Genomic DNA, 909,038 nt, shown 5'->3' with positions numbered 1-909,038 from the left:
TTGCGATGACGATGATTGCGATTTTGTCGGGGCAGGTTGGCAAGAGTGTGCTGATTGACCATTTCGGTTGGTTTGGTGCTACGCGCAAGAAGGTCAACGGCGAGCGTTGGCTGGCATTGGGGTTGATTGTGGCTGCTTTGGTTTTGATTGCGCGGGGGTGATGTGATGAGTCTGGTTATTTTGTTGGCGGTGGTGGTGTTGGCCGGTGCGGTGTTGAGTGTTCAGGCGGCGATCAATGGGCGGTTGGGGGAGACCGTTGGGGTGTTGCGCAGTAGTTTGTTGACGTTTGTGGTGGGGGCAATTTCTACGGGGTTGTTGATTTTGTTTTTTGAGCCTGCGCAGGCGGTGAGTTTGCTGGAGGTGCCTAAGTGGCAGTTGAGTGGGGCGCTGTTTGGGGTGGTTTATATGATGGTGATGGTGGGGGCGGTGCCTCGGGTGGGGACTGCTGTGGCGACGGTGGCGGTGATTGTCGGGCAGTTGGGGATGGGGATGTTGATTGATAATTTTGGGTGGTTGGGGAATCCCGCTATTGAGTTGTCTTCTAGTCGGGTTTTGGCGATGGGATGTTTGGGGTTGGCGTTAGTGTTCATGTATCGCAGCAGCGTGCGTCAGGTTGATTGAGTACATATCCGTTCCTGCGGGGGCGCCCGCTGGCGGTTTCGCCCTTACGGCGAGTCCCTTTTGGCAAACGCCCCAAAAGGAACCAAAAGGTCTGGGCCCCGGCGTTCGGCCCCTCGCTGGGGCTCGGGGTTCCTTCGTTACGGGATTCATCCGGGGGCATCGCCTCCGGTTTGCTTCGCTGCACCTCCTCTCGATGTATGCGGCTTCGCCGCACGGCGCTACGCGCCTACCCCCGGATAAATCCCTTCACTCAGCCTTCCGATGGGGCCGGCACGGCAAAAGCGTTTCTCGAGCTAACGCTCATCGTGGTGAGTGGTGAGTGGTGAGTGGTGGGGGAGTGAGGGGTCTGGTTGTTGGGTTGTTGGGTGCTTTTCACCTTCTACACTGGTAGCACGGCTTGTTCTTTCAGCCTCAGACAACCATCACCAAAGGAGTCTGTTCCATGGCAGATAGAAAATGCGATTGTCCGGGATGTCGTTGCACGATCAAGGAGGGTGAGCATTCTTATGTGGCGCACGGTAAGCATTATTGCTGTGAGGCCTGTGCGCACCACCATAAAAGTGGCGAGGAGTGTTCCGGCAAGGGTTGCCAGTGCGCGCACCCGAAATAACGGGCTGCATGAAAAAGTGGAGCCTAGTCGGGCTCCACTTCCAGTTTCAGGCTGTCGTCGTCCAGGCGTTCGGTGTGGCGGACGATGCCTTGCAGGCGTCGGCCTTCGACTCGGACGTCGACGGTTGTGGCCTGTTCGAGGTCTGCCGGTTGCGGGGCCGGGACGCGCAGGGCGAAGCAGTAGGGGTCGTTTTCGACGGGTTCCAGGCCAACCGGGCAGTCGACGCTTCTGGTGACTCGGCCGGATGCGGTGTCCAGGCTGTAGTCCAGGTGCGCCGGGCTGCTGATGGTCGTCATGTGTGTTCCCCCGAAATAGTCCCCACCTGCGCGCAAGCTTAGCTTGCCGGTCGCCACGTGACGTTTTCCACGCCGAATTTTTCCGCCGCAGGCTTGCTGGTCTTTTGTACCTTTTCCCGGCCGAAGCGCGGGATGCGACCCACCCCGGCGTCGCAACTTGCCCAGTGCCACGCCTCGGTGTTGTCCATTTTGTCCGAGCGGATAATGAACGACTTCGGCGCGCCGTGAAGGGTGTATTCGATGACAAACAGTTTCGCGTTGTTCATAAAGCCCGTCTTCCTCCCTGTGGTAATAGAAGGATCGCTGCGCAGCGGGAAAATTCACTCGGATTGTCCGACGGTATCTATCAATGGCGAGCGAGGGGGCGGACTGGTTACCATGACGCCTTCGCCCACCCCGATGAATGTTCGCCATGGCCCTCGCCGCGCCCCCCGATCTGAGTGATACCGATGTGCCGGTGCAGCCGCTGGCGCGCACGTATCCGCGCGGGTTGTTCATCGAGCCGCATGAGCATGTCTGGGGGCAGTTGCTGTATGCGATGAGCGGTGTGATGTGGGTCGAGACCCCGCACGAGGCGCTGGTGGTGCCGCCGCAGCGGGCGGTGTGGTTGCCGCCGGGGGTGCCTCACGGGATTCGGGTGGTGTCGGACTTGCAGATGCGCAATATCTACCTGCGTCCGGCGCTGGCGGCGACGCTGGATGAAACCGTACAGGTGATCGAGGTCGGTGGCCTGCTGCGCGAGTTGATCGTCGGGCTGGTGGAGCAGGGCGATAACGGCGACGCCGAGTATTACGAGGCGCTGGTCGGGCTGGCGCTGCTGGAGCTGAAACGCGCAAGGCGTTCACAGTTGAAGATTCCGCTGCCGGACGATGCCGACCGGCGGCTGATGAGTCTGTGTCAGGCGGTGATGGCCGCGCCGTCGCTGGAGATTCCTTTCGAGCAACACGCCGACAACGCCGGGGCTAGCGTGCGAACGTTGGCGCGGTTGTTCAAGGAAGGGCTGGGCATGGGGTTTGCCGAGTGGCGGCGTCAGGTGCAGTTGGCGACGGCGGTGGCGGAGTTGATTCAGGGCGTGCCGGTCAGCGCGATTGCCCGTGAGCTGGGTTATTCGCCGAGCAGTTTCAGCGACATGTTCCGTCGTGAGCTGGGTGTGGCGCCTTCGCAGTTCGGTGTCGGGCAGCTTCCAGGCTGATATGGCCGAAATTCAGAAGTCCTTGGCCGGTGCCGGTCGCAGCCTTTCCCTAGACTTTGCCCATTCCCTTTATGTGGCGGAGTGATCCCATGAACTACCTGATTTCCCTGGGCATCGGTCTCGGCGTCGGCCTGTTGTATGGCGCGCTGGATTTCCGTTCCCCGGCACCACCGGCCATCGCGTTGGTCGGCCTGTTGGGCATGCTGGCGGGCGAGCAGTTGTGGCCGATGGGCCGGCAATTGGTCAGTGGCTGGCTGTCCTGAATTTCCCTTTTTCATTCGGTGGATGAACTCATGAAAGCACTGCAATTCGATAAAACCGGCGACTTGTCTTCCCTGCGCTTCGTCGAGGTGCCGACGCCGGTGCCGGGGGCCGACGAGGTATTGGTGCAGATCAAGGCGGCGGGCCTGAACCCCAGTGACGTGAAGAATGTACTCGGGCGTTTCCCTTACACCACGCTGCCGCGTATTCCCGGTCGGGACTTTGCCGGTGTGGTGGTCGAGGGGCCGCAGACGCTGATTGGTCAGGAAGTCTGGGGCACCGGGCGTGAGCTGGGCTTTTTCTCCGACGGTTCCCACGCGCAGTTCGTCAAACTGCCGGCCAATGGCGTGGCGCACAAGCCTTCGCACTTGAGTTTCACCCAGGCCGCGAGCCTCGGTGTGCCTTACACCACGGCGTGGGATGCGCTGGAGCGCAGTCTGGTCAGCGCTGAAACCCGTTTGCTGGTGATCGGCGGCGGGGCGGTGGCGACGGCGGCTCTGGCGTTGGCCAAGGTGCGTGGCGCGCAGTTGCTGGCGGCAGCGCGGCGGCCGGAGCAGGTCAAGGATTTGCAGGATCAAGGTTATCCGACGATTCAACTGGATAAACCCGAGGAGCTCGGCGCTCAGGTCAATGCGGTGTATCGCGGCGGTGCCGACGTGATCTTCGACACCACCGGTTTCTGGCTGCCGGCCTCGGTGGCGGCATTGGCGACATTCGGGCGGATCGCGATCATCGCCGCGCCGGTGGACGGGCATGTGCAACTGCCGGCGCTGGCCCTGTATCGCAAGGGTGGATCCGTGGTCGGCATCAACTCCCTGCTGTACGGCGTTGAGGCTTGTGCGGCGATGCTCGAACAGTTCGGCCGGTTCTTCGACGAAGACTTGCTGCCATTGCCGCAAGGGTTGGTGGAAGCACCGCTGGCCGAAGGGCTGGCGCGTTATGCCGATGTGAATCAGGGCAGTGGCGACAAAGTGATTCTTATCCCCTGACGGTCTCTGTTGAGGGCATCACAAAACCGTGGGAGCGGGTTCGCTCCCACGGTTTTGTGAGTCTCAGGATTGCGGGACGCCGTTCTCCCACGCCGACCAGTTTTTCAGGATGTCCTGCAGCAGCGGATTACCTGTGCGGTAGAGGTTTTCCAGCGCCGGCACAAAACCACCCTGATCGGCGTACTTGAGCAGGTTGTCCACGTCGCTGCCGCCCGGCACCGGGCGGTCGAAGTCGGAGCCGGCGCGCACCACGGCCAGGCGCTGCACGTCCACCAGGCCCTCGCGGCTGGCGCGCAGCAAGGCTTCGTAGGTGGAGTTGTCTTCCTGTTGGGTGGTGCAGTATTCGCCCTTGTTGTCGGTCAACAATTTGGTCCAGACCTCGGCGCGTTCGCTCAGGCGTGTGCCGGAAAACCAGGTGTTGCCTGCCAGTGTGTCGCACCGGGTGACCATTGGTGGTTGATTGGCCGGTGCTGCCGGGTATTTCAGGCGCCACGCGGCCGACTCCTTGCTCTCGCTCAGTTCGACCTTGTGGCTCAGGGCGAAGGCTTTGGCCTGCAGTTTCGGATTGAGTTCGAAGACTTCGGTCTTGTAGTCCAGCGGCGGTTTTTCGTTCGGGCCTTTCGTGTTGATGCCGAGGTAACCGGTCGGCCAACTCGATGGTGCATCACGCGAATCCAGTTCCCACTGGGTGCCGAACTCGACCAGATAATGCGCCCAGGCCGCGGTGCCGATGGTCCCGTGCTTGGGGCTGATGCCGGCAATCCCGGCGATCAGGAAGTAGCTTTTGCGCAGGTCGAACTTCGGCGACAACGCCAGAGCCAGGGTCGAGGCGGCGGCGTTGGTCTGGCCCATGCCGGTGGTCATCAGGCACACCTGTTGCGTGTTGCAGCGGATGGTCGGGTATTCGGCCGACAGGCCCGGCACGCGGATTTCCTGCTTGAGCTCGAGGCGATCGATCCAGTGCTGCGCCTCCGGGGCGAACATGGTGATCAGCACGACTTTCGGTTGAATCGGCGCCTCGGCCGCCCAAGCGGTGGAAGAGAGCAGGGCGGCGGTGGCCAGTGATACTCGCGTCATTGCTTTCATGATTGCTCCTGGATTCAGAACTGATAACCGATGCCGGCGTAATAACCCCAGCCATTGGATCGCGCACGGAAGTTGCCGTCGCCAAAATTCAGCTCGCTGCCGTCCTCCCAGTTGCCGCCGTTGTGGAAATAACGGCCGACCAGGGTGAAGCGCAGGTGCGTGAACGAGTACAGCAATACGTTGGTTGCCACCGTGGCATTGGCGGTGCGCGCCGGGTTGTCCTTGTGGATGTCCGAGCCGAAATCGAAGTTGGTGAAGCCGATATAAGTGAGCGAGGCACCGTTGCTGAATTTGTCGATCGGCACGATGTACTTGAGCTGCGCGCGGTAGCCGTCCCACGAATATTCGTTGCTGGCGCCGTAGTTTTCCCACTGGTAACGCCCGTAAAGGTTGGCCGACAGGTTGACCCGCGAGTGGGTGTCTATGTCGGTACCCAAACCGCTGTACAGCGTATTGGCGCGGTTTTCCTTGCGGCTGCCGTGGTCGTAGATCCAGTCGAACGCCACGTACCATTCCTTGAACGGCCCGATGGCCAGGCTGCGTCCGGCGAGATAGTCGATGGAGATGCGCGGTTCGTGCTCCATGAACACCGGCGAGCCGTGATCCCACACGCCTTTGTCATGGCTGTTGCCGATGTTGAAAATCTTCGGAATGTCGACGTAGCCGTACAGCTCGAACGGGCCCTTGCGCCCGAAGTATTCGTATTCCAGGTAAATATCGTCAGCCGGTTGCGGGCCGAAGCTGATGTCCTTGCTGCCGATCAGCATCAGGTCCTGGTTGTACCAGTCCGACAGGTACGCGCCTTTTTTCGGTGGGCTGGCTTCGGGGCTGAGGGCTTCGCCCTGAGCGGATTCTTCGGGCAGGGCAGGTTGCGCCAGCGCTGAGTGACTGAGAACTCCGGTAACGCCGGCCAGTAGCAGGGAAACAGCAAAAGTGTGTGCGCCCCACGGGCGTCGGCGGGAAAAAGCGTGCATTCAAAGTCCTTTTTGCGGATCAAGGCCAGTAGCGGCGGGCCTGTACGGGGTTGTTACGAAAGTGGCGGTATTGACGCTTCGCAAACGTTTGCACAAGCCGTACCAATTATCGAAATGGCGAATGAAAACTGTTGAAATGGCCTGATTGTGCGGACGACGTATCACACGGATTCGGCTTCTCTCCCGCAACGCCTTGGCGAGCTAGTTCCGGGCATTCAATGTGTGTAGAAATTTATACACATCGCCTGAAACCCGCGATTCAGAAACGTCTGCCACCCACGAAAAAAACCATTTGCGCCTGCTCAATTCGAGGGCATTGATTAACGCGTGGCGGATCTGAAGCGCTTGTCTGATGGCCGTTATGTGCTTGATAAGTGTGTCGAATCTGCATACCTTCGCACGCCCCGAAGGAAGTAATTGACCACTTACAGGAGTTGCCCGTGCAAGCAGGGTTTAGTGTTGGCCTCGTATCACGTATTTCCCCACTTTCTCTTGCTGTTCACCTGAGCGTCGTCGGACTTCTGTTCGGCGGGATCAACGCACCGGCGTATGCCAGTTGTTCCACCGTCGGCTCGACCGTGACGTGCTCCGGTGTGCCGACTGTGCCACTGCTTCTCAACACCTACGCCAGTGCTGCCAACAATCTGACGGTGAATGTCGATGCTGGCGCAGCGATGAATGCCGTTCCGGGAGGCTCCGCGATAGCCCTGACGGGAAGCAACGTCACGCTGAACAATTCTGGCACCATCGACCCGGCCTACACCGGCCCCATGTCGCAACTGAGCGGTGCTCTGTTGCTGGGTGCGAGTGGCGCGCCAGGCGTTATTAACGTGCTCAACAATGCCGGCGGTATCCTCCGTGGCACCGGCATGGTGCAGGGGGCGAACCTTACTGATCTCGGTGGCCTGGCGATCAATGTTGTCAACCCGGCAGGTGGGACCACCCGCATCGTCAACAATGGCACGATTACCTCAACCGGAATCCAGCCCGGCATTCCTCTGGCCGATACTCCCGTGGTTGCGGTACAGGGTGGTTCCCAGGTGAACATGGTCAACGGCGCCACAGGCCAGATCACTGGGCGGGTGGCATTCGAGTCGTCGGCGGGGGGCAACGCATTCACCAACGCCGGCAGCATCAATGGCAGTGTTTCGCTGGGTGCGAACAGTCACAACACCTTCACTGCCGTGACCGGCTCCAGCGTTGGAGTCGGTGATGGCGTGCAGAGTGGTGCCGGGCTCGGCGGCCTGGCAGGCGTCAACCTGACCTTTGCCCCCACCGGGCAGATCGACGGCGGCGCAGGTGGCACCAACAACCTGATTCTGCAGAACACGGCCGGAGTCGGCGGCGGCACCAGCGGTGTCGGCACGGCATCGAGCGCCACCTACGTCAACTTCGACAACCTGACCGTCAACAGCGGCAACTGGACCTTGGAGGGGGCATTGGTCAGCGGCAGCACTACCCTCAATGGCGGAGTTGCCCGGTTCAATGACAACGCCACGTTCGGCAACGGTGTCCTGACTTCCAACGGCGGTACTATCGAGGCCGGCAATGCCGGGTTGACACTGACCAACGAGATCAGCCTCGGGGCCGACGGCCTGACCGTGCAGGGCAGCAACGACATAACCTTGAACGGGATGATATCCGGCAGCGGTGGTCTGACCAAGAACGGCGTTGGCAATCTGACGCTTGGGGCTCTCTACAGCATCTTCAAAGGTGCGTTGAACGTCGTTTCCGGCAACGTCTACGCTAATAGCGGCGCGACCATTGGAAGACCCACCGTCAACCTCAGTGCCGGCACCAATCTCTATGTTGACGGCTCCCTCTCTGTCAGCGGGCTGAATGGCGGCGGCAACGTGTACTTGTCGGGCTACAGCAGCGTTTACGTGGGCGCGAACGACGTCAGCAGTACCTTCGACGGCGACATCCATGCCGTTGGCTTGGTCAAGAGTGGCACCGGTACCCTGACCCTCACCGGTAACAACGACTTTCATCACGGTCCAAGCATTGTCAATGGCGGTACCTTGAACGTCGGCGGATTGCTGAACAGTTCGGTTGACGTGGAAAGCGGCGCCACCCTGACCGGCAGCGGTTCGATTCCGGAAGTGGTGCACATCTACGACGGTGGCCACCTGGCATTGTCGTCAGGCACCACGATGTCTGTAGCCCGACTGATCCTCGATTCCGACAGTAATGTCGATGTGCGCCTCGCTACACCGTCGACCACGCCGGTGTTGAACATCGGCGGCAACCTGACCCTTGACGGTAACCTCAATGTCAGAGATGCCGGTGGTTTCGGCGTCGGTGTCTATCGCTTGTTCAACTACTCCGGCACGCTGACCGACAATGGCCTGACCGTGACCGACGTACCCCTGGGTTACCGCCTCGGGGACATGGTGGTGCAGGCGCTGAGTAACCAGATCAATCTGGTGGTCGCGGCACCGACCAGCAACCTGCGCTTCTGGGACGGCAGCCAGACCATCGCCAATGGAGCGGTGGACGGTGGCAGTGGCACGTGGAGCGCCGGCGGCACCAACTGGACCAGTTCCAGCGGCACACTGAATCAGTCCTGGGGCGACGACTTCGGCATCTTTCAGGGCGCGGCCGGCACGGTGTCCGTCAATGGCACTCAACAATTCGCCGGTCTGCAGTTTGTCACCGATGGCTACAACGTGGTGAACGGCACAGCCGGGCAACTGACCGCTGTCAACGGTTTCAGTGGCACTACGGTGATGCGGGTCGACCCGGGGGTGACTGCAACGATTGGCGTGAACATCAACGGCAGTGGCATTCTCAATAAAGTCGACAGCGGTACGCTGGTACTCAACGGCGACAACAGTTATTCCGGTGGAACTCGACTGGATGGCGGCACGCTGGTGGTTGGCAGCAACACGGCGCTGGGCAGCGGCGCACTGGTCGCCAATGCGGACACGCAACTGGAGAGCAACAGGGCCGTGGCGCTGGGCAACGCGATCACTCTCAACAGCAACCTCACAGTGGGCGGCAGTCATGACCTTGCGCTCAACGGCGTTATCAGTGGCACAGGCGGGCTGACCAAGAATGGCGCCTCCGTCCTGACGCTCGCCGGCAATAACAACTTCCTTGGGCCGGTGACGTTGAATGCTGGTGGCCTGCTTCTGGCCTCGAACACGGCGCTGGGTTCCGGCGCCCTGAAAGTGGCGAATGACGCCACGCTGGAAACGACGGGTGGCTTGAATATCAGCAATACGCTGTACCTCACAGGCGACCTGCACCTGCTTGGCAATAACGATCTGACGTTGAGCGGTATGGTCCTTGGCGAGGGGGGCCTGATCAAGGACGGTACAGGCAACCTGACGTTGATCGGCAGTAACAGCTCCTTCCGTGGAACGGTGTTGAATGGCGGGACACTGACTCTGCAAGACTATCGCTCTACGGGCCCAGGGCCTATCGTTGTCAACGGCGCATCGGTTCTCACCGCTATTGATCGGGTCGAGCTTTCCAGCAGGCTGGTGCTCAACGCTGACCTGACGCTCCCCGGCGACGTACCGACATTCCTGCGCGACGTCAGCGGCAGCGGTCGGCTGATCAAAAACGGTTCGTCCCGCCTGAGCATCGATGAGGCCAGAAACTGGACCGGTGGCCTCACGTTGAATGGCGGCTCGCTGAGCGTATCTTCGGGTGCTTTGGGCACTGGCAAGCTGATCGTAGGCGGTGATTCGAGTTTTGAATCGGGTGATCCGATGACTTTTGACAACGACATCGACCTTAATGCCAGCCTGACGGTGAATCCCAGTCACTATCTGACCTACGGTACGATCTTCAACGGAGTGATTGCCGGCACCGGCACGTTGACCAATCTGAGCAAAATTGATCTGAAACTGACGGGCGCCAACACGTTCAGTGGCTTGCTGGATTTCCGGGCCGGCAGCCTGACAACCGTCGGCGACTCGGCACTGGGCAACGGCGCCAGTCTCAACCTTGAGGCGCCTGCGACGCTCAATCTGGGTGGCTCGGCGAATCTGGCCAGACTGACCGGCTCCGGCACTGCATTGATCGGCGCTGGCCACACCTTGAGCATCGGCAGCAACGACGCCAGCAGCGCCTTCAACGGTCGACTCGGCGGAGCCGGTGCGCTGGCCAAACGCGGTACCGGGACTTTCTTGTTGACCGGCGATCAGCCGTTCAACGGCGCGGTCTCGGTGGATCAAGGCATGCTGCAGGTTGGCAGTCGCGCGGCGCGGGGCTCCCTTGGCGGGCAAGTGAGCGTGGCCAATGGCGCCATTTTGAGCGGTAACGGCAGCGTCGGTTCGGTGGTCAACCACGGTGTGCTGGCTTCGGGTGCCGAGGCCGGCACCCTGAGCGTGGCCGGCAACCTGACCAACGCCGCCGATGGCGTGTTGGCCCTGACCGTCAGTTCTCCGACCGCTACACCTCTGGCCGTTGGTGGTACAGCGTCGCTGGGTGGAAGCCTGCAAGTGAACAGCCTGGCGCCGTTCACCGGCAACACGGTGTATTCGCTGATCACTGCCGGCGGTGGAGTGACTGGCACCTTCAGCGCGGCCGATCTGCCGCAGTACACGTTCCTCAATACAGCGCTGGTGTATGACGCCAACGCGGTGAATCTGGTGGTCAGCCGCAACGACACCTCGTTCGCTGACGCTGCGACCACCGGCAACCAGCGCAACACCGCCTCGGCGTTGACGCGCAATGGTCCGGCGGGCGCGGCGTTGCAGAACGAGATCGCCAACCTCAACGTGGCCGGTGCACGGCAGGCCTTCGACAATCTGTCCGGGGAGATTCATGCCAGCACTGCCAGTGCGGTTCTCGAGGATTCACGTTTCCTGCGTGAAGCGGTCAATGACCGTATGCGCCAGCCGACCTGCAGCGCTGCGGATGATCCACGCCGCACTCTAGCCCCGAGCGATACCCAGTTGAGCAGCAACGGTTGCCACGGTGAAATGGTCGGCTGGGCCCGTGCCATTGGCGCATGGGGCGATATGGGCGGCGACAGCAACACGGCCAGTGTCGATCGTAGCCTCAGCGGTTTCATGCTCGGCACCGACAAGCAATTGGACGAGCAATGGCGCGCCGGGATGGCGGCCGGCTACACCCGCAGCAATCTCAATGCCCATGATCGCAACTCCGATGCCAAGGTCGACAGCTACCATCTGGCGACTTACCTGAATTCGCAGTTCGATGCCCTGGCAGTGCGACTCGGCGCCGCCTACAGCTGGCACCGCCTCGACACCAAACGTGAAGTCAACGTCGGCAGCTACAACGACCGCTTGAAGGCTCGCTACGATGCCCGCAGTGCCCAGGTGTTCGGTGAAGTGGGTTACGCCATCAATGCGGCAGGCGTGGCTATCGAACCGTTTGCCGGTCTGGCCTACGTCAACTACGACAGCGACACCGCCAAGGAAAAAGGTGGGGTGGGGCGCCTGAAGGGCGATGCCGATCAGGACATCACCTACTCGACCCTCGGTGTGCGCATCGGCAAGTTGGTGACCCTGGCCAACGGCAGCCAACTGACCCCGCGTGCGGCGATCGGCTGGCGGCATGCCTACGGCGACACCAAGCCTGACGCCGACCTGACCTTCATCGATGGCGGTGCGTCGTTCAGCACTCAGGGCGTGCCGATTGCCAAGGACAGCGCGCTGCTAGAAGCCGGCGTGGACTTCCAGGTCACCCCGACCGGCAAGCTCGGCATCGGCTATTCGGGCCAGATGTCCAGCGACAGCAACGACAGCGCGATGACCATCAGCTTCAGTCAAAGCTTCTGATCGTGGTCGAAGTACTCTGACCGCCCGAAAGGGCGGTTTTTTTTGGCCTGCAAAAAACCTCAAACCCTTGCTCAGAACCGCTCGGAGTATTGCTTGAGCGGCTTATCGCACAAAAGTATTAACACTATTTAATCAATGCCCCATCGCAGGGCATCAACTAGCGTGTGTCTGGAATAGACGGTTTATCTGATGACCGTCATACGCTTGATACGCGTGTGGGATCTTGCCGCAGTTGCACGCCTTCAAGGACGAAATTGGCCACGAAAGGAGTTGCCCGTGGAAGCAAGGTTTGGTGTCGCCCTCGTTTCGCGTTTTTCCCCACTTTCCCTTGCTGTGCATCTGAGTGTCGCCGGGCTACTGTTCGGTGGGGTCAGTGAGCAGGCGTTCGCCACCTGTTCGGCGGCAGGCTCCACGATTACCTGTTCGGGCGTGCCGACGTTGCCGCTGTTTCTCAATGACTACAGCAGTGCCACCAGCGGACTGACGGTCAACGTCACCAACGGCGCGCAGATGAATGCGACGCTGGGCGGCAAGGTGATCAACTTGACCGGGGCCAACATCAACCTGAACAACTCCGGCACCCTCGACCCGGCCTTGCTGGGCCTGGTCTCGATCCTCAGTGGCGGTGCATTCATCGGCACCGGCGCGACCAGCACGGTGAGCATCGTCAACAACACCACCGGGCTCATTCGCGGTACTGGCATGTTGCTTGGCCTCAACCTGACCAGCATTGACGGGCTGGGGATTGCCGTGAACAACTCGGTGTCGGGTACTACGACCATCACCAACGACGGCACGATTACCTCGACCGGGCTGTCGGTCGGCGGGATCACCCTGGCCGATACCCCGGTGGTCGGGGTGTATGGCGGTTCGCAAGTCAACATGACCAACAGCGCCAGCGGTACGATCAACGGCCGGGTCGCGTTCGAGACGTCGGTGGCGGGCAACACCTTCACCAACGCCGGTAACATCACTGGCGGCGTGTCGATGGGGGCCGGAAGCACCAACACCTTCTACGCGATCACAGGTTCGAGCGTTAACCAAGGTGACGGCGTGCAAACCACCGTCGGCCTCGGTGGCCTGATCGGCATCAACCTGACCTTCGCGCCCACAGGGACGATCGATGGTGGTGCGGCCGGTACCAACACGCTGATCCTGCAAAACCCGATCGGCCTCGGCGGCGGCACCACCGGGACCGGCACCGCGTCCAGCGCGGTCTACGTCAACTTCAACAACCTGACCCTCAACAGCGGCACCTGGACTGTGCAGGGGCCGTTGGTGAGCGGTGCGACCACGCTCAATGGCGGTGTTGCGCAGTTCAACGACAACGCAGCGTTCGGCAGCGGTGTGCTGACGTCCAACGGCGGGATTCTCCAGGCCAGCAACGCCGGATTGGTGCTGGCCAACCAGGTCAACCTGGGCGCTGGCGGCTTGACCCTGCAGGGCATCAACGGCATGACCCTCAACGGGGTGATTTCCGGCACTGGCGGCCTGACCAAGATCGGCAGCGGCCAGATCAACCTCAGCGGTATCAACACCTACACCGGCAATACCGTGCTCAATGGCGGCGTGGTACTGGTGGGTAACAATCAGGCGTTCAGTACAGGCAGCATCACCGTTGGCGGTTCTTCGAGCATCTCGGCGACGGCGCCGATTTCGCTGGCTAACGCGATCACGCTCAACAGCACCCTGACCGCGACCGGCACCGGCGCGCTGACCCTGGGCGGAGTAATCAGCGGCGCCGCCAACCTGACCAAAACCGGCAGCGGCAGCCTGACCCTCAACGGCATCAACACCTACACCGGGATCACCAGCCTCAGCGCCGGCACCTTGCGCGTCGGCAACAACAACGCGTTGGGCACCGGTGTACTCAACACCAGCAACGGCACCAGCCTCGACAGCACCGGCAACGTGACCCTGGCCAACAACGTCGGCATCACCGGTGCGTTGAACGTGCTCGGCAGCAATGCCCTGACCCTGGCCGGCATCGTTTCCGGCACCGGCGCAATCACCAAGAGCGGCAGCGCCAACCTGACCCTGACCGGCAACAACACCAACAGCGGCACCACCGCGCTCAACGGCGGGACCTTGTTCGTCGGCAGCAACACCGCCCTCGGCACGGGCGCGCTGAATGCGGCGAACGGCACAACGCTGGATGCGACCACGGCGGTGACACTGGCAAACGCCGTCGCGCTAGCGGGGGGACTGACCATCGGCGGCACTCAGGCGTTGGGCTTGAGCGGTGTCATCAGTGGCGCCGGCAACCTGATCAAGGGTGGCACCGCGAACCTGACCCTCAGCGGCAACAACACCTTCTCCGGCGGCACGGCGCTGAACAACGGGACGCTGATCGTCGGCTCCAACACCGCGCTCGGCACCGGCGCACTGACCACGGCGGCGGGCACTACCCTCGACGCCAGCACCACCGTGGCACTGAGCAACGCCGTCGCCCTCGGCGGCAACCTGAACATCGCCGGCAACGCCAACCTGACCCTCGGCGGTGTGGTCAGCGGCAGCGGCGCGCTGACCAAGAACGGCGCGGCCAACTTGATTCTCAACGGCGCCAACACCTTCAGTGGTGGCACCACGCTGAACGCCGGCACCCTGACCGTCGGCAACGCCGCCGCACTGGGCAGCGGCGCCCTGACCGTCGCGAATGCCGCGACGCTCGACAGCAACACTTCGGTCATCCTCAACAACAACGTCGCCCTCAACGGCAACCTGGCCATCGGCGGCAGCAACGGCATGATCCTGGGTGGCGTGCTCAGCGGCGCCAGTCAGTTGATCAAGAACGGTACGGCCAACCTGACCCTCAACGGCGCCAACACCTTCACCGGTGGCACCGCGCTCAACGCCGGCAGCCTGACCGTCGGCAACGGCGCGGCACTCGGCACCGGCACGCTGACCGTGGGCGGTGCGGGCGGCTCACTCAACAGCAGCGCCAACGTGACGCTGAACAATGCGATTGCGCTGAACTCCAACCTCACCGCCGGTGGCGCCAATCCGCTGACCCTCGGCGGCGTGATCAGTGGTGGCAGCAACCTGATCAAGACTGGCTCCTCGACCCTGACCCTGACCGGCAACAACACCTACACCGGTTCTACGTCGCTGAACGCCGGGACCCTGATCGTCGGCTCCAATACCGCCCTCGGCACCGGCGTACTCAACGCCGGCAACAACACCACGCTGGACGCCAGCACCGCGACCAGCCTGGCCAACAACGTCAACCTCGGTGGCAACGTGACCATCGGCGGCAGCAATGCGCTGACGCTCGCAGGTGTGGTCTCCGGTGTCGGTGGTCTGACCAAAAGCGGCCCCGCCGATTTGATCCTCAACGGCGCCAACACCTACTTTGGCAACACCGCACTCAACGTCGGCAAGCTGATTGTCGGCAGCAATACCGCGATCGGCAGCGGCGCATTGAACGCAGCGGCCGGCACCACGCTGGATACCAACACTGCCGTCACGCTGGGCAACCAGGTCAACCTCGCCGGGGCCATGAATGTCGGTGGCAGCGCAGACCTGACCCTCACCGGCACCGTCGCCGGTGCCGGCAGCCTGGTGAAAAACGGCGCGGCCAATCTGAACCTCAATGGCACCAACACCTATGTCGGCGGCACCACCCTGAACGCCGGTACGGTGACCGTCGGCAACAGCTCGGCACTCGGCACGGGTGCCTTGACCGTCGGCGGTGCGGCAACGCTCGACAGCAGTTCACCGCTGGCCAGTCTGGCCAACGCGGTCGTCCTCAATGCGGCACTGAGCGTCGGTGGTACTCAGGATCTGACCCTCGGCGGCGTGATCAGTGGCGCCGGTCAGTTGATCAAGAACGGCGCGGCCAACCTGACCGTCAACGGCACCAACACCTTCAGCGGCGGCAGCACCCTCAATGCCGGTACGCTGACACTGGGCTCGGCCGCTGCGTTGGGCAGTGGCGGCTTGACCGTCGGCGGCGCTTCGACGCTGGATACCAGCACCGGCATGAGTGTCGGCAACAACATCACCCTCAACGCCGGTCTGACTCTGGCCGGCAGCAATACCCTGAACCTCAGCGGCGTAATCGATGGTGCCGGCAGCCTGACCAAGGACGGCTTCGGCGACCTGACGCTCAGCGGCAACAACACCTTCACCGGTGCGCTGAACATCGCCGCCGGCAGCCTCACCACCGTGAGCAGCGGCGCGCTCGGCAACACTTCCGGCGCCAACATCAGCGCCGGTGCCAGTCTGTATCTCAACAGCAGCGCCAGCCTCAACGGGCTGAGCGGCAGCGGCAGTGTGCAGATCGCCGGCGGCAACACCCTGACCGTGGGCGGCGTGAACAACACCAGCACCTTCGACGGCGACCTCGGCGGCAGCGGCGCTCTGACCAAAGTCGGTACCGGGACGCTGAACCTCACCGGCAGCAGCGGCATTACCGGCAACACCAACGTCAACGCCGGTACGCTGAATCTCACCGGCGCGCTGTCCAGCACCCAACTCAACATCAACAACGGTGCGACCCTCACGGGTACCGGTTCGGCGCTTGGCTTCATCACCATCAACAGCGGCGGTCATCTGGCGTTGTCCTCGGGCAATACCTTGTCCACCTCGTCGCTGATCCTCACGGCCAACAGCAATGTTGACGCGAGCCTCGCCACGCCATCGACCAGCTCGCTGATGAACATCGGCGGCAACCTGACCCTCGACGGCAATCTCAACGTCACCGACGCCGGCGGTTTCGGCGTTGGTGTCTACCGCTTGTTCAACTACATCGGTGCGCTGACCGACAACGGCCTGACCGTGGCGGGTGTTCCGGTGGGTTATGCCCTCGGCGACATCCTCGTGCAGACCCTGGGTAACCAGGTCAACCTGATCGTGTCGGCACCGAATACCAACCTGCGTTTCTGGGACGGTAGCCAGACCATCCCGAACGGTAATGTGGATGGCGGCACGGGCACATGGACTGCCGGCGGCACCAACTGGACCAATTCCAACGGCACGCTGAACCAGACCTGGGCCGGCGACTTCGCGGTGTTCCAGGGCACGGCGGGCACGGTGTCGGTCAACGGCACGCAACTGTTCACCGGGATGCAATTCCTCACCGATGGCTACAACGTGGTCAACGGCGCGTCGGGTCTGCTGACCGCCGTCAACGGCAGCGGTGGCACTACGGCGATGCGGGTCGATCCGGGCGTGACCGCCACGGTCGGCGTGAACATCGACGGCAGCGGCATCCTCAACAAACTCGACGCCGGCACCCTGGTGCTCAACGGCGCCAACAGCTACACCGGCGGCACGCAACTGGACGGCGGCACATTGGTCGTCGGCAGCAACACCGCCCTGGGCACTGGCGCGCTGATCGCCAATGCTGGGACGCAACTCGACAGCAACACCGCCGTGACCCTGGCCAACGCCGCCACGCTCAACGGCAACCTGACGCTGCTCGGCAGCAATGCCCTGACCCTCAACGGTGTCATTTCCGGCACCGGCGGCTTGATCAAGAACGGTTCGGCCAGTCTGACCCTCGGCGGCAACAACGCCTTCCTCGGACCGGTGGCACTGAACGCGGGCGGTCTGATTCTGGCGTCGAACAGCGCGCTGGGCTCGGCTACCCTGAATGCGGCGAACGGCACCACCCTGGATGCCAGCGGCGCCATCACGGCGGGTAACGCGATCAACCTGGCGGGCAACCTCGGCATCGTCGGCAGCAACGATCTGACACTCAGCGGCGCCATCAACGGCGCCGGCAGCCTGACCAAGAACGGTGCGACGAACCTGATCCTCAGCGGTGCCAACAACTTCCTCGGCGGCATCACCCTCAATGCCGGCACCCTGACCGCCGGCAGCAACGGCGCTCTGGGTCTGGGCAACCTGACCGTGGCCGGTGCCTCGGCGCTGGACAGCAACACCTCGGTGTCGCTGGGCAACAACGTGGTGCTCAACGCCAACCTGACCAACACCGGCAACAGCGATGTTGCCCTCAGCGGCGTGGTCAGCGGCAGCGGCGGACTGATCAAGGACGGCGCGTCCAACCTGACCCTCAATGGCATCAACACCTACAGCGGCGGCACCACGCTGAACACCGGCACCGTGACCCTTGGCACCTCGTCGGGTCTGGGCTCCGGCGCGGTGACTGTGGCGGGCGCGTCGACCCTCGACACCAGTGCGCCACTGGTGCTGGCCAACAACGTCAACGTCAATGCCAACCTGAGCGTGGCCGGCAACAACAACCTGACCCTGGGTGGCGTGATTGCCGGGGCGGGCACCCTGACCAAGAACGGTCTGGCCGACCTGACGCTGTCCGGCAACAACACCTTCAGTGGCACCTTCGACGTGCAATCCGGCAGCCTGACCACGCTGGGCAACTCGGCACTGGGCAACAACGCCGGGGTCAATCTCGGCGCTGCGGCGACCCTCAACCTTGGCGGCTCCGGCAGCCTCGCCAGCCTGACCGGCAGCGGTACCGCACTGATCGGCGGCGGCAACACGCTGAGCATCGGCGCCAATAACAGCAGCAGTATTTTCAGCGGTGTACTCACCGGAACGGGCGAATTGAACAAGCTCGGCACCGGTACGCTGAACCTGACCGGCATCAACAGCCTGACCGGTAACACCACGGTCAACGCCGGCACCTTGAACGTAAACGGCTCGCTGGACAGCGCCAGTGTGCTGGTCAACAGTGGCGGCACCCTGGGTGGCAGCGGTTCGCTCGGCGGGGCGGTGACGGTCGCGGACGGCGGTCATCTGGCCGGCGCCACCGGCAGCACGCTGTCGGTGAATTCGCTGGTGTTCAACGCCAACTCAAACTTCGACGTCGGCCTCGGTGCACCGGTTTCCGGTGGCGGCAACGCGCTGGTCAACGTCGGCGGCAACCTGACCCTCGACGGCACCCTCAACGTCAGCGACATCGGCGGCTTCGGCAGCGGCGTTTACCGGTTGATCAACTACACCGGCGGCCTGACCGACAACGGCATGCTGATCGGCACCGTGCCGGGCAGCGTCACCCCGGGCGACCTGACCCTGCAAACCGCGCTGGCCAACCAGATCAACCTGTTGGTCACCGCACCGGGCGTCACCGTGCAGTTCTGGGACGGCAACCAACTCGTCGCCAACGGTTCGGTCGATGGCGGCAGCGGCACCTGGGGCACCGGCACCACCAACTGGACCGACGTCAACGGCACCACCAATCAGGCCTGGACCAACAACTTCGCGGTGTTCCAGGGCGCGGCCGGCACCGTGACCGTCAACGGCGCGCAAACCATCACCGGCATGCAGTTTGTCAGCGATGGCTACAGCCTGCAGAACGGCACGGCCGGGTCGTTGAACCTGGTCAACGGTTCGCTGGGCAATGCGACTGTGCGCGTCGACCCGAACGTCACCGCGACCGTGGGCGTCGCGCTCAATGGCGCCGGCACACTGGGCAAATACGACACCGGCACCCTGGTGCTCAACGCGGCCAACGGCTACACCGGCGGCACCGCGCTCAACGGCGGCAAGATTGTGGTCGGCAACAACGCAGCCCTCGGCACCGGCGTGTTGACCGCCGCCAACGGCACGGCGCTGGACAGCAACACGGCGGTCAGCCTGGGCAACGCGGTGGTGCTCAACGGCGGACTCACCGTCGCCGGCTCCAACGCATTGGCTCTCGGCGGCGTGGTCAGCGGCAGCGGCAGTCTGATCAAGACCGGCGCATCGAGCCTGACCCTCAACGGCAGCAACACTTACACCGGCGGTACTCAACTGTCTGGCGGTTCGCTGATCCTGGGCAACAACAGCGCGATCAGCAGCGGCGCCCTCAGCGTGCTGGGCAACGGCACCCTCGACAGTACCTCTGCGCTGCAACTGGCCAACGCCATCAACCTGGGTGCGCAACTGACCCTGGCCGGCAACCAGAACACTACGTTGATCGGCGCGATCACCGGCAACGGCAGTCTGGTGAAAAACGGCAGTGGCAACCTCCTGCTCAGCGGGGCCAACACTTACAGCGGTGGCACGACGCTGAACGGCGGCACGACCCGTGGCGACACCAGCAGCCTGCAAGGCGCTATCACCAACAACGCCACGCTGACCTTCGAGCAGAACAGCGACGGCAGTTACACCGGCAATCTGACGGGCGCCGGTACGCTGAACAAAACCGGCACTGGCGCCTTGCTGCTGACTGGCAACAACACCTTCACCGGCAACACCGCGGTGCAGGCCGGCACACTCAACGTCAACGGCGTCCTCAACAGCGCCAACGTCAACGTCGCCAGCGGTGCAAAGATCGGTGGCAGCGGCCAATTCGGCGGGGCTGTACAACTGGCCAGCGGCGCGACGCTGCTGGGTGGTGGCAGCACGACGCCGTTATCCGTCGGTTCGCTGGCGTTGTCTTCGGGGACGAATCTGGACTTCACCCTCGGCTCGGCCGCGAGCTCCACAACCGTGGTCCATGTCGCCGGCAACCTGACCCTCGACGGCACGCTGAACATCAGCAACGCCGGCGGCTTCGGCACCGGGGTCTATCAACTGTTTACCTATGGCGGCAGCTTGACCAACAATGGTCTGGTCTTCGGCAGCCTGCCGGTCCCGGTGGCCAACCTGACCCTGCAAACCGCACTGGCCAATCAGATCAACCTGTTGGTGCAGAATGCGCCGGGTGAGGTGCAGTTCTGGAACGGTGGCAAAACCAATCCGGACGGCACTATCGGTGGTGGCAGCGGTGTGTGGGGGCCAGGCACCAACTGGACCGACGCGACCGGCACCCAGGCGCAAGGCTCCAGTGGACAGTTCGCGGTGTTCGGCGGCCAGGGTGGTACGGTCACCATTCAAGGCAATCAGAACTTCACCGGGCTGCAGTTCCTCGTCAACGGCTACAGCCTGGTGCCGGATGCCGGCGACACGCTGACTCCGGTCAACGGACCTGGCGGCACGCCGGCACCTATCCGCGTGAACGCCGGCGCCAGCGCGCAAATCGATGTGCCGCTGATTGGCACCGGCGGCATCGAGAAACTCGACGCCGGCACGCTGATCCTCACCGCTGCCAACACTTACAGCGGTGGCACCACCGTTAGCGGCGGTACGCTGATCGGCAACACCACCAGCCTGCAAGGCAACATCATCGACAACGCATCGCTGGTGTTCCAGCAAGTCGCCGATGGCAAGTTCAACGGTCGCCTCAGCGGTACCGGCGCGCTGGCCAAACGCGGTGCCGGGACCTTGCTGTTGACCGGCGATCAGCCGTTCAGTGGCACTGTGTCGGTGGATCAAGGCGTGCTGCAAGTCGGCAGCCGTGCGGCGCGGGCGTCACTGGGCGGTCAAGTGACCGTGGCCAATGGTGCAGGTTTGAGCGGTAACGGCAGCGTCGGCTCGGTGGTCAACCACGGTGTGGTGGCTTCGGGTGCCGAGGCCGGCACACTGAGCGTGGCAGGCAACCTGACCAACGCTGCCGACGGTGTACTGGCCCTGACAGTCAGCTCGCCAACGGCTACGCCTCTGGTGGTCGGTGGCACGGCCACTCTGGGCGGTGGCCTGCAAGTGAACAGTCTGGCGCCATTCACCGGCAACACCGTGTATTCGCTGATCACTGCCGGTGGTGGTGTGACCGGTACGTTCAGCGCAGCCGATCTGCCGCAATACGCGTTCCTCGACTCGACACTGGTGTACAGCCCTGATGCGGTGAATCTGGTGGTCAGTCGCAACGGCAACTCGTTCGCCGACATCGCCGCCACCGGCAACCAGAGCAACACCGCCTCGGCGTTGACGCGCAATGGCCCGGCGGGTGCTGCGTTGCAGAATGAAATCATCAACCTCAGCGTGGCCGGTGCACGGCAGGCCTTCGACAACCTGTCCGGGGAGATTCATGCCAGCACCGCCAGCGCGGTTCTCGAGGATTCGCGTTTCGTGCGGGAAGCGGTCAATGACCGCATGCGTCAGCCGACTTGCAGCGCGTCGGATGATCCACGCCGGACCCTGGCACCGAGCGACACCCAACTGAGCAGCAACGGTTGCCACGGTGAAATGGTCGGCTGGGCCCGCGCCATCGGTGCCTGGGGTGACATGGGCGGCGACAGCAACACGGCGAAAGTCGATCGCAGCCTCGGCGGTTTCATGCTCGGCACCGACAAGGCGCTCGACGATCAATGGCGCGCCGGGATGGCGGCGGGTTACACCCGCAGTAACCTCAACGCTCATGATCGCAACTCCGATGCCAAGGTCGACAGCTACCATCTGGCGGGTTACCTGAGTTCGCAGTTCGATGCACTGGCCGTTCGCCTCGGCGCGGCTTACAGCTGGCACAGCATCGAAACCAAACGTGACGTCAGCGTCGGCAGCTACAACGACCGCTTGAAGGCTGACTACGATGCCCGCAGTGCTCAGGTGTTCGGTGAAGTGGGTTATGCCATCAATGCGGCAGGCGTGGCCATCGAACCGTTCGCCGGCCTGGCCTACGTCAACTACGACAGCGATACCGCCAAGGAAAAAGGCGGAGTGGGGCGCCTGAAGGGCGATGCCGATCAGGACATCACCTACTCGACCCTCGGTGTGCGCATCGGCAAGTTGGTGACCCTGGCCAATGGCAGCCAGCTTACGCCACGTGCGGCGATCGGCTGGCGGCATGCCTACGGCGACACCAAGCCTGACGCCGACCTGACCTTCATCGATGGCGGTGCATCGTTCAGCACCCAGGGCGTGCCGATTGCCAAGGACAGTGCGCTGCTCGAAGCCGGCGTGGACTTCCAGGTCACCCCGACCGGCAAGCTCGGCATCGGCTATTCGGGACAAGTGTCCAGCGACAACAACGACAGCGCGATGACCATCAGCTTCAGCCAAAGCTTCTGATCATGGTCGAAGCACTTTAGCCGCCCGAAAGGGCGGTTTTTTTTGTCCGTCGAACCCTCTGCTAAAATTCGCCCCAGTCCCTTCCCGGAGATTGCCCCGATGAGCGAACCCATCCGTCTGACCCAGTACAGCCACGGCGCCGGTTGTGGCTGCAAGATTTCGCCAAAGGTGCTGGAAGTGATCCTCGCCGGCAGCGGGGCGCAGAACCTTGATCCGAAACTGTGGGTCGGTAACGCCTCGCGCGATGACGCGGCGGTCTACGAGATCGATGCCGAGCGCGGCGTGGTGTCGACCACCGACTTCTTTATGCCCATCGTCGATGACCCGTTCGATTTCGGGCGCATCGCGGCGACCAATGCCATCAGCGATATATACGCCATGGGCGGCGATCCGTTGATGGCCATCGCCATTCTCGGCTGGCCGGTAAACGTGCTGGCGCCGGAAGTGGCGCGCGAAGTGATTCGTGGCGGTCGCGCGGTGTGCGATGCGGCGGGAATTCCCTTGGCGGGCGGGCACTCGATCGATGCGCCGGAGCCGATCTTCGGTCTGGCCGTCACCGGGCTGGTGGAAAAACGCTTCATGAAGCGCAACGACACCGCCACCGCAGGATGCCTGCTGTACCTGACCAAACCGCTGGGCATCGGCATCCTGACCACCGCCGAAAAGAAGGGCAAGTTGCGCCACGCGGACATCGGTCTGGCCCGGGACTGGATGTGTACGCTGAACAAACCCGGCAGTCGCTTCGGCAAACTGGCCGGCGTCACCGCCATGACCGACGTCACCGGTTTCGGCCTGCTCGGGCATCTGGTGGAAATGGCCGACGGCAGCCACCTCACCGCACGCATCGTTTATGACCACGTGCCGAGGCTGGACAGCGTCGAGTATTACCTTGAACAGGGCTGCGTTCCGGGTGGCACCTTGCGCAATTTCGACAGCTATTCGGATCGTCTCGGGCGGTTGCAGGAGCTGCACAAACGGCTGCTGTGCGACCCGCAGACCAGCGGCGGATTGCTGGTGGCGGTCACCCCGCAAGGCAATGCCGAATTTCTCGCTGTGGCTGCGGAGCTGGGTCTGAGCCTGGAGCCGATCGGCGAATTGGTCGAACGACAGGCCAGCGCCGTCGAGGTGACTTGATGGACCCCGACTACGGCGATTACCGGGACATATTCCTCAACGACCGACCGCTGATGGATGTTCGCGCGCCGGTCGAGTTTCACAAAGGTGCGTTCCCCAGCGTGGTCAATCTGCCGCTCATGAATGATCTGGAGCGGCAAAAGGTCGGCACTTGTTACAAGCAACATGGCCAACAGGCTGCAATCGAACTGGGCCACCGTTTGGTGTCCGGCGCGGTGAAGGCCGAACGCATCCGGGCCTGGGCCGAGTTCGCCCGGGCGCATCCCGATGGATATATCTATTGTTTTCGCGGTGGCTTGCGCTCGCAGATCACCCGGCAATGGCTCAAGAGCGAGGCCGGGATCGACTGTCCGCGCATCGCTGGCGGCTACAAGGCGCTGCGCAACTTCCTGATCGACACTCTCGAGCAGGCGGTGGCCGAGTGTGATTTCGTGTTGCTGGGTGGCATGACCGGCACCGGCAAGACCGAACTGCTGGTGCAGTTACGCAACGGCCTGGACCTGGAGGGCCATGCCAATCATCGCGGCTCCAGTTTCGGCAAGCGCGCCACGGGGCAACCGTCGAACATCGATTTCGAAAACCGCCTGGCCATCGACCTCCTCAAGAAACGCGATGCCGGTCTCGGTCAGTTCGTGCTTGAAGACGAAAGCCGGGCGGTTGGCAGCTGTGCCTTGCCGCTGCCGTTGTATCAGGGCATGCAGCACTACCCGATGGTCTGGCTGGAGGACAGTTTTGAAGATCGGGTACAGCGCATCTTGCGCGATTACGTGGTGGACCTGTCGGCCGAATTTTCGACGGTGCATGGCGAACAGGGTTTCGCGCTGTTCTCTGAACGCTTGCTCGAGAGCCTGAACAACGTACAGAAACGTCTGGGCGGCGAACGCCACCGCCGGATGCTGTTGTTGATGGAAGACGCGCTGGCAGAGCAGGGGCGCAGCGGCGCGGTGGATTTGCACCGGGGCTGGATCGAAGGCTTGCTGCGCGAATATTACGACCCGATGTATGTGTTTCAGCGCGAGAGGAAGGGCGCGCGGATCGAGTTCGCGGGGGAGCAGAAAGCAGTGCTTGAATATCTGCACGACCGCGTGAGTCAGAAGGTTTGATGCTGTATTCAGCGACCTCTTCGCGGGCAAGCCCGCTCCCACACTGGAAATTCGCCGTACCCATCATTTGAGTTCGGCAGAGGATCAAATGTGGGAGCGGGCTTGTCCGCGAAAGGGGTAGAACAGGCAGCACAAAACTCAAGTCGGGCAAGTGACCTTGCCGTTATCCAGCCCCTGCTTGTAGCTGTGGCTCTGCAGGCTGGCCTTGCCGTTGTGCCAGGTCAGGGTCAGCACGTACAGCGAGTCGTAGTCGCCGGATGCCCAGTCCTCGGTGATGGACTGTTTTTCGCCAACAGCTTTGCCGGCGACCTTGTTGATCAGCTCCGGCAGGTAGCCGTGGGACCACGCGGTGTAGATGGTCGCGTTGTGATATTTGTCGGCGGTCAGCTCCCGGGCCAGGTCGCTGGTGTCGTTGGCCGAGAATTCGATGTTCACCGGCAGGCCGAGCTTGATCGCGGCGGGGCTGATGGTCATCAGCGGGCGGATGTAGCTGTAGGAGTTGTCCAGCTCGCCTTCCTCGACATTGCGCGTCGGATTCGCGGCGAACACGTAGTCGGCCTTGCCGAATTTCTCCGGCAGCAGTGTCGACAGCTCAATGGCGCGGTTCAGGCCCTGGCAATTGAGCTGGCCGAGCCCGCCGGCAGGTTTTTCCCCGTGACGCAGGAAGATCAGGGTCTGGGTGCCGTCCACCGGTTGTGCGCGGCTTTCGCTGGATTCGAGCGACAGGAACAGCGCGCTCACCGCCAACAGAGAGGGCAGGGCCACGTAAGCGCGATGTTTGAAGCGTTTGGCGACTTTCATCAAGTTCGTCATGAGATCAGAATTCTTCAGCGTGTTCGGTTAAGGCTGACAAACCTCTACACCGCGGGCTGTCGGGGCCGGGTGTTTTTCCCTGTCTTGATTGGCTTTCTTGGAGCCCCCACAGGCCTTTTGGTTCGATCCGCTCGCCGGGGCGCACTCTAATGGCATCGCCCAAAGGCTTGAGGGAAGGTTAGCGACAGGATGTTGCGGAATTAAGTAAGCACCGCGTCCACGGCAAAAAGAACCCGAGCCAGAGCGGAAAACGTGGATTATGCTCAGGCCTTTCATTTTGTGACTGGATGCTACACATGACCGATCTGTCCGCGTTCCCGATCACCCAGAAATGGCCGGCGCAGTACCCTGACTGGATTCAGCTCTATTCCCTGCCGACCCCCAACGGCGTCAAGGTCTCGATCATGCTCGAAGAGATCGGTCTGCCTTACGAGCCGCACCGCGTAGGCTTCGACACCAATGACCAGATGTCACCGGCGTTCCTGTCGCTGAACCCAAACAACAAGATCCCGGCGATCCTCGACCCGCACGGCCCTGAAGACAAACCGCTGCCGTTGTTCGAGTCCGGCGCGATCCTGATCTATCTCGCCGACAAGAGCGGCCAGTTGCTGGCCCAGGAAGGCGCACTGCGCTACGAAACCATCCAGTGGCTGATGTTCCAGATGGGCGGCATCGGCCCGATGTTCGGTCAGCTCGGGTTCTTCAACAAATTCGCCGGCAAGGACTACGAAGACAAACGTCCCCGTGACCGCTACGTCGACGAAAGCAAACGCCTGCTCAGCGTCCTGAACACTCGACTGGAAGGGCGGGACTGGATCATGGGCGAGCGCTACACCATTGCCGACATCGCTACTTTTCCGTGGGTGCGCAACCTGATCGGTTTCTACGAGGCCGGTGATCTGGTCGGCATCAAAGACTTCCCGAACGTCACCCGGGTGCTGGAGCGTTTCCTGGCGCGGCCGGCTGTTGTACGCGGCCTGACCATTCCTTCCTGACGCCACACATAACCCTGCGGGAGCGAGCTCGCTCCCGCAGGAATAGTGATGACGCCCGCAGATTATTGCGTCCTTGGTAATGCACTGTTGATTGATCCAGGTTTGTACCCCGTCCCCCGCAAGGCATAAGCTTCGCCCCCTACGACTTTCGTCTCATCTGCCCGTTTTCAGGAAAGGCCCCATGTCCAGTCAGTTCCCCGAAGCACGTCCACGCCGTCTGCGCCGCAATGCGAGCCTGCGCAGCCTGTTCCAGGAAACCGAGTTTTCGCTCAACGATCTGGTGCTGCCGATCTTCGTCGAGGAAGAAATCGACGACTTCGTACCGATCAAGAGCATGCCCGGCGTGATGCGCATCCCCGAGCGCAAACTGGCCAGCGAGATCGAGCGTTACGCCCGGGCCGGGATCAAGTCGGTGATGACATTTGGCGTGTCTCATCATCTCGACGCCAACGGCAGCGACACCTGGCGCGAAAACGGTCTGGTGTCGCGCATGTCGCGGATCGCCAAGGACGCCGTGCCGGAAATGATCGTGATGTCTGACACCTGCTTCTGCGAGTACACCGACCACGGCCATTGCGGCGTGATGCACAACCATGAAGTCGACAACGACCAGACCCTGATCATCCTCGGCAAACAAGCCGTGGCGGCAGCCCGTGCCGGTGCCGATGTGATCGCACCGTCGGCGGCGATGGACGGCCAGGTGCGGGCGATTCGTCGTGCACTGGACGATGCCGGTTTCACGCAGATTCCGATCATGGCCTACTCGACCAAATTCGCCTCGGCGCTCTACGGCCCGTTCCGCGAGGCCGGTGGCAGCGCGTTGAAGGGCGATCGCAAAAGCTATCAGATGAACCCGATGAACCGCCGCGAAGCCCTGCGCGAATCGTTGCTCGACGAGCAGGAAGGCGCCGATGCGCTGATGGTCAAACCGGCGGGCGCGTATCTGGACATCATCCGCGACATCCGCGAAGCCTCGAACCTGCCGCTGTCGGCGTATCAGGTCAGTGGCGAGTACGCGATGATCAAGTTCGGCGCCCAGGCCGGGGCCATCGACGAAGATCGCGTGGTGCGCGAAAGCCTCGGCGCGATCAAGCGCGCGGGTGCGGATCTGATCTTCACCTACTTTGCGATGGACCTGGCATTGGCTGGCATTTGAAGACGTTGCCCGGCCATCGGCAGTGATGGCCGGGCACTGCTTGTACTTTCAACTGATTTTCTTGCTATAGAAAACCCGGTCGACATAGCCATCCGCTTTCTTGTAGTAACGCTTCAGGGTGCCTGCGAGCTCAAACCCGCGAGCGCTGACGATATCGATGCCCTGGCGTTGTGTCGCCAAATGGAAGTAATACAACAGCTCGATACCGATGGCACTGGCGCGTTCTTCGAGTCGTTTCACCAATTCAATACCTTCTTCCAAATGATCAGGCAGTAGCCCGAACCGGATCTCTGCAACATGGCGCTCGATCCAACGGGGCCGACGTTCGATCTCGCCCAGACCGATGATCGCCGACTCATTCAAAATGCACAGGGACACGGCATCCAGCTGTTTTTCCTTTTCTAACAGCGACTCAATCCAGAGAACTTCCTTTTCATGGTTGATCGACCGGACATCCTCGGGCCTTTCCACCCGTTCCGGGTCCTGTTGGACAAGTGTGTTGAAGTAATGCAGCAGATCGTCTGCGTCCGAAGTTCGAGGCTGTCTAAATTGCATGACGGTATTCTTCTTGGTAATAGGCCGAGCAGCAGTTGCAATGGGGATTTCTGGGGATATCATCAACTTGAAATTTGCCGCTCAGCAACAGTGACGAGAATGTCAGTCTGCGATTGATGTACATGTTTGTTTTGTGTCCGAGAAACCATTTGAATACTTCAGCTGCACCCAGGGTTCCGGCGATGGAAGTTGATAAAACATTGACCGGTACGGCGCCAGTATGTTCTTTTCGAGAGTGGTCGGTTGGAAATAAACAAGTGAAGCAGGAACTTTCAAGTTCCGGGATCATAGAGAACACATAACCGTAGGAGAACTGGGCAGAGGCGTGAATCATCGGTTTTTTTGTGCGCAGGCAATATTCATTGATGGTGTTTCTGCCATCGGGTGAGTCGCCACCTTCCACAATGACTTCATATTGATCGAGCAGTCGGTCGACATTGTGTCGTGTTATTTTTTCTTCAAATAACTGGATGTCAATATCCGGGTTGAGGTCGACCAGCGTTTTTTGTGCGGCGACCCCCTTGGCGCTGCCGATGTCCGAAGTGCGATACAGCAACTGACGATTCAAGTTGGATAATTCGACCGTATCGAACTCTACAATCCCGATTTTTCCGATTCCACCGGCAACCAATGCCATCAGCAGTGTTGACTTGACGCCACCGGCGCCGATTACAGCAACAGAACCTTGCGAGACCCTCTGCTGACCGGCCTTCCCCCATTCCGGCATATTTTCCTGTCGATTGTATCGATCATCCTTGAAATCAAATTGCATGGGCATCGGCCTCGAAATGGTTTAGGCAAGAAAGTGAAACAGCCCCCCACGGATTCTGTTTCGAATCCGTGGGGCTGGCGTTCAAGCCAGGAAGATTGCTTGTCGTTCAGCCATCAACCATCGCATGCCCGAAAACTTCTTGCAGTGCAGGCGCCACCACTGACTTCTTCAAGTTCTTCCTGAAAGAGTTCCAGAACGGGATAGTCCTGAAGGGCGGCCTCAAGAGACTCGGCTTCTATTTCCGACTTTCCTATAAGACCTTCTGGTAAACCACGCAGAAAAATTTTCATTGATATCCTATCTAATGAGTTGTTTGAGTTTGTGTTAGTTGAAGATGCCTTTCGATAGCCGCGGTGTCGGGCTGTCTAAGGGGCGTTGACTATAAAAATTGAATTCCTGTAGTGTCAATGCGGGCTTTAGATTGTATTGGTGTGGCGGAAAAGACTTTGGTTATATAGGGGGTGTGGTGGGTGAGTATTGAAAAATTAGATAGGGTGAGGCCTTCTCTTTTTCGCAAGGAAGCGATAGCGTTCGCCTCCGAAAGATTTTATGGGAATTACCTCGATATAAAAATCGATAAGTCTCTCGACGGCCTGGCATTATGTTTGGGTGTATTTATATTCGTCCTGCTTGGAGTGGGAGCAAGTTATATGCATGGACGCAAAGTTGAACCGGTTGCCATGACACAGCGGCTCGGCGATGTTGCTCACCTGTACCCGGCAAAATGACGACACAAGGAAACACCCCGTTGCGCCGGGGTAACAGAAAATTGCCGGTTTTACTGCAGACAGAAGCCAGTGAATGTGGCCTGGCGTGTCTCGCCATGATTGCCCGCTATTGGGGGCGTGCAACTGACCTGATGCTGCTTCGTCAGCGTTTCAGCGTTTCTCTCAAGGGTTCTACCCTCAAAAGCCTGATATCAATGGCGCAACGGCTCGGGTTCCAGTCCCGTCCATTGCGTGTGGAGTTGCCGCAACTTTCGAGTCTGAAGTTGCCGTGTATTTTGCACTGGGACATGAACCATTTCGTAGTGCTTGAAAAAGTGACACGCAACGGATTGCTGATCCACGACCCGGCGAACGGTAAAAGGAATATTTCCTGGTCTCGGGCATCCAGTCATTTCACGGGCGTGGTACTGGAGTTGACTCCCGGGGAACTGTTTGAACGCGTGCCGTCTCAACAACGGATTTCCTGGCAATCCATGCTTGGCAAGGTCGATGGGCTCTACCCCGGACTGGCAAGGTTGCTGTTGATGGGAGGGCTGCTGCAAACCCTTGCATTGGCGCTGCCGTTCTATTTGCAATGGGTCGTGGACGACGTGCTGACCACGGGTGATCACCGGCTGATGACTGTTCTGGGCAGCGGATTCTTGTTGCTGGTACTGCTTCAAACTGGATTGGGGTGGTTGCGATCGTGGATGGCCGCATCGTTGTCCGCCTACTTGGGGTATCAATGGTTGGGCAATGCCTTTGCCCACTTGCTGCGCTTACCGGTTCCCTGGTTCGAGAAGCGGCATCTGGGTGATATCTCTTCGCGATTTCAGGCTATACAGATCATTCAGAAAACACTGACCACGCAACTGATTGAAGGAATCATCGACGGTTTGTTGGTGTTTTCCACGCTGGTCGTCATGTTTTTCTACAGCGCCACGCTGGCATTTGTCAGTCTGTCGGCCGTGGTGCTTTATGCAATGTTGCGTTGGGGTGTTTTTCAAAAGCAGCGTGAAGCCACAGCGATGCATATCGCCTGCGCGGCCAAACAAGGCACGCTGTTTATCGAATCTGCGCGGGGTATTCAAAGCATCAGGCTATTTGGTCGCGAGCAGGAGCGACGGTGCGCCTGGAGTAATGCCCTGGCGGATCAGCTCAATGCCGAGTTACGGATCGCTCGCATAACAATATCGTTCCAGTCAGCCAGCACTCTTATTTTTAATGGGGAACGGATTGTCGTTGTCTGGTTGGCAGCAATGGCCGTGATGGATAACCATTTTTCTGTCGGTATGCTGTTTGCGTTTCTGAGTTACAAGGATCAATTCAGCCAGCGTATTGCGGGGTTGCTGGACAAGTCGTTCGAGTTGCGGATGTTGCGCCTGCACAGTGAACGCGTCGCGGATATCTTGCTAACGACCCCGGAGAAGGACGGGAACGAAGCTGAAATCGACCTTCGGGAGATAGAAGCGGATATTGAGTTACGCAATGTCTCCTTTCGATACGCGGAAGATGAACCCAATGTCATCGACAATTTGAGTTTGCGGATCCCGGCAGGGGAATGCCTTGCGATTGCGGGGGTGTCGGGTTGTGGCAAGACGACTTTGCTCAAGTTGATACTCGGGCTGTTGACACCGACCGAGGGGGAAATTTTTCTGGGCGGGGTAGAGCTGACGCGTCTGGGGTTGAGGAACTATCGCCAGATGACCGGAACGGTGATGCAGGACGATCAACTGTTCACCGGAACGCTTTCGGACAATATCTGCTTTTTCGACGCTCAGCCGGACCCAAGGCGAGTCATCAGGAGCTCGGAACAAGCGGCGGTGCATGATGAAATCATGGCGCTGCCGATGAAATACAACACGCTTGTCGGTGATCTGGGTTCAGGACTGTCAGGCGGCCAGAGACAACGCATACTGCTGGCTCGCGCATTGTACCGATCGCCCCGGTTGCTGGTGCTGGACGAAGCCACCAGTCACCTGGATGTGTGGAACGAGCAACGGGTCAATGCCGCCATCACACAGGAAGCAATGACCCGCATACTGGTTGCCCATCGCCCACAAACCATTGCAATGGCGCAGCGAGTAGTGACGCTTGATCAAGGGCGAATCATCGCGGATCTCATGCAAAGGGTCGATGATTGCTCTGGTCGATAGCGCTCACTGAATGGGCTGCTGCAAATAACATCTGATCCCGTGGGCGCGGAAATACCGTTCGATCACCTTCGGGTCCGCGCTGTTGTCGGCAATCGCCACATAGGTGTCCGGGCGCAGCAGATAAAAGCCGTTGCGCCCCAGTCCCGCCGATTCAAACGCCGGGCGCCAGTCGAACACGTGCAGCGGCAAGTGATGTTCATTGCACCAGGCGATCATCTCGTCGCTGGTGTCGCCATACACATGCACCTGCCAGCATGGATTGCGCAGCGGTTCGTAATTGTCACCCTCGCCATCGTGAGCCCACGGCAAACGGTCGCCGCCGTGGACGTGCCCGGCCACGCCTTCACTCAACGGCATGCCTCGATAGTTGACGGTGATTTGCGACACGGTGCGAAACAGGAATTCGCGGCTGGTCTCAAAAGACGCCATTTTCGGAATCAGGAACGGCGCCAGTCGCGTGCGCAACAGATCGGCCATGCGACCTTCGGCAGTCACAAAACTGAAGACTTTGTCAGTGGTCGACACCAGCCGCCGGGCGAAGGCAATGCGTTCGGTTTCGTAGCTGTCGAGCAGCTTCGCCGTGGCGCCGCCGCCGAGCACCGCCGCGAGTTTCCACGCCAGGTTGATCGCATCGCCGATGCCGGTGTTCATGCCCTGACCGCCGGCGGGGCTGTGCACATGCGCCGCGTCGCCGAGCAGAAAGACCCGGCCCTTGCGAAAGTGATCCGCCACGCGATGGTGCACGCGGTAGGTCGAGAACCAGTTGACGTCCTCGATGTGCACGTTCAAGTGCTCGATGGCGCGGCTGCTGACATCGGAGAATTCCAGGGTTTCGGCGCGATCCGCACGCTCGTCGCGCACCGTGCCGATCAGCCGTGCGCGGCCTTCGCCGGCCAGCGGGAACACCGCGAGAAAATCCGCCTCATCCAGGTCCAGATGCAACTCGCCGTTGAGCGCCGGGCCGCTGGCCTGCACGTCAGCGACGTAGAAAATCTGCTGATAAGTGCCACCGGGAAAACCGGTGTCGAGGGCTTTGCGCACGACCGAGCGGGCGCCGTCACAACCGGCCAGGTAACAGGCCTGGCAGATTTCCTGCTCGCCATCCGGCAGGCGTAAATGGGCGGTTAGGCCATCGCTGTTTTCCGTAAAACTCTCCAGCGTTGTGTTGCGCTCGACAGTCACGTCGTAGTCTTCGAGACGGTCGATCAACAGCCGCTCGTGTTCGTCCTGCGGGAACATTTCCAGAAAGGCATAGGGCGTCAGGCCTTCGCCGATGCGATTGAGCGGCATCTGCGCCACGGGCTTGCCCTTGACCCAGAAGTTCGCCGCCGCGACCCGATGGCCCTTGCGCACCACCGCGTCGGCCAGGTCCAGTTGCCGGTACAACTCAAGGGTGCGCGCCTGCACGGCCAACGCCCGCGACGTGGTGCCCGGCGCGGAGGCCTTGTCGATGATGCGCACGCGCACGCCCAGTTTGCTCAGCCACAGGGCCAGTACCAGTCCGGTGGGGCCTGCGCCGATGATCAGAACGTCACTGCGGTTCATGGTCTGTCCTCCTCGCGTGCCCTTTGCCACTGAGTGTGCAGCAGCAAGTATGGATCAGCAGGCGAGGGCGGCCAGTCGGCCTGCCAAACGGGACGATGGAACAGCGTCGCCGGCTCGCAGTCCTATCCTGCACCCTGCGATTGAGCGTAGGGTTAACCCGGCTCAACGGACTGGATGGAGCGTTATGCACACCCCTCGATTATTCGTCAGCCTCGCCGCGCTGCTGGTGCTGGCCGGTTGCGCCGGTCAGCGCAGTCAGGAACCGGCTCCGCGTTCGCCGGCCGAGGTCAAGGCGCAAATTGTGCGCCTGCTGCCGGCGAAAACCACTGACCGCCAGGGCTGGGCCACGGACATCTACACTGCGTTCGCCGCGCAGGGCATCAGCCCGACCACGCAGAATCTGTGTTCGGTGTTGGCCGTCGCCGAGCAGGAGTCCAACTTTCAGGTCGACCCGCCGGTACCGGGCCTGGGCAAGATCGCTCGCGACGAGATCGACCGCCGCGCCGCCAAGGTCCACATCCCGAGCCTGTTGGTCAGCGGCGCGTTGCAGGTGCGCTCGCCCAACGGCAAGACCTACAGCGAACGCCTGAGCGCGGCCCGCACCGAGAAAGATCTGAGCGGCATTTTTGATGATTTCATCGGCATGGTGCCGATGGGGCGCACTTTGTTTGGTGGCTTCAATCCGGTGCACACTGCGGGGCCGATGCAGGTCAGCATCGAATTCGCCGAACAGCATGCCAAGGGTTATCCGTACCCGGTGAGCGGCACGATTCGCCATGAAGTGTTCACCCGTCGTGGCGGCATGTATTTCGGCATCGCTCATTTGCTGGGGTATCCGGTGAGTTATCGCGAGCCGCTGTACCGCTTTGCCGATTTCAATGCCGGGTGGTACGCCAGTCGCAACGCGGCGTTCCAGAATGCAGTCAGTCGTGCCTCGGGCGTTCCGCTGGCGCTGGATGGCGACCTGATTCGCTACGACTCGATCATGCCGGGTACGACCGAACTGGCGGTGCGCAGGCTCGGCAAGTCACTGGGCATGCGCAATCCACAGATCCGCGATCAACTGGAGAAGGGCAATACGCTGGGATTCGAGGAGACCAAACTGTATCAACGGGTCTTCGAACTGGCGGACAAGGCTGAAGGTAAATCATTGCCCCGGGCGGTGCTGCCGGGGATCGTCCTGCAAAGCCCGAAGATCACCCGCAAACTGACCACCGCGTGGTTCGCCAAACGGGTCGATGAGCGCTATCGGCGCTGCATGGCCAAGGACTGACGAGGAAAAAAAGATGTAAAAAAACCCGGCTGACGGGAGCCGGGTTTTTTCTGGATTACTGCGGTAGAGCCCTTCATTCAGGCAACGCGGCGTTCGATCAGACGATCCGAGCCACCTTCGGCAACGCGGCGTTCCAGCAGACGATCCGAACCACCTTCGGCAACACGGCGTTCCAGCAGGCGATCCGAACCACCTTCAGCGACGCGGCGTTCTTGCAGACGATCCGAACCACCTTCGGCAACACGGCGTTCCAGCAGGCGATCCGAACCACCTTCAGCGACGCGGCGTTCTTGCAGACGATCCGAACCACCTTCGGCAACACGGCGTTCCAGCAGACGATCCGAACCACCTTCAGCGACGCGCTGTTCGATCAGGCGATCCGAACCGCCTTCGGCGATCATGGTGTGGGCCGGTTTGGCGGCAAATGCGTTGAAGGCCAGAACCGAAAGGGCAATGCTGAGGATGACTTGGCGTTTCATGATGGTGTGCTCCGGGGTGTTATTGGTTGGTATGGAGCAGATGTTACGCCCGGGATTTTTTATGAGAACTTCATTGACGTGATTGTGAACATCGACGCCGGTGATGGTTCTTCAGAGCACTTTTACCGCGCGGCCAATCGCCTGAATCGGCCCGGTGGGTTTGCCGATCGGCGAACCATTCGCACCTTCCAGCGTCAGCTCGAACAACTGGTTCGGTTGCAGCGGCGGCAACTTGTCCAGCGGGATCGACAGCGCTTGCCCCGGCTTCACCAGCCCCAGCGACACCGGCCCTTGCCAGCCGTCGGCCTTGGTCCAGAACTCCAGCGCCTTGTCCGCCGGCACCTCGACCACGCCCAGCGGTATCAACTGAATCTCCCGTGGACTGCTGGCCTGGATCACCCAGCCCGGCGCCTTGTCCTGCGGGGCGACCAGTACCACCAGATAACTCGGTTTCGGCGTGGTCTGCGTCAACAGGATCGAACCCAGCAACAAAGTCGCCGCCAGCCCGGCAGCGCTCAACCCGCGCCACAGGGACAGTCGGTTCCACCAGGTTATCTCAGGCGTATCCGGCGCCCTGTGCGCAAGTTGCACGACACTGCGTTCGATGCGTTGCCACAGTTGCGCCGAGGGCTGATGCGATGGGGCGAGGTCGGTCAACTCCAGCAAGCGCCGCTCCCAGGCATCCACCGCCGTTTGCAGCTCGGGATCGTCTGGCAAGCGACGTTGGACCTTGGTACGTTCTTCGGCCGAGAGCGTGCCGAGCACGTATTCGCCGGCCAGTTCATCGCGTTCCTGCGCCGATTCGGTGGTCATCCCATGCACTCCCGCAACGCATTGAGGCTGCGTTTGATCCAGGCTTTGACGGTGCCCAGCGGCGTGTCGAGGCGTTGGGCGATCTGCGCGTGGCTGTAACCGTCGACATAGGCGTGAAGGATGCAGCGGCGGCGTTGCGGTTCCAGTTGATGCAGGCAGCGGTGGATACGCGTCGATTGCGCCAGCGCGTCGAACCCGTCATCACTCGCCAGTGATTCGTTGCTGTCATTCAGCGGGGTTTCCCGGCCGTGATCGCGCAACAGATTCAGCGCCAGATGCCGGGTCACGCTGTACATCCAGCCCCGGGCCGAACCGCGCGCCGGATCAAACCCCGACGCGCCGGCCCAGATCTTGATGAACGCATCATGGACGATGTCCTCCGCCAGCGCCGTATCACGCACCAGACGCCGGGCTACACCGAGCAACCGCGGACCTTCCTGCACATACAATTCGCGCAGGGCCTCGCGCTCGCCGCGAGAACAGGCGGCGAGGCGGGCTTCGTAATCGAATGCGGTAGCGGGCAAGGGCATGTCCTGCAATCTAGCAAGCATCGGGCAAACGTCCAGTCAGGGTCAGTTCGCCGCCCAGAAAATGTAGTCGGCCTGGTACTTCACCACTTCCTGTTTACCCTTGTTCGCCGCCGTGCATTCGCTGCCCGGTGCCACGCCGCCCTTGAGGGCGACGCGCTGGATGTAGCTCACGCCGCTCATCGCGCCTTTGCCCTCGGCGGGGTTGGCCTTGACCAGTTGATAGGGCAGGTTGCCCGGGTTCGATGGCGCGACGGCCAGTTGCGTGCCAGTGACTTTTGAACCGTCCTGCGCCTGCCAGGTGGCGGGCGGGCCGAAGTAGGTGCCGACCTGCTTGCCGCTGCGATCATTGAGCACCGCTTTCGGGCCGACGAACACCCATTCGGTCTGGCCGGCGACATTAGCCTTGTCCCGGCACTCGTAGGTGATCTCGCCCACCCCGGTGGTTTCCAGGGCGATCTTGTGGCCGTCCGGCACCTTGATGCTGTCGGGCAATGTGCTCTGGGCGTAGGCTGCCGGCAGGGCAGCGAGGAAACCGGCAAGGCAAATCAATTGTCTGGTGTTCATGGATCGCTCTCCGAAATGAGTTTTTCACCTGACAGCCACAAGGCTGTTACAGGTACTACCCTCATCGAAGGTTTCTGGATGCAGTCGAACAGAAATAAATAACTTGGGGTGCGATTTAAAAAAGGAGGGGGGTATGTATCAGCTCTACGGACATCGCAATTCAGGGGCGGCGGCCATCGAAGCGGCGCTCGAGCTGTGCCAGATCGCTTATCGCTTCATCGACATCGAAGCCAGCGCCGAAGCGGCTCAGGAATTGGCCAGGCTCAATCCGCTCAAGCAGATTCCGACCCTGCAACTTCCCGATGGCAGCGCGCTTACTGAGAGCGCGGCGATCCTGATTCATCTCGGGTTGAGTTTTCCAAAGTCCGGTTTGCTGCCGGCCAACGCCGTCGACCGTGATCAGGCGATTCGTGGCCTGGTGTACATCGTCAGTAATTGCTACGGAGCCATCGGTGTCATCGACTACCCCGAACGCTGGCTGGTGATGCCGGATGAAGCGTCGCGGCAGAACCTGATGGCCGGCGCTCGGGAGCGATTGCACTGGATGTGGGACGTGTTCGCCGACCAGTTTTCCGCCGAGCTGTACCTGGACGATGAAACACCGGGGGCGCTGGATGTATTGGCGGCGGTGGTGACGCGCTGGGCCGGCACCCGCGAACACCTGCGTCAGGCTCGGCCCGGGTTCTATGCGTGGCTGCAACGCATCGACCGGCACCCGGTGCTGGCGCCGGTCTTGGCGCGGCATTGGCCTGCTTGAGGCTTCGGCTGATTACTCGCCGCGAATGTACTGCTCCAGCTGTTTGATCAGTTCGGCCTGTTCGGCAATCGCTTCCTTGACCAGGTCGCCGATCGACAGCAGGCCCAGCAACTTGCCGTTCTCGACCACCGGCAAGTGGCGCAGGCGTTTGTCGGACATGATGCTCAGGCAGGTGTCGACGGTCTGGTGGGTGTCCACCGTGATCACGTTCGCGACCATGATGTCGCGTACAGGCGTGCCCACTGATGAGCGCCCATGGAGCACCAGTTTGCGCGCGTAATCGCGCTCACTGATGATGCCCACCACTTTTTCATCCTCCACCACGAGCAAGGCGCCGACGTTTTTCTCGGCCATCTTCATCAGCGCTTCGAGCACCATGTGATCGGGTTTGATCTGGTGCACTTCCTGATTTTTCTGATCTTTGAGCTTGAGCAGTTGGGCGACGGTTTTCATGGTGGTTACTCAGGTGTTGTCGTTGTTCTCCAAGCATCGTAGACGCAGGCGCGCAGAGCAAGGCCGCAAAACGGCAGATAACACGCAAAAAACGTCATTTGGCGGTTTTTTTCCTGACGAGGCCTTTGTCACCCGTTGCTGCAATGCCGCGTAGAATGCCCAACTGAATCAATTCTTGAGGTCGCAGTGGTGGATTTACAGCAGGGCTTCGTCCTGACCCGGCATTGGCGCGATACCCCGGCCGGCACCGAAGTCGAGTTCTGGCTGGCGACCGACGCCGGGCCGCGCCGTGTGCGTCTGCCGCATCAGCCGTCGGTGGCGTTCATCCCGGCGGCGCAGCGCGAGCAGGCCGAGCGTGTGCTGGCGGGCGAAAAGAACGTCGAACTGCGCCCGTTGGCCCTGCAGGATTTCGAACATCGCCCGGTGCTTGGGCTGTATTGCCAGCAACACGGCCAGTTGATGCGCCTGGAAACCGCGCTCAACCGTCACAGTGTCGATGTCTACGAAGCCGATGTGCGACCGCCCGAGCGTTACCTGATGGAGCGTTTCATCACCGCGCCGGTGTGGTTCAGCGGCACGCCCGATGCCGACGGTGTGCTGCTCGACGCCCACCTCAAGCCTTCGCCGGACTATCGTCCGAAACTGCGACTGGTCTCGCTGGACATCGAAACCACCGAGCAGGGCGAGTTGTATTCCATCGCGCTGGAGGGTTGCGGTGAGCGGCAGGTGTACATGCTTGGCGCGCCGAACGGAGATGACAGCATTGTCGATTTCGACCTTGAGTACTGCGAATCGCGCACCCTGATCCTGAAGAAACTCAACGACTGGTTCGCCCGCCACGACCCCGACGCGATCATTGGCTGGAACCTTGTGCAATTCGACCTGCGCATCCTCCACGAACACGCCCGACGCCTCGGCGTGCCGCTCAAACTCGGACGTGGCGGCGAGGAAATGCAGTGGCGCGAACACGGTAGCCGCACTCATTACTTCGCGGCAGCGGCGGGGCGGTTGATCATCGATGGCATCGAATCCCTGCGTTCGGCGACCTGGAGCTTCCCCTCGTTCAGCCTAGAGAACGTCGCCCAGACCCTGCTCGGCGAGGGCAAATCCATCGACAACCCGTACCAGCGCATGGACGAGATCAACCGCATGTTCGCCGAGGACAAACCGGCGCTGGCCAAGTACAACCTCAAGGACTGCGAACTGGTCACGCGGATCTTCGCCAAGACCGAACTGCTGACGTTTTTGCTGGAGCGCGCCAGCGTTACTGGTTTGCCGGCAGATCGCAGCGGTGGTTCGGTGGCGGCGTTCACCCATTTGTACATGCCGTTGATGCACCGTCAGGGTTTTGTGGCGCCGAACCTTGGCACCAATCCTCCACAGGCCAGCCCCGGCGGGTTTGTCATGGACTCGCAACCGGGGCTGTACGAATCGGTGCTGGTGCTCGACTACAAGAGCCTTTATCCGTCGATCATCCGCACGTTCCTGATTGACCCGGTGGGGTTGATCGAAGGCTTGCAGCATCCTGACGACAGCGATTCGGTGCCGGGTTTTCGCGGCGCTCGCTTCTCTCGCATCCGGCATTGCCTGCCGTCCATCGTCGCCCGGGTCGCTGAAGGCCGCGAGACCGCCAAGCGCGAACACAACGCGCCGCTGTCCCAGGCGTTGAAGATCATCATGAACGCCTTTTACGGCGTACTGGGTTCCAGCGGTTGCCGGTTTTTCGATACGCGGCTGGCCTCGTCGATCACTCTGCGCGGCCACGAAATCATGCTGCGCACCCGGCAGTTGATCGAGGCTCAGGGGCATGCGGTGATTTATGGCGATACCGATTCGACTTTCGTCTGGCTGCGTCGCCCCCACGGTCAGGAAGAGGCGGCGACCATCGGCCGCGCGCTGGTGCGACACGTCAACGACTGGTGGCGTGAGCATGTGCGTGAGCAATACGGGCTGGAAAGCGCCCTCGAATTGCAGTTCGAAACCCACTACAAACGCTTTTTGATGCCGACCATTCGTGGCGCGGAGGAGGGCAGCAAAAAGCGCTATGCCGGCCTGGTAACCCGCGCCGACGGCAGCGAAGAAATGGTCTACAAAGGCCTGGAAACCGTGCGCACCGACTGGTCGCTGCTGGCCCGGCAATTCCAGCAGGAACTGTACGAGCGGATCTTCCAGCGCAAGCCGTATCAGGATTACGTGCGTGAATACGTGCGCAAGACCCTGGCCGGTGAGTTCGACGAACGACTGGTCTACCGCAAGCGCTTGCGCCGCACCCTCGACGATTACGAACGCAACGTGCCGCCCCACGTGCGCGCCGCACGGCTGGCGGACGATTACAACGCGCAGCACGGTCGCCCGCGCCAATACCAGAACGGTGGCTGGATCAGCTACGTCATCACCCTGGCTGGCCCCGAGCCGCTGGAAGTGCGCCACGCGGCCATCGACTACGACCACTACATCACCCGCCAGCTGCAACCGGTGGCGGATGCGATCCTGCCGTTTGTCGACGACGATTTCTCAACCCTGATCGGGGGGCAACTGGGCCTCTTTTGAGTCCAGCAATTGCAGGGTCCATTCGTCCTGAATACCGTGGAAGTAACGCTCCAGCGCTTGATGCCAGGGGCTGCCTTCGTCGGCAAATTGGGCGAACAGGGTCATCGATGAGTGGAATTTCAGGTCGTCCGGGTGGCCGAAAATCTCGGCAATCGAACGCTGCTGCACGTTCAGCACCAGTTGCGCAGACGTGCGCAGCCGGGCGCCGAGCAGCTCATGGGCCAGATAGGCCCGGGCCTCTCCGGCCGAGGCGATAGCGAAGCGCCGGGACATCTCGCTGCCCCCGAGCCCGGCGAACTGCGGAAACACAAACCACATCCAGTGGCTGCGCTTGCGGCCCTCGTCGAGTTCGCGTTGCACCCGTTCAAACACCGGGTCTTGGGCGAGCACGAAGCGTTGCAGGTTGAATGGATCGTCCTGATCAGTGCTTCTCATGGCGAAGCCCTCTGTCAGTCGGCGGTGGCTCAGACCATGGCCAGCCGCTGCTTGCGTTGTGGCGCGTGAAACACCTGGTCCAGCGCCGCCAGATCCCCGGCATCGAGTTGCAACTGCGCCGCTTGTGCATTGAGCTGCACGTGTTCCGGGCGCACGGCTTTGGGAATCGCAATCACCCCATCCTGACGCAGAATCCACGCCAGCGAAACCTGTGCCGGGGTCACGCCGTGACGAGCGGCAATCTGTTTCAGCACCGGCTCGGCCAGCATCGCGCCGCCCTGGCCGATCGGGCAGTACGCCATCAGCGGCATGCGCTGCTGTTGGCACCACGGCAGCAGGTCGAATTCGATGCCGCGCTCTTCCAGGTTGTACAGCACCTGATTGGTCGCGCAGGCCGAATTCGACAGTTCTTCAAGATCGCCGACGTCGAAGTTCGACACGCCCCAGCGACCGATCTTGCCGTCCTCGCGCAAACGCTCGAAGGCCTCGACGGTTTCTTCCAGCGGATACTGGCCGCGCCAATGCAGCAGATAGAGATCGATGTAATCGGTGTCGAGCCGGCGCAGACTGCGTTCGCAAGCCTGGGGGATGCCTTTACGGCTGGCGTTGTGCGGGTAGACCTTGCTGACCAGGAACACCTGATCGCGCAGGCCGGCGATGGCTTCACCGACCACGGTTTCGGCACCGCCCTCGGCGTACATTTCGGCGGTGTCGATCAGGGTCATGCCCAGCTCAATACCACTGCGCAGGGCCGCCACTTCACGCTTGTGCGCCGAGCGGTCTTCACCCATGCGCCAGGTGCCTTGGCCAATCACCGGAACCTGCACGCCAGCCAATTCGAGGGTACGCATTCAAACCTCCTTTCTGAAACGGTCGATACCTTTAAGTGGGCAGCAGGATAGCCCATGGGTTCCAAATGCAGTTGAGGCGTTTATTGCGAAGTTCTGATGTTCCGATGCATTGAGAGGGCGTTTCGGTAGTGCGCAAGAAGTTGCGCAGTTGTTCGTAATAAAACCAGGTTAAAAACCGCTACAGGCCTTGTCGATCAAGGCCTCCAGCCAAGTGCGCAAGAAGTTGCACAACACTGCGCAACTTCTTGCGCACTTTTCGACGGGTTCAGTGGGAATTTTCGCCGTATCTGCGAAGAAAATTCACCAAGCACCCGGTTTATAGGGGTTTGAAAAAGTTGGCATGCTAATTGATGGCTATTGGCCGCCTCGTGGGTGATATCACCTATCGGCGCATCCAACATCACAAGGGACAAGGGAATGTTCTCACCGGCCAACCAGGCTCATTTCAACCTGACCATCGATGGCGCGGACAGCGATTTCCAGGTGCTGTCGTTCACCGGTCGGGAGGCCCTCAACACGCCCTTCGAATTCGAGTTGGAACTGGTCAGCGAAAAGGCCTCGATCAACCTCGAAAGCTTGCTGCACAAACTGGCGTTTCTTCAGCTGTCGCCCAGCGGAAGCGGCATTCACGGGCTGATCTACAGCATCGCTCAGGGCGAGGCGGGCAAGCGCCTGACCCGCTACAAGATCTCCCTGCGTCCGCAGCTTTCGTACCTCGCGCACCGCTTCAACCAGCGCATCTTCCAGCAGATGACCGTGCAGCAGATCATCAGTCAGGTGCTGGAAGAGCACGGCATTCTTGCCAGCGATTACCACTTCCAGCTCAGCGCGATTTACCCGGAGCGGATCTACTGCACGCAGTACGACGAGAGTGACCTGCATTTCGTCCAGCGCCTGTGTGAGGAGGAGGGGATTCACTACCACTTCCAGCACACCGCCAGCGGCCACAAACTCACCTTCGGCGATGACCAGACGGTGTTCCCGAAACTGGCGCCGGTGGCCTATCAGCAGGACTCCGGGCTGGTGGCGGACAAACCGGTGGTCAAGCGTTTCGGCCTGCGTCTGGCCACCCGCACCAGCCGCACCACGCGGCGCGATTACGACTTCGTCAAACCGAAGATCGAGCTGGAAAGCGATGCCAAGAGCAGCGCCCAGCCGGACCTGGAAGACTACGATTACCCGGGGCGTTTCGTGGACCGCGAGCGCGGCAAGCACCTGGCCAACCGCAACCTCGAACGCCACCGCAGCGACTATCGCCTGGCCGAAGGCAACAGCGACCAGCCGATCCTCGTCACCGGGCATTTTCTGGCCCTGACCGACCACGCCAATCCGACGTGGAACGACCTCTGGTTGCTCACGGAAATCTTCCACGAAGGCAAGCAGCCGCAAGTGCTGGAAGAGTCGGTGACCAGCGACACCACCGACAACAAAGACGATTTCCACCAGGGCTACCGCAACCGCTTCAGCGCCATCCCGTGGGACGTGCCGTACCGTCCGCCGCTGGATCACCCGAAACCCAAGGTTCTCGGTTCGCAAAGCGCGGTGGTCACCGGCCCCGAAGGTGAAGAAATCTTCTGCGACCAGTACGGCCGGGTGAAGGTGCAGTTCTTCTGGGACCGCGAAGGCCAGCACGACGACAAGACCACCTGCTGGATGCGCGTGGCCTCGAGTTGGGCCGCTGAAACCTTTGGTTCGATCAACATTCCGCGGGTCGGCATGGAAGTGTTGATCACCTTCCTCGAAGGCGATCCCGACCAGCCGCTAATCACCGGTTGCCTGTACCACGGCGCCAACCTGCCGCCGTACAAACTGCCGGATTTCAAGACCCTCGCCACGGTCAAGAGCAAGGAATACAAGGGCAGCCGCGCCAACGAACTGCGCATCGACGACACCACCAGCGAGATCAGCATCGCGCTGCGCAGTGATCACGGGGCGAGTGCGATCAACCTCGGTTACCTGACTCATCCACGTCCTTCAGGTGGGCAGCCACGCGGCGAAGGTTTTGAACTGCGCACCGACCGCCACGGCGCCGTGCGTGCCGGTGCCGGCCTGCTGATTACCACCGAGCCGCGCCCGAACGAATCGAAACACCACAAAGACCTGCCGGAAACCGCCGAACGCCTGGCCACCGCCAGCGATCAACAGGATGGTTTCGCCACGCAGGCCAAAGAGCTTCAGGCTCAGGAAGCGGGCGACCAGGACGACGTGGCCAAGGCCTTGCACGCCCAGCACCAAGGAGTACTCGGCAGCGGTCCGGCGAACCTCACCGCCAACGAATTCCCCGAGTTCACCGAGCCGCATCTGGTACTCGCCAGCCCGGCCGGCATCGCCCTGACCACACCGCGCTCCAGCCACATCGCCACCGGCGAACACCTGGCGCTGAGCAGCACCGGGCACACCAGTTTTTCCATTGGCAAACGCCTGCTGGCCAGTGCCAGTCGCGGCATGCGCCTGTTCGTGCAGAGCATGGGCTGGCGGCTGGTGGCGGCCTCTGGCGACATTGACGTCAAGGCGCTGAAGGACAGCATCAACCTGCTGGCCAAACTCAACATCACCGCCAACGCTGACCGCATCACCATCACCGCCAAGACCGAACTGGTGATCCAGGGCGGCGGCAGCGCCACCACCTACAACGCCGGCGGCATCACCCACGCCACCAGCGGTCCGTACACCGCGCATGCGGCGAACTTCGCCTACACCGGCGCCAAAAGTCTGGCCGGCGTGTTCCCGGAACCGCCGAAACCGGGCAAGGGCAACCTCGAATTGTTCAACCAGTACGCCGGGCGCCAGGGCATCAAGGAGGGTGATTACGAAGTCATCGATGCGCTGGGCAAAAGCATCAAGGGCAAGCTCGACGCCAAGGGTTTCGCCAGCGTTGCCGGTGCGGCCCCGGGCCCGGCACGCGTGCTGTTCGGCAAGGATCCGGCGGACACCTGGAGCGATGGCAGCTACATCGGCAAGCCGGAATGGCCGTTGAACCCGCCGGGGGCCGAAGACATTCCGAGCCAGGTGCAGGCCATGGTCGCGCAGGCGTTGCCGAGCAAGAACTGGGACATGTTGGAGAAGGGCAAGGAATTGGCGCAGACAGGGATGGGTGCAATACAAACCGCGCAAGGTGCGATGCAAACGGCGCAGCAGGTGAAAGGCGCCGTGCAGGGCGGGGTGATGGGGCTGCCGAAACTGGCGAGTGCGGCGATGCCGAGTGCGTCGGGGATTCTCGGGGCGGCGAGCAAGAGCGGCAAGTTGCCAACGCTGCCGGCTCCAGCTCTGCCAAAAACTTCTATTAAAACCCCGGGCCTGCTGGCGGGTGAGATGTTGTCATGACAAATGAAACTGCTGTTGCAAAAAACCGAGAACCTCAGGTTGCCATCGTTCCACTCAATACCATCGACATCAAGGATGTCGGGCGAGGGGCGGCGAAGTTTGATGCTTGGCTCCAGTCTCTCAGCGGGGGAGTGGTCACGCTTGAGCGGGTGAAGAACGTTGCGGGCGCGCTACCGGTGGTGGGCAATATCATGGCGCTGGTCGATGCGCTCGGCGACATCGTTACCCTTACCAAAAGCAAGAAACGTGAGTTGCTGGATTGGGTCAGTCTTGGCATCAACCTGATAGGTGTATTGCCTGCACCCCCTACCATGGCATCTGCGCGGATGACGTTGCGTCCGACGTTAGCTTTGGTTCGTCAGGAACTACGCAATAGCGCAAAAATGTTGCTGGGCGACTCGCTGATCGAAGTGCTGATCGGGCATTTGAATGCGACCATCGTCGGCACAATCGACGACTTCGTGAAGCAGGCCCAACCCAAGCTTGCGTCAATTCTCGATGATGCCGGTAAGCTGGGACATGGCGCTGTCAACGAGATTGCCAAAGGGCTGGAAACTGTGGTCAATGGCAAGCTTGACTCCAAGGGCGATATGAAGGCAGCAAGCGCCAAAATGAGCTCAGCCGGCAGTCAATTTCTACACGACCCCAAAGCGTCTATCAGCAATTTTCTTGGCGCAACCTACAGTGCCTATAAAGCTGTTGGAAAGGGCGTAGCTAACAGCGCAGCGAAGAATCTGCTGCCAGACGATGCCAAGGCATTGGTATTAAGCAATACCGCAATGCTGCGTACCTTAGGCGTCGAATTACAAACCCAAATGAAGAAGCTCGGCGATCCTGGCGTCCAGCACTCTATTGGTTGGCTGTTGCAAATGCTTGCCGGCTCCGTGCTGACCTGGCGCAAGCGTCAGGCGCATGGACAAGGCGCTAGCGTCAAGCCGGGTACCACCTCCAAGGCTCAGCGCACGGCGGGTGAAGGCCGACTGGAAGCAACAAGTCAACAAGCGCCGGCGACCAGTAACTGTAATAGCTGTAAAAACGCGGTAATGCCCGCTACCCAACACAGCATCAGCTTTGCTTTGGGTTCAGAGTCACTCAGCCATACTGACTTCAGCTTGTCTGGTTCATTCCCAATAGAGTGGACGCGAACCTACAGTTCACGACTAGCCGAGTACGACCAAAGTGAACTCGGTGCTCGTTGGATTACAGCGCTGACCACGCGTTTTGATTGCCTTGGCGATGGCGTGATTTTTCACGACGCTGACGGTCGCAGCCATGATTATCCGCTTCCGAAAATCGGGCTCGCTCACTACGACGCGATTGAAAACATCACGCTGGTAAGGGCCAGCGACGATCAGTTAGTACTATGCCGTGGGTTCGAGCGCAAGGAAACCTATCTGCGCCGGGGCCAACGTTACGTTCTGACTGGCGTTGAACTGCGCAATGGTGCCGGGATGATGCTGCATTACGAGCATCGTCACGGGGAGGTGTCAGTACTTTCCGACCTGATTACTTACCAGGATGACATTGCAGAGGTTCAGTCCCACCTGGGAACGTTGATTGATGGGCAGGGCCGTTTGACCGGACTCTGGGAAATTCGAGACGGCGCGCCTCAACGTCAACTGTGCGCTTATCAATATGGCGACACTGGTGATCTTCTGCTGGCTCAAGATGAGAACGGGGCAAGCCGGGTTTATGAGTATCAGCATCACTTGATTATTCGTTACACGGATCGCACTGGCCGTGGCATGAATCTGCAATGGCAAGGACAGGATGCAAAGGCTCGCGCTGTGCGCGAGTGGGCGGATGACGGTAGCTTCGATACCCGCCTGGAATGGGACGAAAACATCCGACTGACCTATGTCACCGATGCCCACGGAAACGAAACCTGGCACTACTACGACATCCTTGGCTACACGTATCGCATTCGCCATCCAGATGAGCGTTCGGAATGGTTCTTCCGCGATGAGGCCAAGAACCTGATCCGTCACGTTCACGCCAGTGGCAGCGAAGAGCGCTATAGCTACGATGAGCGTGGCAATGTGCTCGAACATATCCGGGCTGATGGCAGCGTAATGCATTACGCCTATGACGATCTGGATCAACTGATCAAAGTCAGTGATGCAGAGGGTGGTCAATGGCAGCGCGCATATGATGATCGTGGCAACCTGATCGAAGCCATCGATCCGCTGGAAAACAAAACCGAATATGCCTACAACTCTGCGGGTTTGGTAACGGGGGTCAAGGACGCCCTCGGCAACGAGCAAAAGCTCGATTACAACGATGCCGGCCAACTGGTGGAGTTTGTCGACTGCTCAGGGAAAGCCAGTTGCTGGGAGTACAACGAACGTGGGCAGATGACTTGTTACACGGACGCGGCAGGTAACAGTACCGAGCATGTATACGAGGCAGGGCACTTGGTGCTCACCAAGCATCCCGACAAAACCGAAGAGCGTTTTCAACATGATGCAGAAGGCCGGCTATTGGCTTATACGGATGGATTGGGTCATTGCACGAGCTGGCGTTACACCGCAGCCGGATTGATTGGCGAGCGGGTCGATGCGTGCGAACAGACGTTACGTTATCACTGGGATCGTTGTGGACGATTACTGGTGCTGGAAAATGAAAACGAAAGACGTGCTCAGTTCCAATATGACTCGCTGGGGCGTCTGTTGCAGGAGACCTGTTTCGATGGGCAAATCACCCGTTATGGCTATGACGCTGTTACCGGGCGATTAGCCAACACCATCACCGGCAGCAGACGCATTGCCTGGAACTTCGATGCCATGGGCCGGTTGGTCGAACGCTCTGCATCGTTAGGCGATCAAACACAGCGTGAAAATTTCTCTTATGACGGCAATGGCAATCTTACTGAAGCTTCCAACGCAGATAGCCGCTTGCAGTGGTTCCATGATTCTGCAGGAAATGTGCTGCGCGAGCACCAGCACTATCTGGGGCTGGAGAAGTCGACCATTGCGGTATGGCGACACGAGTACGATGCACTGAATCAGCGAATCGCCACTATTCGTCCGGACGGGCATCGGGTCAGCTGGTTGACCTATGGGACTGGGCACTTGCTTGGGCTTCGCCTGGACGAACACGAACTGCTCGGACTTGAGCGTGATGATCTTCACCGGGAAATCGCACGCCATCAAGGCAACCATTTACTGCAAACGCAGCAGTGGGATCCCGTTGGGCGACTGCAGCAGCAGATGTTGGGTCGCAGCGATGATAAATCCATTCTGCTAAAACGCGATTATCAATACGACGCGGCTGGTCAGTTGACTGACATTAATGATAGCCGTCGCGGGCCGCTCGCTTTTCGTTACGACCCGGTGGGCCGCCTGCTAAGTGCTGCCAGTCGGCTCGGCACAGAAATGTTTGCATTCGATCCGGCCGGCAATTTGCTGGACAAGGCCAATGAGGAGGATCGTCGTCCTCTGTCTGTAGACGCTCCTCGCAGTAAGCGGCTCGACAATCTTTTGAGAGAGTATGCTGGCACTCACTATGAGTACGACGAGCGCGGCAATCGGACGGTTCGCTGGCACGACGGACGCTACAGTCGAATGCGGTGGGATCTGTTTGACCGTCTAGCGCATTTCGAAGACGGACGTTTGTCCGTTGACTACGCCTACGACGCACTGGGACGGCGTTTGTACAAAAACTCTGTCGCCTATTGTAAACAACGGCCTGAGGCGGGCTCCGAGTGGAACCGAAACGAGTATGCACGCAAGCAGCGTGAGCTCGGCTGTGGCTTTACGCTGTATGGCTGGGACGGTGACAACCTTGCGTGGGAAAGCAGTCGTGGTCAGGTCGACGGAGGTCTCGGTCGTACGGTTCATTACATCTATGAACCTGACACTTTTGTTCCCGTTGCTCAGGCGCAACGACATCAGTTCATCAATCTTTTGACTCAGGTCGAGCACGCGGGCGATTTCAATCTCGAAGATGATCCTTTGTGGAATTACAGCCCGTCTACGCAACCTCTGGATGTGTTGGCCTGGTATCAGTGTGATCATCTGGGAACACCTCAGGAACTGACGGATCAGCATGGAGATATCGCCTGGAGTGCCCAGTACAAGGCATGGGGTGAAGCTCAAGAAACTCACTCTCGGTTTGCGCAGCAGGTCGGTCTGACCAATCCCATTCGCTTCCAGGGCCAGTATCATGATCACGAGACCGGGCTGCATTACAATCGTTATCGGTACTACGACCCGCAGATTGGGCGCTTTATCGGCAAGGACCCGATCAGTTTTGCGGGTGGATTGAATCTTTATGAATATGCACCAAACCCTGTTAGCTGGGTTGATCCGCTGGGATTGGCACGGGACACTGCCAAAAAGGCTGCAGATGCTGCCCTGAAAAAGGGTAAGACCACAGGCGCCGCTTCGGAACTACGTACCGGTGGCAAAGTGTTTGTAGGGGTGAGTGGATCGAGATATCCGGTCCATCCCAAGGTCAGGAAAGCCCTAAAGGCTGTGCCGAAGGATCAACGTGAGCCCTGGCATGGCAAATGTGCAGAAATCGAGTGCTTGAGCCGATCCTATGACGCAGGACTGGATCCCGCGGGCGGTACAAGCGAAGCCGTCAATATTGGTACCTCGGGCAAGGGACATGGAACCGCTAAAAAGGCGTGTCGTTCCTGTAGCTCCGTACTCACAACTCTTGGAGTCCATCATGATTAGTCATGAGCAGATTGTTCATTTTTCAGAACAGTTGAGTAAAGGTAAGACTGAAGCCGATGCGGCTCGGAACATAATGAAGTTTATGTGCGCGGGCGTCGGTATGGTGCTTCAGGACGAAGAAGTGTCCCCTATTGTCGAAAGCGCGTTCGCAGTTGCGCACAGATACTGGTTTGAGGGGGGCAAAAATGAAAAGGAGCTGAATGCCGCCAGAGTCAAATGCTGGGATTTTCTGGAAGCGAAAGGACGCGATGTCGACATTGAAGATAACGAGGATGCAGCCGTAAGAGCCTTATTTTGCGTCATGTATCCCGACAGAGTTTCCGATGAAGATTTCGTGCAGGAGTCTTTTCAGTGGTTTTTCGAGATGATCAACAGGATTGGCGATTTCAGTCCGGCGTTTGAACAGCTAGCCAAAAAAGTAGCCCTTGATGGAGAGCGGCGCCCAAAGGGGCCAAAGTACTGAAATGGCCAATCGGCCGTCTTCAAAAAGATGCGCTTGGGAAGTGACTTTGTCCCGGCCATGGAAAACCTGATATTCGGGCGCAAAGTCGGTGAGTGATACCAGTGATTCGTGTCCCCATGACTTGCTGATTGTAAAGAGTTCGGCTGTCTGTTGGTGCTGGTACGATTTTGATTCAGACGGAGAAACTTCGTCATCGGCACCAGGCTGAGTTACTGGTCGAAGGAGTGACAACATGAAAGACGCCATCCGCTTGGGCGACTCCACCACTCACGGTGGCAAGGTCCTCGAAGCATTCTCCCGGACCGACCTCAACGGCAAGCCGATTGCCGGAGTCGGTCACAAGGTCAGTTGCCCATTGTGCAAAGGGGTTTTCCCGATTGTCGAGGGCAGCAGCACCTACACCGTCGATGGCGTGCCCATCGCGCTGGACGGTATGAAAACCGCCTGTGGCGCAGCGCTGATTGCCAGTGGCCCGAAAGGCGCCGTAATCAGCTGAGTCTCTGAATCTCGGCTACTCCTGTCTGCTTTGGTCGATATCTAGAGTTCAAAAAGCAAAAGATCGCAGCCTGCGAAAGCTCTACATCAGGATTAATTTTCCCCTGTAGGCGCTACCGCAGCCTGCGATCTTTTGCTTTTACTTCGCCGAAAACTTCAACACCACGCTCTGAGTGTAGGTCTGTCCCGGATCCAGCCGGGTGCTCGGAAAGTTCGGCTGGTTCGGTGAGTCCGGATAGTGCTGAGTCTCCAGGGTGAACGCGCCCCAGTGCGGATAGACCTTGCCGCCCTTGCCCTTGACCGTACCGTCGAGGAAGTTGCTGGTGTAGAACTGCACGCCCGGTTCGTTGGTGAACAGTTGCAAGTGGCGACCGGATTGCGGGTCGCTGACTTCGGCGGCGAGTTTGCTGACGTCCCCCTTGGTGTCCAGCGCCCAGTTGAAATCGAAACCGCCGTGTTTCGGTTCGGCGAATTTCAGTTGCGGGTGATCGGCCTTGATGTGCTGGCCGATGGCGGTCGGTTTGGTGAAGTCCATCGGCGTGCCGGCCACAGGGGTCAGTTCGCCGGTCGGGATCAGTTTGGCGGTGACCGGGGTGTAATGGCTGGCGTGCAGTGTGGCGACTTGCTTGAGGATGTCGCCATTGCCGGCGCCGGCGAGGTTGAAGTAACTGTGGTTGGTCAGGTTGAGCACCGTCGGTTTGTCGGTGCTGGCCTTGTAGTCGATGCGCAACTCGTTGTTGTCGGTGAGACGGTAGGTCACTTCAGTGGTGAGGTTGCCGGGGAAACCCATTTCGCCATCCGCCGACAGATACGTCAGGGTCACGCCGACCGAATCCTGGTCCTTGGTTTCCTTCGCCTTCCAGACCTTCTTGTCGAAGCCTTGAGTGCCGCCGTGCAAGGCATTGGTCTTGTCGTTCTGCGGCACTTGATAGCGTTTGCCATCGAGTTCGAATGCGCCGTCGGCCAGGCGATTGCCGAAGCGGCCGATGGTCGCACCGAAGTACGCGGTGCCTTTCTGGTAACCCTGCACATCGTCGAAGCCGAGGACGATGTCGTCGAGCTTGCCGTGTTTGTCCGGCACCTGCAGCGCCTGCAAGGTCGCGCCGTAGGTGATGACCGTGGCTTGCATGCCGTGGCTGTTGCGCAGGATGTATTGCTCGACGGGCGTGCCGTCATTGGTTTTGCCGAAGGCTTTGTGTTCGCTGGACAGGCCGGCAGCCTGGGCGGTGAGGGTGGCGATCATCAGGGACAGTCCGAGGCCGCAGAGTGAGTGTCGGGATTGAAGCATGGTTGACCTTCCATTTTGTTGTTGTTTTGAAAATCGTTAAATAGTCATGCTAATTATCGTGTGAATGAAAATTTATAGCGGATTAAACGTTTATTGCAAAAATAAAGTCGGACTAAATTGAAGAGGCATCCAGCGCCGAAGGTCGGGAAATCGCTGCGGCACTGCACTTTTGCGAAATCCCCGGCTCTATCCATGGCCAGGTTGCGGTGACTCCCGCCGCACAGGAATGTGTCCTTCAAAGAATTCATGCCGAGAGTTTTTCGCCCAATCGCTGCATTCATTCATCGCCCGTGCCTGTTGCTGGCCTGCCTGTCGACGCTGTTGCTCGGCGGTTGCAGCCATCAGGACGGCAACCATTTCATCAACCAGATGCGCGAGGGCAGGCCTCAGGAATTTCTCCAGACCAGCGTCGATCGCATGGCCACGCTGGCGATGCGCGACAACCTCGACAGCCTCTATCGCTTGATGGGCAAGTTGTACCTGCGCAACCCGGACGAGTTGCGCAAGTCCGGCTTCCTCGACATCCGCACGGCGGTCAAGCAGGTGCGGTTAGCCATCGAACAGCAGCAACCATTGCCGACGCTGGGGGGCAAAAAAGACCTGGCGGCACTGAGCTATGCGATGAGTCCGGAGTTTCTCGGTGACCGGGTTGGTGCGTTTATCTATGCGATCGGCAGCATGCTGGTCACCGCCCACGGCAACCGCACCGAGTTCTACATGACCGATGCGATCAACCCGACCTTCGTCAACAACGCCGCGCGCAACATCGAAAAAGCCACGTGGATCCTCGCCCAGCGGCAGAACAAGGAAGGCCAGCCACTGCTGTTCTCCAACGAGATTTCCGAGGAGGGCAGCAACCTGAGTTTCGCCACGGAGTTCGGCAAAGTCGTGGCGCGCCTGGATCTGCTGACTCAGATGCTCGACGAGCGTTACCGGCGCATCGGCTTGAACTACGCCCAGAGCCTGCTGTTTTTGAATTTTTTGCCCGTGCAGTAAGCCAGGTCGGGTAGAGTGGCGGACGATGAGATTTGTATACAATCTATCGTTCGATTTGACTCAAAGGGAGCTGCACCTGTCATGACCGACCCCGCAAGCGCCGAATACACCAGCCTGGAACGTGCCGCCCGCACGGACAAACTGCCTTACGCCGCGCTTCTGGCGTTCGCGATGACCGGCTTCATCGCCATCCTCACCGAAACCCTGCCGGCCGGTCTGTTACCGCAGATCGGCGCCGGCCTGAACGTCAGCGAAGTGCTGGCCGGGCAACTGGTGACGCTGTATGCGCTGGGCTCGATTGTCGCGGCGATTCCGCTGACGGTTGCCACCCGGGGCTGGGGGCGCAAGCGGGTGCTGCTGATGACGGTGTGCGGATTTTTGCTGTTCAACACCATCACCACGTTTTCCAGCCATTACGGCTTGACCCTGGCGTCGCGGTTTCTCGCCGGGATGGCGGCAGGGCTTTCCTGGGGGATCATGGCCGGTTACGCGCGCGGGATCGTGCCGGTGCATCAGCAGGGCCGGGCGCTGGCGATTGCCATGCTCGGCACACCGGTGGCGTTGTCGCTGGGCACGCCGGCCGGCACCTGGCTGGGCAATGTGATCGGTTGGCGGGCTTCGTTCGGGATCATGTCCGGGCTGGCTTTGGTGTTGGCGGCGTGGATCGTCATCGCGGTGCCGGATCGTCCGGGCCAGGCCCGCGCCGAGCGTTTGCCGCTGATGCAAACGCTGCGCTTGCCCGGCGTACGCCCTGTGTTGTTCGTGGTGCTGACCTGGATGCTCGGTCATAACATTCTCTACACCTACATCGCCCCGTTCCTGATGCAGGTCGGTCTTGGCGAGCGGGTCGATCTGGTGCTGCTGGTCTTCGGTCTGTGTTCGTTGCTGGGGATCTGGATCATCGGCCTGCTGGTGGATCGCTGGTTGCGCGGGTTGGCCCTTATCAGCCTCGCAGTGTTTGCCGTGACCGCGTTGGTGCTGGCATTGGTTGCGCCGTCGCCCTGGTTGATTTATGCGTGCATGGCGGTGTGGGGGCTGTCGTTCGGCGGCTCGGCGACATTGTTGCTGACGGCGGCAGCGGACTCGGCCGGGGAGCATGTCGATGTGGTGCAGGCGATGCTCACCACCTCGTGGAACGTGGCGATTGCCGGCGGCGGATTGTTTGGCGGCTTGTTGCTGGATAGGGCAGGGGCGATGTCGTTTCCGTGGGCGTTGCTGATCCTGTCGCTGATCGCGTTGGCCACGGTCTGGAACAACAGCACCCACAGTTTCAAACCGGGTCGGCGCCAGCACTGACGCTCAAGAAATTGCATAACGATAGATCCGATCGATATAGGTCGTTATAAGAAAACTGGTTATGCTGCGGGCCGGATTTTCCTGTGGTTCGTCTGGACGTCTTAATGGAATTGGCAAATTTCGGCCTGGTGATTGCCGGGCTGGTCGTGGGGTTCATCGTTGGCATGACCGGTGTCGGCGGCGGTTCGTTGATGACGCCGATCTTGCTGTGGTTCGGCATCAATCCGGCCACGGCGGTGGGTACGGATCTGCTGTACGCCGCCATCACCAAATCCAGTGGCGTGCTGGTGCACAGGAAAAACAAGAACATCGACTGGGCCATCACCGGCTGGCTTACCCTGGGCAGTGTCCCGGCGGTGGCGATGACCTTGTGGTTCCTCAGCACCCTGCACACCGCGCCGGACGCGATGAACGCAATCATCAAGCAGGCGCTGGGCTTCGTGCTGTTCGCCACGGCGCTGGCGATTCTGTTCAAGAAACGCCTGCTGGAATTCGCCCACAAACGCGCTGGCGGCAATTACAACCCCAGCGGTGCGCGCCTCAACGTCATGACCGTGATCACCGGTCTGATCCTCGGCACCATGGTCGCCCTGACCTCCATCGGCGCCGGCGCCCTCGGCACTGTCGCGTTGTTCATCCTCTATCCGCTGCTGCCGACCCGCCGCCTGGTCGGCACCGAAATCGCCCACGCCGTACCGCTGACCCTGGTCGCCGGCCTTGGCCACGCGAGCATGGGAAACATGGATTGGGGCGTGCTGGGCTTTCTGCTGATCGGCTCGTTGCCGGGTATCTGGCTCGGCAGCCACCTGACCGGGCGTGTCTCCGATGAACTGCTGCGCCCGTGCCTGGCGACGATGCTGGTGCTGATCGGTTACAAACTGGCGTTCTGATCGAGCGCCAGTTTCATCACCGTCACCGGCAATCCGTCGTACTCCGTTTCTTCCATCACCTCCCAACCCAACCGCGCATACAGCGACTGCGCCGCATCGGTGTACAGGTACAACTGTGGCAGGCCCAGAGCGGCGGCTTCCTCGACGATACGGTTGACCAACTGCGAAGCGATGCCGCGCCCACGCTGTTCGGCCTTCACGTAGACCCCGGCCAGCCACGGCGTCAGTTGCGGGCGCGTGTCCATGTCGCTGTCGATCAGCAGCGCACCGCCGAGCAGTTTTCCGTCTTCGATCGCCACCACCACGCTGGGGATCGCGCCTTTACCGCAGGCGGCACGCATACGTTCGGTGCGGCTGGCGAGGGTATCTTTGGGGCTGTACTGGCCCCATTCCTTGAAGTTGAGTTCGGCCAGTTCTTCAATCAGTTCGGGGTGATCGCACAGGTAGGCGATGTGCATGGGGCTTGAACTCCGTTTCATCAGCAGGACAACCACCCTAATGCGGCCATGAAAGGTAATCAAATGCGCGACATGATCGAGCGCATCCGGTTGCGCAAAATCGTTGCTGACCTACGCTTTGAACAAGGCGAAACATATTTGCCGGGTAACCCCGGAACAATCGCCACGATGCGCAATCATTAGAGCGTGGATATCAAAAGGAGATGCGCATGCTCATCAGGTCACTGACCCTGACACTCTTGCTGGCGATTGCCGGCCCCCTGTTCGCCGGCGACAACGATTCCCCGCTGGACGTCGACAAAGGCAACTACCGCCCCTTGATCGTCATCGCCAGCAGTACAGTCGACCCTGTCTGGGTAGGCCTGAAAAAGTCGCTGGAAGACCCGGCCAACAAACAAGGCATCGCCGACCGCAAGCTCAAGGTCTACACCATCCTGAACATGTTCGGCCAACTCGACGGCAAGGACCTCGGCCAGCAGGACACCATGGGGCTGCTGCGTTCGTTGAAGCTGGGTGCCGGGGCTTATCCGAAAATTTTCCTGGTGGGCAAGGACGGCGAGACCAAGCTTGCCGTTTCGGGTGACGAGGCCAAGACGGTTGATCTGAAGAAAGTCTTCGACACTATCGATGCGCTGCCAGCCGCCGAGAAAGAACTCGCAGCGCCGCCTCCACCACCGGTGGCCGCTGAAGCAGCCCCGGCCAAAGGGACGAAGGGCGGTAAACCGGCGAAACCCGCGAAGCCGGCCAAACCTGCGGAAATGCCGGATGATTGAGAGCGTGATTGTGGGATGACCTGAAATAGAAATGGCGAACGGCATTAAGCGTTCGCCTTTTTTATTGGCCAGCTTTTTTGATTTGTGGATGACCGTAGGAAACGCAAAGAACGCTCCAGCGTTCGCCAGTCAACTTCACTGATGCGATGTTGATTTTGTGCTTGGCTGGCTTCGAATCCCTAGTGAGCATTGTGCTCGTGAACTTCACCATTATTGAGCAGGTAAACCAGCGTATCTTGGGTTTCACTCAGCATTGCGGGTGCCTGGGTTGTCAGCACAAGCTGGCAGTTGGGAAAGGTTTTGCTCAATTGACTGATCAGGCTGAGTTGCGAATTGGGGTGAAGATGAAGCTCTATCTCATCGATCAGAACGATGCCATTACCGTGGAGCGGATTGTCCAGTGACGGGTTCATCATGGCCAGTCGGCGGGCGATGTCTCCGACCAGTGCGAGCATCGATTTTTCGCCTTGCGACAATTGGGCGACATTGAAAGTGACGCCGTCCTTGTCGATCGCCATGTGCAGACGAGGTCGTCGCTGTATTCGCAGGTTGGTGAAGCCTGGCATGAAGGCCGCGATGGCGGAGCGGACGGCCGTCAGTTGGGAGTCGCGGGATGAAGCTTTGAGATTGGACAGCGTCTTCCAGGCTTCGCTCTCAGCACCAAGCTTCTGAGCTATTTCGTTCAATGCGGAATCGGAAATGCCGGACTCGTTTTCGCTGTCTTCACGCTCTCGAAACCATTCAAAGAAGCGGCGAAAGTCGGTGCTGTGTTTCAGTGAGTCGTCGTAGCCCGCCAATTGATCGAAGGTTTGTCCGCTTTTGATTTTCAGAGGGATTTCGAGAACCGAGCGCTCCACCGGATAGTAGGCGATCAGGGGAAGTGAGGCGCTGTCATCGGCTGTCAGCAGGGTGCGATAGTGATAGGCGAGCAGGTTTACGTCTTCCAAAGAACTGTGTAGCGCCGTTTTCCCTTCCTGTTTGCTGTGTGACATGCCCCATACGAACACATCGTCTTCTTCATCGGGATCAGACTCGGGATTGACTCGCGGATGTGCAGGTTCTGCTACCGCGATCGAGACGATGGCAGCCGGGGTCCCGTTGCGAATGTCTTCCTCTGCGATATGGCTGCCATTGCCTTTTCGGGTGCGAATTCTTGCTATCAGCCAGCTCAGGCAGGTGGTGAGCGCTTTCAGCAGGGTGGTTTTACCGGCGCCGTTGATTCCCACAAAAACTGTGACGTTGGAATGGGATCCGGAGAGAGGAGCCAAATGAACGGTGATGTCATTGAACCGACCTACATTCGTGAGTTTGAGGCTGTCGATCTTCACTAATCCCCCCTCTGTGTTCCAGTCGGTCAGATGTTTGGCGAACGTCATTTCATCCGCGATAACCGGGTAATGCGGTGCAGTTTAGATGCATCTCTTTCAGCCGGTCACCTTTGAAAATCATTGCTGAATGTGCCCGGAAATCTACGCGGCAACACCCTTCAAATCCGTCGGACGTTTCCTTCAAAGCGCGGCGGCGTTGGTGAACTGGTGGCTTGAGTCGTACGCCGATAACCTCATCGGGCCGCTGCAAAATCAGCGGTCGGATGTGGAAGTCCGGTTTCAGACTCATTCACCAAGCCTCGTAAAGCGCATGGAGACATCTTTTATGTCAACATCGCGGCCTTATGGTGGCTGTACGCGGGAGCGCTTTCGAGTGCGCCGGGTTCGGGTGATTGGCTCGGTCTTCCACACCTGCGTACAGCTGCCACCCTCATGTGGAAGTGAGATGGGTAGCGTTTTTTACAATCCCATTGGAGTTACACCCATGAAGAAAACGGATTTCGAATCACCTGACATTTCCACTGAATCGACCAAACCTCGCTACATCCCCATCACCGGCATCGACTGCCAGATTCCCTGTCTCCTGATCGACCGCGAAGCCCCGGTAGACGTACTCCACGGCACCGCCGCCTACCGCTTGCGCAGCGTGACGCAGTTGCTGGAAACCCTTTCGCTCGGCTACGGCGTCAGCCACGACGCATTACTGCTGCGGGACTTCGCCCGAGTGCTGGCAATCCCTCTGCGCGACAGCTGCGATCTGATGGATGTACTGGGCTGGAAGCTACAGGCTTAGTTTCAAACCCCCAAACAAAAACGGGCGACCTTCTCAGGTCGCCCGTTTTTTATGGCGTGATTACCGGGTCAACTCACCCAGAATCCTGTGCGCAATCTTCACCCGCTCAGCATTCGGGTAATTACGGTTCGCCAGAATCACGATCCCGACTTTCTTCGACGGCACGAACGCAACATACGCGCCGAAGCCACCCGTAGCGCCGGTCTTGTTCAGCAGCACGTTCGCCGGTTCCGGCTGTGGCGGGTTGAGCCATTTGACCTTGTGCGCTTCCATGGCCATCGGCGTCGAGTTGCCGTCCAGCAGGCGTTCGAGGCTGATCGGGTAGGCGTAGCGTTCCCAGCCCAGGCCCTGGGTCATGTCGCCGACGGTGTAGTAGCCGGTGTGGGTGAGGGCGATGGCTTTTTGCAGTGGGGTTTCGAGTTTGGCGGTGTCGAGGTTGGCTTCGACGAATTGCAGAAGATCCGCGGCGCTGGCTTTCACGCCGTAGGCTTCGGAATCGAGGGCACCGGGGCTGACGCGAACGGGTTTGTTGTTCTTGTCATAGCCTTGGGCGTAGAGCTTCTCTTCAGACGCGGGCACCGACAGGAAGGTGTGCTTGAGCCCGAGTTTCGGCAGCAGGGTTTCGGTCATGACCTGATTGAATGGCTGGCCGAGGCTTTTCGCGGCCAGATAACCGAACAGGCCGATGCTCGGGTTGGAGTACAGGCGATGGCTGCCGGCCGGATACGTCGGTTTCCACTGTTGGTAATAGCCGAGCATTTTGTCGGAAGAGTCCGCAGCATCCGGGAATTGCAGCGGCAGGCCGCCGGCGCTGTAGGTGCCCAGTTGCAGCAGGCTGATGTGGTCAAACGCGCTACCTTTCAGCTCGGGCCAGTGCTGGCTGGCCTTGTCGGAAAACGCCAGTTTGCCGCTGGCCTGAGCGTAGGCGGCGAGGGTTGCGGTGAAGGTTTTGCTCACAGAGCCGATTTCGAACAGGGTGTTTTCACTCACCGCTTGCCCGGTGTTCTTGTCGGCGACACCGTAGTTAAAGTAATGCGCCTTGCCATCGACGGTTACGGCCACGGCCAGGCCCGCGATGTCCTGTTGCTGCATGACCGGGGTCACGGTGGCCTTGACCAGCGCCTGCAACTGATCGTCGGTTTGCGGGGCGGCCAGGCAGGTGGCGGCGCTGAAGAAAAGTCCGAAAGCGCTGAAGGACTTGAGTTTGTTCAGGTGGATTGAAGGCATGATTGATCCACTCTCCATGAGTGTTAATGGTGTTATCTCGCTACACTGCGAGCGTTTTTTCATTGGGCTGCTGATCGGCGCCGCCAAATCTAGGCAGTCGGGCGTCATTCGACAAACGATGAAAACTCGGACGAGCCATTAGAAAAATTTGGGATCTGGCATGATTCGACCTCAATTGCCCTTGAATGCATTGCGCGCTTTTGAAGCTTCTGCGCGTCATTTGAGCTTCACTCGCGCTGCCGTGGAATTGTGCGTGACCCAGGCGGCCGTCAGCCATCAGGTCAAAAGCCTGGAGGCGCAACTCGGCGTGATCCTGTTCAAACGCCTGCCCCGTGGGCTGATGCTGACCGGCGAGGGCGAAATTTTACTGCCGGTGCTGACCACGTCGTTCGATCATATCGCGCAGATGCTCGAGCGTCTGGCGGGCGGGCAATATCGGGAAATGCTCACGGTCGGCGCAGTGGGGACTTTCGCTGTGGGTTGGTTGTTGCCGAGGCTGGCGGACTTTCAGGCGAAACATCCGCTCATAGATTTGCGGCTGTCGACCAACAACAATCGGGTGGACGTCGCTGCTGAAGGGCTGGATTACGCGATCCGGTTTGGCGCCGGGGCGTGGCACGGTATCGAGGCGACCCGTTTGCTGGAGGCGCCGTTGTCGGTGCTGTGCGTGCCGGAAATCGCCCGGCAGTTGCACACGCCGGGGGATCTTTTGCAGCAGCGCTTGCTGCGTTCCTATCGCACCGATGAGTGGCCGGAATGGTTCCACGCGGCCGGTCTGGCGACCCATGCCGCGCCGCCCCAGAGCATCGTGTTCGACTCGTCGCTGGCGATGATGGAAGCGGCGTTGCAGGGCGGCGGGGTGGCACTGGCGCCGCCGTTGATGTTTGCCCGGCAACTGGCGGCGGACCTGATCTGCCAACCCTTTGCCATCGAAATCACCACCGGCAGCTATTGGCTGACGCGGTTGCAGTCACGGCCGGAGACGTCGGCGATGGCGGCGTTCAAGCACTGGTTGCTGGAAATTTCCGGCCAGTGAGAATACTTGTGGGAGCGAGCTTGCTCGCGAAGACGGCCTCAAATTCGAAAAATTTATCGACTGACACTCCGCCATCGCGAGCAAGCTCGCTCCCACAGGGAATTGCGTTGAATCCGGGTCAGCGCGCCAGGCAGGGACGCTTGTTATCAAACGTCCAGCCCGGAATCAGAAACTGCATCGCCACGCTGTCGTCCCGCGCGCCCAGTCCCATGCCTTTATAGAGCTCGTGGGCTTTGGCCACCTGATCCATGTCCAGTTCCACGCCCAGCCCCGGTTTCTTCGGCACCTGCACGCAGCCCTCGACGATTTGCAGCGGCGCCTTGCTCAGGCGCTGGCCGTCCTGCCAGATCCAGTGGGTGTCGATGGCGGTGATGTCGCCCGGCGCGGCGGCCGCTACGTGGGTGAACATCGCCAGGGAAATGTCGAAGTGGTTGTTGGAGTGCGAGCCCCAGGTCAGGCCCCATTCGTGACACATCTGCGCCACGCGCACCGAACCCTGCATGGTCCAGAAATGCGGGTCGGCCAGCGGGATGTCCACCGACTGCAACTGAATCGCGTGACCCATTTCGCGCCAGTCGGTGGCGATCATGTTGGTGGCGGTTTTCAGGCCGGTGGCGCGGCGGAATTCGGCCATCACTTCACGGCCCGAATAGCCGTTTTCCGCGCCGCACGGGTCTTCGGCGTAGGCCAGCACATGATGCTGGTCGCGGCACAAACGGATCGCTTCTTTCAATGACCACGCGCCGTTCGGATCAAGAGTGATGCGGGCGTCGGGGAAGCGCTCGGCCAGGGCGGTCACCGCTTCGATTTCCGCATCGCCGCTGAGCACGCCGCCCTTGAGCTTGAAGTCCTTGAAACCGTAACGCGCATGGGCAGCCTCGGCCAGACGCACTACGGCGTCGGCGGTCATGGCTTTCTCGTGACGCACGCGGAACCAGTCGTTGTCGGCGTCCGGTTCGCTGCGGTAGGCGAGGTCGGTATCCCGGCGATCGCCCACGTAGAACAGATAACCGAGCATCTTCACTTCATCACGCTGCTGGCCTTCACCAAGCAATGCGGCCACCGGCACGTCGAGGTGCTGGCCGAGCAGGTCGAGCAGCGCCGCTTCCAGCCCGGTTACCGCGTGTATGGTGATGCGCAGGTCGAACGTTTGCAGGCCACGGCCGCCGGCGTCGCGGTTGGCGAAGGTCTGGCGCACCTGGTTGAGGATCTTCTGATAAGTGCCGATCGGGCTGCCGACCACGAGGCTGCGGGCGTCTTCGAGGGTCTGGCGAATGCGTTCGCCGCCGGGCACTTCACCGACGCCGGTGTGGCCGGCGTTGTCCTTGAGGATGACGATGTTGCGGGTGAAAAAAGGTCCGTGGGCGCCGCTCAGGTTGAGCAGCATGCCGTCGTGGCCGGCCACCGGGATGACTTGCATCTCGGTGATGATCGGGGCTTTGGCGATGTCGTGTGCGGTCATTTGGCGTTGTCCTTTCAAGCGTGTTTCGGCGCGGCATCGGCCACGGCGACGTCAGGTGCGGATTTGGGTGTCATGCGGGCGGCGAACACGATGATCGCGGCGATGATCGAGGTCGCGGCCAGACCATAGAGGCCGCCCTGGATCGAACCGGTGTGTTGTTCCAGCAGGCCGAAAGTGGTGGGGGCGACGAAGCCGCCGAGGTTGCCCACCGAGTTGATCAGCGCGATCACGGCAGCGGCGATCCGCGCATCGAGATAGGCCTGCGGGATCGGCCAGAACAGCGACGACGCAGATTTGAAACCCAGCGCGGCAAAGCAGATCGCGACGAAGGCGAAAATCGGCCCGCCGGTGGTGGACATGAACATACCCGCTGCGGCGATCAACAGTGCCGTGGCCACCCAGGCCTGCTGATGCTTCCACTTCGCCGAGAATGAGGCGAACGCATACATGCCGATGATCGACAGCAACCACGGAATCGAGTTGAACAGCCCGACCTGGAAGTCGCTCATCTCGCCCATTTTCTTGATGATGCTCGGCAGCCAGAACGTCGCGGCGTAGATGGTCAATTGAATGAAGAAGTAAATCAGGCAGAACAGAATGATCTGGCGATCCTTGAGAAGTTTGCTCAGCGAGGGTTTGATCGGAGTCGCGGCTTCGCGGGCCTTCTGTTCATCGTCGATGGCTTTGACCAGTGCGTCTTGCTCGGCACGGGTCAGCCACTTGGCGTCGTGGGGTTTGGCGTCGAGCCAGAACCACACGAACACGCACAGGCCGACCGAGAACATCCCCTCAATGAAGTACATCCACTGCCAGCCGTGCAGGCCGAGCCCTTCGATCTGCAACAGCAGGCCGGACAACGGGCCGGAAATCAGCGAGGCCACCGCCGAGCCACTCAGGAAAATCGCAATCGCCTTGCCGCGCTCGGCCCCCGGCAACCAGCGAGTGAAGTAGTAGATCACCCCGGGAAAGAAACCGGCCTCGGCCACGCCAAGCAGAAATCGCAGGATGTAGAAGTGGGTTTCGTTCTGGATGAACGCCATGCCGGCGGCCACCAGGCCCCAGGTGAACATGATGCGGGTCAGCCAGATTCGCGCACCGACCTTTTGCAGCAGCATGTTGGAGGGGACTTCGAACAGCGCGTAACCGATGAAGAACAGACCGGCACCGAACCCATAGGCAGCGGCGCCGATGCCGAGGTCATGTTCCATGTGGGTGCGGACGAAGCCGATGTTCACCCGGTCAATGTAATTGACGATGAACATGATGACGAACAGCGGCAGGACGTGGCGTTTGACTTTGGCAATGGCGGAGGACAGCACGGAATCGGCGCCCTCGTTCATCCCGGCAATGGATGATTTCACTTGGTTTTCTCCCACTCGTTATTTTTATGCGGGGTGTGGCTGGGTGTTGCGTTGTTGATAGACATCATACAACCAGATTTTTTTGTCCTACAAGCGGGAGCGTCCAATCATATTTATCTACGGGGAAGGGTTTTTATGCTTTTTAAGATTTTAAGTGCCGTATTTGTTGGGCTTTGAAGATTTTTTGTGTGCGGTAGCGCAGAGCGCCAAGCCAGCGAGCGTGGAGTGCTGGCGTGACGATGTTGAAGGTTTTTGAGCAAAAAATCGTTTGTTGTCATACAAGTTGATTGCCTTGAATCATAGGAGCTCATACAACTCATCCCCCGCAATGCTACGATCGGTGTGCCCCGATCGCCGGAACCCAACCATGCAAGAAGACCTCGACGCTCCCGCCCGTAAACGCGCGCACAACCTGGCCCATGATCTGGTGGAAAAACTCACCCAGAGCATCCTGCTCGGCCAGATGTTGCCCGGTGACAAGTTGCCTTCGGAGAACTCGATCGTTCAGGAGCACGGCGTCAGCCGCACCGTGGTGCGCGAGGCGATTTCCAAGTTGCAGGCGTCGGGGCTGGTGGAGACGCGACACGGCATCGGCACGTTCGTGATCGAGCGCGCACCGGAGCAGGGGCTGCGACTGAATGTCGACACCGCGCTGGGGGTGCGCAGCATTCTCGAATTGCGCATGGGGCTGGAGACGCAAGCGGTAGCGCTGGCCGCGCAGCGCCGAACCGAACAGCAACTAGTGCAGATGCGTCAGGCGCTTGATGACTATCAGCGTCTATTGGCCAACAACGACAGTTGCGTCGAGGCCGACCGGCGCTTTCACCTTTTGATTGCCGAGGCTACCGGCAATGTCTGCTTCACCGAAATCATGCAGCACCTGGGCAGCGCGATGATTCCGCGCACGCGGGTCAATGCGACCGAACGCGGGGCGGTGGATTTGAGCAAGCTTGGGCAACTGGCGAATCTTGAGCATGAGGCGATCCTCAACGCGATCAAGCGTCAGGACCCGGACGCGGCACGTGCGGCAATGTGGCTGCACCTGACCAACAGTCGTGACCGGTTTTCAGCCACGAGCTGAATGCCGCTGGTCCGTTAGATAGCACGCGTCTAGACAGCGCCGATATCGCGCATCAACAAGCCGAAGCGCAAATCCACCGCATCCGGAATCGGCAGGTACACCGTGTGCCCATCCCCCGGCGCTACGTCGATGGCTTCGCCCTTGAGGTTCTGCAGTTCATGCAGATCAAAGTGGAAGTTGCCCTTGGGCGTCATCAGCTCCAGATGATCGCCCAGCGCAAAGCGGTTCTTCACCTTTACCTCGGCGAGTCGATCCCGGCGCTCGCCGGTCAGTTCGCCAACAAACTGCTGACGCTCCGACACTGAACTGCCGTTCTGGTAGTTCTGGTATTCGTCATGCACGTGACGGCGCAGGAAGCCTTCGGTGTAGCCGCGCTGGGCGAGGGATTCCAGATCGGTCATCAGGCTGCGGTCGAATTCGCGGCCGGCCACCGCATCGTCGATGGCCCGGCGATAGACTTGGGTGGTGCGTGCGCAATAGAAGTGCGATTTGGTCCGGCCTTCGATCTTCAGCGAGTGCACGCCCATGCGGGTCAGGCGTTCGACGTGCTGCACGGCGCGCAGGTCCTTGGCGTTCATGATGTAGGTGCCGTGTTCGTCTTCGAATGCCGGCATCAGTTCGCCGGGGCGATTGGCTTCCTGCAACAGAAACACCTGATCGGTGGGAGCGCCGAGGCCGAGGGTCGGTTGCGGTTCGAAGGTCTGCACGATCTCGCCGAGCTGGTTTTCGGTGGCTTCCTGCGCCGAATATTTCCAGCGGCAGGCGTTGGTGCAGGTGCCCTGATTGGCGTCGCGTTTGTTCATGTAGCCCGAGAGCAGGCAGCGGCCGGAGTAGGCCATGCACAGTGCGCCGTGGACGAACACTTCCAGTTCCATGCCCGGTACTTGCTCGCGGATTTCGCCGATCTCTTCCAGCGACAGCTCCCGGGACAGGATGATCCGGCTCAGCCCCTGTTGCTGCCAGAATTCGACACTCGCCCAGTTCACCGTGTTGGCTTGCACTGAAAGATGAATCGGCATCTGTGGGAAGTGTCGGCGCACCAGCATGATCAGGCCAGGGTCGGACATGATCAGCGCGTCCGGTGCCATGTCGATCACTGGCGCCAGATCCTTGAGGAAGGTCTTGAGCTTGGCGTTGTGTGGCGCGATGTTGACCACCACGTAGAAACGCTTGCCCTGGGCCTGGGCTTCACGAATGCCGAGGGCGAGGTTGGCGTGGTCGAACTCGTTGTTGCGCACCCGCAGGCTGTAGCGCGGCTGGCCGGCGTAGACCGCATCGGCGCCGTAGGCGAAGGCGTAGCGCATGTTTTTCAGGGTGCCGGCGGGGGCGAGCAGTTCCGGGGTGAAGGAGGGCGTCATGGCGGTGTCGGTCGCAAAAGCGCGGGAGGGTAAACGAGGCGCGGCGAGGGTTTATTGATCTGGATCTATGCTCCATGAACAAAGATGGCACTCGCGCGGGCGTGGGCTGACTAAGTTGGGCGGGTGCGCGTGGCGCCTGACTGACATGGACCGGACATGAACCAAAAGAGTCTGCAATTCAAATCCCTCACCGTGCTGCTGTTTCTGGTGACGGTGGCCTTCATCTGGATCCTGCTGCCGTTTTACGGTGCGGTGTTCTGGGCGGTGATCCTCGGTATTCTGTTCGCGCCGATGCAGCGTCGGTTGCAGCAGAAATTCGGCTGGCAACGCAACCTGACTTCACTGTGCACCTTGAGTGTCTGTCTGGTGATCGCGATCCTGCCGGTGATCGTCATCAGCGTGTTGCTGGTGCAGGAAGGGGCGGTGCTCTACGACAACATCGAAAGCGGCAAGCTCGATATCGGCGCGTATCTGGCGCAGTTCAAGCACAGTCTGCCGCCGTACTTTCAGCATTTGCTCGATCGGTTTGGTGTAGGTGAACTCAGTGCCTTGCGCGAGAAGATCGTCAAGGCTGCGATGCAGGGCAGTCAGGTGTTGGCGACCCAGGCGTTCAGTTTCGGCCAGGGCACGTTCGATTTCGTGGTGAGTTTTTTCATCATGCTGTACTTGCTGTTTTTCTTTCTGCGCGATGGCGCCGAACTGGCGCGCAAGGTGCGTACGGCGGTGCCGCTGGAAGAACATCACAAGCGTCGGCTGCAACTGAAGTTCAATCGGGTGGTGCGCGCCACGGTTAAAGGCAATCTGGTGGTGGCAATCACTCAGGGCGCATTGGGCGGGGCGATTTTCTGGTTTCTCGACATTCCCAGCGCGTTGCTCTGGGCGGTGTTGATGGCGTTTCTGTCGCTGTTGCCAGCGGTGGGTGCGGGCATTGTCTGGGCGCCGGTGGCTGTTTATTTCCTGCTCAGCGGGATGATCTGGCAGGGTGTGGTGCTGGCGCTGTTCGGGATATTCGTGATCGGTCTGGTGGACAACGTGTTGCGTCCGGTGCTGGTCGGCAAGGACACCCGCATGCCGGATTACATGATCCTGATCTCGACGCTGGGCGGGATGGCGGTGTTCGGCCTCAATGGTTTCGTGATCGGGCCGCTGATCGCCGCATTGTTCATGTCGAGCTGGGCGCTGTTCATCGAAACCCGACCGAAGGTGCAGTTGCCTTAAGCCTTGAACGGGCCGTCGATCAGCCGTTGCGACAACGCCTGGGCGGCTGGCAGTGAAGTGAGTGGGCCGCTGACTGGCTCGCCGTCGCGCACCAGATACCAACAGGCGAGCAGTCCCATTTCTCTGAGCGATGCGGGAACCGCGCTGCCGATAACGGACATGATTTGAACCTGAGCCATGAGAAGTACCTCCATCAATCTATGGAGCTACCTTAAGGACTCGTCCGTTTCAGGGACAATCAACGCTTTCGATAGTGGACATTGATGCCAGCGAGGGCTGGCTCAATCCACCACTTGATCGAGCATGTGCACGATTTCGTGCTCGTTGAGCAAACCCTTGCGCACCAGGTTTTCCGCCAGCAGCGACACAAACTTCGCCGTGCGATGGCCTTCCAGGTGCTTGAGCTCGGTCAGTGCGTTGTACACCTTGCTCGAAGTGCATAAACCGACGATACGGTGCGGATTCTGTGTAGGCATTCAAGTCGTCCTTGTTGTTATCAACCTGTTGTATGCGGACGGAATCAGATTGCGGTTCCGTCATGACAAATAGATGACCGTTTTGTGTTTTGCCCCCGACGGTCAAGTCCATCATGCCGACTTTAACGGTTCAAACTGTCCCCACAGCGACCTTGGCGAGATTTTTTCAGACCTTGGCCGACGGACGGTTGGCTTTCCCGAGGTCAATAAAAAACCCCGCTAAAAAGCGGGGCTCTGTGTTTCGGTTACCAGCGCGGGCCGCCGTAGTAATGCGGACGACCGTAATAGCCGTGCGGAGGGCCGTAATACACCGGCGCCGGTTGCACATAGACCGGTTGCTGTACGTAAACCGGGGCCGGCTGGTAGTAGACCGGCGGTGGCGGTTGTTGCACGTACACCGGTGCCGGTTGAGCGTAAACAGGCTGTTGAACATACACCGGACGATCCTGGTTGATGAGCGCCGAGCCGATGATGGCCGAGCCGACGATCGCACCAAATACCGCCGGGCCTTGCCAGCCACCGCCATGGGCTTCTGCCTGACCTGTGATAGCGCATGCACCGATCAACAAGGCCACGATGGGGAGTTTACGAATCATGATAAATCCTCGGTTCTTCGACCCGGCGTCCAGGCCTGCAACAGGCACAAGATGGCGCGGGGATACTTCTAAGACAGCAACATTTGGAAAAACAGCACGGCGGCTGGGTAAATTTTGTGTAAGGTCTGTACCGGCTTGCTTACCGGGTTTCAGGCAACGGCTGTGATGCCCGGAACAGACCGCCTTATGATCGTTCAGAACCCGATGGTCTGGCTAATCCCGTCCATCCGAAAGTGCATTAGAAGGAGACTCCCATGCAGATGAACCCCAACAAAGACACCCAACTGTGCATGTCCCTGTCTGGGCGTCCCGGGAATTTCGGTCTGCGTTTTCATAACCATCTGTATGAGCAACTGGGCCTGAATTTCTACTACAAGGCGTTCAGCAGCCAGGACTTGCCGGGAGCCGTCGGCGGGATTCGGGCGCTGGGCATTCGTGGTTGCGGCGTATCGATGCCGTTCAAGGAAGCGAGCATTGCGCTGGTCGATGAGCTGGATGCGTCGGCGGCAGCGATCCAGTCGATCAACACCATCGTCAACACCAACGGCCATCTCAAGGCCTACAACACCGATTACATCGCTATCGCCCAGTTGCTGGAAACTCATGCGGTACCAAAGGCATCGACCTTCGCCCTGCGCGGCAGCGGCGGCATGGCCAAAGCGGTGGCCAGTGCCTTGCGCGACGGCGGCTACAAAAACGGTTTGATCGTGGCCCGCAACGAGCGCGCCGGGCGGGCACTGGCGGACTCCCTGAACTATCGCTGGCAGGCGGAATTGGGCGATGAACGCCCGCAGATGTTGATCAACGTCACCCCTGTGGGGATGGACGGCGGCCCGGAAGCGGGTCAGCTTTCTTTTGACGTGGATGTGATCAAGTCTGCCGAGACTGTGTTCGATGTGGTGGCGATCCCCTCGGAAACGCAGCTGATCGTGCGTGGCCGCGCCGAAGGCAAAAAAGTGATCACCGGGCTGGAAGTGATCGCGATCCAGGCGCTGGAGCAGTTCGTGCTCTACACCGGCGTGCGGCCGACGGTCGAGCAATTCGATGCAGCGGTGGCGTTTGCACGCAGTTGATGGAGCCTGAATAACGGTAAGTCCGCCCGGATTTGCCGTTGCCTATACTGTCGGACCAGCAAGCACAGACTTACCCATCACAAGAACCGAGGTCTGCATGCACCCGCCCATTCTCAACCTGAATGACGTCGAACTCGAACCACTCCCCGAATCCTTGGCTCCCGAAGGCGAAACCGCCGGGCGTTATCAGCAGAAGTTCGCCCGGGTCGGCCAGCAATTGGGCGCGCAGAAGCTCGGTTATCGTCTGTATGCGCTGCCACCGGGTATGCGTGGCAGCCCGTTTCACAGCCATAGGGTCAATGAGGAAATGTTTTACGTGGTGGCCGGGGAAGGGGAGGTGCGCCTCGGTGCCGAGCGTTTTCCGATCCGTGCCGGCGATGTGATCGCCTGTCCGCCGGGAGGTCCGGAAGCGGCGCATCAGATCATCAATACCAGCGCGCAAGAGCTGCGCTATCTGGCGGTCAGCACCCAGCAGCACCCGGAAATCTGCGAGTACCCGGACTCGAACAAATACGCGGTGATGGATAATTTCAGCGTCGATGCCGAAGGCAAGGCCTCGGGCTTCGTGGCGGTGGCGCGGCAGGCGGACGGGGTGGATTACTGGGACGGCGAGTGACGCCGCCCCATTGCACTTATTCGAGTCGAGCCAGACGCTCTTCCAGCGCTGCAATCCGTGCTTCCAGTTCTTCGATGCGTTCGACTGATACACCGCTGGCTGCGCCGCGGTCACTCGGGTTCTGCCGTGCCGACAGAATCGCTTCGATGTCCGCCGGATCACCCAGCGCATGGGTGTAGCGATCTTCGCGCTGACCAGCCTGACGTGGAATCAGCACCGCCAGATCCCGAGCGATCAGGCGTTCCAGCTGATGTACCACTTGTTCGGCGTCTTCGAATTCATGCATGCGACCGCTGCGAGTCAGCAGTTCGTTGACGGTCTGCGGGCCGCGCAGGAACATCAGCCCGGTCAGAATCAATTGCGCCGGCACCAGTTCCAGCGCCTTGTCGACCTTGTGCTCCCAGCGGTCGGCGCGGCTGCCCATCACCAGTTTGGCGAAACCGCGACCTTCGAGGGCGCGCAGGCTCTGGCCGACCTGGCCCTGGGTCAGGTTCATCACCGGTTCGCGACTGGTTTTCTGATTACAGGCCAGCACCAGCGCGTTGAGGGTCAGCGGATAGGTTTCCGGGCTGGTGGCCTGTTTCTCGATCAGCGAACCCAGAATGCGGATTTCCGTGGCGTTGAGCCTTGGTTCGTTGGCGTTGGTTTCAAGTTCTGTGGTCATCGCGCGTTCCCTCTGCAGTCGAAGGCGCCTAGCCTAATCCTTGCTGGATAAAAGACAAGCCGCGCGGCGCGCGAGCATGGCTATAATCGCCCCACGATTCACCCAGCCACCACGTGAGACTGCCATGACCATTTCCCTGTACGCTGCATCCGTCCCGGTTTTCCAGCAAATGCTCAACGCCCTGAGCGATGTGCTGAAAAAGGCTGAAACCCACGCCACCGAGAAAAACATCGACCCGAATGCCTTCCTGCAAGCGCGTCTGTACCCGGACATGTTCCCGCTGGTGCGTCAGGTGCAGATCGCCGTGGACTTCGCCAAAGGCGTTTCCTCGCGTCTGGCCGAAGTCGAGATCCCGAAGTACGACGACACCGAAACCACTTTCGCCGATCTGCAAGCGCTGATCGCCAAGGTTCTGGCCTTCATCGGCGAGATCAAGCCTGAGCAAATCAACGGCAAGGAAGGCATCGAAATCGTGACCCGTCCAGGCACGCCAAAAGAGAAGCGCTTCTCCGGCCAGGCTTACCTGCTGAGCTACGGCCTGCCGCAGTTCTTCTTCCACGTCACCACCACTTACGCACTGCTGCGTCACAACGGTGTGGAAGTGGGCAAGCGCGATTACATGGGCGCGTTCTAAACCGCCCGGCTTAACCGCCGACGCAACAAAAAGCCCGCCAAGGTTTGCGCCTTGGCGGGCTTTTTTTGTTGCGCTCGATTTTTACACCGAACGCTGGGTTTTCTGCTCTTCGCCCAGGCAAGCGGCGGCGGTGAACAGTACGTCGGTGGAGGAGTTCAGCGCCGTCTCGGCCGAATCCTGCAACACGCCGATGATGAAACCAACTGCGACCACTTGCATGGCAATCTCGCTCGGAATGCCGAACAGGCTGCACGCCAGCGGGATCAGCAACAGCGAACCGCCGGCCACGCCCGAAGCACCGCAGGCGCAGATCGCCGCGACGACGCTGAGCAGGATGGCGGTCGGGATGTCCACGGCGATGCCTAGCGTGTGCACGGCCGCGAGGGTCAGCACGGTGATGGTGATCGATGCGCCGGCCATGTTGATGGTGGCGCCGAGCGGAATCGACACCGAGTAGGTGTCTTCATGCAGGCCCAGTCGCTTGCTCAGTTCCAGATTGACCGGAATGTTCGCTGCCGAGCTGCGGGTGAAGAACGCGGTGATGCCGCTTTCACGCAGGCATTTCAGCGTCAGTGGATACGGGTTGCGACGCAGCTTCCAGAACACGATCAGCGGGTTCATGACCAGTGCCACGAACAGCATGCAACCCAGCAACACCGCCAGCAGGTGCGCGTAGCCGACCAGTGCACCAAAGCCCGAAGTGGCCAGGGTCGACGCCACCAGGCCGAAAATCCCCAGCGGCGCAAAGCGGATCACCACGCGCACGATCAGGGTCACGCCGTTGGACAGGTCGCTGACCACCTCGCGGGTGGTGTCGCCGGCGTGCCGAATCGCCACGCCCATGCCGATGGCCCAGGCCAGAATGCCGATGAAGTTGGCGTTCATCAGCGCGGTGATCGGGTTTTCCACCACGCTCAGCAGCAGGCTTTGAAGCACTTCACCGATGCCGCCCGGTGCGCTCACGGCGATGTTGTCGGTGGACAGCACCAGATGCGACGGGAACATCGTGCTGGCGATCACTGCAACCACGGCAGCGGCGAAAGTGCCCAGCAGATACAGGAACAGGATCGGCCGGATGTGGGTTTCCTGACCGTGCTTGTGATTGGCGATCGACGCCATGACCAGCACGAACACCAGGATCGGCGCCACGGCTTTCAGTGCCGAGACGAATACCTTGCCGATGAATGCGGTACCTTTGGCCGCTTCCGGCGCAAACAGCGCCAAGGAAATGCCGGCAATCAGGCCGATCAGGATCTGCGTGACCAGGCTGAGGCTTTTAAGGCGTTGCAATAGAGAAGGGGATGAAGCGGTCATAACGGCATCTCTGGTTTTTTATAGGGTGCAAGGTTGCGTGATCCGGGCGATGAATCGGGGGCAGGCCACAGACACGAACCGAAAGGAATGACGCGACAGCCACGCCGTTAAACGGGCGGCTGAACAGGGTGTACGTTTTGCAGGGCGCGGACTTTATCACAGGGTCGTCCGGATCCTTCAGACCTGTGACGATCTGCCACCGGATTGATCGGCAACTTCGACAGGTTTGTGCAAGTCACTCTGGAAACACTCTGTTAAGATTGCGCATCCTTATTTTCAAGTTCTGCCGGCGGGCCTTCGGGTCAACGCTGGTGTCGTCGTTTTGCTGGAGTTCCTCATGCTGTTGCCTATCCTTCTGTTGTCTGCTGCCGGGTTCACGGTGCTGACCACGGAGTTCGTCATCGTCGGCCTGTTGCCGGCGATTGCCCGAGACCTGGCCGTCACCATCCCGCAAGCCGGATTGCTGGTGACTCTATTCGCTTTCACCGTGGCCATGTTCGGCCCATTCTTGACGGCATATTTCGCCCGTTTCGAACGACGCAAACTGTTCATTACCATCCTGATCATGTTCGGACTGGCCAACACCGTAGCGGCGTTTGCGCCGAACATCTGGGTCATGGCCATTGCCCGGTTGATCCCGGCGCTGGGGCTGCCGGTGTTCTGGGCGCTGGCCAGTGAAACCGCCGTGGATATCGTCGGCCCGGACTTCGCCGGTCGCGCCATCGCCAAGATCGGCTTCGGCATCGTCTGCGCCACGGTGTTCGGCATTCCGGTCGGCACGCTGATTTCCGACGCGTTCGGCTGGCGCAGTGCGTTCGGCATTCTGGCGGTGATCGCGTTCGCCAAAGCGTTGCTGCTTTTTGTCTATCTGCCGAAAACCAGCCTGCACCAGCATCAGGTCAGTTTCGCTTCGCAGTTCAAGATCCTGCGCAGTCCGCTGATGCTCGGCCATGTGCTGCTGTCGATCCTGGTGTTCAGCGGCATGTTCACCGCCTACACCTATCTGGCGGACATCCTTGAACGTCTGGCGGGCTTCAATGGCACCGTGGTCGGCTGGTGCCTGATGGGCTTTGGCGCAGTCGGTCTGATCGGCAACTCGCTGGGCGGTCGTGCGGTGGATCGCCATCCGCTGATGGCCTCGGTGATGTTCTGCGCGTTCATGATCCCGGGGATGGTGGCGCTGGTGCCGAACATCAATTCGTCGTTGGGTCTGGCGGCGGCAATGGGTATCTGGGGCGTGACACAGGCGGCGCTGTTCCTGGTCAGCCACGTGCGCTTGATGAAAGCGGCGCCTGAAGCGCCGGCCTTCGCCGCGTCGCTGAACATTGCCGGGGCCAACCTCGGGATTGGTCTGGGCGCAATCATTGGCGGTCGGGTGATCGACAGCGCTGGTCTGGGCTTCGTGGGTTTCGCCGCAGCCGGCTTCATTCTGCTGTCGATTTTCCTCGCCATGGTGCTGATGGTGCTCAAACCGCGCGAAGTCTGCGCGCCGGTTTAAAAGGCTGTAAACAGCTCGCGTCGGGCACCTTCGGTAATCGCTTTGATGCCGGGGTGCTTGACCTTGCGTTCCACTGAGATCGCGTAGAACGACTCACTCACCGCATCGGTCTGGCCGATCAATTCGACGCCGTACTGGCGCTTCACCTCATCGGCAATCACGCTCGGGCCGATGAAAATCCCGCTGCCGGACTGGCCGAACGCCTGCATCAAGGCGCTGTCATCGAACTCCCCGACTATCCTTGGCTGAATCTGCTGCTCGGCGAACCAGCGCTGCAAACGGCTGCGCACTACGGTTTCTGCGCCGGGAATCAACAACGGTGCACCGTGCAGGCTGCGCGGGAAATCCTGTCCGTACTGCGCTGCCAGCTCGGCGGTGGCGAAGAAACTGATCCCGCATTCCCCGAGTTTCTGGCTGTAGCCCTTGATGTCCAGGTGCGAGGGCATCGGGCTGTCGGAGATCACCAGGTCCAGGCGCTGGATCGCCAGATCCGCCAGCAACCGCTCGAGTTTGTCTTCGCGGCAGGTGATGCGCAGCGGTTCGCTCAATTCCATGGTCGGTGCGATCAGGCGATAAACGATGGATTTGGGTACGACGTCCGCCACGCCGACGCGGAACAGGATCTGCTGTTCGTTGGGTTGGGCGCGCAGCATCAGTTCCAGTTCGCCGCCGAGTTGGAACATCTGCTCGGCGTAGGGCAGGGCCTGGCGCCCGGCCTCGGTGAGTTCCAGTTGCCGGCCGACCCGTTGAAACAATTCGATGCCGTAAGTCTGTTCGAGCAAGGAAATCTGGCCGCTGATGGTTTGTGGCGTGAGGTTAAGTTGCTCGCACGCGCGCACGATGCTGCCGGTCTTGGCCACCACCCAGAAGTAATGCAGTTGTCGGTAATTGAGCATGGGGTTCGGTCCGTCAAATACAGTTCGTATAAATCGAAGTATAGCCGCTAAAAATACGAATTTTCCTGAAGTGTCTGTCTCCCTAGAATGCCCAGCCATCGACGGGTGGTCTACAACCCTGTCTGTTCATTCGAAGGAGGCCTCATGAAATATACGATTCCGGCACTGATGTTTACGTCTTTACTGCTTATGGCAGGTTGCGACCAGGCCGAAAAGAGCGCGCAACAGTTGATGGGCAAGGCCGCCGAGAGCGCCAAGCAAGCCATCGACGACACCCATAAAGCCGCTGAACAAGCGCTCAGCGACGCCACCGGCGGCCTGATCGAGAAAAAAGAAGCCCCGGAAAAAGAGGCGGAAAAATCCGAATCTTCCTCCAAGACCATCTAAATCGTCTTACAAGAGTCAGGACTGACCCATGGAATATCTGTTAGAACTCGCTTCCAGCCCGACCGCCTGGATTGCCTTGGCCACACTGGTGGTGATGGAAATCGTGCTGGGCATCGATAACCTGATCTTCATCTCGATCCTGACCAACAAACTGCCCGAGCAGTACCGGCAGAAGGCCCGTCGTGTCGGTATTGGCATGGCGCTGATCATGCGTCTGGCCCTGTTGAGCACCATCGCGTTCATCGTTCAGTTGACCGCGCCGGTCATCGAGATCCTCGGCCAGGCGTTCTCCTGGAAGGACATGATCCTGATCGCTGGTGGCTTGTTCCTGGTGTGGAAGGCAACGACCGAGATCCATCACAGCATGGACCCGGCGCCGGAAGATCCGAAGTCCGCGACGTCGACGGTAACCCTGGGTTTTGCCGCCGCCATCGGGCAGATCCTGGTGCTGGACATGGTGTTCTCGATCGACAGCATCATTACCGCGGTCGGCATGACCGAACACTTGCCGATCATGGTGATCGCGGTGGTGGTTTCGGTGCTGGTGATGCTGTTTGCAGCTGATCCGCTGGCCAAGTTCATCAACGACAACCCGACGGTTGTAATGCTGGCCCTGGGCTTCCTGATCATGATCGGCATGACGCTTATCGCTGAAGGCTTCGGCGCCCACGTACCGAAAGGTTATGTGTATGCCGCCATGGCGTTCTCCGCTTCGATTGAAGTGCTGAACATGATGTCGCGCCGCGCCAGGCAGAAGAAACTGACTGCCGAAGCGTAATCGCTGGAAAACCAAAGGCCGCCTGAACTCGCGAGAGTCCAGGCGGCCTTTTTGTTAGTGTCGGTTACAGGAAGTCAGTGCGCGGTGGCGTGACGAGCGTCGTGTTTCTCGATCTTTCTGGTCGGTGCGGGTTGTGCGGGGTGGTGATGGCGCCGGGAAATCCGCAGCACGCCCCACAGCATGGCGGCGGCTACGGCCAGCCAGCCGGCAATCAACATTACGATGGTCATGGTCAGGCTCATCGGTGCCTCCTCTTTGCCCTGCGTCGGGCGCTCGCTTTTTTGCGCTTATCTGAGTGACAGTCTAGTCGCTGGCGTGTTTCAGGCTATTGACCAAAGGTCGGTGGTGACCAATCACTTCGCTCTATGCAGCCGATGGATCTGCCCCTTTGGGCTATACCGCAGCGTTGCGCCGTCCTATGATCCTCGACCAAGCCGGAACACGATGACCGGTAACTGATCAAGAGAGTGACGATGGTGCAGCTATTTTCCCGGATTCGCATGGCGTTGCTGGTGGCCGGTTGCGTGACAGCATTGGTGGGGTGTGCGGGCAGCGTGGCGCCTGAGGTCCAGCGCCTGCCGGAGCGGGTCGAGCTCAGCGGCACTTTCTATCGCGGTGAGGCCAATCAGAGCGGGCCACAAGTGCTTGCCAGTCTGCTGTCGCAACAGGGCATCGTGATTACGCCGGGTCTGCTGGAAAAACCGCTGCACTTGCCGGGCGCGGAAGACAAATTGCAACAGAACATGCAGAACCTGGCCCGTGAATACGGCATGGTCGTATACCCGGTCGATGCCCGTTTGCCGGCGTTGCTGACCCAAGTCGCGGCGGGTTACCCGGTGATGGTGCGTTTCAGCGAAGGATCTGCATTCTGGGCCGAGCCGCGTTACGCGATCCTCTCCGGCTACGACCGGAAAAAGCAGAAGGTGCTGCTGCGTGCCGGGATGAACCGCCGCGAGCTGATGAGTTTCAGTTCTTTTGAGTCGGCACTCGAGAAGTCAGGTGGCTGGGCAATATTGATTCAGAAGCCTTCGCAGATCCCGGCAGCGGTCGATCGCCAGCGTTGGCTGAAAGCGGCTGATGAACTGGCGCAGGCAGGTCAGGAGCGAGAAGCGGCGCAGGCCCGCAAGGCACTGGAGGCGAAGTGAGGTTCCGTCCGTCTCCTGACGGGCACCCTGACGCGGTGCCAGACTCTTAAAGGTAACGCCCGATTTTTCGGGTGATGACCCGAATGAGAGGTGCGTATGAGTACCGATTCCAGCTTCGATGACCATAAACCGGACAGCGTGCCGACCACCCCGGAACCGGACGTTGATCCGGTGTTGGACCCGGACAGCCCGTTGCGTGATCCGCTTGCTCGCCCTGCCGTCGTGACGCCGGAGCATCGGCGTGATCCAAGTGCCGGTGATGGCATTCCCGATGATGACCAGATGCCGTTGCCTAACGACTGAACCGGCAGACGAAAAAAAGCCCCGAATGTTCGGGGCTTTTTCTTGTGTCGCGGATTACTTGGACGCTTCGACGACGCCACTGTGGCGGCCCTTGAGGTTCTTCTCAGCCTTGTATTGCTGAGCCACCGCTGGAACGTTGGTGCTCCTGCCGGTTTCCACCCAGCTGCGGATGCGGCTCGCATCGGCAAAGTGGGTGTACTTGCCGAAGGCGTCAAGAATCACCAGAGCGACCGGACGGTTGCTCATCTTCGTCACAAGCACCAAGCAGTGGCCGGCCGGATTGGTGAAGCCGGTTTTGGTGATCTTGATATCCCAATCGGCTTTGTTGACGAGATGGTCGGTATTGCGAAAACCCAGGGTGTAATTGGGTTTGCGGAACGAAACGGTTTTTTCCTTGGTGGTGGTGAGCTCGCTGAGGATTGGATGTTTCTGCGCGGCCATCAGCAACTTGCTCAGGTCGCGCGCAGTGGAAACGTTGCGTTCCGACAGGCCGGTCGGCTCGACAAAGTGGGTGCTGGTCATGCCTAGCGCCTTGGCCTTGGCGTTCATCGCCGCGATGAATGCCACATAGCCGCCCGGGTAGTGGTGCGCCAGGCTGGCTGCGGCGCGGTTTTCCGAGGACATCAGGGCAATCAGCAGCATCTCTCGGCGCGGCAATTCGCTACGCAGTTTGACCCGGGAAAACACGCCTTTCATTTCCGGGGTGTGGCTGATGTCGACGTCAATCCATTCGTCCATGTTCTGGTGCGCTTCAACCACGACCAAACCGGTCATCAACTTGCTGACGGAGGCGATCGGCACGATCACGTCCGGATTGCTGGAGTAGATGACTTTATTGGTCTGCAGATCCATCAGCAGGGCGCTGCCAGAGGCGATTTTCAGTTGCGAGGCGTCTCGGGGGGCAGCGGTGGTTTCGGCGGCGTTGACCGTTGGCGTGAGGAGTGTGCCTGAAAATGCAAAAACCAGGCTCAGGATGGACAGACGAATATTCACGCGGGCGAACTCATGAAGGTTGGAAATGCCGTTATTTGTAACGGACTGTGTCGTAAAACGACGCATTCTAGGAGTATGGCTGAAGATCTGTCGATGGTTGTTTGTGGGGCATGAAAAAGTCGTGAAAAGCCCTGTGAAAATAGGGGTTTCCGGCGAACGGTAAAGGTTTTTTCGAGGATATGAAAAACCCCGCACGAGGCGGGGTTTCGGGAGCGCGGGAAAAGCGCCTCAGGCGTGCAAGGTTTCTGCCGCGTACAGCGTGTTTTCCAGCAGGCAGGCACGGGTCATCGGGCCGACACCGCCCGGTACTGGAGTGATCCAGCCGGCGCGGGGCAGGGCGGTTTCGTACACGACGTCACCGACCAGTTTGCCGTCGTCCTGACGGTTGATGCCGACGTCGATCACGATCGCGCCTTCCTTGATCCACTCGCCCTTGACCAAGCCTGGCTTGCCGGCGGCAACCACGACCAGATCGGCGCGGCCGACGTGGCCGGCCAGGTCCTTGGTGAAACGGTGGGTCACGGTCACGGTGCAGCCGGCCAGCAACAGCTCCATGGCCATCGGGCGACCGACGATGTTGGAAGCGCCGACAACCACGGCGTCCATCCCGTACAGATCGACGCCGGTGCTTTCCAGCAAGGTCATGATGCCTTTCGGGGTGCAGGGGCGCAGCAGCGGAATACGCTGGGCCAGACGGCCGACGTTATAAGGATGGAAACCGTCGACGTCCTTGTCCGGGCGGATGCGCTCCAGCAGTTTGGAGGCGTCCAGGTGCTCGGGCAGCGGAAGCTGAAGCAGAATGCCGTCGATTGCCGGGTCGTCGTTCAGTCGATCGATCAGATCGGTCAGAGCTTCTTGAGTGGTTTCGGAAGGCAGGTCGTAGGCTTGAGAGAGGAAGCCGACCTCTTCACAGTCTTTACGCTTGTGCGAGACATAAACCTGAGAGGCAGGATCGCTGCCGACCAGGATCACCGCGAGGCCGGGAGTGCGCAAGCCTTGCTCGCGACGTTCGGCTACCCGTTGGGCGATCTGCTGGCGCAGGCTGGCGGCGATTGATTTGCCGTCGATTAGTTGTGCAGTCATTGCGCGTGATTAACCATCGAGAGGGGAAAAAAAGAGAACGCATTCTCGCATGTCAGACGGTGAGGGCAAAGGCGCTTGGTCAGCAAATTCCCCTAAGCCCTTTAATTAAATGAATTTTTTTTAAAAAGGATTTGACGACCTGCAGGTCGCTCTATACTATTCGTCGCACTTGTCGGGCACAGCCTAGCACTGGTTAAGAAGGTTGAGCGGAATCAAGGTTCTGCGAGACTGGAAAGCACTTAGTTTGTAGTCCTCCAAGGGTACAGCTAACAAGGCGCCCGTAGCTCAGCTGGATAGAGCATCCGCCTTCTAAGCGGATGGTCGCAGGTTCGAGTCCTGCCGGGTGCGCCATTAGGCAGCTTTGGCACAAGTAACGCGATATGGTGGGCGTAGCTCAGTTGGTAGAGCACGGGATTGTGACTCCCGTTGTCGTGGGTTCGATCCCCATCGTCCACCCCATATTTCGAAAGGCGCCAGATGTAACAATCTGGCGCCTTTGCTTTAAAAAGCTTCATCCGCGGATGTGGTGGAATTGGTAGACACACTGGATTTAGGTTCCAGCGCCGCGAGGCGTAAGAGTTCGAGTCTCTTCATCCGCACCAATCAAAGCTTCATTCATGCCGTTGGTAGGGTGAAGTTCTACAAAGAAGTTGTTTGGCTTCTTTGGTACGCAATATGGTGGGCGTAGCTCAGTTGGTAGAGCACGGGATTGTGACTCCCGTTGTCGTGGGTTCGATCCCCATCGTCCACCCCATATTCCGAAAGGCGCCAGACTTAACAGTCTGGCGCCTTTTTTGTTTTACGGTTTCGGGTTTTCGGCGACTGCCGGTTTCGGGTCGCAGGGCAGGGCGCTTCGTCGTATTAATGTTGCTCGATGATGCTGCGCTGCCCGCCGGCCTTGCTTGCGGGGTTGGCTGTCAGGGAGATGATTCAATCGCCTCTATATATAGAAGAGGTTGGCGCAGAGCCCTGGCTTGATTGGCTGTATTTGCTAACAGGGCGAGGCGCAACCGTTTGTCCCCGCCTTCAAATTGCCTGCTGTTTTTTTACCCGTTTTCAGTAGGGTGACTTCTTGAGTTTGACCCACTAGAATGCATGCCCTTGATTCTTGGGTCGGAAACGGCCGGCTAACGTCTGTGCAACGAGGAATATCCATGCAAGTTTCTGTTGAAAATACTACTGCTCTTGAGCGCCGCATGAGCATCACCGTGCCGGCTGAGCGCATCGAGACTCAGGTCAACAAGCGTCTGCAGCAGACTGCCCAAAAGGCCAAGATTGCTGGCTTCCGTCCAGGCAAAGTGCCAATGAGCGAAATCAAGCGCCGTTTCGGTGCTGATGCGCGCCAGGAAGCGATCGGCGACGTGATCCAGTCCTCCTTCTACGAAGCTGTGGTTGAGCAGAAGCTGAACCCGGCCGGTTCGCCATCGATCGAGCCTAAGTCGCTCGAAGCTGGCAAGGACCTGGAATACGTAGCCGTATTCGAAGTGTTCCCTGAGTTCACCGTTGCCGGCTTCGAAGGCATCACCGTCGAGCGCCTGAGCGCTGACGTGGCTGACGCCGATCTGGACAAGATGCTGGACATCCTGCGTAAGCAGAACACCCGTTTCGAAGTGGCCGATCGCGCTGCCCAGAACGAAGACCAGCTGAACATCGATTTCGTTGGCAAGGTTGACGGCGAAGTGTTCGCTGGCGGTTCCGCCAAGGGTACTCAGCTGGTGCTGGGCTCCGGCCGCATGATCCCTGGCTTCGAAGAAGGCCTGGTTGGCGCCAAAGCCGGTGAAGAGCGCGTTCTGAACCTGACCTTCCCAGAGGACTATCAGAACCTGGACCTGGCTGGCAAAACCGCTGAGTTCACCGTGACTGTCAACACCGTTTCCGAGCCAAAACTGCCAGAGCTGAACGAAGAGTTCTTCGCCCAGTTCGGTATCAAGGAAAGCGGCATCGACGGCTTCCGCACCGAAGTTCGCAAGAACATGGAGCGTGAACTGCGTCAGGCGATCAAATCCAAGGTCAAGAATCAGGTAATGGACGGTCTGCTGGCCACCAACCCGATCGAAGTGCCAAAGGCTCTGCTGTCCAACGAAGTTGACCGTCTGCGCGTGCAGGCTGTTCAGCAGTTCGGTGGCAACATCAAGCCAGATCAACTGCCGGCCGAGCTGTTCGAAGAGCAAGCCAAGCGCCGCGTTGTGCTGGGTCTGATCGTGGCTGAAGTGGTCAAGCAATTCGACCTGAAGCCAGACGAAGCCCGCGTTCGCGAAATGATTCAGGAAATGGCTTCGGCCTACCAAGAGCCTGAGCAGGTTGTGTCCTGGTACTACAAGAACGAGCAGCAACTGAACGAAGTCCGTTCGGTTGTGCTGGAAGAACAAGTTGTGGATACTGTTCTGCAGAAAGCCAGTGTGACCGACAAATCGGTCTCCTACGAAGAAGCGGTCAAGCCGGTAGAAGCTCCAAAAGCCGACTGATTGTTTTTGCGTTAGAAGCACACACCATAAGCCAGCTTTCGAGCTGGCTTATGCGTATTCAAGACATAACTATTTGGGAGTGACTGCAGAGCATGTTCCGAAATTCGTATATTCAGCAGAACTCTGATATCCAGGCCGCAGGCGGTCTGGTCCCGATGGTTGTCGAGCAGTCCGCTCGTGGCGAGCGCGCCTATGACATTTATTCGCGTCTTCTGAAGGAGCGAGTGATCTTTCTGGTGGGTCCGGTAGAGGACTACATGGCCAACCTGATCTGTGCGCAATTGCTGTTCCTTGAAGCGGAAAACCCGGACAAGGACATCCATCTTTATATCAACTCCCCGGGCGGTTCGGTGACAGCGGGCATGTCGATCTACGACACCATGCAGTTCATCAAGCCAAACGTGTCGACCACCTGCATCGGCCAGGCTTGCAGCATGGGCGCATTCCTGCTGACCGCAGGTGCTCCAGGCAAGCGTTTCTGCCTGCCGAACTCGCGTGTGATGATTCACCAGCCACTGGGCGGTTTCCAGGGCCAGGCGTCGGATATCGAAATCCACGCCAAGGAAATCCTCTTCATCCGCGAGCGCCTCAACACGCTGATGGCCAAGCACAGCGGTCGCACTCTGGAAGAAATCGAGCGCGATACCAACCGCGACAACTTCATGAGTGCAGAAGCTGCGAAGGAATACGGCTTGATCGACGAAGTGATCAACCAGCGTCCAGCTTAAAATAAGCAGCTCGAAATAGGCCTGGTCGGCTGGTCCGATCAGCGGCGGGCTTGAAAAAGCCCGCAATAGCCTTCATCTTGTGTTGCAAGCCTATCGGATTTGGATCGAACGAATGACTGACACCCGCAACGGCGAGGACAACGGCAAGCTGCTCTATTGCTCCTTCTGTGGCAAAAGCCAGCATGAAGTGCGCAAATTGATTGCCGGCCCCTCGGTCTTTATCTGCGACGAGTGCGTCGACCTGTGCAATGACATCATCCGTGAGGAGGTGCAGGAAGCACAGGCCGAAAGCAGCGCGCATAAATTGCCTTCGCCTAAAGAAATCAGCGGCATCCTTGACCAGTACGTCATTGGTCAGGAGCGTGCAAAGAAGGTTCTGGCGGTAGCGGTGTACAACCACTACAAGCGTCTGAACCAGCGTGACAAAAAGGCTGACGACGTCGAACTCGGCAAGAGCAACATCCTGCTGATCGGCCCGACAGGCTCCGGTAAAACCCTGCTGGCCGAAACTTTGGCCCGCTTGCTGAACGTTCCGTTCACCATTGCCGACGCAACCACCCTCACCGAGGCGGGTTACGTGGGTGAAGACGTCGAGAACATCATTCAGAAGCTGCTGCAGAAGTGCGATTACGACGTGGAAAAGGCCCAGATGGGCATTGTCTACATCGATGAAATCGACAAGATTTCGCGCAAGTCCGACAACCCGTCGATCACCCGGGACGTTTCCGGTGAAGGCGTGCAGCAGGCCTTGCTGAAGTTGATCGAAGGCACGGTCGCTTCCGTTCCACCGCAAGGTGGCCGCAAGCATCCGCAGCAGGAATTCCTGCAGGTCGACACCCGTAACATCCTGTTCATCTGCGGTGGTGCGTTCTCCGGTCTGGAGAAAGTGATTCAAAACCGTTCCACCAAAGGTGGCATCGGTTTCAACGCAGAAGTACGCAGCAAGGAAGAAGGCAAGAAAGTCGGTGAATCCCTGCGTGAAGTCGAGCCTGACGATCTGGTCAAGTTCGGTCTGATCCCGGAATTCGTCGGTCGTCTGCCGGTCCTTGCGACGCTGGACGAGCTGGATGAGGCTGCATTGATGCAGATTCTCACCGAGCCGAAAAATGCCCTGACCAAACAGTACGCCAAGCTGTTCGAGATGGAAGGCGTGGATCTGGAATTCCGTTCCGATGCGCTGAAATCGGTCGCCAAACGTGCACTGGAACGTAAAACCGGTGCCCGTGGCCTGCGTTCGATTCTCGAAGGTGTGCTGCTCGACACGATGTACGAAATCCCCTCGCAGTCCGAGGTGAGCAAAGTCGTGATCGATGAAAGCGTGATCGAAGGCAAGTCCAAGCCACTGTATATCTACGAAAACAGTGAGCCGGCTGCCAAGGCAGCGCCGGACGCCTAAGCGTCCAGTCTGCTGGAATAAAGAAGGGGCCTTCGGGCCTCTTTTTTTTTAAGAAATTTTAACCTCCTCATAGCGCTTGTTTTTTTTGGAACCAGCCCCCATCTTGGTTTCAAGCTTAATTCCATCTGATTACGGCCATATGGCCGCCGTAGAGGCGAAATCATGAAGACCACCATCGAATTGCCTCTCCTGCCATTGCGTGATGTCGTTGTGTATCCGCACATGGTTATCCCGCTGTTCGTGGGGCGCGAGAAATCCATCGAAGCCCTCGAGGCCGCGATGACGGGCGACAAGCAGATCCTGCTGCTGGCCCAGAGAAACCCGGCTGACGACGATCCCGGAGAAGACGCTCTGTATCGTGTGGGCACCATTGCCACTGTTCTGCAATTGCTCAAGCTGCCTGACGGCACCGTCAAGGTTCTGGTCGAGGGCGAGCAGCGTGGTGCTGTCGAGCGTTTCAGCGAAGTCGACGGCCATTGCCGCGCCGAAGTGTCGCTGATCGATGAAGTCGACGCCGCCGAGCGCGAGTCCGAAGTCTTCGTGCGCACGCTGTTGTCGCAGTTCGAACAATATGTTCAGTTGGGCAAGAAAGTCCCGGCTGAAGTCCTGTCGTCGCTCAACAGCATCGATGAGCCGGGCCGTCTGGTAGACACCATGGCCGCGCACATGGCGCTGAAAATCGAGCAGAAGCAGGAAATCCTCGAAATCATTGACCTGCCGGCCCGCGTCGAGCACGTACTGGCTTTGCTGGACGCTGAAATCGATCTGCTGCAAGTCGAAAAGCGCATCCGCGGTCGCGTCAAGAAGCAAATGGAGCGCAGTCAGCGCGAGTACTACCTGAATGAGCAGATGAAGGCCATTCAGAAAGAGCTCGGCGACAGCGACGAAGGCCACAACGAAATCGAAGACCTGAAAAAGCGTATCGATGCCGCCGGCCTGCCGAAAGATGCGCTGGCCAAGGCCACTGCCGAGCTGAACAAGCTCAAGCAGATGTCGCCGATGTCGGCCGAAGCCACTGTCGTGCGTTCCTACATCGACTGGCTGGTGCAGGTGCCGTGGAAGGCTCAGAGCAAAGTGCGTCTGGATCTGGCCCGTGCCGAAGATATTCTCGATGCCGATCACTACGGCCTCGAAGAGGTCAAGGAACGCATCCTTGAATACCTCGCCGTGCAGAAGCGCGTGAAGAAGATTCGCGGCCCGGTGTTGTGCCTGGTCGGTCCTCCGGGCGTGGGTAAAACCTCGCTGGCGGAGTCGATTGCCCATGCCACCAACCGTAAATTCGTGCGCATGGCCCTCGGTGGCGTGCGTGACGAAGCGGAAATCCGTGGTCACCGCCGGACTTACATCGGTTCGATGCCAGGAAGATTGATTCAAAAGATGACAAAGGTGGGTGTCCGCAACCCGCTGTTCCTGCTCGATGAAATCGACAAAATGGGCAGCGATATGCGTGGCGATCCGGCGTCGGCGTTGCTGGAAGTGCTCGATCCGGAGCAGAACCACAACTTCAACGATCACTATCTGGAAGTCGATTACGACCTGTCGGATGTGATGTTCCTGTGCACCTCGAACTCGATGAACATTCCTCCGGCGCTGCTGGACCGGATGGAAGTGATCCGTCTGCCGGGCTACACCGAAGACGAAAAGATCAACATCGCCGTCAAGTACCTGTCGCCAAAGCAGATTGCCGCCAACGGCCTGAAGAAAGGCGAACTGGAATTCGACGAAGAAGCGATCCGCGACATCATCCGTTACTACACCCGTGAAGCCGGTGTGCGTGGCCTCGAGCGGCAGATTGCCAAGGTCTGCCGCAAGGCAGTGAAAGAGCATGCACTGGAAAAACGCTTCTCGGTGAAAGTGACAGCTGATCTGCTGGAACACTTCCTCGGTGTCCGCAAATTCCGCTACGGTCTGGCCGAGCAACAGGATCAGATCGGTCAGGTGACCGGCCTGGCCTGGACTCAGGTCGGCGGTGAATTGCTCACCATCGAAGCGGCTGTAGTGCCGGGTAAAGGGCAACTGATCAAGACCGGTTCGCTGGGTGACGTAATGGTCGAATCGATCACTGCGGCCCTGACCGTGGTGCGCAGCCGTGCCAAGAGCCTGGGCATTCCCCTGGACTTCCACGAGAAGCGCGACACCCACATCCACATGCCGGAAGGTGCTACGCCGAAAGACGGCCCGAGCGCCGGTGTAGGCATGTGTACTGCGCTGGTGTCCGCTTTGACGGGGATTCCTGTGCGTGCCGATGTCGCCATGACCGGCGAGATCACCCTGCGTGGTCAAGTCCTCGCCATTGGCGGTCTGAAGGAAAAACTGCTGGCCGCTCACCGTGGCGGAATCAAGACAGTGATTATTCCGGAAGAGAACGTGCGCGATCTGAAGGAGATTCCTGACAATATCAAGCAGGATCTGCAGATCAAACCGGTTAAATGGATTGACGAGGTCCTGCAAATTGCGCTGCAATACGCGCCGGAGCCCTTGCCGGATGTGGCTCCGGAGATAGTTGCCAAGGACGAAAAACGTGAGTCTGACTCTAAGGAAAGAATTAGCACGCATTAATACGCTTTTGCCTGGGGGGCTTCCTTGACAGCTTTTTAGAGCCCTTGTTATAAAGCGGCTCTTAAGTGTCTGTAGGCCATTCAGCACTCGTTTTTGCTTTCACCAAAAAACTTAGAATCATACTCAAATAGATATAAGGGGACTTAGAGTGAACAAGTCGGAACTGATTGATGCTATCGCTGCATCCGCTGATATCCCGAAAGCTGCTGCTGGCCGTGCGCTGGACGCTGTAATCGAATCCGTCACTGGCGCTCTCAAGGCTGGCGACTCCGTTGTTCTGGTTGGTTTCGGTACTTTCTCCGTAACTGATCGTCCAGCTCGCGTTGGTCGTAACCCACAGACCGGCAAGACTCTGGAAATCGCTGCTGCCAAAAAGCCAGGTTTCAAAGCCGGTAAAGCCCTGAAAGAAGCCGTCAACTAAGTTTGATTCAGGTTTTTACCCATCCGGGTCGGGGTCATGCCTGACTTGGCAGCGGAGCGGTAGAGCAGGCGGTTTGGAATAATTGCCTGCTACGCCGGGATCGAGGGTTCGAGCCCTGTCCGCTCCGCCAGTTACGAGAAGGCGCATCCTCGGATGCGCCTTTCTTCTATCCGGATTCTACCCACGCTCCACGGTTGCCTAATTTTTGAAGTTCAACCGTTTCTGGGGGACGCATGCTGCAGAATATCAGGGACAATTCACAAGGCTGGATTGCCAAGACCATTATCGGAGTCATCGTTGCACTGATGGCTCTGACCGGTTTCGACGCCATTTTCAAGGCCACGACTCACACCAACGAGGCGGCCAAGGTCAACGGTGAAGAAATCAGCCAGAACGAGCTGAGCCAGGCCGTTGATATGCAACGCCGTCAGCTGATGCAACAGCTGGGCAAGGACTTCGATGCTTCGTTGCTCGATGAAAAAATGCTCCGTGATTCGGCCCTCAAGGGTCTGATCGATCGCAAGCTGCTGCTGCAAGGCGCAGAAAAGTCGAAGTTCGCTTTCTCCGAAGCGGCGCTGGATCAAGTGATCCTGCAAACGCCTGAATTCCAGGTTGATGGCAAGTTCAGTTCCGACCGTTTCGACCAGGTGATCCGTCAACTGGGCTACAGCCGTATGCAATTCCGCCAGATGCTGGCTCAGGAAATGTTGATCGGCCAACTGCGCGCCGGTGTGGCGGGCAGCGGTTTCGTGACTGACGCTCAAGTGCTGGCTTTCGCCCGTCTGGAAAAACAGACCCGTGATTTCGCCTCGCTGAGCATCAAGGCTGACCCGGCCGCCGTGAAGCTGACCGACGATGAGGTCAAGGCTTATTACGACGAACACGCCAAGGAATTCATGACCCCGGATCAAGTGGTCATCGATTACCTCGAGCTGAAGAAGGCTTCCTTCTTCGACCAGGTTGCCGTAAAGGATGAAGACCTGCAGGCGGCGTATCAGAAAGAGATCGCCAACCTGTCGGAACAGCGTCGTGCGGCGCATATCCTGATCGAAGTCAACGACAAGACTACCGAGGCTCAGGCCAAGGCGAAGATCGAAGACGTTCAGGCCCGTCTGGCCAAGGGCGAGAAGTTCGAAGCGCTGGCCAAGGAGTTCTCGCAGGATCCGGGTTCGGCCAACAATGGCGGCGACCTGGGTTATGCCGGTCCTGGCGTTTACGATCCAGCCTTCGAGAAAGCCCTGTATTCCTTGAGCAAGGATCAAGTGTCCGAGCCGGTTCGCACCGACTTCGGTTTCCACCTGATCAAGCTGCTGGGCGTCGAAGCGCCGGAAGTGCCGACCTTCGCCAGCCTGAAAGACAAGCTGACCCGTGAGCTGAAAACCCAGCAGGTCGAGCAGCGTTTCGTCGAGGCGACCAAGCAACTGGAAGACTCTTCGTTCGAATCGTCTGACCTGGCTCAGCCGGCGCAGGATCTGAAACTGACCGTGCACACCTCCAAGCCGTTTGGCCGTGAAGGTGGCGAAGGTGTTGCAGCCAACCGCGCCGTGGTGACTGCCGCGTTCAGTACCGAAGTGCTGGAAGAGGGTGCCAACAGCACCGCCATCGAGCTGGATCCGGAAACCGTGATCGTGCTGCGTGCCAAGGAGCACCTCAAGCCTGCGCAACTGCCGCTGGAAGCCGTGGCGACTGCCATCCGCACCCAGTTGGCCAAAGAGCACGCCAGCGCGGCTGCCAAAACCAAGGCCGAGCAACTGATCGCTAGCCTGCGTGATGGCAAGACGCCGCTGGACAAGGCCATCGACGGTCAGAGCTGGAAAGCCACCCAGGCGGCCACCCGCGCCCAGGAAGGTGTTGATCCAGCCGTGCTGCAAGCCCTGTTCCGCATGCCGAAACCGGCAGGCAAGGACAAGCCGACGTTCAGCAGTGTGACACTGCCTGACGGCAGCCTGACCATCGTGCGCCTGAACGCTGTGAACGAAGCCGCCGCGCCGACCGATGAAGAGAAAGCGCAATACCGTCGCTTCCTCGCCTCGCGTGAAGGCCAGCAAGACTTCGCGGCGTACCGCAAGCAACTGGAAAGCGAAGCGGACATCAAGCGTTTCTGATGCCTGACTGAGCGACAAAAAATGAGCCCCGGATGAACATTCGGGGCTTTTTTTTGCCTATCAATCACTGGGTGACAGGATTTTCATGGACCAATGGCCGGTTTGCCTTTTTCCCTGCACCCATGACCGGTAGAGTTGTAACTGTTTTAAGACAGTAATCCGTACGCCGCGGGGCAGCGATATGTTGCACAATACGCCCCGGACCGTTTTCCCCCTCAGGATGTTTAATGTTGAATTCTATTCCCGTGCGTTTCATCGGATTGGCGTTGTTGCTGACCGCCGCTGCCGGCTGCTCCAAGGACAAGCCTATCTACGAGCATGAGAACTTCGACGACTCCGGCACCTTTTCGCGCAATTACCCGGTCACCGACACCGCCAGTTGCGAAGCGGCTCGCCGGGCGTTGCTCAGCCAAGGCTACATCATCACTAGCAGCGACCCGAAACTGGTCAGCGGACACAAGAGTTTCCAGCAGACTGGTGAAACACACCTGGAGATCAGCTTCAACGTCGTGTGTGCCGATGATGGCAGCGCTGGCCACCACGCCACGGTATTCGCCAACGCCTTGCAGGACCGCTACGCGCTGAAGAAGACCAACAACTCGGCCAGCCTTGGGGTTGGCGTGTTGGGCTCGGTGTCGATGCCGATCGGCTCCTCTGACGACTCGATGGTCAAGGTGGCCAGCGAAACCGTGTCCTCGCAGAAATTCTACGAGCGCTTCTTCACCCTGGTGGAGCTGTTCCTGCCGGCGGATGCGAAGAAGGCTGCGCACATCACCGAGAAGCCGAAAGCCGATCTGGGCGTGCCGGAACCCAAGGCTGCACCGGCCGCACTGGCTCCGACGCCTGCGGCCGAGACGACTCCGGCTCCAGCCCCGACCGCCGCACCTGCCGCTACCCCAGCTCCCGCCGAGCCAGCCCCTGCTGAGCAGGCCCCGGTCAGTTCAGAGCCGGTCGTTCCGCCAGCCGAGGCGGCGCCGATCACCCCGGCACCGGGTTCGGAGCTGGTTCCAGCAGCAGCGCCGGCAACGGAGGTCATTACACCACCGGTCAATCCGACGGATCTGCCGCCGCCATCCGAGCCGATTCCGGCAATGCCAACCGGGCATTGATAAGCTGTGGGAGCGACGCAACGTCGCTCCCACTTCGATTCCTGTGTGATCTGAAATGTCGGTTCACACATTCTGAAAATATCCCCGCGATAAATCCCTGACCGCCTGCTACGTTTATTTCATGAAGGCCGCGTTTCATTTTTCCTTCATACGGGCACTTTATGCTCGAGGCACTGGTCATTTGCTCCAGGCCATTTCAGCAAATAGGTAGGGGGATTGCACGATGGATGACTATCAAGAAGAACTGCTCGAATTCCAGGCCTACGAACTGGACTCACCGGAGCCTGCGGAAGACGCCACCGAGCTCTGACGCTTTAGCCGGTCTTGCGGTGACTGCGGCGGAATTCGCCCGGTGTCTGGCCGTTCCAGCGCTTGAAGGCGCGCTGGAAAGCTTCGGCCGAGGCAAAGCCCAGCAAGTAGGCGATTTCACCGAACGCCAGTTCAGTGTCGCGGATGTAGGTCATTGCCAGATCACGGCGAGTGTCGTTGAGGATCGCGCGAAACTGCGTGCCTTCTTCGGCCAGTTTTCGCCGTAACGTCCAGGTCGGCAGCTTCAGGCGTGCCGCCACTTCTTCCAGGTCGGGTTCGCGACCACCATTGAGCAATGGCCCGAGCAATTGGGTGATGCGTTCACGCAGGCTGCGGGTTCGCGTCAATTGCTCCAGTTCCCGTTCACACAGTTGCAGCAGATGCTTCCAGGTACTGGGGCAGTGCTCTGGGTTGCGTGCGGAGAGGCTGGAGAGGCTCAGGCGCAGTTGATTGTGTTCGGCCCCAAACTGGATCGGGCAGTCGCCCAGAATGGCATAGGCGTCGCGATAATCCGGGGTGTCGAATTCGATTTCGATCCGTTCGGCACGCAGGGGCTCGGGGCTGACGCTGGACAATTGATGCAGCCAGCCGGCGATGATCGAGTCCACCACAAAGCGGTTGTAGGCGTTGTATGGGCTGATCGAGTAGAAGCGCAGCCACGCGCCGCTGGCATCTTCGTGAAAACTCGACTGGCCACGATAATTGGAGCCATACAACGGTTCGAAGCGCGTCAGGCAGCGGGCGGCTTCGCGCACGGTCGGGGCCTGCGCTGCCGTGACGCCCGCCAGTCCCGCCTGACTCAAACGACTGAGCTGACCCATGCGCAAGCCAAGGGCCGGATCGCCGGTCAATTGGATCGCGCCATGACCCAGGCGCATATAGCGCGGGATCGACAGGCGTGCCCCGGCCTCGGCCAATCGTGCCGCGTCGAGGCCGTATTGCTCGAGCAGCGGCAGCGGATCGGCGTCATGGCTGCGCACGGCATCGGCCAGGCTATGAACGAAGCCTACTGACAGATCCCCGAGGCGCATCGGCAGCGGCTTCATGGTTTACAACCAGAGGTTCAGCAAGCGCGCGCCACGGGCTTCACCGTCGGCGAACTGCTGGCCGTTGCTGCTGAGGAAGCTCTGCCCGGAGCTCGGCTTGTCCCAGAACTGCCCGCGCAGGAACACGCTCATACCGGCAATCGCCCGGCTGCCCGGCGGTTGTGCCGTCAGGGTCAAGCGGTGCCAGGCCTGGCCTTCACTGACCTCTCCCGGTTTGAGGCTGACCGAGTCTGGCACGTTCAAACCTCTGTAGCCCTGCCAAGGCAGATCCCACACCCCATGACCGATGACGAACGCGGGCACCGCGATCAGTTGCGCGCCTTGCTCATCGAGCCTGCGATAGTTGTCCGGATACCAGCTGTCGTTACCGATCAGCACGCCGAGACGTCCGGCCGGGGTATCGATCACATTGATCCGAGAGATATCGCTGGATGGCGTCGTGTCATCCTGATCGAAGATCGGGCGCATCTGCCGCTGTGGCTGACCGAGCGGGGCGCCGTCGCGACCGAACACCACGCTGGTGTTGTACAGCGCGCCACTGCCGGCCTTGAGTCTGCCGTCGATGATGTTCGGTTCCGGCAACACGATCGAGCCGGCGACCAGGGTGATATGGAATTCCTTGGCCAGACCGCCGAACAGCAGCTGATAGTCCTTGGCCATGTCTCTGGATTTCATCCGCAAGTGGGCGTCATCCAGACGGCTGCTGCCCTTGGCGGTGAGCCAGGCGCGGGCGAACTGCAACGGGTTGCTGGCGGCCAGCCAGTTCATTGCTTCGGCGAGGGTGGGGGCCTGGTACAACTCGTCTTTCTCGCCACTGATCATCAGCCAGGTGCCGACATGCTCGGGCAGCACCACGATGGTTTTTTCATTGAGCAAACCCTGGTCCTGTGCCTGCTGCAAATAAGCGGCGAGTTTGCGGTGCAGGCGTTCGGAGCTTTGATAGTCGGTCGGGAACAGTTCCGGCTGAATCCCCAGCAGGTTGCCACGATCGGCGCGAGTGCCCTGATCGACCGCCAGTTTGATCCGCAGGTCCGACAGGTAATGACCGGCCGGGCGGTCAGCCGCCCACATGGCGTAGAAGGTGAGCGCGGCGACGAGCGCCATGGAAAAGGTCAGGTACAGAAGTTTGCGCATGAAATCCAACAACAGCCGGGTACAGGGTGTGCGCCTAGGGTAGGGCCCATGCCTGCGCTTGCCAAGGGGCGCTGCGCATTTGGATCAATAACTTGTCAGTTACGGTCATTGAGTGACAGCGATGCGACTCTTAGTCTGTCGAACATGACTGACGGGGGACGCAGAGCTCCCGCATTTTCCGTGATTGCTCGCTGTGGAGTTACCGATGACCGCCACTTACCCGCACCTGCTGGCCCCGCTGGACCTGGGATTCACCACGCTGCGCAACCGCACCCTGATGGGTTCGATGCACACCGGTCTTGAAGAGAAGCCAGGTGGCTTCGAGCGGATGGCGGCGTACTTCGCCGAACGCGCCCGTGGCGGCGTTGGCCTGATGGTGACCGGCGGTATCGGTCCGAACGACGAGGGCGGCGTGTACTCCGGCGCGGCCAAGCTGACCACCGAAGAAGAAGCGCTCAAGCACCGCATCGTTACCCGCGCCGTGCATGATGCGGGCGGCAAGATCTGCATGCAGATTCTTCACGCCGGGCGTTATGCCTACAGCCCGAAACAGGTCGCCCCGAGCGCCATTCAAGCGCCGATCAACCCGTTCAAGCCCAAAGAGCTGGACGAGGAAGGCATCGAGAAACAGATCAGCGATTTCGTCACCTGCTCGGTACTGGCCCAGATCGCCGAGTACGACGGCGTGGAAATCATGGGTTCCGAAGGTTACTTCATCAACCAGTTCCTCGCGGCCCACACCAACCACCGCACCGACCGTTGGGGCGGCAGCTACGAAAACCGCATGCGCCTGCCGGTGGAAATCGTTCGCCGGGTGCGTGAAGCGGTCGGCCCGAACTTCATCATCATCTTCCGTCTGTCGATGCTCGATCTGGTGGAAGGCGGCAGCACCTGGGGAGAAATCGTCACCCTGGCCAAAGCCATCGAGCAGGCCGGTGCGACCATCATCAACACCGGCATCGGCTGGCACGAAGCGCGGATTCCGACCATCGCCACCAAAGTGCCGCGTGCGGCATTCAGCAAGGTCACGGCCAAGCTGCGTGGTTCGGTGAACATCCCGCTGATTACCACCAACCGTATCAACACCCCGGAAGTTGCCGAGCAGATTCTCGCCGAAGGCGATGCGGACATGGTTTCGATGGCGCGGCCGTTCCTCGCCGACCCGGACTTCGTCAACAAGGCCGCTGAAGGCCGCGCCGACGAAATCAACACCTGCATCGGTTGCAACCAGGCCTGTCTCGATCACACCTTCGGCGGCAAGCTCACCAGTTGCCTGGTCAACCCGCGTGCCTGCCACGAGACCGAACTCAACTACCTGCCGGTCAAGCAGATCAAGAAGATCGCCGTGGTCGGTGCCGGTCCTGCCGGTCTGTCCGCCGCCACTGTGGCCGCCGAGCGCGGGCATCAGGTGACGCTGTTCGATTCGGCCAGTGAAATCGGCGGTCAGTTCAACGTTGCCAAGCGTGTGCCGGGCAAGGAAGAGTTCTACGAAACCCTGCGCTACTTCAAACGCAAACTGCAGACCACCAACGTCGAGGTGTGCCTGAATACCCGTGTCGATGTGGCAAAACTGGTGGAAGGTGGTTACGACGAAGTCATCCTGGCGACCGGTATTGCACCGCGTCTGCCGGCGATTCCGGGCGTCGAGAATGCCAAAGTGCTGAGCTATCTGGATGTGCTGCTCGAGCGCAAACCGGTCGGCAAGCGGGTAGCGGTGATTGGCGCCGGTGGTATCGGTTTTGACGTGTCGGAATTCCTCGTCCATGAAGGCGTGGCCACCAGTCAGGATCGCGCTGCATTCTGGAAAGAGTGGGGCATCGACACGAATCTGGAAGCCCGTGGTGGCGTGGCCGGGATCAAGGCTGCACCGCATGCACCGGCCCGTGACGTGTTCCTGCTGCAACGCAAGAAATCCAAGGTCGGCGACGGTCTGGGCAAGACCACCGGCTGGATTCACCGTACCGGTCTGAAGAACAAGCAGGTGCAGATGCTCAACAGCGTCGAATACCTGAAGATCGACGACGAAGGCCTGCACATCCGCATCGGCGAAACCGGCGAGCCGCAAGTGCTGCCGGTGGACAACATTGTTATCTGCGCCGGTCAGGATCCGTTGCGTGAGCTGCAAGAAGGTCTGGTGGCAGCCGGGCAGAACGTGCACCTGATCGGCGGCGCCGATGTGGCGGCCGAGCTGGATGCCAAGCGTGCGATCAATCAGGGCTCGCGTCTGGCCGCCGAGCTGTAACGCTGCAACCAGGTCCAGCGTGCCAGCGACCATCGCGAGCAAGCTCGCTCCCACAGGTTTTGCGTCGTTCACAGATGTTGTGAGCTGCACAAAGCCATGTGGGAGCGAGCTTGCTCGCGATGTCGTCTTTAGAGCAACTACAATGCTGGCTTTATTTAGATTGATAATTCGCCAATGCTTCTTCCCCCCGCTGACTGGCTACCTCAAGCCCCCCTCGAATCCCTTCATCTGGACTGGCTCACCGCCGCCGGCATTGATGTCGCCATCCTGCGTCTGGACCGGATCGACCCGCTGATCAGCGGCAACAAGTGGTTCAAGCTCGTCAAACACCTCAAGGCCGCCGACCGTGCGGGCGCCGAAGGCATCATCAGCCTGGGCGGCGCGCACTCCAATCATCTGCATGCACTGGCCGCTGCGGGTAAACGCCTGGGATTCACAACGGTCGGCCTGCTGCGCGGGCATCCGCAGGACACGCCGACGATCAGGGATCTGCAGGGCTTCGGCATGCAATTGCACTGGCTCGGCTATGGCGGTTATCGGGCGCGGCATGAGCCGGGGTTCTGGCAGCCGTGGCGGGCGCAATACCCGACGCTGCATCCGGTGCCCGAAGGTGGCGGCGGGTTGCCGGGCGCGCAGGGTTGCACGTCATTGCAGGAGCAGGTCAGTGAGCAACTGGGCAAGCTACGTTGGGACGACTATCACGGTTGGTGGCTGGCGTGCGGCACTGGCACCACGCTCGCGGGTTTGGTGCTGGCGGAAGCCGGTCAACGCCCGGTGTATGGCGCCATGGCCGTGCCCGACGATCACGGTGTCGCGGCCAACGTCGAGGCGATTGTCGGTGATATCGCAGGCTATGAGCTGATCGATGCCAGCCGTGGGGGCTTCGCCAAAGTCGATGCGCCGTTGCTTGAGTTCATCGCGCAGACCGAGCAGGCCAGCGACGTCCCCCTCGAACCGCTGTACACCGGCAAGGCTTTACTGGCACTCAAACAGCAAGTCGAGGCGGGCCGCTTTGCCCGTGGAACGCGCCTGATCTTCATCCACACCGGCGGCTTGCAGGGCCGGCGTGGATTCGACGGCTAAACCTGGTTGCGCTTGGGCATCATCCGCAGCAGTGTGTTATCGCCCACTACGTAGTGGTGATACAGCCCTGCCAGCGCGTGCAGGCCGATCAGCCAGTAGCCGATATTGCCAATCAACACGTGCCAGTGTTCAACCTGTTTGGCGAACGCTTTGTCCTCTTGCACCAGCAACGGCAGGTCGAAACCGTAGAACATCACTTGATGACCCTCGGCGCTGGTGATCAGCCAGCCGAGAATCGGCATGCTGATCATGAACAGGTACAACGCCCAGTGCATCAGCCGGGCCAGTGCGGTTTGCCATTGCGGTGAAGCCGGGAAGATTTTCGGCGCCGGGCCGATGCTGCGCGCGAGCAGGCGAAACCACACCAGCACGAACACGGTCAGGCCGAGCATGTAATGCACTTCACGGATCAGCGAGCGGCCGCCACTGCCCTTGGGAAAGATGCCTCGCAATTCCATGCTGGCATACACCAGCACCAACAACACCAGCATCAACCAGTGCAACAGGACTGACACGGTGCTGTAGCGTGATTCGGAACTTGTCCACGGCATACGGTGTTTCCTCACGGATCAGGGTCGAAACGTGCCGTTCTTGAGCGACGGCATGCTTTAACTGTAATCCGCTTTGGCCGATTTGCGCGTGTCTAAAAACTCTTTCATTGCGCGAAATCAGGGGTTTGCCCATAAAAAAAACGCCAGTGTCGCGCAGACACTGGCGTTTTTATTTGCCGCAGGCAGCGTTATCAGCTGCTTTGCGGCATTTCACCGTTGGCCAGACGCTTGTTGATGTCGGCGATCACTTCCGGCAGATCGGTGATGGTGTCGATCATGTAATGCGGCCGCGAACCTTCGAACAGCGCGTGAATGCGCTTGCGTTCGCTGGCCAGGGCGTCGCTGCCCAGTGCGCGATAGCCTTCGTAATCCAGACCCAGCGCGTTGCCGGAGCAGATCAGCGCCACGGTCCACATCCCCGCGCGACGACCTTCGAGAATCCCCGGCACGGTGTCGTCGATCTTCACGCAGGCGGCGACATCGTCGATGCCCAGCGCAATCACGTTGGCCAGGGCCTGGGCCGGCCATGGGCGGCCGTTCGGTACTTCATCGGTGGCGACCACGTGGTCGGCGACGTAGCCGTTGGTGGCGGCCAGCTCCACCACCTTGTCCATTACCTGCTTCGGATAACCGGAGCAGGAGCCGATCTTGATCCCTTGCTGACGCAGGTTGGCAATGGTCTCCAGTGCGCCGGGAATCAGCGCCGAGTGCTCGGCGATTTTCTCGATCTGTAGCGGCATGAAGCGGTTGTAGATCGCGGTCACGTCATCATCGGTCGGGGTGCGGCCGAACGCCTTGCGATAGCGCTCGGCTACCTGCGGCTGGTCGCACAGGGTACGGATGTGATCCCACTTGCCCATGCCCATCGGGCCGCGAGCTTCGTCGATGGAGACCTGGACATCGAATTCGGCGAAGGCTTCAACGAAGATCTGGGTCGGCGCGAAAGAACCGAAATCGACCACGGTACCGGCCCAGTCGAGGATGGCGGCTTGCAGTTTGCTTGGGTTGTTGTAGTTCATGGCAATCAAATTCCTGAGTGGGCAATGCAATTCAAATGGGGGAGCGGGCCGGATGAATCAGATGTCGAGCACTTCCATCTCGCGCAGCACTTCACCCACCGCCGCGACGGCTTCGCGCATCTGCGCCGGGGTGACGTGGCCGATGCAGCCGACGCGGAAGGTTTCGACTTGGGTCAGCTTGCCGGGGTAGAGGATGTAACCCTTGGCCTTGACCCGTTCGTAGAAGTCCTTGAACTGGTAGCGCGGATCTTCCGGTGCGTGGAAAGTCGCGATGATCGGCGCCTGGATCGCGGCGGGCAGGAAACTGCGCAAGCCGAGTTTGCCCATCTCTTCCATCAGCGCCTGGCAGTTGGCGGCGTAACGCGCATGCCGTGCCGGCAGGCCACCTTCTTCGTTGTACTGCAGCAGCGCTTCGTGCAGCGCCGCGACTACGTGGGTCGGCGGGGTGAAACGCCATTGGCCGGTCTTCTTCATGTAGCTGTGCTGGTCGAACAGGTCCATCGCCAGCGAGTGCGAGTTGCCGGCGGCAGCCGCCAGAGATTCCTTGCGGGCAAACACGAAGCCCATGCCCGGCACGCCTTCGAGGCATTTGCCGGAGGCGGCGATCAGCGCATCGAACGGGACTTGCTGTGCATCCACCGGCAGCGCGCCGAAGGAGCTCATGGCATCGATGATCAGGCGTTTGCCGTGCTGTTCGACGACCTGGGCGATCTCCGGCAGCGGATTGAGGATGCCGGTGCTGGTTTCGCAGTGGATCAGCGCGACGTGAGTAATGCCGCTGTCGGCGCGCAGCAGGCGGTCGACGTCGGCGGCAGTGGTCGGTTCGTCTTCAGCGGTTTCAAAGGTGCTGAACGAGCGGCCGAGCACTTCGCAGATTTTCGCCAGACGCTTGCCGTAAGCGCCGTTGATCAGCACCAGCACCTTGCCGTCGCGGGGGACGAGCGTGCCTATGGCGGCTTCGACGGCGAAGGTGCCGCTGCCCTGCAAAGGCACGCAATGGTGGCTGTCGGCACCGTTGAGGATGGCCAGCAGTTGTTCGCACAGGCTGGCGGTCAATTGGTTGAAGCGGTCATCCCATGAACCCCAGTCGACCATCATCGCCTGGCGGGTGCGGGCCGAGGTGGTCAACGGGCCGGGAGTGAGCAGGATGGGTGCGGCAGTACTCATTCGTGTGTCCTCGCGATAGCGCTGTGGGATGAAGCTACGGGGCATACGTTGCAATTCGGCGGATCATCAATCAAATTGTTTGTTGTTATGCCAGCCATCAGTGAGGGTTATTCATGAACCTGTTCCAGCTCCGCGCCTTCGACGCCGTGGCCCGGGAAGGCAGCTTCACCCGTGCCGCCGCACGCCTGTTCATCAGCCAGCCGGCGGTCACCGGGCACATCAAGGCGCTGGAGGAGCATTACCAGATCACCCTGTTGCGACGGACGGCGCGCCGGGTCGAGCTGACCGAAGAGGGCACGAAACTGGCGGCGATTACCCGGGCGATGTTCGGCATGGCCGAAGAGGCGCAAGCGCTGCTGGAAGCCAATCGGCAGTTACTCACCGGACGACTTGAGGTGGCGGCGGACGGTCCGCATATGGTCATGCCGATGCTCGCCAGCCTGCGGGCGCGCTATCCGGGAATCACCGTGAATTTGCGGTTGGGCAATGCCCAGGAAACCCTGGCGGCGCTGTTGTCCGAACATGCGGACGTGGCGGTGCTGACCGAGGTCGAGCCGCGCAAGGGCCTGCACCTGCAAGCGCTGAGCGAATCGCGGATCTGCGCACTGGTGCCGGCCGGGCATCCGTGGGCGACCCGCAGTGGCGAGGTCAGGCTCCAGGAGCTGGATCAGGTGATCATGGTGTTGCGCGAGCCGAGTTCGATTACCCGGCGCACCTTCGATCAGGCCTGTGTGCAGGCGTCGGTCAGTCCACGGGTGTTGCTGGAACTGGACAGTCGTGAGGCGGTAACGGAAGCGGTGGCGGCTGAACTGGGGGTTGGCGTGGTGTCATCGGTGGAAGTCAGCCATGACCCGCGAGTGGTGGCGATTCCCATCGCGGGAGAAGGGCTGGTGAATCGGCACATGATCGGCTGTGTCGAGCGGCGGCGGGAGTTGCGCTTGATTCAGGCGTTTTTTGGTTTGGCGCCAGTCTGATAAACCGCGGTGCCTCAATCGCTGGCAAGTCGAATCGTCGCACCGCAGCTCCCACAGAATTTGGAGTAGCCCCCAATTTTGTGTACGACACCATACTTGTGGGAGCTGGCTTGCCAGCGATGAGGCCATCACTGTTTACACAAGACTCTCGCGCACCATCTCGAGAAACGTCGCCACCACCCGCCGCGAACTCTGCTCTCGCAGGCACACCAGCGTTTCGGTCAAGCGCCGGGTGCAATCGGTGATCGGCAGTGCGCAGACCCTTGAGTCAGCACCAAACTCCGCCGCCGACACCACGCCCACGCCAATCCCCACGACCACCGCCTCTCGCGCGGCTTCCCGGCCTTCGACCTGAATCGCCGGGCGGATGCGGAAACCGGCGCGGGCCATTTCTTCCTCCAGGGTCTGGCGGGTCACCGAGCCGTGTTCGCGCAGCACCAGCGGCGTGTCGTCGAGATCTTCCAGGCAGATCGACTCGCGCTCGGCCCACGGATGATGGCGCGAGACGAACGCCACCATCGGATCGTTGCGCAGCGGCACGCACAACAAGCGCTCATCGCTGACATCACGCCCGAGCAACGCCAGATCAGCCTGATAGTTGAACAGGCGAAACAGCGATTCATCGGTGTTGCCGGTTTCGATCTTCACGCTGATCCCCGGGTAGCGCTCGCAGAACCGGGCGATCTGCGGCAGCACATGCACCGGCGCATCCACCGCCAGAATCAGGCTGCCGGTCTGCAAGGCCTGGGACTCCTGCAACAGCTCCTGGGCTTCGGCCTCGACCACGAACAGACGCTGGGTGATTGTCAGGAGGCGTTCGCCGAGATCCGTCAGGCGCACGGAGCGTTTGTTGCGATGGAACAGCAACACGCCGAAGCGTTCTTCCAGCTTGCGCACCTGGTCGGAAATTGCCGGTTGCGTCAGATAAAGCCGCTCGGCGGCTCTGGTGAAGCTTCCGTGTACGGCTACGGCGTGAAAGGCTTTGAGCTGTGCGTGTGAAACCGACATCGCTGATTCCTCAATTTCCGGCGGGGTTCAGTAACAAGCTGAGCTTATGTGTGAAATACGATAAATCGATTTTATTTATTAAACAGTAATTGCTTTGATCGGCTCACGCCAACGCTGACTGCCCGCTCGGGCAGCCACGCTGGCCATGAGCCTGTGCGTGCAACAGCAGGACTCATCTGACCGATATCACCGTAGGGACGGGGTGATATCGCAGTGCTCAACAATAAAAAACACAGGCGTTTACTCATCGATTCTGCCGGCACACTCACACCCTGAGGTCAGAACCACAATGAACAAGCACATCGGCACACTTGCGCGTTGGCGCATGCAGATTTTCGCTGTCACCTGGCTCGCTTACGCCGCGTTCTATTTCACCCGCAAAGCTTTTTCGGTGGCCAAACTGGGCATCGCCGAAGACCCCACCTTCATGCTCGACAAAATGGCCATGGCCAACCTCGACGCGATTTACCTGGCGGCCTACGCCATTGGCCAGTTCACCTGGGGCATGCTTGCCGACCGCTTCGGCCCACGGGTCGTGGTGCTTGGCGGCTTGCTGATTTCCGCCGCCGCGGCGCTGGTGATGGGCAGTTTTGCGACCTTGCCGATCTTCGCCACCTGCATGTTGATTCAGGGGCTGGCGCAGTCCACCGGATGGTCGGGGCTGTGCAAGAACCTCGGCAGTTTCTTCCCCGCCGAACAGCGCGGGCGCGTGCTCGGGTTATGGAGTTCCTGTTACGCCTTTGGCGGGTTGGTGGCGTCACCGTTCGCCGGTTGGTGGGCGTACACGCTGGTCGGCACCTGGCACGCGGCGTTCATTTCCAGTGCAGCGGTGGTCGCGGCGGTGGCGGTGTTGTTCTTCATCTTTCAGCGCAACAAACCGGAAGATGTCGGCCTGCCGGCGGTGGAACCTGAGCCGGTCATCAGCGCCGAAGAAGCCGAAGCCAACAGCAAGCTCAGCGTCTGGGAACCGCTCAAGGAAATCCTCCGTAACCGCACAGTGCTGGTACTCGGGCTGGCGTACTTTCTGCTGAAACCGGCGCGCTACGCGATTCTGTTGTGGGGGCCGGTGATCGTCTTTGAACAGATGCCCACTGTGGGCAAGGTCGGCGCGGCGATCATTCCGACCTCGTTTGAACTGGCAGGTCTTTTAGGCCCGATCATGATCGGCATGGCTTCGGACAAACTGTTCGGCGCCCGTCGCATGCCGGCCTGTGTCCTGAGCCTGCTGGCGCTGACCGTGACCCTGGCGCTGTTCATGGGCGCCTTGCACACCGGCAGCGTGATGCTGGTGGTGGCGCTGCTGTTCGTGATGGGCCTGACCTTGTACGGGCCGGACTCGATGATCAGCGGTGCGGCCGCCATCGATTTCGGCAAGGCCAAGGCTGGCGCCACCGCCGCCGGATTCGTCAACGGCTGCGGCTCGGTCGGCGCGGTGCTCGGTGGTTTGCTGCCGGGCTACTTCGACTCGGTGACGGTGTTCATCGTCTTCGCCGGTTGCGCGCTGTTCTCGGCGCTGGTGCTGATTCCGCACTGGAACAGCCGCCCGGTCGGCTTCATGGAACCGCGTGCCTATGTGCCCAACCGGGCCCTGACGATCAAACCTCTGCGTAACTAAAAGAAACCTGCCTCGCGGCCTGCTGCGGCATTCGCGGCAGGCTGTGCCGTGGCCGACTGACTGGAGAATTTTCATGAGACCGTTTTGGCTGGAGCAGGCTTTGCAACTCGATTCGTCGGAACTGTGCCCGCCGCTGCAAGGCGACGTGCGCACCGATGTGTGCATTGTCGGTGGCGGTTACACCGGTTTGTGGACAGCGATCATGCTCAAGCAGCAGAACCCCGAACTCGATGTGTTGCTGATCGAGGCCGACATCTGCGGTGCCGGCGCCAGTGGGCGCAATGGCGGTTGTGCGCTGTCGTGGTCGGCGAAGTATTTCACCCTCGAGCGGCTGTTCGGCGTTGAAGAAGCGGTGCGGCTGGTCAAGGAATCCGAACGCAGCATCCACGCCATCGGCGAGTTCTGCGAGCAGTACGGCGTCGACGCCGATTACCGGCTCGACGGCACGCTTTACACCGCCACCAACCGTGCGCAATACGGCTCGACCGATGCGGTGATTGCCGCGCTTGAGCGCAACGGCATCAACTCGTTCACCCAACGTCCGGTCGCCGATGTTCAGCGCATGGCCGGTTCCGACAAGCATCTGGAAGGCTGGTTTTCGCCGGCGGCCGCCAGTGTGCAGCCGGGCAAACTGGTGCGCGGGCTGCGGCGAGTCGCATTGCAACTGGGCGTAAAAATTCACGAGAACACAGCGATGACCGGATTGGAGGAAGGGCGTCCGGCGCGTCTCCAGACGGCGAGCGGCACTGTGGTTGCCGACCGCGTGGTGCTGGCGATGAATGCCTGGATGGCCCGTGCTTTTCCGCAGTTTGAGCGCAGCGTGGCGATTGTCTCCAGCGACATGCTGATCACCGAGCCGCGTCCGGAACTGTTGCAGGAAATCGGCCTGACCAGCGGCGTGACCGTGCTCGATTCGCGGATTTTCGTGCACTACTACCACAACACCCCGGACGGCCGGATCATGCTCGGCAAGGGTGGTAATACCTTCGCTTACGGCGGGCGGATGCTGCCGGTGTTCGATCAGCCATCGCCTTACGCCGGGTTGCTCAAGCGCAGCCTCGACGACTTTTTTCCGGCCTTCGCCGATGTGAAAGTCGATGCAACCTGGAATGGCCCGTCGGATCGTTCAGTCACCGGCCTGCCGTTTTTCGGCCAGATGAGTGCCAGCGGCAATGTGTTTTACGGCTTCGGTTATTCCGGCAGCGGCGTCGGGCCGTGCCACATGGGTGGGCAGATTCTCGCCTCGCTGGTGCAAGGCCTCGACAACCCGTGGACTCGCTCGCCGCTGGTCAACGGGCCGCTGGGTTACTTTCCGCCGGAACCGATCCGCTATCTCGGTTCGCTGATGGTGCGCAACGCCATTCGCCGCAAGGAGCGCGCCGAAGATCACGGGCGGCGACCTCGGCACCTCGACGTGCGTCTGGCGAAATTCGCTGCTGCCGCCGGCAAGGCCGACAAGGGTTGAGCGTCAGGACGAAGGCGGGGTGCGGTTGAGCAGCCAGTCGAGTAACAGGCCGTCATCGTGCGGTTTCGGTTTTTTGCGCGCCGGGCGAGGCTGGCTGGCGTCCAGGCACAGAATCGGTCGATCCGGGTCGCTGTCGAGAAAACTCACCCACACCTCGCTGCCGGCGCGCGGCAACGCTTCCCTGGCGATCCGGCCGCCCGCACCGACCATGGCAATCGCCAGCCATAACCCTTCACTGTCGGCGTTCTGTTCCAGCGCCGGCCATAACCGGACGGCGATGCGGCCCAAATCGTCCAGTTGCGGCGGTTGCCCGGGCGGGCCCAGCACTTGCGCCGGGTGATAGCCCGGAATGCTCGGGCGTGGTTGTCGCAGCGGTGGGCGAAACTCGGTCGACCAGGGCTGCGCAGTGAAGTCATTGTGGTAACGGCGGGGCGTGGACATCGGGTCGAGAATCGACGGCTGCTGTCCCTGATGGCGCAATTCGGTGATCAGCCACTGCTCGTTGAAAGCGCTCACCGGATGATCCGTGACCTGCAACAGATGACCACTGAGCAATTGCATGCAATCGCTGCGACCCTGAATGCAACGGTACTGACAGCGCTGGCGTTCCAGCTGTCGACGGCTGCGTTGATCGGCGTGGCGTTGCCCGGATGGCGGGAATCCTCGCAGAGGTATGACGCCTGTCACCGCGTGATTGGCCGCTTCATCGTCGAAGCTCGATTGCCCGCGCTCACGGATGGTGGGTGCCAGCTGCGCCGTGACGGCGTCGTGACGCAGGAACAGCGTGCTGACGGCGGGGGATCTTGCCTCGCTCTCTGGGCTGAAGGGCACGGGTATCGGAGGCTGGGGCAGGTTCAGGCTGTCATCGGCGAACACCACGACATGGCCATCCGGGCGGTGCTCGAAGTGATAGTGGATGCCTTCCTCCTCACACAGTCGGTGCAACAGTGCCAGGTCCGACTCGTCGTACTGGATGCAGAACGGGCGTGGCGGATAGTGCCCCACCGTCAGGTCGAGCCGGAAACCGTTCGCGGGCAGGCGATGTTCGGTGAGCAGTTGCTCGATAATCTCCGGCACGCTCAATCGGGTAAATACCCGACGCCTGGGTTGTTGCTCCAGCCTCTGCAAGTGCGGCACCAGCACAACGCTGTAACCGATTCGATGGGCGCCGCGATGTTCGCAACTAGCGCTGTGAAGGGTGCCGTGAAGGCCATGATCGTCACTCAACTGCAAGAAGGCAGACCGATGCAGCAGAGTGGCGGGGGGCAGGGCCGGAGCCAGGCCAACGACTTCTATCTCGAAACGATAGGGCCGGTTCAGTGCTTCATGGCCGCTGAAACGCAGTACCGGCAGGCACAGGCCTCCCTCGATGAGGGTCAGCGTGAAGGGACTTTCCTTGTCATTGAGCATTCGGACGGGCTCTGTCGGGTCATACGGGCCACAGAGGGTACGAAACCGCAGTGCGAAATGGTCATGACAAACCGGTTTTTCAGAGTCGCCCTACAAGGTGTGTAGAAGATGTCGACACGCGACGGAATTTTTGGTCGATTGCCGACTTTAGGCCGTATAAACTTGGCGCCACGCGTCGGCCAATAGATGTCTCGGCGCCACAGATCAAGAGAGTGAGTAATGGGCGCACAGTGGAAGGTTAAACACAAAGAAGCGGCAGCCAACGCCAAGGGCAAGATCTTCGGCAAACTGGTGAAGGAAATCACCATTGCTGCCCGCAACGGTGCCGATACCGCCACCAACGCACATCTGCGTCTGGTGGTCGAACAGGCCAAGAAAGCTTCGATGCCCAAGGAAACCCTGGATCGCGCCATCAAGAAAGGTGCGGGCCTGCTGGGTGAGACCGTTCAGTACCATCGCGTGACTTACGAAGGTTTCGCTCCGCACCAGGTTCCGTTGATCGTCGAGTGCGTCACCGACAACATCAACCGCACCGTGGCGGAAATCCGCGTGGCGTTCCGCAAGGGCCAGTTGGGCGCTTCCGGTTCTGTAGCGTGGGACTTCAACCACGTCGGCATGATCGAAGCCTCGCCGGACACTCCGGACGCCGATCCGGAAATGGCCGCGATCGAAGCCGGTGCCCAGGATTTCGAGCCGGGCGAAGAGGGCGCGACCCTGTTCCTGACCGACCCGACCGACCTGGACTCGGTGCAGAAAGCCCTTCCGGAGCAAGGCTTCACCGTGCTGTCGGCCAAGCTGGGTTACCAGCCGAAGAACCCGGTCAGCGGCCTGAGCGACGAGCAGATGGCTGAAGTCGAAGCGTTCCTCGAAGGCCTCGACAACCACGACGACGTGCAGGACATGTTTGTCGGTCTGGCGGGCTGATCCGCAGCGTCAATGATGCCGCCATCGCGAGTTCGCTCGCGATGGCGGTGTAGCGGCTACAACGCTTCCAGCTGCTGTACAACCTCGCTGAACCCCGGCCGCGCCAGTACATCCGGCTGACAGCAGCGCTGCTCCAGCGCCTCCAGCAGCTCACGCCGATCCGCACTCAGACCGGATTCGATGCGCTCCAGCAATTCCCCCAGCAAAATGCCGAACGCCCGCACTTCGATGCGTTGCAGCGCTCGGGTTTCCGGGTTGTCCGTGGTGGCATGGAACGACGCCGCGCCAAAGTCCCCCAACAGGCAGTCGCCCTGATCGTTCAACAAGATGTTGTGCCCGTAGAGGTCGCCATGGGTGATGCCTTGTTCATGTAAATGCTCGGCGACCGATGCAATCCCCTTGGCGATGCGCAACGCGACGTCGGCACTGAAACGGCAATCCTCGGTATAGATATCCCGCGAGCAGGACGCCAGGCTCGGCAACGCGGCAAGGTTGCGGTAGCTCGGATCGATCAATTGCATCACCAAACCTTGCTGGCCATCGGGGTGATTGCCGATGCGGCCCTCGACCCGGATCAGGTTCGGGTGCAGCCCGGCGGTGATGCAGGCATTCATCTCGTGCAACGGCGAGCCGTCGCTGGTCATTTCGCCCTTGTAGAGCTTCACCGCCACCGAGCGCTCCGGTAGGCCGTCCGGCTGCCACACCGCCCGGGAAATCACCCCGGACGCACCTTCGCCCAGCCGTTGCTCCAGACGCAGGCTCGACCAGTCGATCAGCGGCGTGGCTTCCAGTGCGGCGGCGTCGGCTTCGGTTTCCAGCGGATTCCCGGCGTAGGCCAGCCACGTCAGGCTCGGCAGGGTCAGCAGCCACTGCGGTAATTCCGTCAGCTGGTTGGCGGCGATGCGGATCAGCTCCAGTCGATGGCACTGGCTCAACGATGGCGGCAGCGCGCGCAGACGATTGCCGGCGAGCATGAGCTTTTGCAGGCGCGGGCGTTCGCCCAGTTCAACAGGCAGAGCTTCAATAAGGTTGTCGGTCAGAATCAGCCAGCGCAAACGCGGAGGCAGAGCGGTGCCGGAGACCTGGACAATCCGGTTGGCCTTGAAGCCGATCATTGTCAGTGCCTGGCACTGGCCCATGCATTCAGGCAGTTCGGTGAACTGGTTATCGGAGCAGAACAGCACGCGCAGATGGCGCAGGCGATGCAAGTCGTCCGGCAGGCTGCTCAGCGCGTTGCCGCTGAGATTGAGCACCTCCAGCGTGTCGGCCAGGTCGAAGATCTCGGGTGGGAACTCGGTCAAGCCTTCGACCAGGTCCAGCCGGGTGATGCCCGACAGTTCGCCGGCGCGCAATTGAGCAAGGGTGTGCATGTAAAAAGGTCGCTATCGAGAGGGCGCCGTGACGCCGGGAATGGGCGGCATGATAACGGCAAATCAGGCTGGTTCACGCACTTCCGGTAATTGCCCCAGCCGGCTGCGGGTGCGGGCCAGGTCAATCGCGTTGCCGGCCAGGCTTTCGTGCAGAGGCAGTCGTCCGAGCAGCGTCAGGTGTTTGTCCTGATCGTAGAGCACGTCGATCAGGTTGATGAAGCGCTGCTGGACGGCAATCGAGCATTCGTCCAGTTCCGGCAGTTCATCGATGATCCACTGGTCGAAGCGCCGGCACAGTTCCAGATAATCCATCACGGCCGTGGGTTGCTCGCACAGATCGTTGAAGGTAAAGGCAACGCGGCGGCCTGTGCACAGACGCGCCTGTAAAACCCGATTGCCGACCGTTAACGGCTGCGGCGCGGTATCCCGTGGCGGCAAGTCCAGCGCCAGACGTTGTGCCGGCGTGGCCGGCCAAACGTAATGGCCCTGGGTGAACAGCTGATGCGCGTGGTTGCGCGCCTGGCTGCGGTAGTCGTGGGGGCCGCCGACTTCCATGACCTGCATGCGGGCATTGATCAGGTCGATCACCGGTTTGAACCGAGCGTGATACAGCGGGTTGGGTAACAGTCCTTCCGGCGGATAGTTGGAGGTCACCAACAGCAGGATCCCGCGCTGGAACAGGGCTTTGTACAAGCGGGTGATGAGCATCGCGTCACCGATGTCATGCACATGGAACTCGTCGAAGCACAGCACGCGGCAGTCCTGCAGCAACTCGTCGAGGGTGGTGCCGAGGGCGTCGTCCTGCTCGCGATGGCGGAACATGCCCTGGTGCAGGCGGGCGAAAAACTCATGAAAGTGCAGGCGTTGTTTCTGCTGGATCGGCAACGCCTGGAAAAAACCGTCGAGCAACCAGCTCTTGCCGCGCCCGACGGCACCGAACAAGTAAAGACTGGGTGGGGTTTGCGCCGAAGGGCCGAACAACAGGCCGGCTTGCTGCGCCATGCAGTCGATCACCCGCTGCTGGCTGTGGCTGAGGGTATAGCCCTGGCCATGGGCCTTGTGCCGGAAATAATCGCGAATCGATTGGGCGCTGGCGCAATGGCCAGCACTGGCGAGGTTTCGTTTGCCGAACAAGCGGCGTAATCCTGAAAGGCGTTGTGACAGACGCGAACGTTCGGGCGGTCGGGCGGGCACGGTGTGGTCACTCCGTCATCGTCGGGCCGGCTCCCCCCGAGCGCGGCGGCGTAGTGTAACCAGACGGATAGTTTTCCTTCCACTGCGCTTTATCGGCCGGCGACTTTTTTGGACAGTATTCTGCGGCGCGTACAGGTTTTTTCAGCGTCCTGGCGTGCCGGATCGCCAATCTTTCGAAACAAATCACGCCCGATCAGTGGATCCAATCGACTGGCGCAATCGGCGTCCGTTGCTAACCTGAAACACTGTAACGACACAGGTGCTGTCGCCAACAAGGAACGGGCAGTGAATGCAGGGATGGTCTGGGCATTGCTGGGCGGGCTCGCAACAACGGTGCAGGCCGCCGATTTGCAGGTTGAGGTGCGCGTCGATGTGCAGCGCGGTTGCCAGTTGATCGGCCAGCAGCGCGAAGCCGGTATCGAGCAACTGGGTGTGCTCGACTTCGGCAGCACGGCGCGCCTTGACGATCCGGCAGGGCCGCTCGGGGCGGCGCTGATCAATTCGCGATTGCCGCGCCTGGAATGCAACCCGGACACGCCGTATCAACTGCGCGTCGATGGCGGCCTGCACGGCGGGACGGGCGAAGTGCGCTACATGGCAGGCGAGGCGGGTGGCAAAGCCATTCCTTACCGCTTGTATCAGGACGCCGCGCGGCGAGTGCCGCTGGTGGTGGACGTGCCGGTCAGCGGGCGAGTGCCGGACAGCGGTTCGGTTGAGTTGCCGCTTTACGGGCGGATCGAGCGGATGGCCGAAGTTCCGCGTGTCAGCCGGTATTCGGATCTGGTCAAGGTAACGGTCACCTGGTGATCGAACGGGATGCAACAGGAAATCGACGTTCAATGACGAACGCAGAGGTCGAGTGATGCTGAAGGATCAGAGGGAGTAGGGACGCAATGACAGGCAAGCACTGGCTGGTAGTCGCCACAGGCGCATTGCTGTTGCTCACGGAGGACGCGCAAGCGGCCATCAACGGGCAGATTCATGCGCGGCTGATTCTGATCGCCGGTTGCGAGGTGACCAATACATCCAGCCCCGCCAACCCGGTGGGCGATTTCGGCAAACTCGATTTCGGCCAGCAGGGCCCGACCTGGAATGCTCCCATCAAGGCCAGCCTGGCCAACGACAGCAGCGGCAGGCTCAACGTGGCCTGCAATCCCTCGGTGACCGGTTTCACCGTGACCATCGACGGTGGCGCCCATGGCGACGGCAGCACCCGCCGCTTGAGCAACGGTCGCCAGACCATCCCCTATCAACTGTTTCTCGATGCCTCGGGCAGCCAGAGCTATAGCATCGGCCAACAACACAATTTCGCTGTCACCAGCGGCGCGCAGATACCCATCCCGGTATTTGGCTCGGTGGTGGCGAACACCCGTGCGGTTCCGGCTGGTGTCTATACCGACACCCTGACGGTGACGCTCGATTGGTAAACCGTAGAGGAAGGACACCATGCGTACGATTGCATCAAGGATAGGTTTGTCGTTGTTCGGCCTGACGCTGGCCACAAGCGTCAACGCCGCGACCACGGTCACCGGCCAGATCACCTCCAGCCTGATCCTGACCAGCAGTTGCCAGGTCAATGGTTCCGGCGGTTCCACAGGCCTGAACTTCGGTGCCTTGAGCTTCGGCACGGCCAACAGTCTGTTCACTACGGCCGCCGGGCAAGTGCTGGGCGGTGGTGGCGGGGCATTGTCGATTCTCTGCTCCAGCGGCACCACGCCGACGGTCAAGGTGCGCGCCGGGGCCAATGACGGCAAGTCCCCGGGTGGCACCCGCGCCCTGTACGACGGTGTCGCCAACTACGTGCCTTACGACCTGTACACCGATGCCGGGCACTCGCAATTGCTGGCCATCGACGGCGTGATCAACCTCGCCGCCAGCACCGGTGTGGCGCAGACCGTGAACATCTACGGTCAGGCGGTGGGCAAGGCCGGGCTGCCGGCGGGCACTTACACCGACACCATTTCCGTTGAACTGACGTTCTAGTGCCATGGGCCGGCATGGCTGTGCGGCGCTGCTGGTGCTATGCGCGGGGGCGGTGCCGTTGCCGCTGGCGGCGGTGACCAGCCAGAGCTTTCAGGTCAGCGCGACGATCACACCGGGATGCCTGGTGGTAGGGGGCGTGTCGAACTATGGCGGGCTGAATTTCGGCACGCGTTCGGCGCTGGCCACCGGCACGGTACAGGTGGCACTGACCGGTGGTGTGCAACTGCAATGCACGCCGGGGGTGACGCTGAACATGACGGTCGATGGCGGCCAGTACAACAGCGGCGGACGACGAATGCAGATCAGTGGCGGCAGCGCGAAAGTGGCGTATGCGCTGTTTCGCGACGCGGCTTACAGCCAGAGTCTGGGCATTGGGCAGAGCGTGGCGGTGGCCTATAGCGATGCGAACAACATCAGCCTGCCGATCTACGGTCAGGTGCAATTGCCGGGCAATCAGCCTGGGGGGACATACAGCGACGTGCTGCAAGTGCAGCTGTCGTGGTGATGAAAGGCACAAGGAGCGGGTTTATGGGGTTTATCACGTCACGGCCATGGCACGTGCGTTGCGCGATGTTGATGTGGTTTTTGTTTGCAACGATCAAGGTGCAGGCGGCCAGTTCGGTGCTGATCTGGCCGATCGATCCGGTGCTCGAAGCCGACCAGCAGGCCAGCGCGTTGTGGCTGGAAAATCGTGGCAGCGAAACGGCCAACCTGCAGATCCGTGTGTTCGGCTGGAGCCAGAACGGTTTTCAGGAGCAGTACCAGAACCAGCGCGACGTGATCGGCAGTCCGCCGGTGGCGAAGATCGAGCCCGGTCAGAAACAACTGGTTCGTCTGACACGAACCAAAGAAGTCCCACCCGGCCAGGAACTGGCCTACCGGATCATCATCGACGAAATACCCTCGGCCCAACCTCCCGCCGCCGACGCCGGGAAAACCGCCGCCGCGATCCGTTTCCAGATGCGCTATTCGGTGCCGCTGTTTGCCTACGGTGCGGGGTTGTGGAGCAAGGAAGACACGACCCGTCAGCGTGACCCCAAAGGTATCGGCCTGCCGCAATTGAGCTGGCGCACGGTGGCGGTGGATGGCCGGCCTTATGTGGAAGTACGCAATCAGGGCGCGGTGCATGCACGCCTGACCGATGTTGCGCTCAAGCAAGGCGGGCAGAGCAAACCGCTGGCGGAAGGCTTGTTGGGTTATGTCTTGCCCGGCGCGGTGATGCGCTGGCCGGCACCGGGACCTGTGGCAGGGGAACTGGCCGGACGGATCAATGGCGCATCACAGGTGCAGAGCATCGCTCCAGCGAAGTAGGGATTGCGGCCTGCGGGCCGGGTAGTGCGGGGCCGTCAGGCAAGCGATTAGTCTGCGGGCAACAGCGGTTTCAGGAGGAACCAGTCCATTGACGGACGAAACACGCTAATGAGTCCGGGATGGGCTCGCCGTATTCGGCGTCCGTTGTGGCTTGTCACCGGCGCGTGTTGCCTGATGTTCATTCATCCATCCGGGGCCGGCGAACTGCCGCCGCCTCCCAGCGGCATGGAGGCCGTCAGCGATGCTCAGTTGTTTCTGGAACTGGTGGTCAACCAGATGAATACCGGTCGGGTGGTGGCGGTGGAGCAGCGCGGCGGGCGGTTGTTCCTGCCGGCCAGTGTGTTGCGCGACACCGGCATGAGTCTGCCCGAGAGTGCGGGCGCCGAAGTCGATCTCGACGGTTTGCCGGGGCTGCACAGCGACTACGACAGTGTCAGTCAGCGGCTGATGCTCGACGTACCGCCGGACTGGCTACCGGAACAATTTATCGGCAACCGTCAGGTCTATCCGCGAACCCCGGCGCTGAGCAGTTTCGGCGCACTGTTCAACTATGACCTGTACCTCAACGACACCGATGACGCCGGGACTTATCTGGCGGCATGGAACGAGGTGCGGGTGTTCGACAGTTGGGGCACGCTGTCCAATACCGGGCAGTACCGGCGCACCTTGTCGGGGGATTCGGTCAGTACGCTGAACAACGGTTATCTGCGCTACGACACCACCTGGCGCTTCTCCGATGATGAACGGATGCTGACCTACGAGGCGGGGGACGTGGTCAGCGGAGCCCTGCCGTGGAGCAGTTCGGTGCGTCTGGGTGGTGTGCAGTTCTCCCGGGATTTTGCGGTGCGCCCGGACCTGGTGACTTATCCGTTGCCGCAGTTCGCCGGGGAAGCAGCGGTGCCGTCCTCGGTGGACCTGTTCATCAACGGCTACAAGTCCAGCAGCACCGATTTGCAGCCTGGGCCGTACACGCTGACCAATATCCCGTTTATCAACGGCGCAGGTGAAGCCGTGGTGGTGACCACCGATGCGCTGGGTCGGCAGGTATCGACCACCGTGCCGTTCTATGTCACCAGCAGCCTGTTGCAAAAGGGCTTGAGCGATTTCTCGGTCAGCGCCGGTACGTTGCGCCGCGATTACGGACTGAAGGATTTCAGCTACGGACCGGGCGTGACGTCCGGCAGTCTGCGTTATGGCGTCAGCGACAGCTTCACGCTGGAAAGCCACGTTGAAGCGGCCGACTCACTGACCCTCGGCGGGCTCGGCGGCAATCTGCGGCTGGGCAATTTCGGGGTGCTCAACAGTGCGATCAGCCAGAGCCATTTCGACGGTGACGGTGGTCAGCAACTCAGTCTCGGTTATCAGTACAGCGCCCAGCGCTTCAGTTTTTCCTGGCAACGGTTGCAGCGTCGCGACCAGTACGCCGACCTCACGGTGGTCGACAGTCCTTACACCAGCCTCAGCAAACGCAGCGAACAGGCGACCCTGAGCCTCAACCTTGAGCGGTGGGGCAGTCTGGGTGTCGGTTATTTCGATATCCGAGCAGCGGACGAAACCCGCACGCGGTTGCTCAACCTGAGCTGGAGCAAGCCGTTATGGCACAACAGCAGTTTCTACCTGTCGGCCAACCGCGAAATCGGCGATGCCAACTGGGCGGTGCAGGCGCAACTGGTAATTCCGTTCGACCTGCGCGGCAGCCTGGCCCTCAGCAGCGAGCGCAGCAAGACCGGGCAGACTCAACAACGCGTCAACTACAGCCGCGCCGTACCGTCCGAGGGCGGGGTGGGCTTCAACCTCGGTTATGCCAACGGCGACGGGCCTGATTACCGTCAGGCTGACGTGACCTGGCGTCTGCAATCGGTGCAGTTGCAGGCTGGGGTCTACGGCACTTCGGATGCCGAAACCCGTTGGGCCGATGCCAGCGGTTCACTGGTGTGGATGGATCATCAAGTGTTCGCGGCCAACCGCATCGACGATGCATTTGTGGTGGTCAGCACCGATGGTTACGCGGATGTTCCGGTGCGTTACGAGAACCAGCAGGTCGGCCAGACCGACCGTAACGGCCATTTACTGGTGCCATGGAGCAGCGCTTATTACCGCGGCAAATACGAAATCGATCCGTTGAACCTGCCGGCCAACGTGCGCAGTCCGAATGTCGAACAGCGGATTGCCGTGCGCCGTGGCAGCGGCTATCTGCTGGAGTTTCCGCTGAGCCGGGTGATTGCCGCGAGCATCGTGCTGGTGGATGCGCAGCAACAGGAATTGCCGCTGGGCAGTGGCGTACTGCATGAGGAGAGTGGCGCGCGCACGGTGGTGGGCTGGGACGGGCTGGTCTATCTGGAAAACCTGCAGGCACAGAATTCGCTGAGGGTGACCCTGGCGGATGGCAAGACCTGCCGGGCGCAGTTCAATGTGGATCTGCAACAGGATCAGATCCCGCTGATCGGGCCGTTGGTGTGCCAATGACGTGGGCACGACTTTGCCTGTGGCTGGCGCTGATGACGCCGGGGGCAGCGCAAGCGCTGTGTTCCGTGGTCACCACCACGCCGGCGGCGTTCGGCACGATCAGTTCCATTGCGGTTCGCACCACGTCGCAACCCAGTTCCACATTGAACGGCGGTTTGAGCTGTACGGGTTCGCTGTTGTCACTGCTGACCAATAACGATCATTTCTGGGCCACCGTGACGTCGACCCAAAGTGGTTTGCTCGGGCCTACCGGCGATGTCGTCAGTTACACGATCTACGCCAACAACAGCACCAGTTATCCGCTGACGCGCGGCACCGCCTATGACTTCGCCCGTAACGGCATCATCGATGCGCTGGGATTGTTGGGCGGTACGGTGCCGAAAACCGTGCCGCTGTACTTCGGTACCACGATCGGCAGCAATGTGGCGGCCGGTGTCTACACCGAAACCCTGAGCATTTTCTGGAACTGGAACTACTGCTCGGGGATTGGCATTGGTGCAGTCTGTCTGGGACGCGATATCGGTAGCGGCACCACGACGCTGACGGTGAACCTGACCGTGGCCAACGATTGCACCATCACCGCGCCCAACATCGCCTTCGGCAGCGCCCCGGTGATCAGCGCGTTTACTCCGGTAACCGGGCAGACCATCAACCTGGCCTGCACCAAGGGCAGCGCTTACACCGTGGGTTTGAACGACGGACAGAACGCGGTCAGCGTCGGCGGTCGACGACGAATGATTTCCGGCAGCAATTACCTGGCCTACGACATCTTCAAAAGCGCCGGCACCACCCGCTGGGGTAGTGTCGGCGCGGCGCGACGGGCCAGTAGCGACGCCGAGGTCAATCCCGGCAATGGTCTGGGCACCGGTAGCCAGATCTTCAACTACAACGCGAAGATCTACACCGACCAGACTACCCCGCCCGCGGGCACCTATCTGGACAATGTGGTGCTGGATGTCGGCTTCTGAGCCGATCAGAAGCGCACGGTCTGCTTGAGCAACTGCCCCGCCGGGGTGTCGGTCGGGCTGACCATCGCGTAGTTGTAACCCTCGCCGGACCAGTATTCCGCCCGCAGATCCCCGTCGAGACGGCTACCGCGTGGCAAAAAGGTGTTTTTCGGCCCCGGTGGGCGCACGTAGAAACTCACTTTGTGCCCGGTGCGATCCTCATACATTACCATCGCCGCCGGGCCTTCTTCGGTGCTCAGCAGGCGACCGCTGACTGGCCGAAAACCGGCCGCCGTCAGGTCCGGCAGACGATTGGCCTGAGTGAAATAGCGGTCGAGCCAGCGCTGCATGTCACCTTCATCGCCGACCTTGTAGTCCGCCGGCAGGATCCCTTGCTGGGCGATCAAACGGTACGCCTGCAAGGCGTCGGTCATGGGTGCAGCCGTGCGTATAAAGGTCATTTCCCGGGCTTGCCAGCCACTGACACCGCCGATGCTGACCGCTATCAGCAACACAGCTGCGCTGGCCCATTGGCGACGTGATCGATGCTTGAGCCGCTGACGGATCAGTGCCGGATCAAGGTCCGGGTTGGCCGGTTGTTGCAGAGTACCTCCGAGAGCGGCGCGCAGGTGCTGGGCGTCCTGCTGCCAGGCGCGGATCAACGCGGCGTCGTCGGGGTGGCTGGCCAGCCAGTTTTCCAGCACACGCCGGTCGGCGTCGCTGAGCTGGTGGTCGATGTACGCGTGCAAGTCACGCTCGCTGGGGGGCAGGCTGATCATTTGAGTATCCGCAAGGAAGGGCTGCTGATTTCGCCGTCGCTGAGCTGGCGCAAAGCCTGGCGGGCGCGGGACAGGCGCGACATCACGGTGCCGGTGGGGACGTCGAGAATCTCGGCGACCTCCTTATAGGTCAAGCCTTCCACCGACACCATCAGCAGCAGGGCGCGTTGTTCGGTGGGCAGACGATCGAAGGCTTGCAGAGTCGATTGGGCAATCACGGTGCGCTCTACCGAGGGTTCGGCGTCATCGCGGCCGGTGAAGAATTCGAGCATCCGCGCGTAGCGCCGAGAGCGTCGGTGTGCATCGAGGAACTGGCGATACAGGATCGAAAACAGCCACGCGCGCAGATCGCCCTCGGCGCGTTTGTCGCCCCAACCGGACAGGGCTCGCTCCAGGCTGGCCTGAACCAGGTCGTCAGCGCTGCTGCTATTGCGCGTCAACGACACGGCAAAGCGCCGCAATCTGGGAATGATTTCTCTCAGTTGTTCGTCGAATTCGCTCATGAAGTTCTGCTAGTCACTACGCTGTGGACTAGGAAGACGCCCGGCATTCGAGGTTATTCCACGCTCGGAGAAATAAATACCGGGACGTGGAATAAATCCTGATGGCGTGCGTCTTGCTGATTCTTCCTACTTGTGGCCGATGGCCCTGGAGTCTTTCATGGTTGATCGCAGCTCACCGCCCGGCGGGCCACAACGCCCGCCTTTGAGTGCCGCGAGCCTGGTGTTGCGTCTCGGCGGTATCGCCGTGGTGGTCGCAGCAGTGGCCGGGGCGTTTGCCTACGTTCATGGCTCGTTTGACCCACAACGCCTGACGCCCAAGGCGCTGGTCGATGTGCTGGAGAAGAACAACGGCGTGCATCCGGGGTTTCGTCGCAATCACGCCAAGGGCGTGTGTGTGATCGGGCATTTCGAGAGCAACGGTGAAGCGCGGTCGTATTCTGTCGCGCAGGTGTTCAACGAGCCGCGCACACCAGTGGTCGGACGATTTGCGTTGCCGGCGGGCAGTCCTTATGCACCGGACAGCGCCGTACCGATTCGCAGCCTGGCGCTGCGTTTCACTCAGGCCAACGGCCAGCAGTGGCGCACCGGGATGAACAGCATGCCGGTGTTCCCGGTCGGTACGCCCGAGGCGTTTTATCAGTTGCAGCAGGCGCAATCGCCGGATCCGGCGACGGGCAAGCCGGATCCGACCAAGGTCCCGGCGTTCTTTGCCTCGCACCCGGAAGCCGTACCGTTCCTGACCTGGATAAAGAGCGCCAAACCTTCGGCCAGCTATGTCACGGAAACCTACAACAGCGTCAACGCGTTCTATCTGGTCGATGCCAGCGGCAAGAAGCAGGCCGTGCGCTGGAGCATGACGCCATTGGCGCAGGATCCCGCTGGGGCCACGGTCCCGGAAGGCAGTGATTTTCTGGAAAAGGATCTTGTGCAACACCTGGCCGAAGGACCGCTGCGCTTTCAATTGAACATCACCTTGGCCAATGCCGACGATCCGGTGAACGACGCGAGCAAGGCCTGGCCTGCGGGTCGCAAAGTACTGAACGCCGGCACCTTGGTGCTGGAAAAGACGCAGCCGCAACTCAGTGGCGAATGCCGCGACATCAATTACGACCCACTGGTCCTGCCCGCCGGGATTGAAGGTTCCGACGACCCTCTGCTCGCCGCTCGTTCAGCCGGTTACGCCGATTCCTACCTGCGTCGCACCAGCGAAGTCAGCCAATTGCCCACTGGCAAACAGGAGGCACGCCCATGAGAACGCCACCTACGCATTTCAATCCGCTGGCGCGATTGCTGCACTGGTTGATGGCGCTGATGATCATCGCGATGCTGTTTATCGGGGCCGGCATGGTGACCTCGGTGTCGGCGCGCCATGAATGGCTCATCAACCTGCACAAACCGCTGGGTATCGCGATCCTGTTGCTGGTGATCGTGCGCATTTTGGTACGACTGGGTACGCGTCAGCCGCCGCTACCGGAGGATCTGCCGGGCTGGCAGGTAATGGCAGCCAAGGCGTCGCACCTGTTGCTGTACGCATTGATGCTGGTGTTGCCGCTGCTGGGGTGGGCGATGATCAGTGCGGCGGGGGATCCGGTGATGCTTGGCCACTCGCTGCAATTGCCGTCGATCGTGCCGGCGGATGCACAGGTGTTCGCGCTGTTGCGCAAGGCACATGGTTATCTGGCGTATCTGTTGTTTCTGACGGTGTTGCTGCACCTGGCGGCGGCGCTGTTCCATGGTTGGGTGCGCCGCGACGAGGTGCTAGACAGCATGTTGCGGGGACGCAATCGCAACTGACTGCAGACGTTAATCCGACGTGGCGAGGGAGCAGGTCTGCTCGCCACGTTTTTGCGGTGCCTGGGTTCGCCACCAGTACAACAATGCGACCATGTTGATCCCGGCACCCAGCCCGCAGACTCCCGCCCATCCTGCCCAGGCGTACATCGCGGTCGACGCGATGGAGCCCACGGCGCTACCTATCGAGTAAAACAGCATGTAGCCGGCGGTCAGTCGGCTCTGTGCCTGCGGGCGGACGCTGTAGATCATGCTCTGGCTCGTGACGTGCACGGCCTGCAAGCCCAGGTCCAGGGTGATTACGCCGAGCAGCAGCGCCCACAACGAAGATTGGGTGAAGGCAATCGGCAGCCATGAGCCGAGCATCAGCAGTAAGGACAGGCCGCTGACCCATTGCCCGAATCCTCTATCCGCCAAGTGACCGGCTCTGGCGGCTGCGAGTGCGCCAGCCGCGCCGGCCAGTCCGAACAATCCGATTTCACTGTGGGAAAGCGACAGTGGCGGGGCGGCGAGTGGTAGCACCATCGGCGTCCACAGGACCATGGCACTGGCGAAGGTCAGGAGGGCCAGAATCGCCCGTTGTCGCAGCACTGGCTCTTCTTGGAATAACCGGAACACCGAGGCGATCAGCGCTGTATAGGATGTTGCCTGTTGTGGGTTTTCATCCTTGGGCAGTACGCGGAACAATAGTAAAGCCATGACCAGTGTCAGCCCTGCAGAAAGCAGATAAATCGCCCGCCAACTGGCCAGGTCTGCCATCCCGCCGGCCACGGTGCGCGCGAGCAAAATGCCGACCACGATGCCGCTGGTGATCACGCCGACGACGCGTCCGCGTTGCGCCGGGATGGCCAGGGTGGCGGCGTAGGCCACTAGCACCTGTGTGACGACGGCGAGCAAACCGGTCAGGGTCATGCCGATCAGCAGCCCGGCGCTGTTGGTTGCCAGTGCGATCATCAGCAATGCTGCTGCGGACAATAGCGTCTGGGTGACAATCAAGCGCCGACGGTTGAGCAGATCGCCCAGTGGCACGAGCAATACGAGCCCGACGCCATAGCCCACCTGGGTCAGCGTGATGACGATGCCGATGCTCGCGGGCGACAGGTTGAAGGCTTCCGCCATGGCATCCAGCAATGGCTGGGCGTAATAAACGTTGCCGACTGCCAGACCGCAGGCAATGGCGAACAGCAACACCACGCCGCTACCGAGTGTTTGAGATTTCATGTCCCGATTCCATTTCAGGTTTTAAATTAAAACTGGATTGACGGTAAGTAATCCGGTTTTGTTTTGCAACCTGATTGGGTGAAAGTGCAGCGCAAAAAAAAAGATCGCAGACAGGCTGCGATCTTTCATGTGGCGAAAAACAGGGGGATCAACGCAGGGTGTCGACCATGTCGGCGATGGTAGCCAGCACGTCTTTGCCCAGTTGTTTCGAGCGTTGGCCCGACCAGCCGGTGAGCGGGTTCGGCGCATCGTCGTGATCCTTGAACGGCATTTCCAGGGTCAACGACAGGCAGTCGAATTTCTGACCGACGCTGTTGCAGGCCAGGGTCATGTTGGCCTGACCCGGTTCGTCGCGGGTGTAGCCGTACTTGGTCTGGAAATCTTTGGTGGTGTGTTTCAAGTGGCTGCGGAAGTGTTCTTCAAGTTTCTCGATCCGCGGGGTATAGCCCGGATTGCCTTCGCCGCCGGCAGTGAACACATGGGGAATTTCTTCGTCGCCGTGTACGTCGAGGAACAGATCGACGCCGTACTTTTCCATCTGCTGCTGTACGAAAAGGACTTCAGGGCTGACTTCCTGACTGGCGTTCTGCCAGGCGCGGTTCAGGTCCTGGCCCATGGCGTTGGTGCGCAGATGGCCGTGGAAGGCGCCGTCCGGGTTCATGTTCGGCACCAGGTACAGATCGGCGCTGGCCAGCAGTTTGTTCAACACTGGGTCGTTGTGATGCTCCAGACGCTCGATCACGCCTTCCATGAACCACTCGGCCATGTGCTCGCCCGGGTGTTGCTGGGCGATGATCCAGATCTTGCGTTGGCCTTCAGCGCCAGTGCCTTTGCGCAGCAGCTGGATGTCGCGGCCTTCGACGCTCTTGCCGGTGGCCAGCAGTTCGGTGCCGGCCTTGGTCAGCGCTTGCTCGATCAGCCAGTCATGACGGCCACGGCTGTAGGGTTCGAAGTAGGCGAACCAGGCGTGGGTCTGCTCGGCTTCAAGACAGAAGCGCAGACTGTCGCCTTCGAATTGGGTTGGAATGCGGAACCAGTTGACGTGGTCGTAGGAAGCGACGGCCTGATAGCCGGTCCAGGCTTTGTTGTAGGAGGACTGGCTGGCGTTGACCAGGCGGAACCAGTGCTCCTGATGAACATGCAGGCCGCTGGCCTTGAAGTGGAACCACTGGAAGTGGGCGCTGCGGGTATCTGGCCGAATCGCCAGAACCGGGCTGAGCGGGTTGCTGATGTCGATGACTTGGATGTTGCCGCTGTCGAAGTTGGCGCTGATGTCGAACGAAGATTTGGCCACGGTCATAATCGGTTCCTGAATATGATTTTTATGGCGGCTACTTTACACGCAAGACAGAGGGGAAACCGAGGGAAATTGCGGGGTGCAGCGGGGGGCGTCCTCCATGACGCGGATGCAGCTTAGTAGCTGTGCGATTGATTCTCAAGTGCTAATTGGCATTACTTTTCCCCAATGCGGCTGGGGTTCGCTTGCCAAGCGATATTCTTTTGATATTATCCGCGCCATCGAATTTGCAGCACCTAAAGACTTCATTAGCCTGAAGCCACAAGCCAGAAAACTGGCAAAAAAAAGACCCGGCAAAAAGCCGGGTCAAAAACCGTGATTAGCCTGATGAGGAGATAGTCCAGAAGACCGACCTAAGGTCTCTGGTCCATCGACTGATCTCGCGACCAGCTGCTTGCAATAATAATCATTATCATTTGCAAGTCAAACGTTTTTATCTGCGCGATTGGAAAATTCTTTCCCGTCCGACTTCAGCGAACACCGCCATCAAGCGAGTGATCGACCATCGCTCGTGCCATGTCCACCATGTGCACGACCGAAAACGCCAAATCCCGACTGACGCCCTGCAAGCCGTCTGCTGCCTTGAACGCCGTGGCTGCTGCACATCGCAGCAGGTCGGAGGCGTGGACCAGGGATTCTTCGCCACTCAGGTTATTGTTCACGCCGAAAAAGCGTTCCTCCACTTCCGGTTCTGACACAGCTGGTTTCAAGTAATAATCCAATGCCCGTTGCGCAGCGGCGCACCCTTGGGGAGAGGTGAAGGTGGTATCCATTTGCAGGTCGGGCAGGTCTTTGCTGGTGATATTCATGGTGAAAGGTCACTCCTTGGTCGATTCAAATCCGTGAACCTAGGATAGTACTCGGAGTATTTGTGACCAGAATTTAAATACTACAATATGTGTTTTGATGGCCCGGGACGGGCACGTATGGTGCCGCACATGGATAAATGGATTGAGTTGGTCAAGGCCAAAATGAGTGAACTCAACGTCACTCAAGTCGAGCTCGGCGAGCGCGTCGGCATGTCTCAGGGCGGTATCGGCCATTGGCTGAACAAGCGTCGTGAGCCCGGTATCACGCAGATGAACCGCGTGCTGAAAGCGCTGGGCATGGAGTTTCTCGAAGTCGCGGTAGTGATCCGCGAACCGCAAGTCGACAAGGACGACGAAATGCCTCTGGCGCAGAAGTACAACCCTTACTTCCGCTATCCGGTCAGCGACTGGAATGTGCCGATCGAGGCCCGTGAAAGCCAACCGGCGTATTCGAGCGGCAAGGACAAGCGACGTTTCGAACTGACGGATTACCATGCCCGAGGCCAGGCATTCTGGCTCACGGTGGTAGGCAACTCGATGACCGCGCCCACCGGGCAGAGCATTGGCGAGGGCATGCTGATCCTGGTGGATCCGGCGGTAGAGGCGGAGCCCGGCAAACTGGTGATCGCCCAGTGGCAGGACAGTGACGAGGCGATTTTTCGCAAGTTGATCGAAGAGGGCGGCCAGCGTTACCTGATGCCGCTCAATCCGACCTGGCCGAAAGCCTTGTTTACCGACGAGTGCCGAATTATCGGTGTCGTGGTTCAGGCATCGGCCAAGTACTAGTCAGATCGATCCTCGCCAGGCGTAGGATCGATCCACCTCTCAAGCCTCTTCCAGCTCGACCAGCGCGCTGCCTTCGCTGACCATTTCGCCTTCCTGGCAATACAGCGCCTTGATCACACCGGCATGGGGTGCGCGGATGCTGTGCTCCATCTTCATCGCTTCCAGCACCACCAGTTGCGCACCAGCTTCAACAGCTTGCCCGACCTCCACCAGCACCCGCACGATGCTGCCGTTCATCGGCGCCGTCAGACCGCCCTGATGACTGTGGCTGGCTTCGACAGCGCTGATCGGGTCGTACGTTTCAATGCGTCGCAGCTCGCCGTCCCATTGCAGATACAGAACCTCTCCACGACGAATTGTCCGCAGCTGTCGGCGCAAACCATCACGCTCGATCACCAGTTGCTCGCCGATCAGTTTTGCATTGCCGCCAGCACCGAGCGTGAGCGCCCGATCCTGCCCCTCGCAACTCAAATGCAAAGTGATTTCGCGTGGCAGGCCAGCACGCAAACCGCTGTGAAGCGCCCAAGGCGAAGCCGGGTCATCCGCCCGAGTCGCCCCAGGCAAACTTTGCGCAAAAGCCTGCGCCGCCGCATCCCAGAACTCACCGCTCAGCGCAGCAGGCGCAGGCAGCAACTGCTCCTGATAGCGCGGAATGAACCCGGTATCCAGCTCCGCCGCCGCGAACGCCGGATGACCAATGATCCGCCGCAGGAAGTTGATGTTGGTCTTCAACCCGCCAATCGCGAACTCATCAAGCATGCTCAGCAGCCGCAATCGCGCTTGTTCACGATCCTCGCCCCATGCGATCAGCTTGCCGAGCATCGGGTCATAGAACGGCGAAATCTCATCGCCTTCCTCAACGCCACTGTCCACACGGCGCCCCGACCCTTCGGCGGATTCGCGATACAGATCCAGACGTCCGGTCGCCGGCAGGAAATCATTCGACGGATCTTCCGCATACAACCGAACCTCAATCGCATGCCCGTTCAGCGGCACCTGATCCTGAGTGATCGGCAGCGCTTCGCCACGGGCGACGCGAATCTGCCAGGCCACCAGGTCGAGCCCGGTGATGGCTTCAGTGACCGGGTGCTCGACTTGCAGCCGCGTGTTCATCTCCATGAAGAAAAACTCGCCGCGAGCGTCCAGCAGAAACTCCACCGTGCCGGCGCCTACGTAACCGATGGCCTGCGCCGAACGCACCGCCGCTTCGCCCATCGCCCGACGCAGCTCCGGACTGAGACCCGGTGCCGGTGCTTCTTCGACGACTTTCTGGTGCCGGCGCTGGATCGAGCAGTCGCGCTCGTTCAGATACAAGCAGTTGCCATGCTGGTCAGCAAACACCTGAATTTCCACATGACGTGGCTTGATCAGGTATTTCTCCACCAGCATCCGCGAATCGCCGAACGACGACAGCGCTTCACGCTGAGCCGAAGCTAGTGCCTCAGCCAGTTGGCTGACGTCTTCAACGACCTTCATGCCTTTACCGCCACCGCCGGCAGTAGCCTTGAGCAGCACCGGATAGCCGATGCGCTCGCAAGCATCACGGAAGGTCTCCAGATCCTGTGCTTCGCCGTGATAGCCTGGCACCAGCGGCACGCCGGCGGTTTCCATCAAGGCTTTGGCGGCGGACTTGCTGCCCATCGCATCGATTGCCGAAGCAGGCGGGCCGAGGAAGATTAGGCCGGCTGCTTCGATGGCGCGGGCAAACCCGGCGTTTTCCGAAAGAAAGCCATACCCCGGATGAATCGCCTGAGCGCCGCTGGCCTTGGCCGCTGCGATCAGTTTGTCGATTTGCAGGTAACTGTCGGCCGCTTTGCTGCCGCCCAGGTCGACACGGATATCCGCTTCACGGCTGTGCCGCGCTTCACGGTCGGTGGCGCTGTGCACGGCCACGGTGGTCAGGCCCAGCGCCTTGGCGGTGCGCATCACCCGGCAAGCGATTTCGCCACGGTTGGCCACCAGCAGGGTGGTGAGAACAGGTGCGCTCATCAACGCGGCTCCTTGGTGGTGGTTGCGGCTTGCCAGCTCGGCGGACGCTTCTGCAGAAAGGCCCGCAAGCCTTCCTGACCTTCCGGGCTGACGCGGATGCGGGCGATGGCGTTTTCGGTGTAGCGGCGCAGGGCCGGCGTCAGCGCGCCATTGCCGACTTCACGCAGCAGATCCTTGCTGGCGCGCATGGCGGCGGGGCTGTTGAGCAGCAGGTTGTCGATCCATTGCTCGACTTTCTCTTCGAGCTCGGTCGCCGGATAGCTCTCGGACAACAAACCGATTTCCCGCGCCCGCTGCCCACCAAAACGCTCGGCCGTCAGCGCATAACGCCGCGCCGCACGCTCGCCGATGGCTTGCACCACGAACGGGCTGATCACCGCCGGCGCCAGACCGATTCGCACTTCCGACAGACAAAATTGCGCGTCATCGGCGCCAATCGCCATGTCGCAGCAACTGATCAGACCCAGTGCGCCGCCGAACGCCGCGCCCTGCACCACGGCCACGGTCGGGATCTTCAGCTTGGCGAGGTTGTACATCAACTCCGCCAGTTCTCGGGCGTCGTCGAGGTTAGTGTGGTAATCGAGTTCGGCCGATTGCTGCATCCAGGCCAGATCCGCGCCGGCGCTGAAGTGTTTGCCGCGTCCGCGCACCAGCAGAAAACGCAGGCTGGCGTCGCTGGCGACCTTGTCCAGCGCCAGGATCAGTTCGCGGATCATCTCGGCGTTGAACGCGTTGTTCTTTTCTTCGCGGCTGAGCCACAGGGTCGCGAAACCCCGTGGATCGCTTTGCAATTCGAGGGTGTTGAAGTCGCTCATGAGGTTCTCCCGATCACATCCGGAACACGCCGAAGCGGCTCGGTTCGATAGGCGCGTTCAACGACGCGGACAAGGCCAAGGCCAGTACATCGCGGGTCTGCGCCGGGTCGATGACGCCGTCGTCCCACAGCCGTGCGCTGGAGTAGTAGGGGTGACCCTGCTCTTCGTACTGGTCGAGAATCGGTTGCTTGATCTCGCTTTCCTGCTCGGCGCTGAACGCCTGGCCACTGCGTTCGGCCTGCTCGCGCTTGACCTGAACCAGCACGCCGGCCGCCTGTTCGGCGCCCATCACGCCGATCCGCGCGTTCGGCCACATCCACAGGAAACGTGGATCGTAGGCCCGCCCGCACATGCCGTAGTTACCGGCGCCGAAGCTGCCGCCGATGATCACGGTGAATTTCGGCACTTTGGCGCACGCCACGGCGGTCACCAGTTTCGCGCCGTGCTTGGCGATGCCGCCGGCCTCATATTTCTGGCCGACCATGAAGCCGGTGATGTTCTGCAGGAACAACAGCGGAATGCCGCGCTGGCAGGCCAGTTCGATGAAGTGCGCGCCTTTTTGCGCGGCTTCGGCGAACAGGATGCCATTGTTGGCGAGGATCGCGATCGGGTAGCCGTGCAGATGGGCGAAACCGCACACCAGCGTGGTGCCGAACAAGGCTTTGAATTCATCGAACACCGAACCGTCGACCAGTCGCGCAATCACTTCGCGCACATCGAACGGTTGCTTGGCGTCCGCCGACACCACGCCGTACAACTCGTCGCTGGCGTACAGCGGTGCAATCGGCGTGCGCTGCTGCACGTCGCCGAGCTTGCGCCAGTTGAGATTGGCGACGCTGCGGCGGGCGAGGGCGAGGGCGTGCTCGTCGCTTTCGGCGTAATGGTCGGCGACCCCGGAAATCTTGCAATGCACATCGGCCCCGCCGAGGTCTTCGGCGCTGACCACTTCACCGGTCGCGGCTTTCACCAAGGGCGGGCCGGCGAGGAAAATCGTCGCCTGATTGCGCACCATGATCGCTTCGTCAGCCATCGCCGGCACGTAGGCGCCGCCGGCGGTGCACGAGCCCATGACCACGGCAATCTGCGGAATGCCCAGGGCGCTCATGTTGGCCTGGTTGAAGAAGATCCGGCCGAAGTGCTCGCGATCCGGGAACACTTCGTCCTGACGCGGCAGGTTGGCGCCACCCGAGTCCACCAGATAAATGCACGGCAAGCGGTTTTGCTGGGCGATGGTCTGGGCGCGCAGGTGTTTCTTCACGGTCAGCGGGTAATACGAGCCACCTTTCACGGTCGCGTCGTTGGCGACGATCATGCACTCGACGCCTTCCACGCGGCCGATCCCGGCAATCACGCCTGCGGCGGGCACGTCTTCGCCATAAACGGAGTGGGCGGCCAGTTGACTGATTTCCAGAAACGGCGAACCCGGATCGAGCAAGCGGTTGATGCGCTCACGGGGCAGCAGTTTGCCGCGCGAGGTGTGCCGTTCCTGAGCTTTCGCGCCGCCGCCCTGAGCCACTTGTGCGAGCAGGGTGTGCAGGGCGTCGACTTGTTCGAGCATCGCCGCGCTGTTGGCGGCGAACTCCGCTGAACGAGGGTTGAGCTGGGTATGCAGGATAGCCATGGACAGCTCCGTTTAGCGGGTTTCGTTGAACAGTTCGCGACCGATCAGCATGCGACGGATCTCACTGGTACCGGCGCCGATTTCGTACAGCTTGGCGTCACGCAGCAGACGACCGGCCGGGAATTCATTGATGTAGCCGTTGCCGCCGAGAATCTGGATCGCATCGAGGGCCATTTGCGTGGCGCGTTCGGCGGTGTAGAGGATCACGCCGGCGGCGTCCTTGCGCGTGGTCTCGTTGCGCTCGCAGGCCTGGGCCACGGCGTAGAGGTAGGCGCGGCTGGCGTTGAGCTGGGTGTACATGTCGGCGACTTTGCCCTGGATCAGCTGGAATTCGCCGATGCTCTGGCCAAACTGTTTGCGGTCGTGGATGTATGGCACGATCAAATCCATGCACGACTGCATGATCCCGGTCGGGCCACCGGACAGCACGACGCGCTCGTAATCGAGGCCACTCATCAGCACTTTCACGCCGCCGTTGAGCACGCCGAGGATGTTCTCTTCCGGCACTTCGACGTCATCGAAGAACAGTTCGCAAGTGTTGGAACCGCGCATGCCGAGCTTGTCGAACTTGTTGCTGCGGCTGAAGCCTTTCCAGTCGCGCTCGACGATGAACGCGGTGATGCCGTGGGGGCCTTTTTCCAGGTCGGTCTTGGCGTAGATCACGTAAGTGTTGGCGTCGGGGCCGTTGGTGATCCAGGTCTTGCTGCCGTTGAGCACGAAACGGTCGCCGCGTTTATCGGCGCGCAGTTTCATCGAGACCACGTCGGAACCGGCGTTCGGCTCACTCATCGCGAGGGCGCCGACGTGTTCGCCGCTGATCAGCTTCGGCAGGTATTTGGTTTTCTGTTCGTGATTGCCGTTGCGGTTGATTTGGTTCACGCAGAGGTTGGAGTGGGCGCCGTAGGACAACGCCACGGAAGCGGAGCCACGGCTGATTTCTTCCATCGCCACCACATGCGCCAGGTAACCCAGGCCAGCACCGCCGTACTCTTCCGGCACGGTGATGCCGAGCAGGCCCATATCGCCGAACTTGCGCCACAGATCGGCGGGGAACAGGTTGTCGCTGTCGATCTGCGCGGCGCGCGGGGCGATCTCCTTGGCGACAAAGGACTGAACCTGATCGCGCAACATGTCGATGGTTTCACCGAGGGCAAAGTTCAGGGATGGGTAGCTCATGGGTCACCTTTTGGCTTTTTTGTAGGGTGGGGAGAAGGGCGTTTCAGTTCTCACCTTTACGTTAACGTAAGCCTGTGACGAATGGCTGTCAATCACCCTTTACGTTAACGTCAACTTGAGCGAGAGTAGGGCCAGTTCTGAACGGTCGGAGCTGTCATCGCTCCGGTCCAACACCCACTAATAAAGACAATAGGGGTCGTCATGGATCAACCCAGTGCAAGCCCGCAGCGCAGCTACACCCGTGGTTCCCAGAGCAAAGCCTTGCTGGCGATGACCATCGGGCAGAAGTTCGAGGAGACCGTCGCGCAGTACCCGGACGGCGAGGCGCTGGTGGTGCGCCATCAGCAGCTGCGTTACACCTGGCGGCAACTGGCCGACGCGGTGGACGTGCATGCCAGAGCTCTGCTGGCGTTGGGTTTGCAGGCCGGCGACCGGCTCGGCATCTGGGCACCGAACTGCGCGCAGTGGTGCATCACGCAGTTCGCCACCGCGAAGATCGGCGTGATCCTGGTCAACATCAACCCGGCCTACCGCAGCTCGGAACTGGAATACGTGCTCAAGCAATCCGGTTGCCAATGGCTGGTCTGCGCAGGGGCGTTCAAGAGCTCCAACTACCACGGCATGTTGCAAGGCTTGCTGCCGGAACTGGCCGAGCAATCCATCGGCGAACTGCGCAGCGAGCGCCTGCCGGAGCTGCGTGGGTTGATCAGCCTAGATTCGAAGCCGCCTTCGGGTTTTCTGCCGTGGTCGCAACTGGCAGATCTGGCCGCCAGTGTCTCTCCAGAACAATTGCGTGAACGCAGCGACAGCCTGCACTTCGATCAGCCCGTCAACATCCAGTACACCTCCGGCACCACCGGTTTCCCCAAGGGCGCGACCCTCAGTCACTACAACATCCTCAACAACGGTTACATGGTCGGCGAAAGCCTTGGCCTGACGGCTGTTGATCGCCTGGTGATCCCGGTTCCGCTGTATCACTGCTTCGGCATGGTCATGGGCAACCTCGGCTGTATCACCCACGGCAGCACGATGATTTATCCCAACGATGCCTTCGATCCGCTGCTGACCCTGAGCACCGTCGCCGATGAAAAGGCCACCGCGCTGTACGGCGTACCGACCATGTTCATCGCCATGCTCGATCAGCCACAACGCGCCGAATTCGACCTGTCGACCCTGCGCACCGGGATCATGGCTGGCGCGACTTGCCCAATCGAAGTGATGCGCCGGGTCATCAGCGAAATGCACATGAGCGAAGTACAGATCGCCTACGGCATGACCGAAACCAGTCCCGTGTCCCTGCAGACCGGGCCATCGGACGAACTGGAACTGCGCGTGACCACTGTCGGCCGCACCCAGCCACAACTCGAAAGCAAAATCATCGACGAGGCCGGCAACCCGGTACCACGCGGCACCATCGGTGAACTCTGTACTCGTGGTTACAGCGTGATGCTCGGCTACTGGAACAACCAAAATGCCACCGCCGAAGCCATCGACGCGGCGGGCTGGATGCACACCGGCGACCTGGCAAGCATGAACGACGAGGGTTACGTGTGCATCGCCGGCCGTAACAAGGACATGATCATCCGTGGCGGCGAGAACATTTACCCGCGTGAACTGGAAGAGTTCTTCTTCACTCACCCGGCGGTGGCGGACGTACAGGTGATCGGCATTCCCTGCTCGCGTTACGGCGAGGAAATCGTCGCCTGGATCAAATTCCATCCCGGCCACAGCGCCACCGAACAAGAGCTGCAAGCGTGGTGCAAGGAACGCATCGCCCACTTCAAGACGCCGCGTCATTTCAAATTCGTCGAGGAGTTTCCGATGACGGTAACGGGCAAGATCCAGAAATTCCGGATGCGCGAGATCAGTATCGAGGAGTTGCGCAGTAACGAGGGCTGAAAAGCGGATCTGTGGGGGCGTTGCTCCCACAGTTTCAACTTTCTATATCCATCAGAGCCTTCGAAGCCAGGGCGCGGACCCTGGCTTCGAAAGCGGCGCTTATTGCTTTACCTCTACATTTTCCAACGCCTGATTCACCGCCAACTCGCCCAACATCACCACTTGAGCAATGCCCAGCAGGGTCTTGCGGTTCGGCCCTTCCAGCAGGCCGGCAAAGTCACCGAGCATGACCGTGGCTGACGCGAGGGACTCGCAGGCGTTGGCCAGCAAGGCCTCCGTGTCGGTTTGCGGGTTGACCATGAACATGTCGTTTGGGGTGTAGGGCGTGGCCATGATCTTGGCTGCGGGGGTCAAGTAATAGTCGAGGGCGCGTTCGGCCGCGTCGTGGAGTTTTCTTGAATCGGGAAATTCGTACGGGGACACCGGATCTTCTAACGGTGGAATGACGGTCTGGGACATCAGCTGGAACTCCGGAAAGAGTCGCTTAAGGATTGTTATAGATGGCGGCCAAGCGGTGAGGGGACAAGCCCCTCACCGAGGCGGCAACTACCGCGAGACGTGGTGGTTATCCAGCACACGATTGACCAGCAGCTCACTCAGCATGATGACCTGCTGCAGTATCTGCATCGCTTTGCGCTGTGACGGATCGACGGTGTCGCCAATATCCCGGGCCATGTCACTGGCCGACGACAGCGTTTCGCACGCTTCGACCAGCAGCGTTTCGTCATCCACCGTTGGATTGACCAGATAGATCTTGCCGGGCTTGCGCGAGGGCTTGGACGTCTTCTGCGCCCCAGGATCGAGGTAATGATTGATCGCCCGCTCGGTTGCCGTTTTTATGTTTTCGGCTTCGAGTGCGGCGTCGTAGGGGATTGAATCGGTTTCTGGCGGGTTGGGTGTGGCTTTGAACATACGTGTAACTCCTATCGCAGATCTCAAGGAGCCATCACCCACGCTACCAAACGATGGGTGGTGGCCATACGCGGGTTGGTAGACCGGCTGCAATAGGAACCCGGCGCTCACGAATGAGCCCCACGCATGACCACCATAAAACAGAGCCCAAAAAAGGGACTGCATACGGTGTTGCCATACAGCTATTACAGACGGGCTACCAAACCCGATCACTGTTTTTCAGTGACAGGGAAACGATATAGCCCACCCCATAGCCGCGTAAGCCGGCGGATTCTGGCGTACGCGTAGGCAACGACGCAAGGTGTTGTAGCCCTTATGGCGTAACGGTTCGTGTACTTTAAACGCGCATGCGGCGTCGTGTTTATACATAGCGAAAGCCGTGAACCCTCCGTGTTTTTGTTGGGATTACTTGTATGTGGGGGGCTGGATGTTGAGGCACGGGATCAATTGCCTCACTGATATCTTGCCGAGTGAGCGCTTGTCGGAAAATCGAGATGGGGGAGGAGATCAGTCGCGGACAATTTCAGAACGCCAGACAGCACAAAGGGGAGCCGAAGCTCCCCTTTAATTTTGTCGTCGCGTGCTCTTTTTTATTATTGAGGGTCGGTCTGTTGTTGTTTTTGGCAACCGTGGCCCTTTACCGCTGTTTTTGGCGACCCCCATCCGGAGTCAAGAGCAAACGTATTTTTTTGAGCGCTGATCTGCTTTCTCGTCTAGCGATCCAACCGATTCGGGAGCTACCTGAAGGTAGTTTTATTGTTCTCTGCCCGGTTGCGGGTCATTCCGAGGAATACCCTGAAAAGCACACCTTCTCCAAAAAAATCTGTTAGCTGCGTCTCTGCCGTGTTGTTTTTGTTATGTCAGAGTCGGTACGTCTTATTTTTATTGGTTTGCTGCTTTTTATTCTTGTTATGCCATAGAGATAGCAGAAGCCGTGCCAACTTTTCAAAACCCTTGTAAATCAAGGGTTTGAGATTTTTGAAGGATTTTTCCTTCAGGCAAAACCAGACAATTTGTTTCCGTGTTACTCGTCTATGCCCACGTTTCGGACACAGCGGTAACACCTTCGCCCTCACTGTGCGCTACGGGCCTTGGCCACGCGCGAACCGGTTGGGCGACCCAGCACGGCACTGATCTGCTGGCCGGCGGCAATCAAGGCGTCGAGGTCGATGCCGGTCTCGATGCCCAGACCGTTGAGCAGGTACACCACGTCTTCGGTGGCGACGTTACCGCTGGCGCCCTTGGCGTACGGGCAGCCGCCGAGGCCGGCGATCGAGCTGTCGAACACCGCGATGCCTTCCAGCAGGCTGGCGTAGATGTTGGCCATGGCCTGGCCGTAGGTGTCGTGGAAGTGGCCGGCGAGTTTGTCTCGCGGCACCTGCTTCGAAACCACTTCGAACAGCCGGCGGGTGGCGCCAGCGGTGCCGGTGCCGATGGTGTCGCCCAGCGACACTTCGTAGCAGCCCATCGCGTATAGCTCGCGGGCGACCATGGCCACTTGTTCCGGCGCGACCTCGCCTTCATAAGGGCAGCCCAACACGCAGGACACGTAACCGCGCACGGTAACGCCGTGCTGTTTCGCCGATTCCATGATCGGCGCGAACCGCGCGAGGCTTTCGCTGATCGAGCAATTGATGTTGCGCTGCGAGAACGCTTCCGACGCAGCCGCAAACACCGCGACTTCCTTGACCCCGGCCGCCAGCGCATCTTCAAAACCGCGCAGGTTCGGCGCCAGTGCGCCGTAGGTCACGCCGGGCTTGCGCTGGATCTGCGCAAACACGTCGGCGGAACCGGCCATCTGCGGCACCCACTTGGGCGAAACGAAACTGCCGACTTCTATATAGCCGAGGCCGGCGGCGCTCAGCGCGTCGACCAGTTGCACCTTGTCGGCGACGCTGATGGGCTGGGCTTCGTTCTGCAGGCCGTCACGCGGGCCGACTTCGATCAGGCGTACTTGGGAGGGGAGGGACATGGCGTTGACCTGTTGTAATTGTCGGGAGGCTACTGCGCGACTTGCTGACTCTTGAGCGTCTGCTCCAGCGCCTGCACGCAGCGTTCTTCGGCGGTGTCGAGTTCCAGCTTCATCTGTTCGATGTCCAGCAGTTGCTGTTCGAGCTGTTCCCGGCGTTCGCTGATTTTCGCCAGCATGCTGTTGAGTTGTTTGGTGTTACCGCTGGAGGGGTCGTAGAGCTCGATCAGCTCGCGGCATTCGGCCAGGGAAAAACCGATGCGCTTGCCCCGCAGGATCAGCTTCAGGCTGACCTTGTCGCGCGGCGAATAGATGCGTTCCTGGCCTCGGCGCTCGGGGCTGAGCAGGCCTTGTTCTTCATAGAATCGGATCGCCCGGGTGGTGATGTCCAGCTCGCGGGCGAGGTCGGAAATGCTGTAGGTCTGGCTGCTCATGAAAGCGCTCGAAATAAGGTCTTGGCGCTAAGCTAATGGCAGGTTGACGTTTACGTCAAGTGGCGGGCGCCTGCAGCTTGTCGAGCTTCTTCTCGTGCGCTGTCACTTGTTGGCACAGCTCGATCATCTGCTCGCGCATCCAGCGGTTGGCCGGGTCCTGGTCGGTGCTTTCGTGCCAGTACAAATGGGTTTCCACCGGCGGTACATCGTTGACCGGCAGATTGAACGCATGCAGGTCATGGCGACGGGCGAAACGCTCCGGCACGGTCATCACCATGTCGGTCTGCTGCAACACCTGGGACGCCATCAGATAGTGCTGCGAGCGCAGGGCGATCTTGCGCTGGATGCCCATTTTGCCCAGCGCCAGATCGACATGGCCCAGGCCACTGCGCCGGCTGGAAATATGAATGTGGGTCAGCGACAGGTAATCGTCGAGGGTGAACTTTTCCTTGGTCGCCAGCGGGTGGCCCTTGCGCATCGCGCAGACGTAACGGTCTTCCATCAGCTTGACGTGGCGCACCTGCGGGTCGGTGTTGAGCGGCGCATCCACGGCAAAGTCGAGACGTCCGGCGGCCAGTTCCTTGGTGGTCTCCCGGCGTTTGGACAGGAAGCTCTCGATGATCACCGTCGGCGCCAAGCGACGCAGGCGCTGGAACAGCGGCGGCAGAATCACCGCTTCGGTTAAGTCGGTCATGCTGATGCGGTAGGTCTTGACCGCTTGCGAAGGGTTGAAAATGCGGCTTTCCTGAACCGACACCCGCAGCAGCGACAGCGCGTTGCGTACCGGGCCGATGATGTTCTGCGCCATGGGCGTCGGCACCATGCCCTGAGCCGTGCGTACGAAGAGCGGGTCGTTGAAGGTCTCGCGCAACCGCGCCAATGCGTTGGACACCGCTGGCTGGGTGATGCCGACAATCTGCCCGGCGCGGGTCAGGTTGGCTTCGGTGTAGATCGCGTCGAAGACGATGAAAAGGTTGAGGTCGACCTTGCTCAGATTCATTACGCGGCTCTCTTGTTATAGATGCTTGTTGTAGATGGATGGCGCGGGTCAGTGCGGCCAGGAAAATCAATCAATCATATATCGGTGATGAATGTTTATACACGCCGAGAATAGGCTAGGTAAATTATCAGCGCTGTTCTAGCATCGATTGCATGACTTAAACAACCTCTGCCAAAGAAGGTAATTGCTCATGGATTTCGCTTATTCGCCCAAGGTTCAGGAACTGCGTGAGCGCGTGACCGCGTTCATGGACACTTACGTTTACCCGGCCGAAGCCGTGTTCGAACGGCAGGTTGCCGAGGGCGACCGCTGGCAGCCGACCGCAATCATGGAAGAGCTCAAGGCCAAGGCAAAAGCCGAAGGTCTGTGGAATTTGTTTCTGCCTGAGTCAGAGCTCGGCGCCGGCCTGACCAATCTCGAATACGCGCCTTTGGCAGAAATCATGGGCCGCTCGCTGCTCGGTCCCGAGCCGTTCAATTGCTCGGCACCGGACACCGGCAACATGGAAGTGCTGGTGCGTTACGCCAACGAAGAACAGAAACAGCGCTGGCTCGAACCGCTGCTGCGCGGCGAGATCCGCTCGGCGTTCGCCATGACCGAACCGGACGTTGCGTCCTCCGACGCCACCAACATGGCCGCCCGTGCTGTGCGTGATGGTGACGAGTGGGTGATCAACGGCAAGAAGTGGTGGACCTCGGGCGCCTGCGATCCACGCTGCAAGATCCTGATCTTCATGGGTCTGAGCAACCCTGACGCCCCGCGCCACGCCCAGCACTCGATGATCCTGGTGCCGGTCGACACCCCTGGCGTAAAAATCGTCCGCCCGCTGCCGGTGTTCGGTTACGACGACGCACCGCACGGTCACGCCGAAGTGCTGTTCGATAACGTACGGGTGCCGTACGAAAACGTCCTGCTCGGTGAAGGACGCGGCTTCGAAATTGCTCAAGGTCGCCTTGGCCCGGGCCGGATTCACCACTGTATGCGTTCGGTCGGCATGGCCGAGCGCGCACTGGAACTGATGTGCAAACGTTCGGTGAGCCGTGCCGCATTCGGCAAGCCGCTGGCACGTCTGGGCGGTAACGTCGACAAGATCGCCGACTCGCGGATGGAAATCGACATGGCGCGCCTGCTGACCCTGAAAGCGGCGTACATGATGGACACCGTGGGTAACAAGGTCGCCAAGAGCGAGATCGCGCAGATCAAGGTCGTTGCACCGAACGTCGCGTTGCGGGTGATCGACCGGGCGATCCAGATCCATGGCGGGGCAGGGGTCTCGAACGATTTCCCGCTGGCCTACATGTACGCCATGCAGCGCACCCTGCGCCTGGCCGACGGCCCGGACGAAGTGCACCGCGCGGCGATCGGCAAGTTCGAGATCGGCAAATACGTGCCGAAGGAAATGCTGCGCAGCGGTCATTAAGACCGCGTCGCCAGCATCGTCGGAGCGCCGCCCGGGGCAAGCCCGCTCCCACAGGGATCTCCGGTGAACGCATTGTCGTGAACACCAGAAAAACCTGTGGGAGCGGGCTTGCCCGTGATGGCGTCACTGCCTGCAACGCATCAACACCAGGTTCAGTAAACCCAAACCTCAACCCGCCGATTCTTGATCCTGCCTTCATCCCCGCTGTTGGTCGCCACCGGCATCAGCGCGCCAAACCCGCGCACCTCGCGCAACACGACGCCGTTTTTCACCAGTTCCCGCCGTACCGCCATCGCCCGCAGCTTCGACAGCAAATCCGCCCGGGCCGGGTCGTCCTTGGCATCGCCGAATCCCACCAGTGTTACCGCGCGGTCGGTCTTGTCGTGGTGCTTTATATAGTCGAACACCCGGGCCAGATCCTGGCGGGCCTTGTTGTCGAGGCTGGCGCTGCCTTCTTCGAAACGGAAGTTCACGGTCAGACGCTGGGCATGGCGGCTGAGGGATTGATAACCCTCGGGCATCAGCGCATTCGGCGTGACCGAGATGGCGTGCACGGTCTGAGCGATAAAACCGTTGGCCGCGACAAGCGCCTGGCCCTGGCGGCTTTGCGCAAAGTCCACCAGCGCTTGCGCCCACGGATTCTGATTGTCGGGCGGTAAATAGAAAAACAAGCGCCGAGACAGTGGATAGTCTTCCGTGGCAATCAGACTGGCCAGCGGTAACATCGCCAGGGATTGTCCGTCGACAATCGCCACGGCTTTGGCCTGACGCACATAGGGCAGGCCGATAAAGCCGATGCCTTGTGGGTCGGCGCTCACGGCGTCGGACAATTGCTCGCTCGACTCGAAACGTTTCGCCGAATTATTCAGGGTTTTCCCACGACGGCTGAGGACAAGTTCCTTGAACGTGTCGTAGGTGCCGGACTGATCATCCCGCGCATAAAGATGAATCGTCCCACCCTTGCCGCCGAGCTCTTCCCACGTCTTGGCCTCGCCGCTGAAGATCCGCGCCAGCTGATCGGTGTTCAACTGATTCAGCGGATTGGCGGGGTGAAGAATGATCGCCAGGCCATCGATGGCGATGACTTGTTCGGCACCGGGGCTTTTCAGGTCGCCGAGCGATTGCAGGCTGGCGAGTTCGCTGTCCTTGATCGGGCGGGAAGAAGCGGCCAGATCGGCGCTGTTGCTTTTGAGTGCTGTGAAACCGGTGCTGGAACCGTGGGCGGCGATTTCCACCACGACCCGGTTGCCCTGGGCGGTCAGGCCGACGATTCGTTGTTCGTTGGCGGTGTCCGGGGTTTCGCTGTGGACTTTCAACAGTCCCTGTTCTTTGAGCAGGCCTTCCACCAGCGCCGGGCCGAGAGCCGCGCCAATGGTGTTGGAACCCTGGATACGCAAGACCGGGCCGTTCTCGGGAATGGGCAATGCAGCGGCCGAAACCTGCAGCCAGGCACTCAGGAGAAAGACGAAAAGAACGCGCAGGGTCATGCCGGCACCGAATGCAGCCAAGGGGATTGCCGGGGAGATTAAGTCAGTGAGGTTGCTGAAAGATGACAGGACAGAAGATCACAACCGCTGGCTGTGATCTTCTGCTTCAAGCGGGTCAGCTCAATTCAAGCCAGATCGGCGCATGGTCCGAAGGCTTTTCCATCCCGCGCAGTTCATAGTCCACGCCGGCCGCTTTCACCCGTGGCAGCAAGCCATGGGACGCCAGGATCACGTCGATCCGCAGACCACGCTTCGGCTCGTCTTCAAACCCGCGGCTGCGGTAGTCGAACCAGCTGAACGTGTCGGCGACGTCCGGGTTCAGGTGACGGAAACTGTCGGTCAGGCCCCAGTTTTTCAGGCGGGCCATCCACTCGCGTTCTTCCGGCAGGAAGCTGCATTTGCCGGTTTTCAGCCAGCGCTTCATGTTGTCCGGGCCGATGCCGATGTCGCAGTCTTCCGGGGAAATGTTCACGTCGCCCATCACCACCAGCGGCTGTTCATTGTTGAACTGGCTTTCCAGCAGTGCTTGCAGATCGCTGTAGAAACGCTGCTTGGCCGGGAATTTGGTCGGATGGTCGCGGCTTTCACCCTGTGGGAAATAGCCGTTCATGATTGTCACCGGCACGCCGTTGGCGTCGGCGAAAGTGCCCCAGATAAAGCGTCGCTGAGCGTCTTCTTCATCGGTGGCGAAGCCTTTGTGCACGGCAATCGGCTCCTGGCGCGAGAGCAGGGCGACGCCGTAATGGCCTTTCTGGCCATGGAAATACACGTGATAACCCAGGGCCCGCACTTCTTCCAGCGGGAACTGGTCGTCGTGGACCTTGGTTTCCTGCAGGCCGATTACGTCCGGCTGATGCTTTTCGATCAGCGCCGCCAGCTGATGCGGGCGGGCCCGCAGTCCGTTGATGTTGAAGGAAACGATCTTCATGGTCGGCAGTCCTGGCAAAAGGGCGATGCTAGCTGACATGTAGGATCTGGGCCAGCGTGAGGTAAGCAGATTGATTCAGGTCTGTCAGATGTGCGCTGCCTTTAATGGCCCCATCGCTGGCAAGCCAGGCTCCCACAGGTTTCCCGTTCGTCCACAAAATTCGGTTACGCAAAAAATACCTGTGGGAGCTTGGCTTGCCAGCGATGAGGCCCGACCAGTCGATGAAGATCTCTGGTTGGTCTATACCTGTGGGGAACTGTGCCATCACCAAAAGGTTCGTACCAACAAGAGCGCCGCCATCCGAGCGCGCCCCGGGGAGAATCACCGTCATGCCTGAAACCTCGACCGCCATCGCCGACATCCACATGCTCGACCGCGGCTATTCCCGTGAAGCACGATCCCTTCTTTATCAGGCCTATCGTCACGAGCCGACTTTCGCTTATCTGTTCGAGGCCGAGCGTCCGGGTTATGAACAACGGGTTCGCGCCACGGTGCGGGAACTGGTCAAACAGCATTTTCTCCAGGATCTGCCGGCCATCGGCCTGTTGGTCAACGACCGCTTGATCGGCATCGCCCTGATCGCGCCGCCGCAACGGCGTCTGGGTGTCACCGAGAGTTGGGCCTGGCGTTTGCGCATGGTGTTGAGCACCGGTTTTCGCTGCACCCGGCGCTATCTGGAATATCACGCCGCCGTTGAGGCCTGCGTGCCGACCGATTCGGTGCACATGCTGCCGCTGCTGGGTGTGCATCCACAATTTCAGGGCAAACACTTCGGCGAACAATTGTTGCAAGCGGTGCACAACTGGTGCGCGGTGGACGAAAGCTCCCAAGGCGTAATCCTCGACACCGGCAACCCGCGTTACCTGGAGTTTTACAAGCGTCAGGGCTATGAGGAAATCGGCGAAGTCGCTGTCGGACCGGTGCGCGAGCACGTGTTTTTCCATGCCAACCCGCAGGTGTTACAAACTGCAACGGGATAACCATCGAACTTTTTGGGAAATTTCCTGTTCTATCACGCTCCCAAGCCCGTGATAGCATCCGCGCCTATGAAGTTTCCAGGAAGATTTACCAGTGGCGTGCTCATGCTGTTAACCAGCTGCGCGGCGCTGGCGCAAAGTGAATTGGATGTGCGGATTAAACCGTCCAACGATGAACTCAAGGCCAATATAGAAGGCTATATCGGCAGCCTCGGCGATCGTGACGAAGAAGCCTTGCAGCGCTTCAGTCGCGGCGCCGAAGAGCAGGCGCGCAAGGCCGCCCAGGCTTTGGGCTACTACCAGCCGCACATCGAGAGTGACGTGAAGGGCGGCGAAAAACCGCGCCTGGTGCTGAACATCGATCCCGGCGAGCCGATTCGCCTGCGCAATGTCACCGTGCGTGTCGACGGCCCGGCCGCCTCCCTCAAAGCCTTTCGTGTACCGAAAAGCGACGTGCTCAAGCCCGGCGCGGTACTCAACCATGGTCGTTACGAAGACGCCAAGCGTTTGATCCAGAATCAGGCATCGCGCTATGGCTTCTTCAGTGGCCGTTTCACCAGCCAGAAATTGATGGTCGATCCCCGCGCCGGTGTCGCCGATGTTGAATTGATCTACGAAAGCGGCCCGCGTTATGCGCTGGGCAACGTCAGTTTCGCAGGCGACACGCCGTTCGACGAAGACCTGCTGCAACGCATGGTGCCGTTCAAGGCCGGCGACCCGTACGACTCGGAACTGATCGCCGAGCTCAATCGTGACCTGCAATCGAGCGGTTATTTTGAAGGCGTGCGGGTCGACGCCGCGCCGACCGCCGCGAAAAACGACGTGATCCCGGTGGACGTCAAACTCGAAACCCGCAAACCGCGCACCATGGGCCTCGGTCTCGGTTATTCCACCGACGTAGGCCCGCGCATCAAGGCCAATTGGACCCGCCATTGGGTCAACCCGCAAGGCGACAGTTACGGTTGGGAAGCCGAACTCTCGGCGCCACGGCAGAACGTCGGCCTGTTCTACGACATTCCGCTGGATCCGCCGCTGACCGACAAACTGCGCTGGGCCGGCGGTTATCAATACGAGGACATCGACGGTTCCGACACCTTGAGCAAGCTGCTGACTTTCGGCCCGGAATGGCACAGCAAGTTGCCGAGTGGCTGGCAGCGCGTGATCTCGCTGAAGTGGCAGCGCGAGGAATACCAACTGGGCGATGACTCCGGTCTGAGCACCTTGCTGATGCCCGGCATCAGTTATTCCTACCTCAAGAGCGACAACCGCATCGACCCGCACAATGGTTATCGCCTGACATTTGAGTCCAAGGTGGCCAAGGAAGGTCTGGCTTCGGACACCAACCTTTTATATGGCACCGCCCTGATCAAAGGCTTGACCACGGTGTTCGACAATCACCGTTTCCTCGGTCGGGTGCAGGTCGGCGGCAGCGCCACCAACGGTTACAAATCCATACCGCCGTCGCTGCGCTTCTTCGCCGGTGGCGATCAGAGCGTGCGTGGCTACGACTATCAGAGCCTGTCCCCGGAAAACGCCGAGGGCGACCGCATCGGCGGGCGCTACATGATTGCCGGCAGCGTCGAATATCAATACTCGATCGCCGAGAAGTGGCGGATCGCGACCTTCGTCGACCAGGGCAACTCCTTCAACAAACTCGAACTGCCGAACCTCAAGACCGGGGTCGGTATCGGTGTGCGCTGGGTCTCGCCGGTGGGGCCGATCCGCCTCGACCTGGCCCATGCGTTGGACGACGATGGCGGCATCCGGCTGCACTTTTCCATGGGGCCTGAGCTGTGAAGCGTGGTTTGAAAATGTCGGCACTGGCGCTGTTGTCGCTGGTGCTGCTGATCGTATTGAGCATTACCGTTGTGCTCGGAACGCAGGCCGGCAGCCGTTGGGTGCTGGGGCTGGTTCCAGGTTTGAGCGTCGACAACTTCCAGGGTCGTCTCGGCGGGCAGTGGAGTGCCGATCACCTGTTGTGGCAGCAGGACAGCAGTCGCGTCGAGCTGAGCAAGCCGATCTTCGAATGGTCACCGCTGTGCCTGACGCGCATGACGCTGTGCATCGAGCAGTTCAAGGCCGATACGGTCAGCCTGCAATTCCCGCCCGGCGAGGAAACCAGCGACAGCGGCCCGATCAAGTTGCCAGATCTGCAATTGCCGGTGGCCATCGAGTTGGGTGACGTGCAGGTCGGCAGCCTGTTGTTCAACGGCAGCGAAGAGTTGAAAGGCCTGCAACTGGCGGCGCACTGGACCGCCAAGGGCATGCAGATCGACAGTGTAAAACTGCAACGCGACGACCTGAGCCTGAATCTGTCCGGCCTGCTGCAACCGACCGGCAATTGGCCGCTGAACATCGCCGGCGATCTGACCCTGCCGTCTCCGGGCACCGGCCCATGGACACTGGCACTCAAAGTCGATGGCGATCTGCTCAAGACCCTCAACCTGCACGCCGACAGCCGTGGCTACCTCGACGGCCAGTTGAGCGGCGAGTTGCAACCGCTGGCGGAAAACCTGCCGGCCAAGGTGCGCATCACTTCGGAGGCGTTCAAGCCGAGCGCGGATCTGCCGGACACCCTGCAACTCAATCAACTGGTATTGACCGGCGAAGGCGACCTGAAAAACGGTTACCAATTGCTCGGCAATGCGACGCTGCCAGCGGATAAAGGCCCGGTGGCGTTGTTGCTCAAAGGCAAGGTCGACGCCAAGGGTGCGCAAATCGCCGGCCTCGACCTGACCGCCAATGACAAACAAAGCCTCCAGCTCACCGGCAATGTCGACTGGAGCAAAGGCCTCAGCGCCCAGGCCAACATCAACTGGCAGGATTTTCCGTGGCATCGGCTCTATTCCGAGATCGACGAGCCACAAGTTGCCTTGCGCACGTTCAACGGCGAAGTCTCCTACACCGACGGCCAATACCTCGGCAATTTCGCCGCTGCACTGGATGGTCCGGCCGGGGCGTTTAGCCTGAGCAGTCCATTCAGTGGCAACCTCAAGCAGATCTTCCTGCCGCAATTCAAACTCGAAGCGGGGCAGGGCAAGGCCGAAGGGCATGTGAATGTGCAGTTCGCCGACGGTGTTGCGTGGGATACGGCGCTGGAGCTGTCCGCGCTCAACCCGGCGTACTGGATGGCGGAATTGCCGGGCACATTGGCCGGACCATTGAAAAGCACAGGCGAAATGAAGAACGAGCGCCTGAGCCTCAACGCCGACCTCGACCTCAAAGGCAAACTGCGCGGGCAACCGGCGGTGCTCCAGGCCAAGGCTGACGGCGCCGGCGAACAGTGGAATCTCAATGCCCTGCAAATCCGTCTCGGCGACAACAGCATCAACGGCAAGGGCAGCCTGCAACAGAAACTCACCGGGCAGATCGATATCAAGCTGCCGCGTCTGGCCCAGCTCTGGCCGCAGCTACGCGGGCAGATCAACGGTCGGGTCGATGTCGCCGGTACGTTGAAAGCGCCGCAAGGCAAGCTCGACCTGCAAGGCTCGCAACTGGTGTTCCAGGACAATCGCCTGCAAAGCCTTAACCTCGACGCCACCCTCGACGGCGCGCAACGGGCGAAAATCGACCTGAAGGGCAGCGGCATTCAGGCCGGCGACACGTCACTGGGCACCCTGACCGCCAGCGCTCAGGGCGACATCAAAAGCCAGAAACTCAATCTCGACCTGCTCGGACCGAAGCTGAAACTGGCGCTGGGCCTGGACGGCACTCTGGACAAAGGCAACTGGCGCGGGCGTCTGGCCAGCGGCGACATTCAGGCCGGCGGTCAGGACTGGAAGCTGCAAAACCCGGCCAAACTCGAACGTCTGGCCGACGGCAAGATCAACTTCGGCGCCCATTGCTGGATGTCCGGCAATGCCAGCCTGTGCGGCGAAGACCAGCGCTTGATGCCGGAGCCGAAGCTGCGCTACCACCTCAAGCAATTCCCGATCGAAAGCCTGGCGCAATGGCTGCCCAAGGATTTCGCCTGGCAAGGCAAGCTCAATGCCGACCTGCAACTGGACCTGCCGGCCAGCGGCCCGAACGGCCAGATCAGCGTCGACGCGAGCGGCGGGACCTTGCGCATGAAGGAGAAGGATCAGTGGCTGGACTTCCCGTACCAGACCCTCAAGCTCACCAGCAAACTCACGCCCAAGCGCATCGACACAGACCTCAATTTCGTCGGCGGCAAGCTCGGTGAACTGATGGTGCAGGCCCAGCTCAATCCGCTGCCGAAGAGCAAACCGCTGAATGGCTCGTTTCGCCTCAGCGGGCTGGACCTGTCGGTGGCGCGGCCGTTTGTGCCGATGGTCGAGAAACTCACCGGACGCCTGAACGGCAGCGGCACGATTTCCGGCGGTCTGCTCGCGCCGCTGGTCAACGGCACTGTGCAACTCAGTGACGGCGAAGTGTCTGGCCCGGAACTGCCGCTGGAGTTGCAGGCGCTGCAACTGCAAGCGGTGATCGCCGGGGAAACCGTGCAACTGAACGGCGGCTGGAAAAGCGGCAAGGCCGGGCAGGGCAGCCTCAGCGGTAATGTCGCCTGGGGCCAGGCGCTGGCTGTGGATCTGGCGCTCAAGGGCACGCAATTGCCGGTGACCGTCGAACCCTATGCCAAGCTTGAAGTGGCACCGGACCTGAAGATTTCCATGGCCGGCGATGAACTGGCGATTGCCGGCAAGGTGCTGGTGCCCAGAGGCGAAATCACCGTGCGCGAATTGCCGCCATCGACGGTGAAAGTCTCCGATGACACGATCATCGTCGGTGCGCAGACCGAAGAGGGCAAACCGCCGATGGCCATGAAGATGGACATTGACGTGGTGGTCGGTGAGGACAAGCTGAGCTTTGCCGGATTCGGCCTGACCGCCAATCTGCAAGGTCACGTGCACATCGGCGACAACCTGGACACCCGTGGCGAGCTGTGGCTCAACGACGGCAAATACCGCGCCTACGGCCAGCGCCTGACAGTGCGCCGCGCGCGTCTGCTGTTTGCCGGGCCGATCGATCAGCCGTATCTGGACATCGAGGCGATCCGCCAGACTGACGACGTGATCGCCGGTATTCGCCTGAGTGGCAGCGCCGAGCAGCCGACCACGCAGATCTTCTCCGAGCCGGCGATGAGCCAGGAGCAGGCGTTGTCTTATCTGGTGTTGGGGCGTCCGCTGAGCACCACCGGCGAGGACAACAACATGCTTGCGCAAGCGGCGCTCGGTCTGGGCCTGATGGGCAGTTCCGGGGTCACCAGCGGTCTGGCCAAGGACCTGGGGATTCAGGATTTCCAGCTCGACACCCAGGGCAGCGGCAACACCACCAGCGTGGTGGCCAGCGGCAATATCTCCGAGAAACTCAGCCTGCGTTACGGCGTCGGGGTGTTCGAACCGGCCAACACCATCGCCTTGCGCTACAAGCTGAGCAAGAAGGTCTACCTCGAAGCCGCCAGCGGCGTGGCCAGTTCGCTGGACATCTTCTACAAGCGGGATTTCTAGACCGCGTTCCTACAGAGCCGGATCGTGTCACCACGATCCGGCTCTTTTTTTGATGTATTAGACTGACCTCAGCTTGATGGCTGCAAAGTGCGGCTGCCCGAAACGCCCCGGGGGCGCCTATGGTCCGTTTGAGTATGGTCTTGCTCGGTCACGACTTTGTCCGCAAGCGCTGGTCCGCACTGGCGCTGACCGGCGTTGTCTGGGGCGCGGCTGGCGTGGCCATCTTCATCGATGCGTTGGACGGCGTTCTGTATTTCCCGCTGCATGTGTTCGGCTATCTGTTGTTGCTCGAAGCCTTGATCATTTTGCTGGTGCCGGCCCCGCAAGCCGGCACCGCGGCGGCTTTGCGCAGGGCGCGGGGGCTGGCTTTTTTGCTGCTGGGGCTGCTGATCGTCGACCGCCAACATGCCGCCGGGGTGATTCTCGCGGTGCTGTTTGGCGTGGCTTTTCTGCTCGACGGCGGGTTTCGCCTGGCGGCTGCGGTGGTGGTGCGCTTTGTCGGCTGGCAGGTGTCATTGCTGGTGGCACTGTTCGAAATGGGTTTTGCCGTGTTCATCCTCGAACCGTTTCCGACGTTTTATGGCGGGACGGTGCCGTTCTGCATTGGCATGAGCATCTTTCTTTCGGGCTGTGCCTTGTTGCAGCAGGCGTTTCGGTTCAAGAACGGGCACTCGCCGGTGATGCCTTCTCCGGTCGATGCGCCTGCATACAAGGGTGCGTTGGTGATCCACGTCTGGACGCCCAGCGGCACCGTTGACGACACCCTTGTGCGCAACCGGCTGCTCAACCGTTATATCGCCGCAGTCGACATCAACGGTGTCATCTCCGCCGGCCACGCGGCACTGGAATGTGGGCCGGATCTCTACATCAGCCATTACCCGCTGGACGACATCGATCGCTCGGCCGGGGATTTCGTGCGGTTGCTGCGGGCCACGCCGAACAACGATGTCCCAGGCAGGTTTCTGCAGGACTATGCGAGCGAGGTTGCCGACTGGTGCCCGTCGTCGGTTCAGGTCAGTTTTGTGCATTACGACGCGGCACGGCTTCAGGCGTTCTGGGCGGATTATCGGCAGAACACCACCTACAACCTTACCAGTCGCAATTGTTCGAGTGCCGTTGCGCATAGCCTGGAAGCGGCGCTGGAAGGCGCGATGAACCGGGGTCATTCGAGCATGCTGGATTTTGCCCGGATCATCATCAGCCCGGAATTCTGGGTCGCGGCCCAGGTGCGCAAGCGCGCCGAGGCCATGGCCTGGACGCCGGGGTTGCTGCTCGATTACGTGTGGGCACTGCATGCTGCCATCGAGCCGACGCCGCCGGGCTGGCACAGTATCTATGCGGTAGCCAAACGCGCCTGCGGGTATGCGGCAACTGCTTTGCGTGGACGGGAAGTCCATCCCCTTCACCCGCCATCGATGAATCATCCCTCCGACAAATCCTGACTGGTTCTACACCGAGTCGCTGCCATCGCTGGCAAGCCAGCTCCCACAGGTTCTCCGGCATACATCAATTTTGTGTACGACAAGTACCGGGTGGGAGCTGGCTTGCCAGCGATGGCGTCTGTATGGGCACCACAAAACCCAATCCACTGGTCAACTAATTACAAAGCAACCTAACTATTACGTTGACATTCGCTGCCTAGGCAGTAACATCTCGACATACATTCACTGCCTAGGCAGTTATTAGGTGAGCACATGAAGCATTTCACCCCCGGCGAATTCAAGCATTGCCATCTCGGCCTGTTGCTCGGCCGAGCCGCGTTGCTCAAGGACAAGATCATCGACACCCACATGGAGCCCCACGGCATCACTGCCGCGCAGTTCAAGGTGTTGATCATCATGGCCCAGTACGGCGTCGATACCCCGGCGGAACTGTGCCGGCACCTGTCGCTGGACAGCGGTTCGATGACCCGCATGCTCGACCGTCTGGAGCAGAAAGGTTTTCTGATTCGTCAGCGCAGCGAAGGCGATCGCCGTCAGGTGCAACTGAAGCTCACTGAACAAGGCCAGCAACTGGCCGATCGCCTGCCGCACATCGGTGCCGACGCCATGAACGAACTGGCCGGCGCCGTCACCCCGGACGAGTTGAAAACCCTGGAATACATCCTCAAGAAAATTTTGCTGGCAGCCGGTGACCCGATCACTATCCAGCGGTTAGGTGAACACAATGAGCGGTAAAACCTTGCGCAGCAGCCTGACACTGGTGCTGTCGGCGATGATCCTCGCCGGTTGCGCCAACTACAGTGGCCTCGATACCCAAGGCGCCAGCCTCGACGCGAAAACCCTGAAGACCGGGCAATCGCTCAATGGCGTTACCCTGTCCCAGGCCGCCTGGCCGAAGAGTGACTGGTGGACCAGCCTCGGCGATCCGCAGCTCGACGGTCTGATCCGCGAAGCCCTGCACGACAGCCCGGACATGCAGATCGCCGACGCCCGCGCCCATCAGGCGAGCGCCGCTGCGTATGCCGCCGATGCCGAGCGCTACCCGACCCTCGACGCCAGCGCCGGCATTACGCGCTCGCGTCTGGCCAAGGATCAGGACCCGCGAGGGCAGGGCGATGCCTACGCCACTACGCGCAACATCAGCGCCGGCTTCAATTACAACTTCGATCTCTGGGGCGGTCAGCGTGACGCCTGGGAAGCCGCACTCGGCCAGGCCCGCGCGGCTGAAGTCGACCGTCAGGCCGCGCAATTGACCCTCGCCGCCGACGTGGCCCGGGCCTACAGCGATCTGGGTCAGGCGCACATCGTCTATGACCTGGCCAGCGAAGACCTCAAACGTACTAAACAAATGCTTGATCTGAGCCAGCGTCGCCTGAGTTCCGGGATCGACAGCCAGTATCAGTTCCAGCAGACCCAAAGTCTGGAGGCCAGCTCTGAAGCCAGCCTGATCGACGCCGAAAAGCGCCTGAACAGCGCGAAAATTGCTCTGGCTGTATTGCTCGGCAAAGGTCCGGATCGCGGCAATGAAATCGCCCGGCCGAAAGTCCTGCAAGCCAGCGCCGTAGCGTTGCCATCCGTGCTGCCGGCGGAACTGCTGGGCCGTCGCCCGGATCTGGTCGCCGCACGCTGGCGTGTCGAGGCCGCGAGCAAGGACATCGACTCGGCCAAGACCCGCTTCTATCCCAACCTGAACCTTACGGCGTCCGCCGGTGCCGAATCGTTATTGGGTGACGCGATGTTCGGGTCCGCCAGTCGTTTCTTCAACATCGCCCCGACCATTTCGCTGCCGATCTTCGACGGTGGCCGCCTGCGCGCCAACCTCGATGCCCGCGACGCCGATTACGACCTTGCGGTGGCGCAGTACAACAAAAGCCTGGTGAAAGCCTTGGGCGATGTCAGCGACACAATCAACCAGTTGCGTGACATCGGCCGGCAGATCGGCGCCCAGCAGCACGCGACCGACATTGCCCAGGATTCTTACAACACTGTGGTCCAGCGTTACGGTTCCGGAATCGGCAACTACCTGGACGTGCTCAGCATCGAGCAGCAATTGCTGCAGGCCCAGCGTCAGCTGGCCAACCTGAATGCCGAGCAGATCGACCTGTCGATTCAACTGATGCAAGCGCTGGGTGGTGGCTTTCAGGGGCAGACCCTGACCGCCGCCAACGCCAGCCCAGCCAACACGCACAACTAATTCAAGGTATTTGTCATGGCCACTGCCGAAAACACTCAAGCTCAAGACAACACGCCAGACACCGGCAACCCCCGCAAACGCAAAGTGATGCTGGTGGTGCTGGCTGTCGTGGTCATCCTCGCCGGTGCCGGTGTCTGGGCGTATCACGAATTCGTCGGGCGCTGGAACGAAAGCACCGATGACGCCTACGTCAACGGCAACGTCGTTGAAATCACCCCGCTGGTGACCGGCACCGTGGTCAGCATTGGTGCTGACGATGGCGATCTGGTTCACGAAGGTCAGGTGCTGGTCAACTTCGACCCGAACGACGCCGAAGTCGGTCTGCAAAGTGCCCAGGCCAAACTGGCGCGTACCGTGCGTCAGGTTCGCGGTCTGTACAGCAACGTTGACGGCATGAAAGCCCAGGTCAACGCGCAACAGGCTGCGGTGCAGAAAGCCCAGGACAACTTCAATCGCCGGAAAAACCTCGCCGCCGGCGGCGCGATTTCCCAGGAAGAACTGTCCCACGCTCGCGACGACCTGACCTCGGCGCAAAATGCCCTGGCCAACGCCCAGCAACAACTGAAAACCACCAGCGCGCTGGTCGATGACACCGTAGTCTCGTCGCACCCGGACGTGATGTCGGCCGCTGCCGATCTGCGCCAGGCCTACCTGACCAACGCTCGTAGCACCCTGATTGCCCCGGTCACCGGTTACGTTGCCAAGCGCACCGTGCAACTCGGCCAGCGTGTGCAGCCGGGTACCGCGCTGATGGCGGTGATTCCGCTGGATCAACTGTGGATCGATGCCAACTTCAAGGAAACCCAGCTGCGTGACATGCGTATCGGCCAACCGGTGGACATCGAATCCGACATCTACGGCAGCGACGTGAAATTCAGCGGCACCGTCGACAGCCTCGGTGCCGGCACCGGCAGCGCGTTTGCCCTGTTGCCGGCGCAGAACGCCACCGGTAACTGGATCAAGATCGTGCAGCGCGTACCGGTGCGGATTCACATCAACGCTGAAGAGCTGGCCAAGCATCCGCTGCGCGTCGGTCTGTCGACCAATGTCGAGGTCAATCTGCACGACCAGAGCGGCCCCGTCCTGGCCCAACAGCCGCCGCAACAGGCCTCGTTCAGCACCAGCGTCTACGACCGCCAACTCGGCGAAGCCGACGCGATGATCGCCCAGTTGATTCACGACAACAGCGCTGCGGTCAGCAAGACCGCGCAACGCTGATTCGCCAATCCCTTCGCCGCGCTCCTTGACGGGCGCGGCGCCAGTCGAGTTCCAAAGGATTCGCGATGAGCAATAACGCCTCTTTTTCGCCGCCCAGCCTGTTGCTCAGCACCATCGGCCTGTCGCTGGCGACCTTCATGCAAGTGCTCGACACCACCATCGCCAACGTGGCGCTGCCGACCATCTCCGGCAACCTCGGCGTGAGTTCGGAGCAGGGCACCTGGGTCATCACCTCGTTCGCCGTGAGCAACGCCATCGCGCTGCCGCTCACCGGCTGGCTGAGCCGGCGTTTCGGCGAGGTGAAGCTGTTCCTCTGGGCCACCATCCTGTTCGTGCTGGCCTCGTTCCTCTGCGGTATTTCCACGTCGATGCCCGAACTGATCGGCTTCCGTGTCCTGCAGGGCTTGGTGGCCGGACCGTTGTACCCGATGACCCAGACGCTGCTGATCGCGGTCTATCCGCCGGCGAGGCGAGGCATGGCCCTGGCGTTACTGGCGATGGTCACGGTGGTGGCACCGATTGCCGGGCCGATTCTCGGCGGCTGGATCACCGACAGTTATAGCTGGCCGTGGATCTTCTTCATCAACGTGCCGATTGGCGTGTTCGCGGTGATGGTGGTGCGTTCGCAACTGGCGAAACGGCCGGTGGTCACCAGCCGTCAACCGATGGACTACGTCGGGCTGATCACGCTGATCATCGGTGTGGGTGCCTTGCAGGTGATCCTCGACAAGGGCAATGACCTGGACTGGTTCGAATCAAACTTCATCATCATCGGCGCGGCCATTTCGGTGATTGCGCTGGCGGTGTTCGTGATCTGGGAGATGACCGACCAGCATCCGGTGGTCAATCTGCGCTTGTTTGCGTACCGCAACTTCCGCATTGGCACGCTGGTGCTGGTGCTGGGTTACGCCGGTTTCTTCGGCATCAACCTGATCCTGCCGCAATGGTTGCAGACCCAGATGGGCTACACCGCGACCTGGGCTGGGTTGGCGGTCGCGCCAATCGGGATTTTGCCGGTGGTGTTGTCACCGTTTGTCGGCAAGTACGCGCACAAGTTCGACCTGCGCCTGCTGGCCGGGCTGGCGTTCCTGGCGATCGGCCTGAGCTGCTTCATGCGTGCCGGGTTCACCAACGAAGTGGACTTCCAGCACATCGCTCTGGTGCAGCTGTTCATGGGCATTGGCGTGGCGTTGTTCTTCATGCCGACCCTGAGCATCCTGATGTCGGACCTGCCGCCGAGCCAGATTGCTGACGGCGCCGGTCTGGCGACGTTCCTGCGGACATTGGGCGGCAGCTTTGCGGCGTCGCTGACCACGTGGATCTGGATTCGCCGGGCGGATCAGCATCATGCCTACATGAGTGAAAGCATCAGCACTTATGAGCCGGCGACCCGGGAAGCGCTGAACAATCTGGGTGGGGCGGGTAATCCGGCGTATGCGCAGCTTGATCATGTGCTGACGAGTCAGGCGTACATGCTCTCCACCGTGGATTACTTCACGCTGCTGGGGTGGGGGTTTATGGGGTTGATATTGATTGTTTGGCTGGCTAAGCCGCCGTTTGCTGCTAAAGCAGGGCCGGCCGCGTCCGGGCACTAAGATCAAAAGCCCCTCACCCTAACCCTCCCGAAACGTCGGACCGCCCGTAGGGAGAGGGGACTGACCGAGGTGGATGTGCGAGATACATCGACCTGAAAGTCTTCAGTCGAACTCAGGTTTTGAAAAGCACAAAGCTCTGCTCCCTTTCCCCCTCGCCCCCTTGGGGGAGAGGGTTGGGCGGGCGGCGTTCCGATGAGGGGGAGCGATCTTCAGCCGTGCGGCAATCCCAGCGGCGGCGCGAAGTCAAACGGCGCCAACCCAAACCCGTTCTCATCCACCTGCAACGCCCAACCCTGACGATCCCAATCCCCCAGCACAATCCGTTTTGCCGCCTGATCGCCGATCTGCAACTTGTGGATCGCCGGACGATGGGTGTGCCCGTGAATCAGGGTTTTCACCCCGTATTCCTGCATGATCCGCGGAATTTCCTCCGGCGTGACATCGACGATGTCGTTGGCCTTCATCCGCGTTTGCGCCCGGCTCTCACTGCGCAGCTTGCGCGCCAGTTTGTGCCGGTTGCGCAAGGGCAGGTTGCGCAGAATGAACAGGCTCAGCGGGTTGCGAAGGTAACGGCGCAGCTTCATGTAGGCTTCGTCGCGGGTGCACAGGCTGTCGCCATGCATCAGCAAGACCGGTTCGCCGTAGAACTGCACGACACTCGGGTCCTTCAACAGCGTACAGCCGGCCTCTTTGCAGAAGGCCTTGCCGAGCAGAAAGTCGCGATTGCCGTGCATCAGAAAAATGGCCGTGCCGCTGTCGCTGAGTTCGCGCAGGGCCTGGCAAATGGAACGCTGGAAGGGTGTCATGGCATCGTCGCCAATCCACGCCTCGAAAAAGTCGCCCAGAATGTACAACGCACTCGCCGAGCGGGCGCGTCCGGCGAGCAAATCCAGAAACGCCCGGGTAATGTCCGGGCGCTCCTCTTCCAGATGCAAGTCTGAAATCAGCAATATCACGCTTCGATGATCTCGGCTTTCTCGATGATCACGTCGTCGCTTGGTACGTCCTGGTGGCCAGCCTTGGAGCCGGTCGAGACTTTCTTGATGCTGTCGACAACGTCAGTACCGGCGGTCACTTTACCGAATACCGCGTAGCCCCAGCCTTGAACATTCTTGCCGCTGTGGTTCAGGAAGCTGTTGTCGGCCACGTTGATGAAGAACTGCGCGGAAGCCGAATGCGGCTCCATGGTGCGCGCCATGGCGATGGTGTACTTGTCGTTGGAAAGACCGTTGTCGGCTTCGTTCTGGATGCTTGGACGCTTGTCTTTCTTTTCTTTCATGCCTGGCTCGAAACCGCCGCCCTGGATCATGAAGTTACCGATGACACGGTGGAAAACGGTGTTTTCGTAGTGACCGGCTTTGACGTACTCGATGAAGTTGGCCACGGTGATCGGGGCTTTTTCAGCGTTCAGTTCGATGACGATGTCACCGTGGTTGGTGGTCAGTTTGACTTGAGTCATGGTCAGTACTCTTTATAAGGAATTCGTGGTCTTGGAGCCTCAGGCCCCGCAACCGGTTCAGCCTGCTTCGGCCAAGGTGCGCAGTTTAGCGTGACAGGCGCGAATTTCGAGGCTGTTTTTCAAATCCCTGCGATTAAATGCGCTCCTTTATAAGGCCTGCTCTGTCAGCCCCTTGACAGCATCGGCTATGATAGCGGCTTTGTTTTGTCTGGCCCCTCTTTGCGGCCGCGCACATGTAAGTCAAGGATCCTAATGAGCAAGCCCACTGTCGACCCTACCTCGAATGCCAAGTCCGGCCCTGCCGTGCCGGTCAACTTCCTGCGGCCGATCATCCAGGCAGACCTGGACTCGGGCAAGCACACGCAGATCGTCACCCGTTTCCCGCCTGAGCCCAACGGCTACCTGCACATCGGCCACGCCAAGTCGATCTGCGTGAACTTCGGCCTGGCCCAGGAGTTCGGCGGCGTCACGCACCTGCGTTTCGACGACACCAACCCGGCCAAGGAAGACCAGGAATACATCGACGCGATCGAAAGCGACGTCAAATGGCTGGGCTTCGAATGGTCCGGCGAAGTGCGCTACGCCTCGCAATACTTCGACCAGTTGCACGACTGGGCCGTCGAACTGATCAAGGCCGGCAAGGCCTACGTCGACGACCTGACGCCCGAGCAAGCCAAGGAATACCGCGGCAGCCTGACCGAGCCGGGCAAGAACAGCCCGTTCCGCGACCGTTCGGTGGAAGAGAACCTGGACTGGTTCGCCCGCATGCGCGCCGGTGAGTTCCCGGACGGTGCCCGCGTGCTGCGCGCCAAGATCGACATGGCCTCGCCGAACATGAACCTGCGCGACCCGATCATGTACCGCATCCGCCACGCTCATCACCATCAGACCGGTGACAAGTGGTGCATCTACCCGAACTACGACTTCACCCACGGTCAGTCGGATGCCATCGAAGGCATCACCCACTCGATCTGCACCCTGGAGTTCGAAAGCCACCGTCCGCTGTACGAGTGGTTCCTCGACGCACTGCCAGTGCCGGCGCACCCGCGTCAGTACGAGTTCAGCCGTCTGAACCTCAACTACACCATCACCAGCAAGCGCAAGCTCAAGCAACTGGTCGATGAAAAGCACGTCAATGGCTGGGACGATCCGCGCATGTCCACGCTGTCGGGCTTCCGCCGCCGTGGCTACACCCCGGCGTCGATCCGCAGCTTCTGCGACATGATCGGCACCAACCGTTCCGACGGTGTGGTCGACTTCGGCATGCTCGAATTCAGCATCCGTCAGGACCTGGACGCGAACGCCCCGCGCGCCATGTGCGTGCTGCGTCCGTTGAAAGTCGTGATCACCAACTATCCGGAAGACCAGGTCGACAACCTCGAACTGCCACGTCATCCGCAGAAAGAAGAACTCGGCGTGCGCAAGCTGCCGTTCGCCCGTGAAATCTACATCGACCGCGATGACTTCATGGAAGAGCCGCCAAAAGGCTACAAGCGCCTGGAGCCGAACGGCGAAGTACGTCTGCGCGGCAGCTACGTGATCCGTGCCGACGAAGCGATCAAGGACGCCGACGGCAACATCGTCGAACTGCGTTGCTCGTACGATCCGGACACCCTGGGCAAGAACCCTGAAGGCCGCAAGGTCAAAGGCGTGATCCACTGGGTGCCGGCCGCTGCCAGCATCGAGTGCGAAGTGCGTCTGTACGATCGCCTGTTCCGTTCTCCGAACCCGGAGAAGGCCGAGGACAGCGCGAGTTTCCTGGACAACATCAACCCTGACTCACTGCAAGTGCTGACCGGTTGTCGTGCCGAGCCTTCGCTGGGCAACGCACAGCCGGAAGACCGTTTCCAGTTCGAGCGCGAAGGCTACTTCGTCGCGGATATCAAGGACTCGAAACCAGGTCAGCCGGTATTCAACCGTACCGTGACCCTGCGTGATTCGTGGGGCCAGTGATCAAGTCTTAAGGAACCATCGTGCTTTCGATCTACAACACGCTCACCAAGAGCAAAGAAGTCTTCAAGCCGCTGGATGGCAACAAGGTGCGCATGTACGTCTGCGGGATGACCGTGTACGACTACTGCCACCTGGGCCATGGCCGCAGCATGGTCGCGTTCGACCTGGTGACCCGCTGGTTGCGGTTCAGCGGTTATGACCTGACCTACGTGCGCAACATCACCGACATCGACGACAAGATCATCAACCGGGCCAACGAGAACGGCGAGTCGTTCGAAGCGTTGACCGAGCGCATGATCGCCGCGATGCACGAAGACGAAGCGCGCCTGAACATCAAGAAGCCGGACATGGAGCCGCGCGCCACGGATCATATTCCGGGCATGCACGCGATGATCCAGACCCTGATCGACAAGGGTTACGCTTACGCCCCGGGCAATGGCGACGTGTACTACCGCGTCGGCAAGTTCATGGGCTACGGCAAACTCTCGCGCAAGAAGATCGAAGACCTGCGCATCGGTGCGCGGATCGAGGTCGACGAAGCCAAGGAAGATCCGCTGGACTTCGTGCTGTGGAAAGGCGTCAAGCCGGGCGAGCCGAGCTGGGAATCGCCGTGGGGCGCCGGGCGTCCGGGCTGGCACATCGAGTGCTCGGTGATGTCGACCTGCTGCCTGGGTGAGACTTTCGACATTCATGGCGGCGGCAGCGATCTGGAGTTCCCGCACCACGAAAACGAAATCGCCCAGAGCGAAGCGGCCACTGGCAAGACCTACGCCAACGCGTGGATGCATTGCGGCATGATCCGTATCAATGGCGAGAAGATGTCCAAGTCCTTGAACAACTTCTTCACCATTCGCGACGTGCTCGACAAGTACCACCCGGAAGTCGTGCGTTACCTGTTGGTGTCGAGCCATTATCGCAGCGCGATCAACTACTCGGAAGACAACCTCAAGGACGCCAAAGGTGCACTGGAGCGTTTCTACCACGCGTTGAAAGGCCTGCCGAACGTGGCGCCGGCTGGCGGCGAAGCGTTCGTCGAACGTTTCACCAACGTGATGAACGACGACTTCGGCACGCCGGAAGCCTGCGCGGTGCTGTTCGAGATGGTGCGTGAGATCAACCGTCTGCGCGAGAGCGATCTCGATGCAGCGGCCGGTCTGGCGGCGCGCCTGAAAGAACTGGCCAGCGTGCTGGGTGTGTTGCAGCTCGAAGCCGATGACTTCCTGCAGGCCGGCGCCGAAGGGCGTGTCGATGCGGCTGAAGTCGACGCGCTGATCGCTGCACGTCTGGCGGCTCGGGCTGGTAAAGACTGGGCCGAGTCCGACCGCATCCGCGACCAGCTCACCGCCATGGGCGTGGTGCTGGAAGACGGCAAGGGTGGCACGACCTGGCGTCTGGCGGACTGATTGCTGTGTTTGCTACAAACAAAACCCGCCTTGTGCGGGTTTTTGTTTTTCTGCTGTTCAGGCGGTGGTTGCTTTTGCTCTGCGCGTAGGTCTTGATGTCTGACGCGGCCAACATGGGCTGCAGCCCTTGCAGCGGGATGCTGTTCGGCGACGTTTATGGAATGGAGACATCATGGCAAACCACTATCGCGAACTCCTGACAACCCCCGGCGCAACAGGGTTGGTGCTCGCGAGCTCCATCGCGCGATTGCCGCAGGCGATGATCGGCATTGGCATCATTACCATGCTGGTGGAGCAAACCGGTGTCTACTGGCTGGCCGGTGCAGTCGCCGGTACGTTTACCCTCGCCAACGCACTGATCGGCCCGTACATCTCGAAACTTGTCGATCAGCGCGGCCAAAGCCGTGTGCTGCCTGTCGTGACGACGTTCAGCATTGGCATGTTGCTGGCGCTGATCCTCGCCGTCTACATGAGGGCGCCGGCGGCACTGCTGTTTGTTCTGGCTGCATTGGCGGGCACCATGCCGAGCATGCCATCGATGATCAGGGCACGCTGGACGCAATTGTTCCGGGGCAAGCCGCAGCTGCACACGGCGTTCTCTCTGGATACGGTGTTGACCGAACTCGCTTATATCATCGGCCCACCCTTGGCGATCGGATTGAGCGTGAGCTTTTTTGCCGAAGCCGGGCCGCTGGTCGCGGTCGGGCTGCTGGCTGTCGGGGTGACGGCGTTTCTCCTGCAGCGTCAGACCGAACCCAAGGTTGTTGTGGGCCATACGCGGCATACGGGTTCAACCCTGCTGATTCCCGGCGTTCCCACCATCGTGCTGGCGCTGTTGGCAATGGGCGCAATCGGAGGCTCGATCGATGTCGCCGTTGTCGCCTTCGCCAATGCGCAAGGCTGGCCTGCCTCTGCGACCTTCATCCTCGCCGCCTATGCGTTCGGTTCGCTGGTGGCGGGCCTGACGTTCGGTGCCTTGAGGGTTTCCCTGCCGATAGAAAAGCAGTTCTTTATCGGGATATTGGTCACGGCCATCACAGGCATATTGCCTCTGTTCTCGCCTGACGTTTATGTCCTCTCGGCGATGCTGTTTATCGCCGGCATATCGTTTGCGCCAACGATGGTCGTGGTCATGAAACTGGGGACGATCATCATCCCGCCGTCGAGGATCACCGAAGGGCTGACATGGATGACCACTGGCATCAGCATCGGCGTCGCTCTGGGTGGCTTGCTCTCAGGTCTGATCATTGATGCCTACGGCGCTCGGGCCGGTTTCGGTGTCGCCATTTTCGCCGGGCTGGCGATGCTGATCGTGGTGCTGCTCGGGCTGCGTACACTGGGCACCGTATCCGCCCCGAGTGCTGAACCGACCTGCCGGTAACGTGCATTGAAAGAAGGCACAAAAAACAAAACCCGCACCAGGCGGGTTTTGTTTTTTGTGGCGGGCCTTAGCTCAACAGCCCGGTGCTGACCGCGACGATCAGGAAAATCCCGAGTACTGCGCGGTAAATCACGAATGGCCAGGTGGAGAATTTCTCCAGAAAGCGCATCAGGCCCCAGATCGCGAAGAACGCCGAGATACTGGCCACCACCAGACCGAAAATCAGATGCGCCCAGGCTTGCGCCGGCAGTTGCGCATGGAACAGCACCCACAACTCCTTCAAACCCGCCAGCGCGATGGCCGGTAAACCGAGCAGGAAGGAGAAGCGCGCGGCTTCTTCACGTTTGAAATTGAGGAACAGCGCCGCCGTCAGCGTCGACCCGGAGCGCGAAACCCCGGGAATCAGCGCACCGATCTGAGCAATACCCACGATCAGCGCATCGCGCAAACGCATTTCGCCAACGGTGCGGCGGTGGCGGCACGTGAGCTCGGCGATGGCCAGCAACACCGCCATCACCACGCAGGAAATCCCGATCACCATCAAACCGCGCAATGGCGAGTTGCAGGCATTGAGCGTCGAGGACAAGGCCAGCCCCGCGATACCGATAGGAATGGTCGCCAGTACGATGGCCACCGCCAGAATGAACCATTGATTATTGAAATCGCGCTGGCGCACAGCGTCAACGCTGCCGGTGACAACCTGCCTCACGTCTCGCCAGAAGTAACTGATGACCGCCGCCAGTGCGGCCATCTGCATGGCGGCGGAAAACGCCGAGCCGGGATCGGGCCAGCCGAGCAGGGCGGGGACGATGCGCATGTGGGCGGTGGAGGACACGGGCAGCAACTCGGTGATGCCTTGAATGATGCCGAGGATGCCGATTTGCAGGTAATCGAGAGAGGCAAAGCCGATATCAAGGCCGGTGGTGCAGATGTTGGTCAAAGAGCTTGTCCTGTGAGGGGCAGGAGGAGGGAGGTGTCTGGATCAAAGGGATGCAGCGAAAAGCTGAAACATTTCGTCACAGTCTAGTCGGTGTGGTCAATGGGTGGGCTGGATGGTTTTTGATGGCCGCACCGGCGTCATCGCGGGCAGGCTCACTCCCACGGGGGATTCGTGTCGCAGACAAAACCGCAGATGACGAAAATTTAATGTGGGAGCGACGATTTGACGTGCCTTCGGCCCCTGGTCACTCAGCCTGGCGCAAGCGCTTGTAGAGCGTATTGCGACTGACGCCCAACCGCCGCGCCAGATGGGAGATATTGCCGCCGGCCGCCTGCAACTCCCGATTCAACGCCTCGCTGTCATTCAGGTCGATCCCCAAGGGTTCTGGCGTATCCAGTGGCTCCATCTCCAGGTCGACAAAAAAATCATCCGGTAAATGCTCAGGCCTTACCGGTTGCTCTTCGGCCATGGCCAACGCGACCTGCATCACGCTGCTGACCTGACGCAAATTCCCCGGCCACGGGTGCCGGTCGAACAACTCCAGCACCTCGCGGCTCAATCCCGCCCATTGCGTCGGTTCGCGATGTTGTTCCCACAAGCGCTTGAACAACGCTTGTTTGTCAGTGCGCTCGCGCAGCGGCGGCAATTCCAGGGTCAAGCCGCCGATGCGGTAGTACAAATCTTCGCGAAACCGTCCCAGCTGCACTTGCTCGCGCAATGAACGGTTGGTGGCGGAGATGATTCGCAGATCCACCGGGAACAATTCACTGCTGCCCACCGGTTGCACGCAACGCTCCTGCAACACCCGCAACAGACGGGCCTGAGTCGGTAGCGGCATGTCGCCGATTTCGTCGAGGAACAACGTGCCTTTGTCGGCCTTGCGGATCAGGCCGATGCTGCCTTTCTGGTTGGCGCCGGTGAACGCGCCTTTTTCGTAGCCGAACAGCTCGGATTCCACCAGTTCGGCGGGGATCGCGGCGCAGTTCACGGCGATGAACGCCTGTTTGCTGCGAGAGCTGGCCCGATGCAGGGCTTTGACGAACACTTCCTTTCCGACCCCGGTTTCACCGTGAATCAACAGAGGAATGTCTTTTTCCAGCAGCCGCTCGGCCTGACGTACAGCTTTTTCCACGCGGCTGTCGCCGAAGTGCAGGGTGCTCAGGCTGATGGCCGTGGGGGCGGCGACCGTCGTTTCGGTGGCTTTGGCTTCAGCGAACACCCGCGCCTGAATGGGCGCCTGTTTAGGCCGTTTCAACAGACACTGGAATCGGTTGCGCCCCGACGTCTGCAAGGAAAACGGCAAGCCGTCAGGCTGATTGAGCAGTTCCAGCAATGAAACTTTGAACAGACTCTCGACGCTCACCCGCGACAGGCGTACGCCCAGCAGATTGTCGGCCCGGCGGTTGGCCGACAACACCTGACCGCTTTCATCGAAAATCAGCAACCCTGCCCATTGGCTGTCGAGGTTGTTCAACCCGGTGTTGAAGGTCAGTTGAAAGTGCTGGCCATGGAACAGGTTGAGGATCAGCCGGTTCTCCACGGTCTGGCTCATCATCTTGACCATGCCGAGGGTGTGCGAGGGCGGCAGGTAGCTGTCGCTGGACACATCTAGCACCGCGATGACCTTGCGTTCGGCGTTGAAAATCGGCGCGGCGGAACCGGTCATGAAGCGGTTGGCCTTGAGGAAGTGCTCGTCGTGCTCGATGTGCACCGCCTGCTCGCAGGCCAGCGCCGTGCCGATTGCATTGGTGCCGCTTGAGCGCTCCATCCAGCTTGCGCCGGCCTGAAAGCCGCGCGCCAGATTCGGCTCGATAAAGCGCTGGGTGCCCCAGGACGTCAGGACCTGGCCCTGATTGTCCGCCAGCATGATCAGGCAGTTGGAATTGCTCAGGATGTTCTCGTAGTACGGCAGCACTTCCTGGTGGGTGGTCTGCACCAGCGAATGGTGACTGTCGAGCAGTTGGGCGATGCCGGCGGAGGGCAACTGATCGAACGCCGGGACACTTTGATGCTTGAGACCGAAGGCGCGGCAACGGGACCAGGAGTCCTGAACAATGGCCTCGTGGGAAAGCGGCGGGACAGGTGCGGCCATGACAGTCAGCCTCTGAAAGCAGCGTTTTTATTATTGTTATGAGGCCCCTCGGGACCTGAAAAGCATCGATAGAGTGTTGTTCACTATTGTTCATTGTCAATCGTTGAACTGTTCAAATGTGTTCAGCAATGAAGGTGGTTTGCCCGCGTTTTCGGCGATTTTCGCGGCGAATCAACGGCTTGGGATTTCTGGCACGAATGTCGCTCTACTGCACACGTCGCTTGACTCCAATAATAAAAAGGCCGAGCCATGTCACTCACCCTGGAGCACGTCAGCCGCACCGTCGAGGGCCAGACCTGGATCGACGATGCGAGCCTGAAATTCGAAGCCGGATCCTTCAACGTCCTGCTCGGGCGCACGCTGTCCGGCAAGACCAGCCTCATGCGCTTGATGGCCGGTCTGGACAAGCCCGACAACGGTCGGATCCTGATGAACGGCGTCGACGTCACCCAGCGTCCGGTGCGCCTGCGCAACGTTTCGATGGTGTATCAGCAGTTCATCAATTACCCGACCATGACGGTGTTCGAGAATATCGCCTCGCCGCTGCGCCAGGCCGGGATCTCCAATGAGCAGATCCAGAGCAAGGTGCAGGACACCGCGAAGATGCTGCGCATCGAGAAGTTCCTGAAGCGCTATCCGCTGGAACTCTCCGGTGGCCAGCAACAGCGCACAGCCATGGCCCGGGCGCTGGTCAAGGATGCCGAGCTGATCCTGTTCGATGAACCGCTGGTCAACCTCGACTACAAACTGCGCGAAGAACTGCGCCAGGAAATGCGTGAGCTGTTCAAGGCGCGCCACACCATCGCCATCTACGCCACCACCGAGCCCAACGAAGCGCTGGCACTGGGCGGCACCACCACCATTCTTCACGAAGGCCGGGTGATCCAGAGCGGCCCGTCGACCGAGGTCTATCACCAGCCACAAACGGTGCTGGCGGCCGAACTGTTCTCCGAGCCGCCGATCAACCTGATGCCGGGACGCATCGCCGGTAACGAAGTGAGTTTCGCCAACTTCGTGCACTTCCCGTTGAACGTCGATCTGCGGCCGGTGGGCGAGGGCGAATTCCGTTTCGGCGTGCGTCCGAGTCATATCTCGCTGGTGCCGAGCAACGACGACGACCTCGAATTGGCGGTAACCGTCGAGGTGGCGGAAATCAGCGGTTCGGAAACCTTCCTGCATGTGCGCAACGAGCATTTCCTGCTGGTGTTGCACTTGCCCGGCGTTCACGAATACGACGTCGATGCGCCGATTCGCATCTATATCCCGACCCATAAACTGTTTGTGTTCGATGCGCTGGGCCGTCTGGTGCAGGCACCGGGCCGGCGTGTCGCGAGGGTTGCCTGATGGCCGAAATCCGTTTGCAACACCTCGCCCACAGCTACACCAGCACCCCGAGCGGGCCCGAGGACTACGCGATCCGCGAGATGGATCACATCTGGGAGCAGGGCGGCGCCTATGCCTTGCTCGGGCCGTCGGGTTGCGGCAAGTCGACCTTGCTCAACATCATTTCCGGCCTGCTCAGCCCGTCTCAGGGCCATGTGCTGTTCGATGGCAAAGCGGTCAACGACCTGACGCCGGAGAAACGCAACATCGCGCAGGTTTTCCAGTTTCCGGTGGTCTACGACACCATGACCGTGTTCGACAACCTGGCCTTCCCGCTGCGCAATCAGGGCATGGCCGAGGCGAAAGTGCACAGCAAGGTGCAGGAAATCGCCGAAGTCCTCGACTTGCAAAACTTGTTGAGCAAGAAGGCGCGCAACCTCACCGCCGACGAAAAACAGAAAGTCTCCATGGGCCGTGGTCTGGTGCGTGACGACGTCTCGGCGATTCTGTTCGATGAGCCATTGACGGTGATCGACCCGCACCTGAAATGGAAACTGCGGCGCAAGCTCAAGCAGATCCACGAGCAGTTCAACATCACCATGGTCTACGTCACCCACGATCAACTGGAGGCCTCGACCTTCGCCGACAAGATTGCGGTGATGTACGGCGGCCAGATCGTTCAGTTCGGTACGCCCCGGGAATTGTTCGAGCGACCGAGCCACACCTTTGTCGGCTACTTCATCGGCAGCCCCGGGATGAACCTGATCGAGGTGCAGCCGCAACCGGGCGGCGTCGGTTTCAACTCGACCCATCTGCCGCTGTCCGACGCGCTGCAACGGCATATCGAACATGGCCAGTGGAAAAACCTGAAGGTCGGCATCCGCCCCGAGTTCATTCATGTGTGGGACGAGCCGTTTGATGACGCGATGCAGGCGCGGGTCGTACACGTCGAAGACCTCGGCACCTACAAAACCATGACCCTGGATCTGGACGGCGCACCGCTGAAAGTGCGCCTGGCCGAGGACAAACCGGTGCCGCAGGGCACGGCGTACATCAGTTTCCCGGCGCAGTGGCTGATGGTCTATGCCGATGAGTTCCTGCTCGAAGCCAGCGAAGAGGTACAGCCATGAACAAGGTGCAGAACAACAAGGCCTGGTGGCTGGTGCTGCCGGTGTTCCTGCTGGTGGCATTCAGTGCGGTGATCCCGATGATGACCGTGGTCAATTATTCGGTGCAGGACATTTTCGACCAGTCCAGCCGCTACTTCGTCGGTGCCGACTGGTACAAGCAGGTGCTGCTTGATCCACGGCTGCACGACTCGTTGCTGCGTCAGTTCATCTACTCGGCGTGCGTGCTGCTGATCGAAATCCCCCTCGGGATCGCCATCGCCCTGACCATGCCGACCAAGGGCCGCTGGTCGTCGGTGGTGCTGATCGTGCTGGCGATTCCGTTGCTGATTCCATGGAACGTGGTCGGCACCATCTGGCAGATCTTCGGTCGTGCCGACATCGGCCTGTTGGGTTCGAGCCTCAACGCCATGGGCATCAGCTACAACTACGCGGCCAATACCATGGATGCGTGGGTCACGGTGCTGGTGATGGACGTCTGGCACTGGACCTCGCTGGTGGCGCTGCTGTGTTTCTCTGGGCTGCGGGCGATTCCCGATGTGTATTACCAGGCGGCGCGGATCGACCGGGCTTCGGCCTGGGCGGTGTTCCGGCACATCCAGTTGCCCAAGCTGAAAAGCGTGCTGCTGATCGCGGTGATGCTGCGTTTCATGGACAGCTTCATGATCTACACCGAGCCGTTCGTGCTCACCGGCGGCGGGCCGGGCAATGCCACGACCTTCTTGAGTCAGACCCTGACCCAGATGGCCGTAGGCCAATTCGACCTCGGGCCAGCGGCAGCCTTTTCGCTGGTGTACTTCCTGATCATCCTGCTGGTGTCCTGGCTGTTCTATACCGCCATGACCCACAGCGACGCCAACCGCTGAGGCCCGGCCATGAGCAAAAGAAAACTGATACCCCTGCTGCTCTACATCCTGTTCCTGCTGGTGCCGATCTACTGGCTGCTGAACATGTCGTTCAAGAGCAACACCGAAATCCTCGGCGGCCTGACGCTGTTTCCCCAGGATTTCACCTTCCACAACTACAAGGTGATCTTCACCGATCCGAGCTGGTACACCGGTTACCTCAACTCGCTGTACTACGTGAGCCTGAACACGGTGATTTCCCTGAGCGTGGCATTACCGGCAGCCTATGCGTTTTCCCGTTATCGCTTTCTCGGCGACAAGCACCTGTTCTTCTGGCTGCTGACCAACCGCATGGCGCCGCCGGCGGTGTTCCTGCTGCCGTTCTTCCAGCTGTATTCGTCGATTGGTCTGTTCGATACCCACATCGCGGTGGCGCTGGCGCACTGCCTGTTCAACGTGCCGCTGGCGGTGTGGATTCTCGAAGGGTTCATGTCCGGCGTGCCCAAGGAAATCGACGAAACCGCCTACATCGACGGCTATAGCTTTCCCAAGTTCTTCGTGAAGATCTTCATTCCGCTGATTGGCTCCGGGATCGGGGTGACGGCGTTTTTCTGCTTCATGTTTTCCTGGGTCGAACTGCTGCTGGCGCGCACGCTGACCTCGGTTAATGCCAAGCCGATCGCAGCGGTGATGACGCGCACGGTGTCGGCGTCCGGCATCGACTGGGGCGTGCTGGCGGCGGCGGGGGTGTTGACCATCCTGCCGGGCATGCTGGTGATCTGGTTTGTTCGCAACCACGTGGCCAAGGGCTTTGCCCTGGGCCGGGTCTGAGGAACTGATGATGGAATGGATGAGCTGGACCGTCCCGACGGCGGCGTTTTTCATCGTGATTGGCTTGATCCTGGTGGGCATGACCACTTGGGAACTGCGCTCGCCGAGCATCTTGCGGCGAGGGCTTCTACCGATTGCCACCACCCGTGGTGATCGTTTGTTCATCGGTCTTCTCGGCAGCGCCTACCTGCATTTGCTGGTAATCGGCGTGACCGACTGGAGCATCTGGGTGGCGTCCGCGTTGTCCCTGGTGTGGCTGTTGGCTGTGATGCGTTGGGGCTAGTCGAATCGCTCGGCAATCGTGCTCCAGAACTTAAACAGGAGGTCTCTATGTTCGACAAAAACAATAAGCTGCGACATAGCATTTCATTGGCGGCCATGCTGGCACTCAGCGGTTTGAGCGCAACCGCCTGGGCCGATGCGTACGAAGACGCGGCAAAAAAATGGATCGGCAGCGAGTTCAAGCCGTCGACCCTGACAGCCGAGCAGCAGCTCGAAGAGCTGAAATGGTTCATAAAGGCCGCCGAGCCGTTTCGCGGGATGGAAATCAAGGTCGTTTCGGAAACCCTGACCACCCACGAATATGAATCGAAGGTGCTGGCCAAGGCCTTCACCGAAATCACCGGGATCAAGCTGACCCACGACCTGCTGCAGGAAGGCGACGTCGTGGAAAAAATGCAGACGGTGATGCAGTCGGACAAGAACATCTACGACGGCTGGGTCAACGATTCGGACCTGATCGGCACGCACTTTCGCTACGGCAAGACCGAGTCGATCACCGACCTGATGGCCAACGAAGGCAAGAACTTCACCTCGCCGACCCTCGATATCAAGGACTTCATCGGCATTTCGTTCACCACCGCGCCGGACGGCAAGATCTATCAATTGCCTGACCAGCAGTTCGCCAACCTGTACTGGTTCCGCGCCGACTGGTTCGAACGGGCCGACCTGAAGGCCAAGTTCAAGGAAAAGTACGGCTATGAGCTGGGCGTGCCGGTGAACTGGTCCGCCTATGAAGACATCGCCAAATTCTTCAGCGAAGACGTCAAGGAAATCGACGGCAAACGCATCTACGGGCACATGGACTACGGCAAGAAAGACCCGTCGCTGGGCTGGCGCTTCACCGATGCCTGGTTCTCCATGGCCGGTGGCGGCGACAAGGGCCTGCCCAACGGCTTGCCGGTGGACGAGTGGGGCATCCGCGTCGAGGACTGCCATCCGGTGGGTTCCAGCGTGACTCGCGGCGGTGACACCAACGGTCCGGCGGCGGTATTCGCCACGACCAAGTACGTGGATTGGCTCAAGGCCTACGCGCCACCGGAAGCGGCAGGCATGACCTTCTCCGAGTCCGGCCCCGTGCCGTCCCAGGGCAACATCGCCCAGCAGATTTTCTGGTACACCGCGTTCACCGCCGACATGACCAAACCGGGCCTGCCGGTGGTCAATGCCGACGGCACGCCGAAATGGCGGATGGCACCGTCGCCGCGCGGACCGTACTGGGAAGAGGGCATGAAGCTGGGTTATCAGGACGTGGGTTCCTGGACCTTCATGAAGTCCACGCCTGAGAAACAGAAACTCGCGGCCTGGCTGTACGCGCAGTTCGTGACCTCGAAAACCGTGTCGCTTAAGAAAACCATCGTCGGCCTGACGCCCATCCGCGAGTCGGACATCAACTCGCAAGCCATGACTGACCTGGCACCGAAACTCGGTGGTCTGGTCGAGTTCTACCGCAGCCCGGCCCGCGTGCAATGGACGCCGACCGGCACCAACGTGCCGGACTACCCACGTCTGGCACAACTGTGGTGGAGCCACATCGCTGAAGCCGCCAGCGGCGACAAGACTCCGCAACAGGCGCTCGACGGCCTGGCCAAGGATCAGGACGCGATCATGACCCGTCTGGAACGCTCCAAGGCCCAAGCGGTGTGTGCTCCGAAAATGAACCCGGAGCGCGACGCGCAATACTGGTTCGATCAGCCGGGTGCACCAAAACCGAAACTGGCCAACGAGAAACCGAAGGGCGAAACCGTGAGCTACAACGAACTGCTCAAGTCGTGGGAGGCGGCACGCAAGTAAGCGCTTTTGGGGAACAGAACGGCACCTTCGGGTGCCGTTTTTTTCAGCCTTCGATTTCACGTTTCACCGCCCGGCGTACGGCTTTGAGGATGGCGCCTTCAAAGGCGTTGTGCCCGGCGTGCAGCAAACGGCAGTGAAGGTTCATCCGCTCTCTGAGCCAGCGCACGCTGGCCATGCCGAAGGTATCGCGGATGCCCTGGATCAGCAGGGTGTTGTCGTCGAGGATCAGGTCTTGGTTTTTTGGCTGGAAGAAATAGCCTTGCAGGTGGTAATGCAGCTCCAGGCGGATGGCGAGCACTGCTTCCTGATCGACGAAACTCTCCAGCGTGCCGGGGCAAACCGTCTGCCCCGTGCGGCGCAAAACCCCATTCAACCATTCAATGGCGGCGACACGCTGTTGCAATGGGCAGCCTTCACGGAGTATCCGGTAGATGTCCCTGGCGCGATGGCCTGACGTCGCTTGAGGCGATTGTGCCAACCCGTCATGGAGTGCCTGATCGTATGACCGGACATTGGCTGCGAAAGGTACGAACACCGAGACCAGTGTGGTTTTCAGCAGGTGCTGCGGATAGCGCTGCTGGTACTGGATCGCCAGCCAACTGCCCCATGAAACGCCCAGCACACTGATTTTTTCGAAGCCGAAGTGCTGGCGCAGGGCGTCGATGTCTTCGACACACAGGCCGGTGGTGTTGTCGCGCCGTTCGCCGTAGGGCGTCGAGCGCCCGCAACCGCGCTGGTCAAACAGGATGATGTCGAAGCGGCGCAGGTCGAAGAACTCCAGATGATGACGACTGCAGCGCCCGCCGGGGCCGCCATGCAGGAAAAACACCGGTTCGCTTCCCGCAATGCCATGGCGTTCCCAGTAGAGTTGATGGCCATCACCGGTCGGGTAATAGCCTCTGCCTTGCAGGGAAAAGGTCATGTTGAGTTGGCCGTCAGGCGATATCGGGTTTATGGATCGGGTTTGTGTTCATGCATCCAATGGCGCTCATGGTGTGTGCTTCCTGGTTGTCTGTTGAGTGAACGGTTTCAAGCGAGAGCCGAATCTAGAAGCACAGCGACGATGAGGTCAAAGATGACCAGAGGTTTCCAATCGCGGTTTTTGGGAGCGCCGAAGTACCTACTGACAAATTGTGAGTAGACACGCCACGATCGACGTAAAGGCTTGTTTTAGAGGGGGTGGACGGGGTGGTTGAAGGCGAGCGAAGCGACGATGCATTAGCCCTCAACAACGTTTTGTTTCATGCCTTTGTCAGACGTTTCATCGCTAGGTCGACGCAAATTCGCACTGAAAGGTTTGCGAAGACTTATGGCGGATGTGTGCGGTGATTTTTCCGATGGAGATTGAGAAAACACCGCACAAATCTGTTTGAGGGTCTTAATGCTTTTCTGCGAACACTGGGAACACCAGACTGAAAACCGTCATCGCCCCCGGACGGCTCTGCACCTGCGCGGTGCCCGAATGCAGGCTCATGATCGAACGCACGATGGCCAGCCCCAGACCGGTGCTGCCCTGCGAGCGGGTGCGGCTGCTGTCGACCCGGTAAAAACGGTCGAACAGATGCGGCAGATGCTGCGCTTCGATACCCGCGCCAGGATTACTCACCCGCAACGCCGCTTGTGTCGGCGCCTGTTCGATGAACAGCGAAACGGTTTTGCCGGGCGGGCAGTGGCGCAGGGCATTGGACAGCAAGTTCGATATCGCTCGCTGAATCATCAGTCGGTCGCCAGAGACCTGCGCGCTGCCGACCACCTTCAGATGGATCTGCTTGTCCTGCGCCGACAGGGAAAACAGCTCGGCTACCCGGAACGCCTCTTCTTCCAGTGCAATCGGCTCGAACGAGGCGTGCGCCATCGGCTGGCTGGCCTGGGCCAGAAACAACATGTCCGAGACAATTCGCGCGACGCGCTCCAGCTCTTCGGTGCAGGACACCAGCACGTCGGTGTATTCCTCGACCGAGCGTTCCCGCGACAGCGTGACCTGAGCCTTGCCCATCAGGTTGTTGATCGGTGTACGCAGCTCATGGGCCAGATCATCCGAGAACTGCGACAACTGCTGCACACCGCTGTCCAGGCGATCGAGCATGACGTTGATGCCTTGCGCCAGCTCGCTGAGTTCCTGAGGCATGTTCACCACCGACAACCGGTGATCGAGATCCTGCGTCGTCACTCGCGCCGCCACTTTGCGAAACTCGCGCAGCGGCGCGAGTCCGCGCTGCACCGCGCCCCATGCGGTCAGGCCGATGAACACCAGCAGCAGCGGCAAGGCAATCAGCGTCGAGCGCAAGTAGGCGCTGAGCAACGCCTGATCATGGGCATTGTCCATCGACAGCAGCACCGGTACGTTGCTGCCGTCCTTCAGACGAATCAGCTTTGATGCAGTAAGAAATTTCGCACCTTCCGCATCGGTGCTGTCGGTGAAGGTCAACTGATCAGTCGTCTCTCGCACCACCTTCAACTCGATCCGTGGATCCGCCAATCCCGAGCCGGACTTGAGCAGGGGGGAGCGCAGTTTGCTGCGGTCATAAATCGTCAGCGTCAGGTTGTCATGCCCCATGACCTGATCGAGCAGAATGTGCGGTTTGCCACTGACCTCATTGGCATCGACGTACAGCGAGAGGCTGTGTTCCACCTGCGCCATCTTCTTTTCCAGGCTGTCCCGGGACAATGCATTGAGCTCATGAGTCAAGGCGAAATACGCGAGGATCGCCAGGAACACCACCAGCAACGCGCCAAGGATGCTGACGGTCAGACCCAGTCGCAGCGACAGGCTGGCCGGCTTCATTCCCGCGCCTCCAGCACATAGCCGACACCGCGCAGGGTGTGGATCAGTTTGCTGTCGAACGGGTCGTCGATCTTCGCCCGCAAGCGGCGGATCGAAACTTCTACCACGTTGGTGTCACAGTCAAAATTCATGTCCCACACCAGCGAGATGATCTGAGTGCGGGTCAGCACTTCGCCGGACTGGCGCATCAGCAGATGCAACAGGGCGAACTCCTTGGTGGTCAGGTCGATGCGCTGCGTGCCGCGAAATGCCCGGTGGCGGCCCGGATCGAGTTCCAGATCGGCGACCTTGAGCACCTGCGGCACCGGGATGTTTTCGCTACGGCGCATTAGGGTGCGCACCCGGGCCAGCAGTTCCGGAAACTCGAACGGCTTGACCAGATAGTCGTCGGCGCCCAGATCCAGACCCCGGATCTTGTCCGCCAGTCGACCGCGTGCGGTGAGCATCATCACTCGGGTCGAGTGGGTGCGGCGCAACTGCTCCAGCACGCCCCAACCGTCGAGTTCCGGCAGATTCACATCCAGAATGATCAGGTCATACACCTGTTGTTGCGCCAAGTGCAAACCATCCGCGCCATTAACGGCGTGGTCAACGATATAACCACTTTCGGTCAGACCCTGGTGCAAGTATTCGGCAGCTTTAAGCTCGTCCTCGACGACAAGGATTCGCATGATTTTTCACCACTTATATTTAATGGGCTTTTAATTAAGGTGGCCGGGAAAGTTATTGTTTTTGTAGGGGCTTCCGGACGGTTTCAATAACTGAATGGCGTGCACGGTAAAGGCTGTAGTGGCTACAGAGTCAACGCCTGAGGCCTTTAAGTCGGCCATCCGCGACAGCCTGTCGCAGCAGAAAAGCGAATTTTCCATGACTCCGGTTTCGGCAAGAGCTATTCGGCGGATAACTAACGTGCATTTGTTTCCATGTATTGCAGCAAAGCCATTCGAACTTCGAATCCTAGAGCAAAACAACTTCTATAAACCGTGGATAACGGATTTGTAATTTTCCAGTCACCTTGTCGATAAGTTCAAAACCCTACCGTGGCGCAATCAAAGAATCTTCATTGAAGGAAGCCTTCCATTGCCCGGTTTAATAGAACGGACGGCGCGAACGCGCCTGAAAAAAACCGCCAGCGGCCTCTTGTTGTTGGCCTGTACAAGCCTTGCCAGTGCTTCGACCCTGACCCTGGATCAGGCCCTGCAAACCGCCTTTGCCGGCAACCCGGATCTGGCCGCAGCGCAGTGGGAAATCGGCATTGCCGAAGGTGACCGCAAACAGGCTGGTCTGATCCCCAACCCCGAGGTTTCCTGGGAGGCCGAAGACACCCGGCGCCAGTCGCGCACCACCACGGTGATGCTCAGCCAGCCGATCGAACTGGGCGGCAAGCGTGGCGCCCGGATCGACGTCGCCAGCCGTGCCCAGGACGCTGCCGGCATCGAACTGGAGCGCAAGCGCAACGCATTGCGCGCCGATGTGATTCAAGCGTTCAACGGCGCGCAAACGGCGCAGCAACGGTTGCAACTGGCCCGGCAGTCGCTGCAACTCGCCGAACACGGTTTGCGTGTTGCCCAAGGGCGGATTGAGGCGGGGAAGTCGTCGCCGGTGGAAGGTACTCGTGCGCAAGTACAGCTCTCGGAAGTGCGCCTGGAACTTAGCCGCGCTGAGCGCGATCAGGCCAATGCGTACCAGCAACTGGCGCAGGTCATGGGTGCACCGTTGCCGACTTCGACCTCAGTGCAAAGCGCTGCTCAGACCCTGGCGAATGTCCCGCCGCCGACCCGTTTGCTTGAGCGCCTGAACGAAACAGCGGAGCTGCGTCTGGCCAAGTTGCAGATCGACCAGCGCGAGGCGTCGCTGGGGCTGGAAAAGTCCCAGCGGATTCCCGATCTCACCGTCAGCATCGGAAGTCAGTACAGCGAAACCGAGCGCGAACGGGTCAACGTGGTCGGGCTGTCGATGCCGATCCCGCTGTTCAACCGTAATCAGGGCAATGTGCTGGCGGCGGCGCGGCGTACCGATCAGGCGCGGGATCTGCGCAACGCTACCGAGTTGCGCTTACGCACAGAAATCCAGACCACGCTTGCGCAATGGCAGACCGCCAACGGCGAAATCAAAGCGTTCAACCAGACCATCCTGCCCGCCGCGAAAAGTGCGGTGGACAGCGCCACTCGCGGTTTCGAAATGGGCAAGTTCGGCTTCCTCGACGTGCTCGACGCCCAGCGCACGCTGATCAGCGCCCGTACTCAATACATCCAGGCGGTGAGCGAGTCGACCGACGCTCGAGTCCGCATCGAACGCATTTTCGGCGACCTCAGCGTCAGCCCTTGAATTTCAACTTTTTGATCACTGCGCGAAGGCTCGGCGCAGAGGAGTTTCCATGGACAAAAAACTGATTGTGGTCGCTGCGGCGACCTTGGCGTTGGGCATTGGTATTGGCTCGATGTGGACGGCCAACTCAGGCATCGACGCGCATGCCGATGAGGCCGCCGAACATGCGGATCACGCCGAAGAGGGCGCTGCCGCTGAAGGTGAACATGGCGAAGAAGGGCACATCGAACTGACGGCCGAACAGATCGCGGCGGCGGGCATTCAACTGACAGAGGCGAAGGCGCAGCGCATCAGTCTCGGCTTGCCGTTCCCCGGCGAAGTGCGCTTCGACGAGGACCGCACCGCGCATGTGGTGCCGCGCGTACCGGGCGTGGTCGAGTCGGTGTCGGTCAATCTCGGGCAGTCGGTGAAGAAGGGCCAGTTGCTGGCCGTGATCGCCAGCCAGCAGATTTCCGATCAGCGCAGCGAACAGGCGGCCGCGCAACGCCGTCTGACCTTGGCGCGCACGACGTTTGAGCGTGAGAAGAAACTGTGGCAGGACAAAATTTCCGCCGAGCAGGATTTCCTCCAGGCGCGTCAGGCTCTGGAAGAAGCCGAAATCGCCCTGAACAACGCCCGGCAAAAAATCAGCGTGCTCAGCGGCAGCGTGGTCGCCACCGGCGGTAATCGCTATGAACTGCGGGCACCGTTCGACGGTGTGGTAGTGGAAAAACACCTGACGCCGGGCGAGGTGGTCGATGAAACCACGGCGGCGTTCACGCTCTCGGATTTATCCCGGGTGTGGGTCACCTTCGGCGTGTCACCGAAGGATCTGAACAAGGTGCAAGTGGGCAAACCCGTCACGGTCAGCGCAGCGGAATTGAACGCCGAAGTCACCGGCACCGTGGCCTACGTCGGCAGCCTGCTCGGCGAACAGACCCGTACCGCGACCGTTCGCGTCACCCTGGAAAACCCGCAAGGTTCGTGGCGTCCCGGCCTGTTTGTCACCGCGCTGGTCGCGACCGACAGCCGCCAGGCCAAAGTCGCCGTACCGGAAACCGCGATCCAGACCGTCGAGGACAAACCCACGGTGTTCATCCGCACGGACGACGGCTTCAAGGCGCAAGCGGTGGAGCTGGGCAGTCGCGCGGCGGGTCAGGTGGAAGTCACCGCCGGACTGGAACCGGGCGTGCAAGTCGCCAGCGCCGGCAGCTTCGTCCTCAAATCGGAGCTGGGCAAAGCCTCGGCCGAGCACAGTCATTAATCGCGGAAGACTCCCATGTTCGAACGCCTGATCCAGTTTGCCATCGAGCAGCGCATCATCGTGCTGCTCGCCGTTCTGCTCATGGCCGGCCTCGGTATCGCCAGTTATCAGAAACTGCCGATCGACGCTGTGCCCGATATCACCAACGTCCAGGTGCAGATCAACACCGGCGCGGCCGGGTTCTCTCCGCTGGAAACCGAGCAACGCATCACCTTCCCGATTGAAACCGCGATGGCCGGCCTGCCGGCGTTGGAGCAGACCCGCTCGCTGTCGCGTTCGGGGTTGTCCCAGGTCACGGTGATCTTCAAGGACGGCACCGATCTGTTCTTTGCCCGGCAATTGGTCAACGAGCGCCTACAGTCCGCCAAGGAGCAATTGCCCGAGGGCGTGGAGGCGGTGATGGGACCGATTTCCACCGGGCTTGGCGAGATTTTTCTGTGGACGGTCGAAACGAAAGACGGCGCGCTGAAAGAAGACGGCACGCCCTACACGCCGACCGATCTGCGGGTGATTCAGGACTGGATCATCAAGCCGCAATTGCGCAACGTCCCCGGCGTCGCCGAGATCAATACCATCGGCGGCTTTGCCAAGGAGTACCAGATTGCCCCCGATCCGAAAAAACTCGCGGCCTACAAACTGACCCTCACCGATCTGGTGACGGCGCTGGAGCGCAACAACGCCAACGTCGGCGCCGGCTACATCGAACGCAGTGGCGAGCAATTGCTTATACGCGCACCGGGCCAGGTAGCGAGCACCGAGGACATCGCCAACATCGTCATGGCCAACGTCGACGGCACGCCGATCCGGATCAAGAACGTCGCCACCGTGGACATTGGCCGCGAGCTACGCAGCGGCGCCGCCACGGAAAATGGCCGCGAAGTGGTGCTCGGCACCGTGTTCATGTTGATCGGCGAAAACAGCCGCACGGTCTCTCAGGCAGTCGCCGCCAAGCTCGATCAGATCAACAAATCCTTGCCCGACGGCGTGCTCGCGGTGCCGGTGTACGACCGCACGCATCTGGTCGACAAGGCCATCGCCACGGTGAAGAAGAACCTCGTCGAAGGCGCGATTCTGGTGATCGCGATCCTGTTTCTGTTCCTCGGCAACATCCGCGCTGCGCTGATCACGGCGATGGTGATTCCGCTGTCGATGCTGTTCACCTTCACCGGCATGTTCAGCAACAAGGTCAGTGCCAACCTGATGAGCCTCGGCGCGCTGGACTTCGGCATCATCGTCGACGGCGCGGTGGTGATCGTCGAAAACACCCTGCGACGGCTGGCCCATGCGCAGCAGCATCACGGGCGTCTGCTGACGCGATCCGAGCGTTTCCATGAAGTGTTTGCAGCGGCGAAAGAGGCGCGGCGACCGCTGATTTTCGGCCAGTTGATCATCATGGTCGTGTACCTGCCGATCTTCGCCCTGAGCGGCGTCGAAGGGAAAATGTTCCACCCGATGGCGTTCACAGTGGTCATCGCGTTGCTCGGCGCAATGCTTTTGTCCGTCACTTTTGTGCCGGCCGCGATTGCGCTGTTCGTGACCGGCAAGGTCAAGGAAGAAGAGGGCGTGGTGATGCGCGGTGCACGTCGCGTTTATGCACCGGCGCTGGCCTGGGTCATGTCCCATCGCACTGTGGCGGTCGGCGCGGCGTTGGGGGTGATCGTGCTCAGTGGGGTGGTCACCAGTCGCATGGGCAGCGAGTTTGTGCCGAGCCTCAGTGAAGGCGATTTTGCCTTGCAGGCGTTGCGCGTGCCGGGCACAAGTCTGACGCAATCGGTGGACATGCAGCAGCGGTTGGAAACGTTGATCCTCAATAAAGTGCCAGAGGTTGAACGCGTGTTCGCCCGCACCGGCACTGCCGAAATCGCCTCCGACCCGATGCCGCCGAACATTTCCGACAGTTACGTGATGCTCAAACCGAAAGACCAATGGCCGGATCCGGGCAAGTCTCGCGAAACCCTGATGGCTGAACTGCAACAAGCCGCCGCGACGCTGCCGGGCAGCAACTATGAACTGTCGCAGCCGATCCAGTTGCGCTTCAACGAGCTGATCTCTGGTGTGCGCAGCGACGTGGCGGTCAAGGTGTTTGGCGATGACATGGACGTGCTTAACGCCACGGCGGCGAAGATTGCCGCTGCCATGCAGAAGGTCAACGGCGCGTCCGAGGTCAAGGTCGAGCAAACCACCGGTCTGCCGGTGCTGACCATCAACATCGACCGCGACAAGGCAGCGCGTTACGGGCTTAACGTGGGCGATGTGCAGGACACCATTGCGGTAGCCGTCGGCGGGCAGAAGGCCGGGACGTTGTATGAAGGCGACCGTCGATTCGACATGGTGGTGCGTTTGTCCGACGCCATGCGCAAGGACGTCGACGGTTTGTCGGCGTTGCTGATTCCGGTGCCGGCGGCTGGCGGTGAGGCGGCCAGTCAGATCGGCTTCATTGCGCTGAAGGATGTTGCCAGCCTCGATCTGGTGTTGGGGCCGAATCAGGTCAGTCGCGAGAACGGCAAACGCCTGGTGATCGTCAGCGCCAACGTGCGTGGGCGGGATATCGGCTCTTTTGTCGCCGAGGCGGGCGAGGTGATCGAGCGCGACGTGCAGGTGCCGGCGGGATACTGGAGCACCTGGGGCGGCCAGTTCGAGCAACTGCAATCGGCGGCCAAACGCTTGCAGGTCGTGGTGCCAGTGGCGTTGCTGCTGGTGTTCGGGTTGCTGTTCATGATGTTCAACAACCTCAAGGACGGCTTGCTGGTGTTTACAGGGATTCCGTTTGCGCTGACCGGCGGGGTCATGGCGTTGTGGCTGCGGGACATCCCGTTATCGATCTCGGCGGGTGTCGGTTTTATCGCGTTGTCCGGCGTGGCGGTGCTCAACGGGCTGGTGATGATCGCCTTTATCCGCAACTTGCGGGAGGAGGGGCGCTCGCTTTCCGAAGCGATTCACGAAGGCGCGCTGACGCGATTGCGCCCGGTGCTGATGACGGCGCTGGTGGCGTCCCTGGGCTTCATTCCGATGGCCCTGGCGACCGGCACCGGGGCAGAGGTGCAGCGACCGCTGGCGACGGTAGTGATTGGAGGGATTCTGTCCTCGACCATCCTCACGCTGCTGATACTGCCGGCGCTGTACCAGCTCGCGCATCGAAGGGATGAGGAATCGCTCCCTACTGCTTAGTCACTTCCTTGTTTGACAACAGGCCCGCATTTGCGGGCCTTTCTACATAACGGATATGTAATTTCGGCGCCACCGTCACGAAAGGTTCGGATTGTTACCTTGATCCCGTCAGTTACTTAAATGAGGAATCAAAGATGAAAGTTGCACAGATTGGTGCGTTTGCCGTGGCTCTGATGATGTCTTCGCTGGTGTTGGCCGAAGGTGGCGGTGACCGCACTTTCGACCGGATGATGACCGCCAACGACCGCTCCGTGGAGCTGTTTGTGGCCAAGGAGAAGGCCCGTGATCCTGTCGTCGTGAATGACAAAAAGGATGAAAAGACCCAAGACTTGTAAGCGTGCTGCCAGTGAATGAGCCCGTCATCGCGCATCGATGGTGGGCTTTTTTATGAGTCGTGTTTTGAGGGAAATGAATATGAAATTTCTAAAGCTGTTGGCGTTCACCGGTGTCATGGCAATGTCTTTGAATGCGTTGGCCGAAGGCGGTGGTGACAGAACGTTCGACCGGGCGCTCAGCGCCAATGCCCAAGCCATGGAACAGTACGCGGCCGCCCAGGGTAAAGCGGCGCCGGTGGTCAAGGAATACGAGTACGGAATGAAGCTGGATGTGAAGAAAGTGGTCAGCGTTGTCCGGCCGAAGAATGAATGCGCGGTGGTGCCGGCCGCGATGACTTATGAGGACTCCAAAGGGCAACTCAATACCGTCACCTACAGCGTAATGGGCAACTGTCGTCAGCAGGGTGGCTAACGTTCATTCCCACTGAAGCGCCCGGTTCATGTTCAGTGAGTCGGGCTTTTTTTCACGCATAAAAAAGGCGCCCCGAAGGACGCCAAAGGATTCACCTCTTACCAAAGGAGCAAGGAGCTTCTAAAGGTGAATGTGTATTGCTCGTGAAACTCAGAGAATCGCCAGCGGGTATTCGACAATCACCCGTACTTCATCCAGATCGGACTCGAATGCCGTGGCACGGGTGGTGGCCTGGCGCAGACGCAGCGACAGGTCTTTCATCGAGCCGCTTTGCACCACGTATTTGACTTCAATATCACGCTCCCAGCGCTTCTGATCGGTCAGCGGATTGCCGTCGGCATCGCGGCGCATGTACACGGCGTTGGCGTTGGAGTAGTCGGCGTCGGTGCCGCGCGCATAACGGGTCATGAACGACAGGCCCGGCACGCCGTAAGTGGTCATGTCGAGGTCGTAGCGGACCATCCATGAACGCTCTTTCGGCGAGTTGAAGTCGCTGTACTGAATGGAGTTGTCGAGGAAGATCGAGTCGGACTGGCGCAGGTAATCGAAGTCGTCGTTGCCGTTGTTGCGCTGGTGGGAAAGGGCGACGGAATGCGCGCCGAGTTTCACCCCGACGCGGCCGCTCCAGATGTTGTTGTCGAACTGGCCGAGCAGTTGTTTGCCTTCGTCGACGGCCTTGTAATAGTTCAGGCCACCGAACAGCGACAGGTCATCGGACAAGGGATAGGTCCAGGCGGTGCCGGCGTAGTACTGGTTCCAGGCATCTTTCAGGCGACTGGAATACAGGCTGAAACTGAGGTTTTTGTTCAGCGCATAATCGCCGCCGCCATAGGCGATCCACGGCGAGTTCACCGGGCCGGCATAGAAGGTCGCGAAGTTCTCGCGCATGTCGCTGGATACCGGTTGGCTCATCGCATGCAGCCGGCCGCCCTGAATCGACAGACCTTCGATGCTGGTATTGGTCGCCGTCACACCGCGAAAGCTTTCCGGCAGCAGTCGCGAATCACCTGCTGCAACTACTGGGTTGGCCGGGAATACATCGCCGATTTTCACCACCGTATCGAAGGCCCGTACTTTGGCGGCGCCTCCGACCTTGGTGTATTCGTCCCGTGCTTTGCCTTCGCTGTCGACCGGCAACACATCGAACGAACTGCGACCACCATTGCGCCCGTCACCGGTGTCGAGTTTCAGACCGATCATGGCAAACGCATCGACCCCGACCCCAACGGTGCCTTGGGTGAAGCCGGATTCGAACTTGCTGATGACCGCATGGGCCCAGGCTTCGGAATAACCGTTGCCCGTCGGGCTGGACTGGCCGTTGCGGTGATCACGATTGAAATAGAAGTTACGGTTGAGGACTGTCAGGCTGCTGCCTTCGATAAACCCTTCGGGTTTTTCTTCTGCAAACACCATGGACGGCCCGGAGCCGACGACCACTGCTAAAGCGGCCATCGATATTTTTGTGTTGTTAACCATCAATCACTCCTGAGTTCGGCAGAACGAGAACGAGCTTCGGCGTGGGTTTTATTGTTCGAACGGGCAAGGGCCCGCCGGGAGGATCGCCGGGTGACATCGTTGCAGGCTGCGGATAACGCGGAGGTGATTGGGGGATTACAATTTTGTCAGGTGGGTTAGGTTGGAGTTCGATTTTTCAGCTTGGGGCAGATTTCTGTTTCCCCACTTGTGATCGGTATCTGCTTTGGCAAATTCAGCGTGTGGGTTTTCAGAGTGATTTTGCCTTCGCGTGCGGCTGCCAAGTCTCTGAGGCCATCCATCAGTTCCGAAAAAATTTCGCGTTTCATTATTCGTCCTCGTCTCGATTGAACCCTTGAGCAGGCAAGCAACATAGTGGTATTGCCCCTCGGCTGGCTGTAGGACGAAACGGATATGCTGGCGAGAGCTTTCGATAAAGAAGAGAAGAAGCTTCGCAATTGACGTGACGGTTCAATCCGCAGCACTATCCAGCCATGACTGCCCAACATCGAATGACCATGATGTGCTCCTCTATGACCGCTTCCGGCGGGCCATAAGGTCATGCATGTCTGGTAAATGACGTGTTACCCAAAGCCCCGCCAGAAATGGACGGGGCTTTTTCATTGCCCGTCCGCACATGGCTCAAGGAGAGAGAAATGTTCGAAATGAAAAGAGCCACCCCGGACGATGCCGGGATAGCGTTCGAGATTCGGCGACTGGCGATCCGGTATCAATGCATTGGTGCTTACAGCGAGCAGCAAATGCTCGACTGGACAAAAGGCTCAGCGGCAGACGGTTATTACACGCTCATGCAAAAGCATTTCTATCTGGGTTACGTTGAGGGTGAGCCCGTGGCAACCGGCATGCTCGATCTGGAGCACCGCGAAATCGGCGCAATATTCATTCATCCGGATTTCACGCAGCGCGGGCTGGGCAAGCGAGTACTGCACTTTCTTGAAGCGCTGGCGCGGAGTCTGGGACTGGCAGAGGTTTGTCTGGATGCGACTTTGAATGCCGCTGTTTTTTATCGGCGCTGCGGTTACGTCGGGGAGGGGAGTGCGGTTTATCAATCGCCTTCAGGTCTGCAACTGGCCTGCGTGCCAATGGTGAAGAAACTGTGATGGCACAAACGCAAAAACGGCACCCGAAGGTGCCGTTTTTTATTGCGCTAGCAAAACTTCAACGCGACTGTCGCGAGGGCTAGATCAAAATGGCCAATGAAGTGTATTTGGCAACGATGGGATCTGCAGTGAGAAGCTTCATGGGTTCCGTCATGGCGGTTGCCACAATAAGGCGGTCGAACGGGTCACGGTGGTGAGATTCCAGATCCTTCACCGCAATCGCGTGTTCTGATGAAACAGGCAACTCAATGAACCCGCTTTCGACGCAATATCGCCGAATCTCATCCAGATCAACGCTCAGTTTTCCCAGGCCGACCTTGATCGCCATTTCCCAGAACGTCGCGGCGCTGACGTAGATTTCAGCTGCATTATTGATGAGTTGTCTGGCTTTACCGGATAGCTTCTGATCATCGGCGAGTACCCAGAGCAACACATGGGTATCGAGTAACACCCTCATGCTTTCTGGCCTTCAAAGGCATCCAGCAGATCGCCCGGCAGGGCGGCATCGAAGTCGTCGGTCACGACAAGTTTGCCCTTCATCGCGCCAATTCGCTGTCCGCGTGGCCGTTCCACTGGAACCAGACGGGCAAGTGGCCGGCCATGCTTGGCAATAGTGATGACTTGCCCGGCGGCTGCGTCATCGACCAGTTTGGATAAATTGTTTTTGGCTTCGGCCAGCGGAACAATGATCATGGTTCGTCCCTCGTATTCTGGACAAATATAGCCAGAACTCCGTGGGGCTGCAAAGTTGAACGAAGCCTCAGTGCAGATGAATGACGCAAGGGGAGGTTTTTCGTTGTAGCGCTCAGGCGGGACTTCGTTCTGGCATCCACCCGCAAAAGCGCCATAACCATCGACCAACTCGTAAAAGGTCTCGCGTTTCATTATCTGTTTTGCCTCGATTGATGTTTTCCGCAGGCACTCAGGATAGAGGCACACCCTCAATTCTGGCTGTAGGACGGACCTGACAGTATTGCGCGAGTTTTCGGGAAATTCAGCAAGAGAACAAAGCAGCGGTAACAAATCCCACAAAAACAAAAACGGCACCCGAAGGTGCCGTTTCTGTTTGTAGCCAGCTATCGCTGAGCAATCAGCCCGCCAGACCCGCCTGCTGAACCAGGGTCAGCAACGGTTGTGGGTAGACGCCGAGGAAGAACGCCACCAGGGCGATCGCCAGCAGCATCACGCCGCCTGCTTTCTGTTCCCAATGCAACTGGGCATCGTGGCGACGCAGGTTCGGTTCGATCAGGTACAGGGTGACCATCACGCGCAGGTAGTAGAACACGCCGATGGCGCTGCCCAGAACCAGGGAGCCGACCAGCCACCATTGGTGCGACTCGACACCGGTGGCGATGATGTAGAACTTGCCGATGAAGCCTGCGGTCAGCGGGATACCGGCCAGGGACAGCATCATCACGGTCAGTACGGCGGTCAGGTACGGACGGCGCCAGAACAGGCCGCGGTACTCGTACAGCGCGTCTGCGTCGCGACCGTTGTACGGCGAGGACATCAGGGTGATTACGCCGAACGCGCCGAGGCTGGTGATCACGTAGGTGACCAGGTACACGCCGATGGCTTCCACCGCCAGACCCTTGCTCGCCACCAGCGCGATCAGCAGGTAACCGAAGTGCGCGATGGACGAGTAACCGAGCAGACGCTTGAGGTTGCTCTGGGTCAGGGCCAGCAGGTTACCGAACAGGATCGAGGCGATGGCGATGATGGTCAGCACGTTGCTCAGAACGCCACTGCTTGCGGCAGGGGAGATCTGGAACAGACGCACCATGACCGCGAACACAGCCACTTTCGAAGCGGTGGCGAGGAACGCGGCCACCGGTGCCGGAGCACCTTCGTACACGTCCGGCGTCCACAGGTGGAACGGTACCAGCGACAGTTTGAACGCCAGACCGATCAGCATCATGCCCAGGCCCAGTTGCGCCAGCGAGCTCGGCAGGCCGGTTGCGGCCAGTGCCTGACCGATACCAACGAAGCTCAGGGAACCCGAGTCTGCGTACAGCAGCGCCATACCAAACAGCAGGAACGCGGAACCGGCGGCCGACAGCACCATGTACTTGATGCCGGCTTCCAGCGAACGCTTGTTGAAGAAGGCGTAGGCCACCAGACCGTAGACCGGCACCGACAGCAGTTCCAGACCGATGAACAAGCCGGCCAGGTGCTGCGCGCTGACCAGAACCAGGCCACCGGCGGCGGCCATCAGGATCAGCAGGTACAGTTCTTCACGGTTGCCCGGGTAACCCGAACCGCCGTCGCCGAGGTAGGCATGGGCGAGGGTGACACAAGCGAGGGTGGCGACCAGGATCAGCGCCATGTACAGGCAGGCAAAGGTGTCGATCTGCAGCAATGGGGTCACGGCCAGAGGCGCGACTTTCAGGGCTGGCAGGATCGACAGCAACGCCAGGTTCAGACCTGCCACCGAAATCAGGAAGGTCTGTGAGTGGTTGCGGCGCCAGGCGATTGCCAGCATCACCACGATAATGGTGAGGCTGGTGATCAACAGTGGCGCAAGCGCAATAAAGTGTTGAATCGTGAATTCCATAGCGCTCTTACCGGGCCGAAGCGAGTTGAGTGAAGGCGGTGCCGAGCCACTGCTGCACGCCATGCATCGTGGCGGCAGAAGTGTCGAGGAACGGTTGCGGGTAGACGCCGAGGTAAATCAGCAATGCCGCAAGGCCCAGCACCATGATCAGTTCGCGACCGTCCATGCCGTGCAGGATCGAGTCCGATTTGGCCGGACCGAAGTAAGCGCGGTGGATCATGATCAGCGAGTAGACCGAACCGAACACCAGACCGGACGTGGCAATCGCGGTGATCCATGGAGCACTGGCGAAAGTGCCGATCAGGATCAGGAACTCGCCGACGAAGTTACCGGTGCCCGGCAGACCCAGGGAGGCGGCTGCGAAGAACAGGCTGATCGCCGGCAGGTAAGCGATACGCGACCACAGACCGCCCATCTCACGCATGTCACGAGTGTGCAGACGCTCGTACAGCTGACCGCTGAGGATAAACAGTGCCGCGGCCGACAGACCGTGCGCCAGCATCTGGATCACTGCACCTTGCAGCGCCAGTTGGCTGCCGGAGTAGATGCCGATCAGTACGAAGCCCATGTGGGAAACGGACGAGAAGGCGATCAGACGCTTGATGTCGGTTTGGGCGAACGCCAGGAACGCACCGTAGAAGATCCCGACCAGGCCCAGGGCCATGGCGAACGGCGCGAACTCGGCCGAGGCGTTCGGGAACAGCGGCAGGGCGAAACGCAGCAGACCGTAGGCCGCGGTTTTCAGCAAGATACCGGCGAGGTCGACGGAACCTGCGGTCGGTGCCTGGGCGTGAGCGTCAGGCAGCCAGGAGTGGAACGGAACCACGGGCAGCTTGACCGCGAAGGCGATGAAGAAGCCGAGCATCAGGATGTACTCGGTGGTCATCGACATCTTGGTCTTCAACAGATCGGCGTAGTTGAAGGTGATCACGCCGGTGCTGTTGTAGTTGACCAGTACCAGACCCAGGATCGCCACCAGCATGATCAGGCCGGAAGCCTGAGTGAAGATGAAGAACTTGGTCGCGGCGTAGATCCGGGTTTTCTTGCCGTCCGAAGAACTGTGACCCCAGAGCGCGATGAGGAAGTACATCGGCACCAGCATCATTTCCCAGAAGAAGAAGAACATGAACAGGTCGAGGGCGAGGAACACGCCGACAACGCCGCCCAGGATCCACATCAGGTTCAGGTGGAAGAAGCCAACGTGACGCTGAATCTCTTTCCACGAGCAGAGTACCGACAGGATACCCAGCAGACCGGTCAGCAGGATCATCAACAGCGACAGGCCGTCGAGGGCCAGGTGCACGTTGATGCCGAAGCGCTGGATCCAGACGTGCTTGAACTCAAGCGCCCAGGTCGGATCGGCGCCAGGCGCCGGAGCAAATGAATAGTCACCGTGGGCCCACAGCCAGAGGCCGAGGGCGAGTTCCAGGGTCATGGTCAACAGCGCAATCCAGCGGGGGAGGGTAGCGCCGAAGCGCTCACCCATCCAGCACAGCAGGCCGCCGATGAAGGGGATCAGGATTAGCCAAGGCAGAATCATGACGGGCTCGTTTCCTTTCGCAAATTCGCAAGGTTCATATCAGACCGCTACCAGCACGACAGCGCCGATTACCAACACGGCACCAGCAGCCATCGAAGCAGCGTACCAACGCAGTTGACCGGTTTCGGTACGGCTCAGGGCGGTGTGACCACCCTTGGCCATACGCGGGATCAGACCGATGGTCTGGTCGAGCGGGTCTTTGCGCAGCATGTGGCTGATCGCAAGGTACGGCTTCACGAACAGTTTGTCGTAGATCCAGTCGAAGCCCCAGGCAGCGAACCACCAGGCCGAAAGGAAACGGCCGATGCCGCTGTTGGCGATCGCAGTCACGAAGCGACGCTTGCCGAGGAACAGCAGGGCCGCCAGCAGGATACCGGCCAGAGCGATGGCGCCCGACGCGATTTCCAGACTGTGCTTGGCTTCGCCACCGGCGTGGCCAACGCTTTCCGGCAGTACGCCGTGCAGCGGTGGAACGATCATGGCGCCGACGAAGGTCGACAGCACGATCAGCACCGACAGTGGCAGCCAGTGAGCGATGCCGTGACCGGCGTGAGCTTCGGTCTTGGCTTCACCGTGGAACGTGATGAAGATCAGGCGGAAGGTGTAAAGCGAAGTCATGAACGCACCGACCAGACCTGCGTACAGCAGACCGTGGTTGCCGCTGGCGAACGCTTCCCAGAGGATTTCGTCCTTGGAGTAGAAGCCTGCGGTCACCAGTGGCAGAGCAGCAAGGGCGGCACCACCGACGATGAAGCTGGCGTAGGCCAGTGGCAGCTTTTTCCACAGACCGCCCATCTTGAAGATGTTCTGCTCGTGGTGGCAGGCAACGATCACCGCACCGGAAGCAAGGAACAGCAGGGCCTTGAAGAAGGCGTGGGTCATCAGGTGGAAAATCGCGCCATCCCAGGCGCCAACGCCCAGCGCCAGGAACATGTAGCCGATCTGGCTCATGGTCGAGTAGGCGAGGATACGTTTGATGTCGGTTTGCACCAGCGCGGCGAAACCGGCCAGTACCAGGGTCACACCACCGACGATGCCGACCAGGTGCAGGATTTCCGGCGCCAGGGTGAACAGGCCGTGGGTACGGGCAATCAGGTAGACACCGGCGGTTACCATGGTTGCGGCGTGGATCAGTGCCGAAACCGGGGTAGGGCCGGCCATTGCGTCCGCCAGCCAGGTTTGCAGCGGCAGTTGTGCCGATTTACCGACCGCGCCACCCAGCAGCATCAGGGTGGCCAGGGTGATCCAGAAGTCGCCGACCTGGAATTTCTGCGGTGCCAGCACCAGCAGTTCCTGGATGTTCAACGTGCCCACTTGCTGGAACAGGATGAACAGGCCGATGGCCATGAACACGTCGCCGATCCGGGTCACGATGAAAGCCTTAAGTGCGGCGTTACCGTTGTTGCGGTTGCTGTAGTAGAAACCGATCAACAGGTACGAGCACAGGCCCACGCCTTCCCAGCCGAAGTACAGGAACAACAGGTTATCGCCGAGCACCAGGAACAGCATGCTGGCGATAAACAGGTTGGTGTACGAGAAGAAGCGCGAGTAACCCGCTTCGCCGCGCATGTACCAGGACGCGAACAGGTGGATCAGGAAGCCCACGCCCACCACCACGCCGAGCATGGTGATCGACAGGCCGTCGACGTAGAGGGCGAAGTTCGGCTTGAAGCCTTCCACCGCCATCCACTGCCAAAGCACCAGGGTGTAGTGACCGCCTTCGGGAGGCGCGACGTTGAATTGCCAGATGACGTAGGCAGCGACAATCGCCGACAAGCCAATGGAACCCACGCCGATCAGCGCCGAGAGGTTTTCCGACCAGCGTCCACGGGAGAACGACAGCAGCAGGAAACCGATCAGAGGGAATACGAAAGTCAGAAAGATCAGGTTCATCCGCGCATCTCACTGGCAGCGTCGATATCGAGCGTGTGGAAGCGGCGATACAGTTGCAGCAGGATCGCCAGGCCAATACTGGCTTCGGCGGCTGCAAGGCTGATCACCAGGATGAACATGATCTGTCCATCCGGTTGCGCCCAGCGGGCGCCCGCAACGATGAAGGCCAGTGCAGAGGCGTTCATCATCACTTCCAGACTCATCAACACGAACAAAATGTTGCGGCGGACCATCAGGCCGACCAGACCAAGGCAGAACAGGATGCCGGCAACGGCCAATCCATGTTCGAGAGGGATAGCAGGCATGTCTTACTCCTTCGCCTCGTTACGGCCCAAATGGAACGCCGTGACGGCTGCAGCGAGCAGCAGCATCGAGGCGAGTTCGACCACCAGCAGATACGGACCGAACAGGCTGATGCCCACGGCTTTTGCATCTACGGTGGTGTGGCCGATGGCCTGACCGCTCTGGTGAGCGAACAGCACATACAGCAGTTCGGCCAGCAGCAGGGCGCCGAGAATCACCGGCCCCGCCCAGATACCGGGCTTGAGCCAGACGCGTTCCTGCTGAACCGAGGCCGGGCCCAGGTTCAGCATCATCACTACGAACACGAACAGCACCATGATGGCGCCAGCATAGGCGATCACTTCCAGCACGCCGGCGAACGGAGCGCCGAGTGCGAAGAAGGTCATGGCCACGGCGATCAGCGAAATGATCAGGTAGAGCAGGGCATGCACAGGATTGGTGTTGGTGACCACACGCAGTGTGGACACAACAGCGATACCCGATGCGAAATAGAAAGCGAATTCCATCGTTCTTCCTTAAGGCAGCAAGCTCTTCACGTTGATCGGCTCGGCTTCGTTTTGTGCGGCGCCTTTCGGCTTACCGGCAACGGCCATACCTGCAACACGATAGAAGTTGTAATCAGGGTTTTTGCCGGGGCCGGAGATCAAAAGATCTTCTTTCTCGTACACCAGGTCCTGACGTTTGAACTCGGCCATCTCGAAATCCGGCGTCAGCTGGATCGCGGTGGTCGGGCAGGCTTCCTCGCAGAGACCGCAGAAAATGCAGCGCGAGAAGTTGATACGGAAGAAGTCCGGGTACCAGCGACCGTCTTCGGTTTCAGCTTTCTGCAGCGAGATGCAACCGACCGGGCACGCCACGGCGCACAGGTTGCAGGCTACGCAGCGTTCTTCGCCATCGGGGTCGCGGGTCAGGACGATACGGCCACGGTAGCGTGGCGGCAGGTAGACCGGCTCTTCCGGGTATTGCAGGGTGTCACGCTTGCGAAAGCCATGGCCGAAGACCATGACCAGGCTGCGCAACTGGGTACCGGTACCCTTAACGATGTCGCCAATATATTTGAACATGGGTCAAATCCTCACTGAACCGCAACTGCAGGCGTGTTCCACAACACGATTGCAGCGGTCACCAGCAAATTGATCAGGGTCAGTGGCAGGCAGAATTTCCAGCTGAAATCCATCACCTGGTCATAACGCGGACGCGGAATGGAAGCGCGCAGCAGGATGAACAGCATGATGAAGAACGCGGTCTTCAGTGCGAACCAGACGAAGGACAGTTGCGGCAGGATGCCGAACGGACCGTGCCAGCCACCGAAGAACAGGGTGACCAACAGCGCCGAGATCAGGATGATGCCGATGTATTCACCGACGAAGAACATGCCCCATTTCATACCGGCGTATTCAATGTGGTAACCGTCGGCCAGTTCCTGTTCCGCTTCCGGCTGGTCGAACGGGTGACGGTGAGTCACGGCCACGCCAGCGATGAAGAAGGTACAGAAGCCGAAGAACTGCGGAATGATGAACCACAGGTTCTGCGCCTGGTACTCGACGATGTCGCGCATGTTGAACGAGCCAACCTGCACCACGATGCCCATCAGGGCCAGGCCCATGAACACTTCGTAGGACACGGTCTGCGCCGAGGCACGCAAGCTGCCGAGGAGGGCGAACTTGTTGTTACTCGACCAGCCGGCGAACAGCACTGCGTAGACCGAGAGACCAGCCATGGCGAAGAAGAACAGCAGGCCGATGTTCAGATCCGCCACGCCCCAGGTCGGGGTGATCGGAATGATCGCGAACGCGATCAGCAGGGCGGACATGGCCACCACCGGTGCCAGGGTGAAGATCACCTTGTCGGCAAACGGCGGGGTCCAGTCTTCCTTGAAGAACATCTTCAGCATGTCGGCAGCGATCTGGAACATGCCGAACGGGCCAACGCGGTTCGGACCGTAGCGGTCCTGCCACCAGCCCAGCAGGCGACGTTCGACAAAGCTGAGCAGCGCACCCGCGACCACCACGGCCAGCAGGATGACCACAGCCTTGACGACCGAGAGGATCACATCGATCACTTCAGGGGTGAACCAGGTCATTGCGCTGCCTCCTGCAGACCATCAACGGTTTGGCCGAAAATCGCCGGCGGAATGCCTGCCAGACCGGCCGGCAGTGCAACCAGGCCAGCGCCCAGCTCTTCATTGATGCGCAGCGGCAGACGCAGGGTCTGGCCGGCAACATTGAGGCTCAGCAGAGCACCGTCGTTGACGCCCAGGCGATCCGCTTCGGATTTCGCCAGGCCAACGTAGGCGGCCGGAATGCGTTCCTGAACCGGAGCGGCTTTCGACGAGTTCTCGTCGCTGCCGAACAGGTGGTAGAACGGCACGGCTTGCCAGGTGCCCTGGGCCGGGTTGAACGCGCGCGGAACACTGGCGAACCAGTTCAGCGAGTCACCGGTGCTTTCGATCAGGCGGGTGCCCGGATCGCCAGCGCGCAGGTGACCACCGACTTCGTCCTGGAACTTGTTCCAGGCTTGCGGCGAGTTCCAGCCCGGCGACCAGGCGAAAGGAACCTGCTGACGTGGTTCGACGGAGCCCGAGTAACCTTCCATCGAGAAGGCGAACGCGGTGTCCTTGTCTTGCGGGGTGCGTGGTTCGTGAACGCTGATGTCGGCGCGCATCGCGGTGCGACCGGAGTAACGCAGCGGCTCACGGGCCAGTTTCAGACCCTTGATGCGGAACGAGGCGGACGGTGCAGCGTCGACGATACGCGCCAGTTGCCCGGTGCTCGAAGCAACGGCAGCGGTGACGTGGTCGAGTTGCGTCCAGTCGATCGGCTGGTTCAGCAGGGTGGCGCGCAGGGCGTGCAGCCAGCGCCAGCCTTCGTGGACCAGAATGCTCGAGTCCATGTATTGCGGGTCGAAAACCTGGAAGAAGCGCTGGGCGCGGCCTTCCTGGCTGACCAGCGTACCGTCGCCTTCAGCGAAGCTGGCGGCTGGCAGAACCAGATGCGCGCGGTCACTGGTAGCGGTCTTCTGATGGTCGGCAACGATCACTACTTTCGCAGCGTTCAGTGCAGCATCGACCTTGGCTTTGGCGGTGCGGGTGTACAGATCGTTTTCCAGCACGACGATGGCGTCGGCCTTGCCGTCAATGACCGCTTGCAGTGCGGCATCAACCGATTCGCCACCAAGCATGGCCAGGCCGAGGCTGTTGGCTTCCGGCACGATCAGGCTGATCGAACCGTTCTTCTCGCGCAGCTTCAGGGCTTTGGCGATGTTCGCAGCGGCTTCGATCAGGGCTTTGGAACCCAGCGAAGTACCGGCGATGATCAGCGGACGCTTGGCTTTGAGCAGGGCGTCGGCGATGCGCTTGGCCAGTGCCAGGGCTTCGGCGTCCAGACCTTCGACGGCCGGTGCGCTGGCGTCCAGGGCGTGAGCCACGGCGAAACCGATGCGGGCCAGATCGTCCGGAGCTGCGTGTACGCACTCTTCGGCGATGTCGTCGAGCTTGGTTTCAGCCAGGCTGGCGATGAACAGCGGGTTCAGCTCGTGCTGACCGATGTTCTTCACGGCGGCGTCGAGCCAAGGCTGAACGCGCATGGCTTCAGCCATGTCTTCGGCCTTGCCTTTTACCGACTGACGCAGGGCCAGGGCCATGCGGGCGGCGGTCTGGGTCAGGTCTTCACCGAGGACGAACACGGCGTCGTGGTCTTCGATGTCGCGCATGTTCGGCACTGGCAGCGGGCTGTCTTTCAGCACTTGCAGGACCAGACGGATGCGTTCGAGCTCGGAGGCTTCGATACCGGAGTAGAAGTGCTCGGCGCCGACCAGTTCACGCAACGCGTAGTTGCTTTCGAGGCTGGCACGCGGCGAACCGATACCGACGATGTTGCGACCGCGCAGCAGGTCGGCGGCTTTGTCCAGCGCAGCATCCAGGCCAAGCTTGGTGCCGTCGGCCAGCAGCGGCTGACGTGGACGGTCGGTGCGGTTGACGTAGCCATAACCGAAACGGCCACGGTCGCACAGGAAGTACTGGTTCACCGAACCGTTGTAACGGTTTTCGATGCGACGCAGTTCGCCGTAACGCTCGCCCGGCGAGATGTTGCAACCGCTGGAGCAGCCATGGCAGATGCTCGGCGAGAACTGCATGTCCCATTTACGGTTGTAGCGCTCGGAGTGAGTCTTGTCGGTGAACACACCGGTCGGGCAGACCTCGGTGAGGTTGCCGGAGAACTCGCTTTCGAGGGTGCCGTCTTCAACGCGACCGAAGTACACGTTGTCGTGGGCGCCGAATACACCGAGGTCGGTGCCGCCGGCGTAGTCCTTGTAGAAACGCACGCAGCGGTAGCAGGCGATGCAGCGGTTCATCTCGTGGGAAATGAACGGGCCCAGTTGCTGGTTCTGATGGGTGCGCTTGGTGAAGCGATAACGGCGCTCGTTGTGGCCGGTCATCACGGTCATGTCTTGCAGGTGGCAGTGACCGCCTTCCTCGCACACAGGGCAGTCGTGCGGGTGGTTGGTCATCAGCCATTCGACAACACTGGCGCGGAACGCCTTGGATTCATCATCGTCGATGGAGATCCAGGTGTTGTCGGTGGCCGGAGTCATGCAGGACATGACGATGCGACCACGGGTGTCGTTCTCGTCGGTGTACTGCTTGACCGCGCACTGGCGGCAAGCCCCGACGCTACCAAGCGCGGGGTGCCAGCAGAAATAAGGGATGTCGAGGCCCAGCGACAGACATGCCTGTAACAGGTTGTCTGCCCCGTCGACTTCGAGCGCTTTGCCGTCTACGTGGATAGTGGCCATGGTTCAAAGGTCTTCGTTGGCCCGGTGTCAGCGGGCGTGGCTAATGGAATCTTGTTATCCGTCCGAATCCAGTCAGCCCCGAAAGGCGTCATCGGACGAAAGGCGAAGGGCACGGACCCTTCGCCTTTTTAAGCGTTTACGCGCCGACTACGATCGGCTTTGCCAGAGGCGGGACGGCGGCGCTTGCGGGCGCGATACCGGCTTCGAACTCTGGACGGAAGTATTTGATGGCACTGCCCAACGGCTCCACGGCACCCGGTGCGTGAGCACAGAAGGTCTTGCCCGGGCCGAGGAAGTTGACCAGACCCAGCAGGGTCTCGATGTCGCCTGGCTGGCCGCGTCCTTGTTCGATGGCCATCAGCAGCTTGACGCTCCATGGCAGGCCATCACGGCAAGGGGTGCAGAAACCGCAGGATTCACGCGCGAAGAACTGCTCCATGTTGCGCAGCAGGGACACCATGTTGACGCTGTCGTCCACCGCCATGGCCAGGCCGGTACCCATACGGGTGCCCACTTTGGCGATGCCGCCGGCGTACATTTGTGCGTCGAGGTGTTCAGGCAACAGGAAACCGGTACCGGCGCCGCCTGGCTGCCAGGCTTTCAGCTTGAAGCCGTCGCGCATGCCGCCGGCATAGTCTTCGAACAGCTCGCGACCGGTCACGCCGAATGGCAGTTCCCACAGGCCAGGGTTCTTGACCTTGCCGGAGAAGCCCATGAGCTTGGTGCCCATGTCTTCGCTGCCGTCGCGGGCCAACGATTTGTACCAGTCCACGCCGTCGGCAATGATCGCCGGCACGTTGCACAGGGTTTCAACGTTGTTCACGCAAGTCGGCTTGCCCCACACGCCAACGGCGGCAGGGAAGGGCGGCTTGGAGCGCGGGTTGGCGCGGCGGCCTTCGAGGGAGTTGATCAGTGCGGTTTCTTCACCGCAGATGTAACGCCCGGCGCCGGTGTGGACGAACAGCTCGAAATCGAAGCCGCTGCCCAGGATGTTCTTGCCCAGCAGGCCCGCTGCCTTGGCTTCTTCCACGGCACGGTTCAGGTGCTTGGCGGCGGTGGTGTACTCGCCACGCAGGAAGATGTAGCCACGGTAGGTTTTCAGCGCGCGGGCGCTGATCAGCATGCCTTCGATCAGCAGATGGGGCAGTTGCTCCATCAGCATGCGGTCTTTCCAGGTGTTCGGCTCCATTTCATCCGCGTTGCACAGCAGGTAGCGGATGTTGATGGATTCATCCTTTGGCATCAGGCCCCACTTCACGCCAGTGGGGAAGCCTGCACCGCCGCGACCTTTGAGGCCCGCGTCTTTCACGGTCTGGACGATGGCGTCCTGATCCATGTCGGCGAAGGCTTTGCGCGCAGCGGCGTAACCGTTCTTGGCCTGGTACTCGTCGAGCCACACGGCTTCGCCGTCGTCACGCAGGCGCCAGGTCAGCGGGTGAGTCTCGGCCGAACGCTGGATGCGGTTGGCAGGACCGAAAGAGGTCAGGGTCATACGTAGCCCTCGAGCAGTTTGGCGACGCCGGCAGGCTGGACATCGCCAAAGGTGTCGTCATCGATCATCAGCGCCGGTGCCTTGTCGCAGTTGCCGAGGCAGCAGACCGGCAGCAGGGTGAAGCGACCGTCGGCGGTGGTCTGGCCCAGGCCGATACCCAGGTTGTTCTGGATTTCGCTGACGACCGACTCGTGGCCACCGATGTAGCAGACCATGCTGTCGCAGACGCGAATGATGTGACGGCCGACCGGCTGACGGAAGATCTGGCTGTAGAACGTGGCTACGCCTTCAACGTCGCTGGCCGGGATGCCGAGGATCTCGCCGATGGCGTACAGAGCGCCGTCCGGCACCCAGCCGCGTTCTTTCTGAACGATCTTCAGGGCTTCGATCGACGCCGCGCGCGGGTCTTCGTAGTGATGCAGCTCGTGCTCGATGGCCGAGCGCTCGGTTTCACTCAAGGTGAAACGGTCTGTCTGGATAAGCGTGCTGTTCATGCTTAGCGGTCCACGTCGGCCATAACGAAATCGATACTACCCAGGTACGCAATCATGTCCGCGACCATGCTGCCTTTGATCACCGAAGGGATCTGTTGCAGATGCGGGAAGCTTGGAGTGCGGATCCGGGTACGGTAGCTCATGGTGCCGCCGTCGCTCGTCAGGTAATAACTGTTGATGCCCTTGGTCGCTTCGATCATCTGGAAGGATTCGTTGGCCGGCATGACCGGGCCCCACGAAACTTGCAGGAAGTGCGTGATCAAGGTTTCGATGTGTTGCAGCGTGCGCTCTTTCGGCGGCGGCGTGGTCAGCGGGTGATCCGCTTTGTACGGGCCTTCCGGCATGTTGCGCATGCACTGGTCGATGATCTTGATGCTCTGGCGCATCTCTTCGACGCGAACCATGCAGCGGTCGTAGGCATCGCCGTTGGCGGCCAGCGGCACTTCGAACTCGAAGTTCTCGTAGCCGGAGTACGGACGCGCTTTACGCAGGTCGAAGTCGCAACCGGTGGAGCGCAGGCCGGCACCGGTGACGCCCCATTCCAGGGCCTCTTTGGTGTTGTACTGCGCAACGCCGATGGTACGACCCTTGAGAATGCTGTTCTGCAGGGCAGCCTTGGTGTATTCGTCGAGGCGCTTTGGCAGCCATTCAACGAAGTCTTTCACCAGTTTTTCCCAGCCGCGTGGCAGGTCGTGGGCGACACCACCGATGCGGTACCAGGCCGGGTGCAGACGGAAACCGGTGATGGCTTCGATCACCGTGTACGCCTTCTGGCGGTCGGTGAAGGTGAAGAACACCGGAGTCATGGCACCGACGTCCTGGATGTAAGTACCCAGGAACAGCAGGTGGCTGGTGATCCGGAAGAACTCGGCCATCATGATGCGGATGACGTCGACCTTCTCGGGCACCTTGATGCCGGCCAGCTTCTCGACCGAGAGCACGTACGGCAGGTTGTTCATCACGCCGCCGAGGTAGTCGATGCGGTCGGTGTACGGAATGAAGCTGTGCCAGGACTGACGCTCGGCCATCTTCTCGGCGCCACGGTGGTGGTAACCGATGTCCGGAACGCAGTCGACGATCTCTTCACCGTCCAGTTGCAGGATGATGCGGAAGGCACCGTGAGCCGAAGGGTGGTTCGGACCCAGGTTGAGGAACATGTAGTCCTCGTTCGGGCCGGAACGCTTCATGCCCCAGTCTTCAGGACGGAAACGCGCGGCTTCTTCCTCAAGCTGCTGCTTGGCCAGGTTCAGGCTGTACGGATCGAATTCGGTGGCGCGCGCCGGGAAGTCCTTGCGCAGCGGGTGACCTTCCCAGGTCGGCGGCATCATGATGCGCGACAGGTGAGGGTGACCTTTGAAGTCGATACCGAACATGTCCCAGACTTCACGCTCGTACCAGTTGGCGTTCGGCCAGATGCTGGTGACGGTCGGCAAGCTGAGGTCGCTCTCGGACAAGGCAACCTTGATCATCACGTCACTATTACGTTCCAGCGACATGAGGTGATAGAACACGGTGAACTCGGCGTCGCTCGGCAGGCCTTGACGCTTGGTGCGCAGACGCTCGTCCACGCCGTGCAGGTCATAGAGCATGACGTACGGCTTGGGCAGGTTGCGCAGGAAGGTCAGGACTTCGACGAGTTTGGCACGCGCCACCCACAGCACCGGCATGCCGGTGCGGGTCGGCTGGGCGGTGAACGCCTCGGGGCCAAAACGATTGTTCAGTTCGACGACCACATCCTGGTCGTCTGCCTTATAAGGCGGGATGTACAGAGCACTGCCTGTAGTCATGGTTATTTTTTCGCTTTCGGTCAACGTAAAGAATGAAGCCAGCTTCTCGTTTCTTTGAAACAGACTGGATCAGACTTCGTCAGGGCTGCGCAGGTTGGTGACTGCGATTCGCTGTTCGCGGCGCTGTTCCTTCTGCGAAGGCATGTCGGCGCGATAAACGCCTTGATCGCCAACGACCCAGGAAAGTGGGCGACGCTCCTGGCCAATAGATTCCTGCAACAGCATCAAGCCTTGCAGAAATGCTTCCGGACGGGGCGGGCAGCCAGGTACGTAGACGTCAACGGGCAGGAACTTGTCCACCCCTTGCACCACGGAGTAGATGTCGTACATGCCACCGGAGTTGGCGCACGAACCCATCGAGATCACCCATTTGGGCTCGAGCATCTGCTCGTACAGACGCTGAATGATCGGCGCCATCTTGATGAAGCACGTACCGGCGATAACCATGAAGTCGGCCTGACGCGGTGATGCCCGGATGACTTCGGCGCCGAAGCGCGCGATGTCGTGGGGCGCCGTGAAGGCCGTGGTCATTTCCACGTAGCAGCACGAAAGACCGAAGTTGTACGGCCACAGGGAGTTCTTACGTCCCCAGTTGACCGCGCCACTCAGCACGTCTTCCAGCTTGCCCATGAAAATGTTTTTGTGGACTTGATCTTCTAACGGATCGGAAACGGTTTCCCGTTCGCCAATCGGATACTGCTCGTTAGGAGCATCGGGGTCGATTCTGGTGAGATTGTATTGCATTGCCAAAGCCTCATTGTTTCAGCTTCGCCTGCCGCTTGCGACGAGCTTCCGGAGCCCAGTCAAGGGCGCCCACTCGGAACAGGTAGACAAGACCTGCCAACAGAATTGCTATGAAAACGAGAGCTTCGACGAATCCGGTCCAGCCGCTTTCGCGGACGGACACAGACCATGCAAAGAGAAAGAGGGCTTCGATATCGAAGATCACGAACAGCATCGCGACCAGATAGAATTTGGCTGAGAGCCGCAAGCGGGCGCCACCGGTAGGTAGCATGCCGGACTCGAACGGTTCGTTTTTGCTGCGGCCCCAGGCTTTTGACCCGAGGAGGCTGGAGACGCCGAGCATGAAGGCACACAGGCCGACTACACCCAGAAGGAAAATGGCAAAGCCCCAGTTGTGGGCCATGAGTCCTGTCGCTTCGGGCATGCTGGTAATCCTTAACAGAGAGCAAAGGTCTCTGAGCTTGATAAAGAAATAAGGCAGTGACGATATGTCGCAGCAATCAATCGCGCTGATTTTATGGCTAAACACCCTGCAAGTAAAATTCCTATAGCGAAATTATTTATTGGAATAAGGACATAGCGCACCTTTATGACCCCGCAGCCCATGCGTTGCGGGCATTAGCCGGGATTTCACGAATTATGTTTTGTAGGAAATGTAACGAACATAGTTGCCGCTAAATGATAATTAATATCGTTTGGAGTGGTTTTGTAACTGTTTAGCGATTGGGCAGTTGGGAAGTTGTCTTATATCCGCGTTACTGCAAGTAGCGGCGGCGCACGTTTTAACCGATTTTTGTGACGCGGATAGCGCTCTGGATCAATGTTTTGTCTCGCAGGTTGTGCCGTCCTCGAGGTGCTCCGAAAGCCGCAGGCAAAAAAAACGCCCCGAACCAGTCGGGGCGTCAGTCTTTCGGCAATGCGGTTAGCTTTCTACACGGTCCGCAAAGGCCGTTCGCTCAGGCGAAGTCGATCAGTGGAACTGTTCTTCTTCGGTCGAACCGGTCAGCGCGGTCACCGAGGACGAGCCGCCCTGGATCACGGTGGTCATGTCGTCGAAGTAGCCAGTGCCCACTTCCTGCTGGTGAGCCACGAAGGTGTAACCCTTGGCGGCGTCAGCGAATTCCTGCTCTTGCAGCTTCACGTAGGCAGTCATGTCGTTGCGGGCGTAGTCGTGCGCCAGGTTGAACATGCTGTGCCACATGTTGTGAATGCCGGCCAGGGTGATGAACTGGTGCTTGTAACCCATGGCGGACAGTTCACGCTGGAACTTGGCGATGGTCGCGTCGTCCAGGTTTTTCTTCCAGTTGAAGGAAGGCGAGCAGTTGTACGACAGCAGTTGGTCCGGGTATTCCTTCTTGATCGCTTCAGCAAAGCGACGGGCTTCGTCCAGATCCGGCTTGGCGGTTTCGCACCAGATCAGGTCGGCGTACGGTGCGTAGGCCAGGCCGCGGGCGATTGCCTGGTCCAGACCTGCACGCACCTTGTAGAAGCCTTCCTGAGTGCGGGTGCCGGTTACGAACGGCTGGTCGTACGGGTCGCAGTCGGAGGTCAGCAGGTCGGCAGCGTTGGCGTCGGTACGGGCCAGGATAATGGTTGGTACGCCGGCAACGTCGGCAGCCAGACGAGCAGCGGTCAGCTTCTGCACGGCTTCCTGGGTTGGAACCAGAACCTTGCCGCCCATGTGGCCGCATTTCTTCACGGAAGCCAACTGGTCTTCGAAGTGAACGCCGGCGGCGCCTGCTTCGATCATGCTCTTCATCAGTTCGTAGGCGTTCAGTACGCCGCCGAAGCCGGCTTCGGCGTCAGCCACGATTGGCGCGAAGTAGTCGATGTAGCCTTCGTCGCCCGGGTTCTTGCCGGCTTTCCACTGGATCTGGTCGGCGCGACGGAACGAGTTGTTGATGCGCTTGACCACGGTCGGAACCGAATCCACCGGGTACAGCGACTGGTCCGGGTACATCGATTCGGCGGAGTTGTTGTCCGCAGCGACTTGCCAGCCCGACAGGTAGATCGCCTGGATGCCGGCTTTAACCTGCTGAACAGCCTGGCCGCCGGTCAGGGCGCCCATGCAGTTGACGAAATCTTTCTCTGGGCGGAAGGACGGCTTGGCACCCTGGGTGACCAGGTTCCACAGTTTTTCGGCGCCCATTTTTGCAAAGGTGTGCTCTGGTTGAACCGAGCCACGCAGACGGACGACGTCAGCAGCGGAGTAATTGCGAGTCACGCCTTTCCAGCGCGGGTTTTCAGCCCAGTCTTTTTCAAGGGCTGCAATTTGCTGTTCGCGTGTCTGTGCCATGGAGATAAACCTCGTCGCGTCTTTATGAAAAGTTGTTCTGCGGTGGAAAATTCCTTGCGCTCGCTGACCAGAAGCTTAGGTGGTCAGGTCGGGTTCGGCGGGGCAGGCGACGGGATGAACGATGGGCTCGAGGGGAAGTGAGCAGGTAAAGGCGAACTGGCGGGCGCATTCGGGCGTCGTGGGCCTTTATACGAACTACAGTGCAAAGCCGGGTTACCTAATTACGCTTCCGTCCCTCGGGACAACTTCGTTCCAGTCGGCAACCTCGTCAAACACACCTTGTGGGCGGTACAGACACGAAACGGCTCGCGGGGATGGGTGCGAGCATCGCTTCGAAGGCCCTTGCCAAGGCCTCTGATTAGCGGGAGCGAGGCCATCATGCCTTCGCTTTTTTGGCTCGTCAAACGTTTTGTAGTGCTTTTTTTCAAGCACTACATCTTTCGTCTAATACGACTAATCAGTCAGTTTTTGGTGCTTTAGTCCAGCGTGTCGACTTTCACTCGCAACGTCATGTCGTCCCGGCCTTGAGTCGAGTAGCTGCGGGTCAGGCCCTGTTTGTCGGCTTGAGTTTCGCGGTTCACGCCGGCGAGGGTGATCCATTCGCCCAGGCGTCCGGTGACGGTTGTGTCGGTGCTCTGCACGTTCACTACATCGGGACGTTCCTGGCTCATGCGGTCACGGTTGGTACTGATAGCCAGGTGAACGGTGTCGCCGGTGACGCTGGCGGTGACGTAGAAGCCTCGAGTGACGTTGCGATACTGGGTCTGGCTGCTGTAATCGCCGTAGGAATTGGTCTGGCTGCTGGTGATCGGCACGCTCTGGCCGACCTGGATCAGCGCGGGCGCGCCTTCACTGGCCTGGATCTGCTGGATGCCGCCGTCGCGGCTGGAGGTGCTGTAGTTGATGATCCTGGTTTGCAGGTCTCCGGTGTTCTGTTGGTTGTTTTCGTTGGTGTCGACGGTGATCAGCAGGCGTTTGGGCGCAGTGTCCAGTTGGGTCAGCAGGGCCTTCAGTTCTTGGATCTTGTCCGGTTCGGCCTTGACGATCAGTTGGTTGCCATAGGCGCTGACCTGGCCGTCCTTGCCGATGAAGTCCTGGGCGACCGGCAGCATGTCAGCGCTAGTGTGGTACTTGAGGGGCACGATTTCTGTGGCTGCCATCACCGAAAAACTGCAGCCGAGCAGCAGGGTGGTGAGCAGGGTGCGTAGGGACATGTCCGTTATCTCCGCTTTCGAAAGGCTTGATATTGCCAGTTTGTCGGCCCGGGGTGGGGCAAGTTGAATCGTAGACAGCAAAACGCCCCGGCATCATGAGATGGCGGGGCGTTTTGTGGTGTAAATCAAGCTTTGCGGCGGGCCGCAGGCTTCAGGCCGAATGGCGAACCATGTCGACATGCGGAATCCCTGCTTCCAGGAATTCCTCGCTGACCAGGCTGAAGCCCAGGCGCTCATAGAACGCCGTGGCTTGCACCTGCGCGCTGAGCATTTGTTGCTTCAGTCCGCGAGCTTCAGCTTCGGCGATAACCGCTTGCATCAGCGCGTCGCCGACCTTCAGCCCGCGCCAGTCCTTGAGCACCGAAACCCGGCCGACGTGCCCGTCGGGCAGCAGGCGGGCGGTGCCGATCGGAAAGTCGCCTTCGAAGGCCAGGAAATGCACCGCTGTAGCGTCATCGGCGTCCCACTCAAGCTCTGGCGGGACCGATTGTTCGGCAATGAACACCGTTTCGCGAATGCGGCGGATCTCGGCGTTGTCCTTTTGCCAGTCTGCAACACGTACGCGAATCTTATTCATCGTCGGCGAACCCCAGGCTCCCTTGCTTGACCAGTTCGCACAGCAGGCCGCGACCATCTTCGTCGTTCAGCCAGTCACCGAGGTTGTCGGTGTGCAGGGCGTCGGCGGAGCAGATCAGCTTCAGCAGTTCGCGCAGCTTGCCCGGCAGATAGCGGCTCTGGCCGCTGGCGAACAGCAGCAGATCGTCATCGACGTCCGACCACGCCAGGCGCGCGCTCGGGTTGCGAATCAGGATGGCGCCATCTTCGAGTGCGCCGAGGAGGTCTCCTTCCTCGACTTCTTCCGGTCCGACCACCAGCTCGGGGTAGCGTGGCTCGGTCATGTACTGGCCGAACCAGGTCAGCAGCAGGCGTTCGTCGCTCATGTGCTCGGCGAGCAGCGCTTTCAGACGGCCGAGTGCATCGTGCTGGATCTGGTGTGGGTCATCGCTGACCGGTTTCGCATCGGCGTCGGTGTAGCGTTCTTCGTCAGTCAGGAACTGGCTGAGGAAGTCGGTGAAGTGGGTCAGCACTTCAGCGGCGCTCGGTGCGCGGAAACCGACCGAGTAGGTCATGCAGTCGTCCACGGCAACGCCGCAGTGAGCCAGGCGCGGCGGCAGGTAGAGCATGTCGCCCGGTTCCAGGACCCACTCTTCGGTCTCGTGGAATTCGGCGAGGATGCGCAGGTCTGCGTGTTGCAGCAGTGGGCTTTCGGAGTCGCACATCTGGCCGATTTTCCAGTTGCGCTTGCCGTGGCCTTGCAGCAGGAACACGTCATAGTTGTCGAAGTGCGGACCGACGCTGCCACCCGGGGCGGCGAAGCTGATCATCACGTCGTCGACACGCCAGCTCGGCAGGAAACGGAAGTTTTCCAGCAGATCGCTGACTTCCGGCACGAACTGATCGACAGCCTGTACCAGCAGGGTCCACTCGCGTTCCGGCAGTTTGCTGAATTCGTCTTCGGCGAACGGGCCGCGACGCAGTTCCCATGGGCGCTCGCCGTGTTCGATCACCAGGCGCGATTCGACTTCTTCTTCCAGGGCCAGGCCGGCGAGTTCGTCGGCGTCGATCGGGCTTTCGAAATCAGGAATCGCCTGACGGATCAGCAGTGGCTTTTTCTGCCAGTAGTCGCGCATGAACTCGCGCGCCGTAAGACCACCCAGAAGTTGAAGAGGAATATCGGGATTCATATGTAACCTATTGAAAAAAAGCATTTTTCAGACGGGAATAAAAACGCCCGGCGCGGCCGGGCGTCTCAAACGGGTCAAGCAGTCGATCAGATGCGCTTGGCTTGCGCTACAGCGTTGCCGATGTAGTTGGCCGGAGTCAGTTGCTTGAGCTCGGCTTTCGCAGCGGCCGGCATGTCCAGGCCATCGATGAAAGTCTGCAGCGCTTCAGGGCTGATGCCCTTGCCACGCGTCAGTTCTTTCAGCTTCTCGTACGGGTTTTCGATGTTGTAGCGGCGCATCACGGTCTGGATCGGCTCGGCCAGAACTTCCCAGCAAGCGTCCAGATCGGCGGCGATCTTCTGCTCGTTGAGCTCCAGCTTGCTGATGCCTTTGAGGCTCGCTTCGTACGCGATCACGCTGTGGGCGAAGCCGACACCGAGGTTACGCAGAACGGTGGAGTCGGTCAGGTCGCGCTGCCAGCGGGAAATCGGCAGTTTGCTCGCCAGGTGCTGGAACAGCGCGTTGGCGATGCCCAGGTTGCCTTCGGAGTTTTCAAAGTCGATCGGGTTGACCTTGTGCGGCATGGTCGACGAACCGATTTCGCCAGCGATGGTGCGCTGCTTGAAGTAACCCAGGGAGATGTAGCCCCAGATGTCACGGTCGAAGTCGATCAGGATGGTGTTGAAGCGCGCAATGGCGTCGAACAGCTCGGCGATGTAGTCGTGCGGCTCGATCTGCGTGGTGTACGGGTTGAAGCCCAGACCCAGTTCGTCTTCGATGAAGGCACGGGCGTTGGCTTCCCAGTCGATCTGCGGGTAGGCCGACAGGTGAGCGTTGTAATTGCCGACAGCGCCGTTGATCTTGCCCAGCAGCGGAACGGCAGCGACCTGAGCGATCTGACGCTCGAGGCGGTAAACCACGTTCGCCAGCTCTTTGCCCAGCGTGGTCGGCGATGCTGGCTGACCGTGAGTGCGCGACAGCATCGGCACGTCGGCGAAACGGATGGCCAGTTCGCGGATAGCTTCGGCAGTCTGGCGCATCAGCGGCAGCATCACGTCATCACGGCCTTCTCGCAGCATCAGGGCGTGGGACAGGTTGTTGATGTCCTCGCTGGTGCAGGCAAAGTGGATGAATTCGCTGACAGCGGCCAGTTCAGGCAGCTTGGCGGCTTGCTCTTTGAGCAGGTATTCGATCGCTTTTACGTCGTGGTTGGTGGTGCGCTCGATCTCTTTCACGCGCTCGGCGTGCTCCAGCGAGAAGTTCTCGGCCAGTTCGTTCAGAACAGCGTTGGCTTCGGCGGAGAAGGCTGGCACTTCCGGGATACCGGCGTGAGCGGCCAGGCGCTGGAGCCAGCGCACTTCAACCAGAACGCGGGCACGGATCAGGCCGTACTCGCTGAAAATTGGGCGCAGGGCCTGGGTTTTGCCGGCGTAGCGGCCGTCAACAGGGGAAACCGCAGTGAGCGAAGAGAGCTGCATGGGGTGTTCTCGGACAGTCGGGCAACGAAATGGGGCGCGTATCATACATGAAAAAATCCGCCGGTCCGTCGCCAACTGACCGGCGTATTACGCGTTACTGACTCAAAACGGTATAGCGGGCGCGGTTCAGCTGCTGCGCATCAGCGGGTAAAGCTCTTTTAGCAACTTGCGACGACTGATCACCAACTGCCAGCGATGACCGCCCAGCTGACGCCACAGGCGTGCCGAGCGAATGCCGGCGAGCAGCAGGGCGCGGATCTTCGAGGCGTTGCTCGGCTGCTGCAGGTTGCGCATGTCGCCGTGCACCTGGATGCGTTGGCGCAAGGTGCTCAGGGTGTCCTGGTACAACGCGCCGCACGCGGCGATCACGTTTTCGTGAGCCGGGCCGAAATGCTCGACCTGCGACTGAATCTGCGGCAAACGCTTGCCGATCACGTCGAGCATGTCGTTGCGCTTGGCCAACTGCCGCTCAAGGCCAAGCATCGACAAAGCGTAGCGCAACGGCTCGCGCTGCAAGGTGCTCGGATCGCGTTCGAGGGCTCCGATCAATGCGCGATAACCGTCGCGCAGGTTGATGTCGTCACCGCCGTACACGTCCAGCGTGTCTTTCGGATCGCGGACCAGAAGGCTGCCGAGCATGCAGCTCAGACCGGCCTCGTTGGTCTGACCGGTCTTGGCGATTCGGTCAACCAGCACGGCGGCGAGAAACACGCCGCCCAGAGCCGTCAATTGCTCCTGAGTCGGGCTCATGCCTGGCCGCTCCACGGCTCGGCAACTTCAATCACGCCGCCGCCGAGGCAGATTTCTCCGTCATAGAACACCACCGACTGGCCTGGCGTGACCGCACGTTGTGGCTCGTCGAACACGGCGCGATAACCGGTCTCGGTTCTTTCCAGCGTGCAGGCCTGGTCGCTCTGGCGATAACGGACCTTGGCGGTCAAGCGCAGCGGCTGGCTCAGATCGATCGGGTTGACCCAATAGATTTCCGAAGCGAGCAGGGCGCTGGAAAACAACCATGGATGGTTGTTGCCCTGGCCGACGATCAGTTCGTTGGTGTCCAGATCCTTGCGCAGCACGTACCACGGTTCGTCGCCGGCGTCTTTCAGGCCGCCGATGCCCAGGCCCTGGCGCTGACCGATGGTGTGGTACATCAAGCCGTGGTGACGGCCGATGACTTCGCCTTCGGTGGTCTTGATTTCGCCCGGTTGCGCCGGCAGGTATTGCTTGAGGAAATCGCTGAAACGGCGCTCGCCGATGAAGCAGATTCCGGTGGAATCTTTCTTCTTGGCGGTCGCCAGTTCGTATTTCTCGGCGATTGCACGGACTTCCGGTTTTTCCAGCTCGCCGACCGGGAACAGGGTCTTGGCGATCTGTTCGCCGCCGACGGCGTGCAGGAAGTAGCTCTGGTCCTTGTTCGGGTCCAGGCCCTTGAGCAGTTCGGTACGACCATCGATGTCGCGGCGGCGCACGTAGTGACCGGTGGCGATCAGGTCGGCACCGAGCATCATGGCGTAGTCGAGGAACGCCTTGAACTTGATCTCGCGGTTGCACAGGATGTCCGGATTCGGCGTGCGGCCGGCCTTGTATTCGGCCAGGAAATGCTCGAACACGTTGTCCCAGTACTCGGCGGCGAAGTTGGCGGTGTGCAGCTTGATACCGATCTTGTCGCACACAGCCTGGGCATCCGCCAGGTCGTCCATGGCGGTGCAGTATTCCGTTCCGTCGTCTTCTTCCCAGTTCTTCATGAACAGGCCTTCCACCTCATAACCCTGCTCGATCAGCAGGAGAGCGGAAACGGAAGAGTCCACGCCGCCGGACATGCCGACAATGACGCGCTTCTTGGATGTGTCAGAAGGGGCTGGATCACGCATAGGGATTCAATGAGTGTCTTGAAAAAGGACGCGATTCTATCAGGCTCACGGCCTCAAGGCTAAAGGGAAGGGCGGATCAGTTCGAGGCCGAAGCGATTGCCCGCCAGATAATCATCGATGCAACGGATGATCAGCTCGCTGCGCCAGTGATCGCGCTGGGCCAATAATTCGTCGCGGGTCAGCCACTTGGCGCCGACGATACCGTCGTCCAACTGATAATCCGGGTGGTGTTTCACGGCTTTGGCGCTGAAGCACACGCGCTGGTAAGTCACGCCGTTGCTGGGGGCGGTGTACAGATAAATGCCGACTACGGCGGTGGGTTCGGCATCCCAGCCGGTTTCTTCGAGGGTTTCGCGTACGGCGGCTTCGATCAGGGTTTCGTCCGGATCCAGATGGCCGGCGGGCTGATTGAGCACGTTACGGCCAGCCTTGTGTTCCTCGACCATCAGGAAGCGGCCGTTGTCCTCGACGATGGTGGCGACGGTGATGTGGGGGAGCCACTCCATAAGTCTTCCTCAATTTCCAAAGCTTGAAACACTATCCCTGTGGGAGCTGGCTTGCCAGCGATAGCGGTGGGTCAATCACCATCAATGGTGGATGAGCAATGGTCATCGCTGGCAAGCCAGCTCCCACAGGGTTCTGAGTTGTTTGGCAAATGGGCCAGAAACACAAACCCCGGCACTGGGCCGGGGTTTGTTTACAGCGCTACAACCTTATACCAGCGCAGCAATCGCCGCGTTGAGGGTTGCGCTTGGGCGCATGGCCTTGCTGATCAGCTCGGCATCGGCGTGGTAGTAACCGCCGATGTCCACTGGCTTGCCTTGAACGGCGTTGAGCTCGGCGACGATGGTCGCTTCGTTCTCGGTCAGGGTCTTGGCCAGGGTCGCGAACTGCGCTTGCAGTGCAGCGTCTTCAGTCTGGGCGGCCAGGGCTTGTGCCCAGTACATTGCCAGGTAGAAGTGGCTGCCGCGGTTGTCGATGTTGCCGACTTTGCGCGATGGCGACTTGTTGTTGTCGAGGAACTGGCCAGTAGCCTGGTCCAGAGTCTTGGACAGAACCAGCGCTTTCGGGTTGTTGTAGTTCACACCCAGGTGCTCGAGAGAAGCGGCCAGGGCCAGGAATTCACCCAGCGAATCCCAGCGCAGGAAGTTCTCTTCGACCAGTTGCTGCACGTGCTTCGGAGCCGAACCACCAGCGCCGGTTTCGAACAGGCCACCGCCGTTCATCAGCGGCACGATCGACAGCATCTTGGCGCTGGTGCCCAGTTCCATGATCGGGAACAGGTCGGTCAGGTAGTCGCGCAGTACGTTGCCGGTCACCGAAATGGTGTCCTTGCCGTCGCGGGTGCGTTGCAGGGTGAACTTCATAGCGTCGACCGGCGCCATGATCTGGATGTCCAGACCGGCGGTGTCGTGATCCTTCAGGTAAGCCTGAACCTTCTCGATCACCACGCCGTCGTGGGCGCGCATCGGGTCCAGCCAGAAGATGGCCGGGGTGCTGCTTGCGCGAGCACGGTTGACCGCCAGTTTGACCCAGTCCTGGATCGGCGCGTCTTTGGTCTGGCACATGCGGAAGATGTCGCCGGCTTCAACAGCCTGTTCCATCAGCAGGGTGCCTTTGCTGTCGGTCACGCGCACCACGCCGTCGGCCTTGATCTGGAAGGTCTTGTCGTGGGAACCGTACTCTTCGGCTTTTTTAGCCATCAGGCCAACGTTTGGCACGCTGCCCATGGTGGTCGGATCGAAAGCGCCATTGGCTTTGCAATCTTCGATCACGGCCTGGTAGATGGTGGCGTAGCAGCGATCCGGGATCACAGCCTTGGTGTCGTGCAACTGGCCGTCGGTGCCCCACATCTTGCCGGAGTCACGGATCATGGCCGGCATCGAGGCGTCGACGATAACGTCGCTCGGCACGTGCAGGTTGGTGATGCCTTTGTCGGAGTTGACCATCGCCAGCGACGGACGAACGGCGTAGACCGCTTGAATGTCAGCTTCGATCTGAGCTTGTTGCTCGGCCGGCAGGGCTTTGATGCGGGCGTACAGGTCGCCGATGCCGTTGTTCAGGTTGAAGCCGATCTCGGCCAGCACGTCGGCGTGCTTGGTCAGGGCGTCTTTATAGAACTCGGCAACGATCTGGCCGAACATGATCGGGTCGGAGACCTTCATCATGGTGGCTTTCAGGTGAACCGACAGCAGCACGCCTTGTTGCTTGGCGCTGTCGATTTCAGCGGCGATGAACGCACGCAGGGCCTTTTTGCTCATCACGGAGCAGTCGAGGATCTCGCCCGCCTGAACGGTGGTTTTTTCTTTCAGGACGGTCGCGGTGCCGTCTTTGGCGATCAGCTCGATCTTCACGGCGTCAGCGGCGTCGATCAGGGCAGCTTTTTCGCTGCCGTAGAAATCGCCGGTGCTCATGTGAGCGACGTGGGACTTGGAGTCATTGGCCCAGGCGCCCATTTTGTGCGGGTGCTTGCGCGCGTAGTTCTTGACCGACAGCGGAGCGCGACGGTCGGAGTTGCCTTCACGCAGAACCGGGTTCACGGCGCTGCCCTTGACCTTGTCGTAGCGCGCCTTGGTGTCTTTGTCGGCGTCGCTGGTCACGGTTTCCGGGTAGTCCGGCAGGTTGTAGCCTTGGGCTTGCAGCTCTTTGATCGCGGCTTGCAGTTGCGGAGCCGAGGCGCTGATGTTCGGCAGCTTGATGATGTTGGCTTCAGGCGTAACGGCCAGGTCGCCCAGTTCGGCGAGGTGGTCGGCTACGGCTTTGTCGCCCAGTTGCTCGGGGAAGCTGGCCAGAATACGTGCTGCAAGAGAGATATCGCGGGTTTCCACGGCGATATCGGCCGAGGCGGTGTAAGCCTCGATGATCGGCAGCAGGGAATAGGTGGCGAGGGCTGGAGCTTCGTCGGTGAAGGTATAGATGATCTTCGAGCGGGTGGGCATATTCGGATTAACTCTCTCTTCTTTGCTAAAGCGTGCGCAGAAACTCGAGGGGCGCCGGGTAAGCGCGTTCGTTCAAAGTCATCCATGAACCGAATGTCGAGATTCTTCGCGGTGATGTTGGGTGCATCAGTAGAGCGTCAAGCAGTCGGACTGCGGTAACAGTTCAACCAATCAGGCGGAAAGTCTCGTGCTAGAGAGGCCAGCCGTCGTGACCCTTTGGTCAGCGGGCGGCATTATACATAGGTAGCTGGCAATCTGCCGATGGTTCATATGCAACGATTCTCGTCCATTGGTCTAAAGGTCGCAGGGCGGGGTGGGGCGTAGAGTCGCCGTGAATGCTTGAGATTGGCGCTTTTCCCTTTGCTTTCAGGCTTGTACGAAACGAGATGTGGTCGCGCCCGGAACAGAGGGTTTGCGTGTTGATTTAACTGGGTTACGCTCGAACCAAGCCAGATGTTCAATCCAAACAATGGAGTTCAGCATGGGTTACAAGAAGATTCAGGTTCCAGCCGTCGGCGACAAAATCACCGTCAACGCAGACCATTCTCTCAATGTCCCTGATAACCCGATCATTCCCTTCATTGAAGGTGACGGCATTGGCGTCGACGTCAGCCCTGTGATGATCAAAGTGGTTGATGCTGCCGTGGCCAAGGCCTACGGGGGCAAGCGCAAGATTTCCTGGATGGAGGTTTATGCTGGCGAAAAAGCAACTCAAGTCTATGACCAGGACACCTGGCTGCCCCAGGAAACCCTGGACGCCGTCAAGGATTACGTCGTTTCCATCAAGGGCCCACTGACCACTCCGGTCGGTGGCGGCATCCGCTCCCTCAACGTTGCCCTGCGCCAACAGCTCGATCTCTATGTCTGCCTGCGCCCGGTTGTGTGGTTCGAAGGCGTGCCGAGCCCGGTGAAAAAGCCTGGCGACGTCGACATGGTGATCTTCCGCGAGAACTCCGAAGACATCTATGCCGGTATCGAATGGAAGGCCGGCTCTCCTGAAGCCACCAAGGTCATCAAGTTCCTGAAGGAAGAAATGGGCGTCACCAAGATCCGTTTCGATCAGGATTGCGGTATCGGCATCAAGCCTGTTTCGAAAGAAGGCACCAAGCGTCTGGTGCGCAAGGCCCTGCAATACGTCGTGGACAACGACCGCAAGTCGCTGACCATCGTGCACAAGGGCAATATCATGAAATTCACCGAAGGTGCCTTCAAGGACTGGGGCTACGAGGTGGCGAAGGAAGAATTCGGCGCCGAGCTGCTCGATGGCGGCCCGTGGATGAAATTCAAGAACCCGAAAACCGGCCGTGAAGTCATCGTCAAGGACGCCATCGCCGACGCCATGCTCCAGCAAATCCTGCTGCGTCCGGCCGAATACGATGTGATCGCCACCCTTAACCTCAACGGCGACTACCTGTCCGACGCCCTGGCGGCGGAAGTGGGCGGTATCGGTATCGCGCCGGGTGCCAACCTGTCCGACACCGTGGCCATGTTCGAGGCGACCCACGGTACTGCGCCCAAGTATGCTGGCAAGGACCAGGTCAACCCGGGTTCGGTGATTCTGTCAGCCGAGATGATGCTGCGCCACTTGGGCTGGACCGAGGCGGCTGACCTGATCATCAAGGGCACCAATGGCGCGATCAAGGCCAAGACCGTGACCTACGACTTCGAACGTCTGATGGAAGGCGCCACGCTGGTGTCTTCTTCGGGCTTCGGTGAGGCGATCATCAAGCACATGTAAGAAAGACAGCTGCAACGAAACCGCCCGGCTCGAGTGATCGAGTCGGGCGGTTTGTTTCTGGCAGGTGTTCTGGTCGCTTCAGCTGGTCACTGATTGATGCTGAGCGGCGGTCGACGCGGCATCTTTTGCGGCTTCGACATTCTGAATTTTTGTGGCGTGCAGGCCTTTGGGCCCTTGCACAATGTCGAATTTAACGACTTGCCCGGCTTTGAGGGTTTTGTATCCGTCCATTTCAATGGCGGAATAGTGGGCAAAGAAATCGATCTCCTTGCCGTCCTCGTCCTTCCCCTCGAAGGATTCGGTATTGATGAAACCGAACCCCTTGGCATTGTTGAACCATTTCACCTTGCCGACAGCCATGCTCAAATCCCTCTGCAACAGTCTCCATCGCTGGAGTATCATCCAATTCATCCGCAGTCGAATCCGTTAAAAAGATTGACTCCGCGGATCTTTTTTACCCACTGTGGGTTCTATTGGTTGTAACACCGTTTTCCCGATAGTCAAGGTGACCGGGCAGTCGGAGTTGAAAACGTGTCAAACCGCCCCCACCACTGTATTTGCACAACTGACGAACCTTTCTTTCCATGCATGCAATCAGCCAGATTCGACTAACATTCAATCAGGATCGCCCGCTTCTCCAAAAGGATCTTCCACAGGAGCACGACGACGATTCGGCAGGCGTTGCTGTTCAGGAAGCAAAGCCCGCGTTACAGGCGCCGCCGATGTACAAGGTGGTTTTGTTTAATGATGACTACACACCGATGGATTTCGTCGTCGAAGTGCTCGAGGTGTTTTTTAACCTGAATCGCGAGCTGGCGACCAAGGTCATGCTGGCCGTCCATACAGAAGGACGGGCAGTATGTGGAGTGTTTACCCGCGACATCGCCGAGACAAAGGCCATGCAGGTCAACCAGTACGCCAGGGAAAGCCAGCATCCGCTACTCTGTGAAATCGAGAAGGACGGTTAATCGCCGACCACTTGGGTATGAGGTGAAGCTATGTTAAACCGCGAGCTCGAAGTCACCCTCAATCTTGCCTTCAAGGAGGCACGTTCGAAGCGTCATGAGTTCATGACCGTCGAACACCTGCTGCTGGCCCTATTGGACAATGAGGCTGCCGCCACCGTATTGCGTGCCTGCGGCGCAAACCTCGACAAACTCAAGCACGACCTGCAGGAGTTCATCGACTCCACCACGCCGCTGATCCCCGTCCATGACGAAGATCGCGAAACCCAGCCAACCCTGGGCTTCCAGCGTGTATTGCAACGTGCTGTCTTTCATGTGCAGAGCTCGGGCAAACGCGAAGTAACCGGCGCCAACGTGCTGGTTGCAATCTTCAGTGAGCAAGAGAGTCAGGCGGTGTTCCTGCTGAAACAGCAGAGCGTTGCACGCATTGATGTCGTCAACTATATCGCCCACGGCATTTCCAAAGTGCCGGGGCATGGCGATCACTCTGAAGGTGAACAAGATATGCAGGACGACGAGGGCGGTGAGTCTTCTTCTTCAGGCAATCCGCTGGATGCTTATGCCAGCAACCTCAACGAACTCGCACGCCAGGGCCGGATCGATCCGCTGGTCGGGCGTGAAACGGAAGTCGAGCGTGTCGCGCAGATCCTCGCGCGTCGTCGCAAGAACAATCCGCTGCTGGTGGGCGAGGCGGGCGTGGGTAAAACCGCGATTGCCGAAGGCCTGGCCAAACGCATTGTCGACAACCAGGTGCCGGATCTGCTGGCCAACAGCGTCGTTTATTCCCTGGATCTGGGCGCCTTGCTCGCAGGCACCAAGTATCGCGGTGATTTCGAGAAACGCTTCAAGGCGTTGCTCAACGAACTGAAAAAACGTCCGCAGGCGATCCTGTTCATCGACGAGATCCACACCATCATCGGTGCGGGTGCCGCGTCGGGTGGCGTCATGGATGCCTCGAACCTGCTCAAGCCGCTGTTGTCGTCTGGCGACATTCGCTGCATCGGTTCGACCACGTTCCAGGAATTCCGTGGCATCTTCGAAAAAGACCGTGCCTTGGCGCGCCGCTTCCAGAAGGTCGATGTGGTCGAGCCGTCGGTGGAAGACACCATCGGTATCTTGCGCGGCCTGAAAGGGCGTTTCGAGCAGCACCACAACATCGAATACAGCGATGAGTCGCTGCGCGCGGCTGCGGAACTGGCTTCGCGCTACATCAATGACCGGCATATGCCGGACAAGGCTATCGATGTGATTGACGAGGCGGGCGCCTATCAGCGTCTGCAGCCGGTCGAGAAGCGTGTGAAGCGCATCGAAGTGCCGCAGGTCGAAGACATTGTGGCGAAGATCGCGCGTATTCCGCCGAAGCACGTCACCAGTTCCGACAAAGAACTGCTGCGTAACCTCGAGCGTGACCTGAAGTTGACGGTGTTTGGTCAGGACGCGGCGATCGATTCGCTGTCGACTGCGATCAAGCTGTCCCGTGCTGGTCTCAAGTCGCCGGACAAGCCAGTCGGTTCGTTCCTGTTCGCAGGGCCTACCGGTGTTGGTAAAACCGAAGCGGCGCGGCAGTTGGCCAAGGCGCTCGGAATCGAGCTGGTTCGTTTCGACATGTCCGAGTACATGGAGCGTCACACCGTATCGCGTCTGATCGGTGCACCTCCGGGTTATGTCGGGTTCGACCAGGGCGGTCTGTTGACCGAAGCAATCACCAAGCAACCGCATTGCGTACTGCTGCTCGATGAAATCGAGAAGGCGCATCCGGAAGTCTTCAATCTGCTGCTGCAGGTGATGGACCACGGCACGCTGACCGACAACAACGGGCGCAAGGCGGATTTCCGCAACGTGATCGTGATCATGACCACCAACGCCGGTGCTGAAACGGCGGCGCGTGCTTCGATCGGTTTCACCCATCAGGATCATTCGTCCGATGCGATGGAAGTGATCAAGAAGAGCTTCACGCCGGAATTCCGCAACCGTCTGGACACCATCATTCAATTTGGTCGCCTCAGTCATGAGGTCATCAAAAGTGTGGTGGACAAGTTCCTCACCGAACTTCAGGCGCAGCTGGAAGACAAGCGTGTGCTTCTGGAAGTCACCGACGCGGCGCGCAGTTGGCTGGCGGCCGGTGGTTACGATTCGGCCATGGGCGCTCGTCCGATGGCGCGTCTGATCCAGGACAAGATCAAGCGTCCGCTGGCGGAGGAGATTCTGTTTGGCGAGCTGGCCGAGCATGGCGGTGTGGTTCACATCGACATCAAGGATGGTGAGCTGACGTTTGACTTCGAGACCACTGCAGAAATGGCCTGACAGCTGGCTTTGCTGTAATGCGAAAAGGCGCCTTCGGGCGCCTTTTTGTTGTCTGGTTGTATGGTTGTTTGGTGTGAATATCCGTTGCTTCGGTAACGGCGTCTTAGGGTTCCGCCCTTACGGCGGGTCACTTTTGGCAAACGCCCCAAAAGTAACCAAAAGGTCTATGCCCTGACGTACGGCCCTCGCTGTGGCTCGGGTTCCTTCGCTCCGGGATCGATCCGGGCGCATCGCCTACGGTTTGCTTCGCTGCACCTCCTCTCGATGTGTTTGGCTTCGCCAAACGGTCGCTGCGCTCCCACCCCGGATCAATCCCTCCACTCAGCCTGCCGACGGGCCTTGCGATCAAAAGCGGTACTTGAGCTAACGCTCGTCGTGTTGAGTGGGGGGGGGGGAGCGGGGCGTGTTCGGCTTTGGTTTTGTGGTGGATTTACCCCTCACCCCAGCCCTCTCCCCAAGGAGAGGGAGCCGATTTGTGGTCCTTTCAAAACCTGAGTTCAACGCGGTATCGCACGTCGGCGAATCTCTCCCCAGCACCCCGATCAATCCCATCTCCCCGAGGAGATGGAGCTCATTGGTGTGCTTTCAAAAACTGAGTTCAGCGCGGTATCGCACGTCGGCGCACCTCTGCCAAACCACGCGGTCAGTTCCCTCTCCCTCCGGGAGAGGGGTAGGGTGAGGGGCTCTTGATCTAGCCTTTGCTCTGGCTCTGGCTCTGGCTCTGGCTCTGGCTTTTGCTCTCCAGCCCCTTCGGCAGGCCGAGCGGAGGTGTCCATCAGGGGGGGAGGCGCGCAGCGCCGTGCGGCGAAGCCGCATACATCGAGAGGAGGTGCAGCGAAGCAAACCGTAGGCGATGCCCCCTGATGGACACCGTAGCGAGGGAACGCTGAGCCTAGGCGAAGTGCCGTACGCCGGGGCTCAGCCTTTTTGGTTACTTTTTCGGCGTTTGGAAAAAGTGACCCGCCGTAAGGGCGGAACCCTAAGACGCCGTTACCGCAGCAACGGATATACACTCAAAACCAACAAACCCATCAAATCCCAGACAAACAAAAACGCCCGGCATTAAGCCGGGCGTCTTGTATTGACTTGATTAGCGAGCGCGGTAAGTAATACGCCCTTTGCTCAAGTCATAGGGCGTCAGCTCGACGCGCACTTTGTCACCGGTAAGAATACGAATGTAGTTCTTGCGCATCTTGCCGGAGATATGCGCGGTTACGACGTGCCCATTTTCCAACTCCACACGAAACATGGTGTTGGGCAGGGTGTCGACGACAGTGCCTTCCATTTCGAAGCTGTCTTCTTTCGACATGCAGTAAAGCCCTCGGTGTCCAATGAATGGCCCGGTGCAACTGCGCCAGGCAAAAGCGGCGTGCATTGTGCCCGAAAAATGGGGTTTACGCCAAGGGGTTTAGGGCTTGCATTCAGTTCAGGATGACCCAGCGCTGATTAATCAGTAGTTCGATCGGTCGATATTGGGTCTTGTAGTTCATCTTTTTGCAGTTTTTGATCCAGTAACCCAGGTATACCGCCTCGAGCCCCAGCCGCTGGGCCTCGCCGATCTGCCAAAGGATGGCGTAGCGCCCCAGGCTGCGGCGCTCTTCCTCGGGTTCGTAAAAGGTGTAGACCGCCGACAGACCGTTGGGCAGCAGATCGGTGACGGCGACCGCCAGCAACCGTCCGTCGAGCCGGAACTCGTAGAAACGTGAGAAGGGCAGGTCGCGAACCAGAAAAGTCGAGAATTGATCACGGCTCGGCGGGTACATATCGCCGTCGGCATGACGCTGTTCGATGTAGCGCTGATAAAGATCGAAATATTCTTCGCTGAAACCAGGCTTGACCGGGCGCACCTGCAGGTCGGCGTTGCGTTTGAAAATGCGCTTCTGCTGGCGATTGGGGTTGAACTGCGCCACCGGAATGCGCGCAGGCACGCAGGCATTGCAGTTCTGGCAATGCGGGCGGTACAGGTGATCGCCGCTGCGACGAAAGCCCATTTCCGACAGGTCTGCGTAGACATGCACATCCATGGGCTGGCTCGGATCGAGAAACAGGGTCGTAGCCTGTTCCTCGGGCAGATAACTGCAAGAGTGAGGCTGAGTGGCATAAAACTTCAACCGCGCCAACTCGGTCATGATCAACCCTCGGGGGTAAGCTGGTGAATTAAGTGTAAGCCACGCGCGCAAAAGTCGCTCAGCAAACCCAGGTGGCAAGGTTGGGTTGGTCGAGGTGCCGGGCCAGATACTCGGCAAATGCGGGGCGTGAGATCGCCCGGGCACCGAGGCTGTGCAGATGATCGGTAGGCATCTGGCAGTCGATCAGCACGAAGCCCGAGTCTCTGAGGTGTCGCACCAGCGTAGCGAAGCCGTACTTGGAGGCATTGTCGGCGCGACTGAACATCGATTCGCCAAAAAACAGTTGCCCCATCGCCAGGCCGTAGAGCCCGCCGACCAGTTCGCCCTGGTCCCAGACTTCCACCGAATGGGCGAAGCCGCGCTGGTGCAGTTCGACATAGGCATCCTGCATGGCCTGGGTGATCCAGGTGCCATCGGCGTAATCCCGTGGCGCGGCGCAGGCGCGGATGACGGCTGCGAAATCCTGATCGAAGGTCACTTGGTAGCGTTGCTGGCGCAGCAGTTTGCCCAGACTGCGTGAGACATGCAGCTCGTCGGGAAACAACACGGTGCGCGGGTCTGGCGACCACCAGAGGATCGGCTGGCCTTCGGAGAACCACGGAAAGCAGCCGTGGCGATAGGCCTGGATCAAGCGATCGGCAGACAGGTCGCCGCCGGCCGCCAGCAATCCGTTGGGATCGCGCATGGCCTTTTCCAGTGGCGGGAAAGTCAGTGAATTGCGTTGTAACCAAGTCAGCATGGCGTCCAGGCTTGCAGAAGGGGAGGGCAGTGGGCCGAAGGGCCCGTTGCAAAGTGTGCCGTTAAATAGCGCGAATGTCCTCCCGAACCTGCGCGATGATTGCAAGGCTGCAACTTGGTCGGGTAGGCGCGGTCGTAGACGGGCATCGAGTGCGAACTTGCAGAGTGTTCGGGAGTGCGTCGAATGGGGGCATTTGGCCGTCATGAGCGATCAGATGGGGATGCTTCGCTACGTTCATCAAATACACCTCATAAGCCTTTGTCACAAAAGACAATGCATGCTCAAATTGCGTCGCAGGTTTTGTCTGCTTGGCTATGCTGGAACCTGGGGTTTGAAGCATGGCATCGAACGCGCAAACCCGTACAATGCCGGGCTGTTACAGAATATTCGCAGCACGCCGTGTTTATAAAAGGCGGGGTGCAGTGTTAAAAGTAGTCTCAGTTGCGCCCGTCAATTTTTTTACCTGCCTGGATTGGGCAGTTTTTTATCGTCATTCAATAGATGGACGCGCCTCTGGCGCAGGAAAAGAAGCGTTTTGAAGAAATCCACCGCAGCACCAAAAACAGTCGTCCCGCTCTGGCGCCAGCAATTGCACTACCGACTCAAGGAAGGTGCATTGATCGCCATCGGTGCCTTGTGCCTGTTCCTGATGATGGCCTTGCTGACTTATGGCAAGGACGATCCGGGTTGGAGCCACAACAGCAAGATCGACGATGTGCAGAATTTCGGCGGTCCGGCGGGCTCCTACAGCGCCGACATCCTGTTCATGGTGCTGGGTTACTTCGCGTACATCTTCCCATTGTTGCTGGCGATCAAGGCCTATCAGATCTTTCGTCAGCGCCACGAGCCGTGGCAGTGGAGCGGCTGGCTGTTCTCCTGGCGCCTGATCGGCCTGGTGTTTCTGGTGTTGTCCGGCGCTGCGCTGGCGCACATTCATTTCCACGCCGCCACCGCGTTGCCGGCCGGTGCCGGTGGCGCGCTGGGTGAAAGCCTCGGTGACCTGGCTCGCAACGCCCTGAACATTCAGGGCAGCACCTTGCTGTTCATCGCACTGTTCCTGTTCGGCCTGACCGTATTCACCGACCTGTCGTGGTTCAAGGTGATGGACGTTACCGGCAAGATCACCCTTGACCTGTTCGAACTGTTCCAGGGTGCGGTCAACCGCTGGTGGTCGGCGCGTACCGAGCGCAAGCAACTGGTCGCGCAATTGCGTGAAGTCGATGACCGGGTGCATGACGTGGTCGCCCCGACCGTCACCGACAAGCGCGAGCAGGCCAAGGTCAAGGAGCGTCTGATCGAACGTGAGCAGGCCCTGAGCAAGCACATGTCCGAGCGCGAGAAACAGGTTCCGCCGGTCATCGCTCCGGCTCCGGTCAAGGCGCCCGAGCCAAGCAAGCGCGTGCAGAAAGAGAAGCAGGCGCCGTTGTTCGTCGACAGCGCCGTGGAAGGCACCTTGCCGCCGATCTCGATTCTCGATCCAGCGGAAAAGAAACAACTCAACTACTCGCCCGAATCCCTGGCGGCGGTCGGCCACTTGCTGGAGATCAAGCTCAAGGAATTCGGCGTCGAAGTCACTGTGGATTCGATCCATCCCGGCCCGGTCATTACCCGTTACGAAATCCAGCCAGCCGCTGGCGTCAAGGTCAGCCGTATCGCCAACCTGGCGAAAGACCTTGCACGTTCGCTGGCCGTAACCAGCGTGCGGGTGGTCGAGGTGATTCCGGGCAAGACCACGGTCGGTATCGAGATTCCCAACGAAGACCGGCAGATCGTGCGCTTCTCCGAAGTGTTGTCGACGCCTGAATACGACAACTTCAAGTCGCCGGTCACCCTGGCCCTGGGCCACGACATCGGCGGCAAGCCGGTCATCACTGACCTGGCGAAGATGCCGCACTTGCTGGTGGCCGGTACCACCGGTTCCGGTAAGTCGGTGGGCGTGAACGCGATGATCCTGTCGATCCTGTTCAAATCCGGCCCGGAAGACGCCAAGCTGATCATGATCGACCCGAAGATGTTGGAACTGTCGATCTACGAAGGCATTCCGCACTTGCTGTGCCCGGTCGTGACCGACATGAAGGACGCCGCCAACGCCCTGCGCTGGAGCGTTGCCGAGATGGAACGCCGCTACAAGCTGATGGCGAAGATGGGCGTGCGTAACCTGTCCGGCTTCAACGCCAAGGTCAAGGAAGCCCAGGATGCCGGTGAGCCGTTGAGCGATCCGCTGTACAAGCGCGAAAGCATCCACGACGAAGCGCCGCTGCTGCAGAAGCTGCCGACCATCGTCGTGGTCGTGGACGAATTCGCCGACATGATGATGATCGTCGGCAAGAAAGTTGAAGAGCTGATTGCCCGTATCGCCCAGAAAGCGCGGGCGGCCGGTATCCACCTGATCCTCGCGACCCAGCGTCCGTCGGTGGACGTGATCACCGGTCTGATCAAGGCCAACATCCCGACGCGGATGGCATTCCAGGTATCGAGCAAGATCGACTCCCGGACCATCATCGACCAGGGTGGCGCCGAACAACTGCTCGGCCACGGTGACATGCTCTACATGCCGCCGGGCACCAGCCTGCCGATCCGGGTTCACGGCGCCTTCGTGTCCGACGATGAAGTGCATCGGGTGGTGGAAGCCTGGAAGCTGCGCGGCGCGCCGGAATACAACGACGACATCCTCAACGGTGTCGAAGAGGCGGGCAGTGGTTTCGAAGGCAGCAGCGGCGGTGGTGACGGCGATGATCCGGAAGCCGACGCGCTGTACGACGAAGCCGTGCAGTTCGTACTGGAAAGCCGTCGCGCCTCCATCTCCGCTGTACAGCGCAAGCTGAAGATCGGTTACAACCGTGCCGCGCGCATGATCGAAGCCATGGAAATGGCTGGCGTCGTGACGTCCATGAACACCAACGGTTCTCGCGAAGTCCTGGCCCCTGGCCCGGTGCGCGACTGATTCGATACCCTGATTCACATGCAAAGGACGGTGCATGAAGCGCCGTCCACTTTCCCACGAGTATTCAAGAGGACTCCCATGCGTCTTATCCGCATGCTGCTGCCAGTACTGGCTCTGACCACCCTCACGGCTCACGCCGATGACAAGGATGTGGCACGCCTGACCCAATTGCTGGAAACATCCAAGACCCTGACCGCGAACTTCTCCCAACTCACTCTCGACGGCAGCGGCACCCAGTTGCAGGAAACCACCGGCGACATGACCCTGCAGCGTCCGGGCCTGTTCTACTGGCACACCAATGCGCCCGCCGAGCAGACCATGGTCTCCGACGGCAAGAAAGTCACCCTGTGGGACCCGGACCTTGAGCAAGCCACCATCAAGAAACTCGATGAGCGCCTGACCCAGACCCCGGCCCTGTTGCTGTCCGGTGACGTGTCGAAGATCAGCCAGAGTTTCGATATCAGCGCCAAGGAAGCCGGTGGCGTGATCGACTTCACGCTGAAGCCGAAAACCAAGGACACCCTGTTCGACAGCCTGCGTCTGTCGTTCCGCAACGGTCTGGTCAATGACATGCAACTGATCGACAGCGTCGGCCAGCGCACCAACATCCTGTTCACCGGGGTGAAGGCCAACGAAGCAGTCCCGGCCTCCAAGTTCAAGTTCGACATCCCCAAGGGTGCCGATGTGATCCAGGAATAAACACAGAGGTTTCAACGGTACGTGATGGATCTGTTTCGCAGTGCACCGATTGCCCAGCCACTGGCCGCCCGCTTGCGGGCGACCAATCTGGATGAGTACGTCGGTCAGGAACACGTGCTCGCTCGTGGCAAGCCTTTGCGCGAAGCGCTGGAGCAGGGTGCCCTGCATTCGATGATTTTCTGGGGCCCGCCGGGCGTGGGCAAGACCACCCTGGCGCGGTTGCTGGCGGAAGTCTCGGATGCGCATTTCGAAACGGTCTCGGCCGTATTGGCCGGGGTAAAAGAAATCCGTCAGGCGGTGGAAATCGCCAAACAGCAGGCCGGCCAGTACGGCAAGCGTACGATCCTGTTTGTCGACGAAGTTCACCGCTTCAACAAGTCCCAGCAGGACGCCTTTCTGCCTTACGTCGAAGACGGCACGCTGATCTTCATCGGGGCGACCACCGAAAACCCTTCCTTCGAATTGAATAACGCGTTGCTGTCGCGGGCACGAGTCTACGTACTCAAGAGCCTCGATGAGGCGGCGTTGCGCAAACTGGTGCACCGCGCACTGACCGAAGGGCGTGGCCTGGGCAAGCGCCATCTGACCCTCAGCGATGAAGGCTTCCAGATGCTGCTGTCCGCTGCCGACGGCGATGGCCGACGCTTGCTCAATCTGCTGGAAAACGCCTCGGACCTCGCCGAAGACAACAGCGAGATGGGCACCGAGCTGCTGCAAAGCCTGCTCGGCGACACTCGTCGGCGTTTCGACAAGGGCGGCGAAGCGTTCTACGACCAGATTTCCGCGCTGCACAAATCGGTACGCGGCTCGAACCCGGACGGCGCGCTGTACTGGTTTGCGCGGATGATCGATGGCGGCTGCGATCCGCTGTATCTGGCCCGCCGCGTGGTGCGCATGGCCAGTGAAGACATCGGCAATGCCGACCCGCGCGCCCTGAGTTTGTGCCTGGCAGCATGGGAAGTGCAGGAGCGTCTCGGCAGCCCCGAGGGCGAACTCGCCGTGGCCCAGGCCATCACGTATCTAGCTTGCGCGCCGAAAAGTAACGCGGTGTACATGGGCTTCAAGACCGCGCTGCGGGCCGCTGCCGAACATGGCTCGCTGGAAGTGCCGCTGCACCTGCGCAACGCACCGACCAAATTGATGAAACAATTGGGTTATGGCGACGAATACCGCTATGCCCACGATGAACCGGACGCCTACGCGGCCGGCGAAGACTACTTTCCGGAAGAGCTCGACCCTATTCCGTTCTACCAACCGGTGCCCCGTGGCCTGGAACTGAAGATTGGCGAGAAGCTCAACCACCTCGCCCAACTCGATCGTTTAAGCCCCCGGCAGCGGAGAAAATAGTGATTCGAACGATTCTTGCGGTGTCCGTGGCGGGCATCGCTGGTACATTACTGCGTTTCGCGGCTGGCAATTGGGTCAGCGCCAATTGGCCCCGGCATTTTTATGCGGCAACGCTGGCGGTCAATCTGGTCGGCTGCCTAATCATCGGCCTGCTATACGGACTGTTTTTGACCCGGCCGGAAGTGCCGATCGAAATCCGCGCCGGTCTGATCGTCGGCTTTGTCGGCGGTCTGACGACTTTTTCATCCTTTTCACTGGATACGCTGCGTTTGCTGGAAAGCGGACAGGCCCTGATAGCCTTCGGTTATCTGGGCATCAGCGTGTTCGGCGGCCTGCTCGCGACCTGGGCTGGCCTGACTTTGACCAAACTTTGATAACGAGAAACCGACATGCTCGATTCCAAACTGTTACGTAGCAACCTCCAGGACGTAGCGGACCGCCTGGCTTCCCGTGGCTTTGCCCTGGATGTCGCGCGCATCGAAGCGCTGGAAGAACAGCGCAAGACCGTCCAGACCCGCACCGAAGCACTGCAGGCTGAACGTAACGCGCGTTCCAAATCCATCGGTCAGGCCAAGCAGCGCGGCGAAGACATCGCGCCGTTGATGGCGGACGTCGAGCGCATGGCGGGCGAACTGAGTGCCGGTAAAGTCGAGCTGGACGCGATCCAGACCGAACTGGATTCGATCCTGCTGGGCATCCCGAACCTGCCGCACGAGTCGGTACCGGTTGGCGAAGATGAAGACGGCAACGTCGAAGTCCGCCGCTGGGGCACTCCGACTGCTTTCGACTTCCCGGTTCAGGACCACGTGGCCCTGGGCGAGAAATTCGGCTGGCTCGACTTCGAAACCGCCGCCAAGCTGTCCGGCGCACGTTTCGCGCTGCTGCGTGGCCCGATTGCCCGTCTGCACCGTGCACTGGCGCAGTTCATGATCAACCTGCACGTCACCGAGCACGGCTATGAAGAGGCCTACACGCCTTATCTGGTTCAGGCCCCGGCGCTGCAAGGCACTGGTCAACTGCCGAAGTTCGAAGAAGACCTGTTCAAGATCGCCCGCGAAGGCGAAGCCGATCTGTACCTGATCCCGACCGCCGAAGTGTCGCTGACCAACATCGTGGCCGGTGAAATCGTCGATTCGAAGCAGCTGCCGATCAAGTTCGTTGCCCACACTCCGTGCTTCCGCAGCGAAGCCGGCGCGTCGGGTCGTGACACCCGCGGCATGATCCGCCAGCACCAGTTCGACAAGGTCGAGATGGTACAGATCGTCGAGCCGTCGACGTCGATGGACGCGCTGGAAAGCCTGACTGCCAACGCCGAGAAAGTCCTGCAACTGCTAGGTCTGCCTTACCGTACCCTGGCGCTGTGCACCGGCGACATGGGCTTCAGCGCGGTCAAGACTTATGACTTGGAAGTGTGGATCCCGAGCCAGGACAAATACCGTGAAATCTCGTCGTGCTCCAACTGCGGCGATTTCCAGGCCCGCCGCATGCAGGCGCGTTTCCGCAACCCGGAAACCGGCAAGCCTGAGCTGGTGCACACCCTGAACGGTTCCGGCCTGGCGGTCGGTCGTACGCTGGTTGCGGTGCTGGAAAACTACCAGCAGGCCGACGGCTCGATCCGTGTGCCAGACGTGCTGAAGCCGTACATGGGTGGCCTTGAGGTCATCGGCTAAATGAAATATCTGCCGCTGTTTCACAACCTGCGCGGCAGTCGTGTGTTGGTCGTCGGTGGGGGGGAGATTGCCTTGCGCAAATCCCGCCTGCTGGCCGATGCCGGTGCGCTGCTGCGGGTGGTCGCACCTGAAATCGAAGCGCAACTGCGCGAACTGGTTGCCGCCAGCGGTGGCGAATGCCTGTTGCGGGGCTACGCCGAAACGGATCTGGACGGTTGCGGGCTGATCATTGCCGCCACCGACGATGAAGCCTTGAACGCGCAAGTTTCCGCCGATGCTCATCGGCGCTGCGTGCCGGTCAACGTGGTGGATGCGCCGGCGCTGTGCAGCGTGATCTTCCCGGCGATTGTCGATCGTTCACCGCTGATCATTGCGGTCTCCAGTGGCGGCGATGCGCCGGTGCTGGCCCGGCTGATCCGCGCCAAGATCGAAACCTGGATTCCCTCGACCTACGGCCATCTGGCCGGTCTGGCCGCGCGGTTTCGCGATCAGGTCAAAGGCTTGTTTCCCGATGTGCAGCAGCGTCGCGGTTTTTGGGAAGACGTGTTCCAGGGGCCGATTGCCGACCGCCAGCTGGCCGGGCAGGGCGCCGAGGCCGAGCGTCTGTTGCAGGCGAAAATCGACGGCGAAGCGAGTGTTACCACTGGCGAGGTCTATCTGGTCGGCGCAGGGCCGGGTGATCCGGATCTGCTGACCTTCCGCGCCTTGCGCCTGATGCAGCAAGCCGATGTGGTGCTGTATGACCGTTTGGTCGCTCCGGCGATTCTTGAGCTCTGCCGTCGCGATGCCGAACGGATTTACGTCGGCAAGCGTCGCGCCGATCACGCCGTGCCGCAGGATCAGATCAACCAGCAACTGGTGGATCTGGCCAAGGCCGGCAAGCGAGTGGTGCGGTTGAAGGGCGGTGATCCGTTCATCTTCGGCCGTGGCGGCGAAGAGATCGAGGAACTGGCGGCCCATGGCATCCCGTTCCAGGTGGTGCCGGGCATCACGGCGGCCAGCGGTTGCGCGGCGTATGCCGGGATTCCGCTGACCCATCGCGATTACGCGCAGTCGGTGCGTTTCGTCACCGGTCACTTGAAGGACGGTTCCACCGATTTGCCGTGGGCCGACCTCGTCGCGCCGGCGCAGACGTTGGTGTTCTACATGGGCCTGGTGGGGTTGCCGATCATCTGCGAGCAGTTGATCAAGTATGGTCGTGCGGCCGATACCCCGGCAGCGTTGATCCAGCAGGGCACCACAGTCAATCAGCGAGTCTTTACCGGCACGCTGGCCGATCTGCCGCGTCTGGTGGCGGAGCATGAAGTACATGCGCCGACATTGGTAATCGTCGGTGAAGTGGTGCAACTGCGCGAGAAACTGGCGTGGTTCGAAGGCGCTCAGGCGCAGGTCTGAAAGCCGAGTAGCCCGCATCGCTGGCAAGCCAGCTCCCACAAGGAATTGCGTGATGCTGAAATTTCAGCTTTAACACAAAACCTGTGGGAGCTGCGGTGCGACGACTCGACTTGCCAGCGATTGGGCCCTCAAGAACTGCATGAATATCAGGCCTTGCGCCAAACCCCTTTCCCGCCCAACCGGTCCCGGTCATGGGCGATATTGAAATCCTGCTCCGGCCCCTTCGGCACAATCCCGGTCGGGTTGATGGTCTTGTGGCTGCCGTAGTAGTGATTCTTGATGTGCTGGAAATCCACGGTCTCGGCAACGCCCGGCCACTGGTACATCTCCCGCAGCCAGTTCGACAGATTCGGATAATCGCTGATCCGCCGCAGATTACATTTGAAGTGCCCGTGGTACACCGCGTCGAAACGAATCAGCGTGGTGAACAGGCGCACGTCCGCCTCGGTCAGGTATTCGCCCGTCAGATAACGGTTGGCGCCGAGCACCTGTTCCAGATGATCGAGTTCGGCAAACACATCGTCGAATGCTTCTTCATAGGCCTTTTGCGAAGTGGCAAACCCGGCGCGATAAACGCCGTTGTTCACGGCGGGGTAGATCCGCTCGTTCAGCGCATCGATCTCGCCGCGCAACGGCGCCGGATAGAAGTCCAGATCGTTGCCGGTCAAGTCATCGAAGGCGTTGTTGAACATGCGGATGATCTCCGCCGATTCATTGCTGACGATACGCTTGAGTTTCTTGTCCCACAGCACTGGCACGGTGACGCGCCCGGTGTAGTCGGCGGTGTCAGCGGTGTAGCGCTGGTGCATGAAGTCGAAGTGGTCGAGTTTGTCGCCGGTCGAGCCGAGGTTCTGGTCGAAGGTCCAGCCGTTTTCCAGCATCAGCCAACTGACGACCGAAACATCAATCAGACTTTCCAGGCCCTTGAGCTTGCGCAGAATCAGTGTGCGATGCGCCCACGGACAGGCGAGGGAGACGTAAAGGTGATAACGCCCGGCTTCGGCGGCAAAACCGCCTTCACCGCTCGGGCCAGGCTCGCCATTGCGAGTGACCCAGTTACGGCGCTGCGCCTGTTCGCGCTGGAACGCGCCGTCCTTGCTGCTTTCGTACCACTTGTCCTGCCAGCGGCCGTCGACGAGTAAACCCATGATCAAGACTCCAGAAACCAATAATCGTTGGAGTCGAGTCTATTCCGATGAGTTCGAACAAAAAGCGCAAAGATCGGGCGTGAATGATCGGTTAAATCGATTTGTTCCTTGTGGCCCAGTATTGCTCTGCGGTTTCGAAGGCTTGTTCCCGGCTTTGGCCAAGACCACGCAGCGCCAACGCCATGGTCGAAATCAGCGCCATTTGCGGGTAGCTATCGACCACATCGCCGCGCCATACGGCCTTCAGATGCTCGACATCCAGCGACGCCGGTTTGACGTGGCGTTGTGCCGACAACTGCGGCCATTCCTCGTCCCAGCTCTCGCCGCCGGTGGTGCCGTACAGGTGGCTGTCGGCATCCGGGTTGATCTCGATTTCGCCGCCATCGCCCTTGACCACGATCGCCGTGTCGCCGAGCAAGCCGCTGGCATCGCGGTGCACGGCTTGGTAGCCGGGGTGGAAAATACTCTGCAAGCCGCAACGCGCGCCCAGCGGATTGAGGATCCGCGCCAGCGAGTGAATCGGCGAGCGCAGACCGAGGGTGTTGCGCAGGTCGATCATTCGTTGCAGCTGCGGCGCCCAGTCCACCAGCGGCATGAACGCCAGGCCGCCATTGTCGAGTGCCGCACCGGCCTGTTGCCAGTTGCGGCAAAGTGGGATGTTCAGCTCGCCAAGCAGTTGTTCGGTATACAAACGCCCGGCGGTGTGCGCGCCACCGCCGTGCATGAAGATGCGCACGCCGTTCTGCGCCAGGCACTTGGCCGCCAGCAAATACCACGGTAGATGACGTTTCTTGCCGGCATAGGTCGGCCAGTCCAGATCGACCTTCAGTGCTGGCGCCTGCAAACGTTCACGCAGGGCTTCGGTGAAGCCAGCCATTTCCTCGGCGCTTTCTTCCTTGTGCCGCAGCAACATCAGGAAGGCACCAAGCTGGGTTTCCTCGACCGCCTCGTCGAAGATCATGCCCATGGCTTCCCGGGCTTCCTCGCGGGTCAGGTCGCGGGCGCCGCGCTTGCCCTTGCCGAGGATGCGCACGAACTGGGCGAACGGGTGTTCGGCCGGCGTTTCGAGGGTCAGCGCTGGATAGTCGGTCATAGGCAATTCGTCGGTTTGGGCAGGCCCGCCAGTTTCGCGGCGAGTTTGGCAGGGGTGCCTTTGAACAGTCGGTTCAGGTGCAGGCTGTTGCCTTTCTCTGCGCCGAGCTTGAGTGCGGTGTATTTGATCAGCGGCCGGGTGGCCGGGGACAGCTGGAATTCGGCGTAGAAGCTGCGCAGCAGTTCGAGGACTTCCCAGTGCTCGGCGCTCAACTCGATGTCTTCGGCGGCGGCGAGGGCGCTGGCGACTTCGGCCGACCAGTCGTTGAGGTCGACCAGGAAGCCGTCCTTGTCCAGTTCGATGGCGCGGGCGCCGACGGTCAGCGCATTCATAGCCAGCTATTGACCTTGTCGTGGTGGATCGACAGCTCGACGAAGGCCGGGTAATCGATGGCTTCGGCCCAGTCCGGAACCTGCACGGCGCGGGCTTGCGCGTCTTCGACCAGCACGAACAATTTCACCTTGCGGGATTCCAGCGCACTGAACGGCGCAGTGCCGGGTTGCAGCGCATAAACAGCATCGCCAGACAGCAGCAGCGCGTCGGCAGAACCGAGCAGGCGCAGGCAACTGGTCAGGCGTTCGTCGCCGAACGGAGAGTGGGACAACACATGCAAAGTCGACATCAGAGGGTGATCACCTGGTCGTAACGGTCAATGAGGGCGGTGATTTGCTCGGCGGCCAGAGGCAACGCCTCGTCCAGCGAGCGATCGCCGAGGCCGCGAGCACTGGCGCTGTCGGCGCAGTAGAACAGCGCTTCGACGCCAAACATCGGCAGCGCTTGCAGGTTGGCGCTCAGGTCTTTCTGTTGCAGGGCCTTGGCGTTCTGCCCCGCGGCCAGTTGCAGCACGCCGTCGTCGAGAAACAGCAGACCGATCGGCAGATCGAAGGCGCCGCCAGCCAGCACAATGTCCAGCGCTTCGCGGGCGCCGGGGCCGGACCACGGCGATTGACGGCTGATAATCAGAAGGGACTTGGCCATGTCATGCGCCTCCGAAGCAGATCAGGCGGTCGGCGTCCTGAACCGCATCATGCAACTGGCCGAGGCCGGACAATTCCCACGGTGCGCTGACCGCCACCGCATCACGCTGATAACGCCCGGCTTCCTCGGCATTCAACACGCCACGTCGCAGAGCGGCGGCGATGCACACCACGCCGTCGAGGTTGTGTTCGGCGATGAAGCTGCGCCACTGCTTGGGCAGGTCCAGTTCGTCCTGCGGAGTGACCACGGCGTCGGACGCGTTGTAGACACCGTCCTGATAGAAAAACAGCCGGACAATTTCATGCCCGCCCGCCAGGGCTGCCTGCGCGAACAGCAAGGCACGGCGCGAGGAGGGCGCATGGGCGGCGGAAAACAACGCAATGGCGAACTTCATGACGGACTCGATCAGCAAAACTGCGGCCATGATAAAGCTTTCTCGGCGGGGCGGCGAAGTGGATGTTGCCGCAGAGTTCAGCGCGGCATGTAACCCAACTGCCAGCGCCGAGGGATTTTCAGCGAGACCAGGCCGATTAACGCAGCCAGCAAACCGCTGGCGTACAGCGCTTTGAGCCCCAGGTGATGCTCCAGCACGGCACCGAGGATGGCGCCGATGAACATGCCGCTCCACGGCACCAGTTGCACGCGCCAACCATTGCGACGCTCGCCCATTATCCAGCGCCCCAGACCGCGACCGAACCGCGAGAGTGCACCGGTGACATAGGTCAGCCCGACCGCCAGACCGTTCACTTCTTCCACTGCGGCATTGAGCATGCCCATGGCGATAATCGCCGCCAGCAGTGCCGGCAGTTGCACGTCTGACGGCCAGGCGGCGGCTCCGCAGAGCAGCGTCGCGATGCACAGCAGCAACGGCAGCGCGCGGCGCCCGCCGAGGCGCCCGATCACCACGCCGAGGGCGTTGCCCAGGATGAACGTGGCGACCAGGATCACCAGCCGCAGCGTCAGACTCACATCGCCATCACTGATCGCCACCGCCAACCGTGTGGTATTCCCGCTCATGAATGAAACGAAGTCGCCACTGGCCATGAAACCAATGGCATCGGTCATCCCCGCCAGGACCGAGAGCGCGGCCACCATTGCCAGCCCTACGCGTCCGCGCCATTTCTGCGTATGCAGGTGGCCGGGGCTGGCGCGGTGAGTCGAGGCGGTTGGCAGCATTGGCGCGGATGTCCTTGCGTAGAGGTCAGGGTTCTATGCCATAAAGGTCGCAATATTCCAGCCAGTCCATCCCGGCCATCTCCGCCACCTCTCGATGCACTTCCAGGCGTTGCGCCTGATAGTCCTCGGGCGTTGTGGCGGTCAGTTGCAGCGTCAGCTCCCAGGCGAACAAGCCCTGGCTTTCGGCCTCGGCTTCGAACGCTTCGTGCAGACGTTCTTCGCGGTACTGTGCCGGGGTTTCGCCCTTGGCCTGGGCCAGCAATGGGTTGAGATGATCGAGGGCTTCGCGCACTTCAGGGTGTGCATCGAGAAACAGTTTCAGGGCATGTTCATGTCGCTGGTCGGTAGGCGCCATGGGGTTTCCTTGTGGGGCTAATGACCTTTAATGTGCCGCAGCGGCCGGCGGGTGTCGCGCTTTAAATGCAGTAAAGCAGAACGATTTTGCGCGTTGCGGTGATACAGTCCGTTTTTTTCCGAATGAGCGAATGCAATGCGAATGCTGATGGTGGCACTGGCGGCAACCCTGCTGGCCGGTTGCGCGGGTTCGGTGATGGAAGACGCCCGCACGCAAACCCCTTACAAGATCCTCAACTCGGACAAACCCGAGAAAGTCGTGGCCCAGTGCGTGCAATTCGCCTGGCAGGATGAGGCCGTGTTCGGTGTGGATGCAGCGGCGTATCTGCAACCGGGCAAGAAGGGCGGCTCGACGGTTTACACCCGTTCGGCGGAGTCGTTTGTCGACGTGACCACTGATGCGTCCGGCACGGTGCTGAGCTACTACGCGCAGAAGGATGACTTTGTCGCCAAACGCCGATTGGCGGCGTTGGCGACCTGCCTGTAAATCTGGCGTTCCGCGGGGCTCAGACGTCCAGACGTTTCTGGAAAAACATTCGTTTGTGCCCCGGCGGGTAATCCACCAGCTCGCCAAACTGGCTATACCCCAGCTTCTTGTAGAACTCCGGCGCCTGAAAATCGAAGGTGTCGAGCCAGGCCCCGATGCAACCCTTCTCACGCGCGAGGTCTTCGGCCATGCGCATCAGTTTCGACCCGATCCCCTGATGGCGACCTTGTTCCGGCACCGACAGCAGATCGACGAACAGCCACTGGCAGACCAACCGGCCATAGAGCCCACCCAGAATGGTGCCGTGTTCATCGCGTACCAGCAGCGTGAGCGGCTCCGATACGGCAATCCCGGCCTGAGCAACGTTATAGGCGTGCAGCGGCGCCAGAATGGCCAGGCGCTCTTCTTCCGTGGATTCCTGCGACAGCTCGATCCGTAAACTCATGTGCAACATCCTTATGGCAGTGAACCGGCAGCCTATCGCGCCTCGGTCAATTGATCCATCCCGGCATCGAACAGTTGGAACCGTCGCTCCCGCGCCGGGGTCTAGCCCTTTGAGGCGTTCATTCAGAATGCGTTTGTCGAGGAGAGTCCATGAACATTTTCGAAGCCCTTCGCGAGAGTCACGATCGCCAGCGCGGCTATGCCAAGACCTTGATCAAGACCAGCGGCGACACCCCGGAACGCGTCGAAGCCTACAAGCAACTGAAAGCCGAACTGCAGGCCCACGAAACAGCCGAAGAGCGCCACTTCTACATCCCGTTGATGGAGTTCGACAACGGTGTCGATCTCAGTCGCCACGCCATCGCCGAGCATCATGAAATGGACGAAATGATGGAGGAACTCGACGAGACTGAAATGTCCAGTCCGGCCTGGCTGGCCACAGCTAAAAAGCTTTCGGATAAGGTCCATCACCACTTGAAGGAAGAGGAGCAGAAGTTCTTCCAGATGGCCGGCAAGCTGCTCGACGATAAGCAGAAAGAACAGCTCGCCGGGCAGTACGAAAAGGAGTTCAAGGCGCAGCTTCCCTGAGCCGGTGAATGCAGGTTTTTGTAATAACGCCGTGTAAGCTTTTTGCCATGCGTCGGGTGAGCGTCGTCGCAATATACTGTATTTATATCCAGTGTTTTCGGTGTTTCAGGAAAACTGCACGGCAGGCTGCGACAAAACCGCCGATGGACAAAAAATCCCCCTCCGTTAGCTTGAAGGCCTCTCCTCGGAAAGGAGAGTTCTTAAATCAACGGAGTGAAAAACATGAATCAACCACAAGCTCAAAACCAACTGCGACACGGTCGCGTCATTTCCCCTGCAAGCCGCGGTGCGGTGGCCATCGAACAAGGATTGCTCGGTGGCTGGCAGGTCAACGAGATGGAAGGTGGCAAGAACTTCCCGGCACTGGTGGCCGGCCCGTTCCCGGCACCTTTCGAGTCGGATAACCCGAGTGTCGTGCCCCCGGCCGACGGTCACATTCTCAGCGGTGGCAAGGACGATGCCCGCGATTGCGTGAACTTCACCGAAGAGGAAATGAGCAAGAAACTCGGTCGCCCATTCACTTGGCCACTGCTCAACGTAACACCTGGCCAGACCCTTGAAGTCAAATGGGAATACACCGCGCCGCACACCACTCGCGGTTACCGATGGCTGATCACCAAGGATGGCTGGGACCCGAAACAACGCATCACCCGTGCACAACTGGAAACAAAACCGTTCGCCGAGGACTTCTATCCGCAAGTGCCGTACTACAGTCATGCGGCGGAGCTGAAGGCCAAGGTCAATCACGCGGTGAAACTTCCGGCCAACAAGCAGGGTCATCACGTTGTTGTCTTGATGTGGATCGTCGCCAACACCGGCAACGCCTTCTATCAGGCCTTCGATGTGGACTTCAAATAAGTCCGTATCACCCATCTACACGTTCTGAAGGATTAGAACATGTCAAATATCGACTTCACCTTATTGCAAAACCAGGCGAGCGACGCGGCCTCGCTGATGCCGAGCATCGCCGGCAAGAAGATCCTCATGGGCTTCTGGCACAACTGGCCAGCCGGCCCGAGCGATGGATATCAGCGCGGCCAGTTCGCCAATATCGCCCTGGAAAACGTGCCCAAGGACTACAACGTGGTTGCGGTCGCGTTCATGAAGGGCAGCGGGATTCCGACCTTCAAGCCGTTCAACGTCTCCGACGCCGAGTTCCGCCGTCAGGTTGGCGTACTCAACAGTCAGGGTCGGGCCGTGCTGATTTCCCTCGGCGGCGCCGATGCGCACATCGAGTTGCGTGCCGGGCAGGAGCAACCGCTGGCCAACGAAATCATCCGTCTGGTGGAAACCTACGGCTTCGATGGGCTGGACATCGATCTTGAACAAAGCGCGATTGATTTCGCTGCCAACAAGACCGTCCTGCCGGCCGCGCTGAAACTGGTCAAGGATCACTACGCAGGCCAGGGCAAGCACTTCATCATCAGCATGGCGCCGGAGTTTCCGTACCTGACCACCACCGGTAAATACGTCGGTTACTTGCAGGCGCTGGAAGGCTACTACGACTTCATCGCGCCGCAGTTCTACAACCAGGGCGGCGATGGTGTCTGGGTCCCGGAGGCCAACAATGGTAACGGGGCGTGGATCGCGCAGAACAACGATGCGCTGAAAGAGGACTTCCTCTATTACCTGACTGAAAGCCTGGTGACCGGCACTCGCGGGTTTACCAAAATCCCAGCGGACAAGTTCGTCATCGGCCTGCCAGCCAACGTCGACGCCGCTGCCACCGGGTACGTGATCGACAAGAACGTGGTCGGCAATGCGATGAAACGCCTGGCGGTCAAAGGGCACCCGATCAAGGGCCTGATGACCTGGTCGGTGAACTGGGACAATGGCACCAGCAAGGATCGCGTGCCGTACAACTGGGAGTTCAGTCGGCGTTATGGTCCGTTGATCAACGGCGCAGGAGCCGCCTCGCCGGAACCTGATATCGCAATTACAGGCATGGCCCGTCAGCAGTAAACGAATGAAAAAGCCCGGTAGCGCTGCCGGGCTTTTTTTCGCCTAACATGGGGCCTCCCGATGACAACAATGGATGAAGCGTCATGCCCAACACCGCCGAGCGGATCAATATCGTCGACACTCAGGTGTTGTCCCACGACTGGTATCTGCTGAAGAAAATCACCTTCGACTACCTGCGCAACAACGGCGAATGGCAACGCCAGACCCGCGAGGTCTACGACCGTGGCAATGGTGCGGCAATTCTGTTGTTCAACCGCGAAAAACGCACAGTGGTACTGACTCGCCAGTTCCGTCTGCCGGTGTTCGTCAACGGTCACGACGGTTTGCTGATCGAGGTCGCTGCCGGGTTGCTGGAAGGCGCAGCACCGGAGCAGCGCATTCGCGATGAGGCCGAAGAGGAAACCGGTTACCGCGTGCATGACGTGAAGAAGGTATTCGAGGCTTACATGAGCCCGGGTTCAGTGACCGAGAAGCTGCACTTCTTCGTCGCCGAGTACGACGCGAAGTCGAAGGTCAGTGACGGTGGTGGCCTGGAAGAGGAAACCGAAGAACTTGAAGTGCTGGAGTGGCGTTTCGACGATGCACTGGCAGCGTTCCATCGAGGCGAAATCTGCGATGCCAAGACCATCATGCTGTTGCAGTACGCGGCGATGAATAACTTCTTCGACGCTTAAAACAGATCACCGGTTTTACCGATGTCTGACCACTGGCCACCTTCCAGTGTCAGCAACCGCTCTTTGGCTTCAAGGCCCCCGGCAAACCCGGTCAGTTTTCCCGAGGCGCCGATCACCCGGTGACAGGGTGCGATGATCGAAATCGGGTTTCTCCCGTTTGCCGCGCCAACGGCACGCACCGCGCTGGGGTGGCCGATCTGGTGGGCAATCTGGCTGTAGGTGCGGGTTTCGCCAAACGGGATGGTCAGCAATGCGGCCCAGACCTTTTTCTGGAACTCGGTGCCGGCAAAGTCCAGTTCCAGATCGAACGCATTTCGCGTTCCGGCAAAATATTCTTCCAGTTGCCGGGCGGTTTTCATCAATACCGGATTGTCCGGGGCTTCGCTCATCGGCCCGAGGCGAACCCGGTTCGGTTTGTCGTTTTCCCAGAGGATGGCGGCCAGTCGTGAGCCGTTCGCGACCAGCTTCAACTCGCCAACGGGCGAGGGCAGGGTGATGAACGTGTAGGCCATGGGGAAAACTCCGGATCGGGTCGGCAACAGCGCCCAGCATACTGCCGGATCGGGGAGGCGCAAACCGCAATCGCGACCATACTGGCTGATGCTCTTGAAGCGCTTTCCTACCTTATAAAAAGAAGAGACCGACTCATGAAGTACGAACCTTTTGCCAAATCGCTGATTGCGACCTCACTGGCGCTCAGCTGCCTCATGGCCCACGCCGCCTCGGTGGCACCGGTCGCCGCCGAAAACGGCATGGTGGTCACCGCCCAGCATCTGGCGACCCATGTGGGTGTCGATGTGCTGAAAAGTGGAGGCAATGCGGTGGATGCGGCGGTCGCCGTAGGCTACGCACTGGCGGTGGTTTACCCGGCAGCGGGCAACCTCGGTGGTGGTGGCTTCATGACCATTCAACTGGCGGACGGACGCAAGACCTTCCTCGACTTCCGGGAGAAAGCTCCGCTGGCCGCAACGGCCGACATGTACCTCGACAAGCAGGGCAACGTCATTCCGGACCTGAGTACCCGTGGTCACCTCGCGGTTGGCGTTCCCGGCACCGTGTCCGGCATGGAGCTGGCGCTGACCAAGTACGGCACTAAGCCGCGCAAGGACATGATCGCCCCGGCGATCAAACTGGCGGAAGAAGGTTTTGAGCTGGAGCAGGGTGACGTCGATCTGCTGGATTACGCCACCGACGTGTTCAAGAAGGACATCAAGGATTCCGGCTCGATCTTCCTGAGCAACGGCGAGCCGATGCAGGTCGGGCAGAAACTGGTGCAGAAGGACCTCGGTAAAACCCTGCGCACCATTTCCGAAAAAGGCGCGGACGGTTTCTATAAAGGCTGGGTCGCCGACGCGATCGTCACGTCCAGCCAGGCCAACAAGGGCATCATCACCCAGGCCGACCTCGACAAATACAAGACCCGCGAACTGGCTCCGGTGGAGTGCGACTATCGCGGTTATCACGTCGTGTCGGCGCCGCCGCCAAGCTCCGGCGGGGTGGTGATCTGCCAGATCATGAACATTCTCGAAGGCTACCCGATGAAGGATCTGGGCTTCCATTCGGCCCAGGGCATGCACTATCAGATCGAGGCGATGCGTCACGCCTATGTGGATCGCAACAGCTATCTGGGCGACCCGGATTTCGTAAAGAATCCGATCGAACACCTGCTGGACAAGAACTATGCGACCAAGCTGCGTGACGCGATCCAGCCGCAAAAGGCTGGTGTGTCTGCGGAGCTCAAACCCGGCGTTGCGCCCCACGAAGGCAGCAACACCACGCACTATTCGATCGTCGACAAATGGGGCAACGCGGTGTCTGTCACCTACACCCTCAACGACTGGTTCGGCGCAGGCGTGATGGCGAGCAAGACCGGGGTAATCCTCAACGATGAAATGGACGACTTCACCTCGAAAGTCGGCGTGCCGAACATGTATGGCCTGGTGCAGGGCGAAGCCAATGCCATCGCGCCCGGCAAGGCGCCCTTGTCGTCGATGAGCCCGACCATCGTCACCAAGGACGGCAAGGTGGTGATGGTGGTGGGCACGCCGGGTGGCAGCCGCATCATCACGGCAACCTTGCTGACCATGCTCAATGTCATTGACTACGGCATGGGCCTGCAGGAAGCGGTCGATGCGCCGCGTTTCCACCAGCAGTGGATGCCGGAACAGACCAACCTCGAGGACTACGCCGCCAGCCCCGACACGAAGAAGATTCTCGAGAGCTGGGGCCATAAGTTTGCCGGCCCGCAGGATGCCAACCACATCGCCGCGATTCTGGTCGGCGCACCGTCGCTGGGCGGTAAACCGGTCGGCAAGAACCGCTTCTACGGCGCCAACGATCCACGGCGCAACACCGGGTTGTCATTGGGTTACTGAGAAGGGTAAAAAGGGGGCGGGCACACGTCCGCCCCTGTCTCAAGGACCGATCAAGGAAGGCTCACCATGACCACCGCATTGCTGATCATCGATGTCCAGCGCGCCCTGTGCACAGGCGAATATGAGTGCCACGACATCAAACGGGTGATCGACTCCATCAACGGCCTCAGCGCCCGTGCTCGCCAATCCGGCATTCCAGTGGTGCTGATCCAGCACAACGAAAAAGACAGCCCGCTCGCCCACGGCGCCGAGGGCTGGCAACTGGCTGACGGACTGGCCACCGCGCCCGGCGATCTGCGCGTCGACAAGACCGCCAACGACTCGTTCTATCAGACCAACCTGCAGAAACTGATCCCCCGAGAAGATTTCGATCGCCTGGTGATCTGCGGCCTGCAAACCGATTACTGCGTCAACGCTACCGTGCGCCAGGCCCATCAACTGGGCTACGACGTGGAGCTGGCGGCCGACGCGCATTCCACCGTCGACAACGGCAACATGAGCGCCGAAGACATCATCGCCGAGCACAACAAGGACTGGGCGCACCTGACCGGTTCCGTGGCGCGGATCGATGTGAAGCCGGCGGCGGACATCGCGTTCTGATGCTCGTTTGCCGAAGCCTTCGGTTGTCTGCCAGCAACCGGTAAAAAATCCAGAGCATCGATAGCCTGGGCCCGGCATACTGCCGCCGCCTCAGGAATGGAATCTGTCGATGCTCGCATTCAATCTCCGTCACGCCTTGTTGCTGACATCCCTCGTTTTTGCTGCCAACACCCACGCCGCCAGTTTCGACTGCGCCGGCGCTTCCAGCCCGGTTGAAAAAGCCATTTGTGCGGATCCGTATGTCTCGAGTCTTGATGAGAAACTTGGGGTGCTTTGGCGGACAACGTTGGCGCAGGTGGCTGACCCGCAAGCGCTCAAGGCCGATCAAAGAGCATGGTTGAAGAACCGCAGCCTTTGTGGCGGTGAACCGGCGTGCTTGAGTCGTGAATATCTGATGCGCCTGACTGAGCTGAAATATGCGACCAGAACGTTCTCATGGGATGCCACATGGCAGTTGATTCCTCACGGGGTGAACTCGGGATCTGAAGTGATCATCAAGCGTCAGGACGCCACACACATCCGCTTTGGGGTTTCAGCGCAGGAGGGTGCCAACTCTGGTGATCTGGAAGGTATTGCTGTGTTGAACGGTGGTGAAGCCCGTTTCGAAGAGGGTAGTTGCACGCTTGTTTTTCGAGCGATCAATGGTGTTCTGGATGTCACACAGAATGGCGATGACGCTGATTGCGGTGCCGGTATGGGTGTCTTTTACTCAGGTCGTTATGTGGTGTCTGATAAACCACTTTCGATGAATTACAACTTGCTCAGCCTTGGAGTTGCTCGTACGCAGCAAGAGGACCAGGCGTTGCATAAACTGCTCAAGGGTGATTATCAGAAGCTGGTGGACCGTACGAGTACCATGACCGTCGGCGATCCGGCGGTTGATGTGCCTGATGCAGAGGTCGTCGAGATGTGGGTGCGCGGACTGGGCAATATGAACGCGGCCATTCTGATGCGTGCGGCCAGTAACCGTTTCTGGGTGCTGATGTTGGTGCCTGAGAAGGAGGGGCATACGCGAGCCCGTTATTACACCAATGTACCGGAATGGAAAAAGCGTCTGCCTGCTCAGTTCCAAGCATGGTACGAGCGGATGGAAGGTGACCGCGCACTACCTCTGGACATCATGCCCTGACCCTCCCGCTCAAGTCGCAAACATCAACCTGCGAACATCACTCACCGGCTCGGACACCACCCCACCCAATACCAGCCGCGTAATGGTATCCGCCGCCGTTTCATAATCCTCATCCTGCGGCACTTCCCGCCCGGTGATGCGCCCCATCTGCCAGCCAATGTTGGTGTAGGTGCGCGTCGCCGACCAGATGAACAGCATCAAATGCTCGGGGTCTACCGGCGCCAGCAAGCCGCGCTCGATCCAACTGCGCAAACACTCGACATTGCGCCGGGCTTCCGCGTGCAGTAGGTCGCGGCATTCATCCGGCAACTGGCGACCGCCCAGCAGCAGTTCACCACTGAACACCTTGGCAATCGCCGGATGCTCGCGGGCGATGCGGATGCGTGCCGCGACGTAGGCGCGCAGGCCGATCAGCGGGTCGTCACTTTCGCGCAGTACCGCCGAGGCTTCCAGCAGCGGCTCGACGAAGCCGAGCAGCACTTTGCCGTAGAGGTTTTCCTTGCTCTGGAAGTAGTAGTAAAGATTGGCCTTGGGCACCCCGGCGCGGGACGCGATGTCGCGGGTCTGGGTCGCGTCGAAACCGTTGGCGGCAAACTCTTCGCTGGCGGCTTTGAGGATCTGTTGCTGGTTGCGTTCGCGGATGCTGCTCATGGACGGCATGGAAGGTCTGGCCATTTCGGGTTCGCAATATACAAAACTATACAGCGGTTAGGCCAGCGAACTCGACGGACAGCGCTATGCTGGTGCAACCAATGGAATCGATCGGGGAGGGGATATGAGCCTTCAGGCACTGCGCGCCCACGCGGAACATCTGGATGCGGTGGCCAAACTGTTCGACGGCTATCGCGGTTTCTATGGCCAGCCGTCGAACCTGGCACAATCGCGAGCCTTTATCGCCGAGCGCATGGCCGGCAACGAATCGGCGATTTTTCTGGTGGAGGATGAACGCGGCGAAGCGCTGGGGTTCGTGCAACTGTACCCGACATTTTCTTCGATAGACGCCCACCGCACCTGGCTGCTCAGCGACCTGTTCACCACGCCGGCCGCCCGAGGTCGTGGAGTCGGGCGATTGCTGATGAACACCGCACGCGACTTCGCCTTGGAAACCGGCGCCAAGGGGCTGGTGTTGGAAACCGCCACTGACAACTTCACGGCCCAAGGTTTGTACGAGTCCCTCGGTTGGGTACGTGACACCGGGTATTACACGTATGTGCTGGACCTGCGGCAGGGCTGAACCGGTACTATTTTCAGGTTTTCCCGAATCAGGTCTTTTCCCGAGCGCGGGCGATCACTAGAATCCGCCCCGGCACTCCGCAATGGAGGCTATTTGATATCATTTTAGGGACGACATAATGCATCTCGGGAAAATCCTTGCGCTGGGTCTGGTGCTTACGCTGGGCGGTTGTGCCAGTTTCACCCAGGACGAAGTGGCGCCAGTCACACTGCCGTCGATGGCCAGTTATGCCAACAAGCCTAACGTTTTTGTGCACTTCGACTTCTATCAGGGCGAGCCGAAAAGCGCTTCCGCCGTGGAAATGCCGCAAGCGCGGGATATGCTCAAACCGCAATTGCAAACAGTCCTGAAGGATTCCGGCCTGTTTGGTCGAGTGACTTTTGACGAGTTCGAGAAACAACCTGGCGACTACAGCCTGCGCCTGAAAATGTACAACCATCCGCCCAATGGCGGTGAGATGGTGCTGGCATTCATCAGCGGTCTGAGCATGACGATTATTCCGGCCTACGCCACCGACCAATACACCATGAGCCTGGAAACGCTCGATCAGCAAGGTCAGCCGCTGTCCACCGCAAGCAACCATGACGCGGTTGGCACTTGGATGGGCATCTGGTTCCTCCCTCTGGCGTTCAACACGCCGAAAGCAGCAGTGACCGATACCTTCACTCGTCAGGTCAACGCGTTGCTCAAAGAATGGGCCGACAGCAACCGTCCGAAATATTCGGGTATCTGACCCGTCCACACGAATGGGCAGTGAAAAAAAGAGCCGCAATCGCGGCTCTTTTTTTGCCCTTACTTCAGGGCCTGGATGAACTGCGGATCGCTGTAGAGATCCTTCAGCAAGTCCTTCAGCATCGGGTTGTAGGCATTGGCAGCTTTGGGAATCGCGATTGCGCCGAAGAAGCTGCTGCTCCACGCGTGGCTGACATCCTTGGTGGCGTCGTACACTACGTCGTTGCCGTTGCGCAGGGTGAAGCGCGCAGCAATAGTGCCATCACCGGAACCCATGCCGGCGTTCAACTGGTTTTTCAGCACCAGCACTTGCAACTGGCGCGACGCGCTCGGGTCGAGCAGGCCAGCCTTGCGCAGTTCCTCGGTGATGGCGTCCTGGATATGCGCCGGAATGCTGCCAGTCGGCGAACTGATCGGGTTGGCCCGTACCGTCAGCGAGCCTTCTCCCGGCGCCGCTGTCACTTGCGGGTTGCTGATCGCGTGCAGCGACGGTGTCTGCTTGAGCTTCTGGACGTTGTCGTAACTTGGCTCGTAGCGGGTCATGGTCACGCCACAACCTTGAAGCAACAGGGCCAGCAGCGGGACGAGCAGCAGAGATTTTTTCACGGCATTTCCTTGCGTGCAGAAAAGAGGGGCGAATTATGGGCAGAGTGCCATCATCGGACAAGCCTATTGCCTCGACTCATTGTGACTGCCGTAACAAATCCTCGATCTGCGTCAGTTCCCAAGTGCTCAGCAGGCTGACCGGATCGGTGCCGAAGCGTTGCCGGGTATCGAGCTCCCAGACGCGGCCATTGCGACAACGGCATAGCTCGCAGTGGTGCAGATGCCGGCCATCAAAGTCGAGCAGCAAATGCCAGCCCTCAATATCGACCTCGACCTGTCCGGCGCGAGAGCCCAGTATCTGCAACCGGCGCACGCTCAGCGCCGCGTCGCGCAGGCGCTGACATACTTCGCGGGTGGTCAATTCGGTCGACATGGGGACTCTCGATCAATCAAGACAGCGTGCAAGCATAGAGTGCTGACCCGCAGCTGTCAGCGATCACTGGCCCGCGTCCGGGCATTTGCGTAACATCCGCAACCCACTTTTTCCCGCGAATATCAGCTGCCGCGCCCGTTGGCCGCTCTGTCAGGTAAGCCATGAAACCGATTCGTCTGCGCGCCGATGTCCTGGCCGGACTCACCACTTCGTTTGCCCTGTTGCCCGAATGCATTGCGTTTGCGCTGGTGGCTCACCTCAATCCGCTGATGGGCCTGTATGGCGCCTTCATCATTTGCACGCTGACCGCGCTGTTCGGTGGCCGGCCGGGCATGGTCTCCGGGGCGGCCGGTTCGATGGCGGTGGTGATCGTCGCGCTGGTGGTGCAGCACGGTGTGCAGTATTTGCTGGCGACCGTGTTGCTCGGCGGTTTGATCATGATGGCGTTCGGGCTGTTGCGGCTGGGCAAACTGGTGCGCATGGTGCCGCACCCGGTGATGCTCGGGTTCGTCAACGGTCTGGCGATCATCATTGCGCTGGCGCAACTGGAGCATTTCAAAAGCGGCGAGCAGTGGCTCAGTGGCACGCCGTTGTACCTGATGACCGGGCTGGTGCTGCTGACCATGGCCATCGTCTACCTCCTGCCGCGCCTGACCCGTTCCGTGCCACCGGCACTGGTGGCGATCCTCGGCGTCGGCCTGCTGGTCTACCTGTTTGGGCTGCCGACCCGGACCCTCGGCGACATGGCGCACATTGCCGGCGGCTTGCCGACGTTCGCGCTGCCGGACATCCCGTGGACGCTGGACACCCTACGCATCATCGCGCCCTACGCGATTTTGATGGCTATGGTCGGACTGCTGGAAACCCTGCTGACCCTCAACCTCACCGATGAAATCACCGAAACCCGTGGCTACCCGGATCGCGAGTGCGTGGCGCTGGGCGCGGCGAACATGGTGTCCGGTGCGTTCGGCGGTATGGGTGGTTGCGCGATGATCGGCCAGACCGTGATCAACCTGAGTTCCGGTGGGCGCGGGCGCTTGTCCGGCGTGGTAGCGGGTGTGTTGATTCTGTTGTTCATTCTGTTTCTGTCGCCGCTGATCGAGCGGATTCCGCTAGCGGCGCTGGTGGGTGTGATGTTCGTGGTGTCGCAGCAGACGTTTGCCTGGGCTTCGTTGCGGGTGCTGAACAAAGTGCCGCTCAACGATGTGCTGGTGATCATCGCGGTAACCACGATCACGGTGTTCACCGATCTGGCCACGGCAGTGCTGTGCGGGATCATCATCGCGGCGCTGAATTTTGCCTGGCAGCAAGCGCGCGAGCTGTACGCCGATGAACATCTGGAAGCCGACGGCAGCAAACTCTATCGCCTGCATGGCACGCTGTTTTTTGCCTCGACCACGCCGTTCCTCAATCAGTTCGACCCGGCCAGCGACCCACAGCGCGTGACGCTGGATTGCCGGCACCTGAGCTTTGTCGACTACTCGGCCATCGCCGCGCTGAAAACCTTGCGCGAGCGTTACGCCAAGGCGGGCAAGCAGTTGCAGGTGTTTCACCTGTCCGAACGCTGCAAGAAATTGCTGAAACGCGCCGGAGTCGATCACGACTGACGCGTCCGACGCAGTACAAAATTCAATGTGGGAGCGAGCTTGCTCGCGATAGCGGTGTATCAATCGACAAAGATGCTGACTGATACACCGCCATCGCGAGCAAGCTCGCTCCCACAGTTTTTTGCATTACGCTGGATTTTCGATCGCCGGGAAATCGATGTCGGTCAGCGCCACGTTGTTGAGGTAGTTGGTCAGGGTCTGCGCGGCGACGATGGCGATCACTTCGATGATCTTCTTGTCGTCAATGCCGGCAGCGCGGGCGGTGTTGATCTGTTCATCGCTCAGGTGACCACGGGTTTCCGTCAGTTGATGGGCGAGGGCGGCGAAGGCATTCAACCGGCCGTGGCGCGCTTCGATGATTTCTTCTGCTGCAAGCCCGGCCTTGCTGGCGAACAAGGTGTGCGCCGCCAGGCAGTAATCGCAACCGTTGACCTGCGACGTGGCGAGGTACACCGCTTCTTTCTCCTTGGCGCTCAGGGACGTCTTGCCCAGCGTGGCCGAGATTTGCACGTAGGCATCCAGCGCGACAGGCGCAGTGGCCAGGGTCTTGAACAGGTTGGGCAAGAAACCGATTTTTTTCTGCACGCCTTCAAGCGTCGGGCGAGTGGCGTCGGTGGCGGTTTCGAGGCTGACAGGAACGATGCGGCTCATGGTGATTCTCCGAAAGTCCGGTGCGAAGTGCGCCGGGGATGAAGGCCATGTTATTGAGCGCGACTGGTGCTTTGGGTGCAAATCGTCGAGGATATGCGACAGATCGTCCAAACCTGTCGTCGGGGATTCTTCCATGGATCGCTTGTCTACGTTGCTCAGTCACTTCGGCGTCAATGCCGGCACCTTCCACAGCGGCACCTTCTGCGGCATCAGTGCCTACGGCGGCGATCAGGTGTGCGGGCATGTGCATTTGCTGCAGGCCGGGCAAGTGCTGCTCAAACCGGGGAATGAACCGGAGCTCAGCCTCAATGAACCGACACTGATTTTCTTCCCCCGGCCGTTTGCCCACCGATTGTTCGCTGACGAGGCAATGAACACGCAACTGGTGTGCGCCTCGCTGACCTTCGACGGCGGCGCGGGCAATGCGCTGGCGGCGGCGCTGCCGGATTATCTGGTGCTGAAACTCGCCGACCTTCCCGAGATGGCCAGCACTCTTGACTGGTTGTTCAAAGAAGCGTTCGACGGCCATTGCGGGCGCGAAGCGGTGATGGATCGGTTGTTCGAGCTGCTGGTGATTCTGCTGCTGCGGCATCTCATCAGCAGTCGCGACCAGCAGCCAGGCATGATGGCGGGGCTGGCCGATCCGAAGATTTCCCGTGCGTTGAGCCTGATGCACGACCAACCGGCCAAGGCTTGGAGTGTCGCCGAACTGGCGAGCGCCGCCAACCTGTCCCGCGCCGGTTTTGCCGAACACTTTCGGCGAGTGGTGGGGCAGACGCCGGTGGATTATCTGGTGAACTGGCGGATCAGCCTCGCGCAGAAACGCCTGCGCGAAGGCCGACCGATCGCGCTGATCGCCGAAGAGGTCGGCTATGAAAGCCCTTCTGCGCTGGCCCGGGCGTTTCGGCGCAAGACCGGGCTCAGCCCACGGGAGTGGAAGGCTGGAGTGAGCTGAAGATTATTTGGCGAATTTCTTCGCCCCGGCCACGCACAGGATCACGCCCAGCGTAACCGCCAGCATGCCGGCGCTGACCTGCTCATGCAGCAGCGTCGCCGCCAGCGCCAAACCGAAGAACGGCTGCAACAACTGCAACTGTCCGACCGCCGCAATCCCGCCCTGAGCCAGCCCGCGATACCAGAACACAAAACCGATCAGCATGCTGAACAGCGAAACGTAAGCCAGACACATCCACGCCGACACGCTGATGCCGCTGAACGAGGCGGGCGCCCGCCACACACTCAGCACGGCCATCACCGGCAACGCCAGCACCAGCGCCCAGCAGATCACCTGCCAGCCACCAAGGGTGCGCGACAGTTTTGCGCCTTCGGCATAACCGAGACCGCAGGCGAGAATCGCCGCGAGCATCAACAGATCGCCGGTGGGCGAGGCGGTCAGTCCTTGTGAAACCGCAAAACCGACCACCAGCGAACTGCCCAGCACCGAAAAGATCCAGAACACCGGGCGCGGGCGCTCACCGCCGCGCAACACGCCGAAAATCGCTGTCGCCAGCGGCAGCAATCCTACAAACACAATGGAATGCGCCGACGTCACGTATTGCAGCGCAAGGGCGGTCAATAACGGGAAACCCACGACCACGCCCAACGCCACGATCAACAACGAGAACCACTGATCCCGCGTCGGCCGTCGTTCGCGAAACAGCCATAACAGGCACAGCGCCAAGACTCCGGCGATGGTGGCGCGGATGACGGTGAGGAACACCGGGTCGAATTCCAGCACCGCCAACCGCGTGGCCGGCAGCGAACCGCTGAAAATCACGACGCCGATGAAACCGTTGATCCAGCCACTGGTTTTTTCCAGGGTTGGCGCGGGCAGATTCGTGGTTCGTTCCATGTCGGGTCACGCTCAAGAGTGGGGTTGCTTGCGGTTCATCCTAGGGTTGAGAATCAGCACAATCAAAGAATTGTCATGGATACATCCCGACATGCCGCGCTCCCGTTACAAGACGCTCGTTGATACCTACGCCGCCGACATTCGCGCCGGCCGTTTGCTACCCGGTACGCGTTTGCCGACCCATCGACAACTGGCCGCCAGCGAAGGGCTGGCGCTGGTCACGGCGTCGCGGGTGTACGCGGAGCTTGAGGCGATGGGCCTGGTCAGCGGCGAAGCAGGGCGGGGCACGTTCGTGCGTGAGACGTCATTGCCGCCGGGGCACAGCATCGATCAGAAAGACGTGGCGGTCGGCATGGTCGACCTCAATTTCAACTACCCATCGTTGCCCGGTCAGGCCGAGTTACTGCGAACGGCACTGCGGCAATTGGCGCTGTCCGGTGACCTCGAAGCGCTGCTGCGCTATCAACCCCACGCGGGTCGGGTACACGAGCGCGCCTCGGTCGCCCGGCATTTACAAACCCGTGGCCTGAAGGTCGATGCCGAGCAAGTACTGATCGTCAACGGCGCGCAACAGGGGCTGGCCGTCGCGCTGATGGCGTTGTTCAAACCCGGTGACGTCATTGCCGCCGATGCGTTGACCTATTCCGGCTTCAAGGTGCTGGCCGAAGCGTTGCACCTGGAAGTGGTGGCGATTCCGGTAACCGATCACGGGCCGGATTTGCCGGCGCTGGAAAGACTCTGTCGCAGCCGCTCGGTACGTGCCGTGTACAGCATGCCGACCCTGCACAATCCGCTTGGCTGGGTCATGCCTCTTGATCAGCGCGAACAGCTGGTGGCGATTGCCCGACGTCATGATCTGACGATCATCGAAGACGCGGCCTACGCGTTTTTGGTCGATAACCCGCCGCCACCGTTGGCCGATCTGGCAGCGGAGCGGACGATTTACGTTTCGGGGCTCTCGAAAAACATCGCCACCGGCCTGCGCGTCGGCTTCATCGCCGCGCCGCTGCAAACCGTCCCGGCCCTTGAGCGAATCATCCGCGCCACCACCTGGAACACCCCGGGCGTCATGACTGCCATTGCCTGCGGCTGGCTCGACGACGGCACTGTCACCTTGCTCGAAGCGCAAAAACGCCACGACGCTCGTGCACGTCAGGTGCTGGCGGGCGAGATACTCAAAGACATCGTGCACATTGGCCATCCGTCCTCGTATTTCCTCTGGCTGCCATTGCCGGAGGACGCCCGCGCCGATCAGGTCGTGGTCGAATTGATGCAGCAGCAAATTGCAGTATCGATCGCCGAACCGTTCGTGGTTTCGGCGCACGTCCCCCATGCGATCCGGATTGCGCTGGGCTCGGTGGACATGGATGTGCTGCGTCAGGCGCTGATAAAAGTCCGGCAGGTTGTGGGCGCCTATCGTTAGCCGAAGCCCTTTCGGATCGCCACAAAATGCTAACCTTGCGCCGCCCGATTTACGCCAGTCCGGAACCTGCAATGAAAAAACGCGCCTTACTGACCTTCGCCCTGATCCTCAACGCAGGCCTGCTCAGCACGCCCTCCCTGGCGGCGGGCGACGCCGAGGCCGGCGGCAAAATCTTCCCGCGCCTGTGCGGCGGCTGCCACCAGGTCGGCGAATCCGCCCGCCCCGGATTCGGCCCGGAACTCAACGGCATCATCGGCCGCCCGGCCGGGACCTCGGCGAACTACGTGTACTCGGACGCGATGAAAAACTCCGGCGTGACCTGGAACCGTGAAACGCTGACGGCGTATCTGAAAGACCCGAAGGGCGTGGTCCCGGGGACGCGGATGATCTTCTGGGGGCTGAGTGATGAGGAGAAGATCGATAATTTGTTGGCGTATCTTCAGACTTTCCCCAATCAGTGAATATCCTCGGCGGGAGCTGATCCAGGCCGTTCCCGCTTTCAATTCTCCCGTTCGGCCTGCCCCGCGAACCAGCCCATCACCACCCCACACGCCGGATGCGAAGCCGCTGACGGCTGCAAGCACAATGAGTAAATTCCCCCGGTTTTCAGCGGTTCCCCGAATGGCACCACCAGCACGCCACGCTCGATGGATTCTGCCGCCAGCGTCATGTCCGTCACAGCCACTCCCAATCCCCGTGCCGCCGCATCCAGTGCCAGTTCATCGAGGTTGAACGGGATGTGCCGGTAATCTTCCAGCGGTTTGCCGTCGTTCGCGGCCAGCCATTCGATCCATGCCTGGCGATCTACCGAGCGATGCAGGAGCGGGAAGCGCAGCAACGCTTCCATTGAACGCATTGCTCCGGCCAGATTCGGGGCGCACACCGGCACCAGGGTTTCCTGAAACAGCGTCAGGCAATCCGGATCGCTTGATGCTGTCGGCAAGTAAAGGATGTAGGCATCGCTGTCGCCGGTCGGTTCGACGACTTCGGTGGCGACGGTTTCGATGGCCAGCGAAACCTCAGGATGGCGCAGATAAAAGTCGCTGAGTCTGGGCAGCAACCAGCGCACCGCCAGCGACACGTGCATGCGAATGCGGAACGGACGTTTCTGCGGCGTGAGGCGTACTTCGAGGGTTTTCAGTTGCTCGAAAATGCTCCGTGCACTGGCCAACACCTGCTCGCCTTCCGGCGTCAGGTGCAGGTTGCGGCTGGTGCGCACGAACAGCGCCACGTTGAAGTGACTTTCCAGTTGCTGGATCTGCCGGCTCACGGCGCTTTGTGTCAGGCACAACGTTTGCGCAGCCAGGGTGAAGCTGCCGCATCGGGCGACTTCGACCAGCGCCTGCATGGCTTGCAAGGACGGAACGTGGCGAACTTTATCCATGCGTTTTCAGAATGGCTCGATGATTTTATAGCGTTGGTTTGGTGTTCGAAGACCTTATAGATTCTAGCTCTGGCGGCGATCTTCACCACATGGACATGCGATTCACGCATGACCAACAGAAGAAGGCAAGCCGCCGAACGACAGTCGAACGAGGTGACGCATGGACAATATCTGTGGCTGGATCGCGCAAGCCGGAAACTCCCCGGCACGCGGTCGCCTGAGCGGGGCGCAAAAAGCCGACTGGCTGGTGATCGGGGCCGGCATCACCGGGCTCAGCGCCGCGCATAACCTCGCGCAATTGCATCCCCAGGCGCGGATTGTGGTGGTGGATCGGCAATCGGCGGCGCAGGGCGCGTCGGCGCGCAACTCGGGATTCGTCGTCGCCCATGAGCACCCGGCCGACAGCGAACTGATCGGCGCCGCAGGTTTTGCCGGGTTTGAAGTCGACACGGCGATTTCCCGCGCCGCCAGCGAAGAAGTCCGACAGCGGATTGCCCGACACGCCATCGACTGCGATTTTCGCGACAGTGGGTATTTCTTTGCCGTGAACGATCCGGCCAAGCTCAATCAGGTCGATGCAAAACTGGCCACGCTGCGCGCCCTAGGTGCCCGCGCCGAGTTTCTGCAAGGCGAAGCGCTGAGCCAGAAGCTCGGCACTCGCCACTACCAAGCTGCGATCTGGTGCGGCAACGGCAATGCGCTGCTGCAACCGGCCAAATACGTGAAGGGCTTGCTCAATGCGCTTCCGGACAACGTCACGGTGTTCGAGAACACCGACATTTCGGGTCTTGAGCGTGTTGGCCTGGGACGTTTACGCGCTCAAAGCGCCGAAGGCAGTATCGAGGCCAAGCAAGTGCTGGTGTGCCTCAACGCGTTTATTCCCCGCGTCGGCATCAACGACAGCGCCACGTTCCCGATGGAGTTGAGCGCCAGTCTCACGCGTCCGCTCACGGATCAGGAATTCGCGGCCATCGGTTCGGTCGAGCCGTGGGGTGTGCTGTCGACCCGGCCGCTGGGCGCGACCGTGCGGTTGACCCCGGATCGCCGGGTGATGATCCGCAACACCGCCGAATACCGCACGCGAGACCTGTCCAGCAGCGAGCTGGTCTTGCGTCGGCAACACCATGTGCGCGGTCTGCAACGGCGTTTTCCGTTCCTCGGCGAGCAAGACATTCGCTACACCTGGACCGGTCACCTGAGTGCGACCCGCAGCGGCCAGGCGTATTTCGACCGTGTTGAGGAGGGCGTTTTCGCCGTGGCCGGTTGCAACGGCTCGGGCGTGGCGCGCGGAACCCTGTGGGGTCGGCTGTTGGCGGAACTGGCGTCAGGCGTCGACTCGCCATTACTGCAATCGGTGATGCAACGGGCCGAACCCGGCTGGCTGCCGCCGCGACCTTTCTTCGATATCGGTGCCATGCTTCGCATGCGCGTGGAGGCGGTCAGGGCCAGAACAGAAATCTGAAATTCCGCACATCCCACAAGAACAAAAGCCACTCAATTCAGGTGACAGAACATGCGCGTCAATACACTTTCCCTGGCAGTCTTGCTCGCAACGGCATCGGCGGGCGCTCTTGCCGACGAAACGGTCAACATTTCCAACTGGAACGGCTACATCGCCGACGACACCCTGGCCAACTTCACCAAAGACACCGGTATCAAGGCCACTTACGACATCCATGACAGCAACGAAGTGCTCGAGTCGAAGTTGATGACCGGCAATACCGGTTACGACGTGGTCAGCCCGTCGAACCACTTTCTGTCGCGGCTGATCAAGGCCGGCGCGATCCAGAAACTCGACAAGTCGCAATTGCCGAACTGGAAGAACCTCGATCCGCTGTTAATGAAGAAACTTGAAGTCAACGACCCGGGCAATCAATACGGCTATCCGTACATGTGGGGCACTGCCGGCATCGGTTACAACGTCGAGAAGATCAAGGCGATCTTCGGCAACACGGACGTTACTCGCTCGTGGAAGATGTTCTTCGAAGAGGACAATATCAAGAAGTTGAGCCAGTGCGGCGTGGCAATCATCGACAACCCGACCCAGGTGTTGCCGATCACCCTCAACTATCTGGGCTTGCCGCCACACAGCCATGAACCGGCGGATTACAAAAAAGCCGAAGCGGCCTTGTTCAAGATTCGCCCTTACGTGCAGTACTTCCATGCATCGAAGTACATCAGCGATCTGGCCAACGGCAACGTCTGCGCGGTCATCGGTTTCAACGGCGACGTGGTGCAGGCAGCCGCCAGTGCCAAGGAAGCGAAAAACGGTATCGACATCGCCTACTCGATCCCGGACGAAGGCACGACGTTGTGGTTCGACATGGTGGTCATGCCCAAGAGCGCGCCCCACGAGAAGAACGGCTACACCTACATGAACTACCTGCTTGAACCCAAGGTGATCGCCAACATCAGCAACAGCATTCACTACGCTAACCCCAACGCGGCTGCGAATGAGTTCCTGACACCGGCCGTGAAACAGGATTTGGCGATCTACCCGCCGAAAGAGGTGATGGACAAGTTGTTCACCGTGGAAGAGTTGCCGGCGGCGATTGCCCGGTTGACGACGCGGTTGTGGACCAAGTTGAAAACCAATACATGATTCAAGTGGCGGTGGTGTCGGGTTGATGGGCGAGTTGGCAGGCCACTTGATTGCGGCCTGCCGCTTTCGCCTTGTACAACTGCTGGTCGGCACGTTTGACCAGCGCTGTCGGGGTGTTGTCCGCCGGGTCGGCCTGGCCGACACCAATGCTCACGGTAACCGGGCCAACCAGTGGGAACAGTGCTTCGGCAATAGTGCGCCGGATCTTCTCGGCGACCACTTCCGGGGTGTCCGGTTTGGCGATTTCCGGCAACAGCACGGCAAATTCTTCACCGCCATAGCGCGCGACGAAATCGGTGGCTCGGGTGCTGATCTGTATAAGCTGCGCCAGTTGCCGCAGTACGTCGTCCCCCACCGCGTGGCCATGAGTGTCATTGACTCGTTTGAAGTGATCGACGTCGATCAGCAATAACGCGAACGGCCGTCCGGTGCGGCGAAACAACAGGCTGTACTCGGTGAGCTTTTCGTCAAACCGGCGACGGTTGTAGGCGCCGGTCAAACCATCGTGTGTTGCCAGACTCAGCAGTTCCTCATTGGCCTGGGTGAGGGCGGCGGTACGTTGTGCGACCGTGGCCTCCAGCGAGGCGTTGGCTTCCTGCAACTCACGCTCCTTGGCCAGCAGCGATTGGGTCATCCTGTCGATGGACTGGCCGAGCTGGGCGATTTCCCGCACCGGGTGCTGCAACTGAAAACGCGTCCCCGGTTGGTTGTTCTGCACTTGCTGGGCCGAGCGTGCCAGTTGCTCGATCGGGCGACTCAGATACAGCGCCAGGTAGTAGGCGACCAACGCAAACACCACCGCCGCCATCACCCCCAGCAGCAACAATTTATAGAGCAGCAGGCGCGCCGGTTGCAGCGCGGTGTCCAGCGGCTGGCGCACGGCAATCGACCATGACAGCGCAGTGCTCAAGGGCGTCGGCACCGTCACCGCGCTGGTCAGATAACCGTTGCCGACGGTCCACCCCGGCGAGTCGGGATCGTTCGCCTCCAGTTGCTGGCCAACCAGTGCTTCCGGGTACAGCACCTTGCCGTCGTGATCGATGATCAACGCCTCGATGTCCGGCGCGACGCCTTTGTGCGAGAGCGCCGCCGATTCGACAATCCGCGTCACCCAACTCCAATGCGCGTGGGCACCGAGAACGCCGATCACCTGTCCGTCGGCATTGTGGATGGGGGCCGCGAAATCAATGAATCGCAGCGGTTCGCCATTGGCCGGTGCCGGCAGCATTTTGGCCAGCAACACGGCTTCGTGCGGGTCACCGGTGTACTCACCGCGTAGACCCGCCTGGAACCACGGGCGCTGTTGCACCGACTGGCCTACCAGTAAACCGTTGACGGCCTGATGCACCTGACCGTTGGCATCGGTGATGCCCATCCACGCATATTCGGCGCGAGCCTGGGTGCGCAGTTGCATGGATTTGAGGATCGCCGGGTTATCCAGATCACCACGTTCCAGGTGCGGCGCGCGGCTGAGCAGATAGACCTCCAGCTGTCGCTCGCGCAATTGCTCACCCAGCAATGCCGCCGCCGACCGCGCGGTGCTCAGCAGCGCATTGCCGCTGGCCTGTTTCATTTGTTCGGTGGCGATGTGGCCGACATAGAAGCCAACGCTCAACAGCGTCAGCAGGGACAAACCGGCAAACCAGAGAGTCAGGTGGCTACGCAGGCTGGCTTTGAGCATGGGCGATGTCTGTTTTTATTGAAGTGGCGCCATGGTATGCGACATCGCGGACGGGCCACCAGTCGGGCGCTTCATGAAACATTTCCTGATTGATACCAATGAGCCATTAGCTCCAGTAAAGTGTGCGCCGCCCGAGAGATGGATCCCGGGCTTTTACCCATGGAGTCTTGAAGTGAAATACCTCAGCAAAGTAGTCGCCGCCGCACTGTTCGGTGTGGTTCTGGCAGGTTGCACCGGCACCCCGATGAACACCAAACAATACGACAGCAGCCAATACACCGTGATTGGCCACAGCGAAGCAACCGCCACCGGCCTGCTGCTGTTCGGCGTAATCCCGATCCAGCAGAACAGCCGCTTTGTCCGCGCCCAGACTGCCGCGATCAAAGCCAAGGGCGGCGACGCCATGATCAACACTCAAGTCCAGGAAAACTGGTTCTGGGCGTGGGTCCTGACCGGCTACACCACCAAGATCTCCGGTGACGTGGTCAAGCTGAAAACCGCTCAGTAAGCGACGGTTGGATGTGAAAAAGCCCGGCTGATCAGGCCGGGCTTTTCTTTTTCTAGCGGTAAAGCCGTTGAATCAAGCGACGCGGCGCTCTATCAGGCGGTCCGAACCGCCCTCGGCCACACGACGTTCTTGCAGACGGTCCGAGCCACCTTCAGCTACGCGACGTTCTTGCAGACGGTCCGAGCCACCTTCAGCTACGCGACGTTCCAGCAGACGATCCGAGCCACCTTCAGCTACGCGACGTTCTTGCAGACGATCCGAGCCACCTTCAGCTACGCGACGTTCCAGCAGTCGATCCGAGCCACCTTCAGCTACGCGACGTTCCAGCAGACGATCCGAGCCACCTTCGGCAACACGGCGTTCTTGCAGACGATCCGAACCACCTTCAGCAACACGGTGTTCGATCAAACGATCCGAACCGCCTTCGGCGATCATGGTATGAGCGGGTTTGGCTGCAAAAGCGTTGACTGCGAGAACCGAGAAAGCGATGCCGAGAAGGATTTGGCGTTTCATGATCGTGTGCTCCGGGGTGTTGTTTGTTGGGTATGGAGCCGATCTTACGCCCGGGATTTTTTATGAGAACTTCATTGACGTGATGGTGACTATCGACGCCAGCGATGGATGCCGGAGCCCCGATTCACGGGGCCGTCGCTCGAACGCATAGCTCCCCGGTTGCGCGGGTCAGGGCCAGCTCGTGCAGCGCATCATGAGTCAAACCGTTACGCGCCTTGGCCATCCACGTCGGGCAGTCCGGATCGTGGCGATAGGGCGTGAAGTCGGCGTATTGCTGCAACAGGCGGGTTTGCAGCTCATCCAGGCGCGGCCGAATCTGTTTGCCCAGATCCGGGCGGGGCGTGTCGGGCGCGGCGCCCGCCGCTTGCCACTTCGCGAGCAAACCGTATTGCACCAGTTTGTTGGCTTCCATTTGTGCGGCGATCAACTGCGCCACGTCTTCTGGATCAAGCTTGCGCTCGGTGGCCAGCGTTCGGGCATTAGCGATGACCTGGGCTTCGCGGGGACTGTCCTGGATCGGCTTGCCGCTGTCCCATTTACTCAGGGCGACGAGGTCGCCGATGTTCAGGCGTTCGTTCAAGGTTGCGAGCAATGACTGCAGAGTTTCTGGAGCAGTTGAGGGCTCGGCTGCGCCAGTGATGCCGGAACACAGAGACAAAAGAACGACTGCAGATAAACGCAAGGCGCGAGGCATGGAGCATGATCTCAATGGTTATGAACAAGCCTGCGGTTTATCACGGTTATGCAGAAGAGGGCACCTGCAACGTGCATTCAACTTCACTCGCTGGCGACCGATACAGGCTTATCCCTATTTACGACTCGGTGGTGATCTCCGAGAAACACAGGAGGTTCGATGCACCGCAATCTGATGTCACTGATGATTTTCTTTGTGTGTTCCACCGCTGTTGCTGAGACGGTGCCACCCGGTACTGACTCATTCAATCAGTACCTGACTGCATCCTGGGACTGGCAGACGCTGTCGAAGGAGCTTCTGTCGATGGCGACCGAAGACAACCCGGACAAGGCAAAAGCGAAAGCTGTGGGTGAAAACATTCTTGAGAACAAAAACAAGGCTGAACGCTATCTGGCTCAGTCCATCGAGGAAGGCAACGCCGCCGCTGTATTTTACAAAGCCCGGATGACGGAGTTCGGCGACCCGATGAATCCCGATCTGCAAAAAAAACGTGAGAAGGCCTGCGAGCTCTATGGGGATTCCGCCAGAAAAGGTCTGTTGGTCGGCGCCATCGTTTACGCAAAGTGCAGTGACACGATTCCCAAGACGCCTCGTTACGACGAGAGCCGGATACTTTTGCGTAATGTGTTGAATACCGAGGACGCCTATCTGGGGTATTACCCATTTGCCGTTAGCCATGCGTACTGTTATGAACGAACGGTTGAACCGCCCAAGGCTGATGAGGATCCATTCGCAAGGATAAGGTTGCTGGCGCAACCGACATTGCTTGAAGCTGAGCAGGCACGTGCGGAAGGCTTCTATTATTTGGCCGCCGATTATTCGTCCCCTGTGAGCGTTCAATCGCAACAGGATCTGAAGCATGCACTTGAGGCCGGGTGCCAGACAGACGGTCTACGGCTGAAGCAAAAGAGTCAAAACCCGAAGCAGCAATAGCGGGCGTGAGGAAAAACAGTCAGCGATGAGGATGAATCTGTTGAGCCTCAAGGGGCAGAGATGAAAACTTCTGCAATACACGAGAAGTTCATTGCTCATCGCTCGGAACTCACCGAAGCTATCCTCAATCAGTCCCCGGCAGTCGAGATGGACCTCCCTTCAATGCAAAGCCCAGCTCAAATCCCTCTCTGGAAGACCTACCTGCTGTTCCTCGCCCCCATGGTGCTGTCGAATTTCCTGCAGTCCATGTCCGGCACGGTCAACAGCATCTACATCGGCCAGATGCTCGGCACTCAGGCGCTGGCGGCGGTGTCGGGGATGTTTCCGATCATCTTTTTCTTCATTGCGCTGGTCATCGGTCTGGGTGCCGGGGCAGGGGTGTTGATCGGGCAGGCGTGGGGCGCACGTGAGTCGCACATGGTGAAGGCGATTGCCGGGGCGACGCTGTTGTTGGGGGTGTTGATCGGGTTGGTCGCGGCGGTGCTGGGCAGTGTGTTTGCGCGTCAGGCGTTGCAGGGGTTGGGGACGCCGGCGGATGTGCTGGACGACGCGGTGGCCTATGCCCGCGTGATGATGTGGACGTTGCCGTTTGTGCTGGTGTACGTGCTGTTCACGCAGTTGTTGCGCGGGGTGAGCGACACGCTGTCGCCGATGCTGGCGCTGCTGCTGTCGACCGTTGTCGGTCTGGCGCTGACCCCGGCGTTCATTCGCGGGTGGTTGGGCTTGCCGCAACTGGGGATTCAGAGTGCGGCGTTCGCCGGGCTGGCCGGTACGCTGGCGGCGATGGCATGGCTGGCGTGGAGTCTGAACCGCAAGGGCCATCCGCTGGCGCCGGACCGGGAATTCTTCGGGGCGTTGCGGCTGGACGGCGAGATTCTCGGCAAGGTATTGCGCATCGGCCTGCCGACCGGGGTGCAGATGATTGTGTTGTCGCTGTCGGAGCTGGTGATTCTGACGTTGGTCAACCAGCACGGCTCGCAGGCGACGGCGGCCTATGGCGCGGTGACGCAGATCGTCAACTACGTGCAGTTTCCGGCGCTGTCGATTGCGATCACCGCGTCGATCCTCGGCGCCCAGGCGATTGGTGCCGGACGGTTGGAGCGACTGGGACTGATCCTGCGCACCGGATTGTGGATCAACGTGTGCCTGACCGGTGGCCTGATCGTGCTCGGTTACCTGTTGTCGCACTGGCTGCTGGGGCTGTTCCTGACCGAGGACTCGACCCGGGTGATGGCCGAGCACTTGTTGCACATCATGCTGTGGAGCCTGTTGATCTTCGGCTTTCAGGCGATCATCGGCGGGATCATGCGCGCCAGCGGCACGGTGCTGGTACCCGTCGCGATCGCGATCATTTGCGTGGTCGGCGTGCAGTTGCCGGCGGCGTACTGGCTGGACGGGCAGTTTGGTTTGCAGGGTGTGTGGATGGCGTTTCCGGTGGCGTATCTGGGGATGCTGGTGTTGCAGACGCTGTACTACAAACTGGTCTGGCAGCATCAGAAGATCGAGCGGCTGGTTTGACGGATCGCAAGTGATCGAGCGGCCCGATCTGCAAAGGGCTGTCCTGTGAGGGACAGCCTTTTTTTGTGGGCGACGGGAGGGGTGTCAGTACGGATTACCGACCCGAATCAATGGCCGACGATGCTGCCACGGCAAGGCCTGTTCGAGTTGCCCGGCCAGACGCAACAACAGGTCATCGGCGCCGAAGCGTGCGGCAAATTGCAGTCCTATCGGCAGGCCGCTGCCGGACATGCCCAACGGCAGTGAAATCGCCGGGGTTCCCGCGACATTGAACACCGGCGTGAAGGGCGAGTGCTCGAAGACCCGTGCCGTCCATTGCCGACCGTTCATGGTTTCGGCGTTGTGGTTATAGGTGCCGAGGGTCTGGGGAAGACGTGGCAGGGTCGGGGTCAGCAGCACGTCAATCTCCTCGAACCACGCGGCCACCTGACGGGCGATGCTGTTGCGCACCTCCAGCGCGGCGGCGAAGTCTGTGCCGCGTGATTGCTGGCCGAAGGCGTAGCAGGCGAGGGTGGCCGGCTCCAGGGTGCTGCGATCGACAGGGCGCCGGGTCGCAGCGGCGAGATGGTCGATCCAGCGCACCAGACTGGCACACCAGATGTGCGCGTTGGCCTCGACGAAGGCGTCCCACGACAGATCGAGCGGTGCGCGGACGGTTTCCACCTGATCGCCGAGAGATTCGAGTTCACGGGCAACACGAGCGGTGGCATCGGCGATATCGGGATCGATACTGGCCCCGTTCCAGGGCGTGTCGAGCAAGCCGATGCGCAATCGCCCGGGATCGCGGCCGACCTGAGCCAGAAAACCTTCGGCCGGTGCCGCCGTGTAATAAGGATCTCCCGGCGCACAGCCTTGCACCACATCCATCAGCGCCGCGCTGTCGCGCACCGTCCGCGACAGGCCCAACTGAACGCCGAACCCGGCAAATACCTCGTCCATCATTGGCCCATGAGAGCTGCGGCCGCGCGTCGGTTTGAGGCCCACCAGACCATTGAAGGCTGCCGGAACGCGGATCGATCCTGCCGCGTCGGTGGCATGGGCGATTGGCACGATACCCGCCGCGACTGCCGCACCGGCGCCACCGCTTGAGCCACCAGAAGAAAGCTGCGGGTTCCACGGATTGCGGGTCGGGCCTTGCAGGAGGGAGTCGGTTTCGGTGCTGAACGCCATTTCCGGGGTGGTGGTGCGGCCCAGGGTGATCAGCCCGGCAGTGTTGAAGCGTTGCATCAGACTGGAATCGTTTTCCGCGACCAGACCTTGTGCGAGTCGGCTGCCCAGTTCATTGCGTCGTCCGGTCGCAGTGATCGCCAGATCCTTGATCAGAAACGGCACTCCTGCCAACGGGCCGCTGCCAGTGGTCGCGGTCGGCGTCCAGTGTTCGATGATCGCGTTGATCGATGGGTTGATCTGCTGTATCGCTTCGGTGGCCAGTGAGGCCAGTTCTCTTGCGTGGACTGCGCCGGATGCAACCAACTGTGCGAGACCAATGCCATCGTGTTCGGCGTATTCGTTGAGTTTCATGGGTATCACTCCGAGAGGGAGCGTCGATATTAGGTCGCAGGGTCTCAGCTGATTAGCCCATAATCGCGGCATGAAATGTGCCATGAGTGGCACAGTCCATTCTTCTCAGGCAGGTCCGAAATGATCCGCGATTTGAACGACACGATGGTGTTTGTCTGCGTGGTGCGCCTCGGCAGTTTCACCGCCGCTGCCCACGCCTTGCAGATTCCCAAAACCACCGTCAGCCGCCGAGTGCGCGAGCTGGAGCAGGCCATCGGTGTGCAACTGCTGCGCCGCACCACCCGCCAGTTGAGCCTGACCGAGGCAGGGGCGGTGTATTACGAGCAGTGCAAATCCATCGCCGACACCCTCAAACACGCCGAACGGGCCGTGCATCAATTGCGTGACGGGCCGCGTGGCTGGTTGCGGGTAACGGTGCCGTTTTCATTCGGGGTGCATTGGTTTGCACCGTTGCTGGCGGGCTTTCGTCAGGCGTACCCGGAAATTCGTCTGGAAATTCTGGCCTCCCATGTACCGATGGATCTGGTGGGCGAGGAGATCGACGTGGCGCTGCGGCTGGGAGCATTGCCGGACTCGAGTCTGATCGCCCGGCGGCTGGCCAGTTTTCCTACGGGCATTTACGCAGCTCCGCAATACCTCGCGCATCACGGTACGCCGCAAACTCCGGAAGAATTGCTTCACCATCAAACGTTGACGCTGCATCAAGCCCGGCGCGATGTCGGTTATGTCTGGCCGCTACGCCGGGAAGGGGCGCGGCTGAGAGACTATCGTGTCGAACCCAGCATCCTCGCCAACGACCCGGCGCTGTTGCACGACGCGTTGCTGGCAGGCGAAGGGCTGAGCCTGGCGATGGACCAGAGCATGAAAACCGATGTGCAGGCGGGACGCCTGATCCGGGTTCTGCCAGAGTGGATCGGTCCGCCACAGGATCTCAACGCGGTCACGGCTCGCGAGCACCTGCCATCGCCCAAGGTGACGGCGTTGATTGGTTACCTGAAGGCGCACATGCCGGACGGAGTGGCGTAAGCGCCCGATGTTTGCTTAAGTCAGTCGAGACCCACCGAGGCACCGGAGCATCCCATGTCGATTCGATTGTTGTTGGCTGCTGTGTGTTGCCTGATCGTCATGCCGGCGGCGCAGGCGGTGGAGTACACCCGAGTCAACACCACCGCAAGCCAGATCAGTTTCACCTACAACCAGATGGGTTCGAGGATGTACGGCACGTTCGGCAAGTTCGATGCGACGCTGGATTTCGACACTGCAAATTTGAGCAACGCCCGCACCACGTTGCACATCGACCTCACCAGCATCGACGCCGGCAGCGAAGACGCCAACAGCGAGCTGGTGAAACCGGCGTGGTTCGATACGCAAAAGTTTCCGACGGCAGTGTTCGAATCAACCCGTTTCAGTCGGGTCGATGAAAACCATTACCTGATCGCCGGCCGACTCACGCTCAAAGGTGTCACCCGTGAAGTGCAGGTGCCGGTGCAACTGAAACCGGACAGCAACATTGGCATCTTCGACGGTGAGCTCGTGCTCAAGCGCGACGCATTCGGCCTCGGTGCCGGTGAGTGGGCCGACACCGTGGTTTCGAACGACATCGCGATCAAGTTCAAGGTGGTTGCACCGGCGCAGTGACCGGCCTCAATACGCCCGCCAATGCCCCGGCACCCAGCGCCATTGGTTGCCGGCCCAACGATAATGGCCGGCAACCCAGTGATAGCCCGGCGCAGGCATCACCGGGACCACTTCGACGATCGGTGGTGGCCGATGCGGGCGCACCGGTTCTACGACGCAGCCCGACAGGGTGATTGCCACGAGTGAGGCAGCGAGCAAGGTTTTTATGGTTTTCGACATGACGATGTTCCTGGTGGACGACGTGGGCGGGCAGGCGAGCAATCAACGCACCCAATGACCTTCAATCCAGTACCAGTTCGGCCCGCGGGCCTGCCAGTGGCCCGGTTTCCAGCGAGCGCCGTGACGCACCGGTTGCCAATGGCCGGGCACCCAGGCGTAACCTCGACCTTCCCAGCGCCAGTGGCCCTGATCCCAGGCATAACCGGGCCGTGGACCTGGCATCGGTTCCATGCGCATGGGCGGCGGGGCTTCACGGATGATGATTTCTGGCTGGGCAAAGACAGGTGTGCTGGCCATCGCGGCCAGCGTCAGCGGCACCAGCAGCAGGGCTTTTCGCCATTTGAACAGGGAACGCAGAACGTTCATGACAACTCCTCAGGGCCTGCGTCGGGAAATGAACGCAGCTGAAGAATTGGACGCCAGATCGGCGAAAGATCCGTTCTCGGGCAGATGAAATTTTTGTCAGGCTTGCACAGGGTATGATGTCGCGGTTCGCCGGTCGCTCAACCCGCCCGGCAGCTTGTGTTTTACCGCCGGAGTTCACCCGCCATGCCCCGCATCACCCACTACAAATCCCCGTGCCCCGAAGACGTCAACAGCCAAATTCTGCAAATGGTGGTCGACTACCTGACCGACATCAGCGCGATCGGTCTCGGCCCGAGTAACCTGCTGTACAACGTCTATCAGTACGCGGTTGGCTACGAGGTGCATTTGTATCTGGAGGCATTGAACGGCGAGAAGGGCACCGAGGTGGAACTGCTGGTGGCTACCGAGGACGAAGACCCGGAGCAGGTGATCGGCTTCCTGTTGTACTTGCCGGTGCAGGGCGATTGGGAGGCGTGCAACGTGGCCTATCTGGCGGTGCAGCAGCCGTACCGCCGTCAGGGTGTGGCCCGCGCGTTGATCGCCGACATGGTGACGCGCTACCCCCATGCCGAGTTGACGTGCAGCGTGGGTAAAGTCCCGTATTTCGAGGCGCTGGGCTTTGAAGTGCTGGGCCAGTTGGAGACTCAGGTGCTGATGAGTACCCGGCATTACCGCAGCAACGGCTTGCGCGGTTTTATCGACACCACGCCGATCTACCGTTCGCTCGAAGTGCAGCAGATCCACACCTACCTGCTGCAAAAACACGGCAAGCGGGCGATGGTCGATGCCGAAAAACAGCGCGACCGGCATCTGGATCAAGTCACGCGTCACACCGAAGAGTTTGTCCGCCAGCGTCTGACCGTTCACTGATCCTGCGTCTGGCGAATGGCAAAAAGCCCTTGTTGCAACGACGGCAACAAGGGCTTTTTTGTGCCTGGGATTTCAGGACAGCTTCACGTTCATGGTGATTCGCGCCGTGAACACTTTTTTGCCCTCGGCGTCGTGGATGTCCACCGGCACGATCTTGTCGCCTTCGGTCTGCCAGTCCAGCCCTTCGCCATTGGCCACGGCGGTCACATCGGATTTGGCCTTGGCCAGATACTCGACGGTCATGCCTTTTGGAATCCAGCGAGCGCCGGCGGGAATCGAAACGTCGGTCATCATCCCGGCCGCCAGTTCGGCGGCGTTGCACATGGCGATGGCGTGTACGGTGCCGAGGTGGTTGGTGATCTCGCGGCGAAACGGCACCTGCACCGTCGCCGAACCTGCTCGCAGCTCGGTGACCAGCGGATTGATAGTGCTGAAATACGGCGCGACCTGACAGGCCATCTGGCTGAACGCTTGTGGGCCTGCGCTGGTGAACATGCTGAGAAACTGACTCATGGTGAAGCCTCGCGATTAGGGGATTTACAGAATTATGTTCCGATAGAGAATATTGTTCTGTAACGGAACGGTATTCTGTCCGTGGGAAATCTGTCAACCTAGGCGCGTTTCGATTACCGGCACGGCCGTGCCTTTCAACCGGATTTACAAGGCCTTCAACCCCATGGACACCACAGATCTACTCGAGCGCAGCTACCCCGGCCGCCGGGCCGAACTCAAGCGCGACATCTTTCGCAAGGCCTTGCGCCTGTTCAACGAGCAGGGGATCGAGGCCACCACCATCGAAATGATCCGCGCCGAGTGCGACACCAGCGTCGGCGCGATCTATCACCATTTCGGCAACAAGGAAGGGCTGGTGGCCGCGTTGTTTTTCACCGCTCTGGAGGATCAGGCGCGCTTGCGTGATGCCTATCTGGCCGACGCGACGAGCACCGAGGAAGGTGTGCAGGCGTTGGTCTTCAGCTATGTGGATTGGGTCGAGAACCAGCCGGAATGGGCGCGGTTCCAGTATCACGCGCGTTATGCCGTGACCCGGGGCCCGCACAAGGACGAACTGGCCGCCCGCAACAAGACGCGCAATCTGAGTCTGCGCACCTGGTTGAGTGAGCCCGGGCGCGCCGCCGAACTCAATGAGTGTCCCGCTGAACTGCTGCCGTCGCTGATCGTCGGACAGGCGGACAGCTATTGTCGGGCGTGGTTGTCCGGGCGGGTGAAGGGCAGTCCGAAGGCTTATCGTGAGTTGCTGGCTCAGGCCACGTGGCGTTCGATTCGCTGCGAACCTGAAGACTGATTTTCAGAGACAAAAAAAGAGCCTCAAGACTCTTTGATAGGGAGGAGTAGAGCCCGTGAGGCTCAAGATGCGCGTGAAACAAAGTGCAGGCTTGATTGGGGTTCAGGGCACCTGCACCTACGCAGCGGTTGGGCGAACCAAGCGACTGCGTACCTCCATCCTAGGAAGGTACGGCGGCGGTCTCAAGTACCGTCAGTCACTTGCTTTTGCGGCGCTGGCGGCGGCTCTTCCGACCATCGCGGCAATCGTTGCAAACAGCTCATTACGGGCCTGCGCGGCGCTGATTTCTTCGGTCGCCGCCGCTTGAGACAAGGCCTCGGCGGCGCCGAGCATGGCGCGTAATCCTGCCTGGGTAATGTTGCCCCCGTCAGCGAAAGGCGACAGCACGTTGCGGCACTTCTCCAGAAAAATCGCCTCGTACTCGCGCTTGATCTTCTCCAGTTCCGGCGTGCTGGCCAGTGCGGCAATCACCCCCGGAATCTCGTTGCCTTGAGTCAACACGCAGTCGACATAAGCCGTGGCGATCACCGAGGCGGTGCCGTTCAACGTCGCCTCGCAATTGCCTAGCGCAACATCCATCAGCGCGGTCTGGCGCCTGTCGAAATCCTGATACAGCGCAGCCAGTAAACCGGCGCGGGTGGTGAAGTGGTCGTAGACCACCGGTTTGGTCACGCCAGCTTTTTCCGCCAGATAACCCAGGGTCAGGGCATCGGTGCCTTCTTCGCGAATCAATTGCCAGGCCATGTCGAGCAATTGGCGCTGGCGGTCTTCCCGGGACAGGCGTCGACGAGGTTGTGCGGGTTCGGGGATTTCAGTGGTTGACATTGCTTATATACCAAACGTAACTTACTGAAGGTAACTTACCAAGTGTAACTTATCGGAAGGATAAGCCCTTGGTCAGTAATCACCAACCGGAGATTTCCCCATGCACGCATTGATTGTTGTGGCTCATGACGACCCCCGTTCGCTGACCCATGCGCTGGCGCAGCAGATTGCCAAAGGTCTGTCGCAGCGCGATCCGTCCAACACGTTCGACATCGCTGATCTGCATGCCGAAGAATTCGATCCGTGCTTTGGCGTGGCCGACTGGGCGGTGCATCACCGTGAATCCGCACCGCCTGCGGACGTCTTGACCGAGCAGGCACGCATCGACCGCGCCGATGCGCTGGTGCTGGTGTATCCGGTGTTCTGGTGGTCGATGCCGGCGCTGCTCAAGGGCTGGATCGACCGGGTGTTCAGCAATGGCTGGGCGTTTGATTTCGACGGCGATTCGACCCTGAAGAAGCTCGGACGACTGCGTGTGCAACTGGTCGCACTCGGCGGGGCGGATGCACGGACCTACGAACGCCACGGCTACGGCGCGGCGATGAAGGCGCAGATCGATCACGGTATTTTCGATTATTGCGGGGCGACGGTGGCGGGCTCGGCGTTGTTGCTGGAGTCCGAGTTGCGCGACCCTGCGGTGCAGTTGCAGGCAGCACACGAACTCGGACTTGGGTTGTTCCGCTAAAGGTCTTTGGGAACAGTTTCAGCGAGCGCCGGGCCAGCCTGCTTTATCCAGAGCGGCGAGCAAGGTCGCGGCATCCAGCCCCGGCACCGAATGCCCGTTGCCTTCGGTGCTGTCGCTGGCAAGCAAGGCGTTGATGATTGCTTCTTCAACCGCTTCGGTCGCCGCCAGAAACAGCTCGCTGATGTGGTCGTTGTTGACCATCCGCAAGCCGTCACAGGTCGACGCGCCTTTGCCTTCATAGGCGGCGGGCGGGATGTGGCCGTTGCCGGTGGCGAAGGCGATGAAAATGTCGCCGCTGTGATCTTCGTTACCGCCGCCAGTACGCGCCAGACCGAGGCTCGCCCGTTGCGCCAGCCGCGTGCATTGATGCGGCAATAACGGCGCATCGGTGGCCAGGCACACCACGATCGAACCCATGCCCGGATGCGGCAACGAAGCCCGCAGGAACGGTGAGTCCACCTGTTCCATGTAGCGCCCCACCGGGTAGCCGTCGACCCGCAGTTCGCTGCGAATCCCGTGGTTGGCCTGAACGATGGCGCCCACCGTCCAGCCGCCCTGAGCCTTACTCAATCGGCGCGATGCGCTGCCGATCCCACCCTTGAATTCATGGCAGATCATGCCGCTGCCACCGCCCACTGCACCTTCCTGCACTGGCCCATCGACTGCATTGCCCATGGCCTCGGCCACGTGTTCGGGCTTCACGTGAAAGCCGTTGATGTCGTTGAGCAAACCATCGAAGGTTTCCAGCACCACCGGCATGTTCCAGTAGAGGCGACCATCGTCCGGTTGCTGCGCGCGATCCAGCTCGATCAAGGCATCGCGGACCACGCCTAGGCTGTGGGTGTTGGTGAAGGCGATCGGGCTGGTCAGCAGGCCGGCCTCGCGTATCCATTCCAGTCCGGTGGCATCACCGTTGCCGTTGAGTACGTGAACGCCGGCAAAGCATGGTTGCGCGTTGGTCGAACCTGCGCGAGGTTCGATCAGGGTGACGCCGGTGCAGATGTCGCGTCCGGCGGCGCTTTGACCACGCACATTGCTGTGGCCGACCCGTACGCCGGGCACGTCGGTGATGGCATTGAGCGGGCCGGGCTGCAGTTGGCCGATGCGGATGTCGAGGTCGCGGGCTCTTGGTTTCATGGTGTTTTGTTCTCTGTTCATTTTTGATTATTGGCCGTTCTTGACCTTGCTCCAGACCCGCGTGCGCACCCGTTCGGTGGCTTTGGGCAGGGGCTCGAGGGTGAACAACGTGGCCATCGCCGTTGCAGACGGATACACCGCCGGGTTGTCACGGGTGGCTTCGGCGACCAGCGCGGTGGCAGCACGGTTGCCGTTGGGGTAGGACAGGTGATCGCTGACCGGCGCAATCACATCGGGCCGCAGCAGGTAGTCGATGAACGCCAGGCCCTGGGTCGGATGCGGCGCGTCCTTGAGCAGTACCAGCGTGTCAAACCACACCGGCGCGCCTTCCTTCGGCAGGCTGTACTGGATCTTCACGCCGTTGCCGGCCTGCTCGGCGTTGGTCTTGGCTTCGAGCATCGCGCCCGACCAGCCGACCGCCACGCAGATGTTGCCGTTGGACAGATCACTGATGAATTTCGAGGAGTTGAAGTAGGCAATGTGCGGGCGCAGTTTCAGCAGCAGCGCTTCGGCTTTCTGATAGTCCTCGGCGTTGGTGCTGTTCGGCGGCAGGCCGAGATAGTGCAACGCGACCGGGAGCATTTCCGATGGCGAATCGAGCATCGCCACGCCGCATTCGCCGAGCTTGGCCAGGTTCTCTTCCTTGAACACAAGGTCCCAGGAATCCACCGGCGCCTTGTCGCCCAGTACGGCGCGCACCTTGTCGACGTTGTAGCCAATGCCGTTGGTGCCCCACAGATACGGCACGGCGTACTGGTTACCGGGATCATTGTTGGCCAGTTTGCTCAGCAGGTCGTTGTCGAGATTCTTCCAGCCCGGCAACTGATTACGGGGCAACGGGGCGAGGGCGCCGGCCTTGATCAGGGTCGGCAGGCTGAAGTTGCTCGCCACCACCACGTCGTAGCCGCTGTGGCTGGTCATCAGCTTGCCTTCCAGCACCTCGGCGCTGTCGAAGGTGTCGTAGACCGGTTCGATGCCGCTGTCGCGCTTGAAATCATGCAGGGTGTTCGGGCCGATGTAGTCGTACCAGTTGTAGACATGCACGCTCGGCGCATCGGCTGCTTGAGCGGTCAGTGCGACGGACACGACGCCCGCCAGGCCCAGGTTGATATACCCACGGTGACAACGCATGATGCGGCACTCCTGGCCTGCGGCAGGCCGGTGATGAACAGGAGTGGTCAGCCTATCGGGCGGGCCGCGCCAGACCCATTCCCATCATGGGTTACTCAAAAGGGGTAGAGCGTGGACGCGTTGCTGCAGGAGTTACCGGTGCATCAGAGCCTGTCGCGGGTGTTCGCCGGCATCGGCCAGGACGGTTTCTGGCGGGCGCTGGTCGATACCTTGCGGTTGCTGGTGCCGCTGGACAATGCGCTGGTGGCGGTGATGCAGACGGGGCGCCCGCCGCAATTGCTGATCGACGTCGACAGCCAGGGCCGCGCCGACGAACAGGAAGAACTGGCCGGTTACTGTGCCGGCATGTACCTGCTCGATCCGTTCTATCAGGCCGCCGTCGCCGGGGTCGCCGACGGTTTGCACAGCCTGGCGTCCGTGGCGCCGGACCAGTTTCTGCACAGCGAGTACTACCTGAGCTACTTCCGCTCGGTGGTCGGCGCGGATGAACTGCAATTCATGGTCAACCTCGACGACGGCGTGCTCGGCTTGTCGATGGGCCGGGCGACGGCGTTCGGCTTGCAGGAGCAGGGGCGTTTGCTCTGTGTGCGGGACTGGGTGTTGTCAGCGATGCGCCGACATGTGCAGTTGATGCCGCCGCAAGGGGCGGCCGTCGAGGCGCCGGTCGGCGATCTGGCGGCGCTGCTGGACCGTTTCGACGCGCGGCTGACCGCGCGCGAAATCGATACGGCGCGCCTGATTCTTCAGGGCTTCTCGAGCAAAGCCATCGCCCAGCACATGAACATTTCGCCGGAGACCGTGAAGGTGCATCGGCGCAACCTCTATCACAAGCTCAACGTCACCGGGCATGGCGAGTTGTTTGCGCTGGTATTGCGCCCGCGTTGAGCGGATCAGCCGACCTGCTTGAACAGCAGCGCCTTCAGACCGCTTTCCGGGTCGACATCCGGAAACTCCGGCGGGTTTTCCAGCCGCTGTTCGAAGCGCAGGCTCGGCGCCTCTTGGGTCACGCCATCAATCAGGAAGTCCGAACCGAACGCCGGATCGTTCATGCAGGCAAGCACCGTGCCCTGTGCTGTCAGCAGTTCCGGCAGGCGGCGCAATACGCGCTGGTAATCCTTGGTCAGCAGGAAACTGCCTTTCTGGAACGACGGCGGGTCGATGATCACCAGGTCATACGGGCCGCTGTTGATGACCTTGCCCCAGGACTTGAACAGGTCATGGCCGAGGAAACTCACCTTGCTCAGGTCATGCCCGTTAAGACGGTGGTTGTCGCGGCCCCGGCTCAGCGCAGCGCGGGACATGTCGAGGTTGACCACATGGCTGGCACCGCCCTCGATGGCTGCCACCGAAAAGCCGCAGGTGTAGGCGAACAGGTTCAGCACCCGTTTACCGGCGGACTGCTCGCGCACCCAGTTGCGCCCGTAACGCATATCGAGGAACAGCCCGGCGTTCTGCTTGCGGCCCAGGTCCACGCGGTATTTCAGGCCGCCCTCGACGATGGTCATCTCGTCGATCTCTTCGCCCAGCAGCCATTCGGCGGTGCTTTGCGGCAGGTAACGGTGCTGGATCAGCAGGGTGTGAGCGCCGGACTGCTGCCATGGCGCTGAACCGGTGATCTCCAGCAACAGGCGCTTGAGGTCTTCCAGTTGCGAAGCCTCGGGTTCCTTGAACAGCGACACCAGCACCACGCCTTGCAGCCAGTCCACGGTGAGCTGCTCCAGCCCCGGCCAGCAACGCCCACGGCCATGGAACAGGCGCCGGGTTTCGGCCGGCGCCGAAGTCAGCGCGGTGAGCAGGTGGGCGTGGAGAACGGCGAGGGCTTCAGGGTTCATCAATCGGGATCGGCCAGCAAAAGGGCGCGTATTTTAACCGCAATTGCGCGCTTGCGACTGTCTGTCTACCGGCTGTTATCGAAAAGACCTGTATCAAAAATGAATTTCTATAGAAGGCGCTGCTCATACCAGATAAGTAGCGGATTCAATCCGCTGAAAATGTTCATGTTGTTCAGGGAGTGTCAGTTCATGTGCCCAATTCCGACGGCGAGCGCGCACCTTTCTGGCGGGTTGATTCTGGTGGTTGAGGACGATCCGTTGATTCTGGAGTTTCTGTGCGAAATTCTTCAGGAGGAAGGTTTCAAGGTCGAGCCGCAGACCAGTGCCGATGCGGCGTCGCGATACCTGGAAGAACACGCGCCGGAAGTCGCGCTGCTGCTCACCGACATCACCATGCCCGGTACCCTCAACGGCGCGGACCTGGCCAATCTGGTCGGCGAGCGCTGGCCAGAAAAACCGGTGATGGTCATGTCCGGTTATGAAACGCCGGAGACCTCCGGCGTCCGCCATCCAGTGGCGTTCATCAAGAAACCCTGGGCCATCGGCCAGTTGCTTGATTGCGTGGACGGCGCCTTCAAATCCAAGGCATCGCGCCTGCACTGAAGCCTTCGGCAAATGCTACATTGCCGGGCACATTTGCCCGGCTCTGCCTAAGGATGCGAACCTCTTGTCTGCTTACGATGCTGTTTTCAATCGCGCGTTCGGCGCGTTCCTGTTCGACATGGACGGTACCGTCCTTAACTCCATCGCCGCCGCCGAGCGGATCTGGGCTGCCTGGGCCGAGCGTCATGGCGTGGATGTCGAAACGTTCCTGCCGACCATCCACGGCGTGCGCGCCATCGATACCATCACTCGCCTAAACCTGCCGGGCGTGGACGCCGAGGCGCAAGCGGCGTTCATCACCGAGGCGGAAATCGAAGACGTCGAAGGCATCGTCGAGATCCCGGGTGCAGCCGCGTTTCTCAAGTCGTTGCCGGCAGATCGCTGGGCCATGGTGACCTCGGCGCCACGGGATCTGGCGCTGCGGCGGATGGCGGCGGCGGGGATTCCGGAGCCTGCGGTGATGATCACTGCTGAAGACGTGACGGCGGGTAAACCTGATCCGGCCGGCTATCGACTGGCCGCTAAACGTCTGGGACTGGAACCGGCCGATTGCCTGATTTTCGAAGACGCGACTGTCGGTATTCAGGCGGCGGAAGCGGCCGGTGCGCCGTTGATGATCATCACCGCGACTCACCAGCATCCGATTGAAACCCCACACGCGACGATTGCCAGTTACTTCGATATAGCGCTGAGCATCGACAGCGACGGCCAATTGCGCCTGCAACCACTCTGACTGGCATACAAAATTGTGGGAGCGAGCTTGCTCGCGAAGGCGATTTGCCAGTTTACGCATGTGGTGGCCGGCATGACGCTTTCGCGAGCAAGCTCGCTCCCACAGGGGATTTCCATTGATCTCAGATCAATATATTCCCGGCAGGAGGCGCCAGCTGCGCGCGCAATAGGCATCGTAATCGGCGCCAAACTGGGCGCGCAGCAAGGCTTCTTCTGAATGGATGCGGGCGATCAGCGGGATCAGCGTCAGCGCCGCCAGCAGGATCCCGACGACCGAACGAAACGCCAGTGCCCAGCCCAGCGCATTGACCACCAGCCCCAGATAACTGGGATTGCGCAGGTGCGTGTAGATGCCCTCGGTCACCAAACGATGTCCCGGCTGAATCGCCACCAACCCGCTGAAACGGTGGCCCAGAACGAACACCGGCCACAGGCGCAACGCACCGCCGGCGATGAACAACAACGCCCCCAGCCAGCGCGTGCCTTCACGGCCCACGGTCCAGAAACCGATGCGGTCGCAATAAGCCGGCAGAAAAGCACTGACCAACCCGATCACGCCGAACGCCGGAATGACCCAGCGATTGGCCCGATCCTCGCGCTCGCCGGAACTCAGGTTTACTTCGCTGAACAACGACGCCACCACCATCGCCAGCGTCGCCAGCGCGACCACTACCAGCGCGCCGTGGGAAAAGAACACCGCCACGCCACCGATGCCCCACATCGCCAGCCCCAGATAGGCGAGGGTGGCGAGTACCGCGACGACGGTCATTTGCGCTGACATTTTCATAGGCACCTCACGGCTGTTCCGTTCAGTGTAGATCGCGGCACGATCCCCGGCGTTGACCGTTAAGGGGGCAGGGTGGACTAAGCTGAAGACTGGGACGTTTCGACTTCAACCGTCCATGTTCCGGCGAACCGGTCGCCCGGACGTGGCGTCATCAGGAGTCCGCCATGCTGCACATCCGCACGCCGTTGATCCTCCATCCGACCCTGTCGACCACCTCCCGGCGTATCTGGCTGAAACTGGAAAACCTGCAACCCTGTGGCTCGTTCAAACTGCGCGGCATGGGCCTGTTGTGCAGTCAGGCAGCAGCGCAGGGCAAACGCAAAGTCGTCTGCCCGTCCGGTGGCAATGCCGGTCTCGCGACGGCGGTGGCGGCGACCAGCCTGGGCCTGCAAGCCTGCATCGTGGTGCCGCACACCACCCCCGAAGCCACCCGCGCGCGCATTCGCCGCACCGGGGCCGAAGTCATCATTTATGGCAAAGTCTGGGACGAAGCCAATCAGCGAGCGCGAGAACTGGCCAGCGCGGCGGACACCGAATACGTACCGGCCTTCGACCATCCGGTATTGTGGCAAGGACACAGCACGATGATCGATGAAATCCTCGAAGACTGCCCGCAGGTCGACACCGTGGTCACCTCGGTCGGTGGCGGGGGACTTCTCGCAGGAATTCTCACAGGACTGCTGCGCCATGACCGGCGCGACTGCCGGATCATCACCTGCGAAACCCAGGGCGCCGCCTCGTTTGCCGCCGCCGTACAGGCCGGCCACCCGGTGCGCCTGAGCAAGATCGACACCGTCGCCACCTCCCTTGGCGCTGCGCAAGTGGCGGAGTGGCCGGTGCAGCACGTCGGCGAGTTCGATCACGAATGTCTGGTGCTGTCCGATGACGACGCGATCATGGGCGTGGTGCGTTACGCCAGTGATTTGCGGCAACTGGTGGAGCCGGCGTGCGGGGTGTCGCTGGCGGTGGCTTATCTGGATCATCCAGCGCTGGCGGGGGCTCGGGATGTGGTGATTGTTGTTTGTGGAGGGGTGAGTATCAGTGCGCAGTTGGTGGCGGGGTGGGCGCGGTTGGGTGTTTGAACCGCGTCTTTAGTCACGCGCCCGAGATGTCCGAGCCCGTCAGCACCGTCCTGAATGTCTCCACCAACGGCCGCAAATTGACCCGGTGCCAAGCCGCCCACAACGGCGTGGTAAACGCCAGCCACGGCACCTCCCGCAACACCACACCCGGCGGGGCGTTGTGGCTCAAGCCTTTCTGGATCATTGCAATCCCCAGCCCCGAAGCCACCAGCCCCAGCGCGGTGAACGGCTCGGTCGCCTGCATCCGTACATCCGGGGTGAAGCCGGCGCGCAGGCAGGCACTCACAAAATCGTCGCCCGCGTCCTGACGGGGTTGCACGCCGATCCATTCCTGAGTGGCCAGATCATCCGGGCTCAGCGAAGCCTGTCCGGCCAGAGGATGTTGCTCCGGCAGCGCCAGCAGCATCGGGTCGTCCAGCACCTGAAAGCCCAGCAAGTCAGGATCGTCGGTCGTCGGCGGTTCGCTGACCAGCGCGATATCGAGACTACGCTGACGCAGGCCCTCAAGTTGTTCAGCGGAGCTGAGGTTATACAGCGCGACATGCACGTTCGGCCGATCCACCCGCAGCACGCGCAAGGCATTGGGCAATACGCCCGCGTGCATGGCGTTTTCGATGTAACCGATGCACAAACCGCCTTCTTCGCCACGGCCCAGGCGTTTGCCGAGGGATTCCAGACGATTGGCGTGGGTCAGCAGGGCGCGGGTTTCGGCAAGGAAGGTCTGACCGTCGCGAGTCAGGCGGATGCGCTGCTGGCTGCGTTCGAAAAGGGTCAAGCCCAGGCGCTCTTCGAGTTGGGCGATCTGCCGACTAAGGGGCGACTGGGAAATGTGCAGGCGCTCGGCGGCGCGGCCGACGTGCTCTTCCTCGGCGACGGCGACGAAGTAGCGCAATTGGCGGAAATCGATCATGTAAGACCTATAGGGACTCAAGTGCTGCATATTATGTCTTGGACGGTCTGAGTGTCGCAATCTAGGATCTGCTCAACGGTCAACCAAGACCCCGACACTACGAGGAAATCCCCATGAGCTTGAAAGATAAACTGCCCGGCCAGCTGGGCTTCGGCACCGCGCCCCTGGGCAACATGTTCCGCGCCATCCCCGAGGAAGAAGCCCAGGCCACCGTGCATGCGGCGTGGGATGCCGGTGTGCGTTACTTCGATACCGCACCGTTCTACGGCTCGGGCCTGTCGGAAATCCGCCTCGGCGAGGCACTGTCCCGCTACAAGCGCGACGACTATGTGCTCAGCACCAAGGTCGGCCGGGTCATTCTCGATGAAGTCGAAGACGCCGCCGCCCGGGATCTGGGCGAAAAGAGCGGGGTGTTCGAACACGGCCGCCCGAACAAGATCGTCAACGACTACAGCGCCGACGCCACGTTACGCTCGATTGAGGACAGCCTCGAACGCCTGAAAACCGATCGCCTCGACATCGTCTGGGTGCACGACATCGCTCAGGATTTCTACGGCGACCAATGGCTGGAGTATTTCAATCAGGCCCGCACCGGCGCCTTCAAAGTTCTGACCCGCCTGCGCGAAGAAGGCGTGATCAAGGGTTGGGGCCTGGGCGTGAACAAAGTCGAGCCGTGCGAGTTGACGCTCGACCTGACCGAAGCGCAGCCTGACGGCTTCCTGTTGGCCGGCCGCTACACCTTGCTCGATCACGACCGCGCCTTGCAGCGTTTGATGGATTCGGCGCGGGCGCAGAACGTTGAAATCGTTGTTGGCGGCCCATATAGCTCCGGAATCCTGGCCGGTGGCGCGCACTTCGAATACCAGAAGGCGAGCCCGCAAATCATTGCCAAGGTCGAGCAGATCAAACGCATCGCCGCCGCTCACGGCGTCGATGTCAAAGCAGCTGCACTACAATTCTCGCTGGCCAATCCGGCAGTGGCGGCAGTGATTCCCGGCGCGAGCAAACCGGGGCGCATCGCCGAAGACATGGCGGCGCTGTCGGCGGTCATTCCGGCCGGTTTCTGGCAGGCCATGCGTGAAGCGAAACTGGTGTCCGAACGTGCACCATTACCCATCGACGAGGTGAAAGCATGAAGATCGATCTGAGCGGGAAACTGGCGATTGTCAGCGGCAGCACAGCGGGTATCGGCCTGGGCATCAGCCAGTCGCTGGCCGAGGCGGGCGCCACGGTGGTGGTGATCGGTCGTGATGCGGCCAAGGTCGAACAGGCACTGGCGAGCATTCGGCAAGCCGTGCCGGACGCGCAATTGCGTGGTCTGACGGCGGATCTGGGCACGGCCGAAGGCGCGCAGAAACTGTTCGCCGCCGAACCGAAAGCCGACATCCTGGTGAACAACCTCGGGATCTACAACGCCGTGGACTTCTTCGACGCGCCCGACGATGAGTGGACGCGCTTCTATGAAATCAACGTGATCTCCGGTGTGCGCCTGTCCCGGCATTACGTGCCGGCGATGGTCGAGCAGGGTTGGGGCCGGGTGATCTTCCTGTCTTCGGAATCCGGCGTGGCCACCCCGGCCGACATGATCAACTACGGCGTGACCAAAAGCGCCAACCTCGCAGTGTCCCATGGCCTGGCCAAACGGCTGGCCGGCACTGGTGTCACGGTCAATGCAATCCTGCCGGGGCCGACCTTCACCGACGGCGTCGAGGAAATGCTCAAGGACGCCGCCGCCGAGTCCGGCCGCAGCCTGCGGGACGAGGCCGACGCTTTTGTGCGCCGGGCCCGTCCGACCTCGATCATCCAGCGCGTGGCCAATGTCGAAGAGGTCGCGCACCTGGTGACCTACATCGCTTCACCGCTGTCCTCCGCCACCACCGGCGCCGCCTTGCGCGTCGACGGCGGCGTGGTCGACAGCCTGGCAATCTGAACCTGAATTCTTTGAGAGAGACGTTTATTTATGGCAACAGCATCAGCATCCATCGACATCCCGGCCTCGGCCGATCAGGTCTGGCAATTGATCGGCGGCTTCAACACGCTGCCGGACTGGCTGCCGTTCATTCCCAAGAGTGAACTGAGCGATGGCGGACGTGTACGTACTCTGCAAACTGCCGACGGCGCAGTGGTGATCGAGCGTCTGGAGACGTTCGATAACGCGGGCAAGACCTACAGCTACTCGATCGAGCAGGCACCTTTTCCGGCCACGGATTATCTGGCGACGATTCGCGTCGACACTCAGGGGCAAGGCGCACGGGTGACATGGTCGGGGCGCTTCACGGCCAAGGGCGTGAGCGATGAGGAAGTGGTGGCGTTGTTCAGCGGCATCTATCAGGGTGGCCTGGAAGCGCTGCGCGCCAACTACCCGGCCTGAGTTTCATGATCGTTCCCACGCAACGTGGGAACGACCACTACCAAATAGTCAGGACTGTGAAATCAAACTCTGCCGGCAATCGAGCACCAGTTTTGCGCCACCCAATTCACTGCTGCCCACTTCAAGACTGTACCCATGCAGGCTGACAATTGCCGCGACGATCGACAGCCCCAGTCCGAAGCCGTTCTGCGGTTGTCCGCCCTCGGCGCGATAGAAACGCTGGAACACCGCTTCCCGTTCCGATTCGGGAATGCCGGGGCCGGAATCATGCACTTCAATTCGGGTATGCCCCGCATCATTCACCCCACGCAAAATCACCGTGCCTCCCGGCGGGGTGAACTTGATCGAGTTGCTCAACAGGTTGGCCAAGGCTTCAAACAACAACGCCCGGTCGCCATTCAGCATCGGCAGGGTTTCAGGCATGTTCAGCTCGAAACGCAGTTCGTCTTCCTCAGCCAGCGGCAGATAGAACTCGTGCAGTTCCTGCAGCAACAACACCGGATCGAGCTCGACGAAACCCGAACGCCGCTGGCGATCCTCCAGCTCTGAAATCCTCAGCAAACCCCGAAACCGCGCCATCAGCGTATCGGCCTCGGCCAGCACCAGATCCAGTTGTGCGGCTTCCTGCGAGCCTTCGCCGGCCTGTTGCTGCATGCGATACAACTGCGCTCGCAGGCGGGTCAGCGGGGTGCGCAAGTCATGGGCGATGTTGTCGCACACGCCTTTGACTTCGTTCATCAGACGCTCGATGCGATCGAGCATGGCATTGACGATGGCCGCGAGCATGTCCAGTTCATCGCGGCGATTGGACAGTGGCAAACGGTGGGTCAGGTCACCCGCGACTATCGATTGCGCACTGGCCTGAATCGCCCGGATCCGCCGCAGCGGCCGACGGCGCAGCAAATGCCAGCCGATGATCCCCGGCACAATCGTCAGTGAAACTCCCCAGAGCAACGCACGAAGAATGATCCTTGTCACGGCGAACAGCGAACCGTTGTCGCGCACCAATACCAGCCAGCGACCATCACGGGTCGGCGTCGCGACCGCATCGCAACTGTCATTGGGCAGGGTCGGGTCGTCGGATTCGGAGCAGTCGGGAAGCTCGTGGATCTTGCCGTCCAGCGGCAGGGACGCGGGGATCTTCTGCAAGGCGCCGCCGAGGTAGGTGTGGTCAGCGTCAAACAGGCCGTAGGCATCGATTCCGCGGATATCGAAGGTCATGCTGGCAGAGAGTGCGTCTTCCAATTGGTCGCCGCGAAAGTGCGAAAACAGGTGCTGACGCTGCATCAGCGAATGCTTGGCCAGGTTGTCGAGGTAGCCGGATACCTCGAAATACATGACCCCCATGAGGATCGCGCTCCAGGCCACGAACAACGAACTGTAAAGCGCCAGCAGCCGGCTGCTGGAGGAACGCCAACCGTCAGACGGGTTCGGCAATGACATAACCCGAGCCTCGCACCGTACGGATCAACGGGACATTGCCCGGCGGGTCGATCTTCTTGCGCAGGCGACCGATGTGGACGTCGATCAGGTTGGTGCCCGGGTCGAAGTGATAGCCCCAGACTTCCTCGAAAATCATCATCCGCGACAGGATCTGGCCGCTGTTGCGCATCAGGAATTCCAGCAACTTGTATTCGGTGGGCAACAGCGTCAGCACCTGCTCGGCGCGGCTGGCTTCATGGCTGATCAGGTCCAGCTCAAGGTCCGCCACGCGCAGGGTAGTCGGCTGGGTGCCGCCATTGTGCTGACGGCGCAGCAACACTTCGACCCGGGCGGCCATTTCATCGGTGGCGAACGGCTTGGTCAGGTAATCGTCACCGCCGGCGCGCAGGCCACGCACGCGCTCATCGACGTCGGACAACGCGCTGATCATCAGGATCGGCGTAGACACGCCCATAGTGCGCAAAGTGGTGACGATGGCCAGGCCATCGAGTTCGGGCAGCATGCGATCGAGGGTAATCAGGTCGTAATTGCCGCTGACGGCGCGGTCCAGGCCTTCGCGGCCATTGTCGACCCAATCCACGTCGAGGCCGTGGCTGCTCAGTTCGGCGACGATTTCCCGGGCGGTCACGGCGTCGTCTTCGATGGTCAAGATGCGAGTCATGGGAGGCCTGCTGATCGGTTCAAACGGAATGGCAGCATTTTGCCAAGATTTTGCAATAACGCTTTAAATTAACTTTCATGTTGTAGTTGATACAAACGCAAATGACCCACCGTGGTTGCCGATTTATTTCCCGAAAAATTGATATCATATGGCCATATTTTCGAGGGAGAGATTCCGTGGGCAAGTTGATTCGCGGTGGCTGGATGCCGATGGCCGGGATGCTTCTGGCGTTGCTAAGTGCTTCGGCATTGGCCGCCAACACCCCGTGTTCCGGGAAGAAGGGCGGCATTGATCGCTGCGATGGCGATTTGTTTCTGTGCAATGACGGCTCCATCAGCGGCTCGAAAAAGAGCTGTGCCGCCATGTTCGGCATCCGTGAACAGGCGCAGCCCCAGCAGTTTCTGCAAAGCAATGACGGCTGCGATTGTGGCACCGGTTCGTTCTGCACCGGACCGCGCGGCGGCGTGTATTGCCTGACACCCAGTGGCAAAAAGAGCTACAGACGAAAATGAGCGGTTTGTGCCAATGCATAAAGCACGCTGTTATTGAACCCATGTTGCAAATTGCATGGTCTTAGGAAGTTCAGTCTTTTTAAGTTATTGAATTTTATAGATTTATTTAATGTTGGCGACTGGCACGGTCACTGCAATTCATCTGCTGACGAGTTGTAACACCATTTTTCATGCCGGGAGCAGAACAACAATGAATAGATCCTCTGATGGGTTTTATCCTGCCTTTGAAGGAGAGTCGAGCAACGTCTCAGGGGTGTCCTGGGGCGCGATCTTCGCTGGGGCCGCGGCTGCCGCGGCACTGTCGTTGATTTTGGTGCTGCTCGGTTTCGGTCTGGGCTTTTCCGCTGTATCACCGTGGTCCGGGGAGGGCATCAGCGCCAAGGGACTGGGCATTTCGACAATCGTATGGTTGGCCGCCACGCAAATCATCGCTTCGGGACTCGGTGGCTACATCGCCGGTCGCCTGCGGGTGAAGTGGGCGAACATGCACGGTGACGAGGTGTATTTCCGCGACACCGCCCATGGCTTCCTTGCCTGGTGCGTAGCCACGCTGGTCACCGCGACGCTGGTGGTCGGTTCGGTCAGCAGCATCGTCAGTGGCGGTGTGCAGGCCGGTGCAAGTGTTGCCGGTGGCGCAGCCAGCGCCATGACTCAGGCAGCGGGTACAGCGGCAGCCAACACCGACAGTAATCAGTACGGTTACTTCGTCGACAGCCTGTTCCGCGACGATCGTCCTGCTGCCGTCAGTGATGACGCCGCCCATGGCGCCGTGACCCGGATCTTCGCCCAGAGCCTGGCCAACGGTCAGCTCAGCCCCGAGGATCGCACCTACCTTGCACAACTGGTGGCGCAACGTACCAACCTGACCCAGGCCGATGCCGAACGTCGCGTCGATGAAATCTACGCTCGTACGCAAAAGGCGATTGCCGACGCCAAGGTCAAAGCTCAGCAAGCCGCTGACACTGCCGCCAAAGTCGCTGCATTGACCTCGCTGTGGATGTTCATCGCACTGCTGGCCGGTGCGTTCTTCGCCAGTCTGTCGGCCACCTTCGGCGGTCGCCGTCGGGATGCGGTCGAGTACGTCGAAGTCGAAACCTACACCACGACCACACTGCCTCCGGTCCGTTAACAAGGAGTATCACCATGCGCTCACTACTGCTGTTTTTCCTCGGCGTGCCAATCCCGATCATCATTCTGATCGCCCTGTTCGTGCACTGATCCTTCTGGGGCTTGTGCCTCGGCCGCTTCCACCTTCGGGTGGAAGCGGCTTTTTGCTTTCTGAAAGACCAGCAGCGAGAATCGTCACCGCAAGCGGATCGGCCGCTTGCATTTCTGTTTAAGGATGAAGACGTTGGACAAGAAGGAAATCAAACGGCAGCTGGATGAGATGCTCGACGCCGGGCGCTCGAAAACCGAAACCTTCAAGGCGTTTTCGGGTGGGGCGGTCAAGGATCGGGCGTTGGCTTACTGGATTGGTTCGCACATTGACCCGGCACTGCGTCGCCAGCATGCACGCAAGGTCACGATCCTGATTGTGCTGTTTTGTATTCAGGCGCTGATCGGCGCGGTCATCGGATTTGCACTCGGTTGGAACTCCAGCATCGGGTTGGCCCTGGCACTCACGCTGATCGGTGGCGCTATCCCGCTGCTGTTTGCCTGGGGTTTCTACAAGTACTCCGCACAGACTTACACCGTCTTCGTGATCCTCACGCTCAGCCAGTTTTCACGCCTGTTCAAGGACTACGCCGAAGATCCGGTGGCCACGCTGGTCAGCGTAGGCCTCACCCTGGCCCTGGTGTTTTATGTCGCGTGGCTGAAAACCAAGCTGTTCCCTGACCTCGGTTTCATCGGTTCGAAGAAGATCAAAGGGCAGTTCGTCTTCTCCAACTGACCGGCGCAGAACCGTACAGTCATTTCCATGGCCTGGATCAATATTCGTCGGCGCGATATCCCCTACCTTGAAATTTCCAGGCCCTTGCCGCTGGATCGACTACATTGCTTGCGCGCACGTTGCTGCGCGAGCGGAACCAACCTGCCGGCGCGATAGAGAGAGATAACCCCCACGTGCCGGCAAGGTGTAGTGCAGCAAGGAGCTGTTTCAACCTCACCTGAACTTTTCACGGATGATCATCGCAATGCACTGCCTAGAAAGAACCTTCGATATCCAGCCCTTGGCGCAGGCGGATATGACTGTCCACATCAACGGCCAACCGGTCACCGCCGCCATCGGCGAAACCGTGCTCAGCGTCATTCAGTCCCTCGGTGTGCGCCAGATCGCACGCAACGATCACAACCAGATCAGCGGTGCCTATTGCGGCATGGGCGTGTGCCAGTGCTGCCTGGTGAAAATCAACGGCCGGCATAAGCGCCGCGCCTGCCAGACCGTGGTGCGTGACGGCATGCACATCGACACCCAGGCCAACCGCATTCACGGTCAGGAGGCGCCATGAGCCAGCATCCGTTAATCGTCGGCGGCGGTCCGGCGGGGATGGCTGCGGCCATCGAACTGGCGCGCCATGGTGTGCGCAGCACATTGCTTGAAGAAGCATCGCGCCTTGGCGGTGTGGTCTATCGAGGGCCGCTGCGTGACGGCGTGCAGCTGGATTATCTTGGGCCACGTTACTCCGAAGCACTGAGCAAATTACACGGCGACTTTCAGGAGCAGGCCGGGCTGATCGACGTGCGCCTCAACCACCGGGTGGTCGGCGCCGAAGGCACCCGCTCGCTGGTGGTGCTCGATGGCGATGAGCGGCTGCACGAAATCAGCTATCCGCAACTGCTGCTGGCCGCCGGTTGCCATGAACGCAGCGTGCCGTTCCCCGGGTGGACGCTGCCCGGCGTGATCATGCTCGGCGGCCTGCAATTGCAGATCAAGAGCGGCGTGGTCAAGCCGCAAGGCCCGGTGGTGATCGCCGGCACCGGCCCGCTGTTGCCGTTGGTGGCGACCCAGTTGCACGCCTCGGGCGTGAGCGTTGCCGGTGTCTACGAGGCCTGCGCGTTCGGCAAGATTGCCAAGGAAAGTCTGGCGCTGCTGAACAAGCCGCAATTGTTCCTCGATGGCTTGAGCATGCTCGCCTACCTGAAACTGCACGGCATCCCGATGAACTACGGCTGGGGCGTGGTCGAGGCGCACGGCGAGGGCGAATTGAAAAGCGTCAGCGTGGCACCGTACTCGGCGACGTGGGAGCCGGACATGAGCCGCGTCGAACGCTTCGAAGCGAAGACGCTGGCGGTCGGCTACGGCTTCATTCCGCGTACCCAGTTGAGTCAGCAAATGGGCCTGGATCACGGCTTCAGCGACGACGGTTACCTGCGCGCCAACGCCAACATCTGGCAGCAAAGCAGCGAACCGCATGTGCATCTGGCCGGTGACATGGGCGGGATTCGCGGCGGTGAAGCGGCGATGCTGGCCGGCAAGATCGCCGCCACCTCGATCCTGCTTCAGCGCGGTGTGCTTGAAGAGGAACTGGCGCGGGTCCGCCGCGACCGTTACCTGGGCAAACTCAAAGCCATCGTGCGTTTCCGTGCAGCGGTGGATCGCTACACCGAACGTGGTGTCGGGCAAATCGCATTGCCGGCGGCGGACACGGTGATCTGCCGCTGCGAACACGCGACCCGCGCCGACATCGACCGTGCACTTGAGCAAGGCGTGCAGGACATCGCCAGCCTGAAGATGCGTACCCGCGTGAGCATGGGCGACTGTCAGGGGCGGATGTGCGTCGGCTATTGCAGCGACCGCTTGCGTCAGGCCACCGGGCGCAAGGATGTCGGCTGGTTGCGGCCGCGCTTCCCGGTCGATCCGATTCCCTTTTCCGCGTTCCAGTCCCTCGGCACGGAGGCCGTTTCCCATGAGTAAGTTCTACGACGTGGTCATCGCCGGCGGCGGTGTGATCGGCGCGTCCATCGCCTATCAGTTATCCAAGCGCAAAAACCTCAAGGTCGCGATGATCGATGCCAAGCGCCCGGGCAATGCGACCCGTGCTTCGGCCGGTGGCTTGTGGGCGATTGGCGAGTCGGTGGGGCTGGGTTGCGGGGTGATTTTCTTCCGCATGATGTCGGCCAATCGCAAGCGCCAAACCCAGGGCGCGGCGGTGGCGGTGGACTCCAGCACGCCGCACATTCTGCCGCCGTCGTTCTTCGACTTTGCCTTGCAGTCCAACGCGCTGTACCCGTCGCTGCACCGTGAGTTGAAGGACAACCACGGGATGGATTTCAAGTTCGAAAAGACCGGACTCAAATTCGTCATTTATGACGATGAAGACCGGTTGTACGCCGAGCACATCGTCGGCTGCATCCCGCACCTGGCCGATCAGGTGCGCTGGCTCGATCAAGCCGCGCTGCGTGATTCCGAACCGAGCGTCAGCCATGAAGCACGCGGGGCGCTGGAGTTTCTCTGCGACCACCAGGTCAGCCCGTTCCGCCTCGCCGACGCCTACGCCGAAGGCGCCCGGCAGAATGGCGTGGACATGTACGTCAACACCAACATCACCGGCGTTTTGCATCACGGCACGCGAGTAACCGGCGTGCAGACCACCGAGGCGGGGGTGTTTCACTGCAAGACCCTGATTAACGCAGCGGGGGCGTGGGCAGCAGATTTGAGCGAATGGGCCACGGGCATCCGGATTCCGGTGAAACCGGTGAAAGGCCAGATCCTGCTCACCGAACGCTTGCCGAAAATCCTCAACGGCTGCCTGACCACCAGCGATTGCTACATGGCGCAGAAAGACAACGGCGAGATACTGATCGGCAGCACCACCGAGGACAAGGGCTTCGACGTCACCACCACCTGGCCGGAAATCGCCGGGCTGGTGCAGGGCGCGGTGCGCTGCCTGCCGGAGCTGGCGGACATCAATCTCAAGCGCACCTGGGCCGGGCTGCGGCCGGGCTCGCCGGATGAGTTGCCGATTCTCGGGCCGATGGCCGGGGTGGACGGTTACCTGAATGCCTGCGGGCACTTCCGCACCGGGGTGCTGACGTCGGCGATTACCGGGGTGCTGCTGGATAAGCTGGTCAACGATGAGCCGCTGCCGCTGGACATCACGCCGTTTCTGGCGGACCGGTTTGCAGTGGCGGTTGTAGAGGAAGAACGGGCGCTGGAGATGGCCTGATCAGAACCTTCCCGCGCATTGCGCGGGAAGGATTGATGGCGGGGCTCAGGACTTGCCCGATTGTTCTTCCAGTTGATCCGACTCGAACAACCGGGCCAGTTCCGCCCGCGCTTCCTGTGCGGTCTGCAGCACTTTGGCCGCGTCGTCGTACACCGCATGTTGAGCTTCGAGCACCTGTTCGTCGTGGTGCTTGAAGCGCTTGATCCGCGCATCGGCCTGGGCCTGGGTCAAACCGAGGCCGACCAGCGTACGACGGCTCATTTCCAGACTGGAGTAATACGTCTCCCGAATCGGATCGGCACCGACATCCACCAGACGATGCACGTGCTGCCGGTTACGCGCCCGGGCAATGATCTTCATGTGCGGGTAGAGCTTGCGCACGATTTCGGCGGTCTTGATGTTGGTCTCCGGATCGTCCGTGGCGATCACAAAATATTCCGCTTCCCCGACCTTGGCAGCGCTGAGGATTTCCGGACGCATCGGGTCGCCGTAGAACACCGGCACGCCGCCGAAACTGCGCGACAGTTCGATGGTTTCCACCGAGGTGTCCAGCGCCACGAACTTGATGTTCTGCGCCCGCAGGATCCGCGCCACGATCTGGCCCATCCGGCCCATGCCGGCGATCACCACCCGTGGGGTGTCGGTGTCGATCTGGCGGAATTTCTCCGGCACTTCCACCGGTTGCACTTTCGGGCTGACCAGCCGTGCGCAGATCAACAGCAGCAACGGCGTGACGGCCATCGAGAGAGTGATGGTCAGCACCAGCAAATCGTACAGGCGCGGTTCGAACAGGCCCTGATCGCGACCAATCTTGAACACCACGAACGCAAATTCACCGCCCGCCGCCAGCACGATGCCGAGGCGAATCGCACTGACCTTGTTCAACCCGCCAGCCAGTCGCCCGACCACAAACAACAGCGGCAACTTCAAACCAATCAACAACAGCGTCAGCCCCAGCACCGTGATCGGTGCGCTGAGCAGCAGGCTGAGGTTGGCGCCCATGCCGACGCTGATGAAAAACAGCCCCAGCAGCAGGCCCTTGAATGGTTCGATCTGCGCTTCCAGTTCATGGCGATATTCCGAATCCGCCAGCAGCAACCCGGCGAGGAATGCGCCCAGCGCCATGGACACGCCGACCATATCCATCATCCACGCCGTGCCAATCACCACCAGCAGAGCGGTGGCGGTGGAGACTTCCGGCAGACCGGTTTTCGCGACGATGCGGAACACCGGGCGCAACAGATAACGCCCGCCAATCACCACCACGGCGATGCTGCCCAAGACCTGCAAACTGTGGCGCACATCGTCGGCGGTGCTGGTGTGGTGATCGACACCCGCGAGCATCGGCACCAGAGCGATCAGCGGGATCGCGGCGATGTCCTGGAACAGCAGAATCGCAAACGCTAGCCGACCGTGGGGGCTGGTCAGTTCCTTGCGTTCAGCCAGGCTTTGCAAGCCGAATGCGGTGGACGACAGCGCCAGACCGAGGCCGAGCACAATCGCGCTGTTGAGCGGTTGGCCGAACACCGACAACGCCAGTACGCCAATCACCGAACCGGTCAAAAGCACCTGCGCCAGACCGACGCCGAACACCGATTTGCGCATCACCCACAAGCGTCGTGGTGACAGCTCCAGACCGATGATGAACAGCAGCAACACCACGCCCAGTTCCGAGATATGGCTGACGCTTTGCGGATTGCCGATCAGGCCCAACACCGACGGGCCGATGATGACCCCGGCAAACAGATAACCGAGCACCGCGCCCAGTTGCAGGCGCTTGGCCAGGGGAACGGTGAGCACCGCCGCGAACAGAAACACGACAGCGGCTTGCAACAGATTGCCTTCATGGGGCATGAGCGGGACTCCAGTAACGCAGTACGGCGGGGGGCGACAAGGATAAAGGCTGAAACGATGGCAGATCTACCGCAGAGCCTGCTTGAGCAGATGTGCTTCTGTAATATTTTGCATCAATTGGTTACATTCATAGCCTCAGCGAATCAATTCCTTCCGAGTCTCCCATGGCCATCAACTTCGACCTCAATGACCTGCAAGCCTTTCGCGCCGTGGTCGAGCAGGGCAGTTTCCGCAAGGCCGCGGACACCGTGCGCATCTCACAACCGGCCCTGAGCCGTCGTATCGAAAAGCTTGAAGATGCCCTCGGCGTGAAGCTGTTCGAGCGCACCACGCGCAAGGTCAGCCTGACTCAGGCCGGACGCGGCTTCATGCCCAGTGTCGAGCGTTTGCTGGATGACCTGGACGTAGCGTTGCTCGGCATCAGCGAAGTCGCCTCGAATCGGCAGGGCCATGTCACCGTCGCCTGCGTGCCGTCGGCGGCGTACTACTTCATGCCGCGAGTGGTTGCTCGCTATCACCAGCAGTTCCCGCGAATCAAAGTCAAAGTCCTCGACTCCAGCGCCCACGATGTGCTGACGGCGGTGGTCAATGGCGAGGCGGATTTCGGCCTGAGCTTCATGGGTACTCAGGAGGCGGGCGTGGATTTCGAGCCGCTGGTGCAAGAGAGCTACGTGGTCGCCTGTCGTCGCGATCACCCCTTGGCCGGGCGCAGCAGCGTCAGTTGGGACGAGTTTTACCAGCAGGATTACATCTCGCTGGACAAGACCTCCGGCAATCGTTTTTTGCTCGATCAGGCGCTGGCGAAAGTGGTGCCGCAACGGCCGAGCATCTGCGAAACCCTGCACGTGACGACGATGATCGGTCTGGTGGAAGCGGGATTGGGGGTGGCGGCGGTGCCGTTGATGGCGATGCCGGCGGCGGATCATCCGATCCTGACGCGGGTGCCGCTGACCGATCCGCAAGTGATGCGCAGTGTTGGCATCATCAAGCGCCGGGGTCGTACCCTGACCCCGGCGGCATTGGAACTGGAGCGGCTGGTGGTGGAAATGAAGGTCCAGCCGCCGAAGGTCAGTGCTTGACCGAATCCAGTCCCGTGGCCTGTACGTCGGCCTGGGCGGCAGGCGCGGCGAGGTAGGCGAGCAACGCCTTGGCCTCCTGCGGATGCTGCGCACCGACCGGAATCCCCGCTGCAAAACGTGTTACCGACTGCACCGATTCCGGAATCTTCCCGACAAAACTCACCCCCGGCACCGGCAGCAACTCGCTGACCTGCTGGAAACCCAGCTGATAGTCGCCGGTCGCGACCACCGAGCCCACCGGGATTTTCGGGATCATCTTCGCCTTCGGTTTCAGCTGATCTTCAACGCCGAGCTTCTTGAACAATTGCTGCTCGATGTACACGCCGCTCGCGCTGTCGGAGTAGGCCACCGATTGCGCGTCGAGCAGGGTTTTCTTCAGGGCGTCGACGTTGCTGATGTCCGGTTTCGGCGCGCCTTTGCGCACCACCAGGCCGATCCGCGAATCCGCCAATTCCACACGCGAGGCCGGGTCGACCTTGCCTTGCTTGATCAGATCGTCGAGGGCGTAGCCGACCATGATTACTACATCGGCCTGTTCACCCCGGGCGAGACGATTGGGGATCGCCTCCGGCGCCTTGCCCATCGATGGGCCGAGAATGGTGTCGAGGGTGTTGCCGGTGTTCGCGGCGAACTTCGGCCCGAGAACTTTATAGGCCGCAGTGAAGCCGCCGGAGGTCATTACCCGCAGTTCTTCGGCTTGAGCAAATGCGCTGAAGGCGAGGAGGGCGAGGGCGGTCAGATTGAAGAGCTTTTTCATGTTGGCTGACTCCTCAAGCGACGGCCGGTTGCAGACGACCACCCGCGCGGCGATACAGATACAGCGTCGCGCACAACGCACACAGCGCACCGACACTCATCCAGTAACCCGGCGCGGCTTTGTCGCCGGTGTACTGAATCAGGAAGGTCGACATTGCCGGGGTGAAGCCGCCGAACACTGCCGTCGCCAGGCTATAGGCGAGCGAGAAACCCGCCACCCGCACTTCCACCGGCATGATCTCGGTCAGCGCCGGAATCATCGCGCCGTTGTACATGCCGTAGATGAACGACAGCCAAAGCAGCGACATCAACATGTGGCTGAAGCTCGGCGCCTGCACCAGATACGACAGCGCCGGGTAGGTGGTGGCCAGGGCCAGCAGCGACATGGTGATCAGCAGTGGACGACGACCGATTCGGTCCGACAGCGCGCCACCAATCGGCAGCCAGAAGAAATTCGAAACACCCACCAGCAACGTCACCAGCAACGCATCCGACGTGCTCAGGTGCAGCACGGTTTTGCCGAAGGTCGGCGCGTACACAGTGATCAGGTAGAACGCGGTGGTGGTCAACGCGACCATCAGCATCCCGCCGAGCACCACGACCCAATTCTGGCCGAGGGTGCGGAACACTTCTTTCATGCTCGGGCGATGTTTGCGGGCGGCGAACTCTTCGGTTTCCGCCAGGTTGCGACGCAGCAGGAAGATGAACGGCACGATCATGCAGCCAACGAAAAACGGAATCCGCCAGCCCCAATCGGCGATCACGTCCGGCGCCATCCACTGGTTCAAGGCAAAGCCCAGCGCGGCGGCAACGATGATCGCGACTTGCTGACTGGCCGACTGCCAGGCCGTGAAGAAACCTTTACGGCCCGGTGTGGCGATCTCCGAGAGATACACTGAAACACCGCCCAGTTCGGCACCGGCCGAGAAGCCTTGCAGCAACCGCCCGACCAGCACCAGCGCCGGGGCGAACAGGCCAATGGTTTCGTATCCGGGCACGAGCACAATCAATATCGTGCCGCTGGCCATGATCGACAGGGTGACGATCAAACCTTTGCGCCGACCGACGTCATCGATGTACGCGCCGAGCACGATAGCCCCCAGCGGACGCATCAAAAAGCCTGCGCCGAACACTGCGAACGTCATCATCAGGGAAGCGAACTCACTGCTCGCCGGAAAGAACACTGCCGCGATCTGCGTGGCGTAGAAGCCGAACAGGAAGAAGTCGAACTGTTCGAGGAAATTGCCCGAGGTGACCCGGAAAATGGCGCCGGCCCGCGAGCCGCCGTGTGGGATTGAGGCTGTCATCGAAAAATACTCCACCGCTTTTATGACGTGCGCGACGGGGAGGCGGCGCACGGTTCTTATTGGGGCGGATAGTGGCGCAGGGGGATCGATCTGTTAATTGCATAGTTGGCATGGATTGATGTTCAAGACGGATCAATGGCTCCTCTGGCAGTTACTTCGTCGGCGCTGCCAGCACGGTTCTGGCGGCCATCGAGTCTTGCGGTGGTGCGGCGATGTTCACGAAAGTCCCGTCCCAGTCAGGGTCTATCCTGCGAATGCGTTCACGCAGATCCGGATGACCCGAGAGCAGATGAGAGCTGGAAGTGCCAGGGCCGAAAAACAGGTGGCTGAACTCGGCGGCGCGGGCGGCCTTGAGGGTCGAGCCCATTTTGTACCCGCCGATTTTCTTCAGTGCCCCGGCGATAGTGTGGGGGTCACGGGTGTATTGCACGGCCGTTGCGTCGGCCAGGAATTCGCGTTGCCGGCTGACCGCTGCCTTGATCAGGTTGCCGAAGAACGTCCCGGAGAATCCGACAATGCACAGTGCAGTGCCGAACATGCTGACCAGGATGGCCGGTTGCTTACGATTGGCAGATGAGTGTGGTGTGTCTTCAAGACCGCGCAAGAGATGGTTTCCCGCCAACCCGATCACCGTGATCCCGTGGACGATCGCGACCAGTTGGGTGTTCAGGCGCATGTCGCCGTTATAGATGTGGCTGAATTCGTGGGCGATCACGCCTTGCAGTTCATCGCGTGACAACAGGCTTATCGCACCTTGAGTGACGCCAATGACTGCATCCTGAGGAGTGAGTCCGGCAGAAAATGCATTAATGCCCAGATCTGGCAGCAGGTACACCGAAGGGGCTGCAGTGCCAGACGCCAAGGCCATTTCCTCAACCACGTTGACCAGGCGACGCTCTTCCAGAGTCCGCGCGTCATGGTTGATCAGACGACCACCCAAACGGCGCGCGACCACCTTGCCACCCTTAGCCAGTTCGACGTATTTGACCAGCCCGCCCAGTAACACGACAGCCGTTACCAGCGTCGCGACGGTCGCGAAAAACGGCCAGTTCAACGCCATGTTCTCGAGCGTTTTGCCGTATGAGATCGGCAGAATCAGGAGCATGCAGGACACAAGAATCAGGCTCAGTACGGCAAGGAACATCAACATCACGAGCTGCACTGAGCGACGCTTGGCCTGGCGCTGTTGTGCAAAGAAATTCATCTAACCATCCATGGACGTGGAGTCTGAATCAATCCAACGTTGCCGCGATCTGATCTGGCACCGGTTTACCCGCTGGGGCAGCCGTTGTAAAACTCCCGTCCCACTGCGGATCGATCCGACGAATCCGCACGCTCAGATCAGGGTGTGTTGCAAACATCCGGCTGAGTGAACCGGACACCCCGGTGCTGAAATACAGATGGTTGAACTCGGCCGCTCGGGGGGCGCCGATGGCGGAGCCTTGCGCATGGGCGCCGATTTTTTTCAGAGCCCCGACAATGCTTTGCGGATTGCGCGTGTATTGCACCGCGCTGGCATCGGCCAGGAACTCGCGCTGGCGACTGACCGCGGCCTTGATCAAATTGCCATACAGATTCCCGATAAATCCGGCCACGCTCAGTGCGACGCCGACCGCCAACACCACTAGCATCAGCCGCACGTCGCGTTTGTCGCGCTTGAGCAGGCTGGCCAGTATGTAAGTGCCAGCCAGCCCCAGCACCAGCAGGCCGTGCACCACCGCCACCAGCTGCGTATTGAGGCGCATGTCACCGTTGAAAATGTGGCTGAACTCGTGGGCGATCACCCCTTGCAGTTCTTCCCGGGTCAGCAGCTTCACCGCGCCACGGGTCACTCCGATCGCTGCATCCTCCGGAGTAAGCCCGGCCGCGAAAGCGTTGATGCTTTCATCCGGCAACAGATACACCGCTGGCACGCGGGTGCCGGAAGCAATCGCCATTTCTTCGACCACATTCATCAACCGCTGCTCGCCCAGGGTGCGCGCATTGCAATTGAGCAGGCGGCCACCCAGTTTCTCCGCAACGACTTTGCCGCCAGCCCGCAGTTGCCGATATTTCAGCAGGCCGCCGATTACCACGATGCTGCTGATGAACGATGCGATGACGGCCATCGCCAGAAATGCATCTGCCAGCGTGCCGGTGCCACTCAAGTAATCTTCAAAACCACTGAAAACGAAGGGCAGGGCGGTCAGGAAGACCAGCGAGACAATCGACAGAATCATCATGTAAACCAGTCGTCTGGTCTGGTTGCGAGCCTGGGTTTGTCGTTCAAAGAAATTCATCGGGCCATCCATGGGAAGCAAAAGTCAGAAAGTAACGTTGGGCGCGGTCTTGATTGCCAGCGTATCCGCAAACTTCAACGGTACGGCGTCGTCGCGATGGCCAAAACTGGCTGCCAGCAGCACCGCTGGAAAACTCTGCTTGAGGGTGTTGTAGGCCATGACTGCGTCGTTGAAAGCCTGGCGCGCGAAGCTCACCTTGTTTTCGGTGCTGCTCAGCTCTTCGCTCAGTTGCTGCATGTTCTGCGAGGCCTTGAGTTCCGGGTAGGCTTCCAGCGTCAGGTTCAATCGACCCACGGCGCCGCTGAGTGCGCTGTCCGCCAGCCCCAATTGCGCAATGTTCTGGGCATTGCCCGGTTTTGCTTGCGCAGCTTCAAGCCCTGCTACGGCGGCATTGCGCGCAGCGATCACGGCTTCCAGGGTTTCGCGCTCGTGGGCCAGATAGCCCTTGGCGATGCTGACCAGATTGGGGATCAGGTCATAGCGGCGCTTGAGCTGCACTTCGACCTGGGCAAACGCGTTCTTGATCTCGTTGCGCCGGGCAACGAGTTTGTTGAAAAGACTGACAGCGTAAAGGCCCAGAACCGCAAGCAGCACCAGATTGACGATGAGGTAGATTTTCACGGTGATGTCCTTGTTCACTCTGCGGGGGCGCGCGGGATCTTATCGCAAATGGATGCCGTTGACTGTATTCGCTCCGTGGCGTGCGAGCCCGAGATGGCGTTCCGGGGCACGGCTACAATCTCAAGTCCGGCATCATCAAAAAACAAGGAATGATTCCAGAACCCCGCAGTCGGAGTTCAGGTATCACTTATCTGAAGGAGGTTCACCGATGAACAACAAGACCCTGATCGCCAGCCTGGCCCTCGTCGCCGGCATCGCCGGGATCAACCCACTCGTTCAAGCGGCGCAACCCTCGACCGACACCGTCGAACGCTCGCCCACCGACGGCCGTGAACTGAAGGTCAACGACCGTGCTCCGGACATTTACCAGCGCAGCGAAAAAGCCATCAACAACTGGAAACAGAAAGGCCTCAAGCAGCCCGAGCCGCAGGCGCAGTGGGTGCAGATGAACGACAAGTACGTGATGGTGATGATTACCAACGGGACTATTGTGGATATCAAGCCGGTGGAGCGTTAACGCTCACGCTCAAAATCCCGGTGCATGCGCCCGCACCGGGCTTTCGCCCCCCAACCGATACTGATTATTCCCGCTGCGCTTGGCCTCATACATCGCCAGATCGGCAATGTGCAGCAGCCGGTCCATGCTCGGTGCATGGTCGGGGAACACGGCGACGCCGAGGCTGGTGCCGATGTGGCGTTGTTCGTTGCCGATGGTGATGGGCGGGGACAGTTCGATGAAGATTTTCTGGCAGATGCTGCGCGCTTCGTCCTGAAGGTTCAGGCCGGGTGCGAGCCCTTGCAGGATGACCACGAATTCGTCGCCGCCGATACGCGCGACTGTGTCGCTGACCCGCAAGATGCGTTTCAGACGCGTGGCGGTGGTGATCAGAACGCGGTCGCCGGCGGCGTGGCCGTAGCGGTCGTTGATGGCTTTGAAACCGTTGAGGTCGACGAACACCAGCGCCACCCGAGTCGTGGTGGCGCGCGCATGTTCCAGCGCTTCCGACAGGCGTTCTTCCAATACCAGCCGATTGGGCAGACTGGTCAGCGGATCGAAGTGGGCCAGGTGCTGGAGATAGCTGGCCGAGGCTTTTTCTTCGGTGATGTCGCGCACCACGCCCATCATCTTGATCATCGCGTCGTGGTCGTTCTTCACCACGTTGCCGGTTTCCCTTAGCCAGCGAATCGTGCCGTCGGGCCAGACCACGCGGTATTCCTCATCGTGGTTTTCACCGGTTTCCAGGCAGCGCAATTCCCCGGCACGCACCTTAGCGCGGTCGTCCGGATGTACGCAGGAGCAGAACAAGGCGTAGGAAGGCGTCACTTCGCCGATTTTGAACCCGAACATGCCGAAAATCGCGTCCGACCAATAGAGCCGGTCAGTGTCGACTTCCCAGTCCCATGTACCAATCCGGGCGAAATACTGACTGCGCTTAAAGCGTTCGGCGTCGCCATCCTGATGAATGTTCTGACCTTCGGCGGCGCGGGTGAGCAGTTCGCGATACTCGGCAAGCTGCCGACGAAGGCCACGCTCGCGGCGGATCAGCACGGCGATCACGACCATCAACACAACGACAATGGCGAGGCTGATCCAGAGTTGAGTCATTCAAGCGGTGCTGGCATGGCGTATTGATCAGGATTGGTAGCGGGTGGCCATCATCCATCACGGCCAACGTGGGGTCAAACGGTTGCCAATGGCCGGCATTTCTGGGAAAACGGCGGCCAGCGGAACAATAGAGTGAATGTTATGAATGATGAACTGCAGATAATCGATCTTCAGACCGGCGACGGAAAAGCCGCCGTCAAAGGCGCATTGATCACCACCCAATACACCGGTTGGCTGGAAGACGGCACCGAGTTCGACTCTTCCTGGAGCCGGGGCAAGCCGTTCCAGTGCGTGATCGGCACGGGCCGCGTGATCAAGGGCTGGGACCAAGGGATTATGGGCATGCAGGTCGGCGGTAAACGCAAATTGCGGGTGCCGGCGCATCTGGGGTATGGCGAGCGGACGATGGGCAAGATTCCGCCGAATTCGAATCTGGTGTTTGAGATTGAGTTGCTGGAGGTTTTGACGCGGGAGGATTGAATCTCGCGGGACGAGTGCGTTGTGATGAGGGGCGTTCCTGATCACAACGTCCGGCATGCAAGGACTCGATGAGTCAGGTAAATGCCTCAATATCGTCAAGCGTGTCTGCGATCACGCCTTCCAGCGAGGGAAATCTTGTCTTTACTTCTTCCAGCGCTGAGAGGGCAGCATCTTTGTCCAGCTCGCCGTGCCTGCGAGCGATGTGGCCTAGAGCGGTAATGGCGGAGGTGACAATTGACTCATTGCTGCTGGCGAAATACTTCAGGCAGGTTTGCTGAGCCCAGATTCTGTCTGATTCGTTCAAACCAATAGAAATCAATCCAGCGACAACATTCCTTTCCATGCCGCTTTCAAGAAGCCTCACTGCTTCATCGTGGTTCACTGTTGGCTCTTGATAGGAAAGACTCAACTATTCCCGAACTCCGATAAAAAGATCTAGCTCAGTTGGTAGGTGTTCATTAAGGACTGAAGCGATTTGCCGGACCTGACCTTCATTCAATAACCATTCTCCGGTCTCACTTTCTTCTAGGCTTTCCCAACCCAGCAATGCTAGAACCGCAGCTTCAGCTCCAGGCCTCACTGTCAGTTCAAACTTCAAAGAATCGTCCTCTTCATCACCTTTCAAAAAGCCACTTATCCATAAAAACATTAAAAGCCTCCTGTATTACTTCGGGGTAGATCTCTCGGGATCTGCGGGATCTATCTGTTCACCGGTTTCGTGGTTGAACTCGCCAAGGTGTTTGCCTTGTTTGTTGTAAAGCTCAATAGCGCCAGTCTTGCTATCCCATTCATATATTCGCCCCTTCCGGTCCTTCCAGCGGCTTCGCTTGCCTCCTCCACCCTGAACGCTGCTTTTTGATTTGACTGGTTGGGCATCCGGGAATGCGGGCAGTGTCCGTGGGGGCCTGTGGTATTTGATATCGCCGCCCAGTGCTGGCCTGGAAAGCACAACATACAGAGGCTGCACCCCGGAGTCAGCCGGAAACACAAGGATGAAATCCTCGTACTCTGGCGGATAAAGCGGGCTGACGATGATTTTGTCTGCTTGTTCTGTCGGCGGATAAATCCAGATAGTCGGTGTTTGCGGGGCACTTTCCAGCGGCGGGATACCCGAAGTGCTGGATGGGTCGACAGCTGGCGTCCAGGTCAATGTGATGCCATTGCCAAAGTCAGCCACCTGTCGAGAGCCTTGAGCAACGAATTGCACGACCGGAATCATTTCCCAGTCAGGGCGCTTCTGAGTGTTGTACCCGTACCCTTTGAGACTGCCATCGGCCTGTTGCTCTACATGCAGCCGGATACGTGTTCGGCCCTCCTTCAGTGATCTGAGCTGTTCTTCGGTATAGAGCGAACTGTCCCCCAGATTCGATGGCCACAGAAGTGCAACCATTCCCGCCAATGCACCTCCTGCAACGCCGCCCGTGACTACGCCAACACTGGAAGTGGCGCTTGCGCCGGCGCCAGTAAAAGCAGGACTGCCCAACACAAGAGTGCCCAGTGCGGACGGCAAATTGACACCGCTGATTTTTTTGAGGGGAATGTTTCCCGACGCATCTTTTTCGCGCCCCCCAAGCAGTGAGAACGCTCCAAAGTCGGCAAGCCTTTCGACAGGAATAAACCCTGCCGGGCTTTCATGGTTGATGACGCCATCGGGGAGGTTGCAGCTTTTGGCGAATACACAACCTACGGCGCTGAGTTGACTCTGTCGTGGCGTCTGCCGAACAAAACGATCTTCATAGGCTTGTTGTCTGGCCAGCATATCGTCGTATTTCTTTTGTCTGGCATCCTGCGCTGCGAGTTCGGTAGCAGTCATGAAGCGGGTAGTGATGTGTTGCCCGTCACCTGACGGCGGATTTTGAATCCGGGGGAGGAGTGTTTTTCGAGGCATGAGCGTTCTTGTTTCATCTTTTCAAAGCGTGGAGGACGCTATCTGAATGAGAGTTTGAAAGATGTAGGACGCTTCTGAAGCTCAGATGGTTGTTACAAAAAAGCACTCTCGATAATGCCCATGGGACATCAGCCCTGTGATTGTAAAAACCAAACCCGCTGATTCCTTTTAAGGAGCCAGCGGGTTTTTTCTTGCCTTTTACCTGAGGCGTTACGCAGCCATCGCCATCTCATCCAGCGTTGCGGCAACCGCGCTGGTCAGGCTCGGAAATCTACGTTTTACGCTGTTAAGTACCGGCATGACGCGGTTCCGGTCCAGTTTGCCGTGATCGCGGGCGAGCTGGACGAGGGCTTCGAGGGCGGCGGTGACGATGGATTTTCTTTCGCTTTCGAGCAGGAGCAGACAGGCCCTTTCGGCCCATTGGCTGTCTTTCTCGTTGAGGCCGATGGAGATCAGGGCGGCGACGACGTGTGCATCGGATTTGCTTTCCATGGGGTGTTCCTCAGGTCGTGGCATCGAGAGTGTCCAGCGCCCGGTTCACGGCGAGTTCGCCACACATCACCACTTGGGCGATGCCCAGCACGGTACTGCGGTAGGGCGGATCCAGCAGCGCGGCGAAGTCGCTGAGCATCACGCTGGCCGAAGTCATCGATTCGCAGGCGTGGGCCAGCAGGGCATGTTGATCCAGGTCGGGGGCGACGAGGAACATGCGGCCGGGGCAGTGTTGTTTCGGGGCGGTGGGTTTCAGGTAGTGGTCGAGGGCGCGCTCGGCGGCTTCGTGGAGTTTTTTTGAATCGGTGGAAGAGTAGGGCGAAGTCGGGTCGGACTCGTTGTGTGCGTCTTTTTCGGGTGGATCGGGTACGTGTTTGAACATTTGCCTAGAACCTTTAATTGAGGCTTACACCGTCATTGCGACTAAACAATTAGGTGGCAGCTATGCGCAGGTTAGTCGACCGGTGGTTCTAAGCATTCCCGGCGCGCCCGAAGACGCCCTACGCACAGCTACCATTGAGCACAGGCACAGACACCTGACTAAATGGACTGCATGCAACTTAAAACCGTCCGAGCGACTAAACCCGTTCACTGACCATTCAGTGATGCGAATCAAGTTACGGGCAGGCCCCAAACTGCACAAGCCGGCGGATTCTGGCGTAGTTGTAGGCAAAGGCGCAAGGCAATGTAGCCTCTCGGATGGGGGCAAAATGATGCGTCATTTTTCAGTCCGCCATCGCGAGCAAGCTCGCTCCCACAGGGTTCTGTGTCGGCTTATCAGGTGTGCCGGCTCGCGCATTTCTGCTTTGTGATACCGAATATTTAATAAGCCACTTCTAGCTTGATTTATATCGGTTTCGATATAGCCTGCATGGCACATCCAGCACAAGGAAACAGGCTCAACCATGAAGGATCATCAAAACCCACCCCAGCGTTTCTCAAGCGTCTGGGATGCACTGGAAGACACGCCGCAGGAAGCCGCGAACATGCGCCTGCGGGCCAAACTGATGCGCACGCTTTGCGAAACAATTCGTGCCTGGGAGCTTCCACAGAAAGAGGCGGCCAAGCGCCTCGGCATCACTCAGCCGCGCCTCAACGACGTACTCAACGGCAAAATCGACAAGTTCTCTCTGGACGCGCTGGTCAATCTGTCGGCCGCCGCAAAACTGGACGTAGACCTCTGCTTCTCGTCGTCCCCGCCACTGCAATGGGCCTGACAGACGAGGGTTCCCAACGGCCCTGCCTCTGAAAAGCCTTCCAGAGGCGGCGCCGTTTGACGCGCCGCCTCATTCTTCCACATCAAAATCTCAAGCCGCGACGGACGGTTGAAAACTAGCCTTGCCCCTTTCGATTCGAACGGCGACTATGCTCACCATATAGGGGTAGGGGGTATAGGTATGTCGCACACGCACGAACACAAAGGCGAGTTGCTCAACCGGGTCCGGCGCATTGCCGGGCAGGTTCAGGCGGTTGAACGGGCGCTGGAGTCCGAGGCCGATTGTGCCAAGACGTTGCATCTGATGGCGGCGATTCGCGGCGCGGTCAACGGTTTGATGGAGCAGTTCATCGAGGCCCACGCCCGCGAGCATGTTGCCCATCCCGACCTCAGCGATGAAGCCCGCGCCCAAGGCGTGGAAGAATTGCTGCAAGCCATTCGCCGTTATTCCAAGTGAGCACCGACACCATGAATCTGACGACGCGCTCTGACGACTTTTCCCACGATCACCAGTTCCTCGGTGCGTCCCATGACGACAACGCGCGCCGCACCTTGTGGGTCGTGGCGCTGACGTTCGTGATGATGATCGGCGAAATTGCTGCCGGTTACCTCACCGGTTCCATGGCGCTGCTGGCCGACGGATTCCACATGGCGACCCACGCCGGCGCCTTGGGTATCGCGGCGGCGGCCTATGGTTTTGCCCGGCGCAACGCCAACAACCGTCGTTACAGTTTCGGTACCGGCAAGGTCGGCGATCTGGCGGGGTTTGCCTCGGCCATGGTGCTGGGGCTGGTGTCGCTGGGCATTGCCGGGGAATCCGTTTTCCGCCTGTTCGAGCCCACCAGCGTAGCGTTCGGCGAGGCCACCTTGATCGCTGTGGTCGGCCTGGGCGTCAACCTGCTCAGCGCTTTTTTGCTGGCTGGTCATCACGGTCATCATGACCACGGCCATAGCCACGATCATGGTCATCACCACCATCACGACAACAACCTGCGCTCAGCCTACGTGCACGTACTGGCCGATGCGTTGACCTCGGTGCTGGCGATTGCCGCGCTGCTTGCCGGTCGCTATCTGGGCTGGGTGTGGATGGATCCGGTGATGGGCATCGTCGGTTCCATCGTCATCGCCAAATGGGCCTGGAACCTGATGCGTGACAGCGCCGCCGTGCTGCTCGACACCACCGATGAACCGGTGGCCGAGGAGATCCGCGAACTGCTGGAAACCTCCGACGATGTGCGCATCAGCGACCTGCACGTCTGGCAGGTCGGCCCGCAGGCGCGGGCGGCGATTGTCAGCGTAGTCGCGGCGGCTGGCGTGACTGCCGAAGCAATTCGCGAGCGGCTGGCGCCGGTACATGAGCTATCGCACCTGACGATCGAATTGCGCAGCGCTTAAGTCGTTGCCTCGCAGAGCATTGGAATCCGCCCATTGAGGGAAGGGCGGTAATGCCAGGCGAACCGCTTCAGGTCGATGTCATGGACGAGGATTTCACCGACAGTGGCGCAGGCAATGGTCATCGCCATCCTTTGTCCTGGGCATTGGTGACGACCGCTGCCGAACGTGAAGCTGCGGCGGTTCGGGCGATTCGGCAGAAAGTGATCCGGGTTTTCATTCAGCGCCGGGTCGCGGTTGGCCGAGGCCAGCAGCACCAGAATCACGTCACCTGCTTCAAGTCGGACACCGTCGATTTCGCAGGTGTTCGCGACAAATCGTCGGGTGTTCTGTACCGACGGGTCGAAGCGCTGGACTTCGGCCAGTAGCGAATCGACTGACGCGTCGTGTAATTCAGGCTGACGCTGCAACGCCACTAGCGCATTGCCGATCAGCCCGGCGGTAGCCTCGAACGTCTGCGAACAGAGGCCGATCAGGTTGGCGATCAGTGCGTCTTCCTCGCCTGAAAAGCGCTGTTGGATGTCGGCGAGAAACGGGTTCGGATCTGCCAGTAATTCAATGAAGTAACCGTGCAATTGCTCCGCCGCTCGATGCGCTGCCGCCAGTTGCAGGTCATTGCTCAGCGGTGAAAGGCACGCTGCAAAATCGGCGGTCAGCTCACTGATCGTCCGCGCTTGTGCCGGGGTGAATCCGAGCAAAGCCGCGACCACGCACACCGGGCCGCGAAACATGGCCTTATATAAGCCGTCGGCATCGTTGGTGATCAACCGCGCGGCGACCAGCGCTTTGACGTCCTCCAAATCAATCAGCCCCAGCGGCGGCTCAATGGCCGAACGCGGACAACGCTGACCTTCACCATCATTCATGCGCATCAGTTGGCCGAACACCTTGCCCGCCATGCCATCGGCGATGGCTGTGGGCACTGGCTCATGCACCGGACGCACCCGGCAGTCCGGATGCGTCAACACCGCGCAAACCGCCCGGGCACTGCTGGCGACCCACAGTTTCAGTCCGTGATGAAAGGTCAGCCCGCCCGCTGCGCGCAATTCGGCGTAGTAAGGATAGGGATCGGCGTAAGTCGCAGCGATGAGCGGGTCCATGGATCGCAACCTTGTGCTGGGGAAAGTATTGCTACTATCTCCAGTCCTTGAAGGCGATGATTCGTCCGGGAGCGAAGTATGCACGCAGAACATCAAGACATCGGCGTCTCGCAGGTGGCCGCCGCCATCGCGGAACCGGCGCGAACCAAAATGCTGTGCTCGCTGATGGACGGCCACGCCCGCACAGCCACGGAGCTGGCGACCCTCGCCGACGTCAGCGCCTCGACCGCCAGTGCGCACCTGGCCAAACTCAAGGACCTGTCGCTGGTGCGCCTGCATGTGCAGGGCCGCCACCGTTATTACAGCCTCGCCGACAAACGTGTGGCCCATGCTCTCGAAGCGCTGATGGTCATCGGCCAGAACCCCGCACCGACCTTCAAACCGCAGACGCCGGATCGCCTGCAATTTGCCCGCACCTGCTACGACCACATGGCCGGGACGCTGGCGGTGTTGCTGCATGACCGGTTGCTGGAGGGCGGTTGGCTGGTGGAAACCGATGAGCAGGCGTACCGCTTGAGCGAGAGCGGAGAGGCGCTTTTCGAAGGGTTGGGCATTGAGGTCAGGGATCTGTCGAGCTTGCGCCGACGCTTTGCCTGCCCGTGCCTGGACTGGAGCATGCGCCGGCCGCATCTGGGTGGATCGCTCGGTGCGGCGTTGTTGCAGACCGCGTTGAAGCGCAAATGGGTGACGCAGGATCTGGACAGCCGTGCGCTGGCGTTGACGGCAGTGGGGCGCAAGGAAATGACTGCACGATTCGGAGTGCAATGGCCGCAAGCGATGCAGCCTGACCCGATGCGTAAATCCTCGACCATTGCGGCTGACAGCCGAGTGCAATAAACCTGACTGACGAAGGGTCGTTTTACGGCTTGTGGCTCGTGGACGGACTCTATACTGTATATGCGAACAGTATAAGGTCCATCCCATGCAACTCATCGACAAGCTCAGCATCCTCGCCGACGCCGCCAAGTACGACGCCTCCTGCGCCAGCAGTGGCGCGCCCAAGCGCAGCTCCGAGGGCAAGAGTGGGTTGGGTTCCACCGATGGCATGGGCATCTGCCACAGCTACACGCCGGACGGGCGTTGCGTGTCGCTGCTCAAGGTTCTGCTGACCAATTTTTGTCTCTACGACTGCCAGTACTGCGTCAACCGCCGCTCCAGCGATGTGCCCCGTGCGCGTTTCACGCCCGAGGAAGTGGTGACGCTGACCCTGGATTTCTACCGGCGCAATTGCGTCAGCGGGTTGTTCCTCAGCTCGGGGATCATCCGTTCGGCGGACTACACCATGGAGCAACTGGTGCGTGTTGCGAAGCTATTGCGTGAGGAACATGAATTCCGGGGCTATATCCACCTCAAGACCATTCCCGAAGCCGATCCGGCGCTGATCGAAGAAGCCGGGCGTTATGCCGACCGCTTGAGCGTCAACATCGAATTGCCTACCGATGCCAGTTTGCAGACGCTCGCGCCGGAGAAGCAGATCGGCTCGATCAAACAGGCCATGAACACCATCTACACCGGAGTGCAGACCGTGCTTAACGAACCCCGCGCCCCAAAGTTCGCCCCGGCCGGGCAGAGCACGCAGATGATCGTCGGCGCCGATGACACCGACGACAGCACCATCCTCCACAGTGCCCAGGCGTTGTATGGCAACTTCCGATTGCGCCGGGTGTATTACTCGGCGTTCAGCCCGATTCCCGACAGTCCGAAAAGCGTGCCGCTTGCCGCACCGCCGCTGATGCGTGAGCACCGCTTGTATCAAGCCGACTTTCTACTGCGCAGCTATGGCTACAGCGCCGGTGAGTTGCTTCAAGGGCCGGGCAATCTGGCGCTGGACATCGACCCGAAACTGGCCTGGGCGCTGCAGAATCGCGAGGTGTTTCCGCTGGACCTCAATCGCGCCGAGCCGGCGCTCATCTCACGCATTCCCGGCATCGGCCTGCGCACCACCGAACGTCTGGTGGAGCTGCGGCGGCAGCGGCGCATCCGTTACGAAGACGTAGCCCGCATGCGCTGCGTACTGGCCAAGGCCAAGCCGTTCATCATCACCAGCGATTACCACCCGCAGCAGGCAGAAGTCACCAGCCAGATGCTCTATCAGCAGTTGCGCGACCGGCCGGTGCCACAGCAGATGGGGTTGTGGGGATGATCAATCTCGATTGCGACGACCTGTTGGACACCTGGCGCCAACAGGCTCGCTGGCTGCTCAGCCATGAAATCGATCCGAGTCTTGTGAGCTGGGCATCGGAAGGCGTGAGTGATCTGTTTGCCAGTGACGTGGCAGTGCCGGAAGGACAGGGACCGTTTCAGGCGCGGATACCGCGTGCGTTGCTCGACACGCTGGAGCAAGCGTCACGCTACCGTGGCGATCAGCGTTGGAGTCTGCTGTATGAAGTGCTGTGGCGGGTCAGCCATGGCGATCGCACGGCAATGATGGCCGGCGACAAATTGGGCAGCGAGTTGCAGCGGCGGATCAAGCAGGTGCAGCGCGAAGCCCATCATCTGCATGCGTTCGTGCGTTTCATCGAGCGCCCGTCAGAGCTGCCGGGCCCGCAATACGTGGCGTGGCACGAACCGGCCCATGACATCCTGCACAGCGCCAGCGAACACTTCATCGGGCGCATGGGGCGACATCGTTGGCTGATCGCTACACCGCGCGACGGGGTTTATTACGATGGCGAGCAGTTGATTCATCATCGCCAGTGCCCGGTGGAATGGCAGCAACTGGCGCAGAACGTTGACGATCCCCACGGTGGTTTATGGCTGACCTATTACAGCCACATCTTCAACCCGGCGCGGTTGAACGAGAAAGTCATGCAGGGGCATTTGCCCGCGCGGTTCTGGAAAAATCTACCAGAGGGGGAATTGATCCCCGGATTGATTACCCAGGCGCGCATGGGCAAGCAGCAGAACGGGCAGGCCGGCGGTATCGCCGGGCGCGGCGGCAAGCGTATTGCGTTGAAACAGGTGGAGCATCCGCCGTCCGTTCAGCGAGTCGCCGAAGCCATCAACAAACCAAAACCGGCAAAGGTCACGCCCGAGACTTTCGCCGCCAGCCAGGAACCTTTCGGACTCGACAGCCAACCTTTGGCGGCATTGGCGAGCAGGGCATAGCTGCCGTGCACCAGAATCACCAGCATTGCGTAAGAGGCAACCAGTTTGAAGAACTGCGGGTGGAACGCCTGTGCGGTGTCGATGAACTGCGGAAACACGGCCAGAAAGAAGAAGATGGCTTTGGGATTGAAGAACTGCAGGGACGCGGCTTCCAGAAAACGGTAACTCGGGCGAGAGGGGCGGACGTCTTGCAGGGTCCGGAAACGATCTGAACGCCAGCTCTTGAAACCCAGGTACAACAGATAGGCGGCGCCAGCGTATTTGAGCACGGTAAACGCAGTCGCCGAGGCGCTGAGGATCAGACCGACACTGGTAGCGCTGAGGGCGGCAACCACGAAGGCTCCCGAGGCAATTCCCAAAATCCCCGGCACTGCGCCGGCCCAGCCCAGGCGCGCGGCGTTGGACAGGGTCAGCACCACACCCGGGCCGGGGCTCAAAATAGTCAGGGTGGCGAAGAGTACAAAGAGTCCGTAACTGTGCATATCTGGCTCCGTCGGGGCGCGGGATTGGGCGTGCGGGCAGATTGGCGTGGCGACGAATGTGTGACAAACGCTTTAAATGCAGCGCATACGTGACTAAATTAGACCCATGAACAAATCACTCCCGCCGCTCAATGCGGTTCGTGCTTTTGCGGTCGCCGCCCGTCATCAGAGTTTCACGCTGGCGGCCGAAGAGCTGCACGTGAGTCACAGCGCCGTCAGCCGGCACATCAAATTGCTGGAAGAACACCTGGGTGTGTTGCTGTTCGAAAGGCGCATCCGGCAATCGTTGCTGACACCTGCCGGCCAACGTTTTTATCAGCAGGTCAGCGCCGGTCTGGCGCAGATCGCCGACGCTGCTGCCGAGTTGCGACAGCAGGCAGCACGGCCGACCGTGATCATCAACACCCGACCCTCCTTTGCTCAGTTGTGGCTGACGCCCCGGTTGGATGCCTTCATGGCCGAATATCCGGACATCGACCCACAAGTGATTACCCAGACCCGATCGCCGGATCCGGCGCAGGACAGTTTCGACATCGTCATTCGCCGTGGCCGCGACGATTGGGCATCGACCATCGAATCGCAACCGTTGTTCGAAGATGAATTGCTGATGGTGGCGGCGCCTGCGTTGATCGAGCGGCTACCACTGGCGGACCTTGCCGATCTGGGCCGACATACTTTGCTGACCGTCAAGGCCCGGCGTGAGGACTGGCACCACTGGGCTCTGCGCTTCGGCCAGAATCAGAGTGCCACCCAGGATATTCGCCAGTTCGATTACATGCATCGCGTGCTGGAGGCCGCCGTGGCGGGTGAGGGCATTGCCCTGTGCCCGACCACGTTGCTGGGCACGCATCTGTCGAGCGGTCGTTTGGTCTGCCCGCTGTCCGACTTGCGCATGCCGTTGCCACGTTATTACTACGGCATTGCACCGCAGGCATCAGCTTCGGCTCAGGTGTTTTTGACGTGGCTGCAAAAGCAGACCCCATGAAAAAGCCCCCATCGATCACTCGATGGGGGCTTTTGTGCATCTGGCCGTCAGATCAAACCTTGACGATCCAGCCTGCTGGCGCTTCGACGTCGCCGGTCTGCACGCCAGTCAGCTCTTTGTAGAGCTTCTGGGTGACAGGGCCGACTTCGGTTTCACTGTGGAACACGTGCAGGTGGTCGTTGTAGCTGATGCCGCCGATCGGTGTGATCACCGCAGCGGTGCCGCAGGCGCCGGCTTCCTTGAAGTCTGACAGTTTGTCGATCAGCACGTCGCCTTCGACCACTTCCAGGCCCAGGCGGGACTTGGCCAGTTCGATCAGCGACAGACGGGTGATGCCCGGCAGTACCGACGGCGAGTTCGGGGTCACGAACTTGTTGTCGTGAGTGATCCCGAAGAAGTTGGCCGAACCGACTTCCTCGATCTTGGTGTGGGTTATCGGGTCCAGGTAGATCGCGTCGGCGAAGTTGGCTTTCTTCGCTTTCGAGCCAGGCATCAGACTCGCGGCGTAGTTGCCACCGACCTTGGCAGCGCCGGTGCCTTGTGGGGCGGCGCGGTCGTAGCTGGAGATCTGGAAGTTGTGCGGGGTCAGGCCGCCCTTGAAGTAGGCGCCGACCGGAATGCAGAAGATCGAGAAAATGAACTCGGGTGCGGAACGCACGCCGATGTTGTCACCCACGCCGATCACGAACGGACGCAGGTACAGCGAGCCACCGGTGCCGTAAGGCGGGATGAAGCGTTCGTTGGCACGAACTACTGCTTTACAGGCTTCGATGAATTGTTCGGTGTCGACTTGCGGCATCAGCAGACGCGCGCAACTGCGTTGCATGCGAAGGGCGTTCTGGTCCGGACGGAACAGGTTGATCGAACCGTCCTTGCAACGATAGGCCTTCATGCCTTCGAAGCACTGCTGGCCATAGTGAAGGGCAGTAGAGCCTTCGCTGATGTGCAGCACGTTATCTTCGGTCAGGGTGCCTTTGTCCCACTCGCCGTTGCGAAAGTACGACAGATAGCGTTTATCGGTCTTGATGTAATCAAAACCCAGCTTGTCCCAATTGATGCTTTCGTTACCCATGACACCCTCTATCACTTAACAACCGTCGAAACGGTTCAAGGCTTCTGACGTTTTTTTGGATGGGCACAACAATACTTCATTCTTGAGCGGTTTCGCAGCCCGAAATCTCTGCCTTTGATCGTTCCCACGCTCTGCGTGGAAATGCAGTCCGGGACGCTCTGCGTCCCGACAGCCGAACGCGGAGCGTCCGTAGAGGTATTCCCACGCAGAGCGTGGGAACGATCTGCGACCGATTTTTACAGGTGCAACGCATGCCCGAGAGCACGCAAGGCCGCTTCCTGCACCGCTTCACCCAGGGTCGGGTGCGCGTGGATGGTGCCGCCGATGTCTTCCAGCCGCGCGCCCATTTCCAGGCTTTGCGCGAATGCCGTCGACAACTCCGACACGCCCACCCCCACCGCCTGCCAACCGACAATCACATGATTGTCCCGACGGGCGATCACCCGCACGAAACCGGTTTTCGATTCCAGGGTCATCGCTCGACCATTGGCCGCGAACGGGAAGTTCGACACGATGCAGTCCAGTCCGGCTGCCTTGGCTTCATCCGGCGTCTTGCCGACGACCACCAGTTCCGGGTCGGTGAAGCACACGGCGGCGATGGCGGTCGGGTTGAATTCTCGGGTCTTGCCGCTGATCAGCTCGGCAACCATCTCGCCCTGGGCCATCGCGCGGTGAGCAAGCATCGGTTCGCCGCTCAGGTCGCCGATAGCGTAGACGTTGCGCATGCTGGTCTGGCAGCGGCTGTCGATCTTGATCGCCGAACCGTTCATGTCCAGATTCAGCGCTTCGAGGTTCCAGCCCTGGGTATTGGGTTTGCGACCGACGGCCACCAATACCTGATCGGTTTCCAGGTTGAGGGTGTCGCCGTTCGGATCGCGCACCTGCAACGTCCCGTCGAAGCCCAGCACGCTGTGTTTCAGGTACAACTTCACGCCCAGTTGCTTCAGCGCGTCGTGCACCGGTTGGGTCAGTTCGGCGTCGTAGGCCGGCAGAATGCGATCCTGCGCCTCGACCACGCTGACCTCGGCACCGAGCTTGCGGTAGGCAATGCCCAACTCCAGACCGATGTAACCACCGCCGACCACGATCAGGCGTTTCGGAACCGATTTCGGCGCCAACGCTTCGGTCGATGAAATGATCGGCCCGCCAATCGGCAGGATCGGCAGGTTGACGCTTTTCGAGCCGGTGGCCAGCACCAGGTGTTCGCACTGGATGCGGGTGTCGCCGACGTCCACGGTCTTGCCGTCGATGACCTTGGCCCAGCCGTTGATGACCTGAACCTTGTGCTTCTTCAGCAGCGCGGCGACGCCGGTGGTCAGGCGATCGACGATGCCGTCCTTCCACTCGACGCTTTTAGTGATGTCGAGGGTCGGCGCGGAGACGCTGATGCCCAGTGCCGAATGCTGATTGTGATGTTGAGTCTGATGAAACTGTTCGGCCACATGAATCAGCGCTTTCGATGGAATGCAGCCGATGTTCAGGCAGGTGCCGCCCAGCGATTCGCCCTCGACCAGAATGGTTGAAATGCCCAGTTGCCCGGCGCGAATGGCTGTGACGTAACCGCCAGGGCCGCCGCCGATGATCAGTAGCGTGGTGTTCAGAGTTTGCATGCCATCACTCCACAAACAGGGTCGCGGGTTGTTCGAGCAGGCCACGAATGGCCTGGATGAAGAGCGCCGCGTCCATGCCGTCGACCACGCGGTGATCGAAGGAGCTGGAGAGGTTCATCATCTTGCGGATCACCACCTGGCCTTTGACGACCATCGGGCGTTCGACGATTTTGTTCACACCGACGATCGCCACTTCCGGCAGATTCAGCACGGGGGTACTGACGATGCCGCCGAGGGCGCCGAGGCTGGTCAGGGTGATGGTCGAGCCGGACAGTTCATCGCGGCTGGCCTTGCCATTGCGGGCGGCGTTGGCCAGGCGGGAGATTTCTGCGGCGCTGTCCCACAGGCTACGTGCCTCGGCGTGACGCACCACCGGCACCATCAGGCCGACATCACTTTGAGTGGCGACGCCGACATGCACAGCGCCGAGACGGGTGATGACCTGGGCTTCGTCGTCGTAACGGGCGTTCATCTGCGGGAAGTCGCGCAGGGCGACGACCAGTGCACGTACCAGGAACGGCAGCAAGGTCAGCTTGCCACGGCTGGCGCCGTGTTTTTCGTTCAGGTGTGCACGCAGTTCTTCAATCGCGGTGACGTCGATTTCTTCGACATAACTGAAGTGCGCGGCACGCTGAGTGGCGTCCTGCATGCGCTGGGCAATCTTGCGGCGCATGCCGATCACTTGAATCTGTTCTTCATCATTACGTTGGGCGTAGGCGGCAGATGCCGGTGCCGAAGCGTTCGACTGACCTTGTGCCAGATAGGCGTCGAGGTCTTCGTGCAACACACGACCGGCCGGGCCGGAACCGCGCACCAGACGCAGTTGAATGCCCAGATCCAGCGCATGTTTGCGCACGGCCGGCGAGGCCAGCGGACGCTCATCGGCTTCGCGGGCAACCATCGGGCCTTGGCAAACGGCAGCCGCCGGACGCGGCGCGGCAACAGCAGGTTTGCTTTCAGCGACGGCTTCGACTTTGGGTGCAACAGGTTCTTTCGCAGGAGCAGGAGCCGGTTTATCGGACTCCTTCAGATTGCCCGCGCCTTCCACTTCGATGCTGATCAGAATACTGCCGACCGCCATCACTTCACCCGGCTGACCGCCCAGTGCAATCACTTTGCCGTGGACCGGCGAAGGAATATCCACCATCGCCTTGTCGGTCATCACATCCGCCAGCACCTGGTCTTCAACGACCAGATCGCCAACCTTGACGTGCCACTGCGACAGTTCTACTTCTGCGATGCCTTCGCCGATGTCCGGCATCTTGATAACGTGCGTGCCCATTCAGACCTCCATGACCCGTTTCAGCGCCGCGCCCACTCGGGACGGCCCAGGGAAATACGCCCACTCTTGCGCGTGCGGGTAAGGGGTGTCCCAACCAGTGACGCGTTCGATCGGCGCTTCCAGGTGGTGGAAGCAATGCTCTTGTACCAGCGACACCAGTTCGGCGCCGAAACCGCAGGTGCGGGTGGCTTCGTGAACCACGACGCAGCGGCCGGTTTTCTTCACGGATTTGACGATGGTTTCCAGGTCCAGCGGCCACAGGCTGCGCAGGTCGATGACTTCAGCGTCAACGCCGCTTTCTTCAGCAGCAACTTGCGACACGTAAACGGTGGTGCCATAGGTCAGCACGGTTACGTCCTTGCCCGGACGAGTGATGGCGGCAACGTCCAGCGGCACGGTGTAGTAACCGTCCGGTACTTGCGCGGCCGGGTGTTTCGACCACGGGGTTACCGGGCGATCGTGGTGGCCGTCGAACGGGCCGTTGTACAGGCGTTTTGGCTCGAGGAAGATCACCGGGTCATCGTTTTCGATGGAGGCGATCAGCAGGCCTTTGGCGTCATACGGGTTGGAAGGCATGACGGTGCGCAGGCCGCAGACCTGAGTGAACATCGCCTCGATGCTCTGGCTGTGGGTCTGACCGCCGTAGATGCCACCGCCGCAAGGCATGCGCAGGGTCATCGGGGCGGTGAACTCACCGGCCGAGCGATAACGCAGGCGGGCGGCTTCGGAAATGATCTGGTCAGAGGCTGGATACACGTAGTCGGCGAACTGGATTTCAGCAACCGGACGCAAGCCATAAGCGCCCATGCCCACGGCGACACCGACGATGCCGCTCTCGGAGATCGGCGCGTCGAACACCCGCGAGGTGCCGTACTTGGTCTGCAGGCCTTCGGTGCAACGGAACACGCCGCCGAAGTAGCCGACGTCCTGGCCGAACACCACGACGTTGTCGTCACGCTCAAGCATCACATCCATGGCCGAGCGCAGGGCCTGGATCATGGTCATGGTGGTCGTGGTCATGGCGGTTTCCAACTGAATATTGTTGTTGTGATCGTTCATGTCAGATCCCCAACTGCTGACGCTGGCGCTTCAAGTGCTCCGGCATCTCTTTGTAGACGTCTTCGAACATGGTCGCGGCGCTCGGAATCTGGCCGCCGGCGAGGGTGCCGTACTGTTCGGCCTGTTTCTGTGCGGCGATCACTTCGGCTTCAAGCTCGGCGCTGACGGCGGCGTGCTCTTCTTCAGACCAGTGGCCGACCTTGATCAGGTGCTGTTTCAGGCGGGCAATCGGGTCGCCCAGCGGGAAGTGGCTCCAGTCGTCGGCAGGGCGGTATTTGGACGGATCGTCGGAGGTCGAGTGCGGGCCCGCGCGATAGGTGACCCATTCGATCATGGTCGGGCCGAGGTTGCGGCGAGCGCGTTCTGCAGCCCAGGCGGAGGCGGCGTAGACCGCGTAGAAATCGTTGCCGTCAACCCGCAGCGAGGCGATGCCGCAACCGACGCCGCGTCCGGCGAAGGTGGTGGCTTCACCGCCGGCAATGGCCTGGAAGGTCGAGATCGCCCACTGGTTGTTGACCACATTGAGAATCACTGGCGCACGGTAAACGTGAGCGAAGGTGAGGGCAGTGTGGAAGTCCGATTCGGCGGTGGCGCCGTCACCGATCCAGGCCGAGGCGATTTTGGTGTCGCCCTTGATCGCCGAGGCCATGCCCCAGCCCACGCCTTGAATGAACTGGGTGGCGAGGTTGCCGGAAATGGTGAAGAAACCGGCGTCCTTGACCGAGTACATGATCGGCAGCTGACGCCCCTTGAGCGGATCGCGCTCGTTGGACAGCAACTGGCAGATCAGGTCGACCAGCGGTACGTCGCGGGCCATCAGGATGCTTTGCTGGCGGTAGGTCGGGAAGCACATGTCGTCGATGTTCAAGGCCAGGGCCTGGGCGCTGCCGATGGCTTCTTCGCCAAGGCTTTGCATGTAGAACGACATTTTTTTCTGACGCTGGGCGACCACCATGCGGTTGTCGTAGATCCGGGTCTTGAGCATGGCACGCATGCCTTTGCGCAGGATCTCGACCGGCACGTTTTCGGCCCATGGGCCGAGGGCGTTGCCCTGATCGTCGAGCACGCGGATCAGGCCACGGGCCAGATCGGCAGTGTCGGCGGGTTCAACGTCGATGGAAGGTTTGCGCACCGTGCCGGCATCGGTCAGATGCAGGTAGGAGAAATCGGTTTTGCAGCCTGGGCGGCCCGAGGGTTCAGGGACGTGCAGACGCAGCGGTTCATACGCTTGGGTCATGGCTTCTACGCTCGATCTTGTGAATTTCTTGTAGTGAGCTGGCAGTCATTCTTCGATAAAAGAAATCTTGTCCTACAACAATCATAGGCCCGGGCAAGAAGAATATTTCTCTCTGTTTCGTTGCGCTGGAGATCATTTGCAGATAGAAATTCTGCATAAACATAAAAAGCAGGTGGTTTTGTCTCATGCGCAAACTGGACCGTACCGACATCGGCATTCTCAACAGCCTTCAAGAGAACGCACGCATCACCAACGCCGACCTGGCCCGTTCGGTCAATCTCTCGCCGACGCCTTGCTTCAACCGGGTCAAGGCGATGGAAGAACTGGGGTTGATCCGCGAACAAGTGACCCTGCTGGATGCCGATCTGCTGGGGCTGCATGTGAACGTGTTCATTCACGTCAGCCTTGAGAAGCAGGTAGAAGAGGCCTTGCAGCATTTCGAAGAAGCGATTTCCGACCGCCCGGAAGTCATGGAGTGCTACCTGATGGCCGGCGACCCGGACTATCTGATCCGGGTGCTGGTGCCGACCATTCAGTCGCTTGAGCGCTTCATGATGGATTTTCTGACCAAGGTGCCGGGGGTGGCCAACATTCGGTCAAGCTTTGCGCTCAAGCAGGTGCGTTATAAAACGGCGTTGCCGTTGCCGGCGAACGGTTTGACGCTGGGGAACTGAGTGTTTCGTGCTGGCTTAAATGTACTCATATCGATAGCCCAGTTCTTCTGTGGAGAGTGCCTGTTCAACCCCAAAGGTCTGCGCCCAGGGAGCGGGTTCGTTCTCAGGGTGAAAGACCAGCGTCGAGGCAGCCAATTCACCCACGTATCGACCCTCGGCTGAGAAAAATGCAACGTTTGGATGCTGGAGCCTCCAGCGTTCCCATAGCAAATCCAGATAGCAATGATGCAGGAAGAATATCGGATCGTTCGGTGAAGAGGATTCCCCCATGTTGCCTCCTACCCATGAATGTACCGGGTTGTGCAACTGATTCTCTGAGAAGCTGCCCCAACCTTCAGGTTCCATCCAGTTGGAGCCGCGGTTGAGGGCAGAAATGACCGCTTCAGGCGACGGCAAGGCTCCATTGGCACCGAGATTGCGACGCAAGCCGGCCCCGCCGATTCCTTCGTCCCATACGGAAACAATGAATTGCGACTGGTTGTTGGAAAAGGGCCCGGTTGTTACGAGCTGGTTCTGGGTGTTGTCACCATTACCGCCCATGAAGTGCGAGGTGAACGGGTTGTCGGCTCCGCCGAGTTGCCAGTTCCAATAGGGCAGTGTGATGCGAGGGTCGTCGACAGCGGCCTGCAGCGCCAGTTCGAACTGGCGGATCAGTACTCGGTGCCACGGATAAAACAGGGGGCTCTGATGCGGGTTGGGCACGAGCGGATTGCCACGCCCCATCGAATTCTTGTGTATCTGGACAAAGTCATCGTAGCGGCTTTGTTGCCCGGGGCGCAGCACGCTGTTGACGTTGTTTTTGAGTCTCAGCACCGCCTCGACAAAAGCGGATTTCTGTTGCGGCGACATATCTCGGTGGTTACGGCGAATATCCATATTGCGCACACTCCATTGATTGATTGCCCAATGAAGTCTGCCCGTTTGCTGGAAATACGCCAGTTCACCACCGTCGACGCGTTACGTGGGAAAAGCTCCCGTGATCACGACTTGCGAAGCTATTTCTCATAGCGAGTTAATCGGAATCTTCAGGTAGGTCACACCATTGGCTTCCGCCGGTGGCAGATTCCCCGCCCGCACATTCACCTGAATCGCTGGCAGCAGCAGCGTCGGCATTCCAAGTCCTGCATCACGCCGGGTACGCATCTCGACAAATGCGGCTTCGTCGACGCCGTCATGCACATGGATATTGTTTTTACGCTGTTCGCCAACGGTGGTCTGGCACTGTGAGGCGCGACCTGCGGGTGGGTAGTCGTGGCAGACGTAGAGCTTCACGCTGGCGGGGAAGGCCAGCAATTTGTGGATCGAATTGAACAGTTGATGCGCGTTGCCACCGGGGAAGTCGCAACGGGCGGTGCCGACGTCGGGCATGAACAGCGTATCTCCGACCAGGATCTGCTCGCCGTCGATCAGGTAGGCCATGTCCGCCGGGGTGTGGCCGGGGACGTGCAGGGCGGTGGCCTTGAGGTTGCCGATCCGGAACGACTCGTTTGGCGCGAACAGGTGATCGAACTGCGAGCCGTCGACGCGAAATTCCGGCTCGAGGTTGAACAGCGCCTTGAACACGTTCTGCACTTTGCTGATTGATTCGCCAATGGCGATTTTTCCGCCCAGTTCGCGGCGCAGATAGGGCGCGGCAGACAGGTGATCGGCGTGGGCATGGGTTTCCAGCAGCCATTGCACTTGCAGATTGTGGGCGTGTACGAAGGCAATGATCTTGTCGGCCTGAGCCGTGCAGGTGCGACCGGCAGCGCCGTCGTAATCAAGCACCGGATCGACGATTGCGCACTGCCCGCCATCGGCCTCGTAGACCACATAACTGTAGGTCGAAGAGGCGGGGTCGAGGAAAGCTTCAATCAGCGCGGGCATGGACGCGGTCCTGTGCAGGAAGGTGAAAAGTCAGGTTGCAACACTTTATGTAAACACATAATGTCCGCAGCTTAAGTGACGTTGAAGGCATCCTGCAAATGCAATCCAGTCTGACCGAATGTGAAGTCGCCCAGCTGAGGGCCTCGGCCTCCAAGGCCTGCTCGCTGCTAAAGGCGTTGGCCAACGAGGATCGGCTGTTGATCCTCTGCCAGTTGACCCAGGGCGAACGCAACGTCGGCGAGCTGGAGAAAATGACCGGCGTGCGCCAGCCGACCCTGTCCCAGCAATTGGGCATCCTGCGCGATGAAGGGCTGGTCGCGACCCGTCGTGAAGGCAAGTACATTTTCTACGGCCTCGCCAGTCATGAAGTCATCCAGGTGATGAAAACCCTGTCCGGACTCTACTGCGGAGCCGTGCTCAAAAGCTGGGCGCAATAGACCCGGCTATCCTTGCGTGCAGCAATAAGGAACAAGCAATGAACGATCAACACTGGGGCCCATCCATCAGTGCGGACATCGTGGTCATCGGCGGCGGCACCGCCGGTATCGGCTTTGTCGCGAGCCTGCTCAAGCGCGATCCCGGCCTGAAAATCACGGTGATCGAGCCGAGCACTCTGCATTACTACCAGCCGGCGTGGACCCTGGTCGGCGGTGGCGCCTACGACGCCAAAGACACCGCCCGACCGATGAACAAGGTCATGCCGCGTCAGGCCACCTGGATTCAGGCGGCTGTGACCGGCATTGACCCTGACCAGCGCCGTCTCACCCTCAACGATCAACGCACCGTCACCTATCAGAACCTGATCGTCTGCCCCGGCCTGCGCCTGGCGTGGGAGAAGATCGAAGGCCTGCAGGAAAGCCTCGGTCAGCACGGTGTCACCTCCAACTACAGCTATCAGCACGCGCAATACACCTGGGATCAGGTGCAGAAACTGCGCGGCGGCAAGGCGTTGTTCACCCAGCCACCGATCCCGATCAAGTGTGCCGGCGCGCCGCAGAAGGCGCTGTACCTGTCCTGCGATCACTGGCTCAAGCGCGCTGTTCTGAAAAACATCGAAGTGGAATTCAACCTTGCCGGCGCGGCGTTGTTCGGCGTGGCGACCTTCGTGCCGCCGCTGATGAAATACATCGAAAAATACAACGCACGGCTGGCGTTCAATTCCAATCTGGTGAAGGTCGACGGCCCGGAGAAAACCGCCTGGTTCGAGGTCAAGGACGCGGACGGCAACGTTACCCGGCAGGCGAAAACCTTCGATCTGCTACACGTGGTACCGCCGCAGGTTTCGCCGGACTTCATCGCGCAGAGTCCGTTGGCTGACGTCGCCGGCTGGTGCGAGGTCAACCCGCAGACGCTGCAACATCCGCGTTATCCCGAAGTGTTCGCCCTGGGCGACATCTGCGGCACCTCCAATGCGAAAACCGCAGCGGCAGTGCGCAAGCAGGTCGTGGTGGTGGCGGAAAACCTGCTGGCATTGCGCAAGGAACTGGCGCTGCCATTGAAGTACGACGGCTACGGTTCCTGCCCGCTGACGGTGGAGAAGGGCAAAGTGATCCTCGCCGAATTCGGCTATGGCGGTAAGTTGCTGCCGACCTTCCCCCTCGACCCGACCGTGCCGCGCCGTTCCGCATGGTGGCTGAAGGCGACGCTGCTGCCGTGGTTCTACTGGAACGGCATGCTCAAGGGCCGCGAATGGCTCACGAGCCTGTCCAAAGTCGACTGAGAACACTCTATGTTGCTGGCAAGTCTGTTTGGCGTGGTGATGGGGTTGATCCTCGGTCTGACCGGGGCCGGTGGCGGGATTCTCGCGGTGCCGGCGCTGGTGCTCGGGCTGGGCTGGACGATGACGCAAGCGGCGCCGGTGGCGTTGTTCGCCGTCGGCAGCGCGGCGGCGGTCGGTGCCATCGATGGTTTGCGTCATGGTTTGGTGCGATATCGTGCGGCGTTGTTGATCGCGGCGCTCGGCGCGGTGTTTTCGCCGGTGGGCATCTACTTCGCCCATCAGTTGCCGGAAAAGATCCTGATGATCCTGTTCAGCCTGCTGATGGTAATGGTGGCGTGGCGCATGCTGCGCCGTGAACGCCAGGAAACGGGCCCCAGCGATCATGGCCACGCCAGTTGGGGGCAGAAGAACTGCATGCTCAATGAACAGACCGGACGTTTCGACTGGACTGCCAAATGCACCGCGACCCTCGCGGCACTGGGCGCGGTCACCGGCGTGGTGTCCGGGTTGCTGGGGGTTGGCGGCGGGTTCCTGATCGTGCCGGCGTTCAAGCAACTGACCGATGTGCAGATGCGCGGCATTGTCGCCACGTCCTTGATGGTCATCAGCCTGATTTCCGCCATTGGTGTGATCGGCGCGTTTCATGCCGGGGTGCGGATCGATCATCTGGGGGCGGCGTTCATCGTGGCCAGCATCGTCGGCATGGTCATTGGTCGCAAACTCTGCGCGCGCGTGCCGGCGAGGACATTGCAGGTAGGGTTTGCCAGCGTGTGTCTGGTGGTCGCGGCTTACATGCTGCTGCGGGCCTGAGTCGTTGCAGTGAAAAAATCGCAGCTTTTGGCTGCGATTTTTTTGTCACTGGTCGTACGCCGCCTCGGTGTTGTCGATCAGCGGGTTTTTCTCGGTCAGGACGATCTGGGCAATCTGATCCTTGCGCATGAATGTCACCTTCGGATGGGATTGCGCATAACGGATAAAGCGCTCCATCGCCTCGACCATCGCCGGCGTGCCGCCGATGCGGTCATGCAGACTCACCGACATCATCCGCCGCTTGCTCGCGCCTTCGGCGTAGAGGCGATCGAATTCCAGTACCAGTTGCTGATAGAACTGCTCGGCGGAGAAGTGCCGGCCCTCGACCAGCACGATGTCGTTGTTGCGCAGGGTGTAGGGCACTACGGCGAATTTGCGTCCACGAACCATGGTCACGAAGGGCTCGTCACGGCTGACATCGTCGATGTGATAGGTGAAATTCAGATCCTGCAGCACCTTCAACGTATTGGGACTGCGCCGCAGCCAGTTGGCGTTGTAGCCGACCGAGCGCTGGCCGGTGATTTTCTCCACCGCTGCGACGCCGTCACCGATGAACTGTTTTTCCTGGGCGTAGTTCATGTTGTACGAATCGGCCCAGCGCATGCCGTGGGCCGCCAGTTCATGGCCGCGCTCGGCGATGGCTTTGGCCAGTTCCGGGTGCTTGAGCGCCGCTTCGCCGACCACGTGGGAGGTGACCTTGATGCCGGTTCGATCCCACAGATCGAGCATCCGCCACAGACCTTCCTTGTAGCCGTAATCGAACCAGGTCTGCGCCGGCAGATCCGGATAACCTTTTGGCAACGGCGTACCGGAGAACGGACTTTCAGCGCCCTCGGGCTGGCCGCCGGTTTCGAATTGCATCGACACCGAGATCACCAGTTGCGAGCCATCCGGCCATGGCCGTTCCTGGGCGAAGGCGAGGGCGGGCAGCAACAGGGCGGCTGCCAGCAGGTCTTTCAGCAGACGCGGGGAGCGTTGCCAGCGGGGCGTGGTCATAACGGGCACCTTGCAGGTTGAGAAGTGCGGCAAGGTTGGCATTCGCTGCGCTTGGGAAAAATCCGTTGCGGGCGAGATGACTTTTAAACAATTTTTACGAATCCACCACTGACTTGTGGGAGCAAGCGCCCGCAGGCATATGGGTTTGGCCGCAGTTTTGCGGCACACTCAAGCCATCACCGTACAAGGCCAATAAATGAACCAATACGCCCCGCGCGACTGGCAGCCTCACGAGAAGCCCAGTCTGCCCGGTTCCCCCTCGACGCCGCTGCACTCCAATCCCAAGCGCCTGGCCTATGCGCTGGTGGGGTTGCTGGTGGCGTTGACCGGCGGGTTGGGCAATTCGCTGGTGGTCGCCAACCTGCCTTACCTGCAAGGCGCGATCGGCGCGACCACCGCCGAAATGGCCTGGCTGCCGGCAGCGTATGTGATGACCAACGTATCGATGAACCTGTTGCTGGTGAAATTTCGCCAGCAGTTCGGGTTGCGGGCGTTCACCGAGGTATTCCTGGTTTTGTATGCGCTGGTGACGTTCGGCCACTTGTTCGTTAACGACCTGAACTCGGCGATTGCAGTGCGTGCCGCTCACGGCATGGTTGGCGCGGCGTTGAGTTCGCTGGGCCTGTATTACATGGTGCAGGCGTTCCCGGCCAAATGGCGGATGAAGGCTTTGGTGCTGGGGCTTGGCACGTCGCAACTGGCGTTGCCGCTGGCGCGATTGTTTTCCGAAGACTTGCTTCAAATCGCCGAATGGCGCGGCCTGTACCTGTTCGAATTGGGCATGGCGCTGCTGTCGCTGGGCTGCGTACTGATGCTCAAGTTGCCGCCGGGTGACCGCTTCAAGACTTTCGAGCCCCTCGATTTCCTCACCTTTGCGATCCTGGCCAGCGGCGTGGCTTTGCTGTGCGCGGTGTTGTCCCTGGGGCGGATCGACTGGTGGCTGGAAGCCGACTGGATTGGCATCGCCCTGGCCGCATCGATTGCCTTGATCCTCGCGGGACTGGCCATCGAACACAACCGCAGCAACCCGATGTTGATGACCCGCTGGCTCGGCAGCGGGGTGATGATCCGTCTGGCGCTGGCGGTGATCCTGATTCGCATGGTGACGTCGGAGCAGTCCACCGGCGCTGTCGGTTTCATGCAAAACCTGAACATGAGCAGCCAGCAATTGCACAGCCTCTACGTGGTGATGCTGATCGGCAGTGTCGCCGGGCTGCTCACCAGCGCGTTGACCATCGACCCGAAACACCTGCTGATGCCGCTGATCGTTTCGCTGGCGTTGATGGCCACCGGTTCGATCATCGACAGCACGTCGAACAACCTGACCCGCCCCGAAAACCTGTATTTCAGCCAGTTCCTGCTGGCGTTCGGGAGCACCTTTTTCCTCGGCCCGACCATGGTCCTCGGCACCCGCAACGTGCTGACCAACCCACGCAATCTGGTGAGCTTTTCCGTGTTGTTCGGGATCTGCAACAACCTCGGCGGCCTGATCGGCGCGGCGTTGCTGGGGACGTTCCAGATCGTGCGCGAGAAATTTCATTCCAGCCACATCGTTGAGCAACTGGTGCTGTCCGATCCGTTGGTGGCCGCCCGGGTGCAGAGCGGCGGGTCGGCGGTCGGCTCGTTGCTGGCCGACCCTAGCCTGCGCAACCTGCAAGGCATTCGCAGTCTGGCCAACGCCGCCACCCGCGAAGCCAACGTATTGGCCTATAACGATGTGTTCATGCTGATTGCGGTGATCGCGATCCTGACCATGATCTGGATTTCCCTCCGTGCGCTGTGGCTGATCAGCACCACCAAAGCCGTCGCCCCGACACCTTCCGTACCTTCCAGCGGTGCCACTTCTTCATGACCGAACCGACCACCACGACCACCAATGCCATCGCCGCCACTCCCGAGGGTGAGGCGCCGCCGTCATCCCCGAACACTGAACCGCGCTCGTTGCGGGTGCGGATCATCTCGTCGCTGGGCTTTGCCGCGATTGCCATCGTCGGCGTGCTGATTGTGCTCTACGCGTGGCAGTTGCCGCCGTTCAGCAGCGCGGTCGAGACCACTGAGAACGCCCTGGTGCGCGGGCAGGTGACGATCATTGGCCCGCAGCTCAGTGGTTATGTGTTTGAAGTGCCGGTGCAGGACTTCCAGTTTGTGAAGGAGGGCGATTTGCTGGTGCGCCTCGATGACCGGATTTATCAGCAGCGTCTCGATCAGTCGCTGGCGCAACTGGCGGTGCAGAAAGCTTCGCTGGCCAACGTCGTGCAGCAACGCAACAGCGCCGAGGCGACGATCAAGCTGCGGCAGGCGGTAGTAGCGGACAGCGAAGCGCAGTTACGCAAAAGCGAGGCTGACCTGCGACGCAACACGGCGTTGGTCAATGACGGTTCTGTCTCTAAGCGCGAGATGGACGTGGCGCTGGCGGCCAACGCCCAGAGCATCGCATCGGTGGCCCAGGCCAAGGCCAACCTGGAAATCGCCCGCCAGGATCTGCAAACGGTGATCGTCAATCGCGGTTCGCTGGAAGCGGCGGTAGCGAGCGCCGAGGCGGCGGTGCAACTGGCGCGGATCGATCTGTCCAACACCCGGATCATCGCCCCGCGCGACGGCCAACTCGGGCAGATCGGCGTGCGCCTGGGCGCCTACGTCAATTCCGGGGCGCAGTTGATGGCGCTGGTGCCGGACCAGAAGTGGGTGATCGCCAACATGAAAGAAACCCAGATGGACAACGTGCGGGTCGGGCAACCGGTGCGCTTCACCGTCGATGGCCTGAATCACCGCAAGTTCACTGGCCATGTGCAGCACATCTCGCCAGGCACCGGATCGGAATTCGCCTTATTGCAGGCCGACAACGCCACTGGCAACTTCGTCAAAATTGCCCAGCGGGTACCGGTGCGCATCACCATCGATCCGGACCAACAGGAAATCGAGCGCTTGCGGCCGGGGATGTCGGTGGTGGTCAGCATCGATACGGCGAAGGGTGATACCCAGAAGCACTGACGTCAGGCGGCAATCATCGGGGGCAGGGTGCCGAGCACGGAAACGGCCGCCACGGCGCCGATCCCCAGCAGCCATTCGAGCATCACGCTGCGCTTGAGGGTGTCGATCCGCTGTTCGCAATCGCTGATCCGCAAGCGGTTGAACAGCGCCAGTGCCAGCATGCCGAACACCAGCAGTGCCTTGATCAACAGGATCAGGGCAAACCCCGAAAACAGCGGCGTCGGCCACCATTGGCCAGTGAGCACGCGCACGTTAATCAGGCCCGTGATCAACAGCCCTGCGACCAACACATAGCCCAGCCCGCTGAACCTTTGCAGGACGTCACGCACCGCTTCACCGGACTGGCGCAGGATCATCACCAGCATCAGCAACCCACCGAGCCAAGCGCCGACGCAGGTCAGATGAACGACCTGATTGAGGATCAGCATCTGGCCGCTGAAGCCGTCGAGCATTGCCCCGTGACCGACCGGGGCGAGGGTCATCAGCAATAACGCGCTCAGGCCCAGCCGCAATGGCCGGTTCGATCGCCACGGGGTAAACAGCAACGCCAGCAACAGGGCATTGATCAGCAGATGCCAGCGCCAGACCTGACCGAAAAACGTATGGCCCAGCACCAGCTCGACGGTGGCCGGATCGAACGCCGCAGCGGCCGAGCCGGCCATGCTCGCGGTGATCAGCAACGCCCAGACAACGCCGCTGACCAGCGCAATCGCCACCAGCCAACGGGCCAGCCGCGCCAGGTGCCGATCCAGCGCCGGCGCTTCACCCTTGAGCAGCAGCGGCCGGAACAGCCAGGCCCCGAACAGCATCAACACCACGATGAAATGCAGGAACCGGCACAACACCAGCGCTTCACTCATGAATTACTGGCCAACCTTGAACTGATAGGCGCCTTCGCTCTTGTGCGTGTCGACCGACACCGCATGCCATTCAACCTTGTACTCGCCAGCGGTCAACGGTGCTTCGGGGGTAACGATCAGGGTTTTCTTGTCGCCTTCGGTGGTCAGCGGCTTGACCTTCACCGGTGCGCCGTCGTGGGTCACGATGACTTTGGTGAAGCTGGCTTCGACGCCTTCGGAAAATACCAGGCGCAGATCCGCCGGCGCCGCGACGGTGCTGTCGGCGGCCGGGGTCTGGCTTTTCAGATGCGCGTGGGCAAACGCCTGGGAAGTAACGACCAGCGAGGCAAGCAGCGCGCCGGCGGTGAACAGGTTTTTCAGCTTCATGGGCAATCCCTTTTCAGTGAGTGACGGCGGACAGTATAGGGTGTGCCGTGCACGTTGCCTTGAGGTGAGACAAGGAGGCGGGTGGCGATCCTAAACCAGAAAAATGTCCGGGTGTGTGAAGAATCGTTCTCGGCTGTCGCCCCTTACACAGAGCGGATGCTAGTCTTCAACAACGTTGTCTTCAGGGAGCCCTCATGGGCAATCACAAGATCGAAATCCGCCGCAGCAATGTCGAAAAAATCCTGCTGGCGGCGGAAAAGGTGTTCGCCGAAAAAGGCTTCGGTGGCACCGCCATGGCCGACATCGCCGCCGAAGTGCAATTGCCGCGTTCCAACCTGCATTACTACTTCTCGACCAAGAGCGAGCTGTACAGCGCGGTGCTGTTCGACCTGCTGGAAGTGTGGAAGCAGGACGCGTTGTGCTTCGAGATGTTCGATGATCCGCGCGTGGTGCTCAGCAGCTATATCCGCGCCAAGATGAATCATTCGCGCAGCCGGCCTTACGGTTCGAAAGTCTGGGCCAACGAAATCATTCACGGTGCGCCGACCTTGGGCGAGGCGCTGGATGTCAGCCTGTATGACTGGGCGAAGATGAAAGAGGCGAAGATCCGGCAGTGGGTGGAGGACAAGCGGATTTTGCCGGTGGAGCCTTCGAGTTTGTTGTACATGATCTGGGCGTCGACTCAGCACTATGCCGACTTTGATCATCAGGTGAATATTTTGAATGAGCATCAGCCGCTGTCGGACATGCAGTTCGAGCGGGCGGTGCAGACGGTGACTAGCGTGATTTTGCGGGGGATTGGGTTGGAGCCTTGAAAGTCAAAAGCAGGCCCTCACCCCAGCCCTCTCCCGGGGGGAGAGGGAGCCGACCGAGGTGTCATTCGCTATACGTCGACCTGAGCTATCGAGTCGATTATGGATTCAAAGCGTAGGCCTAGCTGTTTCGGTTATGGATTCAAAGCGTAGTTCCATCCTTTTCGGTTATGGATTCAACGCAAAACCTTCACGTCGGTGCAGTTCGTCAATATCCCCCAATCAGTCCCCTCTCCCTCGGGGAGAGGGTTAGGCGGGCGGCGTTCCGATGAGGGGACTTCTGGATCAGCAGGCAATCTAGACAGCAACGTGATACGGATTCCTCGGATCATGATTCCAGTCCAGAAACGGCTTCCCTGTCTCCATCGGCACCATCTCGATGCAGTCAGCCACCGGACAAGTGATCTGGCACAGATTGCACCCCACACACTCATCATCGATCACTTCATAGATGTGCGTGCCATCGGCCTGTTTCAGGCTGCTGATCGCCTGGTGTGACGTGTCCTCGCAGGCAATGTGGCAACGCCCGCAACCGATACACGCCTCCTGGTCGATCTTCGCGATCACCTGATAGTTGATGTCCAGGTACTTCCAGTCGGTCGTATTGCCCACCGCACGCCCGGAAAACTCGGCGATGCTGGCGTAACCCTGACTGTCCATCCACCGCGACAAGCCGTCCTTCATTTCCTCGACAATCCGGAACCCATGCAGCATCGCCGCCGTGCACACCTGCACCGCGCCGCTGCCCAGTGCGATGAACTCCGCTGCATCGCGCCAACTGCCGATGCCGCCGATGCCGCAGATCGGCAGGCCCTGGGTCTGCGGGTCGCGGGCGATTTCCGCGACCATGTTCAGCGCGATCGGTTTGACCGCCGAGCCGCAATAACCGCCGTGAGTGCTTTTGCTGCCGACGGTGGGCAGGGCGACCATGTGTTCAAGGTCAACGCTGGTGATCGAATTGATGGTGTTGATCAGCGACACTGCATCGGCGCCGCCCCGGTGCGCGGCGCGGGCGGCGACACGGATGTCGGTGATGTTCGGTGTGAGTTTGACGATCACCGGCAGCGAGCAATAGGTCTTGCACCAGCGCGTGACCTGCTCGACGTACTCCGGCACCTGACCGACCGCCGCGCCCATGCCGCGTTCAGGCATGCCGTGGGGGCAACCGAAGTTCAGCTCGATGCCGTCGGCGCCGGTGGCTTCCACCAGCGGCAGGATGTGTTTCCACGACTCTTCGACGCACGGCACCATCAGCGACACGATCAGCGCGCGGTCCGGCCAGTCCTTTTTCACCTGAGTGATTTCCTGCAGGTTGATCTCCAGCGAGCGGTCGGTGATCAGTTCGATGTTGTTGATGCCCAGCACTTCGCGGTTGGCGCCGTAGTGCGCCGAATAACGCGACGACACGTTGACCGCCGCCGGGTCTTCACCCAGGGTCTTCCAGACCACGCCGCCCCAACCGGCCTCGAAGGCGCGCACCACGTTATAGGCTTTGTCGGTCGGCGGCGCGGAGGCCAGCCAGAACGGGTTGGGGGCTTTGATACCGGCGAAGACAATCGAGAGATCGGCCATTTACGCAGCCTCCACGTTGAGCATCAGTTGAGCGTTGATCGCCTCGGCGGCGCGCTTGCCGTGTTGCACCGCTTGCACGGTCAGGTCCTGATCGAGGCTGGTGCAGTCGCCGCCGGCATACACGCCGGGGATGCTGGTGCGCAGGTTTTCATCGACTTGGATGCGTTCACCCTGACGCTTCAGCTCGCGGGCCAGCGGGTCGGCGAGGGCACGGCCGTCGAAGGCCTGCCCAATGGCTTTGAAGATCGCATCGGCAGCGAGCTCGAACGTCTCGCCCGTGGTTTGCAGGCGACCCTCCACCAGATGCGTACGGGCGAAGCGCATACCGCGCACTTTGCCTTGAGCATCGAGCAGCACTTCGTCCGGTTGCGCCCAGGTCAGCAGTCGCACTTGGTTGGCCTTGGCGATGTCCTGTTCATGGCCGGTGGCGCCCATGTCTGCCGCGCCACGGCGATAGACCAGATTGACGTCGCGCGCACCGAGGCGGGCCATTTGCACGGCCATGTCGATGGCGGTGTTGCCGGCACCGAGGACGATGCAGTGTTCGGCCAGCGGCAGTTGCGACAGGTCATCGGCCTGGCGCAGTTCGCGGATGTAGTCGGTGGCGGCGAGCAGGCCGGGCGCGTCTTCGTGGGCCAGGCCGAGTTGCTTGCTGGCGTTGAGGCCGAGGCCGAGGAACACCGCGTCGAACTGCTGATGCAGTTCGCTCAGGGTCAGATTCTCGCCGAGTTTCTGCCCGTGGCGGATTTCGATGCCGCCGATTTGCAGGAGGAAATCCAGTTCTTTCTGGGCGTAGTCGTCGACCAGTTTGTACTTGGCAATCCCGTATTCGTTGAGCCCGCCAGCCTTTTCCCGCGCTTCGAAAATCACCACGTCATGCCCGTGCATGGCGCTGCGATGGGCGCAGGACAAACCTGCCGGGCCGGCGCCGACCACGGCGATGCGTTTGCCCGTAGCAGCGGCGCGTTGGAACGGGTGCTCGCTGAAGTGCGCGTTGTCCACGGCGTAGCGTTGCAGCAGGCCGATCAGCACCGGCGCGCACTCGTGGGCGTTGTTGCGCACGCAGGCTTGCTGGCAGAGGATTTCGGTCGGACAGACCCGCGCGCAACTGCCGCCGAGGATGTTCGCCGAGAGGATTTTCTGCGCCGCACCGGGCACGTTGTCCTGATGGATATTGCGGATGAACGACGGGATGTCGATCTCGCTGGGGCACGCATTCACGCACGGCGCGTCGTAGCAATACAGGCAACGCGAAGCTTCCAGATGCGCCTGACGGTCATTGAGTGGTGGCGCCAGATCGGTGAAATGGCCGGCGAGGGCGGCCGCACTTTCGTGCGGGTGCGGGAGATGGTTCAGGGTCTCGATCACGGTTTTTTGCCTCACGGTTATTTGAGGTTTTCTGCCTCTGTCGGGCAGTGGTTTTGTGTTGCCTGAACTGGCCTCATCGCGGGCAAGCCCGCTCCCACAGGAGTTTATGAACGCCCTGGATTCCTGTGGGAACTGGCTTGCCAGCGATGAGGCCGAAGGCCGCTTTCAGCGTTTCACAGCAGTAGGCTTCTGGTGCTCAGCCCGCTTGTTCAGCAAATCAAACACCGCCGGATACGCCGGCCGTTCGATATACCGGCCCGCCCCGCGCTCGGCGCGCAGGTCGCCGTCGGCCCAGACCACCCGGCCCTGACTGACGGTATGGCTTGGCACGCCGGTCACGGTCTTGCCTTCGAAGATGTTGAAGTCCACCTGCTGATGGTGGGTCTTGGCGGAGATGGTGCGGGTGCCTTGCGGGTCCCACAGCACCAGGTCGGCATCGGCGCCGACGCGGATCGCGCCTTTGCGCGGGTAGAGGTTGAAGATTTTCGCGGTGTTGGTGGAGGTGAGGGCGACGAAGTCCTGCATCGACAACCGCCCCGAGTTAACACCTTCGTCCCACAACACCGCCATGCGGTCTTCGATGCCGGCGGTGCCGTTGGGGATCTTGCTGAAATCGTCACGGCCGGCGGCTTTCTGCTCGGCGCAGAAGCAGCAATGGTCGGTGGCGGTGGTGTGCAGATTACCGCTCTGCAAACCATGCCACAGCGCTTCCTGATGCCCGCGCGGACGGAACGGCGGGCTCATGACGTAACCGGCAGCGGTCTGCCAGTCCGGGTGCTGGTAGACGCTGTCGTCCAGCAGCAGATGCCCGGCCAACACCTCGCCGTAGACCGGTTGGCCCTTGCTGCGGGCGTAGGTGATTTCGTCGAGGGCCTCCTTGGTCGAGACATGCACCAGGTACAGCGGCGTGCCGATGGTTTCGGCAATGCGGATCGCCCGACTGGCCGCTTCCCCTTCCACCTGCGATGGCCGCGACAGCGGATGCGCTTCCGGCCCGGTGATGCCCTGGGCCATCAATTTGCGTTGCAGGTGATAGACCAGCTCGCCGTTCTCCGCGTGCACGGTCGGCACCGCACCGAGCTCCAGGCAACGCTCGAAGCTCGCCACCAGCGTATCGTCGGCGGCCATGATCGCGTTTTTGTAGGCCATGAAATGCTTGAAGCTGTTGATCCCGTGATGGCTGACCAGCTCGGCCATTTCCTCGCGGACCTGCTCGCTCCACCAGGTGATTGCGACGTGGAAGCCGTAGTCGGACGCCGATTTTTCCGCCCAGCCACGCCACTGGTGAAAGGCTTCCATCAGCGACTGCTGCGGATTGGGAATCACGAAATCGATGATCGAGGTGGTGCCACCGGCCAGGCCAGCAGCGGTGCCGCTGTAGAAGTCTTCGCTGGCCACGGTGCCCATGAACGGGAGTTGCATGTGGGTGTGCGGATCGATGCCGCCGGGCATCAGGTATTGACCGCTGCCGTCGAGCACTTCGGCGCCCGCGGGAACATCCAGGTTTTCACCAATGGATTTGATCACGCCGTTAGCGCAATAGACATCGGCGCGGTAACTTTCATCATGGGTAACAACGGTGGCGCCACGGATCAACAGAGACATTCCGAGTTCCTCGCAGGCATGACCGACTTGTGCCGGTTCTAGTGTTTTATTGTTTGCAGCGCCAAGTGCGTAATCTTGTCAGCGCTGTCAGGAATAGACGCTAGTCGCAGTTTTACAATTGAGCAAGATTATTTTTTATAAGCTTATGACTGTTTTAACGAGTTGATAAATAACGATAAAAATACAAAATCACCAAAATGGTGAGGCGCTTCACCATTTTGACGCACTTGACAGGTTGGAAATATGAGCAAGATTTCCTATGTGAAATCAGCCGCTTGAAGTTGAGCTGCGGTTGATCGCCCACGACGGAAAAAAGTGCAGTGCACCAGATTGAGTCCTGACAGTTCGGACAACTTGCCTGGCATTTAGCCTGAGTGTTCAGTCAAGTTCTCGCGGCCTCGTAAGGTGAATAATTAAAGCTGATTAACATCAGTAAGTTACAAGAAATAGAAAGCACGGCCCTAGCGCCAAGCGGTTCCCCCGGCACGTTTATTGATGCCGCCGCTGACACCATGGCCGGTACACGAAAGTTGTCAGTTCCTCCGGCCATCGTCCGGCTCGCACCTGTGTGTGCAGCCGCCTGATGAGCAAAAAAATAATCAGAAGAACAGTGGAGCGGCCATGCAACAGAACAGATCGCAAGTGATCGAGCGCGACGGCTTGTTCGAACTCGAAGCCGGCAGCGACGTCCTCGACAGTCCCCGTTACAACCACGACATGGCACCGACCAAGGTGCGTGAACGGACCTGGAACAAATGGCACATCACCGCATTGTGGATCGGCATGTCGATCTGTGTGCCGACCTACACCCTGGGCGGTGTGCTCACTGCGTATTTCGGCCTGACCGTCGGTGAAGCGTTGCTGGCGATTCTGTTTGCCAACGTCATCGTCCTGATTCCCCTGACGCTCAACGCATTTCCCGGCACCAAGTACGGGATTCCGTTTCCAGTGCTGCTGCGTTCATCGTTCGGGATTCTCGGCTCCAACGTGCCGTGTCTGATCCGGGCGCTGGTGGCGTGCGGCTGGTTCGGCATCCAGACGATGTTCGGCGGGTTGGCGATTCACCTGTTTCTCGGCTCGATTTTCGAGGGCTGGAAATCCCTCGGCGGGACAGGGGAGGTGATCGGTTTCATGATCTTCTGGGCACTGAATCTATGGGTGGTGATCCGTGGTGCCGAGTCGATCAAGTGGCTGGAAACCCTGTCGGCACCGCTGCTGGTGGCGGTCGGGATCGGGCTGCTGGTGTGGGCCATGCCCAATGTGTCGATGACCGAACTGCTGGCGATTCCGCCGAAGCGTCCCGAAGGTGCGAGCGTGGTCAGTTACTTCGCCGCCGGGCTGACGGCGATGGTCGGTTTCTGGGCCACGTTGTCGCTGAACATTCCTGACTTCAGCCGTTATGCCCGCAGCCAGAAGGATCAGATCCTCGGGCAGATTTTCGGCCTGCCGCTGACCATGTTCCTGTTCGCCGCACTGGGCGTGGTGATGACCGCCGCGTCGGTGAAACTGGTGGGTGTCAGCGTCTCCGATCCGGTGACTCTGATCGGCCATATCCAGAGCCCGGTGTGGGTCGCGGTGGCCATGGCGCTGATCATCATCGCCACGCTGTCGACCAACACCGCCGCCAATATCGTTTCGCCGACCAACGACTTCCAGAACATTGCCCCCAAGGTGATCAACCGCACCAAAGCGGTGATCCTCACCGGGTTTGTCGGCCTGGCGCTGATGGGTCATGAACTGCTGAAGAAGCTCGGATTGATCGTCTCCGATGTCAGCCTGGAAACCGTGTATTCCAACTGGCTACTGGGCTATTCCAGCCTGCTCGGGCCGATTGCCGGGATCATGGTGGTGGACTATTTCCTGATCAAGAAACAGCAACTGGATCTGGCCGGCCTGTACCGCGACGACATCTACCCCGCGTGGAACTGGGCCGGGTTCATCGCGTTCGGCGTGCCGGTGGTGCTGACCCTGCTGTCGCTGGGCAGCAGCGCATTCAGCTGGTTTTACAGCTACGGCTGGTTCACCGGCTCGGCGCTGGGCGGCTTGATCTATTACGGGTTGTGCGCGATGCGCGCGCAACCTTCTGCCGTGAAATCACCGGTGTAGAGGAGGGCCTCATCGCGAGCAAGCTCGCTCCCACAGGTTTTCCGGTGGGCACAGCATTTGTGTACGACTGCATTCCCTGTGGGAGCTGGCTTGCCAGCGATGGCGGCCGGACAGTCACCGCAGCAATATCCATAAGAAAACTGCCTGAGGAGATCCCCATGAACGCAGCCGTAGACGTTCTGCAATCGACCCATCAGCACATCAACCGCGACCGCTTGTGGGCGTCGCTCATGGAACTTGCCAAACTCGGCGCCACGGTCAAGGGCGGGGTCTGTCGCCTGGCCCTGACCGACCTCGACCGCCAGGCCCGCGACCTGTTCGTGCAATGGTGCAAGGACGCCGGTTGCAGCGTCACGGTCGATGAAGTCGGCAACATCTTCGCCCGTCGTCCCGGCCGTAACCCGAACCTGCCACCGGTGATGACCGGCAGCCACATCGACACCCAGCCCACCGGCGGCAAGTTCGACGGTTGCTTCGGCGTGCTGGCCGGGGTCGAAGTGTTGCGCACCCTCAATGACCTGGGCGTGGAAACCGAGGCGCCGCTGGAAGTGGTGGTCTGGACCAACGAAGAGGGCTCGCGCTTCGCCCCGTGCATGATGGGCTCTGGCGTGTTCGCGGAAAAGTTCACCCTCAAAGAAACCCTGGCCAAGGTCGATGCCGACGGCGTAACCGTCGGCGAAGCACTGAACGCCATCGGCTATGCCGGGCCGCGCAAGGTCAGCGGGCACAAGGTCGGCGCCTATTTCGAAGCGCACATCGAACAAGGGCCGATCCTTGAAGACGAACAGAAAACCATCGGCGTGGTACTCGGCGCTCTGGGGCAGAAGTGGTTCGACCTGAAACTGCGCGGCGTCGAAGCCCACGCCGGCCCGACCCCGATGCACCTGCGCAAGGACGCTCTGGTCGGCGCCTCGGTAATCGTTGGTGCAGTCAATCGCGCGGCGCTCGGCCATCAACCTCACGCCTGCGGCACGGTCGGTTGCCTGCAAGCCTATCCGGGTTCGCGCAACGTCATTCCAGGCGAAGTGCGCATGACCCTCGACTTCCGGCATCTGGAACCGGCACGTCTCGACTCGATGATCAGCGAGGTGAAACAAGTCATCGAAGCAACGTGCGAAGAACACGGTCTGACCTATGAACTGACCCCGACCGCCGACTTCCCGCCGCTGTACTTCGAAAAAGGCTGCGTCGAAGCCGTGCGTGGCGCGGCCAAAGGTCTGGGGCTGTCGCACATGGACATCGTCAGCGGCGCCGGTCACGACGCGATTTTCCTCGCCGAACTCGGCCCGGCCGGGATGATCTTCGTGCCGTGCGAAGGCGGCATCAGCCACAACGAAATCGAAAACGCCGCGCCGGAGGATCTGGCGGCCGGTTGTGCCGTGTTGCTGCGGGCGATGCTGGCGGCTTCGGCGGCGGTGGCCGGGGGACAACGCGCTGCCTGACGTTCATTAATCGTTCATGAAAATGTGCGACGTTGCCGCCCCTGAAAAGGAAGCCAGGGACGCGCAATGTCGCCCATCAAAGTCATCACCTCAGGCTCGGCGTATCTGGACATCGACGCCTACGCCTGCTGCATCGCCTATGCAGAATTGCTCAACCGGCAAGGCATTCCCGCCCGCGCTGTCAGTAACGCAAACCCCAATGCCAGCGTTTCAAACACCGTCCTCGGCTGGGGCGCGGTGCTGCACGATTACCGCCCGACGCCCAACGATGAGTTCGTGCTGGTCGACGTCTCCGATTACCACCATTTCGACCCCATGGTCGCGCTCGATCGGGTGGTGGAAGTCATCGACCATCATCCGGGCTTCGAAGATCATTGGGCGCAGAGGCTCGGAGCTGCCGCCGACATCCGCCCGATCGGCGCGGCGGCGACTCAGATTTTTCAGCGCTGGAAAGCGACGGGACGGCTGTCGGAGATAAGCTCACAAAGTGCCGCGCTGCTGGCTACGGCGATTCTGGACAACACCCTGAATTTCACCGGGCAGATGACCACGACGGCGGACATCGATGCCTACGTGGAACTCGCGCCACACGGAAAACTCACGGCGGACTGGCCCGAGCAGTATTTCCTCGAATGTCAGGCCGCCATCGAATCCGACATGTCTGCTGCGTTGGCCGCCGATCTCAAGCGCATGAAACCCGAGAGCCGGTTGCCCGAGGTTTTTGCGCAGATGACCGTGTGGGATGCCGATGCGCTGATCGAGAAGTATCGCAGCGAGATTTGCCGCTGGATGGACGGGCAGGGTGATGACTGGTTGCTGAACGTCATCTGCATCAGCCAGCGCAAAAGTTGTTTGCTGGCCGAACCCGTGGTCAGCCAGCAGAAGTTGAGTCGTTTGCTGCCGATGGAATGGCAGGCTGGATTGGCGGTTCTAAAGCCCTCGATCTTGCGCAAGGAGCTACTGAGCCTGGGGCTGAACGCAAACTCAGGCGGGTGAAGTGATTACCCGGGATTGTCGGTTTTACTCGTCGCACTCTTACGCCGTTCAACGCCATTCGGGTTGCCAACGTCCAGCAATCGTCTTTCCACCAGCACATTCTCAAGCGCCTGGCGTTCGGCCGGCGCCATCTGGTGCTCGCGCTTTTTCAGCTCCAGCAGAATGGGGCTGGACCAGGTGCGATAGGTCTGTTCGATGAGGCGGTTGGATGTCATCAGTCTCTCCTTGATCAAGAGCCCGGTGTAGCTGGCAGGGGCTCAATCCGATGAGGTACTAACGTTAGTCGAGAAAGCTGGAAGGCGCGAATGCCGCCGGTAGGAGCTGACGAGACGAATCGTCGCACCGCCGCTCCCACCGGGTGATGCATCAGTCGTCGACCTTCATCATCGCCTGCACACCTTCCCAGGCCTCGGCCCGCATCCGCTCGATATCCAGCCCCGGAATCACGCCGTTGTCGACCACGATCCGCCCACCCACCAGGCTGTATTTCACGGCAATCGGCTCACCCGCGACGACCGGTGCGACGGCGCTGTCGTGGAAGCCGTAGAACCGTGGATGGTCGAGGCTGTAGATCACCAGATCCGCGGCCTGGCCGATTTCCAGTGTGCCGACTGCGCCAAGCCCGAGCACTTGCGCGCCGCCGGCCGTGCCCCAGTGGATGACGTCTTCGGCGGTGGTGGCTGAGGCGCCTTGTTCGGCGCGGTGGATCAGCCACGCGGTGTTGACTTCGCCGACCATGCTCCCGGATTCGTTCGAAGCCACGCCGTCGACGCCGAGGGAGATCGGCACGCCGGCCTCGTACATTTGCGGAATCGGCGCGACGCCGCTGCCCAGCCGGGCGTTGCTGACCGGGCAGTGGGAGACGCCGGTGCCGGTCTGGGCGAGCATGCGGATTTCTCCCGGTTGCAGGTGCACGGCGTGGGCGAACCACACATCCGGGCCAAGCCATTCGTGTTCGGCGACGAACTCCACCGGCAGGCAGTTGTACTTGTCGCGGCAGAAGTTCACGTAGTTCTGGGTTTCAGAGAGGTGCGTGTGCAGGCGCAACCCCATGCCTCGGGCGGTGTGCGCCAGTTCGCGCAGCAGCGTTGGCGGCAGCGAGAAGGTCGGTGTGGTCGGCGCCACGACCACCCGGCGCAGAGCGTCCGGGGTGTCCTGGTGGTAGCGCGATTTCAGCCGTTCGATATCGCCGACCATTTGCTCCAGGGATTCCGGTTGCAGCGCGGTTTTCGAGAAGCCCGGGTGCGCGCTCGCCGACTCCAGCGCACCGCCACGGCACAGCACGAAACGCAGGCCGAACTCTTCGGCGAGGTCGAACAGCAAGTCGCCGGTCTCGGTGCTGCCGTGGGCGTGGTAGAGGTAGTGGTGATCGGCGCAGGTGGTGACGCCAGACAGCAACAACTCGACCATTCCCAGCCGTGCGGCGATCCGCGCCAGTTGCGGGGTAAAGCGGTTCAGGCGCGGATAGGGCACGCTCGCCAGCCAGCCTTGCAAATCCTGATTCAAGCCTTCGGGCACCGCTTTGAGCAGGTTCTGGAACAGGTGATGGTGGGTATTGATCCAGCCCGGATAGACCACTGAATTACGCGCGTCGATCACCCGATCACCGGGTTGCGGCTCAAGGTTGGCGGCCATTTCCGCGATCCGGCCGTTGACCACGCGGATGTCCACCGCACCGGCTCGGGCACGGGGGCCGCGCAGGCCAGTCATCACCGCGACCGGGTGCTTGATCAGGATGTTTTGAAGTTGAGTCATGGGCAGCTCCAGTCAGAGGATGTGCGAGGCGGATTTGCCGGGTGTGGTTTCTGGCACGCTGACGCCGTTGAGCGCCGCGTTGAGCAGCACCGACACCAGGCAGGCGATGACCACGCTGCTGTGCAGGAACGGCTGTGACCACTCGGGCAGTTGTTTGAACAGGGTCGGGGCAAGCACCGGCACCAGGGCGGCGGCGATGGTGAAACCGACGATCAGCACGTTGTAGCGATTGCGCTCGTAGTCGACTTTGGCCAGGGTCTGGATCCCGGCCGCCGCAACCACGCCGAACATGGCGATGCCGGCACCGCCCAGCGCGGCGGTCGGCATCGAGGCGATGATTGCCCCGGCCTTCGGCACCAGCGCGATCGAGCACATCAGCAAACCGCTGATCGCCACCACCCAGCGGCTGCGCACGCCGGTCAGGATCACCAGCCCGACGTTCTCCATGAAAGCAATGAACGGGAACGCGGCGAACATCCCGGCGATGGTGCTGGCCAGGCCATTGGCGCGCAGGCCGTTGATCACCTGTTTGTCATCCACCGGTTTGTCGACAATGTCTCCAATGGCCACAAACAGCCCCATGGACTCGACCATCTGCACGATCATCACCACCACCATGGTGGCGATGGGGATCAGGCTGAAGGTCGGCAAACCGAAATAAAACGGGTAGGGCACGGTCAGCCACGGCGCGTCCTCGACGCTGTGAAAGTTACCCATGCCCAGACCGTAAGCCAGACCGGCGCCCACCAACATGCCGACCAGCACCGCCATGTTGCGCAGCAACGGGCTGCCATAGCGGTTGACCAGCAGGATGGTGAGTAGCACCACCACGGCCACGGCGAGAAACGCCGGGGCGCCGAAATTGCTCGCGTTGCGCCCGCCACCGACCCATTCATAGGCAATCGGGAACAGCTGCAGACCGATCACCGTGACGATGCAACCGGTGACTACCGGCGGGAAAAACCGTCGCAAGCGGCCCACGAACGGCGCCATCAGCAGGGTGAAAATCCCCGCGCCGATCACCGCCCCGCAGACCCCGGCGAATCCCACCTCCGGGTTGCTGCCGATGGCGATCACCGGGCCGACGCTGCTGAACGCCACGCCTTGCAGAATCGGCAGGCGCACGCCGAACTTCCAGAAACCGACGGTCTGCAACAGGGTGGCGATGCCGGAGCAGAACAGCGTGGTGCTGATCAGCACCACCGTGTCGGCGTGGGACATCTTCAAGGCACTGGCGACAATCAACGGCACGGCGATGGCGCCGATATACGAGACGGCCATGTGTTGCAGGCCGAGGGTGAGCATCTGTCGCACTGGCAGAACGCGGTCGACGGGGTGGACGGTGGAGGAGGAACTGGCTGACGACATGGGGAATCACCTCTAGCTGTTGTTATTCGGTACAGAGGGGTATTCGTCTGATGCCTGCAAATCCGGGAACACCGAGGATCCCTGTGGGAGCTGGCTGTCAGTTGATGAATAAGGTGACTGATCAACTGCCATCGCTGGCAAGCCAGCTCCCACAAGTTCTGCGTTGTTCCATTCGCCATGGCATCGGTCATTCGTGTTGCGAAGCCGCCATCCACCGGCTCCGATGCCGGGTTTCAGCCGGCCAGGCAGGCGGCAAAGCCCTGGTTCAGCGCCGCCCGATCCAGGTCGCGGCCGATGAACACGATCTTGCTCGAGCGCGGTTCAGAGCCCCACGCAGTCGAGGCGCGGAACTCCACCAGGCTGTGCACGCCTTGCAGCACGTAGCGCTGATCTTCGTTGGCCACCGCCAGCACGCCTTTCATGCGGTACAGGTTGTCGGCCTGAGCACTGCGCAACTCGCTTATCCAGCGGTGGAACGCCATCAGGTCGACGGCGCCGTCCACGGCGATGCCCACCGAGGACACGCTTGGGTCGTGCTCGTGATCGGGCTCTTCAGCGTGATGGTCATGGTCGTGGTGATCGTGATCGTGCTGATCCGCGCCGATCTCCATCAGCTTCTGGGTGCATTCGAAGGCACCGATGCCGAGGATCTTCGACAGGTCGATTTGCGCATGGGTGGAGGTCACCAAGTCTGCCGTGGCATTCAATCCACGGATCTTGCCGCGCAGGGTTTCCACTTCTTCAGCGCTGACCAGATCGACCTTGTTGATGACGATGCGATCGGCGCAGACGATCTGATCCACCGCCTGATTGTCGACGCCGTCCAGTTGCAGGTCTTCCAGGTGCTGGGCGATGTGCTTGGCATCGACCATGGTCACGATGGCGTCGAGTTCGACTTCCTCGGCAATCGGGTCGTTGATGAAAAAGCTCTGGGCCACCGGGTACGGGTCGGCCAGGCCACTGGTCTCGATCAGGATGTGGTCGAGCCGCACCGGGCGCGCCACCAGCTCGCGGACGATGCGCACCAGATCCTCGCGGACTTCGGCGGTGCAGCAGACGCAGCCGTTGACCATCTCGTAGATCTCTTCGGTCTCGGAACTGAGCACCAGATCGCCGTCGATGCCGACCTCGCCGAACTCGTTTTCGATCACCGCAATCTTGCGGCCGTGGTTCTCCTTGAGGATGTAATTGAGCAGGGTGGTTTTGCCGGCACCGAGGAACCCGGTGAGGATGGTGACCGGGATTTTGGTGTTCGGGGTCGGGGCGTTGAATGGCGTGTTCATCTGAAGCTCCTTAACTGTGTTTTTGTCGGAGTGCGATCAAATGTGGGAGCGAGCTTGCTCGCGATTGCGGTATGTCATTCAGCAGTGATGGTGACTGGCTTACCGCTTTCGCGAGCAAGCTCGCTCCCACAGGGTTCTGTGGGTTCTCGCCATCGTCGGGCGGTGCCGGCGTCGAGGCCGAACAGGTCGAGGACGCGGCCGAGGCTGTGGTCGACCATTTGCGTCAGGTTGTCGGGGCGGGCGTAGAAGGCCGGCACCGGCGGGGCGATGATCCCGCCCATCTCGGTGACGGCGGTCATGTTGCGCAGGTGGGCAAGGGTCAGCGGCGTTTCGCGGGCCATCAGCACCAGGGTGCGGCGTTCCTTGAGGGTGACGTCGGCGGCGCGGCCGATCAGCCCCGATGACGTGCCGGTGGCGATTTCCGCCAGCGTCCTCATTGAACACGGCGCGACCACCATGCCCAGGCAACGGAACGAACCGCTGGCGATCCCGGCGGCCACGTCGTCGGCGCGGTGGTAGTGGCTGGCGAGGGCGGTGACGTCCGCCAGTTTGTAGTCGGTTTCGTGGGCCATGGTCAGCAGCGCGGCGCGGCTGATGATCAAGTGGCTTTCGATGTTCAGCTCGGCCAGCAGCTCCAGCAGGCGCACGCCGTAGATGAAGCCGGACGCGCCGCTGATGCCGACCACCATCCGCTGGCGGTTCACGATGGCAGACCGTCGAGCAGTTGCCGGGCGCGCTCAAGCACATCCTGATCGAGCTGCGCCTTGATCCCGTCAAACCCCGAGCCGCGCGTGGCATCCAGCCCCATGCGCGAGGTGGTGCCATTGACCGAGGACGACGGGTCCAGCGGGCTGCCGGGCAAGCCGTCGATCGTGAAGATGTCGAGGTGCGGCTGGAAATGTGTGGCCAGCGCCCACAGCACCTGGCTGTCGTCGGTGAGGTCGATATCGCTGTCCACCGCGATCACGGTTTTCAGGTACGGATCCCAGCCGAGCAGGGCCAGCATGATCTGCCGGGCCTCGCCGTCACGGCTCTGGTCCAGCGCCACGTAGCAATGAAAATGCGTGCCGGAGTTCGGGTAATGCACGGCGGTGACGGCGGGGAAGCGCGCCTTGAGCTTTTCGCTCATTTCCGCTTCACGGGGCAGCCGCGCCAGGGTCAGGTGTTCGGCATAGCGCCCGCCCATCACATCCACCAGCCACGCGTCCTTGCGCCGCAACAGGGTGTCGACGCGCAGCACGTTGTTGGTCGAACGGTCCGAGGAGTAACCGCTGAATTCGCCGAACGGACCTTCTTCGGCATACGCCGCCGGGTCTATCGCGCCTTCGAGTACGAACTCCGCGTAAGCCGGCACACCGATGCCGTAGCGCGGGGTCTTGACCAGCTCCAGCGGCGCACCGAACAACCCGCCGGCCACCGCACGCTCATCGCTGCCATAAGGCAGGCGAGCCGCGGCAGCGAGCATGAACAGCGGGTGCGCACCGACCACCATGGCCACGCGCAATTCTTCGCCGCGTTCACGGGCGGTCTGCAACATCCGCCACAGGTGCCCCCGCGAGTGCAGGCTGGTGGCCAAGGCCTGACGGGCGTGGCGCATCGAACGGTGGTAACTCATGTTGGCGATGCCGGTCTGCGGGTCCTCGGCGATGATGATCGCGTTGGTGATGTACGGGCCGCGATCACTGTCGAAATGCTTGAGCATCGGCAGCAGCGCCAGGTCCAGTGCTTCGCCTTCGAAGATCTCGTCGAGCACCGGGCCGGTTTCAACGTAGCGCGGCGGGATCGGTTGATTGGCGCGAGTCTGGAAGGTTTCGTGCAACTGCGCGGCGCTGACGCCGAACAGCCGGGCGATCCGCTGGCGGGAAGCAAACAGATTGGTGGCCACCGGCACACCGAGGTTGCCGACGTGTTCGCAGATCAGCAGCGGGTCGCGGCCTTGGGCGGCGAGGGCATCGACCAGGGCGGTGACGTCCTGATCGGCAGAAAGGGGGTGGGTGATGGTCAGCACATCGTCCGGGTACTGGCGGCGATAGGCGTCGATGAACACGTGAAAATCCTGAGAGTCGCCGAGCGTCGAACGGGTCATGGTTTCACCTCGTAAAAAGCAGGCGCGCAGGGGTGAGGCTGGCGTTCGATCGACAAGCCGTTGGCCTGCCGGTCGAGCGAACGCCGGGTCATCTTCGCGCCTGTAAAGTCGCTGTGTGGCTGGGTTAGAGCTGGTCAGAACCTGTTTAGAGGTAGGTCGTGGTCAGACGAATGTCCGCCTCGGCCAGGTCCTTGGGCGGCGGGGTCGGTTCGATCCCGCACAACCGGGCGATGTTGTTGCCCAGGTAGTCCTCAAGGTGATCCTCGTCGATCCCCAGGCCCTGCGGCGCCGGCGAGCACAACACTTCCAGCTCGCGCAGCCACATGCCCGGTTCGTTCGGCGGCGAGTCGGTGCCGAACACGATCTTGTTGCGCGGCAGCTCCTTGGCGAACTCGACGATCCGCGACTGGAAGCACCAGCCGGATTCGCAGTAGACGTTCGGCGTGTCCATCGCCATCCAGAACGCCTCGAACGAATAGTTGCCACCAGTCTGGATGCCGAAGTGACCGATGATGAAATTGACCATCGGGAACTCGCGGATGATCGGGTAGAACATCGTCGGAATGGTGTACGGGCCGTCGCCGGTGTGGATCAGCACCACGATGTTGTACTTGGCGCAGACTTTCATTGCAGGACGCAGCCAGTCCAGCGCCCGGTCCGGGCGATAGCCGTGCATGTTGGCGTGCAGCTTGAGCATCTTGAAGCCGTATTCCTTGATGTGGAATTCCAGCTCCGCCGCACCGTTTTCCGGTCCCCAGCGCGGGTTGAAGTTGAAGTTGCCGATGAAGCGGTCCGGGTACTTCACGCACAGTTCGGCGACGTAGGACATGTAGTCACGCACGCCCTCGCGGCCCCGGCGGTTGCCGTCGCGATAGCCGGTGTTGCCCGGTGGCGGCTGGATGAAACCCATGTCGATCCGGCGCGGCTTGCCGTTGATCATGTACGGGCCGTCCATGAGCTTGAGCATGCGCTCGCCGGTGAACGGTTCGCCGGTGTGGCGCCAGGCCTCGTCGACCAGGTTGGTGGGGTGCAGATGGGTGTCGATGATCATCGGTTCAGCTCCTGGCCAGTTGAGTGGTGACGGGGCGCTTGAGTTGCGCCTCTGCTTCGGAAACGGAACGCGGCGGCGGGGACGGCTGAAGGCCGATCATCCGTGCGGTGTTGTTGCCCAGGTAGTCTTCGAGGGTGTCCTCGTCGAGGTTCAGACCCTGCGGCGGCTCATGGCAGAGCACTTCGAGCAGGCGCAGCCACATGCCCGGTTCGTTCGGCGGGGTGTCGGTGCCGAACAGGATCTTGTGGGTCGGCAGCACTTTGGCGAACTCGACGATCCGCGATTGCAGGCACCAGCCGGATTCGCAGTAGACGTTGGGCAACTCCATCGCCCACTGCATCGGCTCGAACACGTAGACGCCGCCGGTCTGCACGCCGAAGTGGGCCATGATGAAATCGACGTTGGGGAATTCCTTGATCATCGGCACCCATTCCGACGGGATGCTGTAAGGCCCGTCGCCGGTGTGCAGCTTGACCGGAATGCCCAGCTCGGCGCATTTCTCGAAGCAAGGACGTACCCAGTCCAGCGCACGGTCAGGCCGGTAGGCGTGCATGTTGGCCTGCATCTGCACCATCTTGAAACCGTGCTCTTTCACGTAGCGTTCGATTGCCTCGACGCCGTTCTCCACGCCGCAGCGCGGGTTGTAGACGAAGCAGCCGATGAAACGGTCCGGGTAGGTCTGGACCATTTTCAGGGTGTAGGCCATGTAGGCGTCGATGGACTCGCGGCCCGACAGTTCGCCGTCGGTCCAGGTGTAAATGGTGTTGCCTTGCGGCGGCTGGATGAAGGCTTTGTCGATGCGGCGAGGCTTGCCGTTGACCATGTACGGGCCATCCATCATCTCCAGCAGACGCTCGCCGGTGAACGGGTCACCGTCATGCCTCCAGGCGAGGTCCACCAGATCGGTGGGATAGCAGCTGATATCGATGATCATTGAAGTCGATCTCCTGATAGCGGGGAAGGGAGCCTTGCGGCTCACAGCATCCACGTCCCGGGCAATCGGCCGTTTCTATGCGCAGCACTCGCGCATTCCCTCGCCTGTTCGCATCCGGCCCGGGTGGGTGGTTGCTGGGGGCGAGTATTGGAAGGCGGGGGAGGGTTCGTACAATATTAATTGGGTGGGGTGGTGATACTTCTGGGATATGGGGAGGGAAGATCAAAAGCCTGCCCTCACCCTAACCCTCTCCCGGAGGGAGAGGGGACTGACCGAGGTGTCTTGCGTTGTACATCGACCTGAAAGATCCAGTCGATTATGGATTCACAGCTGAGCGTTCACGTCGGCGTAATTCATCAATATTCCCCGATCGGTCCCCTCTACCTCTGGGAGAGGGCTAGGGTGAGGGCAGCATTCTCAAGTGTACTCAGAGCCAACTGTTTGATGATCTCAACCACCGGTGCCACCCGCTCAGCTTGCCCATGCGGCCACACCGCATAAAGATTGTAATGCGCCGCAATCTGCGCCTCGTTCAACGCCACAAGCCGCCCACTGCGCAACGCATCGGCAGCCAACAATCCCCGCACCAGCCCCGCACCGACACCCGCTTCGGCAGCCGCAATCAAATTCGCCGCGTTATCAAAAACCACACGAGCAGCAGGCTCCACCGCCGGCATCCCCGCCGCATCCAGCCACGGAATCCACGACCGTCGCGTGTACCCCAAAAGCGGCAACTCAAGAATCTGCGCCGGGCTCAGCGGCACCTGCAATCCATGCCGCTCCAGCAACGCCGGAGACGCCACCGCCAGCACTCGGTCCCCGCAAATCTGCGTCATCTCGCAATCGTCCCAATCGCCATAGCCATAACGCAGTGACAGATCCACCCGTTCAAACGTGCTGCGATCACTGCGCGGCATCGACAGGATCGTCACTTCGTAATCCGGCAAACCGTCGAGCAACTGCGGCAGGCGCGGATTAAGCCAGCTCTGCGCCAGTTCACTGTCCACATCCAGGGTCAGTCGCTGGGCCACGCTGCGGTTTTTCACCGAGGACAGGGCGCGGTCAATCTGTGCCAGACCATCCGACAGCACGCTGGCAAACAACTGCCCGGCGTCGGTCAGGTTGCTGCCGCCGCCTTCGCGCACGAACAGCGGCTGGCCGATGAAGTCTTCCAGGGCGCGGATCTGCTGGCTGATCGCGCTGTGGGTCAGGTCGAGTTTGCGGGCGGCGCTGGAGAAACTGCCGCTGCGCGCCGCATGGATGAACGCGCTCATGGACTGCACCGACGGGTATCGCTTGTACATGTTGTTAGTCCTGCTTACACCGGTTGGCAGAAATCGTCGCTGGCCGCGCGTTGCCGGGGGTTCCAATAATCGGTCACCAGGCCCGCACAAAGACGGGCCGCTCTTTTGGAGCCTGACAATGATTGCATTCACGGTTAACGGCGAACGACGCGAGCTGGATGAGGCGTCCCCCTCCATGCCCTTGTTATGGGTGTTGCGTGATCAGTTGAAACTCACCGGCACCAAGTTCGGCTGCGGCATGGGCCTGTGCGGTGCCTGCACCGTGCACCTGAACGGCGTCGCGGTGCGTTCCTGCCAGTTGCCGCTGGCTGCCGTCGCAGGCCACAGCATCACCACCATCGAGGGCCTGTCGCCCAGCGAAAACCATCCACTGCAACTGGCCTGGGTCGCCGAAGATGTGCCGCAATGCGGCTACTGTCAATCCGGGCAGATCATGTCCGCCGCCGCGCTGCTCAACACCGGCGCACCGGTCAACGACGACTCGATCCGCAACGCGATGTCCGGGAATATCTGCCGCTGCGGCACTTACGGGCGCATCAATAAAGCGATCAAACGTGCGGCGAATGCGCCGAAGGAGGCGTGATGAGCCTCATTGACGGCACCCTTCATGAACCCTCGCGCCGGGTGTTTCTCAAGCAGGCGGTGACGGTGGCGTCCGGTCTGGCGATCGCGTTGTATCTGCCTTCCGGTGCGGCGGCGACTGAATCGAAAACCTCGGCCACTGAGTTTGAACCCAACGCCTGGGTGCGTGTGCTGCCCGACGGCACGGTGAAACTGGTGGTGCACAAGCACGATTCCGGCACCGGAACCCAGACGGCGCTGGCCGCGTGTGTCGCCGAAGAACTGGATGTGAACCCGATGACGGTGCAAGTCATCACCCCGGAAGATCCGTTTTTCGAAACCTATATCCATCCCATCTGGAAAGTCTTCTCCACCGGCGGCAGCACCAGCGTGTCGCTGGAATACGATCGCCTGCGCATGGCCGGCGCCACGGCCCGGGCGCTGCTCATCAGTGCGGCGGCGCAGCAGTGGAAAGTCAGCCCCGAGAGTTGTTCCACCGAAGAAGGCCGGGTCGTGCATGCGTCGAGCAAACGAAGCCTCGGCTACGGCGAACTGGCCGGTGCGGCGGCGCATCTGCCGGCACCGGTAAACGTCACGCTGAAGGATCCGTCGCAGTTCAAGTACATCGGCAAGTTGCGCCACAAACGCGATGCGGCGGCCAAGGTTTGCGGGCGCTTCAAGTACAGCATCGACGTGCAATTGCCGGGGATGCTGGTGGCAGTGATTCAGCGCGCGCCGGTGGTGGGCGCGAAGGTTGTCGCCGTGGATTCGGCGGCCGCCTTGCAGGTGCCGGGCGTGCGCAAGGTGATCGCGGTTCCGGGACGTCCGGACGTGCTCGGTGGCAACCTCGAAGGCGTCGCGGTACTCGCTGAAACATTCTGGGCCGCCCAGCAGGGCCGCAAGCTGCTGGAGATCCAGTGGAGCGATTCCCCGCTGAACAGCTTCGACAGCACCGAGCTGGTCAAGGCACAGATCGCAGCGATCAGCGACCCTGCAACGCAAACCGTCAAAGCCATGGCCCAGGGCGATGTCGCCGGACAATGGCCGGGTGCGGCGAAGCTGCTCGAAGCCGATTACACCATGCCCTACAAGGTGCAAAACCCGCTGGAGCCGATTTGCATCACCGCGCAGGTCAAGGACAAGGCGATCACCTATTGGGGCGGCGTGCAGGTGCCGTCGTCGGCACTGGAAGCGGCGCAGACCGTGTGCAGCATCGGCAAGGACAAGGTCACCATCCATGAATTGGTGTCCGGCGGCAGCTTCGGCGCGCGGGAAGCCAAATACTGGCTGTTCGAAGTGGCCTATTTGGCGCAGAAGACCGGCCTGCCGGTGAAGCTGCTCAACAGCCGCGAAGATGAAATGCACGCGCTGTTCAATCACCCGGCGACTTTGCACCGGGCAAAAGGCGCGCTGGATTCCAAGGGCAAACTCACGGCGCTGCAACTGCATGCGGTGTCGCCGGCCTCGCCGGAACAGTGGGAACCGGGCTATTTCGAACGCCCGGATCACATGGACTACAGCACCACCGAATCGATCACCGCGTGGGACTTTGCCTATCGCCCGCCGCATCTGGAGCTGAACTGGGTCAAGCACGAAAGCAACGTCCCGAGTGGCTGGTATCGCTCGGTCAGCTTCATTCCCAACGTGTTTGCCGTGGAAAGCTTCATGGATGAACTGGCCCATGCGGCCGGTGAAGATCCGTTGGCGTTTCGGCTGGCGAATATGCAGGAGCGGCCACGGCATGTCGCGGTGCTGAAGCAGGCGGCCGAACGCGCCGGTTGGGGTCAGCCGCTGCCGCCGGACACGGCGCTGGGGATCGCCACCAATCAGGGTTACACCAGTTTCATCGCCGTGGTGGCGCGGGTCGCGAAGGTCGACGGTAAGGCACGGGTCGAGAAGCTGACCTGCGTGGTCGACTGCGGATTGGCGGTGTCACCGGGCGGGGTCGAAGAGCAGATTTACGGTGGGCTGATGTGGGGCCTCGGTCATGCGCTATTCGATCGCCTCGACATCCAGCAGGGCAGGGTGGTGCAGAGCAATTTCCACGACTATCGCGTCACGCGCATGTCGGACATGCCGCCCGTGGACATCCTTGTACTCGATGGCCAGCCGGACAAACCGGGCGGTGTGGGAGAGCTGGGCAGCCCGTCGGTAGTCCCGGCGATTGCCAATGCGCTGTTCAGCCTGACCGGGGTGCGTCAGCGTTCCACGCCATTGAACCTGGGGTAAACGGCCATGGACCTGCGATTGCTGCGGTACTTCATGGCGCTGGCCGATGAGCTGCATTTCGGCCGCGCCGCTGAACGATTGCACATCTGCCAGCCGCCGCTGAGCCAGCAGATTCGCTTGCTGGAGGAAGAGCTCGGCACGCCGTTGTTCGAGCGCAGCCATCACCGGGTCGAGCTGACGGCGGCGGGGCAGATGCTCAAGGAGCAGGCGCCGCTGGTGTTCGAACAACTCGAACGAGCGCTGGACCTGACCCGCCAGACCGGACGCGGGCAACTGGGCGAGCTGGAAATCGGCATGATCAGTTCGGTGATGGTCGGCGTGCTGCCCAAGGCGCTGCACCTGTTTCGCGAGCGCTACCCGCAGGTCACCTGGCGCTTGCATGAGATGACCCCGGCGGCGCAGGTCAAGGCGTTGAAGGAGAAGCGCATCGACGCCTGCGTGTTTCGCGTCGGTTATGACGACCCGCAATTGCGCAATGAACTGCTGATCCATGAGCCGATCCATGTGGTGATGCCGCAGGATCACCCGCTGGCCCGGCGCGAGGTGCTGGCGCCCGCCGACCTCGCGCAGGAACCGTTTGTGGCGCTGGAATTGAAGCAGTCGCGGTTCGCCAATTTTCTCTATCAGTGCTGCATTCAGGCCGGGTTCACCCCGCAGATCCGCCAACAAGTGATCGAGGTGCAGACTTTGCTCAGCCTGGTTCGCGCCGGGTTTGGCGTGGCGCTGTTACCCGCATCGATCGAGCAGTTGGCTCCCGCAGGGCTGGTGTTCCGGCGCCTGACCCCGGCGTTGCCGCAAGTGCCGCTGTACGCGACGTATCGGGCGGACGATGCCTCGCCGGTGCTCAAGCTGTTTCTCGATACGCTGCGCGAACTGGTAGATATCTGAAATCAACACTCAATCCCACAGGTGGTTGGGGTATGGATGCAAGAGTGATCGGCACGATCATGGATGCCTGCGGTCGTAATCTTCACACGCGCGCACTTGTGGAGAGCCAATGAGCCGGGACGTCCTGACCACCGAAACCAATCGCCGTCAGTTGCAGCAGATCATTGCCGGCCTGTCCGACGGGGTGATTCTGCTGGAACTCGACCAGACGATTCTCTGGGCCAACGAGGCAGCGCTGGCGATGCATGGCGTCAGCAGCATCGGCGAGCTGGGCATCAACGCCGGGGAATACGTCGAGCGGTTCAATCTGCGTTATCGCAACAACCACACGCTGACGCCGGAGCAGTACCCGATCAGCCGCGTGGCGGCTGGCGAGACCTTCAGCGACGTGCTGGTCGAAGTCACCCCGCGCAGCGATGAAGAACGCACGTGGGTTCACAGCGTGCGCAGCATGGTGTTGACCGATCGCGACGGCGACACTGAGTCGCTGGTGCTGATCATGAGCGACGTCACCGATTGGGCCAACGCCGAACAACGCTTCGAAAAAACCTTCAATGCCAACCCGGCGCCGGCAGTGATCTGCCGCCTCAGCGATTTGCGTTACATCAAAGTCAATTCGGGGTTTCTGGAGATGACCGGCTACACCCGCGATCAGGTGATCGGCGCTTCGACCTATGAGCTGGATATTCTCGAACAAGCCGAGCGCAAGGATCTGGCCATTCAGCGTTTGCGGGATGTCGCGACGATCCCGCAGATGCAGGCTGAATTGCGTTTGCCGGACGGTGGCAGCAAACAGGTGATCGTCGCGGGGCAGCCGCTGGTGCTCAACGACGAGGACTGCATGCTGTTTTCGTTCGTCGACATGGAGCCCCGGCACAAGGCCGAAGTCGCCTTGCGCCAGAGTGAGGAGCGGTTTGCCAAAGCCTTTCGCCTGACGCCGGTGCCGATCCTGATTTGCAGCGCCGACGAGCAGCGGCTGATCGACGTCAATCAGGCCTTTCTCGATACCCTGGCTTACGGGAGCGAGGAAGTGCTCGGCAAAACCGTCGCGCAACTGGATTTCATCGATGAGCCCGCCGCTCGTACCCGACTATTGGCGGCGCTGGAGAAAACCGGTCGGGTCGATCGCGTTGATATTCGGATTCGCAAGAAAGACGCCGAACTGCTGGAGTGCGCGGTGTCCGCCGACACCGTCAACATCCAGGACACGGTGTGCTATCTGCTGGTGCTGATGGACATCACTGAGCGCAAGCGCACCGAGCTCGAGCTGGTGGCGGCGATTGAAGAGGTGATGAAGGATGCTTCGTGGTTCAGCCGTACGCTGATCGAAAAACTGGCCAATGTGAAGAAGGTCAACTCGCCGCAACTGCCGAGTGTGTCGTTCACCGATCTCACGGCCCGCGAGCGTGATGTGCTGGCGCTGATCTGCGAGGGGCTGGCGGACAAGGAGATTGCTGCGCGGTTGAAGCTGGCGCCGAATACGGTGCGCAATCATGTAGCGACGGTGTATTCCAAGCTGGATGTGCACAGTCGTAGCGAGGCGATTGTGTGGGCTCGGGAGCGTGGGTTGTTTTCGGGGGGTGGCCGGGGGCAGCGGTAAGGTGCAAATGCACTAGTTCATGGGGTGCAAATTCGGGTGTTTGACGGGGCGGGCTGTTCTTAGTCTGGTGAGGTGCGATACGAGGTTGTTGTTCGTGATCGTGTCCCCTTTTTCGTTGCTTATGGATCACCCCCGATGAAAGTGTTGGTTGTCATTGAACCAGGCCTGTTGCGCCGTTGTTCGGAGCTTGCGCGATGATTTATCTGGCGCAGTTGCGGGCGCAGCTTGAGCGCAGTTTTTCGCCGTTGGCTTGTGAGTGTGTGGTTGATGGGGATCACTCCCTGACGGTAAAACTGTATGAGCCGGTTTCGGGGCGGGTGGATCTGGTCATCAGCGGGTTGAGCCTTGGTGCGTTGCGGAGTCCTGAGGCGGTGGATGCCTTGATTGATGAATTGCGGTATGAGCTGGAGAGTAATTCTTTGCGGTCGCCGGGGTGAACTTGGCGGCCTCTGGGCCGACCATGTTCTGGGGTGGTTTGGGTGAATATCCGTTTTTCGGGTGTTGCGGCTGGCGGTTCCGCTCTTACATCTATGGTTACCCCCTTTTCTGCAATACTGTTTTTTGATGAGTGGTTGGCTTGCTTTCATCTATCCGGCGTCTGAGTGGGGGTGTAGCCCCGCGCCTCGATGAAAATCGATGCCCGACGATCCTTATTAGCGAGACGGCCTTTCAGCCGTGTAAGAGCCCAGGGTTGTCGTCAGGCCGGTTGGCCATTCACGTCATCAGTTATCCAGCATCGCAAAACCAGGTGGGTGGTGCTCGGGTGACAGCAGGGTCAGGCGTTCATCGCGGTTGGCCCTGCATCGAATTCGGTGTGGTGTGCCGCAATTGCCCACGCGATCCTCGCCAGCTTATTGGCCAGCGCGCAGACCACATGGTTTGAATGATGGTTTTCCAGCAGTCTTCGGACCCAGTCCGCCAGCCAACCTTTCTGGCGGTCCAACTGGATCAGATAGACGCGGGCACACTGGACAAGCAGGCGTCGCTGGTTACGATCACCGCGCTTGCTGATGCCCAGCAACACGGTCCTGCCGCCCGTGGAATGTTGCTTGGGCACTAGTCCGATGGACGCTGCATAGCCTCGACCGCATTTGAACTGCCTACCATCGCCCAGCTCGGCAGCCAGGACGGTGGAGGTGATCGGACCGACACACGGCATTGTCATCAAACGAATCGCCAGATCATCTCCAGCGGCTTGGCACTCCACATCCTTGTCCAGCAACTTGATCTCTTCGTCCAAATACTTGAAGTGTTGATATAGCCTCGTCAGAGTGTTTTTGAAGGGCTGAGCGATTGAGCTCGCTTCAAGCAGCGCCGAAAGAGATCGAATCGATTTGAGGCTCGGGGCCAAGCTGATGCCGACCTCCAGAAGAGCGGCGTGAATCCGATTGACGGCCGCAGTGCGGTCCTTGATAAACGCATCACGTATTGAGTTGAGCATGGCCAGTGCTTGCTGGGCTTGGTTTTTAGGCGGTACAAAGCGCATCGTTGGACGAGTTGCGGCCTCGCAAATCGCTTCGGCATCAGCGAAGTCGTTTTTGTTGCTTTTCACGTAAGGGCGCACGAGATGAGGGGCAATAAGTTTGGGTATATGCCCAAGTTTGGCCACCTCCTGCGCCATGAAATGAGCACCACCACAGGCTTCCATCACGACGGTGCAGGGCTTGAGATTCATCAAGTACTGCATGAGCGCTGACCGGGTGAATTTTTGCGGCAAACCTCATGGCCGCGATCATCCTGCGCATGCAGGTGAAAAGTGTGTTTTCCCAGATCGATGGCGGCGATAGATATTTCGTTCATGGCAACGGTCTCCGGTGAGCCCCCTGTGAAAGCTTAGTGGGCGATCACGGGGGGCAGCGGGGGTAGCCATTTCATTAGCGACTCACTTTTGCAGACGCCCAAAAGTAAGCAAAACGCTGGGCCCCGGCGTTCGGCACCTCGCTTTGGCTCGGTGTTCCTTCGCTCCGGGATTGATCCGGGGGCATCGCCTCCGGTTTGCTTCGCTGCACCTCCTCTCGATGTATTTGGCTTCGCCAAACGGTCGCTGCGCTCCCACCCCCAGATCAATCCCTCCACTCAGCCTGCCGACGGGGCCAGCACGTCAAAAGCGGTACTCGAGCTAACGCTCATCGTGTTGAGTGGTGAGGAGCTGGTTGCGGGTTGCGGGTTGCGGGTGGCTTTGGGTTTGGCTTTGTTTTTGTTTTTGTTTTTGTTTTTGAAAGCTTGAGTTCAACTCGGTATTTCAGGTCGATGTAATTCAGATAGTCACTACGATCGGCTCCCTCTCCCTCCGGGAGAGGGCTGGGGTGAGGGCTGGCTCTTGAGGGTGTTCGAAGAGTTGTGGAACACGCGATCCGCTTGCACCCCAAAATCGACAGCCATTTCCCCCCCAATCCCACCATTTCACTGGCACTCACCCCCCACTGGTCTATAAGGAATGAGTGGTTCGGTTTCCATAGCCGGGCATTTTCACGCTCGGCAACGGGAGTTTTCTTCCTTTCATCGCGGGTCATCCTATGAACAATCCTGGGAAACGCGTGTGTTTTTCGTTGTTGTCGGCTTTCGGTCTGGTGCTGCTCAGTGGCTGCGCCAGTCCTCCGCCCCCTCCGCCGGCCGCGCCGCCTCCGCCCCCGGAGCGTACCTGCCAGGTCATTGAAGCGACCGAGGTCGCCGGTGATGCGTATGCCGACGGTCAAGTGACTCGACACATCTCAACGACCCGTTGCGTCACTCAATAGCCCGGGCGCCTGTGAAGGCGCGGGTCGAGTGGATTGTGCTGGTGGCCGATCTGGTCGGCACCGCGGTGTTTGCGGTCGAAGGTGCTATCGCGGCGATGCGCAGTCAACTCGATCTGCTGGGGGTGATGGTGATTGCCTTCATCGTCGCACTCGGCGGCGGGGTGACGCGTGATCTGTTGATCGGCGCTACGCCGCCCAAGGCTGTGGCTGACTGGCGTTATCCGGCGCTGGCGTTTGCCATGGGCGGGGTGGCGTTTGTTTTTCATGAGCAGGTGCTGGGCTGGTCCGGTTCGACCTTGATCGTGCTGGATGCGGCGGGGTTGGCGCTGTTTGCCGTGGCCGGTGCACAGAAGGCGTTGAACTTCGGCATTTCGCCGTTTGTGTCCATGCTGATGGGCACGATTACCGGCGTCGGCGGCGGGGTGCTGCGTGACATTGTGCTGGCGCGGGTTCCGGTGGTGTTACAGGCGGATTTGTATGCAAGTTCGGCGTTTGTCGGCGCGGCGGTGTTGATCATCGGGCGCAGGCTGGGTGTTCCGCCGGTGGCCGCTGCGTTGCTGGCGGGGGCGGCGTGTCTGTTGTTGAGGTTGTTGTCGGTGCATTTGGGCTGGCAACTACCCAAAGTCCTCGATGCCTGATTGAAACACTGATCCTGTGGGAGCGGGCTTGCTCGCGATGGCGGTGGTTCAGTCGATGCAAATGTTGACTGTACTGACGCTATCGCGAGCAGGCCCGCTCCTGCAATGGGCAAGCATTTGCCTTTGAAATCAGGACAGGAAACCGCCGTCCACGTTCAGCGATACGCCGGTGGTGTAGCTCGAGGCATCGCTCGCCAGGTACAGCACCGCGCCGGCCATTTCGCTCGGGTCGGCTACGCGCTTGAGCGGGATCTGCGTCAGGGCCTGTTTCAGGATCGCGTCGTTCTTCACCAGGGCCGAGGCGAATTTGGTGTCGGTCAGGCCCGGCAGCAGGGCGTTGCAACGGATGCCGAACTGTGCGCATTCCTTGGCGAAGACTTTGGTCATGTTGATCACGGCGGCTTTGGTCACCGAGTAGATGCCCTGGAAGATCCCCGGCGAAATGCCGTTGATCGACGCCACGTTGATGATGCTGCCACCACCGTTTTCGCGCATCAGCTTGCCGGCTTCTACCGACATGAAGAAGTAGCCGCGGATGTTCACGTCGACGGTTTTCTGGAAGGCGCCGAGGTCGGTGTCCAGCACGTTGCAGAACTGCGGGTTGGTCGCGGCGTTGTTGACCAGGATGTCGAGGCGCCCGAACTGTTCCTTGATCCCGGCGAAGACCTGGCTGATCTGTTCCATTTCGCCGATGTGGCAGGCCACCGCTGTGGCTTTGCCACCGGCGGCGATGATGGCGTCGGCGACGTGTTGGCAGCCTTCGAGTTTGCGGCTCGAAACGATGACGTGGGCGCCTTGCTGGGCCAGCAGTTTGGCGATGGCTTCACCGATGCCGCGGCTGGCGCCGGAGACGAAAGCGATCTTGCCGTCGAGGTCGAACAACTGAGTCTTGGACATGGGATTCCCTTGTAGTAAGCCTTGTTATAACGCCGTCATCAGAGGCTGGATTTGGCAATGACCTGCAGGCTCATGTGCTCCAGCAGTTTGTTCATGTGAATGAACTGCGCGAAGCGTTTGTCCTGAGTCTGGCCATGGAAGAAGCGGTAGTAGATCTGCTGCACGATGCCGGCCAGGCGGAACAGGCCGTAGGTGTAGTAGAAGTCGAAATTGTCGATCTGGATGCCCGAACGCTCGGCGTAGTAGTCGACGAATTCGCGGCGGGTCAGCATGCCCGGGGCGTGGCTCGGCTGGCGACGCATCAGTTGCACCGGTGCAGGGTCGTCGGCCTGGATCCAGTAGGCGAGGGTGTTGCCCAGGTCCATCAGCGGATCGCCGAGAGTGGTCAGTTCCCAGTCGAGCACGCCGATGATCTGCATCGGGTTGTTCGGGTCGAGGATGACGTTGTCGAAGCGGTAGTCGTTGTGCACGATGCTGGAAGTCGGGTGGTAGGCCGGCATTTTGTCGTTGAGCCAGGCTTTGACCTGTTCCCAATGAGGTGCGTCCGGGGTCAGGGCTTTTTCGTAGCGCTCGCTCCAGCCTTTGATCTGGCGGGCGACGTAGCCTTCAGGCTTGCCAAGATCGCCCAGACCGCAGGCGTTGTAGTCAACCCGATGCAATTCGACGAAACGGTCGATGAAGCTCTTGCACAGGGCTTCGGTTTTCGCCGAATCCAGGCCCAGCTCCGGTGGCAGGTCCGAGCGCAGGATGATGCCGTTGACCCGTTCCATCACGTAGAACTCGGCGCCGATCACCGAATCGTCGGTGCAGTGCACGTAGGCTTTCGGGCAATACGGGAAACCGTCGCGCAACTGGTTGAGGATGCGGAATTCGCGGCCCATGTCGTGGGCGGACTTGGCCTTGTGGCCGAACGGCGGACGGCGCAGGACGAATTCCTGGTCCGGGTATTCCAGCAGGTAGGTCAGGTTCGACGCGCCGCCGGGAAACTGGCTGATCTGCGGTGTGCCGGTCAGGCCCGGAATGTGCGCCTTGAGGTACGGATCGATCAGGCTGGCATCGAGTTCTTCGCCAGAGCGGATACGGGTGGACTGGTCAGTAAGCGCCATGCTTATCCCTTCTGCTTATTTTGGAGGCCAGACATCATTGGCTAATCTAATGGCGCGCTCGGGCGGTCACAAGCGCGGTTCGGTCTTATAGGTTAGCGTGTTGGACGATAATCACCTTTGGGAATGTGCGCGGCGGGCCGCAGGCGACTAAGGTTTAGCGGGTATGCCGTGTCCAGGAAGGAGCTTTGAAATGGGCTGCCCGCAAGTCTGTGCCAGCGCCACCCTGCAATGCAGTTTCGGCGCCGCGCCGGCGGTGCTCAACGTGCTGCCGGTCAACCGCACGCTGACCGGGGGAATGCCGGCGGCGAACATCATGGATCACATTCCGCTGGTCAACGTCACCACGTTCGGCATGTGCATGAGCATGGCCAACCCGATGGTCGCCGCTGCCACGGCTGCCGCGTTGGGTGTGCTGACGCCGATGCCGTGCATTCCCGCCACCGCCTCGCCGTGGATCCCCGGCGGCGCGCCGACCCTGCTGCTGGGCGGGATGCCGGCGATCGATGCCAACAGCACGTTGATGTGCAACTGGGCGGGGGTGATCAAGATTGTGATGCCGGGGCAGATGCAGATGTTGATTCCCTGAGTCAGGCCTGCGCCGGATCCGTCCACTTGCGAAACCACCAGCGCACCCGGGAAATCGGCTTGCCATCGGCATCCAGCGGCCGCCCGTCCTCGGCGAACCCTTGTTCGGGCTCCATCAACTGCCCATTCAGATAGCGCGCATCCACCGCCGGTTTGCCGTTGGGATGAAAGCGCTGATAGCGCCCCTCACGCACGCCGTCGCGATAGAACTCGGCCTCCGCTACTTGGCCGTCGGGAAAGTAATTGAACGCCTCGCCATGCAACAACCCGCGCCGGTAGGTGGCCTTGCGCTGCAAGAAACCTTCGGGCGCATAAAAACTGGCGACGCCTTGCAGCTTGTCGCGCACAAACGGCATCTGCGCCGAGACCTTGCCGTTGGGGTGATAGAGCAGGGACGTGCCCTGCAATTCGCCCCGACTGTAATTCAGATCCGCCTGTGGGCGACCGTCATCCTTGATGTTCAAAGGACCGTCAAGTTGCCCGTCCTGCAAGCGGCCCTTGAGGTGTTTGTCATCCTGCTGCAAATCCAGCGGTGTGATCGCCATGGCGACTCCTTGTCAGTTGACCTGTACCAGACCGCCCTTGATGGTCAGCATGCCGCCACCGTCCACGGTCTGCGAGGCCGCGCCCTTGTTGGTCAGGCTGATGCCGGCATCATTGGTCAGCGTAGTGCCGGCCTTGTTGTCCAGCGAGGTGCCGGCCTGGTTGGTCATGGCGGTGCCGGCTTTCTGGGTGATCGAGGTGCTGGCCGAGGTTGCCAGATCCGCACCGCTCTTGATCGTGAAACTGCCGCCGCTTTGCAGCGTGAGGGTGCCGCTGACCTTGATTGTCAGGTTGCCGTCCACCGTCAGGCTGTAGTCGCCCGTGACCTTGTCGGTGTAGTTGCCGCCGGTGCTGTGATTCTGATCGGCGCCGACTTTTACCGTGCGGCTGTCCTTCACATCGAGGCTGTCGCTGCCGGTCTGGATGGTTACGCTGCGTTTGCCTTTCTCCAGCGTCACGGTTTCGTCGCCGTCCTTGACCGTGCGGGTGCGGGCGTTCTGTACGGTGAGGGTTTCGTCGTGGCCGACGGTGGCGGTGGTGTCGTTGAGCACGTTGAGCTTCAGGTCTTTTTGCGCTTGCAGGAACACCTCTTCGGCATCCTTCTTGTCCTCGAAACGCAGCTCGTTGAAACCGCCGCCCCCCTTGGATGACTGGGTCTTGATCCCGGATTGGGTCTGGTTGGCGGGCAAGGCATAGGGCAGGGCGTTGTCGCCGTTGTAGACGCAACCGGTGACCAGCGGTCGGTCCGGATCGCCGTCGATAAAGGTCACGATGACTTCCTGGCCAATGCGCGGTACGAACTGCATGCCGAAGCCCTTGCCGCTCCAGGGCAACACCACCCGCACCCAGCAGGAACTGGTTTCGTCGTTCTTGCCATCGCGATCCCAGGGGAACTGTAACTTGATCCGGCCATACTCGTCGGTCCAGATTTCCTCGCCGGACTTGCCGACCACGATGGCGGTCTGCGGATGCATGCGCGGTTTGGGTGTGGTGCGTGGCGGGCGGAACGGTGTGGCTTTGGGGATCGCTTCGAAGCGGTTGCGATAGCTTTCGTGACTGGTGTCGTGGGTGACGTGTGTTACGACCCAATCGATGTTCAGGCTCGCGTCTTCGTGGCCGTCGAGGGTGAACCAATGGCCCGGAATCAGCCAGCGACAGTCGCTTTCGCCGACAAAGCGTTTCTCCTCACTGCGCAAACCGTCGACCCGCTGTTTGGTTAATGCATCACCCCGAGCCTTGGCGTTGTAACCACCGGGATGCTCATAGATCGAGCGCGGCCCGGCCACGGCTTCGGCCTGGCCATAGAGTGAAGTGGTCGGCGTGGTGAACTCGTAGTCCGTCGTTCGATACGCGCTCGCGACAGCCTGCAAGCACACTTGGCCTGAGCGGATGCCGTGCAGCTCACGGTCGCCCATTTGCTGGCCCAGATACTTGACCTTCGGCCCGTTGGGGATCTGCACGAACGCATCGTTGCTGTCTCCGAGCACCAGCGTGTGCTTGCCGTCCTCATGCGTGAAGAACCAGAAGATGCCTTCCTCTTCCAACAGCCGCGAGACGAAGGCGAAATCGGTCTCGCCGTACTGCACGCAGTATTCGCGCGGGGAGTAGCTGCCGGTCAGCGAGAGTTTGAAATCGGTGAAACCGTGTGCTTTGAAAATCGTCGTAACGATGTCCGGCGTGGCGAGATTCTGGAATACCCGGTTGTTGCTGGCCAGGGTCAGCCACCAGAGCCATGGTCTTAATACCAGCTGATAGCGCTCGGCGGTGGCGTCGGCTGGAAGCTGGCGAATCTCGGCGACCAGCGCGTCGAAGGGACGGAGTTGGGCGTCGTTGTGCAGGGTGGTGGTGACATGGGTGGCGACGGCGCTGGTCAGCGTGAGGGGCGTGCCGTCATTGAGGCCGTTGAGGGTTTGTGCGCTTAGTGCGTTGAGCGCTTCATCGCCCGACAACGACTCAGGGTAAAGCGCCGCCAGCGAGGGGGCGGTGAGCGAGAGGCTGGTGTTGCTATCGGTGGAGCGAGGCATGGATTGATCTCTAACGGATAGTGCAATTCATGAACGATGGTTCTGGGTGACCGTCAATGTGGCGGATTAACGTCGAATCCGGTCGCGCAGATCGTTTGTTCATCACCTAGGGTAAAAAACTGTGAGGTATCAGTTGGCGATGCGTAAAAATTTCCGCAAATAAGGCACGTACCGGAGTATTTGGTAACGGCAGAAAACAGAGTGGGCAAATCAATAGTGGCGACGACCCGGCCCTGGTTTTTCAGGTCTGACCCATATTCCGCGATACCGGTGGCGAAAGTCGTGAGCCAGATATCGCACGCCATTCGGGCGACCGCAGGTTGATGTTTGTACTGGCGGATTTTTCCACCCAGTTCCTTGTGCAGCAGGGCCCATTCTCCGGAGTGGTAAACCTGCGGTGGCATGACAGAGTCAGTTTTGAAACCCGGATCAATAAAGATGATGTTCAGGTCGACGCGGTTTTTGAGGCAATATTCGAGCAGGGCAGTGGGGCACTGTTGACGCGTTATGGATTCAGCATTGTGATGTCCATTGTCGTAACTGCCCACGCCGATAAACGTGATTTCGTTAGTGTTGGTTTCGGCTGCCGCCACATGCAGGAATTGTTGCAGGCCGCCGAGGACCTCGTTATCGATCAGACTGCTCTGCGCGGGCAGCACCACGACACTGAAAGTCGTTTCCTTCTGTACGTTGCAGTTTGTCAGTGTCACATTCAGCGCCAGGGTCCTGTTTTGATATCTGACTCTGATGCGCTCGTCCGCTGGAATGGCAAATCCGGAATACTGCTTGTTCAGTGCCAGTGCTACCAACTCTCGTATCGTGTTGTCACCGGTGACCTCCAGTGTGATGATTTTATTGTCGTTGACCCTTGCAAAAACTTGCATTTTTCACTCCGGCGACGATAAGAAATTGAATGGCGCGTTGGCAGGTAAGGGGGCCTAAAGGGGACGCCCCCTGGGCCTAAAGGGGACGGATTTATTTGTTTCGCATAAATAAATCTGTCCCCTTAACTACTCTAAATAAATCTGTCCCCTTAACTACTTGTCCCCTTAACTACTTAACTCAGTTTCCTTAACTCTTATTCAAGTGTTTGAAGCTAAAGGGGACGGATTTATTTGTTTCGCATAAATAAATCTGTCCCCTTAACTGTCCCCTTAACTACTTAACTCAGTTCCCTTAACTCTTATTCAAGTGTTTGACGATTCACAGGATTTCGTCATCTTTATGTCTTGAAATATCCTCGAAGCTTTCGTTTTTCACGCCATTGAACAGGTTTTTTACATAGTTTCCGTAACCTGTAATACCTCCAATTAATGGGCGATTTCCCGCCCCGGATCCTTGCTCTCGGGACTCAGGGGGGGGCGGTAATTCCACACTTGTTTTGAACTGCACCTTCATCCAGGCATTGTAGAGTTCTATCCAGCGGGCACACGGGACGCAGGCTTGCTTCAGTCCGCCGAGATTGACCCGTCGAACGGACATCATTCTTCCTGCCAGTTTTTCCTCTGCCACCATGCGTAGAAGTTTTAGCTCCGCGTGAACAGTGAGGGAGTCTTCCAGTACGTTGATGGCTTTGGCATCGCTGCAGCTTTTTATCAGCAGTGAAGCTCCGTACGGAGGGCAGGTGAACTTTGGATTTGGATCCGTGCCGACAAACTTTCTAAGGAAATACGCCAATTGACGCTTCTCCAACGGTTGATCGCTATCCACTGATATGAGGGTCTTGGCGGTAGTCAGTTGCTTTTCGCTCAAAGGTCTGACGTGCACGTGGCTGGGAGCCGAATAATCAATGGCTTTTTGTTCGGGGCCGCTATATTTCAAGTCGTTTCCGACACCCAGTAGATTAACTTTATCTGCATGTGGCATCGTGTACAAATGATGGCAGTATTTCAGGCACAAAATAAAGCTGCCATGATCGGACACGCCGAACGCCTGCAAAAAGCTGGCAACTCGTGCATGTTCTCCGTTATTGCAGGCGATATAAATATTTTCGCCGATCTGCATACATTGAACTTCTTGAACCGTGGTGCCTTTTAAGTTGTTGCCTGTTCCGTAGTCCCAATCTCTTTCGCGAGTCGCTGCTGCGATGATTGCAGAGAAAAGCACTAGGTCTTGCGCGGAGTAATAGGCCATCACAGATCCCGTTGAGTCATTTTATGGTGCTGATAAGGACAAGCACAGAGGGGCAGTCGAGCGAAGGCTTGAAGTGAATATGCTCACTCCAACACCCATTCCGCCAATTTCCCCGTCACCTGCGTCATCAATACATTCTCGACATCCCGCGCGCCGGCAGCGCTGCATTTGGCGAGCACAGCTTTCACAATTCCCGAATCAAACTCGAACTGTTTGCCGGTCGCCGCCTTGTAGCGCCCGCGCAATTTCTCCAGCTTCGCCAGCACAATCCCTTCCAGGGTCGACTCATCCAGCGGCCGGTACGCGACCACCGTCATGCGTGCCAGAAACGCCGGGCGGAACGCTTGCAGGAGGACTTTGTGCAGCGCTTCGTTGAACGCTTCGGAGCCGATGTGTGCCACCGGGGTGTCGAGCAACAGTTCAGCCCCGACGTTACTGGTGGCGAGCATCACGGTGTTTTTGAAATCGACGACCAGCCCCGTCCCGTCCTCCATCAAGCCTTTGTCGAACACGTTGTAGAACGCTTCCAGAACATCCGGGTGTGCCTTCTCGATTTCATCCAGCAACACCACCGAATACGGTTTGCGCCGCACCGCCTCGGTCAGCACGCCACCGCTGCCATAACCGACATAGCCGGGCGGCGCGCCTTTGAGTTGGCTGACGGTGTGGGCTTCCTGGTATTCGGAGAGGTTGATGCTGATCAGGTTGCGTTCGCCGCCGTACAACGCGTCGGCCAACGCATACGCGGTTTCGGTTTTGCCAACACCCGTGGGGCCGACCAGCAGGAACACACCGACCGGTTTCTGCGGATCGGTCAGCCCGGCGCGGTAGGCCTGGAGGCGCTGGGCGATGGTCGCGAGCGCCGTGGTTTGGCCCATCACGCGCAAGCCCATGCGCTGGCCAAGCGTGCGCACTGCGTGGGCTTCGTCGGCGAGCATTTTGCCGACCGGAATGCCCGTCCATCCCGCGATCACGGCAGCGACGGTTTTGCTGTCGACTTGCTCGGGCACCAGCGGATCGTCCTGGCGAATCGCATCAAGCCCGGCCTCCAGGCGCAGCAGTTCGGCGGCCAGATGGTCGATGCGACTGTCGGTGGCTTCGTCGGGTTTTTCACTGTCGGCGCGTTCACTGAGGTCGAGCAGTTCGCGGCGGGTGTCGAGGAGTTCGCGCACGGCGACGCGCTCTTCGCTCCAGCGGGTTTCCAGTTCACGGATCGCCTGGACGTTGGTCTTCGATTCACTTTCCAGCAGGGTGATGCGCTCGCGGTGATCCAGCCCAGTGGCCTGTTCACGACGCAGGCGCTCAACTTCTTCTTTCAGGCTTTGCTGGCGATGGCGCAGGCTCTCCAGCGGTGGCGGCACGTCGTGCTGGCCGAGGGCGACGCGGGCGCACGCGGTGTCGAGGACGCTGATGGCTTTGTCCGGCAACTGGCGGCCGGAGATGTAGCGGTGCGATAGCTTCACCGCTTCGTGGATCGCCGCATCCAGCACTAGCACGCCGTGGTGTTGTTCGAGCTTGGCGGCCACGCCACGGAGCATTTCCACGGCGGTGATTTCGTCCGGCTCCTCCACTTGCACAAGCTGGAAGCGGCGGGCGAGGGCCGGGTCTTTTTCGAAGTATTTCTTGTATTCCATCCAGGTCGTGGCGGCCAACGTGCGTAGCTCACCACGGGCCAGCGCCGGTTTGAGCAAGTTGGCCGCATCGCTGCCACCCTCGGCTCCGCCAGCGCCGATCAAGGTGTGCGCCTCGTCGATGAACAGGATGATCGGCTTATCGGCGCTGCGCACCGCGTCGATCACCCCTTTGAGCCGTTGTTCGAATTCACCTTTGACTCCCGCGCCTGCCTGCAACAGACCGAGGTCGAGCACCCGCAGACTGACTTCCTGCAAGGAGGGCGGCACGTCCCCGGCAGCGATGCGCAGCGCCAGGCCCTCGACCACGGCGGTTTTGCCCACACCGGGTGCGCCGACCAGAATCGGATTGTTTTGCCGGCGCCTCAAAAGAATATCGATGCACTGGCGGATTTCGCCGTCGCGGCCGACGATCGGATCGATGCGTCCGGCGTGGGCGTCGGCGGTCAGGTCCTGGGTGTATTGATCCAGTACCGAGTCCTGTCGCGGCGCAGGATTTCCAGAAGACACTGAGCGCGGGCCGACGTGCTCGCGGGAACTTTCCGTCCACTCCAGCAGGTTCGCGCGCAGGGCTTCTTTCGGAATCCGCAACAATGACGAAGCACTGTTGAGCAACAAGCTGCGGCGTTCGTCGCGATCGATCAATGCCAGCAACAGCAGCCCGGAACGAATACTGTCCACCCCCAGCACACTGGCCTGTACCACGGCGTCTTCCAACAATCCCAGCGTGTGGGAGGACAGCGCCGGTGTGCGGGTGCTCCCCGCCTTGAATAGATCCAGCGCCTTGTTGATTTCAGCCGTCAGTGCATCCCGCTCCAGCCCGAAACGCGGCAGCAGAAACGCAAAATCACCGCCCTCGATGTCGAGCAGTTCCAGCAACAAATGCTCGATCTCGACAAAGTGATGCCCGCGCTGCAAGCACCGTTGCGCGGCGCGTTCGAGGGCGCGGCGGTTGTCCGGGTTGAGGCGTCCGATCAGGCTGGCCAGTTCCATTTCAGGTGATCTCCAGCTGACGAAGACGGGTTTCGATGCGCTGCACGGTGAGGCTGGCCTGCCGTTGCAAACCGCCGTTCCAGCTCAGCAGCGCCGGGGTCTGGCGACCGAGTTTCAGCGGCCCGGCGCCGCGCACCAGCATCACCAGTTTCACGTCCAGGTCCGGGCCGAAATACAGCGCCGCCAGGCTGGCCAGTGCCGGGTGCGCTTCACCGTCCGGCAAAAAACGCCCGGCCTGCGCCGAGGACAATGGCCCGAGCGTCAGGCGAACCCCGGCATGTTCATCCCAGACCCGCGTGCCGGCCACGGCGGTGCGACCCAGTTGCAGATTGCGTCCGCCAGCCTTCATGACGCTGCGGCTGGCGGGCGGAATTTCACGCCACGCGCCTTCGTAGGCGCTCAATTCCACCGGCACGGCAAATTGCTCGCGGACAATGGCTGCGAACCCCGCCAATGACCGACGGCCATCGGCGTACAACGCAGTGCAGGCCAGAACGGCGCAGTCGGGAATCGCCTGGCGTTCCTGCAGGGACTTGGGCAACAACCCGGTCAGCGCCCGCAATTGCGCCTGCACCGGTGAAGCGCCGGGCGTGATAAACCCGAGGGCGATCCGGTGTTTGCGCATCACTTTGTAGAGCAGGCTGAGCAGCCGATGCTGGAACAGGTCGAGAAACTCGGCGGGTGCGTGATCCTTGGCCCGGGCCCGTTGTTGCAGCCATTCCTGATAGGCATAGGGCAGCGGGCCGTCGGGGCCACCGAGGCCGAACATCGGCGTGTTCAGGGTCAGCGGTTCACCCGGTTTTTCCTCAAGACTTTCGATCTGGCTGGCGGCGAACACAGGCGTCAACGGCCCGCGCAACTTCAACGCTTCGGCCTGCGGCGATGTACCTGAGCCGAGGGAATCGGCCTGCGGCTGTTCGCGCTCCAGCAACAGCAACGCTTGCAACCATTCGAACGCCTGTGGGTCGCGGCGCAGCCGCTGGCCCAGTGTCAGAGCGACAGGGGCATGCCGGCTTGGGGTTGCCATGCCTTGATCTCCTTGTCAGCCTGCATGAGCACCGTGCGCACAAAGCGATTGGCCGTGGCGTACACCGAAAAGAACTGCGCGAGCACCGCCGAGAACAACACCGCGCTGCTGCCGACGAAATGCTGCGGATCAAGCTGTAATTGCACTTCAAGTCCGTTGCGCCAACCGCGCCAGGCATCGGCACCGACGTGGCCGATCGCCCGTTCGCAAGCGAGGCTCAGCAAGCCTTCGATCTGGCGCAGGGCGCTGGCTTCATCACGCAGATTATGCAGATGAAGAATTTCCTTCAGTGCATCCAGCGCCTGCGGCCCTTCGACCAGCGACAGATGATTGAGGGTCAGTTGCGACACCAGCCGCCAGCGCGAATCGCCGTCCAGTCGCGGCAGACTCTGCGGGCTCGGCGGATTGCGCAGGCGTGCCCACGCTACCGGGCCCGGCCGTTCAAACCCCAGCGGCGTACCGGCCGGCAGGCTCTGGGCCAGATACCGATTGGTGCACAGCAGTTCGGCGGTGAGGCTGTAGTCGGGCAGGTCGGTTTGTGGTTCAAAACGGGTGTCGACCACGCTGACCAAAAGATCGCTACCGAGCCGGTTCGGCGACTGGCCACTGACCCGCCGCGCATGCCAGTAACGCTGTTGATCGCCGCCGCTGTGCTGGCTGCCGTAATAGGCGGGCAGGCGTTGCACACCGGCGCTGGAACTGGCGCGCATGCCACGAATGCTGTGGATCTCGACGCTGTTTTCCCGATGGCTGTCAGCGATCAACCGGTACTCGCTACGGGTGCCGTCGGGGCGCAACGGCTCGGAGGTTCGCGGGAACAGATTGATCACCGGCGCACAGCCCAGCGCGATGTCGCTGGCCTGCAAGTGCAATCGGCCGACCGGAGCACGGTCGAAAACGATGTAGAGGTATAGCGTCTGGCTGTCGCTGGAAACGCCGGCAAGCGGCAGGTCGAAGAAGTGGAATTTTTCCGGGAAGGCAAAGTATTCCGCCAACAGACGCATGCCCGGGTGCACGCCGTCTTCGTCCGGCAGTAGCACTTCGTCGTCAGCGAATCCAACGATCTGCGGCAGTCCCTTCACCTTCGCCGGAATACTCCCCGGCGAGCCTGCGACTATCTGCACCGCATGGGCACCGAGCAGGTCATAGAGACCGGCATTGATCACCGGAGAGGCTGCCAGGTGAATGCGTAAGCTTTCGATCTCCAGCTCGGACCATTGGCTTTCGCCCAGGCAGCGCAGGCTCAGACGCAAGGCCGAACGGGACTGCGCCACGCCGGTCAGTGCCTGAGCTTCGTCACTGCCGAGCAGCAGCGCTTCAGTCACTTCGATCGGCCACAGCCGCACGGCGGCACTGGTGCGAAAGTGAATGCTTTCGCCCTTGCTGGTGGTGACGAACAGCGGCGTGTCCCGGGGCAGGGGATAGCCGCCGTCAAGTTTGCCTTTGCTCGGGTCCGGCTCGAATTGCACGATGGCACAGGACGGCAACGGGCGTACGGCCAAGGGGTAGAGCTGCTCCAGCAAGGCATCGCTGAACTCGGCGTAGTCGTCATCCAGACGCCGTTGCAGGCGCGCCGCGAGCAGGGCGAAGCCTTCGAGCAATCGCTCGACGTGCGGGTCCGGGCATTCACCGGGAGACAGTTCCAGACGCCGCGCGACCTTCGGATAGCGCTCGGCAAACTGGCTGCCGGCGTGGCGCAACCAGGTCAGCTCACGTTGGTAATAGTCGAGCAGTTGTGGGTCAATCGAGTCGCTCATGGCGTACCTCCAGCCCTTCGTTGCCGGGCTCGATGACAAATGCCACTGGCCAGTGCTGCTGGCCGCTGCGTAGCTCTCCGACCAGACGAATGCTCAGTTGCTGCGGCTGAGCGGGCAAGGGATTGACCTGAACCTCGCCCAGCAGCAGGCGCGGTTCGAAATGGGTGATGGCTTCGCGAATGTCCCGCGCCAGCCGACGACGGTCATCGCTGCGCTGCTGTTGCAGCGCGCTCCAGTCGGCGATGCCGTAGTCGATCACGCTGGGCGGGGAGGTGAGCGTTCGTGGGCCACGGCGGGTGTTGAACAGGCGCGACAGTTCTGTGTGCACCGAGTCGAGCAGCCCGTGAAGATCGAACGCCTGCGCGACGTCGGACTCGCCGGCCGCGAGGCGTTCGAACAATGGCGCAAGGATGCCGGTGCCGGCCATGACCGGGGCGTCCGCTTAACTGACCAGCTTGTTGGCGGCCAGGTCCCAGGTCGAGGCAGCCGTGCCTTCCTTGGTACCGTCGTCCTTCTGTGCTGTCAGCTCCCATTTGATTTTGGTGAAGTTCAGGGACAGGGTTTCCACCGGTTTGCCACCGGTGCCGCCACTGACGCTGACATTGGAGATCACCACGTTAGTCAGGGTATAGATGATGAACGGCAGTAGTTGGCCGCTGCCTTCGGCAGCGTTGCGGCCGATGGTGATCTTGGCTTCCGGAATCGGTTTGCCGGCGCAGCAGTATTCGTTGAGGGACGGTGTGGAGGTGTCGACGAATTTGGTCAGGGTGAACTCGCCGACATGGGGTCTGCCGGAAGTTCGTTCCGAGTTGCTGACGTCGTTGGTCACCTGCATCGCCACGTTGTGGCTGTAGGACATGACTTCGATCTTGTCCGCGTAGCCCTCGAGCAGGCTGTCGCCTTTGATGTCGCCGCCGAGGTCGAGAATGATTGCATCCATCGCTTGAAACTCCTGAAGGTTATCGCGCTAGTCAAACGGGGGAGCGCCCGCAGGTAAATCCTGCGGGCGCAGGCAGGTCAGGCTGCTACCGGAGGCGGCAGTGTGGCGACCAGGCGGATCGATGCCGTCAGTTCTTCCAGCTGGAAGTGCGGCCGCAGGAACACGGTCGCGCGATAGGCACCGGGTTTGCCGGCGACTTCAGTGACGTCCACTCGGGCCTCACGTAACGGGTACTGCGCCTTGATCTCCTGCGGCGCGTTGTCGTTGATCAGCACGTAGTCGGCGATCCAGTTGTTGAGGTAGGTCTGCACGTTGTCGCGGGTCATGAAGCTGCCGACCTTGTCGCGCATGATCACCTTCAGGTAATGGGCGAAACGCGAGGCAGCGAGCACGTACGGCAACATCGCCGAGATTCGTGCGTTGGCGTTCGCCTCGTTGGTGTTGTAGACCTTGGATTTGTTGGTGGTCTGGCCGCCGAAGAACACCGCGATGTCGCTGTTCTTCTTGTGGCACAGGGCGATGAAACCGAGGTCGTTGAGCTCTTTTTCCCGGCGGTCGGTGATCGCTACTTCGGTCGGGCATTTGAGCGACAGGTCGCCGGAGCTGGTGCGGAAGGTGTGCGCCGGCAGGCCTTCGACCGCGCCGCCACCTTCAGCGCCACGGATCGCCGCGCACCAACCGTACTTGGCAAAGGCTTCGGTGATGCGTTGCGACAATGCCCACGCGGCGTTGCCCCACAAGTATTTGCTGTGGTCGGTGCCGTTAGTGTCTTCGACGTAGTTGATACCTTCCACTGGCGAAGTGTCCGGGCCGTAGGGCAGGCGCAGCAGAAAGTGCGGCAGCACCAACGAGACGTAACGCGAGTCTTCGCTCTCACGGAAGGAGCGCCACTTGATCAGTTCCTGGCTCTCGAACACTTTAGACAGATCACGCGGCACGGCCAGTTCGGTGAAACTGTTCATGTCGAACAGGCGCGGGCTGGCGGCGGCGATGAACGGGGCGTGGGCGGCAGCGGCGACGTTCGACAATTTTTCCAGCAGACCGATGTCCTGCGGGTGGCGGCCGAAGGTGTAGTCACCGACCAGCAAGCTGAACGGGTGGCCACCGAAGGTGCCGTATTCCTCTTCGTAGATCTTTTTGAACAGCGCGCTCTGGTCGAATTCGACGGCTTTTTCCAGGTCGTTCTGCAGCTCTTTCTGCGTCACGTTCAGCAGCCGCAGTTTCAACCGGGTGCTGGTTTCGGTGTTCTGCACCAGCAAGTGCAGGCCGCGCCAGGACGCTTCGAGTTTTTGCAGGTCCGGGTGATGCAGCACCTCGTTGAGCTGGGCACTGATCAGTTCATCGATCTTGCTGATGCGGTCGTTGATCATCGCCACGGTGTCCTTGTCGATGGCCATGCCTTCGTCGAGTACCTGGGTGGCGAATTCCGCGAGCATGTCACGGGCGTAGTCCTGCTGGCTGTCGTCATGGGCCATGCGGCCCTCGGCGATGATCCGGTCAAGCAGGGATAAAGTCTCGGCGGCAGCATTTTCGCTGGCTTGATTCTGGGCGGCGGCGGGCATGGCGAATTCTTCCTCGGTCAGGTGGACGATCAGGCTTGCGGTTCGGCCGGGGCCTCGGCATCAGCTGCCGGGGTAGCGGTGTCAGGGCGGGCCGATTTGATCTCTTGGAGGCCTTCGGTGTTGGCGATGACATCGCGCAACAGCTTGTCCAGATCATCGTTGCCATCGAGTTTGGTCAACAGATCGCGCAGGCGCTGACGGGCCTCGAACAGTCGGCGCAGCGGGGTGACTTGCTCCACCACCTTGACCGGGTCGAAATCGTCGATGTGTTTGAAGTTGAGTTCGATGTTCAGCTTGCTGTCGTCGCCGCTGAGGGTGTTGTTGACTTGCAGCGTGGCGCGGGGGGCGATGGAGGCGAGCACTTCGTTGAAGTTGTCGCGGTCGATTTCGGTAAAACGTCGTTCAGTCAGTTTTGCCAATGGTTCGAGCGGCTTTCCCGAGAGGTCGGCCAGGATCCCGACGACCAGCGGCAATTCCTTTTTCTCGATGGCGTTGCCGATTTCGACGTCATAGGTGATTTGCACTCGAGGCGGGCGAACCCGGTCGAGCTTGTGCTGGGTGCTTTCTGCCATGTCGGCGGACTCCGATGCGATGAGCGGGCGCAATGCATCGGGGAGGCCCGTTCATCGCTTTCCCTTGCTGGACCACAGGTTAGAAAGGGAGGCAGATGACCTGTCGTTCCTTTGACAAACCTTCCACATTCGGCTGTAGGAACCGAACTACCCAAGACGCTAGAACAGGTCTATAAAAAAGCAAGCGAAAAACTTTTTTGGACTGACTCGCGAAAAGGAAAATTCATTTTGTCTGCACGACTTTTTCTAACAATCGGCTTTGCGTTGCTCGCGGGCTGTTCGTTCTTCGGGCCGAAAGTCGACCTCGACAGCTTGACCCTCGACGTTGCGCCCAAGGCCAATGACGACACACCGATCGCCGTGGATTTCATCGCGGTGAACGATCCGGATTTGCTCAAGCAGCTGTCGGGCATCAGCGCCCAGCAGTGGTTCGCCGGGCGCGAGCAGTACCAGCGCGACTACCGTCAGCTGATGAGCGTATGGGGACTGGAGCTGGTGCCGGGGCAATTCATCGACCGCCAACCCTTCCCGCTGGGGGGCAAGCGGGCGGCTGGACTTTTAGTCTTCGCCAGCTATAACACACCCGGAGCGCACCGCTTGCGGCTGGATGATCAGAGCGATGCATGGCTCAAGTTCGATAGCCGCGAGATGAGCCTGGTCAGCAAGGAAAACTGAAACACACCGTCCGCCGCCGGTTCGCGGTGCAGTCGAAGGGAGTCGTATGAGTCTGCTACCTGACGCGGTCTGCTGGCATGAAGGCATGCAACTGTTGCCACAGCATTTTCAGTTGCAGGGCCTGCGGGCCGAAGCGCTCGGCGCGCATCTGGCCCAGGCGTGCAATCCGTGGTTCTTTGGTGTCAGCCACATGGAGTTCGACCCTTCGGCGATGAGTGCCGGGGTGGTGCGCGTGATGTCGTTGCAAGGGACGATGCCCGACGGTTTGCCGGTCAATCTGCAGGCGGGTGTCGGGCCTGCACTGGAGCTGGATGTCGGCCCGTCGATCAACGAAACCGACGATGCGACTGTCACCGTGTACCTGGCGATCAGTCCGTTGTGGCGTGCCGGTCAATTGCTGCCGCTCAAAGGGCGATTGCAATCGGTGGTCGGCGAAGCGCTGCCGGACCTCACCAGTGGTGAATTTCCCGAATCGATCACGGTGTGGCGACCCAATCCGCGTCTGTGCACGCAACTGAACAAGGCCGATTCGATCTGCCTGCCACTGCTGAAAATCCGCAAGGAGGGCGGTGGTTTCCTGCCGTTGCCCTACACACCACCGACACCGGTCCTGTTACCGGAGTCGCCACTGGGTCGTCGGATTGCCGGGCTTTGCGCGCGAGCCCGGGAGAAATGCCTGTTCCTCGGCGGGCGCCTGCGTCAGGCACAACAGTCCGGCAATCAGGACGATGCGCTGGAGATCCGCCGCCAGTTGACCGCGTTATGGACGCGGCTGCCGGAAGTCGAAGGTTCTCTGAACAGCCGCATCGCTCCTCCGCAGGGTTTGTACGTGCAGTTGCTCGGTCTGGCCGGCGCGTGGTCGGCGCTGGACCCATTGGCAGGGGTGCCGTCGTTCGCGCCGCTGGACTTTTTCGAGTTGCAGCGTGGTTACGAGCCACTGCTCGATTGGCTGGAAACCACCCTGGAGCTGATTCGCGCCGGTTACCGCAGCATCGCTTTCGAACGCACCGAACACAGTTTTTCCATTCAGTTACCGGACGAGCAGCCCAGTCAGCGGCTGGTCATCGGTCTGCGCATGCCCAACGGTGCCAGCGAGCAGGCGGCCGGCGAGTGGCTGCGCGGCGCGATCATCGCGTCGGCGCCGCACATCGCGTTGCTCAGCCGCCAGCGAATGAGCGGCCTTATGCACCAGGCCATGAGCCGCAACGAACAAGTGGCCTACAGCGTTGGCGACGACACGCGATTGTTTGTGGTGACGGCCGAAGGCAACTGGTTCGACGCTCAATTGCCGCTGATGATCGCCGCGCCGGCCACCCGGTTGACCAGCAGTCCGTGGCAAGTGGTGCTGTTTGTCGCCCAGAACAGTGAAAGTGCCTGATCACACAAGGAACGCCGTATGTCGCAAGGAAGTGCCGCAAACCTTGGGTTGCAGGACGCACCGTTGAGCAGCGCGTTTCGTCAGACGTGGCAGCAATGGCAACTGGACTGGGCTCAATTGCCCAAGGACATCGAGGACGATGCGGCGCTGGTCGAAGCCGTGGTCGAACTCTCCACGCAGGCTTCACAGCGGTTGTGGCGTACGGCGTTTTCCCGGGTCGGTGACTCGGCGACCGAACAGGTCAAGGCGCTGGTGTACGCCTTCGTTGCGCTGGTCGATGAAACCCTGCTGTTCAGTCCATGGCCGGGCCAGAGCGCCTGGCAGGAAAAACCTTTGGAGTCACGTCTGTATTCCAGCCGTCAGGCGGGTGAGCAACTACCGGCGGCGATTCAAACCCTTCTCGATGAGCAGCAATCCACCACCCGTGACCTCGCCAACGTCTACCTGCAATGCCTGATCCTCGGTTTTCATGGACGCCTGCGTGGCGAGCACAGTCAAGCGCAGTTGGAAAAATGGCGGCTGGCCCTGTTCACCTTTGCCTGGCAGGACGAGGCCAGTTACGTCGATGTCAGCGAGCGATTGGTACAGCCGTCGCTGACCGCGCCCCTGCAATTGCCTGTGCGCACGGCGTTGCCGGACGGCTTTCGTCTGGCGTTGGGCATTCTGGCGATGGTGCTGTTGCTGACCGGGGTCGGCCAGTTCTTGTGGAGTGACATTCGTTCAGAACTGGAACCGGTGCTGCAAACCACCGACTCGATGGCGGCACCGGAGCAAGACTCATGAGTACCTTGATGATCGTCGCGTGGGTGGTCGCGGTGCTGTTGCTGCTGGTGATCGTCGGTGTGGCGGTGTGGTGGCTGCGCACTCGAAGCGGCGCGGCGATCCGCAGCTTCTATCTTGCGGTGCGGCACATGGAGCAAGAGCAGGGCACTCACGATCGCTACCAGTTGCCATGGTTGCTGATGCTCGGCGATGAGGTCCAGGGCACGCAACTGGTGACCGAATGGCGCCTGCAACCTACCGACAAACCGGCCTGGTTCGGCCGTTGGTGGTCGGACCCCGAAGGTGCAGTGCTGGTGGTGCCCCAAGGTTTGTTTCTGCCGGAAGACGGCATGCATTTGCAACGTGGCGGCTGGTGGCGACTGCTCGGGTTGATCCTGCGCCTGCGCAGCAAGCGTCCGCTCGACGGGGTGGTCTGGACCGTGCCGGTCAGTCGCCTGGGCAATCTGGAGCAGGCGACGCAGTCGGGGCTTGCGGCGCGCCGACGCTTCATCGATCTGCTGCAACGCTTTGGCCTGAGCGTGCCGGTGTACGTGATCGTCACCGGGCTTGAGGAGCTGCCGGGCTTTCAGGACCTGATCAGTGCGCTGCCGGATGAGGCACGCGAGCGCACCCTGGGCTGGTCATCGCCCTTTGCGCGGGATGCGGTGTGGCAGGGGCAGTGGAGTGATCAGGCACTGGATCGCCTGCACCGTGCCGTCGCCGAAGCGGTGATTGAGCTCGGCACCTTGTCCGGGCATTTGAGTGCTGACCTGTATGCCTTGCCGGAGCGCCTGGAAACGCTGCGGCGGGGTCTGCAAAACGTGCTGGAGCCGGTGTTCCAGGGCAACGCGCAGGGCGAGGCGCCATGTTTTCGCGGTGTGTATTTCAGCGCCAACCAACCGTCCGAGGATGCGCTGGACGGGTTCAGTGCCGATGACAGCGGCTTGCAGCGCAGCGTGTTCATGCGTCAGTTATGGCGTCAGCGCCTGGTTGGCGAGCGCGGTCTGGCGCTGGGTGTGCCGCGTCTGTTGCGCCTGCGTCAGCGTTGGCAACGGCTGACGGCCGGCGTGGCGCTGGTGGTCGGTGTCGTCTGGGCGCTGGCGATGTTCTGGGTGTGGAACCAGTCGGTCAAGGATGCCCATGAACTGGCGCGGCTGATGCAAGGCGCACACAAGAGCTACGTCACGGTCACTGACGAGGCGCACCGCGTCGAGCCGACCCGGCGCAACGTGCAGAGTTTCTGGCGGGTACTGGAAAAAGCGCCGCACTGGCACTACGTGTCGCTGGCGTTTCCATCTTCGTGGATTTCTTCTGTGGACGTGAAGATCGAACGGGCGGTGTTCCAGGCTGCCCAGCGTCATATGGTTCAGCCGCTGCATGCGTTGCTTGTGGCGGAGCTGGCGAAGATCAAGGCGATCCGCACGACAGATCGACGTAACAGCGTCGAAAGCGAAGACCCGTCCCAGTGGCAGAACTACCAGAAAGCCACGGACCTGGTGGACCGGGCGCTGCGCCTCGAGCAACAGAACCAGTTGTTCGCTGAGGTGCAGAACAATCAGCGGGCACCTCTGGACGATCTGGTGCAACTGAGCAACAACGCGCTCTCGCTCAACCTCAACGCGGCGACGGTGCCCCACGCCGCTTACTACAATCGGCTGTTGGCGGCAGGGGACAATGGTGATTTGCAGGCGCTGGATCTGAGCGTCGAGCGGCCGCTGATCGTCAGCAACTTCAACGGGCTCATGGAGCGCTGGCTCGATCAGTATTTCCTGGCCGACAACTTTGTCAGCAAGGCCGGCTACCTCAAACTGCACCTGGAACAGCTTGAGGCCGGGAGCGGCAACAGCCTCAGCGAGCTGGAAGACCTGCGCGCGCTGATCGACGACCTGCAAGCGGCGGTCGCCCTGACCAATTCGACCTGGAGTCGCGGCAAGGGCCAGGAGCTGGTGCCGGGTTACCGCGAATTTCTCGACAAGGTGCGCAAGAGCACGTTGCTCGGGCCGGCGGTCGAGCAACAACTCGATGCCCAGGCGGGCAAGTTGCAGCAGAGTTTCCGCGATCAGTGGATTGCTCAGGTCGGTTCGCGCGGCAACTTGCTGGTGCAGCAGGGCAGCGGGCAACTGGCATTGCAGGATCAGGTGGTGAAACTCAACAACGCGGTGCAGGCGCTGTTCAAGCGTGACTTCGTGTCCATCGCCATGCGCGCCACCGAAGACAACGTCAACATGCAAGGTCAGACCGTGGATGGCGATGACCTCAATACCTCGCTCAACTACTTCAGCAGCTACAAGAGCTATGTCGCCGAAGAGTTGCCGCGCATTCCTCCGGCCTATCGCGAAGCGTTGTTGCAAGCTGCTGAAGGTGCTGCGGCGCAGGCCATGTGGTTGAGCCTGAAAGATCACAATGACCAGACGCATCCCTACGCCGTATTCAACGTGCAGGCCGAGCAGGCCATGGCTTTGCAGAAAGCGTTTGTCGAAGTTCATCGCAGCGATCTGGCGGCGCGTCTGCAAGGTGCGCTGAACCGTCGGGCCATGGCGCAGCTCGTCAACGGTCTGGATGAAATCACCGCACAGCCGTTGTTCGGCGGGCGGACTGAAATCAGTCAGTGGGACGGTTCGAAAAACCTCGGTCTGCAACTGTACGGCGCCAGCGATGTGCAGGATTTGAAGCTGAGCCTCAAGCAGCAATTCAACACAATGCTCGGCATCACCGAGCGGCGCACATCGGCGTTGCAGTGGCTGATGACTCAACAGGGCAATCTGTCGGCGCTGGATTACGAACGGGTGACCCAGTTCAGCGCACTCAACGACGAACTGCTCAAGTACAAGGATTCGAACCCGGCCAGTTCGCCGGCGCAGATCGAGCAACTGGTCAGCCGCGATTTCATCGACATGGACACCGGTTCCTGCGTGCAGGTGTTGCAGACCGCCAATCTGGCGGGCGGGCGCGGCACTCTGGCGATGCGTGCGGTGGAGTTGCAACAGTCGGCCATGCAGCGCTGCCAGTACCTGCAACAGCAGCAGGCCGCTGCGGCGTGGAATGAGCTGGCCAACTATTTCAATCAGTACCTGGCCGATCGCTTCCCGTTTGCCAACGGCGTGCAGGCGCAGGATGCCGACCCTGCACGGGTGCAACATTTTCTGGAAATCATCGACAAACGCCTGCCGGTGGCCCAGGCCGGGCTGGTGCTGAGTCAGACCCCGGAACGTCTGGCGGCGGAGGATTTTCTCAACCGTCTGAAGCAGGCGAGCCTCTGGTTGACCCCGCTGTTCGTGCGCGACAAGAGCGGCATTCTCGGTGTCGAAATGGACGTCCGCTGGCGCACCGACCGCGACGATGAGCGCGGTGCCGATCAGGTGATCGCCGGCGGCTTGTTGGCTGGCAGTCAGCAGATTAGCTATCCCGCCGCCGAGCAGCCGAATCTGCGCTGGATGGTCGGCCAGCCGATCCGCTTGTCCCTGCGCTGGGCGCGCAACGGTCGCGAGCGTCCGGTGAACGATCCGCTGCAACCGAACCTGGTGGTGCGGGACATGGAGGCGGGCTGGGAGTACGGCGGACCGTGGTCGTTGTTGCGGCTGATGCGCGCGCACTTCTCGGTCCAGCGTCAGCCGAGCATGGATTACACAGACTTTCCGCTGACCCTGCGCCTGCCGGTCACCGCGCTCAACGACAGCGTCACCACCGAATTCACCCGGATGTTCGTGCGTCTGTCGCTGATGAGCCAGGGCTCGAAACTGCCGTTGTCGATTCCACCGTTGCCGACCCGGGCGCCGCGTTCACCGTTCCAGGTGACCGGCACCACTGCCGCCATTGAATCCCGCGAGGAGGGCCTGTGAGCCTGCCATCTGCAACCTTGCCCGACCTGATCGATCAGTTGCTCGCACCGATCAGCGCGGACGCGCCGTGTGGTGCGGATCTGCGTTACGAACGCGAGTTCGATCAAATTCGTGATCTGCGCCGTGAAGACGATGCGAGCCTGCCGACCGGGGTCTGGCAATCGACGCTGAAACAGGCGAACTGGCCGCAAGTGGAAAAACTCACCACGACGTTGCTGATCGAGCGCAGCAAGGACCTGATGCTCAGCGCCTGGCTCGGCGAGGCCTGGCTGCATCTTCAAGGACTGGACGGATTGCCCGGCAGTCTGGCGCTGATCGCTGGATTGTGTGAACGTTATCCCGAACAACTGCACCCGCAAGCCGAGGAGGGCGATCAGTCGTGGCGGGTGATTCCGCTGGAGTGGCTGGTGCGTCGGTACAGTGAAGTACTGCTGACCCGGGTGCCGCTGTTCGGCTCGTACAACAGCGATTTCGAGGCATACAACCTGGAAACCTGGCGCCGCTTGCAGGTGCAGCAGGTACAGGTCAACGACAGCAAGAATGCCAAGACTTCGGCGGAAACCGCTCGCAATGAACAAAAGAAACTCAGCGATCAGGTGCGCGCCACGCCACTGGCGTTCTGGCTACGCCAACAGGGCAACCTGCTGCTGAGCCAACAACACCTGCAGCGCCTGAACGCCTGGAGCGATACGTATCTGGGCGATCAAGGGCCGGGGTTGCAGCCCTTGCAGGACATCCTTCAAGCGCTGCTGAAACTGGTTCAGGAGTTCATCGCCATGCACCCACAAAAACCGGCGCCGGTTGCCCCTGTCGAAGTCCCTGTGGTGGAGGCGCAACCGGTCGATGAAGCGCCCGTGGCGGCGCAGGTTTTTCGTGAGCCGGCGAGCCGAGAAGAGGCCTATCGGCAATTGCTGCTGATTGCCGAATACCTGGCCCGCACCGAACCTCACAGCCCCGTGCCATACCTGATCCGGCGCGGGGTGGAGTGGGGCAACAAGCCGTTGAGCGAACTGCTCGGCGAGTTGATCTCGGCCGACGCCGAATCGCGGCGGCTGTGGACGTTGCTCGGCGTGCTTTGAGTGTGAGGCCACTGAGGAAGAATGCATGTTGGTGATACGTGATGCGCAAATGGCGCAGATGCGTCGTCTGCAAGTCGAAGCGGATATCGCCGTTATGGCGAACGAGCTTCGAGAGGCGTTACAGGCCCGTATGGCGGTGCTTCCAGAATTTGATCTGATCGAGTTTGTCAGGACGGGCTGGCCGCAGTCCGAGCGCTACGGCGTTTTGCGGCGAGAGAGTATCTTTCAGTTTCTGTTATTGCGAGTGCTCTTCGATGACGCCTTTTCTTCGATCTCTCGCAGCGCAGAGATCGAGCGGATTCTCCAGCGCCGTGACTGCAGTGGTGAAGAGAAACTTACCGATCTGCAGGCGCATTTCAACGTCATGCAGCACTGACAGATATGCCAACCGTCAAAGGGTTTACGGGAGCACCTTCATCGCTCGGCCAATTGATTCTTGAATGCCCGAACAGCGCGCTGGTGCTCGGCGCAGTCTGGAACGATGTGGGTAACCAGGTAATACCTGATGCACGGGTGACCTTGACACTTGGCGCGCTTATGGCCTCCGCGCAGACGGATCTCAATGGAGAGGTGTACTTCAAACTGAAAGATTTGCCTCAGAACACGGTGCAATTTTCCCTGTCGCTCAGCCACACTGCTACGGGTACGCGAACGGTCTATCCCGAGGCTGGCGGGCTCTTCGATATAAAAATCGGCGAAACCCATCGTCAGGACATGAGTATCGAAACCCCTGAGCTGAGTTGGTCCAACGAGACGGCCACAGGCAGTGTTGGAAAGTGGGAGTTGGCACTCGATCAAGGCATCGTCCCGATGGGCGTGCAGTTACTGCTGACACGAGCAGGGCTGCGGGGACGTGTCCGCATTTCGATCGTCCAGGCGAAAGGAGCGCATGGGCGACAGCGCAATCGCTCAGGCCAGGGAACCGCTGGGTATTTGAGTCGTCTGCGCGCCACGTTATCGGCCAACGGGGTGGTGCAACCCCTGAAATTTCCTTATGAATATGACCATGATCCGGCCAACCCGCTGACCTTCCACGTGATCGGACTGGAGCGGGGTGACGAGACGCTCAAGGCTGAAATGTTGACCGGTGTCGGCTTCACCCTCCCTGACGAAGGGATGGTCGACATGCTGAAAGTCACGGTAGCGCCCAGGCCAGTGGCATCGTTTAGGGTTTACTACGCAAATACTGACGACGATTTCACCCGCGCCGACCCCGAGTTCGCCACGATACTGGCATTGAAGCGCCCAGGCGTGGATTTCAGCTTGCTTGCCAACACGATCAAAATTGCGGTGTTGGACAACGGCATCAGCCGCGACAGCGTCTATCTGCGGGATGCGGTCCTGGATGGCCGATGTTTCAATAATGCGGGGTATCTCAGGGCTTATGACGCGTATCAGGTTGATATGGACGATCCGCATGGCTGTGGGGTGGCAGGGCAAGCCATTTTCGGCAGCAAGGCACTGAAACTGATCGATGTGAGAATGACCAAGGGGCAGTTCGGGGGCGACCCTGCGAGTGTGATCGGTCCTGCGATGGTCTGGCTCAATCAACAACCGGGTATACGAATATTGACGACCAGTGTGGGGTTCAACTGGGCGCATCCGGACATTGTCAAACAACATGATTCGAAGCTGCTGTACTGCACCACCGCCGGCAACAACAAGGCGAGCGTATCAACGAGCGCCAAGCGGCTTGGTTACGCGCCGCCATCGGCGATTTTGATTGCGCGCTGCAAATTGGACCGTGAGTCCCATGAGCGCACGCCTCATTCCTCTACAGGAACAGGTAGCGCAGTGGATTTGATTGTCCCCGGCGACTACACCGTTCTACACGTGCCTCGTCAACTGAAGAACAGTCTCAACGTCATTGCCGAGAATCGCTTCGTTATCAAGGTCAATCAATACGAAGAGGAGAAGAAAGCGGAAAAGGCTTGGGATGAGGCCAAGAGCAAGTGGGTACTTGAACAAATTACAACGAGAGGACTCGTCAATAACGTGCTAACACGCATGGAGTGGGGAAGACAATATGGGGAAGTGGAGCCTGGCAAAAGGCCCTCGGTAGGCACCAAGCCGGATGCGGCCAAGGTACTTTCCACGGATGATGATTTGAATCGGGATGATGGCGTGTCGTTTGGCGTGCCGGTGGTGGCGAATACCGCGGCAAAAATGCTTTTGATCAATCCCGGATTGTCACCTGCCGCTATCAAACGGATGCTGATCGACAGTTCCGATATCGGCGATGGCATGGAGGCACTGTGTAAGGCGCAGGGCGTGATGAATCCACTGCGCGCCTATTTCTTTGCCTTTGACGGTGGGGCCTGACAATAGGCTCTAGTGTACGCGCTGGTTATTCTGTTTCGGCGGCAGTGTGAGCGGTGTCAGCACCGGCTCCCCGGCAAAGAACGCCACCAGGTTTTTCCCCACCAGTTCCACCGTGCCTTGCGTGGCTTCCGGTGACAGCCCTGCGACGTGCGGGGTGAGAATCACGTTGCTCAAGGTTTTCAGCACATCCGGCACCCGGGGTTCGTGGTCGAACACATCGAGTGCGGCGCCGGCGATTCGCCGTTGTTCAAGTGCCGTGATCAGGTCTGCCGTGGCGATTACGCTGGCGCGAGCGATGTTGACGATAAAGCCATTGGGGCCCAGAGCGTCCAGCACGGGGCGGGTCACCAAATGCTGGCTGCCGATGCCGCCGGGCGTTGCGACTATCAGAAAGTCTGAGGCCCGCGCCAGTTCGGTGGGGGTCGAACAGAAAACGTAGGGTACATCGCTGCGCACCTGGCGGTTGTGGTAGCTGATCTCCATGTCGAAGCCCAGGTTCGCCCGTTTGGCGATGGCCATCCCCACCGCACCGAGGCCGAGAATTCCCAGGCGTTTGCCGGCCAGAGAAGGGCGCATGATCTTCGGCCACTCGCCACGGCGTACCGCAGCATCGCAGCGCGGAATGTCGCGCACCAGCGACAACAACAGTGCCATGGCATGGTCGGCCACCGACGAGGCGTTTACGCCAGCGCCATTGGTTACGGTAAGGCCCCTGTTGCTGGCCGCTTGCAGGTCCACTTGTTCGTAGCCGGCGCCGATCACGCAGACGATTTTCAGGGCGGGCAACGCGGCGATTTCTTCAGCGTACAAGCCCAGCGGGCCACGGGTCAGCACCGCGTCGATGCGTGCGCCGTGGGTGGCAATCGCCTGGGCGCGTTCGGCGGGTGTCGGGGCAAGAATCAGGTGAAAGCCCTGTCGTTCAAGAATGGGCAGGTAGTCATTGATGGTTTCAACCAGTACCAGAACGGTGGCGGGCATTGCTCGGCTCCTGTGATCGTCGGCGTGTCGGTCGCGAAAGTCGTGTCAGAGTGCTGATTCCAGAGCGGTTTGGCAATGGCCGGCGTTGCCCCGTACCAGCCAGTGTAGGAGCTGATACGGGGCGCGCGCAGGCGCTTCGTCAGAAGGCGATGTTGGCGGTGCTGAACAACTTCGTGAACGCCGCGCCGACGGTTCGCGAGCCGGTGTATCAACTGGCGTATTGGGCGATGCCGTTACCGAACGACCAGTTTTCTTTCTTCACCTCGACCAGATTGATGAACACATCCTCCAGACGGATCGACAGGTGCGTGTTCAGATTCTGGGCGATGGTCTGGTACAGCGCCTTTTTCTGCTCCAGCGTTCGACCCTCATTGAGGGTGATCTGGATGATCACCAGTTGGTCGCTGCGCTGGATCCCCAGGTACTGCGTATCGAAGATGAAATGATCGCCGTCGTGCTCGGCCAGGATCTGGAAGTTGTCGTGCTCCGGCACATTGATCGTGCTGCGCATGGCGGCGTAGATCTGCTCGCCGACGCGTTTGGCGAAGGTCGGGTCGGGGCGTTTTTTGAGTTCGACACGGACGAGGGGCATGGGAGGGCTCCGTGAGGTAAGGGATTGGAAGCGGCTGTCAGTCGGTTCGCCATTGGGTATAGCCGAAAAATGCCAGTCGGTGAGGTTGTTTAAAAACGTTAGGAAGTGGACGCACCGTCCTGCGGGATTTACGGATGTTGCCTACGAGTGCTGCCGGATTTATCCGCTATACGGCGAGATGTGAAGCACGAAACCATAGAGAGCAGGACAGGACGCGCTCTTCAGGATGGAGCGGCGGTCTGGACGGAAATTGCCATCAGCCAAGGAAGGCCAATGCTTCAGAACAACCGTGAAAACCTGGAACTCGACAGGCTTCATAACGAAACGCGAAAACTTGTGGCTGAAAGGCAGAAGCTTTTGGCGGAAGAAAAGAAGCTGAAGTGGGAGACGTATTTTTATCCAGTCGCGGTAGTGGCCGGCGTGTTAACGGCAAGCGCGGCATTAGCGGGCGTCTTTTTCAAGTTTTGAGCGTTCGTTTTCGCAAACTTCAGACACATGACCCAAAAGGAAATCAACATGAGTACCTATGACGCCAAAGCCAGAATGGAACAACTGGAGCGGGAACACGATGAGTGGGCCGAGAAAATACGTATAAAAAACAAGAAAGAAATGCGCCCGATCTGGGGGTTGCTGGGGCTGGGCATCTTTTGCATGTCCCTTGGCTTCATATTGGCCCGATCGATTTGATCGAATTTTGCCATGGCACATTCGGCGCCGGTACTTGCCATAAAACGACATCTGGCGTATCTGGCGCCGACAGGTTTTTTCCCAAAAACGACAACCGTCCGATCTGCTCCGCACAACCATTCCTCAGCTAAGTCTTTGCTTCCGCTCATTTATCGCGGAGAATCGCGCCCCTGTTTCGGCCGGAGCATGTCTGTCGGTTTTTTCCGACGCGTCCTGACCGAGTGGCAAGTGACCGGAATGCGGAGATCCGACCGGATGAATGATCAGGCCAATAGCGTCGAACAACGCTTTGAAGCGGCAGCACCAGCCGAACTGTCGAGCTGGAATCGCCATGACACTACCTGGATGTTGGGACTGTTTGGGACGGCCATTGGCGCCGGCACCCTGTTTTTGCCGATCAACGCAGGTCTGGGTGGCTTCTGGCCGCTGGTGATCCTCGCGCTGCTGGCCTTCCCCATGACCTTCTTCGCACACCGCGGCCTGACCCGCTTCGTGCTCTCCGGTCGCGAAGGCGCCGACATCACTGAGGTGGTGGAACAACATTTCGGCATCAAGGCCGGTGCGCTGATCACGCTGCTGTACTTCTTCGCGATCTTCCCGATTCTGCTGATCTACAGCGTTGGCTTGACCAACACGGTCGCCAGTTTCCTCGAGCATCAATTGCACATCACGCCGCCACCGCGTGCGCTGCTGTCGTTCGGGCTGATCCTCGGCCTGCTGGCCGTGGTGCGCTGCGGTGAGCAAGTGATCGTCAAGGCGATGAGCCTGATGGTCTATCCATTCATCGTTGCGCTGCTGTTCCTGGGGGTATACCTGATTCCGCACTGGAACGGCGGCATCCTCAGCACCGCCTCGCAGGTGCCGGCGCCGTCAGCGCTGCTGCACACGCTGTGGCTGGCGATTCCGGTGATGGTGTTCTCGTTCAACCACTCACCGATCATCTCGGCGTTTGCCGTGGACCAGAAGCGTCGCTACGGCGTTCACGCCGATGAGCGCAGCTCGCAGATCCTGTGCCGCGCTCACCTGCTGATGGTGGTGATGGTGCTGTTCTTCGTCTTCAGTTGCGTGCTGACGCTGTCGCCAGAGCAACTGGCTGAAGCGAAGGCGCAGAACCTGTCGATCCTGTCGTACCTGGCCAACCACTTCAGCAACCCGACCATCGCTTTCGCGGCGCCGTTGATTGCGTTCGTGGCGATCTCCAAGTCGTTCCTCGGCCACTACATCGGTGCCAGCGAAGGCCTTAAAGGTTTGATCGTCAAGAGCGGCAAACGCCCGGGCGCCAAGGCGCTGGATCGCATTGTTGCGGCGTTCATGCTGGTGGTGTGCTGGATCGTTGCGACCCTGAACCCGAGCATCCTCGGCATGATCGAGACGATCGGTGGCCCGGTCATCGCCGCGATCCTGTTCCTGATGCCGATGTACGCGATTCGCAAGGTGCCGGCGATGGCCCGCTATCGTGGTCAGGCGTCGAACGTGTTTGTCACCGCTGTCGGCCTGGTGGCTATCTCGGCGTTGATCTACTCGCTGACGGCTTGATTCCGGGCCAGCAGCATCAGGCGGGGGCGAGCGATTCGCCCCCGCTTTTGCAAGACCTCCCCAGTGCCTGATCCAAGGCACACATCCCAAGGCAGAAACGGCTACGCTTGAAAGGCACTTTTCCCCGGAGATGCCTCATGCCTCGTGCCCGACCGCAACTGATCAGCGCCAAACTGGAAAAACTCCATCCCACTCAGCTCACGGTCGGTCTCGCCGAAGTCGCCGACAAGCGCCAGGAATGGAAGAAACTCAAACGCAAGGAGCGGGCGGCAGCGCTGGATAATCACTGGTTTCCCAGTGTGCTGGGGCCTGAGGGCGTCTATTACATCGTCGATCACCACCACTTTGGACTTGCGCTGATTCAGGAAGAGGTCAAGAAGGCTTCCTTGCTGGTGCTCAAGGATCTTTCATTTGTTGATCCGGTGACATTCTGGAGCGTGATGAACTTCAACCAGTGGGCGCATCCCTATGATGGACGCGGTGCCCGACGCACGTTCGAAGCCATTCCCAAATCCATCGTCGATCTGCAGGACGATCCTTATCGCAGCCTTGCCGGACGCTTGCGCCGGGCCGGTGGCTACGCCAAGGACGCCACGCCCTACAGCGAATTCCTCTGGGCGGACTTCTTTCGCAGCCGCATCGCCAGCGACCAGATCAACGATCTGAGCCCGAAATTGCAGACCAAAGCCATGAACCTGGCGCGCAGCCAGGAGGCTCGGTATCTGCCGGGGTGGGTGGGTGCGATTGTCAACTGAACCGCTGAGCGCCGCTTCCCGACCTGAAGTGCAAAGCCGAAGTCAGGATCTGCTGGCCGGATTGTCGATTGCCGGCCTGTTACTGCCCGAGGCCGTGGCCTATTCCAGCATTGCCGCGTTACCACCCCAGGCCGGGGTGATCGCGTTGTTCGCCGGACTCCTGTGTTACGCACTGATGGGCACCAGTCGGTTTGCCGTGGTTTCGGCCACTTCATCCTCGGCAGCGGTACTGGCGGCGGCGACGGCTTCGCTGGCTGGCGGCGACCCGGCATTACGCCTGAGCCTGGCGGTCGGTCTGGTGTTGATGACCGGCGTGCTGTTTCTGCTGGCGGGGCTTTTCAAGCTCGGCAGCGTCACTTCATTCATTGCCAAACCGGTGTTGCGCGGGTTTGCCTTGGGACTGGCAGTGACGATCATCCTCAAACAGGTGGCGAGCGTCGTCGATGTCCACCTGACAGAGAGCAACCTGGTTCGCTTCCTGCCGCAGTTGATTGAGCAGTGGCCGAAATGGAACCTGGCGGGTGCCGGGGTCGCGCTGGTGGCATTGCTGGTGCTGATGGCCTGCGCCCGTTTTCGCCGGGTGCCGGGTGGATTGATTGTTGTCGCATTGGGAATCGCCGCCAGCCAATGGCTGAATCTGCCGGACCACGGAGTGAAGCTGATCGGAGTCATCGACTTGGCGCTGGAGATGCCGCAGTTGCCGAATATGCCTTTTGCCGATTGGCTGCGTCTGGGTGAACTGGCGTTTGCCATGGTGATGATTCTGTATGCCGAATCCTATGGCTCGATCAGCTCGTTTGCCCTGAAGCATGGCGACCGGGTGTCTTCGAATCGCGATCTGCTGGCGCTGGGCGCGTCCAATCTGTTGTCGGGGCTGTTTCACGGCATGCCTGCCGGAGCGGGGTATTCCGCGACATCCGCTAACGAAGCGGCGGGGGCTACATCGCGATTGGCCGGTATTGTTGCGGCGGTAGTGGTGCTGCTGATTGTGTTGACTGTGTTGCCATACATCGCCCTGACACCGGAACCGGTACTGGCCGCCATCGTGATTCACGCCTTGGGACGGGCGTTGAGCTTGCAACCACTGGGCCGCTACTTCATCTGGCGCCGCGATCGCTTGTTGGTGATCTGCGCCGTGGCGGCGGTGTTGGTACTGGGTGTGCTCGACGGTTTGTTGCTGGCGGTGGCGATCAGCGTGGTGCTGATGCTCAAGCAGATGTCATCGGCGGATATCCAGGTGCTGGGGCAAATGGGCGGCGGTCACGATTATGTCGACATGCAACGCCATCCGGATGCCCGGGAAGTTCCCGGCGTGTTGATTGTCCGGCCGAGCGAGGCGCTGTTTTTCGCTAACGTGGAGCGCATTCTCGGCGGCGCGCTGCGGCTGGCTCGTCATGCGCCGGCGGTGGTGCACACGATCATCCTGAGTCTGGAAGAGTCGCCGGACCTGGACGGCACCAGCATCGAAGCGCTGGAAGCGTTTTTCCTGCAGGTGCGGGCCGAAGACAAGCTGTTGATTCTGGCGCGCCTCAAACATCAGGCGCAAACGGTGCTGGCGCAATTGCCAGAGCTGGAACGCGAGCAGGTGTTGCTGAGCGGTTTGAGTGTGGACGAGGCGGTACAGCAGGCACTCAAACTGAATGCGTGAGTTTCCGGAGGCATAAAAAAAACGCCGCTCATCTCACGATGGGCGGCGTTTTTCATTGCGTTGCAGCGTTAGGCTTGAACGACCGGAATGTTGGCGTTCGCAGCAGCTTCACGGAACTCGGCAATCTGGTCGAAGGACAGGTAGCGGTAAACGTCGGCCGCCATGCTGTCGATCTTGCCAGCGTATTCCATGTACTCCTCGACGGTCGGCAGGCGACCCAGGATCGAAGCAACGGACGCCAGCTCAGCCGAAGCCAGGTAAACGTTCGCGCCGTCGCCCAGACGGTTCGGGAAGTTACGGGTCGAAGTCGACACCACGGTGCTGTTCGGTTCAACGCGTGCCTGGTTACCCATGCACAGCGAGCAGCCTGGCATTTCCATGCGAGCGCCGGCCTTGCCGTAGATGCCGTAGTAGCCTTCTTCGGTCAGCTGGTGAGCGTCCATTTTGGTCGGCGGCGACAGCCACAGACGGGTTGGCAGCTGACCCTTGACCTGATCCAGCAGTTTACCGGCAGCGCGGAAGTGACCGATGTTGGTCATGCACGAACCGATGAACACTTCGTCGATCTTCTCGCCAGCAACGCTGGACAGCAGACGGGCGTCGTCCGGGTCGTTCGGCGCGCACAGTACAGGCTCGCTGATGTCGGCCAGATCGATTTCGATGATTTCGGCGTATTCGGCGTCGGCATCGGCTTCCATCAGTTCCGGGTTGGCAACCCAGGCTTCCATCGCTTGAGCACGACGTTCCAGAGTACGTGCATCGCCGTAGCCTTCGCCGATCATCCAGCGCAGCAGGGTGATGTTGGAGTTCAGGTACTCGGTGATCGACTCTTTCGACAGTTTGATGGTGCAACCGGCAGCCGAACGTTCGGCCGAAGCGTCGGACAGTTCGAAAGCCTGTTCCAGGGTCAGACCTTCCAGGCCTTCGATTTCCAGGATGCGGCCGGAGAAGGCGTTTTTCTTGCCTTTCTTCTCGACGGTCAGCAGACCGTTCTGGATAGCGAAGTAAGGAATGGCATGAACCAGATCACGCAGGGTGATGCCAGGTTTCATTTTGCCTTTGAAGCGCACCAGGATCGATTCCGGCATGTCCAGCGGCATGACGCCGGTGGCTGCGGCGAACGCGACCAGACCGGAACCGGCCGGGAACGAGATGCCCATCGGGAAACGGGTGTGCGAGTCACCACCAGTACCCACGGTGTCCGGCAGCAGCATGCGGTTCAGCCACGAGTGGATGATGCCGTCGCCCGGACGCAGGGAAACGCCGCCACGGGTCATGATGAAGTCAGGCAGGGTGTGGTGGGTAGTCACGTCGATCGGCTTTGGATAAGCCGCGGTGTGGCAGAAGGACTGCATCACCAGATCAGCGGAGAAGCCCAGGCACGCCAGGTCTTTCAGTTCGTCACGGGTCATCGGACCGGTGGTGTCCTGAGAACCTACGGTGGTCATCTTCGGTTCGCAGTAGGTGCCAGGACGAACGCCTTTGCCTTCTGCCAGACCGCAAGCCTTGCCGACCATTTTCTGCGCCAGGGTGAAACCCTTGGTGCTTTCGGCCGGAGCTTCAGGCTTCTTGAACAGATCGAACGCAGGCAGACCCAGTTCGGCGCGAGCCTTCTCGGTCAGGCCACGGCCGATGATCAGCGGGATACGGCCGCCAGCGCGAACTTCGTCCAGCAGAACCGGGGTCTTCATTTCGAAGGTGGTCAGGACTTCGTCGCTGTTGTGCTTGGTGACTTTGCCAGCATGCGGGTACAGGTCGATCACGTCGCCCATGTTCATGTTGGAAACGTCGAACTCGATTGGCAGTGCGCCGGCATCTTCCATGGTGTTGTAGAAGATCGGAGCGATTTTGCTGCCGAAGCAGAAACCGCCGCCGCGCTTGTTCGGCACGTAAGGGATGTCGTCGCCGAAGAACCACAGGACCGAGTTGGTAGCCGATTTACGCGAGGAACCAGTACCGACCACGTCACCGACGTAGGCGATCGGGAAGCCTTCGCCGCGCATGGCTTCGATCTGCTTCATCGGGCCGGTCTTGCCTTGCTCGTCCGGAACGATGCCGTCACGGGCCATTTTCAGCATGGCCAGGGCGTGCAGCGGGATGTCTGGACGCGACCAGGCGTCTGGAGCAGGGGACAGGTCGTCGGTGTTGGTTTCGCCGGTCACCTTGAAGACGCGCAGGCTGATCTTGTCGGCCAGCACAGGGCGCTTCTTGAACCATTCGCCGTCAGCCCAGGATTGCAGCACGGCCTTGGCGTGAACGTTGCCGTTCTTGGCTTTTTCAGCCACGTCGTGGAAGGCATCGAACATCAGCAGGGTGTGCTTGAGTTCTTCGGCAGCCACTGGCGCCAGCTCGGCGTTGTCCAGCAGGTCGACCAGGGTCACGATGTTGTAGCCGCCCTGCATGGTGCCGAGCAGCTCTACAGCGCGCTTCTTGTCCAGCAGAGGGGAGGAGACTTCGCCCTTGGCCAGAGCAGACAGGAAACCGGCCTTGACGTAGGCCGCTTCGTCCACGCCTGGTGGAATGCGATTGGTGATCAGGTCAACGAGGAAAGCTTCTTCGCCAGCCGGAGGATTCTTCAGCAGCTCGACCAGGCCTGCAGTTTGTTCGGCGTTAAGCGGCTGGGGAACGATACCCAGGGCTGCACGCTCTTCGATATGTTTGCGGTAGGCTTCAAGCACAGTTATTACCCTCATCAGTGGTCCCAAATGGGTGTCCGGGACGCTCATCCCGAAATTGCCGTACTCATGCTCCTCACGACGTTGTGGGTCGTTCGGCCAGAATTACCGGCAATTCCTTACAGAAGCTGCTTTCAAAGTTTTACGCCTGCAGAACGGGGAGCTGATGAGGGTTGGCGTTGGGCTTTTCCCCGCTGGAAAAACCCTTCGCCAACACCGCTCTGAAGGAACGACTGTGCTCGTGACGCTTTGAAAACAGCTTCTAACGGACATTGGCGCCTAAAAAGGCTGGCTGATTCTACGGCAAAAAAAATTTAAAGGTAAGTCGCGCTCTATTGGACTTTGGTTGCGTTGTACGCGGGTGGGGCAAACCTTGATCCAGCACTTGTCCCTGACGTTTGAGGGGTGATGAATGCCGGACAAAGGGCTAACATGCCGACCTGTTCCGCGTTTCAAGTGTTTTGCCCATTCTATGCCCAATCAGACCATCAAGACCCCCTGCGTCGGCCTCTGCTCCACTGTTTACGGTGATCTGGTGTGCCGTGGCTGCAAGCGTTTCCACCACGAAGTGATTCACTGGAACGGTTACAACGAGGAGGAAAAGCGCGCGGTGTGGCTGCGTCTTGAGCAATTGCTGTCACAAGTGATGGCCAGCAAGGTCGAAGTCTTCGATCCGGCGCGCCTGCGCCAGCAGCTTGAGCAGCGCAAGATCCGCTTCGTGCCGCATCAATCGCAATATTGCTGGGCTTATCAACTGATCGCTCGTGGCGCGCGGGTGATCATTAATCTGGAAGCCTACGGGATGGTGTTGCTGCCGGAGTTTCGCGACTGGAACCTGCCGGAACTGCGCGATGCCATTGATCGGGAATTTTTCCTGCTGTCGGAAGCGCACTATCAGCGCTACATCGCACCGGGTTTCCTCAAGGATGCCCTCGGCGACTGATCTATTGCTATCGCTGGCAAGCCAGCTCCCACACTGATGGTGTAATGCCCTCCATGGAGGGCACACCGAAGTCCCTGTGGGAGCTGGCTTGCCAGCGATGACGGCCTTATTGGCGCCACAATGATCAGTGCTTCACCGCCAACTCGACCAAATGGTCTTCAACCTCCTGCGGCTTGAGCACCAGCACATCACTTTCCAGCGCATCCAGCACCACTTCGGCGGTATTGCCGATCAGCGCCCCTGACAAACCGGTACGCGCCACGGTGCCAATCACGGTCACGGCCGCCTGCAGCTTGTGCGCCATGAACGGAATCAGCACATCCGCCGGGCCTTCCTCGACATGCAGATGCTCGTCGTCGACATCGAATTCAGCCTGAAACGCCCGGCATTGCTCGCGATAGCGCGCCTCGATGGTTTCCTTGAGCTGGAAGGTCGGGTCCGCCGCTGAAAGCATCGGTGACGGATGGGCGGTAATCACGTGCAGATGCCCTTTGGCCAGGCTGGCGATGTCGTAGCCGTGGTCGATAATGGTGGTGTGCAGGTGGCGGTGTTCGCCGTCGGCATTACCTACATCGACAGCGGCCAGAATCACTCGGTCTTTCCAGGAAGCGGAGGTTTTCACCAGCAGCACCGGGGTAGGGCAGTGGCGCAGCAGTTTCCAGTCTGCCGGGGTCAGCAGGGCTTTTTTCAGCGAACTGTCGGGGAAATGCTGCTTGACCACCAGACCGCAGCCTTCGGCCTGCTGCACATCGATGATGGTTTCGTGCAGGCTCTCGTTCCACGCCTGTTCGGTGGTGACGCTGTAGCCGTCCGCCAAAAGCGCGGCTTTTAGCACGCTGAGCATGCCGGCGTGATCGTGCTTCTTGTCGCAGACCAACAGGTGCAGATGGGCCTGGGTCACCCCGGCGATCAGCTTGGCGCGCTTGAGCGCCAGGCTTTCCGCGTGTTCGGGTTCGATGACCACCAGAATGCTGCGAATGGCTTGCATGAGTGAGTCTCCAGCAATGAAAAGGCACGGCGTTGCACAACTATAGTTGCTGCTCATCCGTCTGCGACTTGATGCATATCAACGCGAGCGGCTGGTGGTCTGCGGGCAGGCCGGTATAATCGGCGCCCTTCGCTCGAACACCTTTTGACCGTGAGCCCCATGATCCTTCCCGAAATCCACGAATTCCTTGGTTGCCGCACGCCTGACGCCTGGGTCCAGGCCGCGCTGGCCGATCAGGAAACCCTGCTGATCGACCACAAGAACTGCGAGTTCAAGGCCGCCAGCACCGCGTTGAGCCTGATCGCCAAGTACCATTCCCACGTCGATCTGATCAACATGATGTCGCGTCTGGCCCGGGAAGAACTGGTGCACCACGAACAGGTCATGCGCATCATGAAACGGCGCAAGATCGAACTGCGCCAGCTCCACGCCGGCCGTTATGCCTCGAGCCTGCGCAAAGTGGTGCGCAGCCACGAACCGGTAAAACTGGTCGACACCCTGGTGGTCGGCGCCTTCATCGAAGCGCGCAGCTGCGAGCGGTTCGAAGCGCTGGTGCCGCATCTGGACGAAGAACTCGGCAAGTTCTACTTCGGCCTGCTGAAGAGCGAGGCCCGGCATTTCCAGGGTTATCTGAAACTGGCCTACCAGTACGGCGACGCCAAAGACATCGCTCAAGTGATCGAGAGAGTCCGCGCCGCCGAGCAGGACCTGATTGAATCGCCGGACGAGGAATTCCGCTTCCACAGTGGCGTACCCGTCGCGGCATGAATTGTTAAAAACTCTTAAGAGTATGAAACATCAACGAAAACCGGCCCAAGTGGCCGGTTTTTGCTGCCTGCGATAAGCGTCTGGCCCGCGAATGCCGCCATAATGGCGCCCACTTCACTGAGGGTTGGCGACGGTTGTTATGGATAACCTGGGTTTTGGCAGAGTCCTGCTGGTGGAAGACGATGAGCGCCTGGCTGCGCTGATCGCGCACTTTCTCGAACAACACGGCTTTGATGTGCGCACGGTGCATCGCGGCGATCTGGCTGTGGCCGCGTTTCTTGAGTTCAAGCCCAAAGTGGTGGTGCTCGACCTGATGCTGCCGGGGCAAAGCGGCCTGCACGTGTGCCGGGAAATTCGCAGCGTGTCGGACACGCCGATCGTCATCCTGACCGCCAAGGAAGACGACCTCGATCACATTCTGGGTCTGGAGTCCGGGGCCGACGATTACGTGATCAAACCGATCAAACCGCCGGTCTTGCTGGCGCGACTGCGTGCGTTGCAACGCCGCCAGGTGCCGGACAGCGGCGTGGTCAGTTCTCTGGAATTCGGCAACTTGGTCATCGACCGCAGTTGCCGCGAAGTGCGTCTGGCGGGCGAGTTGATCGAGCTGACCACCATGGAATTCGAACTGCTGTGGCTGCTGGCCAGTGCCGCCGGCAATATCCTGTCGCGCGATGACATTCTCAACCGCATGCGCGGCATCGCTTTCGATGGCCTCAATCGCAGCGTCGATGTGTACATCAGCAAGTTGCGCAACAAACTCAAGGACAACCCCCGCGAACCGGTGTGCATCAAGACTGTGTGGGGCAAGGGCTATCTGTTCAATCCGTTCGCGTGGGAGCTGTAGATGCTGCGGTTATTTCTGGGGCTGTTTCTGGTGATGACAGTCGGGCTGGTGGCGGCGCTGCAAACCGTCGAACACACCTTCAACGCGTTGCTCGACAACCAGATGCAGGCCTACAACCGCGAGGCGGTGCGAGGCCAGGCCTGGTCGCTGATCGAGCACATGCGCGACCAGCAAGGTGCGGCGCGCGAGGCGCAACTGGAGGCGTTGCGTCCGCATTACGGGCTGACGTTGAACCTGATCGAGTCCGATCAACTGGCCCTGACGCCCGAGGAAAAGGCCGAACTGGCGCAGAACCTGTTGGTGATTCGCGACAACTACACCCAATTCATCAGCAACATCGACGGCGGTTCGCAGGTGCTCAGCATCAAGTTGCCGCCCGAGCCGAGCCTGATGCCGTTCTACATCGCAGCGGCCTATCTGATGCTGGCGGTGCTGCTCGGTATCGTCCTGTACTTCTGGGTCCGTCCGCACTGGCGCGATCTGGAAAAACTGCGACTGGCCGCCGAGCGATTCGGCGACAACGACCTGTCATCGCGCATCCAGCTCTCCAAACGCTCGAACATTCGCGATCTGGCCGAACACTTCAACCTGATGGCGGCGCGCATCGAAGGCCTGATCGCCAATCAGCGCGAATTGACCAATGCCGTTTCCCACGAACTGCGCACGCCGATTGCCCGGCTGTCGTTCGAGCTCGACCAGCTCAAGCAACAACCGGACGCCAGCCAGAATCGCGAACTGATCGCCGACATGTATGCCGACCTGGGCGAGCTGGAAGAAATGGTCTCCGAGCTGCTGACCTATGCCAGCCTCGAACGCGGCGCGACCGTGATTACCCGCGAGAATATTCAGGCCGCCAACTGGCTCGACAGTGTGGTGGGCAGCGTCGCCCTGGAAGCCGAGGCCGCCGGGGTGCAATTGCTGATCGGCGAATGCCGGGTCGAAGAAGTGCGGATCGAGCCGCGATTCATGGCGCGGGCGGTGATCAATCTGCTGCGCAATGCCATTCGTTATGCCGAGGAGCGGGTTGAGGTGACGCTGGTGCGAGTCGGCGATCAATACGAAGTGCAGGTCAATGACGACGGCCCGGGTGTGCCGCTGGCCGGTCGGGAGAAGATTTTCGAACCGTTCTCGCGCCTGGACGCCAGCCGTGACCGCCGCACCGGTGGCTTCGGCCTCGGGCTGGCATTGGTGCGACGGGTGTCGCAGTCCCATGGCGGCCGGGTCGAGGTTGGCGACTCACCGTGGGGCGGGGCGTCATTTCGCATGACCTGGGCGCATCTGGATTGATTGAATTTCCTCCCCCGAAGGGGGAGGCGTCGGATCAACTCAGCACGTAGTCCACTGGTTTCAGAGCCGGTGGCAAAGGCTCGGTGCCCAGCTCCGACAGAATATCCCGCTCGATACCCCGCACCAGCGCATCGGTCGGCAAATCGTTTTCATCCCGGCCGAACGGGTCTTCCAGTTCATCGGCAATCGCATCCAGACCGAAAAAGGTGTAGCTGACAATCGCCGTGAACAGCGGCGTCAGCCAGCCCAGCGGTTCGGCCATGGCGAACGGCAGCAGGATGCAAAACAGATAGATCGTGCGGTGCAGCAGCAGGGTGTAAGGGAAGGGCAGCGGCGTGTTCTTGATCCGCTCGCATACCGCTTGTGCCTGAGTCAGGCTGGTCAGGTGATTGGCCAGCAGCATGTAGCGCCACTCACTGAGGTCGCCGGCCTCATGCAGATCGGAACATTGCTGGCCGACGGTTTGCAGGATGCGTCCGCTGTAATCCGGCACCTGTGCATCGTGTTGAGGGGTGATCCACTCGGCGCTGGCGGCGGCTTCGTTTTCCCGGCGCAACCGAGCATTCAAGGCATGAGCAAAACCGCAGAGGTTGAGCAACAGCAGACGGCGCTGCGCCGATTCACGGATGACATGAGTTTCGCGGATCACCGAACGCACATGCACGATCACCTCACCCCAGGCCTTGCGCGCCTCGTACCAGCGGTCGTAGCAGGCGTTGTTGCGAAAATTCATGAAGATCGACAGTGACAGACCGAGCAAGGTAAACGGCGTGGCGTTGACCTTGGTGAAGTTGCTCGGGTGCAGGATCTCCACCAGCACGATGATCGACGCCAGCAGCGTGACCATCAGGGTGCGCAGGGCGATGCGCTTGGCAATCGAACCCTTGAGGGTAAACAGGACGGCGAACTGATTGATCTTGGGCCGGATGATCATACTTTTTTTGCCTTGAAAACGTGGCGGTTCAGCCGCCGGTCATGTTCATGAAACGCACCACTTGCACGTCGTCGTTCACTTCAAAATTGTGCCGGTAAGGCTTGAGCTTCATCGCTTCGATGATCGCTTTCTCGAGCCGTTCCGGTTGACCCGGGTGGGCGCGCAGCACCGCTTTCAAATCCACCGAATGTTCGTTCCCCAGACACAGTAGCAAACGCCCCTCGACGGTCAGTCGCACCCGGTTGCAGGTGCCGCAGAAATTGTGGCTGTGGGGCGAAATGAACCCCAGCCGAATGTGCGGCGCCTCCGCCAGCCGCCAGTAGCGCGACGGGCCCTGGGTCGACTCGGCGGAATCGATCAGGGTGTAGCGTTCGGCGATCTTTTCGCGCACCTGGGTGCTGGAAAAGAACGACTCGGCGCGACTGTGTTCGCTGATGATGCCCAGCGGCATTTCCTCGATAAAGGAAATGTCCAGATCGCGCTCGATGGCGAACTGCACCAGATCGTTGATCTCGTGATCGTTGCGGCCCTGCATCACCACGCAGTTGAGTTTAGTGCGGGTAAATCCGGCCTCGCGGGCGGCATCGATGCCGTTGATCACTTGTGCCAGATCACCGGTGCGGGTCATTTGTTTGAAAAGCACGGGGTCAAGGCTGTCGAGGCTGACGTTGAGGCGCTTGACCCCGGCGTCGAACAGCGGGCTGGCGAGCTTGCCGAGTTGCGAGCCGTTGGTGGTCAGGCACAGCTCGCGCAGGCCGGGCAGGGCAGCGATCTGCTTGCACAACCCGACGACGCCGGGACGAATCAGCGGCTCGCCTCCGGTCAGGCGTATCTTGCGGGTGCCCAGTGCGACAAAGCTCTGCGCCAGTTGATAGATCTCCTCCAGCGTCAGCACCCGTTGGCGCGGCAAGAACTGCATGTCTTCAGCCATGCAATACACGCAGCGAAAGTCGCAGCGGTCGGTGACCGACATGCGCAGGTAGTCGACGCGGCGGTTGTAACCATCGATCAAGACGCGCTCTGACATGACAGCCTCGCTTGGGTGAAATCCGCTATTGAAGGGATTGGGTCGGTGCAGATTATGAGCAACTTGTGACAGCGTCCAATCACTCTTAATGACTGGCCGATTGATGCTGTCGATGATGAAATAATTATTTCGGATTTATCGCTTCTTAGTTTTGCAAGTGCCCGAATTCAAAGGGTTTAACGCCGTGATAGATGCTTTCGATAACGCAGTCATTAATAGCGATTAGACAAGTTTTTGCAGCGGTTCATATCCTTGGTCCCGTCAAACGAAACGACCGCTTTTGAACTTGAAAGTCAGTCGTCGCTGTTTAAACCCGATCAGGTTTTTGCCTGTGTGCATCGTCATGGAGAAGTCCCATGTCACAAGTCGACCGTTACAAACCCTACAAGGGCGCCGCTGCGGGCTGGGGCGCTGTGATCAGCCTCACCAAGAACTGGCTGGGCAGTGAAAACGCCCTTAAAAACATCCGCGCCATGCTCAAGACCAACCAGAACGGCGGCTTCGACTGCCCCGGTTGCGCCTGGGGTGAAGCACCTGGCGCGAGCATGCTGAAGTTCTGCGAGAACGGCGCCAAAGCGGTGAACTGGGAGGCCACCGGCCGCCTGGTCGATCCGGCGTTCTTCAACAAGTACACGGTGTCGACGCTGGCCGAGCAAAGCGATTACTGGCTTGAATATCAGGGCCGGATCACCCACCCGATGCGCTACGACGCCCGGGTCGATCGCTATGTCGAGACCACCTGGGACGAGGCGTTCGCGCTGATCGCCAAGCACCTCAAAGGCCTGAAGTCGCCCCACGAGGCCGAGTTCTATACCTCGGGTCGCGCCAGCAACGAAGCGGCGTTTCTCTATCAGTTGTTCGTCCGCGCCTACGGTACCAACAACTTCCCGGACTGCTCGAACATGTGCCACGAAGCCAGTGCGGTGAGCATGGGCGAGACCCTCGGCGTCGGCAAAGGCACGGTGGTCTACGAAGACCTGCACCACGCCGACGCGATTTTCGTCATCGGCCAGAATCCCGGCACCAACCACCCGCGCATGCTCGAACCGCTGCGTGAAGCGGTGAAGCGTGGCGCGCAAGTGGTGTGCATCAACCCGCTCAAGGAGCGTGGGCTGGAGCGTTTCCAGAACCCGCAGAACCCGATCGAGATGCTGAGCAACGGCTGGGAAGCGACCAACACCGCGTACTTCCGTCCAGCCTTGGGCGGCGACATGGCGATGATCCGTGGCATGGTCAAGTTCCTGCTGGAGTGGGAGCGTGAAGCCCAGGCCACCGGCGGCGAACCAGTGTTCGATCACGCGTTCATCGCCGAGCACACGTCGGGTCTCGACAGCTATCTGGCCGAAGTCGATGCCACGAGCTGGGAGCACATCGTCGAGCAGTCCGGCGTGCCGCTGCATGACATCGAACTGGCCGCGCGCATGTATGCCCGCGCCAAGAGTGTGATCATGTGCTGGGCCATGGGCCTGACCCAACACGTGCACTCGGTGCCGACCTTGCAAGAAGTTATCAACCTGCAACTGCTGCGTGGCAATGTCGGCCGTCCGGGCGCCGGGCTGTCGCCGGTGCGTGGCCACAGTAACGTGCAGGGCGACCGCACCATGGGCATCAACGAACTGGCGCCGAAAGCGCTGATGGACGCCCTGGAAAAACGCTTCAACTTCAAGGTGCCACGCCTGCACGGCCACAACACGGTCATGGCGATTGGTGCTATGGAACGTGGCGAAGCCAAGGTGTTTATCGGGCTGGGCGGCAACTTCGCACAAGCCACGCCGGACACTCCGCGCACCCACGAGGCAATGCGCAAACTTGACCTCACCGTGCACATTTCGACCAAGCTCAACCGTAGCCATCTGGTGACCGGGCGTGACGCGCTTATCCTGCCGTGCCTCGGTCGCACCGACATCGACGTGCAGGCCGAAGGTCCGCAAGGCGTGACCGTGGAAGACACCTTCAGCATGGTGCATTTGTCGTTCGGCCAACTGAAACCGAAGTCGGCGCACCTGAAATCCGAGCCGGCGATCATTGCCGGGATCGCCGCCGCCACTCTGGGCAAGCACCCGATCGACTGGGAATGGGCGGTGGGCGACTACGGGCGCATCCGCAACCTGATTGCTGACGTGATTCCGGGCTTCGAGAATTTCAACGAGAAGCTGCTGATCCCCGGTGGTTTCCACCTCGGCAACGACGCCTCCGACCGTGTCTGGAATACCGAATCCGGTAAAGCCCGGTTCACCCCGTGCGTACTGCCGGAACATCTGATCAGCGAAGGCGTGCGCAACCTGCCGGTCAAGCCGCATCTGATCCTGCAAACCATGCGTTCCCACGATCAGTACAACACCACGCTGTACGGCCTCGACGACCGTTATCGCGGGGTTTACGGCATGCGCGACGTGGTGTTCGCCAACGAACAGGACATCCGCCGTCTCGGTTTTGAACCGGGGCAGAAGGTTGATCTGGTAGCGCTGTGGGATGACGAGCGTGAGCGTCGGGTCAGCGGTTTCACCCTGATCGCCTACGACATTCCAGCGGGGCAAGCCGCCGCGTACTACCCGGAAACCAATCCGCTGGTGCCGCTGGAAAGTTACGGTGATCGCACTTACACGCCGACCTCCAAATTCGTGGCGATCCGCCTCGAAACTGCCGAGGCGAGCAACCTGATCCCGTCGTCGGTGGCCTGACCGACGCACGCGATCCAACCCTTTTGCAATTTGACTGGCTGCAGGCGTTCGCGCCTGGCGGTGGCCCGGCCGTGTGCTGCCGCTTTTCAGCCCTGATGAGGACATCATCATGTTCAACCTGGAGGCACTGGACCTGGCGCGAATTCAATTCGCGTTCACGGTTTCGTTCCACATCATTTTCCCGGCGATCACCATTGGTCTTGCGAGTTTCCTGGCGGTGCTCGAAGGCCTGTGGCTGAAAACCCACAACGACACTTACCGCGATCTCTACCATTTCTGGTCGAAGATCTTCGCCGTCAACTTCGGCATGGGCGTGGTCTCGGGTCTGGTCATGGCGTACCAGTTCGGCACCAACTGGAGCGGATTTTCCGACTTCGCCGGCAGCGTCACCGGGCCGTTGCTGACCTATGAAGTGCTGACTGCGTTCTTCCTCGAGGCCGGCTTCCTCGGGGTGATGCTGTTCGGCTGGAACCGCGTGGGCCGTGGCTTGCACTTCTTCGCCACGGTGATGGTCGCCATCGGCACGCTGATCTCGACCTTCTGGATTCTCGCGTCCAACAGCTGGATGCAGACCCCGCAAGGTTTCGAAATCGTCGACGGTCGTGTGATGCCGCTGGACTGGCTGGCGATCGTGTTCAACCCGTCGTTCCCGTTCCGTCTGGCGCACATGGCGATTGCCGCGTTCGTTGCCACGGCGTTTTTCGTCGGCGCTTCGGCGGCCTGGCATTTACTGCGTGGCAATGACAGCAAACCGGTGCGCAAGATGTTTTCCATGGCGCTGTGGATGGCGCTGATCGTGGCGCCGATTCAAGCGGTGGTGGGTGACGCCCATGGCTTGAACACCCTGGAACACCAACCGGCGAAAATCGCTGCCATCGAAGGTCACTGGGAAAACGCCGACAACGGGCCGACCCCGCTGGTGCTGTTCGGCATCCCGGACATGCAGGCGGAGAAGACCAAATACGCGATCGAGATTCCGTACCTCGGCAGCCTGATCCTCACCCACAGCCTCGACAAGCAGATCCCGGCGCTCAAGAGCTTCCCGAAAGAAGACCGGCCGAACTCGACCGTGATTTTCTGGAGCTTCCGCGTCATGGCCGGGCTCGGCATGTTGATGATCCTCGTCGGTGTGCTGGGCCTGGCGTTGCGGCGCAATGGCAAGGTCTACCGTCATCGCGGCTTCCAGCGTCTGGTGCTGCTGATGGGGCCGAGTGGTCTGATCGCGCTGCTGGCGGGTTGGATCACCACCGAGGTCGGGCGTCAGCCGTGGGTGGTTTACGGTCTGATGCGCACTCACGACGCGGCGTCCCATCACTCGGTGGCGCAGATGAGCACCTCGCTGGCGCTGTTCGTCGTCATCTACTGCTCGGTGTTCACCGTGGGCATCGGCTACATGATGAAACTGGTGAGCAAGGGCCCGCAGCCGCACCACGAACACCCGCCTGAAGGCACCCAGATACAGACCCCGCGCCGGCCTCTCTCGGCGGTCACCGACAACCTCGAATCCGCGACCCGGATCCACTGATAAAGGAGCGTTGAGTCATGGGTATTCAAGGTATCGATCTCTCGTTGATCTGGGGTGTGATCATTGCCTTCGGGGTGATGATGTACGTGATCATGGACGGCTTCGATCTGGGCCTCGGGATCCTGTTTCCGCTGATCAGCGATGAGCAGGAACGCGACGTGATGATGAACACCGTCGCACCCGTCTGGGACGGCAACGAAACCTGGCTGGTGCTCGGCGGTGCGGCGTTGTACGGCGCGTTTCCGCTGGCTTACGGGGTGATTCTGGAGGCGCTGTATCTGCCGCTGATCTTCATGCTCGCGGGTTTGATTTTTCGCGGTGTGGCGTTCGAGTTTCGCTTCAAGGCGCCGGCGGAAAAACGCTATCTGTGGGACTGGGCGTTCATCGGTGGTTCGCTGCTGGCGACGTTCTCCCAGGGGGTGGTGATCGGCGCGTATGTGGCCGGGATTCCGGTGGTGGATCGGCAGTTCGCCGGTGGCGGTCTCGACTGGCTGGCACCGTTCCCGCTGGTCTGCGGCATCGGTCTGGTAGTCGCTTATGCCTTGCTCGGCAGCACCTGGCTGCTGGTGAAAACCGAAGGCATGCTCGAGTCGCGAATGCGTCACTACAGCCGTCCATTGGCCTGGCTGTTGCTGGCGATGGTGGTGGTGATCGGCGCGTGGACGCTGCAACTGCACCCGGAACTGGCCACTCGCTGGTTCAACCATGCGCACCTGACCGTGTTCGCCGGGCTGGTGGTGCTGGCGGCATTGTCGCTGTTCGGTCTGTTGCGTTCGCTGCGTCAGCGGCACACCCACTGGCCATTCGTGTTCACCCTGGTGCTGATGTTCCTCGGTTACATCGGGCTGGCGCTGAGCATCTGGCCGAACATCATCCCGCCGTCGGTCAGCCTGTGGGCGGCAGCATCACCGGCCACCAGCCAGTTGTTCGCCCTGATCGGCGCGCTGTTCATTTTGCCGGTGATCCTGATGTACACCTTCTGGAACTACTACGTCTTCCGCGGCAAAGTGAGGATTGGCGATGGCTACCATTGAAATGCGTGAAGTGAAAAGCCGCTGGTACAAACGACTGGGCTGGTTGCTGCTGATCTGGTCCGGCAGTGTAGTCTCGCTGGCGGTGGTGGCGAGTCTGCTGAAACTGGCGATGTATGCGGCGGGGATGAGAACCCACTGACCAAAAAAACCGGAGCCTGGCTCCGGTTTTTTATTGCCCCAATCTGAGTCCACCCATGAGTCCTGTGGGAGCTGGCTTGCCAGCGATGGCGGCGGATCAGTCGATGATGGTTTGACTGTGCTGGCCCCATCGCTGGCAAGTCGAATCGTCGCACCGCAGCTCCCACAGTGTTCAGTGGTGGTTTTAAGACTTACTCGCCACCAAACATCGCAGTCCAGTAAATGCCGGCGCTGCTCTTCGGATCGACGGCATAGGCCGCACCGAGTTCGCGGTACTGCGGGTTCATCAGGTTGGCGCAATGACCGGGGCTGGCGAGCCAGCCGGCAACGACTTTCTGCACGGTATCCTGCCCGGCGGCGATGTTCTCGCCGACCTGCTGACCGCTGTACCCGGCCAGTTCAGCGCGGTCACCGGGGGTACGGCCGTCGCGGTCCTTGTGGTCGAAATAATTGTTGTTGGCCATCTGACGGCTGTGATCCTGCGCCACACCGCCGAGCACTGCGTTCCACGCCAGCGGCGCGGCGGCCGAGAAGGCCTGGCCACCGCACTGGCGTGGCTGGCTGCGGGCGGCGTTGAGTTGTGTCAGCAACTTCTGGCCTTCGGCTTGCCCGTCGCCCAGACGCGCCGACAACAATGGCCGCGCCAACGTGATGCGCCAGTCGCGGTCGGCGCGGCTGACACCGATATCGACGAACTGCGGATCCAGCACCACCTGACAGAAGCTCTCCTGAATCGCCTTCATCGCCGATGCCGCATCCCGAGGGCCGTTGAGGGTGATCGCCTGCACATTGACCATCGGGTAGCTGGCACTGGCCATGGCCTGTTGCAGATCGACGACGCCGCTGGCTGGCAGAATCAGGCGCGGGTCGGCCGACAGCGGCGGCAACTCACTGGACGCCTGCGCGCCGCAACGCTGCGGTTGGCTGCGGTAGCTGTTGATCGACTCGACCAGTTGCGACTCGTCGGTGGCCATGGCCGAGGTGGCCAACGCCAGTCCCGTGGACAACACGGCGAGTCGCAGAACGGATGGCATGAAGCGCATGGAAATCTCCCTTGGGCTGAGTGCGCCCATGATGCGCGAAAGGCCCCGGGGTCGTGCAATGTCTTTTTTCTTCATCCTGTGGTTTTCAGCGCGGAACGTTGCGCCGGATTCTGCCGTCTACACTCTGCGAAGTCCCCGGAAACCGGGCGTCTCAGCCATTTAACACTTTGCCCGCAACGGGCGCTGCCGGAAGAATCGATCATGAAATTGCACGGGCTGATCTGTTGTCTTGTGTTGACCCTGCTGAGCGGCACGGCATTGGCCACCGATCAGGCGCCAATCAAGGAAAAGGCCGAAGCGAAAGCCGAGGTACTGGAAGAGAAGGCTGCCGACAAACCCGACGCGCCGCCGGCGCCAAAGTCCGAAGCCATCACCCCGAAAGAAGTGCAAGCCGTCGACCCGGCCGGCACCGCGCCGCTCGACGACCCGATCACCTGTCTGGCGCGCAGCATCTATTGGGAAGCCAAGGGCAAGGACACGGCGGAAATGGAAGCCGTGGCCAGCGTGGTGATGAACCGCCTCGGCCACGATGGTTTTCCGGGCACCGTGTGCGAGGTGGTCAAGCAGGGCTCGGAAACCAAGAGCTGCCAGTTTTCCTGGTGGTGCGATGGTAAGTCCGATCAGGTCAAGGAAGACGCCGAATATGCGCTGGCCAAGGAGATCGCCGGCAAGGCGCTGAACCGCCAGCTTAACGATCGCACCCATGGCGCGCTGTATTTTCATGACCACAATGTCGACCCGAGCTGGGCCAAGAAGTACACCAAGACTGCCGAGACCGGGAAGTTCCTGTTCTACAAACCCAAGGACGGAGAGGCGCGCTAGGCGCAAACCTCCCGCACACAATTGCGCAACCAGCGATGCGCCGGGTCGGCGTCCATGCGCGGATGCCAGAGCATGGACACGCTGATGTCCGGCATGCGCAAGGGCAGGGCGAAACTGTGCAGGCCCGTTCGCAGTTTGCTGGTGTGACGTTCTGGAACGGTGGCGATCAAGTCTGATTCTCGGACCAGTGTCAGCGCCGCCGAAAACCCGCCGAACGAGGTGACGATATCCCGCGTCAGGCCGAAGGCGAGCAATGCCTCGTCCACCGGACCGCTGCTGCGCCCGCGGCGTGACACCAGAATGTGCTGGCCAGCAGAGAAGCGTTTGGCGCTGACCTTGCCGCTGCTCAACGGATGCCCCTCACGCACCACACCGATCCACTGATCCCGGAACAGGATGCGACTGTGCAGCGTCGGGTCGGTGCTGTCATCGACCACACCGGTTTCCAGATCCACCCGACCTTCGCGCAACAGTGTGCTGTCCTTGTCAGCCTTTTGCACAAAGCGCAAGCGCACATCGGGCGCCTCTTCGGCGATGCGGGCGAGCAGGGCGGCGGCAAAGGTTTCGACAAAACCGTCGGTGTTGCGCAGGGTGAAGGTGCGCCGCAACTGGCCGGGATCGAGCACCTCTGCCGGGCGCAAAACCGCCTCGGCTTCCTGCACCAGATAACTGACCCGGTCGCGCAGCTCCAACGCACGCGGGGTCGGCACCAGTCCGCGACCGGCGCGAACCAGCAGCGGATCCCCGGTGGTTTCCCGCAACCGGGCCAGCGCCCGGCTCATTGCTGAAGGGCTCAGACGCAGGCGTTCGGCGGCGCGAGCGACGCTGCCTTCGCTCAGCAACACGTCGAGGGTGATCAACAGGTTCAGGTCCGGCGCATTCATGACATGGCGTTCCATGCAGGTATCAAGTGCAAAGCATGCGTCTTGCGCCTTGTATTGTCGAGGCTCAGGCTATGCCGCATGACCTTTGCCCTGTGAGCCCCCCCATGCACCGAGAACCCCTGAGCCCTTCAGCCCGCTGGGCGTTGACCAGTCTGGCGCTGTCGATGCTGATGCCGTCGCTGGACACCAGCATCGCCAACGCCGGATTGCCGACCCTGGCGGAGGCGTTCGATGCGACGTTTCAACAGGTGCAGTGGATCGTTCTGGCCTACCTGCTGGCGGTCACCACGTTGATTGTCAGCGTCGGAAGGCTGGGTGACGGCTTCGGTCGGCGGCGCTTGCTGTTGATCGGCATCGGCATATTTACCATCGCTTCGCTGGCTTGCGCGCTCGCGCCGAACCTGGCCTGGCTGATCGTTGCGCGGGCGGTGCAAGGCCTTGGCGCGGCGATCATGTTCGCGTTGACGGTGGCGCTGGTGGCCGATGCGGTGCCCAAATCCCGATCCGGCAGTGCGATGGGGTTGCTGGCCACGATGTCGGCGACCGGCACCACCCTCGGGCCGTCGCTGGGTGGGCTGTTGATGGCGCATGTCGGCTGGCAGTCGATCTTTGTGATCAACGTGCCGTTGGGGTTGCTCAACGCATGGCTGGTGTATCGCTATCTGCCGAAGGATCGAACTGCACGCTCGCCTGTTGCGTTTGATTATCCGGGCACCGCCGTGCTGATGCTGACGCTGGCGGCTTATGCACTGGCGATGACGGTTGAAGGATTCACTCAAACGTTGTTGCTGATCAGCCTGCTGGGCGTGGGGTTGTTCATGCTGGTCGAGAAGAAGAGCAAGGCGCCGCTGATTCACTTGTCACTGTTCGCCGACACACGAATCAGCAGCAGTCTGGCGCTGACGTTGCTGGTGACGACGGTCATGATGACCACGCTGGTGGTCGGGCCGTTTTACTTGAGCCGAGGTCTGGGCCTCACCAGCACTCAAGTTGGACTGGTGTTATCGGTCGGGCCGCTGTTGGCGGCGTTCAGTGGCGTACCGGCCGGGCGTCTGGTGGATCGTTTTGGCGTGCGGAGGATGGTGCCGGGCGCGTTGCTAGGACTCGCCTGCGGTTGCGGACTGTTGGCGCTGTTACCGATGAGTTTCGGGGTGTTTGCTTATGTGCTGCCGATAACGCTGGTGGCCTTGAGTTATGCGCTGTTCCAGGCCGCCAACAATACCGGGTTGATGTCCGGCGTCGCTCAGGATCAGCGCGGGGTGGTCTCGGCCCTGCTCGGGTTGTCGCGAAATCTGGGCCTGATCACCGGGGCGGCGGCGATGGGCGCGGTGTTTGCGTTGGCCACGGACAACCCGACTCAGGCGTCAGCCACGGGCATCGGCGCCGGCTTACACATGACCTTCGGCGTGGCCACGGCGTTGATGCTCGCGGCGCTTGCGCTCGGCGCCTTCACACATTTGCGTCTCGCCTCTCCCGTGCTGGAAAAAACAGCTCAAAGCAGGTGACGCCCTCAACGCTGCTGACGCTGTAGCGGCCCTGATGCAATTGCATGATCGTCGCCACGATCGACAGGCCCAGACCGTTGGATTGGGCCGAGCGCTCGCGGGACGGGTCGACGCGATAGAAACGCTCGAACAGCCGCGACAGATGCTCCGCCGGAATCGTCGCACCCTGATTACGTACCCGCAGATAGCTGCCGTCCGGTTCGGCCATGGCTTCAACCTGCATCGTCGAATCCGCCGCGCCGTACTTGATCGCGTTGGCGCACAGATTGGCCAGCGCCCGACGCAGCAACATCGGTTCGGCCCAGATTACGCCGCTGCCACGGGCCTCGATGGTGACGCCGACATCGGCGGCCAGGCCTTCGAAGTAATCGGCGATGCGCTGCATTTCATCGCAGGCATCCAGCTCCTGACGCTGGTTCAGGGCACTGGCCGGGTCGGTGCGGGCGAGAAACAGCATGTTGTCGAGCATCCGTGTCAGCCGTTCGAGCTCTTCGACGTTGGAGGCGAGCAGCTGTTGATAGGCGTCGACGCTACGATTCTGTTGCAACGCGACCTGGGTTTCGCCGAGCAGGTTGTTGATCGGTGTGCGCAGTTCGTGGGCCATGTCGGTGGAGACCTGGCTCAGTTGCGCTACCCCTCGGTCGAGCCGGTCCAGCATCGCGTTGAAGGCTTCGATCATCGGCTGCAATTCCCGGGGCGTACCGTGGCGGTCGAGGCGTTCACCGAGGTTGGCGATGCCGATCCCGTGGGCATGCCGGGCAATCCGCCGCAGCGGCAGCAGGCCGCGATACACCAGCAGACAGCCCACCAGTGCCAGCACAATCGCTGCCAATGACGCCAAGCCGTAAACGCTGAGTCGGTAGTTGGCGAGCATTGCCGTGCGTTCGCTCATCACCTTGCCGATCAGCACCTGCAGATTGCCCTGGTCGCCGGAGTCGATACTGGCCGCCACCGCCGAGAACGGCACGCCGTTGATGCTCGGCAAATGCTGCACGTCATTGAGGGCCATCACATGGTCGACCGGCACGGCGGGCACACTCGGGAGTGCCAGGTCGCTGGGGTTGACCACGAACAAGGGCGGTTGCCCCGGCGCGCCGATGGTCAACAGCGCTTCGCGGTTGCCCAGCATGTTCTGGAACAGCGCCGGTTTGTTCTTGATCAGCTCCAGGGTGTTGCTGTCGTTGAGGATGGTGCGCAATTGGTCGATGCGGCTGACCAACTGGATGTCGTCGCGGCGGGTCAGTTGCTCTTCCAACTGGTTGTAAAGCGCTGCGCCCAGGCCTGCCAGCGCCGCGAAGGCGAGTACGGCGAAGACCAGCGCCAGGCGTAATGTCAGGGAATACGTGCCGGCGATTTTCATGGCTGAGTATCGAAGCGGTAGCCGATGCCGCGCACGCTGTGGATCAGCTTGAGCGGGAACGGATCGTCGATCTTCGCCCGCAGGCGGCGCACGGCGACATCGACCACATTGGTGTCGCTGTCGAAGTTCATGTCCCACACCCGCGAGGCGATCAGCGAACGCGACAGCACTTGGCCGGTGTGGGTGGCGAACAGTTGCAGCAGGGCGAATTCCTTGTTGGTCAGGGTGATCCGGCTGCCGGCGCGGGTGACCCGGCGCTTGAGTACGTCGATCTGCAAATCGGCCACCTGCAATTGCTCTTCTTCATGGATCGGCCCGCGCCGGGTCAGGGTGCGCAGACGCGCCACCAGTTCGGCGAAGGAAAACGGCTTGATCAGGTAGTCGTCGGCGCCCAGCTCCAGGCCTTTGACCCGGTCGGCGATGTCGTCGCGAGCGGTGAGGAACAGCACCGGCGTGTCAGCTTCCTTGCGCAGCCGGCGCAGGACTTCCCAGCCATCCATTTTCGGCATCATCACATCCAGCACGATCACGTCGAAGTCGTGTTCCAGCGCCAGGTGCAGACCGTCGGCGCCGTCCCGGGCCAGGCTTACGTTGTAACCCAGTTCCTGCAAGCCGTTGAGCAGGTAGTTGCCGGCCTTGGGTTCGTCTTCGACGACAAGGATATTCATGGGCACTGCGCCTCACTGGTCAGTTGGTGCAACCGCTGCCTTGTACTTGGTAGTCCAGCACATGTTCGCGGCCCTGGTGGTCGAGGTAGTTCAGTCGTGCGGGAATGACGCCGCAGGCCTGGGAAATATCGGTGCTAGAGAGGACTTTGTCGACATCCAGGTGTACGTAGAAGCCGTTGGTGTCGTGAATGACCGTGTTGTCCGGCATTTCGGCGGCGAACACGGTGCCAGTGGCGAGGAGGGCGGTGAAGGCAAGGATCAGGGTTTTCATGATGAGTCACTCGGGTCGGTGAAGTGGATCGGCAGTGGTGCCGGAACAACTTCAGGCTACCGAGCGATCCGCTCGGCAAACCGACAACTCAATGACAAAGCTGTAATGAAACCCTGAAAACACAAATCCCCTGTGGGAACAGGGGATGTTTTTTACAGCGGATACTTTCAGCTGCCATGGGTGCTGAGGATGCTGGCGATTTGTTGCGGCTGGCAGTTGAGGTACGGCGAGGACTTCAGCCAGTGCTGGTCCGGGTACCAGGAAAACATGTACTGGCCGTCCTTCAGGCTGTCGATCACGCGTCTGGCAACTTGCGGGCGTACGGCCGGGCAACCCTGGCTGCGGCCGAGTCGGCCCGTACGTTTGCTCCAGAACAGATTCACGTAGTCGGCGGCGTGGATCACGATGGCGCGGTCACGGGCCATGTCGTTGACGCCCGGTTCCAGACCGTCCATGCGCAGTGAATAACCGTGGGTGCCTTCGTAGCTTTCCTGGGTGCGGAACAGGCCCAGGCTGGACTGAAAACTGCCCTCGCGGTTGGAGAACCGAGTGGCGAAGTTGTCTCCGGAGTGTGAACCGTGGGCGACCAGATCGCGCAGGATCAGTTTTTTCTTCGTCAGGTCGAAGATCCACAGGCGCCGTTCGGTAGACGGTTGCGAATAATCGATGATCGCCAAGTGACGGGACTGCTTCGCGCCGTTGTTGATTGCGCATTGCATGGCATTCAGGGCACCTTTCAGCGCCTGGGGATTGAGTTCCGGAGCGGCGTGGGCGAGGCTGTTGTAGAGAACCGGCGGCGAGGTGCCGGCGGCAAAAACCTGGCTGGTCACCAGCCCGATGGCAGTGGCAGTCAGCAGAAGTCGGCGCAAAAACGTCAACATTTAAAGTGAATCCTCACTGGCTACATGTTTGGCACTTTGGCTCCTGACGTCCAGTCGTCCCCGGCAGGCTCGCGAATCGGACCTGACTGTATCACCGCACCTGATGTAAGGTTGACCGTCAATCAAGACGGCCATGGATTGGAGTAAAGCAGTTGTTCAAAAAGTACGCATGCTACTTGAGCATTTGTTTGCTCGCTGCGCCGTTTGTCGTTTGTGCCGATGAGCCTGTATCGGCACTCCCGACGCTGCCGGCAGAAATGCCTGTCGAGCCGCAAAGCCCGCTGCAGGCCGCGTTGATCAGCCTGCCGCAGGCCTGTCCGGCGATTGCCGCCCGTCTCGGCGGCCCGGCGCTCGAACAGTTGCAGGCGTTCTATCAACAGCAGGACTGGTTGCCGGTATGGGCGGCGGCCGGGCAATTGCCGCAATTGCACGCGCAATTGCAGCTGCTGGCCGACGATGGCCTCAATCCGAAACGCTATCCGGTTGCGGAAACAGTTCCGCAGGACGGCGATCTGTGCGCCGACATCGACATAAGTCGCAACTACCTGCAAGCCTTGCAGGACCTGCATTACGGTCGTCTGCTTCAATCGCACTTCGAACCGCTGTGGCACGCCGACGAAGCGCCACGTGACCGTCAGGCCGAATTGCTCGCCATCGCTGTGCCGGGCATGCATGACATGGCGGCGGCCTTCGACTTGGCGCGGCCGAACCTGGCGCAATATCAGAACCTGCGTCACCTCTATGCCGCACAACGCCTGCAAACCTTGCCGCACTGGCAGTCGGTGGGCAACGGGCCGCTGCTGCGCCCGGACATGGAAGACAAACGCGTACCGGAACTGGCCAAGCGGCTTTACAGCGAAGGTTATCTGAGCAGTGTGGTCGGTACGCCGGACAATGCTTATCACGGTGTTTTGGTCGAGGCGGTGAAAAGCTTCCAGGCCAACCATTCGTTGCAGGCCGACGGTGTGGTCGGGCCGGGGACGATTGCCGAGATGAACATCAGCCCGCTGACGCGTCGCGAACAGCTTCGGGTCAACCTTGAGCGTTTCCGCTGGCTGGCCCAGGATATGGAGCCCGATGGCCTGCTGGTCAACGTCGCCGCCGCCGAACTGACTCTGTACCAGGGCGGCCAGCCGGTGTGGCAGACCCGCACCCAGGTCGGTCGCGCCGAGCGCCAGACGCCGTTGCTCAAATCCCGGGTCACGCGCCTGACACTGAACCCGACCTGGACCGTGCCGCCGACCATCTGGAAAGAAGACAAACTGCCGGCAATCCGTAAGGATCAGACCTTCCTCAGCCGCCAGAACCTGCAGGTTCTCGACGCCAACGGTCAGCCGCTGGCCGCTGCCGACATCGACTGGGACAACCCCGGCAACATCCTCCTGCGTCAGGACGCCGGGCCGCGCAATCCGCTGGGGCAAATGGTCATCCGTTTCCCCAACCCGTTTTCGGTGTACCTGCATGACACGCCGAGCAAGGCGCTGTTCGACAAAGGTCCACGGGCGTTCAGTTCCGGTTGTGTGCGGGTCGAGCATCCTATGAAACTGCGCGACTTCTTGCTTAGCCCGGCGGAAAGAGCCCGTACCGACACCTTGCTCGCCACCGGCACCACCCATGAATTCCGCCTGAGCAACCCGGTGCCGATCCTGATGACTTATTGGACGGCACAGGTCGACGGGAAGGGCCGCGTGCTCTACGCGCCGGACATCTACAGCCGTGACAGCGCGCTGCTGGCGGGGCTCGACCGGGCGCATTGATCCTCAGCGGCTGGCGCGTTTCCAGAAGAATCGCTCCAGCCACGCATCCACGCTCAACTTGCCGGCTCCGGCGAATACCAGCGGCACCAACGCAACCAGGTAAATCACCGGCAGCTTGAAGTTGCCGAAGCCCTTGTTGGTGATCGCATACCCCTGCGCCAGTTCACTCAACGACGACCAGTCTGCTGGCCAGTGCACAGCGGCGGTGGCGACAACCGTCACGACGATCAGCGAAATCGCCGAGAAACGCGTGCCGAGCCCGATCAGGATCGCCAGCGCGCAGATCAGCTCGGCCCACATCGACAGTTCCCAGTTCAGCGTCGCCGGCAAGTGATCGAAGGGAAACGGGAAACGCTCCTGAATGTCTTCGAACCAGTTCTGGCCGTTGAATTTCTCCAGGCCCGATTCGAAAAACTCCCAGGCGATGAACAGGCGCAGGGTCAGCGGCGCCAGCCATTGGCCTGCGCGATCAAGATTCAGGTGCAGGCCTTTGACGGCCGTCGAGAGAGCAGTGGTCATGGGATGGCTCCGTTCAATCAAGGGAAAACGGGGCACCGGCGGGCCCCGTGAAAAGGGTTATTCGCCGGCGCCGCACTTGCCTTCGCCGCATTTGCCTTCCGAGGTTTTTTCCGGAGTGTCGGCCTGGGCCTGGGCCTGGGTCTGGCTGTAGCCGTGATCCAGTTGCTTGACGCTGAACACCTCGGAAGCCGAAGCGGCGTTGGACAGGGCCAGGCCACCGGCCAGCAGCAGGCCGAGCGTCAGGGAGGTTTTCGAGAGTTTGGTCATGGTGAATCTCCGATGCGATGTATGAGTTCAAAGGCTTGATCGGTGTTGCCGATCGACAGGTTCATTTGAACGTCGGGCTGTATCGGTGATGTGTCGCGAAGGGGGGGATTTGTGCTCCGGGTGTGTCAGGGGTTGCGTCGTATACAGTGCGATACACGAACAAGGTGTGATTCGGCTGGCGGGCGCAGCGTCTAGCCACCGTGTCCCCGCAATCCCATGGGGCGAGACTTCGAGACCCGGCATGCAAGCGCTGTTGAACGAGATCCTTGACGCTGTACGGCCCCTGATCGGGCAGGGCAAGGTGGCTGACTACATTCCCGCCCTCGGCACCGTGCCGCCCGATCAACTGGGTATCGCGGTGTACGGCAACGACGGCGAGATGTATTGCGCCGGCGATGCCGAGACGCTGTTCTCGGTGCAGAGTATTTCCAAGGTATTCAGCCTGGTGCAGGCCATCGAACATTCCGGCGAGACGATCTGGGAACGCCTGGGCCACGAACCGTCCGGCCAGCCGTTCAACTCGCTGGTGCAGCTGGAGTTCGAACGCGGCCGTCCGCGCAATCCGTTCATCAATGCTGGGGCGCTGGTGATCTGCGACATCAACCAGTCACGCTTCGCGGCGCCGGCATTGTCGATGCGTGATTTCGTGCGACGGCTGTCGGGCAACCCGCAGGTGATGGTCGACGGCAAAGTGGCCGAGTCCGAATACCAGCACCGCGCACGCAACGCGGCGATGGCCTACTTGATGCAATCCTTCGGTAACTTCCACAACGACGTCGAAGCGGTGCTGCGCAGCTATTTCAGCCACTGCGCGTTGCGCATGAGCTGCATCGACCTGGCTCGGGCGTTCTGCTTCCTGGCCAACGACGGTTATTGCAAACACAGCGGCGAACAGATCCTCACCCGCCGCCAGACCCAGCAAGTCAACTCGATCATGGCCACCAGCGGCCTGTACGACGAGGCCGGCAACTTCGCCTATCGCGTCGGCCTGCCGGGCAAGAGCGGCGTCGGTGGCGGCATCGTTGCGGTGGTGCCGGGGCAGTTCACGGTGTGCGTGTGGTCGCCGGAACTCAACGCGGCAGGCAACTCGCTGGCGGGGATGGCGGCGTTGGAAATGCTCAGTTCGCGGATCGGCTGGTCGGTGTTCTGAGACGGTGGTCTCCCGGTATTTCGCACAATTGGAGGTTTGATCCGCCCTGGTTCATTCGTATCGTCCCGCGCTTTTGACGCGTTCGCGTCGGGGGAGCTGGCGATGAATTTCACATGGCGCAAGAAAGCGGTAGCGGTCAGCCGGGAGACGCTGCCGGAACCTGTGGTGACCGTGGTCGATGAAACGCTGATCGCTACGCACAAGGCCGAACTGCGCGACCGCGACTTCTTTCGTGGTCTGGCACAGCACCTGCTGACCTGTGGCAACTCGCTGGCGCCGGTCAGCGAGTCGTTCTCGATGCTCAATCAACGCCTGAAACTTAATCACCAGCGCGCCGAAGCGGTCGCCAGTGCGGCCATCGACAATCAGGCGCAGGTCGGGCATTTACAGGATCAGTCGCGGGTCATGGCGGCCGGCCTCGAAGCGCTGGAAGGCGTGATCACTCATCTGGTTAGCCGTGCCAGCGAGATTGATCGCATTGTCGACCTGATCAGCGACATTGCCCGCAAGACCAACCTGCTGGCGCTCAACGCCGCGATTGAAGCGGCCCGCGCTGGCGACACCGGGCGCGGCTTCGCGGTGGTGGCCGGGGAAGTACGCTTGCTGGCGGAGAAAACCGCTGAAGCCACCCGCGAAATCGTCAAGGAAACCTCGGCGATCCAGGCTGAAATCGGTGAGGCGAAACAAGCAATCTCGCTGCAGAGCCAAGTCTCCGGTGCGTTTGGCTCGATCATCGACCAGACCGCTGACGCCATGGCCGGGATGTACGGCCAGGCGCAACAGATGCAGCGCGAGATCGACCAGTCGCACCTGTTGTCCGACATTGAGCTGGCGAACCTTCAGGAACTGACACTGAAAGTCACGGTGTACGACCGCTTGCTTAACCCCAAACCCCATGCGCCGTTGACCCTCCCGGATGAAACCGAGTGCCTGTTCGGCCAGTGGTACTACGGCGAACAGAATCAGAACCAGCAGCGCGACGCCGATTTTCGACGCATGGAAGTGCCCCATCGTCTGGTGCACAGCAGCGGTCAGGCCGCCCTTGAGGCCCATGCCCGTGGTGAACTGGAAGAGGCGCTGAAACAGGTCGGGCAGATGGAGGAGGCAAATGCTGCCGTGATGCGCACGGTCAAAGGCCTGTTGCACGCGCGGCTGCAAGCGCCAGCCTGAGGCGTGACGCTCGGGGACTTTTGCTATACATTTTTCGCCCGCTCATTTGCATGGTGAATCCGCTTCATGTCTCTCGCGCTCGAACGTCTCGTCGCTGGCACGCCTATCCCTTTCGCTGGTAACCGCGTCACTGTGGTCAGCCCCGAACTGGCCGAGCGTTTCCGACCCGGCGACCACCTTTTGGTGGAGCAAGTGAGTGGCGAGTTGTTGCTTATTCCGGTGGTGGATCAGCAGGCCGCTTCGGTGGCGATCGAGCGTGCGGCAGCGGCTTTCACCGCGTTGTCCGCCGTATCGGATGAGGCCATCAGCCGTTTCTTCGACCTGTTCGCTCAACGCCTGGAAAACCCGGACGCCTGGGCGCTGATCGAAGCCGCCAACCTCGCCGACATCGAACGGGCCAAGGCGCGTGGTCGTTCGACCACCCGTTTGCTCGCCGACGAACGCATGCGCTGTGACATGATCGCCGGCCTGCGTGCCTGGCGTGATGCGCCGGCCACGCGTGGCAAGGTGATCAGCAGCGTCGAGCATGACGGTTGGAAGGTCGAGCAAGTGGTGTCGCCGCTGGGCATCGTTGCGTTCGTGTTTGAAGGCCGGCCGAATGTTTTCGCTGATGCCGCTGGCGTACTGCGCACCGGCAACACCGCCGTGCTGCGCATTGGCAGCGATGCCTTGGGCACCGCGCAAGCCATAGTCACCCACGCCTTGAACCCGGCGCTGGCCGATGCCGGTCTGCCGGCGGGTGCGGTGTCGCTGGTCGAGAGCGTCAACCACGCCGCCGGCTGGGCGATGTTCGCCGACCGGCGTCTGTCGCTGGCCGTGGCCCGAGGTTCGGGTCGTGCGGTCAGCCAGTTGGGCAGCATCGCCCAGCAGGCCGGCACCGCCGTCAGCCTGCACGGCACCGGTGGCGCGTGGCTGATCGCCGATCGCGATGCCGACGCCAAACGCTTTGCTGCTGTGGTACGCAACTCGCTGGATCGCAAGGTCTGCAACACGTTGAACGTCTGCCTGATTCAACGTGACCGCGCTGCTGAACTGGTGCCGTTGTTCCTCGACGCCTTGCAGCAGGCCGGCACCGCGCGCGGTCAGGGCTGCAAATTGCACATTGTCGAAGGCAGCGAAAGCTACCTGCCGAGCGACTGGCAGCACGCGACGGTCGAAGTCTATCGCGCCGAGGGTTACCAGACCGAAGCGCTGGCCGAACCATTGCCGGAAGCGCAACTGGGCCGCGAGTGGGAATGGGAAGAAACCCCGGAAACCAGCCTGATGATCGTCGACGATCTTGATCAGGCCATCGCACTCTTCAACCGCTACAGCCCACAGTTCACCGTGTCGTTGATCAGCGAGGATGCGGCGGTTCAAGAACGTTTCTACAGCGCGGTCAACGCGCCGTTCGTGGGCAACGGGATCACCCGTTGGGTCGATGGCCAGTACGCGCTGAACAAGCCGGAACTGGGGCTTTCGAACTGGGAAAGCGGTCGCCTGTTTGCCCGTAGCGCGATTCTTTCGGGTGACGGTGTGTTCACCGTGCGCAGCCGCATGACGCAAATCGATCTGGGCGTGAAACGCTAAACAGAACAGCGCCGCGCCCATCGCAATGACGGGCGCGGCGTCGCGTTCTCAAGCCGCATCGACGGCCTGACCGTAGACGGCGCACGTCGACGGTTGCTCGGCCAGCGAGACAAAGGTGCGGCGGTCGGCGCTCAAGGCATCGATGGAGCCGGTCTCGATGTCGTACACCCAGCCATGCAGATTCAGCAGGCCTTTCTCCTGGGCCAGACGCACGCTCGGGTGGGTCTGGATGTTCGCCAGTTGGGCGATCACGTTCTCGCGCACCATCGAACTCAGCTTGGCCGCGTCATTGGCGTGTGGCCTCGATTCGTTGACCACTTTCGCCGACTCGGCATGTTGCAGCCAGCCGCTGACGGCGGGCAGGTGATCCATGCATTTGCACTGGGCGATGGCCGTCATGGCACCGCAATCGGAGTGGCCGCAGATCACGATGTCGGTCACGCCGAGCACGGCCACCGCGTATTCCACCGTCGCCGAAACCCCACCCGGATGAGGGCTGTAGGACGGCACGATATTGCCAGCGTTGCGGATCACGAACAGTTCGCCGGGTTCTTGTTGGGTCAGCAGTTCCGGTACGACACGACTGTCGGAGCAAGTGATGAACAAGGTGCCTGGGGTTTGGGTAGTCGCCAGGTGTTTGAACAGTTCAGTGCGTTGCGGAAAGGCTTCGCTCTGGAACTTCAGGAATCCTTCGATCAGGTTTTTCATGGTGTGTCCTCTCAGTTGGAGCAGCCAGTGCCGAACTCGCTGTATTGAAGAATGTGTTTTGTGCCATTGCTGTCGAGGTAGGTCATTTCGACCGGGACCACGCCGCAGACGTCGGCGACCGGGGTGATGCTCACGACCTGCGCGATGTCCAGTTGCATGCCGTAGCGGTAGGCGACAGCTTCTTCACTGGCCTGGGCTTGAGCGCAAAGACCGGCGAGCAGGGCCAGGGACAACAGAATTTTTTGCATGGGGCAGCCTCCAGACGGATGTGGTGACGACTTGGCAATTCAGGTTTGGGCGGGCCCGCACGCAGGGTGCGGGCTCAAGATGGATCAGAACGGACGCAGTGGGAGGAACTTGCCGTCGAGGGTGACCACGGCGCGGGAACCGCCTTCAGGGTCTTCGACTTTCTTGATGTCGAGCTTGAAGTTGATCGCGCTGATGATGCCGTCGCCGAATTGTTCGTGAACCAGTGCCTTCAGGGTGGTGCCGTAGATCTGGATCATCTCGTGGAAGCGGTAGATGGTCGGGTCGGTCGGCACACCGTCGAGGCTGCCGCGCAGCGGGATGATTTGCAGGGCGGCGACGTCTTCGGCGCTCAGCTCAAGCTTGTCGCCGACCACTTCGGCAGCGGCTTTCGGAAGTGGATGCTGGCCGAGGAGGGCGGCGGTAACGTAGGCCAGACTCAGGCCGGTGCCGTCGGCCAGATCCTGCCACGACAGGTTTTTCTGTGCCTTGGCATCCAGGGCACGGGTGGTCAGGGCGATGCGGCTGTCGTTGTAGGCTTGAGATTGCATGGTGTTTCTCCTTTCGGGGTTGGCTTGCTGTGTGGGATTCATCTTCTGCCGATTGATCCATAGCGTCCAAGACCGATATACAATGCAAAGCATAAGCACTGCCTATAGATGGAGAGCCTCATGCTGCTGCGACATTTGCGTTACCTGCTGGCCGTGGCCGATCACGGTGGCTTCACCCGGGCAGCCGAGGCGCTGCACGTGTCGCAGCCGACCCTGTCGCAACAGATCCGCCAATTGGAGGAAAGCCTTGGCGTGGATCTGTTCGACCGCACCTCGCGTTCGGTCAAACCCACCGATGCCGGTCAGGCCTACATCGAATGTGCGCGGCGGGTGCTGGTGGAGCTGGAGGCGGGCAAGCGCGCATTGCATGACGTGAAGGATCTGTCCCGAGGCTCGCTGCGCCTGGCCATGACCCCGACGTTCATGGCGTATCTGGTGGGGCCGTTGGTGCGCGACTACGTGGCGCGGTATCCGGGGATTCACCTGGAGATTTTCGAACTGTCGATGGATGACATCGAGGCCGGGCTGACGGATGACTCGCTGGATATCGCGATTGCCTTCACACCAGTGCGCAACCCGGACATTGAATGCATTCCGGCATTTGTCGAGACGTTGGGGGTGATGGTCGGGCGAGAACATCCCTTGTATGACAGCGCTGCAGTGCTGACGCCGGAAGACATTGCGCAGCTGGATTTCGCCCTGTTGGCGCCGGACTTCATTACGCGGCTGTCGATTGACGAGTACTTCCGTCAGCATGGGATTACGCCCAAGGTGCAGATCGAGGTGAACTCGGTGAGTACGTTGCTCGAAGTGATCCGACATGCGCCGATTGCGACCATGTTGCCGGAGGCGATTGCGACCGAGGACCGGGCGCTGCGCCGGTTGCGGGTCGAGAGTGAGGCGCCGCAGCGGGGGGCGGCGCTGTTGAGGCGCAAGAATAATTATCACAGTGCGGCGGCGGTGGCGTTCATGGAAATGGTGTTGGAAAACCGTTCATGAACATTGCTGGTGATCAATAAAAAGGGCCTGCTCCTTATTGGAAGCAGGCCCTTTTGTTTATTGAAGTCAGAACTCAGTAGAACCGATCAATCACCCGAACTTCGTTCTTGTTCTGCATCGAGTCCCACGCCTGTTTCAGCGTTTGCAGAACATGACCGATGAAGTCCCTGTCGGCCGCTGCTTTCTTGCCGACATAGCCGTGGCCGCGGCGGTACATCTTCAGGCGGGCCAGCAGGTTCTGGTTGTTCTGGTCGAACTCTTCTTCACCAGCATGGGGCGACAGGCAGTCGATATGCACCTGACCCGACTTGCTGATCCACAGAATATGGCTGTCGTGGCTGTCTTTTTGCGCAGCGAACATACGAGCCAGTTCTTCGATAGTAGGTTGATTGTTCAGATTCATGATTTTGCCCCTTGACCAGTCTGGTGATCTTTCAAAGTTGATTCGCTAATACAGGTAGCCCATCGGTTAGTTGATCCCTGGCACCGAAACCAGGACGTCAGCGGTCGCCCGTGTGAAGTACGGGGTCCTGCATCTGTTGCATGTAGTCGTGTTGAATAACTGCTACGCAATAGCGTCACAACGAGGAGAAGCAGCGAAAACCGGGAGGCTCCTTGACGACGTTTTCAGGGTCGACCACAAGCGTCTTGAGAATTTTCGCCAGCGCTTCTCGTCCTTGTACTGGACGTTCAGGCCAGGTCAGCTTCTTCAATCTGCCTTGTGGGCAGCGTGTATCCGGAAAAAACAGCTCGGCGGTCAGACGAGCTTGCTCAAGCGTGTTGCCAGTGCTCCCGATCGGGGAGACGTCTGCATCATGCAAAAGCAAAACGACGCCGTCAACGGTTTTGTAGTGATTATTTTTGGTCACTACATATTGTCGGACAAAGTCATTCTGGAATGAGAAAAGAGCCGTTCAGGCAGCGTGGGGAGGGCTGCGCAGGCAGTAGAACGTGCAGGGATAACCGTCTACGGTTTTCTGCTGGCGAGTGAAGTCGCCGCCGCTCACCTCGGGGATCACCCTGGCCCAGAACCGCTGCGCAGGCAGGTTGGCGTCGACATGGAAAATCTGCCATTGACCGGGCACGTGGCTCAAGAGGGCAGAGGCGACAAACTGCGCGACGCCTTGGCCACGCCAGCGCCGGCTGACAAAGAAATAGCCGATGTTGTAGTTGGCGCCTTCGATGAGGATGTGGTCATCGACTGTCACGAACCCCGCCAACTCGCCGTCGACGTGGATCAGGAACGGCCGGGTTGCCGGTTGGCGCCAGTAATCGTCCTTCAACTGGATCGGGAAGAAACCATGCTCGCCCAGCTTCAACGGCAGCCACTCGCTGAAGTCGTAGGTGTAGAACTGCATCAGGTTTTCAAGGGTATCCAACTCGTCGCGCCGGGCGACGCGCAGTTCGATGACAGACATGCCGCTGCCTCCTGACCATCACTGCAGAAACAGTAGCGCGCAACGGGCTATTTGGCTGCCGGTTTCGTCGTACGTTTGCTGGTGCCGGTGGTTTTGCGCCGAGTGGTCTTGCGCTTGTTCTTCCACGGCGCAGCGGCTTTGCCGGCAGGCGGCGGGCCGCTGATGGTCAGGCTCAGCCCCGCGCAACGGGTCACTTGCTTGCTCATCCACGCGGCCTGCTTGGTGACGAACTCTTCCAGACTCATCTCGCCGCTCTGCACCATATCCAGCGCCTGTTCCCAGATCGCCGTGGTGCCGGGGTCGGCAATCGCTCGCGGCACCGCGTCGATCAGGCTGAACGCGGCGGGCGTGGCGGCGAGGGCCTTGCCGTTCTTCACCAGATAACCACGATCCAGCAGGCCTTGAATGATCGAAGCTCGGGTGGCTTCGGTGCCGATACCAGTGGTGTCCTTGAGTTTCTGCTTGAGCAGCGGGTCTTCCACCAGTTTGGCGACGTTCTTCATCGCTTTGATCAGATCGCCTTCGGTGTAGGGCTTGGGTGGCTGCGTCCACAAATCCTTGAGCTTCACATCCGCCACGGCGCATTCGGCGCCCTGGGTCAGCGTCGGCAAAGTTTGTGGTGCGGGGGCTTCACGGCCCTTGGCCGGGGCCAGCGCTTCGGGCAACGCGCGTTTCCAGCCAGGCTCGATGATCTGCTTGCCGACCGCGCGCAAGGCTTCCCCGGCGCAATCGAAATCGGCCTGGGTGCGGTCGTATTCGTGATTGGGCAGGAATTGCGCCAGATACCGTGCGCGAATCAAGGTGTAGACCGCACGGTGCTTGCCGGTCAGACGCTCCAGATTCTTCGCGGCGGCGGTGGGGATTATGCCGTGGTGGGCGCTGACCTTGGCATCGTTCCAGGCGCGGGAGCGGCGCTGCGGTTCCAGATGTTCGCGCAGCGCTTCCAGGCTCGGATCAGCCTGGCGCAACGCCGCGAGAATCCCCGGCGCCTCGCTGTGCTGGCTCACGGGCAAATAGCCGCAATCGCTGCGCGGGTAGGTGATGACTTTGTAGGTTTCGTAGAGGGCCTGGGCGATGTCGAGGGTTTCCTGGGCGCCGAGGCCGAGCTTCTTCGAGCAGACTTCCTGCAAGGTGCCGAGATCGAAGGGCAGGGGCGCCACTTCACGCATGCGCTCGGTGCGCAGCTTGACCACCCGGGCGCTGGCGGCGCTGCTGATTGCGGCGGCCGCTTGCTGGGCGAGGGCCTGGTTGAGGCAGCGATCCTGATCGTCACAGGCATCGTTCGGCGCCCGCCACTGCGCAGTAAACGTCGTGCCGTTGTGCAGCAATTGCACATCGATGGCCCAATAGGCGACAGGTACGAAATCGGCAATGCTGCGGTCGCGATCCACCACCAGCCGCAGGGTCGGCGTTTGCACCCGGCCCACCGGCAATACGCCTTGATAGCCGGATTGCCGGCCGAGCAGGGTGAACAGGCGACTCATGTTCATCCCGATCAGCCAGTCTGCCCGTGAGCGCCCCAGCGCCGAGTGATAAAGGCTGAAGGTTTCAGCGCCCGGCTTCAGGGCCGCCAAAGCCTTGCGGATCGACGCCTCGTCCAGCGCCGACAGCCACAAGCGGCGGATCGGCCCGCGATAGCGGCAATGCTCCACCAGTTCCCGGGCGATCATTTCGCCTTCGCGATCGGCGTCAGTGGCGATGATCAGTTCGCTGGCCTCGCCGAGCAGGCGCTTGACCGCTTTGTACTGGCTGGCAGTGCGCGGCTTGACGGTCATTTTCCATTTGTCCGGGATGATCGGCAGGTCCGCCAGCACCCAGCGCTTGTAGCGTGCGTCATAGGCGTCCGGCGGGGCGGTTTCCAGCAAGTGGCCGATGCACCAGGTCACCGTGACGTCCGTTCCCAGCCAGCAGCCGTCGCCTCGGCGCTTTGCGCCCAGTACGGCCGCAATATCCTTGGCCTGGGAAGGTTTTTCACAGAGGTACAGCCGCATAACCACCGTCGTCGATCATTGCCCGAAGAGGCGCACAGAATGGCCTGAGTCGGGCGATGGGGCAACTTTTATCTGTATGGATATACAGATAAAAGGATTGCCGGTCATGACAGCGGTCGCCGGGGCAATCGGGGACGTTATCGAGAAATTGATTAGCGCGCCTCTTGGCGGCTGTGGCAGGTTCAATTTGCCTCAACAGGGCGAGTGACAGGACGATCTCGCCAGAAGATCGCCGTTTTTCTGTCTGACACTGACTCTTTCGAAACAAGGACGTACACCATGTCTCAACCTTCCTCCCAGGCCACCAGCGCCTTCACTGCGGTCGACACCTTCAGCCACCTGTATGACCGTGGCACCGGGACCGTCAACGGCAAACCGTCGTTCACCGCCGACCAGGCCGCCGACGAAATCCTGCGCAAGGGTATGTCGTGGCAAGACAAGAATGCCGACGGCAAGATTGATCTGACCTACACGTTCCTGACCGACAAACCGTCGAACTACAACTCCAAACTCGGCAACTTCAGCGAGTTCAGCGATCAGCAGAAAGCCCAGGCCATCCTGTCGCTGCAATCGTGGTCGGACGTGGCCAACGTCACCTTCACCGAGGGCAAGGGCGGCGACGGTCACATGACGTTTGGCAACTACGACGTCAGCACCGGCGGCGCGGCGTTCGCCTACCTGCCACAGGGCAGCAGCTATGACGGCCAGTCGTGGTATCTGATCAACGATAAGTACCAGGTTAACAAGACTCCGGATACCAACAACTACGGGCGTCAGACCCTGACCCACGAAATCGGCCACACCCTCGGCCTGTCGCACCCGGGCGCCTACAACGCCGGCAACGGCAACCCGACCTACGGCGACGCCAAGTACGCCGAAGACACCCGTGGCTACAGCCTGATGAGCTACTGGAGCGAAGCCAACACCGACCAGAACTTCAGCAAGGACGGCAGCGGCGCCTACGCCTCCGCACCGTTGCTGGACGACATCGTCGCCGTGCAGAAACTCTACGGCGCCAACCTGGAAACCCGTGCCGACAACACCGTGTACGGCTTTAACTCCAACGCTGACCGCGACTACTACAGCGCTACTTCGGACACCTCCAAAGTGGTGTTCTCGGTGTGGGACGGCGGCGGCAACGACACCCTGGACTTTTCCGGCTTCAGCCAGAACCAGAAGATCAACCTCAACGAAGGTTCGTTCTCCGACGTCGGCGGCCTGGTGGGTAATGTCTCCATCGCGTATGGCGTGACCGTTGAAAACGCCGTGGGCGGCTCGGGCAATGACCTGTTGATCGGCAACGCAACGGCCAACGATCTGATCGGCGGTGCCGGCAACGACATCCTCTACGGCGGTGGCGGTGGTGATTCGCTGTGGGGCGGTGAAGGCGCAGACACCTTTGTGTTCGGCGCAGCCAGTGACTCGACCATGACTGCGCCGGACTGGATCATGGATTTCACCAGCGGCCTGGACAAGATCGACCTGTCGGGTATCGCCGGTTTTGCCTCGGGCGCGGCCACGCTGAACTTCGTCAGCGGCTTCACCGGGCACGCCGGCGACGCGATCCTCACTTACTTCGCGCAGACCAACCAGACCAGCCTGATGATTGACCTCACAGGCCAGGGCTCGGTGGACTTCGCCGTGGGTGTGGTCGGGCAGGCGGTGGCGACCGATATCGTCGCGTAATGGCGTGAATCGCTGGCCCTCACCCTAACCCTCTCCCAGCGGGAGAGGGGACCGATTGGGGGTTGCTGAAGAAATACATCGACCTGAGCAGGCTGTGCCGAATCCATAATCGACACGGTTTTTCAGGTCGATGTACAGCGAAAGACGATGCGGTTGGCTCCCTCTCCCTTGGGCGGTCCGACGTTTCGGGAGGGCTGGGGTGAGGGGCTTTTTAGCCGTTCGGCTGCGAACCCGGCGTGATCCGGCCGCATGGGTTATACCTGAACCGGTGCCTTCGCCGCAGTCAGGAGAAACCGATGAAAACTTCCGGTCCCAGTCCCGTCATCACCATCGCCGAGCAGCCAGGCTGCCTCCTTGTGAAATTCCACGGCATACAAGTCGCGGCCTCCGCCCGAGCGCTGGTGCTGCTCGAAGCCAACTACCCGCCGGTCTACTACATCCCTCGCGAAGACATCGACGAAAAATACTTCGCCCGCACCGACCACACCAGTTATTGCCCGTACAAGGGCGACGCCAATTATTTCAGTCTGCAAGTGCCCGGGCATGAGGGCGCGAACGCGGTGTGGACGTACGAACATCCGAAAATTTCGGTCAGCCAGATCAAGGATTACGTTGCGTTCTATCCCGATCAGGTGAAGTTTGAATTGCTGGAGGCGGAGGTCTGAGATTCAGTGGGGTGGCGAGGGTGTAAACCCTCGCCACACTGATCAAGGATCAGTTCTTGTCGAGGTCAATATTCTTTGTCTCACGCAGACAAATCATTCCCACCACCAGGCTTACCCCTGTAATCAGTACCGGGTACCACAGCCCGTAGAAAATATCCCCGGTGTACACCACCAGCGCAAACGACACGGTTGGCAGGAACCCGCCGAACCAGCCGTTGCCGATGTGATACGGCAAGGACATCGAGGTGTAGCGGATGCGGGTCGGGAACAGTTCGACCATCAGTGCTGCCAGCGGGCCGTAACACATGGCGGAGATGATGATCAGCGCGACGATCAGCGCGACGATCATTGGTTTGTTGATTTGCTGCATATCAGCCTGTTGCGGATAGCCGGCGAGGGTGATCGCACCGCGCAGTGATGCTTCGTCGAAGCCATCGAGTTTCACATCGCCGACGCTCACCTGCACCGCGCTGCCCGCCGGGGCGGCGACGCTGGAGTAGGGCAGGCCTTGTTTGACCAGGAAGGTCTTGACCTTGTCACACGGGCTGTCGAATTTGGCTTTGCCCACCGGATCGAACTGGAAGGTGCAGGTCGCCGGGTCTGCCACCACGGTGATTGGCGCCTGTTGGCTGGCGTGGTCGATGGCCGGATTGGCGTAGTGGGCCAGGGATTTGAAGATCGGGAAGTACAGCGCAGTAGCGAGCAGCAAGCCAAGCATCAGCACCGGTTTGCGCCCGACCTTGTCCGACAGCCAGCCGAAAATGATGAAGAATGGCGCGCCGATCACCACGCTGATGATCAGCAGACTGTTGGCCACCGCCGGGTCCATTTTCAGGAACTGGGTGAGGAAGAACAGCACGTAGAACTGCGCGGCGTAGAAGGTCACCGCTTGCCCGGCGTTGATGCTGAACAGGGCGATCAGCACGACTTTGAGATTTTCCCATTTACCGAAGGATTCGCGGATCGGCGCCTTGCTGGTTTTGCCTTCCTCTTTCATTTTCAGATAAGCCGGCGACTCGTGCAGGCTCAGGCGAATCCAGGTGGAAATGCCCAGCAGCACGATCGACAGCAGGAATGGAATGCGCCAGCCCCAGACTTCGAACTGATCACCGGTGAAGTAACGGCAACCGAGTACCACCAGCAGCGAAAGCAGCAGACCGAGGGTCGCGGTGGATTGAATCCAGCTGGTATGGAAGCCGCGTTTGCCGATCGGTGCGTGTTCTGCCACGTAAGTCGCGGCGCCGCCATACTCGCCGCCGAGGGCCAGGCCCTGGAGCATGCGCAGCACCACCAGAATGATCGGCGCGGCAATGCCGATGCTGGCGTAGGTCGGCAGCAGGCCCACCGCGAACGTTGCTACGCCCATCAGAATAATGGTCGCAAGAAAGGTGTATTTGCGCCCGATCATGTCCCCCAACCGACCGAACACCAGCGCTCCGAACGGCCGCACGATGAAGCCTGCGGCAAACGCCATCAGCGCGAAGATGAACGCCGTGGTGTCGTTGACCCCGGCGAAGAACTGCTTGCTGATCACCGCCGCCAGGGCGCCGTAGAGAAAGAAGTCATACCACTCGAACACCGTCCCCAGGGACGAGGCGAAGATGACCTTTCGGGTATCGGGGCTGGCGTCCGCGCTGCGCACGGCGTCCAGTGGCTGAACGTGTTCTGACATATCGGTATCCCTCACAGTGATTGTTTTTGTTGTTTCCACTGTCGGCGCCGACCTCGTGGGCTGGCACCGCTATTCCTTTGGTCAAGAGAGTGCGGTCAGTGCTTTTTCTTCGGCGGGAAAGCTCCGGGCGGTTGGGTTGAGGATCAGCTGTGCCGCTTTTTCAGCAATCATCAGCGTAGGCGAACAGGTGTTGCCCGAGGTAATGCGCGGCATGATCGATGCATCGGCAATCCGCAGGCCGGGCACGCCATGCACGCGTAATTGCGCATCGACCACCGCATCTGCGTCGTTGCCCATGCGGCAGGTGCCGACCGGGTGAAAAATAGTCGTACCAATCTTCGCCGCCGCTTCGTGCAGTTGTTCTTCGGTTTGCAGGCTGGCGCCGGGCAGGTACTCCACCGGGTTAAAGGCTTGCAGGGCCGGGGCGCTGACGATGCGTCGGGTCAGGCGGATCGCGTCGGCGGCCACGCGCAGGTCTTCGGGATTGCTCAGATAATTGGGTTGAATCAATGGGGATTCTTGCGGGTCGGCGGAGCGAATTTCGACTCGGCCACGGCTCTGCGGTCGTAAATCACACACCGACGCGGTGAACGCGGGGAAGCTGTGCAACGGCTCGCCAAAGCGCTCCAGCGACAGCGGCTGCACGTGGTATTCGAGATTGGCCGAGGTCTGCTCAGGCCCGGATCGGGCAAACGCGCCCAACTGACTCGGCGCCATCGACAACGGCCCGCTGCGGTCATACAGATAACGCAGGCCCATGCCCATCTTGCCCCACACGCTGCCGGCGATCTGGTTGAGGGTGCGGGCGTTTTCCAGTTTGTAGATCAGCCGCAGTTGCAGGTGGTCCTGCAGGTTGCCGCCGACGCCTGGCAGTTCATGCACGACGCCGATTCCGAGCTTTTCCAGCAGCGGACGCGGGCCGATTCCGGAGCGTTGCAGAATGCTCGGCGAACCCACGGAGCCGGCGCACAACACGATCTCCTTGCGCGCCTTGAAGCGCTTTTCCTGACCCTGCCAACGTGCGCTGACCGCTGCCGCACGTCCATCCTCGAACAGCACGCGATCCACCTCGACGTCGGTCAACACCGTGAGATTGGCCCGATCGCGAATCGGTTTGAGAAACGCCTTCGCCGCATTCCAGCGCACTCCGGCCTTCTGGTTCACCTGAAAGTAACCGCAACCTTCGTTGTCACCCTGGTTGAAGTCATCAATGCTGGCGATGCCACTCTGTTCGGCAGCACTGCGAAACGCATCGAGAATTGGCCACGACAGGCGCTGGCGTTCAACCCGCCATTCACCCTTGTCGCCATGAAAATCCGCCGCGCCGGCGAAGTGGTTTTCGCTCTGTTTGAACAGTGGGAGCACATCATTCCAGGCCCAGCCCGGATTGCCCTTGGCGGCCCAGCCGTCGTAGTCGTTGGCCTGGCCGCGCATGTAGATCATGCCGTTGATCGACGAACAGCCGCCCAGCACCTTGCCGCGCGGATAACTCAGCGCGCGGCCATTGAGGCCCGGCTGTTCTTCGGTCTTGAAGCACCAGTCGGTGCGCGGGTTGCCGATGCAGAACAGGTAACCCACGGGGATGTGAATCCACGGATAGTTGTCGCGCCCGCCGGCTTCCAGCAACAACACGCGCTGCTGCGGATCCGCCGACAGCCGATTGGCCAGCAAACACCCGGCCGGCCCGGCGCCGACCACGATGTAATCGAATTCATCGAGGGAAGTCTGCATTCCCTGACCTCGCTTATTGTTTTTGTTGTCAGTCATCCTAGTTGTTAGCTTTCGTCAAAAGAATGTTAGTTTTTGCGCAGCCGCTGTGCGTTTTCAAACAGCGCTTCCTGACGATAGCCGACAAGGACAAGCCATGTTCGACTGGAACGACCTGCGGTTCTTTCTCGAGTTGCAGCGCAGTGGCCGACTGCTCACCGCCGCCCGCCGCTTGAACACCACTCACGCCACCGTCGCCCGCCATATAGAGGCCATCGAAAAAAGCCTCGGCACCGCGCTGTTCGTCCAGCACGCTCAGGGCTACGAAATGACCCCGGCGGGGGAGGCGCTGCTCAAACACGCTGAGGCCATGGAAAATGTCGCGCTACTGGCCCAGGAGGAAATCACCCAGTCCACGGCGCCATTGGGCAAGATCCGCGTCGGCGTGACGGAAGGGCTGGGCATCATGTTTCTCGCCAGTCGCATGATCGGGCTGTTCGAACGCTATCCGGGACTGGAAGTGGAATTGGTTGCCGTGCCGCGCTTCGTCAGCATCCTCAACCGCGAGGCGGAAATCAGTATTCACCTGGAACGGCCGGCGGCGGACATGCTGGTCACTCGCAAACTCACCGATTACCGGCTCGCGCTCTATGCCAGCCGGGCTTATCTCGACAATGCGCCGCCATTGCGCAGTCGTGAGGATCTCGGGCGGCACGCATGGATCGGCTACGTCGACGATCTGCTGTTCAGTCAGGAACTGATGTTTCTCAACAGCTTCTGCCGCAATCCACGTGTGGTGTTTCACAGCACCAGCGTGATCGCCCAGCAGCAGGCGGCACGTTCCGGACTGGGGATTGCGGTTCTTCCCTGTTATATGGCGGCGTCAGATCCGGATCTGGTGGCGCTGCTTCCGGATGAGAGTATCGAGCGCAGTTACTGGATCAGCACGCGGCGGGAGTTGCACAAGTCGGTGCGGTTGCGGGTGGTTTGGGATTACGTCGTAGGGTTGTGTGAAGGCGAGCGCGAGCTGCTGATGGGGCAGTAACGGTCGGCTGTTTCATGCAACTAATACGTTAGGAAAAAGGTCATTCGATTTGCGGAGGTTGAGTCATCTCGCAGAACCTCGACAACGAAGATGCTTCCCGTGGCTACTCACCTCGATCGCCGCAACAACCTGTCCCTCGACAGCCTGAATTTCTTTCTCGCCGATGTGCGCGACGGGCTCGGTCCCTATCTGGCGATTTACCTGCTGGCGGTTCACCATTGGGAGCCGTCGAGTATCGGTCTGGTCATGACCATCGCCGGGATCGCCGCGCTCATCACGCAGACACCGGCGGGCGCGCTGGTCGACAGCACACGCTTCAAGCGGGCGCTGATAGCGATTGCCGCGCTGGTGGTGACCGGAAGCTGTCTGCTGCTACCGTTTGTGACGTCGTTTACCCTGGTGGCCGTGACGCAAGCCATCAGTGCCGTCGCCGCTTCGATCTTCGCCCCGGCCATTTGCGCAATCACTCTCGGGATCACCGGGCCTCGCGCCTTCACGCGAAGGACCGGGCGCAACGAAACCTTCAACCACGCCGGCAACGCTTGCGCCGCACTGTTGGCCGGTTTGTCTGCGTACCTGTTCGGCCCGGTCGCCGTGTTTTATCTGATGGCCGTCATGGCGCTGGCCAGTGTGATTGCCGTCTCGTTTGTATCGGCCGATGCCATTGATCACGATCTCGCCCGAGGCCTGGAACCCAGCGAAACGGGGCAGGGCAAGCAGCCTTCAGGGCTTTCCGTGTTGCTCAACAACCGACCGCTGCTGATGTTCGCGATTTGCTGTGCGCTGTTTCATCTGGCGAACGCGGCGATGTTGCCGCTGGTGAGTCAGAAACTGGCACAAGCCAATCTGCAGATGGCCACGCCGCTCACGTCCGCCTGCATCGTCGCGGCGCAAATGGTGATGGTGCCGGTTGCTTTTCTGGTGGGGGCGAAAGCCGATCTGTGGGGGCGCAAACCGTTGCTGTTGGCGGGTTTTCTGATCCTGCCATTGCGTGGCGTTTTGTATGTGCTATCCAACGATCCGTGGTGGCTGGTGTCGGTGCAGTTGCTCGATGGCATCGGCGCGGGGATTTTCGGCGCGCTGTTTCCGGTGATGGTGAAAGACCTGACGCAAGGGACCGGGCATTTCAACGTCAGCCTCGGGGCGATTTCGACGGTGTTTGGTCTGGGCGCGGCGTTGAGCAACAGCCTGGCGGGGATTGTCGTTCAGGAGGCCGGTTACAGCGCTGCGTTCCTGACATTGGCGGCGGTGGCGATGGCAGCGCTGGCGCTGCTTTGGGTGGCGGTGCCGGAGACGGTGTCGCGGTCTGGTGCTGAACCTGACGGGTTGCCAGGACCTGTGCCGCCGATCGTTGCGCCCTGACGCATGCCTGCACTGGACGACGCGACCAACCTGGCCTTCAATCTGTGAGTTCATAAAACTCCGTCGCAAACAGGGAGCTTGCAGCATGACCGACGACACCCAAGTAAAAGGCCCGGCGTCCTACTTTCCTTCAATCGAAAAGAAGTACGGCCAGCCCATCGATCACTGGCTGAATCTGCTGGCCACCGTCACCGACAAAAAACACATGGAACTGGTCGCCTGGCTCAAGACCGAACATGGCATGGGCCATGGGCATGCGAACGCACTGGTCGCCCATCATCTGGCAAGCGTTAAAAAGTGAGGGCAGGGCAGCCATGAACTTGAAACACAGGCCAGTGAAGGCCGATGACGTCAAAACCATCTGCGGTTTTCCGCAAGGCGTTCAGGAGTTGTATTTCATGTTCCCGAAGGCGGAATTTCCGTTGACGGAGGCGCAGATGAGCGCCGCGATCAGTCAGCGTTTCGACTCCACGGTGGTCGAGGCCGATGGCAAGATTGTCGGCTTCGCCAACTTCTATCGCGCCGAGCGCCAGGGCATTTGCTGCATCGGCAATGTGATCGTGGCGCCGAGTGCCCGGGGCAAAGGCGTGGCCCGGTTTATTGTCGAGACCATGACTGAGCTGGCCTTCGAACGCTGGGAGGCGAAGGAAGTGCAGTTGTCCTGTTTCAATGAAAACACGGCCGGGTTGCTGCTGTATCCGACGCTCGGATTTGTACCGTTTGATATCGAGGAGCGTGCTTCGCCGGGAGGTGGGCGAACCGCGTTGATTCACATGAGACGTTGCAGAAATAAGGCCTGATAGCCCGATCGGTTTGACCGTCAGGGTTGTGCTTACTACGCTGCTTTTCATGGAAGTGTCATCTCGCACGACAAGGAGTGTCGGTTATGCGCGCAGCCGTTCGTTCGCCTTTTTTCCTGAGCCTGCTCCTGCCCCTGACATTCAGCGCCGTGGCTGCCCAGCCATCGCTCGACCCGCTGGAAACCCTGAACCGCATCAACCGCAACTACAACACCCTCAAGGATGCGTGCCAGGAGCCTGACACCGGCGCCGCTCGCGGGCATTACTACTGCAGCGGGGTGACGTTGCGCATGGTCAACGAAGGGCCGTTCAATCCATGGGATTACAGCCCTTACGCGATCAAGATCGGCGCGACGTCCTACTCATGGATCCGCAAGGATCTGAGCACCCGGATCCTGATTCACCCGGCCGGTTTCATCCTGCGCAATCCCACCGATGCAGCGGCGTTGCAACTGCCGGTCAAGGAGCAAGGCTTCACCTGCATCTACGCGTTCGATGGCGGCACCGGGCCCGAGCGCAAGTGGTATGGCTGTGGCTTCTTCGACAGCCGCGAACCGCCGCGCGCCGCCCAGGCAACCATGAACAACAAGAACGCCGCGCTGGCTTACGGCACCTGCGCGGAGGCCGGGGTGAGCACTGCCGAGCAGTGGACCAACAAGTACACCGGGCTGATGAAAGGACCGATCCAGTACGGCCAGTGCTCCTGGAACGCGGAAAAACCCAGCGACTGGAATGCGATGATCCGCGTCCACGAATCGCGGGTGAACACCACAAACAAAGACCCTTTCGCCTTCAGCGCACAGGTCAACGAATTCATGTTGAAGAATGCCTCGGCCACCAACGACGGCAGCGAAAACATGAAGTACATCGACGCCTTCATCTACAACGTCAACAGCACGCAGAACTTCGCTACCCGTGGAGATCAGGCGCCACCCAAGCCGGAGGACGGCCTGAACAGTGCGCGCAATTTCCAGAAGAAACTTCAGGCCCAGGGTTACAGCGTGCCGATCCTGCGACTGGATTTCACCAAGCCACCGGAGCAGCGCTTCAGTTATGTCGCGGCAGATCAGGCGATTGATCTGACAACTACCGGCAACGGCCAGCCTGCACCGTTGACCTCTCGCTTCATTGCTTCAGCCAATTGGGTCGAGCGCCACGACCCCGGCACCGGCAAGAACGAATGGACACTCAACGTCACGCCTACCGCTCAGGGCAAGGCAATTCAGGCCAGCGATCAAGAGGCACTCTACAAGGAGTTGTTCGCGCTGCGCGGCGCCGACAACCAGTGGCGCGATAACGAAAAATCCCCCGGCAGCATGCGTCAGCAACTCAGTTGTCTGGTGCAGAACTACCCGGGCAAGACCGAGTGGAATCTGGAACCGTTCCGCCCCGTCGTCACCGCTCAGGAAGCGGCCAAGGCCGGTTGCAACCCGCTGCCGGTCAAGGCACCGCAGTACATCGCTTCCGCTGACTGGGTCAAACGCTACGACCCGGGCACCCGTCAGGACGAATGGACCTTGAGCATCGTGCCGACAGCCGCCGGGCGCGCGTTGCCCAACGAGCAGATCGATGCCCTGTACCAACAGTTGTTCGCCCTCAGGGGTGCCGATGGCAACTGGCGCGACAACGAGAAATCCGCCGGTAGCATGCGCCAGCAATTGGGCTGCGTACTGGTCAATTACCGCGCCAAGACGCCATGGAATCTTGAGCCGTTCCGGCCTGCGCTTTCGGACAGCGAGACCCGTGCGGCGGGGTGCAATCCCGTTACGCGCTAAGCCCCGCCGGGTACCGGGCGTCATTGAACAGGGAAGCCGAGAAGAACAATCAGGGAGAAACACGTCATGAAAGAACGCTGGAGCAGGATCGTCCCACTACTTGCGGTTCCGTTGTTTCTGCACGCGACGTCGGCCAATGCCGAGTCCTGCGAAGACACGCTGAAGCGCGTTGAAACCTTGTACAACAACACTACCGCCAGTTGCGGCAAAGACCCGGCGTCGGATTGTTCGGGATTGCTGATTCGCGGCACTCACCGCGCCGATCCGGCAAAAGGGCAGAAGTGGGATGTGTGGAACCCAAGCCCCAAAGCGGTCGAGCTGGGCACGTTTGCTGCGTCCTATATGCGGGCCGATGGCATCAGCTACGAAGACCCCGGCATGAGCACCCAGAACGGCTACATCATCACCCCGGTCGATATGGTGCGTGACCCGGAAAATCCGGTACACGTTTACTGCGCGTTCCCCAACGATGCCTGGACCGATTTTCGCGACGACCGTGGCTGCGGCAACAACAAGAACACCAGTCAGACCGAGGCGGTCTGCCAATCCATGGCCCCGCCGATCACCAACGTCAACGCCTGGGTCGCTCACTTCACCAAGTTCAACAACGACCGCAAGCAAGACCAGTTGCAATGCGGCTTCAACATGCGAAACCCGATGAGCAGCCAGGACCGGGTCAACGCGTTCCAGAACTTCATGGGCGCTCGACGCGTCATCAACACCCGAGAGTTCCAGACTCAGACCGAACTGCGTCTGGGCAATCCGAAGACAGACGAACTGCCGATCCTGGCCTTTTTTTATAGCGACCAGCGAGGCTTGAACGACGCCCTGGCCAACCAGCGGGACTATAAGGCCAAGACCGGCAAGGACCGCAACATCGTCAAGATCGACTTCCCGAAAACGCCGACCAGCAAGGCCACGTTCTCCTGCATCCAGACCGCAGCGCCACCGGCGCAACAGTTTTGCGACAAGTACATCGAATCCAGCACCTGGGCCCAGCGCGACGACCCGAAACTCGGGCCGAAGACCTGGTCGCTGCAAGTCGTGCCGACCGCTTGCGGGCGCGCGATCAAGGATGACCAGACCGATCGGATGTTTGCCGAGTTGTACAACAAACACAAAGACGACGAGCAATGGCGGATGTACAGCGTCAATGGCGGTTCATTGCGCCGGCAGATGGTTTGTCATCTGGCCGCGTCGTTCGATGGCAAACCTGTGAGGAACAAGCCTGAGTGGAACCTTGAGCCGGCGCGGCCTTATGTGGATCAGGCGACGGCGGTGGCTCAGCGGTGTAATCCTTACTGAGGTTATTGAGTGGTGGAATCCGGTCTGCCGATGTCTTGGGTATCGGCAGGCAGGATTGTGAGCCGCCGCTCATAGCGTTCCCTCATTCGGATATCTCAATATTCGACTCGATCTTTTTCCCCATGCTGATGCGCGGTTCGGTCGAATACCCAAGAGTTTCGTAAAAGGTTTTGACGCCTTCATTTGTGCTAAGGATTTGCGGGTTGATTTTCATGCAGCCACGCACGGTCAACGCGGTCTCGGCATGATGCACAAGTCTTGCGCCCAGGCCATTTCTACGATGTGCCGGGTGCACCGCAACCGAGTAGAGCCAGCCACGATGGCCGTCGTATCCCGCGAGAACGGTACCGATAACGTCATTTCCTGCCAACGCTACAAAAAAGAGACCGTCCTCAACAGCCAGTTTCTTGTTGATAGCAAGGCCGGGAGTGTTATGCGCGGTTTCGTAACCGAAAACGGTTTCCCAGAGTTCCACGACACCGTGGCGGTGGTGCTCATCTGAGTATTCGGCAATAGCATCCATGGTGTAGCCCTCGAAATGAAGGGGCTGACGCTAGCGTCTTGAGGTAGGGAATGTCTACTTTCTCTTTTTGCCCGATAGTAGCCACTCATGAACGACCGCTATGAACCCGCAGCGGTCAGCAACATTCAACCGGCAAATGTCTGACCGCCTCACTTAGATATGCAGCCAGGCCAGTGAGCCCAACATGACCCCCAAACCCGCCGCCCCAAACGAGACGCGTCTGAGCCATTCCTTGCGCGTCAGCAGGGTGATGGCCGCCAGTGAAATGGCGATTTGAATCGCGGTCATGGCCTGGGCCCAGCGGTGATGCTGGTGCAGAACCTGCTCTGACTTCTCGTCCCACTCTCGCGCCTGCTGCTCGAGTGTTTCCGCCTTTTTGCGGGCTTCCTCTTTCTGCTCCCCATAGCGCCGCGCCTCGGCAACATAGTGAGCGGAATCCAGCCCCGGAAGATGGCTGGCCAGCTCCGACAGGTTCTGCCGACTGGACTTGGCCTGGTAGTAGTTCCACTCGTTGGCGGCTTCGGTCTTCTGGATGGCGGCGTTGTTTTTGTCCATGGCGGCCTCACTTTCCGTCGAGCCGGCCTGATAACTCATCAGGGCGCCAACCGTCGCCATGATCGCCGTCATGACCGCAACCTTGCTGGCAAAGCGATCGCCTTTTGCGTGGGCATGATGGGTGGTGTGTTCAACGTGTTGCTCGTGAGGACTGGGGACTTCGAACTCTTCAGGCATGGCTTTCGGACTTAGGTTGAGGAAGGGATTTGGGCGGATTATGCAGGGTGGTCGGTTTTTTAAACACAGGTGACTGGTGGTGTTTGGGTGAAAGCGGACGGCCTGATTTACGTATTCCCGTCGGACTGCGAAACAGTCTCTTTTGTCAGAAATTAAACACGAAAAACGTGGCATGTTTATGAGATGTCTCTCGTCACATCCCGATGCCCACAACACCTTGCGTCAACGCCTACAGCTAAGACAGAATCCGCCGGCTTGTGCGTTTGGTGCTCCCTCCGTAACTTGATTCCCGTCACTGCCCATCAGTGATCGGGTCTGCAAGCCCGCCGGAAAAACCAGTCGAACAGCCTGCCAAAAGGACGCACGTTTGTGTCCGCTCAATGGCGGCTTTGTGCGGGAGACCTTCGGGTCTGCCGGGTGCCTGGTTTCCCGGTCTTGCAGACCCGCACTTGGCTGCCACCCATCATCTGCAAGTGATGCTGGTAGCTCCTAATCAAAATCAGGAGTTTCACCATGATCAAACCAACACCGAATCCACCAGAAACCGATCCAGTCTCACCCTACCAATTCCCCGATTCCCGAACCCTGAACGAAGCCGCCGAACGAGCCCTCGATCATTACCTGACGCCGCAACAACGGATCATGGGCAGCCACACCACACACGATCCAATGTTCCTGGCCAACCCCGCCTACAACAGCGAATCCCTGTTGGCCAACGCCAGCGAATCCCTCGGTTCAGCCAGCGAAATGCTCAGCAACTTCGCCGCCATCCTTGAGCCTGCACATCGCAGGACTGCTCTGGGCATCGCCCAAGTGGTCATGGTCGCTGGGCTGGCCGTGAATCAGGCGCTGGATAAGGTAGAGCTGAAAGCGTAGCGGCTGCCCTTAAGTAGAAAGGGAGCAGACTCATTACCTGAATCTGTTCCCTTTTTTTGTTTGATGAGCTCAACCGTTGGCGTCTGCTCTCTTTTCCGCCGTCACGATGCAAGCCTTGTAGAAATTGGAATGGAAATCGCTGATCGCTTTCTGCTGCAAGCTCTCGCTTGAGTACTGCGGAATCTCGTACGCCTCGCGGATCAGCGACTTGAACAACTCACCCACATACTCGCTCTGCTTGCCTGCCGCTTCGGCCAGTTCCCACACCGAAGCCATGGGCACGCCTTGCTGCCTGCTTTTCATGACCTGTTTGGCCGAGTTTTCTATTCGCTGACACTCTTCGAGCTCTTCCTGCGGAACAGGAGAGGCAAGAGCGGAAAGGCTGATGGTGAAGGTTATCGCTGCTGCAAGACATTGTTTGTGCACGAGGTGTCGTCCGTGATTTTGAGGCTGAACCTTAACATTCATGGCGTGGCGCCACCATTGCAGGAAGCCAAGCGCTGGCACAGGGCCACGCCTTGCGTCACCTCGCTTCGACTGTCACCCTCCGGTCCGTTCTCAAAGGATCAGAACAAGGAATCAAGGATTGAGTGGCTACGTTCCCAACCCGCCCAAAAATTTCCGCAACACAGGCACCAAACCCGTCGATATTCACGCCCAGCGTTGGGCTGAGTATGAGAAACACGGGAAAGAGCCTGCATCGGCACGTGAAAAAATTGGCATTGCCCTGCGGATCGGAGTTTTCTTCGATGGTACTGGGAATAATGCCAATAACGCTGCCGCGGGGTTACTTTGCGGTGCCCATCATCCCATTGCTGCTCAAGACATTGATGCCAGTTGCAAGCCGTTCATGAAAGATCCGGACAGCAGCTACGGTAACGACACCAGCAATGTGCAGAAACTGAGTGACTTGTACTACGCACCTCAGAAAGCCGAAGGCGAGGGTTCGCAGAAGCAAGCCTTCCGCATGGTGTATGTCGAGGGGATCGGTACTCGCTCAGGCATGGAGGACAGCACGCTTGGGGCTGGTACTGGTCGAGGTGAGACGGGTGTTGCAGGTCGTGTTCAGCTTTCGTTTTCAGAGATCAAACTGCGTACTGAGGGGATACTGGCTAGCCATCCTGACAGCGAAATTACTTCTCTGACATTCGATACGTTCGGTTTCAGCCGTGGAGCTGCTGCCGCTCGGCATTTTGCCAATGAAATTGCACGTGGAGAACAGGGCCCTCTCGGGGATGTGATGCGCAGTAGTGCGGGGGGGTTTAGTTCTACTTTCAATGATCAATACAAAAGCAGCATCAATATGGGCTTCATTGGTCTGTTCGACACCGTACCCTCGATTGCCGGATGGTCGAATTTGGGCAATATCAAAAGCCCTGTTGCCACTGGCATAAGGTTGTACCTGGATCGTCGCTATTTCACTGATGTCGTCCAGCTGACTGCCCGCGATGAATGCCGGGCGAATTTCGCTTTGAGTCGCGTCAAACCTGATCACCTGGAAATCGTTTTACCGGGAGTTCATTCCGACCTTGGTGGTGGTTACCTCGAAGAAGCACAAGAGAATGTGCTTGTCAGTCCAATGCAAAGCCTGGACGTGTCGCATCATACTGATGTTTTGACAACTTCGATTTACCGTGATGCAGAGATAGTAAAGGATCAGTTGCTCGCCAAAGGCTGGCCTGAGGAAATGCTGGAAATTGTCACACCCCCCGCGCTGCCCTTGCCGAATGCAATAGACGATCGGCTCAGTCCACGCCTAAAGCGCGTGTACGCCGCCGTCCAACTAAAACGTCCAGTGAGTGGCATGCTCTCCCGGGTGTACCTGCGCTTGATGCACCAGTTGGCGAAGGAGAAGGGCGTCCGCTTTAAAGACATCCCGGATACACCTGAGCTGGCTGTTCCTTCAGAGCTTCAAACATCGTGTGATCGGTTCTTGGCAGGCGACTACAGCGTCACTCCGCAAGAAGAAAAGCTGTTGAAACTGAAGTACATTCACACGTCCGCAAACTGGAACCATCCACTTGGGCGCAGAGACGGCAGTGGAATGAGAGCGGTCTACATCAATGCTCCTACCGCAGACTCGATTCGCGTACAACATCCTCACGTACCTGACTGGACGCTCTGGTAATGAAATTACTCGTCACCCTGTTTTGCGCGTTGTTCGTGGCTGGCTGCCAGTCCGCTGTCTCGCTATCAGGCAAAAACGACCCCAAATCCGAATGGTGGGAGTTGGCGTTCATTGAGCCTGATTACATGCAGGTTTGGGTGGAGGACAGCTCTGTGCAGGACGTTAACGGCAAGGTCTACTTCAAGGCCAATGGCGGCTCCGCAGCTGGTGGTGAGCCTGAGGACGGCACCGAGTCGGCCCGCGGCTGGTCAATCGTGGACGGCAGCGGAAAACGAGTGGTGGGTGCCAATCTTCCCGTTCGGATATATGTTCGATGGCAGTCAATCGTTGAAAAGAAAACTTGGCAAGCCTGGGTGGATATTCCGGAACACGCCAGGCAATTGATGGTGGAATCCACCAGCAAACGTTGCCCGCAAACACCTGAACGAGAGGCGCGGTTTATGGCGTCGGTCTACTTGGGGCTGGCGCCTGGTGGGGTGGTGCAGGCGTGGGTTAAAGACTCGTGTCATAAGGCGATCAAAATCGCTCGGGCGCAAGCAGAGATCGAGACGCTAGGCCCGAGTCAGGGTAAGAACCAAGGACGTTACGCTTATCCGGTCAGTGAAAGGTCGCAACGCTACATCGAGAAATTTGGCATTCCGTACGGCAGTTGGTAACTGTCAGCACATGAGGCAATTCGTAAGTGTCCTATGCGTGCTGTTGATTGCTGGTTGTCATTTGACTGATCCATTGTCAGGCAAAAATGATCCCAAGTCCGAATGGTGGGAGCTCGGCTTTACCGAACCTCGCTACATGAAAGTCTGGGTGGAAGACACTTCTGTGGAAGACATCAAAGGAAGAACGTTCCTGCACACAGGCTCGGGATCGGCGTCGGGCGGGCAACCAGAGGATGGCACAGAGTCCGCCAAAGGTTGGCACGGCGTAGGTAGTTCTGCGAAAGCAGTGGTAGGCGCGGATCTTCCCAAACGAATCTTCGTTCGCTGGCAATCTATCGTAGAGCCACAAACCTATCGTGTTTGGGTGGACATACCCGAGGAAGCCAGGCAACTGATGCTGACGTCGGTCAACCAGCGATGCGCGAAAACGCCAGAGCAAACGGCTACCTATATTTCTTCGGTTTATCTGGGGTTGGCGCCGGGCGGAGTTGTGCAAGTGTGGGTTAGAGATGCTTGTCATCACCCGGTCAAGGTGGCAAGGGCGCAAGCTGAGATTGAACCGCTGGGTCCAAGTCAAGGCAAGAATCAAGGGCGTTACGCATATCCGGTTAATGAAAAAGCTAAGCGCTATATTGAGAAGTTTGGTATTCCATATGGCAGTTGGTAATTCTTAAAGGTTTGGAAGGAAAAATAAATCTGTCCGAATATCCAAATCTACTCGCTTTGATGATATCGACCATGACCTCGGATATGAATACCGTGGTTATAACTACGACATGCAGAGCGGAGATGATGTGTTTCTGGTTAGGGTTTACGATGACGAGCCCGGACAGGCCACGGTAGTGCGTCCGACTTCAATGTCTAAAAACGAAAAACTTGGAAAGCTTGTCGAATTCTTACGATCCGAACTGGGAGTGTGCAGGGTCTTGCTTTACAAGGAGGATGTGGGGGGTATGCCGAGATTGATCTTGATGGTTTGACATTCTATCCCGCCTGAAGTCGGCCTCGTAGTAGAACTGTGGAACAGTCGCAAGGAGGGGCGTAAGAATATCTTTTTTTGCGGTCATTCAAATTGGTGAAAACTCTATATAGTCGCACTGCATTGGCCAAGTTATATTTCGCCAGTTAAAAATGTACTCTGATTCATCTAGGCCACTGCAAGGCTGGCCAAGAAATAACGTTCCTTTAGGATTTGTAATCGCTTTTTTTGATATAAAACTCCACCCTGTGAAATTTTTGCCTAAGCTTTTATCTGACTCGAATCTCGATAGGTCAACGATGCCGCAATCTCCTACAGGGTTACTGTCGGCAATCCAAACGCCCGTTTCGGGTAATAGTTTGTAGTTTTGTACAAAGGTATTGGAGCTGGCTCGGCAGGTCCTAGATAATTTACTGTAATTTAACTTTGCAATCTCAATAAAATTTTCCTCGGTTGATTTTGCACAGAATGCCAATACGGCTTTTAGGGATGATATATCATCTTCGTACTCTGTTTTGGCGGTGGCTTTCGATGTTTTGTTTTGTTGTGTGCTTTCTTTGTTTTTTAAGTCTGTAAAAATTTCGTTGTATTGGATGCAGTCTTTTTTTGTTAATTTTATGCCTTGCTTGAATTCGTTGCGGGCATTTTCGATGCTTTTTTCTATGTTTTCTACTTTGAAAGCTGGTAGGACTCGAGTTTGAACGAAGGCGCATTCAATGGTTGATGTTTCAATTGATGTGCAGCGAAAGGTGATGGAGTTGGTCTCTTTTGTGTTGTAGACAATTCCCACTGTAGGAGCGCTTTCGGCAAGCACCGAAAATGAAGCAATGATGAGGTAGGTTGCAAATATTGGTTTGCGCATTCTGACACCAGTTACAGAGGATTTTGTGGGGGAATGGCGCCTATATAAATGATTTGTCTGGTGTTGCGCAGCAGATATTTCAATTAGGCGATTGCTCTGTAATTATAGTCATGCGGCGCTATTCGGCAATAATGGAGAAAGCCGTATTCGCTAATGCTTCCCCATTAATCGTTACATGCACCGCATGCTCCCCCGCATAATGCTTCCTCGTAGTGAAATCCTTAATCACCTGTCGCCGCATCACCACCTCACTCCCAAACCCCGCCAACACCAAAGTCTTCAACTTGAAAACCTTGGCCGAAGTCCCGCCATTCGCCTTCACATAGTCAATCGCATAGTCAATCACCAACCGCTGTTCCACCGGCACCAACGACCGCACCGTAAACGACAAAGAGATCGTCTCCCCAAGCCGCACAACCGCCGGTTCAACCTTCACGTCCAGCAACTCAACCTCAGCCTTGGCCCCAGCACCGATAACAGTCAGCGCCCGCAAATCCCCCTGTTTGATCAAGCTCCGCAACGCATGTTTCGCAATCCAAGCCGTGTGCTTGTTCTCCAGTGACCACCCCTCAACCGTATCCAACACCCACTCCGGATGTTCCTTGGTCACGTCATTCAAATGATTCGCCACGGACTTGCGCACGTACAAACTCTCATCGGCCTTCAACCGATCAAGAATCCCGGAGGCCAAGCGCGGATCAGCCTGCACCGGTTCCAGCCGAAACGACCATGGCAGGCGTGGGCGGCTGCCTTCGCTGGCGAGTCTTCTGACATGGTGGTTTTCGTCTCGTGCCCAATCGTGCATCAGTTCCAGCGAGCGCTCCAGGTCGCTGCGCAGGAAGTGGCGGATGGCGAATTCGGAGGAGCCGAAGGTGGTGAAGTACTTAAGGGCTTCCATGGATGTGTCGAACGCGTGCGCGCCGTAGATGGCGACGTAGTGCGGCAGGCTCATGCTGACGAAGCCGCTGTTCAGGCGCGGGGCGAGTTCGCGCAGGACGGCGAGGGAATCTTCGTAGTCCAGTGGCAGCACGGCGTGCAGGCTTTCGCTGACGCGGGCCATGCGTTGCATCACGGAGAGGTCGGCGAGGCCGTTGTTGGCGTGTTTGAGAAAGGCCTTGGTCTTGAACGCCGGGTACACGGCGCTCATTTCTGTAGCGATGTGTTGCAGGCGTTCGGCGTTGAAGATTTCTTTCAGGGCCGGGGCGGCGGTTTCGGTGGTGCTCATGGTCAGGTCATCGGGGTGCTGATGAGTGCTTGGAGGCCTTCGGCGTACGCGGTGTATTGGGCGATGCGCGGGAAGCGTTGGGCGTCGATCTGGTCGGGGACGACGAGGCCGGTGAAGCTCCAGGCGACGGCGAGGGTGATGCCGTCCTGCTGGAGAGTGCCGCCGGTGGGCAATGGGTGTTTTTGCAATTCGTGTTCGAGAGCGGTGAAGGCGGCGGCGAGTTGGCCTTCGACGCGTTCGACCCACGGCTGGTATTGAATGTCGGCCGGGCGCAGGTTGCGTTCGTAGTAGAGCTGCACGGCTTTTTCGCAGGCGGCGAGGCCGAGGCCGATCAGGCGCAGGGCTTTTACCCGTTGCGACAGGTCGGTGGGCAGCAGGGTTTTGCCGGACAGGGCTTCGAGGTAGTCGAGAATCAGCGTCGAGTCGATCAGCACTTCGCCGTCGTCGAGGACCAGGGTTGGCGCTTTGACCACCGGGTTGATCTGCTGGAATCGCTCGAAGTGGCGGAACACCGACACCGGGTCGTGTTCCAGTTCGATCCCCAGACACTTGGCGGAGATCGCCACGCGGCGCACGTAAGGGGAGTCCAGCATGCCGATCAGTTTCATGACGCGTTCCTTCAAGTCGAACCGGGGGAGGGCATAACGTAGCTGAGGTTGGGAAGATTGTCAGTCCTGAGAGCGAGCTGGTTTTGCCGTTGGCGTTTGTAAAGAAATGCGACAAAGCGCCGCTCATCCGCCGTTTGTCTTCTATATACAGCCGCTCGACTGAATTTCTTGCTATAAACGCACTCCGATGACCGCCGTGAAGCCTGTGTCAGAGCACTTTCCGGGCTTTGTCGGACAAATTCCCTGTATTTACAGTTGCTGAGGCCTCAAACGGGCCTTAGACTGCCGCCCCTTCGTAAATTGAGTGCCGGGTGGCGTTTGCAATAAACGATGCCTTTCCGATGACCGCAGACGGTTCACCGGAACGCTCCCTATTTCGCCTTAATGCACGTTTTTTTATAGAGATATCAATGACAAAGGACAAGTTGCTGGCCATGCCGGCAGATGACTACATGAATGCCGAGCAACACGCTTTCTTCAGCGAGCTGTTGCAGAACATGAAAGTCGAAACCCACGAGCGCATTGAGCAGAACCGTATTGCCATCGAGAGCCTGGATACCCCGGCTGATCCGGCGGACGCCGCCTCGGTGGAAGAAGAGCGCACCTGGCTGGTGAACGCGATCGATCGCGACCAGCGCATGCTGCCTCAACTCGAGCAGGCCCTTGAGCGCATCAAGGAAGACAGCTTTGGCTGGTGCGACGACAGCGGCGAGCCTATCGGCCTGAAACGCCTGCTGATCAGCCCGACCACCAAGTACTGCATCGAAGCTCAAGAGCGTCACGAGCAGATCGACAAGCACCAGCGTCAGGCCTGATTCCTGAGGCGACCCCTTCAGTGTGGGTCGTCGCGAAAAGATCGCAGCCTTCTGCAGCTTTTATTTAAAGCTACAGAAGGCTGCGATCTTTGCTTTTTCTCGTCTGCCGGAAATCCCCGCACCGTTCCATTGACCTGCCACAGACCCACGACTAACGGACCATGGATAATGGCCTTGTAGTGGCGTTTAATGCAGCCACAACAATGAGAACAAACGTGGGGTAACGAAATGACGAGAGATGGATCTCTGGTTGCGGCTCTGCCTGCACCAGTTGTTTTGCCAAAGAATCGCTGGCTGACGCCGACCCTGCAAAGCATCGCCCTGATGCTGTTGCTGGCCGGGATGAGCCTGGGCGAATGGCCGTTGTACGTGGGCATGCCGCTGGCGGTGCTGATTGTCTGGTTGCCGCGCCTGCGCTCCCGGGCGGTCCCCGATGCGCAACCGGTCGATAGCAGCAATGCGATGTCCGAGCTGACTCGCGACCTTTCCTACACCACCAGTCATAACGCTCTGTCAGCCGCAGGGGTGGCGTTTTCCGTCAAGGAATTGGCCGGCAAGCTGCAATCGCAACTCGACGCCGCCGCGCAGATCGTCAACAACGCCGAAGTGATGATCGCCACCGAACAAGCCACTTCCCAACTCAGTCGTGAAGCATTGGGCGCTGCCAGTGAGGCGCACCACAGCAGCGCGGCCGGGCGGACCGAACTGGTCGATTCCATTTCGCGCATGCATCAACTCAGTCAGCGTGCCAATGCCAGCCGTGAGTTGATCGAAGCCTTGAGTCAGCGCAGCGATGATATTCAGCGCGTGACGCTGGTGATTCAGTCCATCGCCAGCCAGACCAATCTTCTGGCGCTGAACGCCGCCATCGAAGCGGCCCGGGCCGGTGAGCACGGTCGCGGTTTTGCGGTGGTGGCGGATGAGGTGCGCGGTTTGGCGGCTCGTACCGCGACGGCCACCGGTGAAGTGGGCGAGATGGTTGCCGACATTCAGCAACGTACGGCGCAGGTGGTGGAGCAGATTCGCCAGCTCTCCGACGATCTGCATACGGGCGTCGAGCAGGTCGAACACACCGGCCAGCACCTGGAAAACATCGCGCGACTGGCCGCCGGGGTTGAAACCCAGGTCGGCGAAATCGCCCGGGGTGCCGAGACCAACCGTGAGCAACTCGACAGTCTGTTCACCGCCATCGAGCAGATGCGTAGCGATTTGGCGATCAGCGATCAGCAGACCCGACGCCTGGCCGAGGCGGCGGTACAGATGGAAGGGCAGGCGGAAACCATCAGCGAGCGACTGGCCGAAGTCGGTCTGGATGACTATCACCAGCGCATTTATGACTTGGCCCGGGAAGGCGCGGGGCAGATCGCCGCGCGATTCGAGGCCGATGTCGAACAGGGGCGAATCAGTCTCGAAGACTTGTTCGACCGCCAGTATCAGCCGATCCCGAACACCCAGCCTGCCAAGTTTCAGACCCGTTTCGACCGCTATACCGATCAGGTGCTGCCGACGATTCAGGAACCCTTGCTGCCGCGGCACGAAGGCCTGGTGTTCGCCATCGCCTGCACGCAGCAAGGTTATGTACCGACCCACAATCAGGTGTTCAGCCAGCCGCTGACCGGCGATGTGCAGGCCGATACCGTGCACAACCGCACCAAACGCAAGTTCGCCGACCGCACCGGCATTCGCTGCGGCAGCCATCAACAACCGGTGCTATTGCAGACCTACACCCGCGATACCGGCGAGCTGATGCACGACTTGTCGGTGCCGATCATGATCAAGGGCAGGCATTGGGGTGGACTGCGACTGGGGTACAAACCGGAAAGTCCGCGCTGAGTATTGTTGCCGGAACTGCAATTAATCTGTGCACGGGCGTTGCTGTTTCCGCTTGATCCAAATCATTAACATGCCTGCATAGTTAGGGTGCTAATGAAATTTGGAGGTCAGCATGCAATGCAGAGTCGATGTCGCGGTGATGATCGGTAGCGGTGTTCCGGCCGGGCTGCGAGCGATGGGGCAAAGCGTCTGCTGGGTGGTGTTGCTCAATGGCGAGCGCCGGGGTACGGCTTTCGCCAGTCGCGGCGAGGCGGAGGAATGCAGGGCTGCGTGGCTTGCGCAATTGAACGCCGAGTCCGGTAACAGCCTGCATTGATCGAGATTACTTGCCGCGGTGCAGGCGAACGTTCAACTCATCGACCATCACCGCTTCTTCGCCATCGGCACGCAGCCACTCCTTGAGCAGTTGAGCCTGCTGCGGGCTCCAGAAATCGGCGTCGATCAGTTTGGTCTCGGCATCCAGTGGGTGGGATTCGATGAAATCGTCAATCGCGTTCTCTTCCGAAGGTAATCCTAACTGATCAAACAAGGTTGTCAGGTTGTAGGCAGGCAGTTCCATGTTGTACTCCTTGAAGGATGGCGGGGGTGATTACCCTCTTTATCTGAGGGGGGCGCTGGCCAGGAGTTCGATCTGTGATTCGAGGGCGCGGGCCAGTGCACAGGCGGCATTGTGATCCTCACGGAAACCTCTGACACGGCCTGTCGACTTTTCCCTGATGTGGAAGAAGGCGTTGCCCGCTGGAATCACCTGAAACAGTGGTTCCTGGCCACAGGGCTCTGCTGCGGAATCCGTCCGCAGGGTCGGAGCATTGAAGACAAAGGGTAGGTTTTGGGCTGCGGCAAAATGCGTCAAAGTGCACATATGAAGTCCTTTTCATGGATTGACCCGCATTTACAGACGGTTGCGGGTAGTCGCGAGCAGCGTCGCTGCTCTAGAATCGCCAACACCTGTTGACGGCATGACGTTATCTAAAGCAATTTTTTGCGTGCGATATGTCGGAAAAGTGCTTTTCTTGGTGAGTTTTTTCCCTAAAGTTCGTAGTCAGTTTTCTCTGGCCGATCGTGAGGCGTTTTCCTTCAACATTTGGAGAACGTCTTTGCAGGTTTCGCGAGTGGCATTCCAGTAGTCTTGTGAACTTCGCGTTGAATGAGCACTTGGCTCGTTCAGGCTTTTATCCGAGTCATTGCGCAACACCATCGGCCTGGCCGTTTTTAATGTCGTGCGCGTTTTTCGCGTGCGGCACTCTTTCAAGTGTGGGGATGTTTCTTTGGCAGTCAGTAACCTCGATATGCATGCTTTGTTCGTGCTGGGTGATTTGCGGGCAAAGCTGGTCAAGCAGTTTCAATCGCGTTTTGTTTACATCACCGAGCAAAACGCCGAAGGCATTTACGTTGCCGAAATCGACACCGAAAGCGCATTGGTGGTCGACGACAAGCCCGGCCTCAAACTCAAGGTCGGCGATCATTTCAGCGCTTCGGTATTGCCCAGCCGTGAAGGCGGCAAGATGGACATCCGTTTTCGCGAGATCAAAATGACCGTGTACGGCCTGGGCGACTATGCCTTCGTCACCACGGCCGACGGCCATGCCATCGTATTCAAGGAAGGCCATAGCGCGGTCACCGTGTTTGCTGCCAATGAGCAGCTGCAGGAAGGCCTGACCAAAACGCTCAAAGCCGTTACTGCCAAGGCCGCCAAGTGGCGCAAGGGCGAACTGGTGACCTTCAAGGCCAGCGAGTGACGGGTGTGAGTCGCGCTGATTTCCATTTGCAGAACCTCGACAGCGCTCGTGTCGAAGCTCGGCGCCTGTTTGATGCCAAGGCTGAGCTGAAGGGCGCCTGGCTCGGTTGGGTTGCCTCGCAGATCTACGCGTTGCAGCCTGCGGAATACGCCAGCATGGTCAGACGCGAGCTTCAACGCTTGAAGGAAATGTCTGAAAAGTAGTCTCGTCCGTGTCATGCCCCTGAAAAAGCAGGAACCTCGTCTACAGTCAGTTGACTGAGTATTCAGAGGCTGGCGGTCTTCTGTCAGGCCTTCCTGCTATTGCTGTGAACAGCACGAGGTGCAAAAGCATGAACGGATTTCGACGGTTGCTGGCCACTTTTATGGCGACGTTCTGCTTGATGGCTGCGGTGCCAGCGGTCAATGCAGCGCAGACCCCGATTCACTTCGCCGACCTGAACTGGGAAAGCGGCAGTCTGATCACCGATGTTCTGCGGATCATTGTCGAGAAGGGCTACGGCCTGCCGACGGACACCCTGCCGGGCACCACCATTACCCTTGAAACAGCGCTGGCCAACAATGACATCCAGGTGATCGGTGAAGAGTGGGCCGGGCGCAGTCCGGTATGGGTCAAGGCCGAGGCTGAAGGTAAAGTCGCCAGCCTGGGCGATACGGTCAAGGGTGCCACCGAAGGCTGGTGGGTGCCGGAATACGTGATCAAGGGCGATACCGCCAAAGGCATCAAGCCGCTGGCGCCGGACTTGCGCAGTGTCAGTGATCTGAAGCAGTACAAGGACGTGTTCAAGGACCCGGAAAACCCCAGCAAGGGGCGGTTCCTCAACAGCCCGATCGGCTGGACCTCGGAAGTGGTGAACAAGCAGAAGCTCACGGCGTATGGGCTGCAGGATGACTTCACCAATTTCCGCAGCGGCTCCGGTGCAGCGCTGGATGCCGAAATCACCTCGTCGATCCGCCGGGGCAAACCGGTGCTGTTCTATTACTGGTCGCCAACGCCGTTGCTCGGCAAGTTCAAACTGGTGCAACTGGAAGAGCCGCCGTTCGACGCCGAGGCCTGGAAGACCCTGACTGACGCTGACAATCCCAATCCGAAACCGACCCGTTCACTGGCCTCGAAACTGTCGATCGGGGTGTCTGCGCCGTTTCAGAAGCAATATCCACAGATCGCGGCGTTCTTCAGCAAGGTCGATTTTCCGATCGAGGATTTGAACAAGGCACTGGCCGAGATGAGCGAGAAACACACCCCGCCACGGGAAGCGGCGGAGGCGTTCATGAAGGCCCATCCGGATGTGTGGCAGGCGTGGTTGCCGAAGGATGTGGCGGAGAAGGTTCAGGCAGGTTTGTAGCGGTGTGGCGAGGGAGTTTGCTCCCTCGCCGCTGTGGTTCAGAAGCGGGTTTGCACGGCCAGTTCAAAGGTGCGCGGTGTGCCCAGGTAGTAAGCCGGCGACACATGGGCGAATTCGGCATACACCTCGTTGGTCAGGTTGCGCACGCGGCCGGTGACGGTGGTGTGCGTATCGATCTTGTAGCTGAGGAAACTCCCGAACAACGTGTACGACGGCACGGTCATGGTGTTGGCATTGTCCGCAAACACCGAGGCCACATAGCGCGCATCAACCCCGCCTTGCCACTGTGGGGAGAAGTCATAGGTCAGCCACAGATTGCCGACCCGATCCGGCACATTGGTCGGCGTGTTGCCCTTGCGTGAAACCACCACGCCGGCAGCGTTCTTCTCGTTGAACTCATCGTACTGCGCATCGACCCAGGCAAAGTTGCCCTCGGCCAGCAGCTTGTCGGTGATCCGCAGTGAGCTGGCAATCTCGATACCTTTGGACGTCTGCTGGCCGACCGGAATGCTGTTGGTCGGGTCCAGGGGGTCGGTGACGGCGAAGTCTTTGCGCTCGATGGTGTAAGCCGCAACGGTCGCCGAACCGCGACCGTTCAGATAGTCGAACTTGCTGCCGATTTCCCATTGTTTGCCCGTTGAAACATCGAAATCCTGGGTGCCATTCGGTTGCTCGGCGGCGGTGCTGTATTGCACGTAGACATTGGCTGACGGAATGAACTGATAGGTCAGGCCGACGCGCCCGGTGACCGGTTCCCAACTGCGCTTGAGATGACGCGGGTTGCTCGCCGTCACTGTGCGATGGTTGGTCACGTCCAGGTCGATGTCGTCGTAGCGCAGGCCGGTGAGCAACGAGAGTTTGTCGGTCAGTGCCAGGCGGTTTTCGGCGAACAACGCCTTGGTGGTGACCTCGTTGGTCTTGTCGCTGACAAACCCCGGCTTCGTGCCCGGGATGTCATAGAAGTGCCCAGGCCGATAGTTGTCCGGGTCCACGGTGCTCGCGCCTTTGACGTTTAGCGGCGAGTTGGTGGTCTGGTTGACCTTGTATTCGAAGCCGCCGGACCAGGTGGTGTCGAGTCCGAACAGAGTGTTGTCGTGGCGCAGCTCGAACTGGTTGCCGTCCTGCTCACCCTGATGTCGAACCTGATAGGCCGTGGAGCGGTTCACGGCGCTGTTGTCGGCGTTGTACTGGTAGGTTTCGAGGTTGCGGTAATCGCGCTGGCTGTCGAGGTGATAGAGCGTGTTGCGCAGGGTGGTGCTGTCGTTGATCCGGTAATCGATGATCGAACGCACCCAGATCGTCCGTTGCTCGTAGCGGCCGTCCTCGACGTTGTAGTTGTTGAAGCGGTTGTGGCGGTCGATCTTCAACTCGCCAGCCTTGGGGTTGAGCACTGGCGTGCCCCAGTACGGGCTGTCTTCGTGTTCGTCCTGATACTCTAGGGCCAGGGTGTGCGACAGGTTCGGTGTCAGGTCGCTGAGCAACGAGAACGCCATGCTCCAGGCATCGCGTTCCTGACGGTCGATGTAGCCGTTGCTGGTGTTGTGGCTGACGTCGAGGCGCGCGTAATGCTGCACGTCGGCGCCGGGTTCGGTCAGCGCGTGATTGAGGCCGAACGCGGTTTCGGTGGTGTCGTAGGTGCCGTAGCTGACCCGGCCTTCGGCGGCCTGCTCGTCGCGCGTCGCCAGTTTGGTCACGTAGTTCAGCGAGCCGCCCACCGAACCGGCGCCGTTGATCAGCGATGACGGGCCTCCGACCAGTTCCACTCGGTCATATATCCAGGAATCCACTGGCCGCGCCAGTCCACCGGAAACGTTGATGCCGTTGAACATCTGCGTGATCTGGCTGCTGGTGAAGCCGCGATAGGACACGAATCCGCCAAAGCCCGGCGGTGCACTGGCGTTCACTCCAGGCAAGGTGTTGGCCGCGTCCTGGAAGTTTTGTGAACCGTGACGTTCGATGTCATTGCGGTTGGCAATGGCCACCGAAGCCGGGGTATCGCGCACGCTGAGACCCAGGCGCGAGGCCATGCCGCTGGACTGGTCGAGGCTCAGGCCCGGTTCGGCGGCGGACTCGCCGTCAATGGTGATCGGCGCCAGATCCACGGTGGATTGCGCCCAGGCGTTGACGGACAGGCAGCCGCACAGGCTCGCCAGCAAGGTAAGTTGTTTCATCGATTGAATCCTGAATGCTTGTCTAGGAGTCAGCGCACAGGCGAACGCCGCGCGTTGGCGCAGTGGGCTGACAAATCAAAAAGGCAAAGACACTCAGGCGAACGGTGGGGCGCGAGGGTTGGCCGAAGGCCAGGTGAAGCGGGCAGGGAGGTCGGCACTGACGATGACCGGCAGCGGCGGACTGTGTTGTTCCGGCAGGATCGCCAGGGTCAGGCTGGAGTTGAACGCCGGGCCCATGCCGCCGGTGGAGCACAGCGGACAGCCAAAGGCTTTGGCCAGGGTCGGCAGTTTTTCTTCGGAAGGATTCGACGCGAGTGGCGCCTGAGTGCTCGGGTCGACGGCGCAGAACTGGCCGCCGATACCGTTGAGCTGCATCCCTACCATTTGTCCGTGACCGATGCTGCAGGCGAACACGTTGAACAGGACGCAGCAATAGAGCATCCAGGCCAGCAGTGAGCGATCGGTACGGGTGAATTTCATGGGGCGGCACTTTACCGCACCGCCGACCGGTCGTGCACATGTAAAAATGCCGACTAGGATGTTTTGTTCAGATCCCTTTCAAGGATTTTCGACCATGACCTTTGTGTTGGCTCAATGGCTGGTGACGATATTTGCAGTGATCAGCCTGATGCATGTGTATTGGGCGATGGGTGGCGAGTGGGCGGCCGTGGCGGTAGTGCCGCAGGTTCCGGTGGATAACGGCGGACTGACGCTCAGGCCGGCGTTCAAGCCGTCAGGCTGGATCACGTTGGCCGTGGCGGTGGCCCTGCTACTGATTGCCGCACTGGTGTGCATGAGGGTGGGCTGGTGGTTTTCGCCAGTGCATCACTGGGCATTGCAATGGGTGATCAGCGCGATTGCGCTGCTGATGTTTGCGAGGGCGATCGGCGACTCGGAGCTGGTGGGGTTTTTCAAGGAAGTGAAGGGGTCGCGGTTTGCCCGGCTCGACACTTGGATTTACTCGCCACTGTGTCTGATATTGGGAGCCGGGCTGTTGGCCGTCGCCTGGGTTTAGCTGCCGCTCTCGGTTCGCCGGCTACTCACCTCGGCCGGCACATCATCCCCGGCCATGCGTTTGCGGAACAGCGCCGCACGGGCCAGCAGCAGGGTGGTCACCGGCACGGTGATCGACAGCAGAATCGGGATCAGCCACGCGTGCAGCACCGGCCCGGACTTGAGTGCGGAAAAGCAGATGATCGACGCCAGTGCCACGCACCACGCACCGAGGGTCGAGGCCAGTGCCGGCGGGTGCATGCGCTGGAAGTAATCCTTCATCCGCAGCAAGCCGGTCGCGCCGATCAAGGCAAATACACCGCTGAGTACCAGCAGGATCGCCACCGGGATTTCCACCCACAGAGACAATTCAGCATTCATTCGATCACCTCGCCACGCAGCAGGAATTTCGCCAGGGCAAACGAGCCGACGAAGCCGAACAACGCGATCAGCAGCGCCGCTTCGAAGTAGGTATCACTGGAATAGCGAATCCCCAGGGTCAGCATCATCAGCATGGCGACGATGTACAGGTAGTCCAGCGCCAGTACCCGGTCCTGTGCCGACGGCCCTTTGAACAGGCGAATCAGCGTCAGCACCATCGCCAGCGAGAACAGGAACAGCGTCAGCAGAATCGCATTCGACAGCAGCGGGCTCATTCGAAAATCTCCATCAACGGCCGCTCGTAAGTGACCTTGAAGTGCTGGATGAATTGCGCCTCGTCATCCAGATCCCAGACGTGCAGCAACAGAATGCTGCGATCCAGCGCCAGTTCCGACCACACCGTACCGGGCACTACCGTGCAGATCATCGACAGCGCCGCCAGGCCGTTGGCATCGCGCAGATCCAGCGGCACCTTGATGAAGCGTGAGCGGGGCGGGCGGCGACCGGCATTCAGTACGCCCCAGGCTACCTGAAGGTTGGAGACGACCACGTCACGCCCGACCAGCAGAAACAATCGCAGGATCGTGCCCGGGCGGCGGATGTGGATTTGTTGAGGTCGCAGTTTGCGCATCATCAGCGGCGCGCAGAAACCCAGCGCTGACCCCAGCAACAGGTTGCCAGGGCTGATCGACAGGTTCAGCACCAGCCACAGCAGCCACAACGCCAGCGACAACCACGGAGCAGGAAACAGACGCTTCATGGTTGCACCTCCAGCAGCGCAGCCTTGGCTTCCGGGCTTGGTACTGCGCGAGTGCCGAGCACCGCCATTACGTATTGCTGCGGGTTGTTCAGGGCGTCTGCGGCGTCCTGGGTGTAACGCAGCAACGGCTCGGCCTTGAAGGTCAGAGCGATACTCAGACCGAGCAGCAGGAAAATCGGCACGCATTCGAGTTTGCGCAGCACCGGCGACGGGCGTTCTTCCGGCGACCAGAAGCGCTGGATGCCCAGTCGCGAGAACGCCATCAGCGAGCCGAGCCCGGTCAGGATCAACAGTGCCAGTAACGCCCAGGCAGCAGTCGAGATCGGTTCGCCAGTGCCGAGCCCCAACGGGTTGAGCAGGGCGCCGATCAGGCTCAGCTTGCCAATGAACCCCGACAGCGGCGGCATGCCGATGATCAAAAGCGCACAGGCAATGAAGCTCAAGCCAAGGAAGGCCATGGTCCACGGAATCACCTGGCCGACGACGGCTTGCTGATCGTCGTCGAGGTTGATGCCTTTGACCGGTTGCTGTGCGGCTTGCGCACGCGGCAGCAACTCGTTTTCGTCTTCCAGCGGCACTTCGATGGCGGTGCGCGAACGTTCGATCAGTTCCGCCAGCAGGAACAGCGCACTCAGTGCGAGGGTCGAGCTGACCAGATAAAACAGCGCCGCACCGATCAGGTTCGGCTGGGCGAAACCCACGGCCGACAGGAGAATCCCCGCCGACACCAGAATGCTCAGGCTGGCCATGCGCTCCAGGCGTTGTGCAGCGATGATCGCCACGCCCGCGCAGAGCATGGTCGCCATACCGCCGTAGATCAGCCAGTCGCCGCCGAAATAGGCCGAGGCGCCGGCCTGCCCGGAGAACAGCAGCGTCCATAGGCGCAGCAAGGTGTAGACGCCGACCTTGGTCATGATCGCGAACATCGCCGCCACCGGCGCGCTGGCCGAGGAATAGGCTGGCACCAGCCAGAAATTCAGCGGCCACATCCCGGCCTTGGCCAGGAATGCCACCGCCAGAATCGCCGCGCCGGCATGCAGCAGGCCACGGTCGGCGTCCGGCACCAGCGGAATCTTCATGGCGAGGTCGGCCATGTTCAGCGTGCCGGTGACGCCGTAGATCAGCGCCGCGCCAATCAGGAACAGCGACGAGGCCAGCAGGTTGATCGAGATGTAATGCAGCCCCGACGACACCCGTGCCCGGCCCGAGCCGTGAAGCAGCAAACCGTAAGACGCGGCGAGCAGCACTTCGAAGAACACAAAGAGGTTGAACAGGTCCGCCGTCAGGAACGCGCCGTACAGGCCCATCAACTGAATCTGGAACAGCGCGTGGAAGCTTGACCCGGCGCCGTCCCAGCGAGCCATGGCGAACAGCAAGGCACTGACGCCGATGATTCCGGTCAGCACCAACATCAACGCCGACAGCCGATCGACCACCAGCACGATGCCGAATGGCACCTGCCAGTTGCCCGGCAGGTAGACGCCGATGGAGCCGGGCACGCCGGTGGTCTGGGTCCATTGCAGCAACAGCACGGAAATACCCAGGCCCAGCAGACTGGAGAACAGGTTGATCTTCGCTTTCAGCGGCCGGTGTTTCTCGCCGAGCATCAGCATGATGGCGGCGGTCAGCAGCGGCAGCAGAATCGGTGCAGCGATCAGATGAGTCATCGCTGTCATTCCTTGGGCTCCCGGCCGTCCACATGGTCGGTGCCGGTCAGGCCCCGTGAAGCCAGCAGCACCACCAGGAACAGCGCGGTCATGGCGAAGCTGATGACGATGGCCGTCAGCACCAGTGCCTGAGGCAGCGGGTCGGTGTAATTGAGCAGGTCCTGCGGCACGCCGTCCTTGATGTTGGGCTCCTTGCCGATGAACAGGCTACCCATACTGAAGATGAACAGGTTGACGCCGTAGGACAGCAGGCACAGGCCCATGACCACCTGGAACGTCCGTGGACGCAGGATCAGCCAGACGCCGGAGGCAGCGAGCACTCCGATGGCGATTGCGATGACTTCTTCCATCAGACGGCTCCCTTGATGGCGGCGGTTTTGTGACCCCGGACCGATTGGTGGGCGAGGGCGGTGAGGATCAACAACGTCGAGCCGACCACCACTGCGTACACGCCGATGTCGAAAAACAGGGCGCTGGCGATATGGATGTCACCCAGCACTGGCACGCTGAAATGCCAGGTGTGCGTGGTGAGGAACGGATAACCCGCCAGCATCGCGCCTAGACCGGTGACCGTGGCGAACAGCAATCCCGTACCCATCCAGCGCAGCGGTCGCAGACTCATTTGCGCCTCGACCCATTGGGTGCCGGCGACCATGTATTGCAGGATGAACGCCACCGACATCACCAGACCGGCGACAAACCCGCCGCCCGGTTGGTTGTGCCCGCGCAGGAACAGGTAGAACGACACCACCAGCGCAATCGGCAGCAACAGGCGCACCAGCACCGCCGGCACCATCATGAAGCCCAGGGCGGTGTCGCTGGCCGAACGCGGGTTGACCAGATCGGTGACCACGTCCGGCGCCAACAGGCGTTGCTGGGCTGGCAGTTGCAGGCTTTCTTTCGGTGGGCGGAAGCGTCGCAGCAGGGCGAACACGGTCAACGCCACGGCCACCAGCACGGTGATTTCGCCGAGGGTGTCGAAACCACGGAAATCCACCAGCATCACGTTGACCACGTTGCTGCCGCCGCCTTCAGGCAGGGCGCGGCTCAGGTAGAACGAGGAAATGTCGTTCGGGGTCTGCCGGGTCAGCATCGCGTAGGACAGCAGCGCCATGCCGCCGCCGACGGCAATCGACAGCAGCAAGTCGCGCAGACGCCGTACACGGGCCTTGCGCAGGCTGCTCGGCAGTGGCGAAACCTCTTCGATCCGTCGTGGCAGCCAGCGCAGGCCCAGCAGGATCAGCACCGTAGTCACCACTTCGACCACCAGTTGCGTCAGGGCCAGGTCAGGTGCCGAGAACCAGACGAAGGTCACGCAGGTCATCAGGCCACAGACGCTGACCATGGTCAGGGCGGCGAGACGGTGGTACTTGGCCTGCCACGCGGCGCCGAGGGCGCAGGCGATTGCCAGCAGCCACAGGGTCACGAACACGATGGAGCCGGGGATTTTCGGCCGGTCGCCCCAGCTCAGGCTGCTGTGCAGCATCGGGATCAGGCCGGCGAGTACCGCCGCCAATACCATCAGGAACAGTTGCGTTTGCAGGCGTTTGGTGCCGATCCGTCGCTCCAGCCGTCGGGCCAGGCGCATCATTGCCACCAGACTGCGTTCGAACAGGCGCTTGCCGTTGAAACGACCCACCAGCGGCGGGAACTTGAAGCGGCCACGCTTGAGCTGATTACGCAGCAGCAGATAGACCACGATGCCGCCGGACATGGCGATCAAACTCATGATCATCGGTGCGTTGAGGCCGTGCCAGATCGCCAGACTGTATTCGGGCAGCACGCCACCCACCACCGGCAAGGCGGCAGCGGCCAGCAACGGGCCTACAACTTGGGCCGGGAAAATCCCCACCAGCAAACACGTGAACACCAGCAGTTCCACCGGTGCACGCATCCAGCGCGGCGGTTCGTGCGGGGTGTGCGGCAGATCGGTGGCAGTAGGGCCGAAGAACACATCAACGGTGAAGCGCAGCGAGTAGGCCACGCTGAACGTGCCGGCGATGGTCGCCACGATGGGTAGTGCGGCTTCCACCCAGGCGGTGGCGTTGATGAACACGGTTTCGGCGAAGAACATTTCTTTCGACAGGAAACCGTTGAGCAGCGGCACGCCGGCCATGGACGCACTGGCGACCATTGCCAGGGTGGCGGTGAACGGAATCAGTTTGAACAGGCCGTTGAGTTTGCGAATGTCGCGGGTGCCACTTTCGTGGTCGATGATCCCGGCGGCCATGAACAGCGAAGCCTTGAAGGTCGCGTGGTTGAGAATGTGAAACACCGCCGCGACCGCTGCCAGCGGACTGTTCAGGCCCAGCAGCAGCGTGATCAGGCCGAGGTGGCTGATGGTCGAATAGGCCAGCAAACCCTTGAGGTCGTTCTGGAACATCGCGCAGTACGCGCCGAGCAACAGCGTGGCGGCGCCGGCGCCGCTGACTATGTAGAACCATTCCTCACTGCCGGACAGCGACGGCCATAACCGCGCGAGCAGGAAGACCCCGGCCTTGACCATGGTCGCCGAGTGCAGATAGGCCGAAACCGGTGTCGGCGCCGCCATGGCGTGGGGCAGCCAGAAGTGGAAGGGGAACTGGGCGCTTTTGCTGAGGGCGCCGATGAGAATGAGGGGAAGCAGAATAGGGTAGAGGGCATGTGCGCGAATCAGATCGCCGGCGGCCAGGACCTTGTCCAGGTCATAGCTGCCGACCACATGGCCGAGGATCATGACCCCCGCCAGCAGGCACAACCCCCCGGCGCCGGTGACCATCAGCGCCATATAGGCGCCGCGCCGTGCGTCGTGGCGGTGGTGCCAGTAGCCGATCAGCAGGAACGAGAAGAGGCTGGTCAGCTCCCAGAAAAACACGATCTGGATCAGGTTGCCCGAAATCACCAACCCGAGCATGGCGCCCATGAACGCCAGAAAGAACGCGAAGAAACGCGGCACCGGGTCATCCGGCGACATGTAATAACGGGCATACAAGGAAACGAGGGTGCCGATGCCCAGTACCAGCATCGAGAACAGCCAGGCGAAGCCGTCCATGCGCAGGACGAAGTTCAGGCCCAGGCTGGGCAGCCACATAAACTCCTCACGGATCACGCCGCCATGGGCGATTTGCGGGAACAGCAAGGCGACCTGGACAGTACCGATCAAAGCGACCAGGCCTGCCAGCAGGGATTCGGCGTTACGTGCGTTGTGCGGCAGCACGGCTGCCAGACAGCTGCCCACAAAAGGCAGAAGCAGTAGAACTATCAGGGACATAGGCTTCTAATCTGCGGAAGTTTGTGAAGCATCATACGTGCCAGCTCCCGGATCGCCAAACGCGAGGATGTCTCTGAATCCTACAAAGTAGCCGGTAATTGTTGGGTTCACATTGTTTCAGGGAGGGGAAATGCGCGAACCCACGCCTAAGCGTGGGTTCGATCAGTGCTCGGTTTCGCGGCTCAGATCTTCTTCGAGGTCCGACGCGGTTTTGCCCTTGGTCTTTAATTCACTGACGATCACTGCCGCCACAATCAGTCCGGCGCCCACCAGTGCAATCGCTGGCAGGCGCTCACCCGCAATGCGACCGACGATACCGGCCCATACCGGCTCACCGGCGTAAATCAAGGTCGCGCGGGTCGGCGAAACACTTTTCTGCGCCCAGTTCATCGCCACCTGAATCGCCGCACTCATTGCACCCAGGCCCAGGGCGGTGCTCAGCAGCAGCCACGAGAAATCCGGAAGCGCTTCACCGGTCGGCACCACCATCAAAAACGCCAGCGCGGAGGTCGTTGCCAGTTGCACCACGGTTACCCGGCGCACATCGACCTGCCCGGCATAGTTACTGATCAGGATGATTTCGGCTGCGATGGCGATGGCGCTGATCAGCGTGGCGATTTCACCGGGACTGAAATTCAACGAAGCGCCGGACGGCCCCGACAGCAACATCAACCCGGTAAACGCCAGCATGATCCCGATGCTCGGCATCAACCCGGGACGACGACCGAGCACCAGCCATTGCAGCAAAGGTACAAACGGCACGTACAACGCGGTGATGAACGCCGACTGACTGCTCGGGATGCTCTGCAATCCGACAGTCTGCAAGCCATAGCCGAGCATGATCGCCACGCCGATAAAGGCGCCGGCCTTGAGTTCGAACAAGGTGAGTTCACGCAGGTGCTTCCACGAAAACATCGCCACGATGCTCGCCGCTGCGGCAAAGCGCAGACCGACGAAAAACATCGGGCCGCTGACGGTCATGGCGTGCTGCACCAGCAGGAAGGTGCCGCCCCAAAGCATGGTGATCAGCACGAGTACGCATTCGGCTTTGCTGAACCGGGAAAACCGCAGGGGAGTTTGGGGGGAGTTGGCTGACGTCATGACCTTGCGCACTTTTGAAGAGGCGACGCACAATGCGCCAAATGTTGCGCAGTATACTGCCCAACCCCAGCCAGTGAGCAATATAGTGCACAAAGATTCTGTACAACGGGCTTCGGTCCTGCAACACGTCAGCCAGAACGTCCGACGCCTGCGCCACGCCGCCGACATGAGCCAGACGGCGCTGGCGGAAAAGTCCGGGGTCAGCCGGCGGATGCTGGTGGCCATCGAGGCCGGAGAGAAGAATGTCAGCCTGACCACCCTCGACCGCGTCGCCGAAGCCCTCGAAGTGGCCTTCAGCGATCTGATCCAGGCCCCGGACAACCGCGATCCGGGCCGTATCAACGAACTGGCCTGGGCCGGCAGCATTCCCGGCAGCAAAGCCGTGTTACTGTCCAAGGCCAACGCCACCCACGCGGTGGAGCAGTGGGAATGGTGCCTGCAACCGTGCGAGGTCTATCCCTCGCAACCGGACGCCGACGGCTGGAGCGAGCAGATTTTCGTGTTTGAAGGCTGCCTGACTCTGATGCTCGGCGATCAACCCCAACACATCGCGGCGGGGGAGTTTTTCATGTTCGCCAGCAACCAGCCGCACACCTATCGCAATGATGGGGAAGTGGCCGCGCGGTTCGTGCGCAACGTGGTGATCTGACTGTTGCAGGGCCGACAGCGGATAAACAGTTTGCTCCGTCCTGCGTGCAGACCGCTTTAGGTTGTTATCTCAACCTATTGATAAGTAACGAAAATAAATTCAGGCACGACTCCTGCTATGGGTTCTGGATCCTCATCCGGAAACCACGGAGTCGCCTCACATGACCGCTTCAAATCAAACCTCTAAACGCCTCCTGAACATCGGGGGTGCCGCCTGATGCCCCGCGAAATCCGTCTCAACGCCTTCGACATGAACTGCGTCGGCCATCAGTCACCGGGCCTGTGGGCGCACCCTCGAGACCGCTCCTGGCAATACAAGGATCTGGAGTACTGGACCGATCTGGCGAAAATCCTTGAGCGCGGCAAGTTCGACGGCTTGTTCATCGCCGACGTGCTGGGGATCTACGACGTGTACAACGGCAACGGCGAAGCAGCGATCCGGCAGGCGGCGCAGGTGCCGGTCAACGATCCGTTGCAGTTGATCCCGCCGATGGCGCTGGTGACCGAGCACCTGGGTTTCGGACTGACTGCTTCGTTGTCCTTCGAACATCCGTATCCATTCGCCCGACGCCTGTCGACCCTCGATCATCTGACCAAGGGCCGTGCCGGCTGGAACATCGTCACCTCCTATCTGGAGAGCGGCGCGAAGAATATCGGTCAGCAAGCCCAGACCGAACACGACGCGCGCTACGACTTCGCCGAGGAATACCTGGAGGTCTGCTACAAACTGTGGGAAGGCAGTTGGGAAGAGGGCGCGATTCTGCGGGATCGCGAGCGGCGGATTTTCAGTGACCCGAGCAAGATCCACGAGATTCGCCACCACGGTAAACACTTCCAGGTGCCGGGAATTCACCTCTGCGAACCGTCGCCGCAGCGCACACCGGTCCTTTATCAGGCCGGCGCGTCCAGCCGGGGCAAGCAGTTTGCCGCCGAGCATGCCGAGTGCGTGTTTGTCGCGGCACCGTCGAAAGTGCTGCTGAAGAAAACCGTGGCGGACATCCGTCGTCGTGCCGCCGAGGCCGGGCGCGATCCTTCGAAGATTTTGATCTTCAATCTGCAAACCGTGATCCTCGGCGAGACCGACGCCAAGGCCAAAGCCAAGTTCGAAGAGTACAAATCCTGGGTCAGCTACGAGGGCGCGATGGCTCTGATTTCGGGTTGGACCGGCATCGATTTCAGCCGCTTCAAACCGGACGAACCACTCAAGCACGTACACACCAACGCCATTCAATCGGCGGTTGAGGCGTTTTCCACGGCGGACCCGAACAAGGTCTGGACCCCCAACGAACTGGCCGACTGGGTCGGCATCGGCGGCTTCGGCCCTTTGTTCGTCGGCAGCCCGGAAACCGTCGCCGACCTGTTGCAGGAATGGGTCGATGAAACCGACGTCGACGGCTTCAACCTGGCCTACGCACTGACCCACGAAACCTTCATCGACGCCGTGGAGTTGCTGGTGCCGGAGTTGCAGAAGCGCGGCGTCTACAAAACCGAATACGCGCCGGGGACGTTGCGCGAGAAGCTGTTTGGCGAAGGGCCGAGGTTGCCGGAGATTCACCCGGGCAGTGGTTATCGAAACCTGGGCGAGCTGTATCGGCAGGAGAAAAAGGTCGCGTCTGTCTAGACTCGCTCGCGGCGTCTGCACGACACTGACTTGAGTAAATCCTCTGCAGCGAGAACGGCATGACTCAAACCGATACGGCCGACATCCTGATTGTCGGCGGCGGCCTTAGTGGCACGATGCTGGCGGTGCAATTGCTGCATTTGCCGGGACGGCGACGGATTCTGGTGATCGAGCCCCGGGCCGAGCTGGGCCGGGGCGAAGCGTACAGCGCGGTTGAACTGGGCCACACGCTTAACGGCAATGCGGCGCGGATGAGCGTCGATCCGGACAATGCCGATGACCTGAACCAATGGTTGACCGATCACATTGCCGGTGGCGGTTGGCCGGAGTCGGATCAGCAGCATGTGCCGGTCAGCGAGCTGTTTCCGCCACGGGGGCTGTTCGGTGTCTATGTGCAGCAGCGTCTGGCTGAAGCGAAGCAGGTGGGCGCGCAATACGGTTCGACGGTCGAGCATGTGCGCGCCGAAGTGGTCGATGTTCAGGCTTTCAGCGATTCCGTGCAGCTCACCTTGAGTGACGGCCAGCAACTGCGGGGCGCTTTTGCAGTGCTGGCGACCGGGATGTTCCCGGCGGCCCGAACCCCGCAAAAAGAATCCAGCGGCCTCAACGCGGCGGCACTCGATCCGTGGGATGTCGCGGCCATGCGTCAGCTCGATCCGCAATCCACGGTGCTGATCATCGGCTCCGGCCTGACCATGGTCGACGCCGTGGTCTCGCTGGAGCAAGCCGGGCATCGCGGGCCAATCGAAGTGTTTTCCCGGCACGGACTGTTGCCCCATGTGCGCCGACAGCCGCCGGCGTGGGTGGATTTCCTCGCCGAGGATCACAGCCTCCGCACACCACTGCAGTTACTGCGCGAATTGCGCCGTCATTGCCGCGACGCCATCGCCCAAGGCATCGACTGGCAGGCACCACTGGATACGGTGCGCGCGCATATCGGTCGGCTATGGAGTCAGGCAAGCGATGTGCAACGCCGGCAATTCGTGCGGCATGTGCGGCCGTGGTGGGAAAGTCATCATCATCGTTCGCCGCCGCTGAGTGCGGAGCTGGTCGAGCGTCTGCATCGCGAAGGGCGCCTGCGTATTCACGCCGCTTCCTATAAAGGTCTGGAGCCGGTGTCGGGTAGTGGTGTCGGCATTCGCGTCCGTCGTCGGGGCGAAAATCAAACACGCGTGGTGCAAGGCGCGGCGCTGATCAATTCCAGCGGTATCGAGTATGACTGGCGCCGAGTTGATCGGCCTTTGCCGCAGCAATTACTGGCCCGTGGGCTGGTGCAACCGGGGCCATTGGCGCTGGGGATTGCAGCGGCGGTAGACGGGGCGGTGCTGGATGCGCAGGGAAAGGTGTCACAACGACTGTTCGCGATGGGCCCGCCACTGAGAGGAATGTGGTGGGAAAGTACGGCGGTGACCGATGTCGCGTCGCAGGCCAAGGCCTTGGCGGCGCGCTTGGTGGCTCAATAGTCGTAACCGTACTCGGAGGCGTTCTGCGCAACGTAGAGCGTCTGCTCCAGGCTGCCCCTGGCTTCGCTGCCAAGGCCGACGGTGTCAACGTTCAATGTGCCGGACTGGCCGACGCTGGTCATGGCAACGATGTGCCCGTTGCCGTGGGCGTTGGCAATCGCGGAGGTGGCGCCGATCAGGGCGACGATGAACCCGAGGGCGATGAAGTCTTTCATGGGTGCACCAGAAAGTGGAAAGAAGATGACCGTCACTTTATGGCCACCGGCACCAGAAGAAAAAACACCTTTTCAGATAGTTGTTATCAAAGCCGTTGATGCGTGATCAGCGCGGCAGGGTATTGCTGAGCCAGCGCTGGCGCATTTTCTCCAGGCGACCGTCGGCGCGCAGCGTATCCAGAGCCTGTTGCCAACGTGCGACTTGCTTCGGATCAGTCTTGCGGGAGAACGCGATGTAGGTGTCCTGCTTCATCAACGGCATCTGGTACTGCAAGCGGCCTGGCTCCATGCCTTGCTCGCGGGCGAGGGAAGCGTTGGACAGGGTGTCGGAGACCACAAAGTCGGTCCGCCCGAGACTGAACAGACGCATCATCTGTTCCGGGGTTTCCACGCCGTAAAGGTTGGTCAGGTCCTGTTCCTGCAAATAGCTGTAGACCAGCCATTTGCGCGGCACGGTGATCCGACCCAGGTGATCCGCTTCACGCAGGCTGCGTACCGGTGGATGGAAATTGTCGTGGGCATACAACGCGGTTTCGACTTCGATCAGCGGCCCGACCCATTGGTAGCGGTCGTCGCGTGCGTCGGTGCGCAGGACGGTGAATACGCCGGTGTCCGGGGTATCGCTGGCCATGCGCAGGGCGCGCAGCAGCGGCACTTGTTGTAAGTGAATGCGATCACCGGTCTGCGTGGCCAAGGCCTGCACCACATCCACGCCGAAGCCCACCAGTTGATCGCCCTGAAGGAAATGCAGCGGAGGATGGTTGTCGGTGAGCAGTTGCAGATCTGCCGCATTGGCCGTCAGGGCCAGAAGAGACAGCAGGCAGGCGGCAAAACGTTTCATGGATCGTCCCTGAAAAAACAATCGCCCAGCTTAGTACGCCCACATGACAGCTGTCGTGGGGAATCAGCGGGGCTTTTGTGTCAGAGAGCAGGGCGGATCGGTAGTGTCGATGAGCCATGAGGGAGCGAGCTCACTCCCTCATGGGCAAACTGCATCGAGGGCGGTCAGGAAACCACGCGATAGCACGGCTCATACGCCGCGCCGCCCGGCAGTTTCATCCGGTGCTGGGCGACGAAGGCTTTGAGCAGCAAATCCAGCGGTTGCATGATCGCCGCGTCGCCACGGATCTGGTACGGGCCGTGTTCTTCGATCAGGCGAATGCCCTTGTCCTTGACGTTGCCGGCAACGATCCCGGAGAACGCACGGCGCAGGTTGGCCGCCAGTTCATGGGGTGGCTGATCTCGGTGCAGCTTGAGGTTGGCCATGTTTTCGTGGGTCGGGTCGAACGGGCGCTGGAAGCCTTCGTCGATCTTCAGCAGCCAGTTGAAGTGGAACGCGTCGTTGCGTTCGCGGCGGAACTGCTTCACGGCCTTGAGGCCGGAAGTCATCTGCCGCGCCACCTCGGCCGGGTCGTCGATGATGATTTCGTAGTGCTGTTTCGCTGCTTCGCCGAGGGTGGCGGTGACGAAAGCGTCGAGTTGCTCCAGGTACGGCGCGGCATGTTTCGGCCCGGTCAGGATCACCGGGAACGGCAGGCCGGCGTTGTCCGGGTGCATCAGGATGCCCAGCAGATACAGGAATTCTTCGGCGGTGCCGGCGCCGCCCGGGAAGATGATGATGCCGTGGCCGACGCGCACGAAGGCTTCCAGGCGCTTTTCGATGTCCGGCAGGATCACCAGCTCATTGACGATCGGGTTCGGCGCTTCGGCGGCGATAATGCCCGGCTCGGTCAGGCCCAGGTAGCGGCCGCCGTGAATACGTTGCTTGGCGTGGGCGATGGTTGCGCCTTTCATCGGGCCTTTCATCACGCCGGGACCGCAACCGGTGCAGATGTCGAGGCTGCGCAGGCCCAGTTCGTGGCCGACTTTCTTGGTGTATTTGTATTCTTCGGTGTTGATCGAGTGGCCGCCCCAGCATACGACGATCTTCGGCTCGACGCCCGGACGCAGGGTGCGCGCGTTGCGCAGCAGGTGGAAGACGTAGTCGCTGATGCCCTGTGAGGTGCTGAGGTCGATGCTCAGGGCGTCGAGCTCGTTTTCGGTATAGACGATGTCGCGCAGGGCGCTGAACAGCATTTCCCGGGTGCTGGCGATCATTTCGCCATCGACGAAGGCGTCGGCCGGGGCGTTCAGCAGTTCCAGGCGCACGCCGCGATCCTGTTGGTGGATGCGGATTTCGAAGTCTTTGTAGGCTTCCAGAATGGTTTTTGCGTTGTCGACATGGGCGCCGGTATTGAGGATTGCCAGGGCGCACTGGCGGAAGAGGGTGTAGGTACCGCCGGTTCCGGCCTGGCTCAGTTGCTGAACTTCACGTTGGGAAAGGGTTTCCAGGCTGCCTTTTGGGCTGACCGAGGCATTGATTACGTGTCGTTGGGTCATGCAGTGATCCTTAAAACGATGTCATTGCCGGCCTGGCCAATGGCATCCGAATAGTGTGTATCCATGAATGAAGATGGCACGATCTGCTTGGTATCGCCATGTCCCCGTTGGACTTTGAAAAGATGAAAAGGAGCTCCAGCATAGCTAAATCCGCCTCAGAGGCGATAATGCGCCGGCCTCTTTTTATTTCAAGCCATGGAAGCCTGTCACGATGTTCGAGATTCAACCGATCGATGCCATCACTTATCGCCAGCAGACCCGGCGCAGCACGCTGATTATCGCGGTGCTGTTCCTGGTGCTGGCGATGGCGTTTTCGACCGTGGCGGTGGCGCTGTTCGGCGAGCCGGGTGGCGATAACCTGCGGTTCAATGTCGGCGGGGTGTTTGCCGCATTTCTGCTGACGGCAGCGTTGTTGCGCGGGCGTTTCTGGAACCAGACCTGGATGGCCCCGGCGGTATACGGCTGTCGGCTCAAGCGCAGCCTGATGAGTGTCACCAACGTCATGCATCAGGTGACAGCAGCGGTCGAGAAGGGTGATCCGACGGCGATGAAAGTACTGCGCTTCTATCACCTTGGCCTGACCCAGATGCATGAACTGGACGGCAACTCCAGCGATCATGCGCAATTGCATCGTGAAGTCGAAGCGCACAAGGTGCGGATGGAGACGCTCGGTCTGGACACCGATCAGACGCGCCTCGATCCGGCCTGGCTGGAAGCCTTGAAGTCGAATTAGAACGGAATGCGGGCGGCGCGACGTAGTTTCCACCGGCGGATCAGACGCCCGTATACCAGCAGGTTGATCACCAGCACCACGCTGCCCAGCGCCAACTGGATCTGCGGGGTCAGCCCCGCCGGGTAGATGATCGGCCAGACGTAATGCTCGATGAAGCCGCCGGCATACTCGGTTTGCCCGGCGGCGTGGCGCATCAGGTTTTCCCAGTAGGTCAGCGGGCAGGTCAGGTGCAACACCTCGACCATCACGCCCCAGGTGGCGGCCGGAAGATGCAGCCACGCCACTCGGTGCCACTTGAGCACCAATAGCCCGCCAAACAGCACGAACAGAATGAACGATAGGTGAAACAGCACCAGCCCGTCGGCGGCAATTCGATACAGCATGTCGTCTCCCTGACGCAAATGTGAATGGCTGCAATGGTACGCCGGTCGGCGACTCGCGGCTGGGAGATTTCTGGCAACTGCGCAAGATTATTCAAGCCATGAAAGCGCCTTTACTGGCAGAGTCCGGGGTCTTGTCTCACGGTTGAAGAGCGTTATGTCTGACTCATTAATGCCGCGCAGTGCCTTTCTTCGCGGAGCTGCGGCGATTATGCCGTTATCCCTGGCGACCGCGCCGTGGGGGCTGCTGGCCGGCTCCATGGCGATCGAAGCCAACCTCACGCCGCTTCAAGGGCAGGGCTTGTCGAGCATCGTGTTCGCTGGCGCTGCGCAACTGGTGGCGATCGGCATGCTCAAGGGTGGTGCCGGGATTTTTTCGATTCTGCTGACCACCCTGCTGCTGACGTCGCAGCATTTGCTCTACGGCATGAGCATGCGCAATGTGATCTCTCCGCTGCCGGGGCGTTGGCGCATTGGCCTGGGCTTTTTGCTCACGGATGAACTGTTTGCCCTGACCAGCCAGCATGACCGTCAGCAGTTCAATCGCTGGTATGCCCTCGGCGTCGGCCTGACGTTCTATATCGCCTGGAACCTCTTCACCCTGGCTGGCATTGTGCTCGGCAGCAGCATTCCGGGGCTTGAACACTTGGGGTTGGATTTCTCGATTGCCGCGACGTTCATCGCCCTGATCACCCCGGTGGTGCGCAATGTGCCGACCGTGGTTTGCGTGGCGGTGTCGCTGTTCTGCTCGGTGCTGTTCAGCTATTGGCAGTGGGGTTCGGCGCTGGTGTTGTCGGGGCTGGCGGGAATGACCGCAGGGTTTATCTGCAACAAGCTGTATCGGGAGCGCACATGATGGTCTGGGCAGTGATTGTCGGCATGGGGATTCTGGTGTTTCTCAACCGCTATGTATTTCTCGAACCGCGTTTGCCGGTGCGCTTGAGCAGCAACGCACGGCAATTTCTCGGTTTCGCCGTTCCGGGCATGTTGACCGCGATTTGCGGTCCCATCGTGTTCATGCCGGATAAACAATTGAATCTGCAGTGGGACAATCCCTATTTGCTGAGTTCGTTAGTGGCGATTGGATTGGTGATCTACACGCGCAATACGTTGCTTAGCATGCTATTGAGCATGGCGTTCTTCTTTTTGTTGCGCTGGTGGATGTAAGTTGCCTGTCTGAATCTGTTCTACGCTGTAAGGATGACTGATGACCTACGACAGCGAGGTGAACATGGCAACCGAGCAGCAACGTCCCGAAGAAGATGAAGAACCGAGCGAAGAAGAGATCGAGCGGGAGAAACACAAGGAGCAGACCTGGAAGCATGACGACAGCCGCGAGTTGTCCGACCGCGACCAGGAATGGCCGCTGAAACCCTGAACGCCACACCGAAAAAGCCCCGCGAATGCGGGGCTTTTTCGTTTCATCAAAGATCGTCCAGCTGTGTGAAATCGGGGTGTGAAGCCCGATAACCCAAGGTCTTGTCGATCCAGGCATTCAGCTCGTTGACCATCACCGGCGGGTGGCAGGGATAATTTTGGAGAGTGGTGCGCAGGATGCGGTCGATCTCGGGTACGTCACGCAGGTTTCGAGTCTTTATGTAGTGGCCGATAAAACAGTCGAGTTGAAAGCGTTCTGTCATGGACAGATAAATACACTCCAGGCCGTTGGCCTGTTTGATTGCAAAATCGTCGCGCAACTTAGTTCTCTGCAAGGCTTGAAAAGTTTGTAGGTATTCCCGGTTTGTTGACTCTTTGGTCAACTGGTATGCCAATTGGAAATGCGGCGCGCATGCTATCCGTAGTGTTACTAAATGTATGTATGACGATTGAAATGTCAGACAGGCGGTTGGTTTTAATCAAACGACTGATTCAATCAATGTTTCGAGATTGAAACACCGACTGTAACGAGCGGTTCTCACTTGCTCGGTGATATCAATTTGATTCACGGCTTCTCAATACTCGATAGACGTGTCACCCCGGAAATTATTTAGGCACCACTTCAATCAATTCCGCACCCTGATTGCGTGAGTTGCCGACAGCTTTGCCGACTTTGTGCCATTCGAACGCCTCGCTGCCCAGCCCTTCGAACAGCATCATTTGCTCGGCGCGCTCCACCGGCGTCGCGGGGTCGAGCCACTCCCTCGCGTTCTCGGCGGACAGCACGATGGGCCGGCGATCATGCAGATCAAGCAAGCCGCCTTCGCTGTCGGCGGTGATGATCACGAAGCCGTCGTCTTCCCGAGGTTCCGATCCGGGTGTCGGAAACTGGCCGATGGCAGCGCAGAAAACCGGTTGATGATCGACCCGATGGATCAGCCAGGGTTGGCGGCTCTTGTCTGGTCCGTCGACCCACTCGAACCAGTTGTCGACCGGCACAATCAGGCGGTGACGCCAGATCGCACGAAAGAACGGGCCGTGGGCGACTTTTTCGACCCGCGCATTGATCGGCGCAGCGCGATCCCTGGCCCAGTGCGGGCGCCAGCCCCAGCGCAGGTTATCGGCGTACAAGCGTTGTTTATGTTGATGAAGAATGGCCAGCGCAGTCGTGGGCGCCGCGTTGTAGTGCGCGAGCGGTGCATCGCCGACGTGGTTGATCAGCGCATCGGGAATGCTCAGCACTGCAACGAAATCGTGGATGCCCCGGTATTGCGAAAGTCTTCCGCACATCGGCCGAACCTCCGGCGAACACTGCCTGAAGGTTCAGCTTAGTTGTGCAGATCAGTCCTTGCTGGCCTGACCGGTGAAGGTGTCGCGCCAGGCCAGCCAACGGCGCTCGAGCGCGGCGAGCAGGCCATCGCTGAGTTTGCCCAGCAGCGCCAACACAATGATCGCCGCCAGCACGATGTCCGGTCGCGAGGTTTCGCGTCCGTCACTTAAAAGGTAACCGAGGCCCTTGGTCGCTGCGATCAGTTCGGCCGCCACCAGAAACATCCACGCCAGGCTCATGCCGCTGCGCAGCCCGGTGAACAGGCCGGGCAGGGCGGCGGGCAGCAGAATCCGGCGCACCAGTTGCAGGCGACTGAAACCATAGATGTGGCCGACTTCCACCAATTTGCGGTCGATGTTGCGGATCGCCGCGACCACGTTGACGTACACCGGGAAGAACGCGCCGATGGCGATCAAGACGATTTTCGAGGTCTCGTCGATGCCCAGCCACAACAGCAACAGCGGGACCCAGGCCAGGCTCGGTATTGAGCGCAGCGCGGCGAAGGTCGGTTCAAGGTAAGCCTCGGCCTCACGGCTGAGGCCGACCCACGCGGCAAACACCAGCGCCAGACTGGCGCCGATGGAAAACCCTATCAGCACGCGGATCAGGCTGGCACCGATGTGTTTCCACAAGGCGCTTTCGGCCAGATCCGTCAGGGTCAGTGCGACTTCGCTCGGCGCAGGCATCTGATAGGACGGCAACCAGCCGACGCGCACGATGATCTCCAGGGTGATCACGATCAACAGCGGCAGGACCAGCCCTTTAAAGCGCCGTCGCCAAAGCGGATTCAGCGGCAGGGTTTGTCGGCGCGGCAGCGGTACGACGAGGCGGGTGGGCAGGTCATTGCTCATGGACGGTTCTCCGCTCACGACAAATCCGCGACGGGCGCGGATTCGTTGTGAGCCTGATCGGTTACTGGGCGGCGGCGACTTGCTGGAAACCGGTGTCGAGCAATTGATCGATCACCTGATCGACATTCACCCCGCGACGCACCAGTTCCTCGGAGACCAGAATCGGCGCGGCGGCTTTTGAGGCGAGCACGTCTTTGGCCGTGAGTTGTGGGCTGCTGAGATCGGTACGGGACAGTTGCAGCTTGGCGACGTCCAGCGGCAGGCCGGATTCGCTGGCGAGCAGTTGGGCCAGTTCGTCCGGGTTTTTCACCGACCACTCGCGGGCTTGTTCGTAGGCCTTGATCACCGTTTCGATGGTTTGCGGGTGTTCCTTGGCGTACTGCTCGGTGACGCTGACCACGCCGTAGCTGTTGAAGTCGCGATTGCGGTACAGCAGGCGCGAACCGGCCTGCACCTGGCTGGCGGCCATGTGCGGATCGAGTCCGGCCCAGGCGTCGACGTCGCCTTTCTCCAAAGCGGTGCGGCCGTCCGGGTGTTGCAGGTGCACCAGTTCCACATCGTCCTTTTTCAGCCCGGCCTGTTGCAGGCTGCGCAGGGTGAACAGGTACGGATCGGTGCCTTTGGTGGCGGCGATTTTCTTGCCCTTGAGGTCGGCGACGGACTGGATCGGCGAGTCCTTGCGAACCACCAGCGCGGTCCATTCAGCACGGCTGTAGACGTACACCGATTTGATCGGGCTGCCATTGGCACGGCTGAGCACGGCGGCGAGGCTGGCTGACGACGCGAAATCCACGCCGCCGCTGTTGAGGTATTCCAGCGAACGGTTGCTGCCCTGGCTCAGCACCCAGCTGACCTTGCTCTGGGGCAGGGCCTTTTCCAGATAACCCAAGTGCTTGAGCGCCAAGCTGACGGGGGAGTAATAGGCATAGTCCAGATGCACTTCGGCGGGCGGCGTTTCCGCCGCGTGGGCGAGCGGTTGCAGGCTCAGGGCCACGGCGCAGGCCGCGAGCAGCGTTTTGACTCGGGAAAACGGTAAGCGGGGTTTCATGGGCACGCTCCGGCAAGGCAACAGATTCTTATGTCGAAAAAGATATTTTTATCGAATGCTTCCTGCATGAATGGAATATTGCAGGCTCTGTGCCATATGCCCTGAGCCCCGCGTTTATGGGGTTTTGATAGGGTTTGTGCGCTTTGAACTGTTGCAGGGAAAACACTGTGCCGCGCCGCTGTTGCCAGGCAAACAGCGCTCATCGACAGTGCTGAGCTTATGCGCTAATCGAATTTCAAATCCGATTTGTAAGAGCGTTATGGTCTATAAAAATCCCCTTTGCAGGACTCGCCATGAAGCTCTCCCGTTTCCTACGTGCCGCGTTGACCAGCGCCGTGATCGCCTCGCCTCTGACTTACGCGGCCGAACCTGTGGTCCTGCACGTCGGTGACCAGAATTACTACAACATCCGCGCCTCGGTAGAAGCGTCCGGCGTCTTGAAGGACGCGCCTTATACCGTCGACTGGAAACACTTCCAGGCCGCCGCACCGCTGGCTGAAGCGTTGCAGACCGGCTCGCTGGACCTGGGCTTTCTCGGCGATTCGGGCTTTCTGTTCCTCGCCGCCAAACAGGCGCCGGTAAAACTGATTGGCGTGTCGCGGCAGAACCCAGACACCATCGCGCTGCTGGTGCCCAAGGACTCGCCGGTGAAAACCATCGAAGACCTGAAAGGCAAGAAAGTCGCTTACTGGCCAGGCGCCTGGAGTCAGCAGTTGACCCTACGGGCGCTGGAGCAGGGCGGGTTGCCGGAGAACTACGTCGACTTCGTCAAACTGATGCCGATCGATGCCGCCGCCGCGTTGCCTCAGGGCAGTATCGATGCCTTCCCAGTATGGGAGCCGTACATTTCCCAGCAGATCGTGTTCTCCGGTGCGCGACCGATTCTGACCGCAAAGAACTTGATGCCGGGTTTGAGTGCCATCGCCGCTTCCGCGCCGTCCATCGACAACAAGCGTGAGGCGATTGCCGATTTTCTCGGGCGCCTGAAACTGGCCCGAGCCTGGGTCGACAGCCACACCGACGAATACGCGGACTTGTGGGCGAAGAAGGCCAATCTCGATCAAGAGGTCTCGCGGCACTGGTTGCGCCAGGCGCACATGACCGTCGGCCCGGTGGATCAACAAGCCGCTGCCGACCTGCAAGGCACCGCGGACTTTCTGTTCAAGGTCAAGGCGCTACCGGCTCCGCTGGCCACCGCCGGGATCATCGACACCTCGTTCCAGCAGGCACTGGCGCGCTGAGCGAGCGCCGGAACCAAACCCCATGTATCTTTATCCAACCTCGGCCCATTTCGGTGGGTCGCAGGGAGGCAGCAGCGGCGAGGGAGTTTTGCCAATCGACAACGTGACCGCAGTGGTCGGGCTCAAGGCAAAACATGAAACTCTGGTTCAAACTTTTCTGCGCAGCAGCCATCGTCCTCGCGCTGGCCGGTTGCATCGCTGCTCCCATTGAAATGACGGCGCAAACGCGATCCCGACTCGATGCGCAGGCGCCGGTCAGGTTTCTGCTGACCTTCGATGACGGCCCCAGCGCTTCGAGTTTCTACAATCCCACCGAAACCGTGCTCGACAGCCTGAAAGACAACCCGCTGCAACCGAATATCAAAGCGGTATTTTTCGTCCAGACCCGTGCGCCGAGGGCCGGCAACAGCGAGGTCGGTCGGCGGATCATGCATCGCGAGCACGATGAAGGGCACATTCTGGGCTTTCATACGGCCACCCATTGGCACACCAACCATCGCTCGCTCGATCCGCAGGAACTCGAAACTTCACTGACCAATGGCACGGCGGACATCGCCGCGATCACCGGTGCGCCACCGATTCTGCTGCGCCCGCCATTCTGGAATTACGACAAGCGTACGTTTGCCGCCTATCAGCAACATGGCCTGCATGTATTGCTTACGGATCTGAGCGCCAACGACGGCAAGATCTGGGGCTTCAATGGCAGCCCCCGGCGTCGCGCCAACATGCTGCGTCAGTTGTCGGAAGTGCGTGAGCGGATTGCTCTCGGCGAACTGCCGACGGTGGATGGGGTGATCCCGGTGGTGGTGACGTTCCATGACCTCAACCGCTACACCGCGCGGCATGCCCGCGAGTATCTGCAGATTCTGCTCGACAGCGCTGCCACCACGGGGGTGCGCCTGGCCGATAAACCGTTCTACGACGATCACGCGATGCTGGAAAAAGCGGCACTGGCGCGAACGGTACAGAAGAGCTCCGACCCGGTGCAGCTGCCGGGGATCTGGAACTGGATATGGGGCCGGGACGCTAACTGATCGGTGTCGCGTGAAAGATGTGAAGCGGTTGGCATTTTCTGCGATTAGGGACTCGCGCAAGGTCGAAAAAGCTCATCTATGCTCAATCGATCGACCGACCCATCGCCCGCGAGACGTCCGCCCATGCTTGCCATTGCCGACATTTGTCGCATCGTCGAATCCGGCTTTTCGCCACTGTTCTGTGACTGCACCGAAACAGGGCAGGGCTTGTTGCAGATCAAGGTTTACGAACCGGGCAGCGGGCGTGTCGATCTGTTGCTCAACGGCGTGTCACCGGAGCATCTGGTCACCATTCGTGACATCTCCAACTTCATCGGTGAGTTGCGCACGGAAATGAGTGCCGGGCGCCGGGCTTTCGCCGGTTAGCTCAGAGGCGGCGCTGAAAGGCGCGGACGATTTTCAGGGTCGCGTCACTGATGCTCAGATTCTGCACCGTATCCAGCGGATGCCAGATGCAATCGATGATTTCGTTCTGTGGCCGTACTTCATCAATATTCAGCACCGACGCCTCGTAGACGTGGTGGCGCGTGCTGCCAGCCTCCAGATCCATCAGATACAACATGCCATCGGTGAGCAGACCGGTTTCTTCCTGAAGTTCACGGCTCGCGGCTTCGGCCCCGGTTTCCCCGGGTTCGACTTTACCCCCTGGCAAGTTCCAGCGGCATCGGGGTTTGCGCACCAGGAGAATGTGTCGATCCTGCTCGCAGATGATGGTTGCACGTACTTTCATTTGTTACCCGATTGCCGTTTGTCATAAATCGGTCATGAAAATGCAATATTCAAACCATGCCTTGATTTAGACGCGCTTGTGATGTCTGAGTGGTCGCCAGGTGCAAAAGTGCCAGACACTTGACGCCCGCGGTCATCATCCCAAATGAAAAGCCCCGGATTGTCCGGGGCTTTTTGTTGTGGGGTTTCAGTGGACTTTCGTTCGGCTGATGGCGCGGGCCTTTACTTCCCTGGCATAGAGTTGCAGACGTTCTTCATCGCTTTGCAGCACCTCGCAGGATCTGAGCACCGTTTGCGCATCCGCTTCGTTACCGGATTTGCGCAACTGCTCGGCAATGCGCTTGAGGTCGACAGCCGACCATCGCAGATCCGATGCAACGCTTTGCAGGTCACGTTGAAGTTCGTGTTCGTATTCATTGAGCCGCATGATCACCTCCGGAACATTCTCGGTAAAAAATAGTAGTCGCATTTTCCGGGAGCAGGGCAAGCGGTTCGGGTCATTGAGCTGAACGGGTGCGAATCAGCTGCCGTTGGTCGGAGCAATTGTCTGCTGCGGAGCTGACAACGCCGGTTTTCGGGGAACCAAGCAATGCGCCATGATGGATGTTCGAACAGTTACAGGGTAAATTCGCGTTTTTTTCAGACGAAGGATTCATTATGCGGATGTTGATCGGGGGCCTGTTGATGGCAGCGTTGGCCGGTTGTTCACTGCCGGCGTCTCTGGTGCCGGGCGAACCGAACTTCAGCAAGATCAGTGGCAAGGCTCCCAAGGACTACGCCGCATGTGTATTGCCGCTGTGGCAGCAGGACATTCCCAAGACCTCGCAGGTCGCGATTTCCAACGGTTACAGGATCAAGGCGCCGAGCATCGTCACTGCCGATGAGATTCTCGATGTCGTGAAATACAAGGATGGCAGCCGCGTGTCTCTGTATCAGGGGCCGCCATGGGCCAAGTCCGGCTCGTTGCGCAAGTCGGTACGCGATTGCCTTTAAAGGCTGTGTGATTGAAATGACAAAAAGCAGAAACCGGGTGATCGGTTTCTGCTTTTTTTTGCCTGTCGGCCGCGATTGCTCAGTCGGTGATGTCGGTGAGCGGGATGCCCGAACCGCCGGTCTTCTTTTCACGACGATCCTGAATCCAGTTTTCCACCTGACTGCTGAACTCTGCCGGCGCCTTGCGGCCGACTTTTCTGGCGATGTCGAGAATGGTCTGCTGGGCGAGGGCTTCTTCCATGCGCTTTTGCGCAACCATCATCGCCCCGTGGATCGAGCACGTCCCGTCGACGGCCCACTCCGGGGGTGTGCCGTCGAACAGCGCGCAGCGCCCACGGATGTCGCGGCATTCGAAAATGTTCTTCGGGCCATCGATGGCGTTGACGATGTCGAGCAGGGTGATCTCATCCGCCGGGCGCGCCAGCGTAAAGCCGCCGCGTACGCCGCCGGTGGCCACCACCAGTTTGCCCTTGGCCAGTTTGGTGAAGATCTTCGCCAGGTAATCCAGCGGCACCCCTTGCAAGTCTGCCAGGTCGCGCACGCTCGCTTCGCGACTGTCACCGCCGCTGCCCACCAGAAACGCCAGGCAATGAATGCCGTACTCGACGCCCGCACTGTAAAGCGACATAGCTATCTCCGACTGTAATTGTCGTAGATGTTAGCAGGGTAATTCGTGACGGACAAATCTGAGGAGCCCCTGAGTCTTCGCCTTAAAGCCCTTTTATTCTCGATGTGTAGCGATTTGTAAGGATTGTCTGTCGTCCGGAGAGGCCGTGTTAGCTATCGAAAATTTCGATTTGAATGATCGTATAATCTGACTTGTTGGATATAACGGCGACCAATAGAGTCGCCGTTATCCGGTGAGCAGCGTTCAGCGCTTTCATAAGCTACAAGCGTGCCGACTCCCGATAAGCATGAATTCTTGAACCTCTTTCTACGACTCGGCTTCGGGCCTGGAGACAACAATGAAACAGCACATTCTGGTCATCGGCGCAGGTTTCGGTGGCATGTGGACGGCACTGAGCGCCACGCGTCTGGTGGACATTCACAACCGGGACAACATCGATGTGACCGTGCTGGCGCCGCAAGCAGAGTTGCGCGTACGTCCGCGTTTCTACGAGCCGAATGCCCACACGCTGGCTGCGCCGCTGGGCGATCTGTTCGACGCGGTGGGTGTCAACTTCATCAAGGGCGCTGCGAACACCATCGACGTGAGCGCTAAAACTGTGGGCTACACCGATGCCAATGGCACCGCTCAGGTGTTCCACTACGACAAACTGGTACTGGCTTCCGGCAGCGGCCTGGCTCTGCCGGACACCCCCGGCGTAGCAGAACACGCCTTTGACGTTGACCAGATCGAAGCCGCGATTCGCCTGGAAAACCACCTGAAATCCCTGGCCGATCAGCCTGCCAGCCCGGCGCGCAATACCGTAGTGGTGGCTGGCGGCGGCTTCACCGGCATCGAAACCGCAACGGAAATGCCGGCACGTCTGCGGGAAGTGCTGGGCGAGCAGGCTGGCGTTCAAGTGATCATCGTCGACCGTGGACAGAAAGTCGGCGCGGCCATGGGCGAAGCCATCAGCGTGTCGATTGCCGAAGCGAGCACAGCGTTGGGTGTCGAATGGCGACTGGGTGTGTCGGTGCTGTCGGTCGATGAAAACGGCGTGACCCTGTCGGACGGCCAGCGCATCGCGGCAAAAACCGTGGTCTGGACCACTGGCGTGCGTGCCAGCTCCCTGACTGAGCAGATTCCTGCCGAGCGTGATCGTCAGGGGCGCCTACATGTCGATGCACACCTGAAAGTCATCGGTCAGGACGATATATTCGCCACCGGTGACGTGGCTTATGCGGCCACCGACGATATCGGTAACTTCGCCTTGATGACCTGCCAGCATGCGATTTCCCTCGGTCGGCATGCCGGCAACAATGTCGCGGCGCAGATTCTCGGTGTCGAGCCGACGCCTTACAGCCAGCCGAAATACGTGACCTGCCTTGATCTCGGCGCCTGGGGCGCGGTGTACACCGAGGGTTGGGATCGTCAGGTGAAACTGGTGAAGGAGGAGGGCAAGTCGCTCAAGACCCAGATCAACACCCAATGGATCTACCCGCCGGTCGCTGACCGCGCCATCGCGCTGGCGGCTGCGGATCCGATGATCCCCGTCGTCGCGTAATCATCGCAGTCTGAAAAATCCCGCTCCCGAGCGGGATTTTTTTTGCCGCCACAAAAGGCTATGACTAAAAGTCATTGCCCCATGATTTTTAATGGTTACGGGTGCCTCGATACCCGGTGTTAAAAAATCGCAAACACAGCTCATCAATAACAACCAGAGAGCGTTTGCAGCCATGTCCCGATTCTCCCTTCGCGTCTCCCCCCGTCCGTTATTGATCTCGTTGGCCATTCGGCCCACGTGAGCTGTTGATCACCCCAAAAAATCCCTCTGCATCGCAAAGAGTAATGACTGATGAAAGAACTCGACCTGTACATCGGTGAAGGTTTCGAAGGCCCGGGCGTGAACGCCGCGCACATCAATATCCTGATCGGCCCGCGCAACGGCCCGGCGGGGCAGGCGTTCGCCAATAGCCTGGCATCGCCGAGCCAGGGCCATTGCCCGTTCATGGTGATCGCCCAGCCGAACATTCCGGTCAAGCCGATGACCTTGTACGTCAACAAGGCTGCCATCAGCAGCGACCTGCACGGCAACGCGACGTGGGGCGCTTCCCAGGCCGGTATTGCCAAGGCTGTACTCGAAGCGCTGCTTGACGGCACGCTGCCGCCGGAAGCCGAAGACGAATGGGCCATCGTCACCGCCAACTGGGTCAACCCGGCCTGCGATGACCTCGATGCGGTCTACCTGAACAACTACAACGCCTGCCGCACCGCGATCCGCGCCGCCCTGACCGGCAAGCCGGAAACCGCGCAGCTCAAAGATGTGGTCAACCACATCAGCAACCCTTTCTACACGCCAAAAGCCTGAGGGCCGCGCCATGCAATACATCCGTTTGGGCAACTCCGGCCTGCAAGTTTCCCGCCTGTGCCTGGGCACCATGAACATGGGCACCCCGGACTGGAAACCGTGGATCTTCAATGAAAAACAAAGCGAGCCGATTGTCGCTCACGCACTGAACAACGGTGTGAATTTCATCGACCTGGCGGACTTCTATTCCGCCGGTGTCGGCGAAGAAGTGGTGGGGCGCATCGTCAGGCGTCTGGCCCGTCGCGAAGACCTGGTGATCACCACCAAGGTCGGCTACGGCACCCGCAACGGCATCAACGCCAGCGGCCATTCGCGCAAGCACATCATGGACAGCATCGATGCCTCGTTGAAGCGTCTGGACATGGATTACGTCGACGTGTTCATGCTGCATTACTTCGATGTGAACACCCCGGTCGAGGAAACCATGGGCGCACTGAACGACATCGTGCGTTCCGGGAAGGCGCGTTACATCGGCGTCTCGACCATGCTCACCGGCCAACTGGCGAAAATCCTCATGGCCTGCGAGCGCAACGGTTGGGTCAAGCCGATCAACATGCAGTTGCAGTTGAACTGCGCCTACCGCGAAGAAGAGCGCGAGATGATTCCGTTCTGTCGCGATCAGGGCATTGGCGTGTCGGTGTTCAGTCCGCTGGCCCGTGGCCTGTTGACTGGCGATGTGCAGTCGACTCGCAACCAGACCGACTTCTTCACCCAACAGATGTACAGCGACGAAGCTTCGTTCGAAATCGCTCATTCGGTGCAGCGCGTGGCCCGTGCCCGTAGCGTGTCGAACGCGCAGATCGCCCAGGCCTGGGTCGCCAATCATCCAGGCGTGGACTGCATGCTGGTCGGCGCTGACACCACCGCGCAGTTCGACAGCGCACTGGCGGCATTGGAAACCAAACTGGATGCCGAAGAACTGCACGAGCTGGAACGCAACTACACCCCGTGCGACGTGATCAACGATTACACCGCCGGCAAACGCATCCTGCGCACGGCGCGTCCGGGGCTGGAGCGCTTCATGTTGCAGGGAGCGGTGGCATGAGCGGGTTGATTCGTCACGGCAACTTCATCGACGGCCAATGGGGTTCGGGCGGCGCCACTTATCCGGTGCGCAACCCGGCCAATGGCGAGGTGATCACCGACGTGCAAAAGGCCGGCGCCGAGGAAACCAACCTCGCCATCGAAGCCGCCAATCGTGCCCTGCCGGCGTGGCGCAAGCTCACCGCCAAGGAGCGCAGTCAGCGCCTGAAACGCTGGAGCGATCTGATGCTCGCCCACCAGCAGGAACTGGCCACCTTGCTCAGCCGCGAACAAGGCAAACCGTTGGCCGAAGCGAAGGGCGAAGTGGTCTACGCCGCCAGTTTTCTCGAGTGGTTCGGTGAAGAAGCCAAGCGTGCCTACGGCGATGTGATCCCGAGCCACAAGGCCGATGCGCGGATCATCGTGACCAAGGAAGCCATCGGCGTGGTCGCGGCGATTACCCCGTGGAACTTCCCGCTGGCGATGGTCACCCGCAAGGTCGGCCCGGCGCTGGCGGCGGGTTGCACGATGATTCTCAAGCCGTCGGAAGAAACCCCGCTGTCGGCATTCGCTTTGGCGGTACTGGCCGAGCAGGCCGGGATTCCGGCCGGTGTGTTCAACATCGTCTCCGGCGATGCGGTGGCCATCGGCGGTGCGCTGCAAGCTTCAAGCGTGGTGCGCAAGCTGTCGTTCACCGGCTCGACCCGTACCGGCAAACTGCTGATGCGCCAGGCCGCCGACACCCTGAAAAAGGTCTCGCTGGAACTGGGTGGCAACGCGCCGTTCATTGTCTTCGACGATGCCGACATCGATGCGGCCGTCAAAGGCGCGATGGCCTCGAAATTCCGCAACACCGGGCAGACCTGCGTGTGCGTCAACCGCTTTTTCATTCAGGACGGCGTCTACGAAGCCTTCACCGGTAAGCTGGCCGAAGCCGTGGCGGCGATGCGCGTGGGCAGTGCGCTGGACGGTGACACCGAGCAAGGTCCGCTGATCAACGCCGCCGCGCTGGCCAAGGTCGAAGCCCACGTCAGCGATGCGCTGGAGAAGGGCGCCACGCTGTTGTGCGGCGGTCGTCGTCATGCCCTCGGCGGCACGTTCTACGAGCCGACCATCCTCACCGAAGCCAACGGCGACATGCTGATTGCCCAGGACGAAACCTTCGGCCCGGTGGCCGCGTGCTTCCGCTTCAAGGACGAAGCCGAAGTGCTGGCGCGCGCCAACGACACACCGTTCGGTCTGTCGGCGTACTTCTACAGCCGCGACATCGGCCGCGTCTGGCGCATGGCCGAAGGGCTGGAAGCCGGGATGGTCGGCATCAACGAAGGGATCATCTCCACGGAGGTGGCGCCGTTCGGTGGCATCAAGGAATCGGGCCTTGGGCGTGAAGGTTCGAAGTACGGTCTGGATGACTATCTGGAGATCAAATACCTGTTGATGGGCGGTCTCTAGACCTCCCCGAACCCTGTGGGAGCGAGCTTGCTCGCGATGGCGTTGGGTCAGTTGATATTTCTGTTAACTGACACTCCGCTTCGCGAGCAAGCTCGCTCCCACAATGAACTGCAAGAGCTTTCCGTTTCTCCGTCAATAACAACAATTGGAGACGAACATGTCCGCTCAATCCGTAAAGATCGATGACCTGCCCATCGGGCGCTTCCACCTCAAGATCGCCGGCCTGACCTTCGGCGCGCACTTCACCGACGGCTACATCCTTGGCCTGATCGGCATCGCATTCACCTTGCTCAGCCCGCAGATGCAGCTCGATGCGTTCTGGCAAGGCCTGATTGGCGCGTCGGCGCTGATCGGCCTTTTTCTCGGCAGTCTGTTTTTCGGCTGGATCTCGGACAAGGTTGGCCGGCAGAAAATCTTCCTGGTCAGTTTCGTGCTGATCACCATTGCCTCGGTGATGCAGTTCTACGTCGAAACCGCCATGAGCCTGTTCCTCTGCCGGGTGCTGATCGGCATCGGTCTGGGCGGCGATTTCAGCGTCGGCCACGCGATGCTTGCCGAGTTCGCACCGAAGAAACATCGCGGCGTGTTGCTGGGTTCGTTCAGCGTGATCTGGACCTTCGGCTACGTTGCGGCGACCTTCGTCGGCACCGCGATGCTCAGCCTCGGTGACGATGCCTGGCGCTGGATGTTGGCGTCGTCAGCGATCCCCGCCGCGTTGATTCTGATCGCCCGAATCGGCACACCGGAATCGCCGCGCTGGCTGGTCAATCAGGGGCGCATCGCCGAGGCGCGGGCGATCGTCAAAAAACACCTGGGCGACAACGTCGAACTGGACGAGACCCAATCCACGGAAACCCGCTCGGGCTACGCGGTGCTGTTCAGCCCCGAGTATCGCAAGCGCACGGCGTTCAACTGCCTGTTCTTCGTTTGCATCGTCATGCCGTACTTCGCCATCTACACCTTCCTGCCGTCGATCCTGCAGAAGATGGGCCTGGCGGAAGGCTTCGGCACTGAACTGATGCTCAACATGCTGCTGATCCTCGGTGCGTTGATTGGCATCTGGTGCACGATCAAATTCACCCGACGCGGGTTCCTGATCAATTCGTTCATCATTCTGGCGGTGGCGTTGTTTCTGTTGGCGGTGTTGCCGGGCAGCGCGGCGTGGCTGATGGTGCTGGTGTTCGGGCTGTTCACGCTGGTGCTGTCGGCAGTGAGCAATCTGGTGGGCGTGTTCCCGGCGGAGAGCTTCCCGACGGAAGTGCGGGCCAGCGGGATTGGCCTGGCGACGGCGGTGAGTCGTCTGGGTTCGGCGGTCAGTACGTTCCTGTTGCCGGTGAGTGTGGCGGGGATTGGGTTGAGTCCGACCATGGGGATTCTTGCGGCGATTTTGGCGGTTGGTGCGTTGCTGTCGTGGGCTTGGGCGCCGGAGACCAAGGCGTTGACGTTGAGTCAGGCGTGTAAGGCGCAGAGTCCGGTGGAGGGGACGGTTGGTTCTGTCGTAAAGGTGGCTTCGTCGGTCTGAAGTCGATGGGGGGCGGGGCGGTATTGATGCGTTGTGCCTCAGAGCCACCCCTCACCCCAGCCCTCTCCCCATAGGGGAGAGGGGGAAAGGGAGCAGATCTTCATGGTTTTCCAGGCCTGAGTTCGGCTCGATGGGTCAGGTCGATGTATTTCTCATAAGCACCTCGGTCAGTTCCCTCTCCCTCCGGGAGAGGGCTAGGGTGAGGGGCTTTTCAGGGGTTAGACACAATGCCGAGCCATTCGGTAAACAGCTTCACTTTCGACAACCCCTGCTTGTCATTCGCCACATCCAGCCAATACCCATAAGGGCCGATCACCTCAATCGGGGTGATCGGCAGCAGGCTGCCGTTGGCCAGTTCCTTTTCGATCATCTGCCGGTCGATCACCGCCAGGCCGCCGCCGGCCAGCGCGGTATGGATCACCTGGTCCAGGGTGCTGAATTCCAGCCCTTGCCCGGCATCGATGTCATCCCGGCCCATGGCCGCCAGCCAGTTCTCCCAGACCTTCAGACGCTTGCCATCGTGCAGGATGTGTAACAGCGGAAACTCCCGCAGATCCGGTGGCTGGTCACCGTTGAACAGCTCCGGGCTGGCCACTGCGATGTGCCGTTCCATCACCAGCAACTGGCTGGCGCAATGAGGCGCCGCCGCGAGGCCGAAGCGGATGTGGCAATCGACTTCCGTGAGGCTGTCGTGGCCGATCTGGTTGGTCACGCTGAGGTTGATGTCCGGGTAGCGCTGACAGAATGCACGCAGGTGTGGCGACAGCCAGCGCGTCGCCCAGGTCGGCGGTGCGAGCACTTTCAAGCGCTGGCGCAGATTCGGCACGCGCACAGCTTGCAAGGCACGTTCGATGTGGTCGAAGGCCTCGGCCAGATGTGGGGAGAGGTTACTGCCGGCTTCGGTCAGCGACAGCCCTTGAGGCGTGCGCACGAACAGCGCCACGCCGAGGTAGTCTTCAAGCTGTTTGATCTGGCGACTGACCGCACCTTGTGTGACGTTCAGCCCGATGGCAGCCTGGCTGAAACTGCGATGACGGGCGACTTCTTCGAACACGCGCAAGGTGTTGAGCGAGGGCAGTTGACGCATGGAGGCGGGACTCCGGATCGGGCGGTTTATTGTTGTTTTGAGAGGGGCCTATCTGACTATCGGTGACGGGTGGATGCAAGTGTTGTTTGAGCAAACGCCATCGCTGGCAAGCCAGCTCCCACCAGTATCAAGGTGACCACAAATATTGCGGCCGCCATCAATCCTGTGTGAGCTGCCTTGCCAGCGATGACTGACTTTCAGGCGCTGAAAGTTCGAACGTCAGAAGTAATACCCGACGTTCACATACAACTGGTTCTCCCACTGATCCAGCCCACCCGCGCCAAGGCTCTGGGTGTAGCTGCTGCCACCGATATACGGATCGTTCTTGCCGAACAGCCATTCCGTGGCCACCCACAACTTGCTGACGGAGAACGAGGTGCCAAGAATCATCCGCTCGGAGGTTTTGAACCCGCTGGCAGACTTGTCGAACGCGCTGTAGTTGGCGTACAGCTTGATCCCGCTGACCTTATCGAACAGGTATTTACCGCCGACGTCGTAACTCAGATCGGCCACGTACAAATTGCCGCGACTGGCCACGTTGTAAGTGCCGTCGTAACCACCGAGCGTCACCAGTTCATCGGGGCCGGCGTTGCGCGGCGACATCTGCTGTCGCGCCGCCTGCAACTGCACACCCCACGGGCCGTTCTTGCCCATGTAGTGCACGGCCACAGCGTTGCGCCGACCGTCATTGTCGGTGTCCTTGTTTTCGAGGGTCGAGGTCAGGCCGGAGATCCCGACTTCTGACTTCCATGCCCCCAGATCCAGCGACCTGGCCACGCGCAGCACCACGGTGTTGCGTTCCTGGTTGTCACTGCCATCGGCCACGTAACTATCGGCCCCGGATACGACGCTGGAGTAGGTCACGCCTTTGCTGGTGCCTTTGCCTTGCCAGGCCGGACGCAGGTAGTAACCGGCCTGAAGGTTCCAGTCGCCGCTTTGCTGGATGTACTTCGCGCCGACCTGTTGCACGTCTTCCAGGCCGATGACGTTGCCCAGGGTTTCGTAGAAGGTGCTGCCGAAGTACGGCTGCAAGCCGAACGGTACGGTGTTCAGGCCCACTTGCACTTGCTGGTCGGGATTGAACTTGTAGCCGACCCACGCGAACTTGGCGAAGCGGATGTCGCCGTAATTCTTGGTGTACTGGTACGGGTAGGAGCGACCGTAGAAGCGGTACTGCGCCTCACCGATCCACGAATCGGAGTTGTACTTGGCGCTGAGGAACACCGTGTCGAGGCCGAACTTCTGAATATCGCGATCCGGGTCCACGTCCCAACGGGCACGAATGGCGCCGCCAAGGTCGAGATTGTCGGTGACTTGTACCGCCATGGCCGGGGCGGCAAAGCTGCAGAACAGAGCGATGGAGGTTGTGCGCAGGCGCATAGAGGCTGGGAAGGGCATGGAGCGGCTCTCGATTGTTTTTATTAGAGATGCCGCGCAGTTTTGCCATCTACGGGGTGTTGAACAAACGATAAAAACGGTGGGGAAACCTGCATCGAATGCATGTTACTCAGAAAATCCTGTAGGACAATTTGCCAATGTCGTGGGATGCTTTGCGCCTTGTCAGTGGTTTTCGAGTGCATTGTATGAAACGCAAAATGCCCGGCCTGAATGCACTCAAAGCATTCGAAGTGGCCGGCAGCACCGGCAGCTTCACCCGCGCCGCCGAGTTGCTCAATGTCACCCAGAGCGCGGTCAGTCGTCAGGTGCGGCAACTGGAAGAACAGCTCGGCGAGAGCCTGCTGGAGCGTCGCCATCATCATCTCGAACTGACCGGCGCCGGCAAGATTCTGCTGCGGGCGCTGCATCAGTCGTTCGACAAGATCGAGCTGACGGTGCGCAGTATCCAGCAGAAAACCCACGCCAACCGCTTGCACATCAATGCGCCGCCCACCTTCACCAGCCGTTGGCTGATGCCACGTCTGGGGCGCCTGCGCGAGCAGCATCCGGAACTGGAACTGAGCATCACCACCCGTTTGCAGGACAGCCTCGCGGAAACCAGCACCCTCGATTGCGCGATCCGTTTTGGCGACGGCGAGTGGGACGGGCTCGACAGTTCGCTGCTGATTCAGGAACGGCACATCGCGGTGTGCGCGCCGACCCTTTATGCGCGGGAGGGCGGAGATCAGAGTATCGATCTCAATCGCCTGACGCTGCTGCATGTGCTGGCCCGCGAGGACCAGCGCTACCTGACCTGGAAACACTGGCTTGACGCGGCGCGGATCAGCGGCGTCGATACTCAGGGCGGTTATGAATTCGATCTGCTGGATCTGGCGATTCAGGCGGCGGTCGATGGTCTGGGGATTACCATTGCCGACTGGCACATGGTCGCCTCGGAGCTGGCCAGCGGGCAGTTGACCCAGGTGCACAACGTCCATGTCGAAGGGCACCAGTCCTACTGGCTGGTGACCCGTCCGGAGCAGACGCAGATGCCGCAATTGCAGGCATTCAGTCAGTGGTTGCAGGAAGAGATCTGGCTGGCGCAGCGCCAACTTGAGCCTTCGAAGGCGATGTTCTGAGTAACGTGCCTTTTTCGAATGTTTGATCGCCGGATAAATCGTTTGTTGAACCCGCTGTCGATGACAAGACTGGCGGCATCGATAAAAACAAACGATGGGCGATGCACATGCGAGTCGAGCGAAATTTTGTTAACGGCCACTTCATCGAGCCGGCCAGCGCGGCGCTGATCGCGGTCTACAACCCGGCCACCGAAGCGTTGATCGGCCAGGTGTCGGCCGCCACTGCCGAAGAAGCCACGGCAGCAGTCGATGCCGCCGCAGCAGCGCAAAAAGTCTGGGGCAAACTCACCAGCATCGAGCGCGCCGAGTACCTGCGAGCGTTCGCGGCGGCACTTGAGGATCGCGCCGAAGCCATCGGCGCCGCACTGGCCGCCGAATCCGGTAAGAGCCATAGCGACGCCAGCAACGAAGCCCGTTATGCCGCGCAGATCACCCGTTACCACGCCGAATGGGCGCGCCGTATCGAAGGCGAGATCATTCCCAGCGACAGCCCCGACGAAAACCTGTTCCTGCACCGCGAGCCGATTGGCGTGGTCGCGTGCCTGATTCCGTTCAACTACCCGGTCTACACCCTGTTACGCAAAATCGCTCCGGCGCTGATTGCCGGCAACACCGTGGTGGTGCGCCCGAGCAATAACACCCCGACCTCTGCGTTCGAAATCGCCAAAGCCGTGGAGCAATCGGGCATGCCGGCCGGTGTGATCAACATCCTGACCATGGATCACGCCACCGCTGCAGCCGTTTGCATGCATAAAGCCGTGGGCCTGATCACGCTGACTGGCAGCGTCAACGCCGGGCGCATTGTCCTCGACTACTGCAAGGCCAACATCGCCAAACCGTCGCTGGAGCTGGGCGGCAAGACCCCGGCAATCATCGAGGCCGACGCCGATCTTGAAGCTGCCGCGACTGCAATCATCGCCTCCAAGACCACCCATTGCGGCCAGTTGTGCACGGCGGTGGAGCGGGTCTATGTGCAGGAAAGTGTTCATGACCGTTTCCTCGCGCTGCTCAAAACCAAGATTGCCGCTGTGAAATTCGGCGACCGCTCCACGGACGCAAGCCTGATGGGCCCGTTGGTCAACGCCAGTTCGCAGAAGAACATTCACGCGATGGTCGAGCGCGCGATCGCCGACGGTGCCGTCCTCGAAAGCGGTGGCGTGCTGCCTGAAGGTCCGGGGCATTTCTACCCGCCAACCCTGCTCAGCGGCTGCCGTCAGGACATGGAAATCGTCCAGGAAGAAATCTTCGGCCCGGTGCTGCCGGTGCTCAAGTACCGCGACATCGACGAAGCTTTGGCCATGGCCAACGACCATCAGTTCGGCCTGTCGTCGGTGCTGTACACCGAGAACTACCGCACCGCGCAGAAAGTCGCCAACGCCATCGAAGCCGGCGAGTTGTACGTCAATCGCACCCCGGCCGATCCGTACCAGGGCTATCACGCCGGCTGGAAGCGCTCGGGCCTGGGCGGCGATGACGGCAAGCACGGCATGCTCGAATTCACCCAGACCCGACTCGTGGTCATGAAGTACTGATCCACCGCATCACGCCTCACGCTACACCTATAAAAACAATTATCAGGGGCGCCCGGAGCACGGGTCGCCCGAGGTCACTTCAATGTCCAAGCATGCATCCTCTGCTGCCGCTGTTCAGGGTTCCAACTCGGCTTCGAAAAGCCAGAGCGACAAGGGAAGTCGCTATTTCCAACTGATGTTGCTGGTGCTCGCCGCCGGTGCAATCTATCCGATTCTGTACCTGCGTCAGGTCTATCAAACGACCATGCTCGAGGTGTTCCAGATCAACCACAGCGAGCTGGGTTATCTGTACTCGATGCTCGGGACGATTTTCCTCCTCAGCTACTTGCCGAGCGGTTGGCTGGCCGACCGTATCGCGCCGCGTTTCCTGATTTTCTTCTCACTGGTGGCAACCGGCGTGCTGGGCCTGTGGTACTCGACCGCGCCGTCGATGACCGGGCTGATGATCATCTTCGGTTGCTGGGGGCTGACCACCGGCCTGACGTTCTGGGCCTCGGTGCTCAAGCGCGTGAAGATGATTGCCCATCACACCGAACAGGGCCGGTTCTTCGGCATCCTCGATGGCGGGCGCGGGCTGGTCGAAGCACTGCTGGCAACTGTTGCGCTGGGGCTGTTCGCCTACGCCACCGAAACCCGTGGCGAGTCCACCGCCGAAGGCTTCAAGCACGTGGTTTACCTCTACGCCTTCACCTGTATCGCCATCGGCTGTGTGCTGGTGCTGATCAAGGACCCGAAGTCGATGGAGGACACGCCACCGGTAGAGAAGGGCAAGTTCAACCTGTTCACTGATCTGGCAACTTTGGTGAAGATCCCTGAACTGTGGCTGGTCACCGCGATCGTGTTCTGCGGTTATCACATCTTCTGGGCCACCTACAGCTTCTCTGACTACCTGCAAGGCAGCGGCCTGACCGCCGTCATGGCCGGCACCATCACCACCATCAAGCTGTGGATGCGCCCCATCGGCGGCATCGGTGGCGGCTGGCTGGGGGACAAGTTTTCGAACATCTCGGTGCTGATCGTTGCGCTGTTGCTGGCGAGTCTGGCGATTGTCGGGCTGATCGTGTTCCCGGCGCTTAACAGCATGGGGCTGCTGATCGCGACAGTGATTTTCATCGGCCTGATGACCTACGCGATTCGCGGTCTGTACTGGGCGATCCTCGACAGCTGCAACATTCCGCTGCGCATCACCGGGCTGGCCATCGGCATCGTCTCGGTGGTCGGTTACATGCCGGATGCGTTCATCCCGTTGATCAACGGCTACCTCACTGAACACTTTCCCGGCGCCCTCGGCTACAAGCTCTATTTCGGCTACATCGCCACGATCGGTCTGATCGGCACTCTGGCTGCCGTGACCCTGCGTGCCCGGATCAACCGCAAATCTTTGAATAAAACAGGTGCTTGAGATGAAAATCGTCGCCCTTGAAACCCATATCGTCGCCGTACCGCCACCGCACATCGGCGGCATGTACTGGCTGTTCGTCAAGCTCAAGACCGACTGCGGCATTGAAGGTGTCGGCGAGATCTACGCCGCGACCTTCGGCCCCAAAGCCATGCTGCCGATCATCGAGGACGTGTTCGAACGCTACCTGCTGAATCAGGACCCGCACCACATCGAACGCTTCTTCCGTCAGGCCTATTCGAGCGGTTTCACCCAGCGTCCCGACCTGACCATGATGGGCGTTGTCAGCGGTCTGGAAATGGCCTGCTGGGACATCATCGGCAAGGCCGCGAACAAACCGGTCTACGAATTGCTCGGTGGCAAGGTCCACGAACGCCTGCGCTCCTACACCTACCTGTACCCGGTCAACAGCCGTGGCGAGTACGACTACGACGACCCGGACCTGGCGGCTGAATGCGCCGTTGAAAACATGAACAAGGGCTTCACCGCCGTGAAGTTCGACCCGTCCGGGCCGTACACCGCGTACTCGGGGCATCAGATCTCGCTGGAAGTGCTGGAACGCTGCGAAACCTTCTGCCGCAAGATCCGCGAAGCGGTGGGCAACAAGTGCGATTTGCTGTTCGGCACCCACGGGCAAATGGTGCCGTCGTCGGCAATTCGCCTGGCCAAGCGCCTGGAGAAATACGACCCGCTGTGGTTCGAAGAACCGGTGCCACCGGGCCAGGAAGAGGCCATGGCGCAAGTCGCGGCCAAGACCAGCATTCCGATTGCCACCGGTGAGCGACTGACCACCAAGTACGAATTCTTCAAGCTATTGCAGGCCGGCGGTGCGTCGATTCTGCAGATGAACGTGGCGCGCTGCGGCGGCCTGCTCGAAGGCAAGAAAATTGCCAGCATGGCCGAAGCCTATTACGCGCAAATCGCCCCGCATCTGTACAACGGGCCGATTGGTGCGGCGGCAAGTTTCCAGCTCGCGGCCTGCACGCCGAACTTCCTGATCCAGGAAAGCATCGAGACCTGGGGCGGCTTCCACGCCGAGGTCCTGAAAAAACCGTTGCAGTGGGAGGACGGCTACATCATCCCGTCCACCGAGCCGGGCCTGGGCGTGGAGCTGAACATGGACGTGGTGCGCAAGCATTCGCCCTACACCGGCGAGCGCCTGCACCTGCAAATGGCCCCGACCCCGGCCGACGTCAAAGACACATCGCCGGCCAAGGGCTGACGGGATTTCCCCGCCCGGCAACGGGCGGGTTCGATAAAAAGACTTACGCGGTAACCGTGCATGACATACGACTACATCATCGCTGGCGCAGGCGCCGCTGGCTGCGTGCTGGCCAACCGGCTTTCGGCCTCGGGCCAACACACGGTGCTGCTGCTGGAGGCGGGCGGCAAGGACAGTTCCCTGTGGTTCAAGATCCCGGTCGGCTTCGCCAAAATGTATTACAACCCGACCTTCAACTGGATGTACTACAGCCAGCCGCAGAAGCAGTTGGGCAATCGCGAAATCTACGCCCCGCGCGGCAAGGTCCAGGGCGGTTCGGGCTCGATCAACGCGATGATCTACGTGCGCGGCCAGGCTCATGACTTCAACGACTGGGCAGCCAACGGCAACGACGGCTGGGGCTTCAAGGATGTGCTGCCGTATTTCCGCAAACTGGAAAACCATCCGCTGGGCGACAGCGAATACCACGGCAGCAGCGGCCCGATCAGCATCACCCCGATGGCCGGCCAGACTCACCCGATCTGCGACGTGTTCCTCAAGGGTTGCGATGAACTCGGTTACCCGCGCAGCGACGATTTCAACGGGCCGAAATTCGAAGGCGCGGGTATCTACGACGTCAACACCCGCAACGGTCAGCGCAGCTCCAGCAGCTTCGCCCATTTGCACCCGGCGCTGAGCCGGCCGAACCTGACCGTCGAGCATTACGCGTTGGTTGATCGGATCCTGTTCGATGAAAGCCAGCAGCGCGCCACCGGCATTTCCATCACCCAGCATGGCGTGGTGCGGACCTTCACGGCGCGCAAGGAAGTGATCTTGTGTGCGGGCGCGGTCGATACGCCGAAGATCCTGCAATTGTCCGGCGTCGCGGATCGCGCCTTGCTGGCCAAGCATCAGATTCCCGTGGTGAAACACCTGCCGGCGGTGGGGCAGAACCTGCAGGATCACCTGTGCGTCAGCTACTACTACAAGGCCAATATTCCGACCCTGAACGATGAGCTCAGCTCGCTGTTCGGCCAGTTCAAACTCGGCGTCAAATACCTGCTGACCCGCAAGGGTGCACTGGCAATGAGCGTCAACCAGGCCGGTGGTTTCTTCCGTGGCAACTCGGAGCAAGGCCATCCGAACCTGCAGCTGTATTTCAACCCGCTGTCGTATCAGATACCGAAAAACAACAAGGCCAGCCTCAAGCCCGAACCGTATTCAGGCTTCCTGCTGTGCTTCAACCCGTGCCGCCCGACCAGTCGCGGGTACATCGAGATTGCTTCGAAAAATCCGCGCGATGCAGCGCTGATCGACCCGAACTACCTGAGCACGCAGAAAGACATCGACGAGGTAATCCAGGGCAGTCGCCTGATGCGCAAGATCATGGGCGCGCCTTCGTTGAAGGGCATCACGGTCGATGAAGTCTTGCCGGGGCCGGCGGTGGAAACCGACGAGCAAATGCTGCAGTACTTCCGTGACAACTGCGGCTCGATCTATCACCTGTGCGGCTCCTGCGCGATGGGTGCGGACGAGCAAAGTTCGGTGGTCGACAAGCGCCTCAAGGTGCATGGCCTCGACGGGTTGCGGATTGTCGATGCGTCGATCTTCCCCAACGTGACATCGGGCAACACCCATGCGGCGGTGCTGATGGTGGCGGAGAAGGGCGCGGATCTGATTCTGCAGGATGCGTAATGCGCGGTGACAGTTGATCGCGGGCGTTTTACCCGCGTGCACTAGGCTTTGAATGCCGGCCCGTTACGGGCCGGCATTGTTGTTTCGGGAGAGTTGGTTTTTTGATTCAAGGAGCTGCCGATCATGGATGATCTGGTGAAAGACGTGATTCCGCTGTTGCAGTACCTGATCCCGGGGTTTGTCTCGACCTGGATTTTCTACACCCTGACCGCGTTCAAGCGGCCGGATACGTTCGGGCAGATTGTGCAGGCGTTGATTTTTACGTTTGTGATTCATGGGATGGTATTGGGGATTGGGGCGGTTTGTCTGTGGGTGGGGGAGTGGGGGTTTTCTGTAGGAAAATGGGATGCGAAAGCGCAAGCGTGCTGGGCTTTTTCTGCTTCGTTGCTGCTGGGGTTGGTCGCTTGTTGTCTGGCCACCAACGGCAAATTGCATAGGTGGTTGCGCAGTAGAAACGTAACGAAACAATCTTCCTATCCCAGTGAATGGTTCTGCGCTTTCGCTCAATATGATCGATTCATCACCCTTCATCTGGATGATGAAAGGCGCGTGCTAGGCTGGCCAGTCGAGTGGCCACCGGAGTCAAACACCGGGCAGTTTTTGATGAAGTTTCCACGCTGGCTCAACGAAGATGGCAAATTGGATCCTATTGGTGCCGAATTTTTGCTGATAGATTCCGCGAAGGTTAAATGGGTTGAGTTCAGCCCCGCATCAGAGGATTCATCATGACTGCCAGAGCACCGCAACCAATGCCGAAACATTTGGAGCGACTATTTGTCGGACCCGACGGGAAGTTGTTGGATCAACCATTGATCAAGGGTCCAAAGGCACCACCACCGCTGAAGCGTTAGCCGATGCAAGGGGCGATTATTCGCCCCGGTTGCCAACGCCTCAGTCGAGGCTCATGCATCAACTCAGAGCGTCTGCACCAACCAATCCCGAAACGCCTTCAGCGACGCCAACGACTCATTGCGCGCCGGATACACCAAGTAATAACTGCGCCGGCTGCTGATCGGCTCCCCCAATTGCAGCAATTCACCATTGTGCAATTCATCCTCCACCAGAATCCTCGGCACCAGCCCGATGCCGATATTGGCGCGTACGGCCTGGATCAAGTGCGAGGTCATTTCAAAACTCGGCCCGATACGCATGCTGCGATGGGGCAGGGCGTGATGGCTGAACCACTCGGACCACGCCTGAGCGTTACTGCTGACTTTGAGCAGCAGCTGCCGGGCGATATCTTCGTCTGCTGCACGACGTTCGGTGTCCGACAGCTGCGCACTGGCGATCACCACCAGTTCTTCGGTGTGCAGGCGGTGAGCGGTCAGCCCCGGCCAGTCACCACCGCCGACGCAAATCGCCGCGTCGATTTCGCTGGTGTCGAAGTCGATGGCTTCGATGCGCGAATGCAGGTGCACGGTCATGCCCGGGTGCGCGGTGTAGAAATCCTTCAGGCGCGGCAGCAGCCATTTTGAGCCGAAGGTCGGCAAGGTCGCCAGGCGCAAACTGTGAATGCCCGAGCCAAACGCCATGGCCTGCAGGGTCGCGCTGCGGATCTGCCCGAGGGCTTCGGACAGTTCGCGCTGATACATGCGCCCGACGTCGGTGAGGATCACCCGGCGGCCTTCCCGGCTGAACAGGCGCATGCCGAGCATCTTTTCCAGAATCTGCACCTGGCGGCTGACCGCGCTTTGGGTCAGCGACAGTTCGTGGGCGGCGCGGGTGTAGCTTTCATGGCGTGCGGCGGCTTCAAACGCCAGCAGCAACGACATCGAGGGGGTGAGGGTTCGCGGATTCATTCGTTTTAGTCATGGATTGCGGGTCGATTTTACGGTTGTCCCGGCATCGCTCTGCAATGAACATAAGGCCTATGAGATGGCGGGAGCGTGACGCAATCATTCGTTGCACACAACTGTTCACCGCCACACGGCCCGTTTTTGACCGAGATTGCCTTCCCGATGATTGCCCAGCTGTCGCCTTCCACCGCGTTGAACACCGATTACCAGCAGTTTCTCAAAGCCCTTGAAACCAGCGGTTTTCGCGGCGAAATCAGTGCCGACTACGCCAGCCGCGTGGTGCTGGCCACCGACAACTCGATCTATCAGCGCTTGCCGCAAGCGGCGGTATTCCCGCGCGATGCCGACGACGTAGCGCTGCTGGCTCGCCTGATCGCCGACCCGGCTTACCAGAAAGTGGTGATCACCCCTCGCGGCGGCGGTACCGGCACCAACGGTCAGTCGTTGACCGACGGCATCGTCGTCGACCTGTCGCGGCACATGAATCGCATCCTCGAAATTAACGTTGAACAGCGTTGGGTGCGGGTGCAGGCCGGTGTGGTGAAGGATCAACTGAACGCCGCCCTGAAATCCGCCGGGCTGTTTTTCGCCCCGGAACTGTCGACCTCGAACCGCGCCACCGTCGGCGGCATGATCAATACCGACGCCAGTGGCCAGGGCAGTTGCACCTACGGCAAGACCCGCGACCACGTGCTGGAACTGCACATGGTCCTGCGTGGTGGCGAGCGCTTGCACGGCCGCCCGCTGGAAGAAAGTGAGCTGGCCGTGGAATGCGCCCGTGAGGGCCGGGCCGGCGAGGTGTATCGCTGTGCACAGCAGATCATCGATGAGCAGGGCGAGTTGATCCGGGAAACCTTCCCCGATCTCAACCGCTGCCTGACCGGCTACGACCTGGCGCACCTGCGCGAAGCCGACAACCGTTTCAACCTCAACAGCGTGCTGTGTGGCGCCGAGGGTTCGCTGGGGTTTGTGGTCGAAGCCAAGCTCAACGTGTTGCCGATCCCCAAGCACACGATGCTGGTGAACATCCGCTATGCCGGCTTCATGGATGCCTTGCGCGATGCCCGGGCGTTGATGGCGCTCAAACCGTTGTCGATCGAAACCGTCGACTCCAAAGTGCTGTTGTTGGCCATGCAGGACATTGTCTGGCACGGCGTCGCCGAGTATTTCCCGGAAAGCGCCGAACGACCGACGCTGGGGATCAACCTGGTGGAGTTCTGTGGCGACGATCCCGAGGAGCTGCAAGGCCGGGTCGAGGCTTTCGTCCAGCACTTGGGCAGCGACGCCACAGTCGAGCGACTGGGCCATACGCTGGCCGTCGGGCATGCGGCAGTGAATCGCGTCTATGGCATGCGCAAGCGCGCAGTGGGCTTGCTCGGCAACGTCGCCGGTGAAGCGCGGCCGCAGCCATTTGTCGAAGACACCGCCGTGCCACCGCAACATCTCGCCGAGTACATCGCCGAACTGCGCGAACTGCTCGACAGCCATAAGCTGCAATACGGCATGTTCGGCCACGTCGATGCCGGTGTTTTGCACGTGCGGCCGATTCTCGACATGAAAGACCCGCAACAAGCCGCACTGGTGCGACCGGTGTCTGACGGTGTGGCCGCGCTGACCCAGCGTTACGGTGGCCTGCTGTGGGGCGAGCATGGCAAGGGACTGCGTTCGGAATACGCGCCGGCCTTTTTCGGTGATTTGTATCCGGCGCTGCAAGCCTTGAAGGCGGCGTTCGATCCGTTTAACCAGTTCAATCCCGGCAAGATCGCCACGTCGAATATTCCCGGCGCCGCACTGCTGAAGATTGACGAAGTGACTCTGCGGGGCGAGCTGGACCGGCAGATCGACGAAAAAGTCTGGCAGGACTACGGCGCGGCCATGCACTGCAACGGCAACGGCGCCTGCTACAACTTCGATCCCGACGATGCGATGTGCCCGTCGTGGAAAGCCACCCGCCAGCGTGCGCAATCGCCCAAGGGCCGCGCCTCGTTGATCCGTGAGTGGCTGCGTTTGCAGGGCGAGGCGGGGGTTGATGTGTTGTCCGATGCCAGTCGTCGTCCGCCGTTTTTCAGCACGTTGCTGCAGCGCTGGCGCAACAGCCGCGCGCAGGAACAGGACTTCTCCCATGAGGTGTACGACGCCATGGCCGGCTGCCTGGCGTGCAAGTCCTGCGCGGGGCAGTGCCCGGTGAAGGTCAACGTGCCGGATTTCCGCTCGCGGTTTCTTGAGCTGTATCACACGCGTTATCTACGCCCCGCGCGGGATTATCTGATTGCCTCGCTGGAATACACGATTCCGTACATGGCGCGGATTCCGTTTCTCTACAACGGTTTGATGGGCGCCTCGTTCAGCCGTCGTTTGATCGAGCGGCTTGGTGGAATGGTCGATGTGCCGTTGCTCAGCCGTTTCGATTTCCACGCGGCCATGCGTCGCTGGCAGGTCCAACCGGGGTCGGTCGAGGTGCTTTCGGCGCTGACTCAGGCACAACGTGAACGCAGTGTGGTACTGGTGCAGGACGCGTTCACCCGGTATTTCGAGGCGCCGTTGCTGGCGGATCTGATCGAACTGATTTCGCGACTGGGGTATCAGGTTTATCTGGCACCGTTCAGCGCCAACGGCAAGCCGCTGCATGTGCAGGGCTTCCTCTCTGCGTTCAATCGCGCGGCGCTGCGCAATGCCGGGCAACTGCGCGCACTGGCCGAGGTCGGAGTGCCGCTGGTGGGGCTCGATCCGGCGATGACCCTGGTGTATCGCCAGGAATACCTCAAAGTGCCGGGGATGGAGGATTGCCCCGAAGTCGCACTGGTGCAGGAGTGGTTGCTCAAGGTCATGCCGCAACGGACAGATTCGCGAGAAGGAGAAAGCTTCCGCCTGCTCGCGCACTGCACCGAGAAAACCAACGCACCCGCCGCGACCCGGCAATGGGAGCAGGTGTTCGAACGTGTCGGCTTGAAACTGACGACCCAGGCCACCGGATGCTGCGGGATGTCCGGCACGTATGGGCACGAAGCGCGCAATCGCGAGACCTCGGGGGCGATTTACGAGCAGTCCTGGGCGAAGCAGATCGAGGCGCCGGCAGATCGGGGTGAAGCGCTGGCGACCGGTTATTCGTGCCGCAGCCAGGTCAAGCGGCAGGCCGACCGAGCCGTGCGTCATCCGTTGCAGGTGCTGCTTGAGCAGCTGCGTACGCCTTGAGAACCGTTAGCAATTGAGGCGTCCTTTCATGTTATAAGATAACGCAAATATTCGGGCCGTACGTGTGCGGCCCGGTCGAACTCTTCACTCGATTGCGAACCTTTCATGTCCCTTGCTGCTCCCCGAAACTTCCCGCCGGCGACTGGCCGGCTGCTGTCCATTGATGCGCTGCGTGGCCTGGTCATTCTGTTCATGCTGCTGGATCACGTGCGCGAAACCTTTCTGCTGCATCGTCAGGTCTCTGATCCGATGGACATCGCCAGCACCGAGCCGGCGCTGTTTTTCAGCCGCACTCTGGCGCATCTGTGCGCGCCGGCGTTCGTGCTGCTGACCGGATTGTCGGCGTGGCTCTTCGGGGAGAAGTACGACGGCAAGGCTGACGTCAGTGCCTTTCTGTTCAAGCGTGGTCTGTTCCTGGTGGTGCTCGAATTCACCCTGGTGAATTTCGCCTGGACGTTCCAGTTGCCGCCAACCGTGATCTACCTGCAGGTGATCTGGGCGATCGGCCTGAGCATGATCGCGCTGTCGCTGCTGGTCTGGTTGCCACGCTGGCTGTTGTTGACGTTGAGCCTGACGATCATCGCCGGGCACAACCTGCTCGACGGATTGCACGTCGGAACCGAGTCGGCACTGCACGTACCCTGGGCGATCCTGCATGACCGCGGCTGGATCGAGGCGGGCGATACCTTGCGCCTGCGCACCTCGTACCCGCTGCTGCCGTGGATCGGTGTGATCGGTCTGGGTTACGCGCTGGGGCCGTGGTTTGCCCGAATGGCCGATGTGGGTGTGCGCCAGCGGCGTTTGCTGATCGGTGGTATCGCCGGGCTGCTGGGTTTCGTGGCGCTGCGGCTGGTTAACAGTTATGGCGAAAAACCATGGGCGGTCGGTGACAGCAGCCTGCAAACCCTGATGAGCTTTTTCAACATCACCAAATACCCGCCGTCGTTGTTGTTCATCACGCTGACGGTGAGTGTCGGGCTGCTGCTGTTGCTGGTGTTCGAGCGTGCACAGGATCGACGGTGGATTCGCTGGCTGACGGTATTCGGTTCGGCGCCGATGTTTTTCTACCTGCTGCACCTGTATGCACTGAAGGTGCTTTATCTGATCGGTGTGGCGTTGGTCGGGCTCAATCAGGGCAGTTATTTCGGTTTCTCGTCGGTAGCGGCAGTGTGGATGGCAGCGATGGTGCTGGCGGTTGTGCTGTTCCCGGCGGTGCGCTGGTTCTCCGCACTGAAGGCCCGGCGACGCGACATCGCCTGGTTGAAGTATCTGTAGCTAGCCCGTTTTGCCGTCGCGAACGTTGCGGGCAAAGTCGATGAACGCCTTGAGCGGCGCCGGTACATGGCGCCGGCTCGGGTAATACAGATGCAGGCCTGGATAGTACGGGCACCAGTCCGCCAACACCTGCACCAGAGACCCGGCCGCGAGGTGCTCGCTGACCATGTCTTCGAAGACATAAGCCAACCCCAGACCTTGCAGCGCCGGGCCGACCATCAGGCTGACATCACCCAGGGTCAGTGGGCCGTTGACTTCGATTTCCTGTTCAATGCCACCGCGTTCGAACTCCCAGCGGTACATCGAGCCGCTCGGGAACCGATGGCGGATGCAGGGAAGGGCATGCAGGTCTTCAGGTTTCTGCGGCGCGGGATGCCGTTGGAAAAACGCCGGCGAGCCGACCACCACTGAACGCAGGTTCGGCCCGATGGGCAGCGACACCATGTCCGCCTCCAGCCGGTTGCCGAAACGCACGCCGGCATCGAATCCGGCAGCGACGATGTCCAGCAGCGCATCGCTTTCGACCACTTCCAGACGAATGTCCGGATAAGCCTGCAGGAACTCGCTGGCAATCGGCAGCAGCACCAGTTCGCACGCCTGGCGCCCGGAGGTAATGCGCAGGTTGCCTGAGGGTTTGTCGCGAAAATGGTTGAGGTCTTCAAGCGCATCTTCGATGTCGCGAAACGCCGGCTTCAATCGAGCGTAAAGCCGTTCGCCGGCCTCGGTCAGGGCCACGCTGCGGGTAGTGCGATTGAACAGACGCACGCCGAGGCGGTTTTCCAGAGCCCGCAACGAGTGACTAAGCGCCGAAGGTGTCAAGCCCAGATCCACCGCAGCACGACTGAAGTTCAGATGCTGAGCGATGCTCAGAAAAATCGACAGATCCGCCGTGGACGGGTTTTTCATTGATGAGCGCCTTTCATAAAGCCATGTAAATTTGTTGGGATTATCACATCAGTAGCACGGCTTTAAAGTCGCATCAACTTATCGAGAAGGCCCGGCACTATCGCCAGGGTCACCGACAGGAGGAGTGGCTATGCGTACCTGGCTGATTACCGGAGCTTCCCGTGGTTTTGGCACTCTCATCGCAGAACACGCCTTGCGTGCCGGCGACGCCGTGATTGCCACCGCTCGCAATCCGCAAGACATCACTGATCGCCTCGGCGAGCACCCGAACCTGCTGGCGGTGCGTCTGGACGTCACCCGCGAAGACGAAGCCCACCAAGCAGTGGCGGAAGGCATCAAGCGTTTCGGCCGTATCGATGTGCTGATCAACAATGCCGGCTTCGGCGTTCTGGGCGCGGTGGAAGAAACCAGCGCCAGTGAAACCGAGCGCCTGTTCGCTACCAATGTCTTCGGCCTGCTCAACGTCACTCGCGCCGTGCTGCCGCACATGCGCGCCCAGCGCAGCGGGCGGGTCATCAACATCTCATCGATTGGCGGTTATCAGGCCTATATGGGCTGGGGTGTCTACGGTTCCACCAAGTTTGCGGTGGAGGGCATCAGCGAAGCGCTGCATCAGGAACTGGCGCCGCTGGGCATCAATGTCACGGTGGTCGAACCGGGCTTCTTTCGCACTGACTTCCTCGACGAACAATCGCTGGTCAAGACTGCGCTGGTACTGCCGGACTACGACGAAACCGTCGGCAAGATGCGCACCTTCGCCGAAGCCGCCAACCATGCGCAGCCGGGGGATCCGGTGAAGTTTGCCGAGGCCATGCTGGCGCTGGTCAATGCGCCGAACCCGCCGCAGCGGCTGGCGCTGGGCAGCGACACCATTGCGCGAATCGAGGCGAAGAACCGGTTGGTGGCGCAGGAACTGGCCGAGTGGAATGCACTGGCGCTGTCCACGGATTTCAAGGATTGAAATGTCGCACGACAATCAACGAGAAACCGGGACATGCCCGGTTTCTTTTTATCAAGAGCTGGAACGTTCAACTCACGCTTGCGCCAGTTGCTCCATGTGTTCGGCGTACACGGCGGCTTCTTCCTGCAAGGCTTTCTGAACGGAAGGGCGGGCATCGATTCGTGCTTTCCACGCCATCAGGTGCGGCAAATGTTCGATCTGCGCGCCGGAGCGGGCGTTCCACCAGGTGGCGAAGACGTAGGCATCGGCCACGGTGAATTGTTCGCCGGTCAGCCAGGTACGGCCGTCGGCCAAGCGTGCATCGAGTTGCGCATAGGCGTTGACGATTTTGTTGCGGGTCCATTCGGCGCCTGCTTCGGTCAGCAGTTTGCGCATCAGCGGGATGTGCTTCTGGGCGATTTCGGTGGCGATGAAGGTCAGCAACTGATCGAGTTTTGCCCGCTCCAGCGTGCCGTGGGTGGGTGTGAGACCAGACTCGGGATGTTGGTCGGCCAGGTAGGAGGTGACGACGATGGTTTCCGACAGCACATCGTTGGAGGCTGTGTCGAGAATCAGTGCAGGTACATACAGCAGCGGGTTAACGGCTGCGAAATCCTCACCGTTGGAGGTGGTCTGACCAAAGACGTCGAAGTGCACCAGTTCCGGGGTTAGGCCCAGTTCGTTGGCGATGATCTGCACGGCTTGAGAGCAGGTTTGGTTGGCGATAAAGAGTTTCATGGCGAAGTACCTACGGGTTCGAAATGGGAGTCCAGAGCTGGATCGGCGATTTCAGTCTGCCCGTCAGTGCCTGGGCGATAAATACTCGGTAAGTTGATGCTCTGTCGCCCGAATGGAGACAATTGATTGTCTCCATTCGGGCGACTAACCGTCGCACCGTTCGCTGTTTATCCGGTTTTGCGCTTCAGCCAGTATTCGCTTCACGGCAAGCCAAACCCAGAGGCAACGGCAATGTTGACGAAGCATGTGATCTGTTCAGGGGAATACCTGCAGAAGTTCAGCGATGTTCCACCCGAGCTGTTGTGGTCGCTCGAACGCATTCGCCAGTCGATGGAGCAAACCCTTCAGGCACGGCCGGATCGAGGTGACATCTGGGTATTTGGTTACGGCTCGCTGATCTGGAATCCGATGCTGGACTTCGCTGAACAGCAACGGGCGACGTTGTTCGGCTGGCATCGCAGTTTTTGCCTGCGAATGATTGCCGGCAGAGCGTCTATCGATACGCCGGGCCGAATGCTGGCGCTGCAACCGGGCGGGGAAACCCAGGGTGTGGCTTTCAAGGTTTCGCAAGAAGTCGCCACGGACGAACTGCTCTGTCTGTGGATCCGCGAGATGCCCACCGGTGCTTATCGACCGCTATGGATCCCCGTGCAGTTGGCCGAGGGAGGTGAAGTGAATGCGCTGGTGTTTGTCGCCGAACCGGATCATCCGTTGTTCGAAACCGATGCGCGGATCGAAACCATCGCCGGTGAGGTGGAGCAGGCGCAAGGGCCGATGGGCAGCAACGCCGACTATGTGCACCGACTGTGCTGTGCCCTGAGTGAAAGTGGAATCGTGGACGAATACATCGGCGCATTGTCGGCCGAACTGATGGATTAACCAGCCCGGTTTTCTCTAGTTGAAGTGTTGCGACGGATCTTCGTTGCAGGAACCCGTGCGCCCCGAGTTTGCCGTGGAATGCCAAGTCTTGAACATCATTAACAGTTGCAGGAGAGATGAAATGATCGCCAATCGTAAACGACTTACCGTCGCGTTAAGTGCGCTCCTGGTCGCCGGCACGGCCGGCATCGTCGTCAAGCAGGGTGATCGTTTCGAACCCCTGTCCAGCGCCCATGCGGCCGAGACTGCCCAGACGCCGAAGGCTGAAGTGGATGTCGCCACGGTCGTCTTTAAATCGATCAGTGAATGGCAAAGTTATTCTGGTCGTCTGGAGGCTGTCGACAAGGTCGATATCCGTCCGTTGGTGCCGGGCACCATTGTCGGTGTGCATTTCAAGGATGGCGCGCTGGTGAAAAAGGGTGACTTGCTGTTCACCCTCGATCAGCGCCCCTATCTGGCTGAAGTCGACCGTGCTGCCGGGCAGTTGGCGGCCGCCGAATCGCGGGCCGGTTACACCGCCACCGATGCCGGTCGGGCGGCGCGTCTGGTGGTTGAGAACGCCATCGCCAAACGCGATTACGACGAGAAACAGAACGCCGCTCGTGAAGCCCTTGCCCAGGTGAAAGTGGCCAAGGCTGCGCTGGATGCCGCCAGGGTCAATCTGTCGTACACCGAAATCAAGGCGCCGGTGGCCGGTCGCGTATCCCGCGCTGAGTTGACGGTCGGCAACGTTGTTTCCACCGGTGCAACGGCACCATTGCTGACGCGCCTGGTGTCGGTCTCGCCGATCTACGCCTCGTTCGATGTCGATGAGCAAACTTATCTGCGCTATCTCAATCAGGCATCCGGCGGCACTGCCCCGGTGTCTCTCGGGCTGGCCGACGAAGAGGGCTACTCGCGCCAAGGCGCGGTGGATTCGATCGATAACCAGCTCGATACCCAGTCCGGAACCATCCGCGTTCGTGCGCGCTTCGACAACGCCAACGGTGCGCTGCTGCCAGGCCTGTACGCACGGCTCAAGGTCGGTGGCGGCAAACCCTTTGAAACGGTACTGGTCGACGACTCCGCCATCGGCACCGATCAGGCCCGCAAGTTTGTGCTGGTGGTTGGCGCCGAGGATCGCGTCGAGTACCGCGAGGTGACGCTGGGCAACCTGCACGAAGGGCTGCGCATCGTGACATCCGGCCTCAAGGCCGGTGACCGGGTGATCGTCAGCGGCGTGCAGCGAGTACGCCCCAACGACACCGTCCACGCCAACACCGTCGATATGGCCAGCGTCAACCGCGCTGCCAGACCTTCGGCCTGATCCGGGAATTGCCATGAATATCTCGAAATTCTTTATCGACCGGCCGATCTTCGCCGGCGTGTTGTCGGTGGTGGTCGTGCTGGCCGGGTTGATCGCCCTGACCAAACTGCCGACCGCCGAATACCCTGAAGTGGTTCCGCCGTCCGTGGTAGTGCGGGCCGAGTACCCTGGCGCCAACCCGAAAGTCATTGCCGAGACGGTCGCGTCGCCGATTGAAGAACAAATCAACGGTGTCGAAGACATGCTCTACATGCAGTCGCTGGCCAACAGCGACGGCAAGATGACCACGACCGTGACCTTCAAACTGGGCACCGATCCGGACAAGGCTCAGCAGTTCGTCCAGAACCGCGTCGCCCAGGCGCTGCCTCGGCTGCCGGAAGATGTGCAGCGGCTGGGTGTGACCACCATCAAATCGTCACCGACGCTGACCATGGGCGTGAGCATTCTGTCGCCCGGCCAGCGTTACGACCTGACTTACCTGCGCAACTACGCGCTGATCAACGTCAAGGATCGCCTCGCGCGGATTCCCGGCGTTGGTGAAGTGGTGATGTGGGGCGCGGGCGATTACTCGATGCGCATCTGGCTCGATCCGCAGAAAGTCGCACGCCTGAACATGACGGCGCTGGACGTGGTGAAAGCCATCCGCGAGCAGAACGTGCAAGTCGCCGCCGGGATCGTCGGCGGGGCGCCGATGCTGACGGACGTGCCGATGCAGTTGAGCGTCAACGCCCAGGGCCGGTTGAAGACCGAGCAGGAATTTCGCGACATCATTCTCAAGTCCAGCGCCGGGGCGGTGACGCATCTGTCGGACGTGGCGCGGGTTGAAATGGCCGCTTCCGAATACACCTTGCGCGCCCTGCTCGACAACAAGCCGGCTGTGCAAATGATCATCTTCCAGCAACCGGGTGCGAACTCGCTGCAGATCTCCGATGACGTGCGCAAGGTCATGGAAGAGATCAAGCAGGACATGCCTGACGGTGTCGATTACGGCATCAAGTACGACCCGACCCAGTTTGTGCGTGACAGCATTCATGCGGTGATCCAGACCCTGCTTGAAGCCATCGCGCTGGTGGTGCTGGTGGTGATCGTGTTCCTGCAAACCTGGCGCGCTTCGCTGATTCCGTTGCTGGCGGTGCCGGTCTCGATCATCGGCACTTTCGCGCTGCTGCTGGGCTTTGGTTACACCATCAATGCCTTGTCGTTGTTCGGCATGGTGCTGGCCATCGGCATCGTCGTGGACGATGCGATCGTGGTGGTGGAGAACGTCGAGCGCAACATTGCCGCCGGTCTGTCACCGCGAGACGCCACCTACAAAGCCATGCAGGAAGTCAGCGGGCCGATCATTGCGATTGCCCTGACGCTGGTGGCGGTGTTCGTCCCGCTGGCGTTCATGTCCGGCCTGACCGGGCAGTTCTATCAGCAGTTCGCGATGACCATTGCGATCTCGACGGTGATCTCGGCATTCAACTCGTTGACCCTGTCGCCAGCGCTGTCGGCCATCCTGCTCAAAGGGCATGACGAACCGAAAGATCGCCTGACGCGGATCATGGATAAATTGTTCGGGCGTTTCTTTGCGGTTTTCAATCGGGTCTTCAATCGCGGCTCGGAAAATTATGGCCACGGTGTTCGCCGGGTGGTCGGTCGCAAGGCCGTGATGCTGGTGATCTACAGCCTCCTGCTGGGCGGTGCGGTGTGGATGGGGCAGATCGTGCCCGGTGGTTTTGTGCCGGCACAGGACAAGGACTACGTGGTCGCCATCGCGCAATTGCCAAGCGGCGCGACGCTCGATCGTACGGAAAAAGTCGTGCGTGAAATGGGCGATATCGCGCTGGCAATTCCCGGGGTCAAGAACCTGCCGCAGTTCCCCGGTTTGTCGGTCAGCCTGGCCAACTCGCCGAGCAGTGCGCTGGTGTTTCCGGTACTTGAACCGTCGAAATATCGTTCCAAAGAGCAATCCGCCTCGGCCATCGTTGCGCAGTTGAATGCCCAGTATGCCGGGATCAAGCAAGCTGCGATTGCGGTATTCCCGCCACCGCCGGTTGCGGGCCTGGGCACCGTCGGCGGCTTCAAGTTGATGATCGAAGACCGTGGCGCTCTGGGCTATGAGGCGCTGAACAAGGCGACTCAAGACTTCATGGCCGCCGCTGCGAAAGCACCTGAACTTGGCCCGGCATTCTCGACCTTCCAGATCAACATGCCGCAACTCAACGTCGAGCTGGATCGGGTCAAAGCCAAGCAACTCGGTGTATCGGTGACGGATGTGTTCGACACCCTGCAGATCTACCTGGGCTCGATGTACGTCAACGACTTCAATGCTTTTGGTCGCGTGTATCAGGTCCGTGCGCAAGCGGATGCGCCGTTCCGTGCCACCGCTGAAAACATCGGCGTGCTGAAAACCCGCAACGACAAGGGCGAGATGGTGCCGCTGTCGTCTCTGATCAAAGTCACCACCACCTACGGCCCGGAAATGGTCGTGCGCTACAACGGCTACACCGCTGCCGACATCAACGGCGGGCCGGCACCGGGCTATTCGTCTGGCCAGGCGCAAGCCGCGGTCGATCGCATTGCCAAAGAAGTGTTCCCGCGTGGCATCAAGTACGAGTGGACCGACCTGACCTATCAGCAGGTGCTGGCCGGCAACTCTGCACTCTGGGTGTTCCCGATCAGTGTGCTGCTGGTGTTCCTGGTGCTGGCGGCGTTGTACGAGAGCCTGACCTTGCCGCTGGCGATCATCCTGATTGTGCCGATGAGCATTCTTTCAGCGCTGGTCGGCGTGTGGCTGACCCATGGCGACAACAACATCTTCACCCAGATCGGTTTGATGGTGCTGGTGGGGCTGTCGGCGAAGAACGCGATCCTGATCGTAGAGTTCGCTCGGGAGCTGGAGATGCAGGGCCGCACCATCGTGCAAGCCGCCATCGAAGCCAGCCGTCTGCGTCTGCGGCCGATCCTGATGACCTCGATCGCTTTCATCATGGGTGTTGTGCCGCTGGTGTTCTCCACCGGTGCCGGTGCCGAGATGCGCCAGGCCATGGGGATCGCGGTGTTCTTCGGCATGCTCGGCGTGACCCTGTTCGGCCTGATGTTGACCCCGGTGTTCTACGTGCTGCTGCGCAAGCTTTCGGGTGTCGAGCATCTGGTGGACAAACACGGCAGGCATCCGCACTTGGGTGCGGACCTGACGGCTCATGACTACAGCGTTTTCTCTAGCACTCAGCCTTCGGTTCGCGCGCCAGAAGCGGCGTTCGAAAAATAAGGAGAACGACATGAAAGTATTCGCCTTGAATCGCCTGCTGGTGAGCAGTGTCTGGCTCGCCACGGTGCTGGCCACCGCCGGTTGCTCGCTGGCGCCGACTTATCTCAAACCCAATGTGTCGATGCCGCCAGCCTACAAGGAAGAGAAAACCCAGGAACCACGCACTGCGCTGTCGGCAGCGGAGGCTGGTTCCTGGAAAACCGCACAGCCTTCGGAGCAGATCGCTCGCGGCGAATGGTGGACCGTGTTTGGCGATCAGCCGTTGAACGACTTGCAACAACAGGCCCGCGATGCCAACCAGAATCTGGTCGCCGCAGCGGCACGCTTGAAGGAGGCGAGGGCGCTGAATCAAGCGGAGCGTTCGCAACTGTTCCCGACCGTGGATGCCGGTTTCGGTCCGACCCGGCAGCGGGTGTCTCCGGCCTCGCAATCTGAATCGGACAGCGGCAAGGGCTCGAGTCAAACGTTGTGGCGGGCACAAACCAGCGCCTCTTATGAGGTCGACATGTTCGGGCGAGTGGCTTCGACGGTCGATGCCGCCGACGCAGAAGCCCAACGTAGCGAAGCGCTCTATCGTTCGGTGCTGTTGGCGTTGCAGGCCGACGTGGCGCAGAACTACTTCACCTTGCGTCAGCTCGATGCCGAAGCCGAGGTTTTCACCTCGACTGTCGAACTGCGCGAACAGGCGCTGAAGCTGGTGCGCCAGCGCTATTCGCTGGGCGACATCAGCGACCTTGATGTGGCCCGTGCCGAGGCGGAACTGGCCACGGCGCGCTCCGATGCGATGACCGTCCAGCGTCTGCGTGCAACCTCGGAGCACAGCCTGGCGGTGCTGCTTGGCAAGAGCCCGGCGGAATTTGCTCTGGCGGCGAATCCGCTGAACCCCGTGACCTTGCACATTCCTGCCGGCCTGCCTTCATCGCTGCTGGAGCGGCGCCCGGACATCGCCGCTGCCGAACGCGAGATGGCAGCGGCCAATGCGCGGATCGGCGTGGCGAAAGCCGCGTTCTTTCCTTCGCTGACACTGACCGGCGCCGCCGGGTTTGAATCGGGTTCGCTGAGCAACCTGTTTCACTGGAGCAGCCGTACGTTCCTGCTCGGCCCCCTGGCCGGGACGGCGCTGAACCTGCCGATCTTCGACGGGGGCCTGCGCAAAGGCAATCTGGCCAAGGCCAACGCCGAGTACGAAGAAGACGTCGCCAACTATCGGCAGCAAGTGCTGGTGGCGTTCCGTGAGGTGGAAGACAACCTGGCGGATCTGCGGGTCCTCGAAGGGCAGACGCAGGTCCAGGCGCAGGCCGTGGACGCATCGGTGCGTGCGGCAAGACTGGCACGGGCGCAGTACAGCGAAGGCGACGTGATTTACCTGTCAGTGATCGATGCCGAACGCAGCGCCCTGCAATCACGTCGGGCGGCTGTGCAATTGCAGGGAGCGCAAGCGGTGGCCACGGTCAATCTGATCCGTGCTTTGGGCGGTGGCTGGGGCAATGCCGGGGAGAAATCGATATGAAAACCGCCGTCGTGAATGTGATCGAAGTGCTCGCGGTGAGCGGCCAGTCCGACGGGCTGCGCCAGCCGATCGATCAGATGCTCAAGACCTTGAGCGCGATACCCGGCTGCCTCGCCTATCACGTGATGCGCAGCGCAAAAAATGAAGATTTGTGGATCATCAGCGGCTATTGGGAATCGACAGCGGCCATGCATTCGCACTTCGCTCATCCGGCATTGAACGATCTGGGGAGGCTGCTCGATTGCCACACGGTCAATCGCGTTGCGGCCGACAGTTTCACCTCCAATGCCCCGTGAGACAGGACCATGGCGATCAACGAAGAAAGCTTTCGCGGCGTCGATTTGAACTTGCTGGTGACGTTTCTGGTGTTGTTCCGTGAACGCAGTGTTTCTAGGGCGGCGGTGTTGCTGAGGGTTGGGCAGCCCGCTGTCAGCGGTTCACTCGCTCGGCTGCGGGCTTGCCTTGGCGATCCGTTGTTTGTGCGAACGGGCAGAGGGGTGCGCCCGACCGCACGGGCCATTGAAGTCGCCGGAGTCTTGATACCTGCAATGCGCGCCGTTGAAAGCCAGATTGCCTGTGGGAGTGAGCTTGCTCGCGAATGCGTCGTGTCAAGCGACAGGGATGTTGGCTGACCTGGCCTCTTCGCGGGCAAGCCCGCTCCCACAAGGTACTTCGCCGTATGCGGGATTTTTGAGCCGCTGTCAGCGCAGGCGGTCGGCAAGGTAGTTGAGCACGGCGCGGGTTTTTGCCGGCATGCGGCTGCCGAGGGGTATCAGGGCATGCACCGGCGGGCCGGGCGAATCCACGCCTGGGAGCACCGGGACCAGCCTGCCGCAGTCGACGTAGGGCTGGGCCACTTTGTCGAAAAGCTGCGAAATACCAAGACCGATCACGGTCGCATCAATCACCGCCTGACCATCCGAAAGGACGATCACCGGGGGTGGTGCCAGTTCGCGCAAATGGCCGTTTTCGGTCAGCGACCACGGCCGCAGTTTGCCGGTGAAACCCCGGAAAATCACCGCGTCGTGCTGCACCAGATCCGCCGGCGTTTCGATGGGCGCGTGACGGGCCAGGTAATCGGGTGACGCGTAAAGACGCAGCGAGGTGTTGCACAACTTGCGCACGGTCATTTCGCTGTCCTGGGGCAGCGCGCCGGCGCGTACGACGATGTCCCAGCCTTCGCCGACCGCATCGGACATGCGGTCGGTCATCGACAGCTCCAGCGTGACCTGCGGGAAGCGATGACGCAGTTCGGAAATGGTCGGCAGAAACAACTGGCGAAAGCCCGAAGGAATGTCCAGTCGCACGCGACCGATCGGCTCCTCTTTGCGCGCCGCCAGCGCCTGGGCGGCGTCGCGCAAGCCATCGAGTGCGGCCTGGGCAGCTATCAGATAGGTCTCGCCGTCTTCGGTCAGTCGGACGGCGCGTGTGGTGCGTTGGAACAGCTTGGTGCCGAGCCGCGATTCGAGGCGCTGCACAGCCTTGCCGACATTGGATTTGCTGGTCGCCAGGTTCTCCGCGGCGCGGGTGAAGCTGCCGGTCTGGGCGACACCGACGAAGGCGGCAATGTCGGGAAATGAAGTATCGGCGCGTTCCATGATTGTCTCCAATTGAGCGACTAATCGTCTCGATTGGCGGAGTTTATCAATGGTTTGGCGTCATCAACAATGCTCCATCGCATAGGGGAGCCTGTGGATTTTTGTATGGGTTTCCAGCTTATTCGCTGTGCAGTGCAGCGGTGTTTTTCTTTCTCAAAGGGTTGAACGATGACATCCATAACTCAACATCGAGTCGCGCGCGACAAGTTGCTGATCCTCGCGGCCATTTGCCTGTCGGCACTGGTCCTTCCGTTAAGTTTTACCGGTGGTGCGGTGGCGACGCCGGCCATTGGCCGTGACCTGGGCGGCAGCCCGGTGGCGCTGACCTGGATCACCAATGCGTTCATGTTGTCTTTCGGCAGTCTGCTGATGGCGGCGGGGGCGTTGGCCGATGTCTATGGGCGCAAGCGCCTGTTCACGGGGGGCATGCTGCTATTTACCGCTGCGTCGATTGCCCAGAGCCTGGCGCCGTCGGTGTTCTGGCTGGATGTGTTGCGGGCGATTCAGGGCGTGGCCGGGGCGGCGGCGCTGGCCAGTGGTTCGGCGGCGCTTGCGCAGGAATTCGAAGGCCACGCGCGCACCCGTGCCTACAGCATGCTGGGCACCACGTTTGGCATCGGCCTGGCGTTCGGGCCGTTGGTGGCCGGGGCGTTGATCGAGGCGTTCAACTGGCGGGCGATCTTTGTCTTTACCGCGCTGATCGGTGTGATCGCAATGGTGTTCGGCCTGCCGCGCATGCGTGAGACCCGCGACCCCGACGCCAGCGGTCTCGACTGGCCGGGCACCGTGACGTTCAGTTCGATGCTGGCGCTGTTCACGTTCGGTGTGATCCAGGCTCCCGAAAGCGGTTGGGGCAGTCCGTTGGTGGTGGGGCTATTGGGTGCTTCGGCGTTGTTGCTGGCGCTGTTCGTCATCATCGAAATGCGCGTCAAACGTCCGATGCTTGATCTGACTTTGTTCCGTTTTCCGCGCTTTATCGGTGTGCAGATGCTGCCGATCGGCACCTGCTATTGCTACATCGTGCTGGTGGTCATGCTGCCGCTGCGGTTTATCGGCGTCGAAGGCTTGAGTGAAATCGATGCCGGCCTGCTGTTGCTGGCGCTGTCGGCGCCGATGCTGGTGGTGCCGATGCTGGCGGCGTCCATGACCCGGTTTGTCTCGGCCGGCATTTTGTCGGGTGTGGGCTTCCTGATTGCCGCCGTGGGGCTGCACTGGCTGAGCCTGTACAACGTCGGCGAGCCTAAATTCGCGTTGGTGGTGCCGATGGTGTTGATCGGGATTGGCGCGGGTCTGCCGTGGGGGTTGATGGACGGGCTGTCGGTCAGCGTGGTGCCGAAAGAACGCGCCGGCATGGCGGCCGGGATCTTCAACACGGTGCGGGTGGCGGGTGAGGGGATTGCACTGGCCAGCGTGGCGGCGATGCTTGCCTCGCTGCTGCATACCGATCTGCAGGCCGTGGCCGGTGGTGCAGACGCCGCGCTGATTGCCGAGACCGCACATCGGGTGACCACGGGTGACATGGCTCACGCGATCAACACTGTTCCAGGTCTGGCCAACGAACGTCTGGTGCAAGGCTACGCTTCGGCGTTCCAGTATCTGCTGCACATCCTGACGCTCATCACCCTGGCGTCGGCGGCCGTGGTGTTGGGGCTGTTGAGCAAGGAACGGACGGTATCGGAACCAAAACAGGCTGCGGCGTAAATGAAAAAGCCCGGAAGCGCAAAACGCTTCCGGGCTTTGTTCATTGGATCAGCGGCGATCCAGCCACACGGTCTGCGCGTTGCAGAACTCGCGTACACCGAAGTGCGACAGTTCGCGACCGAAACCGCTTTTCTTCACGCCACCGAAGGTCACGCGCGGGTCGCTGGCGGAGTAGCCGTTGATGAACACACCACCGGTTTCCAGTTCGCTGGTCAGTTGTTGGGCCAGGGCGACGTTGGCGGTGTAGATCGTAGCGGTCAGACCGAACTCGCTGTCGTTGGCCAGGGCTACCGCGTGGGCGCAGTCGCGAGCGGTGATGATCGACGCCACCGGGCCGAACAGCTCCTGTTTGAACGAGGTCATGCGGTCGGTGACGTCGGCCAGCACGGTCGGCTCGTAGTAGTTGCCCGAACCCTCTACTTTGCCGCCACCGAGCAGCAGGGTGGCGCCTTCTTCCAAAGTGTCGCGCACTTGTTGATCCAGTTCGTCACGCAGATCGAAACGGGCCATCGGGCCGATGTAGTTGTCGGCGGACATCGGATCGCCCATCTTCAACTGGCGGGTGGCTTCGACGAATTTGCGGGTGAACTCTTCGACCACGCCTTCTTCGATGATCAGACGTTTGGCGGCGGCGCAGACCTGGCCCGAGTTCTGGTAACGACCGATCACTGCTGCTTGTACGGCTTGATCGATATCGGCGTCGTTGAGCACGATGAACGGATCGGAACCGCCCAGCTCCAGCACGCATTTCTTCAGCGCAGCACCGGCCTGTGCGCCGATGGCCATGCCGGCGCGGACGCTGCCGGTCAGGGTCACGGCGGCAATGCGCGGGTCGGCGATGGCGGTGGACACGCCTTCCGGGGTGACGTTGATTACTTCAAACACGCCATCGGCGAAACCGGCGCGGGTGAAGGCGTCGCGCAACAGGTAGGCGCTGCCCATCACATTCGGTGCATGCTTGAGTACGTAGGTGTTGCCGGCGATCAGCGCCGGGACGGCGCCGCGCAGCACTTGCCAGATCGGGAAGTTCCACGGCATCACCGCAAGGATTGGCCCCAGCGGGCGGTATTCGATGCGCGCCTTGCCGCCTTCGACCAGGGTCGATTCGGCGTTGAGCATGGCCGGGCCGTGTTCGGCGTACCACTCGCAAAGCTTGGCGCATTTTTCGATTTCGCCACGAGCCTGGGCGATCGGCTTGCCCATTTCCTGGGTGATCATGGTCGCCATGGCTTCGCTGCTGTCACGCAGGGCGCCGGCCAGCGCGGTCAGGGCGCGGGAGCGGTCTTGCAGCGGCTTGCGTTTCCACTTGCCGAAACCGAACGCGGCACGGGTCAGCGCGGCATCGAGGGCCTCAGCGGATTCGAAGGCGTAGTGACCAACCTGCTCGCCAGTGGCGGGGTTGATCGAAATGGCGTGGGTCTGGCTGGAAATCGGGCTCATGGCATCATCCTGCGAGGTCAGTGGATGCGCCCAGAGTAGGGTGGCGTTTGATTTCTGGAAACTGAATAATAAAGAGCGCTTCTTTCACGATTGGAGAATGACTGTGGATCTGGTGCAACTGGAAATCTTCAAGGCCGTTGCCGAGCACGGCAGCATCAGCGCGGCGGCGGCGCAGATCCATCGCGTGCCGTCGAACCTGACGACGCGCATCAAGCAGTTGGAAGAGGATCTGGGCGTCGACTTGTTCATCCGCGAGAAAAGCCGATTGCGTCTGTCGCCGGCCGGTTGGAGTTTTCTGGAGTACGCGCGGCGGATTCTCGACCTGGTGCAGGAAGCCCGCGCCACGGTGGCCGGCGAAGAGCCTCAGGGTGCATTCCCACTGGGGTCGCTGGAAAGTACCGCGGCAGTACGGATTCCCGGATTGCTGGCGACCTACAACCAGCAACACCCCAAGGTTGATCTGGACCTGTCGACCGGTCCCTCCGGGACGATGATCGACGGTGTGCTTTCCGGGCGTCTGGCGGCCGCGTTTGTCGACGGCCCGGTCCTGCATCCGGCGCTGGAAGGCATCCCGGCATTCGAAGAGGAAATGGTCATCATCTCGCCGCTCCATCACGGCCCGATCAAGCGCGCCGGGGATGTGAACGGCGAGAACATCTATGCGTTCCGCTCGAACTGCTCCTATCGCCATCACTTCGAAAAATGGTTCAGCACCGACGCCGCCGTGCCCGGCAAGATCTTCGAAATGGAGTCCTATCACGGCATGCTCGCCTGCGTCAGTGCGGGCGCCGGCCTGGCCCTGATGCCGCGCAGCATGCTGCAAAGCATGCCCGGTTGCGCGACCGTGAGTGTCTGGCCGCTGGCGGCGGATTTTCGCTATCTGACCACGTGGCTGGTGTGGCGGCGGGGCACGGTGTCGCGCAGTCTGAGCATGTTCGTGCGCTTGTTGGAGGAGCGCGGCGTGGTGCGTGCAGATGATCCGGCGGCGTGATCCGAGCGGTCTGATTCGGCCGTTCAATTGACTGAGGGGCTTGGACTTAAGTCGTGCTGGCAAAAGGCAAGGCGAAACGCCATCATTTGTCCCGACTCTTCAATTGCGAGCCAAGGGAATGTTGCACGCCTTCAATCAAGGAAAAAGTCTCCTTTACAGACGTTATCTCGGACATCGTGAGTTAGGCGAAAAACGAGTCTGTGCAGAGGACGAAATCACCGCCCTGATCATGGGGCCTCTGGATTACCTGCCTGCCGAAGCCGCCGGCCTGTTTTGGCGAAGCCTGATCGTACGAGATCGTCACGATGTTCACCCGGTGTTTCCTGCAGGGGCCGTAGAAAGTGCGCGGATGCGTTTCTGGCCGCGCAACGGAATCGAGCCGGATCTGGTGGTCGAGCTGGGTTGGCCAAGCGGTGAGCGGCGCATTTTGTTGATCGAGTTCAAATGGGAAGCACCATTGAGTGGCAAAGATCAATTGCACCGTCAATGGCGGGAGTTCCTGACGCCCGCCGAACAGAGGGTCGCTTATCACGTCTTTATCGCCCCCGAAATCAGTGCAGGGCTCAATGCGCTCAGTGAGCAGGACATCTGGGGCGGTCAATTGATACTCCACTCCTGGCTCAGTGTGCTGCACATTGTGCGGAGCATGGGGGCTTCCGGATTCACGGGCCTGGAGAAGTGGAAATCCCAAATGGCGTGCTTTCTTGGCAAGCTGGGTATTTTCCGGTTTCAAGGATTCGATTCACTTTCAGTCCCCCCGGTCGTGGGCAGCTCAACGGTGTTCTGGAGTCCGTTGAATGGATTCACCGAGCTGCAACCCCCCACCATTCTTTCCCGGGGTAACCCGTCATCCTCTTATTTTTGGAATCCAGCATCATGAGCAATCCTTCCAGCATCGGTAAGGCGATTACCGAGAACATTCGATTCATATCCAGGTTGGGTGCGGAATGTGATCATCTGGCCAAATTGATTCGGGAAGAGGTGAGCAGCGCGCTACTGGTGCCCGACGTTGCCCAGCGCTACCGGGCAGGCGGCGAGTGGATCGAAAAATTCGCCAATGATGAGCACGGCTGGGTCTGCACCGAGATGGGGTTCTCCCTTCCGGTTATTGTTAAACCGAAGCGGTCTGTCGGTGGTTATATCGTGGTGCAAATCAGTCTCACGGGGGCAGGGATTGAGGCGAAAGAGAATCACGAACCGTTGGTCCATATCGGCTGGTGGGGAGCACCGATCGATTTTGAAGAGTTCCTCATGTCGTTCCCGATCGGCCTCGACAGTGGATTCGACCTAACACTTGAAGGCGATCGACAGTTCCACTGGGCTCATTCTCAGTATGACAATGAGTGGACATATAGCCTGTACCTGGCCGATATCAACAGTCCGGCGGATGTTCAGGCATCCATCGTCAAACCTTTGAAGGCGTTGTTACTGGGCCACGAGGCGACGGTGGCTCTCGCCGGCTCGCGCGCAGTGCGGTATGAGAAGGTGCAAGGGGAAGAGGACGAGGGCCAGTACCGGGTCCTGCCTCGTTGAAATGCTGGGGTGCCCGGACTGTCACGGGCATTCTTGTACCGCGCCATCGCCAAGGATCAGGGTATGCATCGCACTCAGTATCTCAACAGCGTCAACGACTTCATCGATTGGTTTGCCAGCAATCTCGGCCATGCGTCCCTTTTTGCTCATTCCTACATCGATCGGCGCAGTAACCCCGCAGCACCCAGAACTCTGGCGTTTACAACACTGTTTGACGCCTGCAAGCAGTACCACTGGAAACACAACGGTGCCTTTGGATCACCAGCCGGTGCATGTCTGCAAACCAACGATGCCGCCTTGAGCGCCCTTCGCCAAGCCTTGCAGAGCGCAATCAACACCGTAAACGACAGCAAAACGCTGACGGCCAGCAGCGCGGTGATGTCATGGGGCGGCGTGCGTGCGGGGAATGTCCGATGGTTGACAGCGAATTCCAAGGGACTTGCTCAGACCATTGCTTCGGTATGCGCCGCGCTGGATAGCGATAATCTGAGCCATCCAGTACTGACGAGTTGTCAGCCATTGCGTTTCAATGCAGGCATGACCAAGGTCTACTCACTGTTGGTCAATGACTTCATTATTTATGACAGTCGCGTCGCGGCCGCGCTGGGATGGATCGTCGTAAAGTATTGTCAGGCCCGAAAGTTGCCGGCAGTGCCGCGGGATCTTGCATTTCCGTGGGCGCCGGCAAAGGAAGCGGCGAACGCGCGCCTTCCGAAAAATCGTGATCCCGGATTGGGGAACTATCATTTTCCGCGCTTGATTTCCGGCGAGCTGCATGCGGTCTGGAATCTGAAGGCTGGTTGGATACTCGCTGAAGTGTTGGCTCGTGCATCGCATAATCCGTTCAGAAATTCCTCGACCGTTCCCGCGCTTCGTCAATTGGAGGCGGCTTTGTTTATGGTGGGCTATGACCTGCCCTTAAACGTAAGTCCGAGCGGTGTGAACTCTGAGCCAGAGTCATATGCCGAAGGTGACTGGACGGAGTGCTACACGGCGGCGAGGGGCAAGTTGTTTCATTACCGGGTCGAGGAGGGTGGAATTCGCCTTCTGGACGGTCGCTTTTACCCGGTGGCTGTCATCAATCGAATGTTGATCATTCTGGTCGAGCTATTCGGTACTGATCCGTTTCCGTTGGCCAACAGTGCGACGAAAGTTCGTGTAACACCGAGCATTCCGGGGATTGGCTACGCCTATTTTCAGGCTACTGATGAGCGGGGAAATCCGCCATCGGCCAGTGCGCTCGCTGCGGTGCTACATGAGCTGGGAGTGTTGAACTACACGCCGGACAACCGAGCCCCATGGGCCCTTGACTTCGGTGATTACGTGCAGCGCGGACGTATAGATCTGGAGGCGCTGCTCAAGCTTGAAAGCGAAAGGCATGATGACGTTGGAGAGCTCATCGCATAGCCAATCGGCACTTCATTCTTTGATCAATGCGCAGCCTCCGGCAACGGCTATCGCTTTGGCATGGGATATCGCAATATACGTTTCTATATAGCGATAAAAACTTCGCAGGACGCCAAGAGGAGTGAGGGATGAATGCCAATTTGAGCGGTAAAGAAGCGGTAGGCGAACGTTTTGTGCTGGAAACCATGCGCCACGCCCAGCAGTTGACCTGGAAGGCCGTGGATGAGATTGCCAAGGTGATCAAACCCGGCATGCGCGAATCGGAAGCCCATGCACGGGGCAAAGAAATTCTCGTCGAACTGGGCATGGATCGGATCTGGCATCCGCTGCTGATCCGCTTCGGTGCCAATACGCTCAAGACTTTCAAGGAGCGTTCCGAAGGCGATCCGGTATTGGGCGAGGAAGACATTTTCTTCATCGACATGGGCGTGGTCTGGGAAGGCCATGAAGGCGATGCCGGGGCGACGTTCATCACTGGCTCCGATCCGCAAATGATCGCCTGTGCGGCGGCCTCCAAGGATCTTTTCGACAAAGTCGAGGCCTTCTGGCGTCAGGGTGTGACCGGTGTCGAACTGTATCGCTACGCCACCGATCAGGCTGAGGCGATGGGCTGGAAGCTGAATCTGGACATCAAGGGCCACCGGGTCAGCGATTTTCCCCACGCGATTTATCGCGGCGGCAATCTCGGTGATTTCGATCAGGCTCCGAATGCCGGTGTGTGGATTCTGGAAATCCAGATCGAACATCCTGAGCTTCCGTACGGCGCCTTCTATGAAGACCTGCTGATCTGATTCACATTGGCGGTGCTAGAGTCAGGAGTCGATGTTCATTCAGGTGCACCGCTGTAGTTGTAACTACATAGCGCTTGCTCCGATGATGCAGGCCGTTTCCTAACTCTAAAGTCAACAAAAGGACATCCATCATGAAAGTCAGTGCCCGCAATGTCTTCAAAGGTCAGGTCAGCCAGGTGCAGGAAGGCTCGGTCAACGCGGAAGTCGTCCTGACCCTGCCGGGCGGCGAGAAGCTGGTTGCCGTCGTGACCCTGGCCAGCCTCAAGAGCCTGGGCATCGCGGTGGGCAAAGAAGCCGTGGCCCTGGTCAAGGCGCCTTGGGTGATGCTGATGACCGAGTCCGACGGCATTCGCCTGTCGGCCCGCAACTGCCTGCAAGGCAAGGTGCTGAGCGTGACCGATGGCGCGGTCAACGCTGAAGTGGTGATCGAGCTGGCCGGCGGTTCGAAGGTCTATTCGATCGTGACCCGTGACGCGGTGAATGAGCTAGGTCTGGCGGCTGGCGTCAGTGCGACGGCGGTGATCAAGGCTTCGCACATCATCCTGGGTGTGCCGGCCTGATCAGTCCGTCAGGACAGTGGCTGTAAAAAAGAAGTGCCGGGCTCAAGCGAGTCCGGCACTTTTTTTGTTTCAATGTTCGGATAAAGCCAGGGACATGGAGAACGGCGAATGACGGCTCAGGAACACCTGCCGGATCAAGAGGCATGGAGCCCTTGGACACCCACTGATTTATTCCAGCGACTCGAACACGTCGAGCGCCCTTGGTGCATCGTCGGCGGATGGGCGCTCGATGTCTGGCAGGGACAGCAAACCCGTGTGCATGAAGACCTTGAATTCACCATCCTGCGTGAGGATTTTTCGGCGTTTCGCGAGGCGCTGGGTCCTCTGGATTTCTATGCGGTCAAGGATGGACGTTTCGAGTTGCTGGCATCAAATCGCGAACCTGATTGCGACATTTTTCAGGTCTGGTGTTTTGACACTGAAGCGCAAGCCTGGCGGGTCGACATGATGATTGAACCGGGTACGCCAGACAGATGGGTTTACAAACGCGATACGTCGATCACTGGCGGGCGCAGTGAAATGGTCTGCACCAGCGATGCGGGCATTCCCTATCTCAGGCCGGCGGCCATTCTGTTGTTCAAGGCCAAACACCTCAGGGCAAAGGACCAAGCCGATTTCAATCTCACCTTGCCCAGGCTTTCGCCCGGGGAGCGCCAATGGTTGATGGAGCATCTGACGTTGGTACACCCGGGGCATGAATGGCTTGCGCAGATCTGTTGCTGGAATCGCAGCTTGCAGCCACTCATGTGCTGAATCCATGACCTGGGCAAGCTGTTACGACAGCATGTTGCCGGTGTAAATCGGTGCATTGTCGAATCGGCCAACGCTTTGCGTGGCATTCAGGTATTGCTGAACCAGACTGTAGGCTCCCAGATCAATCATTTCGACTGCGTTTGCAGTGGTCACCGATTTGGTCATGGGTTGAATCAGCAAACCCTTGACGGTGGGCGGACCGGGGTTGATCAGCGCATCCAGGATTTTCTTGACCATGCTTTTTTGAGCGAAAACGTCAGTGAGGGATTTGCTGGCCAGCGATCCATCGGTTCCCAGTAATCCGATCAGGGCATAAAACACCCAGGCCGTGGACATTTGCCAGCCATAACTCGCTTCGCCAAGTTTGGCGTCCATGCTGCCTTTGCATTCGACAATGATGTATTGCTCGACTTCGCCACTCCACAGGTTGCGTTTGACCCATATCTGATCGATCCCGTTGATTCGGCCGGCAGAAGACTTGCCCAATTTCATCTGATAGTCCTGCCCCAGGACAGTAATGAGCAGTTTGGCGGCAGCATATTCGCCTCGTGTTTCGCTGCCAAAATGCTGGGCGTTGGAGTTTTCCAGGTTCTGCAGATGGTTTTTGAGTCTGTCCCCTGATTTAACGTCGTGTTTGGCGAATTTGTCCGAGACATAACCATAGTTTTGCAACCAGTCACCTACCTTGGCCTGAGCTATAGGATCCGAACCAAGCAAATTCCAGTAGTTCATCGCTGTTGGGTCGGGTGGTTGCTGGCCCAGCGCGAGCCTGCGCGCGATGACTTGCTCAGCGGCGTAGGTGGTGATGGCGTGATTGGTACCAAAAGCGCTAACCGCATCAGGAACGAGAATACTGCCCCCTGTGTACTGCCTGTCGCGCGCTACCGCCTCCTTGATTTGCACGCTGTCCAGGGAGTCGAGTAATACCAATTGATCGGCCCGGTCAACGTTGGCCGATAGCGTCGTCAGTCCGTGGCGGTTTTTGAACTGTTGACGTATATAAGCCCACTCGTCTCCGGCACTGTCCACGTATGACGTACCAATGCTTCCCAAACCGGTAAATGGATACTGGCCGGTGGTGAGAGTGAGTGGTTTCGCATCGAACTTTGCACAGGAAGAGAAATGCAGGATGGTCGCTATCCCACTGGGCCGTTCTTTGGGGGCCAGCTTCAGAATCGACTGGTTCAGCGCTTCTGTCGGATCGGTGTAGCTGTTGAGAGCGACCATGGCATCCATTCCATTCACGTGTAGACAGTTTGTTACTCTAGTCAACGCTGTGTAGAGCGTCCATGCAGCTTCGTCGCCTGGACACTCGGGGCCGCCTATCACACAGTTCAGTGATTGTTCAGCTCAATGGCCGTCGATGCTGCGGGGCAGGTCGAGTGGATTGGCGTCGCGCAACACCTCGGGCAGCAACGCATCGGGAAAGCCCTGATACGCCACCGGCCGCAAAAAGCGCTCGATCGAGGTCATGCCGACCGAGGTGAAGCGGCTATCCGAGGTGGCCGGGAACGGCCCGCCGTGTACGGTGGCGAAAGTCACTTCCTGCGGATGGGCGAAGGCGTTGACCACGATGCGCCCGGTGCGACGTTCGAGGACCGGCAGCAGGCGTCGTGCCAGATCGAGGTCGCGGTCTTCAAGGTGAATGGCCGCGCTGAGTTGACCCTTGAACGAACGGGCGACCGCCAACAACTCTTCTTCATCGTTGACCGTCACCAGCAGCGCGGCCGGGCCAAACACTTCATGGGCCAGCGCTGGTTCGCTGAGCAGGCGTTGCCCATCCACTTCCAGCAGCGCCGAGCGGCCTTCAAATGGGCCATCCGCTGGTGCGCCGACTGCCACCAGATTCGCACCAACGCTTTCCATCGCCACCAGCCCTTTGACGTATGAACCGTGAATCCCCGGGGTCAGCATCGTGCGTGCCGGTGCATCACTGATCCGTTTGATCATGGCGCTGCGCAACGCGTGCAGGCCATCGCCCTTGACCGCGATCAGGATCGACGGACACAGGCAGGCTTGCCCGACGTTGACCAGCATCCGCTCGGCGAAACCGTCACCGATCTCCGCGCCGCGTGCCGCCAGCGCTTCGGGCAGGATGAAGGTCGGGTTGACGCTGGTCATTTCGGTGAACACTGGGATCGGATCGGGGCGCAACTGTGCCCGGCGATAGAGCGCCATGCCACCCAGTTCCGAACCTGTGAAGGTCACGGCTTTGATCAGCGGATGATCGACCAGTGCCTCACCGATGGCATTGCCGCCGCCGCGCAGCATGGAGAAAACCCCTTCGTGCAAACCGTGCGTCTGTACAGCCTTGCGGATGGCGCGGGCCTGGATTTCCGAGGCGCCGGGGTGGGCGTTGTGCGCCTTGAGAATCACCGTAGCACCGGCCGCAAGCGCCGAAGCGGTATCGCCGCCGGCCACTGAATAGGAGATCGGGAAGTTGCTGGCACCGAAGATCGCCACCGGGCCTATCGCAATCTTTTGCAGGCGATGATCCATCCGTGGCCGGGGCTGGCGCTCAGGTTGCGCCGGATCGATGGCCAGTTGCAGGAAACGTCCTTTGCGTACCACATCGGCGAACTGACGGAACTGTGTCGCGGCTTTGGCAGCTTCGCCTTCCAGTTGCGCCTGGGGCAGACCGGTTTCCAGTGCGGCGCGGGCGGCCAGTTCCTCACGAACGGCGTCGAGGTTGTCGGCGATGCTCTCCAGAAACGCCGCGCGTTCGACCAGCGAAGTGTGGCTGTAGCTTTCGAATGCCTCGTCGGCAAGGGTTGCAGCCTGATCGACCTGCGTCGCGCCACCGAAGGCGAACTCTGGCTCGATCAATTGGTTGGTTGCCGGATTCAGCGCTTTCATCGTCCCCTCGGTGGCGAGGACGTCAGAGGCGCCGATCAGCAGGTGGCCGGTCAGACTCATTTCGAATCACCCTGTGTGTTGAGGCTGGCGATCAGTTCGTCGGTGGTCGTGACGACATGGGCGAAGGTCGGGCCGTTCAGCTCATGGGCGGAATGCATCATCTCCGGTTTGAACGCAGCAGTCGCGTCGCGCACCAGCGTGACGTGGTAGCCCAGTTCGCTGGCGTAGCGGGCGGTGGCTTCGATGCAGGTGTTGGCCAGCAAGCCGACGATGATTACGTGGGTGATGCTCTTCTGTTTCAGGCGAAAATCCAGGTCGGTGTTGGCAAAACCGCTGGAGCCCCAATGCTCCTGAACCACGATATCGCCGTCCTTCGGCGCGAAATCCGGGTGCCATTCACCGCCCCATTCGCCACGCGCAAAGTGGTGCATGTGCATGATCTTTTGTTGGGTAGGGCTTGGGTGATCCCAGTTCTCGTAGTCGCCTTTGACCCAGCGGTGATGCGGTACGATGACGACCGGAATCGACAAGGCCCGCACGGCGCGGTCGAGTTTGCGCAGGTTGTCGAGCAGGCCGTTCTGATCGGCGATCGGTTTGATCAGCGGAAAGATTTTGCCGCCGTCGGAGAGAAAATCGTTGTACGGATCGACCAGCAGGTAGGCGGTTCTGTCGAGTGGATAGAGAGGTTTCGACATGGCTGTGTACTCCGGCAATGAGAGTGATCGATGCTCAGGGCTTGTTCCCGCATCGTGTTGATATGATAATCATAGTAACCATGAAAGAGGCAAGCCCTGATGGCTGTAAACGATAGTCTTCCCGATACGCTGTGCCCGATTGCCCGGGCCGAGGCGATCGTCGGCGACCGCTGGACGGTGCTGGTTTTGCGCGAATTGTTCATGGGCAGCCATCGTTACGACGAGATCCAGGCCCAGACCGGCGGTACGCCGCAGATGGTCGCAGCTCGTCTGAAAAGCCTGGAGGCGGACGGTCTGGTCGAGCGTCGCTTGTACAACGAGCGGCCGAAACGCTACGAGTACCACCTCACCGCCAAAGGCGACGCGTTCTATCCGGTGGTGATCGCGTTGCGTGCCTGGGGCGAAACCTGGTGCAAGTCACCGGAGGAAGGGCTGGCGGTGAAGATGACCCACAAGAACTGCAACCACAGCGCCGGCCTCGGACCGCTATGTGATCACTGCAGGGAACCGTTGCGACGCGAGGATCTGATCAGCCAGCCGCAAGAGGCTTATGTCGCCGAGAGGCAAGCGCGGCGTGAGGCGTTCAAGGCGAAATAGGCGGTTCCAGCCAACGTAAAAAGGCCCTCACAGTCGAGGGCCTTCGTGTATCAGCAAAGAACGGATGACTTACAGACTGCCCGCCAGTTTCCCGGTCATCAGCCGCCGACGATAAGCGCTGTCACGACTGGCCAGCCAGAAATACAGCGGCGACGTCACCAGCAACCCCACCAGCCAGGAAAGGTCCGCGCCGTTGATGTGTGCCGACACCGGACCGACGTACAGCGGCGTGTTCATGAACGGAATCTGTACCGCGATGCCGATCGCATACGCCAGCAAGGCTTGCGGGTTGTAGCGGCCGTAGATGCCGCCATCGACCTGGAAGATCGAGGCGATGTCGTACTTGCCTTTGTGAATCGCGTAGAAGTCGATCAGGTTGATCGCGGTCCACGGCACCAGCACGACCAGCAGCACCAGCACCATGTCGACGAAATGGCCGATGAAGTCCGACGACGCGCCCACCGCAGCGAAGCAGCAGGCGAGTAGCACGATCAGCGAAATCACGGCGCGGCTCTTGGCGGTCGGAATCCAGCGGTAGGCGAAAGTCTGCACCAGGGTGATCAGCGACAGTACCGCGCCGTACAGGTTGAGGGCGTTGTGGCTGATCACGCTGAGCAGGAACAGCACCAGCATCAGCGGGCCGATCGAGCCGGTGGCGAGTTTCACCGCGTCCATGGTGTCCATGCCCACCGGGGTTGCCAGCACGGCGACTGCACCGAAAATGAACGACAGGCTGGAGCCCAGCGCGGAACCTAGGTAAGTGGTCCAGAACGTCGCGGCCACCGGCACATTCGCCGGCAGATAGCGTGAGTAGTCCGACACGTACGGCGCAAACGCAATCTGCCACAACGCTGCCAGCGACACCGTCGCGAGCCAGCCCGAGAGGTTGAAACTGCCCCGGGTGAGGAAGTCAGCCGTCTGCACGTGAGTCAGGATGTAGCCGAAGCCGATTACAATGCCGATCCCCAGCACCCAAGTGCCGATGCGGTTGAGCACGTGGATGAAGCGGTAACCGATGATCCCGATGATTCCCGAGCCCAGCGCGCCGATGACGATGCCGACCGGCACCGGAACGCTGTCGACCACGCCATGCAGGGACTTGCCGGCCAGTACGATGTTGGAGGCGAAGAAGCCGATGTACATGACGCCGGCAATCAATACCACCAGCAGCGCCCCGAGGGAGCCGAACTGCGCGCGGCTCTGGATCATCTGCGGGATGCCCATCTGCGGGCCTTGCGCCGAGTGCAGCGCCATCAGCACACCGCCGACCAGATGGCCGACCAGAATGGCGACGATGCCCCACACCAGATTCAGGTGAAACAGTTGCACGCCGAGGGCGCCGGTGACGATGGGCAGCGGTGCGATATTGCCGCCGAACCAGAGGGTGAACAGATCCCTGACCTTTCCGTGGCGATCTTCGGGCGGCACGTAGCCGATCGTGTGTTTTTCAATGAGCGGTGCGGACGTTGTTGCAGAGGTGGCCATGACGAACTCCAAGGCAAGGACGAGTACGTGTACGTACTTCAGTGAGCGCCGGCACGGACGGCGCATTTCTTGTTGGGGTTGATCATGGGCAAGGAAAGGGGAGAGATAAATTAGTAGTTTTGTTGCTTCAGGCGTTAAAAAAACGAGGCTCTCCTGACAGCTTGAAACGCTCTGTTTCGGGCGTTTCAGCACCATGAACGACAACGCAGCTGACCTCCATTGGAGCAGCTGTCTGTCGGTTGTGGCGCATCGAAAATCTGCGCCAGTCGCTAGATCAATGTGGGAGCGGGCTTGCCCGCGAAGAGGCCAACAGCTTCAACATAAGCAGAGGCTGATCTGACGCCGTCGTCGGAGCGCCGTCCGGACCAAGTCCGCTCCCACAGAGTTGGGGGCAGGTATCAAAGGCGAATCGAAGCCCGCATCCGTTGCAGCATCTCATCGCAGGCCTTGAGCTGATCGAGGCTGACGAACTCGTCCGGCTTGTGGCCCTGATCCATGCTGCCGGGGCCGCACACCACCGTGGGAATGCCCACCGCGTCGAACAGTCCGCCTTCAGTGCCGAATGCCACAGTGCCGAAATCATCCGAGCCGCAGAATGTGGCGATCAATTCCGCAGCCTGGCTCCGGGCATCCGTCGCCAGCCCCGGATACGCCGACAGTTCGCTGAACCGGATATCGCTCTGCTCGCTGACGGCCCGCATGCGCGGCAACATTTGCTGTTCGGCGTAGGTCTTGAGCTGCTGCGCGACGACCGCCGGATCCTGCGAGGGCAGGGCGCGGATTTCGAAATCAAAACGGCAATCGGCGGGGACGATGTTCAGCGCCTTGCCGCCACTGATCACGCCGGTTTGCACCGTGGAATACGGCGGGTCGAAACGCGGGTCGACGTGTTCATCCTTGAGCTCCCGACCGATGCGCCCCAGCTCGCCGATCAGCTCGGCTGCACATTCGATGGCGTTGACCCCGAGCGGCGCGTAGGCCGAATGACAGGCGTGACCCTGGACATCGCAGCGCATCGCCAGTTTGCCCTTGTGCCCGAGCACCGGTTTGAGTTCGGTCGGTTCGCCGATGATGCACAGCAGCGGTTTGACCGGACGTTGTTCCAGCACCTTGAGCAGCGAACGTACGCCGAGACAGCCGACCTCTTCGTCGTAGGACAGGGCGATGTGCACTGGCATGCGCAACGGTGCTTTGACCAACGACGGCACCAGCGCGAGTACGCAGGCGATGTAGCCCTTCATGTCCGCCGTGCCACGGCCATACAACTTGCCGTCGTGCTCGCAGAGTTCAAACGGTGGCAGTGTCCATGGCTGACCGTCGGCCGGGACCACATCGGTGTGCCCCGACAGCACGATCCCCGGCTGATCGGCCGGGCCGATCGTAGCGAACAGGTTGGCCTTGCTGCGCTCGTCGTTGTAGATCAGCTCGCACGGCACATCGAAACCTTCGAGGTAGCCGCGCACGAAGTCGATCAGTTGCAGGTTGGACTCGCGGCTGGTGGTGTCGAACCCCACCAGCGTCTTGAGCAACGCGACGCTGTCGGTCATCGATCGTCTCCGGCAACCCCGTAGCCTGGCGCCTTGGCTGGATCGAGCGCGCGGTCGATGTAGTCCTGAAGTTGTGGGCGATAGGCGTCCCAGAGTGTTTGCAATTGGCCGATCGGATCTTTATCGGCCCAGTCCACCCGCAGGTTGACGATGGGCCAGGTCAGTTCGCCGACCACGACCACGGCTGCTGAATGCACCGGGCCCGCTTCACCGCCCAAGGCCTGGGCGGCGTGCAAGGCCTTGATCAGGCGATCGGCCAATTGGCCTTCGCCTTCTTCGAACGCGCTAACCATGGCTTCGATCACCGAGCGCCCGGCGAGCATGTTGCCCGCCGCCACGCATTGCTCGCCCGACACGGCGTTGTGCACGCCCAGGGTTTGCGCGCCGCTGAAATGCGCGGTCTGGCCGAGGTGGTTGATCGCCGTGATCTGCCGGTACTGACTGTAGCCGTTGCGGGTCAGCACCTTGTCCAGCGCCGCCTCGGGCGCCAGGCCTTGCTCCATCAGGGCGAGCACTTCCGGGCCGAGAGACGGCAAGGTGATGTTCTGGCTCGACACCGCGCCGACCCCCGGCAACAACCACGGGCAGCGGGCGCCGACGGCGATGCTGGAGGAACTGATGGCGATGCCGAACTGACCGGTTTCAGGGCAGCGGGCGGCGATGGAAAATGTCATGTGTGGCCTCCTTTCGCTGAAGTTGAATTACTCGGGAATCACCGCAACCACATCAATCTCCATCAGCCACTGCGGCTGACCCAGCGCCGACACCACCAACCCGGTGGAGATCGGGAAAACCCCCTTCAGCCATTTGCCGACTTCCTGATACACCGGCTCGCGGTAGCGCGGGTCGATCAGGTAAGTGGTGGTCTTGACGATATGGCTCAGGTCGCTGCCGGCCTCTTCGAGCAATTGCTTGACGTTGCGCATGGCCTGTTCGGTCTGGGCGCGCGGGTCACCGAGGCCGACCAGTTCGCCATCGAAATTGGTGCCGACCTGACCACGGACATACACGGTGTTGCCGGCGCGCACGGCCTGGCACAGGTCGTTGTCCAGGGTCTGGTTCGGGTAGGTGTCCTTGGTGTTGAACATGCGAATGCGGGTGTGGGTTGGCTGACTCATGGGAGGCTCCTGACGAAATCGGACCCGGCGCGACAGGCGCCGGTATTGAAGAGGGAAATCAAGCGTCGACGGTGTCGACAGCGTTGTTGTGCAGCACGGCTTCGCGTTGCTCGGCATCGCGATAGGCCAGGTATTTGCGCTGGGTAGCGATGTGATCGGCCACGTGCTTGGCGTCGTGCCATACGCCCCAGATGAACGACGACCCACGTCGTGATTGCCACGGCAAGCCGAGGAAATACACGCCTGATTCGCTGGACACACCGCGCTGGTGCTGCGGCTTGCCGTTGTCGTCGAAAGCGGCGACTTTCAGCCAGGAATAGTCCACGGCAAACCCGGTGGCCCAGATGATCGAGGTGATGCCGGCGGCGGCCAGATCGAGATCGGCCAGCGGGTTTTTCACGCATTCAGGGTCCGGATACGTTTCGCGGGCTTTCGGTTCCAGAGGCAGATCGAGGCCGTTGCGTTCGATGTAGGCGTCGGCGGCATCCAGCAGCGCGAGGTAGTTCTCGTCGCCACGCTTGAGGTTGTCGCGCAGGTCCTGCTTGAACGTCACCACGCCGTCGCTGAACGATTCGGTCACGCCGACCAGGGTCATGCCGCGATGGGCCAGGCCACGGAAATCGATGGTGCGCCCACCGTGGGCGCCGCTGACAGCGATGGTCACGTGCTCGCGACCGGGTTTCATCGCGGCCTGATCCCACTCGCCGAGCACGCCGAGCCACCAGCAGAAATCACGGTTGCGGTAAGCGCGAGGAGGGCGGTCATGGGCACCGACCGAGAGGTAAACCTGCTTGCCCGAGCGCTGCAATTCATCAGCGATCTGCACGCCAGACGAACCGGCGCCGACCACCAGCACCGCGCCGGCCGGCAGCTGTTGCGGGTTACGATAGTCGGCCGAGTGAATCTGCAACAGACGCTCATCCTTCGGCGCAATGGCCGGGATCACTGGACGTTGAAACGGGCCGGTGGCGGCGACGACGCGGGCCGCTTCGATCACACCCTCGGAAGTCTCGACGGTGAAGCCCGGGCGACCGACATTGCGTACCACACTCTTCACGTCCACGCCGGTGCGGATCGGTGCGTTGAATTTCTTCGCATAGGCTTCAAAGTAATCGGCGACACGTTCCTTGTGGGCGAACCCATCCGGATCGACGTCGTCGAATTCCATCCCCGGAAAGCGGTCGTGCCACGCCGGACCGTTGGCCACCAGCGAGTCCCAGCGCCCGGTGCGCCAGCGCTCGGCAACGCGGCTGCGCTCCAGCACCAGGTGCGGCACACCGAGTTTGCTCAGGTGTTCGCTCATGGCCACACCCGCTTGACCGGCGCCGACAACAAGCGTGTCTGTTTTTATTATTTCAGTGGTCATCTCTGATCCCTTCTCACGAGGCCGTTGGATTCAGGCCGCTGTCGACCTGTTCTCTGTGCTTGGGATCAGACTAGGGAGGGGGTGGTTATCGGTAAAATATTATTAAGCTGGCATGTGAAGATAAAAACGTGATGCAGAGGGCCAGGAGGCCCGTAAATACGGGGCTTCACCGTGGCACCGGAATCCGGGACGACGAAAAAAAGGGCCGCCGACAGGGTTGTCGGCGGCCCTTTTCAAGGCGTGTTCAGTTCAATGCAAACTCAGCGATCGAGAAACGCCAGCAGGTCTTCATTCAATTGCTGCGCATGGGTGACCGCAAAGCCGTGTGGCGCGCCCGCGTAGACTTTCAGCTCAGCGCCCTTGATTTGCGCCGCCGCCTGTTTGCCGGTGGTTTCGAACGGGACGATCTGATCGCCATCGCCGTGAATCACCAGCGTCGGCACATCGATTTTCGCCATGTCCGGGCGGAAGTCGGTTTCCGAGAATGCGGTGACGCAATCCACGGTGCCTTTCAGCGAGGCGAGCAGGGCGATGTTCAGGGTTTGCGTCAGCACGCCTTCTGAGACTTTCTGACCCTGATTGGTGCCATAGAACGGGGCGTTGAAGTCAGCGATGAACTGCGCACGATCCTTCAACAGGCCTGCCTTGATCCCGTCGAACACCGACGTGTCGACGCCCTCGGCGAAGTCCGGTTTCTTGCCGAACAGCGGCGTCACGGCGCCCAGCAGCACCAGCCCGGCAACGCGCTCGCTACCGTGGCGCGCAATGTAGCGGCTGACATCGCCACCGCCCATGGAGAAACCGACCAGGGTCACGTCACGCAGATCGAGGTGTTCGATCAACTGCGCGATGTCGTCGGCGAAAGTGTCGTAGTCGTAGCCGGTCCACGGCTGCTCGGAACGGCCGAAACCGCGACGGTCGAAGGCGATGGTGCGGTAGCCGCGACTGCTCAGGTATTCCATCTGGTATTCCCACATGTCGGCGTCCAGCGGCCAGCCGTGGCTGAACAGCACGGGTTTGCCGCTGCCCCAGTCCTTGAAATAGATCTCGGTGCCGTCTTGGGTCGTGAACGTGCTCATGGAAACTCCTTGGGTGTGGGCCTGCGTGAATGCCGTGATGGCAATGGTCACTATCGCGGCAAAGCGCATCGGCCACTTGTACGCAGGTGCTAAGTTCATGGCGCACGGCGTTATCGGTTTTGCAGTGCGGGTTGTAAGATGCAACCGCATCCAACCTGCCGATTTGCTGGAGACACCCGAAATGAAGCGCAAAAGCCTCGCCGGCAATGCCTGCCCGATCGCCCGGACACTGGACCTGATCGGCGACTGGTGGTCGCTGCTGATCATCCGCGATGCGCTGGACGGCATTTGTCGTTTCGGCGATTTCGAGAAGAGCCTGGAGATCGCCAAGAACATGTTGAGTGTCCGGCTCAAAGGGCTGGTGGAGCGCGACATCCTGCGCCTGGTGCCGGCGTCCGATGGCAGCGCCTACAAGGAGTACGTGCTGACGGAAAAGGGTTGGGCCTTGCAGACCGTCATCGTCGCGCTGTCGCAGTGGGGCGGGGAGTTCATGTTCGAGCCTGGTGAGTCGGGCTCGGTGATGGTGGATGCGCAAAAGCGAAAGCCGATCAGGAAGCTGGAGCTGCTGTCGGCCGATGGTCGCCATTTGGCGCCGGAAGATATCGCGACGCAAACAGGCATCAGACGTTGAGGCCCTGCAACGTGAAGGACGATGCACAACGTTTGTTTTTTGTGGAAAAAGGATTGTGGCAGTGAATGAAGTGAAATATCCGCGTCTGAAAGTGTTCCTTGCCTTTCTTCTCTGTCCACTGGTTCCAGGGTTTATCGCAAGCATCATCAAGACCCTTGCAACAATCTTCCATCTGGCAATGAACCCACGGCTGATGGGCGAGGTCGTGGGAGGGGAGTTGATGTTGATGCCGTTCCTTGGCCCTGTTCTCGCTGAAGCAGTGTTTCTTGTGCCGTTTTTGTTATTCGCAATGGTGATTGCTCTGATGAAGGTCAAACGGACGAGCCGAGCCTGTTCGGTGATTGCGCTGTCGGGTGCCGTATTGGCCACTTTATGGGTGACACCGTTTGTCCTGGCCGTTTTATCGGATGTAAAGGGAGCGAGCTTTTCCGAGGAGATTTCCGGAATGGTCGTACTGTTCGTCACAGCAATGGCGACATGCTGGCTGACAGCGCGATTCTTTCTGCCTGATCCGGCAGAGCCGTCGTTGGCTTGAAACCCCAAATGAAAACGCCCCGAACATCTCGGGGCGTTTTCATATGCGGGGCAGCAGGTCTATCTGAACGCCGGCACCACATGCTTGATAAACAGCTCCAGCGACTTCTTCTTCTCCGCATGCGGCAAGCTGTTGTCACACCAGAAACTGAACTCGTCCACTCCCAGTTCCTGGTAGTACTTGATTCTCGGAATGATCTCCTCCGGCGTGCCGATCATCGCCGTCTTGTGCAGGCTCTCAAGTTCAAACTCCGGCCGTCCGGCAAATTTCTCTTCGGGGCTCGGGGCCAGGAAGCCGTTTACCGGCACTTCCTTGTTGCCGAACCACGCATCGAAGGTTCGGTAGAAACGTGAAATTGCCTTGGCGCCAACCTTCCAGCCTTCCGGGTCATCCACTGCATGCACGTGGGTATGACGCAGCACCATCAATTGCGGACGCGGCACATCAGGGTTGTTGTCCAGCGCCGTCTGGAATTTGTTTTTCAGGTCGAGGACTTCTTCATCGCCCTTCATCAACGGTGTGACCATCACGTTGCAGCCGTTGGCCACGGCGAAGTTGTGCGAGTCCGGGTCGCGGGCGGCGATCCACATCGGCGGGTTGGGCTTCTGGATCGGTTTCGGCACGCTGGTGGAGGTGGGGAATTTCCAGATCTCGCCGTTGTGGGCGTAGTCGCCTTGCCATAGGGCGCGTACCACCGGGACCATTTCCCGCAACGCCTGACCACCGGATGAGGCGGGTATGCCGCCGGCCATGCGGTCGAATTCAACCTGGTAGGCGCCGCGCGCCAGGCCGACTTCCATCCGGCCGTTGCTGATCACGTCGAGCAGTGCGCATTCACCGGCAACCCGCAGCGGGTGCCAGAACGGCGCGATGATGGTGCCGGCGCCCAGGTGAATGGTGGTGGTTTTGGCAGCGAGGTAGGCCAGCAGCGGCATCGGGCTCGGCGAGATGGTGTATTCCATGGCGTGGTGTTCGCCGATCCACACGGTGCTGAAACCGCCGTCCTCGGCCATCAACGTCAGTTCGGTCAGGTCTTCGAACAGTTGACGGTGGCTGACGCTTTCGTCCCAGCGCTCCATGTGTACGAACAGGGAAAATTTCATGACGCTACCTCGAATCTCTTGTGGTCGGCCGGTCGCTTGCCGGCCTGTTTAAGTGCAATCGTGCAGATCAGGCAAAAGCGGGCAGGGCGCTCATCTTGCCGTGGCAATACACCAGCGGGCCGGTGTCCTGCTGAGGGACGATGAGGTTTTTCACCGCGCCGACCATGATCGCGTGGTCGCCGCCTTCGTATTCGCGCCACAACTCACATTCGATGATAGCTGTCGCGTTGGCCAGGATCGGGTTGCCCAGCTCACTCAGCGTCCACTCGATGCCCTGCGCCTTGTCCTTGCCTTTGCGGGCGAACGCGTAGGCTTCGCTCTGCTGGCCGCCGGACAGGACGTGAATGGCAAAGCGTTTGTTCTTGATCAGGACGGGATAGGAGTCAGAGCTGTAGTTGGGACAGAACAGCACCAGGGCGGGGTCCATCGACAGCGAGCTGAAAGCGCTGGCGGTGAGGCCGACGATCTGGCCGTCGTCATCAAGCGTGGTGATGACGGTGACGCCGGACGGGAACGAGCCCATGACTTGTTTGTAGACGGCAGCATCGATCATTGGTCAATCCTCGAGTGCGGTGAAGCGTTTTTTATGTGTTTATGGGTCTGATGGTATACCGTAATACATCGATTGCAAGTGCTTTTTTGGTGAAACGATAAACGTGGTGCATTCGTCGGAAAGTCAACATTTACGGGCCTTTCGCCTAGCCGTGAAGCCTGACGATCAGGGAGGATGCCGGATCAGATGCCGTCGCAGACAGCGGATCAGTCTTGTGAAAATGTTGGAATACCATAATATGGTCTCCATCTGAGGGGCAGCCAAGAAGCACCCCCGGTTTGGCTTCATACAACGATAAGAACAGACCCAATCGAGTTCATTTTTATGTCCCAGATGTCCCGGCAAGATCCGTTGATCGAGAATCACACGGTCGACTACGTCCCACTCGCGGAACGCCACGGGAAGGCCCGCGACCTGTTCACCCTTTGGTTCAGCACCAACATTGCGCCACTGCCCATCGTCACCGGCGCCATGGTGGTCCAGGTGTTTCATCTCGATCTGTTCTGGGGGCTGTTGGCGATTGCGCTGGGGCACATGATCGGTGGCGTGGTGATCGCCCTCGCATCGGCACAGGGGCCACGCATGGGCATTCCGCAGATGGTGCAGAGTCGTGGTCAGTTCGGGCGTTACGGTGCGCTGCTGATCGTGTTCTTCGCCGCGATCATCTACATCGGCTTCTTCATTTCCAACATCGTGCTGGCCGGCAAATCCATCGTCGGCATTGCGCCGTCGGTTCCCGCACCACTGAGCATCTTGATCGGCGCCCTCAGCGCCACGGCCATCGGCGTGATCGGCTACAACTTCATTCATACCCTCAACCGCATCGGCACCTGGGTGATGGGCAGCGCGCTGCTGGCCGGATTCCTCTACATCTTTGCCCATGAGTTGCCGGCGGACTTCTTTACCCGTGGCAGCTTTAATCTGTCCGGATGGCTGGCGACGGTGTCGCTGGGGATCATCTGGCAGATCAGTTTTTCGCCGTACGTCTCCGACTATTCCCGTTACCTGCCGGCGGACATCGGTATCAGCAAGCCATTTATCGCGACTTACCTGGGCGCTACGCTGGGCACGATTCTGTCGTTCACGTTCGGCGCGGTGGCGGTGCTGGCGACCCCGGAGGGCACCGAGGCGATGGCGGCGGTCAAGCAATCGACCGGGTGGCTGGGGCCGATTCTGATGGTGCTGTTCCTGCTCAACATCATCAGCCACAACGCGCTGAATCTGTATGGCGCGGTGCTGTCGATCATCACCTCGATCCAGACCTTCGCCAGCCAATGGACGCCGAGCATCAAAGTGCGGGTGATGTTGTCGAGCGTGGTGCTGGCGGGCTGCTGCGTGGTGGCGCTGGGAGCGTCGGCGGATTTCATTTCCGAGTTCATCGGGCTGATTCTGGCGCTGCTTCTGGTGCTGGTGCCGTGGGCGTCGATCAACCTGATCGACTTCTACCTGATCAAGCGCGGCAGCTATGACATCGCCTCGATCTTCCGCGCCGATGGCGGGATCTACGGTCGCTTCAATCTGCACGCGATCATTGCCTATTTCATCGGCATCATCGTGCAGCTGCCGTTCGCCAATACGTCGTTGTACGTCGGCCCTTACGCCAACCTGGTGGACGGCGCGGACCTGTCATGGCTGGTCGGCCTGGTCGTGACCTGCCCGTTGTACTACTGCCTGGCGACGCGTGGGCAGACGCAGCAGAGCAGGGCGGCGCAGTTGGGCTTTACCGACTGATCCTTCGCAAGCTGTTCAAACAATGCCCGGCCAATCGCCGGGCATTGTTGTTTCAGTATTCTGACGGTCACGCAAATTGGCCATATCGATCCCCTTTTGGCCAACCGGCCACTGTGCTCCGACTACGCTGTCGGCAAGAATCGAAGCCATAACTAAACGCTGCACCTTCCTTGCCCTTGGCTGATCTGACAGCCGCTGCCGTGTACAGAACATAAAAACCATCGACTCACGCTGCATTCGGGGAAACACAATATGGTCACGATGAAACGCATTCTGGGCGCTACCGTGTGCGGGCTGACGCTGCTGGCCAGCGCCGTGCAAGCCGAACAGCGCGAACTGCGGGTGTACAACTGGGCGGATTACATCCTGCCAGCGGTGCCCAAGGATTTCGCCGCCAAAAGCAACATCAAAGTGACCTGGGACACCTTTGACACCAACGAATCCCTCGAAGCCAAGTTACTGACCGGTAACTCCGGCTATGACTTGGTGGTGCCGTCGAACCAGTTCCTCGATACCCAGATCAAGGCCGGCGTGTTCCAGAAGCTCGACAAGTCCAAGCTGCCGAACTGGAGTCACCAGGATCCGGCGTTGCTCAAGTTGCTCGACTCCAACGATCCCGGCAATCAGTACGGCGTGCCGTACATGGTCGGCACGGTGCTGATCGGTTTCAACCCGGCCAAGGTCAAGGCTGCGCTTGGCGAGAATGCGCCAGTGGACAGTTGGGATCTGGTGTTCAAGCCCGAAAACATGGAAAAACTGAAATCCTGCGGCGTGGCGATGCTTGATTCGCCGTCGGAAATCCTGCCGCTGGCTTTGCATTACCTGGGCCTGGACCCGAACAGCCAGAACCCGGCGGACTATGAGAAAGCCAAGGACCTGATGCTCAAGGTTCGTCCTTACGTCACCTACTTCAACTCGGCCAAGTACATGACTGACATCGCCAACGGCGACATCTGCGTGGCCATCGGTTACTCCGGCAGCTTCTACCAGTTCGGCAACCGTGCCAAAGAGGCGGGCAACGGCGTGGTGGTCGACTGGCGCTTGCCGAAAGAAGGCGCGCCGATCTGGTTCGATACCTTCGCCATTCCGAAGAGCGCGAAGAACGTTGAAGAGGCCCACGAGTTCCTCAACACCTTGCTCGAACCGAAAGTCATTGCGTCGATCAGTGACTTCCTCGGCTACCCGAATGCCAACAAGGATTCACTGCCGCTGATCAACAAGGAAATCACCGGCAACCCGAACCTGACACCGACCAGCGAAGCGCTGAAGACGCTGTACGTTGTGCAGCCACTGCCGCAGAAACTGGAGCGGGTGCGGACACGGGTGTGGACCAGCATCAAGTCGGATAAGTAGCAGGCCACAATTACTGTGGGAGCGAGCTTGCTCGCGATAGCGTTGTGTCATTCAACAGATTAGTTGGTTGACTTGACGCCTTCGTCGGAACGCCGCCCGGAGCAAGCTCGCTCCCACAAATTTTACTTCGCCTGACCTTCCTGCGTTTCGCTCTCAGGCGACTTGTCTTTCGTCAGGACCAGACTGAGCAACACCGACGCCAGAATCAGTCCGCCCACAATCGCCAGCGACCACTCCACCGGCATGTGAAACCATGGCATCGCCGTCATCTTCCCGCCGATGAACACCAGCACCAGCGCCAGACCGTACTTGAGCAGATGAAAGCGGTCGGCCATGTCCGCCAGCAGAAAGTACAACGCCCGCAGCCCCATGATCGCGAAGATGTTCGACGTGAAAATGATGAACGGATCGGTCGTCACCGCGAAGATCGCCGGGATGCTGTCGACCGCGAACATCAAGTCACTGGCCTCGATCAGCACCAGCACCAGAAACATCGGCGTGGCCCAGCGCACGCCGTTCTGCAGCACAAAAAAGCGCTCGCCGTGAAAACCGTTGGTGATGCGCAGATGCCCGCGCACCCAGCGCAGAAGCGGATTGTTATCGAGGTCCGGTTGCTGCTCGGCGAACACCAGCATCTTGATCCCGGTGATGATCAGGAACACGCCGAACACATACAGCAGCCACGTGAACTGCGAGACCAGCCACACCCCGGCAAAGATCATCGCCGCCCGCATCACGATCGCCCCGAGCACACCGTACAGCAGCACCCGGCGCTGCAACTCTGGCGGCACGGCGAAGTAGCTGAAAATCATCACGAAGACGAACATGTTGTCGATCGACAGCGACTGCTCGATCAGGTAACCGGTGAGGAATTCCAGGGTCTTGACCTTGGCGATTTCGGGACCGAATTCGCCGTTGAGATACCACCAGAGCAATCCGGCGAAGGCCATCGCGAGCATGCACCAGGCAATCACCCAGGATGAGGCTTCACGTACTGAGACCCGGTGCGCCTTGCGCCCGCCGAAGACAAACAGGTCAACGGCCAGCATGGCGAGGACAAAAACGATGAAGGCGGCCCACATCCAGGGTTCGCCGATGTTGATGGGGTGCATGTCGTTCTCCCTGTCTTTATGTTTTTCGGGGTAGACGGGGCCATGCTAGTAGGAGAATTCCGACGAAGAAAAATCGTTTATTTCGTGGGTATTGTTCGTTAAAAGCGAAGTGTCGGGCGCCACGGGCAGCGCACGGGTAATGCTTCATTCAACACTTCTTTGCTAACCTCGCTGTCGAGTCAGTCCATCACGCCAGGAGCGACGATCATCGACACGCCAGATCCTCAAGCCGTCTGCAGCCCGATCACCAGCGCTGCGATATTCATCGTGGCGACCCTCAACGCTGAGGCAGAGGCCGCCGAAAAAGTTCGCGGCTGGTGCGCCGATATCGCAGGTTTGACGCGCTCGGTCGGTAAACGGGTCCCCTCGGGCAACCTGTCCTGCGTCTGCGGGTTTTCTTCCAGCGCCTGGGATCGTCTGTTCGGCAGTCCACGACCGGCATCCTTGCATGACTTTCGCGAATTCGGCGTAGAAGGGCGGCGCGCCGTTTCCACGCCGGGCGACCTGCTGTTGCACATTCGCGCCGATCAAATGGATTTGTGTTTTGAATTGGCGACGCAGTTAATGTCGGCGCTGGACGGCGCCGTGACGGTGACCGACGAGGTGCAGGGTTTCCGCTATTTCGACATGCGCAGCATCATCGGGTTTGTCGACGGCACGGAAAATCCGGTCGGGCGCAAAGCCGAGCATTTCACCCTCGTAGGCGATGAAGATCAGACGTTCAGTGGCGGCAGTTATGTGCTGGTGCAAAAGTATCTGCACAACATGAAGGCGTGGAACGAATTGCCGGTCGAGGCGCAGGAACGGGTGATCGGGCGAACCAAACTGTCCGATATCGAACTGGATGACGCGGTCAAGCCAAGCAACTCCCACAGCGCGTTGACGACCATCACCAAGGACGGCGAGGAAGTGAAAATCCTGCGTGACAACATGCCGTTCGGCCGGCCCGGTGCAGGTGAGTTCGGCACTTACTTCATTGGCTACGCGCGTTCGCCGGAGCCGCTGGAGCAGATGCTGGAAAACATGTTCGTCGGCAAGCCGCCCGGCAACTACGACCGGTTGCTGGACTTCAGCACGGCGGTGACTGGCAGTCTGTTCTTCGTGCCTTCGGCGGATTTGCTGGAAGAACTGGCAGAGCGATAAAAAACGGCGGGATCAACTGATCCCGCCGTTTTGCATTTACTTGCCTGCCGCCAGTGCCGGCGTACGCGGCGGCACCAGACGTTTCGAACCAGTCGCTTCAAACGCCGCTGCCAGACGCAGCAACGTCGAGTCGTCATAGGCACGACCAGCAAACGTCAGACCGACCGGCATGCCGATGTCGGCCATCACGCCCATCGGCACGGTGACGGTCGGCACGCCGAGGTGGCGGATCGCGAGGTTGCCGTTGGCGACCCAGATGCCGTTGCTCCAGGCGATGTCCGCCGAGGCCGGGTTGACGTCGGCGTCGGCCGGGCCCACGTCGGCGTTGGTCGGGAACAGCACGGCATCGAGGCCGAGGCGATCCATCCAGTCTTCGAGGTCGAGCTTGCGGGTCTTTTCCAGGCCGCGCAGGCCGTCCGGCAGGGTTGGAATCTGATCCCACGGGGTGATGCCGCGCTCGGCCATTCGCACGTATTCGTCCATCCCGGCGGCGAGGTCGCCTTCACGGTTGGGCAGGGTGCCCGGATCGTGCGGGAAGATTTTCGGCCCGTCGACGTCCGCCAGTTGATTGAGTTTCGGATCACCGTTGGCGCGCAGGAAGTCATCGAACGCCCAGGCCGACAGATCCCACAGTTCATGGTGCATGAACTCTTTGGAGACGATGCCGCGATTGAACACGGTCGGTGCGCCCGGACGATCGCCTTCGCAGTTGGAGACCAGAGGGAAATCCACTTCAATCACTTCGGCACCGGCCGCTTCGAGGGCCTGACGGGCCTGTTTCCACAGATCGATCACCGAGGCGCGGGTGTTGATGCGCTGCCCGGTCGGACCGCCGATCCCCGGCTCGTCGCTGGTGCCGGCCTCAGGGTCGGCGTTGATGTACATGCGCGGCACGCCCAGGCGTTTGCCGGCCAGCGCATCACTTTTCACCGCGAGGTCGAGATAGGAAGCGGGGCGCACCGAAGTCACGCTCGGGATCGGCACCCACGGTTGCAGGCGCCACAGGTCGCCACGGGTGTCGGTGTCTTCGGCGACTACCACGTCGAGGACTTCCAGCAGGTCGGCCATGGTGCGGGCGTAGGGCACCACCACGTCCATGGTCGGCGTCAGCGGCCAGTTGCCGCGTACCGATATCACGCCGCGCGACGGCGTGTAGGCGCACAGGCCGTTGTTGGATGCCGGGCCGCGACCGCTTGACCAGGTTTCTTCAGCCAGACCGAATGCCGAGAAGCTTGCAGCGGTGGCGGTGCCGGCACCGTTCGACGAGCCGGAAGCAAACGGCGCGGTCAGATAAGCGGCGTTGTAAGGACTTTCGGCGCGGCCATAGACCCCGCGCTGCATCCCGCCATTGGCCATCGGCGGCATATTGGTCTTGCCCAGGCAAATCGCGCCGCCCGCACGCAGGCGCTCGATGGTGAACGCGTCGCGCTGGGCCACCAGATCGGCGAACGCCGGGCTGCCGGACGCAGCGGTCAGGCCTTTGACCAGATAGCTGTCCTTGGCGGTGTAGGGGATGCCGTCCAGCGGACCAAGGGTTTCGCCCTTGGCGCGACGGGCATCGGAGGCCTGGGCTTCTTTCACGGCTTCGGGGTTGCGCACGATTACCGCATTCAGCGCGGTGGCGGTGTCCGGGCCGTCAAAGGCATCGATGCGCGCCAGATACGCCTGGACCAGTTCAACCGCCGTGGTCTGGCCGGATTCGAGCGCCGAGCGCAGTTGAGCAATGGAGACTTCAGTGACTTCGATCATGCTGTTACCGCCGACAGGTTCGCTAAAGGGTTGTAGATCATTGTTATCGTCGAAAGATGTCAAAGATTCTTGATGGGCGAAACTCTACCCTGAAGTTTGCCGAATGGCATGCCTTAATTCGATAAATATCGACAAAAAATCATCGAAAAAACTCTCCGGGTGTTTCCCCGAACTGCTGACGAAAGGCTGCGATAAAGGCCGATGTCGAATCATAACCGCAGGCTAGAGCCACTTCCGTGACACGTTCGCCACGTTCCAGCGGTGTCAGCGCACCCAGCAAACGCAAGCGCTGGCGCCAGGCGCGAAAGGTCAGGCCGGTATCGCGCAGGAACAGGCGGCTGAGGGTTTTCTCGGTTACGCCGAACTGTTCGCTCCAGTGGCTGAGTGTGGTCTGCTGTTCCGGATGTTGCTCGAGACTTTGATAAATCTGCCGCAAACGGATGTCCTGGGGCAGTGGCAGCATCAGGTCGATTTGCGGGGCTTCGGCCAATTGATCGAGGATCACCTGCGCCAGGCGTCCGTGAGGACCGCTCTGGTCATACTCGACAGGAATCTGACTAAAGGCCCGAATCAGCTCACGCAGCAGATCACTGACGCCGAGCACATGGCAACGCTCCAGCGCCCAGCTCGCCACGCTGCAATCGATGTACAGACTGCGCATTTCCGTGTGTGGCGAACTGAAAACCCGATGCGGCACACCCGCCGGAATCCACACGGCGCGCTCCGGCGGCGCAACGAAACGACCGGCAGCCGTCTGCACTTCGAGCACGCCCTGAATCGCGTAGGACAACTGCACCCACGGATGGCTGTGGCGGCGGGTCAGGGCGCGATTAGGCAGCGATTCGGTGCGCCCGTATAACGGACGCGGCAGGCTCGGCAGCCCAGGAATGCTGCGTCTGACGCTCTTGTCGTGTCCTTTTGGCGGCATCTTGAGGCTCTTCGGCGTTAGTCGGTAATTTCCAGTCACGTTAGAGTCGCTTCCACGTACTGGCAACCCCCGGATGAGCAAACCATGACGCGCCCAAGATTTTTGCCCGACAACTTCACCCTGACCCTGATCGGCGTGGTGCTGCTTGCCAGCTTCCTGCCCGCCAGCGGTCAGGTCGCGGTCGGCTTCGGCTGGCTGACCAATATCGCGATTGCGCTGCTGTTTTTTCTGCACGGCGCCAAGCTGTCGCGCGAATCGATCATCGCCGGCGCCGGCCACTGGCGCCTGCATTTGTTGGTGTTCAGCCTGACCTTTGTCCTGTTCCCGCTGCTGGGGCTGGCGCTCAAACCGCTGCTATCACCACTGGTGGGCGACAACCTGTACATGGGCATGCTCTACCTCTGTGCATTGCCGGCTACGGTGCAATCGGCGATTGCCTTCACTTCGCTGGCCCGGGGCAATATCCCGGCGGCGATCTGCAGTGCGGCGGCGTCCAGCCTGTTCGGGATCTTCCTTACTCCGTTGCTGGTGACGCTGTTACTGAACGTGCATGGCGACGGCGGTTCGACCGTCGACGCGATCCTGAAAATCAGCGTGCAACTGCTGCTGCCGTTCATCGCCGGTCAAATCGCCCGCCGCTGGATCGGCGCCTGGGTCGGTCGTAACAAGAACTGGCTGAAATTTGTCGATCAGGGTTCGATCCTGCTGGTGGTCTACGGCGCGTTCAGCGAGGCGGTGAACGAAGGCATCTGGCATCAGATTCCGGTGATCGATCTGTTGGGGCTGGTGGTGGCTTGCTGCATCCTGCTGGCGCTGGTGCTGCTGGCGTCGACGGTGTTGGGCAAGCTGTTCGGGTTCAATCTGGAGGACCGCATCACCATTCTGTTCTGCGGCTCGAAAAAGAGCCTGGCTACCGGCGTGCCGATGGCCCAAGTGTTGTTTGCCGGTAGCACCATTGGCGTGTTGATTCTGCCGCTGATGCTGTTCCATCAGATTCAGTTGATGGTGTGTGCGGTGCTGGCGCAGCGTTATGCGAAACGACAGGAGTCGGTGCAGGACCTGATGGCGCAGGTCGATCCTTGATCGATCATCGAGCGGGCCAGCGTGTTTGCAGGTACTCAAACAGATAGTCCGTAAATGCCTTGACCTTGGGTGTCATCGCGGCGCGTTCCTGAACGCACGCGTATATTTCGAGGGGGACAGTGCTCGTCAGTGCTGATCCGTCGCAAGACTCAAACAGTGAGACGAGCTGACCGCTCTCGAGATAGGGCGCTGCAACGAACTCGGCCAGTCGTACGATACCCGCGCCATGAGCCGCCATCTGCGCCAGTGCATCGATATCGTCGCTGATCGCGGTCGCATTGATCGGGGCTTCGAAGCGCTGACCGTCGCGGATGAACCACCAGCGCAGGAAGCGCCCGTCCAGCGGGTAGCGGAAGGCCAGGCAGGCATGCTGCTGAAGATGTTCCGGGGTTTGCGGGTAACCGGCCCTTTGCAGATAACCGGGGCTGGCGCAAATCACAAACGGCACTGTTGCGACCTTGCGCGCGATGATGCCGTCCTCCAACTGCAGCTCGATCCGCAGGCTCAGATCGATACCTTCGTGAAGGTGATTGATCTTGCGGTCGGTGGTCGAGAGCTCAAGCGTCAGTTGCGGGTAGCGCTCGGCGAAACCGGCAATGACAGGCCCCAGTATGTGGCGTCCAAACCCGGCGGTGGAGGCGATACTCAAGTGTCCCTGAAGTTGCGTCTGTGCGTGGCTGATGGCGCTCTGCGCGGACTCGAGGTCGAGCGCGATACGCTTTACTTTCTCGAAATAAATCGACCCGCTCTCGGTCAACGCCATGCTGCGGGTGGTGCGCTGCAGCAGTCGCGTGTCGAGGTGGGTTTCGAGACGGGTCAGGGTCTGGCTGACGGCAGCAGCGCTGACGCCGAGGATTTTTGCGGCGCCGACGATCGAGCCCGCCTCAACCACTTTGATGAAGCAATCGATTGCACCCAACAGGTTCATGCGCGGGCCCCGTTCACTGAGTATTCATAATTTTTTGTTTATAAAGTGCTCACGACGATCCGTCTAGTTCGAGGTTCGCAGGCTTGTTAGGGTGCTCAGCGCCTATCCATTGGAACAACAAGGACTGACATGAACCAGAGGCTATCCCGAAGAACCGCCGTATTCGGCCTGCGAAAACTATCGGCCCGTGCCACTCCGTATGTGTTCGCGCTGTACATGGCGACCATCATGGCGTTCCTGATGTCGCTGGTGATCACCGCAGCAAACTCCGGGATTGAGTCGGAGTACCTTAGCAATGCGCTGCATGCCTACAAGCTGGCAATGCCCGTGGCGTTTCTGTGCATCCTGGTGGTCCGGCCGATCGTGGTGAAGCTGGTGGCGCTGACCGTGCACCCGCACCGTTGACGCGAAAAACAAGCTACAAAGCCCCGGAATATTTCACCGCTGCCGCAGCCCTTGACGGCACATTGAGCACCCGCAACAACGACGACACATGAATCCGCACCGTGAACGGGGAAATATCCAGTTCACGAGCGATTTCCTTGTTGGTCTTGCCTTGGGCGATCAGCCGCAGCACCTCTTGCTGACGCGGGGTGAGGGCGGCGCCGGTTTCCAGTGGCAGCAGGCCGGACGGGGCGAACTTCACCAGCACTTCACCTTCGCGGATCGCCAGGATCGCCTGACCGATCTCGTCGGGGGCGATGTTCTTGCCGATGAACCCATCGATGCCGGCGGCCATGATTTCGCCGATCAGCGCCTCGTCATCGACCATCGACACCACGATCAGGGTGGTTCGCGGCAAGCGCCGCCGTAGCTCCGAGAGCTGACTGACACACGTCAGGCCGGGGAAACGCAGATCCAGGATCAGCGTGTCAGGCTCATTGCCGGATGGCAGCAGAGTGAGCACCGCCTCCAGATCGCCGGCTTCTTCGATCAGTGCTTCCGGCAACAGTCGCCGGACCGTGCGCATCATCGCTTCGCGAAACAGCGGATGATCGTCGGCTATGATGATTCGGCATGTCATCGCACATCCCTTCCTGGGTCGACATTTTTCACGGCATGCACCTTAGCACCGGGCGAAGGCATTGCCTGTTGGTTCGTGTTGTTTATGACGACTGTCGCACAAGGACGTTCCCCCATGAAGTTCGAGAAAAACACTGAACTCGATCAAGCCAATCTGCGCATCATCATCGCCAGCATCGCGTTCGTTTACATAGGCGTGCTCGGTTTCCTGCCGGGCCAGCGCTTCGATACTTACCTGCCCGTGATCACTTATATTTTCCTGTTTCTGCTGGCCTCCATCGGGCTGCGTCAGGCCATCGTGCGCTGGCCCGGGCATTATCCGGCGCGGCGGATCTTCGGCATGATCCACGATTACACCGGCACCAGTTTCGGGCTGGTGGTTGGCGGCGAGGCGGCGCTCCCCATCTATGCCGTCATGGTCTGGGTCAATCTCGGCAACGGCATGCGCTACGGCTCGCGCTACCTGGCGATCGCCACGGTGCTGGCATTGTTGGCGCTGCTGGCGGTCTATCGGCTGACGCCGTACTGGCAGGCGCAACCGTTCATGGTGTTGATGCTGATGATCACCAGTACGGTGATTCCGGTGTACGCGCACCTGTTGCTGGAGCGCACACGCAAAGCATCGGAAGAAGCGGTTGCCGCCAACCTTGAGAAGTCGCGTTTCCTGGCCCAGGCCAGTCATGACCTGCGCCAGCCGATCCACTCCATCGGGCTGTTTACTGCGTGCCTGCGCGAGTCGTGTCTGGGTGAGGAGGAGCGGCGGCTGGTAGATAGCATTGATCGGTCGCTGCTCAACGTGTCGCAGCTGTTTCGTTCGATTCTCGATCTTTACACCCTCGACAACGGGCGGATTCTGCCCCGGATGCAGACATTTGAACTGGGTGAGTGGCTGACAGATCTGATCCGCCAGAACGCGGAAGCCGCACGTTGGGCGGGTGTGGAATTGCGCCTGAGGCCTTGTGAGCACTGGGTGCGCACCGATCCGGCGCTGCTGGCGACCATGGTGCAGAACGTGCTCTCCAATTGCTTCAAATACGGCGCGCACCGGCCTGTGCTGATCGGTGTGCGCAAGCGCGGTGCGGGATTGGCCATCGCGATTTATGATCGGGGCAGTGGTATCGCTGAAGAGCATTTACACAAGGTGTTCGAGGAGTTTTATCGGGTTCACCAGTTGCGCGACAAGGACGTTGAAGGCGTGGGGCTGGGGTTGTCGATTGTCCGGCGTCTGGGGCAGTTGATCGGTGTCGACGTCGCGATCCGTTCAAGGCTGGGGCATGGCACGTCGGTGACCTTGCACGGGTTGCCGCTCGCGCCGCCACAGGTGCCGGTCAATCGTGAAGAGGCCCGGCAGGTTGGTTTGCTGACAGGGTTGAAGGTGTGTCTGGTGGAGGATGATCGCAACGTTCTGCTGGCGACTTCTGCGTTGCTGGAGCGCTGGGGCTGCATCGTGCAGGCCGAGTTGACGGGGCAAGGGCTGGTCACGGATTGCGATGTGATCGTTGCCGACTATGACCTCGGTTCGCACAGCACCGGCATCGAGTGCATCGATGAGGTTCGCCGTCAGCGGAGTTATGCGGTGCCGGCCATGATCATCACCGGGCATGACATCGAAAAAATCCAGGCGGCCCTGCATGACCGCCAGATTGCCATTCTTTCAAAACCGGTACGCCCGGCCGAGCTGCGCACGACCTTGCGTGTGCTGCGCGACCGGCAGACCGAAGCGGTCAGCGCTTACACAGATAGTCCTGCGTGATGGTGGTTTGCAGGCAGTTGTACTGGCCCATGGTGCGGCAGATGTTCTTCTCCGAGCCGGTGACTTCGGCGCTCTTGTAGCCCCAGACCTTGCAACGGCCTTCAGCCGTGGCCAACCCTTGAGCGGTGGAGGTTTGCCCGCTCTCGAACTGGCCCAGTTCATAGGAAACCTGGACAACACCGTCGGACTTGCTGCCGCCGGTGGCTTCCCATTGCTTGGGGGTGGCGCAGCCGGTGAGAACAATGGCTGCGAGGCTGAGGGTGGTGATGAGTGTTTTCATGATCGAACAGAGTCCTTGGTGTTGTTGTTTTTCCAGGCACAACGATCCCGAGCACTGCATAGCGGCAATGTTGGAGAGCGTCGGGGTTGCGAGGGAATATAACGCCAGGGAGCGGGGTGGTCGATTAGCACAAATGTGCTAGTGCGGCGCAACCAGCGGTAGGCTGGTTGCGCCGATAGCGATTATTGAGGGTTGTTGAACTGGTCTGAATAGCTGCCGGTCATGAGAGCGGAAGCGACCTGGTCAGAGCCTACGCCAACGCGAGTAGACGCGAATCGACCGGCTCCCACTTTATCGCCGCCATCGGAGGCCACCAACTCCTAGCACTTAACCAGCGTGCGGACGCAAATCCGAAGTACTGGGTCCCCGTTATTCTTGATCGACCGGAAACCAAAAAGTTATGGGCTTACGGGTTTCGAAAATATGATCCGATAGAGAAAGTTGTTTATTTAGTGAATTTCGAAAATTCCGAACAGGGTGTGGAAGTCTCGATACCACTGAGCAGCATTACAGGAACGCCGTCTATAAAACCAGTGAAATACAATGAAGCTGGTCAACCACTTCCCCAACCCCGCAATTGGGGCGGGGAGGAACAAGCCTTGGTCGTGGACAACGGCTCCGGTATGTGTAAAGCCGGTTTCGAAGGTGACGACGCACCTCGCGCGGTATTTCCAAGTATTGTTGGTCGCCCTAGATAGGAAACGTTCCCTGAGTGTCTAGTCCCGAAATAGAAAAAAAATCAAAGGGGACGAGTTTATATAATCGTCCCCTTTTGATATCAATTGGCAGCGTAAAACTGCCTTCGTCGGTGTGATTTATTCCGTCGGCACAACTTTATCCAACACCAAATCAAAAGGGGACAGATTTATTTAATGTCCCCTTTTTGACGTTAAGCACTTTTCTCTGGCCGTCCTTGTTCTCTGAAAAGAATACGCCTTCCGGTGATTTTCTCGATTTCGTCGACGAACCTCATGTTGCCAGTCAGTTGGCCCCGCTGAAGCGCACCCCTTATGTATTTCAAAAGAAATCAAAAGGGGACTATTTCAAAAGGGGACAGATTTATTTAATCGTTCCCTTTTGATTTTAAGCACTTTTTTCTGGTCGTCCTCGGCCTCTTAATTGAATGCGTTTTCCGGTGATTTTTTCGATTTGGTCGACGAATCTCATGTTGCCAGTCAGTTGGCCACGCTGCAGCGCACCCCTGATGAGTTGCAATTCATTGGTGGATGTAGACATTTCAACAAATGACTTATAGCGTTCGCGCCTGATGGCATCGTTAGGTCCTAGCTCCAGGAAGCAAGGATCTTTGTCCAGCCAGGTGCTTTCTGAAAAGTCATTCAAGCGCAGTGTAAAACTCGACCAGCGGTAGTCTTCTGCACACGCCACTATGTGGGCTCGCACCGGGTTTAACTCGATGTAGCGACTGCAAGCCAATAGATAAGTGTCGGATTGAACGACACTGGATTTGTAGCGGCTTTCCCATAGCGTCCCGGTTCTCGCCTCAACCTTGTTGCGATACCGCGTCATCCGTCCGGCGAGGGCTTTCATGAGCTGTCCAAGGCTGGACGTTGCTTCCCCTGGCGCGAGCAGCAAGTGCACATGATTGGTCATCAGGCAGTAGGCATAAACTTTTATACCTAATGCTTCCTTGAGCTCGCGAAGGTCAGAGAGATAGCGCTCGAAGTCTGCCGGTTCGGCGAACACAACCTGCCTGTTGTGGCCGCGCTGCACGATATGGTGCGGGTAGTGAGGTAGCACAATGCGTCCCGTTCTGGGCATGGATCTTCCTTCGTCCTTGTTTTGACGGGTTAAGTTTAGAGGGTGGCGATGCGGAGGCAGGTTGGATGTGTCAGAGAATGTATCTGTCGAGACTAGGGGAGTGAATTAAATTAACCAGTATCCGCTACCTCTTATAATCGTTCAGAGAGTTGGTTGTTCTGAGTCAGTGTTAAAAACTGCAATTTCTATCAGGTGTATTTTTTGTTTTCTGTGTCGATACTTTGCTTGTGGGGGCGCAGAAAATAAATCTGTCCCCTTTAATTACTGACATGTCTTTAAATGGCATGATCCAGACCTGTTTATCGGTCATCACCAAACGAGGTAAATCCTGACGCATTACGCCGCGATGCCACTCGTCGCCAGCCTCGCACTCATCACCTCGGCACCCGCTCAAACGCTGCATGACCAAAACCATCCGCGCCGAAGACTTGCATATCAGCCTCCACCCGTTGAGCGAATCAGCCTTGTTCAAATGGCTGCTCGCCAGTTTTCTGATGGGCAAACGAATCCAGGCCGACATTGCCGCCCAAGCCTATCGAGTGATCGTTGAACGATACCAGCGCGATACGCCGCGCAAACTCGGCCATTGCACTCACCGCGAACTGGTGCGGATGCTCGGCGAGGCGCATTACGTGCGCTACGACGAAACCACTGCCAGGCGCCTGCTGGCGCTGGCTGTCAGGCTCAACAGCGAATACGCCGGCCAAGTGACGAAAATCATCGAGGCAAGCACTGACCGCCGCGATTTCGAAAGACGTTTGCAAGCCTTCGACGGCATCGGCCCGAAAACCGTGGAAATCTTCATGCGCGAAGCGGGCGAGGTGCTGTTTTGAGTGCGCCGCCGATCTTCATCGGTTGCGCCGGTTGGAGTCTGCCCCGCGAGCACTGGCCGGCCTTCCCGGAGCTGGGCACTCATCTGCAACGGTATGCCACACGACTTAATGGTGTGGAAATCAACAGTTCTTTCTATCGTCCACACAAACGCCAAACCTACGCCCGTTGGGCCGAGTCGGTGCCGGACGGATTTCGCTTTTGCGTGAAAATGCCGAAGTCGATAAGCCATGAGCGGCGCCTGCGGGACTGCGAACGTGAGCTCGATGCATTTCTTGAACAGTGCTCGGGGCTGGGCGATCGCCTGGGTTGCCTGTTGGTGCAGTTGCCGCCGTCGCTGGCGTTCGACGAAGCGGTTGCAGAGGCCTTTTTCATCGCGTTGCGCCAACGTTATTCCGGGACTGTGGTGCTGGAACCTCGCCACGAATCCTGGGCCTGCGCCGAACCGCTGTTTAGGGCGTATCGCATCGCACAAGCGGTGGTCGATCCCTCGCGGATCGGCACCGATGCGGCTCCGCGCGGCTGGCCCAACGTGCGTTATTGGCGGCTGCACGGTTCGCCACGCATTTATTACAGCCCCTATGACTCGGCGTATCTGGAAACGCTCGCTGGCGATTTGCGGGTGGCGGCTGTCGATGGCGTCGACACTTGGTGCATCTTCGACAATACCGCCAGCGGCGTGGCAATCGGCAATGCGATGGAGCTGCGGCGGATACTCGCGGATGGCTGACGCTCGATGTCTGGTCTTCCAACCAGCGAGCGTGTCTGTAAACTGGCCGCCCGAAACGGCGCCCGATGGCGCCGTCCTCACTGCCAGCGAAGGACTTTCCCATGGCCAACCAAGACATCACCTACACCCCGGATGCAGACTCGATCTCTTCGGACGTGACCGAATTCAACGGCATCCTGATGTCGACCCAGATTCCGACCCGTGCCGACGGCAGCCTGGAACTGGGCGATATCACCACGCAAAGCGAATGCACGCTGCAGGCCCTGAAAGTTGCACTGGAAAAGGCCGGCAGTTCGATGGATCGCGTGCTGCACCTGACCATTTATCTGACCGATATGGCTGATCGCGCCGCGTTCAACGAAGTGTACAAACGCTACTTCGCCAAGCCGTGGCCGGTGCGCGCGGCGGTCGGCGTGGCGGCGCTGGCGGTTGAAGGGATGAAGGTGGAAGTGACTGCGATGGCTGCGAAGGCCTGATTCATACCGCAAAAAAGAAGCGCACGCCAAACACGGGTTTCCAAGTTTGGCTGCGCCTTGACTTCAATCATCCAGTTGTCCACTAAAGCGGATCAGTGGCGTTCAGGAAGAGTTTTCCCACTATGAAATGCTCTGTTACCTGATTGTCATATGTGAAAAGGACTTTCCCCTTGAATGTTGCCGAAACAGTTTTTTGCTCATTGTCTCTCTCGAATGTAATTTCCCCACCTGTTGCGTGCAATATTTGGCCGCCAGCTAGGACTGACATTGAGACTCCCCTGCCTGTAGCAACGATTGAGTGTCTTCCATCTGCTGTTGCTTTCGGTATGTTGAATCCAACTTGCACAAGATAGTCGGGGTCGCTGTTTTTGCCGAAAAGACCAAGAGTGTCGGCATTCATTGCCTTATAGGTAAAGCGATCGGCTGTAAACGCTTCCTCTACCGTTGGAATTGGCGGATCAAACTTACCGACGAATACATCATCGGTCCCTGAGTGACCATCGAGGGGTTTCATTGTTTTTTCGCTGATGTTAAGTGCCTCGCAATCTTTTGCGTCCATCATCAAGTACCTTTTCTTCATGAATCGATAAATGGAACAGGCGCTGCAATACACTGAAGTGCCTGACGGAAAGCGTGCTTTATATACTCCGATCCAACAACTGACAGAACTTACAGTTATGCCATCCTCGAAACTGTGCTAGCGACTTCCTGCATCACATCGCCCCATGGGTGCCGGTCAGGCCTTTCACAGGTACAATGCGCGCCTCAACCGTGACAGCCTGACTAAAAAAACATATGTCCTTGCCCAAACATCACCTGGAACTGCTCAGCCCCGCCCGTGACGTGGCCATCGCCCGCGAGGCCATCCTGCATGGCGCCGACGCGGTGTACATCGGCGGCCCGAGCTTCGGTGCGCGCCACAACGCGTGCAATGAGGTGAGCGAAATCGCCGAACTGGTGGAATTTGCCCGTCGCTACCACGCGCGCATCTTCACCACCATCAACACCATCCTGCACGACAACGAACTGGAGCCGGCGCGCAAGCTGATCCATCAGTTGTACGACGCCGGCGTCGATGCGCTGATCGTCCAGGATCTGGGCGTGATGGAGCTGGACATTCCACCCATCGAGCTGCACGCCAGCACCCAGACCGACATCCGCACCCTTGAGCGGGCCAAGTTCCTCGATCAGGCCGGTTTCTCGCAACTGGTTCTGGCCCGTGAACTGAACCTCAAGGAAATCCGCGCGATCGCCGATGAAACCGATGCCGCCATCGAGTTCTTCATTCACGGTGCTCTGTGCGTGGCGTTTTCCGGTCAGTGCAACATTTCCCACGCGCAGACCGGGCGCAGTGCCAACCGAGGCGACTGCTCCCAGGCCTGCCGTCTGCCGTACACCCTGAAAGACGAAAAGGGTGGCGTGATCGCCTACGAAAAACACCTGCTGTCGATGAAGGACAACAACCAGAGCGCCAACATCCGCGCGCTGGTCGAGGCCGGTGTGCGTTCGTTCAAGATCGAAGGTCGCTACAAGGACATGGGCTATGTGAAGAACATTACCGCCTATTATCGGCAGCGCCTCGACGACGTGCTCGAAGACCGCCCGGACCTGGCTCGCGCATCCAGCGGCCGCACCGCGCACTTCTTCATGCCAGACCCGGAAAAGACCTTCCACCGTGGCAGCACCGACTATTTCGTCAGTGATCGCAAGATCGACATCGGCGCGTTCGATTCGCCGACCTTCACCGGTCTGGCGGTGGGCGTGGTCGAGAAAGTCGGCAAGCGTGACATGCAAGTCATCACCCATGAGCCGCTGTCCAACGGCGACGGGCTCAACGTGCTGGTCAAGCGCGAAGTGGTGGGTTTCCGCGCCAACATCGCCGAAGCCAAGGGCGAGTTCGAGGAAGAAGGCGAGAAGCGCTACCGCTACCGCGTCGAGCCGAACGAGATGCCGGAAGGCATGTACAAGCTGCGGCCGAACCATCCGCTGAACCGCAACCTCGACCACAACTGGCAGCAGGCCTTGCAGAAGACCTCCGCCGAGCGTCGTATCGGCGTGAGCTGGCTGGCGAAGTTGCGTGAAGAACGTCTGGAACTGACCGTGACTAGCGAAGAGGGCATCAGTGCCAGCGTCGCGCTGGACGGCCCGTTCGGCGTCGCCAACAAACCGGAGCAGGCGCTGGACACCTTGCACGACCTGCTCGGCCAGCTCGGCACCACCGAGTACCACGCGACCTCGATCAAACTGGATGCGCCGCAAGCGTTCTTCATTCCCAACTCGCAGCTCAAGTCCTTGCGCCGTGAAGTGATTGAAGCGCTGACCGCCGCCCGTGTTGCCGCTCACCCACGGGGCGGGCGCAAGGCCGAGACCACGCCACCGCCGGTGTACCCGGAGGCGCACCTGTCGTTCCTGGCCAACGTCTACAACCAGAAGGCCCGCGACTTCTACCACCGTCACGGCGTGAAGCTGATCGACGCTGCGTACGAGGCCCACGAAGAGGCGGGCGAAGTGCCGGTGATGATCACCAAGCACTGCCTGCGGTTCTCCTTCAACCTGTGCCCGAAACAGGCCAAAGGCGTGACCGGCGTGAAGACCAAAGTCGCGCCGATGCAGCTGATCCACGGCGATGAAGTGCTGACCCTGAAGTTCGACTGCAAGCCGTGCGAGATGCACGTGATCGGCAAGATGAAGGGCCACATCCTGAATCTGCCGCAGCCGGGCAGTGTGGTGGGGCATATCAGCCCTGAGGATCTGATGAAGACGATCCCGCGCGCGCCGCACTGATTTAAAGGCAATAAAAAACCGGTGACGAAAGTCACCGGTTTTTTTTATGCCTGCCAGAAACTCAGCTGGCTTCGTAGCGCGATCCCGTTGGCGGCGCCGCTTCGCCACTCAACGCATCGACCATCGGCGGGTGCTCCTGCGCCGCCTGACGCAGATCCTCGGTCACCCGCAGTTCGGCACCGGTCGGCGAGAAGGTTGCTGCCGCCGCAAACGGTGCCGGATTGGCCGGGACCGGACGTTTGCCGCGACGCCAGAAGAAGAACGTCACCATGCTCAGGTTGACCAGCGCGAAGGCCCAGAACAGGCCGCTTCCGCCGTGAGCGTTCATCGCCGGCGAGATCAGCAGCGGGCTCATCGCCGAGCCCAACGAGTTGATCAGCAACATGCCCTGAATCATCGGCACCAGCGTTTCGACCGGCGCACGGTCGGCAGCGTGGCTGACGGCCACCGGGTACAGCGCGAACACGCCGCCACCCAGCAGGAACAGGGTCGCCGCTAGCAGGGTCGAGGACAGCGGCACCAGCACGATCACCAGCGACAGCACGGTGCACGCGGCGCACAGCACGGTCAGTACTTGCAGGCGATCCTTGCGGTCGGACCAGCGCCCGACCGGGTATTGCAGGAGCATCGCGCCGAGGATCGTCCAGGCCATCATGCTGCCGACTTCGCCGACGTTCAGGCCGATGCGTTGCAGGTACAGCGGCAGCAGGGTGTAGATCGCCGCGATGGTCACGCCGGAGCCGAAGCAGCCGACCAGCCCGGTGGGCGACACGCCGAGCAATGCCCGTGGCTTGAGCGGTTCGACCTGTTCCAGCAACGGCGATACCCGCGGCAGGATCACGATCGGCAGCACCGACAACGTCGCCAGCATGCCGGCGACCATGAACGGCGCGGTGTCGCCCAGACCGGTGATTTTCCCCAGCGTCGCCTGGCCGAGCACGCCGGCGCCATAGAGGACGATCATGTACAGCGCCAGCAGACGGCCGCGAATCTTCGCGTCGCCGGCCAGCAGCAGCCAGCTCTCGATCACCAGAAACACGCCGACCGTGGCCCAGCCGTTGATCAGACGCAGAACGACCCAGCCCCAGGTGTCATAAAACAGCCCTTGCAGCAGGATGGTCGCGGCGATCAGCGAGGCGAAGCTGCTGTAGGCGCGGATGTGGCCGATCCGCAGGATCAGCCGGTCGTTGAAGATCGCGCCCAGCGTCAGGCCGATGAAATAGGCCGAGGACACGATGCCGATCATCGTCGCCGATTCGCCGGCAGCGCCCAGGCGCAGGGTGGTCAAAGAAGACAGAAAACCGTTGCCCAAGGCAACAATGAATAGCCCGAGCAGGGGCGCCAGCGCCATGGCCAGCAAACGCGGTGTCATAAAAACCTCAAGTGATCGAACAGCGGAACGTGCGCCTCTGCGCATGCGAGTGCCAAGCCGAAGTGTGTTGAAGACAAACGACCGCCGAACGGGCAGGACGATTGAGCCTGGCGCGCTCGTGAAAGTGGCCGGCTGTTCAAACCTGAGGGTTGTCATGGCTGCGGGCAGGCGCCGGTCGGGCGACTGCAAGAGGAGACGCGATTTTAAGCCTTGTGTGGCGTTTGCCAAGGTACGTGGCCTGCGACGTTGGGACGCAGGCCTCAGGCACGGTCGTTCAGGTTTGGGCCAGGTGCGTTCATTCCCGAGTATTTTGCCGCCCCGGCGGTTAGCATGGCGCTACAACAATGAAACCGATGGACCACACCTTGATCGAACGACGCCAATTCAGCGGTGGCATGAAGGGCAAGAACCTTCGCTACCTGAACGAGCCTTCCTCCGGGGCAGGGCGCATGACCCGCACGGGTTTTGTGCTGCTGGAGCATTTTTCCCTGCCAGCGTTTACCCAGGCGCTGGACACCATCATTACCTCGAACCTGCTGCGCCCCGGTCTGTTTTCCACGCGAACCTTTGGCTTGAGCGATGGCGAGGTGATCAGCGATCTGGGCCTGGTCATTCGCCCGGATGCGCGACTGGATGCTGGGGCGATACAGGAACTGGACCTGCTGGTGATCTGCGGCGGTTACCGCACGGAATTGAAGGCCAGCGACGAGTTTATCGGTCTGCTGAAAATGGCCGCCGAGGCGGGGGTGTTGCTGGCCGGGTTGTGGAACGGTTCATGGTTTCTGGGGCGGGCCGGGGTGCTGGAAGGGTATCGCTGTGCGATTCACCCGGAGCATCGACCGGCACTGGCAGAAATCTCCAAGGCGACTCAGGTCAGCAGTGAACCCTATGTGATCGACCGCGACCGGTTGACGGCGTCGAGTCCGTCCGGCGCCTTCCACATGGCGCTGGACTGGATCAAGAGCCTGCACGACAAGGCGCTGGTTGAAGGTATCGAAGACATTCTGGCGTTCGAGGAATCGCGCTACCGGCGGATCAAACCGACCGAAAACATCAGCGTCAGTGCACCGTTGCGCGAAGTGGTGAAGCTGATGGATGCCAACCTCGAAGAGCCGCTGGAACTGGAGCAATTGGCGGTGTATGCCGGCCGCTCCCGACGTCAACTGGAGCGACTGTTCAAGGAGCAACTGGGCACCACGCCGCAGCGCTATTACATGGAACTGCGGATCACCGAAGCCCGGCGTCTGCTGCAACACACCGAGCTGTCCCAGGTGGATGTGCTGGTGGCCTGTGGGTTCGTGTCGCCGAGTCATTTCAGCAAGTGCTACAGCGCTTATTTCGGTTATCGACCGTCCAAAGAAAAACGGCTCGTCAAGTAACGAGCCGTTTTTATTCGCCGCCTCAGAGGTGATCGGCGTCGACGATTGCCTTGGCGAAGGTCTGCGGACTTTCCTGCGGCAGGTTGTGGCCGATACCACCGTTGATCAGACGGAATTCGTATTTGCCGGTGAAACGTTTGGCGTAATCCTCGGGCGCCGGGTGCGGTGCGCCGTTGGCGTCGCCCTCCAGGGTGATGGTCGGCACGCTGATCGACGGCGCGGTGGCGAGTTTCTGCTCCAGTGCCTCGTACTGGCTTTCACCCTGCACCAGGCCCAGGCGCCAGCGGTAGTTGAACACGGTGATGGCGACGTGATCGGGGTTTTCCAGGGCCTTGGCGCTGCGGTCGAACGTGGCGTCGTCGAGGGCCCATTTCGGTGACGCGGTTTGCCAGATCAGTTTGGCGAAGTCGTGGGTGTTCTTGGCGTAGCCGGCCGCACCACGGTCGGTGGCGAAGTAGAACTGATACCACCATTGCAGCTCGGCCTTGGGTGGCAGCGGGTTCTTGCCGGCCGCCTGATTGCCGATCAGATAGCCGCTGACCGACACCAGGGCTTTGACTCGTTCAGGCCACAGCGCCGAGACGATGTCCGCCGAACGCGCGCCCCAGTCGTAGCCGCCGAGCACGGCTTGTTTGATTTTCAGTGCATCCATGAAGTCGATCACGTCACTGGCCAGCGCCGCCGGCTGACCGTTGCGCACGGTCTTGTCGGAAAGGAAATGTGTGTCGCCATAACCCCGGGCATACGGCATCAGTACCCGATAACCCTTGGCCGCCAGAATCGGCGCGACATCGTCGTAGCTGTGAATGTCGTACGGCCAGCCGTGCAGCAGAATCACCACCGGGCCATCGGCCGGGCCGGTTTCGGCGTAGGCCACGTCCAGCACACCGGCCTTCACATGCTTCAGCGCGCCGAAGGGCAGGTCGGCGCTCACACTGGCGGCTACAGTCTTGACCGGTTCCGGCGTCGCCGATTGCGCATTGGCGAACGCACCGAATTGCATCAGGGCGGTCGCCAGAATCGACAGACCGAGCAGGCGACGACGGGTGTTGCCGGTAGCAGTGGTATGCAGTGCTTGCTTCATGGGAAGACTCCTTTGCAATCAAGGGGGGCCGGGTTCGAGTTGAACCCTTGTGAACTGGAGTCCATTGAAGCTTGCCGGTGTATCCGTGCTGTTTCGGTTTTGCTCCCGAGTTAAGGGCGTGTGTATCCGCAGGCGTTCCGTACACAGTGCGATACAGACCCGCCACTCATGAAAAAGCCCCGAATGATCGGGGCTTGGTTTTCTTGCGCTGTTCTCAGGTTTCAGGCCTGGGTGACATGTTTGGGCCCGGCCAGGGCCCAGGCGATCAGTCCCAGCAACGGTACAAAAACGATCAGTACGATCCAGACGCCCTTGTTGCTCGATTTCCCTTCGCTCTTGCGCACCCGGTTGATTGCCCACAGTTCAACGAGCACAAGAACAACAGCCAGTACGACCCACGTGGTTTCAATTTGCATGAGCTACCTCCTGATGGTCATTCGGTTAGGCGGCCGGTGAAACTGAGGGTTCATTAAATTTGCACTCCGTCTGCGTTGGACATCCTGCACAAATCTTCTAAACGCGCTGGCGCGAAGCGCGGTAATTTAGCCGTTGCACCCATTTCTCTGGAGCCTTGCGTGGACAAACGCAACTGGATCGACCTGTCCCAGGATGCCGACACCGGGATCGAGTCGATTCGTGCCCATTTCCAGGGCCATGCCTATGACCCGCACTGGCATGACAGCTTTCTGGTGGGCGTCACCGAGCAAGGGGTTCAGCAGTTCGATTGCCGGCGGGTGCGGCATTTCAGTACGCCGGGCAAGATTTTCATGCTGGAGCCAGGAGAGATCCATGACGGGCATGCGCCCACCGAGGAAGGCTTCACTTACGCCATGCTCTATCTCGATCCGCACTGGCTGGAGCGCGAATTGCTTGCGCTGTTCGAACAGGCGCCGGACAACAGTCAGCTCGGGTTCGCCGATACCCTGAGCCAGGATCCGCGCCTGGCCACTTCCATCAATCAGGCTTTTCTAGCCCTGCATCACGGCGACTTGCGCATCGTGCGGCAGAGCGCTATCGATAGCTTGTTGGGCTCACTGACGGCTCACCTCGACTGGCGCAAGCGTCAGGCCTTCGATCCGCGCTTGCCGCGAGTGGCGCAAGTCGCGCGGGACTATCTGCATGCCCATGCCTTCGAAGACATCGGGCTGGATGATCTGGCCCGGGCCTGCGGGGTTGACCGCTTTCGTCTGACCCGGGCCTTCAAGTCGGCCTTCGGTCTGGCGCCCCATGGTTACTTGATCCAGTTGCGACTGGCTCGGGCTCGGCAAATGCTGGCGCGGGGCGAGACGCCCGCCAACGTCGCCAGCACACTCGGGTTTGCCGATCAAAGCCATCTGGGCCGCTGGTTTCGCCGCGCCTATCACCTTACGCCGGCGGACTACCGCAAGCGCTGCTCAAACCTTCCAGACTGAACGTCTCGCAAGCGCGACCATGGTCTTCTGTTCTGATTCGGAGTCCATGCCATGGAATCGTTGTTGCCCTTTCTGCTGTTTGCCTTTGTTGCTTCGATCACCCCGGGGCCGACCAATATTCTGGTGATGAGCCACAGTTCGCGGCGCGGGATGGTGGCTACGCTGCCGATTATCCTGGGTGCCTGTCTGTCCGCGGCGCTGGTGGTGTTGGTGGTCGGGCTCGGCGTGGGTGAAACGCTGCTGCGTTATCCCCGCGTGCAGCAGGCAATGGCCTGGGCCGGGGTGTTGTGGTTGAGCTGGCTGGCGTGGCAGATCTTTCGCAGTACGCCGCCATCGCTGGACCCGGCAGCGGCGGGTGATGACGGCTTCAGCGTGTTCGGCGCCGCTGGCCTGCAACTGATCAACCCCAAGGTCTGGATGATGGCCGTGGCGGTGGTGAGTGTGTTTGGCGGTAACGGCGACGAGCGTGCGCGGATGGTCCTGTTGGCCTTTGTGTTTCTGCTGGTCTGCTTGCCGTGCATGACGGCGTGGGCGTTGCTGGGGGTGGGCAGTGCTCGGTTCTTTGGTTCGCCACGGGCATTCAGGCGCATGAATGCCGGGTTGGCGTTTTTGTTGTTGCTGTCGGCTTGGTTGACGGTGTTGGTTTGATTCAGGCACCCGGTCATATAAATTTGAAATACACCGCGCTGCCCCCCAGAATCGCGCCCCGATCCGGCCACAGGTGCCGGACGCTCAAAGTGAAAAGGGGTTGCCGTTGAACGAACAGACATTGTCCATGCGCCTGGAGCGCGTAGCGGCGCAGGTGCCGGTCGGTGCGCGTCTGGCCGATATCGGTTCGGATCACGGTTACTTGCCGGTGGCGTTGATGCGTCGCGGCGCCATCGAAGCAGCGGTGGCGGGGGAGATGGCGTTGACGCCGTTCCGCTCGGCCGAACGCACCGTGCGTGAAAATGATCTGGGCCAACAGATTACCGTGCGCCTGGCCGATGGCTTGATGGCGATCGAACCGCAAGACGGAATCAGCGCGATCAGCATCTGCGGCATGGGCGGTGAGACCATTCGGGACATTCTCGAGGCTGGCAAGGCACGTTTGAGCGGCCGCGAACGCCTGATCCTCCAACCCAACGGCGGCGAGCAACCGCTGCGTCAATGGCTGATGGACAACGACTACCGGATCCTTTGCGAGGAACTCTTGCGGGAAAACCGCTTCGACTACGAAATCATCGTTGCCGAACGCGACGGGCCCGTGGCCTACACCCCTGAGGAACTGTACTTCGGACCGTTGCAGATGCAGGCGCGCAGCCCGGCGTTTGTCAGCAAGTGGCAGCACCGGTTGCGACACAAGCAGCAGACCTTGAGCCACTTCGGGCGTGCACGGCATGCCGTGTGCGAAGAGAAGGTGCAGGACCTGGCCCGGCAGGTGCGGTGGATTACTGAAGTGCTCGCTTGAACCCGGCTCAGCGCTGATATCATTCAACAACTTTCAAGCAGGGCAAAACACCATGAACCGTCAGAAGAAACTGCAACAACTCTTCAAGGAAAAATCCAAAAAGGCCAACGCCAAACTGGCGCCGAAAAGCAACAAGCCGAAGTACATCAGCAAGGCTGATCGTTTGAAGCTGGAAGCTGAAGCGGGTCAAGTCTCGGTCGTTTCCACTGAGAGCTGATCCCAAAAGGGGACAGATTTATTTTTAGCCCAAAAGGGGACAGATTTATTTTCAGAAAATAAATCTGTCCCCTTTAAAGTACTAAGTATCGACTGGGCACTTCTCCCAGCAAGTGCTTGAACGCCGTTGTGAATGCACTCGAGCTGCTATAGCCCAACGTCATTGCGACCTGTGTGATTGGCTGGCCATTTCCCAACTGTACAACCGCAGAGAGCAGGCAGGCCTGCTGTCGCCATTCGATGTAACTGATGCCGGTGTGCACGCGAAACTGTCGGGTAAAGGTTCGGCGGCTCATGCCTGCACGTTGGGCCATTTCGTCGATACCCACCTCCAGCGAGGGCTGGGCCAGGAACTCGCGGCACACCTTCGCAAGACGCGGTTCTGTCGGCAACGGGGCATTGAGTGACAGCGCAGGCATCCCGGCAATTTCGTGCAGCAGCAACCCCATCAGATGACCGTCGCGTCCCTGGGTGGAGTAGTGCGAGGGCACATCGATAGCCTTCAACAACAACTGCCGCAGCAACGGCGAAACATCCAACACCTGACACTGATCCGCTAGCCCGAGACGCTGCGCCGCGCGTTTGCGGATGTATGTGTTATGGAGCGTGACAGGGCCGCGCATCTGCATGGAGTGAGGCAGTTGCGCCGGGACCCATATGCCGCGTTGAGGCGGGACGACCCAGTTGCCGTGATCGGTAAAGACGGTGATGACGCCACTGGCAGCATACGCAAACTGTCCACGCGGGTGGTCGTGCAACGGGAACAGCGTTCCATCCGCGTAGTCACGTGCGGTCACGACGGCATCGCGGGGTGTGTTCTGGTAGGTCGGTACGGTTTTTTCGTGCATGGCCCGATATTAATGAAAGTTGGCCTGTGACTGAAAGCAGGCCATGCCGATTGCTTGCATATTTCTCCTGCACGAGCATTTCCGTTCGGTGCAGGGGAAAGACTGATCATGCAAAAGAAACATCTAGTACTGGCCGTTTCGGTCACAGCGGTCTGGGGATTGAACTTCCCCGTCACCAAACTCGGGCTGGCCGGCATCGACCCGCTGTTGTTGACGGCGTTACGTTTTGCACTGGCGGCTTTGCCTTGGGTATTTTTCGTCAAACGTCCGCAAGTTGCCTTCGGATGGATCGCGGCCTATGGGCTGATCTTCGGTGTCGCGATGTGGGCGTTGATCAATCAGGGGATCGCGTGGGGCGTACCGCCGGGTAGCGCGTCGTTGCTGATCCAGTTCAGCGCATTCTTCACGCTGGGCTGGGGCGTGCTCTTCTTTGGAGAACGCTTGGGAGGGCCTCAGCTGATTGGCAGTGTGTTGGCTGCTGCAGGACTGGTGGGGATTGTCTTGTGCAGTCCCGGCGATGTATCGAGGGCAGGTTTTGCCCTGGTGATTGGCAGCGCGGTGGCCTGGAGCATTGGCAACGTGGTCATCAAGGTTTCCAGAGTGCATGAAATCTTCGCCTTCGTCGTCTGGGCGAGTTTGTTTCCACCCATCCCGCTCTTGCTGTTGACGTGGCTGCTACACGGCTCCGCTCCTTTCAACGCGGTGCCTTCGCAACTGAATGGCATGACGCTGTTTTCACTCGCGTTCCAGGTGTACGCAGCGACGCACTTCAGTTACTGGGGGTGGAATCTGCTGCTGCGTGAATACCCGGTGTCGCGCGTGGCCCCGCTGTCGCTGTTGATTCCGGTATTTGGCATCGTCAGCTCTATGCTCGTCCTCGGCCAGCACCCAGGCCTCTTTGATTGGGTGTTTATCTTGCTGGTTCTACTGGCGCTGGCCTTGGGTTCGGTGAAATTGCCCTTCATTCAACGAGTCAGAAAGGGGGACAGATTGATTCTCATAAAATAAATCTGTCCCCTTTAACAGAAAATAAATCTGTCCCCTTTAAAGACAGTCCCCTTTAAAGACACTGGCCTGGGGTCAGGGAAAGTAACTTCACTCAACCGGCTTCGGCTCCGGAAACGTCCACATCCCGCTGAGAATCTGCGCTTTCGGCCGGTACAACCGCACGGTGTAGTTCCAGCCCTGCATGATCGGCAAACAGTTCGCTACCGCAGGCTTGCAGCCACCAAACTGGATCACGATCGAGCCGTCGGCAGATTTCTTCGCTGTCAGGTTGTTCAGCGTGTAAGCGTGTTGCGGATTTTTTTCGTAATAGCCTTCGGCGTTGTAAAGGCTGACCGACCAGAACCCGTCGACAGGGACGTCTTTGACGGTCAGGCGGTAAACGGTTTTGCCGTCATTTTTTGTCGGCGTGACGTTCAGGTAGGTCGCATCCTTGTCCGGATTGCCACCCCATGCAGAGGCCGAACCGAGCAGGTGACGGATCGGGTCGACCTCTTTTTTCGTGCCGAAGGCTCTACGGAAATCGGGAATGGTCGAGGACAGTATCAGCAACGCATCGCGGACTTTCTTCTGGCTCGCGGCATCCCAGTGGGGCAGCTCCAGTGTACCGGCGCTCTTCTGGCTGACCGTGATCGCATCCTGCAGGGCATGTACCTGTTTTACGTCATCCGGGCTGTTGGGGTCGACCAGTGTTCGGATGGCAGTGACAACATAGCGGGTGCCAACGTTTTCCCGGGTCAGCGTATGGCTGCCGGCACCATAGAACACGTCGGGGGTGTAATGGTCTTCGTTGATGATCTGCAGGGCCATGAACCGTTTGCCGGGATCGGGCAGGGTGATAGTCACAGGACTCGCGTCGAGGTCAAAAACGCCCGAAGTGTAGAGGGTGTCACGGTTCAAACGAATGACGGTCTGGTGGTCGATCGAGGCTTCTTCTCGGCGATGCAGAAGTTTGCCCAGACCACCCTGTTTGGCCAGCGAACCGATGTACAAGTCTGACTCTGCACGCGGGAAATTATCCACGGTGACCGGAGTTGCGCCGTTTTCAGACGGTGCGTCTTCGGCGAAGGCTGGGTTCAGCAGGGTCAATGCAGCCCAGGAAGCGAGTGTGCAGGTCGCTAGCTTTTTCATACGATTCCTTTCACGTCGGGAAGTCAGCGGAGCAGATTTTTATTCTCTGGGACTATAGACGGCCTTTTTTCAAGCGTTGGGCTGAGCCGGTTTGGCCAACTCAATCCCCGACGCCCCCAGCCGCTTGAGAATCTCGAACAACAAATCACTCTTGGTCTTGCCGACAATCCGCGGGCTGTCGACATAACCCGTCACGGTCAGCGTGATGCCATCGGGCGAAAGCTTGCTGAACCGCACAAACGGCGCCGGTTTGCCGAGGATGGTTTCGTGCTCTTTATAGGTGTCGAGCAACAGGTTTTTGACCTGCTCGGGATCGATGTCCAGCGGGAACATCAGCTCCAGCGTCGCCACGCCCTGGGCGCTGCCACCGAGGGTGACGTTGCGCAGGTTTTGCGAGATCAGTTGCGAGTTTGGGACGATCACGATGGAGCGGTCACTGAGCTGGATTTCGGTGGCACGCACGTTGATCCGGCGGATGTCGCCCTCGACGCCGCTGATGCTGATCAAGTCGCCGACCTTGACCGGGCGTTCGGTGAGCAGGATCAGACCGGAGACGAAGTTCTTCACGATCTCCTGCAAACCGAAACCGATCCCCACCGACAGGGCGCTGACGATCCACGCCAGGTTGGTCCACTTCACGCCCAGTGACGACAGTGTCAGCAACACCACCAGCGCATAGCCGATATTGGAAAACAGCGTGCTGAGCGAAGCGCACATGCCCGGGTCCATGTCGGTCTTGGGCAGGAATTCGTTGTCCAGCCAGCGACGCAGGGCGCGGATCAGGTAAATGCCGATCAGCAGCGCGAGCATGGCGTTGAGCAAATGCCCGGGAACTATGTTCAGTTTGCGCAGGCCGGCGCCGCCGAGAATCGCGCCAATGTTGGTCGCCAGTTGGCCGAGGGTGGTACCGATGCCACCGACGAACAGGGTGATCACCGCCAGCAACAACAACGCGGCCCGGCCCACGCCGGCCAGCAGGGTCGAGGCTTGTTCGAGGCGCCGGTCGCCGACCCCCAGCAGTTGCTTCAACGCCTTGCCGCTGGAGTGGCGGGGCGAGAAGAAGTATTCGCAGCTGTCCTTGAGCAACTGCATCAACAGATAGAAACCGGAAAATACGATAAACGCCCACACCAGTTCATAGGTGATGAACCGCGCCAGCGACACATATCCCGTCAGCAACGCCCCCAGTGAGATGACCATCGCCAGCGTTGCAATGGTGTAGACCACGCCGGCGAACGTGTTGCCGGTGACCTGCGCATCTCCGGCCGCCGCCAACGCTTTGCGCACCTTGCCGACGCGCATCAGCAGCACCGTGACGATGCCCAGCACCACCAGTGCAATCACGCCCCGTCCGGCAATCACGATCTGGCTGCTCATGCCGGACGCGTTGCTGACCTGCACCGCCGTCACCAGCACCAGCAGCGTGACGGAAAGAATCCGGGCGAACGGCTTGAGCGTCAGTGCCACCGGCTCGGCAATCACCGGCAGCCGCCAAGACGGGTGCTCGGTGGACAGCAACGCGCGGCTCAGGCCGGTGATCATCACGCAGGCGTACACCACTTTCTGGAACTCGTCGGAAAACGTCGCCAGCATCGGTGGCAACGGCACATGCCGCGTGCAGGCGTAATACAGCAATTCCAGGGCAATCGCCGTAGTCGCGAGGGTTGCCAGTGCCGAGGCAAACGCCAGCGAACTGCGGCGCAGCCGTCCTTCTGGCATGCGATGAATGCACACCCACGCCAGCCATCGGTCAGCGAGCCGGCGGCCCAGTGTCCAGACGATGAAGGCCAGCAGCACCAGCACACTGGTGTAGAACCGTTGCCCTGGTTGCCAGGCCTCGGCGCCGGTTTCCTTGATCTGCTCGACGAACGAGCGCAGCCGCTGGCGATCGTCAGGAGCGGGATCGACCAGCGGTGCCCAGAATCCGGGGCTCAGAATGCTGTCAGTGCCTAAGGTCAGCTCGCTTTCGAGCAACGTACGGCGAATGCTGGCAATTTGTGTGATCAGGTCGGTGGCGTTCTGTTTGAGTGTCGCCAGGTTCTTCAGGGCGGTATCGACCTTAGTCTTCTGTTCGATCAGTGTCGCCCGTTGTGCCGCGATATCGGCCTGTTCGGCGGCCACTGTTTCCGTCGGCGTCGCGCCTAATACGCCCAGTTGCACGGTCAGTTGTGCCTGTTGCGGCAACAGCGAGGCGGACAACCGATCGATGTCCAGAATGAACAACTGCACCCGATCCTGCGGGCCTTCGAGCTGGTTGTAGTTGTTGGCGGACGAGATCTGCTGCTTGAGGCCATCGAGGCGCTGTTGCAGCGCTTGCAGATCGTTTTGGCTGACCCCCGGAAGCGGGGCGCCGATGTCGATTGCGTTCGATAAATCGGCGGCCGCCACAGTTGCCAGGCCCGGGCCGAGCAGGGTCAGAACGACGAACACCAATGACATCAATGCATTGCGCATGGGACTGGCTGATTCCGGTTGATCACACAATCAATGAGGTTAGGTGATCAGGCCGGAAATCGAGGAAAAGTTTCGGGTTGTCTGGAACCTCGGGCCGTTTTTCTTTGCGTTGCATCGACTCAGATCGAGCGCTGATTGACCCGCTGCATCAGTTCCTCCGCCGACTCCTTGCGCTCCGAGTAGCGATCCACCATATCCGGGCGATCACGCAGCAACAGCGTGAATTTCACCAGTTCCTCCATCACATCCACCACCCGGTCGTACAGCGCCGAAGGCTTCATGCGGTTGCCTTCGTCAAACTCCAGATAGGCCTTGGGCACCGACGACTGATTGGGGATGGTGAACATGCGCATCCAGCGGCCCAGCACGCGCAGTTGATTGACCACGTTGAACGATTGCGAACCGCCGCAGACCTGCATCACCGCGAGGGTTTTGCCCTGGGTCGGACGCACCGCACCGAGCGCCAGCGGCACCCAGTCGATCTGCGCCTTGAACACCGCCGACATCGCGCCGTGGCGTTCGGGTGAACACCAGACCTGGCCTTCGGACCATTGCATCAGCTCCAGCAGTTCCTGGACTTTCGGGTGATCGCCGGGCGCGTCATCCGGCAGCGGCAGGCCCGAGGGATTGAAGATTCGCGTCTCGGCACCGAAGTGCTCCAGCAGTCGCGCGGCTTCTTCCACCAGCAAGCGACTGAAGGAACGCGGGCGGGTCGAGCCGTAGAGCAGCAGAATGCGTGGTTTGTGCACACCGTTGTCGCGGGTGGTTTTCTGAGTCAGCGATAAGTCGAGATTGGGCAGATCGGTCATGACGGCTCCGGTCATAGCAGGCTGATGCGGTCGAGCTCGCGCTTGAGGGCATCGCGATCCAGTTGGGCGAAGGGCAGGGTGAAGAAGGCCCGGCAGCGGGTTTCGATCCGGGCGAGGGTCCCGTGGAAGGCTGCGCTGATGGCGGCTTCATCGCCGCTCACTTCCGACGGATCCTCCAGCCCCCAATGGGCCTTCAAGGCCGGGCCGAAGTAGACGGGGCAGGCTTCGCCGGCTGCCTTGTCGCACACAGTGATGACAATGTCCGGCGGGTTGTCTTCGAAGGCGTCGTTGCCCTTGCTGCTCAACCCGGCGATGGCAATGCCGGCCTCCTGCAACGTGCTCAGGCTGCGCGGCAGCACCTGGCCCTTGGGGAAACTGCCGGCGCTGACCGCCTCGAAACCTTGCGGCGCCAGGTGGTTGAACATTGCTTCGGACAGAATGCTGCGGCAACTGTTGGCGGTGCACATGAATAGAACGCGCATGATCGGTCCTCAGCAGCAGGCAGATGTATTGAGCGGGCGATCGCCCATGGCGGCGAGTCGCGCGCTGTTTTCTTCCAGCCACGTGGTGTTGGCGGCCAAGGTGGCCTGCAACATCTCGCGTACCCATTCCGGCAACTCCGGATTGAGCCGGTAATAAACCCACTGACCCTGACGGCGATCCAGCAGCAAGCCGCAGGTGCGCAATTGCGCGAGATGGCGGGAGATTTTCGGCTGGCTGTCGTCCAGCGCGCAGACCAGTTCGCAGACACACAACTCACCTTCACGGGTGATCAGCAGCGTGGCCCGGGCGCGGGTTTCGTCGGCGAGGCATTTGAAAAAGGTGGCGGGGGTGAGCATGAAATTGCCCTGAACACATATGGAATTTCGAATATACGGATATCCATATGTGTTGAGCAAGTGCTCTGCTTGCTGAATCTTGCATCGGCGATGGAGGGTGATTTGAGTTTGTGAGTCAGCGCTTGCTGAAGGCCAGTCGTGCGGCAAACAACACGAAAATCATCCCCGTGGTGCGATCCATCCAGCGAATCACCTTCTCCCGTCGCAGAAACCCGGACAGCGGCTGCGTCGCTCCGATCAACACCAGTGACCAGATCAGCCCGAGCACGACGTGAATGCTCACCAGCCCGAACGTCCACGGCACCAGTGGTTGGCCTTGCGGAATGAACTGCGGCAGAAACGACACGTAGAAAATCCCGATTTTTGGATTGAGCACATTTCCCAGCATGCCCTTCAAAAACCAGTTTCCCCCCGGCTTGCCATTGGCCTCGGCAGGTGCCAGTGAGCGGCGAGGGCGCAGCAACATGTTCAACCCGAGCCACGCCAGATACGCCGCACCGCAGTACTTCAACAGGTTGTAAGCCAGTTCCGACACCGCAATCAACGCCCCTAGCCCGAACGCCACCGCTGCGCCCCACAGCAGGCAACCTGCGTTGATGCCTAACGCCGCACGCAAGGCCTGTTGCTTGCCTTCGACGGTGGCGGTGCGCAGGACCAGCGCGGTGTCGAGGCCGGGTGTCAGGGTCAGCAACGTGGCGGCGAGTGTGAAAGCGAGAAGGTTGTCGGCGAAGGACATGGCGCGTGAGTTCCCTGCTTTGGATGGGGGAACGGTAGCGGTTTCAGGCGGGGGGATCCAGCAGGGAAATGAGGCGGGGGTCGATTGAGTCGGGTTGTATTTCGAGAATTGCCAGCGTGACCGGCAGCTTGAAACGACGAGGACCGGCGCTACCCGGGTTGACATAAAGACGATCACCGCACCATTCAATGCGGGGTTTGTGGGAGTGGCCGGTGATGATGAGTTTTACGCTGGGGTCGAGGTCGGTGGGAACGTCGGCTATGTCGTGGACGAGCAGGCTTTGCCAGCCGTTGAGGTTTAAGGTGAGGAGATCGGGGAGGTCTCGGGCCCAAGGGCTGTTTAGATCGTTGTTGCCGCGTACCGTATGAAGAGGGGCGATTTCGGCCAGTTGAGTGAGAATGTCCGGGTTGCCGATGTCGCCGGCGTGGATGATCGCGTCGCAGCCTTGAAGCGCCGCGAGAGCCTCAGAGCGGAGGAGGTTGTGGGTGTCGGAAATGAGGCCGATCTTCATGCGGAGCTCCGGGTGGGCGGGGAGTGTATCCATGCTTTTTCGTACGGCCGAGTATTGCTGGTTGGCCTGCTCACCTCTACAGACAACATTCGGCGTTCACACTTTTCACTCATTCTGGACGTTGTGAACCGATCACAAGCCTGAGAGGCTAGCGTCAGGTTTACCATAAGGACATACGGACATGAGCACGCCAAAAATTTTGATCACGGGGGCTTCGGGCCAGATCGGCAGAGCTTTCTGGACAGCACGGGACGATAAATCGGATCTGCGTCTGGCCGATATAGACGTGGCAACACTTCCGGACTCGGCACAACGTTTCTCTCTCGACATCAGGGATCAGGCCAGTTGTCTCGAAGCTTGCGCAGGCATACACACAGTGATCCATCTTGCTGCTGATCCGAACCCGGACGCTGACTTCACGTCCTCCCTGCTGCCTGTGAATATTATCGGCACCTACAACATGCTGTTCGCCGCAAAAGCTCAAGGCTGCAAGCGCTTCATATTTGCGAGCAGTGCCCAGGCGATTGAGGGCTACCCTAAAGATGTCCAGATACATGAATGGATGTCTCCCAAACCAGGCAACCTTTACGGGGTCAGCAAAGCGTTTGGCGAAGCGCTGGCTTCGATGTATGCAAACGATGGTCAAATGACAACAATCGCGGTCCGTATTGCAAACGTCGCCAGATTTCACGCTGGCGAAACCCACAGCCCCCGGGACGTGGCCGCGTTTATCAGCTTCAGGGATGTCGTTGCGTTACTGGAACGATGTGTCGAGGCTGAGCTGAGCGGATTCCATGTTGTCCATGGTGTTTCGGATAACCGCTACAAACGTCTTTCAATTGATCAGACCAGAAAGGCCGTTGGGTACGCGCCGCTTGATGATTCATTCGAGATTCTGGAAGGGCGCACACGATCCGAATGAGTGCAGTGCTTTTGAGTTCGTCTGAGTAAATCAGGAACACATCTGACTGATGCGACAGGAGTAAAAGGGTGGGGGGATTATTTGAAAAATATATCAGTCCCCTTTTTCTTCCGGGACTTAGTGGCCGAGGACTGCTGGAATGAATGGCAACGAGTACGGCTCTCAAGGAAGAAACCCCTCTGACTTGCACTGAAATGAAAGGGACTGATTCTGAGAATTCCCCGCTTTTTCTTACAACAGATCAAGAAGTCGGGAATTGAAGAGACCTGAATGGGGCGGCAGCTTGTATTGCGCCACGCAAAAACAAGATTCCGATCCCATGCAGGCCATCCGATTCTGACACAACGCGCTCACCCAAGCGCTTTCGCCAGAACCAGGTTAAATGCCGCTGGCGTGCGCCAGAGTATGTCGGCCCAAGCACCGCTGCCGGGCGTCAGCAACTGGCGCAGATGCTGTTCATGGAACGCTTCGCCCAGCGAGTCGACGCGAAACGCCGCCACCCACTGCTCGCGCCCCAGTTGGTAGGCTTTGCCGAAATCCTCCCAACTGTCGAAACAGTCCTGCGCCCGTTGCGCATTGAGCAGCAGCACTCGCCAGCCAATGTCGGGCTCGAGCCAACGCATCAGCAGCGCACAACGGACCAGAAACGCCACCCGCACACAGGCAAAGGCCATGGCCGCACGCGGGTCATCGCCAACCTTCAGTGCCTGCAGATCGAGGCCGTACCATCGCTGTTCGAGGGTCGCATTGAAATGCGACCGCACCGCTTCGTCATTGCAATCGCTGCGTATCCCGGCCTGATGCAGCAGCGCTGCCCGCACGATCGTCTGCGCTTGTTCGGTGAAGTGATCGCACGCAGGCGAATAGAAGCCCTCGACTTTCATCGCATCGGCCATGGGCCTGGCCAGCAGCAATGACCAGTGCCTGCGTTGGCTGAACAACCGGGCGCCACGCGGTCTGAATGCTCGCCACAACATCCAGGCTGAAACAACAACTGCGATAAGCAAAAACATGTCGCTCTCCTTACCTTGCCCGGGCTTGCCAGGCCTGGATTTCCTCGGCCATTGGCGAGGTCATTTCCGGCCACGGCACACCTTCGGTGAGGTACAGCGGGGCGTTGGGCTGACGCTCAATGTGTTTGCTGAAAATATGCCGAAGGGCGTACTTGACCGACACCGCCTTCGGGGCAGCCTGCAAGAATTGTTGCGGTTGACGCCCGGCCACCAGCCATTCGACCATGGCGGATGGCGCATAGAGGCGTTCGTACAGTTGCGGATAACGGGCCACCAGGCGAGTCTGGGCGGTCGGGTCGCTGACTTCTTCGATACGCAGCCAGCCGGCTTCGGTACGCACGATGCCGATGGCGATACAGTCGGCGGGCGTCTGCTGGTCGGTGTCCAGGGCATTCAGGCATTGCAGCAGGTCCTGATAATAGCGCTCGACCGGCGGCCGGTTTTGCTTGCCCTTCACTTGCTCGACAGTCAAGGTGCCGTCGGCCTGGACGATCAGGCTGATGGTGATGTGTGGCTGGCCCTGACTGTCACGCAAACTGAACACGCGCATGCGCTGCTGCTCCACCGCTTCGGCATAGCGCTCGCCGTAGCCGCCGGTCAAGGCGCGGCGATCGGCGAACTGGCCCAGGCAGTGGCGCATCACGTAGCTTTCAAAGGCCATTTCCGCGCGCAACAAGGAACTTTCGGGACGCAGTTCCTGCAATACGTGCTCAGCGGTGGTCACCCGTGCAAGCAAGGCCTCGGGCTGGCTCTGACGCCAACCTTGTTCGACCCGCGCCGCCATTTGCGCGTGTTCCTTTTGCCACAGCGCCAGCGCCTGCGGGCAGTTGATACGCTCAAGCTTGCCGGCCAGTGTCGTGCCCTGACGCGAGGTCAGAAACTCCACCAGCAAGGCTTCCTGGGCCAGCAGGGGCGCCTGCTGCGGATCGATCCACACCAGCGGTGCAAGCGAATCCTTGCCGGCGTCGCTCAAATGCCTGACTACCCAGGACGGCGGCTCGGCTCCCAATGCCTCGATAGCCTGCCCCATACTCAGGATTCGCCGCGCTGGCTCGAAATTGCCCACCAGATGACGGTAGAAATGGTTGAGCAACCATTGGCCCACCTCTGGCGCATCACCGCGGGCCTTGCTGCGCTCGGCAATGCCACGCTTGAGTTGATCGGCATTGAGTGCGTTGCGCGGGGCGTAACCGGAGGTTCGCAACTCCGGTGTCACTTCCATATCTGCCACCAGGCTTTGCCGGCCGGTTTTGCCGGCGCCTGCAACTCGGCGATCCACTGGCGGATCATTTCATTGTTTCCCCGATCAACTTCGTTGTTCGGATCACTGCGCAGAATGGAGCGCTGATAATAGGCCACGGCCTCTGCCTTGCGCTCGAGCCTCTTGAGCACATCGCCGGCACAAGCCAGCAGAGAGGGTTCGGCGAGTTCATCAATGACCGGCGCGTAACGTAGCCACAGGCTAGCGGCCGCCTCCGGCAGGCTGTACGACAGATACAGGGCGATTTTCATCCGTGCGAACAGCGGCGAGTACTCCAGCTCCTTGTCGCTGATTTCGCGCTCTTCCTGCCATTTGAGAATGCGCTCCAGCCAGATCAGAATCTCGCGCTCGCGGTCCAGTTGAAACAGGGCGCGGGTGACGTCCTGTATGTAATCTTCCGGGTCGTGGCGGCCGTAGCCATAGTCGGCTGCGTAGTGCCAGAGTTGTTCGGCGGCTTCGGCGATGCCTGGGTTATCGTTCAGCAGAATGCGGTTGTCGAGGATGCCCTGATAATGTTCGGCGAACGGGCTGGCGGCGATGCCACGGCCATGCAACTCAAGGGCCAGACCCATGAGTTTGTCGTTGTAGCAGCGGTAATTGATCGCCAGGTTGTTGCACAACATCGAGTACAGGTGCGCGCAGGCATCGTAGCGGTGCCCGCGGCCGCTGGCGAAGCATTGTTCCATACGGGCCTGGCCGTGTTCGTAAGCAACCTTTTGTACTTCTCGCAGCCGCCACCAGGCCGAGTCTGCCTCCTCGCTAGAAAGCTTCTCGACATGCTCTTGGACCACGCTTTCAAGGGACGTCGCAAAATTGTAGTAGTACATGCCACTGGCCAATAACGGCAACGGCTGGCGCAAGGCATCGGATATGCCGAACACATTGGCATGGGCGCTGAACAGGCTATAGACGCTGCGGTGGTCCTGCAGTTCGCCGGCCGAAACCGCCTCGCGCAGCATCTTCAGTTCGGTGTTGGCGTCGATGCGCCCGGCCTGACGTTCACGCACCGCCATCAGGCGAGTGATCCACGGGTGATTCGGCGCGCGCCGCCGGGCTTCTGCAAGGGCCAGGGTGAAGACGTTGTCGATTTGCTCAAGGTCATCGCGCGCGGCATGCAGTGCGTCGAGCAGCGGGCCCAAGGGTGGCGTCGACTCGTCCCGCCACGGCAGGCCGGACGTGAAGCGCTCCAGCACCCTCTGATCATCACAGGCACGCATCACGCACAACGGCCACCACGCGGACTGGTCCTCGGCATCGAGCAGGCGATCTTGTACCCAGTAGGCGGTGCCCGGCCACATTTCACCGCGCATTTCATAGGTTTCCATGAATGCACGTTGCCCGGCGTCCTCGATCTGGCCGTTTTCAAGCAGCCAGGGCAAATGGAAATCAACGAAGTTGTCACCGCTGCCGGATTCCAGGCTCAGGGTCGCCACTTCACAGATTTTCAAAGCTTCGGCCAGGTTTCCCTGGGCCTTAAGTGAGCGGGCAGCCAGGCGCGCCAGGCGCACTTCCCATTCCCGGCGCTGGGGCAACGACAATTCGGCGATCAACCGCACAACCGGCTGTTCGAACATCGCCAGGCGCAACGGAACGATTTCGATCAGCGCATCGCCCAGCCACAGCCAGTCGTTACCGTCGACATCCTGATCTTCGCCAGCAGTGCGTAACGCGGCAATTGCCGCCAGCGCGGCTTCGCGAGCCTCTTCGTCGCGTTCATGGGCGGCCAGCGCCTGGGCCCGGCGTTGGTGTTGATCGGCATCGTCCCAGGCCCGAAGTGCATGACGGTCGGGGTTGATCAGGGCAAGGGCGTGACGCACTTCGATGGTCTTCAAGGCGACGTCGAGGGTGGTGTGCTGCAGATCTTCGAAAATGCGGTAGCGCCGGTACTGCTCGATGTCGAACGGCAGCGGCTCGTTGGTCAATTGCTGGAGGGTATCGAGCGCCTGCAACAGGCCCGGTTCGTCTTTGAAGTAGTTGTCCAGCCGCAGCTGGTAGATCAGCAGGTTGACCTTGAGTTCGTTGCGCTCATCGTCAGGCGCAGCCTCGATCAGTGCCTGACCGTCGTCGGCCAGTACCGCCCTGGCCGCGTCTGCGTCTCCCGCGTTGACCCACAGCACATGCAGCCGTCCGATCGACTCCAGGGAGGCCGCCTTGAGTGGCTGGCCGCGCAGTTGGCCCAACAGGTAGTCGGCACCGTGTTCCTGATGCTCGACCTCAAGGCGATCCATGAATTGATCCAGCTGGATGCCGGACAGCACGGTGCTGTTTTGCGTCATTGTGAACTCCATTTGCGAATGACTGTGCATCGCCCGATGCGTCCTGCGTCGGTGCCCTCGAGTGGGGCAACAGGTACTCGTGCACGTCTGCCTTTTACAGGTCACGAATGACGAAAGGGATCGGGCAATACAGCGAGGTGCCGCACGCTACCAGTTGGCGTTTGAAAAACCAAGAGCGCGCCGGGAGACAACGCCAATGATTGACGTGCACTCAGCGAATCAGAGGAAATGGAGCATCACAACTCAATCGCCCAGGTCTGACTTACAAGCTCTTTTCCAAAGCTTTGAATTGACTCTTCTTCCATTAATTGAAACCCCGCACGCTGATACAGACGGCGAGCCTCAACCAGATTGCTGGTGGTCCACAGAATCATCTTTTTGTACCCGGCATTCCTGGCAAAACGCAGGCACTCTTCAACAAGTCGGTTGCCGATTCCCAACCCACGCGCACTGGCGTCCACATAAAGCATGCGCAGTTTCGCCGTGGTTTCGTCATGCCGGATAACAAACACCGAACCAACGACTTTGCCGTCCTTTTCCGCGATCCAGCAGCGTTCGCTTGCGGCGTCGAACTCACGCAGGTACTTGGCGACGATCTCGGCGACCAGCGCTTCGAACTCCGAGTTCCAGCCGTATTCGCGGGTGTAGATCACGGTTTGTTGCTGCACCACCAGCCCCATGTCGCCAGGCTGAGGATCGCGCAGCAGATAGGTCGACGGTTTGCCACCCTCCAGCAACGTTTGGATCTGCCTCATGGATTCGATCAATTGCAACTGCTGCGGCTCGGCCAGGCGTTCCAGCAGGGTGATGACTTCTTGCCGCGAGGCCTGTTCCAGCGGGGCGAGGATCGACCGGCCGAGGTCGGTGATGTGCAACTGGCTGGCGCGGGCGTCGGTGGCGGAGGGGACTTTCTGGATCAGGCCTTTTTTGTCGAAGCCGCTGATGATCCGACTCATGTAGCCCGCGTCCAGGCTCAGCATCTGGCGCAGGTCGGCGCTAGTCAGATCGCCGCCGGAGGCCAGTTCGTAGAGGATGCGCAGCTCGGTCAGCGAATAATCGCTTTGCAGCAGGTGTTCCTGCAGAACGCCGATCTGGTGGGTGTAGAAGCGGTTGAATTGCCGGACGATGTCGGCTCGTTCGATGAGAGGGGTCGAGGACATGACGGGTGCTCTATTGTTTGCCTTAGGCAACTATATAGTTGCCTAAGGCAATCAAGTCAAATGAATTGATTGACCCGTTCAGCGCCCCGTATTCTCCCCGGCAAGGACTCTATCTCTCACAAGGAAAGCCCAATGGAATCGCCTGAAATCGTGAAAACTGCTCTTTCGCAAGTCGCTGAACGTTTGCACAAGCGCCGTTTCGCGGTCACGAACAACACCGAGGGACTTTCCGGTGCAGGCACGATTTTTTATTACGAGGTTGACGGCAGCACTGTTTCCAGCACTTACCAGGGCGGCCGGATTCGCATCGGCAATCAAGTAGGACGCGTGACCGGGCCCGATACTTTTGAGCTTCTTTTTCAGTGTCTGACACTGGAAGGCGAACTGCTTGCCGGCTGGTCCCGTGGCACGGTCGGCGTCGATCACGTCGGGCGCACCACGCTGACCTTTGTCTGGGGCTGGTTGTCGGGGGCCACGGGAGGAGGGGAGTCGAGTTACGTGGAACTTACGGCTTAGCGGTCATGCCGGCGACAAACGCATGCCCATGTCGACGGTACGGCTTTCGAACCCGAACTCCGCGTACATCCGTGCCGCGCGTTCATTGAAGGGCCAGACCGATAATCTCAACTCCTGGGCGTGGTGTTCGATGGCCCAGTCTTTGACCCTTTCCATCAATTGACGGCCGATGCCCTTGCCCCAGAAGGCCTCGGCGACGCACACCGAGCCGATGCGCACGATGTTCATGGGTTGCATCAGCGGGCTGGCGCTGGCCGAAAGGCTCGCAGCGATAAAGCCTGCGGGCAATTGACCGACGTGTGCAATGACGACAACCTGACCCGGTTTGTCGAAGTAATTCATCCAGTGCGGCAGGTCACGGGCGAAGTCTTCGGTGGTGGCAGTGTAGATATCGGGCCGGGCCGCGTGGTGGACGGCGTTGAGAATCTGGCCCAGTTCGCAAACGAGCAATGCATCTTCAACGGTGGCGATTCTGTACTGCGTGGTTTCTTCCATGGGGTGTCACGTTCCTTGAGTGTCTGGTGGCTGCTTCAATTCAGGAGATCGAGAACGAAGTCTGTCGGATCGAACCGCTCGGTCGTGTCCATTCTTATGTTTCTGAGACTCACCGTTTCCAGGTGTGTGGCGTAGAGCGATTCAGAAAACCAAGTGATCAACAGGGTGCGGCGGCGTGCGCCGGTCGTGTTCAGGCTGCCGGCGTGGATCAGGTCGGCATCGAAGATCAGGATGTCGCCCGCGTTGCCCGTCAGTTGCTCGGATTGGGATTCGTCAGTGAAATCGAACGGGGGCTCGCCCGATGCAGGGCGATGGCTGCCGGATACGATGCGGGTTGCGCCGTTCTCCGGGCCATATTCGTCGAGATACACCAGCGCGTTGACGGTGTCGCCGGGGCGTTGTGCCGACAAGTCGCGGTGCAGTTGTTGATGACCGCCACCGGCAAGCGGTTCGCGGCCTTCTACCTGGGAAAGAAAGAAGCGTTCGCCGATCAATTCACCCACCACCGCCAGCAATTGGGGCAATCGGCACACGGCCTGAACGGTCGGGTCAGTGTCCAGCAGCGAATGATGCCAGTCGATCCCACGGGGCACGGGCCATTCGCTTGAGGGCCTTACGCCGGTGTCGAACGTGTTCCGAAGCTCGGTCAGCCATGCAGCCGGAATTGCCTGGCGGAGCAGGGCGTAGCCGTTTTGGTGAAGTTGTCTAGCGCAGCGCGTAGACATAGGCATCCGTTGCCGTTCCTTCATCCAAAGTCACCTTGGTCAAAACCCGCTGATACTCGGCCCCTTCAAATTCATCGAGCGCCGCCCAGTGTTGCTGGAAGTTTTCGGAAGAGAACACAAAGCCTTCAATGACATCACCATCGTCAGCAATCACCAGCCCGGGAAAGCCCATCGCCGCACCCCAGCCGGCGTGCGACAGGCGACCCTTCAGCGAGGCCGCCTGCCAGGTGCCACCGATGTTCAACATCACATGTTCATTCGGTCTGCCGGGGCCCAGGGTTCCATAAACGAAGAGACGTTCCACGATTGCTCCTGACGATCAAAAAGGAGGGATCCTGACGTATCACGAAACCACAGGCAACACCGTCATCAGTTGGGAAGTGAGCGGGTCAGAAACCCGTCGATCAACGCCACCACCTGTTGCTGGATCACCTCACGCGAACGACCGCCGCCATCCCCGCAAATGATGCCGTCGCCTGGCGAGTCTTCTTCAAGCAACTCCACCGCGCCGGGCTTGCACGAGGCCACGAAGCTGAAATGGCTGGCGTCGCTGATTTCTACGTATTGCGATGTTGCCGAAGGCAGTCGCTTGGCGAGATTGGCCGACTCCAGTTGGGCGGGCAGGTCTTCGGACGGCACGCCAGCGCCAATCACCAATGTCGGAATCGGCAGTGCGGCGAGGCTTGCGTCGGTCATCCCCCGTGACAGGCCCAGGTCCAGTGACACGATTGCGCCGACGCGTTTGTCGCTCAAGTCCGCGCTCATTCGGCCTTTTGATTCTGGCGTATCGGCGACGTTGATCGTCTTGTAGACCGAGCAACTGGCGAGTTTTTGATGGGCTGCGCAGTCCTTCGCAAAGCGCTCGGTATCGAAACGTGAGCCGGCGAGTTCGAGCGCGGTCCAGCCGCCGAGTGAATGGCCAGCCACCGCAATTCGACGCATCGAAACGCTACCCAACTGCGCGGACTGAGCGGTGACCGCATCGATGACGCGGCTGATGTCGGCAGGTCGTTGCCACAACTGTGCAGCGGCTTGCGCACTGCGGTCATGAGTCGTGGTGCCGGGATGGTTGACCGCCGCCACGATGTAACCCTGACGGGCCAACGCAGTGGCCAGCCACGCCTGGTTGCTCCAGTTCCCTCGGTAACCATGCGAGAGCACCAGTAACGGATGCTCTCCGGCAGTCGGTGGTGCATCGCGCACGGCGGACGTCCCGACGAACACAATATCGTCGGCAATCAACTGCGGGGTGGCGGTGGTCTTGGCGGGATACCAGACGACCATCTCCAGCGGACGGTTGTTTTGCGCGTCTGGCAGTGTGGAGGTCCGGAAACCAATGGGGTTTTCGTCAGCGTGTGCGCTGGCCGAAAGGCAGATCAGAAGCAGGAGGCCGAAAGCTTTTTTCATTGTTTTTCTTCCTTGATCAAATCGGGCAAACGGGACGTTCGCCCAAACGTTCTACCAGTCTTACAAGATAACCGTCCGGGTCCTGGACGATAAATTCTCTTTGGCCGACTTCAACATCGTCAGCGCGATACCAGGTGTCTTTACATGCTCTATAGAGTTGAAACTGCGCGACGCCAAGTTGTTCGATGAGGGGGGCGACGGCCTCAACGTCTATCTGCAGGTTGATACCTCTGCCGAAGGGTTTGCTCAGTTCCGCCGTCAGCCACTGACCTGCATTCGGTTCAACTTGTTCGAGCATGACTTGAGCGCCATTCAGATCGAGATAGGCGAAGCCATCTTCAGGGCGTTGATAGGCGATGTTGAATCCCAGGCAGCCGACCCAGAAAGCGAGGCTGGTCTGCATATTTGTGACCATTAACTCTGGAACCAGTTTGTTTCGTACAAACATAAGGTGAATTCCGTTTCATTGGATGTGTTGCCAAGGGAGCAGCCGCTTTCTATACGAATCTAGTTCACATAAGGCTCATTCAGCTTATCCAGCGCCTCGACGATTGCGGTCGTTTGCGCCTTTGCTGCATTGTCCATGACCTGATCAACCAGGGCCTGTACCTCCACGACTCTGTCGAACAGTGCGCGACCTTCCTTGGTACTGGAGAGAATGCTTTCGGTTTCCTCGATACTCTTGTTGTTGGCACGAATCATCACTTCGAGTTCTTCTTCGGTGAAATGATCGGCGTAGACATCAATGATCTGGCTTTTGGTCGCTTCTCTATCCAGGTTTTTTGTCACGACTTCACGAATGGAATCGTTCGGCAGTGCCCAATAGTGTGAGTTGAAGAATTCCAACAACACCTCCAGGCGGGACTCGAAGTCGTCGTACCGAGTGGATTCAACCAGCTCCCGCGCTTTGTCCTTGCTGCCACCACAAGCAGTCAGAGCCACTGCAAGTAACATGGCGAACGTTATTGTTCTCAAACCCATGAGCGTCTTTCCTTGATCAATCTGCAGGTATGGATTGGGTGGCATGGTTCAGATGTCGGGGGCCAGTGGCTCGGGATTCTATCGGGTCTTTAGAGATTTCTCGCGGTGATGTTCAAGGTAAGGCCCTGAGCCGCTCTGCCAACTCCAGCGCCACCCGGCCACTGCCCACCATCGGCAACAGATGCGTGAAGGGAATATCGATCACACGGTTCTCACGCACGGCCCGCAGGGTCGACAGCACCGGATCCTGCATCAACAACTGACGTTTTCGACTAGCCGGCGACCATTGCGCGTCGGCCAGCAGAATCACGTCAGGGTCACTGGCGAGCAGGGTTTCTCGGCTGACGGTCACACGGTATTGGTTGATGTCGGCGAACAGGTTTCGGGCACCGGCAGCGGCCAGCAGGGTAGTGACAAAACCCCGTCGGCCTTCACTATCGAGACCGTTGACCTCGCTGTCGAGATAGAACACGGACAGCGACTTGCCCGCGCCGCTCAATGCCTTGGCCTTTTCCAAATCTGCATCCATCGCATCGCTCAGTTTCCGAGCGCGCTGCTGTCGGTGCAGCAAGGCACCGAGGGTCGAGAGGTCGTTGCGGATGTGTTCGAAGTAATCCAGCGAATGCCCGTTACAGGCCGACTCGAGCAAGTACGAAGCCACGCCGTTGCGCCCCAGTCCGCTGCGTGACGTCACACCATTACCGAAGGCCGAGGCAAATCCGCCGACCACCAGATCCGGCTTCTGCGCGTACAACACTTCGCTGGACGGATAGCGGGTCGAGATCACTGGAACACCGAAATATTGGGTCTGAGGCGTACCGGTGTCATCCAGATAGGCAACGCCTGCCAGCGCCGGGCCGGCGCCCAACGCCAACACAAGATCCGCCGCATGCTGATTGAGAGCGACAATCCGCGACGGTGTCGACACCGGCAGGTGCCAGGTCTCGCCACAATTGCGGTAATCATCTGCCACAACCGGAGAAGCGCAGAGCAGGGCACCCGCCAGCACACACAGCGTTCTCACGAGCGCTCCTTGATCAACAGATCCTCGACCACTTCGCCGCCCACCAGGTGCACCTCGACTAACCGCTGCGCATCCGCGTGGCTGCGTACGCCATACCAGCAGGTCTCCGGATACACCGTCATGACCGGTCCCAGATTGCACGGAAACTGACAGTGCGTACGCGTCAGCAAAACCCCGCAAGGGGTCTCGATGCGGTCGTGTGCCAGCAAGTGCCGACGCAGGGTTTTCCATAGCTGCAAGGCGCCGCGCTGGGTGCAGCGCGGGCCGGTGCAGAGGAACACGTGGCGGGCATGGGCGGGGATGTGCGACCAGTCCGGGTGCGTGTCGACGCCGTCGATGGTTTTGATCTCCGCCATCAGAATCGGTACGTGTAGCGCACTTCGGAGGTGAACGGCCGCCCGAGGTTGTCGACGTTGTTCGAACGGCTGGTGACGTAATCGCGGTCGAACAGGTTTTCCACCAGCAGGCTCACCCGGTGCTGATGGGCGCTGTCGAGGTAACGATAGGCGTCGGCATCCACCACCGAGTAATGGCCGTACTCGACCTGTTTCGAGCTGATCACATCGCGGATGTAGCGGATCGCACCGCCGGCGCCCCACATCTGGTCAACCGACTCATAGCCGACGCGCGAGCGGGCGAAAAAGCTCGGCACATCGTTGAGCGTGACGCCAGCACGCGATTCGGTGAGGTTGCGGGTCATGTCAGCTTGCAAGCTCCATTGCTCGTTGAGCGCGAGTTTGGCGTCCGCCTCGAAACCGCGCATCTGGATCTGTCCCTGGCCGTTGACCCACTGGATATCGTCGAGGGTAATCAGGTCGTCGATCTTGCGTTTGAACAGGGTGACGCTGGCACTGAACTCGCGATCGAGCAGCAGGCCTTTGTAGTCGAGGCCGAGTTCGGCGTTGCGACTTTTCTCGGGTTTCAGGTTGCGGTTACCCAACTCGTCGCCCGGTTCGTTGACGAACAGTTGCTCGGCGTTCGGCAGTTTGTAAGCCGTGCCGTACTGACCGCGCACAGACCAGTTTTCGCTTAGGTCGTACAGCGAAGTGAGCATGCCGACCGTGGCGCTGTCGCCGCCGCTCATAGCCTCGTGACGGATGCCGATGCTCGGGTGCCAGTCGGGCAGGCTGTCGATCTGCGGGCGCAACTGAGTGTAGAGCGCGTGGGCTTCGGCCTTGTCGTTGTCGATGATCAGCACATCGTCCTGGCCCTTGAACCACTGGTTGTCCGTACCGAACACCAGCACATGGCCACCGGGTAATTCAGCCTTGCCTTCGGCCTGCACACCCCAGTCGGTGAAGCCCCAGTAGTCGTTGTGATTGATGGTTTTTGTGCCGCCATTGGCGGTGTTGTTGATACGCGTGTAGCGGGTGTCCCAGTCGTTGATGTGGCCTTTGACGAAATAGCTCAGGCGCTCGTTGATGTTCTGTTCGAAGGTCGCCGTGGCGATCTGCTGGATGCGGTCGTTGGTGGTCTTGTGGTTGTCGACCGGGCGGGCGAAGTCGAGGTTGGCGTCGGCGTATTGGTAGAACAGCTCCATACGCGCATCGTCGCCAAAGGACTGAATGGCCTTGCCGCCGAACGTGGTGACTTCGTAGGCGCGATTCTTTTCGCTGTCGTTCTTGATGTCGCGATTGCGAAATGGCTGATAACCGTCCGAAACGTTATGGCTGACGTACGCCAGCAGGCCCAGGTCGCCGAAACCGTTGGTGAAGATGTTCTCGACCCGCGCATCCTCGGTGGTGCCGCCGAACGTGTCCACGCCCATGTTCACTTCGCCGGAGGCTTTGCGGGACTGCGGGCTGCGCGTGACGATGTTGATCACGCCGGACACGGCCTGAGTGCCGAACAGCAGGCTTTGCCCTCCCTTGAGCACTTCGATGCGTTCTATGGCATTGGCCGGCAGGGTGTCCAGATACAGGCCGCCGTACAGGCGATTGTTCAGGCGTACGCCGTCGAGCAGGATCAGCGTGTCATCGTTGCGCCCGCCCAGCAGGGAGTAAGTGCCGTAGTCGAACGGGCCGTTTTTCGGCGCGACGTACAGGCCGGGAATAAACATTTGCATAACGCGGGTGACATCGGCGCTGGGGCCGGCGCGCTCGATCTGCTCGCGGGTGACAATCTCGACTTTGCTGCCGAACTGCGCCATGTCGGCCACGGTCGTGGACTCCACAGAGGGCGCGGAAACGATTTGCTGAGTGAGTTCGAGCGGCGCGTCATCCGCCAGCAACAGGGGGCTGAACAGACAGCCAAGCAACAGGGATGGAGCCGGAGTGTTGAAAGGTCGAATCATTGTCTTCTCGAAAGGATCTTCGCAGAAGAGCATGCAGGAGAAGGCATCGCGCACACGCCGACACCGGCCCATGCCCGCCCACCGCAGGATTTTGCCAAACAGACATTTCAGGCCGGTCTCCGGGCTCGCGCGTATGGACGCTTTCACCTTCCCATGGCCTTCTGGCCACAGTGGTGTATCGAAAGCATCACGCGCCTACCGTTGCGGGGGCAGCACCGGACTTGTTCAAAAAGAACGTACCGGTTTCCCGTTTCACCCCATGCACGGCGGCATGGGACACCTGAAACAGGGCGGCATCTGAACACTCGGATGACCGCTCGTCAACATGGGTTGCGGATGACCGTTGCGGATTATTCGACAGCCGCCAGCGTTCTCACGTCTGAAAAAATCGATCCGGACGGCACGCGCTCAACGCAGAGGAGTCCTCTCCTTCGATGATTTCCTCACTGGCCAGACGACCCACAACCGCCGCCAGCGTCACGCCCGGATGCATCGTGCAGACGTAGACGCCATCGGCTTCGGGGAGATAGCCGATCACGGGTATGCCGTCCGCAGCAATGGGTCTGAGCCCGACACACGCCGATTCCGGTTCGATGGAAATGATCCCGCTCAATTCGTTCTGGATGGCAGCTGCGGTTCGTAGCGCTATTGCTTCAGGGCGGTTTTCCAGGGCGTCGTCCAGATAGTCCTCCGCCGCCAGCAAAACCCCTACCGAGTCTTGTCTCACTTCCATTTCAGGACTGGAAATCAGCGTGTTCACCCGATCGGGTTGCATCCGGTAGCGGATGAAAATGGCGGGGGAGGCCTCGATTGGAAGGGGCAGGTTCAGGCTCTGCGTCAGTTGCGTGATACCGGTCCCGGCGGCCAGTATGACCACGTCGCACTCGATGATACTCATCGCGGTCTCGATGCCTGTCACCCTGGCGTCGCGGGTAGTCAAACCGAGCACTCTGGTTTGCGTAAGCACTTTTGCGCCAAGTGTCTGGGCACCTGCGATCAATGCGTGGGTGGCTTGTACGGCGTCCAGTGCACCCTCTTCGCAATCGTAAAAAGCCTGTTGCGGGGGACGCCTGAGATTGGGCTCAAGTTCGAGCACTTGCGGCTGAGACAGCTGTGTCGTGGAGGGGGGGATTGGCGGCTGGCAGCCCGTTATCCGACCCCGCGCCGTATGACAGGGAACCGGTCCATCGAATCTCCAGCCCGGGCAACTGTGCTTCGAGTCGACGGTATTCCTGAATGGCTGCCCCACGAATTTGTGCGACAGGATCAGGCCCGCTGTGTGAGGTGTTGATCCATGCAAACGAGCGCCCGGTCACACCGCTTGCGATATCTCCAGCTTCGACCACGGTCACCTCCGCGCCCTTGCAGGCCAGGTGATACGCAACAGACGCGCCGACGATGCCGGCACCTACGACCACGACACGTTTAACAGTCCCTGTTCCCATTTCAATCTCCATTTTTCTGGCTACGCGGTGCTTTGTTGCACGAAACGTTCGATCAGCCACCGCGCCGCAGGGCCCGGTGGCACATCGGTGCGGTAGATGGCGTCGAAGGTGTATTGCCCGCTGGCGTACTCCGACAAATTCAGTTGTACCAGTCGGCCGTTGTCCAGATCCTCCTGAATCATCGGCCTCGGCATGTTCCCCCAGCCGATGCCTTCACGCAGCAACATGTGTTTGGCGCCCAGGTCCGCCAGGCGCCAGGTGCGGTTGCTCAGCACGGCGAACTCCTTGTCCTGAGTCAGTCGCGAGCGGTCGGACAGCACCAGTTGCGTGTGCTCGCGCCCGGCACCCGGAACGTTGGTTTCGCCTGAGGCCAGCGGATGATTCGGCGCCGCCACCGGAATCAGCTCGACGCTGCCGATGCCGATTCTTTCGATGCCGTTGATGCCGTCGTTCATCGGCCCGCTGACGCCGACCACCGCGCCGCGATTGATCACCCGTTCGGTCACGGCACCGAGTGCTTCCATGTGCAGGTGCAAGGCGACGGTGGGGAATTCTTCCCGAAAGGATTTCAGCGCATCGACTACGCGCTCGGCAGGCAGCATCACATCGAGCACCACATGCACTTCGGCTTCCAGCCCCTGAAGCAGGCCTTTGACCTTGGCGCGCAAGCCGTGCACGCCGTTGGCAATGGTCCGGGCTTCGGCCAGCACAGTACGGCCGGCGTCAGTCAGTTGCGGCTTGCGGGTGGTCTCGCGATCGAACAGGGTCACGCCCAATTGCGTCTCCAGGTTGGCGATCGAGTAGCTGATGACCGACGTCGCGCGGTGAAGCTTGCGTGCAGCGGCTGCAAAACTGCCAACTTCAACGACCGTCAGGAATACGCGCAGTTGATCGAGTGTCGGTGTGCCTGGATCGGAGATCATGCCTGTTTCCTCGAATCGCCATTGAGCCCGCGTTTGGACTAGAGTCGGCAGCTTACCTATTTTGTCGAACGTAATGATCTAAATTAGTCGGCTATTCAGATGAGCTGTCGAGGCGCAACATTTCTTCATCCGGACGGTTCAGGTCGAACCGGACCCCATTGAAGGAAATACTCCCATGGCTACTTCTGCAAACATCGCTCAAACAAAGGCTACTGAACAGAACGCTTCCGACACTAAACAAGCTTCGGCTGCCTTGATCGGCCGCGTATTGCTCAGCGTGATTTTCATTCTCTCCGGTTTTTCCAAACTCGCCGCTCCGGCCATGATGATCGGTTACATCGGCTCTGTCGGTCTGCCGCTGCCACAAGTGGCGCTGGCAGTGGCGATCATCGTCGAAGTTGGTGGTGGTCTGGCGCTGATCGCCGGATACCGTACCCGCACCGTCGCCGCTGTACTGGCCGCTTTCAGCGTGTTTACCGCGCTGGCCTTCCACAGTGCGCTGGCTGACCAGAACCAGTTCATCCACTTCTTCAAGAACATCGCCATGGCCGGAGGCCTGTTGCAGGTCGTGGCCTTCGGCGCCGGCCGCTTCAGCCTCGACGCTCGTCGCGGTTGATACCCGAGCGCGGTGAAGGACAGGTTCCTTCACCGCGCTTCAGCATTTTTTGTTGGCCGCACCCCGCGACACAATCGAGTAATCATCATGACCGTTCAGCAACAACTTTCTGGCTATACCCGTGAAACTCAAAACCTGCGAGCCATTCGCTACCGCACCAGCGGCAGCGGGCACGGCTCGATCGTCCGGCTGATGAGCCCATCTGATCTGGGCCATCTGATCAAGCCGTTCGTGTTCCTCGATCTGTTTGAAGGTGAGGCCTCGTTCATTCACGGCATGCCGATGCATCCGCATTCGGGGATCGCCACGGTCACGGTGATTACCGAAGGCAACTTGCGCTTCGAGGACGCCGAATCGGGCAAGGGAATGATTGATTACGGTGGTGTCGAGTGGATGCGGGCGGGCGGTGGGGTCTGGCACGGCAAGGAAATGTCGGTCGGCACCTCACAGCGGATTCAGGGCTTTCAACTGTGGGTGGCGCTGCCTCCAGAGCTGGAAAACGCCAGTGTCGACAGCCAATACCTGGAGTCCGGCGCGATGCCTGAAGTGGGGCCGGCGCGAGTGATTCTGGGCAGGCACCAAGGTGTCCAGAGCCCGGTTCGGGCGCCTGCGGGAATGAATTACTTGTTGGTCACGTTGGGCGCCGGGGAATCCTGGACGTACACGCCGCCTGGAGGTCACGAGTCCTTGTGGCTGAGTGTCAGCCGTGGATTGCTGGCGGCGCCGGACCTGGTCAGCGCGGGCGAAATGGCGGTCTTCGAACCTGGCAGCGGCGCCGTGACGCTGAAGGCTATGCGTGAAGGCACGGTGTTCGTGATCGGCTCGGCGCAACCACATCCCTATGACCTGGCGCTGGGAAACTACTCCGTGCACACCAACCCGCATGCGCTGCGTGAGGGAGAGGCGAAGATCGCGGAAATCGGCGGGCGGTTGCGTGAGTATCTCAAGCAGTCGGATGGATCGGCTGCTGTGCCGGTGTTCAAGTAACGCGCTGAGGCAGGAGACATTCATACAAATTCCAGCAACAGTGTTTGTCCAACCTGCCGATTTTTCAGCATCGCTCCAGCCCTTAGCATCGTCTTCAACCCGTGAACAAACACGGTCCTCAACGAGACGGTGAACATCATGAACTTCAAGAAAATCGCGCTGGTTTTAATGCTTGGCAGCTTTGGCGCACACGCCTATGCGGACACCGCCGAGGCCAATAACACTGCGGTCGAGACCTACAGTTCTGCGACCAGACTGGACATCGCACATGTCATCTCGATCACCGAACCGGCCAATGAATGTGCGCCGTCGCCGGTTCAGATGACCTACGAAGATTCCTACGGTGAACAACACGTCCTGCAGTATCAAGTGATGGGCACCGGCTGTTCCAACGGTTGAGTCCGGTGCAGGCGATGGAGGGTCGACACTCCATATCTGCTGCACTCAGGCTCGTTTTGCTCCGACGACCTCTTCATCCGATGCCAGCAGCTGCGGGATCGACTGCTTCAAAAACTCCACCCACGTCTTGATTTTCGCATCGACGAACTTGCGCGACGGATAGATCGCGAACAGGTTCAACTCCTCCAGCCGGTACTCCGGCAACACTCGCACCAGGGTTCCCGCCCTCAAGCCATCCACGGCCGATGCAATCGGTTGAATGCCTATTCCCATGCCTTTCTTTATCGCGATGGTCATGCCGTCGGCAGTGTTGATGTGGAACGGCGACAGGGGAATGGTGATGGTTTCCATGCCCTCAGGCCCTTCGAAAGTCCAGTTCTCCACCGGCATCACCGTGTTGACGATCCGCAGGCACTCGTGTTCGCAGAGTTCGCCGGGTGTCTTGGGCAGACCGCGTTTTGCCACGTAGGCGGGTGAGGCACAGAGGATGCTGTAGGTGATGCCCAGGCGCTGGGCGACGAAACCGGAATCCGGTAGATCACGGGCCAGCACGATGGACATGTCGAAGCCTTCTTCAAGCAGATCCGGCACGCGGTTGGTCAGGCTCAGGTCGAACATCACCGTGGGGTGAATCTCGCGATAGCGGGCAATCGCGTCGATTACGTAGTGGTTGCCGATGGCCGACATGGTGTGAATCTTCAAGCGGCCGACGGGCAGGGTCTGGGCGGTGCCGGCTTCTTCGTCGGCTTCGCGTAGGTCATCGAGGATTTTTTCGCAACGCTCCAGATAGCGCACGCCCGCTTCGGTCAAGGCCAGGCGGCGGGTGGTGCGGTTGATCAAGCGTGTGTGCAGACGGGCTTCGAGGGCGGAAACGGCTTTGGAAACGTTGGTGGTGTTGGTGTCCAGCAACTCGGCAGCGGCGGTAAAACTGCCGCTTTGGGCGACAGCGATGAAGAAGCGCATGGTCTGGAAGACGTCCATCGGGTTTTCGCCTTGAAGGAGTTGGGGTGGATTATAGGGCGTGGGGTTTGTGGGGGTTGGTCAATGGTATTCCACTTCAGAAGCAGCCCTCACCCTAACCCTCTCCCAAGGGGAGAGGGGACAGACCGAGTTGTTCTGATGAGTTACATCGACCTGAAATCTCGAGTCGAACTCGGGATTTGAAAATCATGGAGATCAGGCTCCCTCTCCCCCCGGGAGAGGGCGGGGGGTGAGGGCTTCGATCTACGCCACAGCACAACTCTCAGACCGAACGGCAGCGCAAAGGGACCGACCGAGTTGTACTGATGAGTTACTTCGACCTGAAATTTCGAGTCGAACTCGGGATTTGAAAAGCACGAAAACCAGGCTCCCTCTCCCCCCGGGAGAGGGCGGGGGGTGAGGGCTTCGATCTACGTCACAGCACAATTCTCAGACCGGGCGACGGGGGATGAAACCGGGCACGCCAGTCTCGACCACCGAATTGAAGCGAATCCGCGTTGTAATTTCTTCCTTGATCTCGTGCATCGCCCGATGCGGCAGCGTTGAAATATCGAAGTTCTCTTGAATCCGGCTCGGGTTCGCCGAAGTCGTCAAAAACGCCGCACCACGCTGTACCGCCCAGGCCAGCGCCACTTGCGCAGGGGTTTTCTGTACATGCCGGGCGATTGCGGTGAGCACTGTATCTTCAAGCACATTCGGTTCCATGCCGTGGCCCAAAGGGGCAAACGCGAGCAGGATAATGCCGTGTTCCTTACAGTATTCCAGCATCTCCCACTCAGGCAGATACGGGTGGGATTCGATCTGCACCACGGCAGGTTTGATTCGCGCAGCGGCGACGATTTCCTTCAGCGCATCGAGAGTGATGTCCGAGAGTCCGATGGACTTGCAACGTCCTTCATCCACCAGGTTTTCGAGGGCGCGCCAGGTGTCGATCAGGCGCGTTTCGCCATCGTAGATCACATGCCCGAAGGCATCCCGAGGGTCTTGATCGTCGCCGGGTTGGAAGGCAAACGGCGTGTGGATCAGGTAGCAATCGATGTAGTCGACTTGCAGCCGCTGGCAACTCGCTTCGAACGCTGGTTTTACGCGCTCGGGACGGTGGTTGGTGTTCCACAGTTTGGTGGTGATGAACACGTCTTCACGGCGAATCTGGCCGGCGGCGAAGGTCTGTTGGAACGCCACGCCGATCTGCGCTTCGTTTCGATAGCGCTCGGCGCAATCGAAGTGGCGAAACCCGGTTTCCAGTGCGCACTTGACCGCTTCGGTGGTGGTGCTCAAATCGCGAAACAGCGTGCCGAATCCCACCGCTGGCATCGAGCCGGCGCCGTTGTTCAGCGGCAAGCGGGTGTCGCGAAGTTCATCGTGAAAGGCTTCGTAAGTCATGTCATTCTCCGGCTGGCGTTAAAGAGATTTTGAGGTTTCGCGCATCGCGACTTTCTGATCGAAGACACCCACCGAGTTGCCGCCCAGCGCCACGAACAGGCGCACCGAGTCGAGATAACGTGCGGTCTTCACCTGAATCTGCCCAAGCAACGCTTGCTGGTAGGCACGCTCGGCTTCGAGCACTTGCAGCAGGCTGTTTTCGCCTTGGGCATAAGCCTGCTGGTTCAGGCGCAGGCTGGTGTCGGCGGCGCGCAAGGCGTCGTCCTGGGCGAGGTTTTGTTCGGCGCCGTGATTGAGCGCCTGCAAGGTGTCCGCGACCTGCCCGAAGGACTGAATCACCGTCTGCTGATAGCGGGCAAGTGATGCGTTGTAGCCCTCGACCGCGCCCTGACGTTCCGCCTTGAGCGAGCCACCATTGAAGAACGGCGCGGTCAGCCCGGCAGCGAATCCCCAGAGTGCGGCGCCGCCATTGCCCGACGCGGCTTGCGCCAAAGAGGCGGACAACTCGACGCGCGGATACAGATTGGCTGTCGCCACGCCGACCGCCGCGCTGGCGATGTGCAGTTCGGATTCGGCTTGCAGGATGTCCGGGCGGGTGCGGGCCATTTCCGATGGCAGGCTGACCGGGATGTTCGACGGCAAGGTGAACTCATCGAGGGTGAAGTCCGGCGCAATCCAGTCCGCCGGGCCTTTACCGGCCAGAATCGACAACGCGTGACGTGCCGCATCGCGCTGCTGGGCGAGGGGCGGCAACAGCGTGCGATCCTGAGCGAGGCGGGTTTCGGCCAGCGACACATCGATCCGCGTGGTGGTGCCGCTCGCTTGGGCCTTGCGTACCAGGTCTAGGTTTTTTGTGTCGTTGGCCAGCAGCGTTTGCACGGCCTGAATCTGTGCGTTGGCTGACGCCAGCAACAAGGCCTGACTGGCGACGTCGCCGGTCAAGGTGAGGTACGCGGCTTCGTAGCGATGCTTTTGCAGATCGGTCAGCGCCTGCTGTTCTTCGACCCGACGCTTGTTGCCGCCGAATGCGTCCAGATCGAACGCGACTCGTGGACCAATGGCGTAGAAGTTCGAAACCGTCGGCTCCGGCCCGTTATGGGTGCGTTGACGACCGGCCGAGGCGCCGAAATCCACTTGCGGATACAGCGCACCTTCCGCCGCTGCGACCGAAGACGCCGCTTGGCGAATCGTCGCGTCGGCAGCCACCAGTTCGAGATTGCCGTCGATGGCGCGACGGACGACCTGATCGAGTTTCGGCGAGCGGAACGCCGACCACCAGTCGCCATTGACGCGTTTGCCCATGTCGAAATGTTGTTCGGCGGATTGGTCGTAATGCTGCGACGGACTCGCGTCAGGCCGTTGGAAATCAGGGCCGACAGTGCAGGCAGACAACATCACCATCATCGCCAGCGGGGTGAAGCGCATAGAAGCTTTCATGGTTCAGACTCCACGTTAATCAGTTGGCCGCAACCGGCTTGCGCAGGAACATCACCAGCGGGATCACCACGAGCATCGCCAGCATCAGAATCTTGAATTGGCCCATCACCGCGATGAACGCCGCTTGGTGGGTGACCAGGTGGTTGAGCCCTTCCAGCGCCGGCAGCGAAGTCGGCATCGAGCTGCGATAGGGCGTCAGGTGGCTGGCCAGCGCCAAGTGCATCGCCTGGGTGTTGTTGAAGAAAAAGATCTGCACCACGGCCACGCCGAGGGTGCTGCCGTAGACCCGCATCAGGTTGAAGAAACCGGTGGCTTCCGGGCGCAGCTTCGGGTCGATAGTGCTGAACGCCGTTTTGCTGAGCGCCGGCATCAGGATGCCGAGGCCGACGCCCTGAATGAACCCGGTGACCGCCACGGGCGTCCAGTCCATCAGCGGCGAGTAACCGAGCATCAGCCAGTTGGCGTAGACCACCAGCGCGATGCCGGTGGCGACGAACTGTCGTGCGTCGATCCACGCGGGTGCACGGCCCATCAGCAGGAACGCGCCCACCAGTCCGATGCCACGCGGGACGGTCAGCAATCCGGTGGTGTCCGGCGGGTAGCCGAGGATTTCGTCGAGCATCGGCGAGGTCAGCGCCATGGTCGACAGCAGCACGAAACCGAGTGCGAAAAACATCACCGTCGAGAGCATGAAGTTGCGGTCGCCGAACAAGCCCTTGCTGAGGAAATGCGTCTTGCGGGTGAGGACATGGACGATGAACAGGTACACGCCGAGGGCGCAGGCCAGTGCTTCGACCCAGATTTCCGGTGAGTCGAACCAGTCCAGCCGTTCGCCCCGGTCGAGGAGCATTTGCAGGCCGATCATGCCGAGGGTGAAAGTGCCGAAGCCGAGGAAATCGAACGTCGGACGCGGATTGGCTTTTTTCTCGGCCAGCAGCAACGTCACTACCATGAAGATGTACGCCGTCAGCGGCAGGCTGAGGTAGAACATCGGCCGCCAGTCGAAATACTCGCAGATCAAACCGCCAATGCTTGGGCCGCTGACGATGCCGAACAGCACCAGCGCTGTCCATTTCGGGCCGAACGCGGGGCGGCGTTCGGCAGGCAAGGTTTCCAGCGCGATGGCCATCGACAGCGGCGCAATCACGCCGCTGGCCAGGCCTTGCAGGATGCGGGCGCCGATGAATTCCAGCGGTGTATCGGCTAAGGTTGAAAGCCACAGTCCGAGTGCGAACGCGACGAGGGCAATCTGGTAAACCCGCTTCAAACCGAAGCGTCCGGCCAGCCATTGCGCGACCGGCAGGGTGATCGCGCTCGCCGCCAGATAGGCCGTGAAAACCCACCCGGCCTGATCATCGCTCATCGACAAGCTGCCCTGAATCAGGCGCAGCGCAGCGTTCGGCAACGGCAGGTTGGCCGACTGCATGTAGGTGGCGAGCAGGGCGACAAACCTCAGCGCCCGCGCGTCTGCTGTTGAGGTGTTCATCACGAATTACCTGCGGACAACAGCGACTTGAGCGGATGCCACCATGGCGTGCGATGCCCGGTATCGACCTTGACCGTGGCGCTGGTGCCGGAAAACAGCGGCAGGGCAGGGTCGGCCTCATCCAGCTCTAGGCGAACCGGCACCCGCTGCACCACCTTCACCCAGTTGCCGGTGGCGTTCTCCGGCGGCAGCAGGGCGAAGTCGGCACCGGCGCCGGGGCTCATGCTGATGACGTGTGCCTTGAATTGGCGATCCGGGTAGGTATCAAGGGTGATGGTCGCGGGCTGGCCGGGGCGCATGTGCGTCAGTTGCGTCTCGCGGAAGTTGGCCTCGACCCAGATTTCCCGGTCGGAAATCAACGCGAACGCCGGGGCGCCGTTGTTGACGTAGTTGCCCACCTGTAAATCATCGACTTTGGCGACGATGCCATCGTCGGGTGCGGTGACGGTCGCGTAGGACAGATACAGCTGTGCTTCATCGAGTTGGGCCTTGGCTTCGCGCACGGTCGGATGGCTGTCGATGGCGATGTCCGGGTTGCCGTTCAACGCGACGACGGTGCTGGCGATCTGTTGCTCGATGGACGCGATGTGCTGGCGCGAGACTTTCAGGTCGGTTTCGGCGCGTTCGTAAACCGCCCGCGATACGAACTCGGTGGCGACCAGGGTTTTCTTGCGGGCGAACTCTTTCTGGTCGAAATCCGCCGAAGCCTTGGCCGACTGCAATTCAGCCTGTTGCTGGCGGTAACTGGCCTTGAGGCCGTCGATGCGCAGGCGAGCATTGCCGAGTTGGGCTTCGGCACGATCGACAGCGATCTGCAACGGCTTGGGATCGATGCGAAACAGCACCTGGCCTTTTTGCACCGGTTGGTTGTCGTCGACGGCAATCTCGACCACTTGCCCGGAAATCCGTGCGTTGATCGACGCTTTGGCCACGCGGGCATAGGCGTTGTCGGTGGAAACGAAGGGCTCGTTGGCAACGTATTGGCCGTAGCCAATCGCGGCGAAGAGGGCGGGGATGCCGCCCATCAGCAGCGGTCGCAGCTTCTGCTTGAGCGGTTTTTTCGCTGGTGCGTCAGCCGGGTGGGCACTGATTTGTGCGGCGGCGAGATCGAATGGCTGAGTCATGATCGGTACTCCAAAGGGCGGGGTCCCTGTGCGAATTCGTCAGCGGCCCGGGCGTCGTTAAAGGCTGTGCGTCATCAAGTCCGTGCGCGGTGTGGGAGGGTGGCTCCGCTGCCGCTGTTTCGTCGTCGCCAGCTCCGGTACGAGCGCTGTTACAACAAACCTGCCGATCAAGGAATTTTTGGTTCCTTAATTTTGTGCGATGGTGTAAGAATATGGGCGACCAAACTTTCCCGCAAGGAATTTATACGACATGGCACAAAATAAACCGACAGAAGGAAAAGGCCGTGGCCGTCCACGTGCCTACGACCCGCAAACCGCGCTGCAACAGGCCCTCGGCGTGTTCTGGAACACCGGTTACTCGGCTGCGTCACTGGACAGCATCGCTTCCGCCGCCGGCATGAATCGCCCCAGCCTGTACGCCGCGTTCGGCGACAAACACGCGCTCTACATCAAGGCACTCGACCAATATTGGGAAACCGCCCACGCTGCGATGCAGGCTGCTTTGAACGACAGCAACCTGACCCTGGAACAGGCGCTGACCGGTTTTTACGAAGGGCAACTGGCGATCTATTTTTCCGGAGATGGCCAGCCACGCGGCTGTTTCGCGATTGGCACGGCGACCACTGAAGCCGTCGAAGACCCGGAAATCCGCAAGGTGTTGTCCCTGCGACTCAGTCAGCTCGATGCGGATCTGGAAGCACGCTTGCAGAAGGCACTTGATACCGGCGAACTGAAACCCGATACCGATCTCGCTGCACTGGCGATGCTCGCGTCATCGCTGCTGCACAGCATTTCGATCCGCGCGCGGGCCGGTAAATCCCGCGAAGAACTGACCACTCAGGCGCGCAACGCCGTCAGCGTCATCTGTGGCTGAGAGGTTTGTATGGGTTTGGAAGACATCCTGACCGAAGGCCTGTCCGTGGTGTTCTGCGGTATCAACCCCGGTCTGTTGGCGGCGGAGCAGGGGCATCACTTCGCCGGGAGGAGCAACCGCTTTTGGCGCACGCTGCACCTGGCCGGGTTCACACCGCATGAGGTGAGTCCGGAAAACGACCGCTCGATCCTGCAATTTCACAGCGGGCTGACTGCGGTGGTCGAGCGCCCGACAGCCCGGGCGGATCAGTTATCGGCGGACGAATTCACCGCTGCGGCTGCGAGTTTCGAACACAAGATCGCCCGGTATTCGCCGCGCTTCGTGGCGTTTCTCGGCAAGGCTGCGTATGCCGAGTTATCCGGGAAAAAGTCGATTGAATGGGGGCTGCAAAACACTACGTTCGGCGGCGCCGCAGTGTGGATCCTGCCCAACCCCAGCGGCCGCAATCTGGCGTTCAACCAGGAACAACTGGTGACAGCGTACCGACAGCTTTACCTGGCATCGAGCGAAACTATATAAGCGCGAAACATGTCCGCCATCGCCTCCGCACGCGCGGTGATTTCGTCGTCAGTACGCGGGCTCAATGAAAACTCTTTCCCCACCGAACTCAGCGTGGCCAGGATCAGATCGCAGGCCAGTGTGCGAGTGGATTCGCTCGCCTCGGGCAGCAATTCAACCATGAACGCCTCAAAGGTTCGCCTGCCCGCCGCCCGCACTTCATGGGCCTCCGGCGCATCACGATAAAGCGGCGCTGCATCGCTCAACGCACCGCGCATCTGCGCCTCTTCACACTCCGATCGGATAAACGCATGCACTAGGTTGCGCAGACGATCCAGCGGCGGCGCCTCCCGATTTTGCAGAATCCGTTGCAGCATTTCCGTGGTCTGCAACCACTCATCACTCTGCAACCGGAACAGGATCGCCGCCTTGTTCGGGAAGTACTGATACAGCGAGCCAACACTCACGCCAGCTTTCTCTGCGACCCGCGCTGTGGTGAATCGGGCAGCGCCTTCCTTGGCCAAAACCTGAATAGCGGCCTGCAGAATCGCCGAAACCAACTCAGCGGAGCGTGCCTGCTGTGGCTGTTTGCGTGAGGAAATACGGGCAGTCTGGCGGTCGGTCATGGTCGGCTCAGGCGTGAAGAGGGAATGCGAATAGCGAATCGGGCCATTCGCTCGCATCATTTAAACGCGACGAATCATTCGCATTTTAGCCCTCAACTGACGGAAAACCACCATGACATCCTTGACCACCGAACCCCTGGCAAGCCTGATCGAACGTCTTTACACCCAGGCCAGCGCCGCCACCAGTCCGGTTTTGAATTCCGTATCCAACGAAGAACGCGAGCGCCTGATGCACAGCAAAACCGAGTACCGCGAGCTGTACGGCATGCTCAAGGACCTGTGGCTGCCCGTCTCCCGCGACACCGGCAAACTGCTGTACATGCTGGCGCGCAGCACCCAGGCCAAATTCATTGTCGAGTTCGGCACTTCGTTCGGCCTGTCGACACTGCACTTGGCAGCGGCACTGCGGGACAACGGCGGCGGTGTGCTGATCGGCAGCGAATTCGAACCGTCGAAAGTCGAACTGGCGCGGCATCACTTCGTTGAGGGTGGCGTCAGTGATCTGATTGAAATCCGCGAAGGTGATGCGCTGGTGACCCTGGCGAGCAACTTGCCGGAAACGGTCGATCTGCTCCTGCTCGACGGCGCCAAGGCGCTGTATGGCGACGTGTTGGCGCTGGTTGAAAAACACCTACGCCCCGGCGCACTGGTGGTGGCCGACAACACCGATTACTGCCCGGAATACCTGACTTATGTGCGTTCACCAGAGAACGGCTACATCAGCGTGCCGTTTGCCGATGACATTGAAGTGTCGATGCGGTTGGGCTGAGAGCGGCCATTACCGACAGCTTCCGATACGCCGCGAAGGTGCGGGACCTTTAAAAGGGGACGGATTTATTTTTACTTAAAAGGGGACTGATTTATTTTTATTAATCCTTAAAATAAATCAGTCCCCTTTTAATCATGCGTGCGACGGGATTCGCCTATCGTCTAAAAATCATCACAAGATCAAGATCAGGGAGCTGATCATGAATCGTCAGGAAGACCTGAACATCATCTGGAAGCGGATATTCTGGATTTTCATAGCCCTGTTGTTGCTGGCGATTGCCGTCACTTACAGTCTGCCCGACTACAAAGTGCCGTTTATCGTTTGTATCGCCGGGAATATCGGGGGCTACGTTGGGTTTCACAGACGACTGTCGATACTCACCGATCCGGAAATCGAAAACCTCGCCAAGTCATGGTTCGCTTTGATACTGCCTTCATTCATCGGCGGGATACTGGCGGGGCTGTTGTATCTCCTGTTCCTTTCCGGCGTTATCAGGGGCGATCTGTTTCCGGTGATCGTTCCGGACGACGATCCGCAGTGTTTGAAGCAAATCTTCAACGATATTTTTTGCCAACATGCGGAAGGGTACGCGGCCTACGCCAAGTTGCTGTTCTGGTCATTCGTGGCGGGCTTCAATCAGGACTATGTCGTTGACCTGATTGAAAACATAAAAGGCACCGACAAAAAGACTGATCAAGGCTGAAGGGTACTGTTGCCCGGCTTAGTGCTGCTTTTTTGAAATGACATCGTTCATGTACTGATTCAAATCGCGAAAGTCGCGGACGCTCCAGGCGTGCGGCGGGATCTTTACACCATTCTCGCGCAAGGTTTTTGGAATCAGGTCGCCGTTCGGGCGAAGGATGATCGAAGACACGATTACGCCCGGGTAATCACTCAGTCGTTTCTTGAAGGCGGGCGTCGTCAGGTCAGGTGTCGGAGGACTGCTTTTATGGGCCAATGGCCCGGTTCCCTTGATATCGGGTCCGTGGCACACGGCGCATCTCTGTGAGTAGAGATTTTTTCCGTTGATGTTGTCTGCGAAGGAGGGTGTGGTTTGAGTGAGCAACAAAATGGTCAGTAAAGAGAAGACAGATGCTTTCATTTTTATAGGTCGATGTTGATAGGCTTGAAGATGAAAGGTAAAAAAGGGGACTGATTTATTATCTGCAAATAAATCAGTCCCTTTCAATGTCTTCGCCTCAGCGTGCCGTCTGCCGATGACATTGATCTGTCGATGCGTCCGGGCGGTTGCTGTCGGATCTCCGAATCATATCCAGACGTTATTCAACGCCGTTCGTTCGTCATCTTGATGGCCCGTGTTCAAAATGCCTCGTGGTTCGATCATCAGAAGTTTTGCTTCACCTTGCGCGCCGGTCCTGTGTGCGATGCCGCGTGGCACCACATACAGTTCGCCGGGATTCACATGGACGCAGCCCTCCGGCAGATCGATGCGCAAGGTGCCTTCCAGCACAAGAAACGCTTCGTCGGTCTCAGGGTGAGAGTGCCATATGAACTCGCCTTCGATTCGCACTACCTTGAACTGGTAGTCGTTCATTTCCGCGACAACTCTCGGGCTCCATTGCTGTTCGATCAGCGAAGCTTTATGCGTCAGATTTATAGGGAGCGATACTTGTTGGTGACGGGACTCAGGCATGACGGACCCTCTGGATAGTTGGAGTCGTCAGCCTATAGAACAGTGAATCGAGTGTTCTTGTACGATCCTGCAAGTCAGCGTGCGAGCCGTAAACGCTCCAGCCAACGCATGGGAGGGACGCCGTAGCAGCGCGTGAAATGTCGCGTCATGTGACTCTGATCGTGGAAACCTGCGGCGAGGGCAGCATCAACCAATGCGAAGCCGTCAAGGATCAATTCGCGAAAGCGATCCAGGCGGCGCAGGGTGACGAATCGGTAGGGACTGGTGCCGTAGAGCGTCCTGAAGTCGCGTGACAGGCTCCAGCGTTCGCGTCCGCTGGCATGTTCGAGCATCTCCAGCGTGATGCCCACGTGCAGATGTTCCAGGATAAACGCTCTGGCGCGTTCGGTTGAGCGGTAATCAAGGCGCTTGCGGCCGCGAGGTTTGCCCCCGACGAGACGCAACGCGATTGCCAGGTCATACAGGGCGTCCTGTTCTTCCAGCGTCTCCAGAGGATGATCCACCGCTCGCACGAACGCTTCGCTGGCATGGTACAGGCGTGGATCGTTCGACAGCCCGCTGGTGATGAAGGGCAGGGGTTCCCCACCCAGGACGTTCTGGATCAATGCCGGATCAACGTAAGCCATACGGTAGCGAAAACCCGCGTCGGTGCCGGCCATGCCATCATGAAGTTCGTCAGGGTGAAGCACGAGCGTGTTGCCTGGCACCCCATGGCGCAACGAACCCTTGTAGTGAAAACTCTGCACGCCTGCCAAGGTACGGCCGATCGAGTAGGTGTCGTGGCGGTGCGGGTCGTAGCCGTGGCTGCCGAACCACGCCTCGATCCGCTCGACACTGCCGGGTTGGGCGCTACGGATTACCCAATCTGAAGTGGCGGATGAGTCTTTTTTCCGGTCCATGAAAATTCCTTTCCGTTTCTGCGCGGTCGTGGCGAAAACCGGCCTCGTTTTTTTTGTAATGACGGCACGCATGTATTGGCGATCGCCAGCGCGGCGCGGTGCAGTGTAGTCATGCGTAATCACCTTAAGTTAACCAGGCGGGTCGCTCAACTTGCAGGATGCCATGACGCACTTGCCGACAACGACTGTGCGCCTTTGCCAATCCAAGCAGTCAGTGAACATCCAAAAAATGATGAGGAAATTGGCTGGTAGAGAAGTAAATCAAAGCCTTGGTCGCTCCGCGTCACACCGCGTTTATCCCGCGTCAACTGATTGCACGTTGACACCATAAAGCCATCTCCTATCGTTCTCCGCAGACCGCATCCAGGGACCGGATGAGCCGGACAGCCTTTGCGGGCGCGGTCGTTCATGCCATTCCAACAAGGAGCAGCAAAATGTCCAGTGCGACCAACACCTATGACGTGCTCGTCAACGTCGATGCCGATTACCTGCTGGCCCATCCCAATGACGTAGGCGGTGCGATCTCCATGCTGGTGACGCGCGATGCCGTCGACCCCCATTCCGGCGGTAATACCGGCGAAGGTGGTAACGAGTTGTGGATCGACGTCAAAACCGGCGACAACATCCGCTGGCGTGCCACCACGCTGTCGCGCAACTTCGACCGCATCGCACAGATCAAAAACGTCCAGCCTGGCGATCCCCACTTGGGCGGCGATTACAAAGGCACCATCTCGACACCGGTCTCTTTCAACGTGCCCGGTGTAGTGATCTATCTGAACAAGCCTGCGCCCGGCGGTGTTTCCAAAACCGATGTGACGTACTCCCTGTGGCAAGCTACTGCTCTGAACCCGGGAAAACTCTGGTACACCATCACCTTCGCGTTGTACGACCGTGACCTTAACCAGATTGGCCCGGACCGCACTTGGGACCCCTACATCACCGTCAATAACCAATAACTGAACTGCAAAAAGCCCGGCTAGATACTCTTCGTCAGTGACGAAGGAGTCTGGCCGGGCTTTTTATTGACTTTCGTTAGTCTCGTTCAGGAAGTGTTGGGGAGCGTGCTGCTTGAATAGTCCATGTCGTGGACTAGGCTCAAACTCAACTTTCCAGAGAGCAGGACTTCATTTTCAGCGTTAGCGCGCTTTCCGGACTGGAGCCAAAAAGAACAACTTCACTAAAGGGTTACCGATGGATCGATATGATGCCCCGCTTGTTGTAGAGCGCACTTGGCGGGCTGGCATGTTGAAGGGATTGATTACAAGAAATCCATGCCTGAGCATTTTCTTCATGACACTGGCCGTATTCATGGTGTTGCAGTACAAACCCGCTGTCCTCAACTACACAACACGCTTTGTCGACTTCGCCGATTACATGCTGGCGAACGGCGTCACGCTGTTTCCCATTGCCGACGACCTCAAACCGTATCCCGACTATACGGTCCTCAACACCTTACTGGTCTATCTGGCTTCCTTGCCGTTTGGCCGCGTCTCCATACTCTCAATGGGCCTGCCTTCCTGCATTGCCGCCTCCCTGATGATGGTGTTCATTTATCGGCTCGGGGCGTTGCACAGCAAGAAGTGGGGCGCTTACGGCGTACTTTTCAGCCTGTTGACCTGGGCCTTTCTGGACGGCGTGAACTCACTGGCACTTGATATCTATCCGGCCCTGTTCACATTGATCTGCTTCTACGTTGCCTATTCGGCCGAGTTGAAAAAAGACCCGCGTCGCCTGGTGTTCCTGTTCGTGGGGCTGGCGCTGGGCTTTGCGTTTCGTGGGCCTATCGGTTTGATCGGGCCCGCTTGTGTCATCGGGGCTTATTACTTCCTGAGCCGCCAATGGCGCATGTTGCTGTTGTTTTCATTCCTCTCCGGCCTGATTCTGGCCGCCGGAGTTGTGCTGCTGGCCTGGGCCGCGTACCTGCAAGGGGGGCAAGCGTTTCTCGTTGAAGTCCTGAACATGCAAGGAATAGGGCGCTTCGGCTCCGACCACGCACCGCGCTATTACTTCTACTTCTCCGCAGGCCTGTTTACCTACGGGTTCACGGTGTTTTACGCCATCAATGTGATTTTGAAGAAGTACAAACTGTTCTTCCGCTCGACCCGCGATAAAGACATCGACCTGCTGCTTTATCTAACCGGGTGGCTGTTGGTGCTGCTGGTACTGTTCACGATTCCAAGCTCCAAGAAAGCGCGCTACATACTGGCAATCACCCCGGCCATTTCCCTGTTGGCCGCCTACCTCTTTGTCAGCCATGAAGCGGCATTCGTCCGCGCCAAAAACGGCTTGATGCAGTTCTGTCTCAAGTTGCCGGCGTTGGGTTTGGGCCTGCTGTTATCGGTGCTCGTGTACAACAACTTTGCGGAAGTCCCATTGCAGCCCAACTACCTGGGCGCAGGCCTTGGACTGTTTGCGTTGTTGAGCTTCTACCATGCCAAACGCGAGTACTTCGTCGAGCATCGCTACCGTGAGTTCATGACGCTGTCGTTCGGGGTAGGGGCCTTTCTGATACTGGATATGTTCTTCTTCAACCCCATCACCTACCACCTGGAACTCATGATCGAGCCCACGCCGAAGTTTTTGCCGTATTGGTTTTGGTGAAGCGCTTGGCGTGTCCCAGCCGATACCCTGCGATAAAATTGTACATTTCTTAATTCTTGTACAAGAATTCAGGTCTCCCTTCTTGAAAAACGTTGCGTGGATTTAATCCACGAAATCGTCGGGCCCTCATGCTCCCCGTCAACTGGAACCTGATTGATGCATACGACTCGCCGATTGTGCCTCGTCCTGGGCGACCAGTTATCTTTCGACCTCGCCTCGCTGCAGGGGCTGGATCAAGAGCGCGATACGGTGCTCCTGGTCGAGGTGATGGAAGAGGCCAGCCATGTTCCTCATCACCCGCAAAAGATCGTCCTGATTTTCAGCGCCATGCGTCACTTCGCCGAAGCGTTGCAGCAGAGGGGAATCAGGGTGCAGTACGTAACGCTCGATGATCCGGAAAACACTGGATCCGTGCCTAGCGAGTTGCACCGCTGGCAGTCACGCCTGCAATCGGATGAACTCCACGTCACGGAGTGCGGTGACTGGCGACTGGAGCATTCAATCAGGGACTGTGGCTTGGCGATCACGTGGCATTCCGATCGTCGCTTTCTTTGCACACGTGCCGATTTCTCTCACTGGGCGCAGGGCAAAAAACAGCTGCGCATGGAGTTCTTTTATCGAGAGATGCGCCGCAAGAGCAGGTTGTTACTCAATGGCGACGGCAGCCCGGTCGGAGGCGCCTGGAACTTCGATGCGGAAAACCGCAAAGCCTTGCCCAAGGGTGTCAGGCCGCCTTCGCCAGCCCGTTTTACGCCAGACGCAATCACCCGGGATGTGCTTGCGTTAGTTGCCAAAAACTTCTCCGGTCACTATGGCGCCCTCGACACGTTCGACTATCCGGTCACCCACGCCGAAGCTCAGGCCCTGTGGGATTACTTTCTCGATTGGGGCCTGGCAGCCTTCGGCGACTATCAAGACGCCATGGCCAGCGATGAGCCGTTTCTGTTTCATGCGCGTATAAGCGCGGCACTTAATATCGGCTTGCTGGATCTTCGCCAGCTTTGCAGCGATGTGGAATCTGCGTATTGGTCCGGCAACATTGCACTCAACGCCGCCGAAGGCTTTATTCGACAACTGATCGGCTGGCGTGAGTATGTCCGAGGCGTCTACTGGCTGAAGATGCCTGACTATGCCCAGGGAAATGCCTTTGGTAATACGCGGTCGCTTCCAGAGTTCTACTGGACAGGCAAAACGCAGATGAACTGCATGCGCCAGGCTATCAGCCAGAGCCTGGAACATGCCTACGCTCACCACATCCAACGACTAATGGTGACCGGCAACTTCGCACTGCTCGCCGGTATCGCACCGAGTGAAATATGTGAGTGGTATCTGGCGATCTACATGGACGCCTTCGACTGGGTAGAACTACCCAATACACTGGGCATGGTCATGCACGCCGATGGCGGCTATCTCGGTTCCAAACCCTATTGTGCGAGCGGCCAATACATCAAGCGCATGTCCGACTATTGCCGTGGCTGCGCCTACAAAGTGAGCGAAAGCACCACCGACGAAGCTTGCCCTTTCAACTCGCTTTACTGGCACTTTCTAATGCGTCACGGCGACCGACTGCGTGGCAATCAACGCATGAGCATGATCTACAAAAACCTCGACCGCATGCCTGATTCCAAACAACAGGCGCTTTGGCAACGCGGCGAGTGGTTGCTCAAGCAATTGGACGATGGTGAGTCGTTGTGAAAAAGAGTGTGCTGCCCGTCAAAACCTGCGCGACCTGCGGCCTTCCATTCACATGGAGGAAGAAATGGGCTCGCTGCTGGGAGGACGTGCGCTACTGCTCGGAGCGTTGTCGGCGTAGTAAATCTATTGTGGATGGCGGTGTAGGATTGCGCTGCAGTGACGCGACGAAGGTGAAATAGCGCCTGCCGTTTTGCCCCCATTTGCCGGCATCGAGGACAAACTTTTGGAAGCAATGAACTCACGAGAGCTCGCAGAGCGCCTGTTAGAAGAGGGATGCAACCCGTCCAGTTTTGCCATCGGCTCGCGTGGCGCGGCTTCCGACGCCTTTTATCTGAGCCGCAAGGGCGAGCAGTGGCAGGTTTGTTATACGGAACGAGGTGAAGATTCACCGCCAATCCATGTCTCCGACAGTGAGTCCCAAGCCTGCGATTTTTTCTTCAAATACATCGTGGCAATGCGTCATGACCACTGTGTTGGCTTCTTTAAGTCCCAAGATAACGCCATGGCCCTGGAGCACGAGCTCAAAAAGCTAGGGGTAGTGAGCTGGTCTGATCAAATTCCTTACGGTGGTGAACATGACCCTCGCTACCGAGTCTTTGTCACCGGTAAAGCGATATTCGTGGCCAGAGAAGCCCTTGGCGTAGTGCCGCGACATGACACTGAAGCTTAAAAAAGGACCAAAAAAGGGGACTGATTTATTTCTCAGAAAATAAATCAGTCCCCTTTTCTAGACCTCAGCAACTTCCGTGCGTGCTCCGGAGCGTTTCAAGGCCATGTTGGCAACACGACGCGTGTGGGCCGAAGTTGAGGGCTTGAGCCCGGATGCAATCGAGCAGATGTACCGTGACCTGGTAAACCACTTCATTGCAGAAGAAATGAAACACTGGTCGGCCCATCAATCCGACACCTGATCTTGGTAAGGGCTGTCAGTCATGGTGCGGCAGCAGGATTGAGGCGTTCTAAAGAGCCTCAATCCTGCTCAGGACATTTGAAACTCCAGGAATAGACCTTCATGTCTTTGACCTCTTCCCCGACAGTCGCCACACCCAGGCAGACGCCGTTCCTGACGTAGTTGAAACTGCAGAATTGAAGACCAACCGTGCACGACTCGATTTCAGTGAAGCCCTTTCTCTGGAGGATGTTTTCGACCCCGTATTCACCTGTGTAGGTCGGGCTCGGCTTCCAGCCGTTTTTGATCAAGGCCTTTCGTGCGGTTACAAAGGGCATGTGTTCTTTGATCGGGACGTCGGTTGCGTGGGATGGGGAGCTGATGCAGCAGAGAAGGCTGATGAGTAGTGGTTTTAGCTTCATGCTTGCGGCAACGCACGAATGACATCCGCCGCCATCGAGTCAACGCTGTTTCGACCCAGCGTGGTCACGCCCGCACACGAAGCCCCTGTAATGTAAATCCGCATTTTTCCTCCATGAATACAAGCCGGTTTCGGGGCCGCAAGGTATCGCATACCTGCCGAAATCGCATCCGTTCCCGCAACAAAAGGCGCTCAACGAATAGCGCTGTAGAAGCAGCCACCGACTGCTTCTACAGACGCCGACCGGTTACGCGACCTCGACGTGATCCAGCGCCTGATCACCGCCAGCTCGGCAATCATCACCACCTGCGCAATACCCAGCGCCGTCTTGCGGTTCGAGGGATCGAGCAGGGCGGCGAAGTTACTGAGCATCTCGCTCGCAGAACTCAGGGTTTCGCTGGCATTGGCCAGCAAACATTCGGTGTTGTACTTCGGATTGGCCAGGTACATCCGCTCGGGTTCGTTACAGGACGACATGACCCCGGCGGCGGGGAAGAGGTAGTGATCCAGCGCGCGCTCGGCGGCGTCGTGGAGTTTTTTGGAGTTGGGGGATTCGTAGGGGGAGGTTGGGTCGGTTTCGGGTGGGTTGGGTGTTGGTTTGATCATGGTGAAACTCCTACATCGTCAAATGGGAGCCGACACTCTCGCTACCAAACGATGGGTGGCGGCCATGCTCAGGTTGGTAGACCGGGACGTAGGAACCGGCGCGCCCGAAGACGCCCTGTGCATGACCACCATGACGCAGAGCCTTTCAGACACCGCACATCATGATGCTTATGCAACCTACGATAATCCGGGGCTACCAAACCCCGTCACTGTTTTTCAGTGACCGGGAAACGATAAGACCCGCGCCGTAGACGCACAAGCCGGCGGATTCTGGCGTAGTCGTAGGCAATGACGCAAGGCGTTGTAGCCTTGGGGAGGTTGCGGCAAGAGGTTTTAAACGTGGATGTTTAAATCGCAGATTTTTGGTTTTAGGAACATGAGTCAGCCATTTTCACCATGACAAGAATCGAGGATTACTTTGTTGGTTGCTAACCACCGCTGACGGCCAATAGCGATATTTCGCGATAGACCTTCGCGGGGTGCTCCGGGTATTGTCTCAAGCCGGTTCATTCCGGTTATAAAGACAGACCTTTTGCCTGAGCACTAGGCCTAATACCTAGAGGACACCCTTTCGTGATGGAATACGACAAAGACGCAGCACTTGCAAAACGGAAACAGCTTCTAAGCGTTGCGGCGCGCGACCCGGTTGGAGCGATCCTTACGGATGAGGTTCGACTCCGCTTGGTGAATGCTTTCGCTAGCATCACACCGCCCGAAGCACCTGAGTTTACGATCGGGCTGATTACGATCAACTCGCTATTCGATTCACCGAAAGCACGTTCCCGGAAGCCTGGCAACGTCGTGCTGAACTGGAGGAAGTTGCTCGATATTGTCCCCGACGTATCACTTGCCAGTCTCGGTGCAGCGTCACTGCCAGTCGCGCCGCAAGTCGCCATCGTCCTTGTTGGTCTCTACATCTGGAACAAGGTTTGGCGTGGAGCGGTGGAAGAGTTCTCTGATATCGAAGCTGTAACCATACTCGCGCTTTGGCAGAATCGAGACGGGGAGAGCAAGATCGCTGAGTCGGAGGGGTTCGTGCGCGTCAGCGAACTCAGGGTTCACTACGCTCTGCCCCCATTGACCAACAGTCAGTACGCGTCTGCGATCAACCGACTTGTCCAATTGGACTGTATCAAGCTTGAAAATGGCATCATTTGGCTGCGCGAGTGGATTCGTGTGACTTATTCATAACCGGGTCAGGCGCCAGTTACACTTGCTTGCTAGTTTATAAAAGGCGGGGGGCATTATCTGTAAGTTAATTCGTCCCCCCCCCCTTTGTTGCTAGTACTACAAAAATTTCAGTTTGATGATCATCCAGGTGATTGAGTTCGAAAAGTATGTAAGATAATGCTAAGTCGCGTCAGTTTTCACTGACATGCTGACTATAAAAAAATGCATAACCAATAATTTAAGAACCTAATTTATTCGTACGAGCCGTCACCCATACGGCATCCATGCCTGTTTTTTCTTCTCATACAGGTCTGCCTTTGTTGTGCAGAGTTGAATCCTGCGATGTGTGTTCGGGTCCTCTATCCAGATGCCTGCCTCGCAGCGACTGTACTTTCCGATGGCAGGCCCTGGAAAGGTTATCTCATACGTTGATTCGTAATTGACGATTTCACTAGGTAGAAGGTAAGTGCCGACATCATAAGCATGGAGAGAGAAGAAGAAACTTAAGCAGAAACCGCCAAGAAAAGAATTTGTTACGCGTTTCGCCAATTTTTCGGTAGGGCGGCTGTAGTACGTCCTGCCAGCAAAAATAACTCCAACAACGGCGCCGCACAGCAGGTATGTCGTCCACTCGGGGATTTCACGCATTAAAATCGTGCGTGCTGAAATGCGAGAAGCCCAGGATATATAAAAAAACAAAGGCCCCAAAGCAATAATACAATGGCTGCAATAGCTATCTTTTTAAAGTTTTTACAGGTGGGCCAGGTTTTGTTTCTTGCATGTTGTTCTTACTTGCGTGTGGCTGATTTATTAATAGAAAAAGGGGGCTGATTTATTTTCTTAGAATAAATCAGTCCCCCTTTTCGTTTTTCGATAACAGCTACGCAGGAGGCCGCATATCTTGGATCGCCTTGAGTTTCTCTATGTCCCGTTCAATTATTTTCTTCGCACAGTCCAGACAGTAGTGATCCCAGCTCCGACCGTTTCTGACCTTCAGGCGCACATCGCCTTTCTCGATACGGTGCTTGGCACTGGCTTGACAGTTATGGGCCTTGCCAGCGGTGTCTATTTCGACATGGGTAACGAGCGACTTAATTGCCACCGAACACCTCCATTACGGCTACCGCGAGAATGCCGTCGAATCCTTGGTCAATCCGCTCGTGCATCTCGCGCGAGAACTCGTGCCGTTGCCCCGTTCCCATACCGACAAAGGTATTTACCTGATTGTTGATGGCAGCAATCATCACAATCAAGTTCGTCCTACCGAGACGACGGGTGTCGAGCTCGCGACCATTCGGGTTGATATCCCGTTCGCCGAGAATCCGTCCAGCTGCCGTTCGAACTCGAATCGGAAGCCCGTCACGCATCGCCTGCCGCTCGCGTACACGAGTTGTCGGCAGGGGCTGCAGGGTCTGGTAAGCAGCCGTAACGTCGTTCGTTGTATAGCCCCGCTCCTGCAGCACGCGAAGGGCCGCCAGTGCCTCATCGTCCAGCAGAAGTGGAATTTCCTCGACGTGCACATCGGACTGGCTGCGCACCTCCACGCCGTCCAAGTCATGGGGAACTGGCTCCATCTGCCGCTCGGCGGGAGCATGATCTGGATCGACTTGCTCCACCGGCAGCAATTGGTCGAAATAGTCGCGGTCGGCTTCACTGAACTCTTGGAAGTCAGCCCAGCGTCTGGCGATATTCGCACCGGCATGGAACACGACGACGCCTTGGTTGAGGACGTCGCCGGGAGCGTTCTGCCGAATGACACGCATGATGCGGCCGACGAACTGAACGAATGGAGACAGGTTGCTGAAGATGCTGAACACGGCAGCCACGGACAGGTACGGATGGTCGAACCCTTCGCCGAGCTTGCGCACCTGGACGATCACGTCGAGCTCGTGGCTTTCCAGCCGCTGCATCACTCTCTGGTTCGCCGGCGCGTTCTCTCGCGAATGCACGTAGCTAGCGCGCAGGCCCCGTGCGACGTAGGCTCCGACGATTTGCCGGCAGTGCTCGTAGTTGAGAGCCGAGGCGATAATCTTCAGTCGGACCTCGCCAGTTTCCTCGCGCAGCCGGCGTAGCTCACGGATAGACGCATCCACGATGGTGTTCAGCGTTTCGGTAGAAGTTACGATGCTGCGCCGGAAATCGGCGTCTTCCTCGCCCAGCCTGCGTACCTCGTCAAGCCCTACCTCAATCTCTTGATCGTCTTCGCGGCGCACGTAACGGAGCGTGCGCGGGTTCAGTTGCACGGCCTTAAGGCGTTTGACGTAGCCTTCGCGGATCGCTTCGAAGATAGGGTAGGTGTAGATGACGCGCCCCTCCATGAGCTGGCCATCGGCGCGCATCGGCGTCGCGCTGAAGTTGACGATCTGCGCTTCGGGGAACTGAGCCTTGAGGGCCTGCCAGCTCTCGGCTACGCCGTGGTGACCCTCGTCGACCAGAATCAGGTCGAAATAGTCGGCCGGCAGTTGACGCAGCCAGCGGTTTGAGTCACCGCCCTGGAGCTGCTGAATATTAGTAATGACGACGTGCGCTTCGTCCAAGTCTGCCCTGTTGGTCGTCGTCCCTCGGATTTCGACAGGTTCAGGATAGGGCGCGCCGGCAAGCACCGCGCACTTCTGGTAGAACATATTGGGATTGGACGGGTCGAAATCACTGGCCAACTGCTGAGCGATGGCCACTCCTGGCGCGACCACCAGTGTTCGACGCGAGCGGAAGGCAAAGGGCGATATCGTGATGCTCCCGGACTTGCCACATCCGACTGGCAATATGACCGCGAACTCACGCTCTTCGCCACCCGCTCTGGAAACCTCGTTCAGAGCGAGGAAAACACCCTTCTGGGGCGTGCGGATACGTTCGTTGTTCTCGATGTGTGGCTCGCGGTTCTGGAATGGGCTTGTCATAAGGGTCCTTCCGTTAGGGTTGAGAGGGCAGTGTCACGCCCCAAATGGCGTTTTCAGAACTCGGAAGCCACAGACACCGTCACTCAATGCTGCCCGACGTGGAGCGTGACAGCCTGTTCGTTCTGGCCTGGTTGCAGAGCTTTGAACATCGACGCGTGCATTCCGGTCTGAACAACGCCGAGGCGCGCGAAATTCGCTGACCATAAAAGTCTTATTCAACCGTTCAGGCAAAATCCGGTACCTCAACTTCGAACAATGGCTCTACCGCGCCAGCGGCTTCAATTTTGCGTGAGAAAGGGTCATATATATGTGTTGGGCTGATGTCCGCTTCTGGCCGAAAGCGGACTTTGGCGAATTCCTGTTTTACCAGTCTCAAGATGTCTAAGCTTTAACCCACCGCCCCCGACTCCATGCACTCAAAGAATCCACCCCCCACACCAAAATCAGCATAGCCAAAATCACCGTCCCCGCCTGCGCCTCCTGAAACAAACTCAAGCTCACATACAACATCTGCCCCAACCCCCCAGCCCCGACAAACCCCAGCACACTGGCCATCCGAATATTGTTCTCCCACCGATACAAACAGTACGCCAGCAACTGCGGCGCCAGGTTCGGCAGCGTTCCATAACAAAACGCCAAAACCGGATCCCCCCCCTGCAACCGAATCGCCTCGGCCGGTTCCGGCGGCGTATTTTCCAGCGCTTCCGCAAACAACCGCCCCAGTACGCCCGTTGTGTGCAGGGCCAGGGCCAGTGTCCCGGCATTCGGCCCAAGCCCAGCCGCAAGCACCATCAGCGCGGCCCACACCAATTCAGGAATCGCGCGAAGGGCATTGAGCAGCAGGCGGGCAACACTCTGAAAAAACCAGCCAAAGCGGCCAGCGGCGGGAAGCGCCAATAACAGTCCCAGCACGGCAGCGAGGAGGGTGCCCAACGCAGACATGGCTAGCGTTTCCATCGAGCCGCGAAGGATGGCGCTCAGGTAGCCGGGGCTGAGATCGGGACTGAGGAAGCGGCCCACATACGAGCCCATCTGTTTAAGGCTGGTAGCGCTGCCGAGTTCTTCAAGGTCGAGGCCGAGGTAGACGAATGAGGTGATGACGGCCGCGACGATCAATATGATCAGCACCGGATTGATCAGACGCTTCATGTCAGCCTCCAGCGCAGCAGGCGGCTGAGTTGGTCGGCGCCGAGGACGAGGAGGAGGAAGGTCAGGAGCATGCTGGCGACTTCGCCGCCTGCGAACATGCGGATGGACAGGTCGATCTGTTGGCCGAGGCCGCCGGCGCCGACGAAGCCCATGACCACCGAGGCGCGGATGGCGCATTCCCAGCGGTAGACGGTGTAGGAGAGCAGTTCTGCCGCGACGTTGGGCAGTACGCCGTAGGCGAAACTGGCCAGGCGTCCGCTGCCGGCCTGGAGCAGGGCGTGGGCCGGGCGTTGGTCGGTGGATTCGAAGATTTCGGCGTAGACCTTGCCGAGCATGCCGCTGTAGGTGATCGCGATCGCCAACACGCCTGCCGCCGGGCCGAGGCCGACGGCGCGTACGAACAGCAGCGCCCAGACGATTTCCGGCACGCTGCGCAGGAAGATCAGCAGCCCGCGCACCGGCCAGCGCAGCAGTCGGCCCAACAGGCTCGGGCGGCCACTGCGGGAGGCGGCGGACAACGACAAGGCGCGGCTGGCGAGCAGGCTGGCCGGCACTGCCAGCAACAGCGCCATGGCCATGCCGGCGGTGGCGATGGCCAGGGTTTGCAGGGTGGCTTTGAGCAGTAGTTGAAGAAATTCCCGATCATGCTCCGGTGGCCAGAACGTCGAGACAAACCGGCCGATTTCGTTCTGATTGTCGGCACGCAACAGCACGCCCACATCCAGTTCGCTGAGCTGAATTCCCGGCCATAGCAGGGCAATCGCCAGCACGGTCAACAGCAACCGTGGTAGCGCGGCGGGGTCGCGGGTGTCGGCGCTCAGCATCGGGGAATCTGCACAACCAGCGGCGGCACGGTCGGCGCCGGGGATTGCAGTTGTTCGTTGGCGTAGAGGGTGTCGAGCATCTCGCGGCTGACCTGTGCGGACGTGCAGTCGAAGAGGATTTGCCCTTCGCGTAAACCGATGATGCGCGGGAAGTGCGCCAGCGCCAGTTCCACAGCGTGCAGGCTCGCCACCAGTGTGACGTTGTTCTCTCGGGCATGGCGCGACAGGATCGACAGCGTGTGCCCGGCCAGCACCGGGTCCATGGCCGAGACCGGTTCGTCGGCCAGCAACACTTCCGGTGCCTGATACAACACACGGGCAATGCCGACGCGCTGCAATTGCCCGCCGGACAGTTGCTGGCATTGACTGAAGAGTTTGTCCGCCAGATCCAGTCGCGCGAGTGCCGCGCGGGCGCCGGGCACGTCGAGCGGATGCAGCAGATTGATCAGGCTTTTGCCCAGGCTCCATTGCCCGAGCTTGCCGGCCAGCACCGCCGTCACCACCCGTTGCCGGGGTGGCAGGGGCGGGGCCTGATGGATCAGGCCGATGCGTGCGCGCAGCCGTTGCCGCTGGTGGGCGGACAAGTGCCAGGCGCGCTCGCCCAGCACTTCGATGTCGCCGCTGCTGGGGCGAATGGCGGTCGCCAGCAGGTTCAGCAGACTCGATTTGCCGGCGCCGGACGGGCCGATGATCGCCACCTGTTCGCCGGCCTCGATTTGCAAATCCACGCCGCGCAGGGCTTCGACGCCATGGGTGTGGCGCAGAAAACCCTGCTGGAGGCGCAAGGTCATTTCAGCAATTCGGCGGCGCGGGCGGCTTCCTCGATGCCTTTGTAGTTGTCCGGGCTGGTGGCGATGAAACGGCTGGCGGCTTGCAGGTCGAGGATTTTCTTCTGCTCAGGGTTGGCCGGGTCGAGGTCGAGGAAGGCCTGTTTGATCTTCGCCGCCAGCGCCGGGTCGAGGGTGCCGCGCACGGTCCAGTTGTAATCGAAGTAGGTCGGGGTGGTGGCGAAGACCTTGACCTTATTGGTGTCGACCTTGCCGGCGTCCACCAGTTTCTGCCAGACGCTGGCGTTCAGCACACCGGCGTCGACCTTGCCGGCCTGCACCCAGGCGACGGTGGCGTCGTGGGCGCCGGAGTAACCGACGCGGCTGAAATAGCTCTCCGGTTTGATGCCGTCCTTGAGCATGAAATAGCGCGGCATCAGGCTGCCGGACGTCGACGACACCGAACCGAAAGCGAAGGTTTTGCCTTTCAGGTCGGCGAGGCTTTTGACGTTCGGGTCGGCGGTGATGAATTTGCTGGTGAACTGCGCGTCCTGCTCGCGCTGGACCAATGGAATGACCTTGGGATCACTTTTCAGCTGCGCCTGGACGAAGGTGAAACCGCCGAGCCACGCCATGTCGAGGCGGTTGGTGGCCAGCGCTTCGACCACCGCCGGGTAGTCGGCCACCGGCACAAACTCGACTTTCATGCCCAGTTTCTGCTCCAGATAAGCCCCCAGCGGCTCGAACTTGCGCAGCAGCTCGGTCGGGGCTTCGTCGGGAATCGCGCTGACCTTCAACACGTCCGCGGCGTGCGCCAGCACGGCGGACAGGGACAGGGCCAAACCAGCGGTCAGTGCCAGGGTTCGCTTGAGCATGGAGATCTCCGTTTCGTTGTCGTCTGGATCGATGCGCGGGTGATGACATTCGTCATCGGGTGCAAAGTCAGGTTAGACGAAACGGCGCGTCTTGCCGGTAGGGTTGAAGGTGTCTGGACCACCGCTATCGTCGGATCGCCTCCCGGACCAAGCCCGCTCCCACAATGACGGTGCAAATCCTGTGGGAGCGGGCTTGCCCGCGATGACGTCAGCATAATCAACCACTTTTCTGAGCCGGACGCGCCGCCGGTATCGTCAGGCCAACCCGCAAATTCCGGGGCTAATCGACCTGCGCAAACCGCTCCACCAGCCAATCGATAAACACCCGCACCCGATTGCTCAAATGCCGGTTCGGCGGATACAGCAGATGAAACGGGTACGCCGGCGGGCGCCAGTCCGTGAGGATCGGCACCAGTTCGCCGCGCTCGATGGCAGCCCTGACCGTGTAGCTGAAGGTGTGGATGATCCCCAGTCCCGCCAGCCCGGCCGCCAGGTGCGCATTGCTTTCGTTGACGCTGACCAGGCCTTTGCCTTCGATCTGATGGCGTTCGCCGTTGCGTTGGAAGTTCGACGGCAGGATGCGCCCGGTGGAGGCCGAGCGGTAGGTGATCATCTGGTGGTTGGCCAGCTCCTGCGGGTGGGTCGGTGTGCCGTGGCGTTGCAGGTAGTCGGGCGTGGCGCAGGTGGTCCAGGACACTTCGCCGAGGCGGCGCACGGCGAGGGTTTGGTCGGTCAGCGGGCCGCCGCGAATCACGCAGTCGACGCGTTCGCTGATCAGGTCCACCGGGCGGTCGCTGACGCCCAGATCAATCTGAATATCCGGGTAGCGCTCGAAGAACTTCGGCAGTTCGGGGATTACCAGCAGCGTCGCGGTGGAGCCGCCGATGTCCACACGGATTTTTCCCCGTGGCAGGCCTTGAGCCTGGCTGAAACCCTGATCGATGTCGTCCAGTTGATGCAGCAGTTGTTGGGTCAGTTGGTAATAGGAGGCGCCGTCAGCCGTGACGGTGAGCCGGCGGGTGGTGCGTTGCAACAGGCGCACACCGAGGTGGCTTTCCAGTTGCCCGATCAGTTTGCTGACGGTGGTTTTCGGCAGGTTCAGCGAGTCGGCGGCTTTGGTGAACGAGCCGCTTTCCACGACGCGGGCAAAGGTGCGGATCGCCATTAACTGATTCATCGGCTCAGGCTCGGATGGGAAGACAGGGCTGAGTATTGTGCATGTCTGTGTACAAACAAAACCGATTTGGTGGATTTTTCAATTCAATCGATCGGCCTAAAGTCGCTTTCAACGGCTCACCTACGACCCGTCACCTTCCTCGAAACGGTTACTGGAGATTCATCATGAGCAACAGACTTGAAGGCAAAATCGCACTGATCACTGGCGGCACCACCGGCATCGGCCTGGCTTCGGCGCAGGAATTCGTCGCCCAGGGCGCCACCGTATTCATCACCGGCCGTCGTCAGGCCGAGCTGGACAAAGCAGTCGCCGCCATCGGCCCACGGGCCATCGGCATTCAGGGTGATGTGGCGAAGCTGGACGATCTGGATCGCATCTACCGCGAAATCGCCGAGAAGGCCGGGCACCTCGACATCCTGTTCGCCAATGCCGGTGGCGGCGACATGCTGCCGCTGGGCTCGATTACTGAAGAGCACTTCGACCGGATTTTCGGCGCCAACGTGAAGGGCACGCTGTTCACGGTGCAGAAGGCCTTGCCGCTGTTGCGCGATGGCGCATCGATCCTACTGACTTCATCGACCACGTCGGTGCAGGGCACGGAAAACTTCAGCGTCTACAGCGCGAGCAAAGCAGCGGTGCGCAACTTCGCCCGGTCGTGGTTGCTGGATCTGAAACCTCGGCGTATCCGCGTCAACGCGATCAGCCCCGGCCCGGTGCGCACGCCAGGTCTGGCAGGGCTGGTGCCGGCGGAACATGCTCAAGGGTTGTTCGATCAACTGGCGTCGATTGTGCCGATCGGCCGTCTGGGTGAACCGAGTGAAATCGCCAAGGCTGCGTTGTTCCTGGCCTCGGATGACAGCAGCTTCGTCAACGGCATCGAGTTGTTCGTCGACGGCGGCACCGCGCAGATCTGATCTGATTTAAGGCGGCTAATGTCCCGGCACTTGTTCAGTCGAGTGCCGGGGTTCGTCCGTTTCTTCGGCCGGCGCGTTATCCCAGATCAGGCGCGGGTCGAAACTCATCGCCGACAACATCGTGAACACGACCACAAGGCCGAAGAACAGAATCCCCGGTCGCGGTTCGATATCCCCCAGCGCCTGGAATTTCACCAGCGCCGCCACCAGCGCAACCACCAGCACATCGAGCATCGACCAATAGCCGATCAATTCGACGAATCGGTACAGCTTCGAGCGCTCCCGGCGCGCCCAGTGACTGTCCCGTTGCACGGTGATCAGCAGCAATGTCAGCGCGACGAATTTCACTCCCGGCACCGCAATGCTGGCGATGAAGATGATCAGGGCAATGTCCCACGCGCCGTGTTCCCAGAACTCCAGAACGCCACTCATGATGGTGCTGTCGGCGCCATTGCCGAGCAGCGTGGTGTTCATCACCGGCAGCAGATTCGCCGGCACGTAAAACGCCAGGGCGGCAAACATGTAGGCCCAGGTGCGGGCCAGCGAGTTGGTCTTGCGTCGGTGCAGCGGCGCGTCGCAGCGCGGGCATTGGTGCGGCTCGCCGGTCATGTCGCAGGCCAGTCCGCAGCTGTGACACAGGCAGAGGTTGAGTTCGCTGGCGGTCGGTGGCCGTTTCATAGGATGTCCCACAGTTCACGCACGTCGCGTCCGGCGATGCGGATCAGCAACAGGCTGAGCACGGCCAGCGCAAACAGGCCGATGCCGGGAATCACATCGAGCATGCCCGCCAGTTTGAACACCGCGACCATGGCGCCGAGCAGGCACACTTCAAGCATGCTCCACGGCCGCAGCGCTTCCAGCCAGCGCATGCACACCTTGAAGGCCGGCGAGCGGCGCGAGGCGAGGGCGAAGCTCAAGACCCAGATCAACAAAACCAACTGGAAGGCCGGGGCGATGATGATCGAGATCGCCGCGACCATTGCCATGAAGGTGATCGGCCCCTGACTCAGCGCCAGCACCGAATCCCACAGGGTCGCGCTGTTTTTCAGGCCCTTCATGCTGATGCTCATCACCGGGTAGAAATTGGCGAACAGCCACAGCATCGCCGCCGTGAAACTCAGGGCCAGCCGTTGTTCCACACTCAGGTTGTTGTAGCGCTGGAGCACGCCACCGCAGCGCGAACACAGGGTTTTCTGATGTTTGGCGAGCGTGGCGTGTTCGTACACGCAGTCGCAATGCTCGCAGATGATCAGTCGTTCGGTGCTGGCCATGGGCGCTCGATGAGGGGAGGGCTGAACCTCTTCAATATAGGCGCGATGGTGCATTCGACAACTGTCACATCCCGAAACGCGCCTTTGGTCTGGCCGGCAGGCACGTCACCGGAACCGTTCCATACTCCTGAGCGCCAATGGAAAATCGACCTTCATCACCCGCAGGAGAAACGCCATGAGTGAAAAACCGACGATTGTGCTGGTGCACGGATTCTGGGGCGGTGCCGCGCACTGGGGCAAAGTCATTGTTGAATTGACGCGCAAGGGCTACAGCGCGATCCAGGCCGTGGAGATGCCTTTGACTTCGCTGGCCGACGACGCCGAGCGCACCCGCAAAATGGTCGCTCAGGTGAACGGGCCGGTGCTGTTGGTCGGGCATTCTTATGGTGGGGCGGTGATTACTCAGGCTGGTAATCAACCGAATGTGGTGGGGCTGGTGTACATCGCGGCGTTCGCTCCGGATCAAGGCGAAAGCCCTGGCGGCATTACTCAGGAACATCTACCGGCCGCCGCACCGAATCTGGCGCCGGACAGCGACGGCTTCCTTTGGCTCAAGGCTGACAAGTTCCATGAAAGCTTCTGCCAGGACTTGCCGGCCGATGAAGCGCTGGTCATGGCCGTGACGCAGAAAGCGCCGCTGGCCAGCACCTTCGGCGAAGGTCATCAGTGATCCGGCGTGGAAGCACAAGCCGTCCTGGTATCAGATTTCCAGTCAGGACCACATGATCCACCCGGACAACCAGAAGCGCATGTCCGCCCGGCTCAACGCGAAGAAAGTCATCACCCTTGACGCCAGCCACGCCTCGCTCGCCTCCCGCGCCGCTGAAGTGGCCGCGCTGATCGACGAGGCCGCCAAGGCCTGACACCGACCATGCAACCGGACGTTTCAGACCGGTTGCGTGGCGTCCTCTTCCGCGATGGCATCCCGCACGCCGGGGCGTTCGGCGATACGCGTCATGTAGTTCGCCAGCGCTGGCCAGTCTTCGATGGCGATGCTGAACGTCGGCAACCACTTGAGCACCGTGAACAGATAGGCATCCGCCACGCCGAACGCCGGCATCAGAAAGGGCTGGGTCGCGAGGATACGGTTCAGGTAATCCAGTCGTTTGAACAGTTTGTGTTTGAAGATCGTTTTGGTGGATTCCGGGATTTCGCTGCTGAACAGCGGCGCGCTGCCCCCATGAATTTCCGAACTGATGAAGTTCAGGTACTCCTGCAAACGCGAGCGCTCCCAGGTGCCATTGGCCGGGGCCAGCGTATGACCGGGCACGAGGTCGACGAGGTACTGCAAAATGGCCGGGCCTTCGGTCAGCACCTCGCCGCTGTCGAGCATCAGCGCCGCTACGTAGCCCTTTGGGTTGATCTCGCGAAAGTCCCGGCCGTCGGCGGTGCGCTTGGTCTGGTTGTTGACCCGGATCAGTTCGAACGGCAAGTCCAGTTCACGCAGCACGATGTGCGGGGACAGCGAACAGGTCATGGGTGCGAAGTACAGTTTCATGGGATCTCCCTCCTGGTGAAGGCTCAGAATCCACTACTGCTGCGCCGCTTCGCAAAGGACATCTGGGATGCTAGCGTATGACAAAATCTCATGGACTGAAGAGGTCATATGCTACCCCGACTGCCATCGCTCAACGGATTGCGAGCCTTCGAATGTGCGGCCCGGCACCTTAGCTTCACCCGCGCTGCCGAAGAACTTAACGTCACGCAAACCGCGATCAGCCATCAGATCCGCCGCCTAGAAGATGAACTCGGTGTGCGCCTGTTCATGCGCTCGAAGGACGGGTTGACGCTGACGGATGAGGGCAACGCTTATTTTCCGGGGATTCGTTCGGCGTTTCTGGAGCTGCGCCATTCGACCGAGCGTTTGCAGGAGGCGAACAACCAAAGCGTCCTGACGATCAGTACACTGGTTTCGGTGGCGTCCAAATGGCTGTTGCCGCGTCTGCCGTCGTTTCGCGAGGCGCATCCCGAGATTGATGTGCGGATCAGCGCGTTAACCCGACTGGTCGATTTTCGCAAGGTCGGCATCGACGCGGCGATCCGCTACGGCAAGGGTGACTGGCCTGGCTTGCGGGCTGACTGGTTGATGTCCGACGAGGTCTTTCCCGTCTGCAGCCCGCGACTGCTGACGGGCGACAAGCCTTTGAAGACCCCGGCGGACCTGGTTCATCATCCGTTGCTGCAAGTCAGCGGCCTGACCGCCAATGACTGGAACGACTGGCTGCACGCGGCAGGCCAGCCACCGCTCGCGACCAAAGGCCCGCGCCTGACCTTCGATCTGGCCATGATGGCGGTGCAGACCGCGATTGACGGGCAGGGCGTGTGCATTGGTCGCTCGACCTACGTCGATGACGATTTGCGCGCCGGGAGACTGGTGGCGCCGTTTGATCTGCGGCTGAAATCCGACTCGGGTTTCTACTTCGTCACGCCCCATGAAAACGCGAATTCGAAAAAGGTTGTCGCGTTCAGGGAATGGCTGTCGCAAGTGGTGTGAGTTGTATGCGCGTGTATCAATCCCGCGTTCGTACACACTTGGGTAACTTACGCCGACATCAGGACACATCCCGTGTACATGCCTCGCTCAGAGTGACTGTCGACACATCACTACTTCCGAGAGGGCAACACCATGCGTCGCACACTCCTGATGACCGCAGCAGCCGTACTCGTTTCACTGACCGGCCTCGCGCACGCGGCCGACACCCCATCCGCCGCCCCCGTGAAGAGCTGGCAACAAGGCCTGAGCCGCACGGATCTGGTCCGCCAGGACCTGGGCGCAGCGGATCGCGAAGTGATTCAGGCGCGGGTCGATTTCGAGCCGGGCATCACCTCGCCCCGGCATGCGCATCCGGGCGTTGAGGTCGCCTATGTGATCAGCGGCACCTTCGAATACCAGCTCGAAGGCCGGGCACCGGTGACGCTCAAGGCGGGAGACTCGCTGTTCATCCCGGAGGGCGTGGCGCACATCGCGAAGAACGTTGGTAACGAAAAGGGTTCGGAGCTGGCGACTTACATCGTCAAGAAGGGCGAGCCGTTGTTGATTCTCAAGTAATCATCAGGCAGGGATGTAAACAAGGCCTGCCAATATGGCAGGCCTGTATAAATCTCAACCGAAGTGTCGCCAGATCAAATAAACAGCAGCGAGCACAGCAATAAATACAATAGTCCAAACAAGTGCAGTCAGTATTTTTTTCCAAATCGATTTGCTGCCATCGTCCCTGATGGATAAGGCTCCCAGCGTGATAGTCGCGATAATGGCGGTCATTGCACTGATGTAGGTTATCCTCCAGATGTCTTGCCATTTTATAACTTCGTCAGGTTCCATTCCTTTGCCGAGATAGAGATGAATGAACAAACAGGTGTATATAAGAAAAATCGAAAGAAAGAGGAGCCACTTTGCTTTTTTTCTTAGGGCGAGTGGTGACGCTTCATTGTAGACAAGAGCAATGGCGACGGCGATAAACGTACCCATGGCGAGCGCTAGGTCATTGGTATCCTGCTGCCAGCCAGGCAGGGTTATAAAAGTTGTCGAAAATAGTCCGAGCCACTTGGCGACCCACAACACGGCAGGGGCTGGAATGACAGCTGCAATGGTTTTCCAGATGCTATTCATTTACTTCCAACTTTCAGTGTTGATGGAGAGGAAATGTATACAGGCAACTCAATCGCGGCAATCAACTCGTTCTTCTCACTGTAGAGCTCGTAGCTCGCGTAAGTCAGTGAAGGGTTATTGACTTCAGATACATCGAATTTAATGATTCCCTTTGACGCTAGGTTGGCAGTTTTCTGATTGCTTTTGAAGAACCACTCCGTAAGGCCTTCTGTCGGTCCACTAAAGGCGGGCTTGATCGTTATGCTCTTGATAACCCCATTCTTACTGTCTTTGTAGGGGGCTACCTCATAGTTGAAGAAGCTTTGATACTGATTGTCCCCGGTCTTTTTTATTCCAACTTCGCCGTCAATCTGAAGCATTGTCGTATCGGGTCTGCTGACGTCAGACGGAAAGAAACTGCGAAATTTCAGGATGATGTTCTCTATCGTGGTTTCGCTGGCGCTTATGCGACTCGTTGCTGCTGCTCTGCACCCGTTGGTCTTTTCCAGGTCTATTGATTTCTTGTCTGCTTCGGTACCAAAAAAAGGAGCTGAAGTAAAATCGCCTCGATTACCGTATTCCAGGCATCCATCGAGCTGTTCCACATCATTCTTGACGACAAGTAAGACAGGCGTGTCAATTTTCTGCCCTGCCGGTATCCACCCGGTTCTTCTTGGAGTACGCCAATTCACAAAGATTGGATATTCTTTATCGTTATTACTGACGCAGGAGATGATCGCGAATTTGTATTGGTTGGTGTCTTTGTACTCTTCGATGCGTGAGTTTGTTTCGAGATTGAAGTTGCCTAGATGGTGGTGTTTGACGATCGGCCCTTCACAAAGTGTCCAGTCTTGAGAGAACGCAGGTACAGATACAAAATTAATCAGAAGAAGGCTTGAAAGCTGAAGCAGCTTTGCAATAGAGATATCGTTTCTCATGAGTTGCCTCCGACGTTATTTTATTTGAAAGTGGGGAAGTCGCGCTATTGAATGTAGTTCAGGACATCCGGGGTGTCGGAACGCTAGTCGATGTGGCAGAAGTAACTGTCACTTTTCAGACCGGTGGTGATTTCTCAGATCGATGCATGTAAATCATGTGATCGTCAGTCGATTAACCCGACAGCAGGCCCCAAAGCCTGGCAAGCCGTCTTGCAGAATACTCTGGCAACGTTGTCGCGCCGCTACGGCGAACATTCGCTGCATGATCTGCAAGCCCTTCGACGAGCACGGCCCACTCCGGTCGAGGGTCATTGACATAGTCCCAGCCAAGTCCGAGCCACGGGCATCGGCCGCCAATACGGGCTTGCATATCAGGTGTCGCTTGTGTGGCATAGCCGGGGAGTGACGGCGCATTTTGTCGCATCTCCCGCGCTTTCACTGCCGGCACGTGCAGTCGGAGGTTGCCATCTTCGTTTCGTGTCACCTGCATCGCCCCGAGAAGTGCGATGTCATAAGGTACTGGCTGGCCTTGCGAGCCATAGAAGTAAGCCATACGCCGAATGTTGTCGTAATCGGCCGTTGCCCTGTAGAGATAAGCGCAAATGACACCCAGCATCGGATCGGCATGCTTTTCGTGTCGCAGATCTGCGGCCAATCGATCAAGACTGTCAATTTGCAGCCGGCCGGCTGCGAAATCGTCGATTGCCTGCAGGGCTACCCGATATCTTTCAGGAGAGCCCATCTCACCGTAGGCCTGGAAAACGTTTCCTCCTGGACTGGGTGTGACCACCGCGTATAAACCTGTATAGGGAACGACAGGGGTAAATTGCCCGTCGGACAGTTCCACCAGAACAGGCGTCCCGTTGGAGTCGCTATCAAGGTGAAACTCATTGAAATGAAAGTTGAATGCCAGTTGGTGGATCCGACTGCGGGGGTGGATTTTTACCCGATCTCCCCAAACGATCAGGTTAGCGTTGTTAACCTGTTCGATTTGCTCCAGCCGGTTTCTAACCTCTCTCGCAGCAGCCTGGGATTCCAGCTGTTGAACCAGCGTCTTAACCTTTTGCTGCTGGCCTGGAATGCGTGCAGTCGTTTGTCGCAGATCAACCAGATCTTTCAGTAGATCTTTGCTGTCTGCGGGTATTGGAATGACATGGCTGTCTGGAGCCGTCAGATTGAAACGTCTCAGTCCGAAATTCTGACCGAGAATGCGATCCCTGAAAGCGCGATCAATGTGTATCCGCTCGAGGATATGGTCGGCGGAATCCGGTACTCCCACAGCCGATTCGACGCCTAGAACGGCTGTATTGCTACCAACAGGCCAGGGTTGCAGGTCGATGGGGCCTTGTGGCGGAGTCATGGTGTCGTAAAGCACCACTGACTCGGGGTCGACCAGGCATTGAGGATAGAGCTTCACGTGATACTCGTTTGCACGCTCGGTTGTCCGTGAACGAACACAATTGCCCAGTGTTGCCGTGGTAATCACTCCATTTTCGAAGGCGCTGGGTTCACTCCCCCAAAGTGCATCCACTATGACCCCGGAGAACACACACTTGCCCGGCATGTTGGCCGTTTGGTCATAAACCATATAACCCAATTGTCCATCCTGGCAGGACGCCAGCCGATCAAATCTTGGGCTTTCAACTTTTGTGCCCTGTACCGTGATTCCACGTACGCCTTCAAACCGCATCAGATCCAGATTGTTGGGGGCTCCGCGGCATGCATCGGTAATCAATGTGATGCGCTTGATACCGTGAAGCAATAGTTCCGAGTAGAACCTGTTGGCCACGACCCGGTATCTCATCAGCAGAGAGTCGCTGAACAGCCAATTGATCGAATCGAGATTCTCATCGGTCAGCCCATGACCGCAAAATGACAGGATCAGTTGATCAACGACCTCTGCACCTGCGGGAAACAACTCATCGACTGCCTTCTGAACACGTTCTTTCGTGACTGGATTCACGACGCCCTTGGTATCACCGTCGTCAACGACTCTTACATTATCGGCACCGAAGCCCGAACGCAGTGCCCATTCACCCATTGAGCGAGCTGCGAAAATGGCACCGTCCAGATAGGCAAAACTCAGCCCTTCGTTCGTAGCAGCCGTCACCGTACTTACCCCGATTGCCAAACAAGCACGCCTACCCATGAGGACGCTCCATATTGAGTTTGGTGAGGAAGGTATAAAGGCGAATGGATAAAGAAAGAGGCTGCCACTGCCTGCGTAAGGGACCAGATAGTGTGAGTCGCTCAACCATTATGATGAGGCTCGCTGATAGCATCACCGGAATGTGCCAGGCCCCGCTGACCAGCGGCACCAACATCCATGCCCAACACGAAACAATACAAAACAGACCGTGGACCATGCCGAAGGCCAGACAGTCCCTGTCGGCGGCCCAGCCGAACAGACCGATTCGCCGGGGTTGATGGCCCCGGATGAGCGCCACGCGGTGCCACGGGCCCGCACGCCATAGCATGGCGATGAGTATTGCCACGGCCAGCGCGCCTTTTCCCGCAGTGATCTGCAGCAGCAACGCCACTGCCAACAGAAGCGGGCCGACGGCCATCCATAGCGCGCAGTAGCCGAGCAGAAACATGACTGACGCCCGTATTCGCCTGCTGGGCAGGCTGGAGCGCCAGACATGCATGAGCGGCATCGCCAACAGGGGCGGCATCATGGCCAGCAGCATCAGGAACCAACCCGCCAGAATGCGGTGAAGTGGATTCAATGCCAGCTCCGCTTGCAGCGCAGCGGGCCAACTGGTGATGATCGACAGGCCATTCACCGCCACGCAGAAGGCCGGGCCTTCGGTACTCACATCGTTGTAAAGGGACAGCGCCAGGCCGAGCCCCGCCGTGGCCAACAGCAATGGCCAGGGAGCGTAAGTGAAGCTGCGTAGAACCAGGCCTGGTCGCATGATGTCGACCCTCAGCTCACGACACCGCTTCGCTTGAGAACGCTGATGCGTTCGACCGTTACCGGTTCTTCATCCGATATCTGCTCTCCAGGTACAAGCGTTACCCGCAGATGATTCGGATCAAAGTCGCCGGCGTCCGTCAGTCGCTGGGCCAGGTCGGTGATGTCGATCGTGTAGCCAAGCCCGGTGCCAGCGTGGTGGCCGTCCGTTTGCGAGGCAACGTTGAGCCCGAAAAGCGTCAGGCTGCCGGCCAGGCGGTCAGCATTCAGTGCCGGGTCGGCACCGTCGGGCAGGTTGACGTACACATCCAGAAGCGGTGACGGTGCGGAACCGCGCACCGACTCCAGGGAAAGATAGAGTCGGGCCACTTCCTTGCCCAGAGTATTCGCACCCATGGTGGCGATGCTCTTGGCGGCGGCTGTCGGTTCGAGATCGATGTGGGTGTCGACCGACGCGCCCCCGACCTTGACGGCCGTTGTATTGGCGCCAATGGGCAGAACGGTTTGTTGAGTGGGCGAACCCATATTGACCCGTGCCACAGCAATCGCTCCCGGCGTTACACCCGTACCGCTGACCAAATCATCGTAGGGCCGATAAAATTTGCCACCCTTCAACGTGTCCTTACTGGTGAACGTTACTCCAGGTGCGTTATCACCGGGTACTGGCATGATGAAGCTGCGGTCTGCCGGGCCGTTGGACCACCGCGGATCCTTGACCATCGTCTTGCCTGGCGTGTTCATCCACGCTTCCCATAACCGGTCGATATTGCAATGGTGCAGCCAGAAGATCGGGTCAAGACCCGCGAGCAAGGCATTCCCCATATAGCCTCCGACGAGACCATGGACCGTGTTGTGCGGGTTGACTTCCAGTTCGCCGGCTATCCCGTCGAACTGGACGAAATCGCCCGTGATCCCACCGCCGAAGCCCAGCGTCCCATTGCCTACGGTAAAGTCATTCTCGTCCATCGCTTCAAGGCTGAATCCGCCGTGAGGCTGTAGTTTGGTGATCCCGGGCCGGCGAGGGTATTTGCAAAGGGGATTCGGGCTGCCGTCGGGTAACGTTTTTGCCACAAAGGCATCTGGCAGATACAACGCTTTCGGGTTGTTGCTGTTGAGGTAGTTCCAATATGGGAGCAGCCAGTCGTCGCCCGTCAGTTCCTTCACCTTGGCCGCGACGATGCTCTCGAACGCAAACAGATAGGCACGGTGCCAGGAAACGAAATACCAGCTGCCGTGCTGACACTGATTGCCGAATGTGTTGTTGGTCAAATCCACTGGAATCGGCGCACCCGTTTTGATCAGGCGCTCGTTGACCCATAATTGCGGATGGAATCCATGCATGGCGCCGAGGAATTTCCAGCTATTGCGGTCCTCTATCGGCTGTTCGTCCAGCGCTCGCATGGCCAGTGCGTAGTTCAGTAATGTCTTGTTCCATCCTGAACCCAGTGTTGCAACATCCTGGCGAAAAGTAGTCATGAAATCTCCCTCCGTTGCTGTTCAGTGATGTCGATCTGACGTTTGTCAGGGGGAGAGGCCGTACTTCATCACTAAAGGTCCGGCTTCCGAGGTCCTGCGGTAGCAGGAATTACGCGTGGACCGGTGGCACTGATGCACTCGGTCTCTGCGGTGTCAGCCGATGATCAGGAGAAAGCAGGGGAGTCAAAGGAAAACGGAATCGGGAGGTTGAGCCGGAGCGTGATCCGGACTTTCCCGTTGAGCAGTCCACAAGGGGACCTTCTGACAATTCCGCGCCATCGCAGGCCTGGATTGCGTTCACGTACAGTCCGGGTGCAGGCATGATTCCCTCCTGGGCAACACCGTGACTACAGTTAACGTGCGTGCGTCGTCAGGTGTATAGCATTCTGCTAATCAGCGTTGCGATGTCCGGACAGCAAAACCGGAATTCGGTCAGGTCAAGGCCAATGGCCATTAACTCGGCTGGTGGGAGCATAGTCTGCGCTGCTTTACGTGCAAGGTACTTTTTCATACAGATGCCGAACGGTAGTGACGCCGTTGTGGCATTCAATAAAACTGATTCGATTCATCAGATGACAAAAGGATCGATTACCTTTCGAGTTGTAAAGTGGCTGAGACAGCCAAAATGAAGAGAATAATAAATCTCTTCATCTGGTTTTTCCTGGACTATCCTTTTTTTTCACCAAACAGCATGCAGAGGTATTGTTTTTTTAGTTGGCTACCTAAGCAGTTTGCTATTTGGGTGGTGCTCTTGTGAATAGAGCTGATTTGAACAAGGAGAATAATATGTCTAACGTATGGGTATATAAGCTTGATGGCGCCGTCCAGTGCCACCCGGAAGTACGGAAAACCACGCTTGCCGAAGCGCGCAAGGAGTTATCTGGATTGATAGGGGGGGCGCAGATACTGGGTGAAAAAACCGGGAGTCGGATTTTTCCATCTTTATGCGGGTTGCCGGAAGGTACCTTCAATGCTTTTGAGATTACTGAGGAAGGTTGGATATTGTTAAGCAGAGGAATTGCAGGGCCCTGTGGTTTTAATTTGTTGGAAGGAAATGCCGTGAAGTCAGCTGAGGACGTCAGCGTCGGACAACTTATAGGGTCGCTAGTATCCTCTCAGCCTCAGACGATTTCTCAACTGGTAGGGCATCCTCTTAGAGTATATAAAACAGGTGACGGTCTAACGCGAGACTGGATTCCTCAGCGTTGTAATATTGAGTTGAATGAAAGCGGTAAAATAGTTTCGGTATGGTTTGGTTGATAGTTTCTTGATTCGCACGGTCGCTTTGACGTTTGTTGTAGAGCGACTTCCTGTTTCCTTATAGAGCTTTGTGTACTTAATCGATGACTCAGCACTATAGACTGACTCAAAGATACCTGCAGTCAGGTGTCGACCTGCCTTGAATCCATACCTTGTGTAGCCATGTTCAAACTCAATCCCATGGTGCCGGACGGATCAGAGGGTGTATGAAATATTTGCCCACACAAGTCACTTTATGGGCGTGGTGTGGGTCTTGCAGAAAAAGGCTGGTGAGAGTGGGTCGCACGCGTAACAGGTCTTAACCTGATTTGGAGTCCCAGCCAGCGACTTGACCATTCTCGACAGTGATGCGAAGACCGTATCTGTTCGCGCCTTGGTGTCGATACTTCCAGATGTCTCTGGTTTTTGTTTTTAAAAGTTTGTGATCAGTTGCTGCCGGTTGGCCTAGGGAGTCAATCAGTTGCTCGGAGGTTTGGCCGATCCAGACTCTTCGTCCGAGGATGTTTTGAACGATATCTTCGCTCTGGTATTTGTCTCTCAGGTATCTCAGTCGTGCGCGCTTTTTAGACCAGCTATTGAGTATCAGCAGCAAAAGAATTCCGCCAACCACCAAAGCAGGGATCTGCCAGCCGATTGACTTGTTCATTTTGTCAAACAGGTAGACCGGCAGCCCGACAACTATCGCAAGCAGGAACAGCCATCCAGTTAATTCCTTCTCGGCCTTTGAGACTCGCTTCGCCATGTTCTTTCCCTGAAATCGGCAAGATTGATAGCCGAAAGCTACTACTTTGAATGTGCACGGCGTTACTGAGGATTCGTACAGGCCAGAAAAAGCCCGGACCTTGCCGGGCTGGTAAAGAATTTCAACGCGCATCCACCTCTTTCACTACCTTGGTGGACGATCCTTGCCTGCGCCTCTGCAGCCAGCTGAAAAACGCATGCACCGGATGCAGAACGGCCGTCAGCACGCCAAGCAGCAGGATGATGAAAAGGATGATCAGCGGGACGCTTTCGTGCGAGAACATGGTGGGTTACTCCTGTAGTCACTATGTTGGAACCCGCAGACTAGACGCATCCGGCGATGTTTTTGGTGAACGTATGTTCATCCTCGGGCGCTTCGATTGTGCTACGGGGAGGCGGTGGATCTGCTTCAGGATCGCCAGCCATTCGTTGGCAACGAACGCCATCCATCGCATGCTGAACGCCCCTTTCACCACCACTGAAGAGGCTCCCCTTGCAGACCCTTCGTCGCGCCCGACCCGAAGATGCCACGCCCATCGCCACACTGGTCACTGAGGCCTACACCCCCTACATCGCCCGAATCGGCCGCAAACCCGCGCCCATGCTCGATGACTACGAGCAAGTGCTGCGCGAAACCGATACGTTCGTGCTGACCGACAACGATGAACTCCTCGGTGTGCTGGTGATGAGCCGGGAAGGCCAAGAGCTGCTGTTGATCAACGTCGCGGTTTCACCCCGGCACAAAGGAAAGGGGCTCGGAAAAGTACTGATGTCGTTCTACGAAGAACATGCGCTGAGTCTCGGTTGTGAAGCGGTGCGCCTGTATACCCACGAGCGGATGACCGAGAACATCGCCATCTATGAAAGGCTCGGTTTTGTGGAAACCCATCGCGCCACCGAGGATGGATTTGCCCGGGTTTTCATGCGCAAGACACTCGCCGGTTCACGCTGATTGTCACCCAGGCATGTCGAAATCAGGCATCGGCATGCCGCATTCGAGCTATTTGCGTTCAACACCGGCCACGTAAGGTGAAGCGTCCATCAGAGAACAACAAAAACAATGAACAGCCTGAATTCGAAGGAATCGAGCGGTCAGTTGGCGCAGGGTTTCAAGCCGCGTCATGTGACCATGTTGTCAATTGCGGGAATCATTGGCGCGGGGTTGTTCGTTGGCTCCGGACACGCCATCGCGGCAGCGGGGCCGGCTGTGTTGCTGGCGTATCTGTTTTCCGGCCTGTTGGTCGTGCTGGTCATGCGCATGCTGGGTGAAATGGCAGTGGCGCGCCCGGACACGGGATCGTTTTCCACCTATGCCGATCAGGCCATCGGTCGTTGGGCGGGCTTCACCATCGGCTGGCTCTACTGGTGGTTCTGGGTGCTGGTCATCCCCATCGAAGCATTGGCGGCCGGGCATGTCTTGAATCAGTGGTTTCCCCAGGTCGATGCGTGGCTGTTTGCGCTGGTGTCGATCGTCCTGTTGGTGGTGACCAACCTGTTCAGTGTCTCCAAGTACGGCGAGTTCGAGTTCTGGTTCGCCATGGCCAAGGTCGTGGCGATCATCGGTTTCATCGGTGTCGGTTTTGCGGTGTTGATGGGCTGGATTCCCGAGCGTGAAGCCAGCGGCCTCAGCCGTTTGATGGAAGAACATGGCGGGTTCGCCCCCAATGGTCTGTCGGCGGTGGTCGGCGCCTTCATCACCATCATGTTCAGCTTCATCGGCACCGAGGCGGTGACCATCGCCGCCGCCGAATCGGACAATCCGGCGCAAAACATCGCCAAAGCCACACGTTCGGTGATCTGGCGCATCGGCGTGTTCTACTTGTTGTCGATTTTCGTGGTCATCTCCGTGGTGCCCTGGAACGACCCGCTGCTGGCTTCCGTCGGTTCCTATCAGCGAGCCCTGGAGTTGATGAACATTCCCCACGCGAAATTCATGGTCGATATGGTGGTGTTGATCGCCGTGGCCAGTTGCATGAACTCGTCGATCTATATCGCTTCGCGAATGCTGTTTTCGCTGGGGCGTCGGGGTGATGCGCCGCACGCCTTGAAGAAGACGTCCGCTGCGGGCGTGCCGAGAGCGGCGGTGATTGCCAGCAGCGTCATTGGGGCCGGGGTGACGCTGCTCAGCTACTTCATGCCTGCCGGCCTGTTTCAATTCCTGCTCGCCAGTTCCGGCGCCATCGCGTTGCTGGTGTATCTGGTGATTGCGGTTTCGCAACTGCGCATGCGCCGAATGCTGCGCCGGCAAAACGTCGAGCTGACCTTTCGCATGTGGCTGTTTCCGTGGCTGACGTATCTGGTGATCGCCTTCATCTGCGCCGCGCTCGCGGTGATGATGCTGACGCCGGAGCATCGTCTGGAGGTGTCATCGACCATTGGCCTGGCGCTGGTGATTTCCTTTATCGGGCTGGTGACCACGCGTCAGCACGGGCCGGCGAGCGCTTCAGTCACACCCACTTGAATTGCGCCGGGAACCTTGCAACGAAACAGGTTCCCGATTCGACGCTCGAGGAAACGCTCAACGTCCCATTGTGTGCCGTCGCAATTTGCGAGGCGATGTATAGCCCCAGGCCCAACCCTTCGTTACGTTGTCCTGCTTCGGCCCGGGAAAACGGCTCGAACAGTAGCGGTATCAAATCAGGAGGAATCGGCGCGCCCTGATTGGTTAACGAGATCACGATTTCGTCGTTCTCCGACCAGACCTTCAGAGTAATCGGTTCAGCGGTCGAGCCGTGGGTCGCTGCGTTGCCCAGCAGATTGGACAGCAGTTGGCTGATACGCAGCGAGTCGCAATAGACGCCGGCCGGCAGGTCCAGCGAATGGATGAACGTCGCATGCGGATGAGCGACCCGGATCTCTTCAAGGGTCATGGCCAGTGTTTGTTGCAAGTCATCCACGAGCTTGCGCTGAACCGGAATTCCGTTGCCCAATCGCCCCCGAGCGAAGTCCAGGATGTTTTCGATCAGCACGCCCATGCGGATTGAGCTGTTGCGTATTGCCGAAACCAGATTGAGGGAGCGTTTATCGTCGGTTCTGGTTTCCAGCAGATCGGCGCTCATGCGAACGGCGCTCAGTGGCGTTCGCAGGTCATGCCCCAATACAGCGATGAATTGCTCGCGCAGCCTGCCAAGTTCATTGGCGTTGTTCAGCTCGGCTTTGGTGGCCAGCAGATGACTCTGAGTATCGAGGCTCATCGCGATCAATTGCGCGAAAAGGGTCAGGGTTTTCGCGATGGCCGGCTCGTCCAGATTCGCCGGGACGGAGTCGATGGCGCAGAGCGTCCCGAAAAAATCGCCATTGGCTTTGACGATGGGAATCGAAATGTAGCTTTCCAGCCCATAGGTCCTGGGCGTGTGATGCTGCGAAAAGATCGGGTGCGTACTGGCGTGGCCAAAAATGACCGGTTGTTGGTGTTGTCGGATTTCGTGGCAAATCGTTGATTCAAGAACCAGCTCACCGCCGGGCTTGAGCCCGAAGTCGATCGAATCATCAACGGCGCACGCGACCCAGTGCTTGTCGGTGACCCTGGCGACCGCGGCGAAACGCATGCCGGTCAGGTGCTTGACCATGCTCAGGATGACCGGCACCGAATCGATGCTGTGGATCGCTTCAACGTCGTGTGAAAACTCGGGGCTGATCATGGGCAAGGCTTCAAAAATGATTTCGCACAGAGACTATCGCTAATCTGCCGGGCTGCCCATTCTTTAAGCGTGAGTGTTTGCCAGTGTTGCCTTGCCCAGCAAATCAATCCGGCAACCTGGCGCTGCATCGCTCACTGTCACCCGCATGTCATGCAGGCGCGCGACCGCCGACACCATGCTCAAGCCCAACCCGTTACCCGGGGTGTGGCGGCTGGACTCGGCACGGTACAACCGGCGCAAGACCGCTTCGTGCTCGGCCGGGGGAATGCCCGGTCCGTTGTCGGTGACGCGGATCCCGACGCTGTCCTGATCGGCGATCACGCTCAGTCGCACCTGGCTGTGGTCGGGCGAGAATTTGATGGCGTTGTCGAGCAGGTTGCACAGGGCGTCGAACAGCAGTTGTGCGTCGCCCGCCATGATCGCAGGGGCCTGACTGTTTTCGATGGTCAGGCTGATGTCGCGTTCTTCGGCCAATGGCTCGTACAGCTCGGCGGCGTCGGCGCTGATCAGGTTCAAGTCCAGCGGGGCGAAGTGACTGCGCCGGGCGCTGTTTTCGATTTCCGAGATGCGCAGCAGGGCCTTGAAAGTCAGCAACAAGGCCTTGGCCTCCGCCAGCGCCGCGTCGATGCTGGCGGCGTATTGCGCTTCATCCAGGCCCCGGCGCTGTGTGCGTTCAAGGCCGGCGATCAAGCGGGTCAGCGGGGTGCGCAGGTCGTGGGCGATGTCGTCGCACACGCCTTTGACTTCACTCATCAAACGTTCCAGTTCATCCAGCATGCCGTTGACCACCGAGGCGAGCCGGTCGATGTCGTCGTTGTTGCCCTGAACCGGCAGACGTCCGGTCAGGTCGCCCTCGATGATGCCTTTGATGGAACGGCTGACTTTATCCAGCCGTCGGTGCGCCGAGTAACCCAGCACCACGGCGCCGAGCAGGCCGACCAGCAACAGCAGCAGGCCGCCCGAGATCAGCGCGTTGATCAGCAACTCGTCGAATTCGCGGATGTCGTGGACATCCTGGGCGACCAGCAGGGTTTTGCCGTCGGCCAGTTTATGAACGATGAACCGCACCGGCCGGTGATGCCCATTGGACTTGAGCCAGCGAAATTCCTGCGGCTTGTCATAGGCAGAGAAGGGCGGCAGTTGCTTGATCACGCCGGCAATGAACTTGCCGTCGGCGTCGAACAGGCTGTGGGGCAGGCGTGCTTCGACGTCCTGCAAGGCGTGTTTGCGGATTTCCTGCAATTGCAGTTCCGGCGGCTGGGCGCTGCGGTTTTCCACCTGTCGATAGAGGGCGGTGTCGGCTTCGGTCTTCAGGTAGAACGCGGTTTGCCAGTAGACGTAACCGAACAACGCCAGAAACGAACAACCGAACAGTCCCAGAAAAAGCAGCGCCGTGCGAAAACTGATGGTGCGCGGAATCTCACTCAGGTGAACGGAGAACATACCCGGCTCCACGAATGGTATGGATCATCGGCGGTTCGCCGTCGCCGTCGACCTTGCGGCGCAGTCGGCTCATGTGCACTTCGATGACGTTGGTGCGCTCGTCGTAGCTGTAATTCCACACGGCTTCGAACAGCATAGTGCGGGTGACCACCTGATCGACATTGCGCACCAGATGTTCGAGCAATGCGTATTCCCGAGGCACCAGATCGATGGTGCGCTCGCCGCGGCGCACGGTGCGGCTCAGCAGATCAACTTCCAGACTGCCGACTCGCAAACGGGTTTCCTGAGCCTGGGAGACCGGTTCGGCGCGACGCCGGTTCAGGGCATCCAGGCGAGCCGTCAATTCGATGAATTCGAACGGTTTGGTCAGGTAGTCGTCGCCGCCCGCACGCAAGCCGCGTACCCGCTCATCGAGCGCGCTCAAGGCGCTGAGAATCAGCACCGGCGTGTTCACACTGGCTGCGCGCAACGCGGTGAGCACGCCCAGTCCATCGAGGCCACCGGGCAGCATGCGGTCCAAAACGATCAGGTCGAACGGCTCGCCAAGGGCTTTGAGCAGGCCCTCGCGGCCATTGTCGACACTGCTCACGGTGAAACCGTGGTCGGTGAGGGCCGCTTCGATTTCGCGGCGGGTGGGCAAGTCGTCCTCGACGACCAGAACATGGGTCATGGCTTTTGAACCACTCACATCATCAGGCAGAGATGGCATAGTGTGGCAAAGCCTGCGGTCGCGCCACGTTCCCGCCGGATAAATAAAAGTTCAGGTTGGCTTGATGGAGTAGGTGCCTTGCGCATTCTCGTGGTTGAAGACGACGCCCAGACCGCCGCATACCTGCTGCGCGGCTTGAGCGAAAGCGGGCATGTGGTCGATGTCGCCGGCGATGGCAACAGCGGTCTGGACATGGCGCTGGAAGCGATTCACGACGTGCTGATCGTCGACCGACGCCTGCCCGGACTCGACGGCATCGGCCTGATCAAGGCCTTGCGCGCCCGGCAGGTGCGGGTGCCGATTTTGATGCTCAGTGCCCAGGCATCGACCGAGCAGAAAGTCGAAGGTTTGCAGGCCGGTTGTGACGATTACCTGGCCAAGCCTTATGCGTTCGCCGAAGTGCTGGCGCGGCTCGAAGCCTTGCTGCGCGGGCGCGATCAGGTCGCGGGGCCGGCGCGGCAACTGGTGGTCGGCGAGTTGCAGCTGGATTGCGCCACGCGCACGGCGGTGCGGCGGGGCAAGGTCATTGCCTTGCAGCATCGCGAAGCCCTGTTGCTGGAAAAACTCATGCGCCACAGCGGCCAGATCGTCACCCGCGACATGCTGCTCGACAGTGCCTGGGACTACGAATTCGACCCCAACAACAACGTCATCGACAAACACATCCATCGCTTGCGGCGCAAACTCGATGACGGTTTCGACTATTCGCTGATCAGAACCATTCCCGGCGCCGGTTACAGCTTCCAGACGACGCCCGGGCAAGGCTAAACAAAAGTTTATCTGCCGGGGAACGCTCTGGCAGGCACCCCTCGCTATCTTCGCCGCATTCGTGGATCGCTCCACAAAGGCTCAAGCGGGGGAGACAGCTTGCTCATGTCGGTTTCAATGGCGAATGCGCGCAGACGGCGCGTTGCATTTCAATCATCAGCGACGTTGATCCTGTTGGGCGTTCTGACGCTCGGCGGCTGTTCGATGGTGCCCGAGTATCGGCAACCCGAGCTGCCCTTGGCCCAGCAGTGGAACGAGGCGTCTGGCAGTCAATCGGCGGCGGGTGGGCAATGGTGGCGTGAGTTTCACAGCGCCGAGCTGGATCAGTTGATCGAGCGCGGGCTGGCCTCTAACTTCACCCTCAAAGCTGCAATCAGCCGTATCGACGAGGCGCGGGCGTCGGCGCAGGTCACCGGTGCCGGGCAATATCCGGCGCTGAATCTGGGCGGCAACTATCAGCGCCAGAACAATTACGGCACCACGCAAAAACGCAGCGTGTTTGCCGAAGCCACCTATGAAGTGGATTTCTGGGGCAAGCAGCGCGCCGCCGCCGATTCGGCCGATGCGTTGGCCAATGCAACGGCATTCGATGCACAGACCCTGCGCATGAGCCTGAGCGCGAGCATCGCCGACAGCTACTTTCAGGTGCTGTCGCTGGAAGAGCGTCTGCGTCTGGCACAGTCCATTGCTGACGATGCCCGTCAGGTGCTTGATCTGGTAGAGATCCAGGCCAGTCAGGGCGCGGTTTCCAACCTTGAAGTCGCCCAGCAGCGCAATGCCATGCAGACCTTCGAAGCCGCGATGCCGCCGTTGCGTCAGCAGCGCGATCAGGCGCTGTATCAACTGGCGGTGCTGGTCGGCGCACCGCCCGAAGGCTTCCATTTGCAGGGCGACGGCCTCGCTGCCTTGCGAGTGCCGCAACCGGCGACTGGTCTGCCGATCGGCCTGCTGCGTCAGCGGCCAGACATCCAGGCCGCCGAAGCGCGGCTGAAATCCGCCAACTTCGACGTTGGTGTCGCCCGCGCCGCGTTCCTGCCGAATCTGTCGCTGGACCTGCTCGGCGGGATCGACACCCTCGCCGGCGGGCAGATCTGGAGCGTCATCGGCACGCTTGGCCAGCCGGTGTTTGCCGGTGGCCAGCTCAAGGGCCAGCTGCATTTCGATCAGGCCCACGTGCAGGAACTGGCCGCGAATTACCGCGAGTCGATCGTCGAAGCCCTGCAAGACGTCGAAACCCAGATCAGCGCCGCCCGTGAACTCGACAAGAGCTACGCGTTGAACGCTTCGGCGGTGGATTCGGCGCGGGAAGCGGCGCGTCTGGCGCAGGTTCGCTACCGCCTCGGCTCCACCGACTTCCAGACGCTGCTGATCGTCGAACGCACGCAATATCAGGCCGAAGACACGCTGCTGCAGGTGCGTCTGCAACACCTTCAAGCGGCGGTCGGCCTGTTCCGGGCCCTGGGCGGGGACTTTTCCGCTGATGCCCTCGCTCTCAATTCTTCTGCTCAGGTGACTCACCCATGACTGTCCTGCACCCACGTCGTCGCGCCGTTTTCCTGGGCGTCGCGGCACTTTCGCTGGCGCTGGCCGTCGGCGGTTTTCAATGGATAAAACACGCTCAGGCCGCTCCGTTAAAAAGTGATGCCGGCGCGATCCCGGTGCAGATGACGCAGGTCAGCCGTCAGGATCTGCCGGTGTGGATCAGTGCCATCGGCAACGTGCAGGCGCTCAACAGCGTGAATGTGCGGGTGAGGGTGGACGGCGAGTTGCAGAAAGTCTTGTTCAACGAAGGGCAGAGCGTTACCGCCGGCAGCCTGTTGGCGGTGATCGATCCGCGGGTTTATCAGGCTCAGGTCGCCCAGGCTCAGGCGTTGCTGGCCAAGGATCAGGCGCAACTGGCAAACCTCAGAGTCAACCTCGACCGGGCCAGCAAACTCGCGGCGGCCAAGGCCGGCCCGACTCAGGACGTCGACACTTACCGCGCCCAACTGGCAGCGCAACAGGCTACGGTGCAAGCCGATCAAGCGGCGCTGGACGCGGCGCGTCTGCAATTGGAGTTCACCCAGGTCAAGGCGCCGCTGACCGGCCGCACGGGCCAGCGTCTGCTGGATGTCGGCGCGATTGCTCACGGTGCCGAGGCGACGGGGCTGGTGACGATCACCCAGATGAATCCGATCTCCGTCGCGTTCGCCGTGTCCCAGGACGAACTGGCGGAGATCCTCGAAGAGAACACCAAAGGCGCCCTGCAAGTGGTCGCGATGACCCGCGACGGCCAACAGGAAATCGCCCAGGGGCATCTGAGTTTCATCGACAGCCAGGTGACGGCGGCCAGCGGGCAGATCCAGCTCAAGGCGCAGTTCGACAACGCCGACGCCAAACTCTGGCCGGGCGAATTGGTCAGTGCGCGGTTGCTGGTGCAGACCCATCGTGATGTGGCCGTTGTCCCGGCCGATGCCGTGCAATTGGGGCGTCAGGGCAGTTTCGTCTACGTGGTCGATGCCGATCAGCGGGTACAACCGCGTCTGGTGGACGCCGCCAATGTGGTGGACGGCAAGCAGTGGATTCGCCAAGGCCTGAATGCAGGTGAAACCGTTGTGGTGCAGGGCCAGTCGCGGGTGGTACCGGGGTTGAAGGTGATGCCGGTAAAGACTGACACCACCGCCGACTTGGCGGAGGCCGCCCAATGAATGCGCTGGCCGGGCTGATTCAACGGCGTGTGGGGCTGAGTCTTCTGGCGCTGGGCGTCATGCTGCTGGGGGCTTTCGCATACTTCCAGCTGCCGGTAGCGCCGCTGCCGACGGTGGATTTCCCGACCATTCAGGTCACCGCGAAACTCTCGGGGGCGAGCGCAGAAACCATGGCCTCGTCGGTGGCAACGCCGCTGGAGCGGGCCTTCGCCGCCGTACCGCAGGTCACTTCGATGACCTCGTCCAGCGCAGCCGGCAAGACCCAGGTCGTGTTGCAATTCGATCTGTCGCGGGACATCGACGGCGCTGCACAGGACGTGCAAACGGCGATCAACACCGCCACCCCGAACCTGCCCAAGACCATGTCCAGTGCGCCGACCTTCAACAAGGTCAACCCGGCCGAAGGCACCGTGCTGTCGCTGGCGGTGACGTCGCCGACCCGCACGCTGCCGGAGCTGGATCGCTACGCCGACAACTACATCGCCCAGCGCCTGTCGCAAATGCCCGGCGTCGGCCTGGTGGATTTCCATGGCGAGCAGAAACCGGCGGTTCGCGTGCAGATCGATCCTGATGCGCTGGCCGCACGGGGCCTGACGCTGGAAGATGTGCGCAGCGTGATCGGCGTCAGCACGCTCGATCAGCCCAAGGGCACGCTCGATGGCCAGAGTCGCTCGATCACCCTTGGCGCGACTGACCAGTTGCTCGATCCGCAGCACTATCGCGATCAGGTCGTGGCCTATAAAAACGGCATGCCGATCAAACTCGGCGATCTGGGCCGGGTCATCGCCGGGGCCGAGGACACCCAGCAAGCCGCGCAATTGGGCGGCGAACCCACGGTCATCGTCGACATCCACAAGCAACCGGGTTTCAACCTGTTGTCGACCATCGCCACGATCAAGGCCAAGTTGCCCGAGCTGACCGCGTCCTTGCCCCGCGACGTGCAGGTGCAAGTGGTGGGCGACCGCACCCAGACTATCGAAGCGTCGGTCAATGACATGCAGTTCACCTTGCTGTTGTCGATTGCGCTGGTGGTCGTGGTGATCTTCGTGTTCCTTCGCAAGGCCACCGCCACGCTGATTCCCAGTCTGACGATTCCGCTATCGCTGGTGGCGACGTTCGGCGTCATGTATCTGCTCGGCTACAGCCTCGACAACCTGTCGATCATGGGCTTGGCGATTGCCGTCGGGTTCGTGGTGGACGACGCCATCGTAGTGATGGAAAACATCGTCCGGCATCTGGAAATGGGCAAGTCGCGTCTGCAATCGGCGGTCGATGGCTTGCGCGAAGTCGGCTTCACCATCATCTCGATGACGGTGTCGCTGATCGCGGTGTTCCTGCCGATCCTGTTGATGTCCGGCATCGTCGGGCGCTTGATGCGTGAATTCGCGGTGACCGTCAGCGTGGCGATCATCATGTCCGGCATCGTCTCCCTGACCATTACGCCGATGCTGTGCGCGTGGCTGCTCAAACCTCATGCCGATCAGGAGGAGGGGCGCTTTGCCCGGGCCTGCGAGCAGGTGTTCGACCAACTGCACAACGGCTATCGACGCAGTCTGGATTGGGTGCTGGATCATCAACGCCTGACCATGGCGGTGGCGATTGCCACGCTGGCAGCCACGGCGGTGCTGTATGTCAGCATTCCCAAGGGGTTCTTCCCGCAGCAGGACAACGGTCTGATTCAGGGTGTCGCGGAAGCGGCGGCGGACATTTCGCCGATCGCCATGCGTGCACAGGTCAACCGTGCGGCGGAGATCATCGGGCAGGATCCGGCGGTGGCGCGGGTGTATTTCTGGATCGGCCCGAACCCGACGGTCAGCCAGGGCAAGGTGATGATCAACCTCAAGCCGTTCAGTGAGCGCACGGCGAGTGCGGCCGAGGTCATCCGGCGCCTGCAACCGGCGCTGGACGAGTTGTCCGGGGTCAAGGTGTTCATGCAGGCCAACCAGGATATCCAGATCGGTGGCCGGGCCAGCAAGACGCAGTATCAGTACACCTTGCAGGACCCGGACAGTGTCGAGCTGGATCACTGGAGCGGGGTGCTGCTGGCCAAACTAAAGACCTTGCCGCAACTGCAACACGTCACCTCTGACCAGCAACAGGCGATCGCCCAGTCGACCTTGGTGATCGACCGTCCGACCGCTGCGCGTCTGGGCGTGACCGTTCAGGCGATTGATGACGTGCTGTATGACGCATTCGGTCAGCGGCAGATCGCGACGATGTTCACTCAACTGGATCAGAACCATGTGATTCTGGAGCTGGACCCAAGCTGGCAGACGTCTACCGCGACGCTTGAGCATCTGTTCGTTCGCGCCAGCTCAGGAGCCTTGGTGCCGCTGAACCTGCTGGCCAGCATCAAGACCGAGCAGGTGCCGATCATCATCAACCATCAGGGCGTGTTTCCGGCCATTACCCTGTCGTTCGACCTCGCGCCGGGGCACGCCTTGAGCGAAGCGGTCAGCGCGATCAATCAGGCGTCGCTGGCGGTCGCGATGCCCGACACGGTGGTGGGTAGTTTCCAGGGCACTGCCCAGGCGTTTCAGGATTCGCTGAAGTCGCAACCGTGGCTGATTCTGGCAGCGATCCTGACGGTCTACATCGTGCTCGGGGTGTTGTATGAAAACGCGATCCACCCGCTGACGATCATCTCGACCTTGCCGTCCGCCGGTTTCGGCGCGCTGCTGGCCTTGATGCTGTGCGGGCAGGATCTGTCGGTGCTGGGGATGATCGGGATCATTCTGCTGATCGGCATCGTCAAAAAGAACGCGATCATGATTGTCGACTTCACCTTGCAGGCGCAGCAACGTGGGTTGTCGCCGCGTGAAGCGGTGAGGGAAGGGTGCCTGTTGCGCTTGCGGCCGATCCTGATGACCTCGCTGGCCGCCTTGCTCGGGGCCGTGCCACTGGCGTTCGGGCACGGCGCCGGCTCGGAGTTGCGTCAGCCGTTGGGCATCGCGATTGTCGGTGGTCTGGCGGTTTCGCAGATCCTGACGCTCTACACCACGCCGGTGGTGTACCTGTGGTTCGAGCGTCGGCGGCGCAAGGTGCAGGCTGAGGCCGCCGGGATCATTGAGGCATCCTGAGTTTTACTGCGACTTGAAGGTCAGAACCGTGAAGGTGCCGGGATGAAACTCCGGGTCGGGCTTGGGTTGTTCCCGGCTCGGTGCCGGCTGGGTGAAGTCGGCGGTGAACAGGTAGGCCTGTCCGCGTTTGGCGTCCAGCACCATGTTGTGCGCCCATGGCCGGGTCCCGACGGTGCCGCGCAATTGGTACTGCCCTTGGTCGTTGCGCTGGACAATCGCCAGGCTGGCGTCGGCGCCGCTGGGTACCAGCAATTGGTCTTTCACGGGATCGTAAGCCAGTGCATTCACGGCGCGGCCGATGGGCAGGGTGCCCAAGGCTTTGCCCGTGGTCAGGTCCGCGATGATCAGAGTGGGATCGTCGCCTCGGCAAGCCACGAACAGCCGTTGACGCGGTTCGTCCACGGCCAGTGCGCTGGGCTTGCTGCAGCCTTTGAATGTCCAGAACTGCCGAGCTTCGAGCTTCGCCCCTGAAAGCACTGCGATTTTATCTTCGTCGCGCATGGGGACAATGAAGGTGCCGTTTTCAAGGATCACCGGGCCGTCGAGTTTTTGCGCCGGCACATCCACAGCATCGGTCAGTCGATCGGTTTTCGCATCGATCAGATACAACGTCGAGTGATCGCCGCGCCGGCCACTGGTGACGATCAACCGATCACGGCTGGCGTCGTAAAGCAGGTTGTTGAGGTTGCCTGAGTCGAGCTTCAGCCGTTGCAGGACTTGCAGGCGATCCAGCGCCACGATCCCCAGCGTTCCATCCATGTTGGCGACATACGCCCGATTGCGCTCAGGCACGAAGGCGACGGCGTTGGCGCCGGTGGAGTTGTCGAGTGTCTTCAGCATTTTTTGCTGGTCGACATCGAAGACTGACAAACCATTTTCCCGACGGGCCACGAACAGTTGTGAGCCTTGCGGTTGCAACGCGGCAAAGCCCCAACTGTGGCCGTCACCGGGCAACGCCTTGGCAGCGCTCAGGGTGTACAGCAGCGGCGCGTCGGCCTCGGCGTATTGGGCGCCGGACAGGCAGACTGTCAGGGCGGCAAGCGCTCGCCAGGTGTTTGCAAATACCATTCAATACCTCAAAGTGTCAGTGTTCTGCGGGGAAGTGCAGCGGGATGGCTCACGCCCGGTCCATCGCCTCATCCAGCCTTTGATCCTCACCCAGAAAACCACCGCTCTGATGCTGCCAGAGTCGTGCGTAGGTGCCGTTTCTTTCCAGCAGTTCGGCGTGGGTGCCTTGTTCGATGATGCGGCCCTCATCCATGACAATCAGCCGATCCATGGCCGCGATCGTCGACAACCGATGGGCGATGGCGATGACGGTCTTGCCTTGCATCATTTCATCGAGACTTTCCTGGATGGCGACTTCTACCTCGGAATCCAGAGCACTGGTGGCCTCGTCGAGCAGCAGGATCGGCGCGTTCTTGAGCATCACCCGGGCGATGGCGACACGTTGGCGCTGGCCACCCGAAAGCTTGATGCCGCGCTCGCCCACCAGCGTGTCATAGCCCGTGTGACCTTGCCGATCACTCAGTTGGCTGATGAAACCATCGGCCTGAGCATTGACTGCGGCGCTGCGCACTTGCGCATCGCTGGCGTCCGGGCGGCCGTACGCGATGTTGTCGCGAATCGAGCGGTGCAGCAGCGACGTATCCTGGGTGACCATGCCGATGGCGCTGCGCAGACTGTCTTGGGTTACCTGCGCGATGTTTTGCCCGTCGATGCGAATCTCGCCGCTGTCGACGTCATAGAACCGCAACAGCAGATTGATCAGCGTGGATTTGCCGGCTCCGGAGCGGCCCACCAGGCCGATTTTTTCGCCCGCGCGGATCTGCAGGCTCAGCCCGTCGAGCACCTGACGTTCACCGTTGTAGTTGAAGTGCACGTTGTCAAAGGTCACGGCACCGCCGGACGGCACCAGCACGCCGGCGTCCGGCGCATCCTGCACCTTCGGACCTCGGGTCAGGGTCGCCATGCCGTCCTGCACGGTGCCGATGTTTTCGAACAGCGACGTCATTTGCCACATGATCCAGTGCGACATGCCATTGATCCGCAGCGCCATCGCGGTGATCGCCGCCACAGCGCCCGCACCGACCTGGCCCTGATGCCAGAGCCAGAGGGCATAGCCGCCTGCGCCAAGGATCAATCCGACCACCAGCGCCTGATTGACGATTTCGAACTGGCTGACCAGGCGCATCTGACGAAAACCGGTCTGCTTGAAATCTTCCATGGCCGCGCGCGCGAAGTGCGCTTCACGGTTGGAGTGCGAGAACAGTTTGACGGTGGTGATATTGGTGTAGGCGTCGGAAATACGCCCCGTCATCGAGGAGCGCGCATGGGCCTGTTCCTGTCCGACTTGCCCCAGGCGCGGCACGAAGTACAGCATTGCCAACCCGAACAGCGCGACCCAGGCAAGAAAGGGCAGCATGAGTTTCAGGGCAAAGCCACCGGCCAACGCGATGATCGCAATAAAGTAAACGCCGATGCCGGGAGCGATTTCGATGAGGGTGAACAGCACTTCGCGCACGGCCAGCGCGGTCTGCATCACTTTGGTCGTGACCCGGCCGGAGAACTCATCGGAGAAAAACGAAAGACTTTGCCGCAGCATCAGACGATGGAAGTCCCAGCGTAGCCGCAGCGGCAGATTGATCGCCAGAATCTGGTGCTGCACCATCGTGCGCAACGCCACCAGGCCGATGCTGGTGAGCAGCACGATGGCGATGCCCCACAGCACTCGACTTTCCTGCCCGCTCACTTCGCCACCGGCCTGCCAGGTCGAGAGCAAGTCCACCACTTGTCCGAGAAACGAAAACAACCAAGCTTCATAGATCGACACGCTGGCACTCAGCAACGCAAGCGCAAGGACGTAGCCACGGGCGCCGCGGGTGCAGGCCCACAGGAATCGCATCAGGCCAACCGGTGGCGGCGGCGCCTCGTCGGGGGGGAAGGGGTCGAGCCTGCGTTCAAACACGCGAAGCATAGGGGTCTCCGAAATGATCAAATTCAGGGGGAGTATGCCAGTTTCGTCGCTGGCCCCGGATAGGAGGACAACGATCGCTCGGTCGTCTTTGTCCGCTGGCCGGTTCTCAATACTATCCAACAGGTTAGAGGCTCTGCGGACCACACGCGCCTTTTTGCTTGTTAAGGAGAACACAGATGGCAATCAGCGAAGTACTCGAAACATCCGCTAAAACTGCGCTCGTCGAGGCCGAGGTGTACCGTTGGTACAACCTCTTTTTTCCATGGTCACGCGGTATGTCTTCCCAATCGGAAGGCGCCATAAAACCCTTGTACGACGCGCTGGCAAGCGATTTTCGCGTGGTGCTCACGGATGGTCAGATCATGGAACGGGCCGACTACTGGGAACGACTTTGGGGTCTGCACGGGAAGCGTGCTGGAAGCCCCGAATCGCACATCACCAATCTGTCGATCACGCCACTTCCCGGTGACTTGTTCCTGACCGTATTCGATCTGGTCAAGGACGGGATCACCAAGAAGAAAGTCGACTCGGCGCTCATGCGTCTTGATGAAAACTCACCCTCGGGCATCTCGTGGATCTATGTCCACGAAAGCGAGCATGAGAGGGCGGCCGCGTAGTTTTCCGATTTCGTTTCTGTGCGCCGGTCGCGGTGTCTATCGCCGCGACCTGGGCGAATCATTTTTCGTCGCGAATCTGCATCAGCGCGAACCCCAGCAGATTCAAGCCTTGCCACAGGTTGGGGTTGCTCGCGTTTTCGTGATCCTGAGCGAGCCCGATGCCCCAGATGCTGTCAACCGGGCTTGCCTCGACGATGATGCTGGAGCCGGTTTCCCTGAGAAATTCATTCAATTGCGGGTTTTGCGAGAACTTGGCTCGGTTGGCCCGGACGACAATCTCATATCGATGTTGCAGCCAATCGTGTTCGTTGAATCCGCTCACCTTACGGCCAAGCGCTTTGGCTGCGTTGGGTGTAGGTGCCTGGAGCACTTGAGCGCGAATGTCCTGATCGCCGAACAAGGCTGCTTTCTCGGCCATCATGAAATGTTCGGCCGTTGCGTAGCGTTGCCCGTCGACAACGAACTCGGCTTCGAACCACTGGCTGAAGCACGACGCTGTGACGCCGTGCTTGCTTCGCTGGTGTCCCCAGAAAAACATGAATTCAAGCTCCTCTCCTGAGTTGAAGCGGGAGCGGAGGTTTTCCAGATATTTTGAGTCGTGCAATGAATGCTTCCTTGGCAATTGGTCTTTGAAGCGACAGTTTTACCACGACGTACACGAAAACTGCCTGATCGACGTTAAGCGACTTTTTATCTATTGGGGACTATCTATTGGGGACCGATTTATTTTCTCATTCTGGTCTGAATCCGTCCCCAGTCTGCTGTGCGTTGTCACGCTTTTCTAAAACCAAACCATGAACGCAGCCAGCCTGCCGACTTCCGCTTATAGAAGGGGGCGGTTTGTTTGAGGAAGTAATCGCTAAGGCCTGAATCTCCGTCATGAACGCGGTACAGGTCAACGGGTTCGCCATCCGGAGCAGTGTCCCCGGCAACGCTGCCCGCTTCGCGCATGACCCGTTCAAAATCGCCGTCAGCTTCGATCCCGATGATCAGATGAGGCTTTTGGTCAGACGATGCGTCATGCATCAATGCCAGAAACGCGCGCTTCACATTGCGATGTCTGGCGAGTAATTGAGTGAGCGAATTGACCATCTTCGAGGGGTATTGCGCCGGCTGTCCGAGCAGCACCTGAGTGTCCTTTTCGATCGTGCGCTGAACCGGTCTTTGGCCGATCTCATCGGAGAGCAGGTAGCGCACTTCCTCCGGGAAAAACTCTTTCCCGTAGGGAGACTTTGGATTGAGGAAAAGAGGAGTGCCCAGCGTGATTTCAAACAGGGATCTGGCCGGGATCGCTATGTAGGACTCTTCGCTGTTTATGGATTTTTGTAGCGTTTGCAACGAAGTGAAAAACGGGATGACAGCTGAGCCGTCGGGCTTTTGCCAGTGCGCAATGCTGATGTTGCTGCCTGCCTCAAGGTTGACTTGCCCTTCGCCAGTGCCGGCAGTGCCGAGGACGTAGATATCCGAATTCAGCAGCGTCTTGAAAAAATCAGGTCGGTGGTCTGGCTCATCCGCCGCCAGTCTGAGTGACTTTTCGAGGGTGTTTTCTTGCTGGGTATCCATGATGTCCATCGGTAGTTCCATCAAAACAGACAAAAAATGAGTGGCGAAGAACACGCAGTTTTTCACGCTGCTGTGAAAACAGGAAGAACACAAGCCTTATAACTCTGCAGGGCAAGGAAGCCGGCACCACGCGATCTGCCTCGCCTTCACTCCATTCGCGCACCATAGAAGTGGTTGAGTAGTATCAGCTCAACCACCGCTACAAAAACGCACAACACGAGAAAGCCAGGGCTGAAGACACGCTTGCGGTCGGATGAGCTTATATCCATCCAGTTAGTGCCTGAATCGCCGGAAATAAGCAGCAGGAACGCTATCCAGGCACAGGCCCAGACTTTGCCCCAGAATCCAAGATTTCTGAAAGAGGTCATCCGTGTTGTTCCGTATGCCGCTTGATTCGGCAGATGTTTATCTGTTGGTTAGGCTGGGCAGATAATAAAGGGGTGTCTGGTGTTGCAGGAAACTGGGTGGTGTTCAGTCGGCAGAACGCCGTGATGAGAAGCGAAATATTTTCAGAACACCAGAAACGACAAAGCCCTGAATAATCAGGGCTTTGTCGTATCAAATATGGCGGAGGCGATGGGATTCGAACTCATGGACCTGTTACAGTCGACGGTTTTCAAGACCGTTGCCTTAAACCACTCGGCCACACCTCCGTTGCGTTGCGGGCGCCATAATACCTGAATGAAACACACTGTCAAACTCTGTGCATGGCTTGTTACAGAGCGTCTGTTATGATCTTTGCGACTGAACGTTTCAAACCAACAGGAGTGTCGCCATGCGCGAACAGGATTACGCAGTTCACAACAGCGTGCAGGCTGAGCAGCTAGAGGTTAGCCGCGTCCTGCGCAACACTTATGGCCTACTGGCGCTGACCCTCGCATTCAGCGGCGTGATGGCTTTCGTGGCCCAGCAGATGCGGGTCGGCTACCCAAATATTTTCGTGGTGCTGATCGGCTTCTACGGGCTGTTCTTCCTCACCAACAAACTCCGTGATTCGGCTTGGGGCCTGGTGTCCGCGTTTGCCCTGACCGGTTTCATGGGTTTCCTGCTCGGCCCGATCCTGAACCGTTACCTGGGCATGCAGGGCGGCGCTGAAGTGGTCAGCTCCGCGTTCGCGATGACTGCACTGGTTTTCGGTGGTCTGTCGGCCTACGTGCTGATCACCCGCAAGGACATGAGCTTCCTCGGTGGTTTCATCACCGCCGGTTTCTTCGTGTTGCTGGGTGCCACCCTGGCGGGCATGTTCTTCCAGATCAGCGGCCTGCAACTGGCGATCAGCGCAGGTTTCGTACTGTTCTCGTCGGTCTGCATTCTGTTCCAGACTAGCGCCATCATCCACGGCGGCGAGCGCAACTACATCATGGCGACCATCAGCCTGTATGTATCGATCTACAACCTGTTCATCAGTTTGTTGCAGATCTTCGGCATCATGAGCCGCGACGACTGATTGGTTGAATCGGCATTAACGAAAAACCCGCGAAAGCGGGTTTTTTGTTGCCTTCGGAAAGGGGGCAGACGTTCAATTGATCTCGATGCTGCCATCGGCCTGTTGCTTGTAGATCGTGTAGGGCAACAGCAACGTATCGAGCACTCCCGACACGGCCGCATCGACCAGCAGGCCCGGTGTAGCGTTCTTGTAGTTGAACGCATCGACGTCATCGGGCTTTTCGGCATGCAGCATGCAGAAGTCGTACGTCACGCCGCTGTAAATGCGTGGTACAGCGCCGCAGTAAGATTTTTTAGCCTTCAACTGGTCGGTAGAAAACTTGTCACTGAACGCCACGGTCTGCACCGTCCCGCACCCTGCCAGCATCATCGCTGCCAGCATCATTGCCTGAGTTCTCATACCGCCAATCCTTCGCCGGAAAAACTCAATTTACGCCGCTCATGCCATCGGCGGCAATCGCCGTTTCACCGGGGTCTTCTTGACGATCGCAGTATTGGTTTCTGCCAGCGTATTCAACCGGTCGAGCAGAGTATCCAGTTGCTCCATCGAACGCACATGCAGGCGAGCGATAAAACAGTCCTCGCCAGTGACCTTGTCACATTCTGTGAATTCGGGAATCGACATTATTTGCCGCTCAACCTCCTGCAGCTGCCCCGGCAACGGCCGCACCCGGACAATCGCCTGCAACTGGTAGCCGAAACACTTCGGATCGATCTCCACGGTGTAGCCTTTGAGCACACCGCGCTCCTCAAGTCGCCGCAAGCGCTCGGCCACGCTCGGTGAAGACAAGCCGCTGATCTGCGCCAGCGCCTTGAGCGAACGCCGCGAATCCTCCATCAAGGCCCCGATCAGGATCTGGTCGATATCGTCGGTCATACAAAAACTCCCGCATTAGGCGAATAACACAAACCACCCTTGATAAAAAAGGCAGAAATCGATTTTAGCCTGCTTTTTGCTCTGGAGTAGCCCGGGGATCGCTTGGCATACTTTTGCCACACATTAAGGAGATTGATGATGGACAAAACAATCCGTCGCGGTTCATTCGAAATGACCGCCGCCATGCTGATATCCGGGACGATCGGCTGGTTCGTGCTGGTGTCAGGCCAACCGGTGCTCGACGTGGTGTTCTGGCGCTGCGTATTCGGCGCTGGCACCTTGCTGCTGATCTGCGCCGCGTTCGGCTTTTTGCGCCCAGGCATTTTGACGCGCACCACGTTCCTGCTGGCAGTGCTCAGCGGCATGGCGATTGTCGGCAACTGGGTGCTGCTGTTCGCCTCGTATTCCCGAGCCTCGATTGCCATCGGCACGGCGGTGTACAACGTGCAGCCGTTCATGCTGGTGGGATTGGCGGCGCTGTTTCTCGGCGAGAAAATCACCGTGCAAAAGCTGTTCTGGCTGGCGATTTCTTTTACGGGAATGTTGGCTATCGTCAGTGCCCACGGCGGGCAGGGCGAGGGCGGCAATGATTACCTCACAGGGATCGCGCTGGCGTTGGGTGCAGCGTTTCTGTATGCCATCGCCGCGTTGATCATCAAACGCCTGACCGGTACGCCGCCACACCTGATCGCCTTGATCCAGGTCTGCACCGGGGTGTTGATGCTGACACCGTTCGCCCACTTCAGCGCGCTGCCGCAAGCGCCCAGTGCCTGGGCCAGTCTGGTGACGCTGGGCATTCTCCACACCGGTCTGATGTACGTGCTGCTTTACGGCGCGATCCAGAAACTGCCGACTGCACTGACCGGCGCACTGTCGTTCATTTACCCGATTGCGGCTATTTTCGTCGACTGGTTTGCCTTCGGCCATCAACTGCAAACCCTGCAATGGGTGGGCGTGGCGGCGATCCTGCTGGCCGCCGCCGGGATGCAACAGGGCTGGGGTTTCAAGTCAAGGCGGTTGGCGGCGCAGTAGTCTCAGATGTTCCAGCGCGGCGCGGTTTTCGCCAGGCGCTGACGCATTTCGCCGATGTTGGACGCCAGTTGCCGGGTCAGCAGACGGTAACCGTCCAACGGGCTGTAGACCGGGGCATCGAGGCTGGCGTCCGGCAATTCCACGGGGCGCCCGAGGCGCTGGGTCGCACCGGTTTTCAAGGCCCGGGCCATGCCGATCAGTTGCACGCGAATCTGTCGGTGTTCGGCTTTCAACGCCGATTGCAGGTGCGCCATGGCTTCGGGATCGCTGGTGTCCGGCCGGGTATTGCCGAGGATTTCCAGGGTGCTGATGCACATGCGCAAATTGCGCTGGATCGCATCCAGTTCGGTCATCGAGACCTTCACTTCCTTGGACACCGACGGCATCAGCGAACGCAGTTGCACCATCACCGTGTTCAGCCGGCCCATCAGTTTCAAGTGTTCATCGGCCGAAACCGCTTCACCGCTGATGATCCGCCCGTACACCGTGGCGCAATCGCGCAACGCATCGGCCAGGTTGTAGCGCCACGAATACACCGCATACAGCGGCAGGGCGAAGGAAAAAGCCAGGGCCAGGGCGATACCGATCAGAATATCGACCCCGCGCCACAGCCCGTCGGTGATTGGATTGTCGCCATGCCCGGCGACGATAAAAACAGTGATGGCCGAGAGCAGGGCGGTGTAACCGCCCTTGCCGATGGCGTGATACGAGAAAAATCCGCACACCACCGCCATTGCGAAATAGGTCAGCCATGGCATTCCCAGCCACGCCTGTTGCGCCACCAACAACAGACCGACGCCGGCACCGATCAAAGTGCCAGTGGCGCGTTCGGCGGCTTTCTTGCCGATGTTGCCGTGGTGTTGCAAGCCGCCGATGACCACCAGCATGGTCACCGACGCCCACTCGCCGTGGGGCAGATTGATGCCGGTGGTCAGCAGGATCGTCGCCAACAATCCCAGCGCCACCCGCACCGCGTGAATCAACCGCGCGTGGCGGTAGCGACGGTACGGGTCCAGCAGCGGCCGCAGGATCCGCCGCAACAGCGGCGGCCAGCGGTGGGGGCTGAAAGTGCTCAGCGGTGATTCCTCCTTAGAAGATGTAATCGGTGGCGATGAAGTTCGAATCTCGCCCGCGAATGATTTCGCTGATCAGATCCTTGTTGGGTTCCTGGAACTTGGTCGCCACCAGCGTACGGATCGAAAACACCCGCAGCGCATCGTGTACCGACAGCGTGCCTTCGGCGGAGTTCTTGCGCCCGTTGAACGGATAAGTGTCCGGGCCGCGCTGGCACTGGGCATTGAGGTTGATCCGCCCGACCTGGTTGGCGAAGGTGTCGACCAAGCGGCCGACCGCCACCGGGTTAGTGCCGAAGATGCTCAGTTGCTGTCCGAAATCCGACTCCAATACGTAATCGATCACGGTGTCGAGATGACGGTACGGCACGATCGGCACCACCGGGCCGAATTGCTCTTCCTGATAGACGCGCATCTGCGGCGTCACCGGGTACAGCACCGCCGGATAGAAGAACGACTCTCGCGACTCGCCGCCATTCGGATTGACCACTTGGGCGCCTTTGCTTTGCGCATCGGCAACCAACCCGTGCAGATAGTCGACCTTGCCCGACTCTGGCAGCGGTGTCAGCGAAACCCCGCTGTCCCATGGCATGCCCGGTTTGAGGGTGGCCAGTTTGGCGTTGAATTTCTCGATGAAACTATCCACCACATCTTCATGCACAAACAGGATTTTCAACGCGGTGCAGCGCTGGCCGTTGAACGACAGCGAACCGGTAACCGCTTCATTCACCGCGTTATCCAGATCGACTTCCGGCAGGACGATGCCGGGGTTCTTCGCATCCAGCCCCAATGCGGCGCGCAAACGGTGCGGTTTCGGGTGCAGTTTCTTCAGGTCGCTGGCGGCCTTGTTGGTGCCGATGAAGGCGAAGATGTCGATCTTGCCGCTGGCCATCAGCGCACTGACGGTCTCGCGGCCGCTGCCGTAGATCACGTTGATCACGCCGGTCGGGAAACTGTCGCGGAAGGCTTCGAGCAGCGGACGGATCAGCAGCACGCCGAGCTTGGCCGGTTTGAACACCACGGTGTTGCCCATGATCAGCGCCGGAATCAGCGTGGTGAACGTCTCGTTCAGCGGATAGTTGTAAGGGCCCATGCACAGCGCCACACCGAGCGGTACGCGACGGATCTGGCCGAGGGTGTCCTGTTCCAGCTCGAAACGGCTGGAGCGACGGTCGAGTTCTTTTAGCGCATTGATGGTGTCGACGATGTAGTCGCAGGTGCGGTCGAACTCTTTTTCCGAGTCTTTGAGGTTTTTGCCGATTTCCCACATCAGCAGTTTCACCACGGCGTCGCGCTGCTGGCGCATGCGCCCGAGGAAGGCTTCGACGTGCTGGATGCGCTCGGCCACGCGCATGGTCGGCCACAGGCCCTGACCCCGGTCGTAGGCGCGGACGGCGGCGTCGAGGGCGGTGAGGGCGGTCTCGGCGTCCAGCAGCGGCGTACTGCCGAGGATCACTTGTTCATCACCGCTTTCGCCATGCAGATAGACCGGGCTGCGTACTGTGGCGAGCGGGCCGTCCCAGCGGCGCAACTGGCCATCGACCAGGTATTCGCGTTGCTCGACCTGACCGTCGAGGCGGTATTTTTCCGGGATGTCGCTGACAGAAGGGAACAGGTTGCCAAGGATGTTTGCTGTGGTCATGTCGCTACCCTGCTTGCCAATTGAAAAAGTCTGTACAGGTTATACGCCTGAACGCGCTGCAATTTAAACCCGCAAATGTCACGCGAATGTCACTCAAAGGCGCAGAGCAGAGGGCTCAGCAAGATTCCCTCCTTTTGTTCGATCCCGAGTTGTATCCCGACTGTCCCCGTTTGCCCCCTTCACTGGCCCGCAATGCCCTCAACCCGCCGCCGTCGCTGCCTTAAGGTGTGCTTACAACAATAAGTGGCACCCAACGCGAGGATCGTTATGCGGGCATCCCGAATCACGTTGTTGCTGATGCTGGCCGCTGCGCTGGCCGGCTGCGGCGAAGACCCCAAACCCCCGGCCAGCACCAACAACGCCATGCCCAAAGACCCGGCGCTGGCGCAGATCTACGCCAATAGCTGCCAGCTCTGCCACGCCAACCCCGCCGCGAATGCGCCGTTGACCGGTGACCGCAAGGCCTGGGAGCCGCGCATCCAGCAGGGCGCCGACACGCTGCTCGACCACGCCATCAACGGCTACAACGGCATGCCGCCGATGGGCCAGTGCGTCGAGTGCTCGGAAGAACAATTTCTTCAGTTGATCGGTTTCATGGCCGATCAGCCGCTCCCACAATAAGGATCCTGGCATGCCGATAGATCTGACACGCCGACAGTTGTTGCAACGGGCAAGCATCGTCGGGGCGTTCAGCGCGCTGGCTTCCAATCCGGCGCTGGGCCAGTTGATGCGGGCACCGCGGCTGATTCCCTGGCGCAACTGGTCGGGCGGGCAAAGTTGCCTGCCGGCAGCGCGGGTGGCGCCGAAGAATCTGGATGAACTGACGACAGTGATCCAGCAGGCACCGGGCAAAATTCGCCCGGTCGGCTCGGCGCATTCCTTCAGTGCTTTGGTGCCTACCGACGGCACGTTGTTGTCGCTGAGCTACTTCAGCGGTCTGCTCGATCACGACCCGAAAACCCTGCAAGCCGAGTTCGCCGCCGGCACGCCGATGTCGCGTATGGGCACGCCGCTCAAGGACGTCGGCCAGGCCCTGCAAAACATGGCCGATATCGATTACCAGACCCTCGCCGGGGCGATTTCCACCTCGACTCACGGCACCGGCAAAACCTTCCAGTCCTACTCGGCCCACGTCTGCGGGATGCAACTGGTGACCGCCAGCGGCGAAGTGCTGGACTGCGACAGCCAGCGTCATCCCGAAGTGTTCAACGCCGCCCGTGTGTCCCTCGGCGCGTTGGGCGTTGCTACCAAGATCCGCCTGCAAAACCGCCCGGCCTATCGCCTGCGGGAAACCCAGTGGATCGCCAAGACCGAAGAACTGCTCGAAGACCTGGACAAGAACACCCGCGAAAACCAGCACTGGGAAATGCTCGTGGTCACCCATTCCGACTACGCCTTGTCGATCGCCCTCAACGAAACCACCGACCCGCCCACGCCGCCGATCCCGCCTGAAGAGGAGGGCGGTAACGAGTTCGTGACCCTGATCGAGAAGATCGACAAGTACGGCAGCGACTTCCCGAGCCTGCGCAGTTCGCTGCTCAACAGCCTGCGGCATCTGGCGAGTTTCGATGATCGGGTCGGCGACTCGTTCGACATCTACGCCAACGTGCGCACCGTGCGCTTCAACGAGATGGAATACTCGGTACCCGCTGAACACGGCCCGGCGTGCCTGCGCGAGATTCTCAAACTGATCCGCGACAAGGACCTGCGCACCTGGTTTCCCATCGAGTACCGCTACGTCAAGGCCGACGACATTCCGCTGAGCATGTTCGAGGGTCGCGACAGCTGTTCGATCTCGGTCCACCAGCATTACCAGATGGACCATCACAATTTCTTCGCCGCCGTCGAGCCGATCTTCTGGAAGTACAACGGCCGCCCGCACTGGGGCAAATTGCACACGCTCAACGCCCGTACGTTGCAGACGTTGTACCCACGCTGGCAGGAATTCATTCAGGTACGCCAGGCGCTGGACCCGAGCGGCAAGTTTCTCAACGGGCATCTGTCGTCGATTCTGGGGGTGAACTGATGGCGGTCAATCGACGTAATTTCGTGCTCGGTACGTTGGGGGTCGGTGCCTTGCTGGTGGGCGTGGGGGCATGGCTGCGTCCCGGGGATCGCGGCGGGCCGTACAGCGAATATTTCCGGGCGCTGAACAATGAACTCAAGACCAAAGGCCCGATGCGCCCGGTGTTGCTGATCGATCTGGATCGTCTGGATCACAACATCGACGTGGTGATGCGCTCGGTCAAGCGCAGCGGCAAACACCTGCGGCTGGTGGAGAAGTCCTTGCCATCGCCGGGACTGCTCAGCTACATCGCTCAAAGGGCAGGGACGCAGCGACTGATGTCGTTTCATCAGCCGTTTCTCAATCACGATGCACAGGTTTACCCGCAGTCCGACATTCTGCTCGGCAAGCCCCTGCCGGTACGCTCGGCGGAGATTTTCTACCAGACCCACAAAGGTCCGTTCGACCCAACGAAGCAACTGCAATGGCTGATCGACAACCCCGAACGCTTGCAGCAATACCTCGCGCTGGCCCAGGGATTGGGCACCCGAATGCGGATCAACATCGAGCTCGACGTCGGCCTGCACCGTGGCGGCGTCAGTGACGTGAACGTGCTGGGTCAGATGCTCGCGTTGATCTCCGCCAACCCGCAGCACCTGGCGTTCGCCGGGTTCATGGGCTACGACCCGTTCGTGGGCATGGGCGTGCCGGGGATTCTCGGTTCACCCGAGGAATTGTTCGCCAAGGTGATGGTGACTTATCAGCGCTGCGTCGACTTCACCCGGCAGCAATATCCGGCGCTGTGGCATGACGGCTTGTGCCTGAACACCGCCGGCAGCCCGAGTTATCGCATTCATGAGAACGAAACCCTGAGCAGTGAAGTGTCGGTGGGCACGGCGATGCTCAAGCCGACTCATTACGATCTGCCGTCGCTGGTCGAACACGAGCCTGCCGCGTACATCGCCACCCCGGTGTTGAAAAGCACCGGGGCGGTGAACATTCCGGCGCTGGACGACAAGTCGAAACTGTTTTCGTGGTGGGATGCCAACCAGCGCCAGACCTTTTTTATCTACGGCGGCAACTGGATGGCTGAGTTCGAATCACCGCCCGGATTGCAGAGCAATGGTGTTTACGGGCGCAGTTCAAATCAGGAGATGGTCAATGGTTCGAATGCCGTGGGGCTGACGGTGGAGGATCAAGTGTTCCTGCGACCGACCCAGACCGAAGCGGTGTTGCTGCAATTCGGTGACTTGCTGGCGGTACGTGGCGGCAAGATTGTCGATACCTGGCCGGTCTATACCTGATCTGCTGACTTCTTAAAAACTACACAAAACCTTGTGGGAGCTGCGGTGCGACGATTCGACTTGCCAGCGATAGCGTCGGGTCAGCAACCCATTTATTTGCTGACAGACCGCAATCGCTGGCAAGCCAGCTCCCACAGTTTTTTGTGGTGCCCGATCGATCTCACTCCAGTTCTGTAATGAAGCTTTTATGACAAAAGTTCGGTAGCACATCGCCAGTCCGGTCATGCCTATGTAACGCGCTTGAGGGGCCCAACAGGGCGCTTTTCACAAGCCGAGGCGGGACGCCGGGAGTGAGGCAATGGGGACTATGGAACGCTACTCGAAAGTGGGCATGCAGGAACTCGATCAACGCCTGTCGAAGATCGTCGAAGCCGCGCGCAAGAAGCCGGTTTCGGTGTATCGCTACGGCGCGCCGTGGGTCTGGATCGTGTCGCAGGATGACTGGCAGGGCGCCTTGAAAGAGGTCTCCAGCTACATTCCGCCAGGGCATTCGCTGGTGCTGCTGCGCCCGCAGATCGACGACCTGTTCGACGCTCACAGCGATCTCCTTCACGACCTCAACGCCCAGCCCGGCATGCTGATCCCGGCGCAAACGGTCATGCACATCCTGCTCCTGCAACTGCTGTATTCGGTGCCCAGCGAGCAGCAGCTCTACGAACAGCTCAATTATAACCTGCTGTTTCGCTGGTTCGTGGGCCTTGGCCTGAATCAGAAAGTCTGGAGCTTCAACGTCCTCAGTCGCGACATCGCCACGCTGCTCAACGAGCCGCGTGCGGTGCAACTCATCCAGAAAATCATCGGTGAAGTGTTCTGCGGCGCGCTGCTGCAAATGCCCGAGTTCTCCTTGAACTTCGCGCTGCTGCACACCTGGCTGGGCAAACACACCGGGCCCCGCACTTCAGCAATCAAGAACGCCAGTAACTGACGCACACGCAAGGCGCATGAGCGCCAACAGGTCATCGCGAATTTCAGGGGGTAGTGTGGATCAGATTTTCACGTCACGGCTGGCGCTGTGGGGCTGGCTGCTGGTGACGGCCGGCGCGCAGCCGGCGTTCGCCGATGAGGCCGAAAACACAGCGGCGCAGCGTCTGGTGGACGTCAACGAATACTTCGTGCGTGGCAACACGGTGCTCGATGCGCGGGCGATCGAAGAAGCGGTGTACCCGTTCCTCGGCCCGCAAAAAGCCTTGAGCGACATTGAAGGCGCGCGGGATGCCTTGCAGAAGGCCTATCAGGAACGCGGCTACCAATCCGTGTTCGTCGAACTGCCGGAGCAAGCGGTGGCCGACGGCATCGTCTACCTGCAAGTCAGCGAAACCAAGGTCGGCCGGGTGCGGGTGGTCGGCGCCAAACACTATTCGCCGCTGGACATCCGCGACAACGTCCCGGCGCTGAAAGAAGGCGAAGTGCCGGACTTCGCCAAGGTCCAGGGCGAACTGGCGCAACTCAACAAGACCCCGGGCCGGCAGGTGATGCCGCTGGTGCGCGAAGGCCAGCGCCCCGGCACCATGGACGTGGATCTGCAGGTCGAAGACCAGAACCCGTGGACCGCCAGCGTGGGTCTGAACAACGACTACAGCGCCGACACCGAAAAACTCCGTGCCGTCACCAGCCTCGGTTACAACAACCTCTGGCAGCTCGGCCACAGCGTCAACCTGACGTTCTTCACCGCGCCGCAGGACACCGACAACGCCAAGGTCTGGTCCGGTTCCTACACCGCGCCGCTGACCGAGCGCTGGAGCGTGCAGTTCTCCGGTTACCAGTCCGACAGCAACGTCGCCACCATCGGCGGCAGCAACGTGCTCGGCAAGGGGCATTCCTACGGCGTGTCGGCGATCTACACGATCCCGTCCAGCGGCAGTTGGTCGAACTCACTGTCGGCCGGCATTGACTTCAAGGACTTCGACGAACGCCTGACCCTGTCCGGTGAAAGCGACAAGGTGCCGCTGAAATACGCGCCGTTCACGTTTGCCTACAACGGCTATCGCTACACCGAAAAGAGCCAGCTCGGCCTCGGCCTGAGCCTGGTCGCGGCCACCCGCAGCATCTTCGGCTACGGCAGTTCCGACGAAGACTTCGACTACAAACGCTACCGCGCCAACCCGAGCTTCGCCGTGCTCAAGGGCGATACCAATTTCACCTGGACTTTCGACAGCGACTGGCAAAGCGCAAGCAAAGCCGCGTTCCAACTGGCGTCGGGGCCACTGGTTTCCAACGAACAATTCTCCGCAGGCGGCGCGACCTCGGTGCGCGGTTATCTGGCGGCCGAACGCACCGGTGATGACGGCGTGCTGCTCAGTCAGGAAGTCCGCACGCCGTCGCTGGCCAAGTACGCCGGCACCTGGATGCAGGACTGGCGCTTTTATGCCTTCGCCGAAGGCGCGCAACTCTACCTGCGCGACGAACTGCCGGACCAGGACGCCAGTTATGCCCTGGCCAGTGTCGGCCTCGGCACCCGCGCCAGCCTGAGCAAATGGCTGTCCGGCAGCGTCGACTGGGGCTACCCGCTACTCGAAGGGCCGAACACCTCGAAACAGGAATCGCGCCTGCACTTCAACCTTCAGGCCACTTTCTAACAAGGAGCACTTCCATGCAGCGCCTTTTCCTTTCGTTGTTGATCTGCCTGGGCTTCGTGCTCCCGGCCACGGCTCAGGCCTGGTGGCAGGACGACTGGCATTACCGCAAACAGATCGCCGTCGACACCACGCCGCAAGGCGCCGGGATCAATCAGGCTCTGGGCCGCACCGCGCTGCTGGTGCGCCTGCACACCGGCAACTTCACCTTTGACGGCGTGAAAGAGGACGGCTCGGATCTGCGCTTCGTCGCGGCCGATGACAAGACCGTGCTCAACCACCAGATCGAAAGCTTCGATGCGCTGATGGGCATGGCGCTGATCTGGGTCGATGTGCCGAATGTCGAGGGCGGTCAGCGTCAGGACATCTGGATGTACTACGGCAACCAGAAGGCGCCGGCCACCGGCAACGGTCAGCTCACATTCGATCCGAATTACACCGCGCTCTATCACTTCGAAGGCGCCACCGGCACCCCGGCGAAAGACACCACTGCCTACGGCAACACCGCGCAGAGCGCCACTGGCGCGGCAATCGACGGCGTAGTGGGGCGGGCCTTGCAGTTCAGCGGCCAGCCATTGTTGCTGCCGGCCAGTCCGTCATTGCAGCACAACGCTGGCAGCGCGTTCACCTTCAGTGCCTGGCTGCGTCTGGATCAGGCCAACGGCGAGCAACTGATCCTGGCCCGCCGCGAAGGCACCAACAGCTTGCTGGTCGGTGTGAATCAGGGTGTACCGTTCGTGGAGATCGACGGCCAGCGCGCCGTCGCCACGCAACCGCTGAATCCGGGCCAATGGCAACACGTCGCGCTGACCGCTGAAGGCGCGAAAGTGACGCTGTACATCAATGGTCGCGAAAGCGCTGCACTGGCTCAGGCAATGCCGGCGTTCAATTCGGTCATGGCCATCGGTGCGGATCTGCACGAAGGTCCTTTCCAACCGTTCGTGGGCGCCATCGATGAACTGCGCCTGTCGAAAGTCGCCCGTCCGGCGCCGCTGCTGCTGGCCGATGCCACTTCCCAAGGCGCCGAGTCGAAACTGGTGGCTTACGGCGTCGATGAAGAACAGTCCGGCTACGGTTTCGGCAGCCTCGGTTTCCTGCTCAACGCCGTGCCGGTCGATGCCTGGGTGATCATCGCGGTGCTGGTGCTGATGATGTTCCAGTCGTGGATCATCATGCTGCGCAAGAACCGCACCCTCAGCCGTGTCACCGCTGCCAACGAAGACTTCCGCGTGCAATTCGCCAAGGTCGGCACTCGCCTGGAGATGTTCGCCGACGACACCCAACTCGCCCAGCGTTTGCGGCATTCGCCGCTGTGGCGTCTGTATCAGGTGGCGGTGAAAGAGATCCGCACTCGCCGCGAACAAGGCGCCGATACCTCGTCGGTTTCGGCGGCGACCATCGAAGCCATCCGCTGCTCCATGGATGGCGTGCGCACCCGGGAAAACCAGCAACTGAGTTCGAAACTCTCGACCTTGTCTAACGCCATCGCCGGCGGCCCCTACATCGGTCTGCTCGGTACGGTGATGGGGATCATGGTGGTGTTCCTCGGCACCGCCATGGCCGGCGACGTCAACATCAACGCCATCGCGCCGGGTATGGCCGCAGCCTTGCTGGCTACCGCCATGGGCCTGTTCGTCGCGATCCCGGCGCTGTTTGGCTACAACCGCCTGATTACCCGCAACAAGGAAGTCAGCGCCGACATGCGCGTGTTCGTCGACGAGTTCATCACCCGTCTGGCGGAGATGCACGGCGAAGGCCAGTCCAGTGAAGCGGCGCATCAGCGCGGTCATCACGCCAACCACTCCGTACCGGCCTGAGGAGCACTGACATGGCGTCCGTAAATGCCTCCCACGACGATGACGAAGATGCAGCGGTGGACAGCATCAACATCACGCCACTGGTGGACGTGCTGATGGTGGTGCTGGTGATGTTCATCCTCACCGCTACTGCGCAGGTCTCCGGAATCCAGATCAACCTGCCCAAGGCCAGCGCCGCCGTGTCGCTGTCCGAGGCCAAGACCAAGGCGATTTCGGTCAACGATGGCGGGCAGGTGTTCCTCGACGCCTACCCGGTGACCTTGCCGGAGCTGGAAGGACGCCTGCGCATCGAGAAGGCGCAGAACCCGGACTTCCCGGTGATCGTGCGCGGCGACGCCACGGTGCAGTACCAGAAGGTCATCGAAGTGCTGGATCTGCTGCGCCGGCTCGAACTGTCCCAGGTCGGTCTCGTCACCGGCAAACCGAGCCAGGGCTGAGTCATGACCGCACAACTTCCGATCGAACCGCTGCCGGTGAAGAAGTCGCCCTTGCGCTATGCGAAGTGGGGCGCCGGGCTGATTCTCGCCGCACTCGCCGCGTGGTTCCTGTGGCAGTGGGCCAACGACATGAGCGGCATCCGCCGGGAAGCGCCGAAGGTGCCGACGATCATTCCGTTGCCGCCACCGCCACCTCCGCCGCCGGAAAAACCGCCGGAGCCGGAAACCCCGGTGGAAGAAAAAATCGTCGAGCCCGAGCCAACGCCCGAGCCGCAAGAGGTCAAGCCCGAGGAAGAAACACCGCCATCACCGGCGGACGATCTGGCCAACCCGATGCAAATGGACGGCGACGCCCAGAGCGGCAACGACGCCTTCAACATCGGCGCGGGCAAGGGCGGCGGCATGGCCGGCGCGGGCGGTGGGCGAGTGGGCAACGGCACCTACAGCCAGTTCCTCGCGTTCACCTTCCAGAAGCTGCTGCGCGAGAACCCCGACCTGCGCAACCTCGCGTTTTCGCTGCAGGCCGATGTGTGGCTGAGCAGTGTCGGCGAGATCACCCGGGTCGAGCTGATCAAGTCCAGTGGCAACCCCGAGATCGACAGTCAGGTGCTGGCCGCCTTGCGTAACGCGCCGCATCTGAGCGAACGGCCACCGGCCTCCATCACCTTGCCTGTGCGCATGTCCCTGCAAGGGCGGCGTCCGGGTTAACCGAATTCATAAAGCTGTATGAAAAGGAGTTGTGTGCAGATGATTTCCAACGTGAATCGATTGTCCCTGGCGGTCGGCATGGTCATCGCGACCCTGGTCGGTCAGGCCGCGGCAGCGCCTGCGCCCTCGGAGAACGCCACGATCAATCTGATCCGCTTGCTGGTCGAGCAAGGCATTCTGAAACAGGACAAGGCCGACGCGCTGATCGCCCAGGCCCAGAACGAAGCGGCCCAGGCCAAGCAGGCTGCGGCGTCTACCGCTGTGGCAGCCGGGCCGGTCGCAGCCCCTGGCGATGTGCGGGTGCAATACGTGCCGGCCGCGGTACGCGACCAGATCCGCGATCAGGTCAAGGCTGAAGTCATGGCCACCGCCAAGCAGGAAAACTGGGCCGCGCCCAACACTTTCCCGGACTGGGCTTCGCGCATCAGCTTCGACGGCGACATTCGCCTGCGTGACGAATCGCGCTACTACTCGGGCAGCAACAGCAACGAAATCGTCGACTTCGCCAAGCTCAACAACAACGGCCCGTATGACGTGAACCCCAACAGCAGCACCGCGTTGCCGCCGTTGCTCAACACCCGTGAAGACCGTACCAACCTGTTCCGCCTGCGCGCCCGACTGGGCATGAAAGCGGTGATTTCGCCGGAATGGACCGCCGGCATCCGCATCGGCACCGGCTCGGACAACAACCCGGTGTCGACCACCCAGAACCTCGGCGGCGGTTTTGCCAAGAAAGACATCTGGCTCGATCAGGGTTACCTGACCTGGAAGCCGTCGGATGAACTGACGCTGACCGGTGGCCGGTTCGCCAACCCGTTCATGTCCACCGACATGCTGTATTCCAACGACCTGAACTTCGACGGCGTGGCGGCGATTTTCGACCACAAACTCAGCAACGACTGGGGCGTGTTCGGCACCGTCGGCGCGTTCCCGGTGGATTACACCAACGACACCACCACCAGCAACGGCTTCGACAAGGAAGAAAGCGACAACAAATGGCTGTACGGCGCGCAAATCGGCGCCAAATGGGCGATCAACAGCAACAACCGCTTGAAAGGTGCGTTGGCTTACTACCGCTTCGACGACATTGAAGGCCAGCGCTCCAGCCCTTGCGAACCCTGGGCCGGCGCGCCGGGCTGCGACACCGACGGCACCCGTGCCGCGTTCATGCAGAAAGGCAACAGCGTGTTCCTGCTGCGTGACATCACGCCGAACCCGCTCAACCCGAGCACAACGCCGCAGCCGCAATTCGTGGGCCTGGCCTCCGAGTTCAATCTGCTGGACCTGAACCTCGTGTGGGACGCCGACCTGCCGGAAGACTTCAAGCTGCGCACCCAGGGCAACTACATCCACAACCTCGGCTACGACGAAGGCGACATGCGCAAGCGTGCGGCCGGGCAACTGGCCAACAACCTCGACAGCAGCGGCAACATCGAAAGCGGCGCCAATGCATGGATGGTCCAGTTCACCCTCGGCAGTGCGCTGGAGCTGAAGAAGCAGGGCGACTGGAATATGTTCGCCGGCTACAAGTACATCCAGCCGGACGCCTTGCCTGACGGCTTCAACGACTCGTCGTTCCACCTCGGCGGCACCAACGCCAAGGGCTATTTCCTCGGCGGCAATTACGGCCTGGCGAAGAACGTCTACGCCACCGGCCGCTGGATGAGCACCGAAGCGGTGTATGGCGCGCCGTTCGACATCGACGTCTTGCAGCTCGAGATCAACACGCGCTTCTAAGGCGCCGGGAGAGGGTTATGAAAATCCGCTTTTTATGGCTTGGACTCGGGATGTTGATCGCCACCGGGGCGAGCGCCGAAGGCATGGAGGAACGCCTGCGCACCCAGTTGCGCAGCACCACCCAGCAGCTGCAAACCCTGCAAAGCCAGCAGGCTCAAGCCAGCGCCGCGCAACTGGCGGCGCAGAACGAAGCCAAGGCTGCGCAGGCGCAAATCAAACAGTTGACTGCTGAGCTGGCCAAGGCCAAAGGCGTCGCCGAGCAACTGGCCGGGCAGCAAGACAGTCTGCACAGCCAGGCTCAGGCGCAGGTGGCAGCCAGCAACGAGCAGGTCGGCAAGTTCAAGAAGGCCTATGACGAGTTGTTGGCCATGGCCCGTGCCAAAGAGGCAGAACGGTCTAAGCTTCAAGCGCAATTGGCCGAACGTGACACACAAGTGCAGCAATGTTCGGTCAAGAATCAGCAGATGTACGGCGTGGCCAAGCAGATTCTCACCGCCTACGAAAACATCGATGTGGCCGAGGTGATGAAAATCCGCCAGCCCTTCGCCGGCAGCGCCCGGGTCAAGTTCGATGAACTGGCTCAGGGCTTCGGCGATGAGCTGTACAAGACTCAATTCGATGCGCCGCAAGCCGCGATCGCGCACTGATTAAAAGACTCATAAACAAGGAAGAAGTAATGACTCAATTGATCTCCCACGTATCCCCGCAATCCCTGACCGACGTGCTGCAAGCCGCCGGTTATCGCGTCAACCAGACCGAGCAAAACGGCATCGTCCAGTTGCTCAGCGCCAGCCAGGGCATCGGTTATGCCGTGCGTTTCGGCAATCCGGCGGTGGCGGAGCAGGGCAGCTACGTCGACTTCACTTTCAGCTGCGCCTTGCGCGTGCAGGGTGAGTTGCCGGCCGGTGTGGCCGAACAGTGGAACGCGACCCGCCGGTTTGCCCGGTTGTCGTTGCAGGGCGAATTTCTGGTGATGGAAATGGACGTGGTGGTGGCCGCTGGCGTCAGCAACGATTACTTGCGCGGCAACCTGGAATTGTGGGATCGCCTGCTTCAGGAATTCATCGTGTACCTGCGTGACTTCACGCAAAACAGTGCCGCTGTGCAAACCGCCAAAGCAGCCGTGACCGAGCAAGAGGAAGTCGCGCTGTGACGAAACCTGCCATGGTAATCAGCGCCGCTGCGGTGGCGCTGTTGGTGGTGGCCGTGGCGCTGGTGGTGCGGCCGGGTAATGACCCGGTCGCCGCCCAGCAACCGGCGCCGGTGATCGCGGCGAATGCCGGGCCGGCGGTGGCGCGGCTGGGTAATCAGCAGGTGTCGCCTGAGGAATTGCAGGCACTGTTGGCGGCCGTACCACCGCAGACCCGCGAGCAGTTGCGCGGCAATCGTGAGGCGCTGGAGCGCTGGATTCGTTCACGCCTGGCTGAAAAAGCCGTGCTGGAACAGGCCGATGCCCAAGGCTGGGCACAGCGTCCGGACGTGGTTCGGCAAACCCGCGCGGCCACCGAACAGATCGTGTTCCGCGACTATTTGCAGTCGGTGAGCAAAGTACCGGCGGATTACCCGAGCGCTGCCGAGTTGCAGCAGGCGTATGACGCGGGCAAGGCCAATTGGCAGACACCGGCGCTGTATCGGGTGAGCCAGATTTTCCTCGGGGTGAACGAGCCGCAGAATCTTGAAGCTGTGCGCAAGCAGGCGGCGGAGTTGAGCAAGAAAGCGCAGTCGACCCCAGCGGAATTCGCGGCGTTGGCCAAAGAGTTTTCCCAGGATCGGCTCACTGCTGAGCGCGGCGGTGACACTGGCCTGCAACCGTTGCAGCAATTGGTGCCGGAAGTGCGAGGCGCCGTGGCGCGACTCAAGGTTGGCGCGGTTTCCGATCCCGTACAAAGCAGCGCCGGTTTCCACGTGATCAAACTCACCGAACAACAACCGGCCCGCACCGCGACCCTTGACGAGTTGCGAGATCAACTGACCCAGGCCTTGCGGGCACAACGTCAGGAACAGATCGCCCAGGCCTATCTGGACGGCATGCTCAACACCGCAACGCTGAGCATCGACGGGGCCGAGCTCAACAAGGTGCTGGAGGAAAAGCTGTAATTCAGATCCACCGCAGCTCCCACAGGGAATGTGTGCAAAGGCAAACAACAAAGATCGACAGGGAGTCATCGATGTCATTCACCGAACCCGCAGCACGACAGAGCAGCGCCGATTTCCGCTGGCCCCAGGACAAGGACGAACCCTGGCTGGCGCAAGCGGCGACCCTCGACGGCGACGTCGCGCAATACTTTCTGGTCAGCGCCCGTTGCGGCTGCTTCATGCAGGCCGCCCGCAGCCTCAACGTGCGCTCGACTTTGCTGCGCAAACAACTGGCGCAGCTCGAACAGCAACTGCAATGCGCGCTGTTCAGCTTTCAGGGCAGCGCCCTCAGCCTGACCCGCGAAGGCCAGCAATTGCAGGCGCAACTGATCGCGTTGGCCAACGAACGCAAACTCCCGGTGATCGAGCAGCCCTTGATCAGGCTGGCCGTCGCCGAATCGATCCTGCACGACATCCTCGGCCGCGACCTCATCGCACTGCTGCGCCGCAACGCCAGCGTGCGCCTGGAGATCATCGCCCTCGACAGCGAACTGGCCCTGCGCGCCGTCAGCGCCGACATCGTGCTCTGGCTCGCCCACGGCGAAACCCCGCATCCGGGCCCGACCTTCGCCACCAGCGAACCGCAACGCCTCGCGCAACTGGAGTATCAGCCACACATTGCCAAACGTTATTCCCGCGTGACTGCACGCCCGGAAAGTCCGGACGACCTTGCCGATTTCATGCTGGTGCAATGGCAGCATGATCGGCAGATCGACAGCTTCCGGCCGTGGAATGAACTGGTCGAACAGCGCTTGGCCGGGGTGGTGCAGATGCAGTCCTACGAGCTGATGCTGGAGATGATCCGGTGCAGCGCATGCATTGGTTTGCTGCCGATGTACATGAGCCGGTTCGATCGCGGGTTGGTGGCGTTGCCGGGGTTGTTTGACGAGGCGATGCGGTTGCAGGCGTGGTTGGCGGTGAACCGAGAATCGCAGAGTGTCGGTGAGGTGCAGGTGTTGGTTGAGTTGATTCAGCGTACGTTCAATGAACGACAGGAGTGGTTCGAATAACCACGTAGGTTGAGATCATTCCCACGCAGAGCGTGGGAGCGATCGAACGAAACGGCCCATGCAGGGCCGTTTTGGTTTCATCACTCAGGGCCGAGGCTCTGCCGCCACGTCCTGGTTATCCAGCACCCGATTCACCGCCAGCTCCGCCAGCATGATCAGTTGCCCGATGCCCAGCAGCACATGCCGCTGCGGCGCATCGATCATCCCGGCGAAATCGCTGGCCATGGTTTTGGCGGAGGTCAGGGTTTCGCAGGCGTCGGCCAGCAGTTCTTCGTTGGGGATGCCGGGGGCGATGAGGTAGCGGGTGTTGGGTTTGAGCAGCGGTTTTCTGGGGTGGAACGGATTGAGGTAGTGATCGAGGGCGCGGTCGGCGGCTTCGTGGAATTTCTTGGAGTCGAGGGTTTCGTAGGGCGAGGTCGGGTCGGTTTCGGGTGGGTTTGGCGTTGGTTTGATCATGATTGAATCTCCAGAGTCATGGAGCCGCCACGATTCGCTGCGATACGAAGGGGTGGCAGCTATACGCGGGTCGCAGACCGGGACTCTAGAACCGGCAGACCCGAGGGTCTCCCACGTACAGCCGCCATAAAACTGGAGGGTGTTGTGCGTCTAGAAATCGCGGGCTGCGAGACCCGATCACTGATTCATCAGCGACCCGGAAACGATAGAGCCGGCCCCCAAGGCGCACAAGCCGGCGGATTCTGGCGGATGCGTAGGCAATGGCGCAAGCCGTTGTGGCTTGCCGGACGTTTCGGTCAACAGCATTAAACAGGCATGGCGAATCCGTGAAGAGGCGGTTTACAGTGACCGGCCACGCACTGATCCAGGAGGGATCTTTCATGCCTGAGCACAACCCCGCCATTCACCTCGAACGCTTCAGCGAGTCCCACGTCGAAGGCGTCACCGCGCTTTACAACGACCCGGCCGTGACCCGGCAGGTGTTGCAGATGCCGTTTCAGTCTGCCGAGATCTGGCGCCAACGGCTGATGCCCGAAAACGAACGGATGGTGAAACTGGTGGTGTTGCATCAAGGTGCGGTGATCGGGCATCTCGGGCTGGAGGCTTTTTCGCGAATTCGCCGCAGTCATGCCGGCAGTGTCGGCATGGCCGTTGCGGTGGCGTGGCAGGGCAAGGGTGTCGGTTCGAAGCTGTTGGCAGCAGCGTTGGACATTGCCGACAACTGGATGAACCTGCACCGGGTCGAGCTTTCGGTGTACGCCGACAACGAGGCGGCCATCGGGCTCTACCGCAAGTTCGGCTTCGAAAACGAGGGCCTGTTTCGCGATTACGCCGTGCGTGACGGGCAATGGGTCGATACCTTGAGCATGGCGCGTCTGCGCAAGCGCTGACCTTTTGTCAGTCCATGGCCGAAGTGGCGGCCGTGCAGGCAAATGACTTGCACGGTCGTCCTTGGCATCTGCCATGCTCAAAGTCCGCAGCACCGCTCCTTGAAGGAACACCGCAATGGACGACGTACAGCAACTGGGCGAAATGCTTCGCCACTATGCCGACAGCGAAGCGCACAAGAAGCAATTGTTCGAGACACAGTCGGCGACCTGGGCCACACGGATTACCGAATTGTTCGGGCAGATCCAGCAATGGCTGGAGCCGGTGCAGGCACCGGGGTTGCTGGAGGTGAGTCGCGAAGCGTATGTGGCGTTCGGGCCGAGCATCCCCGTGGAAACATCGACCTTCAAGACTGAAAAGCTGAGCATCCTGATTGCCGGCAAACCGGTGGAGTTCGTGCCGGATGTGATGGGCAGTGGCGGGCAGATTTCGTTGGCAGTGATGGGGCTGACGGCGGCGCGCTACGGGAGTATTTCGCTGGTGGGGCTGCCGGGCGGGGAGTGGCAGTGGCGCAAGACCAATGGGTTGAAAGATCCCGACACCTTTGCCTTCGATGCGAATTTTCTTGCGCAGCAACTGCAGAGCCTGATTCCTCGAGACCGCACCTAAGATCAAGAGCCACCCCTCACCCCAGCCCTCTCCCCAGAGGGGAGAGGGGGAAAGGGAGCAGATCTGCGTTGTTTTCAAACCAGAGCTCGGGGGGAAAGGGAGCAGATCTGCGTTGTTTTCAAACCAGAGCTAGGGGGAAAAGGGAGCAGATTTTTGTTGTTTTCAATATTGAGTTCGACGGAAAGGGATCAGATCGGGGCTTTTCAGCGCTTGAGTTCGGCTCGACATTTCAGGTCGGCGTAACTCGAAAGAGCAACTCGGTCAGTCCCCTCTCCCTCCGGGAGAGGGTTAGGGTGAGGGCCGCTCGGCTGACACACCTCACATCTCAAGATTGACCCACCCCGGCTTCGCCACCTCCGGCGCCACCGCCTTCACAGTCTTGCCCGTAGCCAACTCAACCCGCCGCGCCACCTCCGGATCATCCGCAAACGGCGTCAGACTCGCATCATCCAGGCTCTCAGCCGTTTCGTGGCGCAAGCAGTACTCCACCGACAACCACAGAAACAGTACGCCCAACACATTCAAAACGATATCGAACATGACCGGCTCCCTTGATCAAGCGATCTGCGCTTCACGGTGGGCAATCGCAACATCCGCCACTCGCACCGTGCGCCACACGTTGTAGGCCATCAAGAGCATGCCCGTCAGGAAGAACACCCCGCCGGCAAAGCGCACCACAAACCCCGGATGACTGGCCTGCAGCGCCTCGACGAACGAATAGGTCAGCGTGCCGTCTTCGTTGATCGCCCGCCACATCAGGCCCTGGGTAATCCCGTTGACCCACATCGAGGCGATGTACAGCACCGTGCCGATGGTCGCCAGCCAGAAGTGCAGGTTGATCAGCGGCGTGCTGTGCATCCGTTCGCGGCCGAAGACCTTGGGCACCATGTGATAGGTCGCGCCGAAGGTGATCATCGCCACCCAGCCGAGAGCGCCAGCGTGTACGTGGCCGATGGTCCAGTCGGTGTAGTGGGAGAGGGCGTTGACGGTCTTGATTGCCATCATCGGGCCTTCGAAGGTCGACATGCCGTAGAACGCCAGCGACAAGACCAGGAAGCGCAGGATCGGGTCAGTGCGCAACTGATGCCAGGCGCCGGACAAAGTCATCATCCCGTTGATCATCCCGCCCCAGCTCGGTGCCAGCAGGATCAGTGACATCGCCATGCCCAATGACTGCGCCCAGTCCGGCAGCGCGGTGTAGTGCAAATGGTGCGGGCCGGCCCAGATGTACAGGGTGATCAGCGCCCAGAAATGCACGATCGACAACCGGTACGAATACACCGGCCGATTGACCTGTTTCGGCACGAAGTAATACATCATCCCGAGGAACCCGGTGGTCAGGAAGAACCCCACCGCGTTGTGCCCGTACCACCACTGCACCATGGCGTCGGTGGCGCCGGAATACACCGGATAGGACTTGAACCAGTCCACCGGAATCGACAGGTGATTGACCACGTGCAGCATGGCGATCACCAGGATGAACGCGCCGAAGAACCAGTTGCCGACGTAGATGTGTTTGGTCTTGCGCTGTACCACGGTGGTGAAGAACACCACGGCATACGCGACCCAGACCACCGCCATCCACACCGCGCCGGAGAATTCGATCTCGGCGTATTCCTTGGTGGTGGTGTAACCCATCGGCAGAGTGACCAGCATGATCACGATCACCGATTGCCAGCCCCAGAAAGTGAAGGCTGCGAGCTTGTCCGAGTACAGCCGCACCTGGCAGGTCCGCTGCACCGCGTAGTAACTGGCGGCAAATTGCGCGCTGCCGGCGAAACCGAAAATCACCAGGCTGGTGTGCAACGGTCGCAAGCGGCCGAAGGTGGTCCACGGCAAGTCCAGATTCATGTCCGGCCATACCAGTTGCGAGGCGATCCATACCCCCATCGCCATGCCCACGACGCCCCAGAAAACAGTCGCGATGACGAATTGGCGGACGACCTTGTAGTTATAAGCCTGTCCGATTGTTGCTGTGCTCATGGTCAGTTCTTCCACGGTTGCAAAGTCTTGCCAGGCCACCCGGTCTGGCACGAGCTGCACTGTAGAAACCCCACCGGAAACAAAACAGGCTCAGGAATTGTTCATTTATGCGGATCAGATTGAAGCGCTGCCTGCGGCCATCTGCCGCGCCCTGATACGGTTTTTATGCGTTCAGGTGAATCTGTAACGGGCTGCGCTGCAACGTCATAGTGCTTTCAGGAATCTGTGGGAACGAGGCTTCTAGAGATTGCGCCAGATCGCGCAATCTCTAGAAGCCTCGTTCCCACAGGAGTTGTGCTGAGTGCTGATGAGGTAGCCGATGTATCAATACGACGATTACGACCGGGCGCTGGTGTTCGAGCGCGTTGCGCAGTTTCGCGATCAGGTCGAGCGCTTCATGGCCGGGCAGTTGAGCGAAGAAGAGTTCCTGCCGCTGCGCCTGCAAAACGGCCTGTACATGCAAAAGCACGCCTACATGCTGCGGGTGGCAATTCCCTACGGCACCTTGAGCGCCGAACAGATGCGCACACTGGCGAGCATTGCCAGTGACTACGATCGAGGCTACGGCCACTTCACCACGCGGCAGAACATGCAGTTCAACTGGATCGAACTGAAAGAGGTGCCGGACATCCTCGAACGTCTGGCGCAGGTCAACATGCATGCGATCCAGACCTCGGGCAACTGCGTGCGCAACATCACCACCGAAGCCTTCGCCGGGGTCGCGGCGGACGAGCTGATTGACCCGCGCCCGCTGGCGGAGATCCTGCGGCAATGGTCGACGATCAACCCGGAATTCCTGTTCCTGCCGCGCAAGTTCAAGATCGCCATCTGCTCGGCGAAGCAGGATCGCGCGGCGATCATGATGCACGACATTGGCCTCTACCTTTACCCAGGTCGTGGCGGGCAAATGCTGCTGCGGGTGATCGTCGGCGGTGGTCTGGGGCGCACGCCGATCCTCGGTTTGCAGATCCGCGATGGCCTGCCGTGGCAGCACTTGCTGTCCTACGTCGAGGCGGTGCTGCGGGTCTACAACCGCCACGGCCGGCGCGACAACAAGTACAAGGCGCGGATCAAGATTCTGGTCAAGGCGCTGGGCATCGAGGCGTTCGCCAAAGAAGTCGAAGAAGAATGGCAACACCTCAAGGACGGCCCGGCGCAACTGACTGAGGATGAATACCTGCGGGTCGCCAACGCCTTTGTGTCGCCGAGCTATCGCACGCTGGCGGGCACCGATCTGGATTTCGGTACGCACCTGGCCGACAACCCGGCGTTCGCCCGTTGGGTCGCGCGTAATGTGCAACCGCACAAAGTGCCGGGCTACACCAGCGTGGTGCTGTCGACCAAACCGGGCCTGGCTTCGCCGCCTGGGGACGTGACCGGTTTACAGATGCTGGCGGTGGCCGACTGGTCCGAGCGTTTCGGCTTCGGCGAGATTCGTATCGCCCACGAGCAGAACATCGTCTTGCCGGATGTGCCCAAATCCGATCTGTATGCGCTGTGGCAACTGGCGAAAGAGCAGGGGCTGGGCGCTGCGAACGTCGGCCTGCTGACCGACATCATTGCCTGCCCCGGCGGTGACTTCTGTGCGCTGGCCAACGCCAAATCGATCCCGATCGCCCAGGCGATTCAGGCGCGTTTCGACAACCTCGATTACCTGCATGATCTGGGCGACATCAGCCTGAACATCTCCGGTTGCATGAACGCCTGCGGCCATCACCACATCGGCAACATCGGGATTCTTGGCGTCGATAAAAACGGCAGCGAGTGGTATCAGATCACTCTCGGCGGGTCTCAGGGCAAGAACAGCGCACTGGGCAAAGTTATCGGCCCGTCGTTCAGCGCCGCCGAAGTGCCGCAGGTCATCGAGCGGATCATCGGCACCTTCGTGCGCTACCGCGAGAGCGAAGAACTGTTCGTCGATACCGTGGCGCGCATCGGCCTGGAGCCGTTCAAGGAACGGGTCTACCCGAAAGCGCTGGAGGTGTTGGCATGAACAACCTGCTGCGGATGGAGGCGAGCGGGGCGCGGATTGTGCCGGAGGATCCGTGGACGCTGATCCGCTCACCTGAAACAGAGTCCAGCGTTGGGATGTTGATTCTGCCGCTGGCCCACTGGCTCGAATCACCCTCGACCCATGCAGTCTGGCTGGGCCCGGACGACGGCGTCGAAAGCCTGCTGCCATGGCTGTCATCGCTGCCGCTGATCGCCCTCGACTTCCCGAGCTTTCGCGACGGCCGCGCCTACAGCCAGGCCTACTTGCTGCGCAGCCGTTTCGGCTGGAAAGGCGAGTTGCGGGCGATTGGCGATGTACTGCGCGATCAGCTGAGCCACATGCGCCAGTGCGGTTTCGACAGCTTCGCGGTGCGTGAGGACAAATCCGCCGAGGATGCGCTCAAGGGGTTGGCGGGGATGAGCGTGTTGTATGGGCGTTCGGTCATCGAGCCGAGGCCGTTGTTCCGTCGGCGTTGAAGCGAGGCCCGCACAGGGGAAACCCTTAGAACCCTTACAAATCGGGGATTTTTTCTTGGGTCGATGGTGGCCTTTTGGTAGAGTCCCCGTCGCCAGCGGGTTTTCGGCTGGACGACGGAACGAAGAAGGGAGTCTGTTTGTGAGTGCGGGCAAGAAGATCTTGGGCCTGACGGCGTTGCTGTTGATGTTGACGTTGTGGGCCGGTTACATCTACGTATTCAACGAAAGCCGTGGCGGTCAGCTCGGCGGTGTCGGCGAAAGCACCGCGTGGTGCGGCACGCCGCCATCCTCGGATGCGGCGCTGCTGGGCAAGGATCAGTTGACCTTGCGCATCACCAACAACCTGCGCGGGGAGTTCATGCTCAGCGGCGCGGTGGTGGTGTCCGAACGCACCTTCAACCGCTATGACCTGGGCCGCAACGAACTGCGTCTGCGCCTGGAACCGTTGCAGTGGTCCTACGGCGTCACGCCGATCTTCCTTGAGCAAGTGAAAGTCCTGCCGCTGAGTCGCAACCTCGCCTCGACCGACAAGAGTGCGTTCGCCCAACTCGAATCGCGCCCGATCGGCGTTCAGGGCCGGGTCACCGAGTTTCCGTTCGACACCTATCGCTACGGCTACAAGCCAGTCCTGTATTACCTCAAGGGCAACGAGCGCGTCGACCTGCGCTTCAAGAACATCACCACGCTGATGGAGATGTCCAACACCTTCACACCCATCCAGAAGTACAACCGCGCCGACTACATCAACGAGAAAAACGTGATGGTCCGCGACGAAGACTACAAAGCCTACGGCCACCACGAATGCGCGTTCAGCGTCGAGCGCAAAGGCGCGTTCAAGGTTGTGGTGCTGCTGATGCTGCTGGTGTTGTGCCTGCCGTTGTTGCTGGTGTTCTACCGCGATGAACCGGGGATCGATTTCCTTGCCACGCTGGTGGGGATCGGCGTGGTGCGCACCGTGCTGGTGGGACCGGTGCAGGATTTTCAGCTGTACAACATCGACTTCCTGTTTGGTGCGGCGTTGTTGCTGGTGGGTACGGTTTCGTTGATCAAGGCGATGCGGTTGAATAGCCGGCGGGAGATGGCGTTGCGGAGTGGGGAGAGTTCGACCTGGTAGCGCTTGTGCCGCGCTAAAGTCAAAAGCCCCTCACCCCAGCCCTCTCCCGGAGGGAGAGGGAGCCGACCGAGTTGTGCTACTACATACATCGACCTGAAAAATCGCGTCGATTATGGATTCAGGGCAGATCGTTCAAGTCGGTGTATCTCTCAAATATCCCCCAATCGGTTCCCTCTCCCTCTGGGAGAGGGTTAGGCGGGCGGCGTTCCGATGAGGGCTTGGCAATCTGAAGCCGATCACTTCAAAGCCGGATCCCCCACATTCATCCTCTTCCACCCCTGCAACAACACCTGCGCCTTCGGCTCCTGCCCACTGTCCAGATACCACTGAATCAGCGACAACCGCGCATTGCGGTTTGCAGGCTGTGCCTTGAGCAGTTTCTCCAGTTGCTCGCTCGCCTGATCCACCTTGCCGCTGTCATGCAATGCCACCGCCAGCACATAACCGTACTGCGCGTTCTGCGGTTCCAGTTGCGCCGCTTTGCTCAGGGCCGACATGGCTTCGGCGGTCTTGCCCGCGCGGATTAGTGACAGGCCTCGGGTGTGTTGCAGCAGGGCCGCGTCAGGGTGTTCCTTGAGGCTGGCATCGAGCAGTTGTTGCGCCTCCTGACCACGACCATTGGCCTCCAGCCATTGCACCAGCGTCACCAGCGCCGGGTAGAAGTCCGGATCGCGTTTCAATGCTGTTCGCAACAGACCTTCAACCTCCGTACCTCGACCGCTGGCCTGATAGAGCATCGCCAGATTCAGGTTGGCCTCGGCACGTTCGGCGAGGCTCTTCTGCACGGCTTCGTACTCGGCAATCGCCGCCTCCCAATTGGCCTGAGCCGGGCCCAGTCCATTGCGGGCAACACTCAGCAGATCCCGCGCCGCGACGATTCGTACTGCTTTCACCGGATCACCGAGCAACGGTGTCAACAGCGGCAAACGCTCTGGTGGTGGCAGGAACGCGCTGATCGCCCGCACCGCGCTTTCGCGCACCTGTGGCGCCGGATTCTTCAGATCCGTGGTCGCCAGTTTCAGCGCCTGTTCACTTGGATAGAGCGGCAGTTCCGCGAGCAATGTCGCTCGTTGGATGGCCGGCAGATTGCTGCGTTGCAACTGCTCATACAACGCCTGCGCGGCGCCCGGCTGGCCGTTGCGAATCAGCCACAAGCTCTCGTCGTAACGCGGCGCTTGAGGTTCGGTCGAGGCACTCCACAATTTGAATTGTGCGGTGACTTTGTCGCCGGCCTTGCCTTGGTGACAGGTCAGGCAGGCGTCAGGCGTGCCGAGTTTTTGCGCACGCTCCGGGTTGGGGATGCTGAAGCTGTGGTCATGCCGGAAGTCGTTGCCCATGTAGAACTTGCCGGGCATGTGGCAATCCACGCATTGCGAGCCGGGTTGGCCCATGGTGTGGCGGGTGTGTTCGACGCTGTCGTAGTTTTTCGCTTGCAGGCCCTGGCCGTCGACGCCTTCGACCGAGGTCTTGCCGGCGGTGTTGTGGCATTGCAGGCACACCGCGTTGCCCGGTGCTTTCAGTTCGGTGCTGTGAGGGTTGTGGCAGTTGCTGCAGCGCACGCCCTTGTCGAACATTTTGCTCTGGGCGAAGGACCCGTGTTCGAACACTTCGTCCTTGATCTTGCCGTCCAGCGCATACAGTTCGCGGGTCAGGGTGCTGGGCAGGTAATCGTCCATCAGCCGTTTGCCGACGGTGTAGCCATCGCCCAGCGGTGCGCGACGGGCATGGCAGCGGGCGCAGGTTTCGATTTCGACGGTGACGTTCTTGTTCTTGAGGTCGACGTCGAACCCGGCGTGGATCAGGTCGGTTTTTCTCGCCGTCCATTGCAGATGATTAGACGCCGGCCCATGGCAGGCCTGGCAACCGACGCCGAGGCTGTTCCAGTGGCTGGCGAAGGTGTTGGTCGCAGCGTCGAAATTGCGTTTGAACCCGGTGGTGTGGCACTCGACGCACATGAAGTTGGCGTTCTGGCTCGGCTTGCTCCAGTGCAGCGGGTTCTTGAAATTCACGCCCTGGCCGGGGTAGAGGTGAAACCAGCGGTTTTTCTCGGTATCCCACGCGATGCCAAGGGCCTGCAACCGGCCTTCACCGACTTCGATCAGGTATTGCTGAAGCGGCGCGATGCCGAAGGTATAAGCGACCTTGAAGTCGGCATTCCTGCCGTCGATACCCGGCGTATTGACCCAGAAATCATCGCCCTTGCGCGAGAAACGGGTGGTTTCGTTTTCAGCCTTGAAGGTGACATTGTTGAAGTCACCGAGCATGGTTTCGGCATTCGCCGGTTGCATCGCCAATTGGTGATGGGAGCCTTGCCAGTCCTTGAACTGTTGCTGGTGGCAGCCCTGGCATTGCTGCTCGTCGACCATGGACGCGGGCAGTGTGGGTGCAGGTTTGGTCGCCACCGCCACAGGCGTGTTGACCGGCACGACTTTGACCGGTGATGGAGCGGGGCTGAACAGAAACCAGCCGATCCCCGCCACGGCCGCGAGCAGCAGGCCGATGGTGGCAGGAAACAGGTAGCGTGAAATCGAGGTCGGTGAAGCATCAGGCTGGCGCGGTGCATCTTTATTCTTATGCTTGGGCATTGCGACTTCCGTAGTCCAGGTGCGTTTGCCTTCTGGCGTGCGTTCAAGCTCGATGCAGCTTTGCCGCCTGACCTGCATCTGTCAAATGACCGTTGTGAGCCGGTAGGCAACGTGGCGCGAATATTGTGTGTTCTGATCGCAATTCGCGGGTTTTTAGCTATACCTGTAACTCCCCCAGCCAACAAATCAGGCCTTCTGACAGGAGTTACAGCATGAAGCTAGCCGTGATGATGAGCAGTCTGTGCATTGCCACTCTCGGAGTGGTGGGTTGCTCCAGCAAAACCGTTGCTCCAGAAGAGTACTCCGGGTTCCTCAAGGACTACAGCCAGCTCAAGGAGGCCAAGTCCCCGTCCGGCGCCGAGGTGATGCGCTGGGTCGATCCGAAGATTGATATCAACAAATTCACCAGCGTCTACATCGAGCCGACGCAGCTTTACCCGAAACCTCAACCAACCGTGAAGATTCCGCAACAGACCCTCAACGGCATCACCGCTTACTACGATCAGGCGCTCAAGCGTGAAGTGGGCAAATCCTTGCCACTGGCCAACGGTCCTGGCCCTGGCGTGATTGTGGTGCGGGCGGCGATCACAGCTGTGAGCAGCAAGACCGAAGGCCTGCATGCCTATGAAGTGATCCCGATCGCGCTGGTGGCAGCAGCGGTCACCACGGCCAGCGGCAGTCGCGATCAGGAAACCACCCTGGCCACCGAAGCGGTGTTCCTCGATGGCGGCAACAACAAAGTGGTCGCGCAGGTTGTCCGTAAAGGCACTGGCAAACCGCTGGAAAACGACACTCAGGTGATGAAAGCCACCGATGTGAAAGCCGTGATCGATGGCTGGGCATCGGACATGCATCAGTCGTATCTCAAGCTCAAATCCAAATAATGCAGCGGGGCTGATGGCCTCATCGCTAGCAAGCTAGCTCCCACATTGGATTGCTGAACACTGCAAATCCCCTGTGGGAGCTAGCTTGCTAGCGATTGCGATGTAACAGGCGCCACATCACTGCCCGACAAACCAGCGAAAGTATGGATTCCCGCCATCCCCCTGCATCACCTCGCGAATATCCCGTCCCCACGCGTCCCGATCCCCGTCATAGGCGTGCAGGCTTGCGCGGTAGAACTGCATCAGGCGCTGTCTGTGCCCCTGCATCCGTTCTTCAAACCCGGCATCGGCATTCACCAACGGTGGCGCAACATAAAGGTCCAGCAGCGCCGGCAACACCCGTGTGATTTCCTTGGTGCGCACCCACGGCGCGTATTCGATGCGCGGCTGATCGTCGCTCACCGCCGGTGCGTCTGCCGCAAAACGTTCGAGGCCGGCGCGATCGGTGACCCAGGTCGACAGCAACGCCGGCGCCGAACCGATGCCGACGTCCTGCAAGGTACTGCGTACGCTGTCCTGTTGCAGGCGTCGGGTGATTTTTTCGGCATCCAGTTCGATGGGTGTCAGCGAGCCCACCAGCAGCATCTCGTGGAACTCGCTGGTCCACAGCGTCGCGTACGGAAACACGTCGAGAAAACTGCGCACCAACGACCGCGAGTCGTCGATGTTCTGGGTCGGCAGCGGCAACCATTGTGCGACCAGTCCCTGTTTCTCCAGACGGCTGGCGGCCAGTTGATAGAAGTCCCGGGAATACAGATTCACCACGCCGGCCGCGGAGGGCGGTGGCGGTTCGAGAGTGATCAGGTCATAGGTCTGTGGGCTGCGCAGCAGTTCCTGGCGACCGTCGCGCAGCCGCACATCGACGCCGGGATCGCTTGCGGCATTGAAGTTGCCCTTGAACAGCGGCGCAGCCTTGATCACTGACGGAAGCAGTTCGGCCACGACCCGATGTTCCAGCCCCGGATAGCGCAGCAACGCGCCGGCAGTGATGCCGGTGCCGAAGCCGATCACCAGCGCCGAGCGCGGTTCGCCGTTGTGGATCAGCAGTGGGAGCAGCGCCTGAATCCGCATGTAGCGCAGCGACGGCATGGCATCGCCGGTGTTCGAAACGCCCTGGATGTACAGGCGCTGAAATGCGTTCTGGCCCCGGCCTTGAGTGACCACCGCGACCGTGCCGCCGCGTCCTTCCTCGTAGAAGGCCAGCTCGCCGTTGCGCGCTCCGGGGAGCAGGCTGGCGAGTTTGTCGACCGGGGTCAGCACGGCCAGTGCAACGGACAGCAAGCCCAACGCGGCCACTGCCTGGCGCCGGCCTTTCTTCACACCATGGCCCTTGCGCACGGCGAACCAGCCGATGCCGGCAGCGATGATCGCCAGCAAGCCCAGCGTGCGCACCAGCCCCAGCAATGGAATCAGCAGAAAACCGCAGAGCATCACCCCGATGATCCCGCCCAACGTGTTGAACGCTACCACCGCGCCGACATCGCGGCCGACATGCTCGTGACCGACACTCAAGCGCAGGGCCAACGGAAACGCTGCGCCCAGCAGCAAGGTCGGCAGGAACACAATGCACAACGCCGCAACAGCGAAACGTGCGCTCATGCCGGCCAGTTCACTGGCGCCTTGAGTCACGAGCCAGATTTCCGCCTGACTCTGGGCGATCACCAGCCAGCGCCCGAGCAGGGCGATTTCCAGCAGGGCAATCAGTCCCGCGCCGGCGATCAGCAGCCCGAACACGCCCCACGGATCGCGAATCCGTTCGACGCGACGGGCGAGCAAGGCGCTGCCCAGAAACAGCCCGGTCAGGTAGGTCGCCAGCACCACGGCGAACGCGTAGGTGCGGGTACTCATGAACTGCACGATCGATTGCGACCACACCACTTCGTAGCCGAGGGCCACCCCGCCGGCTATGGAATACAGCCAGAGGGCGGTGCGATCAGGGGCTTTTTCGCTGTGATGTTTGAGCGGCGCTTCTATCGGCATCGGATGCTGGCGCTGCCAACCCAATGCGCCAGCGGCGGCCAGCAGATTGAGCATCGCTGCGGCCAACGCACTGCCGCGTACACCGAGGGTGGCGATCAACACGAACGCGGCGAGCAGGGTGCCGACAATCGCTCCCAGGGTGTTCGCCGCATACAACTGGCCGCCGCCCTTGCCCGGCGCACTGCCCAGCGAGCGCACCAGCACCGGCAGCGTGCCGCCCATCAACACCGCCGGAACGCCCACCAGAATGAACGGCAACACCCAGGCCAGCAGGCCGACATGCTCCTGCAACCAGGCAAACGGACTGGCCGCCAGGCTCATGGCAAACGTCGCACCGACGCCCAGCACGGCCACCAGCACTTCCAGCCCGGCATACAGCAGAACCGGTTGCGCCAGGCGATCCGCCCAGCGCCCGAACAGCCAGCCACCGATGGCCAGCCCGGCAAAGAAGGCGCTGATGCCGGTGGTGATCGCGTAGACCTCGACACCGACCACCAGCGACAGCTGCTTGATCCACAACACCTGATACACCAGCGCCGCCGCGCCGGAAATGCACAGCAGCAGGGCGGGGATCAGCAACGCCGGGGCGGCGGTGTGGGGGATGGGATGGGCCGACGACTTGCTGGCGACACGTGAGGACATTGCGACTGCCTTGTTCCAGTTTGAAAGTTGCTGCGACAGGGCGGGCCTCATCGCTGGCAAGCCAGCTCCCACAGGGATCTCTAGTGAACACAAATGTTGTGTACGACCGAGAACCTTGTGGGAGCTGGCTTGCCAGCGATTGGGGCCAACACGGTCACAAGCCGAAATCAGTGCCGCTCGTCGAGGACGGCGAGCGGCGGTCCAGCGGTCTTACTGTGCAGGCTGGTTCTTCATTTTCTCTTCGATCTTCGCGTCCACCGCAGCACGGATCTGGTCGATGCTGAAGCTCGCCGGTTTCTGGCTAGGCGGATACTCGATGAAGGTCTGGAGGAAACGCGCTGCCTTGGTGGTGGCGACGGCGACCAGATAAACGTTCTTGGTCGACCAGTCGTAATACTGATCGGACACCACGTCGGCCCGCTCATACGGGTCCATTCTCAGATTGAAAATTTTCGGTACGCGCAACGGAGTGAACGGGTTGCTCCACACCGCGAAGCCACCGGGCGCGCGTTGCTCGGCGAACACGGCTTTCCAGTTGCCGAAACGCATCGACACCAGCATGCCGTCGTCGTTGAAGTAGTAGAACTCGTTGCGTGCACCGTTCGGTTGTTGGCCGGTCAGGTAAGGCAGCTGGTTGTAGCCGTCCAGATGCACCTTGAAGTTGGTGCCGCCACTGGTGGGTGCCCAACCTTTGAGCAGCTTGCTGGCCACATCGGTATCACCGGCCGCCGCGAGCAAGGTCGGGAACCAGTCGAGCCCGGAGAACATCTCGTTCGAAACTTCACCCGGTTTGACCTTGCCCGGCCAGCGGATCATCGCCGGTACGCGGTACGCGCCTTCCCAGTTGGAGTTCTTCTCGTTGCGGAACGGCGTGGTCGCCGCGTCCGGCCAGGAGAACTGGTTCGGCCCGTTATCGGTGGTGTAGACGACGATGGTGTTGTCGGTGATTTTCAGGTCGTCGAGGGTTTTCAGCAGTTTGCCGACATCGCCGTCGTGCTCGACCATGCCGTCCGCGTACTCGTTGCCGGGCATGCCGCTCTGGCCCTTCATCGAGTCACGCACGTGGGTGAACAAGTGCATGCGGGTGGTGTTCATCCAGACAAAGAAAGGCTTGTCGGCCTTGGCTTGCTTCTCGATGAACGCCTGGGCGGCGGCGGTAGTTTCGTCGTCGATGGTTTCCATGCGTTTGGTGGTCAGCGCGCCGGTGTCTTCGATCTTGCCGTCGGCGAAGCTGTGGATCACGCCACGCGGGGAGTTGGCCTTGACGAACTCCGCATCGTCTTTCGGCCAGTAAGGACGCTCCGGCTCTTCTTCGGCGTTGAGGTGATAGAGGTTGCCAAAGAACTCGTCGAAGCCGTGGTTGGTCGGCAGGTATTCGTCCTTGTCACCGAGGTGGTTCTTGCCGAACTGGCCGGTCGCGTAGCCCTGGGACTTGAGTGCCTGGGCAATCGTGATGTCGCGCTTTTGCAGCCCGACCGTGGCGCCCGGTGCGCCGACTTTCGACAGGCCGGTACGCAGCGGCGTCTGGCCCGTGATGAAGGAGGATCGTCCTGCGGTGCAGCTGTTCTCCGCGTAGTAGTCGGTGAACATCATGCCTTCCTTGGCGATCCGGTCGATGTTCGGCGTCTTGTAGCCGACCACGCCCATCGAGTAGGCGCTGATGTTGGTCTGGCCGATGTCATCGCCGAAGATCACCAGAATGTTGGGTTTTTCAGCCGCTGTGGCAGTTGCCGACAGCGCCATCACCGACGTTGCCACGAGGGCGAGTTTCGGTAGCCACTTGCGTATGCGAGTCATCAGACTTGCTCCTTTTGCGCGGGGGTGGTGTGGTGCGTCAAACGTTTCTTGCAGTCCTGCGTCACGCTTTTGTTATTTCACTTGCTCGGGGGCGGGAGGATCGAACGGGTAGATCCGGCGCCAGTCGCTCGCCATGTCCACCACGGTCCAGCCACGGGAATTCGCTTCGTCGAGGGCCTTGTCCAGGCGCCCGATCTCGGACTTTCGGTCATAGGCCCATTCGCGCTTGGCGTCGGTGTGATGCACCAGGCCCATGAACCGTTTGCCGGGGCCTGCCGCCGTCCACTGAAGCATTTGCAGGTCGCCGTCGGAGTTGCCGAACGCGAGGATCGGCCGGCGACCGATCACTGCATCAATGCTTTCCGGTTTGCCGGGGCCGTCGTCGTTGTGCGCCAGTTTGGCGGTGCGCACGATCGAGGCCTTGCCGTCCTTGTAGTTGAACGCAGTCACGAACGTGGTGCCGATCACTTGTTCCGGCGGGATGCCGTAGACCTTCTCGGCGAAGGCACGCATGAACGCCGTGTCGCCGCCGGACACGATGTAGGTCTTGAAGTCCTGGCTGCGCAGGTAGTCGAGCATTTCCAGCATCGGCTGGAAGATCATCTCGGTGTACGGCTTGCCGGTTTTCGGATGCCGGGCCTGGGTCAGCCAGGTTTTGGCGTAGTCATCGAAGGCTTCGGTGGTCATGCCGGTGTGGGTGGCGGCGAAGATCTTCAGGATCCCGTCCATGCCGGCGGCGGCCAGCGCCTTGTGGTCGTTCTCGATCACGGCCTTGAACGGTTGCGTGGTTTTCCACTCCGGGTGCTGCGGTGCGGTGCGCTTGACCTCGTCGAAGGCGAACAGCAACTCGAAATACGCCGGTTGCTCGCTCCACAGCGTGCCGTCATTGTCGAACACGGCGATGCGTTCGGCAGGTTTGACGAAGTCCTTGCCGGACTGGTCGGTGACCGCCTGGACGAATTCGATGATGTGCTTTTTCGCCGGCCCGTCGTTCCATGACGGCAGCGGTTCGCTGGCCTGTGCCAGCAACGGAAGTGCGAGGCCGAACAACAGGGCCAGACCCAAATGTTGGCGGTGCAGTGTCGGGTTCGTCATGGGAAATCCTTCTCGTGGACGGGGTTGAGCGGGCGCAAGGCTTGGGCCGAAAGGGCCTGCTGTTGTTCGGCCTGACTGTGAAGCGTAGTCAACGATTCGCGCAGTTGACCCAGTGTTTGTTCGGTGGCCGGCTCGCGGCCGTAAAGGCCTCGCAACAGTCCTTGTAGGCGTGGCCCTGAGTCGACCAGTTTCAAACCCAGCCCACTGCGACGCAGCCACAGATAAACAGCGCTCAATTGCGCAGGTTTGGCGTTGAGTTGCGGGGTGATTTGCTGCCATGCGCTTTCGGCTGATTGCTGCCAGGCCAGCGCCCTCGCTTGCTTGCGGGTTTGCCACTGCTGGCGGGCACGGCTGAGCGCTGGCCTGCCCAGATACCCGCCAATGGCCAGTGCGACGAGCAAGGCCAGCCACGCCAGCCAATGGGTGGAAAGGTGCAGGCGGTTGTTCTGGCCGAGTTGCTTGAGGTCTTCGGTGATCGAGAACACGGGCTTGTAGGCGCTGTTGACGGCAGCCTCGAAAGTGACCGCAGGCACTTGCGCGGTGCGACTTTGCTGCGCGTGCGAATCCCACCATTTCACCTCGATGGCCGGCAGGGTGTGGGCGCCGGCCGTGTCGATGCGATAGCTGACGCTGTCGATGCGCTGACCGCCGAGGATATCGCCGCGACCGTCGTCCAGATTGCTGATCTGCGGGGTCTTCACGTAGCGACTCAGTCCGTTGACCTCCACCAGCGTCGTAACGGGAAGGGCCATGGCGAGTGCACCGTCCGCTTGCAGGGTCAGTTGGCGGGTGACGCTGTCGCCGACTTTCAACGGCGTTGCCGAGTGGTCGAGGGTTTGATTGAAGCGCAGCCCGGTGGCCACCAGCGGCGTTTCACCCGGTTTGAAACCGGGCGGCTGGGCGGCGTTGAACTGTAGCGGCTGGCTCTGGGCGCTGACTTCTGCGGTGGCTTGGCCCGGGCTGGCGCGCACGGTCAATGCCGGAATGTCGAAGTTCCGGGCGACGTTCGGGGTGATCAGATAGCTGTAGCGCAGGCCCGTGAAATTCTGGCCGTCGAAAGTCTGGTTCAAGTGCTGGGCCTGACCGTCCGGTGGCATGACCAACGCGCCGTCGAGCTTCAAGTCGGGCAGGGTGGGAGCACTGGTGAACCAAGTGTCGGTGAGAACATCGAGTTGCAGCTCCAGCAGGCCGCCGACCATGGCGCCTTCGGCGGGTTGCAGGTGGGCCTGGACCTTGAGTTGGGGTTCATCTGCAAAGGCATTCAAGTTGATCAAACTGAACAGGAGCAACGCATTGATTATTGTATTGACTGGTCGTACCTCATCGCGGGCAAGCCCGCTCCCACAGAGATCAACTGTGTTCACTTCACTTGTGTTCGCACCACAAAACCCTGTGGGAGCGGGCTTGCCCGCGATGGCGGCAGCGAGCGTTAGAAAATTCATGGCCGGGCCCGCTCCTGATCCTGCAAGCTGAATTTCTGCTTGAGGAATTTCGCCGGGGAGGTTGTGAGGTTCTGTAACCACAGCGCATCCGACGCCGCTTGTTCGGTCTCGACCGCTTTGCTCTGGCCCTTGCCCGGTGCCTTGTCGAACTTGACCTCGTCCGGTTTGGTTTGCGGTGCATTCTGTTCGGCGCTCGCGGTGTCTTTCTGCAAGGCGATCGCCAACGCCAGATTGGCCGTGGCTTCGGGGAATTGCGCTTGCAGCTTCAGAGCCTGGGTGTACGCCGCGATGGCTTCGTCGAACTTGAAGCGGCGCACGTAGATGTTGCCCAGATAGAAATACGCTTGCGGCGTGTCGAGCTGCGCGAAGGTTGCCAGCGCCAAGTCATAGTCGGCAGCGTGGTAGGCCGCCACACCTTTCCAGTACGGATCGACAAACAGCGCCGCCGCCTGCGGGAAATGCTCATGCTCGAAGGCCCAGCGTCCTTGCTGATCGCGGGTGAAGAAGGCGTCAGTCAGGGCGTTGGCCTGGGCCGGTGCCGCTGGCCAGCCAAGGCCCACGGCCAGTGTCAGCACCGGCATCCAGTTGACGCTCCAGCCCTTGCGCACGTTGAACAGCGCAAGCAACACCAGCGGCCAGCAAAGCCAGTAACCGGCGTCTTTCCAGTGCAATTCCCGCTGTTCGGCGCTGGCGCTCTGGAAGTGCTGCTGCGCGTGCAGTTCGACCCAGTCCAGATCGTCGTCATTCAGGGTCAGGCTGCCGAGCGGCGCATCGAGCGCCGAAGCCAGTTGTTTGATCGCGGCCGGGTCGAAACTGCCCAGCGTCGGACGCCCGTTGGCATCAATGCGCGGCTGGCCGTTGGTGTCTTGAATGATGCCGCCGTCCTGATTGCCCACTGCGAGCACCAGTACTTGCAACTGTTCATCTGGATTTTTGATCGGCGTGGTTTCGGCGCCGTCGGTGAGCAATAACAGGCTGCCGGGGACCTTCTCGGCGTTGAGCAAGTGCCTGGCCTGATCGATCACCGCGCTGACGTTCTTGCCCGGTTTGTCGATCAACCCGGTGCCCAAGGCTTGAATGAACGTGTCGAGCAACGCCGGATCATCGGTTGGCGGCAGCACCAGATGCGCGCTGCCGGCATAGGCAATTAACGCGGTGCGGGCACCGGCCCGGCGCTGAATCAGATCGTGCAGTTTGTGTTTGGCGGCCTCAAGACGAGTGGGCTGAACGTCGTTGGCATCCATCGACGGCGACAGATCGACAGCCACAATCAGCGGTGCGCGATTCTCCAGGAAGTCTGGACGATCCTGCTCCCAGGTCGGCCCGGCCGCCGCCACCGCGCCAAGCATCAGCAGTGCACACAGCCAGTGCACCGGGCGCAGGCGCTGGTGATCCTGCGGGGTGACCAGCAGGTGTGGCAGCAGATGCCCGGCGATGTTGCCGCGCAGCCTTCTTTGCAAGTCACGGCCACGTCGCCAGAGCCATGGCAGCAGGGCGCCGAACAGCGCGAGCAGCAACCACAGCGGACGCAGGAAGTGGAAGTCTCCGAGATTGATCTCCATCTCAGGCCTCCTGCCGCTGACGTGAAACCGCCAGCCGTGGACGGAGCAGGGCGCCGAGGTGATACAGGGTCAGCAACAACAGGGCTGCACCCAACGGCCAGTAGAACAACTCGCGCTGCGGCTGATGACTGAGGGTTTTCACCTGATGTGGCGTGAGGCGGTCGAGGGTGCTGTAGACCTGATCCAGCGCGTTGCGATCTTCGGCGCGGAAGAACTGGCCGCCGGTGGTTTTGGCGATTTGCTCCAGCCCCGGCAGATTGACCTTGGCTTCACCGGAGGCGCCTGGATCGCCGATGCCGATGGTGTGAATCACCACGCCTTTGGCGGCGGCCATTTCGGCGGCATGGTCCGGGGTGATGGCGCTGCTGGTGTCGTTGCCATCGGTGAGCAGGATCAAGACTTTTTCCTGTTCATGGGCCTTGTCCAGCAACTTGAGACTGAGACCGATGGCATCGCCAATCGCGGTGTTCGGGCCGGCCATGCCGATCCCGGTGTCGGCCAGCAGCAGCGACAGGCTGGCGTGATCGAGGGTCAACGGCGCCTGCGGATAGGCGCCGCTGCCGAACACGATTAGCCCGAGGCGGTCGTCCTTGCGCTTGTCGATGAAACCCTGGACGACATCTTTGACGGCGGCGAGGCGATTGATTTTCTGGCCGCTGGCGTTGGTGAAGTCTTCGGTTTCCATCGACTGCGAAATGTCGATCGCAAGCATCAAGTCACGCACCGGTTGCTGGCGCTCGATGGGTTTTTCGACGAACACCGGACGTGCGACGGCCAACAGCAACAAGGCCCACACCAGGAAATTGAGCAGCAGTTGCCAGTGGTTGCGGCGGCTGCCGGCGGTGCCGGGTGTTTCACCGACGGCGCGGCTCATGGCGTTGAAGAACGGCACGCGCACGGCGCTGCGGGCTTCCTGATACGCGGGCAGGTAACGGTAGGCCAGCCAGGGCAGCGGCAGCAGGAGTAACAGCCACGGATAATCAAGCTGCCACATGATGCTGCTCCACCCAGTGTTGGCAGGTGTCGAACAGCGCCAGCCGCTGCGAAGCGGGCAGGGAGCGCAGGACGTCGTCGGGAGCGTAGGCGAGTCGGGCCAGTTGCTGGCTGAAATCGGCGGGCAACGGTTTTTTGCTGTGTTGCTGCAAGAAAGCTTGCCAGTCCAGCCCCTCCAGCGCTGCCGGACCCTGTGGGAGCGACGGTGCGACGATTCGACTTGCTCGCGATGAGGGAACACCATCCAACACATTTATTGGCTGCCCCGACGCCATCGCGAGCAAGTTCGCTCCCACAGGGGGCGGATTGCAGATCGGCATCGAGATTGCCACGCGCTTGAGCAACTCCGGCAATTCGCGCAACGCACTCAGGTCATCACTGCGATCGCGCAACTGCGCCAGTCGCACCAATGCTTCACGCCGATACTGATCGCGCCGCCATTGCCAATACCGCCGCACCCCAATCAGCAGTGCTGTCAGCAGCAGGACTGCCAGCAACACCCACCAGCCCCAGGTCTGCGGCGCGTAGCTGACCGGCGCGGGCAGGCCCAACTCCTGGAGTTGTTCGATGCTCGGGATGTTCGGGTTCACCGCCGGGGTCCGGCGCTTTTGCCAAGCTCGGCGCGCAATTGCTGATGCGCTTCTTCGGCGGTGCTGAACATCATCAGTGGCACCTGACTGCGGCGCAGCAGGGTGGCGACGTCCTTGAGCCGGCCACCGAGAAAATCCCCCAACGGCTGATGCACGTTACGTTTCTCGACCGCCAGTTCCACTTGCAACTGGCCCTGGGTCACCAACAGTCGACCGTTGTTCGGCAGCTTCAGCGCCAACGGATCGTAGACTTGCAGCGCGATCACATCGTTGTGCGCTGAAAGTTGCCGCATCAACTGCAAGGTGCGCTCGCCGGCCCCGGCAAAGTCGCTGACGATGCAGATCAGATGGTCATGCCCGGCCAGCGCCAGGCAACGTTGCAAGGCCTTGTCCAGTTGGTCCTCGTCTTCGGCGTCGGGGTTGCCGGCGTTCAGCGCCTGATTCTGCTCGGCGATGCGACTGAGCAAGACCTCGACCCGTTTACGGCTGCGCAGCGGCGCGATGCAGTCGATGCGCCGATCATTGAACACCAGCCCGCCGACCCGATCCCCGGCATGGAACACCATCCACGCCGCGAGTGCTCCGAGTTCCGCAGCGACGGCGGATTTGAAGCTGCGTTGCGAGCCGAAAAACATCGACATGCGCTGGTCGACCACGATCAGCGCCGGGCGATCGCGTTCCTCGGTGAAGGTGCGCACCACCGGTTTGCCAGTGCGCAGCGAGGCGCGCCAGTCGAGGTGACGTAAATCGTCGCCGGGCTGATAGCGGCGCAGTTCATCAAAGTTCAAACCTCGGCCACGCAGGCGCGAGGCATGGTTGCCGGCGAGGATGCTGCCCTGGGGCTGGCGGGCCAGAAAACTCAGATCACGGGCCTTGAACTCCAGCGCCATCAACTGTGCGAGAGAGACATAGACCAGCCCGTCGGTGCTTTCCATATCAGGCCTCAGGCGGGAATCGCCACCTTGTCGAGAATCCGGTCCAGCACCTGATCGGCGCTGACGCCATCGGCCACTGCGTCGTAGCTCAGTTGCAGGCGATGGCGCAGCACCGGGTGCACCACAGCGCGCACGTTGTCCGGCGAAACGAAATCCTGACCCTGCAACCACGCATCGGCGCGGGCGCAACGATCCAGCCCGATGCCGCCACGGGGACTGGCGCCGATGGCGATCCAGCGGCCGAGGTCTTCGTCGTAATCGGCCGGAAGGCGGGTGGCGTTGATCAGGTCGATCAGGTAACGGTCGATGGCGGGGGAGACGTGTACCGCACTGACTTCCTTGCGTGCGGCGAAGATCACGTCCTGCGCCAGTTCGAAACCCTTGGTCGGCGCCGTGTTGGCGCCCTGGGCAAACTCTTCGGCGCGCAGCAGTCGCAGCACCTGACTCTCGTTGTCGGCGCTGGGGTAATCGAGCAGGACTTTCATCAGGAACCGGTCCATCTGCGCTTCCGGCAGCGGATAAGTGCCTTCCTGTTCAATCGGGTTTTGCGTCGCCACGACAATGAACAGCTCCGGCAGCACGTGGCTGTTGCCGGCCACGGTGATTTGCCGTTCTTCCATGGCTTCAAGCAGTGCCGCTTGCACCTTGGCCGGCGCACGGTTGATTTCGTCGGCCAGAATCAGATTGCCGAACAGCGGGCCGGGCTGGAAGCGGATCTCGTTCTTGCCTTCGACCTGATGCAGCACCTCGGCACCGGTGATGTCCGAGGGCAGCAGGTCCGGGGTGAACTGGATGCGGCTCATCTTTGCGTCCAGATGCCTGGCGAGCGCCTTGACCGTGCGGGTCTTGGCCAGCCCCGGCAGGCTTTCCAGCAGCAAGTGCCCGTTGGCCAGTAGACCGAGCAGGATCTGCCGGATCACCTGATCCTGGCCGAGCACCGTTTCAGCGATGCTGGCCTGTAGGGCGTTGAGTTCGGTGAGTGCAGTCATGGCGCGAGTCCTTGCTCAAAACATGAAAGTCGGGATGACCGGAACGAACGACAGCCGGAAATTCCAGCGACTGCTGATCTGGTCTTCGGGGTGGATCGCCGAGTACTGGATCTCGCCGGAAATCCGCACCGGCAGCTTGCCGAAATTGAAGATCCGCCCGGCGCCGATGCCGACGGGGAAGGTGACCTTGTTGCCGCCGTCAGCCTTCCAGTTGACCGTGACGTTGGGTGTCATGCCAACCCGCCATTGGGCCGGGCCGGGAATCACGCGTTGAATGAAGTACTGCACGTTGGTCAGGCTGACATCCTTGCGGTTGCTGTCGCCGCCGACCGACCACCAATGCTGCGGGAATACGCCGAGCGTCCAGTCCTCGCCCAGATATGCGGCGACGAACGCTGGGCCCAGCGAGTATTTGCCGGTGCCGAGCACGTCCTTTTCAGCGGTGGGGAACATTGCCGTCGGGCCGAAGCCCCAGACCATCTTGCCGCCGCCGGCAAAGCGCACCGGTTGCTTGGGCGAGAACACGCCGACGTAGGTCAGATCGCCGAAACCGCTGGTGCGGTCAAACGGATCCTCGACCACCGAGGCGAAATCGTCGCGGTCACTGAGGATTTCATTCGGCCCCATGCCGATCAGGTTACCGGCCCTGTGATTGACCGGTGCGCTGACGTAGCTGATCGGCACGCGGTTGATTAGGTTCCAGTCTTCGCCGAGGGAGATCGGGAAGGTCGGCATGAAGCTGTATTTGCCGAGCATCCGCGTGCCGTTGCTGTTCGGGCCCTTGAGCGCGGTGTAGTCGAACTGGTTGACCAGCAGCACCAGATTGCCCACCGGGTTATCCATCAGTTTGGAGATCTGTTCGGTGGACGGGTCGCAACCGGCCTTCACGACGTCCTTCAGGTCGATGTCGAAGTTCTGTTGCAGGCGATGGCAGGTTTCCGGGTCGCCCTTGGGGACCGGGTGGGCGGGAGCACTGCCTAGCCCCGGTAAATCACCGCCGGCACAGGCCAGACTGCTGAACAGTGCGCTGCATAAGGTCAAGCGGCGAGCGATGGCCATCCCTGGCGCCTCCTTAGAAAAACGCCAGGGTCAGGTTGACGGACACGCCGTTACCTTCAGGACGGTTCTTGGTGTCGAACTCCGGCACCCAACGAGCGCTGACGCTGGCCTGAGCGTCGGCGAACTTGCCGCTCCAGCCAACGGTCGGGCCGGCACCGACCGAACGACCGCGAAAGCCGTTGAGCGTGTCGGCAGTGTCACCCTTGTCGTCGCTCACCTGCTGGATGTAGCCGGCGACCAGTCCGGCATTCCAGCCATTGCCAAAACCGTGGGTCCACAGGGCTTCGAGGGAAAAGATGTCGCCCGTGCGGTAATCAGTGTCTTTGTTCTCGGTATAGAACTGCAGGTTGCCGGACAGCGTGAATTCGCCGCCCTTGCCGTCCAGATGCGAGAACGCCACGGTGGGCATGAACGTGTAGTTGTTCTGGCCGGGGTTGGCCAGGCGATTGTCGTTATAGGCACCGGTCGGTACGTAGATCGGCAGCGAAAACGAAATGTGATTGAGCTCGTCGAAATGGTAACCGGCGGCAATCGGCGTGATCAATGCGTCGGCAAACTGGGTGCCGGAATCGCTGGTGCCGAGGGTCCGTCCACGCGGCCCGGTGATGGAAGCATTGATGTCGGTGTATTGAACCGGTATGCCGATGGCCGAGGCATAGTTCCAGGGGCCTTTGCCGGTGTCCCAGACGTGAGTGACGTTGGCCATGGTGTAGGAGACTTTCATCTTGATCCCGGCGCTGACCGCACCGGAAATCGGCGCGCCGCGACTGCCCTTGAGCTCGCCGTCGTACCAGATGCTGGTAAGCGACGTCACCAAGCCCGGTTCCGGCGGGACGACCCCGGCATTGGAAAACACCTGCTGACCGGTAATCGGTCGCCCGACACCGCCCTCGGCGGCGTACAGCGCCGGGCTGCCGATCATGCACAGCGCCAGCAACGGGCGCACAACGTAAGGCTTGACCATCACTGACTCCGCTTATTGTTTTGTGTCGACCGGGTTGAGCAACGGCATTTTCCATTCGCCGCTGGCGACTTCCGGTCTTGGCAGATATAGGCGCAAGACCCCGTAGAACGGACCGTTCGGTGCAGGTAGCCAATTGGCCTGTTTGTCTTTCCCCGGATTCTTGTGCTGCACGTACAGAGTCAGACCACCGTCGGCATCGAGCTTCAGGTCCGGCAGCATCCGCGAGTTGATCAGGTAGCGGTTGAGCGGGTTGGCCACCAGCAATTTGGATTTGCCGTCGTACATCGTCAGTGACCAGAACGCGTCGGCGGGGGGCAGGGCGCCCTTGTCGAAATGCAGGGTATAGTCGTGTTTCGAAGCGTCGGCGTGCTGCCCGTCCTTGTCGACGAAATAACCGATGTAATTCGCCTCTTCGGCGGAGTTGCCGAAGATCCCCATGTTGGCCCCGGCGTAGCGGTACAGGTAATTGCCCTTGAGGTGGTCGCGAGTGCCGAACAGATCGCCGCTGGAGACCTGATGGGTATCGACCTTGTCTTTCTGGAACGCGGCGAACTCGGCTTTTGCGTCGGCAATACCGTCTTCCAGTGCCTTGCGTTGCTCGGCGCTGAGTGACTTCAGATCGAAGGGCTGGCCGGCGCCGATACCGATTTTGGCGAAGCGCGCGAGCAGGTCTTTCTCGACATCCTGCGGCGGGGTGAAGGCCAGCATGAAATTCAAGTAGCGGAACAGGTCCGGGGTTTCGCTCATGGTCGGCGTCGGTTTCGGCCAAGTGACTTTCGGCGCTGGTGCCGGCGCTTTCTGTTTCACGTAATGGCTCAGCGGCTCGACCTTGTAGCCTTTCTGGATCTGTTTGACCTTCGCCAGGTCCTTGTCGTCGAACAGCTGCGTGCGGTACAGCGCGTAGGTAATGTTGCTTTCACTGCGCAGCAATCGGTCGATGTTCAGCGGTTGCTGACCCTGCCAGTCCGGCCCGGCAATCATGAAATGCCCGCCGTTGTTACCGGTGCTGCGGGTGCCGAGGTACGCGAAGTTCTGGGTATAGGCGTCGATCAGTTGCACCGAGTAGTAACGGTGCTCTTCGATGGGCGGCAGGGTGAGGATCAGTGGCTCGGCACGCAGGTCCATCCAGACGAACGAGTAAGGCGTGTCGGCGTTTGGCGTGACGAATGCGGTGTCTTTCGCGGTGAAGGCCTTCGCGGTGTTGCCGATCTGGTTCAGTGGCGCCTTATAGTTCGGGCTTTTGGTATCGATGGCCTGGGTGTACAGGGTCTTGTACATCTCTACCACCGGGAAACCGTACAGATAGGCTTCCTTGGCGATGGCCCGGGCTTCATCGGGGTTGGCGGTAAAATCCTGGGCGCCGACGCCACAGCTTACGAACGTCGCCATGACGCTGTAGGCGGCGACCTTAAAGGCTGTTTTAGGCCGGACGCAGATGACGGACGTCAGCGAGCGCGCCGACGAAAAGGCGTGAATTCCCGTTGTATTCGACATGATTCCCCGATTCCCTGGTGGCTCAGTGGACGACTCGGCACTTCGTGGCCGTTAAGGCGTAATCCTTTTCTTATCAAGCCTGTAGGACATGTCTGTTGAAACTAGCAGCTAATCGGGGGTTAGCCAGTCATAGGGATTAATTCTTTGGTTTTGTGCGCAGGATCACGCCAGTTTTGTGTACTGGCGTGATCCCCGTGAAATGTCAGTGTTTTTTCGCCTGCTCGCGTACCCGTTCTTCTTGTTCGCGCAGCTCCGGGGTGAACTCGGCGCCGAAATCTTCCGGGCTGAATACCTGGCGAATCTCGATCTCGGCCTCGGTGCCCGGCATCGGATTAGGGCAGCGTTTGACCCACTCGATGGCTTCCTCCTTCGACTTAACGTCCCAGATCCAGTATCCGGCGATCAACTCCTTGGTTTCGGCGAAGGGGCCGTCGATCACGCTGCGTTTTTCACCGCTGAAACGCACCCGGGCGCCTTTGCTGCTGGGGTGCAGGCCATCGGCGGACACCAGAATGCCGGCCTTCGCCAGTTCCTCGTTGTAGTTGCCCATGTCGGTGAGCAGTTGTTCGCTGGGCATCACGCCGGCTTCGGAGTCCTGGCTGGCTTTGACAATGATCATGAAGCGCATGGTGTTTCTCCGCTGGAAAGTGAGGGATTCAATGCTTTGTCGAATGGCGGGGAGTTGAATCGACAGGTCGTTAAATAAAAGATGCAGACTCGCGTTTTAACAAGCATCGCCTCCATACGGAATGTGTCCGCCATGCCTACCCTGGAACTCACCACGCTGATCCCCGATCGCACTCCGAGCGAGGTACTCGACTTCTGCCTGGAAGGCGTCAATTTCCCGAAGATCTTTCCCGAACGCGTCACGCCGCTGGGGGATATCGACCTGAACAACCTGCGTATCGAGGCCGGGCGGCAATTCCGTTTCCGGCACTGGATGTTCAATCTGATCCCGTCGAACTGGACGGTGACGATCCGCGAAGTCGGCGACACGCATTTCATCGATGAAATGCTCAAGGGGCCGCTGCGCGCCTTTCGTCATGAACATCGGGTGGCGGCAGGTGAGGGCGGTACGCTGTACACCGACCGCGTGACGTATTCGGCGATTGGCGGGGCATTCAGCGAGGCGTTGCTGGTGAACGGTTACATGCGGCGGATATTCGAGGCCCGTCATCGCAACATGCTGCAATTGCTCGGGTAGCGCTCAAGGTTGTATCCAATGTTGTGTGCCAGCACATGACAATTTCGGTTCAGGCATAGGTCGTCGGACAATTTCGTGGTTAACTTCCGCCTCTTGCATGCTTTCCCAACAACGTTAAGAAGGACTCCGTTCATGGCTCAAGTCACGCTCAAAGGCAACCCGGTTCAAGTCAACGGCCAACTGCCACAAGCCGGTTCCAAGGCGCCAGCCTTTTCCCTGGTAGCCGGCAATCTGTCCGACGTCACCCTGAAAGACTTCGCCGGCAAGCGCAAAGTGTTGAACATCTTCCCAAGCGTCGACACCCCGACCTGCGCCACTTCCGTGCGCAAGTTCAACGCCCAGGCAAACGAACTGGCCAACACCGTGGTGCTGTGCATCTCGGCTGACCTGCCATTCGCCCAGGCCCGTTTCTGCGGCGCCGAAGGCCTGGAAAACGTACAGAACCTGTCGACCCTGCGCGGCGCCGAGTTCATCGAGAACTACGGCGTGGCCATCGCTGACGGCCCGCTGAAAGGCTTGACCGCCCGTGCGGTAGTCGTGCTGGACGAAAACGACAACGTGCTGCACAGCGAACTGGTCAAGGAAATCGCTGAAGAGCCGAACTACGATGCGGCACTCGCTGTATTGAAGTAAGTGTGCTCAAGTAAACCCGCTGATTTCAGCGCGTTTACAATTGTTAACGGCCTGGCCCTGTCCAGGCCGTTTTCATTTGTGTATCAGTGTTTTGGCTCACACCTTGAAACGTAAGTTGAAGGTAAATTGCCGGTAAAGCTGCTTTGCTTTACCCCCACCAGTGCTTATCGTTCAGCCTCCCGTAAAAGAAGCCCACGCGCCCAATGGTTAATCATTCCATGCAATCGTCTTCCCGAAACTCTCGTCGTTGGCTGCTCAGCCTGCTTGTCCTGCTGGTCATTGCCGGTCTGTGCTGGAAATTCTGGCCCGCCGGATCGACCCACAAGGAGGGCGGCGAGAAACCCGCGAACGGTCATGCCGGTCGTTCGGGGATGATGCGTCCGGGCTTCGGCGGGGCGGCAGGTTCGATCCCGGTGCGCGTGGCGCCGGCGGTCACCGGTGATTTCCCGCTGTATTACAAGGCGCTGGGCACCGTGACTGCGCTGAACACCATCAACGTGCGCAGCCGGGTCGGCGGCGAACTGGTGAAGATCTATTTCGAAGAAGGGCAGATGGTGAAGGCCGGCGACTTGCTGGCGGAGATCGATCCGCGCTCGTACCAGAACGCCTTGCTCCAGGCTGAAGGCACCTTGCTGCAGAACCAGGCGCAGTTGAAAAACGCCCAGGTCGATGTCGAGCGCTATCGGGGCCTGTTCAAGGAAGACAGCATCGCCAAGCAGACCCTGGACACCGCCGAAGCGCTGGTCGGCCAGTATCTTGGCACCGTGAAGACCAATCAGGCAGCGGTCAACGACGCCAAGCTCAATCTCGAATTCACCAAGATCCGCGCACCGATTACCGGTCGCGTCGGCCTGCGTCAGCTCGATGTCGGCAACCTGGTGGCGGCGAATGACACCACGTTCCTCGCCGTGATCACCCAGACCCAACCGATCAGCGTGGTCTTCACGCTGCCGGAAAATACCCTCGAAACCGTGCTTGCCCGCTACCACAGCGGCGCCAAGCTGCCGGCCGAAGCGTGGGATCGTGGCGACACCAAACTGCAAGCCAGTGGCGTGCTGCAAAGCCTCGACAACCAGATCGACGTGACCACCGGCACCCTGAAGTTCAAGGCGCGCTACGAAAACCGTGATCAGTCGCTGTTCCCCAACCAGTTCGTCAACGTCCACCTGCTGGCCGACACCCTCAAGGGCGTCGTGCTGGCCCCGTCGGCTGCTATCCAGTTCGGCACCAACGGCACCTTCGTCTACGCGCTGGATGGCGACAAGAAAGTCACCATCCGCCAGTTGAAGATCGGTGCCAGCGACGGCAACAACACTGTGATCACCGAAGGCCTGGCCGCCGGCGACCGTGTGGTGCTGGAAGGCACCGACCGCTTGAAGGAAGGCAGTGAAGTGGAAGTGGTCAACGACACCCAGGACGTGCCGACCACCCCGACCGAACACCTGCAAGGCAAGTCGGCGGCCACCGCGCCTGACGCCACTGCCACCAACAAGGCCAAGAAGGGCGCATGAACATTTCGCGTCTGTTCATCCTCCGCCCGGTCGCCACCACGCTGAGCATGCTGGCCATCGTGCTGGCCGGCCTGATCGCCTATCGCCTGCTGCCGGTTTCGGCCTTGCCCCAGGTCGATTACCCGACCATCCGGGTCATGACGTTGTACCCGGGCGCGAGTCCGGACGTGATGACCAGCGCCGTCACCGCGCCGCTTGAACGTCAGTTCGGGCAGATGCCGGGCCTGACGCAAATGGCTTCGACCAGTTCCGGCGGTGCGTCGGTGCTGACCCTGCGTTTCAGCCTCGACATCAACATGGACGTCGCCGAACAGCAGGTGCAGGCCGCGATCAACGCCGCGACCAATCTGTTGCCGACCGATTTGCCGGCGCCGCCGGTGTACAACAAGGTCAACCCGGCGGACACCCCGGTGCTGACCCTGGCCATCACTTCGAAAACCATGTTGCTGCCCAAGCTCAACGATCTGGTCGATACGCGCATGGCGCAGAAGATCGCCCAGATCAGCGGCGTCGGCATGGTCAGCATCGCCGGCGGTCAACGTCAGGCCGTGCGGATCAAGGTCAATCCGGAGGCGCTCGCCGCCAACGGCTTGAACCTGTCGGACGTGCGCACGCTGATCAGCGCGTCCAACGTCAACCAGCCCAAGGGCAACTTCGACGGCCCGACCCGGGTGTCGATGCTCGATGCCAACGACCAGCTGACCTCGCCCAAGGATTACGCCAACCTGATCCTGGCCTACAAGAACGGCGCGCCGCTGCGGCTCAAAGATGTCGCGCAGATCGTCGACGGCGCCGAGAACGAGCGCCTGGCCGCGTGGGCCAACCAGAATCAGGCGGTGTTGCTGAACATCCAGCGTCAGCCGGGCGCCAACGTGATTGAAGTGGTCGACCGGATCAAGGCACTGCTGCCGAGCATCACCGACAACCTGCCGGCCGGCCTTGAAGTCACTGTGCTGACCGACCGCACCCAGACCATCCGCGCTTCGGTCACCGACGTGCAGCACGAATTGCTGATCGCCATTGCCCTGGTGGTGATGGTGACGTTCCTGTTCCTGCGTCGTGCCAGTGCCACCATCATTCCGTCGGTGGCCGTGCCGCTGTCGCTGATCGGTACGTTCGGCGTGATGTACCTGGCCGGGTTCTCGGTCAACAACCTGACACTGATGGCACTGACCATCGCCACCGGTTTCGTGGTCGACGATGCGATCGTGATGCTGGAAAACATCGCCCGTTTCATCGAAGAGGGCGATAGTCCGATGCAGGCCGCACTCAAGGGCGCGAAGCAGATCGGTTTCACCCTGATTTCCCTGACCCTGTCGCTGATTGCAGTACTGATTCCGCTGCTGTTCATGGCCGACGTGGTGGGGCGGTTGTTCCGCGAATTCGCCATTACCCTGGCGGTGGCGATCCTGATTTCCCTGGTGGTCTCGCTGACCCTGACGCCGATGATGTGCGCGCGTTTGCTCAAGCGTGAGCCGGAAGAACATGAACAGGGCCGTTTCTACCGCACCAGTGGCGCGTTCATCGACTGGATGATCGCTGCTTACGGGCGCAAGTTGCAGTGGGTGCTCAAGCACCAGCCGCTGACCCTGCTGGTGGCTATCGGTACGCTGGCATTGACCGTGTTCCTTTACATGGTGGTGCCCAAAGGCTTCTTCCCGGTGCAGGACACTGGCGTGATCCAGGGCATTTCCGAGGCGCCGCAGTCGATTTCCTTTGCGGCGATGGGCGAGCGTCAGCAGGCGCTGGCGAAGGTGATTCTCGAAGATCCGGCGGTGGAAAGCCTGTCGTCCTACATCGGCGTCGACGGTGACAACGCCACGCTCAACAGCGGTCGCCTGCTGATCAACCTCAAGCCCCACGGTCAGCGCGACCTGACGGCTTCTGAAGTGATTACCCGCCTGCAACCGCAACTGGACAAACTGGTGGGCATCCGTCTGTTCATGCAGCCGGTGCAGGACCTGACCATCGAAGATCGCGTCAGCCGCACCCAGTATCAGTTCAGCATGTCATCGCCGGACTCCGAATTGCTCAGCCTGTGGAGCGGGCGTCTGGTGGAAGCACTGGCCCAGCGCCCTGAACTGACCGACGTCGCCAGCGATTTGCAGGACAAGGGTTTGCAGGTGTTCCTGGTGATCGACCGCGACGCGGCCTCGCGCCTTGGTGTGTCGGTGGCGAACATCACTGATGCGCTGTACGACGCCTTTGGCCAGCGGCAGATCTCGACCATCTACACCCAGGCCAGCCAGTATCGCGTGGTGCTGCAAGCTCAGGCCGGGGAGTCGATCGGTCCGAAGGCGCTGGATCAGATTCACGTCAAGACCACCGATGGCGGTCAGGTACGGTTGTCGAGCCTGGCCCATGTCGAAGAGCGTCAGGCGCAACTGGCGATTACCCACATTGGCCAGTTCCCGGCGGTGATGATGTCCTTCAACCTCGCGCCCGGCGTGGCGCTGGGCCATGCAGTGGACATCATCGAGCAGGTGCAGAAGGACATCGGCATGCCGGTCGGCGTGCAGACCCAGTTCCAGGGCGCGGCCGAAGCGTTCCAGGCTTCGTTGTCGAGTACCTTGCTGCTGATTCTGGCGGCGGTGGTGACCATGTACATCGTGCTGGGCGTGCTCTACGAGAGCTACATCCACCCGATCACCATTCTCTCGACTCTGCCGTCGGCGGCGGTCGGCGCCTTGCTGGCGTTGCTGCTCAGCGGCAATGACCTGGGCATGATCGCGATCATCGGCATCATTCTGCTGATCGGTATCGTCAAGAAGAACGCGATCATGATGATCGACTTCGCCCTCGACGCCGAACGCACCCAGGGCATGGCGCCGGAGCAGGCGATCTATCAGGCGGCGCTGTTGCGTTTCCGGCCGATTCTCATGACCACGCTCGCGGCCTTGTTCGGCGCGGTGCCGCTGATGCTGGCCACCGGCTCCGGCGCTGAATTGCGTCAGCCGTTGGGTCTGGTGATGGTCGGCGGTTTGCTGGTGAGCCAAGTGCTGACGCTGTTCACCACGCCGGTGATCTACCTGTACTTCGACCGCCTCGGTCGGCGCTGGGGCCGCGCGCCTTCGGCCGTGGAGCCGGTAGAACAGCCATGAACCTGTCCGGTCCTTTCATCAAGCGCCCGGTGGCGACCATGCTCCTGAGCCTGGCGATCATGCTGCTGGGCGGTGTGAGCTTCGGCCTGCTGCCGGTGTCGCCACTGCCGCAAATGGACTTCCCGGTGATCGTGGTGCAGGCGAGCCTGCCCGGCGCGAGTCCGGAAGTCATGGCCTCGACTGTGGCGACGCCGCTGGAACGCTCGTTCGGCGCCATTGCCGGCGTCAACACCATGAGCAGCCGTTCCAGCCAGGGCTCGACCCGGGTCATTCTGCAATTCGACCTCGACCGCGACATCAACGGCGCGGCGCGAGAAGTGCAAGCGGCGATCAATGCCTCGCGCAACCTGCTGCCGAGCGGGATGCGCAGCATGCCGACCTACAAGAAGGTCAACCCGTCGCAGGCGCCGATCATGGTGTTGTCGCTGACCTCGGATGTGCTGGAAAAAGGCCAGCTCTATGACTTGGCCTCGACCATCCTGTCCCAGAGCCTGTCCCAGGTGCAGGGCGTCGGCGAAGTGCAGATCGGCGGCAGCTCCCTGCCGGCGGTGCGCATCGAACTCGAACCCCAGGCGCTGAACCAGTACGGCGTGGCTTTGGACGATGTGCGCAAGACCATCGCTGGCGCCAACGTTCGCCGGCCCAAGGGTTCGGTCGAGGACGACCAGCGTCTGTGGCAGATTCAGGCCAATGACCAACTGGAGAAAGCCAAGGACTACGAATCGCTGATCATCCATTACAACGGCGGTGCGGCCCTGCGTCTGAAGGACGTGGCCAAAGTCACCGACGGCGTGGAAGACCGCTACAACAGCGGCTTTTTCAATGATGACGCGGCGGTGTTGCTGGTGATCAACCGGCAGGCCGGCGCCAACATCATCGAGACGGTCAACGAGATCAAGGCACAGTTGCCAGCGTTGCAGGCCGTGTTGCCGGCCAGCGTCAAACTGAACCTGGCGATGGATCGCTCGCCGGTGATCAAGGCCACCCTGCACGAAGCAGAGATGACCCTGCTGATCGCCGTGGCGCTGGTGATCCTGGTGGTGTTCCTGTTCCTTGGCAACTTCCGCGCATCCCTGATTCCGACTTTGGCGGTGCCGGTGTCGCTGGTCGGCACTTTTGCGGTGATGTACCTCTACGGATTCTCGCTGAACAACTTGTCGCTGATGGCGCTGATTCTCGCCACGGGCCTGGTGGTGGACGACGCCATCGTGGTGCTGGAGAACATTTCCCGGCACATCGACGAAGGCGTCAAACCGATGAAAGCTGCGTATCTCGGGGCCAAGGAAGTCGGGTTCACCTTGCTGTCGATGAACGTGTCGCTGGTGGCGGTGTTCCTGTCGATCCTGTTCATGGGCGGGATCATCGAGAGCCTGTTCCGCGAGTTTTCCATCACCCTGGCCGCGGCTATCGTGGTGTCGCTGGTGGTTTCGCTGACCCTGACGCCGATGCTCTGCGCCCGCTGGTTGAAGCCGCACACGCCGGGCCAGGAAAACCGACTGCAGCGCTGGAGCCGTCGCACCAACGACTGGATGGTCGGCAAATACGCCACCAGCCTCGACTGGGTGTTGCGTCATCGGCGCCTGACGTTGTTGAGCCTGATCATCACGGTCGGTGTGAACGTCGCGCTGTACGTGGTGGTGCCGAAGACGTTCCTGCCGCAACAGGACACCGGCCAGTTGATCGGTTTCGTGCGCGGTGACGACGGTCTGTCGTTCAGCGTGATGCAGCCGAAAATGGAGACCTTCCGCCGCGCCGTGCTCAAGGACGAAGCGGTCGAGAGTGTCGCCGGGTTCATCGGTGGCAACAATGGCACCAACAACGCCTTCATGCTGGTGCGTCTGAAACCGATCAAGGAACGCAACCTGTCGGCGCAGAAAGTCATCGAGCGCCTGCGCAAGGAAATGCCCAAGGTGCCCGGCGCGCAATTGATGCTGATGGCCGACCAGGACCTGCAATTCGGTGGTGGCCGTGAGCAGACCACGTCGCAGTACACCTACATTCTGCAGAGCGGTGATTTGGGCGCCTTGCGCGAGTGGTACCCGAAAGTGGTCACCGCATTGCGCGCCTTGCCGGAGCTGACCGCCATCGACGCCCGTGAAGGACGCGGTGCGCAGCAGGTGACGTTGATCGTCGACCGCGATCAGGCCAAACGCCTGGGCGTGGACATGAACATGGTCACCGCCGTGCTGAACAACGCCTACAGCCAGCGGCAGATTTCCACGATTTACGACAGCCTCAACCAGTATCAGGTGGTGATGGAGGTCAATCCGAAATACGCCCAGGATCCGGTCACGCTCAATCAGGTGCAGGTGATCACTGCCGATGGCGCGCGGATTCCACTGTCGACCATTGCGCACTACGAAAACAGCCTGGAAGACGACCGGGTCAGCCACGAAGGCCAGTTCGCCTCCGAAAGTATTTCGTTCGACATGGCCGAAGGCGTGACGGTGGAGCAGGGCAGTGCCGCCATCGAGCGGGCGATTGCCAAGGTCGGCTTGCCGGAAGACGTGATCGCGAAAATGGCCGGCACCGCCGACGCCTTCGCGGCTACCCAGAAGAGTCAGCCGTTCATGATCCTCGGCGCGCTGCTGGCGGTGTATCTGGTGTTGGGTGTGCTGTATGAAAGCTACATTCATCCGTTGACGATTCTGTCGACACTGCCATCGGCCGGGGTTGGTGCGCTGCTGTCGATCTATGCGCTGGGCGGCGAATTCAGTCTGATCTCGTTGCTCGGGCTGTTCCTGTTGATCGGTGTGGTGAAGAAGAACGCGATCCTGATGATCGATCTGGCGCTGCAATTGGAACGTCATCAAGGCATGGCACCGCTGGAGTCGATCCGCAGTGCCTGTTTGCAACGTTTGCGGCCGATCCTGATGACCACGCTGGCGGCGATCCTCGGTGCCTTGCCGTTGCTGCTCAGCCGGGCCGAAGGCGCGGAAATGCGCCAGCCGCTGGGCCTGACGATCATCGGCGGGCTGATTTTCAGCCAGGTGCTGACCCTTTACACCACGCCTGTGGTTTACCTCTATCTCGACAAGGCTCGCCACCGCTTCAACAAGTGGCGTGGCGTACGTACTGATGCCGCTCTGGAAACTCCGCTATGAATGACCGTTCGCTTATCCAACTGGCCAGTGTTCGCGGCTCGCGTTTGCTGAGCCTGTCACTGTGCGTGGCGATGCTCAGTGCGTGCGCCGTCGGCCCGGACTACCAGCGCCCGCAAACCGCCGAAATCGCCCAGTACAAAGAGGCCGAAGGCTGGCGTCAGGCCAGTCCTGCCGACTCTCTGGCCCGTGGCGCCTGGTGGGAACTGTACGGCGACCGTCAGCTCAACGAGTTGATCGAGAAGCTCAACAGCGCCAACCAGACCGTCGCCCAGTCCGAGGCGCAATACCGTCAGGCCCAAGCCCTGGTGCGCGATGCACGCGGTGCGTTTTACCCGAGCATCGACCTGAGCGCGGGTAAGACCCGCTCCAGCCAGGGCACCGGCAGCAGCAGTTCGAGCCTGAGCAGTTCTTCCAGCGGTATCCGTGATACCTACAACGCCCAACTGGGCGTCAGTTGGGAGGCCGATGTCTGGGGCAAGCTACGTCGTGGGCTGGAAGCCAATGAAGCCAGCGCCCAGGCGAGCTTCGCCGATCTGGCAGCGATGCGCCTGAGTCAGCAGTCGGAATTGGTGCAGAACTACCTGCAATTGCGCGTGATCGATCAACAGAAGCGCTTGCTTGAGTCGACAGTGGCGGCTTACGAGCGCTCGCTGAAAATGACCATGAACCAATACAACGCCGGGATCTCCGGGCGTGATGCGGTGGCGCAGGCGCAGACGCAACTCAAATCCACCCAGGGCGATCTGGTGGACCTGATCTGGCAACGGGCGCAATTCGAAAACGCCATTGCGGTACTGACCGGCCAGCCACCTGCGCAATTCAAGCTTGCCGAAACCCAGGACATCCCGAAGTTGCCGCAGATTCCGCTGAGCCTGCCGTCGCAACTGCTCGAGCGCCGCCCGGACATCGCTTCGGCGGAGCGCTCGGTGATCGCCGCCAACGCCAACATCGGCGTAGCCAAAGCCGCGTATTACCCCGACTTCAGCCTGAGCCTCAGCGGCGGCTACAGCAGCAGTACCTCGCGAGACCTGATCAGCCTGCCGAATCGATTCTGGTCGGTGGGGCCGAAAATGAGCCTGCCATTGTTCGACGGCGGCCGACGCTCGGCAGAAGTCGACCGCACCGAAGCGAAGTACGACGAGACCGTGGCCAAATACCGGCAGACCGTGCTCGATGGTTTCCGCGAAGTAGAAAACTATCTGGTGCAGTTGAAGGTGTACGAGGACGAAGCAGCGGTGCGCCAGGAAGCACTCGACGCCGCGCGAGATTCCTTGCGACTGACCCAGAACCAGTACAAGGCCGGGTTGATTGCCTACATCGACGTGGTGGTGGTGCAAGCCACGGCGTTGAGCAACGAGCGTACCGTGCTCAACATCCTGCAAAGTCGACTGATTGCCAGCGTGCAATTGATCGCGGCGCTGGGCGGTGGTTGGGACGGGCAGCTGGAAACCAGTCAGAATCCGTAACCCTGAATTCCCACGCAACGCGTGGGATCGATCAGTACTGCGACTGCCGGGCTAGAGCCTTGTCGAACGATCAAACAAGCGTTTCATCGGCTTGATGGCCATTTGATTACTTTGTCAGTGCGTTCTTCTGTGCAATCAGTACAATCGGCGCATTTGGCCCCGCCGAGAACGGAAGCAGTACGGTGGGGTGGTCACGAGAATTCTCATGCTCATCGGTAGTTATTCCTTCACGCTGGTTTTCATTTCGCTGTGTGTGGCGATCCTCGCGTCCTATACCGCGCTCGACCTTACAGGGCGCATCGCCACTGCCAAGGGTCGCGCCGTGCATTTGTGGACAGCCGGCGGCGCGTTCGCCATGGGCATCGGCGTCTGGTCGATGCACTTCATTGGCATGCTGGCCTTCAAACTGCCAATCAGCCTGGGGTACGACGTACCAATCACGGCATTGTCGTTATTGATCGCCGTGCTGTCCTGCGGTTTTGCGCTGTGGCTGGTGAGCCAGCCGAAACTTCCTGCCTGGCAACTGGCCTTTGGCGCCTTGATCATGGGTGCCGGCATTAGCGCCATGCACTACACCGGCATGGCCGCGATGCGCATGCAGCCGGGCATTGATTACGACCCTGCCTTGTTTGGTGCTTCGCTGTTGATCGCCGTTGGCGCTTCGGCCGCGGCGTTGTGGATTGCCTTTCGCCTGCGTCAGCATTCACCTTACGTACGCCTGTTTCGTGCCGGCGCAGCCATTGTGATGGGCATCGCGATTGTCGGCATGCACTACACCGGCATGGCGGCGGCGCGGTTTCCCGAAGGCAGTTTTTGCGGCGCAGCGCTCAGCGGTCTGAACGGCAATGGCCTGGATAATCTGGTGCTGATCACCACGCTCGCGGTGCTGAGCATCGCGCTGCTGACCTCGATTCTCGATGCCCGCCTCGAAGCGCGCACCGCCGATCTGGCCCATTCGCTGACCGTGGCCAACCGCGAACTCACCCAACTGGCCCTGCACGACACCCTGACCGGCCTGCCGAACCGCATGTTGCTGGACGACCGGATCAATCAGGCGATGAAAAAAGTCAACGAGCAGGGCGGCTGTTTTGCGCTGATGTTCATCGATCTGGATGGTTTCAAACCGGTCAACGATGCGTTCGGTCACCACATGGGCGACCAGTTGCTGCGCGAAGTGGCGGTGCGTTTGCGCGAAGATTTGCGCAGCCTCGACACGCTGGCGCGGATCGGCGGCGATGAGTTTGTGCTGTTGGTGCGCCTGACCGAGCCCAACGATGCGCTAGGCCTGGCCGCACGCCAGGTCGGTTTGATCGCGCAGTCGTTCCGCGTGGCCGAGCATGACTTGCAGATTTCCGCCAGCGTCGGCATCGCCCTATACCCGGGCAACGGCCAGAACGCCCAGGAGCTGCTTATGAACGCCGATGCCGCGATGTACCACGCCAAGGGCGGCGGTAAAAACGGCTACAGCTTCTTCGACGCTTCAATGAACAGCAACGCCCGCAAGCAACTGCAACTGTTGCAGGACCTGCGCGCAGCGCTGGAGCACAGTCAGTTCAGCTTGCATTACCAACCCAAGTTTCACGCCGCCGATGGTCGCCCGGTCGGCGCCGAAGCGTTGCTGCGCTGGCAGCATCCGCTCCACGGCATGCTGATGCCGGACAAGTTCATCGACCTGGCCGAGAAGACCGGTTTGATCATTCCGATCGGCGAATGGGTACTGAACGAAGCCTGCCGGCAGATGCGCGAGTGGTACGTGCTGGGGTACACCGACTGGCGCATCGCGGTGAATCTCTCGGCGTTGCAGTTCTGCCACACCGGGCTGGTGCAAAGTGTCGCCAAGGCCTTGGCCACTCACCACTTGCCGGCCAACAGCCTGACCCTGGAAATCACCGAAACCACCGCCATGAGCGATGCTGACGCGAGCATGACGGTGTTGCAGGAACTGTCCGATATGGGCGTCGACCTCTCCATCGATGACTTTGGCACCGGCTATTCGAGCCTGATGTACCTCAAGCGCCTGCCTGCCAACGAGTTGAAGATCGACCGTGGTTTCGTCCGCGACCTGGAGCATGACAGCGACGATGCCGCCATCGTCTCGGCGATTGTCGCGCTGGGTCAGGCACTGGGCCTGCGCATTGTGGCCGAAGGTGTGGAGACCGGCGTGCAGCAGGACTTCCTGACGCAATTGGGCTGTGATTCGCTGCAAGGCTATCTGCTCGGCCACCCGATGCCGGCGGACCGCTTCATGCAGGACATCGTGCGCGGCAAGCAAACGACGGCGGTGAGCTGAACGCCTGACACAGGCCATGCAAAACCCTGCAATGACGGTTATTCTTCCTCCCGACTGTTACGTGTGCATCGGGGGGAAAGCCAGCATGGATAAAGTCATTGTGATCACTGGCGGTGGTCGCGGAATCGGGGCCGCTACGGCGCTGTTGGCTGCCGAGCAAGGCTATCGGATCTGCATCAATTACCAGTCGGACGAGCAGGCAGCCCACCACGTACTCGATCAGGTGCGTGAGCGCGGTGCCACCGCCATTGCAGTGCGCGCCGACGTCAGCATCGAAGACGAAGTGATCGGCCTGTTTCATCGGGTCGACACGGAGCTGGGAAGGGTCACCGCACTGGTGAACAACGCCGGCACCGTCGGGCACAAATCGCGGGTCGACGAAATGTCCGAATTCCGCATTCTCAAAATCATGAAAACCAACGTCCTGGCGCCGATCCTCTGTGCCAAGCACGCGATCCTGCGCATGTCGCCCAAACACGGCGGGCAGGGCGGCAGCATCGTCAACGTTTCCTCGGTTGCCGCACGCCTGGGTTCGCCGAACGAGTACGTCGACTACGCGGCGTCCAAAGGCGCGCTCGACACATTCACCATCGGTCTGTCCAAGGAAGTGGCGGGCGAGGGGATTAGGGTCAACGCGGTGCGCCCGGGTTACATCTACACCGATTTCCATGCGTTGAGCGGCGATCCGGATCGGGTCAGCAAGCTTGAGTCGGCGATTCCGATGGCTCGTGGCGGCCGTCCGGATGAAGTGGCGGAGGCGATTGTGTGGTTGTTGTCGGACAAGGCTTCGTATGCCACCGGGACGTTTGTTGATTTGGGGGGCGGGCGATAAATCGTCAAATGCTATGAGAACCGATTGAGGCGGTTCTCATGGTTTCCTTTCAATTTGAGTTTATTTATTTGAATTTTTGATGAACTCAATCAGTGCGTCAACCCTTGGGTCCAAGTCGAGCATTGTGAAGTTTGCGGGATGTTCCGTGATGGCATGCGCAATTTTAACTTTGTCGGCTTTTTTGTAAATTACTCCTTCTTTGTCGTAAAAATGCAGCGAGTTCTTATACGCACCCGCGGAACTTTTTTTGCCGAAATTATTTTTGCAGACGACTCTCAGCGCTTGCTCAATAAGTGAGGGCTCTATGTAGTTTTCAATCTCTCTGCCTTCAGTGACCCAGCAAAAACCGTTTCTTTCGATAAGGGTATCCAGAATTCGCTGTTTTGTGGCGTTGATCGTGTCGGCGAGTTTTTTCTTGTCGCTATCAATAATAAAGGCGAGGTTCTGATTAAGTTTTTGTACTGCTATCAGGGTCTGGATGTCGTCATCGGGTTGATCGTTGGGGTCTGTGCTCAAGTGACTTAGCAGGCGGCCGCCGTAAAACATGATGGCGTAGTGAATGCCTTCCAGAAGATCTTTGTTTTTTGACTTGATCCAATGTTTTAAATAAATACGATCGGAAGGGCCTTCTACCCAGATAATGCAATTTGCCTGAAGTAAGTCAGATGCTTTGTAGCCCAGCTCCTTTATGCTTTCCAGTCGGGTGCTTTCGCAGTTGGCATTGCGGATGGATGTTGTGCCACATTCGTTTTTTACATGGAATATTGAAGTGTTTTCAGTGTCGAGGTTTTGTGAGTCAATCACTGAGGCGGAGTGAGTGGCTATGAAGTACTGGTTATTTGTTTCGGTCTGTAGATAGTTGATCAGTCGACGTTGCAATGCAGGGTGTAGATGTATTTCAGGCTCCTCTATACAAACTATTTGACGTTCAAGCAGCGTACAGAATGAAGCCAGCAGGACGACTTCATGAATGCCGGTGCCAAGAGCGGCCAGTGGAAATGCTCTTTCATCGATGTGGACAAGAATTTCACTCCTGTCATAAGGGATTTCAATGGCGGCATCCGGTTTGTCGAGAACTGTTTTCAGGAACCGGTTTATCTTTTTAAATTTTTTGTGACGATCTCTACCATGTGTACGCGGGTTTTGCAGTTCGGCAAGTTCCTCAATCAAACCTTTTCCTGAGTAGTCATCGAACTCTTCACCTTGGCTTGAAACCTGGCGAATGGCTGGAATTAAATCAGCTTTCGGAATCCGTACCTCTACTTTTCTAAGCATCCCTTCTATGCAAAACTGAAGATTTTGCTCGTTTCTTTGTGAATGCCCTGCTTTAACCATTTCTTGCAAGGTTTTGATCTGTTTTTCTATATTTGCTATATCGCTTACGCTTTCATATTTAATTGTTTTTTTTAACTGTATTGAGTCCTGTCCGGGCCGTATTACGGTTTCTATCCAGATAAGGTCTTGCTCTTGTGTGAGTTCTTTAACTATTTGGTTGACTAAAGGAAGTACGCTGTAGTCGCCAAAAATATCTGATTGCTCTCTGCAGGATTTTGAGAATTGTTCGGCGGAAACACCGATGTTTGCAGAAAAGCTCTTGGTGTTGCAGTCGATATTTAACTGCTTTGAATTACCATCTAGCTTGATCCCGCTATATCGCGACGTGGTTAGGTTGTTTGCCTTGCTTATGTAATTTGCAATAAATTCAATGACTGTTGATTTGCCAGAGTTGTTCGCGCCTATGAAGAAATTAAATTGCTTGAATGGCGCGATGGTTTGTAGTTCTTTGCCTATCCCTTTGAAGGCGGAAATTTGTAGGCCTTTAAGAAAAATATTATCTGACATGTTGTAGGTGAAGCTCCCTGCAATCGACTAGCGATCGTAAATGCGGCTAGGCGCTATGGATAACTCATCAGTGATGGCTCCATGATAGCCATCTCGCCGAATTGCGACCAGGCCAAAACAGGGGGCTTCAACGTCAAAACGAACGCACAATCCGCCCCAACGTCTCCATCGCCTTCTCCGAACTCTCGGTCCACGGGCTGCCGTAATTCAACCGGATGCAATTCCTGAATCTTTGCGTCGGCGAGAAAATCGGCCCCGGCGCAATGCTGATGCCTTGCGCCAATGCCATTTGAAACAACTTCAAAGAATCCATCTGCGGTGGCAGTTCCAGCCACAGGAAATACCCACCAGCCGGTTGGCTCACGCGCGTCTGGGCCGGGAAGTAGCGTGCGATGGCGGCGAGCATGGCGCTTTGCTGTTCTTCGAGGGCGTAGCGCAATTTGCGTAGGTGGCGGTCGTAGCCGCCGTGTTGCAGGTAGTCGGCGATGGCCGCCTGGGCCGGCATCGAGGCGCACAGCGAGGTCATCAGTTTCAGGCGTTCGATTTTCTGCGCGTAGCGCCCGGCGGCGACCCAGCCGATGCGGTAGCCGGGGGCCAGGCTCTTGGCGAACGAGCCGCAATGCATCACCAGCCCTTCAGTGTCGAAGGCCTTGGCCGGTTTCGGCGCCTGTTGGCCGTAATAGAGCTCGGCGTAGACGTCGTCTTCGATCAGCGGCACTTGATGGCGTTTCAGCAGTTCCACCAGTTCCTGTTTCTTGGCCTCGGGCATGGTCGCGCCCATGGGGTTCTGGAAACTGGTCATGCACCAGCAGGCCTTGATCGGGTGCCGTTCCAGGGTCTGGGCGAGCACGCCGAGGTCGATGCCGTCGCGCGGGTGCACGGGGATCTCCACGGCTTTGAGTTTCAGCCGCTCCAGCACTTGCAGGCTGGCGTAGAACGCCGGGGCTTCGATGGCCACCAGATCGCCCGGTTCTGTCACCGCTTGCAGGCACAGGTTCAGCGCTTCGAGGGCGCCGTTGGTGATCAGCAGTTCTTCCATCGGCAGCATCAGCCCGCCGACCATGTAGCGCAGGGCAATCTGCCGGCGCAGTTGCGGGTTGCCCGGCGACATGTCGGTGACCACCATGCGCGGGTCCATCTCCCGGGCAGCGCTGGCCAGCGAACGTGACAGGCGTTGCAACGGGAACAGTTCGGGGCTGGGGAATGCCGAGCCGAACGGAACGGTGCTCGGGTCCTTGATCGATTCCAGCACCGAGAACACCAGTTCGCTGACGTCGACCTTGGTGGATTCGTTGACCTGGCTGCTGATCACCGGCTCCGAGAACGGGCTCGGGGCGTGGGTGTTGACGAAGTAACCGGAGCGAGGCCGGGCGCGGATCAGGCCGCGACGTTCCAGCAGGTAATAGGCCTGGAACACCGTGGACGGGCTGACGCCATAAGTCTGGCTCGCGTAGCGCACCGACGGCACCCGCTGGCCGGGGCCAAGGACGCCGGAGCGGATCAGTTCAGCGATGTCGTCGGCGAATTTTTCGTAGCGTTTCATCGGGGGCCTTGGTGCTGGTTGAATGTGTAGAGTGTCAGGGAAAAGCCCCCTCACCCTAGCCCTCTCCCGGAGGGAGAGGGGACTGATCGTGGGATGCTTCAGAGTTACATCGACCTGATCGTGCTGCTGTGAATCAATAATCGACTCGGTTTTTCAGATCGATGTGTAGCGCGAGACATCGCAGCCGGCTCCCTCTCCCGGAGGGAGAGGGGACTGATCGTGGGATGCTTCAGAGTTACGCCGACCTGAACGTTCTACTGTGAATCCATAATCGACTCGGTTTTTCAGTTCGATGTATAACGCCAGACATCGCAGCCGGCTCCCTCTCCCGGAGGGAGAGGGGACTGATCGGGGGATGCTTCAGAGTTACACCGACCTGATCGTGCTGCAGTGAATCCATAATCGACTCGGTTTTTCAGTTCGATGTATAACGCCAGACATCCCGGTCGGCTCCCTCTCCCTGAGGGAGAGGGGACTGATCGGGGGGATGCTTCAGAGTTACACCGACCTGATCGTGCTGCAGTGAATCCATAATCGACTCGGTGTTTCAGGTCGATGGATAACGCCAGACATCGCGGTCGGCTCCCTCTCCCTCCGGGAGAGGGCTGGGGTGAGGGCCAATCGCACTGACACCCCACAACCCTTGAAACCGCCGCCATCTTAAAGCCTCACCGATTCATCGGCGCAACAAACCGGCTCTTCGCCACGCTATAAACCTCAGGTTCATCACTGTCGGCAATCTTGAAGCTCAAGGTCTGCGAGCTGCTGGCCGGGCGATCCGTCGTCATTGCCACCGACACCGGCACATCGACGATCTCGCCCGGTGCCAAACTCAGCTCAGTCTTGCCTTGCAGCTGGAAGCCATCGCCATCCACCAGGCTCAAGTTGTAGTCCTGGCGCTGCTGGGTCTTGTTGATGACTTTGAGCGTGTAGATGTTTTCGATCTGGCCCTGACCGTTCTCTCGGAACAGGCCACGGTCTTTGGTCACGTCCAGCGACACCATCGGCCGCTCGACCAATGCCAGGGCGAGGGCGCCGATCATCAGCACCAGCACCGCGACGTAGCCGATCAGCCTCGGGCGCAGCAGATGCGTCTTGCCACCCTGCAATTCACGCTCGGAGGTGTAGCGGATCAGGCCGCGGGCGTAATTCATCTTGTCCATGATCGAGTCGCAAGCGTCGATGCACGCCGCGCAGCCGATGCATTCCATTTGCAGGCCGTCGCGGATGTCGATGCCGGTCGGGCAGACCTGCACGCACAGCTGGCAGTCGATGCAATCGCCGAGTCCGGCTTCGGCCGGTTTCACATCGCGTTTGCGCGGGCCACGGTTTTCGCCCCGGGCCACGTCGTAGGAAATCGCCAACGTGTCCTTGTCGAACATCACGCTCTGGAATCGTGCGTACGGGCACATGTGCATGCACACCGCTTCGCGCAGCCAGCCGGCATTGATGTAGGTGGCGGCGGTGAAGAACAGCACCCAGAACAGGCTGACCCCGCCGATCTGCAAGGTCAGCAGTTCTTCGGCCAGCGGGCGGATCGGGGTGAAGTAGCCGACGAAGGTCAGGCCGGTCAGTACGCTGATCGCCAGCCACAGGGTGTGCTTGGCCGCACGCCGCGCCAGTTTGTTCAGGTTCCAGGGCGCCGCTTGCAGCTTGATCCGCTGGTTGCGTTCGCCCTCGGTGATCTTCTCGCACCACATGAAGATCCAGGTCCACGAACTCTGCGGGCAGGTGTAGCCACACCAGACCCGGCCCGCGAACACAGTAATGGCGAACAGGCCGAACGCGGCAATGATCAGCAGCGCCGACAGCAGGATGAAATCCTGGGGCCAGAAGGTCGCGCCAAAGATGTGGAATTTGCTTTCGGAAAGGTCCCAGAGCACTGCCTGACGACCGCCCCAGTTCAGCCACACGGTGCCGAAAAACATCAGGAACAGAAACCCCGCGCCGCTCATGCGCAATGTGCGGAACAGGCCGGTGAAGCTGCGGGTGAAAATCTGGTTGTCGCTGGTGGCGTGTTTCGCCTTCATTGGGCGCGCCGGTACTTTTTTTATCTGGGGAGATGCTTCTACGGTTCGGACGGGGATTCGTTCGCTCATGGTCGTTCGCTCATCAGCCTCCATCAGGCCAATGAACTATGAGCGCCGATCTGTTTGCATAACAGACTCAGGTATTTCAATAAAAAGCGTATCAGATGGGTTTTGCGCCCGGCCCTGCGACAACTTGAAGCAGTTGGCGGAGCTAGGCGCAGATGCCTATCCCAGACGTCTGCGCAGGATCTTGACCGGGGTCAGTCAAATCACCGAATCACTGTCGGTGGCTTTCAGGTGTTTACGTCCGTCTTTGGCACCTGCGACGGTCAGAGCGTCGGCTTCGGCCTCCGTGATGTAAATGCGCCGACCTTCTATTTCCACGGCTGACATCGATTTTTCACTGTCGGTGATTATGGTCAGGTCGCCGCACAGGCGAATCTGCTCACCGTTTTCGTTGGCGAAAAAACAGGTCTTGTTTTCGATGCGCACGGTCATGGGGCTGTCCTTTTTTCCAGGGGGTGTTGAAAGGTTAGGGCGTTGGTCCGGGTGATCGTTCTACGCAACCGATTAATGGTCGCCGCTGTCCACCTTCCATGACCCTTTCACAAGGACTGAGCGATGAACGCCTGGTGGCATGAAGTCTGGGAAACACTGCAAGAGGAATTCGCCGACATCGGTGATGCGTCACAGCTGACGCGGATTACCGTGCGTCTGCTGATAGCGGCGATATTGGGCGGTATTCTCGGTTTCGAGCGTGAGCACAAAGGCAAAGCTGCCGGGGTGCGAACGCACATGCTGGTGGCCATCGGCGCGGCGCTGTTCGTTTTGGTGCCACAACTGTCCGGCTCACAGGCCGACGCGATGAGCCGGGTGATGCAAGGGGTGATCGCCGGCATCGGCTTTCTCGGGGCCGGCACCATTCTGAAGAATCACGAAGGCGATGAAGGTCACGTCAAAGGCCTGACCACTGCCGCCGGGTTGTGGATGACCGCCGCCATCGGCGTCGCGGCCGGTTTGGGCCGCGAGGCGACGGCGGTGCTCAGTACGCTGCTGGCGCTGGGCGTATTCAGCGTGATGCCCCGGATCGTGAGGCTTTTCGAGAAGGATCACGACGAGCCCCGCTGATCAGACGATCACCGGCGGCATGGTCGTCGGCGGCTCTTCCTTGGGTGGCGGTGTAGTGCCCGGTGGCTCCTGTTCAGGGACCGGCTGCGGCTCGGTTTCGGGCAGCACCGGTTTGTCGATGTTCGGATCGGGCGTTTCAGCAGGGATCGGAATAGTCATCAGTTGAACCTCCGTGTGGCACATGGCGTGAGAAGTGCTTAAGTGAGTTGACCACTTCTGCGCGAAATCGATCCGATTTTGTGGCGGGGCAAATCCCTGTGAACTTTTGCCGGCGAGGGTCGCTCGGAACCTGAGAGAGTTCATCGTCGGGCACAGGCCCGGTCGTGATCGACAAACAGGCAAACGAGCGTCCTTGGGGCGTTAAGGAGAGATGCTCAATGACTGCTGAAAAACCCTCCGAACAGAGCTACAACCCGCACATCCCGCTGTCGCAGGCGTTGCTGCTGCCACGCATAGCCATTGAAAACGTTCAGCCATCGCTGGATGGCGGGCAGTTTGCCGTCAAGGCGGTGGTCGGGCGCGAGATCGTGGTCACCAGCAAGATCTTCGCCGACGGTCACGACAAACTGGCGGTGCGCATTCGCTGGCGCGAAGAGGGCGAGGAAGTCTGGCAAAGCGAAGTCATGGCCGATCAGGGCAATAACGGCTGGGAAGGTCGGTTTCGGCCCCAGCGCATGGGCCGTTATCTGTACCTGATCGAAGCGTGGATCGATCAGTTCGCCAGTTTTCAGTACGAACTGGAGAAAAAACACACCGCCCGCGTACCGGTCAGCCTTGAATTGCAAGAAGGCCGCACGATGGTGCACCAGGCGGCTGAACGCAGCGAAGGCCCGCTCAGCGAACAACTGGCGGCGCTGCACCACGAATTGTCCGGCCTGCTCGAAACCGAGCAGGTCGCGCTATTTCTGCACCCGCAGAGTGCGCAGTTGATGGCCGAGGCCGATCACCGCGCTTATCTGAGCATCAGCGCTGAATTCCCGCTGGACGTAGAGCGCGAACTGGCTGAATTCGCCAGTTGGTACGAGCTGTTTCCCCGCTCGATCACCGACGATCCCGCCCGCCACGGCACCTTCAACGATGTGCACTCGCGGCTGCCGATGATTCAGGACATGGGCTTCGACGTGTTGTATTTCACGCCGATCCACCCGATTGGCCGCAGCCACCGCAAGGGTCGCAATAACTCGCTGACGGCCGGCCCGGACGATCCGGGAAGCCCGTATGCAATAGGCAGCGAAGAAGGCGGGCACGAAGCGATTCACTCGCAGCTCGGCACCCGCGAGGATTTTCGTCGACTGGTGGCAGCTGCCGCCGAGCATGGTCTGGAAATCGCCCTCGATTTTGCCATCCAGTGTTCCCAGGATCACCCGTGGCTCAAGCAGCATCCGGGCTGGTTTAACTGGCGGCCGGACGGCACGATCAAATACGCGGAAAACCCGCCGAAGAAATACCAGGACATCGTCAACGTCGACTTCTATGCGCCGGAAGCGATCCCGAGCCTGTGGGTCGAACTGCGTGACATCGTTGTGGGCTGGGTCGAGGAGGGCGTGAAGATCTTTCGCGTCGACAACCCGCACACCAAACCGCTGCCGTTCTGGCAGTGGCTGATCGCCGATGTGCGCACACTGCATCCCGAAGTGATCTTCCTCGCCGAAGCCTTCACCACTCCGGCGATGATGGCGCGCCTGGGCAAGGTCGGTTACACCCAGAGCTACACCTATTTCACTTGGCGCAACACCAAGGCCGAACTGGCGAGTTATTTCAGCGAACTCAACGAATCGCCGTGGCGCGAGTGCTACCGGCCGAATTTTTTCGTCAACACTCCGGACATCAACCCGGCGTTCCTGCATGAATCTGGAAGACCGGGATTTCTGATCCGCGCGGCACTGGCGACCATGGGCTCGGGCCTGTGGGGTATGTACTCGGGGTTCGAACTGTGCGAATCGGCACCGGTGCCGGGCAAGGAGGAGTACCTCGATTCCGAGAAGTACGAGATCCGTGTCCGCGACTTCAATGCGCCCGACAACATCATTGCCGAGATCGCCCAGCTCAATCGCATCCGCCGGCAGAACCCGGCGCTGCACAGCCACCTGGGCCTGAAGATCTACAACGCCTGGAACGACAACATTCTGTACTTCGGCAAGCGCAGCGCCGATGGCAGCAACTTCATTCTGGTGGCCGTCAGCCTCGATCCGCATTACGCGCAGGAGGCCAATTTCGAATTGCCACTGTGGGAGATGGGCCTGCCGGACGATGCCACCACTCACGGCGAAGACCTGATGAACGGGCATCGCTGGGACTGGCACGGCAAGTACCAGTTCATGCGGATCGACCCGGCTTATCAGCCGTTCGGGATCTGGCGCATCACCGCAGCCTGATCCGGGCCGACGCATTCATGCATTGAACAGGAGTTTCACATGGCGAAGAAACCCAAGTCAGCCACCTTCATCAAGGACCCGCTCTGGTACAAAGACGCGGTTATTTACCAAGTTCACGTCAAATCCTTTTTCGACTCCAACAATGACGGGATCGGCGATTTTCCCGGGCTGATCGCCAAACTCGATTACATCGCCGATCTTGGCGTCAACACTATCTGGCTGCTGCCGTTCTACCCGTCGCCACGGCGCGATGACGGTTACGACATCGCCGAATACCGCGGCGTGCACAGCGATTACGGGACGATGGCTGACGCCAAGCGTTTCATCGCCGAGGCGCACAAACGTGGCCTGCGGGTGATCACCGAGCTGGTCATCAACCACACTTCGGACCAACACCCGTGGTTTCAGCGGGCGCGCAAGGCCAAGCCCGGTTCTGCGGCGCGCGACTTCTATGTGTGGTCGGATGACGACCAGAAATACGACGGCACCCGGATCATTTTTCTCGACACCGAAAAGTCCAACTGGACCTGGGACCCGGTGGCCGGCCAATACTTCTGGCATCGATTCTATTCGCACCAGCCGGACCTGAATTTCGACAACCCGCAGGTCATGAAAGCCGTGCTGTCGGTGATGCGCTACTGGCTGGACATGGGCATCGACGGCCTGCGTCTGGACGCGATTCCGTACCTGATCGAACGCGACGGCACCAACAACGAAAACCTCCCTGAAACCCACGACGTCCTCAAGCAGATCCGCGCCGAAATCGACGCCAATTATCCGGACCGCATGCTGCTGGCCGAAGCCAACCAATGGCCGGAAGACACCCAGTTGTACTTCGGTGACACCGACGCCGAGGGCGTCAACGGCGACGAATGCCACATGGCGTTTCACTTTCCGCTGATGCCGCGCATGTACATGGCGCTGGCCCAGGAGGATCGCTTCCCGATCACCGACATCCTCCGTCAGACCCCGGAGATCCCGGCCAATTGCCAATGGGCGATCTTCCTGCGTAACCACGATGAGCTGACGCTGGAGATGGTCACCGACAAGGAACGCGACTACCTCTGGAATTACTACGCCGCCGACCGCCGGGCGCGGATCAACCTCGGCATCCGCCGACGTCTCGCGCCGTTGATGGAGCGCGACCGCCGCCGCGTCGAACTGCTCAACAGTCTGCTGCTGTCGATGCCCGGCACGCCGACCCTGTATTACGGCGATGAGATCGGCATGGGCGACAACATCTATCTTGGCGACCGCGATGGCGTGCGCACGCCGATGCAATGGTCGATTGACCGCAACGGCGGGTTCTCCCGGGCCGATCCGGCCAGTCTGGTGCTGCCGCCGATCATGGACCCGCAATACGGCTATCAGTCGGTCAACGTCGAAACCCAGGCCGGCGATCCGCATTCGCTGTTGAACTGGACCCGACGCATGCTCACGGTGCGCAAGCAGTCCAAGGCGTTCGGACGTGGCACGCTGAAAATGCTCTCGCCGAGCAACCGGCGGATTCTGGCGTACACCCGCGAATTCACCGACGCCGACGGCAGGCACGAAATTATTCTCTGCGTGGCCAACGTGTCGCGCAGTGCTCAGGCGGCAGAGTTGGACCTGTCGGCTTACGTCGGCATGGTGCCGGTGGAGATGCTCGGCGGTAACGCGTTCCCGCCCATCGGTCAGTTGAATTTCCTCCTGACCCTGGCGCCGTACGGCTTCTATTGGTTTGTTCTGGCGGCGGAAAACCAGATGCCGAGCTGGCACGTCGAGCCGGCGCAGAGCCTGCCGGACTTCACCACGCTGGTGCTGAAAAAGCGCATGGAGGAATTGCTCGAGGCGCCATCCCGCGCCACGCTCGAGCAGGGCATCCTGCCGAACTGGTTGCAGAACCGCCGCTGGTTCGCCGGCAAGGATGCGGCTATCGAGCAAGTCCGGCTGGCCTACGGCGTGCGCTTCGGCGACGCGCAGCATCCGGTGTTGCTCAGCGAAATCGAAGTCAGCAGTGGTGGGCAGACCAGCCGTTATCAACTGCCGTTCGGCTTCATTGCGGAAGATCAGGTCGGGCCGGCCTTGCCACAGCAACTGGCTCTGGCGCGCGTGCGTCGGGTTCGTCAGGTCGGACTGATTACCGATGCCTTCAGCCTTGAAGCGTTTATTCGCGCTGTGCTGCAAAGCATGCAGAGCGGCACGGTGCTGGAATCCAGTGACGGCGAGATCCGTTTCGAATCCACGCCACAACTGGACAAGCTCGGCCTCGGCGCGGAGTCCGAAGTGCGTTATCTGTCCGCTGAGCAATCCAACAGTTCGGTGGTGATCGGCAACAGTCTGGTGCTCAAGCTGATCCGCAAAGTCGCTTCCGGCGTACACCCGGAACTGGAGATGAGCGCTTACCTGACGCAAGCCGGTTTTGCCAATATCTCCCCGCTGCTCGGCTCGGTGATTCGCCGCGACGGGAAGGGCGAAGACAACCTGCTGATGATCGCCCAAGGCTACTTGAGCAATCAGGGCGACGCCTGGGAATGGACGCAGAACAACCTTGAGCGGGCGTTGCGCGATGAGCTGGCGGACGCCGTGTCCGAACAATCGCAACACTACAACGCCCTCGGCGAACTGAAAGATTTCGCCGGCATGCTCGGCCAGCGTCTGGGGGAGATGCATCAGGTGCTGGCAGCGCCGAGCGACAACGGGGACTTTGCGCCTCAGGTCAGTTCGGCCAAGGATGCACTGGCGACCGGCAAGGATGTCGGTGCTCAGGTCGAGCATGCGTTGAAACTGCTCAAACAGCATCAGGGCGAACTCGATGCGGCGGATCAGAAGCTTGTGGGGCGTCTGCTCGATCACAAAAAAACCATCCTCGCCCATGTGCAGGATCTGGCGAAGAAATCCGCCGGCGGCTTGCGCATTCGCGTCCATGGCGATCTGCATCTGGGTCAAGTGCTGGTGATCAAGGGCGATGCGTATCTGATCGACTTCGAAGGCGAACCGGCGCGGCCACTCGCCGAACGGCGAGGCAGGCACAGCCCGTACAAGGATGTCAGCGGGGTGCTGCGTTCGTTCGATTACGCCGCTGCGATGACCATCAACGTGCACAACGTCGACAACAGTCCCGAGGCCGAATCGGCGCGTCGCCGGGTCGCCGAACGCTACTTGCGTGAGGCCCGCGAAGCATTTGTCGAGGCATATCGCCAGGCGGCAGCTAGTCTTGATCATGCCTGGCAAGATCCTGAAGGTGCCGACGCCGCACTGGCGTTGTTCGGCCTGGAGAAAGCGGCCTACGAGGTGGCCTATGAAGCCGAAAATCGCCCCACCTGGCTGCCCGTGCCGTTGCACGGTTTGTATGGGTTATTGACGGGGCTTGAACCCTTTTCCGATCTTGGTGGAGAGTAGTCATGAGTTTCTCGAACAAGGAACAGGGTCACGTTAAAGAGCGCTTGCTGCCCAGGGTGAAGGACATCGATGCCCTGGTGCGCGCAGAGCATCAGGACCCGTTTTCCATTCTCGGGCCCCACGGCGATGGTGCCGGCGGGCAATTCATCCGGGCGTATCTGCCGGGTGCATTGAGTGTCACCGTGCTGGACAAGGACACCGGCGATGAACTTGGTCCGTTGGAGGCGACCGAGACGCCGGGACTGTTCGTCGGGCATTTCGAGCATTCGCGGCCGTATCAGTTGCGCACCCGCTGGGCCGGTGGCGAGCAGGTCGCGGAAGATCCCTACAGCTTCGGGCCGTTGCTCGGTGAGATGGATCTGTATCTGTTTGCCGAGGGCAATCATCGCGATCTCAGCAGTTGCCTCGGCGCACAGCTGAAAACCGTCGATGGCGTCGACGGCGTGCGGTTTGCCGTGTGGGCACCGAATGCCCGTCGGGTGTCGGTGGTCGGCGACTTCAACGTCTGGGACGGGCGACGGCATCCGATGCGTCTGCGGCATCCATCCGGGGTCTGGGAGTTGTTCATTCCGCGCCTGCAGGCCGGCGATCTATACAAATACGAAATTCTCGGCGCCCACGGCATCCTGCCGCTCAAGGCCGACCCGATGGCGCTGGCTACCAGCCTGCCACCGGACACCGCGTCCAAAGTCGCCGCGCCGCTGCAGATCGACTGGCAGGATCAGCACTGGATGAGCGGGCGCAGCGAGCGCCAGCAACACAATGCGCCGCTGTCGATCTATGAGCTGCACGCCGGTTCCTGGCAGTGTGAACTCGACGATCTCGGTGAAGTCGCCCGCCAGTACACCTGGCCGGAGCTGGCCGAGCGGCTGATTCCCTACGTCAAGGAACTGGGCTTCACCCACATCGAGCTGATGCCGATCATGGAGCACCCGTTCGGTGGCTCCTGGGGTTATCAGTTGCTGTCGCAATTCGCGCCGAGTGCGCGTTATGGCACACCGGATGAGTTCGCGGCGTTCATCAATGCCTGCCATCAGGCTGAAATCGGTGTGATTCTTGACTGGGTGCCGGCGCATTTTCCGACCGATACCCACGGTCTGGCGCAGTTCGACGGCACCGCGCTGTACGAATACGGTAACCCGCTGGAAGGCTTCCATCAGGATTGGGACACACTGATCTACAACCTCGGGCGCACCGAAGTGCATGGCTACATGCTGGCGTCGGCGTTGCACTGGCTGAAGCATTTCCATGTCGATGGACTGCGGGTCGATGCGGTGGCGTCGATGCTCTATCGCGACTATTCACGCAAGGCCGGCGAGTGGGTGCCCAATCGTCATGGCGGTCGCGAGAACCTGGAAGCCATCGACTTCCTGCGCCACCTCAACGACGTAGTGGCGCTGGAAGCACCGGGGGCGCTGGTGATCGCCGAGGAATCCACAGCGTGGCCGGGCGTCAGCCAAAGTACCCAGCAGGGCGGCCTCGGCTTTGCCTACAAATGGAACATGGGCTGGATGCACGATTCGCTGCATTACATTCAACAGGATCCGGTGTACCGCGCCCATCATCACAACGAGCTGAGTTTCGGTCTGGTCTACGCCTGGTCCGAACGTTTCATCCTGCCGATTTCCCACGACGAAGTGGTGCACGGCAAGCACTCGCTGATCGACAAAATGCCCGGCGACCGCTGGCAGAAATTCGCCAACTTGCGCGCTTATCTGAGCTTCATGTGGACCCATCCGGGCAAGAAGCTGCTGTTCATGGGCTGCGAGTTTGGCCAGTGGCGCGAGTGGAATCACGATCAGCAACTGGACTGGTATCTGCTCCAGTACTCCGAGCACAAAGGTGTGCAGAAACTGGTTGGTGATCTGAATCGCTTGTACCGCGAAGAGCCAGCGCTGCACGAACAGGACGATGCGCCGCAAGGCTTTCAGTGGCTGATCGGTGACGATGCGATCAACAGCGTCTACGCCTGGCTGCGCTGGAGCAAGGACGGCTCGCCGGTGCTGGTGGTGGCCAATTTCACGCCAGTGCCGCGTCAGTCGTATCGAGTGGGTGTGCCGTTTGCCGGGCGCTGGACCGAGCTGCTCAACAGTGATGCCGACACCTATGCCGGCTCCAATTATGGCAATGGTGGCGGGGCGTTCACCGAAGACGTGCCCAGCCATGGTCAGGCGTTGTCACTGGAACTGAATCTGCCGCCGCTGGCGGTGTTGATTCTCAAGCCCGAGGGCTGACGCGTCACTGATCGACCTCACGCGAGATCGTTTCCACGCAGAGCGTGGGAACGATCACTGTATTACCCGACGCGAATGACGCGCCCTCACCAGCGCATCCGGATGCCCAGGCTGCCGATCAACCCGTTCAGATCATTGTCGTCCACGTCACTGCTGTAGTCGGCACTGACGTACAGGCTCACCGACGGCGTGACCTTCGCCACCAGACCCAGACCCAATTCCACCGTCGATGACTTGCGACTGCTGCTGATCTTGTCCACCTGATCGAGCGTCACCGTGTTGCCGGTGTACACCGTGTGCCACAGGTTGGTGCGCACGTAAGGTTCTACCGGCAGGCCGCTCAGATCGTAACTGCCTTTCAGTCGGGCACCGACCCGGCCGCTCCAGGACGAAATGTCACTCGATGAAGCGTTGCCCGAACCCGCGTAAGGCGTGTCGAGGGTGATCCGCTGATTGATCAACTGCGCCTGAGGCTCGACAACCCAGTTTTCGCCCAGGCCAATCGGGAAACCGCCCTCCACGGAGAATGTCATCGCACTGCCTTCGGTGGCCAGGCGCGCACCCTGTTCATTGCGGCTGAAACCACTGACCCGGCCACCGCTGGCCGACAGGTCGACGTGCCAGCCTTCGGACCCGGTCAGGCTGTAGTAGGCGCCGAGGCTCTGGCCTTGCAGATTGAGGGTGTCGGTGGTCGGATCGGCGAGCGCGCGATTGACGATCAGACCATTGCCGTTGCCCTGGATCTGACTCATGCCGCCGATCAGGCCGATGCGCTGGGTCTGCCCGCTGCTGCCTTGCAGCGTCAACACCGGCGGCCCTTTGAGTTCCCCGCTGCCGGGCGTCGCGAACCCGGGGTTGAGGATATCGGTTTGTGCCTGGCGAGAGGCTTGTCCGTAGAGTTGATCCCAGGCCGAAGGGGTAAGGTCTTCGGTGATAAGGTAGTTGCCACGCAGGTCGGGGCGCGGGCTCAACCGTTGCGGGTCGGGGGTGATGACGGTCGCGGGCAGGGTCAGGATCGGCACGTCCTGGCGATACCAAGGCGTGGTCTCATCCGCCACAGGACCCGCCTGCGCCTCCATGGATGAGCACAGCAAGATAGAACTTGAAACGGTGCAGAAGGTGATTTTGATCTCGTGTGGGGTGAGTGAGGTTTTCATGAAGATCTACCTTGCTAGCGCATGTGGTATCTCGCCTTGGCGTCTCTCCTACCCCGAATGAGGGGCGACCGAATGGAGCGAGGCGAACCCGCAGCCACCCGTTTTCACGAGTGTCCGAAGGCCCGCCCCGAGTAGTGTTTCCGGGGGTAGTAAGGTAGAGCTAAGAAGACCGATGTCCCTGCGTCAAGAAATTGGACGATGAGCGGTATGGCTAAATCAGAGGTCGCAAGCGTTTGTTTTTCTGCACATATCTAAGTTGTTGTTTGCAGGAGGAAACACGCCTGGAACCGCGAGACAGAGCGTTTGCTTAGCCTGCTATCGGCTTGCCAATGGATGCGAACACTCGGATTTTTCGCCAGGCCACGCAGGTCATGGCTGTCAATATTGCTAATGTTATCGGTGCTGGCGTAGACACTGACGGTACGGTCGAACTACAGATGCACCTCGACCGCCAGCGGCAAGTGATCGGACAAATGCGTCCAGGGCTTGTTGCCGAGTATCTGCGGGTCGTGGCTGCTGGCATTGCGCAGATAAACCCGGTCCAGCCGCAACAGCGGAAAGCGCGCCGGGTAGGTCTTGGCCGGCCGGCCGTGATGGCGCTCGAACGCTTCGTGCAGGTAGTCGCGGCGGGAGAGGGTGAGGTTGCCCTGCATTTGCCAGTCATTGAAGTCGCCAGCAATGATGACCGGCGCATCCTCCGGCAGGGATTCAAGCAACTGGCAAAGCAGTTGCAGCTGCAATTGACGATGGCTTTCGAGCAGGCTCAAGTGCACACAGATCGCATGAACTTCTGCGTGCCCCGGCACATCCAGTATGCAGTGCAGCAGACCGCGGCGTTCCGGGCCGGTGATCGAGACATCGAGGTTGCGGTACTCGCGGATCGGGTACTTCGACAACAGCGCGTTTCCGTGGTGGCCGTCGGGGTAAACGGCGTTACGTCCGTAGGCGAAATCGCTCCACATGCTGTCCGCGAGGAATTCATATTGCGAGGTTTGCGGCCACTCGTTGTAGCGGTTCGAATGCCGTTCGTGTTCGCCCACCACTTCCTGAAGAAACACCAGATCGGCGCTGGTGCTGCGCACTGCCTCACGCAGCTCCGGAAGAATGAAACGGCGGTTGAGTGCGGTAAACCCCTTGTGCGTATTGACCGTCAACACCCGCAGGCGATGGATGGTCGACGGCTTCAAGGGCTGTGCGTCGATGTCGTGACGCTTGGGGTCGCTGGACACGGTCGCTCCTCTGAATCATGACTGCCTTTTCATGCGACTGATCCGGGCGCGGGCAGTTCACATTGAGTGACTGTCCGCGCCCGCTCTTCAGTCAACGAAGACAATTTCATAAGGCAGGCGCATGCGCTCCAGAATGGCCTTGGGCAACAGCGGTGCAATACCGATGGCCGGTTCTCCGTTCAGTTGGCTGGCGTAAGCGTGGGTGGCGTGGCTCTTGCGCGCGACGGTCCAGGTATCGAGGCGCAGCTTGCGCGCACGGTGCCACGGGATCTGCGTCTGATCGCGCTCAGGCCAGTGCCAGGCCCAGACCGGCACATCGTGATAGGTGGCGCCAGCCTGGCGGGCGGCTTTGGCGCTGGCCCGGCCAACCACTTCATGATCCGCCGAGCCGTCTTCGCACCACGTGCTGAACACCACGTCGCCGGGGCGTAGATAGCGTGAGATGAACTCGATCAGTTGGGCTTCCTGGTCGAGCAGAGCATTGTCGGTGAAGCCACCGCGCACCCATTTCAGGCTGTGCATCGGTAGCCCCAGGCGGCGCAAGGCTTCGACGCTTTCCTGAGGGCGGAACACGCTCAGGCGTTTTTCCGACCATTGGCGCGAGCCGGGATGGCTGGCGCTGCCGTCGGTGACGGAAAGCAATTGCAGGGGATGCCCAAGGGCGGACAGCAGTTGCAGCAGGCCGCCGCAGGTCACCACTTCATCGCCGGGGTGCGGAGCGATAACCACGGCACGAGCACCGGGCGGCACGAGACTATGGGTGTTGATGACCGGAATATTGTCGAGTTGCGCGGCGCTGTTCCAGATTTGCGCCGGCAGGCCGCTTTCGTTGAGAGATAACGGTTTCATGGGGCAAGACGTCCTTGTTGTGTCTGGCCTTCAGTCACGCACGACGGCGCGTGTTTGACCCGTGAAGGCTGGTTGATAACCCTGCAGCGCTCCGAACCCTGGATTGCCGCGATGCAGAGTATTGCTCAAGACGCACGGTTCGTCGCGTTACAGATCCATCTGATCCGTTTTTTTTTATTCAGTCTGTGCCAGCTGTCGCAGATAGTCGCCAAAGCCACCGCGTGCCCGACTGTCCAGGCGGGCACTGGTGACGACCTGCGGGCGGTGGCTCCAGGCGATGCTGGCCCCGCAACGCTCCAGTTGCCGGACCAGTTGCACGTCCTCATCACAGGGCAACGGTTCGAACCCGCCGGCGCGGATGTAGGCTTGCGCGCTGACACCCAGATTGGCGCCGTGTATGTGCCGGTGACCTTCGCAGGCCTGGTAATCACGGTGATAGCGAATCTGCGCGGCTTCATCGAACGACTCATGCCAACGCTCGACCGTCACCGTGCCACACACGGCATCCATGCCCAGCCCCAGTTGTGCCACCAACCAGTCCTCGGCGACACGGCTGTCGGCGTCCGAGCAGGAAATCCAGCGCGCACCGCGTTCAAGCAGTTGTTGTGCGCCAATGGCGCGCGCCTGCCCGACATTGCGCGCTTCGATGCTTAGCGCGAGCACCGGGTACTGGCTGACGATGTGCGCCGAACGATCGGTGCAACTGTCGAGCACCACCAGGATTTCCACCGGTTCACCCGCCAGCAAAGGATGGTCACCCGCGCGCAGGGCGGCGCACAGGCAGTCATCGAGCCAGTCTTCTTCGTTGTGCGCGGGAATCAGGATGCCGATCATCGCAATCCCTCCAGCGCGGCCACTGAGCGAGGTTCTCGGCTCCATATTTCAAGTATGAAATCGGCCTCCTGATGCAGCACCAGGCGCGGTAGGTGCAGCTGTTCGTGAATCAGGTCGTGAACCTGCCGGGCATTGAGCGGGCAGCCTTCAATGGGTGGTCGCCAGTGACAGGCCAGTAATTGCCCATCCGCCGTCAGCGAATCGCTGATGTGACGGATGACCTCTGTCAGATCCTGCCGATCCAGGTAGTAGCCGATTTCGCTGAATATGATCAGGTCGAATTTTTCCTCGGGCCAGTCGTCAGGCAGACGACCGTGATGCACCTCGGCGTGGTCGAACAGGCTCAGCCGGGTACGCGCCAGATTGACTGCGGCGGCACTGGTGTCGCAGCACAACAGCCGATCGCAGCGTTCGGCCAGCGCCGCACCCAGTTCACCGTTGGCGCACCCTGGTTCAAAGATTGCCCGGTAGTGCGGGCGGGGCAGGGCCGCCAGGGTCATGAGGCGTTTACGTTGCTCGTACCAGCGCTGGCGGAATCCCCAGGGGTCGTTATTGCCCGCGAACAGGCCTTCGAAGTAGCGATCCTCGACACTCACAGGAATACACTCATAGAAATACCAGCTCGAATGGTTGCAACAGTCGATCGATGACATAGTGCGCGAGCACCGGTGGCAGGCCCGCTGCCGGATCGCCCTCCAGCTGGCTGGCGAACGCGTGCACCGCGTGACGCTTGCGCGCGACTTGCGCCGGGCTGAGCAGGATTTTGCGCGCCCGTTCCCAGGGTACGATGGCGTCTTCGGGGGTTGCCCAGTGCCAGGCCCAGACCGGCAGCTCGTGGCAAATCGCACCCACGTGTTTCGCCGCTTCGACGCTGGCGCGGCCGACGGCTTCGTGGTCGCTGTGGCCGTCCTCGCGCCAGGTGGTGAAGATCACGTCATCGGCTTGCAGGTAACGGGTCAGGTATTCGCAAAGCATCGACTCGCGCGCCGCGACCTGGGTGTCGGGGAAGCCGCCGCGCAGCCACTGCAACTGGTGCATGGGCAGGCCGAGACGACGCAAGGCTTCGGCGGATTCCTGCGGGCGCGCCACGCTCAGGCGCTCCACCGGCCAGCGATCCGAGCCCGGATGACTGGCGCTGCCATCGGTGACCGAAATCAATTGCAAGGTGCGTCCCGCCGCCCCGAGTCGTTGCAGCAGCCCGCCACAACCGAGCACTTCATCGTCCGGATGCGGCGCGATCACCACCGCCCGCGATCCCGGCGGTACCAGATCAAGAATGTCGATGCTGTCCACCGCCGCCAGATGACGTGAGCCCTGCCATTCATGCAGTGAGGTGCCCTCGCCGACGATCGGATTGCGCTTCATAGGGCCCAACCCTCGCGTGGTTGTTGCGCAATCAATTGGCCAAGTGCCGCCAGATCACGTTCGGCATGGCTCTGACGCAGGTAAACCGGTAAGTCGGCCGCCAGGCGGGCGAAGTGCGGATCCTTGCAGAATGGCCCGGCCCCAAGTGCTCGACCGCTTTCGCGGATCACCTGTTCGGCGGCATCCTCGACCACGGCGCGTACGCGGCGGGCCAGCAGCTCGGCGTTGGCGTGGGGATTGCTGTCGATGTCCAGAGCGCTGACGCGCAGCACTTGAGCGGCCGCGTGCAAGGCGCTGTCGACGGCACCGAGGCTGGCCAGCGCGTGAGGGTCCTCACGCCGCGCACATTGCTGGCGCAAGCGTTCGCCGATCTCCCTCGCGGCGCCGTACCAGCATGCGGCGATGCCGATTCCGCCGTGCCAGAAACCCGGACGTTGCAGGTAGTCGCCGGGGTCGCCGATCGCTTGGGCCTCTACCTCCTCGAACAGCACCTCGACGCTGCCGGTGGCCGCCATGCCGACCGCGTGCCAGCCTTGATCGGTCACGCGTACGCCCGGTTGATCGAGGGCCACGGCCACCAGTTGCTGACGATCATCCTCATCCCACGCCGTAAGCAGGGCGTGACTGAGCACCGCCGCCCCGGAGCACCAGGCCTTGCGCCCGTTCAACCGCACGAGCTGCCCCGAGCGGCTGACCCTGACCCGCGCCTGCGGGGGTTCGGCGGCCCACATGCCCCACGTGCTGGCGGGCGTCGGCGAGCCACCGAGCTGCTCGATGATCGCTAAGGCATCGATATGGCCTTCATAGAGTTTGCACAACCCCAGATCATGACCGCCGACCTCGGACAGCCTTTGCCAGCGCTCCAGCGTGCGACCGCTGCCCGGCAATGGCAGACGGTCGAGACCGGCTTCGACCATTTCCCGCAGATACCGGCCGAGGGATTCGGTGTCGCCGTAGTCCGGTGTGCGCCGCGAGAAATAGCCGGGCAGATCCATGTCAGTCTTCCTCTTCGCGCTGCAACTCGAACAACAGCAACGAGCGCCCGGTGACCGAATATTCGTGCCCGAAATCAAAGCGCTCCTGACCCCGGATCGATGGCTGATTGGTGTCGACCATGCACGTCCAGAAACTGCCTTCAGGCACTTCCGGCAGCGTGAAGTTGACGATGTCGTGATGGGCGTTGACCACCAGCAGCAACGTCGCGTCGGCGCCCTTGCGGCGGATGCCGGTTTCCTGGGCGCGGCCATCGAGCAACATGCCCAGGCAGCGGTTATGAGCATCGTGCCAGTGCTCGGTGGTCATCTCCGTGGCGTCCGGCGCCAGCCAGGTCACGTCCTTGACCCCGATGTCTTCGTTGTATTCGCCGACCAGAAAACGTCCGCGACGCAGGATCGGGTAAGTCAGGCGCAGCTTGATCAGGCGTTTGACGAATTTCAGCAGCGCCTTGCCGTCCTCGCTCAGGTCCCAGTTGACCCAACCGATTTCGCTGTCCTGGCAATAGGCGTTGTTGTTGCCGTCCTGAGTGCGGGCGAATTCGTCGCCGGCCACCAGCATCGGCGTGCCTTGGGCCAGCAGCAATGTAGCGAAGAAGTTGCGCATCTGCCGATGGCGCAGCGCGTTGATTTCGGGGTCGTCGGTGGGGCCTTCGACGCCGTGGTTCCAGGACAGGTTGTTGTTGCTGCCGTCCTGATTGTTTTCGTCGTTGGCCTCGTTGTGTTTGTCGTTGTAGGACACCAGATCGTTGAGGGTGAAACCGTCGTGGGCGGTGATGAAGTTCACCGATGAATAAGGCCGTCGACCACGCTGATTGAACATTTCCCCGGAGGCGGTCATGCGGCTGGCGAAGTCGGCGACTTGGCCGTCGTCACCTTTCCAGAAGGCGCGCACGGTGTCGCGGAACTTGTCGTTCCATTCGACCCACCCCGGCGGGAAGTTGCCGACCTGATAGCCACCGGGGCCACAGTCCCACGGCTCGGCAATCATTTTCACCTGACGCAGTACCGGGTCCTGGCGGCAGGCCACGAGAAAGCTGTGGCGTTCGTCGAAACCGTCGTGGTAGCGGCCAAGAATGGTCGCCAGGTCGAAACGGAAGCCGTCGACGTGCATTTCACTGGCCCAGTAACGCAGCGAGTCGGTGACCATTTGCAAGACGCACGGGTGGCTCAGGTCGAGGGTGTTACCGGTGCCGGAATCGTTGATGTAGAAGCGCTTGTCGTCCGGCATCAGCCGATAGTACGAAGCGTTGTCGATCCCGCGCATCGAAAGGGTCGGGCCTTGCTCGTTGCCCTCGGCGGTGTGGTTGTAGACCACGTCTAGAATCACCTCGAGATTGGCTTCGTGCAGGTGCGCGACCATTTCCTTGAACTCGGCGATCTTGCCGCTGGCCAGATAACGCGGGTCCGGGGCGAAGAAGGCGATGCTGTTGTAGCCCCAGTAATTGGTCATGCCTTTGTGCAGCAGGTGTTGATCGTTGACGAAGGCGTGGATCGGCAGCAGTTCGACGGTGGATACGCCGAGTTTGCGGATGTGTTCCAGCACATCATCGACCATCAGCCCGGCAAACGTACCGCGCACGTTATCCGGCACGCCGGGGTGGCGCATGCTGATGCCGCGCACGTGGGTTTCATAAATGATGGTCTTGTCCCACGGCACGCTGACGCGGTGGTCGTTGCCCCAGGTGTGCGCCGGGTCGATGACCTTGCATTTGGGGACGAAGGGCGCACTGTCGCGCTCGTCGAAGCTGAGGTCGGCATCCGGGTGGCCGATGGTGTAGCCGAACAGTGCTTCGGACCATTTCAACTGGCCAACCAGTTGCTTGGCGTAGGGGTCGATCAGCAATTTATTGTGGTTGAAGCGGTGGCCGTTGGCCGGATCGTAAGGGCCGTAGACCCGGTAGCCATAGATCAGACCGGGGTGCGCATCGGGCAGGTAGCCGTGGAAAATCTCGTCGGTATATTCCGGCAGTTCGATGCGTTCGAGCTCGACTTCGCCGGCATCGTCGAAAATGCACAGTTCGACGCGGGTGGCGTTGGCGGAAAACAGCGCAAAGTTCACCCCCAGACCATCCCAGGTCGCGCCGAGCGGGAAGGGCAGGCCTTCACGAATTCGCGAAGGCTCGGCGTGTGCGGCGGGCTCGGCTTTCTTTGGACGGGTCATGATTGCTCCTGCAAATCGGGGTGGGCATTTTTAAAGGACGAGTGAACCCTCGGTGGCGAGCGAACCCGCCACGCGGTCATTCAGTTCAACGGTTCGAGAAGCGTCAGGCCGCCGGGGGCTTGCGGGGTGCGCGGGGCTTTTTCTCGGCAGGTTTTTCGCCAGGTGGAATCACTTTCGCAGCGCTCGCCGGTTTGGCTTTGGCCGTCGTGGCTTTGGGCTTGGCAGCAGCCTTGGGGTCAGAGGCCTTGGTGGCCGGTGCTTTGCCAGCGCCAGACTTCGGTGATTTATTCGGTGCCAAAGCTTCGGCCTCGGCCAGTTTGCGCGCCATCTCCCAGTGGCGTGCCTCTTCACCTTCGGGTTTACCTTCCGATTCCCAGATCTGATAGGCGAATTCGCGAATGCGTTTATCGTCGGTACTCATCGCAATGCTCCTGAACTGAACTCATGCTTCTAGAAGTGTTGGATAAACAGATTGACCGGGAAATCCCCCAGCGCGGCGCTGACCTCCAGCTCCCTGTTTTTTGTGACTGCGGTGCTCGAAAAAAGTCCCTTCAGATGTTCGTCCGAGGCGGCGAACGGTAATTCGACCCGCGTATCGCCCCAGCGCAGCGCATCGACCTGAGGGACGGCACCGTTTTCCAGCAGTGTTGCGCAACGGATCGGCACGATGACGATTGCCCGTTGCCCCCCGTGCTCACGGGCAAACGCGAGCACGTTGTGCGCCTGGCTGCCCAGCACCTCGAGGGCCTGGTACGAGCCTCGGCGAAACAACTCGGTGTGTTCGGCGCGCAGGTTCAGCACCTGGGCGATCAACGCTTGTTTGATTCGCCCGTCGCGCCAGTTCGACAGCAGCTCCGATGCCGGCGCGGGTTTCACGGATTGCTCACGCAAGTCGTAGTCCACCGGTCGACGGTTGTCCGGATCCACCAGACTGAAATCCCAGAACTCATTGCCCTGATACAGATCCGGCACCCCCGGCACCGTCATGTGCAGCAAGGTTTGCGCCAGACTGTTGAGGGCGCCGGCAGCGGCGATGCTGTTGACGCTCTTGGCGAGCGCCCCGCGCAACAGTTCACCTTCGGGAGCCAACAACAATTGCTCGGTGAATGATTGTGTGGCGTTTTCGTAGGCCTCATTCGGCGCACTCCAGCTGCTTTGCAGCTTGGCTTCGCGCAGGGCTTTTTGCTGCCACTGCCAGATGCGCTTGGCGTAGTCGGCGAATCCATCCTGATCGTCGTTGTGCAGTTCCAGCGGCCAACTGCCGAGCAACGCCTGATAAAGGATCAACTCGTCGGCGGGCGACGGCATCTGATCGTCATTGCGCAGCGGCCGGGCGAGGGCACGCCACAATTCGATCTGTTCGGCGTACCAGTGGCTGCGTTCGCTGAGCACGGCCAAGCGGGCGCGGGTGTCTTCGCCGCGCTTGTGGTCGTGGGTGGCAGTGGCCAGCAAGTTGTCGGGGAATGTCGTCAGACGTTGCAGGTTTGCCGCGTGAAAATCGCTGACCGGGGCGCTGAACTGTTCGGTGTTGTAGCCCACGTCATTGCGCGACAGCAGCACCGCCGAGCGGTACAGCGCGGTGTCTTCCACGGCTTTGGCGGCAGCGGGCGAGGTGAGTTGCTGAAAGCGTACGCAGGCATGGCGCAGGATCTTGCGCGAGCGCCCACGAGGTTTGCGACGCCACGGCTCGCCACCGAGCCAGGCTGCCACGGAATCGAGCACCGGCCATTCGCCTTCGCTCAACGTCTGGCGTGCACCCTCCATGGCGTGCTGGAAAAACACCTCGTCCTGCTCTGAACGGCCCATTGCGCTGATGTAGGTGCGATAAACAGGGAAGTGCACGATCAACGCCTGCAACACCCGGCGGATGGAGCCGAGTGTGAGGTCGCGGGTCATCAAATCGTCCCGGGCCACTTGCAACAGCGCCTGGGCAACGCTTTCGCAATCGCTGGCCAGGGAACCGTTGAGAATCTGCTGACGCGCCAGTCGCGCCTCTTCGATAAACGCGGCAGGGCGCTCGGTACGGCGTTGCCACAAGTCCCCGAGCACGTGTTCACCGGCCGGGTCGTGTTGCAGCAGCGACAGTTGATTCATGAACTCGTAACCGGTGCTGCCATCGACTGCCCAGTCGGTGCGCAGGGTTTCGCCGTCGCCGAGAATTTTCTCGACGTAGATTGGCAAGTGCCGCCCCGGCGCTAAAAAGTCGAGACGTCGACGTAGCTTGCGGCAATAACCCCGTGGATCAGCGAGACCGTCGATGTGGTCGATGCGCAGACCGTCGATCAGGCCTTCACCGATCAATTGGAAAATCTTGCCGTGGGTCGCTTCGAACACGGCGGGACGTTCGACGCGCAAGCCACCGAGTTCATTGATGTCGAAGAAGCGTCGCCAGTTGATGTCATCGGCGGCGGTACGCCAACTGGCCAAGCGATAGCTTTGCCGCTCAAGCAGTTGATGCAGCCGCTGGAAACCTTCATCGGCCTTTGAGTCGTAGTGCGTCAAGTTGCGCTGGATGGTTTGCAGGATGTGCGGGTCGCTGGCCAGTTGCCGCAGTTCTTCCTTGAGCGGGATCGCCAGCGAGCGGGCGTCGGTCTGGTAGCTGAGGCTGCTGAAGCGATCGGCCAGTGACTTGAGCGCCTCGTTCGCCGGTTCGTCTGTTTTCAGCAGTTCGCCGTAATCGCCAGGGCAGATCGGGAAGTGATGTTCGTAATGCTCGACGTGGAAGGTGCCGCTTTCGGCGTTGAACACCAGCGGCAGGGTCGCGTCCTGTAGCGCAATGCCGTAATCGCTGCCGAGGAAGGGCAGCAACAATTGGCCTTCCATCAAAGGGTCGGGCGAGTGCCATTGAATGTCGAAGAACTCGCCATAGGGACTGAGCCGGCCCCATTCCAGCAAGTCCAGCCACCACGGGTTGTCACCGCCGCCGACCGCCATATGGTTGGAAACGATATCGAGGATCAGTCCCATACCGTGCTCACGCAGAGCCGCGACCAGCCGGCGCAGCGCCGGTTCGCCGCCGAGTTCAGGGTTGACCCGCGTCGGGTCGACCACATCGTAGCCGTGCATGGACCCGGCGCGGGCGGCGAGCAACGGCGAGGCATAAACATGGCTGATGCCGAGCCGGGCAAAATACGCCACCAGCGGCACCGCCTGATCGAGGGTGAAACCTTTATGAAATTGCAGGCGCACCGTGGCCCGAAGTGTCTGGTCTGGCAATGCACTCATCGGTCACGCTCGGCGGCCTGAAGGCGGGCACAGGCAAGCAATTCCAGACGCCGTGCGGCGTCGACGCCATCGAGCAGGGTTTCGCTGGTGCCGGGCAGGCGCCGCGACCAGTTCGGGTGGGTGTCGATAGTGCCGGGCAGATTGGCTTGTTCGTCCAGCCCCAGTGCGTCTTCCAGCGGCAAAAGCACCAGCGGCGCGCGGGTGTGGCCGAGGAAACGGACACTGGCGTCGACCACCTGATCGGCCTCGTGGGACTCTTCGCGAAAGTTCTGCGGGTCCTGGCTCAAGGCACCGCGCAGACCTTCGCGTTCGCGTTCGCGGTAACGGCGCCAGTCGATTTCGCCGTTGGCGTCGATCAGCCCGAGTCGTGCATTCCAGTCGATGTCCCGGCCATGCCACCAGCCGTTGAGCGTCGGCAAATCGTGGGTACTGGTGGTGGCCAGCGCGTTGTCCGGCCAGTCGAGGATCGGTTTGAAATGGGTGTTGTCCTGTTCGAACAACAGCACGCGCATGCCGAGCATGGCGCGGGCGATCAGTTTTTCCCGTAGACCGTCGGGCACGGTGCCGAGGTCTTCGCCCAGCACAATCGCCTGATGGCGGTGGGATTCAAGGGTCAACAGACGCAGCAGGTCATCGACCGGGTAATACAGGTAGGCGCCGTCCGCCGGCACCGCGCCGTTGGGAATTACCCACAGCCGTTGCAGGCCCATGACATGGTCGATGCGCAGGCCGCCAGCGTGGGCGAAGTTGGCGCGCAGCATGTCGATAAACGCACGAAAGCCGTTGCGCACCAGACCTTCAGGGGAGAACGCGGAGATGCCCCAGCCCTGGCCGGACCGATTGAGGATGTCCGGTGGCGCGCCGACGGTCAGCGACGCCAGCAATTCGTCCTGAAAACTCCAGGCCTGACTGCCGGCGCCATCGGCACCTACCGCCAGATCCGCGATCAGACCGATGCCCATGCCGGCGCTGCGGGCGGCACTTTGTGCGCGCTCCAGACACCGGTGGATCAGCCATTGGCAAAACGCGAAGTAGCCGATGCGTTCGGCGTACTCCTCGGCAAATGCACCGAGGGCGGCGCCACGCGGGTCGTGCCAGTGCTCCGGCCATTCGCGCCAGTCGAGGTTTTCGCCTCGGGCGGCGCGCATTTCCTGGATGGCTTCGAAGCGGCAGTGGTTTTCCAGCGCTTCGCCACCCGCATCGCGATAGCTGGAGAAATCCGCCTGCAACGGGTGCTCGCCCCGGCTGAAGCCTTCGTACAGTGCTTGCAGGAGTTTTTGCTTGGCGTCAGCGGCGCTTGGCCAGTCGATCAGTTTCAGGTTTTCCAGTTGCTCGAATTGATCTGCCAGCCCGGCGGCGTCAATGGCATCACGCAGGGCGCGCTCGCCGAGAATGGTTCCCGGCGCGGCATACAGCGAATTGAGAAACAGGCGGCTGGAAGGCGAATACGGGCTGTAGCGCCCGGTATCGGCGCTGAACATCGCATGCAGCGGGCTGATCGCCAAGGCGTCGGCACCGCGTTCGCCGGCGCTGCGGGCCAGTTCTTCCAAGGCCTGGGTGTCGCCGAACCCACCGTCTCCGGGGCGACGCAGGCTGTAAAGCTGCACGCTCAGGCCCCAGGCGCGGGGGATCGGACTGTCCACGGCATCGCCCACGCTGTAGCAGCGCTCGGGCGCCACGGCCAGGATGAAATGTTGATCGGCGATGTGCACTTGCTGATACCCGACCGGGATCTCGCCAGGCAACACCGCATCGGCGTCGAGCTTGAGCGACAGCCGCGTGCCGTCCTCAAGATGAATCTCACAGGGGCTTTCGGCTTCAAAATAACGCGCCAGATCCAGACCCACCCCGACATCGGCGGTCAGCAGTGGCGGCAGTTGGCGGTCCTGTTGCACTTGTTGTAGTTCCAGCAGGCTGGCGTCGATCTCCTGGGCTGAACCGGCCGGGTGGCCGAGCCCGGTGAGGACATTGCGCAGCACGGCCGGCGCGACCTTTTGCGGGCGGCCATTGGCGTCGATCCAGTCGACCGCGAGGCCGGCTCGGCTGGCGAGAATTTCCAGTTGCGCATCGCTCATAGGCGCTCTCCATCCAGGGGTGGCAAAGGGGTTGCGGCCGTGAGGCTGACAAGCGCGCAATACGGGGCCAATTGGCCCTCCTTCGTCAGGTCGGCGTTGGGCGGGTGTTGCAAGCGCCACACCGCATCGGCCTGTGGAGGGTTGACCACGGGCTTGTCGCTGAGGTTCAGGTCGATTCGCAGCTCGCTGCCATCGCCCAGTCGCCAGCGCGCGCTGACGGCGCCACGGTCAAGCAACGTGGCACCGAGGGCCTGGGTGCCGGACAGGTTTGGAATGATGTATTGATGTCGCAATTGCAGCAGTTGGCGGTACAGCGCCAGTGTTGCCTGCTGTTTCGGTGTGCCGCTGCCGATCAGGCGGGGTTGCGAGGCTTGGAAGGTCTGTTCGGCGTTGGGGTCTGGAATCTGCTCGCGCTTGTGCGGATCGGTGAAGGCGCTGAACCCCGCGAACTCGTTGCGCCGGCCTTCGCGCACCTGCTTCGCCAGTTCGTCATGGTGGCTGGTGAAAAACAGGAACGGTTGCTCGGCGGCGTATTCATCGCCCATGAACATCAGCGGAATCATCGGTGACAGCAGCAGCAGTACGGTCGCAGCTTCCACGGCGCGCGGGTCGGCCAATTGGTGTAGCCGCTCGCCGAAGGCGCGGTTGCCGATCTGATCGTGGTTTTGCAGGAACAGGATGAAAGCGGTGGACGGCAAATGCTCGCTGGGCTCGCCACGGGGTTCGCCATGCCGGGTGATGTGGCCTTGAAACACGAAGCCCTGACTCAGGCAGCGCGCCAATTGGCGAGTGGGTTGCAGCGCGTAGTCCGCGTAATAGGCGTCGGTCTCACCGGTCAGCAGCACATGCAGCGCGTTGTGGCCGTCGTCATTCCACTGCGCGTCGTAGTTTTCCTCCAGCAGGCTCGATTGGTTGAGCTCGTTTTCGATGGTCAGCCACACATGACGGGCCGGGTCGATCTGGCTGCGTACGCGTTGCGCCAGTTCAGGCAGAAAGTCGGGACTTTCGATCGCATGCACCGCATCCAGACGCAGTCCGTCGAAACGGTACTCGAGCAGCCACATCAAGGCATTTTCGATGAAAAAGTCCCGCACTTCCTGGCGGCGGAAATCGATGGCCGCGCCCCACGGGGTGTGTTTGTCTTCGCGAAAGAAACCCTTGGCGTAGCGATGCAGGTAATTGCCGTCGGGGCCGAAGTGGTTGTAGACCACGTCCAGAATCACCGCCAGGCCATGACCGTGGGCACTGTCGATCAGGTGTTTGAGCTGTTCCGGTGTGCCATAGGAAGCCTGCGGCGCGAAGTGCAGCACGCCGTCGTAGCCCCAGTTGCGCTCACCGGGGAACTGCGCGATCGGCATCAGCTCGATGGCGGTAATGCCGAGTTCGGCCAGGCGCGCCAGATGCTGCTCGACTTCGGCGAAACCACCGAGCGCACCAACATGCAATTCGTAGATCACCGCTTCATTCCACGGCCGACCGTGCCAGATCGTATTCCGCCAGGCATAGGCGTGCGGATCGACCACCACGCTGTGGCGGTCGAGGTCACCGTCCTGCGCCCTGGAGGCCGGGTCAGGCACCTCCAGTTCGCCATCGATATTGAAACGGTAGCGGCTGCCGGCGGGGCAGCGGGTCTTGATGACAAACCAGCCATCGCCTTGCGGCAGCATCGGCAGGGACTGGCCGTTGTCCAACTCGACGCTGACGTAAAACGCATCCGGGGCCCACAACGCGAATTGCGTGTGGTCGGCATCCAGCATGATCGCGCCGTGGGGCCAGATTTCTTGGGACCGTAACGGCATCGTTGAAAACCTCCCTGGTTACTTGTGGTGCGTTTTACCCAAGGCCTTGGCCACCAGTTGTTCGTAAAGTTCGGCGTAGGGTTCTACCGCTTTGCACCAGTTGAACGGAGCCGCCATCGCCCGGCAGCGCATGGCATGAAGCAGGTCCGGGAAGGCAAATACCTTGAACGCGCGGCTCAGGGCCTCGCGGTAGCTGTCGGCCGTCGATTCGTTGAACAGGAACCCGGTGACGCCGTTTTCAATGGTGTCGGCCAGTCCGCCGGTATTGCGCGCCACCGGCAATGAGCCGAAACGCTGGGCGTACATCTGGCTCAAGCCGCAAGGTTCGTAACGCGAAGGCATCAGCAGGAAATCGCTGCCGGCGAACATCCGCCGGGCGTCGGTTTCATTGAAGCCGATGCGCACGCCGATCTGGCCGGGGAAACGCAGGGCCAGTTCGCGCATGGCCTGTTCTTCTTCCGGCTCGCCGCGACCGATGATGGCGATCTGGCCGCCGTTCTGAACGATGTACTCGGAGACGGCTTCGGTCAGATCCAGGCCTTTTTGATAAACCAGCCGCGACACCACGGCAAACAGCGGGCCTTCGGAGTCTTTCAGACCGAACAGTTCGCGCACGTGGGCAGCGTTGATTGCCTTGCCTTCCCAGTCGCCGATGGCAAACGGCGCAAACAGGTGCGGATCGGTGGCGGCGTCCCAGCTCTCGTCGATACCGTTGGGGATGCCACTGAGCAAGCCTTGCTGGGTCTTCGCGGCGAGAAAGCCATCGAGGCCGCAGCCGAAATCAGGGGTGGTGATTTCCTGCGCGTACGTGGCGCTGACCGTGGTGATGTGGCTCGAATAGGCCATGCCGGCCTTGAGGAACGACATCTTGCCGTAGAACTCCATGCCTTCCTGTTGCAGGGCATGGGCGGGAATCCCGAGTTCCGGGCATGAGCCGAGGCTGGTCACGCCCTGATAGGCGAGGTTATGAATGGTGAACAGGGTCGGCGTGCGTTGCCCGCGCCAGTGCATGTAAGCGGGCGCCAGCCCGGCCGGCCAGTCGTGGGCGTGCACCAGATCCGGGCACCAGTGGATTTGTGCGAGGTTGGCGGCGATATCGGCGGCAGCCAGCCCCAGACGGGCGAAGCGGATGTGGTTGTCCGGCCAGTCACGACCATTGTTGGCGCCGTAAGGGCCGCCGTCGCGAGCGTAGAGTTCAGGGCAGATCAACACATAAATGACCAGACCGTCAGGCATGTCCATGCGCCCGATCTTGCAGGGTGGCAGCGCGGCGTGGCCACCCAGTTCACCGATGATGTGGATCGGATTCTCACTGTTCATCACTTGCGGGTAACCGGGGATCAGCACCCGGACGTCATGCAGATGCGCCATCGCGCGGGGCAGGGCGGCAGAAACGTCACCAAGACCGCCGGTCTTCACGAGATCGGCGATTTCCGAGGTCACGAACAACACTTTCTTCTTGTTGGGGTTCTGACTGGCTACCGGTGTCAGCGTCTTGGTGCCCGGGACGTTGATCGACCGGCTGCCGGGAACGCTCACGGTGCTCGACTCGCCGACCGGCTGATGAGCACGCTCTCCCTGAATATCCAATGCCGCACTGATCATATGAATCTCCCGTTTTGTTGATCTGATTCTTGTCTTGAACAAGCGATGTCCATGGCCAAATCCTGTGGCCGGGCGCAAACGCGCCACGCATCGGTGAGCAAACGCTACCCAACACGCGCAAGCAGAATGGGTGAAGAGGCCGTTGCAAGGAATGAACCAGTCGCTTTGGCCCTGTCTTTCAGATGACCCGTCGCGATCAGCAAAAGTTTCGACAAAATTTCCGCTTTGTGACCGGCCGGTTTCGCCCCGCGAAAACCAGTCTAGGCCAGATCCTAGAGCGGGCCACGGCAATCGGACGAATTGTTCGACAATCTGTTGCAGGCTCACGAAATCCGTGGCTTTGGGAGGAGGTGCGCCCCGACGAAGTGCATGTTTCGCAGGGGTGATGATGCAAAGTGGTGACCGGCGGGTCACGATTTCGGGCGCCGGCAAAGTGCGAGCGCACTGTTGCGGTGCAGACAGTTGTGTTGGCGTGCGGTCAACGGGTGCTGCTTCGCGGGCAGGGACTGCCCGCGAATCGGACGAAAGTCAGTTCAGCAGACGAAGCGGTTCTCCAGCCGACCAGGCCTGAATGTCCTCGATCATCTGCGAAAAGAACTGCTGATAGTTCTGTCGGCTGACATATCCGACATGAGGCGTGGCCAGCACGTTGTCTAGCGTGCGAAACGGATGTAGCGCCGGCAACGGCTCCTCATCGAATACATCCAGGGCTGCCCCGGCGATGCGTTGTTTCTGCAATGCCTTGATCAGCGCGGCTTCGTCGATGATCGGCCCGCGTGCCGTGTTGACCAGCAGGGCGGTCGGTTTCATCCAGTCCAGCGCTTGGGCATCGACCAGCCCACGGCTGCGGTCGCTGAGCACCAGATGCACCGACAGCACGTCGGCCTGCTCGAACAACTGCTGCTTGCTGACATGGGTCACGCCGGCCTGCTCGGCGCGTTCGGCGGTCAGGTTTTCGCTCCAGGCAATTACCCGCATGCCGAACACCTGACCGAATTGCGCCACCCGTTGACCGATGCTGCCAAGGCCAAGAATACCGAGGGTCTTGCCGTGCAGGTCGCCGCCCAGACCCTGTTGCCATTGCCCTGCGCGCAGGGCGTTGGCCTCGTTCACCAGATTTCGGGTGGCGGCCATGATCAGCGCCCAGGTCAGTTCCGGTGCGGCATGTTTATAACTGTCGGTGCCACAGACCTTGATTCCGAGCCGGGCAGCGGCTGGCATGTCCAGCGCCGCGTTGCGCATGCCGCCGGTGACCAGCAGCTTCAGATTCGGCAAGAGCTTGAGAAGGTCTCCATCGAAGCGTGTGCGTTCGCGCATCACGCAAATCACCTCGAACCGGCCCAGTCGTTCGGCCAGTGTGGCGTTGTCCGCCGGGTATTCATGGACGAAGGTCACTTCCCCCAGACTGTTCAGCACCGACCAGTCGACCACGTCCCGCGCCACGTCCTGCCAGTCATCGATCACTGCAATCTGCACCGCCATCAGCCTTGACTCCTCAACGAACGGGATAGGTTTTATTCAGCCAGCCGAGCAGCGCCTGGTGGAACTGCGCCGGTTCTTCCATCTGCGGGGCGTGGCCCAGGCCGGGGAATTCCACCAGCGTGGATTGCGGAATCAGTTTGGCGACCTGCTTGCCCAGCACGTCGTAATGGCCGATTTTCGCTTTCACCTCGGGCGGCGCAATGTCCTTGCCGATGGCGGTGGTGTCGGAGGTGCCGATCAGCAACAGGGTCGGCATCTTCAGGTCCTTGAACTCGTAGTACACCGGCTGGGTGAAGATCATGTCGTAGATCAGCGCCGAGTTCCATGCGACCTGAGTCTTGCCCGGGCCGTTGCTCAGGCCGGCGAGCATGTCGACCCAGCGGTCGAATTCGGGTTTCCAGCGACCGTCGTAATAGGTGCTGCGTTCATAGTCGCGGATGCCCTGGGCGGTAACTTTCAATTCGCGCTGATACCACTGGTCAACGCTGCGATACGGTACGCCGAGGGCTTTCCAGTCTTCGAGGCCGATAGGGTTGACCAGCGCCAGTTGCTCGACCTGATCCGGGTATTGCAGGGCGTAGCGGGTGGCCAGCATGCCGCCGGTGGAGTGGCCGAGCAGGGTGGCTTTCTGGATGCCCAGCGCCTTGAGCAATTGCTGGGTGTTGGCCGCCAGTTGCTGGAAGGTGTACTGGTAGTGATCGGGTTTGCTGGAGGTGCAGAAACCGATCTGATCGGGGGCGACCACCCGGTAACCTGCCTCACTCAGGGCCTGGATCGAACTGTCCCAGGTGGCGCCGCAGAAATTCTTGCCGTGCATCAGCACCACGGTGCGTCCGTTGGCCTTGCCGTGGGCGGCGACGTCCATGTAGCCCATCTGCAGAGACTGGCCCTGGGACTGAAAGGCAAAGTGCTTGAGGGTGTAGGGATAATCGAAACCTTGCAGTTCCGGGCCGTATTGCGGGCCTTCGGCGTGAGCCAGCAGGGGCAGGGCAGCGGTCAGCAACAAGCCGGGCAGCCAGCGGGTCAGCGACACAGACATAGGACAACTCCACAAGAAATCGGCCGATGCTGGAACGGCCGGATTAGGGCGACGTTAAACACAGGCAATGCCCGCGTCTGAACGTTCAACCGAGCCAGCCCAGCGTGAGCATCGCCAGCACCCCATAGCGGGTGCCTTTGGCCAGGGTGACGATCAACAGGAATCGCCCAAGCGGTTCGCGCATGACCCCGGCGACCAGCGTCAGGGGATCACCGATGACCGGCAGCCAACTGAGCAACAGCGACCAGTGTCCATAACGTTGATAGTGAGCGCGGGCGCGGTCCATGTGTTTCGGGCTGACCGGAAACCAGCGTCGCCCCTGAAACCGCTCCAGTCCTCGTCCCAGCCACCAGTTGACCAGCGAACCGAGGACATTCCCCAGCGTCGCCACCGCCAACAGTTCCCAAAGCCAATAACGATCACTGACCAGCAACCCGACCAGTACGGCTTCCGATTGCAGTGGCAGCAGTGTGGCCGCGCCAAACGCGGCGAAGAACAGCCCGAGATAACCCGCTGTCATCAATGGGCCGGGTAATCAGCCACCACCACATCAGCCCCATCCTTTTTGAGGCCGATGACTTGATAGGCATCGCTCATGCCGTCCATTTCCATGCCCGGCGAACCCATCGGCATCCCCGGAGCGGCCACGCCGAGCAGGTCGTCACGCTTGCTCAGGGCCAGCACCTGTTCGGCGGGCACATGACCTTCGACGAATTTGCCGTTGATGATCGCCGTGTGGCAGGACGCCAGACGAGGCGGTACGCCGTGTTGTTGCTTGAAGCTGCTCATGTCGGCTTCAACGTGATCCTCGACCTTGAAACCGTTGGCTTCCAGGTGGCTGATCCATTTCTTGCAGCAGCCGCAGTTGGCGTCGCGGTGGACTTCGATCGGAATGAGGTCGGCGGCTTGCGCCAGCGAGGAGATAAACAGCGCGCTCAGGGCGGCCAGACGCAGGTGGTTTCGCATGGAGGGCTCTCGGCTCGGGTGACGATCAAAAAAGAACGCATTTTGACCGGATTTTCCTGCCCGGCATCAACGGAGTGTTTCCAAGTGATACAAGGCGGGCTGCCAGCATGATCGTAGATCAAGGCTGACAGCCTGCTGAGCGAGAGATGACAGATTTGTCAGGTAAACAAGCTCATCGCACCTTGAACCGGCCCATGATCGCACTGACCTGGCTGTTGGCTTCCAGCAGTTGTCGGGTGTTCAGCTCGCTGGCCTGACCGCTTTGCACCAGTTCATCGACCATGTGGCGGATTTGCACCATGCTGCGGTTGATCTCTTCGGTGACGGCGCTTTGCTGTTCGGCGGCGGTGGCGATCTGGGTGCTGAGGCTGTTGATATGGCTGACCGAGCCGGCCATCTCGTCGAGGCCGCTGTTGACTCGCGCTGTGGCGTCGGCGGCCGATTGGCAACTGGCCTGGGTGTTTTCCATGGCACTGACTGACGAGCTCACGCCCTGGGTCAGGCGGGTCAACATTTCGTTGATTTCCGAGGTGCTGGCCTGGGTGCGGGCGGCGAGGGCACGCACTTCGTCGGCCACCACCGCAAAGCCGCGGCCTTGCTCACCGGCGCGGGCCGCTTCGATGGCAGCGTTGAGCGCCAACAGGTTGGTCTGGCCGGCAATCGCGCCAATCACCCCGAGAATCTCGGTGATGCGTTGAGCGTCCTGCTGCATGCTTTCGACCTTGTGCGTGGCGCTGGCCACTTCGTCGATCAGCGCGACGACACTGTTTGAGGCTTCGCCGACCACGACCCGCGAGCGATCGGCATTTTCGTTGGCGCGCTGGGTGAAGGCAGCGGTTTCAGCGGCGTTCTGCGCGACGCTTTCAGCGGTCGAACTCATTTCGTTGATCGCGGTGACGGTCTGGTCGGTTTCCGAGGCGTGGCGTAGCAGGATCTGACTGGTGTGCGCCGAGGTGCGTTGCAGGTTATCGAGGCTGGAAGCCATGGCGCCGGTGGCCTGGGTGACTTCACCGATCATGTTTTGCAGGTAGGCGATGAAGGTGTTGACCGAGTGACCGATCGCGCCGAGTTCGTCTTCGGCGCGAATGGTGATGCGTCGGGTCAGGTCGGCATCGCCGCTGGACAGCAAATCGATGTTGGCTTTCAAGGCCTTCATGCGCTGGATCAGTTGGCGAATCGCATAGACCTGCCAGAGCACCAGCAGGATCACCAGTGGGATCTGCAACAGGCTCAGGGTGCTGAGCACGTCATCACGTTGCGCGGTGAGCATTTTGGTCGGCAGTGCAGTGGCGAGGAACCAGGGCGTGCCTTCGATCGGGCGCATGAAGAAGGTGCTGGCTACACCGTTGTTGTCGAATTCGACACGCTGGGCCTGATCACGTTGTTGCAAGCCAGCCTTTACCTGACTCGCGAAAGGTGAACTGCCGGCCAGCTCGCTGATGTTTTTCAGCACGATCGGGCCATTGATGCGCGAACTGTTGCTGATGATCTTGCCGTCGGCCTCGACGATCAGCATTTCGGCGCTGAGGTCTTTTTCCTTGCGCGCTACCAGGTCGTTGAAGAAGCCCAGTGTGACGTCGATGGTCGAGACGCCCCAGGTCGTGCCGTTTTTCTGGATGGCCATGGCGCAGTTGGTGCGCGGCTCGGCGCTGGCATCGTCTTTATAAGCAGCGGCCCAGGCACATTGACCGCGCGGGGTCTGCAAGCCGCCCTTGTACCAGCTCTGGTCGTAATAGTTGGGGGCTGCGTCGCTGTTCCAGAAGGTGTTCACAGCGAGTTTGCCGGAGCTGTCGCGGTGCCAGAAGGTGCTGAACTTGTTGCGTCCCGCCTCACGCTGACCGGGCAGTGGCCAGATACCGCCGCCAAATACTTTCAACTCGCCGTACTGGTCCACCAGCCCCGGCAGCACCGTATCGATAGCGGCGCTGTCGAGCAGCGGGATGGTCTGAGTGATGCTGCGTTGCTGGGACTGAACTTTGTTCAGTTCGCCCTGGATCTGCTCGGCGACCTCGGCGATGCGGTTGAGCACCACTTGCTCTTCGGTATGGCGCAGTTTCGGCGCGACCAGTTGGCTGATGCCCACGACCGTCAGGACCGACAGCAACAGAATGAAAAGAACCAGAAACAGCGTGTAGCGAGCCTGAATGGTACGGAATGCGGGCATGGAGACCGGTCCTTGAGCAGCGTTTCTTATTAGGGGCGAGGAGTAAAACAGTAGGGGTATCCCTTACGTATCGTCGCGCTGCGAGGAAGCTTTAGGTACTCACGTGCTAAAAAGTTTTTAAATGCTGATCGGTAAGTAACAGATTCGACACATGCGAACTAACCAGCCCGTTCGTTAGACTAAAAACCCGATTTTATCCGGCTGGGACAGGAGGCTCTGGCTCAACGTCTGCGGGGCTTTAGTGCTTTGTATCGAGAATGTACGAAATTTGTAAAAAAGTGAAAAACAGATTGGTGCCATCAGTTTGCCGGCCGATACTCCGGGCAACTCAAGACGTTCCACAAGGATATTTCCATGTTCTTTTCGCAAGGAGCACGCTCATGACCGTTGGTTATACCGGCGCGTGGCAGCCCAAGGCAGGTTTGCTGGTTCGAGATACAGGGAGCTCGGGCAAACCGGTTTCTCAAAGCGTGAAGGTCAAGCAGATGCTGGCCCTGGTCGGCAACGACCCCACCGTTCTCAATACGGCGGAAATGGACAAGCAGCGTTTGCACAAGAACATCAAGGGGTTCGATCCGGAAAACGTCTCTGCCAAGCAGTTGGGCAAACTGTCTGACTTCCTGCGCAGTCGGGGCCTTATTTCCGAAGTGACGTCGATGACACTGCTCAATGCCGGTGACAAGTTCGACCGTTTCGGCGTTCAGAAAGACCCGGATGCCAGGTTCAATGCGCTGGAGTATTTCGCCACGCAACTGGACACCATCCAGAACAACAATCTGAAAGGCAACAAGTACGCCAACGGGCTGATTCCCGAGTACAAGAAAGCCATTTACGTTCTTCAGAACCTGAAGACCTACGGGCAGGGTGGTGATCGTTCGCTGCCGACGGACAAAGGTGTCAGCGCCAAGGCTTGACCTCGCAACGACAAGCCCCCGATAAGGGGGCTTGAGCGTTATTGCGCTCCGCGAGCGATCTGCAGTTGCAGGTCGTCATGCAGCCGCTGCATCTGCGGGCAGATCAGCTTCAACACCGGTGGCTTTGCGCCGCGATGAAACAGCGCCAGCCAGCCCGCGCCTCTCTCATCCGGTACCAGCCCGGTGAACACGAATCCCGCCGCCGTCAACAAGTACGACGCGTCTTCAAAACTCTTCGCCAGCCTGAGCCTGATTGAAATAAGCCAATGCGCCGGCAGTGCTTGCAACTGCTTCAACAAGCCGCCATCGAGCTCTTTGAAAGTGCCTTCATACCGGTTCGATTGTTGTTCGAGCTGCACCGGTTCGCCCACCCAGGGCGCGGCTTTGTCCTGTGTTCCGAACACGCTGCACATCTGCATCATGAAATCCCGGCAGCTTTCGGGCCACGCCAGGGTCGGGAGCGGACGTCGGTTATCGTCGATGGGTGTGTAACCGATAATCAGCGACTCCCGCGCCGAGTCGTTGAAAGGAGAGGGTACATAGTCGGGCAGCCATCCGACATTCTGAAAGCCGAGGCTGGCGGCCATGCGTTGTGTGTAGGGATGGCCGGTGACCTGTTTGATCGTCACGCCCCGGTATCCCAGCGCTTGCGCATGAATCAACAGCTGCCGTCCCAGGCGAGTGGCAATGTTCTGACCACGGTTTTCCGGGGCAACCACGCTCAACGCCAGCTCGGCGATGTGCGATCCCCTGGCATGAATCAAGGTCGCGTGTCCCAGCGTTTGATCTTCTGCGACGGCGACCAAAGAGTGCCAGTGACCCAGCGCATGGTTGCGATCGATCATGCAGGGCAGATAGACGTGAGGCTGAGCGTAAAGATCGCCGTAGATTTTTCTGAACAAATTGCTAACGGCAGGAGCGTCGCTGCTGCGGAAGCTTCGCAGGGTGACTGTTTCCATCAGCGATGTTCCATGGGCGGGGTGTCGTAGGCGCGCAGATCCAGCACGCGCTGGCGTTTGCCGGAGCGCGGGTGGCATGACAGGTCCTGAACCGTGCAGCAGTGAATCTCCATATCCAGCAAGTGATCGGCATTCAGTTGTTTGATCAACGGGTAATGTTCAATCAGCGCGCTGTGCAGTCTTCGGTCTGTGTCAAATGGAGTGGATTGCACAGCGTCCGGAGCCCATTTCAGACGCAGGACATCCTTGGTCCCGACCTGCTCGATCACCAGTTGCCAATCGTCACTGCCGGTGATGCGTTGCACCGTGTTGCCAATTTCATCGGGCAGCAGCGTCAGGATTCCCACCCTGACTCGCTGGCTGTCGGCGCTGCGGCCCATCAACGCGAATTTGCGCATGGGCGTTCGGTCGAGTTCCCGCCAGCAGGCGCGGTCGCCGACCGGGTAGCGAATCAACGGCATCAGTCGCCGGGTGAAATTGGTCATGACCAGGCGTCCTGTGCGATCGCATTCCTCGATCACCTCACCGGTCTGTTCATCAAGGATTTCCAGCACGCTGTGGCCCCGCGTCATCCGGTGTTCACCCAAGGCGCAGTCGGGATGACTGGCGCCGATGAAACCTGCATCGACACTGGCGTATCCCATCGAGGCGACGCGTACATTGGGGAAGACCCGGCCGAGCAATTGCAACTGCGCCGGAAACAGGCTTTCACCGCCGTAGAGCAGGCGTTCGACGCACCCCAGCCTGCGCCCCTGGCGTTCCAGCCACGCAGCGAAGGTCAATAAATGCGCAGGTAAACCTGCCAGTACATTGATCCGATGCCGGGAAATCGCATCGGTCAGGACGGCCGAATCGACATGGCCGGTGAAAGGGAACTCCACAACGCCCGGCTGAACGTGGGCCAGAGCATCGTGAGTGAAGATGAAACTGGCATACAGATCGCCGACAAAAAACAGGTTGGCGACCCGATCGCCCTTGTTCAAATGCACGTTGAGACTGCGACCGAAATCCTCGACCAGCGTTTGCCATTCGCCGCGTTCGAAGACCGACAGTTTGCCATCACGGGTGGTCCCTCCGGTTTTGAAAACCATCGCGTTGCCCAGGCCTGCGGTCAGCACCGGCCAGCGGTCGAGGTCCTGGCTGCCTTTCCAGTAGTGCGCGGGGTCAATCACCGGCAATTCGCTCAGGGACGTCACCTGCTCGGCTACGTCGGCAAAGTGGCTGGCGTAAAAGCGTGAATGCTGGCGTGCAAAAGCCACCAGATCCTGCAGTTCAATTCTTGGGTTCATCGTGTGCTCCTTGCAAATCGGAGGAGGGGCGGATTCCTCGGTTATCGATCAGCAGCGGCGTCTTGCCGCTGTGTTTGTTTCGGGTGAACCGATCGATGGCGCAGACCTGTGCGTCCACTGTCAGCAGCCCGGCCTGCACAAGAGTTGCCAGCGTCGGGTAACCCAGCAGTCGTTGGCGCACTTCGTGGGGTTGGAGCAGGCTTCGGAATTTCATGCGCTCCAGTCCGTCGGGGGCATGCTCGAGGATCACCTGGAACTCGGTCTGCAGGTGCTGCGCCAGTTCCGAGAGGCAGATGAAATCGGTGCCGATGCGCACCAGCCTGCCGTGGCGCTGAAGCAGTTCGAAACGCGGCGTCTGCAAACCACAGCCACACCGTCCGGGTACCCAGCGGCCGCTGTCGCCGACGTCGTAACGCTGAACGTCCTGACCTTCCCGCGCGATAGAGGTGAACACCAGGCGACCGGTTTCGTTATCACCGACAGGGCGATCGGCTTCGAATGCGACAATTTCCAAGTGCTGGATATCGCTCAACAGATGAAACACGCCATCGTGGGTGGCTGAGCACGCATGACCGAGCGGGCCGGCGTCGACGCTGCCGTAGACCGCCGAGCGGATCAGGCTGACGCCGCAGTCTTGCAGCAACTGGCGGCTCTGTTCGCCGAGATGCTCACCGCCGAGGAATACCTTTTCGACCCCGCCATAGGCGCGCAGACGGGTTTGTTCGTTGAGGAACAAGCGGTGCAGGGTGCTCGGCATGCCGATCAGCGTGCTTACCCGCTGATCAACGATCAATTGCGCAATTTCCCGGTAGTTATCATCGGCGGGTGCGCCCATCGGCAAGTGGGTGACGTCCAGTTGCTCAAGCACTTTGGCGAAACTGAAAAAACCGCCATACAAACCGCCACTGAAAAACAGGTTCATCACCCGGTCTTTAACTGGATCAAGACCGGATGCAAACAGACCATCGGCCGTCGCGCACATCTGTTGGCGAAAGTCCCGATAGCTGAAGCCTGACAACGCCGGCACGCCGCTGCTGCCGCCGGATCGGAAATACAGCTGGGCCGCAGGATTGATCGGACGTGTGACGAAGTCTTCCTTGCTCATGATCGGCAGGTCGGCCACGCGGGGCCGAGGTGGCGGGCCGTTGAGCGTCGCCTGGGTGGTCAGTTGTGTCGGCGACAGACTGACCGAGACTCGCCGGCTCAAGCGTTGCAGGGCATAGACGCCGTCGTGAGGTTCGCCGTTGTAGCCATCGTGAATGGCTAGCATCGGCGCAATCCGGGTGACGCCGGCGGTGATCAGTCGCTGTGAAAGCTCTGCAATCTGCTGTTCCGGGCAGATCAGGGCGCAGCTTTGCAGGAGGTTTCGCCATGGCAACAAGGTCTCGATCACCCGCGTGCGGGGCAGTGGCTTGAGCAGCAGGCTGCGAAACAGCGGCGAAGGTTTCAAGTGTTGGTCATGGGTCCAGATCACCCGCCAGCCGGGTGCTGTCCAGACCTCGCCAGCCACCTCGGCGAAACTGTGTGCAAGCCTGGCCATGGCCGTGTCGGTGGTGATTTGCGAGGCTTCCTGAAGGGTGGGCTGTAAGGGCGGCCATTGCCCGGCACGGCGTTCGAATGACTCGGCCAGGCGTTCACCGATCTCGCGCAGCACGGCTTCGTCGTCGCTGTCCACCAGCAACCATTGCGGGCTGGAACAGGCTTGCTGATCGAGTCGACAGACTTCATCCGCCACGGCATCCAGCGCTTGCGGCGAGGCGGCGTCCGGAGTCAGATAGACGAAGCTGATGCGGTGCCCCCAATCGATCCAGCGGCACCCGGCGGGGATCTGCTGACGAATCGCTTGCAGTGCCGATTCGCCACCCCAGGCAGAGACACCGTCGGCCCATTGGCACAACTGGCCGATTTGCGCGGTGGTCGCCGGAACGACAGCGACATGTCCCGCGAGTTGGCCGCTGGGGTCGCATTGCGTCAGCGCATTGAGCAATTGCGCAGTCAGCCCGTGGTCGCTGCTGCTGGGGCGTAGCCAGTTGACGTTACCGGCCAGCAGACTCTCGATCACCGCGCAGAACGCCAACAGTGTCGCGTTGCCGGGGGTGATATGAACCACCAGGCCCAGCGGACTCCAGCGCTCGAAACGTGGTTGGCGAAAGTCGAAGCGACGCAGTGCAGAGGGTTGATCGCCCAGCTCCCGTTCGAGCTTGCGCCGCAGCCCTTGAGGCTGACAGAACGCAATCAACGACTGGCGTTGTTCTGCATCGAGCGGCAGGGCCGGACTGAAATCGCCTAACCGGCGGGCGAACGCGGCCGCCGCATGAATAACCGTCTCGCTTTGCAGAGGCGAATTCAGACGTTGTGGCAGCACGTGACGCAGTTGATTCAGCGCGGTATCGAGGTTGAGGTCATCGTGAAGTTGTCCATTGATCAGGTACATGTCAGTGCCTCCCCAGCAGTTCGGACGCCGCCATGGCGCAGCTTCTGCCCGCCGTGGCGGCGGCGCGGCCATGCAAATCGAACCAGTCGCTGTCCAGACCGCAGCCGCAGCTTGCGCCGGGGTGCAGGGTGGCGAGGTCGCTCATGACGACCGCATGGGCAGGGCTGGAAGAAATGTAGGGCGAGACCGCACTCAGCAAGCCCGGCCGGCCATAGGGCAGGACGGAGAAACTGGATGGATCGCGCACGAATACCTTCGAATACACCGGGACATGGAAACGATGGTGAGCGCATTCGAAGTAAGGCACCGGATGCTCGACTGCACCGTAGCCGTCGCGGCAGCGGGCGATGTCGATTCCCAATTGCTGATGAATGCGCTCGTAAAGCTTACGGCGGGGAATCTCCTGCGCGGCGCTGGTTTTCCAGCCGCCGCCAAACAACGCCAGCGAGTCCGGCGCGAGGCGCAGATCTGCCACCCCGGAGGCACGCATGCGTTGCAGGGTGTGCCACAGAAACGCCGGGAAGCCGATGATGCGCACCGGCAGGCCTTCTTCGGCAAAGGACTGCAACGCCGAAATGACGCCGAAACCGTCAAACTCATGGCCGCTACCGGTGCGGCGCAAGGCATACGCCACACGGTTGACCGGAGCGAATCGGCACAGGAACTGGTCGGTAAACGACGTGCCAAGGGTGATGCTGGCTTCGGGCTCATAGCTCAGAAGCAAGTAGTTGCACGGCGTGTGCGGGCTGTCCCAGCCATAGTGGTGGAAGATCCGTTCAACCATGTACTGCGCAGCGGCAAGACTGCGTTCGTCATAACGCATGCGGCTTTTCTGGCCGCTGGTGCCTGACGATGTCAGTTCCAGTGCGTCTGCACCCGTCGGGCTGAGCAGTTGTTGCTGTTTGAAGAAACTGGCAAAGATCGGCGGCAGTCGCGACCAATCGTCGATGCTGTCCAGGTCCGTCACGGTCAGGCCGTTGGCGTTCAACCAATGTTCATAACCAGGCGTGTGCTCACTGTGAAACCGGCTGATTTCGGCCATGGCCTGGTCGAAAAGACCCACTGGTACGGATTCCGGGCAATAGGGTTGCGACAACGCACAGAGCGCGTCGCTGTGGGGGAAATGAGACATCAGACGTCCTTATTGATGTGTCGAAGAGGCGGTTTTCGCCGGAGTTTCTCGCAGAAAACGGTACAAGAAGGGCAGGCTCAGCAGCCCGCCCAGTGCTGCCCAAAGGGCGAAGAATTCGAGGCGGGCACCGCCGCCGATGGCCGCGATGAGCGAACCGCCGGTGCCCATTACCGCAATCGAGATCATGCCCACTGCTGCCGAGACCAGACCTTTGCTGTCATCGCTGGAAAACAGCGCCAGCCGGTACAGCGCGGCATTGCTGATACCCAGTCCCAATGCGTACAGCGCGAGGCCTGCAATCAACAAATTGAGGGAGGCACCGGTCAGGGCGCCGATCAGCAGGGTCAGCAGTCCGAGGCAAAACGGCCACAGCGCCAGGCGAATCAATTGCGCCAGTTCGCGCGAGGCCAGTAACCGGTCAAGGATCAGATTGCCGACGATGACCGCCGAAAAGATCGGTATCTGCCACAAGGCGTACTCACGCATAGACAAGCCAAGTCGCTGGATCAGCAACAGAGGCGAGAGTCCGATCCACGCTATCAGCGGCAGACTCATCATCCCCAGTGCAAGGCTCGCACCGAGGAATTTCGGGTTGCGCAGCAGGGCCAGATACCGACGACGCGTCAGTCGCCAGGACAACGGAACCGAAGCCTGCTGGCTGCCATCACGACGAACGACCCCAACGGTTTCCGGCATACAGGCGTAGAGCCCGATCCACGTGATGGCGGCCGCCAGGCCCAGGGCCAGGAACAGTTCGCGCCAGCTCAGCCATTCCAGCAGCAGGCTGCCGAGCAGCGGGCCCATCAGTGGCGATAACAGCGCGACGTTGCCCAGCAGCGCCATGAGCCGTACGGCATCCGCCTCACCGAACACTTCCTGAAGCGCGGGATAACTGACAGCCACCACGAACCCCAGCCCCATGCCTTGCAGTAGTCGCAGCGCATTGAAGACTTCGATGCCAGGTGTGGCGATCGCAGCCAGGCAGGTCATGGCGAAGAGCGCGCAGCCGATGAGCAGCAAGGGACGCCGGCCAAACCGGTCGGACAGAGGCCCGATCAGCCATTGCAGGCAGACGCCACCGATCAGGTACAGATTGAACGCAGTGGGGATATGACGTGGATCGGCACTGAGGTCTTTGGTGACGGAGAGCATGGCCGGCATGATCATGTCGCTGGCCATGTAGGTCAGCCACTCGAACAGCGTGATGGCCAGACAGAAGCCAAGTGTTTTTAGCGGCGGGATATCGATGAGTGTGCTTTGCATGCGCTTCCATGGCCTTCAAAGGGAGAGCGCAAAGGGTAGGGGCGAGAGATGGTGTGTTCCTACGTCGTTGCTGCGACGTTGTATGTCGCAGGTTTGCAGGGTATTACCGTAGGCGGATTGCTGACTGCTGCTGGCGAAACGTCCGACATTTGATGGGGGATATATACGGAAAATGCCCACATCATCGTGGGCATTTTTTACGGGTGCTCAATCAAATGTTGCATTTGAATAAGCGGATATCCTTGTCGTTCAAATGTCAGCCTTACCGATGTTGGTAGTAGCCTGGGCCGGGCGCGCCATAATAGCGATGGTCGCCATGCCAGCCGCCGTGGGGGAAAATGATACAGCCGCTCAGGGTGAGCAGCGCCAATACAGGAATCAGCCAAGTGATTCGACGCAGCATTTCAAAAGTCCTCATGGTTAACGCCGCATGGAGCCAAAGCTCTTCATCGGCTGTAACATGAGACCCCGTTTGCAGCGTCGCATCCCCGTGACACGGTATGCCCATGGCATGAAAGCCGATACAAACCCGATACATTTCAAAGTTACAGGAATCCGCAATGACCCAGTCGCAACGTTTGAAATACTCGATTCTGATCGCCCTCACCGTACTGGCGATCATGTTCGGCCTGTCCTGGATGCAGAACGCCGGGATGATCAGCCAAAAAGTGTTCCAGTACATCGCCATTGGCGTGGCGGTGGTCGTGGTGGTGATCAACGGGGTGATGCGCCGCAAGGTCAAACCCTGACGGCGCTCCAGAAGCGATTCAATCGCTATTGAGGACAGCGGCAGCCTGTGGATGCAGGCTGTAGCTCTTGTCGGCGTTGAAGGTGATCACGCCTTCGGCGCACAGGCGCTTCAACACTTCGCGCACGCTGAGAAAAGACAGCGGAATGCCCAGGTCCAGCAATTGGCTGTGGACACCACGTACACCCAGGCTGCGCTCGCTCTGGGCGGCGACCAGCAGGGCGTCGATGACTTTCAGGCGAATCAGGCTGGTGCGCAGGCCGAAACTCTTGAGCAACAGGCGAATACGTTCATTGCCGTGGCGCTCGGCCCTTTGTCCGAATACGCCAGCGTGCGAACCCATGGAAGCTCCTTGTGGTGCCTGGCTACCGTCCGATGGTAGTTGCGGGTTGTACATGCGATTACTCCTTTTCAGAGCCTGATCAGGAAGGGTTACGGGTGCTCTCTCTAAACAAGACGTATCAGCCCGACAAATCATGAAGTGAAAAATGTAGAAAATTTGTCGTTGATTCGTCTTTTCTCCGTGATCCGGGCCCGAAACGGGCTTGCGACAGACTAAATTTTTTTTCCCGGCTTCGTTTTCTGGAAAGGCTCATTGCGCGTGGACGCGTGGGTGATTTCAGGGCGGGGCCGTAGCGCACGACGTATTCGAATGTGACGCACGGGTCCGCTCTCGGGTATTTCGATCAGGAGCGAGCGTGATTATTTCCAGGCAGTTAACCGGACTGACCCTAGCCGGCATGTTTCTCGGGCTGAGTCTGTCGGCGCATGCGTTCAGTCCTTCCACCCAGGCCGGGGCCGACATCCGTCGCACGGGGTTTGGCGTGCCGCATATCCGCGCGGAAAACGAACGCGGCCTCGGGTTCGGCATCGGTTACGCTTATGCGCAGGACAATTTGTGTCTGCTGGCCAATGAAATCGTGACGGTCAACGGCGAGCGGTCGCGTTACTTCGGACCGGATCAGCTCACCGTCGAAGAACGCGAAAACCGTGTCAGTGATGTGTTCTTCCAATGGCTCAACACCCCGCAAGCGGTGAATGCCTTCTGGCAGGCGCAGCCGGTCGAAGTCCGTGATCTGGTGCAGGGTTATGCCGCTGGTTACAACCGTTATCTGGCCGAACGACGCCAGCAAGGGCTGCCGCAACAGTGCCAGGGTGAATGGGTGCGCGATATCGCAGCCGAAGACCTGGTGAAACTGACGCGTCGGTTGCTGGTCGAGGGCGGTGTCGGTCAGTTTGCCGAGGCACTGGTCGGCGCCACGCCGCCACAAGTCACTGCGCAAAACGAAAGCCATGCCCGCGCTTATGACCTGGCCGCCACGCGCCTGCAACGCTTCGCTCTGGACCGTGGCAGCAACGCGGTGGCCGTGGGCAGCGAGCGTTCCTTCAACGGCCGTGGAATGTTGCTGGCAAACCCGCATTTTCCGTGGGTCGGCGGCATGCGTTTCTATCAGATGCACCTGACCATTCCCGGCAAACTGGATGTGATGGGCGCAGCGCTGCCGGGCCTGCCGATGATCAACATCGGTTTCAACCAGCACCTGGCCTGGACCCACACGGTTGACTCGTCCAAGCATTTCACCCTGTATCGCCTGCAACTCGATCCGAAAGACCCGACCCGCTACCTGCTCGATGGCAAATCGCTGCCGTTGAACAGGCAAACGGTGACAGTGCAGGTCAAGCAGGCGGACGGGCAGGTGACGCCGGTATCGCGCGAGATCTACAGTTCGCAGTTCGGCCCGATCGTGCAGTGGCCGGGCAAGCTCGACTGGAACAATCAGTACGCCTACAGCTTGCGCGATGCCAACCTCGACAACGACCGGGTGTTGACTCAGTGGTATGCGATGAACCGTGCCGACAACCTCAAGGATCTGCAGGATTCGGTGCACAAGATCCAGGGCATCCCGTGGGTCAACACCCTGGCGGTGGATGACAAGGGTCAGACGCTGTACATGAACCTGTCGGTGGTGCCGAACGTCAGTGCCGACAAACTGGCCAAGTGCAGTGATCCGCGTATCGGTCTGAAAATGATCGTGCTCGACGGCTCCAACAGCGCCTGCGCCTGGGACATCGATCCGCAAGCCGCGCAAAAAGGCATCTACGCATCCAGCCAATTGCCGCAACTGTCGCGCAAGGATTTTGTCCAGCACTCCAACGATTCGGCGTGGCTGGCCAACCCGGCACAACCGCTGACCGGTTTCTCGCCGCTGATCAGTCAGGAAGGCCAGCCGCTGGGGCTGCGCTCGCGTTTCGCACTGGATCGCCTGGCAAACCTGAGCAAAAAAGGTTCGGTGTCGGTGCAGGATCTGCAACACATGGTGATGGACGATCAAGTGTTTCTGGCCAGTCAGGCACTGCCGGATCTGCTGACGTTCTGTGCATCGCCAACCGGCGCCGAGGCCGCGTTGAAATCGGTGTGCAGCGGTCTCAAGGCATGGGACGGTCGGGCGAATCTGGACTCGGGAATGGGGTTGGTGCATTTCCAGAACATCATGCAAGCCTTGCAGGAGTCGCCGGATGTCTGGCGTGTGGCGTTCGACCCGAAAGACGCACAGCACACCCCGCGCGGGCTGGCGACTGAAAAGCCCGAAGTGGCCAAGGCTCTGCGCGAAGCGATGCTGGCGTCAGCCGAGTCGGCCAGCAAAATGGGCCTGACTGCGCAAACCCGTTGGGGCGATGTCCAGGTGGTCAGCAGTGGCGGTCAGCAGACGCCGATCCATGGCGGGCCAGGCACGCTGGGCATCTACAACGCGATTCAGAGCGTGCCGCGTGAAGACGGCAAGCTGGAAGTGGTCAGTGGCACCAGTTACCTGCAAGTCGTGACGTTTGACGACAAGGGGCCGCACGCTCAAGGGTTGCTCGCGTTCTCGCTGTCCAGTGATCCGGCGTCGAAGTACTCGCGGGATCAGACCGAGGCCTTCTCGAAGAAACAGTGGAGCGCATTGCCATTCACCGAACAGCAGATCAAGGCTGATCCGCAGTATCAGGTGCAAAGCGTGCGTGAGGATCTGGATAAAACGGGGAAAGTGGCGGCGCAGTAATCATTCGCCAGGATATCGCAACGAACGCTGAAGGCCGCCCTCGCAAAGGGCGGCCTTCAGCTTTTTGGGGGTTGCTGCGGCATCGGGTTGATCACCGGATTGCCGTCCTTGTTGCGGGTGATGTACACCGGCAGGGCTCTGGGTATCAAACTGGCGAAGCTGTTCAGCTCCTTGATGTTGTAGACGCCGCCGACCCGGATCGACCCCGTGGCGCTATCGGCCAGCATCAACGGTTTGTCCAGATAACGGTTGATCAGCGGCAGGGCTTCATTCAACGCCAGGTTGTCGAGAATCAATTTGCCGCTGCGCCAGGCCAGCGAAGTGTCGTTGGCGTAGGTCTGGCTGATTTGCGGCATGTAGTCGCCGTGTTTGTAGCGCGCCTGCATCGAGGGCCCAAGGCGCAGACCATCGCCGGACAATTGAGTGTTGCTGGTGACCAGCACGGAACCCTCGACCAGGTTCACCTTCACCTGGTCTTCATACATCCAGACGTTGAAACGGGTGCCGGTGACGCGAATCTTGCCTTCGCCAGCCCTGACGATAAACGGATGGTTCAGGTCATGGCTGACTTCGAAAAAGGCCTCACCCCTTTTCAGGGTGACACGGCGCTCGTCCTTGTAATTGCTGAAGGTCAGATCGGTATTGAGGTTGAGTTCGACCTGACTTCCATCGCCCAGAGTGACGTGGCGGACATTGTCGGTGGCCGCGAAATGCTGATAGCTGTTGGGCAGCCAGCCCAGGTTCCAGCCGGTCCACGCCGCCAGTGGCAGCGCCAGCGCGCAGATGGAGGCCGCTACCGCGTATTGGCGCCAGCTCCGGCCCGGCTGCCTGATCGGTACGACCACCGCCGGCTCCGGGCGCGGCAGGTGTTCGGCGACATCCCAGATTTCCAGCATCGCCTCGTATTCGAACGCATGAAGCGGGTGCGCATTGCGCCATTGCTCGAACGCCAGCCGTTCCTCGGCGGTGCAGTCGACGGCATGCAGGCGCATGCACCAATGCGCGGCGGCATCGGTGATCGCATCGTATTCGGCTTCCGAGAGCGTGTTCTGGGTCATTGACTCGTCCTGATTTGCTGCATTCTAACCTTGTGGGGAAGGTGCCGAGAACAACGTCATGGCAATTACCCATCAAAGTGAAACATATTTTTTTTCTCCGGCGCCCCAAAAAAGGGACGTCTTCTGAACACTATCCACAAATGGAGTGAAAAATTGATCAAGAAAGGCTGTGCCGCCTCGATGGCGCTTCAGGCAATGTGATGTGCGATCAGTTGGGCCGAACACAGCCGTCAGTTCGACTGATGGGTCAGGCAATGCACAGCTCGGTAGTCTGTGCATTGTCGCTTCAGTTCGTTGGCGCGGGATCCAGCTGCCGGCCGATTTCGCAGATCAGACGCGCGATGGAGTCGGCGTTCAACAAGATAACGTCAATCCTGGTATCCGGAGATACCCGGTCGCAAAAGGCGCTGCGCGCTTCGGCCAGGCTTCTGGCTCCGGTCGTTTTCAGAATTTGATCAGCTACTGTTTTCATGAAGGGATCGGCATCGAAACCGATCCAGCGGTTCAGAGTCGTGCTCCAGGTAGAAAACAGCTCAGCTCGCGGCGTCTGGAGTGACAGGGCCATTCGTTGCTCATCCTCTAGTCGGTTTTGCAGGAGCAGTCCTTGTGGTGAGTCAGGCGATATCAGATCCGTAAAAGGCTCTCTTGCACGAATCGTCACGATATCCACCGCCTTGCTGAACTGATGGGCAAACTCGTGAATGATCGATGAGGCCTGGGCGTGCCCATCAATGTCGAAGGCTGCGGAGATGTGCGGAATGAACTCGTCCAGCTGCTGATCGAAGAAGTGTTCGGTGAAGTGCACAATCTGTTGGTTGTCACCTTCCAGCACAAAGGCGATGACGTCGTCGAAGAAACGATTGGAACCCACGACGAACCGGTCGGTATTCATCAAATCATCGCTCGGATCCACCAGCGCCTTGCACAGCGGAAAAATCGCCGTACCGATCTTTTTCAGGAGCACGGAGCTGACCGAGTCGACATCAAACAAGTCCTCCAGAAACAGGTGAACACGACCGCGTGGTGCCCCGCCATTGACCAATGCGAGATTGTGCAGGCAATTGAAGGCATAAAAACGCGCCAGATCGATGGCCTGAACCAGCACGCGGGCTCTTTCCGGGTATTTGCGGCGGATCTCGTCCATGCCCCTCGCTTCGATGTTGATCATCGTCTGGCGCATGCGCGCGTAAACCCGGCGCGAATGCAACTTCGACAAGGCCTTGCCGAAATGAATGATCTGATTCGGCTCCAGCACCTGGACTGAGCCACTTTGGGAAAGCGCCGGGCCCAGGGTGCGCTCATTCTTGAGTCTCCAGCCATCGCCGTTTTTTGTGACTCGATACACCTTGCCGGCAACGGGTGCGTAAGTGCGATGGGTAGAGGGCTGGTAGTAAATCCCGTCTTCTGGATGACGGGTCAGGTCGGTGAGGGCTACAGATCTCGCTTCAAACGACTGCAATGTGGTGCGATAGGGCGACGTCAGTTCAATATCATCCCGTTCAGGTGCAACCGCTTCTTCTACCAGTGTCACAGCGGCAGTCGTGTTTTCACCTGACATTTGCGCAAGCAGGGCAACTTGCACCATCTGCGCTGCGCCGTCGATAAATGCCTTGAGGGCGACCTTCCAATGATGATCCTGCAGCGCCTCGGCAGAGTCCTTGAAGTCCTCATAGGCATCCCAGAGCAAAGGAATGAATTCCACTTTCCCCTGCAACAGATCGGAGACCGGCTTGAGCTCTGCATTGAACAGATTTTTCGCTGTCTCCCAGTCGGATTGTCCATCGTTCTGCGTCCGGGAGCCCAGAAACTGTTTCAGCAGGCTCAGATTGTCGCTGAACAAACGCTCCAGAAAGTTGCCCGCGATAGCGTTGATGTTCAGCGTCATTTCACTGGTTTCGCCCAGGGTTGACTCCAACAGGCTGCGAAAAATCTCTCGCTGGTTTTCCGGCAGGCGTCGCAGCATCAGATCCTGCAAACGCCCGGGTACATTCAAAGCCGCGATCAAGGCGCTTTCGCTTTCAAACTCGCTGAATGCCGGTGAACCGTAAGGCGAATAAAGAACCTGGGGGCCTTTGTGGCCAGTCCCTGGGCCGAAAATATAGAGCCCCAGTGCATTCGTGGCCGCGCCGCCGATAGTCTTGATGAGCGACAACGGTGAAGCAATGGCATGAGCCCCTTTGACGTCGGCTCGGGCGATGGCATCCGGCATGTCGAGCACCTGGCGAATGTAGCCGAATGCGGTCTCGGACAATTGCTGTTGGAGTTTTAGCGCGTGGGCATGTTGCAACAGTTGCCAGGGGACCTGGCGCAGAAATCGCTCTTTGGCTGTTTCATCCTTCGCGTCGGGACCGGATATCGCATCCATCACTTGTTGCGCGTACGCAGGAATATCCAGTGAAGACAGCAATTGAACGACGGCACTTTGATCCAGCCCTTCCGGCAACCCACGGGTTGATGTTGAAGTCACTTTGAAGCTGATTCCCTGGGGTGCGCCGATATGATTCAAGGCAAAGTCGACCAGGCTGCAAGCTTTGCCCGCCAGAACGAGATTGGGCGTGATGACGATTTGATGGGGGGCGAGCCTGCTGTCGGGAAATCGGGTATCGATCAGTGATTTCAATCTCTGCGCGATATAGTCCGCCAACGGTGGCACGTCGGCGAGGTAATCCTTGTTGTCATCGACGCTTTGGCGCCACTGTTCCAGCAGCTCGATATGCAGCTGCTGTTCCCTGAGCGGTGCCTTGCCCAGCCAGGCCGGCAGTATCTGTTGCTGTCGGATGGCCTGGGCCTGGTTGGATGCCAGAGGCAATTGGTAAAAAAGTGCTGAAAAATTCAAGGCATTGAGGTTTTTTCGTTGGGCTATCGGATCTTCGATACGCAAGCGAACCTGCTCGCAACGACTCATGAAGTGTTCGATCGCCGAATGCGCCTGATCCTGCAAAACGTTGCCTTGAATCGGCCTGAGTGGGCCCAGCTCACAACGTTGATGAAACGGGTACCGGTTCGGTGAAAGATTTTCCAGTAACGCCAGACGCTGGATCTTGTCTGCCAGACGCGAATTCATTGCCCGCCTGGCGCTGGTGACATTCTCGAATATCTCCAGGCCGAAAGCAGGGGTCCAGGTAATGGCTTGTCCGGAATGCTGTGGGTCGATGCCGCCGCGTTCGGTCATCAGTACGCAATGAGCCAGCGGCAAAGGGGCAGCCTGGCCGGGGCATTCCAGACTGAGTGCATAAACATCGGGCCGAAAACCATTGAGTGGGGTTCGCTCCACGCGGGTCGGGGAGCTGGCGTCGAGCACCGTGTTGACGATCGCCTGTTGCGCGTGATGGATTGACCGACTCATCAAGCGCAACTTGGCTTCCGCATTGACACCGGCAAACCATGCATGGGCCAGGCTCGGTTTCAGGTTTTCCAGATAGGCTCGTTGCAAGGCCGCGTTCGTCATGGGTTGCGCTTTCAGGGCATCGACGAGAGGCGCCTGGATTGCAGCTAAAGTCTTGATGGCCGCAGCGGCCTTGCCCGCTTGAACCATTGAGGGCGCGAGGCTGCCGGCGAGCACTGGACGTGTACTCCAGCGTCCGTCGTCATCGAGCCTGGTCAACCGTTCATGAAGCATCGAGCGGATATCCAGTGCCTTGTCGAACAATGCATCCAGGTTGACCGAGCCATCACTGTGACGAAACACCTGCAGCGCATATTCGATGTTTTGTCGCTGTTTGGTGATGATCGCCTCGAACAGGCTCTTGAAGAGCTCGCCGGCAACCCTTTCGCCCGACACTTGCGGTTCATGGAATCCCAGAAAACGGCTGCGCTCCTCAAGACTCAAAAGGGCGTACAGCTCATCTTCATGCCCGCGCGCCAGGAACTTGGTGCGCAATGTGTCCTTGAGATCGTCGTAATCCTTGAGCACCTGTAGACCTTGGGCGGGCGTATAGAGGAACGCGCTGGTCTCGCTGATCATCAGCGAACCTGCCAACTCGACATAATTGGCCTGATGCTCCCACAGTCGTACAGTTTCATAGATCGGTAGGCGTACCGCAGTGGTAGCCGGTCGAAACATCTGGTGCAACGTGTCGAACTGCCTGGCATCAACGATGCCGGACTCTCGTTTCAGCATCAGTTCGGCGCGCGCCTGCTCCTCCAGAACCTGACTGAAGAGCGCGCGGCGTGTCGGTCCCTCGGCCGAAGGCGCTTGCCAATAGTGTTCCAGTTGTTGAAACAACAAGGTGGTCAACCTGTTCGAAGCAGTCGTGACAGCGTTGGCCCAGTGTTTCTGATCATCAGCCTGGGGCGTCCTGTCGGGGTTGGAGTACTCCTGTAACTGGCCAAGTGGCCAGCTCTGATAGCGATAATGCAGCAACACCGCTTCACTCAGGCTCATCGAGCCGAGCCAGTGCTTGTCACTGCCGCCTGTGGAATCGCTGTTGTCGACACGGGTGTATGAGGTGACGCGTGTACGGGCCTGCGACAGCGCCCCGAAGTGCGGTTTGAGCAGTTCTTCCAGTATCGCTCCGAGCACTTCGGCAAGGGGTGGCAATTGTCTGAGCTCTTCATGCAGAACCCGTGCGTTCAAGAAGTGGGCCCGCGCGATCGCCTCGCCGAGCTCATCGAATACGACGCCGTCGATGAATGAGAACGCAAGCGAAATCCTGCCACCTTCTTGCAAAGACTTACGCTGCGGAAAGCCCAGAAACGCCAACAGATCTTCCTGTTGCTCGGGGTCGTTCAGGCGCTCCTCGAGCTCCGATTTCAAGGACGAGCGACTGTCGCATTTTCTCAGGCCCTCATAGGGGGTGTAGAGCATCACACTTTTTTCGTCATCGGGTGTGATGCTGAGCATGAAGCCGCCGGGCAGGGCGATTGCCGGCAGATCGATGACCTTGAGCAGAATTCGTTCGGCGTACATCGGCGGGTCTTGCTGTTGGCGCAGTTTGCTGGAGCTCAGTTTTACCTGGGCCAGCCAGCGAAAGTCCTCTTGCGTCAAACCATGGTTTTTTCCCAGGGTGGCCCATAAGCCAGGAGCGTCGAAAACTTCTGGGAACAGCAGCGGTGCAGGTAGCGTGGACATCGGCGGGTCTCGAATGAAGGCTGTTGAATGAGTCGGTAAATCGGAACCGAAGACTAGGAAGGAGAGGCGGATGGCTGGCATTGCATAGATACCGCACTGCAGCGACGCGGTTGTGCCTCTGCCACCCGCGCAGGGTTGACACGCGGCCGGTCTGGCGTGGTTAATCGGAGTGCGGTTTGTTCGTACGCTGTTGTTCCCTCCAATAATTATTCTGGAGCTTCAGATGTCTGCGCCACACGATCATGCGGTCTCGTCCACGGTGTCCCTGGACGAGCTGACTCAATTGCTGGAAACGATTTTCACCCGTCACGGCACCTCGGCCGAAGTCGCCAGAACGCTGGCCGCCAATTGCGCCAATGCCGAGCGGGACGGCGCCCACAGCCATGGCGTCTTCCGGATTCCCGGTTATGTCTCGACCCTCAACAGCGGATGGGTCAATGGCCAGGCCGTGCCGAAGGTCGAGGACGTGGCATCAGGATTTGTCAGCGTCGATGCCGGCAACGGCTTTGCCCAACCTGCGCTGGCGGCGGCGCGTCCACTGCTGGTGGAAAAGACCCGCAGTGCCGGGATCGCGATATTGGCGATCCGTAATTCCCATCACTTCGCAGCGCTGTGGCCCGACGTCGAGCCTTTCGCCGACGAAGGACTGGTGGCCTTGAGCGTGGTCAACAGCATGACTTGCGTAGTGCCGCACGGCGCCGACCGGCCATTGTTCGGCACCAACCCGATCGCCTTCGCCGCGCCACGGGCCGGCGGTGCGCCGATCGTATTTGACCTGGCTACCAGCGCCATTGCCCATGGCGACGTACAGATTGCCGCACGCAAAGGCGAGAAGTTGCCGGCAGGCATGGGCGTGGACAGCCTCGGCCAGCCGACCTGTGATCCGAAGGCGATTCTTGAAGGCGGCGCGTTGCTGCCGTTTGGCGGACACAAGGGTTCGGCGCTGTCGATGATGGTGGAGCTGCTCGCCGCCGCGCTGACCGGTGGCAATTTCTCGTTTGAATTCGACTGGAAGAACCATCCGGGGGCCAAGACCCCGTGGACTGGTCAGTTGTTGATCGTGATCGACCCGAGCAAGACCGCCGGACAGAGCTTCGCCGAACGCAGCCAGGAACTGGTCAGGCAGATGCACGGGGTTGGGCTCAAGCGTTTGCCGGGTGATCGGCGGCATTTGCAGCGGGCCAAATCACTGGCCGAGGGCATTGTGCTGGATGGGCAGACCCTGGCGCAGTTGCGTGAACTGGCGGGCGAATGACGTTTTGCCGGACATGAAAAAGGCGAGCCTAAGGGCTCGCCTTTTTTTCACCGGGTTCAGCGGCGGCCGAGCAACAGACCGACCACCAGGCCAAAACCGGCCGAAATCGCCACGGTCTGCCACGGGTGCCCGCCGATGTAGCTTTCGGTGGCGTCCACCGCCGGTTTGGTGCGGTCACGCACGCTGGATACCGAATCCAGCGCCTGTTGCAATTTCAGGGCGATTTGTCCGCGCAGGGTCTCCGCTTCTTCACCGACCAGTGAGGCACTGCTTTTTAGCAGTTTGTCCGACTCTTCGATCAGAGCCTGAAGTTCGCTGAACGCTTGATCCTTGATTTGGTCTTCAGCGGCTTGAACGGCGCTTTTGCGGGCCATTGGGTGACTCCTTGCAGTTGAATGGACAGTGAACAATGGAGTGTGGCGCTGCTTGAAAAGTTGCAGTGAATTTCTGTCAGGAAGAAAAACCTGCGCCGGAGATTTCCGTCCAGCGTGTAAGATGTCGCCATTTCATGCAGCAGGTAATTCCCCATGAGTTTCAATCTGGCCGACAAACCCCTCGCAGAGCGCGCTGCGCTGGAAGACGAGAAATCCCGACTGTTCGAACTCTGGCAGAACAATCTGGGTAAAGCCAAGGGCGAAGCCGCGCGATTGTTCGGCGAGCGCTCCAAGCGCAAGGGTAAATGGGCCGAATTTGTGCGCGCCGAACTGGACGGTATGTCGCCGCCGGAGTTCGCCAACATGGTGCGCAGTGAAGTCAACCGGCTGATGGCTGCCAACAAGTAATCATTCGGTGCTGAAACTGGCGACAATCGCTTCGCGAACTTTCAATACCACCGGGTCGATCTGAGTGCTGGTGCGCCAGCCCAACTCAACCGGATAACGCGGCAGCGCCAGCGGGCAGGGCAGCAGTGACAGCCCGCTCAGAGATGCAATCGCCTGCGCCGCATGGGTGGGAATGGTCGCCACGCCGGCGCTGCCCTTGAGCAGATGCGGCAATGCCGCAAAATGCGTGGTCGAGGCGCAGACCCGGCGAGACAGCCCCAGCGCCGCCAAGCCTTCATCGGTGATCCCGATAAAGCCACCCGACGACACCAGAATGTGCTCGCGGGAGACAAACTCCTCCAGACCGATCTGGTGCTGGCCGGGCGCAAGGCTCGCCGGATCAACAAGACACGCGTAACCCCCTTCACCCAGCACCTGACGGCTGAGCAGCCGCTCGGCGAATCCACCTGCGGTGATCGCCAGGTCGATGCTGCGCTCCATCAGGGCCCGGGCGACGATCTGGCTGTGGGTCTGGCGGAAGATCAGGCGCAGTTTCGGCGCACGTCGTTCGATTTCCTCGATCAGGCGTCGCCCGTAAGCAATCTCGAAATCATCTGACAACCCCACAGTGACCGAGCGGCCCTCGTAATGGTTGGCGGTCGGGTCGACCATCGCCAGGCTTTGGCGACACTTGTTCAGCGCATCGCTGACCACCGGTTTCAACTGATTGGCCTTGAGGGTCGGCGCCAGACCCCGGCCGGTGCGCACGAACAATTGATCCCCGTACACCTCGCGTAACCGGCGCAACGCCGCACTGACCGCCGATTGCGTCACGCCCAGCCGCAACGCTGCACGGCTGGCGCTGGACTCTTCATGCAGCGCTTCGAAGACTTTCAGCAGGTTGAGATCGACAGTTGCGATATTCATTGTGTTCATATCATTCAGCAGTGAGTCGGGCTTTATTCATGATCACGTGGCGCCGGAGAATGAGCAACACCTGAACTTCACGGAGTGACCGCCATGCCCAAATCAATCGTTGCCGCACTGCAGATCGGCGCCTTGCCCGGCGGCAAAGCTGAAACACTGGAACAGATCCTGAGCTGGGAAGCCGCCATCATCGAATCCGGCGCCTCGCTGGTGGTGATGCCCGAAGCGTTGCTTGGCGGTTATCCGAAAGGCGAGGGCTTCGGCACGCAACTGGGTTATCGCCTGCCGGAAGGGCGCGAGGCCTACGCCCGTTACTTCGCCAACGCCATCGACGTGCCAGGCGCAGAAACCGAAGCACTGACCGGGTTGTCGGCGCGCTCTGGCGCCCACCTGGTGATCGGCGTGATCGAACGGGCCGGCAGCACTTTGCATTGCACGGCGCTGTATTTCGACCCGCAGGCGGGCTTGGTGGCCAAGCACCGCAAACTGATGCCCACCGGCACCGAGCGGCTGATCTGGGGCAAGGGCGACGGCTCGACACTGCCGGTGCTCGACACTCAGGTCGGGAAGCTCGGTGCGGTGATCTGCTGGGAAAACATGATGCCGCTGCTGCGCACGGCGATGTACGCCAAGGGTATCGAAGTCTGGTGCGCGCCGACCGTGGATGAGCGCGAGATGTGGCAGGTGAGCATGCGCCACATTGCCCATGAAGGGCGCTGCTTTGTGGTCAGCGCCTGTCAGGTGCAGGCCTCGCCGAATGAACTGGGTGTGGAGATCGCCAACTGGCCGGGGGATCGACCGCTGATTGCCGGTGGCAGCGTGATCGTCGGGCCGATGGGTGATGTGTTGGCCGGGCCGTTGCGCGGCGAGGCCGGGCTGCTCACCGCCGAGATCGATACCGAAGAACTGGTGCGCGCCCGCTACGACTACGACGTGGTCGGCCACTATGCACGGCCGGATGTGTTCGAGTTGAGCGTGGACGAGCGGGAGAAACCGGGCGTGCGATTCACGGTTTGACGGACTGTCGACGCCGCCATTCTTCACGGGTGATTTCCCAGATTTCCCGCGGGAAACGTCCGCCGACGAAGTTGTCCTCATCCGTGCGGATCAGCCGCATGCCGGTGCGCTCCGAGAGCTTTCGCGAGCCAAGGTTCGGTGCGGCTTTCGGCGCGCGCAACACCGATTGATCGAGGGTTTCGAACCAGTACTGGGTGACGACTTCGCTGGCTTCGGTCATCAAACCCTGGCCCTGCCAGGCCGGGGCGAGCCAGAAACCACGGTTGTCGTCCGGCCCGATCATCAGGCTGATGTTGCCGATCAATTGCTCCGGTGCCGACTTGAGACGGATCGTCCAGTGCCACTCGTTGCCCGCCGCAACAGCAGGCAGCGCAATGTCACGCAGGTAGGTGAGGGCGCCGTCGACCGGATAAGGCCAGGGCACGAAGGCGTTCAGATAACGCACTACTTCCCAGTGCGCAAACTGCTGCTGGATGGCCTCTGCGTCCGCCAGCTCCAGCGGACGCAAGATCAGCCGTTCGGTGTACAACGTGGGGGTGTCTTCCATAAACCTGCGGCTTCCCTGTTTCTGTCAGTGAGCCGTGCAGGCTACCGCATCTTTACCAGGTTGCGGCACTGGCCTTGGGCAGACTGAGCTTGCCGCTGTCGACAAAACGCATGGTGCCAAACACACCGCCCGCCAGTTTGCCGCGCAGCACGTAGGGCAGATTGTCGAGGGTCTGGGTCTGACTCAGGCCGAGCGTCTGGCGCAGCACCGAGAACGCCGAAATGCTCACCGGGACGCTGACGATGGCTTCGGAGAACCGTGGAATGGAACCGCTTTGATCGCTGACACCGGACGCGAAGGAATGCCCGTTCACGTCAAGATCCAGCGCGATGCCGTTGTAGTCGATGGCGGTTTCATTGGGGTTCTGTACCCGCAGCTTGATGGCGAAGCGCACTTCCAGATCCTGGCTCGGCAGCGGTTCGACGCCGACCACGTTGATGTTCACCGGGTCGCGGTTGGGAAACAGCGCGCAGGCGCTGAGGGAGAGCAGAAGCAGGGACAGGAGGACGGCTTGGATGCGGCGCATTGATGCTCTCTCATTGAAAAAGGGCTGAACCGTTGCCGGTATCAGCCCTTTTTTCATCGAGCGGACAGGATCAACGGGTCAACTGTGCGACAGCGGCCTTTGATGCAGGTTCACCTTTGGCCGGCACGTCCGGGTTTTCCATGACCTGAAGGATAGAGGCTTCCGGGTCGAAGTCATCTTCTTCCAGCTCGATGAATTCTTCCGGCAGGAAGATGTTCAGCACGATCGCACACAGCGCACCCACGGTGATCGGCGATTCGAAAATATTGCGCAGCGCCTGCGGCAGTTCACGCAGCACTTCCGGCACGGCGGCAATGCCCAGGCCCATGCCGAGGGAAATCGCCACGATCAGCATGTTGCGCCGATGCAGGCCGGCCTCGGCAAGGATCTTGATCCCGGCCACGGCGACAGTGCCGAACATCACCAGCTCCGCGCCGCCGAGCACCGGTTTCGGCATCAGTTGCAGCACGGCGCCGATCATCGGGAACAGACCCAGCAGTACCAACAGACCGGCAATGAAGAACGCTACGTAACGGCTGGCCACGCCGGTGAGTTGAATCACCCCGTTGTTCTGGGCGAAGGTCACCATCGGCATGCTGTTGAACACCGCGGCCATGGCCGAGTTGAGGCCGTCGGCGAGCAGCCCGGACTTGATCCGGCGGATGTACAGCGGGCCTTTCACCGGTTGCCGGGAAATCATCGAGTTGGCGGTCAGGTCACCGGCAGCTTCGAGCGGCGACACCAGGAAAATCACTGCCACCGGCACGAACGCCACCCAGTCGAAGTTGAAGCCGTACTTGAACGGCACCGGCACGCTGAACACTGGCACTTCGGGCAAGTTGGCGAAATCCACGGTGCCCATCAGCCACGCCACCACGTAGCCGAGGGTCAGGCCGATGACAATCGCGCCCAGGCGCAGGAACGGTACGTCGACCCGGTTCAGCACCACGATAGTGCCCAGCACCAGCGCCGCCAGGAACACATGGCTGGCCGCGCCCAGATCCGCCGCGCCGAAGCCGCCGGCAATGTCGGTCATCGCCACTTTGATCAGCGACAGGCCCATCAGCGTGATGATGGTGCCGGTCACCACCGGGGTGATCAGCATGCGCAACTTGCCGATGAACTGGCTCAACACCACTTCGATGAACGCTGCAAAGAAGCACACGCCGAAGATCGTCGACAGGATTTCGTCGGTGCCGCCGCCCCGGGCCTTGACCATGAAACCGGCGCTGAGAATCACGCTGATAAAGGAAAAACTGGTGCCTTGCAGGCACAGCAGTCCCGAACCGACCGGGCCGAAACGCTTGGCCTGGACGAACGTGCCGAGGCCGGAGACGAACAGCGCCATGCTGATCAGGTAAGGGATTTCGCTTTGCAGGCCGAGGGCGCCGCCCATGATCAGGGTCGGGGTGATGATGCCGACGAAGCTGGCCAGCACGTGTTGCAGCGCGGCAAACACCGTGGCGGTGAAGTGCGGACGGTCGTTGAGACCGTAGATGAGATCGTTGTTGCGCGGGGCTTTTTCAGAGACGGTCATGGTGGTTTGCGTGCCGCAATGCGGGGCCGGGTCGGAAAATGGGTGCGCAGGATGCCGCAAGCGGGGAGCGAGGGCAACGCATTAAAACTGCCCAAAAGGTCAGGTTCGACCAAAGGCTGACAGTAGATCTTCCTCAAACGCCTTTTGCGCATCCCCCGGCACCTGCGCCCGATGGCGGGCCAGATGGAACGCCACTTCAAAGCTCAACTCACCCTCGCGCACTGGTCTCAATAGACCTTTGTCCTGCCATTGGCGTGCGTAATGGTTGGGCAGATAACCGACGTGTTTGCCGGACAGAATGAAGGCGAGGGTGCCTTCGACCTGTTCAGAGCGCGCCGAACAGACCTTGCCCTGAAACGGCTCGTCACTGCGCAGGAACCGATACGGGTGATCGACCCGGTCACAGGCCAGCAAGGCTGCGTCATCGGGGGCATCGTCGGTGAACAGCGGATGGCCGGGGGCGCAGTACAAATGCTGGGTTTCGCTGAACAGTTCGCGGTAGTCGAACGCGCTCTGCACCTGGGAGAAATAACCGATGGCCAGGTCCAGCCGCTGTTGCAACAGTAGACGCTCCATTTCGCCGGGCATGGCGCTGATCAGTTCGATGCGCACCGATTCGTCCCGCTCGCGAAACCGCCGGATCGCCTCTGCCACCCGTTGCAGCACCGATTGATCGACCGCCTCCGACAGGCCCAGACGCACCTCGCCGATCAAGCGCCCGGCGACGCCGTTGGATTGATGGCGGAAGGTTTCAATCGAATCGAACAGGCTGCGCGCGGCAATCAGCAGTTGTTCGCCCTTGGGCGTCAGGCTGAAACCGCCCTTGCCACGGTTGCAAACCCGATAGCCGAGACGGGTTTCCAGCTTGGCCATTTGCTGGCTGATGCTCGACTGGCTCAAGCCCAATTCGCCTTGGGCGGCGCTGAAACCGTTGGATTCGACCACCCCGAGAAACAGGCGCAGGAGTTGCAAATCGACATCGTGGAGCTGACCGAGCATCACATTACTCCGGCATAAAGTCAGGTTAACAAACTTGATATTTCTCCAATGTATCCGACGGCGCATCCTGCAACCACTTCCTCCGGTCAGGTGTTTCGTCATGGCTCCCTTGTTCAAGCTGTGTTTACCCGCGCTGTTGCTCTCTGTCTCCATCGCCGCCCAGGCCGAGGACAAGACGCTCAACCTCTACAGCTGGGCCGATTACGTGGCGCCTGAAACCTTGCAGCGCTTCGAAAAGGAAACCGGCATTCATGTGCGCTACGACACCTTCGATACCTCCGAGGTGCTGGAGACCAAGCTGCTTACCGGCGGCAGCGGCTACGACGTGGTGGTGCCGTCGTCCAGCGTGCTGGCCCGAGGCTTGGCCGCCGGCGCGTTGAAGGAAATCCCTCACGACGGGCTCAAGGGTTACGCCAATCTGGATCCGGACCTGCTGGAGAAACTGGCAGCAGTCGATCCCGGCAACCGTTACGGCGTGCCTTACACCTGGGGCACGCTCGGCCTGGGCATGAACGTCGAAGCGGTCAAGCAGCGGCTGCCGGATGTGCCCCTCAACAGCCTCGATCTGCTGTTCAAGCCCGAATACGCCAGCAAGCTCAAGGATTGCGGGATCGCCATTCTCGATTCGCCGCAGGAAGTGATCGGCCTGGCGCTGCACTACCTCGGCAAGGATCCCTACAGCACCGACAAGAACGATCTGGCCGCCGCTGAGGCCCTGTTGCAGAAGTTGCAACCCTCGGTGCTTTACGTCGCCACGGGCCGGCAGATCAGTGATCTGGCCAACGGCAGCGTGTGCCTGGCGCTGACCTACAACGGTGACGCAAGCATGGCTGCCGATCAGGCACGCAAGGCCAACAAGCCGTTTGAAGTGGCCTACCGAATCCCGAAAGAAGGCACGCTGGTGTGGCAGGACAACCTCGCCATCCCCAAAGACGCGCCGCACCCGGAGGCCGCACGCACCTTCATCGAGTTCATGTTGCGCCCCGAATCCGTAGCAGCGTTGACCAATACGCTGTTCTTCGCCACCGCCAACCAGGCTGCCACGCCGCTGGTGGACGAAGCGGTGCGCAATGACCCGGACATCTACCCGAAACCCGAAGTGCGCGAGCGCTTGTACGCCGACCGCAGCATGAGCCTCAAGGACATGCGTCAGCGCACGCGCTTGTGGACCACTTTCCGTAGCCATCAATAACGCTGGATAAAAACCAAAGGAGCACACCGATGGACGTGCCAATGCAGAACGATCAGGCTCTGACCCGTGACAGCCTCTACGGCACCGCTGCCGAAAGCACCTACGCCGGGATCACCAGTTTCATGCGCCGGCGCTACAGCCGCGACTTGCGCGGCGTGGACGTGGCGGTCAGCGGCGTGCCGTTCGACACCGCCACCAGCAACCGTCCGGGCGCGCGTTTCGGGCCTCGGGGGATTCGTGCGGCGTCCACCGGGATCGCCTGGGAACGTCACTGGCCGTGGGCGTTCGATCCGTTCGATCACCTCGCAGTAATCGACTACGGCGACTGCGACTTCGATTACGGCTCGCCGCACACCATTCCGGAGAGCATCGAGGCCCACGCCGAGCACATCCTGAATTCCGGCAGCGCGATGCTCACGTTCGGCGGCGATCACTTCATCAGCTACCCGCTGCTCAAGGCCCATGCGCGCAAGCACGGCACGCTGTCGCTGATCCACTTCGACGCCCACAGCGACACCTGGCCTGACGAGGGCGGCAAACGCGTCGATCACGGCACCATGTTCTGGCACGCGGCGCGGGAAGGGCTGGTGGATCCGGCGCGCTCGGTGCAGATCGGTTTGCGCACCACCAATGACGATCATCAGGGCTTCCAGGTGCTGGACGCGCGGCAGGTGCATCGCCGGGGCTGCGAAGCGATTGTCGAGGCCATTCGTGCGCGGGTCGGGGACAACCCGGTATACCTGACGTTCGACATCGACTGCCTGGATCCGGCCTTCGCACCGGGCACCGGCACGCCGGTCTGCGGCGGGTTGAGCACGGTGCAGGCGCTGGAGATCCTCGGCGGATTACGCGGGATCAATCTGGTGGGCATGGACGTGGTGGAGGTGGCCCCGGCCTATGACCACGCGGACGTGACGTCGCTGGCGGCGGCGACCCTGGCCATGGAGATGTTGTGCCTGTACGCGGCCCGGCACAAAGTCGACGTTTGAGACTTCATCGGGAGCTTTCGGCTGTCGAAAGCTCCTGACAATTTCTGACACCAGGCTCTGCTAAGCTCCGGCAAATTTCTGCCCAGAGCCTCACATCGTGTCGCGAACCACTCGCCTATTGACCCTGCTGCAAGTGCTGCGTGGCAAGAAACGCCCGGTGACCGCCGCGACGTTGGCCTCCGAGCTGGAAATCTCCGAACGCACCCTCTATCGCGACATCGCCGAATTGACGGCGCTCGGTGCGCCGATTCGTGGCGAGGCGGGCATCGGTTATGTGTTGCGCAGCGGTCTGTTTCTGCCGCCGCTGATGCTAAACGCCGACGAGACCGAAGCCATCGTCCTGGGACTGCGCTATGTCGATCAACGCGGCGACGAGGTCCTGAGCAAAGCCGCAGCGGATGCTCTGGCAAAAATTGCGGCGGTGCTGGATCCACAGGCCCAGGAGGCGATGCGCAATCCGACAGTGATGCCCGGGCCGCCCGGTTACGGGTTTCCGCAGAACGCAGTGCCGTTGAATGTGTTCCGTCAGGCGATCCGCGATCAGGCCAAGCTGCACATCGATTACGCCGACGCACAGCAGGTGCCGAGCCAGCGCTTGATCTGGCCCTTGGCGCTGGGGTTTCTCAACGAGGTGCGGATCATTGTGGCGTGGTGCGAGTTGCGCAGCGCATATCGCACGTTCCGAACCGACCGGATTTCTGCGGCCAGCCTGCAGGGCGAGCGTTATCCGGGGCGTCGCAGCGACCTGCTGCGCACCTGGCAGCGGCAGATGCAACTGGACGAAAGCGGGCGCTTCACTCCTGACGAAAACTGACGCAGGGCTGTTCTAGGATGGCGACAGAACCGAAAACAAGGAGCTGCACTCATGTTCCATCCCATCTCGATACTCGCCCCGGCCATCGTTGAGTACATCAACGCCGCCAATGCTCGGGATACGTCCCGGGTCGGCAGTTATTTTGCCGAGGATGCCCACGTGTTCGATGAAGGCCATCATCAGGTCGGCGCTCAGGCTATCGCCCACTGGATGCAAGACACCGCCCGCCGCTATCAGCCACGGGTCGAAGTGCTGGGCGTGCAGCAGCGAACCGGCAAAGTGCTGGTGCAAGGGCTGATTTCCGGGACGTTTCCCGGCAGCCCGCTGGAACTGTGCTACACCTTTCGCCTCAACGAGCAGGGCAAAATCGCACGGTTGGATATTTCCGTGTAGCCATCGTGGCATACTGCCGCGCATGACTTTCGACTCTCCCTTAAGCGCCTGGCAACATGCCGTCGAGCACAAGGGCTTCATCCAGGATGAAGCCCAGGAGCACGCGGTCTGGGCGTTGCAAAAATGCCATGAAGCCCTGCACGCCGGTGCCCGTTCGGTCACCGGCGTTTATCTGTGGGGGCCGGTCGGGCGCGGCAAGACCTGGCTGATGGACCAGTTCCATCAAAGCCTGCGAGTGCCGGCCCGGCGTCAGCACTTTCATCACTTCATGGGCTGGGTCCACCAGCGCTCGTTTCAACTGACCGGTATTGCCGATCCGCTGCGGGCCCTGGCCAGGGAGTTGGCGGCCGAAGTACGGGTGCTGTGTTTCGACGAACTGTTCGTCAATGACATCGGCGATGCGATCATCCTCGGCCGGTTGTTCCAGGTGATGTTCGACGAAGGCGTGGTGGTGGTCTGCACCTCCAACCTGCCGCCGGATCAGCTGTATGCCGACGGCTTCAATCGCGACCGCTTCCTGCCGGCGATCACGGCGATCAAGCAGCATATGCAGGTGGTTGCGGTGAACGGTGCCGAAGACCATCGTTTGCATCCGGGTGCCCTCGAACAACGCTATTGGGTGGCGGTCCCGGAGCAGGGTTGCGCACTGGCCAAGGTGTTCGACGCATTGGCGGCCGGGCAGGGCGCCAACTCAGAACCGGTGCCGGTCGGCTACCGCGCCTTGAATGTGGTGAAGGCCAGCGAGTCGGTGTTGTGGTGCCGTTACGCGGACCTTTGCGAGCAACCGTTCGCGGCCATGGACTTCATCGCGCTGTGCGACGCCTACCGGGCTATTCTGTTGAGCGAGGTGCCGAACCTGAGCGCGCAGAAGCGTGAAGGGCGGATCGCCCGGGGCACCGAGGACGGAGCGGAGCGTGTGGTGGCCGGCGACCGTGAGTTGCCGCAACTGTCAGTGCACGATGACGGCGTACGGCGCTTCATCGCGCTGGTCGACGAGTGCTACGACCGCAAGGTGCCGCTGTACATCGAGGCCGATGTGCCGATGGACGCGCTGTACACCGAGGGCTATCTGGAATTCCCGTTCCGCCGGACCTTAAGCCGCTTGCAGGAGATGCAGCTGCAACGCTTTGCCGACACCTGATGCACGGAGGGCGCGAAATGACTCAGCCACTGTCCCATCACTTGCTGTCCATGGCTTATCAGAACGCCTGGGCCAATCACCGACTGGCCAAGGCATGGCTGCAACTCGACGACGTGCAGCTGGCGGCGCCCAGGGTGAGTTTTTTCCCGAGCATTCGCCTGATCCTCAATCACATTCTCACCTGCGACGGGTTCTACGTCGATGCGCTGGAGCGTGAGTTGCGCAGTGATGAGCCGCATCCCGATTGCTACGTGTTTTTCAACGTGGACGAACCGTTCACCGAAGCGCAGGCCTTGCGCCGTGAGCAGGCGCACGTCGACCGCCGCTTGATCGCTTATTGCGAGCAACTGCGCGATGCCGATCTGGGCCGCATCGTCACCATCGCCCGCGACACACCGCAGCACGACAGCCGTCTGCGGATGATTTCGCACCTGTTCGAACATCAGATCCACCATCGTGGCCAGGTCCACGCCATGCTCAGCGACACGCCGGTGAAACCGCCGCAACTGGATGAGTTCTTCTGTGCCGGCGAGTCCGGGTTACGGGCCGAGGATTTCGCCGAACTGGGCTGGACGGAAGAACTGATCTGGGGCCACTGAAACGGCCGGGTTGTGGCCGGGGGGTGCCTCGCGCTAAGGTCGGTGCGCCTATCAGTGCGTATCTAACGCGCCGGGGCTCCGAGCGATCGAGGAAGGAAATGGATTCCGCAGATATTCTTGTGCTTCAAGCCAGCTATACCAACCCGGTGCATGCCGAGGCTATCGGTGTGGTACTCAATCATTACGCCGAAGACCCGATGGGCGGCGGCCATCCGATTGCCCCTGAACTGTTGCAGCAACTGCCCGCAGAACTGGCCAAGCGGCCTCACGCGTTCAGCGTCCTGGCCTTTGTCGGCGGCGAACCGGCAGGTCTGGTCAACTGCTTTGAAGGGTTTTCGACCTTTGCCTGCAAACCGCTGGTCAACGTGCATGACGTGTCAGTGGTGTCGAAGTTTCGAGGCCTGGGGCTGAGCCAGAAAATGCTGCGCAAGGTCGAGGACATCGCCCGTCAGCGTGGTTGCTGCAAGATCACCCTGGAAGTGCTTGAAGGCAACGCTGTGGCCCAGGGTTCCTACGCCAAATTCGGTTTTGCGCCGGGCATGTTCGATCCGAGTCACGGGCGCATGCTGTTCTGGATCAAGGAATTGCAGGCATAAAAAAAGGCGCCCGAAAGGGCGCCCAACTGTCGTCTGCGAAGCCAGAGCGGAGCTATCGCAGGTCCATCGGTAAACCTGTCTGGATCATGGACGGTAGTGCTCGGTGACCTGCGCGGTCTGGTCGTCCGGGACGCGAAGCTCGTTGGCTTTCGTGTCTGTCTGTTGGCTTTGGGCGGTGTGGACCGGGAAGTTTTCCCAGTGGTATCTCATCCGCTCGGCACCGCCCTCGGCGAAAGCGCTGGCGGATGCAAGTGTGAGTAGACCGGCAAGGATTGCAGTCGTGGTTTTCATGGTGCCTCCTACGAAAAAAATCGGAGCCGTTCATCCATGAATCAGAACCTCGGGGCGCAGTGTCCGTCGAGGGCATTAACCAAGGGTTAACGCGCGCTCCGTGCAGTTTTTACCGATTGTTTCCAGGGGGGGCGGACGAAGGCTGCACGCGCCGCTGACGCGTGCAGGTCGCATGGAAGGGCGTCAGAGTTTCCAGTCGAGGCTCAGCGTCACTGTGCGCGGATCGCCCCAGAACACGCCGTTGTAGAAGCCGACGTTGTCGTAGTACTTCTTGTCGAACAGGTTGTCGACGTTCAGCGATGCCGACAGGTGTTTGTCGAATTCATAACGCGACATCAGCTTGATCACCGAGTAGGCGCCCTGACTGATCCGTGTTCGTTCGGTGATGACCCGGCCATTGGCACCGCGTCCGACCGGACGGTTGGAGTTGCCGTAGACGTCACTCTGCCAGTTCAACGCGCCGCCCACGGTCAGCGCGCTCCAGTCGCCCGGCAAGCGATACGCGGTAGAGAGACGGAGCATGTTCAGCGGCTGGTTGGTGTTGGTGCGATTTTTCTCGCCGTTGAGCGCGTGGGTGTAGGTGTAGCCGGCAGTCAGGTTCCAGCCGTCCTGGATTTCGCCCGAGACTTCGGCCTCGAACCCGTTGACCTTGTTGCCCTTGCCGCCGCTTTTGTAGAACTCCTCGCCGGTGACCGGATCCGGTGGGACCGAATCGTCGAGTTCGGCGACGTTGTCCTGCTTGCTCCAGAACACCGCCGTGGCCAGGTTCAGGCGCTCGTCGAGCAGGCTGCCCTTGAGGCCTATTTCGTAGTTGCTGCCGACCACCGGCTCAAGGAATTTGCGATTGGCATCGCGGTATTCCTGAGGATTGAAGATGTCGGTGTAGCTGGCATACACGGTGTACTCGGGCGTCAAGTCGTAGAGCAGCCCCGCGTACGGGGTCCACATGTCGTTATGTTGCTGGCGGCTGGCGTCGACCGCACTCACTTGCCGATTGTCGTCATACGTATTGTCGGCTTTTGACGCCTTCCAGCTGCCGTAACGGCTGCCGAGCACCGCATGCAAGTCATCGGTGAAACTCAGGCGAGTGGCAAGGTATCCGGCTTTCTGGCGGGTGCTGGAGGTTGAGCCGGTCAAACCGGTGACGGTGTCAGGGAATTTGGTGATATCGCCCATGTATTTCCAGTCGCGAATCCGCCCGTAACCCGGTGACACCGGGCCGTCGATCGTATAAGGGGAGCGCTCGCTGCGCTCAGCCTCGCCATAACCGAACATCATTTCGTGTTCGCGACCGAACAACGCATACGGCCCCGACACGTTGAAGTCATAGGTCTTCATTTTCTGCGTACCGATCATGTGTGACGAGTACGCCATCATCCCGCTGCGATCATCCGCAGGGAACCCGGAGCCGCCGTAATAGACTTTGCCGTCAGTATCGCTCTGGCGATGGGTGTAGGCCGCTTTCAAATGCCAGCCGCCGGCCAGTGCCTGGTCTACGGTGGCGAAGGCGGTTTTGTCCTTGATCGGCCAGGAACTCCACGAAGTCGCCATGTTGGTCGAGCGACCGAGGCCCGCCTTGCCTCCGTCGGCGTTCCAGTACGGCACGGTGCCCCAGGAGCTGCCTTGCACTTGTTTGTCCTGATAGTCGTAGCCGACAGCCAACACGGTCGACTCCGTCAGGTCGCCTTCGAGGATGCCGTAACCGACTTGCCGTTGCAGCGCGTAGTGGTCGCGAAACGACTGGCTGTCGCGATAGGCCAGCACGCTGCGCCCGCGCAAACGGCCATCGAAGGCAAGCGGGCCACCCACGTCCACGTAGCTGTAGTAATCGTTGTAGCTGCCGCCGCTGACCCCAGCCAGAGCCTGCAATTGCGCGGTCGGGCGCTTGCGTACCATGTTGATGGTGGCCGAAGGATCACCTGCGCCGGTGGTCAGGCCGGTGGCGCCGCGTACCACTTCGATCCGGTCATAAATGATCGTGTCGGAATCGGACTTCATCCGGCTGAAGGTGTTGAGCATCCCGTCGATCTGGAAGTTGTTGATCGAGTAGCCGCGAGACGAATAGTTGACCCGGTCCGAGTCGTAATGCTGAACCACAACGCCTGTGGTCTGGCTCATGGCTTCGGACAATGTACCGAGCTTGAAGTCATCCATCTGCTGGCGGGTCACCACGGACACTGATTGCGGGGTTTCCTTGATCGAGAGGTTCAGCCGCGTCGCCGTGCTCATGGCGCCGGTGGTGTAGGAAGCGGTGTCTTCAGTCGTGCTGCCCAAGCCCTGGGCCGTGACACTGGTGGACGCCAGTTCGAGTGCCGGAGCGACGGTGTCTGGCTGTTTTTCGGCTTCGGTTTCAGCCAGCAGATCGGGGCTCAATGCAGCACTGCACAAGCCCAGGGTGAGGGTCATGGAACGGGTGATGGGCGCGAACATCGCAGCCGACTCCTTGTCTTCGAGGGAAAAATTCCTTTGGTTCAGAGACGAAGAGGGAAAGTGCGATTTAGTACCAAACGAGAAATATTGTCATTTGAAGGGTGCTGCGACGGCATGAAAAAAGGGCCGTTTCCGGCCCTTTTCAGGTTATTGCTTGACCACTTCCTTCGGTGCGTCGTCGGGCTTTTTCGGCTTCATCAGGCTGAAGTCGATCAAGGCTCGCTGCTCGCGTTCGTAAGGGTTGCCGATCAGCAACGGACGCTGTTTGAAGCTGTCGCTGACGATGCTTTTGCTGCGGTCCAGCTCATCGAAGCTCAAACCGGCCAGATCCGCCCAGGTGTGGATCAGGTGAGCACTGCTGTAAGGCCGGCTCAAGTCTGCGGCGAAACTCCAGTCGTGGTTTTCACGCCACTTCGGCGATGCCCAGGCCATGAACGGAATGGTGTACATCGGCGCGGTCGGTTTGTTTTCGTTACGGCCCAGGGTGTTGTGGCCCGCCGAGTCGAACACGTCTTCACCATGGTCGGAGAGGTACAGCAGGAAGCCGTTCGGATCAGACTTGGCGTAGTCCTTGATCAGGCTCGACACCACGAAGTCGTTATACAGCACCGCATTGTCATAGCTGTTGTAGGTCGGTACCTGGTCGTCACGCACGCCGGCCGGCACGCCGCTGCGGTCCTGGAACTTGTCGAAGGTCGGCGGATAACGGTACTGGTAGCTCATGTGCGTACCGAGCAGATGCACGACGATCAGCTTGCGCGGTGCCGGATCGGTCAAGGCCTTGTTGAACGGGTCGATCACGTCGCCGTCGTACTGCGCGGCGTTCTGGTTGCGGTTATTGTTCAGATACACCTGCTCGTCGGCCTGTTCGGAGAAGGTCGTGAGCATGGTGTTGCGCTTGGTCATGGTCTGCTGGTTGGTGATCCAGAACGTCTTGTAGCCGGCCTGTTTCATCATGCTGACCAGCGACGGCGTGGACAGGTACAGATCCGGGTTCTCTTCGTCGGCGAAGGTCAACACCTGTTGCAGCGCCTCGATGGTGTACGGGCGTGGGGTGACGACGTTATCGAAGACCGAGAGTTGATCCTTGAGCTTGTCCAGCTCCGGCGTGGTCTTGCGCTGATAGCCATAAAGGCTCATGCGCTGACGGTTGGTCGACTCGCCGATCACCAACACCAGGGTCGCAGGCTGATTGGCGCCAGCGTCCTTGAGGTTGTGCAGCGGTGGGATCTTGCTCGCGCTGTCTAACATGCCCTGCATTTCGCCCAGGGTTTCGAGATAACGGTGATAGGCCACGGCCATTTGCCAAGGCACGGCGGGTTCGATGCGGGTTTCGAATTTCTCGAAACCGCCGGCGAAGCTGCCGGTGCGCTGGGTCTGTTTGATCAGCGGATAACCGACCACCGCGATCAGAATCGCCATGGCTGCGACGAAGGCCCGGCCACGCGGCATGTAGACCGGGCGCAGGCGGGTCCACAGGAAGTAGGCGAACGCGGTGTGAGCGAGGAACGCAGGAACCATCCACCAGGCGAAATACTGAGTCATGTACTCGCCGGCTTCAGACACGTTCGACTCGAACATGATGAAGATGACGCTCTGGGAGAACTCCTGCTGATAGATGAAGAAATAACCCAGGCTGGCCATCGAGCACGCCCACAACACCACACCGATCAGAGCGGCGAGCAAACGGGTGCGTTTGGGGAACAGCAGCATCGGCGCCAGCCACACCGCGCTCATCACGAACGCCTGGCGGAAACCGGTGAAGCCGGAGGTGCCGGTCAGCTGGATCAGCAGCTGAGTGATACCGGAGAAGTACCAGAAGAAAACAAACAGCCAGATGAACCCGGCCCAGTCAAAACCTGCCGCAGCAGTTTTGCTGCGTTTGAACAATGCCATTCAGCGCTCCAACTCAGTCACCATTGTCACCGTCGGGGCACTTCATGAAACGAGAGCATGAAAACCGACGAACGGAAGCCACGCGCGGACACGCACGGCAGAATGGGCCGGAGTATCAACAAGCGAATGTGAAAACTTTGTTAGTTGCCGAAAATGGCGTAGGGCGAATCATGTCGGGAACGGCAGGGCAGCCGTCCCCGAAACAGGCGGGCAGTCAGGCTTGGGGGGAACGCAGTACGCGGGGCAGAGGCTGCGGCTCAAGGCCCTGGGTCATCAGGCGCAGTTGCGCCAGTTCCTGTTTCAGCTGGTCGCGTTCGTCTTTCAACTGACGCAATTCATCGCGACGGATCGTGACATACAGGGTTTGTGGCGGCATTGCTGTGTGTACTGTGCCCATTGCTCACCTCGCAAATGGCGTGTCTCAACTGCAGATCAGCCCCGGTTTCGAGCCTTGACCTGCTATCGGCGCCGATTTTGGTTTCTTTTGCTCGTGATTGGAACTTTTTTATTTTTCATGGTCGTTGTGTCTTCGGCACGTTTCCCGACGTTATCAGTCTGGATCGGGCACAATGCCCGGAAACTTCACACCGACGCTCTGGACTAACCTCCATGAGAGCGTTGGGCTATAACCTTTGACACACTTTTATTTGTAGTAAGGAGCATCAGCACATGCAACTCGGGATTATTGGACTGGGCCGCATGGGCGGCAATATTGCACGGCGTCTGATGCTCAACGGTCACACCACCGTTGTTTACGACCGCAATACCGCCTTTGTCGACACCCTGGCCGCCGAGGGCTCTACCGGCGTCGCCGATCTGCCTGCGCTGGTTGCAGGCCTGGCCAAGCCGCGTGCCGTGTGGGTCATGCTGCCGGCCGGCGCACCGACCGAAGACACCATCGAAACCCTGAGCAATCTGCTCGAGACTGGCGACACCATCATTGACGGTGGCAACACCAACTATAAGGACGACATCCGCCGGGCCAAGACCCTGGCCGAAAAAGGCCTGCACTACATCGACGTCGGCACCTCCGGCGGCGTTTGGGGCCTGGAACGCGGCTACTGCATGATGATAGGCGGCGATGCCGAGACCGTTCAACGTCTGGACCCGCTGTTCGCAGCGCTGGCCCCGGGCATGGGCGACATCCCGCGCACCAAGGACCGCAAGTCCGATGACCACCGTGCCGAGCACGGCTACATTCACGCCGGCCCTGCCGGTGCCGGTCACTTCGTGAAGATGATCCACAACGGTATCGAGTACGGCATGATGGCTGCCTTCGCTGAAGGCTTCGACATCCTCAAGACCAAGTCCAGCGAACGCCTGCCGGAAGATCAGCGTTTCGATCTGAATGTGGCTGACATCGCTGAAGTCTGGCGTCGTGGCAGTGTGGTGTCGTCGTGGTTGCTCGACCTGACCGCCGACGCCCTGGCCAGCGACCCGAAACTTGACGGTTTCTCGGGCTCCGTGGCTGACAGCGGCGAAGGTCAATGGACCATCGAAGCTGCGATGGAACAAGCGGTGCCGGTCCCGGTGCTGTCCAACTCGCTGTTCTCGCGCTACCGCTCCCGCGGCCAGGGCACTTTCGGCGACAAGATTCTTTCGGCCCAGCGCTTCGGCTTCGGTGGCCACGTGGAGACGCCTAAGAAATGACCCATACGATCCGCAGGAAATCCAAGGCAGAACCCGCGCCACCGACCACGCTGTTTCTGTTCGGCGCCCACGGTGATCTGGTCAAGCGCCTGCTCATGCCGGCGCTGTATAACCTGAGTCGCGACGGCCTGCTGGATGATGGCCTGCGGATCGTCGGCGTTGACCACAACGCCATCACGGATGAAGCTTTCGCCAGGAAGCTCGAAGACTTCATCCGCACCGAAGTGGCGGCGAAGGTCGGCAAGGGCGATCAGATTCTTGATCCGACCTTGTGGGCCAAGCTCGCCAACGGTATCAGCTACGTCCAGGGCGACTTTCTGGACGACAGCACTTATTCCGCGCTGGCGGCGAAAATCGCCGACAGCGGTACCGGCAATGCGGTGTTCTACCTGGCCACCGCGCCGCGTTTTTTCAGCGAAGTGGTGCGCCGCCTCGGCAGCGCCGGTTTGCTGGAAGAAACCCCCGAAGCCTTCAGAAGGGTGGTGATCGAAAAACCGTTCGGCTCCGACCTGCAGACCGCCGAGGCGTTGAACGCCTGCCTGCTCAAGGTGATGTCGGAAAAGCAGATCTACCGGATCGATCACTATCTGGGCAAGGAAACCGTGCAGAACATTCTGGTCAGCCGGTTCTCCAACAGCCTGTTCGAAGCGTTCTGGAACAATCACTACATCGACCACGTGCAGATCACCGCCGCCGAAACCGTCGGCGTCGAGACCCGTGGCAGTTTCTACGAACACACCGGCGCCTTGCGGGACATGGTGCCCAATCACCTGTTCCAGTTGCTGGCGATGGTGGCGATGGAGCCACCGGCCGCGTTCGGCGCCGATGCGGTGCGGGGCGAAAAGGCCAAGGTGGTCGGTGCGATCCGTCCGTGGACCACCGAAGAAGCGCGAGCCAACTCGGTACGCGGCCAGTACAGCGCCGGCGAAATCGATGGCAAGCCTCTGGCCGGCTATCGCGAAGAGGCCAACGTCTCGCCCGAGAGCAGCACCGAAACCTACGTGGCGCTCAAGGTGATGATCGACAACTGGCGCTGGGTCGGCGTGCCGTTTTACCTGCGCACCGGCAAGCGCATGAGCGTGCGCGACACCGAGATCGTCATCTGCTTCAAACCGGCACCGTATGCGCAGTTCCGTGACACCGAGGTCGACGAATTGCAGCCGACCTATCTGCGCATCCAGATCCAGCCCAACGAAGGCATGTGGTTCGACCTGCTGGCCAAGCGGCCGGGGCCGGCGCTGAACATGGCCAATATCGAACTGGGTTTTGCCTACAAGGATTTCTTCGAAATGCAGCCGTCCACCGGCTACGAAACCTTGATCTACGACTGCCTGACCGGTGACCAGACGTTGTTTCAGCGTGCTGACAACATTGAGAACGGCTGGCGTGCGGTGCAACCGTTCCTCGATGCCTGGCAACAGGACGCGAGCGTGCAAAGTTATGCTGCGGGCGAAGACGGGCCTCAGGCTGCCGATGATTTACTGACTCGCGATGGTCGCGTCTGGCATGGTCTCGGATGAGTGAGCCGATCCGTTTTCTGTTGAGTGACATGGACGGCACGCTGTTGCTGCCCGATCACAGCCTGAGTCAGCGCACCCTCGACGCGGTGCGTTCGCTGCGTGAGGCGGGCGTGCTGTTCAGCCTCGCTACGGGGCGTCCACCCAAAGCCATGTTGCAGCAGATCGAAGCCCTGGGCGTCGATCTGCCGACTGCGGCGTTCAACGGTGGCACGATCGTCAACCCGGACGGCAGCATTCTGGTCGCACATTACCTGCCGGCCACGGCTGCACTGACGGCACTGGCGCTGTTCGCCGATCAGCCGGATGTCGAGATCTGGGTGTTCAGTGGTGGCGACTGGCTGCTCAAGGACCCGCACGGGCCGATGGTCCCGCGCGAGCAGCACGGCCTCGGTTATCCGCCGGTGGTGGTCGAGAGTTTCGAGCCGTATCTGGAGCGCATCGACAAGATCGTGGCGACCAGCAACGACACCGAACTGTTGGTCGAACTCGAGGCACGTTTGTTGGCGAAGGTCGAGGGCATGGCGCAGGTCTCGCGTTCGCAGCCGGTGTATCTGGACGTGACGGCGCTGGAGGCCAACAAGGGCGCGGCTCTGACAACCATTGCTACCCATCTGGGCGTTCCGTTGGCGCAGACTGCAGCGATTGGCGACGGCGGCAACGACCCGGCGATGTTCCATGTCGCCGGTCTGTCGATCGCCATGGGGCAGGCAGAAGACTCAGTGAAGTGTCAGGCGGACGTGGTGACTGGGCCTAATACCGAGGACGGTGTGGCGCAGGCCATCGAAAATTACATTTTGCCGCGTTGATCGACGCATAAAAAAACGGGAGCCCAGGGGCTCCCGTTGTTGTTTCTACAGCCAGTAACTCACGGCATACCAGCCCAGCAAACCCATCACTACGGTGTAGGGCAATGCCATCCACACCATTCGCCCGTAGGACAAGCGCACCAGCGGCGCAATCGCCGACGTCAGCAGAAACAGGAACGCAGCCTGACCATTGGGCGTCGCCACGCTTGGCAGGTTGGTGCCGGTGTTGATGGCGATGGCCAGCGTCTCGAAGTGTTCACGGCTCATGTGGCCGGCCAGGAATGCCTGTTTCACTTCGGTGATGTAGATCGTCGCCACGAACACGTTGTCACTGATTGCCGACAACAGACCGTTAGCGATGAACAACATCCCCGGTTGCTGCTCGGCGGGCAATGCCAGCACCCACTGGATCAATGGCGCGAACAATTGCTGATCGTGGATTACCGCCACAACGGCAAAAAACACCACCAGCAACGCGGTGAAGGGCATGGCGTCCTTGAAGGCGCTGCCCAGACGATGTTCATCGGTGATGCCGGTAAACGCGGTGATCAGCACAATGACCATCAGGCCGATCAAGCCGACTTCAGCGATATGGAACGCCAGCCCGGCAATCAGGATCAATGCGGCGGCGCCCTGCACCAACAGCGCGGCACGCTGGCGAGGCGTGCGTTCGGCGTTGTCCTCGGCGGCGTAGTTGGCGAGTACCGCGCGGACGTTGTCCGGCAGCAAGGTGCCGTAGCCGAACCAGCGCAGCTTCTCCAGCAGCATGCAGGTCAACAGACCAGCCACCAGCACCGGCAGGGAAACCGGCGCGACCTTGAGGAAAAACTCGGCGAAATGCCAACCCATCTCATGGCCGATCAGCAGGTTCTGCGGCTCGCCAACCAGTGTGCAGACGCCACCGAGCGCGGTGCCGACGGCGCCATGCATCAGCAAGCTGCGCAGGAAGGCGCGGAATTGCTCCAGATCCTCGTGATGCAGCTTTGGCAAATGCTGATCGTCGCTGAATTCGCTGTCCTGACGCGGATCGTTGCCAGAGGCCACTCGGTGATAGACCGAATAGAAACCGACGGCGGCGCTGATGATCACGGCGGTCACAGTCAGTGCGTCGAGAAACGCCGAAAGAAACGCCGACAAAAAGCAGAACATCAACGCCAGCAGCATCTTCGAGCGCACGCCCAGCAGCAGGCGCGAGAACAGAAACAGCAGCAGATCCTTCATGAAGTAGATGCCGGCGACCATGAACATCAGCAGCAGAATTACCGGGAAGTTGTGCTGCAACTCTTCGTACAGCGCCTGGGGCGTGGTCATCTTCAACAACAGGGCTTCGATCAACAGCAAGCCGCCGGGCATCAGCGGGTAGCACTTGAGGGCCATGGCCAGCGTGAAAATGAATTCGATCACCAACAGCCAACCTGCAGCGACAGGACCTGCCGACCACAGCACCACGGCGTTGAGAATCAGGAACCCGACGATGCACGCCTTGTACCAGCGGGGCGAATGCCCGAGAAAATTGTGCGCGAACGCCTGGGCCATCGAACCGGACATCGGTTGCTCCTTGCTTTAAGAAGCGCGCAAGTTGCCGTAAGCGTTGAGCAAGATCAAGTGCGGTATCGGTTTGGCTTTTATTGATTCAGATAGCGTGCCACCACGGCGCGGTAGTTGCCATCCAATGAATAGCCGCCGACCAGAATTCCACCTTCTGGTTGCACTGCCAGCGATGTGGCGGTGTCGAGGCTGCGGCCAAGTCGCGTACGCAGCCAGCCCTGGCCGGCGCCGAAGCTTTGGTCGAGACGGCCATCGGCCTGATAGCGGGCGACTATGAAATCGGCCTCTACCCCGCCAATTGTTGCACCCGCCGCGATGAGTCGCCCGTCCGCCATGCGTTGCGCGGCACTCCACTGACAGCCGCTGGGGCCTATATCCAGCAAGTTGGGTTGACCGTTGTTGCAATGCAAGTCGTGGCGACCGTTACGGTGGACGGACAGTGCCATGCACCGGATCGGGTCCCGGCTGCTGCCAAAGCAATGCAGACGATCCGCAGATTCGATGACCTGGTTGACCAGCGCGCTGTGGCCCTGAGCCTTGAAGGCCAAGAAACCGTCCAGAGCAAAGCGTTCGTCGAGCTGTCCATTCGGCAGGTAACGTGCGAGCAGGCCTTCCTGGGGGAAGTCGATCGCGCCGGCCACGACAATTCGCCCGTCCTCTTGCAGCAGCAAACCGCCAAGCCAAGTGTTGAGCAACAAGTGCCGGACCATCACAAAACCTCGACCGTTGAAGGATTGGTCGAGATTACCGACGGGTGTGACACGAATCAGCATGCCGACGTGGTCGGCCAATGAGCAGTGGTGGTTGGCAATCAGCAGGATATGTCCATCGTCCTGGACTGCGAAATCACAGGCCTCGGCTCCAGGGACTCCCGGGGGCAGCCATGTGTCGCGAGTGCCCAGAGACAGGTCGCCCGGCAAGCGCACTATTTTCCGGCCGCTGTCGCCGAAGTCCGGCTCCGGTCGGCCGTGCGCATCAAACAGTGCCAGTGCGGGCAGGGTGCGGTGTTCGGATTCGTAATGCAGGCCTGCCAGCAGGATTCGCCCGTCAGGCAAGACCTGAACCTTGCTGCCTGTAGCTTCGAAGCCAGAGGCAAACTGGCCGATCACGCTGCCCTGAAAGCCGAAGCCGAGATCTGCCGAGCCATCATCCAGTAGACGCGCCAGGCCGAAACGGCTGCCTTGAGGAGTGCCGATTTTGGCGGCAATCAGGATTCGACCTTGCGGATCGAGCGCTACGTGTTGAGTCAGGCTGGACGTACTGCCGGCAAAATAAACCTGAGCCACGCCGTTATTGGCAAATGCCTTGTCGAGTTGTCCGGCGTTATTCGCTAGCGTCGGGAGCGCAATAGCGGTCTGCGTTGACATGCATGCTTCTCCTTGCGAGTTGACCAATACCCGGAAGGCGGGTCGGCAACTGCATGAGCGAAACATTCAATCCCTGTATACCCACAAGTACAACTGACAGAACTAACAGGTGGAGGGTCGTACTGTGCCAGAACAGTGTCTTTTGGAACCACTCGCAAGCCTGCCAAGCATTCAGGCGCGAAAGTGTTGGGGGAAGTTGTACAAAGAGGACGAAGTTAAAAAAGATTCAGCAACTAACAGAAGAGGGCGGATGACTCGAAAAGTCATCCGCAATGCCCTCGAATCAGTGTGCCATCGACCAGGATTGCAGCGTATAGCCTTCATCACTCAGTTCAGCACGTGCCTGTTGCAACAGGTACTCAAGTTGCGCCGGATCGGAATAGGCGCTGCTTGGAATGCGGGTGCGGCCAATCTGCGAATTGGTGCGGTCGATAACGGTCAGGCTCAGTTCGCCGTTACCGTCTTGTGGGGCCCAGGCCACGCACTGAAAAGGTTTAAATGCGCGGTTGGCAATCAAAAGAGCTTCGTTGATACGGAGCGGGGCGGTCATGGGGTCTTCTCTCTATAGTGCCCAATCAAGTGATGTGCCGTCGGTTGGGCTTACCGTTCGGCGAGTTACTTGTACTGATGCACGCAACCCACCGACGGGTCACACAGGATTTGAAGAAATTTCGACTTTCTTTCATACAATCAATATGGCGAGAGGTTTTGAAAGGCTGGTGAAAGATTCAAGTCGATAGCTAACTAATAAAGCGGGTTCTTATAACTGCTTCACTTGTACACCTATAAGCAATCGATACAAGGCGCCGTCAAATTCTTGCTAATGTTACAGCCAGGTCTGCCAAATGACTGTTTTTACAATCATTTCCTATAATTTGGCGCCAAGGAACAGTCATGAGCGAAGCGCCTGCGTTACGACGTTTATTGGTAGTCGACCCTTGTGACGACTGTCACCGATTGTTGCCCGGTTTGCGTGCGGTAGGCTGGGATGTCGACAGTTGCAGCCTGGAAAATGCCGCCGACCGCAGTTGCGATGTCGGCCTGCTGCGCTTGCAGCCTTTTCACCTGGAACGACCGGAGGCGGTCAAGGAACTGATCAGCCGCAGCGGCACCGAGTGGATCGCCGTGCTGAATCAGGAAGTGTTGCGCCTGCAGAACGTAGGGGACTTCGTCTGCGAATGGTTTTTCGATTTTCATACCTTACCGTTCGACGTGTCGCGGGTCCAGGTCACCCTTGGCCGGGCGTTCGGCATGGCGCGCCTGCGTGGTCAGGGCACAATTCATGTAGACCAGCCGGAACACGAGCTGCTGGGCGACAGCAAACCGATCCGCGAGCTGCGCAAACTGTTGAGCAAACTCGCACCCACCGAGTCGCCAGTGCTGATTCGTGGTGAAAGCGGCACCGGTAAAGAATTGGTCGCACGGACCTTGCATCGACAATCGCAACGGCACAGCAAACCGTTCGTGGCGATCAACTGCGGGGCGATTCCCGAGCACTTGATCCAGTCCGAGCTGTTCGGTCATGAAAAAGGTGCGTTTACCGGCGCCCATCAACGCAAGGTCGGGCGCATCGAGGCGGCAAACGGCGGCACATTGTTTCTCGATGAAATCGGTGACCTGCCGCTGGAGCTGCAAGCCAACCTGCTGCGCTTCCTCCAGGAAAAACATATCGAACGAGTGGGCGGCAGCCAGCCGATCCCGGTAGATGTCCGGGTATTGGCGGCAACCCACGTCGATCTTGAAGCGGCGATCGAAAAGAAGCGCTTCCGTGAGGACTTGTACTACCGGCTGAATGTGCTGCAAGTCATGACCGCGCCGCTGCGTGAGCGCCACGGCGACCTGTCGATGCTGGCCAACCACTTTTCCCATTTCTACAGCCACGAAACTGGCCGTCGTCCACGTAGTTTCAGCGAGGACGCCTTGATCGCCATGGGCAAGCACGACTGGCCGGGTAACGTCCGTGAACTGGCCAACCGCGTACGCCGGGGACTGGTGCTGGCAGAAGGGCGGCAGATCGAGGCCCGTGACTTGGGGCTGATCAGCCAGCAGTCGATTGCCACGCCGATGGGGACCCTCGAAGACTACAAGACCCGCGCCGAACGCCAGGCGTTGTGCGATGTACTGAATCGGCACAGTGACAACCTCAGCGTTGCCGCCAAAGTGTTGGGGGTTTCTCGGCCGACGTTCTACCGCTTGCTGCACAAACACCAGATCCGCTAGGGCGCGGTGCTTCTTCCGGCAAGAAGCTGAAAAGGCCCGCCGCGATGCAAGTCGCAGCGGGCCTTTTTATGATGTTGCGTTCATGGTGTGGCAGGTCAGAAGTAGTACGGGAATTTCAGGCTGAAGGAAAAGTCCGGGGCATCGTCGGTCATGCCGATGGACAGGTTGGGCACGATGGTCAGGTTGTCGGTGGCCGCGATGGTCATGCCGACGTTGAAGTAACCGGCGTTGGCGTCACTGGACACCACCGATTGCCAATCCCCGCCATCCTGTTTCAGCTTGCTCTTGCGTTGTACAAGGTCAGACACCGAGAACGACATACTCATTTTTTCGTTGAGTGCGAAGGCTATGCCTGCGCCGATCTGGAAGCTGTCGCCGATACGAACCTTGCCTGGAGTCTTCTGGTTGACATCAGAACTGATGTCATCAAACGATTCCTCGAGGTTGTGGGTATAAGACAGGCTGCCGAACAGCACAGCGGGATCAAACGTCTTGACCAGCGAGATTCCCGGCGTGACCGACCAGACACCGTTGCCGGTGGGCAGGGTGTCAGGTACGAACAGGTTGCTGTTGTCGTCGGTCTTGCGCAGCTTGATACCGAACGGGTCTTTGCCGGTAGGCGCTTTCACCCGCAGGGTGACCACGGCATCCGGGGTGTTGGCTGATTCGTCCAGGAACTTGTAGGCGATGCCGAAGTTGACGTCGCCAATGGTCGGATCCCGGGTGACATCCTGTTCGGTGGTGACGTTCGCCGCACCTTGGTTGCCGCCGCCCGACTGATAAGTCGAATCGCGATACACAACCGGCACGTTCACGTCGAACTGCCAGCGGTTATCGAAGTTGTAGCGGCCCGTCAGGTCGAGGGTCCAGGTGTCGGCCTTGATCCGGTCGAGGTTGATGTTGCCCAGAAAGATCGAGTCCAGTGCCAGGAAGCCGTTGAGAATCAGCTGACGGGTGTCGTAACGCGAATAGGTTACGCCGGTTTCGAAGCTGAACTTGCCGCCGCCAAAGAAGCCGCTGGCCTCGTCATACAGGTTTGACACGCTCTGTGCCGGTTGCGAATCGTCAGCCAGTGACTGGCCGTAAGAAGCACCACTGCCCCCGGCGGCGCCCCCCGACGCTGCTGCGGCCCCGGTGCCGGTGGCCACCTTCGGATTGCCTTTCATGTCGGCTGGCGACTTGGCCAGACGTTTCGGTGGTGGGGAAGCGGGTTGATCTTCGACCTGGCGAACCCGTTGCTCGAGCACCGCCAGGGCTTTTTGTTGCACTTCGTATCGTTGCTTAAGCTCCAGAAGTTCCTGTTTCAGGGTCTCCACATCCGCATCGGGTGCTGCTTGCAGCATCGCTGCGGGTAGAAGAGTACTCAAACATAAAGCGGCACGCAGTGGTACTGATCGATACATGAATAAGCCGTCCCTTTAAGCCCAATGATCGAGACTCAGCGTAGTTCAATATCCGATATTGCGTAGTGCCCTGAGTTGAGTCAGGTTGCAGTCCAGTGCGCCGGCGCTCATGCCGTTATTGTTAAGAACAACGTTGAGTTGTGTCAGGTTGTTGACTACGTTCGCATTACCCATCAAACGAGTGTTTTGCAGAAGCCCCCCTTGGGCTACTTGTTGCAGGGCCGTGCCCTGATTGCCTGCGGCCTGGATGGCCATTTGCACGCCTCCGCCAGTGGCGGAAACCGCGACGCTGCCGGCGGCGTTACTGCCGGAGATTGTTTGTCCGGCCATCAAGGCTTGCCCTTGGGTCGGTACCAACGCCGGTGCCTGGTTGGATTCAGAAACGTTGATCGCAACGTTGTTGTAAGCCGTATTGCCGTCGCCGGCAGCGCGCACGCTTTGCGTCACGCCCTGGGAACTGTTGAGGCCTGCGCCACCAATGACCGAACCGGTGCCCGTTTGCGGGGTGCTGCCGTTGCCGGTTTCCTTGATGGTCGAGACATAGAATTCGGGTTTTATCGTTGCAGCCTGCAATTGCATCGAGGTCGCAGCCCCGATCAGGTCACCGCTGGCGTTGCGCCAAGTACTGCTCATGACAATACCGAAGCTGATGATCCGCCCCGGCATGACGTAACGACCGCGAAGCTGTGACAGCTCCGAATCCTGGATTTCGATGGGTTTGAATCCTGCATTGGCATAGCCTGACGCACTCGCTGCCAGGCAGGCGGCGGCCAGCCAGTATGAGGTTTTCATCTGCTGCTCCCGGGACATCCAGCCCCATTCTTTATAATCGGCGATTAAAAGAAGTCGCTCTGTATGAACCCGAAGTCCATCAATTCAGCATCTTTGACGGGGTTGAAGTTATCCAGCTTGTTCTTGGCGGTCAGCGGTGCCGGAGGACTGCGTAGTGCATTGGTCTTGTCGTATCCGGGGCCGACGATGGCAAAGACGATGCCGTTCCAACCTTTGACAAAGTCGTCATGTTTGTAGCGCTTATGGCCGAGAACCGGGTCTCCGATGTAAACCCAATCCTTGTCCGACCGCTGCAGCACGACGAAATGCTTGTAGCCGCGAATTTCCATCAGTACCACCACCGGGATAGTGACCGCGTCGAGTTTTTCCGGTGGAATCTTGTAGCCCCTGGCGCGCATGCCGATGCTTTCTATGTAGCGCTTCATGTCCAGCATGGAAAAACCTTGAGTACGGACAAGGTCCTGGTCAGCGTTGACCAGCATGCCTTTGATGATGTGCTCCTCATCGACGTCGAGCCAATAAGCCTGGCGCAGTACCGTGGCCAGTGCGGCGGCGCCGCAGCTGAAATCGGTTTTTTGTTCGACGATGTCGGAAAACTTGCGTTCACGAATGCTTTGCACGTTCTTGTAGACCAGTACGCCACCGGGCAGGGCAGCCACGGGCATCTGGGCAGCCTGAGTCAGGCCGGACAGGCAAAGCAGAGCGAGGAGGGCAGTCTTACGCATGATCGATACGCCTTTGCGGACTGAGGAAAAGCCCCGTTTCCGGGGCTTTCGTTTCGATCGCGATTACATGCAGGCTTTGCAACCTGCAGCGATGGACAGCGAGTTGCTTTGTTGGTTGCCAGCGCCAGCAGCGTTGTTGAAGCCACCGTTACCCGACCAGTTGTTGCCTACGTTGGTCATGTTGGCGTTGTTGGTGACAGGGTTTTTCCAGCCGTCTGGGGTCATCACTTGTTGAGTGGTCACACCAGCCAGACCGAAGACACCCACGGCGACGAAATCAGATTTCTGATCTTTGCCACCGCCGTTACCGCCATGGCCTTTGTCGTTGTTGCCATAACCGCCACCGCCGTGACCATGATCGTCATCTTTGGTGGTCGCAGTGCCTGCAGCCACGAATGCGCCGCCTGCGGTAAATGTGCCAGTAAGCGTATCTTTTTTGTAGGTCGCAGTGCCGTTGTTAGCAACTCCCAGACCGGTGGTGCTTTGGTTGGCGGCGGCAGCGGCCTGCGCTACACGACCACCGGACACAGCGATTGCCAGGTTGTTTTTCTGTTGGTTGAAGTTGCCGGCGGCGTTGTTGACGCCGATGTTACCCGAGCCGCTGTTGCCGACGTTGTTCAGGCTGGCATTGGCAGTGCTGGAGTAGTTTGAAACACCGTTGTTGGAGTTGACCTGGGTTGCACTGGAAGCGGACACCGCAGAACCGAAGATGAAGCTTTCGTCAGCGGTTGCCAGGGCAGCAGCGTTGTCTTGTTGGTTGCCGTCGCCAGCAACGTTGTTTGCGCCGATGTTGCCGTTGGCACCATTGAGCGAGCCACTGATGGCAGCGTTGTTTTGGGTACCTTGGTTCAGGACGGTGTTATCGGCGTTATTTTGCACATCGAGTACGGCAGCACCGGCACCTGCGCCGATTTGCAGCAGTTCTTCGAGGGTTGGGCCTTTTGGTGGAGGAGGCTGGTGACCGTGACCGCCATTGTTACCATGATCATTGCCGCCTGCTTGAGCCGCCATTGCCATTACTGCAGCAAGAGCGAAAACCAGTGGTTTCAGAGCCATTGTAGTTTTCATGGTGTTTCTCCGTCGTGCTTATTAGTTGGTTAAGTGTTGGTACTTTCTAATTGCACTGCTTCTTGTTTGGGTCAGTCAGCGACCCGGATGCTCAGGGTGTTAGCCATTCGGTTCCCCACCCCGGCACTCTGGTTCACCTGGATTACCCCTCGGCTGCCGGTGAAGGCCTGATCACTTGTCGTGACCTGGCGACTGCCGGGTGAGGTACCAGTTGCTCCTGAGCTCGGTAACAACGCCACGTTCTGTTGCGAAAGGGCGCTATCGTCAACGCTCTGCGGCGCAGCACTGATGCTGATGCGCATGGCGTTGGCCATCTGGTTGTTGGCCCCGGAGCCCTGGTTCACGCCCAGTGCGCCGTTGCCGTTACTGAATGAGGTACCGCCGATGGAGGAGCTCGCGTTGATCGAGCGGTCGGCGGGGGTATCGAGTTTCTGGTGAATGGTGGTGGTGGCGCTGGCCGACGTGCCGATGGCTATCGACTTGACGTTGGTCTGTTGTTGCTGGTCGCCGGCGGCCTGGTTGACGTTGAAGTTGCCGTTGTACTGCACGCCGGAGTTCTGAATGTTGGCACTGTCCACGGCGCTCGGATCGGCGGCCATGACGCTGGTGCAGCCAAGCAGCGCAAGCAGGAGCAGGGAACGATTCATCTTATTGGCCTCCGGCCATGCGAGTCAGAGGAGCCAGACCGGTGCTGAGGGAGCGATTGATGGTGTTGGAAATCGTGCCGCCCCCACCGCCGCCGTGTCCTGCGCTCATGCCGGGTAGGCCGTTTGGATTGGTCAGGACGTTCATGCCGGGCAGACTGGAGTCGACGCCGATGTTGCCGCGAATGGATGAGCCACTCGCTACACTTGCAAAGTCACCGTCATTGAGTTCAGTGCTGTTCATTGCCTGGTCAATGCGACCGGAAGGGTTGGCATTCACGGTGGTCGGGTAGGGGTCTTTGCCGAAAGCGCTGCGTCCGATTGGAATTGGTTGAACGTCGCGGCTGAGCACGATCACGCCATTGCCCTCGGCCTGAACGTTGAAACTGAGGAATGTGCTGGCTGCTGATCCGATCAGCAGAAGGCAGGTGAAGGTTTTATTGATATTTCCCACGGCGGCAATTCCTTCTCAGTGGGCTGGCCCTAGTCAGCGTTGTGAAGGAGAGAGCGAAAGCTGTGCCGCTTTTTAAATTCCCATGGGTTTCAATGGGTTGGCTTGAAGCTGTGCAACCTTGATACAAAAGCTGTTTCAAGATTGAAACAAGCCCCTGCGGGTTCAGGTGGCTAGAGCCGTCGCAAAGCTCTGGGACAAGGGTTTGCGCGCAGGTGTTTCAACAGCGTAACAAGTCGGATGACAATGTGATGAAGGCCCTTGGGACGGGCACTTTGCAGCTGTAAGAGTGTTTCAGGATTGGACACTTTTGCCCCGAATCGGGGGAAATGCACGGGCCAGATAACCCGCAGTTCGGGTCAGCTTACCAATAGGGAACGAACGGCGTCGAAGGCCTGAGTCTGCCGCTCGGCCCAGTCGCCCTGAATGATTTGCAAGGGTTGCTGGTGGTCTTCCAGCCAGTCTTTGGTTTTGTCGTAGAAGGCCAGCCGTTCGCTGAGCTCTGGCTGGCAGCGTTGGCCATCGTCCTTCCAGTCGATCTGCTCCGGAGACAACAGCAAGTGCAGATCGTAGTGACGCGCCAGTAACTCCGGTTCCAGCCAGGCCGGGCAGTCGCCGAACAACGTCTGGCTCCACAGCATATTGCTCAGCAGGTGCGTGTCGAGAATCAGCAATGACGGCCGTTGCGCCCGAGCCTCGTCTTCCCACCGCAACTGGCCGCGAGCAATCTCGGGAATGTCGGCGAGGCAAGTGTCCCGGGGATTCTGCTCAATGAACCAGCGCACGTACTCGTCTACCCGCAAACCGCCGAACTGTTGCTGAAGCCCGGTCGCCAGCCAGCTCTTGCCGCTGGACTCCGGCCCGGTCAGAACAACGACTTTCATGTGCGCAACGCCGGATCGGCGCGCCATTCCCGCCAGCCCAGCACCGCGATCAGGGTGAACAAGGCGTACAGCGCAGCAGTGAGGTAAAGCCCTTTGTAAAGGAACAGGCCGACGAAGATTACATCCAGCACAAACCACAGCGCCCAGCATTGCAGGCGCTTGTGGGCCATCCAGAATTGCGCGACGAGGCTGAAACCCGTCAGTGCGGCGTCGAGCCAGGGTTGCGCGGCATCGGTCCAGTGCGCCATGGCGGCGCCCAGCAGCAGACTGCCGACACTGCCGATGGCCAACCCTTTGAGGATTGAAGGCGTGTTGAGCCGGCTGACCTGGCGGCCGTCATGCATCGTCCCGGCCCGGGTCCATTGCCACCAGCCGTAGACTTGCAGGGCGGCGTAAACCACCTGCAGCAACATGTCCGAATACAGCTTCACCTCGAAGAAGACCCAGCTGTAGAGCAACACCATGACCAGCCCGATCGGCCAGCACCAGGGGTTCTGTTTGACCGTCAGCCAGACGGCGATCACGCCGAGGGCGGCAGCAAACAGTTCGAGCCCGGACATGCAAGATCCTTGGAGGGAGTAAAAGAGGGGGCGGATTGTACCCAAAAACCTGTGGGAGTGAGCCTCCCACAGGGTGAGAACGTCAGACGCGGAACTGGCGCAGCAATCCGTTCAACTGCTCGCTCAACTGGCCAAGCCGCACACTGGCGGCACTCGACTGCTCAGCGGCCATTGCGGTGCTGTGGGACAGGCCGGCGGCCTGGGTGACGTTCTGGTTGATGTCCTCGACCACGTGCGCCTGTTGCAGGGTTGCACTGGCGATGGAAGCGTTCAGGCCGTTGAGGTTGCGCAGCGCCTGGCCGATGGCATTGAGACTCGCACCGGCCAGTCCGGCCTGTTCGATGGTCAGTTGCGAGGCCTTGCTGCTGTCACCGATCACCTTCACGGCGGCTTCGGAATGGTTCTGCAGACGCTCGATCATCGACTGGATTTCCGCCGTGGATTTCTGCGTGCGTTGCGCCAGTAGACGGACTTCATCGGCCACCACCGCAAAACCACGTCCCTGTTCACCGGCGCGGGCGGCTTCGATGGCAGCGTTGAGCGCCAACAGGTTGGTCTGTTCGGCAATCGAGCGGATCACCTCAAGAACGCTGCCGATCTGCGTGCTTTCGGTCGCCAAAGTACGAATCACTTCGACCGCCTGATCGATGGTTCCGGACAACTTGTCGATCTGTTGCAGGCTGCCGTCGATGTTGATCTGGCCCTGTTGCGCCTGTGCCTCGGCATCGCGCATCTCGTTGGCGGCATGCTCGGCGTTCTTCGCCACATCCTGCACGCCGTAAGTGACTTCATTGATGGCGGTCGCCACCAGTTCCATTTGCTGCGACTGTTGCTGGCTGCGTTGTTGAGCCTGGCTTGCATCATTGCCCAGTTCAGTGGAGGACTGACCCAGCGCACTGGCCGACACCTGCAAATCGCCGATCACCCGGCGCAGCTTGGCGGTGAAGGCGTTGAAGTGGCGCGCAAGTTCCGTCACTTCGTCTTGGCCATGGGTGTCGAGGCTGCGGGTCAGGTCGCTTTCGCCGCTGGCAATGTTGGCCATGGCGTTCACGGTTTCCTGCAAGGGGCGGACAATGCTGCGGGCAATCAGGATCACCAGCACGCCCATGATCAGCGCGATGACCAGGCCGACGGCGGAAGCCTTGAAAACCTGGCCCTGAAACTCGGCCTGTACATCGTCGACGTACACGCCGGAACCCAGTACCCAGCCCCACGGCTCGAACAGTTTCACGTAGGAGGTCTTGGCCACTGGTTCACTGGCACCGGGTTTTGGCCAACGGTAATCGACCATGCCGGCGCCCTTGGCCTTGGCGATGGCCACCATCTCGTTGAACACCGCAAAACCGTCCGGATCGCGAATTGCCGAGAGGTTCTGGCCTTCAAGCTTGGGATTGGTCGGGTGCATGACCATCACGGGCGTGAGGTCGTTGATCCAGAAGTAATCGTTCTGGTCGTAACGCAGGCCGCGAATCGCAGTCAGGGCCTGCTTCTGGGCGGCGTCGCGGGTCAGGGTCCCGGCCGCTTCCAGCCCCTGGTAATAGGTCAGCAAACCGCTGGCGGTCTGCACTACATGCTGGGTTTTCTGGGCCTTGGCGTGGTAAAGGTCATCGTGGATCTGCTTGAGCATCAACAGGCCCAGGGTCAGCAGCATGACCACCGCCACAATCAAGATGAGCCACAAGCGTCGGCTGATCGACACGCTGCGCAAGCTGTTCATAACGCTGTCACTCCGATTTCTTTTTCTTGTAATAAATCACCGCCAGCATCCAACCACGTTTCCATGGCCGGGCATACGCGACCCAAGTCGTAGAACGCGGCAGCGCTATTACGGCTTGTCTGATAGGATTTCGGCCCCGCGCGTGAAAACCTGAACCCAAGTTGTCATTTCACGGAATTTTGACTGTTTCGTGTGGATCCTTTGCGCGCGGAATCGGTACAGCAACAAACAGCTACGCTGAACGCAGTGAACGTAAAAAAATACTATCGGGGCATGCCTGAGCGCATCGCTCTTTGGGGGATTGATGGATCTTTGGACCGCCTTGCAGGCACTGATTCTTGGAGTTGTAGAAGGGCTGACGGAGTTTTTGCCCATTTCCAGTACCGGACACCAGATCATTGTCGCCGACCTGCTGAATTTCGGCGGCGAACGCGCCATGGCGTTCAACATCATCATCCAGCTCGGCGCGATTCTCGCGGTGGTCTGGGAGTTTCGCCGCAAGATTCTCGACGTGGTCATCGGTTTGCCGACTCAGCCGAGTGCACGCCGCTTTACCGCCAACCTGCTGATCGCCTTCCTGCCCGCCGTGGTGCTGGGCGTTATTTTTGCCGATCTGATTCACAAATACCTGTTCAACCCGATCACCGTGGCGACGGCGCTGGTGGTGGGCGGCATCATCATGTTGTGGGCCGAGCGTCGGCAGCATGAAGTGCATGCCGAGACAGTGGATGAAATCACCTGGAAAGATGCACTGAAGGTCGGCTTTGCCCAATGCCTGGCGATGATCCCGGGCACTTCGCGTTCCGGCTCGACCATCATCGGTGGCCTGCTGTTCGGTCTGTCACGCAAGACCGCCACCGAGTTCTCGTTTTTCCTGGCAATGCCGACCATGGTCGGTGCGGCGGTCTACTCGGGCTACAAGTACCGCGCTCTGTTCGTGCCAGCGGACTTCCCGGTCTTTGCCATCGGTTTTGTCACCGCATTCGTTTTCGCCATGATTGCCGTGCGCGGTTTGCTCAAGTTCATTGCCAGCCACAGTTATGCGGCATTCGCCTGGTACCGGATCGTGTTCGGCCTGTTGATTCTGGCGACCTGGCAGTTCGGCTGGGTGGACTGGGCGGCCGCCAAGCCATGAGTGATTCCCGCGCACGCCGCCCGGATCGTGGTCCCTCCGGTGGCAGCATCCAGCATTTGAAATTGAAGCTGATCGTGTTGTTGATCGTCTGCGCGCTGCCGCTGTTCGGCTCGCTGTCGATGTGGCTGCGCGGGATTTCGCGGGTGCCGCTGGCGGCCTACGGGATTGTCAGCGTGCTGGCGTTTTTCCTGTACTGGGCCGACAAGCGCAAGGCTCGTGCCGACGCCTGGCGCACCCCGGAGAACGTCCTGCACGCCGTAGAACTGGCGGGAGGCTGGCCGGGCGCGTTGATCGCCCAGCAGGTCTTCCGGCACAAAACGCGCAAGGTGTCGTTTCAGATTCTGTTCTGGGTGATCGTCGCGCTGCACCAGGTGTTCTGGATCGATCAGTTGTTCCTCGGCTCGAACCTGTTGTTGCTGGGTTAGGGTTACAGCAGCAAGCCCACCTGGGTTTTCTTCGGCAGTTTGCTCACCACCAACTGGTGAGAACGTTGCAGCAACCCTCGCAGTTCCTCGGCGCCCAAGGGGTAGGGCGGGTGCATGATGATCCACTGCGCCCGCGCCAGATACGGCGCCGGGTGAATGCCCGGCCGGTCGCAATGACCGAGAAACAGATCCTTGTCGACCTTGAACGCCAGCGACTCGCCACGCAGCCCCTGCAAGGCGAACATCTTGTTGCCGGCAATCGAAAATACCCGCACGCCGCCCCATTTGTAGTCTTCTTGCGCACCGGGCAATGCCAGGCAGAAATCCGCGACGTCCGCTTCGCTCAACTTTCCTTGTTTCATAACAATCGCTCTCCACAGGCATTAAACGACTCAACCAGATGATCGATCCAGGCACGCACCGCCGGCATCACTCCTCGCCGGTGCGGATACACCGCTTGCAACCAGCCGCCGGGCAATGACCATTCCGGCAGCAACTGCACCAGCGTGCCGTTGTTCAGTTCCGCTTCGCAATACATCATCGGCAGCAGGGTGAAACCCTGGCCGGCCAGCACGCAGGCCTTGCGCACGATAAAATCGTCGATCCCCAACCGCGCCTCCAGCGCCAAATCGCAACTCTTGCCGTGCTGATCGAGCAGGCGCACATGCACCATGCGATCAGCTTCCAGTGCGCCAAGCACCGGCAGGTTCTTCAGATCCTGCGGATGATTGATTTCCAGACCCTCTATAAAAGAAGGGCTCGCCACGACCACCATTTGCGCCTGGCGCAAACGGCGGGTGACCAACATCGGCTCTTCGGTGCCGTGCTCGCGCACGCGCAAGGCCACGTCTATGCCCTCGGTGATCAGATCGACCCGGCGATTGATCAGGGTGACTTCCAGTTGCACCTGAGGGTATTTGCCCAGGAAATTGCTGATCACCACCGGCAGCATTTCATGGGCAAGCCCCGTCGGGCTCGAAACCCGCAGGCGCCCACGGGGCTCGCTGGACATGCTGGCCACCGTCTCATCAGCCATTTCCGCTTCCAGCAGCATCGCCTGACAGTGACGCAAATAGCGCTCGCCCACCGCCGTCAGCTTCAATTGGCGGGTGGTACGTTGCAGCAGACGCGCGCCGAGGCGTTCTTCCAGTTCGGCAATCCGCCGTGACAACCGCGACTTGGGAATACCCAGCAAACGGCCGGCAGCGGCGAATCCGCCGGCCTCGACCACTTTGGCGAAATAGTAGAGATCGTTGAGGTCTTGCATGGGGAATTCCGACTGTTCTATCAGTGGGACAAACTATCGCATTGTTGCCGTCTAATCAGCTATTGGTTTCGTAGGTAGGATTGTCTCCATTCCGTCGCCACCGGCGATTCTTTCCAGGAGATTCCACAATGAAACTGCTGCACATCGATTCGAGCATTCTGGGCGACAACTCCGCTTCCCGTCAGCTGAGCACCGAAGTCGTCAAAGCCTGGCAAGCCGCCGAGCCAAGCGCTGTCGTGACCTACCGCGACCTGGCTGCAGACGCCATCAGCCACTTCTCGTCGACCACTCTGGTCGCCGCCGGCACCACCGCTGAGCTGCGCAACGCCGCACAACAGCACGAAGCCGAGCTGAGCGCCACCACCCTGGCCGAGTTCATCGCCGCCGACGCCATCGTCGTTGCCGCGCCGATGTACAACTTCACCGTTCCAACCCAGCTCAAGGCCTGGATCGACCGCATCGCCGTCGCCGGCCAGACCTTCCGCTACACCGAAGCCGGCCCTGAAGGCCTGTGCGGTGGCAAGAAAGTCGTGATCGTCTCCACCTCGGGTGGCATTCACGCCGGTCAGGCTTCGGGCGTCGCTCACGAAGACTACCTGAAACTGGTGTTCGGCTTCCTCGGCATCACCGACATCGAAATCGTCCGTGCCGAAGGCCTCGCCTACGGCGAAGAAGTTCGCAACAACGCCATGAGCGCTGCCCACACCCGCATCAGCGAGCAACTGTTCGCCGCAGCGTAAGGCTTTCGTAAAGAACAGCTCTCGTTCAGGCAATACCAAAAAAACTCTGTATTCTGGTTCTGCAAGGGCCAGATACGGAGTTTTTTGTTTCCGACTGTTACATAATCTGGCCCGGGTTATGCAGTCTGATGATCAACGTCTGAGTGCAACGCCGCGCCGGATCACCGAACCACGGGGTTTCGGGCGTCGTAACACAACGGATCTTTCGATTGAGTAACAACAGGGTGGGGCATCCCATGATGCGTCTTTGTGCAACGTTACTGATTTGCCTGCTCGGCAGCCTGAATTCAGTGCACGCAGCCCCCGGCCAGCACCCGCGCTGGAGCGTCGGTTATCACGAGATGACGTTCCTCGATCCGCTCGACCTGCAACCGATGCGCGCCATCGCGTTCTATCCCTCCAGCGACCGCGAACACATGAGCCTGCTTGAGGGCTACTCGGTCGAAGCCGGTGAAGATACCAAGGTCGCCCTCGGCCGCTTTCCGATGCTGATGCTGTCCCACGGCAACACCGGCACGCCACTGGCGCTGCATGACCTCGCCACATCGCTGGCACGCAAAGGCTTTGTGGTGGTCGCGGTGATTCATCCCGGTGACAACTCCAAGGATCACAGCCGCCTGGGTACCTTGAGCAATCTATATGGGCGCCCGATCCAGATTTCCGAAGCCATAACCGCCACCCTCGGCGACCGTATGCTCGCACCGTTCGTGAATGCCGATCAGGTTGGCGTGATCGGTTATTCGGCGGGGGGCGAGACTGCGTTGATACTTTCGGGTGCACAGCCTGACCTGGATCGCCTGCGTCGTTACTGCCAGGAACGTCCGGATGACCGCGACGCCTGCAACACCCAGGGCGAGCTCATCGTGGACCGCGATGACCTGCAACCGGTGGCGGACCCACGGGTCCATGCGTTGTTATTAATGGCACCGCTAAGCCTGAAGTTCGGCCGCCACACCTTGGCCGACGTGCATGTGCCGGTGCTGCTGTACAGCGGCGACGGCGACAAACTGGTGGCCTTCGACAAGAACGCCGCTGCCCTGGCGCGCAAACTGCCGACCGCACCGGACTTCAAGTTGCTGGCCGGGGCAGGGCACTTCGTGTTCATGGCGCCGTGCAATGAAGAGCAGATCCGTGCGATGCCAGCGCTTTGCACCGATGCCGATGGCGTGGATCGCGAAGACATTCACCGCAACCTGATTTCCGAGGCCGGGCGGTTCTTCTCCCATGCGCTGGGCAAACCGGATCGGGCCGGGATGCAGACGGCGGATCAGTAAGTCGCAGATCACTTTGTGGGAGCGAGCTTGCTCGCGATAGCGTCAAGTCAGTCGATGAAGGTGTGGGCGGTTAGACCGCCATCGCGAGCAAGCTCGCTCTCACAGTGATTGACTTTGAAAGCTCAGTTCATTGCCCGGCGCTTGAGTAGCAAGGTCAACGCCAGTCCGGTCACGGACAACAGTGCCGCACACAGGAAAATCCACGAATACCCCAGATTCAACGCCACCGCGCCCATCAGAGGCCCGGCAATCGCTAGCGCCAGATCGAAAAACACCGCGTAAGCACTCAGCCCGGCCCCTCGGCTAGAGTTGGGCACTTGCTTGATCGCTTCAACCCCCAGCGCCGGATACACCAGTGACAGTCCAAACCCGGCCAGCCCGGCGCCGATCAGCGCGTAGCCGGTCGAAGGCGCGAGCCACAGCAGCAACAGGCCAATGGTCTCGATGCTCATGCAGGCGATGGCGGAAGCAAAGCCGCCAAATCGGGCGATGGCGGAAATGAACAGCAATCGGGAAAGGATGAAACACACGCCGAACACCGTCAGGCAGTACGCCGCGCCGGTCCAGCCGCGATTGAGGTAATAAAGGGTGATGAAGGTGGTCAGGGTGCCGTAACCGATCGAGGCCAGGCTCAAACTCGCCCCGAACGGTGCAATTCGCCCGAATACATTCCAGAACGGCAGACGCTCGCCACGTACCACCGGCACCGAGGGTTTGTTGCGGATCAGCAGCAGCGCGCCAGCGGCCAATACCGACAGCGCGATCCCGAGGCTGGTAAAGCCGTAATCAGCCACCATCAGCACGCCCAGCGGGGCGCCGATAGCAATGGCGCCGTACGAGGCAATGCCGTTCCAGCCGATGGATCGGGCGGTATGTTCCGCACCTACCTGGCCCATGCACCAACTGATGGTGCCAACACCGATCAAACCCTGCGCAATGCCGAGCAGCAAACGCCCGGCAATCAGGATGATCAGGCTCGCCAGCGGGAAGTCCTGCAGCAGCGTGGAAACCAGCGTCAGCAGGCCGCTGAGCACGATCCCCGACAAGCCGTAAACGATCGCCCGTTTGGTCCCGACGGTATCCGACATGCGCCCGGCCATGGGACGGCTGAGCAGGGTGGCCAGATACTGCGAGCCGATCACCAGGCCCGCAACGATTGCGCTGAAACCCAATTGCTCGTGCACGTAGCCCGGCAATACCGCAATCGGAAGGCCAATGCAGAGGAAGGCAATAAAGGTATAGAAAACGATGGAAACGATCTGCAGGGTGATCGCCATGGAGCTTTGCGGTGGCTGTTGCTGCGCAGACATGAGGGCTCGTTCGCGGGCGGCGGTGGGAGAGTCCGCATCATGGCTTGGCGCCGAAATAAAAGGAAGCAGGCTAACGATCTTTTCCTCGGCGCAAAAAAAGCCCCGTCACAAGGACAGGGCTTTCTATTTGCAGCTCGATTCGACTTAGAACACGACGCCCTGACTACGCAGGTAGTCGTCGTAAGTGCCGCTGAAGTCGGTCACGCCGCTCGGGGTCAGCTCGATGATGCGCGTGGCCAGGGACGATACGAACTCACGGTCGTGGCTGACGAAAATCAGCGTGCCCGGGTAGTTTTCCAGCGCCAGGTTCAGCGCCTCGATCGATTCCATGTCCAAGTGGTTGGTCGGTTCGTCCATGATCAGCACGTTCGGCTTTTGCAGGATCAGCTTGCCGAACAGCATGCGACCTTGCTCACCACCGGAGATCACCTTCACCGACTTGAGGATTTCGTCGTTGGAGAACAGCATGCGCCCCAAAGTACCGCGAATCATCTGCTCGCCCTGAGTCCACTGACCCATCCAGTCGAACAGGGTGACGTCGTCTTCGAAATCGTGAGCGTGGTCCTGAGCGTAGTAGCCCAGTTCCGCGGCGTCGGTCCACTTGACGCTACCGGCATCCGGCGTCAGTTCGTTGACCAGGGTGCGCAGCAGGGTGGTCTTGCCGATACCGTTCGGGCCGATGATCGCCACACGCTCGCCAGCTTCAACCTGGAAGCTGAAGTCTTTGAACAATGGCTTGCCATCGAAACCTTTGGCCATCTTTTCGACCATGACAGCCTGGCGGTGCAGCTTCTTGTTCTGGTCGAAGCGGATGAACGGGCTCACACGGCTCGAAGGCTTGACCTCGGCCAGCTGGATTTTGTCGATCGCCTTGGCGCGAGACGTGGCCTGCTTGGCTTTCGAGGCGTTGGCCGAGAAGCGGCTGACGAACGATTGCAGTTCCGAGATCTGCGCTTTCTTCTTGGCGTTGTCCGACAGCAGTTGCTCGCGGGACTGGGTCGCCACGGTCATGTATTCGTCGTAGTTGCCCGGGAACAGACGCAGCTCGCCGTAGTCCAGGTCAGCCATGTGGGTGCACACGCTGTTCAGGAAGTGACGGTCGTGGGAGATGATGATCATCAGGCTGTTACGCTGGGTCAGCACGTTTTCCAGCCAGCGAATGGTGTTGATGTCCAGGTGGTTGGTCGGTTCGTCGAGCAACAGCACTTCCGGATCGGAGAACAGCGCCTGCGCCAGCAATACGCGGAGTTTCCAGCCCGGCGACACTTCGCTCATCGGGCCGAAGTGTTGCTCGATGCCGATACCCAGGCCCAGCAACAGTTCGCCGGCGCGGGATTCGGCGGTGTAGCCGTCCATTTCAGCAAATTCGGTTTCCAGCTCGGCCACGGCCATGCCGTCTTCTTCGCTCATTTCCGGCAGCGAGTAGATGCGATCGCGCTCGGCCTTGACCTTCCACAGCTCTTCGTGACCCATGATCACGGTGTCGATCACGGTGAATTCTTCGTAGGCGAACTGATCCTGGCGCAACTTACCCAGACGCACGTTCGGCTCGAGCATGACCTGACCACCGGACGGATCGAGGTCGCCGCCGAGGATTTTCATGAAGGTCGACTTGCCGCAACCGTTGGCGCCGATCAGGCCGTAACGGTTGCCCGCGCCGAATTTGACCGAAACGTTTTCGAATAGCGGCTTGGCGCCGAACTGCATCGTGATGTTAGCTGTAGAAATCAAAGGTTTTTCCTGCGAAGCAATCTGAGTAGCGAGGGTGCGGCCGGAGCGCTTGGCCCGAGTCGAAGTGCGCTGGGGCGGGATTTCCCGTCATCAACCAAGGGGGGGCGCTAAAGTTTGGCGGCGATTGTACTGGTCTGGCTCTTCAAGCGATAGGGCGGTGTCACCCGGAATGCCAATTGGCGCAATCGCGGGACAGTTTTTCACAGATGAAGGTTCACTATTGGTTACAAACTGTGGCTAAAATGCCATCCATTCACCCAATGCCCTTGCCCGGCATGGGCTCAAGGATGTGCCACCGAGACGCTGTTTTGTATTCAGACCACTGCCACAGACCTTTGGCCAATGCCAGAAAGGCGGCAGTTTGTTCACTTTTGACGTGTGACGATTTCCGTGAAACTCATCATTGCTGCTATTTATGTCATTTCCATTGCATACGTTCACCTTCGTGGTCGTGTGCGCCACAAATTGGGCCGTCAGCTGAGTGATCATTCGACGTTCCTGGCGCCGATCAACTGCTTCCTTTATCTGTTCTCGAAGAATCCGAACAAGCCCTACCTCGATCCGAAGGATTTTCCCGATCTGAGTCCGTTGCAGGCTCACTGGGAGGAAATCCGCGAAGAAGGCCAGAAGCTGCTGCGTGCCGGCGAGATCAAGCGTTCTAACCAGTACGACGATGTCGGCTTCAATTCCTTCTTCAAGACCGGCTGGAAGCGCTTCTACCTGAAATGGTACGGCGACAGCCACCCGTCGGCGCTGCAACTGTGTCCGCGCACCACTGAACTGGTGCAGAGCATCGGTTCCATCAAGGCCGCGATGTTCGCCGAACTCCCGCCAGGCTCGAAACTGGTGCGTCACCGCGACCCGTATGCCGGTTCCTACCGTTATCACCTGGGCCTGGAAACGCCGAACGACGCCGGTTGCTACATCAACGTCGATGGCGAGAACTATCACTGGCGCGACGGTGAAGCGGTGATGTTCGACGAGACCTACATTCACTACGCCGAAAACACCACTGACAAGAACCGCATCATTCTGTTCTGCGATGTCGAGCGCCCGATGAAGTATCGCTGGGCGGCTGCGTTCAACGGCTGGTTCAGCCGCACTGTGATGTCGGCGGCCGGTGCGCCAAACGATGCGGGCGACCGCACCGGCGGTATCAACCGTTTGTTTACCAAGATCTACAAGATTCGTCTGCGTGGCAAAGAGCTGAAAAAGCGCAATCGCAAGCTCTACTACCTGGAAAAATGGGCGATCTTCGGCGGTCTGCTGGCGATCTTCATTCTGATCTGATGAATCGGGCGATTGTTGAAAGACAGTCGCCCGATTTCATTTTTACGACGCTTTTTTGGTCTTTTTCGCCGCAGTAGCCTTGCTCGCGGTCTTCTTCGCCGGTTTGGCCGGAGATTTCCCGCCGAGACTGCGCTTGAGCAGTTCGGTCAAGTCGATCACATCAGCAGATTTGCGCTCTTCTTCGCCGTCAACGGTTTCAACGTCCTCGATCTTGCCTTCATGGGCCTTCTTGTCCACCAGGGCCATGATCTTGTCTTCAAATTCGTCGGTGTAATCCTCGGGCTTCCAGTCGGCGCTCATGTCCTCCACAAGGCGCTTGGCCATATCCAGTTCGGCCTTGGCCAGTTTTGGGTCGCTCACATCGCTGCCCAGCGCCAGTTCATCGAGGCTCCGCACCTCCTGGGGCCAACGCAACTTCACCAATACCAGTGCCGATTCCAGCGGCATCAACGCCGCCAGATACTGGCGCGTGTGTAAAACCACGCGGGCGAGGGCGACCTTGTGCGTCTTGCTCAGGGTTTCCCGCAGCAACGCGTAGACTTTGCCGCCGCGCTTGTCTGGGGCCAGGTAGTAGGGCGTGTCGATGTTTTGTAGCGGGATCTGCTCGCTGTCGACGAAGGCAAAGATGTCGATGGTCTGGGTCGAAACCGGGTGCGCCGAACGGATTTCCTCCTCGCTGAGCACCACATAGCGACCTTTCTCGAACTGCACGCCTTTGACGATGTGCTCTTTGGTGACTTCCTTGCCAGTGACCTTGTTGACCCGTTTATAGCCAACCGGGTCCATGCTGCGGCTGTCCAGCCAATCGAAATCCACACCCTGGGATGAGGTTGCCGAGACCAGCGCCACGGGGATGTGCACCAGACCGAAACTGATTGCGCCTTTCCAGATTGCCCGAGCCATGGTGACGTTCTCCGAGTGATGTTCGGGTGACCTGCGGCCCGGCGCAAAAGTTTCCACTGTCTTCGGGGGGGGCGGGAGGCAGGTCAAACCGTGTTACACCTTGTTTATCGATGACGGGTTAACAAATCCGAACCCTCGGCGTAGCGTGGACTCGAAGGCTCTAACCCACGTGCATCGAGAGAGGCCGTTCATGAACCGTTTTCTGCTTGGCATCGCATTGCTGGCCCTCAGTGGCGGGCTGATTCACGCCGATGCCCTGTTGCTGGCGCAAAGCCCCAGTGGCAACAGCAACAATCCTTACAACAGCCCGATTCACCGGGCCAATCCCAACAGCATGCAGGGCACACAGCCCGCCAGTCCGGTGATACGCGGGCCGAATACCGTCCCCGTCCCTCGACCGCCCACCGTGGAAAACGGCGGCATCGGCAATGGCCAGCCACTGCGTTCGGTGCCGAGCACCCCGCCGAAATTCATTCCCAACCCACCCGCCCGTGACGGCGAGAGCAACCGTTGAATGGCAGAACCGTTTCTGTCAGCCCTTCAATCGAACAAAAGGAATCGTGCATGTTGCGTAAAACCCTTTTAGCCGGCCTGTGTGCCAGCGCAGTGATCTGCGCCCCGGCATTTGCCGCCGCCCCCAAAGAATTGCAAAGCGAGCAGGGCACCCTTGAAGTCACCACCATCACCCAGGGGCTTGAGCATCCATGGGCTTTGGCGTTCTTGCCGGATCGTCAGGGCATGCTGGTGACCGAGCGTCCGGGCAACCTGCGGGTAGTAGGCGTGGACGGCAAACGATCGGCACCAATCGAGGGCGTTCCGAAGGTCTGGGCCAAAGGGCAGGGCGGATTGCTGGACGTGGTGCTGTCGCCGGACTTCAAACAGGATCGTCTGGTGTACCTGTTGTACGCTGAGGGCGGTGGCGCCGGCGACAAGGCCGGGACTGCAGTCGGGCGCGGGCGCCTGTCGGATGACCTGAAATCACTCAAGGACTTTACTGTTATTTTCCGTCAGGAACCGAAGCTGTCGGTCGGCAACCACTTTGGCTCGCGACTGGTGTTCGACCGTGACGGTTATCTGTTCATCACCCTCGGCGAAAACAACGACCGACCCACTGCGCAGGATCTGGACAAGCTGCAGGGCAAAGTCGTGCGGATCTATCCGGACGGCAAGGTGCCGGATGACAACCCGTTTGTCGGCCAGTCCGGCGTGCGTCCGGAGATCTGGTCCTATGGCCATCGCAACCCGCAGGGCGCAGCGCTCAATCCATGGACCGGCACGTTGTGGGAGAACGAGCACGGCCCGCGCGGTGGCGACGAGGTGAACATCATCGAGCGCGGCAAGAACTACGGCTGGCCGCTGGCAACTCACGGCATCAACTATTCGATGCAGCCCATTCCGGAAGCCCAGGGTAAAACCGTCGAAGGCACTGTCGCCCCGCATCATGTCTGGGAAAAATCACCGGGTGTCACCGGCATGGCGTTCTACGATGCCGATCTCTTCAAACCCTGGCAGCACAACGTGTTCATCGGCGCGCTGGTCACCCAGGAGCTGATCCGCCTGCAATTCGATGGCGACAAGGTCGTGCATGAAGAGCGTTTGCTGGGCGACTTGAAGCAGCGGATTCGCGATGTACGTCAGGGGCCGGATGGTTACCTGTATGTTTTGACGGATGAGTCCGACGGCTCGCTGTACAAGATCGGACTCAAATAAACACGTCATGCGGGTGAGCGGGCGTAGAGCACTACCGCCGCCCGCAGCTTGCCGCGTCCGAACCGGCACATCTTCTCGAACTCCCCATGGCTAACCGGCACGTGCTGGCAGTCCATGGGCTGGCGATGCTGGCTGTGGTCGACATCCGGGTCATGCAGGTAAACGAAATCTTCATCGCAGTCGGTGACGATCACCCAGTGCGGTGATTTGGAGCGGGTCAGACGATAGCTGCTGATCAGCACCAACGGTTGTCCGCCAGCGTTGAGCAGTCGGGGTAGATCCAGTGTCGTGCCGATGATCTGATCAACGTCTGTGTCGTTCAGTTGTGCCATGAACTCGTCATGCACCAGGCGCATGACGTCTTTTTTATGCGCGTCACGCACGCCATCGAGAAACAACGGCCCGCTCATGCTCAGTTGCAAGCGCACACGAAACCCTCGGCGCCATGCCGCCAACGCCAGACCTTGAGGGCTGCAACCGCCGTGGCCGGCGGTCATGAACACGGTGGTCGCTTCGCGCCAGAGCTGCAATTCCTCGCGGCGCTCCAGCAGGCGATCAGCTTGCAATGCGCCCATGGCCATCAGCAAACAAGCTGGGCCACAGGTGAAATCGGTGGTCTGCCGGTAATAGGGCACCTTGATACTGCGTGAGTCGTGATGTTGAAGGATGCGTTTTTCCAGACGCAAGGCGTCCGCGTGGTCTTCGTAGTAGTCGTGAATCAACGCAAAGCGCCGATAGCCACTGCGTTCGTACAACGCGATGGCGGCGGGGTTGTCAGTGCGCACCTCTAGCCGCAGGTAAGCGCAGTCGTGCTCAAGGGCGCAGGCCTCGATGCGCTGCAGCAATTGCTTGCCCAGGCCACCGCCCCGGGCTCCGGGGGAAATGGCGATGGAATACAACCGCGCAAGCGACGTGCCGCGATGAAACAGCACCAGCGCATAACCCAGCAATTGCCCCTCGCGCTCGGCCACCAGCAACTGGCCGTGGGCGCGGGTAATCATCCATTGAAAGCTGCGGCGGGTGAGCCGGTCCGTGGTGAAACAGTGCATTTCCAGTGCCAGCAGCGCCGGTAAATCATCAACTGTCGCCAAGCGAAAAACAGTGTTCATATGACCGCCGTAAAAGTTGCGTAACGAAACGGGACTTTCGAAAAAGTTCGTGCTTAATAGAAAAGGTCTTGTTCTCCAACGGATCAATTTCTATGTCAGCGGTACAGGGTCATTGGCGCGAAGTATCCAGTCAAAGTTTGCCACCGGCAACTTATTTAAAACCGCAGATCAGGACTTCCAGTCAAGTGTTGATCATCGTCGAACGCAAGGAAGACTGGGCTTCTTACTTTCCCAGCGAAGACATCCTGTCGGCGCAGGAGTACCTTGAGCAACCTCCCGACAGCGAGCCGGGAAAACGGGTGCAGGTGATCAACCTGTGCCGCAGCTACAAGTATCTGGGGCACGGCTACTATTGCTCGTTGCTGGCTGAGGCCCGGGGGCACAAGGTGATTCCGTCGGTGCGGACCATCAGCGAACTGACCCGAAAATCTCTCTACGGCCTGGCGCTGGATGACCTCGATAAAACCCTGGAAAAGGCCCTCAGTCATCACCTCTACAGTGACACCGAAGGTTTTACTTTGACACTTTACTTCGGCAGAACACACATCGAGCCTTTGCAGGATCTGGCCCGACAATTGTTTGAAGTGTTTCCGTGCCCGATTCTGTTAGTTGAATTCCGTCGAACTAACGGTTGGCACATCGAAGGCATTAAATCCGGCGCCCTGCACAAGTTGCGCGATGATCAGGAAGATCAGTTCGCCAATGCGCTGGACGGTTTCAGCCGCAAGGTCTGGCGTGTACCGCGTTCGCCGCAAGTAGCGCGTTATGACCTGGCGATCCTGCATGATCCGCAGGAAGCCTTGCCGCCATCCAACGCCCGAGCGCTGGAGAACTTCGTGCGGGTCGGCAAAGGCATGGGCATCGATGTCGAACTGATCGAACGCAAGGACTACGCGAGGCTGGCAGAATACGACGGCTTGCTGATCCGCGAGACCACCAGCGTCGACAACCACACCTATCGCTTCGCCAAGAAAGCCGAGAGCGAAGGGCTGGTGGTGATGGACGACCCGACGTCGATCCTGCGCTGCACCAACAAGGTCTATCTCACCGACCTGCTGAACAGCCATCAACTGGGCATGCCGGCCACGGAAATTCTCTACAAGGAACGACCGGAAGACTTCGAACGTGTCGGCGAGCGCCTCGGTTTCCCGTTGGTACTGAAAATTCCCGACGGATGTTTTTCCCGAGGCGTTATCAAGGTCGAGAGCCAACAGGCCTTGCTGGAGGCCACCGCCGAACTGTTCGAACATTCGGTGCTGTTGCTGGCCCAGGAGTTTTTCTACACCGAGTACGACTGGCGCATCGGCGTGCTTAACCGCAAACCGATCTTTGCCTGCCAGTACTTCATGTCCAAGGGGCACTGGCAGATCTACAACCACAAGGCCAAGGGTCAGGACGTCAACGGCGAATGCCGCACGCTGGCGATCCACGAAGCGCCGCGTGCCGTGGTTGAACTGGCGGTGAAGACCGCCAACCTGATCGGCGATGGCTTATACGGCGTCGATTTGAAGCAGGCGGGCGACAAGGTGGTGGTGATCGAGGTCAACGACAACCCGAACCTCGACGCCGGCATCGAAGACGCGTACTTGCAAGACGATCTGTATTCGCTGGTACTGGAGGAGTTCGTGAGGCGTCTGGAACTCAAGCGCCGCGGCCAGGCCTGGTGACCGGCCGATGATCAACAGCTTTGCACTGAGCCACGGCGCCTTGCAGCGCGTCGAGCGGCTGGACGCTGAGGTGATGCTATTCAGCAACCCCGACGCTGCCGAGCGCGATTTGCTGCACAGTCACTTCAAACTCGATGAACACGCGCTGGCCTCGGCGCTGGACCCGGACGAGGTGTCGAGGATCGAGTTCCATCCCGATCATCTGTTCCTGATCTGGAAGCGCCCGGAGAACTACTCCGGCGGCGGCAGCCTGGCGTTCGAGGTGTCGTCCTGCGGTTTGCTGTTTTCGCCGGGCCAATTGCTGGTGATTGCCACCGACGACACACCGTTGCACGGTCTCGGCACGCGCCGGCCACTCAACACGCCGCTGGATGTATTGCTGGACCTGCTGTTCAACAACATCCATCACTACCTCGGGCACTTGAAGGTGATCAAACTGGTCGCCCGGGAGTTGCAGCAGAAATTCAACGCCTCGATGCAAAACCAGCATCTGGTGCAGATGTTCAACCTCAGCGAAAGCCTGATCTATTACATCAACGCCCTGCACAGCAACGGCGCGGTGCTCACGCGGCTGCGCAACCACGCGGAAAAACAGCATTTCGGCAGCGAAGCCCTCGGCCTGATCGACGACCTGATCATCGAAAACAACCAGTGCTACAAGCAGGCGGAAATCTACTCGACGGTGTTCTCCGGGCTGATCGACGCCCGGGGCAACCTGATGAACAACAGCATGAACAACCTGCTGCGCAAACTGACGCTGATCAACGTGGTGTTCCTGCCGCTCAACCTGATTGCCAGCATCGGCGGCATGTCGGAATTCAGCATGATGACCGCCGGGACACCGTGGTGGGTGTCGTACCCGATGTTTCTGGCGGCAATGCTGTTGGGGGCGGGCGGGATGCTGTTCGGGCTCAGGCGTCTGGCGAAATGACGGCGGCGACAGTGCTGACGTTTTCGCGGGCAAGTCGAGTCGTCGCACCGCCGCTCCCACAGGTTTTGCGTCGTTCACACTTTTTGTGCATCACACGGACACTGTGGGAGCGGGCTTGCCCGCAAAGGCTGAATTCGCAGCGCAGTGGCCTGTGGATCAGTCCTCGCGTATCGCTTCAACCGCGTTCTGGCGTTCCCGCACACCGCGCACAATCAGATACAACAACGGCCCGACCGAAACAAACACCGCCGTCAGCAACAGATACGGCACCACCGACCAGCCCGACTGCCCGCGCTTGCGCGCATCCTTGTACATCCAGATGCCGGCCAGGGTCGCCAGCAGATAAAGATCGATCACCACCTGCGCAGTGTCTGGCCGCGACATCAGGCTGATGCCGAAGTCGATCAGTGATTGCTCGGCTTGCAGCATCACGGACACCGTGTAGCCGCCGAAGGCAATCAACGCGGTGAGGGGCAGCGCGATGGACATCATGTATTCCTTCCTTGGGCAGATGAGTGAAAGGCCAGCCTACAGACCCACCGCAAAAATCGCCATTGACTTGCCAGCAACGCCCGGGCTAATTTCGAGCCCATGACTTCCACCGTACTGCGCTGCCAGCCAAGCATTATTACCGCCATTCCTCATTTGGCGGGCTAGCTCACGACTGCAGCACCCAACCCGCCCTAGAGGCGGGTTTTTACTTTCTGTCTCCGGGGTTCTGAATCACACGTCAGGAGACGACCATGCGCCACAGCCCCGCCCAGCAAGCCTTGCTTGAGCAGTACGTAAAAAAGATTCTCGCCGCGCCGGTGTATGAACTGGCGGTGCGCACGCCGTTGCAGGTTGCGCCGGCCCTGTCCGAAGCGCTGGGCAACCGGATCCTGCTCAAACGTGAAGACCTGCAACCGACGTTCTCCTTCAAGATCCGTGGCGCCTACAACAAACTGGTGCAACTGAGTGACGAGCAGAAGGCCCGTGGCGTGATCACGGCATCGGCGGGCAATCACGCTCAAGGCGTAGCGCTAGCGGCGCGTGAATTGGGCATTGCTGCGACTATCGTGATGCCGGCAACAACACCTGAGTTGAAAGTGCTGGGCGTCAGCAGTCGCGGGGCTGAGGCGCTGCTGCATGGTGAAAGCTTTCCGTTTGCCCTGGCCCACGCGCTGCAACTGGCTCAGCAGACCGGGCGAACCTTCGTCTCACCGTTCGACGATCCCGATGTGATCGCCGGCCAGGGCACCGTTGCAATGGAAATCCTGCGCGAGCATCAGGGCGCGCTTGATGCGATCTTTGTCCCGGTGGGCGGTGGCGGACTGATCGCCGGCATCGCGGCGTATGTGAAATACCTGCGGCCGGAGGTGCGGATCATTGGCGTGGAGTCAGAGCACTCGGCCTGTCTGAAGGCTGCTTTACAGGCAGGTGAACGGGTCGTGCTGCCCAGTGTAGGCACCTTCGCTGACGGTGTAGCAGTGGCGCAGATCGGCGCCTACGGTTTCGAGGTTTGCCGCTTCTGCGTGGATGAGGTCATCACCGTCAGCAACGATGAACTCTGCGCTGCGATCAAGAATATCTACGACGATACCCGCTCGATCACCGAGCCTTCCGGGGCATTGGCGGTCGCGGGCATCAAACAGTACGTGGTGCAAACCGGCGCGCGGAATCAGACGCTGATTGCCATCGATTCCGGCGCCAATATCAACTTCGACAGCTTGCGTCACGTCGCCGAGCGCGTGGCGGCGTGCAGCGCTGTCGTTTGACGTTACTCAGGGATCGCGACGCCGACCTTGTCCGAAGCCGACCAGATGCGATAACGCACTTCGACGTCCGTCGGTGCGTAAACCACGATGGGCAGCTTGCTGTTGTAACGCACGGTGAAGCCGTCGCCGATCACCGGGACGAAGGCGCGTTTTTTCTGGGTGCCGGGCGGGCAGGCCATCAGCGTACTCATCGGGCCGCTGACTTTTTCCAGGCGATAGAACGGATAGCCCCAGCCTTCAAGGTTTTTCTCTTCGAGGGTGCCGCCCAGGCGCTGGCGGTTGCAGTCGACTTCGAGGGTCTTGCCGGCGAGGATTTCGACTTTGAAGTTGTCTTCCTGGGCTTGTTGCGGCAGGTGGATGACCTGGCGAGTGAAGCCCGCCTCGGCCTTGGGGTAAGGCGCTGTGTCTTCAAGCTTGGCGGCATGGGTGAGGGTGGAGACGCTGGCTAGCATCAGGCCGGCGGTCGCGTAAGCAGTGAAAGATCCCATTGAAGCCTCCTGGCGGGTGTACGGTGGTTGGAGGTCATTTTCACTGTCATCAGCCACGAATGCAAACCAGCGGCAGATTGCAAAACGCGGCGCTGGAAAGGGTAAATCTTGCATTCTGCAACTGGCCAGATGCTGGCGCTTTCGCCAAGCCATTGATTTTTAAGTGGGTGAAGATGACCCGATGAAAGGCACGGTTTATGCGTTGATTTGGTGCGGCGCACGCAATTTGTGCGCCTACACTCCAATGGGCATTTCGCAGTACAGCCGCTTGCCATACCCAGGGATTCAGCGGGGACACACCCGTGGGGAGTCGTGGTAACGGTCATGTGAATACTTTATTGGCAGTCTCACAGTAAGGAGAGGGTTCGCCATGTTTCTGTCTGCCTTGGAACTCCGCAATATCATTGAAAGCAGCTTTCTGCCGAAACGCTGCCAGTGCACGCTGTCCCCTGAGTTGTCGATGACCGTCAAAGTCTATGGCGATCACCGGACCGACCAGGTTGATTTGCTGGTGAGTGGCATCGACGCCAGTCACTTGAACAGCTGTCGTGAAATCAACGGCCTGATCGCCGGGATACGCTCGGATCTTGCCCAGCAGACGGTCACTCATCAATTCACGTCGCGATCAAAAGTGGTTTAGCCCACCGTTTCACCCAGTTCGATCGTCACGCGCCGGGCCTGCACGAAACCAAGGCCCAGCGCGAACTCGACCAGCACCGCGAGCAGAATCCCGGGGCCGGCGTGGCCATTGAGCCATTCTGCGAAACCCAGTACTGCCAAACCAAAACAGCCGACGATAAAGCCGTTGCTCAGCGCATTGCGCGCGATCGACACCGGCGCATTGCGCACCAGATAGAACATCACCCCCAACGCTGCAAACAGCACCGCCATGCGTCGTGCGACAAATCCTGCTGCCTCTGAGTATTCAATGCTCCAGATCGAGAGCAGCACCTGCGGCGCCAGGCCCCAAGCCAGTGCCAGCAGGAAACACAGACTAAAGGTGATGGTCGACAACGTGCGAAACGACAACTGCATGGCGAATCCTTGCGGCAGTGAGGAGGGGCCCCGAGGATAACCTTCGAAACCCTTGCTCGCCTACCGCAAAGCCGCAAATCAGAGCTTTCTGTCAGTTCTGGAAGTCGCAGGCGTCAGACATTTTCCGGTAAGTGATTTCTTCGGGTTTGCCGGTGGTGTCGATGTACTTCATGTCGGCATCGATCACTTTGCAGGACTTGGTCGGCTGCTCGGTCATCGACACCACTTTGGCCACATTCAAAGGCATGCCGTAGGTGTAAGGCACGGCTTTGGTTGTTGCGGAGGTGTCATTGGCCTGAGCCAACCCGGCAAACGCGGTGCAGGCGAGGACGGTGGTGAGCAGGAACGGACGAATGTTCATGGAGGGACTCCCGTGCGACGGAATGAAAGCCCGGCGTGAAACACGCCAGACCTGCCGCACTGGGCGTCAGCATCGGGCTGAGGGTGTGCGGTTCAGTAGAGTCTTTGACCGCGGTGTTAAGCGAGGGTTAACCCGGCTGAATGCCGGCTGTCGAGAGAATCACCCTGCGTGAACCCGAGCGAAGTCGATCGGGTTACACATAGCTGTGTCAGGCCATGCTGGCCGAGGTTTGCGGAGGTATTTGCGCCAGACGCACAGATTCCTGATTCTCACGATGGTCTGCCCATCTATCGATATGGGTTTGCAGTTCCGGTAATTCGGCTCGATCACCATAGATATTGGCCATCGTGAGTTTAGTGCTACTCATGGTAGTTATTGTGCGCAGGGTTCCCTCGACGGCTTTCAACTCTTTCTCGTTGTGGCGAATTGCTTGCTTGATCGCTCTCTGGCGATCCTGAAGATCCGACATGGTCGAGCGACGCTGCAGAGGTGTCGCGCGATCTTGTGGGCGGCCTTCAATCGTGTCACCCGGAAACTCTGAATCGGCGTCACGCTGCCATTTTGTGAGTTGCGTGCGGTAAGTTTCTGCTTCCAGCTTCAGGCGACTGGACTCCGTGGTGCTGACGATGTAACCACCTGTTTGTTGTGTTTCTTGCCACCGGCGAAGCGTTGCCCAGCAAGATGGGATGTACCCATCCAGCATTTTATGGTCGGCAAAGTTAATCGCCTGCTTCAAGAAGTGGCTGCGCTCAGGCATGTCGTTCTCATTCATCTGTTTAAGGCAACGAGCCATGGCTGCTTCCTCATAACCCTCGCAGCCAGGTGTCCACAACACCGAAGAAACGATTCGCCCAGGTAATTGCAACGGCATGAAGTGTCGTTGTTCACCGTGATGCCAGAACGGCTGACCACCGAAGCGGTTCATGCCGACTGCCATCACAACTCCGCCGGCTGCGGGTGTCAGTAGGCCTGAAACGGTTGCTGCGAGGCCTGTAATCCAGATCGGCTTTTTAGTGTCCATCCATCCTGCCGGCACGCTTGGTACGGGGTCGTTATGGTTAACGATACGGTGGTGAACCAATCCTTTCGCAGACTCGACGAATTCCTTATCGCCAGCACGAGGCGAGCCGTAAGTATAAAGAATGACGTCACTTGTGATCTCACGATACAGCCACTCGGCCAGCAGCAACGAAATGGCACCGCCCAGGCTGTGGCCGCAAACGATGATTTTTTGATTGGTACGAAAGCGAGTAATGTAGCGTTTGATAAATGGCAAAACGGCAACGAAGGCTTCATGAAAACCTTGGTGCACCTTTCCTGTACCGCCTTCGTTCGGCACTTGTTTTGCGTCGATGTCTCGCCAGCTATCCGCAGTCCCTGCCGTACCTCTGACGCCGATCAATACGACACGGTCATCGTGCGTGATGTACGCTTGAGTGTCAGTATTTTTTAAATCAGTCGGGCCCTGCCTCAAGTCGCTGAAAAAGTGGACATCTGATGGCGTTTCAAACTCGTCACCCGAAGCGGGGTCGTTTTGAGAGTAACGGTCAGGATCAAAGGGCACGACTTCCAAGCGCTTGGAATACGGAACATCCTCTACTAGAGGGAACGCAGGTTTTTTCGAGTCGGCATATGTCGACGGTTCCTCAAAACAGGCCAGGCAAGTGTTCAGTACATGACCAATTGAGCCACGGCGAGGGTATGTGAATTCGAAATTTTTCTCGGACGACGCTTTTGACTTTTCCGGGGACTCACCAAATTCCCCGTAGCTCAAAGTTGCGAGTAGCGATAATTGATAAAGGTTCAGCGCGCTGAACTCGGGAGAGAGTGACAAAAGAGGTCTGAATGAGCGCAGGGCGCGCACTTCCAGGACATAGTGCTTATTTGGAAGCAGCCCGACTCCGTAGCTGGGTAGCTTATCCCCGGCAAAGTCACGAGCGAGCTTGGCGCATCCTGCGGGAACAGGGCTGGAAAGCTTTGCAGCAGGCGGTAGGTGCTTATTGAATTCGACCAGGTCGCGAACTTCAACGTTATGATATTGGGCTTTTTCGCTAGAGGCGCGGTAGGCCCCCGTTTTACTAGTGCTACCCATTGGGCGGCGGAGTGTTTGTTCGGCAGCTACTTGAATCTCCGTTATCGGTAGCGGGTAGTCTTGACGTTCAGTCAGATCAACATAAACCTTCTCGCTTCCTTTGTAAGGCTCAGATAATGTCAGAATCAAGGGGCCGTTGTAGCTGCCGGTCAGACGCGTGTAAGCCTCCCCATCAAGTGTTCCTTGGTATTTGGTGCCTTCAGAATCAGTAAGTACGTAATTTAAACCTGCATAGGGTGTGGCGTTTCCAAATTCATCAACTAACCGAAAACTGATCCATCCGCCCCGAAGAGGGCATGAACCACCTTGATCCGAAAGCAGCGATTTTTCTTGGGCTTGCATAAAAGTCCTTATTTATCACAACCGGGGTAAACGGAACATTCGCGTCCATTCTGTATAAAAGTCCTGAACTGTGGAGGCGTGGTGCACAGTTCTTCACGGTCGGAATTCCATCGGCCGGTGCAAGGCTTCCAGCCGTTGGGCACCTTGAACCAATATCGCTGATAATAGGGAGTTTCTTCAGTCGAAAGTTTAAAAGTCGCATGGATAGTTTTATTCACTATGTCAGCGCCGAAGACTGCGCCCCCTGGTTTACGTCGCTGAAAACGGTCGGAAGGGACTTCCCAATTACTATTTGCAGCAGCGCATGTGAGGATTTTTTCAATCTGATTTTTTTTTGCTTTCGCGGTGCTTATCTGAAAGCTCCATGCGCAGAGTCCTCGCTGCTCGATAACGTCTGGGTATGGTGTGTTAGCGTCTCCGGCAACCTCGCTTTTTATAGCAGTCCCTCCCGCCAACTCAAGATCGTTACTCCAGGCGTCTGCTCCGTAGGCTGCACTTACTTCATAGCTAACCCTGACAAGGGTCATTGCACATCCAGCAATGCTGTATTGCAGCGGAATGTCAGTCGATACTGTTTGCTCTGTGTCCTTTGCTTCAGTGGTATTGGACTTTTGTTGTTGACGAGAGACCGAAGCACCTAAGCTTGGGTTGTAGGTTGTGCAACTCCCACCGTCCTTTGGCAAATATTTCGCTTTCGACGTAAATCCAAATTTTGCTGGTAGAGTAATCGTTAATGTGAAGTGCTCCTTGCTGTAAGAACTAGTTGCTTCCTCCACTGAGTCTTTTGCAATCTGTCCTGCCAAACTGCACGCACCGAGGAACGGCAGTGTAATTAAAAATATTGAATGAATTCGATATGCTAGGAATTTTCTGTTCAAAACGTATGCTCCTGCTCAACACAGTTGGGATAAACCGTGCACTCGCGACCGTTCATTTTGAATGATTTAAAGGAAGGAGGTGTCTGGCAGCGATTTGATTTTTCGGTACCTTGGCAGGGTTTCCAGCCTTTTACAGTTTTAATCCACCGATTGTCCATGCTGGGTTCTTCCTCACCCGCCACGCGGAAATCAACAGTCACCTTGCTGTTATTTAACTTGGTTTTTTGAATACTGCCGCCAATCTTGGATCGCTCCATATAGTCGTTCGGCACTGTCCAGTCCGAGCTTGCCGCACTGCAGGAAAGAACCTTTGATATTCCATCTTTTTGGATTCTTGCTTCGCTGAGCTGAAACATCCAAGTGCACACTCCACGAAAGTGGGCAGTTGTTGCGCTGTCATTTTCATTATGTGAGGCGTTGCTCACGATGGATATTCCGCCCACATCCCCAGCAATGTCCAAAGACGAAGGGCCATAGCGTGCTTCGATTGACAGTTCTACCCGCTGTAGCTCCATGCGGCACCCGGCGACATGGTAACTAAGGGGAATATTAAAACTGGCGGTTTGCTCCACATCCTTAATATCAATATCGTCGGTTTTTTGATGCCGTCGCGAGACCTCGCCGCCTAGACCGGGTGAATAAACCTTGCAGGTCTGTCCTGCCTCGGGTGCGTACTGTGCTTTCGATACCAGCCCGAAATTGGCAGGAGACGTCGCTACGAGGGTGAATGAGTCGGTTCCGTAATAGCTGGATGCACCGTCAACAGTACTCGTAACGAGCTGGCCGGCCGAGCTGCAAGCTCCAATCAAAGGCAGCATCCACAAAGCTAATGATTTGGTACTGAATGGAAGAAAGATCCTGCTCACTGGATACTCCAAACCAATCCCATTGGGATGGTTTTCTGAAAATTCGTGCCGTCAGGCCGTGGATTGATTTATCCGAACACTCGCTGACACCGCGCAAAATGAACCTCCGGTGACTCCTCCGGCAATGGCTCCCACGCAACATCTTTCATGCACTGCTCAGACAATCGCCGGCTGAGCATCAACTCGCGCTGCTCCGGCGTCTGCCAGCCCCATGCATCGAGTAAGTCCATCTGTTCCTCCAGCCATTCGCTGACCACTCGGGTTTCGGCGAGATTAGCGGCGGCTTCGACGTGGTAGGTCAGCAGCCATCGTTTGAGGTTGTCACGCAGGATGCTTCTCGCCTGTTCGCCGGACTCGGGGTCGCGCAGCCACGGTTCAGGGCTGGGGACCGGGTACATGCCTGGCTTGCCGTTGTCCGTGTGTTTCCACTGGTTTTCATCCCAATACAGAACACTGCTGATCGGCCCCAACAGCAGCGCAAATTCGCTTTCCTTGAGGTTGCCAAGACAGCGGGCAAGTACGCGGTTGTCCTGAAAGCGGAACAGTGATCGGTCGCCGTCTTCGTCGATGACCATGCGCGAGACCCAGTGCTGGGTCAGACTGTCGAGGTCAGCCTGATCCATGCTGCCAATCCAGCCCCAGTTGCGTTGGGGGGCGTCGAGCAGTTCGCGAAACGCCTCGTTGCCTGGATTGTCCAGTTCGGTCAGCCATGGGCTGATGGCCGCGAATTTTGCGTACTCGGTATGTCGGTAGAGCTGCACCGAACGTTGCATCACCCCGGCGCTGTAAAGCGACGTAACCGGATTGGGTTCGGCGAGACTGTCGACGGCCAGGATCAGCACGCGATTGAGGCGTGACTGTTCACTCAGCCAATTGTTGAGGGCGTCACTCATGCTGTGGCCCCCAAATCGCATTTGCCTTCTCGGCAAGCTTCACAGATCGGGCAGCGGGTATTGCCCGCCGCCCGGGCAGCTTTGGCCATGGCCATTTGCACAACGGCGGGAACGAGCAGGGCGCCAGCCTTGTCTTTGGCCGCTAGCCACGGGATAACGGGTTCGAGAATCCCAATGCCTGTTCCGACGCCGGGCGCGCCTCCCGTATTCACCTTCACTTCCGCACCGCTGATGGTCACGCCACCAGCATCGACCTTGACGAAACTGCCACCAGCCTTCGCCGTCAGCTCCATCCCGCCCTCGATCACCACTTTCTCGCCGGCGTGGTAGTGAATCTCCGTACCCGCTTCAACGAACTGACCGGTACCGACCTTAACATGCTGAGTCACGCCCACGGTCAGGTGATCATTCGCCCGCATTTCGCTCTTGCGGTCCAGGTGAGTGATGCGGTGTTCTTCGACCTTGAATTCACTTAAAACATTGGCTTCGATGGTGTCATGCCGTTCATTGCCAACCCGAATCTTCTGGTCGTGCTCGATGTTTTCGTCCCAGTCGCGCTGGGCGTGGATGTAGATCTGTTCCGCGCCTTTCTTGTCTTCGATGCGGAATTCGTTGTAGCCCTTGCCGCCCGGGGAGCTGAGGGTCTTGAAAGTGCTGCGGGTTTTGTTCGCCGGCAAGTCGTAAGGAACGACGTTTTCCTTGTGGTACAGGCAACCGGTCACCAGCGGTTGATCGGGGTCGCCTTCAAGGAAGGTCACCAGCACTTCCATGCCGATTCTCGGGATGGCGATGCCGCCATAGGCCGCGCCGGCCCAGCCGCTGGCGACGCGCAGCCAGCAGGTGGTCTTGTCGTCGGCCTGGCCGTCGCGGTCCCAGTGGAATTGCACTTTCACGCGGCCGTATTGGTCGCAGTGGATTTCTTCGCCGGCGGGGCCGGTAACGATGGCGGTCTGGCTGCCGAGGACTTTCGGTTTCGGGTGTTCGAGGGCAGGGCGGTAGTGCGCGTCCCACGGGGTGGCCACGAAGCTGTTGCGGTAGCCCTGGTGGAAATCGCTCTTGTTGTCGGTGACGTCGCTGGTGACGTTTTCGCCCAGCACTTGCGGTTGTTTGCCTTCGTGGAAGATTTCCAGCAGCAGCCACAAATCGTTCCATTCGGCGCGCGGGTGTTCGGCCAGGGTCAAGAAATGGCCGCTGGTCAGGGTCGGTTCGTCACCTTTGCCTTCGGCGAGTTTGTAGTCGCTGCGATGGCGTTCCAGCGCTCGGGTCGAGAGGAACTTGCCGCGCTCGCGCGTGGTGAAACGGCCGGGGTAGTCGTAGTCTTCCAGGTCCGGCATGAACTCGGATTTGACGGCGCCTTCGGGCAGGATCTTCGGTTTTTCGAAATCGTAGTCGCGGCGGCTGACGCGACTGGTGCGGGTTTCCAGACGCAGGTTGAAACGCTTGATCACCGGTTTGTCGGCGGTCATGCCGGAGTCTTGCTGGTAGTTGACCGGTTTCAGTTTGCGGAAAACGGTCTGGTCGTCGCCGAACACCAGTTTGTGGCCGCTGCTGCTGTGCTGGAAGTGGAAGTGAATGCCTTCCTCTTCGCACAGGCGCTGGATGAAGTGCAGGTCGGACTCGTCGTACTGCACGCAGTAGTCGCGTTCCGGGTACTCGGCGCCGAGCTGGAAACTGTAGGCGTCGGCCAGAATGCCGCGATCTTCCAGCACTCGGGCGATGATCTTCGGCACCGTCAGTTGCTGAAAAATCTGCTGGTCATGGTTGTGCCGCAGGTAGGCCAGTTGTGGCACCAGGCTGATGCTGTAGCGGGTCAGGGTCTTGCCGGAATCGCCTTGCTCGACGCGATACACCAGGCCATGAATCCTGCCCTCGCCGGTGGCGCCGAAAGTCAGGCAGCCAGGCTTGTGCAGGAGTTCTTCGAGGTTGAGATCGGGGCGGGCGCTGACCAGTTCGAGGTCGAAACGGAACGGTTCGTTGAGGGCTTCGCGACCGGTGAAGCTGAGGACTTGCAGATCGGCGGAAGCGCCCTCGAGCGTGAGGGTAATGTGGGTAGCGTTGGCGTCCAGCATGCCTTGTTTTCCGTCCTTTGGATTTAGCGTGGGCGGATGGTGCAGGATTAAACCGCCTCGTTCAAGGCGCAAATGCCGTAGAGGCGCGGGCCGCAGCCCATAGGGAAAACCCTTAGACCGGTGGTTTCACCCCGTGAAACCGGCACTTGCGGGCGGAAGATCCATCGCAATCGCACACGAAGGCGCTCAAGAACAGTCAGTCAGTTTCAGACTAAAGTCGCCTGTAGCACGTCAAAGCCATCTGCCATCATTGGCGCTCACCCCCGCGTGTTCACTTCCTCCCGGTTCTTCACTGTGCCGGGACGGGAGCTATTTCTGGTTTGTTTGCGCCCCCGCGCAATCGTTGTTCTGTTGGAGTTTTCAATGCGTCCCCCATTTCCCCTCATCACCCCGCGCCAGTCGCTTGGCTTCGGAGCCTTTGTGCTGTGCGCCGGTTTTACCGCGCAGGTTCAGGCCAGCGGTTTTTTCGAAGACACCACGGCGAAGATCGAGTCGCGCACGGTGTACTTCAACCGTGATTTCCGTGATGGGCACACTTCCAATGATCAGGGCGCGTCCAAGCGCGAAGAGTCGGCGCAGGGCTTCATTCTCAATCTGCAATCGGGCTACACCGAAGGCACCGTCGGTTTCGGCATCGATGCGCTGGGCATGGCGGGCTTTCAGCTCGATTCCAGCCCCGACCGCAGCAACAGCGGCCTGCTGCCATCCAGTGGCGACAACCCGCGCGGTTCGAAAGGTCAGTACGCAAAAATGGGCCTGACGGCCAAGGTGAAAGTCTCGGATACGGTGCTGAAATACGGTGCGCTGCTGCCGGATCTGCCGCTGCTCAAGTACAACGACGGCCGTCTGCTGCCGACCATGTTCAACGGTGCGATGCTGACGTCCAAGGAAGTAAAGGACCTGACCTTCATGGCCGCACGCCTGGACAAGTACACCGCCCGGGGTTCGACCGACTCGCAAGACATTCGCGTGCACTGCAAGAACAAGCGCTATGCCTGCAACGTCACCGCCGATCATTTCGACATGTACGGCTTCGACTACAAGATCAACGATCGCCTGACCGCGCAGTATCACTACGCCGAGCTGGAAGACATCTATCGTCAGCACTTCGTGGGTCTGTTGGCCAACCAGCCGCTGGGTGACGGCGTGTTGAAAGCGGATCTGCGTTTGCTGAAAAGCGCCGACAGCGGTGATGCCAAGGCCGGTTCCATCGACAACCGGGCCTTGAGCGGCATGCTGTCCTACGGCATCAGCGGCCACACCTTCAGCGCCGGTTGGCAGCGCATGAACGGCGACAATTCGATGCCGTACCTCGATGGCAGCAACCCGTACCTGGTGAACTACGTGCAGGTCAACGACTTCGCCGCCGCGCAGGAGCGTTCCTGGCAGCTTCGTTACGACTATGACTTCAAGGCGATCGGCATCAACGGCCTCAGCTTCCTGACTCGTTACGTGAACGGCGATCACATCAAGGTGCCGGGCAGCGATCAGGAAGGTAAAGAGTGGGAACGCGACAGCGAGTTGAAGTACGTGATCCAGAGCGGCACGTTCAAGGATGTCAGCCTGCGTTTGCGTAATGCGACGTATCGGACGAACTACGAGAAGTTCGCCCGGGACGTGGATGAGACCCGGTTGATCGTGAGTTACAACTTTTCGGTGTTGTAACCCTTAGGCCGGCGGTGCCTGAACTGACGCCTTCGCGGGCAAGCCCGCTCCCACAGGATCTACGTCGTTCACTAAAGTTGTGGTTACCGTAGATCCCTGTGGGAGCTGCGGTGCGACGATTCGACTTGCCAGCGATGGCGTGCTAAAGGGCACCGAAGGTCAGAGCCAATGCCAGAACCGGCTCCAGAACCCGCGATTCAGATCATCCTTGCACGCCGCGTATTGCTGGCCGTACATGTCCGAGCGGTTCTGTACCTTGCGCGCCACCGGCGGTAGCCACGTCTTGCTGGCATAGGTCTTCTGGCGAAACCCGCCCCAGCCCTCGTGGTAGTTGAGGTACTGGTTGTAGGCGTCGTACTTGTACACGCCGTTGACCGAGGTGGTCTTGTCCATGTACCAGCCGACAAAGTCGATAGCGTCGTCGAAGTCTTCGCGGTCGGCGCCGTGTCGGCCGGTGCTTTTCTGGTAGTCGGACCAGACTTCATCCTTGGCCTGCGCATAGCCCGATGCCGTCGTGACGCGGCCCCACGGAATCACCCACAACAGGTATTTACGCGGCGTCTTGGCGTCGTAGCGGTAGCCGGACTCCTGATACATGATCGCGAACGGCACCTGGATCGGTACGCCCCAGCGCTTTTGCGTGACTTGCGCCGCGTCATACCAATCACTTTTTTCCCGGAAAATATCGCAGAGGTTTTCCGGTGAACGCGGCGGCGAAGTACCGCAGCCCGTCAGAAGTGTCGCCAGTATCAAAAGTCCAGCCGTGCGCCCCGAATTCAAAAGCGGTCATCCCGTCATGCAAAAAAGGGCGCCAGTCTACGCGGTCAGCTCAACTGATGGCGATAAGGCAAATCCGGACCTGTCTTGCTGCATGTAAGGGCGGCCGCCTGTACGGCAAACCTGAGCATGGCGTCGATCTGCTCGCGATTCAGATGCTGTACGCCGTCCACCGAATCCAGTTCATGCTCGGTCAGCCAGGTGATTAGCGCTGCCTGGAAGGTATCGCCTGCGCCGACGGTGTCGGCGATCTTCACCGAGCTTGCCGGTACCGACCAGGAGCCGTGAGCACGGCTGAAAACGGTCGCGCCTTCACCGCCACGGGTCAGGAACACCACCTGACAACGATGCTGCAGCCAGCCTTCGATGACGCGCTGCGGATCCTGCTCGGGATACAGCAGGCTCAAGTCTTCGTCGCTGACTTTGATCAGGTCTGCCAGTTCCACCAGCGTGGCAATCCGCTCGCGCCACAGGTCGATGTTCGGCTCGGGATTGAGGCGCACGTTCGGGTCGAGGCTGATCAGGCGTTTGCCGCTTTCACGCTGTATCAGCGCAAGCAATGTATCGGCCACCGGTTGCACCACCAGCGAGAAGGAACCGAAGTGCAAACCGCGTACTTCAGGGCCCAGCGTTGGCAGATGCGCCTGACTCAATTGCCGGTCAGCGCAACCTTCGCCACGGAAGCTGTAATGCGGAGAGCCATTGGCGCCCACCGCGACCATCGCCAGCGTAGTCGGCGCCGCGAAGTCCACCAGATAATCCGGGCGGACGCCTTCGTCCTGCAGCACCTGCTGAAGGCGCCGGCCGAGGTAATCGGTGGACAACCCGCCAAACAGCGCCGAATCCACGCCCAGTCGGCGCAATCCCACCGCCACGTTAAACGGCGAGCCACCGGCAATCGCCTTGAAATTGACTTTCGACGCCTGCCCGCCGGCATCGTCTTCGCTGAAGAAATCGAACAGCGCTTCGCCACACACCAGGTACATAGTTGTTTGCTCTTTATAAGGTTGCGACATGCAGTCGATAGCGTTCATAGGCCTGCTGGAAGGCTGCGACATTCGCGGCAACCGGCAGGGTTTCACTGTTCAGGTCGAGCGTCACGCAGCGTTCGCACAGATCGGCCAGGGTGTCTTCGTGGCCGTTGGACCACGACTTGCACCACGCTGCCTGAATCGCTGCGCCCAGAGCGGCGGCTTCGCTTTGCTCGGTGCAGATCACCGGGGTGTTCATGATGTCGGCGACGATCTGCCGCCACACCGCACTTTTCGAGCCGCCGCCGATCAGGCAAATGCTGCGGCTTTGTAAACCATTCTGGCGCAACAGATCCAGTCCGAATCGCAAGCCGAAGGTAGTGCCCTCGACAGCGGCGCGGCACAGATTGGCTTGCGTCAGGTTATCGATCGTCAGGCCATGCAGGCTGCCAGTGGCGTGGGGCAGGGGCGGCACGCGTTCGCCGTTCAGGAACGGCAGCATGCTCACGCCTTCAGCGCCAATCGGTGCTTGGGCCACCAAGGCATTGAAAGCGTCGAGATCAAGGTCGAACAGTTCCCGGATCGCCCCGGTGGCGTTGGTCAGGTTCATGGTGCAGATCAATGGCAGCCAGCCGCCGCTGGACGAGCAGAAGGTCGCGACCGAAGCGTCCGGGCTGACTTTCGGTACTTCAGCGTAGGCGTACACCGTGCCGGAAGAGCCGAGGCTCATGGTGATCGCGCCCGGCTGAATATTGCCGGTGCCGATGGCGCCCATCATGTTGTCGCCGCCTCCGCTGGATACCAGCGCGTCAGGGTTGATGCCGAGCTGTTCAGCAATCGCCGGCAGGATCGTGCCGGCCGCTTGATGGGCGTCGATCAGCTCTGGCAGCGCCGCTTGCAGACGGCCGCTGGGGTCGATGTCGCGCAGCAACTGCAAATCCCATTGGCGGGTACGCACGTTGAAATAACCGGTGCCGGACGCATCGCCGTATTCGCTGCAGCTACGGCCGGTGAGCCAGAAATTCAGGTAATCGTGGGGGAGCAGGATTTTTGCGATTCGTGAAAAAACGGCGGGGTGTTGTTCCTTGGTCCACAAAAGTTTGGACACGGTGTAACCCGGCGCGATGACCACGCCGAGGCGTTCCAGCGAGCCTTTTTCGCCGCCCAGGTAAGTCAGCAGGCGGTCGTTTTCTGCCGTGGTTTCGGTGTCGCACCACAACTTGGCCGGGCGCAGGACCTGGCCTTGGTCGTCGAGCAGCACCAAGCCGTGTTGCTGGCCGGAAACGCCGATGCCGAGGATTGACTGCCCGTCGACATTGGCCGCCAACAAGGCGCGGCGGGTGGCGAGGGCGAAGGCTTCCAGCCATTGATGCGTGTCCTGCTCGCGGCGACCGTTGGCGGCGCTGATCATCGTGTGAGCGGCGGCGCCCTGGCCCAACACCTGACCGCTGGTGGCGTCGAGGATGATGGCTTTGGTGCCTTGGGTGCCGCAGTCGATGCCGAGGAAGAGTTGTTGGTTGTTCATGAGTGAACCTGTTGATTCGCAATGAAGATCAAAAGCTTACCCCCTCACCCCAACCCTCCCGAAACGTCGGACCGCCCCCAAGGGGGAGAGGGGGAAAGGGAGCAGATCTTTGTGCTTTTCAAATCTACAGTTCGACTCGATATTTCAGGTCGGTGTAGCTCAGATAAGCGCCTCGGTCAGTTCCCTCTCCCTCCGGGAGAGGGCTAGGGTGAGGGGCTTTTCAGGCTAGGACTCGTTCTAAAGTCCGCGTCACACCCTCTTCGCGCAAGCTGTTAAGGCACCACTCAAACGCCGCCACAAACTCCGCCGAACGCGGCATCACCACCCCAAAAATCTCCTCAACCCCCAACAACCGCTCAGTAATCAGCGCATCATCCGCCACCAACGCCTGACAAAACGCAGCCCGAGGATCCGGAATCGAATATGTGTCTCCATTCTCATCCACACCCTTCAAATAAAGCGCCCAAGCCGCCACCACCAGCGCCGCCCGCTTGGTTTCCTGCCCATCAGCAATCAACCGATTGATCGTCGGAATAGTGAACTTGGGAAACTTCGACGACCCATCCGAGCAAACCCGCTCCAGTTGATCGGCAATCGCCTGATTGGAGAACCGCGCCACCAGCGTGTTCTTGTACTCGGTCAGGTCGATGCCCGGCACTGGCGCCAGTTGCGGGGTCACGTCCAGGTCCATGTAGGCGCGCATGTAGCGCACGAACAGCGGGTCGTTCATGGTCTCGTGAACGAAGCGGTAACCCTTCAAAAAGCCCAGATAAGTCAGCGCTAAATGGCTGCCGTTGAGCAGTTTGATCTTCATCTCTTCATAAGGCGAAACATCGTCGGTGAACTGCACACCGACCTTTTCCCAGGCCGGGCGGCCGTTGACGAACTTGTCTTCCAGCACCCATTGCACAAAGGGTTCGCAGACCACCGGCCAGGCGTCGTCGACGGCGTGTTTGTCCGCCAGTTGCAGACGATGCGCGGTGCTGGTCATCGGCGTGATGCGGTCGACCATGGCGTTGGGGAAACTGACGTTGGCGTCGATCCAGTCGCGCAAGTCCGGATCCAGCAGCGCGGTGAAGGCCAGCAGCGCCTTGCGGGTGACAGCACCGTTGTGCGGGAGGTTATCGCAGGACATCACGGTAAACGCCGGAATGCCCGCTTTGCGTCGCTTGGCCAGCGCCGCGCAAAGGAAACCGAACACGGTTTGCGGCTGCTGCGGGTAGGTCAAGTCATGCTGGATCTGCTGCAGGTGCGCCATGAACTCGCCGTTGCTGTCATCGATGCAATAACCACCCTCGGTGATGGTCAGCGAAACGATGCGGATCTGCGGGTCGGCGAGTTTGTCGATCAGCACCTGGGCGCTGTCCTCGGCCAGCAGCATGTCGCGGATCGAACCGATGACGCGGACTTCGGTGTCGTCGCTGTCACCGAGTTCGAACAGGGTGAACAGGTAGTCCTGTTCCTTGAGATCGTCACGGGCACGGCGGTCTTCGGCGCGCAGGCCGACGCCGCAGATCGCCCAGTCCAACGCTTCGCCTGTGTTCATCAGCGCATCGGTGTAATACGCCTGATGTGCGCGATGAAAACCGCCGACGCCAATGTGGGCGATGCCCTGGCGAGTGTCGCTGAGGCTGTAGGCCGGCAACTGCACTTCGGCGGCGAGGCGATTGAGGTTCTGTTTGTTCAGTTTCATCGGATCAGTCTCGAAATCAGGCGGCGGCGCGCAACGGGCGGGTCAATGCCACGCCGTCGGCATCGAACAGATGGCAGTGGGAAGCATCCAGGTGCAGGTTCAGTTGTTCGCCGTATCGGCTCGCCAGATCACCGCGCACGCGCATGGTCAGGGCTTCGCCGGCGTTGGTTTTTACGTGGCAGAAGGTGTCGCTGCCCAGCCGCTCGCTGACGTCGGCGGTGACTTGCAGGGTGCAGTCGCCCGGTTGTGCCAGCTCCAGATGTTCCGGGCGAATGCCCAGGGTCACGGCGCTGCCGACGCTCAGGTTCGCGGCGTTGAACGGCAGGGTGATGCGCGTGCCGGCGTCCAGCGAAACTTCACAGCTCGCACCATCAATGCGCGCGATCTGACCCTTGAGGAAACCCATTTTCGGCGTGCCGAGGAAACCGGCGACGAACAGGTTGGCAGGGTTGTGATACAGGTCCAACGGCGAGCCGACCTGCTCGATCTTGCCGCCATTGAGCACCACGACTTTGTCGGCCATGGTCATGGCTTCGACCTGATCGTGGGTCACGTAGATCATCGTCGCCTTGAGGTCCTTGTGCAGGCGCAGCAACTCCAGGCGCATTTGCACCCGCAGCGCGGCATCGAGGTTGGACAGCGGTTCGTCGAACAGGAAGATTTTCGGGTTGCGCACGATCGCCCGGCCGATGGCCACACGCTGACGCTGACCGCCGGACAACTGTTTCGGTTTGCGTTCAAGCATCGGCCCCAGTTCGAGAATGCGCGCCGCTTCGCCGACTTTCTTCTCGACTTCGGCTTTCGGTACGCCGGCCAGATCGAGGGCGAATGACATGTTCTTTTTCACGGTCATGTGCGGATACAACGCGTAGGTCTGGAACACCATCGCCAGATCACGCTTGGCCGGGCTGACTTCGGTGATGTCGCGTCCGTCCAGTTCGATGGTGCCGCCGCTGACTTCTTCCAGGCCGGCGATCAGTCGCAGCAGGGTGGATTTGCCGCAGCCCGACGGGCCGACGAACACCACGAATTCCTTGTCGTTCACCTCAAGGTCGATGCCCTTGATGATGGAGAAACCTTCGAAGCCTTTTTGCAGATTCTTGATTTTCAGGTTGGCCATGGTGGCGCTCCTCATGCGAATTCTTATTTCACGGCGCCGAACGACAAACCGCGCACCAGTTGTTTCTGGCTGATCCAGCCAAAGATCAGGATCGGCGCGCAGGCCAGGGTCGAGACGGCCGACAACTTGGCCCAGAACAATCCTTCGGGGCTTGAGTAGGAGGCGATCAACGCAGTCAGTGGCGCGGCTTTGGACGAGGTCAGGTTCAGCGACCAGAACGCTTCGTTCCAGCACAGGATCAACGACAGCAGCACCGTCGAGGCGAGCCCGCCCTTGGCGATTGGCAGCAGCACCCGGAGCATTTCCTGCATCAGCGTGGCGCCGTCGAGGCGGGCGGCTTCGAGGATGTCTTTGGGGATGTCCTTGAAGTAGGTGTAAATCATCCAGACCACGATCGGCAGGTTGATCAGCGTGTAGATCACGATCAGCGCAATGCGCGTGTCGAGCAGGCCGAAACTCTTGGCCAGCAGGTAGATCGGCATCAGCACGCCCACCGGCGGCAGCATCTTGGTGGAGAGCATCCACAGCAGCGTGCCTTTGGTGCGCTGGGTTTCGTAGAACGCCATCGAGTAGGCCGCCGGCACCGCGATCAGCAGGCACAGGGCGGTGGCGCTGAAGGAAATCACCACCGAGTTCCAGGCGAAGCTGAAGTAATCGCTGCGCTCATTGATGTGCAGGTAGTTCTCCAGCGTCGGCGTGAAGATGAACTGCGGCGGCGTGGCGAAGGCGTCGATTTCGGTCTTGAAACTGGTCAGCACCATCCAGAAGATCGGGAAGAAAATGATGATCGCGATGGCCCAGGCCAGCGTGCCGAGCAGCAGGCTTTGCAGCCGGCGGGATTGTTGAAGAGTCATGGCAGGCCTCAGGCTTTGTCAGTCAGGTTTTTGCCGATCATCCGCACCAGAATGATCGCGGCGATGTTGGCGATGACCACGGCGATCAGGCCGCCGGCCGAGGCCATGCCGACGTCGAACTGCACCAGCGCCTGGTTGTAGATCAGGTAGGCGAGGTTGGTCGATGCGTAGCCGGGGCCGCCGTTGGTGGTGGTGAAGATTTCGGCGAACACCGACAGCAGGAAGATCGTCTCGATCATCACCACCACCGCAATCGGCCGCGCCAGGTGCGGCAGGGTCAGGTGCCAGAAGATCGCGACGGGGCCCGCGCCGTCGAGGCGGGCGGCTTCTTTCTGCTCCTGGTCGAGAGACTGCATGGCGGTCATCAGGATCAGGATCGCGAAGGGCAGCCATTGCCACGACACAATGATGATGATCGACAGCAGCGGGTAGTGCGCCAGCCAGTCCACCGGTTGCGCGCCGAACAGCTTCCAGATGTACGCCAGGATCCCGGACACCGGGTGGAAAATCAGGTTCTTCCAGATCAGCGCACCGACTGTGGGCATGATAAAGAACGGCGAAATCAGCATCACCCGCACGATGCCGCGACCGAAGAATTCGCTGGCCTCCAGCAACGCACTGATCAACACGCCGAACACCACGCTGATCAGCAGCACGCTGCCCACCAGCAGCAAGGTGTTGGTGGCGCCGGGCAGGAACCCGGAGTCGGTCAGAAAGTAGGTGAAGTTATCCAGCCCGACGAACTCGTTGATGCCCGGGTCGAGCAGGTTGTAGCGGATCATCGAGAAGTAGACGGTCATGCCCAGCGGCACGATCATCCACAGCAGCAACAGGGCCACCGAAGGGCTGACCAGAAACCAGCCGGGATTGGCCACGCGGTTTTTGCGCTGGGGTTGCGACAGGTCGATGTGGGCTTTGGCAGTTGAAGTATTCATGGCGTTTACAACCGTTTGGGTGCAGGTACATGTTCAGAAGAGAAAAGCTTCCTGACATTGACGCGAACCCTGTGGGGGCTGCGGTGCGACGATTCGACTTGCCAGCGATGGGGGCAACACAGTCAACATTGCTGTCGGCCGTTATATCGCTAATCGCTGGCAAGCCAGCTCCCACAGGTTTAGTGGCGAGTTACTTGGGGTAACCGGCGCGCTTCATCTCGCGTTCGGTGGTTTGCTGGGCGGCGGTCAGCGCCTGGTCGACCGTGGTCTGGCCGATCAGCGCCGCCGAGAACAGCTTGCCGACCTGGGTGCCGACACCCTGGAACTCAGGAATGGTCACCAGCTGGATGCCGATATAAGGCACCGGTTTGAGGGTCGGTTTACTCGGGTCGGCCGCTTTAAGCGACTCCAGCGTGACCTTGGCAAACGGCGCGGCGCTCATGTACGCATCGCTGTAGGTTGAGGCGCGAGTGCCCGGCGGTACGTTGGCGATGCCGTCGGTCTTGGCGACCAGTTCGCCGTACTCTTTTGAAGTGGCCCAGGCACTGAACTCCTTGGCGGCGTCCTTGGCCTTGGAACTGGTCGGGATTGCCAGTGCCCACGAGTACAACCACGCCGAACCTTTATCGGTGACCTGGTGCGGCGCAAAGGTGAAGCCGACGTGATCGGCGACTTTACTCTGGGTCTTGTCGGTGACGAACGAGCCGGCGACGCTGGCATCGACCCAGATCGCGCATTTGCCGCTGTTGAACAGCGCGAGGTTTTCGTTGAAGCCGTTGCTGGAAGCACCCGGCGGGCCGGACTTCTTCATGGTGTCGACGTAGAAGTTCAGCGCGTTCTTCCACTCGGGACCGCTGAATTCAGGTTTCCACTGCTCATCGAACCAGCGCGCGCCGTAAGCGTTGGCCACGGTGGTGATCAGCGCCATGTTCTCGCCCCAACCGGCCTTGCCGCGCAGACAGATGCCGTACTGCTCCTTGTCCTTGTTGGTGAGTTTTTCGGCGAAGCCGGCGATCTGTTCCCAGGTCGGACGCTCCGGCATGGTCAGGCCGGCATCCTTGAACAAGTCGGTGCGGTAATAGGTGATCGAACTCTCGGCGTAGAACGGCAGGGCGTACAGCGAACCCTTGACCGACAGGCCTTCACGCACCGACGGGAACACATCGTCGAGGGCGTAACTGGCCGGCAGATCCTTCATCGGCTCCAGCCAACCCTTGGCGCCCCAGAGTGCGGCTTCGTACATGCCGATGGTCAACACGTCGAACTGGCCACCCTGGGTGGCGATGTCGGTGGTCAGGCGCTGACGCAGGACGTTTTCTTCGAGCACGACCCAATTGAGCTTGATGTCCGGGTGCTCGGTCTCGAAGGTTTTCGAGAGCTTTTGCATGCGGATCATATCGCTGTTGTTGACGGTGGCGATGGTCAGGGTCTGGGCGCCAAGGCTGACGCTGCTGAGGGTCATGCAGGTGAGGGCAAGCAGAGCTTTTGCAGTGGGTTGCATCGTGCACTCCTTTTCTGCACCCGGAGGGGGACAGAAGGACAGTTATTGTTTTTGTGTCTTCCGGCTGCAGGAAGAATGTGCACTGATTACAGCCTTCAATCGCAGGGCTGACAAATCATCCCTAGCACTTGAATCGATACTTTTTTGCACTGGTGATTGAAGCGCTAAACACAGGGAAAGGGTTTTCAGCAGGGCAGTGTTGATGAAACCGTACAGGTTTTCGGCGATCAGCCGTGGTTTTGCTCGGTCAGGCGCTGCACCACCAGCCGCCGATAATGCGAGGGCGTCATGCCTTTGAGCTGCTGAAAGCGCCGATTGAAATTGGAGATGTTGTTGAAGCCCGACTCGAAACACACCTCGGTCACCGGTTTGTCGCCGTCCGCCAGCAGTTCACAGGATTTGCTGATGCGCAGGCGATTGACGAACTCGATGAAATTGCGCCCCGTGGCCTGCTTGAACACACGGCTGAAATAGGTCGGTTTCATGCCCAGATGCTCGGCGACTTCCTCCAGCGGCAATTCTCGGGCGTAGTGCGCAAAGATGTAATCCACCGCGCGGTTGGTGCGGTCGATGTTGTGTTCGTCGGCCAGTTGCGGCGTTGTCGCGTCGGACAATAGCTGGTAATCGTCGGAAGCGGCCAACAATTCCATCAGGATGAAAAAGTGCCCGAGACGGGTGATGCCGTTTGAATCGGCGATGCGTTGCATCAGGGTCATGGCCTGACGAATCGTCTGCGGTGAGCGGAATTCGATGCCGTATTGCGCGCGCTCAAGCAGTGGCGCCAAGGTCTTTAGCTCGGCGAACACCAGATGGCCGCTTTCAAACAGCTCATCGGTGAAGTTGACCAGCATGTCTCTCTTCTCGACCACTTCGTCTTCGGCCACCTGGCTGATCCAGTTGTGTGGCAGATTCGGGCCGGTGAGGAATAGCGTCTGCGGGTAGAAATTGCCGATGTAGTCGCCGATGAACACCTTGCCCGAACTGGCGACGATCAGGTGCAGTTCGTATTCCTTGTGAAAATGCCAGCGCACCAGCGGGCAGGGAAAGCCATGCTGGCGATAGATGATGGACAACCCGTTGTGGTCATCCATCAACTCGTAGGAGGGGTCAGTCACGCGGGCTGTTCGGGTCATGATCGGGCGCTTTTTTTGTTATCGCCCGGCGATCATGCCTCTTTGCGCGCCCGTTACGCCAGCAGGCGATTGGACGATGGACTACTTGCTCTGGTTCTTGGCTTCAATCCACTGCGCCATGTATTGCGTGCTCTTGTGTGAATGATGTCGCAACATGCTGCCGGTGAAGTTGTTACGTCTTAGTTGGGCAATGTTTTCGCGACAGTCCAGCAGTCTGTTGATCAGTGCCGGCCCGTGCATGGCCTGCTGATAAACCTCCTGAAGCAGCGTGTGCCCTTGGGACTGTGCGGCTTGCCAACGGACCTCGTCGCGATAAAGGTCGACCGCCGCATTGGCCAAATCCTGCGCCGTGCGGCTGACGGCTCCCGGCCAAGGCTGATCGGTGTGCATGCCTTCAGCGCCGATCGGCGTGGTGACACTCGGGGTTCCACAGAGCATGGCGTCGATCAGTTTGCCCTTGATGCCGGCACCGAAACGCAAGGGAGCCAGGCAGACGCGTGCATCGGACATGACCTGCAACGCATCCTCAGCCCAGTTCATGATGTGAAAACCCTGCGCAGCGTTGTGCAAGGCTGCTGCCTTGGGCGGCGTGTAGGCGCCGTAGATATGCAATTGGGCTTTTGGCAGTTGTTCGCGGATCAGCGGCCAGACGGTCGTTTTCATCCACAAAACAGCGTCCCAGTTCGGCGCATGGCGGAAATTACCGATACTGAGAAAGTGCGCACGCTCCTCGAAAGGTTTTGCGGGTGCGGTGGGCGGTGTGACCATCAGTGGACACCAGTGCAACAACTCAGGCGGCAGCTTGAACTGTTGCACCAGCAATTCAATTTCCACCTGCGAAATCATCAGGCTCAGATCGCAGCGGTAAAGTGCGGCAATCTCGCGTTTGGCCAGGTCGGTGTCAGCCATCAACTCAAATTCTTCGGCCAGCGCCGGGGCAAACAGCTGATCGAAATCGTTGGCGTCATCGCTGAGCTTGAGTCGGTCCTTCAACCGCTGGTGACGGGCATGCCGCAGGCTTTGCAGGTCCGAAGTTTCCAGAACCCGCAGCGCATCGGGGCAGTGTTTCTCCACGCGCCAGCCGAACTGCTCTTCAATCATGAACTGGTCGAACAGCACGATATCCGGGTCGAGTTCGCGGATAAACACGTCGAAGCTGCTGTTGTTCAGTTCGATCGGGACGGTACGTATACCGAGTTCGCCGAGATTGGCGGGATGTTCGCCAGCGCCTGCAGGGCTGGCAAAAGTAATGTCCCAGCCCTGTTGCAGGAAAGTATCGAGAATCTGCATCACATGCCCGCTCGCAGCGGAGGAACGAGGTTCTGGCCAGACGTAACCAATAACGAGGACTTTGGTTGCTGGCTGACTCATGAGGCAAGGTTCCTGAAACGAATGGGCAAAAAAAGGCGCGCGAATTAGAACACAATGCGCGCGCCGGCCGATCCGCTTTTTATCAGATTGACGCCCTGGCCAGCTTGAGCCGCACCGAACCGTCGATGAAGCCAAGTTTGGTGGTTTTCTTAACGCCGTTCTGGATCAGGGCCAGATTGAGCATGAAGGCCTCCCGGTGAGTCCGTGCCTGATCAAGCATCGATACCGCCACTGCGTACGAGTCCGCGTTGAGGAGTGCCGGATGTTTTTTAACCAGTTCCGGCAACGTATTCTGCATGAGCCCCAGCAGCTTGAAACCCTCGTCGTAAGTAGCCTTGTAATGTGGATTGGAAAGGTTTTTAGGATGGGCCTTGTGGGCATCCTTGGCGAAATCAAGCAGACCGGCCACGTCCATATCCGCAGGTCCTGAGTCGGCATGTTTCAATTGTCCGTAATACAGGTCCAGCGTATCGGGTGCGCCGTGTGCCATTTCGTGAATCAGTACGTCGCCGATGCGGCCGTCGTCGTATTTCGCCATACGGTAATAATCGTCCAGCCCTTCGGGATAGATGACCAGAAAATGCTCAGGAGGGTTTTTCAGATACGAACCGTCGAGCACGCTGGACTTCCAGCGCCGGTAGGCTGCGGGGCGTAACGCCGCGTTGGCCTCTGAACCTTTTCTGAAGGACATATTGGCAAGCGTCACGAAGTCCAGGTCGTTGCGCATCTTGTGCAGATTGTCCTTCACATGCTTGAGCACCTCATCGGAATCATTGCCGAATACATGCTTGAGGACGGCTCGTACGTCGGCGCTGTCAGTTTCCAGAAGCATCAACGTTGCATTGTCAAGTTTCGACTTGGCTACCGGCAGTGCTTTCTTCACATAAGCCTGGGTGTAACTGAAGGGCTTGGCGCGACCGAAAAGACGTCGCAGCGGCGCCAAAGGCGACACCTTCAAGTTCTTCAGCTTTGGCCCCCAGGCACCGCCGACCCTCAGATTCAAAGCGTACCAGTCGTTGTTGCGTTGCAGAGCCAGCAAATTGACCGGATCACCCAGATCACCTGCTGCTTTCCAGCGGCCCTGGAACAGATCGGTTTTTTGCGCAGCCTTGATCAGATCATAGGACTGAGCGCTGCCCGTCAGCTTGCGCAGTTGGCCAGTGGCGGTTTCCACGACGTTGAACCCATGCTTGCTCAGAAGCAGAACGCCTTTTTTTGCCAGCCGACCGCTCTGTACGGCCAGCGCAGGCAAGCCATCGAACGGATTGACTATCGAAACAGCAAGGTGCGCCCCCGCTTTGGCGACACTCAGTACCTTGGCTGTCGACGACGCGGTTTTGCCGAGAATGCCCGCAACGGTGGAAGCAAAACCGACCAGCAGTCCCAATATGGCCAGACCATCGAGAATGCAGGCCCCGATACCCTCGGACACACGATCAGTCTCACCAGACCGAACATCTTCGATGCATTTTTTGAAGGGTACGATCATATTGATGATCGTGGTATCAACGACATCGTTGAAAGCGCGGATTTTTTGCAGCTCGGTGGGGCCGTAGAACGCGGTATACAGTTCCTGACGTGTGGCGACCGGGTGATTGCCCAGTACGCCTTCGGCCAATGCGTCGAGCGAACGGGAAAAGAACAGGGAAACGGGCCAGCTTTCATTGGATTGAAGGAAAAAATTCCACAACTTTTCCACTACGACAGTGGACTTCACCTGATTCCGTGGCTCGCTGCCTTCCTTGTATGCCGAGAGGTCGAGCGGCCAGACCATTGCCTGATTCTTCGGCTGGAAGTCCGATTCAGCAAACTCGCTACTCAGGGACGGCTCGCTGAAGGCTACGCCGCTGGTTCGCAACATCTCGGCCAGCTCCGGTCGCTCTCGACACACACCGCGCAGGTAAAACAGCTCGTAACAACGAAACTCCCTGTCATTCTGGCAACCCAGAATAATGCCGTATCGGCCTTTGGCTTCGTTTCGCTGGCGCTGAGTTTCTTCGGACGGGTTCAGCGGGTTGACCGTTTCTCTCACCGTGTACAGAGTGATCAGACCATTGGCCAGCCGCTTGATATCCGGGAGAGGCAAACTGGACACGGCCATTTTTAGAAGGGTGGCCTGATTCTTTTGCAGTGTCTGGTAGTAAGTGTCGAACGCTTTGTCGAACAGATTATCCGCAGGCTCTAGTCTGGATAGATTTGTCAGCGCATCTTTCGGAGCCTCAAGTTTTTCGGTCGCTTTGAATTTATCGGTGAATTTTCCATTGATGACCAGATCGCCAGACAGATAAAGATCAAGTATAGATACGCGAAGCTTTAATGTTCGGGATCGCACGACTTGGTACGCTCCAGATTCGTTGAGTGCGATATCGATCAGCGACGGAAGTGAGGGTGTTGCCAGTATTTCAAGCCAGTTCTGGTCGTTCAGACTGTCCACGTAGTTATATTTATAAATACGCTTTTCTAGGTAACTGCCTGACGGCAACACATGCTCCAATGCGTGTAACGCCAACTTGCGCCGGTCAGGCGGGGTAATCGAAATGCCGGATTCGACTTCATTCAACGCCTCCACATATTGGTCGAAACGACTGGCCGCGATGCTGAATGCGTTGGCGTCATAGTCGTTCGCTGCATCCGGCAAGACACCGTTCAAAACGGCCCAGTCGATGATCGGCGTAATGGCAGCCAACCCTTGCAGCGTGTGTTGCGCTGCGCTGGTAGGTGCAAGGTCGGCAAACGCTTTGATCCGGGTGTAAGGCATCAGCCTTGAGGCCCCGGGCGCCGTGAGTTCTATCAGCCCGACGGCCTGGGACACTACCACCCAGCCAGGCTTGCCGATCGTCAGTTCGGCGGGCGTATGTTGAACGAGCAGTTGCGGTGCCGCGCCGGCTAGTAGCAGGTGTGCCGCCAAGGGCGCGAAATGGTGAGGCAGTTGGGCTTCTCGAGTCAGTTGCCATTCGAATTCTTCAACAATCTGCTGTGGCGTTTTAGAGGCATTGCCTGGGTGATACAGGTGATAACCGGCGACGACTTTCGCATGCCGCTGGACGTCGAATCCAAGATCAAGAATCAACGCAGTAACGACCAGGCATCTGATTTGCCGCGCAGCCACCTCAGCATGGTCGCTGTCCAGATGCCAGCCAAGGCGATCATGCAGGTAGAGCCCCAGTGCGAATGCGTCCGGTGTCTGCAGAAAGTTGTCCAGGTGAATGCCAGCCTTTTCGCGCTTTTGATCAATCGGCACGGTGCTGAAGCCCGGGGTGGCGAGATGTTGCAACAGGCTCCTTTTCCCTTGCGTCGTGTCCCTGGCGATCTGTTTGATCGTTTGACGATTGGTTACAGAAAGATGAAAAGCTGACTCGGGCGGTGCCATCAACAATTCAAGGTAGTCCCCCATGACAGGGCTGTCGGGTAGTTGAAATTCGAGCGAGGCGATCAGGTTGCGGGTCTGGGTAACGGTGGTGGGCACGGTGTATTGATGAAAGCTCAGCCATTGCCTGATGCCAATCACGGTTGAGGAAAAAATACAGCCGCCGGTCTTGCCTGCACACTCACCCAGCATGGAGAGTTCATCTTGCAGGTTGCTGGTGATTACGGCATCGCCGGTGAGTTCGATCCAGGTGCCATTAACCAGTGCGGTGAGCCTGGCTTGCTCATCGACGCAGACTATGGAGTTCGTGGGCAGTGAATGTTTTTCGGCGAGAAAAATGAAGTCCTCGGTATCCAGCATTTTCAGTAACGCGATGCGGGCAAATGCCTGAGCATTATCAAATGTCGAATTGACGACGCGTGGAACAGTAGCCAGCTCAAGATCAACAGACTCGCCGTCCTTGTGCTTCCCTGTTAACTGGGTGAGTGCTGAAACAATACTGGTTTTCTCTTTCTGATCCAGTTTCGGATAGTCGGCGATGAACCGTTGGTCAAGCGCTGCATTGTCGATATCCAGCAGGCCTCCGTTCTGCGAAAGTTGCATGAGTCATTCGTCCTTGAGTTGTTTTCAGGGTTGTTGTCCTCGATATTGTGTAAAGGTTGTTCGTGCCAAAACACACAGCTACCGGGGCGGCAGCAGAGTAGTTGCGCTTTAATAAAAGTGGGTAGTTATAGTTGGTTTCAAAGTTGGTCAGGGCAGATTGAAAACCTGCCCGCTGTATCTGTCTGGAACGGAAGTTTCGGTCTCAAGATTGTCCAAGCACTGTTTTTACTTTGTCACGCAATTGATCAATGGAAAACGGCTTGCCAATCACATGCATATCCGCTGGCACTTCTATTGTTTCGGCGTAACCGCTGGCAAACAGAATCGGCAGCGCAGGGCGCAGCGTGCGGGCTTCGGTGGCCAATTGGCGGCCATCCATGATCGGCAACCCGACATCGGTCATCATCAGGTCGATGTGCTGATTCACATCCTTGATAATTTCCAGCGCCTGTTCGCTGCCATCCGCTTCCAGAACCTTGAACTCCAGCTCCTCCAGCACGTCGACGATCAACATGCGCACGATGGCGTCGTCTTCTACTACAAGGATGGTGGACGCAGTGCTGGACATAGTGGCGGCTCTCAAGAATGGGGGACGGTGGCGCCGGTCGATCAAAATTGCCGGGCTCTTGCATGAGTAAGTGGCGCATAGCCACAAGTTCCCGAATGGATACAAAAAAAGAATAGGCGCAAACGGGCGGGCAAGGATAACCGTTGGCCTGCGATTCAGCGCAGGCAAATGTGGGAAAACAGTGCTAACACTGTGAGAAAAATGGATCCATGCCGCCGTTTTGGGGCAAACTCTCTGGTTTTCAACAGTTCGACAAGGCTGCCACATGTCCTCTCCGTCTTCGGTTGATGAGCAACGGTTTCGCAAATTACTGAGTCGCAACATCAGCCTGCCTTTGGGCGTTGGCGCGATCAGCGCGGTGTTCTTCGTTTCCCTGATCAGCTATCTGCTTTCGGTGATCCAGTGGGTGGAGCACACCGACCGGGTGATCAATAACGCCAATGAGGCAGTGAAACTCACTGTCGACCTGGAAACCGGCATGCGCGGTTTCCTGCTCAGTGGTGACGAGCATTTCCTCGACCCCTACGAAACGGCCAAGCCGCGCATTAACGTGGCGCTCAACACCTTGCTCGAACTGACGGCCGACAACCCGGTGCAGACTGACCGTTTGCGCCGCTTGCAAGCCTTGCAAACCGAGTGGGCGACCTACGCGCAATCGATGATCGACCTGCAGCGCGCCAGTGGCGACTACAAGGCAGCGGTCAAGGCAGGTCGCGGCAAGCGCCTGACCGACGAGATTCGCAAACAGTTCGAAGACGTGATCGATACCGAGCAGACATTGCGTACCACGCGCAATGAAGACGTGCGGCGGACCACGATCTGGAGCATCAGCCTGTATCTGCTGTTCATTGCCGGGATCAGCGGTTTGCTGGCCTACGTCGGCCGTCGTGATCTGGTCAATCTCTCCAGCAGTTACAGCGCCAACCTTGCCGCACAACAGGCCAGTGCCGACCGTCTGGAACAGCAAGCGTGGCTGCGCAACGGTCAGACGCAATTGGCCGAGCAAGTGCTGGGGCAACTGACGCTCAATCTGCTGGGGCGCAACATTCTGCAATTCTGTGCGCAATACCTTGGCACCGCCGTGGCCGCGCTGTATGTGCGCGAGGAGCATGGCGGCCTGAAACGTGTGGCGAGCTATGGTTTTTCCCGCGAGCAGGAGGAACAGGAACAATCGATCTACAGCGGCGAAGGCATCGTCGGCCAGGTCTCGCAGCAGGCGCGGCTGATTCGTCTCGACTCCGTGCCATCGGATTACTTCAAGGTCAGTTCCGGTCTGGGCGAAGGCCTGCCGCACAGTGTGCTGGTGGTGCCGACCAGCGATGACGATCGCGTCAACGGCGTGATCGAGCTCGGCTTCCTGCGTCCGCTCTCTGACCGCGATGTAGCGCTGCTGGAACTGATTGCCGGCAATATCGGCACGTCCATCGAAGCGGCGCGTTATCGCCAGCGTTTGCAGGAAGTGCTGGCCGAAACCCAGCAGCTCAACGAAGAGTTGCAGGTGCAGCAGGAAGAGCTGAAAACCGCCAACGAAGAACTGGAAGAACAGTCGCGGATTCTCAAGGAATCCCAGGCGCATCTGGAAACCCAGCAAGTCGAGCTGGAGCAGACCAACGAGCAACTGGCCGAACAGGCCCAGACCCTGGCCGAGCAGCGCGACGCCATGGATCAGAAGAACACCGAGCTCAATCAGGCCCAGGTGCAGCTTGAAGAACGCGCCGAAGAGTTGCAGCGTTCGAGCAAGTACAAATCCGAATTCCTCGCCAACATGTCCCACGAACTGCGCACACCGCTGAACAGTTCACTGATCCTGGCCAAGCTGCTGGCGGAAAACCCGCAGGACAACCTCAGCGCCGAGCAGGTCAAGTTTGCCGAATCGATCTACTCCGCCGGCAACGATTTGCTCAACCTGATCAACGATATTCTCGACATTTCCAAGGTTGAAGCCGGCAAACTCGAAGTTATTCCGGAAAACACCAGCGTGGCGCGCCTGGCCGAAGGCCTGCGCGGTGTATTCGAACCACTGGCGGCAGACAAGAAACTGGCGTTCAGCGTCGAGCTGCAGCCTGATGCCCCGATCACGCTGTTCACCGACCGCCAGCGTCTGGAGCAAGTGATCAAGAACCTGTTGTCCAACGCCGTGAAATTCACCGAACACGGCACGGTCAGCCTGACCATCGCCGGGCAGCCGGACGATCGCATTGCCTTTATCGTGCGCGATTCGGGGATCGGGATTGCGCAGGATCAGCAGGAAAGCATTTTCGAAGCCTTCCGTCAGGCCGACGGCACCACCAACCGCAAATACGGCGGCACCGGTTTGGGCCTGTCGATTTCCCGGGATCTGGCGACGTTGCTGGGCGGTTCGATCAGCGTCAGCAGCGCACCGGGGCAGGGCAGTGCCTTTACGCTGGTGTTACCGCAGCAATACTGCGAGCCGGGTGATACGCCGGTTGCACCGCTGACCTTCAGCCCGCCGGCCTCAGCACCGGTCATTACACCTGCCGTCGCGGTTTCGCCGCTGGCGTCCGTCGATATCCCTCGGTTCAACGACGACCGCAACAAGGCACCGTTCGATACCCGCTGCATTCTGGTGGTGGAAGATGAACCGAATTTTGCTCACATCCTTTACGACCTGGCCCACGAACTGGGCTATCAGTGCCTGGTGGCCCACGGCGCAGATGAAGGTTATGACCTGGCGAAAGAGTTCGTACCGGACGCGATCCTGCTGGACATGCGCCTGCCGGATCATTCGGGCCTGACTGTTCTGCAGCGCCTGAAAGAGCATGCCGAAACCCGGCACATCCCGGTACACGTGATTTCCGTGGAAGACCGCGTCGAAGCGGCCATGCACATGGGGGCCATCGGTTATGCGGTCAAACCGACCACCCGCGAAGAGCTCAAGGACGTGTTCGCGCGCCTTGAAGCCAAGCTCACCCAGAAGGTCAAACGCGTGCTGCTGGTCGAGGACGATGATCTGCAACGCGAAAGCATTGCTCGGTTGATCGGCGATGATGACATTGAAATCACCGCCGTCGGCCTGGCGCAAGACGCGCTGGAGCTGCTGCGCACGACGATCTTCGATTGCATGGTCATCGACCTGAAACTGCCGGACATGCTCGGCAACGATCTGCTCAAGCGCATGTCTACCGAAGACATCTGCTCGTTCCCGCCGGTCATCGTCTACACCGGGCGCAACCTGACCCGCGATGAAGAGGCCGATCTGCGCAAGTATTCGCGTTCGATCATCATCAAGGGCGCCCGCTCGCCAGAGCGTCTGCTGGACGAGGTCACACTCTTTCTGCACAAAGTCGAATCGCAGTTGTCCCATGAACGGCAGAAGATGCTCAAGACCGCGCGCAGCCGCGACAAAGTCTTCGAGGGTCGTAAAGTGCTGCTGGTGGACGACGATGTACGTAACATCTTTGCCCTGACCAGCGCGTTGGAAACCAAGGGTGCAGTCGTGGTGATCGGTCGTAACGGTCGTGAAGCGATTGAAAAATTGAATGAAGTCGAGGACATCGACCTGGTGCTGATGGACGTGATGATGCCGGAAATGGACGGCTTTGAAGCCACCATGGAGATCCGCAAGGATCCGCGCTGGCGCAAGCTGCCGATCATCGCGGTAACGGCCAAGGCCATGAAGGACGATCAGGAGCGCTGCCTGCAGGCGGGCGCCAACGATTACCTGGCCAAGCCCATCGACCTGGATCGCCTGTTCTCGCTGATTCGCGTGTGGTTGCCGAAGATGGAACGCATTTAGTGGAACGTAGTCATTCCGTGGAACGAAACAGCGAAATCGAATTGCGCTTGCTGATCGAGGCCATCTACCTCAAGTACAGCTATGACTTTCGTGACTATTCCGGCGCGTCGATCAAGCGCCGGGTTCAGCATGCATTGAGCCAGTTCGAATGCGCGACCATCTCGGCTTTGCAGGAGAAAGTCCTGCACGACCCGACGGCGTTCATGCAGTTGCTGCAATTGCTGACGATTCCGGTCAGCGAGATGTTCCGTGATCCGTCGCACTTCCTGGCAATCCGTCAGGAAGTGGTGCCGTTGCTCAAGACTTATCCGTCGATCAAGATCTGGATCGCCGGGTGCAGCACCGGTGAGGAGGTCTATTCAATGGCGATCCTGCTGCGCGAAGAAGGTCTGCTCGATCGTACGATCATTTACGCTACCGACATCAACCCGCGCTCGCTGGACAAGGCCAAGCAGGGGATCTTTTCGATGGAAAACGTGCGGGCCTACACCGCCAACTATCAGCAGGCCGGCGGTCAGCGCTCGTTCGCCGACTACTACACTGCTGCGTATGGCTACGCGATTTTCGACAAGAGCCTGTGCGACAACGTGACGTTTGCCGATCACAGCCTGGCGACGGATAGCGTATTCTCCGAAACTCAATTAATTTCATGTCGTAACGTATTGATTTATTTCAATAAAAAATTACAGGATCGAGCGTTTGGATTGTTCCATGAGTCCTTGTGTCACCGTGGCTTTCTGGTGCTGGGCAGCAAGGAAACCCTGGATTTTTCCGGTTACGCCAACCAGTTCGAGCCCTTGGTGAAACAAGAACGGATCTACCGCAAATCATGAACAGTGCAGCGGATTTGCCTCGGGTCGAGGCGATTGTGGTCGGCGCTTCCGCCGGTGGGGTCGAGGCTTTGCTGACCATGCTCGGTTCGCTGCGCTCGGGGTTCGGTCTGCCGATCATCATCGTCCTGCATCTGCCGGAGGAGCGGCGCAGCCAGCTCGCCGATGTGTTTGCCCGGCGGGTCGCGTTACCAGTCACCGAAGCCATCGATAAACAGGACATTCAGCCCGGCACCGTGTATTTCGCCACACCGGGCTATCACCTGTCGGTGGAGCAGGACCGCAGCCTGTCGTTGAGCCTGGAGGATCGACTGCATCATTCACGGCCCTCGATTGATTTTCTGTTCGAGTCCGCCGCCGACGTCTATGGCCCCGCACTGGCCGCCGTGCTGCTGACCGGGGCCAATCACGATGGCGCGCGGGGTTTGGCGCAAGTCAAACGCCATGGCGGGCTGACCATCGTTCAGGATCCGGACGATGCGCAAGTCGCGACCATGCCCGAGGCTGCCCTGAAGACTCACCAACCGGATCACATACTTCCCATACGCGGCATCGGCCGTCTGCTTGTCGAGCTGGAACGAATCGCATGCTGAGTAATATTCAGGCAAAACTGCTGATCGTCGACGATCTGCCCGAGAACCTGCTGGCTCTTGAAGCGCTGATCAAACGCGAAGATCGCACCGTCTACAAAGCGCTGTCGGCGGATGAAGCACTGTCGCTGCTGCTGCAACACGAATTCGCCATGGCCATTCTCGACGTACAGATGCCCGGCATGAATGGCTTCGAACTGGCCGAGCTGATGCGCGGCACCGAGAAGACCAAGAACATCCCGATCATCTTCGTCAGCGCTGCCGGCCGTGAACTGAATTACGCGTTCAAGGGCTATGAGAGCGGGGCAGTGGATTTCCTGCACAAGCCGCTGGATATCCATGCGGTGAAGAGCAAGGTCAACGTCTTTGTCGACCTGTACCGCCAGAGCAAGGCGATGAAACAACAAGTCGAAGCCCTTGAGCAGAGCCGTCGCGAACAGGAAGCGCTGTTGCAGCAACTGCAAAGCACCCAAGGCGAGCTGGAGCAGGCGGTGCGCATGCGTGACGATTTCATGTCGATCGTCGCCCACGAAGTGCGCACGCCGCTCAACGGCCTTATCCTCGAAACCCAACTGCGCAAGATGCACCTGGCCCGGGACAACGCCGCCGCGTTCACCCTCGACAAGATGCACGCCATGGTCGACCGCGACGAGCGTCAGATCAAAAGCCTGATCCGCCTGATCGAGGACATGCTCGACGTGTCACGGATCCGCACCGGCAAGCTGTCGATCCGGCCGAGCCGGTTCGATCTGGCGCAACTGGTAGGCACGTTGCTGCAAAACTTCGCCCAGCAGATCGAAGCGGCCGAGACCGACGTCAGCTTCACGGCGGCGGAGCCGGTGGAAGGGCAGTGGGACGAATTCCGCATCGAGCAGGTGGTGTCGAACCTGCTGACCAACGCTTTGCGTTATGGCGGCAAGAGCCCGGTGCAGGTGCGGGTTTATCGCGAAGGCAATGAGGCGCGGATCGAAGTCGCGGACCAGGGCATCGGTATCAGCGAGGAAAACCAGAAACGCATTTTTCAACAGTTCGAACGGGTCTCCGCCAAGACGGTGGTGGCCGGTCTCGGACTGGGTCTGTTCATTTCCGAGCAGATCGTCGCCGCCCATGGCGGCTCCATCGTCGTCGAGAGCAAGATCAACGAGGGCGCCCTGTTTCGCGTTTGTCTGCCGCTCCAGGAAAACGGCGAAACAAACGCAACCTCTGAGTGACCACACGGTCGTATCAGCAGCTATTGACCGAACAAAGGCTTCCCATGAGCGTAGATGCACAAGATGTAGTACTCGTCGTCGAGGACGAACCGGTGATCCTGATGGTGCTGACAGACTATCTGTCAGGGCAGGGGTATCGCGTATTGCAGGCCGAAAACGGCGAGCAGGCGTTCGAGATTCTGGCGAGCAAGCCGCATCTGGACATGTTGATTACCGATTTTCGTTTGCCGGGTGGCATTTCGGGCGTGCAGATCGCCGAGCCCGCCGTCAAATTGCGCCCTGATCTGAAAGTGATCTTCATCAGCGGCTATCCGCAGGAAATCCGCGAGACCGGTAGCCCGATCACGCGTAGGGCGCCAATTCTGGAGAAACCGTTCGATCTGGACGTGCTGCAGGAGAAAATTCAGGAACTGCTGGCCTGAGGCGTCAACCGCCTCAACTCTTGATCATCTCCCGCACCTTCGCCGTCAGCAGATCGAAGGTGAACGGCTTGGTGATCATCTGCATGCCTGGGTCGAGGAACCCGCCGCGTACCGCAGCGTGCTCGGCGTAACCGGTGATGAACAGAACTTTCAGCTCTGGCCGGTATTGCCGGCCGATTTCCGCCAGTTGCCGGCCATTCATGCCCGGCAGTCCGACATCGCTGATCAGCAGATCAATGCGCTGTGTCGAGTCCAGGATCGGCACCGCGCCGTCGGCGTCACTGGCTTCGACAAATCCATAACCCAACTCACTCAATACCGCGCTGACCAGCACGCGCACGGCCGGGTCGTCTTCGACGATCAATACGGTTTCGCCTTCCACGGCATCCGGTGCCTGTTCCGTGTCCACCGGGGTGTGGGGCAGGGGCTCGCCCTGGAAACGCGGCAGATAGAGTTTCACCGTGGTGCCTTGATCGATTTCGCTTTCGATGGACACATGCCCACCGGATTGCTTGCTGAAACCATAGATCATCGACAGACCCAAACCTGTGCCCTGGCCGATGGGTTTGGTGGTGAAAAATGGATCGAATGCTCGGTTGATCACGCTCTGCGGCATGCCGCAGCCGTTGTCCATTACGCTCAACACCACGTAATCACCGGGCGACAGATTGCTGTAGGTCGCGGTGAAATCGCGATCCAGTACCTGATTACCGGTTTCGACTACAAGATTGCCGCCATCGGGCATCGCGTCGCGGGCATTGATCACCAGGTTGAGCAGGGCGCTTTCCAGTTGATTGGGATCGGCCTTGGCCACCCACAACTGCTCGTGCAGACGCATGTCCAACTGGATGCTTTCGTTTAGGCTGCGCTGCAGCAGTTCGCCCATCGATTGCACCAGCTCATTCATCTGAACAGCTTTGGAGTCCAGCGACTGCCGCCTGGAAAACGCCAGCAAACGGTGAGTCAGGCCGGCCGCGCGGTTGGCTGACGTCACGCCCAGATCGATCAGGCTGTCGAGATCTTCAGTCCGTCCACGAGCCAGTCGCCGGCGCAGCAGTTCCAGGCTACCGATGATCCCGGTCAGCATATTGTTGAAGTCGTGGGCGATACCACCGGTGAGCTGGCCGACCGCCTCCATTTTCTGCGACTGGCGCAGCGCTTCTTCGTTGTGCCGCAGTTGCGCCGTGCGTTCCTCGACTTGTTGCTCAAGGGTTTCGAGGGTTGATTGCAGGCGCCGCTCGCTTTCGCTCAGATCGATCAGGCGATCGCGAGCTTCGTACTGTCGTCGTCGCCCACGCAGGGCAGTTGTGACGAGGCTGATCAAGGTCGCCGGATGGAAAGGGCGCTCAAGGAATGTCACGTTGCCCAGTAATTCACTGAGACGCGAAGAAGGGCCCTGTTCGGATCCGCCGTGATGGGTGAGCAAGACGATCGGCAAGTCAGACCACGCCGGTTGCTGCTCCAGGTACAGCAACAGACCCTCGAGTTCCGGGCCATTCAGGGCTTCGGCGGCGATCAGCAGCAGACCGGCGCCGGGTTCCAGTTCGGCGCACAGATTCCCCAGCCCGGAAGTGATGAGGCCGCCGTAACCGGCCTCGTTGAGGATCATCAGCGCGATCTGGCTGTCGCGACCCAGGGGCGCGAGGATCAGCGCCCGTTCGGACAGCGGGACGGTGACGGTCACAAGTTGTCTTCCTTGAGCAGCGGATTGCTCGCACCGAGATACGTCGGCACGCCGCGCAATACGCCCTGGAAGGCTTCCAGCGGTTCGCCGATGGTCATGCCCTGAGGAGAAATTCGGTATTCGCGGATGGTTGATTCGTGGCTGCCGGTGCGTTTCTTGATGATCGAAATCGCCCGACGCACCTTGCCGAGGGCTTCGAAGTAGCGCAACAGGATGACCGTGTCGGCCAGATACGTGATGTCCACCGGAGCCTGCATGTCGCCGACCAGACCGTGCTGGGCGACGGTCATGAAGGTCGCGGCACCTTTGCGGTTCAGGTACAGCAGCAGTTCATGCATGTGCAGGACCAGCGCATTTTCTTCCGGCATCGCAGCCTGATAGCCGTTGATGCTGTCGATCACCACGGTCTTGATGTCGCCCTCATCGACGCAGCGCCGTACCCGATGGGAGAACTCGCCGGGTGACAACTCGGCAGCGTCTACTTGTTCGATCAACAGATTGCCGGTGGCTTGCAGGGCCTTGAGGTCGATGCCGATGTTCTTCATGCGTTCGAACAGCAGGCCGAGCTCTTCATCGAAAATGAACAGCGCCGCTTTTTCGCCGCGAATCACTGCGGCGGAAGCGAAGATCATCGATATCAGCGATTTACCGGTGCCGGCCGGGCCGAGAATCAACGTGCTGGAGCCGGTTTCGATCCCGCCGCCCAGCAGCGCGTCCATTTCGTTGATGCCGCTGGTCAATTGCAGGCGCGGGTAATCGCCGCGATGTTCGGCCGCCACCAGACGCGGAAAGACGTGTACGCCATCACCCATGATGGTGAAGTCATGAAAGCCGCCGCGATATTTCTGGCCGCGATACTTGATCACCCGTACACGTCGGCGTTCGGCGCCGTAATTGGGGGTCAGCTCTTCCAGGCGGATGACACCGTGAGCCACGCTGTGCACGGTCTTGTCGAGGGACTCTGTCGTCAGGTCATCCAGCAGCAGTACCGTCGCGTCATACCGTACGAAGTAGTGCTTGATCGCCAGGATCTGCCGGCGATAACGCAGGGAGCTTTGCGCCAGCAGGCGGATCTCCGACAGGCTGTCGAGCACCACCCGGGTCGGTTTGAATCGCTCGACCACCTCGAAAATCTGCTTGGTGGCTTCGCCCAGCTCCAGATCAGAGGAGTACAGCAGGCTCTGTTGATGCTCGGCGTTGAGCAGGCTTTCCGGTGGTGTCAGCTCGAAAATCTCGATGTTGTCGTTCAATTCCCAGCCGTGTGAGAGCGCACCTTGGCGCAGTTCGCGCTCGGTTTCGGAGAGGGTGATGTACAAACAGCGTTCGCCGGCACGGGCTCCCGCGAGAAGAAAATGCAACGCGACTGTGGTTTTACCTGTGCCGGGCTCGCCCTCCAGCAGGAAAACATGACCACGAGACAAACCACCGGCCAGAATGTCGTCCAGACCTTCGATGCCCGTGGCGGCTTTTGCGCTGATCAACTCGTTCGATGTAGACAAAAAATGCCCTCTCATAACTAGGGGAAACGAGGCAGCGGGAGGTGTACGCCTTTGTGGGCTGCCTGTTTACTTGACCCTTTGCCGAGATGGCGGTTCCGAATTTCTTGCGCGATGTGTCGAGGATGCTGTCAGAAGTCGCTCAGAGGCCCTGCTGCAGAGACGGGTCGTCAGGGTTCATCTGTTCGAGCTGGGCCAGCAGAACCTGCACGTTCTGCAATTGACCACTTTCCTTCCAGTAGTTGATCAGCAGTACCCGCGCCTTGCGGTCGGCAGGGTGACGCTGGACGATTTCCTGCAACTGTTTCTGCGCTGCTTCAAGTTCCTCGGCGCTGTGCAGTGTGGTGGCGAGGTCGTAACGATAGTCCTTGTTGTCAGGCTCCAGTTCCACGGCTTTGGACAGACCGAGCAGGGCGAATTCGCGTTGATCGTGATGCAGCAGCCATAGGCCCAACGCATGTTGCAGATAGGCCGAGTCCGGTTGCGCTTTCAATTGTCTGGCCAGTAGCTGTCGGGCTTCATCGCTTTGGCCCTGGCGGTCGAGCACTTCGATCTGCATCACCAGCGCCGGCAGGTTGCCGGGATCCAGCTTCAAGGTTTGTTCAAGCGCTTCCTGTGCTTGTTTGAGCTCGGCGTTGTGCAGATGCAGTCGAGCCAGCTGTACGAAATTGGCGGCACTTTCCGCTTGGCTTTTCAGAGCCTGTTCCCAACTGTCGATGCCTTGCTGCAACGGTGCGAAGTACAAGCCCAATTGATCCGGGGACAATCCGAGCAGGGCGTTGATCGCCGCAAACCGAACGTTTTGGTCTTCATCGTCGAGCAAAGGGCCGAGCAACAGACTGCGCTGGCCGCCCGGCACCAGGCCGGTCACGCTCCTGATCGCCGCCATTCGTACATCGGGGGATTCGTTCTGCAGATCGGCATCCGCCAGTTTCAACGCTTGCGGGCTCGGGTAGTTCGGCAGTTCGGCGTGCAGCCAGACACGCCGCTTGACCGACAGGTCCGGGCGCCCCAGTTGTTGGTACAAAACCCGAGCCGCGCCCGGTTGGCCGGCTCGGGCCGCGCCCAGCGCTTCACTGTAGCCATGCTTGATCGCTTCCGGCACCACGGAAACGGTGCTGCGCAGGGACAGCCATGCAACCAGGAGGACAAGCACGAGGCCAAGACTGATGAGCAAGTAGCGGCGGGACTGAGGCATGCAGGTATCCGAAGCTTTCATATTGTCGCAGAGGGGGCAAGCTTCGGTCAGCTGACGCTGTGAGTCAAACACTCTGCCCGATATCACTCACTACTAATGATGAATCGCCCTACATCATCTGTCGGCACTGGAAGCCGTCGAGCTTTCGATGCAGTGACTACGCTTGGTGAAGTTCCCTCGACGAGTGTGTCCATGCAAGCCCTGCTCAATTATTTCAAGGCAGTGATCCAGCCCGGCCAGGCGGTGCTGCTGTTTGCCCTGCGCACCGTCGCCGCCGGGCTGCTGACGTTGTACCTGGCGTTTCTGTTCGATCTCGATCAACCCAAGTGGTCGATCATGGCAGTGGTCATCATCAGTCAGCCATTAGCCGGGATGGCGTTGGCCCGCAGTTTCGGTCAGGTCATCGGCACCACGCTCGGGGCTGCCGTGGCGGTGTTGATCATGGCGATCTTCCCTCAGGCGCCTCTACCGTTTATCACGACCCTGGCGTTGTGGCTGGCGTTGTGTACAGCTGGCGGCACCTTGCTGCGCTACACCAGTTCGCAGGCGTTCGTACTCAGTGGCTACACCGCCGTGGTGGTGGCGCTGCTGGCGATCCCGGATCAGGACGGGACCTTCCTGCTGGCAGTTACCCGGGTCACTGAAACCTTGTTGGCGGTGGCTTGCGTCTGTGTCGTCAGCCTGCTCACTGCGCGTCCCGAGGCGGTTTCGCGCAACTACTTCGCGAAAGTCGATCAGGTCATCAAACTGGTGGCCACCCACGCCGCCGCGGTGATTCGCACCGAAGAAAGCGAAGCCGAATTCCAGCGCCGGCAAATGCAGCTGCTCGGAGAAATCAGTGCGTTGGAAGGCTTGCGTCGGCATCTGTATTTCGATGCCCCGCGCCTGCGCAGTGCCAACAATCTGGTGTTGATGCTGGGCAATCAACTGATGCTGCTGACGTCGCGTCTGACAGCACTGCGTCATCAGCGTCAGTTGCTGACCGAGCGCTGGGACGGCGATCTGCCGTTGGAGGTTCAGCGCTTGCGTGCCGACGAGCTGGCGTTTCTTGATCAATTGTCGCAGTACGGACGTTCACTGCCGGAAGACATGAGGCATCAACTGATCGCCCTGCAGCAACAATTCGAAGCGCTGGCCTACAGGGCTGAACAACTGACCGAAGACATGAGCGCGACCCTGCGTTCGCTGGCATGGGCACTGCGCTGGGAGCAGGCGCGGCTACTGCAACAACTGGAGCAGATCCTCGAACTGAGCGAAGCGATACAGGACGGGCGGGAGGCCAGTTGCATGTTTCGCGGCCAGTCCAGTCCGTTGCACCTGGATTTCACCCTGGCAGCGATGAACGCCATTCGGGCTTTCAGCGCGTTGCTGGTGGCCGGGCTGATCTGGATCGAAACCGCCTGGGACGGGGCGCGTGGCGGGATGATTCTGGTGGGAATTCTCTGTTCACTGATGGCGACGTTCCCGCGCCCCTTGATCGCCGCACAGAGCTACGCTCGCGGATTGGGCCTGGCACTGGTGGTTTCGGCGCTGTATCAGTTCATGCTGGTGCCGGCGGTCAACGATTTCGAATGGCTGGCGCTTTTACTGGCGCCTTTGCTCTATGTGATCGCGGTGGGGCTGGCCAGCCCGGCCACAGCGGGCATTGGCATGGGGCTGGGCTTGTCGAGTTTCCTGATGCTCGGCCCACAGAACGTCGGCACCGGGCAGAACACCGCCATTCAATGGTTCGAGTTTGCCGGTGCCTATGTGAGCGCGGCGATGCTGGCTCTGATCGTCTATGCGTGGATCTTTCCGTTCCGCCCGGTGTTGCGAATCCGCCGGTTCTACAACGAAGCGCGGGAGCAGGTGTATCAACTGACGAAAGTCTCTCCTACAGACGAAGAGCAATTCGCGTTCGAAAGCCGCATGGTCGATCGCCTGACAACCATGCTGGGGCTGTTGCCGGCAGCCAGTGATCCGGATATGCAACGACGATATGAAATCAGTCTTGCCTGTGTGGCAGTCGGCGTCGCCATCCATCAGCTCAGACAACAGGTGCAGGGTAACGCCTTGCTCACGGACGCTTTCGGCCAACAACTGATGGCCGCCTTGCGCCAGACCGGCCGCTTCGTCGCTGGCCGTCCGGATGTGCACCTGCCAGCCTTGCTGACTACGCTGCATGCACTCGGTGACCAACTGGATGAATTGCATGCCGCCACGCACGAGCACCTGTGGTCAGTATTTCGCATGCGCGTGGCGCTGTTGATCGTCGTCGCGTTCCTTGAGCGTCATGGTGAGTATCTGCAAGACAACGCACCAGAAGGAGAACCCGTCCTTGCCCATTGATTTCGAGGTCGGTGGTGTCTATCTGCCGCCAATCGCCCAGGCGCTGATCCTCGCCATACCAGTCTTTCTATTATTGGACTGGGTATTGCGTCGTCTCGGCGTCCTACGACTAGTCTGGCATGAAGCTCTGTTCGAAGGTGCGTTGTACGCCTGTGTGTGCGCCACACTGATCTTGTTGATGGGAGCCTGATGCCTTGAAGACGCTGCTCACTCGATTGACGACATTGGCCGTGGTGCTGTTGGCCATCGTGCTCGGCTGGTTCGCCTGGGAACATTACACCCGCGCGCCGTGGACGCGAGATGCGCGGGTGAGGGCGGATGTCGTGACCCTGTCGGCGGATGTCTCGGGGCGTATTGTCAGTCTCGCGGTGCAGGACAACCAGCATGTCGACAAAGGCCAGTTGTTGCTGGAGATCGACCCGGCTCGCTACAGCCTGGCGGTCGAACATGCAAAACGTTCGGTTGAGGTGGCCAGGGCCACACTCGGCCAGTCCCGTGCGGCCATCGTCGCCAGTGAGGCGTTGCTCAAGCAACGCGAGAGCGAAGAACGGCGCAGACGCACGCTCAAACAGGGCTTTGCGATTTCGGGGGAAGAGTGGGAAAAGTCCAGCACCGACGTGGCCGTGGCCCAGGCTGACCTGTTGCGTAACCAGGCCAATCTCGGTCTGGCGGAAGCCAACGTGCAGTTGGCGATTGCCGCACTGACCCAGGCCGAGCTGGACTTGCAGCGCACCCGTGTCGAGTCGCCGGTCAGCGGCTATGTCACCAACCTGTTGACCCGTCAGGGCGACTACGCGGTGGCTGGCGGCGCGCTTCTGGCACTGGTGGACAGCGACTCGTTCTACGTCAGTGGCTATTTCGAGGAAACCAAACTGCCAAGGATCGAAGAGGGCGACCGGGTGCGAATTGAATTGATGAGTGGCGAAAAATTTGGCGGCACCGTGCAAAGCATCGCCTTCGCCATTGCCGACCGGGAAAACGCACCGGGAAGTCGATTGCTGGCCAACATCAACCCCAGCTACACCTGGGTGAAGCTTGCGCAGCGAGTGCCCGTACGAATCGGGATCGACCCGGACTACGCCGGCAAGGGGCGTTTGAGGGCAGGCACCACGGCGACCGTAACGGTGCTGGAAAACCCTGAAAGACAGGCACAAAAAAGCCCCGCGACCGAATGATACGCGGGGCAAAGAATTTGGTTGGTTGCGGCCAACCAAAGGAGCTCTTTAAAAAACTGTTACTTGCTGGCGACCGTTTCTGGCTGCCAACCGCCACCCAGGGCCTTGTAGATCGAGACGATGCCGCGATACAGATCCACTTCGGCCTGGGCCTGACTGTCTTCAGCGTTCAAGCGTTCACGCTGGGCGTCGAGCAGCACGAGGAAGTCGGTGGTGCCTTCGCGATAGCGAATTTCAGCCAAATCGGCAGCCTTGCGGCTTGATTCGCTCTGGCGGATCAGCGAGATCAAGCGTTGCTGGCGTTTGCCGTAGTCGCTGAAAGCGTTTTCCGATTCTTCCAGGGCCAGTAGCACCTGTTGCTCGTAAGTTGCCAGTGCGCCTTCGGCATCGGCATCGGCACCGCGCAAACGGGCCCGCACGCTGCCAAGGTCGAACGCTGCCCAGGTGATGCTCGGGCCCAGTGCCCAGGCGTTGGCCGCCGAGGAACCGATCTGCGAACCTCGCCCAGCCGTCCAGCCGAGGAAGCCGCTGAGGCTGACGCGAGGGAACAGATCGGCCTTGGCCACACCGATACGTGCGGTAGCGGAAGCCAGCTTGCGTTCGGCGCTGAGGATGTCCGGGCGACGTTGCAGCAGTTCGCCCGGATTGCCGATCGGCAATGCCTTGGCGATGGCTGGCAAGTCTTTCGGGCTCAGGTCGACGGTCAGTTTGTCCGGACGCTCGCCCAACAAGGTCGCAATGCGGTTTTTCTGCCGAACCTGCTCGGCCTGCAATTGCGGCACGCTGGCCTCGACCGCTGCCAGACGTGCATCGGCACGCTCGACATCGAGCTGATCGCCAACGCCGGCGTCACGCAGGCTGATGGTGATCTTGCGCGACTCCTGCTGGTTCTCCAGGTTGGCCACAGCGATCTTTTCCCGCAGTTGCGCACCGCGCAGTTGACCGTAAGCGTCCACCAATTCGGCAATCATGGTGACTTGCAGCTGGTACAGATCCGCTTCGGCAGCCTGCTGGTCAGCGTCGCTGGCTTCCAGATTGCGCTGGATGCGGCCAAACAGATCGATTTCCCAGGCCATGTCCAGACCCAGGTCATAGCGTTCGCTGTTGACCCGTTTGGTGGTCTGGCCGGGGATTTGTCCCTTGGCCAGATCGCTGCTGGCGCGGCTGGTGATGGTTGGCATGGCGTCATTGCTGACGTCGTCGCGGATCGCCCGTGCGGCTTTCCAGCGAGCGAACGCCACGCGTAGTTGGCGGTTACCTTGCAGCGATTGAGTCACCAACTGGTTGAGGGTCGGATCGTCGAATTGTTGCCACCAGATGCCTTCGAACTTCGAACGGTCAAAATTCTTCTGGCCGGCGGCGCCGTCGGTGGCGGCCGTGATGTTGGCCGCCTCCGTGGCTGGGGTCTTGTAGTCGGGGCCGACTGCACAGGCGCTCAGGGCCAGTACCAGCAGGCTCGGCAGGAAGACTTTCAGACTCATTGGTGCGCCTCCAGTGGCTTTGGAAGATTGTGCGCTTTGGCCGCTTTGCGAGCCTCACCGCGTTCCACGAAGTTGCGGATCAGTACATAGAACACCGGCGTCAGCAGCAGACCGAAGAAGGTCACACCAAGCATCCCGGAGAACACCGCCACACCCATGGCATGACGCATCTCGGCACCGGCACCGCTGGAGAACACCAGTGGCACCACACCCATGATGAACGCGAACGAGGTCATCAGGATCGGCCGCAGACGCAGACGGCAGGCTTCCAGTACAGCGGCCAGCGGGTCGAGACCTTCTTGCTGTTTGTCCTTGGCGAACTCGACGATCAGAATCGCGTTCTTACACGCCAGGCCTACCAGTACTATCAAGCCGATCTGGGTGAAGATGTTGTTGTCGCCGCCGGAGATGATCACACCGGTAATGGCCGACAGCAGGGTCATCGGTACGATCAGGATCACCGCCAGTGGCAGGCTCCAGCTTTCGTATTGAGCGGCGAGCACCAGGAACGCCAGCAATACGCAGAGCGGGAACACGAACAGCGCGGTGTTGCCGGACAGAATCTGCTGATAGGTCAGGTCGGTCCACTCGTAGGTCATGCCGTTCGGAAGTTCATCCTTGAGCAGTTTCTCGATGGCTTTTTCGGCCTGGCCAGAGCTGTAGCCCGGGGCTGCGGCACCGTTGATTTCAGCGGTGATGAAGCCGTTGTAGTGCATCACGCGATCCGGCCCCGAGGTGTCGCTGACCTTGATGAAGGTCGCCAGCGGGATCATTTCGCCCTTGTTGTTGCGTACTTTCAGCTGGCCGATCTGGTCGGATTCGAGGCGGAACTGTTGCTCGGCCTGAACGTTGACCTGATAGGTGCGCCCGAAGCGGTTGAAGTCGTTGGCATACAGCGAACCCAGGTAGATCTGCAGGGTGTCGAAGATGTCGCTGACGGCCACACCGTGGGTCTTGGCTTTTTCGCGGTCGATGGCAGCATCGACCTGCGGCACGTTTACGGTGTAGCTGGTGAACAAGTTGGCCAGTTCCGGAACGTTATGGCTCTTGGCAATGATATTCATGGTTTCCTTGTACAGCTCTTCGTAGCCCAGGTTGCCCCGGTCCTCGATTTGCAGGCGGAAACCACCAATGGTGCCCAGACCTTGTACCGGCGGCGGCGGGAAGATCGCCATGTAGGCTTCCTGGATACCGGCGTACTTGCCGTTCAAGGCACCGGCAATCGCACCGGCGGACATGCTCGGGTCTTTACGCTCGTCGAACGGTTTCAGGGTCACGAACACAATGCCGGCGTTCGGGCTGTTGGTGAAGCCGTTGATCGACAGGCCCGGGAACGCCACGGCGCTTTCCACGCCTGGCTGTTTCAGCGCCAGGTCAGACATGCGCTTGATCACGTCCTCGGTGCGGTCCAGGCTCGCGGCGTCCGGCAGTTGCGCGAAGGCCACCAGGTATTGCTTGTCCTGGCCGGGTACGAAACCGGTCGGGGTGCTGGAGAAACCGAAGAAGGTCAGCACCATCAGGCCTGCGTACAGGAAGAGGGCGATGCCGCTGCCACGGATGACTCGGCGCACGGTACCGACGTAGCCATGGCTGGCACGGTCGAAGAAACGGTTGAACGGACGGAACAGCCAACCACCGAAGATCTTGTCCAGCACTTTGGAGAAGCGGTCTTTCGGTGCGTCATGGCCTTTGAGCAACACAGCGGCCAGCGCTGGCGACAGGGTCAACGAGTTGAAGGCCGAGATCACCGTCGAGATCGCGATGGTCAAGGCGAACTGTTTGTAGAACTGACCGGTGAGGCCGGAGATGAACGCTGCCGGAATGAACACCGCACACAGCACGAGGGCCGTGGCAACGATCGGGCCGGTCACTTCACCCATGGCCTTTTTGGTCGCATCGAAGGGATTGAGCCCCAGTTCAATGTTCCGCTCGACGTTCTCCACCACCACGATGGCGTCGTCCACCACGATACCAATCGCCAGTACCAGGCCAAACAGCGACAAGGCGTTAAGCGAGAAGCCGAACAGGTGCATTACCGCAAACGTACCGATCAACGATACCGGCACCGCCACCAACGGAATGATCGAGGCGCGCCAGGTCTGCAGGAACAGAATCACCACCAGTACCACGAGGATCAGCGCTTCGAAGAGGGTGTGAACCACCGCTTCGATGGATCCGCGTACGAAGATCGTCGGGTCATAGACGATGCTGTAGTCCATGCCTTGCGGGAAGCCTTTCTTCAGCTCTTCCATCTTGCCGCGAACTTCGTTCGAGATTTCGATGGCGTTGGAGCCCGGGCGCTGGAAGATCGGGATCGCTACGGCAGGCTGGTTGTTCAGCAGCGAACGCAGGGCGTATTGGCTGGAACCCAGTTCAACACGGGCGATGTCCTTCAGACGAGTGATTTCACCGTTGTCGCCAGCGCGAATGATGATGTTCTCGAACTCTTCCTCGGAGACCAGACGGCCCTGAGTGTTGACCGACAGCTGGAAGCTCTGGGCATTCGGGGCAGGAGGCGCGCCCAGTTGGCCGGCGGCCACCTGACGGTTCTGCTCACGAATGGCGGTGACCACATCAGTGGCAGTCAGATTGCGCGAAGCAGTCTTGTTCGGGTCGAGCCACACACGCAGCGAGTAGTCGCCCATACCGAACAGCTGCACGTCACCGACACCACCAAGACGAGCAAGCTCATCCTTGATGTTGAGGATCGCGTAGTTGGACAGGTACAGCATGTCGTAGCGTTTGTCCGGCGAGGTCAAGTGCACAACCATGGTCAGGTCGGGCGAAGCCTTGTCGACGGTGATACCGATGCGCGTCACTTCTTCTGGAAGCTTCGGCTCGGTCCGGGTCACGCGGTTCTGTACCTGCACCTGCGCATTGTCCAGGTCAGTGCCCAGGGCGAAGGTGATGGTCAGGGTGATTTTGCCGTCAGCGGTCGACTGCGAGGACATGTACAGCATGTTCTCGACGCCGGTGATGGCCTGCTCCAGTGGAGCCGCCACGGTTTCACCGATGACTTTTGGGTTGGCGCCCGGGAAGTTGGCACGCACCACCACGGTGGGCGGCACGACTTCCGGGTATTCGCTGATCGGCAACTGGAACAGCGAGATCGCACCGGCGATCAGGATCAACAGCGAAAGCACCGCTGCGAAGATCGGCCGTGAAATGAAGAATTGGGAAAAATTCATCGGAGTTGTCGTCCCTTAACCGCGTGGGGTCGCAGCAGCCAGTTTCACAACCGATCCCGACGCGCCTTTGGCAGGTGCGACTTTGGGCAGGTTGCTGGCTTCCAGCGCTTGTCGTTGTTGAGCCAGTGCAGCAATGGTTTGCTCGCTGGCCATCGGGATCACTTCAGGCGTGACCGGAGAACCAGGACGAACCCGTTGCAGACCCTTGACGATGATCGTGTCGTCCTTGTTCAGGCCGCTGCGCACGATACGCAGGCCTTCGATCTTCGGACCGAGTTCAACGGCGCGGTAGGCGGTCTTGTTGTCCGCATCCATCACCAGTACGAACTTCTTGCCGAGGTCAGTGCCGACGGCTTCATCGTTGATCAACATGGCGTTATAGGTGCCGCTGCCGACCAGTTTCAGGCGTGCATACAGACCTGGGGTGTAGGTGCCGTCGCTGTTGTCGAACACGGCGCGACCACGGATGGTGCCGGTCTTCGGGTTAACCTGGTTGTCGACGAAGTTCATCTGACCCTGGTGCGGGTTGCCGTCTTCGTTGGACAGACCCATGTACACCGGAGTAGTCGCGCCGCGCTGACCCTGACGGGCGAGTTGGGTGTATTTGAGGAACACACGCTCATCGGCGTCGAAGTAGGCGTAAACCTTGTCGGTAGAAACCACGCTGGTCAGAGCAGTGGTGTCGGCAGTCACCAGGTTACCGGCGGTGATCTCGGCACGGCTGACGCGACCGCTGATTGGAGAGGTTACTCGGGTGAAACTCAGGTTCAGCTTGGCCAGATCCAGTTGCGCTTGCAGGGCGCCGACAGCGGCACGTGCTTCTTGTGCAGCGCTGGTGCGCGAATCGGCCAGTTCGGCGGAGATGGCGTTGCTGGCACGCAGGCGTTCGCCACGGCCGGCTTCGTTTTCACTACGAGTGGCGTTGGCTCGGGATTGGGCGACCAGGGCTTCGAGGCGGCGTACCTCGGCCTGGAACGGACGCGGGTCGATCTGGAACAACAGATCGCCTTTCTTGACCAGTGCACCTTCGGTGAAGGCGACTTCGTCGATCTGGCCGGAGACCCGTGGACGGATTTCAACGGTTTCCGGCGCCTCGAGGCGCCCGGTGAATTCGTCCCACTCGTTGACCGGTTGTTCCAGAACCTTGGCCACACTGACCTTGGCAGCAGGCATGGCGGCGGCGGTCTCTGGAGTCTTGCCGCAAGCGCTCATCACCATTACGGCCAACAGAGCCAACGGGAAGCGCAAATGTTTGAGTGATTGTTCCATGGATGCATCCGCCAATGTATTGAAGATGGGCGGATGATGCTCGGCGGGTTGATAGCAAACGAATCGAATGACACGAAGGTAACTATCATTCGGAATGATATAAGACCGAGCGAAGCCCTCTAGCATGCACCTTTCGTTAGGGGGCTATCAAATGAATTGATGACAAATCTGTGTTGCGTGACCCGCAAAGGTGAGGTCGATCCGAATTCTGTACGGCAGATACAAAGAGACGGCCATGGCGGCCGTCTCGATCAACGTGTTGCGCAGTGAATCAGTTGATGCCTTTGCGGTTCGGCCCGAAACGGTTTGGACCTGGCTGGCTGTCTTGCACCAGAAACACCAGGTTGACGATCGGCAGCAACAACCACCAGCCGCTGCGGTCGGTGTCGTGCATGCGGCGTGCACCTACCGCGATGCTCGGCAGCAACATCGCCAGGCTGTAGACGTTGTAAAGGACGCCTTTGGTATTGAGCATTGCATCGAGAACACCCATGACAATGCAGATACCCAGGTTGATCAGAACGAACATCCAGTATTCGCGGCGCGTGGCGCGGCCTTTGAATTCGGCGTAGTTCTTCAGCGCTTCCAGGTATGGGTTGCCCGTCGTGATGGCGGGGCCACTGGCGTAGGCAGGTTGAGTTGCTTGAGGTGCCCCACACTGCGGGCATGCCACGGCCAGGCTGCTAATTTCCTTGGCGCAACCGCGGCAGAAAACCATGCTCATATTTTTTCCCTAAAATTATTCAATCGATAAACAGGACAAAACAAACGCGGCAATACCTGACAAAACAATGCCGGCAATCGCCAGGTTTCTTCCTGAGTGTTTTTGGTTGATACAGACGATGCCGCAAATGAGGCCCGCGAGGCTGAGAATTCCCACACCGACAATCGCGTCCCTATCCCATTCGGAGTCATCAAACAGGGTGAGTGCGCTGATAATTCCGAGGATCAATGAAACGATGGCCAGCCAAGGCATTTCGGCCTGCGTTTGCGGCACTGGGGCCTGCTGAGGAGCCCCGCATTGGGGGCAGGTGAGCGCCGACTCGTGTAGCTCCTTGGCGCAAGCACGACAATAGACCATTGCCATCGTTTTCCTTAACTGAGTGCGAATGCCCGACCCTCCATCGGTCGGGGCGGCGGTAAGTTAAACTTTATTACCGAATTTGTCATTAGGCACTTTGCCAGCACTCGCGCCGTGCCCCCGTTATTTCTTCGGCATGGTTGAGCGCTTCACCGACTCTCTGCTGCTCAAAATGCGCCGCGCGGCGTGTACTGCACGCTCGGAGAGCGTTTCCATGCGCGGTGATTGCAAGTCCCAGGCGTGCCAATAAAGCTCTACATCAGTGAAATGACCCGGTGCCAGGTCCACCAGCTCCCGGCTTTTCAGCAGATCGCTTACCTGCATATACGGCACCATCCCGTATCCGAGGCCACGCCGTATGGCTTTCAGGCGTGCCTCGGGAAGTGACAGGTAATGGGTTGGATAAGCGTCTGCTTGCAGGCCGAAACGTGACTGCATGAAATCAGACTGCAACGTGTCCTTGCGCGAATAAGCGAAAACAGGTGCCTTGCGCGCAGCCGTACGGGTCAGCCCCTTGGCAAACCATCGCTCCTGAAAGGCGGGCGATGCCACCAGTTGGTAGCGCACTGACCCCAGCGACTCTGCAAAACATCCGCGCATCGGCTGTGAGCGTGTGCCGATGCAACCGATGACCTGGCCACTTTCCAGCAAGGCGTAGGTGTGGTCCTGATCGTCGACCACGACGTCGAGCAGGATTTTCTCGCTGACGAAAATCTCGGCCAGTGCCGGAAAAAACCAGGTCGCCAGCGTGTCACCGTTGACGGCTATGACAACCCGCAGATGCTCCTTTTCGTCGCCGGTCAGATCGTTGAGCAGTTCCTCTTCGAGCACCGTCGCACGGCGAAGATAGTGCATCAGTTTTCTCCCCGCCTGAGTGGGTTCGCACGGTCGCCCGCGCACCACTACCGAGCTGCCCAGACGGACTTCCAGTGCGTGTATCCGTTGCGACACCGCAGACGCCGTGACGTTAAGCCGTTCGGCAGCCTTCTCGAAACTGCCGCTGTCGACCACGGCCAGGAACGCCTGCATCTGTTTTGCATCGAGTTGCATGGCCATCTGTCTCGTTAAGTTTTTCTAATCCTTACTGAAAGATACTTCGTTTTTCTTCACCTCGATACCGAACTGCTCAATCATTCCACCACGGCGATGTGATCGATTCAGACCCGCACACACGTCGCGCCATTGACCACACAGGGTGAGCGTTATGAGGAATGAAATGTCCAGCGACCGATACCTGCCATGAAGCTCAACATGATTATTACCGTGAGCGCTGTCGCGTTGGTCGGCAATTATGTCTGGCAATCCCACGACTTGAAGCTGGGGCCCTACGAGTACCAGGCATCGGCGAATGCTCTGCTATCGAAACACGCCCACTCAGGTGCCCGTCAGTTGGCCTTGGACAGTGCCTACAAAAAATGTGCATCGCTGGGCAAGCAAGTGGGTGAGTTTGAAGTGCACTCTCGCTTGCCGCTGAACCCGGCGAATGAAGTCGCCAACGTGACGTTCGTTTGCAAGTGACCTCCATCATCGCAATCCGAATCCTTTCGTCCTTTTGATTAATAGGCGGTGAACCATGAAGTTAATAATTGTGGCGTTGCTCGCGGTGCTCTTGAGCGCCTGCGTCACCTCTGTTCATGATTGGTCCAAGCCAGGTGTCAGTGCGTCTGACATCCAGCACGACAAAGCTGAATGCCAGTACCAGGCCAAAGCGGCAACGGCCAGCTACCACTCGACGCCGTCTGCAAACGACAAGACCCACGGCATGGGCAGTGCTGTGGGTGATGGCATCGTTATCGCGGAAAAACAGATCGATCTGACGAATGATTGCATGCGGGTCAAAGGCTACGCCGGCCAATGAGCAGCGCGGGCTGATCCAGCCCGGCTCTGCCTCATCGCTGTTTTACGTGCTCGAGATCACTGACCGACACATACCGTATTGGACCTGGTTCGAGTGGTCTGGCCATCCATAGAAGGATCACCCTGGACATCGACACTTTCTGTGGTGTTGCATTCCTGCATGGCCGGTTTCGCCGTTTTCTGTTGCCAATCCCGATCCTGTTGCGCTTGCCAGTCGGCCGCCGCTTTCTTACGTCGCTGATCGGAAATCATCATGCAGTTTGCGAACTCCGTCGAACCCTGCGCATAACCATAACCAGAACAGGTCTGACGGTCTTCGGCGGCTTGTTGTTCGGCACTCATGCAGCCGCTTAATGCGGTAGTGCACAGCGTCAGAAAGAGGAGGGGAATGGCGCGCGTTACGGACGTATAAGGCTCATTCATATGGATTCACCCAGCAAGTGAACGGTAAAACACTCAGGGGCTGCACGTCCTGGTTTCGCTGGCCTGATGCTTGTCTCTCAGAGCGCCGATGTGCACTCGCAAGATGGACAAGTCACCGTTTCTTTATAGTACAGTCGCCATCGAACCACCTGTCGTCTGAGGCTTTCCGGCAATTGGTGTACGTAAAACCGACAGATGGGCACGACTTTTCAATGAGCAATTCTACGACTACAACCAGCGGCAATTGGTACGCGGTCATTGCGCTGGCACTCGCTGCGTTTGTCTTCAACACAACTGAGTTTGTGCCGGTTGGTCTGTTGAGTTCGATCGGCAGCAGCTTTGACATGACGTCGGCTCAGGTCGGTTTGATGTTGACCATCTATGCGTGGGTGGTGTCTTTGACGTCGCTGCCCATCATGCTGCTGACGCGCAACGTCGAGCGGCGCAAGTTGTTGATCGTGCTGTTTGCGATGTTCATCGTCAGTCATATCCTGTCGAGTCTGGCGACCAGTTTCGCTGTCCTGCTGGTGAGCCGGATCGGCGTGGCGCTGTCGCATGCGCTGTTCTGGTCCATCACGGCTTCTCTGGCTGTGCGCCTGGCGCCGCCGGGCAAGCAGGTTCAAGCATTGGGCTTGCTGGCAACCGGCACTTCCCTGGCGATGGTGCTGGGCATTCCCCTCGGCCGGATATTGGGCGAGGCGATGGGCTGGCGAACCACCTTTATTGCGATCGCTGTGTTGGCGGCTACGTTAGTGTTCTGGCTGGCCAGGGTCTTGCCGTTGTTGCCCAGCCAGAACTCGGGGTCGCTCAAAAGTCTGCCCATATTGTTAAAGCGACCCGCGCTCGTGGCGATCTACATCCTGACGGCTATGGTCGTGACGGCTCACTTCACCGCTTACAGCTACATCGAACCTTTCGTTCAGGTCGTGGCGGGCATGAGTGGCGAGACGGTCACGCTCATCCTGCTGTTATTCGGCGGTGCAGGGATTTTCGGGTCTTTGCTGTTCAGTTGGATGCATCGGTACAGCCCGCAGCGCTTTCTGATCGTCGCCGTGTCGTTGCTCGCGTTGTGCCTGGTTTTGCTGCTGCCATTGAACGGCAAGGTCTCATACCTGAGCGCGCTGAGTATCTTCTGGGGAATGGCGATCATGGGGTTCGGTCTGGCGTTGCAGTCCAAGGTCCTGGTGCTGGCGCCCGACGCGACCGATGTGGCGATGGCGCTGTTTTCGGGGATCTACAACATCGGCATTGGTGGTGGGGCGCTGATGGGAAGTTGGGTGGGGAGCCAGTTTGGCTTTGCTTACGTCGGGGTTGTTGGCGGTGCATTGGCGGGGTTGGCGTTGTTGATTTACTGCCTGTCGGTCTATCGTCAGGCTCGGCCCGGGGCTTCTGTTTGAGGTCTTGAACCGCTTTGCTAGCGATAGCAAAGCGGTTTCGGAAGGATTTCTTAGTTAATACTTTCGGAGCTTGGATTTTGGAGACCGTGCATTCAGGCCGCCGTAAGCGACACCCTACACCTACAGCTTATATTTACAGTGGGCATCGCACGGCCATCGAGAAAGCAGATCAGCTAGTAGATTGCGCGTTAGGGATTAAATTGAATGAGCCCGGACTGCGTGTGCATGAACACGTGGTCGGCACTTCGGGATACTGGAGCGTTTTGTCGATGTAAAGAGTGTGGCACTTGGTGCACCCGTGAATTCGGGGCAGAGATGCCAATCCGGCAGGTAGAAGCGGCTCAAGTTCGTCCCTGGACCACTTTGATGACTGATTTATGTGTGAGCGGAGAATGTTCCCAAGGTGCCATTTGCCGGACTTTGCGTTCCAAGACCAGATAGGAATGCTGACGGTATATTGGTGGCGCAAGCCAGAATCGTGACGTGCTGGATACTTGTCCCGTGGCCATGGAGCCTGAATGATCGCGAAGCCCATCCCCATCTCTGCAGTGGGCATGTACTCTCCAAAATAGTGATCGAGGGTTGCACATTCAGTTGCTTTTGCCCAGGTTGGCGGGAACGCCCAAAAATACGACTTGTTATTATTGACGCGATCAACTATTCCTGCGGCAGGATTAAAAGGTGATGCCGACGTGAGTGCAAATCGCGCTTCCCACGAAACATCGGGCGCCGGAACCAGACCTGCCTCGATAGCGAGAGTCGCAGTTTTGGGGAGTAACGATACGCCCGCTTCGATAAGCTGCAAGTTTTTCATTAGGGATTTAAAAGCCTGCCGCTTCACCTTCCTGGGTATGGCAGAGTCCAAAAACAACTCCACCTGATTCACGCTAATTCTCTTTTTCTTGAGGGCGTCGAGAACCTCCTCAGCGGCGCGCGCGGCTGGCCAGTGTTCGATTTTCAGCCGTTTTTGGGCGCGCCGGATGGTGTCATAAAGGTTGTATTGCAGGCGGTCATCGTCCATGCCACTTGGCCGAACTTGGAGCGGGATATTATTGGCGGCAGCGATTTCTGGAGCAACAGTCCCCAAAGCGGCATGAATGAGATGGTGGCAAGAATCAGGCGTAACGGAGTGTCCCAACGTTGCGAGTTCAGCAATCAGTTCACGAACGAGGGGTTGGAGCATAGGGTATATTGCGGACATGACTTTCCCTTGATTGTCGACATCGTGCTAGCTGCGCTTGTAGGGCCGTTAGGTGCGAAGCTATGAGGTCGATTCAGGTAGATCATGGATAGCGCCAGCGTGTCTTCTTGCACGGCCACCAAGAGACAGGTTCTGACGTCGCTGAATCTAACCAGATTGCTGAACGACTCGCAAGAGGAAGATACCCACCCTCAGTCAGCGCCCCTCTGACTGGGAAGGACGATCTCGAGTTCGATCAGCTCACATCGCAGCCAATCTCTTACGTCTAGCCCAAAAAACTCGTTCTCAGCTGAAAAATTCTCAAATACTGTTTTTTTATCCAGTTTTTGCCCCTATCTTCAGTCTTGGCCCACGCTGGGCGTCTTCCCTAGGAGCAGTTGATGCGCAATTTTCTATTTTTTACTGCCGTTACGTCGATGGCAATCCTGTCCGGGTGTTCGGACAGCAACACCTCCCAACGAGTTGATTTCCCCACGACGGCGGGGGAATACGTCCAACTGTACAAGGACCGAGAACACGGTTCGATTATGGTTGAAGTCGCCAGGGTCGATGACAGAGGCAAGCAGCAAATTGCAAAAGGCGTCGTGAATGATCCCGGAGTTCAACTGAACACACGTTTGCGGCAGGTGAAGGTGACTTTCGAAAATTGCGGTGACTACCAACTGGATCAGCCTGATTTCGCAGCTGCTAATTTGTGGTTCAAAGAAATCGAACAGAGAGGCGAGTGCGAGTTGGGTTACTTGCCGAGCACGGCGGTTCGAATCGCCGCCAAGCAATAATCTGTCAGCAATACCGAGCCGTGCACACAAGGTGCCAGCGGGCCCTTTTTTTAGCTGCCTGGGCTCACCAAAACGCTTGGGGACACTGTAACCGTAAGCGCTGCTCGCAGGCCATTGGAGTCCGAGCAGCGCTTAGGTATTCGGCCGTTTTTTCGTGGGGCTGTGGTTATTGGCGCTCATTGCATCGATTACCGAATTGTTGCCTGTGCGATTTGACCGCGTTGTGCTAGCCCTGGTTCGCCGTATCGGGTTAGGTACTGATTCATCAACTAAAGAGGGCACGTGGCACCGACCAGCAAAATTTCATCGTGTAGCTGGCATCCACCTTCAGTTCGGGAGTTTGACAGACGACACTTAGAGACTATCCGGATCCCCAAAAAACATCTGAATCCGCGACCGCAACCACCGCTCCCCCGGATCATTATCCTGCGACCCACGCCACGCCATGTGCAGTTCAAACGTACGGGTTGGCAGCGGCGGATCTTCCGCGCGCACCCCGCCCGCAGACGTCAGCGCATCAGCCGTGTAATCCGGCACGGTCGCGACAATGTCCGTCCCGGCCAGCAACGTGCTCAAACCGTTGAACTGTGGCACCGCCAGCACCACGTGGCGTTTGCGGCCGAGTTTTTCCAGTTCTTCATCGATAAAGCCACTGAGGTCACCGGCAAACGACACCAGCGCATGGGGGCGGGCGCAGTAGTCGTCCAGGCTCAATGGCCCCGGAACAGTATCGGCGCGCAGCAGTTTTGGCTGGCTGCGGCGCAAGACTTTGCGCTTGGCGTTGGCCGGCAGGTCGGTGGTGTAGCTGACGCCGATCGAGATTTCACCGGAGGCGAGCAGGCCCGGCATCAGAATGTAGTTGACGCGACGGACCACCAGCACAATCCCGGGAGCCTCGGCACGCAGGCGCTTGAGCAGCATGGGCAGCAACGCGAATTCGACGTCGTCCGACAAACCGATCCGGAAAACCGAGGTGCTGGTGGCCGGGTCGAATTCGGCCGCGCGGCTGACCGCTGTCGAAATCGAGTCCAGGGCAGGCGAGAGCAGGGCGAAGATTTCCACCGCTCGGGCGGACGGTTCCATGCTGCGCCCGGTGCGTACAAATAGCGGATCGTCGAACAGACCGCGCAGTCGCGAAAGCGCCGCGCTGATCGCTGGCTGGCCGAGAAACAGCTTCTCCGCAGCGCGGGTCACGCTGCGTTCGTGCATCAGCGTTTCGAATACGATCAACAGGTTCAGGTCGACACGACGCAGGTCATTACGATTCATCTGGAGTCCTGGCAGAGTCATCAAGCTTGACGAGAGCGACCATATGAGAACAATGGCCGGCATGAATCTTACGGGGAAAGGCTGGTAGTCTGCACCGGGTAATTCAGCTTTACTGAGAAGGATGCAGCAGTTTTTTCATGGATTTGCTCAATGCTGGCCATACTGCGGAATCAATGACAGGCATGTCGACTATTAATAGCCACTGATAGTCTTGGCTGGAAAGCCCAGATAGAGTTCAGGGCATTAGAGGTTACTTTGACGAGGTTTGCGATGTCCCGCACGATCCGTTTTCACAAGTTTGGTCCGGCCGAGGTGCTCAAATGCGAAGAGCATGCGGCCGCTCAGCCAGGTCCTGGCGAAGTGCAGGTGCGTGTCGAGGCAATCGGCATCAGCTGGTACGACACACTCTGGCGTCAGAACCTGGCATCGTCTCAGGCCCGCCTGCCTTCAGGCCTGGGCCATGAGATGGCCGGTGTGGTCACGGCCATCGGCGACGGTGTCGAAGACCTGATCGTCGGTGACAAGGTGGCCAGTTTTCCGGCCGAGAGTCCCAACGACTACCCGGTTTACGGCGAGCTGATCGTTCTGCCGCGTACCGCGTTGACCCGTTATCCGGACGTACTCAACCCGATCGAAGCCAGCGTGCATTACACGCCGCTGTTGATCGCCTATTTTGGTTACGTCGATCTGGCACGCGTCAAACCCGGGCAATTTGCCTTGGTCACTGACGCCAGTCATTGCGCCGGTCCGTCCTTTGTCCAGTTGGGCAAAGCACTGGGTGTACGAGTCATCGCGGCCACGAAAACGGCGGAAGAGCGTGAATACCTGCTGTCCCTCGGTGCCGAGAAAGTGATCGTTACCGAAGAAGAAGACCTGTTGATGCGGATCAACAAGATCACCGACAACCGCGGCGTTAATGTCGTGTTCGACGGTCTTGGCGGGCCACAGATGTCGCTGCTTGGCGATGTTCTGGCACCTCGCGGCAGCCTGGTTTTGTATGGCCTGCAAGGTGGTAACCAGACACCATTCCCGGCGTGCGCAGCGTTCCAGAAGAATATCCAGTTCTTCGTGCACTGCATCGGCAACTTCACCGGGAAGCCGGAGCTGGGCATTGTCCAGGATCACGTCGCGTTGCAACGTGCCCTGCGTGACATCAACCAGTTGACAGCAGACCGTGTGCTGCTTCCACTCAAGACCCGGGTCTTCCCGTTCAGCGAGTTTGTCGAAGCACACCGTTACATGGACGAATGCCCTTGCCGTGAGCGTGTGGCGCTGCAAGTCGAATCTGCCTGACCCTTGTGATCAGAGTCCGTGGCCCCACGGACTCTTGTGCGTTCCTTCAGACCGTGAGAAGCCCCGGGCCCGATGCCTGGGGAGGTTCAGCAACTGAACTGGTTTTTACTCTTGATCTGTATCTTCTAATCGCCCTCCAGACCTTGATAATTGAGTGACTACTTTCATCTCAAGGAATGAGCTATGGCTGTGCATTCTATTCACTCTGCGCCATATCAGAAGATTGTCAGCGGCCGGCACCGCGGTTTCTGTTTAATTGCTGTAGGGCTCCCATGTAATCCCTTCTTTTTTTCTTGTGCTCATCGTGCGCAGGTCATTGTAAGAATTTTCCTCGGAAAACATCCGGCCCGAGAAAAGCCTGTAAACACGGGGTCTTGCGCTGTGAAGGCAATAAACGCTAACTATCACGAGCCCAACTGTTTCAAATAACTACAAAACCTTAAGTGTTAGCATTTCAGCGTCTATTAATTAATGAAGAATGATTGCGCGTCCGATATTCATGGCTGCGCAATATAAAATTTTTTATATCGGGTGAAGTACTGATGAGCACGATCCATGACCAGGCAATGAACTATGTCTACCAGCAAGTATTGCAACGTTTGCTGAGTTTTTTTTCCCGTGCCGAACGCACGGCATTGCAGCTGTTGATTCAGCGATTGGCGGTGGCCGCCGGCGGCATGGATCGCATTGGCGAATTCAAGGTATTGGTAACCCAATCCGGAACTCGCGATTGCTGTTACAGCCTGGCCCTGTTGCGTGCTGCACAACTGAGCATCGCCGGACGCGCTCCCGGCACCTTCCAGCTACGGGTCGCGACGCTGCGCGGGTGTGCCACACCGGCGTCGGCACTGCAAAACATGCATCGCAGCTTCAGCGCGCTGTTTCTCTACGACGACCCAAGGGTCGAACTGTTGATGATCGATAATCGAGAGGTATTGCCCTTCAACCATCAGGTGCCTCTCACGGATGATGGCAGGGAGGTTAACCGTATCAATTTGCTGATGATTGGCCATCGCCGTCGCTGGAGTGAACGCCTGGAGCTTTGGGACGACGCGTACCTGGCCACCGCCGAGTTCTACGGGCAGGTCGCTCGTTGGAGCAATGGCGTCGATGCGCTGGTCAGCAGCGACTCTGCACGCAAACAGGAGCTTTTTCTCCATGGCCTGGATCGTGCCGCACAGAAAGCCGGCATTGGCCCACTGCCGAAACGGGCCGCCGGATTCGATGAACTGTTCAACCTGCTCGACAGCATGGGGGGCGACTGCTATCGGGAACTCCATTCTCCGGCCGATCTGTTGCCGTGGCGCCCACTCGGTCAGTTCGAAGCCTGCCGGCGTACCAGTTACATCGGTATTGATGACATGGTGGTGGGCAAAATGGAGGAGCGGTGGCCTTTGCTCAGCGATTTTCTCGGGTTCCAGGCTGACGATCCCTTACTCGAGACGGTCTCCGGTGAATCCTCTGACCCAGTGATTGCTGCCTACCTGAGTGGCCTGCAAGCCAGTTACATTGACGGGCGCAGTTACGAAACCGGGGTGTCGGAGTACATTCAACGCTGTCTGGCATCGATGCGCCTCAAGAACATGCCCGAGCAGATTTGCGAACGATTTCTGGAGGCGTTCGGCAATCTTTCCGAACATCGATCATTGGCGTCGACTGCCCTGCAAAGTCATTTCGGGCTCAATGAAGCGCAATTGATCTGCCTCCTGTTTGCGCCGTTCATCGAGGGTGGAGCCGGACTGGAGCGTTTTCTGCGCACTTGTCACCCGGGCATGCTGGTCGCCACGCCTGATCTGCACCGGGCGATGCAGGGGCTGCACGCACCAGAGCAGGTACAGCAATGGATGACCGATGTCAGTGGATTGCCCGTGCGCCTGATCAGCCGGCTGTACGCGATGGGCTCCATTCAAGCGACCGAGCCGGCGCCCCTGGCTTCGGATCCCGTAGACCGCGAGGTTGCCGTGGACGACCGCTCGGCGGAAGGTTGAGTGTGAACACCGCGCCCGTGCGCGCACGAATGCCAGCGGACGCTCGCTCATGAATGCCTCTCGTGAAACCCATTTCGCATATCAGGCGGTCTATCGCTATCTCACCCAACTGATCGATGAGCCGGGGGGCGAAGGAGCGATTCGACTGCCATCATTGCGGCAGTTGGCTGAACGGCTGAACGTGTCGATATCGACCATTCAGTACGCCTACGCGTTGCTCGAAAAGGAAGGTCGGGTCTATTCCGTAGCAAAATCCGGCTATTTCGCGCAGCCGCCTTCCACAGTCATGCCACCCGGTCGTGGCGGCGACCTGCTGGAAACCGTTTACGTCAACACCAGATGCCTTGGCATGCGCGTGCTCAGTGCTGACGACCCGGCTTCGATTCAACCGCTGGACAGCCCTTTGCTGATGCTCGAGCGGGAGTTGATGCGTCAATATCCCCGGCAATCACAGGCCCTCGCCCAGCCCTGCGGTGAACTTGAGTTACGCACGCTTCTGGCCGCACGCTATACCTCTTCACCTACCCATTGCTGGCATGCAGAGGATGTCTACATCGGTGCCGATGCAAGAGGTGTTCTGGAGATATTGATAGCAGTCCTTGAATTGCGTAACGCGACGGTGGTGGTCGAGTCGCCCTGCGACTGGGTGATATTGCGCTTGCTCCAGTCTGCCGATGTGAGGGTTATCGAACTACCCGTGCAGTCTGGCGGGGAGCTCGATCTGCGGCTATTGGAGTCGTTGCTGGAAACTGAGCCGGTACGGCTGGTCCTGTTGTCATCGCAATTGAACATGCCCCAAGGCAGTCTTGTCCCCCAGGATAATCGCGAGGCAATCGCACGGCTGCTCAGGCTTCACGGAACCTGGGTGCTGGAAAACGACAGTTACAGCGAGCTGGGCGACAACCCTGAGTGCCGACCTCTGCGGGATCTGCTGGATCCTGATCGTCTGCTGGTGTTTTCGACATTCGAAAAAGTGATCGGCGTGGAAGCGCCGTACGGGTATGTGCTCGCTCGCCAGTGGCGCAACGACCTGCAACGACATTTTCTGCTACGTTCGTTTCGCCTGTCACCGATTCGCCAGAGAGCCATCGCCCGGCTATATGCCAGCGGTCGCGTCGATCAGCACCTGCCGGTGCTCAAGCGATTGCTCAAAGAACGTCGCACACAGATGATCGACCTTTTGCGCGAAGGGCTTGGCGATACGCTGCTCATCAACGAACCCCAGGGCGGGGCGACGGTCTGGGTGCGTTCATCGCGTCGGGTGGCGATGAGTGCCGTGTTTTATCGCCTGCTCAAACAACACGTTCTGATCGCGCCAGGGGAACTGTTCAGTACCCAGGGCATGCATGGGCAGCACATGCGGCTGAGTGCGATAGGGAGTACCGGACCGGAATTGGCAGGCGTCGTCGGGTTGCTCGGCGATGCATTGCGTTTGGCCCCGAGTGACTGACCTGTTAAAAAACATCGGGGATGCACTGGATAGATCCCATCGCACTACGGTCAAACTGCCAGTAAACTCCGCTGTAATTTCCTGAACCACTCTATTTCAGAGGTTTTGCATGACACTCAGTCCTTTTGCGGGCAAACCGGCACCAGCAGAGTTGTTGGTCGACATCCCGCGACTGGTAACGGCGTATTACACCGGTCAACCCGACGCTTCTGTTTCCACCCAGCGTGTGGCGTTTGGCACTTCCGGGCATCGTGGCAGCTCCTTCGATTTGAGTTTCAACGAATGGCACGTTCTTGCCATCAGCCAGGCGATCTGCCTCTACCGCGAAGCCCAGGGCATCACTGGCCCGCTGTTTGTCGGCATCGATACTCACGCACTGTCGACTCCGGCCGGGGCAAGCGCTCTGGAAGTGCTGGCAGCCAACGGTGTGACCGTGATGATTGCCGAAGGCAATGAATACACCCCGACGCCAGCGGTGTCCCACGCCATTCTTTGCTACAACCGCGGCCGCACCTCCGGCCTCGCTGACGGCATCGTCATCACGCCGTCGCACAACCCGCCACAAAGCGGTGGCTACAAATACAACCCTACCAACGGCGGCCCGGCCGACACCCACATCACCAAGTGGATCGAAGCCAAGGCCAACGAACTGTTGATCAACAAACTGGCCGGCGTTAAACGCATCGGTTACGAGCAGGCGCTGAAAGCTCCGACCACGCATCGTCACGATTACGTCAATACCTACGTAGCGGACCTGATCAACGTCATCGATTTCGATGCCATTCGCGGTGCCAAACTGCGTCTGGGTGTCGATCCGCTGGGTGGAGCAGGGGTGCGTTACTGGTCGGCCATCGCCGAGCACTATCGTCTGGACCTCGATGTGGTGAACAAGGAAGTCGACTCGACGTTCCGTTTCATGACCGTCGACTGGGATGGCCAGATCCGCATGGACCCATCGTCCAGCCACGCCATGCAAGGCCTGATCGGCCTCAAGGAGCGCTTCGACGTTGCGTTCGCCTGCGATCCGGATCACGACCGCCACGGTATCGTTACCCCTTCCGGCGGTCTGTTGGCACCGAACAACTACCTGGCGGTTTCGATCGACTACCTGTTCCAGAACCGTCCGCAATGGCGCGCCGACGCGGCCGTGGGTAAAACGGTGGTCAGCAGCGGTCTGATCGATCGCGTGGCCAAGCGTCTGGGCCGTCGTCTGTACGAAGTGCCGGTGGGCTTCAAGTGGTTTGCCGACGGTCTGTTCGATGGCTCGCTGGGTTTCGGCGGTGAGGAAAGCGCCGGCGCATCGTTCCTGCGCAAGGACGGCGGCGTCTGGTGCACCGACAAGGACGGTCTGATCCCGGCCCTGCTGGCCGCTGAAATGACGGCCCGTACCGGTCGCGACCCAAGCCAGGCCTACCGCGCACTGACCGATGAACTGGGCGAACCGTTCTCGGTACGTGTCGACGCCAAGGCCAACCCTGAGCAGAAAGCGTTGCTGAGCAAGCTGTCGCCGGAGCAAGTCACCTCGACCGAACTGGCGGGCGAGAAGATCCAGAGCATCCTCAGCAAGGCACCGGGCAACGATCAGGCCATCGGCGGCTTGAAGGTGATGACCGAAAACGGCTGGTTCGCTGCGCGTCCTTCGGGCACCGAAGACATCTACAAGATCTACGCCGAAAGCTTCATCGGTGACGACCACCTCAAGCAACTGGTGGCCGAAGCGCAGACCCTGGTGGACGGTGCAATTTCCACGAAGTAATCCGCGCTGAATAAAAAACGGCGACCTCAGAGGTCGCCCTTTTTTTGCCCGTCGTTCAACCGATCAGGCCAGATCCACCAACACGATTTCACTGTCTTCAATGGCAGTGACGGTCAACACCGGTTCATGGCTCACCGCGACACCGTCTCGAGCTTGTGCACGCAAGCCATTGACTTCAATCACGCCAGTGGCCGGTACGAGGTAGGCGCGACGTCCAGCATCCAGTCGATACTCGGCGGTTTCACCGGCCTTGATCGTGGCTGCCACCAACCGTGCATCGGCGCGAATGCGCAGACTTTCATCGTCACCGACCTTGCCGCTGGCGAGCGTCACAAAGCCTTCGCGTTCGCCTTTGGGAAACGGTTTGGCACCCCAAGAAGGCGGTGCGCCGGTTTCGGTCGGCATGATCCAGATCTGAAAGATCTTGGTCGGGGTCGCCTCCAGGTTGTATTCGCTGTGGGCGATCCCGGTGCCGGCGCTCATCACCTGAACGTCGCCGGCTTCAGTGCGGCCCTTGTTCCCCAGGTTGTCCTGGTGGGTGATCGCACCTTCACGCACGTAAGTGATGATTTCCATGTCCCGGTGCGGGTGAGTGGGGAAACCGGTTCCCGGGGCGATGATGTCGTCGTTCCACACCCGCAGATTGCCCCAGCTCATGCGCTGCGGATCGTAGTACTCGGCGAACGAAAAATGGTGATGGGCATCCAACCAGCCGTGATGGGCGCCGCCCAGCGAGCTGAAGGGTCTGAGTTCAAGCATGATCTTCTCCTCAAAAGGTTCGTCATGGGGCGTTTCGGCCGCAGCCACGAAGCGAGACCGGTGATTGATGGCGAGCATCATCTATCAGCCAACAATCGAGAAAAAGCGTAAAAAGTGCTGCATTCCCATCGAATAGATTGATGTTATAAACCTCGAAACGCTCTCATACAGCCTTCAGTTCATCGCCTAAGCCAATGACCTGTAAGCATTTCGCTAGAACTCAAGGGCAAATGCAGACACCATAGCCCCAACAGCCTCACTTCCTGGAGTCCGTCAGCGTGGCGCAACACACCCCCGATCTTCCTCCCGAACTTCGTCCCCTAGCCGAGATGCCCTGGTTCAAACGCCTGGCGGCGCGCTTCCTTGAGCACGGCCTGACGCAACTGCGCGCCCAGCATCGGGCTTCGTGGCTGCACGGCCAAGCCGATGGCTTTCGCAGCGGTCACACCGCCGGGGTCGATTACGGTTACAAGGAAGGCAAGGCTGACGGGTTGGAAGAGGGGCGCCAGGTTTTGCTGATCCGCGATAGCCGCAGCACCGAGCATCGCGCGCCGAACATCGACAACCACCTGTTCGATGACTGGCGCCTGCCGCTGACTGCCGAGCTGAAGAAGCGCATGAAGGCTGACGTCGCCCGTTTGCTGCCGGCTCATGCCCAGCCGAGCGTCGCGCAATGGAAAATGATTTTCAGTGATACGCCGTCAACGTCGGTGATCGCCGGTGCAGGTGCCGGCAAATCGACCACGCTGGTACTGCGCATTCTGCTGCTGACGCTTTATCTGGGCTTCGAGCTGGATTCGATGACCGTCGTGACCTTCACCCGGGAGTCGCGCAAGGATTTCATCAACAAACTGATCGAGCTGTTTGCCCTCTGGGGGCAGACGCTGAGCCACAAAACCGCCCGGGATCTGGTGCGAACCTTTCACTCGCGCATTCTGCCGATGGTTCGCAGCCTGCCGGGGTTCGAGCGTTTGCAGGCTTTTGAAAACCTCAGCTTCCGGCCGCAGGGCGGGGACGATGACGTCGACAGCAACCCGTTCGATCTGCGGATCAACGACGCCCAGCGGCAGCAGCTTAACGCCTGCTATCACCGGCTCTACACCGAGGACGAGCGTTTCCGGCAGTTGATCCAGCCATTGTCCCGACATGCCTTGCAGCTCAAGGAGCTGGAGCGCGATCACCCGGATGTGCAAAAACGCATGGCGGTGACCGAGCTGGCTGCCAAGCGCGACGAAGAGTTGTGCGACGTGATCGAAGATCTGTGGTTCCGCGCGGGTGCCTGGCCGATCAAGGGTGTCGAGCCGAACCGCCAGACCTTCGAGATCAACGGTTCGACCTTCCATTGTCATGGCTATATTCCGAGTCTGGATGCCTGGGTCATCCTCGGCTTCGATCCGAAGGAAAACCCGCAAGTCTGCCGCCCCAACGCCAAGTTGACGGTCCGCGCAGAGTGGGCAGTCAAGCGCACCTTGTTTCAAGCTTTCTGCCGTAAACCATTGATTTGGATAGATAGCTACGAATCGTCAAAGCGTGTTTTGGCCACGTTGGCAGGTGATGCCAGTGCCGGGCCGGGCTTCGATTACAAGGTCAAGGGCGAGCTCGCATCTGCGCCGTTGCTGGACTGTTTTGTCGCCGCCGCCGGCTTTATCGAAAACCTGGGTCTTGATGTACCGGACGCCGTTGGCCACATGAGTTTCGCCAAGGACGATCCTGACCGGTTTTTCTTTGAAGCACTGAGCCTGTTCTGGCGCGCACTGGAAGATCACTTGCTCGACCAGAAGCCGCCGGTCATGACCTACAACCGCATGTTCGCGCTGTTCAGCGAGCACTCACCGGAAAACCTCAAACTGCTCAGCGATGAACTGCTGCGACCCATGTCGCACCTGATGATCGATGAATTCCAGGACGTGTCGCCGCAAATCGTTTCGTGGATTCGCGCCAGCCTTGCGGAGATCCGCAGCCGTGGCCCGGCCATGCATGTCGGTCGCGGTGCGCAACGTTCATCATTGCTGTGCGTGGGCGATGACTGGCAGTCGATTTACGGTTGGCGCGGCAGTTCGCCGAGTTACTTCATGGAGTTCAACAAGGAGTTTTCATCGCCGAGCACCACGCGAGTGATGCTCAGCGACAACTATCGCAGCCATCAGCACATCATCGACGCGGCAGAGCACATCGTTCGTGCGGCGCCGGCGATTCCTGGCAAGAAAGCCAAGGCCAGCGGCGAGGAGAAGCCTCTGCAACCGGTCAATGTATTGGAACGCGATGATCAGGCACTCGGCCAGCGCCTGGCGGAACATTACAGAAATGGCGATTCGATCTTGATGCTTTATCGAAAAAGCAGCGATAAATTATTGATAGAACAGCATATTCAGTCTGTAGTTAATGTTGATTCGAGCTTGCCGTATGAGTCTCGGCGCTTGAAGCAGCTGACTTATCACAGCGCCAAAGGCTTGCAGGCCGACGCGGTGTTCCTGCTCGGTGACTGCCAGCATCTGACCAGTTCGCCGTATAAAAATCAGGTTTACCGCATGGCCGGGTTGGGCAAGGCCGGCGACAACGAGCCTTACGACAACGCACAGAAGGACGAAATCCTGCGACTTGCCTATGTCGGTATCACCCGGGCGGTGAGTCATTGCTACTGGTACGTCGAGCCGCAGGATACCCAGGCAGTGAACATGCCGCGCGCCTCCGATCGAGTCGCCAAGGGCAAGCCGTTCTTCATCGATCATCGGCCGGAAAAGAAAACCGCCTGAGCCGATCGCCCACAAAAAAGCCCGCACGCAGCGGGCTTTTTATTTTAAATCAATAGGTTAGGCATAACTCCTGAGAGACTCTGGAGGAACAAAAGCTTCAAGCTCATCTTCCACGGCTTCGATTATTCGTTCCACATCCGCTGCGTTCATTACCGTGGCACAAGGAATGCCGGCAATGGCGATCATGGTTTCGCCGCTGGCCCGATCAAACAGGCGGGCGATCATGCTGCCCGGCGCATCCATCGTGGCCTCGAAACCCATAGGATGAAAATGCCAGCGCATCAGCTGGCAAGCATTGGGGAACGTAACCTTGCTTGACCCTTTATTCATGTGTTGCCCGCCTTCTTCATCGAGCGCTTCCGTTTGCTCATGGTAGGTGGGAAGAGCCTTCATTGGCTCAACCGGTGACTGCCCTTAAAAGTAGCATCTTGATGTGAAAAGCCTGTGAGAATTTTCAGGCCATTTGGCGATTGCGGGGATTTTTTTGATGTAAGTCACAACTGATAAACTTGTCGCCAAAGTGCCATTACGACCGGGTTGTTGATGCCGCGCCAGAAGTTGGGCAAGCTCGGTTCTTTTTCCAAGAGTCCCCTATGCACGCCGATGATGACGGCCCGCAGCAGACCCAGGCCACGGCCGAAACGGTCATGCGCTATCACCTGTGCTGGAAACACCGGGACCTGGATGGCGTCATGGCGCTTTACCATCCCGACATCCAGTACAACGACTTCTTCCAGAACCGCGTACTTGGCCTCGACGAACTGCGCGAGTACGTTCGCGTCAGCATGCCCCGCGAATCCGACGAAGCGCTGGAGCATTGCGACCGGATCCGCATCGACGGCAATACCGCGTTCATTCAATACGAAGTGACCCTGCGCGGCGGCAATGGCCTGGTGTCGTTCCGTTCCAGCGAAGCGATTACCGTCAAGGACGCGAGAATCTGGCGCGTCAACGAATACGCGTCACTGGTGCGCGAGCAGGGCTCCAGCGCTGCGACACCGAGTCAGCGTCCGGCGGCGAGCCGACTGGGCCTGTCGCCACGCCAGTTGAGTTTCATGGCCGAAGACCTGCAGCAGTATTTCCAGCGTCAGCAACCGTACCTCGATCCGGAACTGGATCTGCAACGAGTGGCGAAGGAGTGCGGTTACAGCCGCAATCAGATTTCCTATCTGCTGAACCAGGTGCTGGGGCAAAGCTTCTACCGTTACGTAAACCAGGCACGGCTCCAGCATTTGCTGCAATCACTGGATAACGCCACGCTGCCACTGCGCATCGATGAGCTGGCGTTCGCTGCCGGGTTTAATTCGATTTCGGCGTTCTACAGCTGTTTTCGCCAGCACACCGGCCAGTCGCCCAAGGCTTACGCCAAACAAATTTCTTTGCGGACACGCGCGCAAGACAATCCCTGAGGTCAGCCACTAGGATCGACGCCATCGAAACCTGGATTGGCGGAGTCTTGCATGCCGGCGTGGCGCACTATCAGTTTGTGGATGGACCAACTCGACGAGGAGCTCACCGCGCGCCCGTCGCTTGCGCAAGACCTTGACGTCGACGTGGCGATCATCGGCGCCGGTTACACCGGGTTGTGGACGGCGTACTACCTGAAGCAACACGCGCCGGGTCTTGATATCGCCATCATCGAGGCACAAACCGCCGGTTTTGGCGCGTCCGGTCGCAACGGTGGTTGGTTGATGGGCAATCTGCTGGGCGAAGATCGCCTGCTGGCGGGCCTGTCACCACTACAACGCCGCGCCTCATTCGACTTGCTGCACAGCATTCCAGATGAAGTGGAAGTCGTCCTCGAACGCGAAGGCATCGACTGCGATTACCGCAAGGGCGGGGTGCTTTATTGCGCCGCGCGCTATCCGGAACAGGAAGCCAGCCTGCGCGACTATCTGAGCAAGCTGCATGCACAGGGCCTGACCGACGACGATTATCGCTGGCTCAACCCTGAACAACTGGCCCAACAGATACGCATCGCCAAACCTTACGGCGGGATTTTCGCACCGCATGTGGCAACCATTCAGCCGGCAAAACTGGTGCGCGGCCTGGCCCGAACCGTTCAGGGCATGGGTGTGAAGATCTACGAGAACAGCCCGGTGACCCATTGGCAGGCCGGCAGCCTGCGCACCGACAAGGCCAGCGTGCGCAGCCGTTGGATTGTTCCCGCCGTCGAAGGTTACTCGGTGACGCTGCCACCGCTGGGTCGATATCAATTGCCGGTGCAGAGCCTGATTGTCGCCACCGAACCGCTGTCCGCCGCGACCTGGGACGAAATCGGCCTCAATCGTGGCCAGGCCTTCAGCGAGTTCAGTCGCCAGGTCACCTACGGCCAGCGCAGTGCTGACAATCGGCTGATTTTCGGCGCCCGTGGCGGCTATCAGTTCGCCGGCCAGTTGCGACACAACTTCGACCTGACCCGCGATGAGGTGGAGCTGCGGCGTTATCTGTTTGGCGAACTGTTCCCGCAACTGAAAAACACCGCGATCACCCACGCCTGGGGCGGAAACCTCGGGATGTCCCGGCATTTCAAACCGCACATGCTCTGTGATCGGGCCAACGGCATTGCGCTGTCCGGCGGTTATGGCGGGGAGGGCGTAGGTGCCTCCAATCTGGGCGGCCGCACCCTGGCGGACCTGATTCTCGAGCGCGATACCGAACTGGTGCATCAACCCTGGGTGCTGCCGGACGGCGGGATCCATGCGCTGCGAGCGTGGGAGCCGGAACCGTGCCGCTGGCTCGGCTACAACGCGATCATCAAAAGCTTCGTCCACGAAGACCAGACCCTGGCCAACCCGGCGACCGCGCCCTGGCGGCGCAAGCTTGCCAGTCGCGTAGCCGGGTTCATGGAAGGTTTCATGCACTGAACGTCCATTTACTCCAAGAAAGCACTTCAAGACAGCCTTTAAGACAGGAAGCGCCATGAGCATCACCCAATTCAAGAACACCGCCACGCTGCAACTGGACGAATCCAATCCGGTGGGCGTGCCACTCGGCACCCCCGTGGCCATTGCGTCGACCACCAGTGTGGAACGCGACGACGGCGTCGAAACCGGCGTCTGGGAATGCACGCCCGGGCGCTGGCGGCGGCAGATCACCGCCCAGGAGTTCTGCCACTTCATTTCCGGCCGCTGCACGTTCACTCCGGATGACGGCGGTGAAACTCTGCACATACAAGGTGGCGACGCACTGATGCTGCCGGCCAACACGCTCGGTATCTGGGACATCCAGGAGACCGTGCGCAAGACCTACGTCCTGATTTTCTGATTGCTTGATCCTTTTGATTGCCTGCCAACAACAATAGCCAATACAGGAATCGATCCATGATCCGAAAGACCCTCGCGCTCGCCCCTTTGATGCTCGCCGCTTCCCTCGCTCAGGCAGCGGATACGGTCAAGGTCTACAACTGGTCCGACTACATTGCGCCGGACACCGCGAAAAACTTTGAAAAGGCCACCGGCCTCGGCGTTACTTACGACGTCTACGACAGCAACGAAACCCTCGACGGCAAATTGATGACCGGCAAATCCGGTTATGACGTGGTGTTTCCATCCAACCATTTCATGGCGCGGCAGATTCAGGGCGGCGCGCTGATGAAGCTCGACAAGAGCCAGTTGCCGAACTGGAAGAACCTCAACCCGGTATTGCTCAAGGCCTTGCAGACCAACGATCCAGGCAATGAACACGGCTTCCCGTACCTGTGGGGCAGTACCGGCATCGGTTACAACATCGCCAAGGTCAAGGCAGTGCTGGGCGATAACGCGCCAGTGGACTCGTGGGACCTGATCTTCAAGCCCGAATACATGGAAAAGCTGCAGAAGTGCGGCGTGGCGATCCTCGACAACGGCCCGGAATTGCTGCCGGCAGCGCTCAACTACCTGGGTTTGCCGCCTCACAGCAAGAATCCCGAGGACTATAAAAAGGCCGAAGCCCTGCTGATGAAAGTGCGGCCGTACGTCAGCTACTTCCATTCCTCAAAGTACACCAGCGACCTGGCGAATGGTGATATCTGCGTGGCAGTCGGCTTCTCCGGCGACATCCTGCAAGCGGAGAACCGCGCCAAGGAAGCCAAGAACGGCATCGATATTGGTTATGCGATTCCCAAGGAAGGCGCCGCGATCTGGTTCGACATGGTCGCCATGCCGGCCGATGCGCCGGACGCCAAGGCCGGTTACGCGTTCATGAACTACTTGCTGCAGCCCGACGTCATGGCCGGTATCAGCAACTATGTGCACTACGCCAACGGCAACGAACAGGCCGACAGCCTGATCGACCCGGCCATCAAGAACGACACCAAGGTGTATCCGAGCCCGGAAATGATGGGCAAATTGTTCGCGCTGGAAGCGATGCCGCTGAACATCGACCGGATCCGCACGCGTGTCTGGAACAAGATCCGAACCGGGAGCTGAAAAAAAACGGCGGGGCGGGTTTGCCCGCTCCCGCCGATGTATCTGACACGCTTAAATATGTGTTTATTGATTGATATCACTTCGCTGGCACCGCACTAATTAAGTGCAAAAAAGTGAGACGCGGCTAACAAAAAGCAACTTACCGATATTTAATATTTAAATAAGAAATCGTCAGACAATTAGGCAAATTCACCACACTTACAACATTCTTTCGGCGGCGCGCGCTTTGTTTACGGGACTTTCTCGGAACAGTTCAATTTGATCTCAAAAAAACGCTAGACGTTAGATTTCAAATTGTGTCAGGTTTCTAACGCCTTCATTGGGCGAGTGATAGGACAATCTCGCCAGAGGTTGTCGCTATCGGACAAAAACTGTTCCATTGCTAAACAAGGAAGTGTGTTTATGTCGAAAGTAAAAGCTAATGCTATTGATACCGCCGAACAGGCTTTCCAACTGGGTGCAGCGCCACAACCACTGGCAGCGACCAGTTCGGCGTATAACCAGATCAATAGCTTCAGCCACCAATACGATCGTGGCGGCAACCTCACGGTCAATGGCAAACCCTCCTTCTCGGTCGATCAAGCCGCGACTCAACTGCTGCGAGACGGTGCCTCCTGGCACGACCTCGACAATAGCGGCAAGATCGAACTGACCTACACCTTTCTGACCGCCAAAACCGCTAACTTCAGCGGCCTGGGCGTCACCGGTTTCAGTCAGTTCAGCGCCCTGCAGAAAACCCAGGCCGTGCTCGCCATGCAATCCTGGGCCGACGTCGCCAATGTGACATTTACCGAAGCAGCCAAGGGTGGCGACGGCCACATGACCTTCGGTAACTACAGCGGCGGCCAGGAAGGCGCAGCGGCGTTTGCGTTCCTGCCAGGCACCGAGCCAGGCTATGACGGTCAGTCCTGGTACCTGACCGGCAGTGGATACGATGTCAACAAAACTCCGGGCGTGAACAATTACGGGCGTCAAACCCTGACCCACGAAATTGGCCACACCCTGGGCCTGTCCCATCCTGGCGACTACAACGCCGGCACGGGCAACCCGACCTACAATGACGCTTCCTACGGGCAAGACACCCGCGGTTACAGCCTCATGAGTTACTGGAGTGAAAGCAACACCAGCCAGAACTTCAGCAAGGGTGGCGTTGAGGCCTATGCTTCCGGTCCGTTGATGGACGACATCGCAGCGATCCAGAAGCTCTACGGCGCCAACCTGACCACCCGCACCGGTGACACCACCTACGGCTTCAACTCCAACGCCGGTCGCGATTTCCTCAGCGCGTCCTCATCGTCGGACAAGCTGGTGTTTTCGGTGTGGGATGCGGGCGGCAAGGACACCTTCGACTTCTCGGGTTTCACCCAGAACCAGAAGATCAACCTCAATGAAGCCTCGTTCTCCGACGTTGGCGGCATGGTGGGTAACGTGTCCATTGCCAAGGGCGTCACCATCGAGAACGCCATCGGCGGCTCGGGCAACGATCTGATCATCGGCAACAGTGCCGCCAACGAGCTCAAGGGCGGTGCCGGCAACGACATCATCTGGGGCGGCGGCGGTGCCGACAAGCTGTGGGGTGGTTCGGGTTCGGACACTTTCCTGTTCGCAGCCAGTTCCGACTCCAAGCCGGGTGCAATCGATCAGATACTCGATTTTGTCAGCGGTCTGGACAAGATCGACCTGAGCGCGATCACCAACGGTTCGGGCCTGCACTTCGTCAGTGCCTTCACCGGCGCGGCGGGCGATGCCATTCTGACCTCCTCGGGCGGCAATAGCCTGCTTTCGGTGGACTTCTCCGGGCACGGCGTGGCTGATTTCCAGGTCAGCACCGTGGGCCAGGCGGCGACCAGCGACATCGTGGCGTGATGTGAACCGGGAAAGCGGCGCGTGAAGCGCCGCTTTCTTTGCTTGCATCACCTTGGCTGGTAAGCAAGGCTACGCGCCGGAGTGAAATTTCCTATGATGCAGTTCGCTTTTACCCGCAAAACGGCAGGGTACTTGTTGCCGATGCTGATGATGATTTCTGGAGAAACAACCATGGCAAGCAGCCTCAGACTCGAAGACCCATCGGTATTTGCCGGGCAGTGGCAAGCGACACTGGCCGACCGCAACGACGCGCCTCAAGCCCAGGCGTTGCAGGACAAACCTTCCAACACTTGCCTGATCGACCTTGAAGCCAACCAGACGCTGGGCAAAGGCGCCGATTGTCTGAGCGCCTGGCTGCAGGAAGACGCCATCGGCTGGTTTCCCGATCCGGACGGGCTCTCGATTACCGGCAAGGAAGGCTCAAGAATCCAGTTCTTCAGCCGACAACGTGATGGGCTTTATCTGAGCGCTTTGAAATCGGGCCTGGTGATTACACTCAAGCGAGCTGCGCAGCAGCCTTGATCACCGGAACCGATCGACAGTTTAAATATAAAGCACCCCGTTAAAGTTATAAGCCGCTCTGCAATAACACGGACGCCGGATTCAATCGCGAAAGTTGTTATTGAAGTGTAAGCGAATGCTGACGGTGTATATCCCGTTTTCTGTGCGGGCAATTTATTGAAGTCTCGCCAAGTACGGCGGGAAATATTAATTCAGGAATAATCAATGAAGATGGCGAAGGTCCCAGCCACCGCACCTTTATTCAAGGCATTGGGTGACTATAAAAGCATTCTGATCAGCGTCGGATGCTTTACCGCACTGATTAACGTGCTGATGCTGGTGCCCTCCATTTATATGCTCCAGGTCTATGACCGGGTGCTGTCTTCGCAAAACGAGACCACGCTGGCAATGCTGTCGCTGATGGTCGTCGGGTTCTTCGCGTTCATCGGCCTGCTGGAAGTGGTGCGCAGCTTCATCGTGATCCGCATCGGCAGCCAACTGGAGCGCCGTTTCAACCTGCGGGTCTATCAGGCGGCGTTCGAGCGTAACCTGTTCAAGGGCGAGGGCAACGCCGGCCAATCCCTGGGCGACCTGACTCACATTCGCCAGTTCGTCACCGGGCCTGCGCTGTTCGCATTCTTCGATGCGCCGTGGTTTCCGGTCTATCTGTTTGTCATTTATCTGTTTAACGTCTGGCTCGGCGTCCTCGCCACAGCCGGCGCGCTGCTGTTGATCGCCCTGGCGTGCCTCAACGAATACATGACCAAGAAGCCGCTGGGCGAAGCCGCTGGTTTCTCGCAGAAGTCCAGCCAGCTGGCTACCAGCCACCTGCACAACGCCGAAACCATTCAGGCGATGGGCATGCTCGGTTCCTTGCGCAAGCGCTGGTTCCAGGTTCACTCGCGCTTCCTCGGCCTGCAAAACCAGGCCAGCGACACCGGCGCGGTGATCAGCTCGCTGAGCAAGACCTTGCGTCTGTGCCTGCAATCTCTGGTGCTGGGCCTGGGTGCCTTGCTGGTGATCAAGGGCGACATGACTGCCGGGATGATGATTGCCGGTTCGATCCTGATGGGCCGCGTGCTGAGCCCGATCGATCAGCTGATTGCCGTTTGGAAACAGTGGAGCGGGGCGAAGCTGGCTTACCGCCGTCTCGATGCCTTGCTGCAGGCTTTTCCGCCGAGCGACGACGCCATGGCGCTGCCGGCGCCAAAAGGCCAGATCACCTTCGAACAAGTCAGCGCCGGCCCGCCCGGGCAACGTGCTGCGACCTTACACATGGTCAATTTCAATCTGGCGGCCGGTGAAGTGTTGGGCGTGCTTGGTGCTTCCGGCTCCGGCAAATCGACACTGGCGCGAGTGCTGGTTGGCGTTTGGCCAACCCTCGGCGGCACGGTACGTCTGGACGGTGCCGACATTCATCGCTGGAACCGCGACGAGCTCGGCCCGTACATCGGCTACCTGCCGCAGGATATTGAATTGTTCAGCGGCACCATCGCCGAGAACATAGCCCGTTTCAGCGAGGCCGACCCGCAGAAGGTTGTGGCCGCCGCGCAACAGGCCGGCGTACATGAAATGATCCTGCGCATGCCGCAGGGCTACGACACACAACTAGGCGAGGACGGCAGCGGTCTGTCCGGCGGCCAGAAGCAACGGGTGGCACTGGCGCGTGCGTTGTACGGCACGCCGAGCCTGGTGGTGCTGGACGAACCGAACTCCAACCTCGACACCGTCGGCGAAGCCGCCTTGTCCAGCGCCATCGTGCAACTCAAGGCGCAGGGCACCACGGTGGTACTGGTGACGCATCGTTCTTCGGTACTGGCCCAGGCCGACAAGTTGCTGGTGGTCAACGATGGTCGTCTGCAGGCCTTCGGCCCAAGTCATGACGTGCTCAAGGCGCTGTCCGGCAATCAGCCGCAACAGCCACAACAAACTGAAAAAACCGCGCAGGCACCGGCCGGGCTCAGCATGAGCCGACAGTATCAGCCGACGACAAGGAATTCGGGTGTATGAGCAGCGCGAGCATGAACACGCAAAACGAAGCAACGATGGAACACGCGTACATCACCGAACGCCCTGAGCGCGACGCTAAATTTTTCGCCCGGATGGGCTGGATTCTGGCGCTGGCCGGCGCTGGCAGTTTCTTCGCCTGGGCCGCATTGGCGCCGCTGGATCAAGGGATTCCGGTGCAAGGCACGGTGGTGGTTTCCGGTAAACGCAAAGCCGTGCAGTCGATGAGCAGCGGCGTGGTCAGCAGGATTCTGGTGCGCGAAGGCGAGATCGTAAAACAGGGTCAGCCGTTGTTCCGTCTCGATCAGACCCAGGTCGCCGCCGATGTGCAATCGCTGCAAGCCCAGTACCGCATGGCCTGGGCCAGCCTGGCGCGCTGGCAGGCCGAGCGTGACAACCTCAAACAGGTGACGTTTCCGGCAGAACTGAGCGACAACGCGGACCCGCGCCTGGCTCTGGTGCTGGAGGGTCAGCGCCAACTCTTCAGCAGTCGCCGTGAAGCCTATTCCCGCGAGCAAGCCGCACTGCGCGCCAGCATCGAAGGCGCCACTTCGCAACTGGCCGGCATGCGCCGCGCCCGTACCGATCTCAATGCCCAGGCCGACTCCCTGCAACAGCAGTTGAGCAATCTGCAACCGCTGGCGGACAACGGCTACATTCCGCGCAACCGCTTGATGGAATATCAGCGTCAGCTGTCGCAAGTACAGCAGCAACTGGCTGAGAACACCGGCGAAAGCGGTCGTGTAGAGCAAGGCATTCTTGAATCGCGCCTGAAACTGCAACAGCACGGCGAGGAATACCAGAAAGAAGTCCGCACCCAGCTGGCCGATGCGCAGCTGAAAAGCGTCACCCTGTCCGAGCAACTGACCTCCGCCGGTTTCGATCTGCAACACAGCGAGATCGTGGCGACGTCGGACGGCGTCGCCGTCAACCTCGGCGTGCACACCGAAGGCGCCGTGGTCCGTCAGGGCGAAACCCTGCTGGAAATCGTGCCGCAAGGTACACGCCTGGAAGTGGAAGGGCACCTGCCGATCAACCTGATCGACAAGGTCGGCACGCACCTGCCGGTAGACATCCTTTTCACCGCGTTCAACCAGAGCAAAACGCCGCGCGTTCCCGGCGAAGTCAGCCTGATTTCCGCTGACCAGATGGTCGATGAGAAAACCGGCGTGCCGTATTACGTGCTGCGCAGCAGCGTCAGCGATCAGGCCATGGAGAAGCTCAACGGCTTGGTGATCAAGCCCGGCATGCCGGCAGAAATGTTCGTGCGCACTGGCGAACGTTCACTCCTCAACTACCTGTTCAAACCGCTGCTCGACCGAGCCGGCTCCGCGTTGACTGAAGAATAAGGATGTTCGGCTGTATGAATAAGCTTTCCATGCTGGCGGCAGCGTTCGCGCTGCTCGCGGGCAACAGTGCGTTGGCGGCCATGGGGCCGTTCGAGATTTACGAACAGGCGTTGCGCAATGATCCGGTGTTCCTCGGCGCGATCAAGGAACGCGATGCAGGCCTTGAAAACCGGGCCATTGGCCGAGCCGGACTGTTGCCCAAACTGGGTTACAACTACAACAAGGGCCACAACACGTCGAAGGCCACGTCGCTCGACGAACGCGCACGCAACCGAACAGAGGAGCGCAACTACGACAGTTACGGCTCGACGCTGACCCTGCAACAACCGCTGCTCGACTACGAAGCCTATGCCGCCTATCGCAAAGGTGTGGCGCAGTCGCTGTTCGCCGACGAGAACTTTCGGGGCAAGAGCCAGGAGCTGTTGGTGCGGGTGCTCGACAACTACACCAAAGCCTTGTTCGCCCAGGACCAGATCGACATCGCCCAAGCCAAGAAAAAGGCCTACGAGCAGCAGTTCCAACAGAACGAACACATGTTCAAGCAGGGCGAAGGCACGCGCACCGACATTCTCGAAGCCGAGTCGCGCTATGAACTGGCGACCGCCGAAGAGATCGAAGCCCGCAACGAACAAGATGCTGCCTTGCGTGAACTGGGTGCACTGGTCGGCGTGCCGGCGGTGAACATCACTGACCTGGCACCCCTGGATCAGAACTTCCAGACCTTCGCTTTGATGCCGGCCAACTACGACACCTGGCACGAACTGGCGATCAGCAACAACCCGAATCTGGCCTCACAACGCCAGGCCGTGGAAGTGGCCCGTTATGAAGTCGAGCGCAACCGCGCAGGGCATTTTCCGAAAGTGAATGCCTACGCCGCGATGCGCCAGAACGAGTCGGAAAGTGGCAACACCTACAACCAGCGCTACGAGACCAACACCATCGGTTTCGAGGTCAGCGTGCCGTTGTATGCCGGTGGTGGTGTGTCGGCCTCGACTCGTCAGGCCAGCCGCACCATGGAGCAGGCCGAATATGAACTGGACGGCAAAACCCGTGAAACGCTGATCGAACTGCGTCGTCAGTTCAGTGCCTGCCTGTCTGGTGTCAACAAACTGCGCGCCTACCAGAAAGCCCTGACCTCGGCCGAGGCCCTGGTGGTTTCGACCAAGCAAAGCATCCTCGGCGGTGAGCGGACCAACCTGGACGCGCTCAATGCTGAACAACAACTGTTTACTACCCGTCGCGATCTGGCTCAGGCCCGTTATGACTACCTCATGGCCTGGACCAAATTGCATTACTACGCGGGTACCTTGAGCGAACAGGATCTGGCTCGGGTGGATGAGGCATTTGGGGTGGCCCGACGTTGATGTGCATGGCTTTGGAATAGCCCTCACCCTAACCCTCTCCCAGGGGGAGAGGGGACCGATCGGGGGATATTTTGGAAGTGCACCGACCTGATCGAGCGTCTCCGAATCCAGAATCAACCGGTTTTTCAGGTCGGTGAATGACGCAAGAAACCTCGGTCCGCTCCCTCTTTAAACTCTCCCAGGGGCGAGGGGACCGATCGAGGGGGATGCTCAGGGCATTCATCGACATGAGCGTGCTGCGCCAAATCCATAATCGCTTGGTTTTTTCAGGTCGATGTATGACGAAAGACACCTCGGTCAGCTCCCTCTCCTGGGGGAGAGGGCTGGAGTGAGGGGGAACAGGCACACCGCAGAAAGTGCCTGCATAAAACAATAAAAGTGAGTGGTGAACATGGAAGTACACATCAAGCCGATTTCGGTCGGCACCCTGCTGCTTGTGATTTCAGCAACCCAGGCCCAGGCGCAATACCTCGAATCCGGAAAACCTGGCGATCCGGCCAGTTGGCGCTCCGCCGAATTCCAGCGGGACTGGGGACTGGGCCGGATGCAGGCCGATCAGGCCTACGCCGCCGGTATCACCGGCAAGGGCGTGAAGATCGGCGCGCTGGACTCCGGTTTCTACGCGGCCCATCCCGAGTTCACCAGCGACCGTTATCACCCGGTATCGGCCAGCGGCAGCTATGTCGATGGCTCGCTGTTCACGGTCAACGGCACGCTCAACCCGAACAACGACTCTCACGGCACGCACGTGGTCGGCACCATGGGCGCCGCCCGTGATGGCACCGGGATGCACGGTGTTGCGTTCAATGCGCAGATCTACGTTGGCAACACCAACAAGAACGACAGTTTCCTGTTCGGCCCCAATCCCGACCCGCGCTACTTCAAAGCGGCGTACGACGCCCTGGCTGATGCCGGCGTGCGGGCCATCAACAACAGCTGGGGCAGCCAGCCGCCAGATGTCAGCTATCGAACTCTGGCGGACCTGCACGCCGCCTACGCCCAGCACTGGAACAAAGGCACCTGGCTCGATGCCGCTGCCTACGTTTCGCGCCGTGGTGTGATCAACGTGTTCAGCGCCGGTAACAGCGGCTACCCCAACGCCAGCGTGCGTTCGGCGCTGCCGTACTTCCAGCCGGATCTGGAAGGTCATTGGCTGGCCGTGTCCGGGCTGGATCAGAGCAATCAGCAGAAATACAACCAGTGCGGCATCGCCAAATACTGGTGCATCACCACGCCGGGCGCGAAGATCGACAGCACCATTCCCGACGGCGGTTATGCGATCAAGTCCGGCACCTCGATGGCCGCGCCCCATGCTACCGGCGCCCTGGCGCTGGTGATGGAACGCTATCCGTACATGAACAATCAGCAGGCACTTGAAGTGCTGCTGACCACGGCCACCCAACTCGACGGCACCGTAACGAGCGCACCGACCGAACGGGTCGGCTGGGGCGTCGCCAACCTGAAGCGGGCAATGGGCGGACCGGGGCAATTGCTCGGCGCATTCGACGCGAATCTGGCCACCGGGCAACGCGATGTGTGGAGCAACGACATCTCCGACAAGGCACTGATCCAGCGCCAGAGCGAAGACCTCGCCGAGCACAGCGCGTGGCAACAAACCCTGCAAAGCAAAGGCTGGCAGAACGGAATTCCGGCCGGCGCGAGCCAACAGGACCAGACCGACTACGCGGTCGGCATGGCCCGTGATGCGGCGGCTGCCGGCCGGGTGTATCAAGGCAGTCTGATCAAGTCTGGCGCCGGGCATTTGATCCTGACCGGCGACAACACCTATCGCGGCCCGACCACGGTCAACGGCGGCCTGCTGAGCGTCAACGGTTCGCTGACCTCCGCCGTTACGGTCAATGACAGCGGCACCCTCGGCGGTTCCGGGCGAGTTGGTGCACTGATCGCCAACAGCGGCGCACGGGTGGCACCGGGCAACTCCATCGGCACCTTGAACGTTGCCGGTAATGTGACCTTCGCGCCGGGCTCGACCTACGCGGTGGAGCTGTCACCGACCGCCAGTGACCGCATCGTCGCCGGCGGTACGGCGTCCATCAGCGGTGCCACCGTCAGCCTGTCACTGGAAAACAGCCCGACCTTGCTCAGCACCGCTGAAGCGAAAAGCCTGCTCGGTCATCAGTACAACATTCTGCAAGCGGCCGGTGGCATCCAGGGGCAGTTCGGCGCCGTGGTGCCGGATTACCTGTTCATCGGCGGCAGTCTCGCGTACAGCGGCAACGGCATCACGCTGAATGTCGAACGCAACGCAACGTCCTTTGCCAGCGTCGGCCAGACGCCGAACCAGCGGGCCGTGGCCGGCGCCGTCGAAGGCCTGGGTGCCGGTAACTCGGTGTATGAAAGCCTGTTGCTGTCGGCCACTGCCAGCGATGCGCAGCAAGCCTTCCAGCAACTGAGCGGGGAAATCTACCCGGCCCTCGGTTCAGTGCTGATCAACGATAGCCGCCAGTTGCGCGACGCCATCGGCGAACGCCTGCACGATGCGAACACCGCGCAAAGCAACGGCTGGATCAAGGCCCTCGGCGCCTGGGGTACCACCGATTCGCGACACGACACCGCTGGTTACAGCACATCGATTGGCGGCCTGCTGGCAGGTGTCGACGGCGCGCTGGACGAGCAGACCCGCATCGGTCTGGTCACCGGTTACAGCGACAGTTCGATGAGCATGGGTTCCGGCACGCATTCCTCGGCCAAGGTCGACAGCTACCATCTCGGCGCCTACGCAGGGCACAACATCGACGACTGGCGCCTGAGCACCGGCGCGGCCTACAGCTGGCATCGCGCCGACGTCAAACGTGATCTGCAATACGGCGACGTCAGCGCCAAACAGAAAGCCAAGGTCGATGCCGCCACCACTCAGGTGTTCGGTGAAGCGGCTTATCGACTGAATCTGCAACCAGTGGCCCTGGAGCCGTTCGCCAACTTGGCCTACGTGCATGTGGACAGCGAAGGTTTCACCGAGAAGGGCGACGCCGCAGCGTTGAAAAGCAGTGGCGACCAGCGTGACGCGGTGCTCAGCACCCTCGGCGTCAGGGCGATCAAGACGCTCAACCTGTCGGGCACGCAAAAACTTGATGTCAGCGGCCATCTCGGCTGGCAGCACAGCCTCACCGACATCGAGTCGGAACAGCATTTGCGCTTCGCCAACGGCAGTGCGCCGTACAGCGTCGAAAGTTCGCCACTGGTGCGCGACGCCGCGCTGGTCGGCGTGCAGGCCAGCCTCGCGCTGAGCCGCGACGTACGGGTGAACCTTGATTACAACGGACAACTGGCCAACCGTGAGAAGAGTCACGGCGTTGGCCTGAGCCTGAACTGGCGGTTCTGACTGAGCGTTCCCACGCGGGAGCGTGGGAATGATCAAGTTCTGAATACACGGATTTTGTGCAACATCACTAAGGAAGGTCGCTGGATGAAAAATAACAACACCCCCGCGCAATCGGGTGGCTGCTTTCGCCTGAAAACTCTCAATCGCGCCTTGCTTTGCGCCTTGGCCACCTGGGGTAGCGCACACGCTGCGCCCTACGTGGAAAACGGCCGGGCAGGGGATGCCGCCAGTTGGCGCAGCGCCGAGTTCAAGGCGGATTGGGGCCTGGGTGCCATCGGCGCGGACTACGCCTATGCCGCCGGTTACACCGGCAAAAACGTGAAACTGGGCATCTTCGACCAGCCGGTGTACGCCGCTCACCCGGAGTTTTCCGGCACGAACAAAGTCGTGACCCTGGTCACCAGCGGCATTCGCGAATACACCGACCCGTACATCCCGGTCAAAGCCGGGGACGCGTTCCGTTATGACGGTTCGCCCTCGGTCGGTTCCGACGGCAAGCTTGGCGCCCACGGCACACACGTTGGCGGTATCGCCGCCGGCAGCCGTGACGGCGGCCCGATGCACGGTGTGGCGTTCGGTGCGCAGATCATCAGCGCCGACAACGGCGACCCGGGCCCGGAAGACGGCATTGTGCGCGGCAACGATGGCGCGGTGTACAAGGCCGGCTGGGATGCGCTGATCGCCAGTGGCGCGCGGATCATCAACAACAGCTGGGGCATCGGCATCACCGACCGTTTCGACCTCGGCGGCCGTAACCCGGCGTACCCGCATTTCACCGTCAACGACGCACAGGTGCAGTTCAACGAGATCCGCACACTGCTCGGCACCAAACCCGGCGGCGCCTACGACGGCGCTATCGCCGCCGCGCGTAGCGGAATCGTGACGATTTTCGCCGCAGGCAACGACTACAACCTGAACAACCCGGACGCCATCGCCGGCCTCGGTTACTTCGTGCCGGACATCGCGCCGAACTGGATCACCGTCGCCGCGCTGCAACGAAACCCGGATCAGGCCAGTAGCAATCCGTACATCATGAGCACGTTCTCTTCGCGCTGCGGCTACACCGCGAGTTTCTGCGTCTCGGCACCGGGCACGCAGATCTATAGCTCGATCATCAGCGGCACCAATGCCGACAACCTGACCACGGGCTACAAAAACTACAACGGCACCTCGATGGCCGCGCCGCATGTGGCCGGTTCCATGGCGGTGTTGATGGAGCGCTTCCCGTACATGTCTGGTGATCAGGTCGCCAGCGTGTTGCGCACCACCGCCACCGACCTCGGCGCACCGGGCATCGACGCCCTGTACGGCTGGGGCATGATCAACCTGCGCAAGGGTATCGACGGCCCGGCGATGTTCGTCACCGAGCAGGACATTCCCGAAGAGTTCCGCATCCAGGGCGCCTATGGCTCCGGCCAGTTTGTGGCGGACCTGCCAGGCATCGGCGCGATCATCGACGCCGGCAAGCCCACCCAGCGTGTGTGCACTGACATCACCTGCGGGCTCGACACCTGGCGCAACGACATTTCCGGTCACGGTGGCTTGACCAAGCAAGGTATAGGCACCCTGGTGATGACCGGCGCCAATACCTACACCGGCCCGACCTTGGTGAATCAGGGGCGACTGGCGATCAATGGCTCGCTGCAATCGGCGGTCACGGTCAACGACGGCGGCATCCTTGGCGGTAACGGACGCATTGCGGCGCTGACCGCGAACAGCGGCGGTATTGTCGCGCCGGGCAACTCCATCGGCACCTTGAACGTGGCCGGTGACGTGACCTTCGTGCCGGGTTCGACCTATGCGGTGGAAGTGTCCCCGACCAGCAGCGACCGCATCATCGCCGGTGGCAAAGCGGTGATCGAAGGGGCGACGGTAACCATGTCGCTGGAAAACAGCCCGACGCTCTTGACCACGGGTGAAGTGAAAAGCCTGCTTGGCACACAGTTCAACATCTTGCAGGCAGCAGGCGGCATTGAAGGGCAGTTCGGACAAGTGTTGCCCGACTACGCGTTCCTCGGCGGCACCCTGGCTTACTCGGCGAGCGGTGTGCAACTGGACGTCGGGCGTAACGGCGCGTCGTTCGCCAGTGTCGGCCTGACCCCGAACCAGCGTGCTGTCGGTGCGGCCGCCGAACGTCTGGGCGCGGGCAATGCGTTGTTCGAAACCCTGCTGCTGTCGCCGACTGCCGCTGTCGCTCAGGACGCTTTCCAGCAACTGTCCGGCGAGATTCACCCGGCCATCGGCACGATGCTGATCAACGACAGCCATTACCTGCGCGATGCCGTGGGTGAACGCCTGCGCGAGCGCGATCTGTTCGACGCCGGTGCACCGACCGATGACCGCAGCAACGCCTGGCTCAAAGTGCTGGGTGCCTGGGGCAAGAGTGATGGCGGCTATAAAAATGCCGACTCCAACAGCTCCATCAGCGGTTTGCTGGCCGGTGTCGACGGTTTGATCGCTGAAGATACCCGTCTGGGTTTCGTTACTGGTTATAGCGACAGCTCGCTGAGCATGGGCAAAGGTACACATTCGTCGGCATCGGCCGATAGTTATCACTTGGGTGCGTACCTGGGGCATCAGATCGATGCGCTGCGCCTGACCGCCGGTGCGGCTTACAGCTGGCATCGCATAGACGTCAAACGTGATCTGCAATTTGCCGGCGTCAGCGGCAAGCAGAAGACCAAACGCGATGCGACTACCGGGCAACTGTTCACGGAAGCGGCATATGACCTGGGCCTGCAACCAATGAACCTGGAGCCGTTCGCCAACCTGGCCTATGTGCACCTCAACAGTGACAGCTTCACCGAGAAGGGTGATGCCGCCGCACTGAAGGGCGGTGAAGACAACCGCGATGCTGTGCTGTCGACCCTCGGCGTTCGCGCCAAGCGCACGTTTGCCCTGTCGGACAAACATCAGCTTGAACTGGGCGCGACACTGGGCTGGCAGCACAACCTGAGCAGCGTGGATTCCGACAGCCACTTGGCCTTCGTCAATGGCAACAGCGCGTTCACCGTGCAAAGTGTGTCGATGGATCGAGATGCAGCGGTGGTCGGCGTACGCGCCGGGCTGGCGCTGAATCGCGATGTCCGGGTGAACCTGGACTACAACGGACTGATCGGCTCCAACGAGAAGGACCACGGTGTGGGCCTGACGCTGGACTGGCAGTTCTAAGGTGTAGCGGCAGTTCTGCAGAGGACTGCCGCTTTTGAAAGGAAGAGAGAGCACAACATGGGATTGTTCGATTACAAAAAAGCCGACGGCAAAGCGTTGTACAGCGATGCCATCGCGCTGACGCTGTATTCCTACACGCCGACCGGGCAGCCTTTGCCCGGCACCGGTTGGGCGCCGCTTGGCGCCAAGGCACTGGGTTATCAAGGAAAGACCGACGCGAAAGGCACGTTCTTCGGCGAGAAGGACGGCTTCACCAGCGCCGAGGCGGAAGTGCTCGGCAAATACGATGCGGCGGGCAAGCTGATCGGTATCGGCGTAGCCTTTCGCGGCACCGGGGGGCTGGGTTACAGCGACACCTTCGGAGACATGAAAAACAACCTGCTGGCAGCGATCGGGCCGGTAGATTACGCCAAGAACTATGCGAAGAACGCCTTCGACAACCTGCTCAAATCCGTCGCCGCGTTTGCCTCGGTCCATGGCATCGCTGCCAAGGACGTGCTGATCAGCGGTCACAGCCTTGGCGGTCTCGGGGTCAACAGCGTGGCGGAGTTGAGCGCGAGCGACTGGGGCGGGTTTTTCAAGGACGCCAACTACATTTCGTTCGCCTCGCCGACCCAGAGCAGCACCGGCACCAACGTGCTGAACATCGGCTTTGAGAACGATCCGGTGTTCCGCGTGCTCGACGGCACCACGTTCAGCACGGCGTCGATGGGCAAACACGACAAGCCGCACGATTCGACCACCGACAACATCGTCAACTTCAACGAAAACTACGCGTCCACCGCGCAGAACCTGGTGCCGTTCAGTATCGTCAATCCGCTGAACTGGTCGGCCCACAGCTCGCTGGGTTATGCCGATGGCCTGAACCGGGTGATCGACTCGAAGTTCTACAACCTCACCAGCCAGGATTCGACCATCATCGTGTCCAACCTGGAAGCCTCATCCCGGGGCAAGACCTGGGTCGAAGATCTGGGCCGCAGCGGCGAACCACACACCGGCACCACCTTCATCATCGGCACCGACAGCAACGACTGGCTCAAGGGCGGGGCGGGCAACGACTTCCTCGAAGGCCGCGCCGGTGATGATCTGTTCCGCGATGACGGAGGCTTCAACATCCTGCTCGGTGGCCAGGGCCACAACACCTTCGATCTGCAGAAGCCGTTACAGAACTTCAGCTTTGCCAACGACGGTGACGGCACGCTATACGTGCGCGACGCCTACGGCGGTATCAGCATGACTCGCGACATCGGCGCGCTGGTGAGCAAGGAGTCGGGGTCGTGGTGGAGCAGCAAGGAAATCACCTGGACCGTCACCGGCAAAGGCCTGGCCAATGGCAGCGAGCTGACCCAGTACAACCATTCGCTCAATGGCGGCGCACTCGGCGAGACGCTCAAAGCCACCGCTGACGGCGACTGGCTGTTCGGCCTGGGCGGCGACGATCACTTGTTCAGCGACAAGGCCCACGTGACCTTCGTCGGCGGCGCCGGCAACGACGTGATGAATGCGGTAGGTGGCAACAACACTTTCCTGTTCAGCGGTGCGTTCGGCTTCGATGCGATCAATGGCTACCAGGGCAGCGACAAACTGGTGTTCATGGGCGTTCAGGGCGCAGGGCAAGGCTACGACTACAAGCAACACGCTTCGCAGTCCGGCGCCGACACCGTGCTGAAGATTGGCGAGTATGCCGTGACCCTGGTCGGGGTGGGTGTGGCTAATCTGTCCGACTCGAGCTTCGTGTTCGCCTGATTCCATGTGGGAACCACCGCGGCTTGCGGTGGTTCCCATTGGGTTGCATGACACAAATGTTGTAACTGAAATGCTCCGGAACGCCTCGGGAGGGGCGCTCTGGTTGTGAGCTATCTCTGAATAATTCCAACAAAGAGAGAGGCAACAGCAATGGGTGTGTACGACTACAAAAACTTCAGCTCAGCGGATTCCAAGGCCTTGTTCAGCGATGCCATGGCCATCACGCTGTACTCCTATCACAACCTCGACAACGGTTTCGCTGTCGGGTATCAGCACAACGGCTTCGGCCTTGGCCTGCCGGCCACGCTGGTCGCAGCGCTGATCGGCGGCACGGATTCGCAAGGTGTGATTCCCGGAGTCCCGTGGAACCCCGATTCGGAAAAACTCGCCCTCGATGCCGTGAAAAAGGCCGGGTGGACGCCCATCACCGCCTCGCAACTGGGCTATGAAGGCAAGACTGACGTTCGTGGAACCTTTTTCGGCGAAAAGGCAGGCTACACCAGCGCACAAGTGGAAGTCCTCGGCAAGTACGACGCCCAGGGCCATCTCACGGAAATCGGCATCGCCTTTCGCGGCACCAGTGGCCCGAGGGAAATTCTGATCGGCGACTCCATCGCCGACGCCATCAATGACCTGCTCGCCGCGTTCGGCCCCAAGGATTACGCTAAGAACTACGTCGGTGAAGCCTTCGGCAACCTGATGAACGATGTGGTGGCCTTCGCCAAGGCCAACGGCCTCACCGGTAAGGACGTGCTGGTCAGCGGCCACAGCCTCGGCGGGTTGGCGGTCAACAGCATGGCGGACCTGAGCAGCAGCAAGTGGGGCGGGTTCTTCCAGGACTCCAACTACATAGCCTACGCCTCGCCGACCCAGAGCAGCACCGACAAAGTGATCAACGTCGGCTATGAAAACGATCCGGTCTTCCGCGCGCTCGACGGTTCGACCTTTACCGCCGCCTCGGTCGGCGTACACGACGCGTCGAAAGTGTCGGCGACCGACAACATCGTTAGCTTCAACGACCACTACGCCTCCAACGTGTGGAACGTGCTGCCGTTCTCGATCGTCAACGTCCCGACCTGGATCTCGCACCTGCCGACCGCTTACGGCGACGGCATGAACCGCGTGATCGAGTCGAAGTTCTACGACCTCACCAGCCGTGACTCGACGATCATCGTCGCCAACCTGTCGGACCCGGCGCGGGCCAACACCTGGGTGCAGGACCTCAACCGCAACGCCGAAACCCACAAGGGCAGCACCTTCATCATCGGCAGCGACGCCAACGACCTGATCCAGGGCGGCAGCGGCAATGATTACCTCGAAGGACGCGCCGGCAACGACACGTTCCGTGACAGCGGCGGCTACAACGTCATTCTCGGCGGCGCCGGCAACAACACACTGGACTTGCAGCAGTCAGTGAACAAGTTCGACTTCGCCAACGACGGCGCCGGCAACCTGTATGTCCGCGATGCCAATGGCGGGATCAGCATCACCCGCGACATCGGCAGCATCGTCACCAAAGAGCCGGGCTTCCTCTGGGGCCTGTTCAAGGATGACGTGACCCACAGTGTCACAGCGGCTGGCCTGAAGGTCGGCAATAACGTCACCCAGTACGAATCGAGCGTGAAAGGCACCAGCGGCGTCGACACCCTCAAGGCGCACGCCAGCGGTGACTGGCTGTTCGGCCTGGACGGCAACGATCACCTGATCGGTGGCGTGGGCAACGACGTATTCGTCGGCGGCGCCGGCAATGACCTGATGGAGTCGGGCGGCGGGGCGGATACGTTCCTGTTCAACGGCGCGTTCGGTCAGGACCGGGTGCTGGGATTCACCGGCAACGACAAACTGGTGTTTCTCGGCGTGCAGGGCGTGTTGCCGGGCGATGACTTCCGCGCCCATGCCACCTCGGTCGGGCAGGACACGGTGCTGAAATTTGGCGGTGATTCGGTGACGCTGGTCGGGGTTTCGCTGAGCAGTCTCAGTGCCGATGGCATCGTGATCGCCTGAGGGTGACGGTGGAGGGGGAATTCGTTCCCTCTCCACATCAAAAGTGACTCACTGGCCACTACCTGACTCAAACCCCTGCACAAACAGGAAATGCGGACTAAAGCCAATGACTGTGCAGTCGTCATGTATAGGCAAGCCGCCATTGAGTACAGGAGATTCAAACGTGAAAGGTTTCAAGGGGTATATCGGTATCGTCGGGTTGGCGCTGCTTTCGGCCAATACCTGGGCCGACTTGCCTCACAGCTCGATTCTGAGCCGCTACGGCGTCAGTACCGATGAATTGCCGAAACCGGCACCCACCGACACCACCGAGCCGGTCGAAGAAAAAAGCCGCTTTCAGATCCAGCCGGAACAACCGTTCGTGACAATACGTCTGGGTGACGGTAAACAGCCGGAAACTACCGGCAACCTCAGCATCGACCGCATGGCCCAACAGGAACGGGAACGTTGCCAGCGATTGCAAGCGGAACTGGCTCGTCGAGGTGAACATTACTTCAGTTGCGACAACAGCATTCCGGGCATGACCCTTCCGCAATAACCACTGTGTACATGGAGCTGCCACACAGGCAGCTCCGCTATCGAATCAATCTTCCTTGCGCACCGTAGCCACTTCGTCGGACTTAACGCGGATCTTCGCGCCGGAAATGTCCCGGAACTCATAAAAACCATCTTCGGACTTGGTCTTTGGCATGTCCTTGGTCAAGTACTGCGTGCCGTTCTGCAACGTAACAACTGTCGGCGTCGAGCAGCCAGCCAATGCCAACAACGCCACAGCCGCCAACGGCATGCCCAATGTCTTGAAATTCATAAGCAGCGTTCCTCATTCAATTTGACCGATCCCGGTCTTCTAACGCGGTTGGTGCCGAATAGCCCGTAAAAGTTCGATGGACTGGCGAAAAAACCTCAATCACGGATGCCACTGATCCTTTTCCGTTTGCACCCGGAGGGGCTGAACTGGTATCTGTACGCATAACCAGTACTTGTTCGCCATGGCCCTCTATCACCGTGACTTCCAGCCCCCTCGACGATCCGTTCTATTACCTCAACAACTTCCGCCAAGTGCTTGACTGGCTTGAGCTTCGTTATGCCGACGTGATGAACGAGACGGAACACGCCTTCATCCGCGACTTCAACGCACTGCCTCGTGGGTCCCAGGGTTTGCTGGTGCGGATGGTGATGCGCAAGGGTGTGCATTTTCGAGCGGGCAAGCTCAATTATTCGGAGATCGGCGACATCGCTCTGGCCGCGCAGCCGTTGCTCGATCACGGCTGGCTGGATGAGCAGGCGCTGCTATCGATGCCGGAGTTGTTCGATCTGTTGCTGAAAGCCGAAGTCCTGCAAGCATTCGGCCCGGCCATTGACGAACCCAAGGGACGGAAAGTCGACTGGCTGCCGGTCCTGCATGAACAGTTTCCCGAATCACGCCACTGGCAGGACTGGTGCCCGGCGATTGCAGATCGACTGTTCAGCCTGACGCTGATGGACCTGTGCGACCGGTTTCGCCTGATGTTCTTCGGCAACCTGTATCAGGACTGGTCGGAATTCGTCCTCGCCGATCTCGGGATATTCACCTACGAAAAAGTCGAATTCAGCGCCGATTCCCGGGTCCTGCGCAGCCGTGCCGACGTGGATGCCTGCCTGTTCCTGCACGACTGTCAGCAGCGTTTCGAAGCGGGCGAGGCGCTGGAGCCGATTGCCGAAGAGCTGAGCGCTTTGCAGTTCGACAACCCGTGGCTGCAACGTCGGCTCGGCAAGCTGCTGTTCCAGATCGGCCAGCACTGCGAACGCATCGCGGAATTTGCCCTGGCCCTGAGTTTTTATCGTGACTGCGCCTATCCCGGGGCGCGGTTGCGGATGATTCGTGTGCTGGAGCGCTGTGGTGAGTATGCCCTGGCGCTGGAACTGGGCACGCTGGCCGAACAGGCGCCGGAAAGCGCCGCCGAACAGCAAGGCCTACAACGGGCGCTTCCGCGCCTTCGGCGCAAACTCGGCGGGCCTCCGCTTAAACGTGTTGCACCAAGACCGGTGGAACGCCTGGATCTGCACCTGCCACGGGTCGATCCGGCGTTGTCGGTGGAATATCACGTGCAGGCGCATCTTCATGAAGACACAGGCCCGGTGCATTACGTCGAGAACAGCCTGATCAACTCGCTGTTCGGCCTGCTGTGCTGGCCGGCGGTTTTTGCGCCGTTGCCGGGCGCGTTTTTCAATCCGTTCCAGCGTGGGCCGGCGGATTTGCTCCATGAAGATTTCCAGGCGCGTCGGGCCGAGTTGTTCGCGGCCTGCATGGTGGAACTGGACGACGGTCGTTATGCCGACACCATCCGCAGCCGATTTACCGACAAGTGGGGGATTCAGTCGCCCTTTGTGTTCTGGGGCGCAATCAATGAAGAGCTGTTGGAGCAAGCGCTGACTTGCCTGCCGGCCGAACACCTCAAGCACTGGTTCAATCGCCTGTTGCTGGACATCAAGGCCAACCGCGCCGGCATGCCTGACCTGATCCAGTTCTGGCCGCAGCACAAAACCTACCGGATGATCGAAGTCAAAGGCCCCGGCGACCGCTTGCAAGACAATCAATTGCGCTGGCTGGAGTTCTGCCATACGCATCAAATGCCAGTGGCCGTGTGTTACGTGCAATGGGCGGAGCAGGGCGCTTGAGCTACAGCATTGCGGTGCGGGCGCTGTGCGAATTCACCGCGAAGTGCGGCGACCTCGACCTGCGCTTCACGCCGTCACCGACTGCGCTGGAAGGCATTGCCGGTCACCGCACCGTTGCCTCGCGTCGCAATGACGACTATCAGAGCGAAGTCGCGCTGGAAGGTGAATTCCGCACGTTGAAGGTCAAGGGCAGGGCGGACGGCTACGATCCGACGCAGAATTGCCTGGAGGAAGTCAAAACCTATCGTGGCGACCTGAGCAAGCAACCGGCCAACCACCGCGCGCTGCACTGGGCGCAGGCGAAGATCTACGGCTGGCTGATGTGCTGCCGATTGCAGCTTGAGCAAATCAATCTGGCGCTGGTGTACTTCGATATCGTCAGCGAGAAGGAAACCTGTCTGGTCGAAGCCTTCAGCGCCGAAACCTTGCGCGAATTCTTCGAACAACAGTGCGGCTTGTTCCTGGCATGGGCCGAGCAGGAAATGGCCCACCGTGAGGCGCGCAATCACGCGGCACAGCAACTGAGCTTTCCCCACGCCGATTTCCGCCCCGGCCAGCGTCATCTCGCCGAGTCGGTGTTCAAAGCCGTCAGCACCGGCCGCTGCCTGATGGCTCAGGCGCCCACCGGCATCGGCAAGACCCTTGGCACGCTGTTCCCGATGCTCAAGGCGCTGGCCCCGCAGCAACTGGACAAGGTGTACTTCCTCACCGCCAAGACCCCGGGACGCAAACTGGCGCTGGACGCCGCGCAAGTGTTGTTCGATCGCAGCGCAACCCTGCCACTGCGGGTGCTGGAAATGGTCGCCCGGGACAAGGCTTGCGAGCATCCCGACAAGGCCTGTCATGGCGAGTCCTGCCCGTTGGCCCAGGGCTTTTACGATCGACTGCCGGCCGCACGAGAAGCCGCCAGCCGATTGCAATTGATGGATCAGGCAGCGCTCCGCGATGTCGCCGCGCAACACTCGGTGTGCCCCTATTACCTGAGCCAGGAAATGGCGCGCTGGGCCGATGTGGTGGTGGCGGACTACAACTATTACTTCGATTTCAGCGCGCTGCTGTTCGGCCTGGCCCAGCTCAATCAATGGAAGGTCGCGGTGCTGGTGGACGAGGCTCACAACCTGGTCGAGCGCGGGCGGCAGATGTACAGCGCCACACTCGATCAGGCGATCTTCAATGGCGTGCGCAAAACCGCGCCCGAGGCCTTGAAAAAGCCCTTGCAGCGGGTCAACCGTGAATGGAACGCCCTGCACAACGCGCAACTGGCGCCGTATCAGGCCTACGACAAGGCGCCGGAAAAACTGCTGCAAGCGATCACGTCGTGCACCGCGAGCATTGGCGACTACCTCAATGACCATCCGCAGGGGCTCGACAGTAGTTTGCAGAATGTCTATTTCGAGATGCTGCAATTTGGTCGGGTCGCGGAGTTGTTCGACGCGCATTACCTGTTCGACATCAGCAAGCGTGACCTCGACCGCAAACGCCCGTTGTCGCAACTGTGCCTGCGCAACGTGGTGCCGGCCGCGCTGCTCGGCCCGCGACTGAAAGCGGCCCGCAGCACCGTGCTGTTCTCCGCGACGCTCAGCCCGCGCCATTATTACGCCGACTTGCTTGGCACTCCGGCTGATACGGTGTGGATCGACGTTGAATCGCCGTTCAGCGCCGAACAATTGCAGGTGCGGATCATCAGTCAGATTTCCACCCGCTTCACCCATCGTCAGGCGTCGCTGGAACCGATTGTCGAACTGATCGCCCGCCAGTTTGGCGAGCGCCCGGGCAACTATCTGGCGTTCTTCAGCAGCTTCGATTACCTGCAACAGGTCGCGCAATTGCTCGCCGAGCGACATCCGCAGATCACGCGCTGGCAGCAATCGCGGGGCATGGCCGAAGGGCAGCGGCAGGCGTTTCTCGATCAGTTCACGGCCCACAGCCAGGGCATCGGATTTGCGGTGCTCGGCGGCGCGTTTGGCGAGGGCATCGACTTGCCCGGCGCCCGGCTGATCGGTGCCTTCGTCGCCACGCTGGGGCTGGCGCAGCTCAACCCGGTCAACGAACAGATGAAACGGCGCATGGCGGCGATCTTCGGTGCCGGCTACGACTACACCTATCTGTTCCCCGGCGTGCAGAAAGTAGTGCAGGCCGCCGGGCGGGTGATCCGCACCCAGCAGGATCGCGGCGTGGTCATGCTGATCGACGACCGCTTCGCCGAGAGCCGGATCAAACAGTTGTTGCCACGCTGGTGGCAGCTCGATCATGCAGATGCAGCTTTTCAATCCGCCGGTTTGACGCATACTCCTGTTATTGAAAATCTGCTTTGAGCCAAGCCTGATGAGCGAGAACAAGAAGTCCGCTGCGATCGAAGAAATGCGCTTTCGTCTGCTGATCGATGCGGTGGTCGATTACGCGATCTACATGATCGACCCCGGCGGCATCATCACCAGCTGGAACTCCGGCGCCAAACGCTTCAAGGGTTATGAAGAAGCCGAGATTCTCGGCGAGCACTTTTCGCGGTTCTACACCGATGAAGATCGCGCTGTCGGCATGCCGCAACGGGCACTGGATACCGCGATCCGCGAAGGCCGGTTCGAAGGTGAAGGCTGGCGGGTGCGCAAGGACGGCACGCACTTCTGGTGCCACGTGGTGATCGACCCGATTTTCAGCCCGAGCGGGCAATTGCTCGGGTTTGCCAAGATCACCCGCGACCTGACCGACCGCAAGATGGCCGAGGAAACCCTCAAGCAAAGCGAACAGCAGTTCCGCCTGCTGGTGCAGGGCGTCACCGATTACGCGATCTACATGCTCAGCCCGGAGGGCCGCGTGACCAACTGGAACCCCGGCGCGCAGCGGATCAAGGGTTATGCGCCGGACGAAGTCATCGGCAAGCACTTCTCGATGTTCTACACCCCGGAAGACCGTGAGAAAGGCGAGCCGCAACGCGCGCTGGAAACAGCTGTGCGCGAAGGGCGTTTTGAGAACAAGAGCTGGCGCCTGCGCAAAGACGGCACGCGGTTTCTGGCGCACGTGGTGGTCGATGCGATTCGCGGCGAAACCGGCACGCTGCTCGGCTTTGCCAAGATCACCCGGGACGTGACCGAAGCCCACCAGGCGCAACTGGCACTGGAGCAAACCCGCGAGGCGCTGTTCCAGGCGCAGAAAATGCAGGCCATCGGCCAACTCAGCGGCGGTATCGCCCATGACTTCAACAATCTGCTGACGGTGATCCTCGGTAACCTGGAGATCGTACGCAAACGTGTCGGCGACGACCCGAAAGTCAGCCGTCTGCTGGAAAACGCCACTCAAGGCGCGCTGCGCGGCGTGTCACTGACCCAGCGCATGCTGGCCTTCGCCCGGCGCCAGGAACTCAAGACCGAAGCCGTGGACATTCCGAAACTGGTGCAAGGCATTACCGGCCTGTTGCGCAGTTCACTGGGGCCGGGGATTCGCATCGAAACGCAGTTTCCCGACGATCTTGAAGCGGTGCTGGCCGATACCAACCAGCTGGAACTGGCGGTGCTCAACCTTGCCACCAACGCCCGGGATGCGATGCCCGGGGGCGGCACCGTGGTCATCAGTGCAGAGCCGCAAGTGGTTCTGGAACAGAGCCAGTCGAGTCTGACGGCAGGGCGTTATGTCTGCCTGAGCGTGTCCGATAGCGGCGAAGGCATGGACGATGAAACGCTGGCCTCGGCGACCGATCCGTTCTTCACCACCAAAGGTCTGGGCAAGGGGACGGGACTTGGGTTGTCGATGGTGCACGGCTTCATCGAGCAACTGGGCGGGCGTCTCATTCTTAAAAGCGTAAAGGGGCAGGGGACTTGCGCTGAGCTCTGGTTGCCAGTCGCCGTCGCGGGTGTGGCTGCCAAGCCCTCGAGTCCGCGGCCGTCCACGGCGTCAGTGCCGCGGATCAGTGTTCTGGTGGTGGACGATGACAGCCTGGTGCTGACCAGCACCAGCCTCCTGCTGGAGGATCTGGGACACCGGGTTATCAGTGCGACCTCCGGTGCTCAGGCTCTGGAACTGTTCGACCAAGGTGAAGTTATCGACCTGATGATTACCGACATGGCTATGCCACAGATGAGCGGCGCCCAGTTGGCTCACGCGGTGCGTCTGCTCAAACCGGAGCTGCCGATCATCCTCGCCACCGGCTACGCCGAGCGCATCGAGGGGTTTGCAGCCGGATTGCCGCGACTGTCGAAACCGTTCAATCAGACGCATCTGGTGGAGATCATCGCTCAGTCGATGAAGTGAGCCGGAGCGGGATCCGGCTGAACTTGTGCGAGGCCAGCCGCCTCCAAACGCTTTGCCTTTCGGAGCGTCCATCCCGTGCCGCGCATATTGACCCAACCGACCGCCGAAGAGACCCTGACCGAACACAATGCCAAAATGTTCGGTTCACCCAAGGAACGCCTGGACTTCTACCGGCGGGAAATCCAGTACGAAACCAGCATTCTCGCCAATCGAACCGACGCCTATCTGGCGGCGCAATCGTTTCTGGTGATTGCCTTCGCCTCCTGCATGGCCAACCTGAATCCGGAGTGGGGCAAGCTGTTTACGTTGGTGGTGCCGCCCTTTCTGGCGTTGCTGGGGCTGCTCAGCTCGCTCAACGCCTGGCCGGGCATCCGCGCGGCCTACGACATCATCGATCATTGGCACTTCAAGCAGAGCGAACTGTTGAGCAGCGAGCCCTTGATGGGGCTGGCCTATGATGAATCACCGTTGTTCAGTGAAATGGAGTCCAGTCACAAGGGTTACTGCAAATCCCTGCTGTTTTCCCTGCGCACGCCGTGGATTTTTGCCACGTTCTGGGTGTTGCTCGGCAGCTATGCGGTTTTCATCCAGGTCACCAACCCGGGAGGCTGAGAAAAACATCAGCTTTTCTGCTTTTTCAGTTGCTCGTAACGAGCCAGGAGCGGTTGGGTGCTGATGCCGTGCAGCAAAATGCTCAGGGCCACGACCGAAAGGGTGAGATCGGTACTCTGCGCGGCCACTGTGTCGCCCAGCCCGTGATTGAGGGCGTAGAACAGGTAGAACAGACTGCCGATGCCACGAATGCCGAACCAACCGATCAACATCCGCTGACGCCACACCAGTAATGATCCCCACGGCATCAGCGCCACACAGGCCGGGCGGATGATGCAGAACAGCACGCCGCCGACCCACAGCGCCCGCCAGTCCCAGTGAGTGACCAGCACCACGCCGAGCAGAGTCACCAGAAACACTTCCATGGCCCGCTCCACCAGGCTGCCGAAGGCGAGCATGTCGCCCATCATGATGCCGGCGGCCACCTGACTGTCTTCCAGCCGTTCGGTATCGCCATGTACGGCGTGTTGCGGTTCGACATTCTGGTGACCGACCACTGGTTGCACCAGATGCTCGGCGGGCGGTTGATGGGCGCCGGTGGACTTCACTTCCTCCTGTCGCAGGCCCAGTCCGGCGGCAAACACCGACAGAAAGCCATAGCCACCGATAAAATCGGCCACCACATAAGCGAGCGCAATCAGGGCCAGCGCCAGATAGTCGTTGGGGCTCACGGTGCTGTCTTCATGGCGGATCTGCAGGGCCAGCGTGGCCCGACCGATGCCGCGACCCATCCAGTAGCCGACGAGCAAACCCGCGGGAACTGCCCAGAGCAGGCCGCGCAATACCCAGTCACTCCATTCGGCGGCCAGGCCATCACCCTTCAGCAACAACAGTCCGAGGATCACAAAGGGAAAGGCCACGCCGTCATTGAGCCCGGCCTCGCCGGACAGCCCGAAGCGCACACCGTCGACGTCCCGCGCATCGTTGACTTGCACCAGAGCGGCCAGCACCGGGTCGGTGGGCGCCAGAATCGCGCCGATCAGCAGCGATGGTCCCCACGACATTTTCAGCCCGAAGTGCAGCAACAGGCTGACACCGATGATCGTCAGCACCATCACAGGCCCCGCCAGGCCAAAGGCGATTCGCCAACGCTTGTCGCGTAACGGCAAGCGCAGCTTCAAACCGCAGACGAACAGCGAAAACAGCACCGCGACTTCGGTCAGGTGCTCCATCCAGGACGAAGCATGTTCCAGTGGCAACTTCAGCAGATCGAGTCCCACAGGTCCGATCCCGATGCCAAGCAGCAGACACACCGCCGAGGTGGTCACCGGCATCCAGCGCAGGTACGACGAGGTCAGCGCGAGGATCAGCAGAACAGCACCGAGGACCGTTACCCAGATGATAAATGTCATGGCTGCCGGCCCGTCCTGACCCTCGCGACCCGTGTGGGGCCTTGAAGGTATTGAGACGTGTGCGGGGCGCCGGTTCAGTTTTTCTGGCAAACGGTCCCGGCGCGGTGCTTTGGAATCAGGCCTTGCGTTCGGCCAGACTGCGTTCCATCCGCGCAATGCCTTCTTCCAGCAGCGAACGCGGGCAACCGAAGTTCAGGCGCACGAATTGCTGGCTGTGATCACCGAAATCCAGCCCCGGGCTGAGCCCGACCTGAGCCTGTTCGAGGAAGAACTGCTGCGGATTATCCAGCCCAAGCGCCGAGCAATCGAGCCACGCCAGATAAGTGCCCTGGGGCACGTTGATCGTCACGCCCGGCAGACGGCGGCGAACCGCATCGACCAGATAATCTCGGTTGGCTTGCAGGTAGTGTTTCAGTTCCTTAAGCCAAGGCCCGGCCTCGCTGTAGGCCACGCGGGTGGCTTCCATACCCAGCGGGTTGACGCTGTCGACCATGCCGCAGCGGGCATGGTTGACCCGTTCGCGCAGGGTGCTGTCCTGAATGATCATGAACGAGGTCTTGAGGCCGGCAATGTTGTAGGCCTTGCTCGCGGACATCAGGGTGATGGTGCGACGGGCGATTTCCGGGCTCAGGGACGCGGTCGGAATGTGCACGCGACCGTCGTAGCACAACTCGGCATGGATTTCGTCGGAGATGATCCACGCGTCCTGCGCCACGCAGATGTCCGCCACGGCTTGCAGTTCTTCACGGCCGAAAACCTTGCCGATCGGGTTGTGCGGGTTGCTCAGGAGCAGGGCGCCGCCACCGGTCAGGGATTCACGCAAGGCGTCGAGTGGCGTGGAGTAGGTGCCGTCGGCCTGGGCGGTGAATTCCAGCTCGACCCGGTTCAGTCCCCAATGGCCCGGCGCGTGACGCAGCGGCGGATAGTTCGGGGTTTGCACCACGACGTTCTGCTGCGGCTGCACCAGCGCCTTGAGCGCCATGTTGAAACCCGACTCGACGCCCGGCAGGAACACCAGTTCCTGGGGTTTCACGCGCCAGGCGAATTTGTCCCACAGGTCGGCGACGATGGCCTCGCGCAGATTGTCCTGGGCCACGCTGTAACCCACCAACGGGTGCAAAAGGCGTTGTTGCAGCGCCTCGATGACCACCGCAGGGGCCGCGAAATCCATGTCAGCGACCCACATCGGCAACACGTCGGCCGCGTAACGGCTCCACTTGGTGCTGCCGGTGTCGTGGCGGTCGAATACCTGATCAAAATCGAAAGTCATGCGCGGTCTCTGAAGGCGGAGATGGGTCGTGCCCGCGATGATAAACCCCCATCCCCTGTGGGCGCGAACTTGTGACCGATGAATGGCCGACGGTCGGTTTTCACACTGGGCTGCGGGGCGTTGTCTAGAGTTAAGGAATCGGCAGCCCGTCTGCCGCAACCGTGATTGTCCAGAAAAACCCGGCTCAAGTACCGGGTTCCACCTGATCAGGAGTGCACGATGGATCTCAGCCGTCGTCAGTTCTTCAAGGTCGCCGGTATCGGCCTTGCAGGCTCTAGCCTGGGCGCGTTGGGCATGGCCCCGACGCTGGCCTTCGCCGAGCAGGTGCGCCACTTCAAGCTTGCCCACACCCATGAAACCCGCAACACCTGCCCGTATTGCTCGGTCGGTTGCGGGTTGATCATGTACAGCCAGGGCGATGCCGCGAAGAACGTTGCGCAAAACATCATCCATATCGAGGGCGACGCCGACCACCCGGTCAATCGCGGCACCCTGTGCCCGAAAGGCGCCGGCCTTCTGGACTTCATTCACAGCCCCGGCCGCTTGCAGTACCCGCAGGTACGCAAGCCCGGCAGCAGCGAATGGACCCGGATCACCTGGGACGAAGCCCTCGACCGCGTCGCCGACCTGATGAAGGCCGACCGCGACGCCAATTTCGTCGAGAAGAACGCCCAGGGGCAAACGGTGAATCGCTGGCTGACCACCGGGTTCCTCGCAGCGTCGGCAGCGTCCAACGAAGCGGGCTACATCACCCACAAGGTGGTTCGCAGTCTCGGCATGCTGGGGTTCGATAACCAGGCGCGTGTCTGACACGGCCCGACGGTGGCAAGTCTTGCCCCGACGTACGGCCGTGGAGCCATGACCAACACCTGGACCGATATCGCCAACGCGAATCTGATCCTGGTGATGGGCGGCAACTCCGCTGAAGCGCATCCGTGCGGCTTCAAATGGGTGACCGAAGCCAAGGCGCACAATGCGGCGCGGCTGATCGTGGTCGACCCGAGGTTTACCCGGACCGCGTCCGTGGCCGATTACTACGCGCCGATTCGCACCGGCAGCGACATCGCGTTCATGGGCGGGCTGATCAATTACCTGCTGACCGAGGACAAGATCCAGCACGAATACGTGCGCAATTACACCGACGTGTCGTTCATCGTCAAAGCCGGGTTCGGCTTCGAGGACGGACTGTTTACCGGTTACGACGCGGCCAAACGCAGCTACACCGACAAATCCAGCTGGGGTTACGAACTGGGCGAGGACGGTTTTGCCAAGGTCGACCCGACCCTGCAGGACCCGCGCTGCGTCTATCAGCTGATGAAGCAGCATTACAGCCGCTATAACATCGACCTGGCGAGCCAGATCTGCGGCATGCCGGTCGATGCGATGCAGAAAATCTGGGACGAAATCGCCACTTGCTCGACGCCGGGCAAGACCATGACGATTCTCTACGCGCTGGGTTGGACCCAGCACTCGATCGGCTCGCAGATCATCCGCAGCGCCGCGATGGTGCAATTGTTGCTAGGCAACGTCGGCATGCCCGGCGGCGGGGTCAACGCCTTGCGCGGGCACTCGAACATTCAGGGCCTGACCGATCTCGGTCTGCTGTCGAACTCGTTGCCGGGTTACCTGACGTTGCCGATGGATGCCGAACAGGACTACAACGCCTACATCAAGAAACGCACGCAATTGCCGTTGCGGCCGGGGCAGTTGTCCTACTGGCAGAACTACAGCAAGTTCCACGTCAGCCTGATGAAAGCCTGGTACGGCGCTAACGCGACCGCCGAAAACCAATGGGCCTACGACTATCTGCCGAAACTCGACATCCCCAACTACGACATCCTCAAGGTGTTCGACCTGATGGGGCAAGGCAAGGTCAACGGCTACATGTGCCAGGGCTTCAACCCGATTGCCGCGCTGCCCGACAAGAACAGGGTGATGGCGGCACTGGCCAAGCTGAAATGGCTGGTGGTGATGGACCCGCTGGCCACCGAAACCTCGCAGTTCTGGGAGAATGTCGGGCCGTACAACGACGTGAAGAGCGCCGACATCCAGACCGAAGTCATTCGTCTGCCGACCACCTGCTTTGCCGAAGAGGACGGCTCGCTGGTCAACAGCAGCCGCTGGCTGCAATGGCACTGGAAAGGCGCCGACGGCCCGGGCGAGGCACGCACCGACGTGAGAATCATGACCGAGCTGTTCATGCGCCTGCGCCAGCGTTATCAGACCGAGGGCGGGGCCTATCCCGATCCGATCCTCAAATTGTCCTGGCCGTACAAGACTCCGGAAGAACCGTCGCCGGAAGAAATCGCCAAGGAGGTCAACGGCTACGCCACCACTGATTTCACCGACGCCACGGGCGCAGTGATCAAAGGCAATTCACAACTGGCGGCGTTCGCCCAGCTCAAGGACGACGGCAGCACCGCGTCCGGTTGCTGGATTTTCTGCGGCAGTTGGACTGAGGCCGGCAACCAGATGGCCCGGCGCGACAATTCTGACCCTTACGGCATGCATCAGCACCAAGGCTGGGCGTGGGCCTGGCCGGCCAACCGGCGGATTCTCTACAACCGCGCCTCGGCGGACGTTTCGGGCAAACCGTGGGACCCGAAAAAACGCCTCGTTTGGTGGAACGGCAAGGCCTGGGGCGGTACCGACGTGCCGGACTACAAGGCCGACGTGCCGCCGGAGGCCGGGATGAACCCGTTCATCATGAACCCCGAAGGCGTGGCGCGGTTCTTCGCCGTCGACAAGATGAACGAAGGGCCATTCCCTGAGCACTACGAGCCGTTCGAAACCCCGATCGGCATCAACCCGCTGCACCCGGACAACAAGAAAGCCACCAGCAACCCGGCGGCGCGGATCTTCGATTCGGTGTGGGACAGCCTCGGCGTGGCCAAGGATTACCCGTACGCCGCCACCAGTTATCGACTGACCGAGCACTTCCACTTCTGGAGCAAACACTGCCGATTGAACGCGATTGCTCAACCGGAGCAGTTCGTGGAAATCGGCGAAGTGCTGGCCAAAGAGAAGGGCATCGCTGCCGGTGATCGGGTACGGGTCAGCTGTAAACGCGGGTTCATTGAAGCGGTGGCGGTGGTGACCAGAAGGATTCGGCCGTTGCAGGTCAACAATCAGGTGGTGCACCAGATCGGCATCCCGCTGCACTGGGGTTTCACCGGCCTGACGCGTCACGGTTACCTGACCAACACCCTGGTGCCGTTCCTCGGCGATGGCAATACACAGACCCCGGAATCCAAGTCATTCCTGGTCAACGTGGAGAAACTATAAATGGCCAGCCAAGACATCATTGCCCGCTCGGCCACCACGACCCCGGCACCTTCGGTGCGCAATCAGGAGGAAGTCGCCAAGCTGATCGACACCACCAAATGCATCGGCTGCAAGGCCTGTCAGGTCGCGTGCTCGGAATGGAACGAGTTGCGTGACGAGGTCGGCCACAACCACGGCACCTACGACAACCCGCAGGATTTGAGCGCAGAGTCATGGACCTTGATGCGTTTTACCGAGCATGAAACCGACGCCGGAAACCTCGAATGGCTGATCCGCAAGGACGGCTGCATGCACTGCGCCGAGCCCGGTTGTCTGGCGGCATGCCCGAGCCCGGGGGCGATCATCAAGCACGCCAACGGCATCGTCGATTTCGATCAGGATCACTGCATCGGTTGCGGTTATTGCATCACCGGCTGCCCGTTCAACATTCCGCGCATCTCGCAGAAGGATCACAAGGCCTACAAATGCACGCTGTGTTCGGACCGGGTGGCAGTGGGGCTGGAGCCGGCCTGCGTGAAAACCTGCCCGACCGGGGCGATTGTCTTCGGCTCGAAAGAGGACATGAAGACCCACGCGGCCGAACGCATCGTCGACCTCAAGAGCCGTGGTTTCGACAATGCAGGCCTCTACGACCCTGAAGGCGTCGGCGGTACCCACGTCATGTACGTGCTTCATCATGCCGATACCCCGTCGATCTACGCCGGCCTGCCTAACGACCCGGCAATCAGTCCGTTGGTAGGCCTGTGGAAAGGCATCAGCAAACCGCTGGGTCTGCTGGCCATGGGCGCGGCAGTGCTGGCCGGGTTCTTCCATTACGTGCGGATCGGCCCGAACCGCACCGAAGAGGATGACCACCCTGAACCACCCGACACCTCGGTACACGTCGTCGACCCGGCGGTGCACACCTTCGATCCACGCGGGGAGGACCGGCCATGAGCAACAAGACGATCCTGCGCTACACCGCCAACCAGCGCACCAACCACTGGCTGGTGGCGATTCTGTTCTTCATGGCGGGGCTTTCGGGACTGGCGCTGTTTCATCCGTCGATGTTCTGGCTGACCAACCTGTTCGGCGGCGGGCCGTGGACGCGAATTCTGCACCCGTTCATGGGCGTGCTGATGTTCGTGCTGTTCCTTGGCTTGGTGTTCCGTTTTTGGCGTTCCAACTTCTTCATCGACAATGACTGGAAGTGGCTGCGGCGCATCGACCGGGTGCTGGTCAACGATGAAGAGACCGTGCCGCCGGTGGGCAAATACAACGCCGGGCAAAAGATGCTGTTCTGGACTTTACTGCTGTGCATGCTCGGGCTGCTGTTCACGGGACTGGTGATCTGGCGCGCGTACTTCAGTCATTACTTCGGCATCACCACGATTCGCTGGGCGATGTTGCTGCATGCGTTGGCGGGGTTTGTGCTGATCCTGAGCATTATCGTGCACATCTACGCCGGCATCTGGATCAAGGGCTCGGTGGACGCGATGCTGCACGGTTGGGTCAGCCGCGCCTGGGCGAAGAAACATCATGCACTCTGGTATCGCGAGGTGGTTTCCAAGGAAACACCGGAGCGACCGGTCACCAAAAAGGGCTGACATTTGCCAACCATTCTTGAACCCGGGGAAATCGAAGCGGCGGCCAGTGCGCCGCCGTTTCTGTATTTGCCGCCGCACAATCTTTTCCTGCTGCGCGCCGAACGTCTGGAGCGGTTGGCGGAGGGCCATCCGCTGGCGGAGTACCTTCGTTTGATCGCCGGACTGTGCCGCGTGCAGCAGCAGATCCTCGACGATCCGCCCTCGACCGGGCCAATCGATGAGCAACGGATTGAGGTCTGCCGGCAGCACGGTATGCCGCCGTTCGGCGCCGATACCTTGATCCGCGAGGACGCGTGGCAGGCGTACCTCGACGCCTTGCTGCAACGCTACGGTTTACCGGAACAGCCCGCCGTTGCCGATGCGGTGACGACTTTGCGTGTTGCCAGCGCCGGCCAGTTGCGGGCCTGGGCGGTGGCACTGGTTAGCGGTCAGTATTCGCTGGTGCCGGCGGCGTTGGTGCCGTTCCTTGGCGCGGCGTTACAAGCGGCCTGGAGCCACTGGCTGCTGAGTGCACCGAACCTGCAACTGGCGCCCGGCAACAGTCTCAGCCAGTGCCCGGCCTGTGGTTCGCCGGCCATGGCCGGGGTGATTCGCCATCGCGGCAAACACAATGGCTTGCGCTATCTGGTGTGTTCGCTGTGCGCTTGTGAATGGCATGTGGTGCGGGTCAAGTGCGTGTATTGCGAGCAGAGCAAAGGGCTGGAATACCTGAGCCTCGAGGATGATCGTCACGCCGCCAATCAGGCGCCGTTGCGGGCGGAGGTCTGCCCGAGTTGCAACAGCTATCTGAAATTGTTGTATCTGGAGAACGATGCGGACGCTGAAGCGTTGTCGGCTGACTTGAGCAGCCTGCTGCTGGACATGCGCCTGGCCCAGGACGGTTATCAGCGACTGGCGCCGAATCTGTTACTCGCACCGGGAGACGAATGACCCCAGCGTCTACACTCTGGCGCAACGGCTTTTTATCCGGAGCGCCTGATGCCTGCCAGTGTTGCCCAGCGTTTGCCATCCATCGACAGTCTGTTGCGTCATATCGCCTTTCAGCCATTGGTCGAACGTCACGGGCGTGAGGCGCTGCTGGCAGCGTCGCGCCAGTTGCTGGACGATTTGCGTGAGGCGGTGGTGGCGGGGCAGTTGTCCGCCGTTGAAATCAGCCACGAAGCGCTGGCCGGCAGGGTTGCCGAACGCCTGTCGATACAGCAGCGCAGCCAGGTGCGGCGCGTGTTCAACCTCACCGGCACCGTACTCCACACCAATCTGGGACGTGCGCTGTTGCCGGAGGACGCCATCGAAGCGGTGCAACTGGCGGCGCGTTATCCGTTGAATCTGGAGTTCGATCTGGCCAGCGGCAAACGTGGCGATCGCGATGACTTGATCGAAGGCCTGATCCGCGAATTGACCGGCGCCGAAGCCGTCACCGTGGTCAACAACAATGCCGCCGCCGTGCTGCTGACCCTCAACAGCCTCGGCGCACGCAAGGAAGGCATCATTTCCCGCGGTGAGCTGATCGAAATCGGCGGCGCCTTTCGCATTCCCGACATCATGGCCCGTGCTGGTGTGCGCCTGCATGAAGTCGGCACCACCAATCGCACCCACGCCCGGGATTACGAAGCGGCGATCAACCCGCGCAGCGGTTTGATCATGCGTGTGCATGCGAGCAATTACAGCATCGAAGGGTTTACCGCCCGGGTGCCCACATCCGAGCTGGCCGAACTGGCACACCGTCATGGCTTGCCGCTGCTCGAAGACCTCGGCAGCGGCAGCCTGCTGGACTTGACCCGTTGGGGTTTGCCAGCGGAACCGACGGTGCGTCAGGCACTGCTCGATGGCGCGGATATCGTCACCTTCAGTGGCGACAAACTGCTCGGCGGCCCGCAGGCCGGGGTGATTGTCGGGCGCAAGGACTTGATCGCGAAGATCAAGAAAAACCCGCTGAAGCGCGCCTTGCGTGTCGACAAGATGACGCTGGCTGCGCTGGAAGCGGTGCTCGGGCTCTATCGCGATCCGGATCGCCTGGCCGAGCGGTTGCCGACCTTGCGCCTGCTGACCCGCCCGCAAGATAACATTCTGGCTCAGGCCGAACGCCTGCAACCAGTGTTGACCGGTGTTCTCGGTGAAGGCTGGACAGTCACTGCCGTCACTGCGCTGGGCATGATCGGCAGCGGCAGCCAACCGGTGGCGCGTTTGCCGAGTGCCGCGTTGTGCGTGCGACCGCAGGTTTCGAAACGCCTGCGCGGGCGCTCGCTGCTGAGTCTGCAGACCGCGTTGCGCGAGTTGCCGATTCCGGTGCTCGGTCGTCTCGACGATGACGCGTTGTGGCTGGATCTGCGGCAACTTGACGACGAGCCGGCGTGGCTCGCGCAACTCGGGCAGTTGCAGACATGATCGTCGGCACCGCCGGGCACATCGATCACGGCAAGACCTCGCTGCTTCAAGCCCTGACCGGACAAACCGGCGACCGCCGCCCGCAGGAACGCGAGCGGGGCATGACCATCGACCTCGGTTATCTCTATACCGAACTGGCGCCCGGGGCAGGGCTGACCGGTTTTATCGACGTGCCGGGCCACGAGAAATTCACCCACAACATGCTCGCCGGCGCCCAAGGCATCGATCTGGTGTTGCTGGCGGTGGCGGCGGATGACGGCGTGATGCCACAGACCCGCGAGCACTTGGCGATTGTCGAGTTGCTGGGAATTCCCCGGGCGCTGGTGGCGATCACCAAGTGTGATCGGGTCGAGGCGGGCAGGGTGGCGGAGGTTCGCCGACAAATCGAACACTTGTTGGCGCCTGGTCCGTTTGCCGGAGCGCCGATGCTGGCGGTTTCAAGTGTGACGGAAGAGGGCGTCGATGCCCTGCGGCAAGCGTTGCTGCAGGCGCAAAGTGAAGTATTGAAGCGAGGGCGCGAGGGTGGTTTTCGTCTGGCCATCGACCGGGCGTTCAGTGTGGCCGGTGCCGGGATTGTGGTGACGGGCACGGCGCTGTCGGGGTCCGTGAGCGTAGGCGACAAACTTGCCCTTGGCCCCTCGGGAAAAACCGTGCGGGTGAGAGGGCTGCATGCTCAGAATCAAGCCGCAGAACGGGCGTTTGCCGGCCAACGCGTGGCCCTGAACATCAGCGGTGATCGCCTGGAGCTCGGGCACATCCATCGCGGGCAATGGCTACTGGCCGAAACACTGTTCGCGCCGACTCAACGCCTGGATATCGACTTCCAGTTGCTGCCCGATGAGACGCGCACTTTCGAACACTTTCAGCCCGTGCACCTGCACCTCGGCACCCAAGACGTGATTGCCCGCGTGGCGTTGCTGGAAGGTCCGAGACTGAATCCGGGCGAGCGCATGCTCGCGCAACTGCTGACCAACACCCCGGTGCACGGCGTGAAGGGCGACCGATTGATCCTGCGCGACCCCAGCGCCCAGCGCACGCTCGGTGGCGGTCAGTTGCTCGACCCGTTCGCCCCGGCCCGGCAACGACGCAGCCCGGGGCGTCTGGCGCAATTGCGGGCGCTGGCGATCAGCAGTGATTTTGAACAAGCGTTGCCGACGTTGCTGGAATACAGCGAAAGCGGCCTCGACCCGCAGCGTCTGGAGTGTCAGTTCAATCGTCCGCGTGAAGGCTGGTCGCTGCCAGATAACGTCCGTCTGATCGAAACCCGTCAGGGACAAAGGCTGTTCAATGCCCAGCGCTGGGGCATTCTCAAGTTCACCCTGCTGGAACAACTGGCGCGATTCCATGATCTGGAGCCCGACCAGATGGGCCCTGATCGTGATCGATTGCGGCGTTTCAGCGGATTGAACATCGAACATTCGACCTTCATCAGCCTGCTGGAAGAACTGCGCAGCGCCGGCTCGCTCACCGCCAGCGGCCCGTGGCTGCATTTGCCGGATCATCAGGTGCGCCTGAATGCCGACGACGAAACCTTGTGGCAGGCTTTGCAGCCACTGTTCGAACAAGCCGGATTCGACCCGCCATGGATACGCGACGTGGCCAAAGCCGTGGGGCAGGACGACGCCACCGTCCGGCTCTTGCTGCGCAAACTGGCGCGACTGGGGGTGATGCATCAAGTGGTGCGGGATCTGTTCTTTACCGACATCACGCTGCGGCAGATGGCGGCCGTGTTGCTGCGCCTGGGCGAAGAAAATCCGCCGATTCAAGTCACGGCGTTCCGTGATGCGCTAGGCTTGGGACGCAAACGCAGTATCCAGATCCTCGAATACTTCGACCGCCTCGGTCTGACCCGGCGTCTGGGTGAGGGCCGGCAAATCCGCTTCGACAACGCGCTGGCCAACCCCGGCGCCGACTGAGTTCAAGGAAGGCAATCGCGCCCGGTGGCGCGGCCGGGCTTCAAACCCGGTTGGGGACGGCATCCGTTCCCGGGCAGGTTCGACTCCGGCTGCCTTCCGCCATTTCTGCTTTCAGAAGCCCAACGGGTACTGAATCACCACGTAGACCCGGTCAATGTCATCACCCGCCTGAGCGCTGTTGGCCCGGTGCGAGACGTGGGACAGCTGCACCGAAAGATCCTTGGCCGCCCCGGACTGCACGATGTAGCGCAGATCGATGTCGCGCTCCCAGTGCTTGCCGCCGTCGCCTTGCAGTGGCTGGTATTGGCCGCTGTCCGCGTCGAACGGGTTGTAGGCGCCGCCCTTGGGCGCGTGGGTGCCGTCGATGTGGCTGCCGGAGACGTAGCGGGTCATGAAAGTGAGCCCGGGAATGCCGAGCGCTCCGAGATCGAGGTCATAACGGGCTTGCCAGGAGCGCTCGTGGGCGCCGTTGAAGTCGGCGTACTTGATCGAGTTAGCGAGGTAGATAGAGTCGCCACCGACGAAATCGAACGGTGTATCTCCGTTTATGCGTTGCCAGCCGAGCATCACTGCATGCGGGCCGAAGGCGTATTTGCCCGAGAGACTGAACGCGGTGTTATCGATTTCGCCGGCCAGCGCCTGGCCGCTATCGCGGGTGTGGTAGACGTTGGCGTCGATCAATACGCCGGATTGTTTGAAATGCAGGTTGGCGTAGTACTGGTGCCAGGTTTCGCTGAGGTCGGAGGCATACAGCGCGCCGCCTACCGGGCTTTCGCTGAACAGGTCTGCGCCGATGAAGCTGATCCCGCCGGCCTTCGTACTGGCGCCATAACCCTGGAAATCGCCTTTGCCGGATGAGCTGTCCTGATTCTTGAACGCGGTGAAATGCCCGGCCACCAGATTCACGTTGTCGATTTCACGGCTGTTAAGTAGAAACCCGGTGGCGTATTCCGGTTGCAGGCGTTTGTCCGAGGTGTCGAAAACCGGTGTCTCGACGGTCATTTCTCCGAAGGCGAGGGTGATGCGCGAAGCTTTCAGTTTCAAGGCGCCGCCGGCGCTTGAGTAATCGCTCTCGCTGCGACCGTCACTGTCCACGGGTAACAGCCCGGTGCCGGAATGTCCCCGACCGCCATCCAGTTTCAGACCATAAAAGGCATGGGCATCGAGGCCGAACCCGAGCGTTCCGTCGGTGAAACCGGATGCGAAGGTGCCGATAAACCCTTGAGCCCATTCCTGTTTGTAATTTTTCCCGGCGGGAGAGGGCGAGCGGTAATCGTTGCTCAGATAGAAGTTGCGGCTGAGCACATCAACCTTGGCATCTTCGATAAAACCACCGGC

The 909,038-nt window shown here is 60.0% G+C and carries 823 protein-coding genes, 6 tRNA genes, 10 pseudogenes and 1 riboswitch (2 of these 840 running past the window's edge); of the genes and pseudogenes, 401 read left to right on the top strand and 438 right to left on the bottom strand.

Annotation, left to right across the window (positions count from 1 at the left end):
* The 3 genes from JJN09_RS09940 to JJN09_RS09930 all read left to right on the top strand — a co-directional run.
* On the top strand, positions 1 to 161 hold the final stretch of the coding sequence (locus JJN09_RS09940) for a DMT family transporter (protein ID WP_249489963.1). Its footprint begins 328 nt before the window's first position; the window shows 161 of its 489 coding nt (coding positions 329-489); its start codon lies beyond the left edge, outside the window; the stop codon is at positions 159 to 161.
* A gap of 4 nt (positions 162 to 165) precedes the next feature.
* The gene (locus JJN09_RS09935; protein ID WP_249489962.1) at positions 166 to 621 is read left to right on the top strand and encodes a DMT family transporter; all 456 of its coding nucleotides are present in this window, start codon (positions 166 to 168) and stop codon (positions 619 to 621) included.
* Between the two features lie 442 nt (positions 622 to 1,063).
* Positions 1,064 to 1,231, top strand: a complete 168-nt coding sequence (locus tag JJN09_RS09930) for a metallothionein (protein WP_074689145.1) — start codon at positions 1,064 to 1,066, stop codon at positions 1,229 to 1,231.
* Positions 1,232 to 1,254: 23 nt separating this feature from the next.
* Here the strand turns inward: JJN09_RS09930 and JJN09_RS09925 are convergent, their stop codons facing one another.
* Both JJN09_RS09925 and JJN09_RS09920 read right to left on the bottom strand, forming a co-directional pair.
* On the bottom strand, positions 1,255 to 1,527 hold the full coding sequence (locus JJN09_RS09925; protein ID WP_249489961.1) for a hypothetical protein: 273 nt from the start codon (positions 1,525 to 1,527) through the stop codon (positions 1,255 to 1,257).
* Positions 1,528 to 1,565: 38 nt separating this feature from the next.
* A complete protein-coding gene (locus tag JJN09_RS09920; protein WP_096821993.1) occupies positions 1,566 to 1,793 on the bottom strand; it encodes a DUF6555 family protein in 228 nt (75 codons plus the stop codon).
* Positions 1,794 to 1,939: 146 nt separating this feature from the next.
* Between JJN09_RS09920 and JJN09_RS09915 the strand changes: the two genes are divergently transcribed.
* The 3 genes from JJN09_RS09915 (at position 1,940) to JJN09_RS09905 (ending at position 3,969) form a co-directional block, all read left to right on the top strand.
* On the top strand, positions 1,940 to 2,719 hold the full coding sequence (locus tag JJN09_RS09915) for a helix-turn-helix domain-containing protein (protein ID WP_249489960.1): 780 nt from the start codon (positions 1,940 to 1,942) through the stop codon (positions 2,717 to 2,719).
* A gap of 89 nt (positions 2,720 to 2,808) precedes the next feature.
* Positions 2,809 to 2,982: a DUF1427 family protein gene (locus JJN09_RS09910; protein ID WP_085733565.1), complete on the top strand. Its 174-nt coding sequence runs from the start codon at positions 2,809 to 2,811 to the stop codon at positions 2,980 to 2,982.
* 30 nt (positions 2,983 to 3,012) lie between these two features.
* Positions 3,013 to 3,969, top strand: coding sequence for a zinc-binding alcohol dehydrogenase family protein (locus JJN09_RS09905; RefSeq protein ID WP_249489959.1), 957 nt, complete (start codon positions 3,013 to 3,015; stop codon positions 3,967 to 3,969).
* 63 nt (positions 3,970 to 4,032) lie between these two features.
* Here JJN09_RS09905 and JJN09_RS09900 read toward each other — a convergent pair whose 3' ends face one another.
* A complete protein-coding gene (locus tag JJN09_RS09900) occupies positions 4,033 to 5,055 on the bottom strand; it encodes a purine nucleoside permease (RefSeq protein ID WP_249489958.1) in 1,023 nt (340 codons plus the stop codon).
* A 14-nt stretch (positions 5,056 to 5,069) separates the two neighbouring features.
* On the bottom strand, positions 5,070 to 6,029 hold the full coding sequence (locus JJN09_RS09895; RefSeq protein ID WP_249489957.1) for a nucleoside-specific channel-forming protein Tsx: 960 nt from the start codon (positions 6,027 to 6,029) through the stop codon (positions 5,070 to 5,072).
* A 440-nt stretch (positions 6,030 to 6,469) separates the two neighbouring features.
* On the opposite strand from JJN09_RS09895, the gene JJN09_RS09890 reads away from it, so the two are divergent.
* The 4 genes from JJN09_RS09890 to mnmH all read left to right on the top strand — a co-directional run bounded on the left by JJN09_RS09890 (position 6,470) and on the right by mnmH (position 24,822).
* Positions 6,470 to 11,788, top strand: a complete 5,319-nt coding sequence (locus JJN09_RS09890) for an autotransporter domain-containing protein (protein ID WP_249489956.1) — start codon at positions 6,470 to 6,472, stop codon at positions 11,786 to 11,788.
* Positions 11,789 to 12,064: 276 nt separating this feature from the next.
* Entirely contained in the window at positions 12,065 to 22,585 is a 10,521-nt protein-coding gene (locus tag JJN09_RS09885; protein ID WP_249489955.1) for an autotransporter-associated beta strand repeat-containing protein, read from the top strand.
* Between the two features lie 99 nt (positions 22,586 to 22,684).
* A complete protein-coding gene (gene selD / locus JJN09_RS09880; RefSeq protein ID WP_249489954.1) occupies positions 22,685 to 23,719 on the top strand; it encodes a selenide, water dikinase SelD in 1,035 nt (344 codons plus the stop codon).
* Entirely contained in the window at positions 23,719 to 24,822 is a 1,104-nt protein-coding gene (mnmH, locus tag JJN09_RS09875) for a tRNA 2-selenouridine(34) synthase MnmH (RefSeq protein WP_249489953.1), read from the top strand. The genes selD and mnmH overlap by 1 nt, the downstream gene beginning before the upstream one ends.
* Positions 24,823 to 24,960: 138 nt before the next feature.
* Here mnmH and JJN09_RS09870 read toward each other — a convergent pair whose 3' ends face one another.
* Positions 24,961 to 25,635, bottom strand: a complete 675-nt coding sequence (locus JJN09_RS09870; RefSeq protein ID WP_249489952.1) for a histidine phosphatase family protein — start codon at positions 25,633 to 25,635, stop codon at positions 24,961 to 24,963.
* 296 nt (positions 25,636 to 25,931) lie between these two features.
* Between JJN09_RS09870 and JJN09_RS09865 the strand changes: the two genes are divergently transcribed.
* Positions 25,932 to 26,630: a glutathione binding-like protein gene (locus tag JJN09_RS09865; RefSeq protein ID WP_249489951.1), complete on the top strand. Its 699-nt coding sequence runs from the start codon at positions 25,932 to 25,934 to the stop codon at positions 26,628 to 26,630.
* Positions 26,631 to 26,811: 181 nt separating this feature from the next.
* Positions 26,812 to 27,786, top strand: a complete 975-nt coding sequence (gene hemB / locus JJN09_RS09860; protein ID WP_249489950.1) for a porphobilinogen synthase — start codon at positions 26,812 to 26,814, stop codon at positions 27,784 to 27,786.
* Between the two features lie 48 nt (positions 27,787 to 27,834).
* On the opposite strand, the gene JJN09_RS09855 is transcribed toward hemB, so the two are convergent.
* The 3 genes from JJN09_RS09855 to JJN09_RS09845 form a co-directional block, all read right to left on the bottom strand.
* Positions 27,835 to 28,341, bottom strand: coding sequence for a GNAT family N-acetyltransferase (locus tag JJN09_RS09855; RefSeq protein WP_249489949.1), 507 nt, complete (start codon positions 28,339 to 28,341; stop codon positions 27,835 to 27,837).
* Positions 28,331 to 29,113 carry a ThiF family adenylyltransferase gene (locus tag JJN09_RS09850; protein ID WP_249489948.1) on the bottom strand — a complete coding sequence of 261 codons (783 nt, stop codon included), beginning with the start codon at positions 29,111 to 29,113 and terminating at the stop codon, positions 28,331 to 28,333. The genes JJN09_RS09855 and JJN09_RS09850 overlap by 11 nt, the downstream gene beginning before the upstream one ends.
* Positions 29,114 to 29,226: 113 nt before the next feature.
* Positions 29,227 to 29,403, bottom strand: coding sequence for a hypothetical protein (locus tag JJN09_RS09845; RefSeq protein WP_164872156.1), 177 nt, complete (start codon positions 29,401 to 29,403; stop codon positions 29,227 to 29,229).
* Between the two features lie 180 nt (positions 29,404 to 29,583).
* Between JJN09_RS09845 and JJN09_RS09840 the strand changes: the two genes are divergently transcribed.
* Both JJN09_RS09840 and JJN09_RS09835 read left to right on the top strand, forming a co-directional pair.
* Entirely contained in the window at positions 29,584 to 29,841 is a 258-nt protein-coding gene (locus tag JJN09_RS09840) for a hypothetical protein (RefSeq protein WP_249489947.1), read from the top strand.
* Entirely contained in the window at positions 29,838 to 31,976 is a 2,139-nt protein-coding gene (locus JJN09_RS09835; protein ID WP_249489946.1) for a peptidase domain-containing ABC transporter, read from the top strand. The genes JJN09_RS09840 and JJN09_RS09835 overlap by 4 nt, the downstream gene beginning before the upstream one ends.
* Positions 31,977 to 31,979: 3 nt before the next feature.
* Here the strand turns inward: JJN09_RS09835 and JJN09_RS09830 are convergent, their stop codons facing one another.
* Positions 31,980 to 33,521, bottom strand: a complete 1,542-nt coding sequence (locus JJN09_RS09830) for an FAD-dependent oxidoreductase (protein WP_249489945.1) — start codon at positions 33,519 to 33,521, stop codon at positions 31,980 to 31,982.
* A gap of 184 nt (positions 33,522 to 33,705) precedes the next feature.
* On the opposite strand from JJN09_RS09830, the gene JJN09_RS09825 reads away from it, so the two are divergent.
* Positions 33,706 to 34,794 (top strand): DUF1615 domain-containing protein, encoded by a 1,089-nt coding sequence (locus JJN09_RS09825; protein WP_249489944.1) that lies wholly within the window; start codon positions 33,706 to 33,708, stop codon positions 34,792 to 34,794.
* 77 nt (positions 34,795 to 34,871) lie between these two features.
* Here the strand turns inward: JJN09_RS09825 and JJN09_RS09820 are convergent, their stop codons facing one another.
* The 4 genes from JJN09_RS09820 to JJN09_RS09805 all read right to left on the bottom strand — a co-directional run bounded on the left by JJN09_RS09820 (position 34,872) and on the right by JJN09_RS09805 (position 37,180).
* Entirely contained in the window at positions 34,872 to 35,273 is a 402-nt protein-coding gene (locus JJN09_RS09820; protein ID WP_249489943.1) for a hypothetical protein, read from the bottom strand.
* A gap of 111 nt (positions 35,274 to 35,384) precedes the next feature.
* Positions 35,385 to 36,086 carry an anti-sigma factor gene (locus tag JJN09_RS09815; protein ID WP_249487103.1) on the bottom strand — a complete coding sequence of 234 codons (702 nt, stop codon included), beginning with the start codon at positions 36,084 to 36,086 and terminating at the stop codon, positions 35,385 to 35,387.
* Positions 36,083 to 36,616 (bottom strand): sigma-70 family RNA polymerase sigma factor, encoded by a 534-nt coding sequence (locus tag JJN09_RS09810; protein ID WP_249490788.1) that lies wholly within the window; start codon positions 36,614 to 36,616, stop codon positions 36,083 to 36,085. The genes JJN09_RS09815 and JJN09_RS09810 overlap by 4 nt, the downstream gene beginning before the upstream one ends.
* Before the next feature lie 42 nt (positions 36,617 to 36,658).
* Positions 36,659 to 37,180 (bottom strand): DUF3455 domain-containing protein, encoded by a 522-nt coding sequence (locus JJN09_RS09805; RefSeq protein WP_249487102.1) that lies wholly within the window; start codon positions 37,178 to 37,180, stop codon positions 36,659 to 36,661.
* Positions 37,181 to 37,313: 133 nt separating this feature from the next.
* Here JJN09_RS09805 and JJN09_RS09800 point away from each other — a divergent pair, with 133 nt between their 5' ends.
* Positions 37,314 to 37,937, top strand: coding sequence for a glutathione S-transferase N-terminal domain-containing protein (locus JJN09_RS09800; RefSeq protein WP_249487101.1), 624 nt, complete (start codon positions 37,314 to 37,316; stop codon positions 37,935 to 37,937).
* A gap of 12 nt (positions 37,938 to 37,949) precedes the next feature.
* Here the strand turns inward: JJN09_RS09800 and JJN09_RS09795 are convergent, their stop codons facing one another.
* On the bottom strand, positions 37,950 to 38,390 hold the full coding sequence (locus tag JJN09_RS09795) for a CBS domain-containing protein (protein ID WP_085712511.1): 441 nt from the start codon (positions 38,388 to 38,390) through the stop codon (positions 37,950 to 37,952).
* 189 nt (positions 38,391 to 38,579) lie between these two features.
* Here JJN09_RS09795 and JJN09_RS09790 point away from each other — a divergent pair, with 189 nt between their 5' ends.
* The gene (locus JJN09_RS09790; RefSeq protein WP_249487099.1) at positions 38,580 to 40,940 is read left to right on the top strand and encodes a DNA polymerase II; all 2,361 of its coding nucleotides are present in this window, start codon (positions 38,580 to 38,582) and stop codon (positions 40,938 to 40,940) included.
* On the opposite strand, the gene JJN09_RS09785 is transcribed toward JJN09_RS09790, so the two are convergent.
* A complete protein-coding gene (locus JJN09_RS09785; RefSeq protein WP_249487097.1) occupies positions 40,905 to 41,375 on the bottom strand; it encodes a DUF1810 domain-containing protein in 471 nt (156 codons plus the stop codon). The two genes, JJN09_RS09790 and JJN09_RS09785, sit on opposite strands and share 36 nt — an antisense overlap.
* Before the next feature lie 29 nt (positions 41,376 to 41,404).
* Positions 41,405 to 42,226: an aldo/keto reductase gene (locus tag JJN09_RS09780; protein WP_249487096.1), complete on the bottom strand. Its 822-nt coding sequence runs from the start codon at positions 42,224 to 42,226 to the stop codon at positions 41,405 to 41,407.
* Positions 42,227 to 42,643: 417 nt separating this feature from the next.
* Between JJN09_RS09780 and JJN09_RS09775 the strand changes: the two genes are divergently transcribed.
* From JJN09_RS09775 to JJN09_RS09760, 4 genes are all read left to right on the top strand, one after another.
* Positions 42,644 to 45,550 (top strand): type VI secretion system tip protein VgrG, encoded by a 2,907-nt coding sequence (locus tag JJN09_RS09775; protein WP_249487094.1) that lies wholly within the window; start codon positions 42,644 to 42,646, stop codon positions 45,548 to 45,550.
* Positions 45,547 to 50,232, top strand: coding sequence for an RHS repeat-associated core domain-containing protein (locus JJN09_RS09770; RefSeq protein WP_249487093.1), 4,686 nt, complete (start codon positions 45,547 to 45,549; stop codon positions 50,230 to 50,232). The genes JJN09_RS09775 and JJN09_RS09770 overlap by 4 nt, the downstream gene beginning before the upstream one ends.
* Positions 50,225 to 50,695 (top strand): hypothetical protein, encoded by a 471-nt coding sequence (locus JJN09_RS09765; protein WP_249487092.1) that lies wholly within the window; start codon positions 50,225 to 50,227, stop codon positions 50,693 to 50,695. Before JJN09_RS09770 ends, JJN09_RS09765 begins: the two co-directional genes overlap by 8 nt.
* A 232-nt stretch (positions 50,696 to 50,927) precedes the next feature.
* The gene (locus tag JJN09_RS09760; protein ID WP_249487091.1) at positions 50,928 to 51,191 is read left to right on the top strand and encodes a PAAR domain-containing protein; all 264 of its coding nucleotides are present in this window, start codon (positions 50,928 to 50,930) and stop codon (positions 51,189 to 51,191) included.
* A gap of 138 nt (positions 51,192 to 51,329) precedes the next feature.
* On the opposite strand, the gene JJN09_RS09755 is transcribed toward JJN09_RS09760, so the two are convergent.
* Positions 51,330 to 52,478 carry an aldose epimerase family protein gene (locus JJN09_RS09755; RefSeq protein ID WP_249487089.1) on the bottom strand — a complete coding sequence of 383 codons (1,149 nt, stop codon included), beginning with the start codon at positions 52,476 to 52,478 and terminating at the stop codon, positions 51,330 to 51,332.
* A gap of 246 nt (positions 52,479 to 52,724) precedes the next feature.
* On the opposite strand from JJN09_RS09755, the gene JJN09_RS09750 reads away from it, so the two are divergent.
* From JJN09_RS09750 to JJN09_RS09740, 3 genes are all read left to right on the top strand, one after another.
* Complete coding sequence (locus JJN09_RS09750) at positions 52,725 to 53,474, top strand: hypothetical protein (protein WP_249490787.1); 750 nt, start codon at positions 52,725 to 52,727, stop codon at positions 53,472 to 53,474.
* Between the two features lie 81 nt (positions 53,475 to 53,555).
* Entirely contained in the window at positions 53,556 to 54,770 is a 1,215-nt protein-coding gene (locus JJN09_RS09745) for an MFS transporter (RefSeq protein WP_249487087.1), read from the top strand.
* A gap of 104 nt (positions 54,771 to 54,874) precedes the next feature.
* Positions 54,875 to 55,660 (top strand): sulfite exporter TauE/SafE family protein, encoded by a 786-nt coding sequence (locus JJN09_RS09740; protein WP_007951595.1) that lies wholly within the window; start codon positions 54,875 to 54,877, stop codon positions 55,658 to 55,660.
* Here JJN09_RS09740 and JJN09_RS09735 read toward each other — a convergent pair.
* Entirely contained in the window at positions 55,642 to 56,118 is a 477-nt protein-coding gene (locus tag JJN09_RS09735; protein WP_249487086.1) for a GNAT family N-acetyltransferase, read from the bottom strand. The genes JJN09_RS09740 and JJN09_RS09735 overlap by 19 nt on opposite strands.
* A 209-nt stretch (positions 56,119 to 56,327) precedes the next feature.
* Here JJN09_RS09735 and JJN09_RS09730 point away from each other — a divergent pair, with 209 nt between their 5' ends.
* Positions 56,328 to 56,891, top strand: coding sequence for a DUF4174 domain-containing protein (locus JJN09_RS09730; RefSeq protein ID WP_249487085.1), 564 nt, complete (start codon positions 56,328 to 56,330; stop codon positions 56,889 to 56,891).
* Positions 56,892 to 57,070: 179 nt separating this feature from the next.
* Here the strand turns inward: JJN09_RS09730 and JJN09_RS09725 are convergent, their stop codons facing one another.
* On the bottom strand, positions 57,071 to 58,267 hold the full coding sequence (locus tag JJN09_RS09725; protein WP_249487084.1) for an AAA family ATPase: 1,197 nt from the start codon (positions 58,265 to 58,267) through the stop codon (positions 57,071 to 57,073).
* A 1-nt stretch (position 58,268) separates the two neighbouring features.
* The gene (locus tag JJN09_RS09720) at positions 58,269 to 58,508 is read right to left on the bottom strand and encodes a hypothetical protein (RefSeq protein ID WP_249487083.1); all 240 of its coding nucleotides are present in this window, start codon (positions 58,506 to 58,508) and stop codon (positions 58,269 to 58,271) included.
* Between the two features lie 195 nt (positions 58,509 to 58,703).
* Here JJN09_RS09720 and JJN09_RS09715 point away from each other — a divergent pair, with 195 nt between their 5' ends.
* The gene (locus JJN09_RS09715) at positions 58,704 to 59,012 is read left to right on the top strand and encodes a hypothetical protein (protein ID WP_249487082.1); all 309 of its coding nucleotides are present in this window, start codon (positions 58,704 to 58,706) and stop codon (positions 59,010 to 59,012) included.
* 60 nt (positions 59,013 to 59,072) lie between these two features.
* Here the strand turns inward: JJN09_RS09715 and ampC are convergent, their stop codons facing one another.
* Complete coding sequence (gene ampC / locus JJN09_RS09710; RefSeq protein WP_249487080.1) at positions 59,073 to 60,239, bottom strand: class C beta-lactamase; 1,167 nt, start codon at positions 60,237 to 60,239, stop codon at positions 59,073 to 59,075.
* Positions 60,240 to 60,399: 160 nt separating this feature from the next.
* Between ampC and JJN09_RS09705 the strand changes: the two genes are divergently transcribed.
* Complete coding sequence (locus JJN09_RS09705) at positions 60,400 to 61,275, top strand: LysR family transcriptional regulator (protein ID WP_249487079.1); 876 nt, start codon at positions 60,400 to 60,402, stop codon at positions 61,273 to 61,275.
* A 118-nt stretch (positions 61,276 to 61,393) separates the two neighbouring features.
* Here the strand turns inward: JJN09_RS09705 and gudD are convergent, their stop codons facing one another.
* Complete coding sequence (gene gudD / locus JJN09_RS09700) at positions 61,394 to 62,737, bottom strand: glucarate dehydratase (protein ID WP_249487077.1); 1,344 nt, start codon at positions 62,735 to 62,737, stop codon at positions 61,394 to 61,396.
* A gap of 14 nt (positions 62,738 to 62,751) precedes the next feature.
* Positions 62,752 to 64,098, bottom strand: coding sequence for an MFS transporter (locus JJN09_RS09695; RefSeq protein ID WP_096822358.1), 1,347 nt, complete (start codon positions 64,096 to 64,098; stop codon positions 62,752 to 62,754).
* A 367-nt stretch (positions 64,099 to 64,465) separates the two neighbouring features.
* Here JJN09_RS09695 and JJN09_RS09690 point away from each other — a divergent pair, with 367 nt between their 5' ends.
* Positions 64,466 to 65,179: a FadR/GntR family transcriptional regulator gene (locus JJN09_RS09690; RefSeq protein ID WP_249487076.1), complete on the top strand. Its 714-nt coding sequence runs from the start codon at positions 64,466 to 64,468 to the stop codon at positions 65,177 to 65,179.
* Positions 65,180 to 65,208: 29 nt separating this feature from the next.
* On the opposite strand, the gene yegQ is transcribed toward JJN09_RS09690, so the two are convergent.
* Complete coding sequence (gene yegQ, locus JJN09_RS09685; protein WP_249487075.1) at positions 65,209 to 66,537, bottom strand: tRNA 5-hydroxyuridine modification protein YegQ; 1,329 nt, start codon at positions 66,535 to 66,537, stop codon at positions 65,209 to 65,211.
* Positions 66,538 to 66,693: 156 nt separating this feature from the next.
* Between yegQ and JJN09_RS09680 the strand changes: the two genes are divergently transcribed.
* A complete protein-coding gene (locus JJN09_RS09680; protein ID WP_249487074.1) occupies positions 66,694 to 67,755 on the top strand; it encodes an AI-2E family transporter in 1,062 nt (353 codons plus the stop codon).
* Here JJN09_RS09680 and JJN09_RS09675 read toward each other — a convergent pair.
* The 3 genes from JJN09_RS09675 to JJN09_RS09665 all read right to left on the bottom strand — a co-directional run bounded on the left by JJN09_RS09675 (position 67,752) and on the right by JJN09_RS09665 (position 68,827).
* Positions 67,752 to 67,934, bottom strand: a complete 183-nt coding sequence (locus JJN09_RS09675; RefSeq protein WP_249487073.1) for a hypothetical protein — start codon at positions 67,932 to 67,934, stop codon at positions 67,752 to 67,754. The genes JJN09_RS09680 and JJN09_RS09675 overlap by 4 nt on opposite strands.
* Before the next feature lie 102 nt (positions 67,935 to 68,036).
* The gene (locus tag JJN09_RS09670; protein ID WP_085712486.1) at positions 68,037 to 68,231 is read right to left on the bottom strand and encodes a hypothetical protein; all 195 of its coding nucleotides are present in this window, start codon (positions 68,229 to 68,231) and stop codon (positions 68,037 to 68,039) included.
* 245 nt (positions 68,232 to 68,476) lie between these two features.
* Positions 68,477 to 68,827 carry a hypothetical protein gene (locus JJN09_RS09665; protein ID WP_096822348.1) on the bottom strand — a complete coding sequence of 117 codons (351 nt, stop codon included), beginning with the start codon at positions 68,825 to 68,827 and terminating at the stop codon, positions 68,477 to 68,479.
* 254 nt (positions 68,828 to 69,081) lie between these two features.
* Here JJN09_RS09665 and JJN09_RS09660 point away from each other — a divergent pair, with 254 nt between their 5' ends.
* Together JJN09_RS09660 and JJN09_RS09655 are read left to right on the top strand one after the other, a co-directional pair.
* Positions 69,082 to 69,900, top strand: a complete 819-nt coding sequence (locus JJN09_RS09660; RefSeq protein ID WP_249487072.1) for a shikimate 5-dehydrogenase — start codon at positions 69,082 to 69,084, stop codon at positions 69,898 to 69,900.
* A gap of 97 nt (positions 69,901 to 69,997) precedes the next feature.
* A complete protein-coding gene (locus JJN09_RS09655) occupies positions 69,998 to 70,516 on the top strand; it encodes a cupin domain-containing protein (protein WP_249487071.1) in 519 nt (172 codons plus the stop codon).
* 16 nt (positions 70,517 to 70,532) lie between these two features.
* On the opposite strand, the gene JJN09_RS09650 is transcribed toward JJN09_RS09655, so the two are convergent.
* Positions 70,533 to 71,180 (bottom strand): YceH family protein, encoded by a 648-nt coding sequence (locus tag JJN09_RS09650; protein WP_249487069.1) that lies wholly within the window; start codon positions 71,178 to 71,180, stop codon positions 70,533 to 70,535.
* Positions 71,181 to 71,304: 124 nt separating this feature from the next.
* Here JJN09_RS09650 and JJN09_RS09645 point away from each other — a divergent pair, with 124 nt between their 5' ends.
* Positions 71,305 to 71,814 (top strand): DUF1993 family protein, encoded by a 510-nt coding sequence (locus JJN09_RS09645; RefSeq protein WP_249487068.1) that lies wholly within the window; start codon positions 71,305 to 71,307, stop codon positions 71,812 to 71,814.
* 81 nt (positions 71,815 to 71,895) lie between these two features.
* Here JJN09_RS09645 and sstT read toward each other — a convergent pair whose 3' ends face one another.
* Positions 71,896 to 73,128: a serine/threonine transporter SstT gene (sstT, locus tag JJN09_RS09640; protein WP_249487066.1), complete on the bottom strand. Its 1,233-nt coding sequence runs from the start codon at positions 73,126 to 73,128 to the stop codon at positions 71,896 to 71,898.
* Between the two features lie 337 nt (positions 73,129 to 73,465).
* Between sstT and JJN09_RS09635 the strand changes: the two genes are divergently transcribed.
* Positions 73,466 to 74,626: an MFS transporter gene (locus JJN09_RS09635; protein ID WP_249487065.1), complete on the top strand. Its 1,161-nt coding sequence runs from the start codon at positions 73,466 to 73,468 to the stop codon at positions 74,624 to 74,626.
* Here the strand turns inward: JJN09_RS09635 and nhaR are convergent.
* A complete protein-coding gene (gene nhaR / locus JJN09_RS09630) occupies positions 74,623 to 75,522 on the bottom strand; it encodes a transcriptional activator NhaR (RefSeq protein WP_007951569.1) in 900 nt (299 codons plus the stop codon). The genes JJN09_RS09635 and nhaR overlap by 4 nt on opposite strands.
* Before the next feature lie 144 nt (positions 75,523 to 75,666).
* Here nhaR and JJN09_RS09625 point away from each other — a divergent pair, with 144 nt between their 5' ends.
* Positions 75,667 to 75,909: a hypothetical protein gene (locus JJN09_RS09625; RefSeq protein ID WP_249487063.1), complete on the top strand. Its 243-nt coding sequence runs from the start codon at positions 75,667 to 75,669 to the stop codon at positions 75,907 to 75,909.
* A gap of 28 nt (positions 75,910 to 75,937) precedes the next feature.
* Positions 75,938 to 76,687 (top strand): TerC family protein, encoded by a 750-nt coding sequence (locus JJN09_RS09620; protein WP_249487061.1) that lies wholly within the window; start codon positions 75,938 to 75,940, stop codon positions 76,685 to 76,687.
* Positions 76,688 to 76,761: 74 nt separating this feature from the next.
* Here the strand turns inward: JJN09_RS09620 and JJN09_RS09615 are convergent, their stop codons facing one another.
* Positions 76,762 to 76,929 carry a hypothetical protein gene (locus tag JJN09_RS09615; RefSeq protein ID WP_249487059.1) on the bottom strand — a complete coding sequence of 56 codons (168 nt, stop codon included), beginning with the start codon at positions 76,927 to 76,929 and terminating at the stop codon, positions 76,762 to 76,764.
* Between the two features lie 231 nt (positions 76,930 to 77,160).
* Between JJN09_RS09615 and JJN09_RS09610 the strand changes: the two genes are divergently transcribed.
* The gene (locus JJN09_RS09610) at positions 77,161 to 77,832 is read left to right on the top strand and encodes a peptidase C39 family protein (RefSeq protein WP_249487057.1); all 672 of its coding nucleotides are present in this window, start codon (positions 77,161 to 77,163) and stop codon (positions 77,830 to 77,832) included.
* Between the two features lie 96 nt (positions 77,833 to 77,928).
* On the top strand, positions 77,929 to 78,135 hold the full coding sequence (locus tag JJN09_RS09605) for a hypothetical protein (RefSeq protein ID WP_102621718.1): 207 nt from the start codon (positions 77,929 to 77,931) through the stop codon (positions 78,133 to 78,135).
* Positions 78,136 to 78,189: 54 nt separating this feature from the next.
* Here JJN09_RS09605 and pbpG read toward each other — a convergent pair whose 3' ends face one another.
* The gene (gene pbpG / locus JJN09_RS09600; RefSeq protein WP_249487056.1) at positions 78,190 to 79,128 is read right to left on the bottom strand and encodes a D-alanyl-D-alanine endopeptidase; all 939 of its coding nucleotides are present in this window, start codon (positions 79,126 to 79,128) and stop codon (positions 78,190 to 78,192) included.
* Positions 79,129 to 79,356: 228 nt separating this feature from the next.
* Complete coding sequence (gene folD, locus JJN09_RS09595) at positions 79,357 to 80,211, bottom strand: bifunctional methylenetetrahydrofolate dehydrogenase/methenyltetrahydrofolate cyclohydrolase FolD (RefSeq protein WP_249487055.1); 855 nt, start codon at positions 80,209 to 80,211, stop codon at positions 79,357 to 79,359.
* Positions 80,212 to 80,485: 274 nt separating this feature from the next.
* Between folD and JJN09_RS09590 the strand changes: the two genes are divergently transcribed.
* The 11 genes from JJN09_RS09590 (at position 80,486) to JJN09_RS09540 (ending at position 90,994) form a co-directional block, all read left to right on the top strand.
* Positions 80,486 to 80,562, top strand: a tRNA-Arg gene (locus tag JJN09_RS09590).
* A 32-nt stretch (positions 80,563 to 80,594) separates the two neighbouring features.
* Positions 80,595 to 80,670, top strand: a tRNA-His gene (locus JJN09_RS09585).
* Positions 80,671 to 80,728: 58 nt separating this feature from the next.
* Positions 80,729 to 80,813 (top strand) — tRNA-Leu (locus tag JJN09_RS09580).
* A 76-nt stretch (positions 80,814 to 80,889) separates the two neighbouring features.
* Positions 80,890 to 80,965 (top strand) — tRNA-His (locus tag JJN09_RS09575).
* A gap of 400 nt (positions 80,966 to 81,365) precedes the next feature.
* Complete coding sequence (gene tig, locus JJN09_RS09570; protein WP_011335037.1) at positions 81,366 to 82,676, top strand: trigger factor; 1,311 nt, start codon at positions 81,366 to 81,368, stop codon at positions 82,674 to 82,676.
* 92 nt (positions 82,677 to 82,768) lie between these two features.
* Positions 82,769 to 83,404 carry an ATP-dependent Clp endopeptidase proteolytic subunit ClpP gene (gene clpP / locus JJN09_RS09565; protein ID WP_007951559.1) on the top strand — a complete coding sequence of 212 codons (636 nt, stop codon included), beginning with the start codon at positions 82,769 to 82,771 and terminating at the stop codon, positions 83,402 to 83,404.
* A 112-nt stretch (positions 83,405 to 83,516) separates the two neighbouring features.
* Entirely contained in the window at positions 83,517 to 84,800 is a 1,284-nt protein-coding gene (gene clpX / locus JJN09_RS09560; protein ID WP_007951558.1) for an ATP-dependent Clp protease ATP-binding subunit ClpX, read from the top strand.
* 162 nt (positions 84,801 to 84,962) lie between these two features.
* Positions 84,963 to 87,359 carry an endopeptidase La gene (gene lon, locus JJN09_RS09555; RefSeq protein WP_249487053.1) on the top strand — a complete coding sequence of 799 codons (2,397 nt, stop codon included), beginning with the start codon at positions 84,963 to 84,965 and terminating at the stop codon, positions 87,357 to 87,359.
* A gap of 148 nt (positions 87,360 to 87,507) precedes the next feature.
* Positions 87,508 to 87,780, top strand: a complete 273-nt coding sequence (locus tag JJN09_RS09550) for an HU family DNA-binding protein (protein WP_096822334.1) — start codon at positions 87,508 to 87,510, stop codon at positions 87,778 to 87,780.
* A gap of 233 nt (positions 87,781 to 88,013) precedes the next feature.
* Positions 88,014 to 89,885: a SurA N-terminal domain-containing protein gene (locus JJN09_RS09545; RefSeq protein ID WP_249487051.1), complete on the top strand. Its 1,872-nt coding sequence runs from the start codon at positions 88,014 to 88,016 to the stop codon at positions 89,883 to 89,885.
* Positions 89,886 to 90,112: 227 nt separating this feature from the next.
* The gene (locus JJN09_RS09540) at positions 90,113 to 90,994 is read left to right on the top strand and encodes a DUF2242 domain-containing protein (RefSeq protein WP_249487049.1); all 882 of its coding nucleotides are present in this window, start codon (positions 90,113 to 90,115) and stop codon (positions 90,992 to 90,994) included.
* A gap of 314 nt (positions 90,995 to 91,308) precedes the next feature.
* On the opposite strand, the gene JJN09_RS09535 is transcribed toward JJN09_RS09540, so the two are convergent.
* Entirely contained in the window at positions 91,309 to 92,349 is a 1,041-nt protein-coding gene (locus JJN09_RS09535) for an AraC family transcriptional regulator (RefSeq protein ID WP_249487047.1), read from the bottom strand.
* 3 nt (positions 92,350 to 92,352) lie between these two features.
* Positions 92,353 to 93,483 (bottom strand): carbon-nitrogen hydrolase family protein, encoded by a 1,131-nt coding sequence (locus tag JJN09_RS09530; protein ID WP_249487045.1) that lies wholly within the window; start codon positions 93,481 to 93,483, stop codon positions 92,353 to 92,355.
* A gap of 205 nt (positions 93,484 to 93,688) precedes the next feature.
* On the opposite strand from JJN09_RS09530, the gene JJN09_RS09525 reads away from it, so the two are divergent.
* The gene (locus JJN09_RS09525; protein ID WP_249487043.1) at positions 93,689 to 95,725 is read left to right on the top strand and encodes an NADPH-dependent 2,4-dienoyl-CoA reductase; all 2,037 of its coding nucleotides are present in this window, start codon (positions 93,689 to 93,691) and stop codon (positions 95,723 to 95,725) included.
* 174 nt (positions 95,726 to 95,899) lie between these two features.
* Positions 95,900 to 96,808 (top strand): 1-aminocyclopropane-1-carboxylate deaminase/D-cysteine desulfhydrase, encoded by a 909-nt coding sequence (locus JJN09_RS09520; RefSeq protein ID WP_249487041.1) that lies wholly within the window; start codon positions 95,900 to 95,902, stop codon positions 96,806 to 96,808.
* Here JJN09_RS09520 and JJN09_RS09515 read toward each other — a convergent pair.
* From JJN09_RS09515 to JJN09_RS09505, 3 genes are all read right to left on the bottom strand, one after another.
* The gene (locus JJN09_RS09515) at positions 96,805 to 97,359 is read right to left on the bottom strand and encodes a cytochrome b (RefSeq protein WP_249487039.1); all 555 of its coding nucleotides are present in this window, start codon (positions 97,357 to 97,359) and stop codon (positions 96,805 to 96,807) included. The genes JJN09_RS09520 and JJN09_RS09515 overlap by 4 nt on opposite strands.
* 191 nt (positions 97,360 to 97,550) lie before the next feature.
* On the bottom strand, positions 97,551 to 98,378 hold the full coding sequence (phnX, locus tag JJN09_RS09510) for a phosphonoacetaldehyde hydrolase (protein ID WP_249487037.1): 828 nt from the start codon (positions 98,376 to 98,378) through the stop codon (positions 97,551 to 97,553).
* A gap of 57 nt (positions 98,379 to 98,435) precedes the next feature.
* Positions 98,436 to 99,545 (bottom strand): 2-aminoethylphosphonate--pyruvate transaminase, encoded by a 1,110-nt coding sequence (locus JJN09_RS09505; RefSeq protein ID WP_249487035.1) that lies wholly within the window; start codon positions 99,543 to 99,545, stop codon positions 98,436 to 98,438.
* A gap of 113 nt (positions 99,546 to 99,658) precedes the next feature.
* Here JJN09_RS09505 and JJN09_RS09500 point away from each other — a divergent pair, with 113 nt between their 5' ends.
* Complete coding sequence (locus tag JJN09_RS09500) at positions 99,659 to 100,519, top strand: LysR substrate-binding domain-containing protein (RefSeq protein WP_249487034.1); 861 nt, start codon at positions 99,659 to 99,661, stop codon at positions 100,517 to 100,519.
* Positions 100,520 to 100,654: 135 nt separating this feature from the next.
* Here JJN09_RS09500 and JJN09_RS09495 read toward each other — a convergent pair whose 3' ends face one another.
* Positions 100,655 to 101,527 (bottom strand): LysR family transcriptional regulator, encoded by an 873-nt coding sequence (locus JJN09_RS09495; RefSeq protein ID WP_249487032.1) that lies wholly within the window; start codon positions 101,525 to 101,527, stop codon positions 100,655 to 100,657.
* A 289-nt stretch (positions 101,528 to 101,816) separates the two neighbouring features.
* Here JJN09_RS09495 and JJN09_RS09490 point away from each other — a divergent pair, with 289 nt between their 5' ends.
* Positions 101,817 to 103,142, top strand: coding sequence for an MFS transporter (locus JJN09_RS09490; protein ID WP_249487030.1), 1,326 nt, complete (start codon positions 101,817 to 101,819; stop codon positions 103,140 to 103,142).
* A 67-nt stretch (positions 103,143 to 103,209) separates the two neighbouring features.
* Positions 103,210 to 104,607: an FAD-dependent oxidoreductase gene (locus JJN09_RS09485; protein ID WP_249490786.1), complete on the top strand. Its 1,398-nt coding sequence runs from the start codon at positions 103,210 to 103,212 to the stop codon at positions 104,605 to 104,607.
* A gap of 3 nt (positions 104,608 to 104,610) precedes the next feature.
* Here JJN09_RS09485 and JJN09_RS09480 read toward each other — a convergent pair whose 3' ends face one another.
* On the bottom strand, positions 104,611 to 106,017 hold the full coding sequence (locus tag JJN09_RS09480) for a type VI secretion system Vgr family protein (protein ID WP_249487029.1): 1,407 nt from the start codon (positions 106,015 to 106,017) through the stop codon (positions 104,611 to 104,613).
* A gap of 219 nt (positions 106,018 to 106,236) precedes the next feature.
* On the opposite strand from JJN09_RS09480, the gene JJN09_RS09475 reads away from it, so the two are divergent.
* Entirely contained in the window at positions 106,237 to 106,941 is a 705-nt protein-coding gene (locus JJN09_RS09475; protein WP_007951538.1) for a YebC/PmpR family DNA-binding transcriptional regulator, read from the top strand.
* Positions 106,942 to 106,997: 56 nt separating this feature from the next.
* On the opposite strand, the gene JJN09_RS09470 is transcribed toward JJN09_RS09475, so the two are convergent.
* Both JJN09_RS09470 and zapE (JJN09_RS09465) read right to left on the bottom strand, forming a co-directional pair.
* Positions 106,998 to 108,311 carry a protein kinase gene (locus tag JJN09_RS09470; RefSeq protein ID WP_249487028.1) on the bottom strand — a complete coding sequence of 438 codons (1,314 nt, stop codon included), beginning with the start codon at positions 108,309 to 108,311 and terminating at the stop codon, positions 106,998 to 107,000.
* Positions 108,312 to 108,374: 63 nt separating this feature from the next.
* Positions 108,375 to 109,505 carry a cell division protein ZapE gene (gene zapE / locus JJN09_RS09465; protein ID WP_249487026.1) on the bottom strand — a complete coding sequence of 377 codons (1,131 nt, stop codon included), beginning with the start codon at positions 109,503 to 109,505 and terminating at the stop codon, positions 108,375 to 108,377.
* Positions 109,506 to 109,802: 297 nt separating this feature from the next.
* Here zapE (JJN09_RS09465) and JJN09_RS09460 point away from each other — a divergent pair, with 297 nt between their 5' ends.
* The 7 genes from JJN09_RS09460 (at position 109,803) to JJN09_RS09430 (ending at position 116,233) form a co-directional block, all read left to right on the top strand.
* The gene (locus JJN09_RS09460) at positions 109,803 to 110,312 is read left to right on the top strand and encodes a spore coat U domain-containing protein (RefSeq protein ID WP_249490785.1); all 510 of its coding nucleotides are present in this window, start codon (positions 109,803 to 109,805) and stop codon (positions 110,310 to 110,312) included.
* Positions 110,313 to 110,398: 86 nt separating this feature from the next.
* A complete protein-coding gene (locus JJN09_RS09455) occupies positions 110,399 to 110,932 on the top strand; it encodes a spore coat U domain-containing protein (RefSeq protein WP_249487024.1) in 534 nt (177 codons plus the stop codon).
* Positions 110,933 to 110,951: 19 nt separating this feature from the next.
* A complete protein-coding gene (locus JJN09_RS09450) occupies positions 110,952 to 111,488 on the top strand; it encodes a spore coat protein U domain-containing protein (protein ID WP_249487022.1) in 537 nt (178 codons plus the stop codon).
* Between the two features lie 4 nt (positions 111,489 to 111,492).
* Positions 111,493 to 111,993, top strand: a complete 501-nt coding sequence (locus tag JJN09_RS09445) for a spore coat U domain-containing protein (RefSeq protein WP_249487020.1) — start codon at positions 111,493 to 111,495, stop codon at positions 111,991 to 111,993.
* Between the two features lie 65 nt (positions 111,994 to 112,058).
* Entirely contained in the window at positions 112,059 to 112,799 is a 741-nt protein-coding gene (locus JJN09_RS09440) for a molecular chaperone (RefSeq protein ID WP_249490784.1), read from the top strand.
* Between the two features lie 108 nt (positions 112,800 to 112,907).
* Complete coding sequence (locus tag JJN09_RS09435) at positions 112,908 to 115,265, top strand: fimbria/pilus outer membrane usher protein (protein WP_249487018.1); 2,358 nt, start codon at positions 112,908 to 112,910, stop codon at positions 115,263 to 115,265.
* A complete protein-coding gene (locus JJN09_RS09430; RefSeq protein ID WP_249487016.1) occupies positions 115,262 to 116,233 on the top strand; it encodes a spore coat U domain-containing protein in 972 nt (323 codons plus the stop codon). Before JJN09_RS09435 ends, JJN09_RS09430 begins: the two co-directional genes overlap by 4 nt.
* Before the next feature lie 5 nt (positions 116,234 to 116,238).
* Here JJN09_RS09430 and JJN09_RS09425 read toward each other — a convergent pair whose 3' ends face one another.
* Both JJN09_RS09425 and JJN09_RS09420 read right to left on the bottom strand, forming a co-directional pair.
* Complete coding sequence (locus JJN09_RS09425; RefSeq protein ID WP_249487014.1) at positions 116,239 to 116,991, bottom strand: anti-sigma factor; 753 nt, start codon at positions 116,989 to 116,991, stop codon at positions 116,239 to 116,241.
* Positions 116,988 to 117,494, bottom strand: coding sequence for an RNA polymerase sigma factor (locus JJN09_RS09420; protein ID WP_249487012.1), 507 nt, complete (start codon positions 117,492 to 117,494; stop codon positions 116,988 to 116,990). Before JJN09_RS09420 ends, JJN09_RS09425 begins: the two co-directional genes overlap by 4 nt.
* A gap of 157 nt (positions 117,495 to 117,651) precedes the next feature.
* Here JJN09_RS09420 and JJN09_RS09415 point away from each other — a divergent pair, with 157 nt between their 5' ends.
* Entirely contained in the window at positions 117,652 to 118,746 is a 1,095-nt protein-coding gene (locus JJN09_RS09415; protein ID WP_249487011.1) for a catalase family peroxidase, read from the top strand.
* Positions 118,743 to 119,288, top strand: coding sequence for a cytochrome b (locus tag JJN09_RS09410; RefSeq protein ID WP_249487010.1), 546 nt, complete (start codon positions 118,743 to 118,745; stop codon positions 119,286 to 119,288). Before JJN09_RS09415 ends, JJN09_RS09410 begins: the two co-directional genes overlap by 4 nt.
* A gap of 9 nt (positions 119,289 to 119,297) precedes the next feature.
* Here the strand turns inward: JJN09_RS09410 and JJN09_RS09405 are convergent, their stop codons facing one another.
* Positions 119,298 to 120,506: an MFS transporter gene (locus tag JJN09_RS09405; protein WP_249487009.1), complete on the bottom strand. Its 1,209-nt coding sequence runs from the start codon at positions 120,504 to 120,506 to the stop codon at positions 119,298 to 119,300.
* Between the two features lie 148 nt (positions 120,507 to 120,654).
* Positions 120,655 to 121,806 (bottom strand): M14-type cytosolic carboxypeptidase, encoded by a 1,152-nt coding sequence (locus tag JJN09_RS09400; protein ID WP_249487007.1) that lies wholly within the window; start codon positions 121,804 to 121,806, stop codon positions 120,655 to 120,657.
* A 97-nt stretch (positions 121,807 to 121,903) separates the two neighbouring features.
* Between JJN09_RS09400 and JJN09_RS09395 the strand changes: the two genes are divergently transcribed.
* Positions 121,904 to 122,122, top strand: a complete 219-nt coding sequence (locus JJN09_RS09395) for a hypothetical protein (RefSeq protein ID WP_249487006.1) — start codon at positions 121,904 to 121,906, stop codon at positions 122,120 to 122,122.
* A gap of 151 nt (positions 122,123 to 122,273) precedes the next feature.
* Here JJN09_RS09395 and JJN09_RS09390 read toward each other — a convergent pair whose 3' ends face one another.
* Positions 122,274 to 122,612 (bottom strand): DUF3077 domain-containing protein, encoded by a 339-nt coding sequence (locus JJN09_RS09390; RefSeq protein WP_085732186.1) that lies wholly within the window; start codon positions 122,610 to 122,612, stop codon positions 122,274 to 122,276.
* A gap of 129 nt (positions 122,613 to 122,741) precedes the next feature.
* Here JJN09_RS09390 and JJN09_RS09385 point away from each other — a divergent pair, with 129 nt between their 5' ends.
* Entirely contained in the window at positions 122,742 to 123,398 is a 657-nt protein-coding gene (locus JJN09_RS09385; protein WP_249487005.1) for a LexA family transcriptional regulator, read from the top strand.
* A 39-nt stretch (positions 123,399 to 123,437) separates the two neighbouring features.
* On the opposite strand, the gene JJN09_RS09380 is transcribed toward JJN09_RS09385, so the two are convergent.
* From JJN09_RS09380 to JJN09_RS09365, 4 genes are read right to left on the bottom strand one after another with little or no spacing between them, the layout of a single operon-like run.
* A complete protein-coding gene (locus JJN09_RS09380) occupies positions 123,438 to 125,387 on the bottom strand; it encodes an acetyl/propionyl/methylcrotonyl-CoA carboxylase subunit alpha (protein WP_249487004.1) in 1,950 nt (649 codons plus the stop codon).
* Positions 125,387 to 126,202 carry a gamma-carboxygeranoyl-CoA hydratase gene (locus tag JJN09_RS09375; RefSeq protein WP_249487002.1) on the bottom strand — a complete coding sequence of 272 codons (816 nt, stop codon included), beginning with the start codon at positions 126,200 to 126,202 and terminating at the stop codon, positions 125,387 to 125,389. Before JJN09_RS09375 ends, JJN09_RS09380 begins: the two co-directional genes overlap by 1 nt.
* Positions 126,203 to 126,215: 13 nt before the next feature.
* On the bottom strand, positions 126,216 to 127,823 hold the full coding sequence (locus JJN09_RS09370) for a carboxyl transferase domain-containing protein (protein WP_249487000.1): 1,608 nt from the start codon (positions 127,821 to 127,823) through the stop codon (positions 126,216 to 126,218).
* Positions 127,824 to 127,835: 12 nt separating this feature from the next.
* Positions 127,836 to 128,999, bottom strand: coding sequence for an isovaleryl-CoA dehydrogenase (locus JJN09_RS09365; protein WP_064597789.1), 1,164 nt, complete (start codon positions 128,997 to 128,999; stop codon positions 127,836 to 127,838).
* Between the two features lie 201 nt (positions 129,000 to 129,200).
* Between JJN09_RS09365 and JJN09_RS09360 the strand changes: the two genes are divergently transcribed.
* On the top strand, positions 129,201 to 130,898 hold the full coding sequence (locus tag JJN09_RS09360; protein ID WP_249486998.1) for an AMP-binding protein: 1,698 nt from the start codon (positions 129,201 to 129,203) through the stop codon (positions 130,896 to 130,898).
* Between the two features lie 99 nt (positions 130,899 to 130,997).
* On the opposite strand, the gene JJN09_RS09355 is transcribed toward JJN09_RS09360, so the two are convergent.
* From JJN09_RS09355 to JJN09_RS09335, 5 genes are all read right to left on the bottom strand, one after another.
* On the bottom strand, positions 130,998 to 131,357 hold the full coding sequence (locus JJN09_RS09355) for a DUF6124 family protein (protein ID WP_249486996.1): 360 nt from the start codon (positions 131,355 to 131,357) through the stop codon (positions 130,998 to 131,000).
* Positions 131,358 to 131,444: 87 nt separating this feature from the next.
* Entirely contained in the window at positions 131,445 to 131,810 is a 366-nt protein-coding gene (locus JJN09_RS09350; RefSeq protein ID WP_096822297.1) for a DUF6124 family protein, read from the bottom strand.
* 1,072 nt (positions 131,811 to 132,882) lie between these two features.
* Entirely contained in the window at positions 132,883 to 133,782 is a 900-nt protein-coding gene (locus JJN09_RS09345) for a hydroxymethylglutaryl-CoA lyase (RefSeq protein WP_249486994.1), read from the bottom strand.
* A 29-nt stretch (positions 133,783 to 133,811) separates the two neighbouring features.
* Positions 133,812 to 134,213 (bottom strand): MerR family DNA-binding transcriptional regulator, encoded by a 402-nt coding sequence (locus JJN09_RS09340; RefSeq protein WP_007951507.1) that lies wholly within the window; start codon positions 134,211 to 134,213, stop codon positions 133,812 to 133,814.
* A gap of 55 nt (positions 134,214 to 134,268) precedes the next feature.
* The gene (locus tag JJN09_RS09335; RefSeq protein ID WP_011334997.1) at positions 134,269 to 135,213 is read right to left on the bottom strand and encodes a LysR family transcriptional regulator; all 945 of its coding nucleotides are present in this window, start codon (positions 135,211 to 135,213) and stop codon (positions 134,269 to 134,271) included.
* Positions 135,214 to 135,403: 190 nt separating this feature from the next.
* Between JJN09_RS09335 and JJN09_RS09330 the strand changes: the two genes are divergently transcribed.
* Positions 135,404 to 136,633, top strand: coding sequence for an acyl-CoA dehydrogenase (locus tag JJN09_RS09330; RefSeq protein ID WP_249486992.1), 1,230 nt, complete (start codon positions 135,404 to 135,406; stop codon positions 136,631 to 136,633).
* A 152-nt stretch (positions 136,634 to 136,785) separates the two neighbouring features.
* Here JJN09_RS09330 and JJN09_RS09325 read toward each other — a convergent pair whose 3' ends face one another.
* The 3 genes from JJN09_RS09325 to JJN09_RS09315 form a co-directional block, all read right to left on the bottom strand.
* Positions 136,786 to 138,120, bottom strand: a complete 1,335-nt coding sequence (locus tag JJN09_RS09325; RefSeq protein ID WP_249490783.1) for a substrate-binding domain-containing protein — start codon at positions 138,118 to 138,120, stop codon at positions 136,786 to 136,788.
* 115 nt (positions 138,121 to 138,235) lie between these two features.
* On the bottom strand, positions 138,236 to 139,048 hold the full coding sequence (gene xthA, locus JJN09_RS09320; RefSeq protein ID WP_249486990.1) for an exodeoxyribonuclease III: 813 nt from the start codon (positions 139,046 to 139,048) through the stop codon (positions 138,236 to 138,238).
* A gap of 28 nt (positions 139,049 to 139,076) precedes the next feature.
* Complete coding sequence (locus JJN09_RS09315) at positions 139,077 to 139,379, bottom strand: hypothetical protein (protein ID WP_249486989.1); 303 nt, start codon at positions 139,377 to 139,379, stop codon at positions 139,077 to 139,079.
* Here JJN09_RS09315 and JJN09_RS09310 point away from each other — a divergent pair.
* From JJN09_RS09310 to JJN09_RS09275, 8 genes are all read left to right on the top strand, one after another.
* A complete protein-coding gene (locus JJN09_RS09310) occupies positions 139,378 to 140,028 on the top strand; it encodes an N-acetyltransferase (protein WP_085732178.1) in 651 nt (216 codons plus the stop codon). The two genes, JJN09_RS09315 and JJN09_RS09310, sit on opposite strands and share 2 nt — an antisense overlap.
* A gap of 66 nt (positions 140,029 to 140,094) precedes the next feature.
* Entirely contained in the window at positions 140,095 to 141,822 is a 1,728-nt protein-coding gene (locus JJN09_RS09305; RefSeq protein WP_249486987.1) for an autotransporter assembly complex family protein, read from the top strand.
* Positions 141,819 to 145,493, top strand: coding sequence for a translocation/assembly module TamB domain-containing protein (locus JJN09_RS09300; protein ID WP_249486986.1), 3,675 nt, complete (start codon positions 141,819 to 141,821; stop codon positions 145,491 to 145,493). The genes JJN09_RS09305 and JJN09_RS09300 overlap by 4 nt, the downstream gene beginning before the upstream one ends.
* 119 nt (positions 145,494 to 145,612) lie before the next feature.
* Positions 145,613 to 146,935 (top strand): hypothetical protein, encoded by a 1,323-nt coding sequence (locus tag JJN09_RS09295; RefSeq protein WP_249486984.1) that lies wholly within the window; start codon positions 145,613 to 145,615, stop codon positions 146,933 to 146,935.
* 252 nt (positions 146,936 to 147,187) lie between these two features.
* Positions 147,188 to 147,670 (top strand): MarR family winged helix-turn-helix transcriptional regulator, encoded by a 483-nt coding sequence (locus JJN09_RS09290; RefSeq protein ID WP_249486983.1) that lies wholly within the window; start codon positions 147,188 to 147,190, stop codon positions 147,668 to 147,670.
* The gene (locus tag JJN09_RS09285; RefSeq protein ID WP_249486982.1) at positions 147,660 to 149,129 is read left to right on the top strand and encodes an efflux transporter outer membrane subunit; all 1,470 of its coding nucleotides are present in this window, start codon (positions 147,660 to 147,662) and stop codon (positions 149,127 to 149,129) included. Before JJN09_RS09290 ends, JJN09_RS09285 begins: the two co-directional genes overlap by 11 nt.
* Before the next feature lie 15 nt (positions 149,130 to 149,144).
* Positions 149,145 to 150,347 carry an efflux RND transporter periplasmic adaptor subunit gene (locus JJN09_RS09280; RefSeq protein WP_249486981.1) on the top strand — a complete coding sequence of 401 codons (1,203 nt, stop codon included), beginning with the start codon at positions 149,145 to 149,147 and terminating at the stop codon, positions 150,345 to 150,347.
* Between the two features lie 65 nt (positions 150,348 to 150,412).
* Positions 150,413 to 151,942: a DHA2 family efflux MFS transporter permease subunit gene (locus JJN09_RS09275; protein WP_249486979.1), complete on the top strand. Its 1,530-nt coding sequence runs from the start codon at positions 150,413 to 150,415 to the stop codon at positions 151,940 to 151,942.
* Positions 151,943 to 152,151: 209 nt separating this feature from the next.
* Here the strand turns inward: JJN09_RS09275 and lpxH are convergent, their stop codons facing one another.
* Both lpxH and JJN09_RS09265 read right to left on the bottom strand, forming a co-directional pair.
* On the bottom strand, positions 152,152 to 152,898 hold the full coding sequence (gene lpxH, locus JJN09_RS09270; protein ID WP_249486978.1) for a UDP-2,3-diacylglucosamine diphosphatase: 747 nt from the start codon (positions 152,896 to 152,898) through the stop codon (positions 152,152 to 152,154).
* Entirely contained in the window at positions 152,895 to 153,401 is a 507-nt protein-coding gene (locus tag JJN09_RS09265; RefSeq protein ID WP_096822285.1) for a peptidylprolyl isomerase, read from the bottom strand. Before JJN09_RS09265 ends, lpxH begins: the two co-directional genes overlap by 4 nt.
* Before the next feature lie 252 nt (positions 153,402 to 153,653).
* Here JJN09_RS09265 and JJN09_RS09260 point away from each other — a divergent pair, with 252 nt between their 5' ends.
* From JJN09_RS09260 to JJN09_RS09250, 3 genes are all read left to right on the top strand, one after another.
* Positions 153,654 to 155,354: a glutamine--tRNA ligase/YqeY domain fusion protein gene (locus tag JJN09_RS09260; RefSeq protein WP_096822284.1), complete on the top strand. Its 1,701-nt coding sequence runs from the start codon at positions 153,654 to 153,656 to the stop codon at positions 155,352 to 155,354.
* A gap of 20 nt (positions 155,355 to 155,374) precedes the next feature.
* Complete coding sequence (gene cysS, locus JJN09_RS09255) at positions 155,375 to 156,757, top strand: cysteine--tRNA ligase (protein ID WP_249486977.1); 1,383 nt, start codon at positions 155,375 to 155,377, stop codon at positions 156,755 to 156,757.
* 172 nt (positions 156,758 to 156,929) lie between these two features.
* Positions 156,930 to 158,138: an MFS transporter gene (locus tag JJN09_RS09250; protein ID WP_249490782.1), complete on the top strand. Its 1,209-nt coding sequence runs from the start codon at positions 156,930 to 156,932 to the stop codon at positions 158,136 to 158,138.
* A 67-nt stretch (positions 158,139 to 158,205) separates the two neighbouring features.
* Here JJN09_RS09250 and JJN09_RS09245 read toward each other — a convergent pair whose 3' ends face one another.
* Positions 158,206 to 159,078: an undecaprenyl-diphosphate phosphatase gene (locus JJN09_RS09245; RefSeq protein WP_249486976.1), complete on the bottom strand. Its 873-nt coding sequence runs from the start codon at positions 159,076 to 159,078 to the stop codon at positions 158,206 to 158,208.
* Positions 159,079 to 159,322: 244 nt separating this feature from the next.
* The gene (locus JJN09_RS09240; protein ID WP_249486974.1) at positions 159,323 to 161,170 is read right to left on the bottom strand and encodes a sigma-54-dependent Fis family transcriptional regulator; all 1,848 of its coding nucleotides are present in this window, start codon (positions 161,168 to 161,170) and stop codon (positions 159,323 to 159,325) included.
* Between the two features lie 249 nt (positions 161,171 to 161,419).
* On the opposite strand from JJN09_RS09240, the gene JJN09_RS09235 reads away from it, so the two are divergent.
* Genes JJN09_RS09235 through JJN09_RS09210 form a run of 6 tightly spaced genes read left to right on the top strand, consistent with a single transcriptional unit; the run spans position 161,420 to position 167,369 of the window.
* Entirely contained in the window at positions 161,420 to 162,514 is a 1,095-nt protein-coding gene (locus JJN09_RS09235) for an ABC transporter ATP-binding protein (protein ID WP_249486972.1), read from the top strand.
* Complete coding sequence (locus JJN09_RS09230; RefSeq protein ID WP_249486971.1) at positions 162,514 to 163,623, top strand: ABC transporter ATP-binding protein; 1,110 nt, start codon at positions 162,514 to 162,516, stop codon at positions 163,621 to 163,623. The genes JJN09_RS09235 and JJN09_RS09230 overlap by 1 nt, the downstream gene beginning before the upstream one ends.
* The gene (locus JJN09_RS09225) at positions 163,620 to 164,486 is read left to right on the top strand and encodes a carbohydrate ABC transporter permease (protein ID WP_007981247.1); all 867 of its coding nucleotides are present in this window, start codon (positions 163,620 to 163,622) and stop codon (positions 164,484 to 164,486) included. The genes JJN09_RS09230 and JJN09_RS09225 overlap by 4 nt, the downstream gene beginning before the upstream one ends.
* A 9-nt stretch (positions 164,487 to 164,495) precedes the next feature.
* The gene (locus JJN09_RS09220) at positions 164,496 to 165,296 is read left to right on the top strand and encodes a carbohydrate ABC transporter permease (RefSeq protein WP_249486970.1); all 801 of its coding nucleotides are present in this window, start codon (positions 164,496 to 164,498) and stop codon (positions 165,294 to 165,296) included.
* A 10-nt stretch (positions 165,297 to 165,306) separates the two neighbouring features.
* Positions 165,307 to 165,579: a DUF2160 domain-containing protein gene (locus JJN09_RS09215; RefSeq protein WP_027925091.1), complete on the top strand. Its 273-nt coding sequence runs from the start codon at positions 165,307 to 165,309 to the stop codon at positions 165,577 to 165,579.
* A gap of 47 nt (positions 165,580 to 165,626) precedes the next feature.
* Positions 165,627 to 167,369: an ABC transporter substrate-binding protein gene (locus JJN09_RS09210; protein WP_249486968.1), complete on the top strand. Its 1,743-nt coding sequence runs from the start codon at positions 165,627 to 165,629 to the stop codon at positions 167,367 to 167,369.
* A 43-nt stretch (positions 167,370 to 167,412) separates the two neighbouring features.
* Here JJN09_RS09210 and JJN09_RS09205 read toward each other — a convergent pair whose 3' ends face one another.
* From JJN09_RS09205 to JJN09_RS09195, 3 genes are all read right to left on the bottom strand, one after another.
* Complete coding sequence (locus JJN09_RS09205; RefSeq protein ID WP_249486967.1) at positions 167,413 to 168,291, bottom strand: alpha/beta fold hydrolase; 879 nt, start codon at positions 168,289 to 168,291, stop codon at positions 167,413 to 167,415.
* Between the two features lie 456 nt (positions 168,292 to 168,747).
* Entirely contained in the window at positions 168,748 to 170,154 is a 1,407-nt protein-coding gene (locus tag JJN09_RS09200; RefSeq protein ID WP_249486965.1) for a heavy metal sensor histidine kinase, read from the bottom strand.
* The gene (locus tag JJN09_RS09195; protein ID WP_249486964.1) at positions 170,151 to 170,825 is read right to left on the bottom strand and encodes a heavy metal response regulator transcription factor; all 675 of its coding nucleotides are present in this window, start codon (positions 170,823 to 170,825) and stop codon (positions 170,151 to 170,153) included. The genes JJN09_RS09200 and JJN09_RS09195 overlap by 4 nt, the downstream gene beginning before the upstream one ends.
* Before the next feature lie 409 nt (positions 170,826 to 171,234).
* Here JJN09_RS09195 and JJN09_RS09190 point away from each other — a divergent pair, with 409 nt between their 5' ends.
* From JJN09_RS09190 to JJN09_RS09170, 5 genes are all read left to right on the top strand, one after another.
* A complete protein-coding gene (locus JJN09_RS09190; RefSeq protein ID WP_249486963.1) occupies positions 171,235 to 172,482 on the top strand; it encodes a TolC family protein in 1,248 nt (415 codons plus the stop codon).
* A 49-nt stretch (positions 172,483 to 172,531) separates the two neighbouring features.
* Positions 172,532 to 173,725 (top strand): efflux RND transporter periplasmic adaptor subunit, encoded by a 1,194-nt coding sequence (locus JJN09_RS09185; RefSeq protein WP_249486961.1) that lies wholly within the window; start codon positions 172,532 to 172,534, stop codon positions 173,723 to 173,725.
* Positions 173,726 to 173,740: 15 nt separating this feature from the next.
* The gene (locus JJN09_RS09180) at positions 173,741 to 176,893 is read left to right on the top strand and encodes a CusA/CzcA family heavy metal efflux RND transporter (RefSeq protein WP_249486959.1); all 3,153 of its coding nucleotides are present in this window, start codon (positions 173,741 to 173,743) and stop codon (positions 176,891 to 176,893) included.
* 134 nt (positions 176,894 to 177,027) lie between these two features.
* Positions 177,028 to 177,228: a co-regulatory protein PtrA N-terminal domain-containing protein gene (locus JJN09_RS09175; protein ID WP_249486957.1), complete on the top strand. Its 201-nt coding sequence runs from the start codon at positions 177,028 to 177,030 to the stop codon at positions 177,226 to 177,228.
* 79 nt (positions 177,229 to 177,307) lie between these two features.
* Positions 177,308 to 177,640: a DUF2790 domain-containing protein gene (locus JJN09_RS09170; protein ID WP_249486955.1), complete on the top strand. Its 333-nt coding sequence runs from the start codon at positions 177,308 to 177,310 to the stop codon at positions 177,638 to 177,640.
* Between the two features lie 150 nt (positions 177,641 to 177,790).
* Here the strand turns inward: JJN09_RS09170 and JJN09_RS09165 are convergent, their stop codons facing one another.
* Complete coding sequence (locus tag JJN09_RS09165) at positions 177,791 to 179,116, bottom strand: OprD family porin (protein ID WP_249486953.1); 1,326 nt, start codon at positions 179,114 to 179,116, stop codon at positions 177,791 to 177,793.
* Between the two features lie 155 nt (positions 179,117 to 179,271).
* Positions 179,272 to 179,442, bottom strand: a complete 171-nt coding sequence (locus tag JJN09_RS09160) for a hypothetical protein (RefSeq protein ID WP_249486951.1) — start codon at positions 179,440 to 179,442, stop codon at positions 179,272 to 179,274.
* Between the two features lie 327 nt (positions 179,443 to 179,769).
* Between JJN09_RS09160 and JJN09_RS09155 the strand changes: the two genes are divergently transcribed.
* Entirely contained in the window at positions 179,770 to 180,234 is a 465-nt protein-coding gene (locus tag JJN09_RS09155) for a GNAT family N-acetyltransferase (protein ID WP_249490781.1), read from the top strand.
* A 79-nt stretch (positions 180,235 to 180,313) separates the two neighbouring features.
* On the opposite strand, the gene JJN09_RS09150 is transcribed toward JJN09_RS09155, so the two are convergent.
* The 24 genes from JJN09_RS09150 to JJN09_RS09035 form a co-directional block, all read right to left on the bottom strand.
* Entirely contained in the window at positions 180,314 to 180,691 is a 378-nt protein-coding gene (locus tag JJN09_RS09150; protein ID WP_249486949.1) for a type II toxin-antitoxin system VapC family toxin, read from the bottom strand.
* Positions 180,688 to 181,119 carry a type II toxin-antitoxin system Phd/YefM family antitoxin gene (locus JJN09_RS09145; RefSeq protein WP_249486947.1) on the bottom strand — a complete coding sequence of 144 codons (432 nt, stop codon included), beginning with the start codon at positions 181,117 to 181,119 and terminating at the stop codon, positions 180,688 to 180,690. Before JJN09_RS09145 ends, JJN09_RS09150 begins: the two co-directional genes overlap by 4 nt.
* Positions 181,120 to 181,324: 205 nt before the next feature.
* Positions 181,325 to 182,788: an NADH-quinone oxidoreductase subunit NuoN gene (gene nuoN, locus JJN09_RS09140; protein ID WP_249486945.1), complete on the bottom strand. Its 1,464-nt coding sequence runs from the start codon at positions 182,786 to 182,788 to the stop codon at positions 181,325 to 181,327.
* A 7-nt stretch (positions 182,789 to 182,795) separates the two neighbouring features.
* Positions 182,796 to 184,328 (bottom strand): NADH-quinone oxidoreductase subunit M, encoded by a 1,533-nt coding sequence (gene nuoM, locus JJN09_RS09135; protein WP_249486943.1) that lies wholly within the window; start codon positions 184,326 to 184,328, stop codon positions 182,796 to 182,798.
* Between the two features lie 39 nt (positions 184,329 to 184,367).
* Positions 184,368 to 186,221 carry an NADH-quinone oxidoreductase subunit L gene (nuoL, locus tag JJN09_RS09130; protein ID WP_249486941.1) on the bottom strand — a complete coding sequence of 618 codons (1,854 nt, stop codon included), beginning with the start codon at positions 186,219 to 186,221 and terminating at the stop codon, positions 184,368 to 184,370.
* Positions 186,218 to 186,526, bottom strand: a complete 309-nt coding sequence (nuoK, locus tag JJN09_RS09125) for an NADH-quinone oxidoreductase subunit NuoK (RefSeq protein WP_003180046.1) — start codon at positions 186,524 to 186,526, stop codon at positions 186,218 to 186,220. The genes nuoL and nuoK overlap by 4 nt, the downstream gene beginning before the upstream one ends.
* Before the next feature lie 3 nt (positions 186,527 to 186,529).
* Positions 186,530 to 187,030, bottom strand: coding sequence for an NADH-quinone oxidoreductase subunit J (gene nuoJ / locus JJN09_RS09120; RefSeq protein ID WP_249486939.1), 501 nt, complete (start codon positions 187,028 to 187,030; stop codon positions 186,530 to 186,532).
* 9 nt (positions 187,031 to 187,039) lie between these two features.
* Entirely contained in the window at positions 187,040 to 187,588 is a 549-nt protein-coding gene (gene nuoI, locus JJN09_RS09115) for an NADH-quinone oxidoreductase subunit NuoI (protein ID WP_007951461.1), read from the bottom strand.
* Positions 187,589 to 187,599: 11 nt separating this feature from the next.
* Positions 187,600 to 188,607: an NADH-quinone oxidoreductase subunit NuoH gene (gene nuoH / locus JJN09_RS09110; protein WP_249486938.1), complete on the bottom strand. Its 1,008-nt coding sequence runs from the start codon at positions 188,605 to 188,607 to the stop codon at positions 187,600 to 187,602.
* A complete protein-coding gene (gene nuoG, locus JJN09_RS09105) occupies positions 188,604 to 191,318 on the bottom strand; it encodes an NADH-quinone oxidoreductase subunit NuoG (protein WP_249486936.1) in 2,715 nt (904 codons plus the stop codon). The genes nuoH and nuoG overlap by 4 nt, the downstream gene beginning before the upstream one ends.
* Before the next feature lie 136 nt (positions 191,319 to 191,454).
* On the bottom strand, positions 191,455 to 192,810 hold the full coding sequence (gene nuoF / locus JJN09_RS09100; protein WP_007951458.1) for an NADH-quinone oxidoreductase subunit NuoF: 1,356 nt from the start codon (positions 192,808 to 192,810) through the stop codon (positions 191,455 to 191,457).
* Entirely contained in the window at positions 192,807 to 193,304 is a 498-nt protein-coding gene (nuoE, locus tag JJN09_RS09095; protein WP_003223804.1) for an NADH-quinone oxidoreductase subunit NuoE, read from the bottom strand. Before nuoE ends, nuoF begins: the two co-directional genes overlap by 4 nt.
* 2 nt (positions 193,305 to 193,306) lie before the next feature.
* On the bottom strand, positions 193,307 to 195,091 hold the full coding sequence (nuoC, locus tag JJN09_RS09090) for an NADH-quinone oxidoreductase subunit C/D (RefSeq protein WP_016987416.1): 1,785 nt from the start codon (positions 195,089 to 195,091) through the stop codon (positions 193,307 to 193,309).
* Between the two features lie 69 nt (positions 195,092 to 195,160).
* The gene (locus tag JJN09_RS09085) at positions 195,161 to 195,835 is read right to left on the bottom strand and encodes an NADH-quinone oxidoreductase subunit B family protein (RefSeq protein ID WP_003223809.1); all 675 of its coding nucleotides are present in this window, start codon (positions 195,833 to 195,835) and stop codon (positions 195,161 to 195,163) included.
* Positions 195,836 to 195,845: 10 nt separating this feature from the next.
* The gene (locus tag JJN09_RS09080) at positions 195,846 to 196,259 is read right to left on the bottom strand and encodes an NADH-quinone oxidoreductase subunit A (protein ID WP_003223812.1); all 414 of its coding nucleotides are present in this window, start codon (positions 196,257 to 196,259) and stop codon (positions 195,846 to 195,848) included.
* Between the two features lie 546 nt (positions 196,260 to 196,805).
* Positions 196,806 to 198,131 (bottom strand): isocitrate lyase, encoded by a 1,326-nt coding sequence (gene aceA, locus JJN09_RS09075; protein WP_249486934.1) that lies wholly within the window; start codon positions 198,129 to 198,131, stop codon positions 196,806 to 196,808.
* A 476-nt stretch (positions 198,132 to 198,607) separates the two neighbouring features.
* Positions 198,608 to 199,345, bottom strand: coding sequence for a secretin N-terminal domain-containing protein (locus tag JJN09_RS09070; protein WP_249486933.1), 738 nt, complete (start codon positions 199,343 to 199,345; stop codon positions 198,608 to 198,610).
* A gap of 151 nt (positions 199,346 to 199,496) precedes the next feature.
* Positions 199,497 to 199,922, bottom strand: a complete 426-nt coding sequence (locus JJN09_RS09065; protein ID WP_249486931.1) for a GNAT family N-acetyltransferase — start codon at positions 199,920 to 199,922, stop codon at positions 199,497 to 199,499.
* Positions 199,915 to 201,090, bottom strand: a complete 1,176-nt coding sequence (locus JJN09_RS09060; RefSeq protein WP_249486929.1) for a cupin domain-containing protein — start codon at positions 201,088 to 201,090, stop codon at positions 199,915 to 199,917. Before JJN09_RS09060 ends, JJN09_RS09065 begins: the two co-directional genes overlap by 8 nt.
* Before the next feature lie 86 nt (positions 201,091 to 201,176).
* Positions 201,177 to 202,547, bottom strand: a complete 1,371-nt coding sequence (purB, locus tag JJN09_RS09055) for an adenylosuccinate lyase (RefSeq protein ID WP_249486927.1) — start codon at positions 202,545 to 202,547, stop codon at positions 201,177 to 201,179.
* Positions 202,548 to 202,673: 126 nt separating this feature from the next.
* Positions 202,674 to 203,297: a high frequency lysogenization protein HflD gene (hflD, locus tag JJN09_RS09050; RefSeq protein WP_096822257.1), complete on the bottom strand. Its 624-nt coding sequence runs from the start codon at positions 203,295 to 203,297 to the stop codon at positions 202,674 to 202,676.
* The gene (mnmA, locus tag JJN09_RS09045) at positions 203,294 to 204,418 is read right to left on the bottom strand and encodes a tRNA 2-thiouridine(34) synthase MnmA (protein WP_249486926.1); all 1,125 of its coding nucleotides are present in this window, start codon (positions 204,416 to 204,418) and stop codon (positions 203,294 to 203,296) included. Before mnmA ends, hflD begins: the two co-directional genes overlap by 4 nt.
* A gap of 59 nt (positions 204,419 to 204,477) precedes the next feature.
* Positions 204,478 to 204,924: an NUDIX hydrolase gene (locus JJN09_RS09040; protein ID WP_249486925.1), complete on the bottom strand. Its 447-nt coding sequence runs from the start codon at positions 204,922 to 204,924 to the stop codon at positions 204,478 to 204,480.
* Between the two features lie 207 nt (positions 204,925 to 205,131).
* Entirely contained in the window at positions 205,132 to 207,357 is a 2,226-nt protein-coding gene (locus tag JJN09_RS09035; RefSeq protein WP_249486924.1) for an NADP-dependent isocitrate dehydrogenase, read from the bottom strand.
* 481 nt (positions 207,358 to 207,838) lie between these two features.
* Here JJN09_RS09035 and icd point away from each other — a divergent pair, with 481 nt between their 5' ends.
* Positions 207,839 to 209,095 carry an NADP-dependent isocitrate dehydrogenase gene (gene icd / locus JJN09_RS09030; RefSeq protein WP_003223831.1) on the top strand — a complete coding sequence of 419 codons (1,257 nt, stop codon included), beginning with the start codon at positions 207,839 to 207,841 and terminating at the stop codon, positions 209,093 to 209,095.
* A 78-nt stretch (positions 209,096 to 209,173) separates the two neighbouring features.
* Here icd and JJN09_RS09025 read toward each other — a convergent pair whose 3' ends face one another.
* Positions 209,174 to 209,455: a cold shock domain-containing protein gene (locus JJN09_RS09025; RefSeq protein ID WP_249486923.1), complete on the bottom strand. Its 282-nt coding sequence runs from the start codon at positions 209,453 to 209,455 to the stop codon at positions 209,174 to 209,176.
* A gap of 224 nt (positions 209,456 to 209,679) precedes the next feature.
* On the opposite strand from JJN09_RS09025, the gene clpS reads away from it, so the two are divergent.
* Both clpS and clpA read left to right on the top strand, forming a co-directional pair.
* Positions 209,680 to 210,063 carry an ATP-dependent Clp protease adapter ClpS gene (gene clpS / locus JJN09_RS09020; protein ID WP_011334948.1) on the top strand — a complete coding sequence of 128 codons (384 nt, stop codon included), beginning with the start codon at positions 209,680 to 209,682 and terminating at the stop codon, positions 210,061 to 210,063.
* A 30-nt stretch (positions 210,064 to 210,093) separates the two neighbouring features.
* Entirely contained in the window at positions 210,094 to 212,364 is a 2,271-nt protein-coding gene (gene clpA / locus JJN09_RS09015) for an ATP-dependent Clp protease ATP-binding subunit ClpA (RefSeq protein WP_085732141.1), read from the top strand.
* Positions 212,365 to 213,454: 1,090 nt separating this feature from the next.
* On the opposite strand, the gene infA is transcribed toward clpA, so the two are convergent.
* The 3 genes from infA to aat form a co-directional block, all read right to left on the bottom strand.
* Entirely contained in the window at positions 213,455 to 213,673 is a 219-nt protein-coding gene (gene infA, locus JJN09_RS09010; protein ID WP_002553999.1) for a translation initiation factor IF-1, read from the bottom strand.
* Between the two features lie 112 nt (positions 213,674 to 213,785).
* Positions 213,786 to 214,493 (bottom strand): arginyltransferase, encoded by a 708-nt coding sequence (locus JJN09_RS09005; protein ID WP_096822650.1) that lies wholly within the window; start codon positions 214,491 to 214,493, stop codon positions 213,786 to 213,788.
* 58 nt (positions 214,494 to 214,551) lie between these two features.
* On the bottom strand, positions 214,552 to 215,232 hold the full coding sequence (aat, locus tag JJN09_RS09000) for a leucyl/phenylalanyl-tRNA--protein transferase (RefSeq protein WP_249486922.1): 681 nt from the start codon (positions 215,230 to 215,232) through the stop codon (positions 214,552 to 214,554).
* Between the two features lie 535 nt (positions 215,233 to 215,767).
* On the opposite strand from aat, the gene JJN09_RS08995 reads away from it, so the two are divergent.
* The 6 genes from JJN09_RS08995 to cysG all read left to right on the top strand — a co-directional run bounded on the left by JJN09_RS08995 (position 215,768) and on the right by cysG (position 223,287).
* Positions 215,768 to 218,176 carry a DNA translocase FtsK gene (locus JJN09_RS08995; RefSeq protein ID WP_102622714.1) on the top strand — a complete coding sequence of 803 codons (2,409 nt, stop codon included), beginning with the start codon at positions 215,768 to 215,770 and terminating at the stop codon, positions 218,174 to 218,176.
* Positions 218,177 to 218,254: 78 nt separating this feature from the next.
* Positions 218,255 to 218,875, top strand: a complete 621-nt coding sequence (lolA, locus tag JJN09_RS08990) for an outer membrane lipoprotein chaperone LolA (protein ID WP_007958184.1) — start codon at positions 218,255 to 218,257, stop codon at positions 218,873 to 218,875.
* Positions 218,876 to 218,899: 24 nt separating this feature from the next.
* The gene (locus JJN09_RS08985; protein ID WP_249486920.1) at positions 218,900 to 220,222 is read left to right on the top strand and encodes a replication-associated recombination protein A; all 1,323 of its coding nucleotides are present in this window, start codon (positions 218,900 to 218,902) and stop codon (positions 220,220 to 220,222) included.
* Positions 220,222 to 220,596 carry a fluoride efflux transporter CrcB gene (crcB, locus tag JJN09_RS08980; protein WP_096822646.1) on the top strand — a complete coding sequence of 125 codons (375 nt, stop codon included), beginning with the start codon at positions 220,222 to 220,224 and terminating at the stop codon, positions 220,594 to 220,596. Before JJN09_RS08985 ends, crcB begins: the two co-directional genes overlap by 1 nt.
* Before the next feature lie 15 nt (positions 220,597 to 220,611).
* Positions 220,612 to 221,892: a serine--tRNA ligase gene (serS, locus tag JJN09_RS08975; protein WP_192558399.1), complete on the top strand. Its 1,281-nt coding sequence runs from the start codon at positions 220,612 to 220,614 to the stop codon at positions 221,890 to 221,892.
* On the top strand, positions 221,893 to 223,287 hold the full coding sequence (gene cysG / locus JJN09_RS08970) for a siroheme synthase CysG (RefSeq protein ID WP_249486918.1): 1,395 nt from the start codon (positions 221,893 to 221,895) through the stop codon (positions 223,285 to 223,287).
* 146 nt (positions 223,288 to 223,433) lie between these two features.
* Here the strand turns inward: cysG and JJN09_RS08965 are convergent, their stop codons facing one another.
* From JJN09_RS08965 to JJN09_RS08930, 8 genes are all read right to left on the bottom strand, one after another.
* Positions 223,434 to 224,435: a glutathione S-transferase family protein gene (locus JJN09_RS08965; protein ID WP_249486916.1), complete on the bottom strand. Its 1,002-nt coding sequence runs from the start codon at positions 224,433 to 224,435 to the stop codon at positions 223,434 to 223,436.
* Positions 224,436 to 224,526: 91 nt separating this feature from the next.
* Positions 224,527 to 225,528, bottom strand: a complete 1,002-nt coding sequence (locus tag JJN09_RS08960; protein ID WP_249486914.1) for a glycosyl transferase family protein — start codon at positions 225,526 to 225,528, stop codon at positions 224,527 to 224,529.
* On the bottom strand, positions 225,525 to 225,860 hold the full coding sequence (locus JJN09_RS08955) for a TusE/DsrC/DsvC family sulfur relay protein (RefSeq protein ID WP_085732133.1): 336 nt from the start codon (positions 225,858 to 225,860) through the stop codon (positions 225,525 to 225,527). The genes JJN09_RS08960 and JJN09_RS08955 overlap by 4 nt, the downstream gene beginning before the upstream one ends.
* A complete protein-coding gene (gene tusB, locus JJN09_RS08950; RefSeq protein WP_249486913.1) occupies positions 225,857 to 226,150 on the bottom strand; it encodes a sulfurtransferase complex subunit TusB in 294 nt (97 codons plus the stop codon). Before tusB ends, JJN09_RS08955 begins: the two co-directional genes overlap by 4 nt.
* A complete protein-coding gene (gene tusC / locus JJN09_RS08945) occupies positions 226,150 to 226,506 on the bottom strand; it encodes a sulfurtransferase complex subunit TusC (protein WP_249486911.1) in 357 nt (118 codons plus the stop codon). The genes tusB and tusC overlap by 1 nt, the downstream gene beginning before the upstream one ends.
* Position 226,507: 1 nt before the next feature.
* Positions 226,508 to 226,900, bottom strand: coding sequence for a sulfurtransferase complex subunit TusD (tusD, locus tag JJN09_RS08940; protein WP_249486909.1), 393 nt, complete (start codon positions 226,898 to 226,900; stop codon positions 226,508 to 226,510).
* A 77-nt stretch (positions 226,901 to 226,977) separates the two neighbouring features.
* Complete coding sequence (locus JJN09_RS08935) at positions 226,978 to 227,682, bottom strand: YoaK family protein (RefSeq protein WP_249486907.1); 705 nt, start codon at positions 227,680 to 227,682, stop codon at positions 226,978 to 226,980.
* 25 nt (positions 227,683 to 227,707) lie between these two features.
* The gene (locus JJN09_RS08930; RefSeq protein WP_249486905.1) at positions 227,708 to 228,037 is read right to left on the bottom strand and encodes a DUF6388 family protein; all 330 of its coding nucleotides are present in this window, start codon (positions 228,035 to 228,037) and stop codon (positions 227,708 to 227,710) included.
* A gap of 135 nt (positions 228,038 to 228,172) precedes the next feature.
* Here JJN09_RS08930 and JJN09_RS08925 point away from each other — a divergent pair, with 135 nt between their 5' ends.
* A complete protein-coding gene (locus JJN09_RS08925) occupies positions 228,173 to 228,523 on the top strand; it encodes a hypothetical protein (protein ID WP_249486903.1) in 351 nt (116 codons plus the stop codon).
* A 19-nt stretch (positions 228,524 to 228,542) separates the two neighbouring features.
* Here JJN09_RS08925 and JJN09_RS08920 read toward each other — a convergent pair whose 3' ends face one another.
* The gene (locus tag JJN09_RS08920; protein WP_249486902.1) at positions 228,543 to 228,968 is read right to left on the bottom strand and encodes an N-acetyltransferase; all 426 of its coding nucleotides are present in this window, start codon (positions 228,966 to 228,968) and stop codon (positions 228,543 to 228,545) included.
* A gap of 149 nt (positions 228,969 to 229,117) precedes the next feature.
* On the opposite strand from JJN09_RS08920, the gene JJN09_RS08915 reads away from it, so the two are divergent.
* The 4 genes and pseudogenes from JJN09_RS08915 to JJN09_RS08900 all read left to right on the top strand — a co-directional run bounded on the left by JJN09_RS08915 (position 229,118) and on the right by JJN09_RS08900 (position 232,191).
* The gene (locus JJN09_RS08915; protein ID WP_085712365.1) at positions 229,118 to 229,555 is read left to right on the top strand and encodes a hemerythrin domain-containing protein; all 438 of its coding nucleotides are present in this window, start codon (positions 229,118 to 229,120) and stop codon (positions 229,553 to 229,555) included.
* Between the two features lie 222 nt (positions 229,556 to 229,777).
* Positions 229,778 to 230,413, top strand: a complete 636-nt coding sequence (locus JJN09_RS08910) for a lytic polysaccharide monooxygenase auxiliary activity family 9 protein (protein ID WP_249486900.1) — start codon at positions 229,778 to 229,780, stop codon at positions 230,411 to 230,413.
* A gap of 39 nt (positions 230,414 to 230,452) precedes the next feature.
* Positions 230,453 to 231,454, top strand: a pseudogene (locus JJN09_RS08905) (chitinase); the annotation flags it as partial.
* Between the two features lie 146 nt (positions 231,455 to 231,600).
* Positions 231,601 to 232,191, top strand: a complete 591-nt coding sequence (locus tag JJN09_RS08900) for an NUDIX domain-containing protein (protein WP_249486898.1) — start codon at positions 231,601 to 231,603, stop codon at positions 232,189 to 232,191.
* Here the strand turns inward: JJN09_RS08900 and JJN09_RS08895 are convergent.
* Positions 232,188 to 232,703: a methylated-DNA--[protein]-cysteine S-methyltransferase gene (locus JJN09_RS08895; protein ID WP_249486896.1), complete on the bottom strand. Its 516-nt coding sequence runs from the start codon at positions 232,701 to 232,703 to the stop codon at positions 232,188 to 232,190. The genes JJN09_RS08900 and JJN09_RS08895 overlap by 4 nt on opposite strands.
* A 135-nt stretch (positions 232,704 to 232,838) precedes the next feature.
* On the opposite strand from JJN09_RS08895, the gene ggt reads away from it, so the two are divergent.
* The 3 genes from ggt to JJN09_RS08880 all read left to right on the top strand — a co-directional run bounded on the left by ggt (position 232,839) and on the right by JJN09_RS08880 (position 236,295).
* Entirely contained in the window at positions 232,839 to 234,566 is a 1,728-nt protein-coding gene (gene ggt / locus JJN09_RS08890; protein ID WP_249486894.1) for a gamma-glutamyltransferase, read from the top strand.
* A 66-nt stretch (positions 234,567 to 234,632) separates the two neighbouring features.
* Positions 234,633 to 235,166 carry a cysteine hydrolase family protein gene (locus tag JJN09_RS08885; RefSeq protein WP_249486892.1) on the top strand — a complete coding sequence of 178 codons (534 nt, stop codon included), beginning with the start codon at positions 234,633 to 234,635 and terminating at the stop codon, positions 235,164 to 235,166.
* 109 nt (positions 235,167 to 235,275) lie between these two features.
* The gene (locus JJN09_RS08880) at positions 235,276 to 236,295 is read left to right on the top strand and encodes a lysozyme inhibitor LprI family protein (RefSeq protein WP_249486890.1); all 1,020 of its coding nucleotides are present in this window, start codon (positions 235,276 to 235,278) and stop codon (positions 236,293 to 236,295) included.
* A 9-nt stretch (positions 236,296 to 236,304) separates the two neighbouring features.
* Here the strand turns inward: JJN09_RS08880 and JJN09_RS08875 are convergent, their stop codons facing one another.
* A complete protein-coding gene (locus JJN09_RS08875) occupies positions 236,305 to 236,946 on the bottom strand; it encodes a TetR/AcrR family transcriptional regulator (RefSeq protein WP_249490780.1) in 642 nt (213 codons plus the stop codon).
* Between the two features lie 124 nt (positions 236,947 to 237,070).
* Here JJN09_RS08875 and JJN09_RS08870 point away from each other — a divergent pair, with 124 nt between their 5' ends.
* Both JJN09_RS08870 and JJN09_RS08865 read left to right on the top strand, forming a co-directional pair.
* Positions 237,071 to 237,529 carry a GNAT family N-acetyltransferase gene (locus JJN09_RS08870; protein ID WP_249486888.1) on the top strand — a complete coding sequence of 153 codons (459 nt, stop codon included), beginning with the start codon at positions 237,071 to 237,073 and terminating at the stop codon, positions 237,527 to 237,529.
* A 118-nt stretch (positions 237,530 to 237,647) separates the two neighbouring features.
* Entirely contained in the window at positions 237,648 to 238,262 is a 615-nt protein-coding gene (locus tag JJN09_RS08865) for a hypothetical protein (RefSeq protein WP_249486886.1), read from the top strand.
* Between the two features lie 59 nt (positions 238,263 to 238,321).
* On the opposite strand, the gene JJN09_RS08860 is transcribed toward JJN09_RS08865, so the two are convergent.
* The gene (locus JJN09_RS08860; protein WP_249486884.1) at positions 238,322 to 238,867 is read right to left on the bottom strand and encodes a hypothetical protein; all 546 of its coding nucleotides are present in this window, start codon (positions 238,865 to 238,867) and stop codon (positions 238,322 to 238,324) included.
* 76 nt (positions 238,868 to 238,943) lie between these two features.
* Positions 238,944 to 239,240, bottom strand: coding sequence for a hypothetical protein (locus JJN09_RS08855; RefSeq protein ID WP_249486882.1), 297 nt, complete (start codon positions 239,238 to 239,240; stop codon positions 238,944 to 238,946).
* 161 nt (positions 239,241 to 239,401) lie between these two features.
* Here JJN09_RS08855 and JJN09_RS08850 point away from each other — a divergent pair, with 161 nt between their 5' ends.
* Positions 239,402 to 240,847 carry a SulP family inorganic anion transporter gene (locus JJN09_RS08850; RefSeq protein WP_249486880.1) on the top strand — a complete coding sequence of 482 codons (1,446 nt, stop codon included), beginning with the start codon at positions 239,402 to 239,404 and terminating at the stop codon, positions 240,845 to 240,847.
* A 126-nt stretch (positions 240,848 to 240,973) separates the two neighbouring features.
* Here JJN09_RS08850 and JJN09_RS08845 read toward each other — a convergent pair whose 3' ends face one another.
* Entirely contained in the window at positions 240,974 to 241,498 is a 525-nt protein-coding gene (locus JJN09_RS08845; RefSeq protein ID WP_249486878.1) for a carboxymuconolactone decarboxylase family protein, read from the bottom strand.
* 133 nt (positions 241,499 to 241,631) lie between these two features.
* Between JJN09_RS08845 and JJN09_RS08840 the strand changes: the two genes are divergently transcribed.
* Complete coding sequence (locus tag JJN09_RS08840; protein WP_249486877.1) at positions 241,632 to 242,453, top strand: AraC family transcriptional regulator; 822 nt, start codon at positions 241,632 to 241,634, stop codon at positions 242,451 to 242,453.
* 3 nt (positions 242,454 to 242,456) lie between these two features.
* On the opposite strand, the gene JJN09_RS08835 is transcribed toward JJN09_RS08840, so the two are convergent.
* Positions 242,457 to 243,350: a DMT family transporter gene (locus JJN09_RS08835; RefSeq protein ID WP_249486875.1), complete on the bottom strand. Its 894-nt coding sequence runs from the start codon at positions 243,348 to 243,350 to the stop codon at positions 242,457 to 242,459.
* A gap of 91 nt (positions 243,351 to 243,441) precedes the next feature.
* On the opposite strand from JJN09_RS08835, the gene JJN09_RS08830 reads away from it, so the two are divergent.
* Both JJN09_RS08830 and JJN09_RS08825 read left to right on the top strand, forming a co-directional pair.
* Positions 243,442 to 244,773 carry a PLP-dependent aminotransferase family protein gene (locus tag JJN09_RS08830; RefSeq protein WP_249486873.1) on the top strand — a complete coding sequence of 444 codons (1,332 nt, stop codon included), beginning with the start codon at positions 243,442 to 243,444 and terminating at the stop codon, positions 244,771 to 244,773.
* A gap of 71 nt (positions 244,774 to 244,844) precedes the next feature.
* Entirely contained in the window at positions 244,845 to 245,234 is a 390-nt protein-coding gene (locus tag JJN09_RS08825; RefSeq protein ID WP_249486871.1) for a c-type cytochrome, read from the top strand.
* Positions 245,235 to 245,272: 38 nt separating this feature from the next.
* On the opposite strand, the gene JJN09_RS08820 is transcribed toward JJN09_RS08825, so the two are convergent.
* Positions 245,273 to 246,157, bottom strand: a complete 885-nt coding sequence (locus JJN09_RS08820) for a LysR substrate-binding domain-containing protein (protein WP_249486868.1) — start codon at positions 246,155 to 246,157, stop codon at positions 245,273 to 245,275.
* A 160-nt stretch (positions 246,158 to 246,317) separates the two neighbouring features.
* On the opposite strand from JJN09_RS08820, the gene JJN09_RS08815 reads away from it, so the two are divergent.
* Positions 246,318 to 247,619, top strand: coding sequence for an FAD-binding oxidoreductase (locus JJN09_RS08815; RefSeq protein WP_249486866.1), 1,302 nt, complete (start codon positions 246,318 to 246,320; stop codon positions 247,617 to 247,619).
* A gap of 51 nt (positions 247,620 to 247,670) precedes the next feature.
* The gene (locus JJN09_RS08810; protein ID WP_249486864.1) at positions 247,671 to 248,759 is read left to right on the top strand and encodes a polyamine ABC transporter substrate-binding protein; all 1,089 of its coding nucleotides are present in this window, start codon (positions 247,671 to 247,673) and stop codon (positions 248,757 to 248,759) included.
* Position 248,760: 1 nt separating this feature from the next.
* Here the strand turns inward: JJN09_RS08810 and JJN09_RS08805 are convergent, their stop codons facing one another.
* The gene (locus JJN09_RS08805) at positions 248,761 to 250,440 is read right to left on the bottom strand and encodes a sensor domain-containing diguanylate cyclase (RefSeq protein WP_249486862.1); all 1,680 of its coding nucleotides are present in this window, start codon (positions 250,438 to 250,440) and stop codon (positions 248,761 to 248,763) included.
* A 172-nt stretch (positions 250,441 to 250,612) separates the two neighbouring features.
* On the opposite strand from JJN09_RS08805, the gene JJN09_RS08800 reads away from it, so the two are divergent.
* Positions 250,613 to 250,948, top strand: coding sequence for a hypothetical protein (locus JJN09_RS08800; RefSeq protein ID WP_108591262.1), 336 nt, complete (start codon positions 250,613 to 250,615; stop codon positions 250,946 to 250,948).
* Between the two features lie 72 nt (positions 250,949 to 251,020).
* Here the strand turns inward: JJN09_RS08800 and JJN09_RS08795 are convergent, their stop codons facing one another.
* Positions 251,021 to 251,461, bottom strand: a complete 441-nt coding sequence (locus JJN09_RS08795; protein WP_249486860.1) for a phage infection protein — start codon at positions 251,459 to 251,461, stop codon at positions 251,021 to 251,023.
* Between the two features lie 124 nt (positions 251,462 to 251,585).
* A complete protein-coding gene (locus JJN09_RS08790; protein WP_249486858.1) occupies positions 251,586 to 252,155 on the bottom strand; it encodes a chorismate mutase in 570 nt (189 codons plus the stop codon).
* A gap of 159 nt (positions 252,156 to 252,314) precedes the next feature.
* Here JJN09_RS08790 and JJN09_RS08785 point away from each other — a divergent pair, with 159 nt between their 5' ends.
* Both JJN09_RS08785 and JJN09_RS08780 read left to right on the top strand, forming a co-directional pair.
* The gene (locus tag JJN09_RS08785) at positions 252,315 to 253,088 is read left to right on the top strand and encodes a hypothetical protein (protein ID WP_249486856.1); all 774 of its coding nucleotides are present in this window, start codon (positions 252,315 to 252,317) and stop codon (positions 253,086 to 253,088) included.
* A gap of 162 nt (positions 253,089 to 253,250) precedes the next feature.
* Entirely contained in the window at positions 253,251 to 254,606 is a 1,356-nt protein-coding gene (locus JJN09_RS08780) for an MATE family efflux transporter (protein WP_249486854.1), read from the top strand.
* 84 nt (positions 254,607 to 254,690) lie between these two features.
* Here JJN09_RS08780 and JJN09_RS08775 read toward each other — a convergent pair whose 3' ends face one another.
* Complete coding sequence (locus JJN09_RS08775) at positions 254,691 to 256,127, bottom strand: amidase (protein WP_249486852.1); 1,437 nt, start codon at positions 256,125 to 256,127, stop codon at positions 254,691 to 254,693.
* Positions 256,128 to 256,247: 120 nt separating this feature from the next.
* On the opposite strand from JJN09_RS08775, the gene JJN09_RS08770 reads away from it, so the two are divergent.
* Together JJN09_RS08770 and JJN09_RS08765 are read left to right on the top strand one after the other, a co-directional pair.
* The gene (locus JJN09_RS08770; protein ID WP_249486850.1) at positions 256,248 to 257,153 is read left to right on the top strand and encodes a LysR family transcriptional regulator; all 906 of its coding nucleotides are present in this window, start codon (positions 256,248 to 256,250) and stop codon (positions 257,151 to 257,153) included.
* 54 nt (positions 257,154 to 257,207) lie between these two features.
* On the top strand, positions 257,208 to 257,765 hold the full coding sequence (locus JJN09_RS08765; RefSeq protein ID WP_249486848.1) for a YceI family protein: 558 nt from the start codon (positions 257,208 to 257,210) through the stop codon (positions 257,763 to 257,765).
* 6 nt (positions 257,766 to 257,771) lie between these two features.
* On the opposite strand, the gene JJN09_RS08760 is transcribed toward JJN09_RS08765, so the two are convergent.
* Positions 257,772 to 257,984 (bottom strand): YXWGXW repeat-containing protein, encoded by a 213-nt coding sequence (locus JJN09_RS08760; protein ID WP_192558374.1) that lies wholly within the window; start codon positions 257,982 to 257,984, stop codon positions 257,772 to 257,774.
* 42 nt (positions 257,985 to 258,026) lie between these two features.
* The gene (locus JJN09_RS08755; protein ID WP_249486846.1) at positions 258,027 to 258,350 is read right to left on the bottom strand and encodes a YXWGXW repeat-containing protein; all 324 of its coding nucleotides are present in this window, start codon (positions 258,348 to 258,350) and stop codon (positions 258,027 to 258,029) included.
* Between the two features lie 183 nt (positions 258,351 to 258,533).
* Between JJN09_RS08755 and JJN09_RS08750 the strand changes: the two genes are divergently transcribed.
* Entirely contained in the window at positions 258,534 to 259,220 is a 687-nt protein-coding gene (locus JJN09_RS08750; RefSeq protein WP_249486843.1) for a GNAT family N-acetyltransferase, read from the top strand.
* Positions 259,221 to 259,292: 72 nt separating this feature from the next.
* On the opposite strand, the gene JJN09_RS08745 is transcribed toward JJN09_RS08750, so the two are convergent.
* Positions 259,293 to 259,733 (bottom strand): hotdog fold domain-containing protein, encoded by a 441-nt coding sequence (locus JJN09_RS08745; RefSeq protein ID WP_249486841.1) that lies wholly within the window; start codon positions 259,731 to 259,733, stop codon positions 259,293 to 259,295.
* A gap of 163 nt (positions 259,734 to 259,896) precedes the next feature.
* On the opposite strand from JJN09_RS08745, the gene JJN09_RS08740 reads away from it, so the two are divergent.
* Positions 259,897 to 260,523, top strand: coding sequence for a TetR/AcrR family transcriptional regulator (locus JJN09_RS08740; protein ID WP_249486838.1), 627 nt, complete (start codon positions 259,897 to 259,899; stop codon positions 260,521 to 260,523).
* 192 nt (positions 260,524 to 260,715) lie between these two features.
* Here JJN09_RS08740 and JJN09_RS08735 read toward each other — a convergent pair whose 3' ends face one another.
* Positions 260,716 to 261,348 (bottom strand): TetR/AcrR family transcriptional regulator, encoded by a 633-nt coding sequence (locus tag JJN09_RS08735; RefSeq protein ID WP_249486837.1) that lies wholly within the window; start codon positions 261,346 to 261,348, stop codon positions 260,716 to 260,718.
* Positions 261,349 to 261,448: 100 nt separating this feature from the next.
* Here JJN09_RS08735 and JJN09_RS08730 point away from each other — a divergent pair, with 100 nt between their 5' ends.
* The gene (locus JJN09_RS08730; RefSeq protein WP_249486835.1) at positions 261,449 to 262,033 is read left to right on the top strand and encodes an NAD(P)H-dependent oxidoreductase; all 585 of its coding nucleotides are present in this window, start codon (positions 261,449 to 261,451) and stop codon (positions 262,031 to 262,033) included.
* Between the two features lie 18 nt (positions 262,034 to 262,051).
* On the opposite strand, the gene JJN09_RS08725 is transcribed toward JJN09_RS08730, so the two are convergent.
* Both JJN09_RS08725 and JJN09_RS08720 read right to left on the bottom strand, forming a co-directional pair.
* Positions 262,052 to 263,170 (bottom strand): P1 family peptidase, encoded by a 1,119-nt coding sequence (locus JJN09_RS08725; protein WP_249486833.1) that lies wholly within the window; start codon positions 263,168 to 263,170, stop codon positions 262,052 to 262,054.
* 27 nt (positions 263,171 to 263,197) lie between these two features.
* Positions 263,198 to 264,301: a polyamine ABC transporter substrate-binding protein gene (locus JJN09_RS08720; RefSeq protein WP_192558367.1), complete on the bottom strand. Its 1,104-nt coding sequence runs from the start codon at positions 264,299 to 264,301 to the stop codon at positions 263,198 to 263,200.
* Positions 264,302 to 264,412: 111 nt separating this feature from the next.
* Here JJN09_RS08720 and JJN09_RS08715 point away from each other — a divergent pair, with 111 nt between their 5' ends.
* Positions 264,413 to 265,186, top strand: coding sequence for a helix-turn-helix transcriptional regulator (locus tag JJN09_RS08715; RefSeq protein ID WP_249486831.1), 774 nt, complete (start codon positions 264,413 to 264,415; stop codon positions 265,184 to 265,186).
* A 5-nt stretch (positions 265,187 to 265,191) separates the two neighbouring features.
* On the opposite strand, the gene JJN09_RS08710 is transcribed toward JJN09_RS08715, so the two are convergent.
* Positions 265,192 to 266,133 (bottom strand): class I SAM-dependent methyltransferase, encoded by a 942-nt coding sequence (locus JJN09_RS08710; protein WP_249486829.1) that lies wholly within the window; start codon positions 266,131 to 266,133, stop codon positions 265,192 to 265,194.
* Between the two features lie 189 nt (positions 266,134 to 266,322).
* Between JJN09_RS08710 and JJN09_RS08705 the strand changes: the two genes are divergently transcribed.
* Positions 266,323 to 266,736 carry a response regulator gene (locus tag JJN09_RS08705; protein WP_249486827.1) on the top strand — a complete coding sequence of 138 codons (414 nt, stop codon included), beginning with the start codon at positions 266,323 to 266,325 and terminating at the stop codon, positions 266,734 to 266,736.
* A 64-nt stretch (positions 266,737 to 266,800) separates the two neighbouring features.
* On the top strand, positions 266,801 to 267,469 hold the full coding sequence (locus JJN09_RS08700) for an HAD family hydrolase (RefSeq protein WP_249486826.1): 669 nt from the start codon (positions 266,801 to 266,803) through the stop codon (positions 267,467 to 267,469).
* A 126-nt stretch (positions 267,470 to 267,595) separates the two neighbouring features.
* Here the strand turns inward: JJN09_RS08700 and JJN09_RS08695 are convergent, their stop codons facing one another.
* Positions 267,596 to 268,255 carry an isoprenylcysteine carboxylmethyltransferase family protein gene (locus tag JJN09_RS08695; RefSeq protein ID WP_249486824.1) on the bottom strand — a complete coding sequence of 220 codons (660 nt, stop codon included), beginning with the start codon at positions 268,253 to 268,255 and terminating at the stop codon, positions 267,596 to 267,598.
* 164 nt (positions 268,256 to 268,419) lie between these two features.
* On the opposite strand from JJN09_RS08695, the gene JJN09_RS08690 reads away from it, so the two are divergent.
* The gene (locus JJN09_RS08690) at positions 268,420 to 269,337 is read left to right on the top strand and encodes a pyridoxal-phosphate dependent enzyme (protein WP_249486822.1); all 918 of its coding nucleotides are present in this window, start codon (positions 268,420 to 268,422) and stop codon (positions 269,335 to 269,337) included.
* Between the two features lie 13 nt (positions 269,338 to 269,350).
* On the opposite strand, the gene JJN09_RS08685 is transcribed toward JJN09_RS08690, so the two are convergent.
* Complete coding sequence (locus tag JJN09_RS08685) at positions 269,351 to 270,247, bottom strand: LysR substrate-binding domain-containing protein (protein ID WP_249486820.1); 897 nt, start codon at positions 270,245 to 270,247, stop codon at positions 269,351 to 269,353.
* 113 nt (positions 270,248 to 270,360) lie between these two features.
* Between JJN09_RS08685 and JJN09_RS08680 the strand changes: the two genes are divergently transcribed.
* From JJN09_RS08680 to JJN09_RS08670, 3 genes are read left to right on the top strand one after another with little or no spacing between them, the layout of a single operon-like run.
* A complete protein-coding gene (locus tag JJN09_RS08680; protein WP_249486818.1) occupies positions 270,361 to 271,383 on the top strand; it encodes an aldo/keto reductase in 1,023 nt (340 codons plus the stop codon).
* On the top strand, positions 271,380 to 272,177 hold the full coding sequence (locus JJN09_RS08675; protein ID WP_249486817.1) for an SDR family NAD(P)-dependent oxidoreductase: 798 nt from the start codon (positions 271,380 to 271,382) through the stop codon (positions 272,175 to 272,177). The genes JJN09_RS08680 and JJN09_RS08675 overlap by 4 nt, the downstream gene beginning before the upstream one ends.
* Before the next feature lie 30 nt (positions 272,178 to 272,207).
* The gene (locus JJN09_RS08670) at positions 272,208 to 272,618 is read left to right on the top strand and encodes an SRPBCC family protein (RefSeq protein ID WP_249486815.1); all 411 of its coding nucleotides are present in this window, start codon (positions 272,208 to 272,210) and stop codon (positions 272,616 to 272,618) included.
* 48 nt (positions 272,619 to 272,666) lie between these two features.
* Here JJN09_RS08670 and JJN09_RS08665 read toward each other — a convergent pair whose 3' ends face one another.
* Positions 272,667 to 274,061 (bottom strand): HAMP domain-containing sensor histidine kinase, encoded by a 1,395-nt coding sequence (locus tag JJN09_RS08665; RefSeq protein WP_249486813.1) that lies wholly within the window; start codon positions 274,059 to 274,061, stop codon positions 272,667 to 272,669.
* Positions 274,039 to 274,722 (bottom strand): response regulator transcription factor, encoded by a 684-nt coding sequence (locus JJN09_RS08660; RefSeq protein ID WP_096822590.1) that lies wholly within the window; start codon positions 274,720 to 274,722, stop codon positions 274,039 to 274,041. Before JJN09_RS08660 ends, JJN09_RS08665 begins: the two co-directional genes overlap by 23 nt.
* Before the next feature lie 176 nt (positions 274,723 to 274,898).
* On the opposite strand from JJN09_RS08660, the gene JJN09_RS08655 reads away from it, so the two are divergent.
* The 6 genes from JJN09_RS08655 to hcnC all read left to right on the top strand — a co-directional run bounded on the left by JJN09_RS08655 (position 274,899) and on the right by hcnC (position 280,342).
* Positions 274,899 to 275,234 carry a hypothetical protein gene (locus JJN09_RS08655; RefSeq protein ID WP_249486811.1) on the top strand — a complete coding sequence of 112 codons (336 nt, stop codon included), beginning with the start codon at positions 274,899 to 274,901 and terminating at the stop codon, positions 275,232 to 275,234.
* A 190-nt stretch (positions 275,235 to 275,424) separates the two neighbouring features.
* Positions 275,425 to 276,363, top strand: a complete 939-nt coding sequence (locus JJN09_RS08650) for a hypothetical protein (protein WP_249486809.1) — start codon at positions 275,425 to 275,427, stop codon at positions 276,361 to 276,363.
* 222 nt (positions 276,364 to 276,585) lie between these two features.
* On the top strand, positions 276,586 to 277,125 hold the full coding sequence (locus JJN09_RS08645) for a hypothetical protein (RefSeq protein ID WP_249486807.1): 540 nt from the start codon (positions 276,586 to 276,588) through the stop codon (positions 277,123 to 277,125).
* A 244-nt stretch (positions 277,126 to 277,369) separates the two neighbouring features.
* Positions 277,370 to 277,684, top strand: coding sequence for a cyanide-forming glycine dehydrogenase subunit HcnA (gene hcnA / locus JJN09_RS08640; protein ID WP_249486805.1), 315 nt, complete (start codon positions 277,370 to 277,372; stop codon positions 277,682 to 277,684).
* Positions 277,681 to 279,090: a cyanide-forming glycine dehydrogenase subunit HcnB gene (hcnB, locus tag JJN09_RS08635; protein WP_249486803.1), complete on the top strand. Its 1,410-nt coding sequence runs from the start codon at positions 277,681 to 277,683 to the stop codon at positions 279,088 to 279,090. Before hcnA ends, hcnB begins: the two co-directional genes overlap by 4 nt.
* Positions 279,083 to 280,342 (top strand): cyanide-forming glycine dehydrogenase subunit HcnC, encoded by a 1,260-nt coding sequence (gene hcnC, locus JJN09_RS08630; protein ID WP_249486801.1) that lies wholly within the window; start codon positions 279,083 to 279,085, stop codon positions 280,340 to 280,342. Before hcnB ends, hcnC begins: the two co-directional genes overlap by 8 nt.
* Before the next feature lie 45 nt (positions 280,343 to 280,387).
* Here hcnC and JJN09_RS08625 read toward each other — a convergent pair whose 3' ends face one another.
* Positions 280,388 to 282,196: a monovalent cation:proton antiporter-2 (CPA2) family protein gene (locus tag JJN09_RS08625; protein WP_249486799.1), complete on the bottom strand. Its 1,809-nt coding sequence runs from the start codon at positions 282,194 to 282,196 to the stop codon at positions 280,388 to 280,390.
* 164 nt (positions 282,197 to 282,360) lie between these two features.
* Here JJN09_RS08625 and JJN09_RS08620 point away from each other — a divergent pair, with 164 nt between their 5' ends.
* Positions 282,361 to 283,275, top strand: a complete 915-nt coding sequence (locus JJN09_RS08620) for a LysR family transcriptional regulator (protein WP_102622005.1) — start codon at positions 282,361 to 282,363, stop codon at positions 283,273 to 283,275.
* On the opposite strand, the gene JJN09_RS08615 is transcribed toward JJN09_RS08620, so the two are convergent.
* The 5 genes from JJN09_RS08615 to JJN09_RS08595 form a co-directional block, all read right to left on the bottom strand.
* Positions 283,265 to 284,032, bottom strand: coding sequence for a substrate-binding domain-containing protein (locus tag JJN09_RS08615; RefSeq protein ID WP_249486797.1), 768 nt, complete (start codon positions 284,030 to 284,032; stop codon positions 283,265 to 283,267). The genes JJN09_RS08620 and JJN09_RS08615 overlap by 11 nt on opposite strands.
* A gap of 13 nt (positions 284,033 to 284,045) precedes the next feature.
* Positions 284,046 to 285,338: an MFS transporter gene (locus JJN09_RS08610; RefSeq protein ID WP_249486795.1), complete on the bottom strand. Its 1,293-nt coding sequence runs from the start codon at positions 285,336 to 285,338 to the stop codon at positions 284,046 to 284,048.
* 151 nt (positions 285,339 to 285,489) lie between these two features.
* Positions 285,490 to 286,542, bottom strand: coding sequence for a M48 family metallopeptidase (locus JJN09_RS08605; protein WP_249486793.1), 1,053 nt, complete (start codon positions 286,540 to 286,542; stop codon positions 285,490 to 285,492).
* 28 nt (positions 286,543 to 286,570) lie between these two features.
* Positions 286,571 to 287,617 carry a M48 family metallopeptidase gene (locus JJN09_RS08600; RefSeq protein WP_249486791.1) on the bottom strand — a complete coding sequence of 349 codons (1,047 nt, stop codon included), beginning with the start codon at positions 287,615 to 287,617 and terminating at the stop codon, positions 286,571 to 286,573.
* Between the two features lie 24 nt (positions 287,618 to 287,641).
* Positions 287,642 to 288,238, bottom strand: a complete 597-nt coding sequence (locus JJN09_RS08595; protein ID WP_249486789.1) for a LemA family protein — start codon at positions 288,236 to 288,238, stop codon at positions 287,642 to 287,644.
* A gap of 208 nt (positions 288,239 to 288,446) precedes the next feature.
* On the opposite strand from JJN09_RS08595, the gene JJN09_RS08590 reads away from it, so the two are divergent.
* A complete protein-coding gene (locus tag JJN09_RS08590) occupies positions 288,447 to 288,755 on the top strand; it encodes an RcnB family protein (protein WP_249486787.1) in 309 nt (102 codons plus the stop codon).
* 9 nt (positions 288,756 to 288,764) lie between these two features.
* Here the strand turns inward: JJN09_RS08590 and JJN09_RS08585 are convergent, their stop codons facing one another.
* Positions 288,765 to 289,844, bottom strand: a complete 1,080-nt coding sequence (locus JJN09_RS08585) for a sensor domain-containing diguanylate cyclase (RefSeq protein WP_249486785.1) — start codon at positions 289,842 to 289,844, stop codon at positions 288,765 to 288,767.
* A gap of 141 nt (positions 289,845 to 289,985) precedes the next feature.
* On the opposite strand from JJN09_RS08585, the gene JJN09_RS08580 reads away from it, so the two are divergent.
* Positions 289,986 to 290,324 (top strand): FKBP-type peptidyl-prolyl cis-trans isomerase, encoded by a 339-nt coding sequence (locus JJN09_RS08580; RefSeq protein WP_249486783.1) that lies wholly within the window; start codon positions 289,986 to 289,988, stop codon positions 290,322 to 290,324.
* Positions 290,325 to 290,397: 73 nt separating this feature from the next.
* On the opposite strand, the gene JJN09_RS08575 is transcribed toward JJN09_RS08580, so the two are convergent.
* The 5 genes from JJN09_RS08575 to JJN09_RS08555 all read right to left on the bottom strand — a co-directional run bounded on the left by JJN09_RS08575 (position 290,398) and on the right by JJN09_RS08555 (position 293,086).
* A complete protein-coding gene (locus JJN09_RS08575; RefSeq protein ID WP_368388978.1) occupies positions 290,398 to 290,706 on the bottom strand; it encodes a hypothetical protein in 309 nt (102 codons plus the stop codon).
* Between the two features lie 27 nt (positions 290,707 to 290,733).
* Complete coding sequence (locus JJN09_RS08570) at positions 290,734 to 290,973, bottom strand: pyocin S6 family toxin immunity protein (protein WP_249486780.1); 240 nt, start codon at positions 290,971 to 290,973, stop codon at positions 290,734 to 290,736.
* A gap of 15 nt (positions 290,974 to 290,988) precedes the next feature.
* Complete coding sequence (locus JJN09_RS08565) at positions 290,989 to 292,212, bottom strand: colicin E3/pyocin S6 family cytotoxin (protein WP_249486778.1); 1,224 nt, start codon at positions 292,210 to 292,212, stop codon at positions 290,989 to 290,991.
* 210 nt (positions 292,213 to 292,422) lie between these two features.
* Positions 292,423 to 292,704, bottom strand: coding sequence for a hypothetical protein (locus JJN09_RS08560; protein WP_249486776.1), 282 nt, complete (start codon positions 292,702 to 292,704; stop codon positions 292,423 to 292,425).
* A gap of 10 nt (positions 292,705 to 292,714) precedes the next feature.
* Positions 292,715 to 293,086: a DUF6124 family protein gene (locus JJN09_RS08555; protein ID WP_249486774.1), complete on the bottom strand. Its 372-nt coding sequence runs from the start codon at positions 293,084 to 293,086 to the stop codon at positions 292,715 to 292,717.
* A 523-nt stretch (positions 293,087 to 293,609) separates the two neighbouring features.
* Here JJN09_RS08555 and JJN09_RS08550 point away from each other — a divergent pair.
* The 3 genes from JJN09_RS08550 to dmeF all read left to right on the top strand — a co-directional run bounded on the left by JJN09_RS08550 (position 293,610) and on the right by dmeF (position 295,315).
* Positions 293,610 to 293,921 carry a helix-turn-helix domain-containing protein gene (locus JJN09_RS08550; RefSeq protein ID WP_192558340.1) on the top strand — a complete coding sequence of 104 codons (312 nt, stop codon included), beginning with the start codon at positions 293,610 to 293,612 and terminating at the stop codon, positions 293,919 to 293,921.
* Positions 293,922 to 294,101: 180 nt separating this feature from the next.
* Positions 294,102 to 294,377 (top strand): metal/formaldehyde-sensitive transcriptional repressor, encoded by a 276-nt coding sequence (locus tag JJN09_RS08545; RefSeq protein ID WP_065258432.1) that lies wholly within the window; start codon positions 294,102 to 294,104, stop codon positions 294,375 to 294,377.
* A gap of 11 nt (positions 294,378 to 294,388) precedes the next feature.
* Positions 294,389 to 295,315, top strand: coding sequence for a CDF family Co(II)/Ni(II) efflux transporter DmeF (dmeF, locus tag JJN09_RS08540; RefSeq protein WP_119427132.1), 927 nt, complete (start codon positions 294,389 to 294,391; stop codon positions 295,313 to 295,315).
* Here dmeF and JJN09_RS08535 read toward each other — a convergent pair.
* Positions 295,312 to 296,412, bottom strand: a complete 1,101-nt coding sequence (locus JJN09_RS08535) for a cytochrome P450 (RefSeq protein WP_249486772.1) — start codon at positions 296,410 to 296,412, stop codon at positions 295,312 to 295,314. The two genes, dmeF and JJN09_RS08535, sit on opposite strands and share 4 nt — an antisense overlap.
* Positions 296,413 to 296,490: 78 nt before the next feature.
* On the opposite strand from JJN09_RS08535, the gene JJN09_RS08530 reads away from it, so the two are divergent.
* From JJN09_RS08530 to JJN09_RS08520, 3 genes and pseudogenes are all read left to right on the top strand, one after another.
* Positions 296,491 to 297,249, top strand: coding sequence for a helix-turn-helix transcriptional regulator (locus JJN09_RS08530; protein ID WP_249486770.1), 759 nt, complete (start codon positions 296,491 to 296,493; stop codon positions 297,247 to 297,249).
* 85 nt (positions 297,250 to 297,334) lie between these two features.
* Complete coding sequence (locus JJN09_RS08525; protein WP_249486768.1) at positions 297,335 to 298,555, top strand: putative DNA modification/repair radical SAM protein; 1,221 nt, start codon at positions 297,335 to 297,337, stop codon at positions 298,553 to 298,555.
* Positions 298,552 to 299,364 (top strand): annotated as a pseudogene (locus JJN09_RS08520) (TIGR03915 family putative DNA repair protein); the annotation flags it as partial. The gene JJN09_RS08525 and the pseudogene JJN09_RS08520, both read left to right, overlap by 4 nt.
* Before the next feature lie 29 nt (positions 299,365 to 299,393).
* Here JJN09_RS08520 and JJN09_RS08515 read toward each other — a convergent pair.
* Entirely contained in the window at positions 299,394 to 300,002 is a 609-nt protein-coding gene (locus JJN09_RS08515) for a LysE family translocator (protein WP_249486766.1), read from the bottom strand.
* A 106-nt stretch (positions 300,003 to 300,108) separates the two neighbouring features.
* Between JJN09_RS08515 and JJN09_RS08510 the strand changes: the two genes are divergently transcribed.
* On the top strand, positions 300,109 to 300,987 hold the full coding sequence (locus JJN09_RS08510; protein WP_249486764.1) for a LysR substrate-binding domain-containing protein: 879 nt from the start codon (positions 300,109 to 300,111) through the stop codon (positions 300,985 to 300,987).
* A 52-nt stretch (positions 300,988 to 301,039) separates the two neighbouring features.
* On the opposite strand, the gene JJN09_RS08505 is transcribed toward JJN09_RS08510, so the two are convergent.
* The 5 genes from JJN09_RS08505 to JJN09_RS08485 form a co-directional block, all read right to left on the bottom strand.
* Complete coding sequence (locus JJN09_RS08505; protein WP_249486762.1) at positions 301,040 to 302,059, bottom strand: branched-chain amino acid aminotransferase; 1,020 nt, start codon at positions 302,057 to 302,059, stop codon at positions 301,040 to 301,042.
* 236 nt (positions 302,060 to 302,295) lie between these two features.
* Positions 302,296 to 303,669: a dihydrolipoyl dehydrogenase gene (gene lpdA / locus JJN09_RS08500; protein WP_249486760.1), complete on the bottom strand. Its 1,374-nt coding sequence runs from the start codon at positions 303,667 to 303,669 to the stop codon at positions 302,296 to 302,298.
* Between the two features lie 4 nt (positions 303,670 to 303,673).
* A complete protein-coding gene (locus tag JJN09_RS08495) occupies positions 303,674 to 304,951 on the bottom strand; it encodes a dihydrolipoamide acetyltransferase family protein (RefSeq protein WP_249486758.1) in 1,278 nt (425 codons plus the stop codon).
* Positions 304,952 to 306,010 (bottom strand): alpha-ketoacid dehydrogenase subunit beta, encoded by a 1,059-nt coding sequence (locus JJN09_RS08490; RefSeq protein ID WP_007952909.1) that lies wholly within the window; start codon positions 306,008 to 306,010, stop codon positions 304,952 to 304,954.
* Between the two features lies 1 nt (position 306,011).
* A complete protein-coding gene (locus tag JJN09_RS08485) occupies positions 306,012 to 307,247 on the bottom strand; it encodes a 3-methyl-2-oxobutanoate dehydrogenase (2-methylpropanoyl-transferring) subunit alpha (RefSeq protein WP_007952906.1) in 1,236 nt (411 codons plus the stop codon).
* 185 nt (positions 307,248 to 307,432) lie between these two features.
* Here JJN09_RS08485 and bkdR point away from each other — a divergent pair, with 185 nt between their 5' ends.
* Entirely contained in the window at positions 307,433 to 307,921 is a 489-nt protein-coding gene (bkdR, locus tag JJN09_RS08480; protein WP_007915088.1) for a Bkd operon transcriptional regulator BkdR, read from the top strand.
* Positions 307,922 to 307,936: 15 nt separating this feature from the next.
* Here the strand turns inward: bkdR and JJN09_RS08475 are convergent, their stop codons facing one another.
* Complete coding sequence (locus tag JJN09_RS08475) at positions 307,937 to 308,797, bottom strand: tyrosinase family protein (protein WP_249486755.1); 861 nt, start codon at positions 308,795 to 308,797, stop codon at positions 307,937 to 307,939.
* 126 nt (positions 308,798 to 308,923) lie between these two features.
* Complete coding sequence (locus JJN09_RS08470) at positions 308,924 to 309,787, bottom strand: MBL fold metallo-hydrolase (protein WP_249486753.1); 864 nt, start codon at positions 309,785 to 309,787, stop codon at positions 308,924 to 308,926.
* 98 nt (positions 309,788 to 309,885) lie between these two features.
* Between JJN09_RS08470 and JJN09_RS08465 the strand changes: the two genes are divergently transcribed.
* From JJN09_RS08465 to JJN09_RS08455, 3 genes are read left to right on the top strand one after another with little or no spacing between them, the layout of a single operon-like run.
* Positions 309,886 to 310,224: a helix-turn-helix transcriptional regulator gene (locus JJN09_RS08465; RefSeq protein ID WP_007952897.1), complete on the top strand. Its 339-nt coding sequence runs from the start codon at positions 309,886 to 309,888 to the stop codon at positions 310,222 to 310,224.
* A 38-nt stretch (positions 310,225 to 310,262) separates the two neighbouring features.
* Positions 310,263 to 311,507: an FAD/NAD(P)-binding oxidoreductase gene (locus tag JJN09_RS08460; RefSeq protein WP_249486750.1), complete on the top strand. Its 1,245-nt coding sequence runs from the start codon at positions 310,263 to 310,265 to the stop codon at positions 311,505 to 311,507.
* Positions 311,508 to 311,516: 9 nt separating this feature from the next.
* Positions 311,517 to 312,317, top strand: a complete 801-nt coding sequence (locus JJN09_RS08455; protein ID WP_249486748.1) for a sulfite exporter TauE/SafE family protein — start codon at positions 311,517 to 311,519, stop codon at positions 312,315 to 312,317.
* Positions 312,318 to 312,362: 45 nt separating this feature from the next.
* Here JJN09_RS08455 and JJN09_RS08450 read toward each other — a convergent pair whose 3' ends face one another.
* Complete coding sequence (locus JJN09_RS08450; protein ID WP_249486746.1) at positions 312,363 to 313,313, bottom strand: polysaccharide deacetylase family protein; 951 nt, start codon at positions 313,311 to 313,313, stop codon at positions 312,363 to 312,365.
* A gap of 196 nt (positions 313,314 to 313,509) precedes the next feature.
* Between JJN09_RS08450 and JJN09_RS08445 the strand changes: the two genes are divergently transcribed.
* Positions 313,510 to 315,165 (top strand): MFS transporter, encoded by a 1,656-nt coding sequence (locus tag JJN09_RS08445; RefSeq protein ID WP_249486745.1) that lies wholly within the window; start codon positions 313,510 to 313,512, stop codon positions 315,163 to 315,165.
* On the top strand, positions 315,162 to 316,304 hold the full coding sequence (locus JJN09_RS08440) for an HlyD family secretion protein (RefSeq protein WP_249486743.1): 1,143 nt from the start codon (positions 315,162 to 315,164) through the stop codon (positions 316,302 to 316,304). The genes JJN09_RS08445 and JJN09_RS08440 overlap by 4 nt, the downstream gene beginning before the upstream one ends.
* Positions 316,305 to 316,306: 2 nt before the next feature.
* Here the strand turns inward: JJN09_RS08440 and copD are convergent, their stop codons facing one another.
* Positions 316,307 to 317,164, bottom strand: a complete 858-nt coding sequence (copD, locus tag JJN09_RS08435) for a copper homeostasis membrane protein CopD (RefSeq protein WP_249486741.1) — start codon at positions 317,162 to 317,164, stop codon at positions 316,307 to 316,309.
* Between the two features lie 3 nt (positions 317,165 to 317,167).
* The gene (gene copC / locus JJN09_RS08430; protein WP_096822546.1) at positions 317,168 to 317,530 is read right to left on the bottom strand and encodes a copper homeostasis periplasmic binding protein CopC; all 363 of its coding nucleotides are present in this window, start codon (positions 317,528 to 317,530) and stop codon (positions 317,168 to 317,170) included.
* Positions 317,531 to 317,724: 194 nt separating this feature from the next.
* Between copC and JJN09_RS08425 the strand changes: the two genes are divergently transcribed.
* Positions 317,725 to 318,345, top strand: coding sequence for a TetR/AcrR family transcriptional regulator (locus tag JJN09_RS08425; protein ID WP_038365564.1), 621 nt, complete (start codon positions 317,725 to 317,727; stop codon positions 318,343 to 318,345).
* A gap of 294 nt (positions 318,346 to 318,639) precedes the next feature.
* Here the strand turns inward: JJN09_RS08425 and preA are convergent, their stop codons facing one another.
* The 3 genes from preA to hydA all read right to left on the bottom strand — a co-directional run bounded on the left by preA (position 318,640) and on the right by hydA (position 322,887).
* On the bottom strand, positions 318,640 to 319,914 hold the full coding sequence (gene preA, locus JJN09_RS08420) for an NAD-dependent dihydropyrimidine dehydrogenase subunit PreA (RefSeq protein ID WP_249486739.1): 1,275 nt from the start codon (positions 319,912 to 319,914) through the stop codon (positions 318,640 to 318,642).
* Positions 319,915 to 321,282, bottom strand: a complete 1,368-nt coding sequence (locus JJN09_RS08415; RefSeq protein WP_249486738.1) for an NAD(P)-dependent oxidoreductase — start codon at positions 321,280 to 321,282, stop codon at positions 319,915 to 319,917.
* A 165-nt stretch (positions 321,283 to 321,447) separates the two neighbouring features.
* Positions 321,448 to 322,887, bottom strand: coding sequence for a dihydropyrimidinase (gene hydA / locus JJN09_RS08410; RefSeq protein ID WP_249486736.1), 1,440 nt, complete (start codon positions 322,885 to 322,887; stop codon positions 321,448 to 321,450).
* A 621-nt stretch (positions 322,888 to 323,508) separates the two neighbouring features.
* Between hydA and JJN09_RS08405 the strand changes: the two genes are divergently transcribed.
* The 3 genes from JJN09_RS08405 (at position 323,509) to JJN09_RS08395 (ending at position 327,431) form a co-directional block, all read left to right on the top strand.
* On the top strand, positions 323,509 to 324,993 hold the full coding sequence (locus tag JJN09_RS08405; protein ID WP_249486734.1) for an NCS1 family nucleobase:cation symporter-1: 1,485 nt from the start codon (positions 323,509 to 323,511) through the stop codon (positions 324,991 to 324,993).
* A 158-nt stretch (positions 324,994 to 325,151) separates the two neighbouring features.
* The gene (locus JJN09_RS08400) at positions 325,152 to 326,435 is read left to right on the top strand and encodes a Zn-dependent hydrolase (RefSeq protein WP_249486732.1); all 1,284 of its coding nucleotides are present in this window, start codon (positions 325,152 to 325,154) and stop codon (positions 326,433 to 326,435) included.
* Positions 326,436 to 326,510: 75 nt separating this feature from the next.
* A complete protein-coding gene (locus tag JJN09_RS08395) occupies positions 326,511 to 327,431 on the top strand; it encodes a bifunctional oligoribonuclease/PAP phosphatase NrnA (protein ID WP_249490779.1) in 921 nt (306 codons plus the stop codon).
* A gap of 5 nt (positions 327,432 to 327,436) precedes the next feature.
* On the opposite strand, the gene JJN09_RS08390 is transcribed toward JJN09_RS08395, so the two are convergent.
* The 9 genes from JJN09_RS08390 to JJN09_RS08350 all read right to left on the bottom strand — a co-directional run bounded on the left by JJN09_RS08390 (position 327,437) and on the right by JJN09_RS08350 (position 337,212).
* Complete coding sequence (locus JJN09_RS08390; protein WP_249486731.1) at positions 327,437 to 327,646, bottom strand: hypothetical protein; 210 nt, start codon at positions 327,644 to 327,646, stop codon at positions 327,437 to 327,439.
* 151 nt (positions 327,647 to 327,797) lie between these two features.
* Positions 327,798 to 329,186: an amidohydrolase family protein gene (locus tag JJN09_RS08385; RefSeq protein WP_249486729.1), complete on the bottom strand. Its 1,389-nt coding sequence runs from the start codon at positions 329,184 to 329,186 to the stop codon at positions 327,798 to 327,800.
* 12 nt (positions 329,187 to 329,198) lie between these two features.
* Entirely contained in the window at positions 329,199 to 330,554 is a 1,356-nt protein-coding gene (locus JJN09_RS08380) for a nucleobase:cation symporter-2 family protein (protein ID WP_249486727.1), read from the bottom strand.
* Positions 330,555 to 330,787: 233 nt separating this feature from the next.
* Entirely contained in the window at positions 330,788 to 331,837 is a 1,050-nt protein-coding gene (locus JJN09_RS08375; RefSeq protein WP_249486725.1) for a GTP-binding protein, read from the bottom strand.
* 74 nt (positions 331,838 to 331,911) lie between these two features.
* Positions 331,912 to 332,526: a UbiX family flavin prenyltransferase gene (locus JJN09_RS08370; protein ID WP_249490778.1), complete on the bottom strand. Its 615-nt coding sequence runs from the start codon at positions 332,524 to 332,526 to the stop codon at positions 331,912 to 331,914.
* 11 nt (positions 332,527 to 332,537) lie between these two features.
* The gene (locus tag JJN09_RS08365) at positions 332,538 to 333,923 is read right to left on the bottom strand and encodes a UbiD family decarboxylase (RefSeq protein WP_249486723.1); all 1,386 of its coding nucleotides are present in this window, start codon (positions 333,921 to 333,923) and stop codon (positions 332,538 to 332,540) included.
* Between the two features lie 145 nt (positions 333,924 to 334,068).
* Entirely contained in the window at positions 334,069 to 334,974 is a 906-nt protein-coding gene (locus JJN09_RS08360; RefSeq protein WP_007952854.1) for an amidohydrolase family protein, read from the bottom strand.
* A 4-nt stretch (positions 334,975 to 334,978) separates the two neighbouring features.
* The gene (locus JJN09_RS08355) at positions 334,979 to 335,908 is read right to left on the bottom strand and encodes an amidohydrolase family protein (protein ID WP_249486721.1); all 930 of its coding nucleotides are present in this window, start codon (positions 335,906 to 335,908) and stop codon (positions 334,979 to 334,981) included.
* Positions 335,909 to 336,288: 380 nt separating this feature from the next.
* Positions 336,289 to 337,212: a LysR substrate-binding domain-containing protein gene (locus JJN09_RS08350; protein ID WP_249486719.1), complete on the bottom strand. Its 924-nt coding sequence runs from the start codon at positions 337,210 to 337,212 to the stop codon at positions 336,289 to 336,291.
* A 118-nt stretch (positions 337,213 to 337,330) separates the two neighbouring features.
* Here JJN09_RS08350 and JJN09_RS08345 point away from each other — a divergent pair, with 118 nt between their 5' ends.
* The 5 genes from JJN09_RS08345 (at position 337,331) to JJN09_RS08325 (ending at position 342,927) form a co-directional block, all read left to right on the top strand.
* Entirely contained in the window at positions 337,331 to 337,795 is a 465-nt protein-coding gene (locus tag JJN09_RS08345; protein ID WP_085602752.1) for a (2Fe-2S)-binding protein, read from the top strand.
* Positions 337,795 to 340,002, top strand: coding sequence for a xanthine dehydrogenase family protein molybdopterin-binding subunit (locus JJN09_RS08340; protein ID WP_249486717.1), 2,208 nt, complete (start codon positions 337,795 to 337,797; stop codon positions 340,000 to 340,002). The genes JJN09_RS08345 and JJN09_RS08340 overlap by 1 nt, the downstream gene beginning before the upstream one ends.
* Positions 340,003 to 340,008: 6 nt before the next feature.
* Positions 340,009 to 340,890: a LysR family transcriptional regulator gene (locus tag JJN09_RS08335; RefSeq protein WP_207983135.1), complete on the top strand. Its 882-nt coding sequence runs from the start codon at positions 340,009 to 340,011 to the stop codon at positions 340,888 to 340,890.
* A 109-nt stretch (positions 340,891 to 340,999) separates the two neighbouring features.
* Positions 341,000 to 342,490: a helix-turn-helix transcriptional regulator gene (locus JJN09_RS08330; RefSeq protein ID WP_249486716.1), complete on the top strand. Its 1,491-nt coding sequence runs from the start codon at positions 341,000 to 341,002 to the stop codon at positions 342,488 to 342,490.
* Between the two features lie 194 nt (positions 342,491 to 342,684).
* Positions 342,685 to 342,927, top strand: a complete 243-nt coding sequence (locus JJN09_RS08325; RefSeq protein WP_249486715.1) for a DUF1652 domain-containing protein — start codon at positions 342,685 to 342,687, stop codon at positions 342,925 to 342,927.
* A 338-nt stretch (positions 342,928 to 343,265) separates the two neighbouring features.
* Here the strand turns inward: JJN09_RS08325 and JJN09_RS08320 are convergent.
* Positions 343,266 to 344,290: pseudogene (locus JJN09_RS08320) on the bottom strand (IS110 family transposase).
* Between the two features lie 922 nt (positions 344,291 to 345,212).
* Here JJN09_RS08320 and JJN09_RS08315 point away from each other — a divergent pair.
* Positions 345,213 to 345,866: a trimeric intracellular cation channel family protein gene (locus JJN09_RS08315; RefSeq protein WP_249486714.1), complete on the top strand. Its 654-nt coding sequence runs from the start codon at positions 345,213 to 345,215 to the stop codon at positions 345,864 to 345,866.
* A 129-nt stretch (positions 345,867 to 345,995) separates the two neighbouring features.
* On the opposite strand, the gene JJN09_RS08310 is transcribed toward JJN09_RS08315, so the two are convergent.
* Both JJN09_RS08310 and JJN09_RS08305 read right to left on the bottom strand, forming a co-directional pair.
* Complete coding sequence (locus JJN09_RS08310) at positions 345,996 to 346,763, bottom strand: SDR family oxidoreductase (protein ID WP_085687598.1); 768 nt, start codon at positions 346,761 to 346,763, stop codon at positions 345,996 to 345,998.
* Between the two features lie 38 nt (positions 346,764 to 346,801).
* Positions 346,802 to 347,869: a phosphotransferase family protein gene (locus JJN09_RS08305; protein WP_249486713.1), complete on the bottom strand. Its 1,068-nt coding sequence runs from the start codon at positions 347,867 to 347,869 to the stop codon at positions 346,802 to 346,804.
* A gap of 190 nt (positions 347,870 to 348,059) precedes the next feature.
* Between JJN09_RS08305 and JJN09_RS08300 the strand changes: the two genes are divergently transcribed.
* The gene (locus JJN09_RS08300; RefSeq protein ID WP_085732036.1) at positions 348,060 to 348,455 is read left to right on the top strand and encodes a DUF4280 domain-containing protein; all 396 of its coding nucleotides are present in this window, start codon (positions 348,060 to 348,062) and stop codon (positions 348,453 to 348,455) included.
* A 1-nt stretch (position 348,456) separates the two neighbouring features.
* On the opposite strand, the gene JJN09_RS08295 is transcribed toward JJN09_RS08300, so the two are convergent.
* The 11 genes from JJN09_RS08295 to tssB form a co-directional block, all read right to left on the bottom strand.
* Complete coding sequence (locus JJN09_RS08295) at positions 348,457 to 348,999, bottom strand: toxin-antitoxin system YwqK family antitoxin (protein ID WP_249486712.1); 543 nt, start codon at positions 348,997 to 348,999, stop codon at positions 348,457 to 348,459.
* A gap of 12 nt (positions 349,000 to 349,011) precedes the next feature.
* On the bottom strand, positions 349,012 to 351,021 hold the full coding sequence (tssI, locus tag JJN09_RS08290) for a type VI secretion system tip protein VgrG (protein WP_249486711.1): 2,010 nt from the start codon (positions 351,019 to 351,021) through the stop codon (positions 349,012 to 349,014).
* A gap of 53 nt (positions 351,022 to 351,074) precedes the next feature.
* Positions 351,075 to 351,905, bottom strand: a complete 831-nt coding sequence (locus JJN09_RS08285) for a hypothetical protein (protein ID WP_249486710.1) — start codon at positions 351,903 to 351,905, stop codon at positions 351,075 to 351,077.
* Positions 351,906 to 352,224: 319 nt separating this feature from the next.
* Positions 352,225 to 353,154, bottom strand: a complete 930-nt coding sequence (locus JJN09_RS08280; protein WP_249486709.1) for a hypothetical protein — start codon at positions 353,152 to 353,154, stop codon at positions 352,225 to 352,227.
* A gap of 83 nt (positions 353,155 to 353,237) precedes the next feature.
* On the bottom strand, positions 353,238 to 355,778 hold the full coding sequence (tssH, locus tag JJN09_RS08275; protein ID WP_249486708.1) for a type VI secretion system ATPase TssH: 2,541 nt from the start codon (positions 355,776 to 355,778) through the stop codon (positions 353,238 to 353,240).
* A gap of 1 nt (position 355,779) precedes the next feature.
* The gene (tssG, locus tag JJN09_RS08270) at positions 355,780 to 356,805 is read right to left on the bottom strand and encodes a type VI secretion system baseplate subunit TssG (protein WP_249486707.1); all 1,026 of its coding nucleotides are present in this window, start codon (positions 356,803 to 356,805) and stop codon (positions 355,780 to 355,782) included.
* Entirely contained in the window at positions 356,769 to 358,562 is a 1,794-nt protein-coding gene (gene tssF, locus JJN09_RS08265; protein ID WP_249486706.1) for a type VI secretion system baseplate subunit TssF, read from the bottom strand. The genes tssG and tssF overlap by 37 nt, the downstream gene beginning before the upstream one ends.
* Entirely contained in the window at positions 358,546 to 358,989 is a 444-nt protein-coding gene (gene tssE / locus JJN09_RS08260; RefSeq protein ID WP_249486705.1) for a type VI secretion system baseplate subunit TssE, read from the bottom strand. The genes tssF and tssE overlap by 17 nt, the downstream gene beginning before the upstream one ends.
* Positions 358,990 to 359,004: 15 nt before the next feature.
* Entirely contained in the window at positions 359,005 to 359,502 is a 498-nt protein-coding gene (locus tag JJN09_RS08255; protein WP_249486704.1) for an Hcp family type VI secretion system effector, read from the bottom strand.
* A 77-nt stretch (positions 359,503 to 359,579) separates the two neighbouring features.
* Entirely contained in the window at positions 359,580 to 361,064 is a 1,485-nt protein-coding gene (gene tssC / locus JJN09_RS08250; RefSeq protein WP_249486703.1) for a type VI secretion system contractile sheath large subunit, read from the bottom strand.
* Positions 361,065 to 361,093: 29 nt separating this feature from the next.
* Positions 361,094 to 361,636 (bottom strand): type VI secretion system contractile sheath small subunit, encoded by a 543-nt coding sequence (tssB, locus tag JJN09_RS08245; RefSeq protein WP_249486702.1) that lies wholly within the window; start codon positions 361,634 to 361,636, stop codon positions 361,094 to 361,096.
* Between the two features lie 228 nt (positions 361,637 to 361,864).
* On the opposite strand from tssB, the gene JJN09_RS08240 reads away from it, so the two are divergent.
* From JJN09_RS08240 to JJN09_RS08210, 7 genes are read left to right on the top strand one after another with little or no spacing between them, the layout of a single operon-like run.
* Entirely contained in the window at positions 361,865 to 362,311 is a 447-nt protein-coding gene (locus tag JJN09_RS08240) for a type VI secretion protein (protein ID WP_115079969.1), read from the top strand.
* A gap of 46 nt (positions 362,312 to 362,357) precedes the next feature.
* The gene (tssK, locus tag JJN09_RS08235; RefSeq protein ID WP_249486701.1) at positions 362,358 to 363,689 is read left to right on the top strand and encodes a type VI secretion system baseplate subunit TssK; all 1,332 of its coding nucleotides are present in this window, start codon (positions 362,358 to 362,360) and stop codon (positions 363,687 to 363,689) included.
* Positions 363,690 to 363,707: 18 nt separating this feature from the next.
* Entirely contained in the window at positions 363,708 to 364,472 is a 765-nt protein-coding gene (locus JJN09_RS08230) for a DotU/TssL family secretion system protein (RefSeq protein WP_249486700.1), read from the top strand.
* Positions 364,469 to 368,290 (top strand): type VI secretion protein IcmF/TssM N-terminal domain-containing protein, encoded by a 3,822-nt coding sequence (locus tag JJN09_RS08225; protein ID WP_249486699.1) that lies wholly within the window; start codon positions 364,469 to 364,471, stop codon positions 368,288 to 368,290. Before JJN09_RS08230 ends, JJN09_RS08225 begins: the two co-directional genes overlap by 4 nt.
* On the top strand, positions 368,287 to 369,369 hold the full coding sequence (gene tssA / locus JJN09_RS08220; protein ID WP_249486698.1) for a type VI secretion system protein TssA: 1,083 nt from the start codon (positions 368,287 to 368,289) through the stop codon (positions 369,367 to 369,369). Before JJN09_RS08225 ends, tssA begins: the two co-directional genes overlap by 4 nt.
* Positions 369,370 to 369,394: 25 nt before the next feature.
* The gene (locus JJN09_RS08215) at positions 369,395 to 369,745 is read left to right on the top strand and encodes a hypothetical protein (protein ID WP_249486697.1); all 351 of its coding nucleotides are present in this window, start codon (positions 369,395 to 369,397) and stop codon (positions 369,743 to 369,745) included.
* 5 nt (positions 369,746 to 369,750) lie between these two features.
* Positions 369,751 to 371,691 (top strand): S8 family serine peptidase, encoded by a 1,941-nt coding sequence (locus JJN09_RS08210; RefSeq protein WP_249486696.1) that lies wholly within the window; start codon positions 369,751 to 369,753, stop codon positions 371,689 to 371,691.
* Positions 371,692 to 371,700: 9 nt separating this feature from the next.
* Here JJN09_RS08210 and JJN09_RS08205 read toward each other — a convergent pair whose 3' ends face one another.
* Both JJN09_RS08205 and JJN09_RS08200 read right to left on the bottom strand, forming a co-directional pair.
* Positions 371,701 to 372,669: a 2-hydroxyacid dehydrogenase gene (locus tag JJN09_RS08205; RefSeq protein ID WP_249486695.1), complete on the bottom strand. Its 969-nt coding sequence runs from the start codon at positions 372,667 to 372,669 to the stop codon at positions 371,701 to 371,703.
* A gap of 208 nt (positions 372,670 to 372,877) precedes the next feature.
* Positions 372,878 to 373,261 (bottom strand): tautomerase family protein, encoded by a 384-nt coding sequence (locus JJN09_RS08200; protein ID WP_249486694.1) that lies wholly within the window; start codon positions 373,259 to 373,261, stop codon positions 372,878 to 372,880.
* A gap of 273 nt (positions 373,262 to 373,534) precedes the next feature.
* On the opposite strand from JJN09_RS08200, the gene JJN09_RS08195 reads away from it, so the two are divergent.
* The 5 genes from JJN09_RS08195 to JJN09_RS08175 all read left to right on the top strand — a co-directional run bounded on the left by JJN09_RS08195 (position 373,535) and on the right by JJN09_RS08175 (position 377,887).
* Positions 373,535 to 373,729, top strand: coding sequence for a hypothetical protein (locus tag JJN09_RS08195; RefSeq protein ID WP_064597508.1), 195 nt, complete (start codon positions 373,535 to 373,537; stop codon positions 373,727 to 373,729).
* A 48-nt stretch (positions 373,730 to 373,777) separates the two neighbouring features.
* The gene (locus JJN09_RS08190) at positions 373,778 to 373,948 is read left to right on the top strand and encodes a hypothetical protein (RefSeq protein WP_249486693.1); all 171 of its coding nucleotides are present in this window, start codon (positions 373,778 to 373,780) and stop codon (positions 373,946 to 373,948) included.
* 255 nt (positions 373,949 to 374,203) lie between these two features.
* A complete protein-coding gene (locus JJN09_RS08185) occupies positions 374,204 to 375,484 on the top strand; it encodes an HAAAP family serine/threonine permease (protein ID WP_249486692.1) in 1,281 nt (426 codons plus the stop codon).
* Positions 375,485 to 375,621: 137 nt separating this feature from the next.
* Positions 375,622 to 376,239 carry a ParB-like protein gene (locus JJN09_RS08180; RefSeq protein ID WP_249486691.1) on the top strand — a complete coding sequence of 206 codons (618 nt, stop codon included), beginning with the start codon at positions 375,622 to 375,624 and terminating at the stop codon, positions 376,237 to 376,239.
* The gene (locus tag JJN09_RS08175; protein ID WP_249486690.1) at positions 376,229 to 377,887 is read left to right on the top strand and encodes a SulP family inorganic anion transporter; all 1,659 of its coding nucleotides are present in this window, start codon (positions 376,229 to 376,231) and stop codon (positions 377,885 to 377,887) included. Before JJN09_RS08180 ends, JJN09_RS08175 begins: the two co-directional genes overlap by 11 nt.
* A 68-nt stretch (positions 377,888 to 377,955) precedes the next feature.
* Here the strand turns inward: JJN09_RS08175 and acnB are convergent, their stop codons facing one another.
* On the bottom strand, positions 377,956 to 380,565 hold the full coding sequence (acnB, locus tag JJN09_RS08170) for a bifunctional aconitate hydratase 2/2-methylisocitrate dehydratase (RefSeq protein ID WP_249490777.1): 2,610 nt from the start codon (positions 380,563 to 380,565) through the stop codon (positions 377,956 to 377,958).
* 469 nt (positions 380,566 to 381,034) lie between these two features.
* Between acnB and JJN09_RS08165 the strand changes: the two genes are divergently transcribed.
* Positions 381,035 to 381,505, top strand: coding sequence for a DUF1289 domain-containing protein (locus JJN09_RS08165; protein WP_045121881.1), 471 nt, complete (start codon positions 381,035 to 381,037; stop codon positions 381,503 to 381,505).
* Between the two features lie 124 nt (positions 381,506 to 381,629).
* Here JJN09_RS08165 and JJN09_RS08160 read toward each other — a convergent pair whose 3' ends face one another.
* Positions 381,630 to 382,493, bottom strand: a complete 864-nt coding sequence (locus tag JJN09_RS08160; protein WP_249486689.1) for a universal stress protein — start codon at positions 382,491 to 382,493, stop codon at positions 381,630 to 381,632.
* 159 nt (positions 382,494 to 382,652) lie between these two features.
* Between JJN09_RS08160 and miaE the strand changes: the two genes are divergently transcribed.
* The 3 genes from miaE to JJN09_RS08145 all read left to right on the top strand — a co-directional run bounded on the left by miaE (position 382,653) and on the right by JJN09_RS08145 (position 385,395).
* Entirely contained in the window at positions 382,653 to 383,261 is a 609-nt protein-coding gene (miaE, locus tag JJN09_RS08155; RefSeq protein ID WP_011334764.1) for a tRNA-(ms[2]io[6]A)-hydroxylase, read from the top strand.
* A gap of 139 nt (positions 383,262 to 383,400) precedes the next feature.
* On the top strand, positions 383,401 to 384,108 hold the full coding sequence (locus tag JJN09_RS08150) for a winged helix-turn-helix domain-containing protein (RefSeq protein ID WP_249486688.1): 708 nt from the start codon (positions 383,401 to 383,403) through the stop codon (positions 384,106 to 384,108).
* Positions 384,109 to 385,395: an ATP-binding protein gene (locus JJN09_RS08145; protein WP_249486687.1), complete on the top strand. Its 1,287-nt coding sequence runs from the start codon at positions 384,109 to 384,111 to the stop codon at positions 385,393 to 385,395.
* 34 nt (positions 385,396 to 385,429) lie between these two features.
* On the opposite strand, the gene JJN09_RS08140 is transcribed toward JJN09_RS08145, so the two are convergent.
* Both JJN09_RS08140 and moaA read right to left on the bottom strand, forming a co-directional pair.
* Positions 385,430 to 386,329: a bestrophin family protein gene (locus tag JJN09_RS08140; RefSeq protein WP_249486686.1), complete on the bottom strand. Its 900-nt coding sequence runs from the start codon at positions 386,327 to 386,329 to the stop codon at positions 385,430 to 385,432.
* Positions 386,330 to 386,357: 28 nt separating this feature from the next.
* Complete coding sequence (moaA, locus tag JJN09_RS08135; protein WP_096820197.1) at positions 386,358 to 387,356, bottom strand: GTP 3',8-cyclase MoaA; 999 nt, start codon at positions 387,354 to 387,356, stop codon at positions 386,358 to 386,360.
* 356 nt (positions 387,357 to 387,712) lie between these two features.
* On the opposite strand from moaA, the gene JJN09_RS08130 reads away from it, so the two are divergent.
* The 4 genes from JJN09_RS08130 to JJN09_RS08115 all read left to right on the top strand — a co-directional run bounded on the left by JJN09_RS08130 (position 387,713) and on the right by JJN09_RS08115 (position 392,735).
* Positions 387,713 to 390,037, top strand: coding sequence for an FdhF/YdeP family oxidoreductase (locus JJN09_RS08130; RefSeq protein ID WP_249486685.1), 2,325 nt, complete (start codon positions 387,713 to 387,715; stop codon positions 390,035 to 390,037).
* A 109-nt stretch (positions 390,038 to 390,146) separates the two neighbouring features.
* Positions 390,147 to 391,562: a cytochrome ubiquinol oxidase subunit I gene (locus JJN09_RS08125; RefSeq protein WP_249486684.1), complete on the top strand. Its 1,416-nt coding sequence runs from the start codon at positions 390,147 to 390,149 to the stop codon at positions 391,560 to 391,562.
* Between the two features lie 17 nt (positions 391,563 to 391,579).
* Positions 391,580 to 392,596: a cytochrome d ubiquinol oxidase subunit II gene (gene cydB / locus JJN09_RS08120; RefSeq protein ID WP_249486683.1), complete on the top strand. Its 1,017-nt coding sequence runs from the start codon at positions 391,580 to 391,582 to the stop codon at positions 392,594 to 392,596.
* Positions 392,583 to 392,735 carry a DUF2474 domain-containing protein gene (locus JJN09_RS08115; RefSeq protein WP_074688757.1) on the top strand — a complete coding sequence of 51 codons (153 nt, stop codon included), beginning with the start codon at positions 392,583 to 392,585 and terminating at the stop codon, positions 392,733 to 392,735. The genes cydB and JJN09_RS08115 overlap by 14 nt, the downstream gene beginning before the upstream one ends.
* Before the next feature lie 190 nt (positions 392,736 to 392,925).
* Here the strand turns inward: JJN09_RS08115 and JJN09_RS08110 are convergent, their stop codons facing one another.
* Positions 392,926 to 393,777 (bottom strand): CAP domain-containing protein, encoded by an 852-nt coding sequence (locus tag JJN09_RS08110; RefSeq protein WP_249486682.1) that lies wholly within the window; start codon positions 393,775 to 393,777, stop codon positions 392,926 to 392,928.
* Between the two features lie 201 nt (positions 393,778 to 393,978).
* Here JJN09_RS08110 and JJN09_RS08105 point away from each other — a divergent pair, with 201 nt between their 5' ends.
* Entirely contained in the window at positions 393,979 to 394,599 is a 621-nt protein-coding gene (locus JJN09_RS08105) for a cell wall hydrolase (RefSeq protein WP_249486681.1), read from the top strand.
* Here the strand turns inward: JJN09_RS08105 and JJN09_RS08100 are convergent.
* Positions 394,596 to 395,483, bottom strand: coding sequence for a LysR family transcriptional regulator (locus JJN09_RS08100; RefSeq protein ID WP_249490776.1), 888 nt, complete (start codon positions 395,481 to 395,483; stop codon positions 394,596 to 394,598). The two genes, JJN09_RS08105 and JJN09_RS08100, sit on opposite strands and share 4 nt — an antisense overlap.
* Positions 395,484 to 395,587: 104 nt before the next feature.
* Between JJN09_RS08100 and JJN09_RS08095 the strand changes: the two genes are divergently transcribed.
* Positions 395,588 to 396,988 (top strand): MFS transporter, encoded by a 1,401-nt coding sequence (locus JJN09_RS08095; protein WP_249486680.1) that lies wholly within the window; start codon positions 395,588 to 395,590, stop codon positions 396,986 to 396,988.
* Here JJN09_RS08095 and JJN09_RS08090 read toward each other — a convergent pair.
* The 4 genes from JJN09_RS08090 to JJN09_RS08075 form a co-directional block, all read right to left on the bottom strand.
* The gene (locus JJN09_RS08090) at positions 396,933 to 398,348 is read right to left on the bottom strand and encodes a heavy metal sensor histidine kinase (RefSeq protein WP_249486679.1); all 1,416 of its coding nucleotides are present in this window, start codon (positions 398,346 to 398,348) and stop codon (positions 396,933 to 396,935) included. The genes JJN09_RS08095 and JJN09_RS08090 overlap by 56 nt on opposite strands.
* Positions 398,345 to 399,016 (bottom strand): heavy metal response regulator transcription factor, encoded by a 672-nt coding sequence (locus JJN09_RS08085; RefSeq protein WP_085732003.1) that lies wholly within the window; start codon positions 399,014 to 399,016, stop codon positions 398,345 to 398,347. The genes JJN09_RS08090 and JJN09_RS08085 overlap by 4 nt, the downstream gene beginning before the upstream one ends.
* Positions 399,017 to 399,035: 19 nt before the next feature.
* Entirely contained in the window at positions 399,036 to 399,287 is a 252-nt protein-coding gene (locus JJN09_RS08080) for a DUF2790 domain-containing protein (protein ID WP_085711463.1), read from the bottom strand.
* Positions 399,288 to 399,454: 167 nt separating this feature from the next.
* Positions 399,455 to 400,168 carry a murein L,D-transpeptidase catalytic domain family protein gene (locus JJN09_RS08075; RefSeq protein WP_249486678.1) on the bottom strand — a complete coding sequence of 238 codons (714 nt, stop codon included), beginning with the start codon at positions 400,166 to 400,168 and terminating at the stop codon, positions 399,455 to 399,457.
* Between the two features lie 152 nt (positions 400,169 to 400,320).
* On the opposite strand from JJN09_RS08075, the gene JJN09_RS08070 reads away from it, so the two are divergent.
* Entirely contained in the window at positions 400,321 to 401,925 is a 1,605-nt protein-coding gene (locus JJN09_RS08070; protein ID WP_249486677.1) for a murein L,D-transpeptidase, read from the top strand.
* Positions 401,926 to 401,928: 3 nt separating this feature from the next.
* Here the strand turns inward: JJN09_RS08070 and JJN09_RS08065 are convergent, their stop codons facing one another.
* Positions 401,929 to 402,444, bottom strand: coding sequence for a DoxX family protein (locus tag JJN09_RS08065; protein WP_249486676.1), 516 nt, complete (start codon positions 402,442 to 402,444; stop codon positions 401,929 to 401,931).
* A 57-nt stretch (positions 402,445 to 402,501) separates the two neighbouring features.
* On the bottom strand, positions 402,502 to 402,711 hold the full coding sequence (locus JJN09_RS08060; RefSeq protein WP_249486675.1) for a hypothetical protein: 210 nt from the start codon (positions 402,709 to 402,711) through the stop codon (positions 402,502 to 402,504).
* Positions 402,712 to 402,952: 241 nt separating this feature from the next.
* Between JJN09_RS08060 and glsB the strand changes: the two genes are divergently transcribed.
* From glsB to JJN09_RS08040, 3 genes are all read left to right on the top strand, one after another.
* The gene (glsB, locus tag JJN09_RS08055; protein ID WP_249486674.1) at positions 402,953 to 403,861 is read left to right on the top strand and encodes a glutaminase B; all 909 of its coding nucleotides are present in this window, start codon (positions 402,953 to 402,955) and stop codon (positions 403,859 to 403,861) included.
* Positions 403,862 to 403,963: 102 nt separating this feature from the next.
* Entirely contained in the window at positions 403,964 to 405,031 is a 1,068-nt protein-coding gene (locus JJN09_RS29660) for a methyl-accepting chemotaxis protein (RefSeq protein ID WP_302852004.1), read from the top strand.
* 66 nt (positions 405,032 to 405,097) lie between these two features.
* Entirely contained in the window at positions 405,098 to 406,600 is a 1,503-nt protein-coding gene (locus JJN09_RS08040) for an aldehyde dehydrogenase family protein (RefSeq protein WP_249486673.1), read from the top strand.
* A 48-nt stretch (positions 406,601 to 406,648) separates the two neighbouring features.
* Here JJN09_RS08040 and JJN09_RS08035 read toward each other — a convergent pair whose 3' ends face one another.
* From JJN09_RS08035 to cynS, 3 genes are all read right to left on the bottom strand, one after another.
* A complete protein-coding gene (locus JJN09_RS08035) occupies positions 406,649 to 407,308 on the bottom strand; it encodes a carbonic anhydrase (RefSeq protein ID WP_249486672.1) in 660 nt (219 codons plus the stop codon).
* Positions 407,309 to 407,319: 11 nt separating this feature from the next.
* Complete coding sequence (locus JJN09_RS08030; protein WP_249486671.1) at positions 407,320 to 407,556, bottom strand: DUF2790 domain-containing protein; 237 nt, start codon at positions 407,554 to 407,556, stop codon at positions 407,320 to 407,322.
* Between the two features lie 84 nt (positions 407,557 to 407,640).
* Positions 407,641 to 408,105 carry a cyanase gene (gene cynS / locus JJN09_RS08025; protein ID WP_011334741.1) on the bottom strand — a complete coding sequence of 155 codons (465 nt, stop codon included), beginning with the start codon at positions 408,103 to 408,105 and terminating at the stop codon, positions 407,641 to 407,643.
* A 120-nt stretch (positions 408,106 to 408,225) separates the two neighbouring features.
* On the opposite strand from cynS, the gene cynR reads away from it, so the two are divergent.
* Positions 408,226 to 409,104, top strand: coding sequence for a transcriptional regulator CynR (gene cynR, locus JJN09_RS08020; protein ID WP_249486670.1), 879 nt, complete (start codon positions 408,226 to 408,228; stop codon positions 409,102 to 409,104).
* Positions 409,105 to 409,177: 73 nt separating this feature from the next.
* Here cynR and JJN09_RS08015 read toward each other — a convergent pair whose 3' ends face one another.
* The 4 genes from JJN09_RS08015 to JJN09_RS08000 form a co-directional block, all read right to left on the bottom strand.
* Positions 409,178 to 409,507, bottom strand: coding sequence for a hypothetical protein (locus JJN09_RS08015; RefSeq protein WP_249486669.1), 330 nt, complete (start codon positions 409,505 to 409,507; stop codon positions 409,178 to 409,180).
* A 175-nt stretch (positions 409,508 to 409,682) separates the two neighbouring features.
* Entirely contained in the window at positions 409,683 to 409,973 is a 291-nt protein-coding gene (locus tag JJN09_RS08010) for a hypothetical protein (protein ID WP_176504837.1), read from the bottom strand.
* A 45-nt stretch (positions 409,974 to 410,018) separates the two neighbouring features.
* Positions 410,019 to 410,522, bottom strand: a complete 504-nt coding sequence (locus JJN09_RS08005) for a GNAT family N-acetyltransferase (RefSeq protein WP_249486668.1) — start codon at positions 410,520 to 410,522, stop codon at positions 410,019 to 410,021.
* A gap of 47 nt (positions 410,523 to 410,569) precedes the next feature.
* Positions 410,570 to 412,513: a DNA topoisomerase III gene (locus JJN09_RS08000; protein ID WP_249486667.1), complete on the bottom strand. Its 1,944-nt coding sequence runs from the start codon at positions 412,511 to 412,513 to the stop codon at positions 410,570 to 410,572.
* Between the two features lie 279 nt (positions 412,514 to 412,792).
* Here JJN09_RS08000 and JJN09_RS07995 point away from each other — a divergent pair, with 279 nt between their 5' ends.
* Both JJN09_RS07995 and JJN09_RS07990 read left to right on the top strand, forming a co-directional pair.
* Positions 412,793 to 414,199, top strand: a complete 1,407-nt coding sequence (locus tag JJN09_RS07995) for a serralysin family metalloprotease (RefSeq protein WP_249486666.1) — start codon at positions 412,793 to 412,795, stop codon at positions 414,197 to 414,199.
* A gap of 296 nt (positions 414,200 to 414,495) precedes the next feature.
* Positions 414,496 to 414,864, top strand: a complete 369-nt coding sequence (locus JJN09_RS07990; RefSeq protein WP_096820174.1) for a DUF427 domain-containing protein — start codon at positions 414,496 to 414,498, stop codon at positions 414,862 to 414,864.
* A gap of 49 nt (positions 414,865 to 414,913) precedes the next feature.
* On the opposite strand, the gene JJN09_RS07985 is transcribed toward JJN09_RS07990, so the two are convergent.
* Complete coding sequence (locus JJN09_RS07985) at positions 414,914 to 416,536, bottom strand: MFS transporter (protein ID WP_249486665.1); 1,623 nt, start codon at positions 416,534 to 416,536, stop codon at positions 414,914 to 414,916.
* A gap of 81 nt (positions 416,537 to 416,617) precedes the next feature.
* A complete protein-coding gene (locus JJN09_RS07980; RefSeq protein WP_249486664.1) occupies positions 416,618 to 418,267 on the bottom strand; it encodes a GMC family oxidoreductase in 1,650 nt (549 codons plus the stop codon).
* 133 nt (positions 418,268 to 418,400) lie between these two features.
* On the opposite strand from JJN09_RS07980, the gene JJN09_RS07975 reads away from it, so the two are divergent.
* From JJN09_RS07975 to JJN09_RS07950, 6 genes are all read left to right on the top strand, one after another.
* Positions 418,401 to 419,288: a LysR family transcriptional regulator gene (locus JJN09_RS07975; protein WP_039767081.1), complete on the top strand. Its 888-nt coding sequence runs from the start codon at positions 418,401 to 418,403 to the stop codon at positions 419,286 to 419,288.
* 99 nt (positions 419,289 to 419,387) lie between these two features.
* Positions 419,388 to 420,650 (top strand): MFS transporter, encoded by a 1,263-nt coding sequence (locus JJN09_RS07970; RefSeq protein ID WP_249486663.1) that lies wholly within the window; start codon positions 419,388 to 419,390, stop codon positions 420,648 to 420,650.
* Between the two features lie 85 nt (positions 420,651 to 420,735).
* The gene (locus JJN09_RS07965) at positions 420,736 to 420,951 is read left to right on the top strand and encodes a DUF4287 domain-containing protein (protein WP_249486662.1); all 216 of its coding nucleotides are present in this window, start codon (positions 420,736 to 420,738) and stop codon (positions 420,949 to 420,951) included.
* Between the two features lie 13 nt (positions 420,952 to 420,964).
* Entirely contained in the window at positions 420,965 to 421,450 is a 486-nt protein-coding gene (locus JJN09_RS07960; protein ID WP_248742173.1) for a GNAT family N-acetyltransferase, read from the top strand.
* Between the two features lie 86 nt (positions 421,451 to 421,536).
* The gene (locus JJN09_RS07955) at positions 421,537 to 423,225 is read left to right on the top strand and encodes a DUF2599 domain-containing protein (RefSeq protein WP_249486661.1); all 1,689 of its coding nucleotides are present in this window, start codon (positions 421,537 to 421,539) and stop codon (positions 423,223 to 423,225) included.
* Positions 423,226 to 423,291: 66 nt separating this feature from the next.
* Positions 423,292 to 424,530, top strand: a complete 1,239-nt coding sequence (locus tag JJN09_RS07950) for a DUF2599 domain-containing protein (protein ID WP_249486660.1) — start codon at positions 423,292 to 423,294, stop codon at positions 424,528 to 424,530.
* 82 nt (positions 424,531 to 424,612) lie between these two features.
* On the opposite strand, the gene JJN09_RS07945 is transcribed toward JJN09_RS07950, so the two are convergent.
* Positions 424,613 to 425,053: a GNAT family acetyltransferase gene (locus tag JJN09_RS07945; RefSeq protein WP_249486659.1), complete on the bottom strand. Its 441-nt coding sequence runs from the start codon at positions 425,051 to 425,053 to the stop codon at positions 424,613 to 424,615.
* Positions 425,054 to 425,206: 153 nt separating this feature from the next.
* On the bottom strand, positions 425,207 to 425,785 hold the full coding sequence (locus tag JJN09_RS07940) for a DUF4337 domain-containing protein (RefSeq protein WP_249486658.1): 579 nt from the start codon (positions 425,783 to 425,785) through the stop codon (positions 425,207 to 425,209).
* A 513-nt stretch (positions 425,786 to 426,298) separates the two neighbouring features.
* Here JJN09_RS07940 and JJN09_RS07935 point away from each other — a divergent pair.
* On the top strand, positions 426,299 to 426,661 hold the full coding sequence (locus JJN09_RS07935) for a hypothetical protein (protein ID WP_249486657.1): 363 nt from the start codon (positions 426,299 to 426,301) through the stop codon (positions 426,659 to 426,661).
* 69 nt (positions 426,662 to 426,730) lie between these two features.
* On the opposite strand, the gene JJN09_RS07930 is transcribed toward JJN09_RS07935, so the two are convergent.
* Positions 426,731 to 427,129 carry a hypothetical protein gene (locus JJN09_RS07930; protein ID WP_249486656.1) on the bottom strand — a complete coding sequence of 133 codons (399 nt, stop codon included), beginning with the start codon at positions 427,127 to 427,129 and terminating at the stop codon, positions 426,731 to 426,733.
* 118 nt (positions 427,130 to 427,247) lie between these two features.
* On the opposite strand from JJN09_RS07930, the gene JJN09_RS07925 reads away from it, so the two are divergent.
* Genes JJN09_RS07925 through JJN09_RS07915 form a run of 3 tightly spaced genes read left to right on the top strand, consistent with a single transcriptional unit; the run spans position 427,248 to position 430,112 of the window.
* The gene (locus JJN09_RS07925) at positions 427,248 to 428,789 is read left to right on the top strand and encodes a DUF2235 domain-containing protein (protein WP_249486655.1); all 1,542 of its coding nucleotides are present in this window, start codon (positions 427,248 to 427,250) and stop codon (positions 428,787 to 428,789) included.
* On the top strand, positions 428,789 to 429,445 hold the full coding sequence (locus JJN09_RS07920; protein WP_249486654.1) for a DUF2931 family protein: 657 nt from the start codon (positions 428,789 to 428,791) through the stop codon (positions 429,443 to 429,445). The genes JJN09_RS07925 and JJN09_RS07920 overlap by 1 nt, the downstream gene beginning before the upstream one ends.
* A 10-nt stretch (positions 429,446 to 429,455) precedes the next feature.
* Complete coding sequence (locus JJN09_RS07915; RefSeq protein ID WP_249486653.1) at positions 429,456 to 430,112, top strand: DUF2931 family protein; 657 nt, start codon at positions 429,456 to 429,458, stop codon at positions 430,110 to 430,112.
* A 400-nt stretch (positions 430,113 to 430,512) separates the two neighbouring features.
* Here JJN09_RS07915 and JJN09_RS07910 read toward each other — a convergent pair whose 3' ends face one another.
* The 3 genes from JJN09_RS07910 to JJN09_RS07900 all read right to left on the bottom strand — a co-directional run bounded on the left by JJN09_RS07910 (position 430,513) and on the right by JJN09_RS07900 (position 433,119).
* A complete protein-coding gene (locus tag JJN09_RS07910) occupies positions 430,513 to 431,286 on the bottom strand; it encodes a hypothetical protein (RefSeq protein ID WP_249486651.1) in 774 nt (257 codons plus the stop codon).
* Between the two features lie 118 nt (positions 431,287 to 431,404).
* A complete protein-coding gene (locus tag JJN09_RS07905; RefSeq protein WP_249486650.1) occupies positions 431,405 to 432,511 on the bottom strand; it encodes a DNA alkylation repair protein in 1,107 nt (368 codons plus the stop codon).
* 2 nt (positions 432,512 to 432,513) lie between these two features.
* Positions 432,514 to 433,119, bottom strand: coding sequence for a glutathione S-transferase (locus tag JJN09_RS07900; protein WP_249486648.1), 606 nt, complete (start codon positions 433,117 to 433,119; stop codon positions 432,514 to 432,516).
* A gap of 410 nt (positions 433,120 to 433,529) precedes the next feature.
* On the opposite strand from JJN09_RS07900, the gene JJN09_RS07895 reads away from it, so the two are divergent.
* The 3 genes from JJN09_RS07895 to JJN09_RS07885 all read left to right on the top strand — a co-directional run bounded on the left by JJN09_RS07895 (position 433,530) and on the right by JJN09_RS07885 (position 436,083).
* Positions 433,530 to 433,934, top strand: a complete 405-nt coding sequence (locus tag JJN09_RS07895) for a TraR/DksA C4-type zinc finger protein (RefSeq protein ID WP_007935965.1) — start codon at positions 433,530 to 433,532, stop codon at positions 433,932 to 433,934.
* 228 nt (positions 433,935 to 434,162) lie between these two features.
* On the top strand, positions 434,163 to 435,767 hold the full coding sequence (locus JJN09_RS07890; RefSeq protein WP_249486646.1) for a methyl-accepting chemotaxis protein: 1,605 nt from the start codon (positions 434,163 to 434,165) through the stop codon (positions 435,765 to 435,767).
* Positions 435,768 to 435,879: 112 nt separating this feature from the next.
* Complete coding sequence (locus JJN09_RS07885) at positions 435,880 to 436,083, top strand: hypothetical protein (RefSeq protein WP_249486645.1); 204 nt, start codon at positions 435,880 to 435,882, stop codon at positions 436,081 to 436,083.
* 6 nt (positions 436,084 to 436,089) lie between these two features.
* Here the strand turns inward: JJN09_RS07885 and JJN09_RS07880 are convergent, their stop codons facing one another.
* Both JJN09_RS07880 and JJN09_RS07875 read right to left on the bottom strand, forming a co-directional pair.
* Positions 436,090 to 436,326, bottom strand: a complete 237-nt coding sequence (locus JJN09_RS07880; protein ID WP_249486643.1) for a DUF2789 family protein — start codon at positions 436,324 to 436,326, stop codon at positions 436,090 to 436,092.
* Between the two features lie 39 nt (positions 436,327 to 436,365).
* Positions 436,366 to 436,629 carry a hypothetical protein gene (locus JJN09_RS07875; protein ID WP_249486642.1) on the bottom strand — a complete coding sequence of 88 codons (264 nt, stop codon included), beginning with the start codon at positions 436,627 to 436,629 and terminating at the stop codon, positions 436,366 to 436,368.
* Between the two features lie 406 nt (positions 436,630 to 437,035).
* On the opposite strand from JJN09_RS07875, the gene JJN09_RS07870 reads away from it, so the two are divergent.
* The 3 genes from JJN09_RS07870 (at position 437,036) to JJN09_RS07860 (ending at position 438,851) form a co-directional block, all read left to right on the top strand.
* On the top strand, positions 437,036 to 437,506 hold the full coding sequence (locus JJN09_RS07870; RefSeq protein ID WP_007950541.1) for a hypothetical protein: 471 nt from the start codon (positions 437,036 to 437,038) through the stop codon (positions 437,504 to 437,506).
* Between the two features lie 5 nt (positions 437,507 to 437,511).
* Positions 437,512 to 437,709, top strand: coding sequence for a hypothetical protein (locus JJN09_RS07865; protein ID WP_249486639.1), 198 nt, complete (start codon positions 437,512 to 437,514; stop codon positions 437,707 to 437,709).
* Positions 437,710 to 437,837: 128 nt separating this feature from the next.
* Positions 437,838 to 438,851: an ABC transporter substrate-binding protein gene (locus tag JJN09_RS07860; RefSeq protein WP_249486637.1), complete on the top strand. Its 1,014-nt coding sequence runs from the start codon at positions 437,838 to 437,840 to the stop codon at positions 438,849 to 438,851.
* Positions 438,852 to 438,889: 38 nt separating this feature from the next.
* Here the strand turns inward: JJN09_RS07860 and JJN09_RS07855 are convergent, their stop codons facing one another.
* Both JJN09_RS07855 and JJN09_RS07850 read right to left on the bottom strand, forming a co-directional pair.
* Positions 438,890 to 441,022, bottom strand: a complete 2,133-nt coding sequence (locus JJN09_RS07855; RefSeq protein WP_249486635.1) for a TonB-dependent siderophore receptor — start codon at positions 441,020 to 441,022, stop codon at positions 438,890 to 438,892.
* A gap of 93 nt (positions 441,023 to 441,115) precedes the next feature.
* Positions 441,116 to 441,502, bottom strand: coding sequence for a DUF2946 domain-containing protein (locus tag JJN09_RS07850; RefSeq protein ID WP_249486634.1), 387 nt, complete (start codon positions 441,500 to 441,502; stop codon positions 441,116 to 441,118).
* 94 nt (positions 441,503 to 441,596) lie between these two features.
* Between JJN09_RS07850 and JJN09_RS07845 the strand changes: the two genes are divergently transcribed.
* Positions 441,597 to 442,037, top strand: coding sequence for a DUF3995 domain-containing protein (locus JJN09_RS07845; protein WP_249486633.1), 441 nt, complete (start codon positions 441,597 to 441,599; stop codon positions 442,035 to 442,037).
* On the opposite strand, the gene JJN09_RS07840 is transcribed toward JJN09_RS07845, so the two are convergent.
* The 7 genes from JJN09_RS07840 to JJN09_RS07810 form a co-directional block, all read right to left on the bottom strand.
* Positions 442,034 to 442,396 (bottom strand): Na+/H+ antiporter subunit G, encoded by a 363-nt coding sequence (locus tag JJN09_RS07840; RefSeq protein WP_249486632.1) that lies wholly within the window; start codon positions 442,394 to 442,396, stop codon positions 442,034 to 442,036. The two genes, JJN09_RS07845 and JJN09_RS07840, sit on opposite strands and share 4 nt — an antisense overlap.
* Complete coding sequence (locus JJN09_RS07835; RefSeq protein ID WP_003225959.1) at positions 442,393 to 442,671, bottom strand: K+/H+ antiporter subunit F; 279 nt, start codon at positions 442,669 to 442,671, stop codon at positions 442,393 to 442,395. The genes JJN09_RS07840 and JJN09_RS07835 overlap by 4 nt, the downstream gene beginning before the upstream one ends.
* Positions 442,668 to 443,156, bottom strand: a complete 489-nt coding sequence (locus JJN09_RS07830) for a Na+/H+ antiporter subunit E (RefSeq protein WP_249486631.1) — start codon at positions 443,154 to 443,156, stop codon at positions 442,668 to 442,670. Before JJN09_RS07830 ends, JJN09_RS07835 begins: the two co-directional genes overlap by 4 nt.
* Complete coding sequence (locus tag JJN09_RS07825) at positions 443,153 to 444,832, bottom strand: monovalent cation/H+ antiporter subunit D (RefSeq protein ID WP_249486630.1); 1,680 nt, start codon at positions 444,830 to 444,832, stop codon at positions 443,153 to 443,155. Before JJN09_RS07825 ends, JJN09_RS07830 begins: the two co-directional genes overlap by 4 nt.
* On the bottom strand, positions 444,829 to 445,173 hold the full coding sequence (locus JJN09_RS07820; protein WP_096820144.1) for a Na+/H+ antiporter subunit C: 345 nt from the start codon (positions 445,171 to 445,173) through the stop codon (positions 444,829 to 444,831). The genes JJN09_RS07825 and JJN09_RS07820 overlap by 4 nt, the downstream gene beginning before the upstream one ends.
* Positions 445,173 to 448,073, bottom strand: coding sequence for a monovalent cation/H+ antiporter subunit A (locus JJN09_RS07815; protein ID WP_249486629.1), 2,901 nt, complete (start codon positions 448,071 to 448,073; stop codon positions 445,173 to 445,175). The genes JJN09_RS07820 and JJN09_RS07815 overlap by 1 nt, the downstream gene beginning before the upstream one ends.
* A gap of 162 nt (positions 448,074 to 448,235) precedes the next feature.
* Positions 448,236 to 449,174 carry a DMT family transporter gene (locus JJN09_RS07810; protein WP_249486628.1) on the bottom strand — a complete coding sequence of 313 codons (939 nt, stop codon included), beginning with the start codon at positions 449,172 to 449,174 and terminating at the stop codon, positions 448,236 to 448,238.
* A gap of 85 nt (positions 449,175 to 449,259) precedes the next feature.
* Here JJN09_RS07810 and JJN09_RS07805 point away from each other — a divergent pair, with 85 nt between their 5' ends.
* From JJN09_RS07805 to JJN09_RS07795, 3 genes are all read left to right on the top strand, one after another.
* A complete protein-coding gene (locus tag JJN09_RS07805) occupies positions 449,260 to 449,823 on the top strand; it encodes a helix-turn-helix domain-containing protein (RefSeq protein WP_249486627.1) in 564 nt (187 codons plus the stop codon).
* A gap of 216 nt (positions 449,824 to 450,039) precedes the next feature.
* Positions 450,040 to 451,443 carry an LLM class flavin-dependent oxidoreductase gene (locus tag JJN09_RS07800; RefSeq protein WP_249486626.1) on the top strand — a complete coding sequence of 468 codons (1,404 nt, stop codon included), beginning with the start codon at positions 450,040 to 450,042 and terminating at the stop codon, positions 451,441 to 451,443.
* Positions 451,444 to 451,502: 59 nt separating this feature from the next.
* Positions 451,503 to 452,906 (top strand): FAD/NAD(P)-binding protein, encoded by a 1,404-nt coding sequence (locus JJN09_RS07795; RefSeq protein ID WP_249486625.1) that lies wholly within the window; start codon positions 451,503 to 451,505, stop codon positions 452,904 to 452,906.
* Here the strand turns inward: JJN09_RS07795 and JJN09_RS07790 are convergent.
* The 3 genes from JJN09_RS07790 to ppnN all read right to left on the bottom strand — a co-directional run bounded on the left by JJN09_RS07790 (position 452,900) and on the right by ppnN (position 455,500).
* A complete protein-coding gene (locus JJN09_RS07790) occupies positions 452,900 to 453,121 on the bottom strand; it encodes a hypothetical protein (RefSeq protein ID WP_249486624.1) in 222 nt (73 codons plus the stop codon). The two genes, JJN09_RS07795 and JJN09_RS07790, sit on opposite strands and share 7 nt — an antisense overlap.
* Positions 453,122 to 453,227: 106 nt before the next feature.
* Positions 453,228 to 453,962, bottom strand: coding sequence for an ABC transporter substrate-binding protein (locus tag JJN09_RS07785; protein ID WP_249486623.1), 735 nt, complete (start codon positions 453,960 to 453,962; stop codon positions 453,228 to 453,230).
* Positions 453,963 to 454,126: 164 nt separating this feature from the next.
* Positions 454,127 to 455,500 carry a nucleotide 5'-monophosphate nucleosidase PpnN gene (gene ppnN, locus JJN09_RS07780; protein WP_249486622.1) on the bottom strand — a complete coding sequence of 458 codons (1,374 nt, stop codon included), beginning with the start codon at positions 455,498 to 455,500 and terminating at the stop codon, positions 454,127 to 454,129.
* 211 nt (positions 455,501 to 455,711) lie between these two features.
* On the opposite strand from ppnN, the gene JJN09_RS07775 reads away from it, so the two are divergent.
* Complete coding sequence (locus JJN09_RS07775; RefSeq protein ID WP_249486621.1) at positions 455,712 to 456,233, top strand: DUF3087 family protein; 522 nt, start codon at positions 455,712 to 455,714, stop codon at positions 456,231 to 456,233.
* Here the strand turns inward: JJN09_RS07775 and JJN09_RS07770 are convergent.
* A complete protein-coding gene (locus tag JJN09_RS07770) occupies positions 456,230 to 456,616 on the bottom strand; it encodes a DUF2784 domain-containing protein (RefSeq protein WP_249486619.1) in 387 nt (128 codons plus the stop codon). The two genes, JJN09_RS07775 and JJN09_RS07770, sit on opposite strands and share 4 nt — an antisense overlap.
* A gap of 154 nt (positions 456,617 to 456,770) precedes the next feature.
* On the opposite strand from JJN09_RS07770, the gene JJN09_RS07765 reads away from it, so the two are divergent.
* From JJN09_RS07765 to JJN09_RS07755, 3 genes are read left to right on the top strand one after another with little or no spacing between them, the layout of a single operon-like run.
* Complete coding sequence (locus tag JJN09_RS07765) at positions 456,771 to 457,469, top strand: AzlC family ABC transporter permease (protein ID WP_249486617.1); 699 nt, start codon at positions 456,771 to 456,773, stop codon at positions 457,467 to 457,469.
* Complete coding sequence (locus tag JJN09_RS07760) at positions 457,466 to 457,780, top strand: AzlD domain-containing protein (protein WP_249486615.1); 315 nt, start codon at positions 457,466 to 457,468, stop codon at positions 457,778 to 457,780. The genes JJN09_RS07765 and JJN09_RS07760 overlap by 4 nt, the downstream gene beginning before the upstream one ends.
* 40 nt (positions 457,781 to 457,820) lie before the next feature.
* The gene (locus JJN09_RS07755; RefSeq protein ID WP_249490887.1) at positions 457,821 to 457,991 is read left to right on the top strand and encodes a hypothetical protein; all 171 of its coding nucleotides are present in this window, start codon (positions 457,821 to 457,823) and stop codon (positions 457,989 to 457,991) included.
* 46 nt (positions 457,992 to 458,037) lie between these two features.
* On the opposite strand, the gene JJN09_RS07750 is transcribed toward JJN09_RS07755, so the two are convergent.
* The 4 genes from JJN09_RS07750 to JJN09_RS07735 form a co-directional block, all read right to left on the bottom strand.
* Positions 458,038 to 458,310, bottom strand: a complete 273-nt coding sequence (locus JJN09_RS07750; protein WP_249486613.1) for a hypothetical protein — start codon at positions 458,308 to 458,310, stop codon at positions 458,038 to 458,040.
* Between the two features lie 286 nt (positions 458,311 to 458,596).
* The gene (locus JJN09_RS07745; protein WP_249486611.1) at positions 458,597 to 459,280 is read right to left on the bottom strand and encodes an SOS response-associated peptidase family protein; all 684 of its coding nucleotides are present in this window, start codon (positions 459,278 to 459,280) and stop codon (positions 458,597 to 458,599) included.
* A gap of 51 nt (positions 459,281 to 459,331) precedes the next feature.
* A complete protein-coding gene (locus tag JJN09_RS07740; protein ID WP_249486609.1) occupies positions 459,332 to 460,171 on the bottom strand; it encodes an ABC transporter permease in 840 nt (279 codons plus the stop codon).
* Between the two features lie 61 nt (positions 460,172 to 460,232).
* Positions 460,233 to 461,219 (bottom strand): aliphatic sulfonate ABC transporter substrate-binding protein, encoded by a 987-nt coding sequence (locus tag JJN09_RS07735; RefSeq protein WP_249486607.1) that lies wholly within the window; start codon positions 461,217 to 461,219, stop codon positions 460,233 to 460,235.
* 293 nt (positions 461,220 to 461,512) lie between these two features.
* On the opposite strand from JJN09_RS07735, the gene JJN09_RS07730 reads away from it, so the two are divergent.
* The 3 genes from JJN09_RS07730 to JJN09_RS07720 all read left to right on the top strand — a co-directional run bounded on the left by JJN09_RS07730 (position 461,513) and on the right by JJN09_RS07720 (position 463,860).
* Entirely contained in the window at positions 461,513 to 462,460 is a 948-nt protein-coding gene (locus JJN09_RS07730; RefSeq protein ID WP_249486605.1) for an ABC transporter substrate-binding protein, read from the top strand.
* A gap of 134 nt (positions 462,461 to 462,594) precedes the next feature.
* On the top strand, positions 462,595 to 463,494 hold the full coding sequence (locus JJN09_RS07725) for a polysaccharide deacetylase family protein (RefSeq protein ID WP_249486603.1): 900 nt from the start codon (positions 462,595 to 462,597) through the stop codon (positions 463,492 to 463,494).
* Between the two features lie 123 nt (positions 463,495 to 463,617).
* Entirely contained in the window at positions 463,618 to 463,860 is a 243-nt protein-coding gene (locus tag JJN09_RS07720) for a DUF1652 domain-containing protein (RefSeq protein ID WP_249486602.1), read from the top strand.
* Between the two features lies 1 nt (position 463,861).
* Here the strand turns inward: JJN09_RS07720 and JJN09_RS07715 are convergent, their stop codons facing one another.
* Both JJN09_RS07715 and JJN09_RS07710 read right to left on the bottom strand, forming a co-directional pair.
* A complete protein-coding gene (locus JJN09_RS07715; RefSeq protein WP_249486601.1) occupies positions 463,862 to 464,224 on the bottom strand; it encodes an NUDIX hydrolase in 363 nt (120 codons plus the stop codon).
* A 186-nt stretch (positions 464,225 to 464,410) separates the two neighbouring features.
* Positions 464,411 to 464,650 carry a hypothetical protein gene (locus tag JJN09_RS07710; protein ID WP_065259780.1) on the bottom strand — a complete coding sequence of 80 codons (240 nt, stop codon included), beginning with the start codon at positions 464,648 to 464,650 and terminating at the stop codon, positions 464,411 to 464,413.
* 230 nt (positions 464,651 to 464,880) lie between these two features.
* Here JJN09_RS07710 and JJN09_RS07705 point away from each other — a divergent pair, with 230 nt between their 5' ends.
* Complete coding sequence (locus JJN09_RS07705) at positions 464,881 to 465,216, top strand: hypothetical protein (RefSeq protein ID WP_249486599.1); 336 nt, start codon at positions 464,881 to 464,883, stop codon at positions 465,214 to 465,216.
* A gap of 79 nt (positions 465,217 to 465,295) precedes the next feature.
* Here JJN09_RS07705 and JJN09_RS07700 read toward each other — a convergent pair whose 3' ends face one another.
* Positions 465,296 to 465,844, bottom strand: coding sequence for an Rrf2 family transcriptional regulator (locus tag JJN09_RS07700; protein WP_249486597.1), 549 nt, complete (start codon positions 465,842 to 465,844; stop codon positions 465,296 to 465,298).
* Between the two features lie 337 nt (positions 465,845 to 466,181).
* Between JJN09_RS07700 and JJN09_RS07695 the strand changes: the two genes are divergently transcribed.
* The 5 genes from JJN09_RS07695 (at position 466,182) to JJN09_RS07675 (ending at position 472,188) form a co-directional block, all read left to right on the top strand.
* Complete coding sequence (locus tag JJN09_RS07695; protein WP_249486595.1) at positions 466,182 to 467,387, top strand: NAD(P)/FAD-dependent oxidoreductase; 1,206 nt, start codon at positions 466,182 to 466,184, stop codon at positions 467,385 to 467,387.
* 291 nt (positions 467,388 to 467,678) lie between these two features.
* A complete protein-coding gene (fae, locus tag JJN09_RS07690) occupies positions 467,679 to 468,191 on the top strand; it encodes a formaldehyde-activating enzyme (protein WP_007950493.1) in 513 nt (170 codons plus the stop codon).
* A gap of 10 nt (positions 468,192 to 468,201) precedes the next feature.
* Positions 468,202 to 469,236 carry an aldo/keto reductase gene (locus JJN09_RS07685; RefSeq protein ID WP_249486593.1) on the top strand — a complete coding sequence of 345 codons (1,035 nt, stop codon included), beginning with the start codon at positions 468,202 to 468,204 and terminating at the stop codon, positions 469,234 to 469,236.
* Positions 469,233 to 470,666 (top strand): NAD-dependent succinate-semialdehyde dehydrogenase, encoded by a 1,434-nt coding sequence (locus JJN09_RS07680; protein WP_249486591.1) that lies wholly within the window; start codon positions 469,233 to 469,235, stop codon positions 470,664 to 470,666. Before JJN09_RS07685 ends, JJN09_RS07680 begins: the two co-directional genes overlap by 4 nt.
* 157 nt (positions 470,667 to 470,823) lie before the next feature.
* Positions 470,824 to 472,188, top strand: coding sequence for an MFS transporter (locus tag JJN09_RS07675; RefSeq protein WP_249486589.1), 1,365 nt, complete (start codon positions 470,824 to 470,826; stop codon positions 472,186 to 472,188).
* A gap of 211 nt (positions 472,189 to 472,399) precedes the next feature.
* On the opposite strand, the gene JJN09_RS07670 is transcribed toward JJN09_RS07675, so the two are convergent.
* Together JJN09_RS07670 and JJN09_RS07665 are read right to left on the bottom strand one after the other, a co-directional pair.
* Positions 472,400 to 473,275, bottom strand: coding sequence for a LysR substrate-binding domain-containing protein (locus tag JJN09_RS07670; protein ID WP_249486587.1), 876 nt, complete (start codon positions 473,273 to 473,275; stop codon positions 472,400 to 472,402).
* A gap of 219 nt (positions 473,276 to 473,494) precedes the next feature.
* On the bottom strand, positions 473,495 to 474,673 hold the full coding sequence (locus tag JJN09_RS07665; RefSeq protein ID WP_249486586.1) for a hypothetical protein: 1,179 nt from the start codon (positions 474,671 to 474,673) through the stop codon (positions 473,495 to 473,497).
* Positions 474,674 to 474,858: 185 nt separating this feature from the next.
* On the opposite strand from JJN09_RS07665, the gene JJN09_RS07660 reads away from it, so the two are divergent.
* From JJN09_RS07660 to JJN09_RS07635, 6 genes are all read left to right on the top strand, one after another.
* Complete coding sequence (locus tag JJN09_RS07660) at positions 474,859 to 475,791, top strand: LysR substrate-binding domain-containing protein (RefSeq protein WP_249486584.1); 933 nt, start codon at positions 474,859 to 474,861, stop codon at positions 475,789 to 475,791.
* Positions 475,792 to 475,898: 107 nt separating this feature from the next.
* Positions 475,899 to 477,323 (top strand): aldehyde dehydrogenase, encoded by a 1,425-nt coding sequence (gene aldA / locus JJN09_RS07655; RefSeq protein WP_249490774.1) that lies wholly within the window; start codon positions 475,899 to 475,901, stop codon positions 477,321 to 477,323.
* An 82-nt stretch (positions 477,324 to 477,405) separates the two neighbouring features.
* Positions 477,406 to 478,725 carry a nitrate/nitrite transporter gene (locus tag JJN09_RS07650; protein ID WP_249486582.1) on the top strand — a complete coding sequence of 440 codons (1,320 nt, stop codon included), beginning with the start codon at positions 477,406 to 477,408 and terminating at the stop codon, positions 478,723 to 478,725.
* 1 nt (position 478,726) lies between these two features.
* On the top strand, positions 478,727 to 479,944 hold the full coding sequence (locus JJN09_RS07645) for a mandelate racemase/muconate lactonizing enzyme family protein (protein ID WP_249486581.1): 1,218 nt from the start codon (positions 478,727 to 478,729) through the stop codon (positions 479,942 to 479,944).
* A gap of 60 nt (positions 479,945 to 480,004) precedes the next feature.
* Positions 480,005 to 481,618 (top strand): GMC family oxidoreductase, encoded by a 1,614-nt coding sequence (locus tag JJN09_RS07640; protein ID WP_249486579.1) that lies wholly within the window; start codon positions 480,005 to 480,007, stop codon positions 481,616 to 481,618.
* Between the two features lie 123 nt (positions 481,619 to 481,741).
* Positions 481,742 to 482,347, top strand: a complete 606-nt coding sequence (locus JJN09_RS07635; protein WP_249486578.1) for a DUF6338 family protein — start codon at positions 481,742 to 481,744, stop codon at positions 482,345 to 482,347.
* 185 nt (positions 482,348 to 482,532) lie between these two features.
* On the opposite strand, the gene JJN09_RS07630 is transcribed toward JJN09_RS07635, so the two are convergent.
* Positions 482,533 to 483,417, bottom strand: coding sequence for a LysR substrate-binding domain-containing protein (locus tag JJN09_RS07630; RefSeq protein ID WP_249486576.1), 885 nt, complete (start codon positions 483,415 to 483,417; stop codon positions 482,533 to 482,535).
* 159 nt (positions 483,418 to 483,576) lie between these two features.
* Here JJN09_RS07630 and JJN09_RS07625 point away from each other — a divergent pair, with 159 nt between their 5' ends.
* Positions 483,577 to 486,606, top strand: a complete 3,030-nt coding sequence (locus tag JJN09_RS07625; protein WP_249490773.1) for an FAD-binding and (Fe-S)-binding domain-containing protein — start codon at positions 483,577 to 483,579, stop codon at positions 486,604 to 486,606.
* Positions 486,607 to 486,711: 105 nt separating this feature from the next.
* Positions 486,712 to 487,881 carry a DUF1624 domain-containing protein gene (locus tag JJN09_RS07620; RefSeq protein WP_249486574.1) on the top strand — a complete coding sequence of 390 codons (1,170 nt, stop codon included), beginning with the start codon at positions 486,712 to 486,714 and terminating at the stop codon, positions 487,879 to 487,881.
* Here JJN09_RS07620 and JJN09_RS07615 read toward each other — a convergent pair whose 3' ends face one another.
* Positions 487,882 to 488,787, bottom strand: coding sequence for a LysR family transcriptional regulator (locus JJN09_RS07615; protein WP_249486572.1), 906 nt, complete (start codon positions 488,785 to 488,787; stop codon positions 487,882 to 487,884).
* 130 nt (positions 488,788 to 488,917) lie between these two features.
* Between JJN09_RS07615 and JJN09_RS07610 the strand changes: the two genes are divergently transcribed.
* Positions 488,918 to 489,748 carry an oxidoreductase gene (locus tag JJN09_RS07610; protein WP_249486570.1) on the top strand — a complete coding sequence of 277 codons (831 nt, stop codon included), beginning with the start codon at positions 488,918 to 488,920 and terminating at the stop codon, positions 489,746 to 489,748.
* A gap of 72 nt (positions 489,749 to 489,820) precedes the next feature.
* On the opposite strand, the gene JJN09_RS07605 is transcribed toward JJN09_RS07610, so the two are convergent.
* Positions 489,821 to 490,465, bottom strand: coding sequence for a glutathione S-transferase family protein (locus JJN09_RS07605; protein ID WP_249486569.1), 645 nt, complete (start codon positions 490,463 to 490,465; stop codon positions 489,821 to 489,823).
* Positions 490,466 to 490,696: 231 nt separating this feature from the next.
* On the opposite strand from JJN09_RS07605, the gene JJN09_RS07600 reads away from it, so the two are divergent.
* The 6 genes from JJN09_RS07600 (at position 490,697) to JJN09_RS07575 (ending at position 498,048) form a co-directional block, all read left to right on the top strand.
* A complete protein-coding gene (locus tag JJN09_RS07600; RefSeq protein WP_249486568.1) occupies positions 490,697 to 491,344 on the top strand; it encodes a gamma-glutamylcyclotransferase in 648 nt (215 codons plus the stop codon).
* A 121-nt stretch (positions 491,345 to 491,465) separates the two neighbouring features.
* Complete coding sequence (locus JJN09_RS07595) at positions 491,466 to 492,650, top strand: efflux RND transporter periplasmic adaptor subunit (protein ID WP_249486566.1); 1,185 nt, start codon at positions 491,466 to 491,468, stop codon at positions 492,648 to 492,650.
* A 13-nt stretch (positions 492,651 to 492,663) separates the two neighbouring features.
* Complete coding sequence (locus JJN09_RS07590; protein WP_249486564.1) at positions 492,664 to 495,906, top strand: efflux RND transporter permease subunit; 3,243 nt, start codon at positions 492,664 to 492,666, stop codon at positions 495,904 to 495,906.
* Between the two features lie 10 nt (positions 495,907 to 495,916).
* Positions 495,917 to 497,416: an efflux transporter outer membrane subunit gene (locus JJN09_RS07585; RefSeq protein WP_249486563.1), complete on the top strand. Its 1,500-nt coding sequence runs from the start codon at positions 495,917 to 495,919 to the stop codon at positions 497,414 to 497,416.
* Positions 497,413 to 497,712, top strand: a complete 300-nt coding sequence (locus JJN09_RS07580; RefSeq protein WP_249486561.1) for an antibiotic biosynthesis monooxygenase family protein — start codon at positions 497,413 to 497,415, stop codon at positions 497,710 to 497,712. The genes JJN09_RS07585 and JJN09_RS07580 overlap by 4 nt, the downstream gene beginning before the upstream one ends.
* Before the next feature lie 9 nt (positions 497,713 to 497,721).
* Entirely contained in the window at positions 497,722 to 498,048 is a 327-nt protein-coding gene (locus JJN09_RS07575; protein WP_249486560.1) for a LysR family transcriptional regulator, read from the top strand.
* 69 nt (positions 498,049 to 498,117) lie between these two features.
* Here JJN09_RS07575 and JJN09_RS07570 read toward each other — a convergent pair whose 3' ends face one another.
* The gene (locus JJN09_RS07570; protein WP_249486558.1) at positions 498,118 to 499,014 is read right to left on the bottom strand and encodes a LysR family transcriptional regulator; all 897 of its coding nucleotides are present in this window, start codon (positions 499,012 to 499,014) and stop codon (positions 498,118 to 498,120) included.
* Positions 499,015 to 499,182: 168 nt separating this feature from the next.
* On the opposite strand from JJN09_RS07570, the gene JJN09_RS07565 reads away from it, so the two are divergent.
* On the top strand, positions 499,183 to 500,715 hold the full coding sequence (locus tag JJN09_RS07565) for an MFS transporter (RefSeq protein ID WP_249486557.1): 1,533 nt from the start codon (positions 499,183 to 499,185) through the stop codon (positions 500,713 to 500,715).
* Between the two features lie 48 nt (positions 500,716 to 500,763).
* Here the strand turns inward: JJN09_RS07565 and JJN09_RS07560 are convergent, their stop codons facing one another.
* The gene (locus JJN09_RS07560; protein WP_249486556.1) at positions 500,764 to 502,155 is read right to left on the bottom strand and encodes an aldehyde dehydrogenase family protein; all 1,392 of its coding nucleotides are present in this window, start codon (positions 502,153 to 502,155) and stop codon (positions 500,764 to 500,766) included.
* Between the two features lie 103 nt (positions 502,156 to 502,258).
* Here JJN09_RS07560 and JJN09_RS07555 point away from each other — a divergent pair, with 103 nt between their 5' ends.
* The 7 genes from JJN09_RS07555 to JJN09_RS07525 all read left to right on the top strand — a co-directional run bounded on the left by JJN09_RS07555 (position 502,259) and on the right by JJN09_RS07525 (position 508,190).
* Complete coding sequence (locus tag JJN09_RS07555) at positions 502,259 to 503,146, top strand: LysR family transcriptional regulator (protein ID WP_249490772.1); 888 nt, start codon at positions 502,259 to 502,261, stop codon at positions 503,144 to 503,146.
* A 118-nt stretch (positions 503,147 to 503,264) separates the two neighbouring features.
* On the top strand, positions 503,265 to 504,026 hold the full coding sequence (locus tag JJN09_RS07550; RefSeq protein ID WP_249486555.1) for a hypothetical protein: 762 nt from the start codon (positions 503,265 to 503,267) through the stop codon (positions 504,024 to 504,026).
* Complete coding sequence (locus JJN09_RS07545) at positions 504,023 to 504,679, top strand: hypothetical protein (protein WP_249486554.1); 657 nt, start codon at positions 504,023 to 504,025, stop codon at positions 504,677 to 504,679. The genes JJN09_RS07550 and JJN09_RS07545 overlap by 4 nt, the downstream gene beginning before the upstream one ends.
* 63 nt (positions 504,680 to 504,742) lie before the next feature.
* Positions 504,743 to 506,086, top strand: a complete 1,344-nt coding sequence (locus JJN09_RS07540; protein ID WP_249486553.1) for a hypothetical protein — start codon at positions 504,743 to 504,745, stop codon at positions 506,084 to 506,086.
* A 128-nt stretch (positions 506,087 to 506,214) separates the two neighbouring features.
* Positions 506,215 to 506,877: a M24 family metallopeptidase gene (locus tag JJN09_RS07535; protein ID WP_249486552.1), complete on the top strand. Its 663-nt coding sequence runs from the start codon at positions 506,215 to 506,217 to the stop codon at positions 506,875 to 506,877.
* Positions 506,878 to 507,008: 131 nt separating this feature from the next.
* Positions 507,009 to 507,437, top strand: a complete 429-nt coding sequence (locus JJN09_RS07530) for a molybdopterin-binding protein (RefSeq protein WP_102620931.1) — start codon at positions 507,009 to 507,011, stop codon at positions 507,435 to 507,437.
* A gap of 108 nt (positions 507,438 to 507,545) precedes the next feature.
* Positions 507,546 to 508,190 carry an amino acid transporter gene (locus tag JJN09_RS07525; RefSeq protein WP_249486551.1) on the top strand — a complete coding sequence of 215 codons (645 nt, stop codon included), beginning with the start codon at positions 507,546 to 507,548 and terminating at the stop codon, positions 508,188 to 508,190.
* 21 nt (positions 508,191 to 508,211) lie between these two features.
* On the opposite strand, the gene JJN09_RS07520 is transcribed toward JJN09_RS07525, so the two are convergent.
* The 3 genes from JJN09_RS07520 to JJN09_RS07510 form a co-directional block, all read right to left on the bottom strand.
* Entirely contained in the window at positions 508,212 to 509,417 is a 1,206-nt protein-coding gene (locus tag JJN09_RS07520) for a hypothetical protein (protein ID WP_249486550.1), read from the bottom strand.
* A gap of 123 nt (positions 509,418 to 509,540) precedes the next feature.
* Entirely contained in the window at positions 509,541 to 511,106 is a 1,566-nt protein-coding gene (locus JJN09_RS07515) for an aldehyde dehydrogenase (NADP(+)) (protein WP_249486549.1), read from the bottom strand.
* Complete coding sequence (locus tag JJN09_RS07510) at positions 511,103 to 511,741, bottom strand: isochorismatase family cysteine hydrolase (protein WP_249486548.1); 639 nt, start codon at positions 511,739 to 511,741, stop codon at positions 511,103 to 511,105. Before JJN09_RS07510 ends, JJN09_RS07515 begins: the two co-directional genes overlap by 4 nt.
* Before the next feature lie 99 nt (positions 511,742 to 511,840).
* Here JJN09_RS07510 and JJN09_RS07505 point away from each other — a divergent pair, with 99 nt between their 5' ends.
* Positions 511,841 to 512,338 carry a helix-turn-helix domain-containing protein gene (locus JJN09_RS07505; protein WP_249486547.1) on the top strand — a complete coding sequence of 166 codons (498 nt, stop codon included), beginning with the start codon at positions 511,841 to 511,843 and terminating at the stop codon, positions 512,336 to 512,338.
* Between the two features lie 69 nt (positions 512,339 to 512,407).
* On the opposite strand, the gene JJN09_RS07500 is transcribed toward JJN09_RS07505, so the two are convergent.
* From JJN09_RS07500 to JJN09_RS07475, 6 genes are all read right to left on the bottom strand, one after another.
* A complete protein-coding gene (locus JJN09_RS07500; RefSeq protein ID WP_249486545.1) occupies positions 512,408 to 513,823 on the bottom strand; it encodes a cytosine permease in 1,416 nt (471 codons plus the stop codon).
* A gap of 398 nt (positions 513,824 to 514,221) precedes the next feature.
* Positions 514,222 to 515,370, bottom strand: coding sequence for an acetylornithine deacetylase (gene argE / locus JJN09_RS07495; RefSeq protein WP_249486543.1), 1,149 nt, complete (start codon positions 515,368 to 515,370; stop codon positions 514,222 to 514,224).
* The gene (locus tag JJN09_RS07490) at positions 515,367 to 516,044 is read right to left on the bottom strand and encodes a DUF1028 domain-containing protein (protein ID WP_249486541.1); all 678 of its coding nucleotides are present in this window, start codon (positions 516,042 to 516,044) and stop codon (positions 515,367 to 515,369) included. The genes argE and JJN09_RS07490 overlap by 4 nt, the downstream gene beginning before the upstream one ends.
* A 27-nt stretch (positions 516,045 to 516,071) precedes the next feature.
* Complete coding sequence (locus tag JJN09_RS07485) at positions 516,072 to 516,488, bottom strand: RidA family protein (RefSeq protein ID WP_007950460.1); 417 nt, start codon at positions 516,486 to 516,488, stop codon at positions 516,072 to 516,074.
* Between the two features lie 58 nt (positions 516,489 to 516,546).
* On the bottom strand, positions 516,547 to 517,854 hold the full coding sequence (locus JJN09_RS07480) for an NAD(P)/FAD-dependent oxidoreductase (RefSeq protein WP_249486540.1): 1,308 nt from the start codon (positions 517,852 to 517,854) through the stop codon (positions 516,547 to 516,549).
* A gap of 260 nt (positions 517,855 to 518,114) precedes the next feature.
* Entirely contained in the window at positions 518,115 to 518,933 is an 819-nt protein-coding gene (locus tag JJN09_RS07475; protein WP_249486538.1) for an alpha/beta fold hydrolase, read from the bottom strand.
* 181 nt (positions 518,934 to 519,114) lie between these two features.
* Here JJN09_RS07475 and JJN09_RS07470 point away from each other — a divergent pair, with 181 nt between their 5' ends.
* Together JJN09_RS07470 and JJN09_RS07465 are read left to right on the top strand one after the other, a co-directional pair.
* Positions 519,115 to 519,564, top strand: a complete 450-nt coding sequence (locus JJN09_RS07470; RefSeq protein WP_249490771.1) for a helix-turn-helix domain-containing protein — start codon at positions 519,115 to 519,117, stop codon at positions 519,562 to 519,564.
* 61 nt (positions 519,565 to 519,625) lie between these two features.
* Entirely contained in the window at positions 519,626 to 520,099 is a 474-nt protein-coding gene (locus tag JJN09_RS07465) for a hypothetical protein (protein ID WP_249486537.1), read from the top strand.
* Positions 520,100 to 520,158: 59 nt separating this feature from the next.
* Here JJN09_RS07465 and JJN09_RS07460 read toward each other — a convergent pair whose 3' ends face one another.
* Together JJN09_RS07460 and JJN09_RS07455 are read right to left on the bottom strand one after the other, a co-directional pair.
* Complete coding sequence (locus tag JJN09_RS07460) at positions 520,159 to 521,202, bottom strand: LLM class flavin-dependent oxidoreductase (protein WP_249486535.1); 1,044 nt, start codon at positions 521,200 to 521,202, stop codon at positions 520,159 to 520,161.
* A 67-nt stretch (positions 521,203 to 521,269) separates the two neighbouring features.
* Complete coding sequence (locus JJN09_RS07455; RefSeq protein ID WP_249486533.1) at positions 521,270 to 521,755, bottom strand: flavin reductase family protein; 486 nt, start codon at positions 521,753 to 521,755, stop codon at positions 521,270 to 521,272.
* A gap of 324 nt (positions 521,756 to 522,079) precedes the next feature.
* On the opposite strand from JJN09_RS07455, the gene JJN09_RS07450 reads away from it, so the two are divergent.
* Both JJN09_RS07450 and JJN09_RS07445 read left to right on the top strand, forming a co-directional pair.
* Positions 522,080 to 523,486 (top strand): cytosine permease, encoded by a 1,407-nt coding sequence (locus JJN09_RS07450; protein WP_249486531.1) that lies wholly within the window; start codon positions 522,080 to 522,082, stop codon positions 523,484 to 523,486.
* Positions 523,487 to 523,738: 252 nt separating this feature from the next.
* Positions 523,739 to 524,839, top strand: coding sequence for a polyamine ABC transporter substrate-binding protein (locus JJN09_RS07445; protein WP_096820082.1), 1,101 nt, complete (start codon positions 523,739 to 523,741; stop codon positions 524,837 to 524,839).
* Between the two features lie 122 nt (positions 524,840 to 524,961).
* Here JJN09_RS07445 and JJN09_RS07440 read toward each other — a convergent pair whose 3' ends face one another.
* Positions 524,962 to 525,951, bottom strand: a complete 990-nt coding sequence (locus tag JJN09_RS07440; RefSeq protein ID WP_249486529.1) for a TerC family protein — start codon at positions 525,949 to 525,951, stop codon at positions 524,962 to 524,964.
* 207 nt (positions 525,952 to 526,158) lie between these two features.
* Between JJN09_RS07440 and JJN09_RS07435 the strand changes: the two genes are divergently transcribed.
* Entirely contained in the window at positions 526,159 to 527,094 is a 936-nt protein-coding gene (locus JJN09_RS07435; RefSeq protein ID WP_249490770.1) for a Dyp-type peroxidase, read from the top strand.
* Positions 527,095 to 527,130: 36 nt separating this feature from the next.
* On the opposite strand, the gene JJN09_RS07430 is transcribed toward JJN09_RS07435, so the two are convergent.
* Positions 527,131 to 528,843, bottom strand: a complete 1,713-nt coding sequence (locus JJN09_RS07430; RefSeq protein WP_249486527.1) for an amidase — start codon at positions 528,841 to 528,843, stop codon at positions 527,131 to 527,133.
* Between the two features lie 139 nt (positions 528,844 to 528,982).
* Positions 528,983 to 529,771 carry a helix-turn-helix domain-containing protein gene (locus tag JJN09_RS07425; RefSeq protein WP_249486525.1) on the bottom strand — a complete coding sequence of 263 codons (789 nt, stop codon included), beginning with the start codon at positions 529,769 to 529,771 and terminating at the stop codon, positions 528,983 to 528,985.
* Between the two features lie 84 nt (positions 529,772 to 529,855).
* Between JJN09_RS07425 and JJN09_RS07420 the strand changes: the two genes are divergently transcribed.
* Entirely contained in the window at positions 529,856 to 530,854 is a 999-nt protein-coding gene (locus JJN09_RS07420; RefSeq protein WP_249486523.1) for a bile acid:sodium symporter family protein, read from the top strand.
* A 4-nt stretch (positions 530,855 to 530,858) separates the two neighbouring features.
* On the opposite strand, the gene JJN09_RS07415 is transcribed toward JJN09_RS07420, so the two are convergent.
* Positions 530,859 to 531,782: a LysR family transcriptional regulator gene (locus tag JJN09_RS07415; protein WP_249486521.1), complete on the bottom strand. Its 924-nt coding sequence runs from the start codon at positions 531,780 to 531,782 to the stop codon at positions 530,859 to 530,861.
* A 129-nt stretch (positions 531,783 to 531,911) separates the two neighbouring features.
* On the opposite strand from JJN09_RS07415, the gene JJN09_RS07410 reads away from it, so the two are divergent.
* Entirely contained in the window at positions 531,912 to 532,187 is a 276-nt protein-coding gene (locus JJN09_RS07410; protein ID WP_249486519.1) for a DUF2798 domain-containing protein, read from the top strand.
* Between the two features lie 13 nt (positions 532,188 to 532,200).
* Here JJN09_RS07410 and JJN09_RS07405 read toward each other — a convergent pair whose 3' ends face one another.
* Complete coding sequence (locus JJN09_RS07405; protein WP_249486517.1) at positions 532,201 to 532,806, bottom strand: response regulator transcription factor; 606 nt, start codon at positions 532,804 to 532,806, stop codon at positions 532,201 to 532,203.
* A gap of 114 nt (positions 532,807 to 532,920) precedes the next feature.
* On the opposite strand from JJN09_RS07405, the gene JJN09_RS07400 reads away from it, so the two are divergent.
* Positions 532,921 to 534,558: a hybrid sensor histidine kinase/response regulator gene (locus JJN09_RS07400; protein ID WP_249486516.1), complete on the top strand. Its 1,638-nt coding sequence runs from the start codon at positions 532,921 to 532,923 to the stop codon at positions 534,556 to 534,558.
* On the opposite strand, the gene yecR is transcribed toward JJN09_RS07400, so the two are convergent.
* Positions 534,530 to 534,838 (bottom strand): YecR family lipoprotein, encoded by a 309-nt coding sequence (gene yecR, locus JJN09_RS07395; protein WP_249486514.1) that lies wholly within the window; start codon positions 534,836 to 534,838, stop codon positions 534,530 to 534,532. The genes JJN09_RS07400 and yecR overlap by 29 nt on opposite strands.
* A 452-nt stretch (positions 534,839 to 535,290) precedes the next feature.
* On the opposite strand from yecR, the gene JJN09_RS29655 reads away from it, so the two are divergent.
* Positions 535,291 to 535,536: a hypothetical protein gene (locus tag JJN09_RS29655; RefSeq protein WP_368388977.1), complete on the top strand. Its 246-nt coding sequence runs from the start codon at positions 535,291 to 535,293 to the stop codon at positions 535,534 to 535,536.
* A gap of 191 nt (positions 535,537 to 535,727) precedes the next feature.
* Here JJN09_RS29655 and JJN09_RS07390 read toward each other — a convergent pair.
* From JJN09_RS07390 to JJN09_RS07380, 3 genes and pseudogenes are all read right to left on the bottom strand, one after another.
* Positions 535,728 to 535,859, bottom strand: a pseudogene (locus JJN09_RS07390) (transposase); the annotation flags it as partial.
* Positions 535,860 to 535,921: 62 nt separating this feature from the next.
* Positions 535,922 to 536,617 (bottom strand): transposase, encoded by a 696-nt coding sequence (locus JJN09_RS07385; protein WP_249486512.1) that lies wholly within the window; start codon positions 536,615 to 536,617, stop codon positions 535,922 to 535,924.
* Between the two features lie 169 nt (positions 536,618 to 536,786).
* Positions 536,787 to 537,020: a hypothetical protein gene (locus JJN09_RS07380; protein ID WP_249486510.1), complete on the bottom strand. Its 234-nt coding sequence runs from the start codon at positions 537,018 to 537,020 to the stop codon at positions 536,787 to 536,789.
* On the opposite strand from JJN09_RS07380, the gene JJN09_RS07375 reads away from it, so the two are divergent.
* The 3 genes from JJN09_RS07375 to JJN09_RS07365 all read left to right on the top strand — a co-directional run bounded on the left by JJN09_RS07375 (position 537,019) and on the right by JJN09_RS07365 (position 538,654).
* The gene (locus JJN09_RS07375; protein ID WP_249486508.1) at positions 537,019 to 537,450 is read left to right on the top strand and encodes a DNA methylase; all 432 of its coding nucleotides are present in this window, start codon (positions 537,019 to 537,021) and stop codon (positions 537,448 to 537,450) included. The two genes, JJN09_RS07380 and JJN09_RS07375, sit on opposite strands and share 2 nt — an antisense overlap.
* Complete coding sequence (locus JJN09_RS07370; RefSeq protein ID WP_249486507.1) at positions 537,447 to 538,178, top strand: DUF72 domain-containing protein; 732 nt, start codon at positions 537,447 to 537,449, stop codon at positions 538,176 to 538,178. Before JJN09_RS07375 ends, JJN09_RS07370 begins: the two co-directional genes overlap by 4 nt.
* A gap of 101 nt (positions 538,179 to 538,279) precedes the next feature.
* The gene (locus tag JJN09_RS07365; RefSeq protein ID WP_249486505.1) at positions 538,280 to 538,654 is read left to right on the top strand and encodes a RidA family protein; all 375 of its coding nucleotides are present in this window, start codon (positions 538,280 to 538,282) and stop codon (positions 538,652 to 538,654) included.
* Positions 538,655 to 538,736: 82 nt separating this feature from the next.
* Here the strand turns inward: JJN09_RS07365 and JJN09_RS07360 are convergent, their stop codons facing one another.
* Entirely contained in the window at positions 538,737 to 539,213 is a 477-nt protein-coding gene (locus JJN09_RS07360) for a hypothetical protein (protein ID WP_249486503.1), read from the bottom strand.
* Positions 539,214 to 539,449: 236 nt separating this feature from the next.
* On the opposite strand from JJN09_RS07360, the gene JJN09_RS07355 reads away from it, so the two are divergent.
* Positions 539,450 to 541,438: a U32 family peptidase gene (locus JJN09_RS07355; protein WP_249486501.1), complete on the top strand. Its 1,989-nt coding sequence runs from the start codon at positions 539,450 to 539,452 to the stop codon at positions 541,436 to 541,438.
* Positions 541,439 to 541,499: 61 nt separating this feature from the next.
* Here JJN09_RS07355 and JJN09_RS07350 read toward each other — a convergent pair whose 3' ends face one another.
* Positions 541,500 to 542,810 (bottom strand): MFS transporter, encoded by a 1,311-nt coding sequence (locus JJN09_RS07350; protein ID WP_249486500.1) that lies wholly within the window; start codon positions 542,808 to 542,810, stop codon positions 541,500 to 541,502.
* Positions 542,811 to 543,163: 353 nt separating this feature from the next.
* Here JJN09_RS07350 and JJN09_RS07345 point away from each other — a divergent pair, with 353 nt between their 5' ends.
* Positions 543,164 to 544,189, top strand: a complete 1,026-nt coding sequence (locus JJN09_RS07345) for a GlxA family transcriptional regulator (protein ID WP_249490769.1) — start codon at positions 543,164 to 543,166, stop codon at positions 544,187 to 544,189.
* 22 nt (positions 544,190 to 544,211) lie between these two features.
* Here JJN09_RS07345 and JJN09_RS07340 read toward each other — a convergent pair whose 3' ends face one another.
* Together JJN09_RS07340 and JJN09_RS07335 are read right to left on the bottom strand one after the other, a co-directional pair.
* Complete coding sequence (locus JJN09_RS07340) at positions 544,212 to 545,273, bottom strand: alpha/beta fold hydrolase (RefSeq protein WP_249486499.1); 1,062 nt, start codon at positions 545,271 to 545,273, stop codon at positions 544,212 to 544,214.
* A gap of 221 nt (positions 545,274 to 545,494) precedes the next feature.
* Positions 545,495 to 545,689 carry a PLD nuclease N-terminal domain-containing protein gene (locus tag JJN09_RS07335; RefSeq protein ID WP_249486497.1) on the bottom strand — a complete coding sequence of 65 codons (195 nt, stop codon included), beginning with the start codon at positions 545,687 to 545,689 and terminating at the stop codon, positions 545,495 to 545,497.
* 159 nt (positions 545,690 to 545,848) lie between these two features.
* Here JJN09_RS07335 and JJN09_RS07330 point away from each other — a divergent pair, with 159 nt between their 5' ends.
* The 4 genes from JJN09_RS07330 (at position 545,849) to JJN09_RS07315 (ending at position 548,352) form a co-directional block, all read left to right on the top strand.
* Positions 545,849 to 546,685, top strand: a complete 837-nt coding sequence (locus JJN09_RS07330; RefSeq protein ID WP_249486495.1) for an AraC family transcriptional regulator — start codon at positions 545,849 to 545,851, stop codon at positions 546,683 to 546,685.
* Positions 546,686 to 546,736: 51 nt separating this feature from the next.
* The gene (locus JJN09_RS07325) at positions 546,737 to 547,333 is read left to right on the top strand and encodes a LysE family translocator (protein ID WP_249486493.1); all 597 of its coding nucleotides are present in this window, start codon (positions 546,737 to 546,739) and stop codon (positions 547,331 to 547,333) included.
* Between the two features lie 106 nt (positions 547,334 to 547,439).
* Positions 547,440 to 548,135: a tRNA (adenine(22)-N(1))-methyltransferase TrmK gene (locus tag JJN09_RS07320; RefSeq protein WP_302851999.1), complete on the top strand. Its 696-nt coding sequence runs from the start codon at positions 547,440 to 547,442 to the stop codon at positions 548,133 to 548,135.
* Between the two features lie 52 nt (positions 548,136 to 548,187).
* Positions 548,188 to 548,352, top strand: a complete 165-nt coding sequence (locus JJN09_RS07315) for a DUF2986 domain-containing protein (protein WP_249486492.1) — start codon at positions 548,188 to 548,190, stop codon at positions 548,350 to 548,352.
* 73 nt (positions 548,353 to 548,425) lie between these two features.
* Here JJN09_RS07315 and JJN09_RS07310 read toward each other — a convergent pair whose 3' ends face one another.
* Positions 548,426 to 549,199, bottom strand: coding sequence for a helix-turn-helix domain-containing protein (locus JJN09_RS07310; protein ID WP_249486490.1), 774 nt, complete (start codon positions 549,197 to 549,199; stop codon positions 548,426 to 548,428).
* 108 nt (positions 549,200 to 549,307) lie between these two features.
* Here JJN09_RS07310 and JJN09_RS07305 point away from each other — a divergent pair, with 108 nt between their 5' ends.
* Positions 549,308 to 550,207 (top strand): EamA family transporter, encoded by a 900-nt coding sequence (locus JJN09_RS07305; RefSeq protein WP_249486488.1) that lies wholly within the window; start codon positions 549,308 to 549,310, stop codon positions 550,205 to 550,207.
* Positions 550,208 to 550,294: 87 nt separating this feature from the next.
* Here the strand turns inward: JJN09_RS07305 and JJN09_RS07300 are convergent, their stop codons facing one another.
* From JJN09_RS07300 to JJN09_RS07270, 7 genes are all read right to left on the bottom strand, one after another.
* A complete protein-coding gene (locus tag JJN09_RS07300) occupies positions 550,295 to 551,335 on the bottom strand; it encodes a DUF1214 domain-containing protein (RefSeq protein ID WP_249486487.1) in 1,041 nt (346 codons plus the stop codon).
* A gap of 69 nt (positions 551,336 to 551,404) precedes the next feature.
* Positions 551,405 to 553,789, bottom strand: a complete 2,385-nt coding sequence (locus JJN09_RS07295; RefSeq protein WP_249486485.1) for a DUF3772 domain-containing protein — start codon at positions 553,787 to 553,789, stop codon at positions 551,405 to 551,407.
* Positions 553,790 to 553,908: 119 nt separating this feature from the next.
* Complete coding sequence (gene arsH / locus JJN09_RS07290; protein ID WP_249486484.1) at positions 553,909 to 554,598, bottom strand: arsenical resistance protein ArsH; 690 nt, start codon at positions 554,596 to 554,598, stop codon at positions 553,909 to 553,911.
* An 11-nt stretch (positions 554,599 to 554,609) separates the two neighbouring features.
* Positions 554,610 to 555,080, bottom strand: a complete 471-nt coding sequence (locus tag JJN09_RS07285) for an arsenate reductase ArsC (protein ID WP_249486482.1) — start codon at positions 555,078 to 555,080, stop codon at positions 554,610 to 554,612.
* A gap of 9 nt (positions 555,081 to 555,089) precedes the next feature.
* Complete coding sequence (locus JJN09_RS07280; RefSeq protein ID WP_249486481.1) at positions 555,090 to 555,437, bottom strand: metalloregulator ArsR/SmtB family transcription factor; 348 nt, start codon at positions 555,435 to 555,437, stop codon at positions 555,090 to 555,092.
* A 115-nt stretch (positions 555,438 to 555,552) separates the two neighbouring features.
* Positions 555,553 to 556,173, bottom strand: a complete 621-nt coding sequence (locus tag JJN09_RS07275; protein ID WP_249486479.1) for a LysE family translocator — start codon at positions 556,171 to 556,173, stop codon at positions 555,553 to 555,555.
* Between the two features lie 43 nt (positions 556,174 to 556,216).
* Positions 556,217 to 556,684: a metallophosphoesterase family protein gene (locus JJN09_RS07270; RefSeq protein WP_249486477.1), complete on the bottom strand. Its 468-nt coding sequence runs from the start codon at positions 556,682 to 556,684 to the stop codon at positions 556,217 to 556,219.
* Between the two features lie 181 nt (positions 556,685 to 556,865).
* Here JJN09_RS07270 and JJN09_RS07265 point away from each other — a divergent pair, with 181 nt between their 5' ends.
* On the top strand, positions 556,866 to 557,606 hold the full coding sequence (locus JJN09_RS07265) for an NAD(P)-dependent oxidoreductase (RefSeq protein ID WP_249486475.1): 741 nt from the start codon (positions 556,866 to 556,868) through the stop codon (positions 557,604 to 557,606).
* A 350-nt stretch (positions 557,607 to 557,956) separates the two neighbouring features.
* On the opposite strand, the gene JJN09_RS07260 is transcribed toward JJN09_RS07265, so the two are convergent.
* The 4 genes from JJN09_RS07260 to JJN09_RS07245 all read right to left on the bottom strand — a co-directional run bounded on the left by JJN09_RS07260 (position 557,957) and on the right by JJN09_RS07245 (position 563,316).
* On the bottom strand, positions 557,957 to 558,619 hold the full coding sequence (locus JJN09_RS07260; RefSeq protein WP_249486474.1) for a DUF1266 domain-containing protein: 663 nt from the start codon (positions 558,617 to 558,619) through the stop codon (positions 557,957 to 557,959).
* 10 nt (positions 558,620 to 558,629) lie between these two features.
* A complete protein-coding gene (locus JJN09_RS07255; protein WP_249486473.1) occupies positions 558,630 to 559,841 on the bottom strand; it encodes a hypothetical protein in 1,212 nt (403 codons plus the stop codon).
* Entirely contained in the window at positions 559,832 to 562,156 is a 2,325-nt protein-coding gene (locus JJN09_RS07250; RefSeq protein ID WP_249486472.1) for a hypothetical protein, read from the bottom strand. The genes JJN09_RS07255 and JJN09_RS07250 overlap by 10 nt, the downstream gene beginning before the upstream one ends.
* Before the next feature lie 236 nt (positions 562,157 to 562,392).
* A complete protein-coding gene (locus JJN09_RS07245) occupies positions 562,393 to 563,316 on the bottom strand; it encodes a helix-turn-helix domain-containing GNAT family N-acetyltransferase (RefSeq protein ID WP_249486471.1) in 924 nt (307 codons plus the stop codon).
* 150 nt (positions 563,317 to 563,466) lie between these two features.
* Here JJN09_RS07245 and JJN09_RS07240 point away from each other — a divergent pair, with 150 nt between their 5' ends.
* Complete coding sequence (locus tag JJN09_RS07240; RefSeq protein WP_249490767.1) at positions 563,467 to 563,832, top strand: hypothetical protein; 366 nt, start codon at positions 563,467 to 563,469, stop codon at positions 563,830 to 563,832.
* Between the two features lie 3 nt (positions 563,833 to 563,835).
* On the opposite strand, the gene JJN09_RS07235 is transcribed toward JJN09_RS07240, so the two are convergent.
* The 11 genes and pseudogenes from JJN09_RS07235 to JJN09_RS07185 all read right to left on the bottom strand — a co-directional run bounded on the left by JJN09_RS07235 (position 563,836) and on the right by JJN09_RS07185 (position 573,125).
* Positions 563,836 to 564,327 (bottom strand): GNAT family N-acetyltransferase, encoded by a 492-nt coding sequence (locus JJN09_RS07235; RefSeq protein ID WP_249486470.1) that lies wholly within the window; start codon positions 564,325 to 564,327, stop codon positions 563,836 to 563,838.
* A 35-nt stretch (positions 564,328 to 564,362) separates the two neighbouring features.
* Entirely contained in the window at positions 564,363 to 565,052 is a 690-nt protein-coding gene (locus JJN09_RS07230; protein WP_249490766.1) for a phytanoyl-CoA dioxygenase family protein, read from the bottom strand.
* Positions 565,033 to 565,356, bottom strand: a complete 324-nt coding sequence (locus JJN09_RS07225) for a gamma-glutamylcyclotransferase (RefSeq protein WP_249486469.1) — start codon at positions 565,354 to 565,356, stop codon at positions 565,033 to 565,035. Before JJN09_RS07225 ends, JJN09_RS07230 begins: the two co-directional genes overlap by 20 nt.
* Before the next feature lie 65 nt (positions 565,357 to 565,421).
* Positions 565,422 to 566,459, bottom strand: coding sequence for an alpha/beta fold hydrolase (locus tag JJN09_RS07220; protein WP_249486468.1), 1,038 nt, complete (start codon positions 566,457 to 566,459; stop codon positions 565,422 to 565,424).
* A 16-nt stretch (positions 566,460 to 566,475) separates the two neighbouring features.
* On the bottom strand, positions 566,476 to 566,907 hold the full coding sequence (locus JJN09_RS07215; protein WP_249486467.1) for a VOC family protein: 432 nt from the start codon (positions 566,905 to 566,907) through the stop codon (positions 566,476 to 566,478).
* A 59-nt stretch (positions 566,908 to 566,966) separates the two neighbouring features.
* A complete protein-coding gene (locus JJN09_RS07210) occupies positions 566,967 to 567,440 on the bottom strand; it encodes a hypothetical protein (protein ID WP_249486466.1) in 474 nt (157 codons plus the stop codon).
* Positions 567,441 to 567,552: 112 nt separating this feature from the next.
* Positions 567,553 to 568,464 (bottom strand): ABC transporter substrate-binding protein, encoded by a 912-nt coding sequence (locus JJN09_RS07205; RefSeq protein WP_249486465.1) that lies wholly within the window; start codon positions 568,462 to 568,464, stop codon positions 567,553 to 567,555.
* Positions 568,461 to 568,820 (bottom strand): ferredoxin, encoded by a 360-nt coding sequence (locus JJN09_RS07200; protein WP_249486464.1) that lies wholly within the window; start codon positions 568,818 to 568,820, stop codon positions 568,461 to 568,463. Before JJN09_RS07200 ends, JJN09_RS07205 begins: the two co-directional genes overlap by 4 nt.
* Positions 568,820 to 570,757 (bottom strand): TonB-dependent siderophore receptor, encoded by a 1,938-nt coding sequence (locus JJN09_RS07195; RefSeq protein WP_249486463.1) that lies wholly within the window; start codon positions 570,755 to 570,757, stop codon positions 568,820 to 568,822. The genes JJN09_RS07200 and JJN09_RS07195 overlap by 1 nt, the downstream gene beginning before the upstream one ends.
* A 92-nt stretch (positions 570,758 to 570,849) precedes the next feature.
* Positions 570,850 to 571,056, bottom strand: a riboswitch (cobalamin riboswitch).
* Between the two features lie 74 nt (positions 571,057 to 571,130).
* A pseudogene (locus JJN09_RS07190) lies at positions 571,131 to 572,202 on the bottom strand (NAD(P)/FAD-dependent oxidoreductase).
* A 20-nt stretch (positions 572,203 to 572,222) separates the two neighbouring features.
* Complete coding sequence (locus tag JJN09_RS07185) at positions 572,223 to 573,125, bottom strand: LysR family transcriptional regulator (protein WP_249486462.1); 903 nt, start codon at positions 573,123 to 573,125, stop codon at positions 572,223 to 572,225.
* Positions 573,126 to 573,300: 175 nt separating this feature from the next.
* On the opposite strand from JJN09_RS07185, the gene JJN09_RS07180 reads away from it, so the two are divergent.
* From JJN09_RS07180 to JJN09_RS07170, 3 genes are all read left to right on the top strand, one after another.
* Positions 573,301 to 573,741: a DoxX family protein gene (locus JJN09_RS07180; protein WP_249486461.1), complete on the top strand. Its 441-nt coding sequence runs from the start codon at positions 573,301 to 573,303 to the stop codon at positions 573,739 to 573,741.
* A gap of 87 nt (positions 573,742 to 573,828) precedes the next feature.
* Complete coding sequence (locus tag JJN09_RS07175; RefSeq protein ID WP_249486460.1) at positions 573,829 to 574,728, top strand: pirin family protein; 900 nt, start codon at positions 573,829 to 573,831, stop codon at positions 574,726 to 574,728.
* Between the two features lie 138 nt (positions 574,729 to 574,866).
* Positions 574,867 to 575,127 (top strand): DUF2790 domain-containing protein, encoded by a 261-nt coding sequence (locus JJN09_RS07170; RefSeq protein WP_249486459.1) that lies wholly within the window; start codon positions 574,867 to 574,869, stop codon positions 575,125 to 575,127.
* A gap of 45 nt (positions 575,128 to 575,172) precedes the next feature.
* On the opposite strand, the gene JJN09_RS07165 is transcribed toward JJN09_RS07170, so the two are convergent.
* From JJN09_RS07165 to JJN09_RS07145, 5 genes are all read right to left on the bottom strand, one after another.
* The gene (locus tag JJN09_RS07165) at positions 575,173 to 576,108 is read right to left on the bottom strand and encodes a LysR family transcriptional regulator (RefSeq protein WP_249486458.1); all 936 of its coding nucleotides are present in this window, start codon (positions 576,106 to 576,108) and stop codon (positions 575,173 to 575,175) included.
* Between the two features lie 429 nt (positions 576,109 to 576,537).
* A complete protein-coding gene (locus JJN09_RS07160; RefSeq protein WP_249486457.1) occupies positions 576,538 to 577,491 on the bottom strand; it encodes an aldo/keto reductase in 954 nt (317 codons plus the stop codon).
* Between the two features lie 18 nt (positions 577,492 to 577,509).
* A complete protein-coding gene (locus JJN09_RS07155; protein WP_249486456.1) occupies positions 577,510 to 578,928 on the bottom strand; it encodes an efflux transporter outer membrane subunit in 1,419 nt (472 codons plus the stop codon).
* Positions 578,929 to 578,947: 19 nt separating this feature from the next.
* On the bottom strand, positions 578,948 to 580,414 hold the full coding sequence (locus JJN09_RS07150) for a DHA2 family efflux MFS transporter permease subunit (RefSeq protein WP_249486455.1): 1,467 nt from the start codon (positions 580,412 to 580,414) through the stop codon (positions 578,948 to 578,950).
* Positions 580,414 to 581,538, bottom strand: coding sequence for an HlyD family secretion protein (locus JJN09_RS07145; protein WP_249486454.1), 1,125 nt, complete (start codon positions 581,536 to 581,538; stop codon positions 580,414 to 580,416). Before JJN09_RS07145 ends, JJN09_RS07150 begins: the two co-directional genes overlap by 1 nt.
* Positions 581,539 to 581,788: 250 nt before the next feature.
* Between JJN09_RS07145 and JJN09_RS07140 the strand changes: the two genes are divergently transcribed.
* Positions 581,789 to 582,412, top strand: coding sequence for a TetR/AcrR family transcriptional regulator (locus JJN09_RS07140; RefSeq protein WP_249486453.1), 624 nt, complete (start codon positions 581,789 to 581,791; stop codon positions 582,410 to 582,412).
* Positions 582,413 to 582,421: 9 nt separating this feature from the next.
* Entirely contained in the window at positions 582,422 to 582,931 is a 510-nt protein-coding gene (gene mug / locus JJN09_RS07135; RefSeq protein WP_249486452.1) for a G/U mismatch-specific DNA glycosylase, read from the top strand.
* On the opposite strand, the gene JJN09_RS07130 is transcribed toward mug, so the two are convergent.
* Positions 582,904 to 583,536 (bottom strand): TetR family transcriptional regulator, encoded by a 633-nt coding sequence (locus tag JJN09_RS07130; protein WP_249486451.1) that lies wholly within the window; start codon positions 583,534 to 583,536, stop codon positions 582,904 to 582,906. The two genes, mug and JJN09_RS07130, sit on opposite strands and share 28 nt — an antisense overlap.
* Before the next feature lie 112 nt (positions 583,537 to 583,648).
* Here JJN09_RS07130 and JJN09_RS07125 point away from each other — a divergent pair, with 112 nt between their 5' ends.
* Positions 583,649 to 584,305 carry an O-methyltransferase gene (locus tag JJN09_RS07125; protein ID WP_249486450.1) on the top strand — a complete coding sequence of 219 codons (657 nt, stop codon included), beginning with the start codon at positions 583,649 to 583,651 and terminating at the stop codon, positions 584,303 to 584,305.
* Positions 584,306 to 584,504: 199 nt separating this feature from the next.
* Positions 584,505 to 585,008 carry a hypothetical protein gene (locus tag JJN09_RS07120; protein WP_249486449.1) on the top strand — a complete coding sequence of 168 codons (504 nt, stop codon included), beginning with the start codon at positions 584,505 to 584,507 and terminating at the stop codon, positions 585,006 to 585,008.
* Between the two features lie 18 nt (positions 585,009 to 585,026).
* On the opposite strand, the gene JJN09_RS07115 is transcribed toward JJN09_RS07120, so the two are convergent.
* From JJN09_RS07115 to JJN09_RS07105, 3 genes are all read right to left on the bottom strand, one after another.
* Positions 585,027 to 585,407 carry a cytochrome c gene (locus JJN09_RS07115; RefSeq protein WP_249486448.1) on the bottom strand — a complete coding sequence of 127 codons (381 nt, stop codon included), beginning with the start codon at positions 585,405 to 585,407 and terminating at the stop codon, positions 585,027 to 585,029.
* A gap of 165 nt (positions 585,408 to 585,572) precedes the next feature.
* On the bottom strand, positions 585,573 to 585,959 hold the full coding sequence (locus JJN09_RS07110; RefSeq protein ID WP_249486447.1) for a cupin domain-containing protein: 387 nt from the start codon (positions 585,957 to 585,959) through the stop codon (positions 585,573 to 585,575).
* 74 nt (positions 585,960 to 586,033) lie between these two features.
* Complete coding sequence (locus JJN09_RS07105; protein ID WP_249490765.1) at positions 586,034 to 586,858, bottom strand: AraC family transcriptional regulator; 825 nt, start codon at positions 586,856 to 586,858, stop codon at positions 586,034 to 586,036.
* Positions 586,859 to 587,292: 434 nt separating this feature from the next.
* Here JJN09_RS07105 and JJN09_RS07100 point away from each other — a divergent pair, with 434 nt between their 5' ends.
* From JJN09_RS07100 to JJN09_RS07075, 6 genes and pseudogenes are all read left to right on the top strand, one after another.
* Positions 587,293 to 587,814, top strand: a complete 522-nt coding sequence (locus tag JJN09_RS07100; protein WP_249486446.1) for an AidA/PixA family protein — start codon at positions 587,293 to 587,295, stop codon at positions 587,812 to 587,814.
* A gap of 334 nt (positions 587,815 to 588,148) precedes the next feature.
* Positions 588,149 to 589,459 (top strand): ArnT family glycosyltransferase, encoded by a 1,311-nt coding sequence (locus tag JJN09_RS07095; protein ID WP_368388982.1) that lies wholly within the window; start codon positions 588,149 to 588,151, stop codon positions 589,457 to 589,459.
* 156 nt (positions 589,460 to 589,615) lie between these two features.
* Positions 589,616 to 591,154 (top strand): cryptochrome/photolyase family protein, encoded by a 1,539-nt coding sequence (locus JJN09_RS07090; RefSeq protein ID WP_249486444.1) that lies wholly within the window; start codon positions 589,616 to 589,618, stop codon positions 591,152 to 591,154.
* On the top strand, positions 591,151 to 591,333 hold the full coding sequence (locus JJN09_RS07085; protein WP_249486443.1) for a DUF2256 domain-containing protein: 183 nt from the start codon (positions 591,151 to 591,153) through the stop codon (positions 591,331 to 591,333). Before JJN09_RS07090 ends, JJN09_RS07085 begins: the two co-directional genes overlap by 4 nt.
* A gap of 44 nt (positions 591,334 to 591,377) precedes the next feature.
* A complete protein-coding gene (locus tag JJN09_RS07080; RefSeq protein ID WP_249486442.1) occupies positions 591,378 to 591,824 on the top strand; it encodes an SPOR domain-containing protein in 447 nt (148 codons plus the stop codon).
* A gap of 61 nt (positions 591,825 to 591,885) precedes the next feature.
* Positions 591,886 to 592,065: pseudogene (locus JJN09_RS07075) on the top strand (chorismate mutase); the annotation flags it as partial.
* Between the two features lie 58 nt (positions 592,066 to 592,123).
* Here JJN09_RS07075 and JJN09_RS07070 read toward each other — a convergent pair.
* Together JJN09_RS07070 and JJN09_RS07065 are read right to left on the bottom strand one after the other, a co-directional pair.
* Complete coding sequence (locus tag JJN09_RS07070; protein ID WP_249486441.1) at positions 592,124 to 592,465, bottom strand: hypothetical protein; 342 nt, start codon at positions 592,463 to 592,465, stop codon at positions 592,124 to 592,126.
* 246 nt (positions 592,466 to 592,711) lie between these two features.
* Positions 592,712 to 593,070 (bottom strand): annotated as a pseudogene (locus JJN09_RS07065) (hypothetical protein).
* A 576-nt stretch (positions 593,071 to 593,646) separates the two neighbouring features.
* On the opposite strand from JJN09_RS07065, the gene JJN09_RS07060 reads away from it, so the two are divergent.
* Positions 593,647 to 594,261 carry a hypothetical protein gene (locus JJN09_RS07060; protein ID WP_249486440.1) on the top strand — a complete coding sequence of 205 codons (615 nt, stop codon included), beginning with the start codon at positions 593,647 to 593,649 and terminating at the stop codon, positions 594,259 to 594,261.
* 246 nt (positions 594,262 to 594,507) lie between these two features.
* Here the strand turns inward: JJN09_RS07060 and JJN09_RS07055 are convergent, their stop codons facing one another.
* Positions 594,508 to 594,888, bottom strand: coding sequence for a hypothetical protein (locus JJN09_RS07055; RefSeq protein ID WP_249486439.1), 381 nt, complete (start codon positions 594,886 to 594,888; stop codon positions 594,508 to 594,510).
* Between the two features lie 443 nt (positions 594,889 to 595,331).
* Positions 595,332 to 597,137 (bottom strand): DEAD/DEAH box helicase, encoded by a 1,806-nt coding sequence (locus tag JJN09_RS07050; RefSeq protein WP_249486438.1) that lies wholly within the window; start codon positions 597,135 to 597,137, stop codon positions 595,332 to 595,334.
* Between the two features lie 98 nt (positions 597,138 to 597,235).
* Here JJN09_RS07050 and JJN09_RS07045 point away from each other — a divergent pair.
* Positions 597,236 to 597,420: pseudogene (locus JJN09_RS07045) on the top strand (Tn3 family transposase); the annotation flags it as partial.
* Between the two features lie 98 nt (positions 597,421 to 597,518).
* Here the strand turns inward: JJN09_RS07045 and phnE are convergent.
* The 5 genes from phnE to JJN09_RS07020 all read right to left on the bottom strand — a co-directional run bounded on the left by phnE (position 597,519) and on the right by JJN09_RS07020 (position 601,929).
* Positions 597,519 to 598,286 (bottom strand): phosphonate ABC transporter, permease protein PhnE, encoded by a 768-nt coding sequence (phnE, locus tag JJN09_RS07040; RefSeq protein ID WP_249486437.1) that lies wholly within the window; start codon positions 598,284 to 598,286, stop codon positions 597,519 to 597,521.
* The gene (locus tag JJN09_RS07035; RefSeq protein ID WP_249486436.1) at positions 598,283 to 599,110 is read right to left on the bottom strand and encodes an ABC transporter permease; all 828 of its coding nucleotides are present in this window, start codon (positions 599,108 to 599,110) and stop codon (positions 598,283 to 598,285) included. Before JJN09_RS07035 ends, phnE begins: the two co-directional genes overlap by 4 nt.
* Entirely contained in the window at positions 599,104 to 599,901 is a 798-nt protein-coding gene (locus tag JJN09_RS07030) for a phosphonate ABC transporter ATP-binding protein (protein ID WP_249486435.1), read from the bottom strand. Before JJN09_RS07030 ends, JJN09_RS07035 begins: the two co-directional genes overlap by 7 nt.
* On the bottom strand, positions 599,898 to 600,752 hold the full coding sequence (locus JJN09_RS07025; protein ID WP_102622274.1) for a putative selenate ABC transporter substrate-binding protein: 855 nt from the start codon (positions 600,750 to 600,752) through the stop codon (positions 599,898 to 599,900). Before JJN09_RS07025 ends, JJN09_RS07030 begins: the two co-directional genes overlap by 4 nt.
* Before the next feature lie 280 nt (positions 600,753 to 601,032).
* Positions 601,033 to 601,929 (bottom strand): LysR family transcriptional regulator, encoded by an 897-nt coding sequence (locus JJN09_RS07020; protein ID WP_249486434.1) that lies wholly within the window; start codon positions 601,927 to 601,929, stop codon positions 601,033 to 601,035.
* Positions 601,930 to 602,093: 164 nt separating this feature from the next.
* On the opposite strand from JJN09_RS07020, the gene JJN09_RS07015 reads away from it, so the two are divergent.
* Complete coding sequence (locus tag JJN09_RS07015) at positions 602,094 to 602,843, top strand: SDR family NAD(P)-dependent oxidoreductase (protein WP_249486433.1); 750 nt, start codon at positions 602,094 to 602,096, stop codon at positions 602,841 to 602,843.
* 15 nt (positions 602,844 to 602,858) lie between these two features.
* Here the strand turns inward: JJN09_RS07015 and JJN09_RS07010 are convergent, their stop codons facing one another.
* On the bottom strand, positions 602,859 to 603,521 hold the full coding sequence (locus JJN09_RS07010) for a paraquat-inducible protein A (RefSeq protein ID WP_249486432.1): 663 nt from the start codon (positions 603,519 to 603,521) through the stop codon (positions 602,859 to 602,861).
* Positions 603,518 to 604,114, bottom strand: a complete 597-nt coding sequence (locus JJN09_RS07005; RefSeq protein WP_249486431.1) for a paraquat-inducible protein A — start codon at positions 604,112 to 604,114, stop codon at positions 603,518 to 603,520. Before JJN09_RS07005 ends, JJN09_RS07010 begins: the two co-directional genes overlap by 4 nt.
* 175 nt (positions 604,115 to 604,289) lie before the next feature.
* Between JJN09_RS07005 and JJN09_RS07000 the strand changes: the two are divergent.
* Positions 604,290 to 604,977: pseudogene (locus tag JJN09_RS07000) on the top strand (alpha/beta hydrolase).
* A gap of 23 nt (positions 604,978 to 605,000) precedes the next feature.
* Here JJN09_RS07000 and gstA read toward each other — a convergent pair.
* A complete protein-coding gene (gene gstA / locus JJN09_RS06995; protein ID WP_249486430.1) occupies positions 605,001 to 605,612 on the bottom strand; it encodes a glutathione transferase GstA in 612 nt (203 codons plus the stop codon).
* A 108-nt stretch (positions 605,613 to 605,720) separates the two neighbouring features.
* Between gstA and JJN09_RS06990 the strand changes: the two genes are divergently transcribed.
* Positions 605,721 to 606,608, top strand: a complete 888-nt coding sequence (locus JJN09_RS06990; protein WP_249486429.1) for a transcriptional regulator GcvA — start codon at positions 605,721 to 605,723, stop codon at positions 606,606 to 606,608.
* A 132-nt stretch (positions 606,609 to 606,740) separates the two neighbouring features.
* Positions 606,741 to 607,163: a cupin domain-containing protein gene (locus tag JJN09_RS06985; RefSeq protein WP_249486428.1), complete on the top strand. Its 423-nt coding sequence runs from the start codon at positions 606,741 to 606,743 to the stop codon at positions 607,161 to 607,163.
* A 54-nt stretch (positions 607,164 to 607,217) separates the two neighbouring features.
* Here JJN09_RS06985 and JJN09_RS06980 read toward each other — a convergent pair whose 3' ends face one another.
* From JJN09_RS06980 to JJN09_RS06960, 5 genes are all read right to left on the bottom strand, one after another.
* Positions 607,218 to 607,724 carry a hypothetical protein gene (locus JJN09_RS06980; protein WP_249486427.1) on the bottom strand — a complete coding sequence of 169 codons (507 nt, stop codon included), beginning with the start codon at positions 607,722 to 607,724 and terminating at the stop codon, positions 607,218 to 607,220.
* Positions 607,721 to 608,641: a hypothetical protein gene (locus JJN09_RS06975; protein ID WP_249486426.1), complete on the bottom strand. Its 921-nt coding sequence runs from the start codon at positions 608,639 to 608,641 to the stop codon at positions 607,721 to 607,723. Before JJN09_RS06975 ends, JJN09_RS06980 begins: the two co-directional genes overlap by 4 nt.
* 172 nt (positions 608,642 to 608,813) lie before the next feature.
* Entirely contained in the window at positions 608,814 to 610,790 is a 1,977-nt protein-coding gene (locus tag JJN09_RS06970) for a hypothetical protein (protein WP_249486425.1), read from the bottom strand.
* Positions 610,783 to 611,559 (bottom strand): DUF2182 domain-containing protein, encoded by a 777-nt coding sequence (locus tag JJN09_RS06965; RefSeq protein WP_249486424.1) that lies wholly within the window; start codon positions 611,557 to 611,559, stop codon positions 610,783 to 610,785. Before JJN09_RS06965 ends, JJN09_RS06970 begins: the two co-directional genes overlap by 8 nt.
* 11 nt (positions 611,560 to 611,570) lie before the next feature.
* Entirely contained in the window at positions 611,571 to 613,034 is a 1,464-nt protein-coding gene (locus JJN09_RS06960; protein WP_249486423.1) for a tyrosinase family protein, read from the bottom strand.
* A gap of 786 nt (positions 613,035 to 613,820) precedes the next feature.
* Between JJN09_RS06960 and JJN09_RS06955 the strand changes: the two genes are divergently transcribed.
* Positions 613,821 to 614,294 carry an I78 family peptidase inhibitor gene (locus JJN09_RS06955; RefSeq protein WP_249486422.1) on the top strand — a complete coding sequence of 158 codons (474 nt, stop codon included), beginning with the start codon at positions 613,821 to 613,823 and terminating at the stop codon, positions 614,292 to 614,294.
* 298 nt (positions 614,295 to 614,592) lie between these two features.
* Here the strand turns inward: JJN09_RS06955 and JJN09_RS06950 are convergent, their stop codons facing one another.
* Together JJN09_RS06950 and JJN09_RS06945 are read right to left on the bottom strand one after the other, a co-directional pair.
* The gene (locus tag JJN09_RS06950) at positions 614,593 to 615,168 is read right to left on the bottom strand and encodes a hypothetical protein (RefSeq protein WP_249486421.1); all 576 of its coding nucleotides are present in this window, start codon (positions 615,166 to 615,168) and stop codon (positions 614,593 to 614,595) included.
* Positions 615,158 to 615,319 (bottom strand): hypothetical protein, encoded by a 162-nt coding sequence (locus JJN09_RS06945; protein ID WP_249486420.1) that lies wholly within the window; start codon positions 615,317 to 615,319, stop codon positions 615,158 to 615,160. The genes JJN09_RS06950 and JJN09_RS06945 overlap by 11 nt, the downstream gene beginning before the upstream one ends.
* Positions 615,320 to 615,528: 209 nt before the next feature.
* Here JJN09_RS06945 and JJN09_RS06940 point away from each other — a divergent pair, with 209 nt between their 5' ends.
* A complete protein-coding gene (locus JJN09_RS06940) occupies positions 615,529 to 615,987 on the top strand; it encodes a GNAT family N-acetyltransferase (RefSeq protein WP_249486419.1) in 459 nt (152 codons plus the stop codon).
* Positions 615,988 to 616,095: 108 nt separating this feature from the next.
* Positions 616,096 to 617,496 carry a GABA permease gene (gene gabP, locus JJN09_RS06935; RefSeq protein ID WP_249486418.1) on the top strand — a complete coding sequence of 467 codons (1,401 nt, stop codon included), beginning with the start codon at positions 616,096 to 616,098 and terminating at the stop codon, positions 617,494 to 617,496.
* Here the strand turns inward: gabP and JJN09_RS06930 are convergent.
* The 3 genes from JJN09_RS06930 to JJN09_RS06920 form a co-directional block, all read right to left on the bottom strand.
* Positions 617,483 to 618,676, bottom strand: a complete 1,194-nt coding sequence (locus JJN09_RS06930; RefSeq protein WP_249486417.1) for a GAF domain-containing sensor histidine kinase — start codon at positions 618,674 to 618,676, stop codon at positions 617,483 to 617,485. The two genes, gabP and JJN09_RS06930, sit on opposite strands and share 14 nt — an antisense overlap.
* A 63-nt stretch (positions 618,677 to 618,739) precedes the next feature.
* Positions 618,740 to 620,119 carry a sensor histidine kinase KdpD gene (locus JJN09_RS06925; protein ID WP_249486416.1) on the bottom strand — a complete coding sequence of 460 codons (1,380 nt, stop codon included), beginning with the start codon at positions 620,117 to 620,119 and terminating at the stop codon, positions 618,740 to 618,742.
* Positions 620,097 to 620,789, bottom strand: a complete 693-nt coding sequence (locus JJN09_RS06920) for a response regulator transcription factor (RefSeq protein ID WP_249486415.1) — start codon at positions 620,787 to 620,789, stop codon at positions 620,097 to 620,099. Before JJN09_RS06920 ends, JJN09_RS06925 begins: the two co-directional genes overlap by 23 nt.
* Before the next feature lie 117 nt (positions 620,790 to 620,906).
* On the opposite strand from JJN09_RS06920, the gene JJN09_RS06915 reads away from it, so the two are divergent.
* The 4 genes from JJN09_RS06915 (at position 620,907) to JJN09_RS06900 (ending at position 627,363) form a co-directional block, all read left to right on the top strand.
* On the top strand, positions 620,907 to 621,596 hold the full coding sequence (locus JJN09_RS06915) for a response regulator transcription factor (protein ID WP_249486414.1): 690 nt from the start codon (positions 620,907 to 620,909) through the stop codon (positions 621,594 to 621,596).
* 174 nt (positions 621,597 to 621,770) lie between these two features.
* Positions 621,771 to 623,120 (top strand): efflux transporter outer membrane subunit, encoded by a 1,350-nt coding sequence (locus JJN09_RS06910; RefSeq protein ID WP_249486413.1) that lies wholly within the window; start codon positions 621,771 to 621,773, stop codon positions 623,118 to 623,120.
* Positions 623,117 to 624,283: an efflux RND transporter periplasmic adaptor subunit gene (locus JJN09_RS06905; RefSeq protein ID WP_249486412.1), complete on the top strand. Its 1,167-nt coding sequence runs from the start codon at positions 623,117 to 623,119 to the stop codon at positions 624,281 to 624,283. Before JJN09_RS06910 ends, JJN09_RS06905 begins: the two co-directional genes overlap by 4 nt.
* Positions 624,280 to 627,363: an efflux RND transporter permease subunit gene (locus JJN09_RS06900; protein ID WP_249486411.1), complete on the top strand. Its 3,084-nt coding sequence runs from the start codon at positions 624,280 to 624,282 to the stop codon at positions 627,361 to 627,363. The genes JJN09_RS06905 and JJN09_RS06900 overlap by 4 nt, the downstream gene beginning before the upstream one ends.
* 3 nt (positions 627,364 to 627,366) lie before the next feature.
* Here JJN09_RS06900 and JJN09_RS06895 read toward each other — a convergent pair whose 3' ends face one another.
* Both JJN09_RS06895 and JJN09_RS06890 read right to left on the bottom strand, forming a co-directional pair.
* On the bottom strand, positions 627,367 to 628,431 hold the full coding sequence (locus tag JJN09_RS06895) for a YncE family protein (protein ID WP_249486410.1): 1,065 nt from the start codon (positions 628,429 to 628,431) through the stop codon (positions 627,367 to 627,369).
* A gap of 49 nt (positions 628,432 to 628,480) precedes the next feature.
* On the bottom strand, positions 628,481 to 630,340 hold the full coding sequence (locus JJN09_RS06890) for an ABC transporter ATP-binding protein (protein ID WP_249486409.1): 1,860 nt from the start codon (positions 630,338 to 630,340) through the stop codon (positions 628,481 to 628,483).
* Between the two features lie 176 nt (positions 630,341 to 630,516).
* Between JJN09_RS06890 and JJN09_RS06885 the strand changes: the two genes are divergently transcribed.
* On the top strand, positions 630,517 to 630,957 hold the full coding sequence (locus JJN09_RS06885; RefSeq protein WP_249486408.1) for a hypothetical protein: 441 nt from the start codon (positions 630,517 to 630,519) through the stop codon (positions 630,955 to 630,957).
* 58 nt (positions 630,958 to 631,015) lie between these two features.
* On the opposite strand, the gene JJN09_RS06880 is transcribed toward JJN09_RS06885, so the two are convergent.
* The 3 genes from JJN09_RS06880 to JJN09_RS06865 all read right to left on the bottom strand — a co-directional run bounded on the left by JJN09_RS06880 (position 631,016) and on the right by JJN09_RS06865 (position 633,173).
* Positions 631,016 to 631,561, bottom strand: a complete 546-nt coding sequence (locus JJN09_RS06880; RefSeq protein WP_249486407.1) for an NADAR family protein — start codon at positions 631,559 to 631,561, stop codon at positions 631,016 to 631,018.
* A gap of 167 nt (positions 631,562 to 631,728) precedes the next feature.
* Positions 631,729 to 632,529, bottom strand: a complete 801-nt coding sequence (gene sseB, locus JJN09_RS06875; protein WP_249486406.1) for an enhanced serine sensitivity protein SseB — start codon at positions 632,527 to 632,529, stop codon at positions 631,729 to 631,731.
* A 556-nt stretch (positions 632,530 to 633,085) separates the two neighbouring features.
* Positions 633,086 to 633,173: transfer RNA gene (locus JJN09_RS06865), tRNA-Ser, on the bottom strand.
* Positions 633,174 to 633,295: 122 nt separating this feature from the next.
* On the opposite strand from JJN09_RS06865, the gene JJN09_RS06860 reads away from it, so the two are divergent.
* Complete coding sequence (locus JJN09_RS06860; protein WP_003224442.1) at positions 633,296 to 633,967, top strand: Bax inhibitor-1/YccA family protein; 672 nt, start codon at positions 633,296 to 633,298, stop codon at positions 633,965 to 633,967.
* 72 nt (positions 633,968 to 634,039) lie between these two features.
* Here the strand turns inward: JJN09_RS06860 and JJN09_RS06855 are convergent, their stop codons facing one another.
* Both JJN09_RS06855 and JJN09_RS06850 read right to left on the bottom strand, forming a co-directional pair.
* Positions 634,040 to 634,366, bottom strand: coding sequence for a YceK/YidQ family lipoprotein (locus JJN09_RS06855; RefSeq protein WP_249486404.1), 327 nt, complete (start codon positions 634,364 to 634,366; stop codon positions 634,040 to 634,042).
* Positions 634,367 to 634,405: 39 nt separating this feature from the next.
* Entirely contained in the window at positions 634,406 to 634,843 is a 438-nt protein-coding gene (locus JJN09_RS06850) for an Lrp/AsnC family transcriptional regulator (RefSeq protein WP_007955121.1), read from the bottom strand.
* A gap of 138 nt (positions 634,844 to 634,981) precedes the next feature.
* On the opposite strand from JJN09_RS06850, the gene JJN09_RS06845 reads away from it, so the two are divergent.
* Positions 634,982 to 635,875: a DMT family transporter gene (locus tag JJN09_RS06845; RefSeq protein WP_249486403.1), complete on the top strand. Its 894-nt coding sequence runs from the start codon at positions 634,982 to 634,984 to the stop codon at positions 635,873 to 635,875.
* 2 nt (positions 635,876 to 635,877) lie between these two features.
* On the opposite strand, the gene JJN09_RS06840 is transcribed toward JJN09_RS06845, so the two are convergent.
* Together JJN09_RS06840 and JJN09_RS06835 are read right to left on the bottom strand one after the other, a co-directional pair.
* A complete protein-coding gene (locus tag JJN09_RS06840) occupies positions 635,878 to 636,918 on the bottom strand; it encodes an FUSC family protein (RefSeq protein ID WP_249490764.1) in 1,041 nt (346 codons plus the stop codon).
* Positions 636,919 to 636,964: 46 nt separating this feature from the next.
* Complete coding sequence (locus JJN09_RS06835) at positions 636,965 to 638,590, bottom strand: NADP-dependent glyceraldehyde-3-phosphate dehydrogenase (RefSeq protein ID WP_249486402.1); 1,626 nt, start codon at positions 638,588 to 638,590, stop codon at positions 636,965 to 636,967.
* A gap of 267 nt (positions 638,591 to 638,857) precedes the next feature.
* On the opposite strand from JJN09_RS06835, the gene JJN09_RS06830 reads away from it, so the two are divergent.
* The 13 genes from JJN09_RS06830 (at position 638,858) to JJN09_RS06770 (ending at position 652,317) form a co-directional block, all read left to right on the top strand.
* On the top strand, positions 638,858 to 639,211 hold the full coding sequence (locus JJN09_RS06830) for a cytochrome c5 family protein (protein WP_249486401.1): 354 nt from the start codon (positions 638,858 to 638,860) through the stop codon (positions 639,209 to 639,211).
* Positions 639,212 to 639,287: 76 nt separating this feature from the next.
* Positions 639,288 to 640,616 (top strand): D-arabinono-1,4-lactone oxidase, encoded by a 1,329-nt coding sequence (locus JJN09_RS06825; protein ID WP_249490763.1) that lies wholly within the window; start codon positions 639,288 to 639,290, stop codon positions 640,614 to 640,616.
* 74 nt (positions 640,617 to 640,690) lie between these two features.
* On the top strand, positions 640,691 to 641,899 hold the full coding sequence (locus tag JJN09_RS06820; RefSeq protein ID WP_249490762.1) for a DSD1 family PLP-dependent enzyme: 1,209 nt from the start codon (positions 640,691 to 640,693) through the stop codon (positions 641,897 to 641,899).
* Positions 641,900 to 642,197: 298 nt separating this feature from the next.
* Positions 642,198 to 642,824 carry a transposase gene (locus JJN09_RS06815; RefSeq protein WP_249486400.1) on the top strand — a complete coding sequence of 209 codons (627 nt, stop codon included), beginning with the start codon at positions 642,198 to 642,200 and terminating at the stop codon, positions 642,822 to 642,824.
* Between the two features lie 55 nt (positions 642,825 to 642,879).
* Positions 642,880 to 644,475, top strand: coding sequence for a ShlB/FhaC/HecB family hemolysin secretion/activation protein (locus JJN09_RS06810; protein WP_249486399.1), 1,596 nt, complete (start codon positions 642,880 to 642,882; stop codon positions 644,473 to 644,475).
* A gap of 14 nt (positions 644,476 to 644,489) precedes the next feature.
* Complete coding sequence (locus tag JJN09_RS06805; RefSeq protein WP_249486398.1) at positions 644,490 to 646,289, top strand: DUF2341 domain-containing protein; 1,800 nt, start codon at positions 644,490 to 644,492, stop codon at positions 646,287 to 646,289.
* An 11-nt stretch (positions 646,290 to 646,300) separates the two neighbouring features.
* Positions 646,301 to 646,726, top strand: coding sequence for a biopolymer transporter ExbD (locus JJN09_RS06800; RefSeq protein ID WP_249486397.1), 426 nt, complete (start codon positions 646,301 to 646,303; stop codon positions 646,724 to 646,726).
* A gap of 3 nt (positions 646,727 to 646,729) precedes the next feature.
* Positions 646,730 to 647,434, top strand: coding sequence for an energy transducer TonB (locus JJN09_RS06795; RefSeq protein WP_249486396.1), 705 nt, complete (start codon positions 646,730 to 646,732; stop codon positions 647,432 to 647,434).
* A gap of 39 nt (positions 647,435 to 647,473) precedes the next feature.
* Positions 647,474 to 649,171, top strand: a complete 1,698-nt coding sequence (locus tag JJN09_RS06790) for a putative porin (RefSeq protein WP_249486395.1) — start codon at positions 647,474 to 647,476, stop codon at positions 649,169 to 649,171.
* A 17-nt stretch (positions 649,172 to 649,188) separates the two neighbouring features.
* Positions 649,189 to 649,818 (top strand): DNA repair protein, encoded by a 630-nt coding sequence (locus tag JJN09_RS06785; protein WP_249486394.1) that lies wholly within the window; start codon positions 649,189 to 649,191, stop codon positions 649,816 to 649,818.
* Positions 649,819 to 649,847: 29 nt separating this feature from the next.
* The gene (locus JJN09_RS06780) at positions 649,848 to 650,324 is read left to right on the top strand and encodes a YbjN domain-containing protein (protein WP_249486393.1); all 477 of its coding nucleotides are present in this window, start codon (positions 649,848 to 649,850) and stop codon (positions 650,322 to 650,324) included.
* Positions 650,321 to 651,268 carry a peptidylprolyl isomerase gene (locus tag JJN09_RS06775; RefSeq protein WP_249486392.1) on the top strand — a complete coding sequence of 316 codons (948 nt, stop codon included), beginning with the start codon at positions 650,321 to 650,323 and terminating at the stop codon, positions 651,266 to 651,268. Before JJN09_RS06780 ends, JJN09_RS06775 begins: the two co-directional genes overlap by 4 nt.
* 71 nt (positions 651,269 to 651,339) lie before the next feature.
* Positions 651,340 to 652,317, top strand: a complete 978-nt coding sequence (locus JJN09_RS06770; protein WP_249486391.1) for a LysR family transcriptional regulator — start codon at positions 651,340 to 651,342, stop codon at positions 652,315 to 652,317.
* Between the two features lie 84 nt (positions 652,318 to 652,401).
* Here the strand turns inward: JJN09_RS06770 and JJN09_RS06765 are convergent, their stop codons facing one another.
* Complete coding sequence (locus JJN09_RS06765) at positions 652,402 to 652,773, bottom strand: DUF6124 family protein (protein ID WP_192553448.1); 372 nt, start codon at positions 652,771 to 652,773, stop codon at positions 652,402 to 652,404.
* Between the two features lie 380 nt (positions 652,774 to 653,153).
* On the opposite strand from JJN09_RS06765, the gene JJN09_RS06760 reads away from it, so the two are divergent.
* Together JJN09_RS06760 and JJN09_RS06755 are read left to right on the top strand one after the other, a co-directional pair.
* Complete coding sequence (locus JJN09_RS06760; protein ID WP_249486390.1) at positions 653,154 to 653,663, top strand: GNAT family N-acetyltransferase; 510 nt, start codon at positions 653,154 to 653,156, stop codon at positions 653,661 to 653,663.
* A 115-nt stretch (positions 653,664 to 653,778) separates the two neighbouring features.
* On the top strand, positions 653,779 to 654,270 hold the full coding sequence (locus JJN09_RS06755) for a hypothetical protein (protein ID WP_249486389.1): 492 nt from the start codon (positions 653,779 to 653,781) through the stop codon (positions 654,268 to 654,270).
* 318 nt (positions 654,271 to 654,588) lie between these two features.
* On the opposite strand, the gene JJN09_RS06750 is transcribed toward JJN09_RS06755, so the two are convergent.
* On the bottom strand, positions 654,589 to 654,810 hold the full coding sequence (locus JJN09_RS06750; protein ID WP_085708239.1) for a CcoQ/FixQ family Cbb3-type cytochrome c oxidase assembly chaperone: 222 nt from the start codon (positions 654,808 to 654,810) through the stop codon (positions 654,589 to 654,591).
* Positions 654,811 to 654,825: 15 nt separating this feature from the next.
* Positions 654,826 to 656,253, bottom strand: coding sequence for a cytochrome-c oxidase, cbb3-type subunit I (gene ccoN / locus JJN09_RS06745; RefSeq protein WP_096821819.1), 1,428 nt, complete (start codon positions 656,251 to 656,253; stop codon positions 654,826 to 654,828).
* Positions 656,254 to 656,572: 319 nt separating this feature from the next.
* Here ccoN and JJN09_RS06740 point away from each other — a divergent pair, with 319 nt between their 5' ends.
* The 3 genes from JJN09_RS06740 to JJN09_RS06730 all read left to right on the top strand — a co-directional run bounded on the left by JJN09_RS06740 (position 656,573) and on the right by JJN09_RS06730 (position 659,836).
* Complete coding sequence (locus JJN09_RS06740) at positions 656,573 to 658,246, top strand: nitrite/sulfite reductase (protein WP_249486388.1); 1,674 nt, start codon at positions 656,573 to 656,575, stop codon at positions 658,244 to 658,246.
* Positions 658,243 to 658,722, top strand: coding sequence for a DUF934 domain-containing protein (locus JJN09_RS06735; RefSeq protein ID WP_249486387.1), 480 nt, complete (start codon positions 658,243 to 658,245; stop codon positions 658,720 to 658,722). The genes JJN09_RS06740 and JJN09_RS06735 overlap by 4 nt, the downstream gene beginning before the upstream one ends.
* A gap of 139 nt (positions 658,723 to 658,861) precedes the next feature.
* On the top strand, positions 658,862 to 659,836 hold the full coding sequence (locus tag JJN09_RS06730; RefSeq protein WP_249486386.1) for a hypothetical protein: 975 nt from the start codon (positions 658,862 to 658,864) through the stop codon (positions 659,834 to 659,836).
* Between the two features lie 236 nt (positions 659,837 to 660,072).
* Here JJN09_RS06730 and JJN09_RS06725 read toward each other — a convergent pair whose 3' ends face one another.
* Entirely contained in the window at positions 660,073 to 662,421 is a 2,349-nt protein-coding gene (locus tag JJN09_RS06725) for a tetratricopeptide repeat protein (RefSeq protein ID WP_249486385.1), read from the bottom strand.
* 212 nt (positions 662,422 to 662,633) lie between these two features.
* On the opposite strand from JJN09_RS06725, the gene JJN09_RS06720 reads away from it, so the two are divergent.
* Entirely contained in the window at positions 662,634 to 663,305 is a 672-nt protein-coding gene (locus JJN09_RS06720) for a DUF3313 domain-containing protein (protein ID WP_249486384.1), read from the top strand.
* Between the two features lie 117 nt (positions 663,306 to 663,422).
* Here JJN09_RS06720 and JJN09_RS06715 read toward each other — a convergent pair whose 3' ends face one another.
* The 13 genes from JJN09_RS06715 to JJN09_RS06655 form a co-directional block, all read right to left on the bottom strand.
* Entirely contained in the window at positions 663,423 to 665,927 is a 2,505-nt protein-coding gene (locus JJN09_RS06715; RefSeq protein WP_249486383.1) for a fused MFS/spermidine synthase, read from the bottom strand.
* Between the two features lie 210 nt (positions 665,928 to 666,137).
* Entirely contained in the window at positions 666,138 to 667,724 is a 1,587-nt protein-coding gene (locus JJN09_RS06710) for an arylsulfatase (protein WP_249486382.1), read from the bottom strand.
* A 72-nt stretch (positions 667,725 to 667,796) separates the two neighbouring features.
* The gene (locus JJN09_RS06705; RefSeq protein ID WP_249486381.1) at positions 667,797 to 668,819 is read right to left on the bottom strand and encodes an HAD family phosphatase; all 1,023 of its coding nucleotides are present in this window, start codon (positions 668,817 to 668,819) and stop codon (positions 667,797 to 667,799) included.
* Positions 668,816 to 670,261, bottom strand: a complete 1,446-nt coding sequence (locus tag JJN09_RS06700) for a hypothetical protein (RefSeq protein ID WP_249486380.1) — start codon at positions 670,259 to 670,261, stop codon at positions 668,816 to 668,818. The genes JJN09_RS06705 and JJN09_RS06700 overlap by 4 nt, the downstream gene beginning before the upstream one ends.
* On the bottom strand, positions 670,258 to 671,823 hold the full coding sequence (locus JJN09_RS06695; RefSeq protein WP_249486379.1) for a VWA domain-containing protein: 1,566 nt from the start codon (positions 671,821 to 671,823) through the stop codon (positions 670,258 to 670,260). The genes JJN09_RS06700 and JJN09_RS06695 overlap by 4 nt, the downstream gene beginning before the upstream one ends.
* A gap of 1 nt (position 671,824) precedes the next feature.
* Positions 671,825 to 672,817, bottom strand: a complete 993-nt coding sequence (locus JJN09_RS06690; RefSeq protein WP_249486378.1) for a VWA domain-containing protein — start codon at positions 672,815 to 672,817, stop codon at positions 671,825 to 671,827.
* Complete coding sequence (locus JJN09_RS06685; RefSeq protein ID WP_249486377.1) at positions 672,804 to 673,406, bottom strand: DUF4381 domain-containing protein; 603 nt, start codon at positions 673,404 to 673,406, stop codon at positions 672,804 to 672,806. The genes JJN09_RS06690 and JJN09_RS06685 overlap by 14 nt, the downstream gene beginning before the upstream one ends.
* The gene (locus JJN09_RS06680; protein ID WP_249486376.1) at positions 673,403 to 674,341 is read right to left on the bottom strand and encodes a DUF58 domain-containing protein; all 939 of its coding nucleotides are present in this window, start codon (positions 674,339 to 674,341) and stop codon (positions 673,403 to 673,405) included. The genes JJN09_RS06685 and JJN09_RS06680 overlap by 4 nt, the downstream gene beginning before the upstream one ends.
* An 8-nt stretch (positions 674,342 to 674,349) precedes the next feature.
* Positions 674,350 to 675,330, bottom strand: coding sequence for a MoxR family ATPase (locus tag JJN09_RS06675; RefSeq protein WP_249486375.1), 981 nt, complete (start codon positions 675,328 to 675,330; stop codon positions 674,350 to 674,352).
* 15 nt (positions 675,331 to 675,345) lie between these two features.
* Complete coding sequence (locus JJN09_RS06670) at positions 675,346 to 676,389, bottom strand: hypothetical protein (RefSeq protein ID WP_249486374.1); 1,044 nt, start codon at positions 676,387 to 676,389, stop codon at positions 675,346 to 675,348.
* A gap of 13 nt (positions 676,390 to 676,402) precedes the next feature.
* On the bottom strand, positions 676,403 to 677,353 hold the full coding sequence (locus JJN09_RS06665) for a transporter (RefSeq protein WP_249486373.1): 951 nt from the start codon (positions 677,351 to 677,353) through the stop codon (positions 676,403 to 676,405).
* Positions 677,354 to 677,365: 12 nt separating this feature from the next.
* Positions 677,366 to 678,742: a DUF1254 domain-containing protein gene (locus JJN09_RS06660; RefSeq protein ID WP_249490761.1), complete on the bottom strand. Its 1,377-nt coding sequence runs from the start codon at positions 678,740 to 678,742 to the stop codon at positions 677,366 to 677,368.
* 307 nt (positions 678,743 to 679,049) lie between these two features.
* Positions 679,050 to 679,475 (bottom strand): YciI family protein, encoded by a 426-nt coding sequence (locus JJN09_RS06655; protein ID WP_096820252.1) that lies wholly within the window; start codon positions 679,473 to 679,475, stop codon positions 679,050 to 679,052.
* Between the two features lie 132 nt (positions 679,476 to 679,607).
* Here JJN09_RS06655 and JJN09_RS06650 point away from each other — a divergent pair, with 132 nt between their 5' ends.
* From JJN09_RS06650 to JJN09_RS06615, 8 genes are all read left to right on the top strand, one after another.
* Entirely contained in the window at positions 679,608 to 680,051 is a 444-nt protein-coding gene (locus JJN09_RS06650; protein ID WP_249486372.1) for a polyketide cyclase, read from the top strand.
* 132 nt (positions 680,052 to 680,183) lie between these two features.
* Positions 680,184 to 680,684 carry a thiol peroxidase gene (gene tpx, locus JJN09_RS06645; RefSeq protein ID WP_007968505.1) on the top strand — a complete coding sequence of 167 codons (501 nt, stop codon included), beginning with the start codon at positions 680,184 to 680,186 and terminating at the stop codon, positions 680,682 to 680,684.
* A gap of 203 nt (positions 680,685 to 680,887) precedes the next feature.
* Complete coding sequence (locus JJN09_RS06640; protein WP_249486371.1) at positions 680,888 to 682,195, top strand: MdtA/MuxA family multidrug efflux RND transporter periplasmic adaptor subunit; 1,308 nt, start codon at positions 680,888 to 680,890, stop codon at positions 682,193 to 682,195.
* Positions 682,192 to 685,296 carry an MdtB/MuxB family multidrug efflux RND transporter permease subunit gene (locus JJN09_RS06635; RefSeq protein WP_249486370.1) on the top strand — a complete coding sequence of 1,035 codons (3,105 nt, stop codon included), beginning with the start codon at positions 682,192 to 682,194 and terminating at the stop codon, positions 685,294 to 685,296. Before JJN09_RS06640 ends, JJN09_RS06635 begins: the two co-directional genes overlap by 4 nt.
* Positions 685,293 to 688,400 carry an efflux RND transporter permease subunit gene (locus JJN09_RS06630; RefSeq protein ID WP_249486369.1) on the top strand — a complete coding sequence of 1,036 codons (3,108 nt, stop codon included), beginning with the start codon at positions 685,293 to 685,295 and terminating at the stop codon, positions 688,398 to 688,400. Before JJN09_RS06635 ends, JJN09_RS06630 begins: the two co-directional genes overlap by 4 nt.
* Complete coding sequence (locus tag JJN09_RS06625) at positions 688,397 to 689,866, top strand: efflux transporter outer membrane subunit (protein WP_249486368.1); 1,470 nt, start codon at positions 688,397 to 688,399, stop codon at positions 689,864 to 689,866. Before JJN09_RS06630 ends, JJN09_RS06625 begins: the two co-directional genes overlap by 4 nt.
* 205 nt (positions 689,867 to 690,071) lie before the next feature.
* Positions 690,072 to 692,156, top strand: coding sequence for a bifunctional diguanylate cyclase/phosphodiesterase (locus JJN09_RS06620; protein ID WP_249486367.1), 2,085 nt, complete (start codon positions 690,072 to 690,074; stop codon positions 692,154 to 692,156).
* An 85-nt stretch (positions 692,157 to 692,241) separates the two neighbouring features.
* Positions 692,242 to 692,988: an SDR family oxidoreductase gene (locus tag JJN09_RS06615; RefSeq protein WP_085708225.1), complete on the top strand. Its 747-nt coding sequence runs from the start codon at positions 692,242 to 692,244 to the stop codon at positions 692,986 to 692,988.
* Between the two features lie 60 nt (positions 692,989 to 693,048).
* Here the strand turns inward: JJN09_RS06615 and JJN09_RS06610 are convergent, their stop codons facing one another.
* From JJN09_RS06610 to JJN09_RS06595, 4 genes are all read right to left on the bottom strand, one after another.
* Complete coding sequence (locus JJN09_RS06610; RefSeq protein WP_249486366.1) at positions 693,049 to 694,830, bottom strand: AAA family ATPase; 1,782 nt, start codon at positions 694,828 to 694,830, stop codon at positions 693,049 to 693,051.
* Positions 694,831 to 694,963: 133 nt separating this feature from the next.
* Complete coding sequence (gene mapR / locus JJN09_RS06605) at positions 694,964 to 696,373, bottom strand: GntR family transcriptional regulator MpaR (protein WP_096820262.1); 1,410 nt, start codon at positions 696,371 to 696,373, stop codon at positions 694,964 to 694,966.
* A 668-nt stretch (positions 696,374 to 697,041) separates the two neighbouring features.
* Positions 697,042 to 698,472, bottom strand: coding sequence for a cytochrome c oxidase accessory protein CcoG (gene ccoG, locus JJN09_RS06600; protein WP_249486365.1), 1,431 nt, complete (start codon positions 698,470 to 698,472; stop codon positions 697,042 to 697,044).
* A 195-nt stretch (positions 698,473 to 698,667) separates the two neighbouring features.
* Positions 698,668 to 698,901 (bottom strand): DUF3203 family protein, encoded by a 234-nt coding sequence (locus JJN09_RS06595; protein ID WP_249486364.1) that lies wholly within the window; start codon positions 698,899 to 698,901, stop codon positions 698,668 to 698,670.
* Between the two features lie 123 nt (positions 698,902 to 699,024).
* Between JJN09_RS06595 and JJN09_RS06590 the strand changes: the two genes are divergently transcribed.
* A complete protein-coding gene (locus tag JJN09_RS06590) occupies positions 699,025 to 699,531 on the top strand; it encodes an MgtC/SapB family protein (RefSeq protein ID WP_249486363.1) in 507 nt (168 codons plus the stop codon).
* Here the strand turns inward: JJN09_RS06590 and JJN09_RS06585 are convergent, their stop codons facing one another.
* Complete coding sequence (locus JJN09_RS06585; RefSeq protein WP_249486362.1) at positions 699,532 to 699,690, bottom strand: hypothetical protein; 159 nt, start codon at positions 699,688 to 699,690, stop codon at positions 699,532 to 699,534.
* A 218-nt stretch (positions 699,691 to 699,908) separates the two neighbouring features.
* Between JJN09_RS06585 and JJN09_RS06580 the strand changes: the two genes are divergently transcribed.
* Genes JJN09_RS06580 through glgB form a run of 3 tightly spaced genes read left to right on the top strand, consistent with a single transcriptional unit; the run spans position 699,909 to position 707,521 of the window.
* A complete protein-coding gene (locus tag JJN09_RS06580; protein WP_249486361.1) occupies positions 699,909 to 701,906 on the top strand; it encodes an alpha-1,4-glucan--maltose-1-phosphate maltosyltransferase in 1,998 nt (665 codons plus the stop codon).
* 39 nt (positions 701,907 to 701,945) lie between these two features.
* Positions 701,946 to 705,287 carry a maltose alpha-D-glucosyltransferase gene (gene treS / locus JJN09_RS06575; RefSeq protein WP_249486360.1) on the top strand — a complete coding sequence of 1,114 codons (3,342 nt, stop codon included), beginning with the start codon at positions 701,946 to 701,948 and terminating at the stop codon, positions 705,285 to 705,287.
* 2 nt (positions 705,288 to 705,289) lie between these two features.
* Positions 705,290 to 707,521, top strand: a complete 2,232-nt coding sequence (glgB, locus tag JJN09_RS06570; RefSeq protein ID WP_249486359.1) for a 1,4-alpha-glucan branching protein GlgB — start codon at positions 705,290 to 705,292, stop codon at positions 707,519 to 707,521.
* An 86-nt stretch (positions 707,522 to 707,607) separates the two neighbouring features.
* Here the strand turns inward: glgB and JJN09_RS06565 are convergent, their stop codons facing one another.
* The 18 genes from JJN09_RS06565 to JJN09_RS06480 form a co-directional block, all read right to left on the bottom strand.
* A complete protein-coding gene (locus JJN09_RS06565; protein ID WP_249486358.1) occupies positions 707,608 to 708,678 on the bottom strand; it encodes an autotransporter outer membrane beta-barrel domain-containing protein in 1,071 nt (356 codons plus the stop codon).
* Positions 708,679 to 709,109: 431 nt separating this feature from the next.
* Entirely contained in the window at positions 709,110 to 709,907 is a 798-nt protein-coding gene (locus JJN09_RS06560) for an endonuclease/exonuclease/phosphatase family protein (RefSeq protein WP_249486357.1), read from the bottom strand.
* Positions 709,908 to 709,994: 87 nt separating this feature from the next.
* Entirely contained in the window at positions 709,995 to 710,756 is a 762-nt protein-coding gene (locus JJN09_RS06555; RefSeq protein ID WP_249486356.1) for a PIG-L deacetylase family protein, read from the bottom strand.
* A 174-nt stretch (positions 710,757 to 710,930) separates the two neighbouring features.
* Complete coding sequence (locus tag JJN09_RS06550) at positions 710,931 to 711,590, bottom strand: glycosyltransferase family 2 protein (protein ID WP_249486355.1); 660 nt, start codon at positions 711,588 to 711,590, stop codon at positions 710,931 to 710,933.
* The gene (locus JJN09_RS06545; protein WP_249486354.1) at positions 711,587 to 712,186 is read right to left on the bottom strand and encodes a class I SAM-dependent methyltransferase; all 600 of its coding nucleotides are present in this window, start codon (positions 712,184 to 712,186) and stop codon (positions 711,587 to 711,589) included. The genes JJN09_RS06550 and JJN09_RS06545 overlap by 4 nt, the downstream gene beginning before the upstream one ends.
* Positions 712,187 to 712,196: 10 nt before the next feature.
* Entirely contained in the window at positions 712,197 to 712,955 is a 759-nt protein-coding gene (locus tag JJN09_RS06540; protein ID WP_249486353.1) for a PIG-L deacetylase family protein, read from the bottom strand.
* The gene (locus JJN09_RS06535; protein WP_249486352.1) at positions 712,952 to 713,950 is read right to left on the bottom strand and encodes an acyl-CoA dehydrogenase; all 999 of its coding nucleotides are present in this window, start codon (positions 713,948 to 713,950) and stop codon (positions 712,952 to 712,954) included. The genes JJN09_RS06540 and JJN09_RS06535 overlap by 4 nt, the downstream gene beginning before the upstream one ends.
* A gap of 1 nt (position 713,951) precedes the next feature.
* On the bottom strand, positions 713,952 to 716,111 hold the full coding sequence (gene glgX / locus JJN09_RS06530; protein ID WP_249486351.1) for a glycogen debranching protein GlgX: 2,160 nt from the start codon (positions 716,109 to 716,111) through the stop codon (positions 713,952 to 713,954).
* A 103-nt stretch (positions 716,112 to 716,214) separates the two neighbouring features.
* A complete protein-coding gene (locus JJN09_RS06525) occupies positions 716,215 to 716,532 on the bottom strand; it encodes a DUF2934 domain-containing protein (RefSeq protein WP_249486350.1) in 318 nt (105 codons plus the stop codon).
* A gap of 29 nt (positions 716,533 to 716,561) precedes the next feature.
* Positions 716,562 to 719,336, bottom strand: coding sequence for a malto-oligosyltrehalose synthase (locus JJN09_RS06520; protein ID WP_249486349.1), 2,775 nt, complete (start codon positions 719,334 to 719,336; stop codon positions 716,562 to 716,564).
* Positions 719,333 to 721,411 carry a 4-alpha-glucanotransferase gene (gene malQ, locus JJN09_RS06515; RefSeq protein WP_249486348.1) on the bottom strand — a complete coding sequence of 693 codons (2,079 nt, stop codon included), beginning with the start codon at positions 721,409 to 721,411 and terminating at the stop codon, positions 719,333 to 719,335. Before malQ ends, JJN09_RS06520 begins: the two co-directional genes overlap by 4 nt.
* On the bottom strand, positions 721,408 to 723,210 hold the full coding sequence (gene treZ / locus JJN09_RS06510) for a malto-oligosyltrehalose trehalohydrolase (RefSeq protein ID WP_249486347.1): 1,803 nt from the start codon (positions 723,208 to 723,210) through the stop codon (positions 721,408 to 721,410). Before treZ ends, malQ begins: the two co-directional genes overlap by 4 nt.
* An 18-nt stretch (positions 723,211 to 723,228) precedes the next feature.
* Positions 723,229 to 724,815 carry a glycogen synthase GlgA gene (gene glgA / locus JJN09_RS06505; protein ID WP_249486346.1) on the bottom strand — a complete coding sequence of 529 codons (1,587 nt, stop codon included), beginning with the start codon at positions 724,813 to 724,815 and terminating at the stop codon, positions 723,229 to 723,231.
* A gap of 528 nt (positions 724,816 to 725,343) precedes the next feature.
* Entirely contained in the window at positions 725,344 to 726,297 is a 954-nt protein-coding gene (locus JJN09_RS06500) for a D-2-hydroxyacid dehydrogenase family protein (protein ID WP_249486345.1), read from the bottom strand.
* A 13-nt stretch (positions 726,298 to 726,310) separates the two neighbouring features.
* Positions 726,311 to 727,336 (bottom strand): alpha/beta fold hydrolase, encoded by a 1,026-nt coding sequence (locus JJN09_RS06495; RefSeq protein ID WP_249486344.1) that lies wholly within the window; start codon positions 727,334 to 727,336, stop codon positions 726,311 to 726,313.
* Positions 727,337 to 727,421: 85 nt separating this feature from the next.
* Complete coding sequence (locus JJN09_RS06490; RefSeq protein ID WP_249486343.1) at positions 727,422 to 727,856, bottom strand: YqaA family protein; 435 nt, start codon at positions 727,854 to 727,856, stop codon at positions 727,422 to 727,424.
* Positions 727,856 to 728,302, bottom strand: coding sequence for a DUF411 domain-containing protein (locus tag JJN09_RS06485; protein ID WP_096820280.1), 447 nt, complete (start codon positions 728,300 to 728,302; stop codon positions 727,856 to 727,858). Before JJN09_RS06485 ends, JJN09_RS06490 begins: the two co-directional genes overlap by 1 nt.
* Positions 728,303 to 728,474: 172 nt before the next feature.
* Positions 728,475 to 730,466, bottom strand: a complete 1,992-nt coding sequence (locus tag JJN09_RS06480) for a methyl-accepting chemotaxis protein (RefSeq protein WP_249486342.1) — start codon at positions 730,464 to 730,466, stop codon at positions 728,475 to 728,477.
* Positions 730,467 to 730,846: 380 nt separating this feature from the next.
* Here JJN09_RS06480 and JJN09_RS06475 point away from each other — a divergent pair, with 380 nt between their 5' ends.
* Positions 730,847 to 731,380, top strand: a complete 534-nt coding sequence (locus tag JJN09_RS06475; protein WP_249486341.1) for a hypothetical protein — start codon at positions 730,847 to 730,849, stop codon at positions 731,378 to 731,380.
* A gap of 38 nt (positions 731,381 to 731,418) precedes the next feature.
* On the opposite strand, the gene JJN09_RS06470 is transcribed toward JJN09_RS06475, so the two are convergent.
* The 6 genes from JJN09_RS06470 to JJN09_RS06445 all read right to left on the bottom strand — a co-directional run bounded on the left by JJN09_RS06470 (position 731,419) and on the right by JJN09_RS06445 (position 738,860).
* On the bottom strand, positions 731,419 to 732,339 hold the full coding sequence (locus JJN09_RS06470; protein WP_249486340.1) for a GNAT family N-acetyltransferase: 921 nt from the start codon (positions 732,337 to 732,339) through the stop codon (positions 731,419 to 731,421).
* Positions 732,339 to 733,628, bottom strand: coding sequence for a phenylacetate--CoA ligase family protein (locus tag JJN09_RS06465; RefSeq protein WP_249486339.1), 1,290 nt, complete (start codon positions 733,626 to 733,628; stop codon positions 732,339 to 732,341). Before JJN09_RS06465 ends, JJN09_RS06470 begins: the two co-directional genes overlap by 1 nt.
* Complete coding sequence (locus tag JJN09_RS06460; RefSeq protein ID WP_249486338.1) at positions 733,612 to 736,062, bottom strand: aldehyde dehydrogenase family protein; 2,451 nt, start codon at positions 736,060 to 736,062, stop codon at positions 733,612 to 733,614. Before JJN09_RS06460 ends, JJN09_RS06465 begins: the two co-directional genes overlap by 17 nt.
* Position 736,063: 1 nt before the next feature.
* Positions 736,064 to 737,194: an acyl-protein synthase gene (locus tag JJN09_RS06455; RefSeq protein WP_249486337.1), complete on the bottom strand. Its 1,131-nt coding sequence runs from the start codon at positions 737,192 to 737,194 to the stop codon at positions 736,064 to 736,066.
* Positions 737,195 to 737,203: 9 nt separating this feature from the next.
* Positions 737,204 to 738,457, bottom strand: a complete 1,254-nt coding sequence (locus JJN09_RS06450) for an MFS transporter (RefSeq protein WP_249486336.1) — start codon at positions 738,455 to 738,457, stop codon at positions 737,204 to 737,206.
* Between the two features lie 262 nt (positions 738,458 to 738,719).
* Positions 738,720 to 738,860 carry a hypothetical protein gene (locus JJN09_RS06445; protein ID WP_170929569.1) on the bottom strand — a complete coding sequence of 47 codons (141 nt, stop codon included), beginning with the start codon at positions 738,858 to 738,860 and terminating at the stop codon, positions 738,720 to 738,722.
* Between the two features lie 157 nt (positions 738,861 to 739,017).
* On the opposite strand from JJN09_RS06445, the gene JJN09_RS06440 reads away from it, so the two are divergent.
* Positions 739,018 to 739,206, top strand: coding sequence for a hypothetical protein (locus JJN09_RS06440; RefSeq protein ID WP_249486335.1), 189 nt, complete (start codon positions 739,018 to 739,020; stop codon positions 739,204 to 739,206).
* An 18-nt stretch (positions 739,207 to 739,224) separates the two neighbouring features.
* Here the strand turns inward: JJN09_RS06440 and JJN09_RS06435 are convergent, their stop codons facing one another.
* Positions 739,225 to 739,602, bottom strand: coding sequence for a fe2+ zn2+ uptake regulation protein (locus tag JJN09_RS06435; RefSeq protein WP_249486334.1), 378 nt, complete (start codon positions 739,600 to 739,602; stop codon positions 739,225 to 739,227).
* Positions 739,603 to 739,903: 301 nt separating this feature from the next.
* Here JJN09_RS06435 and JJN09_RS06430 point away from each other — a divergent pair, with 301 nt between their 5' ends.
* Positions 739,904 to 742,246 (top strand): acylase, encoded by a 2,343-nt coding sequence (locus tag JJN09_RS06430; RefSeq protein ID WP_249486333.1) that lies wholly within the window; start codon positions 739,904 to 739,906, stop codon positions 742,244 to 742,246.
* Between the two features lie 56 nt (positions 742,247 to 742,302).
* Here the strand turns inward: JJN09_RS06430 and JJN09_RS06425 are convergent, their stop codons facing one another.
* Complete coding sequence (locus JJN09_RS06425; RefSeq protein WP_249486332.1) at positions 742,303 to 743,304, bottom strand: FecR family protein; 1,002 nt, start codon at positions 743,302 to 743,304, stop codon at positions 742,303 to 742,305.
* Between the two features lie 286 nt (positions 743,305 to 743,590).
* On the bottom strand, positions 743,591 to 748,456 hold the full coding sequence (locus JJN09_RS06420; protein WP_368388976.1) for a DUF6543 domain-containing protein: 4,866 nt from the start codon (positions 748,454 to 748,456) through the stop codon (positions 743,591 to 743,593).
* A gap of 142 nt (positions 748,457 to 748,598) precedes the next feature.
* Here JJN09_RS06420 and JJN09_RS06415 point away from each other — a divergent pair, with 142 nt between their 5' ends.
* Positions 748,599 to 749,630, top strand: coding sequence for an Ldh family oxidoreductase (locus tag JJN09_RS06415; RefSeq protein WP_249486331.1), 1,032 nt, complete (start codon positions 748,599 to 748,601; stop codon positions 749,628 to 749,630).
* Between the two features lie 56 nt (positions 749,631 to 749,686).
* Here JJN09_RS06415 and JJN09_RS06410 read toward each other — a convergent pair whose 3' ends face one another.
* Complete coding sequence (locus JJN09_RS06410; protein ID WP_016982860.1) at positions 749,687 to 750,004, bottom strand: YqjD family protein; 318 nt, start codon at positions 750,002 to 750,004, stop codon at positions 749,687 to 749,689.
* 153 nt (positions 750,005 to 750,157) lie between these two features.
* Between JJN09_RS06410 and JJN09_RS06405 the strand changes: the two genes are divergently transcribed.
* A complete protein-coding gene (locus tag JJN09_RS06405) occupies positions 750,158 to 750,412 on the top strand; it encodes a hypothetical protein (RefSeq protein ID WP_249486330.1) in 255 nt (84 codons plus the stop codon).
* Here JJN09_RS06405 and JJN09_RS06400 read toward each other — a convergent pair whose 3' ends face one another.
* Positions 750,413 to 751,327 carry a LysR family transcriptional regulator gene (locus JJN09_RS06400; RefSeq protein ID WP_249486329.1) on the bottom strand — a complete coding sequence of 305 codons (915 nt, stop codon included), beginning with the start codon at positions 751,325 to 751,327 and terminating at the stop codon, positions 750,413 to 750,415.
* An 84-nt stretch (positions 751,328 to 751,411) separates the two neighbouring features.
* On the opposite strand from JJN09_RS06400, the gene JJN09_RS06395 reads away from it, so the two are divergent.
* Positions 751,412 to 752,335, top strand: coding sequence for a carbon-nitrogen hydrolase family protein (locus JJN09_RS06395; RefSeq protein ID WP_249486328.1), 924 nt, complete (start codon positions 751,412 to 751,414; stop codon positions 752,333 to 752,335).
* On the opposite strand, the gene JJN09_RS06390 is transcribed toward JJN09_RS06395, so the two are convergent.
* From JJN09_RS06390 to JJN09_RS06375, 4 genes are all read right to left on the bottom strand, one after another.
* Positions 752,325 to 752,882: a GNAT family N-acetyltransferase gene (locus tag JJN09_RS06390; protein ID WP_249486327.1), complete on the bottom strand. Its 558-nt coding sequence runs from the start codon at positions 752,880 to 752,882 to the stop codon at positions 752,325 to 752,327. The genes JJN09_RS06395 and JJN09_RS06390 overlap by 11 nt on opposite strands.
* 52 nt (positions 752,883 to 752,934) lie before the next feature.
* Positions 752,935 to 753,408 carry an LEA type 2 family protein gene (locus JJN09_RS06385; RefSeq protein ID WP_249486326.1) on the bottom strand — a complete coding sequence of 158 codons (474 nt, stop codon included), beginning with the start codon at positions 753,406 to 753,408 and terminating at the stop codon, positions 752,935 to 752,937.
* Positions 753,409 to 753,478: 70 nt separating this feature from the next.
* Entirely contained in the window at positions 753,479 to 754,945 is a 1,467-nt protein-coding gene (locus JJN09_RS06380) for a nucleobase:cation symporter-2 family protein (protein ID WP_249486325.1), read from the bottom strand.
* A gap of 99 nt (positions 754,946 to 755,044) precedes the next feature.
* Positions 755,045 to 755,944, bottom strand: coding sequence for a LysR family transcriptional regulator (locus tag JJN09_RS06375; RefSeq protein ID WP_249486324.1), 900 nt, complete (start codon positions 755,942 to 755,944; stop codon positions 755,045 to 755,047).
* A gap of 100 nt (positions 755,945 to 756,044) precedes the next feature.
* On the opposite strand from JJN09_RS06375, the gene JJN09_RS06370 reads away from it, so the two are divergent.
* The 7 genes from JJN09_RS06370 to JJN09_RS06340 all read left to right on the top strand — a co-directional run bounded on the left by JJN09_RS06370 (position 756,045) and on the right by JJN09_RS06340 (position 761,668).
* A complete protein-coding gene (locus JJN09_RS06370; RefSeq protein ID WP_249486323.1) occupies positions 756,045 to 757,136 on the top strand; it encodes a polyamine ABC transporter substrate-binding protein in 1,092 nt (363 codons plus the stop codon).
* A gap of 29 nt (positions 757,137 to 757,165) precedes the next feature.
* A complete protein-coding gene (gene speB / locus JJN09_RS06365; protein WP_249486321.1) occupies positions 757,166 to 758,125 on the top strand; it encodes an agmatinase in 960 nt (319 codons plus the stop codon).
* Between the two features lie 97 nt (positions 758,126 to 758,222).
* Entirely contained in the window at positions 758,223 to 758,939 is a 717-nt protein-coding gene (locus JJN09_RS06360; RefSeq protein WP_249486319.1) for a YafY family protein, read from the top strand.
* Positions 758,940 to 758,990: 51 nt separating this feature from the next.
* Complete coding sequence (locus JJN09_RS06355; RefSeq protein WP_249486318.1) at positions 758,991 to 759,332, top strand: nuclear transport factor 2 family protein; 342 nt, start codon at positions 758,991 to 758,993, stop codon at positions 759,330 to 759,332.
* A gap of 22 nt (positions 759,333 to 759,354) precedes the next feature.
* Entirely contained in the window at positions 759,355 to 760,473 is a 1,119-nt protein-coding gene (zapE, locus tag JJN09_RS06350; RefSeq protein WP_249486317.1) for a cell division protein ZapE, read from the top strand.
* 17 nt (positions 760,474 to 760,490) lie between these two features.
* Positions 760,491 to 761,072, top strand: coding sequence for a DinB family protein (locus JJN09_RS06345; RefSeq protein ID WP_249486316.1), 582 nt, complete (start codon positions 760,491 to 760,493; stop codon positions 761,070 to 761,072).
* Positions 761,073 to 761,170: 98 nt separating this feature from the next.
* Positions 761,171 to 761,668, top strand: coding sequence for a GNAT family N-acetyltransferase (locus JJN09_RS06340; RefSeq protein WP_249486315.1), 498 nt, complete (start codon positions 761,171 to 761,173; stop codon positions 761,666 to 761,668).
* A gap of 84 nt (positions 761,669 to 761,752) precedes the next feature.
* Here the strand turns inward: JJN09_RS06340 and JJN09_RS06335 are convergent, their stop codons facing one another.
* The 4 genes from JJN09_RS06335 to JJN09_RS06320 all read right to left on the bottom strand — a co-directional run bounded on the left by JJN09_RS06335 (position 761,753) and on the right by JJN09_RS06320 (position 766,682).
* Positions 761,753 to 761,959 carry a hypothetical protein gene (locus JJN09_RS06335; RefSeq protein ID WP_249486313.1) on the bottom strand — a complete coding sequence of 69 codons (207 nt, stop codon included), beginning with the start codon at positions 761,957 to 761,959 and terminating at the stop codon, positions 761,753 to 761,755.
* A 183-nt stretch (positions 761,960 to 762,142) separates the two neighbouring features.
* Positions 762,143 to 764,389: a TonB-dependent siderophore receptor gene (locus tag JJN09_RS06330; RefSeq protein WP_249486312.1), complete on the bottom strand. Its 2,247-nt coding sequence runs from the start codon at positions 764,387 to 764,389 to the stop codon at positions 762,143 to 762,145.
* A gap of 147 nt (positions 764,390 to 764,536) precedes the next feature.
* Positions 764,537 to 766,285: a phosphoethanolamine transferase CptA gene (locus tag JJN09_RS06325; RefSeq protein ID WP_249486311.1), complete on the bottom strand. Its 1,749-nt coding sequence runs from the start codon at positions 766,283 to 766,285 to the stop codon at positions 764,537 to 764,539.
* A gap of 214 nt (positions 766,286 to 766,499) precedes the next feature.
* On the bottom strand, positions 766,500 to 766,682 hold the full coding sequence (locus tag JJN09_RS06320; protein WP_249486310.1) for a DUF6026 family protein: 183 nt from the start codon (positions 766,680 to 766,682) through the stop codon (positions 766,500 to 766,502).
* Between the two features lie 272 nt (positions 766,683 to 766,954).
* On the opposite strand from JJN09_RS06320, the gene gnd reads away from it, so the two are divergent.
* From gnd to JJN09_RS06305, 3 genes are read left to right on the top strand one after another with little or no spacing between them, the layout of a single operon-like run.
* Positions 766,955 to 767,935 (top strand): phosphogluconate dehydrogenase (NAD(+)-dependent, decarboxylating), encoded by a 981-nt coding sequence (gene gnd, locus JJN09_RS06315; protein WP_249486309.1) that lies wholly within the window; start codon positions 766,955 to 766,957, stop codon positions 767,933 to 767,935.
* A complete protein-coding gene (zwf, locus tag JJN09_RS06310) occupies positions 767,932 to 769,455 on the top strand; it encodes a glucose-6-phosphate dehydrogenase (protein WP_249486308.1) in 1,524 nt (507 codons plus the stop codon). The genes gnd and zwf overlap by 4 nt, the downstream gene beginning before the upstream one ends.
* A complete protein-coding gene (locus JJN09_RS06305; RefSeq protein WP_249486307.1) occupies positions 769,452 to 770,261 on the top strand; it encodes an HAD family hydrolase in 810 nt (269 codons plus the stop codon). Before zwf ends, JJN09_RS06305 begins: the two co-directional genes overlap by 4 nt.
* A 45-nt stretch (positions 770,262 to 770,306) precedes the next feature.
* Here the strand turns inward: JJN09_RS06305 and nhaB are convergent, their stop codons facing one another.
* From nhaB to JJN09_RS06290, 3 genes are all read right to left on the bottom strand, one after another.
* Positions 770,307 to 771,809 carry a sodium/proton antiporter NhaB gene (gene nhaB, locus JJN09_RS06300; RefSeq protein ID WP_249486306.1) on the bottom strand — a complete coding sequence of 501 codons (1,503 nt, stop codon included), beginning with the start codon at positions 771,807 to 771,809 and terminating at the stop codon, positions 770,307 to 770,309.
* A 77-nt stretch (positions 771,810 to 771,886) separates the two neighbouring features.
* On the bottom strand, positions 771,887 to 773,176 hold the full coding sequence (locus JJN09_RS06295; RefSeq protein WP_249486305.1) for a hypothetical protein: 1,290 nt from the start codon (positions 773,174 to 773,176) through the stop codon (positions 771,887 to 771,889).
* Positions 773,177 to 773,459: 283 nt separating this feature from the next.
* Positions 773,460 to 773,726, bottom strand: coding sequence for a hypothetical protein (locus JJN09_RS06290; protein ID WP_249486304.1), 267 nt, complete (start codon positions 773,724 to 773,726; stop codon positions 773,460 to 773,462).
* A 344-nt stretch (positions 773,727 to 774,070) separates the two neighbouring features.
* On the opposite strand from JJN09_RS06290, the gene JJN09_RS06285 reads away from it, so the two are divergent.
* Positions 774,071 to 775,396 carry a sigma-54 dependent transcriptional regulator gene (locus JJN09_RS06285; protein ID WP_249486303.1) on the top strand — a complete coding sequence of 442 codons (1,326 nt, stop codon included), beginning with the start codon at positions 774,071 to 774,073 and terminating at the stop codon, positions 775,394 to 775,396.
* A gap of 95 nt (positions 775,397 to 775,491) precedes the next feature.
* Here JJN09_RS06285 and JJN09_RS06280 read toward each other — a convergent pair whose 3' ends face one another.
* From JJN09_RS06280 to JJN09_RS06240, 9 genes are all read right to left on the bottom strand, one after another.
* Positions 775,492 to 776,799, bottom strand: a complete 1,308-nt coding sequence (locus JJN09_RS06280) for a hypothetical protein (RefSeq protein WP_249486302.1) — start codon at positions 776,797 to 776,799, stop codon at positions 775,492 to 775,494.
* A 45-nt stretch (positions 776,800 to 776,844) separates the two neighbouring features.
* Positions 776,845 to 777,591: a hypothetical protein gene (locus tag JJN09_RS06275; protein ID WP_249486301.1), complete on the bottom strand. Its 747-nt coding sequence runs from the start codon at positions 777,589 to 777,591 to the stop codon at positions 776,845 to 776,847.
* Positions 777,592 to 777,635: 44 nt separating this feature from the next.
* A complete protein-coding gene (locus JJN09_RS06270) occupies positions 777,636 to 778,316 on the bottom strand; it encodes a C39 family peptidase (RefSeq protein ID WP_249486300.1) in 681 nt (226 codons plus the stop codon).
* Between the two features lie 63 nt (positions 778,317 to 778,379).
* Positions 778,380 to 779,384, bottom strand: coding sequence for a heme utilization protein (locus JJN09_RS06265; RefSeq protein WP_249486299.1), 1,005 nt, complete (start codon positions 779,382 to 779,384; stop codon positions 778,380 to 778,382).
* A gap of 71 nt (positions 779,385 to 779,455) precedes the next feature.
* Complete coding sequence (locus JJN09_RS06260; protein WP_249486298.1) at positions 779,456 to 780,031, bottom strand: adhesin; 576 nt, start codon at positions 780,029 to 780,031, stop codon at positions 779,456 to 779,458.
* Between the two features lies 1 nt (position 780,032).
* Positions 780,033 to 780,482, bottom strand: a complete 450-nt coding sequence (locus JJN09_RS06255) for a hypothetical protein (RefSeq protein WP_249486297.1) — start codon at positions 780,480 to 780,482, stop codon at positions 780,033 to 780,035.
* Positions 780,483 to 780,838: 356 nt separating this feature from the next.
* The gene (locus JJN09_RS06250) at positions 780,839 to 781,363 is read right to left on the bottom strand and encodes an AAA family ATPase (protein ID WP_249486296.1); all 525 of its coding nucleotides are present in this window, start codon (positions 781,361 to 781,363) and stop codon (positions 780,839 to 780,841) included.
* On the bottom strand, positions 781,360 to 781,923 hold the full coding sequence (pnuC, locus tag JJN09_RS06245; protein WP_249486295.1) for a nicotinamide riboside transporter PnuC: 564 nt from the start codon (positions 781,921 to 781,923) through the stop codon (positions 781,360 to 781,362). Before pnuC ends, JJN09_RS06250 begins: the two co-directional genes overlap by 4 nt.
* An 82-nt stretch (positions 781,924 to 782,005) precedes the next feature.
* Entirely contained in the window at positions 782,006 to 783,640 is a 1,635-nt protein-coding gene (locus JJN09_RS06240) for a methyl-accepting chemotaxis protein (RefSeq protein WP_249486294.1), read from the bottom strand.
* A gap of 304 nt (positions 783,641 to 783,944) precedes the next feature.
* Here JJN09_RS06240 and JJN09_RS06235 point away from each other — a divergent pair, with 304 nt between their 5' ends.
* Positions 783,945 to 784,775, top strand: coding sequence for an undecaprenyl-diphosphate phosphatase (locus JJN09_RS06235; protein ID WP_249486293.1), 831 nt, complete (start codon positions 783,945 to 783,947; stop codon positions 784,773 to 784,775).
* Positions 784,772 to 785,200: a DUF1294 domain-containing protein gene (locus JJN09_RS06230; protein ID WP_249486292.1), complete on the top strand. Its 429-nt coding sequence runs from the start codon at positions 784,772 to 784,774 to the stop codon at positions 785,198 to 785,200. Before JJN09_RS06235 ends, JJN09_RS06230 begins: the two co-directional genes overlap by 4 nt.
* Before the next feature lie 2 nt (positions 785,201 to 785,202).
* Here the strand turns inward: JJN09_RS06230 and JJN09_RS06225 are convergent, their stop codons facing one another.
* Entirely contained in the window at positions 785,203 to 785,562 is a 360-nt protein-coding gene (locus JJN09_RS06225; RefSeq protein WP_096820328.1) for an MmcQ/YjbR family DNA-binding protein, read from the bottom strand.
* Entirely contained in the window at positions 785,559 to 786,467 is a 909-nt protein-coding gene (locus JJN09_RS06220) for a LysR substrate-binding domain-containing protein (protein WP_249486291.1), read from the bottom strand. The genes JJN09_RS06225 and JJN09_RS06220 overlap by 4 nt, the downstream gene beginning before the upstream one ends.
* 128 nt (positions 786,468 to 786,595) lie before the next feature.
* Here JJN09_RS06220 and JJN09_RS06215 point away from each other — a divergent pair, with 128 nt between their 5' ends.
* Both JJN09_RS06215 and JJN09_RS06210 read left to right on the top strand, forming a co-directional pair.
* Entirely contained in the window at positions 786,596 to 787,207 is a 612-nt protein-coding gene (locus JJN09_RS06215; RefSeq protein ID WP_249486290.1) for an FMN-dependent NADH-azoreductase, read from the top strand.
* Positions 787,208 to 787,443: 236 nt separating this feature from the next.
* Positions 787,444 to 788,481, top strand: a complete 1,038-nt coding sequence (locus JJN09_RS06210; RefSeq protein ID WP_249486289.1) for a dienelactone hydrolase — start codon at positions 787,444 to 787,446, stop codon at positions 788,479 to 788,481.
* Between the two features lie 122 nt (positions 788,482 to 788,603).
* Here the strand turns inward: JJN09_RS06210 and JJN09_RS06205 are convergent, their stop codons facing one another.
* Together JJN09_RS06205 and JJN09_RS06200 are read right to left on the bottom strand one after the other, a co-directional pair.
* Positions 788,604 to 789,791 carry an MFS transporter gene (locus tag JJN09_RS06205; RefSeq protein WP_249486288.1) on the bottom strand — a complete coding sequence of 396 codons (1,188 nt, stop codon included), beginning with the start codon at positions 789,789 to 789,791 and terminating at the stop codon, positions 788,604 to 788,606.
* Between the two features lie 144 nt (positions 789,792 to 789,935).
* Positions 789,936 to 791,522 carry an ABC-F family ATPase gene (locus JJN09_RS06200; protein ID WP_249486287.1) on the bottom strand — a complete coding sequence of 529 codons (1,587 nt, stop codon included), beginning with the start codon at positions 791,520 to 791,522 and terminating at the stop codon, positions 789,936 to 789,938.
* A 390-nt stretch (positions 791,523 to 791,912) separates the two neighbouring features.
* Here JJN09_RS06200 and lpxO point away from each other — a divergent pair, with 390 nt between their 5' ends.
* On the top strand, positions 791,913 to 792,812 hold the full coding sequence (gene lpxO, locus JJN09_RS06195; RefSeq protein WP_096820478.1) for a lipid A hydroxylase LpxO: 900 nt from the start codon (positions 791,913 to 791,915) through the stop codon (positions 792,810 to 792,812).
* A gap of 42 nt (positions 792,813 to 792,854) precedes the next feature.
* Here the strand turns inward: lpxO and JJN09_RS06190 are convergent, their stop codons facing one another.
* Entirely contained in the window at positions 792,855 to 793,715 is an 861-nt protein-coding gene (locus JJN09_RS06190; RefSeq protein WP_249486286.1) for a Ku protein, read from the bottom strand.
* A 190-nt stretch (positions 793,716 to 793,905) separates the two neighbouring features.
* Between JJN09_RS06190 and JJN09_RS06185 the strand changes: the two genes are divergently transcribed.
* Together JJN09_RS06185 and JJN09_RS06180 are read left to right on the top strand one after the other, a co-directional pair.
* Positions 793,906 to 794,229: a hypothetical protein gene (locus JJN09_RS06185; protein WP_249486285.1), complete on the top strand. Its 324-nt coding sequence runs from the start codon at positions 793,906 to 793,908 to the stop codon at positions 794,227 to 794,229.
* 50 nt (positions 794,230 to 794,279) lie between these two features.
* Positions 794,280 to 795,425 (top strand): PQQ-dependent sugar dehydrogenase, encoded by a 1,146-nt coding sequence (locus JJN09_RS06180; RefSeq protein WP_249486284.1) that lies wholly within the window; start codon positions 794,280 to 794,282, stop codon positions 795,423 to 795,425.
* A gap of 5 nt (positions 795,426 to 795,430) precedes the next feature.
* Here the strand turns inward: JJN09_RS06180 and JJN09_RS06175 are convergent, their stop codons facing one another.
* Positions 795,431 to 796,534 (bottom strand): GNAT family N-acetyltransferase/peptidase C39 family protein, encoded by a 1,104-nt coding sequence (locus JJN09_RS06175; protein ID WP_249486283.1) that lies wholly within the window; start codon positions 796,532 to 796,534, stop codon positions 795,431 to 795,433.
* A gap of 92 nt (positions 796,535 to 796,626) precedes the next feature.
* On the opposite strand from JJN09_RS06175, the gene JJN09_RS06170 reads away from it, so the two are divergent.
* Entirely contained in the window at positions 796,627 to 798,201 is a 1,575-nt protein-coding gene (locus JJN09_RS06170; RefSeq protein ID WP_249486282.1) for a RimK family protein, read from the top strand.
* A gap of 7 nt (positions 798,202 to 798,208) precedes the next feature.
* The gene (locus tag JJN09_RS06165) at positions 798,209 to 799,132 is read left to right on the top strand and encodes a magnesium transporter CorA family protein (protein WP_249486281.1); all 924 of its coding nucleotides are present in this window, start codon (positions 798,209 to 798,211) and stop codon (positions 799,130 to 799,132) included.
* Between the two features lie 156 nt (positions 799,133 to 799,288).
* Here JJN09_RS06165 and JJN09_RS06160 read toward each other — a convergent pair whose 3' ends face one another.
* A complete protein-coding gene (locus tag JJN09_RS06160; protein WP_249486280.1) occupies positions 799,289 to 799,624 on the bottom strand; it encodes a DUF2834 domain-containing protein in 336 nt (111 codons plus the stop codon).
* Between the two features lie 251 nt (positions 799,625 to 799,875).
* Between JJN09_RS06160 and ilvA the strand changes: the two are divergent.
* A pseudogene (ilvA, locus tag JJN09_RS06155) lies at positions 799,876 to 800,862 on the top strand (threonine ammonia-lyase, biosynthetic); the annotation flags it as partial.
* A 29-nt stretch (positions 800,863 to 800,891) separates the two neighbouring features.
* Here the strand turns inward: ilvA and eco are convergent.
* A complete protein-coding gene (eco, locus tag JJN09_RS06150; RefSeq protein ID WP_249486279.1) occupies positions 800,892 to 801,377 on the bottom strand; it encodes a serine protease inhibitor ecotin in 486 nt (161 codons plus the stop codon).
* A gap of 370 nt (positions 801,378 to 801,747) precedes the next feature.
* Here eco and JJN09_RS06145 point away from each other — a divergent pair, with 370 nt between their 5' ends.
* On the top strand, positions 801,748 to 802,017 hold the full coding sequence (locus JJN09_RS06145) for a DUF1652 domain-containing protein (protein WP_249486278.1): 270 nt from the start codon (positions 801,748 to 801,750) through the stop codon (positions 802,015 to 802,017).
* On the opposite strand, the gene JJN09_RS06140 is transcribed toward JJN09_RS06145, so the two are convergent.
* The 7 genes from JJN09_RS06140 to JJN09_RS06110 form a co-directional block, all read right to left on the bottom strand.
* A complete protein-coding gene (locus JJN09_RS06140) occupies positions 802,014 to 802,412 on the bottom strand; it encodes a hypothetical protein (protein WP_249486277.1) in 399 nt (132 codons plus the stop codon). The two genes, JJN09_RS06145 and JJN09_RS06140, sit on opposite strands and share 4 nt — an antisense overlap.
* A 91-nt stretch (positions 802,413 to 802,503) precedes the next feature.
* The gene (locus JJN09_RS06135; RefSeq protein WP_249486276.1) at positions 802,504 to 802,773 is read right to left on the bottom strand and encodes a DUF2790 domain-containing protein; all 270 of its coding nucleotides are present in this window, start codon (positions 802,771 to 802,773) and stop codon (positions 802,504 to 802,506) included.
* Positions 802,774 to 802,981: 208 nt separating this feature from the next.
* Positions 802,982 to 805,207 (bottom strand): lipase family protein, encoded by a 2,226-nt coding sequence (locus tag JJN09_RS06130; protein WP_249486275.1) that lies wholly within the window; start codon positions 805,205 to 805,207, stop codon positions 802,982 to 802,984.
* Positions 805,208 to 805,215: 8 nt separating this feature from the next.
* Complete coding sequence (locus tag JJN09_RS06125; RefSeq protein WP_249486274.1) at positions 805,216 to 806,085, bottom strand: hypothetical protein; 870 nt, start codon at positions 806,083 to 806,085, stop codon at positions 805,216 to 805,218.
* Positions 806,082 to 806,951, bottom strand: a complete 870-nt coding sequence (locus JJN09_RS06120) for a hypothetical protein (RefSeq protein WP_249486273.1) — start codon at positions 806,949 to 806,951, stop codon at positions 806,082 to 806,084. Before JJN09_RS06120 ends, JJN09_RS06125 begins: the two co-directional genes overlap by 4 nt.
* Positions 806,952 to 807,019: 68 nt before the next feature.
* A complete protein-coding gene (locus JJN09_RS06115) occupies positions 807,020 to 807,844 on the bottom strand; it encodes a DUF4123 domain-containing protein (protein ID WP_249486272.1) in 825 nt (274 codons plus the stop codon).
* Positions 807,841 to 809,913 carry a type VI secretion system tip protein VgrG gene (locus JJN09_RS06110; protein ID WP_249486271.1) on the bottom strand — a complete coding sequence of 691 codons (2,073 nt, stop codon included), beginning with the start codon at positions 809,911 to 809,913 and terminating at the stop codon, positions 807,841 to 807,843. The genes JJN09_RS06115 and JJN09_RS06110 overlap by 4 nt, the downstream gene beginning before the upstream one ends.
* A gap of 363 nt (positions 809,914 to 810,276) precedes the next feature.
* Here JJN09_RS06110 and JJN09_RS06105 point away from each other — a divergent pair, with 363 nt between their 5' ends.
* Entirely contained in the window at positions 810,277 to 811,578 is a 1,302-nt protein-coding gene (locus JJN09_RS06105; protein WP_249486270.1) for an OprD family porin, read from the top strand.
* A 159-nt stretch (positions 811,579 to 811,737) separates the two neighbouring features.
* Here JJN09_RS06105 and JJN09_RS06100 read toward each other — a convergent pair whose 3' ends face one another.
* The 12 genes from JJN09_RS06100 to JJN09_RS06045 all read right to left on the bottom strand — a co-directional run bounded on the left by JJN09_RS06100 (position 811,738) and on the right by JJN09_RS06045 (position 827,996).
* Positions 811,738 to 812,358: a hypothetical protein gene (locus tag JJN09_RS06100; RefSeq protein WP_249486269.1), complete on the bottom strand. Its 621-nt coding sequence runs from the start codon at positions 812,356 to 812,358 to the stop codon at positions 811,738 to 811,740.
* Between the two features lie 44 nt (positions 812,359 to 812,402).
* Positions 812,403 to 813,341: a carbohydrate kinase gene (locus tag JJN09_RS06095; RefSeq protein WP_249486268.1), complete on the bottom strand. Its 939-nt coding sequence runs from the start codon at positions 813,339 to 813,341 to the stop codon at positions 812,403 to 812,405.
* A gap of 13 nt (positions 813,342 to 813,354) precedes the next feature.
* Entirely contained in the window at positions 813,355 to 814,851 is a 1,497-nt protein-coding gene (gene xylB / locus JJN09_RS06090) for a xylulokinase (protein ID WP_249486267.1), read from the bottom strand.
* A gap of 220 nt (positions 814,852 to 815,071) precedes the next feature.
* Complete coding sequence (locus tag JJN09_RS06085; protein WP_249486266.1) at positions 815,072 to 816,544, bottom strand: mannitol dehydrogenase family protein; 1,473 nt, start codon at positions 816,542 to 816,544, stop codon at positions 815,072 to 815,074.
* Positions 816,545 to 816,560: 16 nt separating this feature from the next.
* Positions 816,561 to 817,664 (bottom strand): ABC transporter ATP-binding protein, encoded by a 1,104-nt coding sequence (locus tag JJN09_RS06080; protein WP_249486265.1) that lies wholly within the window; start codon positions 817,662 to 817,664, stop codon positions 816,561 to 816,563.
* A gap of 23 nt (positions 817,665 to 817,687) precedes the next feature.
* Positions 817,688 to 818,518 carry a carbohydrate ABC transporter permease gene (locus JJN09_RS06075; protein ID WP_096820359.1) on the bottom strand — a complete coding sequence of 277 codons (831 nt, stop codon included), beginning with the start codon at positions 818,516 to 818,518 and terminating at the stop codon, positions 817,688 to 817,690.
* A gap of 8 nt (positions 818,519 to 818,526) precedes the next feature.
* Entirely contained in the window at positions 818,527 to 819,453 is a 927-nt protein-coding gene (locus tag JJN09_RS06070; protein ID WP_249486264.1) for a carbohydrate ABC transporter permease, read from the bottom strand.
* A 190-nt stretch (positions 819,454 to 819,643) separates the two neighbouring features.
* The gene (locus JJN09_RS06065) at positions 819,644 to 820,954 is read right to left on the bottom strand and encodes a sugar ABC transporter substrate-binding protein (RefSeq protein WP_102619823.1); all 1,311 of its coding nucleotides are present in this window, start codon (positions 820,952 to 820,954) and stop codon (positions 819,644 to 819,646) included.
* Between the two features lie 227 nt (positions 820,955 to 821,181).
* Positions 821,182 to 822,087 (bottom strand): AraC family transcriptional regulator, encoded by a 906-nt coding sequence (locus tag JJN09_RS06060; RefSeq protein ID WP_249486263.1) that lies wholly within the window; start codon positions 822,085 to 822,087, stop codon positions 821,182 to 821,184.
* 81 nt (positions 822,088 to 822,168) lie between these two features.
* Positions 822,169 to 823,458, bottom strand: coding sequence for a glycosyltransferase (locus tag JJN09_RS06055; protein ID WP_249486262.1), 1,290 nt, complete (start codon positions 823,456 to 823,458; stop codon positions 822,169 to 822,171).
* An 82-nt stretch (positions 823,459 to 823,540) separates the two neighbouring features.
* Complete coding sequence (locus JJN09_RS06050) at positions 823,541 to 827,428, bottom strand: hypothetical protein (RefSeq protein ID WP_249486261.1); 3,888 nt, start codon at positions 827,426 to 827,428, stop codon at positions 823,541 to 823,543.
* A 202-nt stretch (positions 827,429 to 827,630) separates the two neighbouring features.
* On the bottom strand, positions 827,631 to 827,996 hold the full coding sequence (locus JJN09_RS06045; RefSeq protein WP_249486260.1) for a response regulator: 366 nt from the start codon (positions 827,994 to 827,996) through the stop codon (positions 827,631 to 827,633).
* Positions 827,997 to 828,261: 265 nt separating this feature from the next.
* Here JJN09_RS06045 and JJN09_RS06040 point away from each other — a divergent pair, with 265 nt between their 5' ends.
* From JJN09_RS06040 to JJN09_RS06020, 5 genes are read left to right on the top strand one after another with little or no spacing between them, the layout of a single operon-like run.
* Positions 828,262 to 831,753 (top strand): response regulator, encoded by a 3,492-nt coding sequence (locus tag JJN09_RS06040; RefSeq protein ID WP_249486259.1) that lies wholly within the window; start codon positions 828,262 to 828,264, stop codon positions 831,751 to 831,753.
* A complete protein-coding gene (locus JJN09_RS06035) occupies positions 831,753 to 832,586 on the top strand; it encodes a protein-glutamate O-methyltransferase CheR (RefSeq protein ID WP_249486258.1) in 834 nt (277 codons plus the stop codon). Before JJN09_RS06040 ends, JJN09_RS06035 begins: the two co-directional genes overlap by 1 nt.
* On the top strand, positions 832,583 to 833,176 hold the full coding sequence (locus tag JJN09_RS06030; RefSeq protein WP_249486257.1) for a chemotaxis protein CheB: 594 nt from the start codon (positions 832,583 to 832,585) through the stop codon (positions 833,174 to 833,176). The genes JJN09_RS06035 and JJN09_RS06030 overlap by 4 nt, the downstream gene beginning before the upstream one ends.
* Entirely contained in the window at positions 833,170 to 834,384 is a 1,215-nt protein-coding gene (locus JJN09_RS06025; protein WP_249486256.1) for a hybrid sensor histidine kinase/response regulator, read from the top strand. The genes JJN09_RS06030 and JJN09_RS06025 overlap by 7 nt, the downstream gene beginning before the upstream one ends.
* Positions 834,385 to 834,428: 44 nt before the next feature.
* Positions 834,429 to 834,806, top strand: a complete 378-nt coding sequence (locus tag JJN09_RS06020) for a response regulator (protein WP_007954537.1) — start codon at positions 834,429 to 834,431, stop codon at positions 834,804 to 834,806.
* 13 nt (positions 834,807 to 834,819) lie between these two features.
* On the opposite strand, the gene JJN09_RS06015 is transcribed toward JJN09_RS06020, so the two are convergent.
* From JJN09_RS06015 to JJN09_RS06005, 3 genes are all read right to left on the bottom strand, one after another.
* Entirely contained in the window at positions 834,820 to 836,490 is a 1,671-nt protein-coding gene (locus JJN09_RS06015) for an ATP-binding protein (protein WP_249486255.1), read from the bottom strand.
* Positions 836,487 to 837,989 carry an ATPase domain-containing protein gene (locus JJN09_RS06010; RefSeq protein ID WP_249486254.1) on the bottom strand — a complete coding sequence of 501 codons (1,503 nt, stop codon included), beginning with the start codon at positions 837,987 to 837,989 and terminating at the stop codon, positions 836,487 to 836,489. The genes JJN09_RS06015 and JJN09_RS06010 overlap by 4 nt, the downstream gene beginning before the upstream one ends.
* A 139-nt stretch (positions 837,990 to 838,128) precedes the next feature.
* The gene (locus JJN09_RS06005) at positions 838,129 to 839,184 is read right to left on the bottom strand and encodes a tetratricopeptide repeat protein (RefSeq protein WP_249486253.1); all 1,056 of its coding nucleotides are present in this window, start codon (positions 839,182 to 839,184) and stop codon (positions 838,129 to 838,131) included.
* Positions 839,185 to 839,376: 192 nt separating this feature from the next.
* On the opposite strand from JJN09_RS06005, the gene JJN09_RS06000 reads away from it, so the two are divergent.
* Genes JJN09_RS06000 through JJN09_RS05990 form a run of 3 tightly spaced genes read left to right on the top strand, consistent with a single transcriptional unit; the run spans position 839,377 to position 842,687 of the window.
* Positions 839,377 to 841,512, top strand: a complete 2,136-nt coding sequence (locus JJN09_RS06000; RefSeq protein ID WP_249486252.1) for an FUSC family protein — start codon at positions 839,377 to 839,379, stop codon at positions 841,510 to 841,512.
* Positions 841,502 to 841,702 (top strand): DUF1656 domain-containing protein, encoded by a 201-nt coding sequence (locus JJN09_RS05995; protein ID WP_096820375.1) that lies wholly within the window; start codon positions 841,502 to 841,504, stop codon positions 841,700 to 841,702. Before JJN09_RS06000 ends, JJN09_RS05995 begins: the two co-directional genes overlap by 11 nt.
* Before the next feature lie 4 nt (positions 841,703 to 841,706).
* Complete coding sequence (locus JJN09_RS05990; RefSeq protein ID WP_249486251.1) at positions 841,707 to 842,687, top strand: HlyD family secretion protein; 981 nt, start codon at positions 841,707 to 841,709, stop codon at positions 842,685 to 842,687.
* Between the two features lie 59 nt (positions 842,688 to 842,746).
* Here JJN09_RS05990 and JJN09_RS05985 read toward each other — a convergent pair whose 3' ends face one another.
* The 6 genes from JJN09_RS05985 to JJN09_RS05960 all read right to left on the bottom strand — a co-directional run bounded on the left by JJN09_RS05985 (position 842,747) and on the right by JJN09_RS05960 (position 850,756).
* Complete coding sequence (locus JJN09_RS05985) at positions 842,747 to 844,168, bottom strand: efflux transporter outer membrane subunit (protein WP_249486250.1); 1,422 nt, start codon at positions 844,166 to 844,168, stop codon at positions 842,747 to 842,749.
* On the bottom strand, positions 844,165 to 847,356 hold the full coding sequence (locus JJN09_RS05980) for an efflux RND transporter permease subunit (protein ID WP_249486249.1): 3,192 nt from the start codon (positions 847,354 to 847,356) through the stop codon (positions 844,165 to 844,167). The genes JJN09_RS05985 and JJN09_RS05980 overlap by 4 nt, the downstream gene beginning before the upstream one ends.
* Before the next feature lie 15 nt (positions 847,357 to 847,371).
* Positions 847,372 to 848,625: a multidrug efflux RND transporter periplasmic adaptor subunit MexE gene (gene mexE, locus JJN09_RS05975; protein ID WP_249486248.1), complete on the bottom strand. Its 1,254-nt coding sequence runs from the start codon at positions 848,623 to 848,625 to the stop codon at positions 847,372 to 847,374.
* A 271-nt stretch (positions 848,626 to 848,896) separates the two neighbouring features.
* Positions 848,897 to 849,349, bottom strand: coding sequence for a DUF805 domain-containing protein (locus tag JJN09_RS05970; RefSeq protein WP_249486247.1), 453 nt, complete (start codon positions 849,347 to 849,349; stop codon positions 848,897 to 848,899).
* A 15-nt stretch (positions 849,350 to 849,364) separates the two neighbouring features.
* A complete protein-coding gene (locus JJN09_RS05965; protein WP_249486246.1) occupies positions 849,365 to 849,712 on the bottom strand; it encodes a DUF4190 domain-containing protein in 348 nt (115 codons plus the stop codon).
* 117 nt (positions 849,713 to 849,829) lie between these two features.
* Positions 849,830 to 850,756, bottom strand: a complete 927-nt coding sequence (locus JJN09_RS05960) for an HTH-type transcriptional regulator ArgP (RefSeq protein WP_249486245.1) — start codon at positions 850,754 to 850,756, stop codon at positions 849,830 to 849,832.
* Between the two features lie 189 nt (positions 850,757 to 850,945).
* Here JJN09_RS05960 and JJN09_RS05955 point away from each other — a divergent pair, with 189 nt between their 5' ends.
* Together JJN09_RS05955 and JJN09_RS05950 are read left to right on the top strand one after the other, a co-directional pair.
* Positions 850,946 to 851,224: a hypothetical protein gene (locus JJN09_RS05955; RefSeq protein WP_249486244.1), complete on the top strand. Its 279-nt coding sequence runs from the start codon at positions 850,946 to 850,948 to the stop codon at positions 851,222 to 851,224.
* 55 nt (positions 851,225 to 851,279) lie between these two features.
* On the top strand, positions 851,280 to 851,564 hold the full coding sequence (locus JJN09_RS05950) for a hypothetical protein (RefSeq protein ID WP_249486243.1): 285 nt from the start codon (positions 851,280 to 851,282) through the stop codon (positions 851,562 to 851,564).
* 56 nt (positions 851,565 to 851,620) lie between these two features.
* Here the strand turns inward: JJN09_RS05950 and JJN09_RS05945 are convergent, their stop codons facing one another.
* On the bottom strand, positions 851,621 to 851,986 hold the full coding sequence (locus JJN09_RS05945; protein ID WP_249486242.1) for a hypothetical protein: 366 nt from the start codon (positions 851,984 to 851,986) through the stop codon (positions 851,621 to 851,623).
* Between the two features lie 212 nt (positions 851,987 to 852,198).
* Here JJN09_RS05945 and JJN09_RS05940 point away from each other — a divergent pair, with 212 nt between their 5' ends.
* Positions 852,199 to 853,383 (top strand): sugar transporter, encoded by a 1,185-nt coding sequence (locus JJN09_RS05940; protein WP_249486241.1) that lies wholly within the window; start codon positions 852,199 to 852,201, stop codon positions 853,381 to 853,383.
* A gap of 169 nt (positions 853,384 to 853,552) precedes the next feature.
* On the opposite strand, the gene JJN09_RS05935 is transcribed toward JJN09_RS05940, so the two are convergent.
* Positions 853,553 to 854,584, bottom strand: a complete 1,032-nt coding sequence (locus tag JJN09_RS05935; RefSeq protein WP_249486240.1) for a hypothetical protein — start codon at positions 854,582 to 854,584, stop codon at positions 853,553 to 853,555.
* Positions 854,585 to 854,964: 380 nt separating this feature from the next.
* On the opposite strand from JJN09_RS05935, the gene JJN09_RS05930 reads away from it, so the two are divergent.
* Entirely contained in the window at positions 854,965 to 855,363 is a 399-nt protein-coding gene (locus JJN09_RS05930; RefSeq protein ID WP_249486239.1) for a hypothetical protein, read from the top strand.
* Between the two features lie 354 nt (positions 855,364 to 855,717).
* Here JJN09_RS05930 and JJN09_RS05925 read toward each other — a convergent pair whose 3' ends face one another.
* Positions 855,718 to 856,632, bottom strand: a complete 915-nt coding sequence (locus JJN09_RS05925; protein ID WP_085709803.1) for a LysR family transcriptional regulator — start codon at positions 856,630 to 856,632, stop codon at positions 855,718 to 855,720.
* A gap of 270 nt (positions 856,633 to 856,902) precedes the next feature.
* On the opposite strand from JJN09_RS05925, the gene JJN09_RS05920 reads away from it, so the two are divergent.
* The 4 genes from JJN09_RS05920 to pgm all read left to right on the top strand — a co-directional run bounded on the left by JJN09_RS05920 (position 856,903) and on the right by pgm (position 863,119).
* Positions 856,903 to 857,925, top strand: a complete 1,023-nt coding sequence (locus JJN09_RS05920; protein ID WP_249486238.1) for a zinc-dependent alcohol dehydrogenase family protein — start codon at positions 856,903 to 856,905, stop codon at positions 857,923 to 857,925.
* Between the two features lie 542 nt (positions 857,926 to 858,467).
* Complete coding sequence (locus JJN09_RS05915) at positions 858,468 to 859,913, top strand: hypothetical protein (RefSeq protein WP_249486237.1); 1,446 nt, start codon at positions 858,468 to 858,470, stop codon at positions 859,911 to 859,913.
* Between the two features lie 49 nt (positions 859,914 to 859,962).
* Positions 859,963 to 861,363, top strand: coding sequence for a PLP-dependent aminotransferase family protein (locus JJN09_RS05910; protein WP_249486236.1), 1,401 nt, complete (start codon positions 859,963 to 859,965; stop codon positions 861,361 to 861,363).
* Positions 861,364 to 861,472: 109 nt separating this feature from the next.
* Entirely contained in the window at positions 861,473 to 863,119 is a 1,647-nt protein-coding gene (gene pgm, locus JJN09_RS05905) for a phosphoglucomutase (alpha-D-glucose-1,6-bisphosphate-dependent) (RefSeq protein ID WP_249486235.1), read from the top strand.
* A 63-nt stretch (positions 863,120 to 863,182) separates the two neighbouring features.
* Here the strand turns inward: pgm and JJN09_RS05900 are convergent, their stop codons facing one another.
* On the bottom strand, positions 863,183 to 863,878 hold the full coding sequence (locus JJN09_RS05900) for a pirin family protein (protein WP_249486234.1): 696 nt from the start codon (positions 863,876 to 863,878) through the stop codon (positions 863,183 to 863,185).
* Between the two features lie 278 nt (positions 863,879 to 864,156).
* Here JJN09_RS05900 and JJN09_RS05895 point away from each other — a divergent pair, with 278 nt between their 5' ends.
* Entirely contained in the window at positions 864,157 to 866,631 is a 2,475-nt protein-coding gene (locus JJN09_RS05895) for a UvrD-helicase domain-containing protein (RefSeq protein WP_249486233.1), read from the top strand.
* Between the two features lie 57 nt (positions 866,632 to 866,688).
* On the opposite strand, the gene JJN09_RS05890 is transcribed toward JJN09_RS05895, so the two are convergent.
* Entirely contained in the window at positions 866,689 to 866,961 is a 273-nt protein-coding gene (locus tag JJN09_RS05890) for a DUF1652 domain-containing protein (RefSeq protein WP_038367758.1), read from the bottom strand.
* Positions 866,962 to 867,224: 263 nt separating this feature from the next.
* Between JJN09_RS05890 and JJN09_RS05885 the strand changes: the two genes are divergently transcribed.
* The 14 genes from JJN09_RS05885 (at position 867,225) to JJN09_RS05820 (ending at position 888,929) form a co-directional block, all read left to right on the top strand.
* Positions 867,225 to 868,040 carry an AraC family transcriptional regulator gene (locus JJN09_RS05885; RefSeq protein WP_249486232.1) on the top strand — a complete coding sequence of 272 codons (816 nt, stop codon included), beginning with the start codon at positions 867,225 to 867,227 and terminating at the stop codon, positions 868,038 to 868,040.
* A gap of 51 nt (positions 868,041 to 868,091) precedes the next feature.
* On the top strand, positions 868,092 to 869,498 hold the full coding sequence (locus tag JJN09_RS05880; protein WP_249486231.1) for an FAD-binding oxidoreductase: 1,407 nt from the start codon (positions 868,092 to 868,094) through the stop codon (positions 869,496 to 869,498).
* 55 nt (positions 869,499 to 869,553) lie between these two features.
* On the top strand, positions 869,554 to 869,898 hold the full coding sequence (locus JJN09_RS05875) for a cupin domain-containing protein (RefSeq protein ID WP_249486230.1): 345 nt from the start codon (positions 869,554 to 869,556) through the stop codon (positions 869,896 to 869,898).
* A 56-nt stretch (positions 869,899 to 869,954) separates the two neighbouring features.
* A complete protein-coding gene (locus JJN09_RS05870) occupies positions 869,955 to 871,040 on the top strand; it encodes a polyamine ABC transporter substrate-binding protein (protein ID WP_249486229.1) in 1,086 nt (361 codons plus the stop codon).
* Positions 871,041 to 871,442: 402 nt separating this feature from the next.
* Positions 871,443 to 872,906, top strand: coding sequence for a serralysin family metalloprotease (locus JJN09_RS05865; protein WP_249486228.1), 1,464 nt, complete (start codon positions 871,443 to 871,445; stop codon positions 872,904 to 872,906).
* Positions 872,907 to 872,999: 93 nt separating this feature from the next.
* Positions 873,000 to 873,428, top strand: a complete 429-nt coding sequence (locus JJN09_RS05860; RefSeq protein ID WP_249486227.1) for an AprI/Inh family metalloprotease inhibitor — start codon at positions 873,000 to 873,002, stop codon at positions 873,426 to 873,428.
* Between the two features lie 204 nt (positions 873,429 to 873,632).
* Positions 873,633 to 875,417 carry a type I secretion system permease/ATPase gene (locus JJN09_RS05855; protein WP_249486226.1) on the top strand — a complete coding sequence of 595 codons (1,785 nt, stop codon included), beginning with the start codon at positions 873,633 to 873,635 and terminating at the stop codon, positions 875,415 to 875,417.
* Positions 875,414 to 876,763 carry an HlyD family type I secretion periplasmic adaptor subunit gene (locus JJN09_RS05850; RefSeq protein WP_249486225.1) on the top strand — a complete coding sequence of 450 codons (1,350 nt, stop codon included), beginning with the start codon at positions 875,414 to 875,416 and terminating at the stop codon, positions 876,761 to 876,763. Before JJN09_RS05855 ends, JJN09_RS05850 begins: the two co-directional genes overlap by 4 nt.
* Positions 876,764 to 876,765: 2 nt before the next feature.
* Positions 876,766 to 878,127 carry a TolC family outer membrane protein gene (locus tag JJN09_RS05845; protein ID WP_249486224.1) on the top strand — a complete coding sequence of 454 codons (1,362 nt, stop codon included), beginning with the start codon at positions 876,766 to 876,768 and terminating at the stop codon, positions 878,125 to 878,127.
* Positions 878,128 to 878,518: 391 nt separating this feature from the next.
* Positions 878,519 to 881,470, top strand: a complete 2,952-nt coding sequence (locus tag JJN09_RS05840; RefSeq protein WP_249486223.1) for an autotransporter serine protease — start codon at positions 878,519 to 878,521, stop codon at positions 881,468 to 881,470.
* An 84-nt stretch (positions 881,471 to 881,554) separates the two neighbouring features.
* Positions 881,555 to 884,641 carry an autotransporter serine protease gene (locus tag JJN09_RS05835; RefSeq protein WP_249486222.1) on the top strand — a complete coding sequence of 1,029 codons (3,087 nt, stop codon included), beginning with the start codon at positions 881,555 to 881,557 and terminating at the stop codon, positions 884,639 to 884,641.
* Positions 884,642 to 884,698: 57 nt separating this feature from the next.
* Positions 884,699 to 886,387 (top strand): polyurethanase, encoded by a 1,689-nt coding sequence (locus JJN09_RS05830; protein ID WP_249486221.1) that lies wholly within the window; start codon positions 884,699 to 884,701, stop codon positions 886,385 to 886,387.
* Positions 886,388 to 886,537: 150 nt separating this feature from the next.
* The gene (locus JJN09_RS05825) at positions 886,538 to 888,391 is read left to right on the top strand and encodes a polyurethanase (protein ID WP_249486220.1); all 1,854 of its coding nucleotides are present in this window, start codon (positions 886,538 to 886,540) and stop codon (positions 888,389 to 888,391) included.
* A gap of 163 nt (positions 888,392 to 888,554) precedes the next feature.
* Positions 888,555 to 888,929 carry a hypothetical protein gene (locus JJN09_RS05820; protein WP_249486219.1) on the top strand — a complete coding sequence of 125 codons (375 nt, stop codon included), beginning with the start codon at positions 888,555 to 888,557 and terminating at the stop codon, positions 888,927 to 888,929.
* A gap of 45 nt (positions 888,930 to 888,974) precedes the next feature.
* Here JJN09_RS05820 and JJN09_RS05815 read toward each other — a convergent pair whose 3' ends face one another.
* A complete protein-coding gene (locus JJN09_RS05815) occupies positions 888,975 to 889,199 on the bottom strand; it encodes a YgdI/YgdR family lipoprotein (RefSeq protein ID WP_249486218.1) in 225 nt (74 codons plus the stop codon).
* Positions 889,200 to 889,396: 197 nt separating this feature from the next.
* On the opposite strand from JJN09_RS05815, the gene JJN09_RS05810 reads away from it, so the two are divergent.
* The 4 genes from JJN09_RS05810 (at position 889,397) to JJN09_RS05795 (ending at position 895,906) form a co-directional block, all read left to right on the top strand.
* Complete coding sequence (locus tag JJN09_RS05810; protein ID WP_249486217.1) at positions 889,397 to 891,049, top strand: VRR-NUC domain-containing protein; 1,653 nt, start codon at positions 889,397 to 889,399, stop codon at positions 891,047 to 891,049.
* On the top strand, positions 891,046 to 893,364 hold the full coding sequence (locus JJN09_RS05805; protein ID WP_249486216.1) for an ATP-dependent DNA helicase: 2,319 nt from the start codon (positions 891,046 to 891,048) through the stop codon (positions 893,362 to 893,364). Before JJN09_RS05810 ends, JJN09_RS05805 begins: the two co-directional genes overlap by 4 nt.
* A gap of 10 nt (positions 893,365 to 893,374) precedes the next feature.
* Positions 893,375 to 895,294 (top strand): PAS domain-containing sensor histidine kinase, encoded by a 1,920-nt coding sequence (locus JJN09_RS05800; protein ID WP_249486215.1) that lies wholly within the window; start codon positions 893,375 to 893,377, stop codon positions 895,292 to 895,294.
* 75 nt (positions 895,295 to 895,369) lie between these two features.
* Entirely contained in the window at positions 895,370 to 895,906 is a 537-nt protein-coding gene (locus JJN09_RS05795; RefSeq protein WP_249486214.1) for a hypothetical protein, read from the top strand.
* Positions 895,907 to 895,914: 8 nt separating this feature from the next.
* Here the strand turns inward: JJN09_RS05795 and JJN09_RS05790 are convergent, their stop codons facing one another.
* Both JJN09_RS05790 and JJN09_RS05785 read right to left on the bottom strand, forming a co-directional pair.
* Entirely contained in the window at positions 895,915 to 897,258 is a 1,344-nt protein-coding gene (locus tag JJN09_RS05790) for a sodium:proton antiporter (RefSeq protein WP_249486213.1), read from the bottom strand.
* A gap of 115 nt (positions 897,259 to 897,373) precedes the next feature.
* Entirely contained in the window at positions 897,374 to 898,528 is a 1,155-nt protein-coding gene (locus JJN09_RS05785; RefSeq protein ID WP_249486212.1) for a MalY/PatB family protein, read from the bottom strand.
* Between the two features lie 219 nt (positions 898,529 to 898,747).
* On the opposite strand from JJN09_RS05785, the gene fdnG reads away from it, so the two are divergent.
* From fdnG to JJN09_RS05750, 7 genes are all read left to right on the top strand, one after another.
* The gene (fdnG, locus tag JJN09_RS05780; protein ID WP_249486211.1) at positions 898,748 to 901,813 is read left to right on the top strand and encodes a formate dehydrogenase-N subunit alpha; all 3,066 of its coding nucleotides are present in this window, start codon (positions 898,748 to 898,750) and stop codon (positions 901,811 to 901,813) included.
* The gene (gene fdxH / locus JJN09_RS05775; protein WP_249486210.1) at positions 901,814 to 902,749 is read left to right on the top strand and encodes a formate dehydrogenase subunit beta; all 936 of its coding nucleotides are present in this window, start codon (positions 901,814 to 901,816) and stop codon (positions 902,747 to 902,749) included.
* Positions 902,746 to 903,399 (top strand): formate dehydrogenase subunit gamma, encoded by a 654-nt coding sequence (locus tag JJN09_RS05770; RefSeq protein ID WP_249486209.1) that lies wholly within the window; start codon positions 902,746 to 902,748, stop codon positions 903,397 to 903,399. The genes fdxH and JJN09_RS05770 overlap by 4 nt, the downstream gene beginning before the upstream one ends.
* A gap of 3 nt (positions 903,400 to 903,402) precedes the next feature.
* On the top strand, positions 903,403 to 904,329 hold the full coding sequence (gene fdhE, locus JJN09_RS05765) for a formate dehydrogenase accessory protein FdhE (RefSeq protein WP_249486208.1): 927 nt from the start codon (positions 903,403 to 903,405) through the stop codon (positions 904,327 to 904,329).
* Positions 904,330 to 904,377: 48 nt separating this feature from the next.
* A complete protein-coding gene (gene selA / locus JJN09_RS05760) occupies positions 904,378 to 905,784 on the top strand; it encodes an L-seryl-tRNA(Sec) selenium transferase (RefSeq protein WP_249486207.1) in 1,407 nt (468 codons plus the stop codon).
* The gene (gene selB, locus JJN09_RS05755; protein WP_249490759.1) at positions 905,781 to 907,700 is read left to right on the top strand and encodes a selenocysteine-specific translation elongation factor; all 1,920 of its coding nucleotides are present in this window, start codon (positions 905,781 to 905,783) and stop codon (positions 907,698 to 907,700) included. The genes selA and selB overlap by 4 nt, the downstream gene beginning before the upstream one ends.
* 6 nt (positions 907,701 to 907,706) lie before the next feature.
* Positions 907,707 to 907,802, top strand: a tRNA-Sec gene (locus JJN09_RS05750).
* 9 nt (positions 907,803 to 907,811) lie between these two features.
* On the opposite strand, the gene JJN09_RS05745 is transcribed toward JJN09_RS05750, so the two are convergent.
* Positions 907,812 to 909,038: the 3' portion of an OprD family porin gene (locus tag JJN09_RS05745; RefSeq protein ID WP_249486206.1), read on the bottom strand. The gene runs 39 nt beyond the window's last position; only the last 1,227 of its 1,266 coding nucleotides appear in the window; its start codon lies off the right edge, out of view — the gene reads right to left on this strand; the stop codon is at positions 907,812 to 907,814.

The organism is Pseudomonas sp. HS6, from assembly GCF_023375815.1.
Classification (GTDB): domain Bacteria; phylum Pseudomonadota; class Gammaproteobacteria; order Pseudomonadales; family Pseudomonadaceae; genus Aquipseudomonas.
This window is presented reverse-complemented; position numbering and strand designations above follow the sequence as displayed.

What these genes read in the sequence shown, in the direction of transcription:
- JJN09_RS09935 (WP_249489962.1), top strand. Translation starts at nt 166, where the DNA reads ATGAGTCTGGTTATTTTGTTGGCGGTGGTGGTGTTGGCCGGTGCGGTG.
- JJN09_RS09930 (WP_074689145.1), top strand. Translation starts at nt 1,064, where the DNA reads ATGGCAGATAGAAAATGCGATTGTCCGGGATGTCGTTGCACGATCAAG.
- JJN09_RS09925 (WP_249489961.1), bottom strand. Translation starts at nt 1,527, where the DNA reads ATGACGACCATCAGCAGCCCGGCGCACCTGGACTACAGCCTGGACACC.
- JJN09_RS09920 (WP_096821993.1), bottom strand. Translation starts at nt 1,793, where the DNA reads ATGAACAACGCGAAACTGTTTGTCATCGAATACACCCTTCACGGCGCG.
- JJN09_RS09915 (WP_249489960.1), top strand. Translation starts at nt 1,940, where the DNA reads ATGGCCCTCGCCGCGCCCCCCGATCTGAGTGATACCGATGTGCCGGTG.
- JJN09_RS09910 (WP_085733565.1), top strand. Translation starts at nt 2,809, where the DNA reads ATGAACTACCTGATTTCCCTGGGCATCGGTCTCGGCGTCGGCCTGTTG.
- JJN09_RS09905 (WP_249489959.1), top strand. Translation starts at nt 3,013, where the DNA reads ATGAAAGCACTGCAATTCGATAAAACCGGCGACTTGTCTTCCCTGCGC.
- JJN09_RS09900 (WP_249489958.1), bottom strand. Translation starts at nt 5,055, where the DNA reads ATGAAAGCAATGACGCGAGTATCACTGGCCACCGCCGCCCTGCTCTCT.
- JJN09_RS09895 (WP_249489957.1), bottom strand. Translation starts at nt 6,029, where the DNA reads ATGCACGCTTTTTCCCGCCGACGCCCGTGGGGCGCACACACTTTTGCT.
- selD (WP_249489954.1), top strand. Translation starts at nt 22,685, where the DNA reads ATGAGCGAACCCATCCGTCTGACCCAGTACAGCCACGGCGCCGGTTGT.
- mnmH (WP_249489953.1), top strand. Translation starts at nt 23,719, where the DNA reads ATGGACCCCGACTACGGCGATTACCGGGACATATTCCTCAACGACCGA.
- JJN09_RS09870 (WP_249489952.1), bottom strand. Translation starts at nt 25,635, where the DNA reads ATGACGAACTTGATGAAAGTCGCCAAACGCTTCAAACATCGCGCTTAC.
- JJN09_RS09865 (WP_249489951.1), top strand. Translation starts at nt 25,932, where the DNA reads ATGACCGATCTGTCCGCGTTCCCGATCACCCAGAAATGGCCGGCGCAG.
- hemB (WP_249489950.1), top strand. Translation starts at nt 26,812, where the DNA reads ATGTCCAGTCAGTTCCCCGAAGCACGTCCACGCCGTCTGCGCCGCAAT.
- JJN09_RS09855 (WP_249489949.1), bottom strand. Translation starts at nt 28,341, where the DNA reads ATGCAATTTAGACAGCCTCGAACTTCGGACGCAGACGATCTGCTGCAT.
- JJN09_RS09850 (WP_249489948.1), bottom strand. Translation starts at nt 29,113, where the DNA reads ATGCAATTTGATTTCAAGGATGATCGATACAATCGACAGGAAAATATG.
- JJN09_RS09845 (WP_164872156.1), bottom strand. Translation starts at nt 29,403, where the DNA reads ATGAAAATTTTTCTGCGTGGTTTACCAGAAGGTCTTATAGGAAAGTCG.
- JJN09_RS09835 (WP_249489946.1), top strand. Translation starts at nt 29,838, where the DNA reads ATGACGACACAAGGAAACACCCCGTTGCGCCGGGGTAACAGAAAATTG.
- JJN09_RS09830 (WP_249489945.1), bottom strand. Translation starts at nt 33,521, where the DNA reads ATGAACCGCAGTGACGTTCTGATCATCGGCGCAGGCCCCACCGGACTG.
- JJN09_RS09825 (WP_249489944.1), top strand. Translation starts at nt 33,706, where the DNA reads ATGCACACCCCTCGATTATTCGTCAGCCTCGCCGCGCTGCTGGTGCTG.
- JJN09_RS09820 (WP_249489943.1), bottom strand. Translation starts at nt 35,273, where the DNA reads ATGAAACGCCAAGTCATCCTCAGCATTGCCCTTTCGGTTCTGGCCTTC.
- JJN09_RS09815 (WP_249487103.1), bottom strand. Translation starts at nt 36,086, where the DNA reads ATGACCACCGAATCGGCGCAGGAACGCGATGAACTGGCCGGCGAATAC.
- JJN09_RS09810 (WP_249490788.1), bottom strand. Translation starts at nt 36,616, where the DNA reads ATGCCCTTGCCCGCTACCGCATTCGATTACGAAGCCCGCCTCGCCGCC.
- JJN09_RS09805 (WP_249487102.1), bottom strand. Translation starts at nt 37,180, where the DNA reads ATGAACACCAGACAATTGATTTGCCTTGCCGGTTTCCTCGCTGCCCTG.
- JJN09_RS09800 (WP_249487101.1), top strand. Translation starts at nt 37,314, where the DNA reads ATGTATCAGCTCTACGGACATCGCAATTCAGGGGCGGCGGCCATCGAA.
- JJN09_RS09795 (WP_085712511.1), bottom strand. Translation starts at nt 38,390, where the DNA reads ATGAAAACCGTCGCCCAACTGCTCAAGCTCAAAGATCAGAAAAATCAG.
- JJN09_RS09785 (WP_249487097.1), bottom strand. Translation starts at nt 41,375, where the DNA reads ATGAGAAGCACTGATCAGGACGATCCATTCAACCTGCAACGCTTCGTG.
- JJN09_RS09780 (WP_249487096.1), bottom strand. Translation starts at nt 42,226, where the DNA reads ATGCGTACCCTCGAATTGGCTGGCGTGCAGGTTCCGGTGATTGGCCAA.
- JJN09_RS09775 (WP_249487094.1), top strand. Translation starts at nt 42,644, where the DNA reads ATGTTCTCACCGGCCAACCAGGCTCATTTCAACCTGACCATCGATGGC.
- JJN09_RS09770 (WP_249487093.1), top strand. Translation starts at nt 45,547, where the DNA reads ATGACAAATGAAACTGCTGTTGCAAAAAACCGAGAACCTCAGGTTGCC.
- JJN09_RS09765 (WP_249487092.1), top strand. Translation starts at nt 50,225, where the DNA reads ATGATTAGTCATGAGCAGATTGTTCATTTTTCAGAACAGTTGAGTAAA.
- JJN09_RS09760 (WP_249487091.1), top strand. Translation starts at nt 50,928, where the DNA reads ATGAAAGACGCCATCCGCTTGGGCGACTCCACCACTCACGGTGGCAAG.
- JJN09_RS09755 (WP_249487089.1), bottom strand. Translation starts at nt 52,478, where the DNA reads ATGCTTCAATCCCGACACTCACTCTGCGGCCTCGGACTGTCCCTGATG.
- JJN09_RS09750 (WP_249490787.1), top strand. Translation starts at nt 52,725, where the DNA reads ATGCCGAGAGTTTTTCGCCCAATCGCTGCATTCATTCATCGCCCGTGC.
- JJN09_RS09745 (WP_249487087.1), top strand. Translation starts at nt 53,556, where the DNA reads ATGACCGACCCCGCAAGCGCCGAATACACCAGCCTGGAACGTGCCGCC.
- JJN09_RS09740 (WP_007951595.1), top strand. Translation starts at nt 54,875, where the DNA reads ATGGAATTGGCAAATTTCGGCCTGGTGATTGCCGGGCTGGTCGTGGGG.
- JJN09_RS09735 (WP_249487086.1), bottom strand. Translation starts at nt 56,118, where the DNA reads ATGCACATCGCCTACCTGTGCGATCACCCCGAACTGATTGAAGAACTG.
- JJN09_RS09730 (WP_249487085.1), top strand. Translation starts at nt 56,328, where the DNA reads ATGCTCATCAGGTCACTGACCCTGACACTCTTGCTGGCGATTGCCGGC.
- JJN09_RS09725 (WP_249487084.1), bottom strand. Translation starts at nt 58,267, where the DNA reads ATGACGTTCGCCAAACATCTGACCGACTGGAACACAGAGGGGGGATTA.
- JJN09_RS09720 (WP_249487083.1), bottom strand. Translation starts at nt 58,508, where the DNA reads ATGAGTCTGAAACCGGACTTCCACATCCGACCGCTGATTTTGCAGCGG.
- JJN09_RS09715 (WP_249487082.1), top strand. Translation starts at nt 58,704, where the DNA reads ATGAAGAAAACGGATTTCGAATCACCTGACATTTCCACTGAATCGACC.
- ampC (WP_249487080.1), bottom strand. Translation starts at nt 60,239, where the DNA reads ATGCCTTCAATCCACCTGAACAAACTCAAGTCCTTCAGCGCTTTCGGA.
- JJN09_RS09705 (WP_249487079.1), top strand. Translation starts at nt 60,400, where the DNA reads ATGATTCGACCTCAATTGCCCTTGAATGCATTGCGCGCTTTTGAAGCT.
- gudD (WP_249487077.1), bottom strand. Translation starts at nt 62,737, where the DNA reads ATGACCGCACACGACATCGCCAAAGCCCCGATCATCACCGAGATGCAA.
- JJN09_RS09690 (WP_249487076.1), top strand. Translation starts at nt 64,466, where the DNA reads ATGCAAGAAGACCTCGACGCTCCCGCCCGTAAACGCGCGCACAACCTG.
- yegQ (WP_249487075.1), bottom strand. Translation starts at nt 66,537, where the DNA reads ATGACGCCCTCCTTCACCCCGGAACTGCTCGCCCCCGCCGGCACCCTG.
- JJN09_RS09680 (WP_249487074.1), top strand. Translation starts at nt 66,694, where the DNA reads ATGAACCAAAAGAGTCTGCAATTCAAATCCCTCACCGTGCTGCTGTTT.
- JJN09_RS09675 (WP_249487073.1), bottom strand. Translation starts at nt 67,934, where the DNA reads ATGGCTCAGGTTCAAATCATGTCCGTTATCGGCAGCGCGGTTCCCGCA.
- JJN09_RS09670 (WP_085712486.1), bottom strand. Translation starts at nt 68,231, where the DNA reads ATGCCTACACAGAATCCGCACCGTATCGTCGGTTTATGCACTTCGAGC.
- JJN09_RS09665 (WP_096822348.1), bottom strand. Translation starts at nt 68,827, where the DNA reads ATGATTCGTAAACTCCCCATCGTGGCCTTGTTGATCGGTGCATGCGCT.
- JJN09_RS09660 (WP_249487072.1), top strand. Translation starts at nt 69,082, where the DNA reads ATGCAGATGAACCCCAACAAAGACACCCAACTGTGCATGTCCCTGTCT.
- JJN09_RS09655 (WP_249487071.1), top strand. Translation starts at nt 69,998, where the DNA reads ATGCACCCGCCCATTCTCAACCTGAATGACGTCGAACTCGAACCACTC.
- JJN09_RS09650 (WP_249487069.1), bottom strand. Translation starts at nt 71,180, where the DNA reads ATGACCACAGAACTTGAAACCAACGCCAACGAACCAAGGCTCAACGCC.
- JJN09_RS09645 (WP_249487068.1), top strand. Translation starts at nt 71,305, where the DNA reads ATGACCATTTCCCTGTACGCTGCATCCGTCCCGGTTTTCCAGCAAATG.
- sstT (WP_249487066.1), bottom strand. Translation starts at nt 73,128, where the DNA reads ATGACCGCTTCATCCCCTTCTCTATTGCAACGCCTTAAAAGCCTCAGC.
- JJN09_RS09635 (WP_249487065.1), top strand. Translation starts at nt 73,466, where the DNA reads ATGCTGTTGCCTATCCTTCTGTTGTCTGCTGCCGGGTTCACGGTGCTG.
- nhaR (WP_007951569.1), bottom strand. Translation starts at nt 75,522, where the DNA reads ATGCTCAATTACCGACAACTGCATTACTTCTGGGTGGTGGCCAAGACC.
- JJN09_RS09625 (WP_249487063.1), top strand. Translation starts at nt 75,667, where the DNA reads ATGAAATATACGATTCCGGCACTGATGTTTACGTCTTTACTGCTTATG.
- JJN09_RS09620 (WP_249487061.1), top strand. Translation starts at nt 75,938, where the DNA reads ATGGAATATCTGTTAGAACTCGCTTCCAGCCCGACCGCCTGGATTGCC.
- JJN09_RS09615 (WP_249487059.1), bottom strand. Translation starts at nt 76,929, where the DNA reads ATGAGCCTGACCATGACCATCGTAATGTTGATTGCCGGCTGGCTGGCC.
- JJN09_RS09610 (WP_249487057.1), top strand. Translation starts at nt 77,161, where the DNA reads ATGGTGCAGCTATTTTCCCGGATTCGCATGGCGTTGCTGGTGGCCGGT.
- JJN09_RS09605 (WP_102621718.1), top strand. Translation starts at nt 77,929, where the DNA reads ATGAGTACCGATTCCAGCTTCGATGACCATAAACCGGACAGCGTGCCG.
- folD (WP_249487055.1), bottom strand. Translation starts at nt 80,211, where the DNA reads ATGACTGCACAACTAATCGACGGCAAATCAATCGCCGCCAGCCTGCGC.
- tig (WP_011335037.1), top strand. Translation starts at nt 81,366, where the DNA reads ATGCAAGTTTCTGTTGAAAATACTACTGCTCTTGAGCGCCGCATGAGC.
- clpP (WP_007951559.1), top strand. Translation starts at nt 82,769, where the DNA reads ATGTTCCGAAATTCGTATATTCAGCAGAACTCTGATATCCAGGCCGCA.
- clpX (WP_007951558.1), top strand. Translation starts at nt 83,517, where the DNA reads ATGACTGACACCCGCAACGGCGAGGACAACGGCAAGCTGCTCTATTGC.
- lon (WP_249487053.1), top strand. Translation starts at nt 84,963, where the DNA reads ATGAAGACCACCATCGAATTGCCTCTCCTGCCATTGCGTGATGTCGTT.
- JJN09_RS09545 (WP_249487051.1), top strand. Translation starts at nt 88,014, where the DNA reads ATGCTGCAGAATATCAGGGACAATTCACAAGGCTGGATTGCCAAGACC.
- JJN09_RS09540 (WP_249487049.1), top strand. Translation starts at nt 90,113, where the DNA reads ATGTTGAATTCTATTCCCGTGCGTTTCATCGGATTGGCGTTGTTGCTG.
- JJN09_RS09535 (WP_249487047.1), bottom strand. Translation starts at nt 92,349, where the DNA reads ATGAAGCCGCTGCCGATGCGCCTCGGGGATCTGTCAGTAGGCTTCGTT.
- JJN09_RS09530 (WP_249487045.1), bottom strand. Translation starts at nt 93,483, where the DNA reads ATGCGCAAACTTCTGTACCTGACCTTTTCCATGGCGCTCGTCGCCGCG.
- JJN09_RS09525 (WP_249487043.1), top strand. Translation starts at nt 93,689, where the DNA reads ATGACCGCCACTTACCCGCACCTGCTGGCCCCGCTGGACCTGGGATTC.
- JJN09_RS09520 (WP_249487041.1), top strand. Translation starts at nt 95,900, where the DNA reads ATGCTTCTTCCCCCCGCTGACTGGCTACCTCAAGCCCCCCTCGAATCC.
- JJN09_RS09515 (WP_249487039.1), bottom strand. Translation starts at nt 97,359, where the DNA reads ATGCCGTGGACAAGTTCCGAATCACGCTACAGCACCGTGTCAGTCCTG.
- phnX (WP_249487037.1), bottom strand. Translation starts at nt 98,378, where the DNA reads ATGAACTACAACAACCCAAGCAAACTGCAAGCCGCCATCCTCGACTGG.
- JJN09_RS09505 (WP_249487035.1), bottom strand. Translation starts at nt 99,545, where the DNA reads ATGAGTACTGCCGCACCCATCCTGCTCACTCCCGGCCCGTTGACCACC.
- JJN09_RS09500 (WP_249487034.1), top strand. Translation starts at nt 99,659, where the DNA reads ATGAACCTGTTCCAGCTCCGCGCCTTCGACGCCGTGGCCCGGGAAGGC.
- JJN09_RS09495 (WP_249487032.1), bottom strand. Translation starts at nt 101,527, where the DNA reads ATGTCGGTTTCACACGCACAGCTCAAAGCCTTTCACGCCGTAGCCGTA.
- JJN09_RS09490 (WP_249487030.1), top strand. Translation starts at nt 101,817, where the DNA reads ATGAACAAGCACATCGGCACACTTGCGCGTTGGCGCATGCAGATTTTC.
- JJN09_RS09480 (WP_249487029.1), bottom strand. Translation starts at nt 106,017, where the DNA reads ATGCTCAATGACAAGGAAAGTCCCTTCACGCTGACCCTCATCGAGGGA.
- JJN09_RS09475 (WP_007951538.1), top strand. Translation starts at nt 106,237, where the DNA reads ATGGGCGCACAGTGGAAGGTTAAACACAAAGAAGCGGCAGCCAACGCC.
- JJN09_RS09470 (WP_249487028.1), bottom strand. Translation starts at nt 108,311, where the DNA reads ATGCACACCCTTGCTCAATTGCGCGCCGGCGAACTGTCGGGCATCACC.
- JJN09_RS09460 (WP_249490785.1), top strand. Translation starts at nt 109,803, where the DNA reads ATGGTCTGGGCATTGCTGGGCGGGCTCGCAACAACGGTGCAGGCCGCC.
- JJN09_RS09455 (WP_249487024.1), top strand. Translation starts at nt 110,399, where the DNA reads ATGACAGGCAAGCACTGGCTGGTAGTCGCCACAGGCGCATTGCTGTTG.
- JJN09_RS09450 (WP_249487022.1), top strand. Translation starts at nt 110,952, where the DNA reads ATGCGTACGATTGCATCAAGGATAGGTTTGTCGTTGTTCGGCCTGACG.
- JJN09_RS09445 (WP_249487020.1), top strand. Translation starts at nt 111,493, where the DNA reads ATGGGCCGGCATGGCTGTGCGGCGCTGCTGGTGCTATGCGCGGGGGCG.
- JJN09_RS09440 (WP_249490784.1), top strand. Translation starts at nt 112,059, where the DNA reads ATGTTGATGTGGTTTTTGTTTGCAACGATCAAGGTGCAGGCGGCCAGT.
- JJN09_RS09435 (WP_249487018.1), top strand. Translation starts at nt 112,908, where the DNA reads ATGAGTCCGGGATGGGCTCGCCGTATTCGGCGTCCGTTGTGGCTTGTC.
- JJN09_RS09430 (WP_249487016.1), top strand. Translation starts at nt 115,262, where the DNA reads ATGACGTGGGCACGACTTTGCCTGTGGCTGGCGCTGATGACGCCGGGG.
- JJN09_RS09425 (WP_249487014.1), bottom strand. Translation starts at nt 116,991, where the DNA reads ATGATCAGCCTGCCCCCCAGCGAGCGTGACTTGCACGCGTACATCGAC.
- JJN09_RS09420 (WP_249487012.1), bottom strand. Translation starts at nt 117,494, where the DNA reads ATGAGCGAATTCGACGAACAACTGAGAGAAATCATTCCCAGATTGCGG.
- JJN09_RS09415 (WP_249487011.1), top strand. Translation starts at nt 117,652, where the DNA reads ATGGTTGATCGCAGCTCACCGCCCGGCGGGCCACAACGCCCGCCTTTG.
- JJN09_RS09410 (WP_249487010.1), top strand. Translation starts at nt 118,743, where the DNA reads ATGAGAACGCCACCTACGCATTTCAATCCGCTGGCGCGATTGCTGCAC.
- JJN09_RS09405 (WP_249487009.1), bottom strand. Translation starts at nt 120,506, where the DNA reads ATGAAATCTCAAACACTCGGTAGCGGCGTGGTGTTGCTGTTCGCCATT.
- JJN09_RS09400 (WP_249487007.1), bottom strand. Translation starts at nt 121,806, where the DNA reads ATGACCGTGGCCAAATCTTCGTTCGACATCAGCGCCAACTTCGACAGC.
- JJN09_RS09395 (WP_249487006.1), top strand. Translation starts at nt 121,904, where the DNA reads ATGACGCGGATGCAGCTTAGTAGCTGTGCGATTGATTCTCAAGTGCTA.
- JJN09_RS09390 (WP_085732186.1), bottom strand. Translation starts at nt 122,612, where the DNA reads ATGAATATCACCAGCAAAGACCTGCCCGACCTGCAAATGGATACCACC.
- JJN09_RS09385 (WP_249487005.1), top strand. Translation starts at nt 122,742, where the DNA reads ATGGATAAATGGATTGAGTTGGTCAAGGCCAAAATGAGTGAACTCAAC.
- JJN09_RS09380 (WP_249487004.1), bottom strand. Translation starts at nt 125,387, where the DNA reads ATGAGCGCACCTGTTCTCACCACCCTGCTGGTGGCCAACCGTGGCGAA.
- JJN09_RS09375 (WP_249487002.1), bottom strand. Translation starts at nt 126,202, where the DNA reads ATGAGCGACTTCAACACCCTCGAATTGCAAAGCGATCCACGGGGTTTC.
- JJN09_RS09370 (WP_249487000.1), bottom strand. Translation starts at nt 127,823, where the DNA reads ATGGCTATCCTGCATACCCAGCTCAACCCTCGTTCAGCGGAGTTCGCC.
- JJN09_RS09365 (WP_064597789.1), bottom strand. Translation starts at nt 128,999, where the DNA reads ATGAGCTACCCATCCCTGAACTTTGCCCTCGGTGAAACCATCGACATG.
- JJN09_RS09360 (WP_249486998.1), top strand. Translation starts at nt 129,201, where the DNA reads ATGGATCAACCCAGTGCAAGCCCGCAGCGCAGCTACACCCGTGGTTCC.
- JJN09_RS09355 (WP_249486996.1), bottom strand. Translation starts at nt 131,357, where the DNA reads ATGTCCCAGACCGTCATTCCACCGTTAGAAGATCCGGTGTCCCCGTAC.
- JJN09_RS09350 (WP_096822297.1), bottom strand. Translation starts at nt 131,810, where the DNA reads ATGTTCAAAGCCACACCCAACCCGCCAGAAACCGATTCAATCCCCTAC.
- JJN09_RS09345 (WP_249486994.1), bottom strand. Translation starts at nt 133,782, where the DNA reads ATGTCCCTCCCCTCCCAAGTACGCCTGATCGAAGTCGGCCCGCGTGAC.
- JJN09_RS09340 (WP_007951507.1), bottom strand. Translation starts at nt 134,213, where the DNA reads ATGAGCAGCCAGACCTACAGCATTTCCGACCTCGCCCGCGAGCTGGAC.
- JJN09_RS09335 (WP_011334997.1), bottom strand. Translation starts at nt 135,213, where the DNA reads ATGAATCTGAGCAAGGTCGACCTCAACCTTTTCATCGTCTTCGACGCG.
- JJN09_RS09330 (WP_249486992.1), top strand. Translation starts at nt 135,404, where the DNA reads ATGGATTTCGCTTATTCGCCCAAGGTTCAGGAACTGCGTGAGCGCGTG.
- JJN09_RS09325 (WP_249490783.1), bottom strand. Translation starts at nt 138,120, where the DNA reads ATGACCCTGCGCGTTCTTTTCGTCTTTCTCCTGAGTGCCTGGCTGCAG.
- xthA (WP_249486990.1), bottom strand. Translation starts at nt 139,048, where the DNA reads ATGAAGATCGTTTCCTTCAACATCAACGGACTGCGGGCCCGCCCGCAT.
- JJN09_RS09310 (WP_085732178.1), top strand. Translation starts at nt 139,378, where the DNA reads ATGCCTGAAACCTCGACCGCCATCGCCGACATCCACATGCTCGACCGC.
- JJN09_RS09315 (WP_249486989.1), bottom strand. Translation starts at nt 139,379, where the DNA reads ATGACGGTGATTCTCCCCGGGGCGCGCTCGGATGGCGGCGCTCTTGTT.
- JJN09_RS09305 (WP_249486987.1), top strand. Translation starts at nt 140,095, where the DNA reads ATGAAGTTTCCAGGAAGATTTACCAGTGGCGTGCTCATGCTGTTAACC.
- JJN09_RS09295 (WP_249486984.1), top strand. Translation starts at nt 145,613, where the DNA reads ATGGTCCGTTTGAGTATGGTCTTGCTCGGTCACGACTTTGTCCGCAAG.
- JJN09_RS09290 (WP_249486983.1), top strand. Translation starts at nt 147,188, where the DNA reads ATGAAGCATTTCACCCCCGGCGAATTCAAGCATTGCCATCTCGGCCTG.
- JJN09_RS09285 (WP_249486982.1), top strand. Translation starts at nt 147,660, where the DNA reads ATGAGCGGTAAAACCTTGCGCAGCAGCCTGACACTGGTGCTGTCGGCG.
- JJN09_RS09280 (WP_249486981.1), top strand. Translation starts at nt 149,145, where the DNA reads ATGGCCACTGCCGAAAACACTCAAGCTCAAGACAACACGCCAGACACC.
- JJN09_RS09275 (WP_249486979.1), top strand. Translation starts at nt 150,413, where the DNA reads ATGAGCAATAACGCCTCTTTTTCGCCGCCCAGCCTGTTGCTCAGCACC.
- JJN09_RS09265 (WP_096822285.1), bottom strand. Translation starts at nt 153,401, where the DNA reads ATGACTCAAGTCAAACTGACCACCAACCACGGTGACATCGTCATCGAA.
- JJN09_RS09260 (WP_096822284.1), top strand. Translation starts at nt 153,654, where the DNA reads ATGAGCAAGCCCACTGTCGACCCTACCTCGAATGCCAAGTCCGGCCCT.
- JJN09_RS09250 (WP_249490782.1), top strand. Translation starts at nt 156,930, where the DNA reads ATGGCAAACCACTATCGCGAACTCCTGACAACCCCCGGCGCAACAGGG.
- JJN09_RS09240 (WP_249486974.1), bottom strand. Translation starts at nt 161,170, where the DNA reads ATGGCCGCACCTGTCCCGCCGCTTTCCCACGAGGCCATTGTTCAGGAC.
- JJN09_RS09235 (WP_249486972.1), top strand. Translation starts at nt 161,420, where the DNA reads ATGTCACTCACCCTGGAGCACGTCAGCCGCACCGTCGAGGGCCAGACC.
- JJN09_RS09230 (WP_249486971.1), top strand. Translation starts at nt 162,514, where the DNA reads ATGGCCGAAATCCGTTTGCAACACCTCGCCCACAGCTACACCAGCACC.
- JJN09_RS09225 (WP_007981247.1), top strand. Translation starts at nt 163,620, where the DNA reads ATGAACAAGGTGCAGAACAACAAGGCCTGGTGGCTGGTGCTGCCGGTG.
- JJN09_RS09220 (WP_249486970.1), top strand. Translation starts at nt 164,496, where the DNA reads ATGAGCAAAAGAAAACTGATACCCCTGCTGCTCTACATCCTGTTCCTG.
- JJN09_RS09215 (WP_027925091.1), top strand. Translation starts at nt 165,307, where the DNA reads ATGGAATGGATGAGCTGGACCGTCCCGACGGCGGCGTTTTTCATCGTG.
- JJN09_RS09210 (WP_249486968.1), top strand. Translation starts at nt 165,627, where the DNA reads ATGTTCGACAAAAACAATAAGCTGCGACATAGCATTTCATTGGCGGCC.
- JJN09_RS09205 (WP_249486967.1), bottom strand. Translation starts at nt 168,291, where the DNA reads ATGACCTTTTCCCTGCAAGGCAGAGGCTATTACCCGACCGGTGATGGC.
- JJN09_RS09200 (WP_249486965.1), bottom strand. Translation starts at nt 170,154, where the DNA reads ATGAAGCCGGCCAGCCTGTCGCTGCGACTGGGTCTGACCGTCAGCATC.
- JJN09_RS09195 (WP_249486964.1), bottom strand. Translation starts at nt 170,825, where the DNA reads ATGCGAATCCTTGTCGTCGAGGACGAGCTTAAAGCTGCCGAATACTTG.
- JJN09_RS09185 (WP_249486961.1), top strand. Translation starts at nt 172,532, where the DNA reads ATGGACAAAAAACTGATTGTGGTCGCTGCGGCGACCTTGGCGTTGGGC.
- JJN09_RS09180 (WP_249486959.1), top strand. Translation starts at nt 173,741, where the DNA reads ATGTTCGAACGCCTGATCCAGTTTGCCATCGAGCAGCGCATCATCGTG.
- JJN09_RS09175 (WP_249486957.1), top strand. Translation starts at nt 177,028, where the DNA reads ATGAAAGTTGCACAGATTGGTGCGTTTGCCGTGGCTCTGATGATGTCT.
- JJN09_RS09170 (WP_249486955.1), top strand. Translation starts at nt 177,308, where the DNA reads ATGAAATTTCTAAAGCTGTTGGCGTTCACCGGTGTCATGGCAATGTCT.
- JJN09_RS09165 (WP_249486953.1), bottom strand. Translation starts at nt 179,116, where the DNA reads ATGGTTAACAACACAAAAATATCGATGGCCGCTTTAGCAGTGGTCGTC.
- JJN09_RS09160 (WP_249486951.1), bottom strand. Translation starts at nt 179,442, where the DNA reads ATGAAACGCGAAATTTTTTCGGAACTGATGGATGGCCTCAGAGACTTG.
- JJN09_RS09155 (WP_249490781.1), top strand. Translation starts at nt 179,770, where the DNA reads ATGTTCGAAATGAAAAGAGCCACCCCGGACGATGCCGGGATAGCGTTC.
- JJN09_RS09150 (WP_249486949.1), bottom strand. Translation starts at nt 180,691, where the DNA reads ATGAGGGTGTTACTCGATACCCATGTGTTGCTCTGGGTACTCGCCGAT.
- JJN09_RS09145 (WP_249486947.1), bottom strand. Translation starts at nt 181,119, where the DNA reads ATGAAACGCGAGACCTTTTACGAGTTGGTCGATGGTTATGGCGCTTTT.
- nuoN (WP_249486945.1), bottom strand. Translation starts at nt 182,788, where the DNA reads ATGGAATTCACGATTCAACACTTTATTGCGCTTGCGCCACTGTTGATC.
- nuoM (WP_249486943.1), bottom strand. Translation starts at nt 184,328, where the DNA reads ATGATTCTGCCTTGGCTAATCCTGATCCCCTTCATCGGCGGCCTGCTG.
- nuoL (WP_249486941.1), bottom strand. Translation starts at nt 186,221, where the DNA reads ATGAACCTGATCTTTCTGACTTTCGTATTCCCTCTGATCGGTTTCCTG.
- nuoK (WP_003180046.1), bottom strand. Translation starts at nt 186,526, where the DNA reads ATGCCTGCTATCCCTCTCGAACATGGATTGGCCGTTGCCGGCATCCTG.
- nuoJ (WP_249486939.1), bottom strand. Translation starts at nt 187,030, where the DNA reads ATGGAATTCGCTTTCTATTTCGCATCGGGTATCGCTGTTGTGTCCACA.
- nuoI (WP_007951461.1), bottom strand. Translation starts at nt 187,588, where the DNA reads ATGTTCAAATATATTGGCGACATCGTTAAGGGTACCGGTACCCAGTTG.
- nuoH (WP_249486938.1), bottom strand. Translation starts at nt 188,607, where the DNA reads ATGACCTGGTTCACCCCTGAAGTGATCGATGTGATCCTCTCGGTCGTC.
- nuoG (WP_249486936.1), bottom strand. Translation starts at nt 191,318, where the DNA reads ATGGCCACTATCCACGTAGACGGCAAAGCGCTCGAAGTCGACGGGGCA.
- nuoF (WP_007951458.1), bottom strand. Translation starts at nt 192,810, where the DNA reads ATGACCCTGACCTCTTTCGGTCCTGCCAACCGCATCCAGCGTTCGGCC.
- nuoE (WP_003223804.1), bottom strand. Translation starts at nt 193,304, where the DNA reads ATGAACAGCACGCTTATCCAGACAGACCGTTTCACCTTGAGTGAAACC.
- nuoC (WP_016987416.1), bottom strand. Translation starts at nt 195,091, where the DNA reads ATGACTACAGGCAGTGCTCTGTACATCCCGCCTTATAAGGCAGACGAC.
- JJN09_RS09085 (WP_003223809.1), bottom strand. Translation starts at nt 195,835, where the DNA reads ATGCAATACAATCTCACCAGAATCGACCCCGATGCTCCTAACGAGCAG.
- JJN09_RS09080 (WP_003223812.1), bottom strand. Translation starts at nt 196,259, where the DNA reads ATGCCCGAAGCGACAGGACTCATGGCCCACAACTGGGGCTTTGCCATT.
- aceA (WP_249486934.1), bottom strand. Translation starts at nt 198,131, where the DNA reads ATGGCACAGACACGCGAACAGCAAATTGCAGCCCTTGAAAAAGACTGG.
- JJN09_RS09070 (WP_249486933.1), bottom strand. Translation starts at nt 199,345, where the DNA reads ATGTCCCTACGCACCCTGCTCACCACCCTGCTGCTCGGCTGCAGTTTT.
- JJN09_RS09065 (WP_249486931.1), bottom strand. Translation starts at nt 199,922, where the DNA reads ATGAATAAGATTCGCGTACGTGTTGCAGACTGGCAAAAGGACAACGCC.
- JJN09_RS09060 (WP_249486929.1), bottom strand. Translation starts at nt 201,090, where the DNA reads ATGAATCCCGATATTCCTCTTCAACTTCTGGGTGGTCTTACGGCGCGC.
- purB (WP_249486927.1), bottom strand. Translation starts at nt 202,547, where the DNA reads ATGCAGCTCTCTTCGCTCACTGCGGTTTCCCCTGTTGACGGCCGCTAC.
- hflD (WP_096822257.1), bottom strand. Translation starts at nt 203,297, where the DNA reads ATGAGCCCGACTCAGGAGCAATTGACGGCTCTGGGCGGCGTGTTTCTC.
- mnmA (WP_249486926.1), bottom strand. Translation starts at nt 204,418, where the DNA reads ATGCGTGATCCAGCCCCTTCTGACACATCCAAGAAGCGCGTCATTGTC.
- JJN09_RS09040 (WP_249486925.1), bottom strand. Translation starts at nt 204,924, where the DNA reads ATGGAGTGGCTCCCCCACATCACCGTCGCCACCATCGTCGAGGACAAC.
- JJN09_RS09035 (WP_249486924.1), bottom strand. Translation starts at nt 207,357, where the DNA reads ATGCCCACCCGCTCGAAGATCATCTATACCTTCACCGACGAAGCTCCA.
- icd (WP_003223831.1), top strand. Translation starts at nt 207,839, where the DNA reads ATGGGTTACAAGAAGATTCAGGTTCCAGCCGTCGGCGACAAAATCACC.
- JJN09_RS09025 (WP_249486923.1), bottom strand. Translation starts at nt 209,455, where the DNA reads ATGGCTGTCGGCAAGGTGAAATGGTTCAACAATGCCAAGGGGTTCGGT.
- clpS (WP_011334948.1), top strand. Translation starts at nt 209,680, where the DNA reads ATGCATGCAATCAGCCAGATTCGACTAACATTCAATCAGGATCGCCCG.
- clpA (WP_085732141.1), top strand. Translation starts at nt 210,094, where the DNA reads ATGTTAAACCGCGAGCTCGAAGTCACCCTCAATCTTGCCTTCAAGGAG.
- infA (WP_002553999.1), bottom strand. Translation starts at nt 213,673, where the DNA reads ATGTCGAAAGAAGACAGCTTCGAAATGGAAGGCACTGTCGTCGACACC.
- JJN09_RS09005 (WP_096822650.1), bottom strand. Translation starts at nt 214,493, where the DNA reads ATGACCGAGTTGGCGCGGTTGAAGTTTTATGCCACTCAGCCTCACTCT.
- aat (WP_249486922.1), bottom strand. Translation starts at nt 215,232, where the DNA reads ATGCTGACTTGGTTACAACGCAATTCACTGACTTTCCCGCCACTGGAA.
- lolA (WP_007958184.1), top strand. Translation starts at nt 218,255, where the DNA reads ATGCGTCTTATCCGCATGCTGCTGCCAGTACTGGCTCTGACCACCCTC.
- JJN09_RS08985 (WP_249486920.1), top strand. Translation starts at nt 218,900, where the DNA reads ATGGATCTGTTTCGCAGTGCACCGATTGCCCAGCCACTGGCCGCCCGC.
- serS (WP_192558399.1), top strand. Translation starts at nt 220,612, where the DNA reads ATGCTCGATTCCAAACTGTTACGTAGCAACCTCCAGGACGTAGCGGAC.
- cysG (WP_249486918.1), top strand. Translation starts at nt 221,893, where the DNA reads ATGAAATATCTGCCGCTGTTTCACAACCTGCGCGGCAGTCGTGTGTTG.
- JJN09_RS08965 (WP_249486916.1), bottom strand. Translation starts at nt 224,435, where the DNA reads ATGGGTTTACTCGTCGACGGCCGCTGGCAGGACAAGTGGTACGAAAGC.
- JJN09_RS08960 (WP_249486914.1), bottom strand. Translation starts at nt 225,528, where the DNA reads ATGACCGACTATCCAGCGCTGACCCTCGAAACGCCGGCCGAACACCCG.
- JJN09_RS08955 (WP_085732133.1), bottom strand. Translation starts at nt 225,860, where the DNA reads ATGAATGCGCTGACCGTCGGCGCCCGCGCCATCGAACTGGACAAGGAC.
- tusB (WP_249486913.1), bottom strand. Translation starts at nt 226,150, where the DNA reads ATGTCGACTTTGCATGTGTTGTCCCACTCTCCGTTCGGCGACGAACGC.
- tusC (WP_249486911.1), bottom strand. Translation starts at nt 226,506, where the DNA reads ATGGCCAAGTCCCTTCTGATTATCAGCCGTCAATCGCCGTGGTCCGGC.
- tusD (WP_249486909.1), bottom strand. Translation starts at nt 226,900, where the DNA reads ATGAAGTTCGCCATTGCGTTGTTTTCCGCCGCCCATGCGCCCTCCTCG.
- JJN09_RS08935 (WP_249486907.1), bottom strand. Translation starts at nt 227,682, where the DNA reads ATGCTGCCAACCGCCTCGACTCACCGCGCCAGCCCCGGCCACCTGCAT.
- JJN09_RS08930 (WP_249486905.1), bottom strand. Translation starts at nt 228,037, where the DNA reads ATGGCGCCTACCGACCAGCGACATGAACATGCCCTGAAACTGTTTCTC.
- JJN09_RS08925 (WP_249486903.1), top strand. Translation starts at nt 228,173, where the DNA reads ATGCGAATGCTGATGGTGGCACTGGCGGCAACCCTGCTGGCCGGTTGC.
- JJN09_RS08920 (WP_249486902.1), bottom strand. Translation starts at nt 228,968, where the DNA reads ATGAGTTTACGGATCGAGCTGTCGCAGGAATCCACGGAAGAAGAGCGC.
- JJN09_RS08915 (WP_085712365.1), top strand. Translation starts at nt 229,118, where the DNA reads ATGAACATTTTCGAAGCCCTTCGCGAGAGTCACGATCGCCAGCGCGGC.
- JJN09_RS08910 (WP_249486900.1), top strand. Translation starts at nt 229,778, where the DNA reads ATGAATCAACCACAAGCTCAAAACCAACTGCGACACGGTCGCGTCATT.
- JJN09_RS08900 (WP_249486898.1), top strand. Translation starts at nt 231,601, where the DNA reads ATGCCCAACACCGCCGAGCGGATCAATATCGTCGACACTCAGGTGTTG.
- JJN09_RS08895 (WP_249486896.1), bottom strand. Translation starts at nt 232,703, where the DNA reads ATGGCCTACACGTTCATCACCCTGCCCTCGCCCGTTGGCGAGTTGAAG.
- ggt (WP_249486894.1), top strand. Translation starts at nt 232,839, where the DNA reads ATGAAGTACGAACCTTTTGCCAAATCGCTGATTGCGACCTCACTGGCG.
- JJN09_RS08885 (WP_249486892.1), top strand. Translation starts at nt 234,633, where the DNA reads ATGACCACCGCATTGCTGATCATCGATGTCCAGCGCGCCCTGTGCACA.
- JJN09_RS08880 (WP_249486890.1), top strand. Translation starts at nt 235,276, where the DNA reads ATGCTCGCATTCAATCTCCGTCACGCCTTGTTGCTGACATCCCTCGTT.
- JJN09_RS08875 (WP_249490780.1), bottom strand. Translation starts at nt 236,946, where the DNA reads ATGAGCAGCATCCGCGAACGCAACCAGCAACAGATCCTCAAAGCCGCC.
- JJN09_RS08870 (WP_249486888.1), top strand. Translation starts at nt 237,071, where the DNA reads ATGAGCCTTCAGGCACTGCGCGCCCACGCGGAACATCTGGATGCGGTG.
- JJN09_RS08865 (WP_249486886.1), top strand. Translation starts at nt 237,648, where the DNA reads ATGCATCTCGGGAAAATCCTTGCGCTGGGTCTGGTGCTTACGCTGGGC.
- JJN09_RS08855 (WP_249486882.1), bottom strand. Translation starts at nt 239,240, where the DNA reads ATGTCGACCGAATTGACCACCCGCGAAGTATGTCAGCGCCTGCGCGAC.
- JJN09_RS08850 (WP_249486880.1), top strand. Translation starts at nt 239,402, where the DNA reads ATGAAACCGATTCGTCTGCGCGCCGATGTCCTGGCCGGACTCACCACT.
- JJN09_RS08845 (WP_249486878.1), bottom strand. Translation starts at nt 241,498, where the DNA reads ATGAGCCGCATCGTTCCTGTCAGCCTCGAAACCGCCACCGACGCCACT.
- JJN09_RS08840 (WP_249486877.1), top strand. Translation starts at nt 241,632, where the DNA reads ATGGATCGCTTGTCTACGTTGCTCAGTCACTTCGGCGTCAATGCCGGC.
- JJN09_RS08835 (WP_249486875.1), bottom strand. Translation starts at nt 243,350, where the DNA reads ATGGAACGAACCACGAATCTGCCCGCGCCAACCCTGGAAAAAACCAGT.
- JJN09_RS08830 (WP_249486873.1), top strand. Translation starts at nt 243,442, where the DNA reads ATGCCGCGCTCCCGTTACAAGACGCTCGTTGATACCTACGCCGCCGAC.
- JJN09_RS08825 (WP_249486871.1), top strand. Translation starts at nt 244,845, where the DNA reads ATGAAAAAACGCGCCTTACTGACCTTCGCCCTGATCCTCAACGCAGGC.
- JJN09_RS08820 (WP_249486868.1), bottom strand. Translation starts at nt 246,157, where the DNA reads ATGGATAAAGTTCGCCACGTTCCGTCCTTGCAAGCCATGCAGGCGCTG.
- JJN09_RS08815 (WP_249486866.1), top strand. Translation starts at nt 246,318, where the DNA reads ATGGACAATATCTGTGGCTGGATCGCGCAAGCCGGAAACTCCCCGGCA.
- JJN09_RS08810 (WP_249486864.1), top strand. Translation starts at nt 247,671, where the DNA reads ATGCGCGTCAATACACTTTCCCTGGCAGTCTTGCTCGCAACGGCATCG.
- JJN09_RS08805 (WP_249486862.1), bottom strand. Translation starts at nt 250,440, where the DNA reads ATGCTCAAAGCCAGCCTGCGTAGCCACCTGACTCTCTGGTTTGCCGGT.
- JJN09_RS08795 (WP_249486860.1), bottom strand. Translation starts at nt 251,461, where the DNA reads ATGAAACGCCAAATCCTTCTCGGCATCGCTTTCTCGGTTCTCGCAGTC.
- JJN09_RS08790 (WP_249486858.1), bottom strand. Translation starts at nt 252,155, where the DNA reads ATGCCTCGCGCCTTGCGTTTATCTGCAGTCGTTCTTTTGTCTCTGTGT.
- JJN09_RS08785 (WP_249486856.1), top strand. Translation starts at nt 252,315, where the DNA reads ATGCACCGCAATCTGATGTCACTGATGATTTTCTTTGTGTGTTCCACC.
- JJN09_RS08780 (WP_249486854.1), top strand. Translation starts at nt 253,251, where the DNA reads ATGCAAAGCCCAGCTCAAATCCCTCTCTGGAAGACCTACCTGCTGTTC.
- JJN09_RS08775 (WP_249486852.1), bottom strand. Translation starts at nt 256,127, where the DNA reads ATGAAACTCAACGAATACGCCGAACACGATGGCATTGGTCTCGCACAG.
- JJN09_RS08770 (WP_249486850.1), top strand. Translation starts at nt 256,248, where the DNA reads ATGATCCGCGATTTGAACGACACGATGGTGTTTGTCTGCGTGGTGCGC.
- JJN09_RS08765 (WP_249486848.1), top strand. Translation starts at nt 257,208, where the DNA reads ATGTCGATTCGATTGTTGTTGGCTGCTGTGTGTTGCCTGATCGTCATG.
- JJN09_RS08760 (WP_192558374.1), bottom strand. Translation starts at nt 257,984, where the DNA reads ATGTCGAAAACCATAAAAACCTTGCTCGCTGCCTCACTCGTGGCAATC.
- JJN09_RS08755 (WP_249486846.1), bottom strand. Translation starts at nt 258,350, where the DNA reads ATGAACGTTCTGCGTTCCCTGTTCAAATGGCGAAAAGCCCTGCTGCTG.
- JJN09_RS08750 (WP_249486843.1), top strand. Translation starts at nt 258,534, where the DNA reads ATGCCCCGCATCACCCACTACAAATCCCCGTGCCCCGAAGACGTCAAC.
- JJN09_RS08745 (WP_249486841.1), bottom strand. Translation starts at nt 259,733, where the DNA reads ATGAGTCAGTTTCTCAGCATGTTCACCAGCGCAGGCCCACAAGCGTTC.
- JJN09_RS08740 (WP_249486838.1), top strand. Translation starts at nt 259,897, where the DNA reads ATGGACACCACAGATCTACTCGAGCGCAGCTACCCCGGCCGCCGGGCC.
- JJN09_RS08735 (WP_249486837.1), bottom strand. Translation starts at nt 261,348, where the DNA reads ATGTCAACCACTGAAATCCCCGAACCCGCACAACCTCGTCGACGCCTG.
- JJN09_RS08730 (WP_249486835.1), top strand. Translation starts at nt 261,449, where the DNA reads ATGCACGCATTGATTGTTGTGGCTCATGACGACCCCCGTTCGCTGACC.
- JJN09_RS08725 (WP_249486833.1), bottom strand. Translation starts at nt 263,170, where the DNA reads ATGAAACCAAGAGCCCGCGACCTCGACATCCGCATCGGCCAACTGCAG.
- JJN09_RS08720 (WP_192558367.1), bottom strand. Translation starts at nt 264,301, where the DNA reads ATGCGTTGTCACCGTGGGTATATCAACCTGGGCCTGGCGGGCGTCGTG.
- JJN09_RS08710 (WP_249486829.1), bottom strand. Translation starts at nt 266,133, where the DNA reads ATGAACCCTGAAGCCCTCGCCGTTCTCCACGCCCACCTGCTCACCGCG.
- JJN09_RS08705 (WP_249486827.1), top strand. Translation starts at nt 266,323, where the DNA reads ATGTGCCCAATTCCGACGGCGAGCGCGCACCTTTCTGGCGGGTTGATT.
- JJN09_RS08695 (WP_249486824.1), bottom strand. Translation starts at nt 268,255, where the DNA reads ATGAAAATGTCAGCGCAAATGACCGTCGTCGCGGTACTCGCCACCCTC.
- JJN09_RS08690 (WP_249486822.1), top strand. Translation starts at nt 268,420, where the DNA reads ATGCTGCACATCCGCACGCCGTTGATCCTCCATCCGACCCTGTCGACC.
- JJN09_RS08685 (WP_249486820.1), bottom strand. Translation starts at nt 270,247, where the DNA reads ATGATCGATTTCCGCCAATTGCGCTACTTCGTCGCCGTCGCCGAGGAA.
- JJN09_RS08680 (WP_249486818.1), top strand. Translation starts at nt 270,361, where the DNA reads ATGAGCTTGAAAGATAAACTGCCCGGCCAGCTGGGCTTCGGCACCGCG.
- JJN09_RS08675 (WP_249486817.1), top strand. Translation starts at nt 271,380, where the DNA reads ATGAAGATCGATCTGAGCGGGAAACTGGCGATTGTCAGCGGCAGCACA.
- JJN09_RS08670 (WP_249486815.1), top strand. Translation starts at nt 272,208, where the DNA reads ATGGCAACAGCATCAGCATCCATCGACATCCCGGCCTCGGCCGATCAG.
- JJN09_RS08665 (WP_249486813.1), bottom strand. Translation starts at nt 274,061, where the DNA reads ATGTCATTGCCGAACCCGTCTGACGGTTGGCGTTCCTCCAGCAGCCGG.
- JJN09_RS08660 (WP_096822590.1), bottom strand. Translation starts at nt 274,722, where the DNA reads ATGACTCGCATCTTGACCATCGAAGACGACGCCGTGACCGCCCGGGAA.
- JJN09_RS08650 (WP_249486809.1), top strand. Translation starts at nt 275,425, where the DNA reads ATGAATAGATCCTCTGATGGGTTTTATCCTGCCTTTGAAGGAGAGTCG.
- hcnA (WP_249486805.1), top strand. Translation starts at nt 277,370, where the DNA reads ATGCACTGCCTAGAAAGAACCTTCGATATCCAGCCCTTGGCGCAGGCG.
- hcnB (WP_249486803.1), top strand. Translation starts at nt 277,681, where the DNA reads ATGAGCCAGCATCCGTTAATCGTCGGCGGCGGTCCGGCGGGGATGGCT.
- hcnC (WP_249486801.1), top strand. Translation starts at nt 279,083, where the DNA reads ATGAGTAAGTTCTACGACGTGGTCATCGCCGGCGGCGGTGTGATCGGC.
- JJN09_RS08625 (WP_249486799.1), bottom strand. Translation starts at nt 282,196, where the DNA reads ATGCCCCATGAAGGCAATCTGTTGCAAGCCGCTGTCGTGTTTCTGTTC.
- JJN09_RS08620 (WP_102622005.1), top strand. Translation starts at nt 282,361, where the DNA reads ATGGCCATCAACTTCGACCTCAATGACCTGCAAGCCTTTCGCGCCGTG.
- JJN09_RS08615 (WP_249486797.1), bottom strand. Translation starts at nt 284,032, where the DNA reads ATGAAAAAGCTCTTCAATCTGACCGCCCTCGCCCTCCTCGCCTTCAGC.
- JJN09_RS08610 (WP_249486795.1), bottom strand. Translation starts at nt 285,338, where the DNA reads ATGACAGCCTCAATCCCACACGGCGGCTCGCGGGCCGGCGCCATTTTC.
- JJN09_RS08605 (WP_249486793.1), bottom strand. Translation starts at nt 286,542, where the DNA reads ATGAATTTCTTTGCACAACAGCGCCAGGCCAAGCGTCGCTCAGTGCAG.
- JJN09_RS08600 (WP_249486791.1), bottom strand. Translation starts at nt 287,617, where the DNA reads ATGAATTTCTTTGAACGACAAACCCAGGCTCGCAACCAGACCAGACGA.
- JJN09_RS08590 (WP_249486787.1), top strand. Translation starts at nt 288,447, where the DNA reads ATGAACAACAAGACCCTGATCGCCAGCCTGGCCCTCGTCGCCGGCATC.
- JJN09_RS08585 (WP_249486785.1), bottom strand. Translation starts at nt 289,844, where the DNA reads ATGACTCAACTCTGGATCAGCCTCGCCATTGTCGTTGTGTTGATGGTC.
- JJN09_RS08580 (WP_249486783.1), top strand. Translation starts at nt 289,986, where the DNA reads ATGAATGATGAACTGCAGATAATCGATCTTCAGACCGGCGACGGAAAA.
- JJN09_RS08570 (WP_249486780.1), bottom strand. Translation starts at nt 290,973, where the DNA reads ATGTTTTTATGGATAAGTGGCTTTTTGAAAGGTGATGAAGAGGACGAT.
- JJN09_RS08565 (WP_249486778.1), bottom strand. Translation starts at nt 292,212, where the DNA reads ATGCCTCGAAAAACACTCCTCCCCCGGATTCAAAATCCGCCGTCAGGT.
- JJN09_RS08560 (WP_249486776.1), bottom strand. Translation starts at nt 292,704, where the DNA reads ATGGAAAGCAAATCCGATGCACACGTCGTCGCCGCCCTGATCTCCATC.
- JJN09_RS08555 (WP_249486774.1), bottom strand. Translation starts at nt 293,086, where the DNA reads ATGTTCAAACACGTACCCGATCCACCCGAAAAAGACGCACACAACGAG.
- JJN09_RS08550 (WP_192558340.1), top strand. Translation starts at nt 293,610, where the DNA reads ATGAAGGATCATCAAAACCCACCCCAGCGTTTCTCAAGCGTCTGGGAT.
- JJN09_RS08545 (WP_065258432.1), top strand. Translation starts at nt 294,102, where the DNA reads ATGTCGCACACGCACGAACACAAAGGCGAGTTGCTCAACCGGGTCCGG.
- dmeF (WP_119427132.1), top strand. Translation starts at nt 294,389, where the DNA reads ATGAATCTGACGACGCGCTCTGACGACTTTTCCCACGATCACCAGTTC.
- JJN09_RS08535 (WP_249486772.1), bottom strand. Translation starts at nt 296,412, where the DNA reads ATGGACCCGCTCATCGCTGCGACTTACGCCGATCCCTATCCTTACTAC.
- JJN09_RS08530 (WP_249486770.1), top strand. Translation starts at nt 296,491, where the DNA reads ATGCACGCAGAACATCAAGACATCGGCGTCTCGCAGGTGGCCGCCGCC.
- JJN09_RS08525 (WP_249486768.1), top strand. Translation starts at nt 297,335, where the DNA reads ATGCAACTCATCGACAAGCTCAGCATCCTCGCCGACGCCGCCAAGTAC.
- JJN09_RS08515 (WP_249486766.1), bottom strand. Translation starts at nt 300,002, where the DNA reads ATGCACAGTTACGGACTCTTTGTACTCTTCGCCACCCTGACTATTTTG.
- JJN09_RS08510 (WP_249486764.1), top strand. Translation starts at nt 300,109, where the DNA reads ATGAACAAATCACTCCCGCCGCTCAATGCGGTTCGTGCTTTTGCGGTC.
- JJN09_RS08505 (WP_249486762.1), bottom strand. Translation starts at nt 302,059, where the DNA reads ATGGGTAACGAAAGCATCAATTGGGACAAGCTGGGTTTTGATTACATC.
- lpdA (WP_249486760.1), bottom strand. Translation starts at nt 303,669, where the DNA reads ATGCAAACTCTGAACACCACGCTACTGATCATCGGCGGCGGCCCTGGC.
- JJN09_RS08495 (WP_249486758.1), bottom strand. Translation starts at nt 304,951, where the DNA reads ATGGGCACGCACGTTATCAAGATGCCGGACATCGGCGAAGGCATCGCA.
- JJN09_RS08490 (WP_007952909.1), bottom strand. Translation starts at nt 306,010, where the DNA reads ATGAACGATCACAACAACAATATTCAGTTGGAAACCGCCATGACCACG.
- JJN09_RS08485 (WP_007952906.1), bottom strand. Translation starts at nt 307,247, where the DNA reads ATGACCCAAGCGTATGAACCGCTGCGTCTGCACGTCCCTGAACCCTCG.
- bkdR (WP_007915088.1), top strand. Translation starts at nt 307,433, where the DNA reads ATGCGCAAACTGGACCGTACCGACATCGGCATTCTCAACAGCCTTCAA.
- JJN09_RS08475 (WP_249486755.1), bottom strand. Translation starts at nt 308,797, where the DNA reads ATGGATATTCGCCGTAACCACCGAGATATGTCGCCGCAACAGAAATCC.
- JJN09_RS08470 (WP_249486753.1), bottom strand. Translation starts at nt 309,787, where the DNA reads ATGCCCGCGCTGATTGAAGCTTTCCTCGACCCCGCCTCTTCGACCTAC.
- JJN09_RS08465 (WP_007952897.1), top strand. Translation starts at nt 309,886, where the DNA reads ATGCAATCCAGTCTGACCGAATGTGAAGTCGCCCAGCTGAGGGCCTCG.
- JJN09_RS08460 (WP_249486750.1), top strand. Translation starts at nt 310,263, where the DNA reads ATGAACGATCAACACTGGGGCCCATCCATCAGTGCGGACATCGTGGTC.
- JJN09_RS08455 (WP_249486748.1), top strand. Translation starts at nt 311,517, where the DNA reads ATGTTGCTGGCAAGTCTGTTTGGCGTGGTGATGGGGTTGATCCTCGGT.
- JJN09_RS08450 (WP_249486746.1), bottom strand. Translation starts at nt 313,313, where the DNA reads ATGACCACGCCCCGCTGGCAACGCTCCCCGCGTCTGCTGAAAGACCTG.
- JJN09_RS08445 (WP_249486745.1), top strand. Translation starts at nt 313,510, where the DNA reads ATGAACCAATACGCCCCGCGCGACTGGCAGCCTCACGAGAAGCCCAGT.
- JJN09_RS08440 (WP_249486743.1), top strand. Translation starts at nt 315,162, where the DNA reads ATGACCGAACCGACCACCACGACCACCAATGCCATCGCCGCCACTCCC.
- copD (WP_249486741.1), bottom strand. Translation starts at nt 317,164, where the DNA reads ATGAGTGAAGCGCTGGTGTTGTGCCGGTTCCTGCATTTCATCGTGGTG.
- copC (WP_096822546.1), bottom strand. Translation starts at nt 317,530, where the DNA reads ATGAAGCTGAAAAACCTGTTCACCGCCGGCGCGCTGCTTGCCTCGCTG.
- JJN09_RS08425 (WP_038365564.1), top strand. Translation starts at nt 317,725, where the DNA reads ATGGGCAATCACAAGATCGAAATCCGCCGCAGCAATGTCGAAAAAATC.
- preA (WP_249486739.1), bottom strand. Translation starts at nt 319,914, where the DNA reads ATGGCCGATCTCTCGATTGTCTTCGCCGGTATCAAAGCCCCCAACCCG.
- hydA (WP_249486736.1), bottom strand. Translation starts at nt 322,887, where the DNA reads ATGTCTCTGTTGATCCGTGGCGCCACCGTTGTTACCCATGATGAAAGT.
- JJN09_RS08405 (WP_249486734.1), top strand. Translation starts at nt 323,509, where the DNA reads ATGCAACAGAACAGATCGCAAGTGATCGAGCGCGACGGCTTGTTCGAA.
- JJN09_RS08400 (WP_249486732.1), top strand. Translation starts at nt 325,152, where the DNA reads ATGAACGCAGCCGTAGACGTTCTGCAATCGACCCATCAGCACATCAAC.
- JJN09_RS08390 (WP_249486731.1), bottom strand. Translation starts at nt 327,646, where the DNA reads ATGACATCCAACCGCCTCATCGAACAGACCTATCGCACCTGGTCCAGC.
- JJN09_RS08385 (WP_249486729.1), bottom strand. Translation starts at nt 329,186, where the DNA reads ATGACTCAACTTCAAAACATCCTGATCAAGCACCCGGTCGCGGTGATG.
- JJN09_RS08380 (WP_249486727.1), bottom strand. Translation starts at nt 330,554, where the DNA reads ATGTCGTCAGCCAGTTCCTCCTCCACCGTCCACCCCGTCGACCGCGTT.
- JJN09_RS08375 (WP_249486725.1), bottom strand. Translation starts at nt 331,837, where the DNA reads ATGAACACGCCATTCAACGCCCCGACCCCGAACACCAAAATCCCGGTC.
- JJN09_RS08370 (WP_249490778.1), bottom strand. Translation starts at nt 332,526, where the DNA reads ATGGTGGTCGGCATCAGCGGCGCGTCCGGCTTCATCTACGGCGTGCGC.
- JJN09_RS08365 (WP_249486723.1), bottom strand. Translation starts at nt 333,923, where the DNA reads ATGACCCGTTCGACGCTCGGCGACTCTCAGGATTTTCACGTGTTCATC.
- JJN09_RS08360 (WP_007952854.1), bottom strand. Translation starts at nt 334,974, where the DNA reads ATGATCATCGACACCCATCTGCACCCCACCAACCTGGTCGACGAGGCC.
- JJN09_RS08355 (WP_249486721.1), bottom strand. Translation starts at nt 335,908, where the DNA reads ATGATCATCGATATCAGCTGCTATCCCACCGATCTGGTGGACCTCGCC.
- JJN09_RS08350 (WP_249486719.1), bottom strand. Translation starts at nt 337,212, where the DNA reads ATGTACAAGCGATACCCGTCGGTGCAGTCCATGAGCGCGTTCATCCAT.
- JJN09_RS08345 (WP_085602752.1), top strand. Translation starts at nt 337,331, where the DNA reads ATGATTGCATTCACGGTTAACGGCGAACGACGCGAGCTGGATGAGGCG.
- JJN09_RS08340 (WP_249486717.1), top strand. Translation starts at nt 337,795, where the DNA reads ATGAGCCTCATTGACGGCACCCTTCATGAACCCTCGCGCCGGGTGTTT.
- JJN09_RS08335 (WP_207983135.1), top strand. Translation starts at nt 340,009, where the DNA reads ATGGACCTGCGATTGCTGCGGTACTTCATGGCGCTGGCCGATGAGCTG.
- JJN09_RS08330 (WP_249486716.1), top strand. Translation starts at nt 341,000, where the DNA reads ATGAGCCGGGACGTCCTGACCACCGAAACCAATCGCCGTCAGTTGCAG.
- JJN09_RS08325 (WP_249486715.1), top strand. Translation starts at nt 342,685, where the DNA reads ATGATTTATCTGGCGCAGTTGCGGGCGCAGCTTGAGCGCAGTTTTTCG.
- JJN09_RS08310 (WP_085687598.1), bottom strand. Translation starts at nt 346,763, where the DNA reads ATGTCCAAGACTCAGTTGTTCGACCTCGACGGCAAGATCGCTTTCGTC.
- JJN09_RS08305 (WP_249486713.1), bottom strand. Translation starts at nt 347,869, where the DNA reads ATGGCGCTTACTGACCAGTCCACCCGTATCCGCTCTGGCGAAGAACTC.
- JJN09_RS08300 (WP_085732036.1), top strand. Translation starts at nt 348,060, where the DNA reads ATGGGCTGCCCGCAAGTCTGTGCCAGCGCCACCCTGCAATGCAGTTTC.
- JJN09_RS08295 (WP_249486712.1), bottom strand. Translation starts at nt 348,999, where the DNA reads ATGGCGATCACACCGCTGGATTTGCAGCAGGATGACAAACACCTCAAG.
- tssI (WP_249486711.1), bottom strand. Translation starts at nt 351,021, where the DNA reads ATGCCTCGCTCCACCGATAGCAACACCAGCCTCTCGCTCACCGCCCCC.
- JJN09_RS08285 (WP_249486710.1), bottom strand. Translation starts at nt 351,905, where the DNA reads ATGCAAGTTTTTGCAAGGGTCAACGACAATAAAATCATCACACTGGAG.
- JJN09_RS08280 (WP_249486709.1), bottom strand. Translation starts at nt 353,154, where the DNA reads ATGGCCTATTACTCCGCGCAAGACCTAGTGCTTTTCTCTGCAATCATC.
- tssH (WP_249486708.1), bottom strand. Translation starts at nt 355,778, where the DNA reads ATGGAACTGGCCAGCCTGATCGGACGCCTCAACCCGGACAACCGCCGC.
- tssG (WP_249486707.1), bottom strand. Translation starts at nt 356,805, where the DNA reads ATGGCAACCCCAAGCCGGCATGCCCCTGTCGCTCTGACACTGGGCCAG.
- tssF (WP_249486706.1), bottom strand. Translation starts at nt 358,562, where the DNA reads ATGAGCGACTCGATTGACCCACAACTGCTCGACTATTACCAACGTGAG.
- tssE (WP_249486705.1), bottom strand. Translation starts at nt 358,989, where the DNA reads ATGGCCGGCACCGGCATCCTTGCGCCATTGTTCGAACGCCTCGCGGCC.
- JJN09_RS08255 (WP_249486704.1), bottom strand. Translation starts at nt 359,502, where the DNA reads ATGGATGCAATCATTCTCGACCTCGGCGGCGACATCAAAGGCGACAGC.
- tssC (WP_249486703.1), bottom strand. Translation starts at nt 361,064, where the DNA reads ATGCCCGCCGCCGCCCAGAATCAAGCCAGCGAAAATGCTGCCGCCGAG.
- tssB (WP_249486702.1), bottom strand. Translation starts at nt 361,636, where the DNA reads ATGGCAGAAAGCACCCAGCACAAGCTCGACCGGGTTCGCCCGCCTCGA.
- tssK (WP_249486701.1), top strand. Translation starts at nt 362,358, where the DNA reads ATGAGTCTGCTACCTGACGCGGTCTGCTGGCATGAAGGCATGCAACTG.
- JJN09_RS08230 (WP_249486700.1), top strand. Translation starts at nt 363,708, where the DNA reads ATGTCGCAAGGAAGTGCCGCAAACCTTGGGTTGCAGGACGCACCGTTG.
- JJN09_RS08225 (WP_249486699.1), top strand. Translation starts at nt 364,469, where the DNA reads ATGAGTACCTTGATGATCGTCGCGTGGGTGGTCGCGGTGCTGTTGCTG.
- JJN09_RS08215 (WP_249486697.1), top strand. Translation starts at nt 369,395, where the DNA reads ATGTTGGTGATACGTGATGCGCAAATGGCGCAGATGCGTCGTCTGCAA.
- JJN09_RS08210 (WP_249486696.1), top strand. Translation starts at nt 369,751, where the DNA reads ATGCCAACCGTCAAAGGGTTTACGGGAGCACCTTCATCGCTCGGCCAA.
- JJN09_RS08205 (WP_249486695.1), bottom strand. Translation starts at nt 372,669, where the DNA reads ATGCCCGCCACCGTTCTGGTACTGGTTGAAACCATCAATGACTACCTG.
- JJN09_RS08200 (WP_249486694.1), bottom strand. Translation starts at nt 373,261, where the DNA reads ATGCCCCTCGTCCGTGTCGAACTCAAAAAACGCCCCGACCCGACCTTC.
- JJN09_RS08195 (WP_064597508.1), top strand. Translation starts at nt 373,535, where the DNA reads ATGCTTCAGAACAACCGTGAAAACCTGGAACTCGACAGGCTTCATAAC.
- JJN09_RS08190 (WP_249486693.1), top strand. Translation starts at nt 373,778, where the DNA reads ATGAGTACCTATGACGCCAAAGCCAGAATGGAACAACTGGAGCGGGAA.
- JJN09_RS08185 (WP_249486692.1), top strand. Translation starts at nt 374,204, where the DNA reads ATGAATGATCAGGCCAATAGCGTCGAACAACGCTTTGAAGCGGCAGCA.
- JJN09_RS08180 (WP_249486691.1), top strand. Translation starts at nt 375,622, where the DNA reads ATGCCTCGTGCCCGACCGCAACTGATCAGCGCCAAACTGGAAAAACTC.
- JJN09_RS08165 (WP_045121881.1), top strand. Translation starts at nt 381,035, where the DNA reads ATGCCCAATCAGACCATCAAGACCCCCTGCGTCGGCCTCTGCTCCACT.
- JJN09_RS08160 (WP_249486689.1), bottom strand. Translation starts at nt 382,493, where the DNA reads ATGCAAGCCATTCGCAGCATTCTGGTGGTCATCGAACCCGAACACGCG.
- miaE (WP_011334764.1), top strand. Translation starts at nt 382,653, where the DNA reads ATGATCCTTCCCGAAATCCACGAATTCCTTGGTTGCCGCACGCCTGAC.
- JJN09_RS08150 (WP_249486688.1), top strand. Translation starts at nt 383,401, where the DNA reads ATGGATAACCTGGGTTTTGGCAGAGTCCTGCTGGTGGAAGACGATGAG.
- JJN09_RS08145 (WP_249486687.1), top strand. Translation starts at nt 384,109, where the DNA reads ATGCTGCGGTTATTTCTGGGGCTGTTTCTGGTGATGACAGTCGGGCTG.
- JJN09_RS08140 (WP_249486686.1), bottom strand. Translation starts at nt 386,329, where the DNA reads ATGATCATCCGGCCCAAGATCAATCAGTTCGCCGTCCTGTTTACCCTC.
- moaA (WP_096820197.1), bottom strand. Translation starts at nt 387,356, where the DNA reads ATGTCAGAGCGCGTCTTGATCGATGGTTACAACCGCCGCGTCGACTAC.
- JJN09_RS08130 (WP_249486685.1), top strand. Translation starts at nt 387,713, where the DNA reads ATGTCACAAGTCGACCGTTACAAACCCTACAAGGGCGCCGCTGCGGGC.
- JJN09_RS08125 (WP_249486684.1), top strand. Translation starts at nt 390,147, where the DNA reads ATGTTCAACCTGGAGGCACTGGACCTGGCGCGAATTCAATTCGCGTTC.
- cydB (WP_249486683.1), top strand. Translation starts at nt 391,580, where the DNA reads ATGGGTATTCAAGGTATCGATCTCTCGTTGATCTGGGGTGTGATCATT.
- JJN09_RS08115 (WP_074688757.1), top strand. Translation starts at nt 392,583, where the DNA reads ATGGCTACCATTGAAATGCGTGAAGTGAAAAGCCGCTGGTACAAACGA.
- JJN09_RS08110 (WP_249486682.1), bottom strand. Translation starts at nt 393,777, where the DNA reads ATGCGCTTCATGCCATCCGTTCTGCGACTCGCCGTGTTGTCCACGGGA.
- JJN09_RS08105 (WP_249486681.1), top strand. Translation starts at nt 393,979, where the DNA reads ATGAAATTGCACGGGCTGATCTGTTGTCTTGTGTTGACCCTGCTGAGC.
- JJN09_RS08100 (WP_249490776.1), bottom strand. Translation starts at nt 395,483, where the DNA reads ATGAATGCGCCGGACCTGAACCTGTTGATCACCCTCGACGTGTTGCTG.
- JJN09_RS08095 (WP_249486680.1), top strand. Translation starts at nt 395,588, where the DNA reads ATGCACCGAGAACCCCTGAGCCCTTCAGCCCGCTGGGCGTTGACCAGT.
- JJN09_RS08090 (WP_249486679.1), bottom strand. Translation starts at nt 398,348, where the DNA reads ATGAAAATCGCCGGCACGTATTCCCTGACATTACGCCTGGCGCTGGTC.
- JJN09_RS08085 (WP_085732003.1), bottom strand. Translation starts at nt 399,016, where the DNA reads ATGAATATCCTTGTCGTCGAAGACGAACCCAAGGCCGGCAACTACCTG.
- JJN09_RS08080 (WP_085711463.1), bottom strand. Translation starts at nt 399,287, where the DNA reads ATGAAAACCCTGATCCTTGCCTTCACCGCCCTCCTCGCCACTGGCACC.
- JJN09_RS08075 (WP_249486678.1), bottom strand. Translation starts at nt 400,168, where the DNA reads ATGTTGACGTTTTTGCGCCGACTTCTGCTGACTGCCACTGCCATCGGG.
- JJN09_RS08065 (WP_249486676.1), bottom strand. Translation starts at nt 402,444, where the DNA reads ATGACCACTGCTCTCTCGACGGCCGTCAAAGGCCTGCACCTGAATCTT.
- JJN09_RS08060 (WP_249486675.1), bottom strand. Translation starts at nt 402,711, where the DNA reads ATGACCAAACTCTCGAAAACCTCCCTGACGCTCGGCCTGCTGCTGGCC.
- glsB (WP_249486674.1), top strand. Translation starts at nt 402,953, where the DNA reads ATGCAAGCGCTGTTGAACGAGATCCTTGACGCTGTACGGCCCCTGATC.
- JJN09_RS29660 (WP_302852004.1), top strand. Translation starts at nt 403,964, where the DNA reads ATGAATTTCACATGGCGCAAGAAAGCGGTAGCGGTCAGCCGGGAGACG.
- JJN09_RS08040 (WP_249486673.1), top strand. Translation starts at nt 405,098, where the DNA reads ATGTCTCTCGCGCTCGAACGTCTCGTCGCTGGCACGCCTATCCCTTTC.
- JJN09_RS08035 (WP_249486672.1), bottom strand. Translation starts at nt 407,308, where the DNA reads ATGAAAAACCTGATCGAAGGATTCCTGAAGTTCCAGAGCGAAGCCTTT.
- JJN09_RS08030 (WP_249486671.1), bottom strand. Translation starts at nt 407,556, where the DNA reads ATGCAAAAAATTCTGTTGTCCCTGGCCCTGCTCGCCGGTCTTTGCGCT.
- cynS (WP_011334741.1), bottom strand. Translation starts at nt 408,105, where the DNA reads ATGCAATCTCAAGCCTACAACGACAGCCGCATCGCCCTGACCACCCGT.
- cynR (WP_249486670.1), top strand. Translation starts at nt 408,226, where the DNA reads ATGCTGCTGCGACATTTGCGTTACCTGCTGGCCGTGGCCGATCACGGT.
- JJN09_RS08015 (WP_249486669.1), bottom strand. Translation starts at nt 409,507, where the DNA reads ATGAATCTGAACAATCAACCTACTATCGAAGAACTGGCTCGTATGTTC.
- JJN09_RS08005 (WP_249486668.1), bottom strand. Translation starts at nt 410,522, where the DNA reads ATGTCTGTCATCGAACTGCGCGTCGCCCGGCGCGACGAGTTGGATACC.
- JJN09_RS08000 (WP_249486667.1), bottom strand. Translation starts at nt 412,513, where the DNA reads ATGCGGCTGTACCTCTGTGAAAAACCTTCCCAGGCCAAGGATATTGCG.
- JJN09_RS07995 (WP_249486666.1), top strand. Translation starts at nt 412,793, where the DNA reads ATGTCTCAACCTTCCTCCCAGGCCACCAGCGCCTTCACTGCGGTCGAC.
- JJN09_RS07990 (WP_096820174.1), top strand. Translation starts at nt 414,496, where the DNA reads ATGAAAACTTCCGGTCCCAGTCCCGTCATCACCATCGCCGAGCAGCCA.
- JJN09_RS07985 (WP_249486665.1), bottom strand. Translation starts at nt 416,536, where the DNA reads ATGTCAGAACACGTTCAGCCACTGGACGCCGTGCGCAGCGCGGACGCC.
- JJN09_RS07980 (WP_249486664.1), bottom strand. Translation starts at nt 418,267, where the DNA reads ATGCAGACTTCCCTCGATGAATTCGATTACATCGTGGTCGGCGCCGGG.
- JJN09_RS07975 (WP_039767081.1), top strand. Translation starts at nt 418,401, where the DNA reads ATGTTCGACTGGAACGACCTGCGGTTCTTTCTCGAGTTGCAGCGCAGT.
- JJN09_RS07965 (WP_249486662.1), top strand. Translation starts at nt 420,736, where the DNA reads ATGACCGACGACACCCAAGTAAAAGGCCCGGCGTCCTACTTTCCTTCA.
- JJN09_RS07960 (WP_248742173.1), top strand. Translation starts at nt 420,965, where the DNA reads ATGAACTTGAAACACAGGCCAGTGAAGGCCGATGACGTCAAAACCATC.
- JJN09_RS07955 (WP_249486661.1), top strand. Translation starts at nt 421,537, where the DNA reads ATGCGCGCAGCCGTTCGTTCGCCTTTTTTCCTGAGCCTGCTCCTGCCC.
- JJN09_RS07950 (WP_249486660.1), top strand. Translation starts at nt 423,292, where the DNA reads ATGAAAGAACGCTGGAGCAGGATCGTCCCACTACTTGCGGTTCCGTTG.
- JJN09_RS07945 (WP_249486659.1), bottom strand. Translation starts at nt 425,053, where the DNA reads ATGGATGCTATTGCCGAATACTCAGATGAGCACCACCGCCACGGTGTC.
- JJN09_RS07940 (WP_249486658.1), bottom strand. Translation starts at nt 425,785, where the DNA reads ATGCCTGAAGAGTTCGAAGTCCCCAGTCCTCACGAGCAACACGTTGAA.
- JJN09_RS07935 (WP_249486657.1), top strand. Translation starts at nt 426,299, where the DNA reads ATGATCAAACCAACACCGAATCCACCAGAAACCGATCCAGTCTCACCC.
- JJN09_RS07930 (WP_249486656.1), bottom strand. Translation starts at nt 427,129, where the DNA reads ATGAATGTTAAGGTTCAGCCTCAAAATCACGGACGACACCTCGTGCAC.
- JJN09_RS07920 (WP_249486654.1), top strand. Translation starts at nt 428,789, where the DNA reads ATGAAATTACTCGTCACCCTGTTTTGCGCGTTGTTCGTGGCTGGCTGC.
- JJN09_RS07915 (WP_249486653.1), top strand. Translation starts at nt 429,456, where the DNA reads ATGAGGCAATTCGTAAGTGTCCTATGCGTGCTGTTGATTGCTGGTTGT.
- JJN09_RS07910 (WP_249486651.1), bottom strand. Translation starts at nt 431,286, where the DNA reads ATGCGCAAACCAATATTTGCAACCTACCTCATCATTGCTTCATTTTCG.
- JJN09_RS07905 (WP_249486650.1), bottom strand. Translation starts at nt 432,511, where the DNA reads ATGAGCACCACCGAAACCGCCGCCCCGGCCCTGAAAGAAATCTTCAAC.
- JJN09_RS07900 (WP_249486648.1), bottom strand. Translation starts at nt 433,119, where the DNA reads ATGAAACTGATCGGCATGCTGGACTCCCCTTACGTGCGCCGCGTGGCG.
- JJN09_RS07895 (WP_007935965.1), top strand. Translation starts at nt 433,530, where the DNA reads ATGACAAAGGACAAGTTGCTGGCCATGCCGGCAGATGACTACATGAAT.
- JJN09_RS07890 (WP_249486646.1), top strand. Translation starts at nt 434,163, where the DNA reads ATGACGAGAGATGGATCTCTGGTTGCGGCTCTGCCTGCACCAGTTGTT.
- JJN09_RS07885 (WP_249486645.1), top strand. Translation starts at nt 435,880, where the DNA reads ATGCAATGCAGAGTCGATGTCGCGGTGATGATCGGTAGCGGTGTTCCG.
- JJN09_RS07880 (WP_249486643.1), bottom strand. Translation starts at nt 436,326, where the DNA reads ATGGAACTGCCTGCCTACAACCTGACAACCTTGTTTGATCAGTTAGGA.
- JJN09_RS07875 (WP_249486642.1), bottom strand. Translation starts at nt 436,629, where the DNA reads ATGTGCACTTTGACGCATTTTGCCGCAGCCCAAAACCTACCCTTTGTC.
- JJN09_RS07860 (WP_249486637.1), top strand. Translation starts at nt 437,838, where the DNA reads ATGAACGGATTTCGACGGTTGCTGGCCACTTTTATGGCGACGTTCTGC.
- JJN09_RS07855 (WP_249486635.1), bottom strand. Translation starts at nt 441,022, where the DNA reads ATGAAACAACTTACCTTGCTGGCGAGCCTGTGCGGCTGCCTGTCCGTC.
- JJN09_RS07850 (WP_249486634.1), bottom strand. Translation starts at nt 441,502, where the DNA reads ATGAAATTCACCCGTACCGATCGCTCACTGCTGGCCTGGATGCTCTAT.
- JJN09_RS07845 (WP_249486633.1), top strand. Translation starts at nt 441,597, where the DNA reads ATGACCTTTGTGTTGGCTCAATGGCTGGTGACGATATTTGCAGTGATC.
- JJN09_RS07840 (WP_249486632.1), bottom strand. Translation starts at nt 442,396, where the DNA reads ATGAATGCTGAATTGTCTCTGTGGGTGGAAATCCCGGTGGCGATCCTG.
- JJN09_RS07835 (WP_003225959.1), bottom strand. Translation starts at nt 442,671, where the DNA reads ATGAGCCCGCTGCTGTCGAATGCGATTCTGCTGACGCTGTTCCTGTTC.
- JJN09_RS07830 (WP_249486631.1), bottom strand. Translation starts at nt 443,156, where the DNA reads ATGAAGCGTCTGTTTCCTGCTCCGTGGTTGTCGCTGGCGTTGTGGCTG.
- JJN09_RS07825 (WP_249486630.1), bottom strand. Translation starts at nt 444,832, where the DNA reads ATGACAGCGATGACTCATCTGATCGCTGCACCGATTCTGCTGCCGCTG.
- JJN09_RS07820 (WP_096820144.1), bottom strand. Translation starts at nt 445,173, where the DNA reads ATGGAAGAAGTCATCGCAATCGCCATCGGAGTGCTCGCTGCCTCCGGC.
- JJN09_RS07815 (WP_249486629.1), bottom strand. Translation starts at nt 448,073, where the DNA reads ATGTCCCTGATAGTTCTACTGCTTCTGCCTTTTGTGGGCAGCTGTCTG.
- JJN09_RS07810 (WP_249486628.1), bottom strand. Translation starts at nt 449,174, where the DNA reads ATGACGTCAGCCAACTCCCCCCAAACTCCCCTGCGGTTTTCCCGGTTC.
- JJN09_RS07800 (WP_249486626.1), top strand. Translation starts at nt 450,040, where the DNA reads ATGCCCCGCGAAATCCGTCTCAACGCCTTCGACATGAACTGCGTCGGC.
- JJN09_RS07795 (WP_249486625.1), top strand. Translation starts at nt 451,503, where the DNA reads ATGACTCAAACCGATACGGCCGACATCCTGATTGTCGGCGGCGGCCTT.
- JJN09_RS07790 (WP_249486624.1), bottom strand. Translation starts at nt 453,121, where the DNA reads ATGAAAGACTTCATCGCCCTCGGGTTCATCGTCGCCCTGATCGGCGCC.
- JJN09_RS07785 (WP_249486623.1), bottom strand. Translation starts at nt 453,962, where the DNA reads ATGAAACGTTTTGCCGCCTGCCTGCTGTCTCTTCTGGCCCTGACGGCC.
- ppnN (WP_249486622.1), bottom strand. Translation starts at nt 455,500, where the DNA reads ATGACCCAACGACACGTAATCAATGCCTCGGTCAGCCCAAAAGGCAGC.
- JJN09_RS07775 (WP_249486621.1), top strand. Translation starts at nt 455,712, where the DNA reads ATGTTCGAGATTCAACCGATCGATGCCATCACTTATCGCCAGCAGACC.
- JJN09_RS07770 (WP_249486619.1), bottom strand. Translation starts at nt 456,616, where the DNA reads ATGCTGTATCGAATTGCCGCCGACGGGCTGGTGCTGTTTCACCTATCG.
- JJN09_RS07765 (WP_249486617.1), top strand. Translation starts at nt 456,771, where the DNA reads ATGTCTGACTCATTAATGCCGCGCAGTGCCTTTCTTCGCGGAGCTGCG.
- JJN09_RS07760 (WP_249486615.1), top strand. Translation starts at nt 457,466, where the DNA reads ATGATGGTCTGGGCAGTGATTGTCGGCATGGGGATTCTGGTGTTTCTC.
- JJN09_RS07755 (WP_249490887.1), top strand. Translation starts at nt 457,821, where the DNA reads ATGACCTACGACAGCGAGGTGAACATGGCAACCGAGCAGCAACGTCCC.
- JJN09_RS07745 (WP_249486611.1), bottom strand. Translation starts at nt 459,280, where the DNA reads ATGTGCGGAAGACTTTCGCAATACCGGGGCATCCACGATTTCGTTGCA.
- JJN09_RS07740 (WP_249486609.1), bottom strand. Translation starts at nt 460,171, where the DNA reads ATGAGCAATGACCTGCCCACCCGCCTCGTCGTACCGCTGCCGCGCCGA.
- JJN09_RS07735 (WP_249486607.1), bottom strand. Translation starts at nt 461,219, where the DNA reads ATGAAACCCCGCTTACCGTTTTCCCGAGTCAAAACGCTGCTCGCGGCC.
- JJN09_RS07730 (WP_249486605.1), top strand. Translation starts at nt 461,513, where the DNA reads ATGAAGCTCTCCCGTTTCCTACGTGCCGCGTTGACCAGCGCCGTGATC.
- JJN09_RS07725 (WP_249486603.1), top strand. Translation starts at nt 462,595, where the DNA reads ATGAAACTCTGGTTCAAACTTTTCTGCGCAGCAGCCATCGTCCTCGCG.
- JJN09_RS07720 (WP_249486602.1), top strand. Translation starts at nt 463,618, where the DNA reads ATGCTTGCCATTGCCGACATTTGTCGCATCGTCGAATCCGGCTTTTCG.
- JJN09_RS07715 (WP_249486601.1), bottom strand. Translation starts at nt 464,224, where the DNA reads ATGAAAGTACGTGCAACCATCATCTGCGAGCAGGATCGACACATTCTC.
- JJN09_RS07710 (WP_065259780.1), bottom strand. Translation starts at nt 464,650, where the DNA reads ATGCGGCTCAATGAATACGAACACGAACTTCAACGTGACCTGCAAAGC.
- JJN09_RS07705 (WP_249486599.1), top strand. Translation starts at nt 464,881, where the DNA reads ATGCGGATGTTGATCGGGGGCCTGTTGATGGCAGCGTTGGCCGGTTGT.
- JJN09_RS07700 (WP_249486597.1), bottom strand. Translation starts at nt 465,844, where the DNA reads ATGTCGCTTTACAGTGCGGGCGTCGAGTACGGCATTCATTGCCTGGCG.
- JJN09_RS07695 (WP_249486595.1), top strand. Translation starts at nt 466,182, where the DNA reads ATGAAACAGCACATTCTGGTCATCGGCGCAGGTTTCGGTGGCATGTGG.
- fae (WP_007950493.1), top strand. Translation starts at nt 467,679, where the DNA reads ATGAAAGAACTCGACCTGTACATCGGTGAAGGTTTCGAAGGCCCGGGC.
- JJN09_RS07685 (WP_249486593.1), top strand. Translation starts at nt 468,202, where the DNA reads ATGCAATACATCCGTTTGGGCAACTCCGGCCTGCAAGTTTCCCGCCTG.
- JJN09_RS07680 (WP_249486591.1), top strand. Translation starts at nt 469,233, where the DNA reads ATGAGCGGGTTGATTCGTCACGGCAACTTCATCGACGGCCAATGGGGT.
- JJN09_RS07675 (WP_249486589.1), top strand. Translation starts at nt 470,824, where the DNA reads ATGTCCGCTCAATCCGTAAAGATCGATGACCTGCCCATCGGGCGCTTC.
- JJN09_RS07670 (WP_249486587.1), bottom strand. Translation starts at nt 473,275, where the DNA reads ATGCGTCAACTGCCCTCGCTCAACACCTTGCGCGTGTTCGAAGAAGTC.
- JJN09_RS07665 (WP_249486586.1), bottom strand. Translation starts at nt 474,673, where the DNA reads ATGCCCTTCCCAGCCTCTATGCGCCTGCGCACAACCTCCATCGCTCTG.
- JJN09_RS07660 (WP_249486584.1), top strand. Translation starts at nt 474,859, where the DNA reads ATGAAACGCAAAATGCCCGGCCTGAATGCACTCAAAGCATTCGAAGTG.
- aldA (WP_249490774.1), top strand. Translation starts at nt 475,899, where the DNA reads ATGCGAGTCGAGCGAAATTTTGTTAACGGCCACTTCATCGAGCCGGCC.
- JJN09_RS07650 (WP_249486582.1), top strand. Translation starts at nt 477,406, where the DNA reads ATGTCCAAGCATGCATCCTCTGCTGCCGCTGTTCAGGGTTCCAACTCG.
- JJN09_RS07645 (WP_249486581.1), top strand. Translation starts at nt 478,727, where the DNA reads ATGAAAATCGTCGCCCTTGAAACCCATATCGTCGCCGTACCGCCACCG.
- JJN09_RS07640 (WP_249486579.1), top strand. Translation starts at nt 480,005, where the DNA reads ATGACATACGACTACATCATCGCTGGCGCAGGCGCCGCTGGCTGCGTG.
- JJN09_RS07635 (WP_249486578.1), top strand. Translation starts at nt 481,742, where the DNA reads ATGGATGATCTGGTGAAAGACGTGATTCCGCTGTTGCAGTACCTGATC.
- JJN09_RS07630 (WP_249486576.1), bottom strand. Translation starts at nt 483,417, where the DNA reads ATGAATCCGCGAACCCTCACCCCCTCGATGTCGTTGCTGCTGGCGTTT.
- JJN09_RS07625 (WP_249490773.1), top strand. Translation starts at nt 483,577, where the DNA reads ATGATTGCCCAGCTGTCGCCTTCCACCGCGTTGAACACCGATTACCAG.
- JJN09_RS07620 (WP_249486574.1), top strand. Translation starts at nt 486,712, where the DNA reads ATGTCCCTTGCTGCTCCCCGAAACTTCCCGCCGGCGACTGGCCGGCTG.
- JJN09_RS07615 (WP_249486572.1), bottom strand. Translation starts at nt 488,787, where the DNA reads ATGAAAAACCCGTCCACGGCGGATCTGTCGATTTTTCTGAGCATCGCT.
- JJN09_RS07610 (WP_249486570.1), top strand. Translation starts at nt 488,918, where the DNA reads ATGCGTACCTGGCTGATTACCGGAGCTTCCCGTGGTTTTGGCACTCTC.
- JJN09_RS07605 (WP_249486569.1), bottom strand. Translation starts at nt 490,465, where the DNA reads ATGAAACTCTTTATCGCCAACCAAACCTGCTCTCAAGCCGTGCAGATC.
- JJN09_RS07600 (WP_249486568.1), top strand. Translation starts at nt 490,697, where the DNA reads ATGTTGACGAAGCATGTGATCTGTTCAGGGGAATACCTGCAGAAGTTC.
- JJN09_RS07595 (WP_249486566.1), top strand. Translation starts at nt 491,466, where the DNA reads ATGATCGCCAATCGTAAACGACTTACCGTCGCGTTAAGTGCGCTCCTG.
- JJN09_RS07590 (WP_249486564.1), top strand. Translation starts at nt 492,664, where the DNA reads ATGAATATCTCGAAATTCTTTATCGACCGGCCGATCTTCGCCGGCGTG.
- JJN09_RS07585 (WP_249486563.1), top strand. Translation starts at nt 495,917, where the DNA reads ATGAAAGTATTCGCCTTGAATCGCCTGCTGGTGAGCAGTGTCTGGCTC.
- JJN09_RS07580 (WP_249486561.1), top strand. Translation starts at nt 497,413, where the DNA reads ATGAAAACCGCCGTCGTGAATGTGATCGAAGTGCTCGCGGTGAGCGGC.
- JJN09_RS07575 (WP_249486560.1), top strand. Translation starts at nt 497,722, where the DNA reads ATGGCGATCAACGAAGAAAGCTTTCGCGGCGTCGATTTGAACTTGCTG.
- JJN09_RS07570 (WP_249486558.1), bottom strand. Translation starts at nt 499,014, where the DNA reads ATGGAACGCGCCGATACTTCATTTCCCGACATTGCCGCCTTCGTCGGT.
- JJN09_RS07565 (WP_249486557.1), top strand. Translation starts at nt 499,183, where the DNA reads ATGACATCCATAACTCAACATCGAGTCGCGCGCGACAAGTTGCTGATC.
- JJN09_RS07560 (WP_249486556.1), bottom strand. Translation starts at nt 502,155, where the DNA reads ATGAGCCCGATTTCCAGCCAGACCCACGCCATTTCGATCAACCCCGCC.
- JJN09_RS07550 (WP_249486555.1), top strand. Translation starts at nt 503,265, where the DNA reads ATGTTGCACGCCTTCAATCAAGGAAAAAGTCTCCTTTACAGACGTTAT.
- JJN09_RS07545 (WP_249486554.1), top strand. Translation starts at nt 504,023, where the DNA reads ATGAGCAATCCTTCCAGCATCGGTAAGGCGATTACCGAGAACATTCGA.
- JJN09_RS07540 (WP_249486553.1), top strand. Translation starts at nt 504,743, where the DNA reads ATGCATCGCACTCAGTATCTCAACAGCGTCAACGACTTCATCGATTGG.
- JJN09_RS07535 (WP_249486552.1), top strand. Translation starts at nt 506,215, where the DNA reads ATGAATGCCAATTTGAGCGGTAAAGAAGCGGTAGGCGAACGTTTTGTG.
- JJN09_RS07530 (WP_102620931.1), top strand. Translation starts at nt 507,009, where the DNA reads ATGAAAGTCAGTGCCCGCAATGTCTTCAAAGGTCAGGTCAGCCAGGTG.
- JJN09_RS07525 (WP_249486551.1), top strand. Translation starts at nt 507,546, where the DNA reads ATGACGGCTCAGGAACACCTGCCGGATCAAGAGGCATGGAGCCCTTGG.
- JJN09_RS07520 (WP_249486550.1), bottom strand. Translation starts at nt 509,417, where the DNA reads ATGGTCGCTCTCAACAGCTACACCGATCCGACAGAAGCGCTGAACCAG.
- JJN09_RS07515 (WP_249486549.1), bottom strand. Translation starts at nt 511,106, where the DNA reads ATGAGTCTGACCGGCCACCTGCTGATCGGCGCCTCTGACGTCCTCGCC.
- JJN09_RS07510 (WP_249486548.1), bottom strand. Translation starts at nt 511,741, where the DNA reads ATGTCGAAACCTCTCTATCCACTCGACAGAACCGCCTACCTGCTGGTC.
- JJN09_RS07505 (WP_249486547.1), top strand. Translation starts at nt 511,841, where the DNA reads ATGGCTGTAAACGATAGTCTTCCCGATACGCTGTGCCCGATTGCCCGG.
- JJN09_RS07500 (WP_249486545.1), bottom strand. Translation starts at nt 513,823, where the DNA reads ATGGCCACCTCTGCAACAACGTCCGCACCGCTCATTGAAAAACACACG.
- argE (WP_249486543.1), bottom strand. Translation starts at nt 515,370, where the DNA reads ATGACCGACAGCGTCGCGTTGCTCAAGACGCTGGTGGGGTTCGACACC.
- JJN09_RS07490 (WP_249486541.1), bottom strand. Translation starts at nt 516,044, where the DNA reads ATGACATTTTCCATCGCCGCCCGCTGCCCTGAAACCGGTCAGTTCGGC.
- JJN09_RS07485 (WP_007950460.1), bottom strand. Translation starts at nt 516,488, where the DNA reads ATGAGTCAGCCAACCCACACCCGCATTCGCATGTTCAACACCAAGGAC.
- JJN09_RS07480 (WP_249486540.1), bottom strand. Translation starts at nt 517,854, where the DNA reads ATGACCACTGAAATAATAAAAACAGACACGCTTGTTGTCGGCGCCGGT.
- JJN09_RS07475 (WP_249486538.1), bottom strand. Translation starts at nt 518,933, where the DNA reads ATGAGCACGTTCACGACCCAAGACGGCACCGAGATCTATTTCAAGGAC.
- JJN09_RS07470 (WP_249490771.1), top strand. Translation starts at nt 519,115, where the DNA reads ATGAAGCGCAAAAGCCTCGCCGGCAATGCCTGCCCGATCGCCCGGACA.
- JJN09_RS07460 (WP_249486535.1), bottom strand. Translation starts at nt 521,202, where the DNA reads ATGAAATTTTCCCTGTTCGTACACATGGAGCGCTGGGACGAAAGCGTC.
- JJN09_RS07455 (WP_249486533.1), bottom strand. Translation starts at nt 521,755, where the DNA reads ATGATCGATGCTGCCGTCTACAAACAAGTCATGGGCTCGTTCCCGTCC.
- JJN09_RS07450 (WP_249486531.1), top strand. Translation starts at nt 522,080, where the DNA reads ATGTCCCAGATGTCCCGGCAAGATCCGTTGATCGAGAATCACACGGTC.
- JJN09_RS07445 (WP_096820082.1), top strand. Translation starts at nt 523,739, where the DNA reads ATGGTCACGATGAAACGCATTCTGGGCGCTACCGTGTGCGGGCTGACG.
- JJN09_RS07440 (WP_249486529.1), bottom strand. Translation starts at nt 525,951, where the DNA reads ATGCACCCCATCAACATCGGCGAACCCTGGATGTGGGCCGCCTTCATC.
- JJN09_RS07430 (WP_249486527.1), bottom strand. Translation starts at nt 528,843, where the DNA reads ATGATCGAAGTCACTGAAGTCTCCATTGCTCAACTGCGCTCGGCGCTC.
- JJN09_RS07425 (WP_249486525.1), bottom strand. Translation starts at nt 529,771, where the DNA reads ATGCCGCCAAAAGGACACGACAAGAGCGTCAGACGCAGCATTCCTGGG.
- JJN09_RS07420 (WP_249486523.1), top strand. Translation starts at nt 529,856, where the DNA reads ATGACGCGCCCAAGATTTTTGCCCGACAACTTCACCCTGACCCTGATC.
- JJN09_RS07415 (WP_249486521.1), bottom strand. Translation starts at nt 531,782, where the DNA reads ATGAACCTGTTGGGTGCAATCGATTGCTTCATCAAAGTGGTTGAGGCG.
- JJN09_RS07410 (WP_249486519.1), top strand. Translation starts at nt 531,912, where the DNA reads ATGAACCAGAGGCTATCCCGAAGAACCGCCGTATTCGGCCTGCGAAAA.
- JJN09_RS07405 (WP_249486517.1), bottom strand. Translation starts at nt 532,806, where the DNA reads ATGACATGCCGAATCATCATAGCCGACGATCATCCGCTGTTTCGCGAA.
- JJN09_RS07400 (WP_249486516.1), top strand. Translation starts at nt 532,921, where the DNA reads ATGAAGTTCGAGAAAAACACTGAACTCGATCAAGCCAATCTGCGCATC.
- yecR (WP_249486514.1), bottom strand. Translation starts at nt 534,838, where the DNA reads ATGAAAACACTCATCACCACCCTCAGCCTCGCAGCCATTGTTCTCACC.
- JJN09_RS07385 (WP_249486512.1), bottom strand. Translation starts at nt 536,617, where the DNA reads ATGCCCAGAACGGGACGCATTGTGCTACCTCACTACCCGCACCATATC.
- JJN09_RS07375 (WP_249486508.1), top strand. Translation starts at nt 537,019, where the DNA reads ATGACCAAAACCATCCGCGCCGAAGACTTGCATATCAGCCTCCACCCG.
- JJN09_RS07380 (WP_249486510.1), bottom strand. Translation starts at nt 537,020, where the DNA reads ATGCAGCGTTTGAGCGGGTGCCGAGGTGATGAGTGCGAGGCTGGCGAC.
- JJN09_RS07365 (WP_249486505.1), top strand. Translation starts at nt 538,280, where the DNA reads ATGGCCAACCAAGACATCACCTACACCCCGGATGCAGACTCGATCTCT.
- JJN09_RS07360 (WP_249486503.1), bottom strand. Translation starts at nt 539,213, where the DNA reads ATGGACGCAAAAGATTGCGAGGCACTTAACATCAGCGAAAAAACAATG.
- JJN09_RS07355 (WP_249486501.1), top strand. Translation starts at nt 539,450, where the DNA reads ATGTCCTTGCCCAAACATCACCTGGAACTGCTCAGCCCCGCCCGTGAC.
- JJN09_RS07350 (WP_249486500.1), bottom strand. Translation starts at nt 542,810, where the DNA reads ATGACACCGCGTTTGCTGGCCATGGCGCTGGCGCCCCTGCTCGGGCTA.
- JJN09_RS07345 (WP_249490769.1), top strand. Translation starts at nt 543,164, where the DNA reads ATGGACCACACCTTGATCGAACGACGCCAATTCAGCGGTGGCATGAAG.
- JJN09_RS07340 (WP_249486499.1), bottom strand. Translation starts at nt 545,273, where the DNA reads ATGAAGCAAGCACTGCATACCACTGCTACCGGCAACACCCGTCGTCGC.
- JJN09_RS07335 (WP_249486497.1), bottom strand. Translation starts at nt 545,689, where the DNA reads ATGCAAATTGAAACCACGTGGGTCGTACTGGCTGTTGTTCTTGTGCTC.
- JJN09_RS07325 (WP_249486493.1), top strand. Translation starts at nt 546,737, where the DNA reads ATGGAATCGTTGTTGCCCTTTCTGCTGTTTGCCTTTGTTGCTTCGATC.
- JJN09_RS07315 (WP_249486492.1), top strand. Translation starts at nt 548,188, where the DNA reads ATGAACCGTCAGAAGAAACTGCAACAACTCTTCAAGGAAAAATCCAAA.
- JJN09_RS07310 (WP_249486490.1), bottom strand. Translation starts at nt 549,199, where the DNA reads ATGCACGAAAAAACCGTACCGACCTACCAGAACACACCCCGCGATGCC.
- JJN09_RS07305 (WP_249486488.1), top strand. Translation starts at nt 549,308, where the DNA reads ATGCAAAAGAAACATCTAGTACTGGCCGTTTCGGTCACAGCGGTCTGG.
- JJN09_RS07300 (WP_249486487.1), bottom strand. Translation starts at nt 551,335, where the DNA reads ATGAAAAAGCTAGCGACCTGCACACTCGCTTCCTGGGCTGCATTGACC.
- JJN09_RS07295 (WP_249486485.1), bottom strand. Translation starts at nt 553,789, where the DNA reads ATGCGCAATGCATTGATGTCATTGGTGTTCGTCGTTCTGACCCTGCTC.
- arsH (WP_249486484.1), bottom strand. Translation starts at nt 554,598, where the DNA reads ATGACCGATCTGCCCAATCTCGACTTATCGCTGACTCAGAAAACCACC.
- JJN09_RS07285 (WP_249486482.1), bottom strand. Translation starts at nt 555,080, where the DNA reads ATGCGCGTTCTATTCATGTGCACCGCCAACAGTTGCCGCAGCATTCTG.
- JJN09_RS07280 (WP_249486481.1), bottom strand. Translation starts at nt 555,437, where the DNA reads ATGCTCACCCCCGCCACCTTTTTCAAATGCCTCGCCGACGAAACCCGC.
- JJN09_RS07275 (WP_249486479.1), bottom strand. Translation starts at nt 556,173, where the DNA reads ATGTCCTTCGCCGACAACCTTCTCGCTTTCACACTCGCCGCCACGTTG.
- JJN09_RS07270 (WP_249486477.1), bottom strand. Translation starts at nt 556,684, where the DNA reads ATGAAGATCGGCCTCATTTCCGACACCCACAACCTCCTCCGCTCTGAG.
- JJN09_RS07265 (WP_249486475.1), top strand. Translation starts at nt 556,866, where the DNA reads ATGAGCACGCCAAAAATTTTGATCACGGGGGCTTCGGGCCAGATCGGC.
- JJN09_RS07260 (WP_249486474.1), bottom strand. Translation starts at nt 558,619, where the DNA reads ATGTTTTTGCTTATCGCAGTTGTTGTTTCAGCCTGGATGTTGTGGCGA.
- JJN09_RS07255 (WP_249486473.1), bottom strand. Translation starts at nt 559,841, where the DNA reads ATGGAAGTGACACCGGAGTTGCGAACCTCCGGTTACGCCCCGCGCAAC.
- JJN09_RS07250 (WP_249486472.1), bottom strand. Translation starts at nt 562,156, where the DNA reads ATGACGCAAAACAGCACCGTGCTGTCCGGCATCCAGCTGGATCAATTC.
- JJN09_RS07245 (WP_249486471.1), bottom strand. Translation starts at nt 563,316, where the DNA reads ATGTCCTCGACCCCTCTCATCGAACGAGCCGACATCGTCCGGCAATTC.
- JJN09_RS07235 (WP_249486470.1), bottom strand. Translation starts at nt 564,327, where the DNA reads ATGGAAGAAACCACGCAGTACAGAATCGCCACCGTTGAAGATGCATTG.
- JJN09_RS07230 (WP_249490766.1), bottom strand. Translation starts at nt 565,052, where the DNA reads ATGTCTACGCGCTGCGCTAGACAACTTCACCAAAACGGCTACGCCCTG.
- JJN09_RS07220 (WP_249486468.1), bottom strand. Translation starts at nt 566,459, where the DNA reads ATGAAAAAAGCTTTCGGCCTCCTGCTTCTGATCTGCCTTTCGGCCAGC.
- JJN09_RS07215 (WP_249486467.1), bottom strand. Translation starts at nt 566,907, where the DNA reads ATGTTTGTACGAAACAAACTGGTTCCAGAGTTAATGGTCACAAATATG.
- JJN09_RS07210 (WP_249486466.1), bottom strand. Translation starts at nt 567,440, where the DNA reads ATGGGTTTGAGAACAATAACGTTCGCCATGTTACTTGCAGTGGCTCTG.
- JJN09_RS07200 (WP_249486464.1), bottom strand. Translation starts at nt 568,820, where the DNA reads ATGGCGGAGATCAAAACCATCGACGGCGTCGACACGCACCCGGACTGG.
- JJN09_RS07195 (WP_249486463.1), bottom strand. Translation starts at nt 570,757, where the DNA reads ATGATTCGACCTTTCAACACTCCGGCTCCATCCCTGTTGCTTGGCTGT.
- JJN09_RS07185 (WP_249486462.1), bottom strand. Translation starts at nt 573,125, where the DNA reads ATGATCTCCGATCCAGGCACACCGACACTCGATCAACTGCGCGTATTC.
- JJN09_RS07180 (WP_249486461.1), top strand. Translation starts at nt 573,301, where the DNA reads ATGGCTACTTCTGCAAACATCGCTCAAACAAAGGCTACTGAACAGAAC.
- JJN09_RS07175 (WP_249486460.1), top strand. Translation starts at nt 573,829, where the DNA reads ATGACCGTTCAGCAACAACTTTCTGGCTATACCCGTGAAACTCAAAAC.
- JJN09_RS07170 (WP_249486459.1), top strand. Translation starts at nt 574,867, where the DNA reads ATGAACTTCAAGAAAATCGCGCTGGTTTTAATGCTTGGCAGCTTTGGC.
- JJN09_RS07165 (WP_249486458.1), bottom strand. Translation starts at nt 576,108, where the DNA reads ATGGACGTCTTCCAGACCATGCGCTTCTTCATCGCTGTCGCCCAAAGC.
- JJN09_RS07160 (WP_249486457.1), bottom strand. Translation starts at nt 577,491, where the DNA reads ATGACTTACGAAGCCTTTCACGATGAACTTCGCGACACCCGCTTGCCG.
- JJN09_RS07155 (WP_249486456.1), bottom strand. Translation starts at nt 578,928, where the DNA reads ATGAAAGCTTCTATGCGCTTCACCCCGCTGGCGATGATGGTGATGTTG.
- JJN09_RS07150 (WP_249486455.1), bottom strand. Translation starts at nt 580,414, where the DNA reads ATGAACACCTCAACAGCAGACGCGCGGGCGCTGAGGTTTGTCGCCCTG.
- JJN09_RS07145 (WP_249486454.1), bottom strand. Translation starts at nt 581,538, where the DNA reads ATGACTCAGCCATTCGATCTCGCCGCCGCACAAATCAGTGCCCACCCG.
- JJN09_RS07140 (WP_249486453.1), top strand. Translation starts at nt 581,789, where the DNA reads ATGGCACAAAATAAACCGACAGAAGGAAAAGGCCGTGGCCGTCCACGT.
- mug (WP_249486452.1), top strand. Translation starts at nt 582,422, where the DNA reads ATGGGTTTGGAAGACATCCTGACCGAAGGCCTGTCCGTGGTGTTCTGC.
- JJN09_RS07130 (WP_249486451.1), bottom strand. Translation starts at nt 583,536, where the DNA reads ATGACCGACCGCCAGACTGCCCGTATTTCCTCACGCAAACAGCCACAG.
- JJN09_RS07125 (WP_249486450.1), top strand. Translation starts at nt 583,649, where the DNA reads ATGACATCCTTGACCACCGAACCCCTGGCAAGCCTGATCGAACGTCTT.
- JJN09_RS07120 (WP_249486449.1), top strand. Translation starts at nt 584,505, where the DNA reads ATGAATCGTCAGGAAGACCTGAACATCATCTGGAAGCGGATATTCTGG.
- JJN09_RS07115 (WP_249486448.1), bottom strand. Translation starts at nt 585,407, where the DNA reads ATGAAAGCATCTGTCTTCTCTTTACTGACCATTTTGTTGCTCACTCAA.
- JJN09_RS07110 (WP_249486447.1), bottom strand. Translation starts at nt 585,959, where the DNA reads ATGCCTGAGTCCCGTCACCAACAAGTATCGCTCCCTATAAATCTGACG.
- JJN09_RS07105 (WP_249490765.1), bottom strand. Translation starts at nt 586,858, where the DNA reads ATGGACCGGAAAAAAGACTCATCCGCCACTTCAGATTGGGTAATCCGT.
- JJN09_RS07100 (WP_249486446.1), top strand. Translation starts at nt 587,293, where the DNA reads ATGTCCAGTGCGACCAACACCTATGACGTGCTCGTCAACGTCGATGCC.
- JJN09_RS07095 (WP_368388982.1), top strand. Translation starts at nt 588,149, where the DNA reads ATGACACTGGCCGTATTCATGGTGTTGCAGTACAAACCCGCTGTCCTC.
- JJN09_RS07090 (WP_249486444.1), top strand. Translation starts at nt 589,616, where the DNA reads ATGCATACGACTCGCCGATTGTGCCTCGTCCTGGGCGACCAGTTATCT.
- JJN09_RS07070 (WP_249486441.1), bottom strand. Translation starts at nt 592,465, where the DNA reads ATGAAGCTAAAACCACTACTCATCAGCCTTCTCTGCTGCATCAGCTCC.
- JJN09_RS07060 (WP_249486440.1), top strand. Translation starts at nt 593,647, where the DNA reads ATGGAATACGACAAAGACGCAGCACTTGCAAAACGGAAACAGCTTCTA.
- JJN09_RS07055 (WP_249486439.1), bottom strand. Translation starts at nt 594,888, where the DNA reads ATGCGTGAAATCCCCGAGTGGACGACATACCTGCTGTGCGGCGCCGTT.
- JJN09_RS07050 (WP_249486438.1), bottom strand. Translation starts at nt 597,137, where the DNA reads ATGACAAGCCCATTCCAGAACCGCGAGCCACACATCGAGAACAACGAA.
- phnE (WP_249486437.1), bottom strand. Translation starts at nt 598,286, where the DNA reads ATGAAGCGTCTGATCAATCCGGTGCTGATCATATTGATCGTCGCGGCC.
- JJN09_RS07035 (WP_249486436.1), bottom strand. Translation starts at nt 599,110, where the DNA reads ATGCTGAGCGCCGACACCCGCGACCCCGCCGCGCTACCACGGTTGCTG.
- JJN09_RS07030 (WP_249486435.1), bottom strand. Translation starts at nt 599,901, where the DNA reads ATGACCTTGCGCCTCCAGCAGGGTTTTCTGCGCCACACCCATGGCGTC.
- JJN09_RS07025 (WP_102622274.1), bottom strand. Translation starts at nt 600,752, where the DNA reads ATGCTCAAGCGAACCCTGGCACTGACCGCTGGTTTGGCCCTGTCCCTG.
- JJN09_RS07020 (WP_249486434.1), bottom strand. Translation starts at nt 601,929, where the DNA reads ATGAATCAGTTAATGGCGATCCGCACCTTTGCCCGCGTCGTGGAAAGC.
- JJN09_RS07015 (WP_249486433.1), top strand. Translation starts at nt 602,094, where the DNA reads ATGAGCAACAGACTTGAAGGCAAAATCGCACTGATCACTGGCGGCACC.
- JJN09_RS07010 (WP_249486432.1), bottom strand. Translation starts at nt 603,521, where the DNA reads ATGAAACGGCCACCGACCGCCAGCGAACTCAACCTCTGCCTGTGTCAC.
- JJN09_RS07005 (WP_249486431.1), bottom strand. Translation starts at nt 604,114, where the DNA reads ATGGCCAGCACCGAACGACTGATCATCTGCGAGCATTGCGACTGCGTG.
- gstA (WP_249486430.1), bottom strand. Translation starts at nt 605,612, where the DNA reads ATGAAACTGTACTTCGCACCCATGACCTGTTCGCTGTCCCCGCACATC.
- JJN09_RS06990 (WP_249486429.1), top strand. Translation starts at nt 605,721, where the DNA reads ATGCTACCCCGACTGCCATCGCTCAACGGATTGCGAGCCTTCGAATGT.
- JJN09_RS06985 (WP_249486428.1), top strand. Translation starts at nt 606,741, where the DNA reads ATGCGTCGCACACTCCTGATGACCGCAGCAGCCGTACTCGTTTCACTG.
- JJN09_RS06980 (WP_249486427.1), bottom strand. Translation starts at nt 607,724, where the DNA reads ATGAATAGCATCTGGAAAACCATTGCAGCTGTCATTCCAGCCCCTGCC.
- JJN09_RS06975 (WP_249486426.1), bottom strand. Translation starts at nt 608,641, where the DNA reads ATGAGAAACGATATCTCTATTGCAAAGCTGCTTCAGCTTTCAAGCCTT.
- JJN09_RS06970 (WP_249486425.1), bottom strand. Translation starts at nt 610,790, where the DNA reads ATGGGTAGGCGTGCTTGTTTGGCAATCGGGGTAAGTACGGTGACGGCT.
- JJN09_RS06965 (WP_249486424.1), bottom strand. Translation starts at nt 611,559, where the DNA reads ATGCGACCAGGCCTGGTTCTACGCAGCTTCACTTACGCTCCCTGGCCA.
- JJN09_RS06960 (WP_249486423.1), bottom strand. Translation starts at nt 613,034, where the DNA reads ATGACTACTTTTCGCCAGGATGTTGCAACACTGGGTTCAGGATGGAAC.
- JJN09_RS06955 (WP_249486422.1), top strand. Translation starts at nt 613,821, where the DNA reads ATGTCTAACGTATGGGTATATAAGCTTGATGGCGCCGTCCAGTGCCAC.
- JJN09_RS06950 (WP_249486421.1), bottom strand. Translation starts at nt 615,168, where the DNA reads ATGCGCGTTGAAATTCTTTACCAGCCCGGCAAGGTCCGGGCTTTTTCT.
- JJN09_RS06945 (WP_249486420.1), bottom strand. Translation starts at nt 615,319, where the DNA reads ATGTTCTCGCACGAAAGCGTCCCGCTGATCATCCTTTTCATCATCCTG.
- gabP (WP_249486418.1), top strand. Translation starts at nt 616,096, where the DNA reads ATGAACAGCCTGAATTCGAAGGAATCGAGCGGTCAGTTGGCGCAGGGT.
- JJN09_RS06930 (WP_249486417.1), bottom strand. Translation starts at nt 618,676, where the DNA reads ATGATCAGCCCCGAGTTTTCACACGACGTTGAAGCGATCCACAGCATC.
- JJN09_RS06925 (WP_249486416.1), bottom strand. Translation starts at nt 620,119, where the DNA reads ATGTTCTCCGTTCACCTGAGTGAGATTCCGCGCACCATCAGTTTTCGC.
- JJN09_RS06920 (WP_249486415.1), bottom strand. Translation starts at nt 620,789, where the DNA reads ATGACCCATGTTCTGGTCGTCGAGGACGACTTGCCCACCCGCCGCGAA.
- JJN09_RS06905 (WP_249486412.1), top strand. Translation starts at nt 623,117, where the DNA reads ATGACTGTCCTGCACCCACGTCGTCGCGCCGTTTTCCTGGGCGTCGCG.
- JJN09_RS06900 (WP_249486411.1), top strand. Translation starts at nt 624,280, where the DNA reads ATGAATGCGCTGGCCGGGCTGATTCAACGGCGTGTGGGGCTGAGTCTT.
- JJN09_RS06895 (WP_249486410.1), bottom strand. Translation starts at nt 628,431, where the DNA reads ATGGTATTTGCAAACACCTGGCGAGCGCTTGCCGCCCTGACAGTCTGC.
- JJN09_RS06890 (WP_249486409.1), bottom strand. Translation starts at nt 630,340, where the DNA reads ATGCTTCGCGTGTTTGAACGCAGGCTCGACCCCTTCCCCCCCGACGAG.
- JJN09_RS06885 (WP_249486408.1), top strand. Translation starts at nt 630,517, where the DNA reads ATGGCAATCAGCGAAGTACTCGAAACATCCGCTAAAACTGCGCTCGTC.
- sseB (WP_249486406.1), bottom strand. Translation starts at nt 632,529, where the DNA reads ATGGACATCATGGATACCCAGCAAGAAAACACCCTCGAAAAGTCACTC.
- JJN09_RS06860 (WP_003224442.1), top strand. Translation starts at nt 633,296, where the DNA reads ATGCGCGAACAGGATTACGCAGTTCACAACAGCGTGCAGGCTGAGCAG.
- JJN09_RS06855 (WP_249486404.1), bottom strand. Translation starts at nt 634,366, where the DNA reads ATGAGAACTCAGGCAATGATGCTGGCAGCGATGATGCTGGCAGGGTGC.
- JJN09_RS06850 (WP_007955121.1), bottom strand. Translation starts at nt 634,843, where the DNA reads ATGACCGACGATATCGACCAGATCCTGATCGGGGCCTTGATGGAGGAT.
- JJN09_RS06845 (WP_249486403.1), top strand. Translation starts at nt 634,982, where the DNA reads ATGGACAAAACAATCCGTCGCGGTTCATTCGAAATGACCGCCGCCATG.
- JJN09_RS06835 (WP_249486402.1), bottom strand. Translation starts at nt 638,590, where the DNA reads ATGACCACAGCAAACATCCTTGGCAACCTGTTCCCTTCTGTCAGCGAC.
- JJN09_RS06830 (WP_249486401.1), top strand. Translation starts at nt 638,858, where the DNA reads ATGCGGGCATCCCGAATCACGTTGTTGCTGATGCTGGCCGCTGCGCTG.
- JJN09_RS06815 (WP_249486400.1), top strand. Translation starts at nt 642,198, where the DNA reads ATGGGGACTATGGAACGCTACTCGAAAGTGGGCATGCAGGAACTCGAT.
- JJN09_RS06805 (WP_249486398.1), top strand. Translation starts at nt 644,490, where the DNA reads ATGCAGCGCCTTTTCCTTTCGTTGTTGATCTGCCTGGGCTTCGTGCTC.
- JJN09_RS06800 (WP_249486397.1), top strand. Translation starts at nt 646,301, where the DNA reads ATGGCGTCCGTAAATGCCTCCCACGACGATGACGAAGATGCAGCGGTG.
- JJN09_RS06795 (WP_249486396.1), top strand. Translation starts at nt 646,730, where the DNA reads ATGACCGCACAACTTCCGATCGAACCGCTGCCGGTGAAGAAGTCGCCC.
- JJN09_RS06790 (WP_249486395.1), top strand. Translation starts at nt 647,474, where the DNA reads ATGATTTCCAACGTGAATCGATTGTCCCTGGCGGTCGGCATGGTCATC.
- JJN09_RS06785 (WP_249486394.1), top strand. Translation starts at nt 649,189, where the DNA reads ATGAAAATCCGCTTTTTATGGCTTGGACTCGGGATGTTGATCGCCACC.
- JJN09_RS06780 (WP_249486393.1), top strand. Translation starts at nt 649,848, where the DNA reads ATGACTCAATTGATCTCCCACGTATCCCCGCAATCCCTGACCGACGTG.
- JJN09_RS06770 (WP_249486391.1), top strand. Translation starts at nt 651,340, where the DNA reads ATGTCATTCACCGAACCCGCAGCACGACAGAGCAGCGCCGATTTCCGC.
- JJN09_RS06765 (WP_192553448.1), bottom strand. Translation starts at nt 652,773, where the DNA reads ATGATCAAACCAACGCCAAACCCACCCGAAACCGACCCGACCTCGCCC.
- JJN09_RS06760 (WP_249486390.1), top strand. Translation starts at nt 653,154, where the DNA reads ATGCCTGAGCACAACCCCGCCATTCACCTCGAACGCTTCAGCGAGTCC.
- JJN09_RS06755 (WP_249486389.1), top strand. Translation starts at nt 653,779, where the DNA reads ATGGACGACGTACAGCAACTGGGCGAAATGCTTCGCCACTATGCCGAC.
- JJN09_RS06750 (WP_085708239.1), bottom strand. Translation starts at nt 654,810, where the DNA reads ATGTTCGATATCGTTTTGAATGTGTTGGGCGTACTGTTTCTGTGGTTG.
- ccoN (WP_096821819.1), bottom strand. Translation starts at nt 656,253, where the DNA reads ATGAGCACAGCAACAATCGGACAGGCTTATAACTACAAGGTCGTCCGC.
- JJN09_RS06740 (WP_249486388.1), top strand. Translation starts at nt 656,573, where the DNA reads ATGTATCAATACGACGATTACGACCGGGCGCTGGTGTTCGAGCGCGTT.
- JJN09_RS06735 (WP_249486387.1), top strand. Translation starts at nt 658,243, where the DNA reads ATGAACAACCTGCTGCGGATGGAGGCGAGCGGGGCGCGGATTGTGCCG.
- JJN09_RS06725 (WP_249486385.1), bottom strand. Translation starts at nt 662,421, where the DNA reads ATGCCCAAGCATAAGAATAAAGATGCACCGCGCCAGCCTGATGCTTCA.
- JJN09_RS06720 (WP_249486384.1), top strand. Translation starts at nt 662,634, where the DNA reads ATGAAGCTAGCCGTGATGATGAGCAGTCTGTGCATTGCCACTCTCGGA.
- JJN09_RS06715 (WP_249486383.1), bottom strand. Translation starts at nt 665,927, where the DNA reads ATGTCCTCACGTGTCGCCAGCAAGTCGTCGGCCCATCCCATCCCCCAC.
- JJN09_RS06710 (WP_249486382.1), bottom strand. Translation starts at nt 667,724, where the DNA reads ATGACTCGCATACGCAAGTGGCTACCGAAACTCGCCCTCGTGGCAACG.
- JJN09_RS06705 (WP_249486381.1), bottom strand. Translation starts at nt 668,819, where the DNA reads ATGACGAACCCGACACTGCACCGCCAACATTTGGGTCTGGCCCTGTTG.
- JJN09_RS06700 (WP_249486380.1), bottom strand. Translation starts at nt 670,261, where the DNA reads ATGAATTTTCTAACGCTCGCTGCCGCCATCGCGGGCAAGCCCGCTCCC.
- JJN09_RS06695 (WP_249486379.1), bottom strand. Translation starts at nt 671,823, where the DNA reads ATGGAGATCAATCTCGGAGACTTCCACTTCCTGCGTCCGCTGTGGTTG.
- JJN09_RS06690 (WP_249486378.1), bottom strand. Translation starts at nt 672,817, where the DNA reads ATGTGGCAGCTTGATTATCCGTGGCTGTTACTCCTGCTGCCGCTGCCC.
- JJN09_RS06680 (WP_249486376.1), bottom strand. Translation starts at nt 674,341, where the DNA reads ATGGAAAGCACCGACGGGCTGGTCTATGTCTCTCTCGCACAGTTGATG.
- JJN09_RS06675 (WP_249486375.1), bottom strand. Translation starts at nt 675,330, where the DNA reads ATGACTGCACTCACCGAACTCAACGCCCTACAGGCCAGCATCGCTGAA.
- JJN09_RS06670 (WP_249486374.1), bottom strand. Translation starts at nt 676,389, where the DNA reads ATGGCCATCGCTCGCCGCTTGACCTTATGCAGCGCACTGTTCAGCAGT.
- JJN09_RS06665 (WP_249486373.1), bottom strand. Translation starts at nt 677,353, where the DNA reads ATGGTCAAGCCTTACGTTGTGCGCCCGTTGCTGGCGCTGTGCATGATC.
- JJN09_RS06660 (WP_249490761.1), bottom strand. Translation starts at nt 678,742, where the DNA reads ATGGCGACGTTCGTAAGCTGTGGCGTCGGCGCCCAGGATTTTACCGCC.
- JJN09_RS06655 (WP_096820252.1), bottom strand. Translation starts at nt 679,475, where the DNA reads ATGCGCTTCATGATCATTGTCAAAGCCAGCCAGGACTCCGAAGCCGGC.
- JJN09_RS06650 (WP_249486372.1), top strand. Translation starts at nt 679,608, where the DNA reads ATGCCTACCCTGGAACTCACCACGCTGATCCCCGATCGCACTCCGAGC.
- tpx (WP_007968505.1), top strand. Translation starts at nt 680,184, where the DNA reads ATGGCTCAAGTCACGCTCAAAGGCAACCCGGTTCAAGTCAACGGCCAA.
- JJN09_RS06640 (WP_249486371.1), top strand. Translation starts at nt 680,888, where the DNA reads ATGGTTAATCATTCCATGCAATCGTCTTCCCGAAACTCTCGTCGTTGG.
- JJN09_RS06635 (WP_249486370.1), top strand. Translation starts at nt 682,192, where the DNA reads ATGAACATTTCGCGTCTGTTCATCCTCCGCCCGGTCGCCACCACGCTG.
- JJN09_RS06630 (WP_249486369.1), top strand. Translation starts at nt 685,293, where the DNA reads ATGAACCTGTCCGGTCCTTTCATCAAGCGCCCGGTGGCGACCATGCTC.
- JJN09_RS06625 (WP_249486368.1), top strand. Translation starts at nt 688,397, where the DNA reads ATGAATGACCGTTCGCTTATCCAACTGGCCAGTGTTCGCGGCTCGCGT.
- JJN09_RS06620 (WP_249486367.1), top strand. Translation starts at nt 690,072, where the DNA reads ATGCTCATCGGTAGTTATTCCTTCACGCTGGTTTTCATTTCGCTGTGT.
- JJN09_RS06615 (WP_085708225.1), top strand. Translation starts at nt 692,242, where the DNA reads ATGGATAAAGTCATTGTGATCACTGGCGGTGGTCGCGGAATCGGGGCC.
- JJN09_RS06610 (WP_249486366.1), bottom strand. Translation starts at nt 694,830, where the DNA reads ATGTCAGATAATATTTTTCTTAAAGGCCTACAAATTTCCGCCTTCAAA.
- mapR (WP_096820262.1), bottom strand. Translation starts at nt 696,373, where the DNA reads ATGAAACGCTACGAAAAATTCGCCGACGACATCGCTGAACTGATCCGC.
- ccoG (WP_249486365.1), bottom strand. Translation starts at nt 698,472, where the DNA reads ATGAGCGAACGAATCCCCGTCCGAACCGTAGAAGCATCTCCCCAGATA.
- JJN09_RS06595 (WP_249486364.1), bottom strand. Translation starts at nt 698,901, where the DNA reads ATGACCGTGCGCATCGAAAACAAGACCTGTTTTTTCGCCAACGAAAAC.
- JJN09_RS06590 (WP_249486363.1), top strand. Translation starts at nt 699,025, where the DNA reads ATGAACGCCTGGTGGCATGAAGTCTGGGAAACACTGCAAGAGGAATTC.
- JJN09_RS06585 (WP_249486362.1), bottom strand. Translation starts at nt 699,690, where the DNA reads ATGACTATTCCGATCCCTGCTGAAACGCCCGATCCGAACATCGACAAA.
- JJN09_RS06580 (WP_249486361.1), top strand. Translation starts at nt 699,909, where the DNA reads ATGACTGCTGAAAAACCCTCCGAACAGAGCTACAACCCGCACATCCCG.
- treS (WP_249486360.1), top strand. Translation starts at nt 701,946, where the DNA reads ATGGCGAAGAAACCCAAGTCAGCCACCTTCATCAAGGACCCGCTCTGG.
- glgB (WP_249486359.1), top strand. Translation starts at nt 705,290, where the DNA reads ATGAGTTTCTCGAACAAGGAACAGGGTCACGTTAAAGAGCGCTTGCTG.
- JJN09_RS06565 (WP_249486358.1), bottom strand. Translation starts at nt 708,678, where the DNA reads ATGAAAACCTCACTCACCCCACACGAGATCAAAATCACCTTCTGCACC.
- JJN09_RS06555 (WP_249486356.1), bottom strand. Translation starts at nt 710,756, where the DNA reads ATGAAACCGTTATCTCTCAACGAAAGCGGCCTGCCGGCGCAAATCTGG.
- JJN09_RS06550 (WP_249486355.1), bottom strand. Translation starts at nt 711,590, where the DNA reads ATGATCGGCATCCTGATTCCCGCGCACAACGAAGAAGACTGGCTCGAT.
- JJN09_RS06540 (WP_249486353.1), bottom strand. Translation starts at nt 712,955, where the DNA reads ATGAAGCGCAATCCGATCGTCGGCGAGGGCACCTCACTGCATGAATGG.
- JJN09_RS06535 (WP_249486352.1), bottom strand. Translation starts at nt 713,950, where the DNA reads ATGGATCTGCCCGGCTATTTCTCGCGGCGCACACCGGACTACGGCGAC.
- glgX (WP_249486351.1), bottom strand. Translation starts at nt 716,111, where the DNA reads ATGACCCGTCCAAAGAAAGCCGAGCCCGCCGCACACGCCGAGCCTTCG.
- JJN09_RS06525 (WP_249486350.1), bottom strand. Translation starts at nt 716,532, where the DNA reads ATGAGTACCGACGATAAACGCATTCGCGAATTCGCCTATCAGATCTGG.
- JJN09_RS06520 (WP_249486349.1), bottom strand. Translation starts at nt 719,336, where the DNA reads ATGAGTGCATTGCCAGACCAGACACTTCGGGCCACGGTGCGCCTGCAA.
- malQ (WP_249486348.1), bottom strand. Translation starts at nt 721,411, where the DNA reads ATGAGCGATGCGCAACTGGAAATTCTCGCCAGCCGAGCCGGCCTCGCG.
- treZ (WP_249486347.1), bottom strand. Translation starts at nt 723,210, where the DNA reads ATGCCGTTACGGTCCCAAGAAATCTGGCCCCACGGCGCGATCATGCTG.
- glgA (WP_249486346.1), bottom strand. Translation starts at nt 724,815, where the DNA reads ATGATCAGTGCGGCATTGGATATTCAGGGAGAGCGTGCTCATCAGCCG.
- JJN09_RS06500 (WP_249486345.1), bottom strand. Translation starts at nt 726,297, where the DNA reads ATGGCGGTGCAGATTGCAGTGATCGATGACTGGCAGGACGTGGCGCGG.
- JJN09_RS06495 (WP_249486344.1), bottom strand. Translation starts at nt 727,336, where the DNA reads ATGTCTGTGTCGCTGACCCGCTGGCTGCCCGGCTTGTTGCTGACCGCT.
- JJN09_RS06490 (WP_249486343.1), bottom strand. Translation starts at nt 727,856, where the DNA reads ATGACAGCGGGTTATCTCGGGCTGTTCTTCGCCGCGTTTGGCGCGGCC.
- JJN09_RS06485 (WP_096820280.1), bottom strand. Translation starts at nt 728,302, where the DNA reads ATGCGAAACCACCTGCGTCTGGCCGCCCTGAGCGCGCTGTTTATCTCC.
- JJN09_RS06480 (WP_249486342.1), bottom strand. Translation starts at nt 730,466, where the DNA reads ATGCCCGCATTCCGTACCATTCAGGCTCGCTACACGCTGTTTCTGGTT.
- JJN09_RS06475 (WP_249486341.1), top strand. Translation starts at nt 730,847, where the DNA reads ATGACCGTTGGTTATACCGGCGCGTGGCAGCCCAAGGCAGGTTTGCTG.
- JJN09_RS06470 (WP_249486340.1), bottom strand. Translation starts at nt 732,339, where the DNA reads ATGGAAACAGTCACCCTGCGAAGCTTCCGCAGCAGCGACGCTCCTGCC.
- JJN09_RS06465 (WP_249486339.1), bottom strand. Translation starts at nt 733,628, where the DNA reads ATGAACCCAAGAATTGAACTGCAGGATCTGGTGGCTTTTGCACGCCAG.
- JJN09_RS06460 (WP_249486338.1), bottom strand. Translation starts at nt 736,062, where the DNA reads ATGTACCTGATCAATGGACAACTTCACGATGACCTCAACCTCGATACC.
- JJN09_RS06455 (WP_249486337.1), bottom strand. Translation starts at nt 737,194, where the DNA reads ATGTCTCATTTCCCCCACAGCGACGCGCTCTGTGCGTTGTCGCAACCC.
- JJN09_RS06450 (WP_249486336.1), bottom strand. Translation starts at nt 738,457, where the DNA reads ATGCAAAGCACACTCATCGATATCCCGCCGCTAAAAACACTTGGCTTC.
- JJN09_RS06445 (WP_170929569.1), bottom strand. Translation starts at nt 738,860, where the DNA reads ATGCTGCGTCGAATCACTTGGCTGATTCCTGTATTGGCGCTGCTCACC.
- JJN09_RS06440 (WP_249486335.1), top strand. Translation starts at nt 739,018, where the DNA reads ATGACCCAGTCGCAACGTTTGAAATACTCGATTCTGATCGCCCTCACC.
- JJN09_RS06435 (WP_249486334.1), bottom strand. Translation starts at nt 739,602, where the DNA reads ATGTACAACCCGCAACTACCATCGGACGGTAGCCAGGCACCACAAGGA.
- JJN09_RS06425 (WP_249486332.1), bottom strand. Translation starts at nt 743,304, where the DNA reads ATGACCCAGAACACGCTCTCGGAAGCCGAATACGATGCGATCACCGAT.
- JJN09_RS06420 (WP_368388976.1), bottom strand. Translation starts at nt 748,456, where the DNA reads ATGCCAGCCATCCGCCTCTCCTTCCTAGTCTTCGGTTCCGATTTACCG.
- JJN09_RS06415 (WP_249486331.1), top strand. Translation starts at nt 748,599, where the DNA reads ATGTCTGCGCCACACGATCATGCGGTCTCGTCCACGGTGTCCCTGGAC.
- JJN09_RS06410 (WP_016982860.1), bottom strand. Translation starts at nt 750,004, where the DNA reads ATGGCCCGCAAAAGCGCCGTTCAAGCCGCTGAAGACCAAATCAAGGAT.
- JJN09_RS06405 (WP_249486330.1), top strand. Translation starts at nt 750,158, where the DNA reads ATGAGTTTCAATCTGGCCGACAAACCCCTCGCAGAGCGCGCTGCGCTG.
- JJN09_RS06400 (WP_249486329.1), bottom strand. Translation starts at nt 751,327, where the DNA reads ATGAACACAATGAATATCGCAACTGTCGATCTCAACCTGCTGAAAGTC.
- JJN09_RS06395 (WP_249486328.1), top strand. Translation starts at nt 751,412, where the DNA reads ATGCCCAAATCAATCGTTGCCGCACTGCAGATCGGCGCCTTGCCCGGC.
- JJN09_RS06390 (WP_249486327.1), bottom strand. Translation starts at nt 752,882, where the DNA reads ATGGAAGACACCCCCACGTTGTACACCGAACGGCTGATCTTGCGTCCG.
- JJN09_RS06385 (WP_249486326.1), bottom strand. Translation starts at nt 753,408, where the DNA reads ATGCGCCGCATCCAAGCCGTCCTCCTGTCCCTGCTTCTGCTCTCCCTC.
- JJN09_RS06380 (WP_249486325.1), bottom strand. Translation starts at nt 754,945, where the DNA reads ATGACCGTCTCTGAAAAAGCCCCGCGCAACAACGATCTCATCTACGGT.
- JJN09_RS06375 (WP_249486324.1), bottom strand. Translation starts at nt 755,944, where the DNA reads ATGCTCGGTCAGCTCCACGATGTCGATTTGCAACTCCTGCGCCTGTTT.
- JJN09_RS06370 (WP_249486323.1), top strand. Translation starts at nt 756,045, where the DNA reads ATGGCTCCCTTGTTCAAGCTGTGTTTACCCGCGCTGTTGCTCTCTGTC.
- speB (WP_249486321.1), top strand. Translation starts at nt 757,166, where the DNA reads ATGGACGTGCCAATGCAGAACGATCAGGCTCTGACCCGTGACAGCCTC.
- JJN09_RS06355 (WP_249486318.1), top strand. Translation starts at nt 758,991, where the DNA reads ATGTTCCATCCCATCTCGATACTCGCCCCGGCCATCGTTGAGTACATC.
- zapE (WP_249486317.1), top strand. Translation starts at nt 759,355, where the DNA reads ATGACTTTCGACTCTCCCTTAAGCGCCTGGCAACATGCCGTCGAGCAC.
- JJN09_RS06345 (WP_249486316.1), top strand. Translation starts at nt 760,491, where the DNA reads ATGACTCAGCCACTGTCCCATCACTTGCTGTCCATGGCTTATCAGAAC.
- JJN09_RS06340 (WP_249486315.1), top strand. Translation starts at nt 761,171, where the DNA reads ATGGATTCCGCAGATATTCTTGTGCTTCAAGCCAGCTATACCAACCCG.
- JJN09_RS06335 (WP_249486313.1), bottom strand. Translation starts at nt 761,959, where the DNA reads ATGAAAACCACGACTGCAATCCTTGCCGGTCTACTCACACTTGCATCC.
- JJN09_RS06330 (WP_249486312.1), bottom strand. Translation starts at nt 764,389, where the DNA reads ATGTTCGCGCCCATCACCCGTTCCATGACCCTCACCCTGGGCTTGTGC.
- JJN09_RS06325 (WP_249486311.1), bottom strand. Translation starts at nt 766,285, where the DNA reads ATGGCATTGTTCAAACGCAGCAAAACTGCTGCGGCAGGTTTTGACTGG.
- JJN09_RS06320 (WP_249486310.1), bottom strand. Translation starts at nt 766,682, where the DNA reads ATGGGCACAGTACACACAGCAATGCCGCCACAAACCCTGTATGTCACG.
- gnd (WP_249486309.1), top strand. Translation starts at nt 766,955, where the DNA reads ATGCAACTCGGGATTATTGGACTGGGCCGCATGGGCGGCAATATTGCA.
- zwf (WP_249486308.1), top strand. Translation starts at nt 767,932, where the DNA reads ATGACCCATACGATCCGCAGGAAATCCAAGGCAGAACCCGCGCCACCG.
- JJN09_RS06305 (WP_249486307.1), top strand. Translation starts at nt 769,452, where the DNA reads ATGAGTGAGCCGATCCGTTTTCTGTTGAGTGACATGGACGGCACGCTG.
- nhaB (WP_249486306.1), bottom strand. Translation starts at nt 771,809, where the DNA reads ATGTCCGGTTCGATGGCCCAGGCGTTCGCGCACAATTTTCTCGGGCAT.
- JJN09_RS06295 (WP_249486305.1), bottom strand. Translation starts at nt 773,176, where the DNA reads ATGTCAACGCAGACCGCTATTGCGCTCCCGACGCTAGCGAATAACGCC.
- JJN09_RS06290 (WP_249486304.1), bottom strand. Translation starts at nt 773,726, where the DNA reads ATGACCGCCCCGCTCCGTATCAACGAAGCTCTTTTGATTGCCAACCGC.
- JJN09_RS06285 (WP_249486303.1), top strand. Translation starts at nt 774,071, where the DNA reads ATGAGCGAAGCGCCTGCGTTACGACGTTTATTGGTAGTCGACCCTTGT.
- JJN09_RS06280 (WP_249486302.1), bottom strand. Translation starts at nt 776,799, where the DNA reads ATGTATCGATCAGTACCACTGCGTGCCGCTTTATGTTTGAGTACTCTT.
- JJN09_RS06275 (WP_249486301.1), bottom strand. Translation starts at nt 777,591, where the DNA reads ATGAAAACCTCATACTGGCTGGCCGCCGCCTGCCTGGCAGCGAGTGCG.
- JJN09_RS06270 (WP_249486300.1), bottom strand. Translation starts at nt 778,316, where the DNA reads ATGCGTAAGACTGCCCTCCTCGCTCTGCTTTGCCTGTCCGGCCTGACT.
- JJN09_RS06265 (WP_249486299.1), bottom strand. Translation starts at nt 779,384, where the DNA reads ATGAAAACTACAATGGCTCTGAAACCACTGGTTTTCGCTCTTGCTGCA.
- JJN09_RS06260 (WP_249486298.1), bottom strand. Translation starts at nt 780,031, where the DNA reads ATGAATCGTTCCCTGCTCCTGCTTGCGCTGCTTGGCTGCACCAGCGTC.
- JJN09_RS06250 (WP_249486296.1), bottom strand. Translation starts at nt 781,363, where the DNA reads ATGAAAGTCGTTGTTCTGACCGGGCCGGAGTCCAGCGGCAAGAGCTGG.
- pnuC (WP_249486295.1), bottom strand. Translation starts at nt 781,923, where the DNA reads ATGTCCGGGCTCGAACTGTTTGCTGCCGCCCTCGGCGTGATCGCCGTC.
- JJN09_RS06240 (WP_249486294.1), bottom strand. Translation starts at nt 783,640, where the DNA reads ATGAACAGCTTGCGCAGCGTGTCGATCAGCCGACGCTTGTGGCTCATC.
- JJN09_RS06235 (WP_249486293.1), top strand. Translation starts at nt 783,945, where the DNA reads ATGGATCTTTGGACCGCCTTGCAGGCACTGATTCTTGGAGTTGTAGAA.
- JJN09_RS06230 (WP_249486292.1), top strand. Translation starts at nt 784,772, where the DNA reads ATGAGTGATTCCCGCGCACGCCGCCCGGATCGTGGTCCCTCCGGTGGC.
- JJN09_RS06225 (WP_096820328.1), bottom strand. Translation starts at nt 785,562, where the DNA reads ATGAAACAAGGAAAGTTGAGCGAAGCGGACGTCGCGGATTTCTGCCTG.
- JJN09_RS06220 (WP_249486291.1), bottom strand. Translation starts at nt 786,467, where the DNA reads ATGCAAGACCTCAACGATCTCTACTATTTCGCCAAAGTGGTCGAGGCC.
- JJN09_RS06215 (WP_249486290.1), top strand. Translation starts at nt 786,596, where the DNA reads ATGAAACTGCTGCACATCGATTCGAGCATTCTGGGCGACAACTCCGCT.
- JJN09_RS06210 (WP_249486289.1), top strand. Translation starts at nt 787,444, where the DNA reads ATGATGCGTCTTTGTGCAACGTTACTGATTTGCCTGCTCGGCAGCCTG.
- JJN09_RS06205 (WP_249486288.1), bottom strand. Translation starts at nt 789,791, where the DNA reads ATGTCTGCGCAGCAACAGCCACCGCAAAGCTCCATGGCGATCACCCTG.
- JJN09_RS06190 (WP_249486286.1), bottom strand. Translation starts at nt 793,715, where the DNA reads ATGGCTCGGGCAATCTGGAAAGGCGCAATCAGTTTCGGTCTGGTGCAC.
- JJN09_RS06185 (WP_249486285.1), top strand. Translation starts at nt 793,906, where the DNA reads ATGAACCGTTTTCTGCTTGGCATCGCATTGCTGGCCCTCAGTGGCGGG.
- JJN09_RS06180 (WP_249486284.1), top strand. Translation starts at nt 794,280, where the DNA reads ATGTTGCGTAAAACCCTTTTAGCCGGCCTGTGTGCCAGCGCAGTGATC.
- JJN09_RS06175 (WP_249486283.1), bottom strand. Translation starts at nt 796,534, where the DNA reads ATGAACACTGTTTTTCGCTTGGCGACAGTTGATGATTTACCGGCGCTG.
- JJN09_RS06170 (WP_249486282.1), top strand. Translation starts at nt 796,627, where the DNA reads ATGTCAGCGGTACAGGGTCATTGGCGCGAAGTATCCAGTCAAAGTTTG.
- JJN09_RS06165 (WP_249486281.1), top strand. Translation starts at nt 798,209, where the DNA reads ATGATCAACAGCTTTGCACTGAGCCACGGCGCCTTGCAGCGCGTCGAG.
- JJN09_RS06160 (WP_249486280.1), bottom strand. Translation starts at nt 799,624, where the DNA reads ATGATGTCCATCGCGCTGCCCCTCACCGCGTTGATTGCCTTCGGCGGC.
- eco (WP_249486279.1), bottom strand. Translation starts at nt 801,377, where the DNA reads ATGGGATCTTTCACTGCTTACGCGACCGCCGGCCTGATGCTAGCCAGC.
- JJN09_RS06145 (WP_249486278.1), top strand. Translation starts at nt 801,748, where the DNA reads ATGTTTCTGTCTGCCTTGGAACTCCGCAATATCATTGAAAGCAGCTTT.
- JJN09_RS06140 (WP_249486277.1), bottom strand. Translation starts at nt 802,412, where the DNA reads ATGCAGTTGTCGTTTCGCACGTTGTCGACCATCACCTTTAGTCTGTGT.
- JJN09_RS06135 (WP_249486276.1), bottom strand. Translation starts at nt 802,773, where the DNA reads ATGAACATTCGTCCGTTCCTGCTCACCACCGTCCTCGCCTGCACCGCG.
- JJN09_RS06130 (WP_249486275.1), bottom strand. Translation starts at nt 805,207, where the DNA reads ATGCAAGCCCAAGAAAAATCGCTGCTTTCGGATCAAGGTGGTTCATGC.
- JJN09_RS06115 (WP_249486272.1), bottom strand. Translation starts at nt 807,844, where the DNA reads ATGAGTGACGCCCTCAACAATTGGCTGAGTGAACAGTCACGCCTCAAT.
- JJN09_RS06110 (WP_249486271.1), bottom strand. Translation starts at nt 809,913, where the DNA reads ATGCTGGACGCCAACGCTACCCACATTACCCTCACGCTCGAGGGCGCT.
- JJN09_RS06105 (WP_249486270.1), top strand. Translation starts at nt 810,277, where the DNA reads ATGCGTCCCCCATTTCCCCTCATCACCCCGCGCCAGTCGCTTGGCTTC.
- JJN09_RS06095 (WP_249486268.1), bottom strand. Translation starts at nt 813,341, where the DNA reads ATGTACCTGGTGTGTGGCGAAGCGCTGTTCGATTTCTTCAGCGAAGAC.
- xylB (WP_249486267.1), bottom strand. Translation starts at nt 814,851, where the DNA reads ATGAACAACCAACAACTCTTCCTCGGCATCGACTGCGGCACCCAAGGC.
- JJN09_RS06085 (WP_249486266.1), bottom strand. Translation starts at nt 816,544, where the DNA reads ATGAAACTGAACAAACAGAACCTCAATCGCCTCGCCGCCGAAGTGCAG.
- JJN09_RS06080 (WP_249486265.1), bottom strand. Translation starts at nt 817,664, where the DNA reads ATGGCCAACCTGAAAATCAAGAATCTGCAAAAAGGCTTCGAAGGTTTC.
- JJN09_RS06075 (WP_096820359.1), bottom strand. Translation starts at nt 818,518, where the DNA reads ATGACTCTTCAACAATCCCGCCGGCTGCAAAGCCTGCTGCTCGGCACG.
- JJN09_RS06070 (WP_249486264.1), bottom strand. Translation starts at nt 819,453, where the DNA reads ATGAATACTTCAACTGCCAAAGCCCACATCGACCTGTCGCAACCCCAG.
- JJN09_RS06065 (WP_102619823.1), bottom strand. Translation starts at nt 820,954, where the DNA reads ATGCAACCCACTGCAAAAGCTCTGCTTGCCCTCACCTGCATGACCCTC.
- JJN09_RS06060 (WP_249486263.1), bottom strand. Translation starts at nt 822,087, where the DNA reads ATGACCCGAACAGCCCGCGTGACTGACCCCTCCTACGAGTTGATGGAT.
- JJN09_RS06055 (WP_249486262.1), bottom strand. Translation starts at nt 823,458, where the DNA reads ATGAGTCAGCCAGCAACCAAAGTCCTCGTTATTGGTTACGTCTGGCCA.
- JJN09_RS06050 (WP_249486261.1), bottom strand. Translation starts at nt 827,428, where the DNA reads ATGCAACTTTCGCAGAACGGAGGCCTGCTGGATATCGACAATGCAGCG.
- JJN09_RS06045 (WP_249486260.1), bottom strand. Translation starts at nt 827,996, where the DNA reads ATGTCCAGCACTGCGTCCACCATCCTTGTAGTAGAAGACGACGCCATC.
- JJN09_RS06040 (WP_249486259.1), top strand. Translation starts at nt 828,262, where the DNA reads ATGTCCTCTCCGTCTTCGGTTGATGAGCAACGGTTTCGCAAATTACTG.
- JJN09_RS06030 (WP_249486257.1), top strand. Translation starts at nt 832,583, where the DNA reads ATGAACAGTGCAGCGGATTTGCCTCGGGTCGAGGCGATTGTGGTCGGC.
- JJN09_RS06025 (WP_249486256.1), top strand. Translation starts at nt 833,170, where the DNA reads ATGCTGAGTAATATTCAGGCAAAACTGCTGATCGTCGACGATCTGCCC.
- JJN09_RS06020 (WP_007954537.1), top strand. Translation starts at nt 834,429, where the DNA reads ATGAGCGTAGATGCACAAGATGTAGTACTCGTCGTCGAGGACGAACCG.
- JJN09_RS06005 (WP_249486253.1), bottom strand. Translation starts at nt 839,184, where the DNA reads ATGCCTCAGTCCCGCCGCTACTTGCTCATCAGTCTTGGCCTCGTGCTT.
- JJN09_RS06000 (WP_249486252.1), top strand. Translation starts at nt 839,377, where the DNA reads ATGCAAGCCCTGCTCAATTATTTCAAGGCAGTGATCCAGCCCGGCCAG.
- JJN09_RS05985 (WP_249486250.1), bottom strand. Translation starts at nt 844,168, where the DNA reads ATGAGTCTGAAAGTCTTCCTGCCGAGCCTGCTGGTACTGGCCCTGAGC.
- JJN09_RS05980 (WP_249486249.1), bottom strand. Translation starts at nt 847,356, where the DNA reads ATGAATTTTTCCCAATTCTTCATTTCACGGCCGATCTTCGCAGCGGTG.
- mexE (WP_249486248.1), bottom strand. Translation starts at nt 848,625, where the DNA reads ATGGAACAATCACTCAAACATTTGCGCTTCCCGTTGGCTCTGTTGGCC.
- JJN09_RS05970 (WP_249486247.1), bottom strand. Translation starts at nt 849,349, where the DNA reads ATGAGCATGGTTTTCTGCCGCGGTTGCGCCAAGGAAATTAGCAGCCTG.
- JJN09_RS05965 (WP_249486246.1), bottom strand. Translation starts at nt 849,712, where the DNA reads ATGGCAATGGTCTATTGTCGTGCTTGCGCCAAGGAGCTACACGAGTCG.
- JJN09_RS05960 (WP_249486245.1), bottom strand. Translation starts at nt 850,756, where the DNA reads ATGCAACTCGATGCAAAACAGATGCAGGCGTTCCTGGCCGTGGTCGAC.
- JJN09_RS05955 (WP_249486244.1), top strand. Translation starts at nt 850,946, where the DNA reads ATGAAGCTCAACATGATTATTACCGTGAGCGCTGTCGCGTTGGTCGGC.
- JJN09_RS05950 (WP_249486243.1), top strand. Translation starts at nt 851,280, where the DNA reads ATGAAGTTAATAATTGTGGCGTTGCTCGCGGTGCTCTTGAGCGCCTGC.
- JJN09_RS05945 (WP_249486242.1), bottom strand. Translation starts at nt 851,986, where the DNA reads ATGAATGAGCCTTATACGTCCGTAACGCGCGCCATTCCCCTCCTCTTT.
- JJN09_RS05940 (WP_249486241.1), top strand. Translation starts at nt 852,199, where the DNA reads ATGAGCAATTCTACGACTACAACCAGCGGCAATTGGTACGCGGTCATT.
- JJN09_RS05935 (WP_249486240.1), bottom strand. Translation starts at nt 854,584, where the DNA reads ATGTCCGCAATATACCCTATGCTCCAACCCCTCGTTCGTGAACTGATT.
- JJN09_RS05930 (WP_249486239.1), top strand. Translation starts at nt 854,965, where the DNA reads ATGCGCAATTTTCTATTTTTTACTGCCGTTACGTCGATGGCAATCCTG.
- JJN09_RS05925 (WP_085709803.1), bottom strand. Translation starts at nt 856,632, where the DNA reads ATGAATCGTAATGACCTGCGTCGTGTCGACCTGAACCTGTTGATCGTA.
- JJN09_RS05920 (WP_249486238.1), top strand. Translation starts at nt 856,903, where the DNA reads ATGTCCCGCACGATCCGTTTTCACAAGTTTGGTCCGGCCGAGGTGCTC.
- JJN09_RS05915 (WP_249486237.1), top strand. Translation starts at nt 858,468, where the DNA reads ATGAGCACGATCCATGACCAGGCAATGAACTATGTCTACCAGCAAGTA.
- JJN09_RS05910 (WP_249486236.1), top strand. Translation starts at nt 859,963, where the DNA reads ATGAATGCCTCTCGTGAAACCCATTTCGCATATCAGGCGGTCTATCGC.
- pgm (WP_249486235.1), top strand. Translation starts at nt 861,473, where the DNA reads ATGACACTCAGTCCTTTTGCGGGCAAACCGGCACCAGCAGAGTTGTTG.
- JJN09_RS05900 (WP_249486234.1), bottom strand. Translation starts at nt 863,878, where the DNA reads ATGCTTGAACTCAGACCCTTCAGCTCGCTGGGCGGCGCCCATCACGGC.
- JJN09_RS05890 (WP_038367758.1), bottom strand. Translation starts at nt 866,961, where the DNA reads ATGAATAAAGGGTCAAGCAAGGTTACGTTCCCCAATGCTTGCCAGCTG.
- JJN09_RS05885 (WP_249486232.1), top strand. Translation starts at nt 867,225, where the DNA reads ATGCACGCCGATGATGACGGCCCGCAGCAGACCCAGGCCACGGCCGAA.
- JJN09_RS05880 (WP_249486231.1), top strand. Translation starts at nt 868,092, where the DNA reads ATGCCGGCGTGGCGCACTATCAGTTTGTGGATGGACCAACTCGACGAG.
- JJN09_RS05875 (WP_249486230.1), top strand. Translation starts at nt 869,554, where the DNA reads ATGAGCATCACCCAATTCAAGAACACCGCCACGCTGCAACTGGACGAA.
- JJN09_RS05870 (WP_249486229.1), top strand. Translation starts at nt 869,955, where the DNA reads ATGATCCGAAAGACCCTCGCGCTCGCCCCTTTGATGCTCGCCGCTTCC.
- JJN09_RS05865 (WP_249486228.1), top strand. Translation starts at nt 871,443, where the DNA reads ATGTCGAAAGTAAAAGCTAATGCTATTGATACCGCCGAACAGGCTTTC.
- JJN09_RS05860 (WP_249486227.1), top strand. Translation starts at nt 873,000, where the DNA reads ATGATGCAGTTCGCTTTTACCCGCAAAACGGCAGGGTACTTGTTGCCG.
- JJN09_RS05855 (WP_249486226.1), top strand. Translation starts at nt 873,633, where the DNA reads ATGAAGATGGCGAAGGTCCCAGCCACCGCACCTTTATTCAAGGCATTG.
- JJN09_RS05850 (WP_249486225.1), top strand. Translation starts at nt 875,414, where the DNA reads ATGAGCAGCGCGAGCATGAACACGCAAAACGAAGCAACGATGGAACAC.
- JJN09_RS05845 (WP_249486224.1), top strand. Translation starts at nt 876,766, where the DNA reads ATGTTCGGCTGTATGAATAAGCTTTCCATGCTGGCGGCAGCGTTCGCG.
- JJN09_RS05840 (WP_249486223.1), top strand. Translation starts at nt 878,519, where the DNA reads ATGGAAGTACACATCAAGCCGATTTCGGTCGGCACCCTGCTGCTTGTG.
- JJN09_RS05835 (WP_249486222.1), top strand. Translation starts at nt 881,555, where the DNA reads ATGAAAAATAACAACACCCCCGCGCAATCGGGTGGCTGCTTTCGCCTG.
- JJN09_RS05830 (WP_249486221.1), top strand. Translation starts at nt 884,699, where the DNA reads ATGGGATTGTTCGATTACAAAAAAGCCGACGGCAAAGCGTTGTACAGC.
- JJN09_RS05825 (WP_249486220.1), top strand. Translation starts at nt 886,538, where the DNA reads ATGGGTGTGTACGACTACAAAAACTTCAGCTCAGCGGATTCCAAGGCC.
- JJN09_RS05815 (WP_249486218.1), bottom strand. Translation starts at nt 889,199, where the DNA reads ATGAATTTCAAGACATTGGGCATGCCGTTGGCGGCTGTGGCGTTGTTG.
- JJN09_RS05800 (WP_249486215.1), top strand. Translation starts at nt 893,375, where the DNA reads ATGAGCGAGAACAAGAAGTCCGCTGCGATCGAAGAAATGCGCTTTCGT.
- JJN09_RS05790 (WP_249486213.1), bottom strand. Translation starts at nt 897,258, where the DNA reads ATGACATTTATCATCTGGGTAACGGTCCTCGGTGCTGTTCTGCTGATC.
- JJN09_RS05785 (WP_249486212.1), bottom strand. Translation starts at nt 898,528, where the DNA reads ATGACTTTCGATTTTGATCAGGTATTCGACCGCCACGACACCGGCAGC.
- fdxH (WP_249486210.1), top strand. Translation starts at nt 901,814, where the DNA reads ATGGCCAGCCAAGACATCATTGCCCGCTCGGCCACCACGACCCCGGCA.
- JJN09_RS05770 (WP_249486209.1), top strand. Translation starts at nt 902,746, where the DNA reads ATGAGCAACAAGACGATCCTGCGCTACACCGCCAACCAGCGCACCAAC.
- selA (WP_249486207.1), top strand. Translation starts at nt 904,378, where the DNA reads ATGCCTGCCAGTGTTGCCCAGCGTTTGCCATCCATCGACAGTCTGTTG.
- selB (WP_249490759.1), top strand. Translation starts at nt 905,781, where the DNA reads ATGATCGTCGGCACCGCCGGGCACATCGATCACGGCAAGACCTCGCTG.